This is a genomic window from Sulfodiicoccus acidiphilus, assembly GCF_003967175.1.
GTDB classification, from domain to species: domain Archaea; phylum Thermoproteota; class Thermoprotei_A; order Sulfolobales; family Sulfolobaceae; genus Sulfodiicoccus; species Sulfodiicoccus acidiphilus.
On sequence record NZ_AP018553.1, the window covers coordinates 1,201,795 to 2,124,540 of the forward strand.

General features: G+C 53.4%; 824 protein-coding genes, 3 tRNA genes, 63 pseudogenes, 3 CRISPR repeat arrays and 1 riboswitch (1 of these 894 only partly in view). Of the genes and pseudogenes, 464 read left to right on the forward strand and 426 right to left on the reverse strand.

The window, feature by feature from the left end; all coding sequences use genetic code 11:
- Positions 1-149, forward strand: the 3' portion of a protein-coding gene (locus HS1genome_RS06415; RefSeq protein ID WP_179950419.1) for a thiamine-phosphate synthase family protein. Its footprint begins 787 nt before the window's first position; 149 of the gene's 936 nt are visible here — the last part of the coding sequence; its start codon lies off the left edge, out of view; it ends in the stop codon at positions 147-149.
- Here HS1genome_RS06415 and HS1genome_RS06420 read toward each other — a convergent pair.
- A complete protein-coding gene (locus HS1genome_RS06420; RefSeq protein ID WP_126450080.1) occupies positions 134-1,015 on the reverse strand; it encodes a translation elongation factor in 882 nt (293 codons plus the stop codon). The two genes, HS1genome_RS06415 and HS1genome_RS06420, sit on opposite strands and share 16 nt — an antisense overlap.
- Before the next feature lie 39 nt (positions 1,016-1,054).
- Positions 1,055-1,369, reverse strand: coding sequence for a YidH family protein (locus tag HS1genome_RS06425; protein WP_126451350.1), 315 nt, complete (start codon positions 1,367-1,369; stop codon positions 1,055-1,057).
- A gap of 188 nt (positions 1,370-1,557) precedes the next feature.
- Here HS1genome_RS06425 and HS1genome_RS06430 point away from each other — a divergent pair, with 188 nt between their 5' ends.
- Complete coding sequence (locus tag HS1genome_RS06430; RefSeq protein ID WP_126450081.1) at positions 1,558-1,863, forward strand: hypothetical protein; 306 nt, start codon at positions 1,558-1,560, stop codon at positions 1,861-1,863.
- Positions 1,864-2,237: 374 nt separating this feature from the next.
- Entirely contained in the window at positions 2,238-2,594 is a 357-nt protein-coding gene (locus HS1genome_RS06435; RefSeq protein WP_229768069.1) for a zinc ribbon domain-containing protein, read from the forward strand.
- 32 nt (positions 2,595-2,626) lie between these two features.
- On the opposite strand, the gene HS1genome_RS06440 is transcribed toward HS1genome_RS06435, so the two are convergent.
- From HS1genome_RS06440 to HS1genome_RS06465, 5 genes are all read right to left on the reverse strand, one after another.
- Positions 2,627-3,001 carry a nucleotidyltransferase domain-containing protein gene (locus tag HS1genome_RS06440; protein WP_126450082.1) on the reverse strand — a complete coding sequence of 125 codons (375 nt, stop codon included), beginning with the start codon at positions 2,999-3,001 and terminating at the stop codon, positions 2,627-2,629.
- Entirely contained in the window at positions 2,979-3,374 is a 396-nt protein-coding gene (locus HS1genome_RS06445) for a HEPN domain-containing protein (RefSeq protein ID WP_126450083.1), read from the reverse strand. Before HS1genome_RS06445 ends, HS1genome_RS06440 begins: the two co-directional genes overlap by 23 nt.
- 1,439 nt (positions 3,375-4,813) lie before the next feature.
- On the reverse strand, positions 4,814-5,047 hold the full coding sequence (locus HS1genome_RS06455) for a hypothetical protein (protein ID WP_126450084.1): 234 nt from the start codon (positions 5,045-5,047) through the stop codon (positions 4,814-4,816).
- Complete coding sequence (locus tag HS1genome_RS13310; RefSeq protein ID WP_126451351.1) at positions 5,044-5,184, reverse strand: tyrosine-type recombinase/integrase; 141 nt, start codon at positions 5,182-5,184, stop codon at positions 5,044-5,046. The genes HS1genome_RS06455 and HS1genome_RS13310 overlap by 4 nt, the downstream gene beginning before the upstream one ends.
- Positions 5,165-5,383, reverse strand: coding sequence for a hypothetical protein (locus tag HS1genome_RS06465; protein WP_126450085.1), 219 nt, complete (start codon positions 5,381-5,383; stop codon positions 5,165-5,167). Before HS1genome_RS06465 ends, HS1genome_RS13310 begins: the two co-directional genes overlap by 20 nt.
- Positions 5,384-5,962: 579 nt before the next feature.
- On the opposite strand from HS1genome_RS06465, the pseudogene HS1genome_RS12650 reads away from it, so the two are divergent.
- Positions 5,963-6,230: pseudogene (locus tag HS1genome_RS12650) on the forward strand (RNA-guided endonuclease TnpB family protein); the annotation flags it as partial.
- 212 nt (positions 6,231-6,442) lie between these two features.
- Here HS1genome_RS12650 and HS1genome_RS06470 read toward each other — a convergent pair.
- Genes HS1genome_RS06470 through HS1genome_RS13010 form a run of 3 tightly spaced genes read right to left on the reverse strand, consistent with a single transcriptional unit; the run spans position 6,443 to position 6,989 of the window.
- Entirely contained in the window at positions 6,443-6,640 is a 198-nt protein-coding gene (locus HS1genome_RS06470) for a hypothetical protein (RefSeq protein ID WP_126450086.1), read from the reverse strand.
- The gene (locus tag HS1genome_RS12655; RefSeq protein ID WP_170166190.1) at positions 6,637-6,840 is read right to left on the reverse strand and encodes a transposase; all 204 of its coding nucleotides are present in this window, start codon (positions 6,838-6,840) and stop codon (positions 6,637-6,639) included. The genes HS1genome_RS06470 and HS1genome_RS12655 overlap by 4 nt, the downstream gene beginning before the upstream one ends.
- Before the next feature lie 23 nt (positions 6,841-6,863).
- Positions 6,864-6,989 (reverse strand): hypothetical protein, encoded by a 126-nt coding sequence (locus HS1genome_RS13010; RefSeq protein ID WP_268243597.1) that lies wholly within the window; start codon positions 6,987-6,989, stop codon positions 6,864-6,866.
- 418 nt (positions 6,990-7,407) lie between these two features.
- On the opposite strand from HS1genome_RS13010, the gene HS1genome_RS06480 reads away from it, so the two are divergent.
- Together HS1genome_RS06480 and HS1genome_RS06490 are read left to right on the forward strand one after the other, a co-directional pair.
- Entirely contained in the window at positions 7,408-8,475 is a 1,068-nt protein-coding gene (locus tag HS1genome_RS06480) for an AAA family ATPase (RefSeq protein WP_126450087.1), read from the forward strand.
- Between the two features lie 1,068 nt (positions 8,476-9,543).
- Positions 9,544-9,797 (forward strand): annotated as a pseudogene (locus HS1genome_RS06490) (hypothetical protein).
- Here HS1genome_RS06490 and HS1genome_RS06495 read toward each other — a convergent pair.
- The 5 genes from HS1genome_RS06495 to HS1genome_RS06515 all read right to left on the reverse strand — a co-directional run bounded on the left by HS1genome_RS06495 (position 9,740) and on the right by HS1genome_RS06515 (position 13,201).
- A complete protein-coding gene (locus HS1genome_RS06495; RefSeq protein ID WP_126450088.1) occupies positions 9,740-10,078 on the reverse strand; it encodes a hypothetical protein in 339 nt (112 codons plus the stop codon). The pseudogene HS1genome_RS06490 and the gene HS1genome_RS06495 sit on opposite strands and share 58 nt — an antisense overlap.
- Positions 10,035-10,463, reverse strand: a complete 429-nt coding sequence (locus HS1genome_RS06500; RefSeq protein ID WP_126450089.1) for a hypothetical protein — start codon at positions 10,461-10,463, stop codon at positions 10,035-10,037. The genes HS1genome_RS06495 and HS1genome_RS06500 overlap by 44 nt, the downstream gene beginning before the upstream one ends.
- Before the next feature lie 93 nt (positions 10,464-10,556).
- Positions 10,557-10,646: transfer RNA gene (locus HS1genome_RS06505), tRNA-Asp, on the reverse strand.
- A gap of 57 nt (positions 10,647-10,703) precedes the next feature.
- Positions 10,704-12,053, reverse strand: a complete 1,350-nt coding sequence (locus HS1genome_RS06510; RefSeq protein ID WP_179950441.1) for a vWA domain-containing protein — start codon at positions 12,051-12,053, stop codon at positions 10,704-10,706.
- Positions 12,044-13,201, reverse strand: a complete 1,158-nt coding sequence (locus HS1genome_RS06515; RefSeq protein WP_126450091.1) for an AAA family ATPase — start codon at positions 13,199-13,201, stop codon at positions 12,044-12,046. The genes HS1genome_RS06510 and HS1genome_RS06515 overlap by 10 nt, the downstream gene beginning before the upstream one ends.
- 158 nt (positions 13,202-13,359) lie before the next feature.
- Between HS1genome_RS06515 and HS1genome_RS06520 the strand changes: the two genes are divergently transcribed.
- From HS1genome_RS06520 to hxlB, 3 genes are read left to right on the forward strand one after another with little or no spacing between them, the layout of a single operon-like run.
- Positions 13,360-13,746 (forward strand): 30S ribosomal protein S8e, encoded by a 387-nt coding sequence (locus HS1genome_RS06520; RefSeq protein WP_126450092.1) that lies wholly within the window; start codon positions 13,360-13,362, stop codon positions 13,744-13,746.
- Positions 13,743-14,039, forward strand: coding sequence for a signal recognition particle subunit SRP19/SEC65 family protein (locus HS1genome_RS06525; protein WP_126450093.1), 297 nt, complete (start codon positions 13,743-13,745; stop codon positions 14,037-14,039). Before HS1genome_RS06520 ends, HS1genome_RS06525 begins: the two co-directional genes overlap by 4 nt.
- A gap of 45 nt (positions 14,040-14,084) precedes the next feature.
- Positions 14,085-14,747 carry a 6-phospho-3-hexuloisomerase gene (gene hxlB, locus HS1genome_RS06530; protein WP_126450094.1) on the forward strand — a complete coding sequence of 221 codons (663 nt, stop codon included), beginning with the start codon at positions 14,085-14,087 and terminating at the stop codon, positions 14,745-14,747.
- Between the two features lie 7 nt (positions 14,748-14,754).
- Here the strand turns inward: hxlB and HS1genome_RS06535 are convergent, their stop codons facing one another.
- Both HS1genome_RS06535 and HS1genome_RS06540 read right to left on the reverse strand, forming a co-directional pair.
- Positions 14,755-15,240, reverse strand: a complete 486-nt coding sequence (locus tag HS1genome_RS06535) for a LeuD/DmdB family oxidoreductase small subunit (protein WP_126450095.1) — start codon at positions 15,238-15,240, stop codon at positions 14,755-14,757.
- On the reverse strand, positions 15,237-16,484 hold the full coding sequence (locus tag HS1genome_RS06540; RefSeq protein ID WP_126450096.1) for a 3-isopropylmalate dehydratase large subunit: 1,248 nt from the start codon (positions 16,482-16,484) through the stop codon (positions 15,237-15,239). The genes HS1genome_RS06535 and HS1genome_RS06540 overlap by 4 nt, the downstream gene beginning before the upstream one ends.
- A 65-nt stretch (positions 16,485-16,549) precedes the next feature.
- Between HS1genome_RS06540 and tenA the strand changes: the two genes are divergently transcribed.
- Complete coding sequence (gene tenA, locus HS1genome_RS06545) at positions 16,550-17,206, forward strand: thiaminase II (RefSeq protein ID WP_126450097.1); 657 nt, start codon at positions 16,550-16,552, stop codon at positions 17,204-17,206.
- Here the strand turns inward: tenA and HS1genome_RS06550 are convergent.
- The 3 genes from HS1genome_RS06550 to HS1genome_RS06560 form a co-directional block, all read right to left on the reverse strand.
- A complete protein-coding gene (locus HS1genome_RS06550; protein ID WP_229768068.1) occupies positions 17,190-19,307 on the reverse strand; it encodes an MMPL family transporter in 2,118 nt (705 codons plus the stop codon). The genes tenA and HS1genome_RS06550 overlap by 17 nt on opposite strands.
- A 35-nt stretch (positions 19,308-19,342) precedes the next feature.
- On the reverse strand, positions 19,343-20,155 hold the full coding sequence (locus tag HS1genome_RS06555; RefSeq protein ID WP_126450098.1) for a winged helix-turn-helix transcriptional regulator: 813 nt from the start codon (positions 20,153-20,155) through the stop codon (positions 19,343-19,345).
- Positions 20,156-20,200: 45 nt separating this feature from the next.
- Positions 20,201-20,299 (reverse strand) — tRNA-Lys (locus tag HS1genome_RS06560).
- A 652-nt stretch (positions 20,300-20,951) separates the two neighbouring features.
- On the opposite strand from HS1genome_RS06560, the gene HS1genome_RS06565 reads away from it, so the two are divergent.
- The 3 genes from HS1genome_RS06565 to lrs14 all read left to right on the forward strand — a co-directional run bounded on the left by HS1genome_RS06565 (position 20,952) and on the right by lrs14 (position 23,137).
- Positions 20,952-21,638: a TatD family hydrolase gene (locus HS1genome_RS06565; protein WP_126450099.1), complete on the forward strand. Its 687-nt coding sequence runs from the start codon at positions 20,952-20,954 to the stop codon at positions 21,636-21,638.
- A gap of 3 nt (positions 21,639-21,641) precedes the next feature.
- Positions 21,642-22,553, forward strand: a complete 912-nt coding sequence (locus tag HS1genome_RS06570; protein WP_126451353.1) for an NAD-dependent epimerase/dehydratase family protein — start codon at positions 21,642-21,644, stop codon at positions 22,551-22,553.
- A gap of 179 nt (positions 22,554-22,732) precedes the next feature.
- Positions 22,733-23,137 (forward strand): Lrs14 family HTH-type transcriptional regulator, encoded by a 405-nt coding sequence (lrs14, locus tag HS1genome_RS06575; RefSeq protein WP_126451354.1) that lies wholly within the window; start codon positions 22,733-22,735, stop codon positions 23,135-23,137.
- A gap of 7 nt (positions 23,138-23,144) precedes the next feature.
- Here lrs14 and HS1genome_RS06580 read toward each other — a convergent pair whose 3' ends face one another.
- Positions 23,145-25,079, reverse strand: a complete 1,935-nt coding sequence (locus tag HS1genome_RS06580) for a type IA DNA topoisomerase (RefSeq protein WP_229768067.1) — start codon at positions 25,077-25,079, stop codon at positions 23,145-23,147.
- 115 nt (positions 25,080-25,194) lie between these two features.
- Here HS1genome_RS06580 and HS1genome_RS06585 point away from each other — a divergent pair.
- Positions 25,195-25,293, forward strand: a tRNA-Lys gene (locus HS1genome_RS06585).
- A gap of 403 nt (positions 25,294-25,696) precedes the next feature.
- Positions 25,697-26,614 carry an NAD-dependent epimerase/dehydratase family protein gene (locus HS1genome_RS06590; RefSeq protein ID WP_126450101.1) on the forward strand — a complete coding sequence of 306 codons (918 nt, stop codon included), beginning with the start codon at positions 25,697-25,699 and terminating at the stop codon, positions 26,612-26,614.
- Here HS1genome_RS06590 and HS1genome_RS06595 read toward each other — a convergent pair whose 3' ends face one another.
- Positions 26,615-28,060, reverse strand: a complete 1,446-nt coding sequence (locus HS1genome_RS06595; RefSeq protein ID WP_126450102.1) for an MFS transporter — start codon at positions 28,058-28,060, stop codon at positions 26,615-26,617.
- Between the two features lie 152 nt (positions 28,061-28,212).
- On the opposite strand from HS1genome_RS06595, the gene HS1genome_RS06600 reads away from it, so the two are divergent.
- Genes HS1genome_RS06600 through gdS-2 form a run of 3 tightly spaced genes read left to right on the forward strand, consistent with a single transcriptional unit; the run spans position 28,213 to position 30,594 of the window.
- On the forward strand, positions 28,213-29,019 hold the full coding sequence (locus tag HS1genome_RS06600) for an S-methyl-5'-thioadenosine phosphorylase (protein ID WP_126450103.1): 807 nt from the start codon (positions 28,213-28,215) through the stop codon (positions 29,017-29,019).
- Positions 28,989-29,717, forward strand: coding sequence for a hypothetical protein (locus HS1genome_RS06605; protein WP_126450104.1), 729 nt, complete (start codon positions 28,989-28,991; stop codon positions 29,715-29,717). Before HS1genome_RS06600 ends, HS1genome_RS06605 begins: the two co-directional genes overlap by 31 nt.
- A 37-nt stretch (positions 29,718-29,754) precedes the next feature.
- Positions 29,755-30,594 carry a hexaprenyl pyrophosphate synthase gene (gdS-2, locus tag HS1genome_RS06610; protein WP_126450105.1) on the forward strand — a complete coding sequence of 280 codons (840 nt, stop codon included), beginning with the start codon at positions 29,755-29,757 and terminating at the stop codon, positions 30,592-30,594.
- Here gdS-2 and HS1genome_RS06615 read toward each other — a convergent pair.
- From HS1genome_RS06615 to HS1genome_RS06625, 3 genes are all read right to left on the reverse strand, one after another.
- On the reverse strand, positions 30,591-31,046 hold the full coding sequence (locus tag HS1genome_RS06615; RefSeq protein ID WP_126450106.1) for a Zn-ribbon domain-containing OB-fold protein: 456 nt from the start codon (positions 31,044-31,046) through the stop codon (positions 30,591-30,593). The genes gdS-2 and HS1genome_RS06615 overlap by 4 nt on opposite strands.
- Positions 31,047-31,049: 3 nt before the next feature.
- A complete protein-coding gene (locus tag HS1genome_RS06620; RefSeq protein WP_126450107.1) occupies positions 31,050-32,225 on the reverse strand; it encodes a thiolase domain-containing protein in 1,176 nt (391 codons plus the stop codon).
- 276 nt (positions 32,226-32,501) lie between these two features.
- The gene (locus HS1genome_RS06625; RefSeq protein WP_126450108.1) at positions 32,502-32,870 is read right to left on the reverse strand and encodes an NfeD family protein; all 369 of its coding nucleotides are present in this window, start codon (positions 32,868-32,870) and stop codon (positions 32,502-32,504) included.
- Between the two features lie 44 nt (positions 32,871-32,914).
- Here HS1genome_RS06625 and HS1genome_RS06630 point away from each other — a divergent pair, with 44 nt between their 5' ends.
- Positions 32,915-34,198: a thermopsin family protease gene (locus HS1genome_RS06630; protein ID WP_126450109.1), complete on the forward strand. Its 1,284-nt coding sequence runs from the start codon at positions 32,915-32,917 to the stop codon at positions 34,196-34,198.
- Between the two features lie 1,092 nt (positions 34,199-35,290).
- Complete coding sequence (locus HS1genome_RS06640) at positions 35,291-36,262, forward strand: metallophosphoesterase family protein (protein WP_126450110.1); 972 nt, start codon at positions 35,291-35,293, stop codon at positions 36,260-36,262.
- 17 nt (positions 36,263-36,279) lie between these two features.
- On the opposite strand, the gene HS1genome_RS06645 is transcribed toward HS1genome_RS06640, so the two are convergent.
- Positions 36,280-37,824 carry an amino acid permease gene (locus HS1genome_RS06645; protein ID WP_126450111.1) on the reverse strand — a complete coding sequence of 515 codons (1,545 nt, stop codon included), beginning with the start codon at positions 37,822-37,824 and terminating at the stop codon, positions 36,280-36,282.
- Between the two features lie 68 nt (positions 37,825-37,892).
- On the reverse strand, positions 37,893-39,485 hold the full coding sequence (locus tag HS1genome_RS06650) for a cation:proton antiporter domain-containing protein (RefSeq protein ID WP_126450112.1): 1,593 nt from the start codon (positions 39,483-39,485) through the stop codon (positions 37,893-37,895).
- A gap of 96 nt (positions 39,486-39,581) precedes the next feature.
- Here HS1genome_RS06650 and HS1genome_RS06655 point away from each other — a divergent pair, with 96 nt between their 5' ends.
- Entirely contained in the window at positions 39,582-41,225 is a 1,644-nt protein-coding gene (locus HS1genome_RS06655) for a phytoene desaturase family protein (protein ID WP_158613735.1), read from the forward strand.
- Here the strand turns inward: HS1genome_RS06655 and HS1genome_RS06660 are convergent.
- Both HS1genome_RS06660 and HS1genome_RS06665 read right to left on the reverse strand, forming a co-directional pair.
- Entirely contained in the window at positions 41,191-42,444 is a 1,254-nt protein-coding gene (locus HS1genome_RS06660; RefSeq protein WP_126450114.1) for an aspartate aminotransferase family protein, read from the reverse strand. The genes HS1genome_RS06655 and HS1genome_RS06660 overlap by 35 nt on opposite strands.
- Positions 42,445-42,589: 145 nt before the next feature.
- Positions 42,590-43,045, reverse strand: a complete 456-nt coding sequence (locus HS1genome_RS06665; protein ID WP_126450115.1) for an Lrp/AsnC family transcriptional regulator — start codon at positions 43,043-43,045, stop codon at positions 42,590-42,592.
- Positions 43,046-43,121: 76 nt separating this feature from the next.
- Between HS1genome_RS06665 and HS1genome_RS06670 the strand changes: the two genes are divergently transcribed.
- Positions 43,122-43,913, forward strand: coding sequence for a hypothetical protein (locus HS1genome_RS06670; RefSeq protein ID WP_232018732.1), 792 nt, complete (start codon positions 43,122-43,124; stop codon positions 43,911-43,913).
- A gap of 153 nt (positions 43,914-44,066) precedes the next feature.
- Here HS1genome_RS06670 and HS1genome_RS06675 read toward each other — a convergent pair.
- Positions 44,067-45,152 (reverse strand): annotated as a pseudogene (locus tag HS1genome_RS06675) (hypothetical protein); the annotation flags it as partial.
- A gap of 217 nt (positions 45,153-45,369) precedes the next feature.
- Between HS1genome_RS06675 and HS1genome_RS06680 the strand changes: the two are divergent.
- The 6 genes from HS1genome_RS06680 to HS1genome_RS06705 all read left to right on the forward strand — a co-directional run bounded on the left by HS1genome_RS06680 (position 45,370) and on the right by HS1genome_RS06705 (position 50,165).
- Positions 45,370-45,621 carry a hypothetical protein gene (locus tag HS1genome_RS06680; protein WP_162299808.1) on the forward strand — a complete coding sequence of 84 codons (252 nt, stop codon included), beginning with the start codon at positions 45,370-45,372 and terminating at the stop codon, positions 45,619-45,621.
- A 90-nt stretch (positions 45,622-45,711) separates the two neighbouring features.
- Positions 45,712-46,143, forward strand: a complete 432-nt coding sequence (locus tag HS1genome_RS06685; RefSeq protein ID WP_126450117.1) for an OB-fold nucleic acid binding domain-containing protein — start codon at positions 45,712-45,714, stop codon at positions 46,141-46,143.
- Positions 46,140-46,427 (forward strand): PqqD family protein, encoded by a 288-nt coding sequence (locus tag HS1genome_RS06690; RefSeq protein ID WP_126450118.1) that lies wholly within the window; start codon positions 46,140-46,142, stop codon positions 46,425-46,427. The genes HS1genome_RS06685 and HS1genome_RS06690 overlap by 4 nt, the downstream gene beginning before the upstream one ends.
- A 60-nt stretch (positions 46,428-46,487) precedes the next feature.
- Positions 46,488-48,107, forward strand: coding sequence for a molybdopterin-binding protein (locus tag HS1genome_RS06695; protein WP_126450119.1), 1,620 nt, complete (start codon positions 46,488-46,490; stop codon positions 48,105-48,107).
- 50 nt (positions 48,108-48,157) lie between these two features.
- A complete protein-coding gene (locus tag HS1genome_RS06700) occupies positions 48,158-49,066 on the forward strand; it encodes a homoserine kinase (RefSeq protein ID WP_229768058.1) in 909 nt (302 codons plus the stop codon).
- Positions 49,050-50,165, forward strand: a complete 1,116-nt coding sequence (locus tag HS1genome_RS06705; RefSeq protein WP_126450120.1) for an aminotransferase class I/II-fold pyridoxal phosphate-dependent enzyme — start codon at positions 49,050-49,052, stop codon at positions 50,163-50,165. Before HS1genome_RS06700 ends, HS1genome_RS06705 begins: the two co-directional genes overlap by 17 nt.
- Here HS1genome_RS06705 and HS1genome_RS06710 read toward each other — a convergent pair.
- Together HS1genome_RS06710 and HS1genome_RS06715 are read right to left on the reverse strand one after the other, a co-directional pair.
- Complete coding sequence (locus HS1genome_RS06710; RefSeq protein WP_126450121.1) at positions 50,162-50,500, reverse strand: hypothetical protein; 339 nt, start codon at positions 50,498-50,500, stop codon at positions 50,162-50,164. The two genes, HS1genome_RS06705 and HS1genome_RS06710, sit on opposite strands and share 4 nt — an antisense overlap.
- Positions 50,485-51,000, reverse strand: coding sequence for a hypothetical protein (locus tag HS1genome_RS06715; protein WP_126450122.1), 516 nt, complete (start codon positions 50,998-51,000; stop codon positions 50,485-50,487). Before HS1genome_RS06715 ends, HS1genome_RS06710 begins: the two co-directional genes overlap by 16 nt.
- 189 nt (positions 51,001-51,189) lie before the next feature.
- Here HS1genome_RS06715 and HS1genome_RS06720 point away from each other — a divergent pair, with 189 nt between their 5' ends.
- Complete coding sequence (locus HS1genome_RS06720; protein ID WP_126450123.1) at positions 51,190-51,957, forward strand: Zn-dependent hydrolase; 768 nt, start codon at positions 51,190-51,192, stop codon at positions 51,955-51,957.
- A gap of 60 nt (positions 51,958-52,017) precedes the next feature.
- A complete protein-coding gene (locus tag HS1genome_RS06725; protein WP_126450124.1) occupies positions 52,018-53,400 on the forward strand; it encodes an MFS transporter in 1,383 nt (460 codons plus the stop codon).
- On the opposite strand, the gene HS1genome_RS06730 is transcribed toward HS1genome_RS06725, so the two are convergent.
- Positions 53,393-54,511 (reverse strand): enolase C-terminal domain-like protein, encoded by a 1,119-nt coding sequence (locus HS1genome_RS06730; protein ID WP_126450125.1) that lies wholly within the window; start codon positions 54,509-54,511, stop codon positions 53,393-53,395. The two genes, HS1genome_RS06725 and HS1genome_RS06730, sit on opposite strands and share 8 nt — an antisense overlap.
- A gap of 85 nt (positions 54,512-54,596) precedes the next feature.
- Between HS1genome_RS06730 and HS1genome_RS06735 the strand changes: the two genes are divergently transcribed.
- From HS1genome_RS06735 to HS1genome_RS06745, 3 genes are all read left to right on the forward strand, one after another.
- Complete coding sequence (locus HS1genome_RS06735; RefSeq protein ID WP_232018733.1) at positions 54,597-55,625, forward strand: alcohol dehydrogenase catalytic domain-containing protein; 1,029 nt, start codon at positions 54,597-54,599, stop codon at positions 55,623-55,625.
- A 141-nt stretch (positions 55,626-55,766) separates the two neighbouring features.
- Positions 55,767-56,468, forward strand: a complete 702-nt coding sequence (locus HS1genome_RS06740) for a helix-turn-helix domain-containing protein (protein WP_126450126.1) — start codon at positions 55,767-55,769, stop codon at positions 56,466-56,468.
- On the forward strand, positions 56,465-57,178 hold the full coding sequence (locus HS1genome_RS06745; protein ID WP_126450127.1) for a PIG-L deacetylase family protein: 714 nt from the start codon (positions 56,465-56,467) through the stop codon (positions 57,176-57,178). The genes HS1genome_RS06740 and HS1genome_RS06745 overlap by 4 nt, the downstream gene beginning before the upstream one ends.
- On the opposite strand, the gene HS1genome_RS06750 is transcribed toward HS1genome_RS06745, so the two are convergent.
- The gene (locus tag HS1genome_RS06750; protein ID WP_126450128.1) at positions 57,106-58,257 is read right to left on the reverse strand and encodes a glycosyltransferase family 4 protein; all 1,152 of its coding nucleotides are present in this window, start codon (positions 58,255-58,257) and stop codon (positions 57,106-57,108) included. The two genes, HS1genome_RS06745 and HS1genome_RS06750, sit on opposite strands and share 73 nt — an antisense overlap.
- A 10-nt stretch (positions 58,258-58,267) precedes the next feature.
- Positions 58,268-59,527 carry a tRNA (N(6)-L-threonylcarbamoyladenosine(37)-C(2))-methylthiotransferase gene (locus HS1genome_RS06755; RefSeq protein WP_126450129.1) on the reverse strand — a complete coding sequence of 420 codons (1,260 nt, stop codon included), beginning with the start codon at positions 59,525-59,527 and terminating at the stop codon, positions 58,268-58,270.
- Between the two features lie 330 nt (positions 59,528-59,857).
- On the opposite strand from HS1genome_RS06755, the gene HS1genome_RS06760 reads away from it, so the two are divergent.
- From HS1genome_RS06760 to htpX, 7 genes are all read left to right on the forward strand, one after another.
- Positions 59,858-62,026, forward strand: a complete 2,169-nt coding sequence (locus HS1genome_RS06760) for a thermopsin family protease (protein ID WP_126450130.1) — start codon at positions 59,858-59,860, stop codon at positions 62,024-62,026.
- Positions 62,027-62,670: 644 nt separating this feature from the next.
- On the forward strand, positions 62,671-63,084 hold the full coding sequence (locus HS1genome_RS06765) for a translation initiation factor IF-2 subunit beta (protein ID WP_126450131.1): 414 nt from the start codon (positions 62,671-62,673) through the stop codon (positions 63,082-63,084).
- A 6-nt stretch (positions 63,085-63,090) separates the two neighbouring features.
- The gene (locus HS1genome_RS06770) at positions 63,091-63,387 is read left to right on the forward strand and encodes a DUF424 domain-containing protein (RefSeq protein ID WP_126450132.1); all 297 of its coding nucleotides are present in this window, start codon (positions 63,091-63,093) and stop codon (positions 63,385-63,387) included.
- Between the two features lie 5 nt (positions 63,388-63,392).
- Positions 63,393-64,079, forward strand: a complete 687-nt coding sequence (locus tag HS1genome_RS06775; protein WP_229768079.1) for a 60S ribosomal export protein NMD3 — start codon at positions 63,393-63,395, stop codon at positions 64,077-64,079.
- A gap of 2 nt (positions 64,080-64,081) precedes the next feature.
- Positions 64,082-64,702, forward strand: a complete 621-nt coding sequence (rnhB, locus tag HS1genome_RS06780; protein ID WP_268243596.1) for a ribonuclease HII — start codon at positions 64,082-64,084, stop codon at positions 64,700-64,702.
- On the forward strand, positions 64,692-65,744 hold the full coding sequence (locus tag HS1genome_RS06785; protein ID WP_126450134.1) for a TGS domain-containing protein: 1,053 nt from the start codon (positions 64,692-64,694) through the stop codon (positions 65,742-65,744). The genes rnhB and HS1genome_RS06785 overlap by 11 nt, the downstream gene beginning before the upstream one ends.
- 79 nt (positions 65,745-65,823) lie before the next feature.
- Positions 65,824-66,792, forward strand: coding sequence for a zinc metalloprotease HtpX (gene htpX / locus HS1genome_RS06790; protein ID WP_126451360.1), 969 nt, complete (start codon positions 65,824-65,826; stop codon positions 66,790-66,792).
- Here the strand turns inward: htpX and HS1genome_RS06795 are convergent.
- Positions 66,786-67,568 carry a CBS domain-containing protein gene (locus HS1genome_RS06795; RefSeq protein ID WP_126450135.1) on the reverse strand — a complete coding sequence of 261 codons (783 nt, stop codon included), beginning with the start codon at positions 67,566-67,568 and terminating at the stop codon, positions 66,786-66,788. The two genes, htpX and HS1genome_RS06795, sit on opposite strands and share 7 nt — an antisense overlap.
- 27 nt (positions 67,569-67,595) lie before the next feature.
- Positions 67,596-67,946: a hypothetical protein gene (locus HS1genome_RS06800; RefSeq protein WP_126450136.1), complete on the reverse strand. Its 351-nt coding sequence runs from the start codon at positions 67,944-67,946 to the stop codon at positions 67,596-67,598.
- Positions 67,947-67,981: 35 nt separating this feature from the next.
- On the opposite strand from HS1genome_RS06800, the pseudogene HS1genome_RS06805 reads away from it, so the two are divergent.
- Positions 67,982-69,411, forward strand: a pseudogene (locus tag HS1genome_RS06805) (gamma-glutamyltransferase family protein).
- Here the strand turns inward: HS1genome_RS06805 and HS1genome_RS06810 are convergent.
- Positions 69,380-70,282 (reverse strand): BadF/BadG/BcrA/BcrD ATPase family protein, encoded by a 903-nt coding sequence (locus HS1genome_RS06810; protein WP_126450137.1) that lies wholly within the window; start codon positions 70,280-70,282, stop codon positions 69,380-69,382. The pseudogene HS1genome_RS06805 and the gene HS1genome_RS06810 overlap by 32 nt on opposite strands.
- A 52-nt stretch (positions 70,283-70,334) precedes the next feature.
- Here HS1genome_RS06810 and agl3 point away from each other — a divergent pair.
- Positions 70,335-71,482 (forward strand): annotated as a pseudogene (gene agl3 / locus HS1genome_RS06815) (UDP-sulfoquinovose synthase).
- Here the strand turns inward: agl3 and HS1genome_RS06820 are convergent.
- Positions 71,450-72,240 (reverse strand): annotated as a pseudogene (locus HS1genome_RS06820) (nucleotidyltransferase family protein). The pseudogenes agl3 and HS1genome_RS06820 sit on opposite strands and share 33 nt — an antisense overlap.
- A 209-nt stretch (positions 72,241-72,449) precedes the next feature.
- Here HS1genome_RS06820 and HS1genome_RS06825 point away from each other — a divergent pair.
- Positions 72,450-73,256: a class I fructose-bisphosphate aldolase gene (locus HS1genome_RS06825; RefSeq protein WP_126450138.1), complete on the forward strand. Its 807-nt coding sequence runs from the start codon at positions 72,450-72,452 to the stop codon at positions 73,254-73,256.
- Positions 73,257-73,258: 2 nt separating this feature from the next.
- On the opposite strand, the gene HS1genome_RS06830 is transcribed toward HS1genome_RS06825, so the two are convergent.
- The 12 genes from HS1genome_RS06830 to HS1genome_RS06885 all read right to left on the reverse strand — a co-directional run bounded on the left by HS1genome_RS06830 (position 73,259) and on the right by HS1genome_RS06885 (position 83,373).
- Positions 73,259-73,549, reverse strand: a complete 291-nt coding sequence (locus tag HS1genome_RS06830; protein WP_126450139.1) for a hypothetical protein — start codon at positions 73,547-73,549, stop codon at positions 73,259-73,261.
- 43 nt (positions 73,550-73,592) lie between these two features.
- A complete protein-coding gene (locus HS1genome_RS06835; protein ID WP_126450140.1) occupies positions 73,593-74,318 on the reverse strand; it encodes an MBL fold metallo-hydrolase in 726 nt (241 codons plus the stop codon).
- Between the two features lie 29 nt (positions 74,319-74,347).
- Complete coding sequence (locus tag HS1genome_RS06840; protein ID WP_126450141.1) at positions 74,348-75,667, reverse strand: class II fumarate hydratase; 1,320 nt, start codon at positions 75,665-75,667, stop codon at positions 74,348-74,350.
- A 265-nt stretch (positions 75,668-75,932) separates the two neighbouring features.
- The gene (locus tag HS1genome_RS06845) at positions 75,933-76,337 is read right to left on the reverse strand and encodes an NUDIX domain-containing protein (protein ID WP_232018734.1); all 405 of its coding nucleotides are present in this window, start codon (positions 76,335-76,337) and stop codon (positions 75,933-75,935) included.
- Between the two features lie 31 nt (positions 76,338-76,368).
- Entirely contained in the window at positions 76,369-76,839 is a 471-nt protein-coding gene (locus tag HS1genome_RS06850; protein ID WP_126450143.1) for a peroxiredoxin, read from the reverse strand.
- 339 nt (positions 76,840-77,178) lie between these two features.
- Positions 77,179-78,036 (reverse strand): DMT family transporter, encoded by an 858-nt coding sequence (locus tag HS1genome_RS06855; protein ID WP_126450144.1) that lies wholly within the window; start codon positions 78,034-78,036, stop codon positions 77,179-77,181.
- 365 nt (positions 78,037-78,401) lie between these two features.
- Entirely contained in the window at positions 78,402-78,758 is a 357-nt protein-coding gene (locus HS1genome_RS06860; RefSeq protein WP_126450145.1) for a hypothetical protein, read from the reverse strand.
- Between the two features lie 101 nt (positions 78,759-78,859).
- Positions 78,860-80,050: an NADP-dependent isocitrate dehydrogenase gene (locus tag HS1genome_RS06865; RefSeq protein WP_126450146.1), complete on the reverse strand. Its 1,191-nt coding sequence runs from the start codon at positions 80,048-80,050 to the stop codon at positions 78,860-78,862.
- A gap of 46 nt (positions 80,051-80,096) precedes the next feature.
- The gene (locus HS1genome_RS06870; protein ID WP_126450147.1) at positions 80,097-80,867 is read right to left on the reverse strand and encodes a winged helix-turn-helix transcriptional regulator; all 771 of its coding nucleotides are present in this window, start codon (positions 80,865-80,867) and stop codon (positions 80,097-80,099) included.
- Between the two features lie 68 nt (positions 80,868-80,935).
- Positions 80,936-81,283 carry a hypothetical protein gene (locus HS1genome_RS06875; protein ID WP_126450148.1) on the reverse strand — a complete coding sequence of 116 codons (348 nt, stop codon included), beginning with the start codon at positions 81,281-81,283 and terminating at the stop codon, positions 80,936-80,938.
- Positions 81,284-81,320: 37 nt separating this feature from the next.
- Entirely contained in the window at positions 81,321-82,463 is a 1,143-nt protein-coding gene (locus HS1genome_RS06880; RefSeq protein WP_126450149.1) for an LUD domain-containing protein, read from the reverse strand.
- 16 nt (positions 82,464-82,479) lie between these two features.
- Complete coding sequence (locus HS1genome_RS06885) at positions 82,480-83,373, reverse strand: heterodisulfide reductase-related iron-sulfur binding cluster (RefSeq protein WP_229768049.1); 894 nt, start codon at positions 83,371-83,373, stop codon at positions 82,480-82,482.
- A gap of 105 nt (positions 83,374-83,478) precedes the next feature.
- Between HS1genome_RS06885 and HS1genome_RS06890 the strand changes: the two genes are divergently transcribed.
- The gene (locus HS1genome_RS06890; RefSeq protein ID WP_232018735.1) at positions 83,479-83,769 is read left to right on the forward strand and encodes a winged helix-turn-helix domain-containing protein; all 291 of its coding nucleotides are present in this window, start codon (positions 83,479-83,481) and stop codon (positions 83,767-83,769) included.
- On the opposite strand, the gene tpiA is transcribed toward HS1genome_RS06890, so the two are convergent.
- Both tpiA and HS1genome_RS06900 read right to left on the reverse strand, forming a co-directional pair.
- The gene (gene tpiA, locus HS1genome_RS06895; protein ID WP_126450150.1) at positions 83,744-84,427 is read right to left on the reverse strand and encodes a triose-phosphate isomerase; all 684 of its coding nucleotides are present in this window, start codon (positions 84,425-84,427) and stop codon (positions 83,744-83,746) included. The genes HS1genome_RS06890 and tpiA overlap by 26 nt on opposite strands.
- A 157-nt stretch (positions 84,428-84,584) precedes the next feature.
- Positions 84,585-87,395, reverse strand: a complete 2,811-nt coding sequence (locus tag HS1genome_RS06900) for a hypothetical protein (protein WP_126450151.1) — start codon at positions 87,393-87,395, stop codon at positions 84,585-84,587.
- Between the two features lie 1,123 nt (positions 87,396-88,518).
- On the opposite strand from HS1genome_RS06900, the gene HS1genome_RS06915 reads away from it, so the two are divergent.
- Positions 88,519-90,387 (forward strand): AMP-binding protein, encoded by a 1,869-nt coding sequence (locus tag HS1genome_RS06915; RefSeq protein WP_197721475.1) that lies wholly within the window; start codon positions 88,519-88,521, stop codon positions 90,385-90,387.
- 7 nt (positions 90,388-90,394) lie between these two features.
- On the opposite strand, the pseudogene HS1genome_RS06920 reads toward HS1genome_RS06915, so the two are convergent.
- Together HS1genome_RS06920 and HS1genome_RS06925 are read right to left on the reverse strand one after the other, a co-directional pair.
- A pseudogene (locus HS1genome_RS06920) lies at positions 90,395-92,313 on the reverse strand (APC family permease).
- A gap of 38 nt (positions 92,314-92,351) precedes the next feature.
- Positions 92,352-93,266 carry a lactate/malate dehydrogenase family protein gene (locus HS1genome_RS06925; protein WP_126450153.1) on the reverse strand — a complete coding sequence of 305 codons (915 nt, stop codon included), beginning with the start codon at positions 93,264-93,266 and terminating at the stop codon, positions 92,352-92,354.
- A 50-nt stretch (positions 93,267-93,316) separates the two neighbouring features.
- Here HS1genome_RS06925 and HS1genome_RS06930 point away from each other — a divergent pair, with 50 nt between their 5' ends.
- The 11 genes and pseudogenes from HS1genome_RS06930 to HS1genome_RS06980 all read left to right on the forward strand — a co-directional run bounded on the left by HS1genome_RS06930 (position 93,317) and on the right by HS1genome_RS06980 (position 104,100).
- A complete protein-coding gene (locus tag HS1genome_RS06930; RefSeq protein ID WP_126450154.1) occupies positions 93,317-94,588 on the forward strand; it encodes an MmgE/PrpD family protein in 1,272 nt (423 codons plus the stop codon).
- A 3-nt stretch (positions 94,589-94,591) separates the two neighbouring features.
- A pseudogene (gene prpB, locus HS1genome_RS06935) lies at positions 94,592-95,443 on the forward strand (methylisocitrate lyase); the annotation flags it as partial.
- Positions 95,444-95,505: 62 nt separating this feature from the next.
- A complete protein-coding gene (gene gltA / locus HS1genome_RS06940) occupies positions 95,506-96,651 on the forward strand; it encodes a citrate synthase (protein ID WP_126450156.1) in 1,146 nt (381 codons plus the stop codon).
- A 103-nt stretch (positions 96,652-96,754) separates the two neighbouring features.
- Complete coding sequence (locus HS1genome_RS06945) at positions 96,755-98,632, forward strand: 2-oxoacid:ferredoxin oxidoreductase subunit alpha (protein ID WP_126450157.1); 1,878 nt, start codon at positions 96,755-96,757, stop codon at positions 98,630-98,632.
- A complete protein-coding gene (locus HS1genome_RS06950; protein WP_126450158.1) occupies positions 98,619-99,527 on the forward strand; it encodes a 2-oxoacid:ferredoxin oxidoreductase subunit beta in 909 nt (302 codons plus the stop codon). The genes HS1genome_RS06945 and HS1genome_RS06950 overlap by 14 nt, the downstream gene beginning before the upstream one ends.
- The gene (locus tag HS1genome_RS06955) at positions 99,528-100,538 is read left to right on the forward strand and encodes a succinate--CoA ligase subunit beta (RefSeq protein ID WP_126450159.1); all 1,011 of its coding nucleotides are present in this window, start codon (positions 99,528-99,530) and stop codon (positions 100,536-100,538) included.
- Positions 100,535-101,386: a succinate--CoA ligase subunit alpha gene (gene sucD / locus HS1genome_RS06960; RefSeq protein ID WP_126450160.1), complete on the forward strand. Its 852-nt coding sequence runs from the start codon at positions 100,535-100,537 to the stop codon at positions 101,384-101,386. Before HS1genome_RS06955 ends, sucD begins: the two co-directional genes overlap by 4 nt.
- Positions 101,383-101,613 (forward strand): hypothetical protein, encoded by a 231-nt coding sequence (locus tag HS1genome_RS06965; RefSeq protein WP_126450161.1) that lies wholly within the window; start codon positions 101,383-101,385, stop codon positions 101,611-101,613. Before sucD ends, HS1genome_RS06965 begins: the two co-directional genes overlap by 4 nt.
- Before the next feature lie 129 nt (positions 101,614-101,742).
- The gene (locus HS1genome_RS06970) at positions 101,743-102,267 is read left to right on the forward strand and encodes a PaREP1 family protein (protein ID WP_126450162.1); all 525 of its coding nucleotides are present in this window, start codon (positions 101,743-101,745) and stop codon (positions 102,265-102,267) included.
- A gap of 595 nt (positions 102,268-102,862) precedes the next feature.
- On the forward strand, positions 102,863-103,162 hold the full coding sequence (locus tag HS1genome_RS06975) for a hypothetical protein (RefSeq protein WP_126450163.1): 300 nt from the start codon (positions 102,863-102,865) through the stop codon (positions 103,160-103,162).
- Positions 103,163-103,332: 170 nt separating this feature from the next.
- Complete coding sequence (locus HS1genome_RS06980; protein WP_158613737.1) at positions 103,333-104,100, forward strand: ParA family protein; 768 nt, start codon at positions 103,333-103,335, stop codon at positions 104,098-104,100.
- A gap of 8 nt (positions 104,101-104,108) precedes the next feature.
- On the opposite strand, the gene HS1genome_RS06985 is transcribed toward HS1genome_RS06980, so the two are convergent.
- Entirely contained in the window at positions 104,109-104,369 is a 261-nt protein-coding gene (locus HS1genome_RS06985; protein ID WP_126450165.1) for a hypothetical protein, read from the reverse strand.
- Positions 104,370-105,343: 974 nt separating this feature from the next.
- Between HS1genome_RS06985 and HS1genome_RS12660 the strand changes: the two genes are divergently transcribed.
- Entirely contained in the window at positions 105,344-105,976 is a 633-nt protein-coding gene (locus HS1genome_RS12660; protein WP_229768046.1) for a hypothetical protein, read from the forward strand.
- 218 nt (positions 105,977-106,194) lie between these two features.
- Here HS1genome_RS12660 and HS1genome_RS07000 read toward each other — a convergent pair whose 3' ends face one another.
- From HS1genome_RS07000 to HS1genome_RS07025, 6 genes and pseudogenes are all read right to left on the reverse strand, one after another.
- On the reverse strand, positions 106,195-107,127 hold the full coding sequence (locus HS1genome_RS07000) for an alpha/beta hydrolase (RefSeq protein ID WP_126450167.1): 933 nt from the start codon (positions 107,125-107,127) through the stop codon (positions 106,195-106,197).
- A 112-nt stretch (positions 107,128-107,239) separates the two neighbouring features.
- Positions 107,240-107,818, reverse strand: a complete 579-nt coding sequence (locus HS1genome_RS07005) for a class II glutamine amidotransferase (protein ID WP_126450168.1) — start codon at positions 107,816-107,818, stop codon at positions 107,240-107,242.
- A 122-nt stretch (positions 107,819-107,940) separates the two neighbouring features.
- On the reverse strand, positions 107,941-108,642 hold the full coding sequence (locus HS1genome_RS07010) for an MBL fold metallo-hydrolase (protein ID WP_126450169.1): 702 nt from the start codon (positions 108,640-108,642) through the stop codon (positions 107,941-107,943).
- 2 nt (positions 108,643-108,644) lie between these two features.
- Positions 108,645-109,513 (reverse strand): annotated as a pseudogene (locus tag HS1genome_RS07015) (ribokinase).
- On the reverse strand, positions 109,510-110,718 hold the full coding sequence (thiD, locus tag HS1genome_RS07020; protein WP_126450170.1) for a bifunctional hydroxymethylpyrimidine kinase/phosphomethylpyrimidine kinase: 1,209 nt from the start codon (positions 110,716-110,718) through the stop codon (positions 109,510-109,512). Before thiD (HS1genome_RS07020) ends, HS1genome_RS07015 begins: the two are co-directional and overlap by 4 nt.
- A gap of 9 nt (positions 110,719-110,727) precedes the next feature.
- A complete protein-coding gene (locus HS1genome_RS07025) occupies positions 110,728-111,906 on the reverse strand; it encodes a glycosyltransferase family 2 protein (RefSeq protein ID WP_126450171.1) in 1,179 nt (392 codons plus the stop codon).
- 112 nt (positions 111,907-112,018) lie between these two features.
- Here HS1genome_RS07025 and HS1genome_RS07030 point away from each other — a divergent pair, with 112 nt between their 5' ends.
- Together HS1genome_RS07030 and HS1genome_RS07035 are read left to right on the forward strand one after the other, a co-directional pair.
- Complete coding sequence (locus HS1genome_RS07030; RefSeq protein WP_126450172.1) at positions 112,019-113,503, forward strand: dihydropteroate synthase-like protein; 1,485 nt, start codon at positions 112,019-112,021, stop codon at positions 113,501-113,503.
- Positions 113,500-113,955: a hypothetical protein gene (locus tag HS1genome_RS07035; RefSeq protein WP_126450173.1), complete on the forward strand. Its 456-nt coding sequence runs from the start codon at positions 113,500-113,502 to the stop codon at positions 113,953-113,955. Before HS1genome_RS07030 ends, HS1genome_RS07035 begins: the two co-directional genes overlap by 4 nt.
- Here the strand turns inward: HS1genome_RS07035 and HS1genome_RS07040 are convergent.
- Positions 113,906-114,322, reverse strand: coding sequence for a 6-pyruvoyl trahydropterin synthase family protein (locus HS1genome_RS07040; protein WP_126450174.1), 417 nt, complete (start codon positions 114,320-114,322; stop codon positions 113,906-113,908). The genes HS1genome_RS07035 and HS1genome_RS07040 overlap by 50 nt on opposite strands.
- Positions 114,300-114,806 (reverse strand): hypothetical protein, encoded by a 507-nt coding sequence (locus HS1genome_RS07045; RefSeq protein ID WP_126450175.1) that lies wholly within the window; start codon positions 114,804-114,806, stop codon positions 114,300-114,302. Before HS1genome_RS07045 ends, HS1genome_RS07040 begins: the two co-directional genes overlap by 23 nt.
- Before the next feature lie 36 nt (positions 114,807-114,842).
- Here HS1genome_RS07045 and HS1genome_RS07050 point away from each other — a divergent pair, with 36 nt between their 5' ends.
- From HS1genome_RS07050 to HS1genome_RS07080, 8 genes and pseudogenes are all read left to right on the forward strand, one after another.
- Entirely contained in the window at positions 114,843-115,295 is a 453-nt protein-coding gene (locus HS1genome_RS07050) for a hypothetical protein (protein ID WP_126450176.1), read from the forward strand.
- Complete coding sequence (locus HS1genome_RS07055) at positions 115,292-115,705, forward strand: HEPN domain-containing protein (RefSeq protein ID WP_126450177.1); 414 nt, start codon at positions 115,292-115,294, stop codon at positions 115,703-115,705. Before HS1genome_RS07050 ends, HS1genome_RS07055 begins: the two co-directional genes overlap by 4 nt.
- A gap of 64 nt (positions 115,706-115,769) precedes the next feature.
- The gene (locus HS1genome_RS13015) at positions 115,770-115,895 is read left to right on the forward strand and encodes a hypothetical protein (RefSeq protein ID WP_268243595.1); all 126 of its coding nucleotides are present in this window, start codon (positions 115,770-115,772) and stop codon (positions 115,893-115,895) included.
- 8 nt (positions 115,896-115,903) lie between these two features.
- The gene (locus HS1genome_RS07065) at positions 115,904-116,512 is read left to right on the forward strand and encodes a 6-hydroxymethylpterin diphosphokinase MptE-like protein (protein ID WP_126450179.1); all 609 of its coding nucleotides are present in this window, start codon (positions 115,904-115,906) and stop codon (positions 116,510-116,512) included.
- Between the two features lie 160 nt (positions 116,513-116,672).
- Positions 116,673-117,652 (forward strand): annotated as a pseudogene (trxB, locus tag HS1genome_RS07070) (thioredoxin-disulfide reductase).
- Positions 117,642-118,379, forward strand: coding sequence for an inositol monophosphatase family protein (locus HS1genome_RS07075; protein ID WP_158613738.1), 738 nt, complete (start codon positions 117,642-117,644; stop codon positions 118,377-118,379). The pseudogene trxB and the gene HS1genome_RS07075 overlap by 11 nt, the downstream one beginning before the upstream one ends.
- A gap of 129 nt (positions 118,380-118,508) precedes the next feature.
- Entirely contained in the window at positions 118,509-118,643 is a 135-nt protein-coding gene (locus tag HS1genome_RS13020; protein ID WP_268243594.1) for a hypothetical protein, read from the forward strand.
- 148 nt (positions 118,644-118,791) lie between these two features.
- A pseudogene (locus tag HS1genome_RS07080) lies at positions 118,792-119,514 on the forward strand (tyrosine-protein kinase family protein); the annotation flags it as partial.
- Here the strand turns inward: HS1genome_RS07080 and HS1genome_RS07085 are convergent.
- Positions 119,511-121,295 carry an AAA family ATPase gene (locus tag HS1genome_RS07085; RefSeq protein ID WP_373286803.1) on the reverse strand — a complete coding sequence of 595 codons (1,785 nt, stop codon included), beginning with the start codon at positions 121,293-121,295 and terminating at the stop codon, positions 119,511-119,513. The pseudogene HS1genome_RS07080 and the gene HS1genome_RS07085 overlap by 4 nt on opposite strands.
- A gap of 466 nt (positions 121,296-121,761) precedes the next feature.
- The gene (locus tag HS1genome_RS07090) at positions 121,762-123,312 is read right to left on the reverse strand and encodes a phytoene desaturase family protein (protein WP_126450182.1); all 1,551 of its coding nucleotides are present in this window, start codon (positions 123,310-123,312) and stop codon (positions 121,762-121,764) included.
- A 282-nt stretch (positions 123,313-123,594) separates the two neighbouring features.
- Between HS1genome_RS07090 and HS1genome_RS12665 the strand changes: the two genes are divergently transcribed.
- Positions 123,595-123,924, forward strand: a complete 330-nt coding sequence (locus HS1genome_RS12665) for a hypothetical protein (protein ID WP_229768284.1) — start codon at positions 123,595-123,597, stop codon at positions 123,922-123,924.
- Between the two features lie 450 nt (positions 123,925-124,374).
- Here the strand turns inward: HS1genome_RS12665 and HS1genome_RS07100 are convergent, their stop codons facing one another.
- The 8 genes and pseudogenes from HS1genome_RS07100 to HS1genome_RS07135 all read right to left on the reverse strand — a co-directional run bounded on the left by HS1genome_RS07100 (position 124,375) and on the right by HS1genome_RS07135 (position 130,906).
- Positions 124,375-124,860, reverse strand: a complete 486-nt coding sequence (locus tag HS1genome_RS07100; protein WP_158613739.1) for a sulfocyanin-like copper-binding protein — start codon at positions 124,858-124,860, stop codon at positions 124,375-124,377.
- Positions 124,860-126,359, reverse strand: a complete 1,500-nt coding sequence (locus tag HS1genome_RS07105) for a cbb3-type cytochrome c oxidase subunit I (protein WP_126450184.1) — start codon at positions 126,357-126,359, stop codon at positions 124,860-124,862. The genes HS1genome_RS07100 and HS1genome_RS07105 overlap by 1 nt, the downstream gene beginning before the upstream one ends.
- Positions 126,359-126,816 (reverse strand): annotated as a pseudogene (gene soxA / locus HS1genome_RS07110) (proton pump complex quinol oxidase subunit SoxA). Before soxA ends, HS1genome_RS07105 begins: the two are co-directional and overlap by 1 nt.
- A 95-nt stretch (positions 126,817-126,911) precedes the next feature.
- Complete coding sequence (locus HS1genome_RS07115) at positions 126,912-127,679, reverse strand: hypothetical protein (protein ID WP_126450185.1); 768 nt, start codon at positions 127,677-127,679, stop codon at positions 126,912-126,914.
- A 5-nt stretch (positions 127,680-127,684) separates the two neighbouring features.
- Positions 127,685-128,155 (reverse strand): cytochrome c oxidase subunit II, encoded by a 471-nt coding sequence (locus tag HS1genome_RS07120; protein WP_126450186.1) that lies wholly within the window; start codon positions 128,153-128,155, stop codon positions 127,685-127,687.
- Positions 128,156-128,161: 6 nt separating this feature from the next.
- Positions 128,162-128,608, reverse strand: coding sequence for a cytochrome c oxidase subunit II (locus HS1genome_RS07125; protein WP_126450187.1), 447 nt, complete (start codon positions 128,606-128,608; stop codon positions 128,162-128,164).
- Positions 128,605-130,164: a cytochrome b gene (locus HS1genome_RS07130; protein ID WP_229768283.1), complete on the reverse strand. Its 1,560-nt coding sequence runs from the start codon at positions 130,162-130,164 to the stop codon at positions 128,605-128,607. Before HS1genome_RS07130 ends, HS1genome_RS07125 begins: the two co-directional genes overlap by 4 nt.
- 1 nt (position 130,165) lies before the next feature.
- Positions 130,166-130,906, reverse strand: a complete 741-nt coding sequence (locus HS1genome_RS07135; RefSeq protein ID WP_126450189.1) for a Rieske 2Fe-2S domain-containing protein — start codon at positions 130,904-130,906, stop codon at positions 130,166-130,168.
- A gap of 311 nt (positions 130,907-131,217) precedes the next feature.
- Here HS1genome_RS07135 and HS1genome_RS07140 point away from each other — a divergent pair, with 311 nt between their 5' ends.
- The 8 genes and pseudogenes from HS1genome_RS07140 to HS1genome_RS07175 all read left to right on the forward strand — a co-directional run bounded on the left by HS1genome_RS07140 (position 131,218) and on the right by HS1genome_RS07175 (position 140,900).
- Positions 131,218-133,608 carry a cbb3-type cytochrome c oxidase subunit I gene (locus HS1genome_RS07140; RefSeq protein ID WP_126451365.1) on the forward strand — a complete coding sequence of 797 codons (2,391 nt, stop codon included), beginning with the start codon at positions 131,218-131,220 and terminating at the stop codon, positions 133,606-133,608.
- Positions 133,609-133,644: 36 nt separating this feature from the next.
- Positions 133,645-134,184 (forward strand): annotated as a pseudogene (locus HS1genome_RS07145) (DUF1404 domain-containing protein); the annotation flags it as partial.
- A gap of 62 nt (positions 134,185-134,246) precedes the next feature.
- On the forward strand, positions 134,247-134,846 hold the full coding sequence (locus tag HS1genome_RS07150) for a sulfocyanin (protein ID WP_126450191.1): 600 nt from the start codon (positions 134,247-134,249) through the stop codon (positions 134,844-134,846).
- A 232-nt stretch (positions 134,847-135,078) separates the two neighbouring features.
- Positions 135,079-135,663, forward strand: coding sequence for a DUF1404 domain-containing protein (locus HS1genome_RS07155; RefSeq protein WP_126450192.1), 585 nt, complete (start codon positions 135,079-135,081; stop codon positions 135,661-135,663).
- Positions 135,664-136,105: 442 nt separating this feature from the next.
- Entirely contained in the window at positions 136,106-137,056 is a 951-nt protein-coding gene (locus HS1genome_RS07160; protein WP_126450193.1) for a Rieske 2Fe-2S domain-containing protein, read from the forward strand.
- Between the two features lie 6 nt (positions 137,057-137,062).
- Positions 137,063-138,726: pseudogene (gene soxC / locus HS1genome_RS12675) on the forward strand (proton pump complex cytochrome B SoxC).
- Positions 138,727-139,118: 392 nt separating this feature from the next.
- Positions 139,119-139,841, forward strand: a complete 723-nt coding sequence (locus HS1genome_RS07170; protein WP_126450194.1) for a CBS domain-containing protein — start codon at positions 139,119-139,121, stop codon at positions 139,839-139,841.
- 9 nt (positions 139,842-139,850) lie between these two features.
- Positions 139,851-140,900 carry a glycosyltransferase family 2 protein gene (locus HS1genome_RS07175; RefSeq protein ID WP_229768281.1) on the forward strand — a complete coding sequence of 350 codons (1,050 nt, stop codon included), beginning with the start codon at positions 139,851-139,853 and terminating at the stop codon, positions 140,898-140,900.
- Between the two features lie 30 nt (positions 140,901-140,930).
- On the opposite strand, the gene HS1genome_RS07180 is transcribed toward HS1genome_RS07175, so the two are convergent.
- Positions 140,931-141,254 carry an amidohydrolase family protein gene (locus tag HS1genome_RS07180; protein ID WP_126450195.1) on the reverse strand — a complete coding sequence of 108 codons (324 nt, stop codon included), beginning with the start codon at positions 141,252-141,254 and terminating at the stop codon, positions 140,931-140,933.
- A 139-nt stretch (positions 141,255-141,393) separates the two neighbouring features.
- On the opposite strand from HS1genome_RS07180, the gene HS1genome_RS13180 reads away from it, so the two are divergent.
- Complete coding sequence (locus HS1genome_RS13180) at positions 141,394-141,633, forward strand: hypothetical protein (RefSeq protein ID WP_126450196.1); 240 nt, start codon at positions 141,394-141,396, stop codon at positions 141,631-141,633.
- Between the two features lie 210 nt (positions 141,634-141,843).
- Here the strand turns inward: HS1genome_RS13180 and HS1genome_RS12015 are convergent, their stop codons facing one another.
- The 4 genes and pseudogenes from HS1genome_RS12015 to HS1genome_RS07200 form a co-directional block, all read right to left on the reverse strand.
- On the reverse strand, positions 141,844-142,011 hold the full coding sequence (locus HS1genome_RS12015) for a hypothetical protein (RefSeq protein ID WP_158613740.1): 168 nt from the start codon (positions 142,009-142,011) through the stop codon (positions 141,844-141,846).
- Positions 142,012-142,113: 102 nt separating this feature from the next.
- Positions 142,114-142,401, reverse strand: coding sequence for a hypothetical protein (locus tag HS1genome_RS07190; protein ID WP_126450197.1), 288 nt, complete (start codon positions 142,399-142,401; stop codon positions 142,114-142,116).
- 8 nt (positions 142,402-142,409) lie between these two features.
- Positions 142,410-142,688: a hypothetical protein gene (locus tag HS1genome_RS07195; protein WP_126450198.1), complete on the reverse strand. Its 279-nt coding sequence runs from the start codon at positions 142,686-142,688 to the stop codon at positions 142,410-142,412.
- 777 nt (positions 142,689-143,465) lie between these two features.
- Positions 143,466-143,669: pseudogene (locus tag HS1genome_RS07200) on the reverse strand (RNA-guided endonuclease TnpB family protein); the annotation flags it as partial.
- Between the two features lie 258 nt (positions 143,670-143,927).
- Here HS1genome_RS07200 and HS1genome_RS07205 point away from each other — a divergent pair.
- The 3 genes and pseudogenes from HS1genome_RS07205 (at position 143,928) to HS1genome_RS07215 (ending at position 146,213) form a co-directional block, all read left to right on the forward strand.
- Complete coding sequence (locus HS1genome_RS07205; protein WP_126450199.1) at positions 143,928-144,530, forward strand: cysteine hydrolase family protein; 603 nt, start codon at positions 143,928-143,930, stop codon at positions 144,528-144,530.
- Positions 144,527-145,488 (forward strand): annotated as a pseudogene (locus HS1genome_RS07210) (DHH family phosphoesterase). Before HS1genome_RS07205 ends, HS1genome_RS07210 begins: the two are co-directional and overlap by 4 nt.
- 80 nt (positions 145,489-145,568) lie before the next feature.
- Positions 145,569-146,213, forward strand: a complete 645-nt coding sequence (locus HS1genome_RS07215; protein WP_126450200.1) for a peroxiredoxin — start codon at positions 145,569-145,571, stop codon at positions 146,211-146,213.
- Positions 146,214-146,290: 77 nt separating this feature from the next.
- Here the strand turns inward: HS1genome_RS07215 and HS1genome_RS07220 are convergent, their stop codons facing one another.
- Together HS1genome_RS07220 and HS1genome_RS07225 are read right to left on the reverse strand one after the other, a co-directional pair.
- A complete protein-coding gene (locus tag HS1genome_RS07220) occupies positions 146,291-146,953 on the reverse strand; it encodes a hypothetical protein (RefSeq protein WP_126450201.1) in 663 nt (220 codons plus the stop codon).
- Positions 146,954-147,010: 57 nt separating this feature from the next.
- Positions 147,011-147,622: a hypothetical protein gene (locus HS1genome_RS07225; protein ID WP_126450202.1), complete on the reverse strand. Its 612-nt coding sequence runs from the start codon at positions 147,620-147,622 to the stop codon at positions 147,011-147,013.
- Positions 147,623-147,713: 91 nt separating this feature from the next.
- Here HS1genome_RS07225 and HS1genome_RS07230 point away from each other — a divergent pair, with 91 nt between their 5' ends.
- The gene (locus tag HS1genome_RS07230) at positions 147,714-148,280 is read left to right on the forward strand and encodes a hypothetical protein (RefSeq protein WP_126450203.1); all 567 of its coding nucleotides are present in this window, start codon (positions 147,714-147,716) and stop codon (positions 148,278-148,280) included.
- 17 nt (positions 148,281-148,297) lie between these two features.
- Entirely contained in the window at positions 148,298-148,576 is a 279-nt protein-coding gene (locus HS1genome_RS07235) for a hypothetical protein (RefSeq protein WP_126450204.1), read from the forward strand.
- Here HS1genome_RS07235 and HS1genome_RS07240 read toward each other — a convergent pair.
- The 5 genes from HS1genome_RS07240 to HS1genome_RS12685 all read right to left on the reverse strand — a co-directional run bounded on the left by HS1genome_RS07240 (position 148,573) and on the right by HS1genome_RS12685 (position 153,721).
- Positions 148,573-149,328 carry a hypothetical protein gene (locus tag HS1genome_RS07240; protein ID WP_126450205.1) on the reverse strand — a complete coding sequence of 252 codons (756 nt, stop codon included), beginning with the start codon at positions 149,326-149,328 and terminating at the stop codon, positions 148,573-148,575. The genes HS1genome_RS07235 and HS1genome_RS07240 overlap by 4 nt on opposite strands.
- A 769-nt stretch (positions 149,329-150,097) precedes the next feature.
- Positions 150,098-151,777, reverse strand: a complete 1,680-nt coding sequence (gene thsA, locus HS1genome_RS07245; RefSeq protein WP_126450206.1) for a thermosome subunit alpha — start codon at positions 151,775-151,777, stop codon at positions 150,098-150,100.
- Positions 151,778-151,900: 123 nt separating this feature from the next.
- The gene (locus HS1genome_RS07250) at positions 151,901-152,317 is read right to left on the reverse strand and encodes a vitamin K epoxide reductase family protein (RefSeq protein ID WP_229768297.1); all 417 of its coding nucleotides are present in this window, start codon (positions 152,315-152,317) and stop codon (positions 151,901-151,903) included.
- A gap of 13 nt (positions 152,318-152,330) precedes the next feature.
- Positions 152,331-153,203: a 4Fe-4S binding protein gene (locus HS1genome_RS12680; RefSeq protein ID WP_232018736.1), complete on the reverse strand. Its 873-nt coding sequence runs from the start codon at positions 153,201-153,203 to the stop codon at positions 152,331-152,333.
- Positions 153,143-153,721 (reverse strand): hypothetical protein, encoded by a 579-nt coding sequence (locus tag HS1genome_RS12685; RefSeq protein ID WP_232018737.1) that lies wholly within the window; start codon positions 153,719-153,721, stop codon positions 153,143-153,145. Before HS1genome_RS12685 ends, HS1genome_RS12680 begins: the two co-directional genes overlap by 61 nt.
- Positions 153,722-153,991: 270 nt before the next feature.
- Between HS1genome_RS12685 and HS1genome_RS07260 the strand changes: the two genes are divergently transcribed.
- Positions 153,992-154,978 carry a hypothetical protein gene (locus HS1genome_RS07260; RefSeq protein ID WP_126450207.1) on the forward strand — a complete coding sequence of 329 codons (987 nt, stop codon included), beginning with the start codon at positions 153,992-153,994 and terminating at the stop codon, positions 154,976-154,978.
- Between the two features lie 23 nt (positions 154,979-155,001).
- On the forward strand, positions 155,002-156,129 hold the full coding sequence (locus tag HS1genome_RS07265) for a DUF929 family protein (protein WP_126450208.1): 1,128 nt from the start codon (positions 155,002-155,004) through the stop codon (positions 156,127-156,129).
- Between the two features lie 174 nt (positions 156,130-156,303).
- On the opposite strand, the gene HS1genome_RS07270 is transcribed toward HS1genome_RS07265, so the two are convergent.
- Positions 156,304-157,503 carry an isopropylmalate synthase gene (locus tag HS1genome_RS07270; protein ID WP_126450209.1) on the reverse strand — a complete coding sequence of 400 codons (1,200 nt, stop codon included), beginning with the start codon at positions 157,501-157,503 and terminating at the stop codon, positions 156,304-156,306.
- Positions 157,504-158,105: 602 nt separating this feature from the next.
- Here HS1genome_RS07270 and HS1genome_RS12690 point away from each other — a divergent pair.
- Both HS1genome_RS12690 and HS1genome_RS07280 read left to right on the forward strand, forming a co-directional pair.
- Positions 158,106-158,294 (forward strand): annotated as a pseudogene (locus HS1genome_RS12690) (RNA-guided endonuclease TnpB family protein); the annotation flags it as partial.
- Between the two features lie 173 nt (positions 158,295-158,467).
- On the forward strand, positions 158,468-159,046 hold the full coding sequence (locus HS1genome_RS07280) for an MBL fold metallo-hydrolase (RefSeq protein ID WP_126450210.1): 579 nt from the start codon (positions 158,468-158,470) through the stop codon (positions 159,044-159,046).
- On the opposite strand, the gene HS1genome_RS07285 is transcribed toward HS1genome_RS07280, so the two are convergent.
- Positions 159,043-159,219, reverse strand: a complete 177-nt coding sequence (locus tag HS1genome_RS07285) for an aCcr1 family cell cycle regulator (protein WP_126450211.1) — start codon at positions 159,217-159,219, stop codon at positions 159,043-159,045. The two genes, HS1genome_RS07280 and HS1genome_RS07285, sit on opposite strands and share 4 nt — an antisense overlap.
- 142 nt (positions 159,220-159,361) lie before the next feature.
- On the opposite strand from HS1genome_RS07285, the gene HS1genome_RS07290 reads away from it, so the two are divergent.
- The gene (locus tag HS1genome_RS07290) at positions 159,362-159,658 is read left to right on the forward strand and encodes a hypothetical protein (protein ID WP_126450212.1); all 297 of its coding nucleotides are present in this window, start codon (positions 159,362-159,364) and stop codon (positions 159,656-159,658) included.
- A 209-nt stretch (positions 159,659-159,867) separates the two neighbouring features.
- Here the strand turns inward: HS1genome_RS07290 and HS1genome_RS07295 are convergent, their stop codons facing one another.
- Genes HS1genome_RS07295 through HS1genome_RS07305 form a run of 4 tightly spaced genes read right to left on the reverse strand, consistent with a single transcriptional unit; the run spans position 159,868 to position 162,053 of the window.
- The gene (locus tag HS1genome_RS07295) at positions 159,868-160,110 is read right to left on the reverse strand and encodes an Lrp/AsnC ligand binding domain-containing protein (RefSeq protein WP_126450213.1); all 243 of its coding nucleotides are present in this window, start codon (positions 160,108-160,110) and stop codon (positions 159,868-159,870) included.
- Positions 160,111-160,142: 32 nt separating this feature from the next.
- Positions 160,143-161,318, reverse strand: coding sequence for an ABC transporter permease (locus tag HS1genome_RS07300; protein ID WP_158613741.1), 1,176 nt, complete (start codon positions 161,316-161,318; stop codon positions 160,143-160,145).
- Complete coding sequence (locus tag HS1genome_RS12695; RefSeq protein ID WP_232018738.1) at positions 161,308-161,481, reverse strand: ATP-binding cassette domain-containing protein; 174 nt, start codon at positions 161,479-161,481, stop codon at positions 161,308-161,310. The genes HS1genome_RS07300 and HS1genome_RS12695 overlap by 11 nt, the downstream gene beginning before the upstream one ends.
- Complete coding sequence (locus HS1genome_RS07305) at positions 161,481-162,053, reverse strand: ABC transporter ATP-binding protein (RefSeq protein WP_232018739.1); 573 nt, start codon at positions 162,051-162,053, stop codon at positions 161,481-161,483. Before HS1genome_RS07305 ends, HS1genome_RS12695 begins: the two co-directional genes overlap by 1 nt.
- Positions 162,054-162,102: 49 nt before the next feature.
- On the opposite strand from HS1genome_RS07305, the gene HS1genome_RS07310 reads away from it, so the two are divergent.
- The gene (locus HS1genome_RS07310; protein WP_126450215.1) at positions 162,103-162,759 is read left to right on the forward strand and encodes a hypothetical protein; all 657 of its coding nucleotides are present in this window, start codon (positions 162,103-162,105) and stop codon (positions 162,757-162,759) included.
- Here HS1genome_RS07310 and HS1genome_RS07315 read toward each other — a convergent pair.
- Both HS1genome_RS07315 and HS1genome_RS07320 read right to left on the reverse strand, forming a co-directional pair.
- Positions 162,700-163,442: pseudogene (locus HS1genome_RS07315) on the reverse strand (4-phosphopantoate--beta-alanine ligase). The gene HS1genome_RS07310 and the pseudogene HS1genome_RS07315 sit on opposite strands and share 60 nt — an antisense overlap.
- Positions 163,439-164,182 (reverse strand): GHMP family kinase ATP-binding protein, encoded by a 744-nt coding sequence (locus HS1genome_RS07320; protein ID WP_126450216.1) that lies wholly within the window; start codon positions 164,180-164,182, stop codon positions 163,439-163,441. Before HS1genome_RS07320 ends, HS1genome_RS07315 begins: the two are co-directional and overlap by 4 nt.
- A 55-nt stretch (positions 164,183-164,237) precedes the next feature.
- Between HS1genome_RS07320 and HS1genome_RS07325 the strand changes: the two genes are divergently transcribed.
- Entirely contained in the window at positions 164,238-166,490 is a 2,253-nt protein-coding gene (locus tag HS1genome_RS07325; protein ID WP_126450217.1) for a 4Fe-4S dicluster domain-containing protein, read from the forward strand.
- On the opposite strand, the gene HS1genome_RS07330 is transcribed toward HS1genome_RS07325, so the two are convergent.
- On the reverse strand, positions 166,487-166,882 hold the full coding sequence (locus HS1genome_RS07330) for a hypothetical protein (RefSeq protein ID WP_126450218.1): 396 nt from the start codon (positions 166,880-166,882) through the stop codon (positions 166,487-166,489). The genes HS1genome_RS07325 and HS1genome_RS07330 overlap by 4 nt on opposite strands.
- Here HS1genome_RS07330 and HS1genome_RS07335 point away from each other — a divergent pair.
- Genes HS1genome_RS07335 through HS1genome_RS07355 form a run of 5 tightly spaced genes read left to right on the forward strand, consistent with a single transcriptional unit; the run spans position 166,872 to position 171,187 of the window.
- Positions 166,872-167,561, forward strand: a complete 690-nt coding sequence (locus HS1genome_RS07335; RefSeq protein WP_126450219.1) for a MoaD family protein — start codon at positions 166,872-166,874, stop codon at positions 167,559-167,561. The genes HS1genome_RS07330 and HS1genome_RS07335 overlap by 11 nt on opposite strands.
- Positions 167,558-168,880: a bifunctional hydroxymethylpyrimidine kinase/phosphomethylpyrimidine kinase gene (thiD, locus tag HS1genome_RS07340; RefSeq protein WP_126450220.1), complete on the forward strand. Its 1,323-nt coding sequence runs from the start codon at positions 167,558-167,560 to the stop codon at positions 168,878-168,880. Before HS1genome_RS07335 ends, thiD (HS1genome_RS07340) begins: the two co-directional genes overlap by 4 nt.
- Positions 168,877-169,431, forward strand: coding sequence for an HD domain-containing protein (locus tag HS1genome_RS07345; protein ID WP_126450221.1), 555 nt, complete (start codon positions 168,877-168,879; stop codon positions 169,429-169,431). The genes thiD (HS1genome_RS07340) and HS1genome_RS07345 overlap by 4 nt, the downstream gene beginning before the upstream one ends.
- Positions 169,428-169,943, forward strand: a complete 516-nt coding sequence (gene ppa / locus HS1genome_RS07350; protein ID WP_126450222.1) for an inorganic diphosphatase — start codon at positions 169,428-169,430, stop codon at positions 169,941-169,943. The genes HS1genome_RS07345 and ppa overlap by 4 nt, the downstream gene beginning before the upstream one ends.
- The gene (locus tag HS1genome_RS07355; RefSeq protein WP_126450223.1) at positions 169,940-171,187 is read left to right on the forward strand and encodes a glycosyltransferase family 2 protein; all 1,248 of its coding nucleotides are present in this window, start codon (positions 169,940-169,942) and stop codon (positions 171,185-171,187) included. Before ppa ends, HS1genome_RS07355 begins: the two co-directional genes overlap by 4 nt.
- On the opposite strand, the gene HS1genome_RS07360 is transcribed toward HS1genome_RS07355, so the two are convergent.
- From HS1genome_RS07360 to HS1genome_RS07375, 4 genes are all read right to left on the reverse strand, one after another.
- Entirely contained in the window at positions 171,150-172,865 is a 1,716-nt protein-coding gene (locus tag HS1genome_RS07360; protein WP_126450224.1) for a type II/IV secretion system ATPase subunit, read from the reverse strand. The two genes, HS1genome_RS07355 and HS1genome_RS07360, sit on opposite strands and share 38 nt — an antisense overlap.
- Positions 172,866-173,046: 181 nt before the next feature.
- On the reverse strand, positions 173,047-174,336 hold the full coding sequence (locus HS1genome_RS07365) for a type II secretion system F family protein (protein WP_126450225.1): 1,290 nt from the start codon (positions 174,334-174,336) through the stop codon (positions 173,047-173,049).
- Positions 174,252-174,845, reverse strand: coding sequence for a hypothetical protein (locus tag HS1genome_RS07370; RefSeq protein WP_126450226.1), 594 nt, complete (start codon positions 174,843-174,845; stop codon positions 174,252-174,254). Before HS1genome_RS07370 ends, HS1genome_RS07365 begins: the two co-directional genes overlap by 85 nt.
- A gap of 308 nt (positions 174,846-175,153) precedes the next feature.
- A complete protein-coding gene (locus tag HS1genome_RS07375) occupies positions 175,154-175,621 on the reverse strand; it encodes a hypothetical protein (protein WP_126450227.1) in 468 nt (155 codons plus the stop codon).
- 215 nt (positions 175,622-175,836) lie between these two features.
- Between HS1genome_RS07375 and HS1genome_RS07380 the strand changes: the two genes are divergently transcribed.
- Entirely contained in the window at positions 175,837-176,835 is a 999-nt protein-coding gene (locus HS1genome_RS07380; RefSeq protein ID WP_126450228.1) for an NAD(P)-dependent oxidoreductase, read from the forward strand.
- Positions 176,836-177,161: 326 nt separating this feature from the next.
- Here HS1genome_RS07380 and tatC read toward each other — a convergent pair whose 3' ends face one another.
- Together tatC and HS1genome_RS07390 are read right to left on the reverse strand one after the other, a co-directional pair.
- Positions 177,162-177,974, reverse strand: coding sequence for a twin-arginine translocase subunit TatC (gene tatC / locus HS1genome_RS07385; protein WP_126450229.1), 813 nt, complete (start codon positions 177,972-177,974; stop codon positions 177,162-177,164).
- 17 nt (positions 177,975-177,991) lie between these two features.
- On the reverse strand, positions 177,992-178,285 hold the full coding sequence (locus HS1genome_RS07390; RefSeq protein ID WP_126450230.1) for a Sec-independent protein translocase subunit TatA/TatB: 294 nt from the start codon (positions 178,283-178,285) through the stop codon (positions 177,992-177,994).
- 168 nt (positions 178,286-178,453) lie between these two features.
- Here HS1genome_RS07390 and HS1genome_RS07395 point away from each other — a divergent pair, with 168 nt between their 5' ends.
- Both HS1genome_RS07395 and HS1genome_RS07400 read left to right on the forward strand, forming a co-directional pair.
- Positions 178,454-178,867, forward strand: coding sequence for a DUF3211 domain-containing protein (locus HS1genome_RS07395; RefSeq protein WP_126450231.1), 414 nt, complete (start codon positions 178,454-178,456; stop codon positions 178,865-178,867).
- Between the two features lie 39 nt (positions 178,868-178,906).
- Entirely contained in the window at positions 178,907-179,644 is a 738-nt protein-coding gene (locus tag HS1genome_RS07400) for a VIT1/CCC1 transporter family protein (RefSeq protein ID WP_126450232.1), read from the forward strand.
- On the opposite strand, the gene HS1genome_RS07405 is transcribed toward HS1genome_RS07400, so the two are convergent.
- The 6 genes from HS1genome_RS07405 to HS1genome_RS07430 all read right to left on the reverse strand — a co-directional run bounded on the left by HS1genome_RS07405 (position 179,633) and on the right by HS1genome_RS07430 (position 183,581).
- The gene (locus tag HS1genome_RS07405; RefSeq protein WP_126450233.1) at positions 179,633-180,541 is read right to left on the reverse strand and encodes an MBL fold metallo-hydrolase; all 909 of its coding nucleotides are present in this window, start codon (positions 180,539-180,541) and stop codon (positions 179,633-179,635) included. The genes HS1genome_RS07400 and HS1genome_RS07405 overlap by 12 nt on opposite strands.
- A 31-nt stretch (positions 180,542-180,572) precedes the next feature.
- The gene (locus HS1genome_RS07410; RefSeq protein ID WP_126450234.1) at positions 180,573-180,830 is read right to left on the reverse strand and encodes a hypothetical protein; all 258 of its coding nucleotides are present in this window, start codon (positions 180,828-180,830) and stop codon (positions 180,573-180,575) included.
- A gap of 48 nt (positions 180,831-180,878) precedes the next feature.
- A complete protein-coding gene (locus HS1genome_RS07415; RefSeq protein ID WP_229768277.1) occupies positions 180,879-181,514 on the reverse strand; it encodes an endonuclease V in 636 nt (211 codons plus the stop codon).
- Positions 181,481-181,939 (reverse strand): protein-tyrosine phosphatase family protein, encoded by a 459-nt coding sequence (locus HS1genome_RS07420; RefSeq protein ID WP_126450236.1) that lies wholly within the window; start codon positions 181,937-181,939, stop codon positions 181,481-181,483. Before HS1genome_RS07420 ends, HS1genome_RS07415 begins: the two co-directional genes overlap by 34 nt.
- Positions 181,940-181,970: 31 nt before the next feature.
- Complete coding sequence (locus HS1genome_RS07425) at positions 181,971-182,882, reverse strand: hypothetical protein (protein WP_126450237.1); 912 nt, start codon at positions 182,880-182,882, stop codon at positions 181,971-181,973.
- Positions 182,883-183,092: 210 nt separating this feature from the next.
- Positions 183,093-183,581, reverse strand: coding sequence for an NTP transferase domain-containing protein (locus HS1genome_RS07430; protein WP_232018804.1), 489 nt, complete (start codon positions 183,579-183,581; stop codon positions 183,093-183,095).
- A 53-nt stretch (positions 183,582-183,634) separates the two neighbouring features.
- On the opposite strand from HS1genome_RS07430, the pseudogene HS1genome_RS07435 reads away from it, so the two are divergent.
- Both HS1genome_RS07435 and HS1genome_RS07440 read left to right on the forward strand, forming a co-directional pair.
- Positions 183,635-184,350, forward strand: a pseudogene (locus tag HS1genome_RS07435) (ABC transporter ATP-binding protein).
- Entirely contained in the window at positions 184,347-185,345 is a 999-nt protein-coding gene (locus HS1genome_RS07440; protein WP_126450238.1) for an ABC transporter permease, read from the forward strand. Before HS1genome_RS07435 ends, HS1genome_RS07440 begins: the two are co-directional and overlap by 4 nt.
- Before the next feature lie 26 nt (positions 185,346-185,371).
- On the opposite strand, the gene HS1genome_RS07445 is transcribed toward HS1genome_RS07440, so the two are convergent.
- Positions 185,372-186,049, reverse strand: a complete 678-nt coding sequence (locus HS1genome_RS07445) for an enoyl-CoA hydratase/isomerase family protein (protein WP_126450239.1) — start codon at positions 186,047-186,049, stop codon at positions 185,372-185,374.
- A 394-nt stretch (positions 186,050-186,443) separates the two neighbouring features.
- Here HS1genome_RS07445 and HS1genome_RS13185 point away from each other — a divergent pair, with 394 nt between their 5' ends.
- The 3 genes from HS1genome_RS13185 to HS1genome_RS07460 all read left to right on the forward strand — a co-directional run bounded on the left by HS1genome_RS13185 (position 186,444) and on the right by HS1genome_RS07460 (position 187,970).
- Positions 186,444-186,683 (forward strand): hypothetical protein, encoded by a 240-nt coding sequence (locus HS1genome_RS13185; RefSeq protein ID WP_126450240.1) that lies wholly within the window; start codon positions 186,444-186,446, stop codon positions 186,681-186,683.
- An 88-nt stretch (positions 186,684-186,771) separates the two neighbouring features.
- The gene (locus HS1genome_RS07455; RefSeq protein ID WP_126450241.1) at positions 186,772-187,629 is read left to right on the forward strand and encodes a sulfite exporter TauE/SafE family protein; all 858 of its coding nucleotides are present in this window, start codon (positions 186,772-186,774) and stop codon (positions 187,627-187,629) included.
- Positions 187,626-187,970 (forward strand): DUF1634 domain-containing protein, encoded by a 345-nt coding sequence (locus HS1genome_RS07460; RefSeq protein ID WP_126450242.1) that lies wholly within the window; start codon positions 187,626-187,628, stop codon positions 187,968-187,970. The genes HS1genome_RS07455 and HS1genome_RS07460 overlap by 4 nt, the downstream gene beginning before the upstream one ends.
- A gap of 59 nt (positions 187,971-188,029) precedes the next feature.
- Here the strand turns inward: HS1genome_RS07460 and HS1genome_RS07465 are convergent, their stop codons facing one another.
- From HS1genome_RS07465 to HS1genome_RS07485, 5 genes are all read right to left on the reverse strand, one after another.
- The gene (locus HS1genome_RS07465) at positions 188,030-188,821 is read right to left on the reverse strand and encodes a hypothetical protein (protein ID WP_126450243.1); all 792 of its coding nucleotides are present in this window, start codon (positions 188,819-188,821) and stop codon (positions 188,030-188,032) included.
- A 295-nt stretch (positions 188,822-189,116) separates the two neighbouring features.
- On the reverse strand, positions 189,117-189,578 hold the full coding sequence (locus HS1genome_RS12700) for a hypothetical protein (RefSeq protein WP_229768293.1): 462 nt from the start codon (positions 189,576-189,578) through the stop codon (positions 189,117-189,119).
- Positions 189,575-190,234 (reverse strand): ParA family protein, encoded by a 660-nt coding sequence (locus HS1genome_RS07475; RefSeq protein WP_126450244.1) that lies wholly within the window; start codon positions 190,232-190,234, stop codon positions 189,575-189,577. Before HS1genome_RS07475 ends, HS1genome_RS12700 begins: the two co-directional genes overlap by 4 nt.
- A 454-nt stretch (positions 190,235-190,688) precedes the next feature.
- Positions 190,689-191,678: a (Fe-S)-binding protein gene (locus tag HS1genome_RS07480; RefSeq protein WP_229768292.1), complete on the reverse strand. Its 990-nt coding sequence runs from the start codon at positions 191,676-191,678 to the stop codon at positions 190,689-190,691.
- Positions 191,679-193,070, reverse strand: coding sequence for an FAD-binding oxidoreductase (locus HS1genome_RS07485; protein ID WP_126450245.1), 1,392 nt, complete (start codon positions 193,068-193,070; stop codon positions 191,679-191,681).
- A 153-nt stretch (positions 193,071-193,223) separates the two neighbouring features.
- On the opposite strand from HS1genome_RS07485, the pseudogene HS1genome_RS07495 reads away from it, so the two are divergent.
- Both HS1genome_RS07495 and HS1genome_RS07500 read left to right on the forward strand, forming a co-directional pair.
- A pseudogene (locus tag HS1genome_RS07495) lies at positions 193,224-194,167 on the forward strand (FAD-binding oxidoreductase).
- 424 nt (positions 194,168-194,591) lie between these two features.
- Positions 194,592-194,771, forward strand: a complete 180-nt coding sequence (locus tag HS1genome_RS07500) for a hypothetical protein (RefSeq protein WP_126450248.1) — start codon at positions 194,592-194,594, stop codon at positions 194,769-194,771.
- 71 nt (positions 194,772-194,842) lie between these two features.
- Here the strand turns inward: HS1genome_RS07500 and HS1genome_RS07505 are convergent, their stop codons facing one another.
- The 3 genes and pseudogenes from HS1genome_RS07505 to HS1genome_RS07515 all read right to left on the reverse strand — a co-directional run bounded on the left by HS1genome_RS07505 (position 194,843) and on the right by HS1genome_RS07515 (position 196,949).
- Positions 194,843-195,253, reverse strand: coding sequence for a rhodanese-like domain-containing protein (locus HS1genome_RS07505; protein ID WP_126451369.1), 411 nt, complete (start codon positions 195,251-195,253; stop codon positions 194,843-194,845).
- Positions 195,254-195,359: 106 nt separating this feature from the next.
- Positions 195,360-195,899, reverse strand: a complete 540-nt coding sequence (locus HS1genome_RS07510; protein ID WP_126450249.1) for a class I SAM-dependent methyltransferase — start codon at positions 195,897-195,899, stop codon at positions 195,360-195,362.
- A gap of 4 nt (positions 195,900-195,903) precedes the next feature.
- Positions 195,904-196,949, reverse strand: a pseudogene (locus tag HS1genome_RS07515) (PTO1314 family radical SAM protein).
- 500 nt (positions 196,950-197,449) lie between these two features.
- Here HS1genome_RS07515 and HS1genome_RS07520 point away from each other — a divergent pair.
- From HS1genome_RS07520 to HS1genome_RS13315, 13 genes and pseudogenes are all read left to right on the forward strand, one after another.
- Positions 197,450-198,637: an acyl-CoA dehydrogenase family protein gene (locus HS1genome_RS07520; protein ID WP_126450250.1), complete on the forward strand. Its 1,188-nt coding sequence runs from the start codon at positions 197,450-197,452 to the stop codon at positions 198,635-198,637.
- Between the two features lie 89 nt (positions 198,638-198,726).
- Positions 198,727-200,870: pseudogene (locus HS1genome_RS07525) on the forward strand (xanthine dehydrogenase family protein molybdopterin-binding subunit).
- 79 nt (positions 200,871-200,949) lie between these two features.
- Positions 200,950-201,111, forward strand: a complete 162-nt coding sequence (locus HS1genome_RS12020) for a hypothetical protein (RefSeq protein ID WP_158613742.1) — start codon at positions 200,950-200,952, stop codon at positions 201,109-201,111.
- Between the two features lie 215 nt (positions 201,112-201,326).
- Positions 201,327-201,455, forward strand: coding sequence for a hypothetical protein (locus tag HS1genome_RS13030; protein WP_268243619.1), 129 nt, complete (start codon positions 201,327-201,329; stop codon positions 201,453-201,455).
- A 438-nt stretch (positions 201,456-201,893) separates the two neighbouring features.
- Positions 201,894-202,139: a MazG nucleotide pyrophosphohydrolase domain-containing protein gene (locus HS1genome_RS07535; protein WP_126450252.1), complete on the forward strand. Its 246-nt coding sequence runs from the start codon at positions 201,894-201,896 to the stop codon at positions 202,137-202,139.
- A gap of 53 nt (positions 202,140-202,192) precedes the next feature.
- Positions 202,193-203,371 carry an MFS transporter gene (locus HS1genome_RS07540; protein ID WP_126450253.1) on the forward strand — a complete coding sequence of 393 codons (1,179 nt, stop codon included), beginning with the start codon at positions 202,193-202,195 and terminating at the stop codon, positions 203,369-203,371.
- Entirely contained in the window at positions 203,368-204,585 is a 1,218-nt protein-coding gene (locus HS1genome_RS07545) for an ArsB/NhaD family transporter (RefSeq protein ID WP_126450254.1), read from the forward strand. The genes HS1genome_RS07540 and HS1genome_RS07545 overlap by 4 nt, the downstream gene beginning before the upstream one ends.
- Positions 204,586-204,608: 23 nt before the next feature.
- The gene (locus tag HS1genome_RS07550; protein WP_229768241.1) at positions 204,609-205,634 is read left to right on the forward strand and encodes a potassium channel family protein; all 1,026 of its coding nucleotides are present in this window, start codon (positions 204,609-204,611) and stop codon (positions 205,632-205,634) included.
- A 36-nt stretch (positions 205,635-205,670) separates the two neighbouring features.
- The gene (speB, locus tag HS1genome_RS07555) at positions 205,671-206,582 is read left to right on the forward strand and encodes an agmatinase (protein WP_126450255.1); all 912 of its coding nucleotides are present in this window, start codon (positions 205,671-205,673) and stop codon (positions 206,580-206,582) included.
- Positions 206,579-207,262 (forward strand): creatininase family protein, encoded by a 684-nt coding sequence (locus HS1genome_RS07560; RefSeq protein WP_126450256.1) that lies wholly within the window; start codon positions 206,579-206,581, stop codon positions 207,260-207,262. Before speB ends, HS1genome_RS07560 begins: the two co-directional genes overlap by 4 nt.
- A 31-nt stretch (positions 207,263-207,293) precedes the next feature.
- Positions 207,294-208,046 (forward strand): enoyl-CoA hydratase-related protein, encoded by a 753-nt coding sequence (locus HS1genome_RS07565; RefSeq protein WP_126450257.1) that lies wholly within the window; start codon positions 207,294-207,296, stop codon positions 208,044-208,046.
- A gap of 22 nt (positions 208,047-208,068) precedes the next feature.
- A complete protein-coding gene (locus tag HS1genome_RS07570) occupies positions 208,069-208,809 on the forward strand; it encodes an enoyl-CoA hydratase/isomerase family protein (protein ID WP_126451371.1) in 741 nt (246 codons plus the stop codon).
- A 195-nt stretch (positions 208,810-209,004) separates the two neighbouring features.
- Positions 209,005-209,268, forward strand: a complete 264-nt coding sequence (locus tag HS1genome_RS13315) for a hypothetical protein (RefSeq protein WP_373286788.1) — start codon at positions 209,005-209,007, stop codon at positions 209,266-209,268.
- 192 nt (positions 209,269-209,460) lie between these two features.
- Here the strand turns inward: HS1genome_RS13315 and HS1genome_RS13320 are convergent, their stop codons facing one another.
- Complete coding sequence (locus HS1genome_RS13320; protein ID WP_373286787.1) at positions 209,461-209,688, reverse strand: hypothetical protein; 228 nt, start codon at positions 209,686-209,688, stop codon at positions 209,461-209,463.
- Between the two features lie 140 nt (positions 209,689-209,828).
- Between HS1genome_RS13320 and HS1genome_RS13325 the strand changes: the two genes are divergently transcribed.
- Both HS1genome_RS13325 and HS1genome_RS07580 read left to right on the forward strand, forming a co-directional pair.
- On the forward strand, positions 209,829-210,116 hold the full coding sequence (locus tag HS1genome_RS13325) for a zinc ribbon domain-containing protein (protein ID WP_420877973.1): 288 nt from the start codon (positions 209,829-209,831) through the stop codon (positions 210,114-210,116).
- A gap of 103 nt (positions 210,117-210,219) precedes the next feature.
- A complete protein-coding gene (locus tag HS1genome_RS07580; protein ID WP_126450258.1) occupies positions 210,220-211,098 on the forward strand; it encodes a mechanosensitive ion channel domain-containing protein in 879 nt (292 codons plus the stop codon).
- Here the strand turns inward: HS1genome_RS07580 and HS1genome_RS07585 are convergent.
- Positions 211,079-211,633 (reverse strand): DUF998 domain-containing protein, encoded by a 555-nt coding sequence (locus tag HS1genome_RS07585; RefSeq protein WP_126450259.1) that lies wholly within the window; start codon positions 211,631-211,633, stop codon positions 211,079-211,081. The two genes, HS1genome_RS07580 and HS1genome_RS07585, sit on opposite strands and share 20 nt — an antisense overlap.
- 70 nt (positions 211,634-211,703) lie before the next feature.
- On the opposite strand from HS1genome_RS07585, the gene HS1genome_RS07590 reads away from it, so the two are divergent.
- From HS1genome_RS07590 to HS1genome_RS13190, 4 genes are all read left to right on the forward strand, one after another.
- Positions 211,704-212,495, forward strand: a complete 792-nt coding sequence (locus HS1genome_RS07590; protein ID WP_126450260.1) for an NAD+ synthase — start codon at positions 211,704-211,706, stop codon at positions 212,493-212,495.
- Positions 212,496-212,567: 72 nt separating this feature from the next.
- The gene (locus HS1genome_RS12200; RefSeq protein ID WP_162299809.1) at positions 212,568-213,011 is read left to right on the forward strand and encodes a hypothetical protein; all 444 of its coding nucleotides are present in this window, start codon (positions 212,568-212,570) and stop codon (positions 213,009-213,011) included.
- Positions 212,900-213,142 (forward strand): ArsR/SmtB family transcription factor, encoded by a 243-nt coding sequence (locus HS1genome_RS07595; RefSeq protein WP_126450261.1) that lies wholly within the window; start codon positions 212,900-212,902, stop codon positions 213,140-213,142. Before HS1genome_RS12200 ends, HS1genome_RS07595 begins: the two co-directional genes overlap by 112 nt.
- Before the next feature lie 611 nt (positions 213,143-213,753).
- A complete protein-coding gene (locus tag HS1genome_RS13190; protein ID WP_126450262.1) occupies positions 213,754-213,972 on the forward strand; it encodes a hypothetical protein in 219 nt (72 codons plus the stop codon).
- On the opposite strand, the gene HS1genome_RS12025 is transcribed toward HS1genome_RS13190, so the two are convergent.
- From HS1genome_RS12025 to HS1genome_RS07620, 5 genes and pseudogenes are all read right to left on the reverse strand, one after another.
- Positions 213,973-214,110: a hypothetical protein gene (locus tag HS1genome_RS12025; RefSeq protein WP_158613743.1), complete on the reverse strand. Its 138-nt coding sequence runs from the start codon at positions 214,108-214,110 to the stop codon at positions 213,973-213,975.
- 24 nt (positions 214,111-214,134) lie between these two features.
- Positions 214,135-215,415: pseudogene (locus HS1genome_RS07605) on the reverse strand (RNA-guided endonuclease InsQ/TnpB family protein); the annotation flags it as partial.
- Entirely contained in the window at positions 215,399-215,983 is a 585-nt protein-coding gene (locus tag HS1genome_RS07610; RefSeq protein ID WP_126450263.1) for an IS607 family transposase, read from the reverse strand. The gene HS1genome_RS07610 and the pseudogene HS1genome_RS07605, both read right to left, overlap by 17 nt.
- Before the next feature lie 40 nt (positions 215,984-216,023).
- A complete protein-coding gene (locus HS1genome_RS07615; protein WP_126450264.1) occupies positions 216,024-216,500 on the reverse strand; it encodes a trimeric intracellular cation channel family protein in 477 nt (158 codons plus the stop codon).
- Positions 216,497-216,805 (reverse strand): hypothetical protein, encoded by a 309-nt coding sequence (locus HS1genome_RS07620; RefSeq protein WP_126450265.1) that lies wholly within the window; start codon positions 216,803-216,805, stop codon positions 216,497-216,499. Before HS1genome_RS07620 ends, HS1genome_RS07615 begins: the two co-directional genes overlap by 4 nt.
- A 150-nt stretch (positions 216,806-216,955) precedes the next feature.
- Here HS1genome_RS07620 and HS1genome_RS12710 point away from each other — a divergent pair, with 150 nt between their 5' ends.
- Positions 216,956-217,285: a hypothetical protein gene (locus HS1genome_RS12710; RefSeq protein WP_232018742.1), complete on the forward strand. Its 330-nt coding sequence runs from the start codon at positions 216,956-216,958 to the stop codon at positions 217,283-217,285.
- A 120-nt stretch (positions 217,286-217,405) separates the two neighbouring features.
- Here HS1genome_RS12710 and HS1genome_RS07630 read toward each other — a convergent pair whose 3' ends face one another.
- Positions 217,406-218,506 carry a hypothetical protein gene (locus tag HS1genome_RS07630; RefSeq protein ID WP_126450266.1) on the reverse strand — a complete coding sequence of 367 codons (1,101 nt, stop codon included), beginning with the start codon at positions 218,504-218,506 and terminating at the stop codon, positions 217,406-217,408.
- A 79-nt stretch (positions 218,507-218,585) separates the two neighbouring features.
- Here HS1genome_RS07630 and HS1genome_RS07635 point away from each other — a divergent pair, with 79 nt between their 5' ends.
- From HS1genome_RS07635 to HS1genome_RS07725, 20 genes and pseudogenes are all read left to right on the forward strand, one after another.
- Entirely contained in the window at positions 218,586-219,257 is a 672-nt protein-coding gene (locus tag HS1genome_RS07635) for a carotenoid biosynthesis protein (protein WP_158613744.1), read from the forward strand.
- A gap of 963 nt (positions 219,258-220,220) precedes the next feature.
- A complete protein-coding gene (locus HS1genome_RS07640) occupies positions 220,221-221,126 on the forward strand; it encodes an ABC transporter ATP-binding protein (protein ID WP_229768238.1) in 906 nt (301 codons plus the stop codon).
- Positions 221,123-221,923, forward strand: a complete 801-nt coding sequence (locus HS1genome_RS07645) for an ABC transporter permease (protein ID WP_126450269.1) — start codon at positions 221,123-221,125, stop codon at positions 221,921-221,923. Before HS1genome_RS07640 ends, HS1genome_RS07645 begins: the two co-directional genes overlap by 4 nt.
- Positions 221,924-221,970: 47 nt before the next feature.
- Positions 221,971-222,282, forward strand: a complete 312-nt coding sequence (locus tag HS1genome_RS07650; RefSeq protein WP_126450270.1) for a muconolactone Delta-isomerase family protein — start codon at positions 221,971-221,973, stop codon at positions 222,280-222,282.
- Positions 222,283-222,315: 33 nt separating this feature from the next.
- On the forward strand, positions 222,316-223,122 hold the full coding sequence (locus tag HS1genome_RS07655) for an HpcH/HpaI aldolase/citrate lyase family protein (RefSeq protein ID WP_229768237.1): 807 nt from the start codon (positions 222,316-222,318) through the stop codon (positions 223,120-223,122).
- 41 nt (positions 223,123-223,163) lie between these two features.
- Positions 223,164-223,454, forward strand: coding sequence for a cyclase family protein (locus HS1genome_RS13035; protein ID WP_126450271.1), 291 nt, complete (start codon positions 223,164-223,166; stop codon positions 223,452-223,454).
- A gap of 2 nt (positions 223,455-223,456) precedes the next feature.
- The gene (locus HS1genome_RS13040; RefSeq protein ID WP_269470941.1) at positions 223,457-223,777 is read left to right on the forward strand and encodes a cyclase family protein; all 321 of its coding nucleotides are present in this window, start codon (positions 223,457-223,459) and stop codon (positions 223,775-223,777) included.
- 635 nt (positions 223,778-224,412) lie between these two features.
- A complete protein-coding gene (locus HS1genome_RS07670) occupies positions 224,413-224,841 on the forward strand; it encodes an HIT family protein (protein ID WP_126450273.1) in 429 nt (142 codons plus the stop codon).
- Complete coding sequence (locus HS1genome_RS07675) at positions 224,838-225,686, forward strand: LysO family transporter (protein WP_126450274.1); 849 nt, start codon at positions 224,838-224,840, stop codon at positions 225,684-225,686. Before HS1genome_RS07670 ends, HS1genome_RS07675 begins: the two co-directional genes overlap by 4 nt.
- Before the next feature lie 54 nt (positions 225,687-225,740).
- A pseudogene (locus tag HS1genome_RS07680) lies at positions 225,741-226,745 on the forward strand (aminobenzoate oxygenase).
- A gap of 378 nt (positions 226,746-227,123) precedes the next feature.
- Complete coding sequence (gene cimA / locus HS1genome_RS07685) at positions 227,124-228,647, forward strand: citramalate synthase (protein WP_126450275.1); 1,524 nt, start codon at positions 227,124-227,126, stop codon at positions 228,645-228,647.
- Between the two features lie 135 nt (positions 228,648-228,782).
- Positions 228,783-229,673: a 4-hydroxybenzoate octaprenyltransferase gene (locus HS1genome_RS07690; RefSeq protein ID WP_126451373.1), complete on the forward strand. Its 891-nt coding sequence runs from the start codon at positions 228,783-228,785 to the stop codon at positions 229,671-229,673.
- A gap of 5 nt (positions 229,674-229,678) precedes the next feature.
- Complete coding sequence (locus HS1genome_RS07695; protein ID WP_229768236.1) at positions 229,679-230,569, forward strand: metal-dependent hydrolase; 891 nt, start codon at positions 229,679-229,681, stop codon at positions 230,567-230,569.
- Positions 230,570-230,747: 178 nt separating this feature from the next.
- Entirely contained in the window at positions 230,748-231,722 is a 975-nt protein-coding gene (locus HS1genome_RS07700; protein WP_126450276.1) for a hypothetical protein, read from the forward strand.
- A complete protein-coding gene (locus HS1genome_RS07705) occupies positions 231,719-232,972 on the forward strand; it encodes a tubulin-like doman-containing protein (protein WP_126450277.1) in 1,254 nt (417 codons plus the stop codon). Before HS1genome_RS07700 ends, HS1genome_RS07705 begins: the two co-directional genes overlap by 4 nt.
- A 41-nt stretch (positions 232,973-233,013) precedes the next feature.
- Positions 233,014-234,375 carry a hypothetical protein gene (locus HS1genome_RS07710; RefSeq protein WP_126450278.1) on the forward strand — a complete coding sequence of 454 codons (1,362 nt, stop codon included), beginning with the start codon at positions 233,014-233,016 and terminating at the stop codon, positions 234,373-234,375.
- Positions 234,347-234,517: a hypothetical protein gene (locus HS1genome_RS12030; RefSeq protein WP_158613745.1), complete on the forward strand. Its 171-nt coding sequence runs from the start codon at positions 234,347-234,349 to the stop codon at positions 234,515-234,517. Before HS1genome_RS07710 ends, HS1genome_RS12030 begins: the two co-directional genes overlap by 29 nt.
- Positions 234,518-234,531: 14 nt before the next feature.
- Positions 234,532-236,604 (forward strand): hypothetical protein, encoded by a 2,073-nt coding sequence (locus tag HS1genome_RS07715; protein WP_126450279.1) that lies wholly within the window; start codon positions 234,532-234,534, stop codon positions 236,602-236,604.
- Positions 236,588-237,598, forward strand: coding sequence for a hypothetical protein (locus HS1genome_RS07720; RefSeq protein WP_126450280.1), 1,011 nt, complete (start codon positions 236,588-236,590; stop codon positions 237,596-237,598). The genes HS1genome_RS07715 and HS1genome_RS07720 overlap by 17 nt, the downstream gene beginning before the upstream one ends.
- Positions 237,595-238,326: a hypothetical protein gene (locus tag HS1genome_RS07725; RefSeq protein WP_126450281.1), complete on the forward strand. Its 732-nt coding sequence runs from the start codon at positions 237,595-237,597 to the stop codon at positions 238,324-238,326. Before HS1genome_RS07720 ends, HS1genome_RS07725 begins: the two co-directional genes overlap by 4 nt.
- Positions 238,327-238,588: 262 nt before the next feature.
- Here HS1genome_RS07725 and HS1genome_RS07730 read toward each other — a convergent pair whose 3' ends face one another.
- From HS1genome_RS07730 to HS1genome_RS07740, 3 genes are read right to left on the reverse strand one after another with little or no spacing between them, the layout of a single operon-like run.
- The gene (locus HS1genome_RS07730; protein ID WP_126450282.1) at positions 238,589-239,002 is read right to left on the reverse strand and encodes a phosphate-starvation-inducible PsiE family protein; all 414 of its coding nucleotides are present in this window, start codon (positions 239,000-239,002) and stop codon (positions 238,589-238,591) included.
- A 30-nt stretch (positions 239,003-239,032) separates the two neighbouring features.
- Positions 239,033-239,497: a hypothetical protein gene (locus HS1genome_RS07735; RefSeq protein ID WP_126450283.1), complete on the reverse strand. Its 465-nt coding sequence runs from the start codon at positions 239,495-239,497 to the stop codon at positions 239,033-239,035.
- Between the two features lie 53 nt (positions 239,498-239,550).
- Positions 239,551-239,964 (reverse strand): hypothetical protein, encoded by a 414-nt coding sequence (locus tag HS1genome_RS07740; RefSeq protein ID WP_126450284.1) that lies wholly within the window; start codon positions 239,962-239,964, stop codon positions 239,551-239,553.
- 431 nt (positions 239,965-240,395) lie between these two features.
- On the opposite strand from HS1genome_RS07740, the gene HS1genome_RS07745 reads away from it, so the two are divergent.
- Positions 240,396-241,223 carry a DMT family transporter gene (locus HS1genome_RS07745; protein WP_126450285.1) on the forward strand — a complete coding sequence of 276 codons (828 nt, stop codon included), beginning with the start codon at positions 240,396-240,398 and terminating at the stop codon, positions 241,221-241,223.
- On the opposite strand, the gene HS1genome_RS07750 is transcribed toward HS1genome_RS07745, so the two are convergent.
- Complete coding sequence (locus HS1genome_RS07750) at positions 241,220-241,579, reverse strand: hypothetical protein (protein WP_126450286.1); 360 nt, start codon at positions 241,577-241,579, stop codon at positions 241,220-241,222. The genes HS1genome_RS07745 and HS1genome_RS07750 overlap by 4 nt on opposite strands.
- Positions 241,580-241,652: 73 nt before the next feature.
- On the opposite strand from HS1genome_RS07750, the gene HS1genome_RS07755 reads away from it, so the two are divergent.
- From HS1genome_RS07755 to sta1, 10 genes are all read left to right on the forward strand, one after another.
- Positions 241,653-242,147 (forward strand): hypothetical protein, encoded by a 495-nt coding sequence (locus HS1genome_RS07755; RefSeq protein ID WP_126450287.1) that lies wholly within the window; start codon positions 241,653-241,655, stop codon positions 242,145-242,147.
- 29 nt (positions 242,148-242,176) lie between these two features.
- Positions 242,177-243,451: an MFS transporter gene (locus HS1genome_RS07760; protein ID WP_126450288.1), complete on the forward strand. Its 1,275-nt coding sequence runs from the start codon at positions 242,177-242,179 to the stop codon at positions 243,449-243,451.
- A 54-nt stretch (positions 243,452-243,505) separates the two neighbouring features.
- Positions 243,506-243,823, forward strand: a complete 318-nt coding sequence (locus tag HS1genome_RS07765) for a hypothetical protein (RefSeq protein ID WP_126450289.1) — start codon at positions 243,506-243,508, stop codon at positions 243,821-243,823.
- Entirely contained in the window at positions 243,820-244,272 is a 453-nt protein-coding gene (locus HS1genome_RS07770; protein ID WP_126450290.1) for a hypothetical protein, read from the forward strand. The genes HS1genome_RS07765 and HS1genome_RS07770 overlap by 4 nt, the downstream gene beginning before the upstream one ends.
- Before the next feature lie 258 nt (positions 244,273-244,530).
- Entirely contained in the window at positions 244,531-245,760 is a 1,230-nt protein-coding gene (locus tag HS1genome_RS07775; RefSeq protein ID WP_126450291.1) for an NAD(P)/FAD-dependent oxidoreductase, read from the forward strand.
- Positions 245,761-245,763: 3 nt separating this feature from the next.
- Positions 245,764-246,390 (forward strand): helical membrane plugin domain-containing protein, encoded by a 627-nt coding sequence (locus HS1genome_RS07780; protein ID WP_126450292.1) that lies wholly within the window; start codon positions 245,764-245,766, stop codon positions 246,388-246,390.
- Positions 246,391-247,033: 643 nt separating this feature from the next.
- Positions 247,034-248,824, forward strand: coding sequence for a cbb3-type cytochrome c oxidase subunit I (locus HS1genome_RS07785; protein ID WP_126450293.1), 1,791 nt, complete (start codon positions 247,034-247,036; stop codon positions 248,822-248,824).
- A gap of 10 nt (positions 248,825-248,834) precedes the next feature.
- On the forward strand, positions 248,835-249,854 hold the full coding sequence (locus HS1genome_RS07790; protein ID WP_126450294.1) for an oxidase: 1,020 nt from the start codon (positions 248,835-248,837) through the stop codon (positions 249,852-249,854).
- Between the two features lie 2 nt (positions 249,855-249,856).
- A complete protein-coding gene (locus HS1genome_RS07795) occupies positions 249,857-250,048 on the forward strand; it encodes a hypothetical protein (protein ID WP_373286786.1) in 192 nt (63 codons plus the stop codon).
- A gap of 761 nt (positions 250,049-250,809) precedes the next feature.
- Positions 250,810-251,193, forward strand: coding sequence for a Sta1 family transcriptional regulator (gene sta1 / locus HS1genome_RS07800; protein ID WP_126450296.1), 384 nt, complete (start codon positions 250,810-250,812; stop codon positions 251,191-251,193).
- A gap of 5 nt (positions 251,194-251,198) precedes the next feature.
- Here the strand turns inward: sta1 and HS1genome_RS07805 are convergent, their stop codons facing one another.
- Entirely contained in the window at positions 251,199-251,699 is a 501-nt protein-coding gene (locus HS1genome_RS07805) for a DUF429 domain-containing protein (RefSeq protein WP_229768246.1), read from the reverse strand.
- A 1,321-nt stretch (positions 251,700-253,020) separates the two neighbouring features.
- Here HS1genome_RS07805 and HS1genome_RS07810 point away from each other — a divergent pair.
- Positions 253,021-253,314, forward strand: a complete 294-nt coding sequence (locus tag HS1genome_RS07810) for a hypothetical protein (RefSeq protein ID WP_126450298.1) — start codon at positions 253,021-253,023, stop codon at positions 253,312-253,314.
- Here HS1genome_RS07810 and HS1genome_RS07815 read toward each other — a convergent pair.
- The gene (locus HS1genome_RS07815; protein WP_126450299.1) at positions 253,311-254,021 is read right to left on the reverse strand and encodes an A24 family peptidase C-terminal domain-containing protein; all 711 of its coding nucleotides are present in this window, start codon (positions 254,019-254,021) and stop codon (positions 253,311-253,313) included. The genes HS1genome_RS07810 and HS1genome_RS07815 overlap by 4 nt on opposite strands.
- A gap of 259 nt (positions 254,022-254,280) precedes the next feature.
- Here HS1genome_RS07815 and HS1genome_RS12035 point away from each other — a divergent pair, with 259 nt between their 5' ends.
- From HS1genome_RS12035 to sepP, 4 genes are read left to right on the forward strand one after another with little or no spacing between them, the layout of a single operon-like run.
- The gene (locus HS1genome_RS12035) at positions 254,281-254,418 is read left to right on the forward strand and encodes a hypothetical protein (protein ID WP_158613746.1); all 138 of its coding nucleotides are present in this window, start codon (positions 254,281-254,283) and stop codon (positions 254,416-254,418) included.
- A gap of 31 nt (positions 254,419-254,449) precedes the next feature.
- Positions 254,450-255,163 carry a Gfo/Idh/MocA family protein gene (locus HS1genome_RS07820; protein ID WP_197721476.1) on the forward strand — a complete coding sequence of 238 codons (714 nt, stop codon included), beginning with the start codon at positions 254,450-254,452 and terminating at the stop codon, positions 255,161-255,163.
- Positions 255,164-255,177: 14 nt separating this feature from the next.
- Positions 255,178-255,429 carry a hypothetical protein gene (locus HS1genome_RS12345; protein ID WP_197721477.1) on the forward strand — a complete coding sequence of 84 codons (252 nt, stop codon included), beginning with the start codon at positions 255,178-255,180 and terminating at the stop codon, positions 255,427-255,429.
- A 30-nt stretch (positions 255,430-255,459) separates the two neighbouring features.
- The gene (gene sepP / locus HS1genome_RS07825; protein WP_126450300.1) at positions 255,460-256,080 is read left to right on the forward strand and encodes an undecaprenyl-diphosphatase SepP; all 621 of its coding nucleotides are present in this window, start codon (positions 255,460-255,462) and stop codon (positions 256,078-256,080) included.
- Here the strand turns inward: sepP and HS1genome_RS13330 are convergent.
- From HS1genome_RS13330 to HS1genome_RS07845, 4 genes and pseudogenes are all read right to left on the reverse strand, one after another.
- A pseudogene (locus HS1genome_RS13330) lies at positions 256,031-256,273 on the reverse strand (hypothetical protein); the annotation flags it as partial. The gene sepP and the pseudogene HS1genome_RS13330 sit on opposite strands and share 50 nt — an antisense overlap.
- Positions 256,274-256,417: 144 nt before the next feature.
- A complete protein-coding gene (locus HS1genome_RS13045) occupies positions 256,418-256,681 on the reverse strand; it encodes an ATP-binding cassette domain-containing protein (protein ID WP_126450302.1) in 264 nt (87 codons plus the stop codon).
- A complete protein-coding gene (locus HS1genome_RS13050) occupies positions 256,629-256,886 on the reverse strand; it encodes an ATP-binding cassette domain-containing protein (RefSeq protein WP_158613747.1) in 258 nt (85 codons plus the stop codon). The genes HS1genome_RS13045 and HS1genome_RS13050 overlap by 53 nt, the downstream gene beginning before the upstream one ends.
- A gap of 343 nt (positions 256,887-257,229) precedes the next feature.
- Positions 257,230-257,856 carry a helix-turn-helix transcriptional regulator gene (locus tag HS1genome_RS07845; protein ID WP_229768247.1) on the reverse strand — a complete coding sequence of 209 codons (627 nt, stop codon included), beginning with the start codon at positions 257,854-257,856 and terminating at the stop codon, positions 257,230-257,232.
- 491 nt (positions 257,857-258,347) lie between these two features.
- Here HS1genome_RS07845 and HS1genome_RS07850 point away from each other — a divergent pair, with 491 nt between their 5' ends.
- Positions 258,348-259,331, forward strand: a complete 984-nt coding sequence (locus tag HS1genome_RS07850) for a 2-hydroxyacid dehydrogenase (protein WP_126450304.1) — start codon at positions 258,348-258,350, stop codon at positions 259,329-259,331.
- Between the two features lie 5 nt (positions 259,332-259,336).
- Here HS1genome_RS07850 and HS1genome_RS07855 read toward each other — a convergent pair whose 3' ends face one another.
- Together HS1genome_RS07855 and HS1genome_RS07860 are read right to left on the reverse strand one after the other, a co-directional pair.
- Positions 259,337-259,672, reverse strand: coding sequence for a P-II family nitrogen regulator (locus tag HS1genome_RS07855; RefSeq protein WP_126450305.1), 336 nt, complete (start codon positions 259,670-259,672; stop codon positions 259,337-259,339).
- 13 nt (positions 259,673-259,685) lie between these two features.
- Positions 259,686-260,965, reverse strand: a pseudogene (locus HS1genome_RS07860) (ammonium transporter); the annotation flags it as partial.
- Between the two features lie 447 nt (positions 260,966-261,412).
- Between HS1genome_RS07860 and HS1genome_RS07865 the strand changes: the two are divergent.
- The 4 genes and pseudogenes from HS1genome_RS07865 to HS1genome_RS07880 all read left to right on the forward strand — a co-directional run bounded on the left by HS1genome_RS07865 (position 261,413) and on the right by HS1genome_RS07880 (position 265,546).
- Complete coding sequence (locus tag HS1genome_RS07865) at positions 261,413-262,279, forward strand: bifunctional 2-dehydro-3-deoxy-phosphogluconate/2-dehydro-3-deoxy-6-phosphogalactonate aldolase (RefSeq protein WP_126450306.1); 867 nt, start codon at positions 261,413-261,415, stop codon at positions 262,277-262,279.
- A complete protein-coding gene (gene kdgK / locus HS1genome_RS07870; protein WP_126450307.1) occupies positions 262,276-263,208 on the forward strand; it encodes a bifunctional 2-dehydro-3-deoxygluconokinase/2-dehydro-3-deoxygalactonokinase in 933 nt (310 codons plus the stop codon). Before HS1genome_RS07865 ends, kdgK begins: the two co-directional genes overlap by 4 nt.
- Positions 263,209-263,302: 94 nt before the next feature.
- Positions 263,303-264,834, forward strand: a pseudogene (gene gapN, locus HS1genome_RS07875) (NADP-dependent glyceraldehyde-3-phosphate dehydrogenase).
- A gap of 253 nt (positions 264,835-265,087) precedes the next feature.
- The gene (locus HS1genome_RS07880) at positions 265,088-265,546 is read left to right on the forward strand and encodes a peroxiredoxin (RefSeq protein ID WP_126450308.1); all 459 of its coding nucleotides are present in this window, start codon (positions 265,088-265,090) and stop codon (positions 265,544-265,546) included.
- Here the strand turns inward: HS1genome_RS07880 and HS1genome_RS07885 are convergent.
- Positions 265,520-266,125, reverse strand: a complete 606-nt coding sequence (locus tag HS1genome_RS07885) for an adenosylcobinamide amidohydrolase (RefSeq protein WP_158613748.1) — start codon at positions 266,123-266,125, stop codon at positions 265,520-265,522. The two genes, HS1genome_RS07880 and HS1genome_RS07885, sit on opposite strands and share 27 nt — an antisense overlap.
- A 150-nt stretch (positions 266,126-266,275) precedes the next feature.
- Here HS1genome_RS07885 and HS1genome_RS07890 point away from each other — a divergent pair, with 150 nt between their 5' ends.
- On the forward strand, positions 266,276-266,791 hold the full coding sequence (locus tag HS1genome_RS07890; RefSeq protein ID WP_126450310.1) for a type 1 glutamine amidotransferase domain-containing protein: 516 nt from the start codon (positions 266,276-266,278) through the stop codon (positions 266,789-266,791).
- Between the two features lie 879 nt (positions 266,792-267,670).
- Here HS1genome_RS07890 and HS1genome_RS07895 read toward each other — a convergent pair.
- Entirely contained in the window at positions 267,671-269,374 is a 1,704-nt protein-coding gene (locus tag HS1genome_RS07895; protein WP_126450311.1) for an acyl--CoA ligase, read from the reverse strand.
- Positions 269,375-269,489: 115 nt separating this feature from the next.
- On the opposite strand from HS1genome_RS07895, the gene HS1genome_RS07900 reads away from it, so the two are divergent.
- A complete protein-coding gene (locus HS1genome_RS07900; RefSeq protein ID WP_126450312.1) occupies positions 269,490-270,353 on the forward strand; it encodes a helical backbone metal receptor in 864 nt (287 codons plus the stop codon).
- Here the strand turns inward: HS1genome_RS07900 and HS1genome_RS07905 are convergent.
- Entirely contained in the window at positions 270,316-270,753 is a 438-nt protein-coding gene (locus HS1genome_RS07905; protein WP_126450313.1) for a PI-PLC domain-containing protein, read from the reverse strand. The genes HS1genome_RS07900 and HS1genome_RS07905 overlap by 38 nt on opposite strands.
- A gap of 708 nt (positions 270,754-271,461) precedes the next feature.
- Here HS1genome_RS07905 and HS1genome_RS13055 point away from each other — a divergent pair.
- From HS1genome_RS13055 to HS1genome_RS07935, 8 genes and pseudogenes are all read left to right on the forward strand, one after another.
- A complete protein-coding gene (locus HS1genome_RS13055) occupies positions 271,462-271,584 on the forward strand; it encodes a hypothetical protein (protein ID WP_268243622.1) in 123 nt (40 codons plus the stop codon).
- Positions 271,585-271,638: 54 nt separating this feature from the next.
- Positions 271,639-272,307, forward strand: coding sequence for a xanthine dehydrogenase family protein molybdopterin-binding subunit (locus tag HS1genome_RS13060; protein ID WP_338067356.1), 669 nt, complete (start codon positions 271,639-271,641; stop codon positions 272,305-272,307).
- A pseudogene (locus HS1genome_RS13195) lies at positions 272,304-272,684 on the forward strand (molybdopterin cofactor-binding domain-containing protein); the annotation flags it as partial. The gene HS1genome_RS13060 and the pseudogene HS1genome_RS13195, both read left to right, overlap by 4 nt.
- 3 nt (positions 272,685-272,687) lie before the next feature.
- Positions 272,688-273,803: a xanthine dehydrogenase family protein molybdopterin-binding subunit gene (locus HS1genome_RS07915; protein WP_338067375.1), complete on the forward strand. Its 1,116-nt coding sequence runs from the start codon at positions 272,688-272,690 to the stop codon at positions 273,801-273,803.
- A 60-nt stretch (positions 273,804-273,863) separates the two neighbouring features.
- Positions 273,864-274,697, forward strand: coding sequence for a hypothetical protein (locus HS1genome_RS07920; RefSeq protein WP_126450314.1), 834 nt, complete (start codon positions 273,864-273,866; stop codon positions 274,695-274,697).
- Positions 274,694-275,458, forward strand: coding sequence for an ATP-binding cassette domain-containing protein (locus HS1genome_RS07925; protein WP_126450315.1), 765 nt, complete (start codon positions 274,694-274,696; stop codon positions 275,456-275,458). The genes HS1genome_RS07920 and HS1genome_RS07925 overlap by 4 nt, the downstream gene beginning before the upstream one ends.
- 11 nt (positions 275,459-275,469) lie before the next feature.
- The gene (locus HS1genome_RS07930) at positions 275,470-276,108 is read left to right on the forward strand and encodes a hypothetical protein (protein ID WP_126450316.1); all 639 of its coding nucleotides are present in this window, start codon (positions 275,470-275,472) and stop codon (positions 276,106-276,108) included.
- On the forward strand, positions 276,101-276,412 hold the full coding sequence (locus tag HS1genome_RS07935) for a transcriptional regulator (RefSeq protein ID WP_126450317.1): 312 nt from the start codon (positions 276,101-276,103) through the stop codon (positions 276,410-276,412). The genes HS1genome_RS07930 and HS1genome_RS07935 overlap by 8 nt, the downstream gene beginning before the upstream one ends.
- Before the next feature lie 654 nt (positions 276,413-277,066).
- Here HS1genome_RS07935 and HS1genome_RS07940 read toward each other — a convergent pair.
- The 10 genes and pseudogenes from HS1genome_RS07940 to HS1genome_RS07985 form a co-directional block, all read right to left on the reverse strand.
- Positions 277,067-278,212, reverse strand: a complete 1,146-nt coding sequence (locus HS1genome_RS07940; RefSeq protein WP_197721478.1) for a divalent metal cation transporter — start codon at positions 278,210-278,212, stop codon at positions 277,067-277,069.
- Complete coding sequence (locus HS1genome_RS07945; protein WP_126450318.1) at positions 278,209-278,550, reverse strand: Rieske (2Fe-2S) protein; 342 nt, start codon at positions 278,548-278,550, stop codon at positions 278,209-278,211. The genes HS1genome_RS07940 and HS1genome_RS07945 overlap by 4 nt, the downstream gene beginning before the upstream one ends.
- Before the next feature lie 20 nt (positions 278,551-278,570).
- Complete coding sequence (gene dps, locus HS1genome_RS07950) at positions 278,571-279,164, reverse strand: DNA protection during starvation protein (protein ID WP_126450319.1); 594 nt, start codon at positions 279,162-279,164, stop codon at positions 278,571-278,573.
- Between the two features lie 158 nt (positions 279,165-279,322).
- Positions 279,323-280,531, reverse strand: a pseudogene (locus tag HS1genome_RS11905) (RNA-guided endonuclease InsQ/TnpB family protein).
- A 578-nt stretch (positions 280,532-281,109) separates the two neighbouring features.
- Positions 281,110-281,751 carry a hydrogenase gene (locus HS1genome_RS07960; protein WP_126450320.1) on the reverse strand — a complete coding sequence of 214 codons (642 nt, stop codon included), beginning with the start codon at positions 281,749-281,751 and terminating at the stop codon, positions 281,110-281,112.
- Complete coding sequence (locus HS1genome_RS07965) at positions 281,744-282,685, reverse strand: respiratory chain complex I subunit 1 family protein (RefSeq protein WP_126450321.1); 942 nt, start codon at positions 282,683-282,685, stop codon at positions 281,744-281,746. The genes HS1genome_RS07960 and HS1genome_RS07965 overlap by 8 nt, the downstream gene beginning before the upstream one ends.
- Positions 282,682-284,385: a proton-conducting transporter transmembrane domain-containing protein gene (locus tag HS1genome_RS07970; protein ID WP_126450322.1), complete on the reverse strand. Its 1,704-nt coding sequence runs from the start codon at positions 284,383-284,385 to the stop codon at positions 282,682-282,684. Before HS1genome_RS07970 ends, HS1genome_RS07965 begins: the two co-directional genes overlap by 4 nt.
- Entirely contained in the window at positions 284,385-284,990 is a 606-nt protein-coding gene (locus HS1genome_RS07975) for an NADH-quinone oxidoreductase subunit B family protein (protein WP_229768248.1), read from the reverse strand. The genes HS1genome_RS07970 and HS1genome_RS07975 overlap by 1 nt, the downstream gene beginning before the upstream one ends.
- Positions 284,987-286,099 (reverse strand): NADH-quinone oxidoreductase subunit D-related protein, encoded by a 1,113-nt coding sequence (locus HS1genome_RS07980; RefSeq protein ID WP_126450324.1) that lies wholly within the window; start codon positions 286,097-286,099, stop codon positions 284,987-284,989. The genes HS1genome_RS07975 and HS1genome_RS07980 overlap by 4 nt, the downstream gene beginning before the upstream one ends.
- Positions 286,100-286,101: 2 nt before the next feature.
- A complete protein-coding gene (locus tag HS1genome_RS07985; RefSeq protein ID WP_229768249.1) occupies positions 286,102-287,367 on the reverse strand; it encodes a proton-conducting transporter transmembrane domain-containing protein in 1,266 nt (421 codons plus the stop codon).
- A gap of 13 nt (positions 287,368-287,380) precedes the next feature.
- Positions 287,381-287,460, reverse strand: a riboswitch (Fluoride riboswitch).
- A 533-nt stretch (positions 287,461-287,993) separates the two neighbouring features.
- Between HS1genome_RS07985 and HS1genome_RS07990 the strand changes: the two are divergent.
- The 3 genes and pseudogenes from HS1genome_RS07990 to HS1genome_RS08000 all read left to right on the forward strand — a co-directional run.
- Positions 287,994-288,308, forward strand: a pseudogene (locus tag HS1genome_RS07990) (HEPN domain-containing protein); the annotation flags it as partial.
- 26 nt (positions 288,309-288,334) lie between these two features.
- Positions 288,335-288,703, forward strand: a complete 369-nt coding sequence (locus HS1genome_RS07995) for a nucleotidyltransferase domain-containing protein (RefSeq protein WP_126451377.1) — start codon at positions 288,335-288,337, stop codon at positions 288,701-288,703.
- A gap of 221 nt (positions 288,704-288,924) precedes the next feature.
- Complete coding sequence (locus HS1genome_RS08000) at positions 288,925-289,587, forward strand: FAD-binding oxidoreductase (RefSeq protein WP_126450325.1); 663 nt, start codon at positions 288,925-288,927, stop codon at positions 289,585-289,587.
- Between the two features lie 68 nt (positions 289,588-289,655).
- On the opposite strand, the pseudogene HS1genome_RS12725 reads toward HS1genome_RS08000, so the two are convergent.
- Positions 289,656-290,861: pseudogene (locus HS1genome_RS12725) on the reverse strand (RNA-guided endonuclease TnpB family protein).
- A 94-nt stretch (positions 290,862-290,955) separates the two neighbouring features.
- On the opposite strand from HS1genome_RS12725, the gene HS1genome_RS08010 reads away from it, so the two are divergent.
- The 4 genes from HS1genome_RS08010 to HS1genome_RS13065 all read left to right on the forward strand — a co-directional run bounded on the left by HS1genome_RS08010 (position 290,956) and on the right by HS1genome_RS13065 (position 293,810).
- Positions 290,956-291,345: a hypothetical protein gene (locus tag HS1genome_RS08010; protein ID WP_126450326.1), complete on the forward strand. Its 390-nt coding sequence runs from the start codon at positions 290,956-290,958 to the stop codon at positions 291,343-291,345.
- Between the two features lie 35 nt (positions 291,346-291,380).
- The gene (locus HS1genome_RS08015) at positions 291,381-291,518 is read left to right on the forward strand and encodes a BBE domain-containing protein (RefSeq protein WP_158613749.1); all 138 of its coding nucleotides are present in this window, start codon (positions 291,381-291,383) and stop codon (positions 291,516-291,518) included.
- A gap of 299 nt (positions 291,519-291,817) precedes the next feature.
- The gene (locus HS1genome_RS08020; RefSeq protein ID WP_229768250.1) at positions 291,818-293,446 is read left to right on the forward strand and encodes a plastocyanin/azurin family copper-binding protein; all 1,629 of its coding nucleotides are present in this window, start codon (positions 291,818-291,820) and stop codon (positions 293,444-293,446) included.
- 232 nt (positions 293,447-293,678) lie between these two features.
- Positions 293,679-293,810, forward strand: coding sequence for a hypothetical protein (locus HS1genome_RS13065; RefSeq protein WP_269470930.1), 132 nt, complete (start codon positions 293,679-293,681; stop codon positions 293,808-293,810).
- 154 nt (positions 293,811-293,964) lie between these two features.
- On the opposite strand, the gene HS1genome_RS08025 is transcribed toward HS1genome_RS13065, so the two are convergent.
- On the reverse strand, positions 293,965-296,484 hold the full coding sequence (locus HS1genome_RS08025; protein ID WP_229768251.1) for an ArsR family transcriptional regulator: 2,520 nt from the start codon (positions 296,482-296,484) through the stop codon (positions 293,965-293,967).
- 130 nt (positions 296,485-296,614) lie between these two features.
- Between HS1genome_RS08025 and HS1genome_RS08030 the strand changes: the two genes are divergently transcribed.
- Together HS1genome_RS08030 and HS1genome_RS13200 are read left to right on the forward strand one after the other, a co-directional pair.
- Entirely contained in the window at positions 296,615-297,490 is an 876-nt protein-coding gene (locus HS1genome_RS08030; RefSeq protein WP_126450330.1) for a DNA adenine methylase, read from the forward strand.
- Positions 297,491-298,112: 622 nt separating this feature from the next.
- A complete protein-coding gene (locus tag HS1genome_RS13200; protein ID WP_126450331.1) occupies positions 298,113-298,328 on the forward strand; it encodes a hypothetical protein in 216 nt (71 codons plus the stop codon).
- A gap of 558 nt (positions 298,329-298,886) precedes the next feature.
- Here the strand turns inward: HS1genome_RS13200 and HS1genome_RS08040 are convergent.
- Positions 298,887-300,935, reverse strand: a complete 2,049-nt coding sequence (locus HS1genome_RS08040) for a xanthine dehydrogenase family protein molybdopterin-binding subunit (protein WP_126450332.1) — start codon at positions 300,933-300,935, stop codon at positions 298,887-298,889.
- 108 nt (positions 300,936-301,043) lie between these two features.
- On the opposite strand from HS1genome_RS08040, the gene HS1genome_RS08045 reads away from it, so the two are divergent.
- From HS1genome_RS08045 to HS1genome_RS08065, 5 genes are all read left to right on the forward strand, one after another.
- The gene (locus HS1genome_RS08045; RefSeq protein ID WP_126450333.1) at positions 301,044-301,553 is read left to right on the forward strand and encodes a hypothetical protein; all 510 of its coding nucleotides are present in this window, start codon (positions 301,044-301,046) and stop codon (positions 301,551-301,553) included.
- Position 301,554: 1 nt separating this feature from the next.
- Positions 301,555-302,343 carry an XdhC family protein gene (locus HS1genome_RS08050; RefSeq protein ID WP_126450334.1) on the forward strand — a complete coding sequence of 263 codons (789 nt, stop codon included), beginning with the start codon at positions 301,555-301,557 and terminating at the stop codon, positions 302,341-302,343.
- A gap of 512 nt (positions 302,344-302,855) precedes the next feature.
- Positions 302,856-304,190, forward strand: a complete 1,335-nt coding sequence (locus tag HS1genome_RS08055) for a hypothetical protein (protein WP_126450335.1) — start codon at positions 302,856-302,858, stop codon at positions 304,188-304,190.
- Between the two features lie 164 nt (positions 304,191-304,354).
- Positions 304,355-306,049 (forward strand): dihydroxy-acid dehydratase, encoded by a 1,695-nt coding sequence (gene ilvD, locus HS1genome_RS08060; RefSeq protein WP_126450336.1) that lies wholly within the window; start codon positions 304,355-304,357, stop codon positions 306,047-306,049.
- 1 nt (position 306,050) lies between these two features.
- Positions 306,051-307,148, forward strand: coding sequence for a glucose 1-dehydrogenase (locus HS1genome_RS08065; RefSeq protein ID WP_126450337.1), 1,098 nt, complete (start codon positions 306,051-306,053; stop codon positions 307,146-307,148).
- A gap of 944 nt (positions 307,149-308,092) precedes the next feature.
- Here the strand turns inward: HS1genome_RS08065 and HS1genome_RS08070 are convergent.
- Together HS1genome_RS08070 and HS1genome_RS08075 are read right to left on the reverse strand one after the other, a co-directional pair.
- A complete protein-coding gene (locus HS1genome_RS08070) occupies positions 308,093-309,184 on the reverse strand; it encodes an S-methyl-5-thioribose-1-phosphate isomerase (protein WP_126450338.1) in 1,092 nt (363 codons plus the stop codon).
- A 325-nt stretch (positions 309,185-309,509) separates the two neighbouring features.
- Positions 309,510-309,809: an aldo/keto reductase gene (locus HS1genome_RS08075; RefSeq protein ID WP_126450339.1), complete on the reverse strand. Its 300-nt coding sequence runs from the start codon at positions 309,807-309,809 to the stop codon at positions 309,510-309,512.
- 330 nt (positions 309,810-310,139) lie between these two features.
- Between HS1genome_RS08075 and HS1genome_RS12050 the strand changes: the two genes are divergently transcribed.
- The 8 genes and pseudogenes from HS1genome_RS12050 to HS1genome_RS08105 all read left to right on the forward strand — a co-directional run bounded on the left by HS1genome_RS12050 (position 310,140) and on the right by HS1genome_RS08105 (position 321,298).
- Entirely contained in the window at positions 310,140-310,304 is a 165-nt protein-coding gene (locus HS1genome_RS12050) for a hypothetical protein (RefSeq protein ID WP_158613750.1), read from the forward strand.
- A 964-nt stretch (positions 310,305-311,268) separates the two neighbouring features.
- A complete protein-coding gene (locus HS1genome_RS08080; protein ID WP_126450340.1) occupies positions 311,269-312,513 on the forward strand; it encodes an ATP-binding protein in 1,245 nt (414 codons plus the stop codon).
- Between the two features lie 727 nt (positions 312,514-313,240).
- Positions 313,241-313,540, forward strand: coding sequence for a hypothetical protein (locus tag HS1genome_RS12055; protein ID WP_158613751.1), 300 nt, complete (start codon positions 313,241-313,243; stop codon positions 313,538-313,540).
- Positions 313,541-313,594: 54 nt separating this feature from the next.
- Positions 313,595-313,996 (forward strand): hypothetical protein, encoded by a 402-nt coding sequence (locus HS1genome_RS12060; protein WP_158613752.1) that lies wholly within the window; start codon positions 313,595-313,597, stop codon positions 313,994-313,996.
- Between the two features lie 749 nt (positions 313,997-314,745).
- Positions 314,746-316,311, forward strand: coding sequence for a glucose ABC transporter substrate-binding protein GlcS (gene glcS, locus HS1genome_RS08090; RefSeq protein ID WP_126450342.1), 1,566 nt, complete (start codon positions 314,746-314,748; stop codon positions 316,309-316,311).
- Between the two features lie 188 nt (positions 316,312-316,499).
- The gene (locus HS1genome_RS08095; RefSeq protein ID WP_126450343.1) at positions 316,500-318,833 is read left to right on the forward strand and encodes a M1 family metallopeptidase; all 2,334 of its coding nucleotides are present in this window, start codon (positions 316,500-316,502) and stop codon (positions 318,831-318,833) included.
- Between the two features lie 637 nt (positions 318,834-319,470).
- A pseudogene (locus HS1genome_RS08100) lies at positions 319,471-320,047 on the forward strand (IS607 family transposase).
- A gap of 43 nt (positions 320,048-320,090) precedes the next feature.
- Positions 320,091-321,298, forward strand: a pseudogene (locus tag HS1genome_RS08105) (RNA-guided endonuclease InsQ/TnpB family protein).
- Positions 321,299-321,692: 394 nt separating this feature from the next.
- Here HS1genome_RS08105 and HS1genome_RS08110 read toward each other — a convergent pair.
- The 6 genes from HS1genome_RS08110 to HS1genome_RS08135 all read right to left on the reverse strand — a co-directional run bounded on the left by HS1genome_RS08110 (position 321,693) and on the right by HS1genome_RS08135 (position 326,275).
- Positions 321,693-322,514, reverse strand: coding sequence for a MarR family transcriptional regulator (locus tag HS1genome_RS08110; protein ID WP_126450344.1), 822 nt, complete (start codon positions 322,512-322,514; stop codon positions 321,693-321,695).
- A gap of 78 nt (positions 322,515-322,592) precedes the next feature.
- Positions 322,593-322,964 (reverse strand): hypothetical protein, encoded by a 372-nt coding sequence (locus HS1genome_RS08115; protein WP_126450345.1) that lies wholly within the window; start codon positions 322,962-322,964, stop codon positions 322,593-322,595.
- Positions 322,965-323,044: 80 nt separating this feature from the next.
- Positions 323,045-323,722 (reverse strand): hypothetical protein, encoded by a 678-nt coding sequence (locus HS1genome_RS08120; RefSeq protein ID WP_126450346.1) that lies wholly within the window; start codon positions 323,720-323,722, stop codon positions 323,045-323,047.
- 95 nt (positions 323,723-323,817) lie between these two features.
- Entirely contained in the window at positions 323,818-324,309 is a 492-nt protein-coding gene (locus HS1genome_RS08125; RefSeq protein WP_126450347.1) for a hypothetical protein, read from the reverse strand.
- A gap of 57 nt (positions 324,310-324,366) precedes the next feature.
- Positions 324,367-325,812 (reverse strand): hypothetical protein, encoded by a 1,446-nt coding sequence (locus HS1genome_RS08130; RefSeq protein WP_126450348.1) that lies wholly within the window; start codon positions 325,810-325,812, stop codon positions 324,367-324,369.
- Positions 325,799-326,275, reverse strand: a complete 477-nt coding sequence (locus tag HS1genome_RS08135; protein WP_126450349.1) for a hypothetical protein — start codon at positions 326,273-326,275, stop codon at positions 325,799-325,801. The genes HS1genome_RS08130 and HS1genome_RS08135 overlap by 14 nt, the downstream gene beginning before the upstream one ends.
- 262 nt (positions 326,276-326,537) lie before the next feature.
- On the opposite strand from HS1genome_RS08135, the gene HS1genome_RS08140 reads away from it, so the two are divergent.
- The 7 genes from HS1genome_RS08140 to HS1genome_RS08170 are packed head-to-tail and all read left to right on the forward strand — an operon-like array spanning position 326,538 to position 332,690.
- Positions 326,538-327,359, forward strand: a complete 822-nt coding sequence (locus HS1genome_RS08140) for an archaellin/type IV pilin N-terminal domain-containing protein (RefSeq protein WP_126451378.1) — start codon at positions 326,538-326,540, stop codon at positions 327,357-327,359.
- A 34-nt stretch (positions 327,360-327,393) separates the two neighbouring features.
- Positions 327,394-328,113, forward strand: a complete 720-nt coding sequence (locus HS1genome_RS08145; protein ID WP_126450350.1) for an HhH-GDP family DNA glycosylase — start codon at positions 327,394-327,396, stop codon at positions 328,111-328,113.
- Entirely contained in the window at positions 328,103-328,564 is a 462-nt protein-coding gene (locus HS1genome_RS08150) for a flagellar biosynthesis protein FlaG (RefSeq protein ID WP_126450351.1), read from the forward strand. Before HS1genome_RS08145 ends, HS1genome_RS08150 begins: the two co-directional genes overlap by 11 nt.
- Before the next feature lies 1 nt (position 328,565).
- Complete coding sequence (locus HS1genome_RS08155; protein ID WP_126450352.1) at positions 328,566-329,054, forward strand: flagellar protein F; 489 nt, start codon at positions 328,566-328,568, stop codon at positions 329,052-329,054.
- Positions 329,036-329,737: an ATPase domain-containing protein gene (locus HS1genome_RS08160; RefSeq protein WP_126450353.1), complete on the forward strand. Its 702-nt coding sequence runs from the start codon at positions 329,036-329,038 to the stop codon at positions 329,735-329,737. Before HS1genome_RS08155 ends, HS1genome_RS08160 begins: the two co-directional genes overlap by 19 nt.
- Before the next feature lie 3 nt (positions 329,738-329,740).
- On the forward strand, positions 329,741-331,282 hold the full coding sequence (locus HS1genome_RS08165) for a type II/IV secretion system ATPase subunit (protein WP_126450354.1): 1,542 nt from the start codon (positions 329,741-329,743) through the stop codon (positions 331,280-331,282).
- Between the two features lie 28 nt (positions 331,283-331,310).
- Positions 331,311-332,690 (forward strand): type II secretion system F family protein, encoded by a 1,380-nt coding sequence (locus tag HS1genome_RS08170; protein ID WP_269470942.1) that lies wholly within the window; start codon positions 331,311-331,313, stop codon positions 332,688-332,690.
- Between the two features lie 1,024 nt (positions 332,691-333,714).
- Here the strand turns inward: HS1genome_RS08170 and HS1genome_RS08175 are convergent.
- The 4 genes from HS1genome_RS08175 to HS1genome_RS13070 form a co-directional block, all read right to left on the reverse strand.
- Positions 333,715-334,569, reverse strand: coding sequence for an amidohydrolase family protein (locus HS1genome_RS08175; protein WP_126450356.1), 855 nt, complete (start codon positions 334,567-334,569; stop codon positions 333,715-333,717).
- A gap of 125 nt (positions 334,570-334,694) precedes the next feature.
- Positions 334,695-335,093, reverse strand: a complete 399-nt coding sequence (locus HS1genome_RS12730) for an AMP-binding enzyme (protein WP_229768100.1) — start codon at positions 335,091-335,093, stop codon at positions 334,695-334,697.
- Between the two features lie 37 nt (positions 335,094-335,130).
- Complete coding sequence (locus HS1genome_RS12735; protein ID WP_229768099.1) at positions 335,131-335,391, reverse strand: hypothetical protein; 261 nt, start codon at positions 335,389-335,391, stop codon at positions 335,131-335,133.
- Between the two features lie 73 nt (positions 335,392-335,464).
- The gene (locus HS1genome_RS13070) at positions 335,465-335,587 is read right to left on the reverse strand and encodes a hypothetical protein (RefSeq protein ID WP_268243600.1); all 123 of its coding nucleotides are present in this window, start codon (positions 335,585-335,587) and stop codon (positions 335,465-335,467) included.
- 426 nt (positions 335,588-336,013) lie between these two features.
- Here HS1genome_RS13070 and HS1genome_RS12740 point away from each other — a divergent pair, with 426 nt between their 5' ends.
- The 7 genes and pseudogenes from HS1genome_RS12740 (at position 336,014) to HS1genome_RS08215 (ending at position 343,865) form a co-directional block, all read left to right on the forward strand.
- Positions 336,014-336,184 carry a hypothetical protein gene (locus HS1genome_RS12740; protein WP_232018743.1) on the forward strand — a complete coding sequence of 57 codons (171 nt, stop codon included), beginning with the start codon at positions 336,014-336,016 and terminating at the stop codon, positions 336,182-336,184.
- Positions 336,172-337,554, forward strand: coding sequence for an AMP-binding protein (locus tag HS1genome_RS08185; RefSeq protein ID WP_232018744.1), 1,383 nt, complete (start codon positions 336,172-336,174; stop codon positions 337,552-337,554). Before HS1genome_RS12740 ends, HS1genome_RS08185 begins: the two co-directional genes overlap by 13 nt.
- Positions 337,551-338,702, forward strand: a complete 1,152-nt coding sequence (locus HS1genome_RS08190) for a thiolase family protein (RefSeq protein ID WP_126450357.1) — start codon at positions 337,551-337,553, stop codon at positions 338,700-338,702. The genes HS1genome_RS08185 and HS1genome_RS08190 overlap by 4 nt, the downstream gene beginning before the upstream one ends.
- Before the next feature lie 156 nt (positions 338,703-338,858).
- Positions 338,859-340,307, forward strand: a complete 1,449-nt coding sequence (locus HS1genome_RS08195) for an aldehyde dehydrogenase family protein (RefSeq protein ID WP_126450358.1) — start codon at positions 338,859-338,861, stop codon at positions 340,305-340,307.
- A 45-nt stretch (positions 340,308-340,352) separates the two neighbouring features.
- A pseudogene (locus HS1genome_RS08205) lies at positions 340,353-341,203 on the forward strand (fumarylacetoacetate hydrolase family protein).
- Positions 341,204-341,315: 112 nt separating this feature from the next.
- Positions 341,316-342,908, forward strand: a complete 1,593-nt coding sequence (gene glcS / locus HS1genome_RS08210) for a glucose ABC transporter substrate-binding protein GlcS (protein WP_126450361.1) — start codon at positions 341,316-341,318, stop codon at positions 342,906-342,908.
- A gap of 60 nt (positions 342,909-342,968) precedes the next feature.
- On the forward strand, positions 342,969-343,865 hold the full coding sequence (locus HS1genome_RS08215) for an SDR family oxidoreductase (RefSeq protein WP_126450362.1): 897 nt from the start codon (positions 342,969-342,971) through the stop codon (positions 343,863-343,865).
- Positions 343,866-343,869: 4 nt separating this feature from the next.
- On the opposite strand, the gene HS1genome_RS08220 is transcribed toward HS1genome_RS08215, so the two are convergent.
- Positions 343,870-345,129, reverse strand: a complete 1,260-nt coding sequence (locus HS1genome_RS08220) for a mandelate racemase/muconate lactonizing enzyme family protein (protein ID WP_126450363.1) — start codon at positions 345,127-345,129, stop codon at positions 343,870-343,872.
- Between the two features lie 463 nt (positions 345,130-345,592).
- Between HS1genome_RS08220 and HS1genome_RS08225 the strand changes: the two genes are divergently transcribed.
- Complete coding sequence (locus tag HS1genome_RS08225) at positions 345,593-347,386, forward strand: glycoside hydrolase 5 family protein (protein ID WP_126450364.1); 1,794 nt, start codon at positions 345,593-345,595, stop codon at positions 347,384-347,386.
- Between the two features lie 46 nt (positions 347,387-347,432).
- On the forward strand, positions 347,433-348,398 hold the full coding sequence (locus tag HS1genome_RS08230) for a Gfo/Idh/MocA family protein (protein WP_126450365.1): 966 nt from the start codon (positions 347,433-347,435) through the stop codon (positions 348,396-348,398).
- On the opposite strand, the gene HS1genome_RS08235 is transcribed toward HS1genome_RS08230, so the two are convergent.
- On the reverse strand, positions 348,373-348,789 hold the full coding sequence (locus HS1genome_RS08235; RefSeq protein WP_126450366.1) for a type II toxin-antitoxin system VapC family toxin: 417 nt from the start codon (positions 348,787-348,789) through the stop codon (positions 348,373-348,375). The genes HS1genome_RS08230 and HS1genome_RS08235 overlap by 26 nt on opposite strands.
- Positions 348,762-348,998, reverse strand: a complete 237-nt coding sequence (locus HS1genome_RS08240) for a hypothetical protein (protein WP_126450367.1) — start codon at positions 348,996-348,998, stop codon at positions 348,762-348,764. The genes HS1genome_RS08235 and HS1genome_RS08240 overlap by 28 nt, the downstream gene beginning before the upstream one ends.
- A 900-nt stretch (positions 348,999-349,898) precedes the next feature.
- Here HS1genome_RS08240 and HS1genome_RS08245 point away from each other — a divergent pair.
- The 12 genes from HS1genome_RS08245 to HS1genome_RS08290 all read left to right on the forward strand — a co-directional run bounded on the left by HS1genome_RS08245 (position 349,899) and on the right by HS1genome_RS08290 (position 367,099).
- Positions 349,899-352,235: an ABC transporter substrate-binding protein gene (locus tag HS1genome_RS08245; protein ID WP_126450368.1), complete on the forward strand. Its 2,337-nt coding sequence runs from the start codon at positions 349,899-349,901 to the stop codon at positions 352,233-352,235.
- A 131-nt stretch (positions 352,236-352,366) separates the two neighbouring features.
- Complete coding sequence (locus HS1genome_RS08250) at positions 352,367-354,199, forward strand: ABC transporter ATP-binding protein (RefSeq protein WP_126451379.1); 1,833 nt, start codon at positions 352,367-352,369, stop codon at positions 354,197-354,199.
- A gap of 89 nt (positions 354,200-354,288) precedes the next feature.
- Complete coding sequence (locus HS1genome_RS08255) at positions 354,289-355,311, forward strand: ABC transporter permease (RefSeq protein ID WP_126450369.1); 1,023 nt, start codon at positions 354,289-354,291, stop codon at positions 355,309-355,311.
- Positions 355,308-356,252 carry an ABC transporter permease gene (locus HS1genome_RS08260; RefSeq protein ID WP_229768097.1) on the forward strand — a complete coding sequence of 315 codons (945 nt, stop codon included), beginning with the start codon at positions 355,308-355,310 and terminating at the stop codon, positions 356,250-356,252. Before HS1genome_RS08255 ends, HS1genome_RS08260 begins: the two co-directional genes overlap by 4 nt.
- 120 nt (positions 356,253-356,372) lie before the next feature.
- Positions 356,373-357,038: a glycoside hydrolase family 3 N-terminal domain-containing protein gene (locus HS1genome_RS13400; protein ID WP_478219188.1), complete on the forward strand. Its 666-nt coding sequence runs from the start codon at positions 356,373-356,375 to the stop codon at positions 357,036-357,038.
- A complete protein-coding gene (locus HS1genome_RS13405) occupies positions 357,007-358,587 on the forward strand; it encodes a glycoside hydrolase family 3 C-terminal domain-containing protein (RefSeq protein WP_478219189.1) in 1,581 nt (526 codons plus the stop codon). The genes HS1genome_RS13400 and HS1genome_RS13405 overlap by 32 nt, the downstream gene beginning before the upstream one ends.
- 413 nt (positions 358,588-359,000) lie before the next feature.
- On the forward strand, positions 359,001-361,112 hold the full coding sequence (locus HS1genome_RS08270; protein ID WP_126450370.1) for an ABC transporter substrate-binding protein: 2,112 nt from the start codon (positions 359,001-359,003) through the stop codon (positions 361,110-361,112).
- A 111-nt stretch (positions 361,113-361,223) separates the two neighbouring features.
- On the forward strand, positions 361,224-361,691 hold the full coding sequence (locus HS1genome_RS12350) for an ATP-binding cassette domain-containing protein (protein ID WP_197721479.1): 468 nt from the start codon (positions 361,224-361,226) through the stop codon (positions 361,689-361,691).
- Positions 361,688-363,067: an ABC transporter ATP-binding protein gene (locus HS1genome_RS08275; protein WP_197721480.1), complete on the forward strand. Its 1,380-nt coding sequence runs from the start codon at positions 361,688-361,690 to the stop codon at positions 363,065-363,067. The genes HS1genome_RS12350 and HS1genome_RS08275 overlap by 4 nt, the downstream gene beginning before the upstream one ends.
- 121 nt (positions 363,068-363,188) lie before the next feature.
- Complete coding sequence (locus HS1genome_RS08280; RefSeq protein ID WP_126451381.1) at positions 363,189-364,163, forward strand: ABC transporter permease; 975 nt, start codon at positions 363,189-363,191, stop codon at positions 364,161-364,163.
- Positions 364,160-365,116, forward strand: coding sequence for an ABC transporter permease (locus HS1genome_RS08285; protein ID WP_126450371.1), 957 nt, complete (start codon positions 364,160-364,162; stop codon positions 365,114-365,116). The genes HS1genome_RS08280 and HS1genome_RS08285 overlap by 4 nt, the downstream gene beginning before the upstream one ends.
- Before the next feature lie 54 nt (positions 365,117-365,170).
- On the forward strand, positions 365,171-367,099 hold the full coding sequence (locus HS1genome_RS08290; protein WP_126450372.1) for a Sip1-related alpha-galactosidase: 1,929 nt from the start codon (positions 365,171-365,173) through the stop codon (positions 367,097-367,099).
- Positions 367,100-367,108: 9 nt separating this feature from the next.
- On the opposite strand, the gene HS1genome_RS08295 is transcribed toward HS1genome_RS08290, so the two are convergent.
- The 8 genes from HS1genome_RS08295 to HS1genome_RS08325 all read right to left on the reverse strand — a co-directional run bounded on the left by HS1genome_RS08295 (position 367,109) and on the right by HS1genome_RS08325 (position 373,103).
- Complete coding sequence (locus HS1genome_RS08295) at positions 367,109-368,176, reverse strand: Gfo/Idh/MocA family protein (RefSeq protein ID WP_229768094.1); 1,068 nt, start codon at positions 368,174-368,176, stop codon at positions 367,109-367,111.
- A 4-nt stretch (positions 368,177-368,180) separates the two neighbouring features.
- Positions 368,181-368,996, reverse strand: coding sequence for a sugar phosphate isomerase/epimerase family protein (locus HS1genome_RS08300; protein WP_229768093.1), 816 nt, complete (start codon positions 368,994-368,996; stop codon positions 368,181-368,183).
- 67 nt (positions 368,997-369,063) lie between these two features.
- Positions 369,064-369,972, reverse strand: a complete 909-nt coding sequence (locus HS1genome_RS08305) for an NAD-dependent epimerase/dehydratase family protein (protein WP_126450375.1) — start codon at positions 369,970-369,972, stop codon at positions 369,064-369,066.
- A 42-nt stretch (positions 369,973-370,014) separates the two neighbouring features.
- Positions 370,015-371,223: a hypothetical protein gene (locus HS1genome_RS08310; RefSeq protein WP_126450377.1), complete on the reverse strand. Its 1,209-nt coding sequence runs from the start codon at positions 371,221-371,223 to the stop codon at positions 370,015-370,017.
- Between the two features lie 74 nt (positions 371,224-371,297).
- A complete protein-coding gene (locus HS1genome_RS13075; protein ID WP_269470931.1) occupies positions 371,298-371,420 on the reverse strand; it encodes a hypothetical protein in 123 nt (40 codons plus the stop codon).
- A complete protein-coding gene (locus tag HS1genome_RS08315; protein WP_126450379.1) occupies positions 371,393-372,187 on the reverse strand; it encodes a hypothetical protein in 795 nt (264 codons plus the stop codon). Before HS1genome_RS08315 ends, HS1genome_RS13075 begins: the two co-directional genes overlap by 28 nt.
- Before the next feature lie 47 nt (positions 372,188-372,234).
- The gene (locus tag HS1genome_RS08320) at positions 372,235-372,885 is read right to left on the reverse strand and encodes a hypothetical protein (RefSeq protein WP_158613753.1); all 651 of its coding nucleotides are present in this window, start codon (positions 372,883-372,885) and stop codon (positions 372,235-372,237) included.
- The gene (locus HS1genome_RS08325; RefSeq protein WP_126450382.1) at positions 372,783-373,103 is read right to left on the reverse strand and encodes a hypothetical protein; all 321 of its coding nucleotides are present in this window, start codon (positions 373,101-373,103) and stop codon (positions 372,783-372,785) included. The genes HS1genome_RS08320 and HS1genome_RS08325 overlap by 103 nt, the downstream gene beginning before the upstream one ends.
- Positions 373,104-373,219: 116 nt before the next feature.
- Between HS1genome_RS08325 and HS1genome_RS08330 the strand changes: the two genes are divergently transcribed.
- Genes HS1genome_RS08330 through HS1genome_RS08340 form a run of 3 tightly spaced genes read left to right on the forward strand, consistent with a single transcriptional unit; the run spans position 373,220 to position 376,062 of the window.
- Positions 373,220-373,975 carry a class I fructose-bisphosphate aldolase gene (locus HS1genome_RS08330; RefSeq protein WP_126450384.1) on the forward strand — a complete coding sequence of 252 codons (756 nt, stop codon included), beginning with the start codon at positions 373,220-373,222 and terminating at the stop codon, positions 373,973-373,975.
- 7 nt (positions 373,976-373,982) lie between these two features.
- A complete protein-coding gene (locus tag HS1genome_RS08335; protein WP_268243599.1) occupies positions 373,983-374,954 on the forward strand; it encodes a carbohydrate kinase family protein in 972 nt (323 codons plus the stop codon).
- A 34-nt stretch (positions 374,955-374,988) separates the two neighbouring features.
- Positions 374,989-376,062, forward strand: coding sequence for a Gfo/Idh/MocA family protein (locus tag HS1genome_RS08340; RefSeq protein ID WP_126450388.1), 1,074 nt, complete (start codon positions 374,989-374,991; stop codon positions 376,060-376,062).
- Here HS1genome_RS08340 and HS1genome_RS08345 read toward each other — a convergent pair.
- Complete coding sequence (locus tag HS1genome_RS08345) at positions 376,037-378,970, reverse strand: alpha-mannosidase (protein WP_126450390.1); 2,934 nt, start codon at positions 378,968-378,970, stop codon at positions 376,037-376,039. The two genes, HS1genome_RS08340 and HS1genome_RS08345, sit on opposite strands and share 26 nt — an antisense overlap.
- Before the next feature lie 43 nt (positions 378,971-379,013).
- On the reverse strand, positions 379,014-381,011 hold the full coding sequence (malA, locus tag HS1genome_RS08350; RefSeq protein ID WP_126450392.1) for an alpha-glucosidase MalA: 1,998 nt from the start codon (positions 381,009-381,011) through the stop codon (positions 379,014-379,016).
- A gap of 219 nt (positions 381,012-381,230) precedes the next feature.
- Here malA and HS1genome_RS12285 point away from each other — a divergent pair, with 219 nt between their 5' ends.
- Positions 381,231-381,386, forward strand: a complete 156-nt coding sequence (locus HS1genome_RS12285) for a hypothetical protein (protein ID WP_170166195.1) — start codon at positions 381,231-381,233, stop codon at positions 381,384-381,386.
- A 444-nt stretch (positions 381,387-381,830) separates the two neighbouring features.
- Here HS1genome_RS12285 and HS1genome_RS08355 read toward each other — a convergent pair whose 3' ends face one another.
- A complete protein-coding gene (locus HS1genome_RS08355; protein WP_126450394.1) occupies positions 381,831-383,477 on the reverse strand; it encodes a glycoside hydrolase family 2 TIM barrel-domain containing protein in 1,647 nt (548 codons plus the stop codon).
- A gap of 10 nt (positions 383,478-383,487) precedes the next feature.
- Positions 383,488-384,932, reverse strand: a pseudogene (gene bgaS, locus HS1genome_RS08360) (beta-galactosidase BgaS).
- 94 nt (positions 384,933-385,026) lie between these two features.
- Here bgaS and HS1genome_RS12750 point away from each other — a divergent pair.
- On the forward strand, positions 385,027-386,130 hold the full coding sequence (locus HS1genome_RS12750; protein ID WP_158613755.1) for an MFS transporter: 1,104 nt from the start codon (positions 385,027-385,029) through the stop codon (positions 386,128-386,130).
- 131 nt (positions 386,131-386,261) lie between these two features.
- Here HS1genome_RS12750 and HS1genome_RS08370 read toward each other — a convergent pair.
- From HS1genome_RS08370 to HS1genome_RS08385, 4 genes and pseudogenes are all read right to left on the reverse strand, one after another.
- Positions 386,262-387,221, reverse strand: a pseudogene (locus HS1genome_RS08370) (MFS transporter); the annotation flags it as partial.
- Between the two features lie 307 nt (positions 387,222-387,528).
- Positions 387,529-388,554 (reverse strand): Gfo/Idh/MocA family protein, encoded by a 1,026-nt coding sequence (locus HS1genome_RS08375; protein WP_126450400.1) that lies wholly within the window; start codon positions 388,552-388,554, stop codon positions 387,529-387,531.
- Positions 388,555-388,584: 30 nt separating this feature from the next.
- Positions 388,585-389,274, reverse strand: a complete 690-nt coding sequence (locus tag HS1genome_RS08380; protein ID WP_126450402.1) for a sugar phosphate isomerase/epimerase family protein — start codon at positions 389,272-389,274, stop codon at positions 388,585-388,587.
- The gene (locus HS1genome_RS08385; protein WP_126450404.1) at positions 389,271-390,392 is read right to left on the reverse strand and encodes a Gfo/Idh/MocA family protein; all 1,122 of its coding nucleotides are present in this window, start codon (positions 390,390-390,392) and stop codon (positions 389,271-389,273) included. The genes HS1genome_RS08380 and HS1genome_RS08385 overlap by 4 nt, the downstream gene beginning before the upstream one ends.
- 225 nt (positions 390,393-390,617) lie before the next feature.
- On the opposite strand from HS1genome_RS08385, the gene HS1genome_RS08390 reads away from it, so the two are divergent.
- Positions 390,618-391,673, forward strand: a complete 1,056-nt coding sequence (locus HS1genome_RS08390; RefSeq protein ID WP_126450406.1) for an aldo/keto reductase — start codon at positions 390,618-390,620, stop codon at positions 391,671-391,673.
- Here HS1genome_RS08390 and HS1genome_RS08395 read toward each other — a convergent pair.
- From HS1genome_RS08395 to HS1genome_RS08405, 3 genes are read right to left on the reverse strand one after another with little or no spacing between them, the layout of a single operon-like run.
- A complete protein-coding gene (locus HS1genome_RS08395) occupies positions 391,667-393,175 on the reverse strand; it encodes a glycoside hydrolase family 31 protein (RefSeq protein WP_232018806.1) in 1,509 nt (502 codons plus the stop codon). The genes HS1genome_RS08390 and HS1genome_RS08395 overlap by 7 nt on opposite strands.
- Positions 393,070-393,537 carry a hypothetical protein gene (locus HS1genome_RS08400; RefSeq protein WP_145986052.1) on the reverse strand — a complete coding sequence of 156 codons (468 nt, stop codon included), beginning with the start codon at positions 393,535-393,537 and terminating at the stop codon, positions 393,070-393,072. Before HS1genome_RS08400 ends, HS1genome_RS08395 begins: the two co-directional genes overlap by 106 nt.
- A complete protein-coding gene (locus HS1genome_RS08405; protein WP_126450411.1) occupies positions 393,480-393,692 on the reverse strand; it encodes a hypothetical protein in 213 nt (70 codons plus the stop codon). The genes HS1genome_RS08400 and HS1genome_RS08405 overlap by 58 nt, the downstream gene beginning before the upstream one ends.
- 50 nt (positions 393,693-393,742) lie before the next feature.
- On the opposite strand from HS1genome_RS08405, the gene HS1genome_RS08410 reads away from it, so the two are divergent.
- The 3 genes from HS1genome_RS08410 to HS1genome_RS08420 all read left to right on the forward strand — a co-directional run bounded on the left by HS1genome_RS08410 (position 393,743) and on the right by HS1genome_RS08420 (position 396,768).
- Positions 393,743-394,750, forward strand: coding sequence for an aldo/keto reductase (locus tag HS1genome_RS08410; protein ID WP_126450413.1), 1,008 nt, complete (start codon positions 393,743-393,745; stop codon positions 394,748-394,750).
- A complete protein-coding gene (locus tag HS1genome_RS08415; RefSeq protein ID WP_126450415.1) occupies positions 394,751-395,761 on the forward strand; it encodes an aldo/keto reductase in 1,011 nt (336 codons plus the stop codon).
- A gap of 68 nt (positions 395,762-395,829) precedes the next feature.
- Complete coding sequence (locus HS1genome_RS08420) at positions 395,830-396,768, forward strand: dipeptidase (protein WP_126451383.1); 939 nt, start codon at positions 395,830-395,832, stop codon at positions 396,766-396,768.
- A 605-nt stretch (positions 396,769-397,373) separates the two neighbouring features.
- Here the strand turns inward: HS1genome_RS08420 and HS1genome_RS08425 are convergent.
- Entirely contained in the window at positions 397,374-398,648 is a 1,275-nt protein-coding gene (locus tag HS1genome_RS08425) for a winged helix-turn-helix domain-containing protein (RefSeq protein WP_158613757.1), read from the reverse strand.
- Positions 398,649-399,440: 792 nt separating this feature from the next.
- Between HS1genome_RS08425 and HS1genome_RS08430 the strand changes: the two genes are divergently transcribed.
- The 8 genes from HS1genome_RS08430 (at position 399,441) to HS1genome_RS08460 (ending at position 407,112) form a co-directional block, all read left to right on the forward strand.
- Positions 399,441-399,776, forward strand: a complete 336-nt coding sequence (locus tag HS1genome_RS08430; RefSeq protein ID WP_158613758.1) for an ATP-binding cassette domain-containing protein — start codon at positions 399,441-399,443, stop codon at positions 399,774-399,776.
- Positions 399,777-399,805: 29 nt separating this feature from the next.
- Positions 399,806-400,243, forward strand: coding sequence for an AAA family ATPase (locus HS1genome_RS08435; RefSeq protein WP_158613759.1), 438 nt, complete (start codon positions 399,806-399,808; stop codon positions 400,241-400,243).
- A gap of 103 nt (positions 400,244-400,346) precedes the next feature.
- A complete protein-coding gene (locus HS1genome_RS08440; protein ID WP_126450422.1) occupies positions 400,347-400,940 on the forward strand; it encodes a hypothetical protein in 594 nt (197 codons plus the stop codon).
- 501 nt (positions 400,941-401,441) lie between these two features.
- Positions 401,442-402,461 (forward strand): AAA family ATPase, encoded by a 1,020-nt coding sequence (locus HS1genome_RS08445; RefSeq protein WP_126450424.1) that lies wholly within the window; start codon positions 401,442-401,444, stop codon positions 402,459-402,461.
- 323 nt (positions 402,462-402,784) lie between these two features.
- Complete coding sequence (locus HS1genome_RS08450) at positions 402,785-405,361, forward strand: alpha-L-rhamnosidase (protein WP_126450426.1); 2,577 nt, start codon at positions 402,785-402,787, stop codon at positions 405,359-405,361.
- Between the two features lie 12 nt (positions 405,362-405,373).
- Positions 405,374-405,604, forward strand: coding sequence for a hypothetical protein (locus HS1genome_RS08455; protein WP_126450427.1), 231 nt, complete (start codon positions 405,374-405,376; stop codon positions 405,602-405,604).
- 210 nt (positions 405,605-405,814) lie between these two features.
- Positions 405,815-405,958, forward strand: coding sequence for a hypothetical protein (locus tag HS1genome_RS12065; RefSeq protein WP_158613760.1), 144 nt, complete (start codon positions 405,815-405,817; stop codon positions 405,956-405,958).
- Between the two features lie 152 nt (positions 405,959-406,110).
- The gene (locus HS1genome_RS08460; RefSeq protein WP_126450429.1) at positions 406,111-407,112 is read left to right on the forward strand and encodes a Gfo/Idh/MocA family protein; all 1,002 of its coding nucleotides are present in this window, start codon (positions 406,111-406,113) and stop codon (positions 407,110-407,112) included.
- A gap of 22 nt (positions 407,113-407,134) precedes the next feature.
- Here the strand turns inward: HS1genome_RS08460 and HS1genome_RS08465 are convergent, their stop codons facing one another.
- Together HS1genome_RS08465 and HS1genome_RS08470 are read right to left on the reverse strand one after the other, a co-directional pair.
- The gene (locus tag HS1genome_RS08465) at positions 407,135-408,262 is read right to left on the reverse strand and encodes a Gfo/Idh/MocA family protein (RefSeq protein WP_126450431.1); all 1,128 of its coding nucleotides are present in this window, start codon (positions 408,260-408,262) and stop codon (positions 407,135-407,137) included.
- The gene (locus HS1genome_RS08470) at positions 408,253-409,215 is read right to left on the reverse strand and encodes a sugar phosphate isomerase/epimerase family protein (protein WP_126450433.1); all 963 of its coding nucleotides are present in this window, start codon (positions 409,213-409,215) and stop codon (positions 408,253-408,255) included. The genes HS1genome_RS08465 and HS1genome_RS08470 overlap by 10 nt, the downstream gene beginning before the upstream one ends.
- A 76-nt stretch (positions 409,216-409,291) precedes the next feature.
- Here HS1genome_RS08470 and HS1genome_RS08475 point away from each other — a divergent pair, with 76 nt between their 5' ends.
- The 4 genes from HS1genome_RS08475 to HS1genome_RS12075 are packed head-to-tail and all read left to right on the forward strand — an operon-like array spanning position 409,292 to position 410,403.
- Complete coding sequence (locus HS1genome_RS08475) at positions 409,292-409,873, forward strand: ATP-binding protein (RefSeq protein ID WP_126450435.1); 582 nt, start codon at positions 409,292-409,294, stop codon at positions 409,871-409,873.
- Positions 409,855-410,019, forward strand: a complete 165-nt coding sequence (locus HS1genome_RS12070) for a hypothetical protein (RefSeq protein WP_158613761.1) — start codon at positions 409,855-409,857, stop codon at positions 410,017-410,019. Before HS1genome_RS08475 ends, HS1genome_RS12070 begins: the two co-directional genes overlap by 19 nt.
- A 34-nt stretch (positions 410,020-410,053) precedes the next feature.
- Positions 410,054-410,239, forward strand: a complete 186-nt coding sequence (locus HS1genome_RS08480) for a hypothetical protein (RefSeq protein ID WP_145986053.1) — start codon at positions 410,054-410,056, stop codon at positions 410,237-410,239.
- Positions 410,236-410,403 carry a hypothetical protein gene (locus HS1genome_RS12075; RefSeq protein ID WP_158613762.1) on the forward strand — a complete coding sequence of 56 codons (168 nt, stop codon included), beginning with the start codon at positions 410,236-410,238 and terminating at the stop codon, positions 410,401-410,403. Before HS1genome_RS08480 ends, HS1genome_RS12075 begins: the two co-directional genes overlap by 4 nt.
- Positions 410,404-410,500: 97 nt before the next feature.
- Here the strand turns inward: HS1genome_RS12075 and HS1genome_RS08485 are convergent, their stop codons facing one another.
- Both HS1genome_RS08485 and HS1genome_RS08490 read right to left on the reverse strand, forming a co-directional pair.
- Positions 410,501-411,535 carry an NAD(P)-dependent alcohol dehydrogenase gene (locus tag HS1genome_RS08485; RefSeq protein WP_126450439.1) on the reverse strand — a complete coding sequence of 345 codons (1,035 nt, stop codon included), beginning with the start codon at positions 411,533-411,535 and terminating at the stop codon, positions 410,501-410,503.
- A gap of 98 nt (positions 411,536-411,633) precedes the next feature.
- A complete protein-coding gene (locus HS1genome_RS08490) occupies positions 411,634-412,542 on the reverse strand; it encodes a hypothetical protein (RefSeq protein WP_126450440.1) in 909 nt (302 codons plus the stop codon).
- 102 nt (positions 412,543-412,644) lie between these two features.
- Between HS1genome_RS08490 and HS1genome_RS08495 the strand changes: the two genes are divergently transcribed.
- The 12 genes and pseudogenes from HS1genome_RS08495 (at position 412,645) to HS1genome_RS08540 (ending at position 424,900) form a co-directional block, all read left to right on the forward strand.
- Positions 412,645-412,938 carry an ArsR/SmtB family transcription factor gene (locus tag HS1genome_RS08495; RefSeq protein ID WP_126450442.1) on the forward strand — a complete coding sequence of 98 codons (294 nt, stop codon included), beginning with the start codon at positions 412,645-412,647 and terminating at the stop codon, positions 412,936-412,938.
- Positions 412,939-412,942: 4 nt separating this feature from the next.
- Entirely contained in the window at positions 412,943-413,182 is a 240-nt protein-coding gene (locus HS1genome_RS12080; protein WP_158613763.1) for a hypothetical protein, read from the forward strand.
- Between the two features lie 2 nt (positions 413,183-413,184).
- Positions 413,185-414,003, forward strand: coding sequence for a DUF4097 family beta strand repeat-containing protein (locus tag HS1genome_RS08500; RefSeq protein ID WP_158613764.1), 819 nt, complete (start codon positions 413,185-413,187; stop codon positions 414,001-414,003).
- Between the two features lie 127 nt (positions 414,004-414,130).
- Positions 414,131-416,674: an ABC transporter transmembrane domain-containing protein gene (locus tag HS1genome_RS08505; protein ID WP_126450446.1), complete on the forward strand. Its 2,544-nt coding sequence runs from the start codon at positions 414,131-414,133 to the stop codon at positions 416,672-416,674.
- 528 nt (positions 416,675-417,202) lie between these two features.
- Positions 417,203-418,642 (forward strand): alpha-L-fucosidase, encoded by a 1,440-nt coding sequence (locus tag HS1genome_RS08510; protein WP_197721481.1) that lies wholly within the window; start codon positions 417,203-417,205, stop codon positions 418,640-418,642.
- A gap of 125 nt (positions 418,643-418,767) precedes the next feature.
- Complete coding sequence (locus tag HS1genome_RS08515) at positions 418,768-419,007, forward strand: DNA polymerase II (RefSeq protein WP_126450448.1); 240 nt, start codon at positions 418,768-418,770, stop codon at positions 419,005-419,007.
- Positions 418,988-420,679 carry a DNA polymerase domain-containing protein gene (locus HS1genome_RS08520; protein WP_126450450.1) on the forward strand — a complete coding sequence of 564 codons (1,692 nt, stop codon included), beginning with the start codon at positions 418,988-418,990 and terminating at the stop codon, positions 420,677-420,679. The genes HS1genome_RS08515 and HS1genome_RS08520 overlap by 20 nt, the downstream gene beginning before the upstream one ends.
- Positions 420,676-421,238, forward strand: a pseudogene (locus HS1genome_RS13335) (hypothetical protein). The gene HS1genome_RS08520 and the pseudogene HS1genome_RS13335 overlap by 4 nt, the downstream one beginning before the upstream one ends.
- 115 nt (positions 421,239-421,353) lie before the next feature.
- Positions 421,354-421,485 carry a hypothetical protein gene (locus tag HS1genome_RS13080; protein WP_268243598.1) on the forward strand — a complete coding sequence of 44 codons (132 nt, stop codon included), beginning with the start codon at positions 421,354-421,356 and terminating at the stop codon, positions 421,483-421,485.
- A 1,171-nt stretch (positions 421,486-422,656) separates the two neighbouring features.
- Entirely contained in the window at positions 422,657-422,782 is a 126-nt protein-coding gene (locus HS1genome_RS13340) for a zinc-ribbon domain-containing protein (protein ID WP_478219191.1), read from the forward strand.
- The gene (locus HS1genome_RS08535; RefSeq protein ID WP_126450454.1) at positions 422,779-423,255 is read left to right on the forward strand and encodes a hypothetical protein; all 477 of its coding nucleotides are present in this window, start codon (positions 422,779-422,781) and stop codon (positions 423,253-423,255) included. Before HS1genome_RS13340 ends, HS1genome_RS08535 begins: the two co-directional genes overlap by 4 nt.
- Positions 423,256-423,940: 685 nt before the next feature.
- On the forward strand, positions 423,941-424,900 hold the full coding sequence (locus tag HS1genome_RS08540; protein ID WP_126450456.1) for a zinc ribbon domain-containing protein: 960 nt from the start codon (positions 423,941-423,943) through the stop codon (positions 424,898-424,900).
- A gap of 196 nt (positions 424,901-425,096) precedes the next feature.
- Here the strand turns inward: HS1genome_RS08540 and HS1genome_RS08545 are convergent, their stop codons facing one another.
- The 6 genes from HS1genome_RS08545 to crn1 all read right to left on the reverse strand — a co-directional run bounded on the left by HS1genome_RS08545 (position 425,097) and on the right by crn1 (position 431,498).
- Positions 425,097-425,789: a methyltransferase family protein gene (locus HS1genome_RS08545; protein WP_126450458.1), complete on the reverse strand. Its 693-nt coding sequence runs from the start codon at positions 425,787-425,789 to the stop codon at positions 425,097-425,099.
- A gap of 435 nt (positions 425,790-426,224) precedes the next feature.
- The gene (locus HS1genome_RS08550; protein WP_126450460.1) at positions 426,225-426,962 is read right to left on the reverse strand and encodes a GNAT family N-acetyltransferase; all 738 of its coding nucleotides are present in this window, start codon (positions 426,960-426,962) and stop codon (positions 426,225-426,227) included.
- Between the two features lie 153 nt (positions 426,963-427,115).
- Complete coding sequence (locus HS1genome_RS08555; RefSeq protein ID WP_126450461.1) at positions 427,116-428,051, reverse strand: putative CRISPR-associated protein; 936 nt, start codon at positions 428,049-428,051, stop codon at positions 427,116-427,118.
- A 134-nt stretch (positions 428,052-428,185) separates the two neighbouring features.
- Entirely contained in the window at positions 428,186-429,811 is a 1,626-nt protein-coding gene (locus tag HS1genome_RS08560; RefSeq protein ID WP_229768090.1) for an ATP-binding protein, read from the reverse strand.
- Positions 429,769-430,836 (reverse strand): DNA double-strand break repair nuclease NurA, encoded by a 1,068-nt coding sequence (locus HS1genome_RS08565; protein ID WP_229768089.1) that lies wholly within the window; start codon positions 430,834-430,836, stop codon positions 429,769-429,771. The genes HS1genome_RS08560 and HS1genome_RS08565 overlap by 43 nt, the downstream gene beginning before the upstream one ends.
- 122 nt (positions 430,837-430,958) lie before the next feature.
- Positions 430,959-431,498, reverse strand: a complete 540-nt coding sequence (crn1, locus tag HS1genome_RS08570) for a CRISPR-associated ring nuclease Crn1 (RefSeq protein WP_126450463.1) — start codon at positions 431,496-431,498, stop codon at positions 430,959-430,961.
- Between the two features lie 313 nt (positions 431,499-431,811).
- Between crn1 and cas4a the strand changes: the two genes are divergently transcribed.
- The 3 genes from cas4a (at position 431,812) to HS1genome_RS08585 (ending at position 434,891) form a co-directional block, all read left to right on the forward strand.
- Entirely contained in the window at positions 431,812-432,720 is a 909-nt protein-coding gene (cas4a, locus tag HS1genome_RS08575; RefSeq protein WP_126450465.1) for a type I-A CRISPR-associated protein Cas4/Csa1, read from the forward strand.
- Between the two features lie 200 nt (positions 432,721-432,920).
- Entirely contained in the window at positions 432,921-433,517 is a 597-nt protein-coding gene (locus HS1genome_RS08580) for a 3'-5' exonuclease family protein (RefSeq protein ID WP_126450467.1), read from the forward strand.
- Between the two features lie 585 nt (positions 433,518-434,102).
- Positions 434,103-434,891 (forward strand): hypothetical protein, encoded by a 789-nt coding sequence (locus tag HS1genome_RS08585; protein ID WP_126450469.1) that lies wholly within the window; start codon positions 434,103-434,105, stop codon positions 434,889-434,891.
- Between the two features lie 639 nt (positions 434,892-435,530).
- On the opposite strand, the gene HS1genome_RS08590 is transcribed toward HS1genome_RS08585, so the two are convergent.
- The 5 genes and pseudogenes from HS1genome_RS08590 to HS1genome_RS08610 all read right to left on the reverse strand — a co-directional run bounded on the left by HS1genome_RS08590 (position 435,531) and on the right by HS1genome_RS08610 (position 438,789).
- Positions 435,531-436,190, reverse strand: coding sequence for a metallophosphoesterase family protein (locus HS1genome_RS08590; RefSeq protein ID WP_126450471.1), 660 nt, complete (start codon positions 436,188-436,190; stop codon positions 435,531-435,533).
- Positions 436,191-436,415: 225 nt separating this feature from the next.
- On the reverse strand, positions 436,416-436,733 hold the full coding sequence (locus HS1genome_RS08595) for a clan AA aspartic protease (protein WP_126450473.1): 318 nt from the start codon (positions 436,731-436,733) through the stop codon (positions 436,416-436,418).
- A pseudogene (locus HS1genome_RS08600) lies at positions 436,723-437,702 on the reverse strand (putative CRISPR-associated protein). The gene HS1genome_RS08595 and the pseudogene HS1genome_RS08600 overlap by 11 nt, the downstream one beginning before the upstream one ends.
- A gap of 454 nt (positions 437,703-438,156) precedes the next feature.
- On the reverse strand, positions 438,157-438,573 hold the full coding sequence (locus HS1genome_RS08605) for a hypothetical protein (RefSeq protein ID WP_126450475.1): 417 nt from the start codon (positions 438,571-438,573) through the stop codon (positions 438,157-438,159).
- A 3-nt stretch (positions 438,574-438,576) separates the two neighbouring features.
- Positions 438,577-438,789: a hypothetical protein gene (locus HS1genome_RS08610; protein WP_126450477.1), complete on the reverse strand. Its 213-nt coding sequence runs from the start codon at positions 438,787-438,789 to the stop codon at positions 438,577-438,579.
- An 877-nt stretch (positions 438,790-439,666) separates the two neighbouring features.
- On the opposite strand from HS1genome_RS08610, the gene cas6 (HS1genome_RS08615) reads away from it, so the two are divergent.
- The 6 genes from cas6 (HS1genome_RS08615) (at position 439,667) to HS1genome_RS08640 (ending at position 448,028) form a co-directional block, all read left to right on the forward strand.
- Complete coding sequence (cas6, locus tag HS1genome_RS08615; RefSeq protein WP_158613765.1) at positions 439,667-440,455, forward strand: CRISPR-associated endoribonuclease Cas6; 789 nt, start codon at positions 439,667-439,669, stop codon at positions 440,453-440,455.
- A 201-nt stretch (positions 440,456-440,656) separates the two neighbouring features.
- Positions 440,657-440,908, forward strand: a complete 252-nt coding sequence (locus HS1genome_RS08620) for a hypothetical protein (protein WP_126450480.1) — start codon at positions 440,657-440,659, stop codon at positions 440,906-440,908.
- A gap of 613 nt (positions 440,909-441,521) precedes the next feature.
- Positions 441,522-444,377: a DEAD/DEAH box helicase gene (locus HS1genome_RS08625; RefSeq protein ID WP_126450482.1), complete on the forward strand. Its 2,856-nt coding sequence runs from the start codon at positions 441,522-441,524 to the stop codon at positions 444,375-444,377.
- 1,079 nt (positions 444,378-445,456) lie between these two features.
- Positions 445,457-446,707 carry an outer membrane protein assembly factor BamB family protein gene (locus HS1genome_RS08630; protein ID WP_126450484.1) on the forward strand — a complete coding sequence of 417 codons (1,251 nt, stop codon included), beginning with the start codon at positions 445,457-445,459 and terminating at the stop codon, positions 446,705-446,707.
- Positions 446,629-447,744, forward strand: a complete 1,116-nt coding sequence (locus HS1genome_RS08635; protein ID WP_126450486.1) for a hypothetical protein — start codon at positions 446,629-446,631, stop codon at positions 447,742-447,744. The genes HS1genome_RS08630 and HS1genome_RS08635 overlap by 79 nt, the downstream gene beginning before the upstream one ends.
- Entirely contained in the window at positions 447,744-448,028 is a 285-nt protein-coding gene (locus HS1genome_RS08640; RefSeq protein ID WP_126450488.1) for a hypothetical protein, read from the forward strand. Before HS1genome_RS08635 ends, HS1genome_RS08640 begins: the two co-directional genes overlap by 1 nt.
- Positions 448,029-448,745: 717 nt before the next feature.
- Here the strand turns inward: HS1genome_RS08640 and HS1genome_RS08645 are convergent.
- Complete coding sequence (locus tag HS1genome_RS08645; protein WP_229768086.1) at positions 448,746-449,345, reverse strand: hypothetical protein; 600 nt, start codon at positions 449,343-449,345, stop codon at positions 448,746-448,748.
- A gap of 849 nt (positions 449,346-450,194) precedes the next feature.
- On the opposite strand from HS1genome_RS08645, the gene HS1genome_RS08650 reads away from it, so the two are divergent.
- The 5 genes from HS1genome_RS08650 (at position 450,195) to HS1genome_RS08670 (ending at position 453,411) form a co-directional block, all read left to right on the forward strand.
- Positions 450,195-450,896 (forward strand): molybdate ABC transporter substrate-binding protein, encoded by a 702-nt coding sequence (locus HS1genome_RS08650; protein WP_126450490.1) that lies wholly within the window; start codon positions 450,195-450,197, stop codon positions 450,894-450,896.
- A 32-nt stretch (positions 450,897-450,928) separates the two neighbouring features.
- Positions 450,929-451,231 (forward strand): DsrE family protein, encoded by a 303-nt coding sequence (locus HS1genome_RS08655; protein WP_197721482.1) that lies wholly within the window; start codon positions 450,929-450,931, stop codon positions 451,229-451,231.
- Positions 451,232-451,820: 589 nt separating this feature from the next.
- Positions 451,821-452,606: a class I SAM-dependent methyltransferase gene (locus HS1genome_RS08660; RefSeq protein WP_126450492.1), complete on the forward strand. Its 786-nt coding sequence runs from the start codon at positions 451,821-451,823 to the stop codon at positions 452,604-452,606.
- A gap of 180 nt (positions 452,607-452,786) precedes the next feature.
- Positions 452,787-453,014 (forward strand): AbrB/MazE/SpoVT family DNA-binding domain-containing protein, encoded by a 228-nt coding sequence (locus HS1genome_RS08665; RefSeq protein WP_126450494.1) that lies wholly within the window; start codon positions 452,787-452,789, stop codon positions 453,012-453,014.
- Positions 452,974-453,411 carry a PIN domain-containing protein gene (locus tag HS1genome_RS08670; protein ID WP_126450496.1) on the forward strand — a complete coding sequence of 146 codons (438 nt, stop codon included), beginning with the start codon at positions 452,974-452,976 and terminating at the stop codon, positions 453,409-453,411. The genes HS1genome_RS08665 and HS1genome_RS08670 overlap by 41 nt, the downstream gene beginning before the upstream one ends.
- A gap of 2,592 nt (positions 453,412-456,003) precedes the next feature.
- Here the strand turns inward: HS1genome_RS08670 and cas6 (HS1genome_RS08675) are convergent.
- Genes cas6 (HS1genome_RS08675) through HS1genome_RS08695 form a run of 5 tightly spaced genes read right to left on the reverse strand, consistent with a single transcriptional unit; the run spans position 456,004 to position 460,111 of the window.
- Positions 456,004-456,726, reverse strand: coding sequence for a CRISPR-associated endoribonuclease Cas6 (gene cas6, locus HS1genome_RS08675; RefSeq protein ID WP_126450498.1), 723 nt, complete (start codon positions 456,724-456,726; stop codon positions 456,004-456,006).
- Between the two features lie 37 nt (positions 456,727-456,763).
- Positions 456,764-457,141, reverse strand: coding sequence for a hypothetical protein (locus tag HS1genome_RS08680; protein ID WP_126450500.1), 378 nt, complete (start codon positions 457,139-457,141; stop codon positions 456,764-456,766).
- Positions 457,120-457,419 carry a CRISPR-associated protein Cas5 gene (gene cas5 / locus HS1genome_RS08685; protein WP_197721483.1) on the reverse strand — a complete coding sequence of 100 codons (300 nt, stop codon included), beginning with the start codon at positions 457,417-457,419 and terminating at the stop codon, positions 457,120-457,122. The genes HS1genome_RS08680 and cas5 overlap by 22 nt, the downstream gene beginning before the upstream one ends.
- 9 nt (positions 457,420-457,428) lie before the next feature.
- Positions 457,429-458,334: a type I-B CRISPR-associated protein Cas7/Csh2 gene (cas7b, locus tag HS1genome_RS08690; RefSeq protein ID WP_126450502.1), complete on the reverse strand. Its 906-nt coding sequence runs from the start codon at positions 458,332-458,334 to the stop codon at positions 457,429-457,431.
- Between the two features lie 49 nt (positions 458,335-458,383).
- On the reverse strand, positions 458,384-460,111 hold the full coding sequence (locus tag HS1genome_RS08695) for a TM1802 family CRISPR-associated protein (protein ID WP_126450504.1): 1,728 nt from the start codon (positions 460,109-460,111) through the stop codon (positions 458,384-458,386).
- 627 nt (positions 460,112-460,738) lie between these two features.
- On the opposite strand from HS1genome_RS08695, the gene cas2 (HS1genome_RS08700) reads away from it, so the two are divergent.
- From cas2 (HS1genome_RS08700) to HS1genome_RS08720, 5 genes are all read left to right on the forward strand, one after another.
- On the forward strand, positions 460,739-460,996 hold the full coding sequence (cas2, locus tag HS1genome_RS08700) for a CRISPR-associated endonuclease Cas2 (RefSeq protein ID WP_126450506.1): 258 nt from the start codon (positions 460,739-460,741) through the stop codon (positions 460,994-460,996).
- Positions 460,997-461,288: 292 nt separating this feature from the next.
- Positions 461,289-461,699, forward strand: coding sequence for a Dna2/Cas4 domain-containing protein (locus HS1genome_RS08705; protein ID WP_126450508.1), 411 nt, complete (start codon positions 461,289-461,291; stop codon positions 461,697-461,699).
- 74 nt (positions 461,700-461,773) lie between these two features.
- Complete coding sequence (cas1b, locus tag HS1genome_RS08710) at positions 461,774-462,724, forward strand: type I-B CRISPR-associated endonuclease Cas1b (protein ID WP_126450509.1); 951 nt, start codon at positions 461,774-461,776, stop codon at positions 462,722-462,724.
- A 291-nt stretch (positions 462,725-463,015) separates the two neighbouring features.
- Positions 463,016-477,816: direct repeats of the CRISPR family, unit length 30 nt; unit sequence GTTTCAAGCCCTCAAAGGTAAGCTACAAAC.
- A 101-nt stretch (positions 477,817-477,917) separates the two neighbouring features.
- Positions 477,918-479,068: a CRISPR direct-repeat array (repeat unit 30 nt; unit sequence GTTTCAAGCCCTCAAAGGTAAGCTACAAAC).
- 410 nt (positions 479,069-479,478) lie between these two features.
- Positions 479,479-481,656 carry a CRISPR-associated helicase Cas3' gene (gene cas3, locus HS1genome_RS08715; RefSeq protein ID WP_126450511.1) on the forward strand — a complete coding sequence of 726 codons (2,178 nt, stop codon included), beginning with the start codon at positions 479,479-479,481 and terminating at the stop codon, positions 481,654-481,656.
- A gap of 1,091 nt (positions 481,657-482,747) precedes the next feature.
- On the forward strand, positions 482,748-483,077 hold the full coding sequence (locus tag HS1genome_RS08720) for a hypothetical protein (protein WP_126450513.1): 330 nt from the start codon (positions 482,748-482,750) through the stop codon (positions 483,075-483,077).
- A gap of 1,012 nt (positions 483,078-484,089) precedes the next feature.
- Here the strand turns inward: HS1genome_RS08720 and cas2 (HS1genome_RS08725) are convergent.
- The 6 genes and pseudogenes from cas2 (HS1genome_RS08725) to HS1genome_RS13345 all read right to left on the reverse strand — a co-directional run bounded on the left by cas2 (HS1genome_RS08725) (position 484,090) and on the right by HS1genome_RS13345 (position 500,772).
- On the reverse strand, positions 484,090-484,368 hold the full coding sequence (cas2, locus tag HS1genome_RS08725; protein WP_126451390.1) for a CRISPR-associated endonuclease Cas2: 279 nt from the start codon (positions 484,366-484,368) through the stop codon (positions 484,090-484,092).
- Positions 484,368-484,760 (reverse strand): hypothetical protein, encoded by a 393-nt coding sequence (locus HS1genome_RS08730; protein WP_126450514.1) that lies wholly within the window; start codon positions 484,758-484,760, stop codon positions 484,368-484,370. The genes cas2 (HS1genome_RS08725) and HS1genome_RS08730 overlap by 1 nt, the downstream gene beginning before the upstream one ends.
- Positions 484,757-485,629: a CRISPR-associated endonuclease Cas1 gene (cas1, locus tag HS1genome_RS08735; RefSeq protein ID WP_229768242.1), complete on the reverse strand. Its 873-nt coding sequence runs from the start codon at positions 485,627-485,629 to the stop codon at positions 484,757-484,759. Before cas1 ends, HS1genome_RS08730 begins: the two co-directional genes overlap by 4 nt.
- 10 nt (positions 485,630-485,639) lie before the next feature.
- Positions 485,640-486,200, reverse strand: coding sequence for a CRISPR-associated protein Cas4 (cas4, locus tag HS1genome_RS08740; protein ID WP_158613766.1), 561 nt, complete (start codon positions 486,198-486,200; stop codon positions 485,640-485,642).
- Between the two features lie 617 nt (positions 486,201-486,817).
- Positions 486,818-500,103: direct repeats of the CRISPR family, unit length 25 nt; unit sequence GAAGCATCCTAGAAGGAATTGAAAG.
- 25 nt (positions 500,104-500,128) lie between these two features.
- Positions 500,129-500,359 carry a heavy-metal-associated domain-containing protein gene (locus HS1genome_RS08745; protein WP_126450520.1) on the reverse strand — a complete coding sequence of 77 codons (231 nt, stop codon included), beginning with the start codon at positions 500,357-500,359 and terminating at the stop codon, positions 500,129-500,131.
- 15 nt (positions 500,360-500,374) lie between these two features.
- Positions 500,375-500,772, reverse strand: a pseudogene (locus HS1genome_RS13345) (winged helix-turn-helix transcriptional regulator).
- A gap of 142 nt (positions 500,773-500,914) precedes the next feature.
- Here HS1genome_RS13345 and HS1genome_RS12775 point away from each other — a divergent pair.
- The gene (locus HS1genome_RS12775) at positions 500,915-502,237 is read left to right on the forward strand and encodes a heavy metal translocating P-type ATPase (RefSeq protein ID WP_229768243.1); all 1,323 of its coding nucleotides are present in this window, start codon (positions 500,915-500,917) and stop codon (positions 502,235-502,237) included.
- 46 nt (positions 502,238-502,283) lie between these two features.
- A complete protein-coding gene (locus HS1genome_RS12780) occupies positions 502,284-502,979 on the forward strand; it encodes an HAD-IC family P-type ATPase (protein ID WP_229768244.1) in 696 nt (231 codons plus the stop codon).
- Between the two features lie 687 nt (positions 502,980-503,666).
- Here HS1genome_RS12780 and HS1genome_RS08760 read toward each other — a convergent pair.
- Positions 503,667-503,951 carry a hypothetical protein gene (locus tag HS1genome_RS08760; RefSeq protein WP_126450522.1) on the reverse strand — a complete coding sequence of 95 codons (285 nt, stop codon included), beginning with the start codon at positions 503,949-503,951 and terminating at the stop codon, positions 503,667-503,669.
- Between the two features lie 1,725 nt (positions 503,952-505,676).
- On the opposite strand from HS1genome_RS08760, the gene HS1genome_RS08765 reads away from it, so the two are divergent.
- From HS1genome_RS08765 to HS1genome_RS08820, 12 genes are all read left to right on the forward strand, one after another.
- Complete coding sequence (locus HS1genome_RS08765) at positions 505,677-506,036, forward strand: hypothetical protein (protein WP_126450524.1); 360 nt, start codon at positions 505,677-505,679, stop codon at positions 506,034-506,036.
- Positions 506,037-507,086: 1,050 nt separating this feature from the next.
- Positions 507,087-507,758 (forward strand): PD-(D/E)XK nuclease family protein, encoded by a 672-nt coding sequence (locus tag HS1genome_RS13350; RefSeq protein WP_373286790.1) that lies wholly within the window; start codon positions 507,087-507,089, stop codon positions 507,756-507,758.
- Entirely contained in the window at positions 507,752-508,498 is a 747-nt protein-coding gene (locus HS1genome_RS08775) for a hypothetical protein (RefSeq protein WP_126450528.1), read from the forward strand. Before HS1genome_RS13350 ends, HS1genome_RS08775 begins: the two co-directional genes overlap by 7 nt.
- A 7-nt stretch (positions 508,499-508,505) precedes the next feature.
- A complete protein-coding gene (locus tag HS1genome_RS08780; protein WP_126450530.1) occupies positions 508,506-508,907 on the forward strand; it encodes a hypothetical protein in 402 nt (133 codons plus the stop codon).
- A gap of 1 nt (position 508,908) precedes the next feature.
- Positions 508,909-509,649 carry a type III CRISPR-associated RAMP protein Csx7 gene (gene csx7, locus HS1genome_RS08785; protein ID WP_229768245.1) on the forward strand — a complete coding sequence of 247 codons (741 nt, stop codon included), beginning with the start codon at positions 508,909-508,911 and terminating at the stop codon, positions 509,647-509,649.
- The gene (gene csx7 / locus HS1genome_RS08790; protein ID WP_179950420.1) at positions 509,646-510,479 is read left to right on the forward strand and encodes a type III CRISPR-associated RAMP protein Csx7; all 834 of its coding nucleotides are present in this window, start codon (positions 509,646-509,648) and stop codon (positions 510,477-510,479) included. Before csx7 (HS1genome_RS08785) ends, csx7 (HS1genome_RS08790) begins: the two co-directional genes overlap by 4 nt.
- A 52-nt stretch (positions 510,480-510,531) precedes the next feature.
- Entirely contained in the window at positions 510,532-511,293 is a 762-nt protein-coding gene (locus HS1genome_RS08795; RefSeq protein ID WP_126450532.1) for an RAMP superfamily CRISPR-associated protein, read from the forward strand.
- Entirely contained in the window at positions 511,281-511,460 is a 180-nt protein-coding gene (locus HS1genome_RS08800) for a hypothetical protein (protein WP_126450533.1), read from the forward strand. The genes HS1genome_RS08795 and HS1genome_RS08800 overlap by 13 nt, the downstream gene beginning before the upstream one ends.
- A gap of 25 nt (positions 511,461-511,485) precedes the next feature.
- Entirely contained in the window at positions 511,486-514,068 is a 2,583-nt protein-coding gene (locus tag HS1genome_RS08805; RefSeq protein ID WP_158613767.1) for an HD domain-containing protein, read from the forward strand.
- The gene (locus tag HS1genome_RS08810) at positions 514,065-514,703 is read left to right on the forward strand and encodes an RAMP superfamily CRISPR-associated protein (protein ID WP_126450537.1); all 639 of its coding nucleotides are present in this window, start codon (positions 514,065-514,067) and stop codon (positions 514,701-514,703) included. Before HS1genome_RS08805 ends, HS1genome_RS08810 begins: the two co-directional genes overlap by 4 nt.
- A 2-nt stretch (positions 514,704-514,705) precedes the next feature.
- The gene (locus tag HS1genome_RS08815; protein WP_126450539.1) at positions 514,706-515,644 is read left to right on the forward strand and encodes a hypothetical protein; all 939 of its coding nucleotides are present in this window, start codon (positions 514,706-514,708) and stop codon (positions 515,642-515,644) included.
- Positions 515,641-516,432 (forward strand): RAMP superfamily CRISPR-associated protein, encoded by a 792-nt coding sequence (locus HS1genome_RS08820; RefSeq protein WP_126450540.1) that lies wholly within the window; start codon positions 515,641-515,643, stop codon positions 516,430-516,432. Before HS1genome_RS08815 ends, HS1genome_RS08820 begins: the two co-directional genes overlap by 4 nt.
- A 436-nt stretch (positions 516,433-516,868) precedes the next feature.
- On the opposite strand, the gene HS1genome_RS08825 is transcribed toward HS1genome_RS08820, so the two are convergent.
- The 4 genes from HS1genome_RS08825 to HS1genome_RS08835 form a co-directional block, all read right to left on the reverse strand.
- On the reverse strand, positions 516,869-517,525 hold the full coding sequence (locus tag HS1genome_RS08825) for a hypothetical protein (protein ID WP_126450542.1): 657 nt from the start codon (positions 517,523-517,525) through the stop codon (positions 516,869-516,871).
- Between the two features lie 26 nt (positions 517,526-517,551).
- Positions 517,552-517,716, reverse strand: coding sequence for a hypothetical protein (locus tag HS1genome_RS12085; RefSeq protein ID WP_158613768.1), 165 nt, complete (start codon positions 517,714-517,716; stop codon positions 517,552-517,554).
- A gap of 2,010 nt (positions 517,717-519,726) precedes the next feature.
- On the reverse strand, positions 519,727-520,143 hold the full coding sequence (gene hepT, locus HS1genome_RS08830) for a type VII toxin-antitoxin system HepT family RNase toxin (RefSeq protein ID WP_126450544.1): 417 nt from the start codon (positions 520,141-520,143) through the stop codon (positions 519,727-519,729).
- Positions 520,131-520,535, reverse strand: a complete 405-nt coding sequence (locus tag HS1genome_RS08835) for a nucleotidyltransferase domain-containing protein (protein WP_126450546.1) — start codon at positions 520,533-520,535, stop codon at positions 520,131-520,133. The genes hepT and HS1genome_RS08835 overlap by 13 nt, the downstream gene beginning before the upstream one ends.
- A gap of 1,999 nt (positions 520,536-522,534) precedes the next feature.
- On the opposite strand from HS1genome_RS08835, the gene csx1 reads away from it, so the two are divergent.
- The 3 genes from csx1 to HS1genome_RS08850 all read left to right on the forward strand — a co-directional run bounded on the left by csx1 (position 522,535) and on the right by HS1genome_RS08850 (position 527,165).
- Positions 522,535-523,905 (forward strand): CRISPR-associated CARF protein Csx1, encoded by a 1,371-nt coding sequence (gene csx1, locus HS1genome_RS08840; protein WP_158613769.1) that lies wholly within the window; start codon positions 522,535-522,537, stop codon positions 523,903-523,905.
- The gene (locus tag HS1genome_RS08845) at positions 523,902-525,125 is read left to right on the forward strand and encodes a hypothetical protein (RefSeq protein ID WP_126450550.1); all 1,224 of its coding nucleotides are present in this window, start codon (positions 523,902-523,904) and stop codon (positions 525,123-525,125) included. Before csx1 ends, HS1genome_RS08845 begins: the two co-directional genes overlap by 4 nt.
- 1,314 nt (positions 525,126-526,439) lie before the next feature.
- Positions 526,440-527,165, forward strand: a complete 726-nt coding sequence (locus HS1genome_RS08850; RefSeq protein ID WP_126450552.1) for a hypothetical protein — start codon at positions 526,440-526,442, stop codon at positions 527,163-527,165.
- Between the two features lie 326 nt (positions 527,166-527,491).
- On the opposite strand, the gene HS1genome_RS08855 is transcribed toward HS1genome_RS08850, so the two are convergent.
- Positions 527,492-528,049 carry a hypothetical protein gene (locus HS1genome_RS08855; protein ID WP_126450554.1) on the reverse strand — a complete coding sequence of 186 codons (558 nt, stop codon included), beginning with the start codon at positions 528,047-528,049 and terminating at the stop codon, positions 527,492-527,494.
- Positions 528,050-529,028: 979 nt separating this feature from the next.
- Between HS1genome_RS08855 and HS1genome_RS08860 the strand changes: the two genes are divergently transcribed.
- The 6 genes from HS1genome_RS08860 (at position 529,029) to HS1genome_RS08890 (ending at position 534,109) form a co-directional block, all read left to right on the forward strand.
- Positions 529,029-530,024 carry a DUF4352 domain-containing protein gene (locus HS1genome_RS08860; RefSeq protein ID WP_158613770.1) on the forward strand — a complete coding sequence of 332 codons (996 nt, stop codon included), beginning with the start codon at positions 529,029-529,031 and terminating at the stop codon, positions 530,022-530,024.
- Positions 530,025-530,059: 35 nt separating this feature from the next.
- Positions 530,060-530,647, forward strand: coding sequence for a hypothetical protein (locus HS1genome_RS08865; protein ID WP_126450557.1), 588 nt, complete (start codon positions 530,060-530,062; stop codon positions 530,645-530,647).
- A 23-nt stretch (positions 530,648-530,670) separates the two neighbouring features.
- Positions 530,671-531,423, forward strand: coding sequence for a hypothetical protein (locus tag HS1genome_RS08870; RefSeq protein WP_126450559.1), 753 nt, complete (start codon positions 530,671-530,673; stop codon positions 531,421-531,423).
- A gap of 942 nt (positions 531,424-532,365) precedes the next feature.
- Positions 532,366-533,037 (forward strand): hypothetical protein, encoded by a 672-nt coding sequence (locus HS1genome_RS08880; RefSeq protein WP_126450561.1) that lies wholly within the window; start codon positions 532,366-532,368, stop codon positions 533,035-533,037.
- 458 nt (positions 533,038-533,495) lie between these two features.
- Positions 533,496-533,726 carry a CopG family transcriptional regulator gene (locus tag HS1genome_RS08885; protein ID WP_126450563.1) on the forward strand — a complete coding sequence of 77 codons (231 nt, stop codon included), beginning with the start codon at positions 533,496-533,498 and terminating at the stop codon, positions 533,724-533,726.
- Positions 533,723-534,109 carry a type II toxin-antitoxin system VapC family toxin gene (locus tag HS1genome_RS08890; RefSeq protein WP_126450564.1) on the forward strand — a complete coding sequence of 129 codons (387 nt, stop codon included), beginning with the start codon at positions 533,723-533,725 and terminating at the stop codon, positions 534,107-534,109. The genes HS1genome_RS08885 and HS1genome_RS08890 overlap by 4 nt, the downstream gene beginning before the upstream one ends.
- Before the next feature lie 654 nt (positions 534,110-534,763).
- On the opposite strand, the gene HS1genome_RS12785 is transcribed toward HS1genome_RS08890, so the two are convergent.
- The 4 genes from HS1genome_RS12785 to HS1genome_RS12800 all read right to left on the reverse strand — a co-directional run bounded on the left by HS1genome_RS12785 (position 534,764) and on the right by HS1genome_RS12800 (position 535,855).
- Positions 534,764-534,943 (reverse strand): hypothetical protein, encoded by a 180-nt coding sequence (locus tag HS1genome_RS12785; RefSeq protein WP_229768221.1) that lies wholly within the window; start codon positions 534,941-534,943, stop codon positions 534,764-534,766.
- 5 nt (positions 534,944-534,948) lie between these two features.
- Positions 534,949-535,161: a hypothetical protein gene (locus HS1genome_RS12790; RefSeq protein WP_229768220.1), complete on the reverse strand. Its 213-nt coding sequence runs from the start codon at positions 535,159-535,161 to the stop codon at positions 534,949-534,951.
- Positions 535,162-535,278: 117 nt separating this feature from the next.
- On the reverse strand, positions 535,279-535,491 hold the full coding sequence (locus tag HS1genome_RS12795; protein WP_232018748.1) for a hypothetical protein: 213 nt from the start codon (positions 535,489-535,491) through the stop codon (positions 535,279-535,281).
- A gap of 169 nt (positions 535,492-535,660) precedes the next feature.
- Positions 535,661-535,855, reverse strand: a complete 195-nt coding sequence (locus HS1genome_RS12800) for a hypothetical protein (protein ID WP_229768218.1) — start codon at positions 535,853-535,855, stop codon at positions 535,661-535,663.
- 195 nt (positions 535,856-536,050) lie between these two features.
- On the opposite strand from HS1genome_RS12800, the gene HS1genome_RS08900 reads away from it, so the two are divergent.
- From HS1genome_RS08900 to HS1genome_RS08910, 3 genes are read left to right on the forward strand one after another with little or no spacing between them, the layout of a single operon-like run.
- On the forward strand, positions 536,051-536,434 hold the full coding sequence (locus HS1genome_RS08900; protein WP_126450566.1) for a hypothetical protein: 384 nt from the start codon (positions 536,051-536,053) through the stop codon (positions 536,432-536,434).
- Positions 536,435-536,437: 3 nt separating this feature from the next.
- Positions 536,438-536,716 (forward strand): hypothetical protein, encoded by a 279-nt coding sequence (locus tag HS1genome_RS08905; protein ID WP_126450568.1) that lies wholly within the window; start codon positions 536,438-536,440, stop codon positions 536,714-536,716.
- Complete coding sequence (locus tag HS1genome_RS08910; protein WP_126450570.1) at positions 536,701-537,534, forward strand: cytochrome P450; 834 nt, start codon at positions 536,701-536,703, stop codon at positions 537,532-537,534. Before HS1genome_RS08905 ends, HS1genome_RS08910 begins: the two co-directional genes overlap by 16 nt.
- 730 nt (positions 537,535-538,264) lie before the next feature.
- Here the strand turns inward: HS1genome_RS08910 and HS1genome_RS08915 are convergent.
- The 5 genes from HS1genome_RS08915 to HS1genome_RS08935 all read right to left on the reverse strand — a co-directional run bounded on the left by HS1genome_RS08915 (position 538,265) and on the right by HS1genome_RS08935 (position 542,903).
- On the reverse strand, positions 538,265-539,473 hold the full coding sequence (locus HS1genome_RS08915) for an alanine racemase (protein ID WP_126450572.1): 1,209 nt from the start codon (positions 539,471-539,473) through the stop codon (positions 538,265-538,267).
- A gap of 33 nt (positions 539,474-539,506) precedes the next feature.
- Entirely contained in the window at positions 539,507-539,863 is a 357-nt protein-coding gene (locus tag HS1genome_RS08920) for a RidA family protein (protein WP_126450574.1), read from the reverse strand.
- A 345-nt stretch (positions 539,864-540,208) separates the two neighbouring features.
- Positions 540,209-541,612: an MFS transporter gene (locus HS1genome_RS08925; RefSeq protein ID WP_126450576.1), complete on the reverse strand. Its 1,404-nt coding sequence runs from the start codon at positions 541,610-541,612 to the stop codon at positions 540,209-540,211.
- 229 nt (positions 541,613-541,841) lie between these two features.
- Positions 541,842-542,201, reverse strand: a complete 360-nt coding sequence (locus HS1genome_RS08930) for a hypothetical protein (RefSeq protein ID WP_126450578.1) — start codon at positions 542,199-542,201, stop codon at positions 541,842-541,844.
- 39 nt (positions 542,202-542,240) lie between these two features.
- On the reverse strand, positions 542,241-542,903 hold the full coding sequence (locus HS1genome_RS08935; RefSeq protein WP_126450580.1) for a beta/alpha barrel domain-containing protein: 663 nt from the start codon (positions 542,901-542,903) through the stop codon (positions 542,241-542,243).
- Between the two features lie 98 nt (positions 542,904-543,001).
- On the opposite strand from HS1genome_RS08935, the gene HS1genome_RS08940 reads away from it, so the two are divergent.
- The 3 genes from HS1genome_RS08940 to HS1genome_RS11910 are packed head-to-tail and all read left to right on the forward strand — an operon-like array spanning position 543,002 to position 543,746.
- On the forward strand, positions 543,002-543,301 hold the full coding sequence (locus HS1genome_RS08940) for a hypothetical protein (protein WP_126450582.1): 300 nt from the start codon (positions 543,002-543,004) through the stop codon (positions 543,299-543,301).
- Positions 543,253-543,531 carry an MFS transporter gene (locus HS1genome_RS08945; RefSeq protein ID WP_232018810.1) on the forward strand — a complete coding sequence of 93 codons (279 nt, stop codon included), beginning with the start codon at positions 543,253-543,255 and terminating at the stop codon, positions 543,529-543,531. The genes HS1genome_RS08940 and HS1genome_RS08945 overlap by 49 nt, the downstream gene beginning before the upstream one ends.
- 53 nt (positions 543,532-543,584) lie before the next feature.
- The gene (locus HS1genome_RS11910; protein WP_145986055.1) at positions 543,585-543,746 is read left to right on the forward strand and encodes a sugar porter family MFS transporter; all 162 of its coding nucleotides are present in this window, start codon (positions 543,585-543,587) and stop codon (positions 543,744-543,746) included.
- A 249-nt stretch (positions 543,747-543,995) separates the two neighbouring features.
- Here the strand turns inward: HS1genome_RS11910 and HS1genome_RS08950 are convergent, their stop codons facing one another.
- Positions 543,996-545,225, reverse strand: a complete 1,230-nt coding sequence (locus HS1genome_RS08950; RefSeq protein WP_126450586.1) for an RNA-guided endonuclease InsQ/TnpB family protein — start codon at positions 545,223-545,225, stop codon at positions 543,996-543,998.
- Positions 545,226-545,314: 89 nt separating this feature from the next.
- Here HS1genome_RS08950 and HS1genome_RS08955 point away from each other — a divergent pair, with 89 nt between their 5' ends.
- Positions 545,315-545,719 (forward strand): MFS transporter, encoded by a 405-nt coding sequence (locus tag HS1genome_RS08955; protein ID WP_126450588.1) that lies wholly within the window; start codon positions 545,315-545,317, stop codon positions 545,717-545,719.
- A 1,043-nt stretch (positions 545,720-546,762) separates the two neighbouring features.
- Here HS1genome_RS08955 and HS1genome_RS12805 read toward each other — a convergent pair.
- The 5 genes from HS1genome_RS12805 to HS1genome_RS08970 form a co-directional block, all read right to left on the reverse strand.
- Positions 546,763-547,302, reverse strand: a complete 540-nt coding sequence (locus tag HS1genome_RS12805) for a glycosyltransferase (protein ID WP_232018749.1) — start codon at positions 547,300-547,302, stop codon at positions 546,763-546,765.
- The gene (locus HS1genome_RS12810; protein WP_232018750.1) at positions 547,248-547,964 is read right to left on the reverse strand and encodes a hypothetical protein; all 717 of its coding nucleotides are present in this window, start codon (positions 547,962-547,964) and stop codon (positions 547,248-547,250) included. Before HS1genome_RS12810 ends, HS1genome_RS12805 begins: the two co-directional genes overlap by 55 nt.
- Before the next feature lie 318 nt (positions 547,965-548,282).
- Complete coding sequence (locus tag HS1genome_RS13085) at positions 548,283-548,411, reverse strand: hypothetical protein (protein ID WP_268243615.1); 129 nt, start codon at positions 548,409-548,411, stop codon at positions 548,283-548,285.
- A gap of 286 nt (positions 548,412-548,697) precedes the next feature.
- A complete protein-coding gene (locus tag HS1genome_RS08965) occupies positions 548,698-549,396 on the reverse strand; it encodes a TIGR00266 family protein (protein WP_229768215.1) in 699 nt (232 codons plus the stop codon).
- Between the two features lie 40 nt (positions 549,397-549,436).
- On the reverse strand, positions 549,437-549,979 hold the full coding sequence (locus tag HS1genome_RS08970; RefSeq protein WP_126450590.1) for a cysteine hydrolase family protein: 543 nt from the start codon (positions 549,977-549,979) through the stop codon (positions 549,437-549,439).
- 443 nt (positions 549,980-550,422) lie between these two features.
- On the opposite strand from HS1genome_RS08970, the gene HS1genome_RS08975 reads away from it, so the two are divergent.
- From HS1genome_RS08975 to HS1genome_RS09000, 5 genes and pseudogenes are all read left to right on the forward strand, one after another.
- Positions 550,423-550,695 carry a double zinc ribbon domain-containing protein gene (locus HS1genome_RS08975; RefSeq protein ID WP_126450592.1) on the forward strand — a complete coding sequence of 91 codons (273 nt, stop codon included), beginning with the start codon at positions 550,423-550,425 and terminating at the stop codon, positions 550,693-550,695.
- Between the two features lie 124 nt (positions 550,696-550,819).
- Positions 550,820-551,146 carry an ArsR/SmtB family transcription factor gene (locus tag HS1genome_RS08980; RefSeq protein WP_126450594.1) on the forward strand — a complete coding sequence of 109 codons (327 nt, stop codon included), beginning with the start codon at positions 550,820-550,822 and terminating at the stop codon, positions 551,144-551,146.
- 72 nt (positions 551,147-551,218) lie between these two features.
- Positions 551,219-552,399: pseudogene (locus HS1genome_RS12815) on the forward strand (ArsB/NhaD family transporter).
- 541 nt (positions 552,400-552,940) lie between these two features.
- Complete coding sequence (locus tag HS1genome_RS12090; protein ID WP_158613772.1) at positions 552,941-553,084, forward strand: hypothetical protein; 144 nt, start codon at positions 552,941-552,943, stop codon at positions 553,082-553,084.
- Positions 553,085-553,358: 274 nt separating this feature from the next.
- Positions 553,359-554,336, forward strand: coding sequence for a hypothetical protein (locus HS1genome_RS09000; RefSeq protein ID WP_126450602.1), 978 nt, complete (start codon positions 553,359-553,361; stop codon positions 554,334-554,336).
- Between the two features lie 246 nt (positions 554,337-554,582).
- Here HS1genome_RS09000 and HS1genome_RS09005 read toward each other — a convergent pair whose 3' ends face one another.
- Entirely contained in the window at positions 554,583-555,893 is a 1,311-nt protein-coding gene (locus HS1genome_RS09005; RefSeq protein WP_126450604.1) for an MFS transporter, read from the reverse strand.
- Positions 555,894-556,003: 110 nt separating this feature from the next.
- Between HS1genome_RS09005 and HS1genome_RS09010 the strand changes: the two genes are divergently transcribed.
- Entirely contained in the window at positions 556,004-557,062 is a 1,059-nt protein-coding gene (locus HS1genome_RS09010) for an Ldh family oxidoreductase (RefSeq protein WP_158613773.1), read from the forward strand.
- A gap of 5 nt (positions 557,063-557,067) precedes the next feature.
- Here HS1genome_RS09010 and HS1genome_RS09015 read toward each other — a convergent pair whose 3' ends face one another.
- From HS1genome_RS09015 to HS1genome_RS09025, 3 genes are all read right to left on the reverse strand, one after another.
- Positions 557,068-558,132, reverse strand: a complete 1,065-nt coding sequence (locus tag HS1genome_RS09015) for a CaiB/BaiF CoA transferase family protein (RefSeq protein WP_126450607.1) — start codon at positions 558,130-558,132, stop codon at positions 557,068-557,070.
- A gap of 432 nt (positions 558,133-558,564) precedes the next feature.
- Positions 558,565-558,984: a type II toxin-antitoxin system VapC family toxin gene (locus HS1genome_RS09020; RefSeq protein WP_126450609.1), complete on the reverse strand. Its 420-nt coding sequence runs from the start codon at positions 558,982-558,984 to the stop codon at positions 558,565-558,567.
- Entirely contained in the window at positions 558,971-559,195 is a 225-nt protein-coding gene (locus HS1genome_RS09025; RefSeq protein ID WP_126450610.1) for an AbrB/MazE/SpoVT family DNA-binding domain-containing protein, read from the reverse strand. The genes HS1genome_RS09020 and HS1genome_RS09025 overlap by 14 nt, the downstream gene beginning before the upstream one ends.
- 678 nt (positions 559,196-559,873) lie before the next feature.
- On the opposite strand from HS1genome_RS09025, the gene HS1genome_RS09030 reads away from it, so the two are divergent.
- Positions 559,874-560,920, forward strand: coding sequence for an NAD(P)/FAD-dependent oxidoreductase (locus HS1genome_RS09030; RefSeq protein ID WP_126450612.1), 1,047 nt, complete (start codon positions 559,874-559,876; stop codon positions 560,918-560,920).
- Here the strand turns inward: HS1genome_RS09030 and HS1genome_RS09035 are convergent.
- Both HS1genome_RS09035 and HS1genome_RS09040 read right to left on the reverse strand, forming a co-directional pair.
- Positions 560,906-561,256, reverse strand: coding sequence for a hypothetical protein (locus tag HS1genome_RS09035; RefSeq protein WP_126450614.1), 351 nt, complete (start codon positions 561,254-561,256; stop codon positions 560,906-560,908). The genes HS1genome_RS09030 and HS1genome_RS09035 overlap by 15 nt on opposite strands.
- Before the next feature lie 32 nt (positions 561,257-561,288).
- Complete coding sequence (locus HS1genome_RS09040; protein ID WP_126450616.1) at positions 561,289-561,741, reverse strand: hemerythrin domain-containing protein; 453 nt, start codon at positions 561,739-561,741, stop codon at positions 561,289-561,291.
- A 63-nt stretch (positions 561,742-561,804) separates the two neighbouring features.
- Between HS1genome_RS09040 and HS1genome_RS09045 the strand changes: the two genes are divergently transcribed.
- Positions 561,805-561,993, forward strand: a complete 189-nt coding sequence (locus HS1genome_RS09045; RefSeq protein ID WP_126450617.1) for a hypothetical protein — start codon at positions 561,805-561,807, stop codon at positions 561,991-561,993.
- 394 nt (positions 561,994-562,387) lie between these two features.
- On the opposite strand, the gene wrbA is transcribed toward HS1genome_RS09045, so the two are convergent.
- The 7 genes from wrbA to HS1genome_RS09085 all read right to left on the reverse strand — a co-directional run bounded on the left by wrbA (position 562,388) and on the right by HS1genome_RS09085 (position 570,971).
- Positions 562,388-562,978 (reverse strand): NAD(P)H:quinone oxidoreductase, encoded by a 591-nt coding sequence (gene wrbA / locus HS1genome_RS09050; RefSeq protein ID WP_126450619.1) that lies wholly within the window; start codon positions 562,976-562,978, stop codon positions 562,388-562,390.
- Between the two features lie 226 nt (positions 562,979-563,204).
- Complete coding sequence (locus HS1genome_RS09055) at positions 563,205-563,732, reverse strand: uroporphyrinogen decarboxylase/cobalamine-independent methonine synthase family protein (protein WP_126450621.1); 528 nt, start codon at positions 563,730-563,732, stop codon at positions 563,205-563,207.
- Between the two features lie 9 nt (positions 563,733-563,741).
- On the reverse strand, positions 563,742-564,008 hold the full coding sequence (locus HS1genome_RS09060) for a hypothetical protein (protein WP_126450622.1): 267 nt from the start codon (positions 564,006-564,008) through the stop codon (positions 563,742-563,744).
- A 214-nt stretch (positions 564,009-564,222) separates the two neighbouring features.
- The gene (locus HS1genome_RS09065) at positions 564,223-565,329 is read right to left on the reverse strand and encodes a mandelate racemase/muconate lactonizing enzyme family protein (RefSeq protein WP_126450624.1); all 1,107 of its coding nucleotides are present in this window, start codon (positions 565,327-565,329) and stop codon (positions 564,223-564,225) included.
- Positions 565,330-565,662: 333 nt separating this feature from the next.
- The gene (locus tag HS1genome_RS09070) at positions 565,663-567,225 is read right to left on the reverse strand and encodes an AAA family ATPase (protein ID WP_126450626.1); all 1,563 of its coding nucleotides are present in this window, start codon (positions 567,223-567,225) and stop codon (positions 565,663-565,665) included.
- A 1,025-nt stretch (positions 567,226-568,250) separates the two neighbouring features.
- The gene (locus HS1genome_RS09080) at positions 568,251-569,291 is read right to left on the reverse strand and encodes a hypothetical protein (protein WP_126450628.1); all 1,041 of its coding nucleotides are present in this window, start codon (positions 569,289-569,291) and stop codon (positions 568,251-568,253) included.
- Between the two features lie 1,074 nt (positions 569,292-570,365).
- Positions 570,366-570,971 (reverse strand): hypothetical protein, encoded by a 606-nt coding sequence (locus HS1genome_RS09085; RefSeq protein WP_126450630.1) that lies wholly within the window; start codon positions 570,969-570,971, stop codon positions 570,366-570,368.
- Between the two features lie 815 nt (positions 570,972-571,786).
- On the opposite strand from HS1genome_RS09085, the gene HS1genome_RS09090 reads away from it, so the two are divergent.
- Positions 571,787-572,797: an aldo/keto reductase gene (locus HS1genome_RS09090; RefSeq protein WP_126450632.1), complete on the forward strand. Its 1,011-nt coding sequence runs from the start codon at positions 571,787-571,789 to the stop codon at positions 572,795-572,797.
- 134 nt (positions 572,798-572,931) lie between these two features.
- Here HS1genome_RS09090 and HS1genome_RS09095 read toward each other — a convergent pair whose 3' ends face one another.
- From HS1genome_RS09095 to HS1genome_RS09120, 6 genes are read right to left on the reverse strand one after another with little or no spacing between them, the layout of a single operon-like run.
- On the reverse strand, positions 572,932-573,981 hold the full coding sequence (locus HS1genome_RS09095; RefSeq protein ID WP_126450634.1) for an NAD(P)/FAD-dependent oxidoreductase: 1,050 nt from the start codon (positions 573,979-573,981) through the stop codon (positions 572,932-572,934).
- A 60-nt stretch (positions 573,982-574,041) separates the two neighbouring features.
- Positions 574,042-574,317, reverse strand: a complete 276-nt coding sequence (locus HS1genome_RS09100) for a TOBE domain-containing protein (RefSeq protein ID WP_126450636.1) — start codon at positions 574,315-574,317, stop codon at positions 574,042-574,044.
- The gene (locus HS1genome_RS09105; protein ID WP_126450638.1) at positions 574,293-575,087 is read right to left on the reverse strand and encodes an ABC transporter ATP-binding protein; all 795 of its coding nucleotides are present in this window, start codon (positions 575,085-575,087) and stop codon (positions 574,293-574,295) included. Before HS1genome_RS09105 ends, HS1genome_RS09100 begins: the two co-directional genes overlap by 25 nt.
- A gap of 4 nt (positions 575,088-575,091) precedes the next feature.
- Positions 575,092-575,925: a carbohydrate ABC transporter permease gene (locus tag HS1genome_RS09110; protein WP_126450640.1), complete on the reverse strand. Its 834-nt coding sequence runs from the start codon at positions 575,923-575,925 to the stop codon at positions 575,092-575,094.
- Entirely contained in the window at positions 575,916-576,800 is an 885-nt protein-coding gene (locus HS1genome_RS09115; protein WP_197721484.1) for a carbohydrate ABC transporter permease, read from the reverse strand. The genes HS1genome_RS09110 and HS1genome_RS09115 overlap by 10 nt, the downstream gene beginning before the upstream one ends.
- 1 nt (position 576,801) lies before the next feature.
- Positions 576,802-578,157: an ABC transporter substrate-binding protein gene (locus HS1genome_RS09120; protein ID WP_197721485.1), complete on the reverse strand. Its 1,356-nt coding sequence runs from the start codon at positions 578,155-578,157 to the stop codon at positions 576,802-576,804.
- 111 nt (positions 578,158-578,268) lie between these two features.
- Between HS1genome_RS09120 and HS1genome_RS09125 the strand changes: the two genes are divergently transcribed.
- Positions 578,269-579,963, forward strand: coding sequence for an amylo-alpha-1,6-glucosidase (locus HS1genome_RS09125; protein WP_158613774.1), 1,695 nt, complete (start codon positions 578,269-578,271; stop codon positions 579,961-579,963).
- Here the strand turns inward: HS1genome_RS09125 and HS1genome_RS09130 are convergent.
- Positions 579,953-581,830: an amylo-alpha-1,6-glucosidase gene (locus tag HS1genome_RS09130; RefSeq protein WP_126450646.1), complete on the reverse strand. Its 1,878-nt coding sequence runs from the start codon at positions 581,828-581,830 to the stop codon at positions 579,953-579,955. The two genes, HS1genome_RS09125 and HS1genome_RS09130, sit on opposite strands and share 11 nt — an antisense overlap.
- A 46-nt stretch (positions 581,831-581,876) precedes the next feature.
- Between HS1genome_RS09130 and HS1genome_RS09135 the strand changes: the two genes are divergently transcribed.
- The 3 genes from HS1genome_RS09135 to HS1genome_RS09145 all read left to right on the forward strand — a co-directional run bounded on the left by HS1genome_RS09135 (position 581,877) and on the right by HS1genome_RS09145 (position 587,190).
- Complete coding sequence (locus tag HS1genome_RS09135; RefSeq protein WP_126450647.1) at positions 581,877-582,974, forward strand: TrmB family transcriptional regulator; 1,098 nt, start codon at positions 581,877-581,879, stop codon at positions 582,972-582,974.
- Between the two features lie 1,500 nt (positions 582,975-584,474).
- Positions 584,475-585,674 carry an MFS transporter gene (locus HS1genome_RS09140; RefSeq protein ID WP_229768154.1) on the forward strand — a complete coding sequence of 400 codons (1,200 nt, stop codon included), beginning with the start codon at positions 584,475-584,477 and terminating at the stop codon, positions 585,672-585,674.
- Between the two features lie 10 nt (positions 585,675-585,684).
- Positions 585,685-587,190 (forward strand): xylulokinase, encoded by a 1,506-nt coding sequence (locus HS1genome_RS09145; RefSeq protein ID WP_126450649.1) that lies wholly within the window; start codon positions 585,685-585,687, stop codon positions 587,188-587,190.
- On the opposite strand, the gene HS1genome_RS12820 is transcribed toward HS1genome_RS09145, so the two are convergent.
- The 3 genes from HS1genome_RS12820 to HS1genome_RS09155 form a co-directional block, all read right to left on the reverse strand.
- Positions 587,165-587,719 (reverse strand): hypothetical protein, encoded by a 555-nt coding sequence (locus HS1genome_RS12820; protein WP_232018751.1) that lies wholly within the window; start codon positions 587,717-587,719, stop codon positions 587,165-587,167. The two genes, HS1genome_RS09145 and HS1genome_RS12820, sit on opposite strands and share 26 nt — an antisense overlap.
- An 11-nt stretch (positions 587,720-587,730) precedes the next feature.
- On the reverse strand, positions 587,731-588,552 hold the full coding sequence (locus HS1genome_RS12825; RefSeq protein ID WP_232018752.1) for a pyridoxal phosphate-dependent decarboxylase family protein: 822 nt from the start codon (positions 588,550-588,552) through the stop codon (positions 587,731-587,733).
- Positions 588,553-589,371: 819 nt separating this feature from the next.
- Positions 589,372-590,055, reverse strand: coding sequence for a DUF72 domain-containing protein (locus tag HS1genome_RS09155; protein ID WP_229768151.1), 684 nt, complete (start codon positions 590,053-590,055; stop codon positions 589,372-589,374).
- Between the two features lie 756 nt (positions 590,056-590,811).
- On the opposite strand from HS1genome_RS09155, the gene HS1genome_RS09160 reads away from it, so the two are divergent.
- The 3 genes from HS1genome_RS09160 (at position 590,812) to HS1genome_RS09170 (ending at position 594,456) form a co-directional block, all read left to right on the forward strand.
- Positions 590,812-592,245 carry an ATP-dependent nuclease gene (locus tag HS1genome_RS09160; protein WP_126450651.1) on the forward strand — a complete coding sequence of 478 codons (1,434 nt, stop codon included), beginning with the start codon at positions 590,812-590,814 and terminating at the stop codon, positions 592,243-592,245.
- Between the two features lie 21 nt (positions 592,246-592,266).
- The gene (locus HS1genome_RS09165; protein WP_126450652.1) at positions 592,267-592,878 is read left to right on the forward strand and encodes a hypothetical protein; all 612 of its coding nucleotides are present in this window, start codon (positions 592,267-592,269) and stop codon (positions 592,876-592,878) included.
- A 504-nt stretch (positions 592,879-593,382) separates the two neighbouring features.
- Positions 593,383-594,456, forward strand: a complete 1,074-nt coding sequence (locus HS1genome_RS09170) for an AAA family ATPase (RefSeq protein WP_126450654.1) — start codon at positions 593,383-593,385, stop codon at positions 594,454-594,456.
- A 628-nt stretch (positions 594,457-595,084) separates the two neighbouring features.
- On the opposite strand, the gene HS1genome_RS09175 is transcribed toward HS1genome_RS09170, so the two are convergent.
- The 6 genes from HS1genome_RS09175 to HS1genome_RS09200 form a co-directional block, all read right to left on the reverse strand.
- The gene (locus HS1genome_RS09175) at positions 595,085-596,113 is read right to left on the reverse strand and encodes an NAD(P)-dependent alcohol dehydrogenase (RefSeq protein WP_126450656.1); all 1,029 of its coding nucleotides are present in this window, start codon (positions 596,111-596,113) and stop codon (positions 595,085-595,087) included.
- A gap of 394 nt (positions 596,114-596,507) precedes the next feature.
- Positions 596,508-596,840, reverse strand: a complete 333-nt coding sequence (locus tag HS1genome_RS09180) for a hypothetical protein (protein WP_126450658.1) — start codon at positions 596,838-596,840, stop codon at positions 596,508-596,510.
- Positions 596,837-597,268 carry a hypothetical protein gene (locus HS1genome_RS09185; protein ID WP_158613775.1) on the reverse strand — a complete coding sequence of 144 codons (432 nt, stop codon included), beginning with the start codon at positions 597,266-597,268 and terminating at the stop codon, positions 596,837-596,839. Before HS1genome_RS09185 ends, HS1genome_RS09180 begins: the two co-directional genes overlap by 4 nt.
- Positions 597,228-597,482 (reverse strand): hypothetical protein, encoded by a 255-nt coding sequence (locus HS1genome_RS09190; RefSeq protein ID WP_126450662.1) that lies wholly within the window; start codon positions 597,480-597,482, stop codon positions 597,228-597,230. The genes HS1genome_RS09185 and HS1genome_RS09190 overlap by 41 nt, the downstream gene beginning before the upstream one ends.
- A gap of 243 nt (positions 597,483-597,725) precedes the next feature.
- On the reverse strand, positions 597,726-597,920 hold the full coding sequence (locus HS1genome_RS12095) for a hypothetical protein (RefSeq protein ID WP_126450663.1): 195 nt from the start codon (positions 597,918-597,920) through the stop codon (positions 597,726-597,728).
- A gap of 133 nt (positions 597,921-598,053) precedes the next feature.
- Positions 598,054-598,266 carry a hypothetical protein gene (locus HS1genome_RS09200; RefSeq protein WP_126450665.1) on the reverse strand — a complete coding sequence of 71 codons (213 nt, stop codon included), beginning with the start codon at positions 598,264-598,266 and terminating at the stop codon, positions 598,054-598,056.
- Between the two features lie 1,607 nt (positions 598,267-599,873).
- Here HS1genome_RS09200 and HS1genome_RS09205 point away from each other — a divergent pair.
- The 10 genes from HS1genome_RS09205 to rfbC all read left to right on the forward strand — a co-directional run bounded on the left by HS1genome_RS09205 (position 599,874) and on the right by rfbC (position 612,153).
- Entirely contained in the window at positions 599,874-600,941 is a 1,068-nt protein-coding gene (locus HS1genome_RS09205; protein ID WP_126450667.1) for an AAA family ATPase, read from the forward strand.
- A gap of 16 nt (positions 600,942-600,957) precedes the next feature.
- Entirely contained in the window at positions 600,958-601,446 is a 489-nt protein-coding gene (locus tag HS1genome_RS09210) for a hypothetical protein (protein WP_126450669.1), read from the forward strand.
- A gap of 1,111 nt (positions 601,447-602,557) precedes the next feature.
- Positions 602,558-602,857, forward strand: a complete 300-nt coding sequence (locus tag HS1genome_RS09215) for a hypothetical protein (protein WP_126450671.1) — start codon at positions 602,558-602,560, stop codon at positions 602,855-602,857.
- Between the two features lie 1,985 nt (positions 602,858-604,842).
- Entirely contained in the window at positions 604,843-605,595 is a 753-nt protein-coding gene (locus HS1genome_RS09220) for a PD-(D/E)XK nuclease family protein (protein ID WP_158613776.1), read from the forward strand.
- 715 nt (positions 605,596-606,310) lie between these two features.
- A complete protein-coding gene (locus tag HS1genome_RS09225) occupies positions 606,311-607,150 on the forward strand; it encodes an SDR family oxidoreductase (protein ID WP_126450675.1) in 840 nt (279 codons plus the stop codon).
- Complete coding sequence (locus HS1genome_RS09230) at positions 607,150-608,184, forward strand: glucose-1-phosphate thymidylyltransferase (RefSeq protein ID WP_126450677.1); 1,035 nt, start codon at positions 607,150-607,152, stop codon at positions 608,182-608,184. The genes HS1genome_RS09225 and HS1genome_RS09230 overlap by 1 nt, the downstream gene beginning before the upstream one ends.
- A 399-nt stretch (positions 608,185-608,583) precedes the next feature.
- Positions 608,584-609,255, forward strand: coding sequence for a class I SAM-dependent methyltransferase (locus HS1genome_RS09235; protein ID WP_126450679.1), 672 nt, complete (start codon positions 608,584-608,586; stop codon positions 609,253-609,255).
- Between the two features lie 684 nt (positions 609,256-609,939).
- Positions 609,940-610,104: a hypothetical protein gene (locus HS1genome_RS12100; RefSeq protein ID WP_158613777.1), complete on the forward strand. Its 165-nt coding sequence runs from the start codon at positions 609,940-609,942 to the stop codon at positions 610,102-610,104.
- Positions 610,079-610,855, forward strand: a complete 777-nt coding sequence (locus HS1genome_RS09240) for an FkbM family methyltransferase (RefSeq protein WP_126450681.1) — start codon at positions 610,079-610,081, stop codon at positions 610,853-610,855. The genes HS1genome_RS12100 and HS1genome_RS09240 overlap by 26 nt, the downstream gene beginning before the upstream one ends.
- A 773-nt stretch (positions 610,856-611,628) precedes the next feature.
- Entirely contained in the window at positions 611,629-612,153 is a 525-nt protein-coding gene (gene rfbC / locus HS1genome_RS09245; RefSeq protein ID WP_126450683.1) for a dTDP-4-dehydrorhamnose 3,5-epimerase, read from the forward strand.
- 758 nt (positions 612,154-612,911) lie between these two features.
- Here the strand turns inward: rfbC and HS1genome_RS09250 are convergent.
- Positions 612,912-613,889: an NAD-dependent epimerase/dehydratase family protein gene (locus tag HS1genome_RS09250; RefSeq protein WP_126450685.1), complete on the reverse strand. Its 978-nt coding sequence runs from the start codon at positions 613,887-613,889 to the stop codon at positions 612,912-612,914.
- Positions 613,890-614,146: 257 nt separating this feature from the next.
- Positions 614,147-614,530 (reverse strand): hypothetical protein, encoded by a 384-nt coding sequence (locus HS1genome_RS09255; RefSeq protein ID WP_126450687.1) that lies wholly within the window; start codon positions 614,528-614,530, stop codon positions 614,147-614,149.
- A gap of 381 nt (positions 614,531-614,911) precedes the next feature.
- Here HS1genome_RS09255 and HS1genome_RS09260 point away from each other — a divergent pair, with 381 nt between their 5' ends.
- Positions 614,912-615,724 carry an FkbM family methyltransferase gene (locus tag HS1genome_RS09260; RefSeq protein WP_126450689.1) on the forward strand — a complete coding sequence of 271 codons (813 nt, stop codon included), beginning with the start codon at positions 614,912-614,914 and terminating at the stop codon, positions 615,722-615,724.
- An 860-nt stretch (positions 615,725-616,584) separates the two neighbouring features.
- On the forward strand, positions 616,585-617,061 hold the full coding sequence (locus HS1genome_RS09265) for a glycosyltransferase (protein WP_158613778.1): 477 nt from the start codon (positions 616,585-616,587) through the stop codon (positions 617,059-617,061).
- A gap of 1,730 nt (positions 617,062-618,791) precedes the next feature.
- On the opposite strand, the gene HS1genome_RS09270 is transcribed toward HS1genome_RS09265, so the two are convergent.
- Both HS1genome_RS09270 and HS1genome_RS09275 read right to left on the reverse strand, forming a co-directional pair.
- Positions 618,792-620,171 (reverse strand): oligosaccharide flippase family protein, encoded by a 1,380-nt coding sequence (locus HS1genome_RS09270; protein ID WP_126450693.1) that lies wholly within the window; start codon positions 620,169-620,171, stop codon positions 618,792-618,794.
- A gap of 171 nt (positions 620,172-620,342) precedes the next feature.
- The gene (locus HS1genome_RS09275; RefSeq protein WP_126450695.1) at positions 620,343-621,380 is read right to left on the reverse strand and encodes a glycosyltransferase family 2 protein; all 1,038 of its coding nucleotides are present in this window, start codon (positions 621,378-621,380) and stop codon (positions 620,343-620,345) included.
- A 550-nt stretch (positions 621,381-621,930) separates the two neighbouring features.
- Here HS1genome_RS09275 and HS1genome_RS09280 point away from each other — a divergent pair.
- Positions 621,931-622,941, forward strand: a complete 1,011-nt coding sequence (locus HS1genome_RS09280) for a glycosyltransferase family 4 protein (RefSeq protein WP_126450697.1) — start codon at positions 621,931-621,933, stop codon at positions 622,939-622,941.
- 321 nt (positions 622,942-623,262) lie between these two features.
- Here HS1genome_RS09280 and HS1genome_RS12830 read toward each other — a convergent pair whose 3' ends face one another.
- The 3 genes from HS1genome_RS12830 to HS1genome_RS09295 form a co-directional block, all read right to left on the reverse strand.
- Positions 623,263-623,670 (reverse strand): glycosyltransferase family protein, encoded by a 408-nt coding sequence (locus tag HS1genome_RS12830; protein ID WP_232018753.1) that lies wholly within the window; start codon positions 623,668-623,670, stop codon positions 623,263-623,265.
- A gap of 567 nt (positions 623,671-624,237) precedes the next feature.
- The gene (locus HS1genome_RS09290; protein ID WP_126450699.1) at positions 624,238-624,792 is read right to left on the reverse strand and encodes a glycosyltransferase; all 555 of its coding nucleotides are present in this window, start codon (positions 624,790-624,792) and stop codon (positions 624,238-624,240) included.
- 2 nt (positions 624,793-624,794) lie between these two features.
- Positions 624,795-625,367: a glycosyltransferase gene (locus tag HS1genome_RS09295; protein ID WP_158613779.1), complete on the reverse strand. Its 573-nt coding sequence runs from the start codon at positions 625,365-625,367 to the stop codon at positions 624,795-624,797.
- 629 nt (positions 625,368-625,996) lie between these two features.
- On the opposite strand from HS1genome_RS09295, the gene HS1genome_RS13355 reads away from it, so the two are divergent.
- The gene (locus HS1genome_RS13355) at positions 625,997-626,179 is read left to right on the forward strand and encodes a hypothetical protein (RefSeq protein ID WP_126450703.1); all 183 of its coding nucleotides are present in this window, start codon (positions 625,997-625,999) and stop codon (positions 626,177-626,179) included.
- Positions 626,180-626,188: 9 nt separating this feature from the next.
- Positions 626,189-626,431: a hypothetical protein gene (locus HS1genome_RS13360; protein WP_158613780.1), complete on the forward strand. Its 243-nt coding sequence runs from the start codon at positions 626,189-626,191 to the stop codon at positions 626,429-626,431.
- Positions 626,432-626,447: 16 nt separating this feature from the next.
- Here HS1genome_RS13360 and HS1genome_RS13365 read toward each other — a convergent pair.
- Positions 626,448-627,624, reverse strand: a pseudogene (locus HS1genome_RS13365) (transposase).
- A gap of 48 nt (positions 627,625-627,672) precedes the next feature.
- On the opposite strand from HS1genome_RS13365, the pseudogene HS1genome_RS09325 reads away from it, so the two are divergent.
- The 5 genes and pseudogenes from HS1genome_RS09325 to HS1genome_RS09345 form a co-directional block, all read left to right on the forward strand.
- Positions 627,673-628,361 (forward strand): annotated as a pseudogene (locus HS1genome_RS09325) (transposase); the annotation flags it as partial.
- Between the two features lie 386 nt (positions 628,362-628,747).
- Positions 628,748-629,170 carry a hypothetical protein gene (locus HS1genome_RS09330; protein WP_126450712.1) on the forward strand — a complete coding sequence of 141 codons (423 nt, stop codon included), beginning with the start codon at positions 628,748-628,750 and terminating at the stop codon, positions 629,168-629,170.
- Between the two features lie 262 nt (positions 629,171-629,432).
- Positions 629,433-630,100, forward strand: a pseudogene (locus HS1genome_RS09335) (IS1 family transposase).
- Between the two features lie 700 nt (positions 630,101-630,800).
- Entirely contained in the window at positions 630,801-632,546 is a 1,746-nt protein-coding gene (locus HS1genome_RS09340) for a hypothetical protein (protein ID WP_126450713.1), read from the forward strand.
- Complete coding sequence (locus HS1genome_RS09345; protein WP_126450715.1) at positions 632,486-633,280, forward strand: hypothetical protein; 795 nt, start codon at positions 632,486-632,488, stop codon at positions 633,278-633,280. The genes HS1genome_RS09340 and HS1genome_RS09345 overlap by 61 nt, the downstream gene beginning before the upstream one ends.
- A gap of 1,217 nt (positions 633,281-634,497) precedes the next feature.
- On the opposite strand, the gene HS1genome_RS09350 is transcribed toward HS1genome_RS09345, so the two are convergent.
- The 12 genes and pseudogenes from HS1genome_RS09350 to HS1genome_RS09405 form a co-directional block, all read right to left on the reverse strand.
- On the reverse strand, positions 634,498-635,664 hold the full coding sequence (locus tag HS1genome_RS09350) for a glycosyltransferase family protein (RefSeq protein ID WP_126450717.1): 1,167 nt from the start codon (positions 635,662-635,664) through the stop codon (positions 634,498-634,500).
- Positions 635,665-638,816: 3,152 nt separating this feature from the next.
- A complete protein-coding gene (locus HS1genome_RS09355) occupies positions 638,817-639,809 on the reverse strand; it encodes a glycosyltransferase family 2 protein (protein ID WP_158613782.1) in 993 nt (330 codons plus the stop codon).
- An 891-nt stretch (positions 639,810-640,700) separates the two neighbouring features.
- Positions 640,701-641,138, reverse strand: a complete 438-nt coding sequence (locus tag HS1genome_RS09360; protein ID WP_126450721.1) for a hypothetical protein — start codon at positions 641,136-641,138, stop codon at positions 640,701-640,703.
- A gap of 517 nt (positions 641,139-641,655) precedes the next feature.
- Positions 641,656-642,414 carry a sugar phosphate nucleotidyltransferase gene (locus HS1genome_RS09365; protein WP_126450723.1) on the reverse strand — a complete coding sequence of 253 codons (759 nt, stop codon included), beginning with the start codon at positions 642,412-642,414 and terminating at the stop codon, positions 641,656-641,658.
- Positions 642,414-643,634 (reverse strand): UDP-glucose dehydrogenase family protein, encoded by a 1,221-nt coding sequence (locus HS1genome_RS09370; protein ID WP_126451397.1) that lies wholly within the window; start codon positions 643,632-643,634, stop codon positions 642,414-642,416. The genes HS1genome_RS09365 and HS1genome_RS09370 overlap by 1 nt, the downstream gene beginning before the upstream one ends.
- Positions 643,631-644,550, reverse strand: a pseudogene (locus HS1genome_RS09375) (NAD-dependent epimerase/dehydratase family protein). The gene HS1genome_RS09370 and the pseudogene HS1genome_RS09375 overlap by 4 nt, the downstream one beginning before the upstream one ends.
- Before the next feature lie 195 nt (positions 644,551-644,745).
- On the reverse strand, positions 644,746-645,804 hold the full coding sequence (locus tag HS1genome_RS09380) for a glycosyltransferase family 4 protein (protein WP_126450725.1): 1,059 nt from the start codon (positions 645,802-645,804) through the stop codon (positions 644,746-644,748).
- A 28-nt stretch (positions 645,805-645,832) separates the two neighbouring features.
- A complete protein-coding gene (locus HS1genome_RS09385; RefSeq protein ID WP_126450726.1) occupies positions 645,833-646,873 on the reverse strand; it encodes an NAD-dependent epimerase/dehydratase family protein in 1,041 nt (346 codons plus the stop codon).
- Between the two features lie 519 nt (positions 646,874-647,392).
- A complete protein-coding gene (locus tag HS1genome_RS09390) occupies positions 647,393-647,599 on the reverse strand; it encodes a class I SAM-dependent methyltransferase (RefSeq protein WP_126450728.1) in 207 nt (68 codons plus the stop codon).
- A 45-nt stretch (positions 647,600-647,644) separates the two neighbouring features.
- The gene (locus HS1genome_RS09395) at positions 647,645-647,905 is read right to left on the reverse strand and encodes a hypothetical protein (RefSeq protein WP_126450729.1); all 261 of its coding nucleotides are present in this window, start codon (positions 647,903-647,905) and stop codon (positions 647,645-647,647) included.
- An 84-nt stretch (positions 647,906-647,989) separates the two neighbouring features.
- Positions 647,990-648,499 (reverse strand): HAD-IIIA family hydrolase, encoded by a 510-nt coding sequence (locus tag HS1genome_RS09400; RefSeq protein ID WP_126450731.1) that lies wholly within the window; start codon positions 648,497-648,499, stop codon positions 647,990-647,992.
- Positions 648,496-648,705, reverse strand: coding sequence for a phosphoheptose isomerase family protein (locus tag HS1genome_RS09405; protein WP_126450733.1), 210 nt, complete (start codon positions 648,703-648,705; stop codon positions 648,496-648,498). The genes HS1genome_RS09400 and HS1genome_RS09405 overlap by 4 nt, the downstream gene beginning before the upstream one ends.
- 19 nt (positions 648,706-648,724) lie before the next feature.
- On the opposite strand from HS1genome_RS09405, the gene HS1genome_RS09410 reads away from it, so the two are divergent.
- From HS1genome_RS09410 to HS1genome_RS09440, 7 genes are all read left to right on the forward strand, one after another.
- Positions 648,725-649,774, forward strand: a complete 1,050-nt coding sequence (locus HS1genome_RS09410) for a glycosyltransferase family 4 protein (RefSeq protein WP_126450735.1) — start codon at positions 648,725-648,727, stop codon at positions 649,772-649,774.
- Positions 649,775-650,248: 474 nt separating this feature from the next.
- Positions 650,249-650,524, forward strand: a complete 276-nt coding sequence (locus tag HS1genome_RS09415; RefSeq protein WP_126450737.1) for a hypothetical protein — start codon at positions 650,249-650,251, stop codon at positions 650,522-650,524.
- 4 nt (positions 650,525-650,528) lie between these two features.
- Positions 650,529-651,563: an RAMP superfamily CRISPR-associated protein gene (locus HS1genome_RS09420; protein ID WP_126450739.1), complete on the forward strand. Its 1,035-nt coding sequence runs from the start codon at positions 650,529-650,531 to the stop codon at positions 651,561-651,563.
- 10 nt (positions 651,564-651,573) lie between these two features.
- Positions 651,574-651,960 (forward strand): type III-G CRISPR-associated protein Csx26, encoded by a 387-nt coding sequence (gene csx26 / locus HS1genome_RS09425; RefSeq protein WP_126450741.1) that lies wholly within the window; start codon positions 651,574-651,576, stop codon positions 651,958-651,960.
- Positions 651,957-652,529 carry a hypothetical protein gene (locus HS1genome_RS09430; RefSeq protein ID WP_126450743.1) on the forward strand — a complete coding sequence of 191 codons (573 nt, stop codon included), beginning with the start codon at positions 651,957-651,959 and terminating at the stop codon, positions 652,527-652,529. The genes csx26 and HS1genome_RS09430 overlap by 4 nt, the downstream gene beginning before the upstream one ends.
- 37 nt (positions 652,530-652,566) lie before the next feature.
- Entirely contained in the window at positions 652,567-655,056 is a 2,490-nt protein-coding gene (locus HS1genome_RS09435; RefSeq protein ID WP_126450745.1) for a hypothetical protein, read from the forward strand.
- A complete protein-coding gene (locus HS1genome_RS09440; protein WP_126450747.1) occupies positions 655,053-655,739 on the forward strand; it encodes a hypothetical protein in 687 nt (228 codons plus the stop codon). Before HS1genome_RS09435 ends, HS1genome_RS09440 begins: the two co-directional genes overlap by 4 nt.
- Positions 655,740-657,779: 2,040 nt before the next feature.
- Here HS1genome_RS09440 and HS1genome_RS09450 read toward each other — a convergent pair.
- Positions 657,780-658,046 (reverse strand): hypothetical protein, encoded by a 267-nt coding sequence (locus HS1genome_RS09450; RefSeq protein WP_126450749.1) that lies wholly within the window; start codon positions 658,044-658,046, stop codon positions 657,780-657,782.
- A 707-nt stretch (positions 658,047-658,753) separates the two neighbouring features.
- Between HS1genome_RS09450 and HS1genome_RS12110 the strand changes: the two genes are divergently transcribed.
- The gene (locus HS1genome_RS12110) at positions 658,754-658,918 is read left to right on the forward strand and encodes a hypothetical protein (protein WP_158613783.1); all 165 of its coding nucleotides are present in this window, start codon (positions 658,754-658,756) and stop codon (positions 658,916-658,918) included.
- Between the two features lie 1,298 nt (positions 658,919-660,216).
- On the opposite strand, the gene HS1genome_RS09455 is transcribed toward HS1genome_RS12110, so the two are convergent.
- The 3 genes from HS1genome_RS09455 to HS1genome_RS09460 form a co-directional block, all read right to left on the reverse strand.
- Entirely contained in the window at positions 660,217-661,047 is an 831-nt protein-coding gene (locus HS1genome_RS09455) for a coiled-coil domain-containing protein (protein WP_126450750.1), read from the reverse strand.
- A gap of 257 nt (positions 661,048-661,304) precedes the next feature.
- Positions 661,305-661,472 (reverse strand): hypothetical protein, encoded by a 168-nt coding sequence (locus HS1genome_RS12115; RefSeq protein WP_158613784.1) that lies wholly within the window; start codon positions 661,470-661,472, stop codon positions 661,305-661,307.
- A gap of 143 nt (positions 661,473-661,615) precedes the next feature.
- Complete coding sequence (locus tag HS1genome_RS09460) at positions 661,616-661,840, reverse strand: antitoxin VapB family protein (RefSeq protein WP_229768148.1); 225 nt, start codon at positions 661,838-661,840, stop codon at positions 661,616-661,618.
- Between the two features lie 597 nt (positions 661,841-662,437).
- Between HS1genome_RS09460 and HS1genome_RS09465 the strand changes: the two genes are divergently transcribed.
- The 3 genes from HS1genome_RS09465 (at position 662,438) to HS1genome_RS09475 (ending at position 668,068) form a co-directional block, all read left to right on the forward strand.
- A complete protein-coding gene (locus HS1genome_RS09465; protein ID WP_126450754.1) occupies positions 662,438-664,132 on the forward strand; it encodes a hypothetical protein in 1,695 nt (564 codons plus the stop codon).
- On the forward strand, positions 664,129-666,741 hold the full coding sequence (slaA, locus tag HS1genome_RS09470) for an S-layer protein SlaA (RefSeq protein ID WP_126450755.1): 2,613 nt from the start codon (positions 664,129-664,131) through the stop codon (positions 666,739-666,741). The genes HS1genome_RS09465 and slaA overlap by 4 nt, the downstream gene beginning before the upstream one ends.
- Positions 666,742-666,841: 100 nt before the next feature.
- A complete protein-coding gene (locus HS1genome_RS09475; protein WP_126450757.1) occupies positions 666,842-668,068 on the forward strand; it encodes an HsdM family class I SAM-dependent methyltransferase in 1,227 nt (408 codons plus the stop codon).
- Here HS1genome_RS09475 and HS1genome_RS09480 read toward each other — a convergent pair.
- Positions 668,048-669,037, reverse strand: coding sequence for a hypothetical protein (locus HS1genome_RS09480; protein WP_126450759.1), 990 nt, complete (start codon positions 669,035-669,037; stop codon positions 668,048-668,050). The two genes, HS1genome_RS09475 and HS1genome_RS09480, sit on opposite strands and share 21 nt — an antisense overlap.
- A 360-nt stretch (positions 669,038-669,397) precedes the next feature.
- Here HS1genome_RS09480 and HS1genome_RS09485 point away from each other — a divergent pair, with 360 nt between their 5' ends.
- Complete coding sequence (locus HS1genome_RS09485; RefSeq protein WP_126450761.1) at positions 669,398-670,798, forward strand: hypothetical protein; 1,401 nt, start codon at positions 669,398-669,400, stop codon at positions 670,796-670,798.
- A 2-nt stretch (positions 670,799-670,800) separates the two neighbouring features.
- Here HS1genome_RS09485 and HS1genome_RS09490 read toward each other — a convergent pair whose 3' ends face one another.
- From HS1genome_RS09490 to HS1genome_RS09510, 5 genes are all read right to left on the reverse strand, one after another.
- Entirely contained in the window at positions 670,801-671,985 is a 1,185-nt protein-coding gene (locus HS1genome_RS09490; protein WP_126450763.1) for a hypothetical protein, read from the reverse strand.
- 263 nt (positions 671,986-672,248) lie between these two features.
- On the reverse strand, positions 672,249-673,052 hold the full coding sequence (locus tag HS1genome_RS09495) for a hypothetical protein (protein ID WP_126450765.1): 804 nt from the start codon (positions 673,050-673,052) through the stop codon (positions 672,249-672,251).
- Between the two features lie 190 nt (positions 673,053-673,242).
- Positions 673,243-674,955, reverse strand: a complete 1,713-nt coding sequence (locus HS1genome_RS09500; RefSeq protein WP_126450767.1) for a hypothetical protein — start codon at positions 674,953-674,955, stop codon at positions 673,243-673,245.
- Positions 674,956-675,333: 378 nt separating this feature from the next.
- Positions 675,334-677,085, reverse strand: coding sequence for a hypothetical protein (locus tag HS1genome_RS09505; protein ID WP_126450769.1), 1,752 nt, complete (start codon positions 677,083-677,085; stop codon positions 675,334-675,336).
- Between the two features lie 69 nt (positions 677,086-677,154).
- Positions 677,155-677,652, reverse strand: coding sequence for a macro domain-containing protein (locus HS1genome_RS09510; RefSeq protein ID WP_126451398.1), 498 nt, complete (start codon positions 677,650-677,652; stop codon positions 677,155-677,157).
- 835 nt (positions 677,653-678,487) lie between these two features.
- Here HS1genome_RS09510 and HS1genome_RS09515 point away from each other — a divergent pair.
- Positions 678,488-679,218 (forward strand): annotated as a pseudogene (locus tag HS1genome_RS09515) (glycosyltransferase).
- A 32-nt stretch (positions 679,219-679,250) separates the two neighbouring features.
- Positions 679,251-679,940 (forward strand): nucleotidyltransferase family protein, encoded by a 690-nt coding sequence (locus HS1genome_RS09520; protein WP_126450770.1) that lies wholly within the window; start codon positions 679,251-679,253, stop codon positions 679,938-679,940.
- Here the strand turns inward: HS1genome_RS09520 and HS1genome_RS09525 are convergent.
- The 5 genes from HS1genome_RS09525 to HS1genome_RS09545 form a co-directional block, all read right to left on the reverse strand.
- Entirely contained in the window at positions 679,921-680,124 is a 204-nt protein-coding gene (locus HS1genome_RS09525) for a hypothetical protein (protein WP_126450772.1), read from the reverse strand. The genes HS1genome_RS09520 and HS1genome_RS09525 overlap by 20 nt on opposite strands.
- Before the next feature lie 505 nt (positions 680,125-680,629).
- Positions 680,630-681,046 carry an STK_08120 family protein gene (locus HS1genome_RS09530; protein ID WP_229768147.1) on the reverse strand — a complete coding sequence of 139 codons (417 nt, stop codon included), beginning with the start codon at positions 681,044-681,046 and terminating at the stop codon, positions 680,630-680,632.
- Entirely contained in the window at positions 681,043-681,831 is a 789-nt protein-coding gene (locus tag HS1genome_RS09535; RefSeq protein WP_126450774.1) for a hypothetical protein, read from the reverse strand. Before HS1genome_RS09535 ends, HS1genome_RS09530 begins: the two co-directional genes overlap by 4 nt.
- A 145-nt stretch (positions 681,832-681,976) precedes the next feature.
- On the reverse strand, positions 681,977-683,098 hold the full coding sequence (locus HS1genome_RS09540) for an MFS transporter (protein ID WP_126450776.1): 1,122 nt from the start codon (positions 683,096-683,098) through the stop codon (positions 681,977-681,979).
- The gene (locus HS1genome_RS09545; protein ID WP_126450778.1) at positions 683,095-684,246 is read right to left on the reverse strand and encodes a Glu/Leu/Phe/Val family dehydrogenase; all 1,152 of its coding nucleotides are present in this window, start codon (positions 684,244-684,246) and stop codon (positions 683,095-683,097) included. Before HS1genome_RS09545 ends, HS1genome_RS09540 begins: the two co-directional genes overlap by 4 nt.
- A 179-nt stretch (positions 684,247-684,425) precedes the next feature.
- Between HS1genome_RS09545 and HS1genome_RS09550 the strand changes: the two genes are divergently transcribed.
- From HS1genome_RS09550 to HS1genome_RS12845, 3 genes and pseudogenes are all read left to right on the forward strand, one after another.
- Positions 684,426-684,635 carry a hypothetical protein gene (locus tag HS1genome_RS09550; RefSeq protein ID WP_126450780.1) on the forward strand — a complete coding sequence of 70 codons (210 nt, stop codon included), beginning with the start codon at positions 684,426-684,428 and terminating at the stop codon, positions 684,633-684,635.
- 1,883 nt (positions 684,636-686,518) lie between these two features.
- Positions 686,519-686,800: pseudogene (locus tag HS1genome_RS13370) on the forward strand (MFS transporter); the annotation flags it as partial.
- Between the two features lie 136 nt (positions 686,801-686,936).
- Complete coding sequence (locus HS1genome_RS12845) at positions 686,937-687,617, forward strand: MFS transporter (RefSeq protein WP_232018755.1); 681 nt, start codon at positions 686,937-686,939, stop codon at positions 687,615-687,617.
- A 142-nt stretch (positions 687,618-687,759) separates the two neighbouring features.
- Here the strand turns inward: HS1genome_RS12845 and HS1genome_RS09565 are convergent, their stop codons facing one another.
- Positions 687,760-688,677, reverse strand: coding sequence for an aldo/keto reductase (locus HS1genome_RS09565; RefSeq protein ID WP_126450781.1), 918 nt, complete (start codon positions 688,675-688,677; stop codon positions 687,760-687,762).
- Between the two features lie 805 nt (positions 688,678-689,482).
- Here HS1genome_RS09565 and HS1genome_RS09570 point away from each other — a divergent pair.
- On the forward strand, positions 689,483-690,853 hold the full coding sequence (locus tag HS1genome_RS09570; RefSeq protein ID WP_126450782.1) for a DUF3782 domain-containing protein: 1,371 nt from the start codon (positions 689,483-689,485) through the stop codon (positions 690,851-690,853).
- Positions 690,854-692,914: 2,061 nt separating this feature from the next.
- Here the strand turns inward: HS1genome_RS09570 and HS1genome_RS09580 are convergent.
- Complete coding sequence (locus HS1genome_RS09580) at positions 692,915-693,349, reverse strand: hypothetical protein (protein WP_126450783.1); 435 nt, start codon at positions 693,347-693,349, stop codon at positions 692,915-692,917.
- Between the two features lie 870 nt (positions 693,350-694,219).
- Between HS1genome_RS09580 and HS1genome_RS09585 the strand changes: the two genes are divergently transcribed.
- The 4 genes from HS1genome_RS09585 to HS1genome_RS09600 are packed head-to-tail and all read left to right on the forward strand — an operon-like array spanning position 694,220 to position 700,637.
- Positions 694,220-697,165 carry an ATP synthase subunit B family protein gene (locus HS1genome_RS09585; RefSeq protein WP_126450784.1) on the forward strand — a complete coding sequence of 982 codons (2,946 nt, stop codon included), beginning with the start codon at positions 694,220-694,222 and terminating at the stop codon, positions 697,163-697,165.
- Positions 697,166-697,169: 4 nt separating this feature from the next.
- A complete protein-coding gene (locus tag HS1genome_RS09590) occupies positions 697,170-698,189 on the forward strand; it encodes a hypothetical protein (RefSeq protein WP_126450785.1) in 1,020 nt (339 codons plus the stop codon).
- A gap of 5 nt (positions 698,190-698,194) precedes the next feature.
- Positions 698,195-699,832, forward strand: a complete 1,638-nt coding sequence (locus tag HS1genome_RS09595) for a hypothetical protein (protein WP_126450787.1) — start codon at positions 698,195-698,197, stop codon at positions 699,830-699,832.
- Positions 699,825-700,637 (forward strand): hypothetical protein, encoded by an 813-nt coding sequence (locus HS1genome_RS09600; protein WP_126450789.1) that lies wholly within the window; start codon positions 699,825-699,827, stop codon positions 700,635-700,637. The genes HS1genome_RS09595 and HS1genome_RS09600 overlap by 8 nt, the downstream gene beginning before the upstream one ends.
- A gap of 135 nt (positions 700,638-700,772) precedes the next feature.
- On the opposite strand, the gene HS1genome_RS09605 is transcribed toward HS1genome_RS09600, so the two are convergent.
- On the reverse strand, positions 700,773-701,522 hold the full coding sequence (locus tag HS1genome_RS09605; protein WP_126450791.1) for a DUF973 family protein: 750 nt from the start codon (positions 701,520-701,522) through the stop codon (positions 700,773-700,775).
- 825 nt (positions 701,523-702,347) lie between these two features.
- On the opposite strand from HS1genome_RS09605, the gene HS1genome_RS13095 reads away from it, so the two are divergent.
- Genes HS1genome_RS13095 through HS1genome_RS09620 form a run of 3 tightly spaced genes read left to right on the forward strand, consistent with a single transcriptional unit; the run spans position 702,348 to position 704,562 of the window.
- On the forward strand, positions 702,348-703,241 hold the full coding sequence (locus HS1genome_RS13095) for a gamma-glutamyltransferase (protein ID WP_126450792.1): 894 nt from the start codon (positions 702,348-702,350) through the stop codon (positions 703,239-703,241).
- Complete coding sequence (locus tag HS1genome_RS13100) at positions 703,181-703,933, forward strand: gamma-glutamyltransferase (protein WP_158613785.1); 753 nt, start codon at positions 703,181-703,183, stop codon at positions 703,931-703,933. Before HS1genome_RS13095 ends, HS1genome_RS13100 begins: the two co-directional genes overlap by 61 nt.
- 8 nt (positions 703,934-703,941) lie before the next feature.
- Positions 703,942-704,562, forward strand: coding sequence for a pyroglutamyl-peptidase I (locus HS1genome_RS09620; protein ID WP_126450796.1), 621 nt, complete (start codon positions 703,942-703,944; stop codon positions 704,560-704,562).
- On the opposite strand, the gene HS1genome_RS09625 is transcribed toward HS1genome_RS09620, so the two are convergent.
- From HS1genome_RS09625 to HS1genome_RS09650, 6 genes are read right to left on the reverse strand one after another with little or no spacing between them, the layout of a single operon-like run.
- A complete protein-coding gene (locus HS1genome_RS09625) occupies positions 704,543-704,704 on the reverse strand; it encodes a hypothetical protein (protein ID WP_232018756.1) in 162 nt (53 codons plus the stop codon). The two genes, HS1genome_RS09620 and HS1genome_RS09625, sit on opposite strands and share 20 nt — an antisense overlap.
- The gene (locus tag HS1genome_RS09630; RefSeq protein WP_158613787.1) at positions 704,680-705,462 is read right to left on the reverse strand and encodes an ABC transporter ATP-binding protein; all 783 of its coding nucleotides are present in this window, start codon (positions 705,460-705,462) and stop codon (positions 704,680-704,682) included. Before HS1genome_RS09630 ends, HS1genome_RS09625 begins: the two co-directional genes overlap by 25 nt.
- Positions 705,459-706,403 carry an ABC transporter ATP-binding protein gene (locus tag HS1genome_RS09635; protein ID WP_126450802.1) on the reverse strand — a complete coding sequence of 315 codons (945 nt, stop codon included), beginning with the start codon at positions 706,401-706,403 and terminating at the stop codon, positions 705,459-705,461. Before HS1genome_RS09635 ends, HS1genome_RS09630 begins: the two co-directional genes overlap by 4 nt.
- Positions 706,403-707,254, reverse strand: a complete 852-nt coding sequence (locus HS1genome_RS09640) for an ABC transporter permease (RefSeq protein ID WP_126450803.1) — start codon at positions 707,252-707,254, stop codon at positions 706,403-706,405. The genes HS1genome_RS09635 and HS1genome_RS09640 overlap by 1 nt, the downstream gene beginning before the upstream one ends.
- Entirely contained in the window at positions 707,254-708,228 is a 975-nt protein-coding gene (locus HS1genome_RS09645) for an ABC transporter permease (protein WP_126450805.1), read from the reverse strand. The genes HS1genome_RS09640 and HS1genome_RS09645 overlap by 1 nt, the downstream gene beginning before the upstream one ends.
- A gap of 6 nt (positions 708,229-708,234) precedes the next feature.
- Positions 708,235-709,911: an ABC transporter substrate-binding protein gene (locus HS1genome_RS09650; protein WP_158613788.1), complete on the reverse strand. Its 1,677-nt coding sequence runs from the start codon at positions 709,909-709,911 to the stop codon at positions 708,235-708,237.
- A 346-nt stretch (positions 709,912-710,257) separates the two neighbouring features.
- On the opposite strand from HS1genome_RS09650, the pseudogene HS1genome_RS09655 reads away from it, so the two are divergent.
- From HS1genome_RS09655 to HS1genome_RS12120, 7 genes and pseudogenes are all read left to right on the forward strand, one after another.
- Positions 710,258-712,200, forward strand: a pseudogene (locus tag HS1genome_RS09655) (hydantoinase/oxoprolinase family protein).
- A gap of 4 nt (positions 712,201-712,204) precedes the next feature.
- Positions 712,205-713,731, forward strand: a complete 1,527-nt coding sequence (locus tag HS1genome_RS09660) for a hydantoinase B/oxoprolinase family protein (RefSeq protein ID WP_126450809.1) — start codon at positions 712,205-712,207, stop codon at positions 713,729-713,731.
- A 122-nt stretch (positions 713,732-713,853) separates the two neighbouring features.
- Positions 713,854-715,029, forward strand: a complete 1,176-nt coding sequence (locus HS1genome_RS09665; RefSeq protein ID WP_126450811.1) for an amidohydrolase family protein — start codon at positions 713,854-713,856, stop codon at positions 715,027-715,029.
- Positions 715,030-715,416: 387 nt separating this feature from the next.
- Positions 715,417-716,058 carry a hypothetical protein gene (locus HS1genome_RS09670; protein WP_126450812.1) on the forward strand — a complete coding sequence of 214 codons (642 nt, stop codon included), beginning with the start codon at positions 715,417-715,419 and terminating at the stop codon, positions 716,056-716,058.
- A gap of 533 nt (positions 716,059-716,591) precedes the next feature.
- Positions 716,592-717,166 (forward strand): annotated as a pseudogene (locus HS1genome_RS09675) (IS607 family transposase).
- A gap of 43 nt (positions 717,167-717,209) precedes the next feature.
- Positions 717,210-718,419: pseudogene (locus HS1genome_RS09680) on the forward strand (RNA-guided endonuclease InsQ/TnpB family protein).
- A gap of 167 nt (positions 718,420-718,586) precedes the next feature.
- Complete coding sequence (locus HS1genome_RS12120) at positions 718,587-718,895, forward strand: Sso10a family chromatin protein (protein WP_158613789.1); 309 nt, start codon at positions 718,587-718,589, stop codon at positions 718,893-718,895.
- A gap of 119 nt (positions 718,896-719,014) precedes the next feature.
- Here the strand turns inward: HS1genome_RS12120 and HS1genome_RS09690 are convergent, their stop codons facing one another.
- The 9 genes from HS1genome_RS09690 to HS1genome_RS09730 all read right to left on the reverse strand — a co-directional run bounded on the left by HS1genome_RS09690 (position 719,015) and on the right by HS1genome_RS09730 (position 729,071).
- Entirely contained in the window at positions 719,015-721,009 is a 1,995-nt protein-coding gene (locus tag HS1genome_RS09690) for a GH116 family glycosyl hydrolase (protein ID WP_126450816.1), read from the reverse strand.
- A gap of 678 nt (positions 721,010-721,687) precedes the next feature.
- On the reverse strand, positions 721,688-722,623 hold the full coding sequence (gene csaX / locus HS1genome_RS09695) for a type I-A CRISPR-associated protein CsaX (protein WP_126450818.1): 936 nt from the start codon (positions 722,621-722,623) through the stop codon (positions 721,688-721,690).
- A 46-nt stretch (positions 722,624-722,669) separates the two neighbouring features.
- On the reverse strand, positions 722,670-723,404 hold the full coding sequence (locus HS1genome_RS09700; protein ID WP_126450820.1) for an HD domain-containing protein: 735 nt from the start codon (positions 723,402-723,404) through the stop codon (positions 722,670-722,672).
- Positions 723,401-724,879, reverse strand: a complete 1,479-nt coding sequence (cas3, locus tag HS1genome_RS09705; protein ID WP_126450822.1) for a CRISPR-associated helicase Cas3' — start codon at positions 724,877-724,879, stop codon at positions 723,401-723,403. Before cas3 (HS1genome_RS09705) ends, HS1genome_RS09700 begins: the two co-directional genes overlap by 4 nt.
- Complete coding sequence (gene cas5a / locus HS1genome_RS09710) at positions 724,860-725,600, reverse strand: type I-A CRISPR-associated protein Cas5a (RefSeq protein ID WP_229768257.1); 741 nt, start codon at positions 725,598-725,600, stop codon at positions 724,860-724,862. The genes cas3 (HS1genome_RS09705) and cas5a overlap by 20 nt, the downstream gene beginning before the upstream one ends.
- Complete coding sequence (cas7a, locus tag HS1genome_RS09715) at positions 725,597-726,553, reverse strand: type I-A CRISPR-associated protein Cas7/Csa2 (protein WP_126450824.1); 957 nt, start codon at positions 726,551-726,553, stop codon at positions 725,597-725,599. The genes cas5a and cas7a overlap by 4 nt, the downstream gene beginning before the upstream one ends.
- A complete protein-coding gene (gene csa5 / locus HS1genome_RS09720) occupies positions 726,550-726,951 on the reverse strand; it encodes a type I-A CRISPR-associated protein Csa5 (RefSeq protein ID WP_126450825.1) in 402 nt (133 codons plus the stop codon). The genes cas7a and csa5 overlap by 4 nt, the downstream gene beginning before the upstream one ends.
- A 60-nt stretch (positions 726,952-727,011) precedes the next feature.
- A complete protein-coding gene (gene csa3, locus HS1genome_RS09725) occupies positions 727,012-727,632 on the reverse strand; it encodes a CRISPR-associated CARF protein Csa3 (protein WP_126450828.1) in 621 nt (206 codons plus the stop codon).
- 1,085 nt (positions 727,633-728,717) lie between these two features.
- Positions 728,718-729,071, reverse strand: a complete 354-nt coding sequence (locus HS1genome_RS09730; protein WP_126451401.1) for a single stranded DNA-binding domain-containing protein — start codon at positions 729,069-729,071, stop codon at positions 728,718-728,720.
- Positions 729,072-729,258: 187 nt separating this feature from the next.
- On the opposite strand from HS1genome_RS09730, the gene HS1genome_RS09735 reads away from it, so the two are divergent.
- The 4 genes from HS1genome_RS09735 to HS1genome_RS13225 all read left to right on the forward strand — a co-directional run bounded on the left by HS1genome_RS09735 (position 729,259) and on the right by HS1genome_RS13225 (position 732,432).
- Entirely contained in the window at positions 729,259-729,459 is a 201-nt protein-coding gene (locus HS1genome_RS09735; RefSeq protein WP_126450829.1) for a hypothetical protein, read from the forward strand.
- 99 nt (positions 729,460-729,558) lie between these two features.
- Entirely contained in the window at positions 729,559-730,782 is a 1,224-nt protein-coding gene (locus tag HS1genome_RS09740) for an NAD(P)/FAD-dependent oxidoreductase (protein ID WP_373286792.1), read from the forward strand.
- A gap of 38 nt (positions 730,783-730,820) precedes the next feature.
- On the forward strand, positions 730,821-731,378 hold the full coding sequence (locus HS1genome_RS13220) for a TolB-like translocation protein (protein ID WP_338067358.1): 558 nt from the start codon (positions 730,821-730,823) through the stop codon (positions 731,376-731,378).
- A 142-nt stretch (positions 731,379-731,520) separates the two neighbouring features.
- Entirely contained in the window at positions 731,521-732,432 is a 912-nt protein-coding gene (locus HS1genome_RS13225; RefSeq protein ID WP_338067359.1) for an alpha/beta hydrolase family protein, read from the forward strand.
- Positions 732,433-733,357: 925 nt separating this feature from the next.
- On the opposite strand, the gene HS1genome_RS09755 is transcribed toward HS1genome_RS13225, so the two are convergent.
- Entirely contained in the window at positions 733,358-734,458 is a 1,101-nt protein-coding gene (locus tag HS1genome_RS09755) for an MFS transporter (RefSeq protein ID WP_126450834.1), read from the reverse strand.
- Positions 734,459-734,498: 40 nt separating this feature from the next.
- On the opposite strand from HS1genome_RS09755, the gene HS1genome_RS09760 reads away from it, so the two are divergent.
- Entirely contained in the window at positions 734,499-735,218 is a 720-nt protein-coding gene (locus HS1genome_RS09760; RefSeq protein WP_126450836.1) for a TrmB family transcriptional regulator, read from the forward strand.
- A gap of 6 nt (positions 735,219-735,224) precedes the next feature.
- Positions 735,225-735,944, forward strand: a complete 720-nt coding sequence (locus HS1genome_RS09765; RefSeq protein WP_126450838.1) for an MBL fold metallo-hydrolase — start codon at positions 735,225-735,227, stop codon at positions 735,942-735,944.
- Positions 735,945-736,070: 126 nt separating this feature from the next.
- Here HS1genome_RS09765 and HS1genome_RS09770 read toward each other — a convergent pair whose 3' ends face one another.
- Positions 736,071-737,126, reverse strand: coding sequence for a mannonate dehydratase (locus tag HS1genome_RS09770; protein WP_197721488.1), 1,056 nt, complete (start codon positions 737,124-737,126; stop codon positions 736,071-736,073).
- Positions 737,127-737,388: 262 nt separating this feature from the next.
- Here HS1genome_RS09770 and HS1genome_RS09775 point away from each other — a divergent pair, with 262 nt between their 5' ends.
- Positions 737,389-737,805: a hypothetical protein gene (locus HS1genome_RS09775; protein WP_126450840.1), complete on the forward strand. Its 417-nt coding sequence runs from the start codon at positions 737,389-737,391 to the stop codon at positions 737,803-737,805.
- A 355-nt stretch (positions 737,806-738,160) separates the two neighbouring features.
- Here the strand turns inward: HS1genome_RS09775 and glcS (HS1genome_RS09780) are convergent, their stop codons facing one another.
- On the reverse strand, positions 738,161-739,783 hold the full coding sequence (glcS, locus tag HS1genome_RS09780; RefSeq protein ID WP_126450842.1) for a glucose ABC transporter substrate-binding protein GlcS: 1,623 nt from the start codon (positions 739,781-739,783) through the stop codon (positions 738,161-738,163).
- A gap of 141 nt (positions 739,784-739,924) precedes the next feature.
- Between glcS (HS1genome_RS09780) and glcT (HS1genome_RS09785) the strand changes: the two genes are divergently transcribed.
- The 6 genes from glcT (HS1genome_RS09785) to HS1genome_RS09810 all read left to right on the forward strand — a co-directional run bounded on the left by glcT (HS1genome_RS09785) (position 739,925) and on the right by HS1genome_RS09810 (position 744,968).
- Positions 739,925-740,782, forward strand: a complete 858-nt coding sequence (glcT, locus tag HS1genome_RS09785; RefSeq protein WP_126450844.1) for a glucose ABC transporter permease GlcT — start codon at positions 739,925-739,927, stop codon at positions 740,780-740,782.
- A complete protein-coding gene (glcU, locus tag HS1genome_RS09790) occupies positions 740,767-741,636 on the forward strand; it encodes a glucose ABC transporter permease GlcU (protein WP_229768256.1) in 870 nt (289 codons plus the stop codon). The genes glcT (HS1genome_RS09785) and glcU (HS1genome_RS09790) overlap by 16 nt, the downstream gene beginning before the upstream one ends.
- Positions 741,637-741,685: 49 nt before the next feature.
- The gene (locus HS1genome_RS09795; protein WP_229768255.1) at positions 741,686-742,717 is read left to right on the forward strand and encodes an NAD(P)-dependent alcohol dehydrogenase; all 1,032 of its coding nucleotides are present in this window, start codon (positions 741,686-741,688) and stop codon (positions 742,715-742,717) included.
- Positions 742,718-743,114: 397 nt separating this feature from the next.
- Positions 743,115-743,369, forward strand: coding sequence for a hypothetical protein (locus HS1genome_RS09800; RefSeq protein ID WP_126450846.1), 255 nt, complete (start codon positions 743,115-743,117; stop codon positions 743,367-743,369).
- Complete coding sequence (locus tag HS1genome_RS09805) at positions 743,366-743,776, forward strand: helix-turn-helix domain-containing protein (protein ID WP_126450848.1); 411 nt, start codon at positions 743,366-743,368, stop codon at positions 743,774-743,776. The genes HS1genome_RS09800 and HS1genome_RS09805 overlap by 4 nt, the downstream gene beginning before the upstream one ends.
- A 70-nt stretch (positions 743,777-743,846) precedes the next feature.
- Positions 743,847-744,968, forward strand: a complete 1,122-nt coding sequence (locus tag HS1genome_RS09810) for a mandelate racemase/muconate lactonizing enzyme family protein (protein WP_126450850.1) — start codon at positions 743,847-743,849, stop codon at positions 744,966-744,968.
- A 452-nt stretch (positions 744,969-745,420) separates the two neighbouring features.
- Here the strand turns inward: HS1genome_RS09810 and HS1genome_RS09815 are convergent, their stop codons facing one another.
- Complete coding sequence (locus HS1genome_RS09815) at positions 745,421-746,503, reverse strand: AAA family ATPase (protein WP_126450852.1); 1,083 nt, start codon at positions 746,501-746,503, stop codon at positions 745,421-745,423.
- A 79-nt stretch (positions 746,504-746,582) separates the two neighbouring features.
- On the opposite strand from HS1genome_RS09815, the pseudogene HS1genome_RS09820 reads away from it, so the two are divergent.
- Positions 746,583-746,810, forward strand: a pseudogene (locus tag HS1genome_RS09820) (RNA-guided endonuclease InsQ/TnpB family protein); the annotation flags it as partial.
- 390 nt (positions 746,811-747,200) lie between these two features.
- On the opposite strand, the pseudogene HS1genome_RS12855 reads toward HS1genome_RS09820, so the two are convergent.
- The 3 genes and pseudogenes from HS1genome_RS12855 to HS1genome_RS09835 form a co-directional block, all read right to left on the reverse strand.
- Positions 747,201-747,350 (reverse strand): annotated as a pseudogene (locus HS1genome_RS12855) (RNA-guided endonuclease TnpB family protein); the annotation flags it as partial.
- Between the two features lie 488 nt (positions 747,351-747,838).
- The gene (locus HS1genome_RS09830; RefSeq protein WP_126450854.1) at positions 747,839-749,113 is read right to left on the reverse strand and encodes an MFS transporter; all 1,275 of its coding nucleotides are present in this window, start codon (positions 749,111-749,113) and stop codon (positions 747,839-747,841) included.
- A 40-nt stretch (positions 749,114-749,153) separates the two neighbouring features.
- On the reverse strand, positions 749,154-749,504 hold the full coding sequence (locus tag HS1genome_RS09835; protein WP_158613790.1) for a carboxymuconolactone decarboxylase family protein: 351 nt from the start codon (positions 749,502-749,504) through the stop codon (positions 749,154-749,156).
- A gap of 106 nt (positions 749,505-749,610) precedes the next feature.
- Here HS1genome_RS09835 and HS1genome_RS09840 point away from each other — a divergent pair, with 106 nt between their 5' ends.
- A complete protein-coding gene (locus HS1genome_RS09840; RefSeq protein WP_126450858.1) occupies positions 749,611-751,074 on the forward strand; it encodes a dihydroorotase in 1,464 nt (487 codons plus the stop codon).
- Here HS1genome_RS09840 and HS1genome_RS09845 read toward each other — a convergent pair.
- The 6 genes from HS1genome_RS09845 to HS1genome_RS12125 all read right to left on the reverse strand — a co-directional run bounded on the left by HS1genome_RS09845 (position 751,050) and on the right by HS1genome_RS12125 (position 756,729).
- Positions 751,050-751,874 (reverse strand): isocitrate lyase/PEP mutase family protein, encoded by an 825-nt coding sequence (locus HS1genome_RS09845; RefSeq protein ID WP_126450859.1) that lies wholly within the window; start codon positions 751,872-751,874, stop codon positions 751,050-751,052. The genes HS1genome_RS09840 and HS1genome_RS09845 overlap by 25 nt on opposite strands.
- Before the next feature lie 340 nt (positions 751,875-752,214).
- Positions 752,215-752,964 carry an N-acyl homoserine lactonase family protein gene (locus HS1genome_RS09850; RefSeq protein ID WP_126450861.1) on the reverse strand — a complete coding sequence of 250 codons (750 nt, stop codon included), beginning with the start codon at positions 752,962-752,964 and terminating at the stop codon, positions 752,215-752,217.
- A 9-nt stretch (positions 752,965-752,973) separates the two neighbouring features.
- On the reverse strand, positions 752,974-754,293 hold the full coding sequence (locus HS1genome_RS09855; protein WP_126450863.1) for an MFS transporter: 1,320 nt from the start codon (positions 754,291-754,293) through the stop codon (positions 752,974-752,976).
- A 71-nt stretch (positions 754,294-754,364) separates the two neighbouring features.
- The gene (locus tag HS1genome_RS09860; RefSeq protein ID WP_126450865.1) at positions 754,365-754,820 is read right to left on the reverse strand and encodes a MaoC family dehydratase; all 456 of its coding nucleotides are present in this window, start codon (positions 754,818-754,820) and stop codon (positions 754,365-754,367) included.
- A 1,486-nt stretch (positions 754,821-756,306) separates the two neighbouring features.
- Positions 756,307-756,444, reverse strand: a complete 138-nt coding sequence (locus HS1genome_RS13375; RefSeq protein ID WP_126451405.1) for a hypothetical protein — start codon at positions 756,442-756,444, stop codon at positions 756,307-756,309.
- Between the two features lie 108 nt (positions 756,445-756,552).
- Positions 756,553-756,729: a hypothetical protein gene (locus HS1genome_RS12125; protein WP_158613791.1), complete on the reverse strand. Its 177-nt coding sequence runs from the start codon at positions 756,727-756,729 to the stop codon at positions 756,553-756,555.
- A gap of 16 nt (positions 756,730-756,745) precedes the next feature.
- Here HS1genome_RS12125 and HS1genome_RS09870 point away from each other — a divergent pair, with 16 nt between their 5' ends.
- The 3 genes from HS1genome_RS09870 to HS1genome_RS09875 are packed head-to-tail and all read left to right on the forward strand — an operon-like array spanning position 756,746 to position 757,523.
- The gene (locus HS1genome_RS09870) at positions 756,746-756,943 is read left to right on the forward strand and encodes a hypothetical protein (RefSeq protein WP_126450867.1); all 198 of its coding nucleotides are present in this window, start codon (positions 756,746-756,748) and stop codon (positions 756,941-756,943) included.
- A gap of 21 nt (positions 756,944-756,964) precedes the next feature.
- Positions 756,965-757,135, forward strand: a complete 171-nt coding sequence (locus tag HS1genome_RS12860) for a hypothetical protein (RefSeq protein ID WP_229768289.1) — start codon at positions 756,965-756,967, stop codon at positions 757,133-757,135.
- Positions 757,119-757,523 (forward strand): hypothetical protein, encoded by a 405-nt coding sequence (locus HS1genome_RS09875; RefSeq protein WP_229768288.1) that lies wholly within the window; start codon positions 757,119-757,121, stop codon positions 757,521-757,523. The genes HS1genome_RS12860 and HS1genome_RS09875 overlap by 17 nt, the downstream gene beginning before the upstream one ends.
- Before the next feature lie 127 nt (positions 757,524-757,650).
- Here HS1genome_RS09875 and HS1genome_RS12865 read toward each other — a convergent pair.
- Positions 757,651-758,476, reverse strand: a pseudogene (locus HS1genome_RS12865) (RNA-guided endonuclease TnpB family protein); the annotation flags it as partial.
- 162 nt (positions 758,477-758,638) lie between these two features.
- Here HS1genome_RS12865 and HS1genome_RS09890 point away from each other — a divergent pair.
- Positions 758,639-759,316, forward strand: coding sequence for a helix-turn-helix domain-containing protein (locus HS1genome_RS09890; RefSeq protein ID WP_126450869.1), 678 nt, complete (start codon positions 758,639-758,641; stop codon positions 759,314-759,316).
- Between the two features lie 4 nt (positions 759,317-759,320).
- Here HS1genome_RS09890 and HS1genome_RS09895 read toward each other — a convergent pair whose 3' ends face one another.
- The 4 genes and pseudogenes from HS1genome_RS09895 to HS1genome_RS13380 form a co-directional block, all read right to left on the reverse strand.
- The gene (locus HS1genome_RS09895) at positions 759,321-760,511 is read right to left on the reverse strand and encodes a CaiB/BaiF CoA transferase family protein (RefSeq protein ID WP_126450871.1); all 1,191 of its coding nucleotides are present in this window, start codon (positions 760,509-760,511) and stop codon (positions 759,321-759,323) included.
- A gap of 60 nt (positions 760,512-760,571) precedes the next feature.
- A complete protein-coding gene (locus HS1genome_RS09900; RefSeq protein WP_126450873.1) occupies positions 760,572-761,702 on the reverse strand; it encodes an extracellular solute-binding protein in 1,131 nt (376 codons plus the stop codon).
- Positions 761,699-762,964: a CaiB/BaiF CoA transferase family protein gene (locus tag HS1genome_RS09905; RefSeq protein WP_126450875.1), complete on the reverse strand. Its 1,266-nt coding sequence runs from the start codon at positions 762,962-762,964 to the stop codon at positions 761,699-761,701. Before HS1genome_RS09905 ends, HS1genome_RS09900 begins: the two co-directional genes overlap by 4 nt.
- Positions 762,964-763,655 (reverse strand): annotated as a pseudogene (locus HS1genome_RS13380) (enoyl-CoA hydratase/isomerase family protein). The gene HS1genome_RS09905 and the pseudogene HS1genome_RS13380 overlap by 1 nt, the downstream one beginning before the upstream one ends.
- Before the next feature lie 260 nt (positions 763,656-763,915).
- Here HS1genome_RS13380 and HS1genome_RS09920 point away from each other — a divergent pair.
- Positions 763,916-765,265, forward strand: a complete 1,350-nt coding sequence (locus HS1genome_RS09920) for an MFS transporter (RefSeq protein WP_158613794.1) — start codon at positions 763,916-763,918, stop codon at positions 765,263-765,265.
- Positions 765,266-765,368: 103 nt separating this feature from the next.
- Here the strand turns inward: HS1genome_RS09920 and HS1genome_RS09925 are convergent, their stop codons facing one another.
- A complete protein-coding gene (locus HS1genome_RS09925; RefSeq protein ID WP_126450883.1) occupies positions 765,369-765,626 on the reverse strand; it encodes a hypothetical protein in 258 nt (85 codons plus the stop codon).
- A 258-nt stretch (positions 765,627-765,884) separates the two neighbouring features.
- Between HS1genome_RS09925 and HS1genome_RS09930 the strand changes: the two genes are divergently transcribed.
- Positions 765,885-766,529, forward strand: a complete 645-nt coding sequence (locus HS1genome_RS09930) for a helix-turn-helix domain-containing protein (protein WP_126450885.1) — start codon at positions 765,885-765,887, stop codon at positions 766,527-766,529.
- 208 nt (positions 766,530-766,737) lie between these two features.
- The gene (locus HS1genome_RS09935; protein ID WP_126450887.1) at positions 766,738-767,229 is read left to right on the forward strand and encodes a MaoC family dehydratase; all 492 of its coding nucleotides are present in this window, start codon (positions 766,738-766,740) and stop codon (positions 767,227-767,229) included.
- Here HS1genome_RS09935 and HS1genome_RS09940 read toward each other — a convergent pair.
- The gene (locus tag HS1genome_RS09940; protein ID WP_229768286.1) at positions 767,223-768,383 is read right to left on the reverse strand and encodes an acyl-CoA dehydrogenase family protein; all 1,161 of its coding nucleotides are present in this window, start codon (positions 768,381-768,383) and stop codon (positions 767,223-767,225) included. The two genes, HS1genome_RS09935 and HS1genome_RS09940, sit on opposite strands and share 7 nt — an antisense overlap.
- 253 nt (positions 768,384-768,636) lie before the next feature.
- Positions 768,637-769,761, reverse strand: a complete 1,125-nt coding sequence (locus HS1genome_RS09945; protein ID WP_126450888.1) for a CaiB/BaiF CoA transferase family protein — start codon at positions 769,759-769,761, stop codon at positions 768,637-768,639.
- 518 nt (positions 769,762-770,279) lie between these two features.
- On the opposite strand from HS1genome_RS09945, the gene HS1genome_RS09950 reads away from it, so the two are divergent.
- Positions 770,280-771,617, forward strand: coding sequence for an MFS transporter (locus HS1genome_RS09950; protein ID WP_126450890.1), 1,338 nt, complete (start codon positions 770,280-770,282; stop codon positions 771,615-771,617).
- A gap of 38 nt (positions 771,618-771,655) precedes the next feature.
- Here HS1genome_RS09950 and HS1genome_RS09955 read toward each other — a convergent pair whose 3' ends face one another.
- Both HS1genome_RS09955 and HS1genome_RS09960 read right to left on the reverse strand, forming a co-directional pair.
- A complete protein-coding gene (locus HS1genome_RS09955) occupies positions 771,656-772,864 on the reverse strand; it encodes a M20 family metallo-hydrolase (protein WP_158613795.1) in 1,209 nt (402 codons plus the stop codon).
- Positions 772,865-772,922: 58 nt separating this feature from the next.
- Positions 772,923-773,939 (reverse strand): NAD(P)-dependent alcohol dehydrogenase, encoded by a 1,017-nt coding sequence (locus HS1genome_RS09960; protein WP_126450894.1) that lies wholly within the window; start codon positions 773,937-773,939, stop codon positions 772,923-772,925.
- A gap of 212 nt (positions 773,940-774,151) precedes the next feature.
- Here HS1genome_RS09960 and HS1genome_RS09965 point away from each other — a divergent pair, with 212 nt between their 5' ends.
- On the forward strand, positions 774,152-775,093 hold the full coding sequence (locus HS1genome_RS09965) for a polysaccharide deacetylase family protein (RefSeq protein WP_162299846.1): 942 nt from the start codon (positions 774,152-774,154) through the stop codon (positions 775,091-775,093).
- A 14-nt stretch (positions 775,094-775,107) separates the two neighbouring features.
- On the forward strand, positions 775,108-776,097 hold the full coding sequence (locus HS1genome_RS09970) for an asparaginase (protein ID WP_126450898.1): 990 nt from the start codon (positions 775,108-775,110) through the stop codon (positions 776,095-776,097).
- Positions 776,098-776,100: 3 nt separating this feature from the next.
- On the opposite strand, the gene hydA is transcribed toward HS1genome_RS09970, so the two are convergent.
- Both hydA and HS1genome_RS09980 read right to left on the reverse strand, forming a co-directional pair.
- Positions 776,101-777,486 (reverse strand): dihydropyrimidinase, encoded by a 1,386-nt coding sequence (hydA, locus tag HS1genome_RS09975; protein ID WP_126450900.1) that lies wholly within the window; start codon positions 777,484-777,486, stop codon positions 776,101-776,103.
- 8 nt (positions 777,487-777,494) lie between these two features.
- Positions 777,495-778,292 carry a nitrilase-related carbon-nitrogen hydrolase gene (locus HS1genome_RS09980; protein ID WP_126450902.1) on the reverse strand — a complete coding sequence of 266 codons (798 nt, stop codon included), beginning with the start codon at positions 778,290-778,292 and terminating at the stop codon, positions 777,495-777,497.
- 353 nt (positions 778,293-778,645) lie between these two features.
- Here HS1genome_RS09980 and HS1genome_RS12130 point away from each other — a divergent pair, with 353 nt between their 5' ends.
- Positions 778,646-778,816, forward strand: coding sequence for a hypothetical protein (locus HS1genome_RS12130; protein WP_158613796.1), 171 nt, complete (start codon positions 778,646-778,648; stop codon positions 778,814-778,816).
- A gap of 822 nt (positions 778,817-779,638) precedes the next feature.
- Here HS1genome_RS12130 and HS1genome_RS09985 read toward each other — a convergent pair.
- Positions 779,639-780,004, reverse strand: a pseudogene (locus HS1genome_RS09985) (transposase); the annotation flags it as partial.
- Here HS1genome_RS09985 and HS1genome_RS09990 point away from each other — a divergent pair.
- From HS1genome_RS09990 to HS1genome_RS10010, 5 genes and pseudogenes are all read left to right on the forward strand, one after another.
- Positions 779,996-780,460 (forward strand): annotated as a pseudogene (locus tag HS1genome_RS09990) (zinc ribbon domain-containing protein); the annotation flags it as partial. The pseudogenes HS1genome_RS09985 and HS1genome_RS09990 sit on opposite strands and share 9 nt — an antisense overlap.
- A 121-nt stretch (positions 780,461-780,581) precedes the next feature.
- Entirely contained in the window at positions 780,582-781,538 is a 957-nt protein-coding gene (locus HS1genome_RS09995; RefSeq protein ID WP_126450904.1) for a hypothetical protein, read from the forward strand.
- Between the two features lie 174 nt (positions 781,539-781,712).
- A pseudogene (locus tag HS1genome_RS13230) lies at positions 781,713-782,023 on the forward strand (4Fe-4S dicluster domain-containing protein).
- An 873-nt stretch (positions 782,024-782,896) separates the two neighbouring features.
- Complete coding sequence (locus HS1genome_RS10005; protein ID WP_126450906.1) at positions 782,897-783,253, forward strand: DUF488 domain-containing protein; 357 nt, start codon at positions 782,897-782,899, stop codon at positions 783,251-783,253.
- Between the two features lie 218 nt (positions 783,254-783,471).
- Complete coding sequence (locus tag HS1genome_RS10010) at positions 783,472-783,918, forward strand: hypothetical protein (protein WP_126450908.1); 447 nt, start codon at positions 783,472-783,474, stop codon at positions 783,916-783,918.
- Between the two features lie 135 nt (positions 783,919-784,053).
- On the opposite strand, the gene HS1genome_RS10015 is transcribed toward HS1genome_RS10010, so the two are convergent.
- On the reverse strand, positions 784,054-784,419 hold the full coding sequence (locus tag HS1genome_RS10015) for a DUF302 domain-containing protein (protein WP_126450910.1): 366 nt from the start codon (positions 784,417-784,419) through the stop codon (positions 784,054-784,056).
- Positions 784,420-784,927: 508 nt separating this feature from the next.
- On the opposite strand from HS1genome_RS10015, the pseudogene HS1genome_RS10020 reads away from it, so the two are divergent.
- The 3 genes and pseudogenes from HS1genome_RS10020 to HS1genome_RS10030 all read left to right on the forward strand — a co-directional run.
- A pseudogene (locus HS1genome_RS10020) lies at positions 784,928-785,597 on the forward strand (transposase); the annotation flags it as partial.
- A gap of 575 nt (positions 785,598-786,172) precedes the next feature.
- A complete protein-coding gene (locus HS1genome_RS10025; protein WP_126450912.1) occupies positions 786,173-786,652 on the forward strand; it encodes a hemerythrin domain-containing protein in 480 nt (159 codons plus the stop codon).
- Between the two features lies 1 nt (position 786,653).
- Positions 786,654-787,007 carry a metal-sulfur cluster assembly factor gene (locus tag HS1genome_RS10030; RefSeq protein WP_126450914.1) on the forward strand — a complete coding sequence of 118 codons (354 nt, stop codon included), beginning with the start codon at positions 786,654-786,656 and terminating at the stop codon, positions 787,005-787,007.
- On the opposite strand, the gene HS1genome_RS10035 is transcribed toward HS1genome_RS10030, so the two are convergent.
- The 9 genes from HS1genome_RS10035 to HS1genome_RS10070 all read right to left on the reverse strand — a co-directional run bounded on the left by HS1genome_RS10035 (position 787,008) and on the right by HS1genome_RS10070 (position 794,566).
- Positions 787,008-787,457 carry a helix-turn-helix domain-containing protein gene (locus tag HS1genome_RS10035; protein WP_232018758.1) on the reverse strand — a complete coding sequence of 150 codons (450 nt, stop codon included), beginning with the start codon at positions 787,455-787,457 and terminating at the stop codon, positions 787,008-787,010.
- A gap of 141 nt (positions 787,458-787,598) precedes the next feature.
- Positions 787,599-788,702, reverse strand: a complete 1,104-nt coding sequence (locus HS1genome_RS10040) for a nitric oxide response protein (protein WP_126450918.1) — start codon at positions 788,700-788,702, stop codon at positions 787,599-787,601.
- 5 nt (positions 788,703-788,707) lie between these two features.
- Complete coding sequence (locus HS1genome_RS10045; protein WP_126450920.1) at positions 788,708-789,421, reverse strand: hypothetical protein; 714 nt, start codon at positions 789,419-789,421, stop codon at positions 788,708-788,710.
- Between the two features lie 59 nt (positions 789,422-789,480).
- Positions 789,481-790,302 carry a hypothetical protein gene (locus tag HS1genome_RS10050; protein ID WP_126450922.1) on the reverse strand — a complete coding sequence of 274 codons (822 nt, stop codon included), beginning with the start codon at positions 790,300-790,302 and terminating at the stop codon, positions 789,481-789,483.
- A gap of 37 nt (positions 790,303-790,339) precedes the next feature.
- Positions 790,340-791,236 (reverse strand): NAD(P)-dependent oxidoreductase, encoded by an 897-nt coding sequence (locus tag HS1genome_RS10055; protein WP_126450924.1) that lies wholly within the window; start codon positions 791,234-791,236, stop codon positions 790,340-790,342.
- A 112-nt stretch (positions 791,237-791,348) separates the two neighbouring features.
- On the reverse strand, positions 791,349-792,062 hold the full coding sequence (locus HS1genome_RS10060; protein ID WP_126450926.1) for a helix-turn-helix domain-containing protein: 714 nt from the start codon (positions 792,060-792,062) through the stop codon (positions 791,349-791,351).
- 592 nt (positions 792,063-792,654) lie between these two features.
- Entirely contained in the window at positions 792,655-793,194 is a 540-nt protein-coding gene (locus HS1genome_RS12135) for a phytoene desaturase family protein (protein ID WP_158613797.1), read from the reverse strand.
- Entirely contained in the window at positions 793,173-794,093 is a 921-nt protein-coding gene (locus HS1genome_RS10065) for a phytoene desaturase family protein (protein WP_229768262.1), read from the reverse strand. Before HS1genome_RS10065 ends, HS1genome_RS12135 begins: the two co-directional genes overlap by 22 nt.
- Before the next feature lie 14 nt (positions 794,094-794,107).
- Positions 794,108-794,566, reverse strand: a complete 459-nt coding sequence (locus HS1genome_RS10070) for a sterol desaturase family protein (protein WP_126450930.1) — start codon at positions 794,564-794,566, stop codon at positions 794,108-794,110.
- A 96-nt stretch (positions 794,567-794,662) separates the two neighbouring features.
- On the opposite strand from HS1genome_RS10070, the gene HS1genome_RS10075 reads away from it, so the two are divergent.
- The 5 genes from HS1genome_RS10075 to HS1genome_RS10095 are packed head-to-tail and all read left to right on the forward strand — an operon-like array spanning position 794,663 to position 799,044.
- Complete coding sequence (locus HS1genome_RS10075; RefSeq protein WP_126450932.1) at positions 794,663-795,526, forward strand: phytoene/squalene synthase family protein; 864 nt, start codon at positions 794,663-794,665, stop codon at positions 795,524-795,526.
- Complete coding sequence (locus HS1genome_RS10080) at positions 795,493-796,221, forward strand: lycopene cyclase domain-containing protein (protein WP_126450934.1); 729 nt, start codon at positions 795,493-795,495, stop codon at positions 796,219-796,221. The genes HS1genome_RS10075 and HS1genome_RS10080 overlap by 34 nt, the downstream gene beginning before the upstream one ends.
- Positions 796,182-797,114 (forward strand): hypothetical protein, encoded by a 933-nt coding sequence (locus tag HS1genome_RS10085; RefSeq protein WP_126450936.1) that lies wholly within the window; start codon positions 796,182-796,184, stop codon positions 797,112-797,114. The genes HS1genome_RS10080 and HS1genome_RS10085 overlap by 40 nt, the downstream gene beginning before the upstream one ends.
- Before the next feature lie 19 nt (positions 797,115-797,133).
- Positions 797,134-797,307, forward strand: a complete 174-nt coding sequence (locus tag HS1genome_RS10090; RefSeq protein ID WP_158613798.1) for an AbrB/MazE/SpoVT family DNA-binding domain-containing protein — start codon at positions 797,134-797,136, stop codon at positions 797,305-797,307.
- A gap of 24 nt (positions 797,308-797,331) precedes the next feature.
- On the forward strand, positions 797,332-799,044 hold the full coding sequence (locus HS1genome_RS10095; RefSeq protein WP_126450941.1) for a S9 family peptidase: 1,713 nt from the start codon (positions 797,332-797,334) through the stop codon (positions 799,042-799,044).
- Here the strand turns inward: HS1genome_RS10095 and HS1genome_RS10100 are convergent.
- Positions 798,985-800,742, reverse strand: coding sequence for a thermopsin family protease (locus tag HS1genome_RS10100; protein WP_126450943.1), 1,758 nt, complete (start codon positions 800,740-800,742; stop codon positions 798,985-798,987). The genes HS1genome_RS10095 and HS1genome_RS10100 overlap by 60 nt on opposite strands.
- 257 nt (positions 800,743-800,999) lie before the next feature.
- Here HS1genome_RS10100 and HS1genome_RS10105 point away from each other — a divergent pair.
- A pseudogene (locus HS1genome_RS10105) lies at positions 801,000-802,179 on the forward strand (RNA-guided endonuclease InsQ/TnpB family protein).
- Positions 802,180-802,277: 98 nt separating this feature from the next.
- Positions 802,278-802,814: a peptide-methionine (S)-S-oxide reductase MsrA gene (gene msrA / locus HS1genome_RS10110; protein WP_126450944.1), complete on the forward strand. Its 537-nt coding sequence runs from the start codon at positions 802,278-802,280 to the stop codon at positions 802,812-802,814.
- 104 nt (positions 802,815-802,918) lie between these two features.
- On the opposite strand, the gene HS1genome_RS10115 is transcribed toward msrA, so the two are convergent.
- The 6 genes and pseudogenes from HS1genome_RS10115 to HS1genome_RS10140 form a co-directional block, all read right to left on the reverse strand.
- Entirely contained in the window at positions 802,919-803,155 is a 237-nt protein-coding gene (locus tag HS1genome_RS10115) for a hypothetical protein (protein ID WP_126450945.1), read from the reverse strand.
- 285 nt (positions 803,156-803,440) lie between these two features.
- Positions 803,441-804,444, reverse strand: a pseudogene (locus tag HS1genome_RS10125) (DUF973 family protein).
- 153 nt (positions 804,445-804,597) lie between these two features.
- Positions 804,598-805,419 (reverse strand): hypothetical protein, encoded by an 822-nt coding sequence (locus HS1genome_RS10130; RefSeq protein WP_126450948.1) that lies wholly within the window; start codon positions 805,417-805,419, stop codon positions 804,598-804,600.
- Positions 805,420-805,611: 192 nt separating this feature from the next.
- On the reverse strand, positions 805,612-806,454 hold the full coding sequence (locus HS1genome_RS10135) for an FGGY-family carbohydrate kinase (RefSeq protein WP_158613800.1): 843 nt from the start codon (positions 806,452-806,454) through the stop codon (positions 805,612-805,614).
- Positions 806,343-806,969, reverse strand: a complete 627-nt coding sequence (locus HS1genome_RS12140; protein ID WP_158613801.1) for a hypothetical protein — start codon at positions 806,967-806,969, stop codon at positions 806,343-806,345. Before HS1genome_RS12140 ends, HS1genome_RS10135 begins: the two co-directional genes overlap by 112 nt.
- Positions 806,966-807,988: an alcohol dehydrogenase catalytic domain-containing protein gene (locus HS1genome_RS10140; RefSeq protein WP_158613802.1), complete on the reverse strand. Its 1,023-nt coding sequence runs from the start codon at positions 807,986-807,988 to the stop codon at positions 806,966-806,968. Before HS1genome_RS10140 ends, HS1genome_RS12140 begins: the two co-directional genes overlap by 4 nt.
- Positions 807,989-808,086: 98 nt before the next feature.
- On the opposite strand from HS1genome_RS10140, the gene HS1genome_RS10145 reads away from it, so the two are divergent.
- On the forward strand, positions 808,087-808,836 hold the full coding sequence (locus HS1genome_RS10145; protein ID WP_126450951.1) for a class I fructose-bisphosphate aldolase: 750 nt from the start codon (positions 808,087-808,089) through the stop codon (positions 808,834-808,836).
- Positions 808,833-809,537 (forward strand): phosphoribosyltransferase family protein, encoded by a 705-nt coding sequence (locus HS1genome_RS10150; protein WP_126450952.1) that lies wholly within the window; start codon positions 808,833-808,835, stop codon positions 809,535-809,537. Before HS1genome_RS10145 ends, HS1genome_RS10150 begins: the two co-directional genes overlap by 4 nt.
- On the opposite strand, the pseudogene HS1genome_RS13385 reads toward HS1genome_RS10150, so the two are convergent.
- From HS1genome_RS13385 to HS1genome_RS12875, 3 genes and pseudogenes are all read right to left on the reverse strand, one after another.
- Positions 809,519-811,005, reverse strand: a pseudogene (locus HS1genome_RS13385) (APC family permease). The gene HS1genome_RS10150 and the pseudogene HS1genome_RS13385 overlap by 19 nt on opposite strands.
- 778 nt (positions 811,006-811,783) lie before the next feature.
- On the reverse strand, positions 811,784-812,305 hold the full coding sequence (locus tag HS1genome_RS10165) for a hypothetical protein (RefSeq protein ID WP_126450955.1): 522 nt from the start codon (positions 812,303-812,305) through the stop codon (positions 811,784-811,786).
- Between the two features lie 184 nt (positions 812,306-812,489).
- Positions 812,490-812,642: an OB-fold domain-containing protein gene (locus tag HS1genome_RS12875; protein WP_229768260.1), complete on the reverse strand. Its 153-nt coding sequence runs from the start codon at positions 812,640-812,642 to the stop codon at positions 812,490-812,492.
- 304 nt (positions 812,643-812,946) lie between these two features.
- Here HS1genome_RS12875 and HS1genome_RS10175 point away from each other — a divergent pair, with 304 nt between their 5' ends.
- Positions 812,947-814,155 (forward strand): MFS transporter, encoded by a 1,209-nt coding sequence (locus HS1genome_RS10175; protein WP_229768259.1) that lies wholly within the window; start codon positions 812,947-812,949, stop codon positions 814,153-814,155.
- Between the two features lie 408 nt (positions 814,156-814,563).
- Positions 814,564-815,934, forward strand: coding sequence for an MFS transporter (locus HS1genome_RS10180; RefSeq protein WP_126450956.1), 1,371 nt, complete (start codon positions 814,564-814,566; stop codon positions 815,932-815,934).
- Between the two features lie 77 nt (positions 815,935-816,011).
- Here the strand turns inward: HS1genome_RS10180 and HS1genome_RS10185 are convergent, their stop codons facing one another.
- Positions 816,012-817,718: a glycoside hydrolase family 15 protein gene (locus HS1genome_RS10185; RefSeq protein WP_126450957.1), complete on the reverse strand. Its 1,707-nt coding sequence runs from the start codon at positions 817,716-817,718 to the stop codon at positions 816,012-816,014.
- Between the two features lie 56 nt (positions 817,719-817,774).
- On the opposite strand from HS1genome_RS10185, the gene HS1genome_RS12145 reads away from it, so the two are divergent.
- The 5 genes from HS1genome_RS12145 to HS1genome_RS10210 all read left to right on the forward strand — a co-directional run bounded on the left by HS1genome_RS12145 (position 817,775) and on the right by HS1genome_RS10210 (position 821,975).
- On the forward strand, positions 817,775-817,927 hold the full coding sequence (locus HS1genome_RS12145) for a hypothetical protein (protein ID WP_158613803.1): 153 nt from the start codon (positions 817,775-817,777) through the stop codon (positions 817,925-817,927).
- A 222-nt stretch (positions 817,928-818,149) separates the two neighbouring features.
- Entirely contained in the window at positions 818,150-818,572 is a 423-nt protein-coding gene (locus HS1genome_RS12880; RefSeq protein WP_229768258.1) for a hypothetical protein, read from the forward strand.
- Positions 818,532-819,161, forward strand: a complete 630-nt coding sequence (locus HS1genome_RS12885; RefSeq protein WP_232018761.1) for an RNA-guided endonuclease InsQ/TnpB family protein — start codon at positions 818,532-818,534, stop codon at positions 819,159-819,161. Before HS1genome_RS12880 ends, HS1genome_RS12885 begins: the two co-directional genes overlap by 41 nt.
- 1,828 nt (positions 819,162-820,989) lie before the next feature.
- The gene (locus tag HS1genome_RS10205) at positions 820,990-821,178 is read left to right on the forward strand and encodes a hypothetical protein (protein WP_126450959.1); all 189 of its coding nucleotides are present in this window, start codon (positions 820,990-820,992) and stop codon (positions 821,176-821,178) included.
- Positions 821,179-821,246: 68 nt separating this feature from the next.
- A complete protein-coding gene (locus HS1genome_RS10210; RefSeq protein ID WP_158613804.1) occupies positions 821,247-821,975 on the forward strand; it encodes a glycerophosphodiester phosphodiesterase in 729 nt (242 codons plus the stop codon).
- On the opposite strand, the gene HS1genome_RS10215 is transcribed toward HS1genome_RS10210, so the two are convergent.
- From HS1genome_RS10215 to HS1genome_RS12150, 3 genes are all read right to left on the reverse strand, one after another.
- Positions 821,947-823,347 (reverse strand): MFS transporter, encoded by a 1,401-nt coding sequence (locus tag HS1genome_RS10215; protein ID WP_126450961.1) that lies wholly within the window; start codon positions 823,345-823,347, stop codon positions 821,947-821,949. The genes HS1genome_RS10210 and HS1genome_RS10215 overlap by 29 nt on opposite strands.
- 187 nt (positions 823,348-823,534) lie before the next feature.
- Positions 823,535-823,894 carry a peptidase dimerization domain-containing protein gene (locus tag HS1genome_RS10220; RefSeq protein ID WP_126450962.1) on the reverse strand — a complete coding sequence of 120 codons (360 nt, stop codon included), beginning with the start codon at positions 823,892-823,894 and terminating at the stop codon, positions 823,535-823,537.
- A gap of 71 nt (positions 823,895-823,965) precedes the next feature.
- Positions 823,966-824,139: a hypothetical protein gene (locus HS1genome_RS12150; RefSeq protein WP_158613805.1), complete on the reverse strand. Its 174-nt coding sequence runs from the start codon at positions 824,137-824,139 to the stop codon at positions 823,966-823,968.
- Positions 824,140-824,671: 532 nt separating this feature from the next.
- Here HS1genome_RS12150 and HS1genome_RS10225 point away from each other — a divergent pair.
- The 3 genes from HS1genome_RS10225 to HS1genome_RS10235 all read left to right on the forward strand — a co-directional run bounded on the left by HS1genome_RS10225 (position 824,672) and on the right by HS1genome_RS10235 (position 826,685).
- Complete coding sequence (locus tag HS1genome_RS10225; protein ID WP_126450963.1) at positions 824,672-825,217, forward strand: nucleotide-binding protein; 546 nt, start codon at positions 824,672-824,674, stop codon at positions 825,215-825,217.
- A gap of 5 nt (positions 825,218-825,222) precedes the next feature.
- Positions 825,223-825,420, forward strand: coding sequence for a hypothetical protein (locus tag HS1genome_RS10230; RefSeq protein ID WP_126450964.1), 198 nt, complete (start codon positions 825,223-825,225; stop codon positions 825,418-825,420).
- 476 nt (positions 825,421-825,896) lie between these two features.
- The gene (locus HS1genome_RS10235; protein ID WP_158613806.1) at positions 825,897-826,685 is read left to right on the forward strand and encodes a winged helix-turn-helix transcriptional regulator; all 789 of its coding nucleotides are present in this window, start codon (positions 825,897-825,899) and stop codon (positions 826,683-826,685) included.
- A gap of 191 nt (positions 826,686-826,876) precedes the next feature.
- Here the strand turns inward: HS1genome_RS10235 and HS1genome_RS10240 are convergent, their stop codons facing one another.
- The 3 genes from HS1genome_RS10240 to HS1genome_RS10250 form a co-directional block, all read right to left on the reverse strand.
- Positions 826,877-827,866: an alcohol dehydrogenase catalytic domain-containing protein gene (locus HS1genome_RS10240; RefSeq protein WP_126450966.1), complete on the reverse strand. Its 990-nt coding sequence runs from the start codon at positions 827,864-827,866 to the stop codon at positions 826,877-826,879.
- Between the two features lie 53 nt (positions 827,867-827,919).
- Positions 827,920-828,168 carry a hypothetical protein gene (locus tag HS1genome_RS10245; RefSeq protein ID WP_373286780.1) on the reverse strand — a complete coding sequence of 83 codons (249 nt, stop codon included), beginning with the start codon at positions 828,166-828,168 and terminating at the stop codon, positions 827,920-827,922.
- 1,196 nt (positions 828,169-829,364) lie between these two features.
- Positions 829,365-830,663 carry an MFS transporter gene (locus HS1genome_RS10250; protein ID WP_126450968.1) on the reverse strand — a complete coding sequence of 433 codons (1,299 nt, stop codon included), beginning with the start codon at positions 830,661-830,663 and terminating at the stop codon, positions 829,365-829,367.
- Between the two features lie 134 nt (positions 830,664-830,797).
- Between HS1genome_RS10250 and HS1genome_RS10255 the strand changes: the two genes are divergently transcribed.
- A complete protein-coding gene (locus tag HS1genome_RS10255) occupies positions 830,798-831,526 on the forward strand; it encodes an SDR family NAD(P)-dependent oxidoreductase (RefSeq protein WP_126450969.1) in 729 nt (242 codons plus the stop codon).
- Here the strand turns inward: HS1genome_RS10255 and HS1genome_RS10260 are convergent.
- The 7 genes from HS1genome_RS10260 to HS1genome_RS13105 form a co-directional block, all read right to left on the reverse strand.
- A complete protein-coding gene (locus tag HS1genome_RS10260) occupies positions 831,507-832,520 on the reverse strand; it encodes an ABC transporter substrate-binding protein (RefSeq protein ID WP_126450970.1) in 1,014 nt (337 codons plus the stop codon). The two genes, HS1genome_RS10255 and HS1genome_RS10260, sit on opposite strands and share 20 nt — an antisense overlap.
- A gap of 39 nt (positions 832,521-832,559) precedes the next feature.
- Positions 832,560-833,186: an AAA family ATPase gene (locus HS1genome_RS10265; protein ID WP_158613807.1), complete on the reverse strand. Its 627-nt coding sequence runs from the start codon at positions 833,184-833,186 to the stop codon at positions 832,560-832,562.
- Between the two features lie 13 nt (positions 833,187-833,199).
- Positions 833,200-834,153, reverse strand: coding sequence for a FecCD family ABC transporter permease (locus HS1genome_RS10270; RefSeq protein WP_158613808.1), 954 nt, complete (start codon positions 834,151-834,153; stop codon positions 833,200-833,202).
- 146 nt (positions 834,154-834,299) lie between these two features.
- Positions 834,300-836,051, reverse strand: coding sequence for a chloride channel protein (locus HS1genome_RS10275; protein WP_126450973.1), 1,752 nt, complete (start codon positions 836,049-836,051; stop codon positions 834,300-834,302).
- Between the two features lie 31 nt (positions 836,052-836,082).
- Complete coding sequence (locus HS1genome_RS10280) at positions 836,083-837,768, reverse strand: MFS transporter (RefSeq protein ID WP_126450974.1); 1,686 nt, start codon at positions 837,766-837,768, stop codon at positions 836,083-836,085.
- 951 nt (positions 837,769-838,719) lie between these two features.
- Entirely contained in the window at positions 838,720-839,544 is an 825-nt protein-coding gene (locus tag HS1genome_RS10285; protein WP_269470932.1) for a M20/M25/M40 family metallo-hydrolase, read from the reverse strand.
- The gene (locus HS1genome_RS13105) at positions 839,541-839,990 is read right to left on the reverse strand and encodes a M20/M25/M40 family metallo-hydrolase (RefSeq protein ID WP_269470933.1); all 450 of its coding nucleotides are present in this window, start codon (positions 839,988-839,990) and stop codon (positions 839,541-839,543) included. Before HS1genome_RS13105 ends, HS1genome_RS10285 begins: the two co-directional genes overlap by 4 nt.
- A 268-nt stretch (positions 839,991-840,258) precedes the next feature.
- Here HS1genome_RS13105 and glcT (HS1genome_RS10290) point away from each other — a divergent pair, with 268 nt between their 5' ends.
- Genes glcT (HS1genome_RS10290) through glcV form a run of 3 tightly spaced genes read left to right on the forward strand, consistent with a single transcriptional unit; the run spans position 840,259 to position 843,077 of the window.
- Complete coding sequence (glcT, locus tag HS1genome_RS10290; protein WP_126450975.1) at positions 840,259-841,152, forward strand: glucose ABC transporter permease GlcT; 894 nt, start codon at positions 840,259-840,261, stop codon at positions 841,150-841,152.
- Complete coding sequence (gene glcU, locus HS1genome_RS10295; protein WP_229768208.1) at positions 841,145-842,014, forward strand: glucose ABC transporter permease GlcU; 870 nt, start codon at positions 841,145-841,147, stop codon at positions 842,012-842,014. Before glcT (HS1genome_RS10290) ends, glcU (HS1genome_RS10295) begins: the two co-directional genes overlap by 8 nt.
- Before the next feature lies 1 nt (position 842,015).
- The gene (gene glcV / locus HS1genome_RS10300; protein WP_126450976.1) at positions 842,016-843,077 is read left to right on the forward strand and encodes a glucose ABC transporter ATP-binding protein GlcV; all 1,062 of its coding nucleotides are present in this window, start codon (positions 842,016-842,018) and stop codon (positions 843,075-843,077) included.
- Positions 843,078-843,120: 43 nt separating this feature from the next.
- Here the strand turns inward: glcV and HS1genome_RS10305 are convergent, their stop codons facing one another.
- Positions 843,121-844,689 (reverse strand): APC family permease, encoded by a 1,569-nt coding sequence (locus HS1genome_RS10305; RefSeq protein ID WP_229768209.1) that lies wholly within the window; start codon positions 844,687-844,689, stop codon positions 843,121-843,123.
- Positions 844,690-845,706: 1,017 nt separating this feature from the next.
- Here HS1genome_RS10305 and HS1genome_RS10310 point away from each other — a divergent pair.
- On the forward strand, positions 845,707-846,153 hold the full coding sequence (locus tag HS1genome_RS10310; RefSeq protein WP_126450977.1) for a hypothetical protein: 447 nt from the start codon (positions 845,707-845,709) through the stop codon (positions 846,151-846,153).
- On the opposite strand, the gene HS1genome_RS10315 is transcribed toward HS1genome_RS10310, so the two are convergent.
- Both HS1genome_RS10315 and HS1genome_RS10320 read right to left on the reverse strand, forming a co-directional pair.
- Positions 846,119-846,445 carry a hypothetical protein gene (locus HS1genome_RS10315; RefSeq protein WP_126450978.1) on the reverse strand — a complete coding sequence of 109 codons (327 nt, stop codon included), beginning with the start codon at positions 846,443-846,445 and terminating at the stop codon, positions 846,119-846,121. The two genes, HS1genome_RS10310 and HS1genome_RS10315, sit on opposite strands and share 35 nt — an antisense overlap.
- Before the next feature lie 45 nt (positions 846,446-846,490).
- Positions 846,491-846,838, reverse strand: coding sequence for a hypothetical protein (locus HS1genome_RS10320; protein ID WP_126450979.1), 348 nt, complete (start codon positions 846,836-846,838; stop codon positions 846,491-846,493).
- A gap of 129 nt (positions 846,839-846,967) precedes the next feature.
- On the opposite strand from HS1genome_RS10320, the gene HS1genome_RS10325 reads away from it, so the two are divergent.
- Entirely contained in the window at positions 846,968-848,074 is a 1,107-nt protein-coding gene (locus HS1genome_RS10325; RefSeq protein ID WP_126451410.1) for an aminotransferase class V-fold PLP-dependent enzyme, read from the forward strand.
- A gap of 347 nt (positions 848,075-848,421) precedes the next feature.
- Here HS1genome_RS10325 and HS1genome_RS13410 read toward each other — a convergent pair whose 3' ends face one another.
- Complete coding sequence (locus HS1genome_RS13410; RefSeq protein ID WP_126450980.1) at positions 848,422-848,628, reverse strand: iron-containing alcohol dehydrogenase; 207 nt, start codon at positions 848,626-848,628, stop codon at positions 848,422-848,424.
- 880 nt (positions 848,629-849,508) lie between these two features.
- Here HS1genome_RS13410 and HS1genome_RS10335 point away from each other — a divergent pair.
- A complete protein-coding gene (locus HS1genome_RS10335; protein WP_126450981.1) occupies positions 849,509-851,170 on the forward strand; it encodes a thiamine pyrophosphate-binding protein in 1,662 nt (553 codons plus the stop codon).
- On the opposite strand, the gene HS1genome_RS10340 is transcribed toward HS1genome_RS10335, so the two are convergent.
- Together HS1genome_RS10340 and HS1genome_RS10345 are read right to left on the reverse strand one after the other, a co-directional pair.
- Positions 851,154-851,978 carry an SMP-30/gluconolactonase/LRE family protein gene (locus HS1genome_RS10340; RefSeq protein WP_126450982.1) on the reverse strand — a complete coding sequence of 275 codons (825 nt, stop codon included), beginning with the start codon at positions 851,976-851,978 and terminating at the stop codon, positions 851,154-851,156. The two genes, HS1genome_RS10335 and HS1genome_RS10340, sit on opposite strands and share 17 nt — an antisense overlap.
- A gap of 31 nt (positions 851,979-852,009) precedes the next feature.
- A complete protein-coding gene (locus HS1genome_RS10345; protein WP_158613809.1) occupies positions 852,010-853,749 on the reverse strand; it encodes an archaea-specific SMC-related protein in 1,740 nt (579 codons plus the stop codon).
- Positions 853,750-853,843: 94 nt separating this feature from the next.
- On the opposite strand from HS1genome_RS10345, the gene HS1genome_RS10350 reads away from it, so the two are divergent.
- Positions 853,844-854,755, forward strand: a complete 912-nt coding sequence (locus tag HS1genome_RS10350) for a nucleoside hydrolase (protein WP_126450984.1) — start codon at positions 853,844-853,846, stop codon at positions 854,753-854,755.
- Here the strand turns inward: HS1genome_RS10350 and HS1genome_RS10355 are convergent.
- A complete protein-coding gene (locus tag HS1genome_RS10355; RefSeq protein ID WP_126451411.1) occupies positions 854,715-855,137 on the reverse strand; it encodes a Fur family transcriptional regulator in 423 nt (140 codons plus the stop codon). The genes HS1genome_RS10350 and HS1genome_RS10355 overlap by 41 nt on opposite strands.
- Before the next feature lie 69 nt (positions 855,138-855,206).
- A complete protein-coding gene (locus HS1genome_RS12155; protein WP_158613810.1) occupies positions 855,207-855,347 on the reverse strand; it encodes a hypothetical protein in 141 nt (46 codons plus the stop codon).
- Between the two features lie 925 nt (positions 855,348-856,272).
- On the opposite strand from HS1genome_RS12155, the gene HS1genome_RS13110 reads away from it, so the two are divergent.
- Both HS1genome_RS13110 and HS1genome_RS13115 read left to right on the forward strand, forming a co-directional pair.
- On the forward strand, positions 856,273-856,878 hold the full coding sequence (locus HS1genome_RS13110) for an MFS transporter (protein WP_126450985.1): 606 nt from the start codon (positions 856,273-856,275) through the stop codon (positions 856,876-856,878).
- Positions 856,872-857,384: an MFS transporter gene (locus HS1genome_RS13115; protein ID WP_269470943.1), complete on the forward strand. Its 513-nt coding sequence runs from the start codon at positions 856,872-856,874 to the stop codon at positions 857,382-857,384. Before HS1genome_RS13110 ends, HS1genome_RS13115 begins: the two co-directional genes overlap by 7 nt.
- 3 nt (positions 857,385-857,387) lie before the next feature.
- On the opposite strand, the gene HS1genome_RS10370 is transcribed toward HS1genome_RS13115, so the two are convergent.
- Positions 857,388-858,008: an MBL fold metallo-hydrolase gene (locus HS1genome_RS10370; RefSeq protein ID WP_126450987.1), complete on the reverse strand. Its 621-nt coding sequence runs from the start codon at positions 858,006-858,008 to the stop codon at positions 857,388-857,390.
- A gap of 152 nt (positions 858,009-858,160) precedes the next feature.
- On the opposite strand from HS1genome_RS10370, the gene HS1genome_RS10375 reads away from it, so the two are divergent.
- From HS1genome_RS10375 to HS1genome_RS10385, 3 genes are all read left to right on the forward strand, one after another.
- Positions 858,161-858,556, forward strand: coding sequence for a hypothetical protein (locus HS1genome_RS10375; protein WP_126450988.1), 396 nt, complete (start codon positions 858,161-858,163; stop codon positions 858,554-858,556).
- A 40-nt stretch (positions 858,557-858,596) separates the two neighbouring features.
- The gene (gene hjc / locus HS1genome_RS10380) at positions 858,597-859,031 is read left to right on the forward strand and encodes a Holliday junction resolvase Hjc (protein WP_126450989.1); all 435 of its coding nucleotides are present in this window, start codon (positions 858,597-858,599) and stop codon (positions 859,029-859,031) included.
- Positions 859,032-859,115: 84 nt separating this feature from the next.
- Positions 859,116-860,018, forward strand: coding sequence for a 2-hydroxyacid dehydrogenase (locus HS1genome_RS10385; RefSeq protein ID WP_126450990.1), 903 nt, complete (start codon positions 859,116-859,118; stop codon positions 860,016-860,018).
- 107 nt (positions 860,019-860,125) lie between these two features.
- Here HS1genome_RS10385 and HS1genome_RS10390 read toward each other — a convergent pair whose 3' ends face one another.
- From HS1genome_RS10390 to HS1genome_RS10410, 5 genes are read right to left on the reverse strand one after another with little or no spacing between them, the layout of a single operon-like run.
- Complete coding sequence (locus tag HS1genome_RS10390) at positions 860,126-860,344, reverse strand: zinc ribbon domain-containing protein (RefSeq protein ID WP_126450991.1); 219 nt, start codon at positions 860,342-860,344, stop codon at positions 860,126-860,128.
- The gene (locus tag HS1genome_RS10395) at positions 860,341-861,477 is read right to left on the reverse strand and encodes a thiolase family protein (protein ID WP_126450992.1); all 1,137 of its coding nucleotides are present in this window, start codon (positions 861,475-861,477) and stop codon (positions 860,341-860,343) included. The genes HS1genome_RS10390 and HS1genome_RS10395 overlap by 4 nt, the downstream gene beginning before the upstream one ends.
- Positions 861,478-861,498: 21 nt before the next feature.
- Complete coding sequence (locus HS1genome_RS10400) at positions 861,499-861,945, reverse strand: hypothetical protein (protein ID WP_126450993.1); 447 nt, start codon at positions 861,943-861,945, stop codon at positions 861,499-861,501.
- A gap of 1 nt (position 861,946) precedes the next feature.
- The gene (locus tag HS1genome_RS10405; protein WP_197721489.1) at positions 861,947-862,837 is read right to left on the reverse strand and encodes an SPFH domain-containing protein; all 891 of its coding nucleotides are present in this window, start codon (positions 862,835-862,837) and stop codon (positions 861,947-861,949) included.
- 3 nt (positions 862,838-862,840) lie between these two features.
- Positions 862,841-863,329, reverse strand: coding sequence for a hypothetical protein (locus HS1genome_RS10410; RefSeq protein ID WP_126450994.1), 489 nt, complete (start codon positions 863,327-863,329; stop codon positions 862,841-862,843).
- Between the two features lie 91 nt (positions 863,330-863,420).
- Between HS1genome_RS10410 and HS1genome_RS10415 the strand changes: the two genes are divergently transcribed.
- Together HS1genome_RS10415 and HS1genome_RS10420 are read left to right on the forward strand one after the other, a co-directional pair.
- A complete protein-coding gene (locus HS1genome_RS10415) occupies positions 863,421-864,584 on the forward strand; it encodes a cytochrome P450 (RefSeq protein ID WP_229768211.1) in 1,164 nt (387 codons plus the stop codon).
- Positions 864,581-865,477 carry a hypothetical protein gene (locus HS1genome_RS10420; protein WP_126450996.1) on the forward strand — a complete coding sequence of 299 codons (897 nt, stop codon included), beginning with the start codon at positions 864,581-864,583 and terminating at the stop codon, positions 865,475-865,477. Before HS1genome_RS10415 ends, HS1genome_RS10420 begins: the two co-directional genes overlap by 4 nt.
- Here the strand turns inward: HS1genome_RS10420 and HS1genome_RS13390 are convergent.
- Entirely contained in the window at positions 865,379-865,717 is a 339-nt protein-coding gene (locus HS1genome_RS13390) for a mechanosensitive ion channel domain-containing protein (protein WP_373286781.1), read from the reverse strand. The genes HS1genome_RS10420 and HS1genome_RS13390 overlap by 99 nt on opposite strands.
- A 696-nt stretch (positions 865,718-866,413) precedes the next feature.
- Here HS1genome_RS13390 and HS1genome_RS10430 point away from each other — a divergent pair.
- On the forward strand, positions 866,414-867,631 hold the full coding sequence (locus tag HS1genome_RS10430; protein WP_126450998.1) for a CaiB/BaiF CoA transferase family protein: 1,218 nt from the start codon (positions 866,414-866,416) through the stop codon (positions 867,629-867,631).
- On the opposite strand, the gene HS1genome_RS10435 is transcribed toward HS1genome_RS10430, so the two are convergent.
- The 5 genes from HS1genome_RS10435 to HS1genome_RS10450 form a co-directional block, all read right to left on the reverse strand.
- A complete protein-coding gene (locus HS1genome_RS10435; RefSeq protein WP_126450999.1) occupies positions 867,603-869,066 on the reverse strand; it encodes a carboxypeptidase M32 in 1,464 nt (487 codons plus the stop codon). The two genes, HS1genome_RS10430 and HS1genome_RS10435, sit on opposite strands and share 29 nt — an antisense overlap.
- Positions 869,067-870,077: 1,011 nt before the next feature.
- Positions 870,078-870,875, reverse strand: a complete 798-nt coding sequence (locus tag HS1genome_RS10440; protein WP_126451000.1) for an oxamate carbamoyltransferase subunit AllH family protein — start codon at positions 870,873-870,875, stop codon at positions 870,078-870,080.
- Positions 870,850-872,118, reverse strand: a complete 1,269-nt coding sequence (locus HS1genome_RS10445; RefSeq protein WP_126451001.1) for a YlbE family protein — start codon at positions 872,116-872,118, stop codon at positions 870,850-870,852. The genes HS1genome_RS10440 and HS1genome_RS10445 overlap by 26 nt, the downstream gene beginning before the upstream one ends.
- A complete protein-coding gene (locus tag HS1genome_RS12160; RefSeq protein ID WP_158613812.1) occupies positions 872,119-872,289 on the reverse strand; it encodes a hypothetical protein in 171 nt (56 codons plus the stop codon).
- The gene (locus HS1genome_RS10450) at positions 872,286-873,866 is read right to left on the reverse strand and encodes a hypothetical protein (RefSeq protein ID WP_126451002.1); all 1,581 of its coding nucleotides are present in this window, start codon (positions 873,864-873,866) and stop codon (positions 872,286-872,288) included. Before HS1genome_RS10450 ends, HS1genome_RS12160 begins: the two co-directional genes overlap by 4 nt.
- 94 nt (positions 873,867-873,960) lie before the next feature.
- On the opposite strand from HS1genome_RS10450, the gene HS1genome_RS10455 reads away from it, so the two are divergent.
- A complete protein-coding gene (locus HS1genome_RS10455) occupies positions 873,961-875,616 on the forward strand; it encodes an NCS1 family nucleobase:cation symporter-1 (RefSeq protein ID WP_126451003.1) in 1,656 nt (551 codons plus the stop codon).
- On the opposite strand, the gene HS1genome_RS10460 is transcribed toward HS1genome_RS10455, so the two are convergent.
- The 6 genes from HS1genome_RS10460 to HS1genome_RS10485 all read right to left on the reverse strand — a co-directional run bounded on the left by HS1genome_RS10460 (position 875,591) and on the right by HS1genome_RS10485 (position 883,204).
- Positions 875,591-876,865, reverse strand: a complete 1,275-nt coding sequence (locus HS1genome_RS10460; protein WP_126451004.1) for a cytosine deaminase — start codon at positions 876,863-876,865, stop codon at positions 875,591-875,593. The two genes, HS1genome_RS10455 and HS1genome_RS10460, sit on opposite strands and share 26 nt — an antisense overlap.
- An 80-nt stretch (positions 876,866-876,945) precedes the next feature.
- Positions 876,946-877,419, reverse strand: a complete 474-nt coding sequence (locus HS1genome_RS10465) for a (2Fe-2S)-binding protein (RefSeq protein WP_126451005.1) — start codon at positions 877,417-877,419, stop codon at positions 876,946-876,948.
- On the reverse strand, positions 877,420-878,232 hold the full coding sequence (locus HS1genome_RS10470) for an FAD binding domain-containing protein (RefSeq protein WP_126451006.1): 813 nt from the start codon (positions 878,230-878,232) through the stop codon (positions 877,420-877,422). It lies immediately after the preceding gene.
- Between the two features lie 3 nt (positions 878,233-878,235).
- Entirely contained in the window at positions 878,236-880,560 is a 2,325-nt protein-coding gene (locus tag HS1genome_RS10475) for a xanthine dehydrogenase family protein molybdopterin-binding subunit (protein ID WP_158613813.1), read from the reverse strand.
- Positions 880,561-880,659: 99 nt separating this feature from the next.
- Positions 880,660-882,291, reverse strand: a complete 1,632-nt coding sequence (locus HS1genome_RS10480; protein ID WP_126451008.1) for an NCS1 family nucleobase:cation symporter-1 — start codon at positions 882,289-882,291, stop codon at positions 880,660-880,662.
- A 70-nt stretch (positions 882,292-882,361) separates the two neighbouring features.
- On the reverse strand, positions 882,362-883,204 hold the full coding sequence (locus HS1genome_RS10485) for a phosphotransferase family protein (protein WP_126451009.1): 843 nt from the start codon (positions 883,202-883,204) through the stop codon (positions 882,362-882,364).
- Between the two features lie 130 nt (positions 883,205-883,334).
- On the opposite strand from HS1genome_RS10485, the gene HS1genome_RS10490 reads away from it, so the two are divergent.
- Positions 883,335-884,198, forward strand: a complete 864-nt coding sequence (locus tag HS1genome_RS10490) for a cyclase family protein (protein ID WP_126451010.1) — start codon at positions 883,335-883,337, stop codon at positions 884,196-884,198.
- 410 nt (positions 884,199-884,608) lie between these two features.
- On the opposite strand, the pseudogene HS1genome_RS13240 reads toward HS1genome_RS10490, so the two are convergent.
- The 3 genes and pseudogenes from HS1genome_RS13240 to HS1genome_RS10510 all read right to left on the reverse strand — a co-directional run bounded on the left by HS1genome_RS13240 (position 884,609) and on the right by HS1genome_RS10510 (position 887,345).
- Positions 884,609-884,846: pseudogene (locus tag HS1genome_RS13240) on the reverse strand (hypothetical protein).
- A gap of 304 nt (positions 884,847-885,150) precedes the next feature.
- Positions 885,151-886,479 (reverse strand): amidase, encoded by a 1,329-nt coding sequence (locus HS1genome_RS10505; protein ID WP_126451012.1) that lies wholly within the window; start codon positions 886,477-886,479, stop codon positions 885,151-885,153.
- Positions 886,476-887,345, reverse strand: coding sequence for an amino acid kinase family protein (locus tag HS1genome_RS10510; RefSeq protein ID WP_126451013.1), 870 nt, complete (start codon positions 887,343-887,345; stop codon positions 886,476-886,478). Before HS1genome_RS10510 ends, HS1genome_RS10505 begins: the two co-directional genes overlap by 4 nt.
- A gap of 158 nt (positions 887,346-887,503) precedes the next feature.
- Between HS1genome_RS10510 and HS1genome_RS10515 the strand changes: the two genes are divergently transcribed.
- Together HS1genome_RS10515 and HS1genome_RS10520 are read left to right on the forward strand one after the other, a co-directional pair.
- Complete coding sequence (locus HS1genome_RS10515; protein ID WP_126451014.1) at positions 887,504-888,892, forward strand: purine-cytosine permease family protein; 1,389 nt, start codon at positions 887,504-887,506, stop codon at positions 888,890-888,892.
- A 384-nt stretch (positions 888,893-889,276) separates the two neighbouring features.
- Positions 889,277-890,527 carry a PIN domain-containing protein gene (locus HS1genome_RS10520; protein ID WP_126451015.1) on the forward strand — a complete coding sequence of 417 codons (1,251 nt, stop codon included), beginning with the start codon at positions 889,277-889,279 and terminating at the stop codon, positions 890,525-890,527.
- Here HS1genome_RS10520 and HS1genome_RS10525 read toward each other — a convergent pair.
- From HS1genome_RS10525 to HS1genome_RS10555, 7 genes and pseudogenes are all read right to left on the reverse strand, one after another.
- A complete protein-coding gene (locus HS1genome_RS10525; protein WP_126451016.1) occupies positions 890,490-890,795 on the reverse strand; it encodes a hypothetical protein in 306 nt (101 codons plus the stop codon). The two genes, HS1genome_RS10520 and HS1genome_RS10525, sit on opposite strands and share 38 nt — an antisense overlap.
- A 57-nt stretch (positions 890,796-890,852) precedes the next feature.
- Positions 890,853-891,737, reverse strand: a complete 885-nt coding sequence (gene porB, locus HS1genome_RS10530) for a pyruvate synthase subunit PorB (protein ID WP_126451017.1) — start codon at positions 891,735-891,737, stop codon at positions 890,853-890,855.
- The gene (locus tag HS1genome_RS10535) at positions 891,706-892,896 is read right to left on the reverse strand and encodes a transketolase C-terminal domain-containing protein (RefSeq protein ID WP_126451413.1); all 1,191 of its coding nucleotides are present in this window, start codon (positions 892,894-892,896) and stop codon (positions 891,706-891,708) included. Before HS1genome_RS10535 ends, porB begins: the two co-directional genes overlap by 32 nt.
- Positions 892,897-892,908: 12 nt before the next feature.
- Positions 892,909-893,175, reverse strand: a complete 267-nt coding sequence (locus tag HS1genome_RS10540; RefSeq protein WP_126451018.1) for a 4Fe-4S binding protein — start codon at positions 893,173-893,175, stop codon at positions 892,909-892,911.
- Positions 893,165-893,718 (reverse strand): annotated as a pseudogene (locus tag HS1genome_RS10545) (2-oxoacid:acceptor oxidoreductase family protein). The gene HS1genome_RS10540 and the pseudogene HS1genome_RS10545 overlap by 11 nt, the downstream one beginning before the upstream one ends.
- Before the next feature lie 46 nt (positions 893,719-893,764).
- Entirely contained in the window at positions 893,765-893,968 is a 204-nt protein-coding gene (locus HS1genome_RS10550) for a hypothetical protein (protein WP_126451019.1), read from the reverse strand.
- Positions 893,965-895,071, reverse strand: coding sequence for a 4Fe-4S dicluster domain-containing protein (locus HS1genome_RS10555; RefSeq protein WP_126451020.1), 1,107 nt, complete (start codon positions 895,069-895,071; stop codon positions 893,965-893,967). Before HS1genome_RS10555 ends, HS1genome_RS10550 begins: the two co-directional genes overlap by 4 nt.
- Positions 895,072-895,275: 204 nt before the next feature.
- Between HS1genome_RS10555 and HS1genome_RS10560 the strand changes: the two genes are divergently transcribed.
- Complete coding sequence (locus HS1genome_RS10560) at positions 895,276-895,521, forward strand: hypothetical protein (RefSeq protein WP_126451021.1); 246 nt, start codon at positions 895,276-895,278, stop codon at positions 895,519-895,521.
- Positions 895,522-895,560: 39 nt separating this feature from the next.
- Positions 895,561-896,784: a DUF763 domain-containing protein gene (locus HS1genome_RS10565; protein WP_126451022.1), complete on the forward strand. Its 1,224-nt coding sequence runs from the start codon at positions 895,561-895,563 to the stop codon at positions 896,782-896,784.
- Here the strand turns inward: HS1genome_RS10565 and HS1genome_RS10570 are convergent.
- The gene (locus HS1genome_RS10570) at positions 896,707-897,648 is read right to left on the reverse strand and encodes a glycosyltransferase family 2 protein (protein WP_158613814.1); all 942 of its coding nucleotides are present in this window, start codon (positions 897,646-897,648) and stop codon (positions 896,707-896,709) included. The genes HS1genome_RS10565 and HS1genome_RS10570 overlap by 78 nt on opposite strands.
- Complete coding sequence (locus tag HS1genome_RS10575) at positions 897,645-898,619, reverse strand: glycosyltransferase (RefSeq protein WP_158613815.1); 975 nt, start codon at positions 898,617-898,619, stop codon at positions 897,645-897,647. Before HS1genome_RS10575 ends, HS1genome_RS10570 begins: the two co-directional genes overlap by 4 nt.
- Before the next feature lie 64 nt (positions 898,620-898,683).
- Between HS1genome_RS10575 and HS1genome_RS10580 the strand changes: the two genes are divergently transcribed.
- Both HS1genome_RS10580 and larC read left to right on the forward strand, forming a co-directional pair.
- Positions 898,684-899,721, forward strand: coding sequence for a glycosyltransferase (locus HS1genome_RS10580; protein WP_126451025.1), 1,038 nt, complete (start codon positions 898,684-898,686; stop codon positions 899,719-899,721).
- A 243-nt stretch (positions 899,722-899,964) separates the two neighbouring features.
- Positions 899,965-901,194 carry a nickel pincer cofactor biosynthesis protein LarC gene (gene larC, locus HS1genome_RS10585; RefSeq protein WP_126451026.1) on the forward strand — a complete coding sequence of 410 codons (1,230 nt, stop codon included), beginning with the start codon at positions 899,965-899,967 and terminating at the stop codon, positions 901,192-901,194.
- A gap of 66 nt (positions 901,195-901,260) precedes the next feature.
- Here the strand turns inward: larC and HS1genome_RS10590 are convergent, their stop codons facing one another.
- On the reverse strand, positions 901,261-901,965 hold the full coding sequence (locus HS1genome_RS10590) for an AIR carboxylase family protein (RefSeq protein ID WP_197721490.1): 705 nt from the start codon (positions 901,963-901,965) through the stop codon (positions 901,261-901,263).
- 194 nt (positions 901,966-902,159) lie between these two features.
- On the opposite strand from HS1genome_RS10590, the gene larE reads away from it, so the two are divergent.
- The 7 genes and pseudogenes from larE to HS1genome_RS10625 all read left to right on the forward strand — a co-directional run bounded on the left by larE (position 902,160) and on the right by HS1genome_RS10625 (position 906,542).
- Positions 902,160-903,026, forward strand: a complete 867-nt coding sequence (larE, locus tag HS1genome_RS10595) for an ATP-dependent sacrificial sulfur transferase LarE (RefSeq protein WP_126451027.1) — start codon at positions 902,160-902,162, stop codon at positions 903,024-903,026.
- A gap of 19 nt (positions 903,027-903,045) precedes the next feature.
- A complete protein-coding gene (locus HS1genome_RS10600; protein WP_126451028.1) occupies positions 903,046-903,228 on the forward strand; it encodes an aldo-keto reductase family protein in 183 nt (60 codons plus the stop codon).
- Positions 903,225-903,926, forward strand: coding sequence for an aldo/keto reductase (locus tag HS1genome_RS10605; protein WP_126451029.1), 702 nt, complete (start codon positions 903,225-903,227; stop codon positions 903,924-903,926). Before HS1genome_RS10600 ends, HS1genome_RS10605 begins: the two co-directional genes overlap by 4 nt.
- A 165-nt stretch (positions 903,927-904,091) precedes the next feature.
- Positions 904,092-904,327 (forward strand): annotated as a pseudogene (locus tag HS1genome_RS10610) (sulfurtransferase TusA family protein).
- Positions 904,328-904,330: 3 nt separating this feature from the next.
- Positions 904,331-905,485 carry an NAD(P)/FAD-dependent oxidoreductase gene (locus tag HS1genome_RS10615; protein WP_126451030.1) on the forward strand — a complete coding sequence of 385 codons (1,155 nt, stop codon included), beginning with the start codon at positions 904,331-904,333 and terminating at the stop codon, positions 905,483-905,485.
- Positions 905,482-905,856, forward strand: a complete 375-nt coding sequence (locus HS1genome_RS10620; RefSeq protein ID WP_126451031.1) for a DsrE family protein — start codon at positions 905,482-905,484, stop codon at positions 905,854-905,856. The genes HS1genome_RS10615 and HS1genome_RS10620 overlap by 4 nt, the downstream gene beginning before the upstream one ends.
- 5 nt (positions 905,857-905,861) lie before the next feature.
- Positions 905,862-906,542, forward strand: coding sequence for a helical membrane plugin domain-containing protein (locus tag HS1genome_RS10625; protein ID WP_126451032.1), 681 nt, complete (start codon positions 905,862-905,864; stop codon positions 906,540-906,542).
- Between the two features lie 25 nt (positions 906,543-906,567).
- Here the strand turns inward: HS1genome_RS10625 and HS1genome_RS10630 are convergent, their stop codons facing one another.
- From HS1genome_RS10630 to HS1genome_RS10655, 6 genes are all read right to left on the reverse strand, one after another.
- Positions 906,568-906,996, reverse strand: a complete 429-nt coding sequence (locus tag HS1genome_RS10630; RefSeq protein ID WP_126451033.1) for a DoxX family membrane protein — start codon at positions 906,994-906,996, stop codon at positions 906,568-906,570.
- 146 nt (positions 906,997-907,142) lie between these two features.
- On the reverse strand, positions 907,143-908,072 hold the full coding sequence (locus HS1genome_RS10635; protein ID WP_126451034.1) for an MBL fold metallo-hydrolase: 930 nt from the start codon (positions 908,070-908,072) through the stop codon (positions 907,143-907,145).
- Positions 908,073-908,075: 3 nt separating this feature from the next.
- Positions 908,076-908,474 (reverse strand): hypothetical protein, encoded by a 399-nt coding sequence (locus HS1genome_RS10640; protein WP_126451035.1) that lies wholly within the window; start codon positions 908,472-908,474, stop codon positions 908,076-908,078.
- A gap of 60 nt (positions 908,475-908,534) precedes the next feature.
- Positions 908,535-910,331, reverse strand: a complete 1,797-nt coding sequence (locus HS1genome_RS10645) for an ATP-binding protein (RefSeq protein WP_126451036.1) — start codon at positions 910,329-910,331, stop codon at positions 908,535-908,537.
- A complete protein-coding gene (locus tag HS1genome_RS10650; protein WP_126451037.1) occupies positions 910,328-911,398 on the reverse strand; it encodes a DNA double-strand break repair nuclease NurA in 1,071 nt (356 codons plus the stop codon). The genes HS1genome_RS10645 and HS1genome_RS10650 overlap by 4 nt, the downstream gene beginning before the upstream one ends.
- A gap of 125 nt (positions 911,399-911,523) precedes the next feature.
- The gene (locus HS1genome_RS10655; protein WP_126451038.1) at positions 911,524-912,843 is read right to left on the reverse strand and encodes an FAD-dependent oxidoreductase; all 1,320 of its coding nucleotides are present in this window, start codon (positions 912,841-912,843) and stop codon (positions 911,524-911,526) included.
- Between the two features lie 52 nt (positions 912,844-912,895).
- Here HS1genome_RS10655 and HS1genome_RS10660 point away from each other — a divergent pair, with 52 nt between their 5' ends.
- Genes HS1genome_RS10660 through cysS form a run of 3 tightly spaced genes read left to right on the forward strand, consistent with a single transcriptional unit; the run spans position 912,896 to position 915,652 of the window.
- Positions 912,896-913,336, forward strand: a complete 441-nt coding sequence (locus HS1genome_RS10660) for a hypothetical protein (RefSeq protein ID WP_126451039.1) — start codon at positions 912,896-912,898, stop codon at positions 913,334-913,336.
- A gap of 25 nt (positions 913,337-913,361) precedes the next feature.
- The gene (locus HS1genome_RS10665; protein WP_158613816.1) at positions 913,362-914,231 is read left to right on the forward strand and encodes a bifunctional phosphoglucose/phosphomannose isomerase; all 870 of its coding nucleotides are present in this window, start codon (positions 913,362-913,364) and stop codon (positions 914,229-914,231) included.
- Between the two features lie 17 nt (positions 914,232-914,248).
- Entirely contained in the window at positions 914,249-915,652 is a 1,404-nt protein-coding gene (cysS, locus tag HS1genome_RS10670) for a cysteine--tRNA ligase (RefSeq protein ID WP_126451041.1), read from the forward strand.
- Here the strand turns inward: cysS and HS1genome_RS10675 are convergent.
- Both HS1genome_RS10675 and HS1genome_RS10680 read right to left on the reverse strand, forming a co-directional pair.
- The gene (locus HS1genome_RS10675; RefSeq protein ID WP_420877953.1) at positions 915,633-915,956 is read right to left on the reverse strand and encodes an NUDIX hydrolase; all 324 of its coding nucleotides are present in this window, start codon (positions 915,954-915,956) and stop codon (positions 915,633-915,635) included. The two genes, cysS and HS1genome_RS10675, sit on opposite strands and share 20 nt — an antisense overlap.
- 329 nt (positions 915,957-916,285) lie before the next feature.
- Positions 916,286-917,059: an NAD-dependent epimerase/dehydratase family protein gene (locus HS1genome_RS10680; RefSeq protein WP_126451042.1), complete on the reverse strand. Its 774-nt coding sequence runs from the start codon at positions 917,057-917,059 to the stop codon at positions 916,286-916,288.
- A gap of 713 nt (positions 917,060-917,772) precedes the next feature.
- Between HS1genome_RS10680 and HS1genome_RS10685 the strand changes: the two genes are divergently transcribed.
- Positions 917,773-919,038: a hypothetical protein gene (locus HS1genome_RS10685; protein ID WP_126451043.1), complete on the forward strand. Its 1,266-nt coding sequence runs from the start codon at positions 917,773-917,775 to the stop codon at positions 919,036-919,038.
- 74 nt (positions 919,039-919,112) lie between these two features.
- Positions 919,113-920,378 carry a Glu/Leu/Phe/Val family dehydrogenase gene (locus HS1genome_RS10690; protein ID WP_126451044.1) on the forward strand — a complete coding sequence of 422 codons (1,266 nt, stop codon included), beginning with the start codon at positions 919,113-919,115 and terminating at the stop codon, positions 920,376-920,378.
- A 621-nt stretch (positions 920,379-920,999) separates the two neighbouring features.
- On the opposite strand, the gene HS1genome_RS10695 is transcribed toward HS1genome_RS10690, so the two are convergent.
- Together HS1genome_RS10695 and HS1genome_RS10700 are read right to left on the reverse strand one after the other, a co-directional pair.
- Positions 921,000-921,269: a TIGR00304 family membrane protein gene (locus HS1genome_RS10695; RefSeq protein ID WP_126451045.1), complete on the reverse strand. Its 270-nt coding sequence runs from the start codon at positions 921,267-921,269 to the stop codon at positions 921,000-921,002.
- Between the two features lie 5 nt (positions 921,270-921,274).
- Positions 921,275-922,744, reverse strand: a complete 1,470-nt coding sequence (locus HS1genome_RS10700; protein WP_126451046.1) for an ATP-dependent nuclease — start codon at positions 922,742-922,744, stop codon at positions 921,275-921,277.
- Between the last annotated feature and the right edge of the window lie 2 nt (positions 922,745-922,746).

Consider the following 922,746-nt stretch of genomic DNA (forward strand, 5'->3'; position numbering starts at 1 on the left):
CCCAGGTCGCTCTACACCTAGGAGGGAGATGGTTGGAGCCCGCGACCTACGTGTTCGGGAGGGATCCGCTTGAGGTGGCGAAGAGGGTGTTGGGGTTAGCGAGGGAGTACGTGAAGCTTAGGTCCAAAAGGAGTCAGGCCTCCAAGTAGCCCACCACTCTCGGCTTCTTGGGCCTGGCATTGAGGTTGAGGAGCAGGAACCTCGAAGAGAAAGGAAGTCTTCTGTTCAGCCTCACCTCCACTTCTCCCTGTCCCTCCACTGAAGCCACGCTCGAGGATCCGGACGAAACAACATGAAACATACCAGGAGAGTAGTCGGCCCACTCGAACTTCACTAACTTCCCTCTAATCGAGTCAACTACTTTAGTCTCTGGCTTGACCATGGAGTAGAGCCCCCTGAGCTCCTCTTGACGCACGTTCTTCAGTGCTATACCTACCCTAACACCAGGGCCTACAGCGTCCTGATCCTCATCTAGCACTTGTATGCTCTTAACCTCGACCTCCTTCCCTTGAGGGAGTGTCAGCAATCTATCGTGAACCCCTAACTGTGTGCTAGAGAAGCCCAGTACTACAGTCCCAATCCCTCTCACTTGGAATACCTTGTCCACCGCAATGTACCCCCTATCTGGGGTTTCATACGAAACTTCCTTCACCTCTTGGGAGATCTTCCCAGCTAGAGAGGTACCATTGAGGAGTTTGCCGGCCACTTGAGTAGACGCTATTACACTACCCTCGATGCCTGAGGCCTCACTCAAGAGTAGAAGCTCTCCATCCTCAGGCTTTGGCGAGTCAGGCAACCTTAAGAAGAAAGATGAGGACACCGTTAGACATTCAGCCGCCTCAACCAGTCTAGAGGGAAGACCTGTGGGAAACAGAACTGATAGAAGGTGATCCTCTCTCTTCCTGTAAAATATCTTCGTGGCCTCGTCTTCGTGGAGCTTCCCCAGTTTCCTACCTATCTCCATGCCTAGATCCAAGTTTGTTGAAAGGATCGTTGCTACATAGCCTCTTATCATCAATGGAGTTTAAGCCCATCCTCGTTAAAAGGGTTGAGCTCAAACTAGAAGTAAAGCCAGGGCTATGGAAACTAGCAAAACGGTCAAGGCAAAGATTGTGTTCTCGACCTTCCTCGGCCTGTAGGTTCCCTTGTCTAGCGACAACTCCGCTTCAATGTATGTGTAAAGCCCGTAAACGATGGCGGCCCCTCCAAGGAATATCATTACCTCCCCGTAGATTACCGACCCATATGGAATGAGCTTGGAAGACCTTATTACTTCTAGGAAGAGGGCGAACTTGGCGATCACGAATCCAAATCCTATCAAAGCTATGCCGGTCCTAACCCAGGCGAGAAACGTCCTCTCATTGGCCATGTGATCTGATGGCTGCCCCACATCACTCCCTAGGAAAAGTATGCTGAACTCCAACATAAGCGCCAGTCACCTTCAGAGCCCTAGTAATAGGAGGAAGTTCTACAAAAACCAAGAGGCAGAAAGCCTCGCCCTTCAGGGCAGGGATGAATGCCTTCAAAACTCAAATCCGAACTCCCTAGAGTTCCTTGATGGTCAGGAGAAGTAAACCCCCAACCAGAGCGACAGTTTCGATGAAGGTTCCCCTCTCTCATCCTTTACTAGCCTTGGTTGAGAAGTACGTGAGAGCTCTGCGATTCGTCCTGTACTGGTTGAAAGAGAACGTCGCAAACCCAAATGAGGAGGACGTTTTAACGAGAGTGCACAGCGAGATATACCACAAACAGAAGGGGGGAGTTCGACCCACTTCGAAAGTTCCTCAAGACTGTTATCGTGACGCCTACTATCCTCACTATCATCTTATCGAAATCATTACTGCAGCTCAACCTAGGAGTTAGCCACACACTCGATCTGTATACCCTTGGGAAACGACCTCTGTTAGGGTTGTTGAACCAGCTCTTTTGGATATGGCGTCGACGACAAGAACTACGTGGGGAACCCAAATCACCTGAACAGAGTTTATCAGAGGAAGTCCTTAGCTGAAAAACTCCAGAGGAAGTACACAAAGAGGTGTTAAGGAAAACGAGAGGATCCTTTCGAGGATTAAGGAGTTTCCACTCAAAAGCTAGGAGAATCCTAGAGGACTTCCCAAGGAAAGTTGGTGAGTGGGTAGTCGACATTGTCAAATTATACAAAGGCGTTAGGCTGGAGGACTTGAAGAACTTGGCCAAACACGTAGATAAGTTGTCTAAAGAGTTTAGTACTCTACCAGATGGAGTACATAAGTACCCATTGCTGGTTCGCGTGGCAAGCTAAGAAGCACGGTCTCCTTGTTGAATTCGTGAACCCTAAGTACTCCTCAACCTCTTGTCCAAAATGTGGTTCAAAAATGGCCGAGATAAGCGGCCGCAGGTTCAAGTGTCCCTCACGTGGTTGGCAGAACGACTTTGACGTAATCGCAATCGCGAATTTGAATGGGAGGAGATCTCTGATCCTCTCGACCGCCCCTCAGAGATGTAACCCCGAATCGGTGGGGGGAACCCTCGCCATTCGTGGCGGGGAGGAAGTCAGTCCAGTTCGACCTCGAGATAACGTCAAGAATTCGTTTATCCTCATCAATCGAAATTGAATTTTTCACATTCCAGACACTACGACGTTTCCTTACCATTTCCATAACTTACCTTCTCTAGTGAACCTCTTTCTGACTTCCGTAAAAGTCTTCATGATCTCATTGATAAAATCTTCATCACCACATAATATCTTTCCATCTTCGATTATTTCAAGAACGAGAGTGGACCCTTCCTCAAGCTTCTTTAAAAACACTCGGGTATTCATGGGTGTTGGCATTACTTTAGGAAAATTAACGTTATAAGCCATAATAAACCCTTCTCGAGGGTCTCTCGGTAATAGATCCGAAATAATGAGAACATCTATGTCGCTCTCTTCCGTATAGTCTCCTCTCGCACGAGATCCGAAGAGTATGACAACCTTAGGTTTTAAATTTCGGTAAAGTTTACAAATCTCTTCTGATGACAATTTCTTTCACCCATTCAAGAATTTTTTTACCGCAGTTCAAACAACTCTCGGCGTTATTTTCGTTGTAGTAATCTGCTGGAGCGCCTTCGTCATAGACGTCTGGATATCTAGAAGGAATGTAATGCTTGTCGAGTTCCTGTGCACATACAAATATCTCCTCAGGGACTTTGACATCAACCGCCTTAAGTAGCATGGTGATCGAATGTCCCCTCATTTCCTTGTGAAGATAATTAAGCAAAGCTTTGACTGCCTTTTCCCCTACCTGCTGTGATTCGTAGCAAGTCTCCTCATAAAGGCTGTTCTGTAAGTTGACCTCTGCGGACTTAAGGTTCCTCTCTGCTTGCCTCAACCAATCGTTATGCCTGCTGACCACGGAAAATATCTTGAAACCTCATTTAAATTACCAATAGCAGATGCGAGACCCCTCAGTCCCTCATTCCCTTAAGGTCGAGGAAAAGTCGGTGAATTCTTCCATTGAGTTACAAAGGATCAAAAGCCTCGCCCTTCAGGGCGGGAATGTCAATTTAAACGTCCTCTTCGTTCCAAACCCCTCGATGTCTTGGAGGGCTAAAGGATCGGAGTTGCGATCTCGACGGAGGTCCCCCGCGAACTACTACGTTCAAGCGATGGGTTCCACCCCCTTTTGCTTGAAGGAGAACTTCCCAGATCCGGAAGGGTGTGAAGGGTGAAATACGCGGGGAGCTGCACACCGCGTCGATGTAGGATTTCGACCTACCTTCTAAGGTGGCCGAGGACCGTTGTATGGACGCGCCCTCGTTGTGCGATCCGCACGACCCTATGGTCGCTTCCCCAGCAAGCGTAAACGGCGCGGTCGACGCAGAGAGCCGAAACCCGGATTCGGAGAGGACAACCTTCAGGATCGCTGGAGCCGGCGACCTCCAAACCTCGTGCCCGAGGAACTCGAGGCGGGAGAGGAGGTAGGCCGGCAGTCGAGGACGGGAAGCGATGGGGGAAGGTGACCCGAGTCGGGCGTCGCCGTAGACGCGGCCGAAGTCGTCGGTACGACACCCTACACGTTCACCCACCTCCGCGACGCTCGCAGTCGGAAGTAGTTGCTAGGGGGTCGCGAGGGAAGTACACCACCTGAACGAACGGATCCTCCGCGGAATTCCACGGGAAGAGATCGCAAAGACGGTCGGCAAAGGGGAAGCCGGCCGTCGAGGACGGTGCAAACGTCCAGCTGGTGGACCTCAGGAACACGATCGGAAACGCGAACGAACTCTCAAGACAGTTTCGCGATGAGTTGCATTTAACGTAGTACCTTCCTTCGTAGCACCGAACCGAGTGGCGGGCGAGGTGTTTTCGTACAGTACGTCGGTCCCAGGTGCTCTCCAGTCCCTTGCCCTAAGTGCGGACAGGAAACGACCGAAGTCGGTCATCGTCGGTTTGAGTGCACTCGCGGTCGCGAGGACGACCGCGACGTCGCAATCCCGAACCTGAACAGGAGGGGTCCTCCCATCCCTCGACCGCCCCTCAGAGATGTAACCCCGAATCGGTGGGGAGAACCCTTCAGGGTGGCGAGTAAGTCGGTATGGAGGCGGTGAGCTTTGATCTACTGTGAAGAAGCTTTTACGCCTTTACGACCTCCGTTCCTTCTGGGCCTCCCTTATGATCGAACAAGGCATCTCTCCCAATATGGCGACCCTGTAGCAAGGTAAAGTTCCCCTCACAACAGTTCGAGATCCTGCAAAACCACTACTTCATGATAAAACCAACGACAAGCCTCGTTCCTTCTAGCGCGAGGTTCGTCCCCCTTATTATCAAAGAGTCGATTGGGAGAGGCGGAACACCTTACCTAGGACGTCCTGTAGCCTCCTTCCTTATCTTCAGTTTTAACGTGTCGTCCTTAAAGGGAAACAACTTCCTTACCCAGCTACCCAGTTCAATCCTTAGGTTCTTGACAGCACTGAAATATTCCTCGACTGACCTGATCCTGAACTTTAGGTAATCGGACCTGATGAAGTCCACACTCCTCTTATGGAAGAAGTTGATGCCTGCTCTCTTTATTCCCCTCGCTTTCCTCACTTTATTACCCTGTTCTTGAAATCTATCTTGTCCGTAGAAATGGAGTAGACCTCGCCTATTCTCAAGCCCGTTTCGGTCAGGAGGAGAAGGAAAACTTTCGCCCCTGAAGATCTATCTTCATATCTTTTTAAGAAGATGGAGGTTCAGGGGATAGGAGAGGTAGGTCGTAGTGATTTGTAGGATCCTAAACGAATTATAGATCACCCGTCTTAACGTGGAGTCCCTATTCCTCACGACCTCCTTGATGAAGGCCTTTGGTGCCTTGCCCAAGTCCCTGGCCGGGTTAGGTTCTCTCCTCCAGGTCCAAGATGCACTCTTTCTGTCCAACCTTAGCATTCCGGTTCCACCAACACCCTTGTTAGGTAGTTCTAGTGTTTCTTCGCGGTCTTCTTGCTCTTTCCGTTAAGTGTCTTCTAGATTACTGCTTAGAGAACGCCATGAATTACTTTTCCCCGAAGGAAATATTCGTGGATAGTCTACGGATTTTCCTTGGAGAACACGACGTTTAACGACTCCATAAACGTGGTAACCAAGGCAGTTCAGAACCCTAAGTTCCGTGAGTTCCTCCTTTTCGTTATTGCGTTATTCTCTGTCAGGCTTTACGTGATCATCACTTTTTCCTTAAGTGATGAGAAGAAAAATGTACAACGATGCCGCGGCCGGGATTTGAACCCGGGTCAGAGGCTTGACAGGATATGCTTAGTTTAATTTAACGTCAATCAAATTACGTTACTCGTTACATCTTGAGGTACTATAATGCTATGAGCATAGTTAAATTATACTACAAAGACAAGTGTACTTTCACTACGCGTTAAGCTCATTCGATACTGTAGTGTTGATACAATATACCCTGAACTTCTTAGATCCAGGAATTTTCTGCCAGTTACTTTGTCTTGAAAAATTCAGTAGTAGTATGTGTTAGGAGTTTTTCACCGAGAATTATACGAGAAGTTAAGGGAAGAGTCCCAACTACCGTCAAAGATTGCTGAGAACTGCTATAGGGATGCCATGGCCATATACAAGTCGTGGTACAACAACCCGAGAAGGGGTAGGTTCCCAAGAGTGTACAGACCGCATGTTTGACTGACCCCCCAAGCTCGGCTATTCCATTAATTTCGATAGGATGGTCGTAAAGATCGCCGGGGTTGGCGAAATACCGATCTTAGGCTACCCTAGGGATGTCACCAGGGAGAGTGAGGGAGTGAAATCTAGACGAGTTGGACAGGGCTATCCTCCATCACGGTGGAGTTCACGTTAGGGCCGATGCCTTTGAATGGAGGGGCTAGGTGGGATCTGCGGGGGGGGGGGGGAGGAAACTTTACCCCTAGGGTACGCGATCCTCTGTCCCTAGCGTGAGATAGAGGACTCGGCGTAGGTTGTAGTTAACAGACCCGCTTACCTCGCCCTCCCAAGGCTCGTATTTCCTTTGTACTTCCTGAAGGTCGTGAAGTGCTTGAGCTTGCGGACGGAGTAGACTATCAGGGAAGGCTCATCTGGGAACCGGATCTCCCTCAGATCAAGGGAGATCTTCTCGAGCCCGGTCTGGAGGCTCCTCTTCCCAGGATAGGCCTCCCGGAAGAACGTGTCCATCACGTAATACTCCTCATACTCGTCGTTTTTTCTCTCCCCACCTGGAGTTCCAAACCCTTCTCCTGGTACTGTTTCACGACTTCGTCCAGAGAGTTGAGCTCTTCCATGAGCGTGGTCCACATGACCTCCTCTCCCTTCACGGTCTCATGTAGCTTCTTGTAGAACAGGAAGACCGTGCTCTTGGGAGGGACCTTCTCCCTCACGAACTCCCTGAACTTCTAGTCCCTTATCTCCCCAGGTTGTTCCAGGATATGTTGTAGACGTACTTGACCAGGAGGGTCTTGAAGAGCAGGATCACGTCCCACTTGATCTTCGAGTAAAGCGACTCCAACTTCCCCTGAACTTCTCCCACGGGAAGACCTCGTTGGCCTTCAGAAGGACGTCCTTCTCGGTGTGGAGTACCTTTTCCATGATATTACCTCTTCCCAACCCTTATTAATATTACCCGCGTCCTGAGGCTTCGTCCTCGACGACTCGTTAAGAGAATTTGTTGCTTATTTGTACAATTATTTAAATCAGAGCTGTTAACCTGAATTATATTGTTCAGCCCGATTATACTTAAGTTATAATAATATGATGTGAAATATTATACTTATGATGATATTTCAATTTTGCTTAAACTGGACAACGTCACGTTTGAGGCGCTAATGTATGATCTCAAATGCGTTAGTTTGAGGCAAGGAAGTTATCAGGACAGTATTGCGACATGAAAATGGCGAAGCAGGTACTGAGAAACCTTAAATCTAACAGGGTGTTAGTACACTAACAGGGTGTTAGTTATTCTCTTCGATGGAAGGCCTAAGGAAACCAAGGAAGAGTTGTATGATAGAGACGAGGAACTTAACCAGTTGCGTTCGACTGTGTCAGAGCCCATAGTTCTCCTAACTGGTATCAGGAGAATAGGTAAGACCTCTATTCTAAAGGCTTTCCTAAACGACACCAGTTTACCTCACGCCCTTGTGGACGCTAGAATCCCGCTATCCTCTTATAGGGCAATCTACACGATGTTTTCGGAGGTACTATCCCAGTTAAACAAGAGATTACCCATCAAATCTGTCTTACAGCACTTTAGGGGAATTTCAATCTTCGGAGTTAACGTATCCCTGTCCTGGGATCCCAGGGAAAGGGTTTTATTAACTCAAGTATTGGACAGAATAAACGACGAAGGCAAGGTGATCATAGCCTTCGACGAGGCCCAAAACCTAAGAGGTAAGTTGGGCCACGAGATGCTCTCCATTTTAGCCCACTGTTACGATTACTGCAAAAACGTGACCTTCATTCTAACGGGCTCGGAGATAGGACTACTGTACGACTTTCTAAAGGTTGAGGATCCATCCTCTCCCCTATACGGGAGGCATTTAGAGGAGGTGAGAGTGAACAGATTTGATTCATTCCGATCCATAGATTTCCTAGAGAGGGGCTTTGAACAGGCCGGGATGACACCCACGAAAGACGTCCTGGAGCACGCGGTGGAGGAACTTGACGGAGTTGTGGGGTGGTTGACGGAGTTCGGGCTCAGGTGTTTGAGGGCCAAGGAAGTCAAGAAGTCATTTGTGGACGATGTCCTGGAACTCGCAATGAGAACAACGGTTGAGGAATTGAGTCATTTCTCCAGGGAATACGTCACAATAGTTGAGGCCATAGCGAAGGGGCATGGGAGGTGGAGCGAGATAAAGAGGTACTTCGAAGACAAGAGGAGGAGGACCATATACGACGCGGAACTTGGGAGATATTTAAATAACCTGGAGGGGCGGGGATACGTCGTCAAGAGCGGTAGGGGAAACTACCAGTTGGCCGACCCAGTGATAGGGAGAGCTTTCAATTTCCTTAGAAGATGAATGGGCAATTGATGGAGTGTTCTCATGCAGTCATCTTATTGGAAATGCATCTGTAATATTATATCAATTTATCTCTAATACATCGCAATCCCTCAAGTGGGGCGATTCAGGTTTCAATTGCGAATTGTAATTATAGCAAAGATAGATTAAATAAGGGATATCGTTAAGCGTGAATCCCTACCTAGTCCGTGCGGGGGTATTCAATTAAATTCATTTTATTTTTCTAAATAAACTGAATTCGCAAAGGACCCCTGAATCTCCCCTCAAGTGTGCCCATTTAAGATGGTTCTCTTTAACGGAAAGAGTCTGAGCTCAGGATTTTTAAATTCCGTAAGGGTAGGGGTTCCGATCACATCTGAGTTAAGTCACCTCCATCTTTTTCACGTAAACATTATACTAGATTTCATCTTACTCACCAGAGACCCCGCCCTTACGGGCGGGGAGTATAAGTGTAAATATCAAAACAGACATGAAAAGATCTGGGACGTTCCCTGAAAGCTGAAGTAAAGATAGCAATACGAGGAAAAATCCTAAACCCTAATGAAGAGAAGAGGCATGAACTAAACGTAGTCCTAGAACATCAAGAACTTGTCACTGATGCGGGCACGTTGCCCGCACGGACGGAAGGGAATACAGACGTAAGTGCGGTGTGGTACGTAACCGCGACTTGAACGCGTCGATCAACGTAGCCCGTGCCTCAACGAGAGGTACGGGTCGGGGGTAGGTAAACAACCCGAAGGGGGGATGAAGGTGCACCGCGAAGGGTACTGGAAACCCCGAAGCCCCGTCCGTGAGGACGGGGTGGTTTACTAACCTCCCTAGTATTCCTAAGATCTTCTGGCCCGGACATCGTGAGGAAATAATTTTCGTTTTATTTTAATATTTTTACTGCATGTTCTCGAATGAGATGACTACATGAGAACACTCCGACAATTCAATGAAGAAATTGTTTATGTATTTTCGCAGGGTGAATCATGATATCGGGACTACTATATGACCGCGCTAGGGACGTCTATACATTTATTACATGGGCGTAAATTATTTAATATACGAATCTAACTTTTGTTCATGCCAGGGATCAGCATCAGAATTGATGAGAAGTTGAAGAAAAGGATGGACGAACTAACATACATAAACTGGAGCGAAGTAATAAGGAGAAAAATAGAGGAGGTAATAGAGGAGGAAGAGAATAAAAGGAAGAGGGAAAGAGAGGACTATAAAAGATCTCCATGGCCTTGATCAAATCCCGTGAGATCTTCCTAAATTACGGAGGCAAGAGCTCGGAGGAGACCATAAGGGAGTGGCGTGAGAAAAGGACGTAGGTCGTTGTAGTTTGCGGAATCTTGAATGAGTTGTATAGGACTTGTGCTATCACAGGATCCCTGTTTCTAACTACCTCCTTTATGAAGACCTTCAGGGCCTTAGCTGAACGTCTGGCCGAGTTTGGGTTTTCCGCCTCAAGGTCCAGAACATATTCCTTCAACCTGTCTGGGGTAAGCGTGTACTCCAGTTCCCCTAGCGTCCTTATCAGGTAGTTGTAATGTTTCTTTGCAGTCTCCTTACTCTTGCCGTTGAGTAACCTTCTGGAACAGCTGCTGGTCATCCCCGGTCACTACGTGCATGTTCGAGACCCTGTTAACGAACTCCCCCAGATGCTTGTGCAACGACGAAAGGAGGAACTCCCGGAACTCTGGGCTCTGGACAGCCTTGGCTACAACTTTTATAGCGTCATTGAACGTCACGTTATCCAGAGAGAATCCGTATACTATTTCCGACACTTCCTCCGGAGAGAGGTACTTTATCGCGTTCTCCACGACGTAATCGTGGATTTTCTGTCTTCCCATCGTATATCTCCACGCCTGAACCCTGGTCACTCCAAGTTTCTCGTAGTCTATCCTCTTCTCCTCCACCACCTTCCTTAATATCTTCAGCTTGGCTTCCTCCGGCAACTCATTTACCTTTACCTGTATCACATTATTACCATACACTTACGACACCTATATGCGTTGCACTCTTCTCCATCGGACGCTACATTCCCATCAATTTCTTCGGAGATCAGTGAAAAGAAAAACGTAAAATAGCGCCGCGGCCGGGATTTGAACCCGGGTCAGGGGCTCGACAGGCCCCCATCCTCTCGGCGAAGGCTCTAGACCGGGCTAGACTACCGCGGCATTCTTACACACTACGCATCTTGATATAAGTTTTTCCCTCTTTCAATTTTCACACAATCAAGCCTCCACTATCTTCAACAGGTCCTCGTGATCCAGCTTGTAAACACTGAAGTAGTTGTCGGACACTCTCCTAAGGTCGTTGTTATCTCCTCTTATCATGACGCTTATTAAAGTGGACTTAGCGTCTTTCAACGACCTCCTCACCGCTGTTTCGGCTATCTTATCCTCTCCGTCCGTGAGGAGAATTATCTCACTTACTCCCTTCACTGGGCCCTCCCTTATGTCCTCGCAGGCACTCAGAACGGACCTACTTATGTCTGTCCCTCCTCCCCCCCTAATCTTACCTATATACTCTATCATCTTTATGACGTCTTTGCTCTTGGCGTTCTTCATCACCTTTATGAGCGGGTATGGTATGTTGTCGAAGAACCTCATGTAGAAGTCCCTGTTCTCTCTCCTCGCTCTACTGTATAGAGCCAGTGCCACGGCCTTCGCCCAAAGTATCTTCTCCCCGTCCATGCTCCCCGACTTGTCTAGGAGGAGATAGAGCGGCCCGAGGCTCTCCCTTATCTGCTTCTCGTAAAGTAAAGTCTCGGCCTCCGCCAGTTTGAGGTAGAAGATCTCGTCTGGCATTGAAAGTTCAGATGGGACGATCCTCTCAAGGTCTGACCCCTTCTCGTAACCGTAAAGCTCTCCCTTAGAGTACCTGGTGCTAACTTTTCTAGTGAACGATCCTAATTTCTGCATTCCGCTCAGGAACTCTAGTATCTTTTTTATCTCCGTTATCTTCGACAGTCTCAACACCTCGTGTATGTCCCCCTCGAAGTTCAGCATACTTCCCGTGCCTGCCCCGTTCCCACCTATTATCCTCTGCATGCTCTTCACCATGTTGGCGTCCTCCATCGCCTTAGACATGGCCTTCTCGTGCACCTGCTTCATGAGCTTCTCCATTGACTCTTGATTTCCCTGCTGCGTCCCGCTCCTCTTGTTTCCTCTCATCATTCCGTTCAGTATCTGCTCCGCCGCCTCTCTCTCCTCCTTGGACTGGGAAGTCTTCCTTATCCTCTCAAGCTCCTCTATGAGGTTCTGAACGTAGCTTATTGAGAGGGCCATGCTCACAGCGGAGTTAGCCACGGAGTAATTCCTGTTGCTCAACACCGCGTCGGAGGACAGGGTCATCTCCAGGAACTTGTACATGAGCTTTCCCTCATCCGACACCTCCTCCTCTGACCTCATTATGGGCAGTGGTAAGTAGTGGGTGTAGTAGGAGTCCACTAGGAACGCTGGCTCGACCGGTAAGTCCTTTCCAATCAACTTCTTTAGGGTATGAGAGATCCTTTCGCCCCTATACTTAACTATGGGGTCCTCGTAGTCTACTCCTCTAAGGTATCCCTCACTCATGGATATATCCCCAGCTTCCTGGCCACCCTCTCGAGGAGCTTGTCTATCTCGGCCACTACCTGGGTGGAGAACTCCTCCACCTTGGGGTCTCCTCCCTCTCTACCTAGTGAGAGAACCCTCTCCCTGGTGGCTTTCAGACTCCTTATGAGTTCCACCAACCTGGGGTCTGAGTCGTTTGACGAATCCACGTATTTGCCGGCCTCCTTTATGTTAGTGTATATCTCGTTGAGCTCCTTCATGTACTTTATGGGTGTCTTGAGCTCCTCCGCCAACAAGGCGGCTACCTTCTCGAAGTCGTCTATTTCCCTGGGAGCCACGTACTTCAGGACCACTAAGTCCTCCTCCGTGGCCTTCAACCTACCGTTAAGTATGGAGTGTGCCGAGACCACCTTTAGGGTCTTACCCTTTCTTCTGTCGCTCATGTGTATTCCCTTCTCCTCTAACATCAGGAAGAGCTTGAGTAGCTTGTTCTTCACCGCGCTGACGTCGACGTCTGGTATCATGGAATACATCCTGTCTAGGTCCTCAGTCGTCAACAGCGGCTCCGTCACCTTCCACTTGTCGGTGAACTCCAATTCCCAGCTGGAGTCGAGCAACTGTTTCCACACCTCCTCTCCCACCGGCTTGGCGTAGTGCCTTAGGAGAAGCCTGTCGTAGAGGGCCTCCAGCTCTGGCTCGTCCGGTACTCTGTTGCTTGCCCCTATTAGGGTCCTGAGTGGTACCTTTATGGTGTTGTAACCGTCGTATATCACCCTCTCGTTAAGGAGTGTTAGCAGTGAGTTTAGGATGGCGGAGTTGGCGTTGAATATCTCGTCTAAGAACGCTATCTCGCTTTCCGGGAGTTTGTCCTTAGTTATCCTCCTGTATATCCCCTGTCTCAGCATGTTCACGTCTAAGGCGCCGAAGAGCTCTGCTGGTTCCGTATATTTAGTTAGCAGATAAGAAAAGAACTTCGCCTTGAGCAGCTCTGCGGCTCTCCTCGCTATGGCCGACTTGGCGGTGCCTGGCTCTCCTACCAACACCACGTGTTCCTTCGCTATTAGAGCCAGGGTAACGACCTTGGCCTCCTCGTCCCTGCTTATGAACGGTGTGTACAAGGTCTCCATGAACTTCCTGGGCAAAGACAGTAGTCTGTCACCATCCGTTCCTCTCATAGTAGTTACTACCGTTCCGTAGCTTAAAAAGTCCAAATCAAAACGCCTTAACCTCGTTCAGATGTGGTCCTAGAAGTTGGCCACCTTCGTTCCGGCATAGTTCAGCGTCTAGAGGTTCAGGTCAACCTTATAAACCGTCCGATAAAGATCGAGATGCAATGGGTTTCTTCCAAGGAAGCGACAGGAGGAAGATAACTGGCGGCAAGAAGGGGGTGAACAGGGGAAAGCGTAGGTATGAAGTTGGGAGCCCCTTCACGGAGACCAAACTAGGGCAGTCGTCGGTAAGGGAAGTGGAAAGGACCAGAGGGGGTAATGAGAAGGTGAGGCTAAGGTACGTGGATTCTGCAGTTGTCACTGATCCGGCGACTAAGCAATCTAAGAAGGTGAAGATACTGCAAGTGTTGGACGTCCCAGCGAACAGGGAATACGCTAGGAGAGGGATCGTAGTTAAGGGCGCTAAGTTGAGGACGGAGATCGGAACTGCCGTTGTCACTTCTAGGCCCGGCCAGGACGGCGTAGTGAACGCCGTGCTGGTGAGGCAGTGACCCTCCACGATCTAGAGGGGAACAGGTTAATACTTTGGCTCTCCTACTTTCAAGAGGGCCCAAGGTCCAGAGGTAGGAGAATTCCTAGGAGTTCGGCGAACTCCAAGATCAGTCTGGAGGACTTGGTGAGGGCAGCTCAGGCCTTTGGACTAAATCCCGAACCCTTAAGGGAAGTTATATATCCTCGGGAGAGGAGCAAGATCGGGGCAGTTGTGGTAGATAAGAGGAAGTCCAAGCAGGCTACGTTAAGGGAGCTAGGTGAGTGGTTGAAACAGCACAGACAGACCCAATGAGATGTAGACTCGTGCCAACAAAGTTAAAAGCAGCACTTCCCAACAATGGCTCGTGATTCCTATTTGAAGGACTCGTCCTCGAGCGAGCTCTCCTCAGAGGTACCTCTAAGCGTGAAGACCATGTACGATATTGCCGAGTTCGTCCTCAGAGCGGCCACTCTGATAAAGGCCCGCCAAGCCGAGGAAATGGTGAACGCCCTAGAGGACTTCTACAGGAACCACAGAGGAGGAAAGGTTCTAGTAATGGGAGCTGGAAGGAGCGGACTAGTGGGCAGGGCTTTCGCAATGAGGCTCCTTCACTTAGGCTACAACTCTTACGTCCTTGGGGAGACCATAGTTCCAGCAATTCGAGAGAACGATATAGCCATAGCCATCTCCGGTTCGGGAAGGACTAAGCTCATAGTGACGGCTGCTGAGGCAGTCAGAGAGGCTAAGTCTAGGCTTATAGCCATAACTAGTTACGCCGATAGCCCGTTGGGGAGAATGGCCGACATAGTAGTTGAGGTCCCCGGCAGGACTAAGTACAGTAAGAACGAGGACTACTTTGCCAGGCAGATACTAGGGATAAACGAGCCCTTGGCACCTCTCGGCACCCTGTTCGAGGACGCGACTCAGGTATTCCTAGACGGAATAGTCGCAGAACTTATGGTTAGACTCAAGAAGACGGAAGAAGACCTGAGGTTGGTCCACGCTAACATAGAGCTTTAAAAAAAAGTCATTTGGAAACGTGAGCTAGGTATTCCATTATTCCACCGCTTTCAAGTATTTTCAGGGCCATCCCTGTTACACCCTTGCCCGACAATCTCTTATCCCCTACAGTCACTTCGCCCGTCTCTATTACCACTCTCACGAAGTCTCCCTCGTTGACTTCCTTGGATATCCCGGGGACGGTTATTACAGGGAGACCGGTGTTAATCGCGTTCCTATAGAATATCCTAGCGAACGACTCTGCCAGCACGGCCCTCACTCCTGCAGCTTTCAGTGCTATTGCGGCCTGTTCCCTGGACGATCCCATTCCGAATACCTTTCCGCCCACTACCACAACCCCCTTTGAGGCCTTCTGGTAGAATTTCGGATCTATGGGTTCCATCGCGTGTTGGGCCAGGAAGATTGGGTCTGTAGACGTCAGGTACCTTGCCGGTATTATAACATCAGTATCTATCTTATCACCGTACTTTAAGACAGGTCCCTCAACGATCACTCCAACTCCCTCGGGTCAGTTATTCTGCCGGTGGCGGCAGTCGCCGCTGCTACGGCCGGTCCTGAGAGGTATACCTTGGCATCCGGACTCCCCATCCTTCCCTTGAAGTTCCTCGAACTTGTGGATAGTACTACTTCTCCCGGGCCTGCGACTCCAAAGTGTCCCCCTAGGCAAGGCCCGCAGGTTCCGTAAGTGATCACGGCTCCGCTCTCCACTAGATCCTTGATGTAACCCAGCTCCATAGCCCTTTTGAACTGTTCGTAGGACGCCGGTATCGCTATTGTCCTAGTTCTCACCTTCCTCCCTTTCAGTATTTTGCTGGCTATTTCGAAGTCACTCAGTCTGCCATTGGTGCAGGAACCTATGAAGACCTGATCCACTTCGACGTTCCCTACTTCTGACGCAGCCTTGACGTTGTCTACACTATGGGGCGCCGCCACCAGGGGCACCATCCTGTTCAGTTCTATGTCGTAAGTGCCGACGTATTTGGCATCTCCGTCTGGGGTAACGAGTTTGGGTTCGTAACCTCTGTTCTCCTTAATGAACTTCACGGTCTCAGTGTCAGGCACAAATATCAGTGCGTCGGCGTTCATCTCGATTCCCATGTTAGAGACAGTGGCCCTATAGTCCACGGGAAAGGAGTGGGGCTCCTCCACCGAGACCTCTATCGACTTACCGTTGAAGTAGTCGGCCTTGAACTCACCTAGGAGCTGGAGGGCCACGTCCTTTCCTCCTATCCACTTCGCTGGCCTCCCCCTGAGGTTCACCTTGAATGGTTCCGGCACCGTGATCCATGTCCTTCCTGTTATCACGGCAGCGGCTATATCGCTGGCTCCCATGCCCTGGGCGAAGGCCCCCAAAGCTCCTGAGGTGGTGGTGTGGCTGTCCGCTGCCAAGATCACTTGTCCGGGTTGGGCATACTTCTCCACCATGAGCTGATGGAGGATACCCACGTTGTTGTCGTGGAAATTCTTGATTCCCATCTCTTTGACGAACTTCCTTATTGAGACTTGGATCTGGGCGCTCCTAGGATCGGGAGGAGGGGAGAGGTGATCGAAGGCGACTACGAGTTTCTCTCTATCAAATATTTTCGACATTTTAGCTTTCTCCATGACCTCTATCACATGATAGCCTGTGAGGTCGTGGAAGGCGACTATGTCCACGCCCACTTCTGTCACGTCTCCTGGGGCCACGGACCTTCCCGCCGCCCTTCCGAGGATCTTCTCAGTCAATGTATAGCCCATAACTGTATAGTGAGTTCGTGGTGTATATAAGCAAACGTCATATTCTAGGCTGTTAGTGACGATTCATGCTCTCGTCCGAACTGTGGAGGTCGGTGGGAGACGTTTACGAGGCCATACTGTCTCACCCTTTCATTATTGGCCTAACCACAGGCGAGCTGGATGAGGAGAAGTTTAGGTTTTACATAGCTCAGGACTCCCTATACCTCAGGGAGTACGGCAAGGTCCTAGCCATAGCCGCAGCAAAGGCCGAAGAAAGGGAGCATAGCAGGTTCTTCGCCGAGAGTCTAGCGCGTTCCATAAAGGTTGAACAGGAGATGCACGAGGCCTTCATGCGAGCTTGGGGAATGAGAGCGGAAGAGATGAGTCCCACCAACACTGCCTACACTAACTTTCTCCTAGCCACGGCCTACTCGAGGCCCTTTCACGAGGTCGTAGGTGCCATCCTCCCCTGTTTTTGGATATATATGGAGGTTGGGAGCACACTCAAGGCCAAGGGGTCTAGGAATGCTCTTTTCCAGAAGTGGATCGACACCTACGGAGGGGAGGAATACGAGAGGGGGGTGAAGAGAGCTATTGAAATTGTGAATGAGTTGGAGCTTGGAGAAAGGGAGAGGAGGGCGACGAAGGAGAAGTTCAGGATGGCAGCTATATACGAGTACATGTTCTGGGACAGTGCTTATAGACTAGAGAGGTATCCCTTCCGGCTCACCTCCCCGCTTTGAGCGAGTTGCGATCACCTTCGCTGGGCCTCGTCGGCTTTTCCTTAAGGAACTGAAGCACAGAGGGGAGATACACGCTCCTTATGGCGAACGTGTCGATGAGGAGAGAGACGAAGAACGCAACTCCCAACTGCTGAAGGAACCCCACAGGAATTAATGTGAGAACTCCGAGGGACACTGCTAAGATGAGGCCCAAAGAAGTCACTGTCCTTCCCGTCTTTGCCATGGCGACTGGTACGTTTCCTTCCTCCCTGACTCTGGATAGTATGAACACAGTGTAATCGTTACCTAAGGACATCAATATCACGAACAAAATGACCGGAACCAGGTATATCAGCCGTTCCTTGAGAACGTAAGTCGAAATGAGGTAGAGCAAGCCGGTCGTCCAAGTCACGCTCATGAACACCCCTGTGAGCGAGGCCAGTGGGTCCTTCCAGGACCTGAATGAGAGTCCCAACACCAGTCCGACCACAGTTACTATCAAGATCTCGAGGAGGGAGTAGTTCCTCGTGTTCATGGACTCTAGGTCAACTATGGAGGCAGCCACCCCACCTACGAGGAATCCCTCTCCGCGGAGTTGTTTCACCAGTTGGGCCGCCGCGGGGGAATAGGGAGAAACGTTGCTGTAGATTACGAAATAAACGTAGCGTCCCACCTGAAACTGAGATACATTAGAGGAATTTAGGACATCTCTCCCATCAGCGTAAGGCCCAACGACGCTTGACACCCCGGGCGTCTCAATTAAAGTCCGAGCCTCCTGTCTTAGTGGAGCAGAAGAGTTAACCACCACTATGATTGGTGAAGTGTATGCACCGAACTTTGCCTGAAGTATGTTGAGTCCCTGCACGCTCCTGAGATCTGATGGAAGTCCGACGTCGAAGTTGTAAGTTGTGGGTAGGTGGAAGAACAGGTAAGCTGCTGGAATAGTCAGGACGACGAAAAACGCGACAATAAGTCCCTTCCTCTTCAACGTGGCGGCTCTGTAGAAATATGAGTTGGTCACTCTAGACTCTTTAGAGGGTGTCGAGAAGAGCCTCATTCCGGCGACTGAGAGGATAGACGGTAAAAGTGTGACCATCATCGCAGTAGAGATCAGGATGGCAATCAAGAGGACCACTCCCCAACTCAGAAAGCCTGGAACTAAGGAGAACGTGGCTAGGCTCAACCCTACTGTTAGCCCAGAAATCAACACTGTCTTCGAGGCCTTTTTGGAAGCGGCTTCGATCGCCTTCTCTCTCCCTCCCTTGAGTTCCTCCTTGTATCTGCTGGCTATGAATACTAGGTAGTCCGTAGTTATCCCGAGTAGGACGGCAGTGAGGGTGTAGTTGACTACGTAGTCCACGCTCTTAAGTAGGATGCCGGTCACGAAAACCGCGAAGTAACCAATTATTGTGGTGAGGGAGACGAAAAGGAGGGCCAACAATGAGCCCTTGAATGAGTAAAGGGTGAGACCAACCGCTATTGCTAAGACAACGAAGAGAACGGGGAAAACGAAGGCACTCCTCTGGGTCAGCTGTTGAGTCTCATACTTAAGAGCTCCGTTACCCGTAACGTAGGCCTCATTGCCCAAGTAGAGGTGAACCATCTGTTCCACTTTAGGGACGATCTCCTGGGATGGGGAAGTCCCCCCTGCTAGTGTAGTCCCTGAGGTGTAGTTCAGTTGTATGGTCACGAGAAAGGTGGAATTATCAGCACTCACACTTGCGGCCCTCAAGAACGAGGGCGAGCCATATAGACCGTGTTGTTCCACGTATTGTTTGGCAACGGAGAGGTTTCCTACGGTCGATGCTATGAAAAGTTCGTACTCCGAAAAAGGGGAAGAGGTAGAGATCACTCCAGGAAGTAGGGACAAGTTACCTTGTAGTGCGAGCACCTTACTTGCCAAGGACAGGTTGAACGGAGATTCATTCACTACTATTATGAGAGTCTCCCTGTTCGTAGACGAGTTGAAGAGGAGCTTCTCCACTTCAGCAGACTGGCCAGTGCTCTCTTGTTGAGCCGAGTAGGTGAGGTAATGAGAGTAGTTAATAATGCCTGGGATCATGAAGACTAGGAGAACTACCCATACTACTATCGATCTGAACTCCGATCTGTTGAACTTCACGAACGTTTTAGTTGGCGCTATTGGAAAAGTTCTCCTTAACTTCCGATTAAGTCTAGCTTAAATTCCCCGGGTGGTCCCCTCACTTTGAAATCCGTTACGACCATGACCCTCGAGGTAGGGTCAGCTTTCCTTATGAGGTCGACGTATACGGTTCCCCTGCCTAGTTCTCCTACGAAGCACACCTCTACCGACCCCCCATCTGTCGTGATAGAGAAGAGTCTACACCCCTCTGTCGCTCTTCTTACCTCTTCGGGTTTATCCGAGAACACTCCCAGTATTACGGCATTCAACTTAATCAAGTCCACCTCTGGGACTATCGCTACTTCTCCTTTCTCCTTCATTTTCCATATCTTCCTCGATACGTACCTCAACCTAGAGTTTATCCTCCTCGCTATTTCCCCCGGCGTCGCTCTCGGGTCCTCAGCTAGGGCCCTGATCAACTTCAGTTCCAAGGGCCTAGGTTCCCTAGGTGACTGGGTCGGAACGTACCTCATTACTGCCTCTCCTAGGTCTTCCTTTAGCAGTTCAAGCCTATCCTCAAGCTCCTCCAGACTATGGGCCTCCACTCCGTAAACGTTGAGCTCCTCGAGGCACTTGAACTTAACGAACAGCCAGGGTGCGTCGAAGTCCTTCCTGTTGGAGTGGGCGGCGTAAGCGAAGTACATGCCGTAGAAGTTTGGGTTGACAAGTAGTTTGAACCCTCTGAGGACACCTTCTTCCCTCAGCTTCCTCATCTTGTGACTCAACGACGGGGGAGACACTCCTAGTCTCTTTGCCAATTCACTCTGGGGAACCCTCCCGTCCTTGAGTAAGCTGAACACTATCTTCCTGTCGTCCTCTTCACTCAATAGTTGTAGTTATGGTGTTAGGGGACTAAAGAACTTTAATCGGTGTGGCGGGCCCGCCGGGATTCGAACCCGGGACCTACGGGTTTCTCCGCTGTAGCTAGCAGGTTAAGAGCCCGTCGCTCTACCTGGCTAAGCTACGGGCCCACGCAAGAACACATGTGGCTTCGAGCTAGTAATAAGGTTAACCGTCAAAGAAAACGGGGATTGAGGGTGGCTTACTCTCACAACTATACCTGGAGCTTTCTCTTATTAGGAGATAGAGGAGCGGAAGATCCCGTCAGCGAGAATGGACGGCACCTCATTTAAAATCAACCTGAAGAAACTCATTCACGAAAGTCGTAGACAGGCTGAGCGTCGCAGAGACGCCTCCGAGGGAGGGGCGACGAGGTACGTCTACGCTCCGGCCGACGGCCTCCTCTGACACCGATCCCGTGCGGTGACGGTCCTCTGAGCCTGCGGAGTTTATCCTCCACTCGGGCCCGAGCTACGGGCAGGGAAGCCCCGTCTGTGAGGACAGGGCGGTTCACACCTAGAAGTTAAGTACAGTCAGTCGAATGCAGGCATCTAGACCTGATGTAGTAAGAGACGGGCATTCATCATGGGTCGTTGATACTTTGATGGGTCCGGGGTCACCTATCTAATGCAGTCATCTAATGTGGTCAAAAGAGGTGAGCGTTTCCGGTGGCTTCGGCGAAGTCCAAAGGCTGAGAACAGCAAATTCATGAAAAATAGGTGAAGCCCAACCCTAAGCTTAGGTAGTTACGCTCTTTTTAGTTAGACTGTAGACCTCCATTCCATGCTATACGACGCCCATTGTCACCTAGTTGAACTAGGAAAGAGCTACGACGGAGTATTCGTGGCCGCAGTCTCTATGGATCTCGCCTCCTCTAAGAGGACCCTCGGCCTCTTAGGACCAAAGATCCTAAAGGGGGTGGGAATACATCCTTGGTTGGCACATCTAGAAGATCCCGAAAAGGTCCTTCCACTGATAGAAGAGGCAGATTTTGTAGGCGAGGTTGGGCTAGATCGCAAGTACTCGGAGGCTCCCTGGGATAGGCAAAGGCAAGTTTTCCTGAAGCAAATTAGGGAGGATAAGACAATCAACGTCCATGCATTGAGAGCTTGGAAGGTGACTTTCGATCTCTTAATTAAACATGACGTGAAGAGAGCTATATTTCACTGGTACACCGGACCCAAGGAGCTACTTAAGGACATAGAGGGGGCAGGATACTTCGTGACAGTGAACCCTTCAGTGAAGGTGCAGAAGGAACACGCAGAAGCTATAGCCGAAGCTGACCTCTCCGTGATCTTGGTGGAGAGCGATGGTGGTTACACTTACAGGGGGAGAACGCTCGAACCACCCATGGTGGTGGAGGCTGAAGACTTCTTGGCTACAACCTTCCAGGTCTCGATCAAAGAGATTGAGCGGAAGGTGAGAGAGAACTTCATAAGGGCGTTCTCCCTCTCCCAGCAGGTGGAGTAAGTGCTGCACGTGGTGGCAGGGGGAGCGGGATACATTGGAGGACACCTCACAGATAGGCTACTTGAGATGGGGGAAGACGTCTTAGTATTGGACGATATGTCTAGCGGAAATTACTTCAGGGAAGGGGCCAAGTACCTTAAGGTGGACCTCCGGTTTCCCATCTCCTTAGAACTTCCTAGGGGGTTCGTACTCTACAACCTCGTGGCAAACCCAGACGTGAGAACTTCGATGTACCAAGTTGAAGAACACTTCGAGAGGGACGTTAAGACCGCTCTCAACCTAATGGAGTTCGCCCTAAAGAGTGGAGCTTCGAGGGTCGTGTTCACTTCGTCTAGCACGGTATACGGAGAGACCGACAAGTTCCCTACTCCAGAGGACCACCCCCTCAAACCGGTCTCTAACTACGGACTCTTCAAGGTAGTTGGCGAGCAGCTCTGTGAGTTCTACTCTAGGAATTACTCTCTTCCTTGCGTCGTCCTCAGGCTGGCCAACATAACAGGGGGAAGGACCTCCCATGGCGTAGTGGTAGACTTCGTGAGGAAACTTAGGAGAAATCCCGCAACTCTAGAGATCTTGGGAGACGGAAGACAGAGGAAGAGTTACCTCTACGTGCAGGATTTGATCGAAGCGATCCTGAAGCTCTCCTCGAGCGAATCGGGTAGCTTCGAGGTATTCAACGTCGGAAACGAGGACTGGGTGACAGTAGAGGAAATAGCAAGGATAGTGGAGGCCGAGATGAATTTGAGCCCTAGGCACGTTTACCTGAATCGATTCGAGGGGAGGGGTTGGCCGGGAGACGTGAGGCTGATGTTACTGAGCGTCGAGAGGGCCAAGTCCAGAGGTTGGAAGCCTACCATGAGTTCGGCAGGAGCCGTTAAGAAAGCTGTGAGGGACCTGCTGGACCTAGGGATCTAGGGAGTTCCAAGGTTTTGTGAGTCACAGACACTAACCCATTCCTAAGGGTAATCGATCCCATTTGCCCGTATCCAAATAGTAATACCATATTTTGGGATCAAATTCATGGACCCCAGTTCTAGTTATATAATACGATAAATATTTATACGACAATTGAATCCACTATTATAGTGAAAAGCATGGAAGAATTCCCTAACGTACCCTTCGAGGGGGTGCGGATAAAGCTCCCCTCAGGGAAAGATGCCAACCTTGTGGACATCCTGTCCTTCTGCTACGGACTCTCGGAAACCGATATAGTAGTTCTATTGAACTTGATAAAGGGGCAACCTCGAGGGACGGAGGAGATAGAGGGACAGCTCAAGCTAAGCAAGGCTTCCATAAACAGGAGCTTAAACAAACTTCTAGAGATGAACCTTGTCATGAGGATAAAGGAGACTGGAAACAAGGCCGGGAGGCCTAGGTACCTCTACAGAGCGAGGAACTATGAGGAACTTAGGGAGAAGATAACCAACGATATAAAGGAATGTTCAGCCAAGATGGAGGGGCTCATACAGACTGTACTTAGGGGCAACGACCAGCACTGAAGTAGGATTAGCCGAAGTCCTTGAACTTGACGGTGCCTTCCAAATAGAGTGTGGCGGAGAACTTAGTTCCCTTCCTAGACGTCAATCCCCTCACCCTCACCTCCTCCCCCGAGAAGAGTTGCATGATTTGCTTTTCCGTGAGTCTCTTACCGGCAACGGAAGACCACACTAGGCTGCCGCAAGAGTCGCACTTCCAACCCCTTCCGAAGAACTGAACCTTCCCACCACACCTACACTTGATTTCCTCCCGTTTCACCTCGAATCTTGCCTGTTTCAATCTATCCAGCTCTTCCTTCACAAACTCTTTGATCTTGGCCATAAATTGATTATACCCGTCCTTTCCTAACCGAGCGAGGTAAATCCTCTCCAGTTCCCTCTCCCACTCTCCTGTCATTTCGGGACTCGACACCTTGCTGTCCCTTAGCTTGGCCACGAGCTCCCTGCCCTTCGGGGTGGAAACCAAGGTGCGGCGTTCCCTCTTCATGTAACCTCTGTCAAGGAGAGTCTCTATTATTGCTGCCCTAGTGGATGGTGTTCCGAGGGAAAGCCTCTCCATTTCCTTCAGTAGGGTAGATTCCGAGTACCTAGGAGGTGGCTCAGTCTCCTTCTCCTCCGCTTCCACTTCGAGATTCTCTACTTGTACCTCCGTTCTAGGTAAGTTCCCTGTGTTGTCCTCAGGTTCTCTGTAGAGGGACATCCACCCCATTTGTACGTCTCGTTTACCTTCGGAAAGAAAGTTTTCCCCTCCTAAGGAAGTGATTACGGTGATCGAATGGTAGATGTGGTCATCCATGAATGCTCCCACGAACTTCCTGTACACCAAATCGTACACTTTCCTCTCCACCTCCTTCAGGTTGGCCGGGGGCCTATCCAGGGGTATTATGGCGTGATGGTCAGTCAGCTTCGTCGAGTCGAACACCCTCTTTCCCACCCTGCTCACCTTTGATATCAGCTCTTCCTTTCCCAGTCGGGTTAGGACGTCTTTGACTAGCTGAACGTTGCTCTCCCCTAGGTGTCTGGCATCTGTCCTTGGGTAACTTATCACCTTGTAGGTCTCGTAGAGGGCCTGGGCGGCATCGAGCGTCCTCTTGGCGGAGAGTCCGTAGACGACGTTGGCTTCCCTCTGGAGGGAAGTGAGCGAGTGCAGTAGAGGGGGTTTAGACACCTGCTCCCTGAGCTCCACCGAAATTACCTTACCCTCCCTCACCTTCGAGAGCTTAGACGCCACTTCAGTGGCCTCTTCCTCATTGAGCTTGGCTATACCCTCCCTCATGAGGAGACCCTCGTAGATTCCTCCACTCCATCCGAATCTCCCCCTCACCACGAAATACTTCTGGGGCACGAAGGACTCCACAGCCTCGTCTCTCTCTACCACCAACCTGAGGGTGGGGGTCTGTACCCTCCCGACACTCCACACCTCTCGTCCCCCCGCCCTCAGGGTGACCAACCTTGTGAGGTTTATTCCAACCAACCAATCACTATGTTGTCTCGCTAGGGCAGAGTAGTAAAGGGAGTCGAACTCCTGCGAAGGCCTCAGCCTGGTGAACTCCTTTCTCACTACTTGAGGAGTCAAGGCCTCGGAAGTCCAGAGTCGGAGCACTTTCCCCTTGTATCCGATCTCCCTAAGTATCTCCCTCACTATCAGTTCACCTTCTCTCCCGGCGTCTCCGCAGTTAACTACGACTTCAGCCTTCTCGAGTAGCTTCCGCACCACCGAAAGCTGCTTCAGTTTGACACTTTTATATCTGAATTCCTCAGGGAAAATCGGAAGGTCCTCTAGACTCCACTTCTTGGGAGCTATGGAGTCGTCAATCTCGAAAAGGTGACCCAGGGCCCATGTTACTGTATACTCCCCAACTTGAATGTAGCCCTCCCTTTGGACGGGTCTGCCTAAAGCCCTAGCTATATCTCTCGCAACGCTAGGCTTCTCCGCGATGACCACCTTGGAGCTCGTGGAGGATCCCTCGAATAGCCCTATTCATAGGGAGCTCAAAAGCGTTGGGACATCATGTGAAGGAGAAGACAGGGTTAAATACGGGAAGTCAGTGTGAATAGATGGGCCCGTAGCTTAGCCAGGTAGAGCGACGGGCTTTTAACCTGCTAGCTACAGCGAAGAAACCCGTAGGTCCCGGGTTCGAATCCCGGCGGGCCCGCCACAAATTAATCTAACTGTCCTTGGTCCATTTTCCGAGGTTAGAGCCCTCTGGAGAACGAGCAGGCCGAGAGGTATCCCCACGACACTGAACCCTTCTATGCATTTACGGACCTCCAGTGTCAATCCGTTCTAATCGTCTTAACTGACCTTCAACTTAACCTGGTTCCCAACACGAACCCGTCGGGGATTGACCAACTGCAGGAAAATTAAGCACCAATCAAAACCCTTCCCACTCACACTTCAGCTTTCCTTTCTCATCCTTCTCATATTTCTGACTTCCTCACCGCCATTAGTGGAGGTGAGGAAATCGGCCCCAGAGTGAGGACTGGAAGTATGAGAGATCGAGGGGAAACAACACTCTGTTCTGAACTTCTCTTTTTATCTCAAGGGAGGTATTCGCTCTCGTGACGGAGTTTCTGCTCGTGGGCCTCGGATTTATATCTTCGGGAGTTGCTGAGCACTTGTCTAGGAGACATAACGTCACAATAACGTATAGGTCCCTAAATCCGGTGAAGTCGAAGTACGTCCAGAAGCTGGTGGGCAAGGCGAATGTACTTAGAGCAGACCCGCTTGAGTTGGCTCCCCTCGTCGAGAAGTCAGACGTGGTAGTGAACTTCGTGGGGGAGGTGAGTGGTGAGGAGAGCTCTTTGAGAATCGCCAATGTGGAAGTTCCGCGAACTTTGGCCAGGATGACGCGAGGGAAGACTTTCGTCCATCTGAGTGGTGCCACCTTGGGACAGACGGAGCGTGTGGTTAGGGAGGAAGAGACCCATGGGGTAGGTCTCAGTCCGTCCACCTCATTCGAGAGAACGAAACTTGAAGGCGAGAGTGAGGTCCTTAGGGAGAATCCTAACTCCGTAGTGTTGAGACCCACCTTAGTTTATGGTACTAACTCTGCCCACATACAGTTCGTCACCATGTACAAGCTGGTTAAGAGAGGGTTGGTCCCTAGGCTGTCGATAAGCTATATGCCAGTCTCAGTCACTTACATAGGGAGAGCAATAGAGATCATTGCGGAGTCGAGGCCCCAGAGATCCTACATGTACGCCACTGAGTGCGAGCCCGTATCCATAAACGACTTCTTCTCAGCCTTCGCCTCTGGGCTGAACGTTAAGTACTTCTCGTTACCCTTTCCGACCGAGGTCGCGAAGATCTTCCTCCCTCGTGAGATAAGGTCCCTCCTAAGGTACTCTGGAGTTAGGTTCTCCTGCGAATCGATGAGGAGGTTGGTGGGGGACCTTAGGTTCAGAAGTGAGGAACTAGAGGAGAACGCCAGGTTCCTCAGGCAGTTAGATGCAGAGGGGATTCTGATTCCTACCTGACTATTTGTTGAGGCTTTGAGGTACTACCTGAGACTGGCTAGGCTCTGCCTGTCTGTTCTCCTTACCCCTCACTGCAGATAACACAGCTCCCACTGCGAGTATTCCAATCGATATCAGAAAGGCAGCGTGCACTCCGGCCAGAAATTTCACTCCTATTCCGCCGACTAAGTTGCTGGTACCTAAGAACACCTCGAAAGCTACTGCCCGCGGTATCGCTAGGGACGCCACTGTTATGGCCAGTACGTAGCTGAGCAGAGTGCCCATGTTAGATAAGGTTCTCAATATACCCGATACTCCCCCGTAAAACCCGCGGCTGGCATTGGCCATCACGGCGCTGTTGTTGGCGGGGTAGAAGAGTGAGGAGCCCACTCCACCTACCACTGTGGCCAGAACGATAGTTGCATATGATGTGTTAATAGTTAGTGTACTGTAGATGAACGCCGCTACCATCATGAGCAGTATTCCGATGGTAGCCGGAATCCTAGCCCCTATTCTGTCCGCGAGTCTCCCCGTCCAAGGAGCTACTAAACTTGCAAGCACATAGCCAGGCACTAGAAGGAGGGAAGCCGAAAAGGGGGAGAGGCCCCTCACTCCCTGTAAATACATTATAAGGATAAACGCCGTGGCGAGGTATCCTGTACTCTGCATGAACGATGCGAGGAGGGAGCTTGTCAACACTCTGTTCTTGAAGGCCCTAAAGTCAATGGTTGGGTTGGGTACCCTGAGCTCTAGCAATGCGAACGGGAAAAGTAAGGCGACGCCAATTCCAGTAAACGAGGAGTTCAAGAGAGTTACTCCCTCTCCAGCAATGTCCGAGGCCCCGTAGGAGATGAGGGCCAAGGAGGTCGCCAAGAGGACTACTCCCCCTACATCCACTCTCCTCTTGATCCTTTCCTTGTCCTGCAATATCCTTAGACCCATTACTACCGCGGCGATCCCGATGGGCACGTTTATGTAGAAAATGTACCTCCACCCTACGAAAGTAGTTATTATCCCTCCCAGCACTATCCCCAATATAGCTCCTACGTTCCACCCTATGGAGGTGTAGCCGTAGGCCCTTCCCCTCATGTTTGGGGGGTAATGATCCGCTATGATCGCGCCACCATTAGCTTGCATCATTGATGCTCCCACCGCCTGGAGGCCTCTCGACGCTATGAGAAAAATGTCGGTGGGGGCCGCTCCACACATCGCTGAGCCTACCGTGAACACTAGGAAGCCCAAGTTGTATATTCTAGACCGGCCGTAGGAGTCACCTAGTCTTCCTAGTTGCGTTGTCATTACGGCGACGATCAGAATGTAGAGCAATATAACCCAGATAATAGTGAAAAGGTTGGAGTGCAAGGACTGGACTATGGTAGGTAAGGCTAGAATTACTATTGTTGTGTCAATAGCACTCATCATGGTCCCGAGAAGGACAACTAGTAGAACCAAGTTGGTCCTGTTCATAGGTCCATCCTACCTTACCCTAAATTAAAAACAGATCGATGTGATGCCTAATCTAATTTAGGACAAGGACACTTAGGTCGACCACCAAACTTAAGTTCAGTCGTGTTCAACTTCCTCTGCTAACTTATTTCCCAGTTCGTGGAGTGTAAACCGTGATAGTTCCAGAGGAGAGGGTGAGGCTAGGAATAATAGGTGGTTCGGGCTTTTACGACCCAGACTTCCTTAGTAGGACCAAAGAAATCAAAGTCTATACTCCCTATGGTGAGCCGAGCGACATGATCACCGTGGGGGAAGTGGAGGGGGTGAAAGTTGCGTTCATTCCGCGCCACGGTAGGGGCCACAGGGTACCTCCCCACAGGATAAACTATAGGGCCAACGTATGGGCTCTCCACCAGTTAGGTGCAAAATGGGTTGTCTCGGTCTCAGCAGTTGGTAGTCTTAGGGAAGATTACAGGCCTGGTGACTTTGTTGTTCCAGATCAGTTCATCGACATGACCAAGGGAAGGAGCTATACGTTCTTCGACGGGCCGGTAGTGGCTCACGTTTCCATGGCTGACCCGTTCTGTGAACACCTTAGGCAACTCCTCATAGAAGCTGGAAAGGCAATGAAACTACAGATTAGAGAAAAAGGGACGTATCTGTGCATTGAGGGACCCAGATTCTCCACTAGGGCTGAGAGCAGGGTCTGGAGAGAAGTATTCAAGGCCGACTTAGTGGGAATGACATTGGTTCCAGAAGTGAATCTGGCTTGTGAGGCGGGCCTATGTTACGCTTCCCTAGCTGGAATAACGGATTACGACGTCTTCGCCGAGAAACCCGTCACAGTAGAGCAGGTAGAGAACGTGATGAAGGACAACACCCAGAAGGCTAAGGAGATCCTCAGGGTCCTAGTACGTGAGCTACCGCCTGAGCCAGAGAGGTGTGGTTGTTGCGCCTCCCTCAAGAATTCCACGATCTGAGCTCCTTGCGGGTCGGGAACCTTGGAGTGAGGAAGCCTAGGACTATAGTCTTCTCCCAAGAGATGGAACTCCCGGCCTTTGTCGCAGCGCGGGCCGCCGCAACCGCGGGGTACAGGCTGCTAGTCCTCGAGCTCTTCGAGTTCCTTTTCTCCGTTCTACCTTACGTTGAGGTTGATGGCCCGATCCTTATCCTCCTCAGGGGCGACGACCCAGAGGTAAAAGGGTCCATGAACGCCATGAGGGAGGATCACGAGATCCTGAGTTGTACCAAGGAACTGGGGGGACTCTGCGACGTGTCGCTCTCCCTCTCTCTAACTCAGTTGTTTCTCTCTGGACAGGACGGCTACAGAGCCAAGAGACTGCTGGAAGAGGTTCAGCACTTGGAGGACTTGGACTCGTGGGGGGAGTCTAAGGTCGCTACCATTCCAGCGCCCTCCGCGGTGGTTTTGTCGCCTGTTCTCAGGCCCGCCAGGCGGACTGTGGCTAGGTATTCTGGACTGGAGACCTTGGAAATGGGAGATCTTCCCCCTCGAGGCTCCGTACTCATCTATACTGGAGTGGACTCTCACTTAGCCAAGAAAGAGCTCTCCCTCAGAGGACAGTACTACTACCCGCTCCTTCTTGACGTCGACCCGATCCTCGCACCAGTCTACGCTGCCATTGTTGCGCTAAAACTTCCAAAACTTAATAAACGGTAGGGAGGATGAGTGCTCGTAGCGGAGTGGGTGTTAGAGTTTGAGTACGATACAGGACTACTGGTTGTCCAGGAGGAAAGTCATAGACAGGCTGGTGGAGGAGTTCCTGAATAGAAACAGGGAGTGGGAGCATGTGGACCTGACGAGGTACATACTAAAGGACGGAAAGAGACTTCGTGGGGTGCTTATGATGCTCTTCTCAGAGGCACTTGGGGCGACAGAGGAACAGAGCTCAAAGGGGGCGTTGGCGGTGGAAGTGCTGCACGCGGCCTCCTTGGCCTTAGACGACATAGTGGACGGGGACCTAGAGAGGAGAGGAGACAAATCGGCCTGGGTCGTGTTCGGCAACAGGAGGGTCATTCTACTCAGTAACTATCTCGTTCCCTTGGCCTTGAGGTACATAGAGTCCTACGGTCCGGACGCCCTCAGTACCAGTCTGAAGTTGTGGCTTGACACCGCCGAGGGGGCGCTGAAGGACCTCTACGGTAGGGCCGAGGACTACTTTAAGGTGATTGAGCTAAAGACCGCAAGTCTTTTCAAGCTCTCCATGGTCTTGGCCGCCTACTCCTCTAGGAGGGAGGAGCTAGTGGACGAGATGATGACAACGGGAAGCCAACTAGGTTCCATCTACCAGCTCGTGGACGATTACGTAGACTTCGTGAGATATAGGAGGGGCCAGATAAAGGAGTTGGAGGGCAGTGCTCTCTACCTTTACCAATATACTGACGGCAACCCAGAGGAGATCGTGAACCAAACTGTGGCCAAACTCAAGGAATCCTATGAGCAGGAGATAAACCGTATACACTTCCCAGCTAGGTACCACCAGTTAATTAGAGGTCTCCCCGACCTTTTGATGGCGGCAATGTTAAGTGAGATTTAGTCGTAGAGGTGCAGTGCGTAGAAAAGTCCTTCGTCCCTCTTCATCGGGGTCAACTTAACCTTTGCTCCCACCCTTAGCTTCCCCTTATCGCCCACGACCCAGGCCAATACCTTAAGCTCGTCTTTAGAGAGCTCCGCCACACCTACGACGTAGTCCTGAAATGCCGCAAAGGACTTCGGTTTCACGTTCACTATAGTGTACGTCAGAAGCTCTCCATAGGGATCTGGCTCGAACCACTCTAGCTCTCCTGCTCCGCACTCGCTACACCAAGCCTGAGGAGGGAAGTACTTAGCCCCGCACTCCCTACACCTAGTCGCGAGAACCTTGCCCTGTTCGAGCCCCTCGAAGAACCTCCCTAATCTGCCCACTGGAACCTCGTACTTGAGTCTGAGTTCCCTGAGGTCCTTCAGTAGGAGATCTCCGCTCCTCTTATCTCTAACTAAGTAATCCACGCCTCACACCTCGTAGATGGTCACGTAGGCGTAGTGACCAGTTCCTCCCACGTTGTGGGTGAGCGCCCTTCCGTTTCTGATGTCAGCCTGTCTACCCTTTTCAGCCTTCCTGAGGAGCTGCTTTGTTGCCTCCACCGCCATAGCTACACCTGTTGCTCCTATCGGGTGTCCTTTCGCCTTAAGGCCCCCGTCAAGATTAACGGGTATCCTTCCCCCAACTTGCGTCTGGCCATCCCTAAGGAGCTTAATCCCTTCACCCCTCGCAGCGAAGTTCAGGTCCTCGTAGGCCATTACTTCAGCAACGGTGAAGCAGTCGTGAACGGTGGCAACGTCTAGTTGTCTCCACGGGGAAGAATGGTCTATTCCAGCGGATGAGTAGGCCTGTCTAGCGGCCTCGACAGACGCCTCCAGGGAGGTGAAACTCTTCCTCCTGCTCAGGTTTGATGTACCGTTCGCAGCGCCGAGTCCAGTGACCCAGACGGGGGTGTCGGTGAGCCTCTTGGCAACATTCGCTGACGCTAGGACTACGGCTGCAGCGCCGTCTGTGATAGGCGACGAGTCCAGAAGCTTCACTGGCCACGCGACGTACTTGCTCCTCATCACCTCCTCTACAGTAACCGGGTTCCTGAACTGAGCGTACGGGTTGTATTGTGCGTAACCGTGGTTCTTCACCGACACTAGGGCAAAGTCCTCCTCCCTAGCATCGTACTTCTTCATGTAGGCAGTCTGGTGGAGAGCGTAGTAGCCTGGGAACGTTAGACCGAAGAACTCGTACTCCCACTTGTAATTGCCGGCCCTCCCTATCAGCTCCACAGCGGTCTCGGTGTCGACCTCGTGCATCTTCTCCACTCCTAAGGCCAGTACTACGTCAGCTCTTCCTGACGCTATCATCGAGTAGGCAGTGTGAATGGCGGAGCTTCCGCTCGCACAGGCAGCTTCTACCCTCAGAGTCGGCACGTTGCTCACACCTAAGGCCTCTCCACTTACTACAGCAGGTAACTCCTCTGAACTCCACATTCCTACGTTGGAGACCACAAGTCCCCTCACGTCCCTTCTCTCCAAGCCTGCTGAGCCTATGGCTTCATGCCCTGCCTCCCACGCTAACTCCTCCAACGAAGCGTCGGTTCTTCTCCCGAACTTAGTAAGCCCGTAACCAACGACAGCGACCTTCCTTTCCATAGTACTTCCTCTGTTGAGTGGCTATTAGTTTTATCTTAAATTGGGGTTGAGAGCATAGGTTCCTCGAGAACGAGGTGACGGATAGTCTCTATTTGTGGAAGGATTTTATTCTAGAAATAAAAGAATAAATTAGTCAACTTAAGACTGGAAGAGCTGGTTTCGCATTCTAAGACAGAGGTTCGCGCCCGCAGAAGGCGAATTATCCACGACCTTATCGTTCACAGAACGGTTCCAGAGAGCCGAATAACTGAAATCGAAGTACGGACTACCCCGAGCTCAGTTTTGAAGGTTCTCCTTCTCTACTTTCTTAACGTAAAGTGTAAGGCCCTCTTTCCTCACCACAGTGACCTCATCTCCTTTCTTAATGTCTGAGTCAGGAACGGCCTTCCACAACTCTCCGTTGAGCCATATGTAACCCTCAGTTCCTCTCTTTATGTCCTCTGTAGCTTTCCCCCTAAGTCCCTCGTATTTGTACGGATTGATTCCCCTGGTTTTTACTAAGGTCCTCACTAGTCTATACGTAACGAACCCCAGTATGACGAAAGACGGCACGTCCACTACAGGGTCAGATATGAAACCCGTAACAATGAGGAGTCCTACGACTACCGCTATTATTATTATCGGTATCACAGCGTGAAGAGCCATAGGATCATTTTTATTATCTGGGCTTTAAAGCTTCTTTAATCGAGTTGAACTATACAGCCCTCTTTCTACTATCGCTATTGTTAACTCCGGTGGCTGCGTTTTTCGCAACAGCTCAAACTGTGCAGGCCTTCCCAATGGGTATCTCAACGTTTTCGTTAACGTCAGTCACAAGCACTCCATATGTAATAGGTGTAGTGAAAGTCGATTCCCTCTCCATCGGGCAGGACGTATTACCCTCCGGCTCCTACATAGGTTCTGGAAACGCCTCCCTCCAGCTAAACGCAGTAATGGAAGGCAGGTTCTGGGCACAGGACGTTGCGCTCTTCCACGAGGTCTCTCCCAACTCCTTTGAGGTAACAATGGTGGTCAACTTCTGGAACTTTTCTGGGCCAGTTTCCTTCCCTGGAAATAAATCGACCTACCAAGGGTTAGGGGTCCTCTGCTACGTTGGGCCCACCTTCACTGTGAGCACTCCCTTCAACATCTCATTGTTCATGAACTCCTCTGGAGGCCTGAAGTTCGGTTACATCTACGCCGGAGCTCGACACGTTTTCTTTGAGCTACCGACGATCGGTAACTTCACTGTTGGTGGGTTATCCGTAGTAGGCGTGCCCAACGATCTGGAGTTCGTGTGGGGAGGCCCAGGAGGCGGAAGCGTCGCACAGATGTCGATTTCAGCCACAGAGACCCTCTACTATTGGACGGGCGGAAGACTTGTTGAGCCGCCAGTGGCGTTCTCCACAGGATTCGACACGGCCGAGGCCGTGGAAGGAGTATACGAGGTCGCCAATTTGACTGAACTGTTTTCTCCTTCTGTATCGCAGACGGCTGGACCCGATGACCAGGAAGTGCTGTGGCCAGTTCCACCTACCATGATCCTCAACTACTCTTCTAATACTGCCTTGGTTGCCTTGAGCTTGAATGGAAGGCCCTTGCCTTATCAGGAGGTAGAGCTGGAGACGATAACTATCACCGGTCCCAAGGTTGAGTATGAAGAATACACTTCACCTCAGGGGGTTGCCGTCTTCAATCAAGTTAACAGCAGTCTATTCGTAACAGTGTTTCCAGGTAACTACACCTTGGCTCCTACATTTTCCGTCTCTTCCCCTGGATTGTCGTCTTTCTTTCACTCGTTGACTCACGGATATCAGAGCCTTACGTCCTTCCTGAAAAGTTACAACTACAACCACGCCTTGAAGTCCTTCTTTCGTGGATTTAAGTACGAGCAGACTACTAACTACTCTCCGACGGAGCTCCTAGCTCTCTATGTTGGCGCGTTGGCTGTCGGTGTCGTCCTCGCTGTAGTTTTGAAGGAGAGACACGAGTAAATCATAGGATTTGGGCTTGTAGGACCTCACTAACTCGTTTTTGGATCCTCTTTCCTTCGGCACCACTACGGTCTCTGAGCTTCGCTCCTCTTGGTTCTCCTGCTAGATAAGGCGACCTCATCCGTTGAAGCGTTACAGAAAGACATGGAGAGCCGTACACCTAATCTCGTCTTGACAATAACGCTCATTTGTTGTTTATATCTTTATTTTAATATTTAAATATCTAATTTCCTCTCTTCTTCGAGGGTTCCCTTCTAAGCGGTTTGTCGTTCTCACAGTCATTTGGATTACTTTTAAAACAAATTTGTTATCCTTAATATTTGAATTATCACCTCTGCCCTAAAGGGCAAGACTTTCGTTGCTTTGTAACTTTACGGCCCGAGCGAAGCTACTGCCACTGGCGTTCAAGATAGCTGAGTATAACATCCTTTGGGGTTGAGGGAACGGATGGCCCCCTTATAGGAACACTTTCCTAAGTTACAAAAATTGGGGTTGAGGGGGCGGAAAGCCTCGCCTTTCACGGCGGGGACGGATAGCCCCCTTGTATTTATACTTCTTTGTTAAAATTTCTCTTAGTGGTACTAACGACGCTCCTCCCCAGCTCGATCGAGGGCTTAACGGGACTGTGGGAGGAGCAACCATCGTCTCTCTTCTCTCTTAAGGGACTAGAGCTTTGCGATGAAAGTCCCCTCCTCTTCAAATGGGAGTGGACCTCTGATCCACTCGACTGCCCACCAAACGAGGGATGTAAACCCGAACCGATGGTGGGAACGACGATCCCTTTGGGAGGGAACCATCGCCCTTCCAGGGCGGTGAGAAAGTCAGTTGAAAACAATATTTCAGACCTAGGCCGTAGGAGTCGGATCGTACCATCGGGACTGGGGGAACCAGGTGGAAGGTGAACCTCGCAACCTCTCTTCCATAGAAGGTGTCGAAGGATTGTTACACCGGACCTCCGCTACAAGCGAAGGGGGATCGAGATTGTCCATAGAAGCAGGCTTCGTCGCGAGTTGAGGACACCAGGGCCGTGAAGGCGTGGTAGTTCGCGGTCACTTGAAAACGTTTTTTAGATGGGCCGGGAGCTTAAGTAGTATGAGGCTTTTCAGGAAGGGGGAAACTGACGAAAGGAGTGGTAAGATCAAGGTTCTCTACGCATCCGACATTCATGGTTCAGAGACCACTTTCAGAAAGTTTCTGAACGCTTCGCAGATGTATGGTGCGGACATCATGATAATAGGTGGCGACCTAGCTGGCAAGGCGCTAGTACCAATAGTAGATCTAGGAGAGGGAAAGTATGAGGTTGATGGTAAAGTTGTCGGAAGGGAGGAAATGCAGAGGTACGTTAAGGAGCTCAGGAAAAAGGGGGACTACCATGTGATTGTCGATAGGAAGGGTTTTCAGGAACTTAATGAGAATCCCGCCAGAGTTAAGGACGCATTCAGGGAGGCCATGACTCAAGTCCTCAGGGACTGGTTCGTCATAGCGGAACAGAAGACGAAGGAAAGGAGGATCCCTTTTTACGTTAACTTAGGTAATGACGATCCCGAATACCTCTTTGATGTGTTGAAGGAATCGGAAATAATGGAACCATCCGAGGGTAAGGTCGTAGAGGTAGCGGGACACGAGATGGTTAGCTTCGGCTACGTGAATCCCACTCCGTGGAACACCCCACGAGAGATGGATGAGGAAAGACTCTATTCGGAGTTGAAGGCGATCGTAAATAAGATAAGGGAACCAGCTAGGGCAATATACAACTTCCATGCTCCTCCCTACGAAACGCTTTTGGACAACGCGCCACAGCTCACCAGCGACCTCCGAGTAGTGGTGAGGGGCGGAGAGATTGTCATGACTCACGTTGGTTCCAAAGCAGTAAGACGGATAATAGAGGAAACGTCGCCCGCGCTCGGAATTCATGGACACATACACGAGTCGCGGGGAACGGGGAAGCTTGGCAGCACGATCATCCTCAACCCAGGTAGCCAGTACTCTGCTGGCATGCTGCAGGGCGCTCTAATCACCTTCGAAGGAGGGAAGGTGAAAGGGGTACAACTATTCATAGGATAATAAACAAAAACAATTTCTCATTCTGGAGGTATCTCTTTGAATATGAGATCGAAGTTTATGCCTTGTCTCCTCCGTATTAGCTTAGCGATGTAAAAGATCGCGAACAGTATTATTATGGTTCCTGCCATTATAGCATATCCCACTGTGCTGTCGGCTCCTATGGCTGGCACTGTGAGGTATTGGTAAAATGTGTAGAGGAGATAAGGTATTGAGACGGCAGCTGCAGCCTTAACCCAAGGCGAGGATTCCTTGGCCAAGACCGCGGCTGACACCACCGTTAGAGGGAACAAGAGGAGGATGGCTACAGCAACGCTGGAGAGGAGGAAAGCCACTGCTGAAGTCACGGGCAAGGTGAAGACTAAGAGACCGAGGAGGCCCGCTATCATGGAGGCCAAGGTCGCTTTAACTGGAACGTGATACTTCTCGTTGACTTCTCCTAGGCTATCTGGTACTATTCTATCCATGGAATAGGAGAGGAGTAGCCTGCTCCCTACGAACGAGGCGCTTGCCAAATACATTAGTAGCTGTAGAATACTCACCACCGCAAATAGGACGCCCAGGGCTGGGGTTCCACTCGCTATCCCTTCTAATAGGTCTAGATAAGGTGTTGGAATTGGAAGCTGTCCCGCTACGGAGAGCTGCAGGAGTTTAGAGGTGAAAACGTATCCCCACTGCACGTACTCTAGAACAGTGGCGACGCTGAAGATGGCCGCCATAGCTACCAAAGTACCTAATATGCTTAGGGGCATTGTCTTTCTGGCGTTCTTGACCTCCCCAGCTATGTACACGGTGCTAATTATGTACGAGAGCCCGACCACGTAAACTGGGTTAAGGGCAAGCGTGGCCAAGAGGCTGTTATAGGGAGGAACAGAAATCTTAGAGCTCTCCACCGAAGCTACGGAGGAGTGGTAGAAGGTCATGAACTTGTTAAGTTCACTTATAGCCTGAGCATGAGGGATTGCCGCCTCCACTCCTATCATCAAAACTACGGTTAGGAGAACTAGGGGTATTATCACCCTCTGAACTGCCCTGTACGCTCTGTTTCCAGCCACGGGAAGGAGACCTAAAGCGATGATCTCCACAGCACCAATTGCCATTATGTAGTATGGGTTGTTTGATATTGTTGTTGCTAGTGAGATGAGGGACGGGTTGTTGGTGTAGAACCCTAGGAGATCTAACAAGGGAATCAGTCCGAAGGTTTGGAGCGTGATCCCAGTGATCCCCATGAAGAGAGGAACAGTGGCCACGAAGTACCCTGCGTTTCCCACAAACCCTAACGCGGGATGGAGGTTCCTGCTCACGTAAACGTAATCTGCTGCGGTCCTAGGTACTTTGGAGGAGATGTGAGAGAAAACGAACCCAGCAAGGAAGAACCCTACCAGCGGTAGGATCAGACCCACGAGCGGGTTTCCCCCCACTAGAGGTGCCGTGGAGCTGACGTAATATGTGGAAAAGAGAAGTCCAACTAAAGCGATGTTGAACCATATAGCGTCAGCTAGGCTGAATTCCCTGACTAACCCAGAGGATTCTCTTAGGAATACGTTCCTTTTCTCAGACGACACTACACTCTCCCGTATTGAACCGTTTATTTATGTTTCCACTGTTCCTTTTGTATGCTGTCCAACATGATTTAAGACGTTATGTAGAGCAGTAATTCCCTCTCAGAGACCGTACCCACTGCTCTACCTTCCTCGTCAACTACAGCAACTAATGGTATATCTCTCTTCCTCATTATCTCTATCACTTCCCACGCCGCTTCCCAACTCTCGACCACTGGGACGTCCCTATTCATGACGTCACCAACAGTCAATCTAGCCCTCCTCTCTGGGCTCATGTTGATCACGTCGTTGAGCAAAACTACCCCAATTGGACTTCCGCGTTCATCAGTAACCACCGCCCCCAAGATCCTCAGTTCCATCATCCTTCTGGTAGCTAACTCTAGGGGTTCCTGTGCTCTGAGAATAACGTTTGGTAATGTCCTACTCACCTCCTCAGCAGTGACGTTCCTTGAGAACCACTTGACGTAAGGGAGCAACAGGCTTCTACCCTGGGATAGTGTAATCTGGTCCTTCACTGTAGAGACCCTCGTCTTCAGGAGAGAAGGACAGATCAATACGATTGCTAAAATGGAGATTAACGCAATAGAATAGACCCTAGGGCTCACTACACTGGCCTCGAGGCCAGCTAGGAGGAGGGCACCATCTACTCCTCCCTTGAATGTGGAGCCTACGGCTGCGAAGAAAGGGTTCTTCGCGCCTCTCATTAAGGAAGTCAAGTATCCTAGGCACAGCTTGCTTATCAATATCACAGCTATCAATTCTAACAAAGGAAGAACGAAGTTCGCCACCAACTCAAGGCTAATGGAGAGTCCGAGACCTCCAAAGAAGAGAGGCTCGAAGAGCCCATAAGTCACCCCCCGTAATCTCTCTAGCAACTGCGGTCTCTCTCCCACATACTCTGAGAGGGTGAAACCGACAAACAAGGCCACTATTGCATCGTTGAAACCCGCTATCTGGCCCGCGTAACCCAGGAGGAATACCATAGCTAGTAAAAGGGCTAGTACAGCTTCCCTACTGCCTACGAACTTCTCCACATAGATCATTGCCTTGGGTATATAGTTCCTGACGACATAGAGTCCGCCCATCAGGACCCCCACCTGTGCTATCACAATTAACGGCCTATCGCCCAGGGAGATCTGGAGAGCGATAGATGACGCTACCAATCCCAATATCTCCACCAACAGAGTAAAAACGAACGTTCTCACAGCGGTTCCTGTCTTGGATACTCCCAGGTCCTTCAGAGCCCTAGAAAGGGGAGCGACGCTACTCATCCCAAGCACGAACGCAGAAAAAAGCAGCTCGGTTCCCCTCACTCCTAGTAGGTAGTAGAGGGCGACCAGCAAAGCTATGGAAGAGCCTGCCCAGTCTAAGGAAGCTCCAAGTAGGTAGATCCTAACGTTAGTTACGCTCTCCCTTATTCCATTCACGTCGAACTCCTCGGCTCCTGAAATGAATAACAAAAGTATCACACCCAGGTCCACGAATAGTGCTATGTATGGTGTATTTCGTACTAACCCGAGGACAGACTTGCCTAGTATTATCCCTCCTAACACCGCCCCGACTAGCGGAGGTAGTTTCAACCTGGAGAAGACGTCCTCCATTACCTTGACCACTACGAGCAACAGACCTAAATAGAGAAGACCGAGGACCTCAGGACTCTCCATCGAATAGGTTCAATTCTAGGGATATATGAACACTTGTCTGGCGGTCAACAGTAGCGTTCCCAAGGCTTTTAGATTTGGACAAACACAGCTATGGAAGTGAAATACGACGCCGTAGTTATAGGTGCTGGTCACAACGGGCTGGTGGCAGCGTGTTACTTAGCTAAAGCTGGACTGAAGGTGGCAGTTGTGGAGAGGCGGAGCGTGCCTGGAGGAGCTGCAGTAACCGAGGAATTATGGCCAGGATACAAGGTTAGTAGGCTCTCCTACTCTTACAGCCTTTTCTCACCTAAGATAGTTGAAGATCTCAAGCTCAAAGAGAGTGGTCTAGAGGTGGTGGAGTCTGATGTCGAACTATTCGTTCCTTTCGAAGATGGAAGGTACCTGACGATCTGGAGCGATCCACGCAAGACGGTGAAGGAGATCTCCAATTTCAGTGTTAAGGACGCCGAAGCTTACTTGAAGTTCGAAGCATACTGGAGAAAAGTGGGTTCCGCCCTAAACGATCTCATGCTCTCTCCTCCTCCCGACTTAACTCAGCTAGTTACCCTTTCTGACGCGATTTCCGATCCCATAAGGGCCGTCAAACAGTTGGGGAGTCTCCTAGATATGTCGAAGGCAGTGAGGGCCTTCGCTTCCCACTTCGACAACCCTAGGGAGGCTGTCGAGGTGACTAGGACTCTCATGTTCGCCAGCGTTCATGACTTCCTCTCAGAGTACTTCGAGACGGAGGAGGTTAAGGCGGCATTCGTTCCTCGAGGCCTGATAGGAACAATGGTAGGTCCGAGGACCCCTGGAAGCGCTTATGTCCTTGCACACCACATGATGGGTGAGTCCACTGGGAGAGCAAGCAGCTGGGGTTACCTGAAGGGAGGTATGGGTGGACTGAGTTGGGCATTAACTAAGAGAGCACGGTCACTCGGTGCTCAAGTGTACCTAGGAGTAGAGGTTGAGGAAATACTAGTCTCTGACGGAAAGGTTAGAGGTGTTAGACTCGGAGATGGTAGGACCTTTGAAGCATCTGTGGTGCTGTCTAACGCCTCGCCTAAGCACACTATCAAGCTGATCGGGAGGGACAAAGTGGACCAAGACTATGTCAGGGCTGTCGATAGACTCAAGGACCAAGGATGTGTACTCAAGTTTAACGCGGCCATCTCAGAACTGCCAGACTACAAAGCCTTGCCAGGGAAGGGTGTCGGACCTCAGCACAGGGGAATAACTAGCATAGGACCTTCGGAGGACTATGCTGAAAGAGCTTTCGACGACGCTAAGTACGGAAGGTTCTCTAGGGAGCCTGTACTTAGAGTGGTTCACCACTCAGTTCACGATCCAACTATGGCCCCTCCAGGGAAACACACGATTTCCATTTTCGCCCTATACTTCCCATATGATTTGAAGGAGGGAGACTGGGACTCCCTCAGAGATCAGGCTGCTGACGCTGTTATAGACGCCCTCTCCAACTTCGCCCCCAACTTCAGGGGCTCACTCCTCCAGAGGGATGTCCTAACACCTCTCGACTTGGAGAGGGAGTTTATGCTCCCCAAAGGGAACATATTTCACGCCGAAATAACGCCTGATCAGATGTTCTCATTTAGACCTGTTATAGGTTGGAGTAGCTACAGGACGCCCATAAATGGGTTGTACTTGTGTGGCTCTGCAACTCACCCTGGAGGGGGAGTGACTGGAGCCCCAGGTCACAATGCCGCCTTCACGGTGTTGCGGGACTTGGGCCTGACTCGCTGAGGACCTCTCTCAGGGCAGAAGCAAAGGCATCTAGCCCTCTATCCAGCAACCCTTCAGGGGTGGTGAGAGGAGCCATGAACCTCAGTACGTTACTATGAATTCCGCACTTGTACATCAGTACGCCCCTCTTCAGGAGCGCCCCTATCATTGCAACTGTTCCCTCCGGCCACGGCCTCTTCTCGTCTCTAACGAGCTCGAAGCCAATCATGAATCCCTTTCCTCTAACATCCATTTTTCCGTCCGCTACCTCCTCATTTATCTCCTGGAACCTAGTCCTTAGTCTCTCTCCGACCGTTCTGACTCTCTCGAGGAGCTCCTCCGTTAATCCATCCAACACCGCTTTACCTGCTGCGAGGCCTAGGGGGTTGCCCCTGTAGGTTCCTAAATGAAAGGCCCTAGGTAGCTCTACTAGATCCTTCCTGTAAGCCACAAGGGACATGGGTATTCCAGATCCTATGGCCTTCGACGCACACATGATGTCAGGAGTTATGTTCTCCCACTGATGTGCCCAGACCTTTCCAGTTCTGCCCACACCGGTCTGAACTTCGTCAACTATCATCACTAAGTCCCACCTGTCCGCGATCTCCCTAAGCCCCCGTAGAAAACCCTCTGGAGGTACGACGTAGCCCCCTTCTCCTAGGATCGGCTCCACCATTATAGCCGCAACATCGTCGATGTTCAAACGGACGGCCTCGGCTACGGCCTCCAAGGTGTGGTTCAGGCAGTCCTGATGATCACATCTGAAAGTATAAGGGTAGGGGACTCTCACTACCATATCGTCATAAAATTGAGTGAACCTCTTGTACTCGCTCTCGAAAGTGAGGCCTAAAGTCCCCGCCGTTATCCCATGATACGCCCCCTCGAAGGCTATAACTTTCCTCCTTCTAGTCTTCCATCGGGCTACCTTCACGGCCGCCTCACAAGCGTCAGCACCAGTTGTAGTGAAGAGCACCTTAGGATCGAATGAAAGTGTCTCCTTGAACTTCTTCAGGAACTCCACCCTGACTTCCGTAGGAACCTCTAGCGCGTGCCAGACAGAGTCCAATTGCCTCTCCACGGCCCTCCTCACAAGCGGGTTGTTGTGACCCAAGTTCATTACGGCTATCCCTGCCACCCAGTCTAAGAAGACGTTGCCGTCTACATCGACGATCGTTGATCCCTTCGCCTCCTTTATGGCGATCCTGAAGTACTTCGGATAATTCAGAGCAGTGGTCTCCATTTCCTCCTGAAGTCCGAGGATTTCTTTAGACTTGGGCCCGGGGGAGGAACTACTATCTTTGGAGCGTCTTTTACGCTTCCGTCCTCGAATGACACAAGAAGGGGTTGATTTGGACGAGTAAAAAACCTTGAACGACTCGCTTCGCTTATAGTACAAGGTGGGGCGATTCCTTAATCACGTTAACCACCACCTGGGTGCTGGACCTCTCTATTTCTGGCATGGACATTATTCTCTCCAAGTACTTGTCCATGAACTCTTCCCTATTTTTATACCTTGCCATTACTATGAAGTCTATGTCGCCCAGTACGAAGTAAACTCCCCAGACACCTGGGATTTGGGCTATCCTACTCCCTAACTCGTTATGGTAGTTCTTACCGTACTTTGTCCTGACAAGAGTCACTACTATGTAGTCTAGGTCGAGGGAGGCAGGATTGATCGAGGCGTGGTAACCCCTAATTACTCCAATTCTCTCCAGTCGCCTCAACCTGTAGGAGATCGTCGACTTTGGAGTCCTCAGCGCTTGCGCTAGTCTATCCAGGGGATATTTGGCGTCTTCTTGAACAGCCTTCAATATTCTTAGATCTAGTTCGTCTAGCTCCACGTGATCAATTGGACACCAACTAACAAATAAACCTTAACTGTTCTGGAAATACCTTCTAATACGTTTCCTGTGTGATATGGCCTACAAATATAACATCGCGTGCAGGATTTCTCCAGTGCCTGTAGAGAGGGATGTGTTACTGGGTAGAGTAAGGGACGTGATAGACCGGGCTAGAGTAGAGGGACTGACCATTAGAGTAATAGGGGGAGCTGCAGTAGCTATGTTGGCCCCTCGGGGCGTAAACCTTTATCCAAGGAGCTACAAAGACGCTGACTACTTCGGACTGTCCAGCGAGAGCGGGAGACTCTCAAAGTTCCTCGAATCTCTAGGTATGATTCCCAACAGGAGGTTCAACGCATTAAGGGGAGGAACTAGGCTCATGTTCTACGACCCCTCCCTTGAGGCAACGGTGGATGTGTTCCTTGACGAGTTCGTAATGTGCCACAAACTTTCCTTGAAGCCAAGACTCAAGATTATGGATTACACTGTTGCGCCTTCCGACCTGCTTCTAACTAAGTTGCAAATAGTGAAAATGACTCCAAACGACGTAAAGGATGTAATGGCTCTTCTTCACGACCTTGAGCCTGGGACCTCAGACAGTTACTCCACCTTCGACGTGAACTACATTATTAGACTGCTCAGCGACGACTGGGGTTTCTACACCACTGTAACTGATAACCTCAACACACTCATTTCTGTGTTTAAATCAGTTCAGGACGGTGAGCTCTTGATATCTCGAGCAGACTCGTTGTTAAAGTCCTTGGAGGGATCTCCCAAGACTGTGAAGTGGAAGCTTAGAGCTAAGGTGGGAAGGAGAACCAAGTGGTACGAGGAACCTGAGGAGGTAGCCGAGTTCAAGCCGTCATAGTGAACACGCCTAAGGGTTTAGCTTATAAACATGATTCGTTTTCTCCACACGTAACTCCGTGAGGTTGTCAATGGAGAGTGGGCTTTGTATTTCGGGAAAATGTCCTTCACTGCCGTTGTCAGCAGTTTCCGATAAGCCATAAAGTTCATATCGTTTGATGTCATTTGACAGTTCTAGCCCTCTCAATGCTATTAAGTAAGCTGAGGCTGTATGTCTATCAAATCCCTTCTCCCTCATCACCTTATCATGCTCTTCAGAGTTGGTAGTACCCTTAGGGTTAACTAACACAACGTTAAAGCCTAACCTCAACGATTTAATAACACCATGAATTAGTAACTGCTTTTTAGCAAAACGCGAAATTTTCCTATCACCACTCCTACTCTTAGTAAACTCCCTCTTCTTCACTAGGAATAAATCCTCAAAAACAACGTAATCAACACCAATCCTTGAGATGAACTCCAGGGTATCACTTAAAGCGTTCGATCTTAAAGCTTTAGCCTTCTCCTTAGGAAAACCTGGTCTGGTAACATCTGGATACCAAAAAGTCTTAGTAGTAACGACAGTACCGTCCTTATTAACGACAACAACGTTCAGCCTATCACTGTTTAAATCAAAACCGGCAACCGAACCATAACCTGCAAGTTTTGGTGAAGAGAGATGCTTCAAGTACAACCAAAGTGGTACTTGAAGGTGGATCATCGGTTTTTCCTTAAAACTAACGACAGCACCGTAACCCTCCTCCTTCCTTTGGGATAACTCCTCCAACTCACGAAGCAAGGGTAAATGCTCCTCACCGAAATATGCGTTCCCACGAACCCACTTACCCCAAGGGTCTTTAACCCTAACTTCAACGTGATCCTCCAAAACGTGGAATTTAATGTTCCTATTACCCTCATCACTTTTATTCCCCCTACTGGCAAACCAGAACTTCCTTACCCTTACATGGATTATCTCACCTTTCTCGTCCTCCCTATCCAGCAGAACGTTAATAATTGTCTTAGCTTGCTTTAAAGCTGTTTCAAGGTAAACGTAATTCGGTAAAACGTCGTAAAACTCCTTAGTCAACTCCTCGATGCCCTTCCCGTCAAACAAAGGTCTAATAGCGCTCTTAACGACTTGCGAGTAAGCTCTAGCGATCCTAACAACCCTCTCCTTTTCGTTAAAAATTGCCTCACCGTTTATAGTTACGAATTGGAAGTTATCAATTGCTTCCTTAGAAGCGATCAACTTACTCCTCATCGTCTGGTAGGATGGCAATCACTATCACCTCCTTGCCGTATAATTTCTCTCCCCTATCCCTAAGTTTCGAGGGTATTGTTATACCGTCCTTTTATTCCCGTACTTATCTGTACCGTAACTTGAGACGGTAGACCTGAAAACTATTTGCTCCATAAGAATGTTAAAAACATTAAAATTTATAAACTTTCATGCTAACATTAAATTAGAGGGTGCCACAATGAAGTCGATGAGCAATGTGAGGTGGAGGAAGGCACCCAATGAAACTCCCTGTGTCCTCGAAGGGAGTGGTTTGACTACCGCTCCCGTAGACGGCACGGGGAGGAAAACAAGGGGAATGAGGACGAGGGTTGATATGAAATATCATGAAACCCTAAGAAAGTCCGACCCCTACAAAACCAAACCTCCAGTGAACTCGACCTTAATGGAGGTCTATGGAGACCCTTTCCTAGGTGTGTGGAGACTGAACTGAGGTCCTTCTGAGTTGTTCAGTATACGGGAGGAGGAAGATTTATAACCTAGAGGATGAAAAGCGATCTAAAAATACGTGAGCTAGATTCGAATGGAGGAAAAAGTAAGTAATCTAAAACCCGGCATGGAGAACATAGCCGTGAAGGGTAGGGTTCTTGAAGCCGGGGAGCAAAGGGTAATAAACACGAAGAACGGCCCTAGGACTCTAAGCGAGGCCGTAATAGGTGACGAAACGGGCAGGGTCAAGGTGACCCTGTGGGGAAACCATGCGGGGAGTATAAAGGAAGGGCAGGTAGTGAGAATCGAGAACGCTTGGACTACGGCCTTTAGAGGCCAGATCCAAGTTAACGCAGGTAGCCGAACCAAGATAACGGAGGCAGGCGATAACGAGGCGCCAGAGGCCTCCGAGATACCGGAGGATATGCCCACCGCCCCCGAGGATTACAGGCCTCCTCAGCGGAACAGAAGGTTCGGAGGCGGAGGCCGCAGATTCTCGAGAGGCGGTAGGGGCGAGGAGGAGTGAACTACGAAGAGATAAAGGATGTCAAGCCCCGACAGGTTGGGGAGCTCGTGGACAGGAGTGAGGATGGAGAGAACTACGTCATTAAGGTGGAGGAGGACAAGGTTTACGAGGTAGCCCCGATAGCGTACTATGTGTGGAGTCTGTGCGATGGTAATAGCACGGTAGACGAGATAATTACCAAGATAAGCAGTGAGGCCGAGCTCTCCCAAGACCAAGTGAGGGATCCAGTGGTAATGGTGATATCCGAGCTCGCCAACGCCTCGTTGGTGTCCTTCGGATATTAAATCAAAAAAGGTAAGTAGTCGTCACGTAAGTTATATATTTTTTGAGGCTAAACCTACTGCGTGAGGAAAGTTCTCCGCGACGAGCAGTTAATAGATCCTACCGAAGCTGTCCAGCTAGCCATAAGCAGGCTTCCTGTTAAGTTGCCCGTAAGCGAAGTTTCGATCATCGATGCAATAGGCAAGAGGAGCGCGGAGGAAGTGGAATCTCCAATAGATCTTCCACCGTTCTCTAGGTCCACTGTTGACGGATACGCTATCAGGTCCTCTGACGTACCGGGCAAGCTCAGGCTAATGGGCAAATTGAACATAGGCGAGGAGCCTAGCGTAACTCTACCGCCTGGCCAATGTATTGAGGTTGACACGGGATCTGCCCTTCCTCCTGGAGCCGACGCGGTTGTAAAAGTTGAGGACGTGAGGAAGACCTCCGAGTTTGTTGAAGTGACCTCCTCGGTAAGTCCCGGCCTCAACGTCGCATGGATGGGGAGCGATCTAGTCCAGGGTGAACCGATCCTGAGCCAGGGAGAGCAAATCACTTCGGAGAAGATAGCTACTCTCGCCGCAGCTGGCATAAGCACGATCAAAGTCGTCGAAGGACTAAAGGTCGCAGTGATAACCACGGGGAACGAACTCGTACCTCCCGGCTCGCCATTACCCCCAGCTCACGTGTATGAATCCAATGGGTGGTACCTCGCTGCGAGGCTGAAGGAACTTGGCCACGAAGTGTTAGGACCTACCATGGTAAGAGACAATTACGAGGAGATCCTCAACGCCATATCTGAGGCTGTGGATAGGAGTGACCTAGTCCTCGTCACTGGAGGGACCAGTGCGGGTGAGAGGGACTACGTCCACGCGGCCCTCTCTTCCTTGGGCGAAGTCGTGTTTCACGGTCTCAGGTTTAAACCAGGAAAGCCCACTGTGATGGCGATAGTAAGGGGGAAGCCCGTCTTCGGCCTCCCCGGTAACCCCGCTTCTACGGTAATGGTGTTCGACAGGATTGTCAACAAGTACCTTTCTCAAGGTGGCTGGGACGAGCCCCTCACGATCACCGCCGTGTTGGCTGCCCCTGTAATGGCTGATCCTCGAAGGTTCACTTACGTTCCAGTTTACGCCTTCAGATCCACCAGTACTACGTTTGTCTACCCCATAATCTTTGACAGCCATATGATAGGCACTCTCTCCTCGTCCGATGGTTACTTGGCCCTACCTCCGGGGACAAGATTGGAGGCAGGAAGCGTGGTCGAGGTGAGGCTGCTGAAGGTGGATCCTAGGCCGGTCGTTCTGGGGGAGGAGGAGAGATCCCTGAGCTTATCCAACAATGTAAGGAAGTTGCTTGTTGGTTCCAGGCCAGCATGCGACGCGCTTCGGATGGGGTTCGGCGACGTCCTGATAGTAAGCTCTCTACTCTGCCAGCCCGATTCCTATCAGTACTCAATGACCAGGACACTCTTCTGGAGTGGGAGAGGTGTAGAGGTGGGTTATGTTGACTGGGTTGGAATGAGTTCCCTTACTAAAACAGCCCACGTCAAGGTCAAGTCTCCCTCCATCGCGCTGAAGTTCTTAAATCGGGGAAGGGTCCTCCTTCCATCGACATATCACGCCGGGGAGGAGGAGGTAGGAGAGGAAACCCTCTACGTTGTAGTCAGGAACAACTCTCGTAAATTCCTTGAAGGAATAAAGTGACCACAATTGAGGTACGTCCCTCTTTTTAACCGACCTTCCAACTGCCTTCCGTGAAGGTCGCCAAGTCGATGGCTCACTCGAGCTCAGCTAACCTAGGCCCTGGGTTCGACGTGCTCGCTGTAGCGCATTCCGTGTTTCGAGACGAGGTCGAGGTGAGGATACTAGGAGAGGGGAGCCTGAAGGTCGAACTAGCTGGAGGAGATCCTTTGACCAACACAGCTAGTTACGCCGTTTTAAAGATGTTAGAGAACCTAGGGCATAAAGTTCAGGTGGAAGTTAGAGTAAGGAAGGGGATACCAGCTGGACTGGGATTAGGCAGCAGTGGGGCCAGTGCCGCCGCCGCGGTGGCCGCCCTAAACGAGCTTCTCGGATCGGGAGTAGACAGGAATACGTTGGTAAAGTATGCTATGGTAGGGGAGGTAGCGTCCTCAGGTTCGCCTCATCCCGACAATGTTGCAGCTAGTGTGGTTGGGGGATGGGTTGCGGTAACCTCGGTTGAGCCCCTCAAGGTGGTCTCAATTCCGGCGCCTAGAGATTACTTGCTTGTACTAGTCGTCCCAGACTTGAAGCTTGAGGGGAAGACGAAGAAAGCAAGGGAGATGGTCCCCAGACAGATCTCCATGGAGGATCACGTTGAGTCCACGAGGAGGCTCACTTCGCTTCTTGTTGGACTTTCCTCAGGGAACAGGGAGCTCGTGAGGGAGGGGATGCGTGACAACTTAGTGGAGACGGCCAGGTTGCCACTCTTCCCGTTCTACCCGGAGGTGAGGAAGTCTGCTCTGGAGAGGAACGCGGTGGGAGTTTGCGTCAGCGGAGCAGGACCCTCTGTGCTAATTCTCGCGGATCGGTCCACTGACGTAGACGGTATAAGGGATGACGTACGGAGGATCTCTGGCCTCAGGGCCGAGGTCTATTTGACTGAAGTCGGGGAAGGTGTGAAGGTTGAAGTTCGGAACTAGGGCAGTGAGGGAGGAGGTTGACGATAATACCGGCGCAATAACCACGCCGGTCTACATGACCACTGCCTACGCTTTCCCGCGCGGGGAGAAGTACAGGTACTCAAGGGAAGCTAACCCCACAGTCCTTGAACTTGGAAGGAAGATCGCTGAGCTGGAAGGTGGAGAAGCAGGTGTAGCGTTCTCCTCAGGAATGGGTGCAATATCCACGACCCTCCTAACGTTACTGAGGCCCGGGCTAAAGCTGATTGTACAAAGGGACATGTTCGGACGCAGTCTCAAGTTCTGTAGTTCCTTCCTTGGATCATGGGGCGTAAAGACAGTAATGGCAGAACCTGGTAGCGAGGATCTCATCGAGAAGGTTACAGAAGGTGCCGACTTGGTATTCGTTGAGAGCGTGACAAACCCACTACTCAGGGTCATCGACCTACCGGCCCTAGCTAAGGCTTGCAGGGAGACCTCCGCTAAGCTGGTGGTCGACTCAACTTTCGCCACACCAGTCAATCAGAGGCCATTAGAAGTTGGAGCAGACGTTGTACTGCACAGTGCGTCTAAGTTTATCGCTGGACATAACGACGTAATTGCTGGCTTAGCCGCCGGTAGCTCAGAGCTAATGAACCAGGTGGATCAGATGAGGAGGAGTTTGGGTACTTCACTTGACCCTCACGCTGCATACTTAGTCCTCAGGGGAATGAAGACCTTGAAGGTTAGGATGGAAACGCTGGAAAGGAACGCCATGGCACTGGCTGAATTCTTGGAGTCTCACCCGAAGGTAAGAAGGGTTTACTATCCCTGGCTAAAGAGTCACCCAGACTATCAGGTGGCCAGGAGGGTCCTTAGTGGTGGTGGAGGAGTCCTCAGCTTCGAGGTGAACGGTGATCCGACGGCCGTCATGAGGTCGGTGAGGGTGATAACCCCAGCTCAGACACTTGGTGGAGTGAATTCCGTGATCTCCCACCCCGCAACCATGACTCACAGGAGCCTCACTCCTGAGGAGAGGAGGGCTGCTGGAATAGACGATTCTCTACTTAGGCTATCTGTGGGAATAGAGGAGTTAGAGGACCTAGTGGAGGACTTGGACAGAGCACTGTCAAAGGCCTAGAGTAAATCCGCCTTTCCTGCATGAGCCACTTTCTTCAGTTCCCTAGTCAACTCGTCTCTTACGAGGGCCTTCACCTCTTCCCGGTGGACCCGAGTCAAGTGAAGGAAGAGGCCCTTCCTAGTCAGTGGGCCTCTATCACAAATACCGCACTTCAAAACGCTTCCGTTGATTTTGAACAACCAGAAAGACACCTTAGTAAGCACTTCCCTGCTAGTTGGAGCCATGGCGAAGCCAACTAGAGCTATTAGTTCGTTGTCCTCAACCTTGAAACCACAAGCTACCTTGACGGTGGGAACTACGAGCTTCTCAACCATTGTTTCTATTCCTGAGCCCAACTCCTCCCCCGTACCGAAGATATTCCAAATGCCAAGGCCAACGCCGTCACAAGGACTTTAGTTCTGGACGACGGATCCGTCGAGTTCTCGAACCTATAGAGTTCCTCCGTCTTCACTCCCATGGATCTAAGGATCCTCTCTACTCTCACCTCGAGGTCCTCCGCCCCTATCATCAATGCTCCAGAGTTCAGTCGCCTCTTGAACTGAACGGCGTATTCGAGGGCCAATGAGAGTTCATCCTCGCTCACGTTCTCAAATACCTCCCAAGGCTTGGCATTGAGTTGCTCTCCCACGACCTCTGCCATTCCATCTACGTAATCCAAAGGCACGAGCTCCGCGATCCACCGATCCACGTACCTCCTCACGGTGTCCTCCAGTTCGAGATCTTCTCCAAGGAACTCGAAAGCCACGGACGCCGTGGCCAGAACGTGTGCTAACGCTTCTCCCGTCCTCAACTCCAGCTCCTCTGTCTCGCCCCTAGAATCTACGTCTAAGCTCATTGTAGTTTACTTTTCCCTTCGGAAAGCACTTTAAGTGATCCATCCTGTAATACTGGGTGTTTCCACGAACGTTCTCCCTAAACTTTCACATGGTGCTGACCTATACCACGGACGGTAGTAGTTTTAAGTCCAACAGTGTTCCCTCTAAGTGGGGATACAAAGTTTTCTAGTAGCTAGCGAGGGCAATGTATGCCAGTCAAGTCAGTCAAGATGTTTAAAGTAGGAGAACACGGGGAGGTCCCAGGTCCAGAGGTATTCTGGATGAAAGAGTTTGGAAAGTGGTATCCCCTGACCTTCTACTCCTTCCTGGTGCGACTACAGAGCGGCTACCTTCTGGTGAACACTGGACTAGTGGAGGACTTATCCAAGAGAAACCAATTCTTGAGGAATTGGGCTGGGACAGATCGGTGTAAGTTCACATCCTATGGAAGGATCGATCACATTCTGGAGGAAGCTGGAGTCTCTCCCGACGAGGTCACCCACGTGGTTGTGACGCCAGTTCAGGACTACACAGTCGGAGGGCTTCCCCTCTTCAAGAGGGCCTCCCTTTACTTCTCGAGGAAAGGGTGGTATAACGACGTCGTAACTCCTGGTCCTCAGCCGTTCTTGAATAGAGACATTTACCTTCCTAAGTACGTGAGGAGCTACTTGTTCGAGGAGGCCTGGGAAAGGATATCCCTAGTGGATGACCAGGAGATAGTGGAGGGCGTGAGCCTGTTGTGGACCGGTTGTCATCACAGGAGCTCCATGGCAGTTCAGATAGACCTCTCTGAAGGCAAGCTCTGTCTGACTGACACCGCCTTCACACTTAGAAACCTCTCGGAGAACGTGCCAATAGGTATAGCGGAGGACATTTACGAGTGCCTCGATGCCTACAGGAGATTGAGGGAGAGTTGCGTTAAAGTTGTCCCGGCCTATGACCCGGATAACCCTAAGAACTTTCCAGAGCTCCTCTGAGCTAACTGACCCTAACGAGTATGGAAGTCTCTTTAAAATGTTTAAAAATGACCCTTGTTCATGTCTATTCCTTCTAAGGGGTCTGACGATCCCCTAAAAGCAATAGACGACGCTAGGCTGTCTTCCACCCACTATAAGTGGACTATGCTAGCTGCCATGGGAGACTTCCTCGACGCGGGGGCCATAGTCGCGGGCGGTGCCTCGTTAGTGATCTGGGAGAGCCACTTCGCGCTCACGGCGACCCTGGTTGGTCTCATAGGTGCTCTTAGTCCCAACGCTTTCGCCGCCTGGCTAGGCGCGCTCATTGCGGGGCCTCTCGGGGACCGCTATGGTAGAAAAGCGATATACACCTACGACCTAGTGCTCTACGCTATAGGAACGCTCATCATGACTGCGGCTGTCAACTACGTTATGCTTATCATAGGTTACATCATGTCTGGAGTAGCCGTAGGTGTAGACGTTCCCACCTCTTGGTCTCTCATAGCTGAGTACTCCCCTAGGGGGAGCAGGGGACGGCTAATGAGCTTCACCAACATATTCTGGTACGTCGGCCCAATAGTGATTCTGTTGGCCGCGATCGCTACAGTGCCTATAGGTGTTAACAGCTTCAGGGTCCTCTTCGGCATTCTTACGGTGGTCGCCGCCATCACGTGGTTCCTCAGGAGGTCTTTAATCGAGTCTCCACGATGGGCTGCCGTAAAGGGTAGGACTGACGTTCTGAAGGACGCCATGGATAAACTGGGAATCTCGGCACCTACGCAGACGACGGGTGGGGAGAAATGGAGCTGGTCCAAGATGTTCAGGTACAAGAAGGGACTTGCCTTGGTCATACCGATATACATATTGTGGGGTATCCCAGCGGGCACCTTCGGGTTCTTCCTAGAGTTCTTCGAGAGAGACGTGGGAGGGACGACGCTTGCGGCAGCGGATCTCATACAGGTGGGCTGGTTTGTCACCGCCATAATTGCGTTGCTCGCAGTTTACATTCCATTGGCCGACAGGGTGAACAGGAGGACCCTCTACGTGGCTAGCGCAGCGCTCTGTGCACTCAGCTTCGCTGTGCCCATATTTCTGCCTTTCAAGATACTCGCTGTGGCCCTCTTCAACGTCCTATTATTTGGTTTCGGACAAGGTGTGGGCCTATGGCCCTTGAACAGGATGTGGTCAGTGGAGCTTTTTCCCACAGAGATAAGGAACACCGCTCAAGGGTTCGTGTGGGCTTGGATGAGGTTCGCCATAGGAGTCTGGAGCATATTCGTTCCCTCAATAGTTGCAGCCATAGGGTACTCTGCCATAGCTGCTGTAGGGACGGCGTTCTTCATAGTTAGTATCGTGATCGTGCTCGCGTTAGCTCCAGCCAGCCAAGGTAAGAGCTTAGAGCAAGTGCTCAGGGACTTCTACGGAGGAAAAGCCAAGGAGGAAGTGAAGGAGAAGGCTAAGTAGTTTTTTCTTCCACATCGTATTCCACGCAGAACCCTTTTCCCTTGGGTTCGAAAAAGAACCCCCGTTCTGGAAGAGGGGGATTGATGGCGAAGTTCTCCATCCACCTGTAGTGAGGGAGGTACTCAACCATGGGGACAATGTTTTCAGGCTCCGCGAAGGCGAAGTGCAAGTTGTAAACGTTTGATGTGTGTGGTATAACCCACGCTCCGTAGGCCTCGGCGATGGACGCAACCTTCCTTAACGTCTCTAAACCACCGCTCCATAAGGCGTCCGGTTGAACTATGGTGACTCCAACGTCGAGGAGTCTCTTGAAGTCGTAGACGTGGTAGTGGTGTTCCCCAGCTGCCAGAGGCACTCCAGTCCTGGAGGCAAGCTCTCTATATCCCTCTAGGTCGTCGGGCAAGAGGGGCTCCTCTATCCACGCTAACTCGTACTTTTCCAACCTCCGCAACATCTTTAAGGAGAAGTTCAGATTCCACGACATCCAGGCGTCGGCCGCGAGCAACACTTCCTTTCCCACTTCCTCTCTCACTGCCCTCACTACTTCCTCGTTTCTCTCCACTCCTAGCGCATCCCAGGGCCCCGAGGGGAAGCGCATCTTCATGGCAGTGAACCCCTGTTCCAGATAGTTCCTTGCTTCTCTTTTCAATTCCTGAATAGGTTTTGGGTGGAGGTGGCTAGCGTAGGCCCTTACTTTCTCTCGAGTAGGCCCTCCTATCAAAGAAAGGCACGAGACCCCCAACTCCTTACACCTCGAGTCCCACATTAACAGTTCCAGGGCACTTATTGCGTGGAGGAATATTCCAGTTCTACCAGTGGGAAGGGTGAGTCTGTAGAGTAGGTCCAAGGCCAGGGAAGTCTGGGAGGTCCTGAGCCCTTCTATGGCCCAGGCGAGCGACAGGGCTGTTCTCCCTGCCACTTCTGAGGTCTCCACGTACCCCTTTACTCCCTCGTCTGTGGTGAGCTTGAGGAGTGACACCCTGTCAGACAAGGCCGCTCGAGCGGGAGACATAGATGGCAACTTATCGTAGTAGTCTGTGGGCTTGCTGTAAGGGTAATTAAGTTGTTCCACACCCTTGGTGGCCACCAACTCTATCTTCTTTACATACACTACTCACCTTCTCTTCGAGTCCTTTAGGGGAGAGATCCCGACATGTATGGGAGGTATCCAAATACCTGACAATTAAGTAGCTCCTGTGAAGTCGAGGGCCGCGATGTTTATGGGTCCTGGAACTCCCTTACAGCTTGGGGAGTTGGATCTCCCTTCCCCAAGAAGAGAAGAAGTGTTAATTAGAGTAAAGGGAGCAGGTGTCTGCAGGACCGACCTCAGGATATTTAAAGGACTAGAGGCTAGACCTAACATCAAATTGCCCATGGCCCTTGGTCACGAGAATGCTGGAGTAGTGGAGGAGGTGGGCGATGAAGTTGTGGGGTTGAAGAAGGGAGACAGGGTAGTGGTTTACGCTACGTGGGGGGATGGGACATGCAGGTACTGTAGGGAGGGCAAGTTCAGCCTCTGTAAGAACCAGGAAATTCCAGGGCAGACTACCAACGGGGGGTACTCCGAGTACCTCCTAGTTCCAAGTTTCAAGTGGCTTATCAAACTTGAGACCCTAGATCCGGTTAGCGCGTCACCGTTGGCCGACGCCGGAACCACCTCGATGGGCGCCGTGAGGAAGGCTGCCTCGAGGTTCAGGCCGGGTTCCTTAGTTGTAGTTTATGGAGCTGGAGGGGTAGCCCTCTACACGATTCAAATACTTAAGGCCCTTTTTTCTTCGATATACGTGATGGCGGTCTCCAGAAGCCAGGCTAGGAGGGAGGCTGCGTTGAGGCGAGGAGCTGACGTTGCTGTAAGACCAGAGGAACTCAGAAGTACCGTAAACTCGCTGTCAAAGGGAGGTATTGACGTGGCTTTCGACGTTGTAGGGGACGAGTATTCGGCTCAGCTACTCTCCTCATCCTTATCCAGTGCCGGGCTCCTCATCCTAGTTGGACTAGAGGGAAGAACCATGGTCCTACCTGTCTTCGACACAGTTGTATGGGAGCATCAAGTTATCGGCTCAAACTATGGGACGCTTAACGACCTGTCAGACGTCGTTAAACTTGCTGAGAAAGGGAAGCTCTCGATCAATGTAAGGACCTACAGCCTTGATGAGGCAAACGATGCTCTCGTGACTCTGGAATCGGGAGAGGTGGCAGACACCCGGCTAGTGATCACCCCTTAATCAAGAAATCTGAGCCCTACCTCTACGAACGATCGTCCTTGTTAGTTTGTGGATTCTCCCTCTTCGAAGGAGAAGAGATTGGTGAAGGTTAACGTATGACCAAAAATATTTAGTATTACGAATCTATCACTTCTGATCTCCGTGGTGGAGTTAAGAACTCCGCTCGAGTTCGCAGCAGTAGAGGTCAAGGTTAGGCATAAAGGATGCTGGAGCGAGCTCACCTCAGATCACAACGTAGTTATCAGAACTCTAGCAGCCAAGGTCAGGGACGGGGTAATAATTGGAATAGACGAGGTGAAGAGTAACTCCCTGAGAGACTTCAGAAATTTCATGAGAGACTTCAGGAGGAGCCCGAGGATCAAGGACGTGTTGGACGTGAAGTTGACCGACGAGAGGAGGAGGACCTTCAGGCTGTGCTTCCTAGAGGATTACGAGTCCATGATCATGGGCGTATTGAGTAAGTATACCGTGCTCAGGATCAGGGACTTGATAGTTGACGGTGTCGAGAGGATATCGTTCGTGGTCCCAGTCAACGAGGTCGAGCCAATAAGGTTTGATATGATGCGACTTGGCAAGGTACTCCAATACAGGGCGAAGGTGGTAGATCTCGACGGAGAAATATTCACTTCCTTCGATCTGTCTCCACAGGAACGCTACGCCGTTTCCGAGGCCATCAGGAGGGGTTACTACGAGCTTCCTAGGAAGATGAAATTGGAAGACCTAGCCTCTCAAATAGGACTGTCGAAACCCACCTTGGAAGAGTATCTCAGGAAGGCTGAGAGGAAACTGCTCAAGAGGGCCCTTAGCGACATCGAGTTTTACCGAGGAGGAGAGTTTGAGTGATCCTCCTATCGCCTCATCCAGACGATCTGGCCCTATCGATTGGGGGTATACTCAGTCTAGGGCTGTTAAATGGTTACTCTGCCGTCACTGTCTTCACAGAGAGTAGGTATTCGCCAGCCGCTATGATTCCTCCGAGCGAGGTGAGCGCGGCTAGGAGAGCTGAGGACCTCAGGTACTTTTCATCCTTAGGGGCGAGTGTCACCCACCTGGGCTTTCCAGACACCTCAATGAGGGGATACATATCGCTCAAGGGAGATGGGCGGTACATCGACCCAATTCTCCATAAAGTCACGTCTACGCTAAGGGAGCTGCTGAAGGGGCAAGATCTAGTAGTCGCCCCCCTAGGACTGGGGGGACACGTCGACCACGAAACTGTGAGGAGGGGAGCGGAGCTCTCTGGCGAACCACTGATTCTCTACGAGGATCTACCCTATGCGTCGGACTTCGACGACAACGAGATCCGACTGGCAGCGAGTGGCTATAAGCCGCTCCTCTTCGATGTCACTAGGGTATTTGGCAGGAAACTAGACGGACTCTCTGCGTATAGGACTCAAATAACTCGACGCGATCTGAACTCTGTAGTTAGGTACGCTAGGAGGTTGCTTCCAGGCGGCTACGGCGAGAGGTTGTGGGTCAACTATCGGAGCTGGGAGGAGATCTCCAGAAGGGCCTGGGCTTCTGCCCTCGCTACGTTCTCCCAAGAGGAATGAACCTTGAGGAACTCTATGGCCTCTGGGGACTGAACGTAGTCTCGCCTCATAGCCTCCAGGACGGCCTTAGCCATAGAGGTCAAATCGTCCTCACTTATCTTGACTACGTCTCTTAGGCTGCCGTACACTTCCCTTATCGCGGGCAGGTCGAAGGTGACAACTGGTGTTCCCACTGCTAACGATTCCAATGTAACTAAGGAGAAACTGTCGAAGTGTGAAGGGTAAAGCATAACCCTTGCTCTCGACACCACCCTGAAGAGCTCGCTCCCCCTCATAAAGCCGAGGTACTCTACGTTCAAGTCTCTAACCTCCCTCTCGAAGTCCTCCGCGTCTCTAGGATCCTCGAACTTCCCCATGACGTAGAGTCTCACGTCTCTCTCGGAGTTCACCTTCCTCCAGATCTCGGGTATATCAAACAGCCCCTTCTCTGGAATTAACCTAGTGAAGTAAACCGCGTAGTCCTCCTTACCTTCCCTCCTCCATTTAACTGCCTCTGGGTCGAACGCGTTCGCTGGTCTAGTCACAATTGTCCGAAGTCCGAGTTCCTCCAAACCAGCTACATCTATTGGAACTCTTGAAACGGAGGTGGCGAACTTTAGTTTATCCTCTCTTATCATCCTTTCCCATCCTGGCCTGGTCTCCTCAGAACACCTCTTTGCCTTGAGGAAACGCTCCTCACCTCTAGGTCCCCTGTGGGTTATCTTGAACAATTCTTCTTCCTTCTTGTAGAAGGGCTGGAGCTGAAGCTGTACTCCTAGTGGCCTCCCCTTAGACAACTTATACCCAAGCTCAAGTTCCCTCAGTGAGTTGCTGTAAACGTAGAACACGTCGGCCTCCACGTCTGGGATGAAGTCTGGATCCAACATCTCCTCCAATGGCGCAGGCAACTTGGCGTCCACCCTTTCCAGCACTTCCCTTAGTTCCCTCTCGTGGCCATCCTTGGCTAGCTCGAGGTCTCTCCTGGAGGGTATAACTACGACATCCAAGAACTTGGTAAGTCTAGATAGGACTTCCTCGTTCCTCTTATATCCACCGGTGATCTCAGTTAAACCGAAGTCGGAAACCACCGCTACTCTCAATTTGGGTTCCTCAGTTAAGCCTTCCCCTCAGGTCGAAGAAGGACGCCTCCTCCACCTTTGCTTTCACCCACTTCCCCAACTCCACGGCTTCCCTGAGGACAACTGGAATGTAGTTTGTCGTTCTACCAATTACAGAACCTCTAGCTCCTAGTTCGGTCGTTATGACGCTGACTGAACTCCCGAGGTACTTCGAGTGTTCCCTTAGGGCCACCTCTGCGTAAACTCTGTTGGCCCTCTCCATTCTCTCCTTCTTGACAATATCTGGTATCTGCTTCATGGACGCGCTTCTGGTGTTCGGCCTGACGGAGTACTTAGCCAGGTGAACTCGTTCGAACCTAAGTTCCTCCATCAACTTCAAGGTGTTCCTGAAGGCCTCCTCGTCCTCTCCGGGGTGGCCCACTATGACGTCTGTGGCCACGCTCAGGTCAGGGACCTTTGACCTGAGCTCCTTCACCAACTGTCTGAACTGGTCTACGGTATATTTCCTGTTCATGAGTTCAAGCACACTATCGTCCCCACTCTGCACAGGAAGGTGAACGAACTTGAACACCTTCTCTCGCTTTAAAGCGTCGACCAGATCGTCAAGGATTCTCATTGCTTGTTCAGGCGTCATCATGCCTATTCTGACCATGAAGTCGCCCTCCACGGAGCTCACCTCGTTCACCACCTGGGCGAGGTTTATGGAGGGATCGAAGTCCAGTCCATAGGCCGCGGTGTCCTGACCTGTGAGCTCTATCTCCACGGCCCCCCTCCTTACTCCCTCCCTCACTGACTCTACTATCCTCCTTATTGGGTAACTCCTCAGTTTTCTCCTCGCGTTCTTAGTTATACAGAAGCTGCAGTTTCCCGCACATCCATCTTCTACTGGCACTATAGCTATTTTCCCCTCAACTATCCGAGGAAGGACAGTGGGGACGGTGGGCTCAAGTCTCACAACACGTCCTGGCGACTCTACCACCTCCACTACTTCCTCCACCGCCTGCGGGGAGAGGAGGGAAGCCGTGGGGATCGTCGTCTTCACCAACCCCGGTTCGGCAGTAGCCATGCACCCTGCCACCACTAGCTTCTTGCCGTACCTGTAGAGGGATTTCATTCTCTCTATCATTCTTTCCTCAGTATCCATTCTCACTGTGCATGTGTTCAGGATGAGTACGTCAGCCTGCTCTGGCGTCTCCACAACCTCGTGTCCTCTATCCTTCAACAGGGTCTCCATAATGAGCGAGTCTCCCCTATTCAAGGCACAACCGTAGGTCTCAAGGTATACCCTCAACGTTGCCCGAGGGAATTTGACAGCTAGGCCTTTTTACTCTTCCCCTCGAGGAACCACTTAAGCTTATTTAATAGGTTTGAAGGGTAATAAGAAGATAAAATTGCACAGATACTTCCTCGTCCTCCTCATCTTTGTAGTTTTATCCACATACGCCATGCCAACAATACGGCACGGCTTAGAGGCTCAAATCCCGTCAGTGGGGAGGGGGCCGATCCGTCTTATTCCTTCTCACTTCCTCCTTCCTATTACGAGTACTTCTGGATCACTCTCCTCTCTGGGCAGAACTTGACGTTTTCGGTCACGTCTAACGCGACCATCGACGTACTCGTCATGACTAGCTCACAATTTCATTCCTTCAGTAACGGGATAGCTGCTGGAGTAGTCTTCTCTTCCCTTGGCACTCACCTCGACGGCGACGTAGGTCCATTTTCAGGCGGCCTGTATTACATAATCATCGACAACAACGTCTCTGGTCAGACGGCGGAAGTTGACCTAGAATATGGAGGCCTACCAGTAGATCCTTTTCTATATCACTCTAAGCTTCCAGCCCCGATAGGTATAGCCGACTACGGAATCCTGAACACCTCGAGGGGACTGATCCCTTATGTAGTTAAGTACAGTGAGGCAGTCGGCCACTTCACTGTCCGATCCATCGGAGCCTACAATGCCACCCCTCCCTCAGGTGTGAGCCCCTATCAGGCTAGTCTTCAGATGAATGTAGTTCTCCAGGTCAACACCCAACATGGAAGTTTCCAGTATTGGCTTCAGGACGTCGTCGACTTTTACACCAACAACGACACTTACAACGTCATAGATAACGTGTGGAACTCCTCCTCTTATCCCTCGCTTTTAACCAATTCAAGCGTCAAGGGAGGAGGTGCAGTTTACATCTACAACAATCAATCCTACTATGCCTTCGGTACGCAGAACTACCACTATTCGATGCCGTTCTCTGGCTCCCTACTGATAAGGGAACAGCAGACGAACTCTGGAGTTCTCGTCTCTTTCGGGTTCTACAATGGTTCGCTCAGCTGGTTCGACAACGTCACCATTATTCAGCCTGGAGTCTCTTCGTCCTATATGCTGGTCGATGGGTATAACTTCACTGGATCTAAAAACTACTACGATGCGGAGTTGGTCTTCGGGGGAGGAGGAAATGGTGAGATAACAGACTTCACGTCGATGAACTCGACCCTAGGAATGGAGTACGTTTTGACCAACGGAACCTACGCTGCTCCGCGGGAGCTTTATGGGTTCGGGAGTGACACTGCGGAAGCCGCAGACGACCTGACTACCTACCTCAGAGACGGAGTTCCCTCAGTTTCACTAGGAGTCGAGAACCTCTACTCCCCACTCTTCTACGTCCCTTCACCCCTCAACATCAGACTCAACCTCACGTATCAGAGGTTAGATGCGGGGCAACCTATCAACGCGACGTTGAGCGGTACAATGCATGGAGGACTCTTACCTTACACGTTCTATCTCTACCTCAATGGTACTCCCGTGCTTAACTTCACCTCTTTCGGTACTCAAGTAATCCGCTACCTTGAACTGGGTTCCCTAATACAAGGAGTGTATCGCCTAACTGTAGTAGTAGAAGCGGCTAATGGCCAGAACTCGACGTTCTCGTACCTGATCACAGTCGAACCAGACCCTCAACTTTCCCTGACGGCGAAGGCGAGTAAACTAGATGCTGGGCAGGCACTCTCGCTCAGCCTGTCGGCCTCAGGTGGAACTTCACCCTACCAGCTGACGCTCTACGTAAATGGGAAACCTTACGGACAGGTTCAACTGGGTACTTTCGCCGTGACTTTTCAAGGGTCAGGAACGTACGAGGTGTGGGCGGTACTGAGGGACGCCGCCGGCTTCCTAACGAATTCGACAGTCCTCACTGTTACAGTGGACCCAGATCCAACATTGACCTTAGTTGCCTCTAGGACGACCACCGACTACGGACTTCCATTGCCTCTCCGAGCAGATGTAACAGGAGGAACACCCCCTTACCAGTATAGGTGGGATGTAGACGGCAAATACGTTTCCTCCTCCAATGTCCTGAACTTCACCGCTCCAGTGGGAAACTACACAATTACCTTGTTCGTCACTGACCAATCTAACTACACGATCTCCTATACATTAAACGTCACTGTTAACCCGGATCCCGTGCTCCGACTCGTCTACTCAACAGGTTCTGCCGGCCTCCTATATACAGGTAACTTAGTCAACTTGACCGCGTCAATAAGCGGCGGCACTCCTCCTTACGTTTACATGTGGACTGTCGACGGTGCAGTTGCGGCCAACACGACCTCGCCGTCCTACGTTTTCCACCTTAAGGGTCCTGGTTCCTACAGCCTTGGGGTCTCGGTAAGGGACGCTGCAACTTATGTTACAACCAAGTCCATCTCGTCTACTGTGGGTTACAATCTGGCTACCCTAGGAATAGGTGCTGTAGTCGTTATAGCTCTAGCAGTGGGGATCGGAGTAGCCTTTAGGAGGCGCTAGTTCTCTTACCGGTGGAGTTCTATATGAGCCGAAAACTTAGTTAGCTGAGATGAAAATGTCCTCGTAAGTTCATAGGATTCGATAAAAGTGTTTACCCGCGGCTCAAAGTTGTCACTTTCAATTCCTTCTAGATACGCCACGGACACCTCTCTTAAGGGATCATACAAAGTCACCCCAAATCGTCGGGGCCGACGGAGGAGAACACCACTACCCTCCACCTTCATCGCTCCCAAGACCTCGTAAGCAGAGCCCATCGTGGGTTGTGAGATATAGGAGATGAGGCAAATATCATATAAACATAACTCACGTCGATACAATATTTAGAGATTAAGAGATTAAAAGTTACGTAAAAGTATTATAGTCTCATAAACGCAAGCTGGCCAGCTTAAAGCGCCTTAATTGCCTCATCAAGGGCCAATGAGTTTCCAGGCCGACCAACTTCCATACTTCAAAGTGTCCGAGGCATCCTAGCCTTGGAATTCCGCCTCGGGCTAACTTCTGACGAGTTGGGTCGTGTAGCGAGAGTTTCTCTTCGCTAGGACAACGTAATTCTTACACTATAGGCCGGACAAAAAGGGCTCACAGGAGGGATCGTCATAGCTCGTTTCCAACATTTTTATTCTACTTCGTTTAAGACTGCAATCATGGACAAGTCCTACCAACAACTGCTCGATAGGCTCTACGCTAAGCTCCCCCAGAAGGAACCTAGCTCTGCCTACCAAGAGCTACCAAAGCTGAACATAATGAGTGCCGGGAACCTCACCGTAATAAGGAACTTCGAGGAGTACTGCGACAGGATAAGAAGGGATCCCAAGTTGGTTACCAAGTACCTCTTGAAGGAGCTGGCTGCCCCAGGCATGCTTCAGGACAATGGACAACTTAGCATCCAGGGTAAGTTCTCGTCTACCGTTATAAACACCCTAATGGATAGATTCGTTAAAGTGTACGTCCAATGTCCCACATGTAAGAGCCTTGACACGGTGTTGAAGCTGGACAAGAGGGTGTGGACCATGTCTTGCCTTGCCTGCGGTGCAGTGACTACTATTAAGCCACTGTGATGAGTCTTGGACGTGATAGTGAAAGTCCTACATAAGGAGGACAACGTATTCGTCAATGTCTGTGAAACCGAACTATTGGGAAAGAAGTTCAGGGAAAACGGGCTCCTTCTCGACGTAAACCTAGAGTTCTACGAGGGAGATCCCATGGAGCTAGACGCCGCCTTATCCATGGTCAATCAAGCCACCGTGATGTCCCTCGTCGGGAACAGACTCGTCGATGAGGCTATTAAGAGAGGCATAGTCCATAAGAACTCCACCTTGAAGGTCGCTGGAGTCGCCTTCGCCCAAGTCTACAACCTGTGAGCGAGATGACTAGGTTCTGTGTGTCCTGTGGTAGGGAGGGCGTACAATTAGTTGGCTCCCTATGTCCCTCGTGCTACGTGGAGAGGACGGAGTTAATCAAGTTCCCCGACGAGGTGGAGGTGAGGCGATGCAGGTTCTGTGGGTCCTCTTGGTTCGACAGGAAGTGGGTCAAGTTGCCTGAGCAGGAGGTGCTAGCCGCGACCATAAGTCAGACCTCATTAATCGATCACAACATCTCCTCCCTCAAGATAGAGGCCTCTCAGATTCGCTTTGATCCTAAGGAAGGTAAGGTCGTAGAAGTCACAGCGTCTGGTCATGTCCATGGCGCAGGATTTAGGCTCAACAGGAGTGTCAGACTCACCGAGAGAAACGTAACTTGCGACTCCTGTCTGAAGAAGAGGGGAAAGAAGTATGAAGTCGTGGTGCAGCTGAGAGGTAAAGAAGGCAAGCTCGACGAGGGAGTGAAGAGGCTGTTCGAGGAAAGCTTAGACAAGGAGGCTTTGGATAACCTCTGCGACGTGGTATCCTTGAGGGAAGGCGTCGACTACTACTTCATAAGCAAGTCCGTAGGTAAAAGAGTGGTTAGTAGGTTTTCCCAGGTGACTAGGGTTTGGGTGACAGAGAGCCACGAGGGGGAGAGAGTCAGGGACGGAAGGAGGGAGAGCAAGCTCATACTCGCGGTGAGAGCGTAGTAGTGGGGGTAGATGAGGCGGGAAGAGGATGTTTATTGGGCCCCATGGTGGTGGCGGGGATCGCCCTATCTGAAAGGTCGCTCCAAACCTTGAGAGAGGCGGGAGTGAAAGACAGCAAGAGATTGACTAGAAGGTCTCGGGAGAAGCTCTTTCTTCTAATATTGGAAGAGTCCTTAGGAGTGTCGGTAGTACGGGTCTGGCCCGAGGAGATAGACTCCTTCAATCTGAATCAGTTAACCTACGACGCCGTACTAAAGGTAATAAGAGCCCTCTCTTACCTAAGGCCGGGGTTGGTCACCGTGGATAGGGTAGGGAGGGAAGAGGTGGTGGTCAAGGAAGTCCGTTCCATAGGCTCCACCCCTCGTGTCGAGTTCGGTGCCGACACCCACTACGTTGAAGCTGGCGCCGCCAGCGTAGTAGCCAAGGTTATCAGGGACTTGGAGATCGAAAAGATAAGGACCCAGTATGGGGACGTGGGTAGTGGTTACCCGTCAGACCCAAAGACTAGGAAGTGGGTGGCCTCAATAAGGGGAAGCGAGCCTCCGAGTTTCCTGAGGAGAAGTTGGAGGACTCTGCAGGCAATAGCACCTGAACTCTACGTGGGGAAGAGTATTGGTCACTAACTTACCTGCAGAGGCTAAGGCGAAATGGTTAAGGGTGATGGATGCTAAGACTCCAGAGGAGAAGCTGCAGGCACTTCAGGACTTCCTGAGCTACGTCCCCAAACACAAAGGAACGGAGAACTTGGTAATGTGGGCCAGGAGGAGGATGGCGGAACTCAGGGAACAGACGGAGAAGGAGAAACGAAAAGGCTCTGGAAGAGGACTTCAGTTGTTCGTTGAGAAGGACGGTGCGGGACAGGTCCTCCTCTTAGGTAACTATCAGTTGAGGTGCAACGTAATGAGGTCTATAACCAACGTTAAGCAGGACCCGGTGGAATTGCCGGTAGTGGGAATGACTTACTATGAGGACGTAAGGATACAGGTGGTTAATCCGCCCTTCTTCACGACGGAGTCCAGGTGGGCCACTAGAATCGTTGGAATGGCCAGGAACGCTGACGTACTCGTCCTAACAGTGGAAAACAGCGGGGAGCTCTCGAAGCTCAAGGATTTCTTGAGCGATAACGGCATGACCCTAGGCAGGCCGCGCGGCAGGGTGGTGGTGGAGAGAATGAGGACAGGCTCTGGAGTGAGAGTAGTTAACATGGGTAAGCTAGTTGGCACCACGGAAGAAGAAGTTAAGAGGTACGTCGAGGGTTTCGGGTTCAGGTCCGCTATTGTGAAGATAACGGGGGAAGTCGCCATGGATGATGTCGAGAGGGCAATATTCGAGAGCGGTTCGACTAAACCTTTCGTGGTGGTCTCCCACGACGTCCCGGGCTCCCTAAAGCCATGGGAGAGAGACCAGTTAAAGCTGGCCCTCTTCAGGGAACTGGACGTCATCAGGGTCTACACTAAGGAACCTTTCGAACCTCCCACCAAGGACCCCCTTGTTCTTAAGAGAGGTTCCACAGTGGCCGAGGTGGCCAAGAAGCTTCATAGTTCCCTCTATGAGGGACTTACCTATGCTAGAGTCTGGGGTAAGTCGGTGAAGCATCAGGGTCAGAGGGTGGGGCCAGACTGGGTTCTTGAGGACGGAGACATCGTGGAGCTTCACACCAGGTAGCAGAGGCTTAGTTAGAAAGGGAGACCATTTTGAAAAAGGTTTATAATCGTGCCCTGAGAGGCCCGATCAGGTGATGATGTTGAACGCTGCAGTGGTAAAGATAAAGCTCTCGATGATATTGGCCTCAATAGGAATAGTTCTCCTCGGTCTTGCCTTAGGGCTGGCCGTTACAACTTACCTGTTCGGTTACACGTTCGGGACCGGCCTCATAATCGGTATACTAGGCTTCATATTCGTGCTCAACATACTGCAGTGGCTCCTAGGTCCCTACTTCATTAATATGGCTTACAGGGCCAAGGAGGTGAAGCCAGACGATCCGACGTATGGTTGGCTCCTGTGGGACGTCAGTGAGGTCGCGAGGAATAACGGTCTACCCGCTCCTAAGGTTTACATAGCTAACGTACCTTTCCCCAACGCTTTCGCCTACGGTAGTCCGTTGGCAGGAAAAAGGGTGGCCATAACTGCTCCAACCCTCAGGATCCTCAACAGGGACGAGTTGAAAGCCGTGCTAGGACACGAACTTGGACACTTGAGACACAGGGACGTGGAGTTGCTGATGGCAGTAGGGCTCATACCAGCCCTAGTGTACTGGCTCGGTTACAGCCTATTCTGGGGCGGAATGTTCGGTGAGGGAGGCAGGGGCAACAACTCTGGCCTGCTCTTCCTGATAGGCATAGCACTAATAGCGGTGAGCTTCCTCTTCCAACTATTCATGCTTTTCCTCAACAGAATGAGGGAGGCTTACGCTGACATAAACGCTGCACAGACCGTTCCAGGAGGTGCGAGCAACCTCCAAACCGCGCTAGCTAAGATAGTTGCCTCAGTAGATCCTTCAGTTGCCCAGAGGTACAAGTCTAACACTACCATGAAGATGTTGTTCTTCGCCCCCATAGACGTGAAGGAGGTTCCGGAAGACGACGTAAGGGCGATAGTTGAGGGTTGGAAACACGAAAAAGTGTCTTGGCACGCCGACCTTTTCAGCGATCACCCCCACCCCGCCAAGAGGATTCAGCTATTGGAGAAAATGAAGGGCAGCTACTACTATTGAATCACATTGAGGGAACCGAAAAGTAAGTCCCTCTCCGTCACGATCCCTTCGGGCTTTTTCTCTCCCTTTCCCACAATCAGGGAGCCTATCCTTCTCTCTACCATGATTGACGCAGCATCCCTTAGGTGAGTTTCTCGCATACACCAAATTACTGACTTAGAACCCACCTCTATTGCCTTCTCTCCTCCTTTCTTTAACCCCTTAACCAGGTCCGCGGCAGTTACTATCCCCTTTACCTCTTCGCCCTCAAGTAGGGGTAGTCTCCTGACCTTTCTATTTGCCATCAACTTCGCTATGTCCCTGATTGGAGTGTCGGGAGAAGTTGTGACTAGAGATGAAGTCATCACTGAGTCCACAATCCCCGTGCTTTGAGATCTACTTACCACCTTGAGGATCTCCCTCTCGCTTAACAATCCAACCAGTTTTCCGTTCTCGACAACAGGTAATCCCCCAAACCCACCCCAGAGCATTTTCCTCACTGCAATTTCTAATTCGTCTCGAGGAGCCACTGTAGTTACCCCTTGCTTGGCCACGCTGGAGACGCTCAGCTTAAGCATATCCTTTCCTAGAGTTGCAAATAGCTCAACAATGTCCCTAGTTGACAGGATCCCCCTAACTTCTTCTCCTTCTAGAATCACCACCCTTCCCGCATCTATATTCGACATCACCTGGACTGCCTCCTCGAGCGTGGAGTCTAAGGAGAGGGTGATTAATGAAGTCCTCATTACTTCCTCTACTTTCACAAGTGTTACTGTGGTTCTGTCCCTAATTATCATTAATGTTGCTGAACACTTAGGGGTTCCTCAACTAACACCTAGGTAAGTCTTCAGGATCCTCACTTCTTCTACTCCGAGGTGGAACCTATAGATCTTCTCTGATTTCATTGAGACGTCGACGAACCTCACCAGTAACTCCGTTTTCTCTATGAGAGTGCTTGCGAATTGTTTAGTCACCTGAAACTCCACGTAAAGGGGATCCTTGGGATCATCTAGTATTATCAGTCTAGCAATAACTTTCCCCTTTTCTCTATCTATCTCCAGCTCCCCAGGGACGTCCGTCCTCCTGGGCGAGTCTGTGCCGTAACATAGAACGTAAGAGCTTTCACAGACGTTACACTTACCTGGGATAACGCACGGGGGGTTATCGTCGTTCAAATCAACTGATATAGGCCTTTCCTTATAATATTCACATGCCTGCTGTAGTGGGAAGGAAAGTTGTAGCGTCGCAATCCCCCCTAGCCACATACGTAGGCGCTAGAGTGCTCAGCGAAGGGGGTAACGCATTCGACGCCGCCTTAGCTGTTAGTGCAGTGCTCTCCGTCGTTCTTCCTCAAACCAGTGGACTGGGGGGAGACGCTTTCCTGTTAGCCAAGACGCCGGAGGGGACAGTTGCCTACAACGCCTCAGGTTGGGCCCCATCAAGGGTACCGGAGAGAGTGGAAGAACTTCGGGGACCGCTTACTGTGACAGTTCCAGGCCTCGTTGATCTCTGGGACTTCCTCTACAGGAAGTACATCACCCTCCCCCTAGATAGACTTCTAGCGCCGGCCATATCGTTGGCCACCGAAGGGTTCGAGGTAGGGAGGAGCCTGAGCAGAGCGATCTCGTCGGGAAAGGACTTTCACGAGAGCTGGAAGAAAACGTTTTGGGGGAGAGGCTACGGTGATACTCTGCGTCTACCTGAGATGGGAGAGGTGATGAAGAGAATAGCTAGGGATCCGCGGGAGTTCTACGAAGGTAAGGTAGCAGAGGAGATGGTAAATGGAATGATCGCTCTAGGCGTAGGGGTGGAACCAGAAGACTTCAGAAGGTTCAGAGGAGAGCAAGTACGTCCTATCAGGTCGTCCTACGGATCTTTCACGCTCTACGAACTCCCCCTAACTCACAGGGAGTAACTACCTTGGAAGCGCTGAAGTTAGTGGAGTTGACAAACGTGAACAGGATGTCCTTTAACGAACCAGAGAGGGTGAGACAGCACGTCAGACTCTTCTCCCTCGCATACAGGGATAGGGACTCCCATGTGGCGGATCCTAGGTTTCACGACTTCGACGTCAACTACCTACTCAGCTCGGGACACCTCGCGTCTCTACTCTCAAGCCAGGGGATCTCCGACGTTAAAGCCGCTGGGGACACCACCTTCTTTACCCTCACTGACGGAGAGAACCACGTAGGTTTCATACAGAGTCTTTTTCACCCCTTCGGCTCGGGAATGGTTGTAAAGCAGATACCACTCCAAAACAGGGGCGCGGGCTTTACTGAGGGTCACAACAGTCCCAAACCGAGAAAGAGGCCTCTCCACACACTCTCCATACTAATGGCAGAGTCCGAAGCGGAGCTCTTAGTGATAGGTTGTGCAGCTGGTCACCTGAGGCCTCAAATTCACTCCCAAGTGTTGGAGTATTATGTGGATTACAAGATGGACATAGATGAGGCAGTTTACGCTCCTAGGTTCGTCATTGAAGAAGGAGAGGTGAAGGTTGAGAGGAGACTCAATCTCCCCTTCAAGCAAATACAGGAATTTTCGCCGGAAGTAGGGGTGGTTCAAGCCCTTAAGGTAAGGGGTAAAGCGTCAACTGCGGTGGCGGACCCTAGGAGTGAAGGTGTCGCTCTAAGGGCTTGAGGCAACCAGCCTCCTGGGAGGCTATTAGGACAGCCCCCAAAACACCTTCCCTCTCAGCCCTCTCCGTTTTAACCCCTCTCTTGGAAGTCCAGTCGGAGAAGAGCTTGAAGTAGAGCTGTGACTCGAATACACCACCTATCACATACACCTTCTCCACTCCCACCTTCTTAGCCACGTTTACCGACTGGGCAGCAAGCTCTCGCGCCGCCGTTCTCATGATCTTTAGGGCCAGTTTATCTCCTACCTTAGCGGCTTTCTCAACCACTTCAGCCACCCCAGCGATCTCTGATACCCTGTGCCCGTTGTAGTAAGCCCATTCCACCAAGTCATCCAAAGTCTTCACCCCTATTTTCTCCTTCACCATCGTTGTCATTTGACTCCTCTTGGAGACCCCCTGCATTGTCCTAGTCAGTGCCCTAAGGGCTTCTCTTCCTATCCAATACGCAGATCCCTCGTCTCCCAACAGCCACCCCATATTCGCAGCTCTCCGTTTTCTCGTACCATCGTACCCAACTACCGCGCTCCCTGTTCCAGCTATAGTGATCACGCCAGGCTTACCCCAGGTCTGGGCGTAAAGTGTGACGAAGCCGTCATGTTCTACTCGCACATGTCTCCCTAACCTATCAGCCAACGGCTTCACCAGCTCCACGTCCCTTTTAGTGTCCAAGCCTGCCATCCCAAGGCAAACGTAGTCCGGCTGGTTGACTCCAGTTTGAGCCACCGCCTTTCTCACGTTCTCCATTGCCACCTCTAATCCAACGTTGTGGAAGTTTCCAGGTCCTGCTCTCCCCCTGCCCAGCTCCTCACCATCGCACGTATAAGCCAGGGCTCGAGTGTGAGTTCCCCCAGCGTCTACTCCTACTAGAATCATGAACTACTTATACATCGCCGAGTTTTATAACCTTAGCATAACTACTCTACCTATGAAAATTGTAGTCCTTGGGGCCGATGGGTACTTAGGGTGGCCGCTGTCCCTCAGATTACTCAGGAGGGGGCATCGGGTTGTCGGTGTGGACAACTTGGCTACGCGGAGGGCAGTAGAGGAGGTCGGCTCAGATTCGGCCCTACCCATATCCTCACCGCAGGAGAGGGAAAGGGCAGCCAAAGAACTCGGAGACTTCAAGTTCGTCTTCGGTGACGTTACAGACTACCAGTTCGTGAAGGAGCTTATATCGAGCGAGAAACCCGACGCTGTAGTACACTTCGCTGAACAGAGGTCCGCTCCGTATTCGATGAAGGATGTAGAGCACGCGGTCTACACTATGCACAACAACTTGGAGGGCACGCTAAACCTGATATACGCCGTGAAGGAGGCCAAACCCGACGTCCACGTTGTTAAGATGGGAACAATGGGGGAATATGGCACTCCCAACTTCGATATACCGGAGTCGGCTTTCGTGGAAGTGGAGATTAAAGGAAGGAGGGACAGGATACCCACTCCTAAGTTTGCCGGTTCCTGGTATCACTGGACCAAGGTCTACGATACTTACAACATGCTCTTCGCCAACAAGATATGGGGATTGACCTTCACCGACATCATGCAAGGACCAGTTTACGGAACTAGGACGGAGGAGATAGTCAGCGAACGGTTCTTCACGAGGTTCGATTTCGACGAGGTGTGGGGTACGGTCGTAAATAGATACTGTGTTGAAGCAGTGCTCGGCCTTCCTCTCACCCCTTACGGGAAAGGAGGTCAGACTAGGGGTTTCCTGTCGTTAGAGGACAGCGTAGAGGCCTTGAGGATACTGATAGAGAACCCCCTGAGATGGGATCCTACCGGCACGTCAACCAGTTCGTAGAACTCAGGAGCGTCAGGGAGATAGCTTCTTTCGTTCAGGACGCTGGAAAGGAACTCGGCTTGGACGTGAAGGTACAACATGTTCCGAACCCCAGGGTGGAGGCAGAAGAACACTACTACAACCCAGAGTTGAAGGTCCTCCCCAATCTAGGTTTCAGGCCTAGGAAGAGCATGAGGGAAGAGGTGAAGGTGATGTTAAAGGACTTACTTCCCTTCAAAGAAAGGATCTCTAGGTTCTCTTCAGTCATTATGCCAAGGACGAGGTGGAAGTAATTCTTGGAAAGAGTGGTTGAGCGCTCTGATGTAACTGTCTGGATCCCCCACGTTAAGCCACACTTCCTTATCTAGCATTAATGCTAGCACCTCCCCTCCATCCTTCAGTACTCCCGATATGCCGTAGGTGAGCTCCAGTTCTCCATCAGCTGGGTTGGTTTTCTTCAATGCTCTGAGGACGGAGGGTTTGAAGACGTAGACCGCTGACACCGCCAGGTCGGACTTAGGGACAGGCGGTTTCTCTTGGGCGTCCAGAACCCTAAGAAGTCTAGTACCCATGAATTCTCCCTCCTCTCTTGCCTCAACTATCCCATATCTCTTGGGGTTAGAAACTCTCCTCACCAGTAGCACAGCGTCGGGTTCCCTCTCTTCAAAGAGAGAAGTAGCCCTCTCATAGCCCCCGAAAGGACTCCATCGTCGGCATGAACGAAGAAAGGGTCCTCTCCCACAAACTTCTCTGCCTTTAGTACAGCGTCTCCAAACCCCTTAGGTTCCTTCTGGAACTCGAAGGTGGCTCCCAACCCCAACTCGAAGAGGTAATCCATGAGCAATCTACCGTTCCTCCCCACCACTAGGCAGAAGTTACTCACCCCCACTCGGGCCAGGGAACCCAATATTAGGTCGATCACAGGTACGGTCACTTTCCTATCCTCCTCATCGACGAATAGGGGAAGTAAGCCCTTCGGTAGCACTGACGTTATGTGCTTCATCCTGGTCCCTTTACCCGCAGCCGTTATCACAGCTTTCCTGATCTTCATCGTGGCGGTTTGGCATCTAACACAAATAACTTTGTTTGTGACGACACCACGTCCCTTACAAAGATGTCGCGAATCGGTCTAAAACATGGCCTAATAAATGGTACTATACGATGTCAGTTAGCCTAGTGCAGTCAATATCTCCGTGAGTGGTTGTATTGTCTTAGTTCATCGAATCCCACACTTTATAAACCGATTCTCGACTTCGTCTTATGTCAGGTGTAGAAATAAGGACCTCCCGTCTATTCTCTAGAGGGAGAGCATTCATAGTGGCCTTAGATCACGGCCTAGTCATGGGACCCCTGAGGGGAATAGAACGGGCCGCGGAAGTTGTGTCCAAGGTCTCGAAGGGTCCAGATGCCCTTCAAATGACCCCAGCCCTGGCTCAACTAGTTAAGGAGAACTTCGCGTCCAGGGGCGGCCCACTCTTTATCGCTAGGCTAGATACGACCAATGTTTGGAGGGAGGTAGGGGGCAGGTCCACAGGGTACTACTCCATGTCTTACACCGTAAAGGAGGCTGTGAGGGCCGGGGCCGACGCAGTCATATGCTACCTTCTCGTTGGATTGGGAAACGGTAACACGGAGGCCCTTAATTTGGAGAAAGTCTCGGAGGCGAGGAGGGAGGCGAACGACTACGGAGTTCCGTTCATTGTGGAGCCCCTTGCCGTTAAGGAAGGAGAATACGAATCGTTAAGGGAGCCAACAGTGCTCAAGTACCTCGGACGTTTCGGCTCTGAGCTAGGAGCTGACGTATTGAAGCTTGACTTCGGGGGAGACTCGAAACAGTTTAGAGAAGTCGTCGACGCCTCCTTCTCTCCCATAGTAATAAGGGGAGGGCCTAAAACGAAGACCGATCTCGAGTTCCTCCAAATGCTCGCCGACGCTCTCGCTGCAGGGGCTAAGGGCGTCACGGTGGGCAGAAACATCTGGCAGTCCAGTGACCCAGTTGTCTTCACGGAAATAGTTAGTAAGGTCGTTCACGAAGGTGCAGATCCGAGGAACCTCGTAAACTCTTGAGTTTACCTTCTCCTGCTTTTTCTCTTGAGTCCCGTGGTCACCTGTCTTCTCATCACCATGTACTCACGGGTCCTCGTTACTGCCTCTCCGGGTTCCCCTACGCCCTTAAGCATCTCCGCTAAACCGTTCTCCCCTATGTAAGTTAGCCACTGCACTAGGTGCCCTTCCTTCAGGTGCCAACTTACACAGTTTGGATCCTCTTTCGACAATCTCTCCAACTCCGTCAGGAGAGAGTTCACGTCTCCTGCCTTACCCACAACTCTCCCATAGCTGGTGAAATAGAACGGTTCCATGTCTTTTAGTTTGCAGAGGTGATCGCATTTAAGGAGAATGGCTCTAGGGCACAGCTCTGGCTCTATTTCCTGAGGAGAGGTAGAGCCTGAGGATTTGGTCCCTAGTGCCCCCATCTACAGACAGCTCTTCGACCTCCGCCCCACTCATCGACTCGTCCACCTCGTTGAGGTGGTTGTACCCCACCAAACCAGAGTGGGATATACCTATGAGTTTTGGCCTCATGGATTTGGTCCTTTCTACCACCTCCATAAACTTCCGCCTGTCACTCCAAGCTATCTTAAATGACCTCCCGTTTATTCTCCCTCCCAAGGAGTCTCCAGCAAAGAGAATGTCGTCCAGTATAAACGAGATGTGTGCATTAGAATGTCCAGGTGTATAACTCACCTTTCCCTTTCTATCTCCTAAATCGATTTCCTCGCCATCACCGACTTCCCTGATCGTGGTCTTGATCGGTTCAACTTTTCCGAAAACAGTAACCAGTTCTCCCATCATATTTTCCGCCTCCTTGTTTACTTTCTCAGGCGAGGTGATCTTTCCACCCTCTCCTTCAGGTACCAACACAACGACATTGGGAAACCTTTCCACCACTTCCTTCAGGAGGCCTATGTGGTCTATGTGAAGGTGAGTGAGAAACACGTAGTCCAACCTATCTAGGAAGCCTAGGTCCGCTACAGAGTTCGAGGGCCCAGGGTCGATCATCATAGCCTTCTCATAGCACAGAAGGTAAAGTGAGTGGAACTCAGGGAACTCGGGCGGACCAGCTTTCACTTCACGCAGTCCTTGACAAGGCAAGGGATTCACTCCTTTGTGGGAAGGCCACCTTTGGTCAACCGAGATACATCGAGTACCTTGTTGATCTCCTGTTCACTCATGCCCATGTCCCTTAAGGCCTCTCTAATCGACATTCCTTTCGCTATTCTCTTGCCTAAGGCGGATGCCCTATCGTAACCGATGAGTGGGGAAACCACTGTTATTAGAGAGGCTGAGGACTCGGCGTACCTGAGAGCTTTCTCTCGATTAGGTACGATCTTGTCAAGCACCAGGGAGCTAAACTTCCTTAGCGCCTCCGAGAGGAGCGAGGCCTGACTAACTACGTTGTAACCCATTAGTGGCACTCCCATGCTCAGTTCGAACTCCCCCAGCATCCCTACGAACTGGTTAGCGTGATCCAGACCAATCACCTGAGCGCACACCAGTAAGGTGGACTCGACCGTTACTGGATTGGTCTTGCCAGGCATTATACTACTGCCCGCCACCTCCTCTTGGCTTGGTATGTCTATTTCGTTCAGGCCAGTGTATGGACCTGAGAACATTAGCCTTACGTCCTGACCTATTCTGTACAAGTCCAAGGAGATCCCCCTCATGACGGCACTCAGGTTAACCATGTCAGTAAGTAGTCTCATTGCCCTGAAACTGTTCCCTTTCTTAAGGGGGTACCCAGTGAGTTTGGCAAGTCTGGACACTACTTCGTCTCCGAAGTTCGGGGGAGTATTGAGGCCGGTGCCAACTGCGGTTCCCCCAATCGGGAGCTCTGCCACATACTCCAGTGAGCTCTCCAAGGCTCTCCTTTGATGGGATAGAGCGTCCTCGTACGCTCCGAACTCTTGGCCCATAGTGACAGGAAGAGCGTCTCTGAGGTGCGTCCTCCCCGACTTCACTATACTGGAAGTCCTCTCAGCCAGCGACCTAAGGGAGCCTATTGCCTGATCTAAGGCTGGAAGTAGGGATTCCCTCACTTCAGCGTAAGCGGCAACCCTTATGGCAGTGGGTACTGTATCGTTGGACGACTGCCCCATATTGACGTGGTCGTTGGGGTGAACCTTGACTCCAGCTAACTGACTGGCCCTTGCGGCAATTACCTCGTTGATGTTCATGTTAAGGCCAGTTCCCGATCCAGTCTGGAATACGTCTAGAACCACTTCTTCGTCATGCTTACCTTGCATCACTTCATTAGCTGCATCCATTATTGCCATTCCTAGCTTGGAGTCCAGCAGTCCTATGGACGTGTTGAAGTCTGCGGCAGCGTACTTGACTGCCCCCATAGCCCATATGAGTCTTCTAGGGAACCTAGTTCCCGTGTTCATGAAGAGTTTCTTGGCTGCCTCAACGTACGACATGATCAGAAATTCGAAGAGAAGGTTATAGGGATTGGGGTCTCTGATTCGTCCCTAATCTTATGAAAAGATACCTATAGGAGGAAATTGCTGCTGGCTTCCTTTCCGCTCATGGAGGAGGCGAAGCTTTCGATCTTTGTAACCCTCGCCCTTGAGGGGTTGAGCGGGGTCAATTAGGTCTTCCCCAACTTCCCTAGCCTTTTCTACTTATGTTCATGTATCCATAATCCAAGCGGAGGACTTAGGGCAGTTAGTAGTATTCTGAACGTCATCCCCATATTCTTTCCCCGTTATAGTAGAAACAATCTTGTCCTGGAGTAAGTTGAGACTCATTCACCCAAGCTGCCCACTCCACCTCATCACCAGTCCTGAAAGGAAGCTCCTTCTCAGCATAGGAAAGGAACACCCTCACCCTAATTTGTTTTGAGTGAGGAGAAAATATCCCCAAGGAACCTATTATCGTCGGTCTTATGCCTACTTCTTCTTCTGCTTCCCTCACTGCGGCCTCCATAGCAGTCTCACCCTCCTTCCTGTGTCCACCAGGGAGGGCCATCTGACCGGACCAAGGATCGCCCTTCCACGCCCTTCTCTTAATTATTAAGAAGCTGTGATCCGTAAAAAGCAGTACTACTGCGGCCTCACTTATCACATCGTCTTCGATCGGCCTACTCAAGAGGTAGGGAAGGTTCATATCTTTCACAAAATTACTTGAGTGACTTCACCACCTTCTCCACTTCAGTGTAGTTGGGTTCTACACCAGGATTGTCCGACACCCAAGCATATCTAATTACACCATCCTTGTCAATCACGAAAACTGACCTCTTAGCGACTGTCCATCCAGGTAAGTTAAGGAAGTTCTCGTTTACGATACCGAACTTAGATATGGCCTCCCTAGTAGTGTCACTTGCCACCACGTAGTTCAATTTGTTCTCCTCCTTAAACTTTTTGTTAGAAGGTGGTGTATCTGTGCTTACCCCTATGACCACCGCGTCGACCTCGTTGAACTTGGCCATATTGTCCCTGAATGTACACATCTCCTTAGTACAAACAGAAGTGAATGCGCCAGGGTAGAATGCCAATACGATCACCTTTCCCCTGAAATCGCTTAGCTTGATTGTCTTGAAGTCTGTCGTGACTAGCTGAACGTCTGGTGCCTTATCTCCTACTTTAACCATGACTCATCAGACGTCATACTGTAGTAGGCCGTTTTAAGTTTTAGTAGAGCACGATCTAGTTCGGGATCGATCCTCACATGAGAACTTACTCGATTTTCCTCAGTCCTTGTTTCCTTAGTTGCTTTGAAATAACCTGAAATTCCTAGCTATGACAGTTAGTCCTCTATTATATCCGATAGTTTATCGAAAGCGTCACTCTGTCTTGTTCATACAAACCGATTGAAAGTTTTATATTTTTAATTATCTATATTAATATTTGAAATAAATCTTAAATATACCGCTTCTTATAAGTGTTCACACTTTTGAAATCAGCTACCGTTGTGCCGATCACTGCTCTCCTCACCTCGCTTTGGCTCTCCTCTCCTCTCCCCTGACCTTCGCTATACCACCTTTTAACCTGGATACTACAATTCCGACGAACATCGTCCCTATTCCTGTCACCGTATAGACCGACGGAATCGCTAGCGCCTCTACAACTTGGGCCACAGTGGCAAATATGGGCACCGAGAAGCTCATGATGGTGACCTTTGCGACTTTCTCAGTTCTCACCATCGAATTCCACAGGAAGAATCCGACGGCCCCTCCTAACACCGACGTAAACAAAAGGTCACCTAGGAACTTTCCAGTGAATTGGACATGTGGAGTGATGAGGGAGAGACCCACTAGGGGTATAGAGCCCACCACGAACTGAGATGCGTTAAGAGAAATGGGATCGTAGTCCATTAACTTTCTATAATACACAGTGAAAGCGGCCCAGAACACTGCGTTTACTATAGTCAATACGCTACCTATCAGAGTGAACCCGTGAGCTAGGGGGATTCCGTATATCAGAACTCCAACAAGGCCCACAACGAGGCCCATCGTTTCTATCCTTTCTGGTTTCTCTTTTATTACCAAGTACGCTATGGGCAGCGAGAATAAGGGCATGGAATAGCTCAATACAGCTGACTGAGCAGGCGTCACGTAAATCAGACCGTAGGCCCATAGGCTTGAGCTAGTCACTGTAAGGAGAGAGAGGATTAAGACTTCCCTGTTCCATATTAATTTCCTTGCTATTCCATACATTATAGCGGCCGAGATCAAGTACCTCATAGCCATAAAGGGAAAAGGCGCAGCGTAGTTCAGCGCATCTTTAGCGAAGTAGTACTGAAACGTACTTATCAGAACGTAGGGAACAAGGTAGCGCAGGACTCTCATTTACCATCTCTTCGTGACCTTCACTCCTGCGAACTGAGGAAATAGGCGTTTCCGTCCTTCTTTTCCTTTATGCCCATTAATCTCTACCAACCATAGGACTCTCCTAGGGTGATATGTTCCTGGAACCTCTCACTTTCGATCAACCACTTCTTTGACCCTTCTTCGAAATCGAGAATAAGAAATTCCTTCCGACCTAAGTTGATAAAAAGATGCTAGTTAGTTTAGTTTAACCACATCTAAAACAGAGTTAAGGTCGTGTAGGTTATTCTAGATACATAACCTCCCTACTCCACTCATCCCGTCGACTTTGGCTTAAAAGCATCATAGGCGTTTACTTAAGCCGCTCCCGTTGTGGTGGCTATACATTACATCTCCTCGTAATCCTCGGCGTACATTTCGGGCTCCAGTTCCTCCGCAGCCGACTTCTTCAGTTCCTCGAGGTGATCTAGAATCTCGTTTAATCTATCGAACTTCGAGGGTATGTACTTAAGCCTCCCCACCGACATTGCGTATGAGCCAGGACATAAGAACCTTTCCTTCACGACTATGGCCTCAGCTCCTAGGTCTAAGATGGCCTCCATTGAGGCCTCCTTGCTCATTTGATATCCAGGGTTTTCGTACTGCTCCACCACTTTCTTCTCGTCGTCTATTATTGCTAATACTTCGCCTCCGTCCAATGGTTTCAGAGTCTTCTCCTTATCGTATACCACAGCTATTTTCATAATCTCTTAACGTTGGCCGTTCACCGCTATTTAAACATTGTTAACGAGCAGTGAACGGCGATACAATTATATGGCTTTAAAAAATTATTTCCCCTATTATATTAACTCTCCATGGACTGTATTAGGAAGTCCGCGAACTCTTCAGTAGAGAGGGGCTTCACTCCCATAAACCTAGCTATATCTTGCGTGACCTTCTTTTCCTTCATGGCCTTCCTTATCGCTGCATCGATCAGATCTGCTGCTTCCCTCCAGCCCATGAAACGAAGCATCATTTCTCCCCCCCTTATGATCCCAGTGGGGTTAGCCACGTTTTTCCCTGCGTACTTGGGAGCGGTTCCATGAACTGCCTCAAACATCCCTCCCGTGTCTCCCACGTTCGCCCCACCGAGTAGACCTATGTTCCCGATGAGGGCCCCAGCGGCGTCAGAGATGTAGTCACCGTTTACATTTGGGGCCAGTATTACATCATACTCCTCTGGCCTAATTATTATCTGCTGAAACATGTTGTCGGCTATCCTATCGTTGAAGACTATCCTCCCAGGCTTGCCCTGGGCCTGTTCCTCCTCAGTGACCACATACTCTCTGAACTCCTTCAATGCAACCTCGTAGGACCATTCCCTGAATGCTCCCTCGGTATACTTCATGACGTTGCCTTTGTGCATCACTGTCACCTTCCTCCTGTTATTGTCTATAGCGTATTTGATCGCCATTCTAGCTATCCTTTGTGTCTTGTACTTGCTCATGAGCTTAACACCTATTCCAGTATCGTCCTCTACGTCAACCCCTAACTGTCTTCTGAGGAATTCCCTAAGTGAGGCGGCCTCCTTGCTATCGACACTGTACTCGATCCCTCTATATAGGTCGTCTGTGTTCTCTCTGAATATTATCAAGTCAACCTTCTCTGGGTTCTTCAGGGGACTCTCCAACCCCTCCATGTACTTCACTGGCCTGATGTTAGCGTAGGCGTCGAGCATGAGCCTGATGGCGACGTTTATTGACCTCCACCCTTTCCCTATTGGAGTCTCCAGAGGTCCCTTCAGTACGACCCTATACTTCTGTATGAGCTCCTGTGACTCCTTGGGGAACCTGTCTCCCTTAGCTCTCTCTGCCTTCTCACCAGCTAGTGCCTCGACCCACTCTATCTTAGATGACTTGTAAGACCTCTCCACCGCCTTATCTATAACCCTCATGGCAGCCCTCGTGATTTCCGGCCCTATGCCATCCCCTTCTACGTAGACTATCGTGGGATTCTTGGGCACGATCCATTTGCCGTTCTCGAACTTTATCTCCATGGGGACTCTGTTACTTGGGCCCAAAAAAGGGTTTCTAGATAGATTTTCATGAATTTATTGTGTAGTCGTATATCACCATGACGTCTGCCTCCCTGTCGAAAGTCCTCGCCTTCGACACAACGTTTCTGGCCTGGTCCATGCTTTCTACAAACATGAAGTGGATGCTATGACCGTTCCCCATGACCTTGAAGAATGTGTATTTCGTGAACAACCTATCTAGGGTTTGGTCGTCCCTGCTGAACATGGAGAACACCACGGAGTCGCTCTTGGAGACGTCCAGCACCGGGAGCACCTTTATCATCCCTTTCTCCTTCAAGAAAGAGATGTGCCTGTTGACAGTCTTGGCCGAGACTCCCATTTCCTTCGCTATGTCTGAGACTTTTAAAAGAGGATCTGGCTTCATTATGCTTAGGATCTTCTGAGTGAAGGTCGAGGTTGGTTTGAGGTCCTGTTCTGGAACGTAAGTCATTACGGGAGTCCCGAGTTTCTCCGTCATAGTTTTGAACTTCGCTTCGAGGTCTTCCACAGTGTTAGCGGCTACCTCGTAAACGTTAAGCCACTCTAGGCATTTGAAGGTAGAAACTACCTCTCCGTCGTAGTCAGTGTAGTTCTTGAATGCTATGAAGCCGTGGTACTGGCCCATTAAGTTGGGGTTAACGTAGAGGGTGAATTTCTTTATTATGTTATCGTCAATCAACTTCCTTATCCTGTAATTCACGGCAGGTGGGGAAAGTCTTAAAGCCGTAGCTATGGAGCGCTGGGAGGCCCTTCCGTCCCTGAGAAGCATGAAGAGAATTCTTTTATCTACCGCATCCACGGACACCCCTACCGTACAGGGGCTATAAAATATTTGGCAGCTGCAAATTGACTTTAGTTACTTATAGCTCATCTTACGTTAGTTATCATTCCCATCCACGCGCCGTCGTAAAGGAAGTATTGAGCTTCTATGTATATCTTCTTTGGGCCCGCCTTTGTTCTGACCTTGACCTGATACACGAAGTAGTAGGTCTCACCATCTATCTCGGTCTGTGCCCTCTCCGGGAACTCCACGTCGTAACCGTACCTCTCGGCCATTTGTTGTATCATCGTCGTGAACCGGGTGGCTATCTCCTTCATAGAGTCACCATAGACCGGCTCAAACGACAGACTCATGAGCTCCTTCTTAAACACGGATACACTCTCTCCGCTTCTCACCCTTCTGGCCCTTCGCTCTGCAGTCTGCTTCTTATTCACAGCTTCAGTCTCAATGTGCCACGGTATAAAAGACAGATCACTGCTTTAGACCTCTCTTCTTCAGTTCCTCAAGAACCTTAGGTATGTCTATCTTCATTGGACATACCTCTCTGCATCCCCCAGAGTGGACGCACAACTGAGCGGGTCCAAAGTCCCTGTAGACCACGGCCGACCACATGGCCCCCATTGGGCCAGAATAAGGTGGAACTCCCCACTTTCCACCAAATACCCTGTAAACTGGACAATGGAGGTGACACCTACCGCACCTCACGCAAAGTAGGGACTCCCACAGTACTGGGTCTTTCGCAGCTTCCCTCCTTCCGTTGTCTAAGAGCACCAGGTGGAACTCCCTGGGTCCGTGAGCCGGACTTACCCTCTTCATCTCTATGTCAGCAGTCGAGCTAGGACCAGAGGACACGTTCACGTAGCTAGGAGGGTAAAGTCCTCCGAAGGCCGCCTGCACCAACGCCTCGTAGAGAGCTAGTTGGAGATTGGGTAGTATCTTCTCGAGCCCAGCCACAGCTATGTGCACCTCTGGTAGGACTGTCGTCATTCTTATGTTACCCTCGTTTTCCACTAAGATTACAGAGCCCGTATCGGCTGCGACCGCGTTGGCCCCAGTTATCCCTACGTGGGCTTTGATGAACTTATCCCTGAGGAACTTCCTGGCAGTCATCGCTATTTTCTCGTGGGTGGAGTTGTTTAACTCGTTGTCGATCTTCCTCATAACTTCCTCGGCCCTCTCCTTGGTCATGTGTAGAGAGGGAGCGATTATGTGAGAAGGTGGTTCGTCGGCGAGCTGAATAAGGAACTCCCCAAGGTCGGTCTCCCAGACGTCGTTCCCCATTGCTTCAAGATGTTTCCTCAACCCAGCCTCGTATGCCACCATCGACTTCCCTAGGACTATCGTCTTTCCAGTCCCAACTATCTTAGATACTATCTCCTTGGCTTCCTCAGCGTTACTGACCAGGTGGGCCCTCCCTCCACTCTTTTCAACAGACTTAATTGTCTCCTCTACGTAGCGATCTAGGTTGCGAAGGACTTCGGTCTTACCCTCCCTCACTTTCATGGCCAAGTCCAGGAGATAGGGGTGTTCCTTGAGGATCGCCTCCACCTTTGGAACGTTGTTCTTCACAGCCCTCTCCACTGCGTATATCCAGGTCACCCGATCACCTCTCATTCCAGCGTAAAAACATTCATCTGAAGCTCATTAACTCCGCTAAATCCATTACTTTTCCTTTAAAGTGAGGAGAGAGTGCCAGATAACAGAGAGGACAGACTACGACCAATTTGTCCCCCAGTGAGCTCAGTTGTGCCGCCCTGTAGGAGGCTATGGCCTCGCTCTCTCTTTTCCTGAGCGGCCCGATGGGTGCTCCGCAACACATGGAGGTGGCGGGTCCCGTCACAAGCTGATCGTCTTTGAGAGAGGCCCCGGCCGCCTTAATTAAAGATCTGTAAGTCTCCCTCAATCCGAGGAAACGCGAATACAGACAGGAGTCGTGAACCACGTACTCACCTTCTACTTTAGTACCTAGGTCTCTTATTAACTGGAGGTAACTCACCACCTCTAAATCGAAATTGGTGAACTCCCTGTACCTTGAGAACGCATAATGGCTGTGAGGGTCTACGGTAATCAGCTTCTTCACCCCTAGTCGGTTGAAGTGCTGCATTACCCTCTTAGCATACTCTGCGAACTCCTCTACGAACCCAAGCTCGAGTAGGACCGTGCCACTGTAGGGCTCATCCTCGTAGAGGTAATTGAACTGTACTCCACTCCTCTTGAGCGCAGCCGCAACGTTCTGCAAGATCCTCTTAGCTCTCTCCCTATGCACCCTAGATGGGGTTATGGCCATAGCTAGGGGGTAGAGCTTCTCGGCTCCCTCCACCTTCGACAGTAGTGGTAACGCGTTGGCGTAAAGGTCGGTGAGTGGCGTCAGCTGGTACATGCACCCCGTGTAGATCACGGTTCCCCCTCCCCTCGGAATGTCGGTAGCCCATTCTGTGCACACCTTCTTACTTGTGGGGAACGGCATCATGTAATCTTTGAGGCTCCTTACTAACACCTCGCGGACTAAACCCTCGATCTTCACGCATGCAAGTTCCCCGTCGCAGTATTTTAGCTGGAGCCCTAACCCATAAATGTGTTGAGAGTTGGAAATCAAGTTCAAAATATGGCTTGAAAAAGGGGAAGGCCTGTGGTAGGAAAGGGAGGGGTCTCTCTCCTGAGAGAGATAGAGAGGACAGGTTCCATATCGAAGGCTGCCCATAACCTAGGTATGTCCTATAAGTTCGCATGGGACTACGTAAGTAAGATTAGAGAAGAGTTGGGAGAGGTGGTGTCTAAGAGGGGAAGGGAAACAGGTGGCTCGTCACTTACACCGCAGTTGGAGATGGTCTTGGAGATATACGAGGAAGCAGAGGTGGAGGTGAGGAACGTCTTAGATAAGTACGAGGCCAAACTCAAGGAGCTAATCGGCGATCCCTGATGGCCTTAGCGAACTCTTCGACGACTGAAGCGGGCGAGTTTGACTTCATGACGGCGGAGGCCGCGCCTACGCCATCAGCACCTAGTTCCATGGCCTTGATCACATCCTCGTAGGTGCTTATTCCAGCTCCCACGATTAGTCTCACAGACTGGTTCACCTTGACTGCCTTCACCGATTCCGAAACGATCTCTGGTCTCACCTTAGAAACGGATCTTCCAGAACCGATTAGCTCGGGTGGCTCCACTAGCACTGCTGTTGGTCCCATGAGAGCTGCTGGGGCCACTAGCTCTCTCCTGTCTACGCAAAGCACCGAGTCCATTCCCAGAGAGCTGAGCCTCTCTATGACGTTAGCCACTTGGTCCAGTCTGATCCTCCTCTCGCTGTGGTTCAGCAGCGTTCCTCTAGCTCCCGCTTCCTTGATCAGTTCAGGAGTTATGGATCCGGTGTGCGCTCCCAGTTGATCGTCGTCCACGTGTTGGGCGTAAATGGGTAGGGAGACGTTAGACGAGATCTCCCTTATCATTGTTGCTGGAACTGCCAGAGCAACTTCCACTCCTAGCTTTCTGCTGACCTGCTCTATGGACTTGGAGATATCCAAGGCCCTTGCTATCGAGATCTCGTAAAGCTTGAAGTTCACGATAACTATAGGGGTCCTCACGTCGTGTAGTTATAAGATCTCGCATGAAAAACTTACCCTCTGTCTATTCCCGCTTGGTAGCCGTATCAGCACTTCAGAGTGGGGAATCCACGAATTTCGAAATAAGCTATTTGTCAGTCTTAGCCTTCTCGTCATCGTTCGGTTCCCGGATTCCTCTTCATCCTTGGTCTAACTCGCTTTCTTGGCTTTTAAATGAGGCCGATGTGTGCCTCATCGCTTCAACCACCACTTTCAGTAATCTCCTCACCTTTGAGAGGCATAGTATGGGCGCTAGGATGAACGACGTTATACTGGCTGCAGCACCGTAGTTAGCTAAATCTTGTCCACTGTAGATGGCGCTCAATTCATGCGTCCCTGGGGGGAGAGTCACGTTCCCGATCACCTTGTGCCCGTCCATAAGGTACGTGAGGGCCGAGTAATTCAGTAAGTGGACTAGAACTGGTGCGTCCGATTGGACCCTGAGTATCTCTCCGCCCAAGGTCAGACTGTCGTTCAATGACAAACGTGGCTTTTCTGGTCCTGGGTATCCCACCGCGTAGAATTGGATGCCCTGGTCCACCAATTTAAGGAGCGTCAACGTTACCGGTCCCTCAGAATTCAACACAATCCCTTGGATACCTGTCACTGCTTTATCGGGCGACACTTCAGAACCGTTGGTGAGCAGAAATTTCGCCGTGACTGGAGATGAGGAATTAAGGTACAGGGTACCGTTGAGGGGTTTGTCCAGTAAGAATATTATGGTAGCGTTGTCTCCAGTCCAACTGACGTTCCTCTGGTTCACTTCTAGAAGAAAAGGCACTCCTACTTTCACCGACCTGAGGAGTAAGGGACCTCCCCTCTCAACGCCCACACCGAAGAACTTCGCCGAACTCCAGGTCAGCGGCGTCTCAATTGAGGTGGGGATGAATGTGTCGTTGACATACTCCCCGAAAATCTGAACGGAACCGTTGATGTCCCTCAAGAAGAAAGTCACCGAGAACGGATAGGCCGTGTTGAAGTAGGAGAGTGTCCCCACGTAACGTGGTAGGCTGTCGTTCTCGTAGAACACCGATCCCTTACCCAGCCCAATTAGGAGCCCAATTGACGGGAAGCCTGACTTTACAGTGTAGTTACTCCCTATGAAAACGTAGCCTCCGTATAGGCCACTCGCTGAGAAGGACAAACTAACTCGGGTTTGGTTGAGTAAAAGCGGCCACGCCGCGACCTGAATCCCCTGAGTGGAGGAAAGCTCCACAGTCGTGTTGAGAGTCTCGACTATCAGCCCCGCCGATCTCAACGGTGGGGTCAAGTTGCCTCCCGAGTAAATGGCGATCGGTCTAGGCACCTCTACCCAACTGCCGTTGGCGGGGTAGGTCGTTCTGTTGAAAATAGGCGAAGCGTAAGCTGGAAACCCCAAAAAGGCGGAGTTGTTCCTAATCGAGCCATTAGGCCGGACAATGTACTCTATGGCGGAGACTGGGACCGGGGTGCTGTTGATAGGCACTGGCGAGGCCAGGGGGTAGGAGTAGTTCCAGAAGGTAAGTCCCCCAAGAGACCCCTCTATCGAAGGCACCTTCACCTCAGATACTGGAGTGAACGTGTAAATGCCTTGGGCCGCGGAGAGAACCACCAAAAAGACCGCGAATCCCACTAGAACTTCCTTGATTTCACTCCTTGACACGCTTTCCACTAACCACAGGAGTCCCAAAACCAGGGTGGGGTAAAGGGCTTGATAGAAAGGGAGGTGAAAGGCCATGTAAACTGCGCTAGCGACTACCAGAATCGTGGAGTAAGTGTCCCCTCCTGAGGTTGACGCGACGACGGCCACGGTCAAAGCCACAAGTAAGGGTAGTGTCAATTCCACTTGGCCTAACGAAGGACCTCCTAAAACAGCGTAAGGAACTATCCAAAACATGTTAGCTCCAATAACTGCTAGGACAACGTAGAGCCTTTCTTTCCTGATCCAGCCCGAGGCGATCGTAGCGGTGGCCGGGAGAAGGAAGAAGGAGGAACCCGAGACCGAGGCAAGCATAAGCGCTGGATACCTTAGGTATGGCCTGAGGTTGGAATTGGCCAAGGCTATGAGCAAGGGCAGGAAGGCGAAGCCCCAGGACAGGGAGGGATCCCAGAATGGAGTAGCTACCTGGTATACTAGGGAAAGTAGAGTCCTGTACTTCCACCCCTTGAAAGCCCAGAAGGCTGACGTTCCCGCCAGAAATGTCACTATGAACTCGTACACTCTAGCCCCCTCCAAGCCCATGAGAATCGAGATCCTTGACACCAGCCACGTCCCTAGGATCTCGTTGATTACGGGGTGGTACATAGCAGGTATCCAGAGGGAGAGTGGGTCAGAGTCAAAGTAGAAGGACCTAGGAGTCCAATAGTAATATGCGTAGGATGGACCTAAATACGCAACTAAGGCAGGAAAGAGGAGGAAGGGTGCTAACCTGAGCACGGTAGACATCTTTTTACCTGCTCTCTTGCCCTCTAAGGCCACCCCTACCACACCGAAGACCAAAGAGAGGAAGGCTAGGTCGGACATGGCATTGGAGGGACCTGAAAGACCTAAGGAGTAGTCCAAGGCAGACGCTATTATGAGGAGTACTCCTGTGGCTATGACTCCCCTCAAGTCTCTTTTTAGGTACAGTAGGGCGCCCACCAAAGTGATGAAACCCAATAATTGAAGAGGTGTCCCCTGTCCGTAGAGCGCAGAAACTAGTGAGATTGGGGAAAGGTATTCCACCGAGCGTCCACCCATATAATAGGAACTCAACGCTGCTGCTGTTCCCATTAGTATTACGTAGTGGTCTGTGAGTCCGAAGGGTATGGATCCGACTACTACCACCCAGGAGTACCTGTTGAGTTTCAGGGCTCCGATTGAAGCAGCTACTGCAATTAGGAGAGCTAACTGATACTGTGGCGAGTGAGTTAAGAAGAGCCCAATTAGTTCAAATGCGACCGGAAATGCTAGTAATGCTCTCCTATCCATGGATGGTCAAGGAAGTCAAGTTATAAAACTGTTATCTTAGCGGGAGTTGAGTGGGATCCCTTATGCAGAGACTATAGCACCTTCGCGCGACCAAACGCTTTCAATCTCTTCTAAACGTCCTTGTCTAGAGTTGCGTTCACGTAGTGCCACCCGAGGACTTCAGTCGACTACCCCCGAACCGAGGACTGACACCTCTCGAGAGGGTGGGGGACGAGGAAGGTGAGGGTGGTGCTCCCCTCCACCGGCCCCGAGGACTTGAGGGTTTGCGATCCCTTAAGGGTGGCCGGGGCGGAATTGGAGGTGGATGAGTTACGCCGCGGGTAAACATAACTACTTCGGGGAAATCAATTGATCCACAGGCAAATTGGCGGACTTTTGAAGGACTTGGTGATCGCCAACTCGGCCTATAAAGGAGCAACGACTTGATCCACTAAAGTGGACTGTTCCAGTCTAACAGGGCTCCTGCTTTACAACTCCCTTTCCTGCTATCATGTACCTGTGTGAGGATAAAGCCCCAAGGGCGCCTCCTACTACGACCCTTTGCTAACTCGAAGTTTTCTTTTCAAGATTGAGGCGTCATCGATTTCCTCGAACCTCTGGGCGTACCCCTGAGCTACTAGGACCCTTGATAGATCCTGTCTGTGCCTCAATCGTAATAACAACTTGTCGTAGTTGAGTTTACAGAGAGGGGGGTTGAGGGGGCGGAAAGCCTCGCCCTTCACGGCGGGGACGGATAGCCCCCTTATATATTTAAATACTTCTTTGTTAAAATTTCTATTAGTGGTACTAACGACGCTCCTCCCCAGCTCGATCTAAGGTTTAATGGGACTGAGGGAGGAGCAGCTATTATCTCCTTCTCTTAAGGGACTAGACGTAATGGGTGAAAGTCCCCTCCTCTTCAAATGGGAGTGGATCTCTGATCCACTCGACTGCCCACCAAACGAGACATGTAAACCCGAACCGATGGTGGGAACGACGAGCCCTCTGGGAGGGAACCATCGCCCTTCCAGGGCGGGGAGGAAGTCAGCCTCCACCAAGAACCAATATCTTAATCCCCAGGTTGGGTGGCACGAGAGAACTCTCTTCCTCTGAGATTAAAAATGAGTCTCGAGTAAGTACATTCGTGTTGTGGGTACCTCCTAAGGAGGTAGTGGAGGGATCTAACGTCTCCCAATTGTTGAGGAAGTCAGGAGTTACCACTTACGAGGAATTAGTCAAGAAGTCCTTGGTCGACTACTCTTGGTTCTGGGGAAACCTCCCTGATTGGTTGGGGTTGAGGTGGGAGAGGAAGTTCACTCAGTTGTTAGATAGTTCTGCAGGGCCTGAGTGGACGTCGTGGTACGTAGGGGGCTTAATCAACCTAGAGGAACAACTCCTTGAAGATAAGTCTGGCGTCGCCCTGATCTGGGTACCAGAAGTGGGACCCTCCAAGGAGCTCACGTATCAAGATCTGGCACGTATGAGTTCCAGGTTTGCCGGCTTTTTGACCTCCCAGGGAGTGGGGGAGGGAGACGTGGTAACTCTCTACGCTCCCATGATCCCTGAGGTATTGGCAGCCATGTTTGGGACGTTCAGGGTGGGCGCAATCGCCTCTCCGGTTTTCTCGGGCTACGGGGCCTCTGCCTTGGCCGAGAGACTTAGGGGAACGAAAGTCCTAGTCACCGTCGACGGCTACTACAGGAGGGGTGAAGTGAGGAGTTTGAAGGGGGTGGTGGACTCAGTGGTGAGCGATGGTGTCAAGGTAGTGGTGGTAGAGAGACTGAGGTCGTCGGTGGAGATGAAAGAAGGAAGGGACTTCACCTTTAGGGAGGTTCTGGAATACGGGGAGCAGGAGAGGAGGTACGTGGATCCCAACCATCCCGCCCTCCTCATGTATACATCGGGCACCACGGGCAGGCCAAAGGGAGTCCTCATAAGCCACGCTGGAGCCGCGTTAGAGCCGGCGAAGGAACAGAGGTACAACTTCGATCTAAAGCCTGGCGATAGGCTCTGGTGGGTAAGTGACATAGGGTGGATGATGGGTCCATGGCAGGTTATAGGGTCTCAGGTCCTTGGAGCTACCCACCTCGTAGTGGAAGGAGCAATAGATTATCCCTCGAAACACAAACTGTGGGACGTTGTCAGAACTCAGGGCGTGACTCACCTTGGCTTCGCGGCCACAGTGGCCAGGATGTTGAAAGGGTACGGGGCTCCTGAGAGCATACCTAGGCACCTGAAGGTCTTTGGAAACACCGGGGAACCCATAGACGAGGACACGTGGAGGTGGGTAATGGAGGTGGGGGAGTGGAAGAGGCCCCTAATCAACATCTCTGGTGGGACTGAGGTGTTCGGTTGTATATTGGGCCCTAGCGTGCTCACCCCACTCAAGCCCTCAACTCTGTGGGGACCTTGTTTGGGAGTAGACGCCGACGTAGTGGACGATGAAGGCAGATCAGTGAGAGGTAAAGTGGGTTACTTGGTGATTAGAAGGCCAATTCCCTCGATGACCAGGGGGTTCTACGGTGATAGAGAGAGGTATCTAGAGACCTACTGGTATAGGTTCTATGGTATTTGGTATCATGGTGACTTAGCCTATGTGGACGAGGAGGGTTACTGGTTCCTTCGAGGAAGGGCCGACGACGTAATTAAAGTGGCGGGTAAGAGGGTCGGCCCTGCCGAGCTAGAGACAGTGTTGAACTCACATCCCGCGATCTTGGAGAGTGCCTGCGTTGGTGTCCCAGACTCCGTGAAGGGAGAGGTGATATACTGCTTCGTTAAACCGAGGGCATCCTCGGTTCCACTAGGGGAACTCAGCGATCTGGTGGCCAACACGCTTGGGAGGCCGTTCGTCCCAGAGAAGGTATATCAGGTCAGGGACCTCCCACGAACCAGATCAGGTAAAATAATGAGGAGGGTGATCAAGGCGGCTGTGACGGGAGGCCCACTAGGGGACCTCACCTCACTGGAGAATCCAGACTCCGTTCAGGAAATTAAAAAAATATTTGAGAGATAAATCTTTATTAGACTGGAGCTGAGTTAACTATCTCCTCAATCTCATCTGTCTTGAATCCGCTCCTTGTGGCCGCGAAGTAGAATCCAATTCCCACTATAGCTGCTACTACCGTATCGTACGGAAATGGAATGAGTGTGTTGAAGCCGAACGCGCCAAAGAAGGATAGAAGGTACATCGCCAATATGAGACCTATTAACCAATAACCTGCCCTAATGGGCGTCTTGTCTTTGGACATCGCTTGGAGCGCGAAGGTCATTCCTATAACAGTCGCCGCCGTTAGAACGTAGTATATGGCGAAATACATAGTGACAGTGGATATCGGTTCTGTGGCCAACGTGCCGGGCACAATCACGTAGTAGTATCCGAAAATGCTAAGAGCGAGGATGATCGCGAACTCCAGAGCCCCGAGCAGGTACGAAGTGAAGGGCTTTGTTCCCAGCTTCCTAGGAGCGTAGAGCAGAAAGAACAACGGAAGTCCAAGGAACACACCTGATATTATGAAGAAGAGGGTAGAGAACCCAGACCAGTAAACTATGAGTACTGCCGCCATGGAGGCTATGGGGGCAAGTACTTGAGCTCCAGAGAGTCGGAAGGGCCTGTGTAGTGTGGACGCCGTTTTCCTCAGAACAGTTAGGGATATCCCTCCCATGACGTAAGTGAAGACTGTCGCAGAAGATATGAACGAGACGAGGAGGTACCAGCTGGGGAAAGGAAGGAGAAATATGGCCCCTACGACTAAGGAGGCCACAAGCGACCATATCGGTATCTTATACTTGGAGAGTTTAACGAACGCGCTCGGTATGTACTGATCCGTAGCAAGTCCGTAGAAGGTTCTTGTCCCAGTACCCATGTAAATCCACCCCGTGCCGCTGGGGCTTATCCAGGCGTCAATGAGAAGGAGGTAGGAGAAGGCAACGAGGGCTGGAATCGATGTGGAGACGAGCGCGTTGTAGAACGGCCCTGACGCCCAAGTCGAGGTTAGTAATTGCCCCCAGTTCCCAGGTTGAATAGGGCCCACAATCGCCCCCGTTGAGTTGGTGAGCTGGATCTTGCTCCAGTCTATCGCGCCTATGAAGGATACCTGCAGTAGTGTGTAGATTAAGATTGCCACGGCAACTGAAAAAATGGTTGCCCTAGGCACGTCTCTCTGTGGGGTTTTAGCCTCGCCTCCGTACTCTAGAGCTTGCCTGAACCCGAGATAAGAGAACACTATGCCCGTGGTGGGGATTGCGTAGAACATGGCAGCTACTCCTGTTATTCCTGGAACGTGAAGGTTGGCTGATGGGAAGAAGCCGCCATATGCCGTGAAGTTTGACGCATGGAAGGAAGCGAATAGTAGGAGGAATGTCAGTGTGGGGAGGATAAACTTCCACCAAGTGACACCCGTGTTAAACTTCCCCAGGAACCTGATTCCGAAGTAATTCAGGAAGAAGAAGGCGATCATGAGGACAATTGCCATCAAAATTCCCAGTCCAGTGAGCACTGTAACGGAAGTTCCCAGCACAGTGGTCGAGTAGGTGAGAGATGGAATGTAAGTGGCGGCGTAACCTACTACAGCCTCTGCCTCAATGGCTGGGACTGAGACCGTGGAGAGTAGGTACAGCCAGCCCATGATATAGCCGGTGTAGCTTCCGTGAGTGTAGTGAGGGTACCTCACTATTGCTCCAGTTCTAGGTATCATTCCACTGACCTCCGCGTACGCCAGAGCTATGAAGAGAACGAAAATCCCCCCTATGATCCATGATAGGATGGCCCCAGGGCCGGCGGTGGCGGCACCGTCTAGGGCCGCAAAGAGCCAGCCCGACCCAATGATGCCCCCATGGACATGAAGAAAAGATCTTGGAAACTCAGGGCCTTCCTCAGCTGCCGATCCGCTTCCTTTACTTCAGTTCCTTGAGCCTGAGACTTATTCTGTTCAGACTCCATCTCCTTTGTTAACGAAGTTATAGATTTAAACTTAAGGGTTAAGTTGTGCCTACAAGTTGCGCCATATTCTCCTTGTAGACTCTGTGCACGTCCCTTAGTGCTTGGTTCAACTTCTCCTTCTCTTCCTCGGGTAGAGTTCCTTCTATTGAAGGTCCAATAACGTTGCCTACGACCGTAGGTACAGCGATGTGAATGTAGTCGTTGTCCACCTTGTGAGGGGTAGCTATACTCATAACCCTATTCTCGTTCAACACTATGGACCTCACTACGTCCTTTATAATAGTGGCGGGTCCCCAAGTTGTCCCTCCCATTACCCTTATGATTTCCGCCGCTATTCCTTTGACGTATTGGTCAACCTCTTCCCTCTTCAGTCCTAATTGATCGAAGGGTTTCCCGTCAACTGAAACTGTGCTCCACAGGACTACAGCGTCTTCTCCGTGTTCTCCGCCGACGAAGCCATTAACCTTGGTGACGGGCGTCTTCAACTTCTTAGCTATAAACGACCTCATCCTCATCGTCTCCACCTGGTCTCCGGTGCTTATTGTGAACGCCTTCGAGTAGTTCATGAATACGGACGCCATCATATCCACCGGGTTGGTGACCATGACGTACTTCGCCCCAGGGTTCCTAGGTACTAGGTCCTTGGCAAGTCCCATCATTATCTTGGCGTTGTCCACGAAAAGATCCCTCCTACTCATACCCGGTTTCCTTGGTTTTCCGGCAGTGATCACCACTACATCCGCCCCGTTCACGTCCTGTATGTTATTGGAACTCAGGATCTCTGTGTTTAGGCCTCGAGTGGCGAGGGCGTGCCTAAGTTCGTGTTCGAACTTGTCAGGCAGCTCGGGTATCACGTCGTATATCATTGCCTCAGAGGCCAAGCCATCCATTATGATTGAGTAGGCTATGGTCTGACCTATTTTCCCAACACCTATGAACGCTATCTTTGCCATGCTCCCCTATCCTAGGCCGTTTTTTTAAACTTTAGCTCTCCCCTCCTCTCGTGGAGATAGCCGAACTGATAGCGGAGTACGTAACGTCCTCGGACACTATACCAGATGAGTCCCTCAAGGAGGCCTCGAGAAGGTTTGTGGACTCGTTGGGCGTGGCCAGGGCTGCTCTCGGATCCCCACCGGTCTCCGCCAGCAAGAGGGCGCTCACCGCGTTCCATGGGGAGGCCTCTCTCATAGGAGGGGGAAGGTCAAGTCCTGACGCGGCGGCCTTCTATAACGCCCTAGCGATAAGGTACCTCGACTTCAACGACACCTACCTGTCCAAGGAGCCGCTACATCCAAGCGATATGATAGGCGGGTTGATAGCTCTGGCTACTGCCTTCAACAAGTCGGGGAGGGAATTAGCAGAGGCGATCGTAGTAGGTTACGAGGTGGGAGTTAGCCTCTGTGACACCACTTCATTGAGAGCAAAGGGCTTCGACCACGTGAACTTCTTGCAGGTGGGGGCAGCAGCGGGCATGGCCAGGCTGATGGGGCTCGACAGGAGAGCCACGGCAAACGCGATATCCATGACAGTAGTTCCTCACGTAGCATTGAGGCAGACCAGAGTTGGGGAACTCTCTATGTGGAAGGCCGGAGCAGCAGGGGAGGCCGTGAGGAACGCCACCTTCGCCGTGTTACTTGCTAGACAGGGTTTCACCGGGCCTAAGGAGCCTTTCTCGGGGAAGATGGGGTTCATTAACCTCATCGCTAGGGACCTAGACCCCACTCCTCTCTCTAAAATGAACGGGAGGAGGATACTCGACACCTACATAAAGTACTACCCGGTTGAGTATCATGCTCAGGCAGCGGTGGAGGCTGCGAAGAAGATAAAGGTGAAGGACGTGAAGAAAGTGACCATAGAGACCTACGAAGCGGGTAAGAGCATCCTGGCCGACAAGGAGAAATGGAGGCCGACAAACAGGGAGACCGCCGATCACAGCCTACCCTACATAGTTGCCGTTACCCTATTGAGGGGTGAGTTCTGGTTAGAGTCTTACGACCTCATAGGTGACCCGAGGGTGCTAGAGATCATGGATAAAACGGAAGTCGTAGAGAGGGAGGACTACACTAGGGTCTACGCCGATGAATTACCTACCAGAGTAATAGTGGAGTCGTCAGAGGGTGTAAAGGAGGCAGAGGTCAGGATCCCTAGAGGTCACTCTAGGAATCCTATGAGTGACGAAGAGGTGTTAAGTAAGTATTCCAGGCTCACAGGGCAAGAGGAAAGGCTCAATTTACTGCAGCTCAGTCCAGACGGGTTGAGGTGGGAGGTGAGCTGAACGTCGGAGGTTCTCAGGAAGGAACAGTTCTTAGTAATTCCCGGGGTGTTCAACGCCTTCTCTGCCCTCTTAGCAGAGAAAGTTGGATTCAAGGCCGTCTACCTCTCCGGTGGGGCCCTCACCTCCTCGATGGGCCTCCCAGACATAGGGTTAATAACGCTCACGGAGCTGGCCGATGCCGTGAGAAAGATAAAGGAAGTAACAGACATACCGCTCATAGTTGATGCCGATACTGGTTTCGGGGAATCCGTCAACGTTTACAGGGCAGTCAGGGTGCTCGAGGAGGCTGGAGCAAACGCGATTCAGATTGAGGACCAAGTGATGCCCAAGAGGTGTGGTCACTTGGACGGTAAGGAAGTGATATCCAAGGACGAGATGGTATTCAAACTTAGGGCCGCCATCAGGGCCAGAAGGGACGCCCTCATTGTAGCCAGGACCGACTCTAGGGCCGTGCTAGGAATAGGTGAGGCTGTGAACAGGGCGAAAACGTACTTGGAGGAGGGTGCCGACGTGATTTTTCCTGAGGCCTTGACTTCCAAGGAGGAATTCGCAGAGTTCGCTAGGGAGGTGGAGGCGCCTCTGCTCGCCAACATGACGGAGTTCGGCAAGACCCCACTCATATCCGCCACTGAGTTCAGGGAGATGGGGTATAAGTATGTCATCTTCCCTGTGACCATATTCAGAGTGGCGGCGAAGGCAATGAAGGAAGCCTTGCAAGTTTTGCTTGAAAAGGGTACACAGGCTCCTCTCATGGAGCTCATGATGACTAGGAAAGAACAATACGAAGTAATTAAGTATAACTTCTACGAGCAGTTAGATAAGGAACTGTCAAAGTACAAACAAAAGAACCCTTAAATTTTAGTAATTTATGAAGTCATCATGGAATCGGTGTTTTACACAACTGAGGTGAGCAGGGAGTGAGTGAGACAGAGAAGGCGGAAGTGAGCAGAGGTCTAGAGAACGTCTACATTAAGGCGACGTCTCTCACTTATATTGACGGAGAGAGAGGAATACTCAGGTATAGGGGTTACGACATAAACGACCTAGCAAACAACGCTACCTACGAGGAAGTGGTGCACCTTATGCTTTACGGGGAGCTGCCCAACTCGGAGCAGCTCAAGAGGGTCAAGGACGTCCTCAACTCATCGTACGAAGTCCCAGAGGACGTCCTAAGGGTGATGGAGGTTCTCCCCAAGGACTCCGAGCCAGTGGCGCTAATGGAGGCAGGCTTAGCGGCCCTTGCCACCCACGAGAAGGAGTTCAAGTGGAAGGAGAGGGACAGGGAGAAGGCGTTGGAAATAATAGGAAAGGTATCTACCATCACGGCCAACGTGTATAGGGTTAAGCAGGGACTCACACCGAGGGTTCCTTCCCCCGGAGAGAGCTACGCCAAGAGCTTCCTTGAGGCCACCTTCTCCAAGTCTTTCACATCCCAGGAGTCATCCATGATGGATAAGTTCCTGGTCCTTTACGCTGATCACGAGGTACCTGCTTCCACCACTGCCGCCTTGGTCACGGCCTCCACCCTGTCTGACATGTACTCCTGCATGGTTTCGGCCATCACTGCCTTAAAGGGTCCTCTCCATGGTGGGGCGATGGAGGCAGCTTTCCGACAATTCAAGGAGATAGGGGACCCTTCAAAGGTGGACGATTGGTTCGAGAGAACGATAGTCAAGGGAGGCAACAGGCTAATGGGCTTCGGCCACAGGGTCTATCGCACCTACGATCCGAGGGGAAAGATCTTCAAGTCGATGGCGGAGGTGGCAGCACAAGGGGAAGCGAGGAAGTACTTGGAAATAGCGGAGAAGCTGGAGACCTTAGGGGTGAAACACTTTGAGTCGAAAAAGATATACCCTAACACCGACTTCTACGCTGGCATCCTGATGTACGGGCTTGGCTTCCCAGACTTCATGTTCACTCCGCTCTTCGCCCTGTCGAGGACCTTAGGGTGGCTGGCACACGTGGTAGAATACGTCGACGAGCAGCATAGACTCATAAGGCCGCGAGCTCTCTACGTAGGACCTGGGAAGAGAGAGTTTGTACCCCTTAACCAAAGGAAGTGAGCCTCACCTCGTGAGTATAAGCTTTTTAGAACTGATATATCAATTATAACAACAGTGAGGGAACACTTTTAACTCTAAGTCACGAAAGGGCACATAGAGAGCCATGAAACTAACTTGGATGATAGGCGGCGCACAAGGCTCTGGAGTAGACACCGCCGCCAACCTGTTCGGCAACGCTGTCGGGAGGGCTGGATACTACCTGTTCGGCAACAGGGAGTACTACTCCAACATAAAAGGGAGACATAGCTACTTCACGCTCACTATAAGCGATAGAAGGATGCATAGTCTCCCCGAGAAGGTCGACATTCTAACCACTTTCGACGCAGAAACAGTGTTTCAACATTTCCACGAGGTCAATGACTACCTGATTTACAACAAGGGGTTGGAGGGCACTAAGATAGACACTATACAAAGCATCGAACCTGAGCTGGTGGAGGAAATCGGTAAGAGGCTTGAAAGTTACGGCAACACGATGGGAGCCGCTGTAAAATACGTGGCAGATAGGGGAGTCCATGTAATACCAGTCGATTACGATCAGATAGCCAAGGAAGTTGCAGCGGAGCTGAAGGTGGCCCTTTCAGTAGTGGAGAGGGTGAGGAACATCGCCGCCGTTGCTGCGTCATATGGGCTACTGGGACTGAAGGAGGACTACCTCATGCAGGCCATAGCTAGGAGCTTCAAAAACGAACTTTACGCGAAGATGAACACCCTAGGAGCACAAAGGGGACTCAAGTACGTGAAGCCAGCTTACGGACTAAAGGAGGTTCCAGTTCAAGGGAAGAGGGTCCAGATAGACGGCAACACCGCGTCAGCCATGGGCAAGCTGGCGGCAGGACTCAGGTTCCAAACGTACTATCCCATTACTCCGGCGAGCGACGAGAGCACTTACATCGAGGCCCACCAGGAGGTAATGATGATTGACCCCGACACGGGAGATAAAAGAAAGAGTGCCGTAGTTGTAGTCCAAACAGAGGACGAGCTCGCCGCAGTGAACATGGCGATTGGTGCCGCCCTCACCGGAGTAAGGGCCTCCACAGCCACGTCGGGCCCAGGTTTCTCCTTAATGGCGGAGGGGATCGGTTGGGCTGGAATGGATGAGGTCCCCATTGTGGTCACGTACTACATAAGGGGAGCACCTTCCACCGGATTACCCACTAGGAGCGGCCAGGCGGACCTCAAGTTTGCTCTAAACGTGAGTCACGGGGAGTTCCCTAGAATAGTGATAGCCTCAGGGGACCACGTTGAGGTGTTCAAGGACGCGATATGGGCCTTCAACTTGGCGGAGAGGTATCAGACTCCGGTAATACATCTAATCGAGAAGGGCCTAGCTAACGCCTACAGCACCGTAGACGTGAGCGAACTTGACTACTCCAACATAAAGGGGGATAGGGGAAAGATAGTGGACGGGGAGGAAAACTACTTGAGGTTCAAGCTAACCGAGGACGGGATATCCCCTAGGGCTTTCCTAGGTCACGCTCACATGTACTACACGGGAGACGAACACAACGAGGAAGGACACATATCCGAGGCCTCCTCAAACAGGATAGCCATGTATGAAAAGAGGATGAAGAAGCTCGAAACCGCCGATAAAGAGATACCTGAGGAGAGCAGGGTTAACGTCTTCGGAGACTCCGATACCGTAGTGCTGACGTGGGGAAGCCCCAAAGGCGCTGTACTTGACGCCATGGATATGCTCGAGAAGGATGGTATCAAGCTTCAGTTGGTGCAGATCAGGATGTTCAGCCCGTTCCCAACGAGGTACGTAAGCAAGTTACTATCCGGAAAGAGCAAGATAATAGACCTCGAGAACAACTATACCGCCCAAGCTGCCTCAGTAGTCAGGGAACACACTGGCATAGAGCCTACTAACTACGTGTTGAAGTGGAACGGGAGGCCCATAACAAGGGACGAGGTGTATAGGTCGGTGAAACTAATACTCGAGAAGAACGATAAGAGGGTGGTGCTCAATGCAGGCGCTTAGAAAACCGGAGTGGAACGATTGGTGCCCCGGATGTGGGGACTTCGGTATCCTCAGCGCGGAAGAAATGGCAATAAAGGAGCTCGGACTAGATCCTCGAAAGGTGGTGCTGGTCTCCGGTATAGGTTGCTCAGGCAAGTTGCCCCACTTCATGAGGATACCCGTCTCTGGAGTGCACACCCTTCACGGTAGGGCCCTGGCTTTCGCTACTGGAGTGAAATTGGCCAATCCGGAGCTTGAGGTGATAGTGAACGCTGGAGACGGCGATCAACTGGGGATAGGTGCAGGTCACTTCGTTAACGCTGGCAGGAGAAATACCGACATCACTGTAATCCTACACGATAACGGTGTCTACGGGCTAACCAAGGGGCAGGCCGCTCCCACCCTCAAGAGGGGTGAGAAGACCAAGTCCCTCCCAAGGCCAAACATAAACGACGCTATAAACCCACTAGCCATGGCTATAGCGGCAGGCTACACCTTCGTGGCTAGAGCTTACGCCTACGACGTCAAGTTCCTTAAAGACATAATGAAGGCCGCAATAAAGCACAGGGGTTCGGCCTTCATAGACGTCCTGCAGCCATGTCCCACTTACAACGACATAAACACGAAAGAGTGGTACGAGAAAAGGATATACAAGATGACTGACCTAGATCCAGTGGTCAAGGACGTGAACGAGACGATTGATAAGATGAAGCAGGGAATAGGGAGGTCCTACGAATGGGGAGATAGGATACCAATAGGGATTTTCTACCAAAACGAACTTGTTCCAACGTACGAGGAGAGGATAGCAGCTAACGCACCCAGCTACAAGACCTCGATCCCCGCGAACCAGAAAGTTGTACATGAGGGTAAGTTCACTACCATAATTGACGATCTCATCAACGAAAAGGTGGTGTAATTGAAACTCTACGAGTACGAAGGTAAACAGCTTTTTCGTGATGTTGGAATTCCAGTTCCCCGTGGTGTGGTCACCCAGGGTCCAGTCCAGTGGCAGGGAAAGGCAGTTGTCAAGTCCCAGCTACTGGAAGGAGCGAGGGGAAAGAGAGGACTAGTCAAGGTGACTGACGACGTCAACGGCGCAATTAAGGAACTTAAGGCTCAAGGAGTTGAAACGTTCCTAGTGGAAGAGTTCGTTCCACATAGGGCAGAGGTCTACATATCTGCTATGTTGGATAGGAGAAGTGGTGAGCCTATAATAGTGGCTTCCCCTGAAGGGGGGATAGATGTAGAGGAGTCGAAGAACGTCAAGCTCTTCTCTATTCCCTTGGAGAGGGGAGTGAGGTCTTTCGACGTCTTAAACGTGGAGAAATACTTAGGAGTGAAGGGCCTAGAGAAGGTGGTGAAGGGTCTTTACAGGCTTATTACAGAGTACGAGGCGGAATTGGCCGAAATAAACCCTTTGGCAGTGACGGAATCTGGCGTCGTGGCTTTGGACTCCAAGGTGATCTTGGAGGACAACGCCCTCTACAGGCATGAGGAGCTGGTGAGCAAATTCTCCAGACAGTACGTGGCTGACACATACGTCGAGCTAGAAGGGGACGTCGGGATAATAGGGAACGGTGCTGGACTCACAATGGCTACCATGGACATGGTTAAGCTTGAGGGAGGTGAGCCGGCGGATTTTTACGACGTAGGAGGAGGTGCCAGCAGGGAGAGGGTAAAAGAGTGCGTAGTTAAGGTCGGAGGTAATCAGAAAGTGAAGAAGATTGTGATCAACATCTTTGGAGGGATAACTAGATGTGACGAGGTGGCGGCAGGGATCGTCGAGGCTATGAAGATCGTGAAGAAGCCTATGTTTGTGAGGTTGGTGGGGACGAACGAGGAGGAGGGCCACAAGATCTTGAGGGAAAACGGTATAAAGGCCTATGCAGACGCGCTTTCAGCCGTGAGGGATGCGATACGATCGTGAGCTCTAACACCAGGGTTATCGTTCAGGGTATAACAGGGAAGGAGGGTTCCTTCCACGCTCAGAGGATGAAGTCCTACGGCACTAAGGTCGTTGCAGGAGTCACTCCTGGAAGGGGAGGGACGTCTGTCTCAGGCATACCTGTCTACGACACGGTGCAGGACGCCTTCAAGGAACATGAGGCTGAGGCCAGCGTAATATTCGTTCCTGCGAAGTTCGCTGCGGACGCGGTCTACGAGGCCGTCGACGCTGGACTGAAGTTGGTCGTCGTAATAACGGAACACATTCCAGTTCTAGACACGGCAAGGTTCGTCAAGTACGCCAAGGAAAGAGGAGTAATGCTCATAGGCCCTAACTGTCCCGGCCTTATAGCTCCTGACAGGGCCCTTGTTGGGATACTCCCACCTAGGGCCTTCACTAGGGGCAAGATAGGAGTGGTGTCTAGGTCTGGTACGTTGACGTACGAGGTCGCTGAAATGGTCAGGAACTTGGGTCAATCTACTGTAGTTGGAATAGGTGGAGATCCCATAATAGGAACAGATATGCCAACGATAGTCAAGAAGTTCGAGGAGGACCCAGAGACCGAGAAGATAGTAGTTATAGGCGAGATAGGAGGGGACATGGAAGAGAGAGTCGCTAAGATGAAGGAGAATGGGGAGGTGAAGAAGAGCATGGTGGCGTACATAGCCGGTATGACAGCGCCTAGGGAGAAGAGGATGGGCCACGCAGGAGCGGTAGTGTACATGGGTATCGGTACGTTTAACAGCAAAATGGAGGCCTTCAAGAGAGCCGGTATACCGGTGGCTAGGTCCCCCTACGAAATCCCCAAGTTACTGGAGGATCGACCGTGAGTGACACGTGTTCTTATGATTCTATCATCAAAGATACGGAAATCAGGAAAATAATGGATGCGTTAGATGGCGAGTCTAGAAAACATGCGTCAAGGCTACTATCAGAGCTCTACGTGAAGGGTGAGAAGCTGTCCATCAGCGAGGCTATCGTGAAGTACGGATCTTTAGGGGAAGCTAGGGTGAGGGCCCTTTACGAGAGGGAACTTTCTCTCCTCAAAGGTAGATAGGGACTATTTCCCTCCTTTCTGAAAATATTTAATGGGAAAAGATCTCTTCATGTAAGGATTAAAATCCATCGAAAAAGCGATCCTTGGAGAATTGTGCTCTAGGTACTGAAACCTGAAATTTGGTGCCTAATGGGAAAGGAGGGTGGGAGGTCTGGAGAAATTCTCGATTCTCCTCGGGAGGTAATATCTGCAGCGTCTTCTTTTAACTTGTTTCTGACAATGGGACCATTCGTGGACATCCAAGAGGTAATCCTAAAGATAGGAGAGGGAATAGCACCAGAGGATTCTGTCGACGCCCTAGCCGATAGGCTAGACGCCGAGAAGCTACTGAAACTTAGGCTCGACGTGTCCCTTTTCTACCTTCACAGGTCTGAGGAGACCAGTTCCCCCCAGCTTGCGTCGGAGTACCTTTTTAAGTCAGTTACGGAGGCGTTGAAGGGACTTGCCCAGTACTTGGGATTCAAGGGCTCAAGGAGCGAGATTGTGTCTCTACTTACGGAGGCCTTGGGAGATTGGGTAGACGAGAGTTGGGAGGTGGCGATGGTTCTTCACTACGACGGGTATATAGACAATAATTTGGACGAGAGTGACGTGGCTCATTACTCTATAAGGGTAAAGGAGTTCTTGGCCAAGTGTTACGAAGTCCTTACCTAAGTCGGGAGTAATTCTACCGTTTTCTGATTCACTGCGTTCAATCTCAAGTATTAACTTGCTAGGGGAGAAGTCCCCTTCCGTGAGGACGGACAGCCCCCTTATGTAAACCCTTTATAGTCATCAAAATACTATTTCTACGACCTCTACTGTGAGAGCTGGGTCGCACCCTCGGGACTGAGGGAACTCACGCCCGTGGAGAGGAAACCCTCCGTGACCCCCCTTCCACGATTTTCACAACGATTCCACGGAACCTCCGCTACGTAAGGAGATCGAGGTCCCTCCGAGGAGCGGGACTCACCGCGAGGACGCCCCGTCCGTGAGGGCGGGGTAGTTCACTGGTTACAACCTATTCGTCAACCCTCGCAAGCGGAACTCATTCCTGTCCTGAAGGTGTTGGTTCCCCTTATACACCTAAGGGAGACATGTGTGAGGGAGAGGGCTCTTCCAATAGACTTCCAAAGAGCGACACCGTGCTAAAATTAGGGATAAACCCACAGCGTTGGAGTTAAGTTACTATTTTTAGAGGTTTTCAATTTAATTTAGAGGAGCGAAGAGGAGAAAGAGTTATGAAGTACGAGTTGGTAGAGTGTAACTGATGCTAACCACAACCCAATTGGAGGCAGAGATCGGCGCTGTGGCCATTCCCTTCATAATAGGATTGCTCATCGGTCTACTTATAAGGAAGATAATCAGTGTGGGAGTGATTTTACTAGCCTTAGTAGTGCTCCTACTTGCATTGGGTTACATAAGGCCTGAACAGATATCCGCTTTCCTTCAGATGGCCGGGGAGTACGCACAACAGGCGACCACGAGGGCTCACGAGATCTCGGGCTTCATTCCCTACTCCTCCCTCAGCTTCGTGATTGGTTTCGTGATAGGTATAGTGAAGGGATAGAGAAGGGTTTCCGAACTTTTAGGGCATTCCTCCTAGATCGAATCAAGGGTTTGGGACAGGATATTATCAGAATATCATCCCCATGATCAAAGGTAAGGATTCAGTTGTCTTGTGGCTAGGTCACAAAACTTATAGACTTTTTAAAGCTGAGAAAGCTCGTGCGCCTTACTTTGTCAGGTGTCAAGGGTGGAGTCGGCAAGTCCACCTTGGCAGTTTCCATAGCCAAATTATTGGCAAGGAATGGGGACACAGTGCTCCTAGTAGACAGAGACATAATAGGGTGGTCCTCTAGGTTGCTCGGTCACGAAGGTCCCTCGCTCCTTCACTGTGCAGCTTCTGGAGAGGAGGGACAGTTCTGGGTGACTAGGGAAGAAGGAAAAGGTAGGTTGACGGCCGTGAGGATCAATCCAGATCCACCGTTGTTCGTAAAGGACTTCAAGGTAATAAAGGAGGATCCGTCTCGCTTCAATAGGTACGTTAAACTCTACGAGGCGCTCCTGAGAAATCACGAGATAGTCGTAGTAGACAATCCTCCTAACGTATTCCAAGGCGATGAGGCTGTGGACCTAGAGCATAGGGCCTTTACTAACCTTAGGAGGGACGAGAGGTGGTACAGGGTCTACGTCTCAGATCCCTCGGAGAGGGGCATCTCGGCTGTCCTCCAGTACATGGAGGTGTTGGAGAGCTTCACAGAGACCGGCAGACCTGGAGCCCTTGTGGTAAATATGGTACCCCCTCTACCCGAGGAGGCCGCCCGGGCCTCTTCCTCCCTGAGGAGGGTCTGCGCGGAAAAGTCCCTTCCTGTCTGCGCCGTTGTGCCCTTCGACGAGAGACTTTACACTTACGGTTCCTATATGGAACTTAACGAATTCCCAGAACAGGTAATTGCGCTATCTAAGGCATTGGTTCGTTTGCCTGAGAAAGCCTTAATAGAGTAAAGATTTAGTCAGTCCCCCTTTCCCTCCTTTCCTTTGCTTCTCTCCACTCTCTCCCTCTTGACATCCAACCTTCCTCCTCCTGCCCTCGATCTGCACTCAGTTGACCAACTCTCCTTCTCCCCCTGTAGCTCACTGCATTCAAGACCGATTTCCCTCAGGGACTTTAGGTAGTTCCTAACATTTCTCATCTTCCTGAACTTCCTTTCAACAGTCACTTCCTTATCCTTAACGGTCAACCTTCCTGTTACGGAATACTTCACGGACTTCATGTGGGCATGAGGAAGAGGACAGGGTATTAAGTTCTTCGTGCTTCCCTTAGATGGTTTGGAGAGGTTTTGGGAATTTTCTCTCAGTTAGCCGTAAAGCAGGTCCTTCCTTAGATCCTCGTAGGAACTCGTCTACACTATTAAGTCGCTAGCGAACTAAATAGCCATAGTAGAGTAAAGACTGAAAACCTTAACATTTCCTTATACTTTTCCCTAAAACCCTTCTCTTATTAACTTCGTCCGATATCCAGGTTTTAGGTTTCTCAACGGGACGAACCTCTACGAGTTAGTCGCCAAGAGGTTCTATGTAACGGGGTAAGGTCGACAAGGTAGAAGCGTTCGAGGTAGAGCTAAGGTGTGGATGGGACTCACCAGTCTAGACCAGTGGTGGAGAGGTGGAGGCCTTTGAGAAGTTCGTGACGCCAGGCACTGAGGGGTACAGAAATTCGTGAGGTTCCTCGAGGCGGAAGGACCTTCAGATCTGGCCGATAATACGTGATTCCGTGGGTTGCCTAAAATCGCGAGCGGTAGTTCTCTGTAGGGCAAGACTTCCTGGAACATTTCGTAATTGAAGACGCATGTGACGAACAAACGAAGCTAATGGTAAAGCCGCCCACGTCACTGAGCTTTCCCCTTCATTGCTCCTCAGAGCCATGGAGGTTTGGCCTTCCAGGGACAGACTATAGCACCTTCGCGCGACCAAACGCTTTCAATCTCTTCTAAACGTCCTTGTCTAGAGTTGCGTTCACGTAGTGCCACCCGAGGACTTCAGTCGACTACCCCGAACCGAGGACGGGCACCTCTCGAGAGGGTGGGGGACGAGGAAGGTGAGGGTGGTGCTCCCCTCCACCGGCCCCGAGGACTTGAGGGTTTGCGATCCCTTAAGGGTGGCCGGGGCGGAATTGGAGGTGGATGAGTTACGCCGCGGGTAAACACTTCTGAATATGCTTAAGAACTAGGTACGACGTTTAAACCTGATGAGGATTCCAGTCGTTATCGCCGTTGCAGTTATTGTGTTAGTGGTAGTGGTTGCCCTACTCTTCCCCGCAATGCACACTTCTCTTAGGAGCGACACAGGCACGGCAACACCTAGCAACTTAGCCCTCACCTTAAATCTTAACGCCTCGAGGATTACGCCTGGTCAAGGGATCGACATCACGGCAGACTTGTATTACAAGGGGAACCAGCCCATCTTAGTTAGCACAAAGGGCCCTGTTATACTCCCCTCACTTTATCCCTGTTCTCAGCCACTCCTCGTCGGTGTAAAGGTCCTGAAGGGCTACTACACTGTTTCTAACTACTCCTCCGGTAAATCCCTACAGGTCTTCAAGCCCGGTGTGTACCCCTGTCCACTCATTTTTGCGGTTACAACTTACCGGTTCCTCCCCATGAGCGACAGAGTCCAGCTCATCTACAACGGCACAGTTCAAGCCACGCTCAGCGACAGGACGTCGGCAGTGGTTTACGGCTACTACTTCCCTACCTCTCCCAACGTCAGCGTCCTGGACTTCTCGGCCTGGAACTTCACCTACTTCCAGCCCGGGGTTTACACCGTAGTAGCAATTGACTACTTCAATCAGACTGTCTTCGCTTACTTCACTGTGACTTGATCGTAGACAGAAGGCCGATGTTCAAAGAGGCCTGAGTGAATGGCTACTTATTGTGGGATTTCTATCACGAGTAAAGGTTTTCTGTCCTAGGAGCACTTTCTAGGGCTTACTATCTTGGCTCTACTCACTTTCCTGTCCACTACGCTGACCCGCATTACTATCTCTTCAGGGACTTGAACTACTGTGTTAGTTGACGGTGCTTCGGTAGGTCGATCGTGTTAGGTCTCCCAACCGTAGAACGCCCTGTGAAGATATGAACCTATTTCTGCGACAGCTTGGCTTGCGGCTGGCGTCACGTCCCAGAATGAAAGGAAGCCGTGTATTTGTCCTCCGTATCTCACGTTAACAACCTCGACTCCAGCCTTCCTTAGTTTGGCAGCGTAGATCTCGCCTTGGTCCCTAAGGGGATCGTACTCCGCCGTTATCACGAGGGCTGGAGGTAATCTTGACAGATCGTCAGCTCTGGCCGGGGAGACTCGCGGATCGAGAATCTCGCTTCCCCTGTTGAGGTACTGTTCTCCGAACCACCTCATCATTTCTCTTGTAAGAAACAGTCCCTCTCCGAACTCCGTTACGCTGGGGGTCTCAGTGGCGAAGTCGGTTGCAGGATATATCAGTACCTGTTCCTTGAGTGGTATCCCAGAATCCCTCGCCATTATGGAGACTACAGCAGCTAGGTTTCCCCCAGCACTGTCTCCTGCTACCGCAATTGAAGAGATGCTCATTTCTCCCGCCTCATCCCTAGCCCATTTCAACACATCGAAGGAGTCAATCACTGCTGCCGGAAACTTGTTCTCTGGAGCGAGTCTATAGTCAACCGACGCGACTACACAGTTGCACGAGTACGCTATTGCTCTACAGAGGTTGTCGTAGGTGTTTATGTTACCAAATACGAAACCTCCCCCATGGTAGTAGATCGTGAGTCCAGCCTTCTCAGGCAAGTTGTGTGGGTAGTACAGGCGGACTGGGATTTCAGCCTGGGATCCCATAACCTTGATGTCCTCTACGTTCCTGAGCGGGGCCTTGTAAGTAAATGTGAGTAGACTACCTTGATCGAAGGCCTTCCTTGCCTCAGCTAAGTTCTGGGTTGAGGTAGGTGGGAGAAGCTTATATGCTTCTAGGATTTTGATTAAGCCCGGTTCCAGGGGCATTTCTTGTTATTCATTAGGCGGAATATAACACTTTACATGAGGATCCTACATATCTTTCGGCCCAACTAGCAGAGGCCACTACCCAACTGGATGTCATCAATCACCATAACGGTTAAAGTGAAACCACAGATCCGTTTCCGAGGGGACTCCCCACCTCCAGCCACGCTGCGACAGAAGATGATGCAACGTACTCCTCCCACCTATAGAGCTTGTAGTACTCCTCTTCCTCTTTAGCCCTGTTCAGGTTATAGTAGTTCAGGACGTGGAGTTCTGTGGAGGAGAGTGTGTGGTAAAGTAGGGCGCTGTTGAGCGAGGTCGATTCAGGGCCGAAAGAGTCCCTCAGCCTCTCCAGGGCCTCTCTAGGGGACAAGGAAGGGATCCACCTCGCAAGTTCGTTTAAGAGGAGGAAACTGTCCGTGTAAGGGAGATCGGGCTCGTTGAACGCTTTCCTGAGCACTGACCCGTTGTGAGCAAAGAAGAGTTCGGCTGGGCCGCTCCTGACATGGTAAGGGTGTGTATGTCCGATACCTTTCAGCTCTTTTCTAGACGATCTCCTCGAGTGGATCACGCCCACACACCTCCCCCTTAAGAGGGACGATATCCCATCCAATGCGGGATCCTCGTATATGGGTTCTCCACTCCTGTAGTAGAGTTGTCTCCAAGAACCATTTACCTCAACTAGCGCTGCCACCCCCCACCCGTCGGGATGGCTCCTCCCCCACTAAGGGGATCTGAGCGGGAAACTTCCCTCAGCGCTCTTATCACCTGTCGGGAAACTCCGTCTCTTACGTTAAACGCAACGAAACGGCACATCTACATTCTAATCATGAGTCCATCCCTGGCTATTATGGCTTTCCCGCCGACTAACTGTTCCGCCTCTTTCACAATCTGGGAAGGTATGTGGGTGAGCACTAGCCTCTTTCCTGAGAAGAAGTTGAGGGCCTCTTGAACTGACGTGTGTCCCCACCTGGAGCAGTCCTCCAAACAGGAAGACTCGTGGACTACTAAGTCGACTCCCTTGAGCTCCCTGAGTATGGGCTCGCAAGGTTCCCGAGTGTCACCACTGTAAAGCAACCTCTTCTTTCCGTCATCTACCACATACGCTACAGAGTATATGCTGTGACATCCCGGCACGGACCAAACTTCAACGTCACCTAAGGATGACCTAGGCAGGTCCGCCTCAAGGAGCTCCACTTCTATATCGTTTCCCGCAGCCTTCATCGCGGATAGCACGGGGCCCAATCCAGGTGGAGAAGCCACGAATAATTTGGGCATTGCGGTGATCTTCCTCAGAACTAAGTGGTCAGGCAGGCCATTGAAGTGATCGAGGTGAGTGTGCGTGACGAATAGCGCTTGGAACGACTTGGTCAGACCCATGTCTTCTAGTCTCAAATTTGCTCCTGCTCCCATGTCTAGGAGCACTCCAACAGCTCCACTCGCGACTAGGATGGAGGACCTGAACCTGGATGATCCGAGGGTCGCGCCCGCACCCGTGCCTAAGAACGTCAACTCCACGATTAAGACCTCACGTACTCTTCTATCTCCTCCATTCGAGGACCTAGAGCACCCACGGTAGTAGTGGACACAGCGGCAGCGAGGTTAGCGAACTTGACGGCCTCCTCTAGGTCATGACCCTTGTCCAGCATTACAGCTAGGGCCGAGTTAAAGACGTCCCCCGCTCCGGTGGTGTCGACTGCCCTCACTCTGAGGGTGGGAACCTTGGATGTTCCCCTCCTCGTTACCACCAAGGCCCCACTCTCCCTAGCGTCACTACCACTGCGTATCTCACTAACCTCAGGAGCGAATTAGCCGCGTCTACAACAGTGCTGGCAGAAGTTAGTTGCTTCGCCTCGACCTCGTTAGGAGTGACGACGTCGGCGTGTCTCAATAGGTTCACGTCCCTCAGGATCGCAGGCGCGGGGTTCAGTATCCTTATGCAGTCCACACATTCGATCAGCGCCTTCTTCACAACCTCCTCGCTCACCTCCAGCTGCGTCAGTAGAACGTCGGTGTACTCTAAGGAGTCGCCTAGATCGGCCGGCTCCAAGAGGGCGTTTGCTCCCCTATCTACAATTATCATGTTCTCCCCTTCCCTGTCCACCACAACTATTGCGGTTCCAGTTCTAGCCCTCTTCACCCTCACGTACCTAGTTCCAACGTTTTCAGATTCTAGGAAGCTTATGGCCTTCGTACCGTAGTCGTCGTCTCCCACCGCGGCCACCAGTTGCACCCGACCCTCCAATCTCGACGCTGACACGGCTTGGTTCGACCCCTTACCTCCGTGAAGAACTAGGAGTTCCCTGCTGAAAACAGTCTCGCTAGGTGAGGGGAACCTGTCCACCTTCACTTCTAGATCTACGTTGTAGCTTCCTACTACAGTTATCACCTAGCCAACACCTCCAGCTTATCGAGCAACTCCCTACTAGACTGAGCCAGCACCACCACCTTGTCTCCCTCAAGCAATACGTCGCACGGCTGGCCGCTCTCCTTAATTGTCAGACCATACTTCTCCGAGTTCCTCAACAACTTCTCCGTGAGCGACGTAGAGAGTCCAAGCCTAGAACCAGTTCTCCTCAGGGCAGTGGAAACTAAATTCTGGACCCCGAACACTATCGGGCCGTCCACCTTTATCCAACCCATGTATCTGATTATTCCACCTGCTAGAGTCGCTACCTCTGAGTAAGGGGTCATGTAACCCAAGTTAGCCTTATCTTCCGTTTTCAATAGAGCCACTATCAACTCCTTTCTCTCCTCTAACTTAAGCACGAGCTCCTCCAGTTCTTCTCTGGCCTTCTCTCTCTCTGCCAATCTCTCCACGTTAGCGAAGGGGTCCACTGGCCCTCTTCCCTTTCCAATCCTCATACCAGATGTTATAGACATTGTGGTGAACTCCTTCGCCTCCCTCACCGCCTCGTGTAGTTTTCTCCCTCGAGCCAAGAGCGATGTTATTGCGGCCGATAGCACGTCGCCACTGCCGTGGGTATCCTTGGTCTCCGCAACAGTTCCTCTGAGGTGGTTGATCCTACCGTCTATCACCACTACGTCCTCTCCCTTTAGTCTCTCTCCTCCTTTGGCTAGAACATTAGTTCCGAGTTGAGAGGACAGAAGCGCAGCTGCTTCTTCGAGGGTGTTGAGATCGTCGATTTTTGAACCAGTGAGTAGCTCGAGTTCAGCCAGGTTTGGAGTGATTATCAGTGAAGTCTTGGCCAGGTTTTTTAACGCCTCGAGGACGTCGTTCCCCGCCAGCCTATCGCCGGATTTGGCCACCATGACGGGATCAAGTACCAGGCCTACTCTGCTCTCCAACACCTTCCTTCTTACTACTTCCACGACCTCCGCTGTTGGGAGGACCCCCGTCTTCATGAATCTGACGTCGAAGTCGTCCAAGACCGCCTTCAGCTGGGCCTCCACAAAGCTAGGTGGTAGGGGGTAGATCGCGCTTACTCCCACCGTGTTCTGAGCAGTCACTGACGTGACTACGGTCACCCCGAACGTCCCTAGGGACGTGAAGGTTCGTAAGTCAGCCTGAAGGCCCGCCCCTCCTCCCGAGTCGCTTCCCGCGATCGTTCCCACTACGGGCCTGCTCCTCACGGGGAAGTTTCACCTCCCGGGGTTTAATTTCTGCTGATAAGCTCTCTCGGTCTTTACCCACACCTTCCTTCTTCTAGTGACTTCGAGGAATACGGCAGCCACATTGAGTGCTATGACCAAGTTAACATAGAGGTAGGAGAGAAGTCCATAGAAGGGCTCTATCAGGTGTCTCCTAGATATCATCATTGTAACCAGAAAGGTGAAGACAGTGGAAGTGCCGGCAGCTACTGAGGCCTCTTGAAGAACGTGAAGGGATGCAACTAGGGGCAGGAAGTAAGTCGATGCGTACATTATCATTACCACAGGCGTGGCGATTGTAAGCAATGCGTCAACCGCCCTGACGTCTCTCCTCATACGTAGTAGGGTGATATCGACCTCTAACCTTCCCCTGTACCACCTGAGGCGCTGCTTCAAGAGGGACCTCAATCTGACCACCACTTCCCTTCTAGCCAGAACTGAGGGAGAGTAGACTACGGTGTAGCCGGCAGAGAGTGCCCTGAGGCTCAGCTCGAAGTCCTCCGTGAGCACGTCCTCCCTCCATCCTCCAAGCTCCTCCAGAACGCTTCTCCTGATGAACATGCAGGTGCCCTCTAAGGAAACGAAAGCCCCCAGTCTGGCTCTTCCCCCTAAGGCATACTCGCTCAGAAGCTCCTCAAGTGAGGCGAACCTAGCCAGTACTGTGTCTCTAACGTTGAATGGGAGTAACCTTCCCTGAACCCCCGCTACCTTGGGGTCTTTGAACTTGGCCGCCGCGTAGGAGAGGACGTCTAAGCGAGGCATTGTGTCCGCGTCGAAGACCCCTATTACGTCTCCTTTGCTCAATTTGATCGCGAAGTTGAGGGCCTCGCTCTTTCCATTTAACGCCTTTCTCTGTATGTGAAAGCACTTAACGTTATCGTAGTTCATTTCATACTTCCTACAGACGTTCAGTGTTCCGTCAGTGGAACCGCTCTCTACTACCAACACTTCGTACTTCGAGCGATCGTAGTCTTGATTTAGGAGCGCGTCCATCAGTCTAGGGAGAACTCCCTCCTCGTTGCGAGCAGGGACCACCAGACTGAAGGTTACTCCTTCTTGCGATCTTTCTTCGACGGGTTTCCACGTGAATCCCAGTAAAGCCATGATCGAGTTGTAGGTCGTCCAAGAACTAACCACGATACTGAACGTCAGCAGGATATCGTCGATCATTCCGATTAAACTGCCATTCTCTTATATATTAAGGCTACTCATGTCTCAGACTGGGTTCAGGCTTAGTGCATTCTCAGGAAATACTCTTAATCGCACACACGAAGTTTCGAACGTGAGAGTGCTGCTGGTCACGGGGAAGTTGGCTGAACGGGCCGTCAGGGAGGCCGCCTCTAGAGTTAGGGGTGCGGAGGTTGAGGTCAAGGTTCTAGACTACCCCGTGGCCGCTCTGATGACGGCCAAGTACGTCGCCGAGAAGTTGAAGGGGGTTGACGGCAATTTCGACTACATAGTTGTCCCAGGCCTGGTCTTCGGTGATGTTTCCGTAGTCGAGAGAAGCACCGGAGTGAGGACGGTTAAGGGGAGCCAGGATGCCTACGACATCCCTGTTGTCATCGAGGCGCTCAAGAGGGGGTTACCCCTATCTTCTCTGGAGCCCGCTGACGCGGTGATAGCTAGGATAAGACTTTCCGATCTGAGGAAGGAAATAGCAGAGATGGAGAATAGTGCGGAATACGCCTTCGAACAGGATGGACTGAAGATCCCAATCTCTCCCCCACCTTTCAGGATATTCTTGGAGCTCGACGTAAAGTGGGACGAAGAGAGAGTGAAGAGGGAAGCCCTTAGGGTGAGGGACTACGTTGACGTCGTTGTAGTGGGTACTCCCGCTGGTAGCGACGATCCAGACTCTTTATCCCGGAAGGTGAAGACGCTTGTAGACCTAGGGTTCAGAGTAGGAGTGGACTCTGCTTCTCCGAACGAGCTGAAGGCCGGTGTGAGGGCGGGGGCCGGTTTCGTTTTCAACCTTAACGAGACCAATTTGGACCTACTAGAGGAGGCAAAGGACGCGACGTTCATAGTGGCTCCAACGTATCCAGAGGAAAGGGCGAAGAGGTGTCTCTCCATTTTCAGGGATGCTCAGAGGAGGGGTTACAGGAAGTTGATCTTGGATCCAGTGCTTTCTCCACCGGTCTTAGGAACTTTCCAGTCGCTCACAGAGTACGCTCAGGTTAGAAAGGAGCTCCCAAACGTCCCTACACTGATGGGAGTACTTAACGTCACAGAGTTGATCGACGCTGATAGCCACGGAGTCAACGCCTTGATGGCTACCTTGGCCCAGGAGTTGGGAGTGGGAAACCTACTCACCATGGATAAGGGGAGAACTAGGTGGTCGGCGTGGGAACTCAGGACCGCAACATCGATGGTGTCTTTAGCTCACGTCAGGAGGAAACCACCTAAGGACATCGGAGTAGACCTATTGATACTAAAGGACAGGGAAAGGGAGGATCGCGAGTTCCTCCATGCCGACCAGGTGATCGAGGTGAGCGAGATAGAACCTAAGATGGATCGAGGATTCGTGAGGATAGGATTAGAGGACGATAAGTTGGCTTTGGTATTTAATGATGGAAATCATAGAAGGAAAGTGAAGTTGATGAGCGAGAACGCACTATCTCTAGGAAGGGCCCTAGTGAGGAGTGTGTCAATGGATCCAGAACACGCACTATACGTAGGTTACGAGCTCGCTAAGGCGGAAATGGCGTTACAGCTGGGGAAGAGGTACGCACAGGACTCGCCCCTTTTCAGAGTGAGGATGAAATGATAAGGGTGGCCCTGCCCGAGATCTGGGAGGTCAACGTCGACAGGAGGAGATGGTTGGCTGTGGCCGTCTGTACGCATCTAGTGACACCGGATGCAGAGGGGGAGTTGGGGGAAATGGCGAGGTACTTAGTAGGGACCTTCTCCCTGGGTACAGCAGTGGAGAGGTTCAGGTTGGGGTACCCTGCGATCTTCGGGGGAGTCTTCGTCATGAGCGGAAGGTCACCTGTGAGGAGATTCGAGTTCAGGGGATACGTCAAGAGGGTCCCCCTCGCATGTCCCACTGAGTTAAACTCCCTAAAGGACCTAGACGGTGCTGTGATAGGGGGAGAGAGAGGGGCGCTGACGTTTTCCTCAGTTAGAAAGGACGGTTATGTCCCCGTTGATAATGTGGGCCTGCGGTTCATCACGGATACTCCACCGTCACGTACTGTTCCTTTCCCTCGTATATCCTGACTCTAACTGACTTTGGAGAGCCCAGTTTACTGTGTAGCTCTCTCGCCAATTCTGCCGCTATGAACTCGGCAGTTGGGAAGGGCGCATCGATCACCTTGATCTCTACCCTGAACGGGCCGCGTAGCTCCAGCTTCTCCACGTCCCTCGCTGGCACGATGAGCTTGTGGTCCCACTCCCTCAGGGTCTCCGTGAGTACCCTCCTCACCTCCTCGAAGTTGACCACGAACCCCGTGGACTCCTCAACTTCCCCCTCAACTTCGACGTTCACTTGGTAAGTGTGGCCGTGTATTTGGGAGTCGGCTGGAGAGGAGAGTGTGTAGTGGGCAGAATCTAGTGTGAACCCCTCAACTCCCACTCTGAACTTCAACCAAGATCCTCCTCAGGTTCTTGTCTACATGTTCCCACAGTGCCTCCGTTAGATACCTGATCTCGTCGCAGGTCAACTTAATGTCCTGGTCCCTCTTCATCGACTCTAACACCTTCAGGGCCCTCATAAGCTTCTGGAACTCGCCCCTCACAACCGTCCTACCTTGAAATGTGAGGTCCTCACCTAGAACGAAGTCCCCACCAACCTCCAGTATCTGATATAGGGCAAACGTCGCTTGACTAGCGTCAGCCTCGAACTCGTTCAACCTAGTGATCACTTCCCTAGTTAGGGTAGAGACGTAGTCCCTTACGAGGTCGACGAGACTGTCTACCACTTCCATCCCCATTCTGAACTTGGGATTCGCCAATAGTTCTCTGAACTTCGAGTTGGTGAGGCAAGAGGTGTCACAGGGAACGGGAACCATAAGTGGCTCTATTACCATGGACGGCCTCTCCCTCATGAACTCCTCCTCGAGGGAAGCCATGGGAAACAATATTACGGCCGTGTATAATAGCTTGCCGTGGACGCTCTAACTGGACTTACTCGGATGGCCTTGGAGGGCTTTATGGAGTGGTTCGGTAAAGACGTGGTGGGGATCGCGGCCCTGCGCTCCGATAATGAGATGCACGTTCTGATTCTCGTGGACGGCATCCGTGAGATCTCGATCACCGCTAGGACGGAAATCTGGAGGAAGTTCTACGAAGCTCTCAGGACATCTCACCTCTTCTCCTCCTACGTCGAGGAGTTCGGGACTGCTCCACGTATAGTTGGGATCTTGCTTTCCCCAGAGGAAGTGGACTACCACATCCCGTGGGTCGTCCACCTCCTTCTCCAGGGGACAGTCCTCCTGGATCCGAAGGGCATTCTGAAGAAGGCAAGGGAAGTTCTGAAAGGGGTCAAGACGTTCCAGCATAGAAACGGGGCAGTTGTAGTAATGGGCGATCTCTCCAAGGGGGAGGTGGTTGACCTTTGAACAACAGCGCTCTAGCCTCGGAATACATGCTCCGTGCCTCGAGAAGTCTAAAGGAGGCGAGACAGAGTCACGAGGAAGGAGACCTAGTAGGGGCCGTGGTCAGTGCTGGAGAGGCTGTGGATTACGCTGCTAGGGTGGTTCTGGCACTCTATGGGATCGTTCCACTCTGTCTTGGAGCATCCTTCGTTTTGGAGTACCTGATTTCCAAGGGGAAAGCCACCGAGATCGTCAAGCTGGTAGGGGAAATGGAGGAGATCGCGTTGAAGGGGTTACTGGCCGAGAAGCTCGACGAATCGTCCCTCAAGTCCCCCTCAGTCGTGGTAAGAGAGGTCGAGGTGAAGGCCACAATTGAGAGGGCCTCAAGGGTGATAGAGGCAGTGGAGGGGATTTTCGACGACTTTCACGATTGACTTGGATTCCCATCAGTGTGGCACCGATCCTTGGGAAGCGCTTGGCCACTTGAGGGGGGAAGAAGTGTTGTTCAAGGTGAGTGCTAGCAATCCGCTTCTTCCAGAGCTCACTCGGGAACTCGAGATCGTGAAGGTTGAGGGTGGTGTACTTTTATTGAAGTTCAGAGATGGATCTCCTTCTACTCTCTAGTGAGGTCAATGATGGGTTACACCGAGTTGGCCGACTACTCTTCGGCTTCGCTCCTAAATTCCATGCTCCACGACGATCTTTCTGAAGACCTGGTGGACATGCTCAAGGGAAGGACAGTGGCCGTTGTAGGTGCTGGCCCTTCTCTGACTTCCGTGTCCCACTTCAGCGAAGAAAGGGTGATCGCAGCCGACGGTGCCTCAAGGTATCTAATGGAGAAGGGCATAACTCCTGACGTAGTGGTGACGGACTTAGACGGCATTTCAGAAGTATTTCCCACGTTCTACGTAGTCCACGCTCACGGCGACAACTTCCATTTGTTGTGGAGAGTCGGGCTGATGAAGAAGGTTGTGGGGACGTGTCAAGTGGCGCCGTTCGGCAGGCTCAAGGTCTTCGGCGGCTTCACAGACGGAGACAGAGCTGTGGCGCTGGCGCTTGCTGCGGGAGCGATGAAAGTGAGGCTTTACGGTATGGACTTCGACTCTGAGCTCACGGGGAAGTACTCTAAGCCAACTCTCCAGGACGATATCCCTTCCTCCCCTACAAAGAGGGCTAAACTCAAGATAGCCAAGTGGGTAGTGGAGGAATTAATGCAGGACGGACTCAGGCACAAAGTCTGAAACGTATGAACCCCCTTAGCCCAGAAGGGCGAGGCTTTCCGCCCCCTTAACTTCATCATTTTGTAAACCACCCTGCCGTCGCCGAAATAGACGTTAGAAGTAAAGAGATGAACTATCTAAGTTAGGAGCACTTTTAACTGAGTTAGTTGAGTCTAACCATATGAGTCTGATCCCGAGAGCGCCTAACGTTAAACCTGGAGAGAAGTTCGATGTCATAGTTGTGGGTCTAGGTCCAGCAGCCTATGGGGCGGCTCTCTATAGTGCTAGATATATGTTGAAGACGCTCGTAATTGGAGAGACGCCTGGTGGTCAGTTGACGGAGGCCGGCGAGGTCGACGACTATCTCGGACTTGCTGGAATTAACGCTGGAGACATGATAAAGACCTTCTCTGCACACGTCGCCAAGTACAACGTCCCAATACTAATGGACAGGGTGGAGTCGTTATCTAAGAGCGGGGAGGAGTTCGTGGTTAGAACGAAAAGGAGGGGCGATTACAGCGCAAAGGCTGTAGTATTGGCTATAGGAGTGAAGAGGAGGAAGCTCGGTGTACCTGGCGAGGATCAATTCGCCGGGAGGGGAGTATCTTATTGTTCCGTCTGCGATGCCCCTCTGTTCAAGGGGAAGAGAGTTGTTGTAGTGGGGGAGGTAATTCAGCGCTAGAGGGGGCAGAGCTACTCACCCGTTACGCAACTAAGGTGTACTTGGTTCACAGGAGAGATGAGTTCAGAGCGCAACCGATATACGTCAAACTGGTCAAAGAGAAGCCCAACGTGGAGTTCCTCCTGAACTCGAGGGTGACCAAGATCGAGGGGGAAAAGTTGGTGAGGAGAGTTACAGTGGAGTCTCTCAAGGACGGTAAAACAACGGAACTAGAGGTCGACGGCATTTTCATAGAGATCGGATTCGACCCAGACGTCGAGTTCGCCAAGAGGAACGGTATCGAGACTGACGAGTTCGGCTACATAAAGGTGGACGAATGGATGAGGACGAACGTCCCTGGAGTGTTCGCTGCTGGAGACTGCACTCAGATGTGGATAGGTTTTAGACAGGTGGTCACTGCTGCGGCACAGGCAGCTGTAGCTGCACATAGTGCTTACAATTACATAAACGAACTCAAGGGGAACACTGGTGGAGCTTAGGGCGGGCCTAGAAAAGGTGGCCCAGGACGTAGCGCACTTTCTTCGAGAGGTGAGGGACGACTCGCTCGACGTAGTTATAAAGAAGCACGGAACCGACTATACTAAGAAAGTGGACGAGTTGGCAGAGGCGAGGGTCTTTGAGGGGTTGGAAAGAGAGGGCTTCCACTTCGACGTGGTGAGCGAGGAGTCGGGGAGAACTGTGAGGGGGTCAGATTACGTTGTGGTTGTGGATCCGTTGGACGGGAGCACTAACTACCTCTCTGGGATACCCTGGTGCTCCGTCTCACTGGCCCTTTTCCACAAGGGTGGAAGGCTTCTAGATAGTTTTGCTGGTGCTGTGGCCGAGATCTACAGGGACGTGGTATACTCCTACGATGAAGAAGGATCTTATGTAAATGGTGTAAGGACCTCGAGGAAGAGGCCTCAGGAAGTCGTGATAGGCTACTTCAACTCATCCCAGTGGGAGCAGGCGAAGAGGATATTAGACGACTTCCCTGGGGCAAAGGTGAGAAGTCTTGGAAGTGCCTCCTTAGATATGATAAACGTCTGCCTAGGGTCAAGCAGAGCCTACTTCGACTTGCGGGGAAGGTTGAGGAACGTGGACGTCGCTGCATCCTTAGGCTTCTGTCTAAGACTCGGTCTGAGGCCCACTAGCTTCGACGGTTCGCCTCTTGAGGTTGATGTCGACGATGTAAGACAGATCCAGAGTATAGTCCTGAGAGGGTAGAACTTAGTCCATCATTTGGAACAATAACAAGTTACGGCTCACTTCACTGGTTTCCTGTCGCTCTAGTCAATGGCTTGCATTAACCTGTGAAGTTTATATGTTTTGTACCTAAGGCAACATGTCATCAGGATGGGTGTAGTTGTATCTGTGGGTATGGTGATTTCAGGTGTGCAGGTGTCCTCATCCGTTCTCGACACTCAGACGAGTCTTGCCACCCCACTAATGGGACTAAGAGAGGTGAGCATTCTCGGCGACCTTAATTAACCCCTAGGGGGGGGGGGAGAATCACAAATCAGTGAAAAGTGAACTAAGGCACAACCCCCTGAAAAGCTGCGCTTAAACTCCCCCAAAACGATTTTTAGCTAAATAATCGAGTCCCCCTAGTGAGAATAGAAGTCTTGGGGTTAAGGGAGGGGTAGGTAAGTCCACGGTGGCAGCGCATCTCGCGAAGGCCTTGGCAGAACTTGGAAGGAAGGTACTGTTCTTGGATAGAGACTACAACGGTTGGGGCTCTTGGTCCCTCGGTGTGGAGTCCAAGGGTCTCCTGTGGTGGGCCATGCATGGAGGCGAAAGAGACTTCATGAAAGAAACTAGGCCTAACCTGAAGGTATTGAAGTTGTATCCTCCCTCCCCCCAGTTTTACGAACTCATTCTCAGGGTTCACAGGAGCTTGGAGCTTATGACTAAGGGAGCTGAGGCATATAAAGAAGTCCTGAGGAGCGACGACTTCGACTACTTCGTTGTTGATAACCCTGTCAACGTGGGTCCTGACGACGAAGCCGCCAGACACGAAAGGGAGTTCTTCTACCAGGCCAGGCCCGAGCAGGAAGGAGTAGGACTCTTCGTCTCTGATCCCTCTACACCAGGCCTCAGGGCTGTTGCTAATTACGTGAAGGCCTCCTCTACTTGGGTCAAACCCCTAGCCCTGGTGGTAAATATGATCCCTCCCACTCCAGACGAAGTTGAGAGAGTCCAGATGTGGCTCAGGGAGAACTGTCTCCCTCTCTCCTTCAAAATCTGTGAAGCAGTAGAATTCGACGACACTCTTTACCAGTATCGCCAGTTCCCTAATCCAGAAGTGAAGTGGGAGGCCATATTCAACTTAGCGAAAAAGATAACGGACCTGGGAAACTAGGTACCCTTCCCCCCCTTCTTCCTTATAGAGGGTCTAACCCTCTCTATGGCCTCCTCCAGGTCCTCGAACTTGAGGGTCCTGGAGGAGTTACCTGCGATCCTCTCCCTCAGCAACTTTATCTTGGCCTCCCGAGTCACGGCCGCTATATCGGCCCCAGAGTAACCCTCTGTCATCTGGGCCAACTTCTCACACTTCAACGCGTCGCACACGTCTGCCCCTAGGTACTTCTTGAATATCTCGACCCTTTCTTCCAAGTTCGGCAACGGTACGTGTACCACCTTGTCGAATCTCCCAGGCCTCAGGAGAGCTGGGTCTATAGCCTTTATCCTGTTTGTCGTGGCAATAATCACCACTTCCTTCAACGACCTTATTCCGTCCATCTCAGTCAGGATTTGGTTCACCACCTTGGACGTTTCGTTTCCCTTACTGTTCCTCCTGGAGGCTATTGCGTCTAGTTCGTCTAGGAGAATTATGCTGGGCTTGTTCTCTCTGGCCCTGTTGAATATTTCCTTTATTGCGTTCACAGCTCCCTCGTAGCCCTTGTACATCACCTCGGCTCCACTTAACGATATGAGTTTCACACCCAACGACTTCGCCAATGCCCTAGACATCATGGTCTTCCCTACTCCTGGGGGACCGTAGAGTAGTATTCCCCTTATGGGTGTGACGTTGAGTTCCTCCATCAGTTTAGTGTACTTGAACTGCATTTCAAGTAGCTCGTAGAGCTCCCTCTTTATGTCGCTATACCCTCCCACACTGTTCAGAGTGAGCCTTGATTCCTCCTCATCTCCCAGTTCCCTCCCTTTGAACCTCCTCTCGAAGTCCATCCTGAACTTCTCGTAGTCCTCCAGCATTTGGAGCGTTATGCTCGGCTTGTACCTCTTTATCACCTGCGAGAAGTCGTCCATACTTATCTTTCTTTCCCCCTTTTCTAGGGCTTCGCTGGCCACTCTTCTGGCGACTTCTTGGCACAAGTTAGCGAGGTCAGCTCCACTGTACCTCTCGGTGGCGTCAGCGATCTTATCTAGGTCCACCGTTTCGTCCAGGGGCTTGTCGGAACAGTGGACTTTCAGGATCTGCCTCCTAGCATCCCTGTCAGGGGGTCCCACGAATATGACCTTGTCGAACCTACCGGCCCTAAGAAGGGCCTTGTCTAGGAGTTGCGGGACGTTAGTTGATCCCACTATGATCACGCTATCGTCGCTCTGAAGCCCGTCTATTTCAGAGAGCATGAGGGAGAGCAGCCTTGGTGTCACCGAGTCTCCAGTGTGACTCTCCCTCTTGGTACCTATGGTGTCTATCTCATCGAAGAACAATATGCAAGGAGCGGTCTTCCTAGCGCTGGCGAAGAGTTCCTTCAGTCTGGCCTCACTTTCCCCGTACCATTTACTCATTATATCGCTCACGTTGACGTATATGAAGTTCAACCTCGACTCTGAGGCTAAGGCCTTCATCATGAGGCTCTTACCGCAGCCAGGGGGACCAAAGAGAAGTATACCTTTAGGCGGCTTGAGCCCGTACTTCCTAGCCAGTTCCCTGTTCTTCAGGGGAAGCTCCATGTACTCCCTTATCTCCTTCTTTACGTCGTCGTACCCTCCAACTGACTCCCAACTCACCTCCCTGTCTCCCTGTTTTTTCTGCTGTCTTTGTCTCGACCTAGCTTCCTGTGGCTTCTCGGTGGGCATGAGCTTAGAAGTGTATCGTCGGGTAGCGTACACTAGGACACCCACTCCGAATGCCAAGGAGAGGGCGATCGTGAGGTACTGATCCACCAAACTCAACGTACTCTAATTACTGTTTGGAACACATCTTAAAATATGTTATATAGAAGAGGGTTAACAAGACGGAAAGCGCTCATAGATGAGCCTAGGCGCAGGCGTCCTCTAGGCCCCCGAAGGAGACAAGTTTTGTCTTGACTGAAGTTAAAGAGGAAGACACCCCCGTGGAACGGTCACACAGTTATATCCCCTTTTGTTAAATATACTTTGAACTAAAGATCACCGACGGAGCGGCCACCGAGACGTCTCCAAGCGAGGACGCCTCGGTTTCATGCGTTTTCAGAGCGGGAACAACCTTCAGTGCTCTGGAGCTTCACCCTATTTAGAGAGTTCTATTAGAGGGAGCTAACCAAGATTTATGCATGAACGTTTATCTCCTTATACCGAATATAAAGATGAAGACCATTACCACGCCGATTCCCTTCCACATGCCAGGTCTAGAACCAGAAACCACCAACTACCTGTTCGTTTAAGTTTTATTGGGGAGAGTGAGGTCCTCCAGGACCTTCCTAGCTGCGTTATATCCAGGAGCCCCCGTTACTCCCCCTCCGGGATGGGTACCTGCCCCACAGAGGTATAGCCCCTCAATGGGGGTGAGGTAGTTGCTCATCCCGGGCACCGGCCTGAAGAAGTAGAGCTGGTCAGGAGTCATCTCCTCGTGGAATATATGCCCTTCCCACATTCCGAACCTCCTCTCCAAATCCAACGGCGTTAATACTTCGTACCTCACCGGCTTGAAGTTAGGTGCGTACTCTCGAACCTTTCTAATAACTAACTCCCCGTACTCCTCCTTTACCTGATCTAGGGACTTGGAGTAAGGCAAGTACTGTCCGAAGATGGAGAAGGAGAACTTACCTGGGGGTGCTAATGAGGGATCCACGGCGGACTGTATGTTTAATGACAGCCACGGTTCCTTGGACATCCCGAAGCTCACCGCATCAGAATAAGCTCTTTCTACGTACTTGACGTCGGGCATTATCAATATTGAAGCGGAGTGTTCCGGCCTAAGTTCCTTCCCTCCTCCGAAGTCAGGAAGCTCCTCTAAATAGCCGACTACCTTGAACGAAGTACCCCTGGTCTTCGTGCTTCGCACTCTCCGTCTCACGTCTTCATCGACTTCCGTGTTCCTGAGGAGTTTGAGAAAGGTGGTCTTCGGGTCGGCGTTTGAAAGAACAATTTTGCTTTCCACTATCCTGTTATCCATCAGCCTCACTCCGGTAACCTTCCCGTACTTCACCAAGATTTCGTCCACTTCGATTCCCGTCATGATGGTCACACCTAAGTTTTCAGCTGCACCCTTCAGAGCTCGAGTAACTCCTCCCATTCCTCCCTTTACGTAACCCCAAGCACCCTTGATCCCGTTCGCTTCTCCTAGCACGTGGTGTGCTAATACATAGGCCGTCCCCGGGGCCGAGGGAGGGGTGAACGTCCCCACAACGGCGTCTTCTATGAGGGCGGTTATTAGTTCCTCGGACTCGAACCATTCCCTCAACAACGACTCTGCGTCCTTAAGTAGTACTTGGGCCACGTCCTCTAGCTTGTCTTTAGCACTCTCCTTCAAGAGTTCCAAGAGGGACCCCCCTTCTTCCAACGATATTGGGGGAGTGAGCATTAGTACATCGAACAAGTCGTAAAGGTCCTCCCAGAACTTTACCCACTTGGGGTACTCCAACGCATCCTTCTGGGAGAACTTTGAAATCTCCTTGGCCGATCTCTGCACGTCAGACCACAGAGTTAACGATCTGGGCCTAAGTGGGAGGAAGAGTCCGGGGTCCTTGTTATAGACGCTAAGGCCGTGATCAGCTAGCCTCAGGTCCTTCACTATCTTAGGTCTGAGTAGGCTAAGAACGTAAGCCCCCGTGTTCACAGTTACCCCAGGCCAAAGCTCTTCTGAGACACACGCTCCTCCTACTATGGGCCTCCTCTCTATTACGGTAACCTTGAGTCCTGCTCTTGCCAGATAGGAGGCTGCTACCAGTCCGTTATGTCCCCCTCCTACAACTACAACGTCAAACTTCACTTCCTGAGCCTCCTGAAGGTAACTACCATTGCCAGCCCTACAACCATTATACCTAGGGCTGCAAAGGAGGCGACCTCTACCAGTTCAGTGAACCCCATTCTTTATCGTCCTATAGATTTCCTTTACGTTCTTATAACTATGTGAGGTTCGAAAGTTTGAACTTAGTGTATTCGGGGTTCCCTTAGTTTACAGAGAGGGGGTTGAGGGGGCGGAAAGCCTCGCCCTTCACGGCGGGGACGGACAGCCCCCTCATATTTATACTTCTTTGTGAAATTTCTCTTAGTGGTACTAACGACGCTCCTCCCCAGCTCGATCGAGGGCTTAATGGGACTGAGGGAGGAGCGAGCAGCGGCTTCAATTTCCTTTAAGGGACTAGACGTAATGGGTGAAAGTCCCCTCCTCTTCAAATGGGAGTGGATCTCTGATCCACTCGACTGCCCACCAAACGAGACATGTAAACCCGAACCGATGGTGGGAACGACGATCCCTCTGGGAGGGAACCCTCGTCCCTTCCAGGGCGGGGAGGAAGTCAGTCTGGCCTATACTAGACGAAAGTTTCCTCATCATCGACGGGGATACTCTATTTCGAATCGTCGTGGAAATAGACCTTAGTAAAGGGCCCTCACGCCACCTCGCTCTAGTAGGCCCCTCCAGAGCAAGTCTCCATCGTCTATTCGAGACTAAGCTTCTCATCTGGCGGGCCGGTGGCACTATAATTTCCACACTAACGGTTGGAGTCCTTTGTGTATCCAGACGTCGAACCCACTCAGGCCCTTCTACAGTGGAGCTACCGGGGTAATGTCCTAGAAAAGACTTTCCCACAATACAAAGGGCCTAGGATTACGAGGTTGACCCTTTAACTCTATCTTTGTAATTTGTGATTGAAAGAAACTCTAACTCTGGGCCCAGTCATATATCGACTTATGGGGAAAAACGGAGACTTATTCGTCCTCCTTTACTCCCTCGGTCGGCTTGACCACGTACTTGAGAAACGCGTAGCCACCTAATCCAAGAAGAATGAGAATTACAGCGTTTATTATTGCGAACTCTCCTACGCTCATTTCACTCACCTATGAAGACGTATGGACTCACGAGCCCAGGTACTACATCCACGTAAGCTTGGTATTCTAAGTTAGTACCAGTGATGTATAGAGAGTAGTTCCCCACTTCTAACGAAGGTAAGGATATAAGCTCGGAACTGTTGGCTGGAACTACGTATTCCGTGGACGACCTACTGAACTCAATCGTGAGGTTGAATGGTTCTTCGTTGTAAACTGTTAAGTTCAAGGTCCAGTTGAAAGGCACAAACATTGTCACTCCACCGCTGCTGGTCCCGTTTACTTGGTCGTTTTCCACTGAAAGAGACGCTATCGCCGTCTGATTCACAGGGACCTCGCCGAGGGGACTCCCCACGTATCTCTTGAAGGGCGCTGGGTACTGCCTAAAAGGAGGTGATGAAGTAGCGACTAAGTTATAAGAAAGGAACCCTGCCATTACAGCAGTTCCGACGAAAATCACCAACAGAACCGCTAGGCCAACCTTCGCCATTACTCGCTCACCCCAGCGTAGTACTTGGCAACTACCCACTTCGTCAGCATGGAGAAGGCCGGAACCGCCATTAGAACGAACCCAATTCCGCCTAACCATGCGAACACAGTCATCACCTGCATGTAAGGTAGGAATTCGACCGGGTAAGCTATCTCCCTCCTAATCAGTCCTTGGTACCCCGCCGCCATCATGGCAAAGCCCACAACAAGGAAAGAACCGAACCACAGAAGCAGTCCAGCTCTTATTGATTTGAGACTAAGCCTCGAGAGAGGTGCGATTTTTCCGAACGCGTTGAGGAACTGATCCAAAATTATCCCCAGCGAGCCGAGTATTATAATGGTCCATATCATAAGGTGGAAGTGACCGACGACGTAGTATGTGTTGTGAACGATAGGATTAAGGGCGTTCTCGGGAAGAATTAGTGCAGGCAATCCCGCTATTATGAAGCCCAGTAGTGCTAGGAAGTAGGCTAGTCCCCTAACGTCCTTGAAGTCGTAGGACTTGGCCAGAAAGAGCGTCAGTCCCAGGTTCAGAACGGTCACTCCAGAGCCCGCGGCGAGTATTAACGTACTTGCGTTGACGAAGCCTCTTATCCACACTGGTAAGGGCCAGGTGAGCATGTGGTGAGCCCAGACGAGCATTGTGAAGACGAAGAGAAGGAACAAATTCCACCTCGCCCACTTCTCGCTGAAGAGCTTTCTACCTGCGAACTTAGGTATGTAAGCGTAGAGCGCTCCGAACACTGCGAAAGGAACGAAGTAAACTACGGGGTGCCCCCAGCTCCAGAATAGGAGGAAAGCAACGGTCGGGTTCACGTAGACGTGCGCCAGTATGGCGAGCGTGTACCACAGGAGCACGGCCATCAAGAAGGGAGTCGTGAACACTATCATTGCAGTGAAGGTGAGGGCGTAAGTGGGAAAGATCGAGAGCCTTCCCTTCGTCCTCCGAGTCTTCATTCCGTCGAAGACTGTTATTGCAGCAGCTCCAGTTATGCAGAGTTCCGTGATGAACAGTCCTATATAGGTGAGCGCTATAGCCGGCCCAGAGTAGAAGTTGAACGTAGTCTGAAGTAGTCCTAAGGGTGGAGTGATGTACCACGAGGTCATAGGCCCTCCGGCGAGGGCAATTATCATGCCCAGGTTGGCCAACCAGAATAGGACGTTAACCAGTGTGAAGTGAGAGATCTCCATTCCTTCCTCTTTGTACATGGCGTACATGCCTATCCCTATTGTCAAGAACGGAACCAGAAGGTACATTGCGATGTAGCCGTGGAGTGTCAGGAGAGAGTAGTATATCGGAGCTATGGCCTCAGTGTTGTAGGGGTTGAGGAGAATTATCCTGAAGAAGAGCGCCGCGAGTCCCATGACCGCGAGCCACACTAACCCCGCTGCAGTGAACAGTATCGACGTCCCTAGGGTAGTGTGGGAGAAGTACTTCTCAGTGAGACCTTTTAGCATTGGAAGAGGTGTCCAAGGGAGGTTCCTTCCTAGGGTCGCCATCAGATCACCTCGAGTGTTCCATACATGAATGAATGGCCTATCCCACAGTACTCGCTGCACCTCCAAGTGTAGTTGCCAGGAACGTGGGGGCGTAAAAGAACACGTAAGAGAAGGTCCCAGGCACTATGTCAACGTTAACTGTACCGTCCGGTAACTTCAGCATGAAACCGTGAACCACGTCCCTAGAGTGAAGTATCACGAGAACTGGCTGACCAGGCTTAGCAACGATCACGTCTGGAGTGTAGCCCCACTGAAATGCCGTCATATTGACCACCAGAGTCCCATTCGGCAGCGGCCTGGGCACGCCAGACGCTAAGGGCAGGCCATACCTGTAGTTAGTGGAGGTACCGTTTGCCACCTCGGAGAGACTCCATCCGGCGAATATAGCTACCAAGATTAACAATACAATGAACCAAGTCAACTCACCGTGCTTCTTCACCCACTCTGAGGCTCCCATAACTATCAGGAAAAGGTCTCCTCACTCATATTTTAAGTTTTATGTAGGTTATCTAAAAATGGGAAAAAGCAGGAAAATAGCTCAACTAAATAGCTCTAGGCAAGCCTCTTCATCCTTAGGCCGATAGACCTCTGTCCACTCCTCAACAACGAGTTGAGTTGTTTCAGAGACATGGCAAGTACCGTGGTTGAGAGCACCGGTAGGCCGAAATAAACGATTACAAAGTAGCCTGGCGAGGCCAAGACCGAGAGTATGGTTGACGTGACCGTGGCCACAGAGGCAGCCAACGAAATCAGAAGAACGGTAGGAATCGCAAGGCAACAGGAGGTTGCAGAGAGTGCAGAGAGGATGGGAAGGAATCCAACGGTGCTCAACCTAGTCTTTCTGAGGTTATTCCTCAGCTTCACCGCTGCGCTGATGTTACCGGCAAGTAGAGATGCCACTAAGAAACCTATGAATGCTTGGAAGGGAGTTAGTGTAGGAACGTAGTTTCCTACTACCATCCAGATTCCTGGGCTCTCGGAGTCTATGTACGGAGCGTATATGAGCCCTCCAGTTGGATACGAGAAACCGACCCCCACACTCGAAGGTAATTGAAGGGGAGGAAGTGCACCTACCACTAGAAAAGTGAAAAGGAAGTAGTGGAAGAAAAGGTAGGGGAAGAAGACGGCGTAGAAGTACTTCGAGAGCCACGGCGAAAGGTTTCTCCACGACCACCTCAGGGAGGGTAAAGCTATGCCCGCGTAGAGACTCAGGGTGGAGCCCAACTGCAGGGCGTTCACTTTGCTTGATAGCCAGGACCAATAGAGAATTATTGAAAGTACTACTAAAATAAAAGAAAGTAGACCTACTTTGGCTTTCACTTCCCTCAGTCCTTGTAGTACTGTTTGTAAACTACGAATATAACCGCACCCAGAAGGAACAGTCCCAGTCCTCCTAACATTCCCGTATCGAACTCGACCCCCGATGTACTAGGTATGGAGAGAAATTGTGAGATCACGTAGACGAAGACGAAGCCTACTACTATGAGGATGGGTAGAGCAACTTTGGTGTAGTCGGTCGGCTTCGCGCTTTCCACTTGAATCGCAGTCTCTTGAACGGCTCCAGCCCTGAACCTGACTGCCAGGAAAACTAAACTACCCATGAAGACTCCGAAGATTATCGACGCGAGCAAGTAGGTTATACTCCATAGTTGTTGTACGTAGTCACCTGTTGGAGAAGAAGCTAAGTAGCCTAGTCTACCGAAGTCCCCCGCTATCATGAACATAGCGAAGAAGAAGAGCATCGTGAAGAGCCACATGACGTAGTCCTTCATGCCGAGTCTGGGACCCTGATCCAAACCTCCTCACCCAGTGGAGTTGGACGGAACCACTACCAATATTCCCTTCATGGTGTAGTGACCTGGTCCACAGAACTCAGCGCAGTAAATGTTGTAGATACCAGGCTGGTTCACTACGATGTACATGTGGTACGTGTAACCTGGTATTGCCTCAAGCTTGTAGCCTAATTGGACGAAGTATAGGGCGTGTATAACGTCTTCGGACGTGATTAGTAGCTCGTAAGGTTGTCCTGCCTTCAACACTAGTTTATCTGGAACAACTGTACCGTTAGGGTATTGGAAGAGCCAGACGTACTGCTTCGCTATCACCTTTATGACAATGGGATCCTGATGTTCGTACGTACCGTTGTAGATGTTGAGGTAGTAGTGGTAGGAGAGCAGACCCAAGAATGTTAATGACGCTACCGCAAACACTATTGTGGCTATTTCCGCATACCTTCCTATTTCGCTCATCTTTGCTCACCTAGGAAAGTCACGTAAATGTAAGTCAGCATTCCCGCCAAAATCATGTCAGTCCCAATTAGCTGTCCGCCCTCGAATTGAAGGATCGTGGTATACCCTCCTTCCGCTAAAATTGATGCGAGCCTTATAGTCATGTAGGTAATAAGAATCAATAATACAATTGCAGAGAGCTCTAAGCTCCTAATTAGGGCACGAGGACTCACCTTCATTTTCGACTCATTTAATTGGACCGAATCGACAGCTTTCGTGGAGGTAAACCCTCTTCTCAGTCCTCCGCTCAAATGTTCACCCTTTACGCTTCTACCTTGAAGGAACCTTAGAGTGGGGAAAAGAATTGCAAAACTGAGAAGGAAGATGAGTCCATCCACTTCCACCCCTATGGGTCCAATGTCCCTTCCCGGAGTGAGGTCCGCCCATATACTGTTAACTACGAACGACACTATGAAGCCAGTCCCCAACGAAATCGCCGCCGGTCTCATTACTGGATGCGGGGCCTTGTGCCTGAACACGTACTGGTCTATGAATGGGAACAGTGCGGTTATCACTGCCCAGGCCAAGAAGAGGTCGGAGGCCAAGGTTGGTGTCACAGACTTGAAGAAGAAGTAAACGAATAAGAAGTACCAGTCGGGAATTGGAGGGGTTTGGGCAGCCAGAGCGGCGTTGTATGCAGGCATCAGGTACTTCAGACCAGAGGCAGTTGCCTGAATGTCGAATGGTACCATCGAGGAAATGAGAAATATCGAACCAAAGATCAGCAGCATCGTCATCACGATCATTCCGAACGTTCTAGTGAGGGGCTGTAGCCTCCAGTTGGGGTCGCTCCTGAGTCTTTCTGGGTACTGATCTATGAGCTCAGGAGCGTTAGGTTCCTTAGTCAGTGGAGGTGTTAGCCCGTGTTTCTCGAATATGTAGAGGTGAAGCCCTAGCACTGCACCTATTAGGAATCCGACTATCCAGTGGAAGACGAAGAACCTCTGGATTAAGGGATCAACGTTCGAGGCTATTCCCGGTAGTGAGGGAAGGAGGGTGAAGGTCGAAATCAAGCTACCTAAGTTGAATGGCATATAAGTGAACAAATTCAGTCCGGTCGTCGTCGCGGTCCAGGATATGAGGTTGTACGGTAGCGAATACCCGAGGAAGGCTTCGGTCAAGGTGAGTCCTGCTAGTAAGGTCCCCACTATCCACATTAGTTCCCTAGGTTTCCTGTAGGCACCGTCTATGAAGTTCCTCGTCATGTGTACTAGGAGTAGGAAGACCATGGCGTACGCTCCCCAACTGTGCAGGCTGAACAGGAGACCACCGTAGGGGACGTTCTGTATAAGGAAAAGGGTAGATTGATACGGGTCCCCAGGGACGTAATATATAGCCACTAGCATTCCAGTAATGACCTCGAAGACGAACGCCCCCAACACGAACGATCCCAACCAGTAATCCAGCCTGAATCCATATCTGGGAGACTGACGGAGGGTGTGGCCGTATATCCCCAACCTCTCGTCCAACCAATCCAATATCCTATCTAGAGTAGTTTTAGACTGCTCCTCTACCACGTTATCCACCCTTAATGCAAGCAGGATTAGAGGGCACTGAGTAACCGTTGTATCGTGGGTCATACAGCAAATTGCTGGAAGGATTTATTCTTGGTACGGCCTCGGAGAAGTAAGGCGCGTTGGTTCCCACGGCATATATGTCTCCCGTGGAGTCATCGTACTCTAAAATTACGGCTGGAAGAGGCCTAGGTGCAGGTCCACCTACAACTAATCCTCCCTCATCTAACTTGTACATGGAACCGTGGCACGGACAATGAAGGATGGAGGTTGATGGATTTAGGCCAGGGTTGGAGGGACTACTCGTGAGCACCTGCGCCGGAAGTTGGCAGCCCAGGTGAACGCACACGTCACTGAACGCGCATATCGAGTTATTGGGCCCCACCCCGGAGATTTCTTTGAAGCTCTGGTTTATCCTGAACTTGCCGTAGTAAGGATTATCGAAAGAGACGTCTTTCTCGTTGTTCAGCTTACTGAAATCTACTAAGAAGCAGGGTTCGTTGGTCAGTGGATAAGCAAAGAAGTAGACGGGGCACGAACCGCTGAGATCACTTACGTTGGCCACCTTGAACTTGGGGAATCCTTCTAGCCCTTGCTTGTTAGAGGCAACGTAATACTTCGACGATAGGCTCGGCAATTCTTCGTAGTAGAAACCCATGTAGTCGAACACTGGCTTAACCAGAGGCACAATGGAGAGCGCCCCACCCACTACAAGCGTCAGCCTAAGGAAGTCTCTCCTATTCATTAGAGTCTTTTACTTCAGTGGGGTTTTTTAATTTTACCTCATTATAATTATGGGCTGCTCCACTTTCCAGAACTTTGTATCTTCGAATGTTATTGTAGTTTATTTCGGAGTAGCTAGACTTTTTTACACACTCTTTCTATGTGTTTAAGTATACTTTGAATTCTGCCTGCAGCTAGCATTAATCATTTTAAATGAGGACTCTTTTTTTAGTAAAACCTATTGTAATAATATTCATGGACACTACTTTCTTTAAAAGGTACTTTTCAAAGAATAATTTATAAGCCCGGACCATGGGTGAAAACCTGAAGCACATGAGGAGAGTGAGTGAGTACTTCAAGATCGCACTCACCACGACCAACGCCTCAGACATAGGTATAATGTACATAATCCTAGCGCTGGTCAGCCTCGTCATAGGCTCAGCCGACGCCTCAATGATTAGAGTCCAACTCACTTTCAACGACATGAGCGCAGTGACCTATTACAACGCAGTGAGCCTCCACGGCATATTCATGATATTCTTCATGGTGATGCCCTTCTCCACGGGTCTAGGGAACTACCTAGTTCCGAGAATGATAGGCGCTCGCGACCTATACTGGCCCAAGATAAACGCTCTCTCCTTCTGGATCCTTGTACCGGCCGTCATTATGACGGCTGTGTCACCTCTCTTCGGTCCTATTAACACCGGGTGGTACATGTACGCTCCACTTTCTACCGACCTCGCTGTGAACGGCGGCTACGGAGTTGACCTAGTGGAGATCGCCCTAATCGTTGCTGGTCTCTCCACAACGCTCACGGGAATAAATTTCATCATGACAATTTTGAGACTCAGGAAGGTGAAGTACTTCAAGATGCCTCTCTTCGCGTGGAGCTTCTTCGCCACGGCTATACTAATGATGGTGGCCTTGCCTCCCTTGACAGGTGGACTAGTGATGGCGTTCCTAGAGAGGAACTGGAACCTCCCATTCTTCAACTACAAGTTGGGAGGAGATCCGGTACTTTGGCAACAGCTGTTTTGGTTCTTCGGTCACCCCGAGGTGTACATTCTCATTTTACCCGCCATGGGTATAATAGGGGAGATATTACCTAGGATGGTGGGAAGGCCGATATATGGGTACAAGGCCCTGGCCTTATCTTCAATGGCAATAGCTTTCCTCAGCGTCTTCAGCGTTTGGATGCACCACATGTTCGTTTCCGTGATAAATCCCATTGCCAACCTTATAACCTCCGCCATGACCATGGCGATAGCGATTCCATCCGGAATAAAAGTCCTTAACTGGACTGCCACTCTGTACGGAGGAAGACTAAGGTTCACAGGACCAGCCATTGCGGCTCTGGGTTTCATAGCTCTATTCCTTGTAGGCGGGATAACGGGGGTGTTCTTTCCGCTAATTCCCTTGGATTACGCTTTCAACGGAACCTACCTCGTTGTCGGTCACTTCCATTACATGGTGTTCGCCATCTTAGTGGGGCTTTTAGGTGGAGTGATGTATTACTTCCCTTACTTCACAGGTAAAAGGTTCGACCACGAGCTAGGCAAGACTTCCATGTTGATGATCGTAGTAGGAGCTTTCGTGATAGCTACTGGGATGACAATCGACGGCGTGCTTGGCATGCCCAGGAGGTACGCAGTTGTTCCCGCACCCATGTACCAACCGTTCCAGAACTTCATAGACGTGGGAGCCGTGATAGAGGGATTGGGTCTATTGTTACTAGTTGGAACGTTGATCTGGGCCTGGTTGCGGGGTCCCAGGGTTGTCGGTTTGGACCCCTGGGGAGGAGAGGCGATTGGCCTTCCAGACTTCAACATAAGGCCAGTCGCACTACCTCTTACCTTCGGTAAGGAAATGGACGGCTCCGAGCCAGAGCACAGGCACGGAACGTTCTACCCCGCCGTGCTTGGGTTAATGCTCTCCTTCCCCGCGATCGGATTCCTACTGATTCTGCACGGCATGTTGCCTGAGGGACTACTCTCCATTTTAGCGTTCCTGGGCTTCGGCGTGGCGTGGATGTACCACGATTACTTCAAACCTTCAACTTTCGCCATGCCTCACGTAGGTTCTCTTCCTGGAGTCAAGGTCTCTTCCACCGTGACTTCACCTCAAGTCACCACTGAGAGTGAAGGGGTACCCACGATAGAGAGGGGGATCGAGCAGGCCAAGGAAGTGAAGACTCCGATACTTCTGTTCATAATAGCCGAGATATTCCTCTTCAGTTCCTTCATAGGAGGTTACCTATACGTGAGGAACATCACTCCGTCGGCTCAACTTCTCCCGCCCCTTAGGGTGGACTGGTACGGCCTCCCGTTGGCTATGACTGTGATCCTGTTGTCGAGCTCTATCCCAGCTCACTTCTCCCACCACTTCATGATGAAGGGGAAGGAGAAGTTGTTCAAGGCCACTGCAGCACTAACATTCCTAATGGGACTTACGTTCCTGAGCGGACAGATATACGAGTTCACTCACATAGTCCACTTCACACCTCAAACTGACGTCTTCACCGCTTTCTTCTACAGCATAGTCTGGTTACACGGTTTTCACGTCATGATGGGGTTAACATTGTGGGGCTTCACTTTACTGAGGACCACAAAGATCAGGCCATTCCAGGCCGCTACAATGTCGACCTACTACTGGCACTTCGTTGATGCTATATGGGTCGTGGTGTTCACGATGCTCTACCTTCAGTTGCCCATTTATCACCCGTGATTTCAATGGACTTGAGGAAGTTTTTTCCCCTTAGCCCTCCTTCTGTTTAACAATCCGCTGACTTGGGATCTCATACCACGATACGCTGCACTCTACGTCATGCTGCACTACTTGGACTACGGTACAGGCATCTTAGTGGGCAGATCGGTGAAGTTACGAGTAAGTCCAATAGCATCCCTAGTGGTGGGAGTGTCGGTCCCAGTCTTCTGGCACATTCCATATCCCTTTGCATTGGCCGCCTCCTCGTCGGGAGTCGAGGTCTTGGCAGTACTCACGCTCACTTGTTCGGGAATTCTGCTAGGTGGAATCCTAGACTCCCTGACTAGGAAGTTCAAGTTCTACCTGCTAGGTCTCTGGATGACAGGAGATACGGTCCTCTCCACCATTTTCATGACCGGTGGCGCCTACTACACGAGCAGATACATCGTCACCTCTCCTTACTCCTCGTCGCAGTTGGGATTCGCCGGAATTGCGATGTTTATCTTCATGAACGTGACCGTCGTCATACTCATAATAAAGCTCCTTAACGACATGTTCAGGGAAGAGTTAGATAAGACTGAATATCATAATGTATAGTTGTTTTAAGTTAAATGTAAAAATAGATTTATTATCCGCTGTGCGTAAGTCACTTGAGAGGAATGAAGGCGGTCTCCCAAACCTTTTCGGTCGTGGTCGCGTTCGTGGTAGCGGCCGTCGTCCTAGCTGCCGCTCTTTACGCTTACAGCCAGTATCAAGTACTCTCAGCCCCTCCTACAAGTTCAACAACGACCTCTTCTGGTCCCTCAAAGGTAATCTTGCCTTACGACAACTCCACTAAGACGGTTTACATCAAACTGGTCACCTTGTCCTCCAGTTCCTCACAGTTCAACTTCAACGGCACGAGCTTCGGTTCCATGATCATATACGTTCCCGCGGGGTGGAACCTCAACATCACCTACGAGAACCAAGAGTCCCTCCCTCACAACCTCAATCTGGTCCAGAACAATACGGCGATTCCTCAGAGCGGAGACATAGCTGAGGACGGGAAAATTCTCCTCACAATCGGCGCGACGTCAAGCACCTACCAACTTCAAGGACTGAGCGGAGGCCAGAGCGCGTCTGGGTTATACCAGGACATAGCGCCCGGTGACTACTGGTTCGCTTGCGGCATCACTGGACACGCTGCCTCTGGTATGTGGGTGGATGTCGTGGTCTCGCCCTCAGTGACCCAACCCTACGTCGTGGTCTCGTCATCGTGAATGGATTTTTTAACTTTACGGGAGTCAAAGACGCGAAAGTCCCCTTCCGTGATGGTGGACAACCTCCCTTATAGAAAGGTTTTATAATAATAAAAATAATTTTTAGACTCTGGGTGTAAGAGCTGGGTCGCACCCTAGGGGCTGGGGGAACTCATGCCTATGGAGAAGCACCCTAGAAGGAATTGAAAGTTTGATACAAACCCTAAATATCTTCGAATCATGGCAGTTTACCATGGAAGCGATCCGATTCACGTGGTCTAGGAGCTCACTGAAGTACGTTGTTCCCGCCGCACTCCTAGTGGTTGCCTTCGTTAATCCACCCGTAGAAGAAGCCATAAGCCTAAACCCACTGCCTTACATGCTATCCCATTACGGGTTAGTCTTAGCTGGACTGCTCCTCGGGTTCTCGACTTTCAGAACATCCTTAAGGGCTAGGAGATGGACCTTAGTTGTGGGTCTGATACCTATAGTGGCCTGGCATCTCCCCTACCTTTTCGCTCTGGGTGCGGCATTCATCTGGGGGAGAGTCCTGGACGAGCTTACCATCACCCTCGGAGGGCTCCTAGTGGGCGCTTCCTTAAGGTTGTTCTCCTTCAACTTCAAGGTGATTCTCTTTATATTATACATGGTGGCGGACACAGCATTGTCCTTCCTTTTCATGTTCTATAGCTACCCTTACACCAGAAACGCGATTCCGTTCTCTCCTTATACCAGTCCATCCCAATTCTTCGTGACGGGAGTGACAATGATAGTCCTAATGAACGCGTTTCTTGGGTACGTAGCGTACCTTTTCTTCAAGAAGCTATCAATTTTGTGAACTACCCCACCCCCAGGACGAGGCATCCCCGCCTCGCGATGGAGACTTCCTGCTTCCCGGAGGAACCTAGATCCCCTTCCGTAGCGGAGGTTCCGTGGAACCTTTCTGTGAATAGTACGGAAGGGGGATCACGGAGGGTTTCCTCTCCACGGGCGTGAGTTCCCCCAGCCCCTAGGGTGCGACCCAGCTCTTACACCCAGAGTCTAAAAATTATTTTTAATTATAAAACCTTTCTATAAGGGAGGTTGTCCACCATCACGGAAGGGGACTTTCCCCTAACCCCCCTCTGTTAAAAACTCTAGGACGAGAAGCAACCTGTTCGTTGTAGGGTGATGAAAAGAGGTTTATGTACTTAATTTGACAGAAATAACTTTTTAATTAATTAGAAACTTTGACATAAAGTTTAATTACGCTAAATCCCCATAATCTTCAGTGTAGGTTTATGGAAGGCGGGAAGGTAATCGCGAGGAGGAACGACATAATCTTCCTGCGAAAGCTCCTTAGGGCTATGAAGGATCCCAAGACCAAGTTCGACCCCTCTAGGTTCGCCAGCGAAGGGAGGGATTACCTTTACAATTACGTTAACGAGAACGTGGAGCCGGTTAACGAGGAGAGAAGGACCTTCTTAAAGGGCCTTATAATAGGAGTTAGCGCAGTCGCTGTTCTGGGGTCGATCCCTCGGGTTCTAGGGTACCTCAATCAACCCCTGACCACGCTGCCCAAGTTCCCGACTTTGTTGTTGGTGGACTCCAACGGTGATCCAGTAAAGGCCTCCGACACCACACTTATTCCTGTCAATTCCCCAATCATTACTCTTTTCACCTATCCCATGGTTAACGACCCAAACTTCATTTTGAGGTTGGGGGACGCCCAGGGGAACGAGGTACAGGTACCTCCAGCTAAGGTTACCGTCCCAGCGACAGGGGAGGTGTACTTGTTCCCTGGAGGAGTGGGTCCGAAGAAGTCCATAGTGGCTTACAGCGCCATATGCCAACACCTGGGTTGCAGGCCTCCGGAAATACACTTCTATCCCCCCCAATACGTAAGTCCAGCCCAGCTCAGCGCCGCTGACCCCAACCTATTGACTCCCCAGGCACTGGCCGCTGCCCGAGCCGCTAACGTCCCAGCTATAATACACTGCGACTGTCACGGCTCCACCTACGATCCCTACAGGGGAGCGGCCGTACTTACTGGCCCTACCACGAGGCCCCTTCCTACAGCTGAGCTCGTGTGGGACCCCAGCACTGATTACCTTTACGTGACTAGAATGATAGGTGTACCCATATTCGGGGCTCCAAACGGAAACGATTTGGAGGGATTCCCGTTACCGACGATGAACAGCGACTACACGGGCACGACCGAGGTTGAAGCCACAATAAACACGTTCAGGTGAGTTAGCATGGCCGAGGAAGACAGGGAGGAAAAGGAAGTTCCTGGAATCCAAGAGATAATAGAGAAGAAGTTCGGCCTCGACGATCTACCCTTCTTCAGGACACCCGACTACATGTATAAGCTGAACTACTGGCTCGGCGCCACAACGGCCGCAGCTTTCTTCTTCGCGGTCCTCACTGGACTTCCCCTCTTGCTCTACTACGACCCAGGCAACGCTTACAATCAAACTCAGTTCGTCATACACAACGTACCCTACGGCTCCGTAATCCTATTCTCTCACCTTTACGCAGCCTACGCCATGATCGTCCTTCTCTACGTTCACGGTGTGAGGAACTTCTTCTCAGGAGCCTACAAGAAGCCGAGAGAGTTCGTGTGGATTTTAGGTGTTCTCCTGTTCGCCGTAACGTTGGGTGCTTCCTTCTTCGGTTACAGTATGGTTGGCGACGTCCTAGGGGTAGACGCCATAGGCGTTGGCTCAGGCCTTATATCTCTAGGGATACCGGGGGAGATACGATAGAGAGCTGGCTGTTCGGTGCTGGCTCAGGAACTTCCCTGTTTTCCAGGCTCTTAGGTTGGCACATAATATTCGTGGCACTGCTGGGACTACTGTTCGGTGTGCACCTCTTCCTAGCTGAGACCTACGGAATGTTGCCGTCTAGGAAGGAGAAGCCTTACGCTCCCGCGTACTACAAGAAGTCGGAGTGGATGAAGTTCAACGCGTGGTGGCCGAGGAACTTCATATACATGATGTCAATAATATTGACCACTTGGGGGGTGATAATGATAGTCCCCAACACCTTGGCTGCTCTAAACCAGCTCATGGCAGTCAAGCTCCCCCTGCTTGTAAATCCGGCCCCAGCTCCAGCTCCCAATACTGCCGCCGCCGCCACAGTGCCCGCCTATCCACCTTGGTTCTTCCTCTTCTTCTATAAGATCGTTGACTTCCTACTTCCAAACGGTCAACCTCTCACACAGAGCGACGACATAGCAATAATGGTGGTGGGACTTGTGCTGCTGCTCCTAGTCCCCTTCTTGGACAGGAGCAAGTACCTGAGTCCCCTAAGGAGGAAGTTCTGGACCTGGGTGGGCATCGTCTTCGTCTCGGCCATAGTTGAGCTCACAGTGTGGGGTTACCTCGATCCTGGCGTGCCCGCTCCCTTCACTCAACAGGTGGAGGTTCTACTACCACCCGCAGTGATTGCGGCGTTGGTTGTGGCTCCGCTTAAGCCTAGAGAGAGAGGCTTCAACTTCAAGGGAATGTCCAGCCATTTGAATTCGCTTTACATGGCGGTGTTGATACTTCTGACTGCCGGTACACTGTTCGACTTCATGAGAAGTCCTAGCGTGGTAGGCCTTGGAATACTGATACCTCTCGTCGCTGGGCTTATCCTCAACACTGGTAACATGGTACCAAAGGCCTCTCTACCTCCCACTAAGGCACTCGAGACCACCGTAGGAACTGGCGCGCAGGGAAGCTTAGAGTTCAAGAAGAAGTTGGCCACTTATGCCACAGTAGTGATGGCTATCCTGTCCGTAGCATTACTAGTTATAGTCTGGAACCTGCCAGTCACCGGCCCCCTCTCTAACGTGGCAGGAGCGCTCATAGGACTAGTGTTGGTCCTGTGGGGCCAGTCCATAGGCATGTACCACTTCGTGGCCTACGCTAAGTAAATTCGTTTTATAGCCGTCCTATGTTGAGCGTTCTCAGTCACAGGGATGTGAAAATTCTCCTATGAAGGAATCTCCCTCCCCCCCACGTAGAGTTAGAGTGATTTTCGGGCGATTTTGGCCGAGCGTCTCTCCTCATCCTCTTGGAGGAAATGAGAAAGATCGTGAACGCTTCCCTGCACCATGGGGAATTCATAAACAGCTTGACACTAGTTTCCTACCTCTCATCTGGAGGTGCTCCGCGTTCAACCGCCATACTTAGACTTAACCTTGAACAGAGGGTGGGAACCATCGATGAGGGCGAGGGAGTAATATCCCTCTCTAAGTTCTCTCGTCACTGGTCTCTATCCCCTCCTGAAGCCAACCTTTTTAAGCTTAGGAAATAGTCGCGTCGCGTGGAAGTAAACTTAGGGTCTTCCGTGAGGGAGGCCCTCAAGGGCATGATAGATAAGCAGGAGTATCACGCCGTGGTTCTGGATGAGGGAGAGGTGGTCGGAATATTGAGCCTTAAGGACGTAGCTTCACGCCTCTTCATTCCTATGGAGGAGGGCGTGGAACTCCTAGAGTTCGGGAACTTGGAGGTACTAATGGAGACCGGAGTGGCTTCTGTGATGACCCCCGATCCCGTAGTTGCTCCGAACGAGGAGGAAGCCATAAGGTTGATGGTAGAAAGGAACGTAGGTGCGGTTCCGGTAGTTTCTACGACTTACAAAGGGACTGTGACGGAACACACTGTTTTACCCAGGTTGTTCCAGTCAGCTGTGGAGGCGAGATCCATATCGAGCAGGCCGATAATCTTCGCCGACGAAGAGTTCACCGTGGAGGAGGCTATGGAGCTCATGATAAAGAGAAACATAAGGAGGTTACCTGTGGGCTCTGAGAGTAACGTGAGAGCATTGACTACCTTGTTCCTGATCCTTAAGGGGGTCTTGCTGGACTACAGACCCGACATACTCTACGAGCCTGTCCTGAAGTTCTCGGAGGAGCCGATATTCGGCACGACGGTAGGGGAAGTCGCCAGGAAGCTCTACCAGAGGCCGGCGGTGGGGGCTGCCATAGTAGAAGATGGAATAGTCACGGAGAGGGACCTTGTAAGACTTTTATATAACGCACTCTAGAGGCGCCAAGTGATAGGTTACATCTTCGACGCCCTAGGTGCCATTGCCGCGGTTTTACTTCTGGCTCAGATTTGGAAGGAAAGGGAGCTCTTCGGCAACTCTGGAATGTTCTGCTGTCCCAAGGCCTCGGTGATAGTTCCGGTTAAGGGACGCGACATAGGCTTTAGGGACAACGTTCGTTCCCTCCTGTCCCAGGATTACCCGAACTACGAGGTCATATACGTCACCGACGGAGAGGACGAGGTATACCAGGAATTGGTGCAGTTGGGCGTGAAGTCGGTTGTGAGCTCCTTCAAATGCGACGGCTGCAGCGGGAAGGTGAGGGCTCAGCTTAGCGGCCTCGGGGTAGCGGGAGGCGAGGTGATAGTCTTCGCCGATTCCGACACGTTTTACCCTAGCAACTGGCTCAGGACAATGGTTGCACCTCTCGACAGATACGCAGCCACCACCACCTTCTCTTGGCCCAGGCCCAACAAGCTAACTCTGAGGAACCTCCTGAGGGCGGGATTTTGGACTCTGGGTTTCGAGTCCCAGTTCGTAGGAGGGAGGTTCCTGTGGGGAGGTTCCATGGCCTTCAGGAGAGATTTCTTGGATCGGGAGGCCATAGAGGAGATGTCCAAGGAGTGGTGTGACGACTGCACCCTGACTAGGTTGGTTAAGGAGAGGGGAGGGAAGATAGCCTTCTTAGGGGAGGCCATTCCCGCTAACGTCTACGACGAGAGGAGCCTCCTCTCTTGGTCGACGAGACAGATAGTAACTATAAGGAAGTACTCGCCTCGTGGCGCTAGAGTTTTTCTCGTTATAGGTTCCTTCTTCTCCTTTCTCTTGATAGGTTCCCTCCTGACCGGAGCGTGGGTGGGATTGATTCCCTTTCCACTGTGGGCCGCGAAGAACGCCTTGAGAGCGAGGAAGTTGAAGTCCTGGGCATTGCCGGGGATACTCATGTCAGTTCCAGCCATATTCTACGCCTTCGCACTCCTAGTCATGAAGTGGAGGGAAAACAAGGTGATTTGGCGCGGAGTAGAGTACCACCTCAGCATCAAAGGTGAAAGACCTTGACAGAGTTCTCCCTCAGGACCCTAGGATCCTTCACTCGTTACAAGACCTCGAGGGATGTCCAGTTAGGCGCTGTTCCTTGTAGCTGGGAAAGTCGCTTCCGTAAATGGACTTCTCTAAAACTTGATCGAGCCTGGAAATGTAGCTCTTGAGCGATTCGGGAAGGAACCAAGAGAGCTCCAAGTAGATGTCGGGATAGCTTCTCGCCAAGAAGAAGGCTAGGTCCCACCACAAGGGCCTTCCTGCGTGGGCTATGACTACTGTAAGGTTGTTGTCCTTAATTACGTCGTCAAGGAGTATGGGATCGCCGTACTTGTTCCTATCCCCCTCACCCAAGCTGGTTCCGGTGTGAAACATTACAAAGTCGGGAGTTGAGGGGGCGTAAAGCCTCGCCCTTCACGGCGGGGACGGACAGCCCCCTCATATTTATACTTCTTTGTTAAAATTTCTCTTAGTGGTACTAACGACGCTCCTCCCCAGCTCGATCTAAGGTTTAATGGGACTGAGGGAGGAGCGAGCAGCGGCTTCAATTTCCTTTAAGGGACTAGACGTAATGGGTGAAAGTCCCCTCCTCTTCAGATGGGAGTGGATCTCTGATCCACTCGACTGCCCACCAAACGAGACATGTAAACCCGAACCGATGGTGGGAACGATGAGCCCTCTGGGAGGGAACCCTCGTCCCTTCCAGGGCGGGGAGGAAGTCAGAGGAAACCTGTTGGGCTCGGCGAACTTGTAGACCTCTGCTAGTCCCTTCATTCCTCCCTCCTCCCTATAGCCATTAGGAGGACAACCGTGGTTGACGGGGTGAAGTTTCGCTCTAACGATCCCCGCAACATATTGACATTCCAAGATTCCCTCGCACTGTCACACTTTGGGTTAACGGTCCCTAGCTGGAAGAACCTTTCATCTTCCTTATACGCGCTTCTTTGTTGCCAAAAACCCGTCTTCAGAGAGTTTGGAGCAACAGGAAAAAGAGGGGACGAGTACCAAATTTCTCTATCTCCACGTTCTCGTCCTCCGATCTATCGCCGAGACCGTCCGTTACTTTCCTGAGTCTGTCGCAGTTGGACGGGAAGTCCACGAGTCCAAGGTGTAAGTGTGCGTCTACCACCACGAGCTTCTGGGCTCGTCGATGGGAACGGGCACCTCAGCTTCTTGGTATACTTATAGCACCCTTCTGACTGGAGTACGAAACTCTCCCCCTCAGTTCTACCACTCACTTCTCCACAGTCCACCACTTGTACGCTAAGGCAGCGGTGAGAGCGAAGGGAACGAATCCTACCCAACTCAAGGCAGCGGCCGACCTCAACGCCTCTTCCGCTACCTCAAGGAAGGCCGATCCTAGCAGGAGGTAGGTGGATATCAAGAACACTTTCCAGAGAACCTCTAGTTCCCTCACTAACCTCCCTCTCAGTACAGCTGTAGTCAGCGCCATGCCCTCTGCCGCAAGTAGTCCCAGCGCCCCTAACTCCAGCCAAGAGCTGGGGAGTCCCATTAACTTCAACAGTAGGGCTAGGGGAGACTACCCCTTCCTATTATGGTCCCTGTGTTGAAATCGACCGCGACGAGCAGGATCTCCCCTACGATAGGTGCCAGACTTAGGACACCGATCCCTAGGTCCCCTAGGAACACGTTGAAGAAGTAGCTGAAAGAGGAAGGATCCCCAGGACGAAGCAGGTTAAGGAAAGGTAAGAAACGTAGGTGGGGCCTGAGCTCCTCCCCCAAAAAAAGGAGGAACCACTGCAAAAGTGTGGCGGAAACCGACAGTCCCACCCTCGAACTAAGTTTCATCGATTTAGTTGGACTGAAGTAATATAAATCTTTCAATGAGGGGAAAACTCTCCTGTGCTCTCGCGTCAGGTGAGCTGACCGCTAGCTCAATTTCCCTCCCGATCCGCCCCAGGAAAGATAACGACGAGTGCGACGCGCAGCGCGGTATCCTGAAAGTTTCCCAGTGCTGAAATGGTCCCTGCGCCCACTTTCATACTGTTGATTTAGAGTCCCTAGTTAATGTAGTGTTTAACTCATCGGGAGGGGGGAGGGCGGAATTCTCCCTTCCTAGTGACGGTCCACTTATAGAAAAAGTTTTTTATAAAGAAAATTAATAATATTTTAGACCTCGGCTGTGAGTGTTGGGCACCCTAGGGACTGGGGGAACCAAGTGGAAAGCGAGGCTCTTAACCCCCTTTGGCGCGTTCCACAGAACTGTTCCATGGAACCTCCTCTGTGGACGGCCGTCGAGGTCGCTACGGGAAACCCTCGTCGCCAGGACGCGCGGTTGTAAGAGCGAGGTAGTTCACAGACTAAACGAAACCGTGTCTTAACTCAAACAGTTCGGGACCCTAGACTAGACCTTTGGAGCTATTCGAGGAAGACCTGCCAGTTACCACACCCTAATTCAAGATGATCACTGTTTCCCAATTTACCCCACCTGTATGATGAAGGGAAGAGAATTCGAGGCCGCCTCTGTCTACCGCCTACCTTCCTAACCTCACCCCCCGTTGTAGGGGGAGAGTGAACCTCAACATTTGTCGACGTACTTCAGAGACGGCTGACCTCCTCCCCGCCCTAAAGGGCGAGGGTTCCCTTAGGGCGGATCACGGGTTCGTGGTTTACCGCCTTCACCTTCATCGCTTCGCAGATTGTGGGAACTACCCACCCCGCTCCGTTCGTCCAGAGGTGGACCACGGGGTGGGCCTTCAGCTCATTACCCCTATCCCTCACTGGGAGTTGCCCTCCACTCCCAGATCCTCGGGACTCGGGGATGTGTAGAGCCCTTGTCGGGCATCCCCCCTACGGGGACACGTTTTATTCTACAAAAAATTTAAACATTCGGAGATTTAAAAACTTTTACCTCGCCCCTAGAAGGGGTGAGGCTCGTCGTTCTTTTGTCATCAACCCTTGACCGTTCGATTATATATCTGCCTAACTACCGTGGACTTACAAGTGGGTTTCCGTCCCGCAGGACCTAAGTTCCCTTGAACATCAAGGGAGATAAAGAATTTACGTAAGGGCTTGATCTATTAACTCGTGAGAGTGGAAGTTCCAGAAGTGAAGATCGCCGAGAAAGTAGTGCTCGATCCAAGGACGTCTGCCGTAGTCGTGGTAGACATGCAGAACGACTTTGTGAGGAGGGAAGGTAAGCTTTACGTTCCCTCGGCGGAGTCAACCATATTACCAATTTCCAAACTAGTGAAGTTGGCTAGGAGTTCCGGTTCTCTAGTTATTTACACTCAGGACTGGCACATGAAGGACGACCCCGAGTTCAAGATATGGGGAGAACACGCCCTGGCGGGGAGCTGGGGAGCTGAAGTCGTGGAGGAGTTGAGGCCGATGGAGGGCGACTTGGTGGTCAAGAAGTACAGGTACGACGCATTCTTCGAGAGCCCCATGGACTACCTCCTAAGAGTCAAGGGGGTGAGGACGCTGGTGGTCACGGGGACAGTGGCCAACATTTGCGTCCTCCACACGGCAGCGAGTGCAGCCCTGAGGTGGTACGACGTGGTTCTCCCCAAGGACACCGTCTCTGCAATGACCGAGTTCGATTACTACTCCACTCTGAGACAGGTGGACTTTCTCTATAAGGGTACTATAACCACGTCAGATAAAGTGAGTTGGAGGAGGGAGGATTGAGCTACGTCGCCGTGGTCCACAACGACTTGGATGGTACTTGTTCAGCCGCTGTTTACGCCAGGGCGGTCGGTGAACTTCCCTCGAAAGTCTTCTTTACCGAGCCCACTAGGGTACACAAGCTACTCAAGGAAATCAGGCTGGAAGGACTATCGGAGGTGACTGTAGCAGACCTAGGCCTGAACTCCTCAACGGTGAACGACGTGGTGGAGGCAGTTAGAAGCATCACTTCAGCGGGAGTGAAAGTGAGGTGGTTCGACCACCACGTCTGGAGGGAAGAATGGGCAAGGTCTTTGACTGAAGCGGGAGCGGAGGTCCACGTGGACACCTCGACCTGCGGTGCGGGGGTAGTACTGAAGGGCACTTCGTCTCAAGACGAGGTCTCTAAGAGGATAGTCTCCGCTGATTGTGCAGTAGACATGTGGTGGCACGACGATCCGTTGGGGGAGAAGCTTAGGAGGGTTGTGGAAGCCAGCAGGGAGTATTCCTGGAAGGAACATATGGTCAGGAAGTTCTTCGAGGGGAAGGTGTGGGACGAGGAGTTCCAACGGGTGCTGGAAGAGCAGGTGGACCTAGAGCTACGCGGGTACTCCGTGCTCCACAAGTACTATAGGGTTATCACTGTGAACGGAGTGAAGGTGGCCATAGCGCTGAGGTGGAAGGGAAGGCCGGACATAAGCTATGCGGCCCAGTACGTCATGAGCCGGAGCGGTGCCTCGATATTCGTCTCGGCTAACGGAAAGTCCATATCATTCAGGAGTTCTTCCTACCAGGTGAGGGAGTATGCTGTGAAGTTTGGGGAGGAGGGCACCCACTGGCCGCTGGAGGGCAGCTCAGGGTTCCTTGGATTAGGAGGTTCCTCTTCTCGTTAGGGGTAAGGGGTCCCGCGTTGAGCTGGGTGGCGTCTAGGGTAGTGGAAGTGATGAAGGAGGTCGGGTTGAGACCAGCTACGCATTCTTGATTTACTTTGTGTAATAATCCTTATGAACCTGTTCTAAGTCAAGTTTTTAAACGGCCGATGTAAGTGAACGTAGACCAGAAATGAAGTTGTATCAGAAGTTTCCGGAAACCCAAGTTCTGACCACTAAGGGACCAATAGACTTCTACAAGGACGTCTTCGGGAAGGGGAAGTGGCTCTTCCTCTTCGCCCACCCGGCAGACTTCACGCCCGTCTGCACCACGGAGTTCGTTGAGTTCCAGAAGGCGTACGAGGAGTTCAAGAAGCTCAACGTGGAGTTAGTGGGAATGAGTGTGGACAGCATATACTCTCACATCGCTTGGTTGAGCGACATTGAGCAGAAGTACGGGACAAAGATAGATTTCCCGCTCATAGCTGACCCAGACAAGAAGTTCGCAAGACTACTGGACATAGTGGACGACGCCTCTGGGGTCACAATAAGGGCAGTGTTCCTTGTCAACCCAGAGGGGGTGATAAGGTTTATGGCCTACTATCCAATAGAGTACGGGAGGAAAATAGAGGAATTACTGAGAATAACCAAGGCGGCCATAGTCAACGCCAAGGCGAAGGTGTCCCTCCCTGCGAATTGGGAACCGGGAAAGGAAGTCATAGTCCCCGCGCCTACAATAATCGACGAGGCAAGGATGAGACTTAACATGCCCAACGCCAAGTCGTGGTACTTGATGTTCAAGAAGTACGAGGAGTTGCCCCCCGAGCAGAGAGTCTAATTTTTTTACTTTAATTGGATCGAGGTTTCCATACCGTGAACGTGAGAGAGAAGTTCTATTTTTACCAGCTGTAGAAATTAACTGAAATCTGGTATGGTTTGTAGGGAGGGAACCGGACCCCTTACAGAGATCGTGGAAGGACTTGCTAGTTGGAGTAGATTAATGTAAACGTCCACGTAGAAGTTCCAATAATAGTAGTACCTTACTCCATACGGCGCACCGTAGGGAGAGACCACTACTAGTGCAGAGAAGTTCAGTCTAACATATTGGAACTTGTTCCACTGTGGACTTAAAGCGAAGGTCAGGTTGATAGCGTAAGTTCCCTGTCCAACTGTTAGGGTTGAGTTCCTAAGCTCACTGTTGAAAACTTCCGCCGTCTCGACCGAGCCTGTCGGAGAGGTTAGTTGGAGGGAGACTTCGGTCACAAGCGGTTTCTTATCGTGGGCAGAAACGTTGAAGTAGAAGGGATAGATGCTGACCACCTGATATGGATAGTTCACGACGAGAGAGCTCACATTGAAGGACAGAGAGGGTGGACTCTGTGACTTGTAGGAAGGTAAGTAGACGTAAACGTAGTTCGAGAGTTCGCAGTTTTGATATAGCGAATAGGTGATCGCAAGTGGGGATATACTTAGCGTGACATATGTGAGAGCACTGACGACAGGAGTCTCTTTAGTTTCAAAGAGACCGTGATAGAAATAAATAACGTGGGAAGACGCCACAGGGTCCAACAGAAGCATCGAATAAAGTAGAAATACAACGATCTTAGCTTTCGTTCCCATCGGAGTGACCTTCTCTCAGGTGGGAGGTAGAGGAGCGTAGCTGGTTTGTTGGAATGGGTTGAACCCGAAGTAGAGCGACAATTCACCTAAGGACGTTCCAGGGGCGTCGTTTGGGAGTGGCAATGATGGCTGTACAAGTATGCTGACGTAGTACGTTCCTTCGGTTAGGGAGACGCCGCCGCTTGTCCCCCCGTTTCCGGAAGACTTGAAGACTGGAGCTCCATCGCTGACTACTTGTATCACGTCTGGAAATCCAGTCTGGCCTTTGGCTTGGATTAATATGTATGCATTGTTTATGCTGCTCCCAGTGAGGGACTCGTTAGAGATGTACATGTACCCACTTGTCTTGACTTGAATCTGTACGACCTGGGAGTAGAAAGCGTAGCTAGAGTTAGTCAGGGATATGGTTGCCGTGAAACCTACACCTGCAGTTCCGTTAGTCACTGAGACGTAACTTCCGTACTGTCCGCTTGGATTGCCGTTTGGACCGTAGCCGAATATCAGTGGTTGGGAGGTGGAGACCACGTTTATCGTACCTTGGTAGAAGTACATCACGTCCGCCACTAGGACTGGAACCAGGGCAACAGCTAGAACGAGCCCAATTATGCCCAATCTCTTCTTGTCCATGTTTTCTATGTACCGCAGTTCCTTGTTGATTATAAGGCTTTCTTAGTGAAGGTTAAATTTAGGTGTTTCAGAGGACGACCTAGGAAAATAGATGCGAGAGGTGGCCGAGCGCCTGGGCGTAGGTAGAGCGGAGATAGGAGCTCAAGGGGCTCTGGCTTTAGCCCTGTTAACTTCTTACTTCCTCCTTCCCACGTATCAGCTAACTTCAACTATCTACTTTCAGTCTGTCAACGGTCTGGGACTAGAAATCGACTTCATGGGTCACAGGACCCACTTGTTGCTGGCCTCGTCCCTCGCGTCGGCGACCATGTTCGCCATCTCGGGGTTAGCCCCGATCTTCTGGAGGAGCAAGTACTCACTCTACTTATCAACTCTCGCCGCTAGCCTGGGCACCTCCCTGACCTTCTCTACGTTAGTGTTCAGGGAAAGGTACTTCAGTTACAACGGCTTCTCGATCTTACCTACAGTTGATGGTGCCTTCTACGTGCGCGTTCCACTAACTCAAGAACTGGGACCTCCACTCTACCTTTCGGCCGTCCTCCTCGGGTTAACAGTGATGAACTCATGGACGGGAGGAAGGTGGATCCCGTGGGGGAAGGAACCCCTTATTGATAGGGTGGTGTCCCAAGTGGTACGGGGGATTTCGTTAACGCGCTAAGGAGGCTAGCCCACGAGATGGGAGCGGAGATCGAGGAATTAGAGGAAGGGAGACTTGTAGTGAACGGGCTCGAGGTGACGAGGTCCTCACCCAACCTGAGGTCGGTAGATTTCTTCTTCCCCAGGTCTAGAGGGAGGGAAACTCTCCTACTTGGCAAGGAAAGAGCCATCCTCCTGGACAGGAGAGGTGTTAAAGTGATGAGCGTAGAAAGGGCGGTGAAACATTTGGCTTCCAGGATGTTGGAAACCGAGGTATCGAAGCGTGAAGCAGTCCGAAGTGAGGCGGAGAGCCCTTAACCTCTTAGTAAGTAAAGGTTCACTACCTGGTACTCGACTCTGGTTGGGTAGTGGAGGATTACCCCTAGGTAACCTCCCTCGTAGATCGTGCCAGGTGGGGTATTGTAAGAGTAGACCACGCCGGTGAGATTGTAGTCTAGCTGTACTTCGACGAAGTGAACTCCGTAAGGAACGGTCAGGTTAACCTGCTCCGGACTAGTCTGTCTGGCTAAGGCAACCGAAGTGTTGGCGTTCACTATGTAGAAGGAGGAGAGGTTTGTGAGGGTGACGTAGACCGGACTGTTTACCTCCAGTGTGAGGTAGCTCACCCCTCTAGAGTAGGAGAAGTTATAGAGGGATATGGAAGTTCTGACGCTCACCGAGGCTACCTGGGAAAAGGTGACGTAGATCTGGCTACCGTTCATGTAGCCACTGACGTAACCCGTCACGTCCAGTGGGGAAGGAACGTTTGGAATTAAAGGGAGGCTTACGTTGAACGGCCGATCGACTTCTGGACGCGTTAGGTTGACGCTCTCGTTGAGCTGTGGGAGCTCTACCTCTCCTCCTACTGCCTCCATGGGGAGCGACGAATTGAGGTAGAGTTCCACACTCACGTTTCCGCCCGTAACGTAGACTCCCACAACTTCCACGGTGGGAGGTGGGAAACTGGCACGCTGGACGTAAACATGTGAACCGGTGTAGATCACTGCCGCCACTGATAGTGCCACCAGGATCAAGGCCGCCACTAAGAAGGTCCTGAACTCACTGTCCACAAGAGATCACTGGAGAACCAAATAAAATTCGGTTCCCTACCGCTGAAGTTCAAACCTTGTGTATGCTCACCTCCTAGAGACCTGAGGGCATGTCCCAAGGGAAGAACGCACTTGCGGACGCGATTGTAACTATTCCGGAGGCCTCTAATAGATGTCGATTAAGGAGAGCGTCTCGACGCTTCCCGCGTAGCTCGTGATCTGAGGAAGGCCGTATAGTCTATTAGCATAAGGACCTAGTGAGGTCTCTTACTACGTCTTAAGCTGGTTCAAATAGGAGGCCGTCCCCCACAACGACCGCTAACCAGTATGGTACCCTCGGCCAACCGGTCTAGAAGACGATGAGAGCTGAGAACGTTAAGGTTTCGATGGTAGGTACGAATAGACGCTCACTCCAGACCAGTCGTGGCATTCAGTAATTCTGCGACCCTACCATGGCTTTCGATGTACCTACAAGGACCAACCGCATTGGTACGCTTGAGCTTAGCTTGCCAAGTCCTAAGAAGAGCTAGAACACTCCACCCAGGACCCATTCCACGATCGAGGCCGGCCCTGCAGGAGCCACCATCTCTACGATGCCGAATGGGGCTCGGTTTCCACTTCTTCAGGTATTATTGAAATGAATGGATCCCAGAACTTGAGTTCTTTCCTTGATTTAATAAGGAATAAATGTATTTAAAATTTTAATTTCTTTTCATCACGATCAAAGGGAGTACAAGTGCATAGTTTCGTAATGAGGATTAGTAGAAAGTGACAAGAAATACTAAAGTGTTCAGTCTCCTCCGAAGCCACCCATTCCTGGCATACCGCCACCGGCCTCTGGACCTCCCCCTCCTCCTTGTGGTGCCTTCGTCGGTGCGGCAGCTATGATATCGTCTATTTTCAACACTGCTGTGGCAGCCTCAGTGGCGCTCTTTATGACCTGTTCCTTGACCCTCACCGGATCCACTATGTTTAGTGCTATCATGTCGTCGGCCAGTTTTCCTTTCATCACGTCAACTCCGCTGTTTGAAAGTCCCTTGGAGTGTTTGTTCCTGAGCTCCACCAGAGTGCTCACGGGCTCTAGACCCGCCGTCTCGGCTAGGAGCAAGGCCATCTCCTCAACGGCCTCTGCGTAGGCCTGAACAGCTAGCTGTTCTTTTCCACCTACTTGAGTGGCGAACTGTCTCAGCTTGTAGCTCACTTCCTCCTCTACTGCCCCTCCTCCTGCCACTATGCTTGGGTTCCTCAACAGGTTCCTGAGCGCGTGAAGGGCGTCGTTTATGCTCCTCTCGGCCTCGTCTATGGCCATGTCGTTTGAGCCCCTCAGGAGTACATTGACGACCCTCTCCTTCTTCACTCCTTCTATGAACACCATCTTGTCGTTACCTACCTTCCTCTCCTCCACGAGGTCAGCGTAGCCTAGGTCATCCTGAGCGGCGTCCTTTACGCTGCTTATTATCCTGGCGCCGATGGCCTTCTCCAGCTTCTCGATGTCGCTCCTCTTCACCCTCCTAACGGCCATTATGCCCTTCTTGGCCAGGAAGTGCTGGGCTACGTCGTCTATACCCTTCTGGCACACCACCACGTTCGCCCCTATTGCGGCCAGTTTGTCTACCATCTCCTTGAGGTACTTAGTCTGCTCGTCCAGGAAGTTCCTTATCTGCTCTGGGGAGGTGATGCTTATCTTGGCCGTGATCTCCGGTTTCTCGACCTCCAGACCGAAGTCAACGACAGCTATCTTGGCCTTCTCGACCCTCCTTGGCATGGCAGCGTGTACAACCTCTTTGTCCAAGATGAGCCCCCTCACTAGAGCGGAGTCTTCCAAGGAGCCCCCTTTCTTCTTGTCTATCTTTACGTTGTCCATGTTCACGTTGTAGGTTCCGTCCTCTCTCCTTTCCGCCACACCCCTTATGGCGTCTATCACGAGCTGCACCAACTTGTGGGAACTCTCTCCCACCATGAACTTGCTCGACAGGGTGGTCTCCACCACCTTCCTCATGCCTTCCTCCGCTTGCTTGGAGTGCAGGTCAGTCACGTCCACCTTAACACCTACTTGGCTGATCGCCTCCAACGCCCTCTCCTGGGCCCTCTTGTACCCCTCTATTATTATCGTGGGGTGGACGTTCTGGTCGAGGAGCCTCTCCGCCTTCTCCAGGAGGAGGCCGGCCAGCACCACCGCGCTGGTGGTGCCGTCCCCCACCTCCGAGTCCTGGGCCTTGGCCGCCTCCACCAGGAGCTTGGCCGCAGGGTGCTGTATCTCCATGTCCTTGACTATTGTGGCGCCGTCGTTGGTTATGGTGACGTCGCCGAAGCTGTCTATGAGCATCTTGTCCAGCCCCTTGGGCCCCAGGCTGGACCTCAGTATCTCGGCCAAGGTGCGGGCCGCTATTATGTTGTTCCTGAGGGCGTCCCTGCCAGTGGACCTGGAGGTGCCTTCCCTCAACATTATTACTGGTGTTCCACTTGCCATGTTATACCATCCACCCCCCATTGTTTCGGTCATATAAAACATTTTCTAGGGTACCATAGTGCTCCAGTAGGTTCACTCTGCTCAACCTTAGGCCCTTGTGTACTACCAGCGGGCTCCTTGAAGTCAGGAGCCGTCGTGTTCCTTCAAAAGGATGGGCAAGATCATCAGTACGCCCATGGCTTGGGCCAAGCTACAGTAAATGCACACAGAGCGTATCAGTAACTCCGTGTAGACCAAGTAGCCCACGAAGACAGTCGCCAGCACCCAGAGGTAGGGTACAGTCCACCTTCCCTTATTCCAATTCCACAGGAACGCTACCAACAGGAACCATACTAGTCCCAGAAGGGCGACGGGAACCCCAAAGAAGTGAGAGAAGGGACTGAACTCTACTTTCGCACAGTCTACTGGACCGGAAACGCCACAGAGGCTGGGAGGTTTACCGACCTCGGTCAGGACAAGTAGGTAAGCGGAGTCAGCAGCTCCCACGGTCAACAACGCGTTAGAGAGGGGTCCCGCAAGTTTACTCCCTTTCTTTTCCAAGCTTAGAGCACCCCTAAATCTTGACCTTCAGCTTCTTTAGCTTATTTCTAACGTCGAGTATGAATATGTTGTCGTGGGGGCAGTCGTCGATGCACTCGCCAGCACCGATGCACTTTAAGGCCTTGAATTCTCCCCTCTTTACGAAGGAAGACCTCATGTCTGTTAGGCCCACCGGGCAGGCCTTGGCGCAGTCAACTGTCCTGCACTTGAGGCAAATCGCTGGATCTTTCGCCTTCACTCTAAAAGGCCCTAGGTAACCGAAGAACTGGTTGAAAGTCCCCCAGCCACATATTCCATGAGTGACGCAGGCGTAGTCCCCCAGGTAAGGAGATGCCAAGAATTGAAGGTACCACAGGAAGTTGAAGTAAAACGCGGTGGCTACCATTGTGGGATCGTTGCCCAGTATCGAGAAATGGATCACTCTCAGGGAGTTCAGGAGGGAAAGCACTGCGAAGGTGAGGAGTGTGGTCCAGGTTAGGGTAGAAGAGACCTTAAACGCCCTCGAGATCCTTGAAGTTAGGGTTTTTCTCCCCAGTCTCGACGTCCTATTGTACTTCTTGAGCGAATCCATGAAAGTACCCTGGAGCATGTAAGGGGCAGTGCACGTAACAGAACATATTTGCCTAGATCCCAACATGAAGGAAAGAACCGCAGTTACCGCGTAAGTCCCCAATAGCCCGATCAGGAGGGATGGCTCGACGGGGCCGAAAGTACCTAGCCCGTTGAACCAGGAGTACGGGATAGCTGGGAATTGGGAAGCTATAGGAGAGAAGGAGGGCAGATATATGCTGTAGACCCAGTAGGAAACGAACATTAGGACGAGTCTTATCTTGTTCCCCTCTTCTTGGTCTCCCTCACCTTGTCCAACACTAACGCACCCAGCCACACACCCATAGCTACCATGAACCACGGGCTCCCCGTCACCGTGACCAGGAATGATAAGGTGTCCCAAATTGCGCCTACGAAGTTCCACTTGACGAAGCCGAGGGCCAACTCGGAAGAGACGTTCGCGACCCCATAGAAGTTCACGGCCGTAGCCGAGAGGAAGGATGATGTTAGGGCCGACAGCAACATCGCAGCTGTCAAGAGCGGAGAGTCTAGGTAATTTCCCGTAAAGGAGCTAGGCCTCACGTACCTCAGAGTGTAGTAGAAAAGAAGGAGGGGCGCTAACACTAGTGGAAATAAGTCGAGAGCCCTTGTCGCAAGTAATCCTGCCACTCCAGCTAATAGAGCTAGGTGGTCCGCCGATCTTCCTAAGTTAACTGTGCTTCCCCTGTGTCTGTAGAGGTAGAGAAACTCGGTTCCCACCAACGAACTTACCAGAATCGAGACTGTCATTAACAACGTGATATATAGAGGGCTTAACCAAGCTGCACATATCGCGATCCCCACAGCCCCACTCATACGATCTCTCCTCATGTGTAGCGAAGTCGAGACCACAGTCCATCCAGAAATCACTAAAGCCAATAATTCGGGCCCATTTATATATCTATGAGCGAGATAATTCAATAATTCTGTAACGGCGTCTCCATAGAAATACATGGACGGAGCGAGTAATGTAAAGGCTATATGGATGTGTAAAATCTCTTTTTACATTCGGGCAGGGAACCTCTCATTAGGCGTTAGGTGTTTTCTAACACAAGTTTTACACTTAACCGAGTCTCTTAACTGCTAATGAAGTCGCGAAGAGCAATTTCAAATACCGTATTCGCAGCCGTAACTATAATTTTAGTAATGGTTGCGGCCCTAGGGTTCGGACTTTACTTGACGATGCCTAGGACAGTCACCGTGACTAAGCCGGTGATTATGAATCAGACAGTTACTAAGACGATATACCTAAACAGGACAATTTACGTAAACAGAACTATAACAATTCCCGAAGCCAAGGCAATTTCTGGCGCCTTCCTGAACAGCCAGGTCATAACTTTCAACTACACGGCCCAGTTCATGTGTACACCAAATCTCATTCAATTCTTCCCAAACCAGACTCAAGCTAACCAAGTAGCCATGGGCTGTGAGGTTGGGGCCGTCAACTCGTCTGCCTTCCCAGCTAACGCAGCTCCGGTCTACGTGGTGGTTCCAGCTTTCGCTGGCATCTCCATATTCGGTGTCCAACAATTGGGTGCTAACCCGTTGGGCTTCCCGGTATTCCACTACAACGGTCAGAACTACACGGTGGTGACCCAATGTGGGGCCGCAGGCACACCAACCGCGTGTCCAGACCACATGACCTACATATACTCCCCGGCATTCACCGCAGTGGAACAGTCGCTGGGCATAAAGAACGGTGTGTTCGGCCTACCTGAGGGAGTCCTGCCCACTCCGGCCCACGAACACGTGGTTACCTTCAGCACTAACACCTCCATCCCCTGGTATGTAGTGGTCGTACTGGACTTCAACCCCAACATATTCCCCAACCCAGTCACTGGACAGTGCCAGGCCATAGTTCCCTCTAACCAGAGTAGTCCCACTGGACTTTGCTTGAACTCTTACAGCAACGTGCAGAAAGCCCTCCATACCTACGATAGCGCTGTGATGACAGCCAACCAGGCCAACCCCATATGGAGTACATTGCTTAAGAGTTCCTTGGACGCTGTGGAGGTTCCAAGCAACATGGTGCTGTACTTCAGTGACCCTTCGACATATCCGTATCCCCTATAACCTAGTCCAGGTGCATTAAGGCCATGTCGAAAAAAGGTAACCTAGCTGTTTTTTCACTTGTAGTGGTAGTGGTTGTTGCGTCCCTAGCTTATGTGGAACTCCAGTCATCATCACTATCCTCAGGTCCCATATACACGAAAGTAGCTCCGTCGGTTGAGCTCCAGCTGAGAACACTTGCCTCCACAGGCTACTCTATCTACGATAGATCCTACGACTCTTTCGCAAACTTCATCGGTAACGGATCGGAGCTCACGTACGACGGTAGGCCAGTGGTGATATTCGTGGGGGCAGAATGGTGTCCCTATTGTGGTGCGGAGATGTGGCCACTGATCCTGGCACTTAGCAGGTTCGGAAACATCAGTGGCTTAGAGTACATGTTGTCGAGCTCCACCGACGTTTACCCTAACGTACCCACCTTCACTCTAGTCAACGTGAGCTACACCAGCCCTTACATATCCCTATTAGAGTACGAGTATCAGGACAGGAACCACAACCCACTCCAGGCCGTCCCTTCGAACGTTTACGCCCTATGGGAAAAGTACACTTCGGGCGGAATACCGTTCATCGACGTCGCTAATGTCTACATCGACGCCGGCTCGACAGTGAATCCGGCCCTTCTGTCGGGCAAGAACTGGACGTACGTACTAAACACCTTATCCAACGACCCCAACTCCACGTTGTCGAGGGAGATATACTACACTGCTAACCTCTTGACGGCTGAGATATGTCGAGTTGACGGTAATTCTCCTTCCTCCGTTTGCTATCAGTCGGGAGTACAAACGATGGAGGCGTACCTATCGCACTTCCAGGCAACTAACGTAACTACATACGTATCCTCGACACAGCTTATCTCCAACGCAGTCTCAATACCAAACAGCGCCCAATTCGCGATCTATCGATATCTGACTACACTACACGACGTGGAACTGGCCTCTAACCCGTTAGCGATGAGGGAACCAACCTCAATTCTAGGTCAGTTCCATCCCACCCCTACCTCCATTCGTCGACCCATCTCGTCCCTTCGCTTCCAAACAGCGAGAGGCGTCCGTTATAGTACAATACCAACGGAAACCCCTTTATTACGTAATAAGAGACTTCAACCACCCGTTCTATTGTCATATCTAAATATATTTCTGGAGCTAACGCAATAACTAGAGAATAATGTGGTGATTTTTCTGGCAATTACCATCTCTAAATATATTTCTGGAGCTAACGCAATAACTAGAGAATAATGTGGTGATTTTTCTGGCAATTACCATCCAAATCTATTCTTATATTGGAAGACAACAGGATCCAGGGGAGTTTACCTTTACATAGGAAGAGAGTTACCTACTTCCCATCACTTCCTTAGCTACCTTAACAGCGTCTTGAGGTGTAACTCTCTTTCCTTCCCCTGCCATCTCCTTCACCCTCTCCAGGACTATCCTGACCTTGTCGTCTGGAAGTTCTATCCCTCCCTCCCTCAACATGGTCTTCAGTCCGTGTATCCCGCTGTGCTTTCCCAACGCGATCCTCCTGAAGTTTCCAACCTCCTCCGGAGTCATGGGCTCGTAGGTCTCGGGGTTCTCGAGGACACCGTGAACGTGTATTCCAGCCTCGTGGCCGAAGGCATTATCCCCTACAATGGGCTTGAAGAAGGGAACAGGCATACCCGTCATTTCCGAAAGCATCCTACTGGTGTCGTAGAGCATCCACGTCTTCACGTTTACCTCGAACCCTCCCAGCTTCTTCAGTGCCATGACGACTTCCTCTAGTGAGGCGTTTCCAGCCCTTTCTCCTATGCCGTTAACTGTCACGTGTACCTGAGAGGCCCCTGCTACCACCCCCGCCACCGAGTTGGCAGTGGCGAGTCCGAAGTCGTTGTGGCAGTGGACGCTCACTATCCTACCCTTACTCACAGCCACAACGTCAGAGATCAGCTCCCTCATTCTGAATGGGTCCATCACTCCCACAGTGTCTGGTATGTTGATCCTGTCCGCGCCTGCGGAGATAGCGGTCCTCACGGCGTGTAGCAGGAATTCCCTGTCTGTCCTTGTAGCGTCCTCTGGGCTGAACTCGACCGTGACTCCTCTGTCCTTCGCATACTTTATCATTGTGTATATCCTGTCCTCCACTTGCTCCCTAGTCATCTTCAGTTTATACTTCAGGTGTATGTCTGAGGTGGCAATGAACAAGTGTATGCTTTCTACTCCACTCTCCAGTGTCCTGTCTATGTCTTCCTTCACCATCCTAGAGAGGCCAGTGACTTCTACGTCCTTACCTACTAAATTGTTGATCTTCTTCGTTGCCTCGAACTCGGCCGTCGACGAAGAGGGGAAACCCGCCTCAATCACGTCCACCCCTAAGTCCCTCAACCTAACCGCCACTTTGAGCTTTTGATCGACGGTCAGGTCGATGTTAGGGGCCTGCTCTCCATCCCTTAAAGTAGTGTCGAAAATACGTATTCTCCTAGAGAATACGATTACCCATTTTTCCTCGAATAGGACATGCCATAAACTGGCATATAAATGTTTCCGACGTCTCATAGGCCGAAGCGAAGAACCGTAAACATCTCCTTCTGGATTCGCACCTCTCCCCTTTAGTGATATGTGTCCCGATCAAATTATCCAGTAGACTCAATGATCCTACCTCATTTTGGAAGCTTCACAAGTACCGATAAGGTATAGTTTTCATCGGATTCCACGACATTAGGTGTGGATACTTGACCCTCGGGCTTAACCAAAATCGCGACTACGTTCATCACCTCCGGTGGGATCAACCAGATCCACTTCACCGTGGCGAAAAAGAGGTAAGGAAACCCGCCTCGATGTTGCTCGGGTAAACCCGCAGCCACCTATCCGAGGAGAAGCTGCACCTAAGAGTCCTGTCGACCTTTCTGGGCTCAACCGCATTTGGAGCAGGACTCGAGGTGAAGCCTCACCTCCCCAAATTAAGGGATCGTAAAGCGATTCTTTGTACTTAAACGCGTGGGGTACGATACCCCGAAAGGTCTTAGACCTTTTCCATGACACAAAAGGAACGAAAGCCCCCCTTCTAGGGGCGAGGTAAAAGTTTTTAAATCTCCGAATGTTTAAATTTTTTGTAGAATAAAACGTGTCCCCCGTAGGGGGGATGCCCGACAAGGGCTCTACACATCCCCGAGTCCCGAGGATCTGGGAGTGGAGGGCAACTCCCAGTGAGGGATAGGGGTAATGAGCTGAAGGCCCACCCCGTGGTCCACCTCTGGACGAACGGAGCGGGGTGGGTAGTTCCCACAATCTGCGAAGCGATGAAGGTGAAGGCGGTAAACCACGAACCCGTGATCCGCCCTAAAGGGGGGGGGGGAGGTCAGAGGAAGCCATCAGCGTCTTCAAACACCATTGCTTGTCGAGTTTCTCTGGAGCTAAAAATGTCACGATGTAAATCCGTTCGCCTTAACCCCCGCACTTTTAATATTTCCCCCTCTCTTACTACTTCAGACTCTCATTGCTCACTCTCCACGGACACTCCATGATCTCCTTGGACTCGGTAACCGTAGACCCCCACGACGGGGGGAGCATAGGTCTTCCCAGGCCGGTCGCTGAGGCAGAAGTCTGTTTAGTTACTCACCCCCACTACGATCACGATGCCTGTCACCTCGTCGGTGGGAGACAGGTGGTGAGATTCTACGGCTCCGCAACGTTCTCTGGACTCAAGGTCTCTGGACTTAGGGTATATCACGACAGGGAGAACGGGAGGAGGAGGGGGGAAGTCTCCATCTATTCCCTCGAGAAGTCCAGTTTCAGGCTGGTCCACTTGGGTGACCTAGGGCACTGGCCCTCTGAGTCCACGCTAAAGGAGATTTCTTCTCCCGACCTACTGGCAGTGCCGGTGGGGGGAGTGATAACGATAGATGGAAAGGAAGCTGCTAGGCTCGTGAGAACGGTGCAGCCGAAGGCAGTGGTGCCCATCCATTACTGGGTGAGGGGACACCTAATGCCTCTCGACGATCCCACCACGTTTCAGCAGGAGCTCGGATGGGAACAGAAGACTACCAAAAACTTACGAGAGGACGAGATATCTTCCAAGACCGTCTATCTACCTGTCTAAATCTTTATCTTCTCGACCCTAGCGAAGGGAACCGTCTCCTTGTTGAGGTCGTCCTTCACTAGGCTCTCTAGAGCCCTCCTTATCACCTCGCTCCTGTTGTAGCCGTGTTTTATGGCGTACCTGTCTAAAAGCTCCAACAGGTCCTCCTCGAGCTTAAAGGTAACTACGCGCATCTTATGTCATATATATACTTATCGTTCCTCGGCTTAAGTATTTTCTGGAACGATATTATTGTAGTCCTATAGCAGGAGGCCTACTGAATTAGAAAGATTAATATAAAGCTACTCCGTATATTTCTCATAAGAGGTCCTACATATGCCAACCATCCACCTCTCCCTTCCTGAACAGCTCTACAGCGAGCTGAAGAAGAGGTCCGAGGAGATGGGAATACAAATGACCGATTTGGTGAAGGTCATGATAAGGAACGCTCTGGAGGGGAGCGTGGAGGATTCTTCCAACGAAAATACAGGTCGCTTGGAGGAGAACATAGCTTTCTTAGAGGCGAAGGTTGCCCAGATGGATGCCCTAATAGGGGAGCTCCTGAGGAGAGTCAAGTCCCTGGAGGAAGAGAGGGAGTTGACAGAGGAAGAGGCGGAAATAATTAAAGGGTGAAGTTAGGAGAGATAGTTGGGCCTATGTGAATTGCCCTCGAGTCACGAGGGTCCGTGAGCATAGGAGGGTCCCAATTTCTGGAGGACTGGTAGAGTGATGTAGCAAGGGACGTTCTGAAAGGGTGAAGAGTGTTTTTAGGCCTGACTAAATTAGAACTAAGCCCCTCGCAGCAACGAGGCCCATTAAATACGAATGCCCCTGGAAAAACTTCACATTACTATCAGGGTGACGGTCCTCAGAATGGAGGGATTCCTCCTGACTTCAGCTATTATCTTGTTCAGCCCCTGGAGGTCCTTGTTTTCTAGTTCTGCCACGACATCATACTCGCCGTACACCGCGTTGGCCTCCTTCACTCCCCCTATCTTCCTAAGGAACTCCACCACTTCCGTCTCCTTCCCCATGGCGGTGACGATGAGAATGTAGGCTTTCACCTCTGACTTTTGACTACTCATGTAAGTAATCTCTTCTTCACACACTAAAAAAATTACCTAAAGAGTAACTTCTCTGGGTCTAGCAGTCTAACCGAGAACCAAATTAAGAAGAGCGATATTAAAAGGGTCCCCACCACGTAGATTCCAGCCCCCACGTACAGGCCGGCAGCGAAGTCCACGAGTGCGGCGCTCAACTGCACGTAAGGCACAATGAGGAGGAGCGATCCTGGGAAGGACAGGGCCGTGAAGTTCAGGAAGAGCGATGAGAATGAAGCCAAGAGTATGAAAGTGAAAACCAGTGTAGTTATCAGTTGGGCGTTCCTCGTCGACCCACCCAACAGCATGAGCACTAGGACGCTCAGGGAAGCCGTCAAGAGGACGGTCTCGATGTACACCAACACCACTATTCCCAGGAAGGGAAGGGCGAAGTTGAGGGAGGTGTGGGCGTAGAGGTTCAGGGCCACAGAGAACACCAGTATCCCTATTACTTCGCTCAGGGACGATAACACACCTAAAAGCGACCCGGTCGCCACCTTGGTTAATATGAAGGAGGAGGGCCTCATTGGGGTCGATAGAAGAGATTCCAACGTCTTCCTCTCCCTCTCCCCAGTTATCCCCTCCACTATAAAGAACACCGCCGGAAGGGCCGAGGGGAAGAGGACCAGGGACAGGACCTTGGTGAACTGAAAGAGCTGATCTTGTTGTTGTGAGACTGGGTGGTTGTTGGGAGACCTGTAGCCCAACAGGATTCCGAGCGGGTTAAATATTGCCTGAGGGGATACGTCGACGTGAGCTTCCCGGGCCAGTGAGGCGATCCTTGTGAGGGTCACGTTCTCCGACAGGTTGAGGAGGGCGTTCTCGACCACAGAGAGGGCGCTTGATCCGGAGCTCACGCTTACGTATATCCTGAGGTACGCAGTAGAATTGATCTCGCTTATGTTCCTGTAGAAAGAGTTGGGGAACATCAGGGTGACGTCGGGAGTCACGTTAGGATCGTTGTACACCACCCTCGCCCCCGAGGAGGAGATGTACCTACCGACGTACTTCACGTAGGGCTGGTTAAGCGGGTTCTGGTTGACTATCTCGACTACGGGGGGGTGCACTATGGACGCAAGAAGCACTCCTCCCACCAGTGGCAACATCACTAGAGGAAGCAAGATCGAGCCCAAGAGGAGCCTCCTGTCCCTCTTCAGGTCCAGGATCTCCTTCCTAAGGAGTTCACGAATCACTCCTACCACCCGAGGCCCTAAGGAATACCTCCTCCATGTCGTCGGTAGAGAAGGCCTCCTTGAGTTCTCTTGGGGTCCCCTGAACGGCCACCATCCCGTCGTTGATGAGTACTACGCGCTGGCAGAGGTACTCGACCTCCAACATGTTGTGCGACGAAAGCACTACGGCCCCCCAGAGGAGGGAGCGTCCCTTATGGTCCTCCTGACTCTCACGGAAGACTCGATGTCTAACCCCGAGGTTGGCTCGTCTAGTATGGAAAGGGGGGCCTCAGTCATTAGTGTCCTAGCTATGAGGAGCCTCCTCTTCATCCCCCTGCTGTACTCTGACGTCCTCCTGTGAAGGGCCTCCCCTAAGGCTGACAACAGCGCTCCCCTCTCCACCATCTTCGCCGCCCTCTCCTCGTCCCCTCTCGCGTACAGCGTGGCGTAGAATTGAAGGTTCTCGTAGCCCGTCAGTCTCTCGTAGGGGTAAGCCTCCTCTGGAAGGTACGCCACTTTACCCTCAGTCCTGGCCTTCCCAGGGGTGGTCCCCGCGACCATCACTTCCCCCTGATAGTTGGTTATTATACCCGCCGCAACTCTGAGTGTGGTAGTCTTACCTGCACCGTTGGGGCCCACCACGCAGGTTACCTCCCCCGCGTTGGCCCTGAACGTCACCCCGTGCAACACCTCCCTCCTCCCGAACTTCTTCACCAGTCCAGTAATATCCAGGACCGCCCCCGAGAAAGTACTCACAAGAGGATGTTGGGAAGTGCCTATATAATTCGTTTTCCAAAGTTCGTCAATGCTGGGCGAGGTTAGGGACCGAGTCGCCGAAGCGCTACTCAAGCTCGGAGACAGAGCGGAGACCGTCCTCAGGGCTGCTCTAGAGGTCTCTGAGGCCAGGGCCGACCCACAGCTCGGGGACTTCGACTACAGGTCGGTAGCGGAGAGGTTGAGGTCCTCGGGGATGGGGGACCCCAAGATGGTACTTCGTGTACTCGAGAGGGACTTCGGCGTGATAGAGACCTCCTATCACTCCTACAACCAGCACTGGTGGAAGTTCGTGGACAGGGACCAGGTGATCGAGGCCCTAGGAGAAACGTCCATGGAGGATCCAGAGGTGCAGCTAGTGAGAATACAGTTCAACAGCCTGGGAGTGGAGGAACTCGAGAGGAAACTGAGATTCATGGCCACCAAACCGACTATAACCGACTCGGACAGGAGGTCCTTCAGGGAACTGGCCTTCGACGTCCTCCCCTCCCTCACAGAGCTCTACAGGAGGGCCTCAGTTCACGAATCTACAGCGTACGTCTGTGAAGAGGTGTTGAGGATCATGAACCTCGCGAACGTCGTATCCAAGAGGATGTCAACTAAGAGGACTCCGTTCGGTCAACTCAACTCACTGGGCCAGCTCAAGGAGCCTCTGAGAGATGAACCTCAGGGCCTCGTGAAGGACTGAGGTGTTATTGTAGGACTTGAGGACCTGTTCTAGGTCTGTCCTCCCCTTCATGTTCCGAGCCGCCTCCACCATAGCTGGGAAGGCGCGGACAACGTTGTCGACCACGGTGACGGTTGAGGTGACGGCCGTCCTAGAGAGCGGGTTCAAGTCGACCGAGACCACTTTCTTCCCCATTCTCACTAGGGCCTCTGTCCTGTCTCCGTCTTCCAGGGCCAAGAGGACCACATCTGCGGAGAATATTCCCTCCTTGTTCACCCTTCTCCTCTCGCTGAACAGCTCTGGTATTGTCTCGTCCGTGTCCCCGGCTCCTAACACCTCCCTCGCCCCGGCCCTCCTCAGGACCTCAGCCACCGCCTTCTCCCTCTCGGGCGTCCTGTAGAAGAGGTTCACCTCGATCCTAGCTCCAGCGACCTCACTGAGCCTCACTACGTGTTCCGGGACTAGCGCTGCGACGTTGCCGTTAACGGATATGACTGGCCTCTTAGCGGTAAGGAGTAGTGCGACTGCCGCCTCCACCGCCCTCCTGGCGAAGTCCTGAGTTGCCTCCCCCAACAGGTAGTCGAAGCACTCCCCCTGCCGTGGGCTATCAGTCCCTCAGGGGCCAGGACTCCAGACCGCATGGCCTCCACCAACTTCTCCCTGATCAACAGCGACTCCCGCCTCGGGTGGCTACTGGGTATCAACAAGGACCTGCTCCCTCCAGCATAGGTTCGTGCCTCAGGGCACCCTCTGGGGCCTCCCCTAAAAACATTATCAACCCCTTCTTCCTGAAGGCGTTGGGTGCAGGAGGAGGGAAGCCGAGCGAGGAGTTAAACTCCGCCGCCATCCGGAAAAAGGCGGCCAAGGTCCTCTCCTCGAGGAACTTCCTAATTAGGAACTCGGCGTTAGCTCCGCCCTCTAATATGATTCGGGTGGGGATCCTTTGGAGGGGGACAGAGTACACCGGGCTCCACTCCACCGGAACTGGTTCGGCTTCCCCCACTCCAGGGGCCCCGGGCGACTTCCTGTACACGACCCCTCCTCCTGTGAACTGGGAGAGGACGTCTCCCAACCCGTTCCCCGACAAGACTTCTGCCACGTGGGCTGTTCGGAGCGCTCTCCACCTGTTCACACCGTAAATCTCGGTTGCGGCCAGCGCGTAGGCCAAGCTGAGAGCCCCGCTTAACCCGTACCCGTAACCCAGTGGGACTGCGGAGTCGACCTCTAGCCTAACTTCGCCCAGCTCCTTCAAGTAGTCCAAGTTTGGTAGCTCTATGGACATGCCGTTGAAGGTTAGTCCTACCCCCCTCCTGGCCCTCGCCCTCATGGGTGGTCCCAGCGTCAGGCTCACCCCCACAGATCCAGTGGTCACTGGGTCCTCAGTCCTCCTCGGTGACCAAACCCCGGACACGTTAAGTGGCACCTTAACGCAAGTCTCGTCCACTGGGGCCCAAGGGCCGAGAAAGGTTAAAGGTTAACTGGAACCACTATGAGCTCAGATGATACTGGACGCCTCAGTGTTCAGCAGAGCCTTGCCTTGGGTAGATCAGCGAGTACTAGACAAGTTCCAAGATAACACGAAGGAGGTGGTGTTCGGGAGGGGAACCTCCATGAGGGGGGACGCCCTGAAGCACCTGAGGGCGAAGGCGGTGGGCGCTGCTAGGAGCCTTCCTGGAGGAAAGGTGGTCGAGGTGACCAAGGAGAGTTCGTTGGAGGGGTCAGTGGAGCACCTGAAGGTAGCGGCCGGAGCAACGTACGACGAGGTGCTGGAGGCCGCGAAGTCACTAGGGCTCGCCCCCGCCCTGATTCCCTTGTTCGGCAAGGGCACGGTTGGGGGTTTCGTTTCTACTAACGGCTCCGGCCTCGGCAGCTACAAGTACGGCTTCGTGAACTACTCTAGACGCTTGGGCACGCTCTTGGACAGGGATACGGCGGTGATAGGAGCAGTACCTTACCTTAGACTGTTGGAGGTGGACAGCGAGGTCGAGTTCGCGTGGAGTGCCATCTCCTTAGAAGGGGAATGGAGGTACTACTTACCCGAGAGGTACGCTGAGGTCCTAGGTGAGACTGGCAGATGGGTCGAACTCGAGTCCCTGTACTCCGAGGTGGGGTCACGGGTGTCAAAGACCCTTGAGGCAGGTTACATCCCCGTTGCCTTGAGGTACAACGTCGAACTCAGGGACAAGGTGAGCTCGCTTCAGTTCCTGGAGACTTACGTAGCCTACTCCATAAGGTACAACTCCCCCTCTAGACAGGAGGTGACCCTGGGGAGGATGAAACACGACGAATTGGAGAGGCTCTTCGACTTCCTCAAAGCGAACCAAGGGGTCTTCCCTTTCCCCTCCCTGGGCGACTACGAGGAGCATCACAAGGTGGTCATGTCGAGGTTCAAGTTCAACAGGCGAGTCCCCAAGGAGTTCAGGGAACTGCAAGGGGAGTTCCTTGAGGCCAGCAGGTGTGTAAACTGCTCCCTATGCTTGGATCACTGTCTGGCTTACTCCACTACGGGGGACATAGAGGACTCCCCGCTGGGAAAGCTGAACAGGGCGAGCGTGGGGGAGACTAAGTTCGAGGCGTGCTTCGGCTGTTGGAGGTGTCAAGAGGCCTGTCCCCAGAAGATAAGGATATCTGCGGTCACAGAGGCCCTCCCTAGGCTCGCACCCGACGTGACTAGGAAGGTGAAGATAGAGAAGGCCTCCCCTGGCACCTCGGAGCTAGAGGTCTCCCTGGAAGAGAAGTTCAAGAACAGACCACTTTTCGTCCTCTTCGCAGGATGTGCCCCTCAGTACGACCCTGACGGAGTGGAGGGTTTCCTCACCTTCCTAGACAGGGAGGGTGAGGTCCTCCCCAACTCCTTGTCTCCCAGAGTGAAGGTTGTCGATGGGTCTTGCTGCGGCTTCGACAGCTTCGTCCAAGGGGACCTGAAGGGAGCGAGGGAAGCCGTGGTCACCATAGTGAAGAGGTTGGAGGAGCTCGGGGCCGACGGAGTCTACTTCCTGTGCCCAGAGGGGCTCTACGTTTACAGTTCTCTAGGAGGAAAGAACGGCCACCTGGCCGTGGAAGCCATGAGGGGATTCCTCCCAGAGGACTACCACGCGGGCTGTTGGGCTAGGAAGCTGGGACTAGGACAGGGAGAGTACAGGTGCGCCGGCTCCTTCCTCGCCCAGTACAGGGGGGCCAACGTGAATCCAGGAAAGGAGGACAGGCCTACCCTCTGTCCCTTCTCGACCTGGAAGTTCGGGACCAAGTCGGTCTACGACCTCTTCGTCTCGTCTTCCTCCAAGGCCAAGGTCTCGCCCTCTTTGGACGACGATCTGAGGAGACTTCTGATGTCCTCCGTCGAGGTGGCCGTCCAGGAGTCGGGGGACGAGTTGGCCGGCAAGGTGGGGCAGCTCGAAATGGGAGGGCCCGCCTTCTTCAAGGTGATCGCGGTACAGATATTCAGGAAGAACCTATCCAAGGCCCTGGCCTCCAAGGCCCGGGAGTCCCCTGTAGTCGACATGTTGAGGGAGTCTCCCCGGGAGGTGGAGATCGCTGTGGAAAGGATCTTGGACCAGCTGAGGATCGAAGTGGCAAAGGGAGATTTCCCCGAGGGGCTCAGGAGCAGAATATCCTCATCTAGGGCCCTAGACTACAAGTACAAGAACACCGTGGAGTCCCAGGTCTTCCTGGACTTACTCAGGAAGGTGCTAGGGGACGCCTTAGGGGAGCAGATTGTGATCGACGCCCTGAGGAAGGCGGCGATCTCCTAGTCGAACTGGAACACGTACCTCTCGCCTTCCTTCTTCGCTAGCCCGTACCTCTCCAGCGCCGTCAGCAAAGGGAGCAGGCGCCTGGGAGGGCTCGGAGATAGTTTGAGTAGTTCCAGCGAGTCCCTGAAGGTGTAAAGGTTGTAGGACTCGTCCACTTTCAAAGACACGAGTCCCTCTAGGACCACGGCCGCTGGACCCGAGATAGCGTATCCCCTCTGCATCACCCTCTCGCAGAGTCCGCGCGACTCCAGGAGGACGTCCAGCTTTGAGTTCACCTCCCTAAGGAGGACGATAACGTCGTCCTCCCTCCTGCTTGGGGAAAGGGAACTGAGCAGATCACCCATATTACGGAGGCCTTCCACATATGTGTAGGAGAGTGCGATGAAAGTCAAAGTGCTTTACTTCGCATTCCTGAGGGACTTGGCCGGGGTCGAGGAGGAGACGGTGGAAGTGGACTGTCATAACTTGGATTGTCTTGTAAGTGAGTTGGAGAGGAGACACGGGAAGGCCCTGGGGAACGCTCTCAGGGAGGGTTACGCTGGGGTGAAGGTGGTGCCCCTAGTGAACTCCAGGCCTGGAGTACGGGAGCTCAAGGAGGGAGACGAGGTGGCCTTCATCCCCCCTCCTTCTGGAGGAGACCTGAGGAAGGAGGGCCTGGACTTCCTTGAGCTTCTGGCGAAGTTCAGAAGGGATGCACCACCTGACGCGGGTTCCATCGTGACCTACCTGGGCTTCGTCAAGGGGAGGGTCGAGGGGCACAGAGTGGACTCCCTGGAGTATCAGGTATACGAGTCCTACACCCTCGCCAGGTTCAGGGAGATAGAGGATGAGCTCAAGTCCAAGTACCCGGACCTGGTGAAGTTGGAGATACACCACGTGGTGGGCAAGAGGTCGCCGGGAGAGGACGTGATGCTCATAATGGCCATGGGCAGGGGGAGGGGGGACGCATTGAAGGCGGTGGCGGAGGCCGTGGAGCTAGTCAAGCACACCACCGGAATATGGAAGCTCGAGACTAGGGACGACGGGCAGTACTGGGTGGTGGCGGGAAACACGAGGGTGAGGAAGCAGTGAGGAGACCGGTGGCTCTAGTGATCGCTGGTCTAGACTCCGGGAACGGAGCGGGAGGGGAGACCGACCTGAGGGTCATGGACTCCCTCGACGTCCACGGGGTGTTAGCAGTCACCGCCCTCACGGCCCAGAACACCAAGGGTGTGAAGTCCGTTCTCCCCACTCCCCCAGAGTTCCTGAAGGTGCAGTTGGACGCCATCCTGGAGGACTTCAAGCCGTCCGGGGCCAAGGTTGGTATGGTGTGGGGCAGGGAGCAGTACTCGCTACTCTCCTCCGTCCTAGAGGGACTCGACAACGTAGTGGTAGACCCCGTTCTCAGAGCCAAGGACGGCACTCAGCTCATTCCGGAAGTCGAGGAGTACGTGAGGTTAATTGTCCCTAGGGCCACTCTCCTCACTCCCAATGCCTACGAGGCCCAGGCCCTGACTGGCCTGAGGGTTGAGGACGTCAACGAGGCCAAGGAGGCTGCCCGCGTCGTGAGGGAAAAGTACAATGTGAAGTACGTCCTCGTGAAGGGAGGACACCTCAAGCAGAACGTGGACGTCCTCTACGACGGGGAGAGGTTCGTGGAGTTCTCCAGACCCAGACTTCAGTCTAAGAACACCCACGGTACGGGCTCGATGCTGGCTTCTGCTGCCGCGTCCATGCTCGTCAAGGGACTCCCGGTGGAGGAGGCGGTTAAGTTGGCGGGAGACTTGACGGCCGAGGCCATCTACTTCGGGTTGGACGTCGGAGGGGGAATAGGTCCGGTTAATCCAGGGGTCCACCTGGCGAGGAGGGCGGAGAGGTACAGGGTTTTGGAGGAGATGCGCGACTTCGCCTCCTTCGCTGAGTCCACTCCGAACTTCGTCTCCCTGATCCCAGAGGTGTCGTCCAACTTGGCCCACTCTGTTCCTCCCCAACTGGTGGGCGGGCTCGAGGACGTCGCCACCTACTTGGGGAGGATCACGAGGTACGGGGAAAAGGTCAGGGTGAACTTGCCGGCCCTCTTCGGCAGGCCCACTCACACCGCCAGGCTCCTCCTCGCCGCTATCAGGGCAGGGGCCAACGCCGACTCCCTCATCAACCTGAGGTTCGACGAATCCTTCCTCGCGAAGTTCAGGGATATGGGGTACGAACCACTGGAGTTGAACAGGGAGGAGGAACCGCAATGGGAGGAAGGGAACACGATGCAGTGGCTCGTGAGGAGGGCGGCGGAGGAGAGGGGCGAAGTACCTCAGGTGATCTTCGACAGGGGAACCAAGGGGAAGGAGGCCATGATAAGGTTCTGGACGAGGGGGTTGGAGGAGATGAAGGATGTCCTTAGGAGGCTGGTGAGTTGAGACTGGAGCGAGCTCTCAGAGCCTCGAAGTCCCTATGCAGGACAGGGTGGATGCTTCGTGGGGTGCCGGGGGCCGAGGCGGAGACGGTGGCGGAGCACAGTTTCGAGGCGGCGGTGTTGGCCTATTTCCTGGCGGAGAAGTTGGCCATGTCTGGAGTGAGGGTGGACGCGGAGAGGGCCACGGCTGTTGCCCTCTTCCACGACATGGGAGAGTCCGTGATGGGCGACCTGGTGAAGTGGACGGGCAAAAGGGTAGACAAACCCTCTGTGGAGAGGGAGGCCTTCAGGGAGCTAAAGGTGGGAGAGGAGCTCTTCGCTGAGTACTCCTCGAGGCGCTCTTTAGAGTCCAGATTGGCGAAGCTCTCGGACGTGCTCTCGACCCACCTACAGGCCCTGAGGTACGCTCAGAGGGGGTACGACGTGTCGGAGATAGTTGAAGCCACGTCGAGTGAGCTCCAGGAGCTCCTCTCCGACCCAGAGCTAGCTCCACTGAAGAAAGAGGTCCAATCCCTGACAAACTTAAAATCGGGAGACCCGGATCCTCAGACATGAACCTAGGTCCAGGAAAGAAGGCCCCAGACTTGGTCAACGTAGTGGTTGAGATCCCCATGGGATCCAACGTCAAGTACGAGATGGACGAAGAGAGTGGAATGGTGAAGGTGGACAGGTTCCTCTACACGTCGATGGTGTACCCCTTCAACTACGGCTTCGTCCCCGGCACCAAGGCGGAGGACGGCGACCCCCTCGACGTGCTCGTCATATCGTCCTACTCGGTCGCCCCGGGCTCGTTCATCGAGGTCAGGCCTGTGGGAGTGCTCAGGATGACAGACGAGGAGGGCAACGACGAGAAGATCATAGGTCTCCCTACCCCCAAGGTGGACCCGGCCTACTCGAACGTCCAGGAAGTGAACGACCTGCCGGAAGTGGTGAGGTCAAAGATAGTTCACTTCTTCGAGCACTACAAGGAACTGGAGCCGGGGAAGTGGACCAGGGTGTCCGGCTTCGGGACCTCCAGGGAGGCCAAGGAGAAGATTAAAGCGGCCCTGGAGAGAGCGAGGTCGTGATAGCCGAGCTATTGCTCGCCTTGTGTTGCGCCGCTAGCTGCTCCTGGTTGCTCTCTCAAATTTACTACGCGTCCCACAGGGCCTTACCCCTAGAGGAGAGGCCAGGGCGAGCCAAGTACAGCGTAGTCGTAGCAGTGAAGGACGAGGAAGTGGAGACCCTCAACGAGCTCAGGGAATGCCTGCTCAACTTGGACTACGGAGATTACGAGGTGTTGGTGGTGTCAGACGACGCTCCAGAGAGGAGGGACGAAGTCACTCGGGCCCTGCGCGGCCTCAGGGTGCTCTTCCGCGACTCCCCGAGTGGTGGGAAGGCAGGGGCCCTCAACTACGCCAGCTCCTTCGTCACAGGCACACACTTAGTGTTCCTCGACGCAGAGGCCAGGGTGGGAAGGGACTTCCTCCTCACGTTAAGTAGGTTCGCGGGTTACGACGTCCTTGCCCTCCGCCTCACGGTCAGGAACGCACAGGGGCCCGTGGGTAGGGCGTATTCCTCCACCACCGACTTCTCCTTCAGGTCACTCTTCGCAGGGAGGGACTCGCTGGGGCTGTTCCTCTTCCCCAACGGCTCGGCCCTAGTCGTGAGGAGGGAGGTGTTGGACTCTCTAGGCTGGTGGAGGCCGACGATGGCGGAAGACCTCGACTTGGGGGTGAGGCTCGCCCTCAAGGGGGTGAGGGTGAGGTACCTGGACCTCGCCGTATCAACCATGGCCCCCCTATCCACAGGGGAGCTCCACAGGCAGATCTCCAGGTGGGGCTACGGTTCTGGGGAGCTGGCCCCCTTAAGCCTAAAGCTCCTTGGGATGGGGGTGAGGGGAATTGAAGGGTGGGCCTACGTGAACCAGTGGCTGCTCTATCCCCTCTACCCTGCAGCTCTCCTAATCTACAGCCTCCTCTCCCCGGCATTTGGTCTCGGTCAGCTCTCCGTTCTGGTCACCGCCTCGATCTACGGAGTCACCCTCTCGCTTTACGGGAGGTTCGTGAGGGGGGACCCAACCCTGGGCGTCCTCACCACCTTCTCAGCCCTCTCGGGATACGTGAGGGGACTCCTGAGGGTTCCCATGAAGTGGAAGGTAACTAAGAAGGCCGGCACTTCGGCTTCCTACCCGCTCTCCCTCTTTCTGTTCGGAGAGGCTCTAGGACTCCTGAGTCCGCTCTACGTCCTACTGGGGTATCCCCTCCAGTCCCTAGTCCTGCTAGGCCTGGGGGTCACCTTGGCGTGGAGCTCAAGGCCGCCATGGATGTGACCTTCCTCAAGGCGGCCTCTGGGTTGAGGCTGTACTCGATCACGTACTTCTTGAGTTCCCTGCTAGAGTTCCTGCTTTGCACTACCTCCCTGACTGTGGTGAGGAGCTTGAGGTACTGGGCCCTCCTCTCTATTTCCCTCGTCACCTCGTCGAACTCCCTGCCCAGCGCCTCCGCCCTGGACAGGAGGACCTTCGCGGCCTTCAGGTCGAAGCTGTGGGTGTCGTTGCTGGGTTCCCACACGCTCACCTTGGAGAACTCCCTGTAGGAGAGCACCTCGTCTATGCTCACCACCCTCCTCCTCAACACCATCCTCCCCTCTTGGGACAGGGGCAGCCTCCTCACGTTTATCACTATGTTCATCTCAGGTATCCACTCCTGGGGTATGTTCATGGGTTCGTTGAGCAACCTGTTCACAGCCGACTCGGCGTCCCTGGCGTGGAGGGTGGTGGCTCCTCCGTGTCCCGTCGAAAGTGCCTGGAAGAGCACGTAGGCCTCCTGCCCCCTTATCTCCCCCACCACTATCATGTCTGGCCTGTACCTGAGGGAGAGCTTCAGGAGGTCCATGAGGCTTATCTCCTTCCCCGTCCCTCCGAAGGCCTGCCTGGAGTAGAGTTGGACCCAGTTAGTCTGGACTAACCTCATCTCCGGTATGTCCTCTATCGTGACTATCTTGTTGGAGTCCTTCACGACGTTCAGGAAGGCGTTCAGCATTGTGGTCTTACCCGCCCCTGTTACTCCTATCGTCATGAAGGACATCCTCAGGTCCACTGCGTACCAGAGGTAGGCCGCCAGCTCGGGGGAAATCACACTAGACCTTATGAGGTCCAGCACCGTGATGGGGCTCTCACTGAACTTCCTGAAGACGAAGGACGATCCCGTCTTTGACACCTCCCTCCCGAAGGTGGCGGCCAACCTGTCCCCGTTGGGGAGCATCGCGTCCACTATCGGCTCCGCTACAGACACGGTCTTCCCCGCCACGGAAGTCAGCCTGAGCAGCGTCTGGTCCAGGAACTCCTGTCCGCTGTACTTAGCGCCGAAGAGTTCCCCGTCCTTGAAGGACAGGTTGGTTGGGATGTACTCGTAGTCCCTGTGGTAAACGTAGACCGGAAGTCCCAGGCCGTTGCAGGAAATGTCCTCCACCCTGTAGTCGGATAGGGCGGGCGTCAATACGCCGTAGCCGAAAACGTTCCTCACTACGTAATACATGGCCACCTTAGCGTCGGTGGTGAGCTGGTACTTCGGTGCCTCGGCCTCGAACACCTTCACGTCCCTCTTCCTCTCGTGCAGGGAGAGGAGGATGAAAGCCAGGTCCGGATCCTGGTTGGAGAGGAGGAGTCTCTCTATTTCAGAGATGAGGGTGGCGTAGAGGTTAACCACTTCTTGAGAGGGTTGAGGCTCCACCACCACGTACCTGTAGTTGCCCACTGTGTTGTCGTACCCTATGAAGACGTGTGGAACAGGTATCGCTAGTTCGACGTTCCGTGCCTCGAACTGCTCCCTGACACGCTGGGGGACGGTGGAGGTTATGTCCACTTCGTAGTCGCTAACTATGTCCCCGAACTCCTGCTGATCGTAGGATACAGGAAGTAGGGTGACGGGCAACCTCGAGAGAGGAGAGGTAGGAGGCCTCCTCTTCACCGCGCGAACTGGCAACCTCAAAGGTATAGAAAACTTCACTGTAGATGCACACGATTTTCGCCTAATTAAACCTTTTTCCGGTGGATTTCGGAAGGCTGTGTACGGTCGAAGGTCGCGAAACTCCAAGGTCGTTGGGATCCCTCAAGGACAGGATGAGGCGTCCAGTTCCCTGAAGTGAGTCAGGGATCTGGGCACGCCGTATCCTAAGATAAACTGGAAGTCAGAGGGAGGGAGCCTGGGTGCTCACGAAGCTTATGTTCACGTGGGAGAGCGCCACCAGTATGACGGCGGTCACCACCACTAGGACGGCGGAGTGCACGAAGCCAGCCGACACCCTGCCCGTGGCTATCTTTCCCACCAGGAACCCGGCGAAGAAGGCGTTGAACATGGAGGATATTCCGGACGCGAAGACGACGTTAGGTAGAATCTGGGACGCCGCCGCGAGGGGACCGTAGGAAGATATTAGGGAATGGGAGCCAAGCAGTCCCAGTATGGAGAAAGACAGTAGGACAGACGCCACTAGTGCGAGTATCACCCCCACGTACGGAGTGAAGAGGAGTACCCTGACCTTGTTCTTGTAGTCCCTCCTTATGGCGAGCTGGGTCTCCAGCTGTTCCGCGAGGGCATTAACGGTCTCCGGAGTCATGCTCCCCACCTCTATCATGTCGGCCAGAGATATCACGGAGACCCTAGCGTAGAACTCCATCATCCCTTCCGAGGCCCTCCGGAATGCGTCCTTGAGCGGCACTCCCAGCTTCAAGAGCGCGGTCACGTTGTTGAGGACCGGACGAAGTTTCCCCATTTCCGGCGCGTCTTTCACCTTCTGCACTACGCCCTCCGGGGAGAGCCCCGCCCTTATTCCCTCCGCCACTGAACGCAGGAGCCTAGCGGCGTACTGTTCGTAGCCGGTGGCCCTCTTCTCCTCCAAGTAGTTCACGTAGGCCGGAGGGATCGAGGCTACCAGCAGTCCCACCAGCAGGGCCGTCATGACCGGCTCCAAGTCTTGGGTCACGCCGGAGAGGGTGACGAAGTTGACCAGTTCGTGAGTAGCCACTAGGATACCGAAGGACACTATCAGTCCCGCCGGGAAGCTGTAGGCGAAGACCCTGTAGGCCTTGGCACCCTTCTCGGGGAACTTGAACTGCGTCTGATCTGCCATCAGGACGAACATCAGGTTGACTAAGGGTATCAAGATCACCGCCACAACTTCCATCAACTTCACAGTCGCAGTAGATCCGCCCGAGGGGAACAGGGCCCCCAAGATGACCACCAGGAAAATAGAGATGTAACCGGAGGCCAGCCATATTATGTACCCTTCCGCCACTCCCTGGAGTCGATCCGCCGCCCCCGCCGCCATTACCCTCACCTGGTCCGCCACGTCCCTCATCTTGGCCTCCATCGTCTGCAGGACTGGTGCCCCCGTCCTTATGGCGAGTACGTAGGTCGACATGAAATCGTTGAATAGCTTAGACGGCGAAACGTCGAGGGTCTTGAGGACTGCCTCCTCCACCCCTTCTCCCAAGTACCGTACCCTCTTGGAGACGTAGGAGGAGAGTCCCCTGACGTGCTCGAAGGCCTGTACCCTGGACACGTTCTCGAAGAGTATCCTGGGGAGAGGCCGGATCTCAGGAATATCACGAAGAGCGAGGAGAAGACCGGGGTCTCGCTGGTGATCCCCACCTCCCTCTCGTATATCCTCTGCGAGAGGAACACCTGCTGCACGAAGTAAGTTATGGGAGGAATGAGGATCCCGAGCGCCACGAGGATGAGGGATCCTAAGAGGTACTTGGGGACTCGAGTAGGGAGGTACAACTTGTCTATGACCACGACCGACAGGGTTACCATTAGGACAGTCGGCACTATAGAGACCGTTGTGTAGAAGAGGAGCTTCGAGGCGTAGAGCTGAGGATCGTCGGGGATGCCGGCTTTCCTGAGCTTGGGCTCCAGGGACTTAGCTAGTGACTTGGCGAGCGAAGTGTCGTAGAAGATCATGAAGAGGTCTCTGTTTCTCGGGGTCAACGAGAATATAGTGTGCAGGTTCTATAAAAACACGATCAAGTTTTGGTGTAGATGAATGTATTAACCTAAGTAGCGCCTATATATATACTGCATCTATAAAGAACCTGAGAACAGATAAAAATAAGAATTAAATAAAAACTAAAAGACTTATTGATTCGGGTTGTAGACGATTGTGGCAGGTAGAGTTACTCCATTAGGGAAGTTAATAGTTAGTGTACTTGGACTGGAGAACACTGAGGGATTGAAATTGGTTCCCACAGGGAAAACCAAGTAATATGTCTGAACACTGTCTGGAGATACTGTTGTTACTACTGGGGAGGGAGAATATTGAACCCCCCGCTGGCGGTAATAGTGAATGGTTTACCAATGTAGACCGCATAGCTTCCGGGAGAAGGAGGAGGAGAACTACTACTTGAGGAACTCGCACTTGAGGAACTCGCAGTGTCCAGATCGTAAGTTTCTCCGTTGAAGCTAATCGTCGAGGGAAAAGCCACAGGAGAGCTCCCACCGTTCTTTATTGTTATAACTATCATTGCGTAATTAGTAGGACCAGAACTACTAGAACTACTACTAGAACTACTACTAGAACTACTATAAGTATAGTTGTATATTGTCCCCGTTCCCACCTGTGTTAGCCCGGTCCCTGAGGAGGCGAATCCCGAGAAAAGTCCGAACGCTAGGCCCACCACGGCTACCGCTATTACGACTGATGCTATCACCAATATCAGAGCAGTTACTGCACCCGATATCGCTTTCACACTTCTTCTAGATTTCATCTAGAAGAGTTCAATAGAACATCTATATAAGGTTTTCTACAGTATATTGGAGTCTGACTACCTTTTCCCAGGCCACAGAGTTACACCTCCTAAGGGAGCGCGGGTCATCGTACTAAGCAGCGTCGTACACCCATCACCCTAGACGACTTCGTTGACAAGACTGTCCTCACAGGTGTGAGTTCCCCTTTTTATCCCTGGAATGCAGTTCACGATCTGTGAAGGACTCTATAGTCTTCGACGCGGACCTCTCCCCTCTGAGGGGAACCACGCTAGCCGTCGTTGGATACGGCAATCAGGGAAGCGCTCAGGCTAAGATACTCCGGGCCTCAGGGCTAGACGTGATAGTGGGAAACGTCAGGGACTCCTACTGGGAGAAGGCGGAGAGGGATGGGTTCAAGGTTTACGACATACCGGAGGCGGTTGAGAGAGCCCAGGGGGCCCTCCTACTCGTCCCAGACGAAGTGATGCCTCAGGTCTTCAAAGAGAAGGTGGAACCTTCCATCAAGGGAAAGGACGACTTCCTTTTGGACTTCGCGAGCGGCTACAACGTCGCGTTCGGTTTCGTCAGGCCCCCCTCCAACGCTGACGTAGTCATGGTGGCACCCAGAATGATAGGTTGGGGGGTGACGGAGTTGCACTCGAAGGGGATGGGTTACCCTGTGCTTGTCGGAGTAGAGCAAGATGCCTCTGGGGCGGCTTGGGAGAGGGCGTTAGCCCTTGCCAAGGGTGTGGGGGCCATAGGGCTCCCTGGCGGAGTCGCGGTTAAGTCCTCCTTCCAGGAAGAGGCCCTTCTCGACCTCATGTCGGAGCACACCTGGGTCCCCGTCCTCTTTGCCGCAATAAAGGCCTGTTTCGACGTGGCAGTCGAGGAGTACGGCGTATCTCCTGCGGCTGCACTTTTGGAGTTCTACGCCTCAGGCGAATTGGCCGAGATCGCCCAGCTCATGGCACAGGAGGGAATATTCGAGCAGATGAAGCACCACAGCACTACGAGCCAGTACGGAACTCTAACGAGGTTCTACAAGTACTACGACCAGGTGAGGGAGCTCGTGGAGGGAGAGGCAGCTCAAATCTGGTCCGGCGAGTTCGCCAGGGAGTGGAGCCTCGAACAACAAGCTGGAACGCCTGTATTCAGCAGGTTGTGGAGGCTAGCCAGAGAGAGCTCCATGTCCAAGGAGGAGCACGAACTCTATAGGGCGCTCAAGAGGAGATAGGCGGTAAGACCTTCAACGGTGAAGCTCCCAGCAGGACTGACCACCTTTTAACGTCCTCTCTCAATTTCGTGTTTTACTTACCATTCCATTTAACGAAATCACGCTTAAGTCGGTCCAAGTTCTCTTAACGTTCGAATGGTATCTGCGAAGGCGTTTTCTATTATCGGTATTTCTTTAAATTCGTTGTTCGTTAATACACCTTGATTCCTCCAAGTAAGCGTAGATCGCTCTAGTTTTCTCTTTAAAGGGACTCAACACGAAGTTGAGTGGGGCTAGGAGCGGTCTGTCCCTTGTAGCAGTACGGATTTCAACTGACTGTAGAAGGCTCACTGTAGAGGGGAGCGCCTCCCCTCTATAGCCGAACTCGCTACTACACCTACGAAGTAGAGTGCAGTCAGCGTCGCCCCGATCACCGTCTCTATTAATCCGCCAGTGGTTCCGGGAGATATAATCAGTGCTATGACGAAGGACGCCACCACGCCCCACCTCCAGTTCCTTTTCCACGTGGAGGACTTGACCGCTCCCACGTACGTGAGTCCCGACATCACAAGTGGGAACTCGAAGGCGAGCCCGGTGCCGAGCATCAGAGCCACCAGGAAGTTCACGAAGGCCTGGAGCCCTATGGTCGGTTTCACGCCTAGATATACGTCGTACACCATGACGAACTTGAGGACGGCTGGTATTATTACGAAGTAGGCGAAGGACGCCCCAGCGGCGAAGAGCGCGATGGAGGGCAGGACGCTATACCTGACCAACCTCTTCTCGTGCCTGTAGAGGGCGGGAGACACGAACCCCCACACCTCCCTGAGGATCAGGGGCATGAGTGTGAACACGGCGAGGAAGATCGATATCATGAGGTCGGCGTATATGGGCTCGAAGGGGCTAACGGTTATCACTGTCATTCCCTTGGGTAGTTCGGTCTGGAGCAGGAACCTGGCGAAGTCCGACGACAGGCTCTGGAATATGGTAGGGTAAGGCACCGGAACCTTTACCCCGGCCACTTTGACCTCCGTTATCCCAACGGCGAAGTAAATCGCTAGGACCGCCAGGACTTCCAGTAGTACTCTCCTAGCCCTCCTTGCGAGCTCCTGGAGGTGATCGAGGAGCCTCGGTGAGGAGGGGACCTCCTCTGCAACCAAGGAGCTCCCCTAAAAATTCAGTCCTTCTCCTTCACCACCGAGTTCCCCTTGAGCCTGTCCAGCTCGGCCTGGAGCTCCTGTATCTTCCTCTGGAGCTCCTCCGCCTTGGCCTGGTTCTGGGTCTGGGAGAGCTGGTTCTGGTTGGCCTGGAGCTCCCTCTCCAGCTCCTTCTGCACCTCCATCTGACCCCTCTTGAGTTCACCCATCGCCCTCCCGAGGTTCCTGAACAGCTCAGGGATCTTGCTTGCTCCCCCGAACAGTATGACGGCCACGACTATTACTATCGCCCAATCGGAGATGCTTCCTAACACGTCCTACCACTACCTTTATCTCACCTAAGTGGGTAATAAACCTTTACAGGAGGAACGAGAGTCCGCTCGATGGGCCGCACTAGCGTGTCTATAGGAAGCAGTCGGAAGACTTCGTTTTTAGTGCAAAAAAGATAAGATAGAAATCACCACTAACTTTTCTGGAGAAAGTTGCATGTAGTCAGGGAGTATGGTACCTCCCACGAGCCGGAGGCCCTGGTTAAGGTGTTAGGTGACCCTAAGTTCGTTCTTCCCAGGCTCTTCCCCCCTGTCAAGGAGGTGGAGACTCGAGGCACGTCCTTCCAGGCGAAGGGGAGGTTCTTGGGCTCGTCGTTCTCCATGAGCGGGGAAGTCTACGTTTCAGTCGACGCTGTCACGTATCCCTTCGTGCTACTGGCCGGCTCGGGGAAGGGGGACGGCAGGCTCACTGCCCGGTTCTCCCCAGGGAGCCTCGTCCTCGCTTTCGACTACGACGGCTGGATGAACAGGCTCTCCGGCACGTTCTTCATGGGGAGGTGGTTCTCCAACTTCGGGAAGGGCCTGGAGGAGGAAGTTAGGCTGGAGAGGGTCAGGAGAAAGGTCTAACGAGCCAAGCTTATTAACGATCCCTTCGGCGGGAGAGTTATGGAGGCCCACGAGATCAAGCACTACACGCACGAGTCGGACTCCTTTAGGACCAAAGTGTTCGGTATCCAGGACGGCCTGATAGGAGTAGGTTCCATAATACTCGGGACGGCGGGGCTCACGAGGGACCCACTCCTCATAGTCGCGGCCGGCCTCATCGCCACAGCCGCTCAGACCCTCTCGATGGGTGTGGGGGAGTTCATCTCGACTAGGGTGAGGAAGCAGATCATCGACAACGAGCTGAGGAAGGAGGAGTTCGAGATAGAGAACTTCCCGGAGAAGGAGAGGGAGGAACTCGTAGAGATGTACGTTGACAAGGGGCTCAGCAGGGAGGAGGCGGTGGACATGGCCTCGAAACTGATGCGGGACAGGAAAGTCGTGCTCAGGGAGATGATGCTCAACGAGCTCAAGGTGACGCCGGAAGAGTTCGAGGAGCCGGCGAAGCTCGGTCTACTCATGGCCGGCTACCTCTTCCTAGGAGGGGTGTTGCCCCTCCTCCCGTTCCTCCTCTGGCTGGTGGTTCCGGTCGGGTACTTGGTCGCCGTCTCGTCCTCCGCGGCAGCGATAATGGTGACCCTGGCGGGGTTCGGCGCCGCCGCCTCCAAGTACACGGGGCTCCCAGGTTGGAGGATGGCCCTGGAACAGGTTGCAACTGGTGGTAGTGCCCTCCTTGCTTCGTTCATTGTGGGCTACGGCCTCGGCAGGGTACTCCACTTACCTCCCCAGCTACTCCAGTAAACTCAAACCGCTTAGGTCTCCCCTCCTGTTGTCCCTGGAGTAGAGCTCCCTCCTTTTGGCCTCTAGTATTACGGGCTCAACTCCGAGGAACTGCGCCGCGTTCAGGAACTTCACTCCTAGGTCCATCGCCACGTCCCTCACGGGAGCTAGCCTCTCCTCCGCCATGGGGTCCCTCAGGACGTGGTGGTCCACCACGAACCTGCTCAGTCCCTCCCGCACCATCGCTTCCATGTTCTTGATGGACCTGTGGAGGTCCTCCTCGGAGAGCGCGTGTCCGAGCATGTAGCTCAGGGGACCGTCCACTATCACGTCGTTCGGCTTGGTCTCTCGAGTGAACTCCAGGTGAGCCTCCCGTGGAGCTCCCTCAACGTCCGAAGTGATCAAGACGCTCCCGTCCCCGTCCTTGACCAACACCTGCACCACGTATCCCATCCTCTCGTCGCTCCCGTGGGGGACGGCCCTGGAGAACTTGACTGTGGTGCCCCCGAACCTGAACTCCCTGCCGTCGGCGGACTCCAGGGACCTGGGGAGGCCCTCGATCGCCTTCAGGAACTTCGGGGCCCTGAAGACCCTCTGGCTCCTGTTCACGTCCCGCCTTGGATCCTTGATTAGCACCGCCTTACCTGCGTAAATAGAGGTGGGTATCACGAAGCCTGGGTCGTGGTGGTCGTAGTGGTAGTGCGTCACTACGAGGACGTCGGCTTCCGTCGCGGCGTGGTACACCTTCGACGCCAGTTCCTTGAGCCTGTCCACCTCCAGTTGGTGGGGAGGCAGGCCGTACCTCCTGGGCGCGAGAGAGACCGCCGGGTCCACTAGAATCCTGACGTCCCTGGTCTCGACCAGGGTAGCCTGGGACCTCACTCCTAGGCTCTCGAAAGCTATGGGAACTACTTCCACGAGGTAAATGTAGAGTCGTGGAACAAATCCTTTAGGATCTGAGGGAGGACAACTCATCGGCCAGTTCCCTGACTCTCCTCTTGCCCTCGGCCAGGTCCAGGATTGCCCTCCTTATCCCGTAGGTTGACCTCGTCCTGGCCACCCTGCCGGCCGCGTAGAGGGAAAGTCCAACTGCCGTGGTGGCGTGGAAGGGGTCGTCCAGGGCCGCCGCCAGGAACTTCCCCACCCTCATGGCCGTGGAGCCTGAGGGCTCGTAGGGTCCCACCAACTCAGCTAAGTCGAGCTTCACGAGGGTCAGTTGGAGGCGGGGAGTTAAAGGTGATCCACCGAGGCCTCCCTAACCTCCCCCTTTTATCCGGAGGGAGTACTCCCGCCTGAACCTCTTGGTCTCCGCGTCTGCCTCCCTGAGACACGGTGGGTATCCCCTGGACGACAGTTCCACCACGTTGTTCAGGCTCACCATGTTACCTACGCTGTAGTAGTACCTCCCTCGCTTCACTCCGACCCTCCTCCCCTTCACCTCCACGAAGGTAATATCGCCTTCCTCCTTCAGCTCCCCAGTGAGCCTGGACTTGGCGACCCCCACGGTGGGCCTCTGGAGCAAAACCCCCACCACCGTGGCAAGCCCCGCGAACCTGGGGTGGGCCAGTCCGTGTCCGTCCACGAAAGTGAGGTCGCACTGAATTCCCCTGAGGAGGTGCAGTAATACCGGGGCCTCCCTCACGAAGAGCAGCCCTGGGACGTAAGGGAAGTCCACCTTGGCCTCGGCCCTGAGGACTTGGCGTTGTCCGTCCTGCTCCCTCACCGCGACCCCGAAGGCCTCCCCCCTCCAGTACGAGACGTCTGCGCAACAGACCGACCTTACAGCGGAGAGGTCCAGATCCTCCTCTTTCACGTTCCTCGCCACCAGCTCTTGGATGGAGTAAAGGAGCTCAACCGTCAGGTGGTCCAAGGTTCTCCCTCTATAGACCAAAGGAACTGCAGCTGCTGTAGCGTCTCCACCGCTCCTTCCCTCTTGGACCTGACCACCTCCACGGCCCGTCTCGCGTTCAATCCCCTCCTTACTATCAAGTAGCCGGCCAACACCGTGCCGGTCCTACCCCTCCCACCCACGCAGTGCACTAGGTTTCCCCTCCCAGAGTCGATCCACTTCACGGCCTCTTCGAACTGCTCCCTGGTGGGAGGCGCCCCGTCTGGGATCGGAAGCCACATGTAGGACAGTCCCCTCTCCCTGAGTTGGGAGAAGTAGTACTTGGAGTCCCCCCACCCCTCCTCTAACTCCCACTCCTGAGGGAGGACGAGCACGCGCCTCACGCCGGTTTCCCTCCAGTGGTCTATCTCGTCTCCGCTGAACGGCATCCCAGAGCCGCCTAGGAAGCCCTTGATGATCCAGTACACTCCCGACTCTTGGTGCACGACAATTTCAAGTTCACTTCCCTCGACGGCGTCTGGCTAGGCCTATCAGGGAGGTCAGCGTCAGGCTAGTAACTACGAGCCATCCTGCCGCCGCCACTCCCCCCTGCAAGAGGTAGGGCACCAGGAAGCCTGCTGCAACGTCGGTGGAGAAGGCGTAGTTCACTGTGACTAGCGGGTCTCCCAGCTTTCCTGCTTCCTCGGCTATGAGTGGGTGGAGAGGCCCGTACAGGAAGCCTATGAGGAGAGTGAGTGGGCCCGCGTTCGTCAGCAGGAACGTCCCGACAGCGGCCCCTAGGACCGCCAAGTTCGTGGCTATGTCGATCCTGAACCTCCTAGACAGGAGCCTGGAGGCGGAGACGGCCACGTAGAACAGCGCAACGTAGAGCGAGGAGGATCGATTGAGCACCACTGCGAAAGCGCCGTAGACGGCGAAGTTCACCGCCATTAGCCAAAGCATCCTAGGCCCTGGAGGCGCCAGCACGACGTCCCTGAGCTTCGTAGTTCTGACCTCCGGTCCCGTCAGGGCTAGGACGAGCACAGAGCTCACTATCAAGGCCGGGTACAGTAGCTTCAGGTACACGAATAGGGAGGAGAGGAGGAACCCGGAGGAGAAGGAGAAGTAGAGTTCTCGTGTGAAGCCCCTTTCGACGCCCAGGGGGGTGAGGAGAGGGTTGAGGAGGGAGACGAAGAATACGGCCGCCGGAATCGAGTAGGGGAAGAACGGTAAGCAGGCCAGTCCACCCAGAGACGAGGCGAGGTACAACTTCCTCCCCAGGGCGGGATAGAGGAGGAAGCCAGCCAGGCTACCTAAGGCGTTAGTCCCAACGGCGAGGGAGAAGAAGATCCACTCGTCCGACCCGAACATCCTGGGTATGAGTCCCAGCGAGGTGAACACGAAGCTCCTGCTGAACAGGGCGTACCCCATGGCTGTTCCCCTGTCGCTAAGCTTCGTGGGGGACCACCTCGATCACTGGAGGACCTTGTAGGCGGGGGAAATAAGCCGTTTGCAGGAAACCCTCCACACTTTCGTCATCGTCGGATGCACCACAAAGGGAGCTCTGACTCCCGTGAATCTATGCTAGGTGGTGGCGTGGCCCTTCTGGTGCAGGCCCTGCCTGAAGAGTCCACACCTTCCCTAACTTCTCCCTTCGGCGACCTTGGCGCACTCTCCTCTGGCTAGCTCCAGTTCGACGGGGCCGTTGACGTTCAGGATCCGTTCTCCTAGCTCCACGTCCTGGTGAGTCGCGGGCCTTGAAGACCTCCATAGGCTTATCCCCACGAACCGGCCCAAGCTCAGGAGGTTGCAGAGGTCAGCCTCACACCCTTCCACCAGGGCAAACAGATGGTCTACCCGGATCAGGGGGACGTCTGCGGGAAGCACCAAGGCCGGCGTGCCCACCGCCTCCACCGCCTCCACCACGTCCCACTCATACCCTCTGCCCGAGGTGTAGACCTTGGGCCCGGGGAGTCCCTCACCCGGCCTTCCCCTCACTACCGCGAAGGTGACGGGGCCTAGTCTCCCGCCCACCTCCGCCATCCTGAGGGCCATTGGTCGTCCGCACACCTCCAGGAGGGGTTTATCTGGCGAGAGTCTAGTGCCCAGTCCACCGGCCATCACCACCACCCTCAACTCGCCTTTATTAACGGTGGAGCTCCCTATAATTGGAGGTGCTCCCCATACAGGCCGTAGAGGTTCAAGACCTCAGGAAAACGTACGGGGGTAAGGTGGAGGCCCTGAAGGGGATCACGTTCTCTGTTGGTCGGGGGAGGTGTTCACCCTCCTCGGTCCCAACGGGGCTGGGAAGACCACAACATTGGGGATCCTTTCCTGCGTCCTCTCGCCGACCTCTGGGAAGGTCGCGGTGTTGGGGATGCAGGTCCCCAGGGAATGCGCGAAGATCAGGAGGGAAGTCGGGGTCATGCCTCAGCAGTTCCAGGGATTTTCCGACCTAACCGTGGAGGAGAACGTGGGGTACTTCGCCGGACTGTACGGGGAGAACGAGTGGAGGCCCCTTATATCCAAACTCGGGCTGGAGTCGTACTCCAGGGTGCGGTACAGGGCCCTCTCCGGGGGCCTCAAGAGGAGGGTTGGTCTCGCCTGCGCTCTGGCGGGAAGGCCGAGGATACTCTTCCTGGACGAGCCCACGGTCGGGCTCGATCCCAAGGCCAGGAGGTCCCTCTGGGAGGTGGTAAAGTCGTTGAAGGGGGAGGGAGTGACCGTGCTCATGACGACACACTACCTGGACGAGGCTCAGAGGCTGTCGGACAGGGTCGCCGTGATATACGGCGGGAGGGTCCTGAAGGTCGACACGCCCGAGGCAGTCATGAACGAGTTCCACAAGGAGAGTTTGGAGGAGGCTTACTTGTCCCTCATGGAGGGGGTGGAGGAGTGAGGAGAGTCCTACTGACCACGTGGGCAGTCCTTAAGGACAACTTGAGCAACAGGTTCACCCTCTTCTGGGTCGTCCTCTTCCCGCTCGTCCTGACAGTCCTCTTCGCCCTAATCTTCGGCGGGGCTTCCGTTCACTACGTTGTGTTCGTTTACGGCGTCGACGCACCGCGAGTTGCCTCCTACCTCAACGGTAGCGGCCTCTTCGTCGCTACTGTGTCCAACGAATCCGTCCAAGCCCTCCGACACGGTTACCTCTACGTTTACCTTGAGAACCAGTCCGCGTTGAGGATCCTCTACCCGCCCCAGGACGGTTCCTTGGTCAAGCCCTTAGCGGCGCTCGTTGAACAGTCGCTCGCTTCTGACTCCCTAGCTGTCGCGGCGAGCCCAGGGGGACACTACACGTACTACTCCTACCTGATCGCCGGGATAGTCGGAGTGATATCCCTTTCCAACGGTGTCTTCGGCGTGGTGGGAGTTGTGAGCGGCTACTACAGGGACGGGTTAGTGGAGAGGTTGGGGGCCTCTCCCCTCGAGAACTGGGAGTGGGTGCTTTCCCTCATGACGTATGAAGTCGTCATAGTGCTCCTATCCTCGGCTGTGATATTGGCGGTGGGCCTGACCCTTGGGTTCGTCCCGGCAGTGGACCTCCCCTTCGTGGGAGTGTTGGTCCTCGGGACCCTGATGTTCAGCGGACTGGGGGCTGTGATATACGGTTTAACCCCCAAGGACAAGGTATTCGTGGCGGAGGGTGCAGCTAACGTCCTTGTCTTCCTCCTGATGTTCGTTAGTAACGCCTTCTACCCGGTGTCCCAGTTCCCCTACTTCCTCAGGCTAGTGGCGACGTACTCTCCAGTGTCCATAGTGAACGACGTGGTGAGGGACCTCATTCTGTATCAGCAAGCCCCCGCACCTTGGCAGTTTGGGGCCATAGCTGTGCTGACCCTGGCCTTCGTGGGCGCAGGGTCTAGGCTCCTCACACTCAGGGAGGCACCCTGAGGAAGGCCGCGAAGTTTCCTCTGAGGTCATCGAGGAACCCACGGCGGGGTCCTCCTGAAGACGAAGGCCCTGAGGCCCTCCTTCACTTCGTCCGTGGTGGCCTGGACTACGAGCTCTTTCATGTAGAGGAGGATTCTTTCCTCCACATCCCTGGTCCTCAACCTCTTAGCTAGGGCTAAGACCTGGGGGCCGTTCCTTAGCAGTTCCTTGGACAACCTCTCCAGCTCCCGTTCTGGGTCTGGGGATACCAAGTCGACTAGACCCATCGTCGCCGCCTCCCGGGCGTCCACTTCCTCACCAGTGAGGATGAATCGGTTGAGCCTCCTCGTCCCCATTATGGAGGGGCCTAGGGCCAGCAAGACGGGGGGAAACAACCCCCACCTCATTCCAGGGGACGAGAACTTAGCTTCAGGCGAGGAAATGACGAAATCGGAGAGGATTGCCAGCTCCAACGAAGCCCCGTAGGCCACTCCAGTGACCAGCGAGACCACGGGCTTGCGGAACCTGAGTAGGTTGATGAAGAGCTCCCTGAGGGAGGAGAAGAACTTGCTCACTGCGTCAGAGTTCTTGGACACTTCGTAGAGTTCCTCCAGGTCAACTCCCGCTCCGAAATTTCCTTCTCCTTCCAGGGCTAGGACCCTTGAGTCGTCCCTCTCCACCAACTTCAAGGCGTCGACCATCTCAACCATGAACTTCGAACCCACCAAGTTCAGCTTCCCCCCGTGCGGAACTTCACAAAGGTGAGGCGGTCCCTCCTCTCCAGACGCAGTTTCTCGAACTCCACTCCATAACCTCGGCTTCTCCCCATAAAAGCGGAGCTCACAGCACACTCGTCGCTCCGAGCCGCGTCCGGACACGACTTCGAGTCCTGAGAGGTTGTTTCCGAGCTGAAGCGGTAAGCGGGCAGGTCAGCCGCCAATTGGGGCTAGTTCCATTACCGGAACTCCATCCTAAATGACTTTACAAAGTCGGGGGTTGAGGGGCGTAAAGCCTCGCCCTTCACGGCGGGGACGGACAGCCCCCTCATATTTATACTTCTTTGTGAAATTTCTCTTAGTGGTACTAACGACGCTCCTCCCCAGCTCGATCTAAGGTTTAATGGGACTGAGGGAGGAGCAGCTATTATCTCCTTCTCTTAAGGGACTAGAGCTTTGCGATGAAAGTCCCCTCCTCTTCAGATCGGAGTGGATCTCTGATCCACTCGACTGCCCACCAAACGAGACATGTAAACCCGAACCGATGGTGGGAACGACGATCCCTCTGGGAGGGAACCCTCGTCCCTTCCAGGGCGGGGAGGAAGTCAGCTTGAGTACTCGGGAACGTTTGAAGCTAGGGTAGAGATACCTCACCCGGCTCCACTCGATGCGTCGGTGACGAGGTACCAGCGTGGAACAACCTTTTTACCCAGTTGGGATGAAGGGCTCAGATGATAACGCCGCTCTACTCGATCGAGGTTGTCGTCGCGGCCATTCTGGCCGGACTTCTCGGTTCGCTCACGGGCTTGGGAGGCGGCGTAGTCCTTACGCCTGTGCTCATACTTTTCCTCGGGGTTCCAATTCCGTACGCCCTCGGAACGTCCCTCATCTCCACCATAGCTACGTCCAGCGGCGCCGCCTCGGCCTACGTCAAGGACGAGCTCTCCAACATGAGGATAGGGATATCCCTAGAGGTAGGGACTACTTCTGGCGCCATAGCTGGCTCCCTCACCCTTTACGAAATAGAGAGGTTGCACCTCCTGAACATAATTGCAATAATATTCGGCGCGGTCCTCATGTTCTCGACCTTCCCCAACTTCGTGAGGATGAAGACGGAAGTGCCGGAGGGCGTGAAGCCAGACTTCTTCACGAGGAAGCTCAAGCTCATGGGCACCTACTACGATCAGGCCCTCAGGAGGGAGGTGAAGTACGTGGGGAGGAGGTATCCCCTCGGACTCATAGGCATGTTCGTGGCCGGCTACATGTCTGGCCTCCTAGGAATAGGTTCTGGCGCTTTCAAGGTCCTAGCGATGGACTTCATGATGACCCTCCCCTTCAAGATAAGCACAGCAACTAGCAACTTCATGATTGGAGTGACCGCAGCCACTAGCTCCGGACTGTACTGGAGCTTCGGATTCATAGACCCGGTGCTGGTCGCCTCGACTATACCTGGAGTGCTGTTGGGCTCCCTGATCGGGACGAGGTACCTCAACAGGTTGATGTCGAGGAGACTCAGGCAGCTGTTCACAGTCGTGTTGATATTGTTGGGCATACAGCTCATATTGAGGGGACTTGGGGTGATAGGATGAACCTGGAAAGGGTGGTGAGCCTGACCCTCAGGACGGGCGTTATACTCTCGTCCGCCCTCGTGATAGGAGGTTTAGTGCTCTTCTACGTCGAGGGGAGGAATACTACCATCAGTTCGTCCTACTTCAACTTATCCCGCATGGCACAGGGGTTGCTCCACCTCGATCCATTGGCCATCATAATGCTGGGGGTGGCTGTGCTGGTGGCTACTCCAGTGATAAGGGTGTTGGAGTTGGGCATCAACTACGTAGCTGCAGATAGGGACAGGCTGTACGTGGCGCTGAGCTTCGCCGTCCTAGCGCTCATGCTGATAGGAATACTTCTGCTTCCACACGTGGTCTGACTAGGTCCACTGTTTCGCGTCGGTCTCCACCCCATTCCTATGGGCCTACTCGGTGGATCTCACGCGTTGAACCCGAGTTTCCCCCTCAATATGGCCGAGACTGCGGTGGCCGGCGCTAAGACGGCCAAGAAGGTCATGCCAAGAGGTAGCCTGAGCACGTCGCCCCTCCTGGCGAAGCTGATGAACTTGCCGTCCCTTACCTCTCCCTCGTGGATTTCGAACCTCGTGAACCACTGGTTTGGCCTGAGCAGGGTCACCCTTCCCTCCAGGGTTTGGCAGGGCGTTTTCACTGACACCTCCCCGTCCTCAGTCAACTCCTCCACCGTGAGGGCCTTTGACTCGAAAGGGAGGAGAGCCTTCATGATTAACGTCCTAACGTCATAGGTGGGGAAGTGTGCACAATCGTTGCCTCCCAATACGTCCAGTCCCACTTCCTCTCCCCTCACATGTCTCACCTCGAAGAACGGGGCCTCCGGCACGTTCCACGTGAGGAGCTCCCTCTGCTCGGGGAGAATCACTCCCACTCTGACCTTGACGGGAGGAGACGGAGTCCTCCCTTTCTCCTCCCTCGTGGGCTCGAATGGGTGGATCGACGCGTCGATGCCAGCCTCCCTGAGGGCCCCCGCTAACTCCATTGCCGCCCCGTAGTCCCCGGTCGGGTAAACCGTGACCCTCTTGTAGTGCCTTGCCGCGACGAACGCGTCCCTCAACTTACCCCTGTCTGAGACCACCAATGCCTCCTCCCCCCTGCTTATGAAGAGCTTCCTCTTCGCGACGTTCACGACCCCGAAGTTACTTCTTATCCTCGACAAGGTCTGCTCGTCAAGTTCCGCCATCAACAGGAGGTCCATGTGGGCTGTAAGGATATAGGACGCGATCGTAATTAAGTTTCCCATCTCTTAAACGGTGTTAACCCGTCTAGACGAATTTGGTCCTAAGAGTTTAACAAAAGTATTTCTAATAGATAGAAAATAAGAAGAATTGAGATAAATCACACCATCTTCCGAAAACGCGGATGCGGTCAGATCGGCGCGGCTTCGGCATTGGGGTTAGGCCGGCCTGTTAAGTCGCACCCGGATCCCCCACGTTCCGTATTACAAGACCCAACCGAAGGCCAGGTGAGCTGTCGCAGGCCCGAGGAAACCCTCACCCTCTGAAGTCTACGTACTTCCTGGCCACCCTCTCAGCGGCCTCGAACAAGTCGCCGTACATCTGCCTCAGTCCCATTTCCATGGCTTCCTTGGCCGTTCGACTAACCTTGAATCCAGGTACGGTGGAGTAGAGGTACTGTAGGACGAGGTAAGCGGGATAGCTCCAGACTCCCACCTTGGGTTCCTTCGATGTGAACGACGCCATCAACTTCTCTACCTCCTCCCAGTTCCTAGAGTCCGTACCCTTCACTCTACTCTCCTCGTCATGGGGTATGTCCTCTTCCTTCAGTCTAGAGTCCACTCCCTCGACCTTTCTTGTCTCCGCTCTGGGCCCCAGCCTCTCTCCTCCAGGGTCTTGAGTCGTCTCCCCGTTCTTGACTCCGCCCTCCGCTCCCTGGGCTCTAGAGTCGCCCTCTCTATGCTCCCTCCTCTTCAGTAGGAAGTCTATCTCGCTCAACCAGTGATCACCTTGGCCAGGGCGTTGTAGTGTTGCGTGAGCCTTCCGTTCCTGAACCTGAACTCATCGTACCTCACGGCGGGGACGCCGAGTCTGGAGGCGTCGGTGAAGACCCTAGACTGCGGTATTGCGACGTCAACGAACTCGATGGAGGAGGCACCCTCCTTCAGCGGCTTCTTAGAGCCGTTAGTGAAGGCGAGCGCCCTTTTGTTCAACCCCTTTAATCTAGAGTCTAGGTTCTTGAGGACCTCCATGGTGAGCGGCTGTGGTGTGACGGGCACCACGACCTTGTCCGCGGCCACCGTCGCTGAGAGCGACAGAGTGCCGAGGTTAGGCGGCGTGTCCACCACCAGTACGTCGAAACCCTCAGCTACTTTCCTCACGGAAGCCACGGTGGATTCCACGTCCCCCTCCAGCTCCCTTCTGAGGAGTCCCAAGTGGGCCGGGAAGACCTCAACGTCGAATATGTTCACGCTCTTCCCACCTATTTCCCTCTCCACCTTCTCTCTCCTCATTCCGAAGGAGACAGTGGTACCTCCCTCCGGATCCAGGTCCAAGAGGCCCACGTTTCTAGTACGGGCGAGTACGTAAGCTAGGTTGACAGAGGTGGTGGTCTTACCCACACCTCCCTTCTGGTTTACCACCGTGACTATCATGTCTAGAGTCTCCTCTGCAGAGCCACAAAAGGCAGGCCCCGCGGTGTTACCCCAGCCTTAACAGTTTCGGTCGAGTTTCGAAGGTTTGCGGGGAAATTTGGATTCGACGAACGAGGAGCCTAAGTTGTGGGGAAAGGGTGGTCGACGTCGCTGTAGGAACTTGACGATCGGCGCGGCCTCCCCGTAGAGAGATCCTGGGCGACGTCGGGCTCGAGGATGAGGAGGTGACTTCCCAGAGGTGGACTCTTTCGTTCGCTCTTTTAGATTTTCTACGATGGACCAATCCACGACCTAGTTTTTACAGAAGAAGGGGACATTACAGTCCTACCTGGCCTACTCGTCCCAGGATCCCACGGGATGACTGTCTAGAGTTAACTAGACTTGCCACTTCGGGAAGGTCTCTAGCAGCTAAACTGTCCTCGGAAGGCGACTTTCTTCAACCATTTTACGACTTCTAGTCGAGGAGGTCAGCCGGGTGGATCACCTTGAACTTCCTCCCGAGACTGAGGGAACACGACGGGTTGGAGGAGACGACCGTCTCAATCCCCGTCCTTCCGACCTTCCTGGCCTTCTCCTCGAAGATCGCGTCGGCTAGCTCTGGCTGAAATAGGAAGTAGCTCCCACCAGCTCCACACTCGAACGAGGGGTCGTCCATTTCGACCACCTGCACTCCCATCCTCTTCAACATGGCCCTGGTGTAACCAGAGATTCCCACCACCTTGGCGTGGCAGGGCTCATGGAGGGTGACCTTTGCGTCGACCCTCGGGAGCTCCAGGCCGTTCCTTTCCACGAATTCGGCGAAGTCGTACACTTCCACCCCCTTCCACCTCTCCTTCATGTGAGCCGCACAGTTCGCCGAGAGCACCACAACCTTCCTACCCTTCAACTTGGACGACCACGCGGTCGCAATTTCTTCCGCCCTGTCCCTCTCCCCCTCTCCCATATGTGGTAGGCCGCAACAACCGTTCACCACCTCGACTTTGAACCACCTCCTCAGGTACTTAAGGGCCTTCTCTACCGTCTGCCTCAAAACCACCGCCGTGAGGCATCCTGGGAAGAGCACTACTTCAGCGCTCTGGTCTCTGTACTCTAGAGGCTCCCTGACCTCCTTCACGAACTCCCTCAGCCTCGCCGACGTCTCTCCATTTCCCTTCATGACCAGTCTGAGGGCTGACGCCAAGGCCCTGGGGTTCTCCAGGAGTCTGTGCATTCCAGCAGTGGAGGCGTCGGCCCTCCTGTGGGCGGATATAAGTTCGCCATAGGGGACGCCGCTGGGACACGCCTCCTCACACCTCCTGCAGAAGACGCAGGTCCCTAGGCCTGAACTCTCTAACCCCAACCTCATAGCCATGATCCTGCCTCTAGGGGAATGAACTTCCGACCTAGTGACTACGTAAGTGGGGCAGGCCTCGAGACAGAACCCGCAGTGTACGCACTCGTTCACTCAGTCCCCCTCCCATAATGTCCTCAGCGGGCCGACGGGCTGACACCCTTCGAGCCTGAGCATCTTGCACCTGTTCAACAGGTGTCTGGGATCGAAGGCGTCCTTAACTCTCCTCATAGCGAGGAGGTCCTCGTCCGTGTAGTAGTAGCCCATGAAGCCCACCTTCTCTAGTCCTATTCCGTGTTCCCCACTTGGCACTCCGCCGCTCTCTACGGCCACCCTGACTATCTCCCTGCCTGCTCTGAGGGCCTTCTCGAGCCCCCGTGGGTCGGAGGGATCGTATGGGACTAGGGGATGGAGGTTCCCGTCCCCAGCGTGGAAGACGTTGGCTACCTTCAGCCCGTATCGCCTGGAGATCTTCGATATTTCCTCGAGCACGTCTGGGAGCTTGGTGACCAGTATGTTGCTGTCCAGTGTGAGGTAAGCGGGCGCTACGACTCCCATGGCCGGGAAGGCTCCCTTCCTTCCCCTCCATAACCTATCCGCTTCGGCCTGCTCCTTGGCCAAGGTGACCTTACCTCCGGCAGACTGGAAGGCCATGGTAGTCAACTCTACCTCCTCCACCACCTGAGGGCCGTAACCATCTAGCTCCACGAGTACTATGGCCTCGGCCTCGGGATACCCTGACCTGAACTTGCTCCTCTCCACGGCCTCTACGGAGTTCCTGTCCATCATCTCCATGGCAGCCGGTACCACCCCAGAGTTGAAGGTGTTCACCACGGCCTCCCCCGCGTTACGTAGGGACTCGAAGGCTCCCATCAAGGTGACTGACGCGTCTGGCCTGGGGGTGAGCCTTAGCCTAGCCCTCAGAACTACTCCTAACGTTCCCTCCGCCCCCACGAATATCCCAGCGTCGTCCATGACGCTCCTCCCCCCCGCATCCACCAACTGTCCGTCCGGCAACAGCACCCTCAATCCCACCACGTGATTGAAAGTCGGGCCGTACTTCACCACGTGGATCCCCCCAGAGTCGTGGGAAACGTTCCCCCCTATGGATGAGACCGAATAGCTTGAGGGGTCTGGAGCGTAGAAGAGGTGAGGAGGAGCGTTCTTTGTCACCATCACGTTGGCTATTCCCGGCCCCACTGTGACCTCCAGCCCTTCCCAGTCGAGGATCCTGTTTAGTCTCGCCATCGACACCACGACTTCTCCGTTGACTGGGATGGACGCACCGCTCAGGCTGGTCCCAGTACCCCTCACTAAAAAGGGTTCTCCCCGCTTCAGAAGCGTCCTCACAGTCTTTACTGCCTGCTCCTCGTTTCCGGGCAGAACTACGGCCCGCGGGTTACCTCCCACCACAGTGAACCCGTCGACGGAGTAGAGTCTAGCCTCTTCCCCAGTCACCACCCAACTATCTCCCACTAACCCCCTCAACTCTTCCAGAAGGGACACGTTTCTATATTTACCCTCCCCACTTAAATAGCGTCAATGGACTGGCTATCGGCCTTGGAGAGGGAGGTAAAGGTGAGTAGGGACGGTGGAACTTACGTGGCCAGGCCAGAGACCTACGAGCAGGTGAGGGAGGTGGTCAGCCTCGCCAATCGGATGGGCTTCACGTTGACCCCGGCCGGCACTAGGTCCCATACGATAGGTCCGCCTAGGAGGGCCGACGTGGTCCTCTCCACCCTCGAGTTGAGGGGGTAGTGGAGGTGAGCAGGGCCAATTCATTTATCACTGCCAAGGCGGGCACGTTGATGGAGGAGCTAGAACGTAGGCTCTCCGAGGACGAACTACTCCTGCCCTTTCCTTACAAGGGTACGTTGGGCGGGTTGGCCTCCGTCAATTCACCTGGGTACTTCTCTGCGTGGGTGGGTTTCCCGAGGAACTTCCTCCTTGGAGCCAGGCTGGTGACGGGATACGGCTCTCTAGTTCTGTCGGGGGGGCGAACCGCCAAGTTCTCCAGCGGGTACAAGATATGGAAGTCGCTCTCTGGCACCTTGGGCTGGCTCGGGATATATGTGGAACTAACCTTCAGGACCCTCCCCGAACCAGAGGAGGTGAAGGTAGGTTCCTTCTCTGGGGACTGGAGGTCCACCTTAAAGTATAGGCCCTGGGGCATACTCTACTTGGCCCACGAGAGGAAGTGGATCGGGGTGTTCGCAGGGAGCAGGAATTACGTGAGATCGGTCTCCGCACAGCTCGACCTCACTGACGAGTCGCTCCCCGAACTGGAGGCCTCGTGTCCTAGGGTTGTGGGGCTCCACGTAACGAGGGGAACGGAGGCCGAGGTACTCTCCTCTCTCTCTCCAGAGTGGGGCGTGGGCTTTGTGGGCACGGGCTACTCTAGGCTCTGCACAGAAGAGTCGGAGGAATCGCTGAGGTCCAAGGTCAAGGGGTACGTAGTGGTGGAGAGGGGAAGTGCGTCGGAGTACTGGGGTTTCTCTTCACCGGTGTTGTGTGCCCTCAAGAGGGCTCTGGATCCCCAGGGGGTCCTCTCCCCTGGAGTTTTCGACAACTGTCTGCCCCCCTCACGGGCAACGACTTATTAGGGGCGAAGCACAAGGTGCATTCGTGAGAACCGTGAAGCAGGTACAGTATGTATCACTTGAAGTACAAATGGACTCATCGGACGCCTTGAAGTTAGACGAGTTCCTAACCATTAGCGCGATCGAGGCGTGCGCCTAGTATTTACGCATAGCTCAACTTATTGTCGCTTTTACTTCCAAGTACGGCATTGGAATCCCTCTCAGGTGATCGCACACCCCCAATTCGTTAAAGCCCGTAAGGGAGACACTACCCGACCTTCATCGTTCCTAGGACCTCCCTAGGAGTGGCACTGATCTCACATCGAGGACATTTAGAAGTAACAACTAAATAGAAAGTGGTACAAAAACTGGGGTTGAGGGAGGGTAAAGTCTCCTCGGGGATGGAACAGATGGCAACTTATTTAAAGTTTAAATATTTCTTTTCAAAATGTCTGTCGTTGATACTAAAGACGCTCCTCCCCAGCTCTACTGGGGCTCAAAGGGATCGAGGGACAACCAGAATCTCCTCACTTCTCTGCAACTGAACTATAGCTCGGCGAAGAAATATCCCCTCTATTCGGACGAGGATTGTCATCTGAGCCACCTGACCGCCCCTCAAGAGATGTAGCCCCGGACCCACGGTGGGAACTACGAAACTCTTGGAGGGAGATCCTCCCAGGGTGGAGAGGAATTTGGACTCTAGGCTCTAGACCTCACGCTCTGGGAATTTAACAACTCCTTCCACACCTTAGCTCCTTCGTCGAGTCCCCTCACTACTTCGTAACCCATGTACATCCACGCCTGGAGTCCGCCTGCGAGGTAGTAGGCTCTGCGTCTGTAAAGGTGTGGCATGCCGAAGGTAGCGTAGTAGGCCCTGTTACCGTGTTCGCAGATCACGGCCACTTCCTTATCAGAGAAATAGTGCGATAGCTCCTCCAAGTAGTCCATGGGAATTAGAACCGAACCTGGAACGTGGTGCGCTACGTACTCCTGTGGAGTCCTTATGTCCAACATGAGGACCTTTCCTTGCTTCCACAACCTCCTCACGTCCGAGGGGTAAGAATACACGATGTGGTTGTAGTATGGCGTGTACGTGTTCTCCACTACCATCAATTGAGGTCAGGGAACAAGCTCCTGGAGCCCTAAATTCGCTATTTATTAATTGACGAGGACACTATTCCCGTGGAGATTATCTCTATTTTCGACTTTAATAATGCTACATCGTTTTGACGAAGACCAGCCCGTAGTGGTACGGGCCCACCTCGAACTCCCTCTCCAACTTCAGATCCCTGAAGTGTCTGAGGTAGTCTTCTTTGGACATCCTGATGGCCTGAGGCGGCCCCACGGGAGAGTCCCTCCTCCAGTCCACCACGATCACCTTTCCCCCAGACCTCAGGATCCTGAGCACCTCCTTGTATGCGGCCTCCCTGTCCATGTCGTGGAAGGAGTTAGCTAGGAATACTACGTCCACAGAGGCGGAAGGGATGGACGTCCTCGAGGAATCCTCGTTTAGTGCTACAACCTTGGGGGACAAGTCGCTCACCATGTGGACGAACTTAGCACTCCTGTCCACACAGTAAAGGGTAGAGGCGTATTTCACTAGGTACCTGCAGTAGTACCCTGGGCCGCAGCCCAACTCTGCTATCACCTCCCCTCCTCGAAGCAGGGAGGGGAGGAAGAGCTCCGGATCCTCGAACTTCCTCCTCTCCGGGCTCAGCAAGATCTTGGCCATCTCCTCTTCGTTGTGTCTATGCATCCTCTCACCTAACGACCGAGCCCACCACTCTCACTGGTTCCTGAACCACGTTGAACAGGTAGTCGAAGGCGTTGCTCAGGATCCTTTCCTTCACCATGGAGAGGTTCCTCCAATCGAATAGGGAAGGCTCGAGATAACACGTGAGGCCGCACCTGTTACAGGTCTCGTATTTCGACCAATCGTACGAGTTCCAGAGTTGCTCGATGTCGACTTCCCACGCTCTGGCCTCTCCCCTGTACTCGTTGAGTACGTAGCACGGACTCACTATCCTACCCTGTGGGTCCACGTTTATAGTGAGCCACGGCTTGCAGGTCCAAGGCTTTCCACCGTACCAAGAGGAGAGGATCGCCTCGAAGTACTCCTTCGAGTTAACTATGGGGGCTCCCTCGAGCTTCATCCTTAGCAGTGCCGTGAGGACTTCCCTCAACCTCTCCTTCTCGGGCGACATCTTCTCGGCAGTGGAGTAGTCGTAGGCGACCTGGAAGCTCACGCTCACGCCCAGTTCCTCCACCAGTCTCACCATTTCAGTGGCCTGGTGGAGGTTGTCCGAGCCCAACGTGACGTTGACGGTCGTCTCGACGTAGTCCTTGGCCATCCTTATTCCCTCCACCGTCTTCTTGAACGCCCCTTCCACCCCCCTTATTTTGTCGTGCACCTCCCCTATCCCGTCGAGGGAAACGAAGAGGTTCTCTAGGTACCTCCTGACTTCAGGGAACCTTTCCTTCAACATGACGCCGTTAGTCACTAGGGAGGTGTGAAACCTTTCGTGGGACTCCCTCAAGACTTCTGGAAGGTCCCTCCTGAGGAAGGGCTCTCCCCCTCGAACCCCATGAAGAGCACTCCTGCGTCGGCTAGGGCGTTCATCATCCTGACTTCCTCCTGGAGGGAGAGGAGCTTCTCGTCCTTCCTCCTCCAGAACGGACACATCCTGCACTTCAGGTTGCACGAATAGAGCAACTTGTGGCCGGCGATGAGGGGGAGCTTCCTTCCCCTAGCCTCCCTCATTCCCCGAGCTATTCCCCTGAGCAAGACCGGCCTGAAAGTGGCCATACCACGAATATTGCTATCGTAGATAAAAACTGTCGAGTAAACTCGAGTCGATTTGTCTTCTCTAAAGCTAGAAGACGTCGCTCAATCGCGGTAAGTTAGACTCAAAGTGCGCTAAGGAGGACTAGGGACCACCTCAAGAGACTATTCTCGTCGTCGAATCGACTTTTCCCGAACCTTTGTAGTGATCCGGAGGAACTTCGATGGGGCGAGCAAATTCCGCCGAGGTTACGTCTCCTCCACCGCGAAGAGGTTCTGCTTCGACTCGCTGGTAGGGATACGCTAATGGGGTTCCTATCATCGTAGGCGGCGAAGTGGTCGTGGGAAAGGATCCCTTCGTAGACGAAATAGGAGATAACCCATTGCCCCAATCGAGCCCTAGGTAGGACTCCACCACGTACTTCGTAAATGAGTCCGTTCCCGCATGGAGACAAGGTACTCCAACTTACAGGCGTTGGTTTGAACTAACCAAGCTAATTTAAACGGTCACTCTAGTTTGGCCTATGACCTTACCGTTTTCTCCTCAGGACTTCAAGGTGGAGTTGAGGGAGGAGCACGAGTTACTCAGGCAGTCGGTCAGGGAACTGTGCGAGAGCAGGGTCAGGCCCTACGTGGAAAAGGGGGAGAGGGAGATGGCGATACCGCCGGAGGTAAGGAAGGCGGTAGTGGACGCTGGCCTAATGGGACTGAACATTAAGCCCGATTACGGGGGACAGGGAGGGGACCTGTTGTCTCAGGCCATAGTGACGGAGGAAATCAGTCGCGTCTGGCCGTCGCTCTCGACCCACGTCTTCATTCACTGGCTCTTCAGTACCACCCTTCAGCTCTTCGCCTCCGAGAGGCTTCGCTCCGAGCACTTGCCCGAGGTCGCCTCCGGGAGGGCGGTGGTGGCCTTCGCCAACACCGAGCCCTCCGGGGGCTCCGACGTCGCGGGGATGAGGACCACCGCCAGGAAGGTCGGGTCGCACTACGTGATAAACGGGAGGAAGACCTTCGTCACGAACGGGGGGATTGCGGACAGGCTCCTCGTCACAGCCAGGACCTCCCAGGGGGAGAGGAGGTGGATGGGGATATCCATGTTCCTCGCCTCGAGGGAGCACGGTTTCAAGGTGGAGGGGAGGATAGAGACTTCAGGCGTCAGGGCGTCAAACACGGCCCAGCTCCTCTTCGAGGACGTGCGGGTCCCGGAGGGGAACCTGGTGGGGGAGGAGGGGAACGGCTTCAAGCAGACCATGCTCGCGTTCGACTACAGCAGGGTCTCGGTGGCCGCCCAGGGGGTGGGCCTCGCCCAGGCGGCCCTGGAGGCCTCCCTCTCCTACTCCTCCCAGAGGGAGGCCTTCGGCCAGCCCGTGGCCTCCTTCCAGATGGTCCAGGAGAGGTTGGCCGACGCGATGGCGGAGGTGGCCGCGGCGAGGCTGCTCACCTACTTCGCCGCCTCCCTCCTCGACAGGGGGAACCTCCAGGACGGGGTGGTGGCGGCGTCCATGGCGAAGTTCTACGCCACGGAGGTCGCGGAGAGGGCGGCGAGCAGGGCGATCGAGGTGCACGGGGGGTACGGGGTCTCCACGCCGGTGGAGAGGTTGCTGAGGGACTCCCAGATCCTGAAGACCTACGAGGGAACCAACATGATTCAGAGGTTGACAGTAGTTAGGCAAGTTATGAAGAGCAAGTTCGGGGTCAATGTCAGGTGAAGTACATAGGATCTCCCGTCAGGCGAGTTGAGGACCCGAGGTTCGTAAAGGGGAGGGGAAGGTACGTCGACGACCTATGGCTACCTGGTATGCTCCACCTCGCGGTCCTCAGGTCTCCCTACGCCAGAGCGAGGTTCAAGGTCTTCACCGACGCGATAACTGGAGAACACGCCAAGGACTTCGTATCGCCTAACTTCTTCGCTCCCCTGTACCCCAAGGAGAGGGTTCTTCCACTTGGTCAGGCATCGTATTACGGCGAACCAGTCGCCCTGGTGTTGGGGAGGGACCCCTACGAGGCTAGGGACGCTCTAGACGATCTGGAGGTAGAGTGGGATCCCCTCCCTCCGGTCCTAGACCCGGAGGAGGCACTAAACGCGGATCCCATACACCCCGACGTACCTAACCTAGTGTATCGCGACCAGTTCTTCTACGGGGAGTTCAGGGAAGGTGACAAGCTGGAGAAGAGCTTCAGGTACAACAGACAATCTCCGTCTCCCATCGAACCTAACGCCGTGGTCGCAGACTACGACCCGCACGGCGGCCTCACCGTGTACGCCAACACACAGGTCCCTCAAGTTTTCAGGACGGCCTTGGCGGTAACCTTCGGGTTACCGAGGTCTAGGGTCACCTTGAAGGTGCCAGACTCGGGCGGGGGGTTCGGAGGGAAGATCTTCATAAAACCCATTCTCCTAGCAACTTTGGCCTCCATGGTGTCTGGGAGACCGGTGAAGTACGTGGAGACTAGGACTGAACACCTCGTCGCCGCAGTCCACGGACCCGATAGGAGGTACAGGGCAGTACTTCACCACAGTGGAGAGAAGGTGTTGGGTTTGGAGGTGGAGCTACTAGAGGACTTCGGGGCCTACCTCCACACCTATCAACCCCTGCCTGTCCTTAGGCAGATATACCACCTCGCGGGCGCCTACGACGTGAAGTTCGTCTCGCTGCGGGTGAAGGGAGTCCTCACTAACAAGGCTCCAACAGGTCCCTACAGGGGCCTTGGGATCCCTCCGGCCGTCCTAGTGCTGGAGAACCTTGTGAGCTCCTTGGCTAGAAAGGTGGGCGTCGATCAATTCCAAGTCAGGGAGTCCAACTTAATCAGGAGGACCCCCTTCAACTCCATCACCGGTGCCGTCTACGACAGCGGGGACTACCTGGAGTCCCTCAGGAGGTTGGCCCGGGAGGTGGATCGCGGAAGGAGGGGATTGGGAGTGGCCTTCGCTCTGGAACCGGGCTCCTCTCTGGCCTTTCAGACGTTAGTCGTCAAATCCCCTAGGACCCCCTACTACGAGGGTGCCTACGTGAAGATGGACAGTAGCGGCGAGGTGGTGGTGACCATGAGTACCAACTCCATGGGCACCGGCCACGAGACAGCAATTTCGCAAGTCGTAGCGGACACCCTGGGAGTAGACATGGACTCCGTCTTGGTCAGACTAGGCGACTCCGACGGCCCTCCTGGTACGGGTTTCTACGGAAGTAGGTTCTCTGTTGTGTCCATATCCGCCGTCTACGTAGCCGCCCTCAAGCTGAGGGAGAGGATGCGCACAGTGGCGTCGAAGCTATTTAACGTCGAGGCCTCTCAGGTGGAGTTCAGGGACGGGACGGTTTACGTGGGTTCAAGGAAGCTCTCGACCGTGAGGGAACTGGCTAACGCGGCGTACAACAGGTCCCACTTCCTGGGACTTGAGGAGGTTGGCCTTGAGGCTTCGGCGGTGATCAATTCCCCCAACGTTAACGTGGCTGACGAGTCCAGGAGAGTCAACTTCTCCTCCACATACGGCGTGAACGCCCACGCGGTCCTCGTGGACGTGGACGAGGACACTGGAGAGGTGAGGATCCTCAAGTACGTGGTGTTGAGCGACTGTGGAAACATGATCAACCCGGCCCTGGTGGACGGACAACTGACGGGGGGAACTGTGATGGGCCTGGGAGCAGCCCTATCTGAGAAGGTGACATACGACGGTGAGGGAATTCCAATGGGGACCAATTTCTCTGACTACAGGATACCCCGGGCCGCGGAGGTACCGAGACTTTCCCTTATTCACCAGGTGAGTCCCTCTCCCTTCACTCCCCTAGGAACCAAGGGAGTAGCCGAGGGAGGGCAACCGTCCCACCAGCGGCCCTCATTAATGCCGTGGAGGATGCGTTGGGGACGAGCTTCGACAGAGTGGAGATTCCCCTCACCCGCGAACAGGTCCTGGCCCTGCTGGAGAAGTCGAAGTCCAGACGGTAGACTCTAGAGGTTTTCAGGACGGAGTTGGGACAGCTGCCCTGGCCCTGAGGAAGCGGGACAGGGAGTACGGGAACCTCCCATGTGGTGCAGCAGGTGGGGATTCTACGAGGCAAGGAAGAGGTTCCTGAAGGGACAGGCACGTTTCCCTAGGGAGAAGAAGTCGCACGAGTACTACGGCTTAGTGTACTCCCAGAAAGGTTGGAAGGTCCTGGAGGTGAGGACTAAGAACAGGAAGAAGTAGATGTCTCTTCGCCTCTCCCACCTCGGTACCTTCGATGTGGTGCACAGGGACTTCCCAGGTAAGGTGAGAAAGGTGTTCTTAACCTTGATCGTCGATAGCGAGTTCCCACACCCCTGAGGACCGACAGGGTAGCGGCCTCGGAAGTGGAGGTGGAGAAGCTACTCGCCGTGTCTTATGGAGAGTACTTCCCCAACCCTAGGCCGTACTAGAGGGCCTTGGAGAAGGTCAGTGAACTTCACAGATTCCCCTCCAGGAAGAGGTTCCCCTCCAGGAACTGGTTCAGGGCCGAGATCGAGCTAGCAAGGGCACACGAACACCTCGGGAACTCCAGGGAGGATCTCTAGACGAAGCTTGGGAGGAGGCTCGCAGAACTGGGGCGTCTTAGTCGAGAAGGACATTCAGGTCAAACGACTGGTTGACAAGTCCCTCTGGAAGCTGAAGAGGAGGCTGCGCGACGTGCCCCTACACTAGCTTAGATCGGTGCAGGAGTACTAGGTGGAGAAGTAGGTTAAGGGGTTGATGCTGGTCGACCCAAAGTAAAACCTTCGATGTTCAATTGCGGCCACGTCAGGGAAAACTTAATCCTGTCTGACCGTACCTTCACCTGTCCCAGGTGTTTTTGGGTGGCAGACCAAGACTACAAGGCGTCCTTACACCTCAGGAGATCTGGACGCCCTCTCCCGTGGAGCCCTTTACCCGTTGGGCAAGGTTGGGCCACGAAGCAAGAAGCCCCGTCCGCGAGGGCGGGGTAAGCTCAAATTCTTCGAGTTCTCCACTGCTCCGTGGAAATAAGGGAACTTCAAGGTAGGCTAAGAGAGATGTACTACGAGAAGGACGAAGTCAGGGGAGTTTTCGCCACATTCACATGGCTTGTTGAGGAGGTCGGAGAATTGGCGGAGGCGCTATTGGAAGGTGACGAGGCACAAGTTGAGGAGGAGTTGGCGGACGTTGTGGCGTGGACCTTCTCAATAGCTTCCTTGAAGGGTGTGGACGTAGAGGATGCGTTGAGACGTAAGTATGGGCTGTGATCGTTAAATAGTTAAAAATTAAAGCTAGAAGAATCCCACACCTTCGATTTTTTATGAAGGTAGGCTCGATGTTTTACCTGAACGCGTCTAGGGTCTGTAGGAGCGCGGCCGCGGGAATAATAATGATAGTTTACCCGTATCTCATGCTTAAGGGCCTTCACGTCAGCGTAGTATTCCTAGGGCTGATCTACACCGCTGCGGCGCTCGCTACTGCCCTTCTAGGAGTTGCGTTAGGTTACGCCACTGACCTGTGGGGAAGGAAGGAGTCCCTAATCCTGGGTTCAATCCTTCTTCCGATCTCCTCGGCCCTACTACTCTTCGGTATAAACGTCCCGTTGACCGTGGCCGCGGCACTATTGGGTGGTATAAGCTCCACCGGCTCGATGGCAGGAGGAGGGGTGGGAGGTGCGGTGGCCCCGGTCCAGAGCTCAATCATAGCTGACCTCACTAAGAGGGAGGAGAGGACGGTTTACATAAGCCTCCTTTCGTTCATAGGAAATTTGGCCGCGTCGGCTGGCTTCGTGATAGGTGGGTTTATGACGGTGGAAGAGGCGCTCTACGGAGCCACGGTGCTTGGGATCCTCTCGGTACTTCTGGTCCTCCCAATGGATCTCCCGAAGATCAGGGCATCCTCCTTCAAGCTGAAGCACGGTGGAGTGGTAGGGAAATTCTCGATAACCGGACTCCTCAACGGCCTCTCTCAGGGTCTCGTTACTCCCTTCCTCATCCCGTTCTTCATTGTGGCCTACGACTTGAGTAGGAGCCAGATGGGGATCTACGGTACCATTGGAAGCCTGTTAGCCACATTCACCTTGTTGGTGGCTCCCCGCCTCGAGAGGTGGCTCGGCTTCCTCGGAACAGTGTACGTAACTCGAGGAGCCACTGTGTTGATGATGGGCGTTTTTCCCTTCGTGAGGGTCCTCTGGGGGTCCCTGCTCATCTACGTGTTGTACCCCTCCTTAAGGGTGGTGTCGATACCCGTGACTCAGAGCGCAATGATGGGAATGGTAGACGCCGACGAACGAGGGAGGATAAACGGGCTGAACCAGTCCTCTAGGTTGGGGTTCAGCGCCTTGGGAACAGCAGTCGCTACCCCGTTCTTCGACGGATCGCTCCTCTACCTCCCGTTCCTGGCCTACTCAGTTACTATGGCCTTTAACGTCTACCTCTACCGTAAGTTCTTCAGGGTGGGGGCAGGCGTTAAATCTCGGGAGGCCCACGTTCAGGAGTGAACCTGATAGGCGTCGGGGTGGTGGTCCTCACTTTCGCGCTCATTGCGGCCAGGAGGCTCCGGGTTCCACCGTGGGCCTCCATGCTCCTCGGAGGGGTACTGATGGTCGCACTGGGTGTGGAGACCTTCCAGCAGGCCCTGGAGGCGGTGGATCTCGACGTAGTCCTCTTTCTCTTCTCCCTCTTCTCCCTAGTCTCGGCGCTTGAGGTCTCCGGTTTCCTGAGGTTCCTAGCCTTCAAGTTAGTCTCCTCCTCCAAGGACCCGGGGAGGCTGCTTCTCTACACGCTCGTCTTCTCTTCCCTCTTGGCCTGTGTGGTGACCAACGACGGGGTGGCCTCAAGCTGGACCCCAGTCGTGCTCGACGCGGCGAGGTTCGGTGGGGTCGATTCCGTTCCGTTAATGTACTCCCTAGCCTTCGGGGTCACCATAGGTAGTACAATGATGCCCACAGGCAACCCCCAGAACCTCCTCATAGCTCTCAACTCAGGCCTCCCAGACCCCTTCGTAACCTTCCTCAGAGTCCTGTTCCTTCCTACCATGATCAACGTTATGGTCACTTACCTCTTCCTGAGGCTAATCTTCAGGAGGAAGGGCGGAATTGTTAAACTGGAGGAAGTGAAGGTGGAAGACAAGTTCACGGCCTATCTCGCCCTAGTTCTACTCATAGCTACCTTCTCAGCCTACTTCGTATTGGAGTTCGTCTCGTCCCCTGGACTGAACTACGTCTCCGCCTCCCTACTCTCCGCCTCCCTCCTCTACCTCTTGAGTGGAAAGCGGAGGCAGGTCGTGAGGAACTTGGACTGGTCGACCATCGTGTTCTTCGTGGGGCTCTTCATGTTCACTCGAGGAGTACTCAACTCGGGCGTAGTGAACGCGGTGTTCAACCTCTTCCCGTCTCCAGCCTCGATCCCATCAATAATGGTCATAAGTGTCCTCCTCAGCCAGGTGGTGAGCAACGTTCCGCTTGTCGCGCTTTACATCCCCGTTATAGCTTCCCTCCACCCGGGGGCTCAGCAGTGGATAGCCCTGGCCGTCGGAAGCACGATAGCCGGCAACGTCACTCTCTTGGGGGCCGCGAGTAACGTCATAATATCCGAGGGAGCAGAGGCGCGGGGAGAGAGGGGGTTCGACTTCCTCCAGTTCATGAAGTACGGCGTTCCCCTGACGCTAGTCAACTTGGCCGTCTACTACCCGTTCTTGGTGCTCAAACTCTAAAGCTCACACTCATCACTGAGAGCGTGAATGCCTGGGACAAGTTCGTGTTCAGGCTCATGGAGAACTTGGCGGCTCCCTACTCCATCCTTTCGAGGGTCCTGCCTCAGGTGGTAGTCCTAGTGGTGATAGTCTACATCTCGAGCTCGGTCTACGTGTACTATCAGCACCTGGACTGGATATCCGCGGTGTACGCTGGAGTGAGCTTAGTGACCACCATAGGGCTCTATTCTCCCGACCTCAATTCAATGCCTGTGACCGAAAAGGTTGTGCTCATAGCTATCATGGCCACATCAGTTGCCACCTACGCCAGCGTTTTTACTGGGGTGGTGTCAGTCGTATCGAAGAGGTACCTCTGGGTTGACGCACGCGGGAGGTGGAGGGGTTCACACTTGAAGGGTCACGTGGTTATTGTAGGTAACTCGATGGAGATATTGGAGGCAGCTAGGAAACTCGACAGTTTGGGGGAGGAGTACGTTGTCCTCACCAACGACCAAGAGCTGGCATCGAGGTTGGGGAGGGACGACGTGATAATAGGGGATCCGACTCGAGACGAGGACCTGAGGGCCGCCGGAGTTCAGAGCGCTAAGAGCGCAGTAGTCATGATGACGGAGGACAACGAGAGCCTCTTAGTTACGCTCAGGATACAGAAGCTTAATCCACCCCTGAGGGTGGTTGTGGGAGTCAAGGAAGACACGATGAAGGACGTGTTCGAGACCGCAGGGGCCGACTTGGTCTTCTCGATTAGGCGCATGGCGGGGAGGATAATGGCCTCCGCAGCGGTCTCGGGAAATGTCGGAGGTTACATGCTCGACGCTTCAGGTCTAGGCGAGATGTCCATAGGTGTATTCTACGTAGAGAGGGGTTCCAAGATGGACGGCTCACCTCTGTCCAAGGTACCAGAAGGAGTCATCCCCATCCTCATCGTAAGGGACGGGAAGCTGAACCCCTACTTCACCAAGGAGACTGAGGTCAGGGCCGGGGACACCTTGGTCGTGCTCGGAGACCCTAAGAACTTCCCCAGGGTGAAGGAGGCCACGCGCGGGGGATAGTGTCGCCTTTTTAGCCGCTAGACTCGAACTGAATACATGAGGCAGATAGACGCTCTTAAGTCTCCCAGGTTCGCACAGATATCTACCTTCGCAAGGTTACCGAGATGTTCGGATCCCTCAGAGGGAGCAGTGTTCGTAGGGGTCCCCTTCGACGACGCCACCACCTACAGGCCGGGGGCTAGGTTCGGTCCGTCGGGCATAAGAGACGGATCGAGGTTACTGCGCCCCTACAACCCGTTCCTGGAGGTTTACCCGTTCGATGAGCTTAACGCCTGTGACGCCGGGGACGTGGACACGGTCCCGGGACACATAGAGGACACAATGAGGGCCGTGGAGTCCTTCATGGGTCCCGTGTTTAAGGAGACGGTTCCCTTCGTAGCCGGGGGGGACCACTCCATCACTCTCTCCCTCCTAAGGTCCGTTCACGGGGCCCACGGTAAGGTCAACCTCATACACTTCGACTCCCACTACGACTTCTGGGACAACCACTGGGGCAAGAAGTACACCCACGGCACCTGGCTGAGGAGAGCTATTGAGGAGGGGCTAGTCAATAGGGTAATACAGGTGGGAATAAGGGGATCCGTTTACTCCCATCAGGATAAGGACGACGGAAGGAAGTTGGGAGTGACTTCCCTCGACGTTAGGGTCGTCAAATCTAATCTCCCTGCGACTCTAGAAGCCCTGAACTCCCTCTCAGGCAAGACCTACATCTCCTTCGACATAGACGCAGTGGACCCCGCCTTCGCCCCCGGCACAGGTACACCCGAAGTCGGAGGATTTACGAGCTACGAGGCACTAGAAATCGTTAGGTCCCTCAAGCTTCAGTTGGTCGGCTTCGACGTCGTAGAAGTTGCGCCTCCCTACGACGTTAGCGAGCTCACCTCGATGTTGGCGGCCAACCTCGTGTACGAGGCTATGAGTGTGGTCGCTAAGGGGAGGAAGAGGTGAGGCTCCTAGATGTGAAGAGGGACGAGGTGGGGGGAGTGGGGCTCCTTCCCACTGGGAGCCTTGAGCAACACGGCCCCCACCTCCCCATGGGGACGGACTGTATACTTTCCCAGTACGTGGCGGAAGAGGCCGCCAAGGAAGTTCCAGAGTCCCTCCTCTTTCCAGCCCTCTGTTACGGCGTTTCCCTGGAGCATCAGGGGTTTCCTTACGTTGGAGTGAGCGGGGAGACCTTCATGAAGTTGGTGAGGGAAGTGTTGGAGACCTCGACTTCAGCTGGGGTGAGGAGGACTGTGATAGTCAACGGGCACGGGGGAAACGAGCCCTACTTGAAGGTGGTACAGAGGGAGTTCAATTTCTCCCATAGAGAGGCCAAGGTCTACGTACATAATCTGGCGACCTACGGAGGCGACCTGCACGCAGGAGTCCGGGAGACCTCAGAGCTTTACGTTGTTAACAGGGAACTAGTGGATTCTGAAAGGATGAGGTCTGTGGATCCCTCCTTTAGGGAGGGAATCTTCGAGAGGCTCGGGGTCAAGGAGGCAACGAAGGACGGAGTGGCAGATTCGTCAGGTAGGTTGGTGGTGGACGAAGAGTTGGGGAGGAGGATGCTCAGGACGGACGTTCTCAGGGTCGTCTCCCTCGTCAGGGAGTTCTTAAAGGAGTTGAAAGGTACTGCGTGAAGGTTTTAACGAGACACTCTCATCACTATCCATGCAAACCTTGTCCTTGGAGAAGAAGGATGGGGTCTCCTTGGTGACGATGGCCAGGCCCGAGAGGAGGAACGCCTTGAACAAGCAGCTCAGAGAGGAGCTTTTAATGACGTTGAGGGAGTTGAACTCGGACCCGTCCACTAAGGTGGTCGTCCTCACGGGGTCTGGAGGGGCCTTCTCCTCTGGAGCAGACTTGGGGTCTGGAGGGACAGATGTAATGGAGGAGCTCGATAAGAGCTTCCACCCTATACTTAGAGAAATACGCTACTCCGATAAGATCTACGTGGCGGTAGTCGACGGCGTGGCCGCTGGAGCTGGGATGAGCCTAGCGATTGCCTGTGACCTGAGGTTTCTGTCCAAGGACGCGAGGTTAATCACGGCCTTTCACAGGATAGGCCTAGCTCCAGACACCGGCCTGACCTATATCCTGTCTAGATTGATTGGGGCTAGGGCCTATAAGTTGCTCTTAGTGGGAGGCGAACTCTCCGCCCAGGAGGCCGAATCGTTGGGACTGGGGAAGGTCGTGGAGGACCCCCTGAGCTCAGCCCTCTCCTTCGCCAGGGAGGTCGCGGCGGGACCTCTGAGGTCCTACGCGGCGAGCAAGAGAATGCTCAACCTCTCCCTATTTCCCGACCTAGATCGGTTCCTAGAGTACGAGGCAATGCTTCAGGCCTCGTTGTCCAAGACCGAGGACTTCAGGGAGGGTGTCAGGGCCTTCCTAGAGAAGAGGACACCGAAGTACAGAGGTGAGTGAGTTGCCGACAGTAATCAAGGAAATGGTGGAGCAGGTCGCAGTGTTCAGGCTCAATAGGCCCCACAAACTGAATGCCATCAACATGGAGATGGTGGACGAGTTGGTGGCCGCCTTCACCGAGGTGGAATCCAACCCGTCGGTGAGGGTAGTTGTGGTCACCGGAAACGGGAGGGCCTTCTCGGCTGGAGCGGACGTCGGAGAGATGTCCTCCATGAGGCTGGAGGACGTGGTGAGGAGAGGGCACGCCCCGCTCTGGGAGAGGATGCGCACCTTCAGGAAACCGATAATAGCTGCCGTCAATGGTGTGGCGGCAGGAGGGGGGCTGGAGCTAGCGATGGCTTGCGACATAATCCTAGCGGCGGAGAGTTCCTTAATGGGACAACCCGAGATAAACCTCGGACTTATCCCGGGGGCGGGAGGAACTCAAAGACTTACTAGGACTATAGGAAAGTACAAGGCCATGGAACTCGTGCTAACGGGAAAGTTGATCTCGGCGAGGGAGATGGAGAGGTTGGGATTAGTCACGAAGGTGGTTCCTGATAGTTGGCTAATGGACGAGGCCTTGAGGATAGCTAAAGAAATCGCCTCTAGGTCCCCCTTCGCAGTAGAACTCGCCAAGGAGGCGGTGAACAGGGCCATGGAAACTACGTTGTCCCAGGGGCTGGAGTTGGAGAGGAAGAATTTCTACGTCGCCTTGGCTTCGGATGACGGAAAGGAAGGAATGAGGGCATTCCTAGAGAAGAGGAGGCCGAAATGGACGTAATCCCATCCGATTACCCCCCTACGAGTTGGATGACCGGCTGGTGAGACTTTCCTCCGTTTGCGCTTTCCACCGCCCTCTAAAAACACTGGCTTTATGTGACCCTTCTTTACAAAATAGGTGGCGGAAAGCCTCGCCTCTCTGAAGCAGGGACGGATAGCTCCCCATTTAAATATTAGTTTTCCTAAATTTCCTTAGATGCCCAGGAGGGTTGAAGGATCGGAGCCACGATCTCGACGGAGATCCCCCTCGGAACCCCTCCTAGTCCTCGTGAACGACTACGTCGAAGCGACGCGTTTCACCCTTTTCGGTTTAAAGGAGAACTTCTCAGATCCAGAAGAGAAGGGAGTGTTAGGAAGAGTCCACGGAGATCTGTACACTACGTTGAGGGAGGAATTCAACCTACCTTCAAAGGTCGCTGAGGATTGTTATAGGGATGCCCTCTTAATGTACGATGGTTGATGTAATAATCCCAAAGAAGGGTAGGTTTCCGAGAGTTTATAAACTCACGGTTTGGTTAACCCAAAAACGAGTTATAATGTGGACTTAGAGAATATCAGTGTGAAGATTGCTAGTGTTGGCGAGCTCCAAACCTCGACCCGAGGAACTCGAGCGGTACTCGACGCGGGAGAGGAGGTAGGCCAGACTCCTAGTTCAGGACGGGAAGGCCTCCGATAGGGGAAGGTAACCCGAGTCGAGCGTCGCCGTAGACGCGGCCGAAGTCGTCGGTACGACACCCGACACTTCCACCCACCCCTCCGCGACGCCCACAGCTGGAAGTCCTCGGCCGAGGACCTGCGGAAGAAGTACACCACCTGAACGGACGGATCCTCCGCAGAACTCCACGCACGAGTAAGGAAGATCTCGGAGGATGGCCAGCAAAGGGGAAGTGGATCGTCGAGGACGGTGCAAAAGTCGAGCTGGAGTTACCTCGAGGACCTCATTGAGATTGTGGACAAACTGTCGAGAGGGTTTCGCGATGAACTCTAACTTGATGCGGTACGGTCTTTTGCTGTATTGGACTGTATGGTAGGCGAGAAAGCACGGTTGTTGAGTTCGTTAGTCCCAAGCACTCTCCAGTTTCTTGTCCCAAATGCGGGCAGAAAACGAGGGAAGTTGGTTATCGTTGGTTTAAGTGTACTTGCGGTCGCGAGGACGACCACGACGTCGTAGCGGCGAACTTGAACAGGAGGGGTTCTCCGATCTCCTCGACCACCCCTCGGGGATGTACCCCTAATCGATGGAGGGAACCCTTCAGGGCGAGGAGGAAGTCAGGTAGCTTTGTAGTGCCCTATTTAGGATATTCCTAGTTTTTGGCAAACTTGCTTAGGCTTCAGCACCATAATTGAATATACATGTAACGAACTCGCCGTCGATGCACGGTTTAATACCCTCGGCGTAGTGTGAGCTTCCATGTCAGCTTCCTCTAGTTCCATGAGGAATCAACTCATAAAGATCTTCCTAGCCATAGTGGCGACGGCCGTGGTAGCTTACTTCGTGAGGTTCCTCTTACTTCAGTTTCTTCCGAAGTACTCAGTCTACGTGCAGGACGCGATAAACGCCGTCCTAGTGGGACTAGTTGGATACGTCGTAGTAAGTATAGTCCTATACGTCTTCAGGCAGGCCGTCACACCTAAGATGACCAAGGCGGCGGCCCACGTCCTAGAACTCGCAATGGAGGTTCTCCTTTACACCCTCCTAGTTATGGCAGTTCTGTCCGCTCTGGGAGTAAACCTCACGGGAGCAGCCATAGGAGGTGCTGTCGTGGGTATCGCCGTTGGACTAGCGGCACAGACCATACTCAACAACCTCCTCTCAGGTTTCTTGGTGTCTCTTAGCAAGACCCTGGCCCCCGACGATCCGGTGATAGTACAGTCGTGGATTTGGAGCCCTCCTGTGATAGGTAAGGTGCAGAGAGTGTCCACACTCTTCACCGACGTCCTCACCGTAACTGGTAACGTAGTCAGGCTCCCGAACTCGGCCTTCCTCGGAAACGCCACCTTCACAAAGCTGGAGGGTACGAACTCCCTATCCTACACTTACCAAGTAACTGTGCAGGCTGACGTCCCAGCTAAGCAGGTGTTGGAGAAAGTTAGTAAGTCCCTAGAGGACTCCTTTAAGGGACAGAAACTTCCGGCCCCAGAGATATACTTCTCATCTAAGGCAGGGACGACCAACGTTTTCACGGTGGTGATTCACATGGACGTAATAGAGAGGCTAAACCAGCTGGTAGACCTAGTGAACAGGTCCTTCGACTCGGCCTACTGGGACACTAAGTCCCAGCCCAAGTGAGCCACGCCGCGAACGCCAGTCCCCACCACAGGATCGGAAAGGCTATGAACCTCTCTACCCCTCCAGGACCAAGCGGACCGTAGTTGTGGGAGGCGAAGAAGACGAGGGAGACTAAGGACACCCCGCCAGCCACCGGTCCCAGTAGGCGAAGCGGGCCTCTGCTCACCTTGACACTGTAGATCGCCGCCAAAGAACCGAAGAGGAAAGTCAAGAAAGCCGAGAAAGTGTGGGGCTCACCTGTGGTCTCTGGGAACAGCCCCACACCTAACGACCCCACACCCGCTATCCCCAACAAAACTGGGAAAGGCAGGTTCCTAAGTACTTTGCGCAGAGCTACGGCCCCTGCAATTAGGCAGAGTCCCAATATTAGGATGGAACTGTTGAATATGGGTGCCGTCGACCCCACACCTAGGTCGCTTATGTAGTTCCTGGTGAGGCTGTAGGATGGGTAAAGCTCCTCAGCCAAGAGGGTTAGGGAGAGGAACTGAAAAACTCCGAGAGAGACAATCCAACTCGCTACCTTACCCCAATTCACGAGGTCCTAGACTACCTTAAGTATAAAGGATTTAAGGAATCTTTTTATAAGGTGAACTGAAATATACTTCGTGTCCTTAACTCAAATATCGATACTCCCTAGCTTGGATCTCTCCAAGGTGAGGAACTCCCTAGTGGGGCAGCTTAGGGACTACATACGCTCCTCAGGGAGGAGAGGGGGAGTAATGGGACTGAGCGGCGGGGTAGACTCCTCAGTTACCGCTGCCCTACTCTCAGAGGCCACTGAAAACAACTTCTTCCTGATAATGCCCTCTAGGAGCACTCCACCGCGGGACGTGGAGGACGCCCTTTCCCTAGTGAGGAAGCTGGGAGCGGAGAATAGGTACGCCTACGTGGAGATAGACGACGTCGTAGACTCCCTCGCGTCCAAGGTGGGCACCAGTGACAGGGTAGTAGTGGGCAACATGAAGGCCAGGGTGAGGATGACCCTACTCTACGCCTACGCCTCGAAGCTGGACTACTTGGTGGTGGGTACAGGGGACAAAAGCGAGTTACTCTTGGGGTACTTCACTAAGTACGGAGACGGAGGGGTCGACGTCCTCCCGATAGGAGGGCTCTACAAGACTCAGGTGAGGTCTCTGGCAAGGTTCCTAGGCCTTCCAGAGTCCATCGTCTCCAAGCCTAGCTCCCCTGCCCTCTGGGAAGGTCAGACTGCAGAGGGCGAGCTGGGAATAGGTTACGAGGTGGCGGACCCCATACTTTACCTCCTCATTGACAACGGTATGTCTGTGAGGGACGTGGCTTCAACCTTGGGGGTAGGTGAAGACATTGTGTCCAAGGTGTGGTCTATGGTAAAGTCTTCTGAGCACAAGAGGACCTCCCCCGTCATATTCAGTCCATAACTGAACCTATTTTAGTCAAATTTTTTCATAATAGTTAGAAACTTTATATCCCCGGCTTAGTGCAAGGAGTGTATGATGTCCCAGAGGGGAGGAGCACTTGGTCTGGTGATCCTGGTGCTGCTTCTGGCACTCTTGATCGTCGCTCTCATATCTCCAATATTCCTACTCGGCTCGGTTCCTCTCGCCCTAGGTGTGGGATCCCAAGATAAGTACGGCATTCCCCTGGGAGCCGTGTCACTACTGGCTTACTTCCTTCATGGCGTTTACTACGTCCTTGCGGTCTCTCTGATGATAGGTGTGGTCGCCTTGGTTCTACTGAAGTACGTGAGATCTAGAGCGTTCTACTGTCTAGATCGCCCCTTTCTACTGCTCAGGTTTATGGTTATAGGGTACTGCTGCAGTTTATGGGGAGGCGTCTCGAGAGGAAAACAGAGTGCAGCACGAGGCAATACATCCTTTCTCTACTTGAATCCGGGCCGGCCTCGGCCTACTCACTCAGCAAAGTCACTGGGCTGAATTACTGCACCGTCAGGTATCATTTGGACGTCCTAACTCGAGAGGGCCTGGTGGTGCCCACGAGGTCGGGGCAGGTGACTCTCTACAGGAAGGCGAAGGTCCTCCCGTCCGCGGGAGTCAACAATTGGTGACCAACTACAGGACGGCCAAACCCGAGGAGACTCGGATTCGCTAAACCTGCAAATCGAAGGCCCGAACTTAAGCAAAACCCTGGCCGACGGTAGCGAGGAGCCTCTTTTCGGCTCCCGTGGATCGCTCGCCACGAACGAAGGAACTTGAAGGCTCGTCCTAAACTACCGACAGAAGGTGGCTAAGCGTAGGGGTGGCTCTCGCCCCGGGGTGAGTAGGTCCGAACGATAGTAGGTAAGAGACCGAGGAGTCTCAGGTCCTCCCTTACATGGAGTCGTCCTCTACTAAATCTCTCTGAGACCAGTACCTAGCGCTCCGATAAAAGGAGTTTAATCGAGGGCACAGAAGAAGGACCCTCGATTCACCCTTTCATGAGCGACCTCATCCCGATCCTGGAAGGCTAGATCGCAAGAAGTCTAGTCTCAACCATTTAAGGAAAAGGGAGTAAGCGCCACCGCCAACGTTCTAGCTCAGGTTACAAAGTCGGGGGTTGAGGGGCGGAAAGTCTCGCCCTTCACGGCGGGGACGGACAGCCCCCTCATATTTATACTTCTTTGTGAAATTTCTCTTAGTGGTACTAACGACGCTCCTCCCCAGCTCGATCTAAGGTTTAATGGGACTGTGGGAGGAGCAAGCAGCGGCTTCAATTTCCTTTAAGGGACTAGACGTAATGGGTGAAAGTCCCCTCCTCTTCAGATGGGAGTGGATCTCTGATCCACTCGACTGCCCACCAGATGAGGGATGTAAACCCGAATCAATGGTGGGAACGACGAGCCCTCTGGGAGGGAACCCTCGTCCCTTCCAGGGCGGGGAGGAAGTCAGTCAACTCTAACTAGCCTGACCTAGGTAGTTCCCATTTACCTCGTATGGCCGCTACCCTCAAACCGAAGGTGAGCAGTGCAGTCACAGTCGAAGCCAAGGTGTCCCCGAGTCCCACGGCCCTGATGGAGAAGTAAGCTAACGTTCCCAAGATCGCCGCAGTGGGGTTTGGGCTTCATAGGATTTCGTAATATTTAATATCAATCCTCAGCCCTTGGGCTTCACCAGAGTCCCGGGATAACCCGTTCACACCCCTCCGCCCCTTTAGCGGGGTAACCCCGACCCACACCCGCGGTATTTCACGGACGTGGGGAAACCCGCACATCCTGAGGTAGATATTCAGTGATGCGTTTAGTTGTCTGTCTAGGGTGAACCCGCACCTCTCACACCTGAAAGTCCTGCCGACCTTTCGGGAAACCCATCCACATCTGGGGCAGGACTTAGACGTGAGGTACGGGCTCACCTCCTTAACGAAGGAACCATAAATGGGAGCCTTGTATTTTAGAACGCGATGAATTGACCTCCATACAGTCTTTGAAATCTTCTTAGAAAGGGAATCGTTAGCATCTCTAAACATTGATTGCTTGTTTAACTTCTCAACTGCGAACGCAGTCAAGGGATACATTTCCAGTAAACTGTTCACGAACTTGTGAACGTAATCTAGTACACGGTTCTTTTCACGATGAGAATACTTCTCCATCAACACTTTCCCTTTCTTACTGTGCTTAGAAGTGAACGATTGTATTTTACTCCTCTTCAGCTGCATACCATACTTCAGACTGTATAACTCCTTAAGAGAGATTGTAACGAACTTCTCTCCATCATAAGCGTCCAGTGTGTATAAGTTACTGTCAATTGAAATGAAATCGATAGGACTACTCCATGATAGTTTATAACGGAAGGGTAGGTAGACCTCGTCCTCCTTGATTATGGGTTCACCTAATTCTAGCCATTTAACCCTCTTGGAGAACCACGTGTGAGACCATGAGAATGTAATGTACTCGTAAGGTCTCACAGTAATCCTTACGCTCTCACCCTCAACCTTCCTAAGCGTCGACTTCACCCTAACGTAAACCCTCTTCAGTCTAGGTTTCCTCAACGATCGTCCCTTCTCGGCCCTCCTCCTCCAACTCTTCAGTGTAGAGTAAGCGTCGTTTATTGCCTCGTCAACGTAGTGGGAAGCTAGTACGTTGATCTCCTCAAGCTCGTCCCTCAACGTCTTGTACACCTCCTTTTTCTTAGGCAAGGTTACTTTGACGTTCGTGGCTTTCTCGCCTTTCTTCACTTCTTTCCTCTCAACTTTCACCCTCTCCCATAACCAGTCTAATGCTTTCTGTAGTAGGACTTTGTAGTTTTCTAATAATACTCTGCTCTCCTCCTTCCTATCATTCTTTACGGAGTAAGTTAGGTAAACGTACTCCTCCTCTGGCTGAAACGATTTAAGCCTTGAGCTCTTCGACGCACTTCCTCACCTTCTCGTACCCATGACTCCCCATTCCGTACAGTTTTCCACTGAACGATACCAGTATGGAGATCAGGTCTTCCATCAGTTCCTGCTCGGGTGTTTCGTCCTCCTTATTAAGAACGACTATCTCACAGTTGTGTGCTTTGCATACCTCCTCAATTATCTCCAAGCCGAATCTTACCAGTCTGTCTGGGTAAGCTATGACTACCTTTGATACTTCGTTGTCTAGTATCATCCTCAATAACTTGAGGAATCCCCTCCTCTTCACGTTTAGTCCAGAACCTACGTCAGTTATTACCTGGTCGTAATCCTTAACGTTCTCCTCTAGGTATTTAACTTGGTTTACCAACTCGTCCTTCTGTGTGCTTGATGATACCCTAGCGTATAATACTACTTTCCTCTTCCTAACGATCCCCATCAACTTCTCTACGTCCTCCTCTCTGAACCTCCACTTTCCAGTCTCCAGTACTACTGGTTTGATGTAACCCTTCTTTACGTATTCTCTAAGCGTCGCATAGGATATCCCTAAGCGTTGGCAGACTTCCTTAGGCCTTAGCATTGTATAATAGTTTATGATGAAATAATATAAACTTTACGGTTTATCGGAAACTGTTGTCAACGGCGTAGAACTCCCTCACCAGAACAGAGGGAATTTCGTTGGCGAGGATGTCCCTGAGCGCTCCTCCTCCCACTGCGGTGAGCGTGCCCACCATAATTACCAACAATGGATTTGGGCTGGTGGAGTAAGCTAGCGATGCTCCCGATGATGAGAAAGCTCCTAAACCTACGGCGTCGGCGTAAAGTAGCGGCGTCCTCAGCTTCTCTATTTCCTTGTGAAAGTAAAAGGCCAAGACGCTCGCTGCTAAGGCTAGGGCGGGGTAGGGGATGTAGGTGAGGTTGGTGGGGGGAGTTCTCCCTAGCAAAACGTCCGCGATTATTCCGCCGGCCAGGGCAGAGGAGAACCCGAGGACGAGCGCGCCCAGCAGATCCATCCTCTTTTCGACTGCCTTGGTGGCGCCCGCAACAGCGAACGCCACTATCCCCACTGCGTTAGTGACCTCCAGGATCACGTTCACATCTTACCTTCAAGGCGACGGGTAAAAACGTTCACTCCCTCTGCTTGGGGACGTCGCTCTCGTGAACCTCGTAGTTCCTCTGTCTTAGTCCAGACAATATTCCAATGAGGATAGAAAACCGCCGCCGAGATGATAGCCACTATCGCTGTCGCCCAGTAGTACGGTGTGACGTTGAGGGCCCCGTCGCTTCCCAGGTAGACCATGACCGTCAGGAACGCTATGTAAGCTACATACCAAAGCGAATCCAGTAGACCCTCCTTAGCTTTGAAGAGTATTCCGAATAGAATTGACAAAAAAGAGGACAAGCCTCGCCCCTTCTAGGGGCGGGGTAAAGCTTAAAATCTCCGAATGTTTAAATTTTTTGTAGAATAAAACGTGTCCCCGTAAGGGGATGCCCGACAAGGGCTCTACACATCCCTGAGTCCCTAAGAACCGTGGGTGGAGGGCTCCCCACGGTGAGGGATAGGGGTAACGGGCTGAAGGCCCAGCCCGCGGTCTACCGCTGGATGAACAGAGCGGGGTGGGTGTTATACACACCCACTAGCTATGAAGTGATGAAAGTGAAGGCGGTAAACCACAAACCTATGATCCGCCTAAGGGAACCCTCGCCCTTTAGGGCGGGGAGGAGGTCAGTGAAGAATATCGCAGTGGCTACCGCACTCGACAAACCGATGACCAATAGACCCCCCAGTCCGATCTCCTTCTTAAGGGCCTTCGGCTCCCCCGAGTTAGGCTCTCTTGCTGACACGGCCCAGGTCGTTTTTCACTATCCTTTAAATGTTTAAGTTTCATAATGCTTTATATTGTAACAAATGATTAAATATTGTCAACACCTGTATCAAATTTCACACGGAGCTAAGTTCCATAAGTCGATGAACCCTCTTCCTTCCAGGGCGAGGAGGAAGTTAGGGGTAAATCAAAAGGAAGGCGGTTCTCGTCCCAGTTTGTGTGGAGTAACCTGAGGCGTAGACAGTACCCCCACTTACCTGCACGTCCGTTATGGAGGAGTTGACGGCCGTGAACACAGTCCTCATTCGTGTCAGGGAATGTCCCACTAGTAGGACGGCCCCCTCACGAGGTGATGACGTGGGGGAGTTGAAAGGTACCCTGAGCGCCACCGCGTAAGTGCCCTGGCCGTACCCGAGCGCCGTTACGAAACCCAGTTCGTAGGTCAGTTTAACAGGCTCCACTCCGCTCGAGTTCACCGTAGCTAAGTATGTGTAGAGCACTAAGCTCCCACCTTGATTTCCGAACTTCACTCCTCCCACCATCCAACCTCCTGGAGTGGCAGCCGAGGCCAAGATCACTCCTGGGAATCCTAGGGAGATGTTAACGAAGTTGCCGTCGAAGGTAGCGAGGGTAGCGTTGATATTTCCTCCTCCCACCAGGAACTCTTCTCCGGACGTCGATAGCGCGTCCAAGGTGTCAGCGGCCCCCAGCGGTCTAAATGGCTCGGGTAACTTCGGCGTGAGATCCACTAAGGTTCCGTTGTAGATCAAAAGGAACGGGTACTGGAGTCCCCTCTGATTGAACCCGAAGGTGAAGGCCGTGCCACCTATCAGCCACCCTTCGCCGTAGGGCTCGGCGAAGTAAGCCTGCCCAACCTGGTAGAAACTTGGTAGTAGACTGGTGAGGTTTATCAGCTTTCCAGCGGACAATAAGAATACCCTGGAGTTTAGCGAAGAGTTGGTGTACTGGGCTCCCGCTATCATGTACGTTGAGCCGTTGAACGAAACATCGTAAATGGACCCGTTGGGGATGGAAACAGGCAGAGGAACGAAGGAGTGATTACTCACGTAATATATCCCTGCTAACCCGATCGACTGTGAGCCATCTATCACTACTCCACCTAGGAGGAGCCTCCCCCCACCTAGGTTCTGAACAGAGTTTATCTGGGAAAGCTGAGGGACTTGGAGCTGGATGAGTTTCGAGGGTTCCCTTAAGTAAGCGAAGGCCACTAGGGCCAGTGCCACTAGGACGATCGCCGCGACGACGTACCACTTCACGTCTGCCTTGTCTGTTGCTGGGTTAAAATCAGTTTTCTGAAGAGCTCTACCTATTAGTCAAATCGTCAAACTGTCGTCCGTGAAGAGGGAAATTCTCGCGGCTTCCGTGCTCGCGGTAGGCGAAGTGACTTCCCTACCGGCCTTCCTCGTGCTCGGCCCACTGGCGGTTGTTCTAGTGTGTACCGTCGATAGGAGGTTGTGGAAGGTTCCTGTCACTGCCGCTTTGGTGGGCTTCCTAGCTGAATTGGCCGGAACTAGGACTGGAGTTCCCTTCGGGCCCTATCACTACAATTCACCCTTCACCCACCTCGCGGTCCTAGGCGTACCTCTCCCTGTGGTCGACGCATGGTCCGTGTTCCTGTTGACCTCTTACTTAGCCTCAGCGGGCGTGGAGAGGCAGAGTTGGATTGTGGGAGCGCTCCTGGCCACCCTCTTGGACCTCTCGGTGGATCCCGTCATGGTGTCTGCCGGCTTCTGGAGTTGGAGAAGGGTAGTTGGACCGACATGGTTCGGGGTACCTTGGACGAACTACGTTGGATGGTTCATCGTCTCCTTGCTCGCTCTCCGGATCTCGAGGACGAGAAACCTGAAAGTCGATGCTAGGCCGTTCGTCTTCCCTTACCTAGCTCTCCCCATGAGTTTCGCCGTCTCTGCGAAGCCTCAGTTGAGGGAACCACTGTATCTGGCGGCGGCGATCGTGATCCTGTCGATCGTTTTCCTTTGGCTTTCCGCCTACAAAAGAGGGGGTTGAGTGGGCTGAAAAGCCTTCTGTCGGGACTCTCATACGAATACTTGTTTTCCACGTGCTATTCTTATCGACGCTATCGACCCTCCTCAGCTGGATCGAGGATTCGACGAAACTGAGATTTAACCCTATGGGGGTTAAGGGGGTCCCCTTCCGTGAGGACTGATACCCTCTTATAAAAACGTTAATGAAGCTCCAACGTCTTCTAGACCTAACTGAAAGAGCTGGGTCGCACCCTCTGGACTGGGGGAACTCACGCCCGTGGAGAGGAAACCCTCCGCGATCCCCCTTCCGTACTGTTCACAGAAAGGTTCCACTGAACCTCCGCTACGTAAGGAGATCGAGGTTCCTCCGAGGTGCGGGACTCACCGCGAGGACGCCCCGTCCGTGATGGCGGGGTAGTTCACGGAGTATCACTATGGTTCTTTCCTTCCATGGGATCTTGAGGTACTCGACGAGGATCCCTCCTTTCGTAGGGGGAGCTCCGGCGTCCCCTACCGTTCCCTCCAGAGATGTATCCCGAACCCACGGTGGGAAAGATCAACCCTAGAAGGGGGAAACCCTTCCAGAGCTAGGAGGCATTGGAAAAGATCCAAAGCCTCTCCTTTCTAGAGGATAAGGTGATATAAACGTCCCTTGAAAATCTTTTCAGCGACGCTGAGGCCTGGGCTAGATTTGAGGAAGGGATTCATAGAGAGGCTCGTCTCCTAAACTAAATCAAGATTCTGGGAGAACCACCACTCGATACGTGTATCTCGGCACCCGACGATCTAACTGAGACCTAAAACCAGAACCCACTGAACTCTGGAAGGGAACGCTAGACTGCGGGGATGGAGCAAGAATATAGGACTCCACTAAGTTGTCTGTTGACGCTAAACAATACGGTTAAAATACATCAGCAAGTAGTAATTCGTGAACCCGTTGTTTTCTTGGGGGTGACCTAGGTCGCACTCGATCGAAGTTCTGGATGTGTCCAAGGAATTCAGAACTAAGGGAAGTTCCTTGTGGGCCCTCAGGGACGTGAATTTGAAAGTGGATGGTTCGGCGGTGGCGGTAATAGGTCCCAACGGAGCAGGGAAGACGACACTAATAAAGGTGATCGCCACGCTCGTGGAGCCAACTACTGGTGACGTGCTGGTGAACGGACTCAGCGTCAGGAGGAAAGCTAGAGAAGTCAGGAGACAGATCGGATTAATGACGGTGAGTGACAGGGTTTTCTACTTCAGACTCACCGGGTTCGAGAACTTGGTCTTCTACGCCTCTCTCTACGATCTATCCCTCTCCGAAGCGAAGTCAAGGGCTAGGGAATTGATCTCTATAGTCGGCCTAGATGAGTGGGGTGATGTGCAAGTGATGAAGTACAGCCTCGGGATGATGAGGAGGTTGGCCCTCGCTAGGGCCCTCCTACACGATCCATCTGTGCTCCTATTGGACGAACCGACTCTAGGGGTAGACGTGGTGTCGGCCAGGAAGATGAGGGAACTGGTCAGAGAGCTAAGCAGGGACAGAGCGGTTCTGTTCACGAGCCACTACATGAAGGACGTAGAGGAGATAGCTTCCTACATCTACGTCATAAAGGAAGGAAGGATAGTGGAGAGTGGCACGCCTTCGTCCTTGAAGTCCAAGTACTCCATGCTGGAAGCGGCGGTCTCTAGAAACTCCCTCCCAGAGCAACTCTGGAGGTACGTCGTGGAGGAAAGAGACGGGAGCCTGATACTCAGGGCACCTCAACAGGAGCTGGAGAACTTGGATGTGGAGTGGAAGAGGAAGGTAGAGACGTCCCTAGAGGACGTCTACGTTGCACTAGTGGGGGAAGGGAAAATGGACGTCAGGCTCTACCAGAACAGGAGGAGAGGTGGCTGGACACGTCAATGAGAGCTAGGCTCTACGCTTTCCTCTACCTAAGGGGTTTCAAGATATGGTACAGCTACAAGACTCAAATGGTGCTGAACGTATTGAGCTGGGTCCTTCCAGTCTTTACATACTACTTCGTTGGGACATCCCTTGGGAGAACGTTGGTCTCCTCAACTGGAGTCACGAACTACACGGCCTTCATTGTGGTGGGACTAGCATTCCAGGGCTACGTGTCCTCCGTCATAACCACTCTGAGCCAACGGATAAGGAACGAGCAGCTCTACGGGACTATAGAGTACTACCTACTATCACCCCTCAACGTGACTGGCTTCCTCCTTTACTCCGCGCTTTGGGGGTTCACACTGAACACAGTTAACGCAATCGTAATATTGGCGGCGGGACTCGGACTGGGGGTACGATACGCAGTAACGGATCTCCCTATGACCCTCCTCATAGTGGGCGAGCTCATCCTGTCTACCCTCGGCCTCGCCATGATAGCTGGCGGAATCTCGGTGGTAGTTAAGGCGGGAAACCCCATATCTTTCTTCTTTTCCACCTTCACCTCCCTGATGTCTGGAACGGTCTTTCCCGTCACCGTCCTGCCGTACGCTGTGAGACTAGTGAGTTACGCCCTCCCCTTAACTTGGGCGCTCGAAGGTCTCAGGGACACATTGCTTCTGGGAGCTTCCGTGGCGTCAGTTTTGAGGATAGTGGAAGTCCTGGCCCTCTTCGACGTCGTGCTCCTTCCTCTCGGCGTCGCTGTGTACCATTGGTGCTTCGAGCTGGCTAGGAGGAACGGAACGCTGGGAGAATATTGATGTGGCTCGAAGCAAACTAATATTAACCTTAAGAACACAACTCAACTATGTTGTTCCTTCTTTGGTTCAAAATTTCTCAGCCCCACAACCTGGATCAGAGGGGGCTAATGTCTGTCTGGAGGAGGGAGGCTGAGGCTGCCTTGCCGGCCGTTAAGACGGGAAAGGTGAAGGCACTGTATAAAGTGAGCGGGAGGAGGGAGGTGGTGGCCGTAGTCGATGTGGAGTCCCACGAGGAGCTGGACGAACTCCTGGAGGGGTTGCCAATAGTGAGGGAACTGGGACACTCCGTGACCGTGGAGGTGCACGCAATTCACCCTTACGAGAACTTCTATGAGCTGACTAAGAAGCTTTCAAGTTGATGGTTATTTAGCCTATCCGCCTATTTTTTCGTTGTGAGAAGCCAACTCTACGTTCCTGGGAACAACGAGAAGATGATCAGGAAGTCCACTCAGCTCCCGGCAGACTCTGTAGTACTGGATCTGGAGGATGCGGTTCCTAACGTCGAAAAAGCTAAGGCCAGGGATCTCCTCTCGTCCCTGTTTTCGGAGCTAGACTGGGGGAAGAGGAGGGTCTGCGTCAGGGTTAACCCCACTTACACGCTCCACTACTACGATGACGTCAAATGGGTGGTCTCCCAAGACAAGGTCACCTGCCTCTTAGTTCCCGAGGCGGAAGACGGTCTATCTTCCCTGCATAGGGCCACCGGGAAGGATGTGGAGCCCCTGATCGAGACTGCCCGTGGGCTCCTCAAGGTGCAGGACATAGTCAGAGAAGAAGGTGTGTTCGCGGTGTCCTTCGGCTCGGCTGACCTAGCCCTCTCCATGAACGGAGACCCTTCAGTCCTGGGGACAAACCAGTATATCCGTACTGCGGTAGTCGCAGCCGCTAGGGCCTACGGGGTGGAGCCTCTGGACAGAGTCTTCTTCGATCTCAGGGACTTGAGCGGATTCGAGTCCGAGTGTAAGAGCGCCAAGTCCATGGGTTACTCTGGAAAACAGGTTATCCACCCAGTTCAAGTGGACGTCGCCAACAAGGTGTTCTCACCCACGGAGGAGGAGGTGAGGTGGGCCAAGAAAGTGGTTGATATCTACGAGTCACGTTCAAGGGAAGGTAAGGGGGCTTTGAGGATCGACGACAGGCTAGTGGACGCCGTCCACTATAGGATGGCCAAGAGGATCCTGGATTCGTTAGGGGGATAGGGGGCCCAAACGTTCTTAACAGGGTAACTCCACATAACTCTATGGCTCGAGCTCTAGATCTTTCCCTAACCGTTGAGGAAGGGATGCCGTATTACCCAGGAGATCCGGTACCATCAGTTAAGCAATTCAAGAGCCTCGACAAGGACGGAGTCAACCTCAAGGAGATCCACCTGGGGAGCCACAGTGGAACGCATGTTGATGCTCCAGCTCACTTCGTCAAGGATGCACCTTCCCTAGATCAGTTAGACCCTATGGCCTACTCTGGAACGGCCATCGCCATTAAAGTGGACGGAATAGTGAAAGTGACTGACGTTCCCCCAAGGGGGAGATAGTCCTGTTCTACACCGGGACTAACAGGAATTGGAGGCCCGGCTGGAGGATGGATTCCTTCGGCTACGTGGAGCCCGAGGCCGCCAAGGAGCTCGTGAAGAGGGGATTCAAGGTAGTTGGCATAGACTCTCCGAGCGTCGAGATGCCGAGGTTCAGGGAGCCAGAGACTCACAGGACCCTCCTGTCCAACGGTGTACTCATAATCGAGAACTTAGCTGACTCCTTGTCGCAACTTGTCGGGAAGACGTTCAAGCTCTACTGCCTCCCCATAAAGGTCAGAGAGGGCGACGGAGCACCTGCAAGAGTGGTGGCGGTGCTCGACTGAGTCTCCTAACGCGTATTAGACTGGGTTCCGTAAGGGCTTCCCGCGTGTCATTCCTGCGTTAAAGGGTGGGAGTGCCCTATAAGAGGCCGTCCTCGAAGGGTTTTAACTACCCCCACCCTGACGGACGTGGCGTCCTTGCGACCTGGGTTTCCCATTCCCTGAGCCAACCAGGTCCCCTCACCGCGAAGGAGGAACGGTGTGGAAGGGAGGTTACGAGTTTCGTCCTTCACCGAGTTCCCCGCGGTCACTAGGTATCCAACTTTACGGGAGAGGTGCGATCGCTCTCGTTTCGCGAGCGAAACGTTTCTACGGGTGGACCTTCCCCGGGGAAGGGACTTTAACCCCCTCAAACGTCAATAAAGTTAAACCCTTGAGGAATTCCTCCGGCCTCCTAGTTCTTAGGGGAGTCGAGGAACTGTCTCATTGGCACTCCCTCGCCAATCCTATCACAACTTCAATGGGGCTGAGGAGAGTCTCTAAAAGGGGTTTTCCTCGACGCGCGTTCAGACCAACTTTCCCTCCCTAGATGACGAGTCCTTCGTCGCTTTTCCCTTCCGTCGGGGCGGGTGCAACTCACCGCTATGCGACCTACAGTACGTCAATCTGAACAACCGAATTTATAACCAGGGCCTTGTTTGAAATCCTTCGTGTGTCTCTTCTGCGACATAGTGAGGGGAGAGGCCAAGTCGTTCGTGGTTTACAGGGACTCAGATTACACGGCCTTCTTGGACAGGTACCCCATATCACCTGGGCACACCTTGGTTGTGCCTAACAGACACTTCCAGGACTACGTGTCGACAGATGAGGACGTGTTGATGGGCATCCAGCCGGTCATAAGGAGGGTAGCGAGGGGAGTGATGAAAGGCCTGGGGGCCGACGGAGTCAGGATAGGCACTAACGTTGGAAGGAGTGCAGGACAGGTCATATTCCACCTCCACTTCCACGTCATACCGACGTGGTCAAAGGGGATACCCCCGAGGTTCAATTCCTTCGTTCCTAGGAAGGAGATGTCTGACGAGGAGTTCGAGATCGTCAGATCCGCGATAGCGGAGGCTTTGATGTGATCTATACTTGGCTGTTCCTAGGGCTATACGTTTCCTCCATGTTCGTTGGAAGAGCTCTGAAGCTAGACGGCTCCAGGCTCATGACTCCCGTGGTTTTAGTTCTCGTATTCACGGTGAGCGCTTGGGCTTCGACGGAGGTGGTGGTGAGGGAACTGGAGGGGCTCCTTTTCCGCTCACTGGCCTTCACAGCGATGTTGGTTCTCCTCACGCTGGGTATTGGCGCTCTATTGAGGGGTGGGAGGGGAAACCTCGGTGAGGTGAAGTCCTCCTTCCCCTTCCAGTATCCAGCGGCCCTAGTTGCGGGTTGGGTCTTCGGGATCCTGTTTAGGACCCCCCTCTACTCCTCAGTAGTGACCTGTGAGCTCTACGTTCTCGCCGTTGTGGTAGGTATTTCTATGTGGAGGGGACTGTCGTTGAGGACAGTGCGAGCAGGAGGGGCCAGGGCCCTCCTGTCCACTGCGGTGGCGCTCTTAGGTTCGGCAGTTGGAGCAGGTCTCTTCTCGTTCCTCACGGGGCTGAGATTTAACGTGGCGTTGGGGATAGCGCTGGGGATGGGGTGGTACAGCTTCACGGGTCCGGCGATCGCCGCCTACGTCTCGCCTTACTACGGGGTCGTGGCGTTCCTTGTAAATTTCCTCAGGGAACAGGTGACCTACGTCTTGGTGCCGGCCCTGAGGAGGGACGAGGTGGGGCTCCTCGCCCTCGGAGGCGCCACCACAATGGACGATACGTTACCCGTCTTCGTCTCCACCTTCGGCCCGGAGGCAGGAGTGAGCGCCGCCGTCAATGGCGTGATCCTCACTCTCATCGTTCCCATCCTCGTTACCACGGTAGTTTCGATCTGACGACCTGAGCGATCTTGCAAGAGTTATATATATGTCGCAAATTTCATGTATATTATGACTATTGATTACAATTCGGAGCCCTCCTTTCCGGAACTCAACGTTTACCCCCTCAGGTGGAAGTTCGACAACCAGGCTGGGTGGAAGCTTTACAGGAGGGCCAAGAGGGAACAGTGAGACGAGGACGAGATAGATTGGGGGAGGCTGAGAGAAGTGATCTCGGGTCTAGAGAGGCGAGAGAGGTTGGCTGTAGCCTATTGGTGGGCCATGCTCTCCAACTTCGACAACGCCACTCCGGTGTTCGCTCACGCCGTGGTCAAGGCTAGCGAGAGACACCTCCACAACGCGATCTCTGCCCTACTGACGACAATTACTTACGACGAAAATAGGCACAACCTAGTGTGCGGCAGATCTATCGACTCTGTGTTCCCTGGCTTTCCCTACGTCAAACCTAGGGACGAGTTGGAGGAGCGGGCCAGGCTCAACGTTCTCTGGACCTGATACGACGGCTCGAGGTATTGGGAGGCATACTTGAAGGCCTACTCCAAGTACGGCATAGACGTCCTGTTCACTTCGTTCATGATGGGCGAGGCCGCGGCCACCACTGTGTTCACGGGAGCCGCCAAGAACGCGAAAGTGGATCAGTTCAGGGAGGCATTCAAGAACACGGCGGTCGACGAGACGAGACACTATGCCTTCACTCATCTAGTGCTCACGGACGCCGCTGCTAGGATTTCCGACGAAGAGAAGAGGATGGTGACGAAGCAGATAAGGGCGGGATTCGTCTTCCTCTCCCTCATCACTTACAAGAAGCCCTCGGAGTTCTGGAAGCTGCCGCCTTGGTTCCAGGAGGTGCACGAACAGATGGAGGAATTGGCCAGAGAGGCGGGGCTAGGGATACCGACGTTGGAGGAAAAGGAGAAGGCGTGGAGAGACGCAGTGATTAAGGTAGGAGTGGCGCTCAAGAGGTACGGAGTCAGGATGCCCGCCATACCAGAACTCGGCGTGACGGGAGAGGAAGTGGAAGAGTCAGGCGAGGAAGACGTAGTACCCGTGTTCTGAGCTCAGGCGAGCGACCGCTCCTCAAGCCGGTGGTTTCCCGGTCGAGAATCTCTCGCACCTCGAGTCCGTGCCTAAGAGATCGTGTTATTCCAGAGCGAAGGAGCGACCTCGGCTAGGTGAGGCACGAGAAGTACATTCTTGGACTAGGAAAAATTAAACAACTAGACTTTTCCTTGAAAACGTCTATTCGTGAACTCACCCCACCCTGACCGACGGGGTGAGTTCGCTTCGCGACACTTCCTCGCTTAGGCCAACTCTATTTCTTCCATGACCGTGTTAGGAAACGCTCTTCCCCGCAACACAACCTTGAGGTAAACTTATTTACCATTAACCAGTGCACTTCGAACATGACCGGTGGACTAGAAATCAGTTAAGGTTTTGGACACTACCCTGCGAGACGGCTCGCAGGGAGTGAACGTCTCCTTTTCCTTGAAAGATAAGTTGAAGGTGGCTCAACTCCTAGATCAGCTGGGAGTAGACTACATAGAAGGCGGATGGCCAGCCTCGAATCCAAAGGACTTCGAGTTCTTCAAGGAAGTTAAGGGACTGGGACTCTCGTCCAAGGTGGCAGCCTTCGGTAGCACGAGGAGGAAAGGTGTCAAACCCAGCGCCGATCAGAGCCTCAACGGGATTCTAGACGCTGACACCGAGGTGGGTGTGATCTTCGGCAAGTCCTGGAGACTCCACGTGAGGGAAGTGCTTAACGTCACGGACCAAGAGAACTTGGAAATGATATACGACAGCGTCAGGTACTTGAAAGACCACGGACTGGAGGTGATTTTCGACGCCGAACACTTCTACCAAGGTTACCTCGACGATCCCTCGTACGCCATCGCCGTGCTTAACACGGCTAGGGAGGCGGGAGCTGATACGTTGGTCCTCGCCGACACCAACGGGGGCACACCCCCACACGTGATCTTCAAAGTGACCACGGAAGTGAGGGAGAAAGTCGAAGGAGAACTCGGAACTCACATGCACAACGATGCCGGCTGCGCAGTCGCCAACACGCTTCTGGGAGTGGCCGCTGGAGCCAGGCACGTCCAGGGCACCATTAACGGGATCGGTGAGAGGACTGGGAACGCCGACCTGGTTCAAGTTATACCCACTCTAGCGTTGAAAATGGGTTTCAAAGTCCTCAAGGATGGTTCTCTTCCTAAGTTGAGAGAGGTCTCGGCAGAGCTCTACGACATACTGGGCCAGCAGCCTAACCCCTTTCAGCCCTACGTAGGGGATAACGCGTTCTCCCACAAGGCCGGCGTTCACGCAGACGCAGTCATGAAGAATCCCAAGGCGTACGAACACGTGGACCCCTCTTTAGTTGGAAACTCTCGGAAGGTGGTAATCTCTGAGCTGAGCGGTTCCTCGAACCTGTTGGCTTACGCCGATGCGTTGGGACTCACCAAGAACAAGAAGGACGAGAGACTCAGGGCAGCTCTCGAGAGGGTCAAGTCCATGGAGAAGGAGGGGTACAGTTTCGATCAGGCAGCAGCCTCGGCCATATTGATCATGATGAGGGAGTTCGGTACTTACGTTCCGTCCTTCGAGGTTGACTATTGGAAGGTCATGTCTGACGGTGTCCTATCGCTCGCTGTGGTCAAAGTTAACGGAAAGCCGGCGGTGGCAGAGGGTAACGGTCCAGTTAACGCTGTGGACAAAGCTCTAAGGGAGGCCCTCAGAGACGCCGGACTATCTGTCGAAGATGTGAAGTTGGTGGACTACAAGGTGCACTTACCTGGTAGAGCAAGAAACACTGAGAGCGTTGTTCGAGTGGTGGCCCAATTCACCGACGGAATTAGAGTGTGGGGCACAACCGGAGTGTCGACCAACGTGGTGGAAGCCTCAGTTAGGGCCCTCATTGACGGGTTCGACTACTACCTGCAGATGGAAAGACGTAAGAGGTGAAACGAGTGTCTCAGCAGCGTCTTCCCTAGAAATTCCGTTAAGCAGAGGTCCCTAGATATCTTAGTTTCATTGGATTGTAAGGCCTTCCAGAATACACATTTAAGCCGTCCCATTCCCTTGCACAGTCATGAGTGGATGGGACCCAGGGGAGCCAGAAAGGGCGGTAAGGCCTACGTCATACTCCGGTTCCTTAGAATAGAACAAGTCTTCTTCAGTTTACCAATGGCCTACATGGGGGCCTTCCTAGCTATCAGGGGTATACCGTCTATAAGAGTCCTCCTCCTCATTCTATCGGCTCTATTCTTCTTGAGGATGGCAGGGATCACCATGGACAACTTAGCCGATAGAGAGATAGACGCGGCAAACCCTCGGACTAGGACCAGGCCCTTAGTCACGGGCGCAATAACAGTGAGGGAGGCCTGGGTCATGATCTTGGTTGGGATGATTGGCTTCTTCCTTTCGGCCTACTTGGTCAATGAATGGACCCTCATCTTCTCTCCCGTGGTGGGGGCTGTGGTATTAAGTTACCCGTACATGAAGAGGTTCACTTCCTTCGCTAACTACCACCTGGCCGCAATACAGGGACTGGCAGTGTTCAGCGGAGCCGTGGCTAGCGACGGTCTTAAGTTCCACACACTTACCCAAGTTGTCTCAAACGTCCCGTGGCTCTTCGTAGTTTCAACGATACTGTGGGCTGTGGGTTTCGATCTCTACAATCACATTCCTGATGCGCAATTCGATAGGGAGATGGGGTTGCACAGTTTCGCGGTCCTCCTAGGTGGAAGAGCCCTGACTTTCGCTGGGTTGAATCAGCTTTCCTCTGTTCTCCTAGCCGTGGGAGGAGACTTGGTCTACTCCCTAGGGCCGATATCCTACGCAGCAACTGTGCTTCATGGACTTGTGATGTTGGCCGCGTACTACTTTGCTTCGCGAAAGGGAGACTTCGGCAGGGCCTTCTATTACAACATCTACTCCTCCGTAATCCTCGGGCTCGGGATAATACTTAACGTAGCCCTCCTCTCTTAATTTTTATGAGTACCTCGGTGGTGCAGATCGTGAACCTGAACACCCACATATTGTTCGCTGTATCCCTCGGAATGGTACTCACCCACCACGTAGAGCTGGCCGTTTTGATTGGCATAGGGGCTGCACTGCCAGATCTAGATAGGGAGTACGTCTTCACCACGAGGAAGCTCTTCTCCAAGTTTCAACTCCACAGGGCTCTCCTCCACAACGTTTTCTTCGTCGCAGGACTCTACTTGATAAATCCGTGGTTGGCCCTTGGGGCCGCCTGCCACATAGGATTAGACCTCCTCACCTCCCCTACTGACAGGGGAGTGGAACCTTTCTTTCCCCTGACTAGACTGGTCACAGGAGTTTACCTCACCTTAGAGGGGGAAGTAGTGAATCGGAGGGGGTTAAGTTGGTATTTGGAGGATCCAGTGACCTTAGTCCAGGAGACAGCGGATCCCGGGCTCAGGGAGTCGGGAGTGGTTCCTTGGTTGAGGGTTTACGGCCCCTTCAGGAATAGTAGGCTGATGGATTGGGGTGTCTTCTACTCTTCGTTGGTGTTCGTGGCCTTGTACACTCAAGTGCGACTCGACTACGGATTCCTAGGGTGGCTCCTGAGGTTCTTGGGCAACGCCTTCCTCGGACACCCCCTCATCGTGGGGGGACTCGTGCTCTTTTACCTCACAGGGGAAGTTTGGAGGAGGAAGCTGCAGTTCTCAGGTTCTCATCGTAGGGAAGTATTGGCTTCGATCCTAGTCTCCGTCGCTTCACTTTCGATCGGAATAGTGAGCGTTAGGATGGGCGGGGTAGTGGACTGGTCGTTGGTGGGCATGGTTTCGCTCGCTCTCCTCATAGGAATGTCGATCGCTTACGTTCACGTGAGGCTACGCAACGGTAGAGTTGTACTTTGATGGGAGAATAACAATTTTACCTTCCGCGGAGGGTTTACCCTAGATTGAGGTCGCGTCCACTACTGGAACTAGGTTCCTCCCGCAGATTGAAATTCCTTTACGAAGTCAACCGGAGCGTGAGGAGGCGTCGATTATCGCTCCACAATATTTAAAAAGACTCTGCAAGGGTGGGACATTGATGATGTCTTCTAACGCTAGGAGCTTTGCAGTGTTTCTATTTCTTGTGGCGATTTCGTTGTGCTTCTCGCCTTTAGTTCCGGCAATTGTGGGGCAGTCTTCCTCTAACTGGGTAAAGCTAGTGTCTGTTTACGACGAGACAACCGGACAACGAGTTTCCAACGCGAGTCAACTCCTGGCTGGTGACACGTACAACGTCACGTTCGACGTCAACGTACCTTTCAGCGACCCATCAGCTTTCTACGTAGTTTCCATAGACCCTTCAATGGAGCTATACGGGAGTCAATTCTGGTACGTCCTCTCCCCCTCCTATCCTGGTTTCAACGTGTCCACCTTCGATCCCACACACACAGCGATTCGCTTCTCTCAGGTCCAGGGCACATTGGAGCTGGCCGCTGTCTTTACGGTACCGAATAACATAACGTACGTAGGGAACGAGCAAGGCGTTGTCATACAGAGGCCCCTCTACGGTGTGGACGTCATATCCGTACTTGCGGGGACGAGCATCGTCGGGTACTACTCGCCCGTCCTCGTGAGCTCTCAGATACTCCAGTATCAGCAACTCTACACGCAGGACTCCCTCCTCCTTTCTTCACACAAGGTTAACTCCCTTTACACGCCAGCCTACCAAGCCGTGATGGCTCAGGCCCAGTCGCTCTATGGACAGGGTCTCGTCTCGCAGGCCATATCTACGCTCGAGCTCCTAAACTCGAGTAATTTCCCGCCCCCTCCCTCACCTCCCAGCGACGCTCTCCTTTTCGCCGGTTTCGGGGCGGCCGGGGCCCTAGCTGTAGTCGCGGTCGTAGCATTAGTTTTGTTCTCTAGAACTAGGTCTCGTGTCTCGGCCATGGAGTCCGCCATAACCAGCGCGGCCAATCAACTCTCTTCCCTTAAGGCGACCCTCTCTTCTTACGATCAGCGATTGGCGGAAGAGGTCGATAGGTTGACAAAGAAGTTGAGGGAGGCGAAAGAATGAGCCAAGTCAACGAGAAGAGCGTAGGGAAGTACTCAGACGTCCACATAATAGGACTTGGTGGCACCGGTACTAACTTGATTCAGCGACTAATAGAGAGTCCCAGGTTACTACAACTCTTAGAATCGGAGGACTCCAACCTGTCACTCATGGCAATCGATGTAGCGGACGGTGACCTAGAAGCCCTCAACTTGGCCTATGAGAATGCCAAGAACAGATTGGTCAACGCAAGGATACTTGTGGACAGGCTCTACCTGAGGGCCCTCAAGGTGAGGTTCAACTCCCCCAACACCCTCTTCGAGTTTCTAAACAAACTAGACGGATACTTGGAGGGAGAGGGAATAAAGGTCGCTAACTATAGGCCGTGGATAAGTAGCATGATCCAGATACCTCCCCTAGCGGGTGGAGTGGGGAGAATGAGGGCACTGAGCAAGGCGATATACAACTTGAATTTCTACTACTACAACGAATTGAGCTCTGCTTTAAGCCTTTTCGTGGACAGGGTGAAGCGCTCTGTGAGGCAGCCCATAGTGCTCATCGTTTTCGGCCTGGGAGGAGGTACGGGCAGCGGAATGGTGATGGACCTGGCCAGACACCTGAGGGTCAAACTGGGGAGCGCGGTTCCGATAATAGCCCTCGTCGTACTGCCCAGTTCTGCCGACGATCCGGTGGCCCGGGGAATATCGCCCTACACTGCCCTGCAGGAGTTCGAGCTTCTCTTCAACAACGAGCTTAACTCGAAGGTGGTGGAGACCTTCGGGAGGACCTATGTGAATCCTTTCACGGCCCTGTTCTTCCTCTCACTGGACCCGGTGTACAACCTGAAGAGCACACTGATCGAGGCAAAGGCCGACCTCGACGACGCGATAGTTGACTTGGTATACTCCATGAGGTTCTTCGATTTGGCCGACTTGACGAGTAGAACCGGAACTAACAATGACTTCGGCAGGAACTGGGTTCACGCTGCAGGTTTCCTGAAGATAAGTTACCCATTGGATCAGTACATCGCCTACATAAAGGGTCAATTGCAGACCCTCAAACTCCTCGGAGACTTCATGCTGGAGAAGGCGGAGATACTCGAGAGGGCGAGGAGGTTACTGGACTCGGAGTTTCAAGAGCTCAGGTGGATATACCAAACGTTCCTAGCGTCTCAGGGTCAGTTCAACCCTCAGACCTTCGAGGGAGAGCTGGACTCTGTGATAAGTAGGGGGGAAGGTATGAGACTCTCTTTAAGCAAGAGCTCAACGGCCTGAGGGACTTTTACTCCTACTACGTAGAGAAGTTCGCCAACGTGGTGAAGGGCCTAAGGTTCCCCGATGATACGAACGAAGGGGCAGTTGTAAGTGACGTCAATAGGTACCTCGATAAGGTGAGGAACTTATCCTCGACCTACGAGGAGCTCTCAGTTGTCGACGTGAAGGACGTCCAAGAGAGGATATCCGCCGGGAGGAACTTCACGCCGTCCCAGATGGAGGCCCTGAATTCGAGTCTTAACTTCATTTCCTCCATAAGGAACGTAGTCACCGCCTTCCAACTGTACACCAGGACAAGGATATTGGCTGAGGAGCTGAGCAAGAGGCCCCTAAACGAGGGTTCGAAGCAGAGGCTAGGGAAGGTCAACGAGAGGCTCAGGATACTGTACCCGCTCATGCAGGTGTTGACACACAAACCAGAGAACGAGGGGAAATTGATAGACGACGTCGTCTTACAGGTGAGGACTACATTGAGGAACTCGGCCCAAGAGAGGCTCACCAACAAACAGAGGGAGGTGGACTTCCTGCGGGGCGAGGTAGACAGGTTGGCCAACGAGGCTGAGGAGTTCAGGAAGCAATTGAAGAAAGGACTCGGAATATTTTCCAATAAGAAACCGATACAAAGAAACTTGGAGTCCACTGAGGAAGAGCTGCATCAGAGACAGGGGCAACTCGAGCTCGCCTCAAGGGAGTTGGAGTTCGCTAAGACTTACAACGACTTAGTGGCCCAAGTCGTGGACAGGTTAGACGCGACCAAACCGTATAGGAAGGAACTCGCCCAAGTGGTCGCTAGGGAAAGGGAACTGAACAAGCTGCTCACCTCCGTCACCTCGACCAGTAGGTTCTACGAGAAGATCGTAGAGTTGAGCGAGGAGGAGAGGGTCAGGATAATGGAGATGATACTTCAGGAAAGGGAAACCGAACTCAGAGAGCCAGGCACCCTCAGGGACATACTGAACATGGAGAGGTTCAAGAACATCCTGAGCAGTCACATGAAGGTCTTCAGCACTCCCTCCTACGTAGGATTCAACAACGACTACAGGACGGACGTTATATGGGTCACTGTGAGTCTACCTGAGGGCATGTGGGACATGGACTTGCAGATGAGGCTCATGAACGTTCTCTCAGGCAACATAAACGTTGAGGCGAGTAAGGCGGTTACAATAAAACAAATACCCCAGGTGGATCCTTGGACCATTTCCTTAACTGTGTTCTTCGCAAAGGGCAGGGCTGAAAACCTAGAGAAGTACCCATCAATGCAGAGGGACTCGCAGGTGGTGAGGCCGGGAGACAGGTACCTCTACAGGAGTTTCTTGCTGGAGCAGGGGGTGCAGGACGTGGAGGCGCTCGTGTCTCAGCTTCAGGGTGGAGAGGGTGAAAGGGAGGCCCAGCGTCAGGGATAGGTTCGACTTAGTTACTGCGGACCTACTTTTGGCAATTTCCACCTTCGTTTACCTCCTCGAGGTCAAGTTCCTCCCTTTGGCCTCCTCTCTACCAGTAATAATACCGCTGGGCTCTTCCTACTTGGGCTCTATAAGGGGTTAGGTAAAGCGGCGGCTTTGGAGGCCGCGATAGTCTTCTTCGCTCTCCTCTGGCAATCCTTGGGCTTCGGCCTAGCCACTTTGAACCTCTCTCAAGTTGTCCTTAACGTGACTTACCTCACCACTTCCCTCATATACCTCTCCCTCTTAACGTTCACTTCAGTTGCCGTATTCGGGGGACTCGTGGATCCGTTGCCTCTCTCCGCCGCCGTGTTGGCAGCAGCCCTGATGCTCACTCCCCTCTATTTCCTTTCTCCCGTTATGGTAGTCATACCACTCTTCCTTAGGTTACCTACAAGGTTGAGTACGACTGGATACCTCTTCTTCGCGCTCGTCACCCCCCTCATATTTCTAAACAATGCCATAGGGTACAGCTCCGGCGCACTTTCTGGGGCACCTCAGGTGTTCTCTAGGCTAACCTTTCTCTCCTCAACCATCAGGCCCGACTTAACTAGTCTGAACGTATTCCTCAGAGGGCTCCCCCCTAACTTCATCTACCCTCACAACGTCCTGTTGGGTATGACCATATCACAGGCCCTCGGGCTACTCATTGGCATAGCTCTAGTGGGTGTGGCGTTCGCTATTACCGCAAGCGTGGGGAACTTAGTTAAATATGGACTAGACAAAATATACTTAGACGACGACTTCAGGAGGAAGCTTGACGTCCTCATGCCGGCGATCACCGGCGTGGTCGCGGTTGCGGTGTTTTGGTTGTTGGTAGTGGTCTTCTCCAGTCCGAGCGTCGGGGACTACTACACTTCCCTAACCAACAGTAGGGATGTAGGGTCCATGTTCTTGGGGGCGGTATTGGTGGGAGGAGCGTTCTCAGGCAGGGAATTGGCGATTCAGAGGCTGGAGGAGGTTGAGAGGGTGAGGAACTCACTTGTCGAGTCACTTGAGTCACTGAGAAGAAACCTAGAAGAAGCACGTCGCGTCCTCTCAGAGGTCTCCTCAGCTCTCCCCTCAGTCGACTTGTCCGACGAGTCTAGGCGGACAGAGCAGTGCAGCGAGTTCCTCGCCTCTGTGGAGGGAAAAGTGGAGAGCTCGGGTCTAGAAGTGCTGTTGAAGTGGACTCCAGTGGCTACCGACTGCCTCAGCTACGTTTCTGGTGTTGAGGGAAGGGTCAGGGAGAAGGTTATCAGGGACGTTTCGTACCTCCACTCACTCTCGGAGTCCCAGAACCTCACGCTGAGGAACTTGGGGGTAGGCCTGAGTATACCTTCTCCCGCCGAGATCTCCCCAGAGGCCAAGGTGGAGGACATATCAAAAGTATATGTGAAGTTCGTGGAGGAGCTGAGACGTTCTCTGAAGGAGCTATACTCGACGTACAGGGAGGTCGTCAAGGAATTCAATGCACTCATGGGCGAGGAGATCGCCCTTGTCCAGGGCCTTGCCCCCGAGTCCCTCTTAGACACTTATCAGTACGATGAAGCAATGAAGGTCGCTGTGGACTACTGGTTCAACTTCGAGGAAGCTCAGCGGGTTGACCTCAGTGTAGCCCTCGCTAGGCTTAGAGACGCAGCAAAACTACTGGCTACGGCCTCCCCGGAGGAGGGGGAAGAGATCGAGAAGCTCGCCGAAGAGGCGAAGGACTTCACCCCCGTGAGGTCCCTGGAACTCAGTAGGAAGCTGCGGGAGATGCGGACCAAGTTGTTCGATCTGACGAAGAAGATCTGGGAGGACGTAGAAAGGATCAACCAGATGGCATCTAGGGTAAAGTTGGACGTCGCTAGGATTCAGTTCAAGGTGAACCAGGAGGTGGAGGCGATCAACAGGGTACTCAAGGACGCGTCAAAGGAGAGACCGAGCATCGAGGAAGTGACCAACCTGATCAGGGAGTTGACGGAGTTGCTGAGGTTACACAGGGAGTTCCTCAAGGAGGACGAGCTTAACGTGCTCAGACTCGCCCACTATTCGTTGGCGGAGAAAATAATGGACCAGATGATGGGAATGAAGGGAGAAGTAAGCTTGAAGGACCTGCCGTTCACAGACGACGCAGCGTTTCTCTACATGAGGATCTACGCGGCCACCCATAACAACCTAGCCTTGGACGAACTCAAGGGCGTGATGTCAGTTGGGCAAGTGCGTTGAAGGTCACGTCACCGAAGGACTGAAGTGTCAGTTGTGTGGTGCGCCCCTCGACTTCGCCTCGTCCATGGAAGACGTCCTGAAGGTTAAGCTCTCCCTCCCTTCACCTCCCAAGTCACAGGCCATTTTGGTCGGAGTGGGTGGGAACGTCAGGGCCGAACACGTGAGTTACCTAGGGATAGGAGAGGAAAAAGTCTCTTACTCCTCACTGACGTTGCCCCTCGTAAAGGGTGGATTAGCCGACGATTACGAGAGGTCATACAAGGAGACCTTGAGGAGGTATTTAGATGGACTGCAGTTCTTCTCCAGTCCAGCTAGACTCGCCGTACTCGACTCCACGAACCTGCTGTCTCCCGCCGTAGGCTCCCTCTTGATTGACGTCCCAGCCATTGTTGTGATACCCACTCCTGACTCGTCTACCTTGGAGCTTAGCACCTCATACCTGACCCTCAACGTGCTTGACCGTTCCCAGATTCCTGCGCTGTTGGTGAGGAGGGACGTCATCGAAGACTCCACGGGTTACGTTCATGGAGTGGGAGTGGTGAACGGGATGGAACTGCTGAGTTCTCTGGCCAGTCTGGTATTGTCCTCCTACGAGGAAATCTGGGACTTCATGCAACTCAACTCCAAGCTCGGAGTGCGTACTTACGCCTTGACATGGGTTCTAGGAGGATCTGACTTAGTGTTCGGATCGCCCTTAAACGCCATGAGGGCTTCCACTTTCGTTAGGTCGGTCCAATTCCTCGAAGAGGAAGTGGAGAGTTTGGCACTCGCGGGTAGGGTGGACAAGAACCAAGTGGAGAGTGTCGAGCGTTCGTTCAGGGAACTTGTGAGGGACGGATTCAAGGGGAAACTTTCAACGACAAAGGTAATGTTAACGTCAACTGAGAGCTCCGTCTACGATCTCCTCTTAATGTACGGGGTAAAGGGCGTCGTGGGGCTAGAGGTTCTCGAGGCCGCTCACAACAAACTGCAGTCGAGGGCGGAGGCGAGATGAAGGTCACAGTGGAAGGAAGGGAAGGGGACGACTGTATAGTGGAAATAGAGGGAGGGGAACTAATCGCGACTTGTCAGAAGAGGTCCACGTTCAGAAAGGTCAGAGAGCAGATCCTCAGGGTTAAGGTCGACCCCCAGCTCAACGCGGTGTGGGAAGGAGGAAAGGTAATTGTCAATGGCGTCACCCTAGTCGGCGATCAGGCCGAGATGGTAGAGCTCTGGAAAAGACTTAGGGGACCGAAACTAGCGAGTCTCCTAGACATGGCAAAGGAACCTGTAGCCCAGTTCCTCTCATCCAGACTCCTCGTTATAGTCGAGGCGAAGAAGACCCTCGAAGATCCAGACAGGAGAGTCGCGTTCTTCTTGAGGCGTGGAGAACCTCTCCGAGAATTGAGTTCTCAGGTGGAGCAGGAGTTACGTCGAAGCTTAGGGCAACTGGAGGAGGTAATTGGCAGATCTGGGCTACTCCACGAGGAGTCCAGGCAGGTGTGGGCCGTTGCGTATCTGTGTTCCCTACTTCAGGATTATCTAATTGAGGGAAGGGATCCGTCGGAGATCTACTCGGCCCTCAGGCGTGAAGTGAGTACCTTCCAGGGAGTGGTTTCGAGGCCAGAGGAGGTGACAGACTTCGGGAGGAAGCTAATCGAGGCGGCATCGAAAAGCATTTCTACTACCTTTCACGGAATGAAGGACAGTAACGAAACAACTACCACCTCGACTCAGGGATGAAACTAAAAACAGTTGTGTGGTATTAGCTAAACTAAAAGCGTCTAATGTAGACTTGGAATTCGTTGGTACTGATGGAGGGGCAACTGCGTCCCTCCCCATCATCTATTGGGCAGAGCTTATCCATTAACGATCCCTACTTTCCCAACCTAAACGTGACCTCTCCAATAGCTTAACCCTCCAGATGTGTAGTGGGGACTGGAGAGGACTTGTAGCTGAGTCCGATTAAAGGATCGCTAAGGTGAGGAGAACTTCGATGCCTTTTCTACGGGGTAGGGGCTTCCCACTTTCTACTCCTAACTAAAATGAACCTTCCGAGAGAAATTACGGCTATTAGAGCGCCGTAGGCAGCTAGGTCCTGTACGGTGAAGGTCCTCCCGAAGATCTCGATTATTATCTCTCTGAGTATGAACGAAAGGGTGGCATCCATCACGTAGACGACACTTCTTCCCTTCCCCCTGGCGAAGTCTATCATACTCATTAGGATCTCAAGCAGGACAACAGCAAGCAGAGCGTTGTCGACTGTGGCCTCCACTACCGCAGCTGGTCCTAAGGTGAGAGACCGCCAAACTTCGAACACAGTGTCTCCTAGTACGAACACCAGACCGACCATGAGCAGGGCCTGTATCACGTAGGAAACGTATCTCACTAGGTCCTCTTCAGTGAACTTCGGCCTCACGCCTGCCCGTTCACGTCGCAATATAAAAGTCTAGGACGAGAGCCTCAATGCCCTCTTCCAGAGAACCTCCTCTAGGTAAGGGAGTCCAGCGAACGCGGCGGGATTGAACTTCTCTTTGAACCCCTCTTCTTTCCCCAGTTTCGCGAATAGATGCATTAAGTTCAGGGCTAACGCTGAGGCCTCTCCCAACTTAGGAACAGCAGGGTTATCACACGTAAGCAGGGCCTGGTAGGAGTAGTCGTAGTTTCCTTCCCTAGCCAGCTTAACTAAGTGAGATGGGTCAGGTAAGGGGCCTTTTCCTACTAGGTATTTACCGAGTGCGTCTAGGTAGCCTATGGCCCACTGGTAGAACTCCCTCCATTCAGGGTCCTCGAACCGCAGAGCTGATAACACTGAGGCCAAGTGTTTCTCCGTCGAGAAATAGAGTTCCACGTCGTGATCGTAACCTAAGGTAGTACCCGTGATTAGACAGTCGAAGGACGGAAACTCTTTCACACCGTTCCACGCTCTAATTTCAATATTAAGTCTTCCCTGAGGCGACCGAAACTTTACATGAAGGTGTGGGGACTCAACTCCTGGTGGGAGCGCCACAGCATGACGTCCACTGGGAACGCTAAGTCCATGGCCATTTTGAAGGCGGGACCATCGTGCCCGAACTTCCTGCCAATTAAGTCCATAGTCATTCTCCTCACCTCCCTCTCGTCGGCTACACCTATTATGTGGAGGTACTCGTGTGTCAGGACTACGTATAGGTATTCCCTAGCCAGTCCAGCCGACGAAGCCCTCAGGAAGGGAGCCTCGTTGAGGTTTATCAGCGTTGTTCCTGCCTTCACGAACGCTAACACTTGGTCGTTCACCCTCACCAGCTGCACCTCGGCCCTCGGAACCTCTCTATCTAGTTCCCTCACTAGGTCTCTCCTCACCTCTTCGGCTACCTCCTGGGGCGATGTGGAGAAAGGCATAAGACGCTTTTTACTTGGTCATATAAAAACCCATCTTAAGTCCGTATTCACAAAAGACGCGTATTTAACTTCTTTGGGGGTTGATGGGGCGGAAGTCCACTCCTTAGGACGGTCCCCTCATAGAAACGTCTTTATGGGGTGTTGGGAAACTATACTCCAGACTTCGGCCGTGAGGGCTGGGCACCCTAGGGACTGGGGGACCTCACGGTCGTGGGAAGCGACCTTCTTTAGCCTCCCCTCCCCACGGTTCACACGACTTTTCCTTGGAAACTCCGCTACTGACGGAGATCGAGGTCTCTACGGGACTCGTGGTGAGGACGCCGGAGAGGACGGGTTAGTTCGCTTCAGCAACAACGTTATGTACTCTCTTCCTTTTTCCTTGGAGGCTATGGGGGTACATTTCAAAATTGGTTTTGGCCAAACATGTCGAGATGAACAGAGGCTACCTTTACATGCTCGGAGTTGTAGTCGTGTGGGGACTTTCCTATCCATTATCGAAGCTCTCCCTCACTTACATGTCTCCCTTCGTTTTAGCATTCTTCAGGTTCCTGGTGGGAGGGTTAGCGCTCCTCCTCCTCTCTCGGGGTATGCAGGTGGGAGTGAAGGAGACGATCAACGGTGTCCTAAACGTCTTCCTCTTAGTTCTGTTCCTAAATCTGAGTCTCATGTTCACCCACAACCCCGCCCTGGCGTCGGTGCTGATCTATACTCAGCCCCTCTTTGTGCTCACCATAGCATTATTCCTCGGAGAGAGTGTAGGGAGGATTAGAATGTTGGGCGTCTTGATAGGGTTCGCTGGAGCCCTCCTCTCCGTGGGAAGCACTAGTTTCAGTCTGGGATCGCTATTCGCGGTGGCCGGGGGGTTCACTTGGGCAGTAGGCACAACTTACTTCAGGAGGAACGTCTCAAGAGGGGATCTCGTCAAATTGAACTCCTTCATGGCTCTCCTCTCTGCCCTCCTAGATGTACCCCTTATGTCCTACGACTGGAAGTTGGAACTCAGTCCGGAAGGGATCGCTTTGGCAGTGGTGGTGGGGTTGACGGCCCAGGCGGTCGGGTTCCTCCTCTGGTTCTCCGCAGTGAGGGAACTGGGGCCAGTGAACGCTAGCGCCACGTCGATATTGATTCCGGCCTCCGCTTACGTCCTATCCTTCCTAGTGCTTGGGACGGTTCCGACTCTGCTAGAGGTGATCGGCTCCTCCGTGGCCCTGTTGGGAGTGTTCATCAGCCAGTTCGGTGAGAGGCTCGCTAGGGCTTAACTTACTTCTCCCTGGACCCTAACGTGTCTCTCCCTGAGTGTAGAGATGTCCTCCTCTAACCTCTGGATCTCTCTGTTTATTAGCTCCACCTTGAGGTCCACGTCCTCCTTAGTAGCTGACATGATCGACCTGAGGCTGGCCATGTAGTCGACTATGGCGTCCATAAGTTTAGTCATGCGTTCTAGGAGGTTCTGCATCTTCTCTAAGTCGTCCGTGTAAGTAGTTTGCTGGTAGACGAAGAGTAGGAGGAGGAGATCTCTCTCAGTCAGTGGCTCGTTGGACTTTACCTTCCTGTCCAGCTCGTCCAGCTCCTTCTTGAGGATCTTACCGACGCTTGGTGAACCTTCACCGCTCACGTGTTATACTGCCACCCTGAGGTAAAAAAGGGCCTCTGACAAGGTTTATTTGGGTCCTCTTCCCCATAGAGACGTGGTTTCCCTAATTACGGTGGCCATAGCGGTCCTCTTGATCGGAATTCTCCTCTCTGTGTTCGCCCCCTATCTCACCCCGGGTTACTTGGAGTTGGACAGGGAGCTAGTCGACACTGGGAAGGGCGTCACCCTTCCTCCCAACAGCAGCGTAACATTAGAGGCGCTCTACGTCAACGAGAGCGGAATGACGCTCCTCTTCCTGACCAACTCTACACACGACGTTGTTAAGGTCCTATTACCCTCGGGCAAGATCTACCGCAACTCCACAGGTTCAATGAGCGTTCAAGTGCCAGTTGGACGGTATACGTTGGAGGCTGTGAACCTCCTTAATCAATCCCAGGCTATGAAGTACTACGTGCTCCTAGTTAGTGGCTCTAGGCTCGGGCAAATTGTGGGCTTCTACGACGTTATATCTAACGCGTACCTAGTCGGAATAGCGATAGGGATAGTGGGTCTAGTGAGGTACGTTTCGAGGAGGAGGTCCAAACAGTAGCTTATTAATCTCCTCCTCGAGTCCTGACTATGGGGTACTTCGACGACTTCCCCTCCTCCACTAAGGTGAGGACGTTCTTCGTCTCCTCGGCGGGCTTTCTCCTCGACGGATACGACTTATCTGTAATTTCCTTCGCCTCCACCTTCATATTGAGGGAGTTCTCACTGACCACACCAGAGTATGGACTGTTGCTGGCGGCGTCCTTGATTGGCATGATACCCGGTTCTGTTCTCTTCGGATGGTTGTCGGACAGGATGGGCAGGAGTAAATTGATGGGGGTGGACCTCTTCTTCTTCTTAGTTTTCGGAATAACGGCGGCCCTATCGCAGAACTTCGCTGAACTGTTCGCCTCTAGGCTACTTCTCGGTGTCGGTATAGGGGGAGACTACCCCATAAGCAGCACCTTGATGTCCGAGATGTCCCCACCCTCCTCCAGAGGAAGGTACCTTGTGGGGGCCGTCTCCATGTACTGGATAGGGAGCGCGCTCTCAGGGGCTGTGACCTACCCGGCCCTGACTCTCGGACCGTTCTTCTGGAGATACGTTTTCTTAGTGGGAGCGCTGCTTTCAGTGCCCATAATTCTCCTGCGACTTAGGCTATCTGAGTCCCCACGTTGGTTGGTGTCAACTGGGGCACTCAAGGGCTCAAACCTCCCCACTCCCGAGCTCGAGAACAAGGGAGCCAAGGGATTCGCAGACCTCTTTAAGGGCAGGATGCTGTGGGTCACTGTTTTCCTGTCAAGTGTCTGGTTCCTCTTCGATGTAGCGTCCTACGGCATAGGCCTATACTACCCATACTTGCTGGAGCAATTCGCCTTCCCCTCTAAATACGAGGTAGTGTTGGGAACGCTAGCCATATCAGCCGGGGCAATAGTAGGCTACGCGGTAGCAGAGGCCGTAGTGGACTCCCTAGGAAGAAGGGTGGTTCTCCTCACCGGACTCGGTTCTATGGCAGCTCTACTCTACCTGGGGTGGGGAGTCAGGCTCCACGGTCCCCTACTCGTCCCGTACTTCATGTCCTTCGTGGCCATGGAACAGTGGGCGGGGGCGGTGACTCTCTTTTACCCCACTGAACTCTTCCCTACGTCCGTCAGGTCCTCAGGTCAAGGAGTGGCCACCGCCGCGAGCAGGGTGGGAGCGGTTCTGGGTGTGTTCTACTTCCCTCAGCTAACCGTTTCACTTGGGTTGGCGAACTCCCTATTTACTTTCGCCACTGTTTCCCTGGTGGCGCTCGCAATATCTCTACTAGGTGCCCGCGAAACAGCCAAGAAGCAACTGGAGGACACCTCGCAGGGCGTGAGGTGAACGTCGGAAACTGAAATAACAACAAATTTATACTGGGAAAACATATTCAACTTTATGGACCTTCAGTCCAGGAAACTTAACGAGATAGAGGCAGTAGTTGGTGTTACGGCGGTAGGTTTATTGAGGGAGCGGAGGCTAGAGGCGATCTGGGGCCAGTTCAAGGTTGACGAGGGGAGGTTGATGGATGTGATAACTCGAAACTTAGAAAAGTTGAAAGAACACGCTAAAGTAACACCATCCTTAGCTCCCTTCAGGGGATTCGCCATGGTGCTCGATGACGTAGGTTTGTTTGTATATGACGATCTCGTGGTGCTGACTGATGCGAAGAAAGTTGACTGGGATAGGTTAGTGAAGGCGGTGACTAGTTCGTGAGAGGGGAATTGGGTAGAATAGATCTGCGGAGCGGAAAAGTGGAGGGGGAAGTAGAGAGAGCAGAAGAGTTAGCCTCGTTACTCAAAGAGGACTGTCAGGTGGGGGAAAGGGAAGCAATAGAGCTGGGGTTTAGGAAGCTCAACGGTTTCGTCATTTTAGGGGAGAAGCGTTCTATTGCCTTCGCCAAGAACGTCGCCGTAATAGTGGACAACTCCTTCGTGACGTGGGATGAACTGTTCGTGCACTACGGACTGGATAGAACGTACTTGACGGTGGGGGCGGTGTTGACAGGTCTGTCCTTGATGTTGTTCTATTTGGCTTTGGGAACTTCCCTATTGGACTACTTCGCCCCAGAACCTAGACTATATACACCAATACTAATGTTGTTATTGGGGTTGACCTTCCTAGGGATTTCAAAGAGCAGGCCGAAGTACAGGTTCTCCAGTTGAGTGGAAGTCCATAGGAGAGCGTCAATCATATAGTTTAGTGTGTTATGCGCATAGCGGTCTTCCCTAAGTGAGTAGAGTGTTAGTGAGTGAAATGTAGATAGGTAGGATTCCAAGAGGGACATCGCAAATGCGGGTTGACCCTGTCTTCATGTCCATCTTCGATCGTTTCCTTAGGTTTCGTTAGAGTTCACGCTACGAAATTTAGATGAGAGTAGAAAAAAGTTATTAGTACCGAAATGCAATAATCTATGAACTGTTATGACGAAGGTTCTTGTTCTGGGGGGAAGGTTCGGAGGTCTGACGGCGGCGTACACTCTGAAGAGGCTGGCTCAAAGATCTTTAGACGTCAAGTTACTCAACGAGTCTAGGTTCACGTACTTCAGGCCTGGGCTGCCACACGTTGCAGTGGGGTACAGAGACGCCTCTGAGCTCAGTGTGGACTTGAAGGAAGCCTTACCGTCGAAAGGGATTCAATTTCAGCAGGGAAAGGTCCTCAAGGTTGACGCCAAGGCCAACTCCGTGCTATACAGGGACCAACTGGGCAACGAAAGGGAGGAGCTCTACGATTACCTAGTGATCGGGATAGGGGCTCACCTAGCCACAGAGGCCGTCAAGGGGTGGGATCAGTACGGCTACAGTGTGTGCGAGGCGGACTTCGCTACCAAGCTCTGGGAGCGGTTAAGGAACTTTCAGGGAGGAACGATCACCATAGGGTCGGGTCCGTTCTATCAAGGGAAACAGCCTAGGCCAAAGGTACCGGAGAACTTCGTGCCTGCTGCAGATTCTGCCTGTGAGGGGCCCGTGTTCGAGCTGTCTCTGATGCTCACGGGCTACTTCAAGTCCAAGGGCATGCTAAGCAAGGTGAAGATGACCGTCTACTCTCCGGGAGAATACCTCTCCGACCTATCTCCGGCCTCGAGGAAGACTGTGGCGGAGATGTATAAAGGAATGGGAATAGAGTTGGTGCATAACTTTAGGATAAAGGAAATCCGAGAGAAGGAGGTCGTGTCAGAAGACGGAAAGACATTGGAGTCAGACCTGAGTATACTCCTTCCACCTTACGCTGGTAACCCAGCCTTGAAGAACTCCACCCCAGACCTGATCGACGACGGAGGCTTCGTTCCCACCGACCTCAACATGACGTCTCTGAAGTACGATAACGTCTACGCCGTAGGGGACGCCAACTCCGCCACCGTCCCTAAACTCGGCTATTTGGCAGTTCAGACTGGGAGGATAGCAGCTCAACACTTAGCTAGTAGGTTAGGAATAAGGACCAAAGTCGACACTTACGCACCTACTATAGTGTGTGTGGCCGACGATCCTTACGAGGGCTTCGCCGTGGGTGTGAAGGATGACACTTGGTACGGTGGAACAACGTCAATTGCCCAACCCAGTAACGTTAACCACCTAAAGAAGGAACTCTTCACCAAGTACTTCATGTGGACTAAGGGAGACATGGCCCTAGAGAAGTTCCTTGGGAGTTGGTGAGGCGTGGAGGAGAAGCTGGCGGACATGCTTGAGGACAATAAGGTGATAACTCTATCGAAATTGATGGGAGTCTTGGAGAAGCTAGACAGGTACGGGTTCTTGGACGTCGTAAACGGGCTTCTTGAAGATGAAGAAACGGTGGGCAAGGTAATAGGAGCAGTCGTGAACGATCAATTCCTCTCCTTATTTGGCAGAGGGAACGAGGTGATGGACTTGCTAGACCTTTTGACCAATGGTGAGACTGTGGGAGCCCTCAAGGACGTGGTCGAGCTCTACTCCACGTTCAAGAGGACGGGAATAATGGAACCTCTTGCGGGACTACTTAGGGACGAGGAGCTTCTGGGCAAGGTGATAGGGGCGGTCGTGAACGACTCCACACTAACCTTGGCCACTAAATGGAACGAGATCGTGGACTCCTTGGCCAAGATCGACTTCAGTCAATTGAAGTACTATGTGAGCGCGATATCCCTCTACGGGAACGGGATAAGGGACCCAAACAAAGTGGTACCAATAAGAGGGTTCATGGACATACTCAAGCTTCTGAAAGACCCAGACGTCCAAAGGGGGATAGGAATACTGTTGGCAGGGCTCAAGGAACTCGGTAGATCCTACGACGCCAGTAAGCTCTAACTTACGCTACGAGCTGTCGAAGCGTTTAACCCTATGGGGGTTAAGGGGACGGAAGTCCCCTTCCGTGAGGACTGATACCCCCTCATAGAAACGTTAATGAAGCTCCAACGTCTTCTATACCTCTGCTGTAAGAGCTGGGTCTCACCCTAGGGGCTGGGGGAACTCACGCCCGTGGAGAGGAAACCCTCCGTGACCTCCCTACCACGCTGTTCACAGGACAGTTCCACTGAACCTCCGCTACGGAAGGGGATCGATATCGATCCGAGGAGCGGGACTCACCGCGAGGACTCCACGTCCGTGATGGCGTGGTAGTTCACTTACTCTCTTAGGTTCCGGCTTCAGAGTTCTTTTCTATTTGATTTTTAACCGCAACACGTCGAGCCTAATTTTTAATTTCAATCCTTAAAACCGCTCACTTAGATCACCTCAACTCACTAAAGAGGGTTAAAAAGGGATCCTCACACTGTCCTAAACCAAGGAGTTGTAGTCCCAAGTAGTTCGCCCACAATTTGCCATTTTTATATGCAATAGCACATTTCCCCATCTTCGTCTGAGACTTCTGCAGGTTTTATCATATTTTAATATGCATTTCTCCAAAGTGTCATGTGGTGAGTATTTATAGTGCTCTAGAGAAATATTTAGCATGAATTTGCCCTCTTGGTTAACTCAGTCCAGCATATGGAGGCTGGTCTCCTCGCTCTTCCAGCTGGACAAGGACTGGACGGCGAGGATGGTAACCGCCATGCTGGTGATGGGTGTGGCGTGGGGCTTCCTCGGAACAATAGACTCCCTCATGGTCAGGATACAGGAGACGCTCTGGGGGTTCGCAGGACTCTTACAGTTCACGCCCCAAGAGTACTACGGGGCCATAACGCTCCACGCCTCAAGGGACTTGTTTGGGTTCGCTCAGCAGATCATTTACGCCATCATAATCTTTTTCACAATAAGACTCCTTAACTTACAGCCGAGGGCGAAGTGGCTCCTGATCACCTCGTTCGTCGCCCTCAACGTCTCGATGATGTTCATCGAAGGTCCCATAATCCTCACTCCCACATTCAACGACAACTACTTCGCCGCCGGCTCTTGGTATTATCTCTCTCCCCTGGGCATCCCAGGTTACAGCTCTTACGTCCTTTCTCCTTTCTTCTACTTCGGGTGGCTCCTCCTCGACTTCTTCACCTACGGAGCTGGCATATGGATAGTCTACCACTACTACGTAGCCACTAGACAGATGAAGCAGAGGTTGCCCGTACCGGTGGTCTTCTTCTTGATGATAATCCTGCTCTTCATGCTTGGCTACTCTGGGGTCACAGCCGCCGACGTGTGGGACGTCTTGGCCTACTATCACGTAGTTGGTCTAGTCCCCATAGATAACCAGATCCTGTTCTGGATATTCGGGCACTCGGTCGTCTACATGCTCTGGCTGCCTGCGGTCGCCGCACTCTACCTCCTAGTACCAATCCTAGCTAGGAGGCCCCTCTACAGCGAAAGGATGGGTAGGCTCTCCGCGTTGCTGTATCTCATATTCTCAAACAACGTCCCGATTCACCACCTCTACATGGTCAACATACCGGTCTCACTCAAGATACTTCAAGAGGTCTTCACTTACGCCGTGGTTGTCCCTTCAATGATGACTTTCTTCAACCTGTGGGCTACGGCGAAGGGCGCTAAGTTCACGTGGAACGTCATATCAGCCTTCACCGTCACTTCCTTTGCTGGCGCCATAGGTGCAGGCGTGACGGGGATAGCTAACGGCACTATAGCCTTCGACGCGGTTATACACAACACAATGTGGGTAGTTGGGCACTTCCATGCCATGATCCTGCTCAGCATCGTCCCTGGAGCCATGGCCGTGTTCTACTACATGATGCCCATGCTGACTGGTAGAGAGTGGTACTCCAAGTCCATGGCGTGGGGACACTTCTGGGGTTACGTCGTCGGAGCGGCCATGATTTCGGTTGGCTTCGATCAGCTCGGACTATACGGTATTGTCAGAAGATCTGAGATATATCCGAGGTTCCCCGCGGTAGTGGACGCCGAGGGACTCGTGACTGTGGGTGCGGTCCTAGCGGCAACAGCGACACTCCTATGGGGTCTCAACGTCGTCATGACTGTCCTCAGAGGCAAGCTTGCCAACGTGGAGGGGCTACCACTGGATCAGGTAGTGGAGAAGGTGGGGGAGGAACTGTCGGCCCCCACAGTGCTGGCCAGCGTCTCTACACCAGTTAGGTCTGTACTCTCGGTGAGCAGGAGGGCCCTGAGCAGGGGTTACTCTCTGGGAGTGTTAGGAGCGGCCCTGATAGTTGTAAGTTCCTTCGTGATAGCCTTCGCCCACAGTACTTACGACCTATACACCTGGACGTGGATAGTACTGTTGACGATTGGAATATTCCTGGTCGCCATCCCAGTAATGAGGGACTCAAAGGCGGTGTGAGGTGAGTGGAGTGGAACAGAGTACGAAGTGGGAATTAGGTTTCGTGGCGTTAGTGGTGATCCTGTTTGGGGTGGTGATTGTGGCCACCGTACCTACCGACTACAGGGTTGGAGGAGTTCCCTCCTCCACGACCTTGGCCGAACAAGACCCAGGGAAGGTGATAGAGACCCACGTTGAGCAACTGCAATACGTCTTCAACATTACTGAGAGAGGCGACGTGAACGGGAACTACTACAACCTCATAGTGGCCCACCAAGGCGACGTGCTCAACTTGACCATGACCGCTCCACTACGTGATTCAGCCACGGGTAACTTCTACTTCCCAGACTACGCCGACCAGGTAGTCGACGACCAGATAGTCCCAGCCATGGTCTCTTACGACGCGCTCAGTGTGCCTCGGATCCCAGGTGCATACGCTTTCTTGGACGGGGAGTACGATGGACCGTGGTACACTTACCAGGTGGGATTGGTTCTAGTGCTCCCTCAGTCTGGGCTCTACTCTCCACAGGAGCTGTCTGCCTACGTAGCTCAGACAGACCAAGCCAAGGCTTCGGGGCTCTCAGGGGACAACTACAATCCCCCAGTGGTGTTCTACAACTCAACCTCACCAAACGTAGTGTTGGCTACAGATCCCTATGGTGTCTTCAACTCCTCCGTCCCTGGGCCGACTTTAGTTCTGAGGAACGGCTCAACCGCTTCCATAACGCTGTATTTTGCCCCACCTAGCCCGGTCCACAACTACTTAGTTACGTATGTTAATGGTAGACCTGTTGAAGTGACTAATATTAGTGTAGGCATTTACGGAGTGGAGTCAAACGGGGCGTTGGTGCCATTGGCACAAGCACCCATAGTTTACGGCTCTCCAATGCACTTCACAGTCGACGTTGACGGTCAATTCCCCGCCTACCTTTACGGTCTAGTGAAGCCAGTCTACAACAATTACGACCCCTACAACGAGTCGAGTCTGTTGGTTGGGGAGGATACCGGTCTCGTAATGGGTGCGTGGGGGGTTATCTTGGTGGAGGGATGAAAATGAAGGAGTACAGCTTCTTTAAAGTTCTCGGCATAGGGTATGCCTTAGCATTGCTTCTGTTATTGTGGGAGATATTGGACGTGACCCTTCACAGAGCTGCCACTTCCATGGTTTTGCCCTTCACCGCGGCGGCGATAGTTGGGTTCGCGGCTTACTTCCTTTTCGTTTACTTCGCTCCTGAACGTAAGTAGCTAACGAGTTTCCCAACCTATGTATGGAACCTGGTTTTTAGGACAAGGAGGGAGTCGAAGTAGTGAGGCACTGAAAAATGTGGGGTAACCTTACCCACCGAAATGTTGGCCCTTTAACGAGAAAGGGTCATTATATAACGACGTAGAGAAGCTGACTTCTTTTCAGTAGTTAAGAGTTCTCTTCACGTTTATCTTAACTTGGGTTCAAGGGTGGACCTCACCACCGAGGACGGAAGGTCCCCTTTGTTGATTTTAAATACTGGTCAGAAGGACGACGTCTAGGCTATGTTCACCGACGGAGCGACCTTCACCTAGATCCCTAAAAGCGAGGGTCCTCGAAGTACGCCTCCCGCCCCAAGGCCCTTAGCGGGCACCGAGTCTCGGGCGATCCTAAATCGGGGCCGGTCCTCAGTGCCCGTTGATCTCTCTACCCTTTGGGCGAAGAAGGAAATACCCACCGCGAGGTGGGAAGCCCCGTCCGTGATGACGGGATAAGTTCGTAGGGAAGGGATCAAGGAGAAGTGTAAAATTCCCTACTTCGAGGAGTTGTAGCCAGTCGTCACCACTTTGCATTTCATCCTTGCCGCAGATCTATCCACATCTAAACGCTAAACCTTTTTGAGTGAACGTTTTAACCTTGAGGAGCTAACTTTAATCAACCCTTCTGAAGTTAATACTTGCATACAAATGCACATACTTTTGTGTTTCTGTGTGCGAAGGGTTTTTTAACTAAAAAAGGAAGATGGATATAGGTGAATAAGATGGATAAGGTAAGACTTCAAGACGGGAGAGAAGTGGACGTCTACAGGCTGGCTGGCTTCCTTTACGGGCTATCAGCCAGTGACGTAGAGCTGCTCAAGGTGATCTTAGAGCAGCGTGAGGTGACCACGGAATACCTCGCTGAGAGGTTAAAAGTCACCAAGGCCTCCGTGAGCAAGGGATTGAACAACATATTAGATAGGGGACTGATAAGTAGAGACAGGGCCATGAGGAACGGTGGCAAGGGTAGACCAATCTACATATATAAGGCCGACAGGAAGCAGTTTCTGGCGAGGTTCGCTGACGATCTGCAGTCAATATCAGACCAAGTGAGGAAATCGCTAGAGGAGAAGGACGGCAAGAAACTAGTAACAGTACCCAACTAAGTTTCTTAAACCCTGAAGGTATACATTCCGTTTTCAATCTCTTTTAGTTCTATTTTGATTCCCTTAGGGATTAGGTGGATCTCTCCGTCCTCTGCCGTGATACGTAGGGTCATTTTGTTCAAGTAAAGGACGTACGTCAAGGCACATATTGCCGCGTCGAAGTGGTCCTTATATCCTTCCACCTTCAATACCAAGTTCTTCTCGGATGTGGTAGGGTGGGTCTCAATCAGTGAGAGCTTAGATGATAACTTCATTGCCCTCTCCACAAGTTTGGGCATCCAAGAGGGAGGGAGCAATCTGGCTCCCACCCGCATGGCCATTCTGTCCACTTTCCTGAAGCCTGAGGCTCTAGTCAGAGGTGCGTCTATAGCTCCCGCATCGCCACACAGCTCGATAATTTCCTCGTCCTTCCATACGTCGTGAACTTCGATGAACTCGCCCCGGATCACCGCGACAGACGAAGGTCTAACTACCGCCAGGTCTATCCCACAGAATCGCCTAATCAAAAAGTAGCCCGGTAAAATATTCCCCCCGTGGACAAAAAGGTTGAGTTAGCTTTCTAGCGCCTTGAAGCGTATCAGCTACGTCCTTTGACATTTCGAGTGCGCGGCGTGAGTGTATAGCAGTTCTTTACAAATTATGAGTTTAAGGGAGGGGAAAGCCCAGCAGCGAAGTCGCCGCTCAATTAAATAATTTTTTAGATTTTTCCTTGTAAAGTTAAGAATGCTTCTCTTTACCTTACCGAGAACTCAACTTGACCGAGGAGCAACTAGTACCACCCTCTTTCGCAGTTCTCTTCTCACACGGAGTTATAGCTTAACAACGAAAGTCCACAGTGTTCAAATTGGGCGGTCTCCAGCTTTTTCTCTGCTCCTTCGAGAGGTGAAACCCCCGAACCGACGGTGGGAACGACTAACAGCTCCGAGGGAACCCATCTGGGGAGGTCAGAAAAGATGGAAATCCTCGTCATTCGAAGCGTGGACAATAGTTCAAACGCGGCCCTCTGAAACAGTTTCTAGATAACACTACCCACGCTCCTCGCCTCTACAGGCATTTCTCCTCTCAACGACAGAGGATCCTCCACGATCTGCGAGTCTCAGCATCCAACTAGACCACCTCGATGTCACCTAGAACTAGGAGTTCATCCTGAATCTGCTGTCCTGCCTTAAGTCCGTGGATTAGATAAGATCCAAGGCCTCGCCCCTCCCTGGGACGATTCGCGATCTTCCCAGGTTTACTTCGACCACGCTGACGGCGCCCCTTCTCCGGCTCGATCGAGTACTTAACTGAGGGAGGAACGACTACCGTCTCCCTTTCCCACTAAGGGACTGAACTTCGCGGACGAAAGTCCCACCTTCGAGTGGGGTCCCTCCCCGATCCACTCTACTGCCCACCAGGGATGTGAACCCGAACCGACGGTGGAAACGACGAACTACCCCACGGAGTAACCCTCTGCGAGGCGGGGAGGAAGTCAGCTAGAGCTGAAGGCTTGAAAACGGTGCCGTGTTGGAGGTGGTTGAGAGCAAAACCTCCAAGCGCTATGCCTTCCATAGTGTGGAGGTAGGGAAGAATCTTAGAGCTACGGGGAAAAACCCTTCAATCGCAGACTAAATTCCGACTTGATCGGAAACTCGGAGGAGGCTTCAGTATCTCTAAGGTAGGAGACAACTGACCTTTGCCTTTCCTTAAACAGTGCCAGAAGCATATCGGGTTGGGAGGACGTTCCTCGCCATATGCACCTAGTTCCCGCTAAATGGGAGAGAGAAATTGTGAAGCACATCTGTCCACTGGTAGGTTTTTAATTCTCCGTTTCTAAAACTCGTTAAAATGGGCGTAATCGTTAGGAAGATACACACGAAGAAGGACGGCGGAAACGTTTGGCTCAGGGTCACCGAAGAACCCCCTAGCATGAAGAACGAGAACCCATCAGACGGGTACTTCTTCGTGAGGGTGGGCGACGATTCGGGGGACAAAGTGATAAGACTGTCGGACGAGGAAGCGCTAGATGTAGCTCAAAGGATCCTCGAGTCCTACAGGAGGCATGTGAAGATATACGAAAAACTAGAGGATGAGAGCTATAGGATGTACAAGATGAAGTCTGACGAGAATGAGGAAGACTAGACTGGAAGCCCAACCATCAGAGAGAAAACGTAGGCCGCCAACATGAAGGTCAGTACGGGAACCCCCCACGCGACCCATATGTAGGTGTCGTTACCGATCTTGCCTTGCTCAAGTAGTAAACGGAAGGTTTCCCTCCACTTGGAATCGTCTTCGTCTACTGAGAACGTAGTTCTAAGCTTCAGGTTCCCGTCCTCCGTGATCTCGGTGAGCGGAAATAGGAACTTCGATCTCAGGAACTCCTCCACCGTGATCCTTCTCCCTGAGAAGGCCAAAGGGAGCCTCTTAAACCAGGGTAACCCTGAGGTGTACCTGAAGTTTCTGCCTAAGTTTAAGACCCCGGCAACTGCTATGGCGATGGCGGTGTAGAGCAGAACTGTCAGGCCCTCAAGTCCTCGTCCTGACAGATTCGGGAACAGGAAGGGGTGGGTTACTGGGTTAAGGGCCCCGACGAGAGTGGCACATATGACGTCAGCACCCCCTAAGAGACTGAATCTGTACATGGCGTAAGTTGTCATCCCAGTAGCGACGACCGAATATGTGTATACTAAAGGTGAGAACGATCCCCACTGGAAGTAGACCAAGGCCAGTAGAGGGAGGTAATAGAGCCATACCGCATCATTGACCTCCCTACTCCTCAAGTCCAGAACTGCAACGTGGACTAGCATGGCAGTGGTACCCAACACCTGTATCAAGTAAATTAACCACATGGCAGGAAGCTCCCCTCACTCTGCCTAGCTTCGAGGCTGTCAGAGAGCTAGATACCCCGAGGAAATAAAGTGTTTCTAGTTATAAAACCGCTTCTATTGCAGCTAGGAGACAACGTTTTGGGGTAAAGAGCTATTGTGCGAATTAGTTCTGAACTTCGGCACCCCTTTTTTGTGTAAGTTCCTTGCGTCAAACCTAAACTCTATCGAGGATCTCTGGCAGAAACGCTTAAAGGGGAAACACACCTCCATATACTATCATATGATAGTTAAAATAACCGTGAAACATCCCATCATGAGGGATGGGACGAGGGTGTTCTGGATGGAGGCCAAGGACATGGAGGATGCGATGAGACAGGTGAGGGGACTACCGATAGAGAGGATGGAAGTGGTGGGCTGAACTTAATTAATTCGAAGTACAATTCTACTGTATGGAAGTTGTGGTTCTTGGATGTAGAAAGTTCGGAAAGGTGCACCTCCGTGCCCTTTCGTCGCTCAAAGTCCCTTACAGTATAATGGAGAGGAACCCAGACGTTCTGAAGGACTGTGCGTCCACGTTCTCACCCCTAAGAACCTTCAGCTCTATCGATGAAGTTCTAAGGTCTAACGCTGACGTGGTCGACGTGGTCTTGCCGCATAACTTGCACAGACAGGTCGTAGTGGAGGCGTTGAAAGCAGGGAAACACGTCCTGGTTGAGAAGCCCATAGCTACAACGGTTGAAGAAGGTGAGGACATGATCAAGGCATCTAAGGAGTATCGTAGAAAGTTCATGGTGGCGGAGCAGTACTTCTTCGACCCGACCGTGAAGGCGGTATCCTCCATGATAAGGGAAGGTAAATTGGGTAAGGTCCACACCATCGTAGTTAGGGACCAGAGGTTTTACGACCACACAGGGTGGAGGACAGATCCCACTGTAATGGGAGGAGGCGCGCTCATCGACGGTGGGATCCACTACGTCGACACTATCCTGAACTTCGGAGGGGACTACGAGGGCCTGACTGCTTCGGTGAGCCACGTGGGGTCCACCCTCAAGGGGAGGACAACACGGTGGCATTCTTCAAGTTTAGGTCTGGGGCCGCTGGCGTACTTCTATACTCTTGGGCCTACAGAGGGAATCCCGTTCTCCCAGGCTTCGAGGTCATAGGGGAAGAGGGAACTGTGTACGAGGACGTGACCACGAGGTCTCAGGCCGATTTCGTAGATCCGTCTAGGACGACCGCGTACGGTCTTCCCGTCCTCAATGGGAAGAAGGTGGAGGTGAAGACTTACGACGTCTTCCAGGAGGAGATAGGCTCCTTCATCAGGGCTGTGGAGAGGGACGAGCCAGTTCCGATGCCACCCGAGTTGGCACTGAGGGACCTCAAGGCTGTGTTGGACGTCTACAGAATTGCTGGGTACAGTCCGCGCTAACTTTATAGTGATGCCTAGCCTCACGGAACTGTGGATAGGTACAAGGCTGGGGCTTTCCTCGCGTTTCTCTTCGCCGCCCTCACTGTGTTGGTGAAAGTCCTCTCCGAGCCTAAAGTTCCAGGTAACATCCTCATCTTCCACCTCATCAATGACGCTCAAGTTCCGGCCCTCAATCCAGTCATGGTTTTCCTTTCCCTATACGGCAGGGAGTACGTGTGGATACCTGTGGTGGCCATCCTTTTCTTTTTCAGGAGGAGAGCCTCCATGATAATGGCTTCCGCCTTCATCGCGGATATAGTATTGGGTGAGGGATTGAAGTACGCAGTGGCTCAGCTGAGGCCCTTCCTTTACGTAAGCGCCCACCTTCTGGTACCTCCACCCCACGACTTCAGTTACCCCTCGGGACACGCCCTCATAGTCTCCACCGGAGCAGTGGTGTCCTACTATACTCTGCCTAGGTGGGCTTGGATCCCCCTCATGGTCGAGGCGGTGGCCGTGAGCTACTCCCGAGTGTACGTCGGAGTTCACTGGCCGGCCGACGTCCTCGGAGGGTGGTTGTTGGGAACTGCGGTCGCTCAGCTCTCCTTCCTCTTGGAGAACTTCAAGTGGTATAGGTCCTTAGAGAGAGCGCTGAAGGCCAGGGAACAGTGACTCGCTTCTTCCTCACGAAGCATGCGACCTGCCTATCTCTCACGTCCTCCAGTCTAGGTTCGCCAGTTCTACAACCCTCAACAGCCAAGGGGCATTTGGAGTGGAACTTACATCCGGTCGCGGAGGGACCTCTATCCAAGGCCTTAATCTGCTCCTTCACATCGGAGAGCGAAGGGACCGAGTGCATGAGTTGTGAAGTGTAGGGGCTCCCTCAACACCTTCTTCGCTGGTTCAGCTTCCGCCACCCTCCCCGAAAAATGACCGCAACCATGTCGACCATGTACGCTGGCACAGCTACGTTGTGGGTTGCGACGAGGTAACTAGTTCCCTTCCTCTCCTAAATGTCTAGGAAGAGGTTGAGGACCTGGACCTGCATCGACACGTAGAAGTTGGACGTAGGCTCGTCCAATATCAGGTACTTGAGCGAGCCTATGATCGCCCTCGCTATGGATATCCTCTGTCCTCCAGAGAACTCGAGGGGGTACCTGAACCTCACCTCTGGGTCAAGGCCCACCACCTCCAAGGCTTTGCTCACCTTTTCCTCCACTTCACTCTCCCCTGCCGCCGCCAACTGCTCTGCCACCCCGTCGCCCATCCTCATCCTGCGACGAGTAAGGGTCCTGAAGGAGGACTTGCATGTATCTCCTTAGCGGCCTCGGCTTGTACTTCTCGGCCTTAGTTACATCGATCCCCATGAACTCTATCCTCCCTGACGTCGGCCTGCGCAGTCTCAGTGTGGCTAATCCCAATGTGGACTTTCCCGAGCCCGATTCACCTATCAGAGCTAAGGTCTCCCCGCCCTTCACGTTGGACCCCCGCAGCCCTCACTTCCCTCCTATCCTACACGTCACGTGGAGGTCCTCCACCCTGAGTAGGTCAGTGTAGGTGACAGGCAACCTTCTTCCCCTTCATTACCATGACGCTCTAGACCGGGTGAGTTCTCGAAACGTTCAAGCGAGGGTCCACGAGGTATCCCTCCGCTAACCTGTGAGCACCGACCTAGGGTCGGGATGGTTCTCTGAGCTCCTTAAACTCCCACCTCTACCCGTTGGACAAGGTGGAGCCATGAAGTGGAAGGTCCGTCATGAGGGCGAGGTAAGTTCACTGGCCTTACGAAAGTTGTTAATCCCGAGGATAAGGAGGATCCTACTATCCCCCGTTTCTGTGTCTTATGATAAATCTACAGAGATAGGAATCGTTGACCTGCCTGTGAGTGTTTTCAACGTCTGCTTCCAGAACCTTAGAAAACAGTTCCCTTTCCATGGAGCACGCTTCACCAAATAGTGAAGCTATTCTATATATTGGACAGTTAAATTCTATTAATTCGAATGAATTTCCAATTTTCCTTACCTCCGCCATGTAGCCCGTGGACGTTCTTAACTTTCCTAAAACCTCGACCTTTTCATCAAGCTTCTTTTTATCCAGTTTTTCCTTGTATTCTCTATAAAGTATTTTATATCTGTCCTTAAGAAACCTTATTACTATGTCTCCTTTTCCTTCCCTTTTTACATAATCTAGGAGTTCCATTAATGTAAGTGAATCAGAATTGCTGAAATATAATTTGCCTTCTTCAGTTAGATTGAAAACATATGTTGGTCTGCCTATATCTCTTTTTATTATTTTCCTCGAAATCAATCCCTTCTGTTCCAGTCGCGTTATGTGTTTATGCACCCCCATCTTAGTTATTCCCAAACCCTCCGCTATCTCTTGGAGAGTGGCGGGACCATTTTTCTTGATGAATAAGATTATCTTGCTTTCGGTAGAGGTTTCTGACACGGTTAATAGTAAACTTTATTGTTTATAAACTTCTCCAATATAACGGTTTTCATTCGCTTTGGAAGATGTTTATAAACTTTATAAACGACTCAGTTTATTTATTTAAATGTCTTTTTTGTAATCCATGGGGCGGATAAGGAAAGACAGAAGGGAAGAGAAGAAGATTTTTTCAATATGTGATTATCCTCCGGAGTACCTCAAGGCAGAATATCCATATGAGTATGAGTATATAATGCGGATGAGAAAGAGACGCACATCGTTTTAGTTCTTGCTCGAGTTAAGGAGATGAGAGTTCATTGTGATGCAGCCACCCAGCTTCACCTCTAGGAGGCCACGTTGACACTAGGGGAGATGAGTGATCTCTTGACGACAGGGTTATAGTAGGGAGCTTTCTGGGTAATAGGAGGAAGTCAGGGCCGTAGGAGTGTCTTTCGCGCGCCTGGGTGGTAGCGGCTCCATAACCTAAAAATCTAGAATCTAAAAAAAAGGACGTGGTTCCTAAAGTCCTGGTGACTAGGAAGTTCTTCCCGGACGTTTTCTCGACTTCAGGCTACCAAGTGGAGTATTGGGAAGGAAGGGGCCCCGTGACGCGAGATAGGCTACTGAGAGGAGACTTCGACGCCCTAGTTTCCATGCTCTTCGACAGGATCGACTGCGAGGTTCTCTCCTCCCCTAGGCTCAGGTTAGTTGCCCAGTACGCAGTAGGTTACGATAACATCGACCTCCAATGTGCTACTTCTCGGGGGATCTACGTCACCAACACGCCTGACGTGCTAACTGAAGCGACTGCGGAGTTCACGTGGGCCCTGATAATGGCAGCAGCGAGACGCGTAGTCGAGGGAGACGCCATGGTCAGGTCAGGTAAGTGGGCAGAGCACGACGTCCCATGGGATCCGACTCTCCTGTTAGGTATGGAGTTGAAGGGGAAGCAACTCGGGGTCGTGGGGTTCGGCAGAATAGGGCTGAGAGTGGGTGAAATAGGGAGGGCATTCGGGATGAACGTCGCATACTGGTCTAGAGGAAGGAGGTTCGTCCCGTGGGCCACCAGGATGGAGCTTGAGAGCCTCTTCTCGACATCGGACGTGATCAGCGTGAATCTCCCCCTGACACCGGAAACCAAGCACCTCGTAGGTGAGAGGCTCTTGTCGTTAGTGAAGCCCACAGCCATACTCGTCAACACCGCCAGAGGTCCGGTGGTAGACACTGAGGCCCTTGTGAGGGCATTGAGCTCAGGGAGGGTCGCGGCCGTTGGATTGGACGTCTTCGAGGAGGAACCCCTCCCACCCGACAGTCCCCTCTGCAGGTTTAACAACGTGGTTCTCGCACCTCATCTGGGGAGCGCCACGACGGAAGCCAGGAGGGCCATGGCCCTCACGGTGGTCAGAAACCTCAGAGCCTTCCTAGAGGGAGATGTCCCTCCCACCCTAGTCAACAGGGAGGTCGTAAGCTTCAGGAGGCCTGGATTCGGGAATTAGCGCGGCTATATGGCCTTTTCGTCCCTCTCCCCTGTCCTTATTCTGATTGCAGTTTCCACGTGTGTCACGAATATCTTCCCGTCCCCTATCTCCCCTGTCCTCGCTACGGAGACTATAGCTTCCACCACCTTCTCCACCATTTCGTCAGGAACCACCACCTCCACCTTCACCTTTGGGAGGAAGTCTACTACCTCTTCTTCAGCCCTGTATATGTACCTCCCTTTCTGACTCCCGAAACCCTTGACTTCGCTCACTGTCATTCCCTTGATCCCCACCTTGACTAGGGAGTTCTTCACCCAGTCTAGTCTGGACTGTCTAATTATGGCCTCCACCTTCTTCACCGATACCACCCTACGCGTACGCTACCTCTCCGTGCATTTGCGTGTCTCCCCTCTCAAGTACTTCCGGCCTTTCCCTCAGAGGTACGAAGAGGCCGATCAGCTTCAGTAGCCCGTAAGTGACTCCGAAGTCGTAGGCGACTACGACGGCAGCTGCCAGGGCTTGGACTGCGAGCTGATAGGGATTCCCGTAAATCGCGCCTCTCAAGCCAGGGTCCACGAACTGAGTGACCGCCGGGTCCGCGAACACCCCGGTGAGCAGTCCCCCCACTATTCCTGCTATTCCATGTGTAGAGAATACTCCCAACGTGTCGTCTACGTGAAGTTTAGGCTCGAGTTTGTTCAGAGCCAACCAAGGTATAGATCCGGCTGCGATGCCCATGAGAAGGGCTTCCCAACCGTTCACGTATCCAGCTGCAGGAGTTATCACTACAAGTCCCGTGATGGCACCGCTAGTAATCCCGACGAGGGAGGGCTTTCCGAAGGCCTTCATGTCCATGGCCATCCACGTTATCGCGCTTACTGCCGTGGCTAAGTTAGTGTTGAGGACCGCTATTGCGGCGTCTATTGTGCTGCCGTATGGGTCTCCTCCATTGAACCCGTTCCACCCTAGCCATATCAGTCCCGCTCCGGCCAGTACTAACATGAGGTTGTTGGCCTCTAGCTTTCTGTCAGTGGCGAGCCTCGGTCCCACGGCCATCGCCGCGGCGAGGGCCCCTATTCCAGCGTCAACGTGTATGACGTATCCCCCTGAGAAGTCTACCGCACCCAGTTGGTTCAACCACCCCCCTGCGAAGAGCCAATACGCCACCGGGCTGTAGACTAAAAGCGACCAGAGCGGGACGAAAGGTATCCATGCCTTGAAGTTCATCCTTTCCATCACTCCTCCTACGAGCAACACTGGAGTTATGGCCGCGAAGACGAACTGGAAAAATATCAGGGTCGAGTTCGGGATGTTGAGGGCAGTGGCCGATGGACCGTACGTCCCCTGGGAACCCATGAATATTCCCCCATGGCAGGGGTGGGAGTGCCGAAGATGGCGTAGGGCCCTATCCTAAAGGTTGGTTCACCGAAGCCGAAGTTGTACCCCGCTAACATCCACACTACCAGGACTGCCGCGAATGCGTAGAACACCATCATTGCGCTGTTAATAGCGTACCTCTTCTTCGACAGTCCAGCGTAGTAGAGCGCTACGCCAGGTACGCTTTGAAGCCCAACGAAGGTAGCAGCCGTGAGCATCCAAGAGTTGCTTCCCGTGTCGAGCCAGGAGGGGACAGAGGCGCTGGGGAAGCTACTAAGTGAGGAGGATTGGGCGTGGGCCACGGCCGTACCGGCCATGGTGATGAGGATACATAATATTATTAACGTCTTCCTAACCATTTACCACGGGACCGACAGTATAGATATATATCCTTTTTCAGGTAGACAAGTGAAAGTTGAAAGTGATATTATACCCCTAACTAAAAAGTTATCAGCAAAAAGACGTATCTGTGAGGAAAACCCATATAATTCCCCACCTCTCAAATGGTACAATGTAGTTGAACCGTCAGACTCGGGTTCACTGTATCCTACACTTAAAGGGTGCCGAATTCATCGTTATAAAAATTGTTCAGTTTTAACTAGAGAGCTGGGGTCCCCACCGATCTTGTTTTAGAGGAATCCCTAAGTTATTGTGGACCACTTCACTTAGGCCGAATTCCTGAGAACCCCTAGGATTATAACTTGCTTTACGGATATACTATCATGCCAGACATCATCGTTCCCACGGTAACGCCCTTCACACCTGAGGGGAAGGTAGACCTGGAGAAGCTAAAAGAGCACGTTACACATCTGGTTAGGAAAGGTGTCGACGTAATTTTCCTCAACGGGACCACAGGAATGGGACCTGCTCTCTCACCCGAAGAGAAGCTAGCAGTCCTCAAGTCGGTCTACGACGTCACGAACAGGGTTATCTTTCAGGTAGGTGGTCTGAACCTCTACGACGTTGTAAAGTTGGCCAGGGAGTCCAAGGACTTTGACATAGTTGGAGTGGCCTCTTATCCACCCTACTACTTCCCGAGGATGCGTGAAGACTGGGTACTGAGGTACTTCAGGGATCTGTGCGCTGCCTCGCCTCACCCCGTTTACCTCTATAACTACCCCTTAGCCACTGGTTTCGACGTCTCTCCTGCCTTGGCCAAGGAAATAGGCTGCCTCAAGGGAGTTAAGGACACGACCCAGGACCTCGCACACCCTCTTTCCCTTAAGAGGGTCCTCCCCGACCTAAAGGTGTACACTGGGGCGGACACATTGGTCCTACCCTCCATGGCTTCTGGGTTGGACGGGGTCGTATCGGCCTTAGGCAACTACGCCCCCGAGCTACTCTTGAGGGTCAGGAACTTAGTGAACGATGGAAAGCTTAGGGAGGCCGTTGAGGTTCAGCAGGTCATAGCGGAGCTCATAGACCTCTCCAGGAAGTACGGTTCACTTGCCGCCAACTACGTTCTGGTGAGGGAGCTCCAGGGCCACGACGTTGGAGTACCTAGGCCTCCCGTCTATCCAGTTGTAGACGAGGCGAGGTTGAGGTCGGAGCTCGAGCCCCTGAAGAGGAGGGTTGAGTCCCTGAAATGAGAGTTGTTGCCCTAGGTGAACCGCTGGTCCAACTCAACGCGACGTCCCCTGGACCTCTTCGCTACGTCCACATGTTCGAGACACATGTGGCGGGATCTGAGCTCAATTTCTGCGTCTCCGTTGTCACCACGGGACTGCAGTGCTCCCTTTTGGCTAGGGTGGGAGAAGACGAATTCGGGAAGGCGGTGATCGAGTACGGCAGGGCTCGGGGTGTCGACGTGAGTGCGGTGAAGGTAGATCCCTCTCCTACCGGTGTCTACTTCATTCAGAGGCACTTCCCGGTCCCTGACAGGAGCGAAGTATTCTACTACAGAAAAGATAGCGCAGGGAGCAAGCTTTCACCTGAGGACGTGGACGAGTCCCTAGTTAAAGGGGCTCGATTGGTCCACTCGACTGGGATAACACTGGCCATCAGCGACTCGGCGAGACAGGCCGTGGAGAGGGCTTTTCAACTGGCCCCCAGGAGGTCTGTCGACACCAATATCAGACCAAAGCTCTGGTCTCCAGAGAGGGCTAGGGAGGCATTGAGAAGGGTTCTACATGGACTTGAGTTCCTCTTCGTCGATCCAGTCGACGCCAGGATAATAGTGGGGGAGGAAGATCCTGACGCCGCAGTGAGGAGGTTTAGGGAGGAGTTCTCGGTGGAGACTGTGGTGTTTAAGATGGGGGAGAGGGGCTCCAGAGTTTACGTAGACGGAAAGGCCGTGGCTGGACCGAGCTTCAAGGTCAGGGTGGAGGACCCCATAGGAGCCGGGGACGCGCTGGCCGGGTATTTCGTTGGGCTTGTCCTTCAAGGAAGATCGGTGGAGGAGGCCATAAGGTACGCCAGTGCCGCGGCGACCCTGGTGGTGACGGTCAGGGGAGACACAGAGGCGGTACCAGACCTCAAGGAGGCCTCGAGGTTCCTAAACTCTCAGGAACTTCCCTGACGCCCACGTGGGAGAACCTCGCTCCTCCCCTCACGCACTGTTACTGGTCGAAACGTGCACTGGGCTTTTTAGATACTGAAGTGTAAACGTCATTATGGAAGTCACCAAGCCCGTTGCGCTCAGCCTGAGCAAGGCCGAGTTCAAGGATATATACAGGATGGACGGGGTCCCAGAATTCAAGACCTACTTGGCCGGGGAGTGGTACTCCGGTACGGAGCTCATGGACGTCAGGAGCCCAATAGACTCTTCTATCTTCGCCAAGGTACCACGTGTCAACGGAGAGGTCGCCTCCAAGGTCCTTTCTTTGGCTTACTCAAAGGGAAGGAGGGAGATGAGGGACACACCTGGAGAGAAGAGGTTGGCCATATACCACAAGGTGGCGGACCTGTTGGAGGAGCTCAAGGACGACTTCGTGGATGTCCTGATCGTGAACAACGGAAAGACGAGGCAGGCCGCCCTAGGAGAGGTGGGAGCCTCGGTGGAAAGGTTGAGGAGGGCCGACCTAGACGTGAGGAAGCTCTACGGTGACTACGTCCCAGGAGACTGGAGCTCGGAGAGCCTACAGACCGAGGCCATAGTGAGGAGGGAGCCCTTGGGCCTAGTGCTCGCCATAACCCCCTTCAATTACCCCCTGTTCGATGTAGTCAACAAGTTCGTCTACACCACCGTGGCTGGGAACGCCATGTTACTTAAGCCCTCCACTTTGACTCCCCTGACCGCGATCATGTTCGCTCGGTTGCTCGAGTTGGCTGGGTTCCCGAGGACGGCCTTCGCAGTCCTAACCTCCCGTGGGTCCGACGTCTCAGGAGTGGTTAGGGATCCCAGAGTCGAGGGTATAACCCTCACCGGAAGTACCGAGACTGGAGAGGCAATAATGAGGGAGGGCGGGATAAAGCAATATGTCATGGAGCTGGGAGGTGGCGACCCAGCAATAGTCCTTGCTGACGCTGACGTGAACTGGGCGGCCCAGAGGATAGTGGCCGGAATAACCAGCTACTCTGGCCAGAGGTGCGATTCCGTGAAGCTAGTGTTGGCGGAGCCCCAAGTTTACGACCAACTGAAGGCCAAGTTGTTGGAGGAGCTCTCAAAGGTGAGAGTCGGTGACCCTAGAGATCCAGATGTAACTATGGGGCCTGTGATCGAGGAGTCTACAGTCGACGAGTTGGAACAGGGAGTTAAGGACGCCGTCTCAAAGGGTGCGAAAGTCATCTTCGGGGTAGGAGACTTGGGCGTCACTACGTCGAACCTACCCTAATTGAAGTGGAAAGGGAGAGGATAGGCGACCTCTACCTGTACAACAAGGAGGTCTTCCTCTCGGTTGCCCTCCTCACTAAGGTGAGGGACGAAGTGGATGCCGTCGCGGTCTCGAACGGGAGAAGGTACGGCCTGGACGCAGCGGTCTTCGGGAACGACATGACGCGGGTGAGGAGGGTGATAAGGCAGTTGGAGGTGGGCGCCGTCTACGTCAACGACTACCCTAGGCACGGCATAGGGTACTTCCCCTTCGGAGGGAGGAAGGGATCTGGGGTTGCCCGGGAGGGAATAGGCTATACCATAGAGTACGTCACAGCCTATAAGACGGTCATGTACAACTACAGGGGAAAGGGTGTGTGGGAGTACCTCTAAGAGGATGAGTCATTTTTAGAGAATCCTTTTCTATAGAAGCTAGACGTTTCTAGCGTCTCGATCCCTCGACTAAACGTCTTGGACGCTAAAGACGAACTAAAGCCTCTAGGCGACGCTCTCCTGTATACCGCCCAAGACGAAGGTAGGCCCACGACACTTTTTGCTCTGCCAAATCCCTATTAAACCTGCGCATTAACGACGCCCTTCGCCGTATTGACAACACAGTTATTTGTCGGTAAGGCCACCCGGCCTCGTGGCACTCAAGGTCGGAACTAGGGCTCCTGACTTCGAGGGGGTAACCGACTCGGGCGAGAAGTTCAGGCTCTCAGACCTCATAGGAAAGAAGCACATAGTGCTATACTTCTACCCTAAGGACGACACTCCTGGATGTACGGCGGAGGCGTGCAGCTTCAGGGACAACTGGGAGGAGGTGAAGAAGTACGATGCCGTCGTAATAGGAGTTAGCTCCGACTCAGTCGAGTCCCACAGGCAGTTCAAGTCCAAGTACTCCCTTCCATTCACGCTGATTAGCGACACGACCAAGGAGATAAGGAAGCTCTACGACGTGAAGGGAACATTGATGCCTCCTCGGGTGACATTCGTCATAGATAAGGACGGCATCATAAGGCACGTTTACGACTCTCAGCTCAATGCAACGGCCCACGTTAGGGAAGCGGTCAACGCCCTAAAGAAGATCGCCCCTCCAGCTTGACCACCTTCCGGCCGCCGTCCTTACCGCTTTAATTACGTCGGTGTAAACGGCGTCTCCTATCCCGGTGCCCAACCCCACGAACCTCAAGGGATCCCCTCCGGTGAAGGCGACACCGATCGCATCCGACACAGTCCCAGGACATGGGAGATCCCCGCACCGAAGTCCCAAGGAGAAGGCGGCCGCCGACTTAGCTTCGGTGACGAGTCTGAAGAGGTCGGCCATTGCGTTGCCCACAGGTGAGGCCTCGACTGCCACGAACACGTTTATAGTGCCCACTTCTCGAGGACAGGAGGGGTTGGTGAGTCCAGCCGTCGACACAACTAGGTGGTCCTTCCCTTCTATTACTTCCCTTGTCGCCACGTCAACCTTAGTGAGAAACGCGATTAGTCGACCCCCGACTCCGAGTGCCCTGAGCCTCCCCTCTAAGTACCCATCCACCTCGCTGAGCTGGAAGCTGTCCCCTACTGTCATGAAGATGGCACCGTCACACCTTCCGCCTCCAAAGACGGTCGATGCGAGGGACTCACCAACCACTTCATACAGCACTGCGTCCCTCCACCACCTCTCCTTCCACTTCACAGAGATCAGCTCCATCGATCTGGACATGGACTATAAGGAGCTGTCGTAAAGTTCTCGATCAACAAGCATGGTAAGTCGATCCAGTTTGGGGGTGATTTTAGGAACAAGGGAGAGGTTAAGGCTATATACGAGAGACTGGAGGTTCAGGATATGAAGGTACTCTTCGTAGTGGGGGAGGAATTCGAGGACGTGGAACTGCTCTATCCTTTCTACAGGGTGATAGAGGAGGGTCATCACCCAGTAATAGCATGGAAGGAGGCCAAGGCCAAAGTGACGGGAAAACACGGATACACAGTGGAGTCTGACATCTCCTTTAAGGAAGTGAAGGTTGAGGACTACGGGGCTTTGGTGATACCAGGAGGGAGGGGACCGGAGAGAATAAGGAGTATTCCAGAGGTCAAGGAAATAACTAGGAAGTTCTTCGAGTCAAAGAGGCCAGTGGCAGCAATTTGTCACGGTCCACAGGTTCTCATATCTGCCGGACTTGTGCGCTCTAGGAAGCTCACCTCAGCCTACGGGATAAGGGACGACGTCGTAGCAGCTGGAGGGGAATACGTAGATCAGCCTGTCGTAGTTGACGGGAACCTCATCTCCTCTAGGCAGCCCGGCGATCTCCCGTTCTTCACCTCTACCCTAATTAAGGCGTTGAGGGAATTCAAGAACTGAGGACGATAGTTCCTCTAACATCGGCGTTATTTTCAACGGCGTTATGAATCGTCCTTACACCACAAGACATTGAAAGCTCCGTCGTTTAACTTGTTGGGAGTCCCCATCTCAGGGACAGACCCCTTATAGAAACTAAATAAACGTTTTTAACTTAACGGAGGTTGAGGGGACGGAAGTCCCCTTCCGTGGGGACGGACAGCCCCCTTATGTAAACCTCTTTACGGTTGTCAAAATACTATTTCTACGACCTCTACTGTGAGAGCTGGGTCGCACCCTCTGGACTGGGGGAACTCACGCCCGTGGAGAGGAAACCCTCCGCGATCCCCCTTCCGTACTGTTCACAGAAAGGTTCCACTGAACCTCCGCTACGTAAGGAGATCGAGGTCCCTCCGGGAAGCAGGAAATCCCCACCGCGAGATGCCCCGTCCGTGAGGGCGGGGTAGTTCACATCATCTCTCATCGACTCCGGTGAGGTTTCGAAACCCTTGAGGAGGTACGGAGAGCACACAACTCCGAGAGAGTCTTCTCAACAAGGGGGGAACCTGAACAAGAGCTAAGTGTCTACTCCCATCCAAACCTTCCTCGACGCGTTTAGGACCACCACAAATTAAGTGAAGGATTTTTGAGTGAGTGGTCCATAAAATTTCGCGCTCCTGGAGGCGAGTGGGATAAGCACGGCCTCGGCCATAGCGAAATCTAGGGAAGGGGCCGAATATGGTGGTGGAGGTGGACTCGAAAGGGGTAAAGACGTCGTGAAAGTTGCGAACCACCCTTCACGGTGGCTTCACGCTTCATCACGACTTGCCCAAAGGCGGAGAGCGGATCTCCACGGGAATCGAGGGACATCCCAACCTCATCTCACCTTTCCTGCACCATCTGTCAAACGAAGTACTCGCGTTCACCCCTTTCTCCCCTCCTTCTACGCTCCTCCTCGAGTTTTCTCAATTCGTTCCTCCTGATTTTCCCGCTAGTGGTCTTGGGCAACTCGTCCACGAACTCCACTATCCTCGGTACCTTGTAGGCCATGAGGACCTCCCTACAGTGAGACGCTATTTCCCTCGCAAGTTCCTCCGACGCACGGTACCCCGGTTTCAATACGACGAAGGCCTTCACTAACTGCCACCTTTGGGGATCTGGGCTTCCCACTACCGCCACCTCTGCCACCGCGGGGTGTTCTATCACTGCGCTCTCCACCTCGAAGGGGCCCACCCTGTAATCTGACGTCTTTATGACATCGTCAGACCTTCCAACGAAGAACCACCTTTCCCTTTCATCGAAGTAGGCCCTGTCTCCGGTGTAGTAATATCCTCCTCGGAACGCGTCCCTGTTCTTGGAGTCATCTGAGTATCCCAAGAACAGCCCCACCGGCCTCCAAGTGCTCAACTTGACTGCTACATGTCCCACGGTCCCAGGAGACCTGATCTCCCGCCCTTCGTCGTCGAGTAGGACCACGTCGTACATGGGAGATGGGCGTCCCATCGAGCCCGGCGTAACCTCCTCCCAAGGAAGGTTACCTATCATTGCTGTGGTTTCTGTCTGGCCGTAGAAGTCCCTTATCGTGACCTCGAACCTGTCCCTCCACACCTTTATCACCTCGGGGTTCAGTGGTTCCCCCGCCGAGACCGCCTCCCTCAACTTATCGAACTTGAGGTTGGAGAGGTCTTGAACCACGAACTGTCTCCAGGCTGTCGGAGGTGCGCAGAAAGTCGTGACGCCTAGGGACTCTGCGGCGTTCAGGTACTTGGACGCGTCCAACTTACCAGAGTAGTTAATGGCTAACACCGTGGCTCCCAGGTTGAAGGGTGAGAAGAAGGAACTCCAGGCGAACTTGGCCCATCCTGGGGCACTGAGGTTCAGGTGGAGGTCTCCAGGTTTAAGGCCTATGAATGCAGCTGTGGACAGGCTTCCCACTGGGTAACTAGAGGCGGTGTGTATGACCCTCTTCGGGAGGCCTGTCGTTCCAGAGGTGAAGTAGTTGAGGGACTGCTGATGCGGGGACGTGTCCTCGGGTCTGACCGTCTCCTTCGGTAGGAAGTCCGTCGACGTCCAGCCCTCCCTCCTCCCGATCACCAGCTTGACCGGCTTCATCGAGCCCATAGCCTCCTCGACTCTAGCAGCACTGTCTTGGTCCGCGATCACGGCAGCTGGACGGAGGTCGGAGAACCTGTAGGAGAGCTCCCTCGTTGTCAGGTTGACGGCCGTGGGCACTCCCACCATACCTCCCTTCACTATGGCCAGCATAGATGCCCATTGTTCTGGAACCAGTGGAGTCATCAGGTACACCGAGTCCCCTGCCTTCACTCCCTCCTTTCTTAGGAACGATAGCACCGAGTCCGCTAAGGTCGATAGCTGAGAATACGTAAGTTTACCTTCCTCTCCGCTATCTAGGTTGGTCCAGATCAGGGCCGGTGTACTTCCTCTCTCCCTCACGTGAATACCCTCGAACACTTCCGCAGCCCAGTTGAACCTACTCTGCTTGATCCTGTTCAACGACGTGAGGAGACCTGGGAGCCTTGATGCCTTCACCTCGTCTCTGGACTTCGACAGGTCCGCGAACTGCCTCACTGCTGAGGCGTAGTCCATGTGTCACCTTGAGGTTCCAGATATTTTACTTTTCGGGGAAAAAGAACTCCTTGTGTTTCTCGATATCAAAGGTTCCAAGGGGACAACCTTCTAAGTTCCCCCTCCAATTAGAGGTGTGAAAGTCTACAGTCCGGAAGTTGGATTCGTGGACGTGCCGGAGGAGCCCTCTAGGATAATAAGCCTCTCCCCGGCAGTGACTGAGACCCTCTTCATGTTGGGGATGGGAGATAGGGTGGTAGGGGTAGACTCTTGGTCCTACAGGCCTCGAGAGGCGCTGAAAGTGAGGAGGGTTGGCTCTTACGCTACCCTCAACACGAACGTAGTCAGAGAACTGTCGCCTGACCTAGTCCTCACTACCACAGGAGTGCAGCGTCCGCTCATCGACCAGCTTAAGGCCGCAAAGGTTCCCGTTTTTCCCGTGCCCATCCCCTCTACGGTCTTCGAACTGATATCTGGGGTCGCGTTGGTGGGCGGGTTAGTGGGGAAGTACGAAGAGGGAGCCAAGTTGGCGGAGGGACTTCACAGTAGGTTGGTGGAACTCTCCCGACTGAGGTTCTCGACCCCGGTGCGGGCCTACATAGAGATAGATCTGGGAGGGCCCACAGTACCGGCGTTCTTCTCCCACATTACCAGTGCCCTCCACCTCCTTAATGTGCACAACGTTTACGGCAACGTAAAGCAGGCCTACCTTTACGGGGTCAAAGTTGCCGACTTTCCGCTATTCGACGTCAGTGACGTCTTCAGGACGGATCCAGATGTTGTAATTTACGAGTTCAAAAGGAAGCAGCCGTCTGGGGAGGAGGTCAAGGAGCTAGTGCGAAGCAGAGGGTGGGACAAGTTGAGGGCAGTGAGAGAGGGAAGACTAGTGGTCCTCCCGGCCGACACATTGGCCCACCACGGCCCCTCCTTCCTAGATAACCTCAGAGAGTGCCTCGTGAAGGTCATGGACTCCCTTGGTTCACCTTCTCCATCTCCTTGATCAGGTTGACGTTGGACGTCACGACTCCTTTAACGCCGATTTCCTTCATCCTCTCAGCTATTACGGGATCGTTCACGTTGTACGCCAGCACCCTGTCCACTCCCAGTTGTCTCACTGAACGTGGGTTGACGAGGCCGTAAGGAACTACGAGCAAGTCCACCTCGACTTTTGGCTTCACGGGAGATTGGACCAGAAGGGCCACTTTCAGTCCCTTCCTCTTCGCTTCCTTGGCCAGGGACTCGTCTTCAGTGAGGAGGAAATCGCTTCCCACTTTTTCTAGGTCGTTCGTCTTAAGAAGTGTTACTTTCCCTCTAGGACCCGTCGACACTACCCCGTGGAAACCCGCCTTGGAGGCTGCGTTGGCCCCCTCCTCGTCTCCAACTTCCAGATAGAACTCCATGGGGTAAATGGGGAATCTGCAGTTAAATTACCTTCTCCAACTCACTGAGAACTCTATCACCTACAAAAACTAGGGGTCCGTTCCACAGGAATCTTTAACTTTTCGGGGTTAAGGGAGGCGGAAAGTCCCCTGCCATGTGGGTGGATAGCCCCCTTATATAAAGGTTTTTATAATAATGAAAAAATTTCCTAGACCTCTGCTGAAAGAGCTTGGTCGCACCCTCTGGACTGGGGGAACTCGCGCCTGTCGATAGGAAACCCTCCGTGACCTCCCTCCCGTACTGTTCACAGGACGGTTCCACTGAACCTCCGCTACGGAAGGGGATCGAGGTTCCTCCGAGGAGCGGGACTCACCGCGAGGACGCCCCGTCCGTGAGGGCGTGGTAGCTCACGAGTGGGACAGACGGTTTCGCCGCTTCTCTCCCCACGATACCGTAAATGTCCCGATCGAGGAAGTGTCGAGTGCATTGAGGGACCTGCTCAACCTCCCCATCTTCTCCGTAACGTGCAGGGAGTTCACTTGGGACTAACGGAAGACGAAAGGAAAATGGAAAAAGTACTCAGTGAGGCTGTCCGGGGCTGGAGACGAGTTCTCGGAGGAGTTAGAGAGGTTAGAGTACAGTGGAGGTTCACAAACCGTTCAAAGGTTCCAAGGACCTGTGAAGCCTCTCAACGAAGTTCACCTTAGAGGACTTGGGAGGGAACCTTAGTGAGGATGGAGGTGGAACACCGGGTTGAAGGCCTGAGCAAGTCCGATAGGGCCGTCCTTGAGGAGTTGAACTTTAGGAAATTCAAGGCCTCCCTGGAGAACCTGAAGAGGTTCGTGGATTAGACGTACTGCACGCGGACTCACCATTTTTAAGCGAGTTTCACCATTCAGTGAACCATGCGTTACGTCGGGAAGCCACTTAAGAGGGTGGTCGAGGACGTTCCATTGATAACGGGCAGGGCCACATTCGTTTACGACATCACCCTGCCGTCCACACTCCACGCAGTTTTCCTCAGGAGCCAGTACGCTCATGCCAAGTTCAAGGTTCACTGCAGAGGCCTCTGTTACACTGCGGAGGACCTACCAGTTAAGGTGGGTTTAGCAGAACGAGAAGCCGTTTACGTGGGGCAACCCCTCGCCGTGGTCCTCGCTGAGGACGAGTACACCGCTAGGGACCTGGTCTCGTCGATCGAGGTGGAGTACGACCCGTTGCCAGCGGTGGTCGATCCAATTAAGGCCACCGAGGAGTCTTCGCCGAAGGCTAGGTCCGACCTCAAGTCGAACGTGTTCAGAGAGGAGAGGGTAGAGGCAGGTGACGTAGGGGTGGCCCTCAGGAGGGCTCACGCCGTAGTGGAGGGAACGTTGCTCAACCAGAGGCTCATACCCAGCGCAATGGAAATGAGGGGGGCTGTGGCGTCGTACGATGGGAACAGGCTTACAGTGTGGTCGAGCACCCAGAGCGCCTTCTTCGTCAAGAAGGCCGTTCAAGGTCTCGTCTCCAAGCTCGGGTCAGGAGCGTCAGAGCCGTCCAGCCTGCGGTCGGAGGGGCCTTCGGTAGTAAGTTAATGACTTACCCGGAGGAGTTGGCTGTGAGCGCTTTGGCGGTGTTGACCAAGAGGCCGGTGAAGTGGTTCAACACCAGGGCCGAGGACATGGCCTCCACGAACCAAGGGAGGGACATGATCTTGAAGTTCAGAGCAGGGGTGGATAGACAAGGAAGGATCTTGGGAATAGAGGGAACACTCTACTTCGACGCAGGTGCACCAATCGCCGAAGTGAACGAGAGCGCCTTCGGTATGGCCTCGACCGCAGCAAGGATGATAACTGGGCACTACGACATAGGGAACGTCAACGTAAGGGTCCTCGGTGTTAACACCAATAAGACGGTCATAGAGGCCTACAGGGGGGCTGGGAGGCCAGAGGGATCCTACTTCATAGAACGCATAGTGAACCTGGCGGCCAGGAAGGTCGGCGTCGATCAGTTCGAGATAAGGCAGCTCAACTCCCTGAAGGAGGCTAACCAGTACAGGACTCCCACTGGGATGACCCACGATAGCGGAAGGTACTGGGAAGCGTTAGAGAGGGCGAAGCCGGCCTACTTGGAGTTGAGGCGCAAGAGGGACGAGATGAGATCGAGGGGAGAGACGGCTGGGGTGGGAGTTGCCTTCCCAGCGGAGATCGCCTCCTTCGGTCCCTACGAGACGGCCAAGGTCAAATTGACGTCTGGAGGGAAAGTGCAGGTGGTGAGCGGCTCTGGGCCCCACGGTCAAGGTGACGGAACCGCCTTCGCCATGATCGCAGCCGACGTGTTCGAGGTAGATCCTAGTCAGGTCGAGGTGCTCTGGGGCGACACCGACCTCATAGCGGACGGGCAGTACACCGCCGGGAGCCGGACTGTTGCGATCGGAGGAGCTGCGGTGTACGAAGCCTCCCTGAGACTGAAGGAGAGACTTGCCAAGACGGCGGCGGAAGCTATGGGTGTGGATGTGGCTCAATTGGAGTACTCGGAGGGCAAGTTCAGGAGGAAAGGCGACGGTGACTCCATGGATCTCTCTAGGCTCTTCGACGCATCCCTCTCCATGGGGGTGGTTCCAGAGGAGTCCTACTCCTACGTCCAGAAACTCTACTACTCACCTTACGGAGTTCACCTAGCTCTCGTGAAGGTGGATCGGGAGACGGGAGAAGTGAGGGTGCTCGACTACAGGGCCTTCGACGACGTGGGAACTGTTGTGAATCCACTCACTACGGAAGGACAGGTCCACGGGGCAGTCCTACAAGGTGTGGGCCAGGCCCTTTATGAGGCGGCCATTTACGGAGACGACGGCTCACTCCTATCCACCGACTTCCTTTCTTACCACGTCCCGCGCCCCAAGGACTACGTCAGGGTGTTGTGGACTTCTTTGGGCCTAGCTAAGTCCGACAACCCACTGGGGGCCAAGGGGATAGGAGAGTTAGGTACCATAGCAGCAACTCCTGCAGTGGTCAACGCGGTGGAGGATGCCCTAAATAGAGAACTCTTGACCATGCCCCTTACCCCAGAGGTAGTCGTGAGACACCTGTGAGGAGTTCAGTTTTTGAACCTCTAAGGTTCCCTATTATCTCAGAGCGCCCCACCACCTAACGTGAGGTTAGTCAAGTACATGGTGAGGACCTTCCTCACCAACAAGTACATCTGGGGGTGGGGGGTTGCCTTCGCCGTCTTCTGGGAAGTGATGGGAGCTTACGTCTTCTCCTCTCAGGTTCCAGACCAGAAGCTACCCGCGATCTATTACGGGGGAGCCTGGGCGGGGGAGTTGGTGTTGAACTCACTGAGCGCCGTCTCTATCAGCACCACCTTTATGTTGACATATCAGACGGGAGCGCTGCCTCATCTCTTCAGGTTCTCCAAAATGAGCTCCGCCCACTACACCGCTGGGGTCTACGCCGGAACACTGGCTGTGGGCTCATCGGCCCAAGCGATCACCTTGGGCTTACTTTCCCTCACTTTCTCAGACAAGTTCGACCTCCCAGTTTACCCGGTTGATCCCTCAGCCTTGGTTGGAGTAGTGGTCCTCACCGCCGTCTTCATGACTTCCCTGTCCTTCGTTCTCCAAGTGTTGGTGGCCAGGGCTTCCAGGAAACTTTCCAACCTCACTTCCTTCGTTCCCCTCATCCTGACCTACGGGTTCTCGTTCAGCTACCTTTACCTAAAGCTGGGTGAGCTGACGTACCTCAGCCCCTTCACGGCACTTGAGGCATTGCTCGTCAGGTCATACGTGGGGACCCAGGTTCCACTGAACTTCGCGCTCATACTCGACAACTACTCTTCGACAGGTAGGTTGGACGTGGTGACTCCTCTGTCACCTACTTTAGCTGTGCTCTCTGCCTTGGGTTGGACCGCAGTTCTCACACTCGTGGGAACCTTGGGGGCGAGGAACCTCTACTACAAGCCTCTAGAGGAGGGGAGGATCGCTTGATACAGCTAAGGGACTTCTCGGTGAGGCTCGGTTCAAGGGATGTGATCGAGAGGTGCACCGCAGACGTGGACAGAAAGGTCCTCCTGCTAGGTCCTAACGGTTCCGGGAAGACGAGCCTCCTGAGGGCTCTTGCCGGTGTACTGCCCTACGAGGGCAGTGCCAGGGTGGAGGGAGTGGAGGTGGCGAAAGCGAGGAACATGAACGCGTTGGCGACCAACTTACCTGAGGTGTTCACGCTAGGGGTGAGACTAAGGGACGTTCTTTACCTCTTCGGGGAGATCAAGGACCTCAACGAGGAATTGGCGGTGAAGATGTTAAGGAACGTTGGTATCAAGGACCTAAGTAAGAGGGTCTACGAACTCTCCTCCGGACAGGGAGCACTCTTCAGGACCGCTGTGGCCTTGGCCACTAATCCGAGGACAATACTCCTCGACGAACCATTCGAGAACGTTGACGCAGCCCGGAGGTCCGTTGTAGTTAATTGGATCGAGGAGTACGGAGAGAGCGGGCTGGTGGTCACCCACGAGCTGGACGTAGCCACGAACTTCAAGGAGTTGGACGCATATATGCTGTTCGAGGGGAGGCTCCACGGTCCTATCAATGTGGGCGAGTTACTGAGCTCGGTTGTAGTGGAAGGCTCAAGGAACGGGGCACTCCTAGAAGTGGAGATAGGAGGGAAGAGGTTTTCCTTCGTGAAGGATCAACAGGGGAGTAAGTTGGGGGATCTCGTAGTGCTGGACAGGATATATAGCCTCCTGTGAGATGAACTTAGATGGAGGTAAAGGACCTAGTCAACGAGTCGGAGGAAATAGCCTTACGTGTAGTCAGATACGAGTATAGGAAGGCCGTGGGAAAGTACTATCTCGCTTGGAGCACCGAGCCCCTGATCGTAGCCATCTTCACTAGCCTCCTGACCTCCTTCGACCTCCCACCGGTGTCCTATAACTTCACTCCCGTACTCGTCGTCCCCTACATGGTCTACTCCTTCTACGTGTTCTGGAAGGCCATGGGGGTTTACGGGAGGATCGAGACTAGGTCGACGGGTTTAGCCCGGAGGGGTAACTCGGAGCGGACGTTCAGACCTATCTTCCTAGGAACCCAGTTGCTTTACGCTTTGAGTTTCTCGCTCATCCTGGTTGGAGATTACTCTTCTCACTTCCTTCTAGCGCTGGCCGGTGCTCTACTATTCGCGGCCCTCTTCGGGAGGAGCATGTTGTACCTGGGCAGGATGGGGGGTGGAGTGAGACATTACGACGTGTTAGCGTCAGTTACACTCGCCTTAGTTTTCGCGTTCTTGGTGCGTCCTGAGTTCTACAACCAACCCCTGTTTCCAACCATCTACCTCACTTTCTCCGTCACCTGGATCTACGCGGGCTACATGTCCCTCAGAGAGGTCCTAGAGCATGAGTGAGAAACTCAAGGAGCTGATGGAGTTGCTCTCTACTCCGTCCTTCTCTAGCTCTGCGCGGGTCGGGATCTTGCTCTCCCTCTACTACCTAGGCAGAGTGACCTTCGTTGACCTACTGAAGGCCACGGATCTCCCTAAGAGTTCCCTCTTCGCCCATCTTCAGGTCCTCGAGGACGAGGGCCTAATCTTAGTTAAGAAGTCCATAACCCTCCAGGGACCTAGGACTATTGTCGTCTTAACCGATAAGGGGAAGACCGCCGTCCTAAGATACATTTCCCTCGTAAGGGAATTGGAGGAACTAAAATAGATGTCGTGAAGGATGAGAGGCAACTGGCTGTCGCTCCTCCGCCAGGGCAGGAACACTAGGCGTGGAATGTAAACGAGGCCATACGGAGATTGTGGTGTCTACTACGACAGGAGGAATTTGGTTTTCGTGAACCCCTCACGGACGTCCTAGCAACGAGGGTTTCCCGCTTCCAGGGCGACCTCGATACCCGTCGGTAGCGGATGTTCCAATTGTCCTTGAAGCTGTAGGACTAGACGTGGAGGGAATCCGCGTGTTCGAGGTGGGGGAGTGCGACACCCACATACACCAAACGTGTCACCGCGTCAAGGTCAGTATACGCCCAAGTGCCTAAGGAACCGCCTCCTAAGTTAGGGACCTTGGACTCATGTAGCTGCTGTAGAAGCAATGGTAACCTTCTCGCTTAACCCCTTCCTATTGAGGAAGTCGACGGTTTCCCTAGCTTCCAAACATACTCTTAACAGCTTCCTGAACTTTTTCCAGATTATTTCATGTTGGCTCACTACTCAGTTAAAAGTTAACAATTTGAAGATAATACCAAGGAGCGGGAATCTCCCGAAATACTCAGGAAAATGTGGCGGTGTTCTCCCTACAGGGAGGTAGAACATCTTGTCTTGTAATACTCAGCCCCATTTAAATGAAAGTTAACGCAAACACTTAACTTAACTCAATCACTCCGAGCAATCCTGTGATTAGAAACATGGCAACGACAACGAAATAGACGATCATTCTCCCTTTAGAAAAGGTGTATTCTCCCATTAACTCTCTTCTGGAGACGAGTATCCCTATGAGGACTGCGGGGAGTGTCACCACTAATGGGGAGACCGAAAGGATTGCTACAGCCAAGTTCAAGAGTTTCAGATAATCACCTACTAAGAAGACCGCGAGGAACATGGGGACGGATTCCAAGAGATACACCTTCTTCACATTGGACTTGTTATTGGCCCCTAAGGACTCAAGGACTCCCCACGAGCTCGCCAGTGAGACCACCACCAAGGCGAGGAAACCAGAAGATATCAGTAGAATCCCCAAAAACGAATTCACGGATGATGTGATTTCGTAGGGAGTTCTCTGACCTATAATTACGGCCAAGGCAATCACTGCTTCCGTGGCCAAAGAACCAATTAGCGTCTCCCTGCTGTTCCATTTCAGCCTGTATCTTAACGGAGCTTTAGATTTAGAGTACCTGAGCGCGGTCGAGGTGCTCTGATATATGAGCATGCAAGGTGGGGTGACTACGGCTCCGACGTTGAGAGCAAGAAACAGTAGGAACTTAGGAGAGGACGAAATGTAGAATGGATAACCTAGATACCTCAGGGGAAATACTAGAAATAACGAAACTGAAAGTATGAGTGCTGTGACCACTAGTAGAGTCCTCTCAGTTGATTCAAGTTCTCCCGTGAAGATTATCACGAGGTGAAGGACAAAAACTACTGGCAAGATTATCGTTGGATTGATGCTTAACATGGACGCTCCAACCGCTATACCAACATATTCACTGAGATAAGTGAATGAATCTACCAAAAACATAGGAACAGTTGCCATTAAAGCTACTTTGCGCGCGTACTCCCTTCTGATCACTTCTCCCAATCCCCTCTCAGTCACCGCGCCTAACCTTCCAGCGGCCTCTTGGATAACGTAAAGAGGAAATGAAAGGAGAATGATGAACCAGAGAAGTCTAGTGCCGTACTGATCGCCAGTCAAGAGCCCTCCCAGAATACTCGCTGAGTCCGCGTTAGCCAAAAGAGCTATCCAAGCTGGTCCAAACAACCTGATCCCGTCCTTTACTTTCACTACAATCACTGGCTAGGACCTGAAATAGTTACGCAAACCTGCTCCCCCTCTTCACTCACAGGGAACTCGACCAAGTTCCCTGTTTCCCTCCATTTGCCGTATTTCTCAGGGTACGGTACGAAAACCGGCCTTCCCGTGTTTAAATCGTAGATGTAACCGTGGAGGTAACACCTTATCTTTTCATTGATTACGTCTCCTTTCCATATGTCAGCTCCCTTGTGCGGACAATAGGGCGATATAGCCCACACTTTTCTTCCTATTCTAACTAGGACTACCAGTTGGTCGCCCGCGTGAACCTTTACAGGATCACCCTCTGGTATTTCGGTTAAATTTAAACAAGTCCTCAATAATAACACCGGAGGAAAAATTATCCGGTGCGAGTTTTCCTCGACAAAGGCCCCTCTCCTGGATAGGATCTCCTGAAGTGCCCAGAGGGTCTATTATAGAGTAGCTCCAGGAACCAGGCCTCGTGCTCAATCTCCTCTTGTAATATTCTCTGAGCTAAGTCGTAAGTTCTGGGATCTTTGCCGTAAGTCATATCACACACTTCGTTCCACGTCCTTATTGCACATTGTTCTGCCTCCAGCAGGACCTTCAGGATACTCCTCGGATCCTTCCAACCTTCAGGAAGATATGGGTCGGAGCACGCAGATATGTTGGCCACTTCCCTCATATCCTTCGGCAGGTTCCCTCCAAGCTCGTATACCCTCTGGCTCATTAGTTCGAAGTGTAACCTGTCCTCTAACCTAGCGTCTTCGGCTATCTCTTTGAGTCCCTCTCCCTCTAGGCCGGTGAGATGCATCCTCAGAATTGTGTAATAATAATAGGTCGTGAACTCAGCAGCGGTAGCTCTCACTAGTTTATCTATTAATGTATCCACGTTCAGTCCTGATTTCTTTAACACTTCTACTCCTACTACCTCAGGGCCGTTTCTACTTCCTGGGTTTACTTCTTCGCTCATGTTTGTTCTAGATATATTAACTGACTACAAATTAATAAGCTTTCCTATTAGGAAGTGATTTCTATATAAGATGTATTCTAATCTATTTGAGGGAAGAGGGGAATGTCCCTTATGAGGAACAGATGGTGTCGGAACGGTTTTCTTCCTGAAGGAGTGAACTACCCTGCCCTAACGGACGGGGCTTCCTGTTTCCTAGCCCCACCTTGCCAGTAACGTAGTACTGGTAGAGGGCGGAGCTCCACAACTGAGGGTCGCACCGACCCCGATCTGCTCAAAATGTTCAGGGAGGCGTTGTAGTCGCGGTCGGCCACCCAACCTCAAGGACAGACGAACACCCTATCGGAGAGGGTGAGGTCTTCCATTACTCGACCGCACTTTGCACAGGTCTTGGAGGTGTAGGCTGGTTCACGAGGACTAGTTCCTTGCCGTGCTTCTCCATCTGGTACTCGATGACCCTCCTCAGTTCGTGGAGGGGGGGACCTCGTGGAGCCTCATCTTCCTGGGCGATCTGCCCACGAGTCCCTTGACTTGTATGCCCTCCATAACCACAACGTCATAGTTCTGGGCGAAGTACTTACCCAGCTTCATGTAGAGGTCCCTCCCCAGTTCCTTGAGGTGCCCGTACGCCTTGGCCAACTTTACCTTCGCCTTGAACCAGTTCTTGGAGAGGAAAACCTTCCTGGACAGGATCCTGTGGAGGTGCCTCACCTTCCACAGGGCCCTCTCGTAGGGCCTCAGGTTGGGGAAATACTCCCCGTCCGACGTGGTCAAGAGCTTCTCCAACCCCACGTCCAGTTCAACCACCCTGTCCGTGTTCTGGAGCTTTGGGAACTCGTAACCCTCGACCGCGAAGGAGATGTACACCCTCTCGGAGGGCATCAGCTTCACGACCACCCTCTTCACCTTGTCGAGGGGGAAGTCCCTATGTACGAGGACCTCGAAGACCCCCAGGTGGGAGAGGTACAACTTGATCGACTTCATGGGACGTCCCTCCCTGCTCTCCCCCCTTACCTCCCTTGAACTCAGCACCTTCCACCCGCTCTGCGGGTAGACCAGGGAGGAGTACTTGTGGGGCTTCTTCTCCTTGGGGAACCTGGCCAACCCGTCGATGAACCTCTGTCTCGCGTCGTGAAAGCGGTCCGCGACGTTCTGAACCACCTGCGAGTGCAGTTCCCTGTACCTCTCGTCCTGCTTCCTCAGGGCCAGTTGCCTCAACTCCGTCTCGGTTAAACCCTTCCCGTCCCTCCCGTGGAAGTAGAGGTCCGCCCAACGTAGGGTGTTGTCCTCACGAGCTAACCTCAACTGGGCCTTCAACGCCCCCAACGTTCGTCGGCGTATGCACGAAAGCGGAACCCCACGTCTGACATTAACGGAATATCGTAGACTCTGATTTAAATATAAGGGGGCCATCCCCATCCTCACGGGTCTTCCGCCCCCTCAACCCCCGTTAAGATAAACTCCATGAGTGATGGACCCTAAGTCACTATTAACTTCTCAAGTATAACTAAAGGTTGAGGGGACGGAAGTCCCCTTCCGTGAGGACGGGTAGCCCCCTTATGGAAACGTTTTCGTAATGAAGCTCCAACGTCTTCTAGACCTAACTGAAAGAGCTGGGTCGCACCCTAGGGGCTGGGGGAACTCGCGCCCGTGGAGAGGAAACCCTCCGTGATCCCCCTTCCGTACTGTTCACAGAAAGGTTCCACTGAACCTCCGCTACGTAAGGAGATCGAGGTTCCTCCGGGAAGCAGGAAATCCCCACCGCTAGGACGCTCCTTCCGTCAGGGCGGGGTAGTTCACACACTCTCCGTCGTACAACGTTTAGCCTCCTCCCGAAGTCTCTCGATCTCTTCCAGGTCCTTCTCCACTTACTCGATTTCGTTCAGTAGATCCTCCATTTTCCTCCCTCTTTCCTCTACGAGGTCTCTCAGCTCCCTTTCGCTGGAACTCATCCCACCAACTCCTCCAACACCTCATGTTCCCTCTTCTCCAGGATGACTAACGACGATATCACCACCAGGGCGAGGACGTCCAATAGAACACTCGCCTCGATCAGGAGGGGCACTGGAACTAGGAAGAGTCCCAAGAGGATCAGCGCATTCTCTTCCTCTATGTAACCTAGAATTTGAGCTATGGTGGACCTCCTAGAGGCGATGAGGAATAGTCCCTGAAAGAGGAGGATGAACGGAAAGATCAGGAGGAATCCTCTCTCTCCACCTAACAGTCCTATCCCTTTGAGGGCCACGTATACGACTATGAGGCTCGAGGTGAAGAACGTTGATAGGTTGATCAGTAACGTCGACGCGACTCCTCCTGTCTTCTCCCTCTCCCATCCCCTGAGCCCGAGCACGTTGAGGAGGATCCACGGCGTAACTATGCTCCTGACCGACACCGTCAGGAGAGCCAGGTACAGGAAGTCTACGTTCCTGGTGGATAGGAACGCGAGGAAGGAGGTTAGGCCCACTAACGCCGATTCCACCCCAGTTCCCTTGATGGCAGAGTTGAAGAACGCCTGGCCTTGAACGTAGAGGGCCGAGGCAACTGTGCCTACCACCACGAGTTGAATCGCTTCTGTCAGGAGGTCAGCCACGGAACACCACCGTCAATATTAGGGAGAACAACGAAAGCACTAGGGCGACGGCCAGAAAGTCCTGAACCTTGAAGAGCCTCAATTTGGCGAAAGTGGTCTCCATCACCGTTACTACTCCTATGAGTCCGATCCACTTCACAACCATCACTCCGACGTCAATAACGGAACCAATCGGCCCCAGGAATAGACCCCACGGAACAAGGAAAACGTTTAGGAGTACTGAACCTAGGAGGTATTGTTTGATGTAGTTGCTCCACTTCAGCAAGCCAAGATCCCTTCCACTATATTCGTAGAGTAGCGACTCCTCTATCATGCCGAACTCCCACATTCCTGAACTCTCGACAGGCAACTTACCCGTCTCAAACATCCAGAGCATGAAGAACGCTACGGTTGCTACGACGTGGGGTACCGTTGCGTAGTTAGGAAGGATAACTGCGTAGTTCATTGCAGCGTAAGGGTTGTTGGTGTCTGTGATTAAGGCCACCGCGAAGAACACTGAGATCAGCGTCCCCTCACCTAGGTAAGCGAAGGAAAGGATCCTCGCCGATCCCAGGGCCACGAAGTTACTTCCACTTTCCATAGCTTGAGAGACTTTCAAGAAGGACGCCAGGGAAAAGAGCAGAGCACCTCCTAGGAAGTCCACCGTGGGAGTCAGAAACACTGGGGCGGGATATATTACAGGGATAACGAAGGAGATTAGAATATATACGGCGAACACCAGGGCTGGGCCGTAGAGGAATAGCTTGCCCGCTTCAACAGGTACCACCGTCTCTTTCCTGAATAGCTTAGCGAGATCGTAGTAAGGCTGCAGGACGCTGGGTCCTCTCCTAGTTTCCACAAAGGCCTTGAACTTTTCCAACAGTCCAGCCATGAGAGGAGAGAGGAGAAGAACTGCTCCCACCTGCACCGAGGCCTCCACGACTGAGTAGTTCACAGGGACATCACCACCAGTACCAGGAGTACAGCCAAGATCATGTAAATTACATACCAGGAAATCGAGCCATTCATGTACATCCTAGTGATCTTCTTGGAAGTGCCTACGTAAGTCCTTGCTAGCATGTAGATGCCCCTCCAGAACAAGTCCACATCCCCGGCCGCCCCCCTTTCCAACAATTGCCGAAGCATTAGTCTGACGTTGTTGGAGAATCCATAGGAGGTGTACTTCTGATGACTCCTCCCGTGGTTCCATGTCCTTACAGTCCTGCTTCTCCTTGGGCCTGCCACTAGAACCGTCATAGCGAACCCGCTCGCCAACGTCAATGCCACGAATACAGGTGAGATTGCACCGAATACAGAACCGTTGAGCTTCACTGCGATCATTGAGCCCTGGGGAAGTCCTAGCGAGGGCGCCCCTATCCTGAAGGGTGAGAGCAGGTAGATGACTAAACCTAGGACAAGGACTATTACTCCGGAGGTCATTACTACAGGGTAGCTCTCACCTTTAACCCCCCTAAATAGCTGTAGGAATGACGAGAGTCTTAACATCGCGCCAGTGGCGAACCCCTCCCCTAGAGCTATTGCTATTCCTGTGAATAGAGGTATGAGCCCGGTGAGGCCTGGGATTAGAGCGGCTTCAGCGAAGAAGACCTCCAGGAGTCCCCAAGTCGCTACCCCCCCTACAGTGGGGAGTAGACCGGACATCGAGGAGGTGAGAAGCACCACCCCCAGCTTGGACCATGAGCTGGTTCTCCAAGATGCCATTGAAATCGACTCCCCGTAACCTTTTCCGGCGAGGAGGAAGAGCCCAGTCTTAGCCGTCGAGTGAGCCACGGCGTAGGCCGCTAGGACGAAGGAGGCCATCAATGCTAGGCTGTGTACAGGTGCGACTTCCAGTGCTCCTAGCGTGGCCAACAGGGCACCGTCGTTCTCTACCGTACTGAAACCCAGAAGTCCCTTCACGTGATCCGAGATGTACGCGAACAGGGCCCCGAAAAGAACGGTAAATCCCCCTATCGACATTAGAGCCCATCCTAACGGCAAGTCCTGTGGCGAAAGTAAGGACATCTTGTATAACCCAAAGAGGGCTACAAGAGTCATTGAGGCGCTGAGGACAGCAGACAGCCTGGAAGGAGCGCTTCCGTGAGCGAGTGGAAGCCACTCTGTCACCATGAAGGGGAGGATTCCCATTTTCACTGCGAAACCGAAGGCAAGCACGTCTAGAGGCAAGTCCGTGTGCAGGGGAACGAACTCCACCATACCCGTCTGAGAGTAAGCTAGGGAGAACCCCCCGACTAACAGTACCGTGCTCAGTTCGCTGAAGGCCATGAAGACGAACGCGGGGTAGCTCAACCTCCTGTGAAGTCCGATCTCTACGTAGGCAGGCACCGTCATCACTTCCCAACCAGTGAGGAACGAGAGGTAGTTGGTGGATGTTAGGGCCATTGCCATGCCCAACAGAGAGAGTGCCATTAAGGAGGGCAACCACCTGTCATCGTCTCTCTGATTTGCAATTGCCGAGATCAACCAGACAAACCCTGCTACTGAGAGGAAGATCGCGAGGTGCTCAACTCTGAAGGCCAGCGCTCCCTGGACTACAAAGGCTGCAGACGAGACTGCCATTATAACGTAAGCTGGTCTCCTCCACTTCAACCCTACCGCTGAGGCCAGCGCCAAGGGAAGTAGGATGTAAAGCACTAAACGTCACCTTTGAGCCTTCTGAGTGCTTGAATTATCGAGGCCGGGGTGGGAGGACAACCGGGAACTACCACGTGAGCGTTAACCTCCGGCGGTCTCCCCAGCACTCCTCCAGAGGCGGCGCAGGCACCTATCAGTACCACCACTTTAGGTTCGGGCATGGCATCCAGGGCCTCCCTCAATGGTCCCTCCATTCCCTCAACCATTACTCCCATTAATAGAAGGGCGTCAGCGTGACGGGGCGTGTTTACCAGAAATATGCCGAATCTAGTGGCGTCGTATTGAGGAGAGAACAATAACTTCAACTCCACGTTACATCCTCCACAGCTCCCGACGTCTACTGGGAAGACGTGTAGGGACTTCCTGAAGAGCGAGTTTGTGGTTTTCACCTCTGGCTGAACTGTATTCCCAGTTGGGACTAGGTTCGGCTCACACCTCCTGCAGAATACACATTTCCCTGGTTCCCACTTACCTTCCCTTATTGCTCTCGTAGGGCAGCCTGAGAACTCTCCTTTCACTTCTAACTGTGAAGGCCAGGTGGCGTTATTCTCAGGCTCTTTCTCTGTTCTCACTCCTCTCCTTACTCCCCTCAGGAACCAACTCACCCTAGGTCCACCTCCAATTCCGATACCCATATCCCGAAGCTCTCCCAGTTGAACGGAATGTCGGTGAAGATAGCACCCCTTGAGCTACTGAGGAAGGCCCTCAAGTTAGCTCTGGATGGTGGGAGAACCTCCACCTTCCTCAACATCCTTCCCTCCACCTCCACTAAGTAAGCTAGGTCGCCAGATGGACTCTCTACTCTCGCAATACCCTCTCCCGTTCTTTCTGGGACTATGAAGGAGCTAGGCTCTGTCCTCATTTCCGAGAGCATTTCAATTGAGCTCTCCACCTCTTCCATTCTCACCATCAATCTGGATAAGGCGTCTCCATCCCTCATCGACACCGGTCTAAATCCGTCGTAAGGCAAGTCACCTCCATCGCACCTGGCGTCGAAGGCCATTCCCGCCGCCCTGGCCGCCGGACCTATTAAGGAGTTGTCCTTTATCACGCCGTTACCTGAGAGCCTATCCACGAAGATCCTGTTCTCCAACACCTTCCACATTTCCTTCATGAAGGTCCAGCCCACCAACATGGATGGTTCGAATCGACAGACTGTTCCCCCGAGGAAGTTGGCTCCCATGAAGTACCTGTGTCCGCAGGCTCGGCCTATGGTTCTGTTTACCTGTTCTACAGCACTCAGCACGGTGTAAGCGGGAACTAAGAGAGATGCGGCGTCAAGCAACCTATGTAGAACGAGGAGGTGATTCCTCACTCTCTCCAGTTCGAGTTCGACTATTCTGGAACTAACTACCTTTTCGTCGGGTTCAACCTCTAGGGCTTTCTCTACAGCTATTAGAAACGCAATGGAGTGGGCAGCGCCGAAGTTGGCGTTTATTCTCTCCACCTTCAAGATGGCGTCCTCTACTCTAAGCCCAGCTAAGGGGATCTTCCTGTTCTTAGAGGAGACGTAGTCTATCCAATCCACCGACTCACCCCTAGTTAACACGTCGAGTGCTAGGCTCTCGATCGGACCTCCAGCTAACGGCCCGTACGAGAAGGTGAAGCTCCCGTACTCTTTGGCGGGCCTACCTTCCTCATCTTGAGGACAAGGTGAGTTCATCAGTCCCTCGGTGGTTAGGCACTTCTCTCCAAGCTGTCCGACTATCCTCACCTTTACCACCTCATTAACAACAATCCCACGGCTAAGGACGCTAGTCCAGCCGCCAGGGAAGTCGCAGCCAGCAAAATGTCCTCCTTCTCCCTTTTCCCCTCGTGGAGGACCATCCTTCCCACGTGAAAGTTGATCGAGATGAAGCCTACGGCAGTGAACACTAAGGCTAGCGCCACTTGGGGGAACATTCCAGCCCTGAAGGCCGCGGAGAAGATCGCGAACTCTCCCAGGAAAGTCCCGAATGGAGGTAGTCCTGTAACGGAGAGCGACGAGATGAGTAGGGCCGCAGAGGTTACTGGCATGTTAATTTGGTCTATTTCCTTCTTCCCCGTTGAACGTGTTATTGAGCCACAGGAATAGAACGCGCCAGCCTTCCCGAAGGCGTGAGAGAGGAGGAGGATCGCGACTCCTAGGGTCGAGTTAGCTGACATCCCTAACAGTGCAAGATTCATGTTTTCGATCGTCGAATAGGCGAACAATCTTTTATGGAACCTCTGACTCCCCATCGCGATCGAGGCGAACCCTATTGAGATCACCGCGACCCAGCTGTAGAGTTCTGGAACTGGGGCAGCAACGTAGACCACATGAAGGACGTATACGGCCACAGGGAGCAATACCCCTGAGAACAACGCACTAACTGGGGCTGGTGCCTCACTATGCACATCGGGAAGCCACGTGTTCATTGGAAACACTCCTGCCTTTGTGCCGAATCCCATGAGGGCTAGCGCTGAGGCTATAGTCAGAAGGGGCGAGAGGTGGGGAGTCTCTATACTAGATACTGTAAGCGTGCCCAGTCCATAGTAAAACAGGATCACCGACGCAAGAGCAAACGTAACACCAGCTGAGACCAGGATCACGTACCTCCACCCAGCCTCCAATGCCAGTGGAGTTCGCTCCGTCACCACCAGCAACACAGAGGAGACAGTAGTCGCTTCTATCCCAACCCACATCAGTCCTAGGTTGTTTACAACCACAGTGAAGAACATGGTGGAGGTGAAGAAGTTTAGAAAGTAGTAGTACCTGTTTTGGTTACCTATGTAGCGAAGTGAGTAAATTGCCGAGAGCACGTAGATGGACGCTATTGAGAGCAGAATATACCAACTGAACTGTGTGACGTAGAAGGTTCCTATTACAGGTATTTCCCCCCGTAGCACAACCACCAGAGCCACCTCTACTATCGCCGACCCTATGGAAGCGTATCTAACCCTGGACAAAAACAGGTTAGCTACGAGGGGCAAGACTATTATAGACATCACGAGGGCGTTCAACCTATCTCACCTTTGTAAGATAGGCGTCATCAGCCCTCACAACTCGGGCGGTTAGGACGTTAGTCCGCGGAGGACGCCATCTCCGTGGGCGAGAGTTAGCAGTGAGGTATAAAAGATTTGCGAATCGGAGAACCCACGGATCCTTCACTTTGGTGGCAACTTAAACGAGAAGGTAGTCGAAGGATTTCGTCAATAGGGGCATCTATGGCTTTGCTACCGCTGCGTAGATTTGGGGTTTCTTTACAAAAATTTAGGAGTCGAGGAGGTGGAAAGCCTCGCCTTTCACGGGGGGATAGATAGCTCCCTTATAATTAAAACATTGTTTTCCTACGATTTCCTTAGTGGCGTTAACGACTTCCCTCCCCGGCCCCATCGAGAACTCGACTGGACTGAGGGAGGGGCAACATGCACTTTTCTCTTATAGGGACTAGAGGCCGTCGAAAGTCCCCCTCTAGTCGGGAGCTCCGCCACCTCCCGCAGCACATCAAACGAGAGATGTAACCTAGAATCGAAGAGGGGAACTCTGAGTGGGGAGTAAGTCAGCTTCACGTCAAAGTTGATAAGGTCACTGTGAGAATTTCATCGAAAACTCTTTGAAGAGAGTTCACGACTGACTACGAGAAGCGGAGAGGGATTTAGAGGAGGCTAAGTGCACTAAGGAGGGCAAGTATTACGAGCTGACCTGCTTTCTGTCTCAGCAGTCGGCCGAGAAAGCCGTCAAAGGACTCCTTCAATCCATGGGAATAGAGAGAAGAGGACACTCCATGATTCAATTAATCCAAGACGCTCATGTAGAGATACACCAATGTACCGCTTTCCTAAATAAACAGTACTTTCCTACGCGTTATGCTGATGTACATGATGAAGGTTCTCCATTAGAGTACTACACTGAAAAGGACGCAGAGGAATTTATAAATCCCGCATTTAGGATGCTTAATTAAGTGAGGGGAAATAGCGTAGGGTGATAATGCTCTTCAGTTCTAACGCTCGTGGAGATTACACCGACCTCAGCGACTACGACGTGTTAATAGTGGGAGGCGAGATACCCAGAGACCCGAGGAAGGTCCCAGACGATCTTTACATGAGTGTCGTGAAGATGTATCCAGGAGAGGTCGATCCGGTCTTCATGGACATGGAGGTTTTCATGAAAAAGCTCAAGGAAGGAGTTACCTTCATCTTGCGGATATTAGAGGAAGGCAAGGTTCGATATAGGGACGAGGAGTTTTCAAGCCAGGTCGTGAGAGCATATTCTGAGGCGAGGCCTACATACGTGAGGAAAGGCAAGGATCGGATAATAGTAGTAACGAAAGGGAAGCAAGTGAGGGATATTCCTTAACTAGGAGGAGGCTTACTTTTCTGAATTGGCGTGACACTACCATTTTCCAGTTTTCTGTGGATGTAACCTTCCCTTAAGCTCTGTAGACTGTAAATCGTCTATTTATATAATTAATGATCTTCATGAATTTTCCTTAGGTTTACTGACTTTGTGTATACCCAACACTTTAGTCGCGAGGAAAGCAGAGGGACCCGATAGTTTCAGACCCAAGAAAAAAGGAAATGAAGCTCAATGAGCTCAGGTCAAAGGTCAGGGGCACCGTCGTTTCACCGCAGGAATCTGAGTATGAAGTGGAGAGAAGGCTCTATAACAGCATGATAGACAAGAGGCCCTCCTTAATAGTTAAGTGTTTAGGCCTGCAGGACGTTCAGCACGCCCTGGAATACGCTGAGACGCTTGGCCTAAAGGTAAGCGTGAGAGGAGGGGGACACGGAGTCTCAGGGTCGGCCTTGGTGGAGGGTGGGCTTGTGATAGATCTGAGTCGAATGAATGGAGTTTGGGTCGACCCTAAGGAGAAGACGGCAATAGTTCAGGGAGGTGTAGTCTGGGGAGAGTTCGACAGGGAGGCCCAAGTATTCGGGCTCGCCAACCCAGGAGGAAAGGTATCCACCACCGGGGTGGCCGGCTTCACTTTGGGCAGTGGGATAGGTTGGCTGAGCAACAAGTATGGCCTAGCGTGTGACAACTTGTTGGGTGCTCAGGTGGTCACGGTCGACGGCAGGGTACTGAACGTAGATGAGGACAACGAGAGGGAGCTTTTCTGGGCCATCAGAGGAGGAGGACACTCCATGGCTGTAGTAACCTCCTTCAAGTTCAGGCTCCATAGGGTTGGGCCCATGGTGTGCGGCGGGCTCCTCATTTACCCTGAGCGTTACTTCCAATGAGGTAGTTGGGACGGTCAAGAGTTTCGTGGAGAGGGCCAGGAGGGAGGTGTCACTCTTGACTGTTCTCACTACAGCACCTTCCCCCCTTCCAAAGGAGATGCATGCTGACTTCCTCCCCGCCCTGGGAGGGTTCCCCTCATCGATTCGGGTTTAATTCTCTGAGGGGCAGTCGAGAGGGTCGGAGACCCCCTCCTGTTTAAATTAACTATAGCGATAACGTCACGATCATTCTCATAACTACATGAACACTTAAACCAACGATGCCCTTTTCTTCCATCCTTTTACCACACTTAGGACATGAGACAGAAGAATAACTACAATCAACGAACTCTACGACCATACCGTGCTTCTTAGCTTGTCAAGAGATCCAGTACTGAACACGACGGTACTGCATTAAGTAGGGTTTATCCCTAAACTCTTTCGATAGTTTATCCACGTTCTTGATTAGGTTCCTGAGGTTCTCCAGTTCGATGACGCTAGCACCCATCGTCCTTACAATTTCAACAACCCACTTCCCCACTTTCCTAGCGAAATCCTCCATAACCCTCCTAGCCTTTAGGTGGAAGGAGTGAATCCTTCGTAAGATCCTATTGTTCTCCTTCCACCTCTTTGGGTATTTCTTCTGAAGATTTTCAGCTAAAGACTTCCAATGGTGAACCTCTTCAATGCGAGTTGGAATCCTAACGTAGTGTTTGTCGTCCTTCCCTGCAACTACCTCGCTCATGTTAACGTCTACGGCAACACTAGACTTTGGGTCTACCTTCTCTAGTGGTTTCTCAAAAACCACTTTAAGGAAAGCCTTTCCCTCTCTGACTACTAACCTAGCCTCCCTCGTCCTCCAGTTCAGGTACTCCCTCAAGTTCTTGGGATAACCTAGAATTGGTATCTCACCAAACACTTGCTATCCTAACAGTCTCTCGAAGTTCACATTATAACTTGCCTTTGGTGTTAGCCAAACAGTGGGCTTATAAACTCTCGGAAAACGTCCTCTTCTCGAATTATCATACCAACCCTTGTACTGAGAGGGCGTCACGATAACAGTCCTCGGCTATCTTTGACGGTAGATTGTGTTCCTCCCTTAACTTCGTGTATGACTCCTCGTGGACTTTTGAAAGTACTCCCTTCTCTTCCGGATTTTTCACGTTCTCTTTCGACCAGAATAGGGTGAAACGGAGTGCTTCAACGTAGTTGTTCACGAGGGCTAGGAGGGAATCAGATGGGGCGACCTTCATCGAAACAGTTGCTCTGATCGCTTTTTTACCCCTCCTAGCCATTAATGAAATTTAGAAAGAAAAGAAGCATTTAAATTTCCATCCCCGCCCCTAGAAGGGGCGAGGCTTTCGTTCTCTTTGCAAGAGGGTGATACTCTTGGCTGGAGGGTTCATGGGAGATCCAGAGGAAGGGGAGGTTGAGCTCGCACCAGTTAAGCAGATCTCCGCTAGCAAGGTCGACATGATGGGGCCCATTCCCTACACTGCCCTCCAAGCCTTGGCTGACCCCCTTAACCCTCCCCACTTGAACAACCACTGGAAGAATCAGTTCATGGACGACCTCAAGGATGAAACCGTCGAAGCGGTCAGGAAATACTTCCTCACCTCGACCTCACCCATCTCAGAGCTTCACTTCGAATACGTGGGAAAGGGCGTATCGGAGGTCTCGGAAGAGGAGAACACATTTGGGCATAGAAAGGCCAAGTGGATAGTAAACATCGTAGTGAAGTGGGACGATCCTCGGCACACAGAGGCTAACGTGAGCTAGGTGAGAGGCTCTTCAACGAATTGTCTCCAATGTCCGTGGGACGTTACGTCAACTACGATGGTGACAATTCGAGGGAGTCGGCTGTGAGGTCCTACAGCGTGCCCAAGTACAGGAGGCTCATAGAGGTCAAGAAGGTCTACGATCCCCACGATCTCTTCGCTACCAGGCTCTGATGGACCAGCAAGTCCTCACATCACAACTATGGGCTGCTCTCACGGCCCGCGTCTGTCGACTAATGCACACTGAGCGACGTTTCTTTTCATACCGACTCCTTAACATTCTAACTTTTCTAGGATCTGCCCTCATGTAAGAGAGGTCTCTGTGGGGGACTGCAACCTTCAACTAAAGGTTTACTAAATCAAAGGAGACCCAGTTCTTATGTAACCTATGGAACAGTTCAGGTCAAGTTGAGAAAAAAGTAGACTCAAATCGTGTAAAGGGCGCGGAGACCACTTACTTCTTTATTGCCCTATTGGTAGGTGGTTTCCTCCTCTACTTTAGCGTCTTACCCCACCCTCTAGCTACACCAGACTCCCCTCACTCTCCCGGTTTGATAAGCAAGTACAACAGCTCTGGTGACCCAGGATCAGGTCAGGACTGGACAGTCTACGTGGGAGGGGGGACTCAGGACATGTCGGTGATGACAATGGGGTTCTTCCCTGAGATAATAACCATAGACGCTGGTGACAGCATAACGTTCATAAACAACTCCTCGGAGGTGCACACCGTCACCTTCCTGAGCGGAAATCCACCGATCAACCCATTCTCCCCATTAGCTGACGTAAAGATCGGGGGGAACGTTTACAATGGGACAACCGTGGTCTCGTCGGGTATGCTACTCCCAGGGCAGAGCTACACCCTGACCTTCACGAACCCAGGGGTGTATATCTACCAGTGCATCTATCACGCGGGAATGGTGGGGATTGTGGTGGTTAATCCTGCCGGAACACCATATCCGATGACCCAGGCCCAATACAACCAAGTGGCCTATCAGGAGGTGACGCAGTCTCTGAGCAACGGGGAGTCCATATTTCAACAGGTTAACATCCCCGCCACCCCAGGCCCCAACGGAACCACAGTTTGGCACGTGAACGCCGGGCTCACTACACCTGCGGTAGCGTCAGTGCAGTTGACTCCGGCCTCAGGAAGTGATGTCACAGGTACTGCTCAGCTCGCCATTGTTTCCCCTGGGGAGATGTCAGTGGAGGTGGACCTCTCAGGACTGACCCCAGGGAAGACCTACCAGGTTCAGATATTCACCGGTGCGTCTGAGGCCGGAGGTAGACTAACCTACACCTTAAACCCGGTAGTTGGGGGCTCCAACGGTACTGGCACTTCAATCACCACAGTCAAGGTTGAGCCTCTAGACCCTTACATCCCAGGGAGTTACGGCATTCCTGCTGCGAGTTGGTACGTTAACGTCAGCTCAGGTGACACGGCAGTCTCGTTAGGAGACGTCATAGCTCCAGCCGCAAGTGCCATGAGGTTCCTCCCGTCCACCCTCACGATACATGTGGGGGACACCGTCACCTGGACCGTCAACGCCCCTGACGAAGTGCACACTGTGACCTTCGTGCCCCAGGGTATGGAAATACCGGAGTTCGGGACCCCCGTAAGCCTCATACCAGCTGGAGGTCCCGTGTTCAACGGCTCTGGCTACTACAACTCTGGGCCCCTCCTGCCAGGCCAATCCTATAGCCTAACCTTCACTGTGCCTGGAGTCTACACCTACGTGTGCCTACTTCACGACAACATGGGCATGTACGGTACAATAGTGGTCCTGCCTAACGGTCCCGTGAACTCCCAACAACTCGCACAGCTTTCCACCATGTTAAATCAACTTTCCGGCCTCTCAGGCCGGGTTTACAACAACTCAGCGCAGATCTCTCAGGTAGACGCCAGACTCAGCTCAGTATACGGGACGCTCTCCCAGATGAACGCTACCATGAACGGGTTACAGAATTCCACCGCGTCCCAAGGGACCCTCATGCAAGTTGTGAATGCGAGGGTATCAGGCCTTCAATCGACCCTCATTGTATTGGTGATCTTGGTGATCATTTCCCTACTCCTAAACGTGGTCCTAATAACGAGGAGGAGATAGGGACGTGCTAGAACATGCCTGGCTCCTATGTTAAAGATTTTTATTTGTAGTAAATTCAAAGGACATATCTTATCCTGAGGCCGCCAGACTGTAAGACCTCTATGTAACCATTCGTTACTTTTAAATTACTTATAAGTATTGTTTTGATATAATTGTATTTATATAATGTTGCCTTGATTTCTCTATCGATGATCCCTCAACCTATGGCGGGCTCTGCTAGGAGGTCTCGGGGATGACGGAAGTTGGATGGGAGGATGGTGTTCCCTTCCACTGGTGCCAGCGAGTTGAGGGTGTACGATCCCTCAAGGGGGTGTTTGCGGTGGAATTAGAAGTAAAAGTTAAGGAGAAGTTGCACTGCGGGTAAACACTTTCGTGCCCTCTCCAGAAGTGTGTAAAATACCACATCGAGTCCTCTGGGTTTGGTCTACTCAGCCACTTATCTTGAGGCACGGAGAGACAAACGAAACTTACGCCTCCCTGAAGTGTGGATTGGGATCTCCTCGCCACGTGAACTCGCGTCAAAGGTAACTCCTGGCTGTATCTGGATACAACACTGTCCCTTCCTGAAGTAGCGCACTTATTGCCTTCTCTACCTCAGATGCTTTGCCAGTCCATCCGGCCTCCCTGAGTGTCCTCTGGGCCTCTCGCAGGTGACTCAGGGCCTGTTCCTTCATTCCCTCTTTAGCTTCCAGAAGTCCCAAGGCCCACAAGGTCAGTCCCTTCTCGTCAGCTACGAGCCCGTCTATTAGTTTTAGGCTCTCATTTAACATTGAGATCCCTTTTTTCACGTTCCCCTCCACCTCAGCTGTGTATATTCCCAGACCCCTCATGATTATTCCTCGCATTAGTGGTCCCTGAACTCTACCCATGAGGGACCTCACTCTCTCAATGTCCTCCCTCGCTCTAGCGACGTTCCCCAGCCTCAAGTTCAGGACACCTCTCTCTGCGAGACAGACCGCCAAGTGTCCCAGCCTGATGGACTTAGAGAGGTCTTCCACCGCCATGTCGTAGTATTCCATGGCCTTCGTCGGCTTTCCTTGTTCTACCAAGATGCTCCCTATACCCCATTCGCAATGCCCTGTTGCGAAAAGGTTGTGAAGCTTCCTGAATTCATCCAACGCCACCTCAGCTAAGGCCTTGGACTTATCGAATTCTCCCTTCCTGTAGTAAACCATTGCCATCTGGTGAAGCAAGGGGCTCCTGCCCTCAATGTCTGTATCGTCCACTTCCTCTAGGGCCCTGTGAAGGAGTGTCAAGGCCTCGTCCAACTTACCCTTCTCCTCGTGGATTTCAGCCATTAGTGTGGCTAGCTTCCTGAACCAAGGGCCGCTTCTGCCCTCGTAAGTCCTCATTCCCCTTCCGCAGACCTGCTCCGCCCTATCGTAGTCGTTTATAACTATGTAAGCTGAGCAGAGGAAGAACAGTAGTTGACCGTGAGTGTTCCAGTCCTTGGTTAGCCTCACTAATCCCTCTACTTCCTCGAACTTTTCGATAGACTCTTTCACTTTACCTGTGAAGTAGGAATAGAGGGCCTTGAAGTACTTCAACCTCACCCTCCCCTCCGGGGACACTTCCTCCTCTGAGACTCCCCTGAAGAGCTCGTAGACGTTCTCCAGGAGTCCCGCGGTGGCTATCCTGTTCACGTCCCTCACTAGGGCTAGGGCCTCCTCCTCCTCCCCGGCCTTCACTAGGTGGCGCATCGCCTCGAGTCTAGAGAGGGGATCGGCCCCCTTCATGTAATAGAGCGCGGCCTTTCTGTGAAGCTCCTCCTTGTGAGAAGAGTACTCGTAAACCGTCTCCCTCAATGAGTCGGGGAGGGAGTAAGTCCCCCCTGAGTTTGCGACCAGTAGCATGTCCTCCAGCTCCTTCAAGGAACTCATAAACCCCTTAACCCGAATCAGCCTCCTGAGGGAGTCGTGATCCACGGGAGAGTCGAAGACAGAGAGCTGTTCCAGTATCCGCATCTGGTCTTCAGTGACCGTCCTCCTTAGCTCTGTGGCTAGCCACCTACTGAAGGACCATCCACTGGAGGACCCGGCATGTTTCCCCTCTTCCAAGTTGCGAACATCGGAGGTGGACTCCCTTACATCTCCCGAGAGACACAGCATTCTAAGGCCAAGGGGATGTCCCTTAAGTTTCTGTGCATAAGGTCCCACTTCCTCAATAGGTTTACGACACTCCGAGTTCAGGAACTCCCTCACCTCGTTCTCCGTTATTCCTTGTAAGTGGAGCTCCCGCAAGTTGGAGGGCCCTCCCATGGGCCTCCTTGAGGTCAGGAACACACTCCCGTTTCTCTCCATAAGACGGTTGGAGAACAGCTTCACAACATGGTCACGACATAGATCGAAATTATCCAACACCGCGACTACCTCGTTCTGCATGGTCTCGTCCACAGCCAAGTCCAGGAGAGTGGAAATGTCGTTTACACCAGCCATGACGTACTCGGGTAGTGTCCTGTGGCCTCTACGTAGAAGGAACCCAGAGAACTTCCCCACGAAGTACTGGAAGCTGTCAACTTCCCTGCACGTGTACCAGAAGGTCCTGTTCTCGAGGCCGCTTTCCCTGATGAACTTGGCCACAAGAGTCGTCTTACCTATGCCAGGTATGCCCCATACCAATACTGGCCCACTCAACGAGCGGAGGAGTTCAAGTTCTGCCCTCCTTCCCACGAAGTGTGAGACCTTTGGGACGGGATCCTCAGTAAGTCCCTTAGGTATTATTACTTCCTCTCTAACTTCCCTCCCCCGTACGACGAAACCCATCTGCGTCAAATTTATCTCGAGCGTGTCAATCTTCGGGTAATACACCTTCACGTTCTTCCCGGCTAGTCTCACCCACTTACCTCTGACTAGACCTGTCTCTTCCATTCTCCTCAGTCTCTCCGACACGTGAGACTCCTTCATACCCATCTGTTGAGCCAGTCTTCTAACGAAGGTTGGCTCTCCCCTCAAAATAGAGAGAATCGTAAGGTTAATCTCATCTGCTATGACTTGGAGTATCTCGCTTTCCCTAGCTTTCGCCCCAGTTAACCCCCCCACCCTCCCTAAAATTCCATTATAATATAACCATAAAAACTTAGTGGACATCCGAATTATCAAATAAGACGCCGAAAAGTGAGGAGATAGCGCCTCCAGGTAGGCTAATTAACTGAACGCTTAAGGTGGCGCTATGCTGAGACCTCTGCTGAAGTGGGCGGGAGGTAAGAGGTGGTTAGTCAGTTTCCTGATAGGCACGTTACCCGTCAAGTGGGCTCACTATTACGAGCCATTCGCCGGAGCAGCGGCTCTCCTGGTAGAGATGTGGAACAGGAGACTGTTGGGAGGGGCTACAATATCGGACACGAACGAGGAGCTAGTCAACCTCTACGTAGTGGTGAGGGACTGTCCCCAGGAGTTGGTGAGCGCCTTGAAGCAACTCCCCTTCGGTAACGACCCAAAGTCCTACTACGCAGCTAGGGATAGGTTCAACGAAATTAGGGGAGGTCCAGCGAAAGTGGAGAGGGCTGCCCTCCTCATCTACCTCAATAGACACTGTTACAACGGCCTCTGGAGGGTCAACGCTAAAGGCGAGTTCAACGTACCCTTCGGGAGGTATAATAGGCCCTCAATGCCGTCTGAAGAAGACGTGTTTGGATTTCATGCCCTCCTCAGGAATGTAAGGATCCTCAATGTGGACTTCGAGGAGGCGGTGAAGGACGTCTCTAAGGGTGACCTAGTGTATCTGGACCCGCCCTACCAACCCGCGTCTGAGACGGCTTCCTTCACAGATTACACCCCTGAGGGGTTCACGAAACAGGACCAGGTAAGGTTGGCTAAGGTATTCAGAGAGCTTGACGAAAGGGGAGCGTATCTAATCTTGAGCAACTCGGACACGGAGCTAGTGAGGTCCCTTTATGAAGGATATTACGTCGAGACAGTCGAGGCAAACAGGGCCATAAACAGTAAGACGGAAAGAAGGAGGGGAGCTAGGGAGATAATAGTCACCAACTACGAGGTGGAGAAGAGACGACGGGCAAAGCTGAATTCAGGATGGGGAATACTATAGGATGCCGTAGAGGTGACGAGTTGAAAGTGAGGGACTTCGATTAAGGAAGGTGTTTGGAGGGGGAAAGGGGAGATTGAAACGAAAACGAAGTTTGTCTGGTAGGGTCTGTGACGAGGTCTCTCTGAGCTCCTCTTACCAGATTACTAAAATAGGGGTTGAGGAGGAAGTCTCCAGCGGAGCCCTTCGTTTTAAGGTTATTTCCTCAAAGATTTCGACGACGCCCTCCCCCAGCCCTAGGGCCTAATCGTGATGAGGGAGGGGCAACTAACATCTCTCCCTTTTCCTCCTCCATGGAGCTCAGCCACGAAAGTCCTCCTTTCTGATGAGGTGGTTCTTTGACCCACCCGAGTACGCCCCAAAAGAGGGATGTATCTCCGAATCGAAGAGGGGAACCGTGGCCGTTGAGGGTAACTCTTCCCAGGCTAGGAGAAAGTGTGTTTCGTCTTCCACCACTAGACACCCTGTCCGTGAGGGCCGGGTAGTTTACAAAGTCGGGAGTTGAGGGGGCGTAAAGCCTCGCCCTTCACGGCGGGGACGGATAGCCCCCTCATATTTATACTTCTTTGTGAAATTTCTCTTAGTGGTACTAACGACGCTCCTCCCCAGCTCGATCTAAGGTTTAATGGGACTGAGGGAGGAGCAAGCAGTGACTTCGATTTCCTTTAAGGGACTAGACGTAATGGGTGAAAGTCCCCTCCTCTTCAAATGGGAGTGGATCTCTGATCCACTCGACTGCCCACCAAACGAGGGATGTAAACCCGAATCAATGGTGGGAACGACGATCCCTTTGGGAGGGAACCCTCGTCCCTTCCAGGGCGGGGAGGAAGTCAGTGGTTAACCGGCCACTCAGGTCTCCTATTCAATTAAAGGTATGAACGTAAAGAAGTCTCTCTCCTTCATCATAGACCACAACTGAATGTCGTGAAGGGGAGTCCCGAGTTCTCAGACAACTCTTTAGGGCGGGAGGAGGTCGGCTAACAGGATCGCACATCTCGGGATATTCTATCTACGGGTCTTACTCCTTAATTCGTGACCAGGCAGCCCATTTGTCTTAACTTGGGTTCAAGGGTGGACCTCACCACCGAGGACGGAAGGTCCCCTTTGTTGATTTTAAATACTGGTCAGAAGGACGACGTCTAGGCTATGTTCACCGACGGAGCGACCTTCACCTAGATCCCTAAAAGCGAGGGTCCTCGAAGTACGCCTCCCGCCCCAAGGCCCTTAGCGGGCACCGAGTCTCGGGCGATCCTAAATCGGGGCCGGTCCTCAGTGCCCGTTGATCTCTCTACCCTTTGGGCGAAGAAGGAAATACCCACCGCGAAGACACCCTTCGAGGTCGGGGTAAGTTCATAGAGACGTAGTGAAACTTCTGGACGTGGGTATGGCGATCGCGAGATCAACTGTGGACTGTAGTGATAGGAACTCTCCTGACCTTCACGCCAAGTGCCTGCTCAACTGCGCTCGTGAACGCCGCTGCCGCCACCCCAACTGGGATCTCCCCAATTCCCTTTGCTCCCGTGGGTGTGTATGGGGAGGGCGTTGGAACTATCCTCACCTCTATCTTGGGCAGGTCGATTGCTCTGGGCATGCCGTAGTCGTGGAGGTTAGCGTTGATCGGACTTCCTTCTCTAAACAGAAGTCCCTCTCTGAACGCTAGTCCTATCCCGGTGGCGGTTCCACCTGTGACTTGATCTCTGACCAGTTCCTCGTCAATAACGGCTCCAGGGTCTATGAACACCACTTGCTTGAAAGGCCTCACCTCTCCCTCCCTCACTTCCACTGCTGCGACGTTGCAGCAGAACGGGTAAGCGTTGAACCTCTTCGGGTTTTCCAGGTTGAAAGCGTACTGCGACTCGATACCGTCCAACTCAGTCAACTTAACCTCACCCGACGGCGTATAGAAGGTTCCGGACGAGTACTTCACCTCTCCGCCAAGTCTTACCTTTGCCTTGGATAAAAGCTCCTCGGCTGCACCCTTTGTGGCCCCTGCAGTGAAAACCGCCATCCTGCTTCCTCCAGGGCCGAAGGATGGAACGTCTGTGGTCAGTTCCACCTCGACATCCTCAGGGGAGATCTCTAGGAACTTGGAGACCAGCAGTCTAATAGAGTGCTCGTTCCCCTGACCTTCTGGGCTGTAGCCCACCTGTGCCACCACCTTTCCACCCCTCACCTTCAACCTCACGCTCTCCGAGCCCGACGGTGTGCTCGGGTCCGTCGAGCACGCTATTCCTACAACGTAACCTGAAGTCTTCAACTTAGCCGCCTCAGCCTTAGCCAACTCTAGGAGCTTGGACGGATCCCCCGAATCGTACCTGAAGAAGGGTGTCTCATATGGGAACGTCCTGACGAAGTTCCTTTCCCTAACTTCGGTTCTCTCCAGTCCCAATTCGTCAGCAACCGCGTCCATTAACCTCTCCAGCGCCCATGTGTGGGGAGGAGTGCCCGCACCTCTGAAGGCCCCTGGCGGGTTCTTGTTGGTGGAGACGAGCCTTACTTCGTATTTGAAGTAAGGTATCTCGTAGGGGCCAGTCAAAATTCCCACCGGCTTGAAGGCCTGTCCTCCCGACTTCGCGGCGCCCACGTCCTCGTCCACCTTCATTTCCACTCCCGTCACCTGTCCGGTCCTCTTGAAGAACACCCTGATTCTGAACCTCCTCTCTGGTCCAGAGCTGTTGGACGAAGTGAAGTGCTCGGTCCTCGTCTCCACCCACTTCACCGGAACCTTGAACTCCTTACTCGCAGCCACCAGGGCCATGAGGTACTTCTGGATCGAGAACTTCGCTCCGAAACTCCCTCCCGTCCTCACCGGCTCTGCTACGACGTTCACCCCGAGTGCTTTTGCCACCTCCCTTCCAAGGACGCTTGGGGCCTGTGCATTTGAGTAGATCCTGAACGACCCTTTCTCTGGTACCACGAACGCAGCGTAGGTCTCTATCGGGTTCCCAGCGCTCCTGCTCCAGTACAGTTCCAGCTCCAGTTCGCGGTCCTGGGGCCTGAACCCCATCTCCATCGCGTTACCTCCCACAACGTTAGTTCCTAGCTCCTCGAACACTAGGCTATCGTTCCTCAAGGCGTCGTCTAAGTCGTTGACAGGCCTGAGAGGCTCGTAATCCACTGTCACCATGTCCGCCAGGTCCTTGGATGTGTAGGGATCGTCCGCCAATACGATCGCTACCGGGTCTCCAACGTATCTGACCTTCGAGGTCGCTAGGACCTCCGTGACCGAGCTTCCCTCCCTTTCTCCAGCCGAAACCTGTCCTGCCCTTAGACGTTCTCCAGTAAGAACCAAAGCTCCCTTGGAGATCGCCTCTGACGGATCCACCGACCTGACTCTGGCGTGAGGATAGGGACTTCTGACGAACGCAGCATACTTTCCCTTGAATGGTAAGTCGTCTACGTACCTGCCCTCTCCTCTGACCAGAGGCAAAAGTTCCTCTAAGCGCATAGGTCTTAGGGGCCTCTTTCGTTTAAAGGTTCGACGGTAGCGGCGGAGCCCCATTATATAAAGAAAATCTGGGGAAAAGTATATGATAACCTCCTCCGACTTCGCTTCATGGCGGCTAACGTTCCTCCCGGCTCTTTCTACGTTGGTCTCGGCGTTGTTGGCCTGTCTCTTCTCGTAGCCACAATGGGGTGGTTCTTCACGAGGAATAAGTGGGTTCCATCTACCCTCACGTTGGCCTCGGCCTCCTCGGGAATTTTCCTTCTCTTGGAAGATCGACCTCTCTACTACCTAGGAGTGTACCACTGGTACGGACTGTTGGTGGAAAGTGTCCTCGACCTAGGGGCTTTCGTCTCGATCCTCAAAGGCCGCTTCTCATTCCCTGTGGCCGTGAACCTACTCGTCTTCCTTAGCGTAGTCCTAGACGCTGCTTTAGGTCTTCCCTTCTCCACCCTGCAGGGAGCAGTCCCCTACGTGGGTTGGCAGATCCTCTACGGATTTGGTCCCACCAGGCCCGAGATAGAGTGGTCCGCTGCTGTTTCCATTCTGACCGTAACTTCCCTTGGAGCTGCCCTCTCCGCCTTAAGGCAACGCTTTTTAGAGACAAAGACGAGGGTGTGATATGGCGTTCTGTGAATATTTCCCGATCATGACGAGGCTTAGCGCCCAAGGGAAGAGGTTCGCCTTAGTTACGGTGTTGCAGGGAGACCAGGTCTTGAAGTACGTAGTTGTGGAAGGAAGGATAGCCTACGGCGGGAACGATCCAGTTGTCCTGGAGGCGGGAATGAGGGCGATCCAGGAGTCTAGAGTAGTGGAGAACCAGGTAGGCACCGCGAAGATCGTCGCCGAGCCAGTCGAGCCCCGGCCTTCGTTAATCGTGGTGGGTACTAGGCTAATTGCGAGGGCCTTAGTTAAGCTGGGGAGAGTAATGGGATACTCGGTGGCTGCAGTAGGTCTCACAGACGTCGAGGCCGATTTTGCATCCTCTTCCATAGATGTTCTGGACTACATAGTCGACGAAGGAGCGGCAGTAGTTATAGCCAACGAGGGAGGGTCCCCAGACGACGCGGAGGCCGCCTACAAGGCACTTAAGAGGGGAGCGAAGTACGTGGGCGTGCTGGCGAGCCAGAGGAGGGCGGCCCTAATTATCGCCGATCTCATGAAGAGAGGCGTGACTGAGGAGGATATGCGCGGTAGGTTCTTCTCTCCGGTTGGGCTGGACGTGGGAACTAAGACGGCCGAGGAGATCGCGTTGTCGATTATTGCTGAGGCTTTAATGACACTCAGGGGGGCCAGTGGCAGGCGCTACTCTGAAGTCAAGGATCCTAGGGCGTTCCTCGCTGAGGCACTAGCGGGCAAAGTGGAGGACGCCTGCTCGTTCAGGCCGGTAAGTCTCAGTTCTGGGGAATAGGTGAGAGGAGAACTTTATACACATAGACAAAAAGATACATATAGGCAAGAAGCGCGCCGCTCCTGTTAGTTTGAGGTGTCCGAGACTCTTTCTCCATCTATGCTCTTAGAAGCCAACTGATGGTTCTAACCACTGTAGGAGACTGTATCCGACGTACGTCCAAGTCTAGAGGTAGACCATAGGGTTAATGATGAAAATATCGCCATTTCCTGGAGAAGGTACACACCCTTTTGTACGGCATTTCGATATGGACTTGGCTGACGTCTGTTCGATCCTCGCAGAGGGGTTGGAGAGACGTCCTAGCGAGGCCCGTGAGGTACCTTCCTAATCACGACCCCTCGAGGGTGACGGCGAGGATTTCAGGTGAGAGTGAGAGCCCTCGGAATGAGGCTTCTCGCCCCTGTGACGGAGCTGGGAAGTTCCACCTCTCAGAACTGGGTATTTCACAGGAGTGTTGTTAGCAGTTATTTATAAAAGAGATATTTTTTAGCGTTGAACGTGGTATACCTTACGTGAAGTGGCAACTGTTGTTGCTCATCGTTCTAGCGTCCTCTGTCACAGGGGCTCACGCTTCGACGACCACGACGAGCTATCGCGTCGCACTTCAGGGAGGTTACGTTGTAGTGGGGACAACCGTGGCTTACTATAATGGCTCCTTCTCCACCATTTTGAAAGTTTACTCCCTCAATGGTTCACTCCTCGAAGTCCGAGTCCTCCCGGGCGCGGATCTCCTCCAGTTGGCTGCATCGGAGTCAACGCTCTTCGGAGTGGCCTTGGCCAAAGGAAATCTGGAAGCGTTTGTCGCCTCCCTACCTGGACTCTCCATGGAGATTTACTTCCTCCCCTACTCGTCCGCGTCCTTCCTTCCGTCAGGGGCCGGAGTTCAAGTTCTCTACCTAGGAACCTGTTCCACGAGGACGCTCGTGAGCCTCGTCGGCCGTTTTCTGATCACCTTCGCTTCCACCTGTAACGACGGGGAGCATAGGTTGAACGTGTCAGTCAGAGACCTATTGAGCGGCGCTGTCTCTAACGCGCTAACCGTTCCATTCAACGACTCATTACTTGTAGGCAATGCATCGCTAGTCGTGTTGAACGGAGAGGGAGCGTTCATCTACTCTCTGCTCCCCTCACCGAAGGAGGTGATTTCCTTGTCCAATGCTACTTTCGTTGGAGGAGGGCCACCGATAGTGTTCGTTCGAGGTAACAACACACTTCTGTTCGACGGTGAGGGAAATGAGGTAGGTTCACTTCGTGGACGATACCAATACTTAGCTGGGTACACGGAGAACGGGTCCTACACGGTCGCTTTGGTTCCCCTGGGGGAACAGCCAACTTTCCTAGCTAGGCCCTCGACCATCGTGTTGCTCACCTCGGATGGTTCTCGCTCAGTTTCCGTGATCGAGGCACCTTTACCTAGTCAGGCCGTGTTCGTGGATGGGCGGCTTTTCGGACTTTACGCGTCGAGCTCGGGATGGATCGTTCGTTCGCTCGAGTACAACGTTTCGTCCGTCCTCAACCTCACAGGGCCCGTGGAGCTGGGGGAGCTAGATGGTTACTTAATGGTGAGTGAAGTGAGGTCTCCCGAGTACCTCTCCGCCTCCCTTCCAGGGACCGCCAGCGTGCTCTACTCCGTGCCCAATTTGACGGAAGTGGCTTACGTTCCCTATCCTCTGCTGCCAGTCGCCGTAACGGGAGACAAGGTTCTACTAGCGGGGAATAGGTTACTTCTATCCCCATTGCCGTACTTTCATAGAGGGGGCGGTCCACCTCTTTTTCCACTCGTCGTCGTTCCATCTGTTGTATTTATGCTTGTATTGTTGTACTACCTCTACAGGAGGCGCAGGTGAGTCCTGGAGGTGGTAGTACCTCGAAGGACATCCGGGACCTCGTCCTCACTCATTTGAGGAGAGATCGAGTACCCTAAGAGGATGGAACGGGGGACTGAGCACCTCACTTCTCGATGTCCGCGAGTTGGGCAACGCTTAAAATCACCAAAGATTTTTCTTTTGTCATGGAAAAATTTGAGGGTAAGGCTGAGCTCAGGAGTCCAGCCAGATACCACGGAATCCTCAACGCTCCTCACAGGGCCTTCCTGAGGTCGGTGGGTCTGACCGACTCAGACATAGCGAAGCCGCTAGTGGCAGTCTCGGTGGCGTGGAGCGAGGCCGGCCCTTGTAATGCACATACCTTGGGTCTTGCGCAGCTAGTCAAGGAAGGCGTGAGGACAGGAGGGGCATCCCCTCTGGCTTTTCCGACAATTGTGGTCAACGACAACATTGGCATGGGAACTGAAGGAATGAGGTACAGTCTGGTTAGCAGGGAGGTCATAGCTGACACCATAGAGGCCCAGTTCAACGCCCATGCGTTCGACGGTCTCGTCGGAATAGCGGGATGCGATAAGACAGAGCCAGGTACCCTGATGGGTATGGCCAGGTTGAACGTCCCCTCAATTTACTTGTACGCTGGAAGCGCTGAACCTGGCTTCTACATGGGCAGGGAGGTCACTATAGAGGACGTCCACGAGGCCATAGGTGCTTACCTAAAGGGGAGGGTGACGGAGCAGGACGTTTATGATGTCGAGAGGGCCTCCCACCCCACTTTGGGTACGTGCGCAGGCCTCTTCACAGCCAACACCATGGCGTCCATAGCAGAGGCTCTAGGAATGGCCCTGCCGGGGAGTGCCTCGCCCACTGCTACTTCCTCCAGGAGGGCCTACTACGCTAGAGAGAGCGGTGTGGCCCTGACTAGGCTCCTCGAACTAGGGATCAAGTCCCGGGACGTCATGACGTTCGAGGCCTTCGAGAACGCCATTACCCTCCTCATGGCCATGGGCGGATCTACTAACGCGGTCCTCCACCTCCCAGCCATCGCCTACGAGGCCGGGATAAAACTAACGCTCGACGACTTCGAGAGGATAGGGAAGAGGACGCCTTACATAGCTAGCCTGAAGCCTGGCGGGGACTTCGTAATGGCCGACTTAGACAAGGTAGGGGGAGTTCCTTTGGTCATGAAGAAGCTGCTCGACGCCGGTTTGCTGCACGGAGACGTTGTGACGGTGACGGGAAAGACGTTGAGACAGTCACTGACAGAGTACAGGTTACCACAGGTGAGGCACGATCACATAGTCAGGGAGGTGAGTCGCCCCATTAAATCTAGAGGAGGGATAGTGATACTGAAGGGCTCACTCGCCCCAGAGGGGGCGGTGATAAAGGTGGCCGCCACCTCGATCTCCAGGTTCAGAGGTAAGGCCAGAGTGTACGACGGAGAAGAGGCCGCGTTCAAAGGAGTAAGGTCCAACGAGGTCAAGGAGGGAGAGGTGGTGGTGATAAGGTACGAGGGTCCCAAGGGCGCTCCGGGGATGCCGGAGATGCTGAGGGTCACATCCGCGATAGTTGGGGCGGGACTCGAGAACGTTATGATGGTGACCGACGGCAGGTTCAGTGGAGCAACCAGAGGACCCATGATAGGGCACGTGGCGCCGGAGGCAATGGTAGGTGGCCCTATAGCTCTAGTGAGGGACGGTGACGAGATATCGCTGGACGTTGAGTCAAACAGGCTCGACATACTGGTGCCAGAGGAGGAACTCAAGGCTAGGGCCAGGGATTGGAGGGCCCCGGAGCCTAAGTACAGGACGGGCCTCTTGGCCAAGTATGCTTCCCTCGTTACACAGGCCTCACAGGGAGCTGTGACAACTCCGAGGTGGTGAGTTGAAAGCAATAGTAGTGAGGCCACCCACCCCAGGCGCCGAACTAAAGGAGGTTCCAGACCCCTCCTTAGTGTCTGGAACCGTGAAGGTCAGGATGTTAGAGAACGGGGTGTGTGGTACAGATAGGGAGGTCGCTGCGGGGAGGTTGATCACCGCCAGGCCCCCTCCAGGGAGGGACTGGATGGTGCTCGGCCACGAGGCTCTAGGCGTTGTGGAGGAGCTGGGAGAGGGTGCAGTGGGCCTCAGAGAGGGAGACTTAGTTATGCCGATAAACAGGAGAGGTTGCGGACAGTGTGTGAACTGCAGGATAGGGAGACCTGATCACTGTGAGACAGGAATGTTTAGGGAGAACGGTATCACCGAACTCGACGGCTTCATGAGTCAATTCCTGGTAGAACAGCCGAGGTACCTAGTGAGGGTTCCAGAGAACGTGAGGGACGTAGCGATACTGGCGCAGCCGCTCTCCGACCTAGTGAAGTCGGTGGACGAGCTTCTCCATGTGCAGTCTAGGCTTCACTTCCCCTGTGAGGACGGGACGCTCGAGTGCAGGAAAGCGTTGATCACTGGGACCGGGCCTATCGGAGTGTTGGTGTCAATGTTGCTCAGGACTATGGGAATGAAAGTTTACGCTGCGAATAGGAGGGAGCCCAAGGAAGTGGAGAAGGCCATTTTTTCAGAGGTAGGTGTGGAGTACTACAACTCGGCGTCGGGTTACGGTGACTTATACAAGGCCGTCGGAGGAATGGACGTAGTCTTCGACACTACAGGTAGGGCAGACGTGATCCAGCAACTTCTGCCCCTCCTGAGGAACAACGCTTTCCTCGCCTTCTTCGGCTTCTCCTCTGAGGGTTCAATGAACCTCACCAGTCTCGAGATCCAGAGGCTCATATTCAAGGGAGCCGCCCTGGTGGGACTGGCGAACGGACAGAAACCACACTTCGAAAGGGCGTTGTGGCACCTGGCGTCGTGGAAGACCGTGTGGCCAGGTGCAGTCAGGAGACTCATAACCCGGGAAGTGAAGGTGGACGACTTCGAGCAGGTGAGGAAGGTGTTGGAGAGGAAGGAGGAGGGCGAGATAAAGATAAAGCTACTCTGGTAGAGTTTGAGGACTGAGGCTCCCTTTTTGAGATGGACCTAGAAGTTAACGCCAGGAGGACTTGGATATCCTCCTAGAGTCACCGCTTTCATGTCGAGAAGGATCCGAGGTTCACGTAACACAGTTCACTAGAATAGAGAACGGGAGAAATAGAGAACGGGAGAGATTTCTCGGTTTTACGACTGTGGACCGACAAGGGACTATGGGAAATTGGGCTCAACGAGAGCATTGATCAATTCGGTAAGTACTACTCGAGCTGAGGATAGGCTGTTTGAGGTGGGAAATGTAGATTAACTTCGGCCTATTAACGGAGAGAATCCTCTGTCTGAAAGAGCGGTAGATTTGTCGTATAGAGGCAACTACGGTAAAAGTTCTCAAGGTTAAAGGATGGGGATTACCTCGGGATGGACTCGAGCCTGTGGAGGGCTGGCCCCAACGTTACATAAAGATCCAAGGCCTCGCCCCTCCCTGGGACGATTCGCGATCTTCCCAGGTTTACTTCGACCACGCTGACGGCGCCCCTTCTCCGGCTCGATCGAGTACTTAACTGAGGGAGGAACGACTACCGTCTCCCTTTCCCACTAAGGGACTGAACTTCGCGGACGAAAGTCGCCTCACTTCGAGTGGGGTCCCTCCCCGATCCACTCTACTGCCCACCAGGGATGTGAACCCGAACCGACGGTGGGAACGACGAACTACCCCACGGAGTAACCCTCTGCGAGGCGGGGAGGAAGTCAGACCAGAAGAGTGGGAGCACACCTTGCCTTACGTCAGAGAAGTGAGAAGGGAAGCGAGGAGATTGAGAGAGTTAACGGAAGTCGGCTCCAGCGGTTCCTAAAGACGACCGTATCTCCGTTGTGTGTCAGAGTCGATCTAGAAAACTGGGACCCTGTAGAACCTCCTTGAGGTAGATCACTGATAAACAGAGATGGTCTCTATCCACAACTTTACATGTTCGCTATCTTTCTAACGTTCTTTTCGAACGGGGGATAGATTATCCCCGCCTCAGTTATTATGGCCGTGACGTACTTCGGGGGCGTCACGTCGAATACCGGGTTGTAGACCTTCACTCCCTCAGGTGCCACTGGAACCCCTCTAACTGTTCTCACCTCGTCTGGACTCCTCTCCTCAATTTTCACTTCCTCTACTGAACTTCGCAGGTCAAGAGTCGAAGTTGGGGCTAACGCGTAAAATGGAACTCCTAGCTCGTGGGCTATTACCGCTTCCTTGAAGGTACCCACCTTGTTGAACACGTGACCGTCTGCCAGTATCCTGTCGGCTCCGACCATGACGCTGTTCACCATTTTCTTGTACAACACCAAGCCTACGGCTGTGTCACTGATCAACGTCACGGGTACTCCGTCCGTCATGAGTTCGTATGCTGTAAGCCTGCTCCCCTGAAGCCAAGGCCTCGTCTCGGGTGCAACAACGGAGACATTCACCCCTAGGGCGCGAGCCAGTTTCACTGGAGCGAGGGCGGTTCCTAGCCCCGTACCTGTGGCCAATCCTCCAGCGTTGCACTGGGTGAGGACCACGTCTCCGTCGTTGAGCTTCTCGAACCCATAGATCCCTATCTTTAGCTCGGCCTCCAACTCCTCCTCGTATACTCTGTTTGCCTCTTCCTCTAGGAGTTCCTTTAGCTCATCCACCTTCTTGGCCTCACCTTCGTGTACGAGCCTGTTGGCCTTGCTTAACATCCTACTGGTAGCCCAAGAGAGGTTGACCGCCGTGGGCCTCGCTGCGTCTAGCTGGAGCTTTGCTTTAGCTAGGGCATTCAATGACTCTTTGATGTCGTTAGTGGGACTATTGAGCGCAGTTACCATGCCATAGGCTGCCGCTATGCCTATAGCTGGTGCACCTCTTACTCTCATCGACTTTATGGCCTCAGCGATCTGCGAGGGATCCTTAGCTTCAACCCAATAGACTTCGAAGGGGAGTAACGTCTGATCTAGGATGGTTAGGACGTGTCTTTCCCGGTCCCACCTCAGCGGCCTCAGTTTGGGTATAAAGGCCCTCTTCGCCTCCTCTAGTGTAACCATGACATTCCCTCTAACCCTTAATTAAAACTCTTTCAGTGTGGGTGTGTAATACTGAAAGAAGAGTCGGAGGAGGATTCTATGTCAAGGAGGTCCAAGAGGGAGAGTGCACCTGAAGTCTCCGTCTCAACACAGAGTTTACCAGAAAACCCAATTTCAGCTTCAAAGGGCTCTACGCTTCGTAAGTGTAGATCCCTGCAGGCTAGTTCCCGGTGGTTCTAGGTGTGCATGACAGGCTTGGGCTTGTACGGCTCTTCCATATACCCCACCTTTTCGTCCTTGAGCTTTACCTCAATTGCCTCTACCGCCCCCCAAGTGCTCCACCTTGCTAGTCCCTAATTATAGGGGAGGTCACCCCTCTGTGAAAGAGCCAGGCTAGGGCCACTTGAGTTGACGTTACTCCTCTTTTCTTAGCTACCTCCATGGTTCTCCTGACGATTTCCCCGTTCTTTGGAGGCTCCACGTAAATCTTGTACGCGTAGAAGTTGGAGGTGGGGATAATGCGTCCAGGGTCATTTGGTCCCACGAGGGTTTTCCCGTCCTTAAAGAACCTCCCCCTCAATATGCCAACTGCGGTGGAGAAGTAGGGCATATAGGCTATGCCGTGGCCCATGCAGAAAGGTATCATCTCTCCTCCCTACAGAGGAGGTTGTAGGGCGTTTGTGTGCTCACGAAGTTTTCGTATCCTTTAGCTTGGGCTGGGTAGAACAGGGTCGCGAACTCCCAAGTCCACATGCTAGACGTTCCTGATTACCTGACCTCGTTTTGGTGGACTAGGCCTTTAAGCTTAGAAAGGGTCTCCTCTGTTGGAACTCTCAGTCATAACTGTGGAGATTGAAGGACAACGTAGTCAGTACTTAGGCGGTTCAAGGAATCGTGGATCTGTCTCATAACGTGTTTCCTGGATGGACCCTCTTCGTTTTGGCCCTGAGGCCGTTTGAAGTGCTCAGGCAAAAAAGTGCTGGATTGTGAACTTCAACGTAATGAAACCCCAGAGGGCGTCGACCTCATGGACTACTCGGTGGCGTTAGACCTGTTCGCTCAGGCTAAGGTCCTCACGCCGGATGAAACCAGGGTAGTCCTGTTTGGAGTTCTCCGACTAGTCTCACCTTTCATAAGATGAAATCAGTTAAGGCCCCAGATTCACCCCAGAACAGCTAGCGTAAATCACGGACTTACAAGCACTCCCGTTTCCTGTCGTTCCCTCGTGGTCGGTGGCGTGCCACTGGTCTTCCTGAGGAAGTTGTGGAAGTTGCTGAGGCTGGCCCCAACAGCCCACTTCCTTGCCATACTGGCTAAATCCCTTACTTCGTTGGTGATTGAGGGATCCTTACGAGCCTCTCTCCTTTGGCTTACTTTACGGCTGGTCCAGACAACGCTGTGTTTGAGGCGGGCCTAGCCTACTCCTCGCTGGTAGGAACCTTACCCCTAGCTCTTCTCCGGGCCTTTCCTATGGCGCGTACTTGGCTCTCTCTGAGAACTTCGTCCTGCTGGGTGTGCTATCTCTCCCCGCCTACTTCCTTGGGTCGGGAAACTATTTACCTCCCCTACTTCCACATCTATTCGAGAAGGTATAACTTTCATGGACTACTTAGCGGTGACGAGGAGTGACCTCACCTAACTTCTAGCAGCTTTCCTCACGGGTTTCGTTGACTAGGGCTTTATCGTACGTGGAGTTCTCTTTGACAGTCCTTCTAATCTCAATCGTCTCGATTCCACTGACGATCTTAGCGTCTACAGTAAGGACCTAAGTTAAATCCTCCTCTCTACGTCACCTTAGGCGCTTTTACGACATCCCGTCAGACGAAGCATTGCCCCCGACCTCAGTCGAGTGCCACTGGAGAAGGGTGAAGTAATAGCTAAGACATAGGTAGTCCCCTTCTCGTCTTACTGCGGAACGTTTCTGTATGGAGGTCAGTCGTCCTCTGCTCCATTGGTCTACCTCTTAACCCTGGTTAAGTTAAATCTGGGAATGAGGGGGTTGTGTTAATTCTTGTTGAAACTATTAGCAGAATCCCCTTGTTGAGGTCTACATCTGGAATGACAATCTATATCCTTAAATAAAAGTTTGGAGTTATATTCCAGATGTGCTTAACCTGAGGGCGGTCACTGAGGAATACGTAGGTGGACTTCAGTTCGTCAACGAGATCCCGAGGGAAATCAAGTTAAACATCTCCTCTCCAGACATCACTGTGGTAGCTGGACCTAGGAGGGTAGGAAAGACTTTCCTAATGTTGAGGGAAGTCAGGGCACTCATGGGTTCTGGTGAGAGAGTGGCCTATCTCTCCTTGGACGATCCACTATTCAGGGGAATAGATGCCCGTAGGCTCGCTGAGCTGGTCCGATCCGAGTACCCCGAAGGTAGGGTTTACCTATTCTTGGATGAAGTTCAGGATTGGAAGGATTGGGACTTCAAACTTCGTTGGCTCCACGACGTGAAGGACTTTAAGTTAGTAGTGTCTGGGTCATCCTCTTCTCTACTCTCTTCCGAGATACCAAGTAGACTAAGAGGGAGACAGTTCACAAAGGTTGTTCTCCCAATCTCCATAAGGGAGTTGGTACCTTCAGCGGGTGGGGACTTCAGAGAGAGAGGTGTATTCAACAACATCCTCAGGGAGTATCTTGTGTGGGGTGGTTTTCCAGAACCCTGGATCTATCGCTCCAGAGAGAAGTTAATTGACGTTGTGGAGACGGTGTTCTACAGGGACCTGGTGGAGAGGAATAGGATAAGGGACACAGAGCAATTCAGGGCAGTATTTGACTTCCTCCTGTCCAACTACTCTAACCAGATGACATGGAACTCCGTGAGGAACATGTTGAAGGGGATTGGAGTTGACGTAGACGTTAAGACCGTCATGAACTACGTAGATTACATGAGGAAGGCGTTCCTCGTTTTTCCAGTGAGGAGGTATGATTACTCAGAGAGAAGGAGAGCGGTTTCGCCCAAGAAGCTATACCTCGTCGATTTGGGAATAGCTTCGCTTTACGAGAATCACTCTTCAGCTCGGTCTCAAGGTAACTTAGGAAGGAAGTTAGAGAACTTAATTTTCCTCGAGTTAATCAGGAGGTCTTGGGAGGTTGACTATTACCTCCTGAAGGATGGGAGAGAAGTGGATTTCGTAGCAAGGAAAGAAGGAAAAAAGTTGTTGGTAGAAGTTACCCTGAATACTGATACAGAACATGTGGATAAGGTAAGGAGAGCGATGCTAGAGACTGGCATAAGAGAGGCCCACATTGTTTCATTGGAGGGAGAGACCAAAATCCTGGGTGATGGAATGAAAGAGGTCCAACTTCTGGACTGGATATCGGGATCTGGTCTTCAGGATCGGTAGATCCAACTCCTTTCAGGGTAACATGAAATCGTATCGACCTGTTTTAGCCGAGGCGATGTCTCAGTAACGTTTTCAGAAGGTTCCAGGTTTACTCCGAGGAGGGTTTGAGGGGAACGAGGATCCCTCACGTCATGACAAACAGTCCACTATAGTTAACTTAACGGAGGTTGAGGGGACGGAAGTCCCCTTCCGTGGGGACGGACAGCCCCCTTATGTAAACCTCTTTACGGTTGTCAAAATACTATTTCTACGACCTCTACTGTGAGAGCTGGGTCGCAACCTCTGGACTGGGGGAACTCACGCCCGTGGAGAGGAAACCCTCCGCGATCCCTACCACGCTGTTCACAGAAAGGTTCCACTGAACCTCCGCTACGTAAGGAGATCGAGGTCCCTCCGGGAAGCAGGAAATCCCCACCGGGAGATGCCCCGTCCGCGAGGGCGGGGTAGTTCACTGCGATAGACGAAGCTCAGAACTTGAGAGGTAGGCTGAACGACGAGGTACTCTCGCTCATGGCCCATTGTTAAGATCGTTGTGAAAACGTAACCTTCGTTTTGACTGGGTCGGAGATAGGACTACCGTACGATTTTCTAAAGGTGGAGGACCCCTCTTCCCCCCTTTACTGGAGGCACCTTGAAGAAGTGAGGGTAGATAGATTTGATCCGGAGAAATCATTGGACTTCTTAAGAAGGGGTTCCAACAGGTAAACGTGGCCGCTCCCATGGAGTCTTGGAGTACACTACACAGAAACTTGACGGAATAATCGGGTGGTTGACCGAGTTCGGGCACAGGTGTTTAAGGGCAAAGGAGGTCAAGGAGTCTATCGGAGATGATGTTTTGGAGTCGGCAATGAAAACCACAGTCGAGGAGTTCAGCCACTTTTCTAGGGAGTACATTATACTGACTTCCTCCCCGCCCTGGAAGGGCGATGGTTCCCTCTCAGAGGGATCGTCGTTCCCACCATCGGTTCGGGTTTACATCCCTCGTTTGGTGGGCAGTCGAGTGGATCAGAGATCCACTCCCATTTGAAGAGGAGGGGACTTTCATCGCAAAGCTCTAGTCCCTTAAGGGAGAAGAGAGACGATGGTTGCTCCTCCCACAGTCCCGTTAAGCCCTCGATCGAGCTGGGGAGGAGCGTCGTTAGTACCACTAAGAGAAATTTTAACAAAGAAGTATAAATACAAGGGGGCTGTTCACCCCCGTGAAAGGCGAGGCTTTACGCCCCCTCAACCCCCGAATTTTGTAATTGAGGCCACCGCGAGGGGACGCAATAAATGGAACGAGATAAAGAGATATTTTGAGAATAAAAAGAAAAGAGCTGTGTATGATGCTGAACTTAGGAGATATTTGATGAACCTTGAGAAAAAGGGATATATCGTAAAGAGCGAGAGAGGAAAGTACGACTTAACCGACCCCGCGATCAAAAGCACCTTCAACCGACTTACCAGCGTCAACACTTTGTCACAATCCACAATTTGTATGTAGCTGCAGCAAAACAGTTGAACGTGTTGACGAGTCTGACGTAGCTTGAAAATTTCCCCTCCTGGAACAACGGAAGTAGACCTTTCCCTCAGCGGATATCTAGGGTCTCCGGAGGGTGGCGGGGTTAATGTTCGGGCGCGATGAAGCTACGCTCCAAGGGCGTGGAGACCTTCTCCCTTCACGAAGTTAGCTCAAGGTCCTGCAGACGGCTTAGGTTCTAGGGGAAACCTCACACTCAAGAGATCGAGGAGTTCTAAAGGGAGGCCCTGAAGCTGTCCATGAGACCAAGGTAAAGCACAGAGGGACATGGTTGAAGTTACGAGCGCGAAGTCTAGTACGAGGTGGGTTTCTACGAGACCTACATTGCATCAAGGGGTCAGGAAATAGACCGATGGGTGACCATGAGAATCGGTGAGCCGGAGGGTGTTGTCCTCTCAGACGTCCAGGGAGGTCAGGTCCTCCCTCCCCTCAACTCGCTAGGAGGAAGGTGAGGAGGAACGTGCTACGTTGATACTCGAGATCGGTGACCGACGACAGGGAGTAGGTCACTGGGCTAGCACAGTACCTCGGTGGTGATCCATCGAGTTCCCTATGTAGGGTGAGTAGGCTTGGAACTCATACGGCAGGCTCGCCCGAGGGCCGGTGGGCAGTTTAAAGTTCAGATTCAATGGCGACGCTGGCTGGACTCGAGTTGGTAGCATAATGAAAAACTTAAAAAATAATAGTGTGGTAGACAGTGGCTCGGTGAGAATGTGAGGAGAAAGGCGATATCCAGGACAGCCACCTGGGCCATAGTGGCCGTCGTAGTGATAGTAGCCATATTAGGCGGAGTGTTCGGCTACCTGGTCAGTACACCTCACGTCACTACCCCCACGACGCCCACCACGGTCACAACTAACACCTCCTCCCAGGTGGTGTTCTATACCTGGTGGGCCACCACCGGTAAGGTAGCGCTGGATCATCTCATACCAGCCTTCGAACGGGCTTATCCTTCCTACACAGTGATCAAGTCGCTAGTCCCTGGTGCTGGAGGAACCAACGCCAAGTACGCTATACTTGCCCTCATAGAGGCGGGAAAGCCTCCGGCGCTTTTCCAGAGCCTCGTGGGTGCGAACATGTTAAGTTACGTCGAGGTGGCCCCCCAGGGGATATCAGACTTCGTGAACCTGACCTCCTTGGCCGAGCACGAGGGGCTCCTGGAGAGCTCAGTCCTACCGGTCATGGAGGCTGCCGCCTACAACGGAACCATGCTCAATTTACCGGTCAGCGTCCACAGCGGTTTCGTACTTTACTACAACTTGAAGCTGCTGAGGGAGTACGGCTTACCCATCCCTGAGAACTTAAGTGAGCTCACTTACGACACCATGCAGCTTGTGGAGCACGGTGTCACTCCCTGGATGGTTCCTGGAGCCGACGGCGGATACGACCAGGAGCAGTTGTGGTTCGCTATATTCCTCAGCCTAGGTGGGCCGAGGCTCATGGATCAGCTACTTTACGGTACTCTGTCCCTCCAGAACTCCACAGTGCAGAAAGTGTTCAACGAGACGAACGAGCTCTTCCTCAACTACACCTCCTACAACTATCCCGGGTGGCAGTCCATGACTTGGACGCAGGGGATCACCGCCGTGGACCAGGGAAAGGCCGCCTTCGAGGTTGACGTGGACTCAGCCACCAACTATCTGTACGACTTCCTCAACGTGACTACCTATCCCCCAGAGCAGCCTTACCTTAGCTGGAGCAACGTAACTATGGTGGCTCAACCCTTCCCAGGGACTCAGAGTTACTTCCCGATAGTCTCAGACGCCGTTGCAGTGCCTGTAAGTTCCCACGAGGCCGCCGCCCTCACCTTCGTGAAGTACTGGACCTCCTACTCCGGACAGCAGGTGTGGACCAAGTGGAAGGCTGTCACTTACTACAGGAACGGCAGCGACTGGTACAACACTCCGCAACAGTACTACATGTACCAAAGGCTCTTGAACACTTCTCCCAACGACTTCGTAATAGACCCCCTTTCACTCTTCGCAGACGTTGACGCCCAGCTCTATTCTGGACTGCTCACGCTGCAGCAGGCTGGGCCAGCAGCATTGGCAGTCTGGGCCTCTACCTTCAACTCTTCCGTGCACGAAGAGTACCAGGAGTGGCAGGCGGCTGCTAAGCTTGGCCTCGGATTCCTGGGATTTCCAGGACACCCGTTCGGCGGATACTACCCACCGTGGGTTAACGCAAGAGACCCGAGCAGCACGTGGGGAGGTGACTTGGTCCTGGGGGCAGGCGGCCTTACGCTGGGGGCGATTGAAGTAGTCGGACCTAAACATTGAAGAGTGAAGCCAAAAACTACGATTTTTTCCCGGAACTCGAGGATCTAGGACCGAAACTGTTTTAAATCAAGTGAACCAAAAGTAAGGGGATACTGTGGGCCAGCCCCTTCCCGGTCCTACCACCTCCCCTCCCGGGAGGGAGGACCGGGTAACAATAACCTTAAAGCTCTTCCCGACCTGATGGCCGCATGGAGGTCAAAAGGTACGACATTTACATGGACGTAGACTTCAAGGGCCTCTCCTACGCGGGGAGGGTGAAGGCCGAGATGGTAGCTGATAGGCTGGAACTGAACGTGGTTGACCTCTCGGTCAGGTCGGTTAAGGTCGACGGTAAGCAGGTCAAGTTCACCTACGACGGTAAGCTGATCAGGGCAGACGTACCGGTCACCGACGAGGTGGAGGTCGAGTTCGCGGCGAAGGTGCCAGACGTTCTCATGGGCTTCTACAGGGCCTCTCAGGGCGAGTACCAGATGCTGTCCACCCAGTTCGAGGCCATAGGGGCGAGGCGCATGTTCCCCTGCGTGGATCACCCAGGCTACAAAGCCTCTTTCAGGCTCTCTGTCAAGGTCGACTCCGACCTGGACGTTATATCAAACATGCCTCCAGAGAAGGTGGAGGAACAGGGGGAAAAGAAGGTCGTCCACTTCGCCGAGACGCCTAGGATGTCCACCTATCTGTTGTACCTCGGTATAGGGAAGTTCGACTACGTCCAGGACAAGCTCGGACAATTGCCCATTGCTGTAGTAACGCCACCTGGACAGGGGACGAGGGGGAAGTACGCCTTGGAGGTGGCCAAGGGTGCAGTATCCTTCTACGAGAACTACTTCGGCATACCATATCAGCTCCCGAAGCTCCACCTCATCACAGTTCCGGAGTTCGCAGCGGGCGCCATGGAGAACTGGGGAGCCATCACCTTCAGGGAGACTGCACTCCTCGTGGACGACGGGTCGAGTGAGGAAACTCGAAGGAGGGTAGCTGAGGTCATAGCACACGAGCTGGCCCACCAGTGGTTCGGGGACCTAGTTACAATGAAGTGGTGGGAGGACCTCTGGCTCAACGAGAGCTTCGCAACGTTCATGGCATACAAGGCCGTCAGCTCAATGCACCCCGAGTGGAACATGTGGTGGGAGTTCGTGCTGAGCGAGACCGCTGGCGCCATGAGGAGGGATTCCCTCAAGGAGACGCACCCCATACACGTCCCTATAGCCAAAGAGGAGGAAATAGAGCAGATATTCGACGACATAAGCTACGGTAAGGGAGCGAGCGTCCTCAGGATGATAGAGGCCTTCATGGGAGAGGAGGACTTCCGAAAGGGAGTCTCCCTCTACCTGAAGAGATACAGTTATGGCAACGCAACCGCGGAGATGCTGTGGGAGGCACTACAGGAGGCGTCTGGAAAGCCAATAGTGAAGGTAATGGGGACGTGGGTAAGCAAGGCAGGACATCCGGTCGTGAAGGCCGACCTTCAAGGCAGTAGGGTGAAGCTAGCTCAGAGGAAGTTCAGGTTCTTGGACCCGGAGGAGGATCAATGGCCCATTCCACTCACTTACGTCGCTGATGGGATGGAGGGTTCGATCCTCGTAGAGGGGAAGGAACATGTGTTGGAACTCGGGAAGGAGGTCGGCAAGTTCAAGCTCAACAGGGGGCAGACTGGCTTCTATCGTTCAGACTACTCCGACTGGGACAAGGCACTTCAGGCTTCTAAGGACGCGTTGGATAGGTGGGGCGTGGCGTCGGATGCCTTCGCCAGGCTCATGTCGGGGAACTGGACGCTTCGGGAATACCTCGGTTTCGTCTCCAAGTTCAAGGAGGAGACCGAGTACCTGCCAGCGTGGGAGGTCTCCTCCCAGTTTTCCCTCCTCCACTCGGTTCTAGGTGAGTCTGTGAAGGAAGTGATGGTGGAGTTCCACAGGAGACAGCTCCAGTTGTGGGAGGGTAGGGGGGATTCCAACGCCAGGCTCTACAGGGGCATCCTGGCCAGGAGGCTGGCAGTGGTGGACGACTCCTACGGAACGAAGGTGGCCGCGTTGGCGGAGAGTTATTGGTCTGTGGAGCCTGAGATGAGGCAGGCCGTCCTCAATGGCCTGGCCCTTCATTCCACCAGGCCGTTCGGGAGATTGCTCCAACTCTACAGAGAGGCTAAGACGGACGAGGAGAGAACTAGAATATTGACGGCTATGCTGACCACCGACAAGCAGGTGGACCTCGCCTTAGCTCTGGGCTTCCTCCTGTCAGGTGAGGTAAAGAGACAGGACGCGGGGAGGCTCGTCCAAGTCGCTGCCGTCAATCCGTGGGGAAGAGACGTCACGTGGGAGTGGCTCAGAGCTAACTTCCCGGCCCTACGGAGACTCTACCACGCCACTGGAATACTTGGGAGGATAATGTCTGGTTCCTTGCCTTACCTTGGCCTCGGGAGGGTCGAGGAAGTGGAGAGGTGGGCCACCTCCCTGAACGTCCCAGAGGCCTCTGTAGGGATAAGGGTGGGGCTGGAGTTGCTCAAGGTGTACCAGAGGCTGCTATGACGGCTTTCTCCCTTTTTAACTCCCTCGAAACAACTACACGTCCCAAACGACTCATGGTGAACTTTAAGTGGTTGGACGAGTCGCCGGATTTAGACTAGCCGTCCTCCCCAAATCCCCCTAGACGAGGACTCGAACTTCTACGGTTAGTAGGCGTGGCACAACTGTATGGTGTCACACTCTTCTTTACGTTCCCCGAGCGGATTGATTTCACCACAAGGTAGGACAGTAAGTCGAAAAAGGGCATGCGGGGATTTCACTTGCTCAATGGACTAGGTGAATAGATCACTAGGGAATACAATCCAACGACATCAAGCACTACTCCCAACTCCAAGGGCTAACGTCACGTCAAATTGAAACCCCAGAGATAGTGAATTGACGTTGAGGTGAAAACTCCAGAGTTTGAGGTCACGGAATTAAAGTACAAAACCTGGTTACGTACAAGCGACTCCACAAGTACTTCATAGGTTCCTAGGGCTGAGCTAACTTAGTCTCCAACTAGGAACCTCGCGAGAGACGAAGTATTACACAGAAATGGTGGAAGGACTGTGAAACGTCCCTGGTGGAACGAGTGAAGCCGTTGTCAACAGTTTTCAATATACCGTAAAGTTTATATTATTTCATCATAAACTCTTATACAATGCTAAGACCTAAGGAAGTCTGCCAACGCCTAGGGATATCCTATGCGACACTTAGAGAATACGTTAAGAAGGGTTACATTAAACCAGTCTAGAGACTGGAAAGTGGAGGTTCAGGGAAGGGATGTTGAGAAGTTGATGGGAATTGTTAGAAAGAGGAAAGTGATCCTTTACGCTAGGGTATCATCAAACACACAAAAAGACGACTTGGTAAACCAGGTAAAATACTTGCAAGAGCAAGTAAAGGACTACGATCAAGTAATAACAGACGTTGGATCAGGACTAAACATGAAGAGGAAAGGATTCCTCAAGTTGTTGAGAATGATACTAAACAACGAAGTATCAAAAGTAATCATAGCTTATCCCGACAGACTAGTAAGATTTGGCTTTGAAATCCTTGAAGAAGTATGCAAAGCACACAATTGTGAAATAGTAGTGTTGAACAACGAGGACGAAACACCAGAACAGGAACTAATCGAGGACTTGATCTCTATACTAGTATCGTTCGGCGGGAAGCTATACGGAATGAGGAGTCATAAGTACGAGAAGGTGAAGGAGTGCGTCGAAGAGCTCAATTAAATCATTCCAACAAGAAGAAGAATACATTTACCTAACGTACTCCATGAAGAACGATGAGAGGGAGGAGAGTGAAGTACTACTAGAGAACTACAGAGTCCTACTACAGAAAGCATTGGACTGGTTGTGGGATAGAACTAGGATAGAGAGGAAAGAAGTGAAGAATGGTGAGAAAGCCACGAAGGTCAAAGTAACCTTACTAAAGAAGAAGGAAGTGTACAAGGTGTTGAGAGACGAGTTGGAGGAGATCAACGTACTAGCTTCCCACTACGTTGACGAGGCAATAAACGACGCTTATTCCGTGTTGAGGAGTTGGAGGAGGAGGGCCGAGAAGGGAAAAGCGTTGAGGAAACCTAGACTGAAGGAGGTTTACGTTAGGGTGAAGTCGACACTTAGGAAGGTTGATGGTGAGAGCGTAAGGATCACCGTGAGACCTTACGAATACGTGAACTTCTCTTGGTCTCGCACTTGGTTTTCAAGAAGAGTTAAGGGACTCGAGTTGGGTGAGCCCATAATTAAGTGAGGATAGGGTGTATCTACCGTTTCGTCATAAGTTACCTCGGTTTACTCCGATAGATTTCCTGGCAATCGATAGTAACCTCTACACGTTGGACGCTTATGATGGAGAGAAGTTCATTACATTTTCCTTGAAGGAGTTGTACAGCATGAAGTATGGGATGGAGTTGAAGAGGAGTAAAATACAATCTTTCGCTTCAAAGCACGGTAGGAAGGGGAAGGAGTTGTTGAGGAAGTACTCTCATCGTGAGAGGAACCGCGTGTTGGATTACCTTCATAAATTCGTGAACAAGTTGCTGGAAATGTACCCTCTCACCCTGTTCGTCGTCGAGAAGTTGAATAAACAGGGGATGTTTGAGGATGCTAACCGTAAGCTGTCCAAGAAGATTTCAAAGACTGTATGGAGGTCAATTCATCGCGTTCTAAAATACAAGGCCCCACTTTACGGTTCCTTCGTTAAGGAGGTGAGCCCGTACCTCACGTCTAAGTCCTGCCCCAGGTGTGGACGGGTTTCCCGAAAGGTCGGCGGGACTTTCAGGTGTGGGAGGTGTGGGTTCACACTAGATAGGCAGTTGAACGCGTCACTTAACATCTACCTCAAGGTGTGCGGGTTCCCCACGTCCGCGAAATACCGCGGGTGTGGGTCGGGGTCACCCCGCTAAGGGGGCGGAGGGTGTGAACGAGTTCCCTCGTGACCCCGGTGAAGCCCAAGGGTTGAGGATCGATATTAAATTATGAAATCCTATGAAGCCCAAACCCCAACTTACCGTTACAAATCCTAGGTTTGAATGGGGCAAGAATCTCCATATAGGGATAGTACTTCATTTAAGTGGCGTTCAAGCGCAACTGTAAACCACCGTGTCTCCTACGGCTACAGGGGAGAAAGGTTACTGAGGTACCCTGGCGACGGTTAGTCACACACGTCCCCTACACCTAATGATCCTCGGTCGTCGACAGTGAAACAGTTCAGCGCTTGGTGCCGGAGCAACTTCAAGGCGGGGTGCTGTACTCCTCGGTCAGGGAGATCCCTAGGGCCCGGGAGGGACTAAAAGCTCACAAGGCGTAATTCGACCTAGTCGAAACTGTAGGATTCGCACAAGGTGGGAAGACTTTCTAGTATACGAGACTCTGTTTAGGTTCTGGAAATGAAGTAAGCCGAGACGCTCAAGAGTGAGAAGAATATCATGGAGTAGAGCCAAGCTATCGCTTCCACCTTGTGCACCAACGCGTCCCCCCTGAAGAATATGAGCAGTGGCGCTGTGGCCGTGAAGAAGGCCATGAGTTTGAGGACCGACGTCTCGAACCTTGTACTTGCAGTGATCCTCAACATGAACTTCATGAGGAGGTTGTTCTTCGTCTTAAACATCCCTGGTATCCTGTTACCGTACTTCAGGCCGGCGTCAGACACCACGTAGGTTTGCCTCACTTTCCCTGTCAGTGTCCTCTTCGTGACCTTCTTAAAGAACTTGTACTTAGTCGAGAACAACTCGAGGTAAGTCCTCACCGTGTTCCTAGAGACCCCAAGTTCGAGCGCCAACCTGGACACAGGTACTTCACCACCGTTTACGATAGACGCCTTCAGGATCTCGCTGAAGTAGTAGAAGTGCGTGGGGTTGTTCAGATACTCCTCAGTGTCCTCCACCGTCAACGTAGGAAGTACTGAGGAGCCGAACTTCCTTATCTCCTCTGTGAGCTGTTTTCCAGCTTCCGAGAGGGCGTAGACGTCGAACTTGACCTTCACCACCAGCCCCTTCTTGATCAGTTTCCTCACTGCGTCTATGGTCGCCTTCTTGTTCTCCCTTATCTCCTTCGCCAACTCCGCGGTGGTGCACTGGCTCTTCGACATCATGGCCAGGACGATCTTCCATTGCACCTCGGACTTCGACAGGTCGATCTTTTCGTCCACACTCCTCCAGAAGTTCAACACCCTGTCGAGTCCGTCGCTGGATTGCATCGATATTTATAGAAGACTTAAACGTATAAGCATAACTTTCGACGGGTGAGTGTTATCTCGTGCCGTTTCATTACGGTGTTACGTTCTTCCACCTCTGGCCAACATTTCGATAGCAGTGTACTTATCCATGACCAGCACTCTACCGTGAGTCTTGGCGACCGCGTAGTCCCTGTCTAGCAGAATTTCTCCCTCACCCATCAATGATGGGAAGAAAGCGTACTTCCTCACGCTCTCCACGAACTTCAACCTAGACGGGTCCACTCCCATCTTCAGGGCCAACCTCTTCAGTGACTCAGCGTCGGTGAGCTCCTCTACTCTCCCCCTGATCACGACCCACAGGACCAGAGCAGCAGCCGCAGGGATCGCGAGGACGAACCTGCTGTCGAAAAACGAAGCCGTGATCGCCGCGCTGGCGAGGCCGAGCGCAGCTAACTGTTTTAGTAGCTCCATCAAATCAACCTCTAGAAGTTCCCCTGAAAAAGATTACTGTAGGCGGACCGTGAGCTCCTCCCAGATCTGGGCGCTTAGTATTACCCCAATCCCCTGCTTCTCCACCCCATTGCCTTGAACAGAACACTCAACTCAGTTCCGTTGACCGGAACGTACGTTGCACCCAAAGGCCTCCTCAACAACTCCCTGAGCGGAGCTAGGGCCTCTCGGCCGTCCCATCTCAAACTCACGATCGAGGCCCCCGTTAGCCACATGTTTGGCCTGACTGCCACCTCTCCTCCTTCTTTTCCCACTACCCTGCCTACTGCGAACTCCCCCTCGGCTCGCTCGAAGACCACGTAGGTGGACCTACCAGTTACCGAACTCACTACCAGGGCCCTAACATCCATCTCTACCGTCTTACTCCTGTCGTAGCTCACCCCTAGGTCTGGGTGGACGAACCAGGTGAGGAACCTAGGGTCCCTAGGCGTCCCGTAGATCATGTTTAAGACAATCGGTCGTCCAGGAGGTCCCTCTGGTCCTGTCTCTATACCCTCGATCCTAACGGACTTCTTGGATTCCCTGAGGGCTCCCGCCAACTCTAGGAGCTCAAGCAGGTAGTCCTCGTGAAGGTGTAGCTCTACGCTGTCCTGTTTATGTAAGATCGCGAACAAGGCCCTCACGTCCCGCGTGTCCACCTTCAGCGGAGGGAGAGGCCTCCTCCCGAAGAGCATCGGTGACCTGACTCGGGCTAGGAGCTCTGAGGCTGAGACGGCCATGAGCTCGACTCCACTCGTAGGGTTTAAGGGTGTTACAGGAGTTCGACCTGTCGTCGAACTCGCAGAGGTGAAGGTAGTTCGACCCTCGGCCAAGGCTATCTCCTCTCCTCAAGCCTCTTGAAGAAGAAGAACCAGCTCCCCGCCAAGGCCACCGTCAGGGCATCCAGCTCCACGTAGTCCTTAAGTGTGGGCCCCTCGTGGAGGAGTTGTTCAACGGTGGGCACGGGGAGGCCGAACCCGGGCTCCAGGTTCACTGTCGCTCCCTTGAGCACGGTGTACTGACCTCCCCTACCGTAGGCGAGGACCAGCCCGTTGTAGGAATCTACGTAAAGGACAGTTCCACTCACGTTCTGGACTACCGCTGGCACCCCATCGAAGATGGTGGGGGTTCCGTTAGGAGTGTCCCAGAGTTGATAGAGGGGGATGGAGGCTTGGAAGGTTAGCATGACGGAGGTGTTTGAGTTTACCTGCGTGAGGTTGACTAAAGCGGAGTGCCCAGAGATAGCTACCACCTTCAGCAGTAGGAGGAGAGGAGAACCGTTAACCACGTAGAAGAAGGTCTGGTTCACCAACTCTTGTGGAATCACAAGGGATCCTCTGCGAGAATAGATATATGGACTGGGAGAGTTCTCGACTGCTCGTCGTCATGGAGCGCTAGCCAGGGCCATGACTAGGGCCCAGCTCACCATGGCTAGGAGAACTGCGTTCCTCAACCCTCTGTTCAGCTCGCTCATCGCCGCCGCCACGGGAACGAATAGGGGTAGGTCTATTAGGAGGTTCTGGGCAGTGCCCACAAAGAACATCGCCACCACTGACGACACGTACAGGGAGGCCAACAGGCCCGGGACTTTCCTGTTCCCCAAGTAGACGAAGATGTAGTAGAGGAATGCGTTTGCCGACCCCCAGCTCAGTATGGCGAACTGGAACTCCAGTGACCTGTAGAGGGCCAGGGGGTTCAAAGGTGCAAGAGGAACAGCGTAGAAACCAGTTCCAATGAGGGCTAGGCCTGCCACGAAGGGAGCAGATGTGGCTAGAACGTAATTCCTGGTTTTGGGGTCAAGCTCCCCTCTCCACCACTTCCACGCCGCGTAAATCAACGTAGCCCCTTGGAGTTGGGCCCAGGCGTAAACGTGTGATGTTAGGGAGAGATACGACAGACCAGCTGCGTACTTCCACCTCCCCTTGAGGAGGTTCGCTAAGGCTAGGAACATCACAGAGATCGAGAAGAGGTTGGCCTGTAGACCGGAGTAGAGGAACGTGAGGAGCATGGGAGACACCGCTGCCAGAAGAGCGGCGGGAAGGGCTAGGTCCCTCTTCCATGACTTGGCAAGGTAGTATGCTGAGAAAGTGTAAAAGAGGGCGAGGAAAGGGAACTGCGCTATGGAAACTTCGTAGGCACCGAAAACCTTGGAGAAAGGATAAAGGAGCCCTATGTACGCAGGTCTCGAGAGGAGGAACCAACCCACGGTTGGGTGAAGGAGGGCTCGATAGTAGTATATCCAGTCCACCGTCTCTGGAGCGACGTAACCCCTTCCCACCTGTTCGAGCATGGGCAAGACGGACACACCGAGAGCAGCAGCCCACGGGGCCCAGGGAGGAAGGTAAAATCCCCTAGCCTTGCCGTCGCTCAATACAGCTGGTACGACCGACAGTACGACGAGAGCCGGCACCAAGGGGGCGAGCCCCTGTTCGAGTAGGTCGATTGGAACCGCCAAGGCGTTGACCGGATCCCCCCAGATCCTCATCAACGACCACCCGAACCCTGCCGAGGCGGCGGCCAGGACGGGCCACTTCACCCAGCTACCTACCCTTGTTCTCCAGGAGAGAGCTAGGAGTAGGGCTGAGGACGCGGCAGTAGGGAAGAGGAAGGACAATCCTGAGAGGGGAACTAGGAGGGCCATCCTCCTATCCAACGCAACTGAGAGAAGTGCCCCGGCGATGCACAGAGCAACAGCCATTATGTAGTCGTTGAAGATCCCCACGTACGTGACTCTGTTGAAGGTTAGGTCAACTCCAACCGACATCGCTACCGCAGCAGCTTCCAACCCAGCTGGAAAAATCGAGAGTTGCGCTCTGTTACCTCGCATCATCTCTTATCAACTCCCTACTCACTAGGAATAGCACCGCCGACACAACCACTCCGACCGCCAAGTCCTCTGGGTTCGAACTGAGCACGGACCTCTCCCCCGCTAGTTGGGATAGGTTTGGGAACGAGTCGTTAGCCAGCCCCGGGTAGTTTGCTGCCACCAACCTCTGAGTCCAGCCGTCCTGCCTCTGGTATAGAATCACGCCGTTTAGGGACACGGTCAGGTTACCTGAAGTGAGCGCGGAGATGTTTTTCCCTCCTAGCTCGAAATTCCCAGGTAGGCCTGAGGTCAAGTTTGCGAAAACCTCCTGGGGAGCTATAGAGGCATTTATCGACGTCACTGTGTGGGCTGACGGGTTGACGTTGTAGAGGGTGACTGTAAGTTGAGACCCCTTCATGGAGAGGAACACGTAAATCACGTAGGTCACGTAACTCCCGTGGGTCACCTGATAATCCAGGAAGAACACAAATTAATGTCCAGCCACACACAATTAAGGCACTCTAAGAGATCGTCGGTTCCTCAGCCGGATCTCGACTATAGATCCATGTTTCATCTGCAGTCCATCATCGAATTCGGCCTACAGATCTGCTCGGACAGTCGAACGACCCACCTGCCCCCTCCGGTGGTAGATCGCATTCTTGGACATCCCTTAAGTGTCAGGCAGGCAACTCATCATTGCGGTGAAACGAGTGAGCCTCAAGTCCGCAATAAGGGCGTACAACAGGAAGATGAGGCGGAGGGGTCTAGCAGGCCTCGACACGGCTATCATATTGATAGCCTTTATTATAACCGCCTCTGTCCTGGCGTACGTCGCTGTGAACATGGGTCTGTTCGTGACCCAGAAGGCCAAGAGCACTATTACTAAAGGGGAGGAGACCGCCTCTACAGCACTCACCCTCAGTGGATCCGTCCTCTACGCCGTTAACTACCCCACTGACACAAACAGTTACTGGCTATACTTCCCTGTGTCGCCCAGCTCTGGAGTCTCTAGTGTGGAGCTCTCTCCTGCCACCACTGCCATAAGCTTCACTGCGTCAAGCAGTGGTATAGAACTATCCAACATATACGTGTTCTCGTTAATGAGCTACGTAAGTAACTACTACGTGACACAGACGGTTTCGAACCAGTCACAGGGAGGGCAGACCTACTACTATTTCACCAGTCCCTATGCTGCATTGGTGGCCCTCTCTGAGATAATTTCAAACAAGCAAAACACTACTCCTGTCCCGGTTAATATCTCGACCACCAAACCAACTACAACTACTGACGTTAATACGTTCTCATTCGAATATCAAAGAACCACGTACTACGTTACTGTATACCGTACCTTCGCATTCACCTTCCCTATAGCAGGATTCTCCCTAGCGGGTAGCGACGTAGCTCCAGCAGGCTCCACCATAGGGGTCATGGTGCTGTTCGGACCACACGCCGGTTCTCAGGTCTTCCAGTACCAAACAGTAACGGTTCAGATAACTCCAAACATAGGGTCTCCGCTGACAGTGAGCGAGTACATCTACCAGCCCGAAGGTAACGTAACTATAATAGGATAATTTTTTTTAAAATCTTTTTCTTATGGTGATAAAAATGCCCCTGCCCGACATAGCCTCAAACCCGTTAGTATTCCTTTCGCTAACGATAAGCGTTCCCCTGGCGGTTTTCTTCTTCTTCATGTTCCGTTTCCTTTTCCCCAGGTGGGGTGTTAGGATGGGGAAACAGAACGAGGCGGTACAGCCCCAGCAAGGTCAGGGAACGCAACCTCAGGCTCAACCTCAGGCCGAACCACCTAGGGAGGACCCCACGAAGCCTCTCCTCGCTAGGATGGATAAAATGCAGGGAGAGCTAATCAAGGCACAGAAGGATGGAGTCGCGGAGCTGAAGGAGGCCATCCAGGCCCTAGCTACAAGCATAGAAGACACGGCCTTGGCAGTGAAGTCGGCTCAGTCGGACAGGGCGTCTCCATTTAACGTGGTTCCGATGGAGGAAGTGAAGGAGTCCCCAGCCGGGATTGGTGGGGTCTCCATGAGTGGGGTTAACCTCCCGAAGTTCATACAGATGTGTGCTCTCCTAGAGGCCATGGAGTACGACAACGACAGAATAAGGGACCTCTACGACCTCTCCCTCTTAACCAGCGACGACATGGAGCTCCTCACTAGGATCCAGGAGTTCCTAGCCAACAGCAAGGGGAGGTACAGGGCAAAGGACTTAGCCCTCACGGCCTATCACATCGCGGAGACGTACAAGTCTTCCTCGCCGGAGATGAGGAAATTCCTCCTCACCATTCGAGGTGTGGGAGATGGCCAGTGAGATCATTTCCGAGTCAATAATGGTGATCGCCACCGTCGTGCTCGTGGGATTGCTCGCGGGGGCGCTCTTCTACACGGTCTCCACCATGAGCACTACGATGTCCTCCTTCACTGTCCTACAGGCCCAACGCTTGGTCACGGACCTTCAGGTGGTCTACGCCACTAACACGTCATCCACTCAAGTCGTGGTTTACCTGCAGAACGTGGGGGAGGCCACGGTTTTCGACTTGGGTTCTTCTCAGCTCTACTTCGGCCCTCAGGGGCAACTTCAGCCCATCGGTTACAACGGCGCCGCCCCGTCGTGGACCACCAGCGCCTCCACTCTCTCCCCGGGACAGACCGTCCAACTCACCATCACTCTCTCGTCTCCCCTCTCCCAGAACCAATATTACACTGTGATGTTCGTCACTTCCACAGGTTATCAGACCTCCTACACCTTTCAGGTGACGTGAGTTGGGGTTCTCTCAGGTGATAGGGCTCTCCCTAATTGCGTTCGTCGTGTTATCCGTCGCAGTGATATACGGTGCTACAGCCCTCAGGGACCAACAGCTCTATTCCCAGGCACAGCAGGAGAGGCAGGGACTCTACGAGGAACAGCTCTCCACCCAACTTCAGGTCCGTTCCGTCGCGTTGTCGGGCACCTCCCTGAGGGTGGTGGTCTCTGACAACGGGTCCACGACGCTTTACCAGTACTCCCACTTCTCTGTCGTCCTTCAGTACTACGGGAACGTGAGCGGGGTTCCCGTCATGTCCATTGCGTACTACAGCTACGTGAGGGGGGAGGCCTCCCCTTACCAATGGAACGCCACTTCCATCCTAGAGCCGGACGGTGTAACTACGATCACGCTGGAGCTACCGTATCCTCCCTATCCAGGTGAGCCTGCTGTCCTCACCGTGGACTCAAACTACGGCCCAGGAGCTGTGTGGAGGGGAACGCTTTGATAGTCGGCACTGGAAACGAGGACTTGGACCGTAGGTTAGGGGGAGTACCCTTCCCTTCCCTGGTCATGATGGAGGGGGATCACGGGACCGGGAAGAGCGTCATGGCGGCTCAGTTCGCACTTGGTTTCCTCTCCGCTGGGAAGACGGGCCACGTGATCACCACCGAACACCTCACGCTGGATTACCTTAGGAAGATGAGGGAAGTCAAGGTTGACCTGACCAGGTACTTCCTGAGGGGAAAGCTCCGAATAGTACCCATAAACACCGGCAGGTTCACTTGGAACTCCTCCGTCACGAGGACGATGTTGAGACTTCTCACGGACTACGTGAGCTCGGTGACGACGGACTTCGTCGTAGTCGACAGTTTCACAGTGTTGGGGACATTCGTGGAAGAGAGGGACCTCATGGACTTCCTCAGGCAATGCAGGATATTCGTGGGTAGCGGGAAGTTAGTTCTCCTCACCGTCCACCCGAAGGTGTTCAGGGAGGACCTCCTCAGCAGGTTGAAGAGCGAGGTCGACGTATACTACACCCTCTCGTCCACCACCATAGGGGGAAGGAGGGTCAAGGTGATGGAGAAGGTCAAGACTGTGGGAGGACTGACGGGAGTCGACGCACTTTCGTTCGACGTCGACCCCTCCTTAGGGATAAAGATTGTTCCCCTCTCGTTATCGAGGGCGTGAGCCATGGAGGACTTCCTGTTGAAGTACTTAAGGTCACTGGACGAGGAGCCCAGGGTGATCGAATCACCCGGCGTGTTGAAAGGGGAGAGGCAGTACAACGCGATTTACAAGGTCTCGGACATGGTTTACGTCCACGTCAGGAGCGTAAAGTCGGAGGACGGCTACAATCAATACGTGGTGGTTGAACCTCCGAGGCCCTCCGAGCAGGAGATGGAGGCGGTGGAGGACGCGTTCGCGAGGGTGGCCGGGACCAAGGATCCCCCGGCCAAGGTCGAGGACAAGGAGAAGTTGATGAGGTCGATGTTGGAGGGAGTGTTCAGGAAGGTTAGACTGACTACCCCTAGACAGTACGTCGCCTACCACTTCGTCAGGGACAAGCTATACGCCGGACCTCTGGAGCCCCTCATAAGGGATAGCAACATAGAGGACATCACAATACCTGGTCTAGGGAGGGTCTACATCGTACACAAGGTCCTCGGGCCAATGGTGACTTCCATATCTTTCGAGAAGGAGAGAGTCCTGGACGACCTCATAGTCTCCCTCAGCGAGAAGAGCTACAGGCCAGTGTCTCACAACAGACCCATAATCGACGCGTCCCTCCCCGACGGGTCCAGGGTCAACTTCGTCTACGGCACCGACGTGAGCAGGAGGGGGTCCAACCTCACAATTAGGAAGTTCAGCAAGGTACCATTGAGTATCACTCAACTGATCTCCTCTGGGACGATATCCACACTCATGGCCGCCTACCTCTGGATGATGCTCGATGAGGGGATGAACTTGTTCGTCTGCGGGGAAACGGCCTCAGGGAAGACTACTACACTCAACGCCGTCACAGCCTTCATTCCTCCCAACTTGAAGATAGTCACCATAGAGGACACCCCGGAACTCACCGTCCCACACAGCAACTGGGTGGCTGAAGTGACGAGGGACACGGGAGGGGAGGGCACGATAAAGCTGTTCGACCTGCTCAAGGCCGCCCTCAGACAGAGGCCGAACTACATTCTAGTGGGCGAGATAAGGGACAAGGAGGGGAACGTGGCCTTCCAAGCGATGCAGACGGGGCACTCGGTGATGGCCACCTTCCACTCAGCCAACGTGAGGAGCCTAATTCAGAGGTTGTCTGGTTATCCGATAGAGGTACCTAAGACTTACATCAACAACCTCAACATAGCACTGTTCCAGACCGCTCTGTACGACAAGAGGGGGAATCTGATGAGGAGGGTCATAGAGGTCGATGAGCTCATAGACGTGGATCCCGTGACTAACGACGTCATATACGTCCCAGTGTTCACCTACGACCCCGTGAGGGACCAGATAGAGTTCGCCGGGAGGGGTACCTCCTACCTCATAGAGAGCAAGGTGGCCGTGAAACGTGGAGTCGATAGGAGGAACCTCTACACTCTCTACGACGAGCTCAGGGGAAGGGCAGAGTTCCTGAAGTCCTTGGTCGACAGGAAGGTGTTCAATTACTTCGAGGTGTGGGCCTGGATACTGAGGGCCAGGCAAGTCGGCCTGGAGGAGGCGATTAGGGCTGTTCAGACTTAGGACCCAGACGGAGATAGACGCCAAGTACATCTTCGTCGTTGCCTACATGGTTGCCATGTTCTCCTCAGGCGTCCCTCCGGAGGTGGTGGTCTACATTCTTGCCGACGAGAAGTTCTTCTCCCCCTACAGGGACTACATGAAGAGAATAAGGGTTTTGGTGTCTGGCTACAGGTACAAGTTTCAATCAGCCGCCAACAGGATAAGTAGGTTCGTCACTGTGACGCCATTCAAGGAGTTCCTCGTGAGGTTCGGACAGGCCGTGGCCTTCGGGGACAACATGGAGTCCTACCTATCGAGGGAGGTCGACGTGGCCCTAAGCGAGTACAACGCCAATATGATGAGGAAACTGGAGTCCATGAACAACTTCCTCGCCATATTCGGGACGCTCAACAGTTCCCTGGTGTTCCTAATGGCGGACGTCACGATAATATCCCTCCTCTACAGCGCTGGGGAGACCCTCATAAGGTTGGTGTTCCTGGCAGTGGTCGCCGTGGCCGGGACCATGGGCATTTTCATGTACTCTCTCTACAAGCCGGAGACCTACGTGGTCAGGTCCAGGCTGGACAACTACTTGGCGCTCTTCGTCGTGATGGTCACGGTAAGTGTTTCCTTCCTGGTGGGGAACTTCGAGGTAGTAATGGCCTCAGGAGTCTTGTTAACCACGATGGGGCTCTGGTACAGGGTGAAGGAGAACAGGATAAATTCCGTGGAGAGACACTACGTCCTCTTCGTGAGGTACTTCTCCAGGAACTACAGTGTGATAGGTAACCTCAGGGAGTCCATGTACAGTGTCATGAGAGGGGAACTCGGTTCGCTCAGGCCCTTCGTGGTCAGGGCCATAAGGAGGTTGGAAATGGGGGTTGACAAGGACAAGGTGCTTTCCCTCCTGGGTGACGAGTCCGGGAGCGTATTGATACAGATGATGAACAAGGTGATCACTACCACGGTGACTCTAGGGGGAAAAGTAAAAGAGGTGGGAGAGATGCTCAGCAAGGTCGGGGACTCCATACTGAACGTGCGGTCGAGGAGGGAACAGAACGGGAGGGCATTCGAGAGTACCATGTACGCCCTCCAAGCCGCGAGCGCCGGCGTCTCGGCGGCCCTAATATCCATCACTGGGATCTTGGACAAACTCTTCCAACTTCCCTCCGTCAGCTCCGTTTTCGCGTTCACCCCCATAGACATAGGGGGAGTGGAGAGGTTGCTCCTGACGTTGTTGGTGGCCCTGAGCTACACCAACGGGCTAGGGATATCCGTAGCGTACGGTAGGTCGATGCACGCGAGCCTGTACTTCATGGGGGTGCTCCTCCTCATATCTGGCCTCACCTTCCACATTGCGTTGATCCTCACCGGGAGGATATTTGGAGCGCTCTACTCTCCTGGCGGTATAATAACACCTGGACCGTGAATGTGCACTCTGAGTGTGTTTTCAGCTCGGTGTCCTCGATTTCCAATCCCCTCACAACCTTACTCTGATCTTAAGTACTAAAAGCGGATTTGAGACCGTCCGCGTCTATTTTCAACTTGTCCAATATCAATGGACGAGCGGATTGAGAGGTCACAGAACTGAGACGAGACATGAAGTGACTACGAATAGGAAGGTAAACACCACCTCACTCAAAAAAGGCTGAAAGACTCCGGTGAGGATGGCCACTCATTTGAGTGGTTTTTCAGTATTTTCAATAACGCTGACGAGGCTCCCCCTCAGCTTTACTGAGGGCCTAATGAGAGGAGCAATCAACATCCCTCCCTTAAGGGAGCCGGGGGTGGAGTCCCCTTCTATGGGGGTCCTCTGAGCCGCCCGACTACTTCCCGAGGGATGTAACCCCGAATCCACAGTGGGAGTTATGAACCGCTCTGAAGGAACCCCTCCGGGGGAGTGAGAAGAGGGAAAGTCTCAATTGAGATTCGGAATCTTCTCCCCCCGGTCTGTCGGAAAAACCGAGAGGACTCCTTTTCCATGTCAAAGTTCCGTGTCGAAGTGGAAGAAAGGTGCTGCACAAGTTAAACGCTAAGCCCTCAGCGTTCTCGACAGGTCGACTCTCCATTCCGTGTAAGTCGATAGGGAAGCTCGAAGCCTAAAGGCGACTAAATATCTGGACCATTCAATGGGGATCAGCCTCACCCTTTAGGATCCCACTCCGAGACCCTTTACAGTTATTGTTGCGTCACCTAGTGTTCGACTCATTGGACACCTTCGCTAGAGACTGATCTAAGGATATATTTAAAATATTTATAAATGAATAACGCTTATAAATTCATAAAGAATGAAAGCTGGGAAAGTTGACTATCCGTTGGAGCCCACTGGTGAAAAACGTTCTGGATTAAGGGCGAGCCAGGTACCCTTAATCGTAAATAACATTCGGGGATGGTGGGAGTAGCTGTATAAGGTATACTGAGCTACTCAGTATACCTTTACAAGGGCCCTACGCTCATCTCTCGATCTTGTGGTAAATCTGACGAGGGTTTGTGCTGGCCATCAACACCTTTGACTCTTCGCTCACACTCACCTGCAAGAACTCCTCTAAGTTCGAGGAGAGTCCCTTCACTCCGAGGTCCCCAACGTCGCTGCCGTAAAGCATCTTGTCCCTCACCTCCTCGAGACGGGGAAGGTAGTTCAACAACCTCTTGGGAGGTATGCTGGAGACGTCTCCCCATAGGTTCTTCCTGATCCTCACGAGCTGAAAGGCTGAACCAACCCAGTTGGGTCTCCCCATGTGGGCCAAGATCACCTTCAAACGAGGGAAGTCCACGACGACGTCGTCCACAAAGACGGGATCGCCATACTTGTTCCTACTCGGCAGAAAGGATGACGTCCCCGTGTGGATCATCACGGGGAGGGAGTGGTCCTCAGCGAACTGGTAAAGCACCTCCAACTGTTTGACTCCCCTCTCCTCCGGCCTGTAGTCGTTCGGTTTGATCCACATGTGCGGCGGGTGGAGTTTGAACCCCGAGACCCCCGCTTCGTACTGGGCCCCCAGCCACTTCAGGGTCTCCTCAGTGGTTAGGGAAGTCACCTCTACCCCTCCGACTACAGAGAACCTGTCTGGAACGTCCCTCAGAGCCCTCAACGTCCTTATCGGGAAATCCTCCTTGGCCCCCCAGAGTTTCCTCATGGGATAGGCAACGATTACCACGTACTCCAGGTTAGCGTCGTCCATCTCGCGCAGCACTTGTTCCCTGTAGAAGATAGGTATCCGATGTCCCACGGAAGAAGATCTCTCGAGCATATCTGGAGTCACAACTTCGTTGAACCATAGGTGGGTGTGAGCGTCAACGAATCCCATAGAGTGGCTGATCGATCCACCCCAATAAAACGTTCTTCCCTCGGTATTCCTGTGGAACGCAATCTCTCCTTTGATCCCCTTTGGGCAACTCAAACTCGAGTTCTCGAGGCCTCAACGGGACAGACCTAGGTATCCTTCTTGTTCCCGCTGTTTCCCTCGGAGAACAGGATCCTAATGACCTCTTTCTTGTCCAAATTCCCGGTGCTTGTCCTCGGTATAGACTCTACGAAGATGACTCTGTCTGGCAGCCACTCCTCTGGGAACCTGTTTAGAGACTTTAGGTAGTTCCTGACGTCCTCCTCCCTCAATTTCCCCCTGAACTCGCCCTTGGGTACTACCAGGGCTTTAAACCCCAGCAATATGTCCCCTTCGAACATCACACCCACAATCACAGCGTCCAGCACCGATTCTAACTGCATTATGGCGTTCGCCACGTGCACAGTGGAGAACCCTCCTATCTCTACACCCTCTATGATCCCTATTTTCTCTATGATCCCTATTGGATCCTTTCGATCGGTGGTCATCGCGTACCTCTCTCTCCTTGCCTTAATAAACCCTACTTTATATCGTCTCAGGCTGTGAGTCTACGGTCGAGTTGTAATCAGAGTCCAACGGGAAGAACTCGACGTCTAGTAGCTCCCTAGACGGGAGAGACACTGTCTCCCACAGGTCCAACTCGTAGAACACCAACACGTCCGCGGCTAGCTCGATCACGTAGGCCGCATCGGAAGGGTGAAACCTCGCGTTTCCGGTGTGGAGCACTTTCCCCAAGAGGGTCACGGCAAGGTAGAGCTCGAGGTGTCTCCTCGTGTTCCACATCATCTAACCTACCACCTCTCCTCCCGACGTGGACAGTAGCGTTGGCGAGCTTCCTCACTCTCCTCGCTAGCTGGGCTTAGGTTCGCCTCTCTATGTTACCTTCGTTCCTCGAGACAGGCTCCCTGTCCCAATAGAGTTTCTCCGCCCTCCAGAGGATGTGCTTCAGGTTCGGGTTGAAGCTCATTATGGTGGAGTCCATGGTGTGAGGTAGTGGTTTACCTCAACGAGGGTTGGGGGGGAGAAAGCCTCGTCTATGAGGCGAGAACGGATACCCCTCGCACTCAAATCTCCTTATTCCTTAGTGTCTTTCAGCGATTCTAAAGACGCTCCTCTCCCAGCTCTATTGGGGGCCTAGTGGAAACGAGGGAGGAGCATCTCCTTCAATGGACTAGAAGTCGTGGACGAAGTTCCCAGTTCAAACGGGTAATCCCCTGATTCACCCGAATGCCCACAAAACGGGGTATGTAGACCAGACGGTGGGAACGACGAGCACCCTGGAGGGGGAACCCTCCCAGGGCGGGGAGGAGGTCAGGATCTTCCAAGGCGAGTTTTCCCTAACCACGTGTGGAAGGGCGCTTTAAACGTAATCTGACAAACTTTTATCTCCGGCTAACCACCGTCACCCATGAGGACTCAGGTGGAGGTCCTCCAGGAGACGACGAGGAGGGCCCCAGACTCGGTGGCGCTCACTTACTTCGGAAAGGAGATGTCCTACTCGCAGTTGGACCGCATTTCCAACGGTGTGGCAGCTCAGCTCTCTCCTTACGTTGAGAGGGGGATAGGGTGGCCGTCATAACCCAGAACGTTCCGCAGTTCGTCGTGCTTGAGTACGCCGTGTGGAAGCTGGGAGGGGTCCTAGTTCCTCTCAATCCAATGTACACTCCCAGGGAACTGGAGTATTACTTCAGGGATTCCGACGCGAAGGTAGTTGTGGCAACCTGTGAGTCCCTATCTAAAGCGAGGGAGGCCGCCAAGGGTAGGGTGGTAGTCCAGACCTCACCTGACACCTTCCACCCGCTCCCAGACCAGGTTAGGGAGAAGTGGAAGGTGGAGAGCTGCGAGGAGGGACTCTACCTCAAGGGCAGGAGCACCTTCCACGTGGAGGTCCAGGACCCAGAGGACGTTGCCTTGTTGGTGTACACGTCGGGGACGACGGGGGACCCCAAGGGGGCGGTGATAAAGCACAAGAACCTCTACGCAAGTTCCTGGATATATAGGGAGTGGTTCAAGTTCACTCCTCAGGACAAAGTCCTCGGTGCAGCTCCCCTCTTCCACGTTACTGGACTGGTGTTTCACGTAGCTACGTCGGTACTCTCAGGTGCGTCGTTGAGGCTTTTCTACAGGTTCGATCCAGACTTGGCGCTCTCTACGGTTGAGGAGGAGAAGACGACGGCGACCATGGCGGCGGCTACGGCCTTCATAGCTATGGTCCCCAAGCTAAGGGGGAGGGATCTGAAGTCGATGAGGCTCTGGTCTTCCGGTGGAATGGCAGTACCTCTCTCGCTAGAGAAGCAATGGAGAGAGGGGACTGGGAGCTGGATATACGTGGCCTGGGGACTCACCGAGACCACGTCTCCCGCGACTCTCTGGCCCTACCCCTACGAGGGAGACGTTCCCCTCGACCCCAAGACTAACGTCGTGAGCTCCGGAATTCCCGTCTACTACACGTGGGTTAAGCTGGTAGATTCGGAGCTGGTGGACGGTGAGGAGGTAGGGGAGATAGCAGTGAAGGGTCCTCAGGTGGTTGACGGTTACTGGAACAAGCCTGAGGCCAACGCCAAGACCTTCAGGGACGGTTGGCTCCTCACGGGGGACGTGGCCAAGCTAATCAACGGCTGGGTCTACATAATAGACAGGAAGAAGGATCTCATAAACGCCTCTGGCTTCAAGGTGTACCCCAGGGAAGTGGAGGAGGTGATCTACCTTCATCCCGCTGTTGAGGAGGTTGCAGTGGTAGGGGTACCTGACCCTTACAGGGGGGAGACAGTCAAAGCGTTCGTGAAGTTGAAGGATGGATACTCAGGGAACGAGTCCCTCAAGAGGGAGCTCGAGTTGTTCTGCAGGGAGAGGTTGGCGGCTTACAAGGTGCCTCGAGAGGTGGAGTTCGTAGATGAGGTGCCTAAGACCGCAAGCGGTAAGATTCTAAGGAGGGCGTTCAGGGCTTGAGTGTCGTCGGCTTCGCCGGGTCCGTACATAAGAAGTACGAGGGCTCGGCCTTCGATTTGGCCAACGAGGTCGTGGATAAAGCGTTGGACTCGGCAGGAATGGAGAGGAAGGACGTGGACGGGCTAGTGAGTACATTCCTTCCTGGGGTGTGGGACGGTGCAACCTACAGGCACTTCTTCACGAACCAACTTAGGCAGGCCCTCAACATCAAGGCCAAGTACGTAGACGTCCTAGACTTCGGAGGGGCCTCGGCCATGGCCTCTATCTACAGGGCCCACAAGGCGGTGAAGGGAGGAGAGGCCGACGTAGTCCTCTGTCTCGTAGGAGGTAAGGGATCCGAGGTGAGGAGCAGGGGGGTGACGGTGGATTCGATAGACAGGGTGGAGGGAGGAGTTGCCCTCACTCCCTTCGATTGGCTGCTCAGGACCAACGTCGACCTCAACCCAGTGACGGACTACGCTCTAGTGGCTGCTAGGCACTCGAAACTGTTCGGAACTACTGACCAACAGAGGGCCTTGATCGCGGTCTACCAGAGATTCAACGCCGGAGCTAACCCAACCGCGCTATACAGGGATCCCCTCACGGTGGAGGGAGTACTCAGCTCACCCACCGTCTCCTGGCCCCTGCACTTACTGGAGGTGGTGTATCCTGTCGACGGGTTTCACGCCTTCCTAGTCTCCAGGAGGTCCTCCAAGATGAGGTCTGTGGAGATCAAGGGCTACGGCGAGGCTCATTGGCACGAACTCCCTCCAGAAATGCCAGACATAGTCACCACTCCAGCCGCGGAGTCGTCGAGGCAGGTGAGGGAGTTCCTCCACAAGGTAGACGCCCTAGAACTCTACGACTCCTTCACGGTGACTGTGATGTTGCAATTGGAGGACATAGGTGTAGTGGAGAAGGGGAAGGTGGGGTCTTTCTTAGAGAGGACCGACCTAACCTACAAGGGGACCCTCCCAACCAACACGGGAGGGGGTAGCCTCAACGTGGGTCAGCCGGCCTACATGAGTGGCGGCGTGGTGTTGGAGGAGGCCCTCCTTCAGCTCAACGACATGGCTGGCCACAGGAACGTAGGGGCCAGGAACGTGCTCACCAACGGTATAGGGGGGTGGAGCAGGTCCCACTCTGTCACTTTAGTGTTGGGAACCTGAGTGCAGCCGGCGCACAAGGACATCATCACCATCTGGGACGTGATCAATTTGAGAACTTCTAGTGTGCAGTTCTTGGAGACGACTTACCTGTGAGGGTCAGAATAAAAACGGTGTAAGCTGCTAAATATAAATTTCAGTTTCTCCACATTCTTCACTATGACTAAAACAGGCGTCTTCATTGGGAAGTACATCGTGCCGGAAGATAGGGAGTACTACCAAATCAGAAACCCCGCCGACACCTCTGAGTTGGTGGCGGAGTTCCCCTTGATGAAGAGGGAGGACGTTGGGGCGGCGGTAGAGGCGGCCAGGAAGGGATTCGAGACTTGGTCCAACATGCTCCCAGTGCAGAGGGCTAACGTCCTCTACAGGGCGGCCGAAATAGTGCAGTCGAGGTTCGACAAAATGGCAGAGCTCCTCACCAGGGAGGAGGGTAAGACAGTCCAAGACAGTGCCTTCGAGGTAACGAGGACGGTAAACCTCCTCAGGTTCTACGCCGGGCTCATCACCACTAAAGAGGGAAAGGTCATACCATCACAGGACCAGAGGACAACCATTCTGACGTATAGGGAACCCCTTGGGGTGATAGGGGTAATAACGCCCTGGAACTTCCCCCTCTCCTTACCTGCGTGGAAGATAGTTCCGGCTATCGCCACAGGAAACGCGGTGGTGTGGAAGCCCGCCTCCATAACCCCCGTGGTTGCCACCGAGCTAGTGAGGGCTCTCTACGAGGCGGGACTCCCAGAGGGGGTCGTGAACACTGTCGTCGGTCCAGGGAGCACTGTGGGAGACGAGATGACTAGCCTCAATCAATTCGACGCCATCACCTTCACAGGCTCGCTTCAGGTCGGCAGGGAAGTGGCGAAGAAGGTGGGAGGCAGGTTCACTAGGCTACAGCTGGAACTGGGAGGCAAGAACGCCACCGTCCTATCCAAGAAGGGAAAACAGGACCTAGCCGTGGAACAGGTAGTAAGGGCGGCTTTCGGTCTCACTGGACAGGCCTGCACAGCTACGTCGAGGTTCTTAGTCCCGGAGGACCTACATGACTCCGTGCTCTCGAAGCTTGTTGAGAGGACGAGGAGGCTCGTTGTAGGGAACGGTCTGAAGAAGGGCGTAGACGTGGGGCCGTTGGCCAGCAGGGAACAGTACGAGAAGGTCCTCTCCTACATCGATGTAGGGAAGTCTGAGGGGGCTAAGTTAGTACTCGGAGGGGAGCCCTTAAAGGGAGCTGAACACGAGCGTGGGTACTTCGTCCAGCCCACAATATTTGACGGTGTAACAAGTGACATGAGGATCGCTAGGGAGGAGATATTCGGACCCGTACTTTCCGTGATGAGTTACAGGAACATGGACGAAGCCTTAGACATAGTCAACGGGACCGAGTACGGGCTAGTCGCGGAGATCGTCACAGACGACCTATCCGAGGCAGCGGACTTCTCTCGGGCCGCCAAAGTTGGTGTAGTAAAGATCAACAAGCCCACCACGGGACTGGAGCCGTGGGTACCTTACGGGGGAGTCAAGGGCTCCGGGAACGACGTTTACAAGGAGATGGGAGAGGAAGCCTTGGACTTCTTCACGAGGTACAAGGCGGTGTACTTGGGCTATTAACAGGTGAGGGCCCACCTTTTTTAGCTCCCTCTCCGCCCGTTATTCATGAAGTTCTTCAGGGCAGTCAAGGGCGGAGAAGTTAGTACGTTTTTGCTGGACGGGACTCAAGTTTACTTCTTGAAAGGCGACGTAGTTCGAGCCCTCCTCGACGGTCCCTCCCGTGGGGAGGAAGCCGCGATCGACGTTAACTCCCTCCTCGCGAGAGGAGAATGGGGGGCTGGAAGATAACCAAGCCCCTAGATCCACCTGAGGTGTGGGGGGCTGGAATATCCTACGAGGCAGCTCGTGGGAGGTACACAGAGGACGTCAAGGACAAGGGGATGACAATATACGATATGGTATACAACGCTGAGAGGCCAGAAATATTCTTCAAGGCGACTGCGAACAGGTGCGTAGGGCACATGGAACCTATTAGGGTTAGGTCCGACTCCAGCTGGACCCTCCCGGAGCCGGAACTAGGCGTAGTGTTGTCGTCTTCGGGGAGGCCCTTGGCCTTCACCGTGGTTGACGACGTCTCTGCCAGGGACATAGAGTCAGAGAATCCACTTTACCTCCCACAGTCCAAGATATATGCAGGTAGTTGCGCGGTGGGGCCCTTCTTGGTGACGCCGGACGAGGTGGGAGATCCGTATTCACTGGAGGTGAATCTGAGGATCCTCAGGGGAGGAAAAGAGGTGTTCTCTGGGAGGACCAACACCTCCAGGATGAGGCGGAGGATAGACGAACAGGTGAAGTACCTAACTAGGGACAATCCTGTTCCAGACGGCACACTGCTCTCTACCGGTACCGGTATAGTCCCAGGAAGGGACGTAGATCTCAGGGAAGGGGACGTAGTAGAGATCACGATAGATAAGTTGGGGACTCAGGTGACTCCGGTGGTGAAGGGAAAGGGCTAGATTTACTTTTCACGACGTTAAGTAAAAAACAAGATATTAAATTGGCTCTCCCTACAAAGTGTGGATAATATTTAAATACTGGTTTCAGGAGCTCACTTAATTTAGTGAGAATGTGGCTAAAAGAAAGGCTTTATCGAGGACCGCCACGTGGGCCATAGTGGCGGTGATAGTGATAGTGGTGATAGTGGGGGGTGTGTTCGGCTACCTTGCCACGAGGCCCCACGTCACCACTCCCACGACCACTCCCACAACTCCTCCACCAACACCGACCAACACCTCTTCTCAAGTGGTGTTCTACACCTGGTGGGCCACCACTGGAAAAGTCGCACTTGAGCACCTGATACCAGCCTTCGAGAGCGTCTATCCCAACTACAAGGTCGTTCCGAGCCTAGTGCCTGGAGCGGGGGGAACTAACGCCAAGTTCGCTATCCTCGCACTGATCGAGGCCGGGAAGCCACCGGCGACCTTCCAGACCCACATGGGTCCGGAGATGATATCCTACGTGGAGGCCGCCCCACAGGGGATTAAGGACTTCGTCAACATAACTCCAATAGCTGAACAAATGGGCCTGATACAGCACGCCGTCCCAGCGGTCCTAGAGGCTGGCTCCTTCAACGGCACCCTACTCTCCATGCCAGTTAACGTGCACAGGGGCTCCCTCCTCTACGTCAACTGGCCACTCCTCAAGAAGTACGGCCTCCCCTTCCCCTACAACTTCTCCACCCTGGTCTACGACACGGAACAGCTCCAGGCCCACGGCGTCAGCGCCTGGGAGATACCTGGGGCCGACGGAGGGTGGGACCAGCTCAACGTCTGGGAGGACATATTCCTCTCCCTGGCTGGCCCTAGGCTCTACAACGAGATAACCTACGGCGTCCTTCCCATGAATTCCACGGTGATGCACATCATAAACGAGACCGACCAGTACTTCCTCATGTTCGCCAACACCGACTACCCAGGCTGGCAGTCCATAACCTGGACCCAGGGACTCACCAACCTGGCCCAGGGGAAGGTGGCCTTCCAGGCCAACGGGAACTGGCTCACCAACTACGCCTACGACTTCCTCAACGTCACGGTGGTTCCGGCAACACCGCAGTACCTCAGCATGCCTAACACCACCATAGTGGAGACTCCCTTCCCCGGGACGCAGAACTATTACGCCATAGTTATAGACTCCGTTGGAATACCCGTAGGTCCTTCGGAGCAGGCCGGAATAGCGCTAGCCAAGTACTGGGCCTCTTGGCAGGGACAGCAGATATGGACCAAGTGGAAGGCTGTCACCTTCTACGACAACGTCACCACGGACTACTTCAACACCCCAGCACAATGGTACGACTACCAGGCCCTCCTCCACACCCCCGCCCAGGACTTCGTCTATCAGCTCTCGGACGGAGGTACCTTCGACGACGTCTTCGGCCAACTGACGTCGGGCATGTTGACCTACCAGGAGGTTGGAGCTGTGGGAACTTCCGCCTGGCTCAGCACCTTGAACTCCTCCATCCACGAGGAGTACCAGGAGTGGCAAGCGGCGGCCAAGCTGGGCCTAGGGTTCCTGGGGTTCCCAGGGCACCCCTTCGCTGACTACTACCCGCCCTGGGTAAACGCAAGCGACTCCAGCAGCTCCAGCACCACGTGGGGAGGAGGTTACCTGATCCTAGCTGCCGGAAGCCTAGTGCTTGGGGCGGTTGAAGTACTTAGAAAGTGAGAGCGATAAATCTCTGGAGTTAAGGGAAAGCGTTTTTTCCTGGACTTCATCCATCATCCCATGTTAAGAAAAGGGAAAGTATGTGTCGTCACAGGTGGAGCGGCAGGAATAGGAGCGGCGATCTCCTACAGGCTTGGTCAAGAGGGATGCCACATAGTCTTAGTCGACGTCAACCAGGAATGGGGGAAGTGGAGGGAGATGTGGTTGAAAGAGAGGGGTGTGGACTGTTCGTTCGTCCAGGCCGACGTCTCCTCCGAGGAGCAGGTGAGGAGGGCCGTGTCAGAGGTGGAGGGAACTAAAGGAAGGATAGACGTCCTAGTTAACAACGCAGGGGTGGGTACACACGGGAAGTCCATAGAGGAGCAGACACTTCAGGACTGGAGGAGGGTGATCGATACCAACTTGACAGGTACGTGGCTAATGACTAAGTACTCCATCCCCCTCCTGAAGGGAGGCGTCATCGTTAACGTGGCCTCCACTAGGGCGTTTCAATCGGAGCCAGACACGGAACCCTACTCGGCCTCCAAGGGAGGGATAGTTGCACTAACCCACTCCCTAGCAGTAAGCCTCTCTAGGTACGGTATAAGAGTTGTCTCCGTGTCCCCAGGGTGGATAGACACGTCCAGCTGGAGGGTCCCTCCAGTGGAGTCTCTACTCACCTCTCTAGATCACGGTCAGCACCTGACCGGGAGGGTGGGGAGGCCGGAGGACGTGGCGGCGCTAGTTTCCTTCCTCACCTCAGAAGACGCCTCATGGATCTCCGGGGTCAACTTCACGATCGACGGTGGAATGACCGTCAAGATGATCTACCTCGACGAGGGCACGATAGGGTCGGCCACCGCTAAACTCACCAACGACCCAGAGCTCGGAAGTACTTTGGCCTCCGTTCTCTCTAGGGCTGCCAAGGATCAAGGGGTGAGGGAAAAGTTGCTGAATCTCCTCAGGCAGTTCACGTGAGGGTTCACAGCTCCCAGTCAGGCCAGTACTTCCTCATAGTCTGCTCGTCCAAGTCCACCCCGAGTCCAGGCTCGTCGTATAACTTCAGGTATCCGTCTTGGAACCAACTTCTCTTAGGTTTAACGATCTCTCCCCAGAACGGGACGTCGTGTCCGTGGAACTCTATGAAGCCCAACGTGTTGGAAACTGACGCGGTGTGGGCGTGGGCCATAGTGGCTATGGGAGAGGCGATGTTGTGTGGGGAGTACTCCACGTCGTACATGGCAGCCAACTCAGCTATCCTCCTCCCTTCACTTATCCCCCCTGCCTTAGCTATGTCAGGTGCCCACACCCTCACTCCGGTGTTCAAGAGGTCCTTGAACTGGTACACTGTGTAGAGGTTCTCTCCGGTCTCTATCGGCGTAGAGCATAGGGATGTAAGGATCCTCAACTCCTCTAAGTTACTTACCGACATCACCGCCGGAGTCGGGTCCTCTATCCACCTGAGCCTGTAGGGTTCTAGGGCCCTGCAAACCCTGGCTGCCGAGTTCAGGTTGTACCTCCAGTGCAGGTCCACCATGATCTCCACTTCGTCTCCCACCGCGTCTCTAACTGCCCTCACTATGGAGCCCATGTAATCTACGTCCTTTAGGGAGAGGTCTCCCGACCTTATTTTCCTAGGGTCGGTGTGAGGCGTGGGGACGTCCAAGTCGAACTTCATGGCCCTGAAGCCCTCGTTCTTCATCCTCCTGGCCCTCTCGGCGTAAGACTCTGGGGAGTAATCCTGGTTCCAGGACTCCACTGACATCCGGCCGTGTATGGGGTTGGTTCGTGACGCGAGTCTCTCCCTCTCCACCTCAGCTTCCTTCACCCACGGGAGATCCACCGGGAGCTGAACGGCGTTCATCGCCTCCAATCCCTTCCCCCCGTGGGCATCGACGTAGAAGGGAATCTCCTCCCTGTCCCCGCCCAGGAGCCTGTACACAGGGACGTTGAGGAACTTCCCCACCAGGTCGTGCAATGCGATGTCTACGCCGGAGACGGCGTGATAGAAGGTGGTGCCCGAATAAAGGCCTGCGTAACGGAGCTTCTGACCTATCCTGTTGAACTTGAGGGCGTCCTCTCCAATTAAAAGGGGTCTTAGTTCCCGCACTATCTCTGCAACTCCCGGCGCCGGTCCTGCCTCGCCAGTGCCGTAGAGCTCTCCAGCGTATACCCTGACGAAGGTCCACTGGAAGTTAGCTTGGGTGGTGTAGGCCTTGACGTCCGTTATCTTCAATTCCATAAGGTGGTGGAGGGGAGGACTAAGAAAAACGTTGAGGTTAACTTGAATACGGCCCGTGAGGGAAATTCTCCCGCTCCACCATTCTCGCCAACTCTCGACAATTCATAGAGACAGCCTCTTATCTGCACTCTTTTCAGTCAGGATTCTTTCTAAACGTTTTTCAGAGCGTCTACCAAAAAACCGACGAATTATGCATAAAATTTATTCTTCTCCCCTAGGGTGATGAAAGATAATCTCCAGCTATCGTTCCAGTATTAAAAAGTTTTCTGTGAACGTTCTACTTGAAATATATATATACATGTAAGTTCACTTTACAGAGAGCAGGTAGAAGCCGACAACTTTTGTTCGATCCAGTACGGTAAAATAGTTGCAATCGAATTGTATCTAAACTTAATGAAAGTACATGTATATACCGCGGTTAACCACATTGTCTGTTTATATGTTGGAAGTCCCCACACTTCTCGTGGACTACATCTGGAGGAAGTTCCTCGTGGGGGTGAACTATTGGCCCTCTCAGGGGAACGTCAAAGCGTGGAGAGATTTCAAGATAGACGTCGTCAGGAAGGACTTCGACGCCGCTAAGAAGCTGGGGATAGACGCTGCCAGGGTATTCGTAATGGCACAGGACTGTTCGACGCCCGAGGGATCCCTTTTGGAGGAGTGTGGCTCAGGGCTTAAAGAAATGGCGTCGGAAGCACATACAAGGGGGATCTTGCTCTTCCCCACCTTGCTTGTGGGCCACATGAGCGGGAAGAACTGGCCCATTCCTTGGGAAGGGGAAGGTCTGTACTCACCGGAGGGAGTCGAGTCCGGGAGGAGGTTCGTTGCCCAATTGGTCCTGACACTCAGGGACTCTCCGGCTGTCGCGGGGTGGGTATTGACCAACGAGGTCACACTCTACAGAAGGCCCTCCTCCGTGGGGCAGTTCAGGGTCTGGCTCCTCTCCTTGGCGTCGACAGTCAGGTCTCTGGATCCGCACCGTCCAGTGTCTGTTGGAGATTCCATCTCACTGTTCAGTCCACCTTACCTCAGGCCAGAGAACGTGAGAGACCTGGTGGACTACGCCTCTCCCCATCTATACATGTACGATCACGACGAGTCTAGGCATACCATGTATTACTTCTCGGCGCTGGAGTACGACAGGGCAACCGCTGGCAAGGTCCTCCTAGAGGAGTTCGGCCTTCCCACCTCCACCTACGGAGAGGAGTCTCACGCTGGTTTCGTGGAGGTGGTCTTGCATGGTGCACTGCTTTACGGGGCAGAGGGTGCCCTCTACTGGTGCCTGTCCGACTTCGACGCCCCGGGAGACGAGCCCTACCTCTGGGAGCCCCACGAACTCAAGTTCGGTCTATTGAGGGCCGACCTCTCATCGAAGAAAGCCGCCGAGGTGGTGAGGAAGTTCTCTGAAAAGTTGAAGGAAGTGGACCTCTCCGGTTTCACCTTTCCTAGGAAGGACTCAGCTATCCTAGTTCCAAATTGGGCATGGAGGGACTACCAGTTCCTCCCTGAGACGGGGTGGAGGGACGAGCTCTCCAGAGTCTTGGCTCAGTCCTTCTCTTTAGCTAGGGCGGCGTCATTGCAAGTGACTTTCGCCGCAGAGGAGGGAGACTGGCCTTTCAAGTTACTTCTCGTCCCCTCGACACCGAGGCTCCTCTCCACGACCTGGAGGAAGCTTCTAGGGTTCGTGGAGCAGGGAGGAACGCTCTACTACTCCACCGTGAGACTCACGAGCCACTCCTCAGCCTCCGACTTCTGGGAGGAACTATTCGGCGTGAGGCCTTCCCTGGTGGCGGGTTCCCCTGGAGTGAGGCTGCAGGACCCCGTCCTCAGGATGAGTGAGGAGTTCGCGTTCACTGGTACAGCCCTGACTTACTCCTTCACGCCAGTAGATGCGGAGGTGTTGAGTGTGGATGGATCTGGGAGACCCGTTCTCTTCTCGGCTACGAGAGGTAAGGGAAGGGCGATCCTCCTCACAATCCCGGCAGAGCTCTTACTATCGAGGTCCCAGGGCTGGGAATTCAGTTCCTTCTACTCCTGGCTGGGGGATCTGTCCCAGGCATCTAGGACCCCGTCCTCGGGTGACCCACGAATCGAGGTTCAATACCTGCAGGGTAGGAACGAGCTACTGCTTGGCGTCATAAACCACTCCTCCGAGGAGAAGGAGGTCAAACTCAACGTTGGTAGGAGGATGGCGCTCGATCAAGTCCCTGGAAAGCTGAAAGGTAAATCCGCCACCCTCACGTTGCTCTCCACGTGATAGGTCACACGGGAAAGGTTTTTAGCTACGACCCTATTGAACCCCCGTGAAAGTACTAGTTTTAGGTTGTAGAGGGTGGGGAGAGGTCCACCTCAGGGCCCTGAGCAAATTGGGAGTGGAGCTCTCAGTATACGCTAGAACTAGCGAGGCGGTAGAGGAGTGCGCGTCCAAGTTCGAGGTGTCGTCGACGTTCACCGACATCAACCAAGCCCTTCATTCCGACGCCGACGTGGTAGACGTGGTACTTCCCCACGACCTCCACGCTCCAGTGAGCGTGAAAGCGATGAAATTGGGAAAGGACGTCACAGTGGAGAAACCGATCGCCGCCTCCCTACGCGAGGCCCAAGAGATGACGTCCACCTCGAGGAGTTCTGGCAGGAAACTCATGGTCACTGAACAGTTCCACTTCGATCCATCAGTGAAAAGGACCAAAGAGATCGTGGAATCGGGCAAGATAGGGAAGGTGCACACCGTGATCGTAAGGTCGCAGCTCCGGTGGTCTGGCTCGGGGTGGAGGAGGGAGGCCTCCCACATGGGTGGGGGAGCCCTAATAGACGGGGGAGTGCACTTCGCTGACACCCTCCTCCAATTGGGAGGAGAGTATGAGGACGTCGCAGGCTACACGTACAAGGGAGCTGGGTTGATTGAGGGGGAAGACACGGGAATGGCCGTCTTCAAGTTCAAGGGCGGAGCCCACGGTTTCTTCTTCTACACCTGGGCCTACCCAAACCCACCTCCCGTCCCTAGGTTCGAAGTAGTGGGGAGCGACGGGAGCGTGGTGGACGACGTGTGGAACAGACCGAAGGGCAGGATGGCACCTTACGGTCCCCTACTCGTAAATGGAGTTAGGGAAGACGTAGAGGACCAAGACTTATACACGTCCATGTTCAGTCAATTCTTCAAGGCTGTTGAAGAAGGGACTGACGTTCCCTTCCCTCCCGAACTAGCAGTAGCCGACCTGAAGGCGATCTTGGATGTGTACGACGCTAGCGAAAAGAGGAGACGTGTTTGACTTCCCTGAACTTCTTGCTCCATGTCTCGTAGAATAGGTCGTCAGCGGTGATCAAGTTGACTCCCCTCTTCAAAGCGAGGGCGAGGTAGGACGCCTCAGCGAGGTCGAGCTCACTGTCGTAAGCGAGTCCGGCCGCCTCCTCACCGAAGTAGTCTAAGGGGTATAACCTGAAGCCGTACAGGTACAGGCTCCTGACGATCTCCTGGAGGCCTTCCTTACTTAAATTGTTCGCCCTCCTCACGGCGTTTATTACCTCGAAAGGCATGAAGCACGGTGCGGATATGCTGACCTTCCCTGTGACGTACAACTCCCTCAACTTGAGGGACTCTTCGGAGTACCTCTCCATCACGTACCACTTGGATATTACTGAGGAATCAGCAACGACCTCCATCTCCTGATCTCCTCGGTACTATCGTAGCGTCCCTCTGGTTTGATCCTGTTCTTTTCATTGAGAAGGAGGGCTGTCGCTATGTCCCTCCCGTTGGCCCTCTCGATTTCCTCAATAATGGCCCTCCTCATTACTTCGCTCCAGTTTATCTGGGGGAGGGCCTCCATTCTCTTCTTGAGGTCTCCGTCCACCCTCACAGTTATTATGGGCATGTTGTATAGCTGTGTATTTCACATATATATCGTTTGTCCCTTACAGAAAATACTGTAAGTGGTGGGTGAAGAAGTTGAGGAAACACCCTGAGATTCCTCACTTGACCCACTTTCCTTCCGCTTTCAGGATAGCTTTCGATCTCTAATGATATAGACGGGAACTTTGGGAGGGGATTCCCTCAACTAGACTTTAGTAGATTAAGGATGAAAAGAGGGCCGAGTTTTCACTCAACGGTTGACGGCGGCTTGGAGACTGTGAAGAACGAAAGTTTAATTTCAATCCCCACTTCGTTCGACTCCGTCGTTGTTCCCTAGTTAGGGCTCCCTGCTAGATCAAGACTTAGTGGATTCAGCTAGCACATTATGAAGTATTCGAAAACCGTTTTACTTTCTCGTCAGATTCTCAGCCTAACAGGTCCAATGTTGGATGTCGTCCTCCTCACCTTGATTCCAGTCCAATTAGCTTCTGCCGAGTAGAAGAGATTAGGCGATGTCAGGACCACCCCACCTACCTTGTCGAGGAAGGTTATCTAAACTCTCTCAGACGATTTGTGCTCCTAGACTTTTCGCGTTGAGAGTTATACCTTCGGAGAGATGGAAAATTCCAGCGCTGAATACAACTTCACAGGGGTGTCCTCCGTACCGTTCGCGGATACCCGCGACTCTTAACTTCAGCCCCTTGAGGGCCTCTACGTCCTGAAGGGGTTTGAGTCTCGACTTCCCTAGGGTTTCATTTCCTAAGTGGAGAATTCGCTTCTTCCTCACACACTTGAGCAACTTTGTGACCTCGAAATCCCTTCACTCTCCAACTAGTTGTCCGCCATTAATCTACACACTTCTAACAACATCCCTTTGAGAAATATTTATATAGTTATGAAGTTGGTTTTCCTTTAGGTCGAAATGTCTAAGGAAAGAAAAGAGAGGACACTAGGTGTCCGTAGAATAGTTTCCGCCCTCCCCGCCACCTTAGCGTTGTTAGTTTTCCTCGTAGGATTCGTCGCATCTGCCCCGTTAATGGCTCAGACCCAACCTACTCAACCTACCTTTTCCTACGCCTCAAACTATCCTACTTTCTCTGTAGCTAACGGAGACGGCCCCTTCGTGGCAGGAAACTGGAACGACTTCGCTCCAAGCGTTAGATACGGGGACAACTCCCACCTGATGGCCTTCGTACTGGAACAGTTGGCCGATGAAGAGCAGTACAGTGGAAAACTAATACCGTGGCTGGCTACCAACTGGACGTTCAGCGATAACTACCACGTCCTCACAGTCTATTTGAGACAGGGCGTTTACTTCTACTACAACGGTTCTTACAACGGTACTACAGAGGTGATAAAGTGGCCTTTCACAGCAAAGGACGTAATTACCACTTTCCAAATATACTTCAAGGTGTACGGGAACCCATTTGGCGTGACTATGAGTTCGCCCAACCCATATGAGGTGGTGTTCAACTTCAGTACGCCTAACATACCGTTCGCCGAGTACACCATTCTCTCGGGGCAGTACATCGTACCGTGGGAGCAGTATGCTCCACTCCTCAACTCCTCCAACCCGGCCAACGCTGTCATCCCAGTTCCAATAGGCACAGGCCCATACTACGTAGTGAGCCAAAGCACTAGTGAGGTCGTTCTGCAACGCAATCCAATCTACTGGATACCAGGAAGGCCTTTCATTCCCACCATAGACTTCTACGGGCTCTATAACCCTCAAGTCTACGCCATGCTGGCCGAGGGCAAACTTCAGTGGGCAAGTAGCGGCTCCAACGGGCCGACTTCAATATACGGTCTTTTCATCGACAAGAATCCCCAGTACTATGGAGCGATGATGGGCTTCCCCAACAAGACTGGAGGCAGTAATTGGTACCTCTTCGTGAACTTAGAGAAGCTCAACTACTGGCCGTGGAACCAGACTTGGTTCAGGTACGCCCTCGGAATGTTAGCTAACACCACCGAGCTGAGTGAAGTGGCCACCGGGTTCCTCGCTAATGGAGGAGCTCCAGTTGCGACGACGTTCTATCTACCTCCAATACTCGGACAGAGCTGGCTCAACTCTTCAGTGTACTCGGCAGGGATCGTTCCCTACAACGTGAGCGGAGCACTACAAATAATGGAGTCTCACGGTCTTAAGGTCGTCAACGGGTTGTTAAGCTTCCCCAACGGAACACCCTTACCTCCCGTTACCCTCTACATGTACGAGGATTGGGGAGACGTTTGGGCACAGGCATATGCGTACGCTGGAGAACTCAAGGCAGCTGGACTGCAGGTAAATCTAGTCTCTGTCTCGCCGTCCACATTGAACTCCTACTTGGAGGAAGGTAACTACGAGTTGGCCTACTTCTACGGTAGTGGTGGTCTAACCCAACCGTTCGGACTCTGGGAGGGCCAGTTCATACCACCTCTGGTGGAGTTATTCCAACTATCTAATGGGGTTTACGCGGGTAACTTCAGCACGTTACAGGACACGACCTTCACTCTACCTAACGGAACCTATGTTGGGAACTACACGGCACTAACGGTCTACCTAAAGAATATTAATCAATTGAGCTCTACTCAATTGAGTTCTGCCTCCCCAGTCTACGTCGCTAACTTGACCGCCGTCAGGAACGGAACTGTCCTCACCGACTACGAGAGGTGGGTACCACCTCAGCAGTTCATCAATCTATACATAGAATCTGGGGAGACCGCTAATCAGACTCAGCTGTCGATGATAGCTAGTCAGATGGCCGCGATACTTGAGAAATACGTTCCAATAGTCCCCTTCACTCAGAACGAATATCCCTTCGAGGAATGGGAGGATCAGTATTACGTAGGCTTCAGCACGCCCCAAGACCTTTACTATCCTAACGTTTACGTGGGGAATGCCAACGGCCCCTCTACCCCCATACTTCTGAACATAGCGCCAAGACCACCTGGGATGACCGACGCTCAAATGATAGCTTACACCAACGCTGCTTGGCACGACCTCTTGAACTACCTCTACGGAGTCTCCAACACCGCCACACCGCAGTCGCTACTTAACATGTTGCAACCTACAACGACCACTTCGTCACCTCCACCAACAACTAACACGACAACGACCAACCACACCACAACACCCCCCACCACAACACCCCCGACAAACACCACCACAACACCCCCCACTCACCCCGGAATCAGCGCAGCTGAAATCGCGGCCATCGTCGTCGTAGTGATCGTGGTAGTGGCAGTGGTGGCAGTGGTAGCCCTGAGGAGAAGGTAACTGTTAGACTCTAAAAGTTAGGAATTTTTTATATTCTTATAATTTCAATTTGTTGAGTGTAACCACTTCCGAGTTTCGAAACGATAATGAAAATGCTTAAATCGTACCTCGCCTACCTTCACGTGAGTCCGATGGCCTCCGTCATGTCAGTGAAGAACTTGGTCGCTGGCTACTACACTCCAACAGGAGTGATCGTTACTGTTACAGGGGTGTCCTTCGACGTTAACGAGGGAGAGATATTCGCCATCGTTGGGGAGTCCGGATGTGGCAAAAGCACTTTGGCCGCAGCTATATATAGACTCCTTAAACCTCCCGGCAAAGTATTCCACGGAAAAGTCCTCTTTCATGGAAGAGATCTGTTGGAGTTAAATGAAGAGGAGGTAAGGAAAATTAGAGGAAAGGAGATCTCCTACGTTCCGCAGTACGCCATGGACGCACTGGATCCGGTTAGTAAGATTGGAAAACTGATGAAGAGATTCCTAGAAGAGCACGATTACAACGAGGGAGAGGCGGAAAGGGAGGTAGTTGAGAAACTCAAGATGATGAGGCTCCCCGAACAAGTTGTGAACATGTATCCGATGGAGTTGTCGGGAGGAATGAGACAGCGAGTCGTGCTCGCCACGTCTATGCTTCTCAACCCAAGATTGGTGATTTTGGACGAACCCACTACAGGCCTGGACGTACTGGTCCAATATGGAATATTGAAGGATCTGAAGCAGGTGCAGAGGCAGCTGGGATTTTCAGTGATAATAATATCCCACGATCTGCCGATGATAATGATGTTAGCGGATAGGGTCAGCGTGATGTATGCTGGCGAGTTGGTGGAGGTTGGAGCGAGAGATCAATTGCTTGAGAACCCTAAGCACCCCTACACCTCGTTGCTCCTTAGGAGCGTTCCATCCATTATGAAGAGACGCGACAAGCTACTCACGATACCCGGAAGCCCACCTCTCTTAACTTCCTTACCCAAAGCGTGTAGGTTCTCTCCCCGCTGTCCCTTCAAGGTAGACGCCTGTGAGGAGGGTCACCCCGTCCTCGCCGGTAATTCCCACACCTGGAGGTGTTTCGTGACACAGGACGGAAGAGACGTGAATTCGCTCTCACTTCCAATCGATTACTTCGGAGGAGAAGAGGTGACAGAGGGTAAAACGGGCACCGCGTCTGAGGGAGACGTCGTAATGGAGGTGAGGAACCTGACCAAGGTGTTCAGAGTAGGAAGGGGGCTTATAAGTAAGGAGGACTTGGTCGCTGTCAACAACGTTTCCTTCACGTTGAGGCGTAACCTAATCACGGCCTTGGTTGGAGGAAGCGGACACGGAAAGTCTACTATTGCCAGGATACTAGCTGGGATAGAGCGACAGACCTCTGGAGAGGTGTTCGTCAAGGGGAAAGACTACTCCTCGTTTTCCTCTAGGAACACGAGGGAGTACAGATCTGAGGTGCAGATGATTTTCCAAGATCCTTACTCATCCCTAGATCCGAGACACACGGTGAAGTGGCACATTGAGAGGCCCCTGAGGCTCCACGGCAAGGTGAAGAACGACGAAGAACTCGAATCAAAGGTGAGAGAGATCCTAAACGTGGTGGGTTTAAGGCCAGCGGAACGTTATGTGGGTAAGTTACCCCACCAACTCTCTGGAGGCGAACGCCAAAGAACTGCTGTGGCAAGGGCGTTAGCCGTCGAGCCTGAAGTTCTGATCGCCGACGAGCCTGTGTCGATGTTAGACGCATCGGTCAGAGCTGGAGTTCTAAACTTGCTGAAGAAGCTCAAGGGGTTTGGAATGAGTATACTGTACATCACACACGATCTCGCTACAGTCTCCTACGTCGCCGACGAAATGATGGTGATCCATAATGGCCAAATAGTGGAGAGGGGGGAAGTGTGGCAGGTGATAAACTCCCCTTCTCACGAGTACACTAAAGCCCTCATAGAAGCCGTGCCTGATCCGTACAAGAGGTTGTGAATTCCCCCTTGCTATTTCCCTTAACTTGCCCCCTACGTGCTTTCATATATTAGAAAATCTTTATATACCATGTCATCTAAATCACTGCGATGGACATTAAAGGGGTTAAGGTCATCATAAGGAAAGTTGTCATGTACGTCGTAGCGTTCTTCTTGGCCATAACCGTTAACTTCATTCTACCGAGGCTAATGCCGGGGAGCGTCCTTTCCACATTGTACGCAGAACTATCTGGAGCGTCCTCTGGACTCTCCGCCAGTACTGCTGTGGGAGGAGTCGCTGGGATTCAGCAGAACATCCGCGCCCTTGAGGCGGAATTCGGCCTCACCCCTCAACCTCTCCCTGTTCAATACGGGAAGTATTTACTCGGTGTATTCACAGGACATTTAGGGGTCTCGATAACTTACTATCCTCTCTCAGTCTCGCACATAATAGCCTCGTCCATATGGTTGTCCATAGGGGAGGTGGTCGTCGCCGCTACTGTGGCCTTCTTCTTAGGATCTTGGCTTGGCTCTCTTGGAGCCGTCAGGAGGGGAGGAAAACGTGACGGAGTAATAGTAGCAATTGTTTCCATCCTGGCCACCGTCCCGGCGTTCGTTGTCATTATGTATTTAGAAATGTTCTTCTCAGCTCAGTTGGGCTGGTTTCCAATAAGTTACCCCACTGTCACCCCCAATTTGAGTGGGGTCGAGAAGCTCCTGAGTTTCTATTTCCTCCCCATGGTAGGCTTTATGGCCTCCCTACTGTCGGGTTTCGTACTTGGAATGAGAAATACAATGATACACACCCTGAAGGACAACTACGTTCTGTATGAAGAGGCATTGGGTTTCAGACCTAGGACCATAAGGAACACCGTTTACAGGAACTCCAGGCTTCCCAACATAACTAACTTCGCAATTACGTTGGGAATAGGCATAAGCGCGGCACTCACGATAGAGGGACTGTTGGGCATACCTGGAACCGGCTATTACTTGGGACAGGCCCTCGTCAATAGAGACATACCGTTGTTGCAAGGTATCTTCCTAGTCATAGTTATAATGATGATAGTCTCTCTTGCAGTCGTGGACGTCACTTACAGTATCTTAGATCCGCGTGTTAGGAGGGGAAGCTCGTGAGTTCTTCCTCAATGTTGAGGAACGTTAGGACCGCCCTTTCGACGAACAAGTATATGACGGCAGGACTGGCCATAGTTCTGGCCGACTTGGTGTTCGGAATAATTGGGGCGCTATGGACCCCATATCCTCCAAACGCGATGTTCAATCCTTCTCAACCTCCATCCCTGGCACACCTCTTGGGCACCGACGGTTACGGCCACGACGTGTTCTCGGAGATGATGGCAGATACGTTACCGACACTGCTGGTGGGTTTCGCGGTGGGTTTGGGGAACGCATTGATAGCGTTGGTAGTCGGCTTAGTCGGTGGGTATTACGGCGAGGGTATATGGGGGGCTGTCATAGACGTGGCGACGATACTGGCCCTCACCATACCTGGGATAATTCTCCTAGTCGTGATAGGGGCCTACTTCGCTTCCGCTAAGGCGGCCTTAGGTTACGGAGTCGTGGTGTTGGCTCTATCGCTCACGGGTTGGGCGTGGGGAGCTAAGGTGATCAGATCTCAAGTGCTCTCGATATCGAAGGAGGAGTATATCCTCGCCTCGAAAATAGTGGGAGAGAGGTCTTCCAGAATCATATTTGGCCAAGTACTCCCTCCCGTACTGCCGTTGGCTGTGGGCGGATTCCTCTTCGGGACGCTCTACGGCATACTTTCACTGGTTACGGCAGAGTTTTGGGGGGTCATTCCGGTCTCTACCCAAAACTTGGGAACCATGCTCTCTCTAATAGCTTCAAGCGGTGCCTACTTGACTAATCAGTGGTGGTGGATACTGGGAGCCATGCTACCCATACTCGTCCTAGCCGTGGGAATAGGTTTTATGAACATCGGGTTCGATCAGATAGCAGATCCAAGACTGAAGGAACAGAAAACGACGAGTCAGGAAAAGATTCAGGTCTCTACGGACGAGGGAGAGATAGAGGTTCTCCTGAAGGAAACAAGTTAGGGTTTTTCATTTTTATATTCTAAAATTTTCATTTCTAACTAACCTATTGAAACGGCAAAGCGGCTCGAAACTCCATCACTCATAATAGCTTAAATTTACGGCGATCACGTGTGGGTTGAGTTGTCGTCGGACAGAGTAGATCGACTACTCAGAAGTATGTCGCTAGAGGAGAAAGTAGCCCAACTTCAGGGTATATCCATCTACAAGCTGGTGGAAGACGGTCAGTTCTCTACCTCGAACGCAGACAAATTCATAGCCAACGGCATAGGCCACATATCTAGAGTAGGTGGGACAAGACTGGGACTTCGTCCCAAAGACGTAGCTAAGTTGGTTAACCAGATACAAAAGTACCTAGTGGAGAGGGGTAAAGTGCCCGCAATCGTCCACGAGGAAGCCTTGAGCGGTTTAATGGCGCCTACTGCAACGATCTTCCCCCAAGCAATAGGGTTGGCCAGTTCGTTCGACGTTGAACTACTGGAGGAGATCGGATCTACGATAGGTAGACAGACGAGGTCGGTGGGAGCTGTTCAAGCACTCTCCCCCGTCTTAGACGTAGTTTGGGATCCACGATGGGGAGGGTTGAAGAGACGTACGGGGAGGACCCGTATCTGGTGGCATCCCTCGGCGTATCTTACATCAAGGGACTTCAAAGGGAGCGAGTGGTCGCTACGGCCAAGCACTTCGCCGCCCACGGCGTACCAGAGGGGGCAGGAACACGGCACAAGTACATGTAGGGGAGAGAGACCTCAGGGAGGTGTTTCTTCTCCCGTTCGAAGCCGCGGTTAAGGTGGCTAAAGTGAAGTCAATTATGGCGGCGTATCACGACCTGAACGGGGTCCCGTGTCACGTTGACAAGTGGTTACTGACCGAGATCCTCAGGAAGGAGTGGGGTTTCGATGGAAATGTGGTCTCCGATTACGACGCTATAAGGATGTTAATAGACGTCCACAGGATCGCGGAAGACGAATTGGACGCCGCCGTTCAAGCTCTAGAGGCGGGAGTAACTATAGAACTTCCCGATTCCCCAGCGTGTTTCTCTAGAATTGTAGACGCCGTCAAAGCTGGTAAGCTTTCCGAGGCTGTAGTAGATGAAAGGGTGAGGGAAGTTTTGAGGGTCAAAGAGTGGACCGGAGTACTAGACAACCCCTTTGTAAACGAGTCTGAGGTTCCGGAGAAGCTGGATTCGAAAGCGGCACGCGAGCTGTCCTTGAGGGCAGCTAGGGAATCTATAGTTCTATTGAAAAATAACGGGGTTCTACCTTTGAGTAAGACCCTCTCGTCCGTATCCATCATTGGACCTAACGCCTTCTCTGGAAGAAGTTTGATGGGAGATTACCACTATCCATCGCACGTCGGTATAGAGGCGGGGGAGCCGGAGACGATCTCTATACTTCAGGGAATCAAGGAGAAGGTTCCGGTGGTTCACTTCGCCGCGGGTTGTGAAGTGAGTGGGAGTTCGACAGAAGGGTTTAGGGAGGCCGTTGAGGTGGCGGAGAGGGGACAAGTGATAGTGGCAGTAGTGGGGGAGAGGTCGGGAGGATTCTGGCTCAATGACCCTCGCCTGTCCTCTGGAGAAGGTGTTGACAGAGCTTCCCTGGATTTGCCTGGAGCGCAGTCCGGTTTGCTGCGGGAATTACTAAGACTGGGAAAGCCCTTAGTACTCGTTCTAGTCAACGGCAGGCCCCTCGCCATAGGAGAGTTTGTGGAGCGAGTTGACGCAGTCTTAGAGGCCTGGTATCCAGGCGAGGAAGGGGGAAGAGCAGTTGCCGACGTCCTGTTCGGAGACTACAACCCTTCAGGTAGACTTCCAATTTCCATACCAAGAGCCGTGGGTTCCATCCCTAATTACTACTACAGGCACCCCTCATCCTACAAAAGGTACGTGGAGCTCGATTCGGAGCCGCTATTTCCTTTCGGTCACGGTCTGAGTTACACGAGCTTCCGATACTCGTCCCTCAAAGTGGAGCCGAAGTCAGTGGAACCTGGAGGTTACGTGAAAGTTTCAGTGCAGGTCGAGAACGTAGGGACGCGCTTTGGTACTGAAGTGGTTCAACTCTACGTTTCTAAGAAAAAGGCGTCTGTATCGAGGCCCGTGAGGCAACTCAAGGGTTTCAAACGGGTTAGCCTCGACCCCCAGGAGCGCGCTATCGTCCACTTTAAAGTTCCCTTGTCAGCTTTGGGATTTTTAGATAGAGACATGCGGTGGGTCTTAGAGAGTGGTGAATACGTCGTAGAAGTGGGGAGTTCGTCCAGCGAGATTAAAGTTCTCGACAGTTTCGAGGTTGTAAGGGAGAAAGCGGTCATTAGAAATGAATTTTTCTCAGAGATTTGTTAGTAGCAATACTTCGAACGATTTTAAGTTAGGTCGCTCCTTGCGACGGTCCTGAGTGGAAGGAGAAGCGCAATAGAGGGACGTAGCTTTCAGGAACTACCGTCGTACTGTTTGAAGCAAAATAAAATACTATCTGATTTCCATACAGATGATGTTTATATCTAAATCGTTTTTATAAACTAAGGACTAAGTTCATGATATTCACCACAAATAATAATAAATTTTTCACAGATAAATAACATGGTTCTGGTGAAGAGATAGTGCGAACGATAAAGAGCCGACGCGTCAATATCTTGAATATAGTTCTCTAATGTAAAAAATATAGTGATACGGATGTGTTACAATAAAGTTTATATAACGGTGCAAGAGAGACTCAGAGAGGAAGTGAAATGAAGAAAATGAAAAAACAGTTTAATATGTCCTCGCAAATAAAGATAATCGCACTGGTAGTAACTGCGCTCACAATTGGTGGTGGTTTACTTCCGATGTCCCTAGGTCTAGTTGCGAACGCTCAAAGTCCTCCAACTTTCTCCTACGCGTCCAGTTATCCCGTGTTCACTGTAACAACAGGGTCCGGTTTGTTACCTACAAGCAACTGGAACGTGTTTGGAGCAGGAGCTCACGGAGACAACAATTGGGAGGACTGGATCTACCAGCCCTTAGCAGACGCCGATTTCATGACAGGCCAGCTCTATCCGATTCTTGCTAAAAACTGGACCTTCGCCGACAACAACCACGAGATGATCGTCAACCTGAGACGGGGTATAGTGTTCTACTACAATGGAACTTGGAGCAACGGATCTAACGTCGTCATCACGTGGCCTTTCACGTCTAAGGACGTTCTAGCTACCTTCAAGGACTACTTCGCCGTTTACGGGAACCCCTACAACGTGACCGTGACAGCTAACGGACCCTATCAAGTGATCTTCTACTCGGGTACCGTTAACATACCCTACGACTACTACACAATTCTGACGACCTACATACTTCCGTGGGAGCAGTACGGAAACTTGAGCAGTCCGACCACCGCAGTTATATCTGTTCCTGTGGGTACAGGTCCATATTACCTCTACAAGGCTACCCCGACTCAGGCCTACTTCCTCAGGAACCCAGACTTCTGGATCCCGGGGAGGCCCTTCATTCCCGAGATATCATTCATACCAGCCACCAGCAACGCCTACTCCTACGGCCTCTTGGCCAAGGGACAGGCTCAGTGGGGAGGTACCGGAAGCACTGGTTCCACCCCGTTCTCGAAGCTTTTCACTTACGCTAATCCGACTTACTATGGAGGGATGGCTAGTATAGGCAACGGTTCTGGCGGGCAACCGTCTTTCCTGTGGATAAACTACGAGAAGCTAAACTACTGGCCTTGGAACGAGACGTGGTTCAGGTACGCCCTCTCCATAGCTCTGAATAGGACGGCCATTAGCGTCGGAAGCCAATTCGGTATCACCACGGGTGCCCCTCCGACATCGGCCACGTTCCTCCCATCGCCAATGGAACAGGAATGGATAAACTCCTCGGTGATTCAGGAAGCCAGCACCGTGGATCAGTACAATGTGTCTGGCGCCCTCAGCATACTCGAGTCTCACGGACTCAAGATCGTTAACGGACAACTCAGTTTCCCCAACGGGACTCCTTTGCCTGCTGTGACAATGATAAACTACGAGGGCTTCTCAGATACGTTCGCCACTAGCGTTCTGATAGCCAACGAGTTGAAGCAGAACCTAGGCTTACAGGTCTCAGTGATATCGGTCCCTCCGAGCGAGATGTTCACCGATGAAGACGCTGGACAGTACGACCTCATTTACTGGCTGACTAACGCCTACTCTCCGTACTTCGTATACGACTCCGCCTTCATACCACCTCTCGAGCAACTTCCAAATGGGACCTTCGTAACTAACGTGACTGCTCTCAACGGTACGATCTACACCGACCCAGGTAGGTGGGTGCCACCTCAACAGTTCATAAACCTCTGGATAGAGGCGGGAGAGACCACTAACGTTACTCAGTTGAGACAGATATACAGCGCGATGGCTGCGATACTGACGAAAGACCTACCAGCCATACCTGTGGTCTTCGACGCGTACCCGAGGTACGAGTACGAGACGCAGTACTACGTGGGCTTCTCGACTCCACTCTACTTCTACACTTGGAACGTCGAACCTTGGATAGAGGGGAACGAGTTGATGTTACTCAACATAGCTCCTAGGCCACCTGGCATGACGCAATCCCAAATGGTCGCCTACACTAAGGCCGCGTGGAACGACTTAACAAGTTTCCTCTACGGTACTTCAAACACCGCTACACCTCAGTCACTACTTAACATGTTGCAACCTACAACGACTACGACCACACCCCCTCCACCAACAACTAACACTACCACCAACCACACCACCACAACGCCTCCCACCACCACACCACCTCCATCTCACCCCGGAATCAGCGCAGCTGAAATCGCGGCCATCGTCGTCGTAGTGATCGTGGTAGTGGCAGTAGTGGCAGTGGTAGCCCTGAGGAGAAGGTAACCCATTTCTGATTTTATCTTTTCTTTTTTCATATATCTCTCCTAGACCTATTCATCAAATAATAACAATTTTTATTAAGGGACGTTTAGAGTTTAAAACGGAGATAGAGACTTGAACTCCCTATTGGATGTGGATAGGTTGGTCGCAGGGTATTATACGCCCACAGGAGTCCTAGTGACAGTCACCGGGGTGACGTTCAACATTGAGCGAGGGGAGATATTCGCTGTAGTTGGGGAATCCGGATGTGGCAAGACCACCTTGGCCGCCGCCATATACAGGATCCTGAAGTACCCAGGCAAGGTCTTTCACGGTTCCATAACGTTAGATGGAAAGGACCTTCTACAGATGAGCGAAGACGAAGTCAGAGAGGTCAGAATGAAGAAGATATCCTACGTACCTCAGTACGCAATGGACGCCTTAGACCCAGTAACTAAGGTGGGAGACTTCATGAGGAGGGCGCTCGCGGAACACGGGTATCCAAGCGACAACATGGACGAACTGATATTGGAGAAGTTGAAACTCATGAGGTTGCCAGAGAGAGTAATTAACATGTACCCGATGGAGCTCTCTGGGGGATGAGACAGAGGGTTGTCCTGGCCACCTCGCTTCTCCTAGATCCTGAGTTGGTCATCTTGGACGAACCCACCACTGGTCTCGACGTCTTGGTTCAGTACGGTATACTCAAAGACTTCAAGTCGATCCAGAGAAACAAGGGCTTCTCGGTCATAATAATCTCCCACGACTTACCGATGATAATGATGTTCGCCGATAGGGTAGCGATAATGTACGCCGGCGAGTTCGTTGAAGTAGGGAAGAGGGATGACCTCCTGGAAAACCCTAAGCACCCTTACACCTACCTCCTCCTGAGGAGTGTGCCCTCCCTAGTGAAGAGGAGGGACAGACTGCTCTCCATACCTGGAAACCCTCCGCTGCTAACTACCATACCAGCGAGCTGTCGTTTCGTGGATAGGTGTCCTTACAGGGTCAACGTTTGCTCAGAGAGACACCCTCTCCTGAGGGGGGATGGAGATCCTTCTCACTTCTCCAGGTGTTTCGTCACAGAAGAATCTAAGACCAGCGTCAGCGAACTGCCTCTGTCCGACGACTTCTATGTGAAGACTGAGGAGTTGGAGAACATACAGCCGCTCCTACCTCAGGGACAGGAGGTTCTCGAGGTCGAGGGACTCACAAAGAAGTTCGTCGTAAGTAAGGGGTTCATGAGGAAGGGAGAGCTCCTGGCCGTCGACGACGTCTCCTTCAAGTTGAGGAGCGGCGTCATAACCGCCTTAGTGGGAGGGAGTGGACATGGCAAGTCAACCATAGCTCGAATATTGGGGGGAATAGAGACTCAGACAGCGGGGAAGATCGTGGTCGACGGCGTCGACTGTTCCCCGCCGTCGACTAGGGAGAAGATGTGGTACAAGTCCAGGGTGCAGATGGTGTTCCAGGACCCCTACTCGTCCCTAGACCCTAGACACACCGTGAGGTGGCACATAGAGAGGCCCTTAATTCTCCACAAGAAGGTCTCTAGTCAGGAGGAATTGGAGGAAAGGATCAGGACGACACTTCAAGGCGTCGGCCTCAAACCACCGGAGAGGTACATGGAGAAGTACCCTCACCAATTGTCGGGTGGGGAGAGACAGAGGGTCGCGGTGGGAAGGGCATTAGCCGTCCAGCCCAAGGTTCTGATCGCCGACGAGCCGGTCTCGATGTTGGACGCGTCTGTTAGGGCAGGCATACTCAACCTCCTGAAGGGACTGAAGAAACTCGGCGTCAGCATACTCTACATCACCCACGACATAGCCACCGTCAGTTACGTCGCAGACGAACTAATGGTAATCTACAACGGAAAGATAGTGGAGAAGGGAAACGTGTGGGACGTTGTGGTTGACCCCAAGCACGAATACACTAAGCAGTTGATCGAAGCTGTACCTGACCCATACAAGAGGCTCTAGGGCACCTCACCCTCACACGTCTATATTGAAAATTTATATAAGCCTAAGTCTAAGGAATACGTATGGTGGGATTTTGAATCTTAAAACGGTCAAGGTCTACGGCTATAAGCTTGCCATATATATCGTCTCCTTCTTCCTGGCCGTGACCGTTAACTTCCTTCTACCGAGACTGATGCCAGGCAGCGCCATCTCTACCTTGTTAGTCGAGCTGGAGGGAGCTCAAGGTGGGTTTGCCGCCTCTGGTACCTCCTCTCTATTCATACAGCAGGAGGTGAAGCAGTTAGAGGTGGCCTTCGGACTAACTCCGCAACCCTGGCCTGTCCAATACGTTCATTATATAGAGGGAATATTCACCGGAAACTTGGGAGTCTCAATACTCTTCTACCCAACCAGCGTCGCTCACGTCATTTTCTCCTCAATCGGCTGGTCTCTGGGGCTAGTCTTCGTTTCCTCCATAATAGCGTTCTTCCTAGGGTCCTGGCTTGGGGCAGTCGGAGCGACTAGAAGGAGGGGGAAGGCCGACACAACCCTCGTAATTGCGGCTTCTATTTTGGCCGCCGTTCCTGCATTCGTAATTCTGATGTATTTAGAGATGGGACTTTCAGTTAACGTTGGGATATTCAGGATATCGTTTCCCACGAACGTCGGGATGACCCCTAAGGGAGTGTATAACTTGGTGGACTTCTATACGCTGCCTGTCCTTGGCCTCATGCTTTCACTGTTGTCGGGATTCGTATTGGGGATGAGGAACAACATGCTCCACACCCTGAAGGACAACTACGTTTTCTACGCCGAGGCCCTGGGGTTCAGGGACAAGACAGTCAGGAAGATGGTATATAGGAACTCCATGCTCCCCAACGTCACTGGATTCGCCCTGAGCCTGGGGCTTGCCATAAGTGCGGCCCTGACGGTCGAGGGGCTGCTCTCAATTCCTGGAGCGGGTTACTTCTTCGGGCTCGCCCTGACCTCTAAGGACTTACCCCTCCTCCAGGGGTTCTTCTTCGTCATCATACTCATGCTCCTAATCTCCATAGCCGTAGTCGAAATGGTCTATACTGCCATAGATCCTAGGGTCAGGTTGGGGGGAAGTCAATGAGTAGTGATATACTCACCAAAGTCAGGAAGACCCTCTTCGCGAACAGGTTCCTAACGGCTGGCATAGTGTTGGTCCTGATAGACCTGGCCATAGGTATAGTAGGAAGGGTGTGGACACCTTACCCTCCAGGTGCCGACTTCGGTATTTCTCAACCACCGTCTTTGGCCCACTTGCTAGGTACTGACGAGTTCGGTCACGACGTCCTCTCTGAGATGATGTACGACACCTTGCCTACCTTGATAGTTGGGTTCGGCGTTGGTCTATCCATCGCGCTGATATCCACTGTCATAGGATTGGTAAGCGGCTACTACGGTAGGAAGGTGTCCGGGGTAGTGATCGACGTGTTGACAACTACTGCCCTAACCATACCCGGCGTGGTTCTCCTGGTTGTGATAGGTGCCTACTTCCGAACGGCCAGCGAGAGTCTAGGCTACTTGGTGATAGTGTTCGCACTAGCGATCACGGGCTGGGCGTTCGGGGCCAAGCAGATCAGGTCACAAGTGTTGGGACTGGCGAACAGGGAGTACGTTCTTGCTTCTAAGATGTTAGGTGAGAAGTGGTACAGGATCCTTTTCACCCAACTGCTACCTCCCATCCTACCTCTCACCGTGGCACAGTTCCTCTTCGGTACGCTTTACGGAATTCTCTCCTTAGTGACAGCGGAGTACTGGGGGGTTCTGGCGGCCACTACCAACAACTTAGGTACAATGATAGCGTTCATAGCTGCAAACGCAGCTTACCTGAGCAACCAGTGGTGGTGGATATTGGGAGCTATACTGCCAATAATAATCCTAGGGGGCGGACTGGGGTGCCTGAACTTGGGGCTAGACGAATTCATAGATCCGAGGCTCAAAGTGGTCGAACCAGAGGTACCGCTCAAGGACATAGAGCTGCCCATAGACCAAGGAACGGTGGTCGTCAAGGCGGAGCAGAGGAAGGTCAAGACAAGGTGATTTTTCCTTATTTACCTCCACAGCTTATTATTTTCTCCCGCGTTTATTCCCCGCATGACTGATCAGGACTTTGGAGGTCTGAAGTTTCAACTCGAGAACTCTAGGATAGTGAACGTAGAACCTGAGGTGGCCTATATTTCCCTAATCCGTGGGAGGAGCGACACGAAGCTGGCCACTTTGGTGGACGTGGAGGGCTTAGAGGGTGGTGTGGCCCTTACGAACCTGGACCTGTTAGGTTGGGAGAACTTCACTGAATACACCAACTCCGCACCCGCATGGTCTACCTCTCCTATACCTGCCCCTTTCAAGAGGTTGGCCTATCCCAGGAACGAGGGGAGACCAAGTCCTTGGCTCCACCCCGTCTTCTTCCGCAAGCTACCTCAAGTTCCCTCCTTCACCCAACTCCTTCTCCTCAAAGGAGCCAAGTTTCACGTGTGGGTACCGATCTCCGATGAAAGAGGGATATCGAGGGTGATGCGTGAAGAGGACGGCCCTAGTCTACACCTTCAAGTGGGTAAGGACGTGGAATTGGAGGGAGGTGTGAGGGCGGTAGTTTGTGAGGGGAACGACTTAAGGGAGACACTGGAGTTGTGTGGGAATCACGTCAAGTTGGTGCTGGGCCTCAGGAGTAGTGGGATGCCCCACCCATTGAAATTCCTGGGGTGGTGCTCGTGGAACGCCTTCCTCCAGAGGGTGAGCCTCAAGGACGTTAAAGACGCAGTGGATAAGCTCTCCTCGTTGGGAGTTAAGTGGGCCATACTAGACGATGGTTGGGAGGACGTCAAAGAAAGGAGGTTGAGGTCCTTCGGTACAGACGAGAGCAAGTTCCCGGGAGGTCTCAAGGAGGCTGCCGAGGTCATCAAGTCCAAGATGAGTTGGGCGGGGGTGTGGATCGCCACAAACGGGTATTGGAATGGATTCGATCCCGAGACGCTGAGTTACAAAGGGGTTGAGAACGGTCGAGGGGGCCTCACTCCAGACCCCGCCGAGGGATTCCCCTTCTATTTGGACTACTTCAGGAAGGTGAAGAGAGCTGGCTTCGATCTAGTTAAACTGGACAACCAATCGTCCTTAGCTTTGGACTTTGGAGGACCGTATACGAGGGGGGAGTTCGCGAGCGGCGTGGAGGTCGAAGCACACGGTGCGCTTTACGGTCTGGGACTTGATGTCATAGACTGCATGAGTCAACTGCCAGAGAACATACACTTCCTCTACAGGGCACAGGTCATCAGGAACAGTATGGATTACGTACCTAACTCCGGAGACGCGACGAAGTTGCACGCGATCTTCAACGTCTACAACGCCTTGTTCACGAGGTGGTTCGGAACTCCGGACTTCGACATGTTCATGTCTCACGACAGGTTCTCAACCTTTCACGCTCTACTTCGGGCCATATCCGGTGGGCCGGTGTACCTCACAGACGTGCCTGGAAGGAGCGATCCCCAACTTGTGTCGAAGTTGAGACTTTCTGATGGACGCCTCCCCCTCCCGGACGGTGTGCTGACCCCCTTCGGGGACGTGTTCCGAGATCCCTACAACTCCACTAACCCTCTCAAGGCCTTCAACGTCGCCAACGGATCCCACCTCGTGTTGATCGCCAACGTCAACAGGGAGGGAGTGGAGGAGGAGGGCTCGTTCAGTGTAGGAGAATTGGGTCTAGGAAACTCTGTGGTCTACGATTACTTCTCGGAAGAAGTGAGGGAGGTAAGTCCAGAAGAGAAGTTGGCCTTCCGTCTAGGGGAACTCCAGTTCAAGTACTTCATCGTCGTTCCCAAGAGGGAGTTCTCGCCCGTGGGGCTAGTTAACGTCTTCGTATCACCCAAGGGGTTCGCTTGGGGAGGCAACGTGGCGGTGGCGGAGGACGAGGGAGAGTTCCTCGTCCACGGAGAGGAACTGTGCACCGACGACGGGAGGAAGGTGGATGGAACTTCCAAGGTGAGGGTAAGACGGGGATCCAGGATCGGGCCCTGCGGTTACCTTTGATCCAACACGTCAGGCGACGTAGTTGAGGTCCAAGGGGATCCTTTGGGACCTCCCAGTCCAAGAGGACACGTAAAGGCCCTTTATCACCTCCAGGGCCCTCGTTCCCTCCTCCGCGTTTATCGGGAACTCCCCCCCGTCGGCGTAGGCCTTGAGGAAGTCCCTGAGCAGCAGCATGTGGAGTCCCCCTGACTGGGTCACCGTGTCTGAGTTAGTGACTGAAGGCCCAGATCTCCTTCCTTCCCTGGTGAACATGGAAGTGATCGTGTAGTCCGTCACCTCGGCCTGCCCCTCCGTTCCGACCACCCTCAACCTCCTGAACTGCCTGTCGCTCGGCCTGGCACTGACTGTGAGGGAGAGGGAGGCCAACGCTCCCCCGGAGAACTTAATCACCCCAACTGCAGTGTCCTCGACCGTGATAGATGGATGGTCAGCGTTAGAAGTGAAGCCGAAGACTTCCTCCACCTTCCCTCCGAGCCAGCAGATCAGGTCGACCGTGTGTATTCCCTGGTTGGTGAGGACTCCTCCCCCCTCAGTGTTCCACAGTCCCCTCCAACTTCTAGCCAGCTCGTCCTTTTTGTAGTAGGCGATCTCGTCCCTGTACCAACTGAGCTGGGCCTCCAGGAGGAAGATCCTCCCCATTTTGCCCCCATCTACTGCGGATTTGAGCTCGCGTAGCTCTGGAGCGTACCTTTCTTGGTAGACTACGCCGACTTTCCTCCCCAGTTTCCTTGCTCTAGACGAGAGCTCCTTGGCACCGGCCAACGTCGTTGAGAGCGGTTTCTCCACTATCACGTCCTTACCGTACTCCAAGGCCATTATGGCTTGTGGCGAGTGCATGTAGGTGGGGGTCGCTATCACCAACACCTCAACGTCGTGGTCCTTGAGGACCGAGTCCAGAGTGAAGTGGTAGGGGACACTCAACTTCCTACCGACGTCCTCGGCCACCTGTGGTACTTGGTCTACTACGGCCACTAACTTAGATACTCCATCCCTCTCCAGTTCCCTGATCAGCCTAGCGTGAACCTTGCCTATGTTCCCAAGCCCGACCACGGCAACTCCCACAGGCCTCGTCTTCACCACCTCAGGCCAATTCTCTCATCAGGTTCACCATTCCCGTGAACGACTCCCGCGTACTCTCCTCTGGGTTCCCTGAGGGAGCCCGATAGTGTGTCTCCAGCGAGAGCACGAAGGAACTCCCCTTCACTTCCTCGAAGAAGCCAGCGTAATCTATGGAACCAGCGCCGATCGGTTTCCACACGAAGTGTCCGTTTTCCACGGTGGCGTCCTTCAAGTGAACGTGAAGGACGGTGTCCCTCACTTGCTGATACCCCCTAGGATATGGAGTTTCCCTAGCGAAGAAGGCGTTACCTGGGTCCCACAGCGTCCTTACCCAACGTGTCTTGATCCTCTCTAGGAACTTCCTCACTTCAGCTCCCGTTCCGACGTTGCAACTGTACTCGTTCTCGATCACCAACACCACTCCCTCGCTGGCCGCCAGGTCGATCGCTGGACCGAAGCGTTGCTCCAGGAAGTCTGTCACGTCCTCGAACTGCCTCTCGAACCAGAACGTGAATATCCTAGTGAACTTTAAGTCTAACCTCTTCGTTAGCTCCACTGCCCTCCGGAGAACAGTGAGGTGCTTCCTGTAGGACTCATCGTCGGCTATCCTGCACTTGAACGCCGGAGAGTCGACGTTGGAGACTGTAAGTCCAGCCTCCTTGACCATAGCCAGAGCCTCGGAGAGTTGACCTTCAGCCAATTCGGTGACGTTCTTACCCCACAAGTTCCTCAGCTCCACATGTGAGGCCCCCAACTCTCTAATAACCTTCAGGGAGTGTCTGAAGTCCTGCGAGATCTCATCGGATATCACTCCCAATTTCCAAGGCAGATCTAACACAATCGATCCTAACTCTCCAGCAGTTTTAACGATTCCCTTTTACATGTTATGTCAATCTGAGGGCCGGTCATAGGGTAAATACGTCACTACCCCTCTTCACAGTATTTACGTAGTCCTCTATGGACTTCCTCAGGTCGAAGCGAGGCCTCCAACCTAGCTCTCTCTCGGCTAAAGTGTTGTCTATCTCGGTCACGTACTTGACCGACGGGGAGGGTGAAATAACGTATTGAGTCCCTGGAACGATCTCCCTCACAGCCTCGACGAACTCCATAACTGTGCACGAGAAGCCGCCAGCGTTGTACACCTTGGACGGTGCTGAAGCGATCTCCCCGAGCCTAGCTGTAACCTCCACGGCGTCCCTGACGTAGATGTAGTTCACCCTGTCGTCGGGGTTCCTTATGACAACCTTCTCCCCCCTGAGGGCGGCGTCGACTATGGCACTCGAGTACTGAGACGACGGCCCTCTCACCCTCCCAGGGCCAAACACCACGCTGGGTCTCACCGCCCTGAACTCCAGCAAACCCTTTCTATCGTACCAGAGCCCCACCATTTCCCCGTAGTACTTTGTGACCCCGTATAGAAGGGAGGGCTTACCCGCATGTTCCTCCCTGACGGGTCTAGGTACGTCCAATCCGTAAACGGATATCGAGCTAGCGAAGACGAACCTCTTCGCGCCGTACTTGGAGCTGGCCTCCAGGAGGTTCTCCGTTCCCCTCACGTTTACCCTGAAGGCCTCGGTTGGGTTGGACTCACAAGCGTCGGCCATCAGGGCCGCCATGTGGAATACCACATCCGGCCTGTACTCAGAGAAGACTCTGTCCACCTCCTCCCTGTCTGACACGTCCAGCTTAACGTACTTCACCCCTCTCTTGAAAGGGGAGGAAGACCTTCCGGTCGCGATCACTTCTCCAGCATTTGCTAGCCTCTCAACTAGGAACTTTCCCATGAACCCACTAGCCCCTGTGACTAGGTACATGAAATTACGAGCACCTCTACCTTAAAAAAGGTTAGACCGAGCTCAGCCGTACATCCTACTTTGATTCTCCCAGAGGAGGGCCGAAGCTACTTCGATCGCTAGATCTAGGCTTAGCCACCCGTCGTCGACCATTCTAGACAGCGTCCTTGCCGTGACCTCCCTGGCGGTCACCGCCTTACCGTAAACCCAGTCGGCTACGTAGGCGTCGCTGAAGAACCCTCCCACCTTTACGTACGGTAACATCTCCAACCTCGTCTTGAGAACGCGCTCCACGGTTGAGGGGTAGTTGGAGTACCACCAGTAGCCGTCCAAGTTCACGTTAGGGAAGTTCTTGGAGATCACGGCCAGTTTGTGATCCAACTCAGGATTTGCGTTCATTAAGTCGAACCTCAAATCCATGTACTCCGAGAAGAGCGAAGTCAAGTCGAGTTCCCTCCCGATCGTTGCGTAGTCGGGCGGCGACGCCCCAGGGACAGGCCTCTCCACTCCCACCATGAGTTGGACTGGAATTTTACTCTCGAGGCACGAGTCGAGGAGCTCCCTGAGGGCGAACCCCCTAAGTTCCCTCAAGTCCTCCCCTCGGAGTTCCCTTCCCTCCACGAGGAGCCTGAGGAGTTGGCCTCCTCTAGACCCCCTTCCCTTTCCCAAAGAGAGATGGGAGAGGCCCAACGTTACGGCCTTAGGTGACACTCGACCCAACTCTCTTCTCATCAGTTCCCCTAGTTCCACCACGTCCTCGAGGGAAATTTTGTGCGCGTCGGCCAGCTTAACTAGGGATTCCCTGCTCAAATCGACGGAAACGGCGTCAGCCCTGAGGGCGAAGGAGAAGAGGTCCTGATCGACCTGGGGGACCTGAGTTCCTGGGGAGAGTGTGAGGAGCGAGCGCCTCACTCTAGCCTTACTCAACACCTCCCTCGCCCTGTTCTCGTCCAGCGCGGCCTGGTCGATCAACCTCAACACATCCTTGAGGTTACCCTCGTTAAGCGAGCTCACACCGTAGAGATCCCTAAGGATCCTTGCGAGGGCCCAGGAAGTGGACGTGTTTCTGATGTACTTCAGTGACCGGCCGAGGTCCTCCAACGTGGGCTCCTCTCTGGTGCCACCTAGGGATCGTACCTCCGTGGAAATGTAGTGGTATAGGAGTACGTCTTTCGCGCTCGCGTGTGCCAGTCTACCTGGAGTGAGGTGATTGTGGACGTCGTAGAGTTGGACCGAATCCACGTGTTCCTTCAACCTAGTGTAAGAACTCACATGTCGACATCCCCCTACCCGTAAAAAACCCAAATGGTCCTTCCAGCGCGCGTTGTGTAGGTCAGTAGACGTAGTCACCTAACCTTCACTGGGAACCAAGTAAGGGAATTTGGAGCGAGGCTCACCTCTACCTTAGTCACCTCGTTGGACTCCTCCTTGCTCACTACCTTCACCTGTCCTCCCTTCGGTTCCTGCACTTCCCCCTCACGTTCAAACGAAACCTCTGGGAGTAGTTCCTCAAGTTCATCAAGGTGGCCCTGTTCCCCTCCAGTAGGAACACAAGGTCCGTGAGCGTACTCCCTATGGACTCGATCCACACTCCCGTGTGTACCCCCACAATGTCCCTCAAGTACTGCCTCACTATCTCAGGGAAGGCCGAAACTAGGTAGGGAACGTATTTGGTGAAACCTGTCAAGTAGATTGTCGACTTCGTTCTCTTTCTCGTCAACACAGGCCAGTTTCCCGTTCCATCGTAGACGTAAAGCAGTGCGTCACCTTCCTCTAAGTTGACTAATGGCCCCACGGGGAATCCCTGAGGTATCCTGTGACCCCTAGCGTGACCCCTCCCCTTCTCGACGAAAGCGAGGCCGTCAGTGACCCTGGCCCTCAGTGGGTGTCTCTTGTCCAGTCCTAACAAGGAGCTCCCGAGGTTCCCTGCTCCCGCATCTGCCAACCTCTCCACCGCGCTCGACGTTAGAATGAGGTTAACTCCTCGTTCGCTAAGGGCAGCTAAGTCCAGCTGATCCACGTCCCCCTCAGTGATTAGGGCCAAGTCCCCTTGGGCCAGGAAGTCGGGCCTCTTGAAGGCCACGGGGATCCCTATGGTGGCGAGGTAGTCTTCCAGGTAGTCGTCGAAGACTTTCCTCCTACTGGACTGCAGTGCGATCCTGTAGAGGCCCAACCTAGTTGAGGCTCCCTTCCTCCAGCTTGAGATCTTCGGTATTTCCCCTACCGCTCGCTCCACTAAGCTGACTTTCTCACTGTCAAATACCAACGACCCATCGAACAATGTCAGTTCCTCAAGCCCCCAAGAGCGCTCAGCACGAACTGGTGTGTAAATGTCTCTGGGCTAGCAACCTCCTCCCAGGTGAGCCCGTCGTAGGTGTCCAGCCACACCCCTTTGATTTCTCCCCCGGCTATCGTCTTCACTAAGTCAGTGGCGTGCAGGGACCCGGTGGGAGGGGTGTTCTCTCTCGACTCGGCCCCCACGTATAGTCCGTCGAAGACCTTGGCCAACCTCCTGAGCGCCACTCCCCTGTGATAGAAGAGTTCCCTCCACTCGGCCACTTTCAATAACACCTTCACCTTACCGTTGGCCTTCCTTGCCTCCCCCATCACGTCGCTCCTAGATACGTCCTCCAATAGGTCGCTGGAGTATTCGGCCCACATTGCCGACGTAGTTGGATCGTTGGATGCCAACCTCATTATTAGACTGTCCCTGGAGATGGAAGTTCCGAATCTTTCGTTGAACCTATCTACGTCCCTCTGGGAGTAGCACCACTGGGCCCAGAAGTCGTCCACCACGACCTCGTCGAACGTGGATGCCTGCTGAGAGACCACTAGCCTGACCAGTTTCCTATTACGTTCATCTCCCACGCATATGACCCTGAAGCCGTATTGTTCACCCTCTCCCCACCCCTCTCCCCACGTTCCGATGGCCATTCCCCCGCCACCTCGAACGACTTCGAGAGCTCCTCGGCTACCTTCTCCACTTCCCTCCTTTCCACCAACAATCCGTCCCTGTAGTTCTCGAGGTACACCTTGACAATGCCTAGCTTCTTAACCCTCCTCGAGAAATCCTCCACCTGCTCCTCGTTTCTAGACATTCGTTGGACAGAGTTGGCCGTGACGTAAACGGCGAGCTTGGGGTCCTGCTCCACCTGCTAAGTGAAGAGACCTGAAATATATTGTTTAAGTTCGATGGTCGAACTTGGCGTACGCTTTCTCATTCGATGTCGGAGGTTAATCATATTAGTTACTACCTTAAATTAAATGTATGAACAAGAGTAGACGATTCAAGAGGCTATTTCCCGACGGAATGTCGCTCATCGTTGCCATGGACCACGGCGTTACGTACGGCCCGATGAAGGGTATCGAAAGGCTAAAGGTGGCCGTGGAAAGGGTATCTCGGGGTGGAGCTGACGCAGTTATGGTCTCGGTGGGTTCGATCAAGTCCATCGAAGACGTCCTCTCTCCTTCCATCTCTGTGGTTGCCACGGTTTTCGACAGGGAAGACGTGGTAGCGGCCCTCAAGTTGGGGGCTGACGGAGTTAAGACCACCTACTTCGGCGAGGTACCACTACCCTCAGGCCAGGCAGTTAGGTTGAGGGAGGTCGCCAGGGAGGCTGACGATTGGGGCGTCCCTTACCTCATCGAGGTCGTTCCAGTGGACGAGAGGGGGGAGGTGGTCTACGAGCCACGGAGGGTCGCTCTCTCCGCCAGGGTGGGTGCTGAGCTCGGTGGAGACGTGGTGAAGGTGCCATACACCGGAGATCCACGGAGCTTCAGGGAGGTGGTGGAGGGATGTCCAATTCCTGTAGTGATCATGGGGGGCCCGAAATTGGACAGACAGGACCAGGTCCTCTCAATGGTCAGGGAGGCAGTAGACGCTGGAGGTGCAGGGGTGGCCTTCGGTAGGAACGTATGGGGGCACCAGGACGTCGAAGGAATGACAAGGGCGTTGAGGGGAGTGATTCACCAGGGTTGGTCGGTCCAGATCGCCATGGCCTCCTCTTTCACCCAAGAACGGTAGACCGAGATTGACCTCAACCCTTCTGATAGGGTTTTCGATGGTAGACGTTTTGGTGCGTGTACCAAGGCTTCCCGGCCCGGGGGAGGTTGTCCAAGCACACACGCTGACTAGCCCAGGTGGGCACCCTGTCAACGTCTCCGTTGACCTGAGGGGATTGGGATTCCACGGCCGAATCTGTGTCTCCTCTGCTGTGGGGCCGGATCCGTGGGGGGCCTACTTGGCTGAGGAATTAGGATCGGTCGGTGTGACCTTCGTCCCCCTGGTAGTTCCCTTGGAGACCGGCAGGACAGTGGTAATAGTGGAGGACGGCCTAGACAGGAGGTTCCTCACCTTTCACGGCGCGAACGAGGCGCTCAGCAGGGACTGGACCCTGAAGCTCTTGGAAAGCGAGAACCCGGACCTCCTGTACTTAGCCATGGGACTGGTGGGAGAAGTGGACACGGCAGCTCCGGAACTGTTGGATAGGGCTAGGGAGCTCGGGGCTGTGACAGTACTCGACTTCAGTCTCTCTGGGGGAAAGAGGAAGGAGATAGCCTCAGCAGTGAAGCACGCCGACGTCGTTCACTGTAACGTCGATGAACTCCTCTCCCTCAGCGGTGAGTCGGAGCTTCTCAAGGCGGCGAAGTTGAGGGGAAACTCGACGGCCCTGTTCGTGACTGATGGGAGTAGGGGTGCGCACCTGTTCGTCGGGGATCGTCACCTAGCCCAAGGTCCCTTCCAGGTGGAAGAGGCGAACCCGACTGGGGCGGGGGATGCCTTCACGGCCGGGCTTATCTTTCGTCTCCTCGTCGACAGAAGGGCACTGTCCGACCTAGATCAACAGGCAGCTTCGTTGACCTTCGCGCAGGCGGTGGGGGCGGCGAAGGTGACCAAGCTCAGGTCCTCAGGAGTCACGATGGAGGAAGTGAACAAGGTATTGGAGGCTCAAGGGGAATCCGTGATGTCTACGTTGATTGTGGAGCGGATCCGCGACTCCTAGAAACCTTTATTGAGCTCCGAGGAGTTGGTTTCCCATGGACAAACTCAGAGTCGGCGTGATAGGCGTAGGAGGACATGGCAGGAATAGACATCTCGTCCCTTACAGGAGACTCGAAGATGTAGAGTTAGTTGCGGTGGCCGACGTGAACCAAGACACCGCCAGGAAAGTGGGGGAGGAGTTCGGTGTGGCCCACTACGTGGACTACAAGGAGATGTTGGACAAGGAGAAGCCCGACTTAGTGAGCGTTGTAACACCGACCGGACTGCACGCTAGAATAGCGTCAGACGCACTTAAGGCGGGGGCCGACGTGTTAGTTGACAAGCCCGCAGGGGCGAACCTAAGGGAGGTCATGGAACTTTTCAACCTCTCGAGGGAGGTCAGGAAGAGAGTCATGGTGGGCTACTGGTCTAGGTTCTCTCCGGCCCTCTCTTACGTTCTCAGCCTCGCCAGGGACGGGGCGCTTGGCCAGGTGTATCACGTCTCGGCCTCCATAGTTAGAAGGCGGGGAATTCCGGGGTTACCAACCTTCATAGACAAGTCGCTCAACGGTGGAAGAGGTGCCCTCCTGGACATAGGGTGCTACGTCATAGACAACGCCTTGGCACCGCTGGGCTTCCCACCTCCCAGGAGCGTTTCTGGAGCAATTTACTCTAAGATAGGAGTGAGGAGGGAGGAAGTCCCCTTGAACTGGGGTTCCTGGGATCCGTCAAAGTTCGACCTAGAGGACTACGCAGTTGCTTTGGTCAAGTTCGATCGCTTCACCATGTCCCTGGAAGTCGGGTGGGCCGCCAACGTCTCCCATCAGGGTGAGGTCACCTTGGTGAGGATTCTAGGAGACGAAGGCGGGGTGGAGATGAGGGGGACAGAGGCCATCACTGACGTCACCTTCCACGGAGTTCAGGCCGGCCACGTCGTTGACGTGAAGCCCCACCTGAAGAAGGCGGACCTGCCCTTCGAAATGGTGAGGGAGTTCGTGAGCTCGGTGAGGGAAGGAAGAGACCCCTCTCCCAACCTCAGGGAGAGCTTGATACTCCACGCCGTTATAGATGGTATCTACAACTCCGCGGAGGAGGGGAAGGAAGTCACCCTAACCTCACTTTCAGGGTGACGATCTCCCTGTTTCCGTAGTCCAAGGAGACCGAGTTCCCTTCCACCCTGAGTTTCTTCTGAACACCGTTAAGTTCTAACAAGTCCGTGGCCTCTGCGGCACTCACTGGCCTGTTGAACCTTAGGACGCAGTTTCCCCTCCTGTTCTGGAACTCGAAGAGTCTGAGCACCACGGAGTCGTCGTCCTCCCCGATCTTCACGGCCTCCAGCACTAGGTCTCCCTCAACCGACAGCTGAGAAGGAAGGTCGGAGGAGGCCCTGACTACCCTGAGTGGCACGTTTAGCTCCCATGCCCTCCTAACTGGAAGTCCGTCCCTCCAGGTTCCCCGGTGTGGGAGGAGAGAGTAGGTGAACTTCGTCTCTTCTAGGTCGGTAGCTGGGTCTGGGAATATGGGTGTCCTAGTCAGGGTGATCCCGACCGAACTTCCCTTAACGGCCACGCCGTATTTTCCGTCGTTCAGGAGAGAAACACCGTAGTCTCCCTCAGAGAGATCTACGAACTTCTGCATTGGGGCCTCGAACCTCGCAGCCTCCCAGCTGGTGTTCCTGTGGGTTGGTCTCTCCGTCACCCCGAAGGGCGCGTCCACCACGTAATTCTCGGCGTTGACATCGAAGTCGAACCACGCCTTAACCATCAATTCCCTGTCCCTCATCCTCACAACCGTGAAGAAGTCGAGTCTGTCGGAGTCCGCCAGTAACCTCACCTTTTGCTCTATTTCGTTCCTTCCGAACTTCCTTATAGTGGTCACTTCTCCCATGAGAGGTCCGCGCGCCGTCACTTCGACGTGAGACGCCTTAATGTGGGTCGAGGCTAGTTCGTAGCTCGCCTCGACGTCCCACGCATCGTTAGGACCTGGAACGTTCTCGTACACCACAATTCTGTTGCCGCCTCCCTTGATGACCTGTCTTCCCTCCCTAAGGTCGACCACCGACTCCACTTCCCCGCTCTGATTCAACGTCACCCTCAGCAGGCCGTTATCGAGGACTATCCAGTCGTCTCCCTCCTCCACCCTCACCGGTGTGGTGGGTTGAGAGGGCGAGAGCTTAGAGCAACCCATTGGGGGGACCGTCGTCCTGACCAACGTTCCACCTTCAACCTCCTGACCCCCTTCTAACTCAGCGTTCACCTTAACGTAGTCGGTCCTGCTCCACTGGAGCGAGTTGCAGGCAACCAACTGGTCTCCCGAACCAAGGAGCTTGGAGAGGGCCTCCCCAGTCAGGGACTCTGCCTCATTGATCACTTCCTCCAGTTCCCTGTAGGCGACTTTGTAGACGTCCCTTATGGCGGAGCCTGGGAGTACGTCGTGGAACTGGTCCTTCAGTACGACCTTCCATAGGCGCTGGAACCTCTCTCTAGCGTAAGTTCCTGCAATCGAGGACCAGATCTCGGCCTCCCTTAGGGCGAGTTCTGCCCTCCTGTTGAGATACTTCATTGCGGAGTGCGAAGTGAACACCCCCCTGTGCGTCTCGACGTAAAGCTCACCTCTCCACTGGTCGACAGGGGATATCTTGGAGAGCTCCGTGCTCACTCCTCCCAGGGACACCTTGGGTAGTACTGGCAGTTCTTCTATCGCCTCCGCCCTTAGTAACATCTCCTCGGTGGGGCCACCCCCTCCGTCGCCGTAGCCGTAAGCGTAGAGCATGGGCTGGTCCTTCTCCTTCCACCCTCTCCACTGTTCTACCACGCTTGAGGCACTGAAGTCCGAGTTGTAACCTCCCTTCCCGTGTCCGAAGGCCACGGCCGGGATCTTGGAACCGTCGGGGGCAACCCAGTGGAACACGTTGTAGGGGAAAGTGTTGGTGTCGTTCCAGAACACCTTGTGTGTCGCGAAGGCCTTTGCCCCTCCTAGTCTGGCTACCTCGGGGACGGTAGATGCGAAGCCGAACGTGTCTGGGAGCCAGAGGACTTCTGCCAGTCTTCCGAACTCCCTCAGGAAGAACCTCTGGGAATACAACAACTGCCTAGCCAGAGACTCTCCTGTGACCATGTTGGTGTCAGTTTCCACGTAAGAGGCGGCTAGTTCCCACTTCCCCTCCTTCACCTTTTCCTTAATCCGCTGGAAGAGCTCTGGGTGGTCCTCCTTCAGCCACTCGTAGTATATCGATGCGCTCTGGACGTGGTGGAAGTCGTACCTGTCCATCAGAGTGAGGACTGTGGAGAAGGTCCTGTGCACTTTCCTCCTAGTCTCGTCGAAGTTCCAGAGCCATGCCGTGTCTATGTGGGCGTGTCCCACCGCTATCAATAGGCCGCGTTTTCCGTACTTCCTCCTCAGTTCCCCCAATCCCTCCTTCAGGTACAACAGGGCCTTCTCGAACCTAGAGCCGTCTTCCTCCTCAGCGTATATGGGCTCTAGGTCCTTCTCGATGGACGCAGGAAACCTTTCCACCCACCTAGGGAGGCCTGCTGCCTTAACGGCGAGGATGAGCTGATCCCTAGACACAGTCCTGAATGGTGCCTTGGCTAAGGCCTTGGAGAGCAAGGAGAGCATGTCCTCTTCCAACTCTGGATCCTTGAGCGACCTGACTGCGTCTAGGATAGAACTTCCGTAAGCCCAAAGTCTGAGGGCACTGAAGTCCCTCTCCACCGCAACAGGCGTTCCTAAGTTAACTTCCACCTTCTCCCCGAAGTCCATGAGGTTAGAGAATTCGACGCTCACCTCGTGCCTGCCCACCGGAACAGGCACAGATATGTGATATCTGTCTATCTCGAAGTGAGGTCTCCCGTCGAGCTTGACCAGTGCACTGCCCGCACTGTCCACCACCATCAGCCTGAAGTTTCCACCTGTCGAGTCCACGTTCACTTTCCCCACGTTCCCTTTGGCCTCTTCCCACTTGAGGAAGGTGGGTCTCTTGAACGAGCTCGCGAGGACGTAGTTAAGCCGTGATTCGAGTTCTTGATGAGTTCTCATCGAAATGTGAGCTGCTATGAAAAATAAAAATCTTCTCGCTAACCTATCCGAGCTTCACCTCCTTCCTCTTCCCTCCTACCTTCAAAGTCCTCTTGCTCTCGCCTAACACAGTGACCTTGTCCACCAACAGTTCCCCAGAGAAGGTCAGGGCTCTTCCCTTTGTCGAAGCGATCGTCCCGTCCCTCAACTTCAGCTCTCCCCCATCGCCGTACACCACGAAATCCACCCCTTCCTCTCCCGTCATCGGCACTACGGCACCTTCCCTAGCATATAGTGGGATCTCCGAGACGGAGTCTGCCCACGTCGGGCCAGCGTACTCCTTCCCTGTCCAGAACTCGGACCACCTCCCTCTCGGTAGGTAGACTTTCCTACTTTCAACGCCAGGAGCCACAATGGGGGCCTGAAGTAGGTGGGAGCCGACCATGAACTCATCGTCGAGCCTGTAGACGTTCTCGTCGTCTTGGAAGTGATAGGCCAAAGGCCTTACGATAGGGTGCCCCTTCTCGTGGGCCTCTAGAACCAGCGCACTTAGGTAGGGTAAGAACGCGTACCTTAGGCTGACCACCCGTCTTACCTTCTCCTTCCAAAGGTCCGGCAAGTTGTAGGGCTCTTGGTCCACTCCACCCTTTGCCTTGTGGTTCCTGAACAGGGGGAAGAAGAGGGCGGCCTCGTAGAACCTCACTAGAAGTTCGGGCGAGGAGGACGCATTGACCCTCTGGAACCTCCCCGAGAACCCCCCTATGTCACATCCAACGTATGGAACACCGCTCACTGAAAGTCCCTGGATCAGCACCAGTTGTAGCCTGAGATCGTCCCAGCTGGACACGTTGTCTCCTGTCCAGACGGCGGTGTACTTCTGGGAACCGGCGTACGCTGCCCTCGAGAGGACGAAGACGTCATCCCTGGTTTCCCTCAGGGCAGCGTAGGTCGCTTGGGCCTCGTAGTAACCGTAGGCGTTGTGGACGACGGCGTGGGGAACTTTCCTTCCGTCGTCCAGCGTGTGCACCGCGTCCTCGTCGATCGTCTTGCTCTCCTTGAAGAGCACTGCCGGCTCGTTCATGTCCAACCATATGGCGTCCACTCCTTGCGACAGGAGTTCCTTGAGCTTGGCCTTCCACCAACTCCTCGCCCTCTCGTTGAGGAAATCTATCCAAGCCGAGTGACCAGGCCACATCCTATCCACGTAGATCTCTCCCGTTGGCCTCTCCACGAAGCAACCAAGGGCCTCCGCGAACGGCCCGTAGCCCTGTTCGACCTTAAGGCAAGGGCTCACTATCGTGATCAGCTTAACTCCCATTGAATGTAGCTTCCGGGACAGTTCGGCCGGGTCTGGGAACCTTCCCCTGTCCCACGTGAACATCCTGTACTTATCCATGTAGTCTATGTCGAGGTACACCGCACTTACCTTGAACCCTTCCTTAAGGTGCTCCTCGACTATCTTCACCACGTAGTCCTGGGGGTAGTACGAGTACCTGCTTATTTGGTATCCCAGGGCCCACTCTGGCAGTAGGAACGGCTTCCCCGTGAGCTCCGTGTAGGCCTCCACCACTTCTTCAACTGACTTCCCTTGAAACACGAAGAGTTCCGCCGATCGCTCTGGGACGAAGAACGTCAACTTGTCGTACTCAAAGTTTCCGACGTCGACCACGACCCTGGAGGCCGAGTTGACGAAGTAGCCAACCGTTTTCCCGTCCGTAACTGAGATGAGGAAGTTGATTGATTTGTACATGGGGTCCGTGTACCAGAAATACACGCCCCCGACGTCGGTGTTCCACATCTGTACAGTTATCCTCCTCCGATCGAGTTCGAACGCCTTCTCTCCCAGTCCCAGGACGTGTTCCCTGAAGCCGAGCTTCTTCTGAATTACTATTCCGCTCCCTTTCAACGGGGACGGTGGTTGTCCCTCGTAAACGTCCAAGGACTCGGGCAGTTCGCCCAAAGAAGACCCATCACCCTTGAACGGGAACTCCACCACAGGCCTCGGGTCGTTCACGGAGACCTTGAAAGTGTTCTTACCCCTTAGCACATCCACCTTGGGCATGTACTATGTATTGCTCGAGAACGATTTAAGCCTGGAGGTTCAAACGACCTCTAAGTGGAAACGACACGTGGTAAACGGATGTTCCCCTTTCTCCACCTCATGGCTCTGCGCACTTCCCCTCTGCAGATTGAGATTTAAGTAAATACGAGATTCACTCATATCAATAGTAGAAAGTCTTTTAGGAAAACTCATACTTATACTGCAGTAGGTGATGTATAAATGATAACCACAGGGGTTGAAGCAAAGAAGAAGGAAGTGCCGGTTGAGTTTGTTGATCTAGGAGAACTTCCAGAGGAGTACGTGAGGTCCGAGTTCCCAGAGGATTGGAAGTACATCCAGCGAGTAAGGGATTCACTTAATCACTGGTTTCTTTAGCCCAGACAATTAGTTTCAGACCTCTTAGTAAACAGTTTCAGTTAGCTGCTCACTTCTCCCTCCCCTAGGGTAGACACCAGAGGAACGGACGGGAGCGCCAGTGATTCCGCTTCGAGGAATTCGTTAGGAATGCGTGAAAAAAGGCCTTTCCTACCTCGTTGAGGTATGGGAAGGGATCCGGCTATGGGACACGGCAGTCCAGTTCGACACCTCTAATTGGAGCAACTTCCCACTTAGTCAACACCTTCGGCGAATTAACAAACTATGGCTATGTCCATAGTTAACTATGTCACTTCGTAGGAGTGGTTTAGTGAATTCGAGGTGCCAAAGTGGACTTGTTCTCCAGAGGGTCAGAGACACGATCTCGTTATAGGTAAGTCTGGCCGATTCCAAAGTTAGATAACGCGCTCGAAGAGTCCCTCTGGGTGCCCAACGAGGTTCGAACTAGTCTACTTCTCCTCCCCGAAGTGAGAAGAGGTCCTTCAGCACCTTCCAGGCAAGCTTCGGTTGCCTGTCCCTGGTGACCACCCCTTTCCTGTTGAGGACTGTCCTCGTGGGTCCCCTACGGCCCTGCGGGGTCCTGAAGTCGGCGAAGTTCCAGACGTGCAACCCCGCCACGTACTCTAGGGAGCTCAACGATTCCACGTATCGTCTTATCATCTCAGCCTGATACTCCTCGGTCCAGGCAACCGGTGGGTCCCAGTGGACGCCGCTCAAGGCGTCTGCGCCGAACTCCGTGACTAGGACAGGTTTCCCGAATTTCCTTCTCACCTCCTCCACAGTCTCCACAGCCTTCCTCGTCCCTTCCTCCAGATCGCCGGAGTAAGTGTACCAACCGAAGTACATGTTAACTGAGACTACGTCGTCAACCTCGGTCGCCCTGTCTTCCAGGAACCTATTTGAGGCGTGCGTGATCGGCCTGGTGGAGTCCAAGGCCCGTACTACGTCCTTAAGGGCCGACGCGAAGGCCCTCGCTTCCTCCGTCCTAGAGTCCGGCTCGTTCATCAGGCTGTACATGATCACGGATGGTCTGCTCCTGTGCTGTACGACCATCTCACGCGTGACGTTTACGGCCTTCTCTAGGAAGCTCCTGTCCCTGAAGTGTCTCTCCCCTAGACCCACTAGGGGGGTCTCGAGTATGACCAGAAAGCCCATCTCGTCGGCGAGGTCTAGGTGCTCGTCGCTGTATGGATAGTGAGAGGTCCTGAAGGAGTTAGCTCCTACCTCCTTCATCATCTGGAAGTCCCTGATTAGGGCTGGACCCGGGATCCTTCTCCCGAACGTTGGGAAATCCTCGTGACGTCCGAACCCCTTGAGGAACAGTTTCCTCCCATTGAGTCTCAGTCCCTCTGACTCCACTTCCACCGTCCTGAACCCCACTCGTTCGTACACCTCGTCGTTTCCAACCCTCACCTCTAACGAGTAGAGCCTGGGGACCTCCGGAGACCACGGAGTGACCGTCACCCTCTGCTCCAGGACGAAGCGATCTACCACTCCCATCTTCCAGGTCTTCCCCAGTTCCCTGAGCTCCACCACGACCTCCGCCTCCGAGTTCGACCGTCCCTCCACCCTGAGGTTCCCATCAGCGTCTCCCGTAACGAAGAGGTCCTCAGCGTGCACCGAAGGCGTTGCCTCCAAGTACACCGGCCTATGTATTCCACCGTAATGGAAGAAATCGAAGTAGGTGTCGTTGAACCCATCTCCAGGTGGGATGGAGTCTGGAGCGATAGTGTTGTCCACCCTCACCACTAACCTATTCCACCCTCTCCTCGGAGAGCACTTCAACCTGAACTTAGTGAAGGAACCTTCGTGTTCTCCCAACTCCTCACCGTTGAGCCACGCCCTAGTTCTATATCCGGCTCCTTCGAAGACGAGCCACATGTCTCCCTGGGGAGGTTCGACGCGGAAATCCCTGAGGTACCACCCCACTGTTCCCAACTGGTCCCAGGCGGGGTTCTGCTCGTTCCACGAAGCTGGGACGTATATGGGTTCGCCCTCGAACCCGCGAGAGTAGTCGCCCTCTCCTTTGGGATCTGGCCTGAAGCGCCAGAATCCAGAGAGATCGAACCTCCACCTCGAGTCCGTCCTCAAGGAGGATACCTCAATGTCTCAGTGGCTTCACCGGCGGAACCCTGTTGAGGTGCTCTAGGTCATCTGGTACACCGCTGGATTTGGCCACCTCCCTATAGACTAGGGCGCTCGGTTTCCAGTATTGTCTCTTGGTCGAGTAGTCGACTTGGATGAGACCGAACCTCGGCGTGAACCCAGAGGCCCACTCGTAGTTGTCCGCCAGCGACCAGTGCAGGTAACCTCTCACGTCGGCACCGTCGTCGATGGCCCTCCTCACACTGCTTAAGTGGGTGACAAGGTAGTACGGCCTCTGGTAGTCCGCCTCGTCAGCTATTCCGTTCTCAGTCACGTACATCTTGAGTCCGTACCTCCGCCAGTACTTCACTAGGACGTCGTGAAGTCCCTCTGGGTAGAACTCCCAGCCGAAGTCGCTCGTCGGCCTTCCAGCGGAGCTCAGTGAGTTCCTCTCACAACCGTGACCGTAGCCTCCAACGCCCCTGTACCCCTTTTCGACCGCCTTCACCACTGTCCTCGTGTAGTAGTTGACACCTATCCAGTCAAGTCTTCCCTTCAGGTCGTCCCTCACTTCTTCGCCCAGTTTCCCCCTAATTACAGCGTCGAAGAACTTCCACCTATTGTCGTGTTCGGCCTGCTCCGCCGCTTCCTTGTCCTTCTCGGTCAGGGGTTCGAAAGAACTGTTCGCGTATATGATTCCCACTGGTTTCCGAGTCACCGACTTGGCGGCGTCGTAAGCCCTGCAGTGGGCCTGGACTATGTTCCTGAAGGCCCTCTCCGTCAACTCGAAGCTTAGGTGTCCCGGTGGGAAACCCGACTTCACGCTGGTGTAGCCAAGTCCCCACACGACGTTCGGCTCGTTCATGGTGGAGTACTCGTCCGCAATGTCCTCGAACTTCCAGGCCACGTACGCTGCGAACCTGGCGAACTCCGCGACGGTGGTGGTGCTCAGCCAGCCCGTCGGTCCCGTTAGGTCCCCTTTCCTTACCCTCACAGGGTCGTGGACCCAGAGTGGGAGGGGCCAGTGGTAGAAATTGAGGACGAAGTGGATGCCCCTGGACTTGATGTCCTTAAACATCTCCCTGTAGTGTTCCAGAGCTGTCTTGTTGACGTACTGATCAAGCGTCTTTAGGTCCCCCACTTCCACTTCCAAGACCTTTCCGTCCCTCTCTGTGAACTTCACTCTGGGGGAGGGTTGGGGAAGAGCCTCGACCACTCCACCCCTATCCTAGCCATGGTTAGTCCCATCCTCTCCGCGTTGTCGTGGAAGGTCCTGTAGTTTACCCAGTAGGCGGGACCGTCCTCTGGGAAGTCACCACTAACCAGTCCCGCCGCGATGTTCTCCTGGTCGTGGACCCACTTGAACCAGTCGCTGTTGGGGTCGGAGTCTCCAGAGCCCATCTCCGATTGAAACCCAGCCTGCGACCATCCGAACCTGAAGTCCTTTGGGAAGCTTATCATTCTCTCAGGCCAATTTTAGAGGGCGAAACGATATTAACGTTACCTGCCCAGCGATAGGGGCAAGACCTATAGGTCCGTTAGAGGGTGTATACAAGTGGAACTTAGGCGTCAGGCTACTGCCCTCTTCGTGACCTACTTCCTTGCCTGGTCCGTGGTACCCATCTACGGGTTGTTCTCCACTTACCTCTTCTCAGCCGATGGGGTCCCGATCTTGGAGGTGGGGGCCTTCGGAACCTCCTACGCCGCCTCCTCAACGGTTGGACAATACGTCTTGGGAAGGATGTCAGACGCAACGTCGAGTAGGAAGACGGTGATGCTAGTAGCGTTGGTGGGGATGTCTTCCTCTACCTTAATGGACTTGCTGTATCGCTCCACTTTCACTTTGGCCTTCTCTGGGATAAGTGCCGCCTTCTTCGCAGGCGGTTTCGCTTCGACCGTCCTGGCGTCATCTGTGGAACTGAGTGGAGGTGCGGGCTCCAACATCAGCCTCGTTAGGATCGGCGGGGCCCTTGGGTGGATCGTGGGGAGCCTCCTCATCCCTTACCTTCTGACTACAGGTGGGACTCCTCGTACATTCCTGGTATTGGAGGTACTTTTGGTGGGGAGTGTCCTCTTCGCCTGGTTTTCCATACGAGATTCCCACGTCACGTCTGCTCCTCCGGTCGAATTAAGGAACGGGCCCATTTACCTCTACGCTGGATTGGCGGGAGTGATAACGTCCTCCGCCTCTTGGATGCTACCTCCCTTCGTGGAAGCGTCCGGTGGATCCATCCAGTTCTTGGGCAGGGTGATCGCGTTGGGAGCTGCGGCGGAAGTTCCATCCATGCTACTTGCTGGGAGACTCTACGACAGGTACAAGAGTGGAGCGCTGTTGCTTTTTAACGGTGCGATCCTGAGCGTGGCCGTTTTCCTATATGGACTGCTCCCACTCAACTTGCTCCCGTTGGCCCAAGTTGCGAGGGGAGCGGGCTACGGACTTTTCGTGGTCTCGGTACCAGCGATCCTCGCCGGCCGAGGAGGCAAAAGAGGGGAAGTGGCCGGTGCATTCCTAGCCTCCTACTCTGCAGGTTCTGTCGTGGGAGGTGTCGTGGGCGGAGCGCTCTCGGAACTGTTTGGGGCTAGGTCGTTCTTCTTACTCGTGTCGTCCCTTCTGTTGGCGTCCTCAGTTGCAACGTGGGTTCGACGCCGAGATAGGTAGGGAAGCGCTCCCCTACTCTTTGTGAGCAATATGGTCACCCCAATCAAAACCAGGGGTATCGAAATGGTCACTAGTCCCAACCTATACCCAAGGGAGGCTAGTGTTGCCCCGACGTAGAGCGGCCCCACAACGTTGGCGATCGGGAGAGCAGCGTTGTACACTCCGTAGGCCGTTCCCCTCTTATCGCGACTAACCAGTTCGGAAACGATGGAGGAACTCGATACGCTGAATGACCCCCACACCAGCGAGTACGAACACATGGTAAGGAGGGCCGAAACCCAGTTGAAGGCAGCTGCGTTAACTGTTAGGTACATCGCTCCCAAGAGTACGCTCACTCCCATTACCCTCCACGAGTTCCCCTTCCTGAGGACCCTGGAGAAAAGGAAAATCATTGGGACCTCCAAGGCGGCCTCCACGCTTAGAGTCGCTGTAGCGAAGGCGGTTCCCGTGTGAAGGTGGAAGGCGAAGAAGGCGGGAATGTAGAGGTTCTTGGCCACATCCGTGAAAAGGAACAACACGGTAACTAAGGCGAAGAGCCAGAAGGATCGAGGGATGCCTCCCACCTTTACGTCCACTTCAGCTGTTGGAGGCGGGCTCCTGTTGGTGGCGAGGATGAGCAGTAACAGTATAGCCGACGTCAGGAATATTGGAGTGACGTTGAACTTCTCCAGCACGTAGCCCGTCACAGCAGTTCCTAGGGAGTAGCCAAGGGAACCTCCAATCCAGAAGTAGCTCATTCTTGACCTGGAGTCTTCCGCCTCACTGACCGAGGCCATGGCTGCGGGAATTACACCGGGAGCGAAGGCGTTGGCCCCCACAAGGGAACCCACTAGGACCGGGACAGGAGGCCTTGTCGCGGCCAGGAGGTAGGACACCGCCCCACCGACGGTAGTGATCCACACCACCTTGGACCTCTTCTCGTGGGAATCCGCTACTCTCCCCCACAAAAGGGTAGAGACGAAGCTGCTCGCCGATATCCCAGAGAGAGCCACGCTCACAAGCAGAACTCCTACCCCTTCCTCCTTGAGGTAAAGTGGAACCAAGGGGTAGACCAGACCTATGACTACCGCGTAAAGAAAGCTAAGCTCCATCTGTTCGAACCTTTTGAACCTCAGGTCTATCGAAGTGAACTTTGAAGAACCGAAATAATAGGGTTTGCCTCCAATGCTCGCTGAGGGGTTGTCCTTCGTCACGAGCGTTCTCTAAACCTAAAAGGGCGGGAAAGGGCAGGCTTAGGTGAAGGGAACCGCTAGCCCATCTCGGTGGATATATGGGGACGTGCATGGTGTCTTCTATCGTTGGAGGAGAGTACGTTCTGGTGGAGCTGGGGAACAGTGGAGGAGTTTCGGTCGAGCTACTTTAATTACTCGAGAACTTCAGGAGGACGGTCTAAGATATCTAGGGTGGCTCCCACTTGCCAGTCCTCACTGACTTGTAGGCAGCGTCGATTATCCTGTTGACGGTTAGGCCATCCCTCAAGTTCTCCTTGGGGTTTTCGCCGGCTTTCATGGAAGTGAGGAAGTGTCTCATCTCCTCCAAGTAACCGTAAAGCTCGTGCTCCCTCCACACCGGGTACATCCATCCTCCCCTGATGTCCGCCTTCTCCACAACGTAGTCTACCTTGTCCGAGGCCGTGGTGAAGAGCCTCATGCCGGTCTCCCTCGTGACGTCAACGAAGGCCGACCCATCGGTTCCATATACCTCGTATCTGAGGTCCAATCCCCCTTTCGCGGTCCAACTATTCTCTGCCTGTCCCAGTCCACGGCCGAACTTCATGAGCACCACGCTGTTGTCCTCAGCCTCCGTCTTGCCCCTGTGCACAGTCAGTTCCCCCCAGGCCAGCACCTGGGAAGGCTCGATCCCGAAGAGTTTCCTCGCCACTTCCACCGAGTGACACCCCATGTCTAGGAGGGAACCTCCGCCCGATAGGTTCCTATCCCAGAACCAACCACTGTGTGGACCAGAGTGTGCCTCCCTCGACCTGACCCAGACAACATCCCCAAGCACCCCTGAATTGAGGAAATCCCTGAGTCTGACTATTTGGGGTATGAAAACTTGGTTCTCAGCGTATCCGTGCAGAACTCCGGCCCTCTCGACTGCGGCCAGCGACCTCTCGGCCTCCTGAGAGTTGCGTCCGAGCGGCTTCTCCACTATAACGTGCTTTCCCTCCTCGGCACACCGCGTTACGGCCTTTTCGTGAAGGAAATTGGGCAGGGCCACCAAAACCACGTCCACTTCATTGTCGGAACAGAGTTGCTCCAAGAAGGAGTCTCCCTGGTAGTACTTCCCTATACCCCACTTCTTAGCGAAGGCCTCCGACCTCCTGGAGCCCACCGCTACAACTTGGGCGTTCAGTTCCCTGAGTGAGGGCATGTGAAACGTGTCGACGACGAACCCAGTCCCAAGAACTCCGAACCTGAGCATATGTAACTCTTACACTTGGGTAAAAACAGCTTACTCCAGGGAGGCCCTTACGAAAGCGAGTGACTGGTCCACTCCCCTGATTGGGTCGTCTGGGTCGGCCTCGTACTCTATCATTACCAACGGATCTAGTCCACTTTCCCTTAGTGCCCTGAGGAACTCCCTCACCTTCAATACACCCGCTCCCACTGGGACGTCCTCTTCCTCTGAGTTAAGGTCCTTCACGTGGACGTCGAAGAGTCTCTCTCCGTACTTCTCCAGCACCTTGAAGGGATCCTCCTTGGATCTGGCGAGGTGGCCCAGATCTAGGCAGAGGCCAAGTCGTCTGTCGTAAGACTGGAGGAGCTCCCCGGCCGACAGCGCCGAGCCCCACCTGTGCTTAGGGCCGTGGTTGTGTATGGCCACTCTCACGTCGAACTCCTTGGCCAACTGGTCGACGGTCGGAAGGGACTCGGGGGAAGGGTCTGCAACTAGTACCTCCACTCCACCCTCCTTGGCGAACGAGAAGAGCGAGCTCAACCCCGTTCCCTCCATCTTGTTCACCCCGTGAGAGGACACGCTCACCCTGTCCGATACCTCCCTCGCTAGTCGTGCTCCTTCTATATTGGGAGGAACGTGGGCTGGGTAGGCCTCCAACACCTTAAGTCCTCTGAGGGAACAGTACTCCACAGCCCTTTGGAAGCCCAATTTCCTGAACGTGTAGCTCTGCACTCCTATCCTCATCCTCTCACCTCAGCTCTAGGTTTGGAGTCCCCCCAACCCAGGTCCTTCGAAAGCGAACTCGGTACCTCGACCTCCACCTCCGCTCCCCTTTGGGCCGACCTGTAGATGGCATCCATTATCATCAGTTCGAGAGCTCCTTGCTCCGCGGTTGTACCTGGGAAGGGCGCCACGTCCAGACCCGAGGCCACGGCCTCCGAGAACCTCCTCCATATGTCCAAGTAGAGGAACTGCTGACCTTGAATGGGCTGTGAATTCAGGAACTCACCGTCCAAGGTGGTCATGAACGAGAGATCGTTTCCCTCTAGGTCGACTCCTCCTCTGTCCCCCATCACTGCCACATGTCTCCTGTCAGCCTTTATGTAGGAGGCCCAACTGGCCTCTACGAACATTGTCATACCATTGGCGAAAGTCACCATGCCGAGGGCCGTGTCCTCTACCTCAGTCCTGGTGGACCTCTGTGTCTTCGGGTAGTTGGAGAACATCTCAGGTCTGTCCGAGAAGTTCTGGTAAGTTACACCCTTAATCTTGACAGGGATGGGGAAGTCGCTTAGAAACATGGCGAGGTCTATGACGTGGGAACCTATGTCGAAAAGGGCCCCACCCCTCGCTAATTCCTTGCTCACGAAGGTCGGACCGGCCGGGAGGCCCCTCCTCCTCACGTACTCGGCCCTCGCGTAGTAGATCTTCCCCAACCTTCCCCCCTCGAGGAACTTCCTAGCTATCAGCGTCCCTTGTCCGAAGCGGTGCTCGTGACCCACCATGAGGATCCTGGCCTTCTTCCTAGCTAGGTCAGCCAGGGTCAGAGCGTCCTCGACTGTTGTAGCCATGGGTTTCTCTACGTAAACGTGGGCTCCAGCGTTCAGAACGTCGGAGGCCACCCTGGCGTGGAGGGTGTGGGGAACTGCCACCAGAACGGCGTCCGGTGATTCCCTAGCCAACATCTCGGAGTAGTCCCTGTAGGCTCTGACGCCGAACTTCTCTTGAAAGAGTTTGAGTCTCCTCTCGTCGACGTCTGCCACCGCAACCAGTCTGACCGTCTCCAACTCCCTTATGGCCGGGAGGTGTCCCTCCTGCACCCAACTACCAGCTCCTACACTACATAAGTTAATCGTCTTCATCAGGGAAGAGTGGACACGCCACTAAAAAATGTTTCTCGGCACCGTAGTTTCACTCAGGTAGTCGGTATAAACCGTTCTCAACGAGGTCCAACGTAGGAGTCCTTGAAAGCATTTTTAAAAGGTATATGGAATCGCCGTGACAACCGACATTCGACGACTTTAGTTTAACTTCCATCCAGGTTAGTCCCAACCCTTATTTATCCTTAAGTCAATGATAGGTTCAGTATGAACTACTCGAACTTCGGCGAAAGTGGTCTTAAGGTCTCTACACTCTGCCTAGGTCTATGGCACCTCCCTCCCTCCAAGGAGGTGGACCAGTTCGGCGTCCCCAAGGTGGACGAGGAGCTCTCTATTAAGATAATAAGGAGGGCGGTCGACTTGGGAGTGAACTTCATCGACACGGCAAACGTATACCACGGAGTCATGCAAGGCCCGGACTGGAGACACACGGGGAACGCAGAGAGAATTTTGGGGAAGGCGCTCCAGGGTATGGACAGGGAGTCTCTAGTGATTTCAACCAAGGTGAGGGGTAGGGTGGCCGATCACCCCAACGGTGAAGGGCTCTCGAGGAAGCACCTCATGTGGCAGGTCAGAGAGTCGCTGAAGAGAATGGGGTTGAACTACATCGACGTTTACCTGATGCATAGGCCGGATCCGTCTACGCCGATTGAGGAGACTCTGGAGACTATGGCAGACCTGGTGAGGCAAGGCCTAGTGCACTACGTGGGAGAGAGTTACTTCTCTCCAGAGGACGTGCCGTACATGGTGGAGGTCTCGAGGGACCTCAGGCTACCGTTCCTCGTGATGCAAGAGCCCTACAACTTGCTGGAGAGGGAGGCGGAGGTGGATAAGTTCCCACTGGCTAGGGCTTACGGGCTCGGAGTCATGGCTTACATACCCCTGGCCCAAGGAGTCCTCACAGGAAAGTACGCGAACGGCGTGCCCGAAGGCTCAAGGGCCACGTACGTTCCGGAGATCTCGTCTCGCTACCTAACGAGAGAGACGCTGGACGCACTCAAGGAGTTTCACTCCATTGCCCAGGAAGTCGGAGTGAAGGACGCCCAACTGGCCTTGGCCTGGATACTGAAGAGGGCTCAGCAGGTGGGAGTGACGGTGGTCCCTATAATAGGCTCAACCTCTCTGGCACAACTGGAGGAGGACGTGGAGGCAGTGGACGTTAAGCTCTCCGACGACGTCATGAAGAGGCTCGACGAAGTCTCCAGGAAGGCCAGGGTCAACTGGACAGTGAAGTACGATAGAGTGAAGAGAAGGGGTCACTGAACCTCAACTCTAATTTCCCTCCCCACATACCTCAATTCAGTCCACACTCTCCCGCCTACAAGGATGCGGAACGTGTGTTCCCTCCTCAAATTCCCTATGGCGTCCGAGAGGCGAAGCTCTCCTTCCGACCGGGTGATTGGAACGACTTGGTATTCCCCTTTCTCGTAACCTAGGCCGTCTCCCTCGTCCTCGTATAGCTCCGACGAGGAGCTGCCCTCGCCGTAGAGCCTTAGTTCGAGCGGGTCCTGTTCCAGGTCAGCACCCTCAATAGGTCGACCGAGGGGGAGAACGGATCCACCTCTGACGTGAAGGGGTATCCTGTCTAGCGGGACTTCCACTTCAACACTCTTTCCGCCCTCCACTTCCTCCCACGTCCAGAAGTCGTACCACTTCCCGCGGGGAATGTAAACCTCTCTCCTTCCGCCCGGGAAGGTGATGGGACTCACCATCAAGGACGGACCGAACATGTATTGGTCGTCCACGTCGAGCACTTCCTCGTCTTGGAAGTCGGCGGCCAGCGGCCTCATCATAGGTGTCCCCTTCGTAACCTCCCACGCCGCAGTGTAGATGTAGGGAAGGAACCTATACCTGAGCTCTATGAGGGACTTGACGATCTCTTCGTCTTTCCCGAACCTCCATGGTTCCTTAGGATAGGACGTTCCGTGCACTCTCATGACGGGGCAGAACACCGACCAGGCGAGCCACCTCAAGAATATCTCCCTGTAGGACTCGTCGGCCGGATCCCCACTGAAGAAACCTCCCGTGTCTGTGGTCCAATAGGGGTAGATGAAGGAGAAGTTGATCCCAGCCTGTACCTGTGCCTTGAGGACTCCCCAGTCGTGGTGGATGTCACCCGACCAGACGATGGCACCAGTCCTGTTCTGTCCCAGGTAAGCAGATCTCGTCAACACGACCGGCCTGGTGGAGTACTTGGACTTCCAACCCTCATAAACTCCGGACGTGTGAAGGAGAGGGTAGGCATTGACGTACCTAGAGCCCCTGCCTGCCTTCAAGACGGAGTCCCTAAGCCCGGTGTAGAAGGTGTACGTACCCCTGTCCCCTCCCGTAGGCTTGAAGAACTCTGGCTCCGACGCGTCGAGCCATAGGCCGTCGAAGCCTCTCGACAGGATCCTCTGGTCCACCAACTCCCAATAGGCCCTCCTTCCCTCTGGAGACGAGGGATCGTAGTTCAGGCTTCCCGGCACCAAGTGAGGCCGAAGTTCCTTCACCACATCAGTGGACACACCGAAGTTAGACCACACAGACACGATCACCTTCACTCCCATCCTATGTGCTTCGGTTGTCATGAGGGAAGGGTCTGGGTGGGTACTCTCGTCGAACTTGAGGGCGTTCCAGCCGTACTTTCCCCAGTACATCCAGTCCTGAACTACCACGTCTATGGGTATCTTCCTCCTCCTGAACTCAGCCACCACCTCGAGCAGTTCGTACTGCGTCGCGTACCTTTCCTTCGACTGCCAGTAGCCGAAGGCCCACCTGGGCAGTAGAGGTACTCCCCTGTGAGCTTCCAGTAGGTGGACACGACCCTCTTGGGGTCGGGGCCGTATATCACGTAGTAAACGAACCCGTCCACGTCTTCCGCCTGGAAGTCCACTGTCGCGAACCCACCCTCAGGCCTCCCCACCTTAACCCTGCTCAGGGAATAGACGTCCCAGACTATCCCCACTCCCCCATCGCTAACCAAGACGGGCAGGGCTATCTCTCCGTTCCTCTGCACGAGGGTGACTTCCCGATCGGCGTAATTGAAGGTTCCAGGGTGTTGGCCAAGGCCGTAGAAGCCTCTCCCCTTCAATCTGAGTCTCTGTCTGACGCCGTGGTCCACTGTCCTCTTCGTCTCCTCCGCCAACAGACCTTGGGGGAAAGGAACTGCAACGTCCCCTCCTTCCTGAAGTTAAGTTCCGCCTCCCCCAGCAATGGGGCTCCTGTGAAGGCCAGCGTCAGGTGATCTCCGACCGATACTCGCAGGGCGTTTGGGGCGACCCTCTCAACTAGTTCCTCCACTTTCACAAGTTAACCGGTCAAGTTAAAAGGGGTGACGCCAATTGGACACCATGGAGTATAGATTCTTAGGTAAATCTGGACTCAAAGTCAGCGAACTGGCCTTGGGCACCATGACCTTCGGTAGGGAGGCCTCCAAGGAGGAGAGCTTCAAGATGCTGGACCTCTACGCGTCGGAGGGAGGTAACTTCATCGATACCGCCAACGTCTACTCCAACGGGAAGTCGGAGGAAATAGTGGGGGAGTGGCTCAGGGGTAAGGACAGGGAGGACTTCGTGGTGGCCACGAAGGTGAGGTTCCCAGTGGGTCAAGGTCCCAATAGGGCAGGACTCTCGAGGAAGCACATTCTCTGGTCCGTGGAACAGAGCCTGAGGAGACTCAACACTGACTACCTCGATCTGTACCAGTTCCACGCCTGGGACGACTTCACTCCCCTCGAGGAGTCCCTGTCCACTATGACAGAGTTAGTGGAGGCGGGGAAGGTGAGGTACGTCGGTGTGAGCAACTTCACGGGATGGCAGCTACAGAGGGCCGTAGACGTCACGAAAGAGCTGGGACTGCAGCCAATCGTGTCAATTCAGCCCCTGTACAACCTTTTGGACAGGTACCTGGAGCTGGAAGTACTACCCGTAGCTCAAAGGGAGGGAGTTGGGGTCATTCCCTGGAGTCCGCTCAGGGGAGGGTGGCTCACGGGCAAGTACAGGAGGGGTATGCAGGCCCCGCCAGAAGACACTAGAATAGGGATAGCTGAGAAGTTCGGGTGGTCGGAGTCCTGGAGTAGGTATAACAACGAACGCACTTGGAAGGTTGTGGATAGGTTGCTCGAGGTATCGAAGGAGGTGGGAAGGGAACCATCCCAGGTGGCCCTACGCTGGCTCCTTCAGAGGGCTGGCGTCACCGCGCCTATCGTGGGAGCTAGGAACGTGCAGCAGCTCAAGGTCAATCTGGGCGCTGCTGGGTGGGTGCTGGAGTCCAAGTACGTCGACTTACTGACTGAGGTCAGCGAACCCGAGCTGTTCTATCCCTACGACTTCGTCCGGAACGCCCAGAGGAGGAGGTAGTTGAGGTACGTTAACCTCGGGGGAGCCAAGGTCTCCCAGGTATGCCTGGGCACTTGGCACCTCCCTCCCTCCAAGGAGGTGGACCAGTTCGGCGTCCCCAAGGTGGACGAGGAGCTCTCCATTAAGATAATGAAGAAGGCGATGGACCTTGGGGTGAATTGTATAGACACAGCTAACGGTTACCACGGCGTCCTCCAGACTGAGGAACCACACCACGTTGGGAACGCGGAGAGGATCGTGGGCAAGTTCCTCTCCCAGTTAGACAGGGAATCTGTCTTCCTTGCCACGAAGGTCAGAGCGCCCATATCTCCGAGGCCAAACGGGGAGGGGCTCTCCAGGAAACACGTGAGGTGGCAACTGAGGGAGAGCCTGAAGAGACTCAACACCGACTACGTGGACCTGTACCAGCTCCACTGGCCGGATCCCACTGTTCCCAAAATGGAGGTGGCCACTACCCTCTACTGGGCCCAGAGCCAAGGATACGTCAACTACCTAGGACTCAGCAACCACCCCGCTCACGACGTGGTTCAGTTCGACCATTTGCTGAAGTCCCTCGGCTCAGAAGGTCTATCCTCGGTCCAGGACCCCTACAACTTGCTGGACAGAAGGTTCGAGGAGTCTAGGGCGGTCACCGCAAAAGAGCTCGGTCTCACTCTCTTGGCTTTCGTTCCCACGGCTCAGGGTGTATTGACGGGTAAATACCTTGCCGGAGGGAGTTGGAAAGTTCCGGAGGGGTCGAGGGCTACTTACGTGAAGGAGGTAGGTAGGTACTTCAACGATAGGAACTTGAAGGTGGTCAAGGAGGTGGTGAGAGTGGCCGAGGAAGTGGGCGCCACTCCTGCTCAGGTTGCCATAGCTTGGGTAATCGGGATGGGAGAAGCGATGAGTGTGAAAACGATCCCACTAATAGGGGCGACCAGGGTGGAACACGTGGAGGAGGACGTGGAGGCAGTGGACGTTAAGCTCTCCGACGACGTCATGAAGAGGCTCGACGAAGTCTCCAGGACGTGAGCGTTCTACCGTCCACCAAGGAACTGAGGGAGAAGCGAGCTTATCTCTCAGCGATGCAATTTCCACCAATGAGGTTCGTGGACCTTCACCAGGACTTCGCCTTCTCCTCCTTCGCTGGGAGGGATGTGATAGGCGGAAACGTTCAGTCCAGTTTGAAGTCACTTTCCTCCTTTCAAGAGGTCGTAGTGTTTGGGTCCCTCTTTCCGCACGTCTACACCGACGACGAGAGGGGCGAAGCGCTTACGGCCTTCTACACGACACCCAACCAGGCAACCTTCTCCTCCGCCGACCTACTTTGGGCGGGGATCAGGTTCTACCTATACTTGGAACGGAGTGGTAAAGCGTGCTTAGTCAGGTCTCTCTCCGATGTTAATGGAGACGGGGTTAGGATCCTACTTTCTCTCGAGGGAACGGACGTCCTCAGAGATCCCCTAGATCTTTACCCGCTGTGGGAGCTCGGGGTTAGGGCAGTGGGGTTAACTTGGAATTACGACACCAAGTTCGCCGCCTCCCGCAGGTCGAAGAGGGACTACGGACTTACGGGAGAGGGTGAGGAGCTTGTGAAAATCGCCAACGGGTTAGGGATGATATTGGACGTGGCCCACTCCAGCAAGAAGACCGTAATTGACGTATGCTCCGCCTCCAAGAGGCCGGTGATCGCGTCCCACGCCAACGTCTCGAAGGTGAAGGAGCACGGCCGAAACTTAGACGATGAAGAACTGGAGGCCATAGTTAAGACCGATGGGGTGGTCGGGATCACCGCGATTCCCCCTACTCTTCCAACAAATGACCTGAGGGGATTGTTGGAGAACATGAATTACGTAGGAGAGACGTTCGGATGGAGACACGTAGCCTTGGGGACGGACTTCCTAGGAATAAGGGAAGAGAACCTTCCCCAGGGGTTCGAGGACGTCTCTAAGGTCGTTGATTTGGCGAGAGAATTGGAAGGTAGGGCGGAGCAAGTTCTCTGGGAGAACCCAATTAGGGTGATCAGGGCTCACCTTTAATTTCCTCTACGGGACCGCGAAATTCCGAACGTCGTTCGCTTCACCGAGCAGTTTGACAAATTCCCCCAGAGATCTCGGAAGAGTAGCTCGAGATTCGTCAAGCGGTTTCCTAGTGCGAAGTTGAACCTCTCCGGCCTGCCGCCTTAGTTGACTTCGCCTGCCGGCTGACTTCCTCCCCACCTTGTTCCCCTCCAGAGGCTGATCGTTACCTCCGTCTATTCCGGGGTGGGTCTCTATAGGGAGCAGTCGGATGACTCATAGAACCACCCTCATTCGAATAGTACTGGAGTTCCATAGGACAGAGCTCTAGTACCAACATAGAGGGGAACGTCAGTTGCTCCTTCCCCGATCCCGTCGAGCTAGGGGAGGAGAGTCGTCAGCGCCATTAATAGGTGTACCAAAAAGTGGGATTATGATATTCCGTCCAAGAGAGGCTTTCCGCTTCTCAACTGGCGATAAAACTTAACTACACTCATCTATGTGGAAGACCGAGCCTTTACATCTATAATAATCACGTCAATGGAAGGGAGGTGACACAAGGTGGGAAGGCTTTCCGCGTCTCAGTCCTGGGTAAAAAGGAGCTAGCGTTAATTGTTGGCTTCGAGCTAACCTCGTGACTCTATTTTTCCACTCTCCGCTTCCCTGAGCTCTAGGAGGCCTCCCCTGACCTTCGCCTCAACTTCCACCTTTCCGCCGATACCTTCTCTCTGTTTAAGTGTGGAGTATAACATGCCCCCCTTTCTATCCACTGAAACGACGATACCTACCTGTTCCGGAACGTCTAGAGCCAGAGAGGCGACTCCACCTTCTAGGTCCATGTACACCTTAGAGTTTCCTCGAATGTCGGTGAAACGAAGTAGGCCTGTTAGCTGTCCTCCAGATACCGCGATCCTCATCTCTCCAGGCACTAGGTCAATTCTACCTACTCCTCCGTCCATTTCCACATTAGCTCTACGAGGTGAAAGTCCCATCAACTCAGCCACTCCCCCCTCCATCTCTAAGTCAAAATCCACATCGGCAGGGTGGGTCACCAGCACGTTACAACCCTCGAAGGACAGGGCGAGTTCGTCATTGCTCGTGGAAATCTCGAAGTCGTCTGGGTCCTCACAGGAGGCCCTCACGTGAGGTGCACCTTCCCTCACTTCCAGTGTGCCGCCCTCCATCTCCAAGGTGAGCTTGCCCACCTGTGGAATGTCGGTGTTGTACACTTCCCTCAGGCTCTTCTCCACCTTAGGGGAGCCAAGTAGGGGGGAGCCAAGTAGGGCGAACCTCAGGACCTTGTCGACGAAAGACGGAACTCCCAACATAGGAAACGTCAAGTTCTTCCCCATGGGATCCGAGACATTCAATACGTCCCTGCACCTGGGCTCTACTACGACTCTCAAGGATTCTGGACACGTCACTGTGACCACGTCCTTCACCTCCTCCAGTACCTCCTTGAGCTTCCCTGGATCCATTTCCTTGAAGTCCACGAAAACACAGTCAGTCACTACCAACTTCCTTCCCTCCTTGAAGAGCTCGTCCACGAGGTCTTGCGTGACTTCCACCATCATTCTATCTCTCAATATCAATGGAGTCATCTCCTTCCTTTCCAATGGTTCGACGCTCTCCTCCTTTTGAGTGGCCTCAGTACTTCCTGATACTCCCTTCAAGCTGAGTATCACGCCATACGCTCTTCTCCCCAGATCCGTGAGCCTGTAAGAGTCCTTGACCTTCTCAATCAGTCCCTCGAGTTTCCTCATGTGGAAGGCCAGTGCAGGGCTCTCTATTGAGAGCTCGTTCATTATTTCCGAGAAGGTCATCTCTTTCCTCTCCCCGAGAAGTAGGATAACCTGCCTCCTTACTGGGTGCGAGACCGCCTCGAATATCCTGTCGTCCATATGGTGCATGGTAGACTTTACTATTATATTTTGGCGAGTGAAGTGGACTTAACTTACGAAGCTCAAACTTATCGACGATTAGGGACTTAGGTGACATTCACGCTGTAAAGCGGAGTTTACAAAGAAGTGGGGGTTAAGGGGGCGCAAAGCCTCGCCTCTCACGGCGGGGACGGACAGTCCCCTTATGGAAACCTTTTTACGGTCATCAAAATACTATTTCTAAGACCTCTACTGTGAGAGCTGGGTCGCACCCTAGGGGCTGGGGGAACTCGCGCCCGTGGAGAGGAAACCCTCCGTGACCCCCCTTCCGTACTGTTCACAGAAAGGTTCCACGGAACCTCCGCTACCGAAGGGGATCGAGGTATCTCTGAGGAGCGGGAAATCCCCACCGGGAGATGCCCCTCCGTGAGGGCGGGGTAGTTCACTGATATGGTACTATGGGGTGTAAAACTTAGCCGCCGGTAAAGGACGGCCCATTGGAGTAGTTAACACGCCCTTGGAAAATCTCTTACGTGACGTTACCACTCCGTAGCTCGATGGCAACGGAGAAGATGCGCTGCCATCCCCCCACCCGAAGTCCAAGGGAACTCGACGACGTATCCCCTAGGGTTAACCCATCTATGGTTGTTATCCGTGTTAGACCTGCCTATACGTAACCTCGAACCATCAGTGGGAACCACCCAGGAGAAGGAACCCTCACTGACCGCTAAGAAGTCGGATCTCTCTCATCTCCCCCAGTAAGTCCCCCTTTACTTTTCGGCTAATAATTGTAAATTCGAGTAACAGTAGATCGTGATTCGCGCGGAAAACGTTTGGAAGTCCTTCAAAGGGAAAGTGGTCAACGAGGGCGTTTCCTTCGAGGTATACGAGGGAGAGATAGTTGCCTTTCTCGGCCCGAACGGGGGAGGGAAGACGACCCTAATGAGGCAGGTGTACGGCGAGCTGAGGAGCGATAGGGGCGAAATATCCGTAGACGGACTCTCCCCCTACCACGCCTTGGAGTTCGTGGGGGTTGTTCCTCAGGACGTCCGCCCAATCGATGGTCTGAAGGCCTCAGAACACGTCTACGTAAACGCACTCATTAGGGGATTCCTCGAGATAGGGCCTGGGCCAGGGCAAGGGAGCTGATCAGGAAACTCGACGTTGAAGACAAGGCGGTGGACAAACTCTCCGTGGGGAACAAGAGGAAGGTATTGATCGCGTCGGCCCTGGTTAACGATCCGAGGTACCTCGTCCTGGACGAACCAACAACTGGACTAGACCCTAAGTCGAGGAGGGAACTGTGGGACCTGTTGATAGGCCTCAAGGAGAAGGGGAGGGGAATACTCTTAACCACACACTACCTGGAGGAGGCCGAGTACCTAGCGGACAGAATATACTTCCTCAATCGGAAAGTATTGCTGAGCGGGAAGACGTGGGAGCTCAGGAGCAAGCTCTCCCTCAAGTACGAGGTTGTCAACATAAGGACGGGGGAGAGGTACAAAGTCGAACGGAGCGAACTACCTCAGTTCCTCTACAGGTGCGACTTCGACTACGAGGTCAGGGTGAGGAGCCTCGAGGACGTGTATAGGGAGGTGGTGGGGAACGGAAGTTAGGCTGAGGAAGTTCCTCGGGCTAGTTGAGCTGGTAGCGAGACAGAGCAAGGCCTACCTCGCCACCAGCCTCTTCTACGGGATAATGTTCCCGGTCGCCTTCATTGTGTCTTTCGAGACATCCATCAGGAGCGCGCAGGTGTTGGCCGGGACGTTGACGATGTACATCTTCCTCAACACTTTCATTGGATCTGCCCAGAACACCGCTTTTCTGAGGTACTCAGGAGGAATGAGCCTGATCTACGTCACGAAGACGCCGAGGTGGATGGTGACCCTGAGCTACGTCACGTTCCAGCTGGCCGCTACCGTTCCGATGGCAGTGGTGTTGGTACTACTGGGTGAGTCCCTGGTCCCCATCCACATCTCGTGGCCCCCTCTAATCTGCACCTTCGCTTTGGGTTCCGCCTACTCCTTCCTGCTAGGGACAGCCATGGGGTTAACGACTTCCGTGAGGACAGCGAACCAACTTTCACAGGTGCTGGGTTGGACGTTCGCCTTCTTCGCCCCCACGTTCGTCTCTATTTACTCCCTCCCCGTACCACTCAGGTTACTCTCTCTGGTGGAGCCCACCACTGCCATTGCCCAGGAGCTGGTCAGTAACCTGGAGGGACGAACGTCGTTGATCTACATCTTGTTAATGCTGGTGTACTTCCTCGTCTCGTTTATCATGTACAGGATCGCCGAAGGAAAGGTCAGCTAGCGAATTGAGGTCCAGATAACTGAGAAGTCGTTGAGGGCGTTCCAGTGAGATCAAACATCAATTTCTCTTCGTCTCAGGTTGACTGACCGCGAACCTATGAACCACCCTATGGTGACCCTCGCCCTTCGGGGGGAGATCAGGTGGATTGCGGTTAACTAATTTGTTGTGGAGACCTGAACGACTCAAGCGGAAATGTTTCACCAACTCAGTTCCTTAAGGGCGCGGTAGTTCAATTCGATGTGGCTTCCCGCTTAATTACTCCACCTTCCCACCCAGGATGGAGGTCCGCGGCAATTGTGGTTCACACTCCGCACGTTTCAAAACGTTGGTGGGCTACGGTGGCGGTCAACGGTCCAACCGGGGCAGGAAAACACGGAGCCTCAAATGTGTTGAAATGTGAAACCTACTCCGCGAGACGCTTCTCATCTTCCGTGCAGGACGCCGCTTCAACTATCGTAAGAGATATTAACTCAGGAGTGCTGAGTACTCAGGGGTGCTGAGTTGATTTTCGACGTCAAGCCCAAAGAGGACATGAGGGAGCTTCTCTTCAGAGAAAACGAAGCGAGGAAATTAAAGGAACTCGTGGAGAAAGGAGTGTGGGTAGTCGTCTTAGGCCCGAGAATGGTAGGGAAGACTAGCTTAATTAAGGTGACCTCAAGGGGGTTCAGGTCCATATACGTGAACCTGTGGGGAGCCAGAGGACTCAACGATCTTCTCGAGAGGTTGGTAAGAGGAGTTCCCCAGGACTCTCTAGGTAAGAGGATACTGTCAAGTATAGATTCTCTCACATTAGGTCCTCTACCGAACGCGACCCTTAAGAACAGGACCAGGGTTATAGTGGACATACTTGGAGAACTCGGAAGGCGGGGAAAAATTGTAGTAATACTGGACGAAGTTCAGGAGCTGAAGTCTGCTACAAAACCTCTCTGGGACCTCCTATCATACATCTTCTACACCTTCCCTGACATATCGTTTATCTTCAGCGGCTCTATGACCGGCCTCATACGGGTTATACTGTCTCCTCCAGAGGGATCTCCCCTCGTCGGTAGGAAGCCGGTTAAAGTAGAGCTCTCTCCATTCACGGATAGCCAGTCAAGGGAGTTCCTAAGGAGAGGGTTCGAGGAGGTCGGAATGCAGATTTCAGACGAAGTCGAGGAGATTACGGCCGAGCTGGACGGGGTTCCAGGGTGGCTGACCCTTTACGGTTACTTGAGGGTTCACCAAGGAGTGGGACACAGAGAGGCCCTTGAGGAGACCAAAGTGGAGGCTTGCAAGGTCTTGAGGGAGTCCTTCTCCCACTTCCTTGAGGATAAGAGGAATAGAGAGGTCTATTTTCAGGTCATAAGGCGGTTACCAGGTAGGTGGAGTGAAATTAGGAAGGGTCTCAACGTGAGCGACGAGGTGTTGAACCAGTCCCTGAAGTCCCTTCAGGACTGGTTCTTCGTGAAAAAGATCAACGAGGTCTACGACGTCCACGACAGGATGATCAGGTACTGTGCCCTGAATGACCTTCTCGGTTGAGATTGTGTTTCCTCAGGGTCTGAAAAGCGAAGGAGCAACAGTGATTGTCTTGATGTGCTGGTAATTCGAGTTTAACCTTACTGAGGGTTAAGGGGACGGAAGTCCCCTTCCGTGAAGACGGATAGCCCCTCATATTTAAATGCATCTTTTTCTAAACAACTTTTTTAGGATCCCAACACGCCTCGAGGAGGTTCGTTATGAGTACCCTAGTTAGTGTTATAAGGAGGAGACTTACGTCCCTCCCCAGGTAGGAGATCCTGAGAGAGAATCCCACCCTAATCCGTACTTAAAGTCTTTTTACTCTCACAACTCTCAAGTGTCTCATGTCGGTTCAGGCTCCAGTGGAGCTGAGGTGTGAGTACGTAGTTAATCCAGTAGGGGTGGAGGGGAGGCCTAGGCTCTCCTGGGTGGTACAATGCCCAGAAAGGGGAGTCAGGCAGAGCGCCTTCAGGTTGATCGTGAGCACCTCTGAGGAGGTATCCCTCAAGGAGGTGGGAGATGTCTGGGATTCCGGTGAGGTGAACTCTGAACTCAATGAGGTGCGATATGACGGCCCTCCACTGAGAAGCAACTCGAGGTATTTCTGGAGGATCAAGTGGTGGGACTCGAGGGGGAGAGAAAGCCCGTGGAGTACCGTAGCCTACTTTCACACTGGCCTGCTCAAGGAAGAGGACTGGAAGGCCTCCTGGATATCAGGTGGGAAGCTCCTCAGGAGAGAGTTCGACGTCCTTAAACCGGTGAGGTTGGCCATGGTCTTCGTGACGGGCCTCGGATACTACGAGCTCAAGCTCAACGGGGAGAAGGTCGGTGACAGGGTCCTGGACCCAGCTTGGACGGACTACTCCAAGAGGGTCCTCTATGCGACTTACGACGTGACGTCGATGTTGAGACGCGGGAAGAACGTGCTCGGCATCATGCTTGGAAAGGGGAGATACGCGAAGGAGTATGGTTACGAGGACAGGAGGGTGGCAATACTACAACTAGAGATCGAATACACTGACGGAACGAGGGAGAGAGTAGTTACCGACTCCTCGTGGAGATCCTCTGACGGCCCCATAGTCGACGACGATCTCTATAATGGGGAGGTTTACGATGCGAGACTTGAGAAGCCACACTGGGACTCACCAGGGTACGACGACCGAGACTGGAGGGAAGTGGAGGTAGTGAAGGGACCCGAGGGGAAGCTGAGGTCGAGCACACTTCCACCTATAAGGAGGGTCAGGACCATCCAACCCCTCAAACTTCTTGTCCCCAGGCCTGGGGTTTACGTTTTCGACATGGGCCAGAACTTCTCCGGCTGGGCCAGGTTGAAGGTGAGGGGACCGAGGGGAACTGAGGTTAGGCTGAGGTTCTCCGAGCTCGCGGACGAGAGGGGCAACCTGGACAGGAGGAACCTGAGGAAAGCCATGGCCACCGACGTGTACGTCCTGAGGGGAGGAGGAGAGGAGATCTACGAACCTCACTTCACCTATCACGGCTTCAGATACGTCGAGGTCACTGGCTACCCTGGAGTGCCCACGCTGGACAGCGTTGTTGGTGTCGTCGTGCACTCCGACGTGGAGCCCACTGGGTCCATAGCGACCTCCAATCCCCTCGTCAACTCAATACATCGAGCGGTGTGGTGGGGGCAACTAAGCAACCTCATGGGGGTTCCAACCGACTGCCCTCAGAGGGACGAGAGGATGGGTTGGACTGGAGATGCTCAACTCAGCGCGGAGGAGGCCTCCCTCAACTTCTGGATGGTCCCCTTCTACGAGAAGTGGGTCGAAGACATTCTTGACGCTCAGGCACCTGACGGCATGGTTCCCGGTGTTGCACCTCCCCACTGGAGGGTTCCTGGGGACCCAGCGTGGGGGACAGCCATCGTTGTGGTGCCGTGGACTCTTTACCTGTACTACGGGGACGTTACGGTACTCGAGAGGGCCTACGACGGAATGAGGAAGTGGGTGGAGTTCCTCTTCTCTAAGGCGGAGAGCTACGTACTTAGGTGGGGAACGTGGGGTGACTGGTGTCCTCCATCCCACGTTCACCCAGTGGAGACTCCACTGGAAGTCACATCCACTTGGATCCTGTACAGGGACTCACTGGTCCTCTCTGAGGTCGCCGGGGTGTTGGGCCGAGTCGAAGACCAGAGGAAGTACGGCAAGCTGGCCTCCATGGTCAAGGAAGCCTTCAACTCGGCGTTCCTCAAGGGGGACCACTACTCCACTGGCAGCCAAACGTGCGACGTACTTCCCCTCTACTTGGACATGGTCCCTGAGGACAAGGTGGAGGCGGTGCTGAATCACCTCCTAAGGGACGTTCAGGTCAGTCACGACAACCACCTGAATACTGGTATTCTAGGCACGAGGTACCTGCTGGAGACCTTGAGCAAGTACGGAAAGTCGGACGTGGCCTACGCCATAGCCACTCAGGAGACCTACCCTAGCTGGGGATACATGTTAAGGGAGGGGGCAACTACAGTGTGGGAGAGGTGGGAGTACCTGGCTGGAGAGGGAATGAACTCCCACAACCACATCATGTTAGGGACGGTCGATGCGTGGTTCTACAGGAACTTGGCTGGGATAAGGGTGCTTGAGCCTGGTTTCAGGAAGTTTCGGGTAAGGCCGGACTACGTGGACCTGAAATTCGTGGAGGCGTCGGTGTACACGCCCCGCGGGAGGGTGGAAGTGAGCTTGAAGAGAGGAGAAGGGACCGAGATGAGGGTAGTGGTACCTGTTGGCAGCGAGGCCGAAGTCAACGTCCCACTCACCGGGATCTCGGTCAAAGAAGGAGATGTGGAGATAGTGAGAGGTGGCGAGGTGAGGACATCGACAGATGGGATTAAAGACATCAAAGTTGAGGACCGTTACCTAAAGGTCGAAGTGGCGAGTGGGACCTACCAGTTCCAGGTGTACTGAGGTCCCCTACAATTGTCGACTACCCCAACTGTGAGTCCCTTCTCCCCCGGCGGAGAGGGGTTGAGCTTCACCGTTCGCGTCCCTCTCCCCGCATCGGAGCGGTTAGGGGATCCCACGACGGCGGCGAGGGACCGCTCCTACTGGACTCCCTTCAACCAGTTAGCGTGGAGAGCGTACGGTCACACGCATAGGTTGGACGACTTCGCGGACTACTCGTCTACTCTTAACCCTAATCTCTTATAGAAAAGCTTTTTATAATAAAAAGCTAACAATTTCTGACCCTAAAGAGCTAGGTACACTAGGTATTGGGGAATTCCTTTGAAGGCGAACTCTCCGTAACTCCTCCTCCGTACGGCTCACGGAACGGTCCCTGGAACCTCTTCTCCCGAATGAGAATCGAGGTCTTCCGAGTAGAGTGAATCGTCGCGATGACGCCTCGTCCGTAAAGGTGCAGTGTTCACATACGACTTCAGACTAGCTACCTCAAAGGTGCTCATGGACGAGGTGAGTGTGAAGGAGGCACCTCTCAAGCGAATGTCAATGAGGTGCCCACTCGACGAACTGCCTGGGTGGTGGAGGTTCGCGCTTGAGGAGTAGGAGCCGCCCCCTGTACCAAAGCGAAGCTTTAAAGCAGAAGCCCCCTCGTGTCGCCGGAGTAGTTCGCGAAGTCACGTTCAACTTCCTCACACACTGAGGATTTTAGCTTTGGGTAGAAATTTTTATAAATCTCGTTCAACGCCCTCCTATCTATGATAAGAATAGGTATAATAGGATGTGGCGGTATAGCCAACGCACACGTACTAGCCTACCTTCAACACTCGGAGAGGGTGAAGATACAGGCTCTAGCCGACGTCTACGTGGACGCGGCTGAGGGTTTGAGAAGGAGGTTTAAACTTGAGGCCCAAGTTCACCACAGTTACGAGGAGTTGTTGAAGAGGGAGGACGTGGACGCGGTAGACATCATGCTCCCTCACCACCTACACTGGAAGGCAGTAATGGACGCCATAATGGCTGGTAAGCACGTGTTGGTGGAGAAGCCCATGTGCGTGACTCCTGCCGAGGCGGACGCCGTTGTTGACGCCGTTAAGGCAGCCAAAACCAAGCTCTTGGTGGGTCACAACCAGGTCTTCTCTCCAGCCGTGAGGGAGGCGAAGAGAATGATAGAGGAGGGATACGTGGGGAAATTGTTCTCCGTGAGGACACAGGATTGCTTTAAGGGAAGGATTGGAGGATGGAGGTTGTCCAAGGAGAAGATAGGCGGAGGAGAACTCATAGACACCGGTTACCACCCAATGTACCTCCTAAGTTACCTATCCGCATCGAAGGTCTCCTCAGTGTACGCCGTGACGGGTAAGTTCTTCAATTTGGAAATGGAAGGCGAGGACACCGCCATGGTCCTTGTGAACTTCGCCGATGGTTCATTGGGCAGCGTGAATACCTCTTGGGCTTACGAATTACCTCCAGGGGACAAGAGGTTCGCGGTGGCCGGGGAGAAGGGACTCCTCTACGGAGATCTGTTAGTATTGGGATACAAGGTACCTGGAATGGGAGAGGCGAGGAGGGAGTGGCCTACTGTGAGGGATCCGTACACGGATACATTCATTTACGAGATCTCCCACTTCCTCGACGTCGTGGAAGGAAGGTCAGAGCCCATTCAGGGACCGGAGGAGGGCAGATCAGTGGTGAGGTTGGTGACTGCTGCATACAGGTCTGTCGCCGAGAAGAGGGCAGTGGGGCTTGACGAGGTCTGACCTCATCCCTAACTCGACAAACTCACGTAGTTACACTCTCCCACTTTCCGGTCTCAGACGACTTCGCTATCTTATCCATAACGACGGCCGTCCTCCAACCGTCCTCGAAGGTGGCGGCCTCCGGTCCCACGCTCCTGTCCTCAGAGACCCTGAGCGTGAAGTGGTAGAGCTCGTGGGTGAAGGTGTGTTCCCACCCCAACACGTGTCCAGGAGGCCACCAGAACCTCATATAGGGATGGGTGGATTGAGTGGCCAGGACTGTTCTGAATCCCCTCGTTTCCCCGTCGGAGGTGTAGTATACCTCCAACTCGTTAAGTCTTTCCAGGTTGAACCTGAGGGCCCCCTCACTACCGTTTACCTCCAGGGAGAGGAAGTTATCATGGCCCGTCGCCATTCTCGAAGCTTCTATGACCCCACTGGCGCCGTTCTCGAATTTGACCAGGGCTTGAAAAGAGTCGTCCACCGTGACCTCTTCCTCGTTAAGGCCCTGGGGACTAGGCCTTCTCCTCACGAAGGTCTCAAGGTGCCCCTTTACTTCACTCATCTCGCCGATCAAGTACCTCGCAAGGTCGATCACGTGACTTCCTAGGTCACCGAGCGCACCGTAACCCGCGAGCTCTCTCTTAAGTCTCCAAGAGATGGGAGCCTTGGGGTCGCTCAACCACTGCTGCAGGTAAAGCCCCCTGAAGTGATATATCTTACCGAGGGATCCTTTGGAAAGGATTTGCTTCGCGAGTACTATCGCTGGGACGAACCTGTAGTTGTGGGCGAGCATGTGTATCGTCCCAGCCCTCTTGGCCGCCTTATACATCTCGTAGGCATCCTCGACGGTGTTGGCAAGCGGCTTCTCACAAACTACGTGTTTGCCGGCTTCAATGGCCTCCACTATGGGCTCCCTGTGGAGGTAGTTGGGCGCGGTGTTGTCCACCACCTGGACCTCAGGGTCCCTGACCAGTTCCCTGAAGTCGGTGTAGGTCCTCCTGTAGCCGAACCTGGAGGCCACTGCCCTAAGCGCCTCAACGTTCCTACCGCTCATTGCCACCAGTGACGGAGTCAGGGGAGAGTCGGTTAGTTCGGCCACGTTCCTCCACCCCAGCGAGTGGGCCCTCCCCATGAAGCCGTACCCTATTACGCCTACTCCTAGGCCCACCACGCCTCACCGGGCCTCTCCTTGAGTTGGACCTGCTTCAGGAGCTGTATCGCCTTCCTGAGCCCCTCCTCCGGGGACGTGAAAGCGTCCTCGTGCTCTATGCTCAGGACGTGGTCGTAGCCGTTGAGCCTGAGCTCGCTTACGAACTGCGCCCAGAACTCAGGACCGTGTCCGTACCCCACCGTCCTGAAGTACCAAGACCTCTCCCTGAGGTTCCTGTAGCTCTTCGGGTCCAAAACGCCGTTGACGTTGACGTTCAAGGGATCGACGTAAGTGTCCTTCGCGTGGACGTGGTAGATCGCGTCCCCCAGGGCCCTGATCGCCGCGATCACGTCTATCCCCTGCCAGAAGAGGTGGCTCGGGTCAAGGTTCGCCCCCACAGCCTTCCCCACTTCCTTCCTCAGCCTGAGTAACGTGCCCGGGTTGTACACAACGAAGCCCGGGTGCATCTCCAGGGCGATCTTCACGCCGTGCCTCTCCGCGAAGTCCGCCTCTCCTTTCCAGAACGGGACCACCTTCTCTTTCCACTGCCACTCCAGGACCTTCTGGAAGTCGTCGGGCCAAGGGCTCACCACCCAGTTGGGGTACTTGGCGTCCTCCGAGTCTCCTGGGCACCCCGAAAAGGTGTTGACCCTGTCCACACCCATGAGTTGAGCTAGCGTCACCGTATCTCTCTGGATCCTCCTGTGGGCCTCCGCCACCTCCCTGTTGGGGTGGAGGGGATTACCGTGACAGCTCAGGGCGCTTATCACTAATCCCCTCTCCTCGACCGCCTTGGCCAATTGCTTGGCCCTCTCTGGCTCCTTGAGGAGCCTGGAGGGATCGCAGAACTCGTTCCCTGGGTAGTTACCACACCCTATCTCCACGGCCTCTAGGCCCAGCTTTACGACCTCGTCCAACATCTCTTCGAACTTCATTCCTCTGAAGAGGACCGTAAATACACCTATTCTCATTATACGTTAGTTTGGCATCTAAATTTAAACTTTCCTCTAGAACGTCTGTCCTTCACTAGAGGGAAAATCTATTAACTTGGAGGGGTGTGAGTTGCTCTTCGACCCGAGGCCCGAAACGTCCAGGAAAGACCTGTACGACAGGGAGGGGGAGCTGAGGTCCCTTATCGAGGGCGTTAGGTTTCCCCTGACCGTAGTTTCGGGTCTCAGGAGGACAGGAAAGTTTTCCCTGATTAGGGTGGCCATGGGGGAGGACGTGGGTAACCTGTGGATGTACTTAGACATGAGGAAGTTCGAGGACTCTACCTTCATTTCTTACAGAGACTTTTTATGGACGTTAGAGGGAGAAATCAACGATGCCATCAGAAACTTTCCGAGGCTACTGGAGAGCCCGGAGAAGATAAGGGGACTCTCGATCTCAGGACTCTCAGTTTCGCTCGCTTGGGGAGGAGAGCTGAGATTCGCAAACCTGCTGGACGCCCTCCAGGAGTACGGGGAGGAGCACTCCAGGGACGTAATAGTGGTGTTCGACGAGGCCCAAGAACTTATCAAGTCGAGGGGGTTAGACCTATTGCCCCAGATTCCCTACGTTTACGACAACTTGAGGAGGATCAGGTTCGTGGTGGGGGATCGAAAGTTAGGATGCTCTTCAGGTTCCTGAGGGGGGAAGATCCGGACTCGCCCATGTACAGGAGAGCAGCGTGGGAAGTTTACGTGGGACCCTTCCCTAAGGGTGTAGCTAAGGACTTCCTGAGGACCGTTCTCAGAGAAGCGGGAATCGCATTCAGTGAGACTGAGGTGGGTTGAAGTTACTTCTAATCTGGGCGGAATTGGGGGTTGGTTGACCTACTACGGATTCAACAGGACGAGAATGTCCCACAGCGAGGCCCCTAGGAGGACCCTCAGGGAAGGGATCGAGATGGTCAGGTCGGAATTCTACGCCTTCCTGGTGGGGAGAGAGACTGCTAGGAGGAGGGGCTTCGAGGTCATGGCCAGTGCGGTGGCGGGTGTAGGTGGTCCGATGTGAAGAGGGCCGTCTCAGCAATGGAGGGCAGGGAGGTCAACGACAAGGAAGTCACTAGGCTGATCTCCAACATGGAGGAGGCCGGTTTCTTGGTCGAGGTAGGTGACCAGTATCTCCCTCCCGATCCAGTTGTAGGTCGAGCGTTTTCTACTCGACCGCAGAGCTAGGTCCCAACGTCGAGGGAGTCGACCTAGGGATTCGGGCTTAATGCGATTTCAACGAAAAGGACCGCCTCTCCGAAGTCTCGAGGAACGTTCAGCTCCATCAGGGAACCAACACCTGTCTGGCCGTCACCTTCGAGTACCTGAGGTTGTCTAAGGCCTGGTTGGCTTCCTCCAGTTTCATGAGTCTTGTGACCACCGGTTTCACCTTCCCCGCTTCCGCCAGTCTCATGATCCCTAAGAAGTCGTCGAGGTTACCCACCACGCTCCCGAGGATCTGCACCTCGCGCTGGGTCACATATGGAGCGTGATAGTTGATGTCCCCACCGTAGAGTCCTATTACTACGTATCTTCCCATCTTGTCGAGGGCGTCCACGAACTTTAGGGTGGAGTTGGAGCCCACCGTGTCCAATACGACGTTCACACCCCTTCCCTCCCCTATTCGTCTCACCTCCTCTACACCGTCCTTAGTGGCGTCAACCACGTAGTCTGCTCCAACCCTTTCAGCCTCCAGCAAGGCGTCCTCTCTAACGTCGACCCCTATCACCGTTGCACCCGCCACCTTCGCCACCTGAACCGCCATCGTTCCTAGCCCTCCTCCAGCGCCCAGCATGGCCACGGTCTCCCCAGGTCTCACCTGTGCTCTCTTCACCACGGCCCTGTAGGGAGTTATTCCAGCACACGGTAATGGGGAAGCTTCCCTAGGCTCCAACTTGTCTAACCTGAATAGGTACCTGTAGTTCGGCACTAGAACGTACTCCGCGAACCCACCGTCGACGGTCTCACCGAGCTTGACGGGGTTGTCGCATAGGTGCTCCTCTCCTATCCTGCAGTAGTGACAAGTGAGGTCACCCTCCCATGGATCTACTACCACCTTGTCCCCCTCCCTGAACCCCTTAACTCTGTCTCCAACTCTCGCGATCCTTCCACCTATTTCGTGCCCCGGCGTGACAGGTGTCCTGAGGCCCAGATCCCTCACTGATATCCTCCCGAACCGTCCCTCCACGAAGTGTAGGACGCTGTGGCACACTCCTGCACCCTCAACCCTGACCAACACCTCTTCTCCACGGGGTTCTGGAACTGGAACCTCCTCGAGCCTGAGGGGACTTCCGAATTCGATCAACCTCGCAGATAGCATTTAGTTAAGGTGCACCCTAATACCTAATAAGGAAATTGGTTAGGAAGTCACCGTCAGACTGCTTGCGACGACGGTTCTGCTCGTCTACTTAAAGCGGCTCACCTTAGAACGAGTTTCACTAAATAGTACACTGCCACCGACTCAGGCGCGTTTAGGGGGAGGAGCACGAGGGTTGCCAGCACCGTGAACTTGACGTCGAAGTCGTATATCCTGGCGAACACGGAGTCCGTCACCGCCGGGGGCATACTCGACTCTAGAGCCACCTCCCTGAGTGCCACTGGGTGTCCCTTGAGAAAAACGAAGTAGCCTAAAAGGACCACTATGACCACCGACAACACGGACCTCACTAAGGCGACGAACTTGAGTCCGCTCCTGTGTTCAGGCGAAAGCTCCAGCCCGACCACTCTAAGCGTCACCCCGAAGGAGAATATTATTAAACTCAGCGCCATCACTGTGGACAGCTGAACGACAGTATCCGGCACCTCGACGAAGAGGTGGACGATCCCTCCAACTACCACCCCCGCGATGGAGAGGCTTCCTTGCACATAGGTCCTGACTCCCGCACCCTTGGACTTACCCACGAGGAACCTGTAAGTGCCCATGGCCACTAGGGGCCTCAGGAAGCTAACCCCAGAGGCGAAGGTAGCAGCGAAAGAGTAGGTACCCTGAAGCACTAGGAGGAGGGAGAAGGGCAAGTTTACGCTGTTCATGAGGCAGGCCGCCAACACCACAGAGCCCAGGAGCGATCTTTCCCACCTCCTCCCGGCCACCAACGTCACCGGTATCACCAGGGCTAGGTAAGTGGCCAACAGGAGGTACATGTCGGCGTCAACCAAATCCAATCCCCTGTCCACCACCCCCATGAAGAATAGGAGTGGAATCAGGGCCCACCCGTTCAACGGGTTCAAGACCTTAAGTGACCTCTCCGTCCTTCCGTCGACGGTCGTGAGACCGTAGCCCAGGGCCCCGGCCAGGAGGAGCACCAGACCTTGTAGGTAAGGTAGCATTAGGAAACGGCCTCTCTCCTGGATTTAGGCGTTTCTGTAGCATTAGAGTTACAGGGACAAGGCTTAATAACATGTAATCTAGAGATTACACGATGAAAATGAATGGAAGAGTTAGAGGAGTTGGCCTCCAAGTTGGAGGCTCTGGGGCACCCAGTCAGGCTGAAGCTAGTGGCTACGCTCAGATTAGACGGTCCGCAGTACCTCTCGGAACTGGCAAAGAAGGCGGGAGTGAGCAGGGCCCTGGCGAAGGTACACTTAGTGAGGCTGCAGAGGGCTGGGATAGTGAAGTCCAGGGTAGTCCTCTCTCAGAAGGAGGCAAAGGCGCTACGCTACTACGAGTTGGTGGACTTCAGCATACTAGTCTCCCCGGACGAGATTGTGAGGTTGATGAGGTGATAGAATGAGCGAGCGTAGGACGGACTTCCTAGTCGCCACTTTGGTGGTGTGGCTCTCTGTGCTAGTCGTGTCGGTGTTCATGGTGGTGTTCACCGGAGTCCCGGGGGTCGTCTTCGCCTTCGTAGTGATCCTCGTGGCCCTAGGAGTGTGGAGGAGGACGAGGTGGAGGGACGACGAGGTGGCGCAGAGGTTGGAGTCCATAGAGAGGAAGCTGGACGAGATAAAGAAACAGCTGGAGGAGTAAACGTGAGACTGATTCTAGCTGTTCTAATAGTGTTACTGGTGCTGGCTGTAGCTGCGACGCTGGACGCGCTGATCTACCTAGGGCAACTGCCTTCAGGAACAAGGACGTTCTCGTTAACAGAACCCTCAAACGTGACGAAGTTGAAGGTGAGCGACATAAACGGTTACGTTCAGGTCCACCAGTGGAGTCGCTCCTACGTGAAGGTGAACGGGACCGAGTCCTACCTCCCCCCTGGGGTCCGAGTACTAGTGGTGAGGAGTGGGACGGCACTGACGGTCGAGGTCACTAGGCCCGCTTTGCTATCCTTCCTCCCCATTCCCTTCTTCGTCAACCTACAGGTCTGGGTTCCCTGGAACCTGACGGCCTCGTACTCGGTCGGTGACGTCAACGGTTACGTTCAGCTCAACTTACTGAACTTCACCTCCCTCTCCGCTTCCACAGTCAACGGGGAGGTGGTCCTGAATCTCAGGAACGGGGGAGAGGCCCTCGCCTCCACCACTAACGGCGAGATCGACGCTGCAGTGGGGCCCCTGGGGAAGTTGAGCCTGCAGTCCGTTAACGGTGAGGTCAGACTGACCCTCACCTCCCCAGTGCGGAGCGGATCTTACTTGGTGTCGACGGTGAACGGAGACGTATGGGTGACGCTTCCTGGAGGTTCTGGGGCCTCGGTTTCCCTAGCCACTGTGAACGGAGACGTGAAGGCCTTCGGTAACTTCACTGCGGAGACGTCCAGCTCTACCTCGTTCAGTGGGACGCTGGGAGGGGGAGGGGCCACCTTTCTGGCCTCGACCACCAACGGAGACGTGATCTTCACCGGGTAGCCCGAGCTGAAAGCTTCCCTTCGCGATCCCAGGTCCGGGAAGTCCCTCCACCGTGAGGTGCAAGTTGAAACCGTTCCTGAGAAGTTTAGTTTTCCGCTTAATTTGCCTCCCCCTAATTGCTCTCTCCATGGACAAGTACGTCCTTGAGACCGACCTGAGCCACGACCTCTCGTTCAGGCCGGAAAAGGTGGAGGTCTCTGAAGGACTTCTCGTTGTTCGTCGCGGGGACGAGGTGGTTCTCAGGGTTCCCCTCAAGGACGTGGAGTCGGTGAGGGTCGAGGAAGGGCTGGGGGTGGACAAGCTAGTCCTCACTGTGGGAGGCAGGGAAGTGGAGGCGTGCTACTTCACCCCAGCCAAGAGGGAGGAATTCAGGAGACTAGCTAGAGTGGTGGAGACTGGGATGACACCTGAGGACAGGGGCCTCGAGACCAAGTCCTCCAAGGCCAGCACGCTCTCCTGGCTCCTTAAGTTCATGGCCCCCTACAGGAGGAGGTTGTTGTTGGGTGTGTTGGTTTCCGTCCTACTTACGGGTCTGAACCTAGTCCCCCCTTACCTCCTGAAGGTGCTCATAGACTCCGTCCTCCTCGGTAACCACGATAGGTCCCTCTTCGTCGATCTGACAGCGATCCTAGCGGGATCCTACGGAGCCTACGCCGCGGCCAGTGCAGCCCAGAGCTACCTTCTCAACACCACTGGGCAGCGGGTGGTGAACGACTTCAGGGCGAAGCTCTTCGAGCACGTGATAAACCACTCGTCCAGCTTCATAGACAGGATGTCCTCAGGGAGGATAATATCTAGGTTGACCACCGACGTAGGGAACACGCAGTGGCTCATGGTTTGGGGCCTCCCCACACTCACTGTGAACGTGTTGACGTTGGTTGGAATAGGAGTAATACTCTTCACGATGGACGTCTACTTGGCCCTATTCGTGGTTGTGCCCACTCCCGTAGTGATCTACCTGCTATTGAGGTACAGGGGGAAATCCCACAAGCTCTACCACAGGAACTGGAGGAGGAACTCGGACGTCATATCCACCTTCTCCGACACCATACCCAACTACGCCATGGTAAAGTCGTTCGCTAGGGAGAACTACGAGGTCGACAGGTTCGGGAAACTGGTGGATAGGCTGTACGACGCACAGAAGGACGTCACAAGGATGAACGTTTCCTATTGGCCCCTGATAGGGCTGATCACCTCCCTCTCGACCGTGGCCATCTGGTGGGTTGGAGGGAACCAGGTCATAGCGGGGAGGATACAGTTGGGCGTAATCACGGCCTTCATAGCCTACCTCTCCCTGTTCTACGGTCCAATTAACAACCTCAGCAACGTAATACCTTTCGTCCAACAGGCCGTGACCTCGGGGGAGAGGATAAGGGAGGTGCTGGAGTCCAAGCCTGACGTTCTCCCTCCCAAGGACCCCAAGAGGCCCAACATGAGGGGAGACGTCAAGTTCGAGGGGGTCTGGTTCGGTTACGACCCACTCGTTCCTGTGCTGAGAGGGATAGAATTGACCGTCAGGGCCGGCGAGAAGGTGGCAGTAGTCGGTAAGAGCGGCTCTGGCAAGAGCACCCTCTCCAAGCTCCTCCTCAGGTTCTACGACCCCACGGAGGGGAGGATAACGGTAGACGGAGTCGATCTAAGGGACGTGGACCTCCAATACCTCCGCTCGAGGGTGGGGTACGTCCCACAGGAGAGCGTCCTCTTCGACAGTACCGTTGCCTACAACATCGCCTACGGCTCCCTGCGCCCCGTCACCTCCCTCGAGATAGTTGCCGCAGCTGTGGCGGCCAGAGTGCACGACGAAGTTATGAAACTCCCCCTGGCCTACGACACCAACATGGGTGAGAGGGGCAACTTCCTCTCCGGGGGACAGAAACAAAGGATATCTATAGCCAGGGCCCTCCTCAAGGACCCAGACATAGTAATATTCGACGAGGCTACGTCTAACCTGGACGTCGAGAACGAGAGGGAGATATACGCCGCCATAATGGGGCTGTCGAGGGGGAGGACCACGATCTTCGTTACACACAACGTGAACGAGGTCATGAGTTCGGACAGGGTGGTGGTTATGAGGGACGGGGTGATAGTCGAACAGGGAAGCCCATCCGAACTCGTGGGGAGGGAAGGCGAGTTGAAGAAGCTCTTCGGAGATCAGGCCTGGGAGGTGAGGAAGTTGGAGGAGAGGGACATGGTGGGGGAGGTGAGGAAGCTCCTAGTTCCCCAAGAGGCCAAGTTCACCCAGGGCAATAGGCCGAGCAGGGTGGACTTGACGTTGGGCGGAGTCACATATCGCTACCTCACCCCTAGGTTGGCGTTCCCCGTCACCGACCCTGGGTTCCTAGTACTTTACGACTCCGAAGGGAAGATGGTGGGGTTGATGGAGGACTACAGGACGCACCCCCAGAGGGAAATCCTAGAGAGGGCGGTGTCCCTAAACGACATGGTGGTGAGGGTCAGGGGAGTCAGGAAGATAGAGCTGACGGGGGAGGAACTCAAGTGGACCGTAGTGACGGAGAAGGGCGAGGAGCTCACCGTCTCTACTAAGGGTAGGAGGAACGTGATGGAGGTGGACGGCAGGGTCGTGCTGGTGGACGTGAACGAGAGGGTCTTCGACGTGGAGCTCAGGAAGCTCGATCAGAGGAGCAAGAAGCTGGTGTCTCAGATACTTTAGCGCTCTAGACGAACTGACTCCCATCGTTGCCTTTCGAGCTAACCGTCGCCCGGCCAACACTCGACCTCTTCGTCGCTTCAACGATCTCACCCCCGAGAGTTCCCCTCTTTAGGGTGGACCACGACCTCCTCGATTTCACAGCTAGTCGAGTCAATGTACCGTAAAGGGGCGGAGATCCCCGCCTCCAGAGGTAGTTGGGAGTTGGCCATTCCGCCGACCTCGGACGCAGATCCGAAGCGTCGGTCTAGAAGTCCTCAGGAATCTCCAATAACGTAGTAAGGGATCCACGGGTGTACGAGACCAGTCCCACCGATTTAAGGGGGGCTTAGCCAGCAGAACGCCCTCCACCATCTCCCTTATCCCTGGGACTGGAGAAGGACGACCCCTTCACTTCCCTTTCGACGCCATGGGGAGTTCCCTCGACTAGCAAGCAAAGACTCCCTTCAAACTGAGAACCCCCAGCGTTGAGGTGAGCGGAAACCACACTTATCCCCAAACCTTTTTACTCCATACAGGGGATCGGCCCCTGTGAAGGATCCTTCTGAAGTAGTGAGGTCCCTCAGGACCTTGGGGGTGGAGTGGCCTTCCGGCCCGTTCCGTCCATCCTGGTCCTCCCTCTCGAAGTACGAGGTGCCTAGCTGGTTCACCCAGGCAAAGTTCGGTGTATTCGTCCACTGGGGCCCCTACTCGGTCCCAGCGTTCGGGAGCGAGTGGTACCCAAGGAACATGTACTTGGCCCAGAGGCCGGAATACAGGCACCACCTCGAAAACTACGGTCAACACAGCAAGTTCGGCTACAAGGACTTCTTCCCGCACTTCAGGGGGGAGAAGTTCGACCCCCACAGGTGGGTTTCCACCTTCCTCAGGGCCGGGGCTAGGTACGTCGTGTTGGTCGCGGAACATCACGACGGGTACTCCATGTGGGACAGCTCCCTGAACCCGTGGAACTCCAAGAGGACTGGTCCAGGGCGGGACGTAGTGGGGGAGTTGGCCTCGGCCGCCAGGTCCGCCGGTCTGACCTTCGGTGTCTCCTACCACAGGGCAGAGCACTGGTGGTACTTCGAGGGCGGGAGGAGGTTCGAGTCAGACGTCCGCGACCCAGATTGCGCTTCCCTCTACGGCCCAGCCATGCCCAGGGAGACGAGTCCAGACGACAACTTCCTCACCGACTGGTTGCTCAGGGCCCTGGAGCTCGTTGACAAGTATAGGCCGAGCCTCTTCTACTTCGACTGGTGGATAGAGAACCCCGCGTTCGAACCTTACCTTCTCACCTTCGCCTCCTACTATTACAACTCCGCCCACCAGTGGGGGAGCCAGGTCGTCATAAACTACAAACACAACGCGTTCAAAGAGGGTACAGCTGTCCTCGACGTGGAGAGGGGAAGGCTGGGGAGCATCAGGCACCTCCCTTGGCAGACTGACACTTCTATCGATAGGAAGTCCTGGGGCTACGTCAGGGACTCCAGTTACGTCGACTCCGGCTCGGTCATCGCCGACCTAGTTGACGCAGTGAGCAAGAACGGCAACCTCCTCCTGAACGTGGGCCCGGACTCCGAGGGGGTGATCCCGGAGGGAGAGGTGAATGTGCTCCAGGACGTGGGAGACTGGCTGGGGATCAACGGGGAGGCCATATACGACTCCCGCCCATGGAAGGTCCACGGGGAGGGACCTACGAGGATCAGGGAAGGGGAGTTCACCGAGGGCGACGTTCAGTACACCGGGAGGGACCTGAGGTTCACCGCTCGAGGGGACGTTCTCTACGTCGTTGTAATGGGTGAGCCTGGAGCCAGTGTGAGGGTGAAGTCCCTCTCGACCGACGTCCAACTGATCGACGACGTGGAGGAGGTCTCGCTCCTGGGTTCAGGTCAGGTGAGCTGGGGGAGGGACGAGTCGGGGCTGACCGTCTCCTCTTCCTCAGGCCCCCTGAGTGTCGTCAAGGTGAAGAGCGGGCGTGCCGTTTTCCGCTAGACCTGCTCTCCTTGGAAATACCTTCGTCCTGGTAACACCTCCCTTATACAACTCCAAGATGTCAAAACAAACAGTTTCGATCAACTGTCTTAAACTATTTGTTCTAGAGTTCCCACTTCATCGCCATGGGGAGAACTCAACCGTCGTTCACTTCCGCGGTGGATAGGGAGTTGGGGTTGTTGTCCCTGGTGGCGAGGAGGGCTGGGATCTCCTCGCTCGCCGAGCTCTCCGTTCAGGCGTCGAGGAGGGTCAGGGAACTGCAGAACGCGTCGTACGACGAGGAACTGGATCCAAGGGACGTGGTGCTGCTGGCCCTGATCTCCGTCCTCGCTGAGAGGTGTGAAGGTGGAGGGGTACGTAGTTGACGCCTTGCCGGGGGACGGCCACGTCACCCTGATCCTGGACGGCAACAGGAAGGTCGACGTGAGGACAACCTTCCCTCTCTACGCGCTCACCGACGAACCCGAGAGGGTGATGGAGCACCCAGACGTTGTGGACCACGAGGAGGAGGTGTGGCGCGACTTGGACGGCAGGGAGGTCAGGTTGCACAGGTACGAACTGAGGAACCTCTGGGCCTACAGGTACGTGAGTCGCAAGGTGAGGACGGTGAACAGGATCCCCACAGTCCTCTCCCAGGCCCTCGCCAGGCTCGGCGCATCTCCCTTCAGGAGGGTGAAGGTGGAGGGCGGTCGAGTTCAGGTCCTCCCGCAGGACGAGCTGGCCTTCCCTCCAGTGAGGGTAGCAACAGTCTCCACAGTGGACTGGTACGGACCCTCCACGTCGGGCACCGAGTACGTCGCTTCGGTGGACGGCAGAGTGCTCAGAGGGAGGCTCAGGGACCTCAACCTCAGGGCGGACGTGGTCGAGTGTTCAGGTTCCTCGTGCGACAGGGTGGAGGCCGCCGTGAAGATCAGGTCGGAGGAGAAGAGGTCCCCCGTCTCCGTGAGGGGCCTGGTCGAGTGGTCGTTCCTGAGCAGGACGCCGTTGAGGGAATTGGCGTCTGCCACCATAGGCAAAGCCCTCACCACGAACGAGGCGTGGGTGGCCCTCAAGAGGAGGGTGGTGGTGTGGGACGTGGTACCCAGGGTGGAGAAGCCTAAGACGCTCGGGCAGCTCAGGGCCGCCGACAAGGGAGGGCTAATCTTGTTCCCTAAGGTCGGTTGCCACGATGGGGCAGTGCAGGTCGACTTCTCCTCCATGTACCCCTCCCTCATAGTGAAGTACAACATATCTGCTGAGACCGTGGACGCCTGTCGAGACCTGACGACTGAGGTGGGACACTCCCTCTGTCTGAGGGAGAGGGGGATCGTCCCAGAGGCCCTGAGTTGGCTGCTGAAGAGGAGGGAGGCCCTCAGGTCGGTGGACCAGGAGAGGGCGGAGGCGGTCAAGTGGATATTGGTGGCTTCCTTCGGTTACCTGGGCTACAGGAACTCGAGGTTCGGGAGGATAGAGGCCTACGAGCTGGTCACCTACTTCGCCAGGAAGACGCTCAGGGCAGCCTTGGACATGGCCGGAGAGCTTGGACTACAGGTCCTGCACGGGATAGTTGACTCTCTCGTAGTTAAGGGAGACAGGGCCCTGGACTTCCCCTCCCTCCTCCAGGAGTCCACGGGCCTCAGGGTGAAGTCCGAACCCATGGAGTGGGTAGCCTTCTTTCCGAGGGGGGACGGGTTACCGTACCCAGGCAGGTACGTGGCCAGGACTCCGGACGGCGTCAAGGCGAAGGGAGTCGTGAGGAGCAACCAGCCTAGACTCGTGGCAGACTTCCTGGTGGAACTCCTGGAACTCATGGGAGAGGCGCGGGACTGCGGCGAACTCAGGCAGGTCAAGGGAAAGGCCCTCGAGTTGTTGGGTCGGTACAGGGAGAAGGCCCTCTACGGCTCCCCGGCCGACTACGTGATCTGGGTGAGGGGAGTGCCCTACGTCAGGGGACCGCGAGGCTTCTACGACGCCAGGAGGGGATACGCCGGAAGGGATGCTCTGTACTACGAGAACTACCTAAGGAGGACCTACGAGGAGGTGGTTGGTTGGCTCTGACCACGGGCTTCGGAGAGCTGGACTCCCTCCTGGCCCGGGACGAACTGGTCGAGTTCTACTCCACCGATTGGGGCCTCCTCAGGCTGTTCTATCACAGGGTCATCGCTCTCTCTTCCCCGATCCTGGTGGTGATAGTCGCGGAGAGGGGAGGATTGGACCCGCAGCTGGTGGAGAGGTTTCAGCGGACTTTCGGCGTCAGGGGGACGTGAGGATCATGAGGGCGTTCAAGGTGGAGGACGTCCCTCCCACCCTGAAGGCCACTCAAGTCGACACCGTGGTGGTGGACCCGTACCACCACAGGAGGAAGTACTCCCAGGTGGTCGCGGCCCTGAGGACCTCCCCAGCGAGGAAGTTCCTCTTCAGCTTCATGGACAGGGAGAGGGAGGGATCGACCTTCGGCCTACACTCAGCCCACTCCGTCTTGGAGCTAAGGAGAGGGTTGAGGGGATTCGTGGTGAGGGTGGTGAAGAGCGCCGACGGCCCGGAGCTGGAGTTCCCCTACGGGACGTGGGACATGTTCGGGAGGGGAGGAGAGGGGCTGACCAAGTGGATTCGTTGAGTCCCCCCACCTCTCCCAGATTCAGCTGCTCTTTTCACTTCTCACCCCACATCGGCGTGCATAGGGAGGCGACTCCTCTTCACCTTAGGCGAGACATTCAGGGAAGTAGGACCTCGTGGACCTCATCAATTCGGTCGAAGGAGGTTTCTCTACTCAAGCGTTGGGGACCTTCGACTGGACCGACGTAAACCTGCTTGGAGACGCGTTACCGCTCCTCGAGTGTAAGGCAGTTCACGGGGGGAACTGAGGACTGCTAGGTCGTCGTATGAAAACTAAAGGTTTCTCCTGGGCCACGAAGGGGTGCGGAAAGAAGGAGGTCGACCCCTTACAGAGGTTGCTATTTTATATGATGATTATCTAAAAATAGACATAAATATCTAAATTTTCGAACCAACGACATCGGCCATTTTTGGGAAGTGAATACCTTCCTTCCTGCAGGGCGTGGACCCAGGGCGGGACACCTACAGATCCCACGATCCCCTTACCTACTCGGCCTTGAAGTTCGCGACTGGGTGTCCGGACAGCCTCCTTTCTCCACGTAACTGTGTCGACAAAAATACCTATTATCCACATATTACTATATCTCAAGTGATATAAATTTGGCCGAATTGGTCCTCGACGCCCAAACTAATGAGTTAGAGGGCCACGGAAGTTCGGTTTAGGTCTTAGTAGATCGAGTAGTTCGCTCCATAGGGAGACGTTGGAGGAAAAGTGGTGCCCTCACAAGAGCGAAAGTGGCTTCTACGTAGTAACGTACGGCGACGAGTCCCTTCAGGAGACGTCGCTCCGTCAAAAGGGTCCCATAGCGAGGAACGAGAGAATCACGAGCAATTAGTTCGCCTCTCTATCTGCACCTTCAATTGCAAACTCGTAACCGAGGAAGTTCCTTCCCCAAGCACAACTCGACGATTACCGGCCAAAGGGAACCGTGAGCACCTGATGGGTTGCGGCTACATAATCCCGGGGAAACGGAACGCACAACTTCACGGGTCCAATTGCGTAGAAGAGCGAAGTGGCACTCGCGATCGACGAGACATTCTCGGGGAAAAAGTAGCTTCCGAATATCGTGGAGGAGAACGACGTTCAGGATTAGATAGACCGAGCTAAGTTTGGAGCGATCCTCATTCGAGTCCAGTCACTTCACCTGTTTCGACCCTCTCGTGCAAGTAACCCCTAGACTCAGGTGGGGTCAAAGGCAGCGAGGTGCCCCTTCAATGAGAGGCCTGTTCTCGAAACCAACCCCTCAAACGATTGGTTAGTTGTATCAGAGTCGGAGTCCCAGGTCCAACACCAGGCCGACCTCGAGCCACGTTCCTTTTCCTTCGGTCGTTGAGTGTTTCCTAACATTGATGAAAAAGTTTTAATATTAAGAGTTCATAGCAGTTCAAGGGTCGAGGTAATTGTCCAGGCTATGTTCGGTGTGCGGAAGGGAGAACCCAGACGGGGCCGCCTTTTGTGGGTACTGTGGGAGTCCCATGGCCTCTCAACCCCCTCAGGTGGAACGACCCCTCAACAATTCGAGGGAGATCGAGGGGAAACCGTGATCTACGTCATTTCCTTGGCAGGCTACGACAACGGTAGGTTTCCCACCACCGTCCTCTTGACAGACATAAGGACCATATGGGGGAACGTAGACAGTAAGATTACAGCCGTGAGAACGGCGGCCAGGATCTTGACAGGCGCCGCTCTACCTATACCAGGCGCCGTAGGGAAGTTGGCTGTGGACTTAGCGTACCGTAAGAAGAACACTAAACTCCTCTTGGAGGCTGCCGATCCCTCACTACAGCTCCAGCGCGTCATGGCTCCCCTATCCTCGTTCACAAACCTAGGAAAGGCCACCTACCTGAATCACTCAGACGTGAGAAAGGCGCGGATACACGGAGATAAAGAAGGAGTCGTCTTAACTCTGGAGCCTAGGAGGGGAGGCAAGTGGGTAAACCTGTTCGTGCCGCGGGTCACAGAGGACGCGATGAGGGGAGCACTGATGGAAACTCCACTCGCTTCGCTCCTCAAGTGAATTGCAGAGGCACACCAGGATCCGCAACGGTCTGGAGGGGGAAAATAGACCGACTTAGCTCATCGCTCTGATTCGATGAAGTTGGCGATTTGTTAGGAGAAGAGCTTGGCCCTCACCTCGCCGGTTGTCCTATATTGATTTAGCTATGGGCGAGGCATAGATTAATTCGTTTGCGTCGAAGGTCTGGGACAGCTGCTGAGCGAATCCGATGAACCGGGGGCTACGTGGAACTCTACCTCTTGGCAGGCCAGGCTGGACGGTGTCGCGATATGGGTCGTCTGAACTCATGACGCCTGGTGTGGGAATTACCACGGATGGTACGACGTGAGTTAGTCGACCTCTGAGGTGCGCCTCACCTTGGAAGGGCCTAGACCGGGCCGTCCAAGGTGAGGGTTTCCCTAACCTAAACTTTCGTCTAGTTTACGACTCCCCTTCTGGACGCAGTCGGCTTCCTCGCAGAGTTTACTCTCCCCAGGGTGACACTCGTCTAGATGCGTGTCTATCTTCGTCCCCTTGGCCCTCAAGCGGGCACGCACGACACCTAAACACGCTATTCCAAAATCGAACACGTTTAGTACCTCTCCAAGTTCAACAGACCGAATCCGTCGTCCTAGTATGCCTGAGGTCGGTTCAACTTCGACCTCCACCGCAACGTTTTAATATGGGCATACGTAAATCTCACACAATGCCTAATTGCCCCTACTGTAAGTCTGAAGTCCCATACAACACGTCGTATTGTCCCAAGTGCAACAACTCGTTGGTCGGTTTTTGGGCCTGTCCATACTGTGGGACGTTCAATCCTCCTGGAACTTCCTACTGTGTTAGCTGCGGGAGAAAGCTGCAGACGCAGCAAGTTCCATCCACCGATCAGCCTAACTACTCCCTCCCCTACAGTCCTCCAACTTACACCCCACCCCGTAGGAGCGCAGCCAAGGTCGTTGGAATAGTCCTGGGAGTCGTACTGGTCTTGGCCATGATCGGTGGGGTCCTCTTCTACGTCGACGTAGTCCTCAACGCCCCCCACACCGTCCAGGTCCACACTTCGACGGTTCCCCCACCCACCTCTGGCAACGGGCAGCCGAGTAGCGTCTCAGTGGACTCCCTGGTGCACTCAACTTACTTCCTGACACCGGAGGCGAGTTTGAGTGAAGTCGACGGACTCTTGGCTGTCCAGTCATCCGCCAGCGTACAGGGAGTAGTGTTTCCGGTCAGGCCCTCTGGAAACGAGCTCACTGTAACTCTCGTGGCTTACGTAGATAACTCCACACTCCCGATCGCCTACAACCCTGGAATATCGCTTTTGACAGGTGACGTTTCCGCCTATAACACCCTCGACCCCCAGGGGAGCGTGTGGATCACGATGTGGGGACAAGGAGGCGGGGCTAACGCGAGGGTCTTCGTTAACGGGAACTCGAACCCGTTGGTCCAGGAGTGGTCGGCAGGAGGAGGGGAATTCACCTTCCAATTCGTCAACGACAACGGGTACGTGGAACTCGCCCAGGTGGTGGTGAACGGGGCGGCCTACTCGCCCCACCTGGACACGGGAATTCCGTGGGCCTCGGTCGACGGCGTGGGGATTGTCGCTGACAACGGGGTGCTGCTGGTTCAGAGCCTCGTCGTGAACGGCCAGGTGTTGGTGAGTTGAAGAAACGACGAGAATGGACAGGTTAAATGGCTGAAGGGTGGGTGTGAGATCTCACAGCGTCGCGGGTTCGAGTTACCCGTTCGTTTAACGCGTTGACCTGGAAGTTTGGAGGGACTTCTGCCTCCAGGCGACGGGATTCCTCTCCACTAGCCGAGGTTCCGTATACCAGGTGGGAGAGACCCTCAGAGAGGCCGAATCAGGTGTTCGAAGTAGCTCTCCAAGTCGGCACTAGGACCTCTATGGGGATGGATCTTCCAGCCACTTTTCCCCATCCATACCTCTTGCAGACGTCGGCTACCTTCGCGAGTCTGGGAACGGAGGATCCTAGACTCACAGGAGGAAGGGGATTCATCTTTTTCCTTCCGGACATGAGGCGGTAGTAGTCCGGGAAGCGGGCAACTAGCATCTTCTCCTCCTTTGCGACTCTCCTGTCGTAGATGAAGTAGCTCAGTACCGGCACTATTAACGCTAGGAGTGAGTTAGAGAGCATCGTCAGCCTGACGACGGCCAGAAGAGCTCCTCCGTAGCTGGGGTGCCTGGCGTACCTGTAAGGTCCCCAATTCACTAAACGGTGTTCCTCTTGCACTTCAAGTACGGGCGAAAAGAACCTCCCGAGGGTGATCACCGCCCACAACCTGAGGCCGTAACCGATCGCCACAAAGGTCACTCCCGCCTCCGGAGGAAAGTGGAACTCCCCGACTCCACTGTAGAGGCTAAAGTAGGCCACGAAGAAGAGGAGGAAGAACTGGCCGAAGAGGGTGGCGGAGAACAGGGAGAACTCCCCCCAGTTCCTCCTCCCTCTGCTCCTCCTCAGGGCAGGTATGACGTAACCCGTCAACAACTCCACCGCGAACACAGACCAAGCCGCGTCGTACAGTAGGGCTAGCACGGGAGACGTTAAGGTGGCGGCTTATTAAGGGGTGATGGGAGTTCAAACATCGAACCGAGGTTCCACTGAACTAACACCTCTCGGAATTTGAGTAGGACTCCTTCAGACTCGTCCTAATGTTCACTGAAGTCCGGCCCACCTGTGGTGATCCTAACTCCCAAGCGTACTTCGCTCCAGGTAGGACCCCTCGGATTCGTACGACGCATAGCTAGCTTAGGTCGCCACCAAGGCCGTCGTGGAAGTTCCTTCCCGGACAGAAACGACTGTCGACCGATTTCGCTCGCCGTCTCAGGTCCACCGCCGGTCCCCCAGCACATCCGGAGAGTCTCTGTGACTTCCTCCGCGACTCGGCCGAGGAACTCCTCGCGTTCGATTGCCATCTTTCTCAGTAGGTCGCGGAGGGTCACCCTGGACGAAGAACGTAGCCTGAAAAACTCATTGACGAAGGAACCACCACCTCCTCCTCAACACCTCGAAACCTACGTCCTCGTAGGCCCTCACCGCCGGCTCGTTGTCTTCCCTCACGTGGAGGAGGGTGGTGGCCCCATTCCTCGAGGCGTGGGCTGCCACAGCCGACGTCACGGCCTTGGCGTGGCCCCTACCCCTGAAGCTGGGCAGGGTGAACACCCCTCCCACCACCCAGACCTCTGGTAGGGTCACATAGGCCTCCGCAACCGAAACCAGTTCCTTTCCTTCGAAGGAACCGTACACCACCCTCCGTTCGAGGTACCGGGAGGTCCTCTCGACGTTGTCCCCCCTTCTCCAAACGGATCTGATGAAGGAGAAGTAGGCGGGAGCGTCGGCCGGAGTGAGCCTCCTGGCGTCTCCCACCACGCGCGGCGACCTGCACGTCATGTCGAGGAACGGGACCCTCCCGAGTCCTACCTTGTGCTCGAGCTCGTCCAGTCTGGAAGTGTTGAAGGTCTGTAGAGTGTCGAAGTACCCGCTTACTAGCTCCACTCCGTCCCCGTAAAGCAGGAGGTCTCTCCTCCTCATTCCCCTGTACTCCTGCAGGATCGAACTGCCCTGCAGGGTCAGTCCAGACGCTACCCCCTCCTCTTCGTCCACCAAGTCGTTGAAGAGGTAGACGTAGGTGAGGGGGTCCCGCCTGTAGAGGCTCCTCACTAGCTCCCTCACGTCCTCTGGTAACGCGTCCATCCTCTGGAAGTACACGAGGAGCGTTGAGGAAGTTCAGCCTATTAAGCGTTCCTCGCCCATCTGTCCTGGGAGGTCAGGACAGGCAAACCAACTCAAGGGTGCCAACGAGTGGAACGGACCAGAGCCGGGGTCTCCCTTCGGTTCGCCGACATCTAACCATTGCGGAGGTCACAGAGGTGGATCCACTACTAACGCACCGGTCCCATAGTAGACCATGATTCTCCTCTTCAAGGAGGCCGCGAACTTCTTGGCTTCCTCCAGGGCCCTGTTCTCGTCATCGTAGACCCCCAGGGATTCTAGTGTTTCGGGGTTTACTACGGTGTACTCCCGCAGGACTTTCGTCAACACGTGAGGGACCTCGTACCCAGACGCCGTTCCCGTCTTAGGCGACACTATCCTCCTCTCCCTCAAGGCCTTGAGCACCTCTTCCGACACTTCCTTCCCCTCTAGGAGATCCTTCAGGGGCCTCGCCACGTCTTCCCTCAATGTCACCGGTACCCTAGGCAGGAACACCAGGTGGTCGAAGCTCTCGTGAAGGTAGTAGACGTCGACGTCGTAGAGCATGCCGAGCAAAGTGAGGTAAGCCCCCTCCGGCTTCAGGCCTGGTGAGGCGTGGAGGTAAACTCTGTCTCCAGCGGCGAGGGACTCGCTTATAGAAACGGCGACCTCGTTCGTCAGTTCCTCCATTCCACGCTCGAACTCACCTTGTCCTATCGACCTGATCGTCTTAGTTTCCACTGGTATTCCCCTCCCCTCCAACACCCGTTTGACCGCCTCTCCCGCCAGCGTGCCAGTGGGCGTGTTGGTGGCCACGAGGACCACCCGATCGCATCCAACCTCTTTCTGGGCCTTGAAGAGCCCGTTGAGCTCAGCTGACCTCCTCTCTGGGTCCCCGTTCAGGAAGTCCACCAACTTCCCTAGGAGGAAATCGTGATTTCGTCTCACCGTTTCTTGGAGCGGCGAGTCGAGTGGGATCCTAGATAAGTCCTGGTTTATCCCCAGGCCATTCATTAACTCCTGTTCCGTCCTGTAGAAGTGACCGAGGGAGGAAGTACCCACCAACGAGATGTGAACCTTCCCCATGGCGAACTGTTCAGGGGTCATCTTAATATTCGTTTCTATTCGCCAGATCTCCTCGGGACAGCCTCTGGAAGTCCACTTCTAACTCCCTTCCGACGTATCCGTTCCCACGAACCCCGATTAGGGTGGAAAGTTCCATTGTCCTAGATCGAGTACCGCTACGAGTTTGTCTCACTTTCCTCCTGGAACTTGAGGGCCCTGAAGGCAACGTCGTGCACTCCGACGGCGAAGGACCTCAACACTCCCAAGCCAGGCGGAGCTACCCTCAGTAGCCCCGAGTACTCCTCCATCTCAACCCTCTTCAGCGCGTCCTGATCCGCCCTCAGTGCGATCTTCGTGTTGGTGAGGGTGAGCACGATGTCGTTGAGGTCGGTGGGCCTGTGGGTGGCCAACACAGTCCCTATTCCCCTCACCCTACCCAATCTCATCAACCTGTTTATCATCCTCTCCATGGACTCCTTCCCCTCCTCCCTCCTGCCCTGTGGGAAGAACTCGTGGGCCTCGTCGAACACCAGCAGCATGGGGGTCTCCTTTCCCTCCTCCCTGTACCTCCTGTCCGCCATCTGGAAGAGCCTGGTGGCGACCACGAAGGCCGCCAGCACAGCTGACTGAACCCCTTCCTCTGCGGCCCAGCGCAGGTCGACCACCGTCACCCCAAAGCCCAGCTCCTCGTAGTCTGGCTCCCCGAGGTAGTTCCCACCCAACTTGACGTCCACGAGGCCAGTGTTCCTGAGCGCGTAGACCGACCTGGTTATGTTGTCGACGGTTTGTTGGTGCACCTTGAACTTGCTCAGGGACCTGGAACAGGTCTCCCAACTCTCTAGGTCTCCTCTACACTCCCTGGCCGCCTGCTTGAAGAAGTATGCGCCCTGAGCGCTGAAGAAGGGGGAGACGTCAGCTAGGAGCCCGTAACTCTCCCCGGACCTCACGCCGAACGGCCTGAGCCTGAAGGTCCTACTGCCGTCGGATAGGACGAATTCCGGCCCATCGTTCACCTCTATCGCCCGGAACCTCTCCAGGCCGCTCCTCCTCAGGAAGGTGTTCATGAAATCCGTGGGCCTTTCGTACCGGCCCGCTACTGGGACCAGCACCCTTCCTCCCGACGCGACAGCGGTGGAAACGTAGTCTCCTTGGACGTCGAACACCACCACTGGCCTCTCCGAGCCCGACACCAGCACCCTGAGGAGGTTAGTCTTCCCCGCACCGGTCGTGCCCACCACGAGGACGTGGTGCCTCAGGACTTCCCAGGTGAGCCTGAGGTCGACTCCCGACTCCCTGTGTCCCTCTGCCACGACACCGATCTTCACCCCGTCCACCGGAACTCCGAGCATCTTCCTCAGGAACTCCCTTCCTGGAAGGAAGACTGGGCTCTGTGGGTCTACGGGAGAGGTGGGTGGGACGACCTCACCTTGGACGTCCTCCGAGAGGAGCTCCAGCTCCAAGGCGAGGGGCGTGGTTATGGCTGAGAGGTCCTCGGCCGGGGAGATGGCCGGCACCCTAGACACGGCGAGTATGTCAGCCCTCTCCACCGCCCTCACCCTGCCCAGGATCAGCGTCCCCGCCACTACCGGCGCCACCCCTAGGTAAGTTCCCACCCCCAACCTACGTCCTAAGTAGACCTGGAATGGAACCTCCACCCTTATCTCGGCCCTCTCCATGCCGTGCGATATGGGGACGACCCTGGAGGCCAGTCCGATCACCTCCCCCTCCTTGGAGGCCCTCTCCTTGGCCTCCCTGAACATCATTGAGAGAGCTCCTTCAGTGCCTCCTGGTACCAGTTCCAAGACTCGTAGCTCACCCCCACTAATTGATGGGCGTAGAGGAAAGCCTGAACGAAAGAGGCGGAGCCTAGCCTCCTAGATAACCTGTCAGCCACCTCTATGAACGTCGGAATTCCCCTGAAGGAGGAGTGGAGGAGCGCCGTCCTCACCCCGGGACAGAGGAGGTCAGGGTTGGACGACTCAACCCTGAAGGCAGAGTCCCTCACCCTCACGTATGTCATGTACCTGGAGACCTCCTCTTCACCTACCTTGACGTCCTCCTTGAGGACCGGGGAGACGTAAATCGCCTTCCCCCTCCCTAGGTCCAGGGTCAGCACCTCGTCCGAGGAGTCGGAACCGAGGGCCCGGGCCAACTTCCTGCTGAACTCCAACCTCTTCACGATCCCCACTAAGTCTGGAAGCCTAGGTAGCCTCTCCTTCAGGAGTTGCTGGAAAGCGGCCTCGTACTTCGGGCCCATAGTGCTGGGGAACGGCCCCGGCACCACGGGCCCGTCCACGAATGTGATTCTATTCGAGGAGGTCACCGCGTAGTTCTCTAGGGAGATCCTGAGCTCGTCTAGGACGTTGTCCTCCTTGTAGTCCTGATCGTACAACTCGCCCGCTGGGCTCCTCAGCCGAACCAACTCGGAAAGCGTGGGATCCGAGGAGACTGCGGAGGCCACCTCCCTAGAGGCCTTGAGTCCCACGAAGGGGAACCTGGCCGGCGGGATCGTGAAGTGGTTCCCACCGTCGTTGGCGTATAGGGAGGCGACGAGGATCCTCGCCCCCCTCACGCTCAACGTCCTGGAAGAGCTGTCCAGGTACGCGAACTCATCTAGGGGACCGCATTTCCCGAGCTCTCCCAGGAGGGTAACGGGGCCAGCCACCTCTCTCAGGCCGGGCTCCCCAGGCCCCAAGTAGGGTTTCTCCCTAGCTACTTGGGAGAGGAGCTCCATCAGCCTCCTGAAGACGTTGTGGGAGTCAAGGAATTGGAGGCGAATCTCCAGGCTGGGGACCTTCGCTTCCCCCGAGGCACCCCCGCCCACCATAAAGAAAAGAACAGAAGATTCCTAATAAAGATTACCACTCCTCACCTCAGGACGATCGGCCATATCCTACATAGGCCACCCTTAGGGCGGGCTCGCACGTCTCCGCCTGGGCGTCCGGGAGCTCAGTGGAGGAGTACTGTGACGGCCTGGGGGGAGAGGAGGGAACAGAGGGATGTGTCTTTGGAACAGCCCGCACTGAGGTCGAGGGAGTTTTCGTTCAGCTTCCTCGCCTCCTCCGTCACCCTGGCGTACTCCTTGGTGCTGATTAAAGTGGTGAGCACGTGGGCACCCCTCTCCCTGGCCACAACCGCTGCCGCGACACTCATCACCTTCCTCCCCCCAGTGACGTCGACGTAGTCGCCTGGGGAGACTAGCTTCAAGACAGCTCCCCTGAACTTAGCGTAGTCCTCGGGAGAGTCAACGTCGTTCAGGTCGAGGGGAACGTCCCGAAGAGGGGGACTCTCCTTCACGCAACACAAGAGGAGGGCCCTCAGGATCCTGAAGGCCCTCTCCACTTCCTCTCCCCTAGTCCTCACTACGTAGATCTCGTCTATCTTGACCGGTTGGTTCACCCCCAGGGAGGCATAGGTCCCCCTCCTCAGGTTTACGAGGCTCTCCACGAGGCCTCCAGGCGACGTGCCGAGAGTTGAAATCAACTTCACGCGGTGACGGTTGGTTCTCCAGTAAAAAAGGTATCCCCTTCGCCGCTCTCTACTGGAGGGCGACGAACGCGTCGACTCTCACCACACCCTCCTTATAACCTAATTCGCTTCCACCAGCTCCACAATTCGCCTTCAAACAACGGCACTTAGGACTTCTGGGGACCACCTCGACCTGGACTTCCGTACCTCCCCGTCATAGTACAGGCGCTTACTTACGTCGTCCAGTCGCACTCATCGCTGCCAGTCACGGAGGTGTCACCGAAGGTCTTCCCCAGCGCAACAAACCTTTTATCTCCTCTTCCAATTCCCGCACGTGTTCTTTACACCCGAGGACGTGGCCCTCTACGCCAAGAGGGTTAGGCAGACGCCCAGGCAAGTGGGAGAAGAGATGAGGGGGTGGCGGTGGCCAGAACCACCTCTCCTCCCCCCTTCCGGCAGGACCCTCCCCGTCTCTGACGCTTCAGGGGCCCTCTGTCAAACCGGAAGGTACGTCTACCTATCGTACGTCAAGTGGGTCAAAGCTCCGACTTCCCCGGAGGCAGCTAGGGGATCCCTAATACATGAGGCCTACGCCGAAAGCGTGGAGACCGTGAGGAAGCTCATCTACTCTGGTGAGGTGGTCGACGGTAACGCCCTGAGGTCGGCCATGCTTGACGAGTACTACGAGGCTGAGAGGAGGCTCTCCGAGTACTCCTCCGTCCAGGACTTCCACAACGTAGTTAAGGCCATTTGGGACAGGGCTACGAGCGTCTTCGGCGCCTCTCTGGACAGGGCGAGGGAGAGGGCCAGGGGAAGGAGGGAGACCCTGGCCGCTGCCACCATCCCCTTCTTGGTCGAGTTCCCCATAGACGGGTCCCTGGTAGGTCTAAGCCCAAACTCGAGGGTGGACGCGCTCATCCCCAACGTCCCCCTCGTGGTAGAGATGAAGACCGGAGCGAGGAGGAGGGCTCACGAGAGGGCCCTGGCGGGATACGCCCTAGCCTACGAGAGCCAGTACGAGGTGCCCGTGGACTTCGGCCTGCTGTGTTACGTCAGGGTGGAAGACAAGGTGAGCGACAGGTGTGAACTCCTGAAGATAGGTGAGGCCCTGAGGACTGAGTTCCTAGAGGAGAGGGATCGTAGGTTGCAAGTGTTGGAGGATGGGGTAGATCCGGGACTGCCAAAGTTCTGCGACAGGGAGTGTCCTTTCCTGAGTCACTGTGGTGGTAAGGTGGTTCAGTGAGGTCTAGGGCCGATCCTTCAACTCCGCGCGTAGGACTATACGTGGTAACTAAACAGGTCCAAACTTAGCGTTTAGAACCCGTGCTAGGACACCCGTTCCATTATCTCCACTCAGGCCGAGCGACTTCACAATTGTTGCAGGTCAAGTAGTTGTCTAACATATGGAAAAGAACTTAAGTCACCCCTACGTAAGTTACACTCGTGGAGTTCCTCAAGGTGTACTTCGACGTGAAGACCTACAGGCCAGACGAGGAAGCCATGAAGGACGAAGGGGTGATAGCTGTGGGTTACTTAGAGGACAGGGGAGGAGATCTCAGTAGGGAAGACGTTAAGGTCATCGCTAAGTGGGACCTGAAGTGGGAGGAAGTCGTAGTGAGGACTTTCTACTCCTACTTAAAAGGACTTCTCGGTAAGAAAGTCGAGCTGGTAGGATTCAACGTGCTCAGGTTCGACGTCCCACTCCTGACGTTGAGGGGAGTAGAGCTGGGCGTAGGTACCCTGAGGGAACTTACGGCGATCTGGAATTCCTTCATGGTCAGGGACCTCATGCAGGTTCTTTTGGCCGCCAACGGGTGGAGGTACAGGGGGCTTAAGTTCTCTAACGTAGCTAGGGCAGCTGGGATGGACGTGGAGGACCACGGCGCTGAGACCGCAGAGGCCTTCGAGAGGGGAAGGTACGACCTGATAGAAAGGTGGTTGGTGGACGACGTCTATGCCCTATGGAGGCTCGACAGATCTAGGGCCGTGGAGAAGATGATCAGGAACTACGTAGAGAGGGGCGTCAGGCTGGACCCGTAAAAGGAACCTATCGTCACATGCAGCACCCGCTTCTGACGGGAACTGGTGAACTTAGCCCTTCTCGGTTAGTTCTAAAACTCATACGATCCCAGAGATAGATAACGGTAAAGTCTTAGGGGGTCGAATACGCCCTTTGAGGAAGAGGGTACGAGATCTAGAAGTGTTGAAATGCACTTTCCCAAGACATTGATCAAGTTCGGTGTGTTGCGGTAAATGGGCCCTAACATTCTACTCGCGTTTCTAGGTTTCCCTCTAGAAGGATACGCTCCTCACTTTTGACGTACGGAGCCACTTTTTCCCACATCGCCGAGTCGTCACCGGTTTCGAACTCCTTACTTCTATAACCGGACTCTTTGACTCCCAACCTTAGTCCAGCCTCCTTCTACGCTTCTGTGATTTAACTAAGAATTTAATTTAAAGAAATGGATGGAACTATGTTACTCTCTCCACGAGAAGGGACGGATCGTGATCGGCGTCGTTGACGCTATTTGACCGACTTAGTAAACGTGCTCGAAGCACCGCGAGGCCGTAACTTACGCCACATCTCCAGAAACACTTAATTCCTGGTCCGCAGAGGGAAAATACGTGAGCGGCGAAATAATATCGAGGTGGTTCGCGGGTAAGATAGACGAGATAGCAGCGAAGATAACGGAAGGAAAGACTCTCGCTCCGGACGAGTCCACGATGGTATTGTATTACCTCATGAAAGAGGAGGTCGTTAAGGAGAGTGTTAAGACTAGGGAGGCAGTCAGGGACCTTGAGACTAGGTTGACGTCCAGAATTGACGCCGTTGAGAGGAATCTCACGGCCGGTCAGAAGTCCCTCGAGGCCAACCAGAAGTCCCTCGAGGCCAACCAGAAGTCCCTCGAGGCCAACCAGAAGTCCCTCGAGGCCAACCAGAAGTCCCTCGAGGCCAACCAGAAGTCCCTCGAGGCCAACCAGAAGTCCCTCGAGGCCAACCAGAAGTCCCTCGAGGCCAACCAGAAGTCCCTCGATAACAAGATCGACAGCAACTACGCTAAGCTAAATAAGGCAATAGAACAACTCAGGTCCGACCTAGGCCTTGTAGCCGAGGAGACCTTCATGAATAGGGTGTTGGGCTTTCTCGAGAGGAAAGGAGAGAAGGTCGTAGACGTGGATAGGGGAGTGGAAACTCCGAGGGGAGAGGTTGACGCTGTGATAGTCTGTGAGGGCAAGGTGTACGTGGTGGAGGTCAAATTGAAGGTCGAATTGAGCGACGTCGACGAAGTTAAGTCGAGGGCAGTGGAAGTGGAGAAGTCCTACGGACTCAAGGCCCTCCCCGTGATCACGGGAGCGAGGATGGGAAAACACGTTAAGACCTACGCTACGGGTATTGGCGTCATAACGGTCTAATTTCAACTTTAAACGTCCAAAAGATCTCGACGCGTCCTAATGTCGAAGATGTCTAAACTTGGGGATCTCCCCCTCATGGATCGGGCTAACGTAAGAAGGACCTATCTCGTGACGCAGACCTCCTTGGTTTACTCCCACGGTTTCTCGCCACGTACATCGGCGTTCACTTCTTTGTTAGATTTCACTCTACGGGAGCGACTTGGGGGAAGTCCACAGACCTTAACGACGTAGAGGAGGACGTTTTCGTGAGTCCGTCGAAATACGAAAGGGCCACTCGATAAACCTAACCTCAGTTCGCTCGACCTCTCCAATGGATTGAGACCTCCGTCCGAGGATCGTGAGGATGCGCCTTGGCAACGAGGACAACGAGGTGGAAGAGGATTGGGGTCTCTGAGGGACTTCTCCCGGTCCAATTCACTCGAGGAGTTGGGCCGTTCGAAGACACACCGCCTGCCTTTTTTACAGAAAATTGGCCCTCCACTTTCTCAGAGTTCGGCCCAGCGACGAGGAGACGGGGACGGTCTATAAGTAGGTCCTCGCAAATCACTAAGTTATCCAACTGTAGATGAGGAGATTTTCCCTCCACCACAAAAGCGTTTCCTGACCACTGGACAGCTTCCTCCGTCACTAAGGACCCCTTCAGAGGACGAACGATACGACTTCCTTCCGATTGTCGTACACCTTGACCTTCCCCCCTTCCAACACCGCGTAGTGCTTGCACTCCTGCGAACTATCTACTCTGAGGTAGTGTGTCCCCCACGGAAACCTGTAGTAGGTGTAACACTCCCCGGTCATGTGGCCGTTCAGGAAAAGCCTAGGAGACACCTCCCTGATGGCCTCGAGGGCCAGGAGTCCGCCCTCGTCTCTCCTCATGTTGGGATACACTTCCGGTAAGTACGGAGGCTGGTGCATCACCAGGATGTCCACCTTCCTCCTTCCGGCCCTCCTGAAGGCGGCCGTGAAGTCCTCAGGAGATATGGAGTAAGGCCTGCCTGAACCCACCAAACCGTTTATCCCAGCCACTCTGAAATCGTCAACTAGGTATGCCTTCCCGTCGTTCATGGCTATGGGCTTTATGAGGGGGAAGTTCTCGTGGTTACCGTAGACAGTGAGGAACTTGGTGAGGGAACCGATCTTCTGGAAGTCCTCCGGACTCATCCCCTCGTCCCAGTCGCCGGCGGAGATGAGGTAGTCCGGCTCCCACTTCTTTATCACCTTCAGGAGCCAGTCGACTGCCACAGTCTCGTCCACCCTCCTCCTCTTGTAGCTCTTGTGAACGTCGCTCACGAAAAGTATCATGGGTAGGAGTGAGGTGGAGGGGTTAAATCCTTGGTACTCCTTCGAAGGCGAGGGACGTCGAAGGGATACCAAGTCGACCCTCTCTCCACCTGCTTGTTAGTTCTCTGTGACGCTGGAGATCCTCTCTACGCGAGTTTAGATCGCGTTCAGTCTAAGAGCGGCGTCGCTCGTGAACGAGGTTGAAAGGCTCTTGAGGTACCTTAAACTCGGGGAGGCCAGTTTTCGTCAGGGGTCTCCCACCTCACTCCTCTTGTAGTCTATTACGATCTTGAGTTTTTTGAGGAACGCCTCTCCGACTAGGTTCTTCTCGATCGCGGGCAAGTTCAGGACCTCCACTACCATCTCCTTTCCAAAGGCCCTAACTCTGGACAGCTTGACGAAGGAGCTGTAGCATTCCATCGACGCCGTACACACCCTAGGCCCCAAGGACGGCTCGAAGGGGATCCCGTCGAACGTTTCCTTACCAACCATCAACTCGCCCTCGAAGCCCGTGTCCATCTTAGCCTTAATCCTAACTCCCTCTACCTGTAACTCAAATTCCAAGGAAGTACACCTTGTCAGGCACTTCGACTCTCACCTTTCTTCCCTCTCTCCGCTTGGATTCCATGAACTCGTAAGCCTCGGTCTCGTCGCCGAATTCCTTTTCTCCCTCACCCTCCACGACCACCCTGTAAGACTTGTTGGTGAATTCCTTAGGCAAGTAAATCCCTATCATCTTCCTCACCCATTCCTTCACCCTGTAGGCGTCCTCCCCCTTCTTCTCCGCCAGACCTCTAGCCTCGAGTAACTTGGCGGGGACCCCCAGTTCCTCCACTTTACTTTCGGACAACGTGTAGCCCGAACTCGCGAATTTAACGAGCCACTCTAGGTAATTTTGCCTTATTGTGATCGGAGGGGCGGGGAGGGCGACTATTCCGTCGAACTCCTGGTACTTGTAATAGAGCACGTCCGCCCCCGCCAACAGCCCCGCCAACGACAGGAAGATCGTCTCCGGCTTCAAACCGGCAGTGACGTTGATGTACACCTCGTACCCCCTTTCCTTAAACTTAAGTACCTTATAGATCACCTTGTCGAAGAGGTCTACTACACCGGTGTAAAAGGACTCCTCCGAGGAGATGGTGCTAACCGTGGCGAGCTCGGTCTCGATTCCTTCGCCCTTCAAATACTCCCTTATCACTTCCCCAGCTAGCCTCGAGTTCCAAGTGTTGGTGGTGTACAGGAATGCGAGGACCTCTTTCCCACTTTGTTTAAACAACTTCAACGCTGAGAAAAGGGAGTCTAGCTCCGCTGAGCCCCTCTTGCTCTTTCCCCTCCAGGTAGCTTAGGAGGGCATTCTTCAAGTCGTCGAAGTTCTCTGCGATCACGTTCTGTCTATCATCGTTGAACTTAAGTCTGTCCCAGTCCTCGATCCTTAACTCTTTAACCTTTCCCTTCACAACAGTGTCTTCCAACGAATTTTTCAGTAGGGAAGTTACCCATGACAGAAACGTGCACTTTCACAACTATACTCATTGGCGGCGGCCTTTAAGAGGATTTCGGAGGAAGACGAGTTATAGACTTCCCCTAACGGTTGTCACCTCGAAACTTAAGGTTGGGGCAGTTGAGAATACGAAGACTCGTCGTAGATAGCGAGCTGCCCACGACCGAGGATCCCAACGCTAAGGTGGGGCTCAACGGAGAGATCCCTCTACTATCGCGGAACTGGGGGGTTCCATAGGGTGGGTTCCTACAGGCCTGAAAACGTTCCAGAGGATAGGTACATCTCCATCGACGTAGGTCTACGTAGCCGTCTTCGTTTTCGACGAGGGAAGAGACTCCGTGAATCCCCTCCTCTCTTCGGGGAATCTCCCGTTTCCTCACAAATTAGAACCTCGTTGGGGAAGTGAAAGGTAGATTGTAACCTATGCCTCTTTCGTTTCCCCAGGGTATTACTGTACCGTTCTTCGCAACCACTATTTCTCCACCTTCAAAGGATACGTTGTAAGGAGGTTCTAAACGTCGTAAGTCGTAAGTCGTAAGTATATTGCTGCAAATCGACCGTTTCCAGGAGCGTTTTTCCTATTCCTGGCTGGTACCATAAGTTAGACGTTCCGGAGACGGTTCCAGTTTCCCGGTACCCATTGTCTAGAGTCCACAGCAGCTGATTTACGTATTGCCGTCCCGTTACGACGACCGTCCAATATCCAGGATCCACCTCATTCAACAGTATTTCGTTACCTTGTACGGGTACGTCCACCACTCCTGGTTCTCCATTGTCGTTGGCCCCGATCACGAGGACGTAAACTAGAGGCAAGTAACCTGGATTTCCTGAGTTCAGTTCGTTGAAGTTGTTTACGGTAGTTACGACAGGGAGGAAGTCGCCTTCGACTTTGTAGTACCCCAAGACCTAACTGTCCGTCGAATCACCCTCCAACTCGTATCCCCCTTGACTCGACTGCGAAGGTACTAGAAACGCGTAAGGGGCGTTCACCCCCACCTCCTCGATGCCCAACGAGGGACGAGTCGCTACACCCTCGAAGTAAAGGCCGAAGATCGCGAGGACCACGGCACCCACCACCATGGCGACCACCTTCCAGGAGGACCGGACTCCACGCCTCACGGCCCACTCACCGTGGAGAAGAGAGAAGGAAGATCTCCCACGCGCCGCACCTTCCACTTACCCCAATTCCCAAGGAACGTACGGTAGTAACACCTGCAACTCTTCGAGTAAAGCTCATTAATGTCGTTAAATTTAAGGTATTATAAAGTTAACTCGACCTACCGGACACGGTTGGGGAGGTGACTCAACCTGCCTTCCACCGCTTCCTCGCCGGAGCTCCTTGCTACACTGAACCCGTCGGCACGAGGTGGGTTCGCAATTGGAAGGTCCTCGGTCGAAACGACGTTCGAATACAGCTGTGGAGACCACAGCCCTCCCGCTCGCGTCCTCGGAAATAGAACGTCGCAACCCTCCCTCTGGAGGAGACTTTCAAAACGTCGCGTTCACGGAGAAGATCGCATCTCGAAAATTGGAGCTGGACACAGCTTCAACCGTCCCTCGAACCACCTAGACAGTCGACATACTCAGCACACGTCGATCTGACGTCCACGACTAGTTCGTTGAGTGGTAGGGGTTAGGCTAAGTCCTGAAGCAGTCGAAGAGAGCTGGTTCCAAGGAGGATCGCCTAAGTGAGGCCTCCACACCTTCCACGACGAGAGTTACGAACAACTCACGTCAGACGTCCTCGGTGGCGGGCCCATACAATTCCACTTAAAGTAGCCCCAGCAGGGACGTCCCGTCTCCAGGGGCGTTTGGTCTCCGCGCCCCGTAGAGCGTCAGGTGATCCAGGGAGCAGTGTGGGGGTCAACCCGTTGCCTATTAGGAACTACTCCACACCAGCCTCCAACGCGTACCCGTGAGGAGTCTACTCGTCGACTCGTGTGCAGCCTCTCCGAATAACCGCTCTGCTTATTTCCCCGCCCTCTTAACTGCTCTAGTGATAGTGAAGGCCGAATTCGGGGTGAGGTCCAAGGAGGAACTAGTAGTCCAACCCTTCTCTTCCAAGGTCTCGAGGACGGCCCTCATTCAAGCGAGCGAGAGCTACAGGAAGGCAGCAGAGTCAAACGAACCCCTCAAACCCTTCAGGGTCACGGCCCTAAGGACAGAGAGAGGCGTCCTCTACTCCAGGGGTCAGGGCTTCGTGAAGCTCTTCCCGGACGTCCAGTACACCTTCTCCGCCACCTCAATCCAGGAGGACTTCACCGAAGAGTTGCTATCCAAACCGGCGTTCAGCTTCGAGATATACGGCAAGAAGCTCCTCTGCGAACTCCTCAAGCTAGAGGTAGTGAACCACCTGGACGTATCGGCGCAGGAATCGAGGCTCTACAAGGTGAACTTCCTCACCCCCACCCTCCTCCAGTTTCCGAGGCCCAGGCTCAAGAGGAAGAAGAACAGGTACATTCTCTTTCCGTATCCTCCTGTAATGTTCTCGTCGCTGGCCCAGCACTGGAACAGGTACTTCAGCCCCCCCGTCAGTAGGGCCACCGGGACGAGGGCACTGTACTTCTTCAGGGAGGTGGACTACTCCCTCTCACCCGTCACCGTGAGGTACGACGAGGGGTTCGTGAGGGGCTTCGTGGGGTGGGTGCTATACTCCCTCGAGGCCAGGAAGGGGAGTAAGTTGAGAGCGGACGTCAGGAGGTTGTTGGCCTACGCCAACTACGTGGGGGTGGGGAAGTCGAGGAGCGTCGGGTTCGGGGAGGTTATCGTTAAAGAGACAAGCTGAGTTCGATCCATGCGACCCGCTGCCCATTCTTTCGATCCCCATTCTTTCGATCCACGGTGTCGATCGCATAGATAGTTCCGACGCCACCTGCGCGCGGGACTTCGGCCTCTACCACGCTTGACGGTCGTCTTCGCACCTCCAGCAACAACTTTCGACTAATGCTTTCAGCTGCCGAGTACGTCTAAATACTCAGGAGAAACATTGAAGTCTCGAACGAGCATTCCCGAGGACGATTTATCTCAGGCCGGGAGAGGGGGTCATCGAAGATCTCGAGCTTTTACCGAGGACGAAGACGAGGAGGCGAGAGATCCTCTTCCTTTAAGACCTATGCCGGACGTGGAGGTTTTCCACGAGAAGGTGGACGACCTTGCGGGAGGAGGACCTCCTCTTCGAAAGCAACTTCTATATGCTGGGATTGGGACGGGAAGTAGGGTGAGTGTCGCGGTAGAGTAGTTACAACCCTCGACACCATTCGACAGAAGGGAGTGACGGAAACCCTCGTCCTCCTCGAGGCCATCAACACCTCCGGGCTTGACCTCAGGGAGTCGAATGGGTCAACACTCTCCCCTCGGCGGCTCGCACCACTTAAGCGGAAGACGCGGTGGAGGGAATGGCTCTAAGGGATGAGAGGGGCGTTTTCCACCCGCGAAGGGCTCCGTGGTGATGTGGCCCAGAATCGGAGCGGAGGTGGTGAGCGTCAACACCGACTCGCGCTAGAGACTGGACCACTGCCAGTTCGCCAACAACGTGGGTTGAGGTACCACCTGTTTGGACGTTGGGTGACCCTCGTCGTCCCTAGGTGTCTCCTGCGCTAGGTCTCTCCACGAGTAAGTTCCCTCAAAGGGTACCTAACTCGGAACCACGTCACGCCACCTTCCGAGGAACCTCACGAGTTGAGGCCTGTCAGCCGAATCCTCTAAGTGGTGTAAGGTGGGCCTAGCTGGCCTAGGTAAGCCCAGGTAACTACAAGTCAGCCTGAGCCTAGAGCCATACGTCCACCCGAGGGCCAGTATTTTGGGAAGGTCCCAACTCAAAACATTTTAATCACTACAGCAGAGTTTCCGACATGCTCTGCTCTTCCTCTGACCTGTTGTCCTCCCTCGGAGTCGCCTTCCAAGAGTCGGTGGAGAATCCCGTCCCTCCCTCGCTCACCGACATCAAGTTCAAGGACGTGTTTCCCACCCTGTGCTCCAGGGCAGTGTCGTTCTGCGACAAGACCCTCTACCAACACCAGCTGGACGTGATCAGGTTACTCTCGTCTGGAAGGAGTGTGGCCCTGACCGCCGAGACCGGAGGTGGTAAGACGGAGGCCTGGCTGGGATACGCGATGGAAAGGCAGATCTCTCAGGACTTCAGGGCGCTCGCGGTTTACCCGACTAACGCCCTGTCCGGCGATCAGGTGGAGAGGATGTACAACTACTACACACAGGCCGGCTTCAACGTCTCCAAGACGGTCAGGGGGAAGGTGAAGGTGTTCGAGGGAGACCTGGTGAAGTACGACGGGGAGGTGGGTAAGTACGTGAGAGACCTGGGGAGGCCTAAGACCGTCCTCACGAACCCCGAAGTGTTGAAGAACGCCGTGGAGGGCCACCACAAGCTCTCTAAGTTCCTCTCTGGGCTCCGCCTGCTGGTGCTCGACGAGTTCGACTTCTACGGCAGCTTCAGGGCCACCTTCCTCCTTCACCTGGTGAGAAGGTTGAGGGACAGGTACGGCGTGAACCCGCAGGTCGTGGTGATGAGCGCCACGCTCTCCAACCCTTCCGTCGCGAGGCCCTTCGTCGAGTTGGAGCAAGTTGGAGGGAAGTCGTTCAGGCCCAGGAACGTCACCTACTTCCTTTTGGGTAGGGAGGAGGAGGTCAAGAGGATCTACTCTTCTTTGAAACTCGAGGTAAGTTACCAGGACTTCAGGAGGGATTTCTTCAAGTACGCCGCCGACCCCACTTACGCCAAGGCGTTCGCGGGTATATTCAGGGAGAACGGCGAACTGGCGGAACGGTTGCTCTCCGAGTACCTGAAATGCGACGAACTAACGATCGCCTTCGCCAGGGGGATGAACGAGGCCAACAACTTAGTAGGGAGGCTGGGGGTAAAGGTGAAGTACGAGGGAAACGCTGTCGCAGTTCACCACTCGGGAGTGAGCAAGGAAAGTAGGCAGGCCGTGGAGGATGGTATGAGGTCTGGGAAAGTTAAGGTGGTGGTGACGGTCAAGACACTCCTCCAAGGAATCGACCTAGGAAACGTCACGAGGGTAGTTCACGTTGGTCTCCCCTACACGGTGAGGGAGTTCGTACAGAGGGAAGGGAGGAAGGGGCGGAGGTTAGAACTCCCCCAGGTGGAGAGCGTGGTGGTGCCCACCTCGTTGCAGGACGCCGTGCTCCTCTCGGAGTACTCCGAGAGCCTCAAGGAGTGGACGTCCCTAGGGCCCGAGGCCATCGTGGTGAGTCCGGACAACGAGTACCTGAAGCTTTACGACGTGGTGATGGGCATAGACGACGACAGACGCTTCCTGGAGGAGGTGGGGGTGGACCCCGACCACCTACCCAAGTTCAGGTTTTACGACAACTTCGCAACCACCGTTACCAGGTGGGTGCGGGATGGGAACGACTGCAGGGAGCTCGAGGACGTCACGAGGCGGGACCTAGTGGAGAGGTTCCAGGTCGGGTGCGTCGACCCCTTCAACGGAGCTGTCGTGCTCCAGAACGTATGGTCGAAGTCGGACCACAGGTGGACGGTGGTGGAGTCGACGGAGGTGATGCCCACGGACTGTCCGTTCCACGTGGAGCCTATACAGCAGCTAAAGGACGCCGATGGGAAGTACGTTCAGATATGTAAACGGTGGAGAGAGGAGCCCAGGTTAGAGGAGGACGCGAAGAGGGGGAAACTCTGGTCCTCGGTCTCCTTAGATCTCCTCTTCAAGGGAGAGGGGGGATTCAAGATGGCCAAGGAGATAGCCAGGAAGGTGACGTGGTACGTGGAGTCGCGGGGGAGGATAACGTACCCGGACGGGGTGTCTACTTACGAAGTGGACAAGGTGGACCTCGATTACACCCCTCCTTATTGGCTCTCCTACGACTTCCCCACCTACGTTTACGCGTCTGAACTCGATCCGGCAGACTCTGACAAAGTGGAGGAGGGGATGAACTTCCTCCTCGCCGTGCTCAGGCTACGCTTCGGCCTCGACCTGAGGACCATAAACTTCGGCGTCTCGGGAGGGGGACTTCTGAAGGTCTGGGAGAGGGAGCCCGTCGGAGTGCTGAAGGCCCTCAGGGAGGGGAGGTCCGTGGAGCTGAGGGGGAGGGCCCTCAGCTGTAGGTCCCTGTTGGACGAGGTGAGGAACGTCCAGGACTCAAACCAGCTCAGAATGCTCCTCGAGTACCTAGATCCTTACACCTTCAGGAGGATGAACTTCAACGCGAGCAAGGCGGTGGCGGAGAGGTTCGTCCACTACGTGTGCGACACGGTCCCGTTCAAGGTCGAGGAGGTGGAACTCCTCGTGCCCAGGAACCCCAAGAGGAGGGCCGTGGTTCTCGATTCGTTCCTCGGGCGGTACGCTGTGGTCAAGGAGGGGAAGGTGACCCTCTACCAGGACCGAATCGTGGCCTCTAAGGACGCACTGAAGGAGAGCATAGACCTCGACGGCGTCGTGGCGACATACGGCCACCAGGAGGTCGACCCCAAGTTCTCCTCTATGGTGGTGGACGTGGACAGAGAGGTGAACAAGTTGCTCGGAGGTCCGCTTAGCCTGGCCAAGGCCAGGGAACTCCTCACAGGAAGGAGGGACATTTTGGCGGAAGAGAACGATCTCTCCGCCTCGATCCAGGAGGGGAGGTCGGAGGAGGACAAGTTGATCGACCTGTTCAGGAAGAGGGCCGAGACCATCCAACTTCTCCTCAACTTAGTGGACTCCTTAGAGGGGACCTGAGTCGTTATAGGTCGTAGAGCAGCTGGAGCCCAACTCCGTCCAAGCCACCTCGGTAACGCCGAGGCGGTGGGAAACCCCGTGGAGTCCAACGTGGGGGAGCTACTTCTCTGAAAAGTCAGCCTTCGACGATTTCGGTTGAGTACGAGTTCATCGTTCGGTCTCAAACCTTCAGACGACGCTGAGATCCCAGGGAACCCAGGAGACCAACACCTCAACAGACGCTCGGAGAATAGTTGAGGGCCGCGTCTACGCCTATCTCGGAAACAAACTAAGGTCCAAGGAAGGGGACGCGGGGGTCGATGAGAGTTGCGAAAGAGGGGTTTGAAGGGGTTGGAAAGTTTCCATTCACCGCCTATTCTCCCTTAGTACGAGTTCAAACGACGGTTCGCGGGAACTTCCGTAATACTCAAGGTCTGAATGAACGTAACCGAGATGAAGGAGGGGATCGACGTAACTCACCTCCACCCAAACCGTCGTGAGTCCCGAGGTGCCTCGGAGCCTGCGCAGTCCGCCTCCACCGTCGAGGGATGGACCTTTCGGCCAGGAAGCTCCCAGGGCTGGCTAACTCACTTCGACAGGGAAGTAGTACTTTACATTGGCCCAGCGTGTTGAAGGACGGTTGGCCCAGCGTGTTGAAGGACGGTCTGATTGGGAGTCGACACCTGGAGGGACGAGTCAAAGAACAAGACAAAGCGATAACGGACGTGGGCTCCGAGCTCGACGAGAAGTGAAAGGATCCATCGAGTCGCCGAGAGGACAGGGAACGACGAGGAAGGTTGTAATAACTGGTAGAGAGGGTCAGGAGGCCTTTCCCCTTCGTCATGGATCGTGAAGGAGAGCTACGCGGAGGGGAAGAGACCTCGGAGGGACTCTTGGGGTCACCTCACTAGGTTGTCGACCACCTTAGGAAGATCATCGATCTGAACGGTGGGAACCCTCCACGTCCACAGGGAACTGAGGTCGAGTGACCACCCCCCTCGGGAGGAACCTAGGTAATTGCGAGACAGTGGACTGAAGCCCACTCCAGTAAGACATAAAATTCGATAAGACATAAAATTCGATAGGAGCGATCAACAGTTATGAGTTCCCGGCCCCTCCCCGCACTCATCCTCCTGGTACTGGCGGCCTTCACAGTTCTCTCGATCGCGGCTAGTTCCCAGTCCGCCGCCGGGTTCGACGTTACTGCGATGGCCATGTACCCACAGGAAGTGAACGGAAGTTACCTCATCGCGGTCGGAGCGAAGGTCACCACCACCTTCCTGTTCATCTTCCAGAAGACCTGTTACTACCTGGACCTCTACAGCTACTCGGACGGTACTTTAACCCAGCTCTGGAACGTCTCGCTGAGCCACGAGGCCACGGCCGTCGCCCTCTCTCCTAATCTCGTGGCCGTGGGAGTCAGCTCCGGTAGCTCCATCTTCAGTTCGGGGAGTTCCAGCGTCGAGGTGTTTTCTACGTCGGGGAGCGGGATGTGGAGCGTGGAGTACTCTTACCCCACCGTCACGTCGCTCGCAATTTCCTCCGCCGACCAGGTGGCTGTGAGCGTAGGAGGGCCGTCCCCCGAGGGCGCCGTCTACGTTTACGACGAGTCGGGAGACCTGCTCTGGAACTACTCGCCGTCGGGTTACTTCGGCGTCCACCAGCTCCTCTTCACTCCTGCGGGAGACCTTATAGTGGGCGCCGGGAACGGTTACGCCAACGGGGGGTGGGTGATCGACTTCTCCCAGACGGGGCGCGTGTTGTGGAACGTGTCTACCTACGACCCCACTTCCCTGGCCCTCGGGCCCAACGGGGTAGTTGTGGGGGCCTACGTTTCCTACGCATTCGGGGGGGACAACTACGTCCTGGAGATAAGCGATGGGAGGCTGCTCTGGGTGAGGGACCTCGGACCCAACTCTCGAAACACCTCCCTAATATGGGTCTCCGACTCCCCCAACTCAGCCCTCTCGGCGGTGGCTGGAAACTACGGACTCCACTTCGTCACGGGCGACGGGGTTTACGTGCTCAACTACTCCCTCCCCTTCGGTGACTCGGAAGTGGCCCAGTCCTCCAACGGTTCAGTCGTAGCAGTGGCCGAACTGGGCGGATCCCAACTCCTGGTCTTCGACTACGGCGAGGAGATCGGGTCCTACAGTGTGGGACAGATCAGATCCCTGGCAGTGAACTCCCAGGGGAACCTGATCGTGGTGGGAACGTCCAACGGGTTGCAAGCAATACAAGTCACTCCCTCCCCATCGCGACGTTCACGGTCGTGTCGCAATTGCCGTCCTTCTACGTCGGGGACGTGGTCGCTTTCTCCAACTCCACCTACCACCTCCCCGCCCCAGTGACCTTGAAGCTCCCCACCAACTCGACACGGGGAAGCGTGAGGTACCTGCTAGACTCGCTGCAGGTGTTGGGCTCAGGGTCGGGACTCGACCTCGGACCAGGGATATACTTGGTGAGGGCCAACTACACCCTCCAGTTCCTGGTCGAGGTCGTCTACCCGCAAACTACCTCCAGCGGTTGGTACTTCTCGGGCTCGCTGATAACGTTTCCCTCCCTGATCCAGGTGAACTCCACGGTGAGGTACTCCCTAATCGGACGGTCCACCTTCACCGTCACAGGGCCCGCGAACGTCACTCCCGACTACGTGAAGCAGTACCTTGTGACCCTCTCCCTCCCCAACGGGACCCTCTCGTCGTGGATCGACCAGGACGCTGTGGCGACTATCCCGGCCCTGATCCAGGTGAACTCCACGGTGAGGTACTCGCTAGTGGGGCCCTCGACCTTCATTGTGACCGTGCCGGCCGAGCTCACTCCCGACTACGTGAAGCAGTACCTTGTGACCCTCTCCCTCCCCAACGGGACCCTCTCGTCGTGGATCGACCAGGACGCTGTGGCGACTATCCCGGCCCTGATCCAGGTGAACTCCACGGTGAGGTACTCCCTAATCGGACGGTCCACCTTCACCGTCACAGGGCCCGCGAACGTCACTCCCGACTACGTGAAGCAGTACCTGGTCGTAATAGACGGTAACTCGTCTTGGATGGACCAGGGATCTACCGTGAGGCTCTACCGGGAGGTCGGCTTCCCGTTCAACGTCAAATGGGTCGGGACCTACAACGTGAGCAACGGTCGGGTGGTGAACGTGAACGGTCCGATCGTGGAGAAGGCGGTGCGAGTCCTGAGCTTGGTCTCCCTTGCAGAGGTCGTAGTGCCCGTTGGAGGGGCGGGAGGGTTGGCCTACGCTCTGAGGAGGAGGACGAGGTCCGCGAGGACTTTCGTCGGGAAAGGGGAACTCGTCTTGGTGAACGGTGTTGTGGCGGTGGTCGTCGAAGTGAGGAGGGAGGACGGGAGGAACGTGTACTACGTCGACTTCGGGTAGTGCAGTTTAAACTCGAGGTCTGGACGGAACCAGAGGCAGGGGAGGCAGTTGGTCGTACCGCAGGGTCCAAACTCGAGGTCTGGACGGGGGCTTCCGCTGTTGAGTGGAACGCGGCAGAGAGCAATGGAAAGGACTTCGTCCTCGGAGAGTTGACGCCTCGAAGTGCGAATCACTCCACACTTCTCCCTTCCGTCAAGGATCCACGGCCTGGTCTATGGGTCGACCTCTCAGGGGGAAAGCCTGGAGCGCTGGGAGGGGAGGTACCTGGGAATTCCCACCGATGACCGGTTCAGGTGAATGATTTCCACCTCCACCCTAGAGTTGATTGTCCTTGGGCCAATTGCGAAGGACGAGCGAGATCGGGATCCTTACCAACGTTTCGCCCGAGCGTTCAACGTCGAGTTCTCAACTTCCCTCCTCAGCCTACTTCGTCTTAGTGCGGTCTCACATCCCTAGAGCCCCCACTCGCCTGGCCTCACGGAAGCCTGTTAGTTGTCCTCACACAGTGCGAACTCCACGTTCATCGCCGGAGGGAAGAGCCCGACATCCTTCAATTGTCCTCACCGGCGTTCCGTTCTAGATTCTGAACGGAGTACCGAGGTTCTAAAGCGTGGCCTCCGAGACGTCTTCCTCAGTTCCGGTTGGACGTCAACGAGGAGATCACCACGTCTGAAATCCTCTATGGTACTTCGCACTGGAGTGTGCGGCGTCGATCTCCACATCGTCTGAACTCGCCAGAGGTTCTCTTCGGAGCGTTTCGGGGTTCACTCGGGTCAGCTTGGAACTCGTTCACCTCGTCGAGTTTCGCGGGCGAGTCGCTCGTTTCGTACAGTGAAGAGTTAACTCTTTCAGGTGAACTCGGTGAAATCGTCTGCGTGCGTCCCGCCCAACTGTTTCCTCATTGCGAAACCGCAACGATCTCCCCTTTGTCGTCCTCTTAATTTTTCGAGGAGTCGAGAAAGCCTTCCTGGGGGTTAGTTTAGGGGCGAACTGACATATTTTCACCTCATTACCTTAGGTAAGTACAGTAGTCCCTCCCCGACCCTCACGAACTCTATCGTCCCTATCCTGTAGGCGTGACCGTTCACGATCACCACGATCCATAAGACGGGGGTTTCGGAAGGATCGAAGGTTTGTTCCATTACGACCCAGTCACCGTTGGGGGTGGACACCGCATCGAAGCTAGCCCTAAACGTCTGGTTCCCGGCGTAGACTGTGGAGTTCAAAAACGTCACGACATAGGTCCGAGAGGACCAGCCGCTGTACACCGCGGGCGGCACGTGGCCGGGCGAGAAGGACGATGGAAGGTAAGTACAGGGGTTAGCTCCGAGGGGAACCTCCCCTGCCGCGAGGAATACCCTCCCCGAATAATGGGGTATCGTAACTTTGACGGAGTACCGCAGGCCGAGCGACGTCCCACTGATGTCGTTGGTGTGAACGTCACTAACGTTGTATACGCACACGTGAGGTGTCGTGACGCTCGCGGTGAAAGTGTTTGCCATCTCCTCGACGGTAGGTGAGGACAACGACGGGACGCTGGCCCAAACCAGGTAAACCGCGGCGAGTGTGAGGAGAGCGAGATATGTCGACTTACGGGTCACGGCCTTTCACCGTCCCTCCCAACTGAAGGGGGTACGGAATCGCGCTGTAGAAGTTTTGGCCGCTGGGTCCACCACGTTGTAAGAAGGGTCGAGGTAAACTGAGTCCCGACCGTACTGCCGACCTTCCCCTCTTTGGGCCGAAGGGTAGAGGGATCGTTCTCGGGTTCCTTTCGTGGGCCAGCTACGACGCCCGTCCGCCAGTCCTCTACGTGATTTGGAACCTCTCCGACTTCACTCGTCACGGCCTGCACCACCACGTCGGAGTACTTTCTAACTCCGAACGATCGACGAACCTTCTTGGCGGTCCGTGTAGGGTTCCCCTGGACGATACGAGGCGTCCCAAGCGTTCCACCACCGATCTGCTACGTATCCCTACAATCCTTTCCGACGCGGTGTACGCTCGTCCTCGTCAACCCACTCAGTGGGGCTTTCCCTCGGCCACGCGAGCGGACAGTACCCTCCTACCGTCGGTCGTATCTCAATGGCAGGAGCTTCCGTGGCCTCCTTTAAGCGAACTCTCCGTGGTCTGTGGGAACTGCGGTCTGAAGCGACATTTCCACCGTTCGGAAGCCCTCAGGTGCGGCCTGTTTAGGGCACAGGGACCGGAGGAGGTCGCGAGAGGGGAAACCTGGACCCGAGGGCGGCCCCCGTTCCGACGTCGATCTGGGGGCGACCTCCGTACTTGGGGTACGTCAGGAGTCGGGTCTGGAGACCTCTCGGGAGGGGGACGTCGTGTCCCCGTGTAGAAGTCCAGGGCTCCTCCGTCGACCTGGGAAGGGGATTCCCCGTGGCCAGTTCAGGTCGCCCCGCACCAGAACGTTTTTATTTTAACCCGTGCAGGGGAGCATCATGTTGGACCTCACGCTGGAGGGCTTCGATTTGCTCCAGGACTTGTACGGTAAGCTATCCGGAGTGAAGTTCTTCGCCGCCGGGAACCAGTGGTTCGTCCTAGAGGAGCTCGTTCCAAGCATGGGAGACGTCTTCGTCGAGACCCTGCCTCCGGGAGCGATCGTGAGGCAGATCGCGGGGGACGTGGTTAAGATAGGCAACCTGTCGATAGACGTCAGGCCCGACGTGGTGTCGCTCCCGCCCTCCATGATGCGGCAGGTGGCGGACCTCGTGAAGGACCCCGTGGAGTACGTGGAGAACGAGGTCGTGGTCGCCACCAGGTTCAGGATGAAGGACATGTGCGACCTCGCTGGAATGAGGGTCGCCTTGCCCAACCCCGAGATCGAGGGTATAGGGGAGGTGTTCAGGAGCGCATACGAGGAGGAGTGCGGAGACTACTCCACTTTGAGGGAGAGGAGCTACGTGACAAAGGTGCATCACAGGGAGACCCCGGCCCTAATGAGGAGGGGACTGGTGGACGCGGGGGTGGTTTGGATGACCGAGGCCGTGAAGTGGGGACTCGAGAGCGTCCCCACCGGAAGGAAGGGGAGATTGTCCGTGGCCGTCACCAAGTTCGGGAACGGGGGCGAAAGGGTGAAGGACTTCCTCCTCTCTCAGGGCAGGGCCGTTTACGAGAAGTACGGCTTCAAGTGGTTGGGGTGAGAGCCTTGCCGGATCCCGAGGGAGGGCGCGCTTTGAAGGTGGTGGTACAGGTAGCCAACGACCCGGAGAAGGGGGTGAATTCGGTGATCAACTTGCTGAGGGAAATGGACGTGGGGGAGGTCGAGGTGGTCTTCCACCAGGACGCGATCAACGCGGTGCTAGACCCCTCCCTGGTGGGTAGGCTCCACCCAGCCAAGGTGGTGGCGTGCAGGAACTCCCTGAGGGCCAGGGGAATAGACGAGTCGACACTCCCTCGTGGGACCGTGGTAGTCGACGCCGGGGTGGCCGAGATAGTGAGGAGGCAGGCCGAGGGGTGGATCTACTTGAGGGTCTGAGGAGCGTTAGACCGCCTCCGCCGGTAGACTCGCACCTCCACCGAGTACCCTTCAAGTTACCCTTCCACCCCCTTAAGGACACACGTCCTTCCAGGGGACCTCGGCCGACGAAACGCCTCGACGTCCTTCGAAAGCGGATCGAGGGGCTCTTCCCTCCCCTCGACGGTCGGCCTCGATTTCCTCCCTTCGGCCTTCTACGAAACTTCGTCCACGACGAGGTTGAAACCCATTGAACCGCCATCGAACGCCAGAGTCTCTCCCATGGGGAGGCCTAACGGTTTCCTCTCCGGGCCCCCTAACCGGAGGTCCCCCACTAGGTGAATTTTCCGTCTCTCCGCTGTCCCGAAAAAGCCCCTCGAGGGGGGCCGAGATCGACGGTCCCGAATCGTGCAACGCGTCGATCGCCAGCCTCCGCTACCAATAGACGAGGTCGCGGAGGAACCGATCGTGCTCCCGGACGTCTTTCTGGACCCGTTACGCCCGACTAGAGCGAGAGGAAGAACCAGCTACGCGTGAGGAAACCTCAAACTAATTTGCGCAGACCTGACGTCCGAAATACTTATAAGTAAGTTATTAAGTAGGTAATATTGTGTCAGCTTTCGACCGGTTCGCCGAAGAGTACGACTCTTGGTTCGTGAAGAACCGCAACGTGTTCCTCTCGGAGCTCGGTCTGGTTGAGGAACTCTTGAGGGGAGAGAAGGAGATCTTGAGCGTTGGATGCGGCAGCGGACTATTCGAGGCCGCGCTCAGGGAGAGGGGGATCGTAATTGAGGACTGCGTGGAGCCTTCGGAGATGGGGAGGATAGCTCGAGCTAGGGGGCTAAAGGTGTTGAGGGGTTTCGCCGAGGAATTACCGGTTCAGACCAACTACAGTACGGTCCTCATGAACGGCGTGATTCACTACTTGAACGACCCAGTTAAGGCACTGCTGGAGGTGAAGAGGGTACTGAAGGACGGGGGGCACTTAGTTCTCTGTTGGGTCGCGGGGGAGGGCTCATACGGCCTCCTCTATAGACTCGCCTCCGAGGTCGGTTGGGAGGACCTTAGGGACGTCTCCCCCGAGAACCCCTACCCCGCGAAGTTCTTGGAGGGAGCCAAGTGGCCGACCGTGGACGAGGTGAGGAAGCTTCTGGCCCAAACTCGCTTCAGGGAAGTCGAGGTCATGCAGACCTTGACGCGACATCCCAAGTACTCCAACCTGGAATACGAACTCCCTTCCCCAGGATACGACAGGGGAGACTACTTGTGCGTCAAAGCCCAGAAACTCCGAACCGAGGAAGGACAGTTCTCCTTCGAGCGAAAGGACCTAATGGCGCCCCCAAAGGGCGAACAAGGTACCAACGAATCACCGGCGGGTCGAAACTCGTCTACGTGAAACGGCGAACGACGGGTTCAGGGCTCCGCGACAGATTCGTTTTCCTTTAAATTTGGAAAAACATTGCCCCTTCGAGCGAGGTAGAGCTTGAGGAGATGGCGGGAAGTAGTCGTTGGGGGAGTGTCTCGGGGCAAAGGGGATTCAGATTAAGCTTATTAGTCTGATTGATCAGATTATCCCGTGGACAGGGTGATAAGGGTCGGCAAGAGGAACTCCATATACCTTCCTAAGGACGTGGCCGAGAGCATTAACGTAAAGGAGGGGGACAAGTTGGTCCTGGTGAGCAAGGGAGACAGGCTGGAGCTGATCCCCTTGAGGAGACCCTCTAAGTACTGGACGGAGATCGACGTCGACGAGGTGGAGGAAGTTGGAGAGGAAGTTAGCAGATCTCTCGGAATTGATCGTTGACACCACTTTCCTACTCCCCTTCCTCGGAGTCAAGGTCAGGGGGATCGAGAGCGATCGGCTCCTCGAGGGTAGAACTGTTTATTACCCCTCCCTCATGTTGGTGGAGCTCCTCGCGGTGGTGTTCAAGGAGGCCAAGAGGTTGAAGTTGAGGAAGGTGCCCGAGGAAGCCATAGTTGGTTTGTCCTACCTAGTTAGCTCCCTCAGGTTCGTGAATTTGGAGGGTCAGGACGTACAGGTGGCCTACGACGTGGTGAGTAGGGGGTGGAACGACGTGTTCGACGCGACGTTGTACTCCGCCCACGCTACCACCAAGGTTCCCGTGGTCACCGCCGATCGCTCCTTTTACGACTTCCTGAAGAGGAACGGTTTCGACGTCGACGGAGTGATACTCGTCTGATGGGGAGGACCTTTCCACTCAACACAGAACGAGGTGAGTCGTGTTCCAAAGTCGTCGGTGGACCTCCGTTCCTCTTCCCTTTCGGAGGGTGTACCCCAAGGACGGAAGAGACTCGCACAACTGACGATTCCTCACTCCGACCGCGGTCGAGGTTCCCACTGGAGTGTCCTCTCGCCCGATGTTTCCACGACCCGTCGACGATCCCCTCGTCTAAGGGGGCTCCTCCGGGGCGACTCCCATCTTCGAAGGGTGGGCTCGGTCTCTAAAGCAGTTGGGACCCCCTTCGCCCCGAAACTTCCTGAACTCCAGAGGAGGATCGAGACCCCAGCCTCATCGCCCCTCCTCCACAGTAAACGCGGACTTTCGAGATGACACTTTGAAGAAGTACAGACGAAGAGTAGGGGTCGAGGAGGACCAACTCGGGTGGGCAACTTGGAGCTGCTCGACAAGAGGGGAAGATCGAGGAGAGATGCGGGAAGACGGTTTAGGGGAAGGACTGCGATCCTTGGGGCTCGGCGAGGTCGCGGGGGTCTTCGCGAACTGCGACGGAAGGGGTTCAGAGGAAACCGTAAGGGGTGCACGGAATTGGAGGGTCGTGGAAGGACAGGAGGTGTGACCGTCTCCCGATCCGGACCTCCTACTCCCGGACGGCCGTAAACCATCCCCGTAAGCCCCTTCGAGAGGCCACGAAGTTCCCCTCTGGAACTCCGTACCCTCCGTCGAAAGCGCAATCGGGACCCTGTTTAAAAGTTTGTTTATTCGTAATTACCTCGCTTACTTTTCTAGTTTTCAGTAACACCCGTCCTTCTGTTTGAATGAAATGAAATCTTTTGAAGCCGATTCGCTCTTCTTTCAACACTAATGATGGTATTACGGAAGGGAGTTTCTCATTTTCTTGAAAAGCAGGCTCATCCCTTCCATTTGGGGTGACCAACGTTGAGGCGTGTCAAGGGGAAAATTCAATTTCAATTAAAGAGAATGAATAAGTTCCCAATGTCTTGAACTAAAGTGGGGTAAGACCCTAGTCGGGGAGGCCAATGTCGCGACCCTGACGTTGAGGAACGTTCCTGGTCCGACGTACGACCCGCCGAGGGGAAGACGGCGTGGAGAGAAAAACAGTTCGAAACAAAGGCTAGTACTCGACTTCCTAGAAAGAGTCCCGAGAAATGGGATCCAGGCGAATCCGAAGGTGCTCGTTGTGATGGCACTTCACACATGCCCTCGAGCACGTTGTGAGGACAGCGAACCTAAACACAATCCGATTCGTGGAGAGAAAGGTGGGGAGGAGCCTTCCGACCCTGAGGGCCCACACCGATTTCCTCAGCGCTTCTTGGACGGGCCTGGAGGACTGCTTTACGGCCAGGAGAAACTAAGCCTCCACCCCATCTGACTGACCCGCGAGCTCGGCACCTTCCCCGCCGTCCAGAGGCCACCCCACCGACGGTCCCGCTCCCAGTAAATAGACCCGCAGAGGCCAGACTGGGCGTGTCATGTAAGTCTTTTGAATTTAATTTTCCCGTTACTAATAAGGATTGTTCTGATTATATCCTTTTATAAGTCAACATTTATTATTATATTTATTTTTTAGGATATTCATTTTCAAGATACCATTCCGACATCTTTTCAAGGCCGAATAATCCACCTTTGATTCACTTCTCCCACCGGCTGTGCGAGCTACGTTTACACTTAAATCCCTTCAATAGAATATTTTCCACGAAACAAAGTCTAGGGTTCGGTGAGCTTCAGTGCTTTCGGCTAGAAGAATATTTGCATTGATACCATCGAGGAGTTGAGGATTCCAAAGAAGTACGAGGAGAAGAACCAGGTAATCAAGGTGAAGGTTCGGTCGGATCTCACGGTAGACGGGGAGAGCCGTGGCCATCTCAGATGGATGTGGGAGGTTGGAGAGATTTTGTGCTTACTTCAAAAAGGCGAGAATCTAAACGTCCATGTAGAGAGACAATTCTCTGAACGAGGAGCATTGTTTTTAGAACGACAGTCAAACAGACCTAGCCCGAATAAGCCCTAGGGAATTGATTAGGGAATCGATAAGGAGGGCTTGGTGTTTTCGTAGACCTGAATGAGGGCATTTACGCTTCCATCGATTGTAGTTAACGTAATAGTTCGCGAGGCGATAAGGACGACCAATGTCGAGCTCTGAGGGGGAACTCCCTCAAGCCGTGAGTCTAGGCCCAGTTCTAAGGAGTTGACAGGATGTTCACTTGGACGGTCGGGAGTAAGCTGGAAATAGCCTTCAGTTCGACTCTCGTCAACCGGTTGTACGTGAACTACAACTACCTCAATTTACACCTTCTCACAACGAGACGGTCTCTTTGAAGGAGTTGGCCATTAGGAATGAATGACCAAGCCTATGGTCTGTTCTAGTCTAACTGTGGTTGAGAACGTCTGGACTTGGAGAGAGGTTTGTCCAAAGCGATCGCGTTTCATCACTCTGGTTTAAAGGTCGAACTTGAGTCGTCAAAGCGTGAGGTATAAAAACCACTGAGACTTCTCCCTTCGCTGAGCTAGTTGCGAAGTTCGAGTATTCACCAAAGCATCATGAACTCGGGAGGTTGGAGGTAACGAGTCCTTTTAGCCTAGTAGGTCCCTCACACTTATTCCTTGAAACTCGAACATACCGAACCCCTGACTGTTCTTTGTTCCTAGACCTGCCAAGTAACCTATCATTATCGCGGTCTTCGGCGCGTTAAATTTGAACCTACCCATTGCCCCCACAACGACGTTCCCCTTGTACATGGTTACTGTCCTCCTCCACTTCAGGAACCGAACCCTGACGGGAGACTTGATCTCCCTTCCCGTCACTACCTTGACTTTCCTTTTCACGTTTAGCTCCAACCAAAGAGAGTATTCCTCTTGATGAGGGAGGAGGTACTTCGTCACCTCGGTCTTCTTTGTGACCACCACTGGAGAAAGGGTGTAGAACTCCCTGTTCTCCAAGTTAGGGAACTTCACCACCCTCATGCTGTCCACGGTGAGCTTGGCCTTTCCTATCCTCACTTCAGGGTGCTCTCCGAAATTCTTCATCAATGCCTTCATCTGCTTCGAGAACACAGAGGAGACACAGAGGTAGACAAAGTCTTTGAACACTAGGTCTTCTCCTCTCCTCGTGAAGTCTCCGTATAACCTAGAGAACGTGAAGAGTTTGAACCTCCTCGGACCCTCCTTGACTCCACCGTCATGAAGTAACTTCCTGGTTCTCTCAGGAAGCCGACGATATATGAGTGACTGAACTAAGTAGTTATAGTGAACGGGCACCTCGCCCGACAGGACCCTGAGCTTAAGACATACCCTCAAAGGAAAACTATCCCTCTCCCTTCACATACGGCTCCCTTTAAGGGGAACCTAGCTGAACTGTGTAGGGGGACGCACTGACGGAGAAGAAGTAGTTCCTGGTCACGCCTGGTCTCCTGCCCTCCTTGAACTCCCGGGGTACGATGTCCTCCACTGAGAGTTGAACCCCGGGCTCGAAGTCCACCTTCAAGCTAGAAGGTACTGCTCCAACCACCTTCAACTTACCCTGGGGCAGTTCCGAACATTCCACCACCTCCTCCTGCTCCGTCCAGGCCAGCATACCCGCTGTCCCCAAGGATAGGGGATAGGCGGGTCTCACGAAAGCCTCCTCGACTTTCGGTTCGGCTGGACTAATGTAGATCTCGTAACCCAGGAAATCACCGCTGGAGGAGACCACTACCTCTTTGGTGGTGGGCACTCTACCCCTAGTCCCCTCAGTTTAGTGACAGAAACCTGGTCCGTATCGAGAACATCCTCACCAGTCACCAGCTTCCTCAAGGGAGTTAGGGCTGCTACACCTACATCGTACCAGTTTAGTTTCTCATAGTAGCTATCCCTCTCCATTCCCAGGGCCGCGGCCATGATTCCTAGCACTGTTGTCCTAGGAGGAAAGTAGTAAGAGAGGGAGGTGGAGTTACTGTAAACCTTTCTGAAGTGGGCCATCTTTCCCTTGATCCTAACCCTCAGTAACCTCAAGTTAGCACCCTAGGCGGGATGTGGAAGGTTCACTACGTTAGCGACCTTCCTCATCTCCTCGCATACCTTGGACATCTCTTGGGAACACCTGGAGTACACCGTGGCTTGCTTAAGTTTAGCTATGAGGGCAGAGAAGTCCAGTTCGAGATCTTCCAGTCCCCTAACGGCCTCCTTCCTCTCCTTCACCTTTACAAACCTTCTCAGGTCTCCCTCGAATCTATCCGCCTCAGGCCATTCCACTCTCATGTACAGGTGAGGATAGTGCCCAATCTTACTCCTCGTCACGGACTCCGACAGTATGGCCTCCCAGATGAGGTTGTCGAAGATCTTGAGGTCTTCAACGGAGGCCTTGGTCCTCTGGGCTCTTCTGTAACTGAATGCACCGTAGAAGGCCAGGAGGGAGTAGTAGACCCTGTAGTCCTTTCCTATGTTCCCCGCTCCAGTGTCCCTACCGGAAAAGATGGATGTTATGCTCCTAGTGTCCATCAGATCTACCCTATGCAGGGAGTAACCCCAACTCAGTTGGAGCGGTCCGGTGAAGGATATGGACTCTCCCTTCTTCTCTCCCTTCTTGGGAATGGTGGCCCCGAACAGCCTAGCGTCCACGCAGGAGTTTAGAACATCCTCTGGGTTCCCCCCGTACTTCTCTAACTTCGTCGTGGCATCTACGTTCTTTCCGTCGACCTTGGATACCCAGACCTTGTCCTCACCTTGCCTCGATATGAGTAGATCCCTGAAGAATCTCTTAACCCTCACGTCCGTCACTATGTTGGTCCTGGTCTTGGGGTCCATCCTAGGTCTGTTCTCGTCGTCCGGATCTCCATTGGGGTTAGCCATCTTCACTTCGTATATGAGGAGGATCTCCGAGTTCTTAGTAGGAGGGTTGTTCTTAGTTGGAGGATCCAAACCAATCAAGTTAAGAAAGGAACTTCAGTATATAAGGTTTTACTCTACTTCAGGTGTATTACTCTCTGTGGGAAGTCGATTCGAGGATCTGTTTCGTAGTGTAGGAATAGCCCAAAAGGATTAGGAACACATTCTCTTGTGGATTCCTCAAGGATCCACTATCCTCTTCGATCAATCTGAGGGCCTCCCCCAACTCAGCTTCATTATATTGAAGTACATTGTAGTCCCTGAGGGACTCGGCCAACCTGTTTGCGTATACCTTTACGTCCTCATAGTCCATCCCTTCGAAGTCTATCCTGTCAAGAATTGCCTTCCTCTTGTCCTCTTTCTTAGCCTGCTCCTTTCCAACCTGAGCGGTGAGGTAACCCAAGAGGTAAAGGCCTTTCCTGCCTCCCTTGAGTCCCATGGATTCGGCTATCTCTCCTGCTCTACTTCTGTCACTCTCACGAGGGAGGGCGGAACTGACACTCATAAGTCCTAGTAGTCCCATGGAATATATAAATATATGCTGAAGTAGAACGAGATCCTCTAGGCTCCTCCTCATCGTCTCCCTGTTCTCGCAGGTCTCGTACCTCCTGCACCTCAGGGACTCCGTGAACGCCTTGTAGACGAAACTCGGATCCAAGGGGTAGTCCAAGACAATGGCCTCAAAGAAGTCCAGAAAGTACCTCGGATCTACTCCGTCCCTAGTCTCCCTCACGGGTAGGCTAGCGTAGAGGTCCTTAAAGGAAGGAGACCAAGAGAATCTGAGCAGAGAAGCGGACCTGTTGAAGGTCTTGACCACGGCAATCAACCTCAGGTAACTCACCTCCGGTATTACCCTCCAGACCTTGAACTTGGCCTGCTGCCTCTTGCCGAAGAGGATAGTCAGTCTAGGTTCCACACTCAGGTCTCTTGCGGCGTCATCCACCTCTTTCTCCGCATTCCTTACGTCCTCTAGAGATTTTAGGAGGAACCCTTCTAGACTGGGTTCGTAGAGTTTCAGGAACTGCTCTAATCCCCGAGGTGGGAGGTCTGGAATGATGTAAGCGTTTATCGCTCCCATACTGCTCACGAGTCTCTGCTCCACGTAGTTGCTGCCTAGGACGAGGAGACTTCTACAGGAGGGGCACACACTGTGGGCCAGGGTCACATTGTCCTCAAAGAGGTGAGGGAGAAATCCCTTCTTGTCGGTGATGAATATCTTCAGGATGGATCCGTTGGGATAATCTGGGTTCTCCAGCACTTGATTGGAACCACAGATCTGACATGTTCCCTCCACTGTCTCCCCTGAGGCGGAGAGTAAGGACCTGTACTCCTTCTCCTTAGCCAGGATCACCTCTCTTCCGTTGTGAAGTATTTTCACCGTGTAGAGCTTACAGTCCTTCGAGTTCCTCACTTTCTCAAAGACATCCTTGAACTTATCCGGATCAGGAGTGTACCACGAGAGGACCGAATCCACGATATTGCCCAGCTCAGTTCCCTTGAGCCTCTGGGAGATAACCTGGAGGGCGAATTTCTTTTCGCGTTTCACCGCCTTGCCTTCTTCGTCGAACCCCAAGACGTACTTGAACTGGTTCGTAGTTACCCCTAGTTGATCCTTCTGGCCTCCGTAGTTACCCATGAAGGCTAGGTCCCTTTCCACATCTTCATACAGTTCAACCCTTTCTAGGGACACGGTCTTGGAATCGTCATCGAAAACCACGTAACACAAACTCCCTTCGTTGTCTTTCAACTCCTTAATCGGTAATTTCTCGTGACTCTCTTCCGAGCCCAACCTCCCTATCTCTCGCAGGGCTGCGAACATATAGGTAATTAGCCAGGTGAGCAATTTATACTTTGATGTTGTACTCTCGTCCTCCCACCAATTGACCTCTAACTCCTGGATGGAAATTTTCTGGGCATCAACGGTGAACCAATTAAGGACGTCACGAGGCTCAGTATCGCTAGATTATTAGGTGGATAAGGAAATCTTCGTACATCCTCAGGGATCGAGGAAAACCCGATGACAACTGCAGGGAATTCGAAATTCCGAGTCTCCACATCGAGGAAGTCTCAATCGTTCCTAGCCCCCCGTCACGTGACCTTTCGAGTCCCAGTGACCCATCAAAACACATGGGGTTCTCAATGAGGTGAGCACGGGAACTCTAGGAAACCGGAGGGGTCGGAAGGAATCTATAAAGGTGTTCCATTCCGACCGTCCGTAAGTCAGAGATCGCTGGGCCACCCAACTTTCGCCCCCGTCTTTGTTCACTGTGCGAGTCCTTCTCACGTCCGAATCTCCTGGGGCTGGAGGTCACCCCAGGATAGATCATGGTTGTCTGTGGCGAGCTTTTCGAGGTCCCTTTCGTCGACCACTCAGAGCCCCGGTGAAGTTCACGAGGGCATCAGTAATTTCTGCAATTAATTTAATAGGGAAGGAGTAAAGTACCACATGTACGTGATACTCGTGTACGATTTCGACGAGAGTAGGGTCAACAGGGCTCTCCAAACCTGTAGGAAGTACCTAACCTGGGTCCAGAGGTCCGTGTTCGAGGGCGAGATAAGCGAGGGAAAATTTTACGCCTTAAAGGAGGAGCTACGCAGGATCATGAGGGGAAAGGACTCCGTCATAATATACCTCTTGGAAACAGGTAGGTACTTAAAAAGAGAAGTCTTGGGAGAGGAAGGACAGCCCTTCAACGTCCTCTAGACTTGGAGTTCTACAAGTTACCACGTTTCCTAAATCTCGTCGATCACTTGACCGTCTGGACACGCCGAATCAGCCCCAGGCCTAGGCTTGTGACCGTAGGTCACTGAACTGAATTTCTCCCGACGTTGAAGGCCAAGTGAACTGTTCATGAGAATGATTGAGAAACCTTGATATAAAACTTCTAACAATTTAGTAAAGTGAACTACAAACTAGCTCCAGACGTGGTAGTGACGGGGACCCTCGTGTGGTACTCGCACGTGTGTCCCAGGGAAGTTTGGTTCATGGCTAGGGGATCACTCCCTACAGACACCACGCGAGGCTGGAGTTCGGTAGGGAAATTCACAGAATCCACTCCGAGGAGGTTCCGCTCTCCCTAGAGGGAATGAAGCTGGACAGGTTCAGGGAGGACAGTGGAGTAGTGGTGGAAATAAAGTCCACCTCGAGGCACCTGGAGTCGGCTAGGGCCCAGGTCGCGTATTACCTCTATAGGTTGAGGGAAGTAGGGGTGAGGGCCGGGGGAGAGATCTGGGTGCCGGAAGAGGGGTTGAAGGAGAAAGTCGAGGGATTTAGTGAGGAAGAGGTCGGAAAGGACCTGGAGAGAATCAAGCATATAGTGGAGATGGAGAGACCTCCTCCCAGGAAATGGATAAGGTATTGCGGGAAGTGTGCCTACAGAGGCCTTTGTTGGGGTGAAGAAAGGTGATCCGTCGTTGTCCTAAGGGACCCGGGAAGATCTCCAACTTCTGCCGCTGTGTTGGAGCGAGGTGAATCTTCGAATTGGGGAAGTCCTCCATGAAAAGGATATACATCACATCCCACGGGGAGCTTAAAAGGAAGTCTAACACCTTGGCCTTCGTCACGAAGGAGGGAACTAAGTACGTCCCCGTGACTCAGGTGAGGTCCCTTTACGTGTACGGGGAGGTGAGGTTGAACAAGAGGGTCTTACACTTCATATCCAGGTACGGGATTCCTATACACTTCTTCTCCAGGAGGTACCTGGGCAGCTTCTTACCCAAGGTCCAGAACGTATCGGGCTTCGTGCTCCTGAAACAGGTCCAGGCCTATTTGGGAGAGGATAGGGTGAAGTTGGCGAAGGCCTTCGTGGAGGGCTCAATCAAGAACATGGCACTTGTGCTCAGGGAAAACGGGGAGGACCCAGGAAGGGTTAGGGCGTTGCTTGAGAGACTGGAAAAAGCAGGTAATGTGGTGGAGGTAATGGGGGTGGAGGGAGCGGCGAGAGTGGAGTATTACCAAGCATTGGATGGAATATTGGGAGGGGAACTCGGTAAAAGGACAAAGAGGCCACCAGAGAACTGGTTGAACTCCCTGATCAGCCTCGGTAACACCATGCTCTACCTAGAGGCATTGGATCAGATAATCCAGACACAGCTCGACCCCAGGATAGGTTTCCTACACAGTACCAACCTCAGGAGGTTCAGTCTGAACCTAGACATAGCAGACGTGTTCAAGCCGTTGATAGTGGACAGACTCATTATTTCCATGGTGAACAGACGTGAGGTGGGTAAAGATGACTTCGAGGTGGAGGGACTGAAGTTAAAGAAGGACGCGCTCAGGAAGTTCCTCGTAAAGTTCGACGAGAAGCTAGAGAGTAAGGTGAAGGTGGGGAGGAGGAGAATCTCCTATTCCACCTTGCTTAGGTACGAGGCCTACAAGGTGGAGAGGCACGTCATAGGAGATGGAGAGTATAGACCTCACGTAGGAAGATGAGGACGAGATAAGGAGAAACAATGTCTGTCTCCAAGTTTAAGGTGTTCAGCACTCACGGAATAGAGCGGCTTCTTAGCTTCACGGAATGCTCTTTAATGATACAAGTCAGGAAGAAGCAGTTCAGTGTACCCGATGAACGGATCACGAGCGACTGTCAGTTACGGACGACCCTCATAAAGCAGTACCCAGGGTACTTCACTAATATATAATTCGTTACGCATAGTTCAGGGAAAAACGAGATTAAAAAGTACGCTCACCGTAGACGAGGATGTTCGAGAGTTATTTGTACTGGTTTCAAGCCCTCAAAGGTAAGCTACAAACTAGGAACGACATTTTCACCACTTGAAGAAGTTAGTGTTTCAAGCCCTCAAAGGTAAGCTACAAACTCCTCCTCGTCATACACGTGTAGTCTCGAATACTCAGTGTTTCAAGCCCTCAAAGGTAAGCTACAAACGCTAGTTTCCTAAGTAAAGTGCTAGAATTTATTTATCTGTTTCAAGCCCTCAAAGGTAAGCTACAAACCCACCGAAGTCAAACGGCACATCACCCTGCATAATGTTTCAAGCCCTCAAAGGTAAGCTACAAACTGGCGAAAACCATACGAAACCCGGAAACTTCGACAAAGTTTCAAGCCCTCAAAGGTAAGCTACAAACTTGTACGCCGTTTATGAAGTTGCTTATCCCCTTCGTGTTTCAAGCCCTCAAAGGTAAGCTACAAACTGCTTCTTCTGTGGTGTAGAAAGTCGCTGATTACGCTGGTTTCAAGCCCTCAAAGGTAAGCTACAAACCAAATTTCCACCTCACAATAAGTCAACTATCCTGTTGTTTCAAGCCCTCAAAGGTAAGCTACAAACTCATAGAAAGTGGAAACTCGGGTGAGAATGGGGGAAGTGTTTCAAGCCCTCAAAGGTAAGCTACAAACAAGAGCAGGATCGGGATGAGAAGTGGGTCGATAGTGTTTCAAGCCCTCAAAGGTAAGCTACAAACTCGTACGAAGTACCTCCCTTCATCATGTGAGAAGAAGTTTCAAGCCCTCAAAGGTAAGCTACAAACAGAAGTGAGCTTACCCTCCTTTACCAGCCTGATGGGTTTCAAGCCCTCAAAGGTAAGCTACAAACACACCGGGAACCAGGCAATTGTAGTTCTGTCTGCCTACGTTTCAAGCCCTCAAGGGTAAGCTACAAACCTTCAAACACCTCCGTTGGACCCGAAGTATAGCGGTGATCCGGTTTCAAGCCCTCAAAGGTAAGCTACAAACCTTGCGAAGAAATATTATCCCCTATACGCGGAATGGCGTTTCAAGCCCTCAAAGGTAAGCTACAAACCCATGATCTCATTCTAAGAATTACCAGAAATGTCGATTTCAGTTTCAAGCCCTCAAAGGTAAGCTACAAACTCTGCAAGAAACACAGCATCATCGATGAAGAGATTGTTTCAAGCCCTCAAAGGTAAGCTACAAACATGAGAAGGCTGAGGAAGAGTGAAGCCTATCGCCTTGTTTCAAGCCCTCAAAGGTAAGCTACAAACTGCTTCTTCTGTGGTGTAGAAAGTCGCTGATTACGCTGGTTTCAAGCCCTCAAAGGTAAGCTACAAACTAAATTTCCACCTCACAATAAGTCAACTATCCTGTTGTTTCAAGCCCTCAAAGGTAAGCTACAAACTCATAGAAAGTGGAAACTCGGGTGAGAATGGGGGAAGTGTTTCAAGCCCTCAAAGGTAAGCTACAAACAAGAGCAGGATCGGGATGAGAAGTGGGTCGATAGTGTTTCAAGCCCTCAAAGGTAAGCTACAAACTCGTACGAAGTACCTCCCTTCATCATGTGAGAAGAAGTTTCAAGCCCTCAAAGGTAAGCTACAAACAGAAGTGAGCTTACCCTCCTTTACCAGCCTGATGGGTTTCAAGCCCTCAAAGGTAAGCTACAAACACACCGGGAACCAGGCAATTGTAGTTCTGTCTGCCTACGTTTCAAGCCCTCAAGGGTAAGCTACAAACCTTCAAACACCTCCGTTGGACCCGAAGTATAGCGGTGATCCGGTTTCAAGCCCTCAAAGGTAAGCTACAAACCTTGCGAAGAAATATTATCCCCTATACGCGGAATGGCGTTTCAAGCCCTCAAAGGTAAGCTACAAACCCATGATCTCATTCTAAGAATTACCAGAAATGTCGATTTCAGTTTCAAGCCCTCAAAGGTAAGCTACAAACTCTGCAAGAAACACAGCATCATCGATGAAGAGATTGTTTCAAGCCCTCAAAGGTAAGCTACAAACATGAGAAGGCTGAGGAAGAGTGAAGCCTATCGCCTTGTTTCAAGCCCTCAAAGGTAAGCTACAAACTTACCTGCGTAGACGACTTCTATATCTAGCTTGCTGGTTTCAAGCCCTCAAAGGTAAGCTACAAACATAGCTCGCCGGTAGAACTGAGAATTTCTGCCGATAGGTTTCAAGCCCTCAAAGGTAAGCTACAAACAGATCGGGGAACCTACTAATTGTTTCTAAAGTCTCTTGTTTCAAGCCCTCAAGGGTAAGCTACAAACGTAACGTTCAACGTCGTCGACGGCGTGGAGTATGTAGTTTCAAGCCCTCAAAGGTAAGCTACAAACTCGGCCGAGATCATTATCTCGGTCGGTGACTGATCCAGGTTTCAAGCCCTCAAAGGTAAGCTACAAACAAATGGTACCCCTTAGTACTGGAATACCTTCCCCATGTTTCAAGCCCTCAAAGGTAAGCTACAAACAATAACAAGAACAAAAATTCAGCCGTAAACACCAAAGTTTCAAGCCCTCAAAGGTAAGCTACAAACGTCGTCAATTCCTTGATATTTCAACATTTTTTCCGCGTTTCAAGCCCTCAAAGGTAAGCTACAAACTCGATTTGAGGACGGGGTTTGACGGAGAGGACATTAGCGGTTTCAAGCCCTCAAAGGTAAGCTACAAACGGGATGCAAGGGCACCCCTTCGTCGGGGACCACTTGGGTTTCAAGCCCTCAAAGGTAAGCTACAAACCACCTGTCCAGAATGTGGACGAGTGTTGTTGGGTTAGTTTCAAGCCCTCAAAGGTAAGCTACAAACGAGAGGTCTCCTTCCTCAAGATGCTGTACATTCGAGGTTTCAAGCCCTCAAAGGTAAGCTACAAACCGTGAACGTTCCGGGGAAGATCCAACTCCTGAAGTTGTTTCAAGCCCTCAAAGGTAAGCTACAAACATGTGGATGATCCCGAATTTTACTGGACACGAAAACGGTTTCAAGCCCTCAAAGGTAAGCTACAAACAGTAGTCGCAATTTCTGAGTATGTTACTTGCGTCTTGTTTCAAGCCCTCAAAGGTAAGCTACAAACCCGATATAATCCTTAATATAAGCAAGAAACACGAGGGTGTTTCAAGCCCTCAAAGGTAAGCTACAAACACACCAGGTTGGCATGCCTTTGTTGATTCTATCACTCCGGTTTCAAGCCCTCAAAGGTAAGCTACAAACAGAATTTGATTTCCCGGTCATGAGCGGTGATTCCGTGTTTCAAGCCCTCAAAGGTAAGCTACAAACCTACTCCTTGCGGAGGCGACATCGTGAAGGGTTGAGGAGTTTCAAGCCCTCAAAGGTAAGCTACAAACGTGTTCGTAGTGAAGTATTGGCTAAGCCAGGCTACGTTTCAAGCCCTCAAAGGTAAGCTACAAACCCTTTTTCTGTTCTTGTGGTTCCAATTTCCCCTCCAGTTTCAAGCCCTCAAAGGTAAGCTACAAACGGGATTGGCTTTTGGGGCATAGCGAGAAATACCAGAGGTTTCAAGCCCTCAAAGGTAAGCTACAAACAATTCCACTGCTCGAGCCTGCATCCTCGGTACATCATGTTTCAAGCCCTCAAAGGTAAGCTACAAACACATTCATCATTTCGATTTGGTTGTGGGCCACATAGCGTTTCAAGCCCTCAAAGGTAAGCTACAAACGTCTTTCCTCCCGTCGAACCCCTAGTGCACTTTTTGGTTTCAAGCCCTCAAAGGTAAGCTACAAACCTTTCGCGTTTCGTGAAAGTTCTTCTTCGCATTTTGTGTTTCAAGCCCTCAAAGGTAAGCTACAAACCACCTGTCCAGAGTGTGGACGGGTGATGCTGGGCTAGTTTCAAGCCCTCAAAGGTAAGCTACAAACACGATTATTTCTCCTTGCTTAAAGTATTGTATGAATGGGTTTCAAGCCCTCAAAGGTAAGCTACAAACCTGGAGTCCTCTTCGTCTTTTTCTTCGGCGGTGTAGGTTTCAAGCCCTCAAAGGTAAGCTACAAACATGTGTGGGGTAAAGGTAGAGGGACGGGGTGAGAGTTTCAAGCCCTCAAAGGTAAGCTACAAACATCCACCGAAAATGCGACCCACCATCCGAGCGAATCCAGTTTCAAGCCCTCAAAGGTAAGCTACAAACGTGACGCCCAGCACGCTGTCGATCGTGTTTTGGTTGTTTCAAGCCCTCAAAGGTAAGCTACAAACAGCACTGCTCACCGTCACAATCGACTTCTCAGAGACGTTTCAAGCCCTCAAAGGTAAGCTACAAACACCTTAAGCCCCATGAAGGAAGAGTGAAGGACTTTCTCAGTTTCAAGCCCTCAAAGGTAAGCTACAAACCTAGTTTTTCCTAGATATCGATGAGACTTCACTTGTTTCAAGCCCTCAAAGGTAAGCTACAAACAAGTATACGCCTAAACCGATAGCCAAATTTGAAGAATAGTTTCAAGCCCTCAAAGGTAAGCTACAAACCGGTAGGAGCTGATGAGAATAGCTGAATGACCGAATCGCGTTTCAAGCCCTCAAAGGTAAGCTACAAACAGTTTCACTGCAGTCAATCCTCCCAAGTTCTTTCTGTTTCAAGCCCTCAAAGGTAAGCTACAAACACGGCTTGGAACTGCAGAAGCGGTGTACCCAACGCAGATGTTTCAAGCCCTCAAAGGTAAGCTACAAACTGCCCTTCTGGTTATTATTACGATTCTGGTTACAAGTTTCAAGCCCTCAAAGGTAAGCTACAAACACGGTATCCTCTGCCCGAATCTATCGACAGTATAGGGTTTCAAGCCCTCAAAGGTAAGCTACAAACACATTCAGAAGCTCTCAGTCAGACCGGACGACGCGAAAGTTTCAAGCCCTCAAAGGTAAGCTACAAACTGGACATGAGGGTGCCCGCGAAGGTGAAGGCCGCATAGTTTCAAGCCCTCAAAGGTAAGCTACAAACGTGAACTACATCGAACTGGTCCTGAATTCGACTGTGTTTCAAGCCCTCAAAGGTAAGCTACAAACAGGTGGAGGAGGGCCGGGTTCCTCCTCCGCTTACGGGTTTCAAGCCCTCAAAGGTAAGCTACAAACGTCAGACAAACTGCTGAATCAGACGATGATTATTCTGTTTCAAGCCCTCAAAGGTAAGCTACAAACTCGTTGCCACGTGGGCCCTCACCAGACCGGCCCACGTGGGTTTCAAGCCCTCAAAGGTAAGCTACAAACACTTGGAAGAACTTCACGCGATAGGTAACATCATACCGTTTCAAGCCCTCAAAGGTAAGCTACAAACGACTCGAAGAAACACGAGTTCATCGTCTGCGAATATGAGTTTCAAGCCCTCAAAGGTAAGCTACAAACATAATAGCAGGAAGCCCATCGAAGGTCATGATGAGAAGTTTCAAGCCCTCAAAGGTAAGCTACAAACGTCCTCGTACGGCAGGCTTACCTGGGGTACAGGAACGGGTTTCAAGCCCTCAAAGGTAAGCTACAAACAATGACGTATTTACCGGGAAGGATGAGGTACTCGACGGTTTCAAGCCCTCAAAGGTAAGCTACAAACCTCATTCTCCCGTCTGGAGTCAGAGTCACCACCGCCTTGTTTCAAGCCCTCAAAGGTAAGCTACAAACAACGAGAGTACGGCAAGGAGTTCGTCGTCGGACCTTTCGTTTCAAGCCCTCAAAGGTAAGCTACAAACGAGGAAAAGGGCCGTGCTTTGTGTGAGGGGGTGGAAGTTTCAAGCCCTCAAAGGTAAGCTACAAACGGTGGAAGGGTTGTTGCAGCTCCCTCCCGGCGTCACGTTTCAAGCCCTCAAAGGTAAGCTACAAACAAAGTCATCAATCCGCAAAATTGGCAACTTTTCTCGGGTTTCAAGCCCTCAAAGGTAAGCTACAAACTTTTTAGCGGGTTGAAGAAGCTGTTCGGTGGTAGCGTTTCAAGCCCTCAAAGGTAAGCTACAAACCTATGAAGTCGTCGGCATTTCGAATTCTGACTCCGCGGTTTCAAGCCCTCAAAGGTAAGCTACAAACGGAGCCTGGATACATATCCTCTGAAGCCTAGGCTGGGTTTCAAGCCCTCAAAGGTAAGCTACAAACACCCAACGGCACAGCAGTTCGCGGATGACTATCTGGGTTTCAAGCCCTCAAAGGTAAGCTACAAACTGGCCCTCCCTATTAGCTCTTCTCCCTCTATCCCTCCAGTTTCAAGCCCTCAAAGGTAAGCTACAAACAAAAGAAGGCCAGGGGTTTCATAGAGCTAGCCCGGCTGTTTCAAGCCCTCAAAGGTAAGCTACAAACGGAGACATGACGCTGATCTCAACGGCTCCTACGGATGTTTCAAGCCCTCAAAGGTAAGCTACAAACAATTCACGATGGAATAGAACACACACTAACTGTAGTTGGTTTCAAGCCCTCAAAGGTAAGCTACAAACATGTGTACCACACTTGAATGTGATAGTCCCCGTCGGTTTCAAGCCCTCAAAGGTAAGCTACAAACCTCAGGAGAAGCCGGTAGAGGACGTTATAGAAAACCTACGTTTCAAGCCCTCAAAGGTAAGCTACAAACCCTTCGAGTTTGGGGCAGTACTACGCCTACCTCAAGTTTCAAGCCCTCAAAGGTAAGCTACAAACTCGGTACCCCAGGTACGTACATGCTCACGTACTCCGCGTTTCAAGCCCTCAAAGGTAAGCTACAAACCTGGAGTACAATCAATTAACATAGTAAACTCTGTTCTGTTTCAAGCCCTCAAAGGTAAGCTACAAACCACTCAGACAAAATCTATTCTCCCATTCTCTGTGTATGTTTCAAGCCCTCAAAGGTAAGCTACAAACATACTAACCTTCAGGTCTAAAAAGAGAAGAAAAAAGACGTTTCAAGCCCTCAAAGGTAAGCTACAAACAAATGGCATACTCATGTCCCTGTCTGATGGCTTCATCTTGTTTCAAGCCCTCAAAGGTAAGCTACAAACAGAAATTGAAAATAAAAGCAGGAGTTCTCCAAAGTATGTTTCAAGCCCTCAAAGGTAAGCTACAAACCTTTCGCATTTGTCCATGTATTCGTCGTTGAGATCATGTTTCAAGCCCTCAAAGGTAAGCTACAAACCCCAGAATGGCAACAGTGGGAAGAATGGTTTTGTGTGTTTCAAGCCCTCAAAGGTAAGCTACAAACACTGTACTCCAGATAGGGTTACTTTGAGTACACTGTGTTTCAAGCCCTCAAAGGTAAGCTACAAACCTGGAGAGAGGACTGAAAGAGTTGGGCCACCAAGTGAGTTTCAAGCCCTCAAAGGTAAGCTACAAACCTGTGTCCCTCGAATCCTTCCTCGAGGGACACAGTTATGTTTCAAGCCCTCAAAGGTAAGCTACAAACGAAAAGATGAAGAAAGGGGCGTTCGAGTTCATTCTGGGTTTCAAGCCCTCAAAGGTAAGCTACAAACTCAAGTGCCCATTCTTGTGATAGTGAAAACGATAAGGGTTTCAAGCCCTCAAAGGTAAGCTACAAACAGGGTGCTGAAAGCCAAATGACCAGAGCTATTTCATTGTTTCAAGCCCTCAAAGGTAAGCTACAAACTCTTCACGGCCATAGGCGTGTTCGTGGGAGGCCTAGGTTTCAAGCCCTCAAAGGTAAGCTACAAACCCCTCAGGCAGTCGCTGTGCCAACGACACTACCAGGTTTCAAGCCCTCAAAGGTAAGCTACAAACTTGTACTCGAAAGCCAATTTGAGGAACTTGCTCTGGTTTCAAGCCCTCAAAGGTAAGCTACAAACTACAAACACAGCGTACTGGGTGTCACCGACTGGGTCGAATTTTTGTTTCAAGCCCTCAAAGGTAAGCTACAAACACATAGCTGGCGTGACGACGCAGGTGACACAGGTCACGTTTCAAGCCCTCAAAGGTAAGCTACAAACTTTTACGTGGGATATCAGGTTATCTTCGTGTGACAGTTTCAAGCCCTCAAAGGTAAGCTACAAACTAGGTTCCCTCTATTCATGCTTAGCTTTACATCGCAGTTTCAAGCCCTCAAAGGTAAGCTACAAACTACAGCCCATCCACGCTAAGGACATTGTACAAGTCGTGTTTCAAGCCCTCAAAGGTAAGCTACAAACATAGATATGATCGACAGATTTTACCAGCCTAGAGGAGTTTCAAGCCCTCAAAGGTAAGCTACAAACGCTAGTTTCCTAAGTAAAGTGCTAGAATTTATTTATCTGTTTCAAGCCCTCAAAGGTAAGCTACAAACTCTCCTGCTTCCTAACGGGGATACAGTCCGGCATTATGTTTCAAGCCCTCAAAGGTAAGCTACAAACACTCCTCGGAGGACGAGGAGGACTCGGAGGAGGACGTTTCAAGCCCTCAAAGGTAAGCTACAAACTCGTTGCCATGGGTTCGTTTGTCTTACGCTATTATTGTTTCAAGCCCTCAAAGGTAAGCTACAAACCAACGACGGTGAGGAAGAGCAGCTCGCCAGCACCGGTTTCAAGCCCTCAAAGGTAAGCTACAAACAGGTCGGCTGTTCCGCGGTGGCGTTGAGGTATGCCCTGTTTCAAGCCCTCAAAGGTAAGCTACAAACGGGAGGGGAGGGGAAGAAAAAAGGGTTAGGGAAGAAGTTTCAAGCCCTCAAAGGTAAGCTACAAACCGTTACTGACCCATCCCAGTTGCTATCGGCCCAGAGTTTCAAGCCCTCAAAGGTAAGCTACAAACGCAGTCTTTCGCCGTTTCTCCTTCTTCTTTACATAAAGGTTTCAAGCCCTCAAAGGTAAGCTACAAACCATATCCCTCGTACCCCTGTTCGAGGGATATGATATTGTTTCAAGCCCTCAAAGGTAAGCTACAAACACTAACTGAATGGTACAAAAAAGGCTGGGTGCAGTTTTAGTTTCAAGCCCTCAAAGGTAAGCTACAAACCCAGCCAGAAGGAAGAAGAGGAGAGAAGGAAGGAAAGGTTTCAAGCCCTCAAAGGTAAGCTACAAACACCCTGTACGTCGTCGTCATATCGGCGTCGGTCTTGTTTCAAGCCCTCAAAGGTAAGCTACAAACTGAGACTTCATGTGCGAAAAAAGCGTGACGGAACAAAGTTTCAAGCCCTCAAAGGTAAGCTACAAACCGTGTCAGCCGGCCTGAAAGGCCGGTTGAAGATATTAGTTTCAAGCCCTCAAAGGTAAGCTACAAACAGGCCGGCTGACACGCACGAAGTCTTTGTTTGGAAGAAGTTTCAAGCCCTCAAAGGTAAGCTACAAACCCCCAAACAAATGTATCTAGGGTACAAGGAGGGTGAGTTGTTTCAAGCCCTCAAAGGTAAGCTACAAACGGAGTGAGAATGGCGGCTCGGTAGTGTTTTCCGCACCGTTTCAAGCCCTCAAAGGTAAGCTACAAACCCCTTCCACCCCGTGCGGGGCAGCCATACAACCCTACACGTTTCAAGCCCTCAAAGGTAAGCTACAAACTGTTACACCGCTTCCGGGTGTGACAACACCAGGCGGGTTTCAAGCCCTCAAAGGTAAGCTACAAACACTTAACACCGCAGCAGATAGCCCAGTATGTCAAGGTTTCAAGCCCTCAAAGGTAAGCTACAAACTTTAAGGAACAAGTCTTAGCCCTACTCTTTGTCATGGGTTTCAAGCCCTCAAAGGTAAGCTACAAACACACGATAGTGGTGAAGAACGGGAAGCTACATATAGGAGTTTCAAGCCCTCAAAGGTAAGCTACAAACTTGAGGTGATTGCGGTTTGGGCTTGGGTCGATACCGGTTTCAAGCCCTCAAAGGTAAGCTACAAACCTTCGGCATCTCGTCGAAATTTGATGTGTTTATCCAGTTTCAAGCCCTCAAAGGTAAGCTACAAACTTCCCATTTTTATCAACTCTTGCTGAGAGAATTGATTGTTTCAAGCCCTCAAAGGTAAGCTACAAACATGAGTGAGCAGAAGCAGGATTCTCAACAGGAAGAGGTTTCAAGCCCTCAAAGGTAAGCTACAAACATGTCTTTGTACCTCTCATATACTTCATTCTTCAGTCGTTTCAAGCCCTCAAAGGTAAGCTACAAACTTTTCCACGACGAATATTTCACAGACATCACGTCACGTTTCAAGCCCTCAAAGGTAAGCTACAAACTGTGGGAAAAGAGGAAAGTGTGAAAAAGATGAGGTTGTTTCAAGCCCTCAAAGGTAAGCTACAAACAAAGTGACGGCCATGGTGTAGATGCCCAACACCATCGGTTTCAAGCCCTCAAAGGTAAGCTACAAACGGAATTTATCTTTCTATTTGTCTGCTTATTTGTATTGTTTCAAGCCCTCAAAGGTAAGCTACAAACAGAACTCGGGGTCCTTCACCGAGGCCACACCCATCGCGTTTCAAGCCCTCAAAGGTAAGCTACAAACAGAGTGCATACCTGGTCCTTACGACCAGGTATAGATGTTTCAAGCCCTCAAAGGTAAGCTACAAACTCAGGGGCATGCTCAGGGACCCGGACACACCCCCTTGTTTCAAGCCCTCAAAGGTAAGCTACAAACAATATCCCTGCTAACACAACTATACTTAGCCCCCGAAAGGTTTCAAGCCCTCAAAGGTAAGCTACAAACACGTCCTGCGCCGTGACTTTGCGCCACATGTCCGGGGTTTCAAGCCCTCAAAGGTAAGCTACAAACCGTGAGCATCTTTTCAATTTCCATGAGCACCTTTTGTTTCAAGCCCTCAAAGGTAAGCTACAAACCTCTTCACCCGTGGGCTCGGGCCTGAGGCTCTTCGAGGTTTCAAGCCCTCAAAGGTAAGCTACAAACCCGTCACCATCCCCACACAAACGAAGACCAAGACGGGTTTCAAGCCCTCAAAGGTAAGCTACAAACACGTTCGTTTCCTTGCGCCCAAAACTCGCACTTGGCCCAGTTTCAAGCCCTCAAAGGTAAGCTACAAACACAAAAGGAGTTTAAAAAGATTACACGGGAAGAGGGGTTTCAAGCCCTCAAAGGTAAGCTACAAACCCACGGATCCCAACGTGAAACTCTTCTCGTGGCCTAAGGGGTTTCAAGCCCTCAAAGGTAAGCTACAAACGAAATTCAAAGCCTGGGGTCATAAGCCCCAGGGCGTCGTTTCAAGCCCTCAAAGGTAAGCTACAAACTCTTTTCCCGATCCCGGTGACTTATCCCAAGCTAAAGGTTTCAAGCCCTCAAAGGTAAGCTACAAACAATGTCATTTCCGGCAGTTTGTTGTTGTCCGGTTTTAGGTTTCAAGCCCTCAAAGGTAAGCTACAAACACGTTTTTTTACTCGTACACAATTGTATACACATGGCGTTTCAAGCCCTCAAAGGTAAGCTACAAACATCGTCCTCGGAGGACGAGTCGGACTAACCCCACCCACCGTTTCAAGCCCTCAAAGGTAAGCTACAAACAAATCGTTTCCGATAGAAGACTGCCATCACATTTTCGTTTCAAGCCCTCAAAGGTAAGCTACAAACACACGAAGAGGACTCCAGTAGTGACCTTCACGACGGGGTTTCAAGCCCTCAAAGGTAAGCTACAAACTCTTTACTCGCTCTTCCAGCTCTGCTATTATTCTTTTAGTTTCAAGCCCTCAAAGGTAAGCTACAAACTCTCTTCTTTCCTTCCTTTCCTTCCCTTCCTTCTCTCGTTTCAAGCCCTCAAAGGTAAGCTACAAACGGATGTACTTTACCACACTGGGTGTCACCCAGTGTGGGTTTCAAGCCCTCAAAGGTAAGCTACAAACCATCCCCTACTTCCTCTACCACCTCCCTGACCGTATCAGTTTCAAGCCCTCAAAGGTAAGCTACAAACCCCTCACGTCCATCGCTAGAGAGCCCCCGTGACGTTTGTTTCAAGCCCTCAAAGGTAAGCTACAAACTTCCTACGATCAACGTAGCATTGAACACGAACACCAGTTTCAAGCCCTCAAAGGTAAGCTACAAACCCGTGCAGTAGGTCGTAGATGGTTCCGTAGTTGTTGTTCGTTTCAAGCCCTCAAAGGTAAGCTACAAACGCTTGCATCCTCGGTACTTGGTTCAAGTCATCTACGTGTTTCAAGCCCTCAAAGGTAAGCTACAAACAAATTCCTGTACCTCTTTGTTCATCTTCTCATCTTCCTGTTTCAAGCCCTCAAAGGTAAGCTACAAACAGGGCACAGCAGATCCAGGTTTCGGACGAGTTCGCCGCGTTTCAAGCCCTCAAAGGTAAGCTACAAACGTATCGTCGCGGGAGAAGTGGTGCTTCCGGTGCCTTGTTTCAAGCCCTCAAAGGTAAGCTACAAACACCAGCTGGGCATCTTGAAGTTCTTCCTTCAACTCCTCGGTTTCAAGCCCTCAAAGGTAAGCTACAAACCCCGAAGGAAAAGTCCTGTCGGCACAAGAGGCGATAGGGGTTTCAAGCCCTCAAAGGTAAGCTACAAACCGGCGTGGGGGGTGCTCAAGTACGACCTGCCTCCCGGGTTTCAAGCCCTCAAAGGTAAGCTACAAACCTCACGATGGAACTTCATTTTCAAGCACTACATCGGTTTCAAGCCCTCAAAGGTAAGCTACAAACAAAGTAGAGGAAGACGTGAAATGGCTTACCAAGACGCGTTTCAAGCCCTCAAAGGTAAGCTACAAACCTGGGAGGGAAAAAGGATGCCTGAGAAGGACGAGAAGTTTCAAGCCCTCAAAGGTAAGCTACAAACTCTTTACAGCTATTGGTGTATTCGTGGGAGGTCTAGCCAGTTTCAAGCCCTCAAAGGTAAGCTACAAACTCTCTCCAGGTTGACCATTTTCTCACCAAGGTAATGTGTTTCAAGCCCTCAAAGGTAAGCTACAAACCTTCCTACTAGAACCCCTATGGCTGTACTCAGCCTCAGTTTCAAGCCCTCAAAGGTAAGCTACAAACGGCCACCCCCCTCGAGGGGGGAGACCCGAAAACAGGTTTCAAGCCCTCAAAGGTAAGCTACAAACCTCAATTGGACAAAGAATTACAGGCAAATGACATTGTTTCAAGCCCTCAAAGGTAAGCTACAAACCTCACGCTCGCCCCCACGCTTCCTAGCGTGTTTTGTATGTTTCAAGCCCTCAAAGGTAAGCTACAAACTATATGTGTGTCAAATGAAGTGGTAGCATGCCAAAAGTTTCAAGCCCTCAAAGGTAAGCTACAAACTACTTTCTTGATAATCTCTTGAAATTCCTCAAGTGCGTTTCAAGCCCTCAAAGGTAAGCTACAAACACATCCTCAACCGGCCTTTCAGGCCGGTCGATTTTGAGTTTCAAGCCCTCAAAGGTAAGCTACAAACAATTTTGAACGAAATCGTCTTAGAAGTCATTATTTGTTTCAAGCCCTCAAAGGTAAGCTACAAACTCTGCGCCGCCCCCTCGTCGGAGGTAAGGGTGTGGTGTTTCAAGCCCTCAAAGGTAAGCTACAAACTATAAGCTAGAAAGCCAAAATGCCCTGGTTGTTTGGTTTCAAGCCCTCAAAGGTAAGCTACAAACCCGAGGCACTAGGCACCGGCTGGTACGTCCAGGCCCGTTTCAAGCCCTCAAAGGTAAGCTACAAACAGGGCGAGGATCCGAGCGAAGCTCTTCCTCTCGTGAATGTTTCAAGCCCTCAAAGGTAAGCTACAAACGTAACACAAGTGGTGGAAATACAACCAGCGGAAACAAGTTTCAAGCCCTCAAAGGTAAGCTACAAACTTTTGGAATCACGTTTACCCTTATTGTGTTGTTGTGTTTCAAGCCCTCAAAGGTAAGCTACAAACTCTATGATTTTAGCCGCCTGAATGGCACGATGTTCAAGTTTCAAGCCCTCAAAGGTAAGCTACAAACGTGCCTCCAGTCGGGGTCTCTTCAGGAACGGGTTCAAGTTTCAAGCCCTCAAAGGTAAGCTACAAACAAGGCACCGCAAGCACCACTTCTCCCGTGACGATACGTTTCAAGCCCTCAAAGGTAAGCTACAAACGAAGTACCAGTAGTGGCAGTAGCGGAAGTGGTAACAGTTTCAAGCCCTCAAAGGTAAGCTACAAACTGGATGAAGAACTCGGTTTCGCGGATTCGCTCGGATGGGTTTCAAGCCCTCAAAGGTAAGCTACAAACAAAAACCTCATCCACGTTTATTTTTTCGATGTGTGGCAGTTTCAAGCCCTCAAAGGTAAGCTACAAACACGGCACCTGTTGTGAGTGCAGTACCGTGCCATATGTTTCAAGCCCTCAAAGGTAAGCTACAAACCCTTCCAGCCATAGGGAACAAAGGATCGATTCCGCGTTTCAAGCCCTCAAAGGTAAGCTACAAACAATCCGAGCCCGTCGAAGAGACGGGCACTTCTTGATCGGTTTCAAGCCCTCAAAGGTAAGCTACAAACCGTGCGGAACGGACCTCTTTGCCGTGCTCTACTATCCGTTTCAAGCCCTCAAAGGTAAGCTACAAACTGGGGAGGCTAATTTATTGTTTGTTAACAGAGGTATAGTTTCAAGCCCTCAAAGGTAAGCTACAAACTCACCGCGGTCTTCGTCTTGGTCTTGTTCGTCGTTTGTTTCAAGCCCTCAAAGGTAAGCTACAAACCAGGGAGGGTTGATCGAGTCGACCCAAACCCAAACCGGTTTCAAGCCCTCAAAGGTAAGCTACAAACGGAGGGAGGCGGGCAAGGGCAGAGGAGGAAGGACGGGTTTCAAGCCCTCAAAGGTAAGCTACAAACACGAGCGTCAATCAGATCAACCCGTCCTAGTTACTGTTTCAAGCCCTCAAAGGTAAGCTACAAACAATAATTACTCCATCGTACGCGGAACCATCACAAAGTTTCAAGCCCTCAAAGGTAAGCTACAAACATACGTTGTTCTGCCAAACGGAGACTTCGTGCATATGTTTCAAGCCCTCAAAGGTAAGCTACAAACGAGTTAGATAGATAGCTAGCTAGAAAGCTAGTTTCCGTTTCAAGCTAGACCCTCAGGCAGTCTTTGCGTCAACGACACCACCTAGCTAGAAAGCTAGTTTCCGTTTCAAGCCCTCAAAGGTAAGCTACAAACGATACGAAGGTATGAATAACGTTTTGGAACGTGTCGTTTCAAGCCCTCAAAGGTAAGCTACAAACTAAACTCGCTGTCCCGTATTTCTTTGATGGCGTTCTCGTTTCAAGCCCTCAAAGGTAAGCTACAAACTATACAGAAACCATCTGGTGATTCCAACACAAGGAAGTTTCAAGCCCTCAAAGGTAAGCTACAAACATGTATTTCGTACCCCGTCACTTCTATTAGATTTTGTTTCAAGCCCTCAAAGGTAAGCTACAAACACATACGATGAACTCGTGCTTCTTCGAGTCCAATGAGTTTCAAGCCCTCAAAGGTAAGCTACAAACAAATTTCGACGAGATGCCGAAGGAAGGGAAGGTGATGTTTCAAGCCCTCAAAGGTAAGCTACAAACTGGTTACCATAAATACATGTAATACAAGTAGGGTTTTGTTTCAAGCCCTCAAAGGTAAGCTACAAACTAGCTTGAAGGCACGCAGGTACTCCAGCTGCTTGGTTTCAAGCCCTCAAAGGTAAGCTACAAACAATGAGAATGAGATAGCAGAATGGTACAAGAAAGGGTTTCAAGCCCTCAAAGGTAAGCTACAAACATATGATAACAGTTTTCCTGGTTTATACCCAGATGGGTTTCAAGCCCTCAAAGGTAAGCTACAAACTGGAACTGCTCAAGAGCCTGAAGGGCGGGGGGACAGCGTTTCAAGCCCTCAAAGGTAAGCTACAAACGCCATTCTAGCCATTTTCCAAAAAATACAGGGGCCAGGTTTCAAGCCCTCAAAGGTAAGCTACAAACAAGGGCCTCAAATGAGTACTAAAGTGTCCCAAAATGAAGTTTCAAGCCCTCAAAGGTAAGCTACAAACATATTTAAGTCTTTTTCATTCGTCTTAGTCTTTTAGGTTTCAAGCCCTCAAAGGTAAGCTACAAACCAGTATCGGAAAGCTGATTGTTGAACAGGGTGAAACGGTTTCAAGCCCTCAAAGGTAAGCTACAAACTTCCCACTGGAAATGGGAACAGTGGAGGAGTGGAAGTTTCAAGCCCTCAAAGGTAAGCTACAAACAAGGCACGCTCGATGAGGCAGGAAGGGAGGTCGGGTTTCAAGCCCTCAAAGGTAAGCTACAAACAGTTCTTATTTCTTCCTTTCCTTCTCATAAACTTTTCGTCCAGGAATTCGGCAATCTCCTCCTTCCTTGAACTTGAGGTAGGTTGCCGCAAGAGTTTGAGGCAAGAGGAAATATATTCACCAAAACATATTACAGTATCACGGGAGATTGCCGAAATCTCAGCCGGAATAAAAAATTGTATTTAGCTTATAACCCATCCGCCCAAGACCTAGAATACATTAATAAGTAACTACTTCTGAGAACATGTTGTGGTGGAAGGTTATAATGAGCAGGACCATGCGGGAGTTGATACGCATGCATGGTGTCAAGTGCGCCTAATGGCGTATTACAGTCACCCGAACAAAGAACTAAGGGAGGCGGGGATCTATAGACCTTAACGTATGGTTTCGTTTAGATAGAGTGGTGACCTAATGGCGTATTACAGTCACCCGAACAAAGAACTAAGGGATCACCTCAGGGAAGTAGGAGAAGGAGCCAAAGAGAACGTCATCTCCGCGGGCAGGAGTGACTTGGCCGACTACGCCTTCCTCGCAGGGGGACTCCACGATATCGGGAAGTACACCAGATACTTCCAAGAACACCTAATTACCGGAAGGAAGGTGGATTGTTCTGATCACGCCTTCCTTTCTTCTCTTGTCGCCCTTCACGAATCCAAGAGATTTGGGAACCCAGTACTAGCTGCTCTAACGGCCGTATCGGTTTATTCCCACCACGGTCAACTAAAGGGTTTGGATCGTTACAGTGAAGTCTTGACAACTAAGGAGATGGAGTCGGAGAACTCCTCCTCCTGTCTCTCCAAGCAATATGAAGACCTGCTCTCAAGGTGGACTGAGATCAGAAGGGAAGTAGAGTGGATCTCAGGTGACATCCCTCCACTCGGCTCACTCCTTAGAGAGGCGTCATCTCTAACTAGGAAGGCCAGACTGGAGAATAAAGGGTGGAAGGAGTACTTCGACGGGCTCCTCATCTTCTCCTCCCTCATAGATGCGGACAAGCACAGCGCTGCGGGGGTGAAGGAATCTGAACTCCCCCTACCGGAACCGGAGGTGCTGAAGTCCCACTTGCTCTCCCTCACCTCGCCCAATCCCAAAGTAGGGGAGATGAGGGAACAGCTCAGGGCTTGGGCCCTTCGGTTCACGCCATCCTCCGCCTTCGTTACACTCGTTGCTCCCACGGGTAGCGGGAAGACCCTGGCCGGAACCCTCGTGGCTCTGAAGGGAGGTAAGAGAAGAGTGGTGTACTCCCTCCCCTTCATCAGTGTAATAGAGCAGAACGCTGACGTTCTCGCTAGGGTTCTAGGGGAGGACAGGGTCCTAAAGTTTCATCACCTTGCGTTGAGGTTCAAAGAGGACGAGACGCAGGACACGGAGAGCAGGCTGATGCTCGCAGAGAGTTGGGACTCCCCCCTGGTGATAACCACCTTTGAAGCCCTAGTTTCGACCTTCTTCACTTCCAGAAACGTGAACTTGAAGAGGTTCCATAACCTAGCAGGGTCCTTCCTGATACTGGACGAGGTCCAAGCATTCCCGCTGGAGTACCTCTGGTTAATAAGGGAGGCGCTAGAGGAGATGACTAAACACCTGAACGTGAATGTACTCCTCATGACCGCCACCCTCCCCCTAAAGGACGAGGCAAATCACCCAGTAACCTTTGTCCCCAACAGGTACAGGGTGGAGTTCAGGAGGTTCGAGGACGTGGAGACGCCTGAGGAGTTGGCAAACTCCTTGGAGCTGGAGCGATCTGGCATGGTTGAGTTGAACACCATAGCCTCGGCCGAGGCTACCTTCAAGGTCTTGGTGGAAAGAGGTGAGAGACCCTCCTTCCTATCCACAAGGATAGTACCTAAGGAGAGATGGAGGAGGATTCAGAAGATCAAGAGGGCCCTAGAGGAGGGGGAGAGGGTGAGTCTTGTCACTACCCAGATGGTGGAGGCCGGAGTCGATCTAGACTTCAGGAGAGGATACAGGGATTTGGGACCCCTGGACTCCGTTATACAGGCAGCTGGGAGGGTGAACAGGAATTACGGTGAGCAGGGCGTGCTTACGCTTACCAAGATTCAGAGGAACAATTCGAACAGAACCGACTTCTCTCTGATTTACGGAACGTTATCTGAGGAAATCACGTTGAAGGTACTCAAGAAGTGGAGGACTGGTTTTCAAGAGAAGGACGTCCCAGAGGTACTAGAGGAGTACTATTCGGAAGTCAGGAGGAGATACAACGACTTCCGGACGAAGGACGCGGAGAAGCTGAGGAGGCCAATTCAAGAGCTAAGATACGACGAGGTGGAGATGAGGTTGATAAGGAATGAACCGAAATACCCGGTCTACGTCACCCTAGACGACGAGGCTGAGGAAGTGTTGAGCAGATTGAGGGAGGTCTTGAAGGAGAGGGGTTACGAGAGAAGGGCCAAGCTGAAGGCTCTGAGGGGCTCTGCGGAACAATACGTGGTGAGGGTCTGGGAGGAACCTTCCCTGACCTTTGACGAGAGGTTAGGATGGTACGTCTTGGAAAAGGAGGAGTTGGACAGGTTCTACGATAGAGACACGGGGTTCAGGAAGATGAAGGAAGAGGGGGCAGTCCTGTGGTGAGGGTTGAGTGGTTGTGGAGGCAGAGGGATATGTGACTTCATTACTTGAAGTACTGTTCACCGAGACTAACCATAAGTCGCGGGAAGGAGGCCTACGCATTGGGAGACATTTAACGAAAGACCCAATGACTACCGTAGAGGTCTGAGCAAGTCCTTACATTCTTCGTTGAGTGAAGGTAGGACTATCTAACGTTGGATTTAGAAAAGCGGAGGTTGAAAGTTTCACGACCCGAAATTGCCCGGAAAACTGAAAAAGCTCCTACGGGAACCCGAAACGTCGTCTCACCCCTCAGAAGCGAAGTGATAGTGACTTCCTTAGCTAGGCTCACCAATTTCAGCGTTCCTAGACACGCAGTATTTATTATAGTGCGATAAATCACTTTCTCACGAGTTCTTCAATCGCGAAGGGAATTTCTTAACGTACCCTGTAACTACTCTCTGCGTGGGTTCTTGGAGGAGCAGTGGAACTGTGGACTTGCCAATGCAAAGAGATCCGTTTAGTTATCCCCTTGGTTACACCTATTCCCTTCCTTAAGGGTGCTTTAAAGTCCAAGTGTGTGGAGCTTTATGAACCGCCACTCGAGGAGGGAAGGTCGCTCTGTGAGGAAGTTAGGACGTGGTGTTGGGCTCTTTTGCTAAGAGAAGGGGGACGAGAAGAGAGGCGATGTCGTAAAGGTCACATATCTCGTTCCTTCCTTTATTCCTATGCCTGGTAACAGCCACGGATACATTTACGCACCTACAAAGTACGTGCTCAACAGGTCCCTAGATCTAGCGGACGTGACAGATTAGGATATATACCGTATTTGGAACACGTGGGAAGATGAAACCCTAGATCTAGCGGACGTGATAGATTAGGAGGAAATGAAAAAGTCCCTTGAGGAATTGGTAGATTGTGTAGGCAACTGAGGACCGCAATTCCAGTGCAAATGTAGCTGGAGTCGTAAGAGAACCGATCGTAAGCCCTAACTTGGAAGAGCTGGAAAACTTTTTAAAGCCGTTTCTGTCCCTATGCTGGATGAGGACTGACATCTTGATCTACCTAGCGTACAAGTACTCCAGGCGGGGGACAAGGAAGACATGTGCAACGAAATGGCTAGGAAGAGGTTCGTCGTGATGACGAAGAAGAAGACGACCGACCTCATCCTCTACCTGATTTCCAGAAACGTAGGACTCAACCCGACCATGTACGACGTCGACTCCACGATCCACCTCGCCTTCTCCAGCGCCGACGAGCTCAACAAGCTCGCCGCCGAAATACCCATAACGTTCTTCGACCACGACAACAAGACGTTCTTGAGGGAACTGGAGGACGATGGGTCCTTCTTCTTCATCAAGGAGGAGGGCGCGGTACTCATAGTGAAGAGGCTGGAGAGCTACGAGTTCGTCAGGGCGTGCATGGAGGACTCCGAATCAGAATAGGAGGGCGAGGAGGGGGCGCCACTCCCTCAGCACGAAGGACTCAGAGCAGTTGACGAGATTCCGCGTAATGCACCTCGGCCCTCTGGGGGCGTCGAAGCACGATGCGTACTCCTCCGGACCTGAGTGTAAGCCGCTCAACGATCTCTTCCTAGATCGCCTCGCCGTCCGTCGAGGAGGCGGCCAGCTCGCGTGACCGAACGGTCAGGCACGTTGGTTCCGGCGCCTCCGTCGAAGAACAGACCTACGTCGGACGCGTAATGTACGGCCCCTCGACGTCACTCGACTTCGCCACGCTCGCACCTCTGGCGAGGGTGGATGTACCAGGACCTCCAGTTAGACGCGATCTCGAGTCCACCGTCCTGGCGCACAGTTCTCGTCATCATACCTCCCTAAGAGACTCTCGCCTACACTCCAGACGCCTCACCGCGTGGGTACCTCCACTCTAGACCCCTCGACTCTCCCGGCCGTGAGGACAGGTCGCGATCGACGAGGCACCAGGAGAACCGTTTCCTATCTCGAGCTAAGCCAGTGAGGCCACGCCGCGACCAACAGATCTAAGCGATTTCCGCGTATTGGAGCTTGACGTCCAACATCCAAACCACGATCTACGAACAGATCTAGGCGATTTCCGCTACTGCTGGAGCGTCAAAGTCCGTCGACGCTCCCCCCTCACCTCGTGGCGAAGTCGAGCCTCCTACAGGGCTCAGACGGTCTTCAACTACAACCCCCACCTCGTGGCGAATTCGGCCCTCCCACCCGAATCGCCGAGCCGACGCACCCCCAGGCCGGTCCCATGATCGGATGTCCATCGAAGCGCAGGGAGCACGTAGAGGCTGACCTTCTACAGGAGGGTCACCTCGGCCTTTCAGAGGAAAGTCCGTTCGTCCTTCAGTTCCTTCGCCCTCCACCCGAGGAGCCCACAGGTAAACAACGGGTGAGGGATTCCGTAGAAGGATCGCCTCACGCCCTAGTTAACGTAATCGTACGAGAGCTCGAACGATCCACCCAAGGGTCATGTCACCACGACGTCCTCCTCACCGTAGGTCTTCCCTATCACCGTCCTCTGCTCGTACTGGGACTCGGTGATCGGGAACACCTGCACGTTTAGCCTCTCGGAGTCCCTTCCTCGAGTTAACAGCTTGACTCCCGCTACTACGTCCCTGAGCTGGGAGGACGTCAGCTTCCCCACGAAGGCACTGTACTGTATCCTGGTGAGGCCCTTGCTCTTGAGGAAGGCCGCCACCTTGGTCCTAAGCGGGTCGTCCGATATATCGTATATCACGAGGTACATCAAGTAGACCACTCCCTGGAGCTCGCCGAACCCTTAGCGAGTTGTCCAGCGTAGACTGGATAGTGAGCGAGGGAGCTCGCAGCTATTCCTGGGAAGACCTTAGATCCCTTCCCGCCCCTCGGATCTGGTATCAGGGGGTTGACCGCTCGGATCCCTCCTCTAGAAAGCGGCCGACTCGCAGTCCTGGGGTCGGTCACGCAGATCCCGCTTTTCCCTCCCTCCTTGGCCGCCAATTCCACTAGGTAGGTCCGTGGGTTGACTGCGCGGGTCCTGGTGGGTTCGGAGCAAATCGCGCTCCACAGACCGGCCGTCCAGTCCACCGCGATGGAACGGTGGATCCCAATATCGCAGCCGAGTTTCCGTTGATCGGCCGCCCCGTCCACGTCGATCACTTGGCCACGTATGGGGTGTAGGGCGATCCGTCCAGGAGACACCTCGCCAGCTTCCTGGCCTGGTGCAGTACGTCCTCTCTCCTTACCGACTCCAGGAGGACCCTCAAGAGGGGCTTCCTATCTCCAGAGGTCAGGTCCTCCGGTTTAGTCCTGGCCAACGCGATGAGGGGCCTGTCGACTAGCGGAGACCTGAACTCCTCCATGAGGTCGAACACTAGGGACGGCCTCCCAGGTCTGTACTTGTGGAGGAACCCCACGTAAGGGAGGAGTCCCGCCACTACCACCGCCCTCCACGTCCAAGCCCTGAGCAGTCCGTACCCTATGTTGAGGGCGACGTTGAAAGGGTCCTCGGCCCTCCTCTTGAACCTCCTCCCGGGGAACTTGAGGGAAGGAGGGATCAGCTTCTTGACGGCGAGCCAGTAGACTTTGGCAGCCGCGGCCTCCAACTGCATCGCCTCCTCCCTACTCGACGGAGACGCCTCCAGGGTCCTTTCCATCGCCTCGAGCTCCAACCCACCGTACTTCCTCTGGTAGTACCTGAGGGTCGTGAGCTGGTTCCTCACTTTCCCCCTCACGAAACTCCACGCCAGCTCGGCGGACCTCTTGGTCCTGAGTTGGGCCACCCACACCTTTGGAGATCCCCCGAACTTGGCCCCCACCACCCTGGCCACCGGCTCGTCGTGGTCCATGAAGACAAGGTCCACCCCGTGCTCGTTAGCCAGCTTCACCACTTCCGTGGAGACGGCGGCGGTCACCTGGAACACAAGGGCGTCTAACTCCACCGGGGAGACCGCCCACTTCAGCGTTCCCTTCACGGAACAAGTTATGAGTCCGTCCTTCGTCCCCACGAAGGCCCCCCACTCGTCCACGAACGCCACCTTACGACTCTGCGTATGCTACACCTCCCTCGAACTTGGGCCTGCAGTACCTAAGGTAACCGCAGTTGACGCATTTCCTGGCAGGCTGTCTGACCTTCGCTCCCTCCCTCAACACCCTCTTCAGAGAATCCAGCGACCTCAGGACCTCCCTCCTCTCCTCCTCCCCGTAGGGGAGTGTCACGAGCTCCCTCCTAGCGGGGTAGTAGAGGTAGCCCTTCCTCACCCTGTAGCTTCGTTCCGCCAGGAGGCAGTAGAGCTCCAGCTGGAGCCTGTGGTCCCTCCTCTTCTCCCTCGAGGACTTCACCTCCAGCGGTGAGGCTGAGTCCTGGAACATTAGGAGGAAATCGGGGGAACCAGTCACCCCCTTCCAAGACAGGAGCGGTTTCTTGAAGACTTGGACCGGGCGAGGCCTGACGAAGTTGATCGCGACCTCTACGTCCACGGCAGATCCCTCCTTCATGGCCTCCGTCACTCTCTCCTCGATCCCCATCACCTTCTCGTAATACGGAATGAGGGGACAGTACGCGAACCTCTTGAGGTCCGTCGCAGTTATAGAGGACACGGTAATACGTGGACAGAAGTGATATATTTGCTCATAGGCGGTCCGACTCCACTCACGTACCAGCCACCTTCCCTCAAGGCCGTCGACACGGAAAGAAGGGTCCCTGAGTGGCCCATGTTAGGAGGAAAGGAGGTTAAGGGGTTTTGGACGTAAGGGGCCGTGTGAGGAGCCTATCCAGTTTAAGGTAAACGGCTGATCTACGAAGGGTTCTCGTTCAAACAAAGAAGTAGTACCTAATAAGTTCGTTTAGGATGTTTTCCTTTTTACTTACTAATTCCTCACTTGTTTTCACACGAGAGCGCTAGGAGATGGAAAATTTTTATACCCTCTAGAGAAATCAATACCATAGACGATGAAAGTTATGACAGATTACAAAAAGAACCTTCTAAGAGAATGAGATAGCAGATCTAACCTCAATGCGTATAGTCCGATATCATTACATTGAATTGAACGTATATAAAGGGGGAACCCTCTTTCAATTAAAGAGGTGAAACTTGCGAACGGTCGAATTGGAAAGAGACGTCCACTGACGCGTACGCAAGGAAGGCCACGATGAGGAGCGAAAGCTTATATAATAGGAGCGAGGAAAGGTACAATAGAGGTATATAAGGTGTGCGGAAGCATCCTAGAAGGAATTGAAAGGTACAGGGTACGGCAAATGTGGATGTAACCAACGCGGTAACGAAGCATCCTAGAAGGAATTGAAAGCTGAATTTTCCGGGTTTATTACAGTTACTGATTTTATTACGAAGCATCCTAGAAGGAATTGAAAGGCCTCCTCCTGCTGTTCCTCCTGTTGTACTTGCTACAGTGAAGCATCCTAGAAGGAATTGAAAGTGACGAGGAACGAAACCGCGTCGGTCCTACTTGAGAAATGAAGCATCCTAGAAGGAATTGAAAGTACCCTTGGGGGACCCCCTAGAAAATGTGATGGCAGTCTGAAGCATCCTAGAAGGAATTGAAAGTTTTACGTACCCGAGGTACGCTTCCCTCGGGTACGTCACGGAAGCATCCTAGAAGGAATTGAAAGAGCCAATTTATGACGTCGACAAGCTGTCCCTCCTCACCGGAAGCATCCTAGAAGGAATTGAAAGACGTCAGCGCGAGGGGGCTGGAGTTCAGCCTCGTCTACTCGGAAGCATCCTAGAAGGAATTGAAAGCACTTCTCTCTCGGTTTCTTCTCTAGGGCTGGTGTGAAAGAAGCATCCTAGAAGGAATTGAAAGTTACAAAATAGACAAACGAGACTTTTCCTTTCCATCTCCTCGAAGCATCCTAGAAGGAATTGAAAGAGGAATCCTAGGGCAGATCGAGATATAGTAGTTAGCCTTGAAGCATCCTAGAAGGAATTGAAAGAGAATATAGGGCTCGTACCCGCATCCCCAAAGCCGAATGAAGCATCCTAGAAGGAATTGAAAGTCGATTTCATTAATGCCATGCCGTCCTATAACAGTGAAGCATCCTAGAAGGAATTGAAAGCTTATTCTCACCTTCCTTTTCTCGCCTTCCACTTTTCTGAAGCATCCTAGAAGGAATTGAAAGGCGAAGATGATCGAGCAAAACACTCACCCCTTCATCGTCGCGGTGAAGCATCCTAGAAGGAATTGAAAGCCTTGTACTCTTCGATTGGGAGGAGGTACTCCTCCTGAAGCATCCTAGAAGGAATTGAAAGCCCATTTTCCTGGGCGACAAGGGTGGGGTGAAGTACTTCGGAAGCATCCTAGAAGGAATTGAAAGAACCATCGTCGACGCGGGGTTTTGCGGACAACTCACGATGAAGCATCCTAGAAGGAATTGAAAGAACCCAACAACGAGTTTTCAATCGTTTTACTTAGTAACAGAAGCATCCTAGAAGGAATTGAAAGATCACTTCGTTTAATTCTCCCAGTTTCTTACAATATTGAAGCATCCTAGAAGGAATTGAAAGTTGAAGGCGAGGATGATTTCCTCGCCTTCGGCGAAGTACGAAGCATCCTAGAAGGAATTGAAAGATTGCCCCCGCGTCTCGCTCCACCACCCCAACATACGAGAAGCATCCTAGAAGGAATTGAAAGTGCCAGGGGGCCCCGGTGTCGGAACCGGGGCCCACATATGGAAGCATCCTAGAAGGAATTGAAAGCAAAAGGAGGGGAGGGGGAAATTTTTCGCATGATATTCACATCCGAAGCATCCTAGAAGGAATTGAAAGTATTAAACTCCCCTTTCTTGTACCCCAAATACGTTTCTACGAAGCATCCTAGAAGGAATTGAAAGGCAGAGTATATTTCTATGTACTCTGCCAACGTCATGAAGAAGCATCCTAGAAGGAATTGAAAGCCCTAGAGGGGAAGGGGTGCGCCAGGATCACCTCCCCCGAAGCATCCTAGAAGGAATTGAAAGACAGACGCCCTCAGCCACACCCGCACCACCGTGCGGGTGGAAGCATCCTAGAAGGAATTGAAAGAGTCACACTTCCACCCTGAAGACGGTGAACCTGTACCCTACCTTCTGAAGCATCCTAGAAGGAATTGAAAGCGCATAAAAAACCCAAGCCAGTTCAGCGCCGCAGACGCGGGAAGCATCCTAGAAGGAATTGAAAGGCCTCCCCTTCCCGGGGAGGCAGAGGGACGAGCAATTGAAGCATCCTAGAAGGAATTGAAAGATTCTTTCGCGAATTGAAAGAACTTTTTAGGGGTGGAAGCATCCTAGAAGGAATTGAAAGCTCATTTCTTTTCAAAAAAAGATATCGAAACGCTAGAAAAGGAAGCATCCTAGAAGGAATTGAAAGCGAAAACCCAAGCTAGCTCGGTGTGGCAAATACCACACCGAACCGCAGAAGCATCCTAGAAGGAATTGAAAGCTCTGACGCGGGGGTCAGCCCCGCGTCTCGCTCCACCACGAAGCATCCTAGAAGGAATTGAAAGATGGGGACATAGTCCCCATTGGGCATCACCACATAGTGAAGCATCCTAGAAGGAATTGAAAGTTATCTTAAGTCCCTCTCCATCTCTCTGGACGTAAATATGAAGCATCCTAGAAGGAATTGAAAGGAACCAACCCGTCGAACCGGCGGTGAGTGGGGCACCCGCTGAAGCATCCTAGAAGGAATTGAAAGGGGGAGGAGTCGGAGGTGGGGGAGGTGGCTTTCTGCTGAAGCATCCTAGAAGGAATTGAAAGACTTTGGCGCGACTCGGATTGGCTATACCTCCAACCATCGGAAGCATCCTAGAAGGAATTGAAAGTCCAAAAAGCGGGGGGTGGGGGGTGCTTCGCGTTGCGGGGGAAGCATCCTAGAAGGAATTGAAAGGTTCAGTTAGCGGGAGCACTATTACTCTCGCCAGCGAGAGGAAGCATCCTAGAAGGAATTGAAAGCTTCCGGCCCGCTCCCACGCCTCATTACCCCAGGCTTCCCAGAAGCATCCTAGAAGGAATTGAAAGCGTCTTTTTGGGCAGCCGGGGAGGGGTGAAGTACTTCGCGAAGCATCCTAGAAGGAATTGAAAGGGGTCGGGGGAGGAGACAGGGACGAGCTCCCAAACAGAGGAAGCATCCTAGAAGGAATTGAAAGGACAAGATCGTACGAAACCACCCCGCTTTTCACGGCCTCCGAAGCATCCTAGAAGGAATTGAAAGATAGACTCGTTCTTGGGCGTGAGACGGAGTATAGAAACGGAAGCATCCTAGAAGGAATTGAAAGTTTCAATCAGATTTGCCATTACATGAAGGTTTTAGGTGGCGAAGCATCCTAGAAGGAATTGAAAGAACCGTTGTGGCTTTACTTGGAATAATTGTTTTCGTCATCGAAGCATCCTAGAAGGAATTGAAAGTAGTATCAGCGAGCCAATCTAGATATGGCCCATTGATCCAGGAAGCATCCTAGAAGGAATTGAAAGACTTCATTTCAGTTTCGGGCCGACCCCGGCCCCTCGTGTTGGAAGCATCCTAGAAGGAATTGAAAGTTAACCGGCCTTTCAGGCCGGGTGACCCGCACAAAGTGAAGCATCCTAGAAGGAATTGAAAGACCTGGGAGGAGCGGGATGAACTGGGAGCTCGTCCCAGCGAAGCATCCTAGAAGGAATTGAAAGCCATTTCACGTGGGAAACCTGGGGGAACGAGGCGTGGGAACGAGAAGCATCCTAGAAGGAATTGAAAGACGGGCAGAACGCATACGCTTATGCCGAAGTACCTCAACTCGGAAGCATCCTAGAAGGAATTGAAAGAGCAAAGCTCCCTGCCGGCACCCTTCGTTCCGAGAAACAGGAAGCATCCTAGAAGGAATTGAAAGGCCTCCCCGGGAAGGGGAGGCAGAGGCTCTATTTTGAAGAAGCATCCTAGAAGGAATTGAAAGTTCCGTCTCCCCTCCCCTTCTCGATGAAGGGAAGCACCGCGAAGCATCCTAGAAGGAATTGAAAGGTCATCATAGACGAGATCCACAACATAAGCGACAGAAGTGGAAGCATCCTAGAAGGAATTGAAAGCCTAACCCCACCTAACCCCTTTTTTTTCTTCTTCCCTTTGAAGCATCCTAGAAGGAATTGAAAGTTGGAGTACTTGTCTTAGTTTGTCTAAACTCTCAACATCCCGGAAGCATCCTAGAAGGAATTGAAAGATTCTCTCTTCCAGCCGAGAGAGGATTTTCCCCAATAAGAAGCATCCTAGAAGGAATTGAAAGTATGGGGTGTAGTCTCCGGGCTTGATTTAGTGTCTAAGAAGCATCCTAGAAGGAATTGAAAGCTGTCCAAGGGGAGAGAAGGGGATAGGGGACGGAAGAAGGAAGCATCCTAGAAGGAATTGAAAGCGAAAAGAAGGAAGAAAAGGCTCGTACTCGCACCCCCGAAGCATCCTAGAAGGAATTGAAAGGACAGGAAGGGGAAGGACGGGAAGGAAAAAAGGGGTTAGGAAGCATCCTAGAAGGAATTGAAAGTTAACCTCGGCAGATTTTCCAAGACATCATCAACCGAAGCATCCTAGAAGGAATTGAAAGGACATAGGCGGCGGCAGCAGCTATGACGACGGTTCCTACTGAAGCATCCTAGAAGGAATTGAAAGAAGACCCAACCTAATTCGGCGCCACAATGGCACCGAATGAAGCATCCTAGAAGGAATTGAAAGAGGATGCTTCAGGGGAGGCAGAGGGGGGGGGGAGAAGGGAAGGAAGCATCCTAGAAGGAATTGAAAGACTACTTGTGTTTCCACCACCGGTGCTTCCGCTCGTGTTGGAAGCATCCTAGAAGGAATTGAAAGATACCAACATGCTACAACAAAGTTTTTATATTACCTTCGGAAGCATCCTAGAAGGAATTGAAAGAACGTCGCACAGGTGCCTCCGTACAAAGGAACCATATCTAGAAGCATCCTAGAAGGAATTGAAAGCCATCGAGGTAGTGACGGTGAACGCCGACGGGAAGATGAGTCGCGAAGCATCCTAGAAGGAATTGAAAGTCCGACTCCAACGAGGAGCCGGACGAGGAGGACTCGGAGGAAGCATCCTAGAAGGAATTGAAAGCCGGAATCGTTCTCTTGGGCATGTTGTCTCAACCATGAAGCATCCTAGAAGGAATTGAAAGAGGGGTACTCCCCTGGTTCCGAGAGGGCGTACCTGGTCCTGAAGCATCCTAGAAGGAATTGAAAGACGAGGAGGGGAAAGAGGGGAGGGAGGGCAGAGGACGGCAGGAAGCATCCTAGAAGGAATTGAAAGCTTTCATAATTTCATCCTTCGGTTTTCTAAGCTGTTCATGAAGCATCCTAGAAGGAATTGAAAGGTTTTAGAGCGGCCTCCAGGCCGCTCTCCAGCCTCTCTAAGAAGCATCCTAGAAGGAATTGAAAGTTTGATTTCCGGATTGTAGTTGTTAATCTTGTTCTTGAAGCATCCTAGAAGGAATTGAAAGATAACTTTGCGGGTCTTATTTTCTCACGTCTTAACTTCTGAAGCATCCTAGAAGGAATTGAAAGTTCCGGTTCCCTTGGAGTAGGACTGGGCATATTGGAACAGGGGAAGCATCCTAGAAGGAATTGAAAGGAAGGGCCCGCTCCCACCCCTCGTTTCCCCAGGCTTCCCAGAAGCATCCTAGAAGGAATTGAAAGTATCATGCTCTTTATCAACAACTTTCTTGCAACTACAGTTGAAGCATCCTAGAAGGAATTGAAAGCGTCGGAGTCCTCGTCCGAGGAGGTGGTGGGGGAGGAAGCATCCTAGAAGGAATTGAAAGGTGTTTTCTGTTTTTCTCGCGTGGTTCTCAAGAAGGTCTGAAGCATCCTAGAAGGAATTGAAAGTTACACCGCGAACGGAACGGCACAGTTCAACGCGTCCGCTGAAGCATCCTAGAAGGAATTGAAAGTGTAGACCGTGTTCATGAGTATCTTTCGACAGTAAGAAGCATCCTAGAAGGAATTGAAAGCTGAACAGGGGTACCCCTGGTTCAGGGAGAAACTTGTAACGAAGCATCCTAGAAGGAATTGAAAGATTCTCAGTCTTCCAGCCCGGATCAGTCTAGCAGGTTCCGTGAAGCATCCTAGAAGGAATTGAAAGCGGCAAGTACGGCGCCTTTTGGGTCAGCGGTCGGGCCCGGAAGCATCCTAGAAGGAATTGAAAGCGATCAACCCTCCCTGCGACACGGTCTCCCCGGAAGGTAGAAGCATCCTAGAAGGAATTGAAAGCGACCTCGGCCAATATACCGCTCCTCCGGAGTCCCCCGAAGCATCCTAGAAGGAATTGAAAGGGTTTGTGCCACTTTCCCAGTTGTCGATAGTCACCCTCGAAGAAGCATCCTAGAAGGAATTGAAAGTCTGAGCATCCATCAACCCACTGACAACACTGTGCCCCATGAAGCATCCTAGAAGGAATTGAAAGGCTCCGTCGCACTTCAAAGGGGGGAGAGAAGCATGGGAGGCGAAGCATCCTAGAAGGAATTGAAAGAGGGGAGAGATGAGGGGAAGGGGAGAAGGGAGAAGGGGTTAGGAAGCATCCTAGAAGGAATTGAAAGCTACCGTTATGCAATACGGGACGTACGGGTCTCGTCCGTGCGAAGCATCCTAGAAGGAATTGAAAGCAGGACCAGTGCGAGGAAACTTAACGTAATGGGGTCAAGTGGAAGCATCCTAGAAGGAATTGAAAGGTTCATGTCTAACGTGAAATCCATTCGGAAAAACTATATGAAGCATCCTAGAAGGAATTGAAAGAAACAGATTTTCATAGACTTCGGCGGCAACGAACCGACGAAGCATCCTAGAAGGAATTGAAAGTTTATAGGCGGAATTGAGCCTTTGTTCCCAATTGCGGGGAAGCATCCTAGAAGGAATTGAAAGCGACTGGGAAATCAAATTCTTGCCATGTGTTGGCCGGAATTGAAGCATCCTAGAAGGAATTGAAAGATGTAAACTTTGTCAAAATCATAAAACCCCATATTTTTCAGAAGCATCCTAGAAGGAATTGAAAGTACTCCCCGTCGTAAACAACGGGGAGGTTGGGAGTGGGAAGCATCCTAGAAGGAATTGAAAGCATCCCAGCTCGGTGCCGCACCTGCGGCAGAAGCATCCTAGAAGGAATTGAAAGTAACTCCCTCTCACTCTCATAGTATTCCGTGATCCGGCCCGAAGCATCCTAGAAGGAATTGAAAGATGGGAAAGAGGAATAAATTGGTAGGCATCTCCACTCGAAGCATCCTAGAAGGAATTGAAAGAAACATATGGCGACCCTATCCTACCCTCGCCACCCCGAAGCATCCTAGAAGGAATTGAAAGTCGTCCTCCGGGTCCTCGTCCGAGGAGGTGGAGGAGGAGGAAGCATCCTAGAAGGAATTGAAAGATTCCTCCCCCGCTTTTCCTATAATCCTGAAACATGCATGAAGCATCCTAGAAGGAATTGAAAGGTGATCCGGCCCCCGTCGTTGTGGAATACGTACTTGAGCCGGAAGCATCCTAGAAGGAATTGAAAGTACGGCGCGGCGAGGGTGACCACCCCCACCGCATACCTTCTCTTGAAGCATCCTAGAAGGAATTGAAAGTTAAGTACGTGTGCCCCACATACACACCCGCCATCATCCTTGAAGCATCCTAGAAGGAATTGAAAGTGTTTTCAACGTCCTGCGCCGTGACTTCGCGCCACGTGTCGAAGCATCCTAGAAGGAATTGAAAGTTGTAAGTCGTATTGCGTCACCGAGTTCATCAGCACGTTGAAGCATCCTAGAAGGAATTGAAAGTTCTCGAGGACCGAGCCCGAATTTACGGGCACTTTTTCTTGAAGCATCCTAGAAGGAATTGAAAGCGTCGGAGGGGACGAGCTCCCAAACACTCGTCCCGTCCCGAAGCATCCTAGAAGGAATTGAAAGTGGGGGGAAGGGGATAAATTGATAATTCGTCCCCCCCGCGTGAAGCATCCTAGAAGGAATTGAAAGACCCCGGTGTAGGTGGGAGTGGTGGGAGTGACGGTGGAAGCATCCTAGAAGGAATTGAAAGTAGTCGACGTCCTCGATTCGAACATATGGACCTTCGCCGGGAAGCATCCTAGAAGGAATTGAAAGCGAATTCGGCAAGCGTCATCACGTAGTCGTCGAGCCACGGAAGCATCCTAGAAGGAATTGAAAGCTGAGCTCGCGCATGGGAAGACGGATGTTGCCGTATGTCGAAGCATCCTAGAAGGAATTGAAAGTCTACCCCGGCAAATACGGCCTTTACTCCCTGTACGGGTATGAAGCATCCTAGAAGGAATTGAAAGCTTGCACGACAGGACGAGGACCTGTCGGTCCCCGTCCTTCAGAAGCATCCTAGAAGGAATTGAAAGAACAATATCAGAGACAGTATACCAAAGTCAATAATTTCTTTGAAGCATCCTAGAAGGAATTGAAAGCCGAGGTCGTACTGAGTCTCAGGAACGCAGGGGGCGCCGTGGAAGCATCCTAGAAGGAATTGAAAGATCACAACGTCGCAACCCTCCCTCACTTCCCATGCCTTTGGAAGCATCCTAGAAGGAATTGAAAGGCACGATCCTGCCTTTGACGAAGTGATCCTTAGTTATGAAGCATCCTAGAAGGAATTGAAAGTCCTTTTGCGACCCACCCTCCACATCCTCAGCGACCGCGAAGCATCCTAGAAGGAATTGAAAGCCTAACCCCACCCACCTAACCCTTTTTTTCCTTCTTCCCTTGAAGCATCCTAGAAGGAATTGAAAGGCTCTTCGACTTGGTCGGGGTCGATGTACCACTTCACCAATGAAGCATCCTAGAAGGAATTGAAAGTAGTTCATGCTGCAAAACCCCCAGATTTCTTCGGAAACCTTGAAGCATCCTAGAAGGAATTGAAAGACCTCCCCTGGGGAGGGAGGCAAAGGCGTTTTTTCGATCTCGAAGCATCCTAGAAGGAATTGAAAGGCTGCTTTCCACCCTGTTGGGGGTTCACGTGCCCACCAACAGAAGCATCCTAGAAGGAATTGAAAGAGGTAGGGTCCACTGACCCATATCGTATCCTCAGTCTCGAAGCATCCTAGAAGGAATTGAAAGTAGTTTATACAGGGTCTCTATATCCCCACTACTAAAAAATTGGAAGCATCCTAGAAGGAATTGAAAGTTATACCCCAGGTAAGCGTACCTGGGGTACGTCACATACTGAAGCATCCTAGAAGGAATTGAAAGGCGACCTCGAGGGCGTCCACGTGCCCGCGGAGGCGGCGAGAAGCATCCTAGAAGGAATTGAAAGATCATGGTCGTATTTCTCTTGCATACTTTTACATTCTTGGAAGCATCCTAGAAGGAATTGAAAGTTAAGGGGTGCTTTCCGAGCCTCCCTTTCGAGAGGCGCTTGAAGCATCCTAGAAGGAATTGAAAGTCCAGCAGCCCGTTAAGTTCCGAGCCCGAAACGGGCGCTGAAGCATCCTAGAAGGAATTGAAAGTATCGCTGAAACGAAGCCATCGCTTATCAAGCCCTTGACTTCGGAAGCATCCTAGAAGGAATTGAAAGCAAACAGAGGAGCCGTCCCACCAATGGGAGCGGGCTCCCCGAAGCATCCTAGAAGGAATTGAAAGTCGCGGGGAGGCTAATTGCACTCTTCTCACGGTGGTATATAAGAAGCATCCTAGAAGGAATTGAAAGACCAATTCATCGCCCTCTCCCATTCCTTCACCCCGTATTGGAAGCATCCTAGAAGGAATTGAAAGACGATTGGAGCGAGGTGCCGGAAGACCTTCGCTACGAAGCATCCTAGAAGGAATTGAAAGAACTAACTGAGGCTCTTGCTCGAGGAGCCTCAGGATCGAAGCATCCTAGAAGGAATTGAAAGCCGGGAAGGGGAGACAAGGGTTCTGTATGGAATTCCACTTTGAAGCATCCTAGAAGGAATTGAAAGCTTTAAGGGCTTGTTCCAACCCTTCCTTCAAACGTTGAAGCATCCTAGAAGGAATTGAAAGCCCTGAGGTCTTTGATGTACGTTTGCGCTTTCTCTCCGTGAAGCATCCTAGAAGGAATTGAAAGTCTGCGGGTGCCTTTTCCTCTTGTTCTGACATTTTTCCTTGAAGCATCCTAGAAGGAATTGAAAGCCACAAGAAGGGGTTGGCCTCTGGAATCTTATCGATCCGGTGAAGCATCCTAGAAGGAATTGAAAGATTCTGGAAAAAAATACGGAGGAAACTACCCTCCCTGTCAGGAAGCATCCTAGAAGGAATTGAAAGACCAGGAACGACAACCGAGTTTCCCTTAACGAGTTGGCACGAAGCATCCTAGAAGGAATTGAAAGACAGTCTCCAGGTCCCTCTCATTAAAAAACTCGGGAAACCGAAGCATCCTAGAAGGAATTGAAAGATTTATACCGTATCTCCTAACAAGATACTTTTCAGCAAGGGAAGCATCCTAGAAGGAATTGAAAGCGGTTACAGGTACGGGCCTTGTGGCCTCCGTCGGAGCCTGGAAGCATCCTAGAAGGAATTGAAAGTGTGGTTGTAGTCCTAGTTCATGCTGCAAAAATCCCCAGATGAAGCATCCTAGAAGGAATTGAAAGTTCTCCCGCTGCCGTCCCCCCTGCCTCCTCCCTTTTTTTGAAGCATCCTAGAAGGAATTGAAAGTCAAAGCCACCCCTTCCACCTGCCGGTAGTACTCCTCGAAGAAGCATCCTAGAAGGAATTGAAAGAATGAGGGTGGTGGGAGCGGGCCCGCAGGGGAACCCGCGAAGCATCCTAGAAGGAATTGAAAGGTTGCTCCCTCTCAATATGGAGTCGTGGGTGTGAAGTTGGAAGCATCCTAGAAGGAATTGAAAGCTTATCTTGGTTCCACGTCGTGGCCCATACGACTCATAGGAAGCATCCTAGAAGGAATTGAAAGCACAGTTCACATCCCTGTTTCCAGCAGGGATTTTTACCATGAAGCATCCTAGAAGGAATTGAAAGGAAACACCGAGAGATTGCCTTTGGAGGTGGCACCGAGAAGCATCCTAGAAGGAATTGAAAGAATTCGTGAGTGAGGAAACTCCAGATTTCCTCACTTATCTTGGAAGCATCCTAGAAGGAATTGAAAGATGAGGGGAGAACCATGAACGTTCAACAATTAGTAGAAGCATCCTAGAAGGAATTGAAAGGGGGCGAAGCGTAAACCGACCTGTAAGGCGACATCAACAGAAGCATCCTAGAAGGAATTGAAAGGTTTCCATTCCTTCTGCACAATATGGGGTGAAGGAAGAAGCATCCTAGAAGGAATTGAAAGACCAACACCCCGGCCGTCTTAGGGTCGGCTTCTGGGGCGGTGAAGCATCCTAGAAGGAATTGAAAGCCATATTGGAGTATTAATACGTGGGCACTTCGCTTGGTCGAAGCATCCTAGAAGGAATTGAAAGCTTCGTTTCCCCAGGCTTCCCACCGAAGGTGGGCACAGCCGAAGCATCCTAGAAGGAATTGAAAGGTTCGGAAGGAAGATGCCTAAATTGCCGCTCGAATCGAGTGAAGCATCCTAGAAGGAATTGAAAGAGGATAATGATAATTTCGTGTGGTTGCAATCCCAATTCGTGAAGCATCCTAGAAGGAATTGAAAGTACTCGTAACGTTGTCGGGAGGTTCGTCGTACCGTTCTCCGAAGCATCCTAGAAGGAATTGAAAGTTATTGATTCGAACTATGTCCCCATTAGGAAGCTTTATGGAAGCATCCTAGAAGGAATTGAAAGAGTACCTCTGGTGTTTCAGTACAAACGCGACGTGGAGGGGAAGCATCCTAGAAGGAATTGAAAGCTGCCACTTCGTCTTGGGTGATTTTCTTCGAGGGATCGGGAAGCATCCTAGAAGGAATTGAAAGATTCTTCCTCCTGCCGCATATGTGATTTTAAAGCATTCGAAGCATCCTAGAAGGAATTGAAAGACTCGGTCAAAAACAAATATCCCGATTTAACTTACGGGAAGCATCCTAGAAGGAATTGAAAGAGGCAGGAAGCATATACCTATCGAACCCAACAACAAGTTTTGAAGCATCCTAGAAGGAATTGAAAGACATTCTTCCGACGTATACGCCTACGATGACGGCCACAGCCGAAGCATCCTAGAAGGAATTGAAAGGATCTTTCTGTTCTTTCTGTTCCTTTAGTGTTCGAAGTGAAGCATCCTAGAAGGAATTGAAAGAAAGGCTATTAAACACCCGGGTCGTGTCGTTAGAGCGATGAGAAGCATCCTAGAAGGAATTGAAAGATATATTAGGCTCCATCATTCTCCCCTTCACTCCGAGTGGAAGCATCCTAGAAGGAATTGAAAGGGTTGAAGTAGTAAACTCCGCAACGAACCCTATTCCTGTTGAAGCATCCTAGAAGGAATTGAAAGAACCCGTACTCCAGTCCTACGACAGCGCCAACCACCATCTCCGAAGCATCCTAGAAGGAATTGAAAGACATGACTCTTATCAAGAATACTGCTGAGTTTTTCTAGCGTGAAGCATCCTAGAAGGAATTGAAAGCAACTAACGTACCATAGTTTCTCTTCCTTCGACCACCTTATGAAGCATCCTAGAAGGAATTGAAAGGATCTCGCGGATGCCGGAGACGAAGAGCGGTGACTCCATGAAGCATCCTAGAAGGAATTGAAAGTAGGCCACATACCATAGTTTCTCTTCATTGCTCCATCGCAGAAGCATCCTAGAAGGAATTGAAAGGGGTTAACAATTACGAAAAGCCAGTACTAGACATGAAGCATCCTAGAAGGAATTGAAAGGTAGGCGAGGGGTTGCACATATTGTGCCCCCTCACCGAAGCATCCTAGAAGGAATTGAAAGGGTGGGGGGTCGTCGACCTCCCATTCGATGTCATTGTCTGAAGCATCCTAGAAGGAATTGAAAGTACCAAATTCTGTCTGTCATTCTAACTTCGTATTTTGTGGAAGCATCCTAGAAGGAATTGAAAGCCAGGAGGTCTGGTCACACTCTGCCCGCCCAGACTGTGAAGCATCCTAGAAGGAATTGAAAGTTGGTCAAGTTGGTGCGGGCTATGGGGTACTCTCAAGAGATGAAGCATCCTAGAAGGAATTGAAAGTGTTATGAAAGTGACGCTGACGTTCTTCGCCTTGATTTTGAAGCATCCTAGAAGGAATTGAAAGGCGCGCGTCCTTGTACCCGTACAGGGAGTAAAGGCCGAAGCATCCTAGAAGGAATTGAAAGTTATTGATTCGAACTATGTCCCCATTAGGAAGCTTTATGGAAGCATCCTAGAAGGAATTGAAAGAGTACCTCTGGTGTTTCAGTACAAACGCGACGTGGAGGGGAAGCATCCTAGAAGGAATTGAAAGCTGCCACTTCGTCTTGGGTGATTTTCTTCGAGGGATCGGGAAGCATCCTAGAAGGAATTGAAAGTAAAGGGGGAGGTTGTGTATACCACTCCTAACATATTTTAGAAGCATCCTAGAAGGAATTGAAAGATGTGACCTGGGGCGGTATTTTTTCGTACAGGAAAGGCGAAGCGTCCTAAAAGGAATTGAAAGAACTTCGTAACGACGATGTCGAGTTTCACTTTTCCCTTATCTCTCCACATAAGTAGCCTGCGTCGACAATCCTCCTCCTTATTTCCCTCTCCACTTTCCCCAGGTCCAGGCCCTCATCGACCTTCGCGTAGGCTAGCCCTCCCTTGAGGTCCACCTTCACTTCCCAAACTCCCTTCACCCCGCTCAGAGCCTTGGTCACGTTGATCCTACACCCCTCACATTCCATACCTTTGACCTCAATTACTAACGACTTCATGTAGTTTGCTATAACTCACGACTTATTAAGACCTAAACTTACTCGCCCTTTACTTACTTGGGCCGAGTTAAGTATGGGGCAGTCGCTGTGTCCCGTGTACCTAGACGCCCACTTGAATAACGGGACGACGGACTTCCTCAGTTTCCTCCCCTCACTAGTTAGGGAGTAACTAACCCTGGGGGCGAGTTACCCACTACGACCCTCTTCACTAGGCCCATGCTCTCCGTTTGTTTCAAGACGTCGGAAAGCGCCTTTGGCCTGATCCCATCGATCGCTTTCAACAACTCATTGAAACCGACTCCCCTCCCGTTACCTATTACGTTGAGGGTCAACAGGAACCACTTCCTGGAGATTACGTTCACCGTGCTGACTAGAGGACAGGACTGCTTAGCGACTTTACTGCCCTTAACCATGTTACTTGCTATATACTTTGTAGTTTATATCCTTATTAATTAGTTACGTTCTCCTCGGGGCGAATCGGAAACGGGAGCATCGAGAAGGGAAGAGACGTCGGAGGATGAGGGTATTAGGATAACGCGGCTTTACGTCGGGGGAATGGCGTGCGCCTTCTGCGCCTCCACTATAGAGAGGGGGTTGGCGAAGGTCAACGGGGTCAAATCGGCGAAGGTTTCCCTGGAAACCGGGGAGGTTTTCGTGAGGCACAGCCCTTCGGTACCCCCTGAGGTCTTAAGGAGGGAGTTGGAGGGGCTCGGGTATTACGTTTTCGAGGGGAAAAGGGATTCCACTCACTTGCTGAGGGACTCCAGGAGGAGGTCCCTGTGGAGCTGGGTCCTCACCTCGATCTCGCTGCTGCTGACTCTGCCCATGATGGTGAAGGCCTACGCGCTGCCGGCTTACTCCTTTTACATCAACGTGGCGGTGGTGTCGATTTCCCTGTTCTACATCGCATTTCCCATTCACAGGGGCGCGCTGAACGCCCTGCGGAGGGGAATCCTGAACGAGCACGTACTCTACGGGGTATCCGGGATCTCGGCGTACGTCCTAGGTCTCTTGGGTCTCCTGTACCCTGGCCTCAGGGAGTTCCTGTCGATCTCTGCCCTGCTCACCTCCCTCCACTTGACGGCGGGGTGGATGGGGGCTTACCTGAGGTATAGGGTGGAGCAGTCCCTGTCGAAGGTCGTCGAGTTGAGGCCTCCCGTCGCTCACTTAGCTAGCGGGGAGGACGTGCCGGTCACCGGACTAAGGGAAGGGGATGTGGTAATGGTTAAGCCTGGCGAGAAGGTCCCCCTGGACGGAGTGGTGATCGGCGGTGAGTCCGAGGTGTCCGAGGCCGTCATAACGGGGGAATCCGAGCCCGTTTTGAAGAGGACGGGGGACGCCGTGATCGGAGGTTCGACCAACGGCAGTGGACACTTAGTGGTGAGAGTCACGACGGACTACTCCGGCAGTTTCCTGTCTAGGATTTTAGGGATTGTGGACGAAGCCAAGCGAAGCAAATCACCTGTTTCGACGTTCTTCGAGAGGATCGTGGACAGGGTGTGGGTTCCACTAGTTCTCTCAGTTTCCCTCCTGACCCTCCTGGGCTGGGGCGCGTACGGGGCGTTTACGGGGGGCGACCCGTTCGCCTACCTATTCCGAGGAGTGGTGAGCGCACTCCTGGTATCGGTTATAGGGTACCCGTGCGCTATAGGGTTCTCCTCCCCGGCAATGGGGCTCTCGCTGTTCGAGAGGTACCTGAGAACAGGGGTGATCCTGAGGGACGTCGGGGCGCTGGAGAGGCTCGGCGAAGTGAGGACGGTGGTCTTGGATAAGACCGGAACCATCACCTACGGGCAGCCCGTGGTGAGGGGTTTTCACGGTGAAGACAGGGCATTAGTTTACGCGTACTCCTTGGAGAGGTTCTCCGCCCATCGCTAGGGCCATAACGCGGTACGCCGAGGGGAAGGGGGTTGAACCCCTCGAGGTGGCCAACTTCAGGGAACTCCAGGGGAAGGGCGTCGTGGGGGAGGTGGGAGGCCGTGAGGTTTTCGTGGGCAGGCCTGGGGCAACTGTCTGCGAGGACTCTCCCACCCTCGACGGTAACGTCGCTGTTTGCGTTGATGGGGAACTGGTGGGTCGATTCGACGTAGAGGACGACTTGAGGAGGGACGCCGCGGAGTTCGTGGCGAGGTTAAGGGCCATGGGGATGCGAGTCGTAGTGCTGAGCGGAGATAGGGGAGACAGGGTCAGGGCGTTGGCGGAGAGGCTGGGTATCCGGGAGTACTACGCCGAGACGTCCCCTGAGCGTAAGGTGGAAGTGATAAAGGAGCTGAAGGGGAGGGGCGGCGTCGCGATGCTCGGGGACGGCGTGAACGACGCAGCGGCCTTAGCCCTAGCCGACGTATCCGTTGCCATGGGAAACGCCGTCGATCTCTCGAAGAACGCGGCCCACATCGTGCTACTGAACAACGACCTTAAGGGCCTCCTGTCGATACTCGAAAGGAGGGGCACGTTGAGCAAGGCCGTACCGTCGAACGTGGCTTTAGCGCTCCTGTACAACGCGGTGGGGATCCCCTTGGCCGTGTTGGGGACGTTGAGTGGGATGCTCGCGATGGTCGTCATGGTGTTGAGTTTGGCCTCGGTCTTCGCTAACGCGAGGCTATCGGCATTGTACGCCTAGGGTGAGCTGGGGGATAGGAGGACAGGGTTTCGACCTAGGGGGAGTTAGGGACAACCCTCGGAGGTGTGTCCGATAAGGTCCCTCCGCGGCGTAGGGAAGCGAACTGTCCCCCTAGGCCTACTACAAGGGGTAGGAAAATGTACCTAGTGGGGGAGTAAACGAAGTTCAAGGGACCTCCCTCTCCTACGAGGTGTGGTAGCTGAACCTAGGGAAGTCACCCCGAGAGGCCTGACGCGTCTTCCGTGTGCTCTCCAGACACGACGTCCAAGTGCGTCTGGGACTTCCCTTCGAGTAGACTGGAGCCTCGCCTTGCGGATCCACCTCAGTAGTCCTCGTAGTGGCCGAAAATCTCCCGCTTCCCACAGGAAAACACCCCGTAGGGCTCTGACCAGCCCGACCTTGAAAACCCCCCGGTGCTCCAGCTTGAGCAGGGAGTGGGCCGAGGGAGGCCGAACCACGCCTCTCACTGTCCATTAGGCTGAAGACGAACTCCCCCATCGCTCCGACTATTTGGGAGTACCCCCTGAAGTGGTGGTAGTAATCCAACACCGCTACCCCGAATCATCCTAAGGGGAATTGAAATAGAGAGGGACGGGAGAAGGCCCCGATGACGAGAAGCATACTAGAACGAATTGAAAGAGAGGTTCAACGTTGTGGCTCCTTCGTGTGAGTTGAGGGCGAAGCACACTAGAAGGAATTGAAAGGCGCCTCCTTCAGCACCCCTGCCGAGGACGGTGTCTTCCTGAGGCGTCCCAGAAGGAATTGAAAGCGTAGGACCTTCACTGCGTCGCTAGAAACCCCTGCGAAGGAGCATCTCAAAAGGAATTGAAAGAACGTCGCTACGGCGTCACCGATCTTCACGTCAGGCACGTGTGGGCCGGGCGATTTTCCGGCCGTCGCTACGAGGTAGAAGAAGTTCCGGGAGTTCGAACGAGGGTTGACAACCTTAATTGATATGGACAGCTGAGCCAAAGGGTCGCAAAACCTACATTGCGCCAACCCCCCCACAACGAGGTGATGGAACGGGGGTTCGTCAAGCCCGGCCTGAAAATGGACGTAGGGAGTTCGAAAGGGTGGTGTGGGAGGGTAAACTTCGGCCGACAAAGACTTTACTTTTAAAACCCCGTTTTCGTCACGGGACAATACCTGGTGAACGGAAAGGTTCGACTTCTACTTTCCGAAGGCTGGCCGAAAACCAATGTAGAAGGCTACGCGAGGATGTGGATGAACTTCCTTATGTTCGGGGAACGAACCTGTAGAACGAATGTGAAGAATAGACGGTCGCCTACTTATCTCAATTCGAAGACCGGAACACAGAGATAAACACAAGCGAAGCGATCGAGGATCTCTTAGTGGACGTTACAGAGATAAACTCAGGGAAATAGACGTGCCACCTTGAGATAATGAACTACAACGTTTTTCCGAGGAACATGTCAAAGAAATCTCAACCGCGACGTAGACGACTTTTACAGAGTAGCTCTAGAGAACGGGTACGAGTTAGCTCCGAGGATCGACGGGCTAACTTGAAGGTGGACGACTTGGTCGAGCGAAGCCGTCCAACGCAAGTCGAGTCGGAAAAAGGAGGAAATTGCGGATTCCAGTTTCGCCTGAACTCTGCGACACTTGAAGAAAGACGAAGGTGAATGCCTCTTTGGAAAGGGGGTAGACCGTTTCGCCTCAACTCCAAAACCTAAGTGTAGGTGAACTAGGATACGACCACGTCGAGTGCCACGACCTATCCAGGCGCTCACGTGAGAGTGCCCGGAACATAAAAAATTTAATTTATATTTCAAAAAATATTCATATTTTATCATTTTTCTATCTATAATTCGAATCATTATCTCGGGGAACGGAGTCTCGCGATGGACGGTTTACAGGTTATCCAGACATAACCTTATACCTAGAATAATTCTTGTCTCTATATCAATATTTTCGTCGAAATGTTTGCGTTCCGTACACTGTCACGTGAGACTAACCTCTTGAAGCGAGGAGTCTACATCTACGCCTTCTCCGAGTTCTCCCCGCACGGAAACGTGAGAAGCTACCGTTTACCTGCACTCCCGAGACAGAGAATCTACGGTGTTTAACTTCGATTTGACGGACAAAGAGAGGGAGGAGATACCGAATATACCACCAATCCAAGAGAAGGACCCGAGGGATCTCGGGAGCGGTGGGAAGTCCGAGTCCCTGCCTACACGCTGCCGGAGCTGGTGGGCGAGGGAATGGTGGAGATCACCTTCGGGTCTAACGAGAGGACTCTGTTGGAACTGGGGAACGTCAACTACGCCGAGGCCCGGGTTGGATTTTCAACGGAGAAGCGAGTGAACCCCCGAACTCTCCCGGCCGAAGGACGTCGACTCCAACCAGTTCTTCGACGTAATATTGGGTCTCCGCGACGTTGAGGACGTCTTCAAGCTAGGTCTCAGGAGAAAACCCCCACCACACTCCTAGTGGGCCCCGGGGTTAGACTCTCTCTCCTCTGGCGCGGTTTTACCGATGGGGCAGAGTCGAGGGAAGTCGGGTTGGCGGAAGCGACGCAGTCCGTGGAACCGGGCTACCTCGTGATCCACGAGATAGACAAACCGCCCAGGACCGGTCCGTACTGCTGGCCTTGATGGAACAGGGGATATTGAGGACAAACACGACCTACACGTTCACGAGGAACTTAACGTTTACGCAGCCGACGACATCGAGAAGTTGAAGAGGGAACCGGTTTCCAGGTTCACGGCGCTGAAAATACCCGAGTACGACGGGGAGCGGTCGACGAAGGTGGAGAGGAGGGAAGGCAAGTCGAAGGAGTACTCGGAGAGAGTTTCGAAACTCTCAGTCCTCTCGGGTCATCGGGGCGTTAGAGACGCCGTCGAAATGCCTAGGATAACGAACACCTCGGAGGAAGCGGAAAAGGCTATAACGACGTGGAAGAAGTACCGGAACTGCTGTAGCCCTTCCTTAGAGGCTTCGTGCTTCGGGCCGATGTTACCGAAAGTGGGGGTTGAGGGGGAGGAAAGCCTCACCTTTCACGGGAGTGTAGCCCCCTTATATTCAAATACTCGTTAGTGTTGGACTGACTGTAGCCCCCTTTTCGACGCCGAGCGACGGTCACCCTCCACCCCCTGGACCGGAGGTCGGTGGACCTCCCAAGTCGTTCCTCTGTCCGTGAACCACTTCCTCGTTTCGCTCGGCTCACGTTGGGAGATTACGCTCCAGAGAAAGGAGATCGGTGAGTCGAGGGTCCGGTCGGAGCGAGAGGTGTAAGCGAGGTCCTTAGTGCTCATCTAAGGCCTCCTTTCCGTCCGAAGGGCTTCACGATGGAAATTCGGGTCCTAGGTGGCCGTGCTATATCAGGGTTTGGACGGCCCACGAAAGACTTGACGTGATCGCAACACTTAATTAGCCGGAGCAATGAGCTTGAGTAGCCTCTATGAATTGGAAGCGAAACTACCTGTTCCCCTTATATGACATCTGTGTCACCGTCTACTGACACGGCCGTCAATGAGCGTTTTTTACTTTCTATTGTAATACTATTCCATTTCATACAGATAGAGTAATAATTTACGAAGCAACTCTAAGTCATCGAACTTCCCTGGCCCTAGTCTCCTCCACCATAACGTAGACCCTTAGGTTATACCCCCAGGAAACTTAAACGTACTTCCTCGGCGAGCCACGAAGAACACACAATTCGCTGCGTAGGCGGTAAGGGTGTTAAATGAGGTGGTAGGGCGTCTTCTCTCTCGTTCCTTAAGGGGCGGTTGAATGGATCCTCACTTCCTCGGTGGCCCCGAAGGAGGCGGCTGTCCCGTCGACGGTCCTCCTCCAGATCTAAAGTCTAGGGTAAGCGTGGAGTCGACACCTCCACCGATTTCACGTTCGCGAATTTACTTGAAATAAATTAAATAATTCAGGACGTTCTCCTGGGTGTTGCCCACGGCGGGAGAACGGACGGGATCAATTTCGTGATTAAACCGTTGTTCTTTAGTGTCCTACACTTGGTTCGAGCTAACTTGAGTATAAACGAGGGATGGAGTCTGCAGGTCTATGACAGAAAAATTTATAAACTAACTAGTTGAGCTATTTATGGGTCCCTGAAGGGACCCAGGTGAAATACAAATGTCCTATAAAGGAATACGTCCAATTGAGGTAAAGTTAGGCTCTTTTTTTGTTGAAGTGGAGAGTGAGATCCAACTCATAGATGGCACAGTCGAACTAAAGTCTTTCTCTCCTATTCGTCGTGATTCGAGTCCTGTTAACCAAGTTTCTGTAACGAGTCTGGTCGAGTACCTTACCTCTGAACGACCTCCTACAGACAACGATGTTACTTCAACGAGGGGACGGTATCAATATGTCACGTGGTCCGGAGAAGACTGGTTGCTTGAGAGACTTAACCTACGTAGACCCCAGGGACACTTGGAGTTGGAACTCGAGGGTTTAAAGGTGCGTGGTAGACCGGACTTCATCGTATCTAGCGGAAGATTGGAAGTAGGGGAGATAAAGACGAAGAACGTCAAAAAGGGATCTTCCGACCTCCACGAGATTATAAAACGGGGGTTGCTCCAGGTCCTCCTATACAAGTACATCGCGGAGAAGAAGGGGGAAACGTGTGAGGCCAGGCTCCTCGTGTTGACCTACGAGCGTCAGAACGATAGGGGGGAAGCCAAGCAGCTTTACACGGCCGTAGTCAAGGAACCTGTGGTTCCGAAGCTCGAACCCATTGTACTTCAGGCCATTCACGACGTGAAGCAGTTGAAGGAAATGAACGAGGGGAGGTCTTCGCTTTGCTGAGAGCCTCCATAACCCTCAGACCGGAAAACAGGGTTGTCCTGCCGCCTATGACGTCGAAGTTGGGGAAGGTCATAACCAAGGGGGACTCCTCGTTCTTCGTATCTCCAGTCAGAGTTGACGGAAGGTACCTTTTCAGGCTCTCCAAGGATCCGCTTCCCGTCGAGGTGAGTCCGGGGCCTTGCGTTGTGGACATTTCAGGCTCTCCCGAAGGGTTAATTAAGCTCCTCGCCGAGTTGAAGGACTTCCACGCGTTCAACACGAAGTGGAGGATCGAGGACGTGAAGGTGGAGGACGTCAGGGTAGAGTGCTCCAAGGGGTTCGAGCTCTCTTCTCTCTCCCCCGTCCTTCCCTTCGACCCCTACGTCAAGGTCAAGCTGAAGCGGTTCACCAACTCCGTCGACGTCGTGCTGGCCGCTCCCCTCATGGACGTCACCTCCCTGAGCAGGGGAGACGAGCTCAAGGCCGAACTGGAAGAGCTTAGAAGGTTCATCATCGAGGACCCATCGTTACTTTACACAGTCAAAGTGATCTACGCGGGAAAGGAGGTAGTCGGAATGCTGGGGAAGCTCAGGTACAGGATCCTACGCGACGTGCCGAGGCTAACGGAGGTACTGTCTGCTGCAGCCGTGAGGGGAGTGGGCTCGTCGAGGAGGAACGGGTTCGGGAGAGTCGAGGTGAGGTGTTACCAGGAATCGGGGAAGTCGAGGGAAGATGAAGGGTTATTAAGGAAAGAGAGGTGAGTAATTCGTGTCTTCTATAGACGAGAAGTGGCTTCTGGACAGGGGAGCCAGGATAGCCAACCTGGCCAACCAGGGGAGGGTCGAGAGGACCCAGATAAACGGTCTGCTCACCTTCCTTCAGAACACCAGGAGCGTGGAGCAACTGGAGCTCTACGTGCTCAGACAGGCAGGGAGAGATGAACTGAACCAGGAGATGGCGAAGGAGTTGCTTAGGGCGATCGAAGAGATCAAGGGAAAGGGAGGGGACACCGTCCAAACCGTCCTCAGCCTACTGGGGTACACGAAGTGGAGCTTCGAGGCCATCGACGGACTCAGGATCCAGGGGCAGGTCAACGACCTCAAGTCGCTGGTGAGCGCCGTCCTAGGCCAGCCGAGGACGGGAGGAACACAGAAGCAGGGGATGCACTGAAGTGGCGAGGAACTCGAACCACCCTTGCTACGACCTGAACGCGATGAGGAACCTCCTCAGGGTGGAGGGCTACCTGGTGAACGAGACTCCCCTCAGGGTGGGTTCTGGGAGATCCCAGAGCTTCCAGGACAGGACCGACTTCCCGCTAGTCGCGCGGGGAGGGAGACCCTACATACCTGGGAGCAGCCTGAAGGGAGTGTTGAGGAGCAGCCTGGAGGCCTACGTCCTGGGGAGCGACTGGCCGGACAAGTTCAGGAAGGTCCTCTACGTTAGGGACGATGGGGAGAGCTGTGTTAAGGACGAGAAGGGGAACAAGGAAGAGTACTGCATCCCGTGCATCCTGTTCGGCTTCAAGGACTTGGCTTCCAGGGTGTCCATCATGGACGCCGTCCCCGAAGGGGACGTGAGGGTGGTCCTTAGGACCGGGGTCACCATAAACAGGGTGTTCGGGGGACAGCAGCCCGGAAACCTCTACAACCTAGACTACGTTGACTCGGGGAGCAAGTTCAGGTTCAGGATGACGGCGCAGAACGTCCTCGGCGGGCAGGAGGAGTGGACTCGGAAGGTGGAGGAGGGGTTCAAGTACGTCTTGGGCCTCTTGAAGGACGGCTTTTTCGTAGGAGGGAGGAGGAGCACCGGGGCGGGCTTCGTGAGGCTCTCAGACGCTAAAGTGAGGATTTACGAGGTGAGGGGAGGGAAGCTCTTCGCGAGGAGTGAAGGCGGACTGGAGGTGGTGGCGTGAACCTCAAGTACGTCCTGGCCAGGAAGGACGTGTTGAGGAGGACCGTGAGGTTCTCGGCGACTCTGGTGGCCGACTCTCCCGTAGCGGTGGGCACGGGAGAGAAGGGATCCCCGAAGGAAGTCATGAAGGACGCCAGGGGAAGGCCCGTGATACCAGGAAGTTCCTGGAAGGGCGTGTTCAGGTCGTCTGGCGAGAGGATAGCGAGGGGGAGGGGCCTGACGGTTTGCGCTGGCCAGGTGAGGGACAATTGCCTCTCCAACTACCGTAAGGGGAGGGACTTCCAGGAGTTAGTTAGGAGAGGTGAGGTGGAGGAGGCCCTGAAGCTGTTCTGGGACCACACCTGCCTGAACTGCAAGGTATTCGGCACGCAGTCCGTGAGCGCCCAGGTCGCCTTCTCCGACTCCGTGTCGGACGACGCGACTTTCGACTTCAGGCCCATGGTGGCGATAAGCAGGGAGGACGGTGCTGCGTTGGGGAAGGCGCTCGTCTCGCTGGAGTACGTTCAGCCCGGAGCGCACTTCAACTTCTCCCTCACGGGAACCAACCTCCCCAACTACGCCCTGGGTTACCTCCTGGAGGTCGCTCGCGGCCTCCACACCCACCTCTTCCAGGTGGGAGGGAACAAGAGCAGGGGCTTCGGCTTCGTCTCGTTCCAGGAGGCCGTGCTGGACGTGGTCCCCCACGGCGAGGGGAAGCTGGAGGCCCTCGACGAGATAGACAAGGAAGTGAGGATCTCCCTCCCGGTGGAAGGGAAGGGGGACGAGTTCTTCGAGAAGGTCAAACCCATAGTGGAGGTGTTCTCTAACGTCAAGCTTCCGTTCCCGAGGTGAACATACCCTAGACAGGACTCCCAGGAACTCCGGGAGTTGGTACAGGTTCTCGTTGGAGCTGGAGGTGGTTTCGGATTACCTGCACGTGGGGCAGGGTAAGAGGGAAGTCTTGCTCAAGCCGGTGAACGACGTGGAGGCCATGGTTCGACAGTACCTCGAAAGAGGGCAACTGCCCGACCTGGACGACCACTTCGTGAGGGGGAACCCCTTCATGAGGGTGGCCGGGAGGCTGACAGTCCCGGGGAGCACGTTGAAGGGGGCGGTTAGGACGAGGCTGGAGATGTCGATCAAGGACGCCTGCTACGTCACGGGAAACCAGAGGGGGGTCTCGTCATCCCCCAGGTACAGGCAGATCTTCAGGCCGGACCCCAACAGGGGTAGCGACAACTACCTGAGCGGGAGGGCGATCAAGGGGAACGCCGTCTGTCCGGTGTGCGACCTAATGGGGAGCCCGGGGTTGGCGAGCAGGGTCTCCTTCTCGGACGCGTACTACGTCTCGGGACAGGTGGTTAACGTCACGAACAAGGAGGACGGGTCGAGCTACGAGGTGGCGAAGAGGGGATCCAAGTTCAGGGGGGAGGTCCTCCTCTGGGGGAGCGCCCTAGACCTCGGGATGGTGCTCTACGGTCTGGGAGTGAGGTGTTCCCAGGGGAGGCCGTTCTCCAAGACGATCCTGCTCGGGAGGTTCAAGTACGACGTGCCGCAGTTCGGTAGGGTGAAGTTCTCCACGGACGTGAAGGACCCCTGCACTCCCCTCGGCCAGTTCGTCAAGAAGTTCTCCTTGGTGGAGGTGAACGAGGAGTGGATGCCGTGAAGAGGCTCTGCGTTTTCCCAGACCTCTCCGTCGTGGTGAGGGATGAATGTCCTCCCGGCGTCCTGTTCGACTTGAGCGCGAGGTGGGGCGACGCGTTGGAAGTGGACGCGAGGGGGAAGAGGCTCGCTTACATCTACGGGGGTGTGAAATACGAGGGGAAAGCTTGACTACCCGAGCGGGGAGGTGAGGATGGTGGACGAGGAAAAGGCCAGGAGAGTGAGGGACGCGATAGTCGAAGTGGTCCGCGACCTGGTGAAGGCGGTGGACGGGTTGAGTGGAACGGTGGACGCCAAGGTCGGGGCCCTTGCCGACTCCGTGGCCGTGATCTACAGGGCCCCGATGGTCTTCAACTACGCGCCCATAAAGGGGGCGGGTCCCGCCTCGAAGAAGGAGGCCGAACTCGTCTCTAACAACTTCGACTACCTTGTGACCTACGCCCTAGGGAGGCACTTCTCCCCCTTGGACGAGGTGAACCGGGCGCTGGACGAAGGGGACTTGAATGAACTGTTGAACGCCTTAGAGTCCCTCGACCCCAACCTGCTGGAGTACGTGCGCTCGCTGAGGCCCAAGGTCCAGGAGATCTACGAGTTCCTACTCCACTGTCCCGCGGACACGAGGCCTGGACTCAACCTGAGTTCCCTGGCGTCCCACATGGTCCTAACCTCCCTCTTCGCGTGGAGCATAGACAGGGGGGTCAAGCTCTCCTACTTGAGGTTGGCCTCGATCCTCCACGACGTGGGGAAAGTCACCTCGCCCGAGGACCACGTGAAGGAGGGGAAGAGGATCCTGGACGAGGTCCTGGCCCACGACGTCAGCGCCGAGCTGAGGGAGGAGCTCAGGAAGGCCTTCGGAATCGCGGAGAAGCACCACACGAGGGGGGACTACGTAGACGCGGCGGACGACGTCGCCTCCAGCGCAGACAGGCTGGCGAGCGAGGTGAAGTACTTCGTGTCTTCGAAATACCCTTCCCTGGAGGAGTGCTACGGCAAGTACGGGAAGGAGGGGTTCGACTGTTTCTCGAGCAAATTGAACGAGCGCCTGTACGAGGAGGTCACTAGAGGGGCCTTCGAGGAGATGGAGTGCAGGAGGGGTGGACTGCCCTGGATGAAGTGTGGGAACGTGAAACAGAGCGTCCGCAAGGCCCCCCAGCTGCCTCCGGTCGAAGTCGAGGACCCGAAGGCCTACCTGTACTACTTCGACTTCCCTGGGGTGCAGCGGTTCATAGAGTCCTTCCCTTCGCTGAGGGACGTCTCCGCCGCCAGTTTCCTGGTGGACTTCGCCGTGTCCACTCTGCCGTTCATCGAGGTCGACAGGGAACTTAGGAGGAAGACCAACGACAGGGCCCACTTGCCTATGGAGGCGATGCTCTCTGGTTACGGAGGGCACTCGATGCTAGTGGTGAGCTCGGAGCTCTCCCCGACCGAAGTGGGGAAGGTGAGGGACTCGAAGATCCTCAGGAACCTCGACATTGAGCTGACCGTCGCCTATTCCCCGCTCATAGTCGGGTCCTCGAAGTACCAGGTGGTGGGATACGACGAAGTTTGGCGGAGGTTGGCCCCACAGCTCAGGGAGGCGAAGTTGAGGGTGAGTTGGAGGGAGGACGTCCTCTCGGCGGGACTCCACGCGACCTGCGAGAGCTGCGGCCTGAGGCCAGCAGTTAGGACGGTTGAGGGGGACAGACTGTGCTCCAGGTGCGCCACGGTGAGGGAGGTCTCCAAGAAGAGGGGCTTCACCGCCAGGGCAGCTCCCACTTACCTGATAGACGGGAGGGAGATCTCCCCCTCTAACGACGAACTCCTGAAGGAGGGGAGTTACGCGATGGAGTTCCTAGCGGGACACGGGAGGGAGGTTCTTCAGGGTGAAGAGGAGGGCTCAGAGGTCCCCTCCAAGTACGTGGGCGTGTTCAAGTTCGACGGGAACGACGCAGGTGCGTTGTTCAGGGGAGCGTTCACCCTGGGGATGTTCGTGGACTTCTCCTTCAAGGTCGACTACGCGGTCAAGACTGCCTTCCTCGACACCCTGTCCAAGTTGGACGACTTCATGGCCGCCAGGGCCTTGGCGGGGGTCCTCTACCTGGGAGGAGACGAGGGAATGATGTTCCTTCCCAGCGTGATCTCCGCCTGGTTCGCCTCGACCTTCCAGGAGAGGGCGGGAGAGCTCTCTGGGGTGAAGTTCAAGGGAGGGTTGGCGGTCGTTAAGCCGGACCACCCAGTGCAGTTCGCCATGCAGGCCGCCAACCACCTCATGGAGGAGGCCAAGCAATCTGGCTCCCACACCTTGGCGATCACCGTGGCGTCCGGCGGCCTACTCACCGAGGCCACCCTCAAGTCGGAGGAGCAGGGACACCGGGCCGTGCTGAGGCTCAAGAACCCCACGTCGGGCGGAGCGGAACCCTCCAACTCGGTGAAGGCGGCCCTCACTTGGCTCCTGGGGGACGGGGACCACCTGGCGCACCTGAGGAGACTCCACTCCGGAGACCGCGAGGAGGTCGAGTCCTTCATGCAGGCCGTGAGGGTCCTGGAGGACTTGGTGGGAATGTACTTGAGGGAGAGGCCGAGGGGGAAGTTCCCCTGGGAGTTCGTGGCCTACTGCGCCAAGGAGAAGGCGAAGTGGCTAGGGGAGGGAGACCCGAGGGACGTAGCGAGGCTACACGACGACGTTCTGCGGGCATTCCTCAAGTCGACTCAGGAAGGAAAGGACTTCAGCTACCCACTCCTGGACCTCCTCCACTTGGCCAAGTCGATCAGGGTGGGTACTTCGAGGTGGAATCGGTGAGGTTCGTAGTCACAGTGAGGAACTTGAGCTCCCTGACTTTAGGGGGATCCGCCGTAGTCTCTCACGTCGATGTCCCCATGAACCAGCTCGGGTTTCCTCCATCCTCTCTGAAGGGAGTCATGAGGACCGCCGCCACCGTGGCGGTCAGGGAGGGACTGGCCAGAGGCTTCACGGCGTGCGGCGAGGTGGAGCCCACTTACTTGGGCATCGCCCACTCCGACGGTCCTTGCGACGTCTGCAGGCTGTTCGGGTACCCGGGATCGATGGGTTCCAAGGTCGTGGTGAGGTTGACGAGAGGGGAGGCACCCACGTTCACCCTCACGAGGGTCAGCATAGACGACGGATCGGGCACGGCGGAGGAGGGGAAGCTCTTCACCCAGGAGGTCTACAGTCCAGGGACCCAGTTCACGTTCGAGGTCGACCTCCTCTCACAGGACGCGAGGCTGAGGAAGCTCCTCCTCTACTCAATGGCGGTTCTCAGGACTTGGAGGGTGGGGAGGAACTCCCTCGTGGACTTGAGGCTGGAGGGGGTGGTGAACGGAGGGAACCTCGTCCCCCTGTGCCAGGCAGTGAAGTGCGACGGCGAGGAGACGGAGCTCCAGGAGGCGTTGAAGGAGTGGATGTGGGAGGTGTGAGGATGAAGGCTTCGCTCCTCAGGATAGAAGGGGGACTTTCCCTGGTTAACGCGAGGAGGATAGGGAACTACTACCTGTGGAGGAGGGAGTACGTTCCCGCGACCACGTTGAGGGGGGCCCTGATCAACTCCCTCATAGAGGCAGGCTCGATAAAGGAGTTGGGGGAGGCCGCGTCGATGGCGGTCGCTCCGGCGTACCCGACGTCTTCGGCCCCCGCCCACGTCCTCCTCCCGGCGAAGGGGAGGAAGACGGAGGACTTCGTCGAGAAGAAGGGGGTACTTTCCTCCAGCGAAGACCCAGTGAGCTCGCTGGATCGGAAGTACGGTAGCCAGGCAACACCCAGGGTTGGCACGCTCGTGACCCTGAGGGGAGAGGAGGGAGACGAGTGGAAGTTCGAGCGTTTCCGCCCCCGCAGGGCCACGGTCGAACAGAACGTCTCGGTCAGCAAGGTGTCCGGCGCGGCCCACAGGGAGATGCTGTTCGCCTACGAACTCAGGGACCTTGGCCCGCTCTGGGCCCTTTACTTGGGGGACCTCGAGGTTGACGGACTAGAGGTGAGGCTAGGGAGGGGGAGGAACAGGGTGGGAACTCGCTTCAGGGTCGAGGCGACTTCCACAGTAGAGTACCCGGAACCTGGAGAGGGCTCCCTGGCCTACTGTCTCTCTCCGTGCGTCCCCTCGTTCCTAGGTAAGACCTACTTCGAGGGAGAGTACTACGGTGCGGTGGACCTCTACTCGTCGTGGTTCACGTTCGGGCAGGACGTCGACACTCCACTCCTGGGAGGGACGAGGCCGTCGTTCAAGGTGTTGAGGGAGGGGACCCTAGTGAGGTTGAGGAAGTTAGGAGAGTACAGACAGCTCTGGCCGGCAGGACTCAACTTCCTGATCAGGGTGGACGACTTGGGTTCCTGGTTGAGGAAGGTGGGAGGTGAGGTGAAGTGAGGGCGTACAGACTCAAGTTCTCTATAGAGGAGGTTAGAGTCGGCGCCGGCGCGGAGGGCAACCTACTCAGGGCGCTGAGGTACGGGGACGAGCTGTCCGGCACCTACGTTGTTCCCTCGTCGACGTGGAAGGGCGTGTTCAGGAGGGTCTCGGAGAACCTCTACGGGCATTCCTCGGCGGTGCACGACGGCGCAGGAGTCGGAGACGAGGTGAGGGAGGCCCTCGAAGCGCTTAGGAAGAAACTGAAGGACGCCCGCACAGCGGAGGAGAGGAGGAGGGTGAGCTACGAAGTCCTCTCGAGGCTGGGAGAAGTGGGAGCCGTGATGAGGCACTCCTTCCCCTTGGGGCAGGCCGAGGGAAGTAAGGTGGAGAGGTTCGTAGGCGAGATGGCCAAGGTAGCCGAGGAATGGACGTGCCCTCTCGAGGCTACGTACGGAACGCTGTACTTCGCGGGAGCTGTTACCTTCTCAGACAGCGTCCTGAGACCGCTGGAGGTCTCGCTCACCTCTCACGTCTCAATGGACAGGTCCACGGGCAGGGCAGCGGAGGGCAACCTGTTCCAGGAGGAGAGGGTGAGGGTGGGGAGCGTCTACGTGACGGTGGTGTTGAGGAGGGAGGACGTCACGCTGGAGCTCTGGAGGAACACCCTGAGGTACATGGCGTACGTCGGGACCGGGCTGGGGTCGGGCAAGTCCAGGGGAGCTTGGGCGGTCCTGGACGCGAGCGAGTCGCAGGAGGCTGAGATAACGTTGAGGAGGCCGGAGTGGAGGAAGTTGAGCCTCGGGTGAAGAGTTTCCGTGGGACTACCTTGAGGGGGGTGTGGAAGTCCCCTGGGCCGACAGAGCGTCGTCCGGCTCCTCGACCTAAGGCGCACCAGGTAGAGGACCTCGTCCGTCTCGGCCAGTTCTCCCTCCATTTCCCTCCTCGTAGTGTGGAAGGGAGGTCTTCCCACCCGTCACGACGAGGTTCGGGGGAGCTTCAGCTCCTCCTCGGGTATCCCTTACCTCGGGGGGGGGGGACAGACTTGGAGTCCTCCGCTCTCACGAACCAATTTTCTCTAGAAAGTACAAAGGAGTGTCGCCTTTAAGGGAAAAGTGGCCCTACTTCGCTACCTTCCGGTGAAGAGTGGTCAGTGCCAGGGTTGGAGACGACACTAAGGTACCTGGCACCCTGGTGGGGTCGGGGACTGGTCGACGAACGCCAATTTCGGCCACTACTTCCCCCTCAGCCCCCCCCCTTCAGGCCCTCGTAGTATTTCCTCCCCTCCTCCAGGAACTCTCGTAGCTTCAACAGGCCGTCCTTTGTGGATACCACGACGTCCAACTCTATACCTTTCTCTCGGGCCTCTCTAACCCTCCCTGTCACGCCGTCCAGTTCCAGGAGTAGAGGGAGCGGGCTCAGGACTACCCATATCCTCTTCGATATAGAGCTGTACTTTGTCGCGTCCAGGACCTCGTCGCTGGGAAGGACTCCGATGCTCGTCTTGGCGTCGGCCGCGAGGTTCGGGGTGATTATGTCGGGTTTCAGCCGATCTACGTAAACCTCGACGAAGATCGCCTTGGGGTCTATTCCCTCCTTCTCTATCAAATGCTTCACGGCGAAGGCCTTGAGGTTCCTGTGGAGATCGCTCTCCTCCCCCTCGTTTGGAACGTCTAGGTCAACGTGCTCCCTCCTTAACCACCTCCTCGCCCCGCTCAGGAGGTCCTGGAACGGCTCCTCCACCCTGGACACGACGTCGTAGGCCTCGAGCTGCAGGCCCGACGCCAGGTAGGCCACGGTGGATATCTCCTCCTTGGTGAGGTCCTCCTTGATTACTCCCTTCCCCTTCCCGCCGATCACGGGTGAGAGGGCCACGTGAAGAGAGTTTGGCACGACTATCACCGAGTACTTGTACCCCGTTATCCCGTTCAGTGGGTCCCTGAGAACTCCTCCTCCAAGGAGGGGCAGAGGTCCTTCTTAATGACGAAGACCCCAGTGGCCGTTCCAACGTCGTCCAACTTGAACCTCTTGAAGTCGTTCGCATTGGAGATCTCTTTCGGGTTGGTCTCGTATCCATGGATCATGGCGATCACCGAGGCCAGCTTTCCTAGGGCTTCGGTGAGGTCGCGAAAGTCGTTCGCGAACAGCCACGGAAGGGGTTCAGAGGAAACCGTGAGGGGTGTGCGGAATTGTGGGTCGTGGAATGAGGTAGCTAAGTGGTACCCGAACTAGACTACGAAGTCTTGACGATCGAGCAAGCTCACGTGAGGGTCTCTCCAGGACCTCCTCGCCCTTCACGTCACCGGCTCTCCTGGGTACCCTACGTATAAACGGATCACTTAGGGCGGGACGCGTAAGTTCTCTAAAGCCAGGGCGAGACTTCCCACCCAGCGTCAGGGCGACCCAGCTAGGGGATCCTCCAAACTAGCCTGAGAGTACTCTTTCGAACTAGAGCTACATCCCTTTAAGCCGTGGGCGAACCAGGGAGTAGGACCCTAGGAGACCTACTGGACCACTCGGTTCGACGGGGGACAAGGGGAGTGGGAGGAGTTGAGTGGATGTAAAGGTCGCGGGGGGCCTCTTAGACTAACGGCCACCCTCGCTCAGTCGGGACTCAGTACTCCTGGACGGCCGTGAAACACACGTCCACCCTCCTCCCCTTAACGGCCACAGAGTTCCCCTCTCTAACTCCGTCGGCGTACTCCCGGCTGGACGTGTAACGGGACCCTGTTTAAAAGTTTGTTCATTCGCAATTACCTTCCAGACTTTTCTAGTTTTCAGTAACACCTGTACTCTTGTTTCTATTAAATGAAACCTTTTGAAACCGATTCGATCTCCTTTCAACACAGACGATCGTATTACGAGAGGTATTTTCTCACTTTGCGAAAAGCAGGCTCATCCCTTCCATTGTGATGAGAGAAGAGTACGGAGCGACTTAAGGGAGGCCTTACTACCAGGGTCACCCCATCGACCTAGAGCTTAGCGCTCATTTCCCCAAACCTGAGGGACGTAGCCGTCCGAGGTGAGCAGTCGACTGCTAAGGGATCCGTGTAGCGGGTCCTCTATAACGAGAGGGACCAAGGGAGTAAATACGTATAACGATCCCCTCGACGCGGGGACGCCGTTGCCTGGAGGGAACTCATCTTAGACTTGAGGTTCCCGTTCGCTGCTCCTGTGTATCCGAGTCGCATTTGAACTAACCGAAGTTTCAAATAACCGAACCTGCGAACAGGAATGGGGTATTCCAGCCACGATCGGGCCTACTATGGGTTCCGTAACAAGAGAAGCTAAACTTCTGGGTTTGGCTGAAATTGCAGCGGTGTACATCCTATTGCCTGACAAGGTTTTTACCATTCGACATCATTACCGAAAATGGAGATTGCGTCAGATTTTAGGAGGGTCTTCGAAGGAAAAATGTCCCCTTCGCGTTGATGGAGGATCACTAACGTCGCGTTGTTCATACTAATTATAGGGAGTTGTAACATGGCCTCCAGTTCCATGCACCGACGAGATTGTTGGGGGAAGTACGAAAATAATCCCCGTTTCTGGGTGACGCGTTACAGAGATGAAGTCAACGGGCGTGTTGGGGCGATCCGTTGGATTTCATCGACGTCCCAGGATGGCCATCCTTCCTCTAAACCACCTCGAATTTGCGTTGCTGAGCCAGTCCTCCTCGTCTCCCCCTCATCGTTTTGTACGATTCTCCACTCAAATAGAGAAAGCGTTAGCGTCGAAGTACCCCGTCCACCACGGAGCTACCTTCGCTAACAGGAAGCGTTCTCGTGAGGTCCTCTCATTCGGGAGATTTCTATAATATTATATTAAATATCAATGTATTCCCTCAAGTGAGCTCCCTTAAGGGAGTTCCCTTTATGAGGAAAGTCTAGACCCGAGGTTTCTAAACTCGGTGAGGAAAAGGGACCCCGCTCGTCTCTGTGTTAAGTCCCTCCATCCCCGAAACGTCGACTCGATCGCTTTCGTCCCCTCGTTTCTAGATCTTCTGACGTGCACGTCGTTGGGGAATGATTTTCGTACCATCCAAATATTCATATTATCGAAGTGACTACTCGAGAACAAACCCGATCCAAGCGCGTGTGGCGACCTCAAGGGTCCCAGTACTCCCTAGCCCTCTGTTTGATTTCCAGAACTAGGGCGAACAGCCTCCGATAGCCCCTATTCCTCAGAATGTCCTCTATAGTTTCAAGATCGAGTTCACCGTACTCGTGAACCACTATGTTCCTAAACCCCACCACTGCGTTCAAGAACCTCTCCTCGTCGCCCCCGATCACGCCTTTCTCCCTTAACTTTCTCACGGAATCTCTGTATCCCTCCGTGCTTATTCCCATGTTAGACAGAAGTCTCTGTAGGGTATCGAGAACGACCCGTGCCTGTATTTGTAAACCGTGTAAAATCGCCATTTGATCCCTCCACTCGTCCAAGTCATATCCCTTCTCCACGATCTCGTCGAGCTTAGAGGTAACGTCTTCCAGGTTCTTAAATAACCTATCTAGGACTGCCATTTTCTCACCAAAGCTCTAGCCGCGTTTTCCACAGTATTCAATTTCTTGGCGTCAATTAAGAAGTCCTCACAGACCACGGCCCTCCTGTGAACCCTCCACCAGTCCTCCATGTAAAGTATTATACTGTCGCTGAAGACCTCGTGGATTAGGTAACAGTCGGTCCTCTCGTTTATAACAGTTAGATCTACCTTCTCAGTGTTCAGGTAATCCGTTAGATCGACCCACAACCTCGTATAATCCTCGAGCCTCATTCTCCTCTTGAACTCCACAGCAACATCTACGTCGTTTCCCTCCCCTTTCCTTGACAGGGAACCGAAAAGGATCGCAAATTGTAGGTCGCAATTCTCCCAGTTGAACTCCTTCAGCTTGTTTAACACGTCAGTCAGTTTCACGCTTTGAAAAACGTCGACGGACTTTTAAAGTATACTCTAGACGGGTCAAGTTCTTGGGTTGATAAAGCCGAAGTGCCCTTATTCCCCATCACGAACTTGAGGACGAGGTTGTTTGCGGCCTCGATCACTTCGGGGGACGAGTGTGGACGTGTTAGAAGCAAGGGGAGACACACGAATGTGAGACTTCTACTAGATGTGTGAGAAAAGTCGTTTTCAGGTGAAATGCGCAACTGTAACTCGTAGCCCCATCCCCGCGACTCTGGTCAGGAACCCGTCCAGAGGGAAGGGCAAGTACAGGTGTAAGGACTTCCAGAGGACCTTTTACGACCAGAGTCGCGGGAAGAGTGGGGGGCAGAGGACCTGAGGGAGTACTCGAACAGGACGAACTCGAGTCGAGGTTGAGGGCAGGCCGTCGACCACTACTTGGTCAAGAGGACTTGAAGTGATACGTTGACCTGTCGATCCTACGGGGGCAACTCAAGGACTTCGAGGAAAAGTTCGTGGTCCTCGACGAGAGGTGGACTTACGTCCGAGTCAGGCGCGGTCCCGGACGAGAGGACCTCTGGGTTTTGGACCGTCCTTGTCCACTGAATCCCCTTCTTCGTCACCGGAGACAGGGACTACGAAACCCCCCGCCTTCCCTATCTCTTCCCAAGGTAGGTCCACTACACCGACGCCCCCAGTCCATCAAACCTCGACCACTACGTCGTCGGCGATGGATGCACCTACATCGCGGAGAGCTACAACTCCTCCTGTAGGTCAGACTTGGTTAGGTTCGCTGGGGGACAACAAGTCGACGGGAGCAGGAGGAGGGTTGACACCTAGTCCTGTCGAACCTCGTCTATCTCCACCTGTTTACGATGGAGGAAACCTCCTGAACTAGGCGTACTTGAGGGAAGTACGGTGTATTAGAGATTCCGATTTTACAGGCAATTGTCGAATTAGATGACCGTATGAGAACACTCCACACTAGCGCGTCCTTCCCAATCTTGTTCACTCCCCTGATGTCCTTCCTGAGGGTGCCGCAGTGCTTCTCGACGTCGATGGAGAGTCGGCACCATCCCACCCTCCTCCCTTTTCGGCTTCGATTGCTACATCCTTTCCCTCCTCTCAGGCACTCCTCTCGTAGATGGTAAGAGGAGACTCTTCCTAGACCCTCACTACACACTCCTCCGCAGAGATCCCCGAAGTCCACCTTGCCCCTCCTCTCGTAACCCTCCTCCCTCAACCTTATGGTATCGAGTAAGTGTTTCCCATGTAGACTCGTTGGATTGGGCTCAGAGGAGTGCGGCCCGATAACGATCTTTTACTAAGCTTAAGCCAAGACCCTTCTTAACTCGAAGGGAATATTATGCGGTATTACGACGAAAAATATTTTATATGAGAGGAAAAGCCCACAGAATTTTGGGAAGTTATTGATAAAAATTCCTTACACCGATTTCCCCTTGCGTGTCCCCTGCCTTGGGTTCACTCGGACGACTGACTCCCTTTGTCCGTTAGGGAAATAAGGGGGGCGAAGAGTGGGTTGGACGTGGGTTGCTCTAAACCATCCGAGTCCAGCGCCAGTCACTCTCGAGGTCCGCGTTTTCTAATCGAAAGTGCACTCCACGTGATGGAGGTTTCTGGGGTTTCTCCTCTGACCCTGAGGAGAATTCGACAGATCAACGTGAGGTGCCAACAAGGACATTTTAGTCGGTCTTCGGCCCGTATGCGAGACACTGTATTACCCGTGGGAAATCGAGGGGTTCTCCGAGGAGGACGGCCTCGGGACCTCCGCCTTGTAGGGTCACGGTAATCCTCTGACGCCGAACGTAAATATATTAAGGGGAGGGAGACAAAGAAAAATGTGTCTTTCATGGGAGAGAGACCCCTGAACCGAAGTACGAGGGTCAACCTAAGGGGGGAGGCAGACGATCGGCCTCTTTCTTTAAGGAGGGCGAAAAGAAGTGGACTGTGGACGAAAGTCCTCACTGCGAGTGTTGTGACGGGGTGACTGACCTTGAGTGAAGCGAAGAGGGTCCTGTTGGCTACGTGGGGTCTGCCGAAGGGTTGGAGGTGCGTCAGGTACGCCCTGCTCGAAAACCCCCCGGGGAAGTGGAAGAGGAGGGAGAGGGAACACATGTGCGTCGACGTGAAGGACGACACCTGTCTCGCCAAGTCGACCTCGGTAGCCCTCGACTACTTCTCGTCCCCGGAGCTCGTTGGCGTGTTCCTCTCCTCCACCCTACTCCACGAGTACGATCTCCTGGAACGGGCCGAGGGGCGAAAGCTGGAGGACTTGGACCGGGAGTTAGGGGAGGCGGTCTTCGAGAGGTCCGGATCCGAGGAGGACTCCTGTAACGAACTCTTCGGGAAATTGAAGGACGTAAAGAGGGTGAGGACTTACTGTCTCCCGGGAGTCGGGACCTTCCACACGAAGGGTGGAAACCACGCCTACGAAGGTGAGCCCGGCCTGTACTTCCTCAGGGCCTACTGGGAGACGTGGAAGTTAATCGAGGAGCTGGAGGGCGAGCTGGAGCTGATAGTGGACCTTAGCCACGGGGTGAACTACCAGCCCTCGCTCTTGACGGATGCGGCCGACCTGGCAGCTAGGGTCTACTCCGTCGCTAGGGTGGGGGGAGTCAGGGTCGTAGCGATCAACTCAGACCCCGCCGTCAACCCGGAGGAGGGGGCGACGGTGGGACTCAGGGTCGTCTCGTCCTACAAGGTGAAGCCCAGGACTGCCTTCTCTAGGATAACGGAGGAGGTGACGGAGAACGTCCTCTCCGGGGACCCCTGTAGGTTCCTGAAGTGGAGCGACCCGTTCCTCAGGGACAACTTCAGTAAGCTCGTCACCGCTGTCGAGGCGGGCCTCTTCCTCTCTGTCTCCCACTTCGAGGGGGAAATCCGATCTAACCTGGAGAGGTTGGAACGGAAGCTAGAGGGAGTGAGGGAAATCGCGATAGTTCGAGAACCCGGCGAGTCGAAGGTGAAGTACGCAGGGGCCGAGGGACTCTTCAAGGAGTTGGCCTACGTTCACGCGTTCTTGAAGGCCCTGGAAAAGGCGGGGGAGTCGGAGGTGGAGGGGGAGATGAGCGACGAGGAGTTGAATCGGAAGGCTGAGGACTACGGCCAGGTGACCTCGAGGGAGTTGATCAAGTCCGAGCTAGATCGGGTCAAGGGGATGGACTTGAAAGGCGAGTGGGAGTCCTTGAGCGAGCTGCTCGAGGGCGGTTCCGAGGCAGACAGTTCCCCAAACTCGAGGAACTTGATAGCCCACGGGGGACTTGAGAGGAACGTGACGTTGGTGAGGAGGGATGGACGACTGACGAAGTTCAGGTACAAGTCCGCGGAGGCCGTGTTGAGGGCGCTGGCGGGGGAGAGGCCGTGAGGTGCGCTGTCGTACCTGTGAACAGGTCCGACTACCTCCACCCGGCCGCGTACTCGGCCGTCACGATGACGTGGGAGCTCTTCTCTCCCGGCCTGTACCTCGTGTTGTACTCTAACCACTCCAAGAGGGTAGTGGAGAGCCTGAGGGAACTACGCGACAGGTTGAACGTGAGGTGGGTGGAGTTGAACGTCACCGGGTTCAAGGTGAAGGACCTCATGGAGGAGGTGCGTAAGAGGACGCAGGACTGCGAGAGGGTTTACCTCGTTCCTTCCCCGGGGTCCAACGTCGTGGCGACTTCCCTAGGGGTGCTCTCCAACAGCGACCCGAAGTTCGTCCTCGTCAACTACCTCTTCTCGTTCGGGGCGTGGCACTGGCTCTACTACCCCTTCGTCCCCAGGATAGTGGAGGGCGTCGAGCTCTACCCCCAGACCCAGTTCTACAGGGGCCAGCTCCCCACCCTGGAGTTCGACAGCGGGAACGAATACGTGAGGACCCTCACCCGCGCCGTAGCTTCTCTGAACAGAAGAACCTCCACGTCAGGCACAGAGAAGTGGTTGGAGGCGGTGATCGGCGGAACGAGGGTGTCCACGACTAAACTGGACGTGGAAGTTGGACAGGCCAAGAAGGTGTTAAAGGACGACGTAGCTGTGGAACTGTCGGGGGCGTACGAACTGAAGGTGGAGGTGGAGGGGAAGACCCTCCCCCTCAGGGAGGTGACTGTGGACCAGAGGGTCGTCGTTGACACCAACCTGATCTACTGGGGAGTTCACACCTACGAGGTCAGGAACCTGCTCCTGCCGCAGTGCTCCCTCAACGAGATCCTCGTAAAGGCGTCTGACTTCCCTCAACACTCCATAGTATTGACGACTTTCATGGCCCTGAGGGAGAGGAGCGGCTTCCTGCCCACGGAGTCCAGTCAGTGCGACGCTGTGGTCCCCAGGGCCGACCCGTACATGTTGGAGGGGACGACAGTCCTCACTGGAGATCGAAGGGCCTTCGAGCTCTGGAGAGGGTCCCCCCTGGTCAGGTACGCGAGGTTGGGTCTAGTGAAGAGGGAGGGGGTCAGGGTCGCGCTTCACGACAGGGCGATGGCCGTGGCCAACCTCGCGGTCTACGCCTCCATGTTGGGCGTGGAGTCGAAGCTCTGCCTCGAGGGGACGGACGTTTGCGTCGACCTCGAGCAGCTCTCGAACTCCCCAGGTTCCCCGGGAAGGATGTAGGGTACTCGGACGAAGACCGCGGAGGTCGAGCGTCGACAGCCCGTCTCGACGCGTAGGGTGCTTCGCCTTTGACCACCGAAGGTCCAGGACTCCACCTACTCGCGGAGGCGGTCCGGGACGCGCTATGGCCTGCGACAGATGGGGGTTAGGCGACCCGCCCTCCTTTCGGCGAGTTTCGGTCCTTCGCCTTTCCCTGAGGGGACTTAGTTGAGTCCACCCCAAGGTGAGGGGTGAACTCTGCTTTCCTGAAAAGAGGAAAGCCGTTTCTCGTAATACCCTCACCACCTACGGAAGAGGGTACGTTCAGGGTTAGAAAAATTTAGTTCGTAAGGGAGGTGATAAGGCGTTATCTGTGAAAAATGGAAAATCTACTCAGGGTAATACAGGAGAGAGTTGCTTATAAACGGCCCGCGAGCCCCCGGACTCCCGTAGGGCTATAGGTGCCTCTAACCCCCCCGCCACATCTGAGTTCCCTCATCCACGCCGACGGGGAAGGTGAGGTGTCGCTCGGAGCGTCGCGGACCCAGCGTCAACGACCTCACCTAGGGTGAGATCTCCGAACTGAGAAAGGAGTTCCGGCCTCCCCTCAACGTCACCCCACGACGTTCTCGCGGGTTCAGCGCGGGGGTTTCCTCGGTTTCTCTAAGGAGGGGTCACGTACGGACAGTGCCGACCTCCTGTTGGCGGCCCCTCCCTGAACGCAGTACCCTCCTCCGAGAGGCACTAGGAGACGGCAGTGCAGAATCTCTCACGGATTCATCTCCGGAAAAGAGGTGGGAGGGTCGCACCCCGCCAAACGTGGGAGGGCCCCGACGTCGGATCCCCTCGATCGCCAGCACCTTCGCGACTTCAGGGAGGGTTAGGCAGAGGCGTCGAGGATCGGAGGGACGTTGGCTGAAGCGAATTCGAACTCCACGAGGTTCGAACCTCGCCCGACGCGCGGAGACCTTCCCGCTGGCGCTCCCCGACTCCCAACAGTTAAGCTCGAGGAAGTCCCCCGCCCGACCACTCAGTACAGAATTCGTTTCGGCGAGTTAAGTCTCTCTCGTGCCGCCCCGGAGACGCTGCCCCCCCCCCCGCCGTAACAGGAGCAGACGGAGTTAGAGTGGTTATTCGAAATCCGAGCCCTCGTGGGGGGATCGCCCTGGAGCCGAGAGGGCGCGTCCACCGGCCCGACGGCCTTCTTCCCTCCTCGTTCGACGAAGTTCAGTTTAGGGGCCCGCGCCTGGGCAGTACAGAACCCCCGGCCGTCCTCCACTTCGAAGGACTTCTAACGTCCCCAAAGCTTATCAAGCTCCTTTCTCATTTCTACTCATGCTGACGTCGGGGAAATTGAAGGACTACTTCTCGGGGACGGAGAGCAACGACGTCTCCTCCTTCATGAAGGAAGTTGGGGCCGAGTCGAAGTCGGTCAGGGTCGTCAACATGGACGTGTCGCTCAAGTTCTACGACTCCTCCTCCTCTGGAGTGCTGACTAGGACTCTGAGGTCGAGGATCTTCAACGTAGTCCCCATCAGGAGAGTGCAGGCCACCGTCATCTTCGGTCCGGTGGAGGACGCCACCCTCACCGTTTACGACGTCACGGTGAGGTGGAGGAGGAAGTCGCTGAAGGGGGAGAACAAGGTCACCCCCTTCTCACCACAACGGTACGAGAGGGCCTTCACCCTAGTGAAGGAGCTTGACGAGGAGGTCCCTCCCATGTCGACGTTCACTATGGAAGTGATGGCCCAGGCGTTCTCGGAGACGATAAAGAGGAGGGATAGGTGCCTGGAGATAGTGAGGGGACAGAGGGAGGGGAGATTGCTGGCGGGATACGTCGTCCACCCGGCGAACCCAGCCGTCAAAGTCTCCCTGGCCGTGGAGTACGCTGGTTACGACTTGGTCGACCCGCTCCTGGTCGAGGTCTTCAAGGTGGACGACCTAGGCCCGGTGAACTACAGGGTGTTGGGGAAGGCTAAAACGGAGGGCAGGTCTGTGGTCGCCACACTCCACAGACCCAAGGTTGGGTTGCACTACGCGATCTATTACGCCCTCTCCTGAGGGGAAGTTCAGACCCCCTTTCAACACGCTGGACTTCCGTCGGTCCGGGACCACGGCCGTACGAACGTCGCAAGTGAGGACGTGGTTAGAACGGGCCTCCTACACCTTCCCTCGCGAGTTACACGGTGGGGAGCGACGCCACACGGCGTCTACCATAATCTGGGAAGAGTGTAGTTCCTTAGTAAGACTCCCGAGTTAGGCGCTCGTCCGTAGGGTATGGTGATCTCCCCTATCGCTCCCTCGGAACCCTGTCCACCGCGTGGAGCCCCGCGAGAGGGGCGCCGGAGACGATCCACCACTCGACTCGTCGGATTCCGAGGGGAAGCTCAAAGACCCTCCGTCCCACCGTGGACGACCCCGTACACTCCGGGCGGGGCGAACCTCCACGTGGGTCTCTCCGTGACCTCGTAGCCCACCACGGCGTAGTACCTGTGGGCTCCCTTGAAGGGGACGACGTCGCCGGGTCCCTTCGAAATCACCCTGACCCTCAAGGAGGGGTACCACGTCTCCACGCAGGTGTACGGGACGGTGGAGACGGGACTGAGGCCGCGTATCACGTAGGACGTCCGGCCCTCCCCCGACGACGTGACCTCTACTGGTCCCGTGAACCCCTTAACCACGCCGAATATCTTCAATTCCCCGAAGGGCGAGAGCGTCAAGTAGGACGTGTGGACCTCCAGCGAGCCCTCCCTCTCCCTCGCCTCCACGTCCAGGTAGACCACCGGGAACCTATCGGTGAAGACGTAGTACCTACCTCTCCTCTCCACCGCTCCAGTGAGGACGAGGAAGTCCAGCAACTTCACGGCCCTCTTCCCCGCCCTCCGAGACACCTCCCACCTCGTCCTGGGGACTCGAAGTAAACTCAGGAGCTCTCGCAGGTCCACGGGAGGAAGTGCAGCCCGAAGGTAAAAAAGTTTCGTGGCCACCGGAAAGTCCCTCCCTCGAGCACGAGGAGGGTTCGGCCCAGGATAGGCGGGTTCAGGCTTTAGTTCGACGAGGCCGCGGAGGAGGCGACCTCGGGTGGGACCTCACAAAAGGAACGGACGATCCGAGCTAGGGTTCCGAAAGCGCGGAGGGTCTCCGCGACGAACGGGTCCGCGCTTTCTGGACGTGGCGAGCACGGAACGAGGGCGGGCGCAGGGTCGAAGGTCCGAAGTGCTCGGGTGGGTCAGCCTTTGGGACTCCGAGGGGGATTTCCCCCGGCTTCGGCGAAAGTAGAGGCCTCCGCCCAGGGAACGCAGGTCGACCTGCCGAAACACCTAGGGCTCACGGAACTTAGGGGTACCGAGGTACCTCGAGGACGTTGCACAGGAGGTCGAAACTGCCTTTCACATCGACAGTGGAATTTAGAGAAGGATAAATTGAATTTATTAATAATCTTACTATAACGTCGTTTTTGTGGTCCCCGAAATTGGGACAGTCGGAACCTTCTTTCCCTTTCGCTACGTGGACTCTAGGGATCTAGCGTAAAGGAATTGGAAAGGTGGAGGGTTGGGGGATCCACGGTCGAACCGTGGCCCTACTTCGTTCTCGCGCGGCCTGGAGGTAGACCTCGTTCCGAGCGATTTGAGCGCGTTGGTTTCCCATCCCTCCGATCCCTTCCGGATCAAGGTCGGACAGACCTGAAGAGAAAACTATATTATGTTCCAATATAACTCTTGCTCGGATTAATATCTCAATGATTTTCTTAGATGGAACAGTTAGACGGCCCTTGAGGACGTCGCTCGGACTTCACGGAGAGGTCCCCCGGTTCGCGGTGGGGTCCCTCGGGGAGTTCTCGACTATTCGCGCTCCCAACAGCCGCGTGAAGAGGTGAGAAAAATTTATATAAAGGTGATTACACGTGATGAATTAGGTGTAAGTGTGCCTAGTCTAGCCCTCATAATAGTGGTAGCTGTGGTGATAATCGCGGGAGTAGGAGGGACGGTCATCGTCCTCCAGCACATTTCCGTCAAACACACGATTTACACTAACGTCACGGTCCCCTCGACTCAGAATTCCTCCTCTACGCCGACCACCCATCCCGTCTCGGGCCAGGCCTCTGGCTTGACCATACAGGTGAGCTCGGTTATAGACGCGAAGGCGCTGGCTCAGTACAGGGGTCTCGGCGGACTGAAGTACGAACTCCTCTTCGTCACGATCACCAACGACCTGAACTCGCCCACGGTCGTGACTCCTGGAGACTTCGCTCTCGTCGGAAGCGACGGCCAGACCTACAACGAAGTGGCCCTGAGCGCGTTTCAGTTCTCCACCCTCGAAACCACCCCCATACAGGCTGGACAATCCGTCAACGGCTTCCTGGCCTTCCAGCTACCCTACGGGGTTCAACCGCGCTCCCTCCAGTACAAGGGGACTACGATCTCCCTCGCTGGCGTCAAGGTGCAGTACCTCTCCGTGTTGAACGTCACCCCGGTGTTCAACGACTCCGACGTGGTCGCTTCGTCTGGGAGTCAGGGAATGCTGATCGCTGGAGTCAACGGAGTTCCAGCCGTAATGCAGTTGGAGATCTACAACAACCACTCGTCCGTCCCCGTCGAGTTGGTAGGGGTGACGGCTCAAGGACCTGTGGAGCTGGCAAGGAGCCCGACGCTTCACGTCTCGCTCCCACCTCGCGGGAGTTACGCGCTGACCCTCAACCTATCCCTTCCCGACTCCAGCGTCTACGGGAGCGCCGAGGTCGATGTCTTGACGTCGCTGAACTCTTCGGCCTACTCGGGGTCGGTGAGGTCCTTGGTTAACGACACGGTCTTGGCGGAACTGCAGGGGCTCACGGGACAGAGTTACCTCTCCTACAACGTAACTGTGAGTTACGACGGGGGAGCAGCTTCACGGTCCTCCCCCAGGACTTCGCGCTGGTGACCACCCAAGGAACTTACCGAGCCGAACAGGTCCAGTTGCCGGGAGTAGGGGCGGCCTACGGCACCCCGACCGTGACTTACTCCGGAGGGGCGACGGAGACCTTGGTCTTCAAGGTACCCTCCACCGCGGTCCCCCTGCAGGTAGTGTACAACACCTCGAACGGGCTCAGAGTGTTCCAGTTCGACGCCCACGTTCCCGTGACCGGTTACGTGCTGTTCGTGAAGCAGGTCACCTCGAACTCCAACGACTCAGAAGTTCGGACCTCGATTCTACCCTCGAGCGAGGCCAACTCTCTTTACTCGGGCTCCTTCGGAGGCTACTTCTTCGTGACGGGCGAGAAGGTACCGTTCGTAGTGACCGTCGTGAACGGCCACACGGAGGTTCCGGTGGAGGTGAGTGGGATAACGTCCAACGGTCCGTTCACAGTGACGGACAACTTCTCCGGCGCCTTCGTCCTACAGGGAGACACGGAGAACTACCAGTTCTTCCTACAGCCAGGAAACGAGAGTTACTTGGGCGACGTGCATTTGACGGTGGACATCGGCTTCCACCCGAGTTTCTACAACCTGACCGTGCTCAACTCGATAAACGCGAGCTCCTTCGGGAGTACCTGCAGTCTATAGGTGGACCTCAAGGACTCACCTTCGTGGTCTACAACGTGAGCGTGAGGTACGACGGTCCAGGATCCTTCCAGTTCTCCCCGGAGAGGGTGGTGCTGGTCACCAACCAAGGGGACTTCCGCGTCTACAACTACTCTTACTCCGGTTCCCAGTGGCCTAGCTCCTACGCCTTCATACAGAAGTCGGGAGGTTGCTCCGACACAGTCGACGACTGGATCCCCGGGGTTCCGACCTACATGTCGTTCGGTTTCATCTGTCTCGACCAGACTCCTGGGATGAACTCCTCCTCCCTGTCCACGGGTTCCTCGACGCAGGGTTACTTGGTCTTCGGCATACCCAGGGGAGCTACGCCCGAGAGCTTCGTTTACCTCACGGGGAACAACTTGACGGTGTTCAGCGCCAACGCTGCCTTCCACCCCGACGAGTACATATCAGGAGTCAAGGTGGTCATCAACATGATCAACTCTAAAGGGCAGGAGTTGACTAGCCAGGAAGTGGTCTTCGGAATAGACGGAGGCTCCCCTCAGTACGCGTTCGCTAGAGTGTTGGGTAACGGCCTCGACATAGGAGAGGGTCCCGTAGCTAAGGTCTCAGTGAACTACCCTACGGAACCTCCAATCCAATTCTCCATAGTCCGTAACCAGACCCCAGGGGGAGATGTCTTCGCCGGTTACGACTACTACGTGGCCAACCTAGTGACACAAATTAAGTTCTTGCCTTCGGATCAGAGCTATTGGAACTCCTCTGCCGTACTAACGGTGAACGTGTATTTCAGCTAATAGGGAGATTTTACTTATACTTTTTTACTTTTTTTCACGGGACCTCCTCACCTTCGAAGTCTAGATTTCCCTTCTGTCTCCTGTTGGCCCGAATCACACCTGCGTTGGCCTTTACGAAGGCCTAGACGCCGGGGACTTCACGGTCCCTCACGGTGCACCGCTCCTAGAGGCGTGGGGGAAACCCCGAGTCCGAAGGGTTACACGAAGGGCTACGTGTTTCAGTCGTGGACTAACTCTTTCCGATGTCGCGACATGGACGTTAGGTGGTCGACACCCTTGAGGGGGAGCTTCCCACCCCGTGTTACGCCTCGTTGGAGAGGTTGAGGGCTACAGCGGAGGTTTTGAACCATCCGCGGGGCGGGCGACGTCTGGTGAGGTGCGGGTACGACGAGGTCGGTCTATGTCCCGCCTTCCTCTACGGTCGTACCTCTCGCCTGGCCACACCTCCACGAAGAGGTCCACGACTTCGTGGAGGACGAAACGAGATCGATTAGTCCCAGGGACCTGTTCGCTTCGACGCTCCCCTCCTACCGTTAGCTCTTTACAAAATTCGGGGGTTGAGGGGGCGAAAAGCCTCGCCTTTCACGGGGGTGAACAGCTCCCTTGTATTTAAATACTTCTTTGTGAAATTTCTCTTAGTGATACTAACGACGCTCCTCCCCAGCTCGATCTAAGGTTTAATGGGACTGTGGGAGGAGCAACCATCGTCTCTCTTCTCCCTTAAGGGACTAGAGCTTTGCGATGAAAGTCCCCTCCTCTTCAAATGGGAGTGGACCTCTGATCCACTCGACTGCCCACCAAACGAGACATGTAAACCCGAACCGATGGTGGGAACGACGATCCCTCTGGATGGGAACCCTCGTCCCTTCCAGGGCGGGGAGGAAGTCAGCAGGCTCGAGTTGGTACCACAAAGCCGAAAAAGGGGCATTACTTCTACATTTCGTGGAACTTCTCCTACTCGGGCTCAAGGTGGGGAGGGAATTCAGGACCCCTGAGGACCTCGTAGAGTACGTGATGGAGGCAGACTACGAGGAGCTGACGAGGTTACTCGGCTTCGCGGAAGAAGTGAGGAGGATCTTGGGGCCCTACTTCAGGGCGAAAATCAAGGGTGCCCTCAGGGAGGTCGAGGACGAGATGAGGGAGTACGCGGAGCTAGCTCTCGACCTACCCGTCAGCGCCTTCGTCCTGAGGAACTTCTCGAACTACGTTCCGGCGTTCCACACCTACTCCTACCTCCCCGTTCCCTTCTTGGAACAACACAGACTGACCAGCGCGAAGCAGATCTGGAGCAACCTGTTCTTCTTCACCGCCCCGAAGGTGGAGGACCTCAAGGACCTGAGTAGATCGAAGGAGGAACTAGAGGTCCTGCTTAGGCTGGTAGTTCAAGTGTCCTCCTCTTACCTGGTCGCAACTGAGGACGCCTTCCTCGACTTCGTCAGACCTTTCGTCGCGAGGATAACGGAGGGCCGACATTTCCCCCGGGCAGTCGAGCAGCTCCTCTTCGCCGGGAGGTTCTCTGAAGCGGAGGCGTTAGTTCCCGAGGTGGAGGAGATCTGGTCCCTAAGTAAACTGAGGTGGAGGTTCAAGATCGAGGAGAAGTCGGGCGATGGATAGGTCCCTAAAAAGCCCGTCCGAGCTGAAGGTGGGACCGATCGACACTCGCCTACCCAACTGGATCTGCTGTCCCCGAGGCCGCGATGTTACTTAAAACGAGGAAGAGGTGCTTGCTTGTCGAAGCTAGGTCCTCAATTTCCCTCCCCGCTCGGACCTCTAGTTCACAAAAGGGGTCTGTACTGGGGAAAGGGACTCGATTCGAGTTTCGACGTTTTCAGCGAAGCAAAAGCCTCCCCCGCCAGTTCTAGAGGACGAGGTGACTCACACCTCCTCTAAGGACTGGAGTACGGTAACGGCTGTTCCACACCACGAGGTGGCCCTCCGAGACGCTCGACAGAGGGAGGTGGACCTGAACGACGATGGGAACTGCGAAGGTCGAAAACCCCTCGGGAGAGGGAAGGAAATCGTGCCGTCTACACGACGTAAACGTTTAATAAACAGCGCCCCAAACTCGGATTATGGGAAAGAGTGTCGTGATCTCGGTTCGAATCCCCGAGGAGTTGAAGAGGGAGTTGAGGAAATACGGTATAGACGAGACGGAGGTGATAAGGAGGGCGTTGATCGACGAGGTCAAGAAGGCTAAAGCGAAGGATTTGGAGAAAGAGACGGATCGGGTGGAGGACGTGCTTGGTAAGATCCCTGTGGACGAGGTGGTAAAGGGAATCAGGGAGGACAGGGAGAGCGGATGATTTACGTGTTCGACACCTCCTCCATATACACGGCAGTCCTGTCCAGGAGGACGGAGGTTCTGGGGGCCAACTACACCGTCCCCCTCTCCAGGTTCGAGCTAGGAAACGTCGTATGGAAGGAAGTCGCTGTGTTCAAAAGGATAACGAAGGAGGAAGGCGAGAGGTTGTTCCGCCACTTCCTGAACGTCCTGGATACCATGAATTTGAAGGACGTGAACTACGAGGAAGTGGAGGAAATGGCCGTCGAGAGAAGGATCTCTTTCTACGACGCGTCCTACGTGTGGCTCGCTAGGGAGTTGAAGGTGCCTTTGGTCACGGAGGACGAAAAGTTGAGGAAAGCTGCGGGTGGAGTCGTGAGGGTCGTATCCTCAGGTGAGGTTTGAACGGAACGGGGGAACTACGTGCGGACTGCGGGTCTCCTGCCGCGCTCTGGTCCTTCACAGTACGGAGGTAGGGGGACGAGAAGCGGGAGGTTTCACTTCGGCTTCGAGGTCTGGAACCTAGTGGAGGGGCCTGGTCAGGTACTTCTAGGTGGGCCTAAAAGGGGAGACCTCTCCTTCCGGGAAGTCGAGCTCGTGGCTGGACCTCCAGGGAGGACGTCCCAGTCAAGGGTAGGCGCGCGCTAGCGAGCTCCCCGTGAAGGGCAGCTTCAGGGAAGGCCTCACGACCTCGAGGGAATTGGTCGTAGACTTTCCTGAGCTCCACGACGACCCGGAGGTCCTCACGACGGGGAACGGGACGAAAGTCGGGGGAGAACTTACCCCTAAGGGACGTGACTAACTTCGCGTCCAGACGTCGCTACGAAAAATTTTCTCTAGATCAAGTACAACCGTTCCTAGACGCTCCACTGAGCACGCTTATTTCACCACCTATATATAAACTTTACATGTTACTATATTGGATTGAAATGTTACAATAATTATCGTTTTCCATTTCTGCTCAAAATTCTCGACGTCACGTGACGGCCCGTTCACCCCCATGGCGAGACGACCTCAGTAACCGTAGTGTAACTGTACGACGAGGAGACCCACACGTCTTTAGTTTACGGGGGTCGTCGAGGTAACTACGACTGCGAAGAGATCACTCTCCTTCTCTCTCCTACTCGACTCCTCGGCCATCCTAACCAGATCCTCGGGTATGAGGCTCAGGTCACCGCATCCCTCGGGCGGCCTCTCCCTAAGGCTCACTGATCCCACCTTCTCGATTACCCCGCCCATCCTCTTCAGCCCCTCGGAGGCTCCCCTCTGGTTATCTGACCCACCTTGACCTCGAAGGTCCACGTCGCTTTCCTACCCTTGACTATCACCACGTCTATGTCCTCCCTGGGGGAGCGACGAAGGGTCCCTCCGAAGTACCTCGCCAACATCTCCCCCACGTTGAACTGCAATTCCCTACCCACTGGCAATTCTCCCACTTTCCCCTCCCTCTCGCTCACCGGGTACTTGCTCTCGGCGTAAAGGATCGGGGAGGAGACCTTGTAATTGTTCTCCTTATCCGAGGGTGGGTATCTTCTCCACCAGTCCCGTCTTCTCCAGTCTATTCAACAGGGAGGTCACCGTCGCTTCACCTCCCCTGGGTTGTATTGTCCCGGAGATCTCCCTGCTCCTTCACACTCCCTCCCCAGGAGTAGAAGCACCTTATGGTACAGGTCCGTCAGTTGCCTCGGCTCCTCCTTGAACACCTCCCCCACGAGGCCCTTGGCCATCAACACGAACTCCTTCACTCTATCGAACATCTCCCCGTAGCTGTGAACGAAGGGGATCACCCACGGGTCCCTGAAGATGGCTAAGAGGAGGGGTCCCTCAACGCGTCCTCGTACCTTATAAGTCCTATCTCGAAGGGGGAAAGGAGGCTTAGGAGAGTGCTGTTCCTGTCGAATACCCGTTCGAGAAATCCGTAACTCGACCCCACACCCACCGGGACACCTGAGGGGCTCAGTTGGCTATCACGGTGAGGTACACGGCCCGGAGCCTTTGGAACTCGTCGATCACCGCTGTCCCGCCCTTCCTCAGTTTGGCCTTGACCTCCTCCATCGCCCCATCCAGGGTGATCACCCTGTCGTCGAAAGCTACGACGTTGTTGACGTCGCTGACGGTCACGTAGGTTTCGAACTTCAGATTTTTTCTCACCAGGCTCTTTCCAGCCTTTCTCCTACCGTAAATTAGGGTTCGGTTCCCGATCCCCCTGATCTCCCTATCTTCCCTTCTCCTGAGATATAGTCTAATTGGAATAGTCCTATAAGACCATAACTATAAATCTTGAGGAACTCCACGTGACGTTATCCAACTCGCTCCAAACAGAGACGAGGTGCTGTCGGTGAGGAAGTGGGATACGCGCAGGAGGCGGAGGAGCTTGAACTACGCATGAGATCGTCTCAGAGCGGAGACCTGGTGGGAACCTTTTACGAGGGGCCTTTAGCTGCCCTCCTCTCCACAGGGGGATTTCACGTAGGTCTGCTCGTAAAAAGGTGCGCCTACAGCAGAATTCGCCCGTCCTCGACCTCCTTTGGTAACGATTCGAGACTACGACTTCGGGGCGAGCCCACAATGACCTTCGCTGTCCGCACCCCAGCGTTACTCGCGTCCTCTTCGCGCGTCGCGGGTCCACCGAAGTGGGCCTCGCTAGTGCAGCTGGGCGTGTCCACTTACCCTCCACTTGGGAAGTTTCCCTTCGACAGAAACTGTTATATGGTTGGGACTAGCAAGTGAGTCGTGGAGTACGATCACCTGAACCCGTATCCGTTCTACGCCTACATGAGGAGGAACAGTCCCGTGATAAGGGACGACATGGGAAACTGGCAGTTCTTCAGGTACGAGGACGTGAGGAAGATCCTGACGGACTGGTCGAGGTTCTCCTCTAGGTTCCCCATGGGCGACACGGTGCTCAGCGGCACCGTACTCAACTTGGATCCCCGAGGCACGACAAGCTCAGGGCCCTCGTGGCGGACCCCTTCTCGGCCCCCAACGTGGAGCTGTTGGAGGGTAGGGTGAGGGCCATCGTCGAGGAGCTTCTCTCCGAGGTTGGGAGGGAGATGGACGTGATCACCGACCTCGCCGTACCCCTCCCCGTGATGGTGATAGCGGACATGCTCGGTCTACCCAAAGGAGACCTTTGGAAGTTCAAGGAGTGGTCGGACGACTTAGTGGGTGTAGGTGGGAGGGACTCCATGGGAGAGTTACTTGAATACCTTCAACGTAGGATAGAGGAGAGGAGGGCGTCCCCCAGGAGGGACCTGATCTCCGCCCTGCTGGGTTCAGTGGTGGAAGGGGAGAAGCTGACCGACAGGGAGCTCCTCGGGTTCCTGGTGCTACTGCTCGTAGCTGGGAACGAGACCACCACCAACCTGATCGGTAACTCCGTCCTGACCATGCTGGAGAGGAAGGACGTGGTCGGGAGGCTCGCCGCAGACCCCAGGCTCGTCACCACTGCGGTGGAGGAGTTCCTGAGGTACAGGTCTCCAGTCCAGGGAGTGTTCAGGGTGGCCAAGGAGGACATGAAAGTGGGGGGAGTGGAGGTCAAGGAAGGCGATATGGTATTCGCGTGGATAGGTTCAGCAAACAGGGACGAGGAGAAGTTCCAGGACCCGGACCAGTTCGTCCCGGACAGGAGGCCCAACCCTCACCTCGCCTTCGGGGCAGGAGTGCACACCTGCCTCGGCGCCCCCCTCGCAAGACTCGAGGGGAGACTGGCGCTCACCGCCTTGCTGAGGCTGTTGCCCAGGATGAAACTCTCGGAGCAGAAGTTGGAGCCCATAGGGAACTGGATCTTCCTAGGTGTGAGGCACCTGAGGGTCGAGCTTTCGTCGTGAGGTAGGTCGCCCTGAGCGTCGTAGGGCCTGCCTTGACCCTCCAGCGATAGGGCACTTAGGCGTCTGCCTCCTGGGTCCACTACGGCCCTCCACCGCGTTTCACGCCGGTGTGTCACCCAGGGGTCTCACCTCGTCAGGTAAGGCTCGTCCCTCGCCTCCTCAGGAAGTGGACGAAGGACACGAAGTTCGCGTCGGCCTTCAGTCGAGCTTCCTGCCCGTTGGGGTGGACCGGCGACGCAAGACGCAATTACCCTCGATCGTACTCTCGTCCACTCCCCCTGGAGTTCAGTTCATCGGGCCCCGATGCTTGAGGTCCTACGCCGGAGGGTCTTGGGAGGTCCTCGCGACCTCAGCGTGTGGACCTCCGACGGGCGCACCCTCGTAATCCTCCACCGTGCATCCGGCCGAGTTCGCGTTGAAGTGAGTTACGCCCTACTCGTGGACGGCCCACCTCGGGAGACCTACGCGACGGTCCGTGTGGGCCACTCCGTCGTCCATCAAGTAGGTCTAACTCCTAGGTGACGCTAGCAGGTCAGCATTGGTGATGAGACCTCGGCTCACGAGGGTCTCGCGACTTCAGGCGACTAGAGGACCGGACTAACTCTTTCGTGAAACTACTTTCCAGGAACGTTGGGAGAGGTTCGAGTGTGTGGGGGTCCTCATTTTTCAATCGCCCCTAGACCTGAGACGCGTTGAAGCCGAGATCTCGGGGAACCTCAGGACGACTCGCCTACGATCCCGTTGAGGGTCGTCGAACTAGTCCACCTTGTGATTGAGGGGAGGTACTCTCCGGGCTCAGGAACGTCCACTCGAGCGTGTGAGAGACGATGGGGTGGCGTCTCCGAGGCATCCCTAAGACGAGAACTTCTCCTCGTCTCGACGGGTCCTCCAGAGCGTCTCCTCCGTCGCCGTCAATCTCACCACTTCTTCCCCTAGCGTCCACCCGCACCTTACCTACTGCCCTTCCTCCTCGGAACGCCACGAACTCGTCCCAAAGATCCACGGTGGGGCAGACGTGCCTCGGGACTAGCACAACCCTCTCCTCCAGCCTCAGCTGGGCCGTGAGGACAGTGTGTTCCTCGGACATGGAGGCCACCGTCGCCCCGGGGTGGGAGACGACGAGCGGGTACCCTTGGTCCACGGATACCCCCTTGGTTCCCACGTCGAGGACTGCCCTGCCCCCAGAGGAACTCACTACCTGAGCCACAACGAAGGCCGACACTTCCTCCTCCCTGGCCACCCCCAACTCAACCTGGTGGGCGTCGTTGTAGACGTAAGTTCCTGGTTGGAGCTCGGTGGCCTCGGTGCCGGCCCAGAGGTGGGCAGTGGGGGTGCCCCCTACGGAGATCACTTCGACGCGCAGCCCCACGGATCCGGCCTGCCTAGAGACCTCCTCCAGCGTCCTCCATCCCCTCCTCACCTCCCACTCTCTACTCTCCGCCGATAGGGAGCCCGAGTGACCGTCGTACCCCATGAGTCCCTCTAACTTCAGGTGCCTGGCCTTGGAAATGGCCGCCAGCACGGAGCTCGCGTTCCCCGGGCTCACCCCGCACCTGTGCATTCCCACGTCCACGTCGAGGAGTACCGGCACTTCCACCGAGAGGTCCGACGCGGCGTTCTCGAGCACCTCCACCCCCCTCACCGAGTCGACCGCCACCCCCACCCTAGATCCTAGCGAGTTCAGTTCGGCCACCCTCCTGGCCTTGTTGGACCCCAGGACTTCGTTGCTCACTAGAACGTCCCTCACTCCCCCCTTCACGAAGACCTCGGCCTCGCTCACCTTCTGTGCGCAGACTCCGACAGCCCCGGCCTCCAGCTGTAACCGGGCGAGGAGGAGGCTCTTGTGCGTCTTCGCGTGGGGCCTCAGGGCTTTGCCAGAGCTCCTGGCGAGGTACTGCATTCTCCTCACGTTTCCCTCAACCACGTCGAGGTCTACCACGAGGGAGGGGTGTCCTCTAATTGGAGGAAGCGATCAAAGGGCTGCGACCACGTCGACCTCCACCTTCACCCGCGGATCTGGGAAGGAGCACACCACGGTGGTCCTGGCTGGAGCCCCGAAGTACTCCCGAAAGATGGCGTTCATCTCAGAGAAGAAGGAGGGGTCGGAGAGGTAGACCGTGACCTTGAGCACCTTCTCCATCGAGGAGCCCGCCTCGGAGAGGGCCCTCCTCACCTTCTCGCAGGCGTTCCTGAACTGCTCCGCGAAGCTGGTCTCCCTGGAGGGATCTTGACCGGTCATACCGGAGAGGAAGACCACCCCACCGTAAACTACGGCGTGGGAGTAGGGACCTCCCTTCGCCATTCCCTGCACGTCCACCTTCCTGATCATAGTATGAAGGACTGGGGTCGAGGTAATAAGTTCTGAGCTCGAGGGACCTCGTGCGTTCCTCGTCTACCCACCTCGACCTCCCTCGCGTTTGGGAGCGACGGAAAGGACTGTTCCCGACCTCGTTGCCAGGTGGGAGCCTCTGGACTGGGCGGAGGACCTAAGAGGAAAACTCGAGGGTGCGTCGAGGCCATCGACGTAGTCTCTATCTCGAAGGGGTCGAGGTCCGGAATAGCGTACAAGTAGTTCCGACCGTCCACACCGAGGGAAAAACGGGTTTCCTTCCTCGTTGCGGTCGGAGAGGAAGTGAACACTAACGACTCGAGGTCAAGGGACGGAAAAAGGAGGTCACTTGTTCAACTCCTCCTCGTCCACCACCTTGTAAGTCCTCGTGTCGTATCCTATGGCCAGGCCCAGGAGTCCGGTCACCACTCCGTAAACCGCGAGCCCGATAGTGGTCAGGACGGGGTTGAGCGTCACCGCCAGAAGTCCTATGAGGAGCCCCAGGAAGGCGGCCAGTTTGACCCAGAAGTATCCCCACCCCGCCGCAGTCCCCCTCTCCGAAGCCCCGAAGAACGCGTTTATAGAGGTCATTCCCTGGCTCGCGGGGCCTATGACGTGGAAGAAGTAGAAGGTGAACGAGAAGAGCACGAAGAGGGATAGGGGTAGGTGGAAGACGTAAGTTAGGGCGATCAGGCCGATGGAGATCCCCTCGCCCAGGGCACCCATCACGTACTGGGACTTGGTGCCGATCCTCGGCGTGAGCCAGGCCGTCAGGTATCCACCTATCACGCCTCCTAAGTAGAACAACGCCGACGCCTCTATCACCGCCAAGGGCCCCACCAACTTGAGAGCCAGCAAAATGTACGGTATGTAGAAGCCGTACGTGTAAAATATGAAGCTCTGTTCGAAGTTCCCGTTGAACGAGTACACTAGCTCCCTCCACTTACTGCTCTTGAATATGCTGAAGGCGCTCCTGAATCCCCTGCCCACTCGGCGAAGTTGGACGTCCACGTCGGGGACGTTGGGTAAGTCGACTCCCCACGTTCTCTTTATTATCCTCTTGGCTGACGCCAGCTTACCCTGGTACGCGAGCCAGAGCACCGACTCCGGTATCTTGCTCCTGAGCGCCAATATCCCCGCGGCGAGCACGCCTCCCACTATCATGATCACTCTCCACAGGAGCGGGTCCGTTAGCGAGTGGGTGGCGAAGTAGAACGGTACGAGTATGAACCCAATGGTGACCAAGTACATTATGTACCACTGGAGCTGCCAGAGGTTGCTCCAGAACAGTCTCTGCCTCTTTTCGAGGTACTCGAAGATGTAGGCGAACCCCGTCGCGGTGTCGGCCCCGAGGGCGAAGCCCAGCAACGTCCTAAAGACGCTGAACTCCGCTATGTTCGTGGAGATCCCCGCGAGAATGGACATAGCGACGTAGAGGATCATGTTCAGGATGAACATGTTCCGTCTACCCACTCTGTCGTTGAGCCACCCGCCGATGACGGCGCCTATCAGGGCTCCCAGGTCCACTGTCCCTATGCCGAAGGAGATCAGGATCGCCGGCGCGGTGACGAAAGTGTTCTCCACGGACTTCGTGGCGAAGGATAGGGCGGCGAAGTCGTAGGCGTCGAGCCAGAGGGAGGCTAACGCTATTATCACGATGTACCTGGCAGTCACGTTCTTTCTCTCTAGGACGAAGTTGTAGATCTCCCTTATCCCGGACTCCACCTGCTCCTTCTCAGGTGCAGCCATTATTGCTTAGTACTGTCTGTCATGATATAAAACTTTCTATTAACATGTAAAATAAAGTAAACTTTGTCTTCGTCGGTCTCGACGTCGAACGTACAAGAGCTCGTGTCCTACGGCACGCAGGTACCGTGACCTTCGGGTGAGGTCCTCCTTGACCCGGACCTAACTGTCTCGAGTTCGGCCAGGAGGCCGGCGAAGGGTGCTGCAGCTATCTGACCGACCTCCACGACCCTCAACGTCTTTGCAACACCTCCTTGGCTATATCAACCACCTCATCGTACGTGAGGACCCTGCCGGTTGAGGCGCTCCTGTCCTTGACTCTAGAGGTGACTACTCTCATCGCCTCGTCGTCGACGCTGATTCCCCTCTCCTCCACGATCCTCTTCACCGTTGTCCTTCCGCAGTAGACGTTGACGGAGAACTCAGCGGCCCTGAACTCCTCCGCCGTGACGTGAGTTCCAGGTGTGTGTATTGAGAGGGACTCCCCGAAGATGGGGCAGTTGGGAGGCATGAGGCTCGTTCCTAGCTCCTCCGCGATCAGCTGGTCCACCCTGGCGTACACCTCCCTCAGGGACTCCTGGTCAACTCCCACCGCGAACCCCATTTCCGATAGGGCGAAGCTGATCTCTGCTTAGTCTGCTATGCCGTTCCTCTCTCCCAACCCCATTACAGCTGCCTCTACCAGTTCGGCCCCCGCCTCTACACCCGCGAGGGAGTTCGCCACGGCCAGTCCACGATCGTCGTGACAGTGCACTGAAAGCTTGCACGAAACTGCCTCGCGCACCCGCCTCACCAAGTCTCCGTACCTCCTAGGAGTGAGTCTACCTGTCGTGTCCGGCAGTTCTATTACGTCTGCCCCAGCTCCCTCGAATTCCACCGCGGTTCTGACCAATCTCTCGTGCGAGTAGGAACTAACGTCGACTAGGCCGACCGAGAGTTCGAGGTTAGGATACCTATCCTTGGTGTACTTACAGGCCTCCAAGGCCCTCTCGTACCCACCCTCAAAGGGGAGGTGGATGGAGACGTTGGCCCCCGTCGACGCAATCGCGTCCACGTCGCTCCGCAGGGCCCTGCCCAGGCCGAAGACCTTGACGTCTGTCACTCTCCTGACGATCTCCCTCGTCGCTTCAACTTCGCTCACGTGGGCCGGCGGGTGCGCGACCACCATCCTCCTCACTCCGGCTTCCTTCGGGGCCTGGGCGATAGTTAGTTTTTCCTCTATCGAGAACATGAGTCCGGGAGTCTGCATCCCTTCCCTGAGGGTGTCGTCAGAGACCTCCACAGAGAGTCCCACGGAGTCCGTGTCGTAGTGCAACTAAAAACTTTCCATAAGAAAGAAATATGGCGCGGATCTGTTGAAAGCTTATTAAGATGTGAAGATATCGAAAACTAATGGCTCAAACTAAGAGGTACGAGGGGAGCGTCGCGGATAGGTTGGAGAGGCTGCCCTTCAGTAAGTTCCACAGGAACTTCCTACTGATGTTGTCTGCTGGGGAGTGGGCCGAGTCCCTCATGCTCTTGGGTAACGGGGCCATCCTCGCCTTGCTCTCAGCGTACTACGGTCTCAAGGGGCGCTGGCGGCCTACGCTGTTCCCACACCTTTCTTCGCCGGTGAATTCGTCGGCTCACTCCTGTTTGGCTGGATTGCGGATAAGAGGGGGAGGAGGTCTGTCTTCCTCTACAACCAGCTAATCTTCGGGGCAGGAATGTTGATCGCAGGCTTCATGCCAATTTGGCAACTGGTGGCGGCTTTCGTATTCATTGGGGGGATAGGGGTCGGTGGGGAGTTTCCCTTAGTGGACAGTTACGGGTCCGAGATCTTCAGGGGAAAGCAGAGGGGAGGGAGGCTGGCGCTAATATACACGATCGCCGTTACCGCGGCGCCGTTCATAGTATACATTACGTCGCTGACTCGGGGATAGGTCCCCTCAGTAACGGCGTTGGGTTCTACTCCTTCAGGATACCGCTCTGGTTGATGGGGGCCGCGGGGTTCGCGGTCTGGGCCATAAGGCTGAGGCTCACCGAGTCTCCCCGGTGGCTTGAGGTGCACGGTAGGTACGAGGAGGCGGACAAGATAACGAGGGAAATAGAGGAGAGGGTGATGAGGGAGAGGGGGTTACGGGAACTCCCCCGGTAGTGAGTAAGACCGACCTCAACGAGAAGCCCACGAAGTTCAGGGACCTGTTCGCCAAGGACGTGAGGACGAGGACCGTAATGATGACCATTTTTCAGATATTTCAAGTGTGGTATATTCTACGGCTTCACCACCTTCGCGCCAAGTTTGATAATCTCCAAGTACCCTCTCCACAATCCCCTGGGGTACGCGGCCGTCATATATTCTGGCTTCTTCGTGGGTAGCGTTGCGAACGTTTTCATAATAGGTGAGCTACCCCGCCCTAAAGGGCGGAGCTTCCTGCTTCATAACCCCACCTTGCCAGTACGGAAGTACTGGTAGAGGGCGGAGCTCCACAGGCACTGAGGGTGACTCCCACCCCGCGTTCCTAAGTATGTTCAAAGAAGCGTTGTAGTCGCGGTCAGCGACCCACCCACACTCAGGACAGACGAACACACGGTCGTACAAAGTCAGGTCCTTCTTCACGTACCCGCACGTAGCACACGTCTTAGAAGTATACGCTGGATTTACCAACGTCGCCCGTTTACCGTATTTTCCTAGTTGGTACTCCAAGGTTCTCTTCAGCTCGTGAAAAGCGACGTCATGCAACCTCATCTTCATCTTCCTCTCCGACTTGCCAACCAGTTGTTTAACGTCTATGTCCTCCATTACTACGACGTCGTAGTGCTTAGCAAACCACCTACCTAGCTTCATGTACAGATCCTGCCTTAGGTTCTTGAGGTGTTCGTAAGCCCTAGCGAGCTTGACCTTAGCTTTGAACCAGTTGCGGGATAAGAACTTCTTTCTAGAGAGAGCTTTGTGGAGTTCCCTTAACTTTGCCAACGCCTTCTCATAAGGTTTCAAATTAGGAAAGAAGTATCCGTCACTTGTGGTTAACAATTTCTCTATCCCGACGTCTATTGCCACTACTTTGTTCGTTTTCTCCGGTTGAGGGAACTCGACACCCTCAACTACAAAGGAGATGTAAATCCTCTCTGAACGCGTTAGCTTAACTACTACTCGTTTGACCTTGTCCAGTGGGAAGTCCCTATGCACGACGACCTTGAACACACCGAGGTTCGACAGCCTTAACGTCACTAGTTTCTTCTTGTTCTTCCTACTCTCAGTCCTTACCTCCCTGGTTTCTACTACCTTCCACCCGCTTTGTGGGTAGACGAGGGAGTAGTACTTGTGCCTTTTCTTCTCCTTAGGGAAACGTGCTAGACCTTTGAAGAACCTATCCCTAGCCTCGTAATAACGGTCTGCGGCCTGTTGTACTACTTGCGAGTAAATCTGTTGGTAGTCCTTGTCCTGCTTCCTCAAGTCGAGGGCTAGTTGTCTCAACTCCGTTTGAGTGAGACCTTTCCCATCCCTTTGGTAGAAGTAGAGGTCCGCCCAGCGTAGGGTGTTGTACACCTCACACGCTAACTTCAACTGGGCCTTCAACGCCCTGATTGTTTGTCCGTCAGTGTATGCACGGAAACGAAACCCTACGCTGGGCATTAATAGAATATTTAAGGGTAGGTTGAAAAACATTTCTACAAAGGGGGCTATCCATCCCCACCTCAAAGAGGCGAGGTTTTCCGCCCCCTTTGAACCCCAAACATTATAAAGTCGAGAGGAAGTGGGGGATCATAATAACGGCCGTCCTCGCCGGGGTGTTCGGGACCCTCTTCGCAGTCGTTAACACTTTAGCTGCAGCGGTCGTCCTGGGCTTCATAACGGCCTTCCTCCTCTGGAACTTCTCTAACTTCTTCCACCAGTACCAGGCCGAGATATTCCCCACTAGGATAAGGACGACGGCGGCGGGGTTCGTCTACGCCTGGAGCAGGATATCTACCTCCCTACTCCTACTGCTCATAAGTGCGTTTATACTACCCCACGGAGCGCTGGCAGTGTTCGAGTTCGCGTGGTTACTCATAGCAATCGTGTCCCTCGACTTAGCCCTACTGGGGCCCAGGTCCACGGGAAAGAAGCTGGAGGAGATAGCGGTTTAGCCGATTCTTCCTAAAGTCACCCTTCCAAAGTTAACGTTTCTTCGCTCGACTCATCTCTCTGAGAGGACGGGTTCGTCTACCGAAGTTGCTCGCACCCTCGAGCTGTCGGAGGAGAGTCGCTCGTGGGTTGAGGCTTTTCCTACCGTACGTAACTTCTTCCTCGACGAGGGGTTCCTCACTGGGTGCTCGCACCGTCAATTTACTGGTTGAGGCCCCACCGGAGGCTCAGGGGAGTTAGGAGGTCCTCGACTCGGCACTTGTTACGGGTTTCAGATCATCTCCGAGGTTTAGGTGCCTCGAGTACGGGGCAAGGCCAAAATGTTGGAGGGAGGAAAGTGGGAAGTGAAAATGTGGCTGAGCGAAGTCAAGTAACATGCCGCGGTAGAGGCCCGACAGATCGTCCTAACTTGGTGGATTCCCACTCGTCTCCGATGGGCCACAGTTTTCGAGGAGAGGAACTTCCCGCCTCCCCAGAGTCGATGGAAAAGTCGAGGAGTGCCGTAGACGCCTGAAGTCCCTAGTAACCAGTTCGACTTTCAGGGGAACATGGTTTTCCCGTTCGGCTCGGGGAAAGTTCCTTCCTCCTCTTAAGGGCATCCCAGTCTAACGACGCGAACTCAACCGTCCACGGAAGAAAACTTTTCGACGCACTTCGCTATAGTGGAAACGCGCTTCAGTTGCCCTTTGGACTTCAGGTCCCCTGACTATGGTGCCTCCTCGAGACTCCACAGATTCGTCACCAACAGGACGTCGAACCTCACTCGGCGTTCGAGCTTCCCCAATATCCCAGGACATCAGTACGTCAGCAAACTACCTCGCCCCCCTGACGGTGTCCCCGGTGTTGAAAGACGAGTCGCCACCCCGGTCCTCTCGCGTGAGTCGCATGACAGATCGAAGTCCGCCACCTTCTGGAGTTCGCTTCCACAACTTCTCCTTAAGGCTTCTCCTTCCTGTCGAAAGGTCGTCTGGACCTCCTCTAGGGTCTCCTCCGTCTCGTTTTCACAGACGTCCAGTGACGCCAGCGAGTCGAGTGACGCAGGCCCTTAGATCTTCTCGTCTCCCACGTGCTTGAGAATGAGTTTCTTGACGGCGACGGCCACGTTGTCCCACGAAGAGTGTTCCTCCAGGAAAGCCAACGTCTTCGGGTCGGACGTAACCTCCTCCCTGGACTCCATCAACTTCAACGCCTCCTCGGCCATCCCCTTCACGTCGAACTCCCTCACGAACTTCACCGCAGGTAGCCCACCGTAGACTGAGAGAGGGCCTGGGATGTCGTATGCCACTACGGGGGTTCCGACTGCCAACGATTCCAGCACAACTAGGGAGAAGCCGTCCACGTGAGATGGATAGATGAGGACCTTGGCCTTAGAGAGGGCTTCATACAGCCTATCCCTTTCTGCGAACCCCATGTACTCGACTTCGAGGTCGTACTTTCTGACCTTCCTCCAGAAGACGTCCCTGTTCCACGAGTCGAAGAACCTCCCCGCCACAACTAGCTTAGTCCTTTTACGTCCGTTTATCAACCTCATTACCTCCGGGACCTCGTGGATCCCCTTGTCCCTGTTGAGCCTCGAGTAGAACATGACGTAGTCCTCCTTCCCCTCCCCCTGAGCGAGCTAAGTGAACTGTCGAATGCGTTGCCCGGCCTGAGCACCTCGCCTCTAAGTCTCGACATTTCTAAGGTCCCTTCGCTCACTGCAGCGAGCAACTCTGGAGGGTTCCGCCCTAGGATCCCCCTCCCCTTCCTCTTCGCCACTAGTTCGTTGTAGAGGAACCTGGTGTGGAAACCCTTCCCCGTCCTCGGGTTCACCCAGAGGAACTTGATTAACCTCCTCAGGTAGTTCAAGGAGTCCGCGTAATAAGGGGGTTCGTGGAACGTCACCCCGATTCCCCTCCTGCTCTTCTCTTTCAGGAAGAAGATGTCCCACGACGTGTGGTCGGGCTCGTAGAGGAAGTCGACCTTGAAGTTGTACAGTTTAGAGAGTCCTCGCGGGTCGTTAGCCTCACGCGTTCTCTTCCCATCCAAGATGGAGTAGAAGTCCTCCACCACAGGTATCCCGAGGGCTTCAACTCTCTTAGCTGCGTTCAGTAACTCCTCCCTAGTCCTCCTGAACACGGGGGAAGGAGGTACGTAAACCACGTCGAACCACTTGGCTAGCCTCTTCGTCACCTCCACCGAGTGTACAGCTCCTCCGCCACCGAACCCCGGAGCCATGAACCTCTCGTAGACGATGCCCAACCTCACGAGAGTGGGTGGCTAGTCTAAGTTAAGACTCTTATCCCCCACGGAGAGTGAAGTTGGGTAAAGCCGACTGACTTCCCCCCCCACCTTCTCATTTCGAACTTGTAGGCTTCAACGTGGGTGATGGATCGACCTCACCACCCTACGGTACCCTCCTCGAGGCCCAGCGGGATCGAGTCCTCCAGGAGGCCCTTAAGGAGTGGAGGGGGAAGTTGTAGAGGCGTAGGTGGAGGGCTTAGCCTCGACGTGAAGATGGACGAACTTCGACGAAGTAGATGTCCTTGAGGGCTGTACGGGACAAGTACGGCCTAAGAGGGGACGTCAGGATGGGAGCAGGTTATCGAAGTCCTTTCCTGCCTCCGCCAACCTGGAGGGCTTGAGGGGACCGGTGTGTACGTCTTCACCAACGGCACCGAAGCTTCGGCTACCGAACTTCCGAACGCTCCTCAAGTTCTTCGAGGGAATATTGCAGGGAAAATGCGAAAGTCCACAAGCCCTCTAGAGGGTGTACCGTGCCTTCGTGGTGGGACATGGATTCGTAATATCCCCTAGCCCATTCGACGTCGTGGGGAAAAGGCAAGTGGCACGGGAGCTCTCCTTGTGGACACGGGAGCTTATTTAAGCAACGCCACGAGGTGGGGACCGGACTAAGCGGCGAGGAATACGGTTGAGGTGGCGGAAGCCCTCAATTGAGAAATAACGTCACTTCCTTCGGTCACAAAAAGGGGAGCTGGCTTCACAAATTTATTGTTACGCCCTGTCCTCCTCCTCCGCCAGTGGGAGGCGGCGCCTGTCTGTAGAGGGTGTGGGCAAACTGGGAGACGGAGACGTTGTGTACCCACACCCTCCCCGGTCCGTCGATCTTCACCAGGAACAGCCCCTCCCCAGAGAACAACATGGACTTTAGGCCTCCCACCCTCTCTATCCCGTAGTTCATGCCGTCGTCGAAGGCCAGGAGGTGGCCCGCTTCGACCTGGACGGACTGTCCTTGGGACAGGTTGAACGTGGACACCCCTCCCCTGGCATGCACGAACACCTTGCCCTGCCCCGAGAAGTGGGCCAGCAGTACACCCTCTCCACCCAATATCCCAGCCCAGAACTTCCCGAGCTTCGCGGTGTATTGAACCGAATTCTCAGCGAACAGAAAAGACGTGTGTTCCACGTTCAGCCCCGAGCTGACCTGGATGGGTACGACCCTACCTGGGAAGTAGCTCGAGAACTCGGCCATCCCTGGGCCACTTAGCTCCACCACGAAGAAACCCCCTCCTGTCACGTCTCTCTCCAAGGAGGAGAGTAGTCCTCCCTTGGCGGTGGTCTTGAGTTGCACCGAGGGCTCCTTGGACACCAAGTGTCCTCCCTCACCGTAGACCGACTCCCCCTGGCCCAAGTACACCCTAACGTGTTGCATGTCGTAACCTAATATCCTGTACTCCACGGCTTGTTTGATGTTATCTAATTTAAAAATGTACCGTATCTCACGAAATGGAGTCGAGATCTGCAGTCCTGATCACTGGCAGGAGCGACTTCAGGTTGGCCAGGGACCTATCGTGAGCGTCCCTGTTAAATGAGGAGACCGCGTCCTCTAACACCACCGGGAGGAATCCCAGAGCGTAGGCGTGCCTCGCGGTCGTCTCAACGCCCACCTCCGTGGAGATCCCGGCGATCAGGATCACCCTCCTCCCCGAGTTCCTCAGCAGGAGCTCCAAGTTGGTACCCACGAAGGCGCTCCAAGTGTTCTTATTGATCACTACGTCGCCCTCCCCGGGCGATACTTGGAGCTCGAGTTCCTCCTGTGAGAACTGCATCCTCCTCGTGAAGTGAGGTGGGTCGAACCCCTTGGGGAAGGGAGTGATCTTCGTGTAGATGACAGGTACCTTCCTCTCCCTGGCCCATGTGATGGCTGAGCGGAGAGACTTGAGGAACTCTTCCTCGTTGAACACTCTCTTCACGAGTCCCCTCTGGACGTCCCACACTAGGAGGACTGCCTCGCTGGACTTGAAGTTAGTCGTGGACGACACTAGTTCCTCTAGGTTGGGGAGTTAAAATTCCTTCGGCGTCCACCCAGGGTGTATGCGCTTTTCGTTCGCGTCCTCGCCCACGAAGGAGAGGCCCCAACTTCCTAATCCGCGAGTCCCATCGACGTCCGCGTTCACTTAAACCGTTCAACGACGAGGAGGTACCCAACGATCGACGGTATTCTGTTAAGGGCTGACGGGTGGAGCGGACGGGGACGTGCCTTCGTCGCGTTCGCTGACCATTGAAAGAGGGGAGAAGGACGGACATAAACTTAGAGGGACAAGCTAAATTTTGCACTCGAACAACTCTTCTGCACCTTTGGGCTTGGAAGGGCTTTCGATTTCTCCTGAGCTATTCCCGTCGGAAACAAAACGCCACCACTCCTTGGAGGTGGAAATATCAAATGGGTGATCAAGTTTATATATATGGTATGTAACAAAACCCCATGAAGAAGTGTTCCATGTGCGAGGCGGAGTTGCCCGACGACTCTCAGTACTGTCTAGTCTGTGGTAATGAGTTCTCCCAGGCGAGCTACCAACCACCTCAGATCCAGTATCAGCCGCCCGCGTACCAACCGCAACAATACCAAACTCAGCCCGATCCCTATCAGATTCAACAAAACGGAGTTACCTGCCCCCACTGTGGTTACGTGAACCCACCGGGGACCAAGCATTGCGGCAACTGTGGAAAGGAAATCAAGAAACACCACTTCCTGTGAGCTTTCGGTTAGACGCAACTCCCGCACCTATAGGTATATTACAGGTCTTCACCTCAGCGGCGTTAGCTTTCCGTCGTCCACACCCGGGGGTAACTTTTTGATCAGTATATGAGCATACGCTGATATGACCCAGGACTACGAGGAGGTTGCTTCCCTTCTCGGCGTGCTATCCGACAGGGCTAGGCTGAGGATACTCTCCCTCCTCAAGGCGGACGAGCTCTGCGTGTGCGAGCTGGAGGAACTGGTGCCGGGATCCCAGTCCAACATATCTCAGCACCTCTCTAAGTTAAGGGCGTTCTGTCTAGTGACCTTGACGAAGAGGGGCCAGTGGAGCTACTACAGGCTCAGCGACAACCTCCCCGAGGTAGTTACCCAGGTGCTCAGCCTCCTTCCAGACACGAGGGAAGAGGTCTCCAACTTCAGGGCTCTGGGATCCAGGTGCGAGACCTGATCTTCGCTTATCTCCATCGCCGTCTTCTCCCTGACGCTCTTCCTGGTCACAGTGAGGCCGAGGAAGTTGCCAATAGGGTACTCGGCGCTCTTCGGTGCCCTTCTGGCTATAGTTTTGGGCATCTCGACCCTGGGAACGGTGGAGGAAGTGTGGAACATAACGTGGAACGCGACATTCACGTTCGTCGCGGTGATAGTCTCGACTCTGGTGTTCGACGAGGCCGGCTTCTTCGAGTACGCCGCGTCTAGGATCTCCAGGGCTGCTCGGGGAGCCTTTGGAGGTTCGTGATCTTGCTCATGCTCTTGGAGTCGGGGATAGCAGCGGTGTTCGCCAACGACGGAGCTGCCCTAGTTGTCACTCCCATCGTCGTTCACTTCCTGCAAAAGAACGGAGTAGAGGAGAAAGTACCCTTCCTCTTAGCCACCGAACTCATGGCTGACGCTGCCAGCGTCCCCTTCGTGGTGAGTAACCTAGTTAACGTAGTGTCGGCGACCTACTTTCACATTTCCTTCCTGTCCCACGCTCGCGTGACGTTCCTGCCCTACGTTGTCTCCACGCTCACCACGATAGGGGTGGTCTTCCTGCTCTACGGTAGGGAATTGAAGGGGAGTTACTTGATCGGGGGTGAGGAAGTCTAAGTGAGGGACGGCTTCCTTGTGAAGGTGGTTGTTCCCTTCATAGCCTTCGTTATACTCGCCTACTCGGTTACCAGCGTCGTAAACTTACCCGTGGCGTTCGTTGCCGTTCCCTCAGTTCTCGCCCTCCTCGCCCTGGGGTGGCGTAGGGGAGTGGACGTGAGGTCCATTGTTGAGGGCGCCACGTGGCAGGTAGTGTTGTTTTCCTTGGGATTGTACATCGTGGTCTTCGGGATGGGAAGGGAGGGTCTGACAGGGGTTCTGGAGTCGGCCTACGTCGACCTTAGCGCCCTCCCCAGGCCAGCGGCGTTTATGCTCTCGGGATTCCTTTCTGCCCTCCTAGCTGCTATCATGAACAACATGCCCTCGGTGATGATCAACGCGCTCGCCATAAACCGCGTCCACTCCAGCTTCCTGATTTACACCAACGTGATCGGAAACGACATAGGCCCCAAGTTCACCCCGATAGGGTCTCCGGCCACCCTCCTGCGGCTCTATACGGTTCAGAGAAAACACGGAGTCCCAATATCCGCCAAGTACTACGTGAAGGTGGGCCTGCTGACGGCCCCGATCATTCTCTTCACGACTCTGCTTTCACTCTACCTTGTTTTGGGATAGTGCGACCCCAAATCCTGTGAACTTGGCGTCGGGGACCTGGTCTCCCACTGGGAGGTAAAGTATACGTTTCCGGTAGACGTCCGTTCATGTGTGGAGGTCGTGTACAGTGTAAGAATAGGTAAGCGTCTACGGGAGGAAGGGAAAGTACGACGTTAGGTGGAACGAGGAGATCGAGAGGTGTGTTGTGAGTAGGATAAATGGATTCGAGAAAGAGGAAGCGGTGAAAGTGATCAAGGGGAAGTCGAGGAACGTGAGGGGAGGTACGGAGAGGTCGCGAGGCTGGTGAGTGGAGATCTCCATTAGGGGATCTCCATTAGGGATGGAATTACCGTGTACGACTCCCTTTTACATACCAATTTACATAGCAATGGCCGAGGCCGTGGGACGCGAGCTCTCGACGCGGGACAATGGACGGTACGAAAGCGGTAGGAAGTACGTGAACTCTCTTCGGATCGAGTCACGTAAAAGGACGAACCCTTTCAAGGGGAGGTCAGAAGAGCGCCCCACTTCGGATTAGTGGATTCCCCTTCACGGACAGGTCTTGGAGGTCGCCGGGAGAACGTGGAAGTCCTTCAGTCCGCGATCCAAGGCGCCTCCGGCCGAGGTGGCGGACATGAGGGCCGTAATGGCCGAGGTGAGGGCGTTCGACACGGTCCGCTGGGACTCCAGCACCGTTGAACGCTAAGCTTGGGGACGAACGTCGATCGAGCCGACTAACGACTACGTAATCCTCGTCTCTGTCGGCACCCTACACTAGAAACAAGGTGGATTCCGGTGGTTCCTCTAGGTCAGCAAGGCTTTTACCAGAAACCCCTCCCGTCGGGGAAGGGCCTCCCGTTAACGCACAACCGGCGAGGCCAAATCGCCTACGACCGATCTCGGTGAGGAGACGCGCTCGGAGAGGACCTCCACTTAAGCGAGGAGAGAAACAGATTTAAGTTCTCCCCATTAGTGAGCCAGTGTCCTTCCTACTGCTTTACTTTCGTTCTACCTTCGCAGACGAAAAGTACGTGGCCTACGACCAGAAGGTCATCTCCTATCTCGAGAAAGTCGAGGAGAGGTGCGGGATCCACTTCGAAGTTAAGCAGGATAAGGAGGGAGGGGACTTCTACAACTCCTACCTGAGTAGGAACTCCCTAGTGACTAGGAACACCGAGGCCTTAGCGAAGGCGGGAGTGATTCGCGCCCCGTACGCGTCTACTCCGAGGAGGAAATTTAAGACCAGGAGCGGTTACGTGATCCTCTCCGAGTCCCTCCACCTCTTCAAGGGGGAGAACCTGATATGGGCCGGGAGTGGAAACCCTACGCTCGACGAAAGTGAAGACGAGGTGCTTCAGTTCCTGAGGACCTTGAGCGAGGACTGTTCCCTGGTGAATAGGCTGGAAGTCGGGACTTCCCCGAGCAGAAGTGAGGACAGAGTGATATCCGACTTCATGCGAGTCGCGATTCAAAGGGATAGGCCGGACTTGGTCCTGAAGGGAGTCAAACAGAGCGTAAACGTCTACGATGGACTCTGGACCGGTAACCCTACCTCCCCTCAGTCACCGGTATTCGTCTCGATTCCGGACCTGGACCTCGTTGAGGTGAGCGGGTCGCGAGTCACCTGCTACGAGGCCAAGAGGGACGGGGAGCTACAGAACCTCTACGCAGCGCTCGGGGAGGCCATGCTGGATCTACTGAACCCGAACGTGAGGTACGGTGGCTCCCCCATCGAGGAAGGAGGAGTTTGCGACGAGGTCTACATTCTCGTTCCTGAGAAGCCGAGAGACCACAGGTTCGAGAAGGTGCTGAAGTTGACGCCTGTGGGACTAGTGACGTCTGGAGGAGAAATCTTAGTGCGGGCGAAAAAGAACCCGTTCCTCAACGAAAATAAGAAGAAAGTCTTCCTAAGTAACATCAACCTGCTCGAACCCTACGTAGTGCACAGACGTACCTAGACTTCGAGTCGGACGCGGAAGTCACGCCATGGTTGCCAGTTCACCGTCAGACTAGCTAAGTGGGGCCGTGGGAAGCTCCGCAAGGCCCCGAATAGTGAGTTAAGTCGATCCCATTGAGGGGCTAAGGGAACCCGCCTGGACTCTCCCTGTCCAGACGCGATTTTCCCCACCAATCCCGGGCCAACGTTCCACACAGTTTATGATAGGGGCCACTAACTACCAACTGGAACAAAAAATAGAAAAAACTCAACTCGCTTTGGGACCCCCGACCTGGGCCGCGGGCTTAGGTGGAGTGTAGGACGGTATGAGCTCTGGTACGAACGACCTATCGGGCTTCACGAAGAACCACGCCGCCCCTCCACTGAACACGACTACGGCGAGGATCGTGAGGGCCGCCACCCAGCTCACCGCCGAGGCGACGAAGGTTATGATGAGCGGCATGGATCCTCCTAGAGCGTTCCCCCAGAGGTTGAACCAGGCCGAGTAGCTACCCGAGTACTTCCCACCCATCCTGTTGGCTATGGACCAGCTAGCTTGATGTATGGTGGCGAAGAACATGGCGAGCGATAGGAACGCCACCGCCAAGGCGGGGGAAACGGCCACAGCCCCCAGCAAAACGAACGCCCCAGATACAAGTAGGCCCACACCGGACGGAATTGCGTACGTTCGCTGCAGTGAGGCACCTCTCACTATCGCCCTGTCCATGAGGGGACCGAATATGAGGAGACCCACTATGAAGAGCACCCAGGGGAGGGTACCCACGAGGCCTATGGAACTCTTTGAGAACCCTCTCACCTCCTCCAAGTAAAGAGGGAGGAGAGTGAGGTTCATGTAGAGGAGGGAGTCGAAAGTGCCGTGGGTCCAGCCGTAGGCCCAGAACCTCCCCGACCTCAACAGTCTTCCCCACGGGGCATTTTGCTTCAGGTTCCTGGCCCTCTCCTCCGGGTTGTTGTAGCTGCTCTTCACGCTCTCCACCTCTTTCTCCCCCACCCACCTGGCTTCCTCCGGCATGTCTCGCATCACAACGTAGTACCCCAGCGTTATGAGGAGCCCAATTATTCCGAAAATTATGAACACCCACTGCCACCCCAGGGAAAGGAGTATGACGGTGGCTGCCACGACTCCCACCAAGGCGCCTAGGGCAATACCCACGAACTCCAAGCTAGTCGCGAGGGTGATCTCGCCCTTCTTGAGCCACCTGGAGTAGAGGTTAGTTGCAGAAGGAAACAGTGGACCCTCCCCGAAACCGAAGAGGAACCTTATTAGGAGGAACGAGATGTAGTTGAAACCTAACGTGGTGAGCATGGTGAACGCGCTCCACCACGTCATGGCGGCGGTCATCGTCTTTCTGGGGCCCACCCTCTCCGCCAATATGCCTCCTGGGATCTGCATTGCAGCGTAGCTGAGGAAGAAGATTGAGGAGATCGCCCCTATCTCCACGAGGTTGAGGTGGAACAGCTTCTCGATGGTGGTTGCTACTATCGCTAAGTTCTCCCTGTCCATGTAGGCGATGAAGGACATCAGGACCACGAACACCGTGGCCACGTGCCTTCTCACCCTATCACCCTTAGCTTCTAATTACCTGTTAGAATTTAAATTTTAATTATTAATAACGAGTTCAGATATTTTAGTCTGGAGTTATTAGGAGGAGGGTTAACCTGTTTCGTGTGGGGGAAATCGTCGTCGGGGCGGACCTATTGAGGAAAGTGGTGACCGAGTTGCTGATCCAGCTCGGGACACCGTCCGACGTAGCGTCAATCGTGGCTGACAGCCTCGTTGAGGCTGAAGAGAAGGGAGTTCACTCCCACGGGCTGATGAGGCTAGGAGCCTATGTGGAGGAGGTGAGGAAGGGATCGCTCAACCCCGCCGGGCGTCCAACTGTGCTTAAGGAGGGAGTAGCGACAGCGGTTCTCGACGGTCACATGGGGTTCGGTCACTACGTTGCCGTAGAGGCGATGGAGATGGCCGTGACTCTCGCGTCAAAGTACGGGGTGGGGTGCGTGGGCGCCGTGAGGCTGCACCACACCGGCATGTTGGAGTTCGTCACTGAGAGAGCTGCGAGGCGGGGAATGATAGGAGTTGCCATGAACAACACAGAGCCACTCATGGTACCAGTAGGGGGAAGGAGGAGGGCGGTGGGGAACAACCCGTTGAGCGTGAGCGTCCCAAGCTCGGCCGGCCCAGTCACACTGGACATGGCACTCTCTGTCGTCGCTCTAGGGAAGGTGAGGGAGGCCCTCTTCGAAGGAAAGGAGATAGGGGAGGGTTGGGCAGTGGATGGGGAGGGCAGGCCCACAAGAGATCCCAAGGAGGCGATGTTGGGCTCACTCCTTCCCGTGGGAGGGCACAAGGGCTTCGGGCTGGCCTTCGTAGTCGACGTGCTCGCAGGAGCGTTAATAGGTGCCGCGGTGGGACCCGACGTGAAGACTTGGTCGACTCCGGGTGGGTGGAACTCCGGGTTCTTGGCCATTTCGATAGACCCGGCCGCCTTCGTGGGAAGGGAGGAGTTGAGCGCTGCGGTGTCCAGATACGTTCGGAGGATCAAGGAAATTCAGGGGGTCAAAGTGTACGTCCCTGGGGAGGACAGGGCGGAGAGGGCCCAGGAATCGAGGAGGTTCGGCTTAAGGATCTCCTCCAGGCTAGCGGAAAACTTGGTTGAGCTGGCCAGAGGCACTCCAACGGGAGAGGAGCTCTCCAAGTACGTAGCGGCCCTCCGAAACCCTTAGCGGCGCTACCTAGAGAGCCTCATCAACTCCTCCCCCTCGTATCCCAGTTCCCTCAACACTTCCTCGGTGTGTTCCCCAACTTTGGGGGCCCTCCCCAACTTTCCAGGTAGCGGTAACCTGGGGACTTTAGCTCCATCCACGGACTCCCACTCCACCGCGTCGAGGAGTAATACGTCCTTAAGTTCGTGGACCGGCACAGCTGGAACGTCGGCCTCGACCAGCCTCTCCACCACGGAAGAGTCTGCTAGGTCGAACCTCTCTTGAATGGCCCTGTGGAGTTCCTCCCTGTTCCTGACCCTGTCCGCGTTAGTCCTGAACCTGGGGTCGTCGACGAGGTGTGTCAAACCTAGGAGCTGGCACAGACTCCTCCACTTACCGTCGTCGTTGACGGCGACGTATATTCTCTTCCCGTCCCCCGTGACGAACGTCTCGTATGGGGCCCAGAAGGGGAGGGCGTCGCTCCCTCCCTGGAGGAGCCTTCCGTTCCTCTGGTAGTTTAGGAGGTAGTACCCGAGGAGTTCGGCGTCACCCTGGGCTATGCCCACTTCGTAGTAACCTGGGGCCCCGGCCAGTAGGGCCCAGAGGACAGTTACTACGCAGTTCATCGATGCCCACATGTCGGTGATAGACGCGGGTAACCTGGCTCCACCGTTGGCCCACATCATCCCAGTCAGGGCCTCCACGAGCGTTCCGAAGGCTGGGTAGTTGGACAGCGAGCCACCGTACCCTCTCACCGACACGTGAACCAGCCGAGGGTTGGCCTCCCTCAACTTCTCCCTCCCCAGCCCCAACCTCTCCATACTACCGGGAGAGAGGTTCTCGATGAGGACGCTGGAGGTCCTCAGCAGTCTCAGGAAAGCCTCCTTGCCCTCAGACGACTTGAGGTCCAGGACCACGGATCTCTTCCCCCTGTTGTTGAATACGAACATGGAGTCGCCCAGTACGTCGTCGTACCTGCTCCTATCTCCTCCAGGAGGTTCCACTTTTATCACGTCGAACCCCAGGTGGGCCAGAACGAGCCCCGCGAACGGGGCAGCCACCACGTGTCCGAGCTCCACAACTCTGTGCATGAGCTAGCTCAAGCGAAGCGGAATAAACGGGTTCCCGTTCCCCGGCGGGGAACTTCCTAGTCCCTTCGACGTCAAGAGGACTGGAGAGGCAATTGAACTCACTAAGGGAGTGGGTTAGGAAAACTTTCGGCGAAGTCGGAACGTTAGAAATAAAAGGGGACAGGGACGCCTAACTTACCCCTATCTCCAGCGGGGTGGAGGGAGTGTCGAGGGCTTCGAGGCTCCTCTCGGACGGAGTTCGCCGAGTCGAGGAGCATAGATCTTCCCAGCTCCACTTGCTAGTCCTCCTAACTACAGATAGCTACCCTTAGACTAAGGTACCCTAGTCCTCCAACCTAAGGGTACCGCGTCTCTCAAAATCCACGTAGAATGGTTGAACGGAGAGTCCCCTAGAGGGAAGAGGAGCTTCCTAGTGGGACCGTTTCAATTGAATCAAGCGCCTGGGCCCAGGTCCTCCGCTAAATCGCACGGGTCCAACCTCTCTCGGAAGTCGGAGTCGGCGCTCAACACCTTAGCTCCCAACTTCTCCGCCACCACGGCGTGGAGAGCGTCGTAGGGGGACATTCCCCTCTCCTTGCCTACGGCTATCCCCTCTACTACGTCGTCCACCGACGGTGTGTAGACCGTTAAAGGGAGGGAGAGTATGGCCTCCACTGGACTCTTGAAGTCCACGTTGAACTTCCTGAGGGAGTTTCCCACCTCTAATAGGACGAGGGTGTCCACGACCCCCTTCAGGCGGCCAGCGTAGAGGGCCGATATCACTCTGGCGCAGCACTCCCCGTACCTCCTGTCCCCCACCTTAGCGTAGAAGAAGACGTTGCTGTCGACGAAGAGGAGCTCATCCCTCCGCAAGCTCGTCCACCCTCTCCGGGCTCACCTCGGTGTTCGACTTCGACCCCAAAAGGACAGAGAGCGGGTCCCTCACCCTCCTCATTTTCCTCCTCAGTAGGAGCTCTTGATCGTTCAGGACCAATACCTCCACCTCCTCTCCTGGCTTGAGACCCACCCTCTTCCTGACTTCCTCGGGGATCGTGACTTGGTACTTAGCTGTCACCTTCACCATACGTATACGTATACGTATGGAGTTAAAAAATGTTTGATGGTGCGACAGGGAAGCTCGTTCAACCGATTCAGGGTCAGGCGAGCCACTTTGAACTGAAGGGCAGCCTTTTCACCTCCCGTCCATGACGGGAGAGGGCCGTCAGAGGAGAGGGAGCCTCGCCCTTGAGTGCCGAGAGTAGGTCGGCGCGGACGTACCGACGGGAACCTACTCCAGCGGACTATTCCTCTCTAACAATAACCTCCCCATACCCTACGCCCCTGGACTTGCCACTCCAACGAAGTCGGCCGGAAGCCTCTCCCAACTCGCTTCCGCGCCTCTAACGCGTAGAGTACCCACTTCACGAACTCCCTCAGGTACCCTGCGCCGCGCCTCTTCGCGATTGAACCAAGGGAGCAGTCGACCTCCCCAAAGAAGTATAGTCCTCAATCCTAGTATCGCATGGGGAGCGGACCACCTGTCCCAGTGTTGACTAAACGACGAGAACGCGCCAGGAGGGTAGGGGAATGTGTACTTTCCGTATGCCCTAGAGGGTGAACGAACTTCCTCGAAGTTCTCTGGGACCTCCAAGCGGGCGGGTTGAAGTGGTGGGACAGAAGCCTCTAGGGAGCACTAGTCCACGTCACTGCGCCTAACCTTTGAGGGACACCTTTTTACGCCCTACTCGTTATCTAGTTAGCTATGAAGAGGACAGTCGTACTGGGCGCCGGTTTCGCGGGAGTGGCGGCGAAGTTGCTCAACCCGTCGGCCTTGTTGATAGACTCCTCATCGCACTTCCACTTCACCCCACGCTACGTTGAGGTGGTGGAGGGCCTCCACCCCAACTCCGCCTCCATCCCGAGGACAGTGGACCTGGAGGCCTCGGTGAAGGAGGTGAGGTTCAAGGAAAAGGTGGTGGTCACCACTGCGGGGGAAGTGAGGTACGACGCCCTGATCGTCGCCCTGGGGTTCAGTCAGGACCTCTCGAAGATAAGGGGGGCTGAGAGGTACGCCCTCAAGTACGAAACTATGGACGACGTGCTCAGGTTGAGGGAGATGGCGTCTAGGGCGAGGTCGGTGGCGATAATGGGCGGGGGACCGTTGGGAATCGAGTTGGCGGGAGCCCTCAGGGGAAAGAGAGTTTACCTAATAGAGGGCGAGGAAAGGCTCCTCCCCTTCCTGAGAGAAGAGACCTCCAACTACGCCCTGAAGTTGTTGGTGAACGCGGGAGTGGAGGTCATGTTGAAGACCACGGTGGACGAAGTTAAGGAAGGTGAGCTCGAGACCTCGCAGGGGAGACTCAAGGTCGACCTCTCCGTCTTCGCGGCCGGCTTCGCCGGGCCAGAAGTGATCCGGCGCCTGGGATTGCCAAACAAGAGGAACAGGATGTTGGTGGACAGGACCCTTCAGTCCGTCGAAGTCCAGGACGTCTACGGAGCCGGGGACTGTGCCACCTTCAAGGATGGCTGGATCCCCCAGTCGGCCCAGGTGGCCCAACAGTCCGGAGAAGTGGCGATGAGGAACGCCATGGGTGGGGAAGTACAATTCTCGCCGAAGCAGAGGGTCGTCGTGTTCAGGGTGGGGAGGGAGTACTTCGGCGAAGTTAACGGTAGGCTGGTGAAGGGGGCAATCCCTGGAATACTCAAGGAGTTCGCACTTGGGTTGGCTGAGGCTAAGGTGAGCAGGTTGAATCGCGTCCTCTCCACTTCACCCAACTATCGGCGCGGTTCCTCCTCAGTTACCCCTTAACGTCAACCTCACCAGTTCGTTCAGGTGCATCAGGATGGAGGAGACGAAGAGCCCCACCCCCACCGGCCCCAGGAAATCCCTGAGGACAAACCCAACTATCGCCAGCGTAGTCCCAGAGACCATGAGGACCAGCTCCGCCACTATGTACTCCTCCTTCATTCGCACCGCCCTCACGAGCGGTGGGAAAACGAGGTGGGTTATTCCCACCACCATGGTTACCACGAAGCCCATGAACCACGTGAGGAAGACCGCGTCCCTTTCTGCTCCCACCAGTCCCAAGAACTCCAACAGGAGTACAGCCGAACCGGCGACTAGGAAACCGAAGGCGACTAGCACGTAGGACGTGACTACCCTAGCGTAGTCCAGCGTTACAGCCTCACCCCCGTGAGTTCACCGTACCTCGGGAACTCCTTGAGCTTCAACACCACTCTCCTCGTCACCTCCACCGTCCTACCTTCATCTATGGGGAGGACAAACAACCTCTCCTCCTCGTTCGCGTTGTGGTCGAGGACAACCTTGACGTACCTCTCGGCCCAGTCCCTCCTCCTCTCTCTCAAGACGCCGTCTCCGTAATTCCTGATGAGCAGGTGATCGTTGGTGAAAGGCCTCGTCGCCTCAGCCGGGAAGAGCTGGAAGACGTAGTTGTCCTCTATGGGGGCGTGCCAACCGACGATGAAACCGTGAGTTTCCTCGAGGATCTGCCATCCCACGTCGCAGTTAAGGGCCCTCAGCGCCGCCGAGAACCTCACTCTGAGGACGGCGTGTTCGAATCTGAGGAGATCGACCGGGTTCGAGAACGGGAACTTGAGGTCGCTCTTCAAAGTCGTTCACCTCTCACGTCCTCGAGTTGAGCCGAGATCCCATTTCAGTATAAGCCCTAAAAGGTGAGGGGAAGAGATATAAACGAAAGGAGGCCAGACGTTGCTACAAGGAACTGGGCTGTCCGGGAGGGGCCAAACGACCTACTCGACGTTTCGCTGCCAGTCCCACCCCGCGAAACGTGCATACTTCATGTGAACCACATTTACGGACTTCCCACTTCCGCCTCACCTTGCCTAGCGATAGAGGGCTGAGCCCCGCGGAGACTAACGACCCTCCCGATCGCGTCTAATGCTTTATCGTACATCGTAAACTGGAGGGGGACGTTTACTAAGTGGGTCCCCGATTCGGTGAAGGGTGACGCTCAGTTCGCCTACGCTCATCGAACGGGAAGTGATATTTGAATTACGAAAGACCGTCCATCCACATGGATGGTGTTTACCACCTCCTCGACCTCAGTTTAGACGAAAATCACGCGGGATGGAGTTTCCCCTACCAGTTGTCGGGGAGAGATGCGTAATTACAAAAGACTGGAACCCTCGCCCTTCAGGCCGGGGAGGAAGTCACTTCACTTGAAATTCTTTCTACGAGGGGACTCCCCTTCCAAAGGACCTCCTCGACTTTCCCTAAGGAATCCACACCCCTAACTTAAGGCGAACTCAGCTTCCTGGCCACCTCCGCGACCCTCCTCCCTAGGAACCTAGCTATGACCCTCTCCTTCTCGTCGAGCTCCTTGAGTGACGAGAGGTGGGACGCACCGTAAGGTGACCCTCCCGCTGTAGTGGACCCCACCTCCGGGATCGCGTAACCCACCGGAACTATTACCATACCGTGATGGTAGGCGAACGTGCTCATGGTGAGTACAGTGGTCTCGTGTCCTCCATGCATCGTGTTGGCCTCCGTGAAGAAGCCCACTGCCTTTCCCACTAGGGCCCCCTTTCCGAATAGCGGTCCCGTCTGATCCAAGAAGGTCTTGAGAGGTCCGGCCATGTTGCCGAACCTAGTGGGCGATCCCATGACTATCCCGTCGGCCCAGACCAGGTCGTCTAGGGTCGCCTCGGGGATATCCTTCACGGAATCTAAAGGTATCCTCATCTTCTCCACGAGTTCGGGAGGCATGGTTTCCCTGGCCCTCCTGAGTCTTACCTCAGCCCCAGACTCCTGGGCTCCCCTGTATACCTCCTTAGCCAGCTCCACTATGGAGCCGTAACCGTAAAAGAGTACCAGGACCTTCACCATGCGATACATTTCAAGCCTGAGGTAAAAACGTCAACGCCTCACAGCTACTAACATGTTCCTGAGCTTACCGGAGGTGTTCCCTAGGGAACGTATGTTGAGATCTTGTGCGAAACCACATCCCGGACTGGCGATCAGGTCTCTCCCCCACTGGCCTCCGTTGCGGCCTCGTACCGTCTTCGAACTACTGGTTAAACGTTCCTACTCTTGACGTTCACTATTCCTAGCGCTAGCGTTCCTCCGGCGCTTCGCACTCCTTGAAGAACTTCAGCTCCTCGAAGTCCCTTATACTCTCGAACAACTCGAGGAGGCCTATGATCCCAGCCTGGAGCTGACATATCTCATGCAGGGGATGGTCGGACTGTCCTAAGGTGTCGAACTTGGAGTTAAGCAAGTTTACCCAGCAGGAGTGCATTCGCAACCTATCCTGTGGGAGCTTAGAGAGGACCTCGTTGTTGGTGGAGACGGATTCCCTAACCTTCCCCCTACCCTCGTTGTATTGGCCGTGTACATCCAACCGAAGTATGTCGGGTGCCTCGAACTGCACGGAGTCAGCCCCGGCCTCTAGGGCCAACTTAGCTTCGTTGTTCGAGATTTTTCCGACGTGGTCTAAGAAAGAGTCTAAGTTAGGGTAATGAGGTCTCACGATCTCCCTCAACGAGTTGAGGAGCGACCTATCTCTCAGCGGAACCCTTCTCTTATCCGGGTAGAAGTGCGACAGGAAACTAGGCGCGGGAATGGTCACCCTCTTGCTCACTTAGAACCTTTACAAGGCCAGCTTGATGACCCTCACCTCCGAGGATGGGCCTCGATCGGCGACACCCCCTCCACAGTGTGGACCCTGTCTCCCGGTCAGTCCACTGAAACTCTTGCTGTCTGAATCCTGGGAGGAAACGTCACCGAAGAATACGTTCCTCCTACATTCCCCGTCGTTCACCTCGTCCACCCTGGCCTGCCTCCTCACCTCCCGATAGCTCTGGGTTCTCCTCGGTGAGTCCTTGGGGTCTAGGAAGACTTCCGCTCGTAGTTCCAAGGTCCGTTTCTAAACCTAACAAAGCTGCCCAATTCAGTTTTCTTACGGCATCGCCCTCGAATGGAGATTCCAAGTTGGGTTCAGACTGGCCTGAGTGTTAGAGTCACGCCACAAGTAAACACGAGGGATCTAGTCCTAGGACGCGAAGACTGATATCGACGACTTCCCTCCAGCGGCGAACTCAAGGGCTAGGAGAGGAAACTGGTCGGTTGTACTACGTCACCTTCTCGTACTTGACTTGATAGCTCTTGAGCCTATCCCAGTCGAACTCGAGCCCGTGTCCTGGACCGTCTGGAGGAAGCGCGTATCCTTCCTCGAACCTCAGCCCCTTCCTCAGGAGGCCGCTGTCGTTGAGGTTGCTTCCTGGGAGGTGCTCGAGAAACATGGCGTTCCTCACGGCGGATAGGACCTGCACTGAGATCTCCTCGCCGAAGTGAGGCGCAACCGGGAGCCCCAGAGAGTCCGCCAACTGGGCATACCTCATCCACTCCGTCACTCCGCCGCTCCTCAACACGTCAAGTTGAACAACATCCACACATCCTTCGGTGATGAGCTTCGTCTGTTCGTAGGAGGAGTAAAGGCTCTCCCCCGCGGCTATGGGAACCCTGAGTTTCCCCCTGAGCTCCTTGTACTCGTCCAGCAACTCGGCCTCTATGGGTTCCTCCAACCAGTAAACCAAGTCCTCCATCGCCCTTCCCCTCCTCAGGGCTTCGGTGAAGCTCCAGCCCCTGTTGGCGTCGACCATTAGTGGGTCCTTCCCGATCACTTCCCTGACCGCTCTTATCCTGGAGAGGTCCTCCTCGAGCTCAGGTTTCCCCACCTTGATCTTGAAGGCCCTGAAGCCCATCTCCTTGAATTTCTTCACGTCCTCCACCAATTCCTGGACGGTGAAGTTGAGGTCTATGGCGCTCCTGTAAGCCCTGACCTTGGGGTTCCTAGGACCTCCAAGAAGTCTGTAGAGGGGGACGTCCTGGGCCCTAGCCTCTGCGTCCCAAAGCGCTATGTCTAAGGCAGCGTAGGCTATCCTACTCACCCCCTCCAGGCCGTAGGAGTAGGTCATCGACCTGGCCTTCCTGTTCAGCGTGAGGGGGTCGAGCTCCTCCGAGGTCAAGAGCTCCTTGGCCCAGTATTCGGACAGGAGGCTGAACACGGCCCCTCCCCCTCTTCCTTGAGTGTAAGTGAAACCGACGCCCTCCACTCCTCCGTTGAAGGTGAGCTTGACTAACACCCACTCGTAGTGGGTGAACCTGGCTATGGCGTTCTCCTGGACGTGTCTGGAGGGTACCCTGTAGAGGCCTACCTCCACCGTCCTAGCTTTCATAGATTTATGAGTTCAATTTGACCATAAAAGCTTTGTTAGGGGATTACTAACGACTAGGGGCGCAATCGACGATTCACCCCGTCGTTAAAGCGGAAGTCGATTAGCCGAGGAGTTCGTCTACCTCGACTGGGTTACGGAGTCAGAGGGTTCTTGGAGAAAGGGAACAGAGCCCCTTTTTGGGCTAACACCCCCTCGCACTGTCTGATCGATCTAAACCCACCACCAACAGGTTCCGAACCCTCAGTCCACAGTGAGCGGCAGAGGAACTACGCGACAAGCGCCGAGTGTGGATGACGCCATTTCACGTTTTTCTATCCATCCCACGGTAGAGTCCTACATCGTGTTGGAGTTGGTCTTTATCTCCCTAGCCGTCCTGGATATGAAGTCCACTGCCCGATGCCCAATCAGTTCCCTGTAATCCCAACTAGCCAGGAGGAGGTTATAGGCGTCGAGGTACCACTTCTTCACCGCCGATCCTAAGTTCCCCATTTCCTTCGCAGTACTGAGCAGGTCGTCAGTGGTGAGGCGTTGGGGATTGCCTGTGGACATCTCCTTCAAGGCCAGGTTAGAACTCGTCCTCCTCACCAAGTCTATCACCTCCGAGGCCGAGGCCCACTCTGTGGCCTTGGCGAGCCTCTCTAAGTCCACGTCCGCCTCGACCTTCATCCTCAAAATGGCCTTCTGGAAAAGGATCTTCCTCTCCTCGAAGTTCGGATGTCTGACTAGGAACCACCTTCCGAACCTCCCCCCTCTAAGTAGGGCGGTATCCACGTACCACGGGGAGTTGGTTGTTCCCACTACCACCACTTTCCCTCTCTGCCCCTCCATTGTTGAGAGGATGTGGAGTAGGGCCGAGAGGGAGTGTACAGAGTTGTCCCCCATCCTTCTCTCCCTCGCCATTCCCAGGCCATCGAGTTCCTCCAGGTCGACTATGAACGGCTCGTGTTTCTTGGCGTAGTTGAAGATCTTCTGCAGGTTCCGCTCACTCACACCGACGAAGGGACTCAGGATGGAGCTCTCCTCGATTACGACGTAGGGTATACCCAGTTCTCCAGAGATGGCCCTCACAATGAGGGACTTCCCGTTCCCAGGTGGACCGTAAAGCAGTATTGGACTGACGGTGTCGAGACTGTACCTCTCGGCCAGGTCTGGTCTCGCCAAGGGGATCACCAAGCTCCTCCTTATCTCCTCCTTCACCTCTTCTAGTCCGACAACGTCCAAGAACTTCACTTCGGCCACCGCCGACTTTACCGACTTTATTTCACCGTTTTCACCGTACTCGTAGAACGGGAACCCACGTTGTTGTTCTTCGTCGTCGTCGAGGTGTTCTTCGTCGTCGTCGAGGTGTTCTTCGTCGTCGTCGAGGTGTTCTTCGTCGTCGTCGAGGTGTTCTTCGTCGTCGTCGAGGTGTTCTCCTTCCCTTTCTTCTCTGCCTTCCGCCGCTTTTGTTTCCTTGTTCGAGAGCTCTTCCCCAAGTCTGAGGTAGTCCTCCGGAGTGGAGAGGCCGTCCATTGGTCCGAGTTCCTTAAGTATCATTCCAACAGTCTTGTAAACGTCCGCCGCGTCGGGCTGCTTTTCCATGAGTTGTACCAAGGAGTTGAGGACCATCATCAGGCGTTCCCTTTTATTGACTCCTTGAATTTCTGCGTTAATGGTAGCCATGCCTGCATTGAATAGGACGTCGAGACACCTGGGCTTATGGTCTGAACAGAACAGGGAGTACGCCAACCTGTAGGAGTAGTAGGACATAAGGTAGTTCCCTGACCTGAAGAGTTCGTTTCCCAACCTATAGAGAGTCTCGAGGTCGACTTCGGTACTCTGGGATCCGCTGAACTCAAATTTACACCTGCTACACTTCCCGTTCATCTCCCCGCCGCAGAAGGGGCACCGTTCCACTACCGTAGCACATAGTTCGGAAATTTAAATTAGATGTTGCCAATTACCTTAAGTTCTAGGCTCGGACCCTTGAGGTCGCTCGAAGTGGCCACCTTTAGCGCACCTTTCTTTAGTTCTGTGGAAGAGGGACGCTAACTTACTTCCTTAAGGGTTCGAACTTCCAGTCGCCTTCCCCTTGGAGGAATCTGTGAGCTGAACCTCCACCCCCGTCGTGTAGAGTGCGTTACGACGGAGGGAGTTGAAGTCTTCGCAGGCGAAGAGGTCCCCTCTAAATTTCAACGTTTAACCTTCGACGACGCCGAGCACTCACTCATCACCTCGGTCGAGGGCTCGATGGAACCTTGGGAGGAACTACACCCGCATCAATATAACCTTCAATTCCAGTGAGGCCTGACGTCTCCACCCTCAAACTGAGCGGCGTGGATGTAACTCGACGCCCAGAACGGCGGACACACGGAGGAGAACCCCTTTAAGGAACAGACGCTCTACCAGTTAATTGGAACAGGCGATAGGCTCCCTCTCCTTAATTCTCAAGAAGAGACTTCCTAGGGAAGAAATCAACCCCTCTTCCTCTCTTGGTCTTATTGAAGGACAGAGTTAGGCGTAAACCACTCCGTCCTCACGGGCGGGGCTTCGGGGTTTCCGGTACCCTTCGCGGTGCACCTTCATCCCCCTTCGGGGTGTTTACCTACCCCCGACCCGTACCTCTCGTTGAGGCACGGGCTACGTTGATCGACGCGTTCAAGTCGCGGTTACGTACCACACCGCACTTACGTCTGTATTCCCTTCCGTCCGTGCGGGCAACGTGCCCGCATCAGTGACAAGTTCTTGATGTTCTAGGACTACGTTTAGTTCGTGCCTCTTCTCTTCATTAGGGTTTAGGATTTTTCCTCGTATTGCTATCTTTACTTCAGCTTTCAGGGAACGTCCCAGATCTTTTCATGTCTGTTTTGATATTTACACTTATACTCCCCGTCCTCACGGACGGGGTCTCTGGTGAGTAAGATGAAAGATCGGGTAGTAGCTCAGGTGAACTCCTCCCTCGCCTTTCTCAGTATCGGTTCGACCTTCCTCGTTATGGTGTCTACGTCGAAGTGCCACTCGCCGTCCCTGCCGAAGTACTCGTAAGGGATGGTAGCGGTGAGGACGTACTCCCAGGTGGGTTTGGTGGGACTGAGGTAGAAGGTGAGGTCGTGTCCTTCGGCCACGAGTTGAGATAGGAAGGTGGTTGTGGGTAACAACTGATGCACTTGTCCCAGTGCTGCTGTGTAACACACGTCGTCTGCGCACGAGGTGAGGACGGTCGTCGGTATCCTAGAGAGCCTACCCATCAATTCTTTCGGATGGTAGACGGTGAGTCTGAACGCCGACCTGAAGAGCCATACGTTGTACCCCACCACCTGTCGTTTCTCTACGTGTTTAGTCCAGTGATACACGGCCTCCTTGAAGGGCAAACCCAGTTCGATCGCCACTTCCTTCAAGGATAGATCTGCCCTCTCTTGTCTCTTTCCTTGTAGGTTCACGTCCACCCAGTCCGGCCTTAGAAACGTTTTTGAGTTCACTTCGTACCTCATGGGGTCCCTCTCCTCTTCCTTCATTTCCCCGAAGGTCCCGCTCTCGAAGTCGAAGTTCTCGTAATCTGGCTTATAGTAGTACCTCTCCTTGATCTCGGCAATATCGTAGGACGAGCATAGTTCGTTCTCCACTAAGTTGTTCAGGAGAGAGGTGAAGTCTCGACTGCCGTGAGGAAAGTAAACGACCAAGGAAAACCTCCTAGGCGAATTAACGTCCTTCACTACCGACGACACTATACCTCCTAGAGCGTCGTAGATGAACTTGGCACTCGCCATGGGCGAGCACGCCATGGTTACCAACGTCAAGGAAAGTCCCAGAGCTGAGGGATCGTTGACTGGAAAGACCCTCATGCCCAGATGGGTGCGCAACCAGTTAACGATGGAGGGTACGTCGATGTCGGGGTTTTCCTTAGAGAGTTCTGTCAAGTTGTCACCGTGGACGAAAAGGGAATTGACCACCCTCAGCACTTGACTCTTCTCCACCGTTAACACTGGGTGCACCCCACGATCATGATGATCACCCAGTGAATTTCGAGAATATAAAGACTAGAGACTAGCTTCCAGTTGGGACGACGAACTGTGAATTCCTGTGCGAGTCGTAGGACCTATCTCCGGTCTTCTGAAACTTCTGCCCCACCGTAAACTTACGTGAATCCCCAGAACGGGAAACTACGAAAGGCCTAACTTCATTAAGGGATAAGGTTCCTGTCGACTATAAGTGCGACTGTGATTAAAGATAGTTGCGACGGGAGAAAAGAGGTATTAAGGACTCCAGGGTGAAGTAACCATTTACAAAGTCTTTGATACTTTCAGTGCGGTAACGAAGATTCCTTTCTGTAGGGAGGCTTGATTAAGTGAGTTAAGCTAGGGACCTTAGGTTGAAAGCCCTTATCCCTATCGTTCAGAAGTTAAGGGGATCTTCTTGCCCAACCCATTAGAGGTGCACTTCTAAGTCTGATAACTGTTCACAAAGAGAACTCTCCCCTAAGAGCCTAGAGTGTATAGAAACTAGCAGAGTCAACTAAATACAAAACCACTTTTACCTAACAACCTCCTATTACTATTTAACTGTTCCCGAGCTCAGCGTTGCTTGGGGCCATCACCTTTCACCTCCTTTATTTTGGTTCCTCATGTAATATACTCGCGGAATTCATGAGTAAGCGTTTCTATCGTAGACTAAGTTAACAAGACAGGAAGGGACGGTCGCCAGAACGAAACTCTTATTAAGGAACAACTGAAAAATCTAGAATTCACTACAAGGCCATTTCGTGGTATTACGATAAAAAAAGTTTTATATAAGCAGAGGGACGGTGCCCTGAGTGAGGGACCGAAAGAAGGTTCCTCTCGGAGGTATGAGGAGAGGACGAATCCCAAACCTAGCGGGTAGGAAGGTCCAGTAAGTGGAGGCTGAAGGCTGTGCTAGAACGTAGCTCGGTCCTGGCGTTGCGAATATGGAGCCCGTCAAACAGTCGACGACGTGAGCGAAAACAGTCTACCGGCGCTAACTTTCCAAGAGGACTCTCGGCCAAGAGGACTCTCGGCAGATGGTGAGAAGTCTCGAGGGTCTTACCTGTCCTGTACTACGAAGTGAGCAGTGACTACCTGCCCTATGAAGTTCCACGCCACAACGGTGTAGACGCCGGGAGCCAACGGCTCTGCCTCGAGGCCTGGACCAGCGAACACGCTGCTCACGTTCAGAACAATCTCCTCACGGAAAAGGGTGGTGGAGGGGCCCTTGGAGCCGTAGTTGAGGGAGACCTCGTCAGAGTGGGGAAGGAAGGTCAGACTGGACGGTGGCACCGAGAATGGGCAAAACGCGACCCAGTAGGGGTATAGCTTGAGTGGTTTCCCACCTGTGTAGTTGAGGGCCGTGTAGTAGCCCTGTAGCACTTCCGCGCTAAGTAGGTAAGTGTCGTACTGACAAGGGTAAGGGTACCCAAAGGAAGACGCCGTTGTGGCAGGCACCGTGTAGTTCACGTCCCCTCTGTAGAACAGGGTGACGTTCACCTCCACCCACCCTCCGTATCTTACTCTGGTCGAACTTAGATCGAGGGCGAGATAGAAGAGCTTAGACTGAACGGTTCCCCCTGAGTTGACCTGGTCCCTCCAGTATGCCGAAATCACGGAGCCCGTTACGAGCAATACGACCGCTAGGATTAAAGGCCACTTCACACAGTGAGTTCGGTCCCCTCACGTATATAAGAATTCTCCGGGTCTCCTCGGCGTGTTAAGCTCGACTCGAAGGCCTTCGTGAAGGGGGTAAGGAGATCGACGATATGACGTAAAGCGAGGCGATGTTGTGAACTCTGTGGAAGACCTGTGGACCCCCTACCTCCTCGGGTGACCTGTACTCGAGAGTAGACTGGCACCCATCTCCCTCCACAGAGCTCGACCGCCCAGAGGGGAAGTTCTAGGGTACCCTTCCTCACACGTTAGATCAGCCTGACTCCCTAGAGCTTCGGAACACACGTTATCCCTGGATTGTTGGCAAAACGACTTCATAGCACTCCCGTCCCACGAACTAGAATGGATCGAGGAAACCGTGGAGGAGGTTATGTAAAGGCTCTCAACATCTACTACGTCGCTCAGTTTAGAGGTAAATCGGTAGTCTAAGGAGCACGGGGTGAAGCTGCGGGACCGTCGACAGATCTCCACTCGAAGTCCCTCCCTTCACTGCAGCCACCGCGAGGGAGTTGGGAAGGAGTGTGGGTCGTTTCAGGGTCCCTAGTTCGGCAATACGTTAGGACTCGTAGGGCCCTACCTACTGCGACGCTCCCAAGCTCACTGCCCTCGTAGACGGTTCAAGGTTTCGAGCTCAAGAAGCCGTTTAAGGACCTCTCTGCCCTCAGTTCGTTACTCGTCCCTGAGGCTCGTCGAACGGGTGGGACGTCCTCACTCCCGCTAGGGACGTCCAGTCAGATTTCACGCTTAGAGTGACGTCAATGTTAACCCTCCTCCTTAATTACTCTAACAACACACCCTTAGATATGGAGTACGTTAGGTTGGGTAACTCGGGAGTCAAGGTTTCTAGGTTGTGTCTCGGTACTTGGCATCTACCCCTCACCGGGAGGAGGGATCAGTACGGGGTTTACGAGGTAGACGCAGAGGCCTCGGTAAAGGCCATGAAGGTGGCGTACGACTTGGGGATAAACTTCATCGACACGTCGAATAGGTACCACGGGGGAATGCAGAAGACCGATCTGAACCACGTGGGGAACGCGGAGAGGATAGTGGGCAAGTTCCTCTCCCAGGTGGACAGGGAGTCTGTCGTCTTAGCGACGAAAGTGAGGGGCCAAATGGCTCCGTGGCCCAACGGGGAGGGGCTCTCCAGGAAACACGTGAGGTGGCAACTGAGGGAGAGCCTGAAGAGACTCAACACCGACTACGTGGACCTGTACCAGCTCCATTGGGCCGACCCCGACACCCCTAAGGAGGAGACCCTCACCACTCTGAACTGGCTCCTCCAGGGGGGTTACGTGAACTACCTCGGGGTGAGCAACCACCCGCCCCACGAGGTGGTCGAGTTCCAAGAGATCGCGTCGAGGAGGGGAATGGAGGGATTCGTCTCTATGCAGGAACTTTACAACCTCCTAGAGAGGGGGATAGAGTCTGCTGGGCTGCCTGTGGCCAGGAGGTACGGGATGGCAGTCATGGCTTACTCGCCCCTGGCTCAGGGAGTGTTGACGGGGAAGTACTTCAAGGACGGACAATGGAACGTCCCGGCGCTCTCGAGGGCGGAGGCGGTTGAGGAGTTGAGGTCCAGGTACTTCACACAGTCCTCCGTGAAGACCTTGACGACCCTGGAGGAGGTTGCTAGGGAGAAGGGTGCCACCGTCTCCCAGGTGGCGCTGGCTTGGCTCATAAGGAAGGGACACTCCACGGGAGTGACGGTGATACCGATAGTGGGGGTGTCGAGCCCCAGACACGTAGAGGAGAACTTGGCTGCCTTAGAAGTGAAGCTCTCCGACGACGACATGAAGAGGTTGGAGGGGGGATGACGCGTACTAGGCCAGAGGTCGTTGAAGAACGCTCTAGAGGCGAGAACGCCTGCTCTTGTTCAAACTCGACGTCACACCTTCACCCTCCTTCAACTCCCGGGACCACGTCGGTTCAAGGCCAGCGACAGAGGCGCCTAGGGGAAGACCCCCTTGAGCGTCGCCCAGTAGAGGGACGCGAAGGCCCTCTTGAGGTCCTTGAAGGCCTTGTTTGGACCGAGAACCCTACTCCCGGAGAAGTCCATCCTGACTAGGAAACCGTCTCCTCCACCGTAGATGGCACACATTGCCCTCCCGTCGTACTTCCTCTCCTCCCATCCGTTCACCTTCGCTAAGACGTTCCAGGCCGCCACCTTGGCCTCGTAGTGCGCCTTCCCCCCTGTCTTCGGTGGGAAGGTGAGGCCGTTGGCGTCCCCGACCACGAATACGTCGTCGTATCTCCCGTACCTCAACCTCTCGTCAACGGGGATGAAGTCTCCCTTCGCGAGTTCCTTGAACTCCTTCCCCACCTTGACGGGCGGGTCCAAGAGGGCGAGGTCGTACTCCACCCTCTCCCCAGACTCGGACTCGATAGTCCTCGAACCCGTATCTACCCTCGAGACCGTGAAGCCCCTCATCACCCTCACTCCCAGTTCCCTCGCTCTCTTCCCCAAGGCTTCCGACATAGGTCTCATTAGCTCTGGAGGGGAGGAGACAGGGTTCAACAGCGTTACTTCGGCCTTAGGGTACCTGAGTTTGAGGGAGAAGGCCATCTCGAAAGGGGCGGCGGGGCACTTCACAACTCCCCAGTAGCCCACCACTATCTTAGTCCCTGAGAAGGAACGGATCCTTTCCCTGATACTCAAGGCCCCGTCGACGGTGTGCCAGGCAGGGAGGGGGACTTCCACGCTCTCCACTCCCGGCGCGAGTACGAGGTAGTCGTACACGATCTCCTTGTCCCCGACCAACACGGAGTGGTCCTCCACCCTCACTTTCCTCGCCCTGTCCCTCAGCACGGGAGCCATCACCACGTCCTGTATCGGCCTCGACACGGCCAGGTCCTCTCCCAGGGCTAGGTCCAGGAGGCCAGGTTGATACACGTGTTGAGGAGAGGGATCCACCACAACGACGTCCAGGCCTTTGGAACTCAACAGGTTGGCCGTCACCGCGCCCCCGTTCCCCGCACCGACGACTACCACCCTCGCCATGTGAACTCCTCCCTCCAGTAATATTTAAACTCAACTTATAGAAAAGAACATCACGGTGACTCAGGCGGTGTTCAACCCCTCAGTGACGTACTTCGCGTTCCCCTCCTCGTCGAACCAGTAGAGGGCGTCCACTGTGGTTCCAAGTACCACCTCCGAACCTTCCTTCGCCGTCCAAGAGGCCTCGGCCGTGGCAACCAAGGGGAGGTCTCCCACCCTGCAGTGGATCAACGTTTGGTCTCCCAGCGGCTCGACGAACTCCACCCTCGCTTTGAGGCTGACCTGCCCCTCACCAGGTCTGAGCCTGGAGGGCCTCACTCCCACCCTGTATTTCCCCATGGAGGGTGGGATCTCGACCCCCCTGAGGAACTGAAGGCGATCTGGGGGATCACGTTCATGGGTGGATTCCCCACGAAGGTGGCAACGAAGACGTTCCTAGGCCTATCGTAGAGCTCCAGGGGAGTGCCCACCTGTAGGACCCTCCCCTCGTTCATCACGGCCACCTTGTCCCCTAGGCTCATCGCCTCAACCTGGTCGTGAGTGACGTAGACTATGGGCACGTTTACCATCTCCTTCATCCTCTTTATCTCGGCCCTGGCCTCCACCCTCAGCTTCGCGTCTAGGTTGCTCAGGGGCTCATCCATGAGGTACACGCTAGGGTCCCTGACCATCGCCCTCGCGAGGGCCACCCTCTGGGCCTGTCCGCCCGAGAGTTGTCCCGGCCTCTTGAAGAGGAGCTGCTCTATCTTGAGTACCTTGGCCACCCTCCTCACCTTCTCGTCGATGACCTCCCTCCTCACACCTCTCACCTTCATGTTCAGGGCGATGTTCTCGTAGACCGTCATGTGGGGGTATAGCGCGTAGTTCTGGAAGACCATGGCCACGTTCCTGTCGGCCGGAGGGACGCCGTTCACAACCTTCCCGTTCACTACTACTTCCCCCCTGTCTGGCTCCAGGAGGCCCGCTATCACCCTCAGGAGGGTGGTCTTACCGCAGCCTGACGGACCTAGGAGGACGAATATCTCACCGTCTTCGAACCTGAGGTTAACGTCGTCGAGGGCCTTAGTCTCCCCGAAGTACTTGGTGATCCCCTTGACTTCCACTACCATCTCATCACCTCTTTATTCCCGTCAATGCGATGCCCTGGGTGAAGTACCTCTCGAACACCGCGTATATCAGAAGGGTCGGAATCATGGACAAAACTTCCGCAGCTGTCATCTGGTTCCAGTATATCTGGGTGCCGTTGGCCCCCTTAAAGAAGTTTATGGCCAGTGGAAGGGTGAACATGTGTTGGGACTGGAGGACTAACAGGGGCCAGAGGAACGAGTTCCACGCCCCTATGAAGGAGAATATGGCGGTGGCAGCCATTGCGGGCCTCGCGAGGGGGGCAGCGACCTTGTAGAATATTTGGAAGGTGGAGAGACCGTCCAACCTGGCGGCGTCCTCCAGCTCGGTAGGCAAAGTGGTGAAGTACTGCCTCATGAGGAAGACGCTGAGCGCCGAGGTGAGAGAAGGAACGACGACCCCCTGGTAGCTGTTAACCCACCCTATGTTAACCATCAGTATGTACTCGGAGATCATGACCAAGGGGAACGGAACCATGAGGGTCGCCAACACCAGGTAGAAGAGGACGTCCCTCCCGGGGAACCTCAGCCTGGCGAAAGCGTAGCCCGCCAAGGAGCCCAGCAGGACGTTCCCTCCAGTAACAGCCAGTGCTATCACTACGCTGTTCAGGTACCAGACCGGGAAGTCCCCGAAGTGCCAGACGTAAAGGTAGTTGCCGAGGGTCTGCACCTTGGGAATGAGGTCGGCGGGGAGGTTGGGGAATATGTCGTCGCTGAACGACTTCACGAACATCCAATAGAACGGGATCACGTAGATTAGCGCCAGTGCCACCTGCGCGGCTACGACGATCCACCTCAACTTGCTCGATCGGGTCACGTCCACCTGCCCTCCCCTATGAACCTCCTCTGCAGGACGGTGAGCACCATTATTATGACGAAGAGTATGAAGGAGGCAGCTGCGGCCGCCCCGAAGTTGTTGAACACGAACGCTTGGTCGTATATGTATATCAGGGGGACGTAGGTGGACGTACCGGGACCTCCGTCGGTCATTATGTAGACCTGATCGAAGAGTTGCATAGAACCTATCACCCCCAGAATAACAACCAAGAGGGTGGTGAACTTCAGGAGCGGGAAGTAGATGTACCTCATCTTCCGGAAGGCTCCCCTAACCCCGTCTATCTCCGCGGCCTCTATTATGGATCTCGGGATGGCCTGGAACCCCGCGATGTACATGACCATGAAGTAGGGGGCGGTACTGAACACGTTTAGGGCCATTATCGCGGGGAAGGCCCACGTGGTGCTGAAGAGCCAGTTAGGGCCCCTCACTCCGAACAATCCGAGGAAGGAGTTGAGGAGACCTTGGGGCGAGAACACCCATATGAAGAGGACGGACATCACAGCAGAGGAAGTGACGGCGGGGACGAACACTACCGCCCTCGTGATCCTAGTGAGCACGCCTCTACTGTTGAAGAGATAGGCCATCCCGAACGCCAGGAAGGTCTGGGTAGTGACGACCACTGCGGTGTACTCCAGGGCGTGTAACATGGAGAGCCAGAAGAGGCCTGAGCTCGCCACCTGCTCGTAGTTCCTGAGTCCCACGAAGTAGACCACGTGAAAGAGAAGGTCGTAATGGAGTAAACTGATAACGAAGGAGTAAACGGCCGGAAAGAGGAGAAAAATGGTAACTAAGAGTATGGAAGGTAAGACGAAGGCGTACGCGGTCAGCTTCTCCTCCCTAGGGACTTTCTCTCGTCCCAACTCACCCACCTGCAGTGGCGTTGGATAGCACTTGGTTCGTATCGGAGACTATCTCCTGGTAGGCCTGCTGCACTGTCACGGTGCCAGCGAAGAGGTTCTCCACTACGTCGTGGACTTCGGTGTGGACGGCGTCCCAGTTGGTCGTGTTGTAGGCCCAGCCGTAGGCGAACGGGAACTGCTCCGCCATGTATGCGGCCACCGGGTTCGCATTGATGTAGGTCTGGTTGTGAAGTATCGACAGCCTAGTGGGGAGGGCCAGTCCCTTCATCACCCACATGAACTGTCCCTCCGGCCCAGTGAAGAACTCCACGAACTTCACAGCGGCCGCTGTTTGGGCGGGAGTGAGGTGAGCATTGACTGCCAACCCCACAGTGAACAGCATGGTCCCCCTCTGGACGTCGGAGGGCATCCACTGCACTCCCCACTCTCCCGCGGAAACGTTGGAGCTGTTGCTTTCCAGCACTGGTATGGCCCAATTCCCACTTATCACCATAGCGACTTTCCCAGTGGCGAAGTCTCCCCCAGCCCACCCAGCGGGAAGGGAAGAACTCAGTTGTGCAAGGCCGCTCTTGTACAGTCCGTAGTAGAACTCCAGGGCCTGGAGTATGGGGGTGGTGTTGGAGGGCGTGCCTGTACCCTGGGAGTTTATCCAGTTCCCACCCGCCTCGTGTATGAACGCGAGTATCCTCGCCCACGCCGGGTCTATCACAGTGGGGTAGTACCCCTGAGGTAGCTTCTGCTTGAGCACCTCGAGGTAGTGTTGGTAAGTGCTCCAGTTCCAGTTCTGAGGAGGTGGAGCGAGCCCTGCCTCAGAGAGGAGCTCTTTGTTGTAGAAGACTGCGAGGACCGAGTAGTCCTTGGGGGCCGCGTAGAGACCACCTTTGTAATAGAATGTGTCTATAATGCTGGGTATGAAGTCGGATAGGTTGTAACTGGGGTCTGACTTCAGGTACGGCTCTAGGTTCAGGAGGTAACCGGCCGAGGCGAACTTGGGCAACTCCGTGTTCTCCATATAGAAGACGGCCGGCCCCGTCCCCGTTGACAGTCTCGTGGCGAGGGTGGAGTAGTAGTTACCTGTAATGGGCTCGAAACTCACGTGTATGTCGGGGTTCATTTGGTTGAAGACGTCGACCATCTGGACGTCGAACTGGTACTCCTCGCCGCTGGACACCCACCCAGAGAACACTATGTCGACTGGTTTGGCTGGGGTCGCCGAGGACCTGCTCATCACGGCGTACGCTCCCACCGCCGCCGCCACTATCACTATCGCCACGACGGCGTAGATCCACCCCGCGATACCTCTCCGTCTCCTTCCACTGTTCCTCTTCGAGTGAAGGTTTCCCACCTTGACACCCATCTTATTGACGTTTGAGGAGAATATAAACTTTGTCATACTATACTATCCGGCTGTAGTATATTCTTTGATTGAGCAAGCTAAGATATATTTCACCTCGACGATCCCCCAAATGTGAGGTTAGTCAACAAGCTGGAATTGTCGGGGAACCTGATCGCGTGCAGGTTGAACCCAGACGGACTTGGGGTGTCGGAGTTCTACCTTGGGGAGTTCGTGGAGTCGTCCTCCTTCCTAGTAGGGAATAAGGGGAGGTGGAGGAGATCCGTCTGGGATCTCGGAGGAGTGAGGAGAGAGTGGAAAGACGGAGTAGTGGAGAGCCTGACAGTCCACGGGGACTCCCTCCATTACTCGCTCTCCTCTGGGAGAGGGTCCCTCAGGGGTGAGGTCAAGCCGTCACAGTCTGGGGCTGAACTGACCGAAGTCGAAGGGGGGTTCGCGATCTCATCCGAGGGTTGGACGTTGGCCCTCGTAACTGGAGGGAAGTTGAAGGTGGGAGGCAACTCCTACGAGGTGAGCTACGACGACGGAATCGAAGTGGCGGTGGCCGGGGGAGATAGCAAAGCCCTAGAGAGGGCCAGGTCGCTTCTAGGATCAGGGAAGGATCTCGAGTCCGCTAGGAGAGAGGAGCTATCTAGGTCTCTCCAGAGGGTGTGGAACGGACATCCCCTATGGGACTACTGCTGGTACGTCATCCTCTCAAACAGAGTGAGCGTTAGACATCCCGTCCTGAGGGCCCCTTTCACTGTTCCCAGCAAATACACGTTCAGGCACCAGTGGTTGTGGGACTCGTCCTTCCACGCCGTGGTGCTCTCGCTTTACGATCCCGATCTCGCCGCCCAAGAACTGGAGAACCTCCTGACCTCTCAGAGACCCGACGGGAGGATCCCACACGAGATATTCCTCTCCAGGGCCAAGTGCAGGGACTTTTGGGGAGTGGACGACTACTCACCCCCAACCACTCAGCCACCGGTTCTCGCGGTGGCGGTGGAGAGAGTCCTGTCGGAGAAGTGGGACGACAGGTTCGCCAAGCTAGCTCTCGAGGCGTTGGTGAGTTACGACAGGTGGCTGGAGAGGAGCCGGGACGAGGACGGAGACTCCCTCTACTCTTACGTCCACCCGTTGGAGAGCGGGTGGGACGACAGCGTGAGGTGGGACGAGGTGAAGAGGGGGGAGGGTATGGAGCCTGTGGAGGCGGTGGACCTCAACTCCCTCGTCTACAAGCAGAGGAGGGTGATCTCCTGGATAGCCAGGAAGCTCGGGGAAGAAGAACTGGCGAGGAGGTTCGAGGAGAAGGCCTCAGCGACGGGGAGAATGGTGAGGACGCTCATGTGGGACGGAGAGAGAGGGCTGTTCTACGACCTCTTGCCGGGGCACGTGAAGTCCAGAGTGAAAACCCCTGCTGCCTTCATGCCTCTCTTCGCCGGGCTCGCCGACGTTGAACAGGCCGAGGCCCTAGTCTCCCACATCTTCGATCCTAAGGAGTTCTGGACCCACTTCCCCCTCCCCACAGTTAGCGCCGACGACCCGAAGTACGACCCACGGGGGTACTGGAGGGGTAGGTCCTGGGTGAACTTGGTGTGGTTCACCTACAAGGGGCTGAGGTACTATGGCTTCAGGGAAGAGGCCTCCGTCCTAGCCAGGAGGTTGGTCGATACCATGGGTACGACGTGCAGGGAGAACTACGACAGTTCAACAGGAGAGCCAATGGGGGCAGTAGACTTCGGATGGTCGACCCTCGTGCTGGACGTAATGAGAGATGAGGGAATGGGCCAGCAGGCTGGACGTGCATTGAAGTTGGCTAGTCAGTGATCTTGTAGAGTCCCCTCTCGGACTTCCCCTCAACTACCCCACCCTTAACTGTGAGGTGGAGGGAGTCCTCTCCTACCCTCAGGCCTGTGATCCTAACTTCGTCTAGCCTCACCCTCGGCCTGAAGCGAACCGTCCTCTCGACGTGATCCACCCTCATCCCTAGGAGACCCTCCATCAACGCTTGCAGTGTGGAGGCCGCCGACCAGAGCTGGAGAAAACACCCATCTCCCCTCAAAGTCTCCGGGAACGCGCCAGGAGAGCGGGAAGAGAAGGAGTCCAAGTTCAACTTGACGATCCTCCACCCCAGCTCTCCCAGACCGTAATTGAAGCACGCCATGGCGAAGAGGGAGTTGCCTATTTGCATGGTCACGTTCCCATCCGTCCTGACCTTCACTCCCCCCTCCCAATCGTTCAACGTCCTCTGTACGACCCTCCTCGCCCTCTCCTCACTTGCGACTCCGGCCAAGAGGGGGAGGAAGGAAACCCAGAACCCCTTCACCTCCTTCCTCCCTTCCCTCAGGGTGTCGGCGTAAGTTCCCTCCTCCTCGCTCCAGAACTGATCTATGAGTTTGGCGACCTCCTCTCCCCTCTTCACGGAGTCCGCCGCGAGTCTCACGTCTCCAAAGAGCTCGTGGAGTTCAGCGAGCTTCATGTAGGCAAGGTAGGCGAAGGTGGCTACGTCGATCTTCACACCATACCCCCTTCCCTCGTCTTCCATGACTCCCGGCCCCTCCGGTACCAACACGTCCTTTGAGAAGTAGTCGTACATCATCCTGGTGACGCCATCTAGGTGAGCCCTCACGAACTCCTCGTCGCCCGTCATGTGGTACACGTCCCATAGGTTGATCACGAGGAGAGGAGTCTCCTCGAGGTCACCGTAGTTGTAAGTCCTCCCGTTCGTCACCACCTCGTGTGGCACCCTCCACCCGTTCCTCGAGGCCAGACTGTAGAGGAGGGAGAACGATTCCTTGGCCTCCTGGAAGAGTCCGGTTAAGAGGACGCCGGGAAGGGAGAGTGAAGTGTCGACGCCGAAGAACCAGGGGTAGTCTGGGATCCCCGCCACTAGACCTGTGCCTAGGCCAGGCTGGTGGTGGAGCGACCACAACACGTTCAGCTTAGTCCACTCCACTAGAGTCCCTAGGGGATCGGGACTCAACTTGGTCCACCTCGTCATCGATTGGACGAGTTCCTCCTTCGCCCTCAGCTCATCCTCGTACTTCACCCGAACCTCCCCGAGGACCTTTCCCCGGCCCTCAGGTGAGGCACAGACGGTCACCAGGCTCTCCGGGGCCAGCTTAAGTTCCAACTCACCTCCTTCGACCCTCGCCTTGAGGACCGGCTCAGTCCTCACCGCCACAGCGCCGCCGAACTTCTCCTCTTCCACTAGGACGACGTCCCCAACCTCGGAGGTGACCACCCTGTCCTCCGGCCTCTCGGAGAACCAAACTGGTATAACCTGGACGTGGAGTACCAGCGAGGAACCTGCTGGGGCACCGGAGATCTTTAGGATCATGCACCCCCCTCTGGTCGAGACTAGTTCGTCCACCCTTACCACGTGGTGTCCTAGGGCCAGTACCTTCTCGACGTGGGTCCTGGAAACGAGGACGGAGAGGACCCTCACTGGGCCTCCCCACCTCACTTCGTACCCGTCCAAGGCCTTCAGTGGGGGGACCCAGAATCCACCCATCTTCCCTGGGAGGTGGAATCCGATCTTTGCGGGGGAGTTGGGCCTACCCACGAAGTAGGCTCTCAACCCCCAATCGAAGTAAGGTAAGTCCGTTCTGAGGTCCTCCTCAACCCAGGTGTCGGTGTAGATCACGAGAGAAACAACCACGTTCACTTTAAAAAGGCAGACGTCAGCTTTCATCGAAGAAAAAAGCCTTTTTAGCTGCTAGAAAAAATAGTTGAAAGTCATGGGTGGGGAGTTAGAGGAGTCGCTGACATACCTCGGCCTGTCCAGGAGGGAGGCATCGGTCCTGGCCTACCTCATGGAGCACGGCAGCGCCACAGCCAAGGACATGATCTCCGGGCTATCCATCCACCAACCACAACTCTACAACGTCCTCGCCTCACTTGTGAGGAAGGGCTTCGTCAACGTCCAGGAGAGCAAGCCTAAACTCTACGTTCCTGAGAGGCCCTCGGTCATACTGGAGAGGTTGGAGAGGGAATACTCGAGGAGGAAGAAGTCTATCCTGGAAGCCCTCTCCAAGGGGTCAGGAGATAACCCCACCAGGAGGAACCTCATCTGGGTGACTAGGGGGATGGAGAGTGTTATAGACAACTCCAACTCCCTCGTTCAAGACGCCTCCAACGAACTCTACATAGAGACCACTCCACAACTCCTGAGGAGATTGTTGAGGCAATTGAGGGCTGCGTCATCCCGGGGAGTGAAGGCCTACGTCATGCTCTATCCCTCCGCTCCAGAGGACCTAGTCCAGGAGCTCAGGGAGTCGGGTGTCACCGAGGTGAGGGCGAACCAACTGGGGCAGTTCTACTTGGTGGCTCCGGACGTTGAGCAGTGCGTCTTCATGCCTAGAATGATGTCCCTCTCAGGGGAGTCCACTTCTGTTTACGGATACGTCTTCAAGGATAAGTTCATGACCCTCTTCTTCCTTCACTACTACTTCGAGGGCTGGAGGAACTCCACCCCGGTTTTCAGGAGGGGGCTTAGGCCAGAGGACTTCCCGGTGGTTTTCTTCTCGCACAGGTTCGCCACGTGGGAGATAATGAAGGCGTTAGAGGCCGGCCTTAGCCTGGAGGTGGAGGTCGAAGGGGAGTTCCTGAAGGGAGGGGAGAGAGCGAAGTTGAGGGGGGTGCCATCTAAAGTCAACGTCGACTCCGAGGTTATAAACTTCGAGTTGTTGGACGAGTCCTCCGGACGTAAAGTGTTGGTGGGAGGGGAGAACTCCCTCCTGGAGGACTTCTCCGCGGAGAGGATAGTGTTGAGTCTGGCGGGGGACGGGAAACCGAGGACCCAGGGAGGTCTAGAACAGATAGAAGCTGACAGATAGGCGGGACTTCGAGTACTCCTCTGAGTCCAGTTTTAGATTGTCTTCCAACGGACTTCGTCGTCCCCGTGTCGGTTCGCATCTCTCGTTCGTGGGGCCATGGGTCTACCTGAGGAAGTCCCCTTCTCCACACCGTAAATTGGGAGGAATCTCCACGATGAGCGAAACGTTCACACCCCTTCCTATGCTTCGAGTCCAAGGAAGCGGGTTCGCCGTCGTACGAGAACACAACTGGGGCGACCCTTCCACCAGGACACGGATCACTCTAATGAGAAGTGCCGCCAAGTGACCTCCTCCCAGCACTGGAAGGGTTCCCCTCCTTTGGCTCGTCTTTCCCACCCTCTGTTCGGGTTCACGTCCCTGGTGGGCAGTAGAGTGGATCGGGGAGGGACCCCACTCGAAGGTGGGACTTTCCTCCGTGAAGTCCATTGAGGGAGAACGCGGTCGCCCCTCCCTCGTTTTCGTCGAAACCCCGATCGATCTGGGGGGAGGGGCGTCGTTGGCGCCAACCAGGGAAATTTAGACGGAGGGGTGGAGGGGGCTACACCCCCGTGAAGGGCGAGGGTTTCCGCCCCCTCAACCCCCAGTTTGTAAGAAGTTAGTGTAACTCCCCCCATTGTACTAGGCGCGGCGGGGACGTAAGCCAAGTAGGGGTGCCTTAAGGTGTCCCCAGATCTCATGCCCATAAGCGACGTGGTAGACACGGTCATCCCGGACATGCTCACCCAGGGAGCGCCGCCAGACCTTGGACTACACCGAACGAATAACCGATCCCTCGGGTGAAACTGTTTTGAATAGACTGAGGCAAAACGTTGGAAGTCCACGAGAGACGCCTACCTAGAACTCTAAAAGGTTAGTCCTACTCCACTTTCACCGGACCTCGAAAAAGCGTCCTGTCTCAATTCGCGTGAGAAGGGGAGGCCCTTCAGGGAGAAGCGTACTTTATATCCTTTTTTATTCCAAACTTTATTGATGAGATGGGGAAAAGACGGAGGCGTAAGGGTGGGTTTCCGTGGGGGTGATCGTAACCTCTCCCATTTCCTATACGTAAACTCGGTGGAAGGCGGAACTAGGTTTCTCCGGAACGTCGACGTGAATTCCAACAGTGAAGTTCTGGTCTCGCACAAGCGGTTCTCCGCGAAATGGAAGGAGTTATTCCTCTCGCTTTCGAAAATCGCTGAACGGGTGTGTATAAAGACGACGAGACGTCAGTCACACTTCCGCTCTACGACAGATTCACCTTCGGGCCATATACAGACTATAGGAACCCTAGGATGGTTCAAGGTATCTAACGGAACTGTCGTAACGGCCTCAACGATCTGCGAGTCACCAGTCCGGGATACCCAGAGTTTATTAGAAGAGTGGGATAGAGAGATTTCGGAGTTCAACTCGCCCAGGGACCAGGCCTCGCTTCACTCAGGAACGACGAAGTCTAGTCTGAGAACCGGGGTGGAGTTGCCTCTAACCGGGAGTCCTTCACGGGGAGCGTGAGGGGAGAACGCGATGTCGAGCTCCTACAGGTGGGTGGTGTTGGGGTGCTACATGGTCGTTGCGGCTGTGTCGCAGCTGCTTTGGCTCAACTTCGCCTCCATAACTACCCCCATAGTGACGGACATTTTCGGCGTCTCGGAACAGCTGGTGGGGCTACTGTCCGCCACGTGGCCCCTCATTTTCATACCGTTCTCGGTGCCCGCCGGCCTCCTCACCGACGCGCGTGGATTCAAGGCGGCAGTGACTCTGGGCGCTAGTGTGATGGCTTTCTTCTCGGTCCTGAGGATCCTAGCTGGGAGGGACTTCTTCCTCCTCCTGGCGTTCCAGTCAGCAGCGGGAGTGGGTCAGCCCTTCGTGTACGCCGTGATCTCCAAACTCGTCACCCAGTGGTTCCCTCAGGGCGAGAGGGGGCTGGCCACGGGACTGGCCACAATAGGACAGTTCGCGGGGCTCATTGCGGCTCTCGTAGTCACTCCTCTCCTAGTCCCCACCGCGAACTTCGTCGAGTTCCAGAGAATGCTAGCACTTTACGGCGCCGTGGCGGTAGCGGGAGCCGTCCTCTTCGTACTCCTGGCCAAGGAGAGGCCTTCCCCTGAGGAGGAGGAGAGCGTCGATCTGGCGGAGTTGAGGAAGCTCCTAGGCTCCAGGAGTTTCCTCAAGTTGGGGGCCCTATTCTTCATAGGGGTTGGGTTCTTCACAGGACTCCTCACTTGGATAGAGAGCGCCCTAGTTCCTAGGGGTATTCCCGTCACCGAGAGCGGGACAGTGGCGGCCGCAATTTTGGTGGGAGGAATTGTGGGCTCCGTCGTGATCCCTTCCCTCTCCGACAAGGTGAGGAGGAGGAAACCCTTCTTCCTGATCAACTTCGGAGTGTCGGCGGTGGCTCTAACTGTGATCTCCCTGAGCTACAGTCTCCCCGTCCTGCTGGCCTCGTCTTTAGTACTAGGCTTCTTCCTAATCTCCTCGCTACCGATAGGGTTGGACTATTCGAGTCAAATAGTGGGGGAGAGGTTGACGGGGACGGCCCAGAGCGTTATGTGGCTCCTAGCTCAGGTGGGGGCGGTGGTACTAATAGTCGCCATGGGAGCCCTGGCCAACCCCTCCCTCTTCCCCAAGAACCCATTCCTTCCCTCCCTAGTCATGGTAACTCTCCTCGACGTCTCGGCCCTGGGGATCTCTTTCACGTTGAGCGAGGTGGGGCGAGTTAACTGAGGGGGTAGTACTGGCCTTCGACGTAGGTACGACTTCGATTAAATGCGCCGCTCTCTCTCTGAAGGACTTCGAGCCGGTGGCGCAGTCGTCGATCAGGTCCACCGTCGCTTACCCGAGGCCCGGTTGGGCTGAACAGGACCTCGAGAGGCTCTGGGAAGAACTCCTCACACTTGGTAGAAAGGTAACGGAGGAGAGGGTGGGTGAGGAAGTGAGGGGGTTGACCTTCGATGCTCACATGGCGGGGGTAGTCCCAGTGGACGAGGAGGGACTGCCATTGAGGCCAGCCATAATATGGCTCGACGAGAGGGCCGCTGGCCTTCCGAGGGAATTGTGGAGTGGCCCCCTGAAACTGCAAGGGTATTCCATCCCCAGACTAATCAAGTTCCTCAGAGTCACGGGAGGAGCTCCCAGCAGGACGGGGAAGGACGTTATATCCAAGGTCGTCTGGTTGGCTGAGAACGAGCCCCAAGTCCTCTCAAGGGCCAGGAAGCTCCTAGACGTTAAGGGGTTCCTCCTGAGCAGGAGCACCGGGGCGTTCGTGACTGGACACGACGAGGCCAGCTTGACCTGGATGGCGGACACCAGGAGGAACAGGGCCGCGTGGTCTAGGGAGATCCTGAGGAAGTACGGAGTGAGGGAAGACCTCCTCCCAGAGATCAGGAACTCAACCGATGTCGCAGGGAAGTTGAGGGCCGAAGTGGCGTCTCGCCTCGGGGTGCGGGAGGTACCGGTCTTCGTCGGTGCGGGCGACCTCACCGCAGCCGCAGTGGGCTCAGGGGCCGTCAGGGAAGGGGAGGTGCACGTCTACCTGGGGACGAGCGATTGGGTGGCGGCCCACTCCTCGAAGAGGAGGGTTGACGTGTTCCACTACGTCGGGAGCATCCTGAGTGCGATACCTGGGAGGTACCTCACCGTGGCGGAGCAGGAAGTCGCAGCGGGTGCGCTGGAGTGGGTGATGAGGACGCTCGGGGTGGAGGACTACGGCGAGGTGGAGAGGATGGTCTCTTCAGTGGATCGCACTGCCCTCCTCTTCCTCCCGTGGCTTTACGGGGAGAGGTCCCCCGTGGACGATCCCAACGTCAGGGGAGGGCTCATAAACCTCACCCTCGACACGGAGAGGGGGGAAGTACTCAGGGCCGTGATGGAGGGAGTCGCGTTGAACGTGAAGTGGGTCTTCCCCTACGTTGAGAGGTTGGTGGGGAGGGTGAGAGAGGTGAACGTAATAGGAGGAGGGGCACTCTTCGACACGTGGTGTCAGCTCCTCTCCAGTGCCCTGAAACTACGAGTGAAGAGGCTCTCGGACCCACAGCTGGCGGGTGTGAGGGGACTCGCCGCAATTGCCTCAGTGGGAATGGGAGTTTACCCTAGTTTCGAGGACGCCGTGGCTAAGTTCAAGGTGGACAGGAAGTTCGAGCCGGGCCGAGAGGCGGCCGAACTCGAGGCCAAGTTCGTTCTGTTCAGGGAGGCCTATAGGAAGCTCAGGGGGACGTTCAGGGCCCTGAACTTGGGGGTTTGAAGAGGTACCTATTCACAGCAGTCTTGAGCACTTCCTCCACGAGGTCGGGCGGAGCCTCGTGCATGAGCCTGTTTATCACCGTGAAATCCTCTGGGAGCTTCCCCTCCTCTATCCCCAAAGCCCGTACGAGATCCCCCTCGGGGAGTCTGATTTCCTCTTCCACCGTGAGACTAACGGAAGAGAGGTCCTTTAGGAACTGATCCACCAAGACGTCGTGTCCAGGGGCCACGGTTAAGTGGATGCTCTTGGGGAACCCCATCTCTCTGGACCCGGGCTGATACTGAACGAACCAGTTGAGCTTCCTCATCTCCCGCGGCAGAGCGGCCAGATCGCGCTCGTCGGAGGTGAAGGCCAATATGCCCGACTTGGGCTCGCCCAGCACCTTGTAGCCTAGATTCCTCAATCCGGTCTCCATCCTCCTCCTGGCGTCCAACACTCTCTTGGCCAGTTCCCTATAACCTTCCCTTCCCAAGTAAATAAGTATGCCCCACGAGGCCGCCAGGGTACCAGCAGACCTCGTCGAGAGCACGGCCGTGTTAACTACCGGGTAACCCGGCCACTTGGACGCGGCGAAGACAGTGCCCTCCCTGAGCTCGGCGTTCCTGAAGAGGACGATAGAGGCGCCGCGGGGGCGTAGCCGTACTTGTGCAGGTCAGCCGACACGGAGCTCACTCCCTCCAAGGAGAAGTCGAAGGGAGGTACGTCCTCTCCCAACTCCCTCAGGAAGGGGAGAAGGAAACCTCCCACACACGCGTCCACGTGGAACCACACCCCGCGATCCAGCGCCAGCTCTGCCATGGCCTGTACGTCGTCCACGGTGCCGAAGGGATAGTTGGGAGCCGAAGCGATCAGCGCTACGGTGTTACCTCCCAACTTCCCCTTCACGTCCTCCAGGTCTGCCCTAAATTGCCCGTCTACCTTGACGGTGACCACCCTCATCCCCAAGTATTCGGCGGCCTTCCTGAACGCCGGGTGGGCCGTCGCCGGTAGTACTATTTCCGGTGTCCCAGAACTGCTTCTCTCGAATCGCTCCCTGGCCGCCTTCATCGCCAGAATTATGCTCTCGGTGCCACCGTAGGTGAAGTTCCCCACCACTTCGTCGTCGCCGTGAAGGAGAGAAGAGACCATTCCCACTAGCTCGTTCTCCATCCTGAGTACGCTCGGGTACACAGTGAAGTCCAGCATAGTCTTATCCATGAACTTGAGGTAGAGGGCCTTCCCCAGCTCGATCACGTCAGGGGCCCCCAACACGTACACGTGGCCCCACATCCTACCACTCAGCGGGTCCATGTCCCTGGAAACGTACTCCTCCGCCCTCCTCAACACCTCCTCTTTCGAAGTTCGACTTTCCTTGAACTCCACTCAACTAACTCTAAGGGGTGAGGTAAAATAGTTTGTTTCGAGTTCGGTGGAACAGACCTCGAGGCCCGAACAACTCCACCTACGCCCTTCCCCCGAGATAGCCTGCGACGTCGAATAGCTCAACTCGTTCGATACATCAAGACTGGCGAACTCACCCTCGCGGAGGGGACTGCCTCACCCGTAGTGTGGGAGGCGAAGCCCCCACCGAGGACCTTCCCAGCCCCGATCTCCTCGGGACGTTTAAGGGGGCGTCGTAGTCAAGCTCTGATGTCGTACAGCGCTGGGGACGGGAGAAGACACGACTGGGTCGTCCTCGACGTACCTGCTGTCGGCGAACGTCTTCTCCTCTCACACGAGCAAACGAACGCGAAAGGACGCTGGAGAATAGGAGCTTTTAGCGAACTAATGTAGATCTGTGGGGAGACTTCGAGGCGACCGTCCTTCTCTTGGACGAAAGGCCCCTCACTTCAGTTAGCCGTGAGCGATACCCCTGAAGGACGGAGCTTCCCTTTCCACCACTCAACCTTGCCCCAGGGAGGGAGCTCCACCGAAGTGGCTCCCACCCCGCGACGGGAACGGACTCCGTTACCTTACGTACTCGGCTGGGGAAGCGGGCGTACGTCGCGAACTCGCGCTCCGACCTAGGTGCCTCGGTGGTGCTCGACGAGTAGGCGACCGTCGTAAGAGTAGTTTCTCGAAACGATATCTAAGCCCGCACGAAGGAGGTCTCCGAGTCCGCTCGAGAGGCGAGGCTTCACCTCCGAACCCCATTTTCGTGAAGGAGGCTCCGAAACCGATGTACCGCAGTCGTACGGTGTTTCAGGCTCGAACAGGTGGACTCCCTTTGTGCCTCCTCTCCAAGTACTCCTTGAACTCCAGAGCGTTCCTAATCATGTGGACGTTGTTGAACATGACGTAGTTCAGGTCCTCTCCCAGGGCGTTGACCAGGACCTCGAAGTCTTGCTCCGTGTACCTGTACCTGTAGTTGACCTCCTTGTCCCCTATTCCGTGGAGCCTGTAGTACTTCAGTGACGATAGGGACCTCCTCCTGAAGGGATCGACCGCGTGGAGGAAACCGGTTTCGGAGAGAACTCTACTCACCAACTCGTCGCTCCACCCTTCCCCTCGATGTTCCCACGCGTAAAGGAAGCTCCTGTCGAGAAGGGTTGAGAACTCCTTCATCGACCTGAGGTTCTCCTCCGTCGGGTGAAAGGAAGGCGGAGTCTGGAAGACTACTACACTCGCGTTGAGGACCTTGGCTACCTTCAAGGTGTACTCTAGGGCCCTCTCCGTGTCCCGATTAACCTTGAACCTCCCGTAGTTCTCTGGCCTCCCTACGAACTTCTTCGTCCTCCTGTAGGTGGGACTCGTGATCTCGTGAGTGATCACCTGCGAGGCCTTCACCGTGAACTCGAAGGGGAACTCCCTCCTCATCCTAGTTGCTGTCGACTCGGACACCAAGTCGTAAAACGTCTGTTGAACCTCCATTACGTCGACGCCCACGCCCTTCCTGAAGGCGCAGATCCCCGTCTTGACCTCCGTCAGGGTTAACCACCCCTAGTCGACCGACACCGCTCCCACCTCTCCACCAAAGGAAGAGTTTCCAAGTCCCCAGAAGGGATTAGGGAGAGCCCGGCACGTCCTGCCTCTCCCCTTACCTCGAGTTCGACCGAACTTGTTGGTGACCCCAGCTTCGAGTTGACCACCTCCACCACTTCCCTGTGTTCTCCCTGTGGAACTTAAGCGAGTTTTCGTTGAAGTTATCGAAGGGAAAAAGCGACACCTCGTCCTCACGGGGAGCCTCGCGGTGAGTCCCACTCCTCGGAGTAACCTCGATCCCCTTCCGTAGCGGAGGTTCAGTGGAACCGTCCTGTGAACAGCGTGGAAGGGAGGTCACGGAGGCTTCCTATCGACAGGCGCGAGTTCCCCAGCCCCGAGAATGTCTGGCTTTTACAGCCGAGATGAGAAGATTATTATTGTTTTCTTGCATAAAAACCCTTCTATAAGGGGGGTATCAGTCCTCACGGAAGGGCTCTTCCGCCTCCTCAACCCACGTTAAGATAAAAATTTCGTGTCTTTCAGTACGACGAATGTGTGTAGAGAGATATTTCCTAGATTCACAACGTTTAATTTCCAGTGCAGCAACCCTAACTCATGATACAGGTACCCGTATACGAACTAGGAGACTCCGAACACGGGAACGCAGCGACCTCACACTACTAGAGAAGGGATTTATACTTTCTAGGAGCTGCTTTCCTTATGAATTTGGTTGTGTATTGTGGGGAAGTTTACAGCTGGGTCAACATGTGCGAAAAGGTCGACCGTAAGGACTTCACCCTGCTAAATTACGATACCGTGGAGAAGTGGCTGAAAGAGAACGGTGAGGGGGCCTACCTCATATTTGGCACTGACGTCATCCCAGTCACCGCGTTCAACTATCCGGAGGTGCCGTTATCGGACACCCCTCTCTTCCAATTCATGAAAAGAGGCGGGACGGTAATTTGGGCGGGGGACGTCCCCTTCTATTATTCTGAAAACGGCGGAAAGAAGGTTGAGAGCAAACTCAATCCATTTCCATTCGATACACTTAACTTCGCAGATAAGGTGATGTTCGAGGACCCCCAGAACAGCCTCGTGGGCGAACTGATGGAGTACAGACCTGTCGAATCCTGGAGGCCGGTGCAGGGCCACCCGTCTCTCATACCAGTCAGTTACAAGCTAAACCCCCAAGGTTCCATCACTCTCTACTACTCCACCTGGATCTATAGGTACGGGAAGGGATCCTTCGTCAGACTCTACGATTCTAAATACGTCGATTTCAAATATCTTCTCTCCCTACCTGAAAGGATGGCGAAGTTGAACGAGGGGATCAGGATAAGGAACTTCAGGAAGCTCCGTAACCTCCTACTCAAGTTCCCTAAATTCAAGGTGATGGTGTTGATAGGGGACAACAACGTAGGCAAGACCAGCGTCTTGGAGGCACTAGCCACACTGTCAGATAGACTCTTTGAAGAGAACGCTAAGAGGATCGCCACCTATAGAGGTTTAACCCAACCCGCGTTGCCGTCCCCCACATTGCCGTTCCCAGAGTTAGTTGAGGCCTACGTGGACGGGGATTACTCGCTCAGGGTAGTCCCACCTATACTTAGGAACCCCCTGGAATCCTTAATCGTCTTCTCCACGGTTATAGAGACCGGGGGACCCACCCAGGAAGTCCTCAACGAAGTCTCGAAGGTCCTCTCTAATTTCGATCCAAACGTTTTCTACCTCTACCTTGGAGCCGGGGGAATAAGGGTCTTGTCGCTCGACAGGACGGACCGGAGGCTTTTGGATCAAGGTCAAGGTTATAGGAGCATAATGAGAGTCCTGCTGGACTACGCGATGTTCAAGCCGAAGGTCCTCCTCCTGGACGACGTTGAGGGATTCGCTCTCCACCCGAACATGCTGGAGAAGATGTTCCACCACCTCCTCGAGATCGAATCTAGAACGATCCTGACGACTCAGAGTATGGACGTCGTATACTACTTGGCCAAGGTTTCCCTCGAAAGGGATTTCAGAGACCCCGTGATATATGTGATCCTCAAAGGGGACGACCAGGAGGTTATGACAGCCCAGGAGGTGTGGGATAGGTTGCCTTTCGAGGACCCCAGGTTCACTGCCCTGGCGAAGAGAAGAGGGAGATCGAGTGTGTGAAGTCGATCGTAGGTGAGTGGCGTGGAGTTGACCCCTGAGGACTATCACGCTAAGCTCGTTTTCGCTGACGGTAAGATGGACAGGGAGTTCATCAGGTCCGTCCTGAAAAGGAACCTCGGCCGACACTGCAGCGTCAGGCTCTTCGTCCCTGATCCCAACTTCGACGCTCACGTAGTAAGTGGAGGTAAGGGGCTGGAAGGAGTCATCCGATTCGTCAAGAGCGACCTGGACAGAGGTGAGAGAACGTTCATCGTCTTCGTCGATAAGGAGCACCTGACTTCCACTGTCGAGGCCAGCGTGGGATCTATGATGAGGAAATACGGCATGGAGCCTGTATCGAGTGAAAGGATTAGAGACTCGGTACTGGGAATTAAGGGGCGTGTAGGGAACAAAGAGTTCTCCATGTACGTAGTGGTCACCGGCTTGTGGTGCTGCATCGAGGACGAAATACTATCCGTTCTAGTGGACGGAGTTGAGGGGAAGAGCGGTGAGGGCTGTTGTGATTACTACAAAGAAAAGAGTAGAGAGAATGGAATGGATCCGAAGAGGTCGTGGAGCAACGCCCGCGTCTCGGAGCACTTCTTTAACAAGATCGCCTCAATATTGGAGCGACTCACCGCGAACACACCCTGACCTCACCGCGAACACACCCTGACACTGGCCCGTCGAGTTCCCCGTGGTTCGAGTCCAATTCCCTATGCTCACCTGTGGATAGGAAGGGAGAGGCGTCGAGGAGAGCAGGCAACGTAGTTTGGCCTGCGCCTCGAGGGCATCGCGGGCTTCTAAACTGGACTCCCGACCAGGGTCTCCACCACAAGGACGTGACGAACAACTTCACGCACACCTCTCTGCCTTGTCAAGGTAACTCGACTTCTTTCTTCGCCCCAGACAGACTCTCGGAGGGAAACCCCTGTTAACCTTTGAGGTGAGTTTAGGGCAGTTTACCTTCCCAAGGCCTGAGGTTGGGGTACAGCTCATCCGATGTGCTTTCCCCGACGTTCGAAACCTCGTTCGTCCCGGTAGAGGCGAACTTAATGTCTCGTCGAGGAGCTACCTCTGAGCTTATAACTTAGGAGGGGGTAAGTAACTTAGGAGGGGGTAAGTAACACGTTATTCGATCCCAGACCTAAAGGGACGTTGAAGGACGTTTTCGACAGGGAAAAGGAGGTCGAGCTACTTAAAGGCTCGCTGAGCTCTCCGCTGGTGGTAATCTCTGGCCTGAGGAGGACGGGTAAGACTTCCCTCGTGAGGTCGATCCTCAACGACGCGAAGGCCACCCACCTCTTCTTGGACATGAGGAGGTTCGAGAACAGGGAGTACATAGTCTACAAAGACTTCCTCGGTGTGTTGGAGAGGGAGGTCAATTCCCTGACGAAGAAATGGAAGGGGGCCTTGGACCACTTCAGGGCCGTCAAGGGAGTTAAAGTCGCGGGCCTGTCGATAACCTTCGGGTGGGGGAGGGAGAGGACGGATTTCTCTGACGTCCTTTCCTCTTTGAACGACTGGGCGAAGGACAACGGGGAGACAGTTACCGTGGTCGTAGACGAGGCACAGGAGCTGGTTAAATTGAAGGGGTACGACGTCCTCCCCTCCATGGCCTACGCCTTCGACAACCTAAGGAACGTGAACTTCATCGTCACGGGCTCCGAGGTTAGGGTGAAGACCAGGTTCCTCAAGTTGGAGGACGCAGACTCCCCTCTCTACGGTAGGGCCCACGTGGAGGTAGACGTAAGTCCTTTCGATAGAGAGACGTCGGTCGAGTTCCTCGAAAGGGGGTTCGAGGAACACGGGATCGAGTTCGATAGAGGCGAGGAGGTATACGAGGAGCTGGGCGGCAATCCGGGCTGGTTGACCTTCTACGGTTACGTGTACGTGAAGGGATTGGGTGTGCGTGCCATGGAGGAGACGAAGAAGTACGCCAAGAGCCTCCTATCTAAGGAGCTGTGCAACTTCCTAATGGAGGGAGGCAGGCTGGGGTCAAAGGAGAGGTACCTCAGGGTGTTGGAGGCCTGCAGGTCTGGGTGTTCGTGGAAAGACGTCAAGAACTCGCTGGAGGCGCTCGAGGGTAGGGAAGTGAACGACTACACCGTTCACACGATACTGCGGAACCTACTGGAGTACTCCTTCTTGGTGGGTGAGGGGGACAGAAGGTACTTCCTCGCCGATCCCTTGATGAGGGAGTTGGGCAACGTGAGGTGCTCCGGGCCGTGAAACCTACCTTCGCTGGAGACTGACCGGCGCGTCCCTGGGGGAGGTCCTCCGCGATCGGGGAAACGGAGTTCGTAGCCCCCCTAGGAGAGTCCCCTGCCCCGCCACCTCTAGCTCGTCGAGTCCCCACGAGCGTCGCCGCGACGTAGGCGGATCGACCGGACTACGGTGTTGAGGAAAGCGTTAGCCCGCGGCTCAACTAGCCGTCATTACGACCGTAGCCCGTGGGGTCCTTCGCTTAGCTCGGCCTCTTTCCAGAAGTCGCCGAGGCCGGACGAGGAAATAGGGGGAACTCGTCGACCCGGTGGTCGGCCAGTTCCCCGCGAGCGTAGAGTCGTTTAGGTCGAGCCGTGGAGGTCGAGGAGACAGCTAGGAGATCGGTGTGAGGAAGACGGGATCATGGAACCGATCTGGCGAGGTGAATGGGTCGACCAAGCATCGACGTTCATTAGGTGGAGGGAAAACGAGATCTCGTCTCCTCCCAACCGACGGGTCGCACCGTCGTGGGACCTCTTCCCTTTCACGCGAGCGAGGAGGTACCTACTTAACGGTGGCCACGAGGTGGCAGATTAAAGCGGTCGAGGAGTCACGGTGGGGACGTGGGCGCAGTTGAGGCTCCCCTCGTCGCTCGTCAGGGTAGCTCGGGCACCAGCACGGCCCTCCCCTCCACTTCTCCCTTGGCCAGTCTCTCGAACGTCTCGTTCACCTGTTCGAACCCTATCCTCTCCACTCTCGCCTTAATGACGCCCCTCCTAGCCAGGGCCAGGACCTCGCTAAGTTCGAGCTGAGTTCCCCAGTTGCTCGTAGTCACGGAGACTTCGTTTACCGTACCTGCGCTGAACTTCAGCGTGCCGCCTGCGAGTCCGACTATCACCACCGTTCCCTGTCTCCCAGCCATGGCGTATGCCTGATTCATAGTGACGTCGGAACCTACAAAGTCTACGACTCCTTGAGCGCCCTCACCCCCTGTCAGTTCCTTCACCTCCTTTACTGGGTCCTTTTCAGTGCTATCTACGACGTAGTCGGATCCAAGCTCCCTCGCTATCTCCAACTTCCTCCGGTTAACGTCCACCGTGACCACGTTGACCTCCGGTGTGAGGAGCTTTGCGTACCTCACGCCGAACTGACCGAGTCCACCCGCCCCTATTATTACTACTGTGCTATCGGGATAGAGGTGTGGGAGTAACTTTTTGATCGCTCTGTAAGGGGTCAGGCCCGCGTCAGTTAATGGTGCCGCCTCTACTGGATCGAGGTTCCCCAGCGGCAGTAGGTAGCGATAGGAGGGAACGAGTAGGTACTCCGCATACCCTCCGGGCTTTCCTATGCCGACCCACTTAGTTACGTCAGACAGGTTCTCCTCACCCTTCAAAACAAACCTGTCGACCTTCTCGCTCCACCCTCCATAAACGGCGACCTTGTCTCCGACGTTGAAGCCCTTCACGTTGGGTCCCACCTTCTCGACGTACCCGGCGTTCTCGTGTCCCAGGGTAAACGGGAGGTACGGAAGGATCGGGATCTTTCCCTCCATGATATGAAGGTCGCTGTGGCAAAGTCCAGCTCCACCTATCCTCACCAACACGTTCTCTCCTACGGGTTCAGGAGTCGGGACTTCCCTTATTTCCAGGGGCTTCCCGTACGCCACAAGTTGAACGGCCTTCACGGTCTCATTTCGTTAACAGCTCTATTTAAGTGAATAACCGTGCCTACGCGGACGTGGCTCCCCCCTCAAGGCCCCACCTCGCTCAAAGTGGAGGACCTCAGGAGAGTACCCAAGGATGGAACACTTTACAGACTCGTAATAAAGGACAGACTGGTAGCAAAGGGTTTTGCCTGTCGTGGGAAAGGTCCTTGAGGGACGCGGGAAACCTTTCGATTTTCTCCAAAGGCCACTCGAGGGCTCTCAAGGACCTTGCGCCGGGAACATTGAACGACTTCTCCACGTCTACGGAAGTTCGTGTACACCTCTAGCCCCCTTTAGGGAAATTCTCCCACTTCGGCTCGCTTCGTTGAGGCTTAACTTATCGGCACTTCCCTGCTTCGGCTTCCGTGTTGCCCTACCTGTGTCCGCTCAAGGGAAGTTGTATGAACTTGAAGTTGCACTTGTTGCGGAAGTCCCTTTCTCTGGAGAGCGGAAAGAACGTTACGATCACTACGTCCCCGCTACCCTCACTCACGACTAGGAGACGCAGAGTGGGGGAGAGAGCGAAGCAATGATGTCTCCTACCTCTAGCCTCCAGGAGGGAGTAATCCCCTGAATGGTGACAAACGTAGTTCAGCGCCTCGCACACAGTGTTGCCCTTTAAGTCGCCGAGCAACGCCTTCAGTTCCTCCATCCTCTGCTCCAACAATTTCCTCTTATCTACGCTCCCTGGGAACGAGCAGCTCACTTCACATTGGTCAATAGTATCCATGAGACGTTCACGCAAGGGTTACCTATACCGTCCCGGAGCTCTGGGTACACGTTCAAGTTGGTCACCTCCACCCTGAGCCTGACTTCCACGTCGTTCGAGGAGAGGACCGTCCATCCCTCTTGAACCTCCAGGCCCATTGGAGAGACCGCTCTGTGGGAGCCGAACTTCGTCGGATCGCACATCTCTCCCATCCTCGGCTTGTCGGTATCAACAGCGATCACTACGCTGACCAGAGGTGTGAAGCTGCTCTTCGAAGAGAAGAGGGCGACAGGGACGGCGAAGAGCCTGAGCGTTACGTTCTCCTCCTCTGCCCTGAACTTCACCGTGGTGGGCTCTACTCTCTCGACCGTGTACGCTTTCCTCTCAACTTGGCTCATCTTCCTCATACTCCACGTCCAGTGCAACTATCCTCCTTTTCTCGTCCCTGTAGATACTCACCATGGCTTCCCTCGTCTCCACGGTGTGGGGTTTCGACTGTGAGAAACGGACGAAGAGTCCAGCCTCGTTGTCCACAACGACCTCGTAGGCGAGTACAGGATGGACGTTGAAGAGCTCGTTGGAGGAGGGCTTGGTGTTAGTTGAGGTCTGAATAGCAGAGATCGTAATGTTCGACGTCACATGCATGACTACGTCGGGATGTTTATAAAGTTTGAGGAGCGGAGGACCGACGATGGGGACCTCGTAGGCGCGCTTTACGAAGCGTGTCTAAGGGCGCGGAAAGCCTCTCGTGGCTGTGATGAGGTCGGTCACGGAGCTGATGGAAGATACTGAACGTGGGTGTTGATTCAGATAGCTACACTCAGATAGCTACACCTATACAATAGGTGACCTACCCGGGAGTGTTCCTGTGCAGTTGTTTCACTACAGTGAAATTACATCGGGTTCTCCCCGATCGCTCCCCTCGAGGTGGGCCTGGTTTATGGGAGTAACCTCGTGGAAGTAGAAGGGAGACCCGACGAGAGTGGCGAGGCCGTACTCTATTGTACTGCGCCTACTGTTGACCGCCCCGGTGTTCCTAGCTAGGGGCCACCTGCGCAAGGAGTGGAAGCCCTCCACGGCGCGTTAAACTCCTGCTGGGAACGTTGTTGGAGAGGACCCGATAGACCAGGTAATCGTAGGGGTAGTTCGCTCCTCCCTTGAGGTGGACTAAGGTCTCGAACTCCCCCCGAGTTGAAGAACGGGCCGTCGGCTAGGAGGGTCCACGCCCACAGGTCCCTCCTCCCGGGTTCCTGTTCACGTAAGTTGGGAACTCGTCCAGCGCCCTCGCTCGAAGGGCCTTGAGGAGGCCCCGCATTTCCGCCGGGGAGGTGGACCTCGACCCTCTAGACGAGGCTGTACACGGTGGGGGTCTCCCCTCCACCCTGGAGAGGGCCCTCATGTTCGCCCCGTTCAGGTACTCCACGACGATCCTCTCCTCCCGCGGTTAAGGCAGTAGTGGAAGCTCCTCCCGCACGTCCTCGCACCGAACTTCCTCTCGCCCCCAGAGGAGCCGTCACGTACTACCGTGTCTGGACCGCGGGAGGAGCACCTGGGCCTCGCAGACCTCCTCACCCCCACCTTCCTCGGAGAGGCGTGCCGACCTTCGCGGCCTGGACTCCCGGGACTTACGCTGCTACGGCCTGCCCGGTTCAAGTTCCACTTCCTAGGCTCGAGGTTCGAATTCTTCAGGGTCGGGAGTGGTAGTCGTACGAGGGTCGTCCCGCACTACACCGCCACCGTACGGGAACCTTTCTATGAAACTTCCGTTTTTACGCTTGAGCCAGACAATTACGCTATGACTTATCGAATGAGACGACTGCGAGAACGCTCCCCACCTCATTTCGATAGCTAGGGCAATGACACCTACTCCCCACGAATTCGCGGGTCCCCCAGCGAGCTTCTCGAAGGAGTCTAAGGCGGATTCACCGCATCGGAGCTCTCCTCTCGGGGGCAACTATCGAAATCGCATGCCTCACGCTCCCCCTCCGTCAGGGGGATCGGGTAGACCTCAGCGTTCTAGGAGTCGCACGGGAGGACAGGCGAGCTAGTGTCGGGATCGGCCTACCTCGAGCCGCGATCCCTCGATCGTTCCAAGTGCCGTTGTGGGAACCCCCACGTGATTTCTCGGGAAAAGCGTTAGCTATGGGGGATCTAGGACGTGACGGAAAAGCGAGCGAGATCCCCCTTCCCTCCGTATTCACTGCTCTTCTCCCCCCAGGACACTTCGTTCAGACTAACGAATCACTTCACAGTCTCAGCATCGATCCCTAGGCTTCCATCCCCCACTGGAGGGGACATAAATTGTGTGAACTTATGTGTCAAAATGGATCTCTCTCCGAAGGCCTTACAAATCAAGTCGACTTTAACTGGTCCCAATCTTGTTCCACACCCTCCATTTCGGAGAAAACTCGGTTGGGGCCTCTCTGTAGAGCTCGACTCCTTGTTCTGCCCCGCTTCCACTGCTCGCTGAATTCCCGCCTCCGTGGGAGGTTCGGGAGTTTCCAGCGTGATCGACCCCTCTTCCTGAGGACCTTTCGTCCCCACTTATAGGCCCTCGCACGGAGGGAGGGCTCCCAGTGCCGGACTCGACCTCGTCTGATTTCGATGGCCGCCTACAAGAGCCGAGTAACGTTGTTAAGGCTCGAACCTCGAACGACCCTTAACTTGGCACTTCCCATCGTACTGACCTCCTCCCTGGAGGGGTTCCCTTCTGGAGAGCTCGTAGTTCCCATCGTCGATTCGGGTACATCTCTCTCGGCGGCAGCCTAGCGGATCAGAGGACCACCCCATCTGAAGACGCGGGGGACTTTCCTCCAGTCCCTTGAAGGAGACGCTTGTTGCCCCTTCCGTAGTCCAGGTAAGCTGTCGAGCTGGGGGAAGGAGCTCACCAGCATCGCTACGGATTTTTAGGAAAAGTATTTGAATTATCATCACCGCTCCTAGAAGGGGCGAGGCTTTCAATCTCATTAATATGTAGGGAGACTTCACTCGCCTCACAATGTTTAATTTCCACAGCTACAATCCCAAATTATGATAAAGCGAGTGAGGCTCAAGAACTTCAAGAGCTTCGACGACGTAACGGTCGAGCTACGTAAGATCAACGTGTTCACCGGGCCTAACGGCGCCGGAAAGAGCAACTTGGTCGACGCCTTCGTCTTCTTGAAGGAGTTCCTCAGGCCGGGCTCGTTCCCTCCTTACCCCTTCATACGCTGGGGCGGCTACTCGAACCTGGTTTTCATGAAGGACGAGAACGCCAACGTAGAGTTGGAGATCGAGGCCGAGGACTACAGCTATCGTCTGGTAGTGAACGGGAAGGACGGGCTTAGGGTATTGGAGGAGTCCCTGAAGTATAAGGAGACGGAAGTGAAAAGGAAGTACAACGAGGTGGAAATCGAGGGCAAGATACTTAACCTGGATCCGTCCATGAGCGTCTTCCACAGCGTACAGAGGCTGGGACCTATGGTGCTCTCGAACATTCCCCTTCCCCTTCACCTGACCGACTTCATGAGCAAGTTCGGAAACGACATCGCGGTTCTGAGGCTGGAACACACCGCCTTACTACGTCCAGTCCCCTTCAACTTCCCAAACGTGCTGGGAGTAGACGGCTTCGGTCTACCCAAGGTCCTTTCCTCTCAACCGCCGAAACCCGTTCTGGACTTCCTTTCGGAGTTCAACTTGTCCTTGAAGGTAGACGTTAGTCCGGAGGGGAACTTCGTTCTCAACCTAGTCGAGAGGGTGAACGGTGGGACGCTGGTCTTGCATCCCTCTTCCATACCCTCTGGCGTAGTGAAGATGTTGGCCATCCTTACCGCGATCTACGTGCTTAGGCCTTCTATCCTTTTAATAGACGAGGTGGAGAACTCCCTCCACCTCAACTTCCTGGAGAGACTCGTAGACATCTTCGACTACTCAGAACCCCAGGTCGTGCTGACCACCCACTCCCCAGCCGTAATAGACTTGGTCGATCCCGCGGACGTGGTGACGATCCACAAGGAGGGAGGTAGGAGCGTCCTCCAAAGGGTTAAGGATACGACCAAACTCAAGGAGTGGCTGAGGGAGAAGGGCCTTTTGCTGAGCGAGTACTTGTACTACTCTTAGCGTCCAGGTGGTCAGGGTGAGGATTGCGCTGCTGACGGAGGACACTCACGCGCCGTCGTTTATTGAGAAGGTGATGGAGCGATTGAAGGAAGAAGGACGTTTGAACGTCGAGGTGGTGGTCTGCAAGGGCGAGAACTCCTATAGGAAAATTCGGCCTTGTTCGGATAAGATAAGACGAATAATAAACTCGATAATAGATAAATGTGACCGAATTTTAATATTTCAAGACGCTCACGGGGAAGATCGAAGTGAAGTAGAAAGGAGAGCGCTCTCCCACCTAGAGAATTTATCTACTTATATAGGAAAAAAGATATTTATTATAATATTTGAGGAGGAAATAGAAGAGTGGATACTTCCCAACACCCCTCGTCCAGCAGACGAACTGAAAAGAAAGGAGATGTACGAGAAGTCGTCTCTCCCGTCTTACTCGAGTGAGGTGGACTTCAAGAAGCTCGATCGGGTCCGAAGTTTCAGGGATTTCCTCTACGCATTGATGGTTAGTTGAGGAAAGTATCGACTTCGGGCTAACGATCGAGGGTGAGGTCCTCGCCCTTCTGGAGTGGGTTCAAACTAGGGAACCTCCGTCCTGAAGCTAATCGACTTCTCAACTCTTCCCTATTTGCGTAGAAGTCGAACTCGGTTGAGGCGTCTGAACGTTGAAGGTCGTTCGAGCCGCCGGTTTACAAGGAACGTTAAAGTGGGGGTACGAGGAACTCGCGAGGAAGTCCTTCGAACGGACCACGGAAGGAGAGCGCGTAGAGTCGAGCCACGTCTACAGGTTCGCCTACAGCGACGATAACGGGCTCTACCGTACGATCCCAGTACCAGGTAGACGTGTGGCAAGAGACGACGGAGTGTACTTAATGGAGTCCTTCGCGAAGCTCGACCTCGTTCCCGATCTTTCGTCCAGACCTTCGTTGCGTTCGCCTCTCCCACACACTCCTCGTCTGGACGGAGAACAGGAGCCCCCTGTGTGCGCGGGTCGGGGGCTCGCTCGAACGCGACCTCTACGATCCTTCCGCGCCTTCAACTCCCCGGCAGCCGGAGTTCTCCGGGACACGGGAGTGCTTGAACGATGGGAGAACACGGAAACCGACGTGCGGGTGAGGGAGAAGCACATGGGGTGCTTGAACGATGGGAGAACCGACCACCGTTTCCTCACGTCGTCGATGTCTAGGACCGCCTGGGACTCCCCGGCTACCTCGCACCGACTTAGATCTGCTCGATTCACGAATCCCGCCTACTCCAGTTGTAAGTTCCCTCTGGCCTCAGTGATCCCCTCCCGCTACCCTGTGGCCTTCCTTTAAACGGAGGGTTGAGGAGGCCAGGTTGACTTCGACTAGGACGGTGTGACGTTAGACGCAGCGTTGAGGTCCCAGCGCTATCGGATGCGGGGCAGCTCACCGTACATCCGTCGAGCCAATCGAGCGGGGAGAAGCTACGCCTCCCGAAGCTGGCCTACAAGAGGTTTCGTCAGTTAGTGGAGAAGGATGGACGGGGGCGACGAAGAAAGAGGTCTAAGCTTCCTAAGGTGTCCTCCACGACGCCGGCGTCCTCTGCGATCCCTCGGGTGAACTGCCTTGTTAAGTTTTTTGTCACCTAGGTCACTCATTACTGTGGTAACTAAGCACTACAAAGTCAACGTGGAGCTCAGGAGTTCGTTTTGGGACAAGGAGTACCTGAAGAAAAGCGCGGAACAAGTGTTCAACCTGGACTTAGAACCAGTGATAGTCGAGGGGAAGACGCTCTCCTTCAGGCTAAGGCACGACAGGCCGTTGAAGAACCGGGAGGTGAGGGGGTGCGGCGACATACTGTTCGCCACTTTGGAGGTGATCAGGGGACTGCCTTGGGCCACCATTCGCGTGTTGGAGACAGCCACCTACGAAGTGAAAGGGGGCATAGGCGGGGGGCTCTAGGTGGGGGTGCGGGAGCGTCGACCAAGAGATACGAAGTCGCCGTAATCCTGGCCGTCCTAGGGGGAATCGTGGGGTACCTCCTCGGCGACACGGCCGAGAGGGTCGAGAGGCATCTGTGCGAGTACGAGAACGTAGGTGGCGTTCCCAGTTTGCTCTACTCGTTGTGGGACTCGCGAGGCATCGAGGCTTTACGGGCTCGGAGGAACTGGAGTCCGCAGAGGAGTTCTTCGCTTTATACGTCAATTCCAAAGGTCATCCTTGCAGATACCTGGTCTTGCTCGCTTCCGCAGTGGAGGAACTGGCTAAATATATAATTATAAACTTATTAGATGAGTATATTTTTCAACAACTAAAACAATACGTAAAGCAATATAATAGTTTGGAAGTTTCCAGAAAAGGTGGGTAGATTGACCTCTGTTTCGAAATACGTGAAGACAAGTATGGACAAATCCGACCGCGGTCACGCCTTCAAGTACGCTATAGTTTATTTGGATAGAGGTAGCCAATTCATCTAAGCAACCAAGGAGAGAGGACGTGGAAAAAATAGTGAACAGGGCCTTGGAAGTTGAACGCCTGAGGGGAACCTACCTGACGACCGCGTCTAGAGGTAGGGCAAGCGAGGACGAACTAAACGTTGTTTGTAAGGAATTAGAGGAGAGTAGTGAAATACACAATATACAAGCAGTAACGAAGTTGGTCCGATCCAGCACCGAAACGGTGGAGCAGTTATACGAACTAGCTGGAGTGGTCGACGATCGACGAGGAGACCCTCCACCGAGAGGCACGAGGGGGCCTCGGGGAACTGTCGCCTGGGGCCCTCGCGGAGGACGAGGAACAAGGCGAGTCACGCAAGGGAAACCTTACATATTCACGTAAGTAATTAGAGGTGAAGTCGACACTGCCACCAGTGAGGTCAGTCCCCTAAGGTGGGGTTCACTGTTTAACGTGAATACCCCTGGCGTCCTCGCGACGAGCCCCGCTCTTCGGGGGAACCTCGAGCCCCCTTCCCAACGGAGATCCCGAGTAAGCGCTCCGTGATGCCTTGGAGAGTGGTTACGAAGGTAGCTCGGGCACGACACCCAGTACCTAGGGTTCACAACGCTTTCTGCCGAAGGTCCGAGAATTGTTCGTTTCTCCGCGAAGACTGCCGCGAGGGTGCTGACCACGTCGACGGAAGTGGACCCCCTCGATCTACGTCAAGTTGAAGTGTTGAGGCAGACGGCAACCCCCTTCGCGAAGTCGGGAACTAACGCATTCACGTCGCGTTCCCCCCTCAAGGTAGCACCACCAACGTAGGAGAGCCCTTCAGGGAGCGAACGGCTTGTCCACGGCGATGACGTTTGTGCTCGAGCGGAGTGGAACGCCGTGTCCAATAAGTCGTTCCGACCCAGTTGACCACCTCGTACGTCGCCTGGACGTCCTGTCTTCACGAGTCCGAGAACGCGACCCAAGCTACGGCGTAGGACGAACCAGCGATGGCCTCAGAAACTCCCCCTCGACTTCGACCTCCTCTCCTCCCTGAACATCGACGCGAGTTCCACAGTCAGAGAGGGGCAATACAACGCTTTACTTTCGAGGAACTCGTATTCACCCAACCTTCACTCCGAGGAAGGGTGGTAGAGAGCGTATCGGTCCCGAGGGACTTCCTAACTTCCTCTCCGACCTCCGCTACACTGAGGTCGACCTGCGTCCAGTGCCTCGAGGGCCCTCCGAGGGATCGACTCTAGCTCGTCCCCCTCCCTCCAGTTCGTGCTCTGGGGCACGTCCCTAAGGATGTACACGGCGTTCCTCTCCCCCAAAAAGTTAAGGACGCAGGTAGAGCACCAGGTGAGTGCGGCACCCTAGGCTTTAACGTTCAAGGGAAGGTATCAGTCAACGACGACGTTCTTTCCCTAATGAGGAAGGCTGAGGAGGGGTTCGAGGGATCTAAGGTATCGGTTAACCGCTCATCGTGTTTTATAAGTTCCCTGAAACGATTTCCATATATGGCGCTGAAAGCCGATTTCCTGAAGCTGTTGAGGGAGGACGAGGAGTTCAGGAAAGAGTTGACGCGATTGCTCGGAGAGTACGGTAGTCCAGGACTAAACGAATTGAGGGAAGTACTGAAGGAAGTTTTGGGCGCCGTAAACAAGCTGACTGAGGCCCAGCTAAAGTGGCAGGAGGAGATCGTGGAGTTAAGGAATAACACGGTGAAGTTGGAGGAGAGTGTGGCACAGCTTGCGGAGGCCCAGAGGAAGAGCGAGGAGAGCATGAGGGAGTTGGCCCAGGCCATGATCCAACTGACGACTAAGGTGGAAAACCTGAACAAGTCCGTGAGCAGTATGGGGCAGAGGTGGGGGGTGGACTACGAGGAACTGATCAGGGACTTCTTCCAGGACTTCGCCGAGCGAGAGGGTCTGGACTTCAGTTACGTGAATAAGTTCACCTACAAGGACGACTCCGACAAGTACGGCAAGAAGGGGAGGATATACGAGGTAGAGATCCTAGCCAAAGACGGCAAGGTGTACCTGATAGAGGTGAAGTCCTTCGTGGAGGAGGACGACGTCGAGTGGTTCGACGTAAAGACGGACATCCTAACGCAGGCCCTAAACATAACGAACCCGGTGAAGCTCATGCTCGGGGTCAACACCACGGACGAGGCCGTCAAGGCGCCGGATGCGCTAGGGATAAGGTTGATCTACGGTGACGTAATAGAGGCGAAGAGAAAGGAGAAACCCGGAGTCCATCCCGAAACGTGACAGGGCAGAACGGTCCTCCGTCGATAGGCCGATGTAGGGATGGAGGATACGCGCTTCCGGCCACTTTGGGGCTCTCACCTATGACCGGTGACTCCACTGGGTCGTCGTTGGCCGAGGCGGAGGTCGTCGCAACTCGGAACATGGGGGAGTTAACCGCGCGCAGTCCTAGAAGGAGTTCCGTGACCCACCGTCAGTGGTTCCCCGAGGGCCGGTCCTACACTCTATCGCGATGGAACGTGAAGCGTGTGAAACGGAGGTAAACTGCTCACACCTCCAACGACAGTACTACTCGAAGGGCCCAAGTCCCTCGGGACGGATGGCTCCCTCAAAGGTTTTTACAGTAAAAGATCCACGGCAGTCAGAGCTAGGTGCTGCAACTCGACGGTGGGCGAACCCTCCGTACTGCCCGAGGAAAGGTCCGCATCCGCTACGAAAGCGAGGTCTCCCCGAGAGGCGGGACTCGCGGACGCCCTTGAGAGGAGTTCGCTACGGACTTGGAGGACGCAGCGACTAAGGGCTTTTCGCCGCACCCCCGTAGAGATACGGACGTCCGTCTCACCCGGCGACTCGAACGCGTCGGACGAACTCCCGTCCCGACATTCCCTTCCGAGGGGCGAGTTCTCGACCGCGCGTCACCCCGAGACACGGTACGTGAGGGACACCTCGAGTGCGGAGGCGCATCTACCCTTTTATACTCGGCGATCCAGGACTCCCCATGCGGGCGCTGGTCCTGGGCGGTTCAGGGCAGCTGGGCCTCGAGCTCAGGGAGGTACTCTCCAACTACGAGGTGGTCTGGACCTACTCGTCCCGCGAGGTGCCGGGCGGGGTGAAGCTGGACGTGCGGGACTTCAACTCCCTGGAGGACCTGGTGCTACGGACGAGGCCGGACGTGGTCGTGAACGCCGCCGCTTTCACCGACGTGGACGGCTGCGAGACGGACAGGGAGAGGTGCCTGAAGGTGAACGGCGAGGCAGTGAAACACCTGGTGAGGGCGGCGAGGGTGGTCGAGGCCTACGTGGTGCACGTCTCGACCGACTACGTCTTCGACGGGGAGAGGGGGAACTACGCGGAGGAGGACGTCCCGAACCCCGTGAACTACTACGGCCTGTCTAAGTTGGTGGGTGAGGCCTACGCCCTCTCCTACGACGACTCCCTCGTGGTGAGGACTTCGGGGGTCTTCAGGCACAAGGGTTACGTCCCCTACGCACTGAGGGCGCTCAGGGAGGGGAGGGAGGTGGCCGCGTTCAGGGGGTACTACTCCCCCATATCTGCGAGGAAACTCGCCCAGGCCGTCCACGAGCTGGTGGGACAGAGGAGGACGGGCGTACTTAACGTCGCCGGGGAGAGGGTGTCGAGGTACGACCTGGCGGTGAAGCTGAAGGAGATGTACGGCCTCCCGGGCAAGGTACGGGAAGTGCAGGACGTACAGGGCTGGAAGGCCAGGAGGCCATTCGACTCGTCGCTGAACTCCTCCAGGGCCAGGGGACTTATCTCCGTGGAGTTGGGGCTGGAGGAGAACCTCGAGGACCTCCTTAAGGTCGAGGAGGTGAGGTGATGGAGGCGGTCATACTCCACGGGGGACAGGGGACCAGGCTCAGGCCCCTCACCCACACGGGGCCGAAGCAGCTCATAAGGGTGGCTGGGAAGCCGGTGTCTCAATGGGTGCTCGAGCAGGTGGTGGAGGCTGGGATAACCGACGTCGTTCTGGTCCTAGGTGACAACAACCCCACCAGGGTGGTGGAGTACTACGGGGACGGTTCCAAGTTCGGCGCCAGGATAAGGTACGTCTACCAGGGGAAGGCCAGGGGGCTGGCTGACGCCGTCTACAGGGTGAGGAAACTCGTCTCCGACCAGTTCCTCGTGTACTTAGGGGACAACGTTGTCCCATACGACTTGAGGAGGTTGTTCCCGTTGAGGGGGGCCGCCTCCATACTCCTCGCCAGGGTACCTAACCCTGGAAGGTTCGGCGTAGTGGTGGTGAGGGACGGGAAGGTGGTGAGGCTCGTGGAGAAGCCGAAGGAGCCCGTGTCCGACCTCGCCTTGGTGGGGGTGTACGGCTTCACGAGCGAGGTGTTCGAGGTGGTGCAGAGCCTCAGGCCCAGCTGGAGGGGTGAGCTGGAGATAACCGACGCGATCCAGGGGTTGGTGGACAGGGGGAGGGAAGTGGAGTTCCAGGTTGTGGACGGTTGGTGGAAGGACACGGGAACTCCAGAGGACGTCCTGGAGGCCAACTCCTTCCTCCTGGACAGGCACGCCACCAGGTCCGTACTGGGGGAGGTGAGGAACTCGACCGTGGAGGGGAGGGTTGTAGTGGAGCAGGGAGCGGTCGTGGAGAACTCCACGATAAGGGGGCCGTCCTTCGTGGGGAGGGGGACTACGGTGAGGAACTCCTTCGTGGGTCCTTTCACTTCAATAGGGGAGGACTGCGTCGTGGAGGGAAGCGAGGTGGAGCACAGCGTGATCCTCGACCAGGTGACGCTCAGGGGGGTGTCCCTCATGGACTCACTGGTGGGGACCAGGGCAGTGGTGGAGAGGGGAGCGAAGAGGCAGAGGCTCGTGATAGGGGAGAACTCGAGGGTGTGGATGTAGGTTCACTCGTTTGAGGAGAGCGTTTCGAAGTCCCATTAAAGGCTCCTTTGTTGTGAGATGTAGTTGATAAGAGACGCGGATCCCTACCCCTTCGGCCGCTGAGTGTTTCCAACAGAAAGGTCGGCTTTCCTTCAAGCCTAAGCGTTGATTAGGGGACTTCGCCCACCTAGCACACACCGAGCCCCACGACGAGAACTGTGGGGAACGAGTTTCCCACGGTACACTCTCAATACGGTTTTTATATTTATAGGTATAATAAAATAATAGAATTTAATATCTTTAAAACTCTTTTATAGAGAATAATTATGTGCCACACGAGCAGGACTCCGCCGTTATCGGATGGCTGAGCGGTCGTCAGTTACTATAAAAATTTAAACGTAGAGGTAGGAGGAGGCTGACATGTGTAACGTTAGTGTTATAGAGTTCTTCGTTAATCACATCGAATGCGAAGAATTTAGAGGCAAGAAGGTTATTGAAGTGGGAAGTAGATACGTAAACGGGAGCGTTAGACCTTTAATAGAGAAGTTCTGCCAGCCCGAGGAGTACACGGGAGTGGACATCGAAAGGGGAGAGTTGGTTGACGTCGTCCTTCCAGCCGAAAAATTAGTTGAAAGGTTTGGGGAGAACTCCTTCGACGCTTTAGTCTCTACGGAAATGCTGGAGCACGTCAAAAATTGGAGAGTCGTTGTAAATAACATGAAGGCAGTCGTCAAACCGTTGGGATATATATATATAACAACGAGATCGTTGGGCTTTCCATATCACGCCTTCCCTTACGATTTCTGGCGGTATGAGGTTGAAGATCTGAAGGAAATCTTCGACGACTTCAATGTAATAAGTATAGCGAAAGATCCTTCAGAACCCGGCGTGTTCCTCAAGGCAAGGAAACCGATCGACTTTAAGGCCAAGGACCTATCTGATGTTACCCTGTACTCTATGGTTTTAGGTAAGAGGACGAGGGATGTACCAGACCGTTTCCCCGTTTTAAGGTACTATAGAGTGAAGACCAGCTCGTTCATTCTAAGGGCAGCTTCATCGCTTTACAGGAAAATAATCTTTACAGGAAAATAATCTTTACAGGAAAATAATAACGAATAACACATGAAAGGGGAACTGAGCAATCCATGTTCACTGACCATTAGGAACGAGTTCGGAGCATCTCACTATTTGAAGTTTTTACGTGATATAAGCGTCAAGAAGTGCTCAAAGTTAGTATATGTTGTGAGTAAATTCTAGATATAACATAACTCTAGGTAAATTCCGTCAAATCCGTAAACTGGAAACGCTCGTCGGAACCGTCTAACTGAGAAAACGGAAGTAAGTGGTAAGTTCCTTGGGAATGCCCTGTTGTAGGAAAGGGAGAGAACTGAAAACTGAGCGTGCTGACGTAATGAGGAATCGGTCAAGTATGACAGCGAATTGAAATAATCGACCCTACTGCTTTAAAACTTTCGGCTGTTACGCTCTGACAGCCGAGACTTAATGGTATTGTTGTCCTCTCCTTACCGTCGCATCCTGAACAGTCCGGTTTCTTAGGTGAACCAGTCCCCCTCTAAGCTGGCCCCTACGTGAGAGTCCGCTAGACGATGGACGCAGTTCGGTAGAGGACACGGTGAAGTACAGAAGTAGAACCCAAAAGTGATATGGGTAGACGAGTTGGGGATCAATTGAAGGTTTCTCTCAAGCTAATTCTGTAATTCTGAGTAGAGTCAGTTACAAGAACCTTTTAATAAAGGTCCTTTAGAATAAAGGTTAATGTTCGGTTTCAAGAGCGGATTGAAGGACCTTCTCCGCCTTTACTTGGATCTTCAGCGTAGGGACGTAAAGGGTGCAGAGTACAGGATAAGTAATCCCTGGGTCCTCCTCAGGAATAAGGGCGTGGTCAGGTTGAGTGATGGAACGGAGATCCCCCTTCGATGAGTCCTCTAGGAAGGACGTTCTCGGCCTTGTACTCTTCCTTCTGCAGAATGGTGTGAGGCTGGGGAAAGACGAGTACTCCTGGAAGTTGATCGATGGGAAGTTCGTTGAGACCCCGGAGGGAATAAGGTTCGGCCTGAAGGGTGTCGGTATGCTGGCTGAAACCTTCCTGAGCCAGATACACTTCGCCGGCTTAGATCTGAGGGGGAAGACCGTTGTCACCGCAGGAGCCTACATAGGGGACACTCCCCTCTACTTCTCCCATTACGGAGCTAAGGTGTACGCTTTCGAGCCGAGTCCCGTGTCTTTTAAGATCGCCGAGGAGAACCTGTCCCTAAACCCTTCACTCAGGGATAGGGTCACTTTGAGGAATTGGGCCATAGGTCTAGACGGTGAAGTTGACTTCCCACTGGAGGAGGACTCCGGTGGAACCAGCATTTTCGAAAGAACCAACTCCACGGTGAAGGTCAGGTCAGTCTCCATATCCACGATACTTAAGGAGTTCGACCTGAAGGATCCGTACCTTCTCGACTTAGACGTTAAGGGGGCTGAGTACTACGTTGTCAACGACCTGGGGATCTCTAACTTCGAAGTGTTACGAATAGAGTACTCCCCTTACCTGGTGGAAGGGGCCACCTTAGATCATTTGATCTCCAAGGTGAGGGAAAAGGGTTTCAAAAAAGTCAGAGTGTTCAAACACAACTGCCTCAAATTCGATCTGAGGGACCACGGAACGCTCCACGCTGAGAAGTGAAAGACCCATAGTAGGCAATGGACTGCAACGATGGGCTTTCAGACACGAGCTTTCAGGGCGCACCTCTGAAAAACCGAGTGCATTACGGAGGTTAAGGACATCACGATGAACTAGGAAGTGGGTCTTAGTGACATTTTTAGGAGACGATCCCCTACACTAAGTCATGCATCTCTCTTCTTGGTAGAACGGGAGAGACTTCCACCCCCGAACTTCTTATTTGTGATTCCTCGAGCCGGTCTTTCAGTGAGAAGTTGACTTACTCGGGTAGATCAACTATACATTGTTCAGGTCCTCAGGTGGCTGTATCTCTCATCCACTGAGAACCCACGATCGGTGAGCCTCCTAAATAGAGTTCCAATCAAATCGAGGACGTGAGTCTATGAAATTCAACACGTTAGTCCTCCAGACCGGTGGTTAGCTTCAAATTGAAGAGTATTATTGCCGCTAGACCTACCCCCATTGAGCGTGTAAATCACCCTTTCAGCCTTAATTGAGTAACGTCTAAGTTCTTCGACGTCAGAAAACATCAACGGAGGTAGATTTTTGAGCTACACTGGCCGCTTGCGGTGAACAGGAAGTTCAAGCCGCAATCTGAGGGATATTTCCTCAACCTCACTACGTAGCAACCGATTCACGCGATGTCTTCACACTTGACGATTTAGACGTGCGTGATGTCCCTTCGCGACCGGAAGTAGGTTAGTGTGACTACACATGCAGCGAAGCCAATTCAGGTCGTCAGAACAGCTTATTTTCTTGGCCCGCATGGACTCACTATGCCCTTCGACTTCGAAAGGATAGGGGGACTCACCCTGGTGAAGCCCAAGCGGTTTCCAGATAGGAGGGGTTTCTTCCAGGAAATGTACAAGAGAGGGGACATGGAGCCCTTGGGGATACCCTCACCTGTGCAGGTGAACGGGTCCTTCTCAGTGAAGGGAGTAGTGAGGGGCCTCCACTACCAACTACCTCCGAAGGAGCAGGGGAAGCTGGTTACCGCGGTGAGGGGGAGGATCCTGGACGTGGGAGTTGACGTGAGGAGGGGATCTCCGACGTTCGGCCAGTACGTCACGGTGGAGCTCAGCGGTGAGAACGGCCACATGCTCTGGGTTCCCCCCGGGTACGCCCACGGCTTCCAGGCACTCGAGGACTCGTTCGTTGTTTACTTCGTCACTAACGGGGAGTACTCTCCCCCCCACGAGAGGTGTGTCCACTACTCCCTCGTTAAGTGGCCGCTGAGTGAAGTGGTGAGCGACAAGGACGCTCAGTGTCCTCCCTTAGAGAAGGCGGAGGTGTTCCCTTGAACGAGGTACAGGGACTCTGACGTTTACTCCGCTCAATCCCTTTCCGCTGAATCTAATCGAAGACCCATCTTCTCTTAGCAATAATTGTCAGAAGGTGGGTTAGAGATCTACGAGGACTCCCTAGGAGATTGCCATTGGGAAAGCGATGTTAAACTTATGGATAGTACCCTCCCTCAACTCAAGAATACTTCTGGCATCACGTGAACTGCCTTTGTATTACCCTAGGGAGTATTAAGACTTGGTCAATCAGCGGGTAGTTTGTGAGATCCTCACATAAATTTAGAACCCCTTCATCGCCACGAACCCGGTTTTCATGTGGACGAGATGAGTAACTAGAAAAGGCCGACGAACACATTCGATGAACACGAGCGCTTATTTCGGGAAAAATGGCTAGATTCAACTGCTCTTGTGACGCTATCGTTTCATGTGACGTGTAGGCTGGTGATTTCGATGAGACGGTTCAGTGTCCTAGGGAAGAATATTCGGGACTTTAGGTGACTCATTACTATCGACGCAGTGAGTTACGCTCAACCTTACGGGACGTTAGAACGATGTCAAAGTCTTAACTTGAAAACGTTGTCAAAGTCTTAACTCGAGAATGAAGTTACCTCCTCTAGATCATTGGCAAACCTCCGTAGGAACAGGCGTCACCCAACGACGCTGACTATAACGAGGAGGACAAACCCAATCTAGGTCTGTTCATATAACAGGGAGAAAGTAGTTCCCTTGACACGAAGAGCTTACGGTGAAGAGAACCTTCAGTCAAGGGCGTGAGGGTCCCTCTCGAGGATGGATTTGTACCACTTCACGGTGGTCCACCTCGGGTCTCCCTTCACGTTCCCCAGGAGGAGCTCGTGGTAGATCTGCTTCACGCTGTCCTCCACCGTGAACTTCGGCTCGAAGTCAAGGAGCTCCCTCGCCTTCCTGAAACTGACGGCGTAGGATCTCCTGTCCGGGTCACCGTACATCTCCACCTCACCTCCCACTACGTTCCTCACCACTTTGGCGACGTCCATGATAGCGTAGTTCTGGTCGTCCGCCCCCACGTTTATTACCTCTCCCCCTACACCTTCGACGGTGAGGGCAGCGTGAACTGCCCTAGCCACATCGAACACGTGCACTAGGGGCCTCCTCTGGGTCCCGTCCCTCATTACCGTGATCTTCCCTGAGGAGTACGCGTTAAAAGTCATCCCGTTCACGAGCAGGTCCAACCTCATACGTTTAGATGGCCCATGCACCGTCGCGAGCCTCAGCGCCACCGAGGTGAAGGCACCGTCGTTGAGGGGGAGCACCTCCCTCTCCGCTAGGAGGTTGGCCCTGGCGTACGTCGTGAGTGGGTTCGGCTCGGTCGACTCGTCCGAGTACCCCTCCCTGAAGCCGTATACGCTACAGCTCGAGAGCAGGACGTACCTCTTGACGCCGGCTTCCTTGGCCATTTTAGCGACTCTGATCCTCCCCCTGTAGTTTATGGCCAACGTGAGCTCTGGGTTGAGCTCCCCCGCGGGGTCGTTTGAGAGGGAGGCCATGTCCACGACTCCGTCAATTCCCTTCATCACTGAGGGGTCAACGTTCCTCACGTCCCCCCTCACCACCTCCACCCTGTCGGAGAAGTGCGAGATCAGGTCCTCCCCGAAGAAGAACCGATCGAGGCACCTCACCGAGAAGCCCTCCTTCAGTAGGTAAGGCACTAAGGTCGTACCTATGTACCCTCCACACCCTGTGACCAGTACCTTCATGGAGGTATGTAGATCCTTAGATTAAAGAAGGTTGCTGAAATACCGGTCTGGGACAAAATAGTCCCAGCGGTTCCTAACATTGTAGTCTTCGTAGGTCCTTTAATCTAACGCCTTGGACCACGGGAGGTCGCGTATCACCACCCTGGCAGGACGGACAGATGTCCTCCCCGACCTCGTTCATGGTCCATCCCCTCATTACGGTGAGGGACTCCGTCTCCTCGCGCTCGAAGTACTCGCGCAGGTATCCAGGTCCTCCACTAACCCCCGATCGCCTCCCTCCGTCCCCCCTTCACGCTGGCGTTGGACTTGGGGAGTAGACCGTGGAGTCCGGGGAGTCCTCCAAAGTGGACTTGCCGTAGTACCTGTAGGCCCTCGAGGAGGCCTGGACCCCCAACTCCCTGAGTACCTGGAGGGCCACCTCGTATCCCCTCGCTCCTGAGGGAGTGAGCCGCCGCGAGGTTGCCCTCCGGGTCGAAGAAGGAGTAGACGAAGCCCTTCACCTCCCTCTCGGTCCTGTAGTGCCTGGTGACCACCTGGGAGTAACCGGTCCCTTCCATCACCGCGTCCACCTTGAGGCCGGAGACGGAGAGTAAGTTGTAGAGGAGCGTGAAGACGTCGGGGTCGGAGTAGGGCCTCTCCACCTCCTCCCCCACCGGGTCCGGGAGGGAGGCCTCCCGTTGGAGAGGCCCAGGAGTTCCTTCGCCGGGAGGTAGGCCTTCTCCTCAGGCGTGAGCTCTCTCCTCAGGCTCCCCTCAGCTTCACGAACTTGCCGGCCTCTCTCAAGTCCTTCCTAAGCTCCTAGCCGAACCTCCTGGAGCGGCCAGCCTCCCCCCTTCTCCTGGAACCTGCCCTCCTTGTAGAGCTTGATCGAGTCCTCAATGGCTCCCTTAATTCATGAAGTCCTTCTGAGTCAACTTCTTATTCACGGTCTCATATACAAAACGAGAGGGTATCTAAAGTTCTTGTTCCAGACCCTTTAAATTGGATAAATTTAATACCAACTGGGAGAGTAGCTTGCTGCTGTGGTCAATCTAACATCTGCCGTCAATTACTTCAGACTAACGAGGAAACACTGCACCAATTGGCCTGAAGTCCTGTACGATTCTTCCCTTGGGAGGCCTGTTAGAGGAAAGTTGAATTCGGGAGAAGTGATAACGTTAGGTCGGTACGATTTCTATAATTTATTGATTCTACTCGAGAGCGGTTGGAGGGTTAAGGAGAACGACGAGCTAACCATGACCCTATGTAAAGATGTCTGCCTGAAAGTTAGAACCACGAGAGGACTTGACCTGGTCCACCTTGTCGAGATATTTCGAGACAGGGTTTACGGTGACACCTTCACAGGGACGGTAATAGACGTCGGGGCGTCAAACGGCGACTCCTCGATCTACTTCGCCCTAAGGGGAGCCAGGACTGTAATAGCGTTGGAACCAATGGACGAGAGTTACAAGTTGGCGGAGGAGAACATCGAAATGAACGGTTTGAGAGGGAGGGTGCTACTAATGAAGTCTGCCCTGGCTGGCGAAGATGGGGTAGCGGATCTCCTCGTGTCGACTAAATCCCCTAACGCAAACTCCATTTCCCCAGCAAGACATATAGCGGAGAGTACAACCTTCGACAGGAAAGAGAAGGTCGAGGCAGTGACTCTCAGACGTATCTTTGTGGAGAACGCTGTAGATAGAGTCGAACTCCTGAAGATGGACTGCGAGGGATGTGAATACGAGGTGACTAGGAAAAGCGTTGAGGAGTTGAAAGTAATTGATAAAATTTACATGGAATACCACGATGGCCCCAGAGATCCTGAGGTCTCTTGGGTTCGAGGTGACGGTAAGTGAACCATGGAGAAAGATGGGATACATCAGAGCAATGAGGCCGGCATGAAAGGGGAAGACAGTAACTGAGGTCGGTTGCCGAGCTATGTAAAAGATCTAGGCCCCGACTTTCTTCGTTAGGGTAGGTCGCCAAATCAGAATTAGGAACGAAAAGGGAGAAGTTCGTGGAGTCCGAAGAGCCAGCTGATCACTGAGGTGTAACGACCACTTCGATACGAGTTGTCGATCGAACCCTTTATCGACACCTAATGACGGTTCACCGAGAGTTGTGAACCTCTAACCGGCAGAATGCACTCAACCTATTTTATTTTCAAGATAGAAGAGAATATATTTCACTTTTTCTCGCTTATACGTCTCCCTCTACTTCAGCTCGCCCTCAAGGATCAAGACCACCAAAGCTGTATGCCTTTCGATCGAGGTATAGGGGATACCCATGACAAACGCTCAATCTCATCGATCGAGGCTTAACTGGCCCTGGCTTCACTCTGGAGTTACGGGCATAGACATTCCCCAACCCAGGGGATCAGCGAGTCTTAGTTCCACTTTGGGCGCAGTTTCGTGATCCGCTTCAGGCGCTTAAACATACGTGATTCATTCAGTCCCGTCATCCCGTCGGGATTGACCCTTGGACTTGAGGTCCTTAGTCAGGGAACTCCAGCTTCGAGGGGGGTTTCCCCACTCCTCATCCCACCTCGCAGTCCGTACTCCTATGGTGGAACTAGCGTACTGGATCGCCGACTGCGTCTGACGTCAGGTGTAGGTGCCGGCGATGGATAGTATAGGAGACCTGAGCACTGAGGAACCTTAGGGATACGTCTCTTCCTAGTGAAGTATTTTTAAAAGCTATCTGTAGACAACCTTTTGTGTTAATCCTCGTCGTGACCCACGACCCCGACGAGAACCTGCTGAGGAGGAACGTGGAGCTAATGAGGCTGAACGAGCCTGAGGCTAAGGTGATGGTGATAGACAACGACTCCGAGAAGGAGCCAGACGTGAGCGGGGTAGAGTTAGTCAGGTTCCCCAAGAACTTAGGCCTGGGAAAGGCTTACAACTACGCCATTAGGGAGGCCCACAAGTCTGGGGAGGAGTGGATCCTCCTGCTGGACCAAGACTCCCTCATACTGCAGGAGTTCAGGCCGTCGGTGGTAGCGAGAGAGAGCGCTGCACTCAGGGATCCAGTCCTACTCAGCGTAATCGGACCGAAGGGTGTAGCAACAAGGAGAGTCCCGGGAACTAACTTTCACGAGTCGCGGTTCTTCGTCAACTCAGGGACGCTAGTAAACGTGAACTACGGCGTTGAGAACCCGTATATGGAGCAACTGTTCCTACGTAATAGATAACGAGTATTGCCACAGAGCTAGGAAGAGGGGAATATACGTCTACGATAAACCCATGATCCGACATCAAGTCGGAGAGGGGGTAAGGCCTCCCCGCAACGTCTGTGGCCACACGTTACTCCTACTCTCCAAACTCGTCCATCTGGGGCATCGTTCCGAAAGCGCAAGAGGCATCCTAGTTTACAACAACCCCGTGAGGTATTACCTCGTAGTTAGAAACAACCTCTATTTGGGTTTAAGAGGAAGAGACTGGATTAGATACAGTTTATCAGAGTCTGTAGGGGGTTCCTTGGCGCTGTGCGGTGGGTGTGAAGTCGCTGAAGTTTCTAGCTAGGGCTGTATTGAGGGCAATAGACGGTCAGCTTGAAAGGGACAACGAAGAACTTCTTCAACGATGAGCGTTCTTCCGCCCCCTCAACCTAGGTTTATTGCTATAGAATACGACAGATCGACTCACTGTGGGAACTCTCGTCCTCAATTCATTGTGTTCAATCTCTCGGAGCTTCGAGAAAAGGCGTCCCAATTGAGCAGCAGTTAAGTAAGAGAGGTTGTTTACGTATGGTGGGTTTTAACCCACCTCTCCTTTTGCTAACACCTGTACTTATTAGCTACGAGGAGAAATAGTAACTGTTGAACTTTCGGGTTTTTCGTCCTAAGGATGCCGGAATAAGCCTCTTCCTAAGAGAGTGTGTTGAAGAAGGACTCTATCGAATTGGGGAACGCAATTAAGCGCTACAGGCCCCCTACTCCGCAGCTGGGCGAAGACGAGGGGATCGAGTTCTAGGTGAGTAGGTTCAGGCCCAATCACTTCCCCTACAGCACAAGACAACTAGCCGTTAACCTACAACAACTCGCGCGATCGAAACCTATCAAGGACCACGTGGGCAGGGCGTGGCGACTGTCCACGAGCTCGTTCATCTCTCGAAGACGTATGGCCTCTCACCCTGTGAAGTGGAGGTTCAATGGGTCATACGACTTAACTGTAGGATTTTTCGTGAACTTAATAGACAATCTTTAAGTTGTATACCTCTACGAAAGGGATCTCCCCAGCAGGAAGTACGTCCTGGAGACAGTGAGGTCTGCCCAGGTCCTCTCCATGGGAGAATACTGGTTCCCTTGTTCTGTGTTTACTACGCCCCTGATCTTCAACCACACCTACATTCGTTAAACTTCCAAGCGTCATCGAAAAGCCGTCCTTAAAAACGAAAACCCGAATCGTACGATGGCGTTTAAAAGAGAACATTGCGTCGATGAGTTAGAACACCTCCTAGTCAACATTACTTTTACCCCGGCTAAGGTTAGACCAATCGATCACTCTTAGAGAGTCTATTGACATCTAGTCAAATCGACCGTAAGGATCTTCTATCGGGATCTCGAGCGGTCGTGAAGGTGGGCTCGGTGCAGTAAATCGAACTAGCCTCCGACTCTAGTATGACTTTCCCACCACCTGACGCTCATCACCTGTGTTGTGTAGACGTCCAGTCACTCGAGGAACGGGACGTCAATACGTTATCTTTGGGGTGAATGACTCTGGTTCGAGTCGACGGATTTCCGGTTCATACGGTGTTCCCCTGATCCCTTGACTGTCCAATGGTGGGTGTGAGCGGAATCGACGGTGGGAAAGGTGAACCACTGAGGACCTTCTCGGGGAAGGATTCATACATATGTATGGAATTCCTTCTTCCAACTTAATTGAAAAGGCTTCGTTTCTAATTCCTTTCACGCCACACCTCTCACCAGTCTAGGGCCATCGCCTCTATCACCCTCCCCAAGAAGCTTAAGGAAGGTGGGATGAAGGACCTGAGCGAGGTGAGGTCGGCCCTACTTATGAGCCCTCCCAGTTTCGCACCTAACAGCACCAGCACGAAAGCTATCCACGGGTTCCAGAGCGACACGAAAGTGGCGCCGAAGAGGCCAATTCCGACCAGCTCCCTCCTTCCGAGGGAGAGCAACCCCTGTTCCACGGTGAAGTAGAGGTAGAGGGCAGAGGTGAGGACTGTGTTCCCCACCTGGGAGAGGGCAGCACCTAGGATTCCCATCCTCGGTATCAAGAGGAGGGAGGTGACCACGACCTCTGCTGCGCTCACCACCCCTATCAGGGCCAGCGGCCGATAGTCCCTCTTGGCCGCTATGATCACGTTGGAGAGCGCAATGAAAGGTGAGGTGGCTGTGACGAACAGGACGAGGAGCTCGAGGGAGGTGAGCCCTGGGACGTATTGGGGGAACAGCTCCCGCACCAACGGGGGAGCCAGCCCCACCCCTATCGCAGCCAACGGAAGTGAGAGGAGGAAGTAGAGCCTCAACGTGAGCGAGCTAGCCCTGCGGACGTCAACTCCCCTCGCCGTGTAGTAGGTCACCCCTGGGAGAACGACCCCCCAGAGCGAGTTCAAGAGCAAGGCCGGGACTCCGGCGAGGAGGGCCGCGAACTGGTATATCCCGAGGGAGAAGGAACCCAACAAGTAAGCCGTAGTCACCCTGTCACCCTGTCCCGACAGGAACGCCACGGCGTTGGTGATGTAAACCGGAACACCTGTCCTGAAAACGTCCCCGAACACCTTCAAGGAAAAGGAGGGCCTTTCCAGGTGAAGCTGGTAGTACACCGTCTTTGCCGCTGCACCTGCAGTCCACACGAGGATGAGGAGGGGAACGCTCCTTTCCACGACTGCAATGGTCGACAGTCCCCACCTACCTAGGGAGAAGGCTACGTTGCCGACGTTTGCCTCGGTGAACAGTCCCATCCCCTGTAGTATCGAGCTCTGGTAAGTGGAGTAAAGGTACAGGACGAAGTAGGGTATCCCCATCCACAGGTAGGAAGGGAACAGGAAGAGGAAGAGGAGGACTGGAGAGACCAGAAGGGCCTGTCCCAGGGCGGTCGAGGACACGTCCTCTTTCCTGTCGAGTCCCTTCGCGTGCGCTGCCTCCCTGCTCACCACCTGGTAGGGCATGACAGTTAGAAACGAACCCACGATGACCTCGAGGAGCTGCAGGATCGCGACCTTACCCACGAAGGCGGGAGTCTCGTACCTGGCGGCGAACAGGAAGAAGAGGAGGGCGAGGACGGCGTTGAAGGCTGTAGTACCGAGGAACTTGAGCCCTCCCGTGAAGGGGTTCACATGAAGGGAAACGAGAGGGGAATAAAAAACTAACTCCCGTTAACGTGGTCACCGACACAGACGAGACTCATTCACTCCAAAGATAACGCATTGATGTCCCGTTCCTCGAGTGACTGGATGTCTCCATCCAATTCCTTTCAATTTGGCCAGGAGAGTTGGGTTAGGTCCCTTTTACGGCCTGAAGCGTCTTACGAGCCACTCCTTAATCGAATCGGGGAACTTCGACACCAAATACGCTAAAAACACCTTTCTATCATAAGGCACTTTTATTTGTCTTTTATACTTTATATAGTTTAAAATATCGCTTAATCTAATCGCAGCCGGGAAATTCCTGTAGTAATTTGGAAACAGAGAACCAGTAATTATAGCATATAGATACATGACTTCTACAAATTTATCTATAAATTCGTTATATTTCCCATAAAAATATTTCTTTATAACAATAGCGGATTCATATTGCTTAATTAAATAGTCCCTTTTCCGTTGCTTGTACGTTTCGTATGATCTCGCCAGCCTGTGAAAGGAGTCGTTCTCGTCGTGGAGCCTTATGTAAGTTAGAGCCTTCCCAGAGTTATATAGATCGCCGTTCTCTGCAATCGAAACTAAAAAGAGGAACGGGTCTATTCCAGTGCTTAATCTCTTCAGGACATCAATGTGTCCGTACAATGTGTCTCTCCTAATCGCCTGACGACTCAGATTGGTCCAGAAGGCTGTCGGCATATATTTCAATTCCAGAAGATCCGTACTCTTGATTGTGAAACTTTCCTTAAGTGGTTCTGGAGAATGTCCTAGCTGAACCTTCTTATTCTCAATTAGGTGACCTAGTCCATCTACGGGAATCGCATTATTACGGTAGTAGAGGAGCTTTTCATTTGCAGCGAAAGCGTGCAGAACGTCTGAGAGTCTTGACTCGTGGAACAAATCGTCGTCTTCAAGTACGGTGATCACTTCCCCTCGAGCTTCTTCGATGGCGGCAGCCAAACGTACCCCATATCTTTTTTCGTTCATTACGACGTTGACGTATCCTCGTTCCTCCGCGAACTTATCAATTACATCGTCTTTGAAGTTCTTAGTGACTATTACTTCCAAAGAATCCCTGTTTATTGTCTGTCTATCTATGGACTTCAGCGCATGAAGAATGTATTGTCTCCTCTCATAGGCTGGTACAATTACGGTGATCTTCGGAGGCAACTCCCATCTCTTCCTCACCTCCTCTTAGAGAAGATTTAAATAGTTTTCTGTATTTGAGGGTCTGGGACAAAATAGTCCCAGCGGTTGCAGTAATGTTTCACCAATTTTACTCTTGAAGAAGAAATTTCTTAAACAGAGGTATATCTCTTGTTAAGTGAATCAAATTAGTCTAGTTTTGATGGATTGGACAAGAGAGACTGAATTGACCACGAAGTTGAGGAAAGGAGACGAGTTTCCCCGCGTAATGTAACATAAGTTAAGGCCTTGTCCCAGGGTTGATATTATCCCTGTGCTTTTCTATAAGTTCAGAACACGTTTCTCTCTCATCAGTGAACCTAATACTTACATTTCCTTGTTACCTGAAGGGAAACGGAAACCCAGAAACTCACGGAAGTAGAACATCGGAAGCCTCTTCGCCTTAATAAGTCTCACCTCGGCCTTTGGAGGTTAAGGGTCCATTACCATGAGACCTGGCGCTTCTGTGGTTTGGCTGAACGAGAACTTTCGAAAATACAAAAGAACGTGATTCAAAGCTTAAACTCTTAAATCCTCCTTCCCTTTTCCCACCGTGAGAGTATTAGTTTCAGCTTTTGATGCGGGCAGCTCAGGAATCTCTTCATATACTCAGGAATTAGCCAAGCTACTCTCCAAGGACGTAAAGGTCTCACTCCTTGCGTTTCAGGACCTTAACCTCCTTGGCGTTGACGTCATCGCAATCCGCCTACGCGGTAGATCAAGGGCTCTTCCCCTCATGACCTTCCTCAGGAACGCTGAAAGGGTGAGGGAAGTGGCTAAGGAATTCGATTTGATCCACGAGACCTTATCTCCCTGGGGTAGTGTAGGTCAGCGTTTCGTAACAACGAGGTGGGGATACGTGTCCTACTTAGAACTGGCGTGGATTAGACTTACGGGTCTTTCCTCTGTAGAGAAATGGGGAGCGTTCCCCGTAACTCTCCAGCATTACCTCATGGACAGGCGATCTAGGAGGAGAGCGAAGTTCGTAATAGACGTCAGTAGGGAGACGGGGCACTTCGTCCCTCCTCCAGTAGAGCCCAGACCCCCTAAGAGCTATCAATGTAGCACCTTAAGGGTGTTATTCGTATCGAGGGATCTCGGAATGCCCAGGAAAAACTTACGTGTCGTCATGGAGGCCCTTGAGCTAGTAAAGGTCCCAGTCGAGCTCCACTTGGTAGGGAGAGGGAGGGAACCAGGTCCAAGACCCACCTTCCAGCTGATAAGACATGAAACTCTCTCTAGAGAAGATGTGATATCTCTCATGAGAGAGGTTGACCTCCTTGTGTTGCCCTCAACGTACGAGGAGCTCGGCTTCGTAGGGTTAGAAGCTTACTCTGTGGGCTTACCAGTGATCACGAGCGATATACCATCGTTCAGGGCAGTGTTCAAGGTGAGCCCCAAGTTCCATCCAAGGGATCCTAGAGCATTGGCCAACATAATTAGTTCCCTAACCTGTGAAGAGTTGGAGAAGATGGGTAGGGAGAGCAGGGAATACGTGATCAGGTCCAATGAGGTTGCGAGGAGGAAAATACTTGAGCTATATAGGCTTGTCCTTCATAGTTGACTACTAGTCCCATTTAACTAGGTAAAAACTGGCCACTTTGTGTTAGTATAATCTCTCAAGTTCAAGAGCAGTCATGAAAATATTACATATAATAATGAAATCCCTTCTTTTCGAGAAGTGATCTGGGAAACAATTTTAGTTATACCCACCTAAATTTTTGGAGATAATGGACGTTGTTATCTCAAAGATTAAAATCAACTACTGTCAGCTATGATCTAATGGCTTCACGTTAGTAAATCTGATGAGTTCTTATCTATCCTATGAAGAGTAATTTAGGTTAAAATTATGAATTTCAAGCTAACCACATTTTCACGTTAGTGGTTAAACAAGTCTCATCAGTTCCTGTGCCCTATGTAAGTAAGTGTGCCTCTCTAGGCAGTCCTCCCTCAACCCAAGAGCTATTTCCTCCCTCTCCTTATCATCCCTTAAGTAATACTCTATCTTCTCGTTCAGTTCCTCTACTCCCGAATACGTCTCGATCCTCCTGAAGAGCTTCCCGAGGCAATCCATCCTTTCCGTGAGGAGGAAGCCGCCACTCCCAGCCACTTCGAACGTCCTCATGTTTGGAGAATCTGCTGTCAGATCCACCGGATGATGGATGTTGAGATTTACCTTAGTACTGTTTATGACACTCACGTAGTCCTCACCGTAAACGGGAGGGTGATGGTGTCCAACCTTCAGGAACCATAGACTTCCGAACACGTGGGGTTTAACCTTCAGTTTCCTCATCGTTTTCCACCTGTTCGGATAGAACGTGCCGACGAAGGAAACATCGTAGAGCTTGGCGGACGAAATGGGCCTATGAAAATGAGGGTCACAAGCCCACCTTAATGTAATGACTTTAGAAGCGTTCATCCTAATGTAGGGCTCCACCCTCTCTGTGGTCGTTATTATCCCCGAAAGTAATGAAGTCTATTCTTCAGGAGTATGGGAAACTTGTAGGTATCAGTGTAAAAGAGATATGTGTTTAGCTCAGAGAGTCTAGAGAGTGTATCACCGGTGAGCAGCTCACCCTTAAACACTAGGATTAAGTCAACCCTTTCAAATCGTCTCCTATTAATTGGTAGATTGGATAAGACTAATCTATACGGTCGGAACCTAGTCGAGAGGAACCGTGTGAGGAACTTCCTGGATACTCCCTCATACTGATCCACGAACTGTACTGAATTTCCTAAGGATCTCAAAGATTTAACAAAGAAATACTCTGCGTTATAAACCCCTCCAGCCCCTATTACAGTTATGTTCGCCATGTCTCTCTCCCTAAAAGGCGGAAGGTTTTAAATTAGGGGTAGATCTTTACCGATCCGTCAGACTTCTTAGAATGATTTCAGCGTTTTTAATGCTGAACCTCTCCTCGGCATACCTCCTTATTTCTTGACTGGAATAGGGTGACCTACTTATTTCTCTAATTGCCCTCATGAACTCCTCTGGCGTAGGAGGCACTATCTTCCCTACATGAGGTCCTATAGCCTCAGGGATTCCTCCCAAATTACTCCCCACAACTGGAATACCACACGCTAAGGCCTCAATTATCACTCTACCAAATCCTTCCTCACCAGTAGAAGGCACTATTAGTACGTTGGATGCACTGAGCCAAACAGGTAGGGATAAGTTATTTACCGGTCCCACATAGTGCACATTCCTGGCCTCAAGCGAGGCTCTTGTCACATCCTCTCTTAAAGGACCGTCCCCTATGATATAGAACTCGACATCTTTCATGATTTTCGCAATTTCTAAGACTATATGAACCCCCTTCCCTTCTACAAGCCTACCTACAAAAAGAACCATGAAGACAGACTTATCTATCCCTAATCTCTCTCTCGCAGCAGTCCTTTCAATCGGTTTAAACAATTCTAGATCGACCCAATACGTGACCTTTTAACCTTCTCCCTGGGGACTCCGAACTTGAGCAGATTTTCCTTCTCAAGTTCAGAAAGGGCTAGAATACAGTCAGCCCTAGCTAAGCTCCATCTAACTACACTGTCCGCTATCCTGCCCCCTCTCCTGAAAGTGAAATGAACAGAAATAACACATCTCCTTCTTATGACACTCTTAAGCAGGATACATAAAGGCGACATCAGAAGACCGTGAAGGTGGAACGCTAATACTTCATTCCTGTGTATGATGGACCAGATAAATACATATATGGTGAGCAAGGGGAGATATATCAGACTCGCTAGTGGTTTCCATTCGTTATTTCTATAAATTAAAGATCTCAAAGGCCTAGGAAGCCTTATCACTGTGACCCTTCCTGTCTTCTCTACGAAGGGTAGCCTCTCCTTTCTGTTTTGATACGGTTTCATTGTAATGACTACCGTATCGTAATACTTAGACAGGTAAGAGACCACATCCCTTAAGTGGGTCTCTCCTCCGCCTATATCGGGGAGATATGTCATCGCTATTTCAACTATAACCTTCCTTTCCACGGCGGGTATGTATATAACATTACTAAAAAACATTTTTCCCTCACACCGTGAATGGTTCCCTTAATCATCTCAGGAATTACTCTAACTCTGCCATATCTAAGAGGTAGGAGAGAACAATATAGTGTAAATACTCAGGGGCGATTCAGGGATCCTTTGCGAATTGTAATATCTCAGTTGACTCGAGCTTATTCGGCGAAGAAATTCAGTGGTGCAGTGGTGTTTCACCAATTTTACTCCTGAAGAGGGAATTTCTTAAATATGGATATATCTCTCCTAAGTCGAAGAAAATTAGTTTAATTTCAATAGATTAAAGGAGAAAGATCGAATTAACCACGAAATTGAGGAGAGGAGACCAGTTTGCCCACCGATGTAATACTAAATGTTTAGTATTATCAAGGAAGGGTGGGGAGGGGAAAAGGTTAAAACGAGGGACCCCAGAGCCCCACTATGCAAACCATGATAAACGGAGTACAGGTTCCCGTGTACTCCCAAGAGAGGTTGGAGTCTCTCCCAAGTTACGGTGTTGGAGCAGTTTAAACTTATTAGCAGTTATGCTACTTTCCCTCGGTAGTACCGGGTTGCGGATGCTACCAAGAAAGTTTTTAGAGTCGGATCTGGCCCAGTGAAAGGTGCGAGTTCGAGAAGGAGCTGGACAGGATAGGGCAGAGTTCAGGAGGGCCTTCAACTCGCTGCTGGGGGTGCTGAGGTTGGAGGGGTTGAGCAGGAGGGTGGCGTTGGGTCTGGCCCTCCTGGGGTTGATAGGAGGGAGGGTCAGCGTGAGTAACGCTGTCTTGACGTTCGGGTTGAACTAAGCCAACCTGTTGAAAGCGTTGGGGAAGCTGGAGGACGCGTTGGGGAAGTACCTGGAGGCGTTGAAGAGTGTAGTGAAGGGACCAGTGGTGATAGTGGACTACACGTTCGACCACAAGTTACACTCTAGGGTCCATAGGGTGGCCAGTAGGTACGGGAACTACTTCACCTGGTGCTCGTCTCACAGGAAGCTCGAGCCCGGGGTTCAATTGCTCGCCGTAGCCGAGAGTACCCAATACAAATGTGTACAATGACTTACAAACTCTCATGTTAATCGCCTCCATTGAACTGCACCTCGAAGATCTGCCTGAGCCAGTAGCTCTGCGACTTCACGGCTGAGTTAAAGTGCCTCTCCCAGCCCTCCTCCAGGTTCGAGGCCATGACGAAGAGCGTTGTGTCCAGGGACTCCTGGGAGGAGAAGTAGCTCATGAGCCTCTCGTTCCTTCAGGTGGAGAAGAAGGACTCGCAGCTGTTGTTAGTGTAGATGGAGGTCATCTCTTCCCTAGTTTAGGAAGGCCACGTAGTTCTCAACCCCCTCCGCTATTTCCCGTAACTAGGCTCCCTCCTCGAGGCGAGCTCGGACATCTCTCCCACCACTCTCCTGTCGCACTCCACGTCCCTGCAGGACTTGAAGTTCATGCGCTCCTTCACTGCGGTAGCGTCCTCCTCGGGTAAGTTCCTGTAGAGGTCTCCAGGTGGACCAGGCAGAGCTGGTGCCTCGAGGACGGGAAGTACTTGGAGGGCCTGTGAAGTCCGCGGAAGTCGTCCGTGACGAAGAGGGAAGCGTGGGAGAGCCCTCTCCTCACGAGGTTCCGTGCCTAGTTCCATCCCTTGAGGTCCTCCGCTCCCTCACGGTGAGGTTGAGCACGGACTTGCCTCGAAGTCCACTCCCAACGCCAAGTACATCGAGTAGGTCACTATCTTGCCCTGTTCTTTCCTCACCTTTGCGTGATATGTCATGAATGTGACGAAGGTCTCCTCCCCAATCTCCCTGGTCCTGTGGTTCATGAACTGCGCCATCCTGGAGGCCATCTCTCTTCCACCTCCTGTCATCCCAACTTCCCTGAGCACTTCCTTCACTTCCTCCTTGAAAACCCTTGGCCAAGGGCTTGATCACCGGCTCGTCGTAATCCCCCGCCCTCTACGCTTCTGGGAGAATTGAGGACCTGACCCTTCCTGTCCCTGGGGACATGTAAGTTCAAGCTCATGCCCAACACGTTGAGCTCACTCCCGTAGTACCAGTTGCCGTAGTTCCTCACCCTACCTTCCCTCTACGACCTGAGGAAGTGATCCCTCTCCGCCTTCATGACTTCCTGGAGCGTCTCCTCAATCACCTCCTTCAGTACATTCTTCACTTCGCCCCCCTAAACTCCCTGAGCATCTCCTGAACCAACTCCTCCTTCACGGTATCGCCCTCCTCTTTCTTACCTTTAATATTACCCACCATTTTTACCACCTTTTCCACACATTTCTGTACACCTTGTTTTGGGGTACCTCCGTGGCCCTTTACGACCAGGCCACGGGGAGGAGTTACCTGCTGGGGACGTTCCCCTACGCGACCAGGAAGATGTGGGAGATCGGGATGGTCGACGAGTTCAGGACCAAGATCCAGATGGCCGCAGGCGTGTTGGAAGTGTTGAGGAGGGAGTTCCAGGTGGTCAGGTGGTCTTCGACTCCTGGTACTTGTCCAAAGAGCTGGTGGAGGAGCACGTAGTCTCAGAGCTCAGGTCCAACAGGAGGGTCCTCAGGGTCACGTCCTTGGAGGGACGCGGGGAGGGTCACCTCCACGTTGGGGACCTCCCTCCCGGGTCGTACCTTGTGGACCTGACCATGAAGGACCGGGTAGTTAGGGTAAAGTTATTCGGCCTGGAGTATAAAGGTAGTAGGCTGAACCTCTACACGACGGACCTCGAGCTGGACGAGGGGGAGGCCCTGGAGACCTGGAGAGTCAGGTGGGAGGTGGAGAAGTTCCACAAGGACGTCAAGGCCCTGGGGATGCAGGACTCCTCCTTCCTGAAGAGGAGCAGGCTCCAGGGCTACCTGCTCCTCTTCGTAATGGTGGTGAACGCGACCAGGGACCTGATCGCCTCCCTCAACCTGAGGAGCGTGGAGGACCTCCTCAGGTTCGTTGAAATCCGTTTAGGAGGTGTCCTGGGCCTGATGAAAACGTTTAAGCTACGTTAAAGTAGAACAACTGCTAAACTCGTCTCCCCTGAACCAGAGAGTCTCGCGAAGGCAGCCCCTTCCCTGACGCGGGGGAAGGACTGCCTTCCCCTCACGAGGTCGAGCTCGTGGGCGAGACCTCCCGGGACCAGTGCGGGAAGGTGGGGAGAGCTCGGGACCGTGCTGGCCGTGGACGAGAGCGGTATCACCGTGGAAGGGGGCGTGGTATGCCTTGAGGGCGTCGGTCTCCTCCCTTGGGAGAGGGAGTGAAGGCCGGGACATCGTCCCTGTCAGGCGCTCCCTCCTGGTCCAGTTCGCCGACCTGAGGGGGAGGCCCTTCCTCTTCCACTCCGAGGCCGAGAAGCACGCAAGCGGACTACGTTCCTGCGGACGCGGGTTTCCTGAACTTGCAGGTATTGAAGGAGGTGCCCGTGAATGTCGTGAGGGGGAAGTCCGGGTTGAGGGACTTCAGGGAGCTCTCCTCCAGGAGCGCACGGAAGGCGGGACTTACGTCCACAGGGAGCTCGACGGCCTCTACTACGCGGTCTAGGTGGAGGACGAGAGGCCGAGGCGCTTCACCTTCGTGGCTGACTTCCCGTGACCCCCACACCATAGCCGAGCCCTACAGGCCCAGGTGTACCGAGGAGGGCTCCAGTTGGGAAGGCCAGGACAGAGCTGGTAAGCTCAGGAACGAGGTCCTCTTCCTCTACTACGTGGTCCAGGACGACGTGTGGAACCTGCTCAACCGCGTCGTCTTCGGGTACACCACCTCAGGGGAGGAGTCCATCGGCTTCGACTCCTTCATCTCCTCTGAAAAAGGGGGCAGGTGACGCCACGCATGCCCTCGGGGACGCGTGAGAAAAATTCAGAATCTCTTGTTTATTCTTATATCTTTTAGCTAAATATGTCCAATAACGATCAAACGCGACGTGTTTCGTCGTTTTTACTAGCATTTGTTCTGTATCAATCAACGATTAAAAGTACAAACTGTATATCATCTAGACGAACTTAATTGGTGAAACACCACATACTGTCGTCACTAAGCTATTTATATTCGTATAACGGGTATTACTTACGGGTAGGAAGCCTGTAATTAGGCCTACCGTGTCCTCCTCGTGGTAGTCGTCGCGTTGTTGAGTGCGGTGAGCCTCTGGGTGGGCGGAGGTGCTTGTGTGGGGATCGCGGTAGGTGTCTCTCGGGTGGCGCTTCCCACCACCGTTCCAGGGAGTTGAGGGAGACGGCGTCGAGGCACGAACGGTATGAGGGCCATTTCCGGGGTTTCGAACGTTCCCTTGGGTACTCTCTTCACTTGGGTCGAGAGTGACGGTGGGAAGGAGCACGAGAAGCTAGTTGTGGGGTGGGGGTCTAGTCGAGGGTACTGTAAATGCTGAGGTAGTCGACGAGGTGCGGACGTACTTGTACAGGAACGCTACACTTCACAGGCGGGTTTTCGCTTGTTTCGCCTACACGAGTCTCGGCCTCCACTTGGCCTATTCTGTCGGCGATGGGGACGAGAGGGCTTTTCGCGAGGTCGAGAAGTACTTGCCCGACGACGGGCGTTGGGTCGGCGACGATTACAACTCGCGCTTCTGCCCGAGGGATCACGCGGTCGTTTCTCCCGTTAACCCCGACGGGTCCTTTCCCTCCTCGCTTAGGGACGGGCTCGTTCCAAGAGGGCCGTGAACGGGAGTTCGGACAAGGTGAAACGCTCGATGGCCTCAGTTTCACGGGAGAAGTCGATCCCAGAATTTATAGCTTAGTGACGACACTATGAAACACTACTGTATTCGGTGAGAGATATCTCTTTCTTTGTAAGTAGGTGTAGGTAGCCTACAAATACTTTAATTGTGAAGTTTGTTTTTAAGCAAACCTAGATAGACGACGTTAAGTTCTCTGAATACAGAGCTGTTTAGTAGAACTCCACGGAAATTGAGCGGTAATCCAGGGTGAACGTTGAGGGATTACAAAACATATTAAAAATGAATTAGTTTTTACTATTGTTGCTAACCTTATTTTTATTAACGAATCAGTTATGGATAGGAAGCCGACAATCAGGAAAGACCTGTCTGCTCACTCTTATGGTAAATCCTTAAGTAGGCAGAACTTCTGGTGTAAGAACTGTGGTAGGTACTTTGGGTGAAGTTAACTATCGTCGCTCGATCTCGGAGAGTTGGCCTTAAGGACTGTGCTCGAGAACACCTAGTCCCACTAGTGCCATTTTCACCGGATCTAGCCTTAAGGTGGGAAGTGAATTGTTGGACGCGTAAAGATGGACGAAAGGGTTGGTAGAGGACCCGTGGTCAGTAATGTAATCGATAAGATACGGACTTACGTCCTCAGGGATCTTGAGGGGTTGTAAGTGCTGTTATAGGAAGTCCCATGAGCTAGATTCACTACCTAACTCACAGGCCCGATAGAATAAGGCGAAACATAAATAAAGCCAAAAATGAGTGGTGTTTGATGCCAAAAAAGGCCGAGGTAGTCGCTTTCCTTGCCGTCTTGATTGTTATCCTACTATCTGTAAGAAATACTCTCTTCACTCACATAAATGAAGGTTTTATAGCGTATTGGCCGAACGTACTTACTGGACCCGAGGTTAGATACGCTATCGAACCAATAGTAGGATACAATCCACTTTCGGGGGTGACTGGTGGAGCAAACTGGGGGCTTTACGTCTATTGGTCCTTCCTCTACCTCCTTTACCTAGCCGGCGTGAAGGGTGTCCCGCTCCTTAACCAAGTGCAGGTGGGCCTTGTAATGGGAGCTCAACTCCTAGGGCTGTGGTACCTCGCTGAGCAGGCCCTTAGGACTTTCCACGTCGAGTTGAGCTACGTCAAAAGGATAGCGTTCAAGTCGTCGGCGTCGCTCCTGTTCTTCCTTAATCCGCTTGTGATGGTAACAAACTCGTCCTTTTTCGATTTCAACTTCGGGAACCTCCTTTTGATATACGTTCTACTGAAGATCTTCTCCTCAGTTGAGACTAAGCTCACCTGGAAGGATTTCACTAAAATGGGCTTGGCCCTCGGTGTATCGTTTACCATGGATCCGCGTTACGGAGTCTGGGATCCCTTAGTGATGTTACTCGTTTACCTGGGGTTAGTTGCAGTAGGTAAGCTGAAGCCTTTAACTGGGTTTAAGGACGTAATATATCCATTGCTCGTATCAGTACCGTTTGTAGTAGTAACCTACTTCACGTATGTTTACGGCTCGTCCTCAATCTCTGCTCCCTTCCTTAGAGTATCAAACCTAGGGACGATAGGCTTCTTTTCAGCAAACGCAAGTTTCCTTTACCTGCTTATGTCGTTAGGTTCCTGGTGGCCGAGTGTCCTCTTCGCTCCCCTAAATATACTTTGGACCAAACAGTTCCAATATGTAGGCTACAACGGTGTACTAATATTCACGTCAACCCCGTGGAACGCGGCCCTGATCTCCCTTCTCTTCATGTTCTACGCCTTAGCGTTCGCAGCAGTCCTAACGAGGAGGTTCAGACACGTCACCGTCCCATTATGGCTGGCCAACGCCTTCTTCCTAGCTTACGAGGCCGGAACCAACTTCCCAGTGAGGGCCTTCACTTACTGGGTAGAGGAGGCACCGAGACTGATACCAGTGATGGGAGGGATCTTCTCCACCACCTCAGCTCTACCGTATTTCGCAGCCTACGCGGTGGGGGTTGCCCTCATAACACTGCTAACGTGGGTGACCCTCTACGAACTCCTGAAATTAGAAGGAGGGAAGTGGGTCGGGATCTTAGCGTTAGTATTGGTCGCGGCCTCGTTGGCCTCCTGGGAGTTCTTCGACGGACAGTACTTTCCAGGCAGCCCAGTGACGAGCGGCTTTACCTCACCTCCTCAGGGTATTTTTGAACCAGTTCAACCGCCACAGTACTGGCTCAACGCATACAACTACGTCGCCCAGAGGTGGAACCAGACGGTCAGCTACGCCTTGTATAGCGGATGGTTCCATACCTGGGCCAACAGGTTCATAGGTGGAGTTGTGTGGCCAGGAGTCGCAGCTAATCCCAACACCAACTTCAGTCTCCTCTCCGACGCATTCAGCCAGTCTAGGCTTCTCCTTCCTTTCTTCGCCGTATACGGGATAAGGTATCCGGTCGTAGACGACACCACCTTCTTCCCCAGACTGGTGGGTTGCTGGCCTTCGAGAGGTCCCACCTACCCGTCGCATATAACGGTAGTGGAGAGGTCCTAGTGTTCGATGTGCAAGGGGCCCACCTGGTGTATGGAGCACGGGAGGCCCTCAGGATAAACGGGACCCAGCTGCAGGCCCTCGACTATCTAAGCGAACTCATGCCTTTCACGAACTGGACTCCACCCGTGATAGTTCCACCATCTTACAATGGTTCCGGTGCCCTATCAGTGACCGAGGGTGAAACAGTGAACGGGAGCGTCATCCTGATCGTTAACTCGTCCAACTCCCGCCTCGAAGTAAATGCTACACCAGGGCGTTACTACGTGTATACAGAAAACGTCACGTCTAACACTGTAACCCCCTTAAGCTGTAGAGTGGTCTTATCGTCTGGGGGAACCCTCGATATCGATGCAGGCAATTTCACCGTCATCGTCTCCCCTGTGCCCCTAAGCGAACTTAGGTCCGTGGGGCTCAACTTCTCGTACTACCCGTTGACATCGACCTTCGAGGTAAACGCTTCCGGAACTAAGTTCGTGACGTTCGTGCCTTTCAACTACCTGACCGTTAGGGGTGGAGAACTGCTCGGAATGAACGTTATGGGACTACCCGTGATAGATGCCACGGGAAGCTTAACGTTAACTCCTCCTCACGCCGAGTACGTGGAGGCCTTGGTCCTGGGAGGTGTGATTTTCCTGAACTTGCTCGCCATTTACGCTTTCGTTGCCATCTTAAGGGGATTTAAAGCGATAGAGACTAAGGAGACTTCACCCCACCGCTCTTCGAACGAAGGCTGAAAATTCCAAACGTTGAGTTGAATATAAATAGGAAGATCAGGGACTACATGGGAGGCACTGTGTCAGATTGTAAGTGAGCAAAATACTGCAACTTGGCTAACAACTATGTCATTATTTAGCTAAAGATTAGGTAAAACAGAGTAGTAGTCTGATCTCGTTCGAGGACGAATTCACGGAGTAGCCTAGAAGAGGAAAGTTCTTCAGTTATTCTTGCAGAGAAAGGTGAGTACCGTTAGTTAAAGGACTCTATGGAGAACTTAGCCTTATATAGAAGGAGCATAGTCCGCCAATTGGATAGTTCCCATGAGCATGAGGGGAATAATGAGTTAGTTAGAACAAAAGTGATCGAGCTACTATAAAAATAGAGAACACACTTTTTTGGACCTTAAAAGAGAGGTCGAAGCACTGCTTATTCGAGTTATCTATTCGACCCATAAGTTCTTCTTATCTGCCCGCTACTCTAACTTTAATGTAGCGAGTAAGGGAAGCTCGAATCTTATCGTAGGCATCTCCCCGTGAACCTAACAATGCGAATCTTTTTTAATAGATCACCCGTGAAGAGGGGAACTGCTACCACTAAGACATGTAGGGCGAAGGTACTTTCCCACAACTATCAGGAGGTGCTAGCAAGCGGAGTTATGCTCCACCACGATCTTCTACTGAGGGGAGGAAAGGTCTTAAAGATACGTTATAGTTAGAAAGTTGTGATCTTCAGAAAGCTCGGCCTCGCTCTCCCGCGGAATTAACTTGATAAAACTACAGGACTAGGTTTCTTGAAACGCCGGGGAAAAGAAGGGAAGTTGAAAAGCCCGTTTATGGTGCTGACGAGGTTAAGTTGATGAGATTAAGGTAACGTGAATGGCAAGCTCCATTGGCGCCTGAGTGGGTGGTAGTAGGATCGTGGGCGACATGAGCTTCAGAACTGTTGGTGAGGTCAAGGTAATAGCTCACTTAGAGTATCGGGTTACGGTGGTCCGTTAAGAAGTTTCATAATAGTCGATGAACGTAAGCCAACCCTTTCACCTGTGTACCAACAGATGTTCTATAAAAGTATTAAGGAATTCAGCGGGCCTAGAAAGTCTGTATGTTTGAGCTAAATGGGCAGAGAGATCCTTATTTTAGTCCCCTCTAACTAAATAACTTACGTTAAATATATATTTATAGATTTTAAAAATTATAAAAATTAAATTTAAATAAATTAGTTTAAATAGAAGTTTTTATTTGGTTATATTCGTTCCTTTTACAGTGAGAAAGTGAGGTATATAGTTATTAATTAACTGTTGAGCATTCCTTTTTACATCTACGTGTTCTGCTATCTTTTCTCTCAACTCTCTACTAACAACGTCCATGTCTTCACTTTTTGTCAAAAATCTAAGATATTTTTCCAATAATTCTATATTTTCGATGTTTAAGACCATATGGTCACACTTAACCACTTCAATTAAAGAGTTCATATAGGTGATGACGGGGGTTCCGGTAAGTAGGCTTTCTATTGGAACCATCTCGAAGGTTCCATCGAATTGTGGAGCTATTGTAATTAGATGCCTGCCATATTCTTTTCCTAATTCCTGTCTGGTCAGCTTACCCAAGTAGGTTAGAGGTACTTTTTCCTTGAGTTTCACATAGAGCTCTTCACTACCAAAAGTGTCTAAACCAAGTGAGGGATTTATGCGTTTAATTATTTCTAATACCTTAGTCAACAAAATGATATCCGTGTCCCTTTTACTACCTAAAAATATAAGAATTCTGGAATCCTTTTTAGATGGGGGTACAAAAGGGTAGAAATCTGTATCTACAGGAGTATACATGATCCCTCTCGTTGGGATGCCGAGAATTTTCTCTAAGACGTTCGCTGCCCAACTGGAGACGGCCAATACGTACTGCTTTCTTAAGTACCCCGCATACCACCCGATAAAGTAGTCCATTAACTTTCTGGGTACGAAGTCTATCAAGTACCCTCTGAGATTTTCTAAAGAAAACCCTGCATTTTCCCTACGTAACTTCTTAATTCCCTCTACCCATATCTCCTGTCCAAATAAATATATAACCCATGTTATACTAAATAACGTATTATAATTCATTCTATTTAAGATTCTCACTAGTGAGTGATCATCTGCATGGAAAATAGCGTCTGTCTCTTTATTTATATGTATAATATCACTTTTATCAATTACTTCAAATGAATAGCCCTTAAAAATTTCATCAATATTATTTTTTATTCCTGTATTAACTATAAATATTTTAGATTCTAAATTATTTTTCAATATCCCTTTATATATATCTTTTACATTTTGATATAATCCTGAGAACTCTGAAAGATGGGAGGGTACTATTAGGGCTATTTTCTTTGGCCCAGCGAGGCCGTTTTCGTGCCTGTAATCCATTTGAGCTCCTAAAAGCTGTTCTGTTTGGTAGTTATTTAAAGGTCTCCAGCTCTAGGGCCGTATTCTAATGATACTGCTATCCTCACACGGATTAACCTTCGTAGGTTGAACCAGCAGTAGTTTGTTAGACTTATATGAGAGAGAAAAAGTTCTCTCGTAAGGTGTTTGCAGAATCATTTAAATCGTTTTAGAAGACTATAATTATGGAAAATCTTAGGAGAGGAGGACGTGTCTCCTTGGTTCCTTAATGGAATTGCCTAAATGAGGAAAATGAGACTCGCATAATCTAAGCCAGTGACTTTATTTTTAAAATAAATATTTTTAAATTATTTAAGTATTCTCTATAGATAAAAAGTATATCTGAGATTGGGGAGAATATGGTGAGAACACGATCAAGATATACGAGTTAATTTTCACGTTGTACGCCTTCGAGTGATAATGTGACTAACTTTCAAAAAAAGGACAGGAACCCTAGAAAGAGTTTATGGAATTTCTCATGGCCTACTCGCCTTCCCTTAGGAAATGGGAGCGTTTAGGAATCTTGTGCGAGAGGGGGTTACTCTTAACAGCTCCAATTGGTAGAAGGCATGAGAAAGAGAGTAGCAAAAAGAACGACGTCTTCTGGCCCGAATAGAAACCAGAAGGAACAGGAGTAGGCATGGAAATAATCATTATCAAGAGGGGTAAATATTTCACTAGAAAAGAGAGAAACTCAAAATCTCTCAAGCTCTAGCATGTGATCAAATAGATCGACATGAAGATTCTTAACGTTTGGTACGAAAATAGGCGTGGATAGGGCTTCAACATCTTGAAGTGTTTCCTGGACTGGAAAGTTCACCAATTTACGGCTGTTTTGCAACGCTAACGAGGTTTATGTTCGCTATTCCTTAACTCAGAATAATACTAGCTGGAGAGTTAAATGAAGCTAAGGCCAAAACTGATCGGGAGTTCGTAGAGTATTTAAGACTATATTTGAATTCTTTTAAAGAAAATTGTGTTACTCTAAACTAATTTCGGCATCGATTCGTCGTCCTCACGCTAGGCGCCCTAGTAACCAGGCAGCTGGCCGGATGACCTGGACATAGCCCAGAACTCCAGGCTGGTCTCAGATACCTGCACAGGGAAAGTTGCTCATGAACTCTCTAAAACTCCTCTTCATGGACTAAAAAGGGGACCGCATGAATTTCCTCTCTTAACGACTAGCCACCTTGGCTTTCTGTGCTCTCCTGATCTTACGTATGGCCTCTTGTTGTGTGATTTCCCTTAGGTCCTTCTTCAAGGAGAGATTACGGCCTCCACCCCTTTCCTAACGTTATACAACCTATTTTCCTTACTTTACCACCTCCTGGAGCTACCTCAATCTCATTCCCCCTTAACTCTTCAACAGTTGACCTTTACACCCTTCAGTTCGCCTTTTCCTTTTTTGGCCTCAACGAACCGTCCTCCATCTTTGCCCTTATTCCTTATAACTTTCACGTCTAGTTCATCCAAGGGAATGTGAAGATGGAGGCCTTCATCCTGCCTCACATGGGGTGGTCCAAGTCGTTAAGGATCGCCTTCTCTCCACGAACACCTTCACCTTTCCATTGCCCTGTAAGGCGGGAAGAGCCAGAGCACCCCTAAGAAGTTATCCAGAGCCTTGGTGTCGCGAGGGACTTCTTCTCGATGTCCTTCTACACCAACTTCAACTACTGTTCAAAGGCGTAGGAAAGCGAGTTCGTACCTCGTTGCTATGTTCTCCTTACCTTACCCTCTGTCACTGATGTATTTCTTCATGTGTGCAAGAAACATTCTGAGAAATTAGTCAGAAATTTCGAGAGATTTTCAGAAAATCTACTAAACATATTCTTAGAAAGAATTTAAACAGAGAACTAGTCTCCATCTTTAATGTATATGATGAAACTGTTGAGTAACACGAGGCATGAGGTGGAGTCATTAACGAATCTAGGGATTCAAAAGTTACTGACTTAGTATATTCGAAAATATTTCAGGGAGTATATTCCACACTATAATAGAGGATTTCGCAGAGTATGGAATCGCTTCGAATACTGAGGATTTGTTAGTTACCCTAACGGGACAATATCCTTCTGAAAAGTTATACGAGGAATTTAAATATTTAAATATATATGAATATAGAATTAAATAAAATATTTAAAAAATAGAATAGATTATCTCATATATTTTAGGATTAAATATAATGCAGCTTCTTCCTTATATTCTTTGATCAGGCTGGTTAAACCCTTAGAACTGGTAGATACCGGTGTAGTTGATAGCGTTTCTACTTATTTCGTTTTTGAACGCCTTGAACTTAATGGACGAGGAAATCTCTATTCGATAGATGTAAGAGATAACGTCGGAACCTCACCGCAGGAGGACAATAGAGAAAATTTCAGATAATATCTTTCAAAGATAAATTAAATTCAAGAGTGAACTTATCAAAGTTTTCTCTTTTTGATGTTTTCATATATAACTTGAATCATGCATATTCTTAGCAATACTATGAATACACTTTAGCTAAAGAATTTATAGGCTTAAATGGGTTTATCATAAGCGTAGATGTCAACGCTTCCTACTTCCGTTTATTTTATTAAAAAAATTATCAATAATTATAGAAAAATATTTAATATAATAAAAATTTAGCTCATGATTTAGAGGTACATTGTAAATATATCCAAAAATGTCAGCACTAACACTGTAAGTGCGTAGATAGTTAGATGAACCAATAACAACGTTATGTTTACAGTGAATGTGGTAAGAGTTTTAAGTACAAAATAGAGAATGTAAAGAAAGTCATCACGCAGTCTAAATCAGGAATTGGCACAGAGTTATCTTCTGTAAGAGTTTTAGTGATATCACGAGCTCTTATAGCTGAGAGTGCTAGTCTATACTATTTCTTCCGTTTCTGCTAGATCCTTTTTCTTCCTCAATGAGCTCCACGGGACTATAAATAGTGTGTTTGAGGTCTGTTCCCAACCCTACCGAAGGCAATACAGTTATGAGAGGTAGCGACTCGTAATGAATTAGACCTACGGGAGGGTTGAGGAAGAATGGAAGTACCCAGAGAATGGGGGAGTAAAGGAGCAGCTCGTTATGCCAATTGTCACATTCGAAAGGTCACTCTTTTTAAGAACGCCTGAGCTCTCATAATCTAGCTAGATTGTGAGAGCTCGTTTCAGCTCCATTTCAATTTTCTTCCTCCAAATAGTGATCTTAATTCTTTCGGGTAAAAGGGGTAGTATAAGTAGGGCCCAATAGTTCGGAGCTCTAAATCTCCAAAACAGGTAACTCAGCCATAACAGAAGGTCAGAAAAGGTGAGTTGAGGGGGAACGGAAGAAAGGTAGGTCCGAGGAAGAGAGTTAAAGATAAGTTTTTCTCTAATTAAAAAGTACTTTGCAAAGAATCTACTTGTCTGATTTCCGTTCTCCACCATTAACAACTCGTCACTCATATTTTTCTGTGTGGCATCACTAAATTTGATCAGTGTTTCCTTAACAGAGTTCGCTAACCTAGTGTTATTTGAGTGTATTCTGTAGATGGTCAACAGCTCAGGCGAGTCCACAATTACTTCCCCTCGACAGAGCGCCTGATGGAGGAGGAACACGTCAGGCGTGATTGACACCTTCCTCAGGAGTTCCTGGTCGATAATCGTCCTTTTCAATGCAATGGAGGAGGCGTTGTACCACATTCCATTCACTATAATTTTCCGTATTTTTCTCTCGTTCATTTCACTCGTCTTAATGAGGAGATCATGTCCTTCTCTACCTATCTCCTTCCCCTCCTCGTTAACGTTTATCCTCCCATTGTGGAAGTAGTCAACTCCTAAGGAGAACTGTTCGTGGACTCTTTGCAGTCTAGTAAACACGAACCTGTCGTCGTCCTCGAGGGGAGCAACGACGTTACCGACGGAGAGCCTGAGGCCGTCGTAGAGCTTACCCCCTACGCCCTCCTTACTCGACAACACAGACGTAACTCCCCACTCCTTTAGTTTTCCATCTATGGTATCGTCGGAGAAGTTCTTGACCACGATCACCTCGTATTTGTTCCTGGGGAGGGTCTGATCTAGCGCAGACCTCACCGCTTCGAGGAGGTACTTCTTCCTATAGTGGGCGGTAACGAGGACCGAGATGTATGGCTCTGAGTCCAAAGCTAACGTATTGATCGAAATTAGAGGTAGCTTATAAAATGCCCTGGCCTAAAAGCAAGTGTGACGTCGGTTAACCAGAGCAATGCCTTGATCCCTTTCCTGAGATTACGTAGCTTAATTGTGGACCATCGAACACCTATCAACACTTAGAGAGTTAGGACGTAACCTCTTGAACCTTTCCTTCATAGGGTGAAAGGACCCACCCGGCTTCACCGTATGATCGTACGGGCTAGCTCTATTGGTTAGCTGTTTCCTAGGACCTGCCCATTTACCTTACCCTCGACAGGTTTATTTCGATCCAAGGACGTAGGTGACTGTGGACGAATGGATAAGCCTATCTCGTGGTGTAAGTCAGCCCATTTAGCCTGAACTCGTTAGTCCTTGGCTCGTCTTCCTCAGCTAAAGTGTTAAGGTGTCTAAGGTGCTAATTCCTTTTTTGCCAGTTTCCTTCCGTCTTAAGAGTCTCGCATTCAGAAGAATGTCCAAGCATGAATATCCTAATAAGGTTAAAAGGTCACGAACTTCTCCTACCACGACCTACAAATGTCTTTAGTAATAGTATAGGTACGTTAGGAAAGTCATTGTGTAGGCGACGTCTCCAACTTTGCGTTTGTACAACCGACTAGATCAGCTTTCGTCGAAGGCCATTAGAGATTGAACAGTGTAATACAGTTTGGGGAGTAGCCACGAACCAGCCCACCACATTAGAGATAAAATAAACCTAGGTTGAGGGGGCGGAAGAACGCTCATCGTTGAAGAAGTTCTTCGTTGTCCCTTTCAAGCTGACCGTCTATTGCCCTCAATACAGCCCTAGCTAGAAACTTCAGCGACTTCACACCCACCGTATCACACAGCGCCAAGGAACCCCTTACAGACTCTGATAAACTATTTTTAATCCAGTCTCTTCCTCTTAAAGCCAAATAGAGGTTTGTTTCTAACTACGAGGTAATACCTCACGGGGTTGTTGTAAACTCGGATGCCTCTTGCGCTTTCGGAACGATGCCCCAGATGGACGAGTTTGGAGAGTAGGAGTAACGTGTGGCCACAGACGTTGTGGGGAGGCCTTACCCCCTCTCCGACTTGATGTCGGATCATGGGTTTATCGTAGACGTATATTCCCCTCTTCCTAGCTCTGTGGCAATACTCGTCATCTATTACGTAGGAACAGTTGCTCAGGCCGACCACGCCTCGTCCGCATCTCACCTTAACACCTTCTTGGTGATCCAAAGTCCTTGGAGGCACATCCAGCGTTGAATACCATAGTGCGTGTAGCTTTCTATCAGTCGAGAAACCGTTCAGGTCGCAGTTCTCGACTCCAGGGATCTCCATTCAGGTACTCCCACACCTCAATTCCTTCCTTGACCAGTTTTAGGATCGATCCCTATTGCCGTCGAGAACTTGCGTTGGGTCCGTGAAAGACGCGCTTCACCTACCATCTGTCACATTCTCCTTCTATGACCTCGTTCTTAGCCTCACAGTTTTTCCACGGAACTTGTGCCCCACGTTCAGGCAAACTTGCTTCGAAGCCATCCTTTAAGGGCAAGCGAGGTAGAGGTGAGGGAAAGGTACCCAACAGAGAGTCGAGCTGTCTAGTTTAACCTACCCCTCGACCGTTATTGATTTGGAGGAGTTTAGCACACTTCCCAGCTCTCCTACAGGAGCTGTGTGTTCCTTGAAGGTGTGTGTAGCTTCCCTTCAGTAGTGAGGGCCTTCGTATCCAGCGGCCGACCAGGACCTCAGCTATCGGGAAGTTGCCAATCCCTTCCTTCTCAACCTTCCCTATCCGGGTCCCTTAAGGGTCGAGAAAATCGATACTACTTTCGTCGCGGACTGTTCTGATCGCCCCTCACTTAAGGCTCTTCCTGAGGTAATCCAGGTAGCCTTCCATGTTCCCCAGGTCGTACACCTTCCCCACTTCCACCGCCCTGAACTGCACCCCCTCCCTGAGGAGGAGCCTTATGGCGTCGGTGAGTTGGAGCTCGTCCTCGGGCTCCACCCTCCTGAGGGCCCTGAAGACTTCCCTGTCGAACTCGTAATACGGTACCACGACGACGTTGGACTTGGGATTGACGGGCTTCTCCTCCAGTTCCACCACCGTTTCCTCCCTCACGACGACTACACCGTAGGGCCTTGGGTCCTCGACCCTGGTCACCAGGAAGGAGTTGACTGACATCCTCTCCAGGGGGAGCTCACCCACCACCGTGTCTGCTCCGACTACGAGGAACCGGTCCTCAACGTAGGGCTCGGCCCTCAACACGGCGTCACCGAACCCCCTCGGCTGGGGCTGGTTCACGAAGGCCACGTTAGACGACTCTACCCTACTGTAGAAGTCCCTCAGGTTTGCAGCCTGCCTCAACTTCCCCCTGGACTCTAAGTAGTCCAAGAAGTTCCCGTCGGGCGTGAAGTAGTCCTCTATCACCCTCTTCCCCCTCCCCACGACTATCAGGAAGTCCCTCACTCCGGCGTCGTGGAGTTGCTCGAAGATCACTTGGATCACGGGTTTGAGCTGACCGTCTACGGGAATGGGGAGCATCTCCTTGGGTATCTCCTTCGATGCGGGGAGCATCCTTGTGCCCAGCCCGGCCGCAGTTATCACCGCCTGCATCACTCCACACCCAGGCCCACTGCCCTGAAGAACCTGGGGTCCATGAGTGCAGGGTCGAGCACCCTCCTGCCGTCGAGGACGTACTTCCCCTTCAGGAGCCCCTCTATCCCCCTGAACTCGTCCCACTCCGTAGCTATAACCACCGCCTCCGCTTCGCGTACGCACTCCTCCTTGGAGGAGGTGGACAGGTCGATCCTGGCCTTGGGGTCGTAGGCCACCACGCGAGCTCCCTCCCTCAGCAACAGCTCGACAACCTTCATCGCAACGCTCTCCCTCGTGTCGTCTGTGTTAGGCTTGAAGGCCAGCCCCAGGACGCACACCTTCCTTCCCCTGAGCGGCCCCGCTAGGCGTTCGAGCGTCCTCACCGCCCTCCGAGGCCTCTCCTCGTTTCCCTCTACCGCGGCCCTGACCGTCTTGGGCTCCTCCCCGAGCTGGGCGGCGAAAGCCAGGAAGGCCCTGGTGTCCTTTGGGAAACAGGAGCCTCCCCACCCTAGGCCGGCGTTCAGGAAGTGGGGGGAGATCCTCCTGTCAAGGCCAATTGCCCTGGCCACTCGGTTGACGTCGCACCCGGGGAGCCTCTCGCAGACGTCGGCTATCTCGTTGATGAAGGACACCTTGAGGGCGAGGAAGCTGTTGGAGGCGTACTTAACGAGCTCAGCCTCCTCCGGAGTGAGCCTGAGCACCGGTGCGCCGGTGAAGGACCAGAGGGACTCGACCAGGTCACCCGCCGACGCGCTGAAGCTCCCTATCACCACCCTGTCCGGTCGTAATGTGTCGTGGATGGCGCTCCCCTCCTTCAGGAACTCCGGGTTGGACACCACCTCCCTGTCCGCGACCGACCTCACCCTCCTGGCCGTTCCGGGGACGACCGTGCTCTTGATCGCCACTACGGCGTCCCTCCCGAGCACGGTGGAGAGGGACCTAGCGGCGGAAAGGACGTAGTCCAGTTTGATCTTGCCGTCCACGGTCGGTGTGGACACCGCTACGAACGCCAGCTCCGCGTCCCTCAAAGAGGAGTAGTCCGTGGAGAAGTGGAGCCTCTCCTCGTTCTCGGAGAGGAGGTCGTCCAACCCCGGCTCGAAGATCGGTACCCTCCCCACCTTCAGGGCCTCCACCTTCCTCCCGTCGACGTCCACCCCCACTACGTCGTGTCCCCTGTCGGCCAGCACCGCGGCAGTGACGAGGCCTACGTACCCCAGGCCCACCACGCCTATCCTCACTTCGTTACACCCCTGAACCAGTCCACGGTTCGCCTCAGGCCCTCCTCTAGGGGGGTTTTGGGTTCCCACCCCAACAACCTCTTAGCCCTGGAGCAGTCCGCCGCCCTCCTCGGCGGGTCGTCCTGCCTCGGGGGAGGAACTTCACGTCTGACCTACTCCCTGTGAGCTCTATCACCTTCTTTGCCAGGTCCAAGATCCTCACCTCCACGTCGGAGCCGACGTTCAACACCTGCCCCTTCGCCTCGTCGACGCGGATAGTCCTGAGGGCCGCGTCTACCCAGTCGTCGACGTAGAGGAAAGCCCTGGTCTGGGTGCCGTCGCCGAACACGGTGAGGGGCTCCCCCCTGAGGGCCTGAAACACGAACCTCGACACCACCCTCCCGTAGGTCCCGTCCTCCCTGAGCCTCGGCCCGTAGACGTTGAACGGCCTGTGGACCCTCACGTCCAGCCCGTACTGCCTGTAGTATGCCATGACCAGGGCCTCGGAGAACCTCTTGCTCTCGTCGTAGCACGACCTCACCCCCACCGGGTTCACGTACCCCCAGTAGTCCTCCGGGGTGGGCACCACGGACGCCTTGCCGTAGACTTCGGACGTGGAGGTGTAGAAGAACACCGCGTCCGACTTCCTGGCCACCTCAAGCATCCTGTACGTTCCGAGGGAGTTGGAGAGCGCAGTGTCCACAGGGTGCTCCATGTAGTCCTCAGGCGAGGGCCTGGCGGCCAGGTGCGCTACTACATCGAACTTCTCGCTCGTCTGGAACTCCTCGGCCCTCTGCCTCACCACCTGAACTCCCTCCGGAGGAGAGAAGTACTTGGAGGTCGAGAAGTCGTCCACCACAGTGACGTCGTGTCCCTTCAGGGCGTCCACTAAGTGGGAACCCAAGAAGCCCGCCCCACCGCTTACGAGGAACTTCACAGGGTTCGTAAGGTGGGTGAAATATAACGTTTGTTGGATGTTCCTAAGTCGCTGTAGGCCTTAGAACCTTGTCTCTTTCCGTCACGTGTTGGGGTTATGTAAGTGGGACAAGTCGACTCGATCGGCCGGACCTAGCTTAGTAGAGCGAAAGGACGTGAACTCGCGGGTTCGCTGTCCCTCCGCAGTCAGCACCTGTTAGACATCCCTTAGAACCTCTAAGTATCCCCTCGCAGTTCTCTCCCAGTCGTAGTTCAGCGACTCCAGGTAGCTGGTGCTCCAGAGCTTCAGTCGTTCTTCCTCGTTCGTGAGGATCTCCTCCACGACTTTCGCCGCACCCTGAACGTCCCTGTAGGGAACCGTGAAACCGTTCACTCCCTCCTTCACGACCTCAGGTAGGGAGCCAACTGCGTACGCCACTACTGGCGTACCACAGGCGTTGGCCTCCACTACGGTCATCCCCCATCCCTCTACGAAGGAGGTGGATAAGACGACCCACGCCCGCTGGTAGAGTTCGACCTTCCTCCTTCCTTGGACTCTCCCCACGTAGGTCCCTCCCACCTCCTCTACCGCCTCTCTTACCTCCCCCTCCTGATCGCCGTCCCCTGCCATAACCAACCTGACGTTTGAGCGGACGTGAGGGGAGAGGTGGCGATAGATCGCCACCGCGTCTAGGGGATTCTTGTACTTCTTCAGCCTCCCTATCCAGAGGATCAGGGGCTCCTCGCTCCTCTCCCCAGGCTTGTAGGTCTGGTGGTCTATCCCACTGAGGATCACCCTGACCGTTCCCTCGGCCACACCCAGCCGTTTAACTAAGTCCCTCTTAGTAGTTTCAGATATCGAGACGATCGTGTGGTAACCCCTGACGAAGCGCTCCAACCTGCGGAGGAGTGCAGCTCTGAGGGGATCTAGCTCCAACCTCAAGACGTCCTGATGAACGTGATACATTACGGCCGCAGAACGCGGGTTCACGAGGTATGAGAAGAATGGGGCGGCGTGTGCTACACTGTCGAGGACGACCTCGTGCTTCTTAGCCTCGGCTGGAGCGTAGATGTGGAGGGTTCCGGCTCCGCCCTTCCTCTTTACCCTAACTTCGTCCACGAACTCCTCCTCGGACGAGCCAGGGAAACGCTCGCTCATCCACGTCACCTCGACCCCCCACCTAGCGAGTCGTCTAAGAACCTCGAAGAGGATCGCTTCGGCTCCCCCCGCAGCTGGGTGGAGAGGGTCCCTGTGGTTAAGCACCAACAGGTCCATGAAGGAACCACTCGAGGGCTAGTGTAGCTCACACCTTCACCGAGGCGAGGTAGTCCTGGGCCCACTTGACTAGCCTGCTCACTCCCTCCCTCACGCCGATTTCGGGCCTCCACCCCAGCTCCCTCTCCGCCTTGGAGACGTCTGAGACGTAGACCTTCTGGTCGGCCCTCCTCCAGTCGGAGAAGCCGACCCTGGGGGACTTACCGGTGAGCTCCCTCAGGAGGGAGAGGAGCTCCAGGAGGGAGAGGGTGTTCTCCGGGCCTCCCCCCAGGTTGTAGACGCCGTGCTTCAGGCCGGAGGAAAGGAAGAGCCTGTAGGCCCTGACCATGTCGTCCACGAACAGTACGTCCCTCACCTGCTTCCCGTCCCCGTAAATGGTGATCGGCCTGTCGGTGAGCGTAGCGATGGTGAACCAGGCGACCCAGCCCTGGTCCTCCACCCCGAACTGGTGGTCTCCGTAAACGCAGCTCATCCTGAAAACGCCGGTCTTCAGGCCGTAAGTGTGGTGGTAGTCCTGAGCGTAGAGGTCGGCGAGGAGTTTCGACGTTCCGTAGGGAGTGTGGCCGGTGAGGTCGACTCCGAAGTCCTCCGGAACGCCGTTCCTGAAGCGGGAGTCGGCGAACTCGTACCTCGTGGGCTCCTCCCTCACCGGTATGGCGTTCACCCTCTCGCCGTACACCTTGTTGGTCGAGGAGAGGACGAAGGAGGAGTCGTTGAGCCTAGCCGCCTCCAATACGTTCAGTGTACCCCTGGCGTTGACCTCGAAGTCGGTGACGGGATCGGTCAGGGAAGTGGTTACTGCGACCTGTGCGGCGGTGTGGACTATTACGTCAGCCCCCTTGGTTGCCTCCAACACTGCAGACCTGTCCCTGACGTCTCCCTTAAACAGGCGAACGGAGGGGAGGTGCTCTATCCTCCTCCAGTTGTACAACGGATCCCCCAAAGACTTCCCCAGGAGGGACCCCCTGCCGAAGTTGTCGAAGACGACAACCTCGAAGCCGTCCCTAGCGAGGGACTCGGCCACCCTAGAACCAATGAACCCGGCTCCGCCCGTTACTACTGCCTTCATCTGTTTAACGAGCTCTCTGAGGTATATATCCTTAGCGTGTCGCGAGAAGGCGATGTGCCTGAATGCTAAGCTGATGTCCTTCGCTAGACTCTAGACTACGTCGTTAAGGGCTCCAAGGGGGAACTCAGTACGTCACTCACTCGTAGCTCACATAATCTCCCTACTGGTGGGAGACCTTACTCAGTCCGAAGTAAAGAAGCTCTCAACGGAAGTGTTCTCACGTGGATCTACTTCGTCGTAGGTGCTGACGTTTAGTCCCAGCGTTGGATGGGGCCGAGGTCTGGTGTTGAGCTTTTCCGACCTGAAACCCGCGTTAAGCCGAACCTCCCGTAGACTAGCCCCAAGCTGTTCTACTGGTTCTGGATTACGTGGAGGGAGTAGCCGTTCATCTTGAGGTCCTCTAATACCTTCTCCCTAGAGTCGAACTTCCACTCCTCTAGCATCTCTGGTACTCCTCTGATTTGACCTCGCAGCCGTCGCAGTCCACCTTCGGGAGAAGGTCTGACCTGTACCTTTCAATTAAACTCGAGAGCGAGACGCTCCTCCCCCGTCTTCGAGGGACACTCCTCCCTCTACCACTTCGATGTTGTTCAGGCCGTTCTCCTTCAGGTTTAGCTCCATCAGCGCCACCTTCCTGCTCTTAACCTCTACGGCCACCAAGTTCTTCGCCCCCTTGAGAGAGAAGAAGAGTGCAGTCTCACCTATGGAGTCTCCCACGTCAAACACGGTTTTACCCCTGTCGTCGTAATCGTAGTCCCAGAACCCGTCTAACTAACCCAACCTCCAACCGTGGAATTTGAGGCGCTTGACGTAGTCGAACTCCAGGAGGTCGTCCTCTATGTTGGTAACCTTGAGTCTCTTCACCCTCTGGACCTCGTCCGGGGTCATGGTCCTCACGGCTCCGTTCCTGAACCTGCAGGTGATCCTAGGCCTTTCAAACAACATACCTAACATCACCGAAGGCCAGTTGGAGAAGGTCGTGGAGTACATCTTCTGAAGGGTCACCAACCTGGACGGCGGGACGAAGTACATGAGGTGCAACCTAACCTGTAGTTTATAAGTACCTCGTTCGTAGATACGGACCCGCCTGGAGTTACCCCGAATAGATCTGCAAAGTCAGCGTGCTGACCTCAGTTCCTCCAACACCTGCAGGGCCGCCTGGTACAGGTCCCTCTCGTCCATCCCCACCGTCACCGTCCTGCAGCCGGCGGCCTCCCCGGCGAGCCTGTCGGCCTCCTGGTCCCCCACCATGAAGCAGTCCTTGGCTCCGGTGGCTGACTTCACCATCTCCAACATCAGGGGAGAGGGCTTCCTGCACCCGCACCCCAAACAGGGACAGTAAACGACAACGTCGACCTCCCAGTCAATTAGCTCGAGCATCCTCCCCGTGAAGTTCAGCAGGTCTTCCCAGGTGAAGTACCCCCTCCCTACTCCCGACTGGTTCGACGCCACCGCCACGAAGAGCCCCTTCCCCTTCAGCACCTCCACCGCCTCCCTCGCCCTGTGGGTCAGGACGCATTGGGCCTCCCTCCAGGCGTAGTGGAAGTCGTGACAGAGCGTCCCTGTCCAGGAACACCACCCTCTCCGCCCTGGGCAACCTGAGTTCCCTCGAGGTGGATGCGTCAACCACGGGCACCCTGGGCCAGTTCAGCCTCGACGAGCTCAGATACCACGTGGTACACCACCTCGTGGACCTCCTGTATCCTCGGAGTCGACGTGGACGGTACCTTGACGCAGACGTCGCTCAACCCGCACATGAGGTCGCTCTTCGCTCCAGTGATCCCCACCACCTTCGCGCCGATCTCCCTGGCCGCCTTCATTCCGTTGAGCACGGACTTGCTCTTCCCACTGATGCTTATCGTGAACCACAGGGACCCCTCCCACCCGAGGGCGGGGGGAGCGGAGGACGGACTTCTGGAGACGGCCACGAGGTTAGTCAGGATGGGAGTGGAGGTGCACTGGCTCAGCGAGGACTTCGGTGGGAAGAGGGAGGAGGAACTGAGGGGGATCCACGTCGTCAGGAGGGGGAACTCCCTCACCTTACACCTCCACTCGCTCCTCCTTGCCAGGCACTACGACGTGGTGCTGGACAGCGTTGCGCACGCGGTGCCTTTCCTGTCCAACCTCACCAACCCTCGCACCGTGGCCAAGGTGCACCACGTCCACCAGGAAGTGCTCGCTTACGAACTCCCCCCTTACAAGGCGTGGCCGGTGAGGACGGCGGAGAAGTTCTGCAGGTTATACAGCAGGGTGGTGGTGCCATCCAACGCCACCAAGGAGGACGCGGAGAAGCTGCTGGGAGTGAGGGAGGAGGCGATCACCGTGATCCCAGACGGAATAGACCACAGCAAGTTCACCCCAGGGGAGAAGGGGGAGCCCCTCGTCGTCTGGCTCCACAGGTTGAAGAGGTACAAGAACCCCCTGGACGCCATAAAGGCCTACAGGAGGGCCAGGGAGATGGGTCTGAGGGCTCGCCTCGTGGTGGCGGGAGGGGGAGACCTGGAACGGGAGGTGAGGGAGGAGGTGGGCAGGACCGAAGGCGCCACCTACCTCGGCAGGGTGAGCGACGAGGAGAAGAGGGTGCTCCTGAGGAGGGCCTGGCTCTTCCTCTCCACCTCGTTCGTGGAGGGGTGGGGTCTCTCGGTGCTGGAGGCGAACGCCTCTGGCACCCCTGCGCTAGTCTACTCCGTGGGCTCCCTTAAGGAGCTCGTGAAAGACGGGGTGAACGGGGTGAAAGTGAGCTACGGCGACGTGGAGGGCCTAGCTAGGGCCATGATCCACCTGTTCGAGGACGAGGTGAACCTGAGGAGGATGTGGGCCACGTCCAAGGAGGAGTCACTGAAGTACGACTGGGACATCACTGCGGAAAGGTACTACAACTACCTGAAGGGCTTGGCCTGACGCTGAAGTGTTAGACCGCCCTCACACTCCTCGAGGCGAGATCGACCGATGCCGCGTCTCAATCTCGCGAGGACGTAGGCCTAACCGGAAAACAGGTGTCCTCCTCGAAACCAAGGAATACCCCGTTCGCGGTCTAGCCCCTCCATAGAGTCCATTGCAGTGGGTCCTCGAGGGTCCACATTATGAGTGCTCCCCTCACCGTGACCGACGTCCAGGTCTACAGTTTCCGACCACCGCGTCCCGTTCGCGTACTGAACGAACGAGATCTAGAACTGCGGACCGTCAAAGACCGAAGGTAATCGTCTCCCGTTAAAGCGACTGAATTTCCCCAAGCGCAACCTGTGGTAGTTTAGCGGCATCCTCCGAACGGAGGGGTCCCACCCGCTCGCTTCACTTCAGATCTTACCCCATAGTAGGAGTTCAAACAAGTAGGTAGTATAGAAATCTTTAAAAATTACTTCTAGATACCTATTTATGGCTGGGCGAAAACAACCTAAGGAGGTCTCGGAGGTCCTCAGGACGCTCGCCTTGGACCTCGACGGCGTCGGTCTCGCCATCTTCTCGGGAAAGAGTAAGCCAGTAAACGAGGTTAGGAAGGTGGTTAGGAGTCTCAGGACGTTGAGCGAGGAGGGAGTGGAACTTAAGGACGTGTTCGAGTATTTAGAAGAGGGCAGACTGGACTTGGAGAACGTCGAGAAGGCGAGCGAACTCCTACGCGAACGGGCTTACCTGCTCTCCAAAACGGGGTAAGACGATGAAGGTAGTTCCAATAGCCCTGATCACTAAGTCCCCCCTCAGGGTGGGTGGAAGTTCTGTCTACTTCGACTACGTCTCAGCTGACCTACCACAGTCCAAACTGGTGCTCAACCTAGAGGGGAGGTCGTACGCGATCCCTTACATACCCGCGACTTCGTTCAAGGGGGTCCTCAGGAGCCAGGTGGAACTGAACGAGAGGAGGTCGGCCGGCAGGTGGTGCGAGCCCGACCTCCAAAAGAGGGTGGGGGATCTAGCCGAGATGAGCAGAGAAGCGTGGGAACTACTTAAGAGGCTGTTGAACGAGGAGGTGGACGTCCTCTCTGGGGCTGGACTTCTCAAGACGGGGAAACTCACCGATAAGTCCCAGCTCCGGGAAGTTCTGGAGGCCTACTTGGACGTCACCGGTTGGAACGCGGCGGCGTCGTGTTACTCCACCTCCGACTTGGACAGGTGTGAGAACACGAGCGCCCTGGAGTCGCCGGAGAGGAGGGAACTGAGGGAGAAGTGGAACACGTTCACCGGTAGGAACGCGATCTGTCCCGTCTGCGCGCTTTACGGGACCGGGGGCCTGAGGTCGTCCGTCAGGTTCACTAACTTCTTTCCAATAGATCCCTTCCCCGTCATGCTCGACAGGATCTCCCACGTTTCCATAGATAGGAGGACGGGGGCGGCCGCGGAAAGTAAGTTGTTCAACGAGGAGGTAGTGTTTCCGAGGCAACTCTTCCTGGGTTTCGCCCTCCTTCTCAGGGACGAGTTGGAGACGAACTTCCTCTCCCACCTGAAACTGCTCAAGGACAAGGCAGCCTCCATGGAGGTGACTGTTGGAGCGAGGGGAAGTGCAGGGTACGGGGACTTCGAGTTGATGTACGGTAGCTTCGACGTGCAGCTCAGTGACTCCAGTCTCCTAGGGGGGCTCTCGGTGAGCTTCAAATCGAGCCAGCTTGTGCTGAAGGACCCAGATGAGTCGTTGAACAGACTGCGAGCGTTTTACCCGAGCTACCTCCTCAACGCGGTGGAGGTGAGGGGAAGTTAAGCTGACCACCGTGAGGAACCTGAACCTCGCGTTCGCGGACGAGGAACAACTGCTTCAGTTCCTCTGGCTAGTGAAGACTTACTTGAGGTGTGCGTACTCTCCCGACCCCGACGATAGGAGGGAGTGTTTCGGGTCGGCCAAGAAAGGACGAGCCCACATGTCCCGTGTCCTCTTCGTTCCGCAGGTCTCTCACAGAAATGGGGAGAATTACGTGTTGAAGTCATTGGCCTTCTACGTCATAGGGGAGTGTCCACGACTCGAAGGGGTCCTGGAAAACGAAAAGGGTCTCAAGGGGCTCTACGACGAGTTCGAGAAGGTGAAAGACAACTACCTAGCGGGTGAAAGTAAGTTGAAGGACTTTTACGCTCTCTTCCCCAACTGTGGGGGGTCGAAGTGAATCGCCTCACGTTCCTACTCACCCCAGTGACCCCCTTCACAGTGCAGAGATCGGACACCGGCCTTCACGTGACGGCCTCCTCCGTGAAGGGGTTGTTGAGGACGGCCTCTACCCTTGGGATGGACGAGTTACTGGGGCCTGGGCACTCTTGCGAGAGCCTATCCACGTCGTGCTCCCTTGAGCGGCGGCCTTCCACGCTGAAGTCCTGGCCCTGCCTCATCTGCAGGACTTACGGGTTCGAAGGAAGAAAGGGATCCGTTTTGAGGGTGAGGTACTTGGAGGGGAGGAGTTCCACCCTCCCTGGCGAGGATTACGAGTTCAAGTACAGGTTCCTGTACAGGAAAAACACATATCGTGTCCCGGTGTCGCGCAGCTCGATCGAGGTCACGGTGACGAGCGAGGACGTCTGTGCCCCAGTAGTAGTCGCGACAGGACTCCTCTACATCGATCAGGGGGTGGTGAGAATGGGGAAGTTCAGGTCCCGGGGACTTGGCATACTCAACGTCAAGTACAGAGAGGTCCCCAGGAAGTTAGGGGAGACAGGAGTCTCAAGGACGAAAGCAACTTGAGGGAACTCCTCACCCTCAAGTGCCTCGGGGGGAGAGGTTGAGGCTGAGGGACTTCGTGAAAGGGCTGGGTTACGACCCAGACGACCTCATCGTGGCGGATAGGCTCTCTCACCTGGTCGACTTTAAGAGGAGGAAGGAGTTCGTGGAGGCTCTCAGGACTGACGGTGACTTCCCGGAAGGGCTCGAGACGTCCGTAAACGGGCTAGCGTGTGACGACGGCGGGAAAGGACACGAGGACCTCCTCGCGAGGTACTTCTGCAGCAAGTTGAAGGAGCGTAGTGGGGAGGAGATCGCCAAACTGATCGCGGACTCCGTTCCCGTAGTCGTCTACCTGCACGACGTCTTCAAGGGAGTGTCGATGCAGGGTGGGGGAGAAGGGAGCGTCGCTAAGGCGCTCAAGAGAGCTTACGGAATTTACGACAGGGTGGCCAGTATAGCGGAGGAAGCCCCGGAACTCATACAGGTGAAGGAGAACCATAAGAAGGACAAATACCCGGCGAGCGTAGTATCGGCGATATTTCAGGATGTCAAGGAGTTGTTTCCCTCTAATGGGTTGAAGGATAAGTTGAAGGAGCTGAACAGGTGGGTGAGCACGAGGCTCCGCAGTGAGAAGCCGGCGCCCGCAGCTGAGGCACCCACGATAGACGAGACCACTGCTCTCAGCCTCCTGTACATGCCTCAGAGGAGCTGGTTCACCGGGAGCGACGTCCAGGTGATAGCACATATGAGGGGGGCCCTCTACGTCTATTTGTTGAAGGGAGGAGCGAAGCTCATCAGGTTGAAGAACCCCTTCTTTGATCCGACGACGCTCAAGGACATCAGAGGTGCGACGGAGATCCTCAAGGTCTTCTCCTTTCACCTGAGCCGCGAAGTGTTCAGCCGCATGCGGGTTAGGGAAGACCTCCTCGAGGACGTTTACGCTCTGAGGAACAAGCGTCCGGAGTTGGCCACACCCTTCGTGTTCTACACTACCCTGGAGAGCCTGTACCTCCTCCTTCCAGGGGAGGTGGAGGTGGAAACTCTCGTGGAGAAGGCCTTGGACGATACCCTTAGGGAGGTGCTGGAACCTTTCGCGGAGGGAGGTGAGGAGGACAACGAGGAGGAAGTTGAGGTCTCGTACGAGGTGTTGGGGGAGATGAAGCTCGACCTCTCCCAAACGACCGTGTGTGAGGCGGCTAAACAGGTCAACGAATTCTTCGGGAGAGTCGACGTACCGGAACGAAGCTTCGCTTTCACCGTATCCTACGAACCTGTCCTGAGGACGTCCAGGGAACTCTGCGATAAGTGCAAGGTGAGGTACGCCATAGAAGAGGATGTGCTCAGTGAGCTTGACTGGTTACACGTGAGGGGACAACTCCTCGGAAGGAAGGAGAGGTTGTGTAACGTCTGCCTCGCCGTGAGGTTGGCGTGGGTGAGATCGGGTGAGTCCACGGGGAGGAGCCTAGACGAACTCGGGGAAGACGTAGTGACGTTGGTTATGAAGATCGACCCCCACGTCCCTAAAGGGGCGAAGGTGGACTTCGCTAGATCAGTGGAGGCGAAGGTGGCTGAGGAGGCTAGCTCTATCGCCAAGGAGCTCTCCGAGCTGGTCGACGGGTGGACATCGGAGTGGGAGCGGAGGACTAAGAGCGAAACAAGCGAGAGGTTTAAACTGGGTACCCTGTCACCTGGGGAATTCCTCCACCAACTCAAGGCGACTCTAGGAGGGGAGGCGTCGGAAAGGGACGTGGACGAGTTAGCGAAAGTCGTCGACTGTAGAAAGAATGTATGGGATCGAACGAAGCTGGCGTTCGCGCTCTACGGACTGAAGACCATCAGGAGACTGGACGCGTGGGGTGGAGAAGAAGTGGGTGAATTGTTGGGAAAGGTACTTAATCTCTACAAGCAGCTGAACCAGTCGCGCCGAACGACGGAAGGTTCCAAAGTGCCTTGGTTCGAGGAATTGGTTCGCATGATTTGTGATAAGGTCGAGACGGAACTCCGAGTGCAGGACTCGGTGGACAGGAGGTTGGCCCAAATGGTGGAGTTCTACCTTCTATCTACGGACTTGGTGAATAGGCTTGGAAAGTCGATCGATAGAGCAGACTGGATGGTCTTGGTTCCGCCATCTGTCTTCAGCAGTGTGACGGTACTCGCAGTGAGGCACGCCGCGATAAGGAAGTTACTCGAGGCCCTAACTCCCTTGAGGTTAGACCCCCTCCTCGAGTACGATAAGCCTCCCATTGTGACTTTCCTCGTTAGGATGAGGCCGGAGGTTCCTATCAGGAACGTGTGGAACTTGGTGAGTGGAGGAGGAATCCCGTACTGCAGGGGGTGCGCGATCGCCCTGCTTCCGCTTTACGTGGGGAGGGGAGTTATGGGCGTCCGGGAGCGGGTGCTCCTCTCGGAATGGACGGAAGACTCCATTCGAGATGCACTAAAGATAGTAGACGAGCTGTCCGAGGAGCACTACCTAGTGCGGAGTAGGTTTAGGACCGAACCCGAGTTGGACGGAGCGGTACTAGCCACGGGGAGGTTGTTGAAGTGAGGTACCTTAAGGTCAAGCTGAGGGTCTACTACGGAGGGAGGACGGAGTCCTTGCCCTCCACTACGTTGGGAGGTGCACTGACTTACTACTCGATCTTCGACAATAAGCCGTCCTTGAACGGTGGGTTCGGCTTCTCGGACTTCTTTCTCATAGAGGGAAGCCCCTACTACGTGACCAGGAACGCGGTCAACAGGTTGACGGCCCAGTCCTTCCCTCACCACTCTTCGGTGAAGTTAACTAGGGACTCAGCCTACGGGCTCTACGAGGGGTGTGTCGTGGGAGACCTCAAAGAGGGAAGGCAGGCGCTGAAGGGACTGATTCTCCTTAACTTCTCGGAAGTTCAGGAAGTCTCTGAGGAAGTGGGAGGGGGTCCGTTCTACGCGCTCTCGCTGCCCGTCTCCACGATGGAGGAGGCGTCGGCTTTCGGGGAAGTGGTGAGGGTGAGGTTCCTGAAGTTCCACGGTTTCAACAGCGAACTGTGTACGAGGCACCCTATCTACGTGCTGGACGGTGGGAAATTGAGGGAGATCAGGAAGAGCAGAGTCACATTGGTCGACGTTAAGTTGAACGGGGACTTCGACTTCAACGTCTTGCCCATCGAACAGATCACCGACCCCCTGGCGAAACTTTACGTAAGCACTTCCCACGGCGTGGTAGTACCACGTCAGTGCTACGTCCCCTAAGTTACGAATGAGGATAGCGATAGGTGAGCGATCTAGGGACGTAACCCTTTTTCACTGTGAGAATCGGATGGATCCCCGAGGTGCGGACTCGAAGGGCAGTCCACTTGGGTCGATTCACGTCGTTATGGTGGGCACGGAGGTGCGACCTGGAACCCTAAACCCTCCGAACGTCTGAGTTGGGCGCCCCGACCTCCATTAAGTCTAGTTTAGTTGGCGGTCTACCAGGTGAAGAGTTGCGTAGCCTGTGACGTCAGTGGTTGGCAGACGGGTCGTCACTCGAGACAACTTCAGATGGACGTACTCACTCAGTTCGCTCACGTGACGTACCCTGAGCTCGCGTAAGGAAAGGAGTGACTTCCTCCCCGTCAATTGGTCACTACACCTCTGGTCTAAGGTGAATGTGGAGAGTGTCTATGAACACCTTGTGAGTGGATCCCTAGCGCTTTAGGAAGAGCCTGCCCAGGGAGCACCTCACTGAGATCGACTAGGACAACGACTTCACGACCGTCCTCGTAACCGCGGTGTCACCTGAACCAACGATAGAAACGTATCTTTGCCGCGTTTAGGGCATGTCAGGGACGTGCACTCGGGCTCCTTCGGAGACCTAGCCGGTCCAAGGACTTCCACCTCGTAACGGCGACCAGCAGCCCGTGAACACACCCAATGCTCTACATCCTGCCTCCTCACGCCAAATGCGAGTCGCCGTAGCTCGTTTCTGGCCAGTCTCCCTCTCGAGGAAGTAGTCACAGAAGGGGACAGTACATGTAGCACCGACTTCAACCGAGCCTTCAGCGTTAGGGTGAGCCCTGAAACCCCAGTAGTCATCGAGAGTTTTTCCCAACGCTTCATGTCAAAAAGTTCCTACAAGGGGAACCATTGGTCCTAAAAAGGGTACGCCCTTTTCTCCCCTACCGTGAGCCCGCCCTCGTACCCGGCCAGCACGGTCGCAAACTCCTCCAGTCTCCTCTCAGAATGTGAAGGTCCTACTTACCACCAAACAGTACCCCTGCATTAGGGAAGGAGCTGCTTGGACGGGCCTCTCGGGGTAAGGGAGGTAAGTTCGAACTGCTCTAAAGCCGTAACATCGGAGGGACCCTAATCCCCCTGGGAGTACACGGGTGAGTGATCTCTGCTCGTTAAGGCTTGAGGGGTGGAGCTCTGAAGTACCTCGCTCTAACCTCTTCCCTCCCCACTTGATAATACTAATTTAGTATTACAGTAACCGGGAAAACTCGTCTCCTCTCCCCACTTCCGCACATAATTCAGTCTTTTTTACCTATTCTATTGAAATTAAACTAATCTCTCCAACTCAAGCAGAGACACACGCGTGTTTAAGAAATTTCTTCCCCGTAAGTAAAATTGGTGGCGTAACACTGCGTTATCAAGTACAAAACTTCATAACAGTCGATTGTTTCCTGCTGGGGAATAACGTAATAATCCTCTCGCCACACGTCTGGGTGAAAAGTATGACAAGATATAAGTCGTTGAGGCTGAGTTTTTCGCAATAACTTTCTTCATTATTAAACTTTTTAGTAAATGTTTTCTCATTATTACAGAATTTATCAATGACTCTCCTCATTTCACCTATTATTTCTACCCCGTAAATTCCAACTCTTGTTCCCTAAGTCTTAGCCTCTCTTCAGTGTGTTTAGTGAATAAGCATTTAATACGAAACCACCGTCGATATGATTACGCACGGTGAGCCGAAAGAATCTCCGTATTCGGGATAAATTGAGATGTTCGTAACGTTTATTAGAATATCGAAAACTCTCTCATTCACTTTCACAGCAATCTTTGGTTCGTCTAAAACTTCGATTTTCCTTATCTTCGCCGACCTAGAATTCGCGGTGTTACTGGAACAGATCGGGCCAAACCTGGGCTTATCCGTATTTACGGATGGAACGCTCTGGACTACGAAGGAAAACTTATCGTCCCTCTTGAAAATTTTTAATATGGTGAAGAATCAACTCGATGTTCTCTTCCTCGGTCTCTACCTTGTACTTACCTTCGTGAATGTCCTGTAAGGTGTAATCTAGGACTTCACTCATTCTTGATCCTCTTTACTCCCTCTTTCAGATCGGGGTCTAGGGGCTCTATGGAAATGTACGACACTCTTCCCCTATCGTCGATTCCTATAGTCACGAACGCTTCCCCTTCTAAACTTCTCTCCACACCCCTTTGAAACTCCACAATGAGGTTGCCGAATTCGCCGTCCACTAGTACCTGGAAGGAAGTGGTAGGAAAGGGAGAGGACGGATAGTTAGAGGAAACCTGAAGTCCAGACCTACTGTACTCCCATTCTTCCATGATGTAGCTGGTTCCCTTCAGAGTATTAAATCTTTCACGAATTTTCAACGACTGAGACTTCAATGCAGGGAACACTCGAGTGTACCCGGAGACGCCGATTTGTCGACAGTCCAGGTGCCTTCGCCCGTTCTTCGACAACTCCAAACGACCGGTGAAGTGCGCGTTCTATGCCAATTCCAGCGCACGCCCTTAAGTCCCACCCCTGGTGCGGACGTCCCCTCCACATGGATCCCCGTCCTGGAGGCGCTCCCACTCACTCGAGGCGCCGCGTAGGAGAGTGGTTAGACTTCCTCGACTTCAGGGCGTTCGCGTGTGATTTTGTGGTCCCTCGTCCATACAGCAGGTCTTAAAGTCCAAGGGAGTACGACCAACGTGACGATGGACGAAGCAATTTCTGTCGAAGGCAGTTAGAGATCCGGGTTTTAGGAACGTCTTCTTCACGCTCTTCCAGGAGAGGTCGGGTACCCCAAACGGCCACTTCCTAGGGACCGAGGAATACATCGAGCTGTTCGAGGAAGTACTTGGGGAAATGAGGGAGATAACCGGGCGTTCGAGGTATTTGAGACGGCCTAGCGGACTTTTGACCAGGTGTCCTCCGACAAACTGAGGGAAACATCCCGGAGTTAGTAGAGTAGAAAAGAAAAGCGGAACACGTTGGGAGGCCTCGAAGTCGTCCTTCGAGGAGGTCGTCGAGGCTCTCGGCTCGCTTGAGGGAGTCCTACGGTCAGTTGAGCGTTCCTGGAGGCAAGACCGTTTACGGGCAGACTAGTCCCGACCTAGACACAGCTGAACTACTCGTTACAATCGACGACGCGGGAGAAAAAGGGTTCTTCCTCGCCTTAGCCGAAACTGGGCTGAGGCGCCGCCCCTGAAGGAGCGGACCTGAAACACAGGGTCGTCCGTGAGATGTGTCAATCGAAGGGAGCTTACGTTAGTTTTCTTCGCGAAGAGACTTCAAAGTGGTCGAAGGAGGCGTACTCACCTTACCTTAGAGACTTCGTAAGGGGATAGGAGGAAGGTTTGAGGAGATCGACCGGAGCTAACTCAGACCAGCGGATAGACCCATATTGGAGGGGGATACTGTTTACTCTCAGAGACGATTCCTTACGTCTTGACATTAAGGAAGGAACGAAGAGGGTTCCAGGTGGTTTCGCTTCTAGGCCTACGTTAATTGTCCTTTCCCTACGCGATTAGGGGGGTTTCGACGATTGTAGTAGGCTTGCCTCAAGGGCTTGTCGCTCCCAAACGGTTCGCGGTATTACGAAACCATCAAATTGCGGGAGGAAAATTAGGGAATTTGTCCTCAACCACCATGAGATCGTAATCGCGTATATTTGGTTGTTCCCTCTAGCCCTGGAACCTAACGACATTACAGTGTAGCTCTCACAGCTCAAACAGTACACTTAGTCGTTCAATTGTCCCTCTTCCTCCTTGCCGATTTCGGGGGAAACGTGAAAGTGGATCCTCGCCCTTCAGGGCAGGGACGCCGATTTAAATATTTTTATGCAAAACTAATTCGATGAGTAGGAGGGCGAAGCGATGAGAGCTACTTCGATGGAGATCCCCCTCCTAGACCTCGACAACAACTATAAACATAGATCCTGAGGTCTCTACTATCTCACTTCGACGGTTTACAGGTAGATCCTCATTGGAGAGTGGACTGAAGACCGTACGGGAGAGGGCAAAGTAGTTCATAAGGGGGAGCAACTTTGAACGCTGAGGTCTACATGTAGCTGTAGACTCGAAGGTCCTCACGACGTGTTCACGTTCCCGACTAACGACTCTAGTGGGCCGATTCGAGCCGCTTACGTGCGCGTTTCGTACTGAAACGAAGGGGGGTCTAGGAAAGTGTACCTCGGCCCCGGACTGTGACGAGCGAATTGAGGCTATTCAGGGCGGTGAATTTAGGGCAAAGTGCTCAGGGAAGACACTGACGTCGAGCGAAAGTGCCACAGTCTTAAGAGTCCACACTTCGTTTCAGTACGATCGCGACTGAGGGTGGAGACTCGTCCGCGGCACGTAGATCGCGCGACCGCTCGACGGCCTAGAGCTCTCGTCTCCACCGTTCCCACCTTTTTCGCACGGCCCACGCCGGTGTGGAAATTTCGTCGACGAAATTCCACGTAAATCGGTACGAGAAAAGTCCTGTCGATGTGGGAAGGGATTCGGCTCACCTCCTGGTTCTTATCACGTGTCCGGCGATCACTGTGATACCCTCCTTCCTGGCCTGTCTCCTGATCGCTTCCTCGATCGAGTTGGACACGAGGAAGAGCTTCACCTCCTTGGGCGTCTGGGAGCCCAGGACCTTCCTCCTGATCAGGAGCTGCTCTATGGCCCCCTCGTCGGCCAAGTTCTTCACCTCGAAGACGTAAACGTAGTCGTCGGTCTCGTAGAAGTCCACCTCGTACTTTCTGCCCTTCTCTATCACCCCCGCAATGTCCTCGACGACGCCGTGCTTCACGTTGGACGGATCCACCCCGTGGAGCTTTAGGGCCTCCCGGTAGAGCTCCATGATCGTTTTCTGGGCGTGTATTCCGGCCCTGGAGGTGAAGCTGTCTATTGAGACCTTGAGCTGTTTGAAGGAGAAGACCAACTCCTCTATCACTTTGGAGTGGCGCTCTATCACCTTCGAGTGTTCCTCCACGGCCCTCTGGAGGCCCTGGATAGCCTCTGAGTGTTGTTGTATCACCTTCGAGTGTTCCTCCAGGACCTTCGAGTGTTCCTCCACGGCCCTCTGGAGGCCCTGGATAGCCTCTGAGTGCCTGGCCTCCTCCCTCTGCAGCTCTAGTATGGCCTTGTCGTTTTCCTCCAACCTCTCCCAAACCAACTTGATCTGGTCGCTGTTGTCCTGCACTGCCTTAACGAGGGAGTTCACAGCCCTCTGAAGCTCGTCTACCTTCGACACAATCAAGTCCGCCCTGACCCTCTCCTCCACGGCACTAACTATGGTGTTGAGGAGCCTCTGGTCCTTCAGTATCCTCTCGACCACGTCCTCGCCCACGCTAGCTCACACCTGATCTTCCTCATCTAGTTTATTAAAAGGTGCTGAGGTGACGCTAAACTTCCCTCTGGGGAGTGGAAATCGAACTGTGCGTCAAGTGCCGTGTGGGCGCGTTGCCTGGACGCGTCGTGCTTCACCTCCATCCCTCACTCCCGTTCCTTCGCCTCCACGGAGTCCGTCAACCCGCGGTGGGGGCACTCGAACTGTGAACTTTTCCCCGGCCCCGTCGTTAAGGGGTTGCCCAATCACGGCCCCACTTAGAGTGACTCCACATGGATGTAGTCCTTCGCAGGCGTGAAGTCCTTGTCTCTCGTGAGCGGTCTCTTCCCACGCGTCCTCGCCGTTGAGGCCATCACCGGGTCCGAGACGAGCCTCCCCTTCCTCTTGAGTTCGTAGTACGAGTCGTCGTACTCCCCTGCCGCCACCTCGTTCGCAGGACGAACTACCTACGCTCCTATAGCCCTCGTAGTTCCTCCATCCTCTCCGGCGGCCCGAGGACCTCCGCGACTGAGGGCGAGTCGCAGACACGGTACACCTTTGAGTACCTCCATCACGACGGAGGTGTCTATTAAGGTCGCAGTTTGAACTCCTCGTGCACTTCCCTCTGGCCCTCCTCTAGGGCCTTAGAGTCCTCCTCGCTCAGGACCTCTCTGAGCATCCTGAGTACCTCCTCCGAGCTCCTCTCCTCCTCGAGTAAAGTTAGGAGGAACTCGTCCCAGCTCCTATCGCCCTTCTCTCTCTCCAGTTTCCGTTTGGTGTCCTCGGAGACCGAGATCTTAGATACCTTAACCATAATTAATATTATGACAAGGTGTATATAAACCTTCCAACCGTTCAGCCGCTTTCGACGTTTTAGTGAATCGTTGAGCGAGCCGGGTTGGATGCCAACGTCGTGGAGGGCGATCGAGTGCGTGGACGAGTAGTCGAGGGAGTTCCGCGGCGAACTCCACTATCGCGGAGTTCAACGTCGGATAGGTGAGGAAGCGTGGTCCACCCGAGCACGTCCCTACCTCCCGTTCCCCTCCTGAGTCCGGAGACGAGGGAAGTCGCCCGCAGAGACTTCCGGTGTCGTTAGCGCAGTTCCCAGAAGCACCGTAACCTAGTCGCGGCCGCGAACTCGAAAGGGATCTCGAACCGTGACCGCCCTTCGTACGACGGATGTGACCCCAGTGAGGGGCACCGACGTTGGGGAGGTCAGGATGCCGGTAGAAAAGTATAGACAATTCACTAGAAAAGTTATATAAAATTGTCCTTCAATGTTAAACAACCTTTTTATAGCTCTCCCCTTTCTCAGGTTCTCAATGAAGAGTGAAGAGCCGTGAGAGGAGGGGGGCGTTACTCCGAGCCTCTCGGCAATGTCATTCTAACCCTTTTCCTGTTAAGTTCAGTTGTGGGGTTACCGGCTGGTGCACAGACCTCCCAACTTAACGGCGGATCGTCCATATCGTCTAACGTGCAGTACCTCTCCCCGGGACAGGTGGTCTTGGTCGCCGTGACCGACCCGGGACTTGTGAACGCGTTCGGTGTTGAGACGAACGGGGTGGTGAACGCGACGGGGTTGAGGGACGCCGCAGAGTACGTGCTTAACAACACGTACGTGAGCTGGAGGACCGCATCGGAGTCCCTTTTTCAAGTCCTTACAGCCGCGGGAGGGACGAACCCCTCCAACTACGTCACCTTCGTGAAGGGAACCGACACCTTCTGGATCTTCTTGACTAACACGAGCGAGGAGGGAAGGGTAGAGACGGTGAACGGAAAGGACTTGACCGTCACCGTGAGCGCCTACTGCACCATCCTAGTCCTCTTCACGAACACCTCCTCCGCCACGTTCACGAACCCGAACCTGAAGTTAAACGGTTCGGGGAACCTGGTCTACGTGTTACCCTCGGTGGAGCCTGTGTTGTACCAGGGCTCCACTCCTCTGCGAGGTGGGAGCGAGGTGGGGGTGTTCGACCTTAACGACGTAATAAACGGCAGCCCCCAAGTCAACTTGACTTACGTCAGTACTAGCGGCCCTGTATCGACGACCCTCTACTACTTCACGTCCGAGCACGTGGGGGTGTCCTCCTCCCAAGTCACTGTTCCACTCAACTCCACTTGGACGGCAACAGTCTACGACCAGGGAGCCCTCGTCGACCCGTTGAGGGGGACCACCTTCACTTACACGGTCAACGCCACCACGGACACGGAAGTGAACCCGTTCGGGGAGAGGATAGCCTACTACGGCATACCCTACTCGGAGCAGGAGGTGCTAGTCAACACCTCCGCCTCGATCCCCCTCCCTCCCTCTTACTACTCGGCATTGGGACTGAGCCCTACCCTGCAGGTGTACAACGGCACTTTCACGGTCTACTTGGACTCCGTCCCGACGGACCCTTCGTACTCGGGCAGGATAGGTACGGGGTACCAGGACAGGCTGGCTTCGAAGGTGAACGCCTCGCAATACGACGAACTGATATCCGTTCACCTCTTCCAACAGTTGACTCCAATCTACGTCAATCTCTCTGACGCCCTCGGGATGCAGTCGTCGTTGAATTTAACTGGGGTGATCAGTCCAACGACTGTTACGGAGACCCCAGTGAGTACGACCCACTCGGGCGACATCGCGGTGAAGGCGTTCGACAACGTGTCCAACTTCAGTGCAGCGTTGAATTTACCCGTTAACGTTAGCGTGACCTTGGGGGGAACAACCATCGCCTCGAAGGTCGTTTACCTGTCGGAGGACGGGATCGGATCTTTCCAAGCCCCAGTGAACGTGACCTTGGGGCCCACCAGCGTCACCCAGGTGGGGGAGTACGTGCTGATCACGTTGACGCCCTCCGAGCTCAGGCAGGTGGATATAGAGGCCACAGTCGCCACGGACTACGGGAACGTCCTCTACGGCTTCAACTCGGGCACCGTGAGTTACGCGGAGGGGGTGACGGTGCGGCCCTCTTCACTCGTCCCCTTGCTACCGTCGGCTCCGTCCATCCCCAACGCGACCAAATACATAGTGGTGTCAGTCCCCAACAACACCACTAACTACACCGTGATGTACGTGGAGCCGAACCTCCCCCCAACCTCGTTGGTGGGTTCACCCAATTGATAATTAAAGGGGACCAGTTAATCTACAACGGAATGGAGGTGGCCACGTTCGTGGTGGTGGTGTCGATCCCCGGAAGGCAGAGTTTGACCCTAAACCTGAACCAACTGGGTTACAGGGAATACCTATCGTACAACGACACCTTCACTGTTCCGGTGACGAATTCCCAGCTCAACTCGTCCACCTTACCTCCCGGCACGACCATCCAGTTCGAGGTGAACGACCTGTTAAGCCCAGCCCCTAACGTTACCTACGTCCTCACCGCACCTCCCGTTAAGCCACCCCCCGTTGAGAAGGTGTCGTCGTTGGAGACTCTCCTCGAGGCCCCCACTAATCGCACCTTCTCCTCATCGGTTACGGCCTACTTACCGTCCACTTCGGGAACCTTCGACCAGCACACCTTACTCGTTTACGTGCGGGACGAGGCCCTCGCCTCGAAATACCCTTCAACTTCCCTCAACCCAACGGCCTACCTTTACCTCAAACTAGCTGACGGTTCCTACTACCAGTTCCTGAAGGGGGTGGACTTCGCCCTCCTGACTCTGAATGAGACCTACCCCGACTCGGGTAACTTCACGGGGTCGATCGACTACTACCTCAGCGGAGGGTACGTGGTGCTCGACGGCCACTACGTGCCTGCTGACGAAATGGTCGGCGCCCAGCTGACCGTTTCCTACTCCTCCCTGGCTTCCCTGAACTCGTCCAACGCCACGGTGACGTTTGAGGGAGCCAACATGTCGGTGAACGTCAGCTCCTCGGACGCCTCGCCCGGGGCGCCGGTGAACGTCACCTTGTACGCCCCAGGGCTAGTGAAGTCGAGCTACGAGACCTTGAACTCCTCCGACGTGCTGTTCGTCGACTTCGTCGCGTGGAACGGTGGTCCCTTCCCGGCGATCGTGGAAGGCTATAACTTGTCACTCGTTGAGGAGTCTGCGGGAAGTCCGTACTTCTTGGCTAGGGTCTACCTAGGAAACGCTTCGGCCGCGGACTTGGTGGGGGACAACTCCCTCACTGCTCACCTCGGTATTTTCAGGGGTGCCCCGGGGAGTCCCAGTTTCTCGCCCATGCCCACGTTAACTGTAGCCCCCGGTAGTACGGTGATGTTCTACTCCCTGGACCAGGTGAGCGACCTGAGTTCCTCCTCAGGCGTAGTGCCTGTAAACTTCTACACGACGGTGCGAGTAAAAGACGTCACCCCTACGGTTAAAATACTGAACTCCGACCCATCCACTCCCTACGACGTCCTAAGCATTTCACTGAACTATTCGGTACTATCGCTTTTAGATCTCAAACCGGTACTCTCTAACTCACCGTGTGCCCCTACGTCTGGTGCCCCTACGTCTGGTTTCGTCGCCTCGGGTTACGTGAAGGCCTCAGTGTCGGGAGAAACGATCAACTTGTGTTTTGTCCCTCGCGTCTCCCTTAATTTACCAGGTGGCGGAGGTGGAACGGCGGAGCCTGGCTCCATCTACTATTTGAGCTTGCCCATGACCCTCTGGAACGGGACACCTAACTCGTACAGCCCAGCGGGACTGAACGTGAACGCTACGGACTCGGTGAGCGTGACTGTCGTGGAATATCAGTTTACGAACAAGGTCTCGCCCTCCGGTGGAATCACTGACCTTCAGAGATCGGATGAATTGTTGAATGGAGCCTCAGTCAACGTGAGCGCTTTCATCTCGCCCGTGGTGGAGGAGTTCTGGTCAACTCAGAACCTAACCGACTCCCTGAATAACACGGTACCAATACCTCAACATCCTCAATGTTCCGAAAACGTTAACGTAACTGTTTGGGCTCCCGAGGCAGTGAACAACCCCAACTTGCCCGACCACGGTAGGTCGTTCAACGTAACTGTGACCAACAACTATACCAACATCTACACTATTCAGTCTTCGCCTAGCATCGTCACTTGTGGGTATTCGACTAAGGTTTTGACCCTCTACGAGATAGGAAATAGTGACTATTACACTGCGAACCTCGTTGTTTTACCTTATTCTTTTCCTGGAGGCTCTCCTCCTAATACACCACCTGGAGAGTTACCTGTGTTTATTGATTCTATAAACAGGGTATCAGTGAAAGCGGACATTGTGGTCGGCGAGATACCCCACTTAGTAGTACTCTACTATTTTCCTCTTCTTGAGAACTCAACCATTTTCGCAAACGGTAGTAGCTTCTTCTACGTCGGGAGTCTCCCCGACCCGAGCGTGACCTCGATCAGCATAAAAGGCCAGCAATCGAACAATGTGTTGACGGTGGGAAACACCTACAGCGTAAACATTGAAGTGACCAACTTAGGGACTGGTACTGGCCCTGTAAACATCATAACGGAGATCCAGTATAACCACGTCACGATCACTTCACCCGAGACATCTGCCTCCACCCTATATAGTAAACAGACCATAACCATAACTATGACGTTCACGCCCTCAATTTCAGGGACATACACGGTAACGACCATTTTCTACCAGAACCAGGAGCTATCGGAACCCTACCCGATTTCACCAATCTTTACCATTTCGATCAACGCTGTAGGAAGTGGAGGGGCAGGAGCGACCTTCGTTTCCAACCGACCGGTGATGTACCAAGATGGCCTCTTGGGGGTAGACCGTTAGAGTTCGGTAGGGGAAGAGGAGTGGGCCCTTAGGAAATACCACCTCGGCGACACTAAAGCTTAAACCTGACGCGTCAAAGAAGAGTGCTGGTGTTGGCGTCTTGGGGTCGGAGAGGACGTTGCTGGAGGAGTTCAGTGAGGTGACCTTGAGGTACCTAAGGGAGGCCGACTTGAGGCACAGGAAGTCGCTGGGCCAGTTCTTCACTCCCAGACACCTCAGGGAGGAGGTGCTAAGTCACATACCTCGGTTGACGAGACCACGAGTGCTGGACCCGGCGTGTGGCACGGGGGAGTTCCTCGCATCCGCGAGGGAGCACTTCGTCGACCCGGAGCTCCACTGTTGGGAGGTGGACTCGAAGCTGGCTCAGCTGGCCAGGGAGCTGGTCCCCGAGGCCAGGGTAGAGGTGGTGGACAGCCTCTCTAGGCCTTTCCGGGAGGAATTCGACGTGGTGCTTGGGAACCCCCCTTACTTCCAGGTTCCCAGGGCCCCCCTGGACCCCAGGTACGCCGGAGTGACGAGTGGCAGGCCAAACGTGTACGCGCTCTTCATCTACCTGGGCCTCAGGCTCCTCAGGAGGGACGGTTACCTCGGCTTCGTTGTGTCCTCCTCCATGAACAACGGCGCGTACTTCTCGGGACTCAGGAGGTACTTGGTGGAGAACTCTGAGGTGGTGTACCTGAGGACGTTGCCGGACTCGAAGGCCTTCGTGGACGCAAACCACACGTTCCAGGTGCTCGTCCTCAGGAAGGGCTCGCCCTCGACCGAGAGGTACGTGTTCAGGAAGGGAGGGAGGGTGATACTGACGGAGAGGGCGGAGGAGCTCAGGAAGGCGTGGGAGGGCGCCTCAAGCCTTAGGGAGGCTGGGTACTCCGTCAGGACAGGTAAGGTGGTGTGGAACCAGGTGAGGGACAGGCTGACCGACGATCCGTCGAAGGGAGTCCTCTTGGTCTGGGCAACCAACATAGGAGAGGGGGAGCTCAGGTTGCACAACACCTCTAGGCCGCAGTACGTGAGGTGGGGAGAACCAGACAAGGGGCCCGCGATAGTGGTGAACAGGGTGGTGGGACATCCCAGCAGGCCCAGGTTGAGGGCCGCCGTCATTGAAGGCGAGTTCGTGGCGGAGAACCACGTTAACGTGGTGTACCCTCCTTCTGGGACGTCGATGGAGGAGCTCAAGGAGCTCGCAGGACAGCTCAACGATCCCGACACAGCCAAGTACGTGTCGATGGTGACGGGAAACACCCAGGTGTCGGCGAGGGAGCTGGAGGAACTCGTGCCGGTGAGGCTTAAAAGGCGTGGGGCTACGCTAGAGTCTTTCCTGAGTTAGGAGGAACTCCTCGTCGAACACGTTGAGACACGGTGTCTTAATTCCCTGGAACAGGTTCTTCCAGTGCAGGACCACCCTCAGGACGGGCACCTCCCTTCCTCGGTCGACGAACCCCAGCGCCACGTTCGTCTCGCCGTCGCGGAAGAGGACTCGCATTTCCCTGCCCAATAGGTCGAGCACCTTCTCAGAGAGGTTCTCACTGACCACCTTCTCCGTACCCTTGTAGGCGTAGTAGACCCTGTAGTTCCTCAGGGCCCCGATCAATTGGTCGAAGTTCCTCCAGGCGATCCCCATGGCCCTGCGAGAGTGGTAGCCCGCGAGGATCGCCACTGTGAACTTCCTCACGTTCTCCGGCACCTGTCTTCTACCCCTCAAGTAGGAGAGGTACTGGAGCTTCACCTCCCTGTCGAACTCCACCACCTCGTTCACCACCTCCGCCGCCCGTTGAGCTCCACCGTGCAGGCGTCTGGCGGCCTTCTCGACGCTCTCTCCCGGAAGCGGGCCGACGAGCTCCTTCAGTTGGGAGGCCATGCAGACCAACCTTTGGGAGGTACTTCCGTCGCACCTGGATGGGTAGCTGCCGTAGCTCTCAAGGATCTGGAGGACCCTCTCCTGGTGCCCCCTCGTCCCCCTGAAGGCGCTCCAGCTAAGCGTCCCCTCCTCGAAGAGGCCCCACTCTGTGAGGGAGTCTTGTCCCAAGTTCGCCCTCGTTCCCTTCCCTGAGGACACCACCTTTATCTCCAGAAAGGCGTGAGCGCCGTCGTTGAGGGTCAACCTGACGTCTCCAGGCTCCGCGTACCTGTTCCCTATGTGTTCCGCCCCAGACACGTCTGGGTAATCCTCCCTCACCTTCTCGTAGATCGACCGAGCGATCCTAGTTAGGTCGTCTTCCTCTACCATTTCCCCCCTCAGGAGGGAGACGACCCTCCTCTCCACCTTCTCCGCGTCCCCCCTCTCGTATTTGCCCACCGTGAAAGGGGTGTTCAACCCCCTTTTAAGTTCTCTCGATCGACGACTCTCACGGTGTCCCGGCGTGAGGGCCCGCGCTCTAAAGGTGGGCGTTCTCGGGGTGGGCACTTTCGGGCCGGAAATCGCGGTGGTGAGGGATCCTCCGCTCGCGTCCTCTTCGCGTGATCTAGGCAACAATCGTTCGTACCCTCAAATGTCCGCTGGACGGTAGAGATCGCACACCAATTCTTCGAGCCCCACCACTTACGAAGTCCCAACACCATTGGGATCGATTCGACGAAGTACGTGTTACGAAATCTCCATTCGAATCCCGAGTTTCGTACAGCTAAGATTTAAAACCAGAAAAATCGTTCGTAATTTGTGCTAAAGAGGTCGATATGGGTCAGCCTCCTACTGGCCCTCTTCTGCGTCGGTCCGTTCGTGACCCTATCCCAGATTCCGACGTCCTACGCGCCTCCGATCGCGCTCCACCCGATTTACGTTGGACAGGTGAGGTGGTTCCCACCTGGGCAGACTACCCTATACTGGAACTCTTCCACTCCGGTGCTCCAGCTCGTCGGAAACAACCAGTTTTCGGCTGGGGAAATCCTCTTCGACCAGAACTACTCCGGCGGCACCATCTCGTTCTCGATCTTAGGTACGTTCTCCTCCTCATCGAGCGGTACTCCAGCAGACGGGTTCACCCTGATCATGTTCGCCTCGAACTCCAACCTCCCCAACGACAGTCCCTCCGACGCCACGGAACTGTCCGTACTCTCTGTCATGGGAGACGTCCTTTTCCCGAACTCGACTACGCCTTACCTCGCCGTGCAGTGGGACCCGTACTGGACCGTGTACGGGAGGGGGGAGTTCAACGCCTTGTTCGCCAACCCTCAAGGGGGAAGGGTTAGCTCTAACGACCTGTCCGTCCTCGCTTCCGGAGAGGGAAACGGATCGTTCGTTCCAGGACCGGATCAGTTGATCAACTTCACCGTAACCTACGGTGACGGCAAGTTGGAGGCGACGGCCGTTGACCTGAACACGGGCGAAGAAGCGCAACTCTCCATCGGCTTCAACTACACGTTCCTCCCCGGGAGCTACAAGTTCGGGGTCAACGCTGGCACAGGAAGCTACTGGGCCAACTGGGGCCTCCTGGGCGTCTCGGTCTCCCAGTCCGTACCCAAGGAGTACTCACTGACTTTCGAGTCCGTGGGCTTACCCCAAGGACTGACCTGGGGAGTGCGAGTTCAGAGCGAGGAGGTGAACTCCTCCTCCCAGTCCATCCAGCTCAACCTCCCGGCGGGGACTTACTCGTTCGAGGTGTTACCCCCAGGTGGGATGTCTCCGTCTCCGACTAACGGGACCCTCCACTTAGAGGGCGACACAACTGTGGTAGTGAGGTGGTCCGTGCTCTACCACCTCGTCAACGTGACTTTCTACGGTCTCCCGCCAGGCCTGGGGGTCAACGTCGAGGTGGGGAACCGGACGTTCCTGAACTACAGCTACGTGTTCAACGTCACCTCTGGCCACCTCCCCCTCGAAGTTCCCGACCAGGTGTCGATTCCCTTCCCCGGGACGTTCTACGGGAGTTACGTGGTGAGCGGGGTCAACGCGTCGGGGGCGGTGGCGAACCTAAGGGACGGTGAGGTGGTGATCAACTCCACCTCCCCCCAGGTCCACGTGAGGCTCAGCTTCTCGAGGTCGAGCGGGGGTGACGCCTGGCTCCTACTTCCGGCAGTCCTAGCGGTCGTGGCGCTCGTGAGGATGAGGAGAGAGCTGTGAGGTCAACCCTCCTCCAGCTCGTAGTACACCTTATCCCCTTCCCTCACGACGTTCGCCACCACGTAGACGACGTTGGACACGACCACCAGGTCACCCTTCCCGGAGGGGGCAGCCTGGACTTTCTCCACCGTCTGCCTCCTCACCGTCCTCATCACGCCGTACGCGGTCATGGAGCCTCCCACCAGGACGCTCGTTCCAGCAGCCAGCACGACCAGCTTAGACAGGGAGTCCACGGCCAGTCCCACCCCCCACGACGTTAACCCGATCGCCATTGCGTAGAACGCTACCTTCGACGCTCCCTCGGAGGCCCATCCAACCCCGTAGAGCACCGCCCCCACTAACATGGCCAGCGCCGACAAGTTAGGGTAGGAGAAAGCGAAAGCGAAGGGGAGGATGGAGAGGGACAGGGCCCACGTAGGCAATACGCGCCTCCCCTCATTCACCGAGGCTAGGGAAGGAGTGAGGGACATGAGCCCCCAGCCCCACGGAGCGAAGCTCGCGGCGACGAGAGCCCAGGAGGAGGGGGTAAGTCCCAAGGCCCTGGCCGAGACGGAGAACCAGGAGGGGATGCCGGTGGGAACGGTGAGCGCCGGGCCTGTGGAGATCCACCGGAGCGTCATTACCGTCCCGAGGATCAGCGCCGCTGCGGACGCGTACACCCTAGTCCTCTTCAGAAGTATGAGGACTAGCGCCGCGCCCAGGAAGACTGCCGAGTACACTGCTCCGCTGACGGCCTCTCCCTCGAGGCCGAGCGAGAGGGCCGGAATCCAGATCAGGGCGGAGAACGCCCCCAAGGCCGCCAGAACGGACCTCACCTCGCGGGCGGTGAGGCACCCGACGAACAACGCGACCAGAGAGACGGCCCCCACCTGAGCCACGGCGGTGGACGCAGTCGTCCCGGCGACTTGGTAAGCAGCTAACATCTCCCCAGGGAAGGCGCTTAGGGCGCTTAAGAAAGCCAAGGCGCCGATTCCCTTCCTGTGGAGTCCCCCACTGAAAGGTAGCCACAGGACGAGGACCACCGCCGACCCCACCAGGAGGACCGCGTACGTCCAGAAAGGTAGATAGAGGGCCGTCAAGAAGCGCTGGGCGAACTTCAGGGTGGACAAGGCCAGGAGCAAGATGTACCCGGTAGTGACGGCGTCGCGCGTAACGTCGAGTCCAACCTTGATAGCTCTCGTTTCCATTGGAGTTCACTCGAGTCGAAGCGGTTAAATACCTTACTCAATCCAAATACCTTCTAGAGGGCGGAGGTGTGGACGGACTTTCACGGAATGTCAAGGAGAGATCTACGAACCCTTCCAGTTCCTTGATCTCCAAACGAGTTAAAGGGAGTCGAGAGTTCGGGAGGCAAGGGTCAGGGATCCTCTAGAGGAAGGCCGGCGGCGTTTCATCCTATCGTCACCAGGTGCGTGGCCTTCGGAGCGGCACCTTCGGGATCCAGGGAGCCTCAATCATCGGGGGGTCTCCACGCTACGAAGTACATCCCCCGCGGTGGGTTCCACGTCTCTAGCGTGGCGCTCCTCTCGCCCTCCACCAGCCTGTGTTCGCACTTAATGGGTTCGAACTCGTGGGGACCGGAGTTAGTTACAACTGCAGCCCTCACTGCCCTGAGATCCCTCGGCCTCCAAGGAAACTGGACTTCCAGTTCGACGTGCAGGGCTGGCTGTCCCACTGCGATACCCTCCATACTGCTGTCCATGTTGTACCTCTCCCTGAGCTCCCTCACTGTGAGCGGAAAGTACCCCATGTCCCACGTGTTGAGTCCGTAGCTCACGACCTCCCCAACTTTCAAGGGAGGCTCGAAGACAGCGGCCAGTCTGACGAGTTTGGGACCTCTCTCTCTCACTTCCCACTTCGCCCCGCCTTTCCTTGCGGGGTCGGTGGGGTCGAACCTCCTTATCGCGGTAGGGCGAACTACTTTGGCCCCGTCCTTGGCGTGGAACCTGGCCGACTCGACTAACCTCTCCGAGAGGCCGTCCGAGAGGCTCACTGCCACATGTCTGACACTCAGCGCTCTATCCCCCCTCTCCGAGACGCTGCACCTCTTCCTGAGCTCGAGGTGGAGCAGTTCGGGTTTGTAGTCCAGCCTCCCCTTGCGAATGTAAGATCCTTGTTTGACCACAAGTCCCACGTTAATCAGCATGTTCACAGCTTCGATTGCACCTCTACGATGAGGTACCTCCACGCTCTTCTCGTTTCCCCACACCTCCTTTAGGAGGGCGGAGGTCCACCGTAGGGTTGATGATATCATATGGGAAATAAACGAGACAATATAAAAATGTTTCAGATCCCCGTAGATCGGAAGCCTTTTTTAGGAGGTCGGGACCTTGACCTGCCCCTTTACACTCCAAACTCTACCCAGATCTACATAGATCCGAAATGGGAATTCCCAGTGCACCACCTCGGAGAAACTGAGGTGAAATGGGCTCTCCCACATACAGTCAAAGGGTTCTGATACGGTTCCAGAGAGTACTTACGTCCTGTTTAATGCCGTTCCAGAGAGTACTTACGTCCTGTTTAATGCCGTTCCAGAGAGTACTTACGTCCTGTTTAATGCCACGCACGAAAGATTTCAGCACATGCAGTACGCTAGTTCCCGCCCCTGCACCGCATCCGCTGGGAGTAACAGGAACCAGTCCCCTTCCCTCAATTACTTGAACCGAGGAAGTGGCGTTGGAGAGTGTTAACTGAAAGAGGTTCCACTCCCACTGGATTTCGTGGTAAGTGTTCACCCTGATCTCCGACCCGAGCTGCACGTCTACGACTTCGTAATCGTCCGGGTTAAAAGGTAGTCCTGCGTCCCTCATCATCCTAGACAGGTTGACCTGCACCAACGTAGGTCCAGATCCTAGGTTGGCCGCCCATATGTAAAGTGGAAAGCCGGAACCTCCGTGAGGCAGAGTATAGAGGGTCCACGACACCTCTTGGACGGAACCGTTAATTACAGTAGGAATGGATTCGCTCTTCACAAAAGTCCCCATGTAGATCTCGGTGTGCGAGAGCCAGACCATAACTTCTGCGCCGTTCCAGTCTTCGGAGGGAGTTGAGTTGGAGATCCAAATGTCGAAGGCGAAGTCGTACGGAGCGGTGGACTTACTGAGAACGTATCCCACTGTGGCCTCGTAATCTCCGGACTCGAAGTTTGAAAGCCTGACTGGGAAAGTTAAGTTCTCTTGAGGAGAGCCGGGGTGTATCCATGTCCCGCCCTGATTGTAGAAGAGCTCTCCGTAGTCGACCTCGGGGTAGCCCACAACTCCTCCCTCGTTCGCCCCCTGGAAGGCCTCGCACAACTCCACTTGCGTCGTCAGACCGGAGGAATTCACGTACATGGAAACTTCCCCGCGGGAGTTGGGAGCCAAGTTCCAGAGGTTGGTCCCAACGTAGGCTGTCGAGGTGTTGAGCGCTTGGAACGGTTCAGAAGGAGTTCCCACGATCTCTGCCGTCGTCTGTTGCGGAGCGACTGAAGGATACGCTCCATTCGCCGCCAGATACACCCTTTGGCCGTCGACACAGATGGGGCTCCAGAGCGACTCCTCTGGACCAACCTGTGCGTAGGGAAGGCCTGTCCTTTGTCCGAGGACTAAGTAGAACTCTCCAGAACCGAGGTAAAAGGTGTAGCTGGCCAGGTTCGTCCCACCTCGGCTCAGGTTGACCGTGGCCTCACCGTTCACTCCCACCGACACGTTGAAGGTGTAGGCCACGTCAAAGGTGGGAGAACCGTAGATCTCGACTCCTTCAGAGCTGTACGGAACTCCGGACCCGTCGTAGTTGACCCAAACCCCGTAATAGGGACCGTTCTCTGGGTTGGCCTCTAGTAAAACGGTGAGGAACTTAGAGAGATTAGGTGTAACTAGGAAGAGCTCGGCCTGTCCCGAGGGACCAGACAACGCCTCCACAGTGAACTTCACGTCTATCGGCGGGACGAGAGGCTCGTCGTAGAGGACGCCCGTGGCCTGATAGGTTGAGTTGACACCTGCCATGAGGGTCCAGTTACCTTCGGGAACTAGCGTCGGGGGCACGACCTCGCTGGGCGGGGAGGAGGAGTTGGCGAGCACCTCCGCGAGGAGGCCGCCTCCTTGACTCCATTGGGCTGCGACAGCGGTGGCAGCGACTAACGTCGCTAGGACCAACAGCGACAACGACGCGAACTTCACAGTCGATTTACATTGAGTCGACTATTAATCTTTTCAGGGCCTCGATCGGGCACGACGCGAGTGGCTCCCCCAAAAAGGCGAGGTCTCCCACTTCTTCCTCCACCTCGCCTGTAGCGTGAAGAAGGGGATAACGTACACTTAGTAGGTTGGGTCCGAAACGCGTCGCGGTTCAAGGTCACACAACTCGGCGACGGTAACTGGGAAGAATCAGGACGCGTCCGTTAAGCTAGGTCCTAGTAGGAAGTCGACGTACGCTTTCACCGACTACTTCCAGAACTCCCCGTTAGGCAGCTCGTCCCTGAACTCTCTGGAGTTCCATGCCCCCAGTGCCACGGACGCAAGGGAAGTCCCTCCGTTTCTAAAGCACCACCAAAGTGTCTACCTCCTTTCCTTCTCCCTTCTAGTTCGCCCGTTCGCCCCACCCGCACTTACGCTCCTCGTCAGTGGCCTTCTCAAGGACGCCGCTAGGAACACTGCCAGGCCCAGGTTCACAGCCAAGTCCACCCAGAGGGACGACTCCATGAGTGGGGCGGCCGTGAACGTGGTGACTCCTCTGCCGTGCTTCATGGGAATTACAGTGAAGGTTCCCTGCCCTATGATCGTGGGAACTAGGGGTGTTGTACCGTTAGGAAGAGTGCCGTTCCAGAAGGGAGAGTATCTCACCAGGACGAAGGCCCGGCTCGAGTTCCCCCACACCACTATAGAGTAGGGTGAGAGGGTGATGTTCAGCGGATCCCCCGACGCGGAGAACGCGATCGATCTGAAGTCCCTGTTGAGGTAAACGTAGTAGGGAGGCGCGGCGTACTGCAAGGTGAGGCCGGGCTCGTTTACCTCTCCGGTGGTCACCAAGTACTGTACACCGTACGAGCCAAGCTCCTCGGCCGAGAGCCCTCCCTGAGTCACCCTTACACCCATGGGTACTAGGTTGGCCATGGCCAATTCCTTGGATATCTGCACGTTGTTGGAGAGGGAAGTGAACCAGTCGGTGTAGTAGACACCCACGTACCCTGACGTCCTCCCATCTAGGTAGTGGGCCACGTCGTAGAGGGAGTGGGACACCTCGTACTGAGACATGGGGAACGTGGCTAGAGCCGCAACGCCTGTGACGGAACCCAGGACCAGGACGGCGAACACGAAGGCAGTGAGAGGACGCGCCTTCACGTAGGAGAGGGCCAGGGCTAGGAGGACGAAGGCCAGCTCACCCACCTTGGAGGAGAAGCCGGTGAAGAGTGCCACTATCGCCCCTATCAGGGGAGGGTAGACACCTCCCCGAGAGGCCACGAGCCAGAAGCCGATCAGGAAAGCTAGCGCTACTTCCAAATAGAGGAACTCTGGAGTCCTCCTCCACCTCCTAGAGAGGAAGTAGAGGGAGGACAGGAGTAGGGCGAAGAGGGGCAACAGAACTACGTCGAGGGAGAAGGCCCTGACCTTCGCACTCAAGACCACCGACGGAACCGCTGCCGGGTAGGCGAAGAGGTACGCTGAGAGTTCTGCGCTCAGCTCGGAAAGGAAGGCGAGGCCGAGAGAGGTGAGGGCGGACCCGAGGAACTTTACCGACCTCGACTTCAGCAAAGGAGGGAGAAGCACGAAGGCAGAGAAGACGAAGGACTGGTAGAAGAAGAACTGGGCGATAGCGAGAGTGCTCGTGAGCATGAGGAAGTCCCTTAAGTTCCCTCTGGACGCCAACCTGTCCCCGAAGTGGTAAACCAGAGGCAAGAAACTCATACCCATGAGTACTCCTGGTCCGTCACCCTCCCTGATTATGTACGAGGCGTAAGGGTTGAAGCCGAAGAGGAGGGGAAGAACGTAAAGAGGCCACCCCCTGACTCCCCTAGTCCTCATGACGAAGTAGAGGCCCAAGGTGCCAACCACGCACGGCGCCACCGTCGAGAACTTGACGAAAGCCAGATATCCTCCAATAAAGGTCAGGTAGTAAATCAGGTAGTTGAGCAGCCCGACGACGACGCCACCTCCATACCCGGAGTAAGTCCAGAAGGTGGGTGGCGTGGGTGAAGTTGGAGGGGGTTCAGTGTCCACCACCTGGTACGGTCCCGCGGTGACGAAGGAGTGCAGGAGTAGGACGTAGACAGCGACCACGAAGGCGATGTAGTAACCGTCCTCCCTCCTCATTGCCTTAAACTAGACGTCCATTGTATATATAAGTGTCGCCGAGGGGCAAAACCCCTCATCCTTGAGATCCTATGGGGACCCGAGCTCCTTCCGGAAAATCCGACTGAAGACCTCGAATCCTTCATCGGTGTATATACAGACCACTATCCTGAGGCCGGCCTCCCTGAACTCCCTCAACACCCTCGCCGTGAGGAGTGCACACCTCTCGTATGGGTAGCCGTAAGCACCCGTAGATATCGCTGGAAGGGCGACGCTCTTTGCTCCAAGTTCCATGGCCTTAAGGATCGAGTTCCTCACCGCGGACTCCAGCTTGTCGTCCCCCTCAACTCCGTAGATGGGACCCACAGCGTGGACTACGTATTTGGCCCTCAGCCTGCCCGCACTTGTGACGGCTACGCTGCCGGCTGGAACGGGCCCGTGTTTCCTCACGTACTCCGTGCTCTCCCTCTGTATCCTAGGTCCTCCCTTCTCCGATATCGCCAAGGCCACCCCTCCTCCGTGCTCCAGGTAAGAGTTGGCGGCGTTAACTATGACGTCGACTTCAAGCGCGGTTATGTCTCCCTTCATGAGGACGACTGTGGTAGAACCTAAGCTGAACTCCACGCGTAGGTCACCTTTACTTCTTCGATATAAACGTTGTTCCAAATTGGTCGTACAAAGGGTGAGGATACGGCCACTCGACCTCCACGCGTTCGTCGATCCGGTTGAACCCGATCGAGAACACGCCCACTCGCGAAATTTTACAAATCGACGAAAGCCTAGCCATTCTGTACGGAGAGTCGGCCAATTTCACTTTCGACGGACCCAACGAAAACGAGTGGTACCCATTTACTTTATTACAATAAATCACGAGCTTACCCTGGAGGTCTTCGTTGCCTTTTAACCGGTTGAACCACGATTCGTGTTCTAACACGTTTTCTGTTCCGAGAAGTCCCTATGCCGTATCTAAAGTTGAACCACGATTCGTGTTCTAACCACCCAACATTCTTCGAAATACTCGCCACGAATTCCTCTAGCGCTTAGGACTATTCGTCCCTTTGGAATGGTCGACTTGACACGTCTTCAAACGTGGGGGCCGAAGTACGGGAGAGTCCCCACAAGTGTACACGAAGCGGGTCCTCGGCTGACCCCAGGTTCCAATCCGAGTCCAATCGAATTTCGTCTCACTCGCGGACGTAGGGTATCACTTGTCCTCGCTGCTGCTCGAGGAACCACAGGGAACCGAATTATTGTACGGGTTCCGGAAAGAAGATTGAGAGTTACCGTTTCGTGTGAGGATCGATCTGTTAGAGTAGGAACTTCACCTTACATCGCTTCGAATCATTCCCGACGAAGTGGATAGTCAAGTTCTCCACTAGATATAGAAGAGATACACTTTTAAGTAGAAACCTGACATTCTCCCGTGCTCACCGTCGTAGTTCCAGCGTACAACGAAGGGGAGAGAATAAGGGAGACCCTCTCCCAACTGACGTCGAGTTTGAGGGACGTTGAAGTCATCGTCGTCTTCGATGGAGACGACCACACCCCTGACGTGGTACGGAATTACCCTGTGAAGCTAGTGGTGAGCAAGGAGAGGCTAGGGAAGGGGGAGCGATAAAGGAGGGGATCAGGAGGAGCCAAGGGGACCTCATAGCCTTCCTAGACGCTGACATGCCAGTCACCCTTCAGGAGTTGGTGGAGGTAGTGAGCGCTACGAAAGGGGCGGACCTGGTTGTAGCCAACAGGAAGTTCGTCGGTTTTCCCAATTTGAGGAAGTTCCTTCACCACGCGTTTATAGTAACTACGAAGGCTTTCTTCCCGTCCTTGATGGACTTCAGCGATTTCCAGGCCGGGCTGAAGGTGATGAAGAGCTCCAAGGCCCTGGAGGTACTGGACGAACTGGTGATAAACGACTGGCTTTTCGACGTGAACTTGATCTACTCGTTCGTGAGGAGAGGTTACAAAGTGGTGGAAGTACCAGTCACCTGGGTCCACAAGGACGGAGGGAAAGTTTCCGGAAGGGTTGTAAAGACGGCCACCATGATGTTCCTGTCTCTGGTGAAGTTGAGGACCTATTACTCCCCAGCCAGGTGGGTGCTTCGAACCAGGCTATACAGGAGGGCCGAGGCCTGGCTGCAGAGGGTACTCCGTTGAGCTTTTTTTGTTGGGAGGTGGAGGCCGTCTAAATGAAAGCTGTCATACTGGCTGGGGGGCAGGGGAAACGTCTCAGACCCTTCACTGAGGACAAGCCGAAGCCGTTGATTGAACTGGCTGGGAGACCGATAATAGAGTGGCAAATACTCTGGCTCAGAGAGCAGGGAATAAGGTCGTTCGTAGTGCTGGCGGGCTACAGGAGGGAGAGGCTGATAGAGTACTTGGGCGGAGGGAAGAGATTGGGAGTGAGTGTCGCGTTTTCGGTGGAGGACGAACCCCTGGGGACGGCGGGAGCCCTGAAGAACGCCGCTCACCTCCTGAACGAGGAGTTCCTGGTGGTGAACGGTGACGTGATCACCGACGTAAAAGTGGCGTCTATGTCTCTGAACGGCGAAGTGGCGTCCATGGTTCTAGTCCCCCTGAGGAGCCCCTACGGTGTGGTCTACACTAAGGACGATCACGTGGTTAGGTTCGAGGAGAAACCTCTTCTGGGCGACTACTGGATAAACGCCGGAGTTTACCTCATGAGTCCGCGGGTGGTGGAGTACCTGCCCGACAAGGGGGACTTGGAGAAGACCACGTTCCCTGAACTGGCCTCTAAGGGTCTCCTCAGGGCAGTGAAGACACACTCCTACTGGAGGTCCATAGACTCGGTTAAGGACGTTGAGGAAGTTAGTAGGGACCTAGAGGAAGGGAAGGTCCTCAACTTGAGGAGTCCCTAGACACTCCGACCAATATTACGCCGCCCAACAGCAGGAAGAAAGTGTAGGTCGAAGTCAGGTTAGACAGCCCTTGGTTGGTGAAGTATTGTATGGCGGAAATTACCATTAAGATCAGGGCCGTGGCGACGAGGCTCCTCCCAAGGTTGACCAGGAGTTCCACAGTTTCCTTCAGTTTGGGAACCATAGATTTCTTTCTCCCGATCGGGGGGTGATACCTCCGTCCTCCTTGCTTTCGATAATACTAGACGCGAGAGTGACTCGGAAGTCGATTTATCAACTGGACCTCAAACGCGAGATCAAGTTCACTCCTCCCAGGCAGAGTAAATGGAACTTCCATCGCTCTCTCACAACTCCAGGCCACGGAAAGACTCCTCCAGGGCAGTTCCTCCTCGGCTTGGAGTCAGGTCCCTCTGTGGACGCTGAAGGGTCTTTTCCCTAGTTCGAACAGCGGTGGATCCTTCGAACCTCCTTCACCTAGGTGAGGGTGACGACGGTGTCGGCTTCAACCGTAACTCGATCTGGGCGGGCGGAGATCGTTCAGACGAGGAATAGCCGCAGAGGGAGCAACCTCGACGGACCTATGTTGAAAAAGTGAGGAGCCCTACACGTTATCCCCGAACGGAGGAGTTCCCACCGGTAGTCGAGAGAGGGAAGCCACGGTATACACGAGGAGACCGCACAAATAGAGATCACACCCCAGCCCCAAGATCGAGGTTACGGGAGTCACTCACAACTTTCCCTAGGAAACCGTCGAACCACCTCCTCACGAAGAAAATTCCAGAGACATTTTCCATCCATCCAGAGTACTGAAACTCTAGGAGAACTCGTCGGTCAGCGAACTTAATGAGCAGTTCCCCTGAACCTTCCTTCCCTCCTGTAGTGAGGACGAAGTGGTACGCCACCTCGTCCCCTCGAACCTCCCTGTATATGTTGAGCACGAAACTAGAGCCTATGAACTTCCCGTCACCTCTGAAGGAACCTCCGACCTGGTGCACCTGTTTCACTGGAGGGAAAAGCCTCGGGAACACGTAGTTTGGATCCGACAGCGCCCTCCAGAGCGGATCCTTCCCGCTTGGATGGAGGTCTATTGACCTGGAAACCCTCACCTTCTCACCTTCCTGTGTTCCAGGAGGTCGAGGAGCGGTATCTCCAGGCCCACTACTTCGACTTCGCCTTCCAGGAAGACCAGCTTACTGAGGACCTCCTCCCCGTTCAGGACCTCCCCTTTGGAGTGGAGCCTGTAATTCCTGATTTCACCGTCGCACACTGTGACGAGGAGCGCGAAATCCCCTCCTCTAACTACCACACCTCCCATCGCGATCTGCTTAGCGATTTCCCTAACCTTCTGCAGGGCCATTTCGAGACTCCCCTGGAACTTACCTACCTCCGTTAGGTTGGGCCCTCGAGACTCCCTGAAGTACGTGGTGAAGTAAGAGGTCAGTCTCTCAACCGCGATCCTTCCCACGTCGGTCTTGTTTCTTGCCAACAATTTATCGAACCCTCCACCTTGCATCGAAACGTCCACCACTACCTTGAGGGCGATCTCTCCCGCGTGCTCTCGGATGTAAGTCGTTAGTCGCCAATTGAACTTACCGTCGTCCGACCAGCCTGAAACCTCCGTCGCCCCGGCAGTGAGGTAGGGGCCCTTCATGATACCCGCGAAGGCGATCGGTTTGGAGTCAGGTGACCATAAACAGTACACGACCCTGAAGTCGTCCGCTACGCCCTCTGAAGAGTCGCTCAGCGATACGTACATCTTCTTCTCCCGATCGTACACTCCAATCAACTGCACGAAACCGAGGACTCCAGCCAACTTGAAGGGGTCGAGAAGCTGAGCCAGTACGGCAGCCCTGTTGCCCTTGATTCTCACCTCACCGTCATACAACACCATGACTGATTGATGATCGGGGGAATTTGTCTATAAAAGATTTGTTACCGTTGAACGGGACCCCGGAAAACGACTCAGCCGCGTTGTGACTAGTTGTTAAACGTTTTCCTTGGATTTCGACGACTCAGCCACCCCTCCCCGGAGTCCCTCAGCTGTGCCCCACTTCCTCGAGCGACTTGAGCCTCGGGACGAAGGCTACTCCCACTGCCAATAAAGCGGAGCTCGCGATCATGGGTACGGAGTAGTGAATCCAGACGCCGGAAAGGAGAGGAAAGGCTCCGAGGGGGATCGCGACTCCTCCCAAGTTCCCGAAGAACCACACCGCTGAGTTCACTACTCCAGCTTGCTTCGGGTCTATGGATGCGGCCAGGTCTATGAGCACAGGGAACGCCCCCACCATGAGGAACCCCAGAGCTACGTTCACGACTACCTGAGCGTATAGGCTAGAGACCAACGCGTAGATGGCGGAGAGCACTACAACGGCCGGCAAGACGGCGAGTAGGAGTCTGACCTTCCCTGTCCTATAGGTTACGGCAGGTAGGATCACGCTCCCTATCATTCCCCCCAACACCAAGGAAGTTCCCACCAATCCCACCTGTGCGTCGGAGAACTGAGCCAGGATCTGGCTTATCCACGTGAGGACCCCTATGAATAGCCCCATGCCCACCCCCACAACGTAGTAGACCGGCCAGAGTTCCCTTAAGTGAACTGATCCCCTCCCCTTTAACACGACGAAGGGGTACTTCGTTGAGGGAAGGGACAACGCTGTGAAGACGAGGCTAGTCACGGCAGAAGCCAGCAGAAAGTAGAGGAAATCCCCCAGTACCAGGGGAGGGACACCTAGGCCCAAAGCTATGCCCACGAAGACCGCCGCCGTCTCCGCCCCGATGATTAGGGACGCCCTACTTGGATACAACGACTCTGCGAACTTCGCTGTGCTGTTCAATAGGAAGGGCTGAGCCACAGCTATTCCCAACTGTCCAATCACAAGTGGGAATAGTCCGTGAGCCAGCCTAACGAAAGAGGAGACAGTCATCAACGCTCCTCCCAAAGTCACGGATAGGTAGGGTCCCTTGGAGTCTATGAACCACCCGACTGGCAGAGAAGTGAGTATGTAGACGAGTGGGAAAAGTATGACGAAGAGTCCCACGTCGAAGGCGGAGACGTGGTAGGTAGCCGCCACGAAGTTGGTTATGGACGAGAACTCTATCCAGGAGAGCTGGTTCACCGCAACCAGAGCCAGGAAAGAGACCAACGCGATGGACTTCACTTACCGAACCTCCTCTCCAGTTCCCTGACTGGGTCAGTCACGCTCGTAGGTGTCAACAACTTCCTCCTGGCCTCCTCGATTAAGGCTAATCTGGGTGGCCTCCCCACCGAGAGGGAGTCCCTCACCTTCGACGATATAGTCTGCTCTAGGAACTTGAATATAGCTGACTCGTCGTTGACTCCCACCGCCCTGGCCATGACCTCAGACAACACCCCGCCAGCGTTAGCCACGAGGTCAGGCACAACGAGGATTCCCCTCCTGAAGGCGAGTTCCTCCGCTTCTTCGGTCAGTGGCTCGTTGGCGGCCTCGACTATGACTTTGGCTCTCACGGAGCGGAGTCTCGCCCCGTCTATGACGTGCATCCTAGCCCCTGGAACGAGCACGTCCACGTCAAGCGAGTAGAGGTCCTCCCTCCTTAGAGGAGGTAGACCGTAGTGCAGGACCAGGGAATCCCCGTACTCCCTCCTCATGGACTCCAGCTTCTGCACGTCGAGCCCGTCGGGGGAATATAGGGTACCTTCAACGGTGGACACCGCCACAACCTTAGCTCCCATCCTGTGGATGGCCCTCACCACTCCTCTTCCCACCTTGCCGTACCCCTCCACCGCGACCTTAGCTCCATTCAGTTCCATCCCCGCCAACTCGAGAGCTGTCCTGGCTGAGACGGCTACGCCAAACCCAGTGAACTGATCCTCCAGTGGTAGCCCGTCCACCACCTTCGTCGCCAGGGGAGATGGAGAGAAGTCCTTAACTCCGGCGGCGTCGTAGATCTGCGCCAAGTCCTCGGCGTTGGTCCCCATGTCCTCACCTGGGACGTAGAGCCCCGTCTTCAGTAGGGAAGCCGCTGACCTGCCGAAGGACCTCAGTGCAGCTCTCCTCCTCCCGTCCCTGGGATCCAGAAGTACGCCAGCCTTGGCTCCCCCTATAGGAATGTCGAAGGTGGCGAACTTGTAGCTCATTACCCTCGCCAGTTGGGCGACCTCCTTAACCGTGACGTCACCCAGCATCCTCACCCCTCCGGCCGCGACGCCGTGGGGGGCGGTGTCAACCACAACTACCGAATCTAGGTTTAGGGACGGGTCCCTGAACTTGAACACTCCTAGCGGACCCAGGTCGTCCGGGACTATCCCGTCGGCTTCCAGGAACACATTAAAAGCGAGGAAAGGAAAGATAATAGCTTTACCCTCGATCTCTCGCCCACGTTTTCCTCACATGGTTTGCGAAGCTCCTCGCTTGTAGTTTGAGACCGGCCCAGTGTGACAGGGAAGCCAAAGAATAGTGCTAAGTTAAAGCGGCGAGTCTCGGTGACGTGAAGGGGGTGAATGGATTGCTTGAGAGAGCAACCGAGGTGAACGTCAAAGATGATGGGGAGCAGGCCTACAAGAACCAGGGCGTTGGCGAGCGTACCACAAACGACGAAGGGAGTAAAGTGGGCAAGGTGGGGTCGCCAAGTTCGGAAGGCGGGGACCTAGTGGTGGTAAAGGAGCCATACTTCGTGGTGGGGACTCGAACTCAAGGATGGGAGATGTTCGTGTAGATGATCAAGTGACGATTTCAGCTCGCCTGCGGGTCTTCCACAGGGACTACCGGTCTGGTGTCTATGAGTGCCGACTTCCTCCCCGTCACGAACGGCAGGGCTTTCCGCCACCTCTACCCCCTATTTTGTGACAATCTTAGACGCAGCCCACTTTGAGTCCTACCTTCGTGGAGATGCTGTTGGATTCGTTAGCGCTCGATGGAGAGTGGGTAGGGACCCTCTTCAAGGGCGAGGGCCTTCGTTCGTGGAAAATGTTGTCCTCGTCGTTGATACCCCATCTCTCGAGGAGGAACGGGGTGAAGTCTTGGGGTTAGTAAGAGCTTTGACGTTATCATCCAAAACCGTCCATATCGGGGTCCAAGAGGCCAGTAGATGAGTTCCAGGATCTGCATCGCTCCACAACGTATTAGATTTTCCCGTCCCTCACTTCCACGCCCGTCGCGGCGCATGTTTGCTCCTTCGACCAGGACCAAGTCCCCGTTTCTGAACTGGGTTCAACGTTAGACCTACCTGTGACATTAGCGTCACCCCTCGTACCACCGGAACGGCTCAACTCACGGGACTACTGGGAAGTCTCGATCGAACTGGTCCTCTCTTCCCTCTCACTACTGGTTTTCGACGTCTGAGGTGGAGGACTCGCTTTTGGAACTTGCTCTTCTTCGGTCTTGGCGGGCGTTGACTCCGTGAACACCCCTTAACTAAATAATAGATTAACGGTCCACTAGACGATACCGCCCAAGCTACCGAAGGATCCCACCACGCTTTACCACGTATTCGCAACCAGAGAAAAGCGCTTCTAAGGCGGAAAAGACTAAAGCCCATCGAAGCGTGAGTGTTGTCCCTAAAATAAGGAAGAACATTGCGGTCATAAGTACAGAGTAGTTCACGTCTTTAGCCGCTGACTTCCTCCCCGCCCTGGAAGGGCGATGGTTCCCTCCCAGAGGGATCGTCGTTCCCACCATCGGTTCGGGTTTACATCCCTCGTTTGGTGGGCAGTCGAGTGGATCAGAGGTCCACTCCCATTTGAAGAGGAGGGGACTTTCATCGCAAAGCTCTAGTCCCTTAAGGGAGAAGAGAGACGATGGTTGCTCCTCCCACAGTCCCATTAAACCTTCGATCGAGCTGGGGAGGAGCGTCGTTAGTACCACTAAGAGAAATTTCACAAAGAAGTATAAATATGAGGGGGCTGTTCACCCCCGTGAAGGGCGAGGCTTTCCGCCCCCTCAACCCCCGAATTTTGTAAACTACCCCGCCCTCACGGACGGGGTCTCTGGCGATGAGGACGAAGAATCCCGCCATGAGCTCGAAGAATAGAATCATGGCCGCTAAGCTAACGTCTCCCCGATGGCCATCTATATCGTCCTCATTCACAGACCTTGCCTCTTAATTTTGAAAATTTTTATTAGCTACGTGCTCGGCGCATCGACGATGTGGCCTCAAGACGGTGAGTTCATCCGGGAGGCCTAGGCCCCCAAGGGCGTGCTCTCTCAAGCAGTGTGGTTCGAGGAGTACGGTCTGTTTTACCGTTACTAGTTAACAGGTAACATCGAAAAGTCGATGGACCTTATACATCATTTCGTCTTCTACTCCAACTAAATTGACAGTAAATAGCGAGGTTATCGTGGGAGTTCACCAGATTCCCCTACGTCCTTGGACCAGTTCCTACTTACTTCAACGAATTTCACGTTGAAGGCCAATGGAGCGATTGAGCCCCTAGCGCTTACAACGGAACGTTCGGGAGACCGCGGAAGTTCCATTGAGTTAAGTCTGGGACTTAGTAGGATCAGATCGATCCGCATAATAGCATTTAGTGCATAATAAAAACTTTTAAAAAGGCTTAAATCATTCTTTATTTAATGAGAAAGCTCACTGTTGCGGCCGCCATGACAGGAACACTGATAGAGTGGTACGACGTTTTCATTTTCACCTCCGGAGCAGTATACGTAGGAGAGGAGCTTTTTCCTAGCACAAACAGGCTAGCTGCTGTACTGGGCGTGCTTCTGGTCTTCGCCCTAGGGTTCGTCACGAGGCCGGTGGGAGCACTACTCTTCGGCCACTACGGTGATCTCAAGGGAAGGAGGTATTCCCTGGTCTTCACCCTAGTCCTCTCCGGGGTTTCGAGCGGGCTGATAGGGATCCTCCCCACCTATAGGGAGGCGGGGGCGGTAACCATAGGCCTCTTAGTACTGTTGAGGCTGATCCTCGGACTCGGGCTCGGGGGAGTGGGGAGGGGCAGTTCTCCTCACCGTGGAGGAGGCGGGGTCGAGGAGGTCTTTCTACAGCTCTTTCGTTCAGTCGACCGTGGGAATCGGGCTGATGCTGGGAAGCGTAGTCTTCCTGGCCCTCACCTCCGTCCTCCCACAGAGTGCCATGCTGAGTTACGGGTGGAGGATACCGTTTCTCCTCTCGTTCCTCATGGTGGCCGTGGGTCTAGCCCTCCGACTCAAAGTCGACGAGACCCCTCTCTTCAGGAAGGCCAAGGAGAGAGGCCTGTTGGTGGCGGTACCGTCCAGGGATACCTTCAGGAAGTACTGGAGGGAGGTGCTGTTGGGCACAGTAATAGCGGGCTCCCTCGGGACGATCTTCTACGTCGGTGCGGTGCTTCTACCCACATACTACTCCCTGTTGGGGCTTAGTCCCTCCTCGGTGTTCTTGGGGGCCTTCGCTTTCGCCGCCTCCGAGGTGACCTTCGTGTTCGTTGGTGGAGCCCTAGGAGATGCGGCCGGAAGGAAACCCGTCCTCCTAATAGCGAACGGTCTTCCGCTCCTCGCGGTTTACCCAGTTTTCCTTTTCCACTCCGTTGCGACGTTCTTCGCGGCTATGGTCCTGTTCGGTTTCTTCCACGGGGTGGGTTACTCTCCCCTCGCGGCCCTGATAGCAGAGATATTTCCCACAAACGTCAGGTACACCGGTTCGTCCTCAGCCTATCAGTTCGGCAACGCCTTCCTGGGGGACCGGCGAGCTACGTTTCAGCAGATCTAGGTTCATTGTCGGTCCTCCTATATCCGTTATATATGATAGTTCTTTCGGTGATCACGTTGGGCTTCATACTCAGGGCCAGGGAGTCTAAGGAGGTATCAATGGAGGGCTGACTCGTACCGTGGGGTCGTTTTAGTCCACTGGTCTATACCAGTTCCTTCGAGCGTAAGTCTAGCCACACTTTGGTTGAAATAGACTCAAGCGACTGGATGGCGTCGAGCGGCGTCTCTCTGAAGCCGACGTTCTCTTCTAGGTGCTTCTGTTTAGTCGTGTTGAATACAGGGAACACTAGCTCCTTTGATGTCAACCAGCCTAGGAGGACCTGTGCTGGCGTGAGCCCCAATCTCTCTGCCGTCTTCCTCACTTCCTCCACTAGGGGAGCGAGGGCCTCGACTACTCCGTCCTTAGCGAGGAAGTACCACCTGTACTCGTCCCTAATCTCCCTCCTTCCTACCAGGTAGCCTAAGCCGAGGGGATCGTAGGCCAGAATCGGAATCCCCTCCCTACTAGCGTAAGGGTAGACCTCTTCCTCGATTGCCCTGAACAGTAGGTTGTAATGCACTTCGTCTGCCGCCACGTCCGTCCTCGACAGGTGTTCCCTGAACTCCCTCAGGAGGGGGAGGGAGAAGTTGCTCACTCCCACGTACCTCACCTTCCCGTCGTTAACTAACTTCTCCATGGCCTTCGCCGTCTCCCTGAGGGGGACGTAGTGGTTAGGCCAGTGGACTAGGTAGAGGTCGATGTAGGAGACGTCTAGCCTCCTCATGCTCCTCTCCGCAGACTTGAGGACGTCGTCGTACCTTAGGTGTTCCGGGGAAACCTTGGTGATGAGGAACACCTCGTCCCTTTTCACCCCCTTTATCACCTTGCCCAACACCCTCTCGGACTCTCCTTTGCCGTAGGACTCCGCAGTGTCGAACGCGTTGATCCCCAGCTCTATGGCCCTGTTCAGGAGCTTCACTGCCTCCTCCTCACTGACGAGGGTTCTCACGCCGTGTTCGAATGTGCCGAGTATTAGGGGAGAAATCTCCTCCCCGGTCCAACCCAACTTCTTCCTTTCCACGAGTAAAGGCCTTCGCTCTACCTAAAATGTATGGGGTATGATCCGCAGAGGTGTGTGTTTCGTTTACTTGTCCATGAAAGCCAACAGCTAATTCGAGCATCTAAACGGCATTACTCGATGCGCATCGTTTTACCTTGGTGAGGGTGAAAGGAAGACTTCTCCGGAAGGAAGGCCCCATTCAATAGGCGGTTCTCAAGAAATCTTACGAATGATGGTCATTGATGGAGTACACCGAGAGAACATCGCAGGAGGAAGGTCGATCCGTTAAACTTCCACCCTAATTGGGAGAGTCTTTCGCCTGGCCTTAGTCGTAGAGGTCCGTGAAGTCCCCCATTCCTTTTTGAAAAATATTAGGTGTAACGGGGTGGAAAGCTCCATTAAAGCAACGTAGTTTACAATAGAGGGAGTTGAGGGGGATAACCTCCTCATTTAAGTATTAGCTTTGGTAAGATCTGTTTTAGTGATACTAGCGACATCCCTACTCAGCTCCGTTGAGGACTAAACTAGACTCAGGTGTGGGCAGCTGACATATCTCCCCTTAAGGGAGCTCGCCGACGAAAGTGCCCTTCTCTGGGGACGGTTCTCCGAGTCGCTCGACCGTCCCAGAGAGATGTGACCCCCAACCAACGCTTAGAATATCCAACCCTTGGGGGGACCCTTCAAGGACAGGGAGGAAGCTAGGTAAAGGATACCAATCATAGACCATCTTGCGGATCACAAACGTACTTTCCAGTTGGGAATGTCCTATGGATTGAATGAAATTTTCACCGATAGGTTAAAATAGGGTCCAACGGATCCTGACCTGATGAGCGTTAAAGAGGAGATATTGCGACTGTTGAAGGAAGACCCTGATTTCCGAAGAGAATTAAGTGATGTATTAGGGCTCACGGCATTTAGCCAGCTCAAGGAGGCTACAGAGCAGTTGTCTAAGGTAGTAGTCCAGTCCAGGGACTTAGCTGTCCGTTTAGAGGGCGTGGTGGAGAGGTTGGTGCAGAGGGTCGATCAACTGACGCAGAGGGTCGACCAGTTGGCGGTCAGGATGGACCAGTTGGCGGAGGCCCAGAGGAAGACGGAGGAAGAACTCAAGCTGTTGGCGGAGGCCCAGAGGAAGACGGAGGAGAGGTTGAACCAACTGACGCAGAGGGTCGACCAGTTGGCGGTCAGGATGGACCAGTTGGCGGATGCTCAGAGGAAGACGGAGGAGAGGTTGAACCAACTGACGCAGAGGGTCGACCAGTTGGCGGATGCTCAGAGGAAGACGGAGGAGAGGTTGAACCAACTGACGCAGAGGGTCGACCAGTTGGCGGATGCTCAGAGGAAGACGGAGGAGAGGTTGAACCAACTGACGCAGAGGGTCGACCAGTTGGCGGATGCTCAGAGGAAGACGGAGGAGAGGTTGAACCAACTGACGCAGAGGGTCGACCAGTTGGCGGTCAGGATGGACCAGTTGGCGGAGGCCCAGAGGAAGACGGAGGAGAGGTTGAACCAACTGACGCAGAGGGTCGACCAGTTGGCGGTCAGGATGGACCAGTTGGCGGATGCTCAGAGGAAGACGGAGGAGAGGTTGAACCAACTGACGCAGAGGGTCGACCAGTTGGCGGAGGCCCAGAGGAAGACGGAGGAAGAACTCAAGCTGTTGGCGGAGGCCCAGAGGAAGTTAGAGGAGTTCTTATTGGCTACAAGGAAGGAGTTCTCAGAGAGGTTCGATAGGTTGGAGAACAAAATAGGGATGCTAGACAAGACCATTAGTAGCCTCGGTCAAAGGTGGGGAGTCAGTTACGAGGAGCTGATAAGGGAGTTCTTCAAAGAGATTGTCGAGAGTGAAGGGATAAACTTAGACTTCATAAACAGGTTCACCTACAAAGACCAACAGGGTAATTTCGGTGCTAAGGGAACTAGGTATGAAGTCGATATATATGCTAAAGACGATAAGGTCTATCTCATGGAGGTCAAATCCTTCGCAGAGGGCGACGATGTGGAGTGGTTCAACACTAAGTGCGACGTCCTGACTAGAGTATTAGGACTGAAGAACCCCATTAAGTTGTTCTTGGCAGTTACAGCTAGGGAGGACGCGGTGGAGAGTAGCAAGGCCCACGGAGTTAAGCTGATATATGGAAATCTGGTGGAAGAACCCAAGAGGTCCAAAGGGAAGAGCGAGGAAGACCTCTCAGCGTAGGGAAATCCCTTCACTAATAGCGAACTGAGTTCGAAGTACATGGAACTGACCTCCTCCCCGCCCTGGAAGGGCGATGGTTCCCTCCCAGAGGGATCGTCGTTCCCACCACCGGTTCGGGTTTACATGTCTCGTTTGGTGGGCAGTCGAGTGGATCAGAGGTCCACTCCCATTCGAAGAGGAGGGGACTTTCATCGCAAAGCTCTAGTCCCTTAAGGGAGAAGAGAGACGATGGTTGCTCCTCCCACAGTCCCATTAAACCTTCGATCGAGCTGGGGAGGAGCGTCGTTAGTACCACTAAGAGAAATTTCACAAAGAAGTATTTAAATACAAGGGAGCTGTTCACCCCCGTGAAGGGCGAGGCTTTCCGCCCCCTCAACCCCCGAATTTTGTAAATTTAACCACCGCGTTTTCACTATCACCTCTTACTTGAGAATCTCTTTACTTCAATATTCTGCGCATGGGACACCTAAGGATAACTTAGGGCACAAGGAAAGTGAGACTATCTCATCCCTTGTTAGACGGCCTCAAGTTCCTCTGGAAGTGAGACGGAGTCGGGAAAGGTGCATCCATCATCAAGGGGGATCGTCCTGAGGTCAAATGTTCATAGGTTACTACCTAGCTGTGGCATTCCCAGTACACGTCGTTGTGCACATCATCTCGTTGTCACTTTACCACATTGTATGCGACGAGAATGCCCTCCAGTCACCCAAATCGCCACGCCCGTTTTGGCCCGTCTCTATTTCAAAATGAGTGGAGGGAGACATCACTAAACGCGCCGTTCCTCGACGAGTTCCTCTGGGACGTCGGATATCTATACCTTGTCCTCGATGAGGGACCGTGAGGTCAGGGTATTAGATCCTTAAGAGTCGCCCGTATGACAGTTGTATTGGCTAGGTAAAGTCTTCATGAACGATCTTCACTGTGATATGGTGGGTTTTGGCTTTTATTCTCATAGATTCAATTTATCGTCTCAGGGGTCATTTGGGCCGTCATATCGTAATTTATGCACTATTTTCTCGTGGGTCGCGACTCCCATATGTAACCTCTAGACTTGAAACCTCTAGACTTCTGGAAAGCTGATCTTAGGGGCCACAACGGTTGAAGTGCAGCGGCCGTTGCCTTTTTCTTTCTTCCTAGACTTACCCCCTCAAAGGAAGAAGTATACGGGGACCCAGATCACAGGTCAAGAACTACCCACAGACAGGCCCCTCGGTATGGCCTGTTAGGGAGGAGTAGATTAGTGACGTGGTGGCAGAGTTTCTACAGGAAACCGAACATAAGGACGGGGGGCTAGTGTTGGTGTCAAACGTCGTACACGTGCTCGTTAATGTTATCGACGAAGACGGTAAGAGGTATTACGTAGGTGGAATAGAAGCTCGCGGTAAGTCCACGACTTCGGGGGATTTTTGGCTTCAGTATTATAAAAAAGGAAGTCGGTTTCGACAGTACATAGTCACTTCCATGTTTAGTGGAGTATTACCGACTGGAGGTAAATGTAACCGGCGCAATGGCTTACCTCCGTCTATTCACACATGGAAGGAGGGGGGACTCGAGGTAGCGCCGAGGAGAGATGGACAGGGGAGCAAAGTGAGGTCTACACTTAACTGAAAACTGGACGAACCCATAGTCCCTACACGTGCTTCTCCTGTTGCGGATTTACATCACTCCCCCTAAGAGGGCTGAAGTCGCTCGACGAGCCCCCGATTTACACCCAGCGACCATTTCCGATTCATCTGACCTCCTCCCCGCCCTGAAGGGCGAGGTTTGTCCTCTTTTTTATCACATTCCCTAATTCCCTATCGATGCGAAACTGGTCATGCAGAAATAAATCATTTTTTAGTATAAAAAATAGAAAATACTTTTAATAGCTTGTAAAACGAAATTTAACCTCCCCTGAATGATCGGTGGTCAGGACTCCTTTGCGACTTCTATTTGTCGATGAATGTACCGTAATTGTTCCTTTATCTGGGGAAAGGCCTCAGCCTTCGGTGCCTGGTGCCCCCTGAGGACAAAAGTCCAAAGGAACTAACCTAGGGACTCCGACCCTTTCGAACTCACGGTTTAGCTCAGGACAAACTCGGCTATCTCTCTCGAGAGATCTGGGATGCTCTTGTCCCTTGTGCTGTACTCTAAATACCTCGCCTTAACTCCCCCGTTGTTAAGGCATTCTGTTAGCGCTCTTCCGCTCTTAACCTCTCCACAATCCAGTCCAGATCTGCTCAAAATTCCCGCGACTTCACCGTAGTTGGGCTTCCACAGGACTACTGGTTCCAGTACAACTAGATAAGCCCTACCTCTAAGAGCACCTAAATCCACGGTCGTGACCCCCGTAGCTACGGTGTTCACGAAGTCGCTTAGGATTACCGCCTTTCCCCCGAAGGTGGCCGCCAGCCTCAGGGCCGGTCCCACGTCGGTGTTGCCGACTTCACCCCTGCAGACGTCTAGGACTTTAGTACTAGTGTAAGTTCTAGTGTCGAGGACCCCTAAGGACTGCATGCGAGATCCAGAACGCGGGAACGTGTAAACCCACATTGATGGTAACTTTCGAGGCCCGGCCGTTGCTCTCAACCTGCCCAAGACCTGAGTGAGCAGCGACGACACGACCTCCCTGTTATGTGTGTTACAGATCGAACCGGAATTGTCGATGATCAGAGCGAAGTCCACAGGCATCACACTCCATTGCTGTTTTTTAAGCTGAAATGTAGAATGGTTTGTCCCTAAGCGTCGCCCAAATTTCTCAGCTTTAGTACCGACCTCAATCTGGGTTAACTCTTGGGCGATGGGAGGGGATCTGGCAACTATCTAAGCAACACCTTGTCACTACGTGAACTGCCCCGCCCTCAGGGACGAGGCGTCCTCCCGGTGAGTCCCGCTCCTCGGAGGGACCTCGATCTCCTTACGTAACGGAGGTTCCGTGGGACCGTCCTGTGGAAGAGGGGTCACGGAGGGTTTCCTCTCCACGGGCGTGAGTTCCCCCAGTCCCGAGGGTGCGACCCAGCTCTTTCAGTTAGGTCTGGTAAATACTGGGTTTTTATTACAATACGTTTCTATAATGGAGCCATCCGTCCTCACGGAAGGGGACTTCCGTCCCCTCGACCCCCGTAAAGTTAAATTGTGTACCCTGGTCGCTCGATGTCCTGCCTTACGTACTGTTAAGGAGTTCTCGTCCAATTGAAACTACTGCGGAAGGAGTGCTAGTTCACGAAATTATGGAGGAATTCCTCTAGATCACATGGTCATTCCACACACTCAGGAGTGATCTCGCCTATGTTTGTTATATATCGATTAGCTTCTCCTTCGATTAGCATAAAAAAGGTTGCTCCAAAAGGTTTATATTTTTCCTAAGCGGACTTCCCTTGATTTGGGTTGCCAATTACTCTTTACGCAATAGGCCTTGGGAACGTAGGGACAACCATATTGGCCCAGTTCGACGGTGGAATAGGAATCAAGGGTTCCGGGGCGAAACTTCAGGCCATAGACATGCATTTGAGTGACCTGCCACAAATAGAGAGGAAAGTAGGATCCGCCTCGAGTAGGATAACTTTCGTTCAACTCTCGGCCGATGAAGCGTACTTCAGGCAGGACAGGTTAAGAAAAAACACCTTTGAAACACCCAACTTGGCCTACCCTCCACTGAGGAGATATTGGGATCAATTAACGTCGATAATACAGTCCCTGGGAGTAGGCAAGGGAGTATCCAGGTATCGTCCGTTGGCGAGGTACTACCTAGGTGTCACCTCTGACAGGTTGGTGGGAGGGGTTAACAGCGCAGTGCAGGAGGTGTCCAGGGATAGACCAGGCAGACTTGGCGTCTTCTTCGTGCTCAATGGAGGCGGAGGGTTCGGCTCGGGGAGCTTCCTCGATGTGAGCAGCGTGGTGATGAACGCGCTTTCGACCTCTGGCATACCGTTCGAGTATCACCTCGTTCTCAACCTACCCGCAGGAGAGGGCAACGCTGTCACCTACTCCAAGGCAGACATGCCCCTGGGAGACCTACGGGACCTTCGGGCCGCGGCCGCCGCCTCGCTGGTCGACCTCCTGTGGCTCTCGTACTTGACCAAACTGAACGGGAAGTACAAAGACAGGGTCACGGAGAACGTGAGGAACTCCCTTCACATCGAGGACTACGGGCTAGCCGCAGTCTGGGACGGAACTAGTGAGTCCTACCTGATACTTACTACCTATCATGGACCGACAGGGAGCCTGGAGACGAAGTACTCTTACCACGACGTCTCCATGGCCATCATGTTAGCTCTGGCAAAAGAGGAGTTCTCTAGGACTTCTACGGGGGTGGACATGAGACCCCACCTGATGAAGGACAACGGAGAGGCGATGAGAGCTGGGATAATCAGGCAGAACCTCTCGGCCCTCTTAACTGAGTACCTAGGTAGAAAGGGGTGGTCCAGGACTGATCCAGACTTGCCCAACTTAACTTCGGTGCTCGCCCAACCGGTGATTATACCGACCATCTCGGCGTGGGTGGGTAGGATACCTGGGGAGAAGTTAGACGCCATAAGGAGATCGAACGAACAGGTGAAGCTGATCCAGTCCAGGCTGGAAAGCGAGAGGCCGAGGATCTCGGACATCGGTAAGAGGAAAAGCGAACTATCCAGTTCCGTTGACAGCGTCAACAAGCTCAAGGCGGAACTGTCCGCACTTAAGGAACAGTGTTCCGACCCGTCCAGAGAGGCGATCTGTGAGGGGATGTTGTCGGCAACAGCTAAGTTAACGGTTGACCCACTCAGGAACTGGATATCTAGCTTGAGCGAACTAGCAGGTGATCTCGCTGCTCAGAGGGCGGCCCTCCTACAGGAGTGCAAGACGTATGTAGACAGCGGAGAGAGGGGAGAAGTGTGCCTCAATCAGTTGACTCAATTGGGTAACGTGTTGGAACAGTCCACCACCTTCATGACCATACTGAGGGGGAGGGTGATTCCGATATCTGATGACGAGGTGAACAGCATGTTGAGAGATGCGGTTCCTGCAGAGGGCAACGCTCCCGAGGAAGTGAAGTCTAAGTACGTATCTTTGCTAGTCCTCAACAAATTGCTCCTAGACCTAGGAAACCCGAAGAGCGGGGCCCTAGGTAAACTTAACTCCGAGATGAACAACTTGGCTGAGATGCTGAGCAGAGTGAGGTCTGCCGCCGACTCACACAAGGGTCCCCTAAACCTGTGGGGTAGGTTACACAAGAGAATACTGAACGAAGCTGGCGACACCCTCCAGGACATCACCCAGGCTATGAAGGAGATCAACAAACAGGAGCTGTTCGGCGAGGCGGGGAGCTTCAACAAGTGGTTGAAGAGCATAGGTGAGGTCCAGAGCAAGGTCTTCTCTACGTTGGATCAACGACTAGGCACCGTGATGAACAGTCTAGGCAAGAGCGAGGAAGAGTACACTAGCGTGAGGACCACAATAAGCGACCTCGAGTCCAAGTTGGAACAGGCCACTGAGGAGTCGAGGAGGGCGGTCTCCGAGGGGTTGTCGGAGCTACTCAGGGACCTGTACACCTTGGACATGAGTGGGCTTCACGACGACCTCAGGAGGGAGCTGGAAACCTACCTGCAAGACCCAGGAAACCTCCAGGCCCTCATGGAGCAGGCCACGAGTGGGGGGTTGGGCATAGGGGACGTCTTCGAAGTGATGAGACAGAGAAAGGGAGACGACTACAGGCAGTTCCTTAACTCGTTAGCACAGGGCATGGCGGACGGAGTGGTAAGGAAAGCATTCGCCACAGTAGACGAGGGGGCGGTTAGGCACTACTTGGCGAGGCTTGGAGAGGATAAGGACATTAACGGCTACTACTACAGACCAGAGGGGTTCTACCTGGTCCACAGCAGGGACAACCTGCAGTTGGCGAGGCAACTGAGGCCCATGCTGGCGGCTAAGGCAGGAGTTAAAGAGGAAAGCGTCTCTCTAGTGCAGGTGGATAGCTCCAACAGCCTCCTAGCGCTTGTGGGATTCTACGTTGTTCCGTTGCTCCTCGTAGAAGAGGTGAGGGAGCAGTTAATGCCGGCCTTCTTCGAGAAGGTGAACCGCGTAGTGACGGGAGATTCCCCGAACAGCAGGAACTACGTTACTGAGGAGAGGGGGAAGCTCTACCTGTCCCTAGTTCAGACTCCATCAGCCTACGACGACAATACCCTGAAGAAGTTCCTCAAGGCCATGAGGCTAGTCCTCGAAATACAAGATCCTCAGGAGACCGCTCCTCAGGTAGCTGCACCTCAAGCGACTAACGTACAACCTCAGGACGACTCCAACACTTCACTCCCCGTGAAACCCACCACAGTTAACACGCAGGAGGGAAGATGACCTATTGTCCAAGAGAGTAGAAGAGGCTGAAGTCAGACCGTTCGACCCAGGAGAGATCCTAGCGGTGAAGGAGAGGGAGTACCACAGATCTCGGGTCGTCGCGGTCCTTGGGTACCCTGGGGCCGGGAAGACCGTCTTCCTGGCGGCTCTGACGTACTACTTCGACACCAACTACGACACTGGCATATCCTACCAAATCACGTACGGACAGGACTACTTGATGGAGACTAGAGATAGACTCCTTAAGGACGAAGTTCCACGGGGGAAAAACCTTCCCGACATACCCTTCACCGCAGCCGGGAGGAACTTCCCCATCGGGGTGAAGTTGTGGAGGAAGGAGAAGAAGTTTATAGGAGAGAGGACGGTGGAGGTCAACCTGACCCTGAACGACGCCGGAGGAGAGACATTCGAGGCCATGACCAACTACGTGAACAGGAAGCAGTTGGGTAAGTTCTACGCACATGTAACGGAGAAGGGAGAGGAGCTCAGGATCGACGATTCAGAAGCAGTTAGGCAGTACTTGAATCCGTTCGTGGCGAAGGTGACTAACTGCTTCACTGTTTCCGGTGGGGACTGTGTCAGGGGAGGCGCAGAGGAGCCGTTAGGCCCTCACACCCAGTTGCTCTACGCAGACAGGTACCTAGTGTTCATAGACGCCTCTAACCCAGAGCTATTTCACCCTGAGAAAGGAACGTCGTCAATGAGACAGTCCCAACTGCTCGACCTAGTTTTCCTCTCTTGGGCGGCGCAACAGGCTGTCCTGAGGGGGAGAAGGAGGTTTCCGAAGGTCCCCATAAGCATAGTCTTCACAAAGACCGACTTGCTGGAGAGGGACGAGGCTCTCTCCAGGCTGTCGGGTTTAGAATTGATGAACAGATTGGGAGGAACCTTCAGGAACGTGGCCCACAGGTACTTCCAGTACAGGGAGGACGACGTTCTCAAGATGTACGTGAGGCGGGACGGAGACGTCCTCGCAGCTCCCTTCCCCCAGATCAACAGGTTAGTAAATCAGTTGTTGGAGTGATGGGTTTGCCCATCCTTCAAATGGTGGAGATGCGGGTTCAGGGAAGAGGATATAGCGTAGCCGCTCGATCACCGGGCACGAAGTTACTGAAGCCGGAGAGCTTGGGTGGGATCTCTAGCACTGATGGGGTAAAGGATCGTAGGAGGGACTTCACGTCAATTAGGACTTCCTTCACAACGGAGTTAGGAAACGGACAGGACTCAGGCATGTACGCCATTGTGACAGTGCTTAAGGGCATGAAGGAGTCTCCAGACGGAAGAGACAACGTGTTCGTCCACACTATGATCATTCCGGAGCCAGAGTACAGGGAGAGGAAGTACGATCCGTCTCCCCTCCTGAAGTTGACTGACGAACTTTACAGAATTAGGGAGGACCTGATGGTGGGGAAGGTGAAGGAACTCGAGGAGCCAAAGATCCCTGAAGGAGATGGCCAGGTGAGTTGTGGCGAGGGGAAGGAGTTGGCCATGATCTGGGCTTACTCCGTCCTCAACGGAAACGTGGGTGGGACGGCGGAGACCAGTTGCGAACCCCACCAGGCTCTCCTAGCCATGATAAGGGCTCTCCCCCTCAACCTCAGGTTGAGCAACTTCGCCTCGATCAGTGAGGCGGAGGAGTCTCCTAATCCAGCTAACCGCTCGTCGACGTTCTACGTGATGAAGGGGAGACCCGCCAGAGCTCCTAGCAGTAACGTACTAGACCCTGTCGCCGAAGTCCTGGATCAGTTGAGGAGAGCGAAGAGGGAAGAGTTGGAGATGGAGGTAAGCCCAACGGGCCACCTTGATGTCGATCTCAAGTACTGGGCGTACATATCTCAGTGGAACGCTAAAGTCAGGGATCCTCGTCTACGTCGCTACATCTTAGAGAACTCGCCTCCAGACGACCTTAGCAAGTGGATTGAAGGGGTTGGGTTAGACGAGAAGGAAATTTCGCGGGCGCTCTCGGCTTACCTCACCAGAGGTAGAACGAGATCCCCTCTCCCTCCTAGGGAGGACAAGTGCAGTGCGTTGGCTAGGTCGCTCAACTCCCTCTCTGGCAAGCTCTCCCACGAGCTGGGAAGGGCGTTGGAAGAGAATTGCCCCAGGATCTTGAGCTCTCTGAGTCCGAAGCTTAAGGTGGAACTCGGATTGAGAGCGGAGACCTCGGAACTATCGGAACCGGATCTGGCTCTTGAGGCATTGCGTGACCCCGAGAACGGGAAGAGAGCAATTCAAGCCCTCTTTCAAGATGTCGAAAGATTGTTGGAGTCCAAGGTGTTCCAAAGCGGGTCATTTCCTTTCGGCAGGAGATCGGCTCCAACCGATCTGGAGGTTAAGGAATTCGTAAAGGAGGCGATAGTGTTAGACGGGAAAGTTTTCGCGTTCGGAGAGAGGCTTAGGGAGTTAGGGGAAGTTGGGAGAGATAGGAGGGACCTATTCTCGAAAGTGAAGGGTGAACGAGACAAGTACTTGAGCAAACTCTACGAGCTAGTCCACGAGAGAAGGGGTGTTTGCAGTGATGTGTTGAAGGACGTCAAGAGGTCTGATGGTAAGGACGACCTTTACTACCACGTAGTTGAGCTCCTGTGTGAGCACCTCCCCTCCAGGGGAAGGAAGTTCAGGGAGGCCCTACTTGAGCTGCACAAGGAGCTGGTAGAGTTTGACTGAGTGTGGAGAAGTTTACCGTCGAGCGGCAAAGGCCTTAGTTGAGAGGAACTTGGGGGTGCTCAGGTCCGCGGTGAGGGAGATGGAGGAGTGCAGTACTACCTCATTTAGGGCCCTCTCCGACGCCCTAAACTCCTGCACAAAGAACGAGGTGTCCTGCGAGAGGAAGCTCGGCGTAGGGGCTGTTCAACTATCCGAAGAGAAGGGACTTCTCCCATCTGAGGTGTGTTCACTACTCGCTGCGGCTGAGCAACTCCTGTCAAGCTCCGACATGGAATACGACGGGTGGCTCATGGCCGCCAGGAACAAGTCAGTCATCCTAGGTTGTGAGAGAGATCCGTTGATGAACTGCGTGGGTGACAGGGTAGCGGTTCCCGCACTAGTCGTGGACTGGAGGGAGTTCGCGAGGTCATTGAAGGAAAGGGGAGGCACGGAGTGTCAAGACACGGTCAACTTCCAAGAGTTCTCGGTCGTGAAGGGAGACAGACTTAGGGGTCGGGACTACATGAAGACGTCGAGTAACGTAATAGTGGAGTTGGACATCGCTGGCAGAGACAACGTCGCACGAGACGGAGAACTGCGGAGCGGACTCTCCAAGCTCAGGTTCGAGAGGGTGATGCTCTTACTGAAGAACTGGGGAGACTTCACCTACGCTCCGGAGCTGTTGGGGTACTACACTGACCCCGAGGGGGCCTTGAGGAAGTACCTGTCCTCAAGGTGGCCATTATTGTGGAGGACGATAAGGGGAAAGAGGGTCTCACGGCTAGAGTTGGACGAGGTTATACGGGAACTCGAGGGTGAGGAATAGATCGGGGGTTCAGCGAAACTTCGAACTTCAGGCTTTCTGTGGAACCACTAGGCCGCAGCTGAGGCGAAGGCCATAGCACAGCTCCACCTCCAGATTTGGACGCGGGTGTCCCTTACTTGGCCATAAGGTCGTTCTTCAACTCGTGACGGTGGCGTACACGGTGGAACCGTTCTCTAGGAGTAGCCTCAGCTTGTACTCCGTTCCCTGCACCACGGCCGGCGGAACGTAAGAGAACGTAATCTCGACCCTATTCTCACCGGGTTTGAGGGAGGATGGTTGTATGGCCACCGCCGTCGAGGCCAACCCCTCTATCGTAGCTGAGGTCAGGCCGATCGGCAAATTGGAGTAAAGCGTCAAAGTGGCGACGTTTCCCCTCAAGCTCCCCTGTCCCACCTGGTACACCTGTGCGGGTTGCTGGACCTGGGGGGTCTGGGGAGTCAGTGAAGCTGGGACCTGATAGAGGATGTTCCCTAGTCCAACGTAGGAGACGATGAACCCTATGAAAGATATGAACCCTATGGGTATGGCGGTGAGTATCCCCCCGACTTTGGTGGTTCCGTTGTTGTACTTCTCCCCCACGAAGTATAGTGCTAACCCTACTAGTATGACTCCGATCAGATCAAGGATCGGTATGACGAGGAGTATTGAACCTATCCTACCTAGGTTCGCGTTCGGGACGTACGGCGTCAACATCTTGAACCCCCTGTAGAGCCTGATTAAGGCCAGTATCCCTAGGATTAGGGCCACCACCAGCAACACTCCGGCTAGCACAGGGCCACCGACGAAGGAGATTATCCCTATGAACCCCACCAGGATGGAGATCATCCCGAACACCATCCCGCCCCTGATCCGTTCGATCCCGTCCCGTTCCTGTTGCGAGGACATAATGCATAACGGCAAGTCCACCTATTTATACTTTCTTCACAGAGAACAGTCCATGGCTTTACAGTCGCTCCAAAGATGTATCGCCACCGTCTGTCGGCGTAAAGCGCGTCATCACGTATCAGCTAAGGTTGGGATCCCCATTCAATGCGGATTTATCTCTCGCTGTTATAACTGTTTCTCCGATCTAACAGGGATGGGACGCCACTTTCTTGGAGCCCTGAAGTGGGTTGAGGTTGGATAGTGGTGGAGAGACCAGCTGCACAACACGAGGGGCAAACGGGGTCAATTCATCCCAAAACTTAGAGGGCACGTCCATGGGAGGTGAGCTCCATCGGAAGGTTCAACGAGTTTTACCGTAGAGCGGGAAACATATCGGGTCACGTGAGTGAACTTCGCGTGAGCGAACGGAGGACGCCGCGACCTCGTGACTTAACTGTGAGGGTGTCACAGACACACTAAGGATATGGTCGGCGTCAACAGTCCAAAGGCCCCTCATCAGCGCAAACCCTTCGATGCCACTAGGAGATCCTCCAGATAGAAGTGTGCTTAAACGGAGCGAAGCGCGGCCCTTCCACTTTACCGCGATTCAACTGAACTTCGTGGACCACAGCTCGATCTGCCGACGAGGTGGCTGCTTTTGAATTACTTCAGTGAGTCGTTAGAACAACCTTAAGATTCAACGTGGGTTCCTCAGGTCCGCCCAACTTCCCACAGAGCGAGACATGTAGCGAACAGGCTGTGGGAGAACCTGGTATGGGGACTAAAGAGGGAAAGTCGGCTGAGCTCGTCCATTAACTATTAATTTCGTCCTACACATGAAGCCTCATGTTTGCCGTAGCGACCGACCACGAGCTCTCCACCGGGGCCGCGGTCGAAGTTCTAATGAAGGGAGGAAACGCGGTGGATGCGGCCATCGCCGCGTCCGTGGCACTGAGCGTCGTCGACCCATACATGTCTGGGTTGGGAGGGTTCGGGGTGGCCATAGTGAAGAGAGACAAAGTTTACGGACTCAACTTCGTCGGTACCGCCCCTCGCGAGCTCAGGGCAGAGCTCCTCACTCGGGAAGATCCTTGGGAGGAGTACAGGCCCTCGTTCGATGGTCCACTGTCTGTGCTAGTTCCAGGTTCCGTAGCAGGTTGGGGTGAACTGCACGCCAAGTTCGGTACCTTGGACTGGAAGGAGGTGGTACTCCCTGCGATTAGGTTGGCCAGAGGACACGTAGTCACGGAGAGGATTTGGAAGTTCTACGAGGGAATAAAGGGAAGGGCGGGGCAGTTTCACGCAAACTACGAGACTTTCTACAAGGACGGCAGGTTTCCGCTACCTGGGGAAACGTTGAGACAGCCGGACCTCGCGAGTACTCTCGAGACCTTGGCAGACGAGGGATGGAGGTCCTTCTACTCCGGGACACTAGCCAAGAAGACGGTGGAAGCTGTCAGGGAACAGGGAGGACTCATGGACGATGAGGACCTTAGGAACTACTCCCCGGTGTGGGTAGACCCGATCGAGGTGAGCCACGGTAACTACGTAGTTTACTCCCTCCCTCAGGGAACCTCAGGGCCAACTGTGCTGGAGTGGTTGAACGTAGTAGAGGAGCTAGATCCGCGGGGGACTGGAGATCGGGGGAGTTCGCCCATCTCTTCCTCGAAGCAGGGAAGTTGGCGCTCAGGGACGACGACATTTGGAACACTGGAAAGGACTACTACAGGGTGCCCCTAGACTTCCTCCTGAGCAGACAGAGGGCTAAGTCGCTCGCTGGGAAGGTCTCTAACGAGGCTAAGTTCTACCCCAAGGTTGGGAGGAGCGTGTACGGCGAACACACGACTAGCCTATCAGTGGTCGACGACGACGTTTCGGTCACCATCACGATGACCCAGATGTACGGCTTCGAAAGGAACGGACTTCTGAGGGGCCTGGGGTTCAACTTGAACGACGGAGCGTGTTACTTCAGCCTCGACCCCGCGGACAAGGAGAGGGTGGAGCCTGGCCAGAGGCCACGCTTCCCGCTCTCTCCAGTGGTGGCCGTGAGCGAAGAAAGGACGGTGACCATGGGGGCCGCCGGAGGTTGGACGATCCCACAGACCGTGACCCTCACCCTACTCAAGTCCCTGAGGTTCGGGGCTGCAGTGAACGACGCTGTCAACTCGCCACGCTACCTCATGAGATACAGGACAAACTCCATCCCTTACCCTCCCGGGACGGAGGTCGAGGTTGAGGAAGGGATACCCTCGGATACCATCAATTACCTGAGGGCGAGAGGACACGTTTTGGCCAGACACACTCCACTGGGAGGGGTTCCTTCGGGGCCCTCAACGGGGTGGAGGTGCGCGGAGGGAGGCCCGTTCCAGGAGCGGACGGGAGGAGGAAGGGGTCTGGCGCTGTGGGCTGAACTTTTTACCCGGCTCAAGTAACACAGCTCGTGATAGTCGTATTCGGTTTCGAGGAGTTCCAGGAGTACAGGGAGAACCCAGCTAGGTTGGTGGCGGAATCCCTGGACGGAAGAGAGGTGGGAGGCCACAGGATCAAGGGTGTAGTCCTCCCAGTGCAGTACGACAGAGTCCCGGGGCTCATATCTGCTGAGCTACGGGCAACGAGACCTGCCCTGGCCCTCGGAGTGGGGGTGGCACCGGGAAGGGCGAAGATCACGCCAGAGAAGGTGGCGATAAACTACAAGTTCTCCAGGGAACCGGACAACGCGGGACTGGTAGCTAAGGGAGAGAGGATAGACGACGGTCCAGATGGGCTGTTCGCCGACATCCCGGTTGAGGACTTGGTGGATCACCTGAACTCCGTTGGGATCCCGGCGGAGTTGAGCCTGTCGGCCGGAAGTTACCTCTGCAACACAGCCATGTACGTCATACTCAGGGAAGTTAGGATGTATGGGGGTCTGGGCGGTTTCATTCACGTGCCTTGTCACGAGAAGTGTGCGGCCTCGATCTCCAGGCCCATTCCATCCATGAGCTTGGAGACCATAGTCAAGGGTGTGAGGGAGTCGATAGAGTTCGTCCTAGCGAGGGCGATCACGCCAAGAAGCACCTGACCTTCTCTCCATCCACTTCCCTCACCTGCGGATCCTCTGTCTTGCACTTGTCGACTCTGATTGGGCACCTGGAGTAAAACGGACATCCCCTACCATCACCCAAGTCGTCTGACCTGGCTAGGAGCCTGATCTCCCCCTCCAATCTCGGCACAGCAGATATGAGGGTCTGTGTGTATGGGTGGAGGGGGACTTGAGGACCTTCCTAGTGGGACCTTCCTCCACCACCCTCCCCCTGTACATCACTATCACCCTATCGGAGATTAACGGAGCCACGCTGAAGTCGTGTGTCACAGTTATCAGGTTCATCCTATACTTGGAGGAGAGGTCCAGGAAGAGCTTCAGCACCTCCGCCTTCAAGGAGGCGTCTATCATAGTCGTGGGCTCGTCGGCTATAAGCACTTTTGGCCTGTATATCACCGCCCTCGCGATGGCGACCCTCTGCCTCTGGCCTCCCGAGAGCTGCGTGGGGTACTTCGACCCGAAGAGCTCGGGTGGGACTAGCTTTACCTCCCTCAGGGCCGAGTAGACGGCCTCCCTTATCGAGTCGGGTCTCTCTCCCCTCACACTAAGTGGGAAGCCCACTATGTCGAAGACCTTCTTCGCCGGGTTCAGGGACTCGTATGGGTCCTGGAACACTACTGAGAACTTCCTCCTCGTCTCGACGTCCATCCTCGTGGACTTGTCCAACACCTTCCTTCCCTCGAAGTGGACTTCTCCCGCGTCAGGCACCTCCAGCCCCATCAACAACCTGGCCAGAGTCGTCTTCCCGGAGCCCGACTCCCCCACGACCGCCAGCCTCTCCCCCTCCTCGAGTGAGAACGAAACGTCGTCGAGGGCCCTCACAAGGGTTTTCCCCCTCCTGAACGTCTTACTCAGAGACCTGGCCTCTAGGAGCTTCAACTCTCCCCACCCCTCACGAAGCACCTGACTTCAACCTTACCTTTCTCCCTCCTTGAGGGGAACTCCCTGTAGCACCTGTCCACTGCGTCAGGGCACCTGCTCAGGAAGGGACATCCCCCGGTGACCTCCCTCTTGACGTCCTCAAGCTCTAGCCTACCCTCCTCCAGCCCCCTGAGGGTCTTGATGAGCCTCTCGGTGTACGGGTGCGCCGGCCTCGACAGCACCTCCCGCAGAGGGCCCTGCTCCATATCCGTCCCACCGTACATCACCATGACCCTGTCGCAAAGGGACGCCACAAGTCCTACGTCGTGTGTTATGAAGAGCAGGGTGAGCCCCCTCTCCTTTACCACCTTCCTTATGAGGAGGAGTATTTCGGCCTGGGTCACCACGTCCAAGGCCGTGGTGGGTTCGTCAGCCAAGAGGAGCTCGGGCTCCAGCAGGAGTGACGCCGCTATCACCACCCTCTGCTTCATGCCACCTGAGAGTTCGTGAGGGTACATGTCCATCACCGAGGGGGCCAAGTTCACCGTGCTTAAGGTCTCTATGGCCCTGTTCACTGCCTCTTCCTTCCTAGCCCCCCTGTTGTGATAAGTGTAAAGCTCCACCAACTGGTTCCCGACCTTCCTAACTGGGTCTAAGGCGTTCTGGGACGCCTGAAAGATCATGGACATCCTCCTCCACCTTATCCTCCTGAGCTCCTCCTTCCCTAGGCTCAGTAAGCTCACTCCGTCGAAGACCACGTCCCCCCTCTTAACCCTGGCCTCCTTGGGGAGGAGTCCCATCAGCGTCATGGCCAGAGTCGTCTTCCCGGAGCCCGACTCCCCCACGACCGCCAGGGACTCGCCCTTCTCCACTGAGAAACTCAGGTCCCTCACCGCCTCCACTTCCCTCCCGTCGCTTACGTACGCGACCGTGAGCTCCCTCACGTCGAGTAGTGGCATCACCTCACCTCCAGTCCTAGGATCTCCTCTATCCTCAGGAAGAGGAGAGAGAAGGCGAAGGCCACCGTCAGGATCCCCAGCCCCGGAGGGACGACCCACCACCACTCCCCGCTCGCTATTGCCCCAGACTGCTCAGCGTAGTACAACATGTTACCCCACCCAGGTTGAGTGGGGACGCCGAGTCCCAAGAACGAAATGGCCGTCTGGAAGAGTATGGCGAATATTATCACCAGGACGCTGTTGGAGATGATAAGGTTCACCACGTTTGGAAGTACCTCCCCGAACATAACCCTCCCGTCTGACGCTCCCAGGGCCTTGGCGCTGAGCACGAACCCCCTCTCCTTCAGACTTATCACCTGTGAGGCGACCACCCTGGCCGGGAAAGGCCAGGAAATGAGGGTGAGGACCAGGACCTGATTGAGGAGGCTTGGCCCGAGGTAGACTCCTAGGAGTATGATCAGGGGAAGCGACGGTATGATCAGGAACACGTCAGTTATCAGGGTCAGGAGCCTGCCCAACTTCTCGGAGTAGTACCCAGCTGGAACTCCTATTAGCACGACTAGAAGGGAGGTGAAGACGCCTGTCAGGACCCCCACCTCTACGGGGACTAGTCCACCAGCGAGGAACTGACTGAACACGTCCTGGCCTAGGCTCGTGGTCCCCAGCAGGTGGGCGTGGGAGGGAGGCTGGTTCGGTGCCCCCACTCCCACCGCCAACGGAGGGTACTTGGTGAGGAGTGGCCTAAGGAAGGGCAGCACGGTGAAGGCTAGTATTATGCCGACTCCAGCTCCTCCCTTAGGGTCCGCCACCACCCTCTTCACTAGGCCTCCGTACCTCGAGCCGACCTCCATTACCTCCTCACCCGCGGATCTAGGACACCGTAGAGTAAGTCCACGATCAGCAATGCGACTAACGTCGTTACCGTGAGCACGAAGAACGCTCCCTGGAGGGTAGGGTAGTCCCTGGCGAGCACCGCCTGGTACACGAGTAACCCCATTCCAGGGTAGGAGAAGACCGTCTCCACCAACACCGCCCCACTAACTATGTAACCCATCTGGATTCCTATGTTGGTTAACATGGGAAGCGAAGCGTTCCTCAGGACGTGTCCGTAGAGGATCCTCCGGTCGTCGTAACCGAACGCCCTCATTGTAGTTACGTAGTCCTCCTTCAAGGTGCTCAGGGTAGACGCCCTCATAATCAGGAGGTTCCCTCCCACTAGGTAGGCCATCAACGTCACGATGGGAAGGAAGGAGTGGTAGAGGAGGCTCTGCACGAAGGCCGGTACCCCGCCTCCTGACACCAGGAGTGAGGTGGAGAAGTAACCTGAAGTGGGGAAGACCTTCAGCGTCACTCCGAACAATATGAGCAAAACGAGGCCGAGCCAGAAGGTGGGAGTGGACCTCAGGACGAGGGAGGAGAACACCGAGGCCGAGTCCACCTTCCCCCTGTGCCAGGCGGCCAAGAGGCCTAGGGCCATTCCCAAGAGGGCCGCCAATACAGTGGCGGTACCGGTTAGGAAGAGCGTCCACGGGAGTCTCTGGGCTATTAGGGTCGACACTGGAGTGGGGTAGTAAAGGAAGGATATGCCGAAGTTACCCGTGAAGACGCCCCTGAGGTAGAGCAGGAACTGCACGTAAAGTGGCTTAGTTAACCCGAACTGCTCGAGTATCTGACGCTGCGCCTGAGGTGACATGAGGGGGTTGACGAACCTTGATACCGGGTTACCTGGCATCAACCTGGGAATGAGGAAATTGAGCACGAGGAGAATCACAAAGGAGTAGAGGAAAAATGTGAGCCTCTTAACTACGTAGCTCCTCCACGCCACCTTCCATCATCCTGTGGGGGTCATACTGAGGAAGTTGGTGTAGTACCAGAGTCCGTACCTCGGGACTCCCTGCCAGTTACTGTATCCCTGTACTGCCCATATGTCCTGCCCGTAGGCCAACATTATCCACGGGACCTGCTGGTTCACCGCGTACTGTATCTGGTCGACGTATGTCCTCTCCGTGGCGAGTGAGGGTGAGTATATTGCCTGGTTTATGAGGTTGTCCACCGTGGAGTTCTTGAAGACGGCGAAGTTCAATCCGTTTGGTCCAGTCTCGTTGGAATCGAAGGAGGGTTCCAGGAAGAGCATTGGATCGAAGTAGAGCCTCCACGATCCCAGGGTCATTTGGTAATTGTGGGTGCCTATCACTGTGGACTCCCAGGTCGTGGGGTCCACTGCCTGCACGTTCACCGTAATACCTATCTGTCCTAACTCCTGCTGTATGATGGTCGCCATCTCTATCCAAGGTGCCTCGTTGGGGATGAGGAGGTTGAAGGCGAGTTGCTCTCCCTGCGAATTGACCCACTTTCCACTGGAGTTAGTGAAGCCCGCCTTCTCGAGGAGCTGCACTGCGGTAGATGGACTGTAAGTGTAGTTGGGCACGTCAGGGTTGTACCAGTAGGATAGGGCCGGGGATATCACCGAGTTAGCCACCTGCCCCTGTCCCAGGAAGGCCAGGTCAAGTATGGCGGTCTTGTTGATGGCGTAAGCTACGGCCTGCCTGACGAGCGTGTTGTTGAACGGGAAGGTCTGTGTGTTCATCGAGATGTAGTATATCATGGTGCTTGGAGTGGTAACTATGTGAATCGATGGGTAGGCCGACAACGCCGACAGGCTCGTGCCCTCTGGGAGCTCCAGCATGTTGAGGCTACCAGACTCAAGGGCCGCCAGCGCTGAGTCGACCGAGCTGAATATCTTTATCACGAGGTACTTGAAGTGTGGCTCGCCCAGGAAGTAGTGGGGGTTAGCCTTCAACACTATGTCCACTCCCGGTGTCCTGGAGACGAACTCGAACGGACCATCGCCTATGAGGTTGGATTGATTGAATGGGTTAGTTATGTTCTGCCATATGTGTTGGGGTATTATCATCCCTAGGTCTGCCAGGTCCAGTAGGAACCCTGCGTCTGGGTGCACCAGCGTCACCTGTACCGTGTAGTTGTTTATGGCAGTCGCGTTCTCTATTAGGGCCGCCAGGGTCGCGTAGTAAGGGAAGTGGTACTTCTTCCAGTAGTTGAACGTGAAGACGACGTCCTTGGCCGTCACTGGGACGCCGTCCTGCCACGTGGCGTTGTGGTAAAGGTAGAACGTGTAGACCTGACCGTTGTCGGAGACAGTCCAGCTCTGAGCCAGGCCGGGAGCGGGTAGACCAGAGGCGTTCACTTCAACGAGGGTGTTGAAGATCAGTTGCAGTACGTCCAAGTCAGATATGGTGAACCAGTTGACCGGACTCAGAGAAGTCACGTCCTCGAAGAAGCCTGTGGTCAGTGTAGCGTTTGAGGTGGTTGTTGTGGTCACTGAGGTGGTGTTAGTCACCCTCGTGGTGTTAGATGGAGGAGAGGTGGAAGGGACCGTGGGCTTGCTGTGGTTGGTAGTTAAAAGAACCCCAGCCACAGCTGCTACCACGACCACGATTACCACCACCGCAACTATGACCGATTTACCAATTCCTTTCCTACTCTTCACAATTACGGCTAGGTTCCTAGTCTAGTAATAAGCTTTGTCCTGTAATTTCTTGAAAATCGTCCATTTGCTGTTGCCTTACGGCGAAAACTGTTTCTGAAACCCGAGAGGGGCCTAAGGAGATGAGAAAGAACTATCATCGAATTCTACACTCTCCCATTGAGTATTGTTTAAACAGGCGTCTGGGCGAGTTCGGACGAGACTAGACGTTTTCAGGTTCACCCCAGGTAACACGGCCTATTGAGTTGGGATGGGGGGCTCTTTACGACACAGACTTATCTCCACAATCGAGTCTCCCCGTGTCCCTCTTGTAATTAGCTTATAAGGGAAGGTAGAGGGACTACTGCCTGTGATAGTTGCCGTAGATGTGGGAGGGACGTTTACTGACGTGGTGGCCGTGGACGAGTCAGGAAACCTCACGGTTTACAAGGGCCCCACGACTCCCCGTAATCCAGAGGAGGGAGTAATGAGGGGCCTCAGGAGGTTCGAGAAGGTGAGCTCGGTACTTCACGCCACCACCATCGCCACTAACGCCTTGTTGGGGCAGGTGGGACTGGAGTTACCCAAGGTGGCCCTCCTCACCACCAAGGGGTTCAGGGACGTGATAGAGATAGGGAGACAGAACAGGCCAGACCTGTACGACCTGAAGTTCAGGAAGCCGACCCCCATCGTCCCGAGGGACATGAGGTTCGAATTGGACGAGAGGACGGACGCGGACGGACGAGTCTTGGTGCCAGTCCTGGACGACGAGGTGGAGAAGGTGTTGAAGAAGGCCAAAGAGGCGGGAGCGACGTCGGTGGCCGTCTGCTTCCTCCACTCGTACATCAACTCCACCAACGAGGAGAAGGTGGTCAAAGTCGCGAGGAAGTACTTCACCTACGTCTCCGCATCCCACGAGATCTCGCCGGAACCTAGGGAGTACGAGAGGACGTCCACGACCGTGATCAACGCTGCACTTCAACCCATTGTAAGCAGGTATGTCGAGGGGCTCGAGAAGGGCCTGAGGGAGGTGGGGTCGCCGAGGCTCTTCATAATGGCCAGCTCAGGGGGACTCGTAGACTCCACCGAGGCCAGCGAAAGGCCGGTGCAGGTGATAGAGTCCGGTCCAGCGGCAGGAGTGGTGGGAGTGTCGGTATTAGCTAGAACCATGGGCGAACGGAACGCGTTGAGCTTTGACATGGGGGAACTACTGCCAAGGCGGGCACCGTCGTCAACTTCGAGGTCGAAACAACGCAGGAGTACGAGGTGGGAGGGAGGACCCATCACGGTAGGGTGGTAAAGGGTTCGGGCTACCCGATCCGGTTCCCCTTCGTGGACTTGGCTGAGGTGTCTGCAGGCGGAGGGACTGTGATTTGGAGGGACGATGCCAGTGCGTTAAGGGTGGGCCCCTTGAGTACAGGCGCAGATCCCGGGCCTGCCTGTTACGGAAAGGGAGGTACTTCACCCACCCTCACTGACGGGTCTCTAGTTATGGGGTGGGTGCCAGAACAACTTGCCGAGGGATTGAAACTCAGGAAGGACCTGGCGGTGAGCGCCCTGAGGACTCTGGGAGAGGAAGTAGAGGTGGCCTTTCAGGCCTCTGAACTCGCGTCGTTAGAGATGGCAAGGGCCATGAGACTAGTCACTGTAGAGAGGGGACTCGATCCCTCGTCCTTCACCCTCTTCGCCTTCGGTGGGGCTGGACCGCAGTACGCCCTGAGGTTGGCTGAGGAGATGGAAGTGAGAAAGGTGGTTGTGCCACCCCACCCAGGACTGTTCAGCGCCTTGGGCGTCATGTCGGCCGACAGGAGGTTGGAGTCCGCCGCCTCTTATCCTCGAGACTTGGAGTCGGCCTACAGGAAACTGGAGGGACTCCTACGTTCTAGGTTCCCAGAGGCCTCTAAGTTCCTCAGGTACGCTGACGTTCGATACGAGGGACAGGGTTGGGAGCTCACAGTTCCAGTAGAGGACGTCTCCAAGGTAAGGGAGGTCTTCGAAGAGAGGCACCTTAAGACATACGGCTTCACTCTCCAGAGGGAGGTGGAAGTGGTGACGGTGAGGGTGTTCGCAGTGGCCCCGGGCCTAAGGGTTTCAACCAGGGCCCCCGTCCTTGACAGGGAACCTTCGGTCAAGGAGAGGGAGGTCTTCTTGGACGGTTGGACTAAAGCGTCGGTGTACAGGAGGGAGGAATTGCCAGAGGGTTTCGAGGTGAAGGGGCCAGCTGTAGTGGAAGAATATTCGTCGACTACTGTGGTGAGGAGAGGGTGGAGGCTCACAGTACACCAGACTGGAGCGTTGGTGATGGAGAGGTGAGCACATGAGCTGGGAGCTGATTCATAAGTCAACAGTGTACGTGGCGGAAGAGATGGGAGTCGCTCTGAAGAGGAGCGCCCTCTCCCCCAACATAAGGGAGAGGATGGACCACAGTTGCGCGATCGTCGACGTACAAGGCAGGATAGTCGCGCAGGCGGAACACATACCCGTCCACCTAGGATCCTTCAAGGTTGGTGTGAGAAACCTCCTCACCTACATCGAGAAGGAGGGGGTGGAACTGGAGCAAGGAGACGCGGTGATCTTCAACGATCCCTACATCTCGGGGACGCACCTGAACGATGTGGGTCTCCTCACTCCGATATTTGCCCCGTCTCTGGTGGGCTACGCCGTCAACAAGGCCCACCACGTGGACGTGGGAGGTCCCGTGCCGGGAAGTATAAACCCGAACGCCACCACCCTCTACGAAGAGGGATTCGTCATACCGCCACTGAAGCTGATGAGGAGGGGACAGCCAGCGAGGGAGGTGTTCAAGATGATAGAAGAGAACTTCAAGGTTCCCTCGATCTCCCTCGGGGATCTCAACGCCCAGGTGGCGGCCAACAGGTTGGGGGCCTCGAGGATTAGACAGGCCGTGGAGAAGTACGGAGTTGAGAGGGTGACCCAGGGGTGGGAGTCCTCCATAAATTACGCCAGGGAACTAGTGAGGAGGAGACTTCTGTCTCTACCAAGGGGGACCTACGACGCCGAGGACTACCTAGAGTGGAAACACGGCCTCCTGAAGTTGAAGGTTTCTCTGGAGGTGGGCGAAAAAGTTAGGGCCGACTTCGAGGGGACAGATCCACAGATCGAGGGTCCCCTCAATGCTGTCCCTGGGGTAACTTACTCCGCCGTCTCCTTCGCGGTGAGGTGTGTTGTGGGTGAGGTGCCTACCAACGAAGGCTTCTACAGTTCTGTGGAAGTCAAGGCCCCCCACGGGTCTCTCGTGAACCCGTACAAGCCAGCTGCGGTAGGTGGAGGTAACGTCGAAACCTCCCAGAGGGTGGCTGACGTCACGTTCCTGGCCCTTTCGAGAGCGTCACGGGAAGTACCTGCAGCGGCCCACGGGACCATGATGAACGTAATGATGGGTGGCACGTTAAACGGTAAGTACTGGTCGTACTACGAGACCATAGGTGGAGGGAGCGGGGCAAGGCCTGATGGGGACGGGGAGAGCGCCGTCCACGTGAACATGAGCAACACTCTCAACACCCCCATAGAGGTGGCCGAGAGACAGTTCCCACTTTTCTTCACTAGGTACGAGGTGAGGAGAGGAAGCGGAGGGACGGGAAAATATAGGGGAGGAGACGGTATAATTAGAGCCTTCAGGGTGAAGGCCCCCACCACCCTCTCCTTGTTGGCCGACAGGTTCCAAGTGGGACCTTGGGGACTGGCTGGGGGATCTCCGGGGAAGCCGGGAAAGGCCACAGTAGGAGGTAAGGAGATGCCAAGCAAGTTTACCGTAAAACTGGAGCAGGGGGAGGAGGTGGTCCTTGAGACTCCTGGTGGAGGAGGGTACGGAACTCCGAGTTGAGCTCTGCCCTGAATTCGGACCCACGACATCAGATAGCCGAGATCTGTCGTAGAGTTCCGCAACAACTGACCCTCTCTCGCCGCTAGACCTCGATTTTTATTCTGAGCCTCGAGTAGCTACACGTGTTCACAATATCTAACGTCAAGCTGAGGGGAAGACGAGGAACTTTCAAGGTGTGGATAGAGGGGGACAAAGTGAGGAGGATAGAGGAGAGCTCGGAGAATGGAGACCTAGATGGCGAGGGGAAGCTCCTCACCGAGTCGTTTGTCGTCCCCCACCTCCACCTAGACAAGGTGGAGACGGGCCCTGAAGTCCCAGAGGGGGTCTCCCTTTACCGAACCGAGGGAGACAGTAGGTCCGCGATAGAACGAGCAGCGAAGGTCAAGGTCGACTACGACGAGGAATCCGTGGCACTTCGAGCCTCGAGGACCTTGCTTCAATGTGTTAAGTGGGGAGTAACGGACGTGAGGGCCTTCGCCGACGTGGATCCTGTCGCAGAGTTACGTGGACTGCTGGGACTGATCAGGGCGAGGGACTCGCTGAGAGGAATTCTCAACGTCCAGGTGGTAGCTTTCCCACAACAAGGAATCCTCAGAGAGGAGGGGACGGAGGACCTCCTCTACGAGGCCCTGAAGCGGGGTGCAGACGTGGTAGGAGGTATACCTTGGATTGAGAGAAGTCAAAGGGAAATGGAGGAACACGTCAGGATAGTGTTGGACTTGGCGGAGAAGAGCGGCAAACCGGTGGCCCTGCTAGTGGACGATGCCCCAGATCCGAAGTTGAACACGTTGGAGATCCTAGCTAGGGAAGTCCTAACCAGGGGATGGAAGGGTGGTGTGGAGGCCTGCCACGCTAGGGCACTCTCCCTTTACGATCCCGATAGGAGGCGCAAGGTACTTGAGTTGACCAAGGAGGCAGGAATATCCCTAGTCGCTAATCCGCACACAGGTAACCTCAACTTACCGGTGAGGGAGGCCCTATCTCTAGGGATTAACGTTTCCCTGGGACAGGACGACTGTAACGATGCCTACTACCCATTCGGTAGGTGCAACATGGCGGAGGTGGCGTTCCTCGCGGCCCACCTGCTCGACATGATGAACGATAGGGACATGGAGAACTTATTCGACATGATCACTTGGAGGGCCGCGAGGACTATCGGCCTAGAGAGAACTCTCAGACCTGGCTCCCAGGCTAGCCTAGTCCTACTCAAGAGGGAGAACGTTAGGGAGGCCCTGCGACACCACGACGGTGCCTCCCTCGTCTTTAACGAGGGCAGGATAACCTACGACTCGACCTAAGCCCCATTGCGCTAAGACAGACGCCAAGGAAGCTCCTTCAGCGTTCTGGACTTCGCGTATCTCCACTCCGTTGGGTACTCCAATCTGACGTAGTCGGAGGGGAGCCCGTCGATGAAGGTAGGACGTGTAGGACGATCCTGCGAAGCTTGTTTAAGCAGAGTGAGCTGCATTTCAGTGTCACCAAGTTGTACTTTTACATTCGTGCTCTTAAGTCTTTCCGCGTTAATGAAGTAGGACTCCAAGGTGGGGTCGGGGGCGAATATACTTCAGTTTACGACGATATCTCAGTTTTGTGACTCGGCGAGCACGACGATTTCCTCCCGTCCTTTAAGAGAAGTAGTTGGACGCGACGGAAAGGATTATTTCCATATGCTCCACACGTCTCTCGTGAGAGTGGACGCTCACCAACACGTCGGGATGAGGGGAATTTCGTGGAGGGAGCAGCCGTTCGACCTAATACTGCTCAACCCCTCCTACAAGTACGGCTGCAACTGCTGTGTAGACGGCTTCTACCAACAGTACCTATGGAGTAAAGGGAGAGCGAGGTACAGACAGCTAGGGGTGTTCAATCCCAGATGCCGGGTGTCGCTGGATGTAGAGTTCAGTAGACAACTGGAGAAGGGAATAGTGGGGATGGTCCTCACACCCACCAATCACGGTTACCGAGTGTGGGAGGCCCTGCCCGTAGTGAGGGTGGTGGAAAGGGCCCGGTTACCCCTATTCCTCAGCGTTAGGGGCCTCACTACTGACGACGTGTTGTTCCTCCTAGACGGACTCGACGTCCCACTCGTACTCTTCCACCACGACAACGGGATAGACCTCACTGGGCTCTCTAAGTTCACTAACGTTTACTTCGATACCGCCGACCTCAAAGAGGAAACGCTGGAACGGCTTCCGAGGGGGAAGGTGATACCTGGGTCTTGCTACCCGTACCTACCAGACGCCAACGCGGCACGGAAGTTCAGCTGGGCCTCCAAGAACCTACTCGACCTCATCCAAGTTGAAGGACCGAGAGGAACGTCTTCTTGAGGTTCCAGCTCTACAGTTTGACTTTTTGAGCTGTTGCACGTAGAAAGGAACGACCTGTGGCGTCGAGGGGTTAGCGAGAAGGGCGATCAGGTGGCCGACCAGAGGCCGTGTGGGCGGACGGTAAGTCGGTGTATCCCCTCTAATTTACTCACTCCACGACGATACATTCCCCTCTCGGTGTCGAGTTACTTTAACCCTGACTTCTAGCACACGAAATACCTAGGAGGTGGACATACATGACTTGGAGTCGTACACGGGAGGGTCGGCCGGGGACTCCGAGGGCTTGATACCGAGGTCCGCGGAACGATCTGGGATGGTTTCCGAATCCTCCCCTAGGCCTCAAGCGTGTGGTTTAGAACAGGGTAGAGGTGCGTTTAGCACTTCTCGGCCTACTGATGGCCCCTCATCCCTCTAGCTCGAGGGTTGTAACTGTCGTAACCTTCGATCCCAGATCTTCTTGGACTAGAACGCCGTTGTCAACAGTTTTCAATATACCGTAAAGTTTATATTATTTCATCATAAACTCTTATACAATGCTAAGACCTAAGGAAGTCTGCCAACGCCTAGGGATATCCTATGCGACACTTAGAGAATACGTTAAGAAGGGTTACATTAAACCAGTCTAGAGACTGGAAAGTGGAGGTTCAGAGAGGAGGACGTAGAGAAGTTGATGGGGATTGTAAGAAAGAGGAAGATCCTTTACGCCAGGATATCATCGAACACACGAAGAGACGACCTGGTAAACCAAGTGAAATATTTACAAGAGCAAGTAAAGGACTACGACCAAGTGATAACGGACGTAGGTTCCGGGTTAAACGCGAAGAGGAAGGGATTCCTAAAGCTGTTGAGGATGATACTGAACAACGAGGTGTCGAAAGTAGTTATTGCATACTCGGACAGACTTGTGAGGTTCGGTTTCGAAATAGTTGAGGAGGTCTGTAAAGCACGCAACTGCGAGCTCGTGGTGTTGAACAACGAGGACGAAACACCAGAACAGGAACTAATCGAGGACTTGATCTCTATACTAGTATCGTTCGGCGGGAAGCTATACGGAATGAGGAGTCATAAGTACGAGAAGGTGAAGGAGTGCGTCGAAGAGCTCAATTAAATCATTCCAACAAGAAGAAGAATACATTTACCTAACGTACTCCATGAAGAACGATGAGAGGGAGGAGAGTGAAGTACTACTAGAGAACTACAGAGTCCTACTACAGAAAGCATTGGACTGGTTGTGGGATAGAACTAGGATAGAGAGGAAAGAAGTGAAGAATGGTGAGAAAGCCACGAAGGTCAAAGTAACCTTACTAAAGAAGAAGGAAGTGTACAAGGTGTTGAGAGACGAGTTGGAGGAGATCAACGTACTAGCTTCCCACTACGTTGACGAGGCAATAAACGACGCTTATTCCGTGTTGAGGAGTTGGAGGAGGAGGGCCGAGAAGGGAAAAGCGTTGAGGAAACCTAGACTGAAGGAGGTTTACGTTAGGGTGAAGTCGACACTTAGGAAGGTTGATGGTGAGAGCGTAAGGATCACCGTGAGACCTTACGAATACGTGAACTTCTCTTGGTCTCGCACTTGGTTTTCACGAAGAGTTAAAGGGCTTGAACTAGGTGAGCCCGTGATAAAGGAGGACAAGGTGTATTTACCGTTTCGTCATAAGTTACCTCGGTTTACTCCCATAGATTTCCTGGCAATCGATAGTAACCTCTATACTCTAGACGCTTATGATGGTGGTAAGTTCATCTCGTTCTCAATAAGGGGGGTTGTACAGTCTTAAGTTCGGTATGCAATTGAAGAGGGGTAGGATACAATCTTTCGCTTCAAAGCACGGTAGGAAGGGGAAGGAGTTGTTGAGGAAGTACTCTCATCGAGAGAGGAACCGCGTGTTGGATTACCTTCATAAATTCGTGAACAAGTTGCTGGAAATGTATCCCATTACGATGTTTGCTGTCGAGAAGTTGAATAAACAGGAGATGTTTGAGGATGCTAACCGTAAGCTGTCCAAGAAGATTTCCAAGACCGTGTGGAGGTCAATTCATCGCGTGCTTAAATACAAGGCCCCACTTTACGGTTCCTTCGTTAAGGAGGTGAGCCCGTACCTCACGTCTAAGTCCTGCCCCAGGTGTGGACGGGTTTCCCGAAAGGTCGGCGGGACTTTCAGGTGTGGGAGGTGTGGGTTCACACTAGATAGGCAGTTGAACGCGTCACTTAACATCTACCTCAGGATGTGCGGGTTTCCCCACGTCCGCGACATTCCACGGGTGTGGGTCGGGGTCACCCCGCTAAGGGGGCGGAGGGGTGTGAACGAGTTCCCTCGTGACCCCGGTGAAGCCCAAGGGTTGAGGATCGATATTAAATTATGAAATCCTATGAAGCCCAAACCCCTCGTGGCCTACCTGAGGTCCTTGAACGGTGTTTTGACAGAAAGTTCCATCCTGACAGGAAAGTCTGTCAAAACGTGTCCACTTGTGTCAACATTTTCTGTCGACACTCAGAGCGGACTTATCTGCTCGACCTACGAGAGCAAACCATGGCAAGGAAAAGAAATCGGGTCGAGATATACGGGGACGTGCTCAATGCCTGCTCCTCTGGCCTGAGGAAGACCCCTCTAATGTATAGGACTAACCTCAGTTACGTCCTCCTCCGCAGGTACCTAAAGGAGATGAAAGAGAGGGGGTTGCTTTACGAGAACGGTGGCCTGGTCTACCCCACGGATAAGGGGAGGAAATTGCTCCTCCTCATAAGGAGGTCCCTAGAGCTGAAGAAAGAGATAGAGGAAGTGGAGCTCAAGTTGGGTGAGCTCAGGACTATGAGGGCCGCGAGTAGAAGGAGCGTCTGAGCCCGCTTAGTTCTTTCCTCCCAGTGGGAAGTGGTCCTAGGAGGTTCTGGGTCCGAAAACTTGACAGCGGTCGGGTGCCACGTGAAGTCGAAGAACTCGAGGACACAATGAGTAAGATTCTATGGAATTTGGTTTCCCTTAACTTTACCCTCAATGAACTTTCCGAGATCTATTGACCAGAGAGCTGGACTACCGACGTAGTGGTCGAGGTAAACGTCGGGAACGCCAGTAACGGCGTCTATCCTAGAGGGTTGGTTCCAGACTAGGCCGCGAGAGACCATGTAGTCCCACTCCCTCTTTGCTAGTTCCAAGACGCAGGGAACATCGTACCTGAGTCCGAGCCAGGCCATGGAGTACACCAGCCGAGGCCAAGAGCTGGCTGTCTGGGGAGACAACTTCAACGGCCTATTCGACGCGAGGTTGGGAGAGCAGATGGACGAGGCCCGACCGTTGATCTCGCAGGCCCGGCGGAGGATCGACCTCACTTCCTCCTCGTCGAAACACTCAAGCCCCAACAACGAACACCACCACGGTCCAGCGAGCTGTCCGAGAAAGAGGGCGTCTCCAACGTCAGGACTCTCCCAGGCCTTGAAGTACTCGCCGTTGAAGGTCGCCCATAAGGCTCGCTCAACCTCAGACGCTAGCTCCCTCACGGGTTCCACGAACTCACCACCGAGGAGGCGCTCCGCTGCCCTGAGCGAAGCGAGGGTGAGGGTGAGAGTGTAGCTGTCCAAACCCTCCACCGGCGTGGCGTCGAAGGCGGTGTCTCCCGACCCCTCCAGTCTGGGCACACCGCGTTTCAGGATGGTCGCCACAACCTTCCTCAAGGCCTCCGCAAGCTCCTGAGGCAACTCACCGGTGGTCAGGTAGTACCTGTAGAGTAGAAGGACGAAGGTGGGCTCCAAGTCCTTCCACGTAGGAGGGGAGGTAGTTCCCTCCATGGGCAGGTCCAGGGACCATAGGCCCAGGTCGTGAGGTACGCGACCGTCTGCACTTAAGTGTGAGGCGAGGTTGAGTAGAAAGGACCTCTCAAGAGACGGGAAGTTCAGCAGTACTGGGATAGATCCAGCCTCGTAAGTCCAGCCAGCGATGGTACCCTGAGCTGGGAAGTTCTCCGGGGCTTCGAACATGGAGAACCTTCCTCTCTCGTCCAACCAAGTGTTAGTAGAGAGGACGTAGGCACCGTTGTCGGCCGCGTCGTTGACCCACTGTGGAATGGTAGGATCCGTGGGACGGAAAGACGAGGACGCTTTGAGGAGCAGGTCGAATTGGTCCAAGAAGTGCCTCGCGACCTCTGTGGAATCCCTGAAGAAGTTCCCGTAGTAGTGTCTATAGGGGAAGTAAATCCACGGGTTGTTGAAGTACCACGCTACGACGATCCTGGCCTCGCCCTCCACCTCCACGAGGCCGGCGAAGTCGTCCCAGAAGCTCCTGGCCGGCCTGTCGAGAGAAGGGAAGTCTTGGCCAGAGATGAGGGACCTCCAGACCGAGGGTTCCTCTGGACCTTCCTTGAACTTTCCCTCCCTCAGAGCTTCCCTAGGGGACCTGTTCACGGAGTATTGGTGAATCACTCGGCTCGGCGAGTCGGCAACCACGGTGATGTTCCCTGCTGCGGGGTCTTGGGAGGTAGAGAGTTCGTTCTCTAGTCTAAAACCTCCTTCGACTTTGGAGTTCTTCCTGCCCACGGGAGACGTCCCTACGAGGTTGGGGAACGAAACCGCCATCCTCACACTCCGGGGAGCGTCCACCTTTAGGCCGAAGGCCGGCAGCGACGAGTCCTGGATGTTACCCTTGACGAGGGCTGTGAAAGCAGTCAACTTGACTTCAGTTCCTAGAGTTGAGAGCGTGAGCAGCGGGTACCTCCCCTCGTAGAGGAAAGGTGAGGAATTGCTCTCCATCCCGTGGACTGGAACTCCGCACTCAAGGAAGGTTCCTCTACTCCCTGAGTTAAGGAACAGGTGGAAGCCTCTGGCTTGGGGGAGTGGTCTGCTCCAATTATTGAAGATGGTAAGGTTCCTCATCTTACCCTTGGGATCTATCTCAACCTTGCCAGCCCCCACACCACCTAGGGGCAGTCCAGCCCCAAGTTCTCGGCAAGAACTGTAGATTACCACCTCTTCAATATGGAGATAGGGACTTATAAGAATGGAGTTGAAAGGGGGCGGAAAACCTCGCCCTTCTAGGGGCGGGGATAGATAGCCCCCCTTTGAACCCCTTCTCCATAAGAAGAAGGAGTTGTTTCACGCCGTTCCTTCTCATTTACCGCGTGGAAGGGTTGTCCCTAGGCCTAGCTTCCGGGGCCGAGGTGCCTGATATCCCTATAGGTTTAGATGTTCACTCCCACAGGCTAGAGATCCCCAGCTCTCGTGCGATATGGGACCTCCTTGCTCCTGACCTGCCGGACTCACACGCTCAATTGTACACGAAGTACGGTTACACTTCCCTAAAGGAAGCGTAGATTCTCGTTTAGAACGACCCTACGACACTCCATCTAGACCGCCTAGCAGGCGACGCTATGGAACTAATTAGTCGACTTCCTAGGAAAAGTCGGCCTTGAGCGGTCAGTGGTTGGACCCATACAGACTAGGAAGGAGTCACCGGCCTTCGTTTTCTAAGGTTGGTTACAACCTGAGGTGGGAGACGACCAAGAGAGGTGAACGAAGGAAAGGTAGTGGAGGTCAAAGGATCGGTCTCTCCCCTAACAGAGATGAGCAACGGCCTTCAGGAAACCTATAGCCCGGGGAATCGTCGCGGAGGTTAAGAGGCTCGGAGGTTGGGGTTAGAGTGAAAAGTCAAAGAACCAGATGACGGTAGACGATCCATCCCAGCTGGGCCATCCTGACGTACTTCTCCAAAAGTCTTTTGTCGTTTGTCCTCCAGGCCTCTAAGGCTCCCCTGTTGGAGAAGTAGAGGAACTCCTCGAGACTCCCCGAACCGTTCAAAACGTCGTATAAGGCGTTCGACACTCTTATGGAGAAGGCCCTCGTCTTGCTCTCCAGACTCATGGCGTCCAGAACAACCTCCTCTAGGAGGTCTCCCGCCTCACTCAACACGCTCCTGTTCTTCAACACTCTATCCAGCCCAATGAGCCACCCTCCAGCAATGGAGGCTGGGCTCATCCCTCCCGCGTCGTGGACTGCGTACATCATCAGCTGTTCCACCGCGACTCCCCTCCTGACAAGCTTAGAGGCGAGCCATAGAGTGAACGCGGTGACCGGAGCTATCCCGGGGATCTTCTCCACGTCCTTCAGGAACTCGGGTAGGACTCCGTAACGAGAGTCCACGTCCAAAGGGAAGAGGTGGACCCCCACAGAATCCCTCCCAATCCTGGCTTTCCCCAATCTACTTAGCACCCACCCCGCCATGGAGACGACGGCGTAGTTGGCGTTAACCTTTATCTTCTCTTTTCTAGAACCCTTGTACCCTGGCACCCTAGAGTACTCGTAGAGCTCGGGCTTCATGAACGATAGCGCGCTCACCTCGCATTCGTCTCGAGTGTCCCCATACTTCCTCAGGACCTCGGACAGAGTGAAGGCAGTTACATTGAGGCACTTGAGCAGTTCCTGGAAGGGTTTCTTATCGTTCCCGCTCATGGGGAGTAACATAACCGGCCTATTAGGGGAGGATTCCCTGACCTCGGCGAGCTCTGCCCCCAGTTTTATCACGTTAAGGAGTTCTTCCTTCTTCACGTCGACTCCACTCTCTACTCTCCTGGCCCCTTTGGCCATTGACCCCACCGTCCTGACGTAGTTGTCGGCGAAAATGCCCGCGAACTCAACTATCGTTTACCACCACCTCCATCAATCTCCTCACGAACCTCCTCTTCAGGACCGAAGTCTCGTCTCTTTCCCTGGCTACGCTGCTATCCAAGTTGTCTCCTATCATCAATGGAGCCAAGAAAAGAACGTAGAGCTTTCCCTCACTCCTCGTGGAGAGCCCGCGGAGCCACTGCACCATGTCCTGAACGTCGGCGATTGTGTAATCCCCTGCCCTCATGTGACCGACGTCGAATCCCCTGTTCGACAATTCTTGGAGAAGTGTGTTGCCGTACTTGGACAGCTTGAGTTTGTCTCTCAGCGTCGCCAACTGCGCGTCGTTCAGAGTGTGAAGCCCCCTCATGGCGTTGAGGTGGTTAATGACTGTCATCACGGCCCAGAACTTCCTTATGCCCCGGAGCTCTTCACCCGCCACTTTGACCTGGTTCCTGTAGAGGAAGACAGCGCTGACGATTTCGTGCAACTTGAAGGAGCTCCTCTGAGAACCACATCCGTCATCGAACTGAGACTGAAAACCCTCTCCTGCTTTCCCCACGTCGTGAAGGACAGTCAGGATAGCGGTGAGTTCGTGTGTCCACCACTTGTCGACCGGCGCCTCGATTCCCTGTGTTAGTCTGTTCACCCTGTTGGCCACTACTGAGAAATAGCTCAAGTCGAAGGCCCTATCCATCCAATTCACCGATCCGATCGAGTGTTCGACGAGTCCCTGTCCAGCGAAGGCACACGGCCTCAAAGGATCGCCCCGACCTCCGAGTCGTACTCCACGACGATGCCGTCTATTCCCTTCCTCATGAACTCTAGGGAGAGACACTCGTCTCCCTTGACCATCTTCCTAACTTCGACTTCTCTTCCTTCCATCACTCCGTGGTTTCCCCCAGCTATGAGCTTGTAAGCCTCCCGGTCGGAGAGCGGAACTCCACACTCCGGAGAGTAACATCCACGTGGGAATCCCATTACCGTCGATACCTCTCTAACCATGCTGCACATGTAAGTCATCAATCTTGAGGCGTCACTCGACGAAGTAAGCACGTTAGCGTCAAGTAATTCAAGGGAGTACCGAAGGGTCTCTCGAATCTTTGGGGTGCTCGCTTCGGTGGCTAGGAGGCCCTCATCTAGCCTCCCTCCATCCCTTAACACGCGCGTCGCTGCCTCCACGTCTTCCCTGTTGTAAACCCCTCCCCTGTAGGGGAAGACGAACACCTCGCCCTGCCCGCCGTAACGCGCGACCCTACCTGCCCTCTGAATCAGGGCAGAGGCCGGGGCGGCCTCCGTGACCAGGACGTCGAAGCTTCTATCCAAACCTGCCTCTATAACTTGGGTCGAGATCACGAGTTCACCACCGTCGATTCGACTGAGCCTCTCGGCTCTATCCCTCCCGTTAAGCTTTCCGTGCAGTAGTAGAGGTGAGACCCCTCTCTCCCTGAACTTCCTGTAGGTGTAGATGGCATCCCTCCTGGTGTTGAAGACGAACAGGACCTTCTTTCCCGGTGGAGGGACATAGAACGAGGGATCCTCAATGAAGTGGACGGACAGTTCCCTCCTCACATTGAAGTCTGTTGCCCTCACCTCCTTAAGTTCCACGTATTCACTCAGCAACCTTTTCAGGAAACAAGGCATAGTCGCTGTCATCACGACTACTGGCACTCCAGCGTCGGCCAGGGCCCTGAGGGAGGCGATCGCCGCAGTGAGAGGCCTCCCGTCCTCCGAGAAGAGGTGGAACTCGTCGAACAGGACCACCGAACTATATATCATGGCCCTCGGAAGCTCGAAGTGCGATCCTCCACCTCTCGCTACCTTACCCAACTCGGCCACGGGGAGCTTGAATAGGTTCATGACGAAGGTATCCAAGGTTGTGACGTTAACTTTCCTAAGGAAGTACGGAGAGTCGTTGAAGTCAGTGTCTTGAGCTGCCACTTCCCTCTTGTCGATTCCGAGCTTCTCAGAGTCCCTTCTCAACTTTAAGTAGAGGTCCTGAACCACGCTCCTGAGCGGGAGTACATGTATCACTCTGGCGAAGAGCTCGTTACCATTGACGGCCGCCAAGGATAGGGCCTCAGTAAGCGTCGTCTTCCCGTATCCTGTGGGTGCAAACAAGAGAACGGACTTACCTCCCTCTAGGGCCCTGACGGTCTCCTCTAGGGCTCTCCTGGGCTCGTATTTGAGCCTCCTAAGCGCCTCGTCGTAGGCCTCAACCAAGGACCACGACATCGCCGTTGGCCTCGTAGGCCTCCCTCGCCCTAACCTGGACTTCCACCGACTCGAGGGGAAAAGGCCTGAGGGGGATGAGGTAGTTCACGTCCTTCCCCTCCTCCCCCCACACTACCCCGCCTTCCCAGAAGGTGACCTGCCGCAGAAAAGGCGACTCCTCGTGAGCTAGGTAAGAGGGGAAGTAGAACTTTGTCGTCACTTCCCCCTCTACTCTAGAGGCTTCGCCCAGTTCGACGTCTTCGACGCTGACCAATCCCTCCTTTGAACCGACTCTAACCAAGGACCAACTGAGCTTCTCTAATTGCCCTGTGGAGAGCTGAGAGGAGAGGTACACCACCACCAGTTCTCCAGAGGAGTAAACTTTTCCCGTGGGAACTATCCCGAAGGTGTATTCTCGCTTTGATCTCCTCTCAGGCTTCTGGAAGTAGGATACGACATTCCTGACCACGTCCTCGATGTAGACACCGTACGTACCGTCGCCGAACCTGGCCGCTCCGTAGACTTTCCCATGGAGCTCGGATGCCGGGCTCCCCTTCCCGTCCGGAGTGTAGTCCTTCCCTCTCCACAGGCCGTAAGAGAGGGCGCCCACCAAAGTGGTAGGAGGAGGGAGGGGGAAGGCCGCCTTTGCCTTGGAGGCTCGCGGTACGGCCACTGAAAACCCCCAGTGAAGCTTCAACCTCACTTTCGAGTAGTTTACCTTATCGGAAAGCGACACCATCATTTCAGGAGCATCTCCACCAGTTCCTCCTGGTTTACCACCTCCGTTCCCTTCTTCTTCAAGCCCTCTCTATCTATCACGTACACCTGCTTTGTCTTGCCTCCTAGTATTGCGGCCGCCTTCTCCACCCTCTCAGCGGTCCTGACTACGTAGTCGTCGCTGTGCCCAGGTTCAGGAACGAAAGGGAAATCGGTCCTCACCACCACTGCGGACTTCAGCTCTGCTGATGGAAGAAACCTAGACCTCTTACCTCCGAAGTCACCCGACAGGATGTTGTAGAGTGCCTTCAACGCAACCTCCCTTCTCTTCTCGGACTGTCCCTCCAACTCCTCCTCTCTCTTCACCTTTTGGCCTGGAGAAGAGGGAACAGCAACATTCTCATCATCAAGCAAGAAGGAGAGGGTGTACAGAGCCGAGGCGATCTCCACGTTATATATGGCCTGCTTTTCCTTTGGGCTGGTTACTGCGTACCTCACGTGGAACTGGGCCTCCAGCTGAGCTGGCACTTCGTCTCCCTGAAGTACAGGTATCATGTAACCTATCGAGATCCTTGAAGACCTCCTGACGGGCCTGGACCCTGCGTAGAGGAACCCTCCCACATCGGCCACCACGTCCTTCAACATGACGTCGACCTCAAACCTCCTCATGTCTCCCTCGTCCTTGGGCGGAGTCACATCCTCTGCTTTGACGAAGTCGTCGTCGGCGAACTTAGTGAGCTCACCCTCCCTGGTCTTTTTGGACACTGGCAGACTCTCCTTCACGGCCAACTCGGCCAAAAACGTCTGGTAAGCGTGAGCCAAGGCCTCCCCGGACACGGTTGGGACGTACCTTACAACGTACCCGCTAGAGGACCTCAGGACGACAGGCGCCGTCCTGTGTCTGGTCAGGTTACCCACAGACTCGACACCGTTGAGTGACTCCACGTTGACCAAGAACCTCACTGTTCCCCCTATCACTGCGCTCCCCCCAGCTTAGCTCTGTTCACCGCTGCCATGGCCAGGGCACCGACCTTCCTTGCCACGTATATGTTCTTCTCCAGTTCCCTCGTGAAGTCCTCCACGTCGCCAGGGGAGGGGAGGGTTCCGTACAGAGTGTACGTCCTGTCCACGGTCCTAACAGTTACAACCACGTAGTCGGCTTGGCCTGAGGAACTCCTCTGTGCTACTACCTCTCCCCTGTCTATACCCACCGAGACGATCCTCTGCGCGTCGTTCAACACTTTGGCCACCGCCTCCTTGGACAGGGCATTGGCCATCCTGTCCACCACGCCAGGTGAGCCGGAGTAGAGAACGGCTGCCGCCAACATTGTGGATATCCTCTTTAGCCACGCTTGCTCGACGGACAATACACCCATCTTCTATAACTTAGTACTTTGGTATATAATCTTTGAGGTGGTAAGGATCTGAAAAGCATTTCATTTTTCTGAAATAGCAAGGTAGACTTCTCCCTTCAATGTGAGAGAGAGCTTATCTCCCTCCCTCCAGAGGAGGCGAGCCTCCTCCATCCTCTTGAGCCTCCTCCACGCTGTAGTGACGGAGAGCCTAGTCCTGTTGGCGACCTCAGTTACACTGAGTCCCTGTCTGACTAACCTGAGGAGCTCTAGTGTCTTGGGGTCCATGTCCGTAGGCAGGAGGTCCGTGGTCCTCCAGGTAGTGAAGCCCGAGAAGTCCTCTGCCTCCACCTCAACCTCCGCGTCCAAGTTGAGGAGGAGGAAGGCCGCCAAGACCTCCAGTCCCACTATCCTCATACCGGAGGAAAGGTTCACCACGAACTCGGAGTGGCTGGATCGTCTCACCCACTTGGCGACCTTGGCCACGGACGAGACGAAATCCAACTGGTCCAACTCCATCACAGAAATGGGTACAGAGGCCTCCTCTAAGAGGGACTTGAGGGCGTTAAGTGCCCTGTCGCTCCTGGGATCAGCCCTGGAAGGTCTAACCGCGAGAACTTCGGTGACCTGTGTCCTCCCCCTCCTGAGGAAGCTCCTCACTGCGAACTTCTCGTCGAACCCCACAACCGTGACTAGGAGAGCCACATTAACTCCTCCCCACCCCCTATTTAATCGCTTCGCTCCCTGGCGAGGTCTCTTTCACCTTAGCGAAAATAGTTGAGGCTTTTTCCAGGATAGCAGCTGGCCCCTACGTATTCTAGCCTTATTTCTAGTAAAGAAATGGTATAAAGAGGCTACTATTAGTTTCACTATTTCACGAAGATTTCTCGGTAAGGAGATCTAAGGCCACGGACGAGGATATGACGATTCCGAAACTGGCAACAGGAGCATCCGTCGCGGTCATGTCACTCCAACTCCTCCCGTGTTAAAGGGAGGCTAAGTTAGGCCAGAGTGAACACTTGCCTCACCCCGTGAGTCGAGGTTTATCATTTGTCCCTATACCATCCTTTCGCTCGTTTCAAGTTCGATCGCGATCGAGTGTAGGGACTTAAGCCCTCACTAACCGGCTTCACGGCCGATGAGTCGAGGGACTCTTCAGAGGTCAACGTCCTAGAGCTCGCGTCTCGACCGTCGCTCCTATCCTTCCGGGCGTAGCCCACGTCGATGTGGAAGTTCGACTTTCGTCTACGAAAGTTGGACGTAATTCAGTACGAAAGGACTTCTGTTAAAGCGAAAAAGGATTCAGTCCCAAAAGGGGACCTTTCATCTACCCCCTTGGTTACACGATAGAGTGACGGCCATACTGATCTCCTACTCGGAAAATCTCTGTACTGAAGGTGCCACTCTTCCTTACGTTCTGATTAGAAGCGTCTATAGAACTAATTTAACCTTACAATGGGTTGAGGGGACGGAAGTCCCCTTCCGTGAGGACTGATACCCCCTCATAGAAACGTTTTCGTAATGAGACTCCAACGTCTTCTAGACTTCGGCAGTAAGAGCTGGGTCGCACCCTAGGGGCTGGGGGAACTTAAACCTGTTCATAGGAAACCCTCCGGGACCTCTCTTCCACGCTGTTCACGGAACCTCCGCTACGTAAGGAGATCGAGGTTCCTCCGAGGTGCGGAACTCACCGCGAGGACGCCCCGTCCGTGAGGGCGGGGTAGTTCACGACTCTACCATTCTTCTCCAAGAGGTCTGGGGATCTTCGTTCTTATGCTAGGTGAAAGGCCTTATCTGAACCTCCTTGACTCCACCTTGAGGTCAGAGAGGTTATTCTCTGTGTTGGGCTTCACGTCAGCCTGGATCTCCCTCATTTGACCCTCCCTTCCGAGAGTGAGCCTCATTGAACCTCTCACCACCGATACATACCCGTTGGTGATCGAGATCACTTTCCCTACGGAAACCTTGGAGGCGTCGTTTCCCCACAGGCTCATGAGTATGGAGCCGGTCTCGTCGGCCACGAGTACGTCCGTGACCTGCCTAGAGTTCCCGTCCATCCCAACCACGGTCCTAGGTTGTCCTACATTAATTACCTTCACAGTTACGTCTGCCCTCCTTCTGGGGGCCAGTTCCTTTACTTTCAAGTTCTCCAAGTATAGTGGACTTGTGACATATTAAGCTCGCGTTAAGTCGACATTCAACACGACGCATGAATAGATGACGAGTACCTCGGTACGGGTGGTTTATCTCGTCAAGGGAGTTCTCCGACCTACACCTGAGCTTCCACGTCCCTAGGAAATGGATCGATTGATCCTAGACTCGATCGGGGTAATGAAAGACTGTGTGTACGTGGCATGTGGGAACGCGAGTTTCAACGAGTACGTTGAGGTGATCCTTGGGAAGGTGGGCGAACTGAACTTCGAGGAGGGACACTGGGAGTTGCACAGATTAGCGATGGGATTAGTGGTAAAATGGTTAACTTGCCGGTGGGAGCTACAGCCGAGGGAGCGAAGAAAGCGGCATCAATTGTGAGTTCTATCTACACAATTCTCCTAACCTACTGTAATAACGTCTCCCTTCGACCGAACTCGTACATCGATCGCACCAACGTTTTTATTGGAGGTAGACCCACTGGAGGTCATGGAAGCAGACTACCTTATCGTGGGGGGAGGCCCCTCCGGATTCAGTGCAGTTAGGGAGCTCAGGGAGGTCGATCCCAAGGGAAGCGTAGTCCTCGTGACCAACGAGAAGTACCTCCCATACGACAGGCCGCCCCTCTCCAAGGACTACCTCAGGGGAGAGACGAGTAGGGAGGCCCTATTCTACGAAGGGGAGGAGTTCTACAGGAGGAACAACGTCTTAGTCCTTCTAGGGAGGAAGGTGGAGAGGCTAAACCTCAGGGACAGGGAGGCCGTCCTAGATGACGGCGAGGTGAGGTTCGGGAAAGCGTTACTGGCCACTGGAGGATCTCCTAGGAGGGTGCGAATAGAAGGCGACGACAGGAAGGGAATATACCTTTATAGGACGCTAGACGACGTTGATGCGGTCAGGGCAGAGGCAGCTCCGGGCAGGAGGCCTCTCATAATTGGGGGTGGGTTCATAGGGATGGAGGTGGCGGCGTCCCTCACTCTGATGGGGCTGAGGCCAACGGTAGTGGAGGTGAAGCCCTATATCTGGAACACCTTCGTGGACGAGAAGGTCGCCTCCGTCCTACAGGAGTACTTCGAGTCAAGGGGAGTCAAGTTCTTGGTGAACGAGTCCGTGAGGGAACTGAGGGGAGGGGAAAGGGTTGAAAGAGCGATAACGTCCAGTGGCAGGGAAGTGGAGGCGGACTTCGTTGTAATGGCTGTAGGAATATCCCCTAACGTCGAGTTGGCTCAGAGCAGTGGTCTCCAAGTGGAGAACGGGATCGTGACGGACAAGTTCCTACGGACTTCGCACCACGATGTGTTCGCCTCGGGGGACGTGGCCAACTTCCTAGACGCCCAAGGGAAGAGGAGGAGAATAGAGCACTGGAACAACGCAGACTACACGGGGAAACTGTCCGCCAGAAACATGGCTGGGAGGGAGGAACCCTACGACTACCTCTCCACCGTGTGGTCCGACATATTCGACCTTCACATAGAGGCGGCGGGGGAGACAGGAGATTACGATGAGTACGTAGTCAGGGGAAAGTTGGGAGGCGAGTCCTTCAGCGTCATATACGTGAAGGGGGGACTGGTTACGGGTTACTTAGCCGTGAACAGGAGGGAAGAGGAGCTTGAGGCACTCAACAGGCTCATCAAGGAAAGGGTTGACGTCACCGGGAGGACTAAGCTCCTAGGAGAAGAAGGGACAGACCTAAAGAGCCTATGAGAGTTGGAGATTAAACCTTGATCTGTCGTCTAAAGGCTGTGGACTACTCCGTGCTCAACTCGAGGCCGGTCTTAGACTACGACGTCTCCAGAGGCAGGGTGGCCCTGATCCTTTGGGAGGACGAACCTAATGCGTACGTCCAGGGCAGGAAGGTGGAGGTGAGGGAACCAGAGCAGGTGCGCTGGGTTGGAGACAACCTCGCGTTGGTGGCTGACTCCGGGGGATCGGAGAAGAGGTCGATATACCTCTACGACGGTTCTCTCCACGAGCTTCTAGCCGACGGGAACGATAACGTGGACCCGACGTTCGTGCGGGAGGACAGGTTCCTGTTCATTTCCAACCGTGACGGGAGGACGACACACCTCTACCTTTACGACGGAGGGGAAGTGACGAGACTCAGCGAGGGGAGCTACCGGTGTCAGACCCGTGTCTCTCTCCCTCAGGGAGGTACGTTGTCTACTCGCAGGGAGTTTACGACAACGACCTCTTCCTCCTCGACCTCTCCTCTTGGGAGAGGCGCAGACTTTCCTTCCGAGGGGCGGAGGACGTCCCTGCGTCGTCGCAATGCTTTCGAGGCGATTCGATACTCTTCCTGAGCAATGTCAGCGACACTTCGGAGATTGGGACGTGGGACTTCAGCTCCGGGGAGGTGGAATGGCTTAAGACAGCTCGAGGGGAGAAGTTAGAGGCGGTGCCGTACGGGGAGGGGATAGCCTACACAGTGAACGAGGGGGAGACGTGTCTCTGGTAGTGAAGGAAAGGAAGATCTCACCTGGTGTGGTAGTACACCTCAAGGTGGACGAAGGGCTCTACTTCCTGAGGTCGGACAGCTCCAGGGACTTCGACCTCTACGTCTACGACGGAGAGGTGAAGAGGTTGACGGACTCCATGGCGGGAGTGACGGAGGAGTTCGTTGAGCCCAGGAAGGTGACCTACACCTCCGATGGGCTAGAAATTGATGCCCTACTATATTCGAGGGGAGGAGAAGAGAGAGGGGTCCTGTACCTCCACGGTGGTCCAGATTGGGAGTGTCTCAACCTGTTCTCTCCAGAGGTGCAGCTCCTCGTCTCCAGAGGGTTCAAAGTGGTATGTCCCAACTACAGAGGGTCGACGGGGAGGGGGAGGAAGTTCAACCACCTAAACGACGGCGACCTAGGAGGAGGGGACCTGAGGGACGCGTTGAGGGCAGCGGAACTGTTGGGCGAGAGGGTGGCTGTGACGGGGGCGAGTTACGGAGGTTACCTCACAATGATGGCAGTCACCAAGCACCCAGAAAGGTGGTGCGCGGCCGCGGCCGTGGTCCCCTTCGTGAACTGGTTCACGGAGAAGGAGCTGGAGAGGGAAGTCCTGAAGCAATACGATGAGGTTAAGATGGGGAACGACGAAGCCCTTCTCAGGGACAGGTCCCCAATATTCTTCGTGGACAGGATCAGGGTTCCACTCCTCTTGCTGGCTGGAGAGAACGATCCTAGGTGCCCCGCGGAAGAGACGATGCAGGTAGTGAGGAAACTCGAGGAGTTAGGGAGGAGGGTGGAGTACAAAGTGTACAAAGGTGAGGGACACGGGTTCTCCAAAAAGGAGAATTACGTGGATTCGGTGAAGAGGGTGGTGGAGTTCCTGGACGAGAACTGCAGAGCGATGAACGAGTGAAAGACCTCCAAGGGCCAGGGCTGGTTCACGCTACGAAAGTAGAGTACCGACGATCGAAGTAGAGAAGTTGAATGAAACCGAAAGGACTTTCCAGGAAGGTAAGGGTTCAATCCGTCCCCGCCGTGAAAGGCGAGGCTTTCCGCCTCCTCAACCCCCTTCTCTGTGACTTCCTATGAAGGGCGACGGTCAGACGGAGGCCCTTCGTACTCTTAACAACTGTCAAGTTGGACTCAAGCGATCCGTTAGTTTATGACTTCTGGGGGTTTATCTGAGTTCAGGGGGTGAAGTTGTTATCCGAAGAGAGGCCGAAGGAGAGAAGAGAGGAACTATTCGATAGGGTCAATGAAGAGAAACGTGAATAAACCTCTCATCCTGTTGACTGGAGTGAGGAGGATAGGGAAAACTTCGGTTATGCAGGTCGCACTGAACGAAGTCGATCGGAACACATCCTCATCGTAGGAGTTACGAAGGGGCCGTGTCACTCGGTTCAATGAAAGGTTGTTCGAATCGGTAGGCATGGAATTAAGCTTCTACAAAACTTTAATATTAATACTATAAGAAAAGTTTTTATTAATTGGAATTATTTTTCATTTACTTGAGACTCAGTGCACTCCTATTCCAAGTCACCACCTTCCTCATGGCTCTGTAGCGGCCCCTCCTAGTGTAATTTTCATCGCGGATTCGAAGCTAGTCTGGGTTAGGTAGGGAGGGTTTTCCAGACATACTGCTCGAAGAGAGTCGAAGATCCCCTGTGGACCTTTCGCCGAACACCCATTGATTCATAGAGACGAATAAAGCTCATGCTCATCCAACCGGTTCCTTTGAACTCTCTATCTGGCTGGGGAGGGTATAGGGTCCCTGAAAACGATTTTCTAATAGGGGACGGCTGAGTCTGTTCTAGGAGAGTCAGGTTTACCTCAAAAGCTCACCTTCTCATGATCGGCCCCTTCCTAACTGTGAACCAAAACGCCAAGGTTAATAGGGCCGCCAGCTGGGCTAAACCCGCTATCTTAATATAGAGAAATTCGTTTCCTACCGTCAGGAGCAACCCTAGGAGGCCAGCGAAGCCGTACCCTGAGTCCCTGAGGAGCCTGTACACACCTAGGGACGTTCCCCTGCCGTCAGGCGGAGAATAGTCGTCCACTGCCGCTATCAAAGTGGGATAGACGAGAGCCATTCCAAGACCACATAAGACGGAAGAAAGAAAGTAATTCAAGGTGAAAAGGGCCAAACCAATAGCCATCACCGGGAACCCAGTTAGGATGAGGACCTTCCTTCCCCACACGTCGCTTAGGTGTCCCACGACTGGTTGCAACAACGTCCACACTCCAACGTAGGTTCCCACTACGTAGCTAATTACCACGGGACTAACACCCCTCAAGGAAAGGAATACTGGGACTGCTACCCAGAAGAAGGCGTCCACGAATTTCTCCAACAGTCCACCAAACCCCAGTACTACAGCGGGTTCGAGCACTGTCCTTCCTTTCCTTGCCGTAGGCCTGGTCTCCCTTGTCCCAAATAGGGAGAGTAGAAACGAGGTTAGCGCGATTCCTCCCATCACGAAATATGGAGAGAGGTGAAATGAAAGGAAATACCCCGCTATTAGACTGCCTACTGTCACTCCTGCGTATCCCGACGCTTCGTTCACACCTGCCGCCATTCCGGTCCTACCTTTCGATATGTCTATCTGGGAAGTTATGGTGGTGGTCCAGGTCATGGCCTGGTTGATCGCGACCAGAACAGTCAGGAACGCAATTAAAAGCAGGGAGTGGGTAAGCAGTGCGACTATAGGTAGAGGGGTAGCAACTAACCATCCCAGTGTCAGAACCTTCTTCCTGCCCATAACGTCGCTGAGGAACCCAGACGCGAAGTTCATCGCCCCCTTTCCGAAACCGAAGATAACTAGGGAGAGTTCTACCAGCTCAAACACATGTGTTGACGCCAACGGATATACCAATCTGAACTCACCTAGATACACCCCTGTGAAGAATACCAATACGGTGAATAGGAGGAACTGGACTCTCATTGACTCGACTACATTTTAACTCTTAAACTAGTTATTCCCTATGAGTGGTGAAATCCAAGGAAAGCTCCAGGATTTGGGTTTCTCACGTTATGAAGCGTTGGTGTACACTGCGACAGTCGACCTGTGCGTGGCGACCATGAAGCAACTCTCGGACAAGTCTGGAGTTCCATATCAGAAAGTCTACGACGTCGCGGCTAGGCTTGTAAACAAGGGTTTCTTGGAGTTCGTGGAAGGCAGGCCGAAGAAGGTTAAGCTAGTGGATCCGGAGGTGAGTTTCGAGAGGTTCAAGCAGGACATCCTGGGTATCATAGAGGAGATCAAGGAGGATGTCAAGAGGAGATCGGAAGGATCGAGAACCAGGAGATCTACCCACGTAGAGGGAAGGAAGCAGGTGATCGCGTTCGTGAAGGAGTTAGTGGAACAAGCGAAGGAGCTGAGGGTGGTCTATCCAGGAATTCCCTCATGGTTGATCGGTATACTGAGGAAGTTTAGTGGTAAGCTATATCTGGTCGTGAAAGATGAGGATGGAGGGAAACTTTCTGGTATTAGGGGAGAAATCAAGTTCAGAAACGAGGTCAAATCTAAATATCTAATAATAGACGAGAGTTTCTCCGTTATTTTCACAGGGGAAGATTACATAACTGTGGAGAGCTGTGAGGGTTGCATGATTCACTCGACAGAACACTTTCAGCTACTCTGGAGTAAATTAACCACTGATGGTGAAGAGCCTTTATTACTGTTAAAAGAGAGGAAAAGTTGATAAAAGATGATATTCAGGCAGTTAATCTCAAGGCAGGGAGGATGTGTAACATACGTGTTCGGTTGTACGCAAGCTGGAGAGCTCTTCATCGTCGATCCAAAAGCCTCGGAGGTGGAGGAAATCCTGAAGCTTGCGGAATCTTTGAGGATGAAAGTGAGATATGTAATTGACACCCACACCCACGCGGATCACCTCTCCGGAAAGAGGAGACTCGCCGAGCTCACGGGGGCCTCGATTTATCTTCATGAGTCCACGAAGGTCAAGTTTCCAGTAGAGAGGGTTAAGGACGGAGAGGAGCTTAAGTCTGGAAACGTTAAGATAAGGTTCGTCCATACGCCTGGCCACACCCCAGACAGTCTCTCACTCCTCGTGACGGACTACAGGAGGGGAGAGGAACCCTGGATGGTAATGACGGGTGACACACTTTTCGTTGGAGGGGTGGGGAGAGTCGACATTGGAGGAGAAGACTCGGCAGAACTCCTCTTCTACAGCCTTAAGAAACTTAAGGAACTACCAGACTACGTAGAGGTTTATCCAGCTCACACATCCGGATCCGTGTGTGGAATCGGCATAAGCGGAAAGCCAGAGTCGACTATAGGATTTGAGAAGAAATTCAACACCGCATTTAGGACGGAAAATAAGGAAGAGTTCATAGAGTCGCAACGGATCCAGGTGGTTAGACCGAAGGAGTTCGACTATTACATTAACGCCAACCTAGAATCTTGAAATTGACTCCGAATGGTTAAAGGGACAGATCCTGGGGGACGATATACCTGACGCGTTTGATCCTAAAATCTGGCGGCCACAGACCTCGGCCGCTGGAGTTGGCTACCCATCTCACGATAGGGAGCTTCAGGGTGGGCTAGAGGTCTTAGCTATCGCATAGTAGAGTGCCCTGAGGTACCCAATGCTATATATCCTTCCGAGGTAGGAGTACCCGGGAGCCATCTCCACGTCTCCCTCTAAGGTGGGAGTGTGGTCCACCCTCACTATACCCTTGTAATCGACGTCCGAGTAAGCCTTCATCACCTCTACCAGGTTGGTCTTTCCCCTCCCTATCATGGTCTCGGTGAAGTGGTACCTATCCCCCACGACGTCCCTGAAGTGGACGAAGAACACCCTCCTCCCGAAGTGTCTCACAGCTGCGGGTAGGTCGTCAGTCATGAGGGTGAAGTTGCCCTGACAGAGGGTGATCCCGTTGTATTGGCTCCTCACTAGTCCGAGGAGTTTATCGTAAGACTCTAGGGAGTTCATTATCCTGGCGACTCCCCTGTACTCCGGGATAGGTGGGTCGTCTGGGTGCATGGCCAACTGTATACCATACCTCTCCGCTATGGGGACGACGTACTCCAGGAAGTCCTTAAGTGTCCTCCAGAGAGTCGAGGCGTCCACCTTGCCCATCTTAGGCGGGGGGGCGTCCTCAACGTCCTTCGCGTCGAAGGCCGTAACGAACTCCCCATTTGGCCCTCTCACGTGCGTCCTGGTTCTAGACCAGCCAAGCCCGGCCATCCAATTGTAGCACCAGAGCTTTACCCCCAGCTTCCCCATGTTCTCCAACATCCTGGCCACTGCGTCCAATTGTTGTTCCTTGAGTCCAGGAATCCCGTACCTTATGCCGTCCATTGGAGGGTTGTCCTCTATGGCGACCAACTGGAGGCCGTTGTCGGCCAACATGTTCCTATACTTGGAGAGAGGCCCGTAGTCCCACGGGTCCTCCTCTGGGTTCTGTCTCCAATCGTTGAACGTCCTCGGTAGGACTCCAACAGCCTTATCCACACCTATCTGCCTTAATATCCTCCAGAATGGGGAGGGCCTTGGCTCTAGGATTATCTCAGCCACGTTGAGTTCCATCACGTCAGTCACCAGTTCCGTGCTTCTTCCGTGGGACCGGACGAACGACTTGTCCACGGCTTAACTAACCTGGGTGGGTAAACTCCGTTAGAGAGGTACGCTCGAGGGGAAATCGTGTCCCTCAACTTGAACAATTCAGACGGGTTCACACTAGGTGGTGTTCAACCTAAGTAATAAGACGTGGAGGTCCTCCTGTGGTGAACGGGCTGGTGGATGACTGTGATGTAGCTCACGGAGATCTGGAAATCGACCTTCATCGCCCGTTTGGCGTCGAAATTGTTGAGATAGAGTTTATTTCCACTAGGTACGGGTAGAAACTGTGAGATTAGTTTCGGTACTCCTCATAGTTGCAATTGCAGCTGCCTCCCTAGCGGTTCTAATAAGTCAGGACCTACTGAACCGAGGGGAGAATACATCGTCTAGATATCCCTCCCTGGACAACGTCACCTCGACTCCCAAAGAGGGGATTTACATCGTTAACTCCACCGTGTACTTGGTGTTCTGGGGGAAGTTCGTTGAGATCAGGTTCGATAACGAGACGTTCATGCACGGAGGGCCACTGATGGCCGGCTTCGACGGTATCTACTTAATAGAGAACTCCACCTCCCTGAACTTCGGGGAGGTATCGATCTACAACGGAACTTGGTACGACATATCGCTCCCAGTCTTCCACAGAGCACCTGGAGGGATACCGCGAAGTTTCCTCTACCCTGAGGGCTCACTGATCCCGCTCTGAAGGGACTTAGTAGCACCGTGTGTTTACGAGCTCGCAGTTACCATCATCTATTTAAATGAGGGTTGCCCATTGTGGAAGACTCTCTCCCCTCAATCTCCGTTTAGGTTAAGCGAGCGTCACTTCCCTAGGCGAGGGGTGGTACCCCTACGCTCCGACCGTGGACTCAACGGAGGCCATTTCTAGGGGTGCGGGAACCACCCTAAGTGGGACCCTCAGCCTAGCGAGGTGTGCGACGAAGAGGGAGGCTGCTCCTTTCGGGGCGGGGTAGCTCGCGTTGTTGAGAATCCTGCGGAGTATCAGGATTCCGATGGAAAAAAGGAATGGGAAAAAAGGAATGCCTTTGTTTGATCCTTTCTCAATTATTACCCTTGAGTAAATCGGCAACTAACAACAACGATGGTAGTGACGAGAGGAAAACCAGAGTGTAAAAGTTCAGTAAGAAGTCTCCAGTGGTGGACTGGCTCGGATCAGACGCCCACGGAGGTAGGTAGTTTCCGAGGGGGTGTCCAGGCATACCTATGTAACCAAGTCCTAAGGAAGCCGCAGTTAGCCACTCTGACCTCTCCGTCCCCATGCTGGTATTCAAAGTGTGCATCCAAGTCGCAAGTGCTGCTGGTCCCACTTCCGCCAACTCCAGGAGCGCCCCGTCCAATGTGGACGAGACGTCTGGGAAGAGCCCAGCACTAGAGCCTGGAGAGACCGTGAAGTTGGCCGGATCGGCCGATACGTTGAGAAGGGCCTGGTAGTCGTACCACTGCGAAGGGGTGTTGTAGAAGTCCACCGTGTCGTTCTTGTAGAAGGTGACGGCTTTCCACCTGTTCCACACCTCCTGACCCTGCCAGGAGGCCCAGTACTTCACAAGGGTGAGTCCGGCGTTCTCCTCAGGTCCCTTGGGGACGGCAACTGAGTCCATGACTAGGTCGTAGTAGTACTTAGTCCCAGGGAAGGGCATGGTGAGGACGGAGACGTTGTTCCAACCGACGTACGGCTGCACTGCAGGATATGGAGTTATGTTGTCGAAGTCGAAGAGGTAAGCGTACTCCCAGTTGCCGTTAACAGCGAAGGCCACCTTTCCCTCACCTAACAGCGTTATGGCCTGGCCCTGTGTCAAGGTCTGCCAGCCTGGGTAACTGGCGTTCATGAATGTGAGGTAAATCTGATTAGTTTCATTCAATATCTGAACTACACTGGCGTTGTCCATGGGTAGTGTCCCGTAGTCCAGCTCGGTTACCATTCTAGGACCACCTAGGGATAGGAGAATGGCCTCGTAAAGCATGAACTGTTCGAAACCTCCCTCAGCTCCTCCCTCCACCCAGGCCGGAACTCCGTCCTTAGCGAGGGCCTCCGTGTCGTAGATTAGTGTGCTGAGGTTGTACGGGATGGGTAGTCCGTACTTCTCCAAGAGCGGCTTGCTGATGTACAGGGTGGCTCCTCTATGAACGTTGACAGGCATGGTGTACATGGTTCCGTTGTAGGCAGCGGCGTCGAGGACCTCAGGCACTGCGGTTTTGAAGAGTCCCATCTGCTCCACTATGGGGGTGAAATTGACGTAGGCCGTCTTCCCGTTAGGAGTTGCCTCAACGAACCCAAGCATCATTGGTCCTGTGAGGCTCTGGAAGGTGGCAGGAGGTTTACCGGCCTCGAGAAGGGCTATGATGGCGTACTTAGCGTTCACTCCACCTCCTCCCGGTATGACCTCCGGCTCTATTTTGTATTGAGGGTACGTCTCCTCGAAAGTCGGGATGAGGTGATCTAGCGCTACTTTTCCCGTCGTGGCCCACCAGGTGTAGAACACTAGGGGTGTAACGGAAGTGTTAGAGGGAGGAACGGTCGTGGTGACGTTGCTGGGAGTAGTGGTAGTCACGTGCCTGGAGCTTAAGGCTACGTAAGCTCCCACCGCCGCAACTACAACTATTACTACCACCACCACGGCGAGGACCGTAGTGCTCAACGCCTTCCTGCGAGTACTTCGATTCATTGAGTGACGTAGGGTATGACGGGCTTTAAACTCGAAGCTTAACCTATTAACTAAATGGAGGAGAGACCGGCGGAAATCCTCACGAACGTAACTTAACCAGTTAAGGTAAGTGATTTTAGTCTTCCTGAGCCGATGGTGGCGATGCAGAGGAGTAGTATCGTCCTGGTGGTGCCCACCTTCGTCTTCTCGGCCATCCTAATATACCTCGTGGGATGGAACGTGTACATATCGTTCACGAACTGGTCGTTCTTGAACCCCAGTTACTCCCTAGTCGGTTTCAACACCTTCTCGGAACTCTTCAAACAACAGTTCTTCGCCAACTCCCTGGTTCATTCGTTGGAGCTCTCGGTAGTCGTGGTGGCTGCGGGAAACGCATTGGGAATTTTGTTCGCTGGACTACTTTACTTTCTGAGGTCAAACGTCGCTAGGTCGGTCTACCTCTCCGTTCTCATCCTTCCGCTGGCCGTCTCTATGGCCGTGAACGGGATAGTGTGGCTCTGGCTCTACAACATAAACCTAGGGGTGGATTGGGTCCTAACTGCGATCGGCCTCCCAAGGTTCCCCTGGCTGGCGTCCACCTCCACAATGTTCCCCAGCCTCATGGTCGTGGCCATCTGGGCGTACGCTGGAATTCCAACGCTGTTTTACTTGGCGGGATACATGAACATAGACCGGTCAGTGGTGGAGGCGGCTAGGCTAGACGGTGCCTGGGGAGGGAAGATACTCTTCAGGATCCTCGTTCCCAACTCCCTCAACGCCTTCGTGGTCTCCACGGCCCTCCTCTTCCTCTTTTCCTTCAGGATATTCAGTCTGCCCTACATACTGGCGGGGGGCCCGACTAACGTTTTCCTCCAGACCTCAGTTGTCTACATGTATTACCTCGCCACCACAGAGTTCTTCGCCAGGTCCGCGGCCACCTCGACGGTGATAGTCGTCATTGCGACGGCCGTGATAATACCGTACGCCCTGTTCGCAATAAGGAGGTGGGTGAGGAAGTGAGCGTCAGTCCGGTGGTGAGAGCGACACTGCAGCAAGTCGGACTGGTGCTGGTGTCTGCGATGTGGTTGGTTCCTTTCTACTCGATGGTGATAAACGGTTTCAAGACCAACCAAGGGGCAATTTCAACGCCCGTGTTGCTACCGCCAGCAGTTCCCACCTTGCAGGCCTACACCTCCGTTTGGCCTCAGCTAGAGGGGCCTATAATCAACAGCCTGATCGTCTCGGTGCCAGTTACGGCCCTCTCAGCCTTCTTAGGAGCCATGGGTGCCTATTTCTTCTACGCCCTGACGTACGCCAACAGTAGGTTCTCCGCCGCGGTGAGCGACTTCCTCTTCTCAGTGATAGCCCTGGCCACCTTCATTCCCTACCAGGCCACCATAATACCGCTGACCAGATTCATAGTCTCGCTCAACCTGCTCAACACCTACCTAGGCCTAGTGTTGGCATATATGATATTCTTCGTCCCCACGGGGGCCCTCCTGATGTCTATTTTCATCGCGGTGGTTCCAAAGCAGATCATAGAGGCCGCCAAAATGGATGGAGCCAGCGACCTCAAGATATTCTGGAGGGTAGTTCTACCTCTCACCGTGCCCGCCTTCGTCTCGACCCTCATATTCGTGTTCATATTGAGTTGGAACAACTTCTTCATTCCCCTCGTCCTAACGACTACGCCTTCAATGAAGCTAGTTCCAATCACCGTGGAGTCCTACACCGGCGGCTACGGGACTCTCTACAACGACACCTTCGCGGTCGCCACTCTCGCAAGCGTGATACCGCTCCTGATCTTCATCTTCCTAGGCAGGTACTTCATAAGGGGCCTGGCTGCTTTGGGAGGCGGAGGGAAGGGAGTGTGATTAACGGGTTGGGCTCTCTCCTTTTTAACCTGCCGGAGGTTCGACTGCTGTGAAGTCCAGGAGGATGGTCCTTGGGAGATTCAGTTCCCCCCTCTCACTGGAGAGTTGGGAGGTGCCAGAACCTAAAGGAGAGGAGGTGATCGTGAGAGTTAGGGGCGCAGGGGTGTGTAGGACGGATCTGAGAATATGGAAGGGAACGGAGGCCAAGCCGGGGTTCCATCTACCGCTAGTCCTTGGGCACGAGATCGCGGGAACCGTGGAGGACTTCGGGGAGGCGGTAACAGGCCTGAAGAAGGGAGAGGGAGTTCTCGTCTACTCGGCCTGGACGGACGGAACTTGCAGGTTCTGCAGGAGAGGACTGTACAACATTTGCCCTCACCAGGTCATACCCGGACAGACTACCGACGGTGGTTTCGCCGAGCACGTCGTCGTTCCAAGCCACAGGTGGTTGGTCAAGTTGGGGGACGTCAGTCCGGTGGACGCGGCTCCCCTCGCCGACGCCGGGACTACTTCGATGGGAGCAGTAAGGATGACCTTACCATACCTATGGGTCGGGTCAGTGGTGGTAGTAAACGGAATAGGCGGAATAGGACCGTACACGGTCCAGCTGCTTAAGGTGCTGGCTCCCACGTCCGTCGTGGTGGCCATCTCTAGGTCCGAAGTCCACAGGGAGTTGGCGCTGAAGGCTGGGGCGGACCACGCTTTCTCGCCGAGTGAGGCGATTGAAGAAGTGAGAAGGCTCAGCGGTGGGGAGGGGGCAGCTGCGGCAATAGACCTAGTGGGAACTGAGGAGACAACTAAGTTACTCTCCTCACTCATAAGCATAGATGGCGCCATAGTGTTAGTAGGTATGGAGGGTAGAAACGTCTCTCTTCCAACGTTTGAGACTGCGGTATGGAACAGGAAACTCCTCGGATCGAACTACGGCACAATGAACGACATGTCAGACGTGGTGCGGTTGATGGCCGAAGGTAAGCTGATGCCTTTCGTGGTCAGGAGGAACCTGGAGGAGGCCAACGAGGCGTTGTTAGACCTCGACTCCGGCCGCGTGGTGGGAGGGAGACAGGTGTTAACTCCGTGATCTAAATCGGGGGATTCGACTCAAGTACGGAGGGCGTTGGGGCCCTCCGTAAGCTAGGTGTAGAGCCCCCGTCAGTCGTGTGGAGGAGACTTAGTTACGGCTTTCAGGCGAGCATTATACGTCTATGAGCGAAGAGAGACCCACTTGAACTAAGCGGCCTCTCTAGACCTAACTTCTCTAGGTCTAACGAGAAACCGCACAAAAGCGGTACACATAGCTCGCGACTACATCTACGCGAGATCTCTCGTTGGTCGGAGGACCTACGCTTTGGAGACCTCGTCTCTCTAGAGTTCACCCAATCGATGATTGAGGAACCCGTCAGAGGGCAGGATGTCCTCACGTCCCCTTGCCACACTGTGTTGAGAAAGTTTAAATTCATTAAGCAGTTCAATACCCCATGGCTCCAACGGGAATCACGATGATCTTGAGTCACGACGACTGGAGTCTGGTGACCGAGAAGTACAGTAGGGACGAACTCAGGGTGGTGATGCGAAGTAGGTTGGCCTCACCTGACCTAGATAGGGAGTACGTAATAGGGGAGGTGACGACCAAGGAACCAAGGGTCTTAAACTACCTAGTGAGGGCCATGCGCTCAAGGCCTCGAACTTTCAGAGTGGAGTTGGTGGACGTGGTGAGGGGGAGGGGGAATTGAGGGCTACATTCACCATGGAGGTCAAGCTCAGGGGAGGGATTCTAGAGAGGCTCCTCTCCCTGGGGGCGTACTACTGCGTCGAGAACATAAGCGAAGGGAGGGAGAGGTGGGACGTCCTCCTAGACTCCGCCAAAGTGAGGGAAGTGGTGCCGACTATAAGGACGGTGGCAGAAGAGCTCAGAGTGTTCAGGAGGGAGTTCGATCCACTCCTGTCCGCCAAAGGGAGACTCACTTCGAGGGAAGAGGAGGTCCTGAGGCTCGCTGTGAGAAGGGGTTACTTCGAGTGGCCTCGAGAGGTCGGCCTGGCTGAGCTGGCCTCGGAGCTAGGCGTGACCAGGACCGCGGTTCTCCAGATCCTCAGGAAAGCCATGAAGAAGGTGGCCGAGTCTTACGCGGAGGCCTTTTGAATCGTCGAGTTTCCTTAACCTGTAAACTAACACGGTTTTTAACCGTACGCTAGAAGAAATCAAGGTTAAGATGATCAAGAGGCTGGAGTCCTACATCCTCAGGTACGAGGGTATAAACGACGAACGGGACGCGCTGGCCGTAAAGGCGTTCGCGGAGCACCCGATGGAGGTGGTGCTGGTTCAGGTGGAGACGTCGGACGGGTATGTGGGAGTGGGAGAGTCCCTTGGATACGGGTGCGCGGAGTCGGTGAAGGCCCTGCTGGATACTACGGTTACCTCCCTAGTGAAGGAGGAGGACGAGGAACACATTGAGGGCCTCTGGAACAAAGTGTACAGAGCGACCTTGAGGTACGGCAGGAGGGGGATCGCCGTAGCTGCGTTGAGCGGACTAGACACCGCCCTCTGGGACGTAATGGGTAAAAAGGCTGGGAAGCCTCTCTACAAACTGCTCGGTGCCTCTCAGGACAGGGTGAGGTGCTACGTCACGGGAGGGTACTACTCGCAGCACAAGGACCTAGAGAGACTGAGCGAAGAGGTCGCCTCTTACGTGAAGGCAGGTTTCAAGGGAGTGAAGGTGAAGATAGGAGGAGCGTCTCCAGAACAGGACATGAAGAGGCTAAAGACCGTCAGGGAGGTAGTAGGAGAGGGAATCAACGTGGCGGTAGACGCCAACAACGTATACACCTACGACGAGGCCCTCAAGATGGGGAGGAGACTAGAGCAGTTCGGGGCGTGGTTCTTCGAGGAGCCCATCCAGACAGACCTGATCGAGAGGAGCGCCTCGCTGGCCAGAGAGCTTCAGGTTCCAGTGGCGGGGTACGAGACTGCATTCACGAGGTGGGAGTTCTACGAGATAATGAGGACAGGGGCCGTGGACGTGGTCCAGCCCGACGTCATGTGGTCAGGAGGGGTGTCGGAGGTGATGAAGATAGGGGCGCTGGCAAAGACGCTGGGCTACCCAGTCATACCACACTACTCCGCCTCCGGCGTCTCCCTCGTGGCCAACGCCCACGTGGCCGCAGCGTTAGGGACAGAGTGGTTGGAGACCCACCTGAGAAGGAACGAACTCAGAGACAACTTGTTCAAGGAGAGAATAGAGTACGACGACGGCCACATCGTCCTTCCCAACAGGCCGGGGCTGGGGTTCACCCTAAGGGACGACTTCGTAGAGGCTTTCGGAGGTAAGAGGTGAAGGTGAGGGGCTGGCGTCTGCTGGGGTAAGTCGAAGAGTTCCCTTAATTGAACGGTAAGGAATACGTCGACGGTATCTAAACTCCCGCCCACGACCTTGGTAGTGCTCTGGAACCTCACTAGTCTCTCGATGCGAGGACCTCTGGTTAACCGATGAAACGACAACGGTTTTCCGACAGAAACGAGTTACGGTCGTCACTTACGCTCCATCCAGAACACATTTCCTCGCTTCGTTGAACGATCTATCGCCTACAGACTAGGAGATCGGGTCGTTAAGGTAATAATGAACAATTAACGATGGAAGACTGGGTTTCCTGAGGAGCGTAAGTCCAAAGGACGTCAGCGCGAGGTGATCGGGGGAAGACAACGCCCCACCTCCAGGATGAGGATACTCAAGAGGTGGAATTGCTTGTAGTTCTACGACCATTTCTATGTTAAAATTTATATCAATATCTATCTCGAAAGCGAAAATACCTTACTTATTAGGGGGTCTGATGGACAGTAACCCCTTCCCTCCTCCTTGACTATCCAAGACGAATCAGTTAATTGGTTTAGGTAATTGTAGATTTCGGAATCACTCACTTCTATACCCTCCCTCGCCTCTAACGCTCTCTTTATCTCACTCCAGGTGGCGCAGTTAGTCACCGTTTTCATGACGGTTAAGTACCTACCCGTAGCTATGGCCCTAGTCTTGAGGAAGTTGTCGAACTCCTCCCTTATCAACTCGATCGCGGTACTTATCGTTTTAGATAACGCCTTGTTCAAATCCCTTTCTTCATAGTAATAATACCCAAAGTAGGTGAGCCATCCTGGTATCCCCCCTAATTTTTCATAAATTATATTAAATTCATTAAAATTAATATTTAATTGTTTAAAACCAGATTGTAAAAATTCCTTGCTCTTCTCTGCATCAAAAGGTTGTAGTTCGATCTCGTTCATCGCCCTTCCATAGAGAGGGGACTTAGGGTCGTCTTCGCTTAGGTACCTGTAGAGCAAACCCATTTTGGAACCGCTTAATATTATCTTAATTTTATTCAGATTATCAAAAGAATACGCGAAGGCTGGTAATAAGTTAGCTCCCCTTAAGTTAAGCAATTCCTGTGCCTCGTCGATAGTTATTATTGCCTTATTTTCAGTCCAATCGTTTATGGATTCCAGCAAAGAGGAGATTTTCACCCTCCCGTTTCCTCCCCACTTCAATTTGACTTCGTTACCCATGATCTTCACTCCTTCTATCCGTTCAAAGAAATCGATTATATTCGGAAATTTTCTGATCAATCTATTTATCTCCCTTTGTAATTCCAAGACCAAATCCCTATAAGATATGTAGCCTTTCTCCTCAAACTTCCTTAGATCTACGTAAACGTAGGGGAGGTCGAGTTCACTCAAAGCTATTCGAATTACCGAGGACTTACCTGTCCTTCTGAGTCCTAGAACTAAAGTTATGGGTGAAGATAGGGACTTAATTTTCTCTATCTCCTCCTCCCGATCAAAGAAATCCTTTCTAGACTCCTTAGGTACCGGATCGAAGATCAACTTCTACCCCTAGAAGTAACTTCTACCCCTAGAAGTAAATGAATGTTGTGGTAGTCTCTTGCGTTCACTCCAAGACCTGAAGGAGGTCGGATTAGCGGGTCATGTTTTCGGACGCCCCAAGTGTGGTTGAACAGTAGATAGGGACTACAATGCTTCTCTGAATATTCTTGCTGGGTTTGGACTGCCCTTAGAGCCCATGGACAGGGGACTGCTACACATTCCATTTTCTGAGGGAGTGTGTAGCAAGTTCCTGAAAGCAGTAGTAAATCCTCGTCGGAGGGATTTACCGTCAGTAAGGGCGAGGTAAATCACGGACAGGAAGCCCCTCCTCAGGACCTGCCTCTCCTAGGGCAGACCTCGGGGTGAAGTGCGGTGAGGTCAGCGGCGTTAAGGGGTGTCGTGAAAGAGGACTTTCGTTTCCCACGCACTCCATCTCCCTATGGAAGTTTGGAAGCATGCTTGAATATGGACGCTAATGGTATGAGGGCCGTATCGAGGAGTTTGAACTTGCCTCTAGGTACCGTTTTCACTGGGTCGAGAGTCAAAACGAATGAAAGAGTAGTCGAGTTCAGAAAAAGGGGTCGACGGCGAGGTAGTTGCTGAGGTCGTCGATAGGATCCTGGCTTGTGCGAGAATACAGGGCTTTGTACGAGAGGCTCTTCAACAATTCTTCTATACTTCTCTTGGGGTTCGGGCTTCATTGAATTTTCATGAAATTGTATCCAATTCTCAGCCCTTGGACTTCACCGGAGTCGCGGGGCATTGCCCCGTTCATCCCTCTCCGTCCCTTTAGCGGGGTAACCCCAACCCACACCCGTTCATGGATGTGGGGAAACCCGCACATCTCGTGTAACATCTTGCTACCTTTCGGGAAAATTCATCCACATGTGGTAGCAAGCTTTCAAAATACTTTGGGCATAAGGTATATAAATTTCACGATTTATTGGTAACTGTTAGCGACGGCGTAGGGGCATCTTCCTTAGAGTGGTGGTAGGTAAGCGGTTTACAGCTTGTACTTCCGGTTGGACAACCTTTGTGGGTTTCACCTGTTAACCTCGAGTCCTTTAACTCCTCCTTGATGGATAGGCCGATTCGCTTCAAGGGGACCACTAAGACGGTGAACACGAGTTATAAGACGGCGAGTGCTCAATACTTGGTGTCGTAGGAGGAAGACTGGCATCGGAACTCGTAACTAAACGGTGACTTTACGAAATAGTTCATTAAACTCAAAATTTCGAGTAAAAAGTTGTCGTAAGTTAATGAGATAGAGATAACACAGCCCATCGACATCGAACGAAGTAGTTGAAAGTAAATAAAATATGTAGTAAAAAATTATTAGATGGCGTTCTTCTCCAAAACATTGAGCGGATTGTCCTTAGGTAGAAACGACACCACTAGAGCTGCCAAAAGTAGCGGCACTAACACCACCTCTGTAAGTGTGAGGGCCCAACCTGACGCCGTAGCCCCGTAAGAGGTCAGGAGGAGCGTCACGGCACTAGGCAACACTATGTTCCCCAACCATTGAAAGCCGTAGCCGAAGTTACTGGCGGTAGCTCTAACTCGCGTCGGATACATCTCGTTTAAGTAGAACGGCCACGCTGCCCACTGGGAAAAAAGGAAGAACACGAAGAGGACGTTGAAGGTGAGGACTAGGGATGGTGAAGGTGCCTCAATTATCCCGACGAAGGATAACACGGAAAGTAGGAGGAAAACCACCAACACGTTCCTTCTGCTCAACTTGTTCCCGAGCATCCCCACTATGGCGTACCCCACGGCCGCGATGGCGAAGGAGATGAACTCGTAGAGGATCGTGTCGACGAAGCTGAGGTGTTTGACGGTTGTATAGTACACCGGCAACGATATCAGGGTGACCGCGACCGAGCCCGCAGCTATCACCGTGTAGATTGCCATTAGGACGCTCTTCCTCCTGAGGTCCGCTTGAAACATCTGGGAGAACGGGTTCTTGACGGCCTTCGATAAGTCGGCCTCGTACTTTGTGGAGACGCCAGCACCTTTCTTCGCGGCCTCTCTAGCCCTTCTCAGGTCTAGGAACCTGTCTGTTTCGTCCAAGGTCTTCCTGAGTAGCAGCAGTATTAGCGCTGGAGCTACACCCACCAAGAACACGTACGGAAGATAGACGTGCCCTAAGGTGAAGAGATATATCAGTGCGGCACCTAGCGCCTGTCCTAGAGGAAAGGCTATAGCTATTACTGTGAGCATGAGCCCCCTCCTCTCTGGAGGTGTAGTCTCGCTGGTTATAGTGAAACCGAGCGGTTCATCTGGCCCCGTTCCTAGAGACGTCACGGACCTAGAGAATATTAAGGTACCCAATGTACTCGAAAACGCCGTGAACAGAGACCCTAGAGAATAGAGTAGGACCGTCACCATGAAGAGGGGTTTCCTACCAAGCGTGTCCGCTAAAGCTCCGAAGGCGAAAGCGGCCACCGCAGAGACGAAGAAAGAGACGTCAGTTATTACAGTGATCTCGCCTAAGGAGAGGTGAAACAAGGGAATGAGAGCTGGGATGGCCCCCAAGAAAAGCTCGAAGTCCATAGTCATGAGCATCACCCCCACAAACGTGGAGACGACGTATTTGTGATACTTCTCCATTATTTGATTCTAGTGTAAAGGAATTTAAAAGAGTACTCTTTCATACTCCAAATTTCCTTTTGTATATCGAGAGTGCGGTAACGAGCGTAGGAACGCCTGTGAAGATGAAGGCGACTTTTATCGCATCAAGGATCTCTTCCGGTGTGGCACCTGCAGCCACGGCCTGATCCATGGAGTGCTCTATGGCCTTCTCGTGCCTTAAGGCGGAAACCACGGCCATCCGTATGAGCGAGACGGTCTTACTGTCAAGGGAGGTGAACTTGAACGCGCGCGACCACACTTCCGACCAAGACTCTAAGAGTTCGGGGTCCCTTGACGCGAGGACTTCGTGGAAATCTTCCACGAACCCCCTACTCTCCTTAATTGACTTGAGAAGTTCTTCTTTGTCCACGGTTGGGCAATTGTAGTTCAGCCTAATTTACTTGTCTTTTTCGGCCAGCGTAGGTTCTGGTAGTGACAGGTAAGTCTTTTTACGAACACCCTGCACGTTCTCTCCCGTGTTCGACCTACTTGTGAAAAACGGAAAACTGGTCCTCCCCGGGAGGACTGTAGTCGATGGAGAGGTTGGAATTAATGAAGGGAAGATCGCGGCAGTGGGCAGGAACTTAGGCGCTGGGCACGTCAACGTAGATGCGTCGGGCAAGCTAGTCCTACCAGGGGTTCTTGACACCCACTTTCACGTGGGGATCTACAGGCCCTTCCAGGAGGACGCTAGAACGGAGTCGATGAGTGCTATAGCTGGGGGCGTTACCACGATCCTGAGCTACTTCAGGACAGGGAGGAACTACCTCAACATTTCTGAGGACTACAGTTCGCTCTTCCCGAGGCTAGTGGAAATGAGTAAAGGCAACTTCTACGTGGACTACGGATTTAACATAGCACCCATAACGAGGAAACATGTAGAGGAGATAGAGACTCTCTTTAAGCTTGGGGTCTCTACCTTCAAGTTTTACATGTTCTACAAGGGCCTAAATCTGAGAAGCGAGTACAGGAAAGGAAGCGTCGAGGAGGAATACCTCCTATCCAAGGATCCCTACGATGGGGGACACCTCTTCACTATAATGAAGAGGATTTCGTCCCTGAAGGGAGGTAAGACACCGCACCAGCCGAGGCTGAGCGTCCACGCAGAGGACGCGGAAGTGATAAGGGTGCACCTGGAGGAGGCTAAGGAGGAGTTCTCCAGAGGGATACTTAACGCCCTCGAGGCATACAGTGCAGCTAGACCACCTGAGGGGGAGAGGGTGGCCATTTTACAGGCAGCTGAGATGGCCCGAGCCACGGGCTGTCCAATCAATGTGCTCCACGTGAGCAGCGAAACTGCGCTCAGGACTATCGAGGAGGTTCGCAGGTGGTGGCCTGGGCTAGATGTGATGGCGGAGGTGACCTCATCCCACCTGACTCTCACCACCAATTCTAAGGCAGGAGTGCTAGGAAAGGTCAACCCGCCCATAAGGTCAGATAGGGATAGGGAAGCCCTGTGGGAGGGCTTGGTCTCTGGCTCAATACAGACTGTCGCTAGCGATCACGCGGCGATCGAACAGTCGAGGAAAGGAGGAGAGCTATGGACGGCGGAGAACGGATTCGGTGCGACGGAGCTGATGGTTCCTTCACTGCTCACCGAAGGGTTGAGGAGGGGAGTGCCGCTCACTAGGCTGGTCGAACTGGTTACGTCCTCCCCCGCGAAGTTTCACGGACTGTATGGGAGGAAGGGAGATCTCCTTCCTGGGTTCGACGGCGACCTCGTTATCGTGGACCTTAACACGACGCGCAGGGTCAGGGCGGACGCGTTGCACTCGGCCCAAGACTTCACGCCTTATGAGGGGATGGAATTGAGAGGATGGCCAACTACCACCGTCCTTCGCGGGGAGATCGTGTTCGACTCGGGGGAGTTCAGTGACGCGAGGAGGGGGAGTTCCTCAAGAGGCCAGTGGAGCTTTCAGACCCCGCCTAGGATCTTCTGAAGCTCGGAGAACGTCACCATTCTTGTAAGATACCCTTCGGTTGTGCCGTCGGCCTTTAGAGCAGACAACATTTCGGTCAGTGCCCTAACCAACGTCCTGACTGCGGCCCCAGGGAAAATTACTAGTTGAAATCCCATCTCCTCCAGTTTCCTGGCTGGAACCAACGGAGTCTTGCCTCCTTCGACCATATTGGCCATCTTCATTCCCCTCACAGACCTACCAATCACGGACAACTCCTCCAAGGTCCTCGGGGACTCGACGAAGGCCACGTCTGCTCCAGCCTCTAAGTAGAGATTGGCTCTGCGCACGGCCTCTTCCACGCCGAGGACAGTTAACGCGTCCGTCCTAGCCACGATCAGTGCGTCCCTCCTAGCTACGACGGCTGCCCTGATCTTCATGAGCATCTCCCTCTCCTCTACTACTTCCTTCCCCTCCAGGTGGCCACACTTCTTAGGGAACACCTGGTCCTCCAACTGTACGGCGTCAGCTCCAGCAGCCTCGAGGACCTTCACGGTGCGTCTGACGTTGAGGTCGTTTCCGTAGCCGGTGTCCGCGTCGACTATTAGGGGTAGACTGACCACCTTCGATATCCTTTCCACCACCCTAGACACGTCTTCCAGTCCAACGAAACCTAGGTCAGGTAGTCCGAGTGACGTGTACGATATGCTGGCTCCGCTCACATACGCGGCCTCGAAGCCGGCCCTCTCCACTAGGAGAGCTGAGAGGGAATCGTAAACTCCTGGGGCCACTAGTATCGGAGTCGCTTTAAGTCTCTTCCTTAGCTTCTCTCCGGCGTTCATTCAGACTCACCAACACTCTACGAAGCGAACTACATCGGGTTGACGGAGAAGGCTCTCCACCCCATTGCCTTGTTTGAAAGGTTGAGGGTCGAGCTCCACGGGCACCGAGGGCCGCTCAGTTCCAGAAACTAGACTCCCTTTTACCCCATGAGGGACGCCGGTTGAGGCGTAGGTGCGCCTCTCTAATCTTCCCTTCGACCGAGGCGACTCAGTGACGCTTACTTCGTTAGTGACTGACATTGATTTACTGCTGTCTAAGGAAGTATTAAATGTGAAGCCCCCTTTTCGTTTTTAGGCCACTTAAACCCCAGTTAAGATAAGCCTACGGTCTGCCACAGGATTACTTATAGACGAAGGGGGAGAATTTCTTCTCAGCGTAGAACGCTGGATCGTGTCCCGGATATATTTCCGCCTTCCTTAGGCGAGCCATAAGTTTCACCTTATCAACCGAGCTTCCCCAAGTGGCGGTGTTCCAATCTAGTCCCTGTTTCCTCTTTACCGGCTGAAAATTGTCCCTAGTGTATATGGCATCGCTTACGAATATGACCCTAGAACCGGACTCGGTCTCCACGTAGAGTCCCTGTGTTCCGGGAGTGTGTCCTGGTATGGAAATCACTCTCAGACCATAGTCTATCTCGTAATCTCCTGAAAGCCTCTCAAAATCGACGTCAGGTAGGTCGAAGTCTGGCCTGCAGTACGTTCCCTCGTAAAACCAATCCGGTCTGTAGGCATAATCAAGCTCCGGGCCTTGTATCAGCACCGGGACGTTCTTGAACTTAGCTATCCCTCCCGCATGATCGTAGTGAAGGTGAGACACGACGACGACGTCCACGTCCTCTGGCCTGAGGCTCAATAGTGAAAGTTGCGACTCCAGCCTCTGGGACTGGCTCTGCGTCGTGTTGAGTTGTTTCATTATTGGATATCCCTTAGAGACGTCGGGTCCTGTGTCGAATAATACGACGAGATCCCTGACTCTCGCGACTACCGCCACCAGAGGTACCTTCACCATTTCATCGCCTCCATCCTGAACTAGCAGGGACCTCCTGTGGTAGTTCGATCCTAGGTCCAAGAGGGAAAAACCACGTTCCATCCCATCACCTCAGTAAGCAATTTCCTCCAACTCGGCCGTGGGGGGCACTCCCTTTCCAAGGGCAGCTATTATTATTGCACCTAAAAGTACGGGAACAGCTCCCAACACTATGTACGTTAGAGTGAACCCGAGGGCCTCTAGGACAAAACCATATATCGCACTACCAACTATCCACGCGAAGTCGTTAAGTCCGGTTTGCCAGGAATCTGCAGTTCCCCTGGCCCTGGTGGGGTACGTTTCAGCTATGTACACCCACCACGTGCCGTTCCACGAAAGGACCGCCGGATAGAAGATTACCGTTGTGATCACTGTATCCAGGAACCCGTGGGAAAGTGCGAAAAAGATCACGGCAACTCCACCTATAATTCCTATCAAGGCGCTTCCCCACTTCCTAGATATCCTCTGTCCCACGTGACCCATTATACCGTAACCCAAGAAACCCAAGAACGTGGCAATAAGGAGGATTTCGTAGGCAGTGGTGTAGGGGAGGTGCTTGTAATTCACTAGAACGTAAGAGGTGAAGAAGAAGAGGGCGGGAGTCGCTAGTTCGTGGAAAAACTCGGCCACTGTAGTGATTACCGTGTGTTTCTTCAACTTGGGGTCAGTGAACATTTGCCTGTATGGAAACTTAGTGACCTGGGAGAGATCGACCTTATACCTCTTTATGAGCTCCTCGGCCTCATGCCTCTTTCCCTCTTTCAGGAGCTTTCTCACTTGCAGGGTTACCTTGCTCCTCTCCGGCTCTTTAACCCATCTCCTCAGGATAAGAACGACTAGAATTGGAACTATCCCCACGAGGAAAGCAACCCTCCAACCATAGAGAGGCACTACCGCAAGGGAGACCGCTATGGCCACAAAGTAGCCGAGAGGGAAACCTCCTTGCACCCAACCATACATGCTTCCTCTATGAGTAGCGGGGAACTCCTCGTTGGCTATCGTTAGACCCGTTGGGAACTCGATGTATGAGAAACCGTCAGAAAGTACCCTAACGATCCCTAGCTCGACGGCGTTTGCAACTAGGATGGTGAAACCGGTAAAGAGGGCAGTAAATAGTAGACTGATCTGCCATATCGTTTTCCTTCCGTGGAGGTCTAAGAGGGGCCCCAGTCCCCATATCACAGCAGTTGCTCCTGCGAATATAACTGATGTTAGTATTCCAGACGTTACAGCGGAGAGGTGAAGATCAGCGGCTATTAGAGGTAAATTTATTGAATATAGATTCAGGTCAAAGGAAGCCATTGTCCACCCCAACAACGCGACGGCGAAGATAAACCATTGGTACCTCGTTATTTTCCCTTTTCTCTGCTCGACCGGTTTTTCTTCACCCATCTTTACATCCAAACTGTTTATAAAATTCCTTATACTTAAAGCGGATACTTTACAAGTAAAGACGCGCTTTCTCAGCCTGGCTTCTCCCCTTCGGACTTAACTAATATCACGTGTTCGTAGCTACACACAATCTCCCCTTTCTGGTTCTTTGTTTCACCCTTCAACGTTACAACTAACCACCCTGGCCTACTCTTACTCTCTCTAACATCGGTAACAGAAAATGTAGACCTGATGGTGTCACCCGGTCTCACTGGATTTGGAAAGCGTACGTCATTAAAGCCTAGAGAAACTAACGGCTCTTTTTCCCAGTCGATCACACCGCTCCTTACAAATAGGCCTTCTGAAATGGCCAAGGTCAGAAGTCCGTGGGCCACCCTCCCTCCAAGAAACTCCTGTTCCTTGGCGTAGACTTCGTTGGTGTGAGCGGGGTGGTAATCTCCGCTGAGGCCGGCAAAGAGAACGATATCCGCTTCGCTCACAGTCCTCGCTGGTGTTTGTATTGTTAAACCTTTAATGAATTTCACCATGAGCAATACTACTTATCCTCGTTAAAAGGCATAAGGCTTTATTCGTAACGCTAAAGCACTGTTTTTCTCTTAGATTAAAGTTTTTTGAAGATCTAGGTCAGCGTGCCTGGATTGTGAAATCGAGATGAGTTGGACAGGGCTATCCTCCATCACGGTGGAGTTCGCGTTAGGGCCGATGCCTTTGAATGGAGGGGCATAGGTGGGATCTGCAGGGGGGGGGAGGAAACTTTACCCCTAGGGTACGTGATCCTCTATCCCTACGCGTGAGATAGAGGACTCGGCGTAGGTCGTAGTTAACAGACCCGCTTAGCCCCCTCCCAAGGCTCGTATTTCCTTTAGCTACAGGAAGGGGATAATTATATTATCTCTGTATCAAGATGATAAATTTGCACATCCCCTAGACCGGAAGTCGGTCAGGTAGGTCCCATCGAGTTTACCTGAGGGTTATGCTCGTAACGTTTGTGATTATTTCTATTTTTCCATTAAATTTATTTCAAACACCTATTCATACTAATTCCCTCGCTTTCGCTTCCTCGTCACCATGCATCGCTTACGTTAGGTAACGTTAGCTGGAGTCGCCTTCAACCAGTTCTGATCCCTGTGTATTATCGAGGAAACGCGAACACATCGAACACCTCCCTCGTCGTTTCTTTCAACCCAGGTGTGCTCAAGTTCGGTGAAATCGCAAAGGACGTAGCTTCGTATGGGTTAACCTCACTTTGAGGGGTTTGGGGGGGACAGTCGAGGTGAGAGGTGTGGGGGTTTTACTTCGTCAACGCTACCCTATTTTATTTAAATTTCACACCAGTTGTACACGCTCCTACATCCACCTTTCAATTCCTTCTAGGATGCTTGGAAAGCTCATCTGTGTTATCAGGACATATTGTTCGTTTACTGACAAGTTTTATTTAAAGTTCGCCTAAGTACTGGCAAGTTGGATGATGATTCTGTCAATTAGTTGACAAGTTAGAGGATCCGATGGGGCCATGAAAACGTGGGGCTCGGTAGGGAACCCTGGACCCCCATGATATGGACGGTTCTACCTTTGATGAAGTGGTGTCCTTAGGGTTGTTAGATCATCTTGAGACGGACGAGTTTGATCTGGACGCCAGATCCTGGGATCGGATCGTGACGGGTTCGTACGGGGGAACGTGACACTTCGGTAGACCTTTGGGCTTGGGAGTCCCTCCGTGAAGAGGTGGGATAGTTTAAGACGGATCTCAGTGTCTCACACGGGGACGACCGAGGGGAATTATCCGAGGAGACGGCTCGGGTGTAGCTCCACCACACCTCCTGTGACTCCAGGTAAGCCGTCGTGGACCCCACTAGAACCACACTTCCTGCCGTCGATCATCCTTAAACAACACTTTCCTGAATTTTACGTGAATTACGTAAAACTCATCTTCTCCTTTACAATGTTAAGTAATCCACCGTAAATGTGTAAACAATGTTCAAAGAATTCATGTAATTCCTCCATGCTCAAGATTCAGAGCCTCTCCATTGCGTTCCTCACGATCCAAGCGATAATGGCGTGAAGGAACGCAAAACCCTCAAGTTTGTCCTTCATCTTGAACGAGGTGTCCTCAAGTCCTATCGACTTGAGATCGCGGCGGAACTTCTCGATGTTTCACCTGATCTTCCACTCCCTTAGGATCTCGGAGGCGGAGAGGTTCAGGTTGGTTGAGTACATGTAGTTGATCGATCCTGTTTTTTTTTTTTAACCGCAATTACCTTAATTTCTAATATGGAGGATCCCCTGGAGCGTCTTCTCCACCAATTCCTTCAGGACGTCCTTGACTCCGCTTCCCTTGAACTCCCTGAGCATCTCCTGAGCTAACTCCTCCTTCATGATATCACCCTCCTCCTTGCCTTTAATATTACCATTCATTTTTACCACTTTTTCCACCACTTTTGTACACCTTGTTTTGGGGTACCCCCGAGGATGTGTTGAGTCAGTTGAGGGACCCCTCCTCTTAGCCATATTCAGGGACCCGTGGGTGATCCCCTTCGTGGACAGCTACTGGGAGATAGTCGATAGGGTGAAGGAGTTTGTATTAATAGCCAAGGGTCTCATAGGGGAGGTGTTCAAGGGGGGAGAGGCAACTGACCTACCTGTACTATAAGGTACTTCTGCTCCTAGGGGAGTGTGGAGAAGCAGGGAGATCTCTGGGATAATACAACCCATGGGTGGGGAAGCAACCGTAACCTCATTATTGAATAGACTAGTGAAGATGGGACTCGTGGAGAAGATACCCACCCTAGGAAGGGAGAACTATTACAAGGTCTCCTCCCGTCCCCTTGATCCTTTATGCTGAGAGTAAGTACTTGGTGACCGAAAGGGAATCCAAGGTGAGTGAACTTCCCATAGGTAGGGAGGTACAGTTCAGTGTGGGGGAGATGTCAGCGAGGTACTTTGGAGGGATCCTCCATAACTCCCCCAAGGAGGATAAAGACGAGGTGATAGTGAAGGGAAGAAGAGTGGTGTGGGCCTTTGAGGCCAAGATGGGCGAGATAACCAGAGGTGAGGCCTCCGACGGGTTGAAGAAGGTGGGCGGGGCGAGTGAGAAGGTGGGGTTTGTGAGCCTCAGGGGGAGACCACCTGATGGATATGGTGACCTGAGCCTCGGACCTGAGGATCTGATAAGGATTGCGGAGGAGTTGAGTAAAAGAGAAGTGATCTTTTCACAGGACGGTGGAGGTTAGAGGGTAAAACACGTCGTGGGAGTGCTCAGACTAGTTCTCTATCTTAACCGTGTGACGAATCTCTTAAACAAAGGTGCGCCTATCAACGTGGTGAGGATGGCCATGAGTACTAAGGCAGTGAACTCCTCCTGGGTAGTTTACACACGTCCTTGATTAGGTTCTTGAGGTCCTTCAGTTTGATGACGTTGGCGCCCATCCTCACTGCCTCCTCCACGACTCGCTTCTCCTTTCCTGGCGAAGTCTTCCGCGATCCTCCTGGCCTTCTCGTGAAATGAGAGGGCCCTTCGAAGGATTCCTTTGTTCCCCCTCCTGGAATACTTCCCTCGCAACTTCTCAGCCAAGGACTTCCAGTGACGAGCCTCCTCGAGGCGCGTGGGTATCCTAACGTATTGGGTGTCGTCCTTCCCCACCACCTCAGCCACATTCACTTCTACGGGGACGCCCGACTCGGGTTACCTTCCCCTATCGAAGGCTTGAGGAAGGTCTTCCTATCCTGAACTAGGAGTCTGGCCTACCTCGTCTTTAAGCTAGCGTACTGCTCGAGTTCCTCGGGTCCGAGATCGGGAGCTCGCCGACTTCAGCGATCCTGACGGTGATCTTCTCTAAATCTAGTTTATAGCTCCCCCTGGGCGTCGACCTTACCGTGGGCTTGTACACGAGGGGAGCCGACCCCTCCTGCGGTCCTCGTACCAACCCTTGTACACCGAGAGTGCGTCCCGGTGGAAGTCCTCAGCGACCTTTGAAGGTAGGTTGAATTCCTCCCTCAACCTCTTGTACAACTCCTCGTGTACTTTCCCCAATACCCCACCATCTTCCGGGTTCATCACGTTCTCCTTCAACCAGGACAGGGTGAAACGCGTCGCTACAACGTAGTCGTTCACGAGGACTAGGAGAGGCTCGGGGGGGACCTCCGTCGAGATCGCGGCTCCGATCGCTTTGGCCCTCCTGGTCATCAGAGGAAATTTGAGAGAAGCTCATCTAAATATGAGGGGGCTGTCCATCTACGCCTCAAGAGACGAGGCTTTCTGCCCCCTCAACCCTCCAGTCTGTAAGTTTCCTAACCCCCTTCTCCACAAAAAAATATAATGGTGGATTCTACAACATATTGATCTATTTTGAGGGATCTTCCTGACATCCCAGGGGGCGTCTGGGAGTACAAAGTGGAATTGAAACATAGAGGTTGTTGGGGATACCGTGCTCCTGAGGGTTATGCTGACGTCCTCCTCAACGTGAAGGAGAGGAGGGGAACAATAGCGGCCAGGAGATTAGCTAAGACTAAAGGAGAGGGAATCTACAGGCTTGTGAAGTTACTTCGTTCTTCAGACTACATCACAAGTAGCGACGTACTGAAGGTCGATTCGAGCACATACTTAGTAGAAATGACGGTGCTACCGGAGTTTACGGTGGTCATGGAATTCATAGACCTTGAGGGGGTTTTGGACATGACGGCCCTGTTGAATGGTGGCGTGGAAGTTTACAACTTCGTATCCGATGGGATTTCAGGAGACCAAATTATCAGGAGGCTTAGAGAAAGACCTGATGTCTCGATTCTAAGATTAAGCCGTTTTCCAGCAGATCGAAACTCGATTTATAGGAAGAGGTTGGAGGGCGTTGTCAGCCTGCTTTTAACTCCACATGAAAGGGAAATAATTAGGTCTGCTAAATTGATGGGATACTTCGATCTCCCAAGGAAAGTGGGACTGGAGTCGTTAGCTGACGAGTACGATACAAGCAAAATGGCAATATCAATCACAATAAGGAGGGCAATAAAGAAACTCCTAGATGTAATTTGAGGCCCTACTTAATACTACCTTTTCCCAGTGAAATCACTCCCCTCTTCTCAAGGAGTGATATTTCATCGCGAGATAGACCAAGTCCTGCGAGGACTTCGGCCGTATGTTCCCCCAAGGTAGGTGCCCTCCCTAGGGGAGGCGGGGAGTCTCGACCCAATTTTATCGCAGAACCAGGTATAGGAATCTGTCCCACCGGAGTATCGGCCTTCCACACCATATTTCTCTTCGTCGCAAACCGATCGTTCAAAACGCTAATAGGCCTCTTCACTTCAGCTGCGGCTCCTCCTGCTTCTAAAACGATCCTCACCACTTCCCTAGAAGGGATTTGGATTGCCCAGCTCCCTACAACATCGTCCACCAAGTCGTAGTTCCTAACCCTCTCCCTAACTGTGTTCAGCCTAGGATCGTTCATCAAGTCGTCTCTTCCGATCAGTTTAATGAACCTCTTCCACTGTTCGTCTTCTCCGATAGCTATCATAACATATCCATCGGCCGTCTTATATACGTTGTAGGGAGCGAAGACCATGAGACGGCTGCCCCTTACGTTGCGCAGAAGACCTGAAATTTCAAAAGCTATCCATGGAAAAACGTACATTACTCCCACGTCGTATAAGGCTATATCTATGAACTCGCCCTCGCCCGTCTTCTCCCTTCTCAGAAGGGCTGCCACCGTAGCCAAGGCAGCTATGGAGGCTGCCGCGTAATCCAGTGACATGGCGTTGACCTTAGGTGCTCCATCGGGGGAGTTTGCTATCATTAGTCCAGTTTCAGCTTGAGCCAATGGATCGTAGCCTGGCAGATCTCCGAGCTCACCTTGGGTTCCGTAGCCACTTATTGACGTGTATATTAGTTTCTGGTTCACACTCTTCAACTTCTCGTAGTCAAGCCCTAACCGCCTCAGGGCGGACGGTCTGTAGTTTGTCACGAACACGTCACTTACGCGTATCAAACTATACATCAGCTCCTTACCTTCATTTGCCTTCAGATCAATGACAACGGACTTCTTTCCAGCGTTATAGTAGTGAAAAAGGAGCGAGTCCTCTCCCAGGGCCGGGGCAGTCCTCCTGTTGGACTCTCCAGAGGGCGGTTCCACTTTTATCACCTCAGCGCCCAGCTCCGCAAGGAGCCTGCCGCAGTAGGGGCCAGCTAGGTGGAGCCCGTTCTCAACAACTCTCACTCCTTCGAGGGGAGTCATAAAACATCCATTGCTATCACTATAATAACAATTGAATTTTACAGGTAACACTTAAGAAGGTTACGATCTCCAACCCCATTTTTGTGCCAGTGTTTTGAGTTCCTTGGCGGTTTCCTCAGGTTTTCCGTTTTCCATTAGCATAGACAAAATTAACTCGCCGCTCCTCTCGTGGAGGGTAACGAATCCTGGGAAATTTGGTCTAACGTAGGCGTGCACCATCGTACTCAGTGTATTCAGGAATGCGTTATTGAAGGAGAGATTTATCCTTTCATCCAGCCACGCCTTCACATGAAAGGGTTGTCCTCCTCCAGTCACATATATCGAACTCTGTACTTGGGGGGAGGTTATCCACTTCAGGAAATCAATTACTTGTGGTATGCACTTAACCCTCTTGGATACGGCTATCCCGGCCCCTCCTAACACGGAGCCCTTGGGAACGTAAGTTTTACTTGGTAGGTCGTCGAACAGTATTACTTTCTCCTTATAGCCTTGTCTGGAGTAATTGAAATAACCGTAAATGAAAGGCGAGTAACCTATTTCATCCCTCTTCGCCATCTCATCCAGCACATCTATGGGATCCGAGGTGAAACTCATGGGATGCAAGTAATCTGACAAGCTCCTTAGCTCCTCCAACGTTTTCACAAGGATTGCGTCCTGTAGATTTGCGAAGGGCAACTCAGAAGTTCCAATCGAATTCACCAAGAGGGTAAGGAAAGTAGAGTGTGCATGAAGAGGAGATAGAGGAACTGCGGCTACAACTTCCTTCTTCTTAAGTAGGTTAATTACCGACGAGAAGGATCTGGGTGGATCGCTCAACAGATCCGGCCTGTAGGCGGAGACTTGTGCACTGAGGTCTAGGGGTAGGGCCCAACTACGTCCACCAAAGAAATAGCTTCTAAAGGCACCACCTATTGAGCCGTTCTCCACTATCCTCAAATCCTGTTCGGTCAATAGTTGATCCATGGGGATGTACATCCCGCTCGCGGCCAGATCCCCAACTGCTGGATAATCCATCACTATTATATCGTACTTTTCGGCGAGCTCGGTGGGGGACCTCATCGTGAAGTCCCTTAGGGATCTCGTGTGCCACCTAACCTCTGCTTGAACGTACTTAGAGGAAGCCGCCTGAAGTCCACCGACACCTCTAACGTCATCCCATGTGTTGCCCTCTAACACACACAAGTCACTCAAATTATTCCGTCCTCCTTCAACTTTTCAATCTCCATGGTCGACAACCCCAACACTGAACGATATACCTCTGCATTGTTATAGCCCAGAGGAAGGCCGGGGCTCACGACCGCACCTTCTGACGCCTCTATCTTGAAAGCCGAGCCTGGGATCTTAACAGCTGCTCCAGATGGAGTATTTAAGTCAAGCCACATACGTCTAGCTAGAACGTGAGGATCGGTAAGTTGTTCCTTCAGGCTTCTCATTACTCCCGCTGCTCCACCTACTGAGTTCACGATTCTCATCACCTCCTCACTCCCGATCGAGAGGAACCACGAGGAAACCGTTCTGTGTAGTTCAATACCGGCCTTGAGGAGCGGATCCCCGTCATCACTGAACTTCAACTCGAGTAGCTTATCTGGGTCCCCGATGGTTTCAACCAATTTTCTCCACGCAGCTAATCTAGCCTGATTAGTGGAGAACCTCGGATCTCTGGCCATGTCGGGTCTGCCGAAGTGCTCACAGAGCCTACGCCACGCCTCGTCGTTGTGAATTATAACATAAACCATCCCGTCTTTAGTCTTATAGAGGTACTCTGGGTAAAAGAACATCCCTGTCGGACCTACCCTATGGGGAAACCCTCCTAGGAAGTAAATCATGCTCTGTTGAGAGGCCAAGACGGCCACATCGAACATTGACATGTCTATCCTCGTTCCTTTACCCGTGAATTCCCTGAGTCTTAGGGCCGCTAGAATAGCCACCGCAGCGTAGGCCGGAGTCATTATATCTAGGATACCCATTCCTACCCTCGTCGGTTTATCGGGAAAGCCGTTAGTATCCATGAATCCGCTCATCGCTTCGACAGTGGGATCGAATCCCGGTAGTGCCGAGTATGGGCCAGTCCTCCCGTATCCAGTTGTGGACACATATATAATTTTTGGATTCACTTTACTTTGCTCCTCATATCCTATTCCCAATTTCTCAACAGTGCCTGGAGAATAGTTTTCAATGAAAACGTCGGCCTTCTCGACCAACTTGAGGAGGAGCTCCTTACCTCTTTCCTTCTTAACGTTGAGAGTAATGAACTTCTTATTCGCGTTATAAGACATGAAGTGAAGGGAGATGCCGTCTATTATGGGAGGAACGTATCTTTGAGGATCTCCCCACGGCGGCTCAACCTTTATGACCTCAGCTCCAAGTTCCGCCAGCAACCTGGAAGTGTAAGGGCCATTCCAGAAAACTCCCATCTCTACCACTCTGATTCCATCGAGGGGTCTCACAAACATCACCTCCCTTTCATTCTAGGCGATCTCTTCTCTATGAAAGCTTTCAGCCCCTCCTTACCATCCTCGGTGTTGAAAAGGAGAGAGGTGAGAAACGCCTCCGTGGAGTCCCTATGACTGAAGATCCTAGCCATCGTCTCATTAATGACCCTCTTTACATTCTTCACTGCTACCCACGCCCCCACCACAGAGTTCGCTAGTGCTTTAGCCTCGTCTAAGAGGTTCTCCGGCTCGACGACCCTATTGATCACTCCCGCTCTGTAGAGCTCTTCGGCCGTGAGGAATTCTCCAGTCCAGAGGAGCTCCTTAAGCTTATAAGGACCTACATTGCCGAGCAATTTCCTGAATCCCCCTCCTGGCGAAAGTCCTATTCTGATCTCGGGAAAGCCAAATCTTGCGTTCTTACTGGCCACAATTAGATCACATGCCAAAGCCAGCTCGAAGCCTCCCCCAACGCATAGCCATTAACAGCGGCTATCACTGGCTTGTCCACTTCCTCAATCAGCTGGTAAAGCCTGTTTCCAATTATCTGATGGTTAATATAGTCGTAAAGAGTCATTGTGAGGTATTCCTTCGCGTCTGAGCCGCTTGAGAAAGCCCTCCCTTCACCTGTTAGAATTATGGAGCTTACGTCCGTTCTTTTCGCCATTTGGTCAACGATCTCGTAGAGTCCCTTCATTGTTTCAGTATCCATGGCGTTTAATCTCTCTGGGCGGTTTAACGAAACGATCGCCACGTTTTCTTCTACACGGCTATTGATGTTTTCCCTCCCAGACGACACGCCATAGAGTGATACTCCTAATATAATAGCTTCCTTATTTACCCGTAAACTACTAACTAGATAACATATTTATGCTGAAGGGTTGTGAAGGCACATATTAGGGAATTTACAGATAAAACTGCGTGTTTTTTAATAGTAACTCAAGTTAGACACCAGGGAGCATGTCAGGTGGGGTGGGTAGTAAAAGGCAGGTCTCCTACAACGTTTTAGATAGAAGTAAGGTCATTGCCTTTCATAGGAGACTAGCAGTAGTAGCAGGTCTAGGACCTTTTTCGGACGCTATAAACCAGTTCGCGGCCTCATCGGCGTTAGTCGCGGTGCCGATCCTGTTCCATTTCTCAGCCATATTGACCTCCTTAGTAATTGGAGCGTACTTCGCAGGAGTGGGAGCAGGAGGCTTCATAGGTGGCATCCTCACCGACACCTACGGCAGGAAGAGGATCTTCATTTACGACACGCTTGGTATGGCTATCTTCGCGCTGCTGAGCGCTGCGGCCCTCAACGGAATATGGTTCCTAATAACTCGAAGTTTATTGGGTTTCTTCATAGGCATGGATTACACTGCAGCCGTTCCTCTCCTCTCTGAGTACGCGCCCTCCAAAGATAGGGGGAGACTTCTCACAATAGAAGCCCTCATGTTTAAGGTGGGTGAGGAATTCATCATATTGTTAGGGGCTCTCCTCACCATAGTGGTGGGGGTCCTCTCGGCTTGGAGGTACACTTTCATAGTGGGGGCAGTTCCTGTATTACTAGCATTCTTCTTGAGGAGATCGTTTCCAGAGAGTTTAAGGTGGTCCGTCGAGAGTGGAAGGAAGGACAAGGTAAGGGAGACCATAGATACGCTAAGAAGACAAGGGCTCGAGCAGGAAGTGAGAGATGAGGAGCTCGGTTCCCCCTACGGGGTCAAGGACGTACTGCTTGAGTTCTTTTCACGTAGGAACGTGAGAGCGCTGCTTTACATCTTCTGGATCGGCACGTCCTACGCTCTAACTATTCCCCTAGTTGCTGCGTGGAGTCCAGTGATATTGGAAGCGTTAGGGGCCTCGGCCACTCTATCATTAATAGGGACGGCCATTATATCGGCGGCGGCAATAGTTGGCGTAGGGGTGGTGATGATCTACATAGACAAGATAGGACGAAGACTTATAGGAACTGTGGGTTACATCCTTTCCGCAATAATCATGGGTATAGTTTATTCTAGTTACGTTTTTCACTTCGTAAGCATAGATCTCATTATAGCGTTGTTTACCATTTTCATGGGAATAAACGTAGGAACAATAGGAAGCTTGCAGTACGTTCCACCAGCAGAGGTTACCTCGACAAAGGTAAGAGGACTCACGGTTGGATGGGACAAACTCTTCGAGTTCGAGATAGCCTTGGCCGCCTTGTCTATATACGCCGTTCTCGGACCAATGAATTCTACGCTCTTCGTTACCGTCGCGAGTATCATATCTGCGATTATCATTTATTTGGTGAGTTTTGAGACTAAACAGAAACCGCTGGAACAGATTTCGTCAGCTTGAATTTCCAACAAAGAGTGCCCGTCATGGATTCCCTTAATGGTTTGAGCTTCATTGAATTTTCACGAATTTGTGTCCAATTCTGAGCCCTTGGACTTCTCTAGAGTCACGGGAAAACCCATTCAAATTCCCCCCAGCGGGAAGACCCCCACCTGCACCTAAAGGTCCTACTAACCCTTCTGGAAACCCACATCTGGACAGGACTCGGATGAAAGAACGTCTTACCTATCCACCTCTCCCCCACGACCAGGGCCATCCTGTTCCTCGTCCCCATGGAGTCCATATCCCTCAGCTCGTTCTCCTTACCGAAGAGGTCCCTTCCGCTGGACTTTGGTTCGTCGACGAAGATTAAATTATCACCCAACTAGTTAAACTCTCCGTCGATCACTGAAGGAATAGTCAGCGGCCCTTCGCCTCCGACGTCAACTGTAAGGTTCACACCTAGCTGACTTCTGGAGGAACGGTAGAGGTACTCGAAGCTACGAAGAAGCTGGAAACCTAGCCCGGAGAACTCCGACCGGGTTCAGGGTTGAGGATGCGTCCATCTGACACATGTCCGTAAAGTGGGCCGGAGGTCGGTCTCCATGTAAATATTTTTAAATGTATAAACTCAACACTAAACGTGTACAGTAGGTACCCTCTAAAGTTAGTCACTGTCACCCTAGAGCACGACAGGTGCTGGACGAGCTTCGTGAAGGAGGGCCAGATAAGGGTGTTGTCCCACGTCAACAACGGAACCTACGTGAGGGACGTGGTCGTGGGAGACATCGAGGCCGTGAGGACGGTGACGCGGCTCGATCCCTCAACCAGGGTGAAGGAGGTGGTTAACCTTAGGAGGTACGGGGACGTGGTGGTCGCTGACATACTTCTCAGTTACGACAACTCCACCGTCGCTCTCCTCCAGAAGAACGGCGTAGCGCTCCTGGAGCCTACCGTGGTTGAGGGAACTGAGAGCTGGAACTTCCTCGCCTACGAGTATCAGCTTAGGAAGATCTTGGAGGAGCTGGAGAGGGCAGCTTCGGTGGTGAGGGTGTCTATGACAGACTACGTCCCTCAGAGGGAGGTGGTGTTGAGCGACGACGAAGTGAGGGCACTTGAGGGAGCTATAAGTATGGGGTACTTCGAGGTCCCTAGGAGGCACAGGACGTGGGAGGTGTCGAGGAAGTTAGGCATGTCGCAGTCCACCTTCACCCTCCACCTGAGGAGGGCCCAGAGGAAGTTGGCCACCAAGTTCCTTAATTCACTGCGGAGGAGCTCCTCTACCTGAACTCGTTTGCTATATCTGTAGATTTTGATTATGATGATTTCTCCATACAAGCATTATTCCTCAGATATTCTCGCATCCTTCCAAGGAAGAAATCATGCGCGGTGGTCTATTTGATTTAAGAATACTTTTAACTATGTGCACAATAAATGTTAGATCTCTTAGGCATTTCCACAGTCGAACTTTTTAGTTCTGTTTCACCCTCTAATGTATGGAGTCTGGTCCCTTCTTCGAAGATTTCAGGCAAGGGCAGAAGTTCAGGAGTAAGGTGGGAAGGACTTTACTCGACGTCGACAACGTCTGGTTCACGCTGTTGACCAACAACAACAACCAGATCCACTTCAACCAGGACTACACTTCCAAGAACTTCCCTGGAGACCCATTCAAGGGTAGGCTGGTAGTGAACGGGTTCCTCACACTAGCTGTGACGGCGGGACTCCTAGTGGAGTACACTAGCGCCATGGGGTTCATGTTGGGAGTAGACAACGTAAAGTTCCTCCAGCCAGTTTTCGCTGGAGACACACTTTACGCAGAGGCAGAGGTTACTGAAGTGAGGGAGTCCAAGTCTAGGGAGGGCTTCGGAGTGGTGAAGGTGAGGACGTGGGGGGTGAACCAGAGGGGGGAGAAGGTCATAGAGTTCGATAGGGCGTTCATGGTGAGAAAGAGGACAGCGGTGTGGACTGGAGAGAGGAGAGCTCAGTAGGACTTGGGCAGGTCCAATGCGTGTGTGGCGAGAAAGGCCAGGGCCATGTTCTGGGAGACAGGGGCCACCTTGTATAGCCTTGTCTCACGGAACTTCCTCTCCACCCCAGAGGAAGCGTACCCGTAACCTCCATGGACGTCCATGGCTACGTTAGCCGCGTCCCATGCCACCTCAGCAGCTAGGTACTTGACCATCGTAGCGTACTCCCCTGAGAGGTTCTGGTCAACACCGTCCACCACCTCCAAGGCCCTCCTGAAGAGGTGTTCCACAGCCACAGTCCTGGCATAGACGTCGGCTATTGGAAACTGCACTCCCTGGTTGGCCCCTATGGGTTTCCCAAACACGAACCTCTCCCTCGCGTACTCCGAGGCCTTCCTGACGAACCACCTAGCGTTCCCTAGCAGCTCCCCCGCTATCATGACTCTCTCCGCGTTTAACGCGGCCACGAGGCACGGGAAACCCTTGTCCACCTCCCCCACTACGTCTTCTTCCCCCACCTCGAGCCCATCAACGTGGACCTCGTAGACGTCGGTGTTAGACATCGTTCTAATTTCGTCGTATTCCAGTCCCTTAGCTTCCCTCAGGTTCACCAGGAAGAGTGTTATCCCGTCCGTCTTCTTCTCCACGTCCTCAAGCCTCCTTGTACGCGCCGCGAGCACCATGAGATCCGTGTGGCCCAGCCTCGAGGAGAACACTTTCCTCCCCTTCACTACGAACTTTCCTCCCTTCCTCTCTGCGAACGTCCTCATCCTGGTGGAGTCGGAGCCGCTCTCCTGTTCCGTTAGAGCGAGAGTCATCACCCTCGTCCCCTTGGCTATTGAAGGAAACCACCTTTCCTTCAACCTCTCGTTTGCGCACTTCCTCAGCATGGACGTGAGGTAATATTGGCCGTGGACGAAGTAGGAGTTTCCCCCGAGGAGGTTTATCTCCCGTAGCAGGAGAGATGCCTCTCTCGTTCCCCTTCCACCACCTCCGTACTCCTCCGGTATGAGGAGCCCTCCTAGTCCTAACTCCATGAATTCCCTCACGAACTCCTCGGGGAACTCCCTCCTCTCGTCTGTCCTATTCCAGTAAGACTCGCCGTACCTGGACATGAGCCCCCTCACGGTGGTAAGGAGAACTTCAGTGTCCTCGTCCACCTGAAATTCGATCACAGTAGGTGAGGTATGGGTCCGACATTATAAGCAATCGCGGGGGAACGCACGGAGTTCGACTCCTAACCTGTTCCTCCTCCAAGGGAAACCACAGACACGGATCGGCGTAGCGCTGAATGTAACTGGGGGTCCGCGCGTTTGGAGCTGGCGTCGACTCAGCTGGAGTGCCCCGCGCCTCCTCTCCGACCTCAAGGGTCTTTCCACATCCCTCCAGACAGCTTTTTCCTAAGAGTTCGGGTGGGGACGACGAACCCTACGCTCGCCTGTCCATCATCTTAACGATCCCCTTCCTGGCCATGTCCTCCACCTCTTCCCTACTGTAGCCAAGCTCCTCCAATACTTCGACCGTGTGTTCTCCTAGCCCAGGAGAGGGCCTCCTAAGGCCAACCCAGGTCTGGAGCGGAAAGTTGAGGTACTTGATCGCCCCGACTTCCGTAACCTCCCCGTACCTCCGAATAGCCTCCCCCAGGGTTAAGACAGGAGCACACGGTACGTCGTACCTCCTCAGGACGTCGATCCAGCGGTCTCTAGTCTCTCTTTCCATTTCCCTCTGGATCTCAGCAACCACGATCTCTTTCGCCCTCACCCTCTTCGAGTTGGTGGAGTACGCCTTCAGGTCCTCCCTGCCTATTGCGTCACAGAGCCTCAGGAACTGGGAGTCGTTGAAGACAGCTACGTAGACGTAACCGTCACTCGTCCTGAAGGCCTGGTAGGGAACGAGGTACCTGTGAGCTGACCCCGTTCTAGTGGGAGAGGTCCCTCCGTTTAGAACAGCGTAAGCGTCCTCCAGGGAAAGGTACAGCTGGGTCTGAAGCATGGGTACGTCGAGCAGCACGGGTCTCCGGTCTGAGGCGTACGCGTGGAGCACAGAGATCGCCGCCATCATTGCCGTTGTGACGTCTGCTATTGAGGTAGCGAACTTCGATGGAGGTCCGCCAGGGTAGCCGGTGAGATCCATGAGGCCACTCTCCGCCAGCACAGTTGCGTCGTAGGCTGGCCTATCACCTTCCCTCCGCCCGTAACCTGTGATCGAGCAGTAGATCACCTTGGGGTTAACTCGCACCGCCTCTTCGAAGTCCACGCCCAACTTGGAGAGTGCCCTAGGCCTGTAGTTAGTCACCACAACGTCGGCCGTGGAGAGGAGCTCCTCGAAGATCTCCAGCCCCTCTTTCCTCTTGAGGTCTATGGAGACGCTCCTCTTGTTCCTATTTACACTGGCGAAGTAAAGACCCTTTACCCCCTCCAGCTCTATCTTCCGTCTGTCGTCCCCCTGAGGAGGTTCCACCTTTATTACGTCTTCCCCTAGCTCCCCTAATATGGTGCACGCTAGAGGGGCAGAGATGTTGTTACCTAACTCCAGGACTCTCATAGTATCCACTACGGGGAGCCAATTAATAGAATTCTGCAACGTCGAACACTAGCCAGAGTGGGAAGAGCAGATCATGGGGGACCTGCACGGGCTAGGGCCATTACCCTCAAATGTTATTGTGGGCTAGCAGGTTATTACCGCATAAAGTGCTGAACTATAAACTTTGCCCTGGAAGAGAGTAACCATGTTCAATTCGATTTTGAGTGGTGACGAGCTCGAAGTTGAGACGGTGTGGATGTGATGTGCTAACTTCCTAAAGTTCCTCGGTACGGAGATTCTCCCGACTCCGTTCGTTCCAGTTAACGAGTGGCCTGCGCTTGGTACTGGGTGTGGTAGGGGAGGCCCCAGAGTGAAGGCCTAGGATAGCTCATCGGAGGATGGGATGAATAGGAGCCTCATCGCGATGGACTTTAATTGGTTACCCCTCTCCATTTGACTCAGATTTCCTCCACCCAAGCCGAACCGATGGACGCGATTAGGATACCTCAACGAAAAGGTTATATTACTCAAGGTATTATGTATCTACAATGGAGAAACCTAAAGAAAGTGTAGCGCAGAAAGGAAAGATCAAGTCTATCGTGGGAATCAGTGTAATTGCCTTCCTGGCGTGGACCATATCAGTCTATGACTACATACTCTTCGGAAACATGCTACCCGTTATGCAGAGTTACTTCCATTGGACCGATACGCAGTCCAGCCTACTGGCGACGTTGGTCTCCATTGGTATATTACTGGTATCGTTCACGGTGGGTCCTATGATAGATAGGTTCGGAAGGGTGAAGGCCATAGCCATTACTACGGCCGGAGTCGCGATAAGTTCACTCCTAACTGGTATTGCTGGGCTACTTGTCGCACCCATAGCCTTCGTGTGGATCGCGGTGGTCAGAGCCTTTTCGGGCTTCGGGTACTCCGAGCAGGCCGCCAACTCCGCTTACCTCACTGAGATTTACAAAGAGAAAGTTAGGGGAACGATATACTCCTTCGTTCAAGGAGGGTGGCCCATAGGCGTCCTACTGGGCTCTGCGTTCATAATTCTACTGCTAGGCAAGGTCCCTTGGTACGCTATCTTCTGGTTCGCTACTATACCTGCCGTGGTGGTCGCGCTACTAGCCCTCTTCCTACTCCCTGAGACTGAGAGGTACTTCCACATAAGGACGGTGAGGGCCTACATCAAGGCGGGGAAGGTGGAGGAGGCTAAGTCTCTCATGGACAAGTACAAGGTTGACATAGACGAAGCCAAGAAGATGACCTACGGACAACTGTTCAGCTCCAAACTGAGGAAACACACTACGTTCCTCTCGCTATCGTTCCTGACCAACTGGATGGGAATAGAAGTGTTCGTGGTACTGATCACCCTTGTCCTCACGACTGCGAAGGGGATATCGTTTACTAGTACTCTTACATGGCTCATAATCGCTAACGCCCTCTCCTACATAGGATACGTAGCTCACGGTATCTTAGGTGACAGGATAGGCAGAAGGGACACCATATTGATGGGGTGGATCGTTGCGGGACTGGCCGGAATAGGTATGATGTTAGCTCCATCCTCTGACCCGCTGCTGGTCGAGATCCTCTACGTCATTACACTGTTCTTCATAATTGGTCCGTACTCGGCGCTGTTCTCCTACATGGGTGAGTCGTTCCCCACTAGGGCTAGAGGGACGGGTGTGGCGTTCGTGAACGCCATGGGTCCCATAGGGGGACTAGCGGGAGCTGGTGCGTTAACCGCAATTCTCGCTAGTGGAGCCAGTATGACTATCGCCGCAATACTAGCAGGAGGTATACCTACCCTCGCTAGTGGCCTACTGCTCCTAGGCGCTAGGAGAATAAGGCCTGGAATGAAGTTAGAGGACATCAGCTATTAATGAGTCAATTATTAAAGTAATAAACTTTTCTTATGTTCTTAGTCGGATAATTCCATTATTACTTCCTTAAGTAGCTTCACCCCCTTCTCTACCTGCTCCCAATCGGTATATTCGTCAGGTGCATGGCTAACTCCACCCTTGCTGGGAACGAAGATCATGCCGACTTTAGCCACGCTTGCCATTACTTGCGTATCGTGGAGCGCCCTGCTTGGCATCCTCATATATGAGAGCCCAAGTTTCTTAGCAGAGGACTCTATCTTTGATACAACTTCTTCAGAGCACTTGACTGGCTCCTCAAACAGCTCTTTGTAGCCAACCTGGACCTTCTCCTCAGCGGCCGCCTCGGTTGCTTCGTTCAGTACGGCTTCCTTTATTGCCTTCATGTCCTCGGCTTCAAGACTCCTTATGTCTACACCCACCGTCACTTGACCACTGATGACGTTCATTACGTTGGGAGTGACGTCCAATAGTCCCACCGTACCTACTGCCTCCTCCACTTTCTTGGTCTCTCGTCTCACCGCCAATATGGTTCTTGCAGCAGGTATCATGGGATCCCTACGCATATTCATGGGAGTCGTTCCGGCGTGGGACTGTCTTCCCTTGAAGGTGATCCACAACCTCTGGACTCCTACTATTCCGGTGACAACTCCAATTTCCTTGCCCATCGATTCGAGTACTGGGCCCTGTTCCACGTGAAGCTCCACGTGATGAGCCACGTTACCTACGAATCTGTCGATCCTGGTGGCCTTAGTTCGTTTGGAGAACTCCTCAAAATCCTTAGGGAAGGGATTACCAGAGTAAAGTCCCCTAAAGCCCTCTAAGTCTGTGGGTCTCAGAAGCCCCGCGAAATACTTGCTTCCCAAGAACGGAGTGTATGCGTTTCCTTCCTCGTCGGTGAAGACTATTACAGCAATGGGTCGTCTGGTTCTCACCATATCCTCATTGAGCTCTCTCACCACCTCTAAGGCCCCCATAACCCCCAGAGCTCCATCGAATATCCCCCCGTTCATGACCGAGTCTATGTGGGAGCCAGTGGTGACAAATGGACCATCAGATTCACCCTCTCTGACTCCTATCAGGTTCCCAGCAAGATCATAAAATGTCTTAAGGTGTAGTTCTTTCATGAGTGATACTACAAATTCCCTAGCCTCGAGGTCCGGAGTTGACATTGAGGGCCTGCTTACGCCACCTCTAGGGTCCTTACCTATTTCCCCTAAAGCCTCTAGGTATCTTCTAATCTGACTCACGAGAAAGTATTTGGTAATGGAAATTAAAATTGTTTGCTGAATTGCTGTAATAGATCAGCTAGGGTACCAAGACCGCTCTTCCCTCCACACCCCCGTCCCTGAGCTTATTAAAAGTGTCGTTGATCTCCTCGAAACTGATCCTCTGTATCCTTGACCTTACCAAGCCCATCTCAGCCAGCTTTACGACTTCAGTCAGCTCAGTTAGGGTTCCCCAGCTACTGAAAGTTACGGCTATTTCGGATGCCACCCTCGGAGAGTACTTCATTGTTCCTCCGGCCTGTCCCACTATTACCACTATGGACTCCCTGCCCGCCATTCTCAACGCCTGATCCATTGTGGAGTCGGTTCCCACCAGATCTAAGACTCCGTTTACTCCCTCCCTTCCTGTGAGATCCATAACCGCTTCAACGGGATCTTCAACAGAGGCGTCAACAGTAAGGTCAGCACCTAGGTCCCGAGCTTGTCTTAGCCTACTCTCCTTAACGTCAACAGCGACGAGTTTTGAGTAGGGAGCGAAGAGTCTCAAATATTGCAGCGCGAAGGACCCCAAGCCCCCGATCCCTAGGACTACAGCAATGGTTCCTGGGAAGAGGTAGGAAAGCATCTTCTTTATCGCCCTATATGGAGTCAGGCCTGCGTCGGCCAGTGGAGCCGCTTCCACAGGATCCGCGTTGAGTGGGACGAGGTACCTATATGAGGGGACGAGGACGAATTCAGCGTACCCTCCGGGCCTTCCAACTCCCATCCATCCGGATGGGTCGGAGAGGTTGCCTTCTCCCCTTATACTGTGTCTATCCGTCCTCTCGCTCCATGCCCCGTAGACCACGACTCTTTCCCCTACACTTACTCCTTTGACGCTCTCACCAACCCTCTCCACGTACCCCGCCACCTCATGCCCTAAGGTGAAGGGGAGCGTAGGTAGAGTGGCGATCTTCCCCTCGGCTATATGAAGGTCGGTGTGGCATATTCCGGCTCCTCCTACCCTAACTAGAACTTCCTCCCCCCTCGGAGTTGGTGTGGGAACTTCCCTTATTTCGAGCGGCCTTCCGTAGGCCATTAACTGGATGGCCCTCATAAGTCTTACTACTCATTCAGGACTAAATTCCTTAACTCTGGACACGAAGGTCCAATTGACAGTTTGAGCCGTTTCGATCCATCATTTGGTCCTTAATTCTGAGATATAATCGGTGATAGAACGGCGATCCGTCGAGTCGGCAAAAACACTATCTAAACGTCGGTAGTTGAGGTGAGTAAGTTTAAATATTGTGATAAGGTATATGGGTAGACGTGAAAGAAATATTCGTGTCCATAGGGGCAGACGCAGATAGCGTGGCCGGCTGGCTAGGTTCCTACGGAGGACAGGACTCTCCCCACGACATATCGAGGGGAGTGTACGCCTCCGAAGTCGGCATCCCCAGGCTCTTGTCCCTTTTTAAGAGGAAGGGAATAAAGGTGACCTGGTTCCTTCCAGGACACACTGTGGAGTCCTTCCCTGAGGAGACGATGATGATCTACGAACATGAGCACGAGATAGGGGCCCATGGTTACTCCCACGAAAACCCAGTGAGCATGACCCCAGAGCAGGAGGAAGCGGTGTTAGTTAGGTCCATAGAACTCATAAGGGACTTGACGGGGAAGAAACCTGTGGGTAACACGGCGCCCTGGTGGGAGATGTCTTCAGTGACGGTAGAGCTACTCCTGAAACACGGTTTCAAGTACGATAGAAGCATGGCCGACAACGACTTCCAACCCTTCTACGCCAGGGTGAACAGGAGGTGGACCAAGATAGACTACTCTAAGCCGGCCAAGGAGTGGATGAAGCCAATATACTTGGGTGACCTGGTGGATTTGGTGGAGTACAGCGCTAACTGGATGCTGGACGATCTACCACCCATGATGTTCAACAAGCACGCGTGCAACAGCTACGGGTTCACCAACCCTAGAGACATTGAGCAGATATGGAGGGACGAGTTTGACTGGATGTATAGGAACTACGATTACGCGGTCTTCCCCTTGACCATTCACCCAGACGTGAGCGGTAGGCCGGAGGTGGCGCTCATGCTTGAGAGGTTCATAGATTACATCAACACCTTCCCAGGCGTGAGGTGGGCCACGTACGAGGAGGTGACGGAGGACTTCAGGAGGAGGAAGCCCTTCCAGAAGGCGCTGGAGGAGTACAAGGCTAGGCAGCAGAGGATCGCGGAGTACCAGAAGAAGCTCTCCAAGTAGACGCGTGATCTTCCTTGACCCTTCCCAGAGTCTCCGTTATAGCGCTAGGTGGTACAATTTCCTCAGCGGGGAAGGCGGGAGGAGGTGTTACAGCAACGCTGAGAGCCGAGGACTTGGTAGCCTCTATTCCTCAGGTGACTAAGGTAGCTGAGGTCTCGACGTCCACGTTTAAGCTAGTGGCGGGGCCTGCGCTCACCTTCGACGACCTCTTGCAACTGAGGGATCTCATAGTGGAGCAGGTTAGGAACGGAGCGCAGGGTGTAGTGGTCACTCAGGGCACGGACACAATAGAAGAGACGTCGTTCTTCCTAGATTTGACGCTCAACGTGGACGTACCAATCGTAGTAACTGGCGCTATGAGGAACCCAACGCTACCCGGAGCGGAGGGTGCAGGTAACCTTTACGATGCCCTACTGGTGGCATCTAGCCCAGAGGCCAAGGGTATGGGGGTGATGGTAGTTATGAACGATGAGGTTCACCTGGCCAAGTACGTACAGAAGATGCACACTAGTAACTTGGCCGCCTTTAAGTCACCCCTGCTAGGGCCTGTAGGGTGGGTGACGGAGGACAGGGTTACCATAGCCCTTAGGCCCGCGAGACCTCACCCAACCTTCGAAGTGGATAGAAACGAGCCAGAGAGAAAGGTGGCCCTGTACACGGTATCGATAGATGACGATGGAGAGCTTCTGAGAGGACTTAAGGGCATGGGATATCACGGGCTAGTGATTGCTGGAACGGGGGGTGGGCACGTGACCTCAAAGATGGCAGACCTAATAGGGGAGTTGGCCAAGGAGCTCATAGTCGTAATGAGTACTAGGACCAGATCTGGTGAAGTTCTCAGATCCACGTACTCCTTCAAGGGAGGGGAAATATACCTCATATCTAAGGGAGTAATCCCGGCCAAACACTTGGATCCGTTCAAGGCTAGGATCCTGTTGTACGTGATGTTGAGGGCAGGGAAAAACGTGGAGGAAATAAAGAGGACTTTCGACGAGTGGGTGTGAACTTTACACTGTCGGGTTGCTTCCGGGGACGTAGGAACCTGATCCCTTACTTCCTATCACCTGACCTTCCTGGAACACGACCTCTCCCCTCCTTATGGTCATTACGTTCCAACCGGTGACAGTCACGCCGTCGTATATGGTGTAGTCTATGTTGCTGTGAAGTACGTCTGGAGTTATTTTGACAGTCAAGTTGGGATCTAGGACGGCGAAGTCAGCGTCGCTGCCTATCGAGAACGTTCCCTTCCTCGGGAAGAGTCCGTACAGCCTAGCTGAATTGTAGGACGTAACAGCAACCATTGTCTCCGGGGAGATCAGTCCCTTCCTGACTCCAAAGTGGAAGAGTATGGGGAGTATGGTCTCGGTCCCGGGTACGCCGTTGGGTATCTCGTTGAACGGAGGAACGGTGTCCTTGAACCTCCTCTTCTGCTGGTCTGAGTAGACGCAGTGGTCGCTCCCCACCGTAAATATCTCCCCGGACCCCAGCCTATGCCAGAGCTTGGTCCTCTGTTCGTCGCTCCTGTACGGAGGGCTGCACACGAACCTATGGCCGTCAGGCCTCCTCAGGGCGTCCACGTTGAGGACTAAATAGTGGGGAGTAGTCTCGTTGAAGAACTTGTACCCCTTCCTCCTGTAGGAGCTCATCACGTCAACTGACTCTCCAGTAGACGTGTGCACTATGTACATCTTAACGCCCTTCCCTAGTACACTTCCTATGGTCGCCACCCTGTTGGTGGCCTCGACCTCCAGCTCCTCGGGCCTAGTGTAGGAGTGATACACTGGCTCCACTTTCCCCTGTCTCAGGTACTCCCCCACTAGTTCATCTATTACTTCCCCGTTCTCCGCGTGCACTCCCACCACCCCTCCGTTCTCGGAGATCTTCTTGGTCAACCTGTAGATTTCACCGTCAGTCAACATCAACTCCCCCTTGTAGGCCATGAAGAGCTTGAAGCTCACTACCCCCTGTCCTATTAACGTAGGTATCTCTTCCAAGGTAGCGGGAGTCGCCTCCCTCACGATCATGTGCAGTCCGTAGTCGGAGATCACCTTGGGGTCTGCGTTAGACCTCCACGTCTTATAGGCCTCCAGCAAGGAACTCCCCTTTGGAGGTGTGATGAAGTCCACTATGGTAGTCACTCCTCCAGCGACCGCCGCCCTAGTTCCGTGGAAGAAGTCGTCGGCCGTGACCGTCCCCATGAAGGGGAACTCCATGTGGGTGTGACCGTCAACTAGGCCGGGAAAGACGTACTTACCGGTGAGGTCAATTACCTTGGAGGCCTGTTCCTGTAGGTCTCCCGCCACCTTCGTGACTTTTCCGTCCTTTACCGCGACGTCGCACTCCACCGGACCTGCCGGAGTGAAGACCTTCGCGTTCCTTAAGAGGAGGTCCATAGACCCACCTACAGTCCATAGGAGGGTAGCCTCTTCTTTAGGAAAGGCCTCCTGATCCTGGCCTCAGCGACCTTCTCCACTGAGACGTCCGCGTAGAGGATCTCCTCCTTGCTTCCCGCTCTACTCACCACATCTCCGGTGGGGGATACCACCAGCGACTCGCCGAAGTATGGGTTCCTCTGGCCCTCGTACTCCGAGCCCACCCTGTTGAGACCGACCACGTAGGTCGTGTTGAAGACCGCGTGAGCTCGCATCTCCAGCTCCCAGATCTCCCTGTACGACGCTACGCTTGGGATAGCCACCAACCAGGCCCCATTCACTGTCGCCGCCCTCACCGGCTCTGGGAAGTGCCTGTCGTGACATATGGCCACCCCCAGTTTAACTCCCTCCACATCGAAAACCGGGAAACCTAGGTTCCCTACCTTGAAGTAGTAGTACTCGTTGAAGCCCGGCTCCTGAGGGAGATGGGTCTTCCTGTACTTGCCTACCACCACCCCCCTGTCTATCACGAAGGCGGTGTTGTAGAAGTCCCCTCCGTCCCTCTCGAATATGGGTACAACCACCGCCACACTCCTCTCCTTAGAAACCTCCTTGAACTTGGTGATCGTGTAGTCGTCCTCGGTCTCGGCGAACTTGAAGTGTTCTGGGTTCTGCTCGAAGGGGAAGTACACGGTGGGAGAGAGCTCGTCCAAGATTATCAGCTTAGCGCCGTTGTCGACTGCCCTGTTGACTAGCTCTACTTGTTTATCCACGTTCTCCTTCCTGTCCCACCCCATCGAGGTTTGAACTGCCGCGACCCTAACCAAATTTCATCGTAATACTAATCACCTTGTTAAATATAAAAGTGATCTTTAAACAGGAGGCTTTATCAATTCCCTCACTCCAGTAAAGATCGTCCTAAGTTGGGCTAGGGTGAGGCGAAATAACCGAAGGAGGAGATATAGCGGATTGAGCCGTCTGCTACCTCTCGTAAGCGTGGTACTCAGGTCGTCTGGTCCCACGAAGCACTCTCCTGGGCGTCGCTCCAGCGTTTCTTCAATCGGCGTAAATATTGCGAAAAGGTGGAAGGCTCCTGGGGAGCAGCCAAGACGAGAAAGGATACTGCTCTCCTGAACGTCCAAACTCCCCCAAGCATGGTAATCTAAAGAATTTTAGGAGAATGCCCTCCGCCATGGGATCGCTCCCCATGACAGACTCTGACTCGATACCTCCCACCCTCGCTGGCTACCCCGCCGTGAAGGGCGGAGCTTCTCGTTTTTCGAGAAGTTGTGGCTCCACCGAGGGACACTTCGGCCCCGACGCAGATATAGTCGTTGCTTACGAGTCGTGAGTCGAGACGGAGACATTTCGCTTACTCTCACCTCGACCAAGGCGCCTAGGGAGCGCTCATCCCCTCTATGACTGTGGCTAAAAAGAGCACTACAAACTTAGCGAACTACCCCTCCCTCACGGACGTGGAGTCCTCGCGGTGAGTCCCGCTCCTCGGAGCGATATCGATCTCCTTACGTAGCGGAGGTTCAGTGGAACCGTCCTGTGAACAGTACGGAAGGGGGATCGCGGAGGGTTTCCTCTCCACGGGCGTGAGTTCCCCCAGTCCCGAGGGTGCGACCCAGCTCTTTCAGTTAGGTCTAGAAGACGTTGGAGTCTCATTAACGTTTTTATAAGAGGGTATCAGTCCTCACGGAAGGGGACCCCCTTAACCCCCATAGGGTTAAAACTCCACAAAAGGGGCCATCTACCTCGAAAGGCGATCCTCTTCGAACCTCCTTCTTCATAAAGGACTGTTTTCGTGAGTAGTCCTGAATGTCGTTGTAGTGGATTTTAGGATAACGAATGGGACACACTCAAGATGGAAAAACATCTTTTTCCGTTGAGTAAAATAGTGGAATTATTGACGTATCGAGTGCATCTATTATAGTCCTTCTGCATATATAGCGTCAAGTAAAATAGATTAAGACAGCTTCTACCTTAGTCAGTATGGATATAAATCAACAGTATCTATATTGTACAGAAAAATTTTCTATATATATGCTATTTTATCTTAATAGGGGATGGGGACCCCTTCCGTGGGAGAGGGAACCGTCCCTTCACCTTCAAACCCGAGTTCACGAACGCCCTACTTATGCCAGACGTGAGATTTGGGGTTTGGGCTTCATAGGATTTCATAATATTTAATATCAATCCTCAACCCTTGGGCTTCACCAGAGTCCCGGGATAACCCGTTCACACCCCTCCGCTCCTTTAGCGGGATAACCCCGACCCACACCCGCGGTATTTCACGGACGTGGGGAAACCCGCACATCTTGAGGTAGATATTCAGTGATGCGTTTAGTTGTCTGTCTAGGGTGAACCCGCACCTCTCGCAGTTAAAAGTCCTGCCGACCTTTCGGGAAACCCGTCCACATCTGGGGCAGGACTTAGACGTGAGGTATGGGTTCACCTCCTTTACGAAAGAACCGTAAAGGGGAGCCTTATATTTTAGAACGCTATGAACAGTCCTCCAAACAGTCCTAGAGAGATTAGTAGGAACCACGGCAACAAACTCACTGTAAACTTCTGGAACTATAGTTATGTCGTTAAGCGTTTTGAGGAGATTGGGGAGGAATTAGGGATTAAGATTGTTAGGGTGAACGAGTCTTACACTTCTAAGTCTTGTTCCCTGTGCGGGGAAGCCCACGAAAGTGGGCGTATTAAGCGTGGTTTGTTCAGGTGTCCCCGCATGGGGAAAGTTATAAATGCGGATTTGAATGGGGCGATAAATATTCTACACATCCCCGAGTCTCTAGGATCTGGGAGTGGAGGGCAACTCCCAGTGAGGGATAGGGGTAACGGACCGAAGGCCCGGCCCGTGGTCCACCTCTGGACGAACGGAGCGGGGTGGGTGCTATTAGCACCCACCAGCTATGAAGCGATGAAAATGAAGGCGGTAAACCACGAACCTATGATCCGCCCTAAGGGGACCCTCGCCCTTTAGGGCGGGGAGGAGGTCAGAGTTCCTTCTCACGGCGGACGGAAAGAAGTTGACAAACATTTGTCACTTTTGACAGAAGGCTTAATAGTTAACAAATATATTGACAGACTGGAATCAGGCCGCGTTGATAGTTGATAACCTGTCTAGGGACGTCTTAAGGGCACTTCACTTTCCACAGGAGGGAGACGATTCCTTCAAGCCACCCACGGTCTCCGGAATTTCCACGTCACTCAACGTCAGCTTCTCCGCAGTTGCGAGTAAACTGAGGGAAATGAGGGAAACTGGACTCATCCCAAAGAAACTCTCCATGGCGATTAATGGGGCCTACATCAAGAGGACTGAGTACTTGCTCTTGGGGCTTGTAGACAGACGTGGTGCCTCGGAAGTTGAGGAGGCGATGCGCACTGATCCACCGAGGTATGTGCTCACTTTCCACCGGGCCAACATGGGTACTCCTAACACTGCAATAGTTCTGGTGTTTGAGCTTTTGGCGGAAGAGACCGAGCTTGAGGCTAGGGCCAGGGAACTGGAGAGGAGCTTCCCTTCACTCAGGCTTCTGCCGGGGAGGGCCCAGAGGCTCGAGTTCCCAACAATAGAGCCCTCTGACTCCTACGAGAAGAGGGTGGTTAGGAACCTCTCGGTGGCTGGGTCCTTCGAGAGGAGGGTACTGAGAGCGCTGTGGGAGGACACCGATTCCACCGTCCCCGAGTTGACGGACAAGGTGGGTGGGAAGAGCTACAGAACGGTGAAGAGAGTGTTAGACGCCATGGTGAGGGTCAGGGCCTTCTGGCTCTTTCCAGAGATAGACTCGGCCGCCATGCAAGACGGAAGCATGTTCGCCATAACGGTTCAGCTCGAGGGTTCCTCAAGGGACGGCACTATAATGCTACTGAAGGAGCTCCTCAGGGACGACTACGTGATGTACAGGGACTACTACGCCGACACGGTGCCCTTCGGTTGCGTTTACAGGTCTAGGAGGGAATACGAGTCAATCTTGAATAGGTTGAACTCATCTGGTCTCCACTTCGTCGTGTTTGACGACTTCAGAGGTTTTTCCACCAAAAACTGTCCACTCGACTAGTGAGAATTGACTGGTTCCCGAAAGGTTAAGAACGCGGAGGGACTGCTTTCATCTGAAAACGAGGAAGAGAGGGTCCGCTAGAGGCCTCTGTGGAGTGACGCTCTAGTTCCATCCTCTACGTCAGTTAACGATGGGCTCCAGAGCGAAGCGGACAATGTAACTTCCCTAATCTAAATTTTAGGGATAGACCCAAGTTGTAGGATTAGGAAGTTGGTGGGAACGTGAGGGGCATAAACTCTACAACCCTGTTAACTCTCCCAAGGTACTTGGAGCCCACGGTACAACTGTGGAAGTCGGTTTCGATCTGTGTATAGCTGACGGTTCGCCCATTACGGCGTGTCACGCTTACGTTTTCAGGTGGTTCGGAACGTCAGGGAATCCCTCTCCAGAGGAAGGCTGTTCGATTTAACGAGTCAGTGTGTGCACTCTGCACGGCCCGCGTCAACGTGTGTCCGGTGGCCGCCATAGACGTCAAGCCGTCCTGAGCCTTCCCAGCCTCAGTCCTAGTGCCCCCGTGGACACTTAACGTCTCTGAATTCCACAGCCATTTAGATAAGGGCCAAAACTCAGAGGGAGGGTAATGTGACCTTAACTTCGTCTTAGTTGGTTTCAAGTCCCCTTTACCGATCCGTCCCATTACCACAGCGGACCCGGTCTCCAAACCTAGGTCCAACGGGTAAACTACCCTCGTCCACGAGGGTGGAGTCTCTTGCGAATGTTAGACGATTCGTGTGTCATACTCGCTTCGTAAAGATCTTTTACTACTTGTGGGGACTTTCTTCTCTCACATTCCCTGCCCTCCAGTACTTTGGACTAAACGTGGTCCGGGTCTCACGTTTCCCTCACTTCCAGGGGTTACTCGTTCTCACCGTCGACTTTGGGTTTACATCTCACATTCAGTGGACAGTGAGGGGCGTCGGAACTCACTCCTCACGAAAAGGGGACCTTTCATCAATAGCCTCTACTCCCTGTGAAAGAGGGAAGGAAAACTCTGTTTGCTTCTCAATCCTATCGAGCCCTCAATCGAGCTGTGGAAGAGCGCGATTAACATTACTAAATGATTCTAAAAACCAAATAAGTGAGAGAGCTAGCCGTCCCTTAACCCCCGCTCTTCTGTAAAGGCGTTCTATCCTACCCCTCAACTAGGGGGAGAAGAAGGAGCTCGGCCAGCAGGTACCCTGCAGGACCGCCTAGAGCTGAAGGTGCTCGCGGGCGTCAGCTAGGGCATTAACGTGAGTGATCGCGTGCCCCCAACTTCCAGTAAGTAGAAAAGGCGCAATATTGTTCTAGGGACCCGCTCTACCCTGGCAGGTGACGGCACAAAAGCTTTTTTGCTCGTATCAGTGAAAAACTTCATCATGATTAAAGTGAAACGTATATACGATGAACCTTCTCCTGAGGACGGTCTCAGAGTCCTGGTAGACCGGCTTTGGCCTAGAGGAGTCAAGAAAGAGGTAGCCCGCGTAGATGTGTGGCTCAAGGAGATCGCTCCTTCAGACGAACTAAGGAAGTGGTTTTCCCACGACCCGGGGAGGTGGGAGGAATTCAAAGTGAAGTACAGGGAGGAGTTGGAGGGCAACCCTAACCTGGCCAGGTTGGCTCAATTGGTTAGGGAGAACAACGCGGTGACTCTCCTCTACTCGGCCAAGGACAGAGATAGGAACAACGCGGTGGCGTTGAGGGAGGTCCTAGAAGGTTACTTGTCGCGAAGCTGAGGCTGACCCAGATTCGCTCTAACCTCCCCGAATTATCCCCTCTTTCCGTTAGGAACTTACCCAACTCACTTACCTTTCCTCTACTTGTTGTTTGGACCAAAGGAGTATCCCATTCTAACGTCCAGAGCGTCGACTTCCCAATAACCTTAGTGAGCCCCTAATAGATTAGGGATAGATTTCAAAACGATGACGTAGAGAAGAGGTTTGGTGGGAACGTGATGGCGAAAGCAGAGTTAAGTTTCAGGCCCCCATATTCTGTGGTCGTACTCTCGAACACTAAGAGATTGACGTCCAGGATGCTTCAGGTGGAGCTGGGAGGCGTCACAGTCACTGTGGCTGCCCTATCAGGCCCGTTGAGCTACGTTTCCGCGGATAGAAATAACGTCTACGTGAATGGGTTGGACGAGAGGGAAGAACTCAACCTAGCTAAGGACATCGCGGAGTTACTCGCGTTCGAATTGTTGGGGGAAGATTACGATGCCGCCAAAACGAGCGGATGGAGGCTCGCGAAGGAGGACCACGAAAGGGACTCACACACCTACACCTCGAGGATATGGAGCGACACCTCCGGCTCAATTTCCCTCTCGTTCAGTCTAACGGTTTATCACTCAAACAGGAGCAGACCAAACCCATACGTGATCCTGAACGCGCAGCTGGAGCCCTAAGGTAAATGTAGATAGACTTCATAGAAAGTCATAATTTAAATTTCTATATCGTTCTAGGAAAAATCAAGTCTCAATCTGAGCACGGTAGTGCGATGGAATTCTCGACCTAAGAAAAGGAGATTTGTATTTTCCCAACTAGATGTTCAGAATGTTTTCCATTAACGAGTCCATCTTTTTGAGGATGTCGTTATTTTTTATACCGTACTCTTTCCCTATCTCGCTTGGTTTCCTAAAGCCCACATAGGTCTTCCCGGACGACGTCCATACGACAACTCTCAATGGAAGCTCATAGGCTATCTCCCTAACTTCCTGCATTAATATCGTCCCAACTTTGGGATTACCGAAATAGATGACGACGGTTGGCTCCAGCTCCATCCCAACTTTCTTGGCGTTCGTCGAGTGGTCGATCTCAGCTAGAACTTCAGCTCCCAGTCCGTACATCTTTTCCTTAAGTCTCTTCACAGTTTCGTCGAACGAATAGGGGGACTCTACAGTTATCATGGACAGTCGTGCGTTGGCCAACTGTGTCGATAATAAGTCTTTTCCCAACTTAGACACCTGTGGCCTCCTTTCGAGCTACCCCCACCCTTAAGGGTGGAGTTTCCTTCTTCACAGTCCCCTCGACCTGGGGGCGGACACTTAGGGTGACTCCCGTCCAGGAAATATACACGTGTCGTCACTCCTACTGGGGCCGCCGGCTGGTGCACACTGCACGGACTTCAGCCTCGACCAGGGGCGTTTAGGTGGGACTCGCCCAATCAGCCAGCGTGAAGACGTTTTACGTCGTTTAAACCCTCCGCAAAGGGGGGCCTTCCAACGGTAAGGGCCCAGGCTCTCAGTCACATTCTAACCTCGTCCTTATATAATTCTCACCACGGGCCTGCCGAAGAAAGTTGGGTCTACCACTGAAAGGCAGATGTGTTTCTATCAAGGTGGGGAACCATATCTCCCGTCATTATCACCTTCTCAGATCGGGGATCGCCGGAGCTTCCCGTTTCTCTAGGTAGAGAGCAAGAAGATAAGTGAAGTTCAGAAAGTTTTAGCAGGGCATGAACGAAGGAGGAGTAGGAAATTGAAATTATTGTATGATAAGAGGAGTAAGTTTCTGAAGCATGTTTTGAACAGCATAGTAAGGGGAGTGATGGAGGAGTTGAGGAAAGGGGAGTGATGGAAGTCGTCGTGGGGTATCCTAAGGAGATATCACGAAATCGCGGTAACAAACGTAATAAACTTACTGTGAACTTCTGGAATTACGGTTATGCCATTAGACGTTTTGAGGAAGTCAGGGATGAACTAGGGACGAGAATAGTTATGGTGGACGAGCACTACACTTCTAAGACGTGCTCCCTATGCGGGGAAGCCCACGAAAGTGGGCGTATTAAACGTGGTTTGTTCAAGTGTCCCCGCATGGGGAAAGTTGTAAACGCAGATCTTGAGCAATAAATATCCTACTCATCCCCGAGTCCCTAGGAACCGTGGGCAGAGGGCTCCCCACGGCGAGGGATAGGGGTAACGGGCCGAAGGCCCAGCCCGTGGTCTACCTCTGGACGAACGGAGCGGGGTGGGTAGTTCCCACCAGCTATGAAGTGATGAAGGTGAGGGAGGTAAACCACGAACCCGTGATCCGCCCTAAGGGAACCTTCGTCCTTCAGGGCGGGGAGGAGGTCAGCAGATGCTAACTCTAGAGACCGAGACGGCCTCGCAGTTAATTGCCTTCAAGAACGCGGATCGTCACAAGCAGTCTGACCCCTCTTAAGTCTGGAGGGAACGAGGCACGGGGATTTCTAACTAAGTTTCGACTCCATTTTCATTATCCCTATGTAGTTGGTGAAGTAGTTGCGACCACGGACGGCCTCCAGTCGGCATTGGTGGAGGGACGAACTACGCGACAGTATTGCTGGCGAGGGAATTGGACGTGAGGTTCGTCAGCGGGCGCGACGCAATTGAACCTCGCTCGGAAGGAAGACGGCTAACTGTCGCTCAGCCCGTCGAGGCCTAGGACGTGGCAGTTATTTCGGGCCTGTAAGTCTTGAGTTGTTTCCCCCTTTGTACATATTGGGAGGGTTGTTGAGGCCAAGCGGCATTTTCTCGAACGACGCGTAATGGGATCCCCGTCTAGAAAGGGCGAGGAGGATCGTCATACAGTTTGAAGATACGGGATTTTACGTCCCCGATGTTTCCTGAACACTGCGACTGATAATCCCTTAAACTTAAGGGGTATCATCTTTAATGGAGGAGTTCGACTCCACACTTGATGAGAGACGTGGACGAAAACAAGGTTTCCTCGGTCATGATCTCGGACCACGCGGAAGAGGAGGACCTCCTAATTCAAGTGGAGGAGGCCGTAGAGAGGGGAGAGGACGCGCTCCCGAAGTTCGAAATCCTCGAGGCCAACCTCAAGAGGCACATATACGCCGAGGAAGAGATCCTTTTTCCTCGGATAGAGGACGGGAGTTGGCGCCCTGTCGTGGAGGAGCTGATGAATCAACATTGCGCAATTTGGGACGGACTACGGGAGTTCAAGTCGAACGTGGGAACTAGTGAGGCTCCAAAGGTGTTGAACAGACTCTACTCCCTCCTGAAGGTTCACAACTCAATAGAGGAGGGAGGAGTGTACGGGGCAGTGGACGACTCGATGACGACGCCGTTAGACCTCGAACGTGTTGAGGTACCTCTGGGGTGGGAACCCCTCTTCACCATCAACGGCGCGGGGTTAAGGAGCAGGAGATATTGAGATGTCGAAGACGGAGTGGAAGAAAAGTATACTGGATGGACTGAGGGAGGTCTACGATCCCGAGATACCCATTAATGTGGTGGACCTCGGGCTGGTGTACGAGTTGGAGGTCAACGAAGAGGGAGACGTGTATCTCAGGATAGGGGCTACGACGCCCTCCTGTCCGGTGACTGAGGACTTGGTCTATACGGTGGAGCTGGTCGTCAGGGAGAGGGTGCCGGCAAGGAGTGTGCAAGTTGACCTCGACTTGGAAACCAGGTGGACGCCGTTCATGATGACCCCAGAGGGTAGGAAGGCGTTTCAGAGGTCCTTCGGATACGATATAGTGGAGAGATGGTCAAGTAGAGCGAGGTGATTAGTCCTTCTGTATTCCCTCCAGGAAGTCCTCTACGACCTTTTTCAGGGCCCTCCTCAGGAGTTCCTGGGCTGACGCTGGAGCCACTCCCAGAGTCCGCGCTAGCTCAGTGAGGGTCGCTTCCCTATCGACGTCGAAGTAGCCTTTCCTGAAAGCTAAGAGGAGTGCCTGAAGTTGTCTAGGAGTTAGATCCTTCCTCCTCGGCTTCGCAGGAACGGACTTCGTGACTCGCGGCCTGAGGCCGAGCCTGTCCAGCTCCCTCAGCACGTCTCTCACGTTTCCCACTGACGGGACGAGAAGCCTGTAGACTATCTCGTTCTGACTCAGGGGCCACGCGTTCAGAGTGAGGACTTCGGCGCTCGAGAGGAACCTGCAGGCTGAACAGCTGGGTGACCTCGCCCAAACCCACTCATCCCCTAACCTCACCACCTTCACTCCCACGGACTTCATAGCACTTCTAGTCTGTGGGTCCAAGTCCTTCACCCTGATGAGGTGGTCACTGACCTCGCCCTTTGGGATGACCCTCTCTATTACAGAGTGTCTCCCCCAAGGAGGTGCATTACTCTGCAGTCCTCCCTCCTGACGTAGAGTTCAACCTGAATGGGTTGTTTCACCCTTAAAAGTAAGGGAGGCTCTTTTTTCAACCTTTCTCACCTGCCTTAAGACTTGCGTCAGGGTGGAGGCGAAGAAGTAAAGTATTCCTAGGCCTTGAAGAGGTGCAGCGGAGAAGACTATGGGGAAACTCAGTCCAAAATCGAAGGCAAACCTGAGAACTAGGCCGAAATTGAGTAGAACCAAAGGGACGTAGGATGGCTTCAACCTAACTCTCGTACCAGTGAGCGAAAGTAGTGCGTCTGCTAGTACAGAGTCCACCCCGAACACAACGTTAAAGAGGAAACCTACCGCCAAGGAGTGAACGAAGACGTCGTAGTTCCGCGACAGGATCCCGCCTAACAGGAGCCAACTCCACGCCATAATGAGGGACAGTCTAGGGTACAACCTCCCCCTAGAGCGAAGCAATCCCGAGCCGTGAAGGGAGAGAGCCCATCCCGCGACGAGGAAGAGGGACGAGACCTGAGGAATTGTATATGTTGTGATTCCAATCAGGACCAGGAGAAAGGAGACCGCAATCTCTCCTCCCTTGATCCTTCGCCCTCCCAACACCAGACCGATGTCCCTCACTACAACCGAGAAGACCGTAAGCACAGGGAAGGACAACGAGAGCCACGGCAGTTGCACCACGGCCTCAACGCTTGCGACGAAGGCCGAAAACTCCAAGGTGAGGAAGAGGAGGTAGTTGTGAGGGCGGGGCTTAAGGCCCATCGCCGACGAAGAGAGATAGACCTTCGAGTGCCAGAGAAGTAGGACGAGGGCGATGTCGACGAGGTAGAACGGGACCTCAGGTACTCCGAAAATGGAGGAGAGGTTTGCCGCAAGGACTACGGCACCGAACGAAACCACGAACAGATCTGGGGCGGGAGAACCTCGCCACTCCACGCTCAGGGACACGAGCACCTCGTTTCCTATTAGAGTCAGAAAGAACCCATAGACCATGATGAACCAGTGAAACCTGAAGAACGTCGTAGGGAGTTGTAGTGGGAACCCTTGGAGGTCCATGAAGTTGAACACGGCGGGAATTCCACCTAAGAGGAGTAATCCCACACCCTCAATGAACAAGAGGAGCCCGGCCCTCATCGCCCTCACATGTGAAGGAGGGATGGTAGGAAGCGTTGGAGAACCTCCGTGCCTAGAAGGAACGCAAACATTAGTCCCGTCCTCCTGGCCCCAGCCTTACCTAGCCTCCTTATTTCGGTACCTGAGGTCAACTTTGGTCCAGGGCGAAGGAACCTGAGGGTTGGCTCCACCAGTGACAACCACAGGATTGGAAACGGACTCGTCAACGGGAGGAACACGAAAAGGAAGGCCAACCACGTTCCCCTGAGCCACCAACTCCCAACTCTTCTGTGCGGGAGCTTGTACTCGACGTAGAGCGCCTCCACGAGTCCGTAGGCCCCCCACAGCAAGTAGATCCTCAGGTCTAGTGGGGAGATCGCGCCGACTATTGAGACCCATGGGAGGTAGAGTAGTGGGAGGCCGGCCGTGCCAAGGACCTGAGGTAGGACGCTGAACCTAGCGTACGACAGGGCTATCGCTAAAAGGAAGATGGAGGCGGGGACGAGCACGTAGGGAGTGAGGAGGAATAGATAAGGAAGTCCGTTGATCGTTAGGAGGGCCCAGTCGCGAAAAGACATCTTCCTAGAAAGCATCCTACTGTAGGTTAAGTCGACAGTGAGTCCGTGGAGTAACGCCAAGGGCGGAAGAACGAGTGCGATCAGCTTCCTTCCCTCCGCTAGGGAGAGCCCCAAGGTGAAGAGGACCAGAAGGTACGCGGCCCTATTCCTCCTTCTTTCCATGGTGTCGAAGGAGGCTAGCCCTTATAAATTAATGTGACCTAAAAGATTAGGGGACTAAATTACAGTGCCCTGACAACGAACTCGAACACCTGGAACTGGGGTTCCCCCTGGAACTGGACGAACACTACGTTGTTGTTGATCTGCCCAACGACGTAGGTGACGTTCCCAGTTAGTCCCTGAGTTGTGAAATTGAAGTAGTGAAAGCCATCTAAGGTTCCGTTCCTTGCCCCTCCTTGGGTGGCGCCGTAGAAGTAGGAGTAGAGGGTGGTTGCGTTAGGTCCCTGGAACACGCTGAGCTGCACGGCTGACGTGGGCCCTAAAAGCTGCTCGGCCGACTGAGTGAAGTTTCCGTAGGGCGTGGTGATGTTCGACAGCTCGAAGCTAGTGAGGTTGAGGTTCTTGGACTGTGGATAGAGAAAGGACGGGAAGGACAACACCACTCCGTCCCTCTGTGTCATGACCGCTTGCTCCTCTTTCAAGAAAGGTTGAAGATCTACCGGCGTAGTATTACCGGTCACATTTACCGCAAGCACGTACCTGCCATAGGCCAGGTTAGGGATTGACTGATTGAACTCGACCTTTCCAGGGAAGTGTATGACCCATATCACCAGCGTCGAGTTTCCATTTTCTGCGACCTCTTGGTAAACTGCGTCGGAGCCGGGGAACACCTGATCCACGGTCTGAGAGTAGTTGAACTTAGCCAAAGAAATCACCTTCCAGCCCGGAGAAACGGAGGATACCTGTCCCTGCGTCGGGAGGTATACCTGAGGGGAGATCCCCGGAGTAACTCTCGTTGGGGAGGTGAGATATATCCCCGCAGCCACCACTGCCGCAACAACTACAACCGCGACCACGGCGGCATACACGATTCTTTTCTCCATAGTCGTGGTGAAACTTCCCAGCTTAAAAGGGTGGGAGTCAAGTGCTAGAGTGATTCTGGCGTTCAGAGAGTCTCTGGTAAACCTTAACTAAGGCCTGGGTGCCCTTTTCACCTAAACCCATGGCGTTAAGGGCACTGTACAGCTGCAGGACCACGGCCGTTCCAGGGAGGGGAACGTCGAGCTTCGTGGCCACGTCGATCGCGTACTTCAGGTCCTTTCTAAGGTGAGCAGCTCTGAAGCCTGGCTCCATGTCACCCTTCATTACCTTGGGCATGTAATACTGCACCGTGAACGAGTTGGCGGCCCCGGTGCTCAACACCCTAAAGAGGACTTCGAGGTCTATCCCAGCCTTCCTGGCTAACGCTATGGCCTCGATCATGGCCATCATGTTCACCCCCACGACAACTTGGTTGAGCAGTTTCAGCATCTGGCCCGCGCCGACTTCTCCCGCACGCACTATGGTCTTACCCATAGACTCCAGTACAGGCCTCACCCTCTGGAAGACTTCCTCCGCTCCGCCCACCATTATAGTGAGCGTCCCTTCCCGCGCACCCTTATCTCCTCCTGTCACTGGGGCGTCTAAGAACTCAACTCCTCTCTCGGAACAAAGATAGTGGAACCTCTTAGCGTGATCAGGGGAGTTGGTGCTCATGTCTATCACGACTGAGCCCTTCGCCGCTCCCTCCAGCACTCCATCCTTTCCTGAGAGCACTTGCTCCACGTCGGGGGCGTCCGTTACCATAATTATCACTACGTCGGAACTCTGCGCCACTTCCCTAGGAGAGGAGGCCACTGGCACTCCTTCCTTCCTGAAGGTATCGGCCTTGGACCGAGTCCTGTTGTAGACCACCAGAGGGAACCCGGCCCTCCTAACGTTGGCAGCCATGGAGGAACCCATGAGGCCGAGGCCTATGAAGCCTACCCTGAGAGCCATAGGAAATGTCAAAACAGGTGGGTAATAAGCTACTCACTTTCGCCTCGCTCCCACTTTCTCTTCTTGAGACAACTGACCATGGAGGTCGTAAAGGCAAAGAAAGGTGACCTAGTCATACACGACGGCAGGGTCTATTACGTTGAGGAGGTGGAGGAACGAGAGGGTCGTACAGTACTAGTCCTGAGTCAAGGGGATTGAGCGCTCCTAGTTCCCTCGCTGCCAGTTTTCCTGATATCCTCCTGAGATGTTGAGTTAGTGAGACCTTGCTCATTCCAAGGCGAGCCGCCACTTGGGAGGCGTTTGCCCTCCTAGGCGAGGAGAAGTACCCCATCCTCAAAGCCGTAGCCAGCACCTCTCTCTCCCTCTCCGTGAGTCTGGCCGAGTTTCCCTTGAAGTAGGAGAATTTAGTGGCAGAGACCTCTTCCACTTCAGCCACAGACTCTATGGACTCCCTCAACTTGCTGACCCTAGTGCTGGGGACAACCGCTATCCAAGTCTCCTTTCCGTTCTCCACTAGCTCCCTAAACTCGTAGGCCTCCCTTACCATCAGTTGAGTCACGCTCCCCTCTAAGCGGGTCTTCAATCTCAACATCGCCAGCCCCTTCTCCGACAGGAGTTCGGCTATCCTGACTTCTTCGATCCTTGGATGACTTTTCAACTCTGCCAGAAACTGGGTTAGCTCACAGGACCTACCTTCTAATCGTACAGTGTCTAGGATGAAGCTTCCGTCGACATATGTACTACGCTTGAGTACCTTGACGTCGTACTTACCGGTCAGCTGGGTCCAGTCTTCGTGGCTCAACCTGAACTTGGTGACTGTAAGCATCGTGTGACAATGTCAGAGCGGCGAAGTAAAAAACTTCACTGAATGCGTTTCACACCAATAGCGTCTTTCTAACCCCCGGATCTCAAAAGTTCCTCTCGTCCCTGGAGTTACGTCTCCTGTTCAAAAAGTGTAGAAAGAGTTCACTCGAAATGTTCTGCCCCCGAGGGCGAGGAGTTGTTCACACTCCAAACCAATTGACATCGACTCCAGCCCCGGGGGTTCCCCTCATCTATCAGTGACTTCACCTCTGAGGGGGGTCCTGACCCCCGTTGAGGTCAACTACAGCAATGACATCACCGTCGTTCTAATAACTACAACTAAATGTAACTTACGGGGAGGACTCCCTCTCGAGCTTGTCTACTTTGGTCCCGCAAAACTAACGTTTGTTCAGTCCACCCTTCCTAGAGAGACTCAACGAATCCCGATTCAAGTTTCTTCAGTATAGATGAAAGCACACGAGTCCCATTTACGCGTACCTCTTTCGTTACTCTCGACCGTATCTACGGCAGACTCAATAGTTAGAACTTCAAGGATTACAGAGCGAAACGGGAAGAGGTGAAGAGCACGAAGGAGAGACTTAAAAGTGATTTATCTAATTTTTTTGATTTTTCAGTATTAATCCACTGACCAATTGAGCCGAAATGACCACCATAGGCACCCCGACTCCAGGATGGGTGTATTGGCCGACGTGATAGAGATTACGTAATCTCCTGTTCCTAAGGGGCGGTCTCAAGGAGGCGGTCTGAGAGAGTGTATGAGCTAGCCCAAATGCTGTACCCATGTAGGCATGGTAGTCCCTCTCGAAGTCTTCTGGCCCGAATACTTTGAGGAACTCTACGTCCTCAACCTCGCCTAAGAAGTCCTGAACGGCCCACCACGCCAACTTCAGTTCACGTTCTCTATCGCGAAGACCTGGGGCCACCGGAATTAGGAAGAAGAGTGCTTCCCTGTCCTCGGGACACACCGTTGGGTCGCTCTTACTCCTGACGCTGACGTAATAAGAGATAGAGCTAGGGGGTGGCCACCTCTTCTGCCCGAACAGGGAGTTGAAGTGTTCCTCCCACTTCCCATTAACTACGATGTTGTGATGGGGGACGTCCAACTTCCTCCTCAGTCCCACGTAGGCCAGCACAGCGGAAGGAGCCAGGGTCTTCTCTTCCCAGTATTGGGGACTGAAGTTCCTGTAGTTGTGAGGCAACATGGACTCCGCGTGAACATAATCGGCGTTGAACACGAACACGTCTCCTCAACCCTCCTTTTACTTGTCCTCACCGCAGACATCCTATCCCCCTTTACTTCTACACCTACTACTTCCTCCTCGTAAGAGTAGGTGACTCCCAACTCTGTTCCCAAACTCACCAACGATTCCACGACGTTTCCGAAGCCCCCCTCCGGGTAGAAAACCCCCTGACCCAGGACAGGGTAGTTGACTAGAGCGTATAGCCCAGGTACCCTGTAGGGATCTCCGCCGAGGAAGACCGAAGAGAAGTCGACCAGTTTCAGAAGTAAGTCGGAGGAGAAGAACTTCCTGTTGAAATTGTGAAGCGAAGAAAGTAGGTTGAGGGATCTTACCTCTTTCAATATTTCAGGATCTATGATGTCTATCAAGCTCTCGAAAGGCCTGTAGAGCAGCTTTTTGAGGGCAAGGTCGTACATCTGCTTCACCGTCGATATATAAACAGACATCTTGCTACCCGCCCCTCGTTCCACTCTGTGTACAACTTGCAGTAGTTCCTCCACGTTAGAGGGAACTTCCAAGTCTCGCTCACCCACTTTGAGCTTAAAGGAAGGGTTCAGTTTCTTTAACTTGAAGTAGTCGGACGGGTCCCTGCCCAGCTCCCTGAACAGTCCATGCATCACCTCGGGCATGAGGTACCACGACGGTCCCATGTCAAACTTATATTCTCCCACCCTCAGAGTCCTAGCCCTGCCCCCAGGTGATGAGAGTTTCTCCAGGACCTCGACCTCCACTCCACCCCTAGCTAGGAGGGCTGCTACAGACAGCCCTCCTATACCCGCTCCAACCACCACAGCGCGCAACTACTTCACGCCCTAACTTTCCTCTCAGGAAAGTGGTCTAATCCTGGAATGATCAGAAGGAAACCCCAGTTCCCCTCCCCTTCCTCGTGATGTAGGTCGTGCACTTGAATGAGCCTTCTAAGGTAGCGATTGTTAATGCCCCGCCTTCTCAATCTGGCGTGCCTGTCGTGTATTATCATGTCGTGCACAGTCAAGTAAGATGCGCCGTAGGCCGCCATCCCCAAGGCCACGGCTAGGAGGTAGTAGTCCCCCGTCCTGAACCAATACCAGACCAGGGTGGTGGCGATCCCGGCGAACATCAGGCCGAAAAGATCGTTCCTCTGGAAGGTGGAGTTCGAAGGATAGTGATGGTCCTTATGCAGGCTCCAGAGTACCCCGTGCATGACGTACTTGTGCGTCCCTCTGGCCACGAACTCCATTCCGACGAACGTCGTTAGCCCGACAACCAACAGCTCAACGTCCATAATTTAACGTCGTTTAGTAGTGTTTATAAAACTGCGTTGAAAGGAAGTTAAGGGAACTTCTTTACTACTGTAGAGGGCGGTCTAACAGGTGAAGGGTTGTCCGACGAGGAAGAACTGCAGACCATATTCAAAAGGGGAAGCGTCACCTACTTCAACAGCAGTGTGTTCTTCCCGATTGGGGTGAGGAAAGACGCGACAAGGCTCTATGCCTTCGTTAGAGTGGCGGACGACCTAGTGGATTCGGTGCCGCAAAAGAAAGAGAAGTTCTACGAATTCGTTGAGAGTTTTAGAGAGGCCAGGAATGGTAAATACGTGAAAGACGTGGTAGTAAACGAGTTCGTCGAACTGGAACGGAGGAAGAAGCTCGACCGAAAGTGGGCTGACGATTTCCTCAAGTCCATGGAGATGGATCTGGGGAAGAGTGTCTACAAGACATTCGACGAACTTTGGTCCTACACGTGGGGATCAGCTGAGGTAATAGGACTCATGATGGCGAAGGTGATGGACCTTCCTTCAGAGTCTTACCCGTACGCGACAGCGCTGGGAAGAGCGATGCAGTTCCTCAACTTCATAAGGGACGTCATGGAGGACGTGTCGATGGGAAGGCAATACCTTCCACTGAGGGAGATGCATAAGTTCTCCCTGAGCTCGTTGTGCCCAGCTGAAGTTGCGGAAAAGCCGGAAGAGTTCAGAGAATTCCTTAGGGAGATGGTGAGGAAGTACTTAAACATGCAAAGGGAAGCGGAAAAGGGATACAAGTACCTTCCACTGAGGTATCTTGTGCCTATAAAGACGGCGTCAGATATGTACCTGTGGACCGCAAAGAAGATCTACGTGCAGCCGGAAGTTGTTTACAGACTAAAGGTGAAACCAAGTAGAGAGAGGGTATATTCGAGGGCCATAAGGAACTTCGCGGGGTATTCCCTTTGGAGGTTCTTGCTCCCCACCTTGCGTACTTAGAGGTAGACCTAGCGATTGCTGTGCCTGGGATAGTTTCCTGCGCAGTCCCCGCACTAAGGAGGACAAGGTCATTCAGGGCTCTAGCGGTAAGTTCTCTGATTACGGCAGCACTGTTCATTCTTTGGGACGAGCTGGCGGTTAAGTTCGGGACCTGGAGTTTCGACGCGAGGTGGGTACTCCCTTACAGAGTGGGGAATCTGCCAGTGGAGGAGGTGCTATTCTTCTTTGTGGTGCCATTCAGTTCCCTCCTATTCTACGACGTATTGAAGGATAGATTGAGGGGGGAGTTCAGCTTCTCTAAGAAGTGGGTGCTGCTTTCCGTGGGAGTAGAGTTGATGATGGCTTTACTATTTAGAGAACATAGTTACACGTGGGTCGTACTAACCTACCTGGCTCTCGGCACTCTGATATCTCTCAAGGTGGACCCTGAGCTCATGAAGTCGCACGCGTTCTGGGCCTTCGTCGTCCTGACTTACTTTCCTTTCCTGTTCTTCGATTACTTGCTCACGGCGATTCCGATAGTAGCTTATGGGAAGAACGCCACGTTAGGATTGAGAGTGGGAACCATCCCGATTGAGGACTTCATCTACTCGCTTGCCATGTTCATGTTCTACGCCGCTCTCTATAGGTCCGTCTCGAGGAGGATTGCGAACCAATGCGGGGAGACTACTACAGCGACGACACCAGGAGTGTAGTGGAGTTCTACTCCAACTTCCCCGACGGGAATGCCCTAGTCGAGTGGATGAGGGAAAGACCGCGGGCCTCCATCAGAGTGCTCAAGGTGGAAGGGGGAGACGTCGCGGTAGTGGTCCCTACGGCAGACGCACGAGGATCCCTAGCAAGAAATGCGCTCAGGGTGTTCAAGGGCGCCACAGTATTCTTGGTGGAGAGCAGCGGTCTGAACTTCAACTACGGGAGGAGCGTGAACTTCGGGCTCGAGGAGGCCATTAGAGAAAAGCCGAAGTGGGTGATCGTGTCAAACGACGATGTCCTCGAGGTTGACCCCTTCGTGAACCTACTTGACAAACTTTCAACTCTCGATCATAAGAGGGAGGTTTTAGTCCACGCCGTCCCAGGAATCTACCATTCCTATCCTACAAGGATCTTCAGGATCTCCCCCTCCTTCCCTCGGGCTATGTCGATCTTCGGAAGGCTGTCTAGGAACGTAGTGATCAGGGTACAAGGACAATTATACAGTAGGTACGGAAGGAAGCTCGGGGCAACCCACATAGTTCTCCCTGAGGAGATGATGGGCCCTCTCAAGGGTAGACTGTCCTCGTTGGTGGGGGAGGAAGAGTGCCGGTTCCTTAACGTGGGTTCGTTCGGGGTAATGTCGAGGGCTTTGGCGTCCTCAACTAAAATGGACGAGACCTTCTTGAACTCCCACGAGGACGTTCTACTGTCTCTCATTTCCACCCCAGAGGTGGTGTGGTTTCGAATAGGAGAACGTGTCGGGGCCTCCTTAGGCACTTCTGCCGCCAGGTACGCTAGGGCCTTCGCCAACGAGGTGTACTTCAGCTCCATCGCCAGAGAGAGGGACCTCTGTGAAAGGTGGAGAGTAGTTGAGGGAACTAGTTTTTTAAGGTAACGAAGCGACAATTAATGTAGTGAAAGTAAAGGTAGATGAGAGAGGAAGGATAACCATCCCCAAGGCGATGAGGAGGAAACTCGTGATAGAAAGGACGGTAGATCTGAGGGTGGAGGAAGGACGGATCGTCATCTACCCCGTGTCCAAAAGTAGAAAACAAACTACCCTAATAGAGAGCTCCAAAGAGGTTTAAATAACGGTTAATACTACTTATCCCATGGGACTTAGAGCTTCGAAACTGGCGGAGGTCTTAGAGAGGGTAATCTCCCTACCTCAATACACCCTCCTCGGTGCGAAGGGAGGTAGACTGATTTACTACGCGTGGGAAAAGGGAGAGAGGTCGCTGTTCTCGTGGGATGGGAGCGAGCGGGTGATGCTCGCCTCTAACGTCGTCGAAACGTCTCTCGCCGTGAACGGGAGGGTAGCTTACACTTTAGACGTGGAGAGGGGTAGGGAAATACATAGAGTCTTCCTAGTGGACGAGAAGGGGAACACTCTTGAGGTGGACTCGCCCAGACTCAGGGTGTGGAACCTCTCGCTAAGGGATCGCCTCGCCTTCGTTGGAACCTCAGATACTACCGACCTCTACGTGACAGACGGCCAGAAGGCAGTGAAGGTGACCCGCCTAACTCCGCTCTCGTGGGTCGGCGACGTCAGAGGCGACGTAGTTGCTGGAACCGAGTTCAAGGGGGACGGCTCGTCTAACCTCTTCTTCCACTACCTTGGGGAGGGGAGGACCGAGAGGTTCACCCCAAGGGAGGGATCTAACAACTACGGGTCCCTCCTCTTGGAGGGGAGGGCCCTCTTCATGAGCGACTTCGAGGGGGCAAGCAAGATCTACGAGCTCGACCTACGTTCCAAGGAGCTAAGGAAGGTCATGGAGGGGGACGTCTCCTACTCCTTCCTGGACGTCCAGGACGGAAAGTTGATCGCCGTGGGAGTCAGAGACGGAAGGTCGAGGGCCTACGTTGAGGGGAGGCCTCTGCGAACCCCCGAGGGAACGGTCACCAACGTTTTCCTCGACGGACGAGATACTTACATCACGTTCACTTCAATGTCGACTCCCCGCTCGATACTGAAGCTATCGAACGACGGGTGGGAAACCGTTTTGGGGGTAGGCAAACTGGACGTGGGGGAGGTCTCCTTCCATAGGTTCAAGTCCTTCGACGGAGTAGACGTACCCACTTACACAGTTATGTCCAAGGGTTCTACTGTCCCGGGACCTGCTGTAGTATATCTACACGGAGGACCTTGGGGAGAGGTGGCGGACGAGTTCGATTGGTTCATCGCCTCCATATCAATGATGGGGCTCCACGTCATCGCTCCCAACTTCAGGGGTTCCACCGGCTACGGCGAGTGGTTCAGGAAGCTCGACATTGGAGATCCTGGAGGTGGAGACCTCAGGGATGTGGTGGAAGTGGTCAAGCAGACCTCTTCCCTTCACACCGACGTTTGTGCAGTGGGTTACTCCTACGGTGGGTACATGACGCTCATGGCCCTCGGAAGGTTCCCTGAACTCTGGAAGTGTGGAGCTGCTGGAGCCCCGGTGGCGGACTGGGTGGAAATGAGGTCGCTCGCTGACGACGCATTCAGAGGTTTCGTGGACCTCCTACTTAAGGGAGACGTGAACCTCATGAGAGAGAGGTCCCCCATCTCGTACGTTAAGGACGTTAAGGTGCCGCTGTGCATAGTTACGGGACAGAACGACTCTAGGACCCCAGTCCAACCAGTGTTGAGGTACGTCCAGGGATTAGTGGAGGGTGGAAAGACCTTCGAGTTGCACGTTCTCCCTGGGGCTGGTCATCTTCCGTATACTGAGCAGGAGGTGACCAAGGTTATCCTTCCTATGTTATTGTTCCTAGAGGACAACCTAAAGTCTCCTCCTCCTGGCCAGGAGGACGGTTCCAGACACCAAAGCGGCCAGCACTAAGAACTCCCAAAGTTGTAGGGAGGGAGGACCTCGATAGACCGCTACGATCGTCACGTTCTGGAAGGTAGGAGAAGGTGTAACCTCCACGAAAGAATCGTTGACTTCGACTACCCTTCCATCAACGACAGTCTCGATCTTGACGAGCTTATAGGTGAGGCCGTGGGAGGTGAAGTTAGGTGGAAACTCCAATACGAAGGGGGACCTTAGGTAAAGGCTGTAAGCTTTCGTCCAATTGACGACTGTAACGTACGTCGTAGGTACCGCGGGTGAGAAGTGGTCGGTCAGGAAGTAGTTAAGTGGGACTCCAGGCACTAGGACCACCAATCCGTTGGCTGATAATAGCTGTCCCACGCCTGTGGCCCCCTCTAATGTGTCCAGACCGACCCCGTAAACGGCGGGGAAAGGAGTTATGCCTTCATTGTAATAGAACAGTGCCAACCTAACGTCGGAAGCCAATATTTGAGAGACGTCACCGCCTGAGATCCCCCCTACGACGAGTTCGGCATCCTCGGCGCTCCCGTCGCCGGCAGTAAAGGGAGATACGGTCAATTCACCCCTCACCGGAACGAAGACCCAGGCGAACCACCTTTGAATTGGCGGTACTAGGTCTCCGTCCTGGAGGATGACGTAACCGAAGGTCACGTTGGTACCTCCCTCGACAGGAGATTCCTTTACGTCTAAGTACCCAGCGAACGGTAGATGATAGACTATGGGGTATGTTGAACCTGCGAAAACCCTCTGTCCCTGGGTCCCAAGGACGAAGCTGCCCGTCCCTTTAACTCCACGGAGGGAGGCGTTGGGGGCTGAGGCGTTCCAAACGTTGAAGTCCAAGTAAGTGGTCTGATTTCCTGTGAGAAGGGACAGGACGTCCTGTAACCAATACTGCCCGCTCCCATTGAGCATAACGTTGAGCTGTATGGTCGCGCCCCGAACCTGAGGGTCGTCCAGTTCAACGGCCTCCAAAGTTGACACGTTGAAGAACCCCAACACCTCGTCTGTGGTCACAGTGTAGGGAACCAAGGTCCCACTGTAGTTGTAAAGTCCTAGGGCACTTACCCCTACTGGAGGGAACTGGGACTCCTGTTGGAAGAGAAGGTTCAAGAGAACCGGGTACTGGGGAAGAAGGGTGAAGTTGGCCCGCGTCACGTTCAGTGCGACGAAGACGTACGTACCTGGCCCCACATCCACGGTGTTCCTTCCAGGGAGGAGGGTGAAGTTGTAGGACGGTTGGGCTGGACCATCCATCTCCCAAACTTGAAACTCGGGTTCTGTGAAAGCGTATAGCTCGGTCTTAGACCCCACGCTCACCTGAACAGAGAAGTAAGGGGCTACGTAGAGTTCCTCCACGCTCCAGTAGGGCGTAAGGTTTAGGGTGACTTGGTTGGGCTCAGCCCTCAGGACCACTAACGTGTAGTTACCTCTAGACAGGTTGAGCGTGTTAACTCCAGGAGATAGACGCAGACTCAACAAAGGCTCAGCCAGCCCTCCAGCAGCCCACTCGACGTATTGGTAGGGGGTGAAGACGTAGAGAACTGTGGAAGAGTTCAAAAGAACGCTAACTTCCGTCAGTGCTGGAACTTGGACGTTGAAGTACGCCCAGTAACAGGAACCACCAGGAGGAGGGACGTCTTCGGAGTGCAGAGCAACTGGGACACTGAGGAGGACCAAGAGGAAAAGCAGGACGTGAACGGGCTTCACGGGATCAGGTTGTGAGGAGGTGTATAAAAAGTACCCCTAACGAGGTTGTCCTTAAAAGAAGGGCTTTCTCCATAATTACTCGAAGTAGCTACACATTGGATTTTATGTGGATGTGTATTAGGGGGACCGAAAGCTTCGCTCCAGATTACTCAGGTCCTTATATCTTTACGGGGGTTGAGGGGGCGGAGAACGTAGTGAGGGTGGGGATGGATAGCCCTCCCTATATTTAAATACACCTTTTTCAAATAATTCTATTAATGCCAGACGTAGGGTTAGGCTTTAGAGCACGCACAGACGGACAGACGTTGAGGACGTTGAAAGCCCGAGTGAAGTTAGCGTGGAGCGTACAACACCCTACGCTGGGCGGACGTGTACTTTCACGAAAGGGATGGAAGAGAGTTAACCGAGACGGAGTTGAGACGACTCGCTCTAGACATTAGGAAACAAATGAACACTACCAGCAACTGTATTCCCAAACGCTGCGACAGTTCACAGATCGCTTCTACGGAGCTAGACGGAGGTTCCTCGAGGGGTTTGCACTTTTCCTCAAGTAAAAGAAACAACACAAGTGGTTCCCTAGTCTACCTTCAGTCGGGGTGGGAAATACTGAGTGCTAAGGAGGTCAGGACGAGGAGGAAGAAGATGACGACGTTAAAGCTGTCCAACCTAGGAGTCAACGTTATCGTGCATAGGAATTTCCCGCTCGAAGAGGTGAAGAGAGTCGCAGCGAAATTGACACCTTTAGGGAGAGTGTACATCGCCTTCGTCGTCGATCACGAGTACCCTCGACTCCAAAAGACGGGTAAAGTGGTAGGTGTGGACGTAGGCGTGGGGAAACTTCTCACCACCTCCGACGGGGAATACGAGCCGGACACGAGACCTCACGAGAAGGCATTCAACAAGACAAGTGAACTTCACAAAGCTCTTTCGAGAAAGAAGTTCTTGTCGCTCAACTAGTAAGGCGAAAACTAAACTTGCGAGGGCTAACGGGCACGTGAGGAACATCAGGATGGACCTGTACATGAAACTCGGGAAGTGTTTCGCCGAGCATCACGACGTCCTAGTGACGGAGGACATTCATGTTAAGCAACTTGTCGGTAAGTCCCTCCGAAGGATGAGGCTACATGACGTCACCTTCCACGAGCTTAGGAGGATCACGGAGTACCAGTTAGAGAAGTGCGGTGAGGAGATCGTTTTCGTGAATCCCGCTTTCACTTCGACGACTTGTGCTAGGTGCGGTCACGTCAAGGGGGATCTGACGTTAACTGATCGTGTGTTCGGCCGTCCCAAATGTGGTTGGGTCACAGACCGCGACTACAACGCTCCCCTCAACGTCCTGAGGAGAGCGGGGTGGGAAGCACCCTTAGTGCCTGTGGATCCCCGCCCTCTACCCATTGGACAAGGTGGGACTGTGATGCAGGAAGCCCCGTCCGTTAGGACGGAGTAGTTCACTTCCAGACCATAAAATCCAGGACTGGTCTTTTTTAGTGAACTCGAAATTAACTTTTAAAAAGGGGGTGCGATAAGTTCCCTACATGACTGTAGAACTGGCTACTTTGGGAGGAGGGTGCTTCTGGTGCACTGAGGCGATTTTCTTGAGGGTGAGGGGCGTGAAGGAAGTCACTCCAGGATACGCTGGAGGTCACGTACCTAACCCAAGCTACGAACAAGTATGCTCTGGTACTACTGGCCACGCCGAGGTCGTGCAGATCTCCTTCGACCCAAAGACGATTTCCTATAAACAATTGTTGGACGTCTTCTTCGAGATCCACGACCCAACTTCCTTGAACAGACAAGGGAACGACGTGGGAGAGCAGTACAGGTCGATAATACTTTACCACGACGAAGAGCAGAGGAGGATCGCCCTGGAGACAATAAGGGAGGTTCAAGGTAGGTACACCAAACCTGTGGTGACTCAGGTGGTCCCCTTCACCTCGTTCTACCCAGCCGAGGAGTACCATAGGAGGTACTACGAAAAAAACAGGAACGCTCTATACTGCAGGGTGGTGATAACCCCGAAGGTGAGGAAGTTGCTGGAACACTTTCCGACGTTGGCGGTGGGAATGGGTTAGTGCAGTTTAACTCGGTTTTCGAGGTCGGGATGGCTAGGCTGACTTCAAGAATAAGGAGTTTGTGAGAGGAAACGTTATGAGTGCAATACTCTTTCCCCGATTCCTCACTCGCCCTCCTGAAGGGCCAGGCTTTCCTCCCTCTCCTTTGTGACGCCGGTGGAACTGGATCTGCTAGACTTGAGATTCGCCCTCTCTTTAACTGGACCGACCCAGATGACGGCGGCATAGGGCTTAGGAGTTGTGGAAAGTGTGCTAGCACTCGAGTAGGACGTAAAGTATAGGAGGCCTTTCAAGGCAACCCCAGTGGCGGAGTTGGTCGTCACGTCGATCGTCCACTTCATTGGACTTACGGTTACGTAGTGCGAGTTCAACAACTTGTTGGCCGTCTTGGTGAACTAGACCTCAGAACAAATATCTAGGGTGTCTCACAGTCAAGTGGAGGGTCGAACCGGGCCACCTGTACTCGTAACCATCGAAGGAGGGCTTTCAGTGTCCCCCTTTCAGATCCCTGCGCTCCACTTTGTCCTTCAGTAGCTTATACGTTCCACCTTGCCACCCCAACTCTACGTCTAACCCCTCGATCTTCAATGGGCTTTTCGGATAGGGGACTCCCTCCCTGCTCATCGTCAATAGGAAGCGAAAATCCTGACGATTTCGCCGTCGGAGAGGGTGAGCTCCAACGTATATGTCCCCCTTGGGAGTCCCGGCAGCGGACCGAATCCTACCTCCAAATAGTTTTCTCCAGGCTGCAGGACGGCGGGATTCACCGAGGTCGCGTTCCTAATTCCTGACGTAGTCCACATTCTCACCGAGGTCACCGACACGGAACGCGATGAGTATAGCTTCACCCTGGCCACACCGTCCTCTCCTACCGTACCTCCCCCTAGTTGATACACTACGGGCCTCCCGGCTGCGGTGTGGCCCTCAGCTTGTCCTGTACGTTGCCTAAGCCGAAGTAGAGGAGGAATGGCGCCACGACATTAACGAAGGGTATTATGGTGAGTATCGCTCCCACCTTAACTAGTCCCTCACTGTAGTAAGATCCCAAATTGAAGAAGGCCACCAATACGAGAACTTCCCCTACGAAGCTCAACAGGGCTCCCACTACGAGAAGTACTACTCCCCCTAAGATAGGGCCCAAGAGCTGAGCCCTCACCGGGACGTTGCTAGAGGGTAAGCCTATAGGGATGGTCGTCCCGCTGGTTAGTATCGAAGTCTGAGGTGCTGTAATTCCCGTCGTCATTCTCCCCGAAGCTCCTAAGACGACGAAGAGTAGAAGAATGATCAAACCTACTCCGAGGAAAACAAGGACCAACCCCACCACGTACAACGACGTTCCCGTCACACCTACACCCGCGTTCCTACCCGCCCGAACAAGGGAACTGAATCCCCTCCTTAGGAGGACTATGTAAGCCAAGCCCAAGGCCAACGAAATCGCCAGGAGTAATACGACCAGAGGTAGTTGAGCGGCGATAGTTCTGAAGGACATAGGGGAAGGGATCGTAGGGACTAAAAGGGGAGCTATCCTTGTGATCAAGTATAGGGGAATCGACAACACGGCCGATACGATGGAGATCAGCGAAGCTGTCTTCAGATCTGAAATTCCCTTAATTTCTAATTGCGAACTCACATACGAGCCTAAATCGATGTCTTAAAATACTTTTCCCAGTCCACCGGTTAAGTTGTTTTCAGGGGTCACAGTTCTAAACCGAGTATTAACCTCCAAGTGGGTGTGTAGAAGGACCGAGACTTCTCTACCAATATTGTCACTAGCGGAAATCTCCTATTCTACACGCACTGCATCCTCACCTACCCTCTCCATCAATCCCTCCACGTCCACCTCGTAGGCCATCAGCCTGACCCTCCCCTGCTCCGTCAGTAACTTGGCAATCACGTCGCCCCCGGTGAAAAGCTTACCCCCCTTCATCATCCTCATAGTTCCAAGTTCTCCGTTTTTCACAAGTAATGTGGCCCTGAAGTCTTCTCCAGCTGCGGATATGACACCGGTGACCATACCCTTTGAGAGCTCCCTTAGCTTCGTCAAAAGTTGGGACGCGTCAACCTCTAACCTAGCTACCTCGACTTTACTTACTTCAAGTTCCCCTCCTTTGAGGTAGAGCTTTATGTAAGGTATGATGTGATCGGTGACGAAGTGTTGTGCCAACTGGAACGCACTCCTTCCTAACAATTTATCTAGGGTACCCGACCTGTACTGGACGTCCAGAGCTATCCTCACTTCGGTCTCTCCCCTATCGGCGCTCACCTTGAAGTCCGCTCTCCACTCGAACTTACCGTCGTCTGTCTTGCCTCCGTAGCTGACTCCAGCAGGAGAGAAGTCCGGTCCCAACATGGCTCCCAACATTACATTGAGCTTGGTGTCAGGAGTGCCGAAGACGTAGAGCACCCTGTAGTCCCTTCCAGGTTCCTCAAGGGAACCGGGAGCCACGTACTTTCCCTTCTTGACATCCATGACTTGCAGGACATTTATATGGCCTATCACTCCGGTGAAGACGAACGGGTCCAAAAGAAACCCCATTACTCTTCCTTTGCTGGCCGACGTCTTCACGTCGAAGGTATACATAAGTCTCAGGAATGGAACTTCCACCGCCTTAAGAACATTCATTAAAATCTAATTAATGAATCCTACCTCCATCAGAGGAGGTTAAGAACAACGACAACGTAGGAGAGCGTTTCATGGGTATATAGTAGTACCAAGCTTCCTTTCCTAAAGGTCCTAAAGGTGAGGGGTTCTCGCATAGCCGACTTCGCCCTGAGGGCTTTTTATTCTTTTTACGGCTTAGGGACCACGGAAAAGGGGTCTCAGGGTATAGTAAAGAGACTGAAAGAGCCTGTAATATTCAAGGTGGGAAGACAGGGATGGGTCGGGATCTATCTTGCTCGAGGGCTCCGGCAAAACTTCCGTGATCCGCCTGTAGGTCAAAGTCCCGATCGAATTCCCCGCCACGAGGGCCGCCCCTAGGGAACTGGGAGAATACCTCAACTTAAAGTGAGGTATACCTGTAAGGGAGGCACAAAGCCGCAGTAACGATGAGAACGAGGCACCTCCACCGCTCCTGACCGAGTTAAACTCACTCTCGCTTTGGAGAGTGGAAATCATCATTGCCTCCATGTAGGCCATGGAGTGGACCGCCGCCCTCATAACGTCAGACCTGGAGGTCTCCCAACTTAATCCGAAGAGGACACCAGCGGCCTTGGGGTCCATGAAGGGACTCCTCTCCCCCTTCAAGAAAGGGAGAAGCAATGGTAGTCCGGGCCTCAAGTCCACGTTCTCGACATCGATGTCCTCTCCCAAGAGTTCCCTCACCTTATCTAAGACGTCCGAGAACTGGGAGTTGCATCCATTGGGAAGGAAAAGGTCGTCGAAGTAGAGGTCGTTATATATACCAGGGACCTTAGACGGAGATCTAGATGGGACGCCTAAACAAAGCGTAGAGCCCATGGAGGCGAACCCCTCTTTTCCTTCAATGCCCACAGATCCCAAGGCAGCTGCCACCGAGTCCACTGTACCTATGGATAACGCTTTCCCGTAAAGTTCAACCCAGTGCTCTGGAGACACCAAGGGAGGGAGGAGGTGCAGGTCACCGTCCAGAAACTCCCCCATGGTTCGATTGAGGGCCACCTGAAGGTTCCCCATTCGAAGGCGGTGATCTTGTCCTGCACCAACTCCTCTAACCTCTCCCCAGCGATCACTCCGAAGATGTACCCGTTGAGGTCAACAACCTTGGAGACTTTGTGGTACACATTGGCTCTCTCCTTCCTCAACCAAAGCAACCTGTGAGGTAGCATCTGTGAGCTGGAGGGATTGAGGGTGGCGGCCCTAATTTCCTCCTCCGGGTAATTCAGGAGGTCGGCCCCCAAGGTTGAGCTGTAGTGGAACGCCACCAAGGGGTTCATTTCCCTATCCAACATGACGTGCACGGGGGCCATTGAAGTGAGTCCGACTGCCTCGACTTCTGGGTCGTGGAGGAGGCCTGAAACAATTCGTTGGACCACTGTCGCTAAAGAAGAGACGTCAACGAAGTCCCCTCGAATTCTGAAGGGGTAGGGGTGCCTCTCCTCCGTCAAGGATCTGCTCTCCAAATCAAATCTAGTGACTTTGACTCCGGAGGTTCCCACATCAACTCCGGCAATCAAGGAATTACCACCGACTTCAGCCCCTCCTGCGACTCGGCGAACTCCAGAGCTTTCTTAACTTCTGAGAGAGAGAAACGGTGAGACACCAGTCCCCGAAGGTCCACCTTCCTCCCCGAGAGCAACCTGTGCGCCTCCCTGTATTCGTTTACGGTAGTTCCAGTGGATCCCGTGAGGGTGAGTTGGCCGTAGTGTACCTTGTTTGCGCTAACGTGGAGTGGAACGTCCAGGGTCGCCCCTCCAAATATGACCATCCTCGTACCAGAGGTCATCAACGACATGGCCTCCGCCACGCTCTCCCGGTTACTCACTGTGAGGTCTAGGACGTCGACTCCCTCGTTAAGCAGGGAGTTGGACTCGTTTTCTAGTTCGTTTACCCTTATCACTCTATCTGCCCCGAAGTCCATCGCTGCTCTGAGTCTGTGATCCTTCATTCCCACCACGACCAACTTCCTCACTCCGAACACCCCTTTCAACAGTTTCACGTGGATTAGGGCGTTGGGCCCATCTCCCACCACCACTACCAAGTCCTGGCTCCTCGGCCTCACTAGTGAAAGCGCGTGGAGGCTAACTGCCACCGGCTCGATCAGTGCTCCCTCCTCCCACGAAACTTCGTCTGGCAAGGGAAGGACCAGCCCCCTGTCGAGGAACTCCCTAGGTACCCTCATCATTTCCGCGTACGCTCCATCTACGTTCATACCTATACTTAACATGGAGGTACATATGTTCTCGAGTCCCCTCCTGCAGTTGGAGCACGTGAGACAGGGAGCGTCGGCTGCCACGTTCACCCTCGTCCCCACCTGGAACGCGGGATCCTTACTCTCCACCACTTCCCCAGAGACCTCGTGCCCTAACACTATAGGAGACCTGACGGAGTTTGAGCCCCTCTTGTATATCTTGACGTCAGTGGGGCACACTCCCACCGCTCGCACTCTTATTAACACCTCACCTTCATCTATCTGAGGTGCATCAACTTGTTCAACTGTTATCTTTAGTGGACCTCTGTATACAGCAGCAAGCACAAGTAGGTTAGGCAAACTGAACATAAAAACTTTCGCTATTTAGAGCTCAGAACGAGGCAGCTTATTAGTTTCCTAACCTTTTCAGAACACGATAAACCGTGAAAAGTGTAAGGTTAGGAAAAAAGAGGAGGTTGAATAGATTATTTCGAAAAGATAGAGCCCTCATTCTGGCCTTAGATCACGGCTTTCCGCTGGGTAACGTGAAAGAGATCGAGGACGTTCCTTCCATACTGAACTCCGTGAGGGGGGTTGTGGATGCTTTAATCTTGAACAGGGGATTGATCCTGACCCTAGACTCTGAGCTCCTTGGGTTCGAGGTCCTGTACAAACTCAACGGAATAACGACCATGGCTCCTAACCCATACGGGTTGGTGACGATCGGTAGTGTGGAGGAGGCGGTGTCCCTCGACGCAGTGGGGGTCTCGTTCGAGATGTATGTGGGAGGACCTCAGGAGGAACAGCAGTTGAGAGAGTTATCGTCAGTTTTGAAGGAGGTGCAGAGGTACGACATTCCGTTGGTGCTGCACGTCTACCCTCACGGAGAGTCGAGGGATCCAAAGCTGGTCTCCCACGCGATGAGGGTGGGATGGGAGGTCGGAGCGGACGTTGTGAAGACCTTCTACTACAGTGGAATGAGGTCGCAGGTGGAGAAGACAGCAGTTCCGGTTGTGGTGGCGGGAGGCCCCAAGATGGAGACGGAGGATGAAGTTGTGAACTACGTTAAGTGGGCCGTGAGGGAAGGTGCTAGGGGAGTTGCTATGGGGAGGAACCTCTGGGGCTGGAAGGACGTGAAGCGATTGGCCTCGTCCATAAGGGAAGTCCTAGACTCAAGGGAGGGAGGAGAGTGAACCTCAATAGGGACCTCCTACTCAGGTTGAAGTTCATTTCCATGCTCTCCGCCTGCTCATCTAGGGCAACTCAGAAGGAGGTGTCGAACGCCATCGGGATTTCGAGGACTACCGCGAGTAAGTACATAAATGGGGCCTTCCTTCCAAGCACGAAGAGGGCGGCTGAACTGTCGGAGGAGATCTCGCAGATGTGCTCGTTGGAGCAGTTACTCAAGGACGCGCTGAACTCAGGGGTGCTCCCCTATCCAGAGGCCCTGAATGCTACCGCGAGAAACTTCAGCCTAGTAATGTGGGCGTCCCTAGAACTGGCAGAGAGGGTCAAGGAGCTCGAGTTCGAGAAGATTCTGACGGTGGAAGGAGGAGGAGCAGTAGTTGGGTCGATAATAGCTTCACTCACCAACGTGGAGCTAGTCTATGGTCTGAGGAACGTTTACGTGGAGGAGGGGTTCGTTGAGAAGTTGAGTAAGGGTGCCAGCAAGTACTCATCCTTCATGGCAGTTCCCAAGGGAGCCTTAGCCAAGGGGGAGAGATTACTCATAGTGGACGACGTCATGTTCACTGGCAGGACAGTTTCAGCATTAGAGAACACTGCTGAGGGGGCGAGGTGTCGTGTGGAGGGTATAGCCGTACTTGCAACCAGGGGAAGCACCGGCTTGAGGAAGTTCAAGGATAGAAAGCTCTTCTACTTGGTCTCCCTCTGAGTTTCAGCTGCCTCTCGTGTGAGGTTCCTCAAGAGCTCGTCGTTCACTTTGGTGCTCACCACAGACTCGCCTAAATCGTTCCTCCTCGCCCTCCACCAAACGTACAATGCTCCTGCGACACATGTTATTGCGAAGAATATGAAGCCTCCAAGGTAAGGTTCGGTCAAGCTGGAGTATCCTTCGTAGAAGGAGTACGCGAATATCGCCAATCCCACCGCTGGAGCCACTACCGAAACGAAGAAGTTCCTCGGGTTGGTAATCTTCACTTTGAACCTCCTGTATATGAAGGCGAGGCTGACGTCTGGTATCATGTGGTGGAGGAACCAATACGCGACAACCATACTCCCTGCCAGGAACACCGAGTTGAAGACCCCCTGATGGTAACCGTAAAGCTGGAACATCAAGAGCTCTACAACTAACGTAGCCACCGTTCCAACTGCTAAATTCAGGAGGCCCGCGTTGGCCGGAGTCCCATACTTCGGATGTACCCTCCTGAGCCACTCGGAGTCTAGGAACTTATCCCTAGCCATGGAATAAATGAGCCTAGCTGAACCCATCCCAGGCACGAAAGCCCCGAAGGCCTGCCCCAGTAGGGCCACCACCAAGTACACCAAGGCACCGGCCAGACCTAAGTAAGGGAGGTATGCCACGACGGCAGGGTTCCAGTCGCTGGCCAAGGAGGCAGCGTTAGCTGGATTTATGGCCACCACTTCCGAGTAGACCGCCACTATGCCCACCAAAGTGGGCACGATGACTCCCAACACAATGCTCTTCCAAACGGTCCTAAAGGGTGCCTTACTTTCCTCGGCGAAGAAGAGGGGAACACCGTACCCCGTGTAGAATAGGAAACCCGCCAGAATTGTTCCCAACATAACTCCCCGAGGCCCCCAGGCGCCCTAGCGGGGTTGAACGCGTCAAGCGTATTGTAAGGGGTCCTCGCTATTACGAACGCTGCGAAGACGAGCATGACGACTAACTGCAACACACCTGAGGCTACGACCAACTTGGCCGATACGGAGAGGTTGAAGGTGTTGACGGCGTACAGGGCCACGAGTACTGCTATTGAGAGCGCTACGAATGCCCAAGACGGTAGAGTGTAGTTGGCCAGATAGAAGAGAGAAGTATAGACGATGAACGCGAAGGCTGAAGCCGTGAGGACGTCGAAAAACACGAAGTAAATCAGGTTCAGGAGGGAAACGTATTTACCCACTGCTCTCCCGAGGCCGAGCTCCGCTAGGCCGTAGTAACCCCCAGCGAATTGGGTGAGCCTAGCGTACTCGAGGACGGGGATGCTCATGAAAAGTATGAGCAGGGCCCCTATCACCAGTATCAAGGGAGCTGCGAGACCACCGTAACTCACGGCGGCCGCTGCGTTCGACACACCCATGGCCATGGGATAAAGGGCGGCTACCGTGAGGAAGGCCAAGCTCCACGTCCCAAGAACTCCCTTTTTGAGTTCCTTACTCATCTGTTATCCATACATCTATCTTTACTCAACCATTTTAGCTTTTCAAAGTTCAGTTGGGCTATATGATGCACATATTTCATGGTTCGTTAGTACAACTTGTATTTGGTCGACCGATAAGGCGTCAAGATCAAGGTGCAGATCGCTAGCGTAAGACGTGTTTTCGTGGACGTTAGGCCTCGCCTGTTCCTTGATCGGGGACTCTAGAAGTAAGGCGTCGGTCTTAGTGACTATCCTCCTTGGCTCATGTCCGTCGAGGAGAGCCTGAGGTTAGCTCTCCAATACATATTGCACTATTCGAGGTTAACCACGACGTCGTTTACGCTTTCCTATGGGAGCTTAACACCTGAAACCTTTCTTTGAAATTGAGCGCCTAGCTATACAACACCGTAGAACTGTTTAAGCTCGAACCATTCTTCTCCTAAGAGACAAATCACTCAAAACGGACGTGAACCTGAAGCGGGTATGAATTCTTGATTCACGATCTATCATGACGAGACCATAAACGTTGTCTTTTCCTATAAGGTCAATTAGGGTGACGGGTTTCTCCCTCCTACTTGATCTATCACTTTCCATGTAGGACACAGGACCTCTTCCAACCCCGAATGAGATGACGAATAGACGTTGCAGGTCTTGAGGGAAGGTGGTGAAGTCTAGCTCTAGCTACTTCGAATCTACATGACGCATCGAGGCTCTACGACGAGAAACTGCGACCGCCTCAGTGGCACGTTAATGGGAGGAGCTGACTTCTATGTGGCAGTGAAAGGGGTTGTCTCTGACCTCACACTCCTATGGAAATTAATGAAGCTTCTATCACGCCTCCGATCACTAAAGCCAGTGCCACAATTCCTATTACTTGGATTGCCACTTTCAATTCCTTCCAACCCTCTCCCTTCAATACGGCGTAGGTGAGAGCTATGCTCTCACTCATCATGGCCGAATAAGAGAAGAACTCCAACCAGAAGAAGGGAAGGGGAGTCTCGGCAGCTAGAAGGAACGCACCGCTTATCCCCCTGAAGGCACCTATCGCGGATATCGCGAACCCTGTGTTGTAGAGAATGCCCATTCCTATAAAGGGCCCGACGAAAGGAATGAGCATGAAGAGGGAGAGGAAAAAGTTATGACCGGCTATGTTAGTCGCCAACGTGACTACACCTCCTGAACTACTGACGGTCTGGTTCACTTGTGAGGCCACTAGTTGCCCGTAGGAGGGACTGACCGGTATCATTGAACCGATGAATGTAACTAGAAGTGAGACTCCTAGGACAGTGAAGTAAATGGTTATCCTCGTCCTGAAGTCCATATTAAGAAACTCTCCTCACACGGTAAAAAACTTAGTCGGTGGGAAACTAGTTTCCCTCACTCTGAAGTTGCTGGAACAGTCCCACTCTAGTTGCCTGTTCTCCGAAGCAGGACTGGCCCGTACCTAGTCAACTCCAAGACTCTACGGTGCACGTCACTCTCTTCCCGTCACTTTCCACCTTCACCTAGGCCTCCACCTTGGGATCCCCGAGAAGCCAACACATGAGATCGACGTCCTCAGTTCTGGCTATTGCTACTGTGTAATCGAGGAGGGAGTTGTAGCCCTGGGGCTTGGCCTTCACAACCAAGTAAGTGAGCACTTTCCCCTTCTCGGACACTCGAAACCGCCTTGTGTTGACCCCACAGGTCGTACACTCCAGCTGGGGAGGAAAGAACCTCCTCCCCACACCTCACACACTTAGCGGCCCAAACCTCCCCCTCCTTCAGCGAGTCCCAGAACTTTTCGTATCCCTTCACGGGCTTCGTAAGCTTCTGCCCGTTCTTGGACACAGGGAGACCGTAGCCCATGCAGCCGAGTCTACTAGAGCCAGATTGAGAGGATCAGAGATCTAGACGGCGTCCACGACTAATTCTATAACTCCTCCACTCTCCCCATGTGAAATAAGGTTAAATTTCGATAGGGTGGATTTCATTGTTGTGGACGACCTAGGCTTCAGGTGGCTTGTCACTTCCAGAGTGTTGAGGAGTGTTGGTATTATCTTCGTCACTCTATCGTCCTCTCTTTACCTCTCGCTCTTGGGACTCAGTCCGGGACTTATAGGGCTCGTATTCCTTGGAATCACCGCCTACGTAGCGTGTTACTCGTTCGGAATGGGTATGCTGGGAGACAGAATAGGCTACAGAAAGACCCTGATCGTGGGGGAGCTTATATCAGGAGTCGGAGTGATCGCGTTAGGAGTTGGAAAGGGACTGGACGTAGTCGTACCTGCCATGATAGTGAGTGGCCTAGGCGGAACGGCGGGAGGCGCAAGGGGAGCGTTCTCACCGGGACTCACGGCCCTAGTGGCCAGCAACTGGGGGGACGAGAGGGAGAGAGTCTCTAGGATGGGTACATTGACCTCGGCCTCGGCGTTCTCTGGAGTCGGTGGCTCCATCCTCCTGTCAATACACGACCTGCTCCCTTTCTCTGCAGAGGAGAGCTACAGGGTCTTGTTCCTCGCTGCTGGAGCGATGTTACTAGTTTCCTGTCTGACGTTAATCAGAGTAAGGGAGTTGAGGAGACCTCACAAAACAACGAAAGTGATGAAAGCATCGAGCCTGAAGTATATTTCCAAGGTAGTAGTGACAAATTCGATCACTGGGGTGGGACTTGGGTTGGCGATACCGCTCCTCCCCCTTTGGTACAGGCTAGCGTTCCACGCGTCGTCGTTCGAGATCGGCCTGGCGTTCACGATTTCTAACCTGGCCACGGCGACGGGTTCCTTGGTTGCCACCAAGGTGAGGTTCAATGTCCTAGGAGCGGCCTCCATCACCAGGGCCCTGAACGGAGCGTTCCTGGTGGCTATGGCCCTGTCGCCCTACTTCCCGCTAGCGGCTGGACTGTACGTAGTGAGAGGATTCAACGCGGGAATAGGGATGCCGAACAGGACGGCAGTGAACGTCAGAGGGGTTTCAGCTGAAGATTTCGGGACGGCCTCGAGCCTTCAAGGAGTAGCCACACGAGTGTCGCAAATGAGCTCTGGAGTAGGGGGATACCTTATGGAGGATAGCTTAGGCCTTCCCCTGTTGTTAGGTGGAGTCCTCCAAGGAATTGGAGGAGTCCTCTATTACTTCCTTCTCAAGGACAAGAGGTCAGCAGCTAAGGAGGTCCAGCCGGCGAGGCGTAACTAGGTCCTCAGTCTCTTCATCTCCCTCCAGTATTCTGGGTGTTCCAGCCTGAGGTACTCCTCCGGGTAGTGGTTCATGTTAGGACCGCGAGTGTCATCCTTACGCCTCCCATGCAGAAGGTTAGACACCCTCTTCGCTAAGTCGCCATTCACACTCCACTTTAACTTGCTACTATATAAGGTAAGTAGTTCGTTGATGCTCTAAAATAACTAAAATCTCAAGGGAAAATAGTAGGGCTTTACAGGGGGTGTAACACACTTTACCCCGAGTTCACGAGAACCCCCACATAGACCTCCTCGTTTAAAGTTCCCGTATTTAAACTATATAGTACTATAAAATCACATTCAGCCTATGTTCTACTATATATTTCAAATAGATAAAATTTAAGAACAAAAAAGTGTCGACTCTCTTATGCGAGATCCGTTCAAACCTCTAGACGAGGCGAAGTTTTCGTTTTTCCACGTTAAGTCTCTCGTAACTACTGGGATGGGAGTCTTCACTGATGGGTATGACCTCTCCTCCATAGGGATAGTATTGTTCCTAGTAATGAAGGCCATGGACGTGACCCAGGGCAGTCCTCACTACGCTCTCTACACCTCCCTGATAAGTGGATCGGCGTTAGCCGGGGCGGCTGTGGGGGCCGTGACGTTCGGACTCCTCTCGAACATGGGGAGGAAGAAATTCTACGGCGTTGATGTTGCCCTTATGACTGTAGGGGCGTTACTTCAGGCCTTCGTCAACAGTCCCCTGGAGTTGATCGCAGTTAGGACCGTTTTAGGAGTGGGGGTGGGAGCGGACTACGTACTCTCCCCGATGATAATGGCGGAACATGTCAACGCCAAGGACAGAGGAAAGACAATAGCTCTGGGATTCGGGTTGTTCTGGGGGTTCGGAGCGACCACTGCTGCACTGATATACCTACTGCTTTCAAGTCTGGGCTTACCACCGTATCTGGTGTGGAGAGTGGTGTTGGCTGCAGGTGCCATACCCTCCGCAGCTGTCATCTACCTCAGGAGGAAAATCCCAGAGACCGCCAGGTTCCTTGGGAGGATAGCAGGAGACAGCGAGGGGGTCAAGAGAGTAGTTAGGGAAGTGTCTGGGAAGGACCACCCTGTGGACATCGTGAAGGACACGAGAGGCTTCGGATACTACTTCTCTAAACAGTGGAGGGTATTCTTAGCTGCCTGCCTCCTTTGGTTCCTTTTCGACATAGTGGCTTATTCATCAATACTCTTCGGGCCAAGTTTCATAGCCAAAAGCCTCGGGTTCAACTCGGGAGTATTTCAACTCCTCATGGAGGGACTGTTCACCGTTCCTGGGGGCCTTATAGCGCTTTCCACTATAGACAGGATAGGTAGGAGACCCCTCCAAGTGGCGGGATTTGTGGTCATGGCTGTGTCCTTACTGAGTTTTGCCCTCTACAGAGATAGCGCAGGTGTCGCATTCTCTCCGGTGGCTGGGTTGTTCCTTTACGGCCTCCAGAACTTAGGTTCGCAAGCAGGACCAGGGTCGATCTCCGCCTCTGGAATGTTGGGCGTGGAACTGGCCCCTACTAAGGTGAGGGGGTTAGTGCAGTCGCTCACCGTGGCCTCGGGAAGGATAGGAGCTACCCTAACTGCGTTCGTCTTCCCGACTCTGTTGCTGGGCAGGGGAGAATCGTTCGCGATTTACTTCCTTGGGGGAGTAGCTGTACTAGCGGCAGCCCTCACTTACCTATCAGTACCTGAGACGCGTGGTAAACCACTTGAGGTCGCCTCTCGAGAAATAGCGGAAGTTGCATGAAGCGTATAGCTGGTGTCAGGGAGTCCGCCCCTTCGTTTTCATAAGTCACAACTGTCGTTGAAAAGAGGACAAGCCTCTCATATCTTCACTCCCATCTCATCCATTTCCTTGAGCGTCGACAACAGTTGGGCATGAACGAACGCCTGAGGGAAGTTTCCAGTGAACTCCCCCCTTTCCACGTCGACGTGTTCCCCCAAGAGGCCTAACTCACCTGCGACGTCGAGAAGGGCCCTCACCACGTTGACGGCCTCGTCTATCCTGCCCAATTTCAAGTAAACCCTAGCCAGCCACAGAGAGGTGAGAAGGAAGGGATGCCTGGCCTCACCCATGAAGTCCTGTGAATAACGCTTGACGAAGGGCCCCACTTTGAGCTTCAGCTCCACCTCCCTAAGGGTCTCGAGGAAGAGTGGGTCTCTCACGTCTGTGAAACCGTAGAGAGGCAGGGAAAGTAACGCCGCGTCTACATCAGTCGCCCCAGGGTACCTCACCAAGTGGCCTTGTACAACACTGTTCTCAAGGATCCAGTCCCTTAGCTCGTCCCTCTCTCGTCCCCACCTATCCTCCTCGTCTAACAAGCTCGCCATTTCTCCTACGTCCTTGAGTGCGATCCACATCATGGCCTTCGAATGGGTGTAGTGCCTCGGAGTACCCCTCTCCTCCCACAGACTGACGTCAGGTGACCTCCAGTTGAAGGATACCCAGTCGGCCAGGTATTCCAGTTTCGGCCAGGCCTCCCTCAACATGGGGACGTCGTTAGTGGCCTTCACGTACTTCAGTAACGAGGAGACGAAGAAGCCCTCTACGTCCAGCTGAACCTGTTCTGACGCAGCGTTACCCACCCTCACGGGCCTCGAGTCCCTGTAACCCGGTAACCACCTAAGCTCCCTTTCTGGGGGCGGGTCGGAACCATCTATTGCGTAAAGTGGGTGTAGGAACGGCTTAGTAGTGACGTTCATTAGGCTAAGAAGGAAAGCGAGGATCCTCCTAGCGGAGACGTAGTCCTTCACGTCGACGAACCCCTCCGCCACTATCGCTGAGTCCCTTATCCAAGAGAACCTGTAGTCCCAGTTCCTCGTACCACCGTCGACTTCGGGAAGGGAAGTGGTTGGAGCTGCCACCACCCCTGAGGTAGGAGAGTAGGTCAGGCCTAAAAGGACCCCGTACGAGGTCCTAAGTGGATTTCTAACTGCAGCGGTCTCCCTCCTCCAGTAGGAGAGGGTGAACTTGAATGCCCTCTCTAGGTCGAAGTTGAGGGTGTATCCTTTAGTTAGGAAGCCGTGCCTCACGTTGGTGGAGTAGTTCATGTAAACCCAACTTCTTCCAGCGGGCAACCTCCAGACCAAATCGTCGACCTTCCTTCCACCTATAATCAAGGAGACACAGTCCCTTCCCCGAGGGTTGAGGAACCTAGCGTTCTCGTCAGAGTACTCAACCACCGGCCTAATCATGCCGTAGTCGAAGAGGAGCCTAACCTCCAACTCGACCTCCGAGTAGGCCTCCACCAACCTCATGAAGGAGTGCTCGCCTAGGGGAAGGAGGTCAGTGAACTTGACTTGGTGCCCGTCCACCCTGACTTCAGTGGATAAGACGTTGGGTACGATGTAGGTTTGTCTGATTGGCTCTACTTCCCCTAGGACGGAGAGGGCACCTCCCCACCTTTTGTCCAGGAATTTATTGAAGACCGCTGGCGAATCGAACCTAGGGAAGGTCAACCAGTCCACAGTCCCATCGGGCGAAATCAACGCCCCCGTCATCCTGTTGCTTACGAAGCCGTGCCTAAGCATAGAGAAAATCCGTATCGCTGCCATAAAGACTTAGTTGTAAGAGAACACCCTAATCTGTGAAGCTAGGGATAGTGTACGATGGGCTGCCCTCGCCCAACTCCGAGGAGGGGGCACATGCTGGAGGTGACGAAGTGCCTCAGGAAAAGCTGTTCGACGGTGTTTACGTCCCTTCAAGCCTCGCGTTCAGGAGGGCAGGGAGAAATAATTGATGGGGGGACTCGACGGTCAGGGAATACCTATGGTAGAAGACTTCTTCATCTTTCTCGCTCGAGACCCCGTCCGTAAGGGCATGAGTCAAATATAAATATTTAGAGTATATAAAAAATAGGGGACGTTCCCTGAAAGCTGAAGTTAAGATAGCAATACAAGGAAAAATTTTGAACCCTAATGAAGAGAAGAGACATAAACTAAACGTAGTCCGAGAAAAATACTTGAAGGCTGTTAAATTCTTCGTCTCCTTTAAGATAAGGGATAAGGAACTCCTTCAACAGAAAGCATACAAAGAAGCTAGAAGGAGGTTTGGTCTATCTTCCACACTTACACAGACGGCGAGAGACAAGGCTGTTGAGCTAGTGAAACTAAATGATGGAAGAGAGTTTCACGTACATCAAGTGTCAATACGGGTGAACTACCGAGCGTTCAAACTCGTTAAGAGGGACACTAAATTAACACCTTACTGGTTGTACCTTCAATTGGACGGTGATGGAGTTTGGTACCCAGTGCAATTCGGCGAGAAGCAGAAAGAGACGATAGAAAATGCGATCTCTGAAGATGGGGAATGGTCTACACAACAAGTTGAACTCGTAAAGGGAGATGGAGAATGGTACGCTTATTCTAGAAAAACCGTTCGTTAAATATGAGCCAGTAACGCCTATAGGTATTGACCTAGGTGAAAGAAACTTAGCTACAGTAGTTGCGTTAGTTAATGAAAAACCTACAAAAGGCACTTTCTTCGAAGGGTCAAGGATTAAGGAAATTAGGCACGAGTACTTCAACATAAGGAAGAAGCTCCAGGAAAAGAAGAGGCTTGACGTAGTGAAGAGGCTAAGAGGGAAGGAAAGAAGAATGGTAAATCATGAGCTTCACGTTATCTCCAAGAAGGTCGTCGATTACGCTAAAAAGTTCCCTTCCCCAGTGATAGTCGTGGAGAAGCTCACAGGAATTAGGGAGAAATTCAAGGAGAGCAAGAAACTCGATAGGAGATTTCACTCGTTGCCGTTTAGAAGGCTACAGAGCATGATAGAGTACAAAGCGAAGATCAACGGTATAAAAGTGGTATACATTAACCCTAGAAATACTTCAAGAACTTGTCACAGATGTGGGCACGTTGCCCGCACGGACGGAAGGGAATACAGACGTAAGTGCGGTGTGGTACGTAACCGCGACTTGAACGCGTCGATCAACGTAGCCCGTGCCTCAACGAGAGGTACGGGTCGGGGGTAGGTAAACAACCCGAAGGGGGGATGAAGGTGAACCGCGAAGGGTACCGGAAACCCCGAAGCCCCGTCCGTGAGGGCGGGGTAGTTTACTGTCGACAGATCGAATCGAAGGCCTAGCGTCCCAACTGACTTCCTCCCCGCCTTAAAGGTTCCCCCCACCGATTCGGGGTTACATCCCTGAGGGGCGGTCGAGAGGGTCGGAGGACCCCTCCCGTTCAGGTTAGCCGCTGCGACGTAGCGGTCGTCCTAGCGACCGCGAGTGCACTTAAACCGACGGTGTCCTCCCTTCCGCCTTTCGCTCGCACTTGGGACGTGAGAGGGGATCTGGGGTCGACGCGTTAGACGAGGCCGCGCTTCGTAGCCCTCCACTCGGTCCGGCGCTGGACGGCTACATCAAATACGGTTCGTCGCGAAACTCCCGGTAGTTCGCTCGCGTCCTCGACTGCCGGCTTCCCCTCTCCCGGCCGTCTTCGCGATTCTCCCTTCCCGTGGAGTTCTGCGGGGGATCCGTCGGTTCAGGTGGGGTACTTCTTCCGCGACCCCCAGTAACTACTTCCAGCTGTGGGCGTCGCGGAGGTGGGTGAACGTGTCGGGTGTCGTACCGACGACTTCGGCCGCGTCTACGGGGACGCCCGACTAGGGTCACCTTCCCCCATCGCTTCGAGTCCTCGACTGCCGGCTTCCCCTCTCCCGGCCCGAGTTCCTCGGGCCGGAGATCTGGAGGTCGCCGGCTCCCGCCACCCCAGCTTTCGGCTCCCTGCGTCGACCGCGCCGTTTACCCTCGCTGGGGGAGCGACCCTAGGGTCGTCGTGCAGATCGCGCGCCGAGAGCGCGTCCCTACAACGGTCCTCGGCCACCTTAGAAGGTAGGTCTAACTCCTACCTCAACGTGGTGTAGAACTCCTAGTGGATTTTACCTGACACTCCCTTCTGGGTCCGGGAAGTTCTCCTTCTACCGGAAAAGGGTGGAACGCATCGCTTGAACGTAGTAGTTCGCGGGGCGACCTTCGTCGAGATCGCGGTTCCGATCCTTCGACCCTCCAGGCCATCGAGGGGTTTGGAACGAAGAGGACGTTTAAATTGACATTCCCGGCCCTAGGAGTAGGTAGGCCTTCAATCTTATCTGACTTCCTCCCCGCCCTGGAAGGGCGATGGTTCCCTCCCAAAGGGATCGTCGTTCCCGCCATCGGTTCGGGTTTACATGTCTCGTTTGGTGGGCAGTCGAGTGGATCAGAGATCCACTCCCATTTGAAGAGGAGGGGACTTTCACCCATTACGTCTAGTCCCTTAAAGGAAATTGAAGCCGCTGCTCGCTCCTCCCTCAGTCCCATTAAACCTTAGATCGAGCTGGGGAGGAGCGTCGTTAGTACCACTAAGAGAAATTTCACAAAGAAGTATAAATATGAGGGGGCTGTCCGTCCCCGCCGTGAAGGGCGAGGCTTTACGCCCCCTCAACCCCCGACTTTGTAAACTTCCTTAGATCTCAGTATTGTATAAAAATCTTGATTAAACATATAAACTTTACTATTTATCGGAAACTATTAGCGACGGTTGAGAAAGGGTGGGTTCTCCCTGGCTCTTAGCTGAGGCTAGTCTGGAGACTCCCGAAATGAAGCTGGTGAACTACAAGAGGAGGACGAGGCTAATGTTTGCGGAGAGATTCATAGAATGTTGAAATAGAGACGTTTCCTGGAGGAAGGTGAAGAAATACGACCTGGAAGTGGAGTGCCTGAGGTGTGCAGAATAGAAAAGCTTCGCGATGCACTCATATATCCTTCATACGTTGACGGGTTCTCGTTCGTCATAATGGAATCGCGGCCCTAGGGGACGCCAGTGGTTGCCTCCGACATACTCAGTCCGTACTCCATGCGGGTCCTCCTCCCAGACGTGAAGTTCGTGAGGAAGTTCGACGTGAAGTCCATGGCCGAGGACATACTGAGTCTCCTCCAGTCTCCCTCAGGGAACCAGACCGCCGATTTCCGGGGTGTTCCTTCCCCGATCTCCACTCCCGGGACTACGTAGCGGGAGCCGTGAGAAACCTCATGAAGTGGCACGAAAGACCTTAAAGCGGTGTGAAGTTCATGAAAATTGTGAGACCAGAAATATGGGGCCACAGGGGAGCTAGGGGATTGGCACCGGAGAACACGTTACCCGCGTTCAAGTTGGCCGCTAAATTGGGAGTAGATGGAGTTGAGCTAGACGTCCACCTCACCAAGGACGGGGAAGTTGTAGTCATCCACGACGACAGAGTGGATAGAACCACCAACGGATCTGGGTACGTCAAGGACATCACCTTCGAGGAGTTGAGTAAACTGGACGCCGGTAGTAAGTTCGGTTCCCAGTGGTCAGGGACTAGGGTTCCTAGACTAAGGGAAGTCCTCTCCAATTTAAAGGACTGCAAGTTCAAGGTGGAACTCAAGCACGGTTCTACGGTATACGAAGGAATAGAAGAGAAGGTACTCGAGGAAGTGAAGAAGTTCTCCAGGCTAGACAAGGTGGAGTTCACGTCCTTCGACTTCGACGCCCTCCAGAGATTGAGGGAACTGGAGGCGAGGGCCTCTTTGGGGCTCATATTCATTGGTAGACCACGGTGGTTCCTAGACGTCGCTAAGAGGCTCGAGGCCACGTCCCTCAATTCAAACATCTCCCTTGTAACTAAGGAAGACGTTAAAGTGTCTAACCAGGAGGGATTCAGGCTCGGACTTTGGACCGTTAACGAAGAGTGGGAGATGAAAAAGGCGTGGGAACTCTGCCCGGACTCGATCACGACTGACTATCCAGACAAGGCCCTCAGGGAGAGGAGGGAGTGCTCGCCTTAGTGTAGGCCTCAGCCGAAAGTCTCCTCCCTAGCGTTATCGCCCTCTCCCACGTGTCCTTCCGTATTAGGGCAAGGTACCCAACAAGGAACATGGCGATGGGTATCATCATGGTGGAGAAGGCGAAGGGAGCTGGGTAGTGAGTGAAGAGGTAGCCTTGGATGAGTGACGTAAAGGAGCCCACCAAGTTGAGGAAACCGTTGTATATCCCGTACGTGACCGCCGAGGTCCCTGTGGGAGCTATATCCACGGCGTTTACGGCCCAAGAGCCGACACTGAGGTTCATCACCGCTGCAGCTGCTGCTAACAACCCCACAGTGGGAGCTAACATCCTCGCAGTGCCTGTGAAGTAGCTCCCCCCAACGAAAACGATCATCAACGACATTGGGAGGAGAGCACCTATCCTCCTGGCGTTCACCTTGTCGAATTTCCGTAGTAGGCCGTCATTGAATGGACCAGCTAGGGCGTATCCCACTATGAGGCCTACGTCGGCTACGGTAGAGTAGAGGCCGCTCTTCGTTACGCTGTGGGCAAAGGTCGCAAACATGAGTAACGGAAGCCACGTGAGGAAGGTCCCTAAGACGAAGGCGAAAGTTAGGAAGGTGAGCATAACTCCCCACCCCGCCTGAGTCCCGAAGATCACTTTGGCGGCAATCTTCCACGTCTCCTTGGATCCTAACGGCCTTTCTTCTTTGATGTCTCCCTCCTTCCCTGAGGTGATGTAAGACAGTTCCTCCTTACTTACCTTGGGGTGGTCCGAGGGAACGTCCCTGACGAAGTAGTACCAGACCAGAGCGAGGACGAGGCCTAGGGCGCCGAAGAAGATGAACGGTCCCCTCCAGCCGAAGAGCTGGTACAGCACAACGCCGATTAGGAGTCCCACCACAGGCCCCACTGCTTGACCTGTCCCGGCGAAGGCGAAGGACTTCGAGTAGTCCCTGACGCTGGCCCAATTCTTGGCAGTCTTGGCGTTGACAGGCCACACAGGACCTTCCCCAGCACCCATGAAAATCCTCACTAAGGTCATGGAGATGAAATTGAAGGTGAAGGCGGTTAGAATTGTGAAAGTGGACCAAACAGCAAAGAGTGTAGCCATGGACTTCCTTATTCCCAGCTTGTCCACGATCCATCCACCAGGGAAGTTCATGAGGGTGTACGCCAACCCCCAGATGAAGAGGATGAGGGCTATGGTCTGTACCGCGTAGGGTGTACTGGCGTAGGCCTGAATCGACTTGGCCCAGCCGAAAGAGTAGGCTATGGCGGGGGCGACGAGTGTGAAGATCGTTCTGTCCACGTAGTTGAAGGTTATAGCCACGAAGAGCAGTCCCACCACTGCCCACCTGTAATTCGTTCTTCCCTTGACCTTATGTTCCATATAATATTCAATATAATTTAGCTATTAAGCTTTATCGGGTACAGTTCGAGGAAGTGGACTGTGTGCTCCGTAGCACTATGGAAGTTTTACAAGGAGACGCTCTCGTTAGGTGTGTGAGGATTAAAGTGGGATCCTATGGCACTGGCGACCTACCTGATCCCTAGGGATTCACGAAGAGTCCCAAAGGTTAAGTCCATGCCGAGTTGGAGACCATGAACGGCCTAGAGGTGTAGATTCGTTCAGTTGACAAGAAGAGAGCCCTAACCAACGTGGTGTTGGGAGGAGTCCTGACGGAGTACTCCAGTCCCATCTCGCTCAACTTCGCTGGAAACCTCCTGCCTTCCAAGTAGTCCTTAAGTGACTTCGACATGTTGCATGGATCTTGATTGGGCACAAGTCTGAAGGCAAGTTTGACTGAAGCCCTGTGAGGGACCACTGTCTTACTTCCCTCTCCTACGTAGCCCGAAACCATGTTATCTATGGTGCGGGTGGGCTTCCCGAAGAGCGCGCCTCCTTCAGTCTCCCTGGGTAGGAGTACGTACTTCAACTTATATACCGCGAGGGACACCTCAGTTTGTGCTCGTTGACCTCGTAGTTCTCGAGCATCGTCCTCTCTTCTTAGCTTAATTGAACCAGGTCGTTGTAGAATCCAGGTACCTTTTCTCTTCCCCCGTCGTCCACCAACTTGTTCAGCACCTTAACTAACTCCCACGTTGTGTTGGAAGTTACGGGAGCGCTAGAGGAGTGGAGGTCCCTCTCCTCCGTCTCTAGGCCGAGTTGTACGTAGACCAACCCTTAACTCCTAGAACCACCAGGGGGCTTCCTCTGCGACCTATTGTCCCCCCTCCCCCCCCCCCATTAAGAGGGCGCCGGCGTTGAGTTCATTTCCATACTAACGGAGGACTTCCTCTAGGTGAAGACTACCTTTTTCCTCATTTTTCTCCTGACTTCCTCCCCGCCCTGGGAGGGTTCCCCTCCCAGAGGGCTCGTTGCTCCCACCGTCAGTTCATGACTGCATCCCTCGAGGAGGCAGCAGGGTGGTTCAGGGGACCATCACCGCTGAAGGAGGGATCCTCGTCAAGTACCTCCAGACCCTACGAAAGAAAAGAACTGTGTTGATACTCCTCCCTCGGTCCCATCTAGCTCTCGATCGAGTTGGAGAAGAGAAGCGCCGTTGAGGAAATTTCTAAAAGACCTATTTAAACGATAGGGCTGACCATCCCCCTCATGTAAGAGGACTCTCGACCCATAAACCTTCCATCAAGTTAAATGGAATTTAACAAGACTTTTAATACATGTCCCCTAGGTGATTGGAGGTGCGTCGATGAGGTTCTCCGTCGTGGGGGTGAAGGGAGGGGTGGGGAAGTCGACCCTCTCCGTGGCCCTCGCCAAGCTCTTCGCGAGGTCTGGAAGGAGGGTGCTCCTAGTGGACAGGGACCTGATAGGGTGGAGCTCCCACCTCCTGGGCCTCCACGGGGGGAGCCTGATAGGTGCGGCTGCTGGGAGGGAGGAGCCCTTCCACCTCACAGTGGAGGAGGGAAAGGGGAGCGTCACCGTGGTGAGGGTGAACCCGGACCCGCCAGAGTTCGGCAGGTACTTCTCTAGGGCCTCGGAGGGGAGGGTGGAGGAGCTCTACGTCGGCCTCTTGAGGGGGAGCGAAGTGCAGGTGGTGGACAACCCCTCCAACGTGTTCTTCGACGACCCCCTAGTGAGGGTGGAGCTGAGGGCCTACCTCTCCGCCCTGCCCGGGGACAGGTGGTACAGGGTCTACGTCTCGGACCCTTCCGAGAGGGGGGTGGAGGCGACCCTGAAGTACGCCGAGGCCCTCGAGGCCTCCGCCCCGGGGGAGAGGCGGGGGCCTTCGTGGTGAACATGGTGCCTCCGCTGCCTGAGGAGTACGCACAGGCCTCGTCGAGGGTCGGGGAGCTGAAGTTCCCGGTGAGGGCGGTGGTGCCGTTCGACGAGAGGCTCTACACGTACGGCTCCTTCTGGGATTTCGGGGAGTTCCCGGAGCAGGTGGCGAGGCTGGGGAGGGTCCTGCTGGACATGCCCACCACCGCTACGGTGGAGTGAAGTCCCCACTCTGAACTTACAATCAGTGAGTAAAAAGGCAGATAGATGGTTGGCGGCGACTAAGTGTTGAGGAATGTTGGTGCTTTGCGGCAGAGACTATCCAGTCTCTATAACAGGGGCGATTCAGAGATTCGTGCGATTTCTATATGAGTGTGAAATGATTGATCCTTACGTTCTGGAAAAGGTAAATGAAAACGACGCTTTCCTCGAGCTATCGAGAACGGATGACGTGGAGATCAGGTTAAGTGCTTGGTATCTAGTTCCCGGCGGGCATGAATTCGATTAAGAGGGTAGATGACAGAGTATCCGGTGTTTTCCTCAAATAGCTCCAACGGGTTGGGTGTGACCGTAAATGCTCCCTTAAGAGGGTGCCCTTGACGTATTTGGAAGTAGAAAGTAAGGTAGAGTTACGCCGAGGGTAAACGCTTGATCCCTCTATGAAAACGATTTATAGAGGACTTTACATAACTAAGTATATGGATAGCCTCTATTACGACATTCTCAGGTACCTTATGGAGGACGGGAGGACGCCGAAGAGGAGGATTGCGTCGATGTTGAACGTCGATCCATCGTCAGTGGAGGTGAGGTTCAAGAAAATGATGGAGGAAGAGATTATAAAGAGGTTCGCCCTCTACGTCGACTACTCCGCCCTCGGCCTGGAGAGGGCCTTTGCGTCATTTAAGGGGCTACCCGAAGAGAGGATCAAGGAGCTCAATGGAGTGGTGGCGTACTTCACTTGCGCTGAGGGAAACACCGTTATGGAGGTAGTCGCCAGGAGGAGGGACGAGTTGATGGAAACAATAAAGGTGGCGGGACAACCTTGGAAGGTCTGGATTCAACCCCCGTCCCCTAGCCCACTACCTTCGATTGACAAGTACCTCCTAAAGGTCCTTGCCGAGGATCCGCGTGCCAAGGAATTCAAGGTCGCTGAGGCCCTTAAGGTGTCAGCTCGGACAGTAAGGCGACACTTGAGGCACCTCAAGACAAAGGGGGTGATGAGGGTGATACCAATCGTGGATCTAAGAAAGGTGCAGGGGATAATGTTCTCAGTCCACACTAAAGCTGCAGACGAAGTGAAGAAGGTGGTACGTGCGAGGCCCTTGTGGGAAACTTCGAAGGGAGAGACAGTTACAATGAACTACTTCGTTAAGGACGTCGCCGAGGTCAGGAAAGTCTCAGAGCAAGTTGTCAAGCTGGATCCAGATGCCACGGTGACAATAAAGACCTCATATGACGTGAAGACCCCCAGCTGGGCCTTGGCCTGATCACCTTCTCCTCCAAAGAAGCCTAAGCAACCTGAGGAGTAACAGCAGCTTACCCCACTTCCTCATTCTCCCACCGATTGATCCTTAGCAGTTATTAGAATAAAAACACAGGATCAAGCCCGTTCTTCTACCTCACCAATTCGTGGCTGAGTGGGGTTGGAAAACTCGCTGATTGGAAAGGTACTATAATTCTACGGTTCTATGAATATACGGCCATCTCTCTCACTAGAGCGTAGAGCGGATAGGGCCGTAGCTCCCTCTGCCAAGGGGTAGATCTTCCAAGTCTTCACCTTCAATCTGGGGGACAGCCTAGCGAGCTCCATTAACTCGGCCCTCGTCCCTCCAGTCGTCCCTACCAAGCTCAGATGTCTACCATAGAGTGCGGAGAGGGAAAGCTTCAGTTCGTCTCCACCTATAGCTCCGAACGTGACCACCTTACCTCCGGCCTTCAACCAACTCATCGCCTCGTTAACGTGAGCAGCGCCGAGGGTTGCCACCACTACGTCCACTCCTAGCCCATCCGTAGCCTTCTCCACCTGTCCTTTCGCTCCAGAGTAGTTGGACACATAGTCGGCGCCGAACTCCTTAAGCCAAGATTTGGAGGAAAGAGCTACAACAGTTGCACCCATTAACTTAGCTAGCTGTACGGCGAAAATTCCGGTGTTTCCCGAGGCACCTATGACAGCAACCGCCTTACCTGGGGAGACTCCCGTTACCTTGAGAGCGTGATAGGAAGTGAGGGCAGCCACGGGCAAAGACGCGGCCACATCCCAACCCACCTCAGGGACCTTAATGAGGTTCCATTCTGGAGCCACCATGTACTCCGCGAATCCCCCATTTGTCACTATGCTCATTATGCCTCCGTTTCTACACTCCATTTCCATCCCGGAGGCGCACATGTCACAGTTCCCGTCGAAAACCCTGTTATACAGGACTACCTTGTCGCCTGGCTTCAATGACCTCACATGTTGTCCAACTTCCTCCACCGTGCCTGCCACTTCGGCTCCCGGAACGTGAGGCATAGGCTTAGCGAAGTTACCTGTTACCACGGAATAGTCTACTGGGTTGACCCCAGCCATCTCTACACGCAACAAAACTTCGTGGGCCTCGGGCTTGGGTTTAGGTAGATCGACTACCCTCAACTTATCCAGACCAGGAGAATCGAACTGCAGAGCTTTCATAGGTTCCTTACTTCCCGCTCCAATTTAAAACCAAACAGGTTTCCGTTGGTAAACTAGCTTGACCTCAGGTGGGCGACTATCCTTCTCCCTTCCTTGGTTAGCTGATAGTAACGACCTCTAGGTGATCCGTCCTTGGCCTTCACCTTTAGCCAAGGTTTGACGGAGGACGTCGGTGACATCTTGGGAGGGTGTTTAACTCTCTGTATCAGGCCAGCGTCCTGCAATCGACGACAGGCCAGTTCCACCTCCTCAGGGTCTAGGTTTGGAAACCAACCCGACTCACCATTTAGCCTTCTCGCCATGTACCACGGATCGTCAGGTCCGTAGCGGTACAAATGGAGGAGTATAGACTTCTGCAATGGAGTGAGGTCTGTGTTCACCTAGCTCACTCCTCCGGTGTGAACTTCCGTGTCCTCAAAGGACGCTGTCTTGTGCGTACCTCTACTGAGGGTAAGTATTGTTTCGACCTCAGTCTTCCACCGCCTAGGGTGTCGTCGGAGTCCAGAGGAGTTGGCTTTTAAAATCAAGTAATCGAACCACATAAAGTCCTCTATGTGGGAACGTCCAAGGTGCCTCTCGACCTCTCTTCCTGAATCCTCGAGGTGGAACTTGATGACCTTGCTTCCTTCAAATAAGACCGCATCTACTGAGCTGGATCTCAGCTTGCTTGACGAACTACACAAATGTTTCGCGTTGCAGTAGGTTACCCTTGTCCTGCCCCATGGGAACAATTTTCGGTTTCACATATGAGTCTCTCCTAAAGTCCTTAAAGTGTGTACATGACTTTGACTTAGAACAAATTCCAAGGGAGGATCCACGGAGTATGTCATTAATTAGTAACATGGTCAAGTACTACTAGACAAAGATGAAGAAGTTTCCCCGCTTTACCGCCTTCACGTACTCCTCGTGTTTATACAAGACGTTTTTCAGTAAAGGGAGTTTCTGATAAGATGAGTGATGCCCGCGGTGAAAGTTTTTAGGAGAGATCCAGCTTTTCTCCACATAGAATCGTTTTCCGGTCAACTTAAGGAGGATTACGGACCGATCTCCCGCAATGCTAGCGGAGGGAATCCGGTAACTGAGTTCGAGGCGAGACCAAAGAGGTTCGCTACTGCCCAAGGAGGAAACTCTGGAGATTCGCGGCCACATCTGCCAAGCTCTTTAACGAGTGAGAAATACAGTTACCTGCAACACGTACTACGTAAGGGGGTGCCGAGAGTCAACGTATGGGTAGGCCTAGATCAGGACTGAGACCTCCCTCGCCCCACTGAGTTGAAGAAAGAAGGTACATCTTCCTCCCCCGGTCCTTCCAGTACTAAGGCGGGGAGAAAAACTGATCGTTGCTTGGGGTGAGACAGGTACGTGGTGGACGAGGAGGATCGTGAGATAATTACTCAATGGCTTTCATCCGGAAATCGAATTCGCGAGCGCAGTTGAGTTGGATCTGGGGATATACTAGAGACCGTCACAGCCTGGTACACCGGACCGTCTCTGGTAGTTATGTTCTCTCCTCCGCCTGCTGGGAAGCCAACTCCAGTGGCACCATGTTAACATCGTAACCCACCTTGTACCACCAAGCACTAGCCCCTGTTCCCAAGGCCCAGAGGAATAGGTTGAAGACGACGAACCAAAGCAGCGGCCATGAGGAAGTGAGGTACTCCGAGAGGGCGTAGGCAGTTATGGGCACTGTCCTGACTAGCCCTATCATGAAGGCCCTAACGTTGGTCGGCATCAGCGTCGGTTCCTGTATTGTCCTGCTGGCCCAACCCAACTCACTGAAGGCCATGTTGAGGAAGAGCAGTAAGTAGAAAAGGTATATGTCTGAGATGTAGTTCAGCGCCAAGATTATGGGTACCATGGTCAGGGTGCCTCCGAGGAACGAGGCCAAGGTGAACTTCCTTGAACTCAGTTTACTTATCAATTTCAGAGCGGCGAAACCTGCGACAGAAGCTCCCAAATTCGCCACTAGAACTATTACGTCCAGGGTCACTCCCGTGAAGTAGAAGTCCGCCACCACAAATGCCATGAGACCGTACGTTAGGTACTGAGAAAGTCCTATTAACGCTAGGAAAATGAACCTGTCCCTGATGGAACTGTATTTAGATGGTGTCTTTTCCTCGATTTTTCCTCCGTTTGAGGAAGCCAGCTTCTTCACCTCCTCTCTAGCTCGACTCTCGTCTCCCTTGGCCTCCAGCCACCTGACGGACTCGGGGAGTCTATATCTCACGAAAAGGGCCACACCCATTGTGGCGGCCGCGAAAGCCCCCAACGCTACGGCCACAATATAATAGGAGTTGGAAAGAGAGTACACTGCTAAACTGAGCGCTGCTGCCACCGTCGCACCAACGTTGTCGAAGTTCGGGGTAGCCACCAACACTTGGTCCCTCCACTTCAGTGGTATGGTCTCAGCGGACATGGAGAGGGCAACCGGCACCTCACCATCCACCCCGAACTGGGCAAGTAGTAGACCTGCCGCGACCGCGAAGATGTTGGCCCGAAGGAACAGGGTGGCTAGAACCACCAAGAGAGATCCCCCACCGTACATTCCCATTGTCAAGAAAAACGTCCTTTTCCTACCCAAATTGAGGTCGGAGAGCTTAGCCATGACAAGGTTGCCCGCAAGCGACGCCGCAGGTGGAAGTATGATGAAGAACACGTTGTGGTAAGTTGGATAAACCAGGTAGGAGATGGAGGAGATCACACCCCACATGAAGTAGCCCAGGGAGAGGGACGCCACAATAGCCGTATGGGTGGGAGTCCATCTAGACGAATCTATTAGCTTCCCTAGTTCAGGCATGAAACCAAATTGTAATAAGTCACTTATAAACCTTGTTATAAAACCTCAATTTGACTCCCAAGGTCACGAGTTTCCGTACGGGAGAGACGGGGAATGGGACCCAGAGTTATTAACCCGTCTAGGGAAGAGAGCGTATGAGGCTCCAGGACAGAAAGGTGTTGGTCGCTGGGGTAAGCCGGGGACTAGGTTACAGCGTGGCCTACCTCGCACTAAAGGAAGGAGCGTATGTCACCCTGAACTCTAGGGACGAGAGGAAACTCTCCCAACTCAAGGAAGAACTGTCGAGTTACGGAAAGGTCAACACAGTTCAGGGCGACCTCTCAACTCCTCAGGGCGCCAAATCGGTGGTGGAAGAGGCAACGAAATTGATGGGTGGGTTAGACCACCTGGTCATAACTGTGGGTGGATACGTAGAGGACACAATAGAAGATCCGTCGGGACTAGAGGAGATGCTCACTAACCACGTCAGAGTGCCCGTATACTTAGTGAAAGCGGCCTCAAAGTACCTTAGAGAAGGCTCGTCCATAGTAGCGGTGAGCTCCATGGTCGCCTTAGGCGTGGCCGATCCGGCTCAACTCTCCTACGCAGCTGCTAAGACGGCGCTCGTGAAGTTGGTAGAGGTGTTGGCAGCAGAACTCCTGCCACGAGGAGTGAGAGTCAATGGTGTCGCACCTTCATTCATAAAGGGAGACTTCGAACCGGGAAGGGAGTGGAGGAAGATGAGGAAGTTAGGAGACGATGGAGCTCCTCCGGAGGACTTCGCATCAGTAGTGCTTTGGTTGTTAACCGACGAATCTGAATGGGTGGACGGTGTGGTCATACCGGTAGACGGAGGAGCTAGACTCAAAAAACGGGGAGAGTGACGTTGAGCTTTTGGACATAGGAATCGTTTAGAAAGAAGGGTGCCGAGCCATTTATAATTGCCCTCATCATCTCCAGACCGTACACTGAGAGAGGGCCGGGCTCGTTTATTAATGACACTGGCAACGGGCATCCAACCACGTAAAGTCTGTGTGGATAGTTCACATATGAATTAATGAGATCAGTTGTGTAACTGACATTGTAGACACAGTTAGCAATTATTACGGGAGGCCTGTAGGCCAATATGGTTTCGCCAGAGACCTCTGGATAGGGGTTGGACAGGTTAGCGTAGACGTTCTTTCCTCCTGCCGTCTCAATTATCCCATTTATGAAGGAACCTCTAGAGATTGTGTAGAAGTCGTCCTGAGGGGTCCAACATATGACGTAAGCCACAGGGACCGTGGGAGTGGAATTGTATAGGAATACTTTACTCTCCATCCACTTCACTAACTGTCTAGCTTGGCTCTGCATATCGAACACCTTACCTAATAGCTCGACATCCTGATATATTCCCGTGAAGTTCGTGTCGAGATCTCCCCTGGTGAAGACTACGTTCAACCCCGCCTGCTGGAACTGTTGAAGGTACTGTCCGTCGATCCCAGCATCTGCCACCACGAGGGAAGGTTCGAGTACCTTTATCGCCTCGGAGTTCAGGGTAGGATAGGTGACGTTAGGCGGAAGGACTGTGACGTTGCTAGGAAGGACCGACGTCATGTTGAGTTCTTGTAGGAGCTGATATGAGTAATAGTCGACTGCTACCAAGTCCTTCCCAAGTCCTAACGCTACGAGGATCTGTGTGTCACTAGGTGCTAAGGACACTATTCTGGAAGGGAAGGACGAGATAGTGACGTTCCTACCCAGGCCGTCCACAACAGAGATGGGATAGTAGGGGCCTTGCTTCACGGTAACGGATGGAGACCTCTCGTATGCGAAGTAGGCTGTAACCCCTAGGACGACTACTACCACGAGCGTGACAGCCAAGGTCGAAGTTCTCATGAGGCTGGATAGGCTATCCAGCTTAAAAGTTTAGCTGCCTCATGGGGCGGGTATCAGGAATCTCCTCCCTCCTCCCTCCACTTCCACGAAACGCACCCCATATAACTCTTCCAAGTCCTCTGCCCTAACTCCCCACGGTTGGCATTGCTTCATTAGTTTCCCTTCCTTGATCATAACTATCCAGTTCGCCAACGTAAGCAGGGACATGTCGTGAGTCGCAACCACTACTGTCCTCGCCGTCGATATGTCGACCACCCTTTTACTCACAAGGAACGAGTTAGAAGGATCCAAATTCGAGGTCGGCTCGTCTAGAAGAAGTGTCTTACCCTTCGTCATGGCCTTTGCGATCATCACCAACCTCCTTTCCCCGGAGCTCAGCGTATCGAGCCTCCTGTGAAAGAGGTGCAGTACACCTAGCTCGGAGAGTGCATTTTTGGCGATCTCCACCTCTTCCCTGCTGGGTGGATACCAGGTATCCTCAGCTAGCATGAACTTGTCTACAGATATGGGTGCGTCGGGGAGATCGGACGGAAGATATGTAGTACCTAGGAGTGGACGCACTTCTGAGAGTGCTCCGTTGAGTATACCGTCCTTCACCCTCATCCCTGCTAGGCGTTTCAGAAGGGTTGTCTTCCCAGAACCGTTAGGGCCAACGACTACGTTCAACCCACTCCGTAATTCAAGCCCTGTACTCAAGCCCCATCGCCAACCTGATCATTATGGGGAGCACGAAGGCCGAAGTGACAGCTGTTATGGGTACTATAAACCCGAACGTACCGTCCGAGATGTCGTTAGCAGCCTCCATCACTAGAGCACCTACAATGCACGAGGTTAGCAACACCTGTCTGAAACCGTCGGCGCCCATCAACCTCGCCATGTGGGGACTCATTAGCCCGACGAACCCTATTGCGCCAACCTGAGAGACTAAGTAACCCACCACTAAACTAGTCAAGGTCAACCACCCCAGCCTGAACTTACCGACGTTCAGACCGTTAGCGTAGGCTACTTCGTCTCCCAGCGAGGCGAGGTCGAAGGCCCGTGCCCTCAATGTTAAGACGTAGAGGAACACCAGTGTCACTGATAAGAGGACTCCGACATCGGTGAAAGTTTTCACGCCCACGTCCCCGAAGAGCCAGTAGAGGGCGTTGGGAAGCTGTGGATACTTGAATTGAAGATACTCCTCCGCCACCAGCAGTCCTGATGTGAAGGCAAAGTCGACAGTGAGTCCAGCTAATAGAAGCGACCCAGGACCTCCCTTTCTTCCTAAGGCCAATACTATTAACGACCCGAGTACGGAAAAGGCGAACGCTGCCACCGGTTGTGCCAAGATTGAGAGGAATAGCGGTACTCCCGTGAAGAATGCTATCACTGCTCCGAAGGCCGCTCCAGCAGCAGTACCAGACACGTACGGGTCCATGAGGCCGTTTCTAAATAGGGTCTGGAGAACTGTACCTGACGCCGCTAACACGATTCCGGTTAGGGCCGCGTAGATGACAGTTGGAAGCTTCATGTCGAGTAAGATCTCCCTGTATACTCCCGTGGAATTGAGGGGAGTGTAGACTGGTCCGTAAAGGAGCCCGAGGAGGCCAGCCGCGATCGTCGACATTACCAAAACCAAAAGAAGCCCCTTCACGTGGGTGGATAGCTTATCCAGATATTTATAGATATGGGGCCGTGAGGAAAACCTCGTCATTCATCTTACTCACCAGAGACCCCGTCCGTTAGGGCGGGGTAGTTCACGGGTTTGACTCTCCTTCGACAAAGGCGAGCACTGGCCCCTTAAGTCTTCTCCTTCACGCTCATTTCCCTTAGTTTCTTGTCGTAAGCGGTAAGCACGTCATCCAAGGTGACTATGCCTTTATAAACTCCCTTCTCGACAACAGGAGCCCACCTCGACTTAGACCTAACCATGACCTCCATTGCGTCTTCCGCTGTAGACGATGGATTAACGTAGCTCACGCCGCTCCTGACGAAGTTAACTACGGGCTCCTTTGAAGCCGGTAGTTCTGAGAGGAATACTGAACCGAGGAACTTGCCTTCATTGTCGACCACTGGAAGAGAGAAGAGGCCGGAGTCCTGAATCGCCTTCCTAGCGTCGGAAGATCCCATGGTCGACAGTAGCTTTGTGTCTCTGAGCTGGAGCTCAGAAACCCTGATACTTCTGAGGAGGGGAACGTTGTATTCTCCCGCGTGGACTGGAGAGTCTCGTCTAGTAGGTACTTGGGATCCATATATCGTATTTCCCCCTGAGAGGAGGTATGCCACTGCTACGGCTATCATCATACCCGGAAGCAACTGCAGACCTCCCGTCATCTCTACCACCATGAGTGTCACCGATAGTGGTGCCTTAGCGGCAGCTCCAAATAATGAGAGCATTCCCACTATGACGAAGGGAGCGACGGAAGGGACCACGGAGGGTAAAAGTAAGTGGAGGACGTACCCGTAGACTGCCCCGGTAGAGGCTCCTATCACTATTCCTGGCGCAAAGTCCCCTCCACTTCCACCGCTCCCCACAGTGAAGGAAGTAGAAATTACCTTTACGAAAGGAAGAGAGATTAATATTAGAAGGAGCGGAACTCCATACGTAGGAATATCGCCGAACTTGCCGTCCATGAGGATCTGAACCCACCCATAGCCGTTAGCCATCACCTCTGGGAACCCCAAGGCCAAAGCTCCAGCGGCGAGTCCTCCAATGGCGGGTTTAACGTATCTTGACGTCCTGAGTGCCTTGAATCTGGAAGTGAATAGCTCCATTGTTTTCACGTAGAAGATGGACATTCCACCCGTCACTACGCCTAGAAATGCGTAAAGCGGTAATCTTAGAGGAGAGAAGGGTTGGAGGTAGTAGCCGAAGATCGGCTCGAAGCCTGTGACGACCCCGAATATGGAATAGCCCACCGCAGAGGCCACAACCGCAGGGAAAATCACTTCTGGTTCTATATCCCTTTTGTAGAGGAGTTCCCCGGCGAGGATCGCGCCTCCTATGGGTGACTTAAATATGGTCCCTATCCCAGCCCCTATCCCGATCGCCACAGCTCTCCTCCTGTCCTCTGCCCCCAATCTCAGGAAGTTGATCAAGTTCGACGAAAGCCCGGCAACTATCATGGAGGTTGGGCCTTCTCTGCCCCCACTTCCGCCGCTACCTATGGTTACGGCCGAGGCCAGCAGCTTCACCGGCACTGCCCTCAACCTTACTCTACCGTTGTTCTTATGATAGGAATTTATGGCGAAGTCCGTACCTCCTCCGGCTGCCTCAGGAGAGAAGGTGTAGGTAAGCAGTCCTGAGACCGCACCTCCTAGGCCTACTACAAGGGGTAGGAAAATGTACCTAGTGGGGGAGTAAACGAAGTTCAAGGGACCCCCTTCTCCTACGGGGTGTGGTAGTTGAACTCCTAGGACGTCTCCTAAGAGCAACTCTTCGAAGAACTTTATGCCAAAATAGAGTGCCAACGCTCCAGTAGCTGCGAGGACCCCAATTAGTAGCCCTACGATGAACCAGCGCTCGAAGTAAGGTAGGTCCCTGAGGTTCACGAGTTAGTCTGAATAGGTAGAAGCTAAAAATCTACCTGGCTGCAGCTCTCACTTCCTTAACTTCAATCACGCCACCTACCTTTCGTTTTACGACGGAGGAAAGAAGCGCTGACGCAGCAGAGAGCACCGCACTAACTAGGAAAGCAAGGTCCAAGGAGGAAGTCATTGGACCGGCTACCATCTCAGGGAAGAAAGTGTTGGAGGTAAGGGTGGCGGTTACGGTGGGGGACAACGTTGAAGTAAGGGAAGCAGGTAAAGAGGCCAGAATCTGCTGCAACGGGTTGTACCCGAGGAAAGTGGCGAAAACAGCTCCAGTTGGAGAAAGAGCTCTAGATAAGGGAACAGACAACTGGGGGGCCCCTGCCGCAGTAACGTGAGCGGCAACGGCCTGTGGAAGGGTGGAGTTAAGACCTAGGACAACCGCGGTGAAGAACACAGCTATACTTACCGTCTGCCCCACGTTAAACATGGTGGCTCTCATTCCAGACGCTGCCCCCCTGTGTTCCCTTGGCGATGAGTTCATTATGGCGGCTGTGTTAGGGGAGCCAAAGAATCCATTGCCTACACCCATCGCGAATATGATCAGAGCGAAAGTGGGGTACTGGAAGTCGTAGGGGAGGAACATCAACGCCACAAAGGCCGCAGCCACGGTCAATGCTCCTCCAGTGGCGACCCATCTCGGACCATACTTGTCAGTTAAGATCCCTCCAAAGGGAGCCACAACCGCCGTGCCTACAGTCATGGGAATTAAGTATATGCCTGACCAGAACGGGGTGGTCTGAAAGCTGTAGCCGTGGAGGGGTAGCCAAACCCCTTGCAGCAGTAAAACCAGGAGAACTAGGACGCCTCCTCTAGCCATGGAGTTGAGGAGTCCTGCTGCATTTGCTGCCGCGAACGACCTATCCCTGAATAACTCCACTCTGAACATCGGCTCTTTCGTCTTCGCTTCGACGAACGGGAAACCAACTAGGAGGGCTCCTCCGAGGCCCATTGCAATCCACACCAATGGGTCTCCCCATCCCATGGGAGCCCCTCCATATGGGAGGAGACCGTAAGTTACACCCACTAGAAGAGATACGAGACCTCCACTGAATAGGAGGTTTCCCACCACATCTATCCGCTGTCTCCTGGGAGTCGAGAGTTCCTTCAACTTGAGGTAGGACCACATCGTCCCTGCTGCTCCAAATGGGACGTTTACGAGGAAAACGTACCTCCAATTCAAGACCGATAGCACTCCTCCTAACACCAGACCTACTAGAGTTCCAACTACTGCAGATATCTGGTTTATACCTAGGGCCTTCCCTCTCTCTTGTTCGGGGAAGGCGTCGGTTATTATAGCAGCACTGTTCGCGAAGAGGAGACCTCCTCCAAGTCCCTGAATTGCCCTGAACGCTATGAGCTCGAGAGCTCCTAGTGTGCCTCCGTTGGGTGTAATGGATAGGAGGAGGGAGGCAGTGGTGAAAATTGCGAACCCTAGGTTGTAGGCCCTGACCCTGCCGTACATGTCTGAGAGTCTACCTAGAGTGACTACGAGAGCTGATATGACGACGCTGTAACCAAAGAGGAACCAAAGTAAATACTGGAAGGAGTCTAGGGGGTTCAGCTGTATCCCCTTGAATATGGCTGGAATGGAAATTATGACTATGCTGAAGTTAATAGTGGCCATCATGGTGCCCAGCGTGGTGTTAGAGAGAGCAATCCACTTGTACTGGACCATAATATGGCGCTGCTCCTGATCGATTTTAAGGGTTTCTTACCAGCTCTTTAGCGTCTTCATGTATTTAAGTCCAGAGTTTCCCTAGAACTGAATCGTGTAGGTTCGGTTCTTCACTTTCGGTGTCGAGAACTTCAGATAAAACCTTATTCGAGTCCTTAAGGTGACCCATGAGGATTGCCCCTCATCCTAGGGAATTCTGTCCATACTATCCTTATGTTTTCACTGCGAGAGGTTTTCACTAAGTCTAGGTTGCCGTGATGCCGACTCCATCTCCGCCGTCCAGCTTTCTTCCTTCAGAGTTGTTACCACCATCCATATTCCGAGTTACGTCTCAATCGAATGTGGAGAACCTCAACTTGAGGAGGTGAGCAATAGAGACTGAGTTTTATTGTTGGTTTTATCGATTCCACGGGCCCTTCGAGGGAAGCGCTGACACTCCTTTCCAGCTTTCTCTTTTAAGGGAAGTAAATAAGGTATGAAGGATCTAGGCTTGTTCACCCCGTGAAGCCGCGCATTCGGGCTCTGTTAGCTCCCTTGTCGTAGAGACTCCACCCATCATCTAACTTCCTTCGTCCGATGCCAATGACTTCCCCCGAGAGAGTTCCCCTCATCGGTTCGGGCTTACGTCCCCCAATTTGAGAAGCAGTCGAGGGGAGTCAGAGAAGCTCTTCCAAATGACCAGGAAGGGATCCTTGTTGAATGCCTCTGGATTCCACGATGAAATAATGTAGAGGTGTTAGTTGGGCCCTTACTCAGTTCCATTGAGCCCTCGATCAGGCTGGGGAAGGACTTCGGTACCGTCGCTGAAAAAGTGAAAAACAACATTTAAACGAGGGAGCGTCCGTACACCAGTGAGGCCCTTCAACCTCCATTTTTGTAAACTCGCGTTCATCGGAGTGTTTTTCGAGGGAAGACATCTGCGACCTCCCATGCACCTCGTCGGATATGTGATCAGACTCCCAGCCTCTTCAGTAGGTTCACCATCCACTCCTTACAAAGCCTATAATCCCTCTTATATATGAATTCGTTGAAAGAGTGTATATTGGATCCAGGATTGTCCGGCCCAACTCCATCCGCTATTTGTCCAATACCCAAAGTCCTAGCTACGGAGGCCATGGGTCCTGTACCGGGGCTGTTGGGAAGTACAAGCGGTTCCATAAAGAAGGTCTCTCTTGCCGAATCGATAAGGGCCTTGGCGATCTCGCTGTCTTCGCACGTCCTGAAAGGCTCCTCCTCACCAAGAACCATCATTTCTAGGTTTCTCTTCTTCACCATCTCTCTCAGTGCCGCCAAGACCACCTTGGGTTGCTGTCTAGGAACTAGTCTGAAGTCCAGCTTCACGAAGGCGTGGGAAGGTATGACAGTCTTACTACCCTCCCCAGTGTAGCCGGACTGAATTCCGTCCAAATTGCAGGTAGGATCCCGGACCAACTTGACGAGGAAGTCGTCCTGTACTTCGTATCCCAAGGCTTCCTTCATCAGCCGTAGGTCTATGCCTAGTTTGGAAGCCGTAAGTCCCTCTACCGACGGTGGGACAAGTATATCGTCGTAGAAACCTGGTATGTTAACCCTACCGTCCGGCCCACGCAGTTCTCTCAGGAAGTCGAGCAACTCCCACGCTGGATTCCTAGCTATAGGAGCGTACATTGAGTGAAGATCCTTCGGTGTCTTTGCGCTTATCTGGACGTAGAGTAGACCCTTGACTCCCAAGACTACCTGTGGTGCGCCGTTGGGTCCCCTTCCTGCTCCCTCCCACAATATATAATCGGCCTTCAACCTCTTTGCGTACTCGGGAGAAAAGAAGGCATGTGAGGACTACCTATCTCCTCTTCCCCCTCGTACAAGAACTTCAAGTTGACTTTGAGTTTACCCTCCTTCTTGAGCTCTGACACAGCTTCGAGCCTTGCCATTAGAGCACCTTTGTCGTCAGCTACTCCTCTAGCGATCAGCTTGTCCTCCTTGAAGGTTGGGGTAAAAGGGTCTGTCTCCCACTTCTCTAGCGGCTCCACCGGCTGAACATCGTAGTGGTTGTAGATGAGCAAGGTCTTAGGTGCACCGACGTTGATCTCCCCCAACACGTACGGGTTGACTGCCTTATGCTTTACCAACTCCGCCTCAATACCGTTGCTCTGCATATAGTCTTGGAGGAACTTCGCACCTTCGACCCCCTTTCCCTTAGCCGACTGCGTGTCTATCCTCAGGAACGCTAGTAGATCGTCCACAAGGGTGCTTGCAAGCCAAGTTTAAAAGTTGAGACTCTTGGTATTGGTACAAAACGGATATTGCTACAAAGGATAAGTGATGGTAAACTCACGTTCCTTCCCCATCACTTTAGGGACGTGAATTGGTAGAGGCCCATCGAGATCTCTTCACCTCCACACGTGGGGGCCTAGGTGAAAAACCTAGCCCTTGGAGACAGAACAAGGAATTCTGTGTCTTTTCTTCACAGGTATGGATAGGACTTTTAATGTCCTCCATAATACTAAACTTATGGAGAGCTCGGAAAGTAGCACCAGGCTTAGGTCAGCCCTAAACAAGGCAGCCCTAGTCGTACCAACCGCGGCTCTCTCCGTGATACTACTCTATCTCGTGATCTGGAACCTCTACTACTCTTTCACGGACTGGTCGCTCTTCCACTCTGTTCCCCAGTTCGTTGGTTTCTTAACATACGCTCAAGCGATGTCGACTCTGTTCTTCAGGAGCTCCTTCCTTCACTCCTTCGAACTCTCAGGGGGGCTCATCCTCGTTGGGAACTTGCTAGGAATCTTCCTCGCTGGACTACTGTACTTCGTTAAGAGCTCGAAGCTTCGGACGGTCTATCTCTCCATATTTATCGCACCTTTAGCCATATCGATGGCAGTCAACGGCGTAATATGGTTGTGGCTGTTCAACTTACAGATCGGGATAGACTGGTTGCTGGTAAGGATCGGACTCCCTGCCCTTCCTTGGCTGTCGTCAACAGCTACAGCCTTCCCCAGCATGTTCCTTGTTACGGTGTGGGCCTACACCGGCCTTGCCGTACTTTTTTACCTAGCGTCCTTTATGGGCGTTGACAAGAGCTTAATTGAGGCCGCACGAGTGGACGGTGTAGGATCTCTGAGGACGTTCTTCAAAGTTCTCCTTCCTAACTCCTCACAAGGAGTTATAGTAGCCACTGCCCTCCTCTTCCTGTTCTCGTTCAAGATATTCAGCCTGCCTTTCGTCCTCAGCGGAGGGCCAACTAACGTCTCGCTTCAGACGGGGGTGATATACATGTATTATCTCGACACCACAGAATTCTTCGCCGAGTCCACAGCGATCGCAACGCTCGTGACGGCGATTGCGGCCGCCGTCGTGATTCCGTTCGCCTTATTGGGCTTGAAGAGGTGGGTAAGGCGTGAGTGAGTTCAGAATAGGTCCAACTGCGAAGGCCTTCCTTCACCAGCTTATTCTGGCTATCTTCGTGGTCGCCTGGGTAGTACCCATATACGCGATGGCTATAAATGGTTTGAAGAGCGAATTCGACGTCACTTCAACCCCGGTCTTCATTCCTCCTCTCCACCCGTCGCTTGCGGCTTTCGCCTCAGTCTGGAGCGAGTTAAACGTTCCGTTACTCAACTCGATCATAGTAGTGATACCAGTCAGCGTGATCGCTACGTTCATAGGTGCCATGGCCGCCTATTATTTCTACATACTGTCAACGTCGAAGAGCAAATCCCTGGGCATCCTAAGCAACACAATCTTCTCCCTGATAGCCCTGGCGACTTTCATGCCTTACCAAGCTGTCGTGATCCCTTTAACTAGAATAGAGGCAAACTGGGGATTACTCAACACCTACGGAGGAGTGATATTCGCCTTTTCCCTGTTTTACATCCCAACCGCGGCCCTCCTCATGTCCATGTTCATGGCCGTCCTTCCTCGGGACATAATAGATGCGTCGAGGATAGACGGGAGTAGCGACCTTAGGACGTTCTTTAAAATAGTAGTTCCACTCACTGTTCCCGGTCTGATATCCACCCTAATATTCAATATAATTGAGATGTGGAACAACTTCTTCATACCTCTAGTCCTTTTTAACGTGGCCAAACAGACCCTCATACCAGTGGCCGTTGAGTCCTTCACTGGAGGCTACGGAACTCTGTACAACGACTCTTTCGCCGCGGCCTTCCTCGCGTCTATTATACCATTATTAATATTTATATTCCTTGGGAGGTACTTCATCAGAGGACTGGTGACATTGGGTACAGGAGGAAAGGGGGCGGTGTGAGGTGGTAGTTACAGTCAAAGTTTCCAAGGTGACTAAGACCTTCAGGAAAGGAAAGACACCAGTGGAGGTGCTTAAGGGAGTAGACCTTGTCATAGAGAGGGGCGCATGCATGGGAATACTGGGACCAAGTGGCACTGGGAAGACCACATTGATGAGGATAATAGCCGGCCTAGAGGTGCCCACTAGTGGAGACGTTTACTTCGACGACAAACTCGTCTCAACTTCTAATAGGATAGTCGTACCACCCGAAAGGAGGAACATAGGGATGGTATTCCAATCGTGGGCCCTTTACCCTAACATGAAGGCCTACGATAACATCGCGTTTGCTGTGAAAAACAGAAAGGGGGAAGAACTCAGGAAGAAGATAGAGGAAATTGCTGAAGTCTTGGACATAAAGAAGGTCTTGGACAGGTATCCACGGGAGCTCTCTGGGGGACAACAACAGAGGGTAGCCCTAGCGAGGGCATTAGCTAAGGATCCCTCCCTTCTAGTGTTGGACGAACCTTTCAGCAACTTAGACGCGAGGATAAGGGACAGTGCTAGGGCTCTAGTGAAGAAGGTGCAGAAAGAGTTCGGTGTCACGGCCATAGTTGTGTCCCACGATCCAGCGGATATATTTTCGGTGGCCGACGTAGCTGGAGTGCTCCTAGATGGCAACTTCGCACAGGTAGGCAGTCCAATAGAACTCTACGACTCACCGGTCTCAGCTAGGGTCGCCAGGCTGGTGGGTGAGATAAACGAACTGGACGGTCAAGTGGAGGGTGGAAAGCTGAAGGTCCTGAATGGAACGGTTGAGGTGAAGGGATTAGATGAGGGAGAGGTCAAAGTGGGGATGAGACCCGAAGACCTCAAGGTGTCGGAGGACCAGGTGCCTGGAATGGTGAGCCTCGGGAAAGTCAGAGTGAAGGTGTCTAGCTACACCGGCAGCTCGTTCAGGCTAGTGGTTTCACCCATTGAAGACGATAGGGTGGAGCTCTACGTTAACTCAGACAGACCAATGGACATAAACTCCATCGCTCTTCTGTATGTAAGACCAGAGAAAGTGAAAATTTTTAGAAAATAGAAATAGAATGGATTTATTTTAGAGCTAAAACTTCCTTATAAAGCTAAGTCCGTTCCTTAGCTGTTTCCCTCATTTCCTCCTCTACGATATTCACCCTCCTCCCTGCTTTCACGTAGACCTCAGGTTTCTTACGCTTAATCCAAAGTCCGTATCCCAACGAGAACAATAGGAAGAGCGCGGAGACGAACACCGCCTGTGTATACGGGAAAATAGGCGGCACAACCGACTCGTAGAGCACGAAGGCGAAAACCACTGTGGCCACTCCCGGCAGGACGTAGTGCTGAATCGGATGAAGGAGTTTCTTCAGGCCGGAATGTCTCTCCTTAAGCCTATAGAACAACGTCATGACAGAAGTGTTTAAGAGGAAATGAGCAACTATCATCCCGACCAACGCGACTGTGGTGAGGAACTCGAATCCGTCTGTAAGGGCATTGAAGACGGCCGTGCTTGTCGCCGGCGAGGTGAGCATTGTGACAGGCGAGACACCGGTGAAGTATGCTATGATGAAGCCCGATAGTACCGCTAAGACGCTGGAAGTCGCGCCTATGAACCAAAGGGAGGTAGATGGAGTGAGCCACTTTGGGTGGATCTTGGAGAAACTCCTCGGAAGCACGCCGTCCCTAGCCATCGCAAAGTACACTCTCCCCGCATTCGACTGCATCGCCACACTGTCGGAGAAGGCAGAGTTTAAAGCGAAGAGGGCCAGAAGGAGCCCTCCGGCTACACCCATGTACTCCGTATATACAATTATCCCAGGGATATTGGAGTTAGCGAAACTTACCATACTGTCTACACCCCATCCCACTGTCAAAGCGTAGGCCACTTCTGTTAACACGGCACCTACTAATAGAACCCCCATTGTGAGTGCCCTCGTTATGGACCTAGAGCTCTTTGACTCCTCTCCTAGGGGGGCCGAGCCCCCGTAGCCTATGAAGCTAGTGATGCCAAATATCATTCCCAGTCCTAGTGCGGCGAAGGGACCACCTTCGAGGCTGAATCGCTTACCGTAAACGGAGGACCAAGCTAACGGATTGAATACGGCTAGCGTGTTGTCAGGTGCCTTAATTATTATGACGGCAGAGGTCACTGCCAAGAACGCCACTTCAGTTAACGCTGCGTACTTCACGTACTTCATTTGAGGCCTTATTCCGAAGGCACTTAGAGCTATCGGAGCTACAACGAAAGCCACTACGAGAGGCACCCAAGTCCAACCAGGAAGAGAGAGCTTGAAGAAGTACTGAAGAACGCCTGGTATCACGACTCCTCCTACGTAAACTGGTATGGCTGCAGTACTTGCCACTTGGTAGAGCACGTAAACCAAACCGCTCACGATGGCTGGGAGAGGACCGAAGGCCGTCGCTATGTAACCGTAATACCCTCCAGCGCTAGCGTGCCTCCGAGACAGATGGTAAAGTGTATTGACCTCCAAGTACATGGTGAGCATGGCTATTAGGAAGGCCGCAGGTGTCAACACGAAGGCGGCTGTTGCCGCTGCCGTCATAAACGCCACAGTATCGCAGGCTGGAGCCATAGCGGCTATCTCCTGAGCTAATCCCTCCAGCACCCCAACAGCTCCCTTCCTAAGTCGCGGAACTTGCTTAGACTCACTCACGTACGTACACCTCTCCTTGCGTCGAGCTTGAGTTCATTCAGGGTTCACAGCTATTTAGGGAAACCCTAATAATATATAAGCTTTTTGAAGATGGAAAAAGAGCATTTGACCCATATCACGGGCTAAGGGAGAACTAGATTGCAGGGTGTTAGGGAACTTAGTCGAGCTGGCAACTCCCTGTCCTAGAGGGATTCTCTCCCAAGGGGTTCTCAGTCTTAGCGCCGATCCAGCTTGAGCCTATGTTAGAGGTTGAGCAACCCAAGAGTTCCTTGGTTGGTGGGTCGAGATCCCTTAGTCGCCCTTTCCGTTGAACTTCCTTAAATCTACTAGGAGGAGAGAAGTTGAACTACTCCCTCTCTCCCATCGTGTCGAAGGATCGTTAGTTTCGCTTAAAAATAGATTTTACGTTGAATTTTAACCTTTACCCTGAAAGATGGGAGTTTCTTTCATCAAATGTGTGATTTAGGCTCATGGATCGCCGTGCTAACTTACCTCACGGAGTTCATCATCCCCAACTAGAAAACGACAGGTGGAGTTAGACTGACGATTGCATTCAAGAGCCAGGTGACGAGTTAGCGTTCCCCGCGAAGGGCCCTCCGCTCGGGGGACCACGTAGTAAACTACCCCGCCCCCTCACGGACGGTGTCTCTGGCGATGAGGATTAACCCCACCTAGACGGAGAGGTTTAATTGATGCTCGCAGGCGGGGCGAGAGTGGTCGATACGTTGCGTCACATACTTTTCGAACTCCTGGCCGCCCACCGGGTTCTTCCACACCTATTTTACCTCAAACTGTGGTCGAATTGATGGGTCTGACCTCCTGCCTGCCCTTAGGGAAATGCTCGTATTCGGATAATCCTCGTGGGTTTCAGGTTTACGTCTGTCGTTCTGTGCACAGTCGAGTAGTTCAAAAACACCAAAGAACTCATCGCTGCACACTCCTCAACGTTCGTGTGTTTAACTAACGTAAAGTCTCCGGTGTACAAAGTATATTAACCTAGCGTGAAAAATCGGTGTTGTGAACTCTGAGTGTGAATACTGGGTCAATGTTGTAAAGAGTAACGTGAGCGCCTCGTTCCCATGCATACCGAAGTTCGTTTCCTCCTGTAGCCCGGCGTATGTGAAAGCGGTGAAAGTAATGGCTTCGCTCTCTACACAGATCCCCGAGGAATGCGTTCCCAAAGTGAGCGAGGAGGCACTGACACTCGCAAGGTCGATAGATGAATGCAAGAGCGTGGAGGACTACGCTAACAGGCTTTCCAGCGAACCCTTCCTAAGAGAGCTCCGTGAGGTACAGGCCAGAACCGATCTGAAGGACTACAAAAAATGGAAGAAGGATTACTTCAAGGACCTCAAGAAGCGATACAGGGAGCTCACTCCTTCCGAGCTAGAAGCTTTGATAGAAGCTTTGGAATTTCGTCTAGAGGAGATCACGGGGACCAAGGCACGTCAAGGGCGGACATGAGTCCTCTCCTCAATCCTGCCTCTGCAGCTTTCACTACCTTGTCTGGGTAGCTTTCAACTGGCTGGAACCATCCAACCGCCGACATCATCTGCAGCTCGTCGGCCCTCTGTTTCAGCCAGAGGGCCACTGCAAGCCCAGCCATGGTAGGCCTGAATATTATGACAGTAGGTCCCAAGGAGGAGCTAGAAACCTTCACGGCATATTTAGATATAGTCTTCCATCGCGTCTTGGTGACTATCCTGACGAGTTCCTTAGCTTTCTCCCTCTCCCCTATGGCGTAAAACACTATCACGGAATTCGTTGGAAGAGGTGTTTAATAACTTTTTCTCTAGTTAGATTATCTTCTTTCAGTTGTCATACCATACATCACAGAGAAATTAGAGAGCAGACCCAGAGCGAGGAAAAGGTGAAGCAAGATAACCCACGGAACCTCGTGGAGGTAGACGAAAACACCCAGGCCTCCAGTAATAATCACGAGCGCTACGTTTCCGATCGCCATTCTCTTCAGTACTGGTGAACGGGCCAAACTCCATGCCAAGACCGATAGAACGAGGAGGACGATCCCAATGAGAACGTGAGGCACGAGCAGAAATGTGGATACACCGAATAATACCATCCCTCCCCCAAAGAGGAACTGGAGGACGGACGCAGCGGCACCTGCCAAGCACAGGGAACTTAACTTCACTCTTCACCTTTCTCTCCTCTCCCTTTATAAAATTCGGTTGTGAGAAATCGATAGAAACCCTATTTAAGGAGATGAAGGATATACGTCGGTAGTCTAGGAGGGCTGAACCAAGTGAACCTAGGAGTCGAGATGAGGGAACAATTCCCAGTAACCAGGAGGTACAAGTACCTGAACCACGCGGCAATATCTCCTCCTCCTCTGTTCGTTTTGGAGGAAGCCGAGAGGTACCTAAGGAACGTGAGCGAACTAGGAACGGAGGAAGTAAATAGAATAGAAGAAGACGACTTCAGGTCGATGAGGGAAGACGTGGCCAAGTTAATAGGCGCAAGCTGGGATGAGGTAGCGTTCGTTCCTAATACAAGCTACGGCTTCAACTTCATCGTTCATGGCTTGGACTGGAGGGAGGGCGACAACGTAGTCACCGACTCCCTCGAGTTTCCTACAGTGGTGTTCCCCTGGCTGAAACTGAAAAGGAAGGTGGAAGTAAGGATCGTCAAGCCAAACGTTGAGACGTTTGAGGACTCTGTCCTAAGCCACGTCGACTCCAGGACGAGAGTAGTGGCCGTGAGCCACGTAGGTTTCAATACTGGACTCGTGGTAGACGTGAAGAGGTTGGCGAGAGAGGCACATTCCCAGGGAGCCTTGATCGTGGTCGACGTTATTCAGAGCGTCGGTGCTGTGAATGTGGACGTAAGGGAAATGGAGGCTGACTTCGCAGTTGCGGGAGGATATAAGTGGCTAATGTCGCCTCAGGGGTCTGGATTCATATACGTCAGAAAGGGATTGCTGGGGGACCCACCGTTTTACGGCTGGAGGACATCTAAGAACTTCGAGTCCTACGATGCGACTAACTTCGAGATAGAGTCCGGACCTAGGAGGTTGGAACCAGGGACAATTGACGTTGCCGCGAACCTTGCTATGGCGAGGGCAGCTCGATTCATCAAGGAGAACTCCTCTGAAGTGTTACAAGCCGTCAATGACCTATCTGGGTACGCTAATAGGAGAGCCCAGGAGGAGGGGTTAGAGGTAGTGACTCCAATGAGGAAGAGAGCGGGTATCACGGTGGTGATGGCCCCCAAGAATAGCGAGCTATCGCGTCACATGTTGGCCAACGGAGTCGTAGTCTCCCCCAGAGGGGGTGGCATAAGAATCTCCACTCACTTCTACAACACCAGGGGAGAGGTGGACGAGGCGGTAAGGCTAATTTCCCAGTGGGTAAGGAGGTCGGGTCAATAGACGGAAGAAATGAAGTTCCTAGCTAGGTCAACACTCGTCTTTACTGGGTTATCGCTCGAGTTTCGCAGGGTCAGCTAATAGTGGTGCTTACATAGAAAGTGTTCTCCAACCCAAAGAACTCCCTCAACCTAGGCCTAACCTTTAACCTGCTGAGAAACCTGTCCAATTCGTCGTAGTATGTGGTGCCGGTCTCGAGGGACTTCAGCTTCTGAACTTAGTTTGACCTCGAGGAACTGGCGAAGAAATAGTAGAAGTAACTCCGTGAGGAATGTTAAACCTTAGTCCAAATACTTATTCCGAAAACGTGATTCAATCCTCTCTCCATACCTCTCGCAAGGGGAAGCCTCCTAAGCTACCAGCCGGTAGACCACGACCGCAGACGCGGGAAGTTTGGATAAGTTGTCCATCAACCTCCTGAAGGATCCCTCAACCAACAGGTCAACGAACGGTTGCGCCATAGTGGAGTAATAAGCCTCTATATTGTGATCTAGAGCCCGTAATCCTGTCGCCAGTAATGAGGTATAAGGGGGTCTCAGATAGGGAGGCTGAGTCAAGGACGACTAGGTCTGATTCCTCAGCCCTGACAACTGCCTTAGTCCATTCCTTTCTGAGGCCCCGAAGTCTGTGTGTTCTGCCTCAGACAGTGTGGTAGGCATGGCAACGTGAGTACCACGAAAGGTGGGGTGGCCCTAACCCCATCTATCACACTCCCTCCACCTAGGGACACCACTGCTTCGTACTTACCGGCAATAACACTTAAGGTCTACCGCTCCTCGAAAGGGCGCGTTTTGAGAGGGTCCTATGATCGTATCTGCGCCAGTTAAGGAAATAACGCAACTTGCTAGTTCTCCTTTCTCTAAACTCCTCGCTCTAACCTCCTCCCCGCCCTAAAGGGTGAGGGTTCCCCGAGGTCTCAGGGCTGAATCCTTTTTCACGTTAAAAGAAACCTTTTTATATTTGATCATGTTAAAATTTTGCGATAAAGACGATCCCTCGTGTCTATGTGGGCTACGCCCAAAAGGGCGAGGGTGATAGCGGAGGTGTGAGTTCCGTGCAGTTGAGCTCGAAGGAGTCCCACGACCCACCGTTAAATCTGGTGGGTGGTTGAGGGCCAAGTCCCTACGCTCGATCGCGAATGTTGAGGTAAAGTTGAAATGAAAGTGTGGGGACAAACGGTAACTAAACCTACCTTCCATTTCACTGAAGGACTCTAAAGTACATTCTCGGTAGTTTACTATGGAAAGTTTACTGCGGAATTGGATATAGAGGACGTACACAACTCATTGTGGACACTCCCTAACTGAAAGCTATTGCGAGACCCTCTAGTACAGTCCCAAACGTTGGACATTGTGGAAGGGTATGGAAAAAATCTACTGGTCCGGTGAGGGATCTCGAGGAATATCTATTAATACGATGTACAGGTTAATGTAAGCGATGAGCTCGAATAGGGTGTCGGGAGCTGAGGCCCTAGTTAATTCCCTCACACATCAAGGCGTGAGACACGTCTTCGGTATACCGGGTACTCACGTCCTCTCAATCTATAAGGAACTGGCGAAACACAGAGAGATCAAACACGTACTGGCAAAGTTCGAGCCTGGAGCCGGTTTCATGGCCGACGGGTACGGGAGGTCGACTGGAGTTCCTGGGGTAACGGTGGTGACGGCCGGTCCAGGAGCACTTGGGTTGGCAGTGGCAACTGCGCAAGCGAGAGTGGAGGGAGCTCCAATGGTCATACTGGCCGGTCAGACCCCCATGCGCACCCGTGGAAAAGGATACTACCACGAGACTCCAGATTACGACGCCATACTATCCACCTTCAAGTCCCTAGCCAAGTGGGCTGCGAGGGCCGAGTCCCCAGAACAGGTTCCTAGATTAGTAGCTAGGGCTTTCAGGAGATCAGTGGAGGGAAAACCAGGTCCAGTATACTTGGAGTTGCCGAAGGACGTCCTCGAGAGCGAGGGAGAGTGGTACGGCTATAGAGTGGAGCAACCAACCAAGTATAGGGCCGACGTGAGCCAAGCGGCGTCGCTAATGCTCTCGAGCTCCTCCCCCGTGATCCTCGCAGGAGGGGGAGTGATCAGGGCTAGGGCCCAGGACAAATTGGCTGAACTTGCCGAGAAACTGGAGATACCTGTGGTGACCACCATTTCAGGGAAGGGTAGCCTACCTCCAGACCACCCTTTCCTTGGTGGAGTAGGGGCCGGTGCATTCGGTGACCCAGATGCCGTAAGGCTAGTTGAAGAAAGTGACCTAGTGATCGCGATAGGTACCAGGTTACCAGAGCTAGGAACTGGAGGGTGGTCCCTCAAAATACGAGGGAGGTTGATACAAGTTGATGTAGATCCTGACTCCATGAGCCAAGTCTATAGACCGGACCTCTTCCTGGTGGGGGACGCGAGAGCCTTCCTGGAGGACCTTGTAAACTCACTGAGGGGTGTCAAGAGCTTCGGTGGAAAGGAGAGAATAGAGAAGGCTAGGAAGGAGGTAGAGGATGTCAAACCAATAGGGTACGACGAGTCGAAGGTCAACCCAGATGACGTGATTGATGCTGTGGGTTCCATTCTTGAACCTGGAGCAGTAATAACTTGTGACGCTGGTTCCAACCAAGTTGCGTCTTTTAGGATAAGGGTGCCCGCTGGAGGAACCTACATCAACCCCACTGGATTCACATCAATGGGCTACGCCATACCAGCCGCCATAGGTGCCAAGGTCTCTCACCCGGAGTCCCAAGTAGTTGCGCTCACAGGGGACGCCGCGTTTCACATGACAGGCTTCGAGTTAGCCGCGGCGGCCGACAATGGAATTCCCATCGCGGTCATCCTCTTCGACGATGGTCTACAGAACGTGCTCAGGATGCAGCAGATGTTTCTTTATGGGGGTGAGACGTACGAGACTTACGTTCACAACACGGATTACTGCGGACTGGCAAACTCCCTGGGAGTCCAATGTGTGAAAGTCGAGGAGAGGAGAGTACTCAAGGACTCGGTGTCTCAGTGCCTGAACTCCAAGACCCCTTGCTTAGTAGACGTCAAGGTGAACCCTAATGCGATTCCAATACCTCTGAGTAGGTACTTCGCGGCTAAGAGTAGACCCTGAAGGAGTCTGGGGGCCTTCCACGGACTCCTGGCTCCTCGACGTAAATGAACCCACCTCCATCGTCTCCAGATGCAGTGGTCACAAACAACTGCGTCAGCTCAGGTCCTCCAAAGGTTACGGAAGTCACTCTGTTAGCAGGAACGGGTAACTGAGATAGGAGGCGACCCCTCTTGGGGTCCCATCTGGAAACTCTGGAACCTCCCCAATGAGCTACCCACAACATTCCCTCCTCGTCCGCCGTGATTCCATCCGGGAGGCCTGTGCCAGCCGGTATGTCGACAGCGACCCTTCTGTTCCACAAAGTTCCATCTCTCCCATAATCGTAAGCCCAAACCTTACCAGTTGGAGTGTCCACGTGATACATTACGGAGTAATCTAGATCCCAAGCGATGCCGTTAGATATGGTCAGAGAAGTCAGTAACTTTTTGGTTTCCCCTCCCCCGACGGAATACAGGGACCCCAGAGGTTCTTTCTCCTCCAAATCCATCGTCCCCGCCAAGAGTTTCCCCCACTTGTCGCACTTAGCGTCGTTGAATCTGGTTCGCTCCGGTTCCCTCAATTCGGCGACTTTAGTCCTTACTCCGTCCCTTATATTGATCAAGAGAACTTCGTGTGAGACTGTCACCACGTAGGTATCCTCAACCGACGGGTTCACGGAGCTCACTGGCCCATCGAAGGGGAGGTAGGAAATCACTTCCCCTGTTTCAACGTACAATCTCCTTGCCCTTATGTCCACCCACAGGAACCTTCCGTCGTGCCACAGTGGCGACTCAGCCAGCTCGCATCTAATGTCTATGTATCTTCTCATTAGAGGAGGAGGACTACTTCGGTTAAAACTCTTACTGCCTGGCCTCTATCTCTCCCACTTGTGGTAGATGTTCCAGCGACACCTTTTCCTCCGCCCTAGTCACTACTATGTACTCAGAGATCCCCATAAGGTGATCTAGAGCCTTCCTGAACCTAGCTTGGTCGTAACTCATGAAGCTCTCGTCTACCACGAAGAAAGGTGGAGAGAAGTACGATCTCGCTGCAGCTAGTATCAAAACCATGGCGATGGTGAGCCTCTCTGAAGAAGAGAGTTTCCTGAGATCCAGCTCCACTCCTTCCCTCATCACCCTCAACTTCTGATTCTCATCTATTATCGCCTCCATGTCGAACCCCATGTCTGAGAGGACCTTCCTCACCGAGCTCGAGAACTCGTCCCTCACCGAAGTCATCCTTCTGACGTACTCTGCCTGAAGCTCTCCTAGTCGGGCTTCAAGCGACTTTATGTCCTCCTCTAGCTCCCTCATCTTCTCCATCACGGATCCAGGTACTCCGACCTCTTGGAGTTGATACTGAAGGGAGGAGAGTTCCTTCCTCAACTGTTCTATCCTCCCAGAGGTGGAGGGGCCCTGCTGCACTACTTGGATGGAGGCCAACTTCTCCTCAAGTTCCCTCCTTTGTCTCTCCAAATCTGCGATCTGGGTGTTTAGGGTCTCCACCCTCTCCTGAAATTCCATCCTTTTCCTTTTGAGAGAGGCTGCCTCGGACTCTGTCCTCTCTAACTCCTTCAGCTTACCCTCGAGCTGGGCCTTCCTATCCGACAGCCTCGACAGCTCCTCTTTAGCAGCTTGGAGCGACCTGTTGAGCTCCCTGAGCTCTGCCTCTATGGCTCCGATCCTCACCTGCCACGTCTGGGGTTCCACGTGAGAGCCGCAGACGAAACAGGTGGAGACTCCTTTCCTTTCCATCTCTCTAGCTTCCTCCAATGCCCTTTCTATCACCCTCACCTGCGCCTCTAGCTCAGCCCTCTTGAGGTTCTTGCTGTTTATTTCCTCCCCTAACTGGTTCAGTTGCGAGGTGATAGACTCCCTATAGCTCGGATCCAGCGCGGCCTCCAGCGACTTCAGCGACTCCTCAACCCTAGCCAAAGACTTCTGTACTCCTTCCAGTTCCATCCTCTTGGCCTTTAACCTCGCGTCTATATCGTTCATCCTGTTGGTCTTGGTCACTGAGAGTGCTTGCGTTGTCTCACCCATCAACCTCGCCTTCTCCTCCTCGCGTTCAAGCTTCCCTATCTCTTCCTCCAACGCCCTCATCCTAGACATGAGCTCGTTAGACTCCTTGTATTTCTTGAGCAATTCCTGGTGTGATTCTCTAAGACGGGAAAGCTCTATCTCAATCTCGTTCTTTTTCGAGAGTATCTCGCTCACTTTAGAGGTTTCCGCCAGGAACCAGCTGAGGTCCTCCTCTCCCGCAAACAACTTAGACACCAACCTATTCTCTGGGGAGAAGAAACCAAGAAGCTCCGCCCTATCGTCATCGATCACAAGCTTCTTCTCTTCTACTAATCGCCTTCCCCTCCTGTATATCCTCCTGTAGAAAGTCTTGCCATCGACTTTAGCCTCGACTATCCCTTCGTCAGCCCTAGCGTTAAGTAGATCCTCTGGAAGTAGTTTCGAGGTCATGAGAGAAACTATCGCCCTTGCCAAAGAGGTCTTGCCGTAGGAGTTTGGCGCCGTATATAGGTTGATACCCCTTCTCAGTTTAAGGTCCAGTTCCCTGAGTCCTCCTATGTTCCTTACTTTGAGCTCCATCTCATGTAATACGGTTGTTCTCACTTTAAAAAGTCTTGTGCAGAAGACTGTAATTAATAGGGACATTTTTACCAGCAAAGCGGAAAGCTTTAACGTGAGGAAAGCCATATTCGACTCGGACACTGCATCAGATGACACAGTGGCCATGTTTTTGGCGTCTAGGTGGTTCCACCTCCTCGGGGTCACAGTTGTGGCGGGAAACGTGGATTTCCTCCAAGAGGTGAGGAACGCGGTTTTCACAGTCGAGGAGCTGGGGCTAAACACCGACGTCTACCCTGGCTCTAGGAGGCCTATTCTGGGGAAGTGGAGGACCGTCCCAGAGGTACACGGAGCCAACGGGATGGGTTCGCTAAACGTGGTAGAGAAGGGGAGAGCTTCGGAAGAACACGCAGTCGACGCGATCGTTAGGCTTTCAAAGGAGTACCCCAAGGACGTGGAGGTCCTTGCCGTCTCCCCGTTAACCAACATAGCTCTGGCCTACCTGAGGGATCCCGAGTTAGTAGACAGGGTGAACAAGGTCTGGATAATGGGCGGTGCGCTCTGGAGGGGTAATACGACTCCGTCAGCGGAGTTCAACTTCTGGGTCGATCCCGAGGCAGCATCAATCGTACTCAGTGCTGGTTTCGACGTGACCGTAGTTCCTTGGGAGGCCGCCGAGATGTGTGCCGTAGTTGACGACGAGCTTTGGACGGAGATAGGAGGACTTAACACCAAGACCTCCAAGTTCTTCCTCGAGGTCAACGATGCGCTGAGGAAGTTCTCAAAGGCGCAGGGAAACCCTGGTAGCGTTCACCCAGATACACTCACTGTTATGGTGGCTGCTCACCCGGAGATAGTGAAGGAGTCAAAGAGGGTGTTCATTTCGGTGGAGACTTGCTCAGAGGCGAGAGGAGCTATGATGGTTGACAGCTACGGTCTCACGGGTAGGAAGGCCAACGCTGAACTAGTATTGGGGTGTGATCCGCTCACCTTCCGTCGGCTCCTCCTTGGGGAGCTGTCTCGTTAGGTCTGCACTCGGCGTAGACGACCAAGTTCACTCCCCTAGTCCTCATTCCCTTGGAGTCTATCGAACTAGTGAGTTGACTCAAGTCGACATCTACGTCGACTATTTCACCAGTGTCAAGACATATAACATTGGCGTGTGGTTCCTTCCTGAACTCGTACCAAGTCACTCCCCTCGCTTCGAAAGAGTTAAGGAGACCCGACTCTCTGAGCGCTTCCAAGGAGTTGTAGATCGTGGAGAGGCTTATGCCGGGCTCACTCTTCTTCAACATCTCGTATATCTGTTCCCCAGTGTAGTGTCCTCCAGAAGACACCACCCTCAGCACAGCTAGTCTTTGAGGGGTTACCTTCAGCCCCTTGCTCCTCAGCTCCTCTGCTAAGTCCATTCCTAACCTGTAGTCATTTGCAACTGACAGCAATTTAAAACTTTCTTGAGTGAGGAGACCTCAAGTTACCTATAGGTCCCTCAGCATCGACTCGAATACCTGGTTAAGCTCCCTTCCAATATCGTCAATTCCCCATTCTGAGAACACCTCAATGGGGGCGTAGTACTGTACCGAAACCCAGTCCTTAGATTCAAAGACGTAGATCCTCAAGGGAGGCTTCCGTTCTAATGCTTATGTATTCAGAGAAGACCCTCTTGGCGTAATGAGGTATAAATCCCTCGAGAACGAAATTCCAATCACACTCTAGGCCTGTCGCCTTCAACCTCTCTTGGGCGTTTATTTAGACACTATCGCGAGCCCGTTCTCTGTTATTGTCTCCTCTAACCGCCTTAAAGTGGTCTGCGTGGTGATTTCCTGATTATCGTGAGAGGAACAGGCTAACGGGGTTTTAAGATTGGTATGAGATAGCCAAGGGAACTACCACGCCTTTATGGACTGGGCGTCCTCGCGGTGAGTCCCGCTCCTCGGAGGAACCTCGATCTCCTTACGTAGCGGAGGTTCCGTGGAACCTTTCTGTGAACAGCGTGGAAGGGAGGTTGCGGAGGGTTTCCTATCTACAGGCTTGAGTTCCCCAGTCCCGAGGGTGCGACCCAGCTCTTTCAGTTAGGGTCTAAGAATTATTTGTTTTCATTATCATAAAAACATTTCTATAAGGGAGGTTGTCCACCCTCACGGAAGGGGACTTCCGCCCCTTCAGCCGACGTTAAGTTAAACCGTATAGTAACTGAGGGTACTGTATAGGTCTGACTTACTCGAAGCCCCAGACATCCCAGGAGGTTCATGCTCACCAACATAGATCCTGTCGCACCTCACTCCAGCTGCGGTATTCCTTCGAACACCCCTGGTGAGTTGGGGTCATTCCACGTTGAAGGGCCCATTCTCCCCACTCCAGGAGGGTGTGGGCGTTAGTTCCTCGTCCCTCAAGTAAAGTCGGAGGGTGTCCTAGAAAATTGCCGAAGGTCACTAGCCCTTTCCGCGAAGGGTTTCCCAGATAAGTTTCACACACATTAGCTCCAATTCCGCGTAATTGTTTGAAAACCACATATTTTTAGCTAAGTGAGATCAGGCATTGAAAATGAAGTGGGCCTACATAGTGCTGGGCTGGGTACTCATCTTTCCAGAGCTATTCGTCAGGTTGGCCTACGGGATCACGTTGAAGCCTTTCCTCGACTCCATAGGAGGGACCTACTTAGTAGGTGGGGCGGTGTTAGCGGGATTTTACGTTGGATACATGGGTGGCAACATACCGCTGAGTATCCTTGTTGATAGAAACGGATACAAGATCCTTTTTCTGGAGATGTTAGGTACAGCAGTTGGAGCACTTCTCTTCGCAGAGGGTAGGAATGCACTTACGGCAGCGTCGGGGATGTTCGTGATGGGACTCTGTTCGGCTGCCACCTACACCGCTTCGATGAAGCTAGTCGTGGAAAACTCGGACAGCTATAAGAGCGTATCAATAGGGCTACTTGAATCGGCCGGTCCTTCTGTCCTTCTGTTGTCTGGTGCACTGCTCCCGAGAGTCATCTCGACCGCTCCTTGGCAGGACGTATATCTGTCGGTTGCTGCGATCTGCGGAGCTGTGGCCGTTCCGTTCTACTTCTTGAAGGCGGAAAGGAGGGGACCAGAGAGTTCTGCCAGGTCTCTCCTCCTCAGTAGGAGGATTTGGGGTTGTCGGTGGTGAGGTTCTTCGGCCTCTGGGGGGTCTGGGGGATCTCAACTTGGTTATTCACCCTCCTGAGGTTAGTTTACGGCTTCTCGGCCACCCAGTCTGGACTATATGTGACCCTCTTCGGTGCGGTAGGGATCCTTTCTATACCTGTTGCGGGCTTAATGGCCGACCTAACGCGATCCAGGAGAAAGGTTACCCTCATCCTCCTTACAGCTTTCTTCGTTACCGCCTTCCTGTTTCCACTCACTCCACGTGCCGAGGTGTGGGTGACTACGTCCATCTTAGGCTTCTTAGCCTTTGCCTACCGTTCTCCGCTGGACACCATAATAGCTGAGTACAGGAGGGGACTGACTGCCACTTCGATGGGAGTCGCCAACACGGTCTCTCAGGCTAGCCAGGTGGTGGTGCCTATACTAGTGGGTTCCGTGCTCACTTTCTCCAATATGTATTGGACCGTGTTTCCCATAGTGGCCCTAGGGCCGGGGCTAGCGACCCTCATCCTTTGGAGATTGAAGTGACATTCAAAGGGAGAGCAGCCCGTTAAGAAAGGGGTTCTCCATCCTCTCAGCAGCGAGTGTGGTGGAGGAGCCGTGTCCTGGATAGACGATGAGGTCGGGTAACCTCTTGAGCCTCTCTAGGGTGGTCGAGAGTAGCTGGGGAGACCCCCCGAAGTCCGTCCTCCCTACTGTTCCCTTGAAAAGAGTATCCCCGGTCAATATGAAGTCTAGTCCAACTACGCTGATGCTTCCCATCGTATGTCCAGGAGTCCACAGGACTTCTACCACTTCATTCCCCAACTCGATCACCTCTCCATCCCGCACAGTTGCGTCCACCTCCGGAGAGGGAATCCTCTCCCCTAGGAATCTCTCAGTCCACGTGGATAGTTCCTTCACTAGTGGCACATCGTTCTCGTGGACTACGTATTTCGCCCCTGTGGACTCTCTAACTACTGACGCCGACATAACGTGGTCAAAGTGACCGTGAGTTGATAGGATGAGCTTTAAACGAACTTCCGCCTCATCTAGGAACCTGAGGATATCCTCTGGATCTCCCCCTGGGTCCACCAAGATTCCTTCATTGCCAGAACGTATAAGGTAACAATTTGTGCGAAGAGGGCCGACCACAATCCATGTAACTTCCATAGTAAATGTCACGCTTTCGAGCCTATAAAAAGAGACAGTAAAACTGAACAGTACGAGGAGTCTAGTCGAAAGTTCAGGTCAAACGGCGGGCTCTCGATACAGTGAGAGAACGCACAAAAACTTTTTAAAAGTTTAGAAAGCGTATTTCGCAAATGGTTCTATTTGGGGTACTACTCTATATCCATATAGGATCTGCCTTACTTTGGGTTGGGCCAACTACTGGAGCCTACCTCTTAGTCAGGGAGACGGATAGTGTAAAGTTAGTTAGAAAGTACAGGAAGCTAGTGGAGTTCGTGGAGGTTCCCTCCGCTACTCTCCTATTCCTAACTGGGCTGCTTATGTCTTGGTACCTCGGGTTCCCGGGTTGGACGAAAGTGGCCTTGAGTATGGGACTTCCAATAGCAATTGTTGAGGGCCTGCACTACATGACGTGTTCGAGGGCATCTAGCGGAAGTGAACTAAGAGGGGTTATCGACTCCTTGGTGGTTTTCTGGACCACTGTAACTCCACTCCTCCTGTTCCTCATGATATTTGAACCTAAACTTTAGGGCCCAACCGCTTTTATCTCTTGAGGGAAAACTTCTCCCCATGAACAAGGATGTAGGAAGGGCTGCCGAGAGAGAGCTAGTCAAGGTATTGAACGCTGCTGGCTACAGGGCGGTGAGGATACCGACGTCCAACTCTTCACCGAATCCCCTGCCGGACGTTTTCGCGGTGAAGGGGAACTTGCTCTTAGCGTTCGAAGTGAAGAGTAGTTGGGAGGATAGGGTTAAAGTCAGATCCCTTCAAATACGGAAGTTGTTCGAGTTCGTTTCACTTTTTCCCATGACCGGAGTACCTGCCGTAGCGGTGAAGTTCAAGAAGATAGGCAGATGGAAGTTTCTACGAGTGAAGGGTTTAACTGACATAGTGGTCACGTTGGAGGGAACACAGTACCTAGAGGAGCTATTGACTCCGGGTGTGGAAAGCCTTGAAAAGGTAGAAAAGTTCAGGGAGCAGGAGAAAGCTCTAGCTGATTTTTAAACTTACAGTGCCTAGCTGCCAACCAATTCACTTCTCCCGTTTAACCTCAACATCTATAAGTCTCACCCGACTCAATGGACTACCATGAAGATCGTATCCACTCTCAGGCTACCCGAACAATGCATGCAACTGTTGAAGGGAAACCAAATAATAGAAGGAGACCTCTCAGAGGTATCGGATGCAGACGTCCTCATGGGATGGCCCAACGAACTCTCGTCTATAGTGAGGAGCTCAAGTAAGTTGAAGGCAATCCAAACCTTCTCCGCAGGGGTGGAGGCTCTGGACTTCAGGGCGGTTCCAGAATCGGTGAAGGTGTTCTCTAACGCAGGTGCGTACGCCGTGCCTGTGGCTGAACATGCATGGGCCCTGGTTCTGGCCTTGGCCAAGCGGGTCGGGAGAAAGGACAGAGGAGAGAGCTATGTCGTGACAGGTAAAACTCTACTCGTGCTAGGTGCGGGAGGAATAGGATCAGAAGTAGCTAGAATAGGCAAGGCGGCCTTCTCAATGATCACGATAGGAATTTCTAGGTCCTTCAAGAGACCCGAGTTCTTCGACGAAAGGTACCCATACACCGAGGTGGACAACCACCTTGGGAGAGCAGACGTGATAGTAAATGCCCTTCCCTTGACGAGACAGACGGAGGGGTTCCTCAACTGGGAGAGGCTGTCGAAGGTGAAGGAGAAATCCATAATTGTCAACGTAGGCAGAGGAGAGACGGTGGAAAGAGATGCCCTAGTGAGGCTATTGATGGAGAGGCCGACCGTCAGGTTCGGGACCGACGTCTTCTGGCGCAAGGACGGAGAGGAGAACTTCCAGGATCCGCTCTGGGAAGCGGAGAACTTCACTGGCACTCCACACACGGCTGGCGGTTACGCGAACAGGGAGGTATTGGAGCATGCGAAGCTCGCTGCCTGCGAAAACGTGAGACGTTTCGTGGAGACGGGGAGAGCCGAGAACGAGGTCAGGAGGGAGGATTACCTCACTTAAAGAGAAGAACAGACAACAATACTAGTCCCGAGCCGATCAGTTGAAGCAAAGATAGGCCAACGCCGCGATCGCGAGAAGGGAGAATCCGTTCCAGTTCAATTGTCGGTTCACTCCTTTCTAACTAGGACCCTTGTGGTTCCGGCCCTTAGCACCGCGATCGTGTACTTATCGGGAAAACTAGAGGGAGTCACGTAAAGGGTGGTCTCCACCACCAGCTCGCCCAACTTCTCATCCACCTCCTCAAACTCCTCCCCCCTACACTTAGGACACACGGCCCTCCTCTCGAAGGTCTCCTCCCCACAATTGATGCATTTGTAGACGATCAAGGTTCCACCCCGTAGATCGTGACCGTACTACAGTTACCAAAGCCCGCCATACTCAGAGATAGGCCGACTGAGGGGTTTCTCACCTGCCTCTGCCCCGCCTCCCCCCTGAGCTGCTGAAAGACCTCCACGGCCTGGGCAACTCCACTTGCCCCTATCGGATGCCCCTTGGATACCAGTCCTCCTGAAGTGTTCAGGGGAAGCTCCCCGTTCAAGGCAGTGTACCCTTCTTCTGAGTACTTCCAAGCCTCTCCTCGCGGCAGGAGTCCAAGAGCCTCGGACTGGACTAGCTCCAGGACAGTCGCCATGTCGTGGAGCTCAGCGAAGTCAACCTTTTCCGCTTTGGCACGCCTGAACGCCTTAGCTCCTGCCTCCCTTACGGAACTAAGGTCGAGCAGGTCGTCCCTAGAGGTGATGCTGGTGGACATTGAGGCAGTACCTATCCCCCTTATGTAAACGGGCTTATCAGTGAAACTCCTCGCCTCATCGTCTCCTACGAGAAGTAGCGCCGCCGCTCCATCGCTGATGGGACTATACTCGTAGACCCTCAATGGATCTGACACCAAGGGAGAGGAGAGAACCTCTTCAACTGTAACCTCCTTCCTCACGTGAGCGTACGGGTTGAGAGCTCCGTTGTGATGGTTCTTGACCGAAACCTGGGCCAAGGCCTCTCGTGTCGCGCCATACCTGGACATGTAGAGCTTCGCAGCTAGAGCAGCCAAAGAGGGGAGGGAGGGCCCTGTCGCCCTCTCCCTCGGTGTGAGCAGGGAGGATATCACGGCCGTCACGTCCCGTGTCTTAAGTGTGGACATCTTCTCTACGCCCACTACGAGGACCCTCCTGGCCGTTCCAGACGTTATGAGGGAGCTGGCCACCAGCAAGGCGCTTCCCCCACTGCCACTGGTGTTGTCTATCCTAATCGAGGGAACGGCATCCAATGAGAGATAGGTGGTTAAGAGGGTGTTCAGCCCCGAAGTCGAGGTGAACTCGCCAGAGTAAGTGTTGGACACAACAACGAAGTCGACGTCGTCCCAACGTCCTCTTAGTACAGGTAGGGCCGCCTCAGCAGCGATCTCCATGAGTCCTTCCTGTCTCTTTCCGAACTTGGAGAGTGATGCTGATACGATGGCAGGCATAGGGGAGCTTATCAGCTCCGCTTAAAAACGCTGCCCCCTGTTCCACGGCCTGAACTTCACAGCCAACAGGGTTCCAACCAAGGCACTCAGCACGTTAACAACGAGAAAAATGCCCACCCTAGTGTTCAGAGGATAAGTGTAGGACAGATCTATGAGCCCCGAGAGGAACAGGAGGGATACAGCGGTGTAGACTGCCACGTCGCCCACTTCGTTCTCTTCCCTTATCCTCCTACTGCGTGGTAAATTGTAGGATATGAAGCCGCCGTACACTATCAAGCAGATCACTAGGGGAGCCCACTGACCAGACGCTGCGGCAAAGAAGGGACTGTAGACGATCCCCCAATCGACATGAGGGGGGTAAAATAGTTTAGCGACTAAATCAGTTACCGTTATAATTACAGAAATGAATAGGGAGAAACCCAGTGCTGGGAGGAAATTCCAAGAGTACTTGTAGGACAAACTCCCCACTTCAGGCTCCTTGAGACTTACCTTCCTCCCTCCTGGACTGCTCCTGTCTGAGCTGGCCTTGCTGACCCAATCCCTGCATCAGTTGCCCTATCCCGCCTCCTCCCATCAATATGTTGACTGGATAGTAGGGGACTCCGAGGAACATGTTTGTGGCAGCTGGATCTGACCTCTGAGCCATTATCTCAGCTAACCTGGCCCGTAAAGCAGTATTCGTGTCCACCCCTATGCCGTTGAGCTGGATCACCCTTCTCATCGTCTCGTCCTCCGGCTCTATCCTTACCACCCTGCTTAGGATCAAGTTTATCCCTATCTCTCCGAGGATCTGCCTCAATGCCGCTGTCACAGCTTCGCTCACTTTATGCATGCTGGCGTAAACTTCCTTTATCGAGACATTGTTGAGTATCTGTGACACGGACTGGTCTAAAATGGGGGAGGCGTAAGCTGCGAGTTCATTTATGGTGTAGAAGGCCCCGTTAAACTGGACAGCCTGAAGCAGCTTCAGTGGGTCTACGACTTGGAAGTAGTAGGCCACTTGGTACTGTAAGGGTATAAGTTCGGAAGTCTGGGACACACCTGCGCTCCTCGCTTCAAACCTACCACTGCTTACGAATATGACCTCAGTCAACCAAGGGACGTTTCCTCCGTAACCTAATCGCGAGAAGAAGTTAGAAACGGGGTTATTCGGGGTGTTGAGATCGTGCGCACCTGCGTCGTAGACTCCTACAACCTGCCCCTGTATCCTGACCACGGCCTTCTGGTTAGACTCGACTATCAGCCTCGACCTATTTCTGATGTCTACGTTGTGATCCCGCCACATGATCACCCCAGGACCCATCATGTCACGGCCGTCTTCTTGAAGCGTCCTCACGACTGCTCTGAATATTCCAGACACGGCTCACCTCACCTTCTCCGGCATAAAAAGCTTCTGTCTATCTGAGAACGTCTGCTTCATTGAGTCTACTATCTCCCTGATCTGTCCTAGATCGGCGTTCCCCCTCACCATCTCGAGTACCTTATCGGCCGAGGCTATGAGCTGATAGTCGAACTGGACTAGCTTCTTCATGTCGTCCTCGAACATCTTGAACCTGTCGTAGTATGTGTACATTCCCCCTGGTGCTGCCTCGACCTCGGTAGTGAGTGACCTCAATCTGGAGAGTAGGTCCTCGTACTTATGTACGAGAGGATTGAAGGGATCTTCCATGGCCAATTCGCTCTGCTTCGACTCCAACTCCCTCATTGCATTGCTTAACCTCAGCTTAATGGCGTTCCTCACCAAGAAGTCGTCTTGTCTAATCAGGTCCTTCCTTTTGTATCCCTTGAATCCAGGTAGCATTAGCTCCAGTCTCTCTAGAGGAGCTAAGGGGGAGTTCGAAATGTCACTCATGGGATCACCTCTTGCTGCAGAATAAAAAGTTTCGATGCCGATATTTTACTTTCGGAGAAATCGATTTATCCGTGTAGGTCACATATCACCCGTGGATGAGCTTTCCCCTCAGTTCCTTCTAGACCCCTACCCGTGGCTTGCTCACATGAGGCGCAACGACCCAGTTCACTTCGACGGCGAGGCGTGGAACGTGTTCCTCTACGAGGACGTTAGAAACGTTTTGAATCAGTACCAACTCTTCTCGTCTGGGTTCAGTGGCTACGATCAGACCACGGCCGAGGAGTTGAGGACGAATAGGGCCAATGAGCTATTCGACATTCCGACTAAATATACCATGCTCACTGCAGATCCTCCTCTTCACGACGAGCTGAGGTCCGTTACGTCCCCTTTCTTTTCGCCTTCGCACCTGGCGACTATTGAGAACTTCGTAAGGGAGACGGCTAGGGCTCTAATCAGAAACTCGGGGAACAGGTTCGACTTAATAAGAGACTTCGCGGTCCCATTGCCTATCGAAGTGATCTCCAAGTTGCTCGGCCTTAGCAGACAAGATTCCTCTAAAGTTAAGAGATGGTCAGACGCCATAGCATTGAACTTAGGAAAAGATAGTGGAATGCCCACTGACTGGTCGGCTCTAACTGAGATGCTTCAGTTCGTAAACGAGACTCTGGACTCGCACAAGGAAGGAGAAGACCTGATAAGCAAAATAAGGAGAGCAGAGTTCAGGGGTAAGAGGCTATCGAGGATAGAGCAACTGGCCTACACTGTCCTACTCCTCATCGCGGGGAACGAGACTACTACAAACCTCATAGGGAATGCAGCCGTTACCCTGACCAGGTTCCACCGATGGGACTCGGTCTCAGGAGGGGAGTCGACCACCTGGGCCGTGGAGGAAGTACTTCGGTTCGCCCCTCCAGTGAGGAGGACCTTCAGGGTGGCCAGAAGGGATGTAGAGTTGAGGGGAAGAAGAATAAGGGAGGGTGAGGGGATAAGGGTGTGGATCGCCTCAGCCAACAGGGACGAGTCCGTGTTCGAGGAGCCTGATTCGTTCAATCCCTCGAGGAAACCAAACCCACACCTTAGCTTCGGTTCAGGAATTCACCTCTGCCTAGGGGCGCCCCTAGCTAGACTAGAGGCACGGATCGCCCTAGAGGAACTCAGGAACTCCGGAGTAAGGGTGAAGATAGAGGGGCTAGAACCATTGCCTAACGTCATTCTCAACGGCTTCCGCTCTATACCGGCGGAGGTAGGGACGTGAAGAGCGTTATACCGTGGGGAGTGAACGTACCGTTTGTGTACCTGGCCTTCGCCCTGTGGGGGGCCGGGGCGGTGGAGCTCCTGAGGTATCCCTCTGTTCACCCCTACCTAATGATGTTGGGGGCCTACTCCCTCTACTTCGGCATGATCCAGAGGCTGTTCTTTCCAGCAAGGAAGTACTTTGTAACACAGCTGATGTCGATGGCGGTGGGAATACCCCTCCATTGGGGTCAGGTTACTGGATCAGCTGCGCTCCTCGCTACTGAGGTCTGGTCTCTAGTGGACGTTAAGAGGTACGGATCCAAGTACCCCGTGAACTACCTTGTACTGAGCTCAGTCCCTATGACGCTTCTAGCTTGGACTATATACGGAGGGAACTACTGGCTTCTTGTTCCACCTCTGCTTTCCTACCTCTTAGGAGTAAACGAAGGTGTCTTCTCTTCGACCTTGAGGATCAGGCCGAGGATGGGAATCCAACAACTACCTATCATGGCCTCGGTCATGGCCAGCTGGTTCTTTCCCGTGGCTGTAGTGCCGGCGGTGTTGATTTACGTTGCCTCGTTCGGCTGGAAGGGAGCGAGACCTCGTCTTTCAGCTCTGATCACGCTGGTGGTTATGGTAGTAGTCCCCACATCATCGGTATGGTTGGGTTATCAGGTTCACGCTTTCACGTTGGGAATTATGAGTCCCCTCTTCTCATCGTGCGTGACCTTCTCGCTCTCGTCTGAGAACTACGACTTGGAGTGGCCTGCTCCGCTTCTCTTCGCAGCTTCATACTTCACTAGGCAACTTAGCTTACTTTTGTCCGGGTTGCCTTGGATCACTGGCATGATATTTCTCCTTTTCCTTATAAGTAGAAAACTCGGTCTGAAGTCGCTCTTGCTGGACTTTTAAGGTCCTCTGTTCCAGTGGTGCTGACTTCAAGTACACCTTGTTTCCAAGTATGATGTTATAGGGAATCATTACCTTGGTTACATCTGTCTTCACTAGAAAGGCGAATAATGTGGACACGGCCTTTACTCTACCGTTATTACCTAGCGTGACGACTTCGTCACCTATCTTGGGGGGCTCACTTGTAAGAAGGAAGGGACCAGCCACTACTCCCAACACCTGTTGAATCGCGAAGGCCACCACTACTCTCAACGAACTAACCTAGCGCAACATACGCTACACCGTCGGGTATTGCACTGGCAACTACTGCGGACTAGAGCTCCAATTCCTAATTATCTTGAAGACGTTGGGCATGGCCGCCGCGGTGGGGATCGCGTCTCATCACTACGTTACAGTAAAAGGCGGAGACACCTCCGTTTCCATCAGAGTCGGATCGTATTTCAGTATGGGAACTCACCCTATGGGATCATGCTGACCTCCTCCCAGCACTGGAAGGGTTCCCCTCCTTTGGCTCGTCTTTCCCACCCTCTGTTCGGGTTCACGTCCCTGGTGGGCAGTAGAGTGGATCGGGGAGGGACCCCACTCGAAGGTGGGACTTTCCTCCGTGAAGTCCATTGAGGGAGAACGCGATCGCCCCTCCCTCGTTTTCGTCGAACCCCCGATCGATCTGGGGGGAGGGGCGTCGTTGGCGCCAACGAGGGAAATTTAGACGGAGTCCTGTCGGCAATGACATACTCGTTCACCTAAAGTCAATTGTACGGCTTCTCACCCCACGCTGAAAGGCGAGGCTTTCCGCCCCCTCGACCCCGCTCTTTGTAAACGTAATGTTGGACATCTGTGAAGTCCATTGATTGATGAGGCAAATTCCTGAAAACCGAGTAAATCCCCCGAAATAGGACACTAGAAACACATTTATTGAACTGACTGCGTTTGTTTACCATGACCTACGACCTCCTTAAGGGAGTGAAAGTGGTAGATCTCAGTAGGGCCATGGCTGGGCCCTACTGCACCATGATGTTAGCTGACGCTGGGGCAGATGTAATAAAGGTCGAACCCCCCGTGGGAGACGAGACGAGACTCTGGGGGCCACCTTTCCAAAACGGGGAGAGCACCTACTTCATGAGCGTCAACAGGAACAAGAGGAGCATCGTGATCGACCTTAAGAAGGAACAGGGGAAGGAGGTCCTCAGGAGGCTCTTGGAGAACGCTGACGTGTTAGTGGAGAATTTCAGGCCAGGGGTAATGGAGAAAATGGGGTTCGGATACGAACAGGTCTCAAAGCTTAATCCCAAGATAATATACTGTTCCATCTCGGGCTTCGGCCAATGGGGTCCGTATAAGGACAGGCCGGGTTACGACCTCATAGCATACGCTGTGAGTGGGATGATGAGCATAACTGGAGAGGAGGGGAGACCTCCAGTTAAGGCCGGAGTGCCAGTCTCAGACATAGGAGCGGGCATGTTCGGGGCCTTCGCTATAGTCTCTGCTCTATTCAGGAGAGTATCGACAGGTAAGGGGGAATACATAGACGTGAGCCTACTTGAGGGGCAGATCGCTTGGCTCACTCACCAGGCCGGAGCCTACTTCGCCACAGGTCAGAACCCAAAGAAGATGGGCTCGGCCCACTCTTCCATCGCCCCCTATCAAGCCTTCAAGGCCAAGGACGATTACTTCGTGCTAGCGGTGGGAAACGACGAGCAGTGGGCCAGGTTCTGTAAGGCAGTAGGGGCGGAACACCTCCTGAATGACCCCCGATTCAGGAGCAATCCTGACAGGGTCAGGAACAGGGACGCGCTAATTCAGGAGTTAGAAAAAGTCTTCTCCACAGATTCTTCGACAGAGTGGGTTAGAAGGATATCCGAGGCGGGAATACCCTGCAGCAGGATCTACAAGCTCAGCGACGTCTTCACTGACCCTCACGTCTTAGCAAGGGAAACTGTACAGGAAATTGATCACCCTAGAGCCGGGAAAGTCAAACAGATCTCGCCTCCCTACAAGTTGAAGGGCTCGAAGTTCAGGATCGCCCTGCCACCGCCTGTTCTAGGCCAACATACTGAGGAGGTACTTAGGGAATTGGGATACTCGGAGGAACAAGTTAAAAACATGGTAAAGGAGGGATCTGTGTTGATTACAAGTACTTCTCTTGCAGGTACCTGACAAGGTATTCCGGTTCGTATTCTACACCTAACGCCTTCCTTAGGAGTTCCTTGGGTGAGTATATCGAACCCCACCTGTGTATTTTCTCCTTTAAGAACTCCTTAAGCGGGCCGAAGTTACCCTCCATCACCCTCTCGTAGAGGTGGGGAACTTTGTACCCCAATGTTGCTGCAATCACGTTCCCCAAGGTGTAAGTGGGGAAGTAGCCGAAGGAACCTCCAGACCAGTGAACGTCTTGCAGGGCTCCTTCCGCGTCATTCCTCGGCCTTAGTCCCAAGTACTTCTCCGTTAGCTCCTCCCACGCAGCAGGTATCTCCTGAGCGTCCATATCCCCCGCTATCAGTTTCTTCTCTATTTCGTACCTTATCGCGGTATGGAAATTATAAGTTATTTCGTCGGCGTCAACCCTTATCAGGCTCGGCCTCACCAAGTTGAAGTACTTATATATCTCCTCTCTGTCGTAACCCGATAGGAACTGAAGCTTCGAGCGAAGATATGGGTATATCAAGGACGTGAATTCCTGGCTCCTCCCTACAACGTTTTCCCAGAACCTGGACTGGGACTCGTGAATCGAGTAGGACGCCGCCCCACCAACTGGTGTGAACTCCAGCTCGCTGTTAAGCTGTAGTTCGTAGATGGCATGTCCACACTCGTGTATGACAGAGAACATAGTTGACCTGAAGTCCCTCCCCTCGTACCTCGTGGTAATCCTCACGTCCCCTGTGGAGAGTCCAACAGTGAAAGGGTGTGCAGAGACGTCTATCCTGAACTTCTCCTTGGGCATTCCTAGGAGGTTTATCAGATGTTCGTTCACTTCCCTCATCGAGCCCTCTTCGTACTTGACTTCCTCTAGAGGGTGAGAGGCTGGGAATTTTTCCTCGGCCCTAACTTTATCGAGAACTTGCTTCGAGGCTGGAAGTAGTTCCGAGTAGATCCTGTCCACATCTTTAACCGTGAGGCCCTCCTCGTAAATGTCGAGGAGAGCGTCGTATGGATGTTTCGAGTATCCCAGTTTCTCCGCTATAGTTTTCTCAAGGTCTACTATCCTCTCCAAGTAGGGTCTGAACTTGGAGAAGTCGGCTTCCTTCCTCGCTTCCCTCCACACTACAGAAGCCTTAGAGGTCACCGCACTTAACTCCTTCAAGACTTCCTGGGGTATGGCCCTGTAGAACTTCAATTCCCTACCTACAACCCTAACTATTCCTCTCTCAACGTCTGTCAGATCCTTCCTCTCTACCGCCCGATCTAGGAGAGATCCTAGTGAGAGGATCGCCTCCTGCTCCATGGCTGAGAGCTCTGCAGCGACTGCTCCCCTGGCCTCCGCACCCATAGGTGGCATGTACGTCTCAAGGTCCCACCCCATAAGCGATTGGGTGTACCTTATGGCCTTGACTCTCTTGAACGAAGTGTTAATCCGCTCGATTACGGGATCCATATTCGTTCTATTCATCTCCGATTAAACGATTTTCTAACCCTTAGACAGGCCCTATTGAGACTTCTGAGTCAGTGGGCTTAGATCTCACGTTCGTCATTGGTGGAGGTGGTCGCGTTTTTAACCTTAGCACTGTAGCTAAACTTTTGACTTGAGAGGAAAATCCAAAGCTCAGAGCTAACAACAATACTTTAACACTGATATTTTAAGTCGCTCTCTACGTGATAGTGTCGGCATGAATGGACAACCTCCTTTTCACAAGATAGAGAAAGCGTTTCCTTCAGCTAACACAGCCTCCTATGCGTCTTACATTGATGTGATTTTGGCCAGACCTTCGGTTACCTCGTTGTGTCTTCAAGCAAGTGTTAAGCTAAGATAATTTGGGTACCCTAGCTTTAGACCCACTCACACACTAGGTCCTCGTTGACCCCACACGACTCACCGTCCCATCTGGGCAGGACTTCGAGATACGGATCAATTTATGGCGAACTGGGGTGGAGCCTCGTATTTCAGCGTGGGGTGAGAAGCCGTACAATTGACTTTAGGTGAACGAGTATGTCATTGCCGACAGGACTCCGTCTAAATTTCCATAATCTGTTAGAGCTGCCTCGATTTCTCGTGAACCACCTCCCCCTCACGGACGTGGCATCCTCGCGGTGAGGATTTCCTGCTTCCCGGAGGGACCTAGATCCCCTTCCGTAGCGGAGGTTCAGTGGAACCTTTCTGTGAACAGTACGGAAGGGGGATCACGGAGGGTTTCCTCTCCACGGGCGTGAGTTCCCCCAGTCCAGAGGGTGCGACCCAGCTCTCACAGTAGAGGTCGTAGAAATAGTATTTTGACAACCGTAAAGAGGTTTACATAAGGGGGCTGTCCGTCCTCACGGAAGGGGACTTCCGTCCCCTCAACCCCCGTTAAGTTAAATTTCTCTTAAAGGAGATCTCTAGAAGCTTATGATAAGTTATCAGGAGCTCAGGCCACTTACAACTCCAATCTAACCACAAGTCAATCCACGTCTAAGATAACGAGTTCCAGAGCGCCGTCATCAAGTCCTTCCTTCCCGATTTCTGCAACGCCGCCGACAAAACTCCCAATAACATGAATGTTCCGGAAGAGCCCCCCATCGAGGCTACCCGGAGGGAAGAGGAGTAAAGGTCGCCTCTGCCTTTAAGGCACTCCCTTAGAGCTGCTACCTCTATGAGGTAGTCTCTATCCGTTATTACTTCAGAAAGTATGCTCCTACTCAACTGGGTTGTATTGCTCAGGTCTAGGTAGGCCTGGAGTGAACTTCCCCAACCGGTTAAGTAGCCCGCTAGAAAGTCGTCGAACGATGGAGTGCTACCTCCCCCAGCCCCCACGTAACGTTGTGCTAGCTCCAACGTCCTCCCCGGCTCATCGTCTTTTGAGATAATGAGATGTTTCAGGAGCTTGACCACGTGCAGGTCTAGTTCTCCGGAGAGCGTGGAGCCAAGCACTGACGCAATCTTAACCGCTTCGCCGAGGTTTACCACGTCAGAACTACTCTCACCAGGCCTCCTATAGGCCCTAGCTTCCCCCTCCATAGTAAGAACCAGGTAGTTTCCCTCGAAGGACGCCCTCACTCCTACCTTCTTTGAGCTCGGGGAAAGCGCCACGGAGTACGGTGTTATCAATGGCTGATCTGAGGCGGGCGCCAAGTGGCCCCTGAAGAGAGCGTAAACGTTATCTTGCGTTTCTACCGCGATCTCTAAAGAAACGGAGCCTCGTCTCCTGAGTTCGTTCAGGAGGTCCTCGCCCACGGCCGAGGCCTCAAGAGATTCCATATTCCTCAGCATATCTCCTCAGGGCCCTCTTGAACATGCCCATGTCCATTGACACTACGCCCGCTCCTATCTGCCCAACGCCGGCCTGCCTGTGAGCTATCCCAGTGTTTATAGTGGGCTCGATTCCCGTCTTCACAACTTTCCTGAGGTCTATCCCCGTCGGGGTTCCCTGGAAGGAGAGGTAAGGTATCTTGAAATACCTGTGCTTAGTGTGAGTTATCTGGTACATACGCTCCGTGTTCTCGACCGCGAACTGAACGTTTCCTCCCACCCAAGAGACAATAGAGGGGGCAGCAGCCATGGCAAACCCACCGAAGCCCGCGGTCTCAGTGATGGCGCTATCCCCTATGTCCGGGTTTGCGTCCTCAGGTTTGAAGCCAGGGAAGAGAACTCCCTGAGGCACTTTGGCGGGGGCAGTGAACCAATTGTTACCGAGTCCACTTATCCATATCCCCGCCTCCGTGCCGTTCCTACTCATCACCGTAACAACCGTACTGTACTTCACGTTGTGGGCCGCCAATGTCATGACCTTGGCAGCCCCCATGGCGAAGTTGAGGAAAGTGAACGTATTACCCTTCACGAAATCCAGTACCCTGAGTAAAACGTCCTTAGCTAGGTCCGACATCACAAGGTACCTCGCTAACTCGTTCAAGAAGAGTGAAGTACCTGCAGCGTGTCTGTTGTGACCCTCATCACCCATGTTAAGTGCCTGGGTTAATATGAACTTCACGTCAAGTCCCCCCTTTTCCTTCACCGCCTGATCTACGGCAGCCTTAAGGCTCTCCGCGAACTCTGACCCCATCCACTTCAACCTCTTCAGCACACTCTCATCGTATGCACCATACCTTAGCACCTTCCCGATGCCCTCGTTGAGATTGGAGTAGGCCCTATTCCCATACTTTGGATCACTTATGACTAGCAAGGGCATTGAAGGTGAGACGGCACCAGCCATGGGTGCAACAACCCCCACCTCATGTGTTGGAACCAGTCTCACCTCGCCCGTCTGAAGCTTCCTCTCTGCCCCCTCTGGACTGTCTGCCCACCCCTCTAGAAGCGTCGCACCTATTAATGCTCCCCTCAGAGGGCCTGAGGCCTTCTCCCAAGAGACCGGAGGACCAGCGTGAAGGAGCGTGGGTTGACCGAATACGTTAAGGACTTTCCTCGCCTCCACTACATCGATCCAAATCGCTGAGGCCTCCATCATACGTTCTACCGCGGCCTCGTTGGCCTTCGAGATCTCCTCCCTGAGCGACATTCACAATACCTCCTTAAGTATGTCCTCTATGTCCTTTTCAAGCTCCACCGGTGGGCGCCAATTCACTTGAAGTGTAGTCACCCCCTGACGCTTCAGTTCCTCGTGGAAGTGCGAGCTACCCACGTTTATCACAGTTATCCTTTGGGAAGCGAGAGAGTCGGCTCCCTTCACAATAGACCACCTATAGATACAGTTTCATCGTACACAAGTTTAAGTTTGTTTCCGCCTCGCGTTACTGCCCCCGCTAGCGTCAAGAAAGCCAACGCGTTGGTCGGGAAGAGCTTAACTCCCAACGACTTGAGCTTATCCTCTTGCTCTGAGAGTCCTTGTGGATCTCCCGATGTACCACACACGTGTCCTAGGAGCTCTACTCTCCTTCCACTCCTCTCCACCTCTGAAAGGAAGTAGTTTATTGCGTTTGAGTGAGCACCAGCGGGGTCGTGGTGAGCTCCGTATCCGAGGACGAAGTCCATGTAAACTGCCCCCACCGACTCGTCCTTAGCGAGCTCTCTGAGAACGGTGGTCCTTATTGTAGGGTCGATCATGGGGTGCGGTCTTCCCCGGGTGTATTCTTCCTCTCCTAGATCTACTACGGCATTGCCAGACCTCAAGTCCACAGAGAAACTTACTCCGGCCTCCGAGAGCACTACAGACCCCTCGTTGGCGAAGGTACCACCTGTGAGCAATGCCACGAACCTGCCGTTGACCCTCAGCGACTGGACCATCTCTGAAGTCCTCTGGAAGTCCCAGTGATACTTGGAAAGAAAGGCCTTTAGAGGTTCTTCCCCGCCGCCCAAACTGGCCACCGAAGCCACTGCTTGGTGAAGGGTTTTGGTGAAGGTGAGCCTGCCATCTCTTCCCTTTTTGGCTCCTGGCCCTAGAAATGTAATTACGCACGGCTTCTTGATCCGTGATTTGACGAACTCCTCCACCTTTGCCTTAGTCGTTGGATTTGGAATCTTGCTTACCAAAGCGATCACGTTAGTGCTGGGATCCTCCTCCAGGAACTCCAGGGCCTTCATCATCATCAATCCTCCAACTACGTCCTTCACATCGTTTCCTCCGACTCCGAGGCCGTAGGAAATCCCAAGTCCACTCTCAGACAACATGGAACTCAATTCCTGGAGTCCCGTACCTGACGCAGCCGCCACTCCAACTCCTCCAATCCTAACCTTATTTGCAAACCCCAGACCCACTCCCCTAATTAAAACAGTTCCAGCTCCAGGACCAAAGACGAAACAGTCGTTCTTAACTGCCGATTGTTTCAGTGTGATCTCATCTTCTATTGGTACGTTGTCACTGAAGACGTGCACGTTTATACCCTCCTCAACTAGAGGCAAGGCTACATCCTTAACGTACTTCCCAGGAATGGAGATCAAAACCACGGTAGGTTCTGGGATTGCCGCTAGAGCCGCTTCAACTGTGGAGTACTGGGACTCCTCAGCTCCACCCTCCATTAGGGACTTGGCAGTGGCTATAGCCGCTTCCACGGCCTCCTGACTCGAGCCTCCTACAACTATAACTAAGTCGTCTGGGCCAGCCCCAGCTAGCTCCTCGGACCACAGTCCCAGCGATTTGGCCAAATCCTTGTTGGTATCTGTGGCCATTCCTACCAAAGCTTCACCCACTCCAGGAAGTCTCCTTACTTTCTCTGTGATCCTGAGCAGGAAGACCGAGTCCCTGAACGTACCCTTCATTACGACGGTTCTTCTGTGCTCTGGCCTCGTGATCCTTAAGCCCTCTACCACTTGTTCATTTTTTAAGACCCGTATTTAAGCCTCACCCTATGCTTACCATTATGAGGAAATGAACTTAAATTCGAACTCCGTTTAGAATAAAGGGATGACTGAGGAAAGAGAAACCTCAGAAAGAGTTGAAGCAACCAAGTTCTACCCGGACAAGGGTTACTTGGAGCTCGAAAGGAAGTTCCCAGAAGAGAAGTACCTGTGGAACGAGGACGTCCACCCAACTCCAGTCAAACACAGAACGTGGGGGTCGTGGACTTTCTTCGCCATATGGTTCGGAATGGCCATGGAGGTGGAGTCCTGGGCCCTCGTGTCTATAGGTTACTCTTTCGGTCTCAATTGGTTCTGGAGCCTCGTGTCTGTAGCTGCCGGGAACCTCATCGTCCTCGTTCCTATGATAATACAAAGCCACGGAGGAGCGAGGTATGGGATACCCGAGACGCCATTAACTAGAAGTAGATGGGGAATATACGGAAACTGGATCCCTTCTCTTCTTAGAGGCATAATAGGTGCAGGTTGGTGGGGAATAGACACCTGGATAATATCGGAGGCCATAGGGGCTATGTACCTAGTACTCACACATGGTACAGGATTGCTCTTGAAGCTAGTGTCCCAGAATCCAGCTGACTTACCTTTTCTGATAGCTACAATAAACCCGGATTTGTTCTGGGGAGTGTTTCTCCTAACAATAGCAGCCAGGCTCGCCATACTCTATGTCTCCCCTCCCAGGACTGGACAGAAAGTTCTCAAAGTGGTTAGCTGGACAGTTCCCTTCGTGAGCTTCGCGGGTTTCTTCATACTATTCTTCAACGTCATGTCCATGGCCAGCTGGCACTGGCAGCCCATACTCGATATTCCCACTACAGTCTCTGGATCAGCCTTCTGGTACGCCCTGATAGGGCTGATAAACGCCAATGTGGCTTTCTGGGCCACCATGGCTCTCTCAATGCCTGACTACACCAGGTTCGCGAAGACTCAGTTCGCCCAAACTGCCGGACAGTTGCCCCTACCACTTCTCATGACCGCCATAGGGGCGTTCGGCCTCGTGACAACTGGGGCCTCCTACGTCGTCTTCAAGACTCCCATATGGGATCCAATAGTATTGTCTGCGCTCTCGATATCCAACCCGGCTTTAGCGATTACTGCCCTCTTCCTTCTCCTGCTGGGAGTGGTTGTAGTCAATATATACGCGGACACGGTTGGACCTGCGTACGACTTCAGCAACATATACCCGAAGAAGTTGAGCTGGTTTGCTGGAGTTGTGATAGTCGTGCTAGTCGCTGGGGCACTCCAATCGTGGACATACTACTTCAATGCCTTCAGTTACGTAGAGAACTGGTTGCTAACCTACGGTGCCCTATTGGGAGGGGTGGAGGGAATAATAGTGTTCGACTACGCTCTCCTCAGAAGGTTCAAGTTCGAGCTCTTCGATATTTTCTACTCCAAGGGCAGGTTCAGGTACTTCAAAGGAGTTAACCCAGCTGCAGTGATAGCTTTCGTGATCTCCATGATTCTGGTGTTCCCACCCAACTCTTACCTCCCCACTTCCATATCTTCCCTCTACCCCGGCCAGAGCTGGGTATTTCAAGACTCTTGGATATCCGCCATCCTTCTGTCTGGATTGATATATACGGCATTAATGGTGTTCTGGGTTATACCGAGGTACCAACCTTGGCTACGGGGAAGTCCCCTGAAGGGGTATACATCGAAGGAGACCGAGGAGATCTTCAGGGGAAAGAGGGAGAAAAACTGATTTCCTTCCTCTCGGGAGCCAAGAGCTCGTACCTCTCGGGTTCACCCCTAGCTACCACCTTTCCCCCTTTGACCACCAACATCCTGGTCGGCTGGTCCCTGACTACCTCAAGGGGATGGCGTGCATCAAACAGGACTAGATCGGCTGGATTTCCTTTTTCAATTCCATATTTTTTGAGTCCGAACACCTTTGCGGCATTATATGTGACTAGACCGAGAGCGCCAACGACGTCCTGATAGGACGTCAAGTGGGCTCCATGCATTGCTAGGAATAGGGACTGCAGTATGTCACCTCTCCCCAGCGGGTACCAAGGGTCCATAACGCAATCGTTACCTAGGGCCACGTTAACGCCAGCAGCTAACAATTCCCTCACCCTCGCCAATCCCCTCCTCTTCGGGTACGTATCATACCTGCCCTGTAGGTGGAGGTTTACGGCTGGGTTGACGACTACGTTCACCCCGGCTCTCCTGAGCAACCTGATCAGTTTGTCCGCATATGCCCCGTTATAGGAGTGCATGGCAGTTACGTGGCCAGCTGACACCTTTCCTGTCATTCTCCTCCTTATCGTCTCTGCCGCCACCACCTCTAGAAATCTAGAGTTTGGATCGTCCGTCTCGTCCACGTGTCCATCTACTCCACGATCGTACTTCTGCGCCAATTCAAACGCTATAGAGATCGATCTAACCCCGTCCTCCCGAGTCATCTCGTTATGAGGTATCATACCTACGTTGTCTGCTCCCATCTCCACTGCTTTCTCTAGGAGCTCTACGTTGACCTTATCCGTTAATATTCCGTCCTGAGGAAAGGCGGTAACTTGGAGGTCGACGAATCCCTTTAATTCCTCCTTAAGCTCCAGCAGGGCCCTCAAACCTGTAAGGCTATGATCTGTGACGTCGGCGTGGGTCCTGATCATGGTGACGCCCTGAACTAACATCCACTCCACCGCTCTTATCGCTCGTCTCTTCACGTCCTCCTTCGTCATAGTCCTCTTGTATTCGCCCCATATTTCTATGCCCTCCAGGAGGGTTCCGCTCTGGTTGAACCTCGGCTTTCCCAGGGTCAAGGCGGAATCGAGGTGGACATGCATATCTCCCATTCCAGGGACGAGTAGTCTACCATCAGCTCTATACTCCACCTCCCCAGAGAGCTCCCTACCAATTTCCTGAATTACTCCCTCTCTGACTCCCACGTCATATCTGCCGTTTAATCCAGGCAACGTACAATCCTTAATTACTAAGTCCAGTTTCATACCTCAAACACCTATGATCGATTAAATAAGGATTCAAATCCGAGGAGATTACCCTTTTCTAGAATTAACTTCACTCTAACTCACTCGTTATCCCCTTTAACCTTAGAGGCGGCCTCCTCCACCGAGTCCACTATGGACTTGTAGCCTGTACACCTGCACAATACCCCGGCTAGTCCTGCCCTTATCTCGTCCCTGTTCTTAGGTCTGACATTTCTCAGAAGGGAGTAGGACCTGAGAAGGAACGCTGACGTACAGAACCCACACTGAAACCCGTTGTTGGAGACGAAGCTTTCCTTGATAACCTTCATCAACTCGTCCCTCTCCAACCCCTCTAAGGTAATGACCTCGTCTCCCTCAAGCTCCCCTGTGAGTACTAGACAGGATTTAATGGGTTGTCCATTAATTAACACCGTACAGAGACCACACACACCTTGAGTACAGGCCCCCTTGGGGGAGGGCGTCTCGAGCCTCTCCCTGAGGGTCTCAAGGAGAGTTTCGTTGTCCTCTACTTCCACATGAACCTGAGACCCGTTCAACTTGAATGAGGTCCTCACTTAGGACACCTCCGTCAACATTCTCGCTGTAAGAACAGAAGCCAGGTGGAGCCTATACTCCGCCCCTGCCCTGAGGTCGTCCATGGCTTGGTCCGAGAACTTATCTTGGAGTTGTGTCCTAACCTCCCTGAAACACGTCCTGAAGTCGTCGCCCAATGTCCCGAGTTCCATCAACGTAGGCACAGGAGTGAGGCCCGTGAAGGCGACGGAGACCCTACCGTTGGGAAACTTCCAAACTGCCACATTCATGACGGGCAACTCACTGTCGTTCCTGAACTCCGTGAAGGAACCTCTTCCCTCTAACTTCTTGAAGGAGAGCGAGGTCACCAATTCGTCCTGCCCCTGAGCTGTCTCTAGAGGACCCTTGAAGAAGTCCACTGCGCGCACCACCCTCTGGCCTTTGGGACCTCGAATAGTGGCCTCTCCTTCCATGAGGAGGAACGCCGGAACTAAAGACGAGTAAGGTACTGCGTTCACTACGTTACCCACCACTGTCGCCTTGTTCCTGATCGATGGATCTGCCACCTGGGACGCGGATGCGTGAAGTAGGGGGAACTTACCTCTCACTTCATCGTGGCCAACGAGTTGTGACAAGGTAACGTTAGCTCCCACCTCTATCCGGTCTCCCTTGAATTGTATGAAATCGAGTCCGAGCCTCCTTATGGAAAGGAGGACTTCCGGTCTCATAACGTGCATGTAGGTCATGAGCAGTACCCTAGTACCCCCCGCCACTACCGTGGCTTCTCCCCCAGACAATTCCTGGACAGCTTCCTCTAAGGTTTTGGGTATCAGTAGCTTGAACCTAGGCAGCACTTCTCACACCTGTTGGAGTTCTGGCCTTTGAGACCTTATTTCCCGCCAGAGCCTCTCTGCCGTAATGGGGATCTCCCTCACACTCACACCAATGGCGTCGTAGATCGCGTTCCCCACTGCGGCCGGTATACCTAATAAGGCGTTCTCTCCGATTCCTCTGGCGCCCTTGGGGCCGTTAGGTTGGGGATTCTCAAGAAACACACCTACCAATCTATCGTTAACGTCAGTAACCTTTGCCACCTTGTAGTCCACTAGGTTGGGGTTCAGGAGGGCCCCGCCCTCGTCGAACTTCAAGGCCTCGTAGAGCGTCAGGCTTATGGCCATCACTGCCCCCCCGACCAACTGATCCATGGCCAACTTCTTGTTGATCACCTTTCCTAGGTCGAACACGCCGACGTACTTTTCCACCTTGACCTCTCCGGTGAGTACGTCCACCTCCACCTCAACAGCCTGTGCGCCGAAGGTTATCACTGGGAAAGGTGAACCCTGCCCCACGGAATCGAGGTAGGTCAGGTCTGGGACAACGAAGGAACCCCTTCCCACAATGGGAGATCCTATCACGTTCCCAGTGGGGGTAACGTATCCCATTGCGACGTCCTTCAGGTCTAACGAGCGAGACCCGTCTCCCCTAACTTTAACCTTTCCTTCAGATATAACTATCTCGCTTTCTTCGGCGTTGAGTACCTTGGCTGCGGTCCTACGGATCTGTGCCTTAGCGTCGTCGACCGCAGCTAAGACAGCGTTACCATCGTAGAAGAGGCTCCTGCTTCCCACGGTCTGCCAAGTGTAGGCCGACCTGCTCGTGTCCTTGAAGAGGTCTATCCTGACCTTGCTGGGGGGAACACCGAACTCGTCAGCTACCAACTGAACTATTGAGGTCATGGTGCCTTGTCCTATCTCGGTGGTCCCGACGCTCACGTCTATTGTACCATCCTCGTTGAATTTCAGGTAGGCCTGTGCGCTATTGTAGGGAGGTACGGACGGTCCCTTCATTGCCATGGCTACCCCCCTTCCCTTGTAAATGTATGGATCTGACCTTACCTTCGGTTTTCCCCAGCCCACGAGTTCTGCCGCGGTTTGTAAGCACCTTCCGAGATCTCCGCTAGACTCAGAGATTCGCTGGCCCGTGGAAGTGGTTGAACCCGGCCTCAGTCTATTCATGAACCTGAACTCCACTGGATCTATTCCCAGCTTCCTTGCAGCTGCCTCTATTTGCCTCTCGACTACCCAGTGGGCTTCGAGGATGCCGAATCCCCTGAAGGCTGTAGCGAATGGCTTGTTAGTGTAGACTGTGGTTGAGTCCACCCACACGTTGGGGACGTCGTAAGGTCCAGCCCCTATGTACCCCATAGTCTTACCTACGTTTACAGCGTAGTCCGCGTAAGCACCGGCGTCGACAACGTAACTGACCTTCAAGGCCGTCATCTTACCTTCCTTGTTCACTCCAAGCTGCGCCCTCGCAGTCACACCTACCTTGCTCGGAGCGACGTAGAAGTTCTCTTCCCTGCTAAGGACGAGCTTAACTGGCCTGCCTCCCACTGCCTTGGAGAGTAGGGCCACCAATAGCTCCATATGTAATCCAGCCTTCCCACCAAACCCTCCACCCACGTAGGGGACGTGAACCACGACCTTGCTCTCAGGGAGTTCCAATGCCTTGGAGAGGAGGTTCCTCACGGCGAAAGGTGACTGGGCACTCGTCCATACGTCGAGCGTTCCATCTGGAAGCCACTGAGCTATGACGGCCATGGGCTCCATGTAAACGTGACTAATCATTGCCTCGCTGTAAGAGTCCTCCACCACTACGTAACTCTTCGAGAGGGCGGCCTCGGCGTCTCCCTTCCTCAGCCTGAATACGTTAGCTACGTTGGAGTTGGGTAAGGGTTTTATTTCGGGGTATCTATGGTATTCTTGAAGTTTTTCGTGTACTAAAGGAGCTTCACTCCTAAGTGCCTCAAGGGGGTTGAAAACGGCTGGAAGCTCCTCGTACTCTACCTCGACAAGTTCTGCCGCCTCCTCAGCGCTCCTCTGATCCTTAGCTAATACTGCAGCAACGGGCTCCCCTAAATACCTCACTTTCTCGTAGGCCAAGGGTGTCCTGTCCTGTATGTATATGCCAGCTCTGACGTGGGCTATCTCCCTTCCAGTGACTACTGCCACCACGCCAGGAACCGAAAGGGTCTTCTCAGCTTCTATCCTCTTTATCAATGCGTGGGGTACTGTACTCCTCACTAATTTTGCCCAGAGCATACCTGGCAACTTCAGATCGTAAACGTACAGGGCTTTGGCATTAACCTTGTCGAGAGCGTCTACTCTCTCTATATCCCTCATAATACCTCTCCTAATGAAAGTTATATTTATACCTTTTGGCATGGTAAGGAAGCAACGAAGAGTCCAAAAATTAAAAAAAAGGTAGCGTTAGCCAGTGGCCTAGGAGCGTCGTTCCCCGAATATCCTTTCTATTTCATCGTCCGTATATCCCTTGAGGAGCCCTCCCCGTAGCCAAGGTTGGTACTTCGGGATGACCCAGAATTTCATCAGGATGATATAGAGCACTCCAGTGATGAGGAACGCCGAGATCCACGAGTTTGCGTAAAGCATCTCAGTCACAGGATTCACAACCCAACCCCAGTACGAGAGATAGGTGACTACCGTACCCACAGCGAAGCTTATGAAAGCTGCAGGGTTCACACCCCGCCAATATCTGAACCTGCCGTTCTTTAGGAAGACGTCAGTGGGCTCGAACTTGAAGCGCCTGATCACCGCGTAGTCGAACACGATCACTCCCTCAACCGCCCCCAGAAGAGCACCGTAAGCCAAGAGCCAGTTGTAAATATAGGAATAGGCCCCTCCGGAGTAGAAGGCCCACGCCCCGAGGGCCATGCTTATGAGGACTCCTATCAATATTCCCCTGAACCAAGTCAGGTACTTGGAGTAGGTGTTGGCTATGTCGTACCCGGGTGCCACACTGTTGGCGAATACGTTAACCACGAAGGTCGCTAACATGAAGACGAAGAGGACGAAGTATGCTGCCGCCTTGGGGAGGATCGCGGCCGCCAGTATGACTGGGTCAGCTATTCCAGCGCCATGTCCCAGGCCCAGCACCATTGTAGCGCCGGTGGCCATTATCCCCAGTGCACCTATGGCCGCCATCATTAACGGCATCGGGATTTGTCCTGTAGTCTGAGCGAACTGGGACTTCGCGAACCTGGTGAAGTCGGGCATTGATAGGGCCATGGTGGCCCAGTAAGCCACGTTGGCATTGAGGAAACCGAAGACTGCCAGCCAGAATCCGAAGCCCACTGCCTTGTCAGGTATCTGAGTTATGGGGGCGAAGTTCCAGTGAGCTGAGTTCATGGTGTAAGTGAAGAGGAGCACGAACCCAGCGAGAACTATGGGTGCGGCCGCACGTGCTAACCACTTGAGCGCGGGCTGTCCCTTGAAGGGAGGGGACACGTAGAACAGCAGAAGCTGAATCAAGACGACCGCTATGAACGTTGGCCAGAATATTTGGGGATAAGCGACAGATAGGCTGTACGTGTTGCCGGCCAGTAGTTTGGGTATCTGGTTCGTACTCACCAGGTACATGGCCACTGCTGCTTCTGTGATTATGTAAGATTCTATTCCCCACCAACCCATGGATATTATTGCTCTTATCCACGAGGGGAACTGAGCACCATAAACTCCCCACCTAGTCCTCGTAAGCTGGGGTTCTGACATGCCGTACTTAGCTCCTCCGTGGGACTGAATCAACATAGGCACGAGTACGATCAGGTTACCTAAGAACATCAGTAGTATGGACTGCCACCAGTTGAGCCCGAAGTCTAGTCCGACTCCGCTGAGAGTCCACGTTGGAACTATTGTTACCATGCCGAACCATATGGCCAAGTAGGTCCAAGACCCCCACTTCCTCATTGTAATCGGTGTTGGGTGGAAGTCCTTGTTCCAGAGGTAAGGCTCCTCTGGATACTCCTTTGTTAGTTCAACCTGACCTCTCTTCCTATCGTAGACTGTCACGGCCACGCGGTCTACTACTTCCGCCTGCCTTTCTTTTTCCGTCATAAGGCGGTTTAACCTTAAACAACACTGAAATTTATATTTTTGGGAAAGAGGGCTGACAACTGAACTCCGTTCAATTAAACCCCTCGAGTGCTTTAGAGAGTTCAGTCACTCCCTGTTCAACCATGGGGAAGTCGTTCATTTCGAGGCCATAGACCACCTTGTACAGTGGTACTGTAGTGACGTAAAACATCACCCTCTTGAGCATCTCGGAAGGCGGTTCCTCACGTTGAGTTTTGAGAACGGCTTCTCCAAGAACTCGATCGAAGAAAGTTCCGGCGTAGTCGAGTGCCGGATCTCCGATCATGGCCTCCCCCCAATCTATGAGCGCTAACAAGTTTCCCATCTGGTTCACGATCAAGTTGCGTGGATCGATGTCTCCGTGAATGAACTTGGCATTGAACTCGAAGTTACTTCGATCTACTAGAAAGCGGTGGAGAACGTCGGTTACGCAGACAGTCACTTTAGGATCTAAGACAGAGGAAGCCCGACTTATTAAGGTACTGTAAGTTTGCTTGATCCAGCCTCGCCACGACTGGGAATCGTATCGCGGTATGTCACAGTTTACCTGAGAAGAGTGCACCAACTCTAGAACTGATGCCACCTCGTCGCTGTGTTCCCTCATCGCCTTTAAGTCACTTAACTCTGCAGCCGTTACACCGTCGACCTTCTCATATATTAGTACTTCAGGTTCGCTGGAGTAGAGCACCGGTCTCGGGGCAATCCCTACCTCGTACAGCTCGCGCATAACGCACGCTTCTTTCCTCAACTTCCCGTTGGGTATGCGCGGAATTTTAACAACGTAGCTTCCATTCACTTCAAACACACGATTATCCCAACCTCCTATTAGAGCCCTCACTGTTTTTATCTCCAGCCACGGGGCCGCACCTTTGATATTCTGTATGGCTTCTTCCATATTTTACTCATCTACTATTGTGACCTGGCTTTTAGTCCTTATATTGATAGGGTCTTTAACAATTTGTTTATCGCGTCCTTAGAGCAGCTCAAGTTTTATACCTTCTCAATACACATCCTCTTGAGGAAAAATGACGGAACCAAGTTGGCTAGATGAATGGAAGAAATACTCTCAGAACAAGCCAACCTTCGATTGGTCAAAGGCGGCCAAATGGTCAGGGGTCAAGGTGTATGATCTCTCACAACCTTTGAGCAACCTCACCCCGCCCTTCCCAACGTACCCACCCTTCGAGTTCAAATGGATAAAGACCATGACAGAGAACAACGTGCAAGCCCAGTATATAATGACTCCTCTTCACATAGGGACCCACATGGATGGCCCTCTACACTTCGTTCCGAGTGGACCAGATATAGGGTCGGTCCCCATAGAGCATTGGATAGGGGAAGGAGTGATAGTGGATCTGAGCGAGGAAGTAGGAGACCTAGGGATATACTCTAGTGAGATGGTACAGAAGAAGGCAAAGGAGCACAACTTAGAGTTAAAGCCTGGTGACATTCTCATAATACACACGGGATACCATAAATACGCGTGGTATCAGCCTGAGGCAGACTCCATAAGGTACATGTTGAAACACCCTGGTCCCACAGTGGAGTTCGCGAAGTGGGTGATAAAGTCTAGGTTCAAGTGGCTCGCCGTAGACGCAACCTCCCAGGATCATCCCCTTAATACAGTGATAAGGAAGGTCAGGCCTGACATAGTGGAAGAGTTCGAGAAGGTCCACGGTAAGAAGATAGACCAACTCATGCCTTGGCCTGAAAACTATCAAGTGATGCACATACTTCCCTTCAAATACGGGATAGTCCACGTGGAAAACGCAGGGGGAGAAATATCGCAGGTGAAGAACAGGAGATGCCTAATAGTTGGGGCTCCCTTCAAGTTCCTGGGAGGAGAATCTGCCTTCGTAAGGCTCTTAGCTGTATGTGGTGAGAATTAAGGGAAAATTCCTTAATAAAGTTAATAACCCTTTTCTTTCATCTATATTAGAGTGATGCGTAAAGTTTGTACCTTCATAACGCTCGTGAGACTGGTGGGCATAGGGTGTTTTTGGAGCAATACTGGCCTTCCTCTCCTAGAAGGGCGGAGCTTTGCTCCCCTCTGTGAGACCCTCGACTTTCTATACCATGAGCTAGAGGATCGATGTGATTCGGTGTGAAAAATTCAGAGAAAACTTGGGAATGAAGTTCGATCAAGAAGGGCGGTAGGAGTAAGGTGAGAAAACTACGGTTTTTATTTGCTCAATGAATTACCCTGCCCTCGCGACGGCGTCCTCGCTGCGAGTCCCGTAGAGACGCCTTTTCGTGGCCGAGTTGCCGATGAACGATCCCGTAAGTAGTACGAGAGGTGTTACGATGTTAGCCTCCGTCGAGTTCCCTCTCTGACTTCCTCCCCGCCCTGAAGGGCGATGGTTCCCTCCCAGAGGGCTCGTCGTTCCCGCCATCGGTTCGGGTTTACATCCCTCGTTTGGTGGGCAGTCGAGTGGATCAGAGATCCACTCCCATTTGAAGAGGAGGGGACTTTCACCCATTACGTCTAGTCCCTTAAAGGAAATTGAAGCCGCTGCTCGCTCCTCCCTCAGTCCCATTAAACCTTAGATCGAGCTGGGGAGGAGCGTCGTTAGTACCACTAAGAGAAATTTCACAAAGAAGTATAAATATGAGGGGGCTGTCCGTCCCCGCCGTGAAGGGCGAGGCTTTCCGCCCCCTCAACCCCCGACTTTGTAACTTAGGGTAACCAGCTCTTTCGGCCGAGGTTTAGACTACAGTTCCCCCAAGACGCCATAAAGACGTTTCTATGAGGGCCGTCCGTCCCTAAGGAGGGAGGGGACTTTCGCCCCCAGCCGCAGTTAGGTTAAAACATCTCTTGCTTTGAGGGCAGTTTAGCTCTCCCTAACTTAAAAGGGTCTCCAAAGTCCTGGCGGCCGCTAGAACTACCGAGTCCTCGTAGGGTCTCCCTACCAACTGGACTGCGACTGGAAGTCCGTCTAGTGAGCCTGCAGGGACCGAGATCGCTGGTACTCCCAGGTAGTTTGCGAAACTCACATACTTGGTCGCCACCGTCCTAAATTGCAGTTCCCTTCCTTCAACTTCGTTCACACTCGGCGCCACAACTGAAATGGTGGGAGTGAGGAGAGCGTGGAAACCCCTCGTCTCCCTAAGGAACTCATCCATCACCTCTCTCCTAGCTCTAAGGGAGTCCACGTAATCCACGGCCCTGAAAGAGAGGCCCTCCTTCAAGAGAGCCGCGACGTCCGGAGAGTAGGCCTCTGGGTTGGACGAGAACCACCCCCTATGAACCGAAGCCGCCTCCACTAGCCTCACAACCCTTTGTAGCGAGTTCCACTTTTCCAAATCGAGAGCTACCTTGGTGATGCGTACGCCTCGAGAGCCTAACTGGGTTACCACGTTTTGGTAGAACCCGATATCAACGTCGAGGTAAGCTAAGTTCAAATCCTCCGGTTCAATCCCCCTCACTGCCCACTCTACGTCAATCCTCCCTGTTCTGCCCTCAAGTACATTAGCGACGTAGGCGACGTCGGGTACTGTCTTAGCTAACAGACCCACGTGGTCTAAGCTCCATGCGAGCGGGAACACACCGTCCCTGCTCAGGAGGTCATATGTTGGCTTGTAACCCACAACGCCGCAGAGGGCCGCGGGAATTCTCACGGAACCGGAGGTGTCGGTACCAAGAGAGGCTATCGCGGAGCCTAGGGCAACTGACGCAGCCGAGCCACCGCTTGACCCTCCAGTTATTCTGGCTGGGTCGCGAGGGTTTCTGGCAGGTCCAACGACCGAGCTTAAGTTGGTCACACCGGAAGCGAACTCATGAAGGTTGGTCTTACCAACTATAAGTGCTCCTGCCTCCCTCAATCTAGACACCACCTCGGCGTCGTAGGATGGTACGAAGTCCTTGAAGAGAGAGGAACCCATGGTGGTCCTCAGGCCACGAGTGAGGATCATATCCTTCACTGAGATAGGTAAACCAGCTAAGGGTGGGGCTGCTCCACTCTTGAGCTCCCTTTCTAAGGCTGTGGCGTCCTCCACTGCGGCGTCATTAATGGTGATATAGTCGTTGAAGGTGTTGTTCTCCCTCCTCGCACTATCCAATGCCCTAGAGGCCTCCTCTATTGGTTTAGAGACGCCTCTCCTCACTTCGTCTTCCTTAAGGAGTAGGACCGGTTTGGGTTTTGTCGTCTCAAGTTCGAGAGGGAACTTCACTTCACCACCTCTGTTCCAGACTCTCCTTTGACTATTTCCCTTCCTTTTCCAAGCCTTCCAATGAAGGCCCTCTTCCCGCCTCCCCTCAGGAACCTAACTGCTGCTTCCACCTTCGGGGCCATCGAACCTTCACCGAATTGCCCTTGAGAGAGCAGGACCTCTGCCTCCTGGAGGCTCATCCTCCTGAGGGGCCTCTGGTTGGGAGTTCCGAAGTCTACGTAGACGTAGTCGGCGTCTGTGAGTATGATGAGGTTATCTGCCTGCAACGAGTTAGCCAAGACCTGACTGGCCAAGTCCTTATCCACAACTGCCTCTACACTTCCTTCCTCAGTTGTGGGGACTCCCCCTCCACCACAACACACCACGAGAAATCCTTCCTTGACCAGAGAACGGATAGCTTCGGCCTCAACTACTGCCAGTGGCTCCGGGGATGGAACGGCCCTCCTCACACCTCCACGTGGATCCCTCACCAAGGTCACTCCCTTGGCCGTGAACTCCTCGACCTCCTCTTTAGACAACCTCGGCCCTATAGGCTTGAGCCAAGCTTTAGACGTATCCACAAGGACCCGAGTTACGATTACCACAGTCCTGTCTGGGAGTTTCCTCCTAGACATCTCTAGCCTGAGGGCCTCCGCCAATGCCGAGCCCATCCACCCCTGGGTACATCCAACTGCCTGATCTAGAGTCATGAACTTAGCCGAGGAGATTACCTCCCCCACTTGTGGACCGTTACCGTGAGTTACTACCACTCTACCCAACTCAAGTAGGTCAGCTACGTCGGATGCTGCAGCAGCTACAGCCTCTTGCTCCAACGGTAAACCTCCTGTGGAGAAAGCGTTCCCTCCTAAGGCTATAACAGTGAGCATGGCAACCCTCACTGACTAAGGGGATAATAAGTTGCTCGCTCTCCTTAAAAGGAGGAAAGAAAGTTTATATAGTAGTTAAGTTGAGAGTGGCTAGTGATCAAAGGAGAAGCGTGTGTATTAGACGAAGTCGGGCTTCCCCCTACAGAGGTGGAAGGCTAGTGACGGAGGATGTCGAGAAGGAACGCCAGAAAGAGCCCGAGGTAGTCAATAAGCAGGGACTTGAAGTCATAGGAGTAAACCCGATACCTGACTCTGCGAGGACTGCGGGGGCGGGGAAGATATTCAACTTCTGGGCCATGGCGAGTGCCTCCGCCACGACTCCATTGGCAGGCCTGTTGTTATATGGGGTGGGAGTAACTAATTTCGTAGCGATCGTCCTGTTATCGCTCCTAATAGGACTAGTTCCAGCTGCACTCTTCTCGGAGATGGGAAGGCAGTTCCCAGTGCCCGCACTGGTGGTGTCTAGGAAGACGTACGGGTACGGGACTTCCAACGCCCTGTCCTTCTTCTACACTGTGGTCAACTTAGGTTGGTTCGGGATAAACGACGCGACGGGAGGTCTAATTCTCGCCTCACTTACAGGCACCAATCCAGTGATCTGGTATGTTGTAATGGGTATAATACAAGTCGTATTGGTCCTTTACGGCTTCAAGTGGCTGGAGTACTTCTATAGGTACACTGCCCCGCTTTTGGTAATTTCCTACGCGATCCTAACGTACTTTCTCTTCACGTCCTACCACATCGACTGGTCGAAGTTACTTACGCCGACGTCAAACGTCAACTGGGGGTTGGATCTCACACTAATTCTCTCTTTCTCCATATTGTCTTGGACCTACAAGATATCAACCAGCACGAGGTTCGCAACTCCCTGGGAGAAGACCAAGGGCGTGTCAAGGTTCCTCTACGCCGTGGCTCCAGGGATAGGAATAATGGTCCCTGTTCTTCTCATGGGTATAGTCGGTTACGCCTCCCAGGCATACGCGGGAAACTGGAACGTGGCCGCTGTCCACTTCCCGCTCACCAGCGGAGTGCTTTTGTTGGTGGCTTTCGTAGCTTCCTTAGGAGCTTCACTGGCTATAATTCACACTAATGCTATGAACTTGTATCCAGCTACGGCAGACCTTCTGACGGCGATCCAGCCGTTCTTTAGAGATAAGACGAAGGAGCAATGGGCCCAGCCGATCTCCACAGGAATACTCGGAGCCTTGGCGGTAGCGTTGGCAATAGCCGGAATACTGCAGCATGTGGAGAACTTTCTCCTTTTAGTGGCGGATCTAATCTTTCCCTACACCTTCGTGGTCATTGTGGATTGGTACGTTAGACTCTGGGGTAAGGTACCGGCTCAAGCCTTCTACAGAGTGCCTAAGGGATTCTGGGGCAACTTCAACGTGAAGGCCGTAATCGCCACAGCTGTGGGAATAGCGCTTTCAGCCCTGACCATTCCTGTCGGTCCCCTGTTTAACTACTTCCCTCAACCGGTTTTCGCGTCCCTGGTTGCAGCTCTCCTCTACTACGCTCTACTGAGGTTGCCGATGGGAGACACTTAGCGCAGGTTAGAACCCAATTTATTTTTTACATTGTTGGACTAGTGTAGACTATGTAAACAGAGTAAGCTCGTTCTATCTCGATTAGACACCACATGGGGTATGCTAACTTTCGTTAGGGCCGAAGGAAGAATCTGTTCTCTTTTCAAATTAAGGACGTCGCAACAGCATTATTGATCGCCATCTACCCAACCATTGAAATATTTATTTGGAAACCTCACTGACAATGAGGAACTCTCGATAATCCATGTTAAACTTTTGATGTATGCCAATTACTTTATACACTATTGAAGTAGGGGAAAATAAGGATCCCTCATTGAATAAAAATTTTTCATATAACAGAAGAAGCTGATCAAGATTCAGTAGGGATTACACTTAAGCTGGCGTTTGCTCTCTGAAATCGTAATGAAATTATGCACCATGGGGTCGAACAAACTAGTCACGACTTTCAACGCAGTGATGACTGAGGTATTTACTGGGCTCTCACCTTCTGAGGTGGTAATACTCGCTGAGCGTACACCAGAGAGAGACTTCAAGCCTCTCGAGGAGGCTCTTTCCTACCTTGGGGTGAAGTCGGAAGTCAGAGTAGACGAGGTGGGAGAAGATCTTGAGAATTGGAGGGCTCTGTCGAACTCGCTGGAATGTGACGTCTTGGACGTGACACCTGGTAGGAAATTCATGGCTTTAATGGCTGCAGCTTCCGACTGCCAGGACGTCAGATACGTTTACCTAAGGAACGAGTCCAAAGGATACAGGGTTTTCGGATATGTTCCATTTCATGAGTTGAGGGTCGTGGAGCTCAAAGGTAAAGGAGAACACAAGTTGGTTCCTAGGCCCACGGTGAGAGGGAGAACCGTAGAGCTAAACTGGGAAGAGTTGACAGCCCTATGGAACTTGCTGTCACTCTGGGGAGAGCCTGAGATCGAGCTATCCCAAGACGGATATGTGGAGTTTAGTGGAACTATAAAGGAGTTACTTAACCACGATGAATGTGAACCTTGCTTAACGAGAAGCGGTATGCTGACTTACCAAGAAGAGGAACTGTTGATCGAGAAGGTCAAACTGGGGGACAAGCTAGCCCTAGATACAAATGTTTTCATAAACGTTGGAGACAGGCTAAGCGAACTAGTAGGAAAGGCAGTAGTGCCTCTCACAGTAGTATACGACGAGTTGGTTAGATTAGCCGAGTACACTGGGAGGCCTACGCCTCAAGCCAAGAGGGCTCTGATGGGGCTCAGCTCTTACACCAAACTACATCCGAGGCCAGTGGACAGACCTGTGAGGACGGGGGGCGACAAAGGAATTATAGAGGAGGTAGTTACAAGGAAATCTACGGCGGGGAACCTCTGGTTAGTGACTGGAGACAAGAGACTGTATTCAATGTGCTCGGCTTCAGGGGTACAGGCCGTGCTTTTGGGAAGCAAGAAGAGGTCTTCTCACTCTGAGAAAGTGGGTTCGCTTATGGCCTGCCTATCTTTTCTTTACAGCGTGAAAATCAGAGTGTCTGGGAAGGAAGCGTGCGAGCTTCGCGCAACTGAACCCTCGGGTCGAAACGTGGAAGTCAAACCCGTAGACAATACCTTGGCCTACGGGGGCTTGATTAAGGTGCTCTCAAGCGCCTCCAGCGGGAGCCCTTGAACTTTCCCCCCAACCACGTTAACCCCGCTATGAGGAGAGCGATGAGGAGGATCCCCGCCCCAAGTGCCAACAGACCTATGGACTGAAACATCATGGCAAGTAACTGGAGGTCGGACATGTATTCTGAAAGCATCAAGGGATACATCATTATAAGGAAAAGGAGTATGGCCAACGCCGTAGACCTGTAACTCAATCTAGCCACTAGCGATACGACAAGAGATAAGACAGTTGTCAGAAACTTATTGGACCTGAGCAGGAAGTCCCTCAAATCAGCCGATTCTTCGTACAGAGAAGAAAATATAAAGTTTTCCCAAACTCCTTTTCATCACATCATTGACCTAATTCTATCCCAGACTGAGTCCACGTAGTCCAGAAGGGACTTCAGTTCCTCTTCCGTAATACCCTTAAACCTCCCTTGAATCGACGTGAAGTCGGTCAGAGGTCTCCTGAAGTTTCCCTTTATACAGTGAAGACTTTCGTTGCTCACTTTAACCTTTCCTCCCTCGTATTCCAAGAGAGGCCAGTAGCAAGTCTGTACAGCTATCTTCGCCACCTCGGCCGTCCTAGAGGGATCGAACAGCCATCCGTAGGGATCTGGAGTAAGGACCTGAACGTACCTGAACCCCTTGATCGACTTCGCTTTCCTCAACTTCTCAACGTAGTCCATAGGATACCCCACAGATGCTGTCGCTACATAGGGAACGTTGTGCGCCATCATTATGAAGGGAATAGACTTCTTGTTTTCCCTCTTCCCCTCCGGAGTAGTTGGCGTCCTGGCACCTCTAGGGGTGGAGCCGCTTCTCTGTCCTCCAGAATTCATGTAAGCCTCGTTATCGACACAGAGGTATATCATGTCCTCGTTCCTCTCAGCCGCCCCACTCATGGAACCGAATCCTATGTCAGCTGTCCCTCCGTCTCCAGCCCACACGACCACTGTGACGTCTTTATTTCTGAGCTTGTAGGCCCTAGCCATACCTGACGCCGCCGCTGGGCCCGCAGCGAAGGCTATGTTCATGACTGGATAGTTGAACGAGTTCTTAGGGCCCATCCCCTGTATTACTGAGGAGCAGCCGGCCACAACCACCATCGCTACGTTGTTACCTAGGGCCATACCTAGCTGCCTCATCGCCATGTTTTCTGGACAGCCTGGACAGGCCGACGTGCCAGACAGCAGCGCCTTACTCGACGTCCCGCGGAGTCCTAAGCTCAACCTTCCTCACCTTTCCCGGATAGAACCATAATTGCTTCTCAGTCTCTGACTTAGTACCCTCCACGAACTCAGTTACGAGTTCCTCTATCTCACCCTTTCCCACCGAAACACCTCCTAAGCCAGAAACCGCTCCCCACAGGGCCTCGACCTCTCCCCTGACAGTTGAGGCCACCTCCATGAAGAGAGGACCTCCCCTCCCCAAGGAGGTGGACCTATCGAGCACCAACACCTTTCTTCCCTTTAAGGCCTCCCTCACCTCTCTGGACGACCAAGGCCTGAGGTATCTGAGTCTAAGGAGACCTACACTTATCCCCTTCTCCCTGAGCGAGTCTACGGCTTCCATTACGTCTCCCGACCAAGCTCCCATGGCCACTACTACGTAGTCCGCGTCCTCGACCCTGTAGGTGACGTTGAGAGTTGAGTAGTTTACTTCAGAGTTCACCTTGGAGTTGTAGTCCCTCCCTACTTCCCTTATAACCTCCTCCGCAGACTGGAGAGCCTGCTCCATGGAGTGTCTAAGCTTCATGTAGTCTTGAGGTTGGAACATGTTTCCCATTCCTACGGGATCTTCAGGGTCGAGGACGTAGGGTTGGTTCCTGAGGGGTAGGAAAGAGTCTACCGACTCCTCGGTCGGCACGTTCACGGGAACCTTGGTGTGAGAGAGTATGAAGCCGTCCATACCGACCATGGCAGGAAGGAACACCCTTGAGTCCTCGCTCACTCGAAACGCTTGGATCGTCATGTCCATAGCCTCCTGGGGATTCATTGCGAATCCCATCACCCAACCTGCGTCCCTGAGCTGAGTGAAGTCCGTGTTCTCGTTCCAGATGTTCCACGGTGCCCCAACGGCCCTGGTGGCAACAACCATGACTAGGGGTATCCTCGCCCCGGAGACCCACCAGACCATCTCGTGCATGTAGAGTAGTCCCTGGCTTGCGGTCGCTGTGAAGGATCTCACTCCCGCTGAGGCGGCACCAAAGGCTCCAGCCATCGCTGAGTGCTCACTCTCCACCCTAATTATATCAGCAGAGAGTTCTCCTTCTGCCCTCATCTCGCTCAGCTTCTCAATTATAGTGGTCTGTGGCGTTATGGGGTATATAGACACTACACCGACCTTGGCAAGCTTCACCGCACGTGCCACCGCCTCGTTACCAGACATGACCTTCCTCAACTACGATACCTCCTTCACCATCGATATCGCTCCCACCGGGCACTGGTTCGCGCAGACTCCACACCCTTTACAGTAGTCGTAGTCCACCGTGGCCTTCCTTCCCGGGGAGAAGAGAATCGTACCCTCTGGACACCAAAGGTAACAGGCTCCACAACTAACACATTTAGACTCGTTCACGACCGGCCTTACCACACGCCACTCGCCCGTCAGACCCCCGGCTCCCTTATCTGGCCTGGACACGGGAAAGAACTGGTATTCAGGCAGCAACTTTCATCACTTCCCTAGTCCTCTCATATGCTACCCTCATGGCTTTGATATTCTGTTCCGCCACCTTTCCAGAGAACTCCTCCATAACAGCCCGCTCCAACGAATCTAACGTCACTGCACCCACGGCCTTCACTAGGGCCCCTAGCATGACCACGTTTACCATAGGCCAGCCGGATCTGACTAGGCCGTGCTCCGAGGCCACTGAGGTGGCATCAACCACGAAGGTGCGCCACCTGAGCTCCACGGGACGAGGAGAGTTGAGCACGATCATGCCACTGTCCTTGAGGCCTGAGAACGGGTTCCCAACCGAGATTATGGTGGGATCTATCACAACTACCACGTCTGGCTCTGTGATAGGACTAGTGACCCTTATTGGAGAAGGGGATATCCTGCAGTAGGCTTCTATCTCGGCCCCCTCCTCTCCGCGCCGTAAATCGGAAAGGCGGAGGAAAAGAGGCCGTCATAAGCAGCTGCCTCCCCAAGGAGGTTTGCCATTGTTACCACACCCTGCCCTCCCCTCCCGTGGAATCTGACCTCGAGCAATAAGAACCACCAGTTAATGACTCCCTCCATGAGTTATAAAACTTTCTTATGCTCTACTGTAGGAGGCGCTTTCTTGTTCAAACTCCACGCCCTTTCTATTAGAGTTTGGTAAGCCATAGTATGTGACGAACTTAAAGAAGTATACCCTATGAAGGAGCTCTGAAGCCAAGGAGACTACGGCACCCACTAATCCCAGAGGAGGGAAAGCGATGCCAGCTAAGTCCAGGGCCAAAGCCCCTGCACTGATCATTCTGTAGTTTCCGAGCTTGACCAGCGGAGCAAGCCTCCCCTCCTCCTCTGGAAAGTGTAAATCTCCAGGGCGAGGAACATGACCGCTACTAGGAACAGATATCTGTCTAAGAGATAGGCCGCAACTGGCAACGAGACCGTGATCCCTGTTCCCACGAAAGATATGGGAGTGTCGGGATCGTACCAAGAAGGTCTAGCTTTAAGCATGTATACCATGATGCTTGAGGCAACAGAGAGTGCTGAGAACGCCATAGCTATAGGGAGTAGTTGCTGGAAGAGAATAGATGCAGACGCCAGTAGTACAGTTAGTCCCCCGAATCCCACTTCCCTACTTAACCAAGAGGACCTCAGGTTCAAGAACACCCTGAGGAACCTCGAGGACTTCTTGGCGTGGACTACGGAGGGGAGTAGCCCTGCGGCGAAGGTGAGCGCCAGAACTAGGGCCCCATAGGGGATATGTAGGTAGAGTGACACCAACGCGTAGAACAGTCCGACCTCGCTCAAGATGGTGAATGCCACTAGCTCCCAATAGTTCTTCTCCGACTTCACCTTCAGGGGAGAGGCCTCGACTTTTCCCTCCTTTGGAGGAACCACGACCAGATTAGGACGTGTGATGTCGCTAGGCGCTAGGTAATCTGGCGTAGATCCTCCTTTAGTCCACCCGAATGCCAGTGCGCCTGTGGGGCAGGCCTGAACACAGTAGGGGATTCCCTTCCCTCCCTCAAGTCTCTCTCTGCAGAAGTGACACTTGCTCACCGTTCCGTCTGGTTCCTCCTGGGGGACCTCGTATGGGCACGCCCAAGTGCAATAGCCGCAACCTATGCACTTGTCCTGGGCTATCCACACTATCCCGGTCTTAGGATCCTTAGTGTAAGCCTGAGCTGGACAGGCAAACATACAGGTTGGGTTATCGCAGTGATTACACGACATAGATAGAGCGGTCTTAAGGCCAGCAAGTTCGAACACTGGTAGCTTTCTCCAAGCAACTCCCTCCGACCACGAGTAGGCGTCCCTGCAAGCGGTAACGCAAGCCCCACACAGTATGCACTTGTTGTGGTCAAAGACGAAACTCAGTCTATCCTTTGGCAATTGATAATCTGGCATCTCACGGATCGTCCAATTGTGTTGTAATAAATTGGCGTATTAAAGTGTATAAGTCTATCGTGGACTCTCCCTCAACCCGAACTTAGGCAGAAAGCGCGAGAGACAAGGTAACTGGGGTCGAGGTCCGAGTTCGACCTCTTTTCCGTGACTCCTGGGTTAGGTAGCTAAGATCAATTTTTATTCCACCAGGATTGGGAAAAAGTTGTGGGAACTGAGTTCTACGATAGAGCCCTTATGAGAAACGCCTTGAGACAGGCGTTGGAAGCGGACAGTGTCGAAGACGCTTTAAACTCAATGAGTGAAGACGATGTGAGTAGGATATGCTCCGCATCTGAGGACGAACTTACCAAGGCCTTCTGGGAAGTAGCTGAATTCATAATGGGAAGGTACGTCAATCAAGGAAAGCTCCAGGATATTAAGGAAAGTTGTAGAAGGCTACATGAAAAGTAACGGGATAGAGATCTCTGTAGTTGATAGGTCAAGCTTTTTATTACAGAAACGTACACCACCCATACGGACGTCGAGGGCGTAGCCGACTTACCGCTACACACGGGAAAGGTCCCATCTTGGCTAGTACCGATAATGAGGCGAATGTCGAGGGCAATATTGGACGTAATGTTGCTGGAGTGGGGACCCAGAAAGTTGGTGGAGAGGCTCTCAAACCCGCTATGGTTTCAAGGTCTGAACAACGCCATAGGGATGGATTGGGATTCCTCCGGTTCAACCACGGTCACGTTGGGTATATTGAAGGACGTAGTAAGGCCAGAGGAGGACGGGTTAGCCATATTAGGAGGAAAAGGAAGGAACTCGCTAAAAGTACCAACGGAACTTCGAGCCCTCCCACCTAAATTCAACGTCAAACCTGAGGAGCTAGAACGCGTGAGCTTCCTGACAGCGAAGGTAGACACCACCTTAGTCCAGGATGGACACATCCTTTACCATCACTCGATGCTCGTGACTGACCAGGGGGAGTGGGCAGTAATTCAACAGGGAATGAACCTGGAGACCAAATTCGCTAGAAGATACCACTGGAGGGAGAGGGAGAACCTCGTTGTGGAGCCCCATGAGGCCATAGCTGGAACGAGAGTAGGTGTAGCGGTGAACGTCACTGACGAAGACAGGGAAAGAACCAGGAGGTTGATCCAAGACCTACTGAGGACGAACCCTAGAAAGGTGGTTGAGGAGTTCACGAAAGCTAGAAACGCATTGAGGGGTCAGCTTTCCCTTGACGTCTGGACGTCAGGAGGAACGACGGGAGCTATCTCCAAAGAGGCTAAGTTAGTCTACGCTAAACCAATTGACGAGAGGAGAGTGATGAGGATATTAAGAGAAGTGTACGAAGCGCAACCTGCGAACTTAGAGGAATCGCTGGAGGCTGGGTTAGGGCCTTCTACGGCCAGGGCACTCTATCTGATAGCTGACCTCATATACGGGGAACCTCCCTCCTACCGCGACCCCGTAACACACCCTTACGACCCTTTCAAGTACGCATTCGCAATAGGCGGAAAGGACGGAATACCTTATCCAGTAAAGAGGGAGGTGGCAGAAGAGGTTATTTTAACCTTAGAGGAGATCGTCGAGAGAGCGAAGCTAGAAGAAAGAGAACACCGAAGAGCGTTATATAGTCTGAGGAGGTTAAAACAAGGGAACTTCTCGTCTAGTGGTGAGGTAGGCGAACTCTTGTCCGATAGAAGGAGCCAGGAGACCAAGTAGGATACCCAATGAAATCTTCGCCTTAGATGGTGCCGAAAAGGAACAGCAGGAGAGTACGTATGCGAGCCTGCTCAGATCCCTTTTATTTACCTCACCTAGGTATAGATGCCACTGAAGTCTCGCCATCTCAGAGCTGCAGTTAGCTACCATCCTCGCCTCTTCTCTGCTTAGGGTCGTGGGGACATCGCCAGAGGCCAACTGAAAGTACTTCCCTCTCTCCTTCAACGTTTCAGACTTTGAGTGGCCGACGTGTCTAGATGAACTTCGATGAACCCTGTAGTAGGTTAGGGGCCTACTGTCGGAGACCACGTCGAACGACGAGTCTATTGCGGAGTAGAGAAAGTAGTTATCGACGAGTTTTGTAATGCGAGATAGATCATCAAGACGACTTTGGACGACTTCCCTTCTGATACACATTGAACTGCTATTGAAGAACATCTTCATCTTGAACATCGAGCAAACCTCGTCTCTGTTCTTTCTCTTGAATCTACGACTCTCGACGACGTCTTCTCCTATCACCCTACCCATCTCATCTATCTTTACCCTAGAGTTGTAAAGGAACCCAACGTTACTATCTCCGAACACTTCCTTCACTGTCCTCAATTTCTCTAATGAGAACATGTCGTCATCGTCCAAGAAGCATATCACATCGCCTGACGTATGGACAATCCCTGTGGCCATGAAAGCCCCAGCCCGCTCGTCCTTTGAAACTATCACCTTTACGTCTATGTCATTTACGCTGAAGCCCTCGTCGGTCACTAATACCACCTCGTCAGGTGCGTGGCTCTGTTCCTTCAGCGACTGGACGGCATACCTGACGTACTCTCTTCTTTTGTAGGCAGTTACTATCACGGATATCTTCACTGCCCATACCTCCTTAAGTAATATCTGAAGAAGACCTCAGAGGACAAAGAGGGAGAGATTAGGCTAACGATAGCACCTCCTAACAGCTTAACTCTGAAGGATAAGGGGTGCTGGAGACACCCCATCGACTGCAGTGCCTCACGAAGAGTCCTTGGTTCGCGCTTTTTAGAACAGAGTTTGGCCATAACTCTGAACACCTTTTCGTCACACCTTATCAACATACTTAAAAATGGATATTTATCGAAGGCAGAAGCCATTAAGGCCTTAGCTTCCGCGGTCTCACTATAGTACTTCCTTGCCCTATCTAGGAATTCCTCCTTCCCTGCTTCGAAGAAGTGCATTAGACTCCTGTGAACCCTATAGATCGTCAGAGGCTCAGATGTGTGCCTGATGGGTAGAGCCGAGGTGAGAGCGACGAAGAGGTAAAAGTAGTCTACCCCCCTCACCACTCTGCTTAATACGTCTACAAAAGGATCGAGAGTCTCTCTCTTTACACATATAGATGAAATGTTAAATTCTAGGTAAAGCCTAAGAGCCCTTAAGATCTCTCGTGACTCCCTTGTCCTCAACTCGTAGTTGAACAGTTGGGATCTCCCTATCTCTTTCCCTTGCTCATCTACGTTGATCCTCGCCGTATGCAGGTATGCTATGCCGTCTTTGAAGTGCCTCAACACTTTTTCCAGCTTTTCTGAGGAGAACATGTCGTCATCGTCCAAGAAGCATATTATTGGAGCTGTGGTGTGCTTTACTCCAAATGCGTATTTGGCTCCAGTTCCTTTATCTGACACGATTAGATGGGGAATGTTGTGAGTCTCAAGGAACTCCTCTATCTTTTCGTCCCTATAGTTGGTCACGGCGACCACTTCATATTCCTCTCTCCTTAGTGTCTGAGTCAAGACGGACCTTAAGGCGTCCAAGATGTAGCGCTTTCTGTCGTGATCGATCACGATTACGGCAACTTGAGGGGGCATCTGCTGAGGTAGGTTACGGATAGACTGATAACTTTTTCCCTTACCTACTATTAGGTTTTGACGAATGTTCACCGTTGTCATTCATAGGCTTGGAAGGAGTGGGGAAGGATCCTTAGTGCTCAAATCGGTGGAAATGCTAAGAGAAAGGAGGACCCAGTTTGTGGTCTCCACTTTAGGGAGACAGAAAGGGTTTGAGGACCTACCTGTGAAATGGCTCATACCTTTCGACATTCCTAAGCTAGACAGATACCAGAGGCTACTTGTGTATTTCTCGGCGAAACGGTTTCCAAACTCAGTATTCTTAAACATGACTGGAATACCTATACCTCTCTCTCGCTACGGAACCCACGTAATATACGCTGGTGCAGCCCCTTTTAACGTCACACCTAAGTACAACAGTTCCCCAATCTGGAGGCTCTACAGGTTACCCTTCTTGATTGCTCTAAACAGGTTGAAGGAGGAAAGCAAAAATGCGCTATTCGTGGCTAACTCCAAGTACTCCGCCGAAACATTGAGGGGAGTGTATGGAGTTGAATCCGAGGTGATTTATCCGCCCATAGACGTCGACGATTTTGGGAAAGCCTTTCACGAAGGAGGTAACTACTTCATAACGGTAGCGAGAATAGAGAGGGGAAAGCAGTTGGAGAGAACAATAGAGATCGCTTCCCTGTCTGGGATAAGGGGGATTGTAGTGGGGTACTTGAGTGAACCAGCCTACCTTAAGCGACTAAGGAAACTTAGCGAAGAGAAAGGGAAATTGGTGGGGTTCCTGCCTAACCTCAGCAGGGACGAGTTGATTGAGGTTATGAAGGGGGCATGCTGCTATTTCCATCCTACGACAGGAGAGCACTTTGGGGTCCCTGTGGTAGAGGCCATGGCCGCAGGACTACCTCCAGTGGTTCCAAAGGAGAGTGGAGCGGCGGAAGCCTGGAACCACTTTACCTACACTACCATTGAAGAAGCAGCGGAGAAGCTCAAGCAGGCTAGAGACGTCGATCGAAATTACAGGAAGTCCCTAATGGAGGAGGCCAGTAAGTACTCGTCAAAGAGATTTAAAGAGGAATTTTGGAATTATTTATGTAATAAGGGACTAGCTCAGTAATTTTAGAATCCTGACCTTCTCTGACGTAGTTAACGAGGCTATCGGAGGTGAGGTTAAGATGGAGACAGTCCAAACCTTCAGCGCAGAGGGAAGGTCTGGAGGCAGTATTATAAAAAAGTTCTACCAGAAATTAGAGATAAAAATAGAAATTTATAAGAAAAAGAACTTTTAATTTAATAAAGCTCTCAAAACTTAAGCTCCTCCCTAAGTAAGTGATATAATGGTCAGTACAGCTGTACTACAATGGGTAGAAATCTAATAGTCATTGATCCTAGTCTCGCTGGAGCCTCTGGAGACATGTTCCTCGGGGCCCTCAGTGACCTAGGTGCTCCTCAGTCTATAGCACAGATGGTGGGAGATAAAATTTCTGTAGAAGGAGGAAGAAACACGAAAGTGCTATTCAAGAAGGTGAAGAAAGGAGAGTTCTTAGCAACAAAAGCCGAAGTATTTGTAGAAAGAAATGAAGGACCGAGAACAGGGAACGAAATGAACGAGTTGTTGAGAAGGGTTGTGCTGTCCCTAAGCCTATCGGAAAGAGCGACCAAATGGTCGTTCAAAGCGCTAAATGAGCTGCTCCAGGTAGAGGGCAAGTTGCATGGGGAATCGGTCGAGGAGGTCGACCTCCACGAGTCAGGCTCTTTGGACACATTGATCGATATAGTGGGCACATCGGCTCTACTCGACTCCATATTGGGGTCTGAGGGAGAGGTGATATGCCTACCCGTGGCGCTGGGAGGGGGACATCTCACATTCTCTCACGGAACTGTTCAGGTACCTGCTCCAGCTACCATTGAAATACTGAAATCTAGAAACGCGATAGTAAAGGGTGGTCCTGTAGAGGGCGAGCTGACCACGCCAACAGGGGCCTCCCTCCTAGCTTCATTGTGTGAGAACTTCACACCTTTTTACCCAGCAATGATCCCTAAGGCGATCGGATACGGAGCCGGAGATAAGGAACTACCTGGAGTTCCAAACGTTCTACGGTTAGTGTGGGGAGAACGGGAAGGCGGCCTCTTGGAGGAGGAGGTGGTAGTTCTAGAAACCGACTTGGACGACTGCACTGGAGAGGAACTGGGGTACGTTTTGGAGAGGCTAATGACGGCAGGAGCGAGAGATGTGGCCGTGATACCAGAGACAAGGAAGAAGGGTAGGCCTGGCCACCTATTGAGAGTGATATCCGACCAACTCGAATTCAAGAGGATAGCTGAAATGGTTTTAAGGGAGACGGGGACGCTAGGAGTCAGAGTATTACGTACATCCAGATTGGTAGTACCCGAGAGAGAACAAGTTGGAGTTAAAGTGAGCGTGTCAGGTAGGGAGTTCGAGGTCAGAGTCAAGGTAAGCAAGGACTTTAACGGTCGCACCCTTAGGGTCAAACCAGAGTACGAGGACGTAAGGAAAGTAGCCTCGGTCACTGGACTGTCAATCAGGGAGGTGAGTGAGCTGGTCCTTAGGGAGTTCGGAGAGTCCTAGCCAGGGCCACTCTCCTTCCTATCATCGAAGCCACTACAGCAGCATTTACTCCGTTATCTATGTTAACTACGGCCAACCCGAGGGGACAGGCCTGAAGCATGGAGAGGAGCGCGGCTTCTCCCCTGCCCCAGCACCGTAGCCCACCGAGGAAGGTACTCCTATGACCGGCACGTCGAGGAGCGAGGCCATCACTGATCCTAAAGCTCCTTCCATTCCCGCGACCACCAACGCCACATCGACGTCTTCTCTCTTCATAAGAATGGCAGCATCTATGGCCCTCTTGAGTCCAGCGACGCCCCTGTCGTAGGCCTTAACGACTTGGCAACCCATGACCTCCACTATGGTAGACGCCTCCTCGGCCACCGGCACGTCGGCCGTCCCAGCGGTCACTATCCCCACCTTGCATTGGAGCTTCTCTCTTGTGAAGCCCCTAGTGCTGACCACTGCTACTTTCCCTATTTCGTTCACTTCGACCTCGAGGTCGGCCCCGCTGAGTCCATCCAAGAGAGCATTCAACTGATCTACCGCCAACCTAGATACCACTACGCAACCCGACCTTTTCGCCACTTCAGACACTATCTTCAGTAGTGTGTCAGGCCTCTTCCCCTCAGCCAAGACAATCTCGGGCACGTCCCGTCTATCTTTCCTACCTAGGTCGAAAAGGACATCCATTCCCAATTTCTCGAGGCCCGTCAACCTGATGTTCCTGACCGTCTCCTCTAAGTCTATCTCTCCCCTCTTGAACCTCAAGAGGGTCTCTCGAATATCCATGATAGGAATCAATTTCGTTAGGGGTTAAAACTCGAACGTGTTCGGTTCATAGTTGACTTCCTCACTCTGCCTAGAAGAGTGACCTTCCTTCCCAAGGTTGGTTCGTTGTTCCCACCTCAACCTGGAATTTTTCATCTAACGGGATCCCTCCAACTCCCGTAAAGTTAAATCCGATGACGTAGATTACCTAACTTATGGAGAGTGACGTCAATAGCAAACTGGATGAGCTGCTTAAATGGTTCGAGAGAAACTGCCAAGGCAGGGCCATAGTTGCCCTATCTGGGGGAGTAGACAGCTCTTTGGTGGTTTACGGGGCTTCCAAGACGCTTGGGAGGGAAAGGGTCTTAGCTGTGACGACGAAGTCCCAGATTAACCTAGACGAGGACCTCCTGTGGGCTGAGAGGGTGGCCTCCTCTGTAGGAGTTGAGCACGTAGTAATTGAGACGGACGAGTTAAAATATGAAAACTTCAGGAGCAATCCGCCAAACCGGTGTTACTTCTGTAAGGACAACCTTTACAGCATAATGGTTAAAATCAAAGGTCCCACCGATACTCTGTTAGACGGACTTAATGCGTCGGACCTCAGGGTTCACAGACCAGGCTTTCTAGCGAAGAGAAAATATCAAGTGAGGAGTCCTCTAGCTGAGGTCGGACTCACTAAGGAGGATGTGAGGGGGTTAGCAAAGGTGCTCGGTCTCCCCAATTGGGACAGACCGTCAGAGTCCTGTCTAGCCTCAAGAGTCCCATACGGGGAAGAGGTAACTCGTGAGAAGTTGGCGAGAATTCGAGAAGCGGAAGTGGCAGTAAAGGAGCTCAGTAACGTCAGCGTCGTGAGGGTCAGGTCCCACGGTGAACTGGCTAGGATTGAGGTTCCAAAGGAAGAGATGTTCAAATTGTTCGAAAGGGACACTTTCTCCAAGGTAGCTGATAGACTAGAAGGGTTGGGCTTTACGTATGTGACGATTGACTTGAGGGGATACAGGAGCGGTAGCTTGGACTTAGTTCTCCGGAGAAAGGTAATTCCACTCGAGGGGGATCGGACATCTCAACATTTAATTTAGGTAAGCGGGATTTGGCCAGGTGTTCAAACTGGAAAGACGGAGGTTAGGCAGGACAGGATATCAGGTATCCATACTTACGATAGGTGGATGCGGCCCGGGAATATGCCCTGACGCGGAGATGGGAGTGAAAGCAGTGCAGGACGCCATAGCTAGGGGACTAAACATGTTGGACATAGCCCCAGCTACGGTGAGGCAGAGTTGAGGTTAGGTAAGCTAGTCAGAGAAAATCGAAATAAGCTAGTGATCACTGAAAAAACCATGGAGAGGTCTAGAGAGGGTGCGTGGAGGGAACTGAAAACGTCGTTGGAGAGGTTGGGAGCGAACTATTTCGATGCATATCAGTTCCACGCTGTTGGTTCCCTCGAGGAGCTAGACGCTATCTTCTCGGACAACGGCGCCATGAAGGCTTTCCTAGAAGCGAAGGACATGGGCCTCATCAAACACATCGGGATCACGGCCCACAAGGACATGAGGGTCGTGATGGAGGCGCTGAAGAGGTTCGACTTCGACACGATCCTTATACCTGTAACGCCGATAAGTCTAGTTCACCCAACTCCGGAGAACGACTTCAGGCCGTTGCTGAAGATCGCCAGGGACAGAGACGTGGGAGTGATAGCGATAAAGGCCGTGGCCAAAGGTAGATGGGACGGCGAACCTCATCACTACCAGACTTGGTACCACCCTTTCGACGACGAAGAGTCTATGGAGGTGGGAATGAGATTTGCCTTGTCTCAGGAAGGAGTAGCCACGTATCCCATGGCTTGTGACGTTAGGCTCTGGCCCAAGATCCTGAAGATCGGCGAGTCCTTTAGGAGGATGAGCGATGAGGAGCAGAGGAAGGCAGTGGAGTACGTTAAGGCTCGAGGAGCGAGCCCTTTATTCCCAGAACCCGCTCAATGACTTCGATTGAGAGTCTAGTGACAAGAGACGAAAATGTTTTCTATGGTGATAATTTCTTTGTTTAACTAAAAGCTCCCACAAACCCTGGGATTTTTTGTAGTCTCAAAGAGTTTTAGTAGAAAGCAATATAAGGTTTAATCGCTTTCTTTATTTCGTGGGAAAGGAATGAGTCAGAGAAAGGTTTACAAGAAGTTGGACCTCTCCGGTAGCTCATGCGCCGGACCCATAGGTGAGGTCTCAGGGGTCTATGAGGAGTTGGCCAAGGGGAGTTTCTGGAGGTTGTGTTGGGAGACCAAGCAACTAAGAAGGATCTTATCGCGTGGGCAAAGAAAGTAGGCGCGGTGGTGGAGGAAGAGACGGAAGAAGGGGGTAAGCCTAGGCTCTTAGTAGGGAGGCCGTGAACCGTGAAGAGGATCATAGTAGCGGGGGCGGGGATTGGAGGAACCATAGTAGCGAACAGGCTGTCAGACAGACTCCGGAACGAGATAGACTCTGGTGAGGTTGAGATAGTTTCCTTGGATAGGTCTGACAAGCACATCTACCAACCTGGACAACTCTTCGTGGGAATGGGGCTAGAAGATGCCTCGGAGATTGTGAGGGACGAGAAGTCCCTTCTCTCGAGAAGGGTGAAGTTCCTTTCGGGGAAGGCTGGAGAAATGGTGAGGATAGATGTAAACGAGCACACCATCCTCACAGCCGATGGGAAGTCTCACAAGTACGACTACCTCGTGCTCTCGACAGGATCACACAACGACTGGGACATGGTACCGGGGCTAAAGGATGTCCTCCAGACAGCGTGGGACTACGAGAGGGCCATGAAGATGAGGGAAGCGGTATCCTCCTTCCAAGGTGGGACTGTCGTGATAAATGTTGCTAGGTTACCCCACAAGTGCCCAGTGGGACCGTTAGAGAACACACTCATGTTCGACGATCTGATGAGAAGGAGGGGATTGAGGGAGAAGACGAGGATAATCTACACATACCCGGTGCAGGGTGTATTCGGGATTCCCAACGTGAACAAGGTCATGCTGAAGATATTTGAGGAGAGAGGAATAGAGGTAATTTCGCCCTTCACGGTGAAGTCGGTCGACCCAAAGGAGAGAGTGATAGAGTCTAACGAGGGAGAGAAAATTAAGTTCGACCTACTGATGGGAGTTCCACCTGCCATGGGCGCTAAGGTCATCGGAGACTCAGGTATAGGGGATAGGAGGAACTGGGTACCCACCGACAAGTTCACACTACAAATGAAGGACCATTCAGACGTTTACGTCATGGGGGATACCACAGACATACCTATATCAAAAGCAGGGTCCACCGCGGACTTCGAGTCTTACGTGGTAACCCACAACCTAGTTAATGACATCAGAGGTAACTTGGGAAAGAGAAGCTACGATGGTTCTGTGTTCTGCTACATAGCAACCGGCATAGACAGCGCTACCTACATAAGATTCAATTACAACAACCCACCCGTCCCTCCGCCACCTTCTTACGTCCACTGGTGGGGGAAGATTATGTATAATAATGCCTACTGGACTGTGACGGCGAAGGCGATAGTATGAGGCATGGAGTTTTAGTAGGAAGCAACGAGCGGAGCAAGCTCCTCTACGCCGCGATGGAGACGGTAATAAGGGCTTCCCTTGGGGACGAGGTGACGGTATTCCTCACCATGGACGCAGTGAGGGCCTTCACGAGGAACCCTGTGGTGACAGAGTCTACCACTTCATCGAGGTTAGCTAAGGAGGCAGGAGAAGACTACTTATCGCACCTAAGGAAGGCGAAGACAAGTGGTAGGGCTGAGGTGCTAGCCTGCTCCTACGCTAGCAAGCTCTTCCACCTGAGCAAGGAGGACTACATTGACGTGGTGGACGACGTAGCTGGTATAACCACCTTCGTATCACAAGTTGACGGACAGATAGTCTCAGTGTGGTGAAGAAGATGGAGTCGCTGGATTTAGATAAGGTAATGTCTAAAATAGATGATAAGAAGCTCCAGGAAATAGCGGACCTGTTGGACGAGCTCTCGACAGTGAACGAAACCCTAGACAAACTCAGGGAAATGAAGGAGAGTGGAACTCTCGACGCCCTGATAAACTTCTCTTACGGGCTGAAGTCCCTCAGGGACCTGTTGAACGAGGACGCAGTGAGGAACCTCTCCAGATATGCCTCGAACCTACTGGAGTTCGCGTCGTCAGTGGATGACGAGACTGTGCAGAGCTGGAAGCGGATGGCCTCCGACATCAGGGTAGTTGAGAAGCTGTTAGCTAGGCTCAACGAACTCAATAACAACGGGACATTGGACACTTTGCTCGAAATGGCCTACTGGCTGAAGTCCCTCAGGGACCTGTTGAACGAGGACGCAGTGAGGAACCTCTCCGAGAAGGTCTCCTCGCTCCTAGAAGTGAGCTCGGAGATGTCCGAGCTTCTGAAACAGGGGTGGCTCTCTAAGCTAAACGAGGTGTTAAGTAGTCAGGAAATAAGGGATGCAGTAAAGGATCCACCGAGGGTGGGACTGAGTGGTCTCATAAGGATGCTCTCTGATCCTGACGTGCAGAAAGGGATGGGAATAGCGATGTCTATACTCAAGGCCATAGGGAAGAGGACAGGCCAGCAGAGCTAGTGTTACGGAGTGAGAGTCGTTGGACTCACCCTATCAAGGAGGAGAGAGTGGGCCCTTGCAGTAGGGAGATTGTTCCAGGCCCCGTGAATAGAAGCAATAGGGCACCAGCTAGGAAGAGGAGATCCAGGTCTACCCCAAGCCCGGTTCCGCTGGCCATAGGTTTCTTCATCTTAGTTAAACTTGCGACTATGGTTCCCACAAAGAAGATGATCAAGACTACGCTAACCAGCAAGTTCAGGGTCCCGATCAACACCAGCAACCCTCCTAAGAGTTCGGTTAGCATCGACAGGTCAACGAAGACTGGATGGATCCCTATCTGCTTCATGAAGTCCTTCATCTGCCTGTTCCCAGTCCTATTTAACTTGGAAAAGGAGTGGGGAATGAGGGAAAAAGCGTATAGAAGCCTGAACAGAAGGAGTCCGATTGAAACCGAGAGTCCAGCTACCTGACTCATTGCTTTATCACTGGAATCTAGTTTACTGAGTAAAGTATATATACTAGTAGGTGGGCAACGATAAATCCGCTTTACTGGAGGCAAGTGGCAAACAGCTTAATTTCCGCGTTCTCCCTTAAGGTACGTGGAGTATAGGGTGGAGTCGACTAACTTAGAACTCTATACCTTACTACTCCATTTTGAAGAATACGTTCAACCAGTCCAGATTTCTCTAGCCTGTGTAGGTGAGACACAGTCTCCCCGAACGCCATGAACTTATCGAACGCAGAGAGATTGTCCCAAGGGCGATACCACGATATGGAAGACGCCACGTCTTGAGCGCTGAGAGGGCCCCTCTTAAGTGCGGCGAGGACTTCCTTGAGCCTTGTGTTGTGATGAGAGATTAGTTGCCCTATCCTTGTTCTGAGGTCATGGAAGGGTGGGCCATGAGCTGGAAGAACCAGTGAGATCGAGAGGTGGTCAACTCTCCTTAGACTCTGCAGGTAATCACCTAAAGGATCGTCGTCCTCTCTCATTGAGGACACGTTAGGTGTCACACTCCAAAGCACGTGATCTCCAGAGAGTAAGGAGTCCCCTACCAAGAAACACGTATGTCCAGGGGTGTGACCTGGCGTCCACAGGGGTGTTACCTCAATGTCACCTAATTTGACTGTTTCCCCATCCCTCAAGGTCTCTTCTACTTCCAGGCCTTCATAGAGGGCGGAGTACCTAGTAGAGATGGTGGACGCGTACTCCGCCAAGTCCCTAAGGGCCCCGTTTTCGGCGAAAAAGGACGAAAGTTCTCTTCCAAAGGACGGCCTTGAGAGCTCCTCTATCTCCTTAAGTTCCCTGTCCATTAGGGTAAAGGAGACTCCCAGGTCCTTTCTGACTTTCCGCCAGTTACCAGAGTGGTCAACGTGATGGTGAGTGAATGAAGCCCAGACGACCTTTCTTCCCCTGAGTGCGGACTTGAGAGATCCCCAAGCCTCTTCCGTGGGCATACCGAAATCTATCAGACCTAATCCCTCATCCGCTGCAAAGAGGTACGAGTTCACGTACTTAAGTGGTCCCGGCATGGGGAGCTCGATTCTCTCCATGATTCACACGAATTCCATGATAATTGCCACTAGCCTATCAAGCTTGCTGGAGACGTTCTCCCTCTTGGACTGCTCTACGTAAATATCCCTGAGTTGATCGAGAACCTCCCTAGGCCTGGACATTACAGACCTAATGACGTCTTCAGGTATCTGATCGTACCTAATTCTCCTCTGGTTTCCCGTGAGGAAGGGGAGGTACTCCTCTTGGGTCATAGTGACTAGAAGAGGACCTCCCCTGTCTAGTAGGTACTCGTGTTGCCCCCTCTTTCCCAAGGAAATTGCGAAGTCTTCAGAAGGCGGCATAAGTGAGGACATCGTCTGAAGCATGGCGATCACCGACTCCATATCCCCCTTTCTCTTCATACGAGAAAGTCTCTCCTTCAACTCATCTACCTCGTCCACATCACTCCATCATCACTCTCACTATTAAAACACGAAGAGGAAGCTAACTCCGAATAACTTTCAAGTTCTCGACAGGTCATAGTGTCCTAGCGGAGGAGGAATGGGCACTCTCATCTTGATCCTCCCCTCCCTCAACCAAGGCGAGAGGAGGTACGCAACTCCGTTCTGTTCTAAGCTGAGCTCCCACGCCTCTTGCTTAGACAGCCCAAGCGATTCGGCGGTTCCCCTGTCCATCCTGAAGAGAACCTTCGTGTTGGATAGCTCAACCACCGTCTCATTAAGGTCCTCAGGGGCATGTGTGGCGAAGATGAAACCCACCTTCCTCCTCCTCCCCAGTCTCATCATCTGTGAGACCTTCCCAGCTACATGAGAGACGTAGTATATGTCGTTGTCACCTCCCCTAGAGGATGGAAAGAACCTGTGTGCCTCATCTATTACCACCAGGTATCTCCCGCTCACTCTGCCTTCCCTTACCTCCTGCTCCCTTTTCGAGAACAGTCTGTCCAAGAAGTAATACGCAAGCACCTTCTGGGAGAAGTCGTCTGCCTCCAAGTTGTAGAGGTCAAACACCACAAGCCTTCCGTCGGCCTGGGACAGTGGGAGTCTCTCGGCCCTCAGGTCGAAGAGGCCTGTCTCGTGAAGCGAATGGAGTCCCCTCATTATGTTTTCCCTAGTACTCCTGTGTACCTGCAACCTATCCATGAGGTCGCTCTTGTCTAAGAGTTCGATCAGCTCTTTGAGGGACTTAGGTCTCAGCTCTCTTAGGGCTATCCTGAGGAAGTGTGATGCCTGTTCACTGAAGTATGGGTTAAGCCTAGGTAGGACCGACCTAACTGTTGAGAACCTGAAGAAGAAGGGAATCAACTTCACTTCGGCCCGCCAGTCCGAAGAGACTACCCTTATCTTATTGCCCTCTACCACGACCTTGATCTCTCTGCCCTTTGACTGCACGTAGGAAACCAAGCTCCTCACATACAGGTCATAGTAGGAGGAGGTAATCATAGATAGAGTGGTTCCTTTAGCGAACCTCCTCAACCACGCCCTCGTTATAGGGTACACTACTGTCATTTCTATCGAGTTCATCCTTCCCACCCACCTCTCGAAGTTCGTTCTCCCGTCAGGAGGCAGGAAGGAATTGTAATAATCTCCAGTGGCATCAAGCACAAATGCCCTGTCTTCAGGTTGGGAAATATAGAGGGACGAGAGGAGGTCCTTTATGAAGGACGTCTTCCCAGCACCCGTCGTTCCTAGCACTAGAGCGTGATAGTTGAGGTCGCTTACGTCAACGGACACGACTACTTCCTGCCCCGCCGAGTAGGACTCGTGGAGGACTCCTAGCTTCACTGATCCCCTGTTCAAGGAAAGCGCCTGCTCAACTAACCAAGCTTTAGGTAGCACGACAGGAGACTGTGGTTCAACCACGAGGTCTCCCACTTCCACAGCATTGTGATCGAGGACATCAACTCTCGTTAACGGTCGGCACTTCACGATCACGTTAGTGAGTAGACCTCCAGGCTCCTCGCTATCACCTTCCAACACCTCGGCCACGTCCTTGGAAGTCACGGCAACTACGTTAGCGTCCTTCCTCTGGTAGCCCACCGCCCTCATAAGGACTACGCTCAGCGTCCTTATGTCGACGGCTGCCAGCAACACCCCGAGTCTCCCAAGAAACGGGTACTTGTAGTAGACTTCGTGATCTACTACTACGTTGATGACGAACTCGTTCTCATCTACCTCCACTGGGGATACCCTCGAGACCCTTCCTACTACCTCACCCGTCTGGCTGTTGGATACGGCAAGCGTTCTGGCGAGTTTGAACCTCTCCTTCACCAGGGAGTAGGCGTCCTGGGGAGTCAAGGCACCCTCACTTCCAAGGCGCTAGAATAGGAGAGCTGGAGTCCTGTCTCCTCTAAGGTAGATGTCACGTGTCTCTCCAAGTGCAGACTAACCGCTTTCGCCACTCTATCTGCTAACGCCAACACGGAGGGGACGCCATCACCAGTTAAGGGCATGGCTGCAACAATGTCTACTGGGTCCTTAGAGGGGATCAAGGACTCAACTCTAAGTAACGAGAACCTAGGGACAAAGGGATGGTACGGCCTGAGAAGGTAGTAGCTGTACACCTTGGTTCCGTATTCTTCCCTTTCGACTGGACCCACGACTGTGGTGGAATAGGGAGGCTGGAGGCAAAACCTAGCCCAGTGAAGTAAGAGGGCCTGATCCGAGGCGAATTTAGTGGGGTCCAACCCCATAACCCTGATGGTCTCTTCCCTTACCCCAGAGAGGGCAGATCTTAACACCGTCGACTTCTCGAGTCTCTTGACGACTCCCACCTTCTTCGAATCGAGGTATCTAAGCCGAGTCCTGTTTATCAGGCTCCTATCTTCCTCTGGGAGTCGAACGTATGAGGGAAGTAGAGGTCCGTCTACCAACACCAGCTGATCGTTAACTACCCCCAGGGCCACCGATTCTAGAGAGGCCCTTAGGAGGGACTCCACGACCTCGGGCTCAGCGAGAGAGTCAAGCACCTTCCCAGATGGAGTCCTGTCCATGTAAGGACTCAGGTACCTCTCGATCCCCTCCCCCCTTTTCGGCGAGGACGAGGCCACGGCAATAAAGGGAGCGCGTAAGGGGAGAGACGGAGAGCCTAGAAATGTTGGGTATATCCCAACTACAGGCCTCTTATTTGAAGCAGCTGCAACAGAGGCCAAGGAGACCACCCCATAGCTGTAGGTCAGCGACCTACTACTTCCGTCTACAGCAGTTACGGAACCAAGTTCGCGAGGTTGAGGTTCCATAAGCGAGGCGGTAAGTGAATTGACTAGCGAGCCGTCGTTTGCTTCGAAGTCCTCTCCTCTACCGACGTCAGTTAAATACCTCGCTAGATCGTCGCGTATGAGGGCTAGCAGGTCGCTGCTATCCATTTACATTTCATGGGTATTCCTTAATATATAAACGTGTCAGTTTCGGAGAACCCCCACACCCATGGTTCTCCTCCATCGAAGGAATAATGGTTAAATCCCTATATCGAGGCTATATCACAAACAGGCTAGCGAGACTCCATGATTTGCCTAGCTGCTATAACGATTGGGTCCCAGACCACGGAGACTGCAGGAAGGTAACCCATCTCCACGAAGAACAGTTGCTCCACAGTCATCCTGGCTTCCAAGGCGGCTGCAACGGTGTTCACCCTCCCCAATACCTCCTCACCTCCCGCCACCTGAGCACCGAGGACCCTTCCATCCTCTGCAGCTACTAACTTCACGAAAATATCTTTCCCCCCAGGGTAGTACCTAGCCCTAGTCTTGGCCTTGACGAAGGAGGTAATGGTCCTCAGCCCAGCCCTTTTCGCCTCTAACTCGGTAAGCCCCACCTTCGCTATCACCAGGTCCTTGAATTTGGTCACCACGGTCCCCACTGTCCCTGGGAACACCATTTCCATCCCACCGACGTTGCTTCCTGCCACGTAACCCATCTTATTAGCCACGGGAGCGAACGGTTGCCAATCGGGAGCACCCGTGATCAAGTTCTTAGATTCTGCTACGTCCCCAGCACCATAGACGTCAGGGTGAGCAGTTCGCATGTGCTGGTCAACAACGAGGGCTCCAGTAGGGCCTATGGGGAGCTTGCCCTTCACTAAGGTCACGTCAGGTTCCACTCCTACAGCCAAAACAGTTGCGTCAACTCTATACTTTCCACCGTCAGTGACAACGATCTTCCCTTCTTCGTCCACCGACTTCAACGCTTCTCCCGGCCTAAAGTCTACACCAGACTCCCTCACCCTTTGGCCTATAACTTCCCCTATCTCCTGATCTACGGTCCTACTTAACGGATACTTCCCCCTGTGGATCAGGTACACCTTCTTTCCCCTCTCGACCAGGGCCTCCGCCATCTCTAGTCCCAAGATCCCTGCACCAACTACGGCGACTGTAGATGCAGCCCAAAGGGCCTCTCTTAATTCCATTGCGTGGAACGGGTGGTGTGCGGCGAAGACCCTCAAACCTCTAAATGGCATCTTAGGCCTAGCCCCCAAGGCCACTATTAGAGTGTCGTACTCGACACTCCTAGCGTACCCCTCCTTCCTGACCTTAACTGTTCTGTTCTTCAGATCTAACTCCTCAACCTCGGTTCCCACATTAACCTTGATCTTCCTTTTCTCCTCAAAGAACTGAGGTGTGTAAGTCATAAAGAGGGAGGTGTCGGAAAAGAGGCCTTCCACGAAGTATGGCACCGCACAAGGAGCGTGGCTGACCATATAGGTTCTTTCGAAGACCTCTACCTCGGTGTTAGGGAGTAGCTTCCTAACTCTAGACGCGGCACTCATGCCGGCGGCTCCGCCACCCAGCACCACCACCTTTCTGAGAGACATGGGTCAAACTGTCTCTTCCCTATTTATATAGTCCCACGGACAAGTGAATAACATGACTGTAGACACTGAGGTGTGGAGCAAGGTTCTCTCCCAACTGGAAGGAATAAACAGGACCGGTCTCACCATGCCTGAGAGCGAGCTACTTAAGTACGTGGAGAGGGAGTGGAGGACGTCGATGCAGTTGGTTGAGCGGTTCAACAAGGACATGGGTGAGAGGAGGTGGTTTAGGGCCATCTCGGCTTTCCTCCAACTACTTCAGAGGGCAAACGCGGCTTACTCCTACCTCTACCAGCCAACCACAGTGGCCTCTTTAAACAACGAGAGGGTTGCGAATATCGTGAATGACGTCTTAGGAGTCCTCACAGACACGGTCACTAGGTGTGTTGAGGAAATAAAGTCCTCATCTAAGGACATGGGAGTGGAGAGCGTGACACTCGCAACTTCCTCGTTTCCCCCCACATTAAGCGTATCGGTGGTGGTGAAGAACGCTTGACGCTTACACCAATTGGAGTGAGTTGTTGAGAAAAGCAGAGGAAGTCCAAATACCTTCAGTGAGGGCGAAACCCCTCACTCTCTACGTAGGGCTTGGAGGTAGTGGGATAGCGGGAGACATGCTCGCTGGACTGGGATTACCGGTCGTAGTGTGGAGGCAACCCAATTACCCCACTTGGCTGAAGGAGGCTACCTTGGTGGCAGTGAGCTACTCCGGTGAGACGAGTGAGACTCTCCAAGTGGTTTCTGGAGCTTTGGAGGCTGGAGCCCAGATAATAGCGCTGACCTCGGGCGGGAGAGTAGAGAAGCTCTCCAAGGAGAGAAATATACCGTTGATAAAGGTTCCTTCTGGACTACCACCGAGGCTGGCATTTCCTTACCTCCTTATTCCACTCCTGAGGCTCCTCAATGAGTCGTACTCTGCAGGGATCAGGGTGGAGGACTTCAGAGAAGGAGCTGAGAGAACGAAGGAGGAGAACTTCAGGAGAGCGAAGGAAGTAGCCACATCGATTTACGGTAAGATCCCAGTGATTTACGGCTCGAAGTTCCTGGCAATAGCGAAGAGAATGAAACAGCAGATAAACGAGAACGCGAAATATCCGGCGTTTTATGGGGAGGTCCCCGAAATCCACCACAACGAGGTGGAGGGGTATGCTAGAGCATTCCCTCTACAACCTGTACTCATAAAGGGAGGAACCGCAGACGAGGTGACGGCGAAACTATTGAACCCAATCGTCTTAGAACCTCCTACGGGGACTCTTCTCCAACAATTCGGAGCTCTCACCCACCTTGTAGACCTAATATCGCTCTACTTGGCGGAGATCCTGAAAGAGGATCCCTACACATTATGGGTGATACCTAAAGCGAGGGAACTCACAGCATCGCTTTTTAGGTGAGCCTCTCCCCTTCTCACATGAAAGTCAGCATCCTAAACACGCTGGGTAAGAGGAAGGAAGAGCTGACAACCGTTACACCGGGAGTCGTCAAAATGTACGTCTGCGGTCCCACCGTGCAGGACCTAGTCCACCTAGGCCACGGAAGGACATTCGTGGCCTTTGACGGAGTAGTAAGGTACTTGAAAATGGCCGGCTATGACGTGATCAGGGTACAGAACATAACAGACATAGACGACAAGATAATAAGCAAGGCTAGCCAAGAAGGTAGAAGTTGGGAGGATGTGGCCGATCATTATTCCAGAGAGTACCTCGAGGCCATGAGGTCACTGAAAGTGGGGATAGACATGCACCCGAAAGTGACTAAACATATAGGGGAAATTGTGGATTTCGTGTCGAGACTTATCGATAAAGGAAACGCTTACGTCGCCCCCAGTGGAAGTGTGTACTTCGACGTCACTACGTATCCAGCGTACGGGGAGCTCTCCAACACGAAGATGGAAGAGTGGGACCAAGGGGAAGAGTTTCTCAAGGAGAAGAGACATCCTTACGACTTCGCCCTCTGGAAGTCAGCTAAGCCTGGAGAGCCGAACTGGGACTCTCCGTGGGGCAAAGGGAGGCCGGGTTGGCACATTGAGTGCTCCACCATGTCCTCACGTTACCTCGGCGGGAAGTTCGATATACACGGAGGCGGGGCTGATCTGGTATTTCCCCATCACGAGAACGAGAGAGCTCAGTCAGAGGCCCTCCTAGGTTCAGGCTGGGTGAGGTACTGGATGCACGCCTCATTTGTTACGGTACGGAAAGAGAAGATGGCGAAGTCTAAGGGCAACTTCATTTCCATCAAAGATGCCCTGAGTAAGTGGAGTCCTTCGGTGCTCAGGTATTGGTTCCTCTCCACTCACTACAGGTCAGAAGTCGACTTCAGCGAGGAGGCCCTTCAGGAAGCGTCGAATGCGTTGAATAGGCTCAAGGATGCCCTCGCCGTCGCCAGATCTGTAGTGAGAGAGTCCAAGGGATTTAGGGCCTCTGATGCCGATGTGGAGATTCAGAGGAAGATCGTTAGACTTCACGCCGAGTTTCACGAGAGGATGAGTGACGACTTCGACACTCCAGGCGCGCTGGCCTCAATCCATAGGGTGGCTGGAGTAGTCTTTTCTGAGCTCCAAGGGAGAGACAATCTCCTCGGAGGGATGTTGGCAGTTAACGCCTTCAGGGAGTTCAACCAAGTATTCGGAGTGATGGACGAGGAGTTCTGGGAAGGGGCCAGAACTGCAGAGGTGATAGACGCCGTCTTAAAGGTCAGGAACGTTCTCAGGGAGAGGAAGATGTTCGATCTCTCAGACGAATTGAGATCTGCCCTGGCAAAGGCTGGAATTAAGGTGTTAGACGGAAAGGAGGGCTCTACTTGGAGATTCGAGTAATGAAAATGGGTTTCCTCTCACCGAGCCTCTGAAGTAGTTCCCGAGTAGTGTCGGTGGAGTCGAGCTTAACTGCTTCCTCCAATCCGAAGAACTTAGCCTCCATGGCGTCGCTTGAGGGCGTGGGGTCGCCGTCGGCCTCGGCATAGAAGTCCAATATGACGTAATGGTATCCTTCTCTAAGGGTCTCAACTACGCAGAGGAGCTCACCAACCTTCACCTCGAGTCCAGTCTCTTCCTTAAGTTCCCTGATGACAGCCTCCTCCAAGGTCTCACCGTACTCCACCTTTCCCCTGGGATCGCCCATAGGCCGGCATTAGGAGGATGTCCTCTCCTTACAAGAAGGACCTTGTTACCTCTCTTCACCAGGCCTCCTACCGCGACCAAAGGTCTAGAACTCACACATATACTAACAGGCAGAGACTCAAAAAAGTAGGCGTCTCAGTCTACAAGCGATGTTGATGTAATCTATTTAAGTGTTTTCAATCCAGATACTTAACTTGGAATATATTAATCGTTCCCTTGATTAGCAACTAACTCTCTGGAGCAAACCAAGGACTACGATAAATAGTCTGCAAATAATTTTCAAACTTTCTTACTTTGAGCGCAGCTAGGTGTTACGAGACATTTTTGAATTTAACAGTCATTATTCAATATCCATGTCATTACGTGCTTGATGCCTTCTTTAAGTGGCGTTGGGTTCTTTATGATAGGGTTTTTGGCCACTAGTTTTTCGGCTTCTTCTAGTATGTAATCTTTATATGATATTTTTATTTTTTTTCCTGTTATTTCTTCTATTAGCTCGATGAGATCGTTTACTGATGTTCCCATTCCAGTACCTGCTTCATATTCTCCAGGATTTAGTCTACCATCAATAATATCTTTTATTACTTTCACAACATCTCCCACATAAACGTAATCTCTGATGTGGGAACCGTTACCATAGACTGTTGCTACTTCATCCTTTAATGCGGCCCTAGTAAATAAATAAACGGCACCTTTCCTAGAATTCTCCCCATAAATGTTATAAAACCTTAAAATATAAGATTTCATTCCATAAAGCTTATCGTATAGCCTTATCCATTCTTCACTATGTTTCTTTGCAAGTGAGTATGGGTTTGTTGGATTTTCAACAGATCCAGAAGTAGAAAAAACGAATATAGCCTTATTTCTTCTAGCTATTTCTAAAAATCTCAATGTTAATGCGAGGTTATCATTAAAATACTCATAAGGGTACTCTATTGAGAGTCTTATTAAACCCCTAGCAGCCAAATGAATAATAACATCATATTTACTATCTCCCAAATCATCACCTACATCATATCCATACACTTCATAGCCATGTTTCTCCAGATAATCGTAAATATGTCCACCTATGAAACCTTTATGACCAGTGACTAAAATTCTCACATCGTCTTGCTATCATACCACCTCTTAAAAGCTTTAAGGGGAATCTATGCATATTGAGAATTTAAAGAATAACATATTATTATAGATAATTTTAATATAGATTTTTCTTTAATATTATTTATATCTAAAGCACAATATATGTATATAACTTTTATTATTCCTTAACTTAGAATGGGTGCCAGATTGTATACTACGGTCTAGTTCGAGGCTCATGCTTCCCATGTGGACACAAACACTATCCCAAGGGTGTCTAGAATGTAAATATCTGGACGAATAGATTAACACAGCGATAAACATCTCCAAGGACATTCAGGTCCCTATTACGAATCCATTTAACTCTAATCACTGACTGTTTTTATCTATAGGTTGTGGAAAATTTCTAATCTATATGTGTTGAATAGAAAAATTTAAATGGGATAAAAGAAGAAAGAGGAATTAGAGATATGATAACATGAGAAGACAATATTGATCTCTAGTAAGGTAAATATATTCCTCTAGGTCAACTGGGGAAGAACTCACGCGGCCCAGGCTGTAGAAGAGGATCAGGCCACCTAGTTCTGCTAAGCTGGAGGAACTGTTTGACTCTCTGTGGGAGGGTTAAAGCTCTCTGCAGAGCTGTCTGCCTAGAGCGTGGGCCGCCTACACTATTATCTAGTAGAGGAACTCATCGCCTGAGGAAAAAACTTAAATGCATAACTCACATCGTGAGCGGGATGAAACTCTCCGTAGCGATCCTCAGCCTGATCGTGATGTCCGTTCTACTTCCCTCAATCTCCTTAGCACTTCCAACTCAACCTCCCTCACCCTCCTTGACTTCTCAAATCCCTCCAGGCTATTATCCGACCTACCTGTCCTTTTCCATCACGTACAACTCCAGCCATCAACTGAACATCTACTACGTTAACTACACAATCAGGCCAGGACAAGGAGGTGAGCTAGCTGTAAACGTGTCAACGAACGCAACTACTACGGTTAATGGGACTACTCGCTACGTGTTCTCATTTTTAAGAAATGGCACCTTTACCGTCAATACCTTAGAGGACGTAATGAACCTGTCATCTCTGCCTTACATCTACCCAGGCTTCTTGTTCAATTCCACCTATGGCGTCAGCACACCCATCAGTGCAGTGGGGCTAATCTTCAAGGGCGAGTTGAACACGACCTTCACGGGACAGAAGGAGTACCTGTACTCTGTCTACCTTCCAAACCAACTGTCCGGCTTGTCCATACTGCTCTCCGATGGGGTCCTCTATCAGTTAAACTCGACTTATAACGGCGGAGAACTTCACCTACAGCTGCTAGAAGAGAGGTTAGGCAGCTTTCCACTGGAGTTAGGCCAGGTGCCCAATCAGTTGCCATCTGGACTACAGGTTCCTTACATCTATTCAACATACAACTTCAGTCCCCCAGCCCAGGCCCTTATTCCGTCAGGCTATGTGGAGTTCATGCCTTCAACGATCTTTGGAAACGGACTCTTCTCCATGGAACAGGCGTATGTGCAATACGTCGAGCTAGAACCGCTAACCAAGGCCTACGTTGGGCCTCTGAGAGTTCCCGTGTCTTTTCTACTCGAAGTGGGTAACTTAAGCCAACTACAATTTCCTTACATACCTAATTTCACAAGACCTACAAATCTGTTCTACGGAGGTCTACTTTTCAAGCTCAACGGATCCTCCAACGAACTCTACAGCTACGTTAACAAGACTGGCCTGTCCTTGACTGAACTACAGGTAGAAGGTAACGGTACAGTGTACCAGTTCTCGACAGCCCTAAGGAGTTCCAATGGAACCTACGTCACTCAATACCAAGCTACATTGATAGGTAACAGGTTCGTCACCGGAACTGTTCCCCAAGTAGTCCACGGGGGTCAAAGCCAGTTGCCATATCACGTGATCTCTCCTATTACTTCTCTATTGATCACAATAATAGTAACGGCGGCGATATCAGCAATAATAATCCTTCTGCATAGACCCAAGTGATTGTATTTTAACCCCGGGGGGATCATATAGAGTAGTGCTTTAATCTTTTAGATCCCGACAGCATTACGGGAATTATGCAGGAAGTTCAACAGGTCCTCACGGCTAGTTTATACACCCAACAGATGAAGAAACTGAGTCGCATCGGCGAACTCCTGGGTCTATCCAACGAGGAGCTCGAGTCCCTTTCTACCCCAGAGAGGGTGATTCAGGTCAAGGTACAAGTGGTCGGCCCAGACGGTAAGGTCAAGACTTACATAGGGTGGAGGTCCCAACACAACAGCGCGCTAGGACCATACAAGGGTGGCGTAAGGTACCACCCCAACGTTACCCAGGACGAGGTGATTGCTTTATCGATGATGATGACGTGGAAGAACTCCCTCCTCCAGCTTCCCTACGGAGGAGGTAAGGGAGGAATAAGGGTGGACCCATCAAAGCTTACTAGGGCCGAGCTGGAGCAGCTTTCCAGGAACTATGTCGAGAAGCTTCACAAATACCTGGGGAGCGAAGTGGACATACCTGCCCCCGACCTCAACACCAACAGTCAGACCATGGCGTGGTTCCTGGACGAGTACACCAAGTTGAGCGGTAAGATAGACTTTGCTGCCTTCACTGGCAAGCCCTACGAGGTGGGAGGCATACAGACTAGGAACTACAGCACTGGATTGGGCGTCTCCGCTGTGGCCAGGATGGCTGCGAAGAAGTTTCTAGGCGGGATAGAGGGTAAAACTGTGATAATCCAAGGCTTCGGAAACGTAGGTTCCTTCACCGCCAAGTTCCTTCAAGAAATGGGAGCCATAGTGATAGGCGTAAGCGACGTAAAGGGGGGAGTAATAGATCCCAAAGGTATAGATTACGAGAGGGCCATGGCAGTTGAGAGAGAGAAGGGCACGGTGACTGAATACCCCACTGGGAGGAAAGTCACTAACGAACAATTACTCGTGTCCGAATGTGATATACTCATCCCGGCAGCCATAGAAAACGTGATACACAAGGGCAACGCAAACCAAGTGAAGGCGAAGCTTATTGTTGAGGCAGCCAACGGACCTCTCACGGCCGATGCCGACATAGTCATGAAGGCCAGGGGAATTCCAGTAGTCCCAGATATCCTGGCCAACTCCGGTGGGGTAGTGGGAAGTTACGTGGAGTGGGCCAACAATAAGATGGGAGGAATAGTGGAGGAAGAAGAAGCCAAGAAACTCATAATGTCTAGGTTAGAGAAGGCCTTCGAGGAGACGTATAAAATGTACGAGAAATTGAGTGATCAGGACCTGAGGACCGCGTCCATGTCAATAGCAGTCCAAAGAGTAGTGAATGCTATGAGAATGAGGGGACTCATCTGACCATTGCTTCTTCACATCCACATTTTAGAGTAGGGTCCTTTTCTATTCACTCTAATGTGTATCTTAATGGGAATTGAGGGAAGACTCCTCTCGCGGAGATGTACCCCCCTCATTTAAACATCAGTTCCCAGGATAATATCTAGACGATTGCCGCAGACGAGGTAGGCGTCACGGAGACGCCTAAAAGCAAGGGTCCGTGAAGTACGCCTCCGCCCCGTCAGAAGGCCCTTAGTGGCCACAGACCGATCGGGCGGTGCTCAGGGGTGGGACGGTCCTCAGTGCCTGAGGAATTCTCCCCTTCCCACACGTTACGGGCAAGGTGAGGCTATGAAGCAGGAAGCCCAGTCCGTAAAGGTGGGGTGAGTTCAGATAGACGACAATTAAGAGAGACCCCACCGGGAGACGAAATTCTCTTGTAAATTTTGGGAAGTTTAGTAAATGTCACATATGCCCTTGTAGAGAGAATGGACGTCTAAGCATATTTAAGTCACGGTTCACGAATACAACCTAATGACTATCTCCTGGATGCGGACGTATGGTGTCACCATCAGGATAGATCTCCCTTAGGACTATGGGAACTATGAAGTGGAAGATCCACCGTACGGAGTTTGTTCGCTTCGTTCATATAATCTGAATCAAGAAGACAAACACCAATACTGCGGTTATAATTGCCGCTGCAACTATCATCCACTTCGCCATCCTCTTGGAGCTCCCGAAAACTATCGGAACTGGACCAACGAATATTACCCCACCGAACTCCCCTTTCCCCTCCGATTCCTCGCTCCGCCCTTCACTCCTTCTACTAGCCTTTATGATCTCATAAATGACACCCGCAAATATCAGGAGGAAGCCCAAGAAAACTACGACGAACCCAAGTTCCAGTAGTTCCATAGGATCTACTTCAATCCCTCCGTTTTTATCTTATTCGCGAGGACCTCAACCTCAGTTGGCACTTGGACAGAGTCCATCATAGTTATTAGAGATCCGACCCTCTCCCTCAATGAATCGTAATTCAGCCCCCTCCTCTTGAACACTGATTGGAGCCAGTTCACTAACTCGTCCCTATTCAGATCCCTGAGTTCTCTGTCCTCCGGTACAATACCTATTCTCCTCAAAGATCCCACAACCGACTCCCTATTGAAGTAGCTTTCCATCTCCCTCCCTATTCTTACACAACCTGAGGAGTCCTCTCTACAATCTCCTACCACCACCACCCTCAGGTTCAATGCCTCCTCCAACTTCCTCCATAACCTGAGGTCAACCTCGCTGTTGAGCCTATACACCTTTATCCCTAGCTCCTCAGGATCTGCACCCACCTTGGCCATCCAATACTTCACTACCGATGGCTCGACGAGGCCAGTTGTGAGGAGGATGTGGTTACTAAAGAAGAGGTCCCCAGGAGAGACGCCGAGGAAGGTCATGGTCGACCTCACCTCGTCGTCGAGTCTGACAACTGAAGCGTAAGAGGAGTTCTCCTTCCTCTCCATGACGATCACCGCCTGAGCTAACGGTAAGACGTAAGGTGAGTGGGTAGTGGTAATCACCTGTAAAATGTCCTTCTCAGCCCAGTCCCTGATCAGCTTGAGGATCTTGTACTGAAGGGAAGGATGCATGTTGACTTCAGGTTCCTCCACTAACACCAGCTTACCTGGACTCATCCAGAATACGAAGAGTAGCATTATCACCCTTTGAAAGCCGCTAGCAGTGAGGTCTATGTAGACAGGAAGGCTTTGCATGTTTATGACGAGTTTCTTGAAGTCGGCGAAGTCTATTCCCTTAACCTCTGGGACGGTCTTGCTCACCAAGTTCACGAAGTCGTACCAGTACTTCTTCAAGTTTATGGGGGACCTGTTGAGCTCCGCCATTCTTTTCATTAGAGAATCGAAGTAGACTTGGTCGAAAATAGGGACGTAGTCGACCTGAGTCGCAACGTAATCCAGCACAGGCTCCAGGGCTCTTATGCCGTCGCTGCTCAAGGGTCTATCGTTCATGAAGACTGTCTCGGGCTCCCACTGCATCGCCTTGGACTTGTAGGATATCCTCACGGACATTGTGAGCTTCAGTGGCTCCTCCCTTCCAATGGCCCTAGCGACCTCGGCCGGCGAAAGTTGGACTGTCCCAGCGAGAGTGATCGGTTTATCCACATCGTAGTCCTTCCATAGGAGAACCTGCTCTTGCTCGGGATCTTCAAAAGTAGCCCTCATGAGGCCGGCCTTCATGTTCTTCAAGAAAAGGTAGACAGCTGAAAGCAAGTTGGTCTTCCCCCTTCCGTTGTATCCTACCACCACGTTAAACTTCTCTAGCTGAGGCAGGTTGACTTCAGCGAGTCCTCTGAAATTGGTGGCCTGAAAGCTGGTGAGCCTCACGA

Coding starts and splice junctions, on each gene's coding strand:
- HS1genome_RS06420 (WP_126450080.1), bottom strand. CDS start 1,015: ATGATAAGAGGCTATGTAGCAACGATCCTTTCAACAAACTTGGATCTA.
- HS1genome_RS06425 (WP_126451350.1), bottom strand. CDS start 1,369: ATGGCCAATGAGAGGACGTTTCTCGCCTGGGTTAGGACCGGCATAGCT.
- HS1genome_RS06430 (WP_126450081.1), top strand. CDS start 1,558: ATGGTCAGGAGAAGTAAACCCCCAACCAGAGCGACAGTTTCGATGAAG.
- HS1genome_RS06435 (WP_229768069.1), top strand. CDS start 2,238: ATGGAGTACATAAGTACCCATTGCTGGTTCGCGTGGCAAGCTAAGAAG.
- HS1genome_RS06465 (WP_126450085.1), bottom strand. CDS start 5,383: ATGCTAAGGTTGGACAGAAAGAGTGCATCTTGGACCTGGAGGAGAGAA.
- HS1genome_RS06495 (WP_126450088.1), bottom strand. CDS start 10,078: ATGACCAGCAGCTGTTCCAGAAGGTTACTCAACGGCAAGAGTAAGGAG.
- HS1genome_RS06515 (WP_126450091.1), bottom strand. CDS start 13,201: ATGAGAGGAACGGATGGTGACAGACTACTGTCTTTGCCCAGGAAGTTC.
- HS1genome_RS06520 (WP_126450092.1), top strand. CDS start 13,360: ATGGGTTTCTTCCAAGGAAGCGACAGGAGGAAGATAACTGGCGGCAAG.
- hxlB (WP_126450094.1), top strand. CDS start 14,085: ATGGCTCGTGATTCCTATTTGAAGGACTCGTCCTCGAGCGAGCTCTCC.
- HS1genome_RS06540 (WP_126450096.1), bottom strand. CDS start 16,484: ATGGGCTATACATTGACTGAGAAGATCCTCGGAAGGGCGGCGGGAAGG.
- tenA (WP_126450097.1), top strand. CDS start 16,550: ATGCTCTCGTCCGAACTGTGGAGGTCGGTGGGAGACGTTTACGAGGCC.
- HS1genome_RS06565 (WP_126450099.1), top strand. CDS start 20,952: ATGCTATACGACGCCCATTGTCACCTAGTTGAACTAGGAAAGAGCTAC.
- lrs14 (WP_126451354.1), top strand. CDS start 22,733: ATGGAAGAATTCCCTAACGTACCCTTCGAGGGGGTGCGGATAAAGCTC.
- HS1genome_RS06595 (WP_126450102.1), bottom strand. CDS start 28,060: ATGAACAGGACCAACTTGGTTCTACTAGTTGTCCTTCTCGGGACCATG.
- HS1genome_RS06620 (WP_126450107.1), bottom strand. CDS start 32,225: ATGGAAAGGAAGGTCGCTGTCGTTGGTTACGGGCTTACTAAGTTCGGG.
- HS1genome_RS06625 (WP_126450108.1), bottom strand. CDS start 32,870: ATGGCTCTTCACGCTGTGATACCGATAATAATAATAGCGGTAGTCGTA.
- HS1genome_RS06640 (WP_126450110.1), top strand. CDS start 35,291: ATGAGGCTTTTCAGGAAGGGGGAAACTGACGAAAGGAGTGGTAAGATC.
- HS1genome_RS06650 (WP_126450112.1), bottom strand. CDS start 39,485: ATGGAGAGTCCTGAGGTCCTCGGTCTTCTCTATTTAGGTCTGTTGCTC.
- HS1genome_RS06660 (WP_126450114.1), bottom strand. CDS start 42,444: ATGGAGACCACTGCTCTGAATTATCCGAAGTACTTCAGGATCGCCATA.
- HS1genome_RS06670 (WP_232018732.1), top strand. CDS start 43,122: ATGGCCTACAAATATAACATCGCGTGCAGGATTTCTCCAGTGCCTGTA.
- HS1genome_RS06680 (WP_162299808.1), top strand. CDS start 45,370: ATGAAGTCGATGAGCAATGTGAGGTGGAGGAAGGCACCCAATGAAACT.
- HS1genome_RS06685 (WP_126450117.1), top strand. CDS start 45,712: ATGGAGGAAAAAGTAAGTAATCTAAAACCCGGCATGGAGAACATAGCC.
- HS1genome_RS06715 (WP_126450122.1), bottom strand. CDS start 51,000: ATGAGCTTAGACGTAGATTCTAGGGGCGAGACAGAGGAGCTGGAGTTG.
- HS1genome_RS06720 (WP_126450123.1), top strand. CDS start 51,190: ATGCCAGTCAAGTCAGTCAAGATGTTTAAAGTAGGAGAACACGGGGAG.
- HS1genome_RS06725 (WP_126450124.1), top strand. CDS start 52,018: ATGTCTATTCCTTCTAAGGGGTCTGACGATCCCCTAAAAGCAATAGAC.
- HS1genome_RS06760 (WP_126450130.1), top strand. CDS start 59,858: ATGACTAGCTCACAATTTCATTCCTTCAGTAACGGGATAGCTGCTGGA.
- HS1genome_RS06765 (WP_126450131.1), top strand. CDS start 62,671: ATGGACAAGTCCTACCAACAACTGCTCGATAGGCTCTACGCTAAGCTC.
- HS1genome_RS06775 (WP_229768079.1), top strand. CDS start 63,393: ATGACTAGGTTCTGTGTGTCCTGTGGTAGGGAGGGCGTACAATTAGTT.
- HS1genome_RS06795 (WP_126450135.1), bottom strand. CDS start 67,568: ATGATAATTAGGGACAGAACCACAGTAACACTTGTGAAAGTAGAGGAA.
- HS1genome_RS06810 (WP_126450137.1), bottom strand. CDS start 70,282: ATGATTCTAGTAGGAGTAGACGCTGGGGGAACTCACACTCGAGCCCTG.
- HS1genome_RS06825 (WP_126450138.1), top strand. CDS start 72,450: ATGTCAGGTGTAGAAATAAGGACCTCCCGTCTATTCTCTAGAGGGAGA.
- HS1genome_RS06830 (WP_126450139.1), bottom strand. CDS start 73,549: ATGGAACCGTTCTATTTCACCAGCTATGGGAGAGTTGTGGGTAAGGCA.
- HS1genome_RS06840 (WP_126450141.1), bottom strand. CDS start 75,667: ATGTCGTACGTTGAGGCAGCCAAGAAACTCTTCATGAACACGGGAACT.
- HS1genome_RS06850 (WP_126450143.1), bottom strand. CDS start 76,839: ATGGTTAAAGTAGGAGATAAGGCACCAGACGTTCAGCTAGTCACGACA.
- HS1genome_RS06855 (WP_126450144.1), bottom strand. CDS start 78,036: ATGAGAGTCCTGCGCTACCTTGTTCCCTACGTTCTGATAAGTACGTTT.
- HS1genome_RS06860 (WP_126450145.1), bottom strand. CDS start 78,758: ATGAAAATAGCTGTGGTATACGATAAGGAGAAGACTCTGAAACCATTG.
- HS1genome_RS06865 (WP_126450146.1), bottom strand. CDS start 80,050: ATGGAGATAAAGTTCGAGAACGGCAAATGGATCGTGCCCAAGAATCCC.
- HS1genome_RS06880 (WP_126450149.1), bottom strand. CDS start 82,463: ATGAGAGGTGATCGGGTGACCTGGATATACGCAGTGGAGAGGGCTGTG.
- HS1genome_RS06900 (WP_126450151.1), bottom strand. CDS start 87,395: ATGGATAGGAGAGCATTACTAGCATTTCCGGTCGCATTTGAACTAATT.
- HS1genome_RS06925 (WP_126450153.1), bottom strand. CDS start 93,266: ATGGCAAAGATAGCGTTCATAGGTGTTGGGAAAATAGGTCAGACCATA.
- HS1genome_RS06945 (WP_126450157.1), top strand. CDS start 96,755: ATGAAACTAACTTGGATGATAGGCGGCGCACAAGGCTCTGGAGTAGAC.
- HS1genome_RS06950 (WP_126450158.1), top strand. CDS start 98,619: ATGCAGGCGCTTAGAAAACCGGAGTGGAACGATTGGTGCCCCGGATGT.
- HS1genome_RS06970 (WP_126450162.1), top strand. CDS start 101,743: ATGGGAAAGGAGGGTGGGAGGTCTGGAGAAATTCTCGATTCTCCTCGG.
- HS1genome_RS06975 (WP_126450163.1), top strand. CDS start 102,863: ATGCTAACCACAACCCAATTGGAGGCAGAGATCGGCGCTGTGGCCATT.
- HS1genome_RS06985 (WP_126450165.1), bottom strand. CDS start 104,369: ATGAAGTCCGTGAAGTATTCCGTAACAGGAAGGTTGACCGTTAAGGAT.
- HS1genome_RS12660 (WP_229768046.1), top strand. CDS start 105,344: ATGAGGATTCCAGTCGTTATCGCCGTTGCAGTTATTGTGTTAGTGGTA.
- HS1genome_RS07000 (WP_126450167.1), bottom strand. CDS start 107,127: ATGCCCCTGGAACCGGGCTTAATCAAAATCCTAGAAGCATATAAGCTT.
- HS1genome_RS07025 (WP_126450171.1), bottom strand. CDS start 111,906: ATGATCGACGATATCCTGCTGACGTTCAGTATCGTGGTTAGTTCTTGG.
- HS1genome_RS07035 (WP_126450173.1), top strand. CDS start 113,500: ATGATAAGGGTGGCCCTGCCCGAGATCTGGGAGGTCAACGTCGACAGG.
- HS1genome_RS07045 (WP_126450175.1), bottom strand. CDS start 114,806: ATGGCTTCCCTCGAGGAGGAGTTCATGAGGGAGAGGCCGTCCATGGTA.
- HS1genome_RS07065 (WP_126450179.1), top strand. CDS start 115,904: ATGATGGGTTACACCGAGTTGGCCGACTACTCTTCGGCTTCGCTCCTA.
- HS1genome_RS13020 (WP_268243594.1), top strand. CDS start 118,509: ATGGGTGTAGTTGTATCTGTGGGTATGGTGATTTCAGGTGTGCAGGTG.
- HS1genome_RS07100 (WP_158613739.1), bottom strand. CDS start 124,860: ATGGCGAAGGTTGGCCTAGCGGTTCTGTTGGTGATTTTCGTCGGAACT.
- HS1genome_RS07105 (WP_126450184.1), bottom strand. CDS start 126,359: ATGGCGACCCTAGGAAGGAACCTCCCTTGGACACCTCTTCCAATGCTA.
- HS1genome_RS07125 (WP_126450187.1), bottom strand. CDS start 128,608: ATGAGCGAAATAGGAAGGTATGCGGAAATAGCCACAATAGTGTTTGCG.
- HS1genome_RS07135 (WP_126450189.1), bottom strand. CDS start 130,906: ATGAATAGGAGAGACTTCCTTAGGCTGACGCTTGTAGTGGGTGGGGCG.
- HS1genome_RS07140 (WP_126451365.1), top strand. CDS start 131,218: ATGAGGAGAGTGAGTGAGTACTTCAAGATCGCACTCACCACGACCAAC.
- HS1genome_RS07150 (WP_126450191.1), top strand. CDS start 134,247: ATGAAGGCGGTCTCCCAAACCTTTTCGGTCGTGGTCGCGTTCGTGGTA.
- HS1genome_RS07155 (WP_126450192.1), top strand. CDS start 135,079: ATGGAAGCGATCCGATTCACGTGGTCTAGGAGCTCACTGAAGTACGTT.
- HS1genome_RS07160 (WP_126450193.1), top strand. CDS start 136,106: ATGGAAGGCGGGAAGGTAATCGCGAGGAGGAACGACATAATCTTCCTG.
- HS1genome_RS07180 (WP_126450195.1), bottom strand. CDS start 141,254: ATGTTTCACACCGGAACCAGCTTGGGTGAGGGGGATAGGAACAAGTAC.
- HS1genome_RS13180 (WP_126450196.1), top strand. CDS start 141,394: ATGGGACTGAGGGAGGAGCGAGCAGCGGCTTCAATTTCCTTTAAGGGA.
- HS1genome_RS07195 (WP_126450198.1), bottom strand. CDS start 142,688: ATGAAACTTAGTTCGAGGGTGGGACTGTCGGTTTCCGCCACACTTTTG.
- HS1genome_RS07215 (WP_126450200.1), top strand. CDS start 145,569: ATGAAGTTGTATCAGAAGTTTCCGGAAACCCAAGTTCTGACCACTAAG.
- HS1genome_RS07220 (WP_126450201.1), bottom strand. CDS start 146,953: ATGCTTCTGTTGGACCCTGTGGCGTCTTCCCACGTTATTTATTTCTAT.
- HS1genome_RS07225 (WP_126450202.1), bottom strand. CDS start 147,622: ATGGACAAGAAGAGATTGGGCATAATTGGGCTCGTTCTAGCTGTTGCC.
- HS1genome_RS07230 (WP_126450203.1), top strand. CDS start 147,714: ATGCGAGAGGTGGCCGAGCGCCTGGGCGTAGGTAGAGCGGAGATAGGA.
- HS1genome_RS07235 (WP_126450204.1), top strand. CDS start 148,298: ATGGGAGCGGAGATCGAGGAATTAGAGGAAGGGAGACTTGTAGTGAAC.
- thsA (WP_126450206.1), bottom strand. CDS start 151,777: ATGGCAAGTGGAACACCAGTAATAATGTTGAGGGAAGGCACCTCCAGG.
- HS1genome_RS12685 (WP_232018737.1), bottom strand. CDS start 153,721: ATGAGTGGGGCTGTGGGGATCGCGATATGTGCAGCTTGGTTAAGCCCT.
- HS1genome_RS07260 (WP_126450207.1), top strand. CDS start 153,992: ATGAAGTCGCGAAGAGCAATTTCAAATACCGTATTCGCAGCCGTAACT.
- HS1genome_RS07265 (WP_126450208.1), top strand. CDS start 155,002: ATGTCGAAAAAAGGTAACCTAGCTGTTTTTTCACTTGTAGTGGTAGTG.
- HS1genome_RS07270 (WP_126450209.1), bottom strand. CDS start 157,503: ATGAGACGTCGGAAACATTTATATGCCAGTTTATGGCATGTCCTATTC.
- HS1genome_RS07280 (WP_126450210.1), top strand. CDS start 158,468: ATGATCTCCTTGGACTCGGTAACCGTAGACCCCCACGACGGGGGGAGC.
- HS1genome_RS07285 (WP_126450211.1), bottom strand. CDS start 159,219: ATGCGCGTAGTTACCTTTAAGCTCGAGGAGGACCTGTTGGAGCTTTTA.
- HS1genome_RS07290 (WP_126450212.1), top strand. CDS start 159,362: ATGCCAACCATCCACCTCTCCCTTCCTGAACAGCTCTACAGCGAGCTG.
- HS1genome_RS07295 (WP_126450213.1), bottom strand. CDS start 160,110: ATGAGTAGTCAAAAGTCAGAGGTGAAAGCCTACATTCTCATCGTCACC.
- HS1genome_RS07310 (WP_126450215.1), top strand. CDS start 162,103: ATGCTGGGCGAGGTTAGGGACCGAGTCGCCGAAGCGCTACTCAAGCTC.
- HS1genome_RS07325 (WP_126450217.1), top strand. CDS start 164,238: ATGATACTGGACGCCTCAGTGTTCAGCAGAGCCTTGCCTTGGGTAGAT.
- HS1genome_RS07335 (WP_126450219.1), top strand. CDS start 166,872: ATGAAAGTCAAAGTGCTTTACTTCGCATTCCTGAGGGACTTGGCCGGG.
- ppa (WP_126450222.1), top strand. CDS start 169,428: ATGAACCTAGGTCCAGGAAAGAAGGCCCCAGACTTGGTCAACGTAGTG.
- HS1genome_RS07375 (WP_126450227.1), bottom strand. CDS start 175,621: ATGAAATCTAGAAGAAGTGTGAAAGCGATATCGGGTGCAGTAACTGCT.
- HS1genome_RS07400 (WP_126450232.1), top strand. CDS start 178,907: ATGGAGGCCCACGAGATCAAGCACTACACGCACGAGTCGGACTCCTTT.
- HS1genome_RS07425 (WP_126450237.1), bottom strand. CDS start 182,882: ATGGGGTACGCCCTGTTCAGCAGGAGCTTCGTGTTCACCTCGCTGGGA.
- HS1genome_RS13185 (WP_126450240.1), top strand. CDS start 186,444: ATGGGACTGAGGGAGGAGCAGCTATTATCTCCTTCTCTTAAGGGACTA.
- HS1genome_RS07455 (WP_126450241.1), top strand. CDS start 186,772: ATGATAACGCCGCTCTACTCGATCGAGGTTGTCGTCGCGGCCATTCTG.
- HS1genome_RS07460 (WP_126450242.1), top strand. CDS start 187,626: ATGAACCTGGAAAGGGTGGTGAGCCTGACCCTCAGGACGGGCGTTATA.
- HS1genome_RS07465 (WP_126450243.1), bottom strand. CDS start 188,821: ATGGACCTCCTGTTGATGGCGGAACTTGACGAGCAGACCTTGTCGAGG.
- HS1genome_RS07475 (WP_126450244.1), bottom strand. CDS start 190,234: ATGATAGTCACGGTGGTAAACCAGAAGGGAGGTGTGGGTAAGACCACC.
- HS1genome_RS07500 (WP_126450248.1), top strand. CDS start 194,592: ATGTCTGTCGTTGATACTAAAGACGCTCCTCCCCAGCTCTACTGGGGC.
- HS1genome_RS07505 (WP_126451369.1), bottom strand. CDS start 195,253: ATGGTAGTGGAGAACACGTACACGCCATACTACAACCACATCGTGTAT.
- HS1genome_RS07510 (WP_126450249.1), bottom strand. CDS start 195,899: ATGCATAGACACAACGAAGAGGAGATGGCCAAGATCTTGCTGAGCCCG.
- HS1genome_RS07520 (WP_126450250.1), top strand. CDS start 197,450: ATGACCTTACCGTTTTCTCCTCAGGACTTCAAGGTGGAGTTGAGGGAG.
- HS1genome_RS12020 (WP_158613742.1), top strand. CDS start 200,950: ATGTGGTGCAGCAGGTGGGGATTCTACGAGGCAAGGAAGAGGTTCCTG.
- HS1genome_RS07540 (WP_126450253.1), top strand. CDS start 202,193: ATGAAGGTAGGCTCGATGTTTTACCTGAACGCGTCTAGGGTCTGTAGG.
- speB (WP_126450255.1), top strand. CDS start 205,671: ATGAGGCAGATAGACGCTCTTAAGTCTCCCAGGTTCGCACAGATATCT.
- HS1genome_RS07565 (WP_126450257.1), top strand. CDS start 207,294: ATGCAAACCTTGTCCTTGGAGAAGAAGGATGGGGTCTCCTTGGTGACG.
- HS1genome_RS07570 (WP_126451371.1), top strand. CDS start 208,069: ATGGTGGAGCAGGTCGCAGTGTTCAGGCTCAATAGGCCCCACAAACTG.
- HS1genome_RS13315 (WP_373286788.1), top strand. CDS start 209,005: ATGCCCAGGAGGGTTGAAGGATCGGAGCCACGATCTCGACGGAGATCC.
- HS1genome_RS07580 (WP_126450258.1), top strand. CDS start 210,220: ATGTCAGCTTCCTCTAGTTCCATGAGGAATCAACTCATAAAGATCTTC.
- HS1genome_RS12200 (WP_162299809.1), top strand. CDS start 212,568: ATGATGTCCCAGAGGGGAGGAGCACTTGGTCTGGTGATCCTGGTGCTG.
- HS1genome_RS07595 (WP_126450261.1), top strand. CDS start 212,900: ATGGGGAGGCGTCTCGAGAGGAAAACAGAGTGCAGCACGAGGCAATAC.
- HS1genome_RS13190 (WP_126450262.1), top strand. CDS start 213,754: ATGGGACTGTGGGAGGAGCAAGCAGCGGCTTCAATTTCCTTTAAGGGA.
- HS1genome_RS07610 (WP_126450263.1), bottom strand. CDS start 215,983: ATGCTAAGGCCTAAGGAAGTCTGCCAACGCTTAGGGATATCCTATGCG.
- HS1genome_RS07645 (WP_126450269.1), top strand. CDS start 221,123: ATGAGAGCTAGGCTCTACGCTTTCCTCTACCTAAGGGGTTTCAAGATA.
- HS1genome_RS07650 (WP_126450270.1), top strand. CDS start 221,971: ATGTTGTTCCTTCTTTGGTTCAAAATTTCTCAGCCCCACAACCTGGAT.
- HS1genome_RS13035 (WP_126450271.1), top strand. CDS start 223,164: ATGGCTCGAGCTCTAGATCTTTCCCTAACCGTTGAGGAAGGGATGCCG.
- HS1genome_RS07690 (WP_126451373.1), top strand. CDS start 228,783: ATGGGACCCAGGGGAGCCAGAAAGGGCGGTAAGGCCTACGTCATACTC.
- HS1genome_RS07695 (WP_229768236.1), top strand. CDS start 229,679: ATGAGTACCTCGGTGGTGCAGATCGTGAACCTGAACACCCACATATTG.
- HS1genome_RS07700 (WP_126450276.1), top strand. CDS start 230,748: ATGATGTCTTCTAACGCTAGGAGCTTTGCAGTGTTTCTATTTCTTGTG.
- HS1genome_RS07705 (WP_126450277.1), top strand. CDS start 231,719: ATGAGCCAAGTCAACGAGAAGAGCGTAGGGAAGTACTCAGACGTCCAC.
- HS1genome_RS07725 (WP_126450281.1), top strand. CDS start 237,595: ATGAAGGTCACAGTGGAAGGAAGGGAAGGGGACGACTGTATAGTGGAA.
- HS1genome_RS07740 (WP_126450284.1), bottom strand. CDS start 239,964: ATGCCTTTCTCCACATCGCCCCAGGAGGTAGCCGAAGAGGTGAGGAGA.
- HS1genome_RS07745 (WP_126450285.1), top strand. CDS start 240,396: ATGAACAGAGGCTACCTTTACATGCTCGGAGTTGTAGTCGTGTGGGGA.
- HS1genome_RS07760 (WP_126450288.1), top strand. CDS start 242,177: ATGGGGTACTTCGACGACTTCCCCTCCTCCACTAAGGTGAGGACGTTC.
- HS1genome_RS07765 (WP_126450289.1), top strand. CDS start 243,506: ATGGACCTTCAGTCCAGGAAACTTAACGAGATAGAGGCAGTAGTTGGT.
- HS1genome_RS07775 (WP_126450291.1), top strand. CDS start 244,531: ATGACGAAGGTTCTTGTTCTGGGGGGAAGGTTCGGAGGTCTGACGGCG.
- HS1genome_RS07785 (WP_126450293.1), top strand. CDS start 247,034: ATGAATTTGCCCTCTTGGTTAACTCAGTCCAGCATATGGAGGCTGGTC.
- HS1genome_RS07795 (WP_373286786.1), top strand. CDS start 249,857: ATGAAGGAGTACAGCTTCTTTAAAGTTCTCGGCATAGGGTATGCCTTA.
- sta1 (WP_126450296.1), top strand. CDS start 250,810: ATGGATAAGGTAAGACTTCAAGACGGGAGAGAAGTGGACGTCTACAGG.
- HS1genome_RS07810 (WP_126450298.1), top strand. CDS start 253,021: ATGGGCGTAATCGTTAGGAAGATACACACGAAGAAGGACGGCGGAAAC.
- HS1genome_RS07815 (WP_126450299.1), bottom strand. CDS start 254,021: ATGTGGTTAATTTACTTGATACAGGTGTTGGGTACCACTGCCATGCTA.
- HS1genome_RS12035 (WP_158613746.1), top strand. CDS start 254,281: ATGATAGTTAAAATAACCGTGAAACATCCCATCATGAGGGATGGGACG.
- HS1genome_RS07820 (WP_197721476.1), top strand. CDS start 254,450: ATGGAAGTTGTGGTTCTTGGATGTAGAAAGTTCGGAAAGGTGCACCTC.
- HS1genome_RS13045 (WP_126450302.1), bottom strand. CDS start 256,681: ATGAGGATGGGCGACGGGGTGGCAGAGCAGTTGGCGGCGGCAGGGGAG.
- HS1genome_RS07865 (WP_126450306.1), top strand. CDS start 261,413: ATGCCAGACATCATCGTTCCCACGGTAACGCCCTTCACACCTGAGGGG.
- kdgK (WP_126450307.1), top strand. CDS start 262,276: ATGAGAGTTGTTGCCCTAGGTGAACCGCTGGTCCAACTCAACGCGACG.
- HS1genome_RS07890 (WP_126450310.1), top strand. CDS start 266,276: ATGAAGGTACTCTTCGTAGTGGGGGAGGAATTCGAGGACGTGGAACTG.
- HS1genome_RS07895 (WP_126450311.1), bottom strand. CDS start 269,374: ATGGACTACGCCTCAGCAGTGAGGCAGTTCGCGGACCTGTCGAAGTCC.
- HS1genome_RS07905 (WP_126450313.1), bottom strand. CDS start 270,753: ATGGAGTTCTATCTGGAAGTTGGAGACGAGGAGGGGGCCAACGCAGCC.
- HS1genome_RS13060 (WP_338067356.1), top strand. CDS start 271,639: ATGCGTTACGTCGGGAAGCCACTTAAGAGGGTGGTCGAGGACGTTCCA.
- HS1genome_RS07930 (WP_126450316.1), top strand. CDS start 275,470: ATGGAGGTAAAGGACCTAGTCAACGAGTCGGAGGAAATAGCCTTACGT.
- HS1genome_RS07935 (WP_126450317.1), top strand. CDS start 276,101: ATGAGTGAGAAACTCAAGGAGCTGATGGAGTTGCTCTCTACTCCGTCC.
- dps (WP_126450319.1), bottom strand. CDS start 279,164: ATGAGCGAAGAAGTAAACCCAGGAAGTAGAAACGGCCCTGAGGTAGTA.
- HS1genome_RS07995 (WP_126451377.1), top strand. CDS start 288,335: ATGCTCTTCAGTTCTAACGCTCGTGGAGATTACACCGACCTCAGCGAC.
- HS1genome_RS08000 (WP_126450325.1), top strand. CDS start 288,925: ATGAAGCTCAATGAGCTCAGGTCAAAGGTCAGGGGCACCGTCGTTTCA.
- HS1genome_RS13065 (WP_269470930.1), top strand. CDS start 293,679: ATGACGGAAGTTGGATGGGAGGATGGTGTTCCCTTCCACTGGTGCCAG.
- HS1genome_RS08030 (WP_126450330.1), top strand. CDS start 296,615: ATGCTGAGACCTCTGCTGAAGTGGGCGGGAGGTAAGAGGTGGTTAGTC.
- HS1genome_RS13200 (WP_126450331.1), top strand. CDS start 298,113: ATGGGACTGAGGGAGGAGCAAGCAGTGACTTCGATTTCCTTTAAGGGA.
- HS1genome_RS08040 (WP_126450332.1), bottom strand. CDS start 300,935: ATGCGCTTAGAGGAACTTTTGCCTCTGGTCAGAGGAGAGGGCAGGTAC.
- HS1genome_RS08045 (WP_126450333.1), top strand. CDS start 301,044: ATGGCGGCTAACGTTCCTCCCGGCTCTTTCTACGTTGGTCTCGGCGTT.
- HS1genome_RS08050 (WP_126450334.1), top strand. CDS start 301,555: ATGGCGTTCTGTGAATATTTCCCGATCATGACGAGGCTTAGCGCCCAA.
- ilvD (WP_126450336.1), top strand. CDS start 304,355: ATGGAAAAATTTGAGGGTAAGGCTGAGCTCAGGAGTCCAGCCAGATAC.
- HS1genome_RS08070 (WP_126450338.1), bottom strand. CDS start 309,184: ATGGTTACACTAGAGGAGGCGAAGAGGGCCTTTATACCCAAACTGAGG.
- HS1genome_RS08075 (WP_126450339.1), bottom strand. CDS start 309,809: ATGATACCTTTCTGCATGGGCCACGGCATAGCCTATATGCCCTACTTC.
- HS1genome_RS12060 (WP_158613752.1), top strand. CDS start 313,595: ATGGTTGCTCCTCCCACAGTCCCGTTAAGCCCTCGATCGAGCTGGGGA.
- HS1genome_RS08095 (WP_126450343.1), top strand. CDS start 316,500: ATGGAGGTCAAAAGGTACGACATTTACATGGACGTAGACTTCAAGGGC.
- HS1genome_RS08110 (WP_126450344.1), bottom strand. CDS start 322,514: ATGCAATCCAGCGACGGACTCGACAGGGTGTTGAACTTCTGGAGGAGT.
- HS1genome_RS08115 (WP_126450345.1), bottom strand. CDS start 322,964: ATGGAGCTACTAAAACAGTTAGCTGCGCTCGGCCTCGCCAGCGCGGCG.
- HS1genome_RS08120 (WP_126450346.1), bottom strand. CDS start 323,722: ATGGCCGTCTCAGCCTCAGAGCTCCTAGCCCGAGTCAGGTCACCGATG.
- HS1genome_RS08130 (WP_126450348.1), bottom strand. CDS start 325,812: ATGATGCGAGGTAACAGAGCGCAACTCTCGATTTTTCCAGCTGGGTTG.
- HS1genome_RS08140 (WP_126451378.1), top strand. CDS start 326,538: ATGAGGCGGAGGGGTCTAGCAGGCCTCGACACGGCTATCATATTGATA.
- HS1genome_RS08145 (WP_126450350.1), top strand. CDS start 327,394: ATGCCCCTGCCCGACATAGCCTCAAACCCGTTAGTATTCCTTTCGCTA.
- HS1genome_RS08150 (WP_126450351.1), top strand. CDS start 328,103: ATGGCCAGTGAGATCATTTCCGAGTCAATAATGGTGATCGCCACCGTC.
- HS1genome_RS08165 (WP_126450354.1), top strand. CDS start 329,741: ATGGAGGACTTCCTGTTGAAGTACTTAAGGTCACTGGACGAGGAGCCC.
- HS1genome_RS08175 (WP_126450356.1), bottom strand. CDS start 334,569: ATGGGATTCGTTGACGCTCACACCCACCTATGGTTCAACGAAGTTGTG.
- HS1genome_RS12730 (WP_229768100.1), bottom strand. CDS start 335,093: ATGACCACCGATCGAAAGGATCCAATAGGGATCATAGAGAAAATAGGG.
- HS1genome_RS12735 (WP_229768099.1), bottom strand. CDS start 335,391: ATGATGTGGAACACGAGGAGACACCTCGAGCTCTACCTTGCCGTGACC.
- HS1genome_RS13070 (WP_268243600.1), bottom strand. CDS start 335,587: ATGGACTCCACCATAATGAGCTTCAACCCGAACCTGAAGCACATCCTC.
- HS1genome_RS12740 (WP_232018743.1), top strand. CDS start 336,014: ATGAGGACTCAGGTGGAGGTCCTCCAGGAGACGACGAGGAGGGCCCCA.
- HS1genome_RS08195 (WP_126450358.1), top strand. CDS start 338,859: ATGACTAAAACAGGCGTCTTCATTGGGAAGTACATCGTGCCGGAAGAT.
- HS1genome_RS08215 (WP_126450362.1), top strand. CDS start 342,969: ATGTTAAGAAAAGGGAAAGTATGTGTCGTCACAGGTGGAGCGGCAGGA.
- HS1genome_RS08220 (WP_126450363.1), bottom strand. CDS start 345,129: ATGGAATTGAAGATAACGGACGTCAAGGCCTACACCACCCAAGCTAAC.
- HS1genome_RS08235 (WP_126450366.1), bottom strand. CDS start 348,789: ATGGAGGTCGTTGCTGATTCCTCAGTAATATCCAAGTGGTACGTGATG.
- HS1genome_RS08240 (WP_126450367.1), bottom strand. CDS start 348,998: ATGCCCATAATAACTGTGAGGGTGGACGGAGACCTCAAGAAGAGAATG.
- HS1genome_RS08245 (WP_126450368.1), top strand. CDS start 349,899: ATGTCTAAGGAAAGAAAAGAGAGGACACTAGGTGTCCGTAGAATAGTT.
- HS1genome_RS08250 (WP_126451379.1), top strand. CDS start 352,367: ATGGCCTCCGTCATGTCAGTGAAGAACTTGGTCGCTGGCTACTACACT.
- HS1genome_RS08255 (WP_126450369.1), top strand. CDS start 354,289: ATGGACATTAAAGGGGTTAAGGTCATCATAAGGAAAGTTGTCATGTAC.
- HS1genome_RS08270 (WP_126450370.1), top strand. CDS start 359,001: ATGTCCTCGCAAATAAAGATAATCGCACTGGTAGTAACTGCGCTCACA.
- HS1genome_RS08275 (WP_197721480.1), top strand. CDS start 361,688: ATGAGACAGAGGGTTGTCCTGGCCACCTCGCTTCTCCTAGATCCTGAG.
- HS1genome_RS08285 (WP_126450371.1), top strand. CDS start 364,160: ATGAGTAGTGATATACTCACCAAAGTCAGGAAGACCCTCTTCGCGAAC.
- HS1genome_RS08290 (WP_126450372.1), top strand. CDS start 365,171: ATGACTGATCAGGACTTTGGAGGTCTGAAGTTTCAACTCGAGAACTCT.
- HS1genome_RS08305 (WP_126450375.1), bottom strand. CDS start 369,972: ATGTACCTAGTCACAGGGGCTAGTGGGTTCATGGGAAAGTTCCTAGTT.
- HS1genome_RS08320 (WP_158613753.1), bottom strand. CDS start 372,885: ATGGCCATCGGAACGTGGGGAGAGGGGTGGGGAGAGGGTGAACAATAC.
- HS1genome_RS08330 (WP_126450384.1), top strand. CDS start 373,220: ATGAACAAGAGTAGACGATTCAAGAGGCTATTTCCCGACGGAATGTCG.
- HS1genome_RS08340 (WP_126450388.1), top strand. CDS start 374,989: ATGGACAAACTCAGAGTCGGCGTGATAGGCGTAGGAGGACATGGCAGG.
- HS1genome_RS08345 (WP_126450390.1), bottom strand. CDS start 378,970: ATGAGAACTCATCAAGAACTCGAATCACGGCTTAACTACGTCCTCGCG.
- malA (WP_126450392.1), bottom strand. CDS start 381,011: ATGCCCAAGGTGGATGTGCTAAGGGGTAAGAACACTTTCAAGGTCTCC.
- HS1genome_RS12285 (WP_170166195.1), top strand. CDS start 381,231: ATGATAACCACAGGGGTTGAAGCAAAGAAGAAGGAAGTGCCGGTTGAG.
- HS1genome_RS08375 (WP_126450400.1), bottom strand. CDS start 388,554: ATGCTCAGGTTCGGAGTTCTTGGGACTGGGTTCGTCGTCGACACGTTT.
- HS1genome_RS08380 (WP_126450402.1), bottom strand. CDS start 389,274: ATGAGGATAGGAGTGCAGAGCTACACGTTCAGGAAATTGGGCTTCCAA.
- HS1genome_RS08385 (WP_126450404.1), bottom strand. CDS start 390,392: ATGAAGACGATTAACTTATGTAGTGTAGGAGCTGGTAGTTGGGTGCAG.
- HS1genome_RS08390 (WP_126450406.1), top strand. CDS start 390,618: ATGAACTACTCGAACTTCGGCGAAAGTGGTCTTAAGGTCTCTACACTC.
- HS1genome_RS08410 (WP_126450413.1), top strand. CDS start 393,743: ATGGAGTATAGATTCTTAGGTAAATCTGGACTCAAAGTCAGCGAACTG.
- HS1genome_RS08420 (WP_126451383.1), top strand. CDS start 395,830: ATGAGGTTCGTGGACCTTCACCAGGACTTCGCCTTCTCCTCCTTCGCT.
- HS1genome_RS08425 (WP_158613757.1), bottom strand. CDS start 398,648: ATGGACGACAGGATATTCGAGGCGGTCTCGCACCCAGTAAGGAGGCAG.
- HS1genome_RS08450 (WP_126450426.1), top strand. CDS start 402,785: ATGTCGGTTCAGGCTCCAGTGGAGCTGAGGTGTGAGTACGTAGTTAAT.
- HS1genome_RS08460 (WP_126450429.1), top strand. CDS start 406,111: ATGATAAGAATAGGTATAATAGGATGTGGCGGTATAGCCAACGCACAC.
- HS1genome_RS08470 (WP_126450433.1), bottom strand. CDS start 409,215: ATGAGAATAGGTGTATTTACGGTCCTCTTCAGAGGAATGAAGTTCGAA.
- HS1genome_RS12070 (WP_158613761.1), top strand. CDS start 409,855: ATGCTCTTCAGGTTCCTGAGGGGGGAAGATCCGGACTCGCCCATGTAC.
- HS1genome_RS08485 (WP_126450439.1), bottom strand. CDS start 411,535: ATGCTATCTGCGAGGTTGATCGAATTCGGAAGTCCCCTCAGGCTCGAG.
- HS1genome_RS08490 (WP_126450440.1), bottom strand. CDS start 412,542: ATGCTACCTTACCTACAAGGTCTGGTGCTCCTCCTGGCCGGGGCCCTG.
- HS1genome_RS08495 (WP_126450442.1), top strand. CDS start 412,645: ATGGAAGAGTTAGAGGAGTTGGCCTCCAAGTTGGAGGCTCTGGGGCAC.
- HS1genome_RS12080 (WP_158613763.1), top strand. CDS start 412,943: ATGAGCGAGCGTAGGACGGACTTCCTAGTCGCCACTTTGGTGGTGTGG.
- HS1genome_RS08505 (WP_126450446.1), top strand. CDS start 414,131: ATGGACAAGTACGTCCTTGAGACCGACCTGAGCCACGACCTCTCGTTC.
- HS1genome_RS08515 (WP_126450448.1), top strand. CDS start 418,768: ATGGGGAGAACTCAACCGTCGTTCACTTCCGCGGTGGATAGGGAGTTG.
- HS1genome_RS08540 (WP_126450456.1), top strand. CDS start 423,941: ATGCCTAATTGCCCCTACTGTAAGTCTGAAGTCCCATACAACACGTCG.
- HS1genome_RS08555 (WP_126450461.1), bottom strand. CDS start 428,051: ATGACCCCTGAACAGTTCGCCATGGGGAAGGTTCACATCTCGTTGGTG.
- HS1genome_RS08565 (WP_229768089.1), bottom strand. CDS start 430,836: ATGGTGGGCGGGGGTGCCTCGGGGGAAGCGAAGGTCCCCAGCCTGGAG.
- HS1genome_RS08590 (WP_126450471.1), bottom strand. CDS start 436,190: ATGATACTTTTCGTGAGCGACGTTCACAAGAGCTACAAGAGGAGGAGG.
- HS1genome_RS08625 (WP_126450482.1), top strand. CDS start 441,522: ATGCTCTGCTCTTCCTCTGACCTGTTGTCCTCCCTCGGAGTCGCCTTC.
- HS1genome_RS08630 (WP_126450484.1), top strand. CDS start 445,457: ATGAGTTCCCGGCCCCTCCCCGCACTCATCCTCCTGGTACTGGCGGCC.
- HS1genome_RS08650 (WP_126450490.1), top strand. CDS start 450,195: ATGTTGGACCTCACGCTGGAGGGCTTCGATTTGCTCCAGGACTTGTAC.
- HS1genome_RS08695 (WP_126450504.1), bottom strand. CDS start 460,111: ATGTTCGCAGCCCTGCGAGAGATAGGGAGGTTGGGCTCGGAAGAGAGT.
- cas2 (WP_126450506.1), top strand. CDS start 460,739: ATGTACGTGATACTCGTGTACGATTTCGACGAGAGTAGGGTCAACAGG.
- cas3 (WP_126450511.1), top strand. CDS start 479,479: ATGGCGTATTACAGTCACCCGAACAAAGAACTAAGGGATCACCTCAGG.
- HS1genome_RS08720 (WP_126450513.1), top strand. CDS start 482,748: ATGGCTAGGAAGAGGTTCGTCGTGATGACGAAGAAGAAGACGACCGAC.
- cas2 (WP_126451390.1), bottom strand. CDS start 484,368: ATGTACCTCGTGATATACGATATATCGGACGACCCGCTTAGGACCAAG.
- HS1genome_RS08745 (WP_126450520.1), bottom strand. CDS start 500,359: ATGAAGTCGTTAGTAATTGAGGTCAAAGGTATGGAATGTGAGGGGTGT.
- HS1genome_RS12775 (WP_229768243.1), top strand. CDS start 500,915: ATGGCGTGCGCCTTCTGCGCCTCCACTATAGAGAGGGGGTTGGCGAAG.
- HS1genome_RS13350 (WP_373286790.1), top strand. CDS start 507,087: ATGTCCTATAAAGGAATACGTCCAATTGAGGTAAAGTTAGGCTCTTTT.
- HS1genome_RS08815 (WP_126450539.1), top strand. CDS start 514,706: ATGAAGGCTTCGCTCCTCAGGATAGAAGGGGGACTTTCCCTGGTTAAC.
- hepT (WP_126450544.1), bottom strand. CDS start 520,143: ATGGCAGTCCTAGATAGGTTATTTAAGAACCTGGAAGACGTTACCTCT.
- HS1genome_RS08850 (WP_126450552.1), top strand. CDS start 526,440: ATGCTGACGTCGGGGAAATTGAAGGACTACTTCTCGGGGACGGAGAGC.
- HS1genome_RS08885 (WP_126450563.1), top strand. CDS start 533,496: ATGGGAAAGAGTGTCGTGATCTCGGTTCGAATCCCCGAGGAGTTGAAG.
- HS1genome_RS08890 (WP_126450564.1), top strand. CDS start 533,723: ATGATTTACGTGTTCGACACCTCCTCCATATACACGGCAGTCCTGTCC.
- HS1genome_RS12785 (WP_229768221.1), bottom strand. CDS start 534,943: ATGGGCGGGGTAATCGAGAAGGTGGGATCAGTGAGCCTTAGGGAGAGG.
- HS1genome_RS08920 (WP_126450574.1), bottom strand. CDS start 539,863: ATGATCAGGAAGGTGGACGTGCAGGGAATGGCGAAGGGAGGTCCCTAC.
- HS1genome_RS08925 (WP_126450576.1), bottom strand. CDS start 541,612: ATGGCTGCACCTGAGAAGGAGCAGGTGGAGTCCGGGATAAGGGAGATC.
- HS1genome_RS08940 (WP_126450582.1), top strand. CDS start 543,002: ATGGCTCAAACTAAGAGGTACGAGGGGAGCGTCGCGGATAGGTTGGAG.
- HS1genome_RS11910 (WP_145986055.1), top strand. CDS start 543,585: ATGGGGGCCGCGGGGTTCGCGGTCTGGGCCATAAGGCTGAGGCTCACC.
- HS1genome_RS08950 (WP_126450586.1), bottom strand. CDS start 545,225: ATGCCCAGCGTAGGGTTTCGTTTCCGTGCATACACTGACGGACAAACA.
- HS1genome_RS12805 (WP_232018749.1), bottom strand. CDS start 547,302: ATGTTCTACTCGAGGCTCAACAGGGACAAGGGGATCCACGAGGTCCCG.
- HS1genome_RS08975 (WP_126450592.1), top strand. CDS start 550,423: ATGAAGAAGTGTTCCATGTGCGAGGCGGAGTTGCCCGACGACTCTCAG.
- HS1genome_RS08980 (WP_126450594.1), top strand. CDS start 550,820: ATGACCCAGGACTACGAGGAGGTTGCTTCCCTTCTCGGCGTGCTATCC.
- HS1genome_RS09015 (WP_126450607.1), bottom strand. CDS start 558,132: ATGCACAGAGTTGTGGAGCTCGGACACGTGGTGGCTGCCCCGTTCGCG.
- HS1genome_RS09025 (WP_126450610.1), bottom strand. CDS start 559,195: ATGGTGAAGGTGACAGCTAAGTACCAAGTCACGATCCCCGAGGAAGTC.
- HS1genome_RS09030 (WP_126450612.1), top strand. CDS start 559,874: ATGAAGAGGACAGTCGTACTGGGCGCCGGTTTCGCGGGAGTGGCGGCG.
- wrbA (WP_126450619.1), bottom strand. CDS start 562,978: ATGGTGAAGGTCCTGGTACTCTTTTACGGTTACGGCTCCATAGTGGAG.
- HS1genome_RS09065 (WP_126450624.1), bottom strand. CDS start 565,329: ATGAAAGCTAGGACGGTGGAGGTAGGCCTCTACAGGGTACCCTCCAGA.
- HS1genome_RS09090 (WP_126450632.1), top strand. CDS start 571,787: ATGGAGTACGTTAGGTTGGGTAACTCGGGAGTCAAGGTTTCTAGGTTG.
- HS1genome_RS09095 (WP_126450634.1), bottom strand. CDS start 573,981: ATGGCGAGGGTGGTAGTCGTCGGTGCGGGGAACGGGGGCGCGGTGACG.
- HS1genome_RS09100 (WP_126450636.1), bottom strand. CDS start 574,317: ATGGGGAAATACAGGGTGGGAGTGAGGCCCTCCAGGCTCAGACCTGGT.
- HS1genome_RS09105 (WP_126450638.1), bottom strand. CDS start 575,087: ATGGTAGTGGAAGTCAAGGGGATCACCAAGTACTTCGGGGAGACTAAG.
- HS1genome_RS09120 (WP_197721485.1), bottom strand. CDS start 578,157: ATGGGTGTCAAGGTGGGAAACCTTCACTCGAAGAGGAACAGTGGAAGG.
- HS1genome_RS09130 (WP_126450646.1), bottom strand. CDS start 581,830: ATGAAAGCTGACGTCTGCCTTTTTAAAGTGAACGTGGTTGTTTCTCTC.
- HS1genome_RS09135 (WP_126450647.1), top strand. CDS start 581,877: ATGGGTGGGGAGTTAGAGGAGTCGCTGACATACCTCGGCCTGTCCAGG.
- HS1genome_RS09140 (WP_229768154.1), top strand. CDS start 584,475: ATGTCGAGCTCCTACAGGTGGGTGGTGTTGGGGTGCTACATGGTCGTT.
- HS1genome_RS09160 (WP_126450651.1), top strand. CDS start 590,812: ATGAATTTGGTTGTGTATTGTGGGGAAGTTTACAGCTGGGTCAACATG.
- HS1genome_RS09205 (WP_126450667.1), top strand. CDS start 599,874: ATGATAAAGCGAGTGAGGCTCAAGAACTTCAAGAGCTTCGACGACGTA.
- HS1genome_RS09220 (WP_158613776.1), top strand. CDS start 604,843: ATGGCGCTGAAAGCCGATTTCCTGAAGCTGTTGAGGGAGGACGAGGAG.
- HS1genome_RS09225 (WP_126450675.1), top strand. CDS start 606,311: ATGCGGGCGCTGGTCCTGGGCGGTTCAGGGCAGCTGGGCCTCGAGCTC.
- HS1genome_RS09230 (WP_126450677.1), top strand. CDS start 607,150: ATGGAGGCGGTCATACTCCACGGGGGACAGGGGACCAGGCTCAGGCCC.
- HS1genome_RS09235 (WP_126450679.1), top strand. CDS start 608,584: ATGTGTAACGTTAGTGTTATAGAGTTCTTCGTTAATCACATCGAATGC.
- HS1genome_RS12100 (WP_158613777.1), top strand. CDS start 609,940: ATGTTCGGTTTCAAGAGCGGATTGAAGGACCTTCTCCGCCTTTACTTG.
- HS1genome_RS09240 (WP_126450681.1), top strand. CDS start 610,079: ATGGAACGGAGATCCCCCTTCGATGAGTCCTCTAGGAAGGACGTTCTC.
- rfbC (WP_126450683.1), top strand. CDS start 611,629: ATGCCCTTCGACTTCGAAAGGATAGGGGGACTCACCCTGGTGAAGCCC.
- HS1genome_RS09250 (WP_126450685.1), bottom strand. CDS start 613,889: ATGAAGGTACTGGTCACAGGGTGTGGAGGGTACATAGGTACGACCTTA.
- HS1genome_RS12830 (WP_232018753.1), bottom strand. CDS start 623,670: ATGAGGAAACTGAAGGTTAAACCCCACGTGTTCGGAAGTCTATGGTTC.
- HS1genome_RS09340 (WP_126450713.1), top strand. CDS start 630,801: ATGCCAAAAAAGGCCGAGGTAGTCGCTTTCCTTGCCGTCTTGATTGTT.
- HS1genome_RS09350 (WP_126450717.1), bottom strand. CDS start 635,664: ATGGATTACAGGCACGAAAACGGCCTCGCTGGGCCAAAGAAAATAGCC.
- HS1genome_RS09360 (WP_126450721.1), bottom strand. CDS start 641,138: ATGGAGATCCCTGGAGTCGAGAACTGCGACCTGAACGGTTTCTCGACT.
- HS1genome_RS09365 (WP_126450723.1), bottom strand. CDS start 642,414: ATGCAGGCGGTGATAACTGCGGCCGGGCTGGGCACAAGGATGCTCCCC.
- HS1genome_RS09380 (WP_126450725.1), bottom strand. CDS start 645,804: ATGGACCTGTTGGTGCTTAACCACAGGGACCCTCTCCACCCAGCTGCG.
- HS1genome_RS09385 (WP_126450726.1), bottom strand. CDS start 646,873: ATGAAGGCAGTAGTAACGGGCGGAGCCGGGTTCATTGGTTCTAGGGTG.
- HS1genome_RS09395 (WP_126450729.1), bottom strand. CDS start 647,905: ATGTACTTCGTCCCGCCGTCCAGGTTGGTGACCCTTCAGAAGATGTAC.
- HS1genome_RS09410 (WP_126450735.1), top strand. CDS start 648,725: ATGCTTATCGTGAACCACAGGGACCCCTCCCACCCGAGGGCGGGGGGA.
- HS1genome_RS09415 (WP_126450737.1), top strand. CDS start 650,249: ATGGCTGGGCGAAAACAACCTAAGGAGGTCTCGGAGGTCCTCAGGACG.
- HS1genome_RS09420 (WP_126450739.1), top strand. CDS start 650,529: ATGAAGGTAGTTCCAATAGCCCTGATCACTAAGTCCCCCCTCAGGGTG.
- HS1genome_RS09450 (WP_126450749.1), bottom strand. CDS start 658,046: ATGGAAGAATGGGAGTACAGTAGGTCTGGACTTCAGGTTTCCTCTAAC.
- HS1genome_RS09460 (WP_229768148.1), bottom strand. CDS start 661,840: ATGGTTAAGGTATCTAAGATCTCGGTCTCCGAGGACACCAAACGGAAA.
- HS1genome_RS09490 (WP_126450763.1), bottom strand. CDS start 671,985: ATGGAAACGAGAGCTATCAAGGTTGGACTCGACGTTACGCGCGACGCC.
- HS1genome_RS09495 (WP_126450765.1), bottom strand. CDS start 673,052: ATGATATCATCAACCCTACGGTGGACCTCCGCCCTCCTAAAGGAGGTG.
- HS1genome_RS09505 (WP_126450769.1), bottom strand. CDS start 677,085: ATGAGGAGGGAGGACGGTTACTACATCGCCTTCGTGGTCGCTGTCTAC.
- HS1genome_RS09510 (WP_126451398.1), bottom strand. CDS start 677,652: ATGAAGGGAGACATAACCGCGCTTGAAGTCGACGTCATAGTTAACGCC.
- HS1genome_RS09520 (WP_126450770.1), top strand. CDS start 679,251: ATGAAAGCTGTCATACTGGCTGGGGGGCAGGGGAAACGTCTCAGACCC.
- HS1genome_RS09525 (WP_126450772.1), bottom strand. CDS start 680,124: ATGGTTCCCAAACTGAAGGAAACTGTGGAACTCCTGGTCAACCTTGGG.
- HS1genome_RS09535 (WP_126450774.1), bottom strand. CDS start 681,831: ATGGTGTTGTATGACGGTGAGGTGAGAATCAAGGGCAACAGGGCTGCC.
- HS1genome_RS09570 (WP_126450782.1), top strand. CDS start 689,483: ATGAGCGTTAAAGAGGAGATATTGCGACTGTTGAAGGAAGACCCTGAT.
- HS1genome_RS09580 (WP_126450783.1), bottom strand. CDS start 693,349: ATGCAGTCCTTAGGGGTCCTCGACACTAGAACTTACACTAGTACTAAA.
- HS1genome_RS09605 (WP_126450791.1), bottom strand. CDS start 701,522: ATGTCCTCGCAACAGGAACGGGACGGGATCGAACGGATCAGGGGCGGG.
- HS1genome_RS13095 (WP_126450792.1), top strand. CDS start 702,348: ATGTTTGCCGTAGCGACCGACCACGAGCTCTCCACCGGGGCCGCGGTC.
- HS1genome_RS09635 (WP_126450802.1), bottom strand. CDS start 706,403: ATGCCACTACTCGACGTGAGGGAGCTCACGGTCGCGTACGTAAGCGAC.
- HS1genome_RS09640 (WP_126450803.1), bottom strand. CDS start 707,254: ATGGAGGTCGGCTCGAGGTACGGAGGCCTAGTGAAGAGGGTGGTGGCG.
- HS1genome_RS09660 (WP_126450809.1), top strand. CDS start 712,205: ATGAGCTGGGAGCTGATTCATAAGTCAACAGTGTACGTGGCGGAAGAG.
- HS1genome_RS12120 (WP_158613789.1), top strand. CDS start 718,587: ATGGCAAGGAAAAGAAATCGGGTCGAGATATACGGGGACGTGCTCAAT.
- csaX (WP_126450818.1), bottom strand. CDS start 722,623: ATGGCCAAAGGGGCCAGGAGAGTAGAGAGTGGAGTCGACGTGAAGAAG.
- cas3 (WP_126450822.1), bottom strand. CDS start 724,879: ATGTCGTGGTCCTTGGTTGAGGCCTACGACGAGGCGCTTAGGAGGCTC.
- cas5a (WP_229768257.1), bottom strand. CDS start 725,600: ATGATGGTGTCGCTTTCCGATAAGGTAAACTACTCGAAAGTGAGGTTG.
- csa5 (WP_126450825.1), bottom strand. CDS start 726,951: ATGGGTGTATTGTCCGTCGAGCAAGCGTGGCTAAAGAGGATATCCACA.
- HS1genome_RS09735 (WP_126450829.1), top strand. CDS start 729,259: ATGAAAGACTGTGTGTACGTGGCATGTGGGAACGCGAGTTTCAACGAG.
- HS1genome_RS09755 (WP_126450834.1), bottom strand. CDS start 734,458: ATGAGAGTCCAGTTCCTCCTATTCACCGTATTGGTATTCTTCACAGGG.
- HS1genome_RS09760 (WP_126450836.1), top strand. CDS start 734,499: ATGAGTGGTGAAATCCAAGGAAAGCTCCAGGATTTGGGTTTCTCACGT.
- HS1genome_RS09765 (WP_126450838.1), top strand. CDS start 735,225: ATGATATTCAGGCAGTTAATCTCAAGGCAGGGAGGATGTGTAACATAC.
- glcS (WP_126450842.1), bottom strand. CDS start 739,783: ATGAATCGAAGTACTCGCAGGAAGGCGTTGAGCACTACGGTCCTCGCC.
- glcT (WP_126450844.1), top strand. CDS start 739,925: ATGCAGAGGAGTAGTATCGTCCTGGTGGTGCCCACCTTCGTCTTCTCG.
- HS1genome_RS09800 (WP_126450846.1), top strand. CDS start 743,115: ATGGCTCCAACGGGAATCACGATGATCTTGAGTCACGACGACTGGAGT.
- HS1genome_RS09810 (WP_126450850.1), top strand. CDS start 743,847: ATGATCAAGAGGCTGGAGTCCTACATCCTCAGGTACGAGGGTATAAAC.
- HS1genome_RS09830 (WP_126450854.1), bottom strand. CDS start 749,113: ATGGAGAAGTATCACAAATACGTCGTCTCCACGTTTGTGGGGGTGATG.
- HS1genome_RS09845 (WP_126450859.1), bottom strand. CDS start 751,874: ATGAACGCCGGAGAGAAGCTAAGGAAGAGACTTAAAGCGACTCCGATA.
- HS1genome_RS09850 (WP_126450861.1), bottom strand. CDS start 752,964: ATGGAACGTGGTTTTTCCCTCTTGGACCTAGGATCGAACTACCACAGG.
- HS1genome_RS09855 (WP_126450863.1), bottom strand. CDS start 754,293: ATGGGTGAAGAAAAACCGGTCGAGCAGAGAAAAGGGAAAATAACGAGG.
- HS1genome_RS09860 (WP_126450865.1), bottom strand. CDS start 754,820: ATGGTGAAATTCATTAAAGGTTTAACAATACAAACACCAGCGAGGACT.
- HS1genome_RS09895 (WP_126450871.1), bottom strand. CDS start 760,511: ATGACTCCCCTCGAAGGAGTGAGAGTTGTTGAGAACGGGCTCCACCTA.
- HS1genome_RS09905 (WP_126450875.1), bottom strand. CDS start 762,964: ATGTTTGTGAGACCCCTCGATGGAATCAGAGTGGTAGAGATGGGAGTT.
- HS1genome_RS09935 (WP_126450887.1), top strand. CDS start 766,738: ATGGAGTCTGGTCCCTTCTTCGAAGATTTCAGGCAAGGGCAGAAGTTC.
- HS1genome_RS09950 (WP_126450890.1), top strand. CDS start 770,280: ATGGAGAAACCTAAAGAAAGTGTAGCGCAGAAAGGAAAGATCAAGTCT.
- HS1genome_RS09960 (WP_126450894.1), bottom strand. CDS start 773,939: ATGAGGGCCATCCAGTTAATGGCCTACGGAAGGCCGCTCGAAATAAGG.
- hydA (WP_126450900.1), bottom strand. CDS start 777,486: ATGGACCTCCTCTTAAGGAACGCGAAGGTCTTCACTCCGGCAGGTCCG.
- HS1genome_RS12130 (WP_158613796.1), top strand. CDS start 778,646: ATGCCCTCCGCCATGGGATCGCTCCCCATGACAGACTCTGACTCGATA.
- HS1genome_RS10005 (WP_126450906.1), top strand. CDS start 782,897: ATGATTAAAGTGAAACGTATATACGATGAACCTTCTCCTGAGGACGGT.
- HS1genome_RS10010 (WP_126450908.1), top strand. CDS start 783,472: ATGGCGAAAGCAGAGTTAAGTTTCAGGCCCCCATATTCTGTGGTCGTA.
- HS1genome_RS10015 (WP_126450910.1), bottom strand. CDS start 784,419: ATGATAACTGTAGAGTCCCCCTATTCGTTCGACGAAACTGTGAAGAGA.
- HS1genome_RS10025 (WP_126450912.1), top strand. CDS start 786,173: ATGAGAGACGTGGACGAAAACAAGGTTTCCTCGGTCATGATCTCGGAC.
- HS1genome_RS10030 (WP_126450914.1), top strand. CDS start 786,654: ATGTCGAAGACGGAGTGGAAGAAAAGTATACTGGATGGACTGAGGGAG.
- HS1genome_RS10035 (WP_232018758.1), bottom strand. CDS start 787,457: ATGAAGTCCGTGGGAGTGAAGGTGGTGAGGTTAGGGGATGAGTGGGTT.
- HS1genome_RS10040 (WP_126450918.1), bottom strand. CDS start 788,702: ATGAGGGCCGGGCTCCTCTTGTTCATTGAGGGTGTGGGATTACTCCTC.
- HS1genome_RS10045 (WP_126450920.1), bottom strand. CDS start 789,421: ATGGAAAGAAGGAGGAATAGGGCCGCGTACCTTCTGGTCCTCTTCACC.
- HS1genome_RS10050 (WP_126450922.1), bottom strand. CDS start 790,302: ATGGAGAAAAGAATCGTGTATGCCGCCGTGGTCGCGGTTGTAGTTGTT.
- HS1genome_RS10055 (WP_126450924.1), bottom strand. CDS start 791,236: ATGGCTCTCAGGGTAGGCTTCATAGGCCTCGGCCTCATGGGTTCCTCC.
- HS1genome_RS10060 (WP_126450926.1), bottom strand. CDS start 792,062: ATGCTTACAGTCACCAAGTTCAGGTTGAGCCACGAAGACTGGACCCAG.
- HS1genome_RS10070 (WP_126450930.1), bottom strand. CDS start 794,566: ATGGACGTTGAGCTGTTGGTTGTCGGGCTAACGACGTTCGTCGGAATG.
- HS1genome_RS10085 (WP_126450936.1), top strand. CDS start 796,182: ATGCGGGGAGACTACTACAGCGACGACACCAGGAGTGTAGTGGAGTTC.
- HS1genome_RS10095 (WP_126450941.1), top strand. CDS start 797,332: ATGGGACTTAGAGCTTCGAAACTGGCGGAGGTCTTAGAGAGGGTAATC.
- msrA (WP_126450944.1), top strand. CDS start 802,278: ATGACTGTAGAACTGGCTACTTTGGGAGGAGGGTGCTTCTGGTGCACT.
- HS1genome_RS10115 (WP_126450945.1), bottom strand. CDS start 803,155: ATGAAGTGGACGATCGACGTGACGACCAACTCCGCCACTGGGGTTGCC.
- HS1genome_RS10165 (WP_126450955.1), bottom strand. CDS start 812,305: ATGGACTTCAGGACGAGGATAACCATTTACTTCACTGTCCTAGGAGTC.
- HS1genome_RS10180 (WP_126450956.1), top strand. CDS start 814,564: ATGCGAGATCCGTTCAAACCTCTAGACGAGGCGAAGTTTTCGTTTTTC.
- HS1genome_RS10185 (WP_126450957.1), bottom strand. CDS start 817,718: ATGCTTAGGCACGGCTTCGTAAGCAACAGGATGACGGGGGCGTTGATT.
- HS1genome_RS12885 (WP_232018761.1), top strand. CDS start 818,532: ATGGAGAATGGTACGCTTATTCTAGAAAAACCGTTCGTTAAATATGAG.
- HS1genome_RS10215 (WP_126450961.1), bottom strand. CDS start 823,347: ATGGAACATAAGGTCAAGGGAAGAACGAATTACAGGTGGGCAGTGGTG.
- HS1genome_RS10225 (WP_126450963.1), top strand. CDS start 824,672: ATGAGGTTCTCCGTCGTGGGGGTGAAGGGAGGGGTGGGGAAGTCGACC.
- HS1genome_RS10235 (WP_158613806.1), top strand. CDS start 825,897: ATGGATAGCCTCTATTACGACATTCTCAGGTACCTTATGGAGGACGGG.
- HS1genome_RS10240 (WP_126450966.1), bottom strand. CDS start 827,866: ATGAAAGCTCTGCAGTTCGATTCTCCTGGTCTGGATAAGTTGAGGGTA.
- HS1genome_RS10245 (WP_373286780.1), bottom strand. CDS start 828,168: ATGGCGAGAAGGCTAAATGGTGAGTCGGGTTGGTTTCCAAACCTAGAC.
- HS1genome_RS10250 (WP_126450968.1), bottom strand. CDS start 830,663: ATGCCTGAACTAGGGAAGCTAATAGATTCGTCTAGATGGACTCCCACC.
- HS1genome_RS10255 (WP_126450969.1), top strand. CDS start 830,798: ATGAGGCTCCAGGACAGAAAGGTGTTGGTCGCTGGGGTAAGCCGGGGA.
- HS1genome_RS10260 (WP_126450970.1), bottom strand. CDS start 832,520: ATGAGAACTTCGACCTTGGCTGTCACGCTCGTGGTAGTAGTCGTCCTA.
- HS1genome_RS10280 (WP_126450974.1), bottom strand. CDS start 837,768: ATGGTCCAGTACAAGTGGATTGCTCTCTCTAACACCACGCTGGGCACC.
- glcT (WP_126450975.1), top strand. CDS start 840,259: ATGGAGAGCTCGGAAAGTAGCACCAGGCTTAGGTCAGCCCTAAACAAG.
- HS1genome_RS10325 (WP_126451410.1), top strand. CDS start 846,968: ATGAGGGAACAATTCCCAGTAACCAGGAGGTACAAGTACCTGAACCAC.
- HS1genome_RS10335 (WP_126450981.1), top strand. CDS start 849,509: ATGAGCTCGAATAGGGTGTCGGGAGCTGAGGCCCTAGTTAATTCCCTC.
- HS1genome_RS10340 (WP_126450982.1), bottom strand. CDS start 851,978: ATGAGAAGATACATAGACATTAGATGCGAGCTGGCTGAGTCGCCACTG.
- HS1genome_RS10345 (WP_158613809.1), bottom strand. CDS start 853,749: ATGGAGCTCAAAGTAAGGAACATAGGAGGACTCAGGGAACTGGACCTT.
- HS1genome_RS10355 (WP_126451411.1), bottom strand. CDS start 855,137: ATGGACTTAGCAGAGGAGCTGAGGAGCAAGGGGCTGAAGGTAACCCCT.
- HS1genome_RS13110 (WP_126450985.1), top strand. CDS start 856,273: ATGAAGTGGGCCTACATAGTGCTGGGCTGGGTACTCATCTTTCCAGAG.
- HS1genome_RS10370 (WP_126450987.1), bottom strand. CDS start 858,008: ATGGAAGTTACATGGATTGTGGTCGGCCCTCTTCGCACAAATTGTTAC.
- HS1genome_RS10375 (WP_126450988.1), top strand. CDS start 858,161: ATGGTTCTATTTGGGGTACTACTCTATATCCATATAGGATCTGCCTTA.
- hjc (WP_126450989.1), top strand. CDS start 858,597: ATGAACAAGGATGTAGGAAGGGCTGCCGAGAGAGAGCTAGTCAAGGTA.
- HS1genome_RS10385 (WP_126450990.1), top strand. CDS start 859,116: ATGAAGATCGTATCCACTCTCAGGCTACCCGAACAATGCATGCAACTG.
- HS1genome_RS10395 (WP_126450992.1), bottom strand. CDS start 861,477: ATGCCTGCCATCGTATCAGCATCACTCTCCAAGTTCGGAAAGAGACAG.
- HS1genome_RS10410 (WP_126450994.1), bottom strand. CDS start 863,329: ATGAGTGACATTTCGAACTCCCCCTTAGCTCCTCTAGAGAGACTGGAG.
- HS1genome_RS10430 (WP_126450998.1), top strand. CDS start 866,414: ATGACCTACGACCTCCTTAAGGGAGTGAAAGTGGTAGATCTCAGTAGG.
- HS1genome_RS10435 (WP_126450999.1), bottom strand. CDS start 869,066: ATGGATCCCGTAATCGAGCGGATTAACACTTCGTTCAAGAGAGTCAAG.
- HS1genome_RS10440 (WP_126451000.1), bottom strand. CDS start 870,875: ATGCTGAGGAATATGGAATCTCTTGAGGCCTCGGCCGTGGGCGAGGAC.
- HS1genome_RS10445 (WP_126451001.1), bottom strand. CDS start 872,118: ATGTCGCTCAGGGAGGAGATCTCGAAGGCCAACGAGGCCGCGGTAGAA.
- HS1genome_RS10455 (WP_126451003.1), top strand. CDS start 873,961: ATGACTGAGGAAAGAGAAACCTCAGAAAGAGTTGAAGCAACCAAGTTC.
- HS1genome_RS10460 (WP_126451004.1), bottom strand. CDS start 876,865: ATGAAACTGGACTTAGTAATTAAGGATTGTACGTTGCCTGGATTAAAC.
- HS1genome_RS10475 (WP_158613813.1), bottom strand. CDS start 880,560: ATGAGGGATATAGAGAGAGTAGACGCTCTCGACAAGGTTAATGCCAAA.
- HS1genome_RS10480 (WP_126451008.1), bottom strand. CDS start 882,291: ATGACGGAAAAAGAAAGGCAGGCGGAAGTAGTAGACCGCGTGGCCGTG.
- HS1genome_RS10485 (WP_126451009.1), bottom strand. CDS start 883,204: ATGGAAGAAGCCATACAGAATATCAAAGGTGCGGCCCCGTGGCTGGAG.
- HS1genome_RS10490 (WP_126451010.1), top strand. CDS start 883,335: ATGACGGAACCAAGTTGGCTAGATGAATGGAAGAAATACTCTCAGAAC.
- HS1genome_RS10510 (WP_126451013.1), bottom strand. CDS start 887,345: ATGCTCACTGTTATAGCCTTAGGAGGGAACGCTTTCTCCACAGGAGGT.
- HS1genome_RS10535 (WP_126451413.1), bottom strand. CDS start 892,896: ATGTCTGGTAACGAGGCGGTGGCACGTGCGGTGAAGCTTGCCAAGGTC.
- HS1genome_RS10550 (WP_126451019.1), bottom strand. CDS start 893,968: ATGATCAGTGCAGGGGCTTTGGCCCTGGACTTAGCTGGCATCGCTTTC.
- HS1genome_RS10555 (WP_126451020.1), bottom strand. CDS start 895,071: ATGCCAGATTATCAATTGCCAAAGGATAGACTGAGTTTCGTCTTTGAC.
- HS1genome_RS10575 (WP_158613815.1), bottom strand. CDS start 898,619: ATGCCCCCTCAAGTTGCCGTAATCGTGATCGATCACGACAGAAAGCGC.
- HS1genome_RS10580 (WP_126451025.1), top strand. CDS start 898,684: ATGTTCACCGTTGTCATTCATAGGCTTGGAAGGAGTGGGGAAGGATCC.
- larC (WP_126451026.1), top strand. CDS start 899,965: ATGGGTAGAAATCTAATAGTCATTGATCCTAGTCTCGCTGGAGCCTCT.
- HS1genome_RS10590 (WP_197721490.1), bottom strand. CDS start 901,965: ATGGATATTCGAGAGACCCTCTTGAGGTTCAAGAGGGGAGAGATAGAC.
- larE (WP_126451027.1), top strand. CDS start 902,160: ATGGAGAGTGACGTCAATAGCAAACTGGATGAGCTGCTTAAATGGTTC.
- HS1genome_RS10620 (WP_126451031.1), top strand. CDS start 905,482: ATGAGGCATGGAGTTTTAGTAGGAAGCAACGAGCGGAGCAAGCTCCTC.
- HS1genome_RS10625 (WP_126451032.1), top strand. CDS start 905,862: ATGGAGTCGCTGGATTTAGATAAGGTAATGTCTAAAATAGATGATAAG.
- HS1genome_RS10630 (WP_126451033.1), bottom strand. CDS start 906,996: ATGAGTCAGGTAGCTGGACTCTCGGTTTCAATCGGACTCCTTCTGTTC.
- HS1genome_RS10635 (WP_126451034.1), bottom strand. CDS start 908,072: ATGGAGAGAATCGAGCTCCCCATGCCGGGACCACTTAAGTACGTGAAC.
- HS1genome_RS10650 (WP_126451037.1), bottom strand. CDS start 911,398: ATGGATAGCAGCGACCTGCTAGCCCTCATACGCGACGATCTAGCGAGG.
- HS1genome_RS10655 (WP_126451038.1), bottom strand. CDS start 912,843: ATGTCTCTCAGAAAGGTGGTGGTGCTGGGTGGCGGAGCCGCCGGCATG.
- HS1genome_RS10660 (WP_126451039.1), top strand. CDS start 912,896: ATGACTGTAGACACTGAGGTGTGGAGCAAGGTTCTCTCCCAACTGGAA.
- cysS (WP_126451041.1), top strand. CDS start 914,249: ATGAAAGTCAGCATCCTAAACACGCTGGGTAAGAGGAAGGAAGAGCTG.
- HS1genome_RS10675 (WP_420877953.1), bottom strand. CDS start 915,956: ATGGGCGATCCCAGGGGAAAGGTGGAGTACGGTGAGACCTTGGAGGAG.
- HS1genome_RS10685 (WP_126451043.1), top strand. CDS start 917,773: ATGAAACTCTCCGTAGCGATCCTCAGCCTGATCGTGATGTCCGTTCTA.
- HS1genome_RS10690 (WP_126451044.1), top strand. CDS start 919,113: ATGCAGGAAGTTCAACAGGTCCTCACGGCTAGTTTATACACCCAACAG.
- HS1genome_RS10695 (WP_126451045.1), bottom strand. CDS start 921,269: ATGGAACTACTGGAACTTGGGTTCGTCGTAGTTTTCTTGGGCTTCCTC.